We start from the raw sequence: 922,746 nt of genomic DNA, 5'->3' as shown, positions 1-922,746 counted from the left end.
CGGGGTCCTCGGTACGCGCCACCGCCGGTGCCGACGGCGGACGGTCGGCGGTACGGGTCGGTCGGGTCGACGCCAACCGTCGGAAGTTCTCCAACAGGAGCCGACCCTGCTCGCTGGCCACCGACTCGGGGTGGAACTGCACCCCGAACCAGGGACGGGTCCGGTGCCGTACCGACATGATCACGCCGTCCTCGGCCCACGCGTCGGCGACCAGCTCCTCGGGCAGCGGCTCGGTCACACACAACGAGTGGTAGCGCACCGCGACGAAGTCCTGGGGAGCCCCGGTGAACAGCCCGGTGCCCCGGTGACGGATCCGGGTCAGGTGACCGTGCCGGGGGCGCGGGGCGTACCCCACCCGGGCACCACTGAGGTGGCCGAGGAGCTGGTGCCCCAGGCACACCCCGAGGACGGGCACCTCGCTGTCGGCGACCACCGGAGCGCACCGCCCGACGTCGCCGGGCTCCTGCGGGCGTCCCGGGCCGGGGGAGACGACTATCGCGTCGAAGGACCGCGACACCGCCTCGGTCAGCTCCGGGCTGTCGTTCGTCAGCACCTCGGGCGCCACCCCGTAGGTCTCGGCGATGAGCTGGTACAGGTTGAAGGTGTAGGAGTCGTGGTTGTCGATCAGGAGCGTCCTCATCGCGCCGCCCCCGTCGTCGCCTCCCGGCGGGCGACCATGTCCCGCAGCATGAACCGTCGGAGCTTGCCGGTGGGGGTCCGGGGCAGCGCCGGCACCACCGACACCGACCGGGGGACCTTGAACGGGGCCACCTTGCCGGCCAACCAGCGGGCCAGTTCGTCGACGTCGGGCTCGGCGGCACCGTCGGCCGCCACCACGAAGGCGTGCAGCCGGGTCGCCCCCCGCTGGTCCGGTCGGGCCACGACGGCGGCCTCCACGACGGCCGGATGGTCACCGATGAGCTGCTCCACCGGACCGGGTGCCATGGTGATCCCGGCGACCATCTCCAGGTCGTCGGCGCGACCGTGCAGGGTCACCGTCCCGTCGGGGTTGCGCACCGCCAGGTCCTTCGTCCGCAGCCACCCGTCGACGACGCTCGCCGCGGTCTCCTCGGGCAGCCCCAGGTAGCCGGACATGACGGTGTCCCCGGCCACCCACAGCTCACCCTGGGTGCCGTCGGGCACCTCCCGGCCGGTGTCGTCGAGGATCCGCAGCCGGTAGCCGGCCAGCTCCCGCCCGACGCCGTCGAGCCGGTGGTGGCGCAGGGTGTTCGAGCAGAACCCGTGCCCGGCCTCGGTGGACCCCAACTGGTTGAGCACCGGCGCGCCGAGCAGCTCCGACGTCGCCTCGCCGAGACCGGGCCGCAGCGACTCCCCGGCGGAGACCGCCGCCCGGACACTGCGCCACCGTCGAGGGTCGCCGTGCGCGACCATCCCGGCGTACGCGGTGGGCACGCCGTAGAGCAGCGTCACGCGGTGGGCGGCGACCAGCTCCGCGGTCTCCTCCGGGCTCGGTCGGTACGGCAGGAGCACCGCCGCCGAACCGGAGAACAGGGGGAAGACGAAGGCGTTGCCGAAGCCGTACGCGAAGTAGAGCTTCGACACCGACAGGGTCACGTCGCAGGGCCCCACCTCCACGACGCCGAGACCCGCGCTGCGGTAGTAGCGTTCCGGGTCCCCGTGCCGGTGGATCGCCCCCTTGGGACGGCCCGTCGTGCCCGAGGTGTACTGGATGTACAGCGGCGTCTGCGCGCCGACCGGGTGCGCCGCCGCACGCGGGCAGTCGGCGGCCACGTCGACCAGGTCGTCGCCGGCCAGGGTGGGCACCGGGAACCGGTCGGCCAGCTCCTGCGGGCAGACCACCAGGACCGGCTCGCAGTCGGCGACGATGTCGAGGTGCTCCGGCACCGCCAGGTCCGGGTTGACCGGGACGGCGACCGCACCGAGTCGGGCAGCGGCCAGGAAGGTGACGTACCACGCCACCGAGTCGGGCAGGGCGACGAGTACGCGTGCCGACGGCCCGACCCCGTGCCGGGCGAGCACCGTGGCCGCCCGCGCCGCGAGATCGTGGACCTGACCGTGGGTGTGGACGCCGGTCGGCTCGTACGTCGCGGGCCGCTGCCGCCAGCCGGACAGGTCGGTCAGCTGTTCCAGGGCCACCGCGAGGTTCATGTCGTGGTCCCGGGGACCGACGTGCGCGTGCCCGACGGCACCGACTCCGGTGCGTCTGCGCCGGGCGGTGCCGCCGGGGGAGCTGCTCGCTGCAATTGTGCCATGACCACCGCCGATGGGGAAAATTGCTGCCTGACCCCCGCCGGTATCCGCGGTCAGGGGTTATCCGCGCCAATATCGTCCTTGGGTGGAGACGGTAGCCCGCGCTTGGAAAATCGGCAACAGATAGTACGGGTACGGGTCGGATAATGTGTCTCGTCGCCGTTCGGGTACTGCCTCCACATAGAGCTGTTCCCCGATTCCAGGTCGGCTAAACCGCAGGTAGGAAGGAGTGTGCTGGCTCTCCACCGCAGATGTTAGGTATTCCTACGTACACTTTCAGGGTATGGGGAGGTGCCCGATCGGGTACCCCTCAAAATTGCGTATTCACGCCACCGTCAGCACTTGAGTTGAGGGCTGTCGGTCGGCGTGCAATGGTGACTCCCGTGGCGCAGCGAAATGACGACTCCCGTAGCTTCGTCGGTCAGCTCCGTGTCGGGGCCGTCGACGTCGACGTCCCGGTGACCGAGGTGTCCGCACCGGACGACGTCCCCGGCCGGACGGCCCGTCCCGACCCCACCGCGTCCTCCGACGTCGGCCTGACGCCGCAGCAGATGCAGGCCGACGTGGCGCGGGACCTCGCGGTGCCGCCGACCGACCTCGCGCCCGACGACGACCTCGTCGGACACGGACTCGACTCGATGCGGATCATGCAGCTGGTGGGGCAGTGGCGCCGCCGCGGCGTCCGCCTCCGCTTCGCCGACCTCGTCGAGCGGCCCACCCTCGAACACTGGTGGGACGTGCTCGCCGCCGCCGACCCCGGCCACACCCACGCCGACGACCCCGACGCGGACGCCGACGACCCCGAGGTGGAGGTCGACGAGACCCGGCCGTTCCCGCTGACCCCGATGCAGCACGCCTACTGGATCGGCCGCCGCGACGACCAGGTCCTCGGCGGTGTCGGCTGCCACTTCTACGTCGAGTTCGACGGGGACGCCACCACCCCGGTCGACCCCGCCCGGCTCGACGAGGCCGTGCGGGCCGTGCTGCGACGCCACGGGCTGCTGCGCGCCCGCTTCCTCGACGACGGCACCCAGCAGATCGACAGCGAGTCGACCTGGCCCGGCCTCACCGTCCACGACCTGCGCGACGCGCCCGACGCCGACGCCGAGCGTCACCTCGCCGAGCAGCGGGAGGCGCTGGCCCACCGGCGGCTCGACGTCGCCCGGGGAGAGGTCTTCGACGTACGGATCACCCTGCTGCCCGGGGGCCGGCACCGCCTGCACGTCAACTTCGACCTGCTCGTGGCCGACGTCCTGAGCATCCAGATCATCCTTGAGGACCTCACCCGGTTCTACGCCGACGGCCCCGACGCCCGACTGCCCGAACTGGACTACGGCTTCCCCACCTACCTGCTGCGTCGGCAGCGACGCCGGGAGCAGGCCCGCGACCGGGCCCGGGAGTACTGGCGGTCCCGGATCCCCACCATGCCGACCGCGCCGCAACTGCCGCTGTCCACCCCACCCGAGCAGGTCGGGGCGTCCCGGTTCCGCCGCCGTGACCACCTCCTCGACGCGGCCGCACGGCACCGGTTCGAGGAGGTCTGCCGGCAGTACGCGGTCACCCCGTCGGTGGTCCTCGCCGCCGCGTACGCCGAGGTCCTGGGCGCGTGGAGCACCAACCAGCGGTTCCTGCTCAGCCTGCCGCTGTTCGACCGGGAGATCACCGATCCGCACGTCGGACGGATCGTCGCGGACTTCACCAACCTCGTACCCCTCGAGGTCGACGTCACCGAACCGGTGCCGTTCGTCGAGCGGGTCCGTGCCCTGCAGACCCGGCTGCGGACCGACGTCGGCCACAGCGAGTACGCCGGGGTGGAGGTCCTGCGGGACCTGACCCGGTCGCGGCCCGACGACCGGCACCCCGCGACAGTCGTGTTCACCAGCGCCATCGGCATGGGTGACCTGGTCGGCCGGGACGTCCAGGAGGTCTTCGGTCGGCTCGGCTGGATGCTGTCGCAGACGCCGCAGGTGTGGTTGGACCACCAGGTGGTGGAGCGTGACGGTGGTGTGTCGTTGGTGTGGGACGCGGTGGAGGAGTTGTTCGCGCCGGGTGTGTTGGATGCGATGTTCGGTGCGTATGTGGGGTTGTTGGAGTGGTTGGTGGAGGGTGACTGGTCGGAGGTGGTGCCGGGGTTGTTGCCGGTGGAGCAGCGGGTGGTGCGGGCGGGGGTGAATGCGACGGGTGGTCCGGTGGTGTCGGGTCGGTTGTTGCATGAGGGGTTCTTCGGGTGTGCGGTGTCGGCTCCGGAGCGGGTGGCGTTGTTGTGGGACGGCGGTGAGATGTCCTACGGGGACCTCGCCGACCGGGCCCTGCGGATCGCGGGCGCCCTCCGGGAACGAGGAGTCGGTGCCGGTGACCGGGTCGCGGTGACCCTTCCCAAGGGTCCGGACCAGGTGGCCGCGGTGCTGGGGGTCCTCGCCGCCGGTGCGGCGTACGTCCCCGTCGGGGTCGACCAGCCGACGCTGCGTCGGGCGTCGATCTTCGGTCAGGCCGAGGTGCGGTGGGTGCTCACCGACGACGCCGACCAGGACTGGCCGGCCGGAGTCCGTCCGCTGACCGTCGCCGACGCGACGGGCGCCACGGCGTCGACCGAGCCGGTGTCGGTGCCCCCGGAGGCGACCGCCTATGTGATTTTCACGTCGGGGTCGACGGGGGAGCCGAAGGGTGTGGTGGTGTCGCATGGTGCGGCGGTGAATACGGTGGTGGATGTGTGTGGTCGGTTTGGTGTGGGGGAGGGGGATCGGGTTCTGGCGGTGTCGGCGTTGGATTTCGATTTGTCGGTGTTTGATGTTTTCGGTTTGTTGGGTGTGGGTGGTGGTGTGGTGTTGGTGGGTGAGGGTGATCGGCGGGATCCGTATTGTTGGTTGGATTTGTGTGGTCGGTTCGGGGTGTCGGTGTGGAATTCGGTTCCGGCGTTGTTGGATATGGTTTTGGTGGCTGCTGGTGGGGGTGGTTCGGGGTTGTCGGGTTTGCGGGTGGTGTTGGTTTCGGGGGATTGGGTGGGGTTGGATCTGCCGGGTCGGGTGCGGGGTGTTGTGGGGTCGTCGGTTCGGTTTGTGGCGTTGGGTGGGGCGACGGAGGCTGCGGTGTGGTCGAATTGGTGTGAGGTGGGTGAGGTTCCGGATTGGTGGTCGTCGGTTCCGTATGGTGTTCCGTTGTCTGGTCAGCGTTTTCGGGTGGTTGACGGGCGGGGGCGGGATTGTCCGGACTGGGTGGCTGGGGAGTTGTGGATCGGTGGTGTGGGGGTGGCGTCGGGTTATTGCAATGATGTGGTGCGGACGGGTGAGCGGTTTGTGGGGTTCGCGGGTGAGCGGTGGTATCGGACTGGGGATGTGGGGCGGTATTGGTCGGATGGGACGTTGGAGTTCTTGGGGCGTACTGATGATCAGGTGAAGGTGCGGGGGCATCGGATCGAGTTGGGTGAGGTGGAGTCGGCTCTGGTGGCTTTCGGGTCGGTGGTGTCGGCGGTGGTGTTGGCGGTGGGGGATCCGTTGCGGTTGGTGGCGTTCGTGGTGCCGGGTGAGGGTGCGGATGTTGATGGGTTGGCTGATTTTCTGGGTGAGCGGTTGCCGTCGTATGCGGTGCCGTCGGTGTGTGTGGTGTTGGACGAGTTGCCGTTGACGGTGAATGGGAAGGTCGATCGGCGGGTGTTGGTGGGGTTGGTGGATGAGGACGGGCCGGTGGTGGAGGGTGAGCCGGTTCGGGGTGAGGTGGAGGAGCGGGTGGCGGCGATCTGGGTTGAGTTGTTGGGGGTGGCCGAGGTTCGTCGTGATGACAATTTCATCGCGTTGGGCGGGGACAGCCTCCTGGCCACCCGACTGATCTCCCGACTGCACGCCGAGGGATACCCCGACGCCGAACTCGGCCGGCTCTTCGCCGACCCGGAACTGGCCGGCTTCGCCGCCGGGCTGCGCCGCCGCGACACCGCCCCCACCACGCCGCAGCTGACCGCCGACCCCGAGCACCGGTACGACCCGTTCCCCCCCACCGACGTGCAGCGCGCCTACTGGATCGGCCGGACCGACACCTTCGCCCTCGGCGGCGTCGGCTGCCACTTCTACACCGAGTACGACGGCCGGGACGTCGACCTCGACCGGCTCACCGAGGCGCTCGACACGCTCGTCGACCGGCACGAGATGCTGCGCGCCCGGTTCCTGCCCGACGGCGACCAGCAGATCCTGCCCGAGGTGCCCCGCTTCGAGATCCGGACCGTCGACGCGGCCCCCGGCGAGGACGAGACCGAACTCCAGGCCCAGCGCGACGCGATGTCGCACCAGGTCCTCGACCCGGGCCGGTGGCCGCTGTTCGACGTGCGGGCCGTCCGGTACGGCGACCGCCGCGTCCGCCTCGCGGTCAGCATCGACAGCATCCTCATCGACGCCCTCAGCGCCATGATCCTGATGCGCGAACTCGACACCCTCTACCGTCGGCCCGACGCCGACCTGCCGCCGATCGGCCTGTCCTTCCGCGACTACGTCCTGACCGCCCAGCCCGACCCGCAGCGACTCGACGCCTCCCGGCGGTACTGGTCCCAGCGGGTCGAGGTGCTGCCCGACGGGCCGCAACTACCCCTGGCCGTCGACCCGGCCGACGTCAAGCAGCCCCGGTTCGTCCGCCGGGAACAGCACCTGCCGCAGCCGCAGTGGCAGCGGCTGCGCGACCAGGCCCGCCGCCACGGCATCACCGGCTCCGCGCTGCTGGCCACCGCCTTCGCCGAGGTCCTCGGAGCCTGGAGCGCCCAGCCCGACCTCACCGTCAACGTCACCCTCTTCGACCGCCGCGACGTGCACCCCGACGTCGACCGGGTGCTCGGCGACTTCACCTCCCTGCTGCTGGTCGGCTACCGACCCGAGCCGCAGGAGAGCTGGCTCGACGCCACCCGCCGGATGCAGCGGCAGATGGGCCGCGACCTGGAGCACAGCGACGTCTCGGCGGTCTGGGTGATGCGGGAACTGGCCCGCCGACGGGGACGCCTTGACGTGTCCATGCCGGTGGTCTTCACCAGCACTCTCGGCGTCACCGACGACGTCGTCGTCGAACCCTCCTTCGCCGAACGGGTCTGGGGTGTCTCCCAGACCCCGCAGGTGTGGTTGGACCACCAGGTGGTGGAGCGTGACGGTGGTGTGTCGTTGGTGTGGGACGCGGTGGAGGAGTTGTTCGCGCCGGGTGTGTTGGATGCGATGTTCGGTGCGTATGTGGGGTTGTTGGAGTGGTTGGTGGAGGGTGACTGGTCGGAGGTGGTGCCGGGGTTGTTGCCGGTGGAGCAGCGGGTGGTGCGGGCGGGGGTGAATGCGACGGGTGGTCCGGTGGTGTCGGGTCGGTTGTTGCATGAGGGGTTCTTCGGGTGTGCGGTGTCGGCTCCGGAGCGGGTGGCGTTGTTGTGGGACGGCGGTGAGATGTCCTACGGGGACCTCGCCGACCGGGCACTACGGGTCGCCGGTCTGCTCGCCGCCCGGGGGGTACGCCCCGGCGACACCGTCGCCGTCCACCTGCCCAAAGGCCCGGACCAGGTCGCCGCGGTGCTCGGGGTCCTCGCCGCCGGTGCGGCGTACGTCCCCGTCGGGGTCGACCAGCCGCCGGCCCGACGGGACCGCATCTACCGGGCCGCCGAGGTCGGCCTCGTGCTCGACGACCTCACCGACGCCGACGCCCACCCGCCGTTGGACGCCCCCGTGACAGTCGACCCGGACAGCCGCGCCTATGTGATTTTCACGTCGGGGTCGACGGGGGAGCCGAAGGGTGTGGTGGTGTCGCATGGTGCGGCGGTGAATACGGTGGTGGATGTGTGTGGTCGGTTTGGTGTGGGGGAGGGGGATCGGGTTCTGGCGGTGTCGGCGTTGGATTTCGATTTGTCGGTGTTTGATGTTTTCGGTTTGTTGGGTGTGGGTGGTGGTGTGGTGTTGGTGGGTGAGGGTGATCGGCGGGATCCGTATTGTTGGTTGGATTTGTGTGGTCGGTTCGGGGTGTCGGTGTGGAATTCGGTTCCGGCGTTGTTGGATATGGTTTTGGTGGCTGCTGGTGGGGGTGGTTCGGGGTTGTCGGGTTTGCGGGTGGTGTTGGTTTCGGGGGATTGGGTGGGGTTGGATCTGCCGGGTCGGGTGCGGGGTGTTGTGGGGTCGTCGGTTCGGTTTGTGGCGTTGGGTGGGGCGACGGAGGCTGCGGTGTGGTCGAATTGGTGTGAGGTGGGTGAGGTTCCGGATTGGTGGTCGTCGGTTCCGTATGGTGTTCCGTTGTCTGGTCAGCGTTTTCGGGTGGTTGACGGGCGGGGGCGGGATTGTCCGGACTGGGTGGCTGGGGAGTTGTGGATCGGTGGTGTGGGGGTGGCGTCGGGTTATTGCAATGATGTGGTGCGGACGGGTGAGCGGTTTGTGGGGTTCGCGGGTGAGCGGTGGTATCGGACTGGGGATGTGGGGCGGTATTGGTCGGATGGGACGTTGGAGTTCTTGGGGCGTACTGATGATCAGGTGAAGGTGCGGGGGCATCGGATCGAGTTGGGTGAGGTGGAGTCGGCTCTGGTGGCTTTCGGGTCGGTGGTGTCGGCGGTGGTGTTGGCGGTGGGGGATCCGTTGCGGTTGGTGGCGTTCGTGGTGCCGGGTGAGGGTGCGGATGTTGATGGGTTGGCTGATTTTCTGGGTGAGCGGTTGCCGTCGTATGCGGTGCCGTCGGTGTGTGTGGTGTTGGACGAGTTGCCGTTGACGGTGAATGGGAAGGTCGATCGGCGGGTGTTGGTGGGGTTGGTGGATGAGGACGGGCCGGTGGTGGAGGGTGAGCCGGTTCGGGGTGAGGTGGAGGAGCGGGTGGCGGCGATCTGGGTTGAGTTGTTGGGGGTGGCCGAGGTTCGTCGTGATGACAATTTCATCGCGTTGGGCGGGGACAGCCTCCTGGCCACCCGACTGGTCGAGGCGATCCGCCAGAACTTCGGGGTCGAGATCCCCATGCGGCAGATCTTCGCCGCACCCACCGTCGCGCAGACGGCAGAACTGATCGACAGCTTCGAGGAAGGCGTCCTATGACCAGTTCACCGACCACGCCGACCGCCGCCGAGCTGGTCGCGGAACTGAGCGACCTCGGCGTGCACCTGTGGGAGGACGAGGGCCGACTCCGGTTCCGCGGCCCGAAGGGCGCACTCACCGAACACCGGCGCCGGGCCCTGACCGAACACCGCGACGAGGTCCTCGCGCACCTGGCCGCGCAGGCCACCACCGTGGTGCCCGACCCCGACCACCGGCACGACCCGTTCCCGTTGACCGAGGTGCAGCTGTCGTACCTGCTGGGCCGCTCCGACCTGTACGACTACGGCGACAGCCCCTGCCAGGTCTACGCCGAGGTGGAGTTCGCCGACCTCGACCCGGACCGGCTGGAGGACGCCTGGGACCGGCTGGTGCACCGGCACGACATGCTGCGCGCCGTGTTCGACCCGCAGGGCTCCCAGCAGGTCCGACCCGACGTCCCCCGCTACCACGTCCCGGTGACCGACCTGCGCGGCGAACCCGCCGACCGGGTCGAGACGGCACTGGCCGACACCCGCGCCCGGATGGACCACCACCGCTACGACCCGCAACGCTGGCCGCTGTTCGCCCTCGCGGTCACCCTCACCGACGGACGCGCCGTCCTGCACGTCTCCATCGACTTCCTCGTCGCCGACTACCTGAGCACCCAGGTCCTGCTCGACGAGTTGCGGCAGCTCTACACCGGCGGCGACCTGCCCGACCTGGAGATCACCTTCCGGGACTACCTCCTCGCCCGGCGCGGCACCCGGGACACCGCCGCGTACGACAGGGACCGGGAGTACTGGCTGTCCCGGCTGGACACCCTCCCGGGCGCCCCCGAACTGCCGGTACGGGAACGGCACGCCGACGGCCCGGCCCGGTTCCGGCGGTTGGGCACCGTGGTGCCCGCCACGCAGTGGGACGCCCTGCGCGCCCGCGCCCGCGAGCACCGGCTCACCCCGTCGACAGTGGTCCTCGCCGCAGTCGCCGAGGTGATCGGCAGGTGGAGCCGACACCCGCGCTTCTGTCTCAACCTGACCCTGCTCAACCGGGAACCCCTGCACCCCCAGGTCGACCGGCTGGTCGGCGACTTCACCACCGTCAGCCTCCTGGAGGTCGACACCTCGGGCGACGCCGCCTTCGTCGAGCGCGCCACCGGCATGCAGGACCGGCTCTGGGCCGACATGGACCACCGCTCCTTCGGCGGGGTCGAGGTGATGCGGGAGATCGGCCGTCGCCGTGGACGCGCCGAGGCCCTCATGCCCGTCGTGTTCACCAGCACCCTCGGCGTCACCGACGACGCGCCGGCCCCGGCCGACGACCTCGACGGACGCATCGGGTACGGCCGCAGCCAGACCCCCCAGGTGTGGATCGACGCGCAGGCCGTCGAGGAACACGGTGACCTGCACGTCCGGTGGGACGTCCGGGAGGGGGTGCTCGCCGACGACGTCGTCGACGAGATGTTCGCCCAACTCGACGACCTGCTCCGACGCCTGGCCGGTACGGAGTCCACCTGGTCGCACCCGTCCCCCGTCGTCCTCCCCGAAGGGCAACTGCGTCGCCGCGCCGCCGTCAACGACGTCCCCGCCGCCCTCCCCGAAGGGCTGCTCACCGACGGCGTGCTCGCCGCCGCCGCCCGCGAACCGGGGCGTACCGCCGTCGTCGACGGCCGTCGCACCCTGACCTACGGCGAACTCGTCGCCGAGGCCGGGGCGGTCGCCGAGGCCCTGCGCGAGGCGGGAGGCAACCCGGGCGACCTGGTCGCCCTGGTGATGGAGAAGGGATGGGAGCAGGTCGTCGGCGTCCTCGGAGTGCTGCTCGCCGGTGGGGCGTACCTGCCGATCGAGGCCGGTCAGCCCGCGGCCCGCCGCGACCGGATCCTGGCCGACGCCCGGGTACGCCACGTCCTGAGCCAGTCGTGGCTGCAGCCGGACCTCACCCTGCCGGTCGTCGCCGTCGACAAGGTCAAACCGACGGCGACGACCCCCACGGCCCCCGCCCGGACGGCCGACGACCTCGCCTACGTCATCTACACCTCCGGCTCCACCGGCGCCCCCAAGGGGGTGATGATGTCGCACCGGGCCGCGCTCAACACCATCGCCGACGTCAACCGGCGGTTCGACGTCACCGCCGACGACCGGGTCCTGGCCCTGGCCGGTCTCGGCTTCGACCTGAGCGTGTACGACGTGTTCGGGGTCCTCGGCGTCGGCGGACTCGTGGTGCTGCCCGACGCCGACCGGCGCGGCGACCCCTCCCACTGGGCCGAACTGGTCGCCACCCACCGGGTCACGCTCTGGAACTCGGTGCCGGTTCAGCTGCAACTGCTGGAGGACTACCTGTCGGTGGAGCCCCGCGACGACCTCGACTCGTTGCGCCTGGCGCTGCTCAGCGGCGACTGGATCCCCGTCCACCTGCCCGACCGGGTCCGCGCCCGGTGGCCCCGGCTACGGCAGGTGAGCCTCGGCGGCGCCACCGAGGCCGGCATCTGGTCGATCTTCCACCCGATCGACCGGGTCGACCCGACCTGGCCGAGCATCCCGTACGGCACCCCCCTGGCCAACCAGACCTTCCACGTCCTGGACGCCTGGGGACGCCACTGCCCCGAGCACGTGCCGGGGGAGCTGCACATCGGCGGGGCCGGACTGGCGACGGGCTACCTCGGCGACGAGCAGCAGACCGCCGAACGCTTCGTGCACCACCCCGAGCTGGGCCGGCTCTACCGCACCGGTGACGTCGGCGTCTACCGGCAGGACGCCGTCGTGGAGTTCCTCGGTCGCCGCGACCGTCAGGTCAAGGTGCGCGGCCACCGCATCGAACTGGCCGAGGTCGAGGCCGCCCTCGGGGCGCATCCCGGTGTCGGGGCGGCCCACGTCCTCGTCGACGGGGACGACCCGACGCAGCGCCGCCTGGTCGCGTTCGTCCAACCGGCCGGCCGGGACGCCCGACCCGACCCCCGCGCCGAGGAGCTGACGGCGGCGGCCGTCGCCGCCGGTGACGCCACCACCGCCGGGGTGGACCGCGACGAGACGGCCGAGTTCATGCGCCGGCTCGACCACGCCGGGCTCCTCGGCATGCTCCACGCCCTGACCGGCGCGGGACTCTTCGCCGACCCGGGGGACCGGCACACCGCCGACGAGGTCGTCACCCGGGCCGGGGTGGCACCCCGACACCACCGGCTGGTCCGCCGCTGGCTGGCCGCGCTGGTCGCGGCGGGCATGTTGGAACGCGCCGGGGACGGGTACCGCCGCGCCGACCGCGACGGCCACGACGATCCGGCCGCGGCCTGGGCCGCCGTCGACGAACTGCAACGCGAGGACCAGTACAAGGCCGAGCTGATCGACTACTTCCGGACCAGCACCCGGCTCCTGCCGCAGCTGCTGCGCGACGAGGTCGACCCGCTCCCGCTGCTGTTCCCCGAAGGACGACTGGACACCTCGTACGCCGCCTACCGCGACAACGTCATCAGCCGCTACGTCAACCACGCCGTCCTCGGCCTGCTGCGACAGCTGGCGGCCGACAGGTCGGACACCCTACGGGTGCTGGAGGTCGGCGCCGGTGTCGGCGGCACCAGTACCGTCGTCGTCCCCGAGCTGGCCGACGCCGACGTGGACTACCTGTTCACCGACGTGTCGCAGTTCTTCCTCACCGAGGCGCAGGGGCGCTTCGGCGACCGGGTCCGGTACGGGCTGCTCGACATCAACACCGACCCCCGTGAGCAGGGGCACCTCCCCAACGGCGTCGACGTGGTGCTCTGCGCCAACGTGCTGCACAACTCCCGGCACGCCGGGGTGGTGCTGGCCCGGCTCCGTGAACTGCTGGCCCCCGGCGGTTGGCTGGTCTTCATCGAGACCACCAGGGAGAACGTCCAGATCATGACCTCGATGGAGTTCATGATGCCGGAGAAGGACCCCGACAAGTGGGACTACGAGGACCTGCGGCGCGGCCACGACCAGACCTTCCTGACCGTGGCGCAGTGGCGGGACCTCCTCGCCGAGGCGCAGGCGGACACCGTCCTCACCCTGCCCCGCCCCGACGACGTCACCGCCCCCCTCGGACAGCACGTCTTCGCCGCCCGGTTCAAGGCCGACCGGGAACCCGTCCGCGTCGACGACCTGAACCGGCACCTCGCCGAGCGGCTCCCGGAGTACATGGTGCCCGCCCAGACGCAGATCCTCGACGCTCTCCCGGTCACCGGCAACGGCAAGGTGGACACCGCCGTGCTGCACGGCTGGGCCCGACGCGAGCCGGGCGAGACGACCTCGACCCACAGCGCCCCCGTCGACGAGTTGGAGCAGCGCCTCGCCACCGTCTGGGCCGACCTGCTGCGGCTGCCCGGCGTGGGCCGCGACGACGACTTCTACCAGCTCGGCGGGGACTCCCTGCTCGTCGCCCGCCTCGCCGGACGGGTCCGTGAGGAGATTCCACAGGCCCAGGGGATGCTCTACGACACGCTCCTGCGCGCCCTGATGAACCGACCCACCGTGGCCGGGCTCGCCGACGCCGTCCGTACCGCCGCCGACGCCACCCGGGGCGGCCACGACGGTGACACCCCCGTCGACCCGCTGGTGCCGCTCGCCGACACCGACGGGGACCAGGTACGGGTCCTGGTGCACGACGGGGTGGGCACCCTCGCCGCGTACCGGACGGTGATCCCGCTGCTGGACCGCTCCGGTCCGGTCGTGGGGCTGGCCGTCGGCGCCGACGACCCGTACCGCAGCGAGGACCCGGCGGGGCTGCTCGAACGCCGCGCCGCCGACTACACCGAGCGGCTGCTGGCCACCGGGCACCGGCGGTTCCACGTCGTCGGCTACTGCATGGGCGGCCTGGTGGCGTTGGAGATCGCCAGGCAGCTCACCGAGGCGGGCGCCACCGTGTCGAGCCTGACGATCATCAGCAGCTACGGACTGCCGCACACCATCGAGGACGACCTGGTCCTCGAGTACGTCTTCGCCCGACTGGTCGGGGCGGACACCGAGGCGCTGGGCTACCCGTCCGACGCGGTGATCGCCAGGTCGTTCGAGGCGGTCCTCGCCGCCACCCCGGACCGGGTCCCCACCGGTGCCCTCGACGCCCTCACCGGCGACGACGACCTGGCCGAGGCGGCCGCCCGTTTCGCCGCGCTCCGCCGGCACCCCCCGGCGCAGCGGCTGGCCGCGATCGCCGGACAGGCCGACGGGGACGACACCCCGGAACTCGACCTGACGTCGCTCTACGAGCTGTACCGGCAGAGCATGGCCGCGGTGACCCGACACCGCCCGACCCCGTACGCCGGGGACATCACCTTCCTGCGGGAGAGCGACGACACCGGCTTCCTGCCGTGGCTGCGCCGGGACATGACCGAGTACTGGCGCGGGCTCTGCCTGGGTGACCTGTCGATCGTCGACGTCCCCGGCGACCACTTCACCTGTCTGCGGGAACCGCACGCCGCCACTGTGGTCGAGGTCCTCGGCGACCTGCACACCGGCGGTCCACGGTGACCGCCCGGGTCGGGGTGCTGGGCTGCTACGGCGGGGTGGGCGCGGAGGTCACCGGCCTGCTCGACGACCTGCCCGTGACGGTCCGCCCGGCCGGGCGGCGCGGCGACGCGGTCCGCGCGGCGGCGGGGGAGCGCGGTCTGGTCGTCGACGTCGACGACCCCGACGCCCTGGCGGGGTTCTGCGCCGACTGCGACATCGTGGTGGACTGCACCGGACCGGCCGACCGGATCGGTGACCGGGTGCTGCACGCGGCACTGGCCGCCGGAGCCGACTACGTCGGACCCGCCGACCTGGTCGCACCGGAGACGGTGCCCGCCGGGCGGCGGGTGGTGCTCGGCGCCGGGATGACCCCGGGCCTGTCGACGCTGCTGCCCCGGGCCCTCGCCGTGGACTTCGACAGGCTGCACCGGTTGACAGCCCACCTCGGCGGCCGGGACCGGTTCACCCCCGCCGCCGCCGGTGACTACCTGGCGGGCATGCGGGACCGGACGAGCCGCTCCGCGGCGGCCTGGATCGACGGCCGGTCGGTGCCGGGTCGGCTCGAACCGCTGCGCGACGTGGAGATCCCCTACTTCCCGGGACGGGTCACCGCCCACCCGTTCCTCAGCGCCGAGGCGCAGTGGCTCGGCGAGACGCTCGGCGTCGACGAGGTGCACTGGTACCACGTCTTCGACGGTGACCGGGCGCTGTCGGTGCTCGGCCGGGTGGACGCCGACGCCCCGGACGCCGCCGAGCAGGTCGTCCGGGCGGCCGGGCTGGACCTGTTCGGTAGGCCCGCGTACCAGCTGATGGTCTTCCAACTCGACGGCGAGTCCGCCGGCCGACCACGGACCCGGGTGCTGGTCCTGCGCGGCGCCGACAGCTACCGGTTGACCGCCTCGGCGGCGGTGCTCGCCGTCGAGGAGCTGCTCGCGGGCCGGATCCCCGAGGGGGTCGGCCACGCCGGACGGGTGCTGGACCCGCAGCGCGCCCTGGACCGGCTCGCCGCCGCCCCGGCCGTGCACCGACTGGACGTGGTCGAGGAGGCCGCGGTGGTGGAGGAGGGGGCGCTGTGACAGCCAACGTCGTGGTCTGCGGCACCGGGTTCGGCCGCGTGTACCTCAGTGCCCTGGACCGACCGGACGGGCCGCTGCGGTTGGCCGGGATCCTCGCCCGGGGCAGCAGCCGCTCCGTGGCGTGCGCCGAGCGGGCCGGGGTGCCCCTCTTCACCGACGTGGACCGGCTCCCCGACGACGTGGACCTGGCGGTGGTGGCCGTGTACGCCGGGGTCAACGGCGGCGGGGGCAGCGAACTGGCCCGCCGGTTGACCAGCCGGGGCGTGCACGTGTTGCAGGAGGGGCCGCTGCACCACGACGAGCTGGCCGAGTCGCTGCGGGTGGCCCGCCGCCACCGGGTCCTGCACCAGGTGAGCACCCACTACGGCCAGGTGGAGTCGGTACGCCGGTTCGTCCGCGCCGCGCGGGCGCTCGCCGGTCGGCAGCGACTGCTCTACGTGGACGCCACCTGCGGCCTCCAGGTCTTCTACCACCTGTTCGACATCCTCCGCCTGGCGTTGGGCGGGCTCCGGCCCTGGTCCTTCGACGAGACAGTGCCGCGCGGTGGGCCGTTCAGCACCCTCACCGGCCGGGTACGGGGTGTCCCGACCACGATCCGGGTGCAGAACCAGCTGCACGTGTCCGACCCGGACAACCACGCCCACCTGCTGCACCGGATCACCGTCGGCGCGGAGGGCGGGAACCTGACGCTGCTCAACACCCACGGCCCGGTGGTGTGGAGTCCCCGCCCGCACTTCCCCGAGCAGGGGCGCACTGCCGCCCGGCTCGACGAGGCCCCCGGTGGACACCTCGACGAGCCCAGCGCCGAGGCGTACGGCCCCGCCGTCGCCCCGAGCTACCGGGAGATCGTCGGACGGTTGTGGCCGGACGCGGCGTACCGCCATCTGGAGGCGCTGCACCGCGACAGCCGTGCCGGCGCCGACCCCCTGGCGTCGGGGCAGGCGCAGCTGGCGGTCTGCCAGGCCTGGCGGGACGCCAGCGTACGGCTCGGCGAGCCCGAACTGCTCGACGTCGCGGCGCCGCAGCCGCTGTCCCTACGGGACCTGGACCTGGAGACCGCCACCGACAGCGAGGAGACGTGACGATGACCGGTGCGATGGTCGTCGACGAGCGGGCACAGCGGTGGCTGCGTCGGCTCAACAACCCCCAGCCGGCCCCGGACGGATCGCCGATCCGACTGGTGGCGCTTCCCCACGCGGGCGGGTCGGCAGGCTTCTTCCACCAGTGGGCCCGGCTGCTGCCGCGCGGGGTGGAGCTGTGGGCGGTGCAGTACCCCGGTCGGCAGGACCGGGCCGGTGAGCCGTGCGCGACCCGGATGTCCGAGCTGGTGGAGCCGGTGGTGGCCGCGCTGGCCCCGGTCGCCGGCCCCGACCTGGCGGTCTTCGGGCACAGCATGGGGGCGGCCGTCGCGGTGGAGGTGACCCGGGAGCTCGAACGGCGTACCGGTCGCCCGCTGGCCCGGCTGTTCGTCTCCGGCCGACCCGCCCCGCACCTGCAACCCCCCACCGACGTGCACGGCGGCGGGGACGAGGCCCTCCTGGCCGACCTGCGCCGGCTGGGCGGCACCGACGACTCGGTCCTCGGCGACGAGACCCTGCGGGACCTGGTCCTCCCGGCGCTGCGGGCCGACTACCGGCTGATCGAGACGTACCAGCCCGACGGGAGCGTCGTGGTGGACACCCCGGTCACCGCGCTCTGCGGTGACAGCGACCCGGAGGTCACCCCGGAGCAGGCCGAGGCGTGGCGGGGCTACACGCGTGGGGAGTTCCGTGCCCGGGTGCTCCCGGGGGACCACTTCTACCTGGTGGAGAAACCCGTCGCGATGGTCCGGCAGGTTCTGGCGGACCTGCGACCGGGTACCCCGGTCACCATGTCGTGGCCGTCGACCCCCTGACCATCCGGTATGGAGCGAAGGCCGTGTAGCGGGCAAAAGCAGTGATCGATAGGCTGTATCCGGAAAAGTGCTAAAAGGAGGGAAAAGCGGTGACGACGATCGACAGTACGCAGCTGACCAAGGAACTGTTCGCGCTGGAGGAGGAGGGTTGGCGGGCGATCTCCGCTGCCGACGGGGACTTCTACCGCAGGCTTGTCACCCCCGACACCCTCGTCGTCGAGCACGACGGGGTCTCCACCGGTGACGACCTGGTGGCCGAGATCGACGGCAACACCTCCCCCTTCGAGGGGTTCACCCTCGACCAGGAGCGGGTCGTCCCCCTCGGCCCGGACAGCGCCGTCATCACGTACCGGGCGAACGCCCAGGTCGCCGGGCGGGGCACCTTCCGCCTCTACATGTCCAGCGTCTGGGTCCGGCGCGACGGCGGGTGGAAGCTGATGTTCCACCAGCAGACCCCGGTGTCCACCCAGGAGAGCTGACGCCGAACCCGACGGGGCCGGGCGCGCGCGCGTGGCAGGAGAGGAAGAACAAGTGACGCAGTGGGGGATCGAGGTCGAGCACCTGCGCAAGGAGTTCGACGGCACGGCAGCCGTGGCGGACGTCTCCTTCACCGTCGGTGCCGGCACCCTGCTCGGCCTGCTCGGGCCGAACGGATCGGGCAAGACCACCATCATCGACTGCCTGACCACCGTGCTGTCCCCCGACGGCGGCCGGGCCGTGGTGGACGGGTACGACGTGGTGCGGGACCCCGCGCAGGTGCGGTCCCGCATCGCTGTCACCGGTCAGTTCGCCGCCCTCGACGAGGTCCTCACCGGACGGGACAACCTCGTCCTGTTCGGCAGGCTGCTCCGGCTCTCCAAGGGGCAGGCCCGGGAACGGGCGGCGGAACTGTTGGACCGGTTCGCCCTCGGCGACGCCGCCGACAAGCCGGTCAGGACGTACTCCGGAGGGATGCGGCGGCGGCTCGACCTGGCGGCCAGCCTGGTGGTGCCGCGTCGCGTGGTCTTCCTCGACGAGCCGACCACCGGCCTCGACCCCCGTAGCCGGGAGGAGCTCTGGCAGACCATCCGGCAGCTGCGCGACGACGGTGCCACGATCCTGCTGACCAGCCAGTACCTCGAAGAGGTCGACCGGCTCGCCGACCGGGTCGTCGTCATCGACGCCGGACGGGTCATCGCCGAGGGCACCGGCGACGAACTCAAGGAGCGCGTCGGCGGTCAGGTGTGCGAGGTGACGGTGCCGAGCACCGGCCGGGAGGCGGCCCGGGACGCGCTCCGGGTCGCCTCCCGGGAGGTCGGCGAGCACGGTGAGCTGCTGGTGGTGCCGGTGACGCACCCCTCGCAGCTGGTCGAGATCGTCCGGCTGCTCGACGACCGGGGCATCGAGATCGAGAACGTGACCCTGCGCAGGCCCAGCCTCGACGAGGTCTTCTTCACCCTGACCGGCGGCGCGGGGGCGGCCCCCGACCGGGACGGGGCTCCCCGGCAGGACCCGACCCCCGACGGGGACGGGGCAGGCCGTGCCGCCGCCGGTGCCGACGGGCGGCGGTCGTGACCACAGCGGCCGGCACCGAGTCGGGGCTGGGGAACCTGCTCGCCCAGGGCGCCGTCCTGGCCGGGCGCAACCTGCGCCACCGGGCCACCGCCGAGATGGCGGTCATGTTCGTGGTCTTCCCGCTGATCTTCGTGTTCGGCTTCCTGCTGCTGTTCGGGCGGCTGTTCGACGCCCGTGGCCTGGACTACGCGCAGTTCCTGCCACCGGCGATCGTCGCCCAGTGGATGTTCACCGTCGCCAACACCTCCGGGGCCGCGTCGGCCGCCGACCGGGCCTCCGGGATGTACCGCAGGTGCCTGGTCATGCCGGTCAACCGCGGCGCGATCGCGCTCGGACGGGTCGCCGGCGAAGCCGTCTGGGCGTTCGTCGCCGCCGTCGTGATCAGCGCGACCGGTCACCTCGCGGGCTTCCGGTTCCACGGCGGGATCGCCGCCACAGTCGGCTTCGTGGCGCTCGCCGTCGCGTTCGCCCTGGTGTTGACCGCCGCGACCACGGCGGTCGGGTTGTCCTCGGGGGACCCGGCCGCCGTCGCCGCCCTGCTCAACCTGCCCTACCTGGCCCTGATCATGTTGTCCACGGCGTTCGTCCCGGCCGACGCGTTCCCCGGGTGGCTCGAACCGGTGATCCGCAACTCCCCGGTCTCCGTCGTCATCGAGGCGTTGCGCTCGTTGGCCTCGGCGACACCGGCGTGGACCGAGGTCCGTGGTGCCCTCGTCTGGGTCGCGGTGCTGGGCGTCGTCTTCGGCGCCGTGGCGGCCCGAACCCTGCGGAGGACGCGATGAGCGTGGTCGTCGAAGCGGCCCTGCTGGCCGGGCGCAACACGCGACGGTTCCTGCACAGCCCCCGACTGCTCGGCGACGCCGTCGCCTTCCCGCTGGTCCTCCTCCTGCTCATGCTGGTGATGTTCGGGGAGGTCGTGTCGGGATCGACGGTGGAGCCCTACATCGCCCGCCTGGCCCCCGGGATCGTCCTGTTCAGCGTCGCGTACAGCTGCGCCGGGAGCGCGGTGGCCCACCACGTGGACCTGCGCGGCGGCCTGCAGGGCCGGCTGCGGACGATGCCCATCTCCCGGGTGTCGCCGCTGCTCGGGCGCATCGGCGGGGACCTGGTCACGTTCACCCTCGTCACGGTGGTCACCGTCGCCGTCGGACACCTGCTCGGGTTCCGGTTCCGGCAGGGTCCCCTGGCGGTGCTCGGGTTCCTCCTCGTCGCGCTCCTGTTCGCGCTGATCTTCCTGTGGGCGGCGCTGCTCGTCGGGGCGACGGTGGGCAGCGTCGAGTCGGCGAACACCGCGATCACCATGCCGGTGACCCTGCTGCTGCTGGTGTCGACCTGCCTGGTCCCGCTGTCGGCGTTCCCCGACTGGGCTCAGCCGGTGATCCGGCTCAACCCGCTCTCCGGTGCCCACTCGGCGCTGCTCGGCCTCTCCTGGGGCGGGCCGGTCCTGGTGCCGGTGTTGCAGACCCTCGGCTGGGCGGTGGCCGCGACGGTCGTCCTGGGGCCGCTGGCCCTGCGACGGAGCCTGCGGTGACCCGCCCCCGGCCCGGCCGCCGTCACCGGCGGACCAGTTCGATCAGTTCGTAGCGCAGTTCGCCGTCGGGATACTCGCCCACCGCCCGGCGACGTGGCTCCAGCCGCCACCCGTGGGCGGCGGCGAGCCGGGTCAACAGCCCGGTGTCGCCGAGGTCGGTGAAGCCGAGCATCACCCGGCCGCCCGGGGCGAGGTGAGCGGCGACGGTACGGAGGAAGGTGTCATGAGTGGTGTAGCCCGGATCGGCGAAGGCGCGGTCCAGCATCGCGTCCGGCGACTCCGGCAGCTCGACGTCGACGAAGTTGGAGTTCCAGAAGACCAGGTCGTAGCGGTCACCGGCGTCGAGCGGCTCGAACACGTCGCCGCACCGGGCGGTGACCTGCCCCGCCACCGCGTGCCGGTCGGCGTTGCGCCGGGTGTTGTCCACCGCCGCCGGGCTGATGTCCAGCGCCGTGACCCGGGCGCAACCGCGCTGCGCCGCCAGCACCGAGATGTAGCCGGTACCGCACCCCACCTCGCAGAACGCTCCGTCGACGGGGTACGGCAGCCACTCGGCGTACAGCGCCGCGGAGGGGGTCAGGTTCGGCGCGTACACCCCCGGGAGCAGGTCCCACTCCTGCCCGAGCAGCCGGAAGGTCTGCGGTTCGACGATGTCGGTGTGCCGTTGACGCAGGCGTCGGACCAGGCCCAGGTCTGTCGATTCCACGGATTGCCCCTTCCTCGGAGAACACAGCGTAAGCACAGGAGGCCCGGACGATGAAAGTCCAGAAGCGGAGCCTGCGTACCCCGGCGACCCGCAACGGTACCGTCGGCACCGAGCCCGACGTCCTCGATCTCACCACAGTGGACGACGATCCGCTGCGCCGGCTGCGGTCCTGGTACGACCAGTGGCGTGCCGGGGGACACGCGGCCCCCGATGCGGCCGTCCTGGCGACCGTCGACCCCCAGGGGCGGCCCGCCGCCCGCCACGTCGACGTCGCCCGCCTCGACGACGGGGTCGTCTTCTTCACCGGACTGCACAGCGCCAAGGCCGTCGACCTGGCCGCCAACCCGAATGCGGAGCTGTGCTTCGGCTGGCTGGCCGCCGGTCGGCAGGTCCGCGTCGGCGGTACCGTCGAACGGCTCGACCCGCTCACCGACGACGACCACTTCAGCCGGTTGCCGCGCCCGGTCCAGGTGCTGGCCTGGGCCAGCGACCAGCGGTCGACCCTGACCGACCGGGACGATCTGCGGACCCGCATCACCGAGGTGGCCGACCGTTTCGCCGGACAGGAGGTGCCGCGCCCCGAGGCCTGGGGCGGCCTGCGGCTCGTCCCCGACCGCGTCGAGTTCTGGCAGGGCCACCCGCACGACGCGCCGGACCGGCTGCGCTACCGCCGCGACGGGGACTCCTGGACCGGGGAACGGGTCTCGCCATGACAGTCCTGGCCGTCCCCGCCGCACCGGCACAGCAACCGCCGTGGCCGGACCCGGAGCACGCCGCCACCGTCCGGGGCCTCCTCGCCGACCGGCCGCCCCTGGTCACCTGGTCCGAGTGCGCGGACCTGCTCACCGCCCTGGCCGCCGCCCACCGGGGGGAACGCCTCGTCGTGCAGGCCGGCGACTGCGCCGAGCGCTTCGCCGACGCCGAGGACGGGCCGGTCACCGCCCGGCTCGACCACCTCGACGCCCTCGCCGACCAGGTACGGGCCGCCACCGGGGCGCCCTGTGTGGCAGTCGGACGGATCGCCGGGCAGTACGCCAAACCCCGCTCCGCACCGACCGAGACCCGGGCCGACGGGGTGGTCCTGCCCGCGTACCGGGGAGACCTGGTCAACGCCCCGGAGCCGACCCCCGAGGTCCGCCGACCCGACCCGGGGCGCATGGTCACCGCCTACGACTGCGCGGCGTTCGTCCTGGCCCACCTCCGGGCCCGCACCGCCGGTCGGCCGCCGCAGGAGAGGCTCCACACCGCCCACGAGGCCCTCGTCGCCGACTACGAGCAGCCCCTGGTCCGGACCCACCGGACCGGCCGGTACGCCTCGTCGGGGCACCTGGTGTGGATCGGCGACCGGACCCGCGACTGCGACGGGTGGCACGTCCACTGGGCGGCGGGGGTGGACAACCCGATCGCGGTGAAGATCGGCCCGTCGACCACCACCTCCGACGCGGTCCGGTTGAGTCGACTGCTCAACCCGGACGGCGTACCGGGGAGGTTGACGTTCGTGGCACGGCTCGGCGCCCGGTACGCGGGTCGGATGCTGCCCGACCTGGTGGCCGAGGTGGCCCGCCGTGGCGCACCGGTGCTCTGGCTCTGCGACCCGATGCACGGCAACACCGTCCGGATGCGCGGCGGGGCGAAGACCCGACCGGTGGAGGCGATCCACGACGAGGTGACCGGGTTCGTCAGGGCGCTGCGGCACCGGCGGCTACCCCCTGGCGGACTGCACCTGGAGGTCGCCCCCGACGAGGTCACCGAGTGTCTGGCCGTTCCGGCCGACGCACCAGCCGTCCCCGACCGGGTGGCCCAGCCGCGCTACACCAGTGCCTGCGACCCGCGCCTGAGCCCCACCCAGGCGCGGGACCTGGTCGCGCACTTCACCCGACTGCTGTGAGACCGGTTGCCGTGAGACCGGTGGCTGTGCACCCGGTTGCTGTGAACCCCCGCGACGACCACCGGACCCGACCCGCTGGAGAGGAGAGCAGCAGGTGACCTTCGAGGGATTCCCCACAGAGGCCTTCGCCTTCTACCGAGACCTGGACGAGGACAACTCCAAGGAGTTCTGGCACGCCAACAAGGACACGTACGACACGTGTGTCCGGGACCCGATGCAGGCCCTCGCCGACCGGCTCGGCGACCGGTTCGGGCAGACGAAGGTGTGGCGACCCCAGCGCGACGTGCGCTTCGCCAAGGACAAGTCGCCGTACAAGACGTACCAGGGGCTGACGGCGGGCTCCGCCGACAGCGTCGGCTACTACCTGCAACTCGACGGACACGGCATCCACCTCGGGGGCGGCTACCACGGGTTGACCTCCGCCCAGGTCGAGCGCTACCGGGAGGCGGTCGACGCGGACCGTTCCGGCAGGAGGCTGGCGGAGATCGTCGACGGCCTGCGTGAGGACGGCTGGCAGATCGTCGGGGAGAGGCTCAAGACCCGCCCGCGCGGTTGCCCCGCCGACCATCCCCGGGTGGAGCTGCTGCGGTTCCGGTCGTTGGGTGCCGAGTCCTACGTGAAGGAGGGCGAAAGCCTCCACGGGGCCTCGGCGGAGAAGGTGGTCCGGGACGGGTGGTCGCAGGTCCGACGCCTGGTCGACTGGCTGGACCGGCACGTGCAGGCGGGAGGGGAGTAGGGATGCTGGAAGGCTGTGTGCCCTGGCCGGAGGAGTTCGCCCGACGCTACCGCGACCGGGGGTACTGGCGTCCGGTCCGCCTCGACGAACCGCTGCGCGAGTGGGCCGCCCGGGACCCCGACCGGGTCGCCATGGTCGAGCCGGACCGGCGGATGACCTACGGGGAACTCGACCGGTGGGTCGACCGGCTCGCCGGGGGACTGCGCACGCTCGGGGTCACCGAGGGCGACCGGGTGGTCGTGCAGCTGCCCAACACGCTGGAGTTCGTCGCGGTGACCTTCGCGCTGTTGCGCCTCGGCGCACCGCCGGTCTTCGCGCTGCCCTCGCACCGCGACAGCGAGCTGCGCCACCTCTGGGAGGCCAGCGGGGCGGTGGCACTGGTCATCCCGGACCGCTACCTCGGCTACGACCACCGGGAGCTGGCCCGGCGGCTGGACCTGCCGGGCCGGATCGTGGTCACCGGGGACGCCGAGGAGTTCCACCCCTTCGACGGCCTCGACGCCGACCCGGTGCCGACCGGCGTCGGTCCGGCCGACGTCGCCCTGTTCCTGCTCTCCGGCGGCACCACCGGCAGACCCAAGCTGATCCCGCGCACCCACGAGGACTACGACTACAACCTGCGGGTGAGCGCCGACAACGCCGGCCTGAGCGAGCGGGACGTCTACCTGGCGGTGCTGCCGGCCGGGCACAACTACGCCCTGGGATGTCCCGGCATCCTCGGCACCCTGCTGGTCGGCGGACGGGTGGTGCTGGCGCCCACGCCGTCGGTCGACGACGCGTTCAGCCTCGTCGAGCGGGAACGGGTCACCGTCACCGGGCTGGTGCCGCCGCTGGCCCTGCTCTGGACGGACCTGGCCGACCTGGCCGACACCGACCTGTCCAGCCTCCGCCTGGTTCAGGTGGGCGGGGCGAAGTTCGGCGCGGAGGCGGCCCGGCGGTTCACCCAGGCCCTGCGCTGCGCGCTGCAGCAGTCCTTCGGCATGGCGGAGGGGCTGCTCAGCCAGTCCGCGCCGGACGACCCGCCGGAGCTCGTCGCGACCACCCAGGGCCGGCCGATCTCCCCGGACGACGAGGTCCGGGTGGTCGACGAGGCCGGTCACGACGTGCCGACCGGCCAGGAGGGGGAGCTGCTGGTCCGGGGTCCCTACACGTTCCGGGGCTACTACCGGGCCGAGGAGCACAACGCCCGGGTGTTCACCCCCGACGGGTTCTTCCGCACCGGGGACGTGGTGCGCCTGCTCGACAGTGGTCACCTCGTCGTCGAGGGGCGGATCAAGGACCAGATCAACAGGGGCGGCGACAAGGTCCCGGCCGAGGAACTGGAGGACCTCGTCGCGGCCCACCCCGCCGTACACGACTGTGCGGTGGTCGGCATGCCCGATCCGGTGCTCGGCGAGCGCACCTGCGCGTTCGTCGTCGCCCACGGCGACCCGCCGCAGCTCGCCGACATCGTCGGCCATCTCCGGGAGCGCGGCGTCGCCGCGTTCAAGCTGCCCGACCGGCTGGAGGTGCTCCCGTCGTTCCCCCGTACCCCCGTCGGCAAGATCGACAAGGTGCGGCTGCGGGAACTCGCCCGGGAGCGTACGACCGCCGAAGCGGCCCGGTGATCGTCGTCGGCGCCGGCCCGACCGGCCTGACCGCCGCGCTCGCCCTACGCCACCACGGGCTGCCGGTGACCCTGCTGGAGGCGGAGCCGCACGATCGGGCCCGCCCCGGGAGCCGGGCGCTGTTCGTGCACGGGCAGACCCTGCGTCGGCTGGCCGCCGTCAGCCCCGCCGTGGCGGATCGGATCGCCGGGCACGGCCTGCTCTGGCGTACCCGGCGGACCCTGCACGGCGGCCGGGAGGTCTACCGGCGCAGCTATCCGCCCCCACCGCCGGGGCGGCCGCCCCCGTTCGTCAGTCTCCGTCAGGTCGACACCGAGCGGTTCCTGCTCGACGCCTGCCTCGACGCCGGGGTCGACGTCCGGTGGGGGTCCCCGGTGACCGGCGTGCGGGCGGACCACGACGGTGTCACGGTCCACACCGCCGACCGGCAGTGGAGGGCACCGTTCGTGGTCGCCGCGGACGGGGCCCGGTCCGCCGTCCGCCGGGCGCTCGGCGTCGCACTGCGGGGTCCCCGACCCGAGGGGTTCCACGTCGTCGTCGACCTCGCCGACGACCCCGACGACCCGGTCCCGCCGGTACGGACGCTGCACTACGAGCATCCGGCGATCGGGCGGCGGACCGTCCTGCAGGTGCCGTTCGCCGGCGGGGGCCAGATCGACCTCCAGTGCCGCGCCGACGACCGGCCGGAGGACTTCGCCACCGTCGAGGCGGCCCGGGACTGGCTGCCGACCGTGGTGCCCGCCCGGTACCGCGACCGGATCCTGTGGGTGGCCCGGTACCGGTTCCAGCAGGTGGTGGCCGACCGGATGGTCGACGCCACCGGCCGGGTGCTGCTGGCCGGGGAGGCCGCCCACCTGTTCCCGCCCTTCGGAGCACGGGGGATGAACAGCGGCATCGCCGACGCGGTCGCCGCCGCCGCGAGCATCGCCGCCGCCGACGGGGCGGGAGCCGACCCGTCGGCGGCGGTGGCCCGCTACGCCGAGCAGCGGCAGCGGGCCGCCCACCACAACCGGGACGCCGCCCGGGCGGCCCTGCGTCACCTGCGTCCCGGTCCGGCGATGCGGCTGCGGCAACGGTGCAGCGCGGTGCTGGCCCCCCGGGTACCGGCGTTGGGACGCTGGCTGGAGACCGCTCCCTACGGTCCCCGGTCCGGGCCGAGCGCCGAGAGCAAGTACTGACGCCGACCGGGTACGGGGGGCACCCGCACCCCGACCGGGGCACACACGTGGTCGCAGGTCCGGGTCGAGGTGACCCCGGGCCCGCGACCACGTCCCCCGTTCGGTGTGGCGGACGGCTCAGTTCCAGCGGAACAGAGCCACTGCCGCCACCGTGCCTGTGACCGCGGTGACCACCAGGACGACCAGGTTCGAGGCGTCGACGGGGGCGCCCGCCCACGCGGCGGAGAGCGCCTCGACCGACGCACCGAAGGGCAGCCACTCACCCACCCGTTCGACGGGCTCCGGGAGGGCGTCGGTGCCGCCGAACATCCCGCCGACCGCCCCGAGGGCGAAGAAACCGACGAGGCCGATCGCGACGGCGGCGTTCGGGGTCGGTGCCACCGAGGCGACCACCATCCCCACCCCGTACATCGCGGCGGTGGCGAGCGCGACGACACCCAGGGCGACGCCGAGGTGGGTCGGCGGGTTCGCCCCGAAGGCGACGACCGCCACCGCGTAGGCCACCCCGACGCCCACCAGCGCCTGGCCCAGGCTGACCATCATCTGCGCCGCCAGCACCATCGCCGGGGAGGCCGGAGTGACGGCGATCCGGCGCAGCACCCCGGTCCGGCGGTAGTAGGCCAGGAAACTCGGCATGTTGATGATGCCGATGGAGGCGATCACGATCGTGAACACCAGCGGCAGGACGTAGACGTCCAAGGCCGACAGGCCGTCGGCGACCTCCTGGTCCCGGGCCGACGACGCGTTCATCACCATGATCAGCAGCGGCAGGGCGACCGGTACGACCAGCCCGGAGGTGTCCCGGGCGACCATCTTCGCCTCGCACCGCACGAGGGTCAGCCAGGCCCGTGCCCCGGGTCGTCGGGCGGTGACCTCGATCATGCGTCCTCCTCCATGGCGAGTTCCCGGCCGGTGAGGGCGACGAACGCCTCCTCCAGACCGTCGGTGCCGGCCTGCCTGACGAGGTCCGCCGGGCTGCCCAGGGCCACCACCCGGCCGGCGTCGATCAGCACGACCCGGTCGCAGAGCCGTTCGACCTCGTCCATCGCGTGACTCACCAGCACCACCGTCTCGTCGCGCAGCGCCTCGATCCCCTGCCACACCCGCCGTCGGGCATGCGGGTCGAGCCCGGTGGTCAGCTCGTCGAGGATCACCACGCGGGGCCGGCCGACCAGGGCCAGGGCGATGGAGAGGCGCTGCTGCTGACCACCGGAGAGCTTCTCGAACCGGGTCCGGGTCTGCCGGCCCAACTCGACCAGGTCGAGCAGTTCGGCCGCGGGACGCGGGTCGGGGTAGAAGCTGGCGAAGAGGTCCACGAGTTCGGCGACGGTCAGCGCGTGGTGCAGGTACGCCTGCTGCAACTGCACCCCCAGCACCTGCCGGACGGCGGCCCGGTCCCGACGAGGGTCCAGGCCGAGCACCCGTACCCGCCCCCGGTCCGGTTTGCGTAGACCGGCGATCAGCTCCACCGTCGTGGTCTTCCCAGCTCCGTTGGCCCCGAGGACGCCCAGCACCTCACCGGGCTCGACCCGGAGGCTCACGTCGTCCACGGCGACCACGTCTCCGTACCGTTTGTGCAGGTGCTCGACCTCGATGGCGGGTTCGCTCATACCTGTCATCGTGGGCGACGCGCCCGGCCCGGCGCCTGTGCCGACGGTCAGTGACACCGACCATGACTTTCGGCACCCGGCCCGCCGGGAAACGGCCGGTAGGTTGGACCGATGCGCCGGATGGGACTCGACGAGTGGTCGGGCGTGGCGATGCTCGTGGTCTGCGCGGGCGCTGCCGTCCCCGTCGTGTTCGGCCTCGTCGAACCGACGGTGCCCCGGGCGGTGTGGGTGGTGCTGTACCTGATCACCCTGACGGGGGCGCTCGCCGCCGTCGCGGACGTCGGCCACCCCCCGGTCGTCCGGCAGGCGGCCTACGGCGCGGCGGTGGTGGCCGGCTGGGGCGTGGTCCTCACCGCCCCGCGCGCCGGTCTCCTGCCGATCCTGCTGGTCGTGGTCGCCGCCCTCGGTCCCGAGGTCGTCCGGATGCCTGTCAACGTCGTGGTGGTGGCCCTGAACACCGTCGTGATCGGCCTGGCCAACGCCCGGGTCCACGACCTGTCCCTCGAGGTGTTCTTCTCCGCCGGGTTCTACGCCCTGATCCAACTCGCCACGGTGTTCAGCCTGACCGCGATCCGCCGGGAGAAGGAGCTACGGCGACAGCTCGCCCGCGCCCACGTCGACCTCCAGGCGGCGAGCGTGCTGCTGGCCGGCTCCGCCCGGACCGCCGAACGCCTGCGCATCTCCCGCGAGCTGCACGACCTCATCGGCCATCAACTCACCGTCCTGACCCTGGAGCTGGAGGCCGCCCGGCACCGTCGGGGCGACGCGGTACGCGAACACGTCGAGCGGGCCGACCGGGTGGCCCGCGCCGTGCTCGCCGACGTCCGTACCACTGTCGGGGCGTTGCGGGCCGGTCCCGCCACCGACCTCGCCGAGGCGCTGCGCGAGGTGGGCCGCGACGTCCCGGGGCTGGACGTCGCTGTCGAGGTCGGCGACGACGTGGTCGCCGACGAGGAGCAGACCGCAGCCCTGGTCCGGACCGTGCAGGAGGTGGTGACCAACACCCTGCGGCACGCCGAGGCCCGCGAGCTGTGGGTGGACGTCGGGTGCGACGGCGAGTCGATCCGGCTGACCGCGAGCGACGACGGGCGGGGCGCCCCCGAGGTGGTCCCGGGCAACGGGCTGCGCGGCATCGCGGAGCGGTGCGCCGCCCTCGGCGGTGACGTCTCCTACGACGGCCGGTCGGGCTTCCGGGTCAGCGTCCGGGTGCCCGTCCGGTGACGCGCGTGGTGGTGGTCGACGACCAGACCCTGGTCCGGCAGGGCATCCGCACCCTGCTCGACATGGCCGGCATCACCGTCGTGGGGGAGGCCGACGACGGGGCGGCCGCCCTGGACGTGATCGCCGACACCGGACCCGACGTGGTCCTGCTCGACCTGCGGATGCCGCACCGGGACGGGATCTGGGCGCTGCAGCGGCTGCGCGAGCGCGGCGACGACGTACCGGTGCTCGTCCTGACCACCTTCGACGACGACACCCTGGTCCTCGACGCGCTCCGCGCCGGAGCCCGGGGATACCTGCTCAAGGACGTCACCCTGGAGCAGCTCACCCGGGCCGTCGAGACGCTGGCGGCGGGCGGGACCCTCATCGCCGCGTCGATCACCGACCGGCTGCTCCGGGCGATCCGGGGTACGCCGTGGCCCGCCGGTGTCCACGCCCCGCCCCCGCAGGAGCTGACCGGGCGTGAGCTGGAGGTGCTGCGGCTGGTGGCCGGCGGGTACACCAACCGGGAGATCGCCGGGATGCTGTTCCTCGCCGAGGGGACGGTGAAGAACCACGTGTCCACGATCCTGCTGAAGCTGGGGGCCCGGGACCGGACGAACGCGGTCCTGCGGGCGCTGCACGAGGGCATCCTGCGGTGAGGCGGTGGGGCACCGCCCCACGGAGAACACCGCACCGGACCGTCACCCGTCGCCTGACCGGTCGGACCCCTGCGTCACCACCACCGTTGACGGGGCGGGCGGACCGTCACCTCGCCGAAGATCACCCGGCACCGGACCTCGACCACCGGGGCACCCGCCACGTACGGACCCCGCATCTTGGACTTCTTGTCCCCGAAGACGGCGCTGCCGGTGAGTCGGACCTCGGTGCCCTCCGGCACGACGACGACCACGCTGCCGAAGATCGCCTCCGCGTCGATCCGGGTCACCGGTCGGAGGTTGGGGATCTCGTGGAGCTCGATCCGGCAGTCGCCGAACACCGCCCGGGCCTCGATGTGCTCCGGCGCCGCCCACGCGCCCTTACGCACCTCGCTGCCGAAGATCGCCTTGAGCTGTTCCTGGGGCGGGGAGACGACCTCGGCCGAGGGGCGACCGGGGGCGTTGGGCAGGTCCACCGTCACCGTCGCCAACTCGCCCCGGGTCAGCGAGGCGTGCGCGGTGCCTACCCGCTCCTCGTACTCGGCGAGGGTGAGTCGCCCCTCGCTCACCGCCTGACCGAGCAGCGCCACGACCTCCTCCCGCTCCCGGTCGGAGACGCGCAGCCGGTCGATCTCGTTGTGCCGTTCCTGCTCCACGCCCAGAGCCTAGCCGCGCCGGACCAGCCGTGGGCACCGTGCTCGGCCCGATCGGGTGCCACGGGGGTGCCCCCGGGACCCGGTCGTGTCGGACCCTCGCGGGCGGTCCGGAGCGAGTGATGTTCGCCGCACAGCATTCGATCATTGGTGGAAGGGGCGCGGAGTGGATAGCTTCGAGCATCGAGGGGTCGGTCGATGGGCGGAGGTTGGATGACGGACGGCAATGCTGACTATCGCTACGGGAACACAGCGGTACTGTCAGTGACGGCCCTGGAGGCACCGGTCGTCGTGACCTCCGATCACTTCGACGACGAGTTGAGTGAGACCCTCCGGCGGCTGCGGCTGCGCCGGGGGATGCTCCAGGGCGTCGCGGGCGTCCAGGAGCGGCGGTGGTGGCCCGAGGGGTTCAGCTTCGCCGACGCGGCGGCCGAGGCCGGGGCGAAGGCGCTCTCGGAGGCCGGCGTCGACCCCAGGGACGTCGGACTGTTGATCAACACGTCGGTGTCCAGGGCCAACCTGGAGCCCTCGACGGCGGCGGGGATCCACCACAGCCTGCAACTGCCGCCGTCGGCGCTGAACTTCGACATCGCCAACGCCTGCCTCGGGTTCGTCAACGGGATGCAGGTCGCCGCCAACATGATCGACGCCGGGCAGATCCGGTACGCGTTGATCGTGGCGGGGGAGTGCGCCCGGCAGGCCCAACGGGCCACACTCGACCGGCTGCGCCGCCCGGACGCCACCCGTGCCGACGTCCGGGACCAGTTCGCCACCCTGACCCTCGGGTCGGGCGCCGCGGCGATGGTGCTGGCCGCAGCGGACACCCACCCGCAGGGACACCGACTGGTCGGCGGGGTGAGCCGGGCGGCGACCCGACACCACGAGCTGTGCGTCGGGGACAACACCAGGATGCAGACCGACGCCAAGGGGCTGCTCGACGCCGGCCTGGAACTGGCGGAGGCGACCTGGGCCCGCGCCGGGGCGTGGGACTGGCAGGACATGGACCTGTACGTGATGCACCAGGTCTCGGTCGCCCACACCCGAGGCGTCGTCGACCGGCTCGGGCTCGACCCGCGCCGGGTGCCCTCGACCTTCCCGCTGCTGGGCAACGTCGGACCGGCGTCACTGCCGCTGACCCTGGCACACCACGCGGACACCCTCAGCCCCGGAGACCGGGTGCTGTGCATGGGAGTCGGCTCCGGCCTGAACACCTGCGCCCTGGAGATCGCGTGGTGAGCGTCGACCCGCAGACCCTGCCCGGCCTGGACCGGGCCTGGTCCCGGTCGGTGACGGCGGTGGACACCCAGGGCGTACGCCGTACCTGGCACGTCCTGGACAGCGCCGCACCGCACGACGGCGACCAGACCCGGTACGCCGGGACCCTGCTCTGCGTGCACGGCAACCCGACCTGGTCGTACCTGTGGCGGCACCTGCTGGCCCACTTCTCCCGGCCCGGGGCCCTCCCGTGGCGGGTGGTCGCCGTCGACCACCTGGACATGGGGTTCTCCGAGCGCACCGGAACCGTCCGTCGGCTGCGCCAGCGCGTCGACGACCTCGGCACCGTCACCGACGCCCTCGGCCTGACCGGGCCGGTGGTGACCGTCGGGCACGACTGGGGCGGGGCCATCTCGCTGGGCTGGGCGCTGCGCCACCGCGAGCAGCTGCACGGCGTGGTGTTGACGAACACGGCGGTGCACCAGCCGGCCGGCTCGTCGGCGCCGACGGTGATCCGGCTGGCCGGGCTCCCCGGGATCCTGCCGACGGTGACCGTCACCACGCCCACCTTCATCCAGGCGACCCTGGCCCTGGCCGATCCGCGACTGCCCGACCCGGTCCGGTCCGCATACCTCGCGCCGTACCGGACGTCGCACAGCCGGGCGGCCGTCGGCGACTTCGTGGCGGACATTCCGCTCACCCCCGCCCACCCCAGCTGGACGGCCCTGCAGGAGATCGCCCAGAACCTCGACCGGCTGGCCGACGTGCCCACCCTGCTGCTGTGGGGGCCCCGCGACCCGGTCTTCGGCGACGCGCACCTACGGGACCTGCGCGCCCGACTGCCGCACGCCCGGCTGCACCGGTTCGAGGGCGCGGGCCACCTGCTCGCCGAGGACGCCGATGTCGCCGGGGCGGTCGCCCAGTGGCTGACCGACCTGGACCGGCCGACGGCTCCGGCGACCCCGACGCCCGAGCCCACCCCGGCCTGGCGTCCCCTCTGGGCGGCCCTCGAGGAACGCGCCGGCGACCGGTCGGTGGCCCTGGTGGAGCTGGCCGGCGGCGGTCGACGGGTCAGCTGGTCGCTGCTGTGGCGGCGGATCCGACAGATCGCGGCGGGGCTGTCCGCCTCCGGCGTCCGCCGCGGCGACCGGGTGGCCCTCCTCGTGCCGCCCGGCGCCGACCTGACCGCCGCCGTCTACGCCTGCCTGCGGATCGGCGCGGTGATCGTGGTCGCCGACCCGGGTCTCGGGTTGGCCGGCATGAACCGGGCGCTGCGCAGCGCCGCCCCCTCGCACCTGATCGCTGTCGGCCGGGGCCTGGCCGCCGCCCGGGTCCTGCGCTGGCCGGTACGGCGCATCGGCGCGGGCCCGGCGGCCGCCGCCCTCGGCGCGTCGACCCTGGGACGCCTCGCCCGCCTCGGCGCGGCCGGTGACCAGGAGCCGCCCGCCGCCCCCCACCCGGACGACGACGCGGCGGTGCTGTTCACCTCCGGGTCCACCGGACCGGCCAAGGGCGCCGTCTACACCCACCGCCAACTGGCCGCGATGCGGGACGCCCTGGTCGAGTTGGGGCTGACGTCGGACGGCGCGGTGGTGGCGGCGTTCGCCCCGTTCGCGCTCTTCGGCCCGGCCCTCGGTGCCGCGTCGGCGATCCCGGACATGCAGGTCACCGCCGCCCGGACCCTGACCGCCACCGCGCTGGCCGAGGCGGTGGCCGCCGTCGACGCGTCGGCGGTGTTCGCCTCCCCGGCCGCGTTGCGCAACGTGGTCGACACCGGTCCCGCCCTCGACGACCGGCAGCGCGCCGCGTTGGCCGGGGTCACCTCGCTGTTCAGCGCGGGCGCCCCGGTGCCGGCGGCCCTCCTGACCCGGATGCGGGAGTTGCTGCCGAAGGCCCAGCCGCACACCCCGTACGGGATGACCGAGGTCCTCCCGGTCACCGACGTCACGCTCGACGAGATCGTCGACGTCGGACCGGGCGACGGGGTCTGCGTGGGTCGGCCGCTGCCCGGGGTGCGGGTGGCGATCGCCGCCCTGGACCCGGCCGGTGTGCCCGCCGAGGAACCCGACCCGACCCCGGAGGTCACCGGGGAGATCATGGTCGGCGCGGCGCACGTGAAGGACCGTTACGACGCCCTGTGGCTGACCGAGCGGCAGTCCTCCCGTAACCCGGGTTGGCACCGTACCGGCGACGTCGGATACCTGGACCGCGACGGTCGGCTGTGGGTCCAGGGCCGCCTGGCCCACGTCCTGGTCACCGCCGAGGGTGTGCTCACCCCCGTCGGGCTCGAACAGCAGGTCGAGTCGCTGCCAGAGATCGCCCGCGCCGCGGTGGTCGGGGTGGGGCCGCAGGGGGTGGAGCAGGTGGTGGTCGTCGCCGAGACCCTGCCCGGGGCGCGCCGTGCCGCACTGGCCGACCCGGAGCTGACCGACGCGGTACGCGCTGTCGTGGCCCCACCGGTCGCTGCCGTGCTCGTCGTCCCCGCCCTCCCCACCGACATCCGCCACAACTCGAAGATCGACCGGACCCGACTGAGCCGGTGGGCGCAGCGGGTGCTGGCCGGGGAAGGGTTCGGCGGACTGTGAGGGTCCTCGTCACCGGTGCCAGCGGCATGCTCGGCGGTGCCGTCGCCGCCACTCTCGCCGGTCGGGGTGACAGCGTCCGCGTCCTGCAACGCCGCCCCAGCGACCTGCCCGGCGTCGACGAGCGGCGGGGCGACGTCACCGACGCGGCGACGGTCCGCGCCGCCGTCGACGGGGTCGACGCCGTGGTGCACCTGGCCGCGAAGGTGTCGATGACCGGTCGGTGGCCGCAGTTCGAGCAGACGAACATCGGTGGTACGGCGACGGTGCTCGACGCCGCCCGGGCCGCCGGGGTGACCCGGTTCGTGCAGGTCTCCTCCCCGTCGGTGGCCCACCACGGCGTCGGCCTGGTCGGCGCGGGTGCCGACCCGGCCGACCCCCGGCGGGCCCGGGGCCACTACGCCCGGAGCAAGGCCGCCGCGGAACTGCTCGCGCTGGCCGCCGACGCCCCCGACCTCGCCGTGGTGGCGGTCCGCCCGCACCTGGTCTGGGGGCCGGGTGACACCCAACTGGTCGCCCGCATCGTCGAGCGGGCCCGATCCGGGCGGCTCGCCCTGGTCGGGTGGGGCACCGCCCTGATCGACACGACGTACGTGACGAACGCGGCCGAGGCCATCGTCGCCGCCCTGGACCGGGCGCCCGAGGCCGACGTCCGCGCACGGGCGTTCGTGGTGACCAACGGGGAGCCCCGGACGGTGGCGGAACTGGTCACCCGGATCTGCGCCGCCGCCGGGGCGCCGCCGCCGAGGCTGCGGGTGCCGGTGGCCGCCGCGAAGGCCGGTGGTTCCCTGGTGGAACGGGCCTGGTCGCGGCTGCGACGTACCGACGAGCCCCCGATGACCCGTTTCCTGGCCGAGCAGCTGTCCACCGCGCACTGGTTCGACCAACGCCGGACGAGGGCCGCGTTGCGCTGGACCCCGCAGGTCGACCTGGACGAGGGGTTCGCCCGGCTGGCCGCCGCCCACCGGTAGGGCACCGCGCGGCACCGACGCGACCGTCCCGAACCGGCGGTGGGGTGCCTGGCGGCACCCCACCGTGACCGTCACGCGCCGGTGGCGGTCACCAGGCGCAGGGGACGTAGTCCTTGAGGAAGCAGCCGTACAGGTCCTCGCCCCGCTCGCCCCGCACGATCGGGTCGTACACCCGGGCCGCGCCGTCGACCAGGTCCAGGGGGGCGTGGAATCCGGCGTCGGCCAGCCGCATCTTCGTCGGGTGGGGCCGCTCGTCGGTGATCCAGCCGGTGTCGACGCTCGTCATCAGGATGCCGTCGGTGAGCATCTCCTGGGCGCTGGTGCGGGTCAGCATGTTCAACGCGGCCTTGGCCATGTTCGTGTGGGGGTGCCCGGGGCCCTTGTAGCCGCGACCGAACTGTCCCTCCATGGCGGAGACGTTCACCACGTACTTGCGGCGGGCCGAGGCGGCGGCCATCGCCGGCCGGAGCCGACTGACCAGGACGAACGGCGCGGTGACGTTGCAGAGCTGCACCTCGAGCAGCTCGACCGGGTCCACCTCGTGTACGCGCTGCACCCAGCTGTTGACCGGGTCGAGGTCCGGTACGAGACCGCCGGCGTCGATGGCGGTGGCCGCCGCGATCCGTTCCGGGGAGGCGGATCCGCTGGTCAACGCCAGGGCGGTGAGCGCGTGCGGGGTGAGCTGGACCGGCGGGGGCGACGCGGTCAGGCTGCCGGCCGTCTCACCCCGGCCCGGGGTGGCGGCGAAGGTGACCACGTCGGGAAGGGGACCCTCGGGCAGGGCCGCCGTCTCGGCGGCGACGAGGTGGGCGTACGCCTGGGGGCTGCGGCGGACCGTCTGCGCCGCGTTGTTGATCAGGATGTCGAGTGGTCCCTGGGCGCTGACCGAGTCGGCCAGGGCGATCACCTGGGCGGGGTCGCGCAGGTCGATCCCGACGACGCGCAGCCGGTGCAGCCAGTCCGCGCTGTCGGGCATCGCGGCGAAGCGGCGGACCGCGTCGTGCGGGAAGCGGGTGGTCACGGTGGTGTGCGCGCCGTCGCGTAGCAGCCGCAGCGCGATGTACATGCCGATCTTCGCCCGGCCCCCGGTGAGCAGCGCCCGTCGGCCGGTCAGGTCGGTACGGGCGTCGCGGCGTTCCCGGTTCACGGCGGCGCAGGTGGGGCAGAGCTGGTGGTAGAAGGCGTCCACCTCGCGGTAGCGCTGTTTGCAGACGTAGCAGCCACGTGGCTGGTGCAGGACACCGGCGGTGGTGCCGGTGGTGGGGGAGGCGAGCGGGATGCCCTGGGTCTCGTCGTCGATGCGGCCCGGTGCGCCGGTGGCGGTGGCGGCGGTCACGGCGAGGTCGGCGGTCAGGATCTCCTCCCGACGTCGCGTCCGCCGCTGCTGCTTGATCGTCTTGTAGAGCCCGGCGGTGGCCCGCTGGACCCGTACCACGTCCGGGTGGTCGGGAGGCAGGTCCGCCAGGTCCTCGATGACGCGCAGGCAGGTCTCCAGCCGGCTCTGGTCGATGCCGTCGGGGCCGCCGTCGAGGGTGTTGTCCGCTGTCATGCCGCTGATGTCCCGATCCCGTCCCTGCGCCGGGGTTGTCCGGCCCACCCGTGAAGTCCGACCCGAAACTGTACGCACCGCGCCGGCGTCACCGCATCCCGCCTCCGTCCACCGGCCTGGACGCCCCCGGGTGGGCATCGACGGGGACCGGTGCCGCCCGCCCCCACAGGTCCCGACGACTTAGGTTAGCCTTCCCTGACTCTGCGAGTGCGGGGCGGGCCGGGAGGACGAGTGCGGCAACCATCGGAACGTGCGGCGGGGCTGGGTACGCTCACCGCGCTCTACGTCACCCAGTACCTGGGCATCGGATTCATCACCGTCGGGCTGGCCGCCATCCTGCGCGACGGCGGCACCTCCCTGCAGACCCTGGGCCTGTTGCAGGCCATCGGCCTGGTCTGGCCGCTGAAGTTCCTCTGGGCGCCGCTGCTCGACAGGTACGGCTCCCGTCGCCTCGGCCACTACCGGTCCTGGCTGCTGGTGCTCCAGAGCGGACTGGTCCTGGCCCTGCTGGCGCTGGCACCGTTCGACAGTCCGGTCGACCGGCTCGGCCCGGTCGTGGCGATCTGCGCCGGGTACGTGGTCCTGTCCGCCACCCAGGACGTCGCCGCCGACGCCGTGGCGGTACGCGTGCTCTCCGCCCGGACCCGCGGGACCGGCAACGGGATCCAGGTCGCCGCCAGCTACCTCGGCAACCTGCTCGGCGGCGGTGCCTGCGTGGTCGTGTACGACCGTTTCGGCTGGGTGCCGGCGATCCTGCTCCTGGCCGCCCTGACCGCGGTCGGGCTGGTGGTGGTGTGGCGGTTCCGGGAGGCGCCCCGCGCCGACCGGGTGGTGGCGACCGGCGAGGCGTACCGGGCGCTGTTGACGGTGCTGCGCCAACCCGGGTGCCGGCTCTGGACCTTCGGCGTGGTGCCGCTGGTCTACGTCGGTGCCGGTGCCGCGTACGCCCTGGTCACGCCGGCTCTTGTGGACGCCGGATGGTCCCTGGAGCGGGTCGGGACGGTGACCGGGGTGGTGATCAGCGTGCCGGCGATCCTGGCGGGTCTGCTCTCCGGGCTCGGGATCGGACGGTTCGGCCGCCGCACCGTGCTGGTCGGCGGGGGAGTGGCGCTGGTGGTCTCCACGGTCCTGCTGCTGCCGCTGATGGACGGCGACGCCCCCCTGGTGGCGACGGTCGCGGCCCTGGCGGGGTTCCTGTCGGCGTACACGGTGCTCAACGTGGTCGTCTACACGGTCAACATGGACTACTCCCGGCCGGACACCGGCGGCACCGACTTCACAGTGCTGTCGTCGTTCGGCCTGGTCTGCTCCTTCCTGGCGGCGTCCGCCGGTCTGGTCGCCGCGGCCCGGACCGGGTACCCGGCGGTCGCTGCCGGTGCCGCGGTGCTCGTCGGGCTCGGTGTCGTGGTCGGGGTCGTCCACCAGCGGCGCTTCGGTGACCGGGTCCGCCCGGACGGACGGGTCGGGGACGTGCCACCGGTGGTGGTGGCGTCCGATCCGGACCGCGTCGCCGCCCACTGACCGGGAGGGTTGGTTGCCCACCACATCCGCCATCTGCTTAGGTATGCCTAACCTAACTTGATGCCGGAGGAAGTCTGATGACGTCGACACCCCTTGCCCACGGCGACCTGCTCGACGAGGTCGTGATCACCACCGAGGTCGACGTCGACGCGCTCACCGAGGTCTACCACCGGGTCCACGCCGACGACCTCCACCTCCTCGACCACAGCACCCCACCGGCGAGCGACCGGATCCGGTGGACGGTCGAGGCCGACGGCTTCGAGGGGTCACTCGGCTACGTCGCCGGTGAACTCGTCGGGGCGGTGCTGGGCTGTCCACTGCCGCCGGAGACGCTGTGGTGGCGCGACCTCACCTCGGTCACCGACACCGCCCTGACCACCGAGTGGCCGAACCGGACCTTCGCCGTGTGCGAGGCGTTCGTCCTGCCCGAGTTCCGCCGCCACCGCCTGGGCGTCCGGATGATGACCGACCTGCTGGACCGTCGTGGTGAGGAGCGGGTCACCCTCGCCGTCACCGAGACCAACACCCGGGTCTGGCACGCCCTGCAACGCCTGCGCTTCCAGCACGTCGGCGACCTCGTTCCCTTCCCGGGTTGGCGCTCACACCGGATGCTGGTGCGGTCCCTCCCGCTGTCCGCCTCCCGGTAGCGGGCCGGGCCGGCGCGACGGATGTCGCATTGACATCCGCTGCTGCGGCAGACGAGACTGACGCGACAACTGCACACCTGCGCGTACGTGCGGGGGAAGTCCGGTCGAAGTCCGGCGCTGGCCCGCAACGGTAGGCCACCGAGGAGAGATCCCCTCGGTGGCGAGCCCGAATACCCGCCGTACCCGCGATGTTCCCGCTCCTCACCCGTCGTGGCCCACGGGTCGGAGGCCGACCGGCCCTGCCCCGCGCAGGCCGGGCCGGGTTTCGACGACCGCCGGGCCGGAAAGGCGCGTCCGATGGTCGCCCGCCCGAGCCGGCACCGCCTGCTCACCCTGTCCAGCGCGGTGCTCACCGCGTTCACCCTCACCCTCGGCGTCGCCGCGCCCGCCGGTGCCGCCCCCGCAGCGCCACCCGCCGACGTGGCAGCCGTCCAGGCCGTGGCCCCCCGCCCGGCCGCCGCCGCCGGCTGGCTGGCACGCCAACTCGTCGACGGGGAACGCTTCGAGGCGGTCTTCGGCGGCGTCGCCTACCCCGACGCGGGGCTGACCCTCGACGCCGTCCTCGCGTTCGCCGCCGCCGGGGTCGCCGACGACTACGGCGCGAACGCCCTGGACTGGGTCACCCGAGCGGACATCCGCGACGGGTACCTCGGCGACGGGGTCACCGAGGCCTACGCCGGAGCCACCGCCAAGCTCGCCCTCACCGTCGCCGTACGCGGCGACGACCCCACCGACGTGGGTGGAGTGGACCTGGTCAGCCGGTTGCAGTCGCTCCAGGCGCCCGACGGCCGGTTCAGCGACCGGTCCGCGTACGGCGACTACAGCAACACCTTCAGCCAGTCGTTCGCCATCCTCGCCCTGACCCGTACCCCGCAGGGCGCACCGGCCACCGCCGCCCAGTGGCTGGCCGGGATCCGGTGTGCCGACGGCGGCTACCCGGTGGTGGCCGCCCAGGCGACCTGCGTCTCCGACGTGGACGCCACCGCCCTGGCCGTGCAGGCGCTGCGCGCCGCGGGCCGGTCCGCCGACGCCACCGCCGGTCTGCAGTGGCTGGTGTCGGTCCAACGCACCGACGGAGGCTTCCCCAACGCCGACGGGCTGTCCAACGCCAACAGCACCGGCCTGGCCGCCCAGGCCCTCCGCGACGGCGGCCGACCGCTGGCCTGGCTGCGGGCCCGGATCCACCTCGTCGGGCTCCAGGTCGGCTGCTCCGGGGCCCCCGCCGACCGGGGGGCGATCGACTTCGACGGCGGCTCCTTCGACCCGGCCACCGCCGTCCGGGCCACCACCCAGGCCGTCCTCGGCCTGACCGGCACCGGGTACGCCCACCTGTCCACCACCACCGCGACGCCGGGCGCGCCCAGCCTGCCCTGCCTCTGACCCTCGAAGGAGTCCAGATGTCCAGTTCCATCTCCACCACCCGCAGGCGACTGGCCGGTCTGATCGCCGCAGCCGTCGTCGCCGTCGGCCTGGTCGCCGCCGACCCCGCCCCCCAGGCCGCCCAGGCCGCCCCCTGCACCGGCACCACCGGCGTCACCGTCGTGGTCGACTACGGACCCCTCGGCGGCGGGGTCCAGGTCGGCTGTCACGTCGGTGACCCGGCCACCGGGCTGGCCGCCCTGCAGGGCGCCGGATTCACCGTGACCGGCACCGCCCGATGGGGGCTCGCCTTCGTCTGCCGGATCAACGGGCAGCCGACCTCCGCGACCGAGCCGTGCGTCAACACCCCGCCCGCCACCGCGTACTGGTCGTACTGGCACGCCGCCGGTAGCGGCAGCCCCTGGACCTACAGCACCTCCGGGGCGAGCAGCTACAACCCGGCACCGGGCACCGTGGAGGGCTGGCGCTTCGGCACCGGCACCGCCCCGAGCATCACCGCCCCCTGACGCCGGATCGCCCCACCTGACCCGGCGTACCGGGTGACGACCGTCGCTCTGGCGCAGTGGCGCCCACGAGCGGTACCGTGTCGACACCCGGTGCGCCGGGTACACATCTGCATACGTCCTGTGTGGGGGGAAGCCGGTAGAAGCCGGCGCTGACCCGCAACCGTGAGCGAACCATCGCGAGCCGGAACGCCCCACCGCGGACGAGCGGCTTCCACTGTCGAGGTCTACAGGGTGAAGTCCGGGCCACCGAGGATCCTCGGCCACGCCGTCCGACCGGACGGACGCGGTCGACCCACGGATGCCTTCCGGAGCTTCCACCGACCGCTCTGCGAAAGGCACCCCATGCCCACCTCCCGGACCCGTCGCCTCGGCGGCGGACTCCTCGTCGCCACCGCGGCCAGCCTGGCCGTCCTCGTCGCCACACCGCACGGTGCCGTCGCGACCTCGGCCGCCGCCCGTGACGGCGCGACCTGGCTCGCCGACGAGTTCACCGACGGGACCCTGCCCGGCCCGTTCGGCGGCGTCGACTGGGGACTGAGCATCGACGGGGTGCTCGCCCTCGCCGCCACCGGCGCGGCCCCGGCGACCCGTGCGGCCGCGACCGCCCGGATCGCGGCGAACGTACGCTCCTACAACAGCTACGACGACTACGGCATCGAGGGCTTCACCGACGGCGGCGCGACGGCGAAACTCCTCTACCTCGCCACCGCCACCGGTGCCGACCCCCGCGACTTCGGCGGACACGACCTGCGGGCCGAGACGTTGTCCCTGGTCGCCGCCGCCGACACCGGCCACCAGCACGGCCGGATCACCAGCCGGACCACCGAGGCCACCGGCCCGGACGCCAGCAACACCTTCGACCAGTCCTTCACCGTCCTGGGCCTGACCCGCAGCGGTGAGGTGGCCCAGCCCACTGTCGACTTCCTCGTCCGCCAGCAGTGCCGGGCCGGCGGTTTCCGGCTCTACCCCGACGCCGACGGCGGCCCGTCGCCCTCCTGCGACGACCAGAGCACGCCCACCCTCGACGTCGACTCCACGGCGATGGCCGTCCAGGCCCTCCTGGCCGCCGCCGAGGGCGGCGCCACCGGGGCGGCCGAGTCCGCCCGACGGGGCGCGGACTGGCTGGCGACCCAGCAGCACACCGACGGCTCCTTCGGCGGCTCCGGACCGACCACCGGCGCCAACTCCAACAGCACCGGACTCGCCGGGCAGGCCCTCGCCGCCGCCGGCCGCAGCAGCGAGGCCGCGCGGGCGGCGACCGCGCTGACCGCCCTCCAGGTCACCGCCGCCACCGGGGGTGCCGCCGCCGCCGAGGCGGGTGCCATCGCCTACAACACCGACGCCCACGCCGCCGCGGTCGGCCAGGGCATCGCCGACAACGACAAGGACCAGTGGCGGCGCGCCACCGCCCAGGCGATCCTCGGGCTGGCCCAGGTGCCGCTGGGTGGCATCGGCGTCGACCCGCCGCAGTCCCCCGAGCCCACCCCGACCGGTGGACCCGGTGAGCCCCCGCCGACCGGCCAGCCCACGCCCCCGCCCACCGGCACCGCGACCCCCACCACCGGGGCGCCGACCGCCTCACCGACCCCCGGCACCACGCCCGACACCACGCCGAGCACCCCCGGCCCGAGCAGCACCCCGTCGCCGGCGCCCACCACGACCACCCCGGTCGCCGGTGCTCCCGGCGGTGCCCTGCCGACCACCGGCGCGTCGATCGTCACCTGGCTGGTGGTCGCGCTGGGCAGCATCGCCGGGGGAGTGGCGCTGCTCGTGTTCGCCCGACGGCGGGCACAGTGACCGGTCCGGTCACCCGGACGGGACTCGTCGTCGCCCTCGCCGCCGCCGGCACCCTCGGCGGACCCACCCCCGTCCGGGCGGCGCAGGGCTCCGCCGGACCCTGCCCGGACGCCTCCGGGGTCACCGTCGTGGTCGACTTCAAGGAACTCGGCGGGGGAACCGTGGTGCGCTGCGCCCCCGGGGAGCAGAGCAGCGGACTCACCGCCCTCAAGGGCGCCGGCTTCCAGGTCGCCGGCACCCTGCGGTGGGGCGAGGGGTTCATCTGCCGCATCGAGGGCAGGCCGTCGGTCGCCGCCGAGAAGTGCGTCGACACCCCACCGGCCAGCGCCTACTGGTCGTACTGGCACGCACCCGACGGGGGGTCGTGGACCTACAGCGACAAGGGTGTGCTCAACCGCAGACCGCCGGCCGGCAGCTTCGAGGGCTGGTCGTTCTCCCTCAACCGCAGCCCGGACGACGCGCCCCGTCCCGGAGCGGCACCGCAGCGGCCGAAACCCCCGCCCCGCCCCGAGCCGACCCGCCCGGCGCCCCCGCCCGCGCCACCCCCGGTGACGCGCCCCGACGACCGCCCGCCCGCACCCCCCGGCCCCACGGTGGGCGCTCCGGGGGTGCGGGCCCGACCGAGGGCGTACCCCCGCCGCCGGGCGGCCCCACCGGCGGGACCGTGCCGACCATCCCACCGACCCCGACCACCTCGGCGTCGACCCCGCCGCCGGTACCCTCGCCGACCCCACCGTCCGGGTCGACCCCGGTCGGCGGACCGCCCACCGACGCCCCGGTGCCGACGCAGGTCACCGCGGCACGTGACACCAGCGGCCCGCCCCTGGGCACCCTGGCCGGGCTGCTCCTGCTGGTGGCGGTCGCCGGTGGGGGGATCGTCACCACCTGGCGTCGGCGTCGCACCACCCCGGATGAGTGACCGGGTGCCCGGCGGTCACCCCGGGCACCCGGCACCGCAGGGCGGGCGCCTGCCCCGCGCCCTGCACCCGGGGGCCTGGTGGCTCTGGGCGCTCGGACTCGCCACCGCCGCCAGCTACACCACGAACCCGTTGCCGCTGGCCCTGATCGTGGCCGCCGCCGCGCTGGTGGTGGTCCGCCGCCGGGGCGACGCCCCCTGGGCGCTGGCGTTCCGGATGTACCTGATCCTCGGTGCGATCGTCGTGGTGATGCGGGTGGTGTTCCGCGTCGTCTTCGGCGGCGGTCAGGGCGAACACATCCTGGTCCGGCTCCCGGAGATCCCGCTGCCGGCCTGGGCGGCGGGGATCCGGCTGTTCGGGCCGGTCGCCGCCGAACAACTCCTCGGCGGGCTCTACGACGGGCTGCGGCTGGCGACGATGCTGATCTGCCTCGGAGCCGCGAACGCGCTGGCCAACCCGAAACGACTGCTCAAGGCCGTACCCGGGGCGCTCTACGCGGTCAGCACGGCAGTGGTGGTCGCCCTCTCGGTCGCTCCGCAGCTCGTGGAGAGCGTCCTGCGGGTACGGCGGGCCCGGCGACTACGCGGTGGGTCCGGGCGGGGCCTGCGGGCGCTGCGCGGCATCGTCCTGCCGGTCCTCGCCGACGCCCTCGACCGCTCGCTGGCCCTGGCCGCCGCGATGGACTCCCGCGGGTACGGACGCACCGCCGCCGTACCCGCCGGTCGTCGTGCCCTCACCGCCGGCCTGGCCCTGGTCGGCCTCGTCGGTGTCTGCACCGGCACCTACGGGCTGCTCGACGCGACGGTCCCCGGCTACCTCGGTCTGCCGATGCTCCTGGCCGGGCTGACCACGGCGGTGGCCGGGATGCTCCTCGCCGGCCGTCAGGTGCGCCGCAGCCGCTACCGACCCGACCGGTGGCGGCCCGCCGAGATCCTCGTCGCCGGGTGCGGCGCGGTGACCCCCGCACTGATGGTCTGGGCGGGCACCGTGGACCCGGCCCGGTTGTACCCCCGGTGGCACCCCTGACCTGGCCCGAGCTGACCCCGCTGGTGGTCCTCGCCGTCGCCGTCGCAGTCCTGCCCGCCTGGGCGGCACCCCCGCCCCCACTCGCGGCGCGGCCGGTCGAGGGCCGTCGGCCCGCCCCACCACCCCGGGAACCGACGGCACCGGCCGACCCGACCCGCACCGACCCGACCGTACGGCACAGTGGAGCCGGAACCTCACGATGATCGAATTCGACCGGGTAAGCGTCGGCTACGCCGAGGCCGCAGCGCCGACGTTGCGCGATGTCACCCTCCGCATCGACGAGGGGGAACTCTGCCTCGTCGTCGGCCGGACCGGGACCGGCAAGTCCACCCTCCTACGGGCGATCAACGGCCTGGTACCGCACTTCACCGGCGGCACCCTGCACGGCGCGGTACGCGTCGACGGCCGCGACACCCGACACCACCCGCCCCGTGACCTCGCCGACGTCGTCGGGGTCGTCGGCAGGACCCCCTCCACGGATTCGTCACCGACACCGTGGAGGAGGAGCTGGCCTACGGGATGGAGCAGTTGGCCCTCCCGGCGCCGGTGATGCGCAAGCGGGTCGAGGAGACCCTCGACCTGCTCGGCATCGCGGAGCTGCGCCACCGGCCACTGCGTACCCTCTCCGGGGGCCAGCAGCAGCGCGTCGCCATCGGTGCCGTCCTCACCAGCCACCCCCGGGTGCTGGTCCTCGACGAACCGACCTCGGCGCTGGACCCCACCGCCGCCGAGGAGGTCATCGCCGCCGTCACCCGGCTGGTGCACGACCTCGGTGTCACGGTCGTCATGGCCGAACACCGACTCGAACGGGTCGTCCAGTACGCCGACCGACTCGTGTACCTGGGCGGTGACGGCACCGTCGTCGACGGTGAACCGGCAGCCGTCCTGGCCGGGAGCGACATCGCCCCGCCTCTGGTCGAGTTGGGGCGTACCGCCGGGTGGGCGCCGCTGCCCCTGTCGGTGCGCGACGCCCGCCGCCGCGCCGGCGGACTGCGCGGCCGGCTCCCCGCCGCCGGCCCGCCGCTGCCGCCGCCCCCGCCGCCCACGGCGCCGGTCCTGACCGCCCGCGCCGTGGTGGTGCGCTACCCGGGAACCGTCGCGGTCGCCGGTGTCGACCTCGATCTGCACCCGGGCCGGATCGTGGCCCTGATGGGCCGCAACGGTTCCGGGAAGTCCAGCCTGCTCTGGGCGGTGCAGGGCAGCGGGCCCCGCCAGGGCGGCACCGTCACCGTCACCGCCCCGGACGGGGCCGTCGACCCGTCGGCCCTGTCCGCGCCCCGGGCCCGTCGGCACGTCGGTCTGGTGCCGCAGACCCCCGGCGACCTGCTCTACCTCGAGACCGTGCACGACGAGTGCGCCCAGGCCGACCGGGAGGCCGACGCGCCCCCGGGCACCTGCCGGGACCTGCTCGACCAGCTCGTACCCGGCCTGCCCGACGACCGTCACCCCCGCGACCTGTCCGAGGGGCAGCGGCTGGGCCTGGTCCTCGCCGTCCAACTCACCGCCGCCCCGCCGGTGGTCCTGCTCGACGAACCCACCCGTGGGCTGGACTACCTCGCCAAGCGGCAGTTCGCCGCGATCGTGCGTCGCCTGGCGGCCGACGGTCGGGCGGTGGTGGTGGCCACCCACGACGTCGAACTCGTCGCGGTCCTCGCCGACCGGGTGGTGGTGATGGCCGACGGTGAGATCGTCGCCGACGGTACGGCCGCCGACGTCATGCTCGCCTCACCGGCCTTCGCCCCGCAGGTGGCCAAGGTCCTCTCGCCCCAGCCGTGGCTCACCGTCGACCAGGTCGCCTCGGCGCTGGCCGCCCCCGGTGGCGGGGCGTGAACGCCCTGCGGGTCTCCCCGCGGACGGCTGTCATCCTGACGTTGGCCTCACTCGCCGCCCTCGCCAGTTTCACCTGGCCGTTCTTCGTGTCCGCCCAGCCCGAGGCCACCGCCCGGACGACCGAGGCCCCGTTGGTCTTCGTCGTGATGCTCCCGGTGCTCCTGGCGGTCGTGGTCGCCGAACTCAGCTCGGGTGGCATCGACAGCAAGACCCTGGCGCTGCTGGGTGTGCTCGCGGCGGTCAACGCCGCCCTCCGTCCCCTGGGGGCGGGTACGGCCGGCATCGAGACGGTGTTCTTCCTGCTCGTCCTCGCCGGCCGGGTCTTCGGCCCCGGCTTCGGGTTCCTGCTCGGTGCCATCTCGTTGTTCGCCTCGGCGCTGCTCACCGCCGGCGTCGGCCCGTGGCTGCCGTTCCAGATGCTGGCCGCCGCCTGGTTCGGGTTGGGTGCCGGACTGCTGCCCGCCCGGTTGCGGGGCCGGGCCGAGATCGCCGTCCTCGCGGGCTACGGGGCGGTGGCCGCGTACGGATACGGGCTGTTGATGAACCTGTGGTTCTGGCCCTTCAGCATCGGTGCCGACACCCAGCTCTCCTACGTCGCCGGTGCCCCGGTGCTGGAGAACCTGCACCGGTTCGTGGTGTTCACCGCCGTCACCTCCACGTTCGGGTGGGACACCGGACGGGCGATCACCACGGCGGTCGTGGTCGTCCTCGCCGGGCCGGCCGTGTTGGCGGTGCTGCGCCGGGCCGCCCGCCGCGCCGCGTTCGGCGCACCGATCACCTTCGTCCCGACCTCGTCGGCCGGTACGCCGACGGACCCGCCGCCGACGGCCGCACCGCCGTCGGACCCGTCACCCTCGTCGGCCGGCACGCCGTCGGATCCGTCGCCGTCGGACCCGGTGGCGGGCCGGTGGCAGCGGCGGACACCCGGTGCGCGACGGCCGGGGGAGGCGTGAACACGCACCTCGGCTGACCTGTCGGGGTGGCCCCCCGCCGTTCGACGCAACATGATCACGTCTTCTGGCACTGTGGGACGGGTGACCGCCACCCTGCGTGAGCGACTGAGCTCCTGGACCGTCGTGGTCCCGGTCCTCGCGGTCGTGCTGCTCGGTGTGACCTGGAACCGGACCCTCCCCGGCCCGGTGGTGGCCGTCGTCGCGCTCTTCCTGGCCGGTGCGGTCCTCGCCGCCGTGCACCACGCCGAGGTGGTGGCCCACCGGGTGGGGGAGCCGTACGGTTCGCTGGTCCTCGCCGTCGCGGTCACCGTCATCGAGGTCGCCCTCATCGTCACCCTGATGATCAGCGGCGGGGAGAAGACGCAGGCCCTGGCCCGGGACACCGTCTTCGCCGCCGTGATGATCACCTGCAACGGGATCCTCGGCCTGTCCCTGCTGCTCGGGGCGCTGCGGCGGGGGGTCGCCGTGTTCAATCCCGAGGGCACCGGCGGGGCGCTGGCGACGGTGGCCACCCTCGCCACCCTGTCCCTGGTGGTGCCCACCTTCACCACCGGCCGCCCCGGTCCCCAGTTCAGCCCGGCCCAACTGGCCTTCGCGGCGGTCGCCTCGCTCGCCCTGTACCTGCTGTTCGTGATGGTGCAGACCGGTCGGCACCGCGACTACTTCCTGCCCGTGCCGCACGACGGGGAGCGGCTCACCGCCGACGACCACGCCGACCCACCCTCCGACCGGGCCGCCCTGACCAGTCTGGCGCTGTTGGTGGTGGCGCTGGTGGCGGTGGTCGGTGACGCCAAGACCGTCTCGCCCACGCTGGAGGCGGGGGTGGCCAGGGCCGACCTGCCGCCCTCCTTCGTCGGGGTGATCATCGCCCTGCTGGTGCTCCTGCCGGAGACCCTCGCCGCCGCCCGGGCCGCCCGCCGTGGCCGAGTGCAGATCAGCCTCAACCTGGCCCTGGGCTCGGCGATGGCGAGCATCGGGTTGACGATCCCGGTCATCGCCATCGCCTCCATCTGGTTGGAGGGGCCGCTGCTGCTCGGCCTGGGCGGCACCCAGATGGCGTTGCTGGCGCTCACCGCCGTCGCCGGGGTCCTCACCGTGGTCCCGGGCCGGGCGACCCTGCTCCAGGGCGGGGTGCACCTGGTCATCCTCGGGGCGTTCGTCTTCCTCGCCGCCAGCCCCTGACCCGGTCCGGCCCCGGCCGGCCCTCGACCCGGTCCGGCCCCGGCCGGGGACCGGCGAGCCCTTCGACCCGTCCGGGGTCGGCCGCTCCCGGGTGAACTCCGCCGCCCGCGCCTGCGTAGATCAACCCGACGGGCATGACGGAGCGGCCGTCGGGGTACCTCCTCCCACCCCACCGCCCGACGCCCTCGGGAGGCCCCCTCGTGACGGACACCCCGCCCCGGCGGCTCCGAGCCTCGCTCACCGGGCTGGTGGCGGCCCTGATCGGCGTCGGATGCGTGGTCCCGTCCCTGCCGGACGGGACCGACGCCCAGCCGCCGCCCCGGGCTCCACAGTCACAGGACCCGCAGGCCGGTACGACCGGACCGGCGAACACCACCCTGGACGGAACCGACACTCCCGAGGAGTTCCGGCAGGACGTCGCCGACGCGCAGCGGCTCACCGAGCGGTACTGGGAGGAACAGTTCCGCGCCGCCGGTCGACGGTTCCAACCCGTCAGCCGGGTGATCACCTACCAGCGCGACGGCGAGGTGACCTGTGGCGGTCAGGCCGTCCCGGCCGCCAACGCCGTGTACTGCCCGGCCGGTGACTACATCGCCTACGACGAGAACTGGTCCTTCGGCGCGTTCCGCCAGATCGGCGACGCTTTCGTGTTCTACCTGATGGGCCACGAGTACGCGCACGCCGTCCAGGTCCGTCTCGGTCTGCGCCACACCTTCACCATCCAGCAGGAGTTGCAGGCCGACTGCATGGCCGGGGCGTCCCTGGGGGACACCGTCCGGGCGGGCCGGCTGCTGTTGGAGAAGGGGGACCTCGACGAGTTCCGGGCCGGGTTGCTCGCCGTCGGAGACGACCCCGACCAGCCGTGGTTCGAGCAGGGTGCCCACGGGACCCCCGAGCAACGCATCGGATCGTTCTTCCGGGGCTACGAGCGCTCCCTGTCGGCGTGCGAGCTGGGAGGTTGACCTGCGTCACCGGAACCGGCCCCGGCCGGTCGGACCTCCCGTCGGCTTGGCAGGATCGCTGCCGACTGCCCGATCCGCCGGGGGACGGACGTCGGCGCCACCGGCCTGCCGGTCCCCTCGGCCCCGACCGCAGGAGGACCCCCTGAACAGCCCTCAACCGGCCGCCGTGCTCTTCGACATGGACGGCACCCTGGTCGACAGCGAGATGCTGTGGGACGTCGCGTTGCACGAACTGGCAGCCGAGTACGGCGCCACCCTCTCCGCCGCCGGTCGGCTGGCGATGGTCGGCACCCAGATGGCCCAGACGATGCGGATCCTGCACGACGACATCGGTCAGCCGCACCGCGACCCGGCCCCCGGCGCGGCGTGGCTCGACGCCCGGATCGCGGAGCTGTTCCGCACCGACCTGCGCTGGCGCCCCGGGGCGTCGGCACTGCTCACCGCCGTCCGCGCGGCCGGGATCCCGACCGCCCTGGTCACCTCCAGCGGCCGGGGCCTGGTCGAGGTCGCCCTGGACACCCTGGGGCGGGACACCTTCGACGTGGTGGTCTGCGGCGACGAGGTGGACTCTCCCAAACCGCACCCGGAGCCCTACCTGACCGCCGCCCGGCTGCTGGGCGTACCGATCGGTCGGTGTGTGGCCATCGAGGACTCCCCGACCGGGGTGGCCAGCGCCCTCGCCGCCGGGGCGGCGGTGCTCGCCGTACCGGCCCACGTGCCGCTGGGTCCGATCGACGGCGTGCACCAGGTCACCGACCTGACCGCGGCCGACCTGACACTGCTCGCCGCCCTGCTCACCGCGGCCCGCTGACCAGCCCCGGACCGGGCCGCGTCGGACCTGGCCCGCCCCGGCCCGACGAGGACCGTCCGGACCAGCCCGGTCCGGTACGGCCGAGGACCCCCGCCGGGATACGACGGGGGTCCTCGGTGTGCCGGATCAGTCGTGCGCGATGGCACCCAGGATGTTGATCCGCGCGGCCCGGATCGCCGGCAGCGCCGCCGCGACCACACCGATCAGCGCGGCCAACCCCAGGAAGATCCCCATCTGGGTCCAGGGCAGGACCAGGTCGGTGATGCCGTCCTCGCGCAGCGCCCGGACCACTGCCGCGCCGAGCCCGGTGCCGACGACCACCCCGAGCAGCGCCCCGAAGACCGAGATCACGATCGCCTCGACGGTGATCATCTGCATCGTCTGTCCGCGGCGCAGCCCGATCGCCCGCAGCAGTCCCAGTTCCCGGGTCCGCTCCAGCACCGACAGCGCCAGGGTGTTGACGATCCCCAGGACGGCGATCACGATGGCCAGCGCCAGCAGGATCTGGATCATCGTCAGCAGGATGTCGAGCTGACCTGCCTGCTGCTCGATGAAGGCGTCCCGGTCGGCCACCGACACCTCGGGGCTGTCGGCGAGCAGCGCCTCCACCCGGGGCAGGACCTCGTCGACGGCGGTGCCCGACTCCAACTGCACGAACCCCTGGATCGGGTGCGGGATGGCGAAGTCGGCGGTCACGCTCTGCGGCAGGACCACCGGGTTGGTGAAGACCTCGCTGGTGAAGATGCCGCTGACGGTGAAGGTCCGGGCCTCACCCCGGGTCAGCTGCACCGGCACCGTCGACCCGACCGACCAGCCGCGCGCCGTCGCCGTCTCCGACCGGACCAGCATCTGGTCCGCCCCGATCCGGTCGATGTCACCGGCGACCGGCTCGGCACCGAAGATCTGCCGGAGGGCGGCCGGCTCGCTGCTGGCGGCGACCCAGGTCCGTTCGCCGCCGACCTCGGCCAGGTCGCCGTACTCGCCGTCGGCCAGGCGTACGCCGGGGATCTGGGCCGCCTCGGTGAGCACGTCCCGGTCGAAGCTCGGTGGCCGAGGGCCGCTCTGCGCACCGGCGATGACCAGTTCGGCCCGGAGGTTGTCCTGGGCCAAACCGCTCAGGCTGCTCTTGGCCGAGTCGAGGATGACCGTCACCCCGGTCACCAGCGCGATGCCGACCATCAGGGCGGCGGCGGTGATGGCGGTCCGACGCGGGTTGCGGCCCGAGTTGAGCCGGCCGAGCTTGCCCGGCACCGAGAAACTGAAGATCGCGCCGAGCAGGGAGACCACCGGGCGACTGAGCAGCGGCGTCAGCAACGCCACCCCGATGAAGGTGGCCAGCACCCCACCGAGGATGACCGCCAGGACGTTGCCGCCCGCGTTGTCGGTCAACCCCAGCGCCAGCAGGATCGCACCGGCACCGGTGATCACCGCTCCGCTGACGGTGACCCTGGTCAGCGGTCGGTCCGGGGTGGCCACGTCCTGCATCGCCGCGATCGGGGGGATCCGGGCGGCCCGCAGCGCCGGCAGCAACGCCGCCACCACGGTGATCAGCAGGCCGACGCCGAACGCGCCGACCACGGCACTGACCGGCACCCCGATCCCGGCCAGTTCCAGCCCGCCGGCGAACTGCCCGAACAGGTACGCCAGGAGGGCGCCGACGCCGACCCCGGCCGCCAGGCCGAACACCGAGGCGAGCAGACCCACCGCCACGGCCTCCAGCACCACCGAGCCGATGATCTGTCTCCCGCTGGCCCCGACCGCCCGCAGCAGCGCCAGCTCCTTGGTGCGCTGAGCCACGATGATCGAGAACGTGTTGAGGATCAGGAAGGTCCCGACCAGCAGCGCCACCGCGGCGAACCCGAGCAGGATCCGGTTGAAGAAGGTCAGCCCCTCCTCGAAGGCCGCCGACATCTCCTTCGACAGCTCCTCACCGGTCTTCACCACGAACCGGTCGCCGAGGGCGGCGGCCAGGTCGTCGCGCAGGGTGGTGTCCGAGACCCCGTCGGCGGCGGTGACCGAGACGCTGTTGAAGGTGCCGGTCTCGCCGAGCATCAGCTCCTGCGCCACCGGAGTGGTGAAGTGGATCTCACTGGAGCCGCCGATGGAGTCCCGGCCGCCGCTGTAACCGAAGATCCCCACCACCGTGAAGTCCCGCCTCGGTTCCAGGGTGAGCACCCCGACCCGGTCGCCGACGTTCACCTTCCCGGCCTGGGCCAACCCGGCGTTGATCACGATCTCGTCGTCGGCGCCCGGCTCACGCCCCTCCCGCAGCTGGACCACGTCGGACTCGCCGGTCCAGTTCTGCCCGAGCTGGGGTGGCCCGAACGAGCCGACCACCTTTCCGTCGCCGCCGATCAGCCGGGCACCGTCGGCGAGCGCCAGCCCGACCGCGTCGGCCACCCCCGGCACCGCCCGGATCTCCTCCACCGTCGCGGCCGGGAACGGCGGATTGACCGGCGCCCCCTCCGCCTCGGAGACCTGCACGTTGGGCCTGCTCGCCACGTTGACGTCCACCTCGGCGTACGCGTCGGCGAAGACCTGGTCGAAGGTGCGGCTCAGGGTGTCGGTCAGGACGAACGCACCGGAGACGAACATGACGCCCAGCACCACGGCAAGACCGGAAAGGATCAGCCGTACCTTCCGGGCCAGAAGGCTCTTCAGAGTCGCCCGCAGCATCAGCTGTCCACCTCGGTGGGGGTGTCCAGCTTCTTCATCGTGTCCAGCACGGTGTCCGCGGTCGGCTCGATCAGCTCGGTGACGATCTGCCCGTCGGCCAGGAAGACCACCCGGTCGGCGTACGCGGCGGCGGTCGGGTCGTGGGTGACCATGACGATCGTCTGCCCGTGTTCGCGGACCGAGTTCCGCAGGAACCGCAGCACCTCCGCCCCGGAGCGGGAGTCCAGGTTGCCGGTCGGCTCGTCGGCGAAGATCACCTCGGGGCGGCCCACGAGCGCCCGCGCGCACGCCACCCGCTGCTGCTGACCGCCGGACAACTGCGCCGGTCGGTGGTCCAGCCGGTTGGCCAGCCCCACCGTCGCGATCACCGTGTCGTACCAGTCCGGGTCCGGCTTGCGCCCGGCGATCGACAGCGGCAGCAGGACGTTCTCCCTGGCCGTCAGGGTGGGCAACAGGTTGAACTGTTGGAAGATGAAGCCGACCTGGTCACGTCGGAGCTTGGTCAGCCCGGCGTCGTTCAGCCCCGTCACCGTGGTGTCCCCGATGGTCACCGTGCCCCGGCTCACCGAGTCCAGTCCGGCCAGGCAGTGCATCAACGTGGACTTGCCGGACCCGGAGGGCCCCATGATCGCGGTGAACCGACCGCGTTCGAACTCGACGCTGACTCCCCGTAGCGCGGCGACCTGCGCCTCCCCGCTGCCGTACACCTTCCAGACGTCGTTCGCCCGGGCGGCGGTCTGCGCCTGGCTCCCTACCGTCGCGGTCACGTCATCTCCCTCTGCTGTTCCTCACGGTCATCCGCGCCGTCCCACCGGGCGGCGCAGCCTCTTTCATCTTCGGACCCCCGGACGGCCGAGAAGTCCGACCCAGGGCCGAAACGGGGCGGACTTTCCGCTGCGGGTCGGCCCCGATGCCGGCTCAGGGTTGTCCCTGACAGTCCGGCCGCCCACCGCCTGCCGCACCGTGGCACGGCTGTCCCGGCAGTCGACGGGAGTCGCCTCCCTCGACCGCCTTTGATCACCGTAGGTCAGGCCGGCAACCCGCCGACGCCGGTTCCGGTCGGGCACCGCCGCACCGGCGACGGGTGCGGCGGCACCGTCACGCCTTCGGCCGGACCAGACCCGACTCGTACGCCAGCACCACCGCCTGGACCCGGTCGCGCAGCCCCAACTTGGTCAGCACGTGTCCGACGTGGGTCTTGATCGTCGTCTCGCTGACCGACAGCTCCCGGGCGATCTCGGCGTTGGACAGGCCCCGGGCGACCTGCACCAGCACCTCCCGTTCCCGCTCGGTCAACCCGTCGAGGGTCTTCGGCGGCCCCGACGACGGATCCGGCAGGGCCCCGGCGAACCGGTCCAGCAACCGCCGCAGGATGCGCGGCGCGACCACCGCGTCGCCCCCGGCCACCGTCCGGATCGCCGCCACCAGGTCCTCTGCGGGTACGTCCTTGGCGAGGAACCCGCTGGCCCCGGCCCGCAGCGCCCCCACCACGTACTCGTCGAGGTCGAACGTGGTCAGGATGAGGACCCGGACCGGCAGCTTCGCCTCGACGATCGCCCGGGTCGCCGCCACCCCGTCCATCCGGGGCATCCGGATGTCCATCAACACCACGTCCGGCAGCAGCCGACGGGACAGGTCCACCGCCTCGACCCCGTCGCCCGCCTCGGCGACGATGTCCAGGTCGTCCTCGGTCCCCAACACCATCCGGAACCCGGTACGCAGCAGCGGCTGGTCGTCGGCGAGCAGGATCCGGACCGGCCGCCCCGGCGTCACCTGATCGGTCATCTCGTCTCCCCGTCCCTGCCCGCCCCTGCCGGAGCCTCGTCCGCCTGCTCCACCGGGATCCGCGCGTACACCCGGAAGCCACCGCCGGTCCGGGGGCCGGTGTGCAGGGTCCCACCGTAGAGCCCCACCCACTCCCGCATCCCCACCAGCCCGTGCCCCGTCCCGATCGCCGTCGGGTCCGCCCCCCGGCCGGTGTCGGTCACCTCGACGGTGAGGTGGCCGTCACCGAAGGTCAACAGGGCCTGCGCGGTGGCCGCACCGGCGTGGCGTACCGCGTTGGCGAGCGCCTCCTGGACGATCCGGTACACCGCCAACGAGACCCCCTCCGGCACCGGCACCGGGTCGCCCTCCACCCGCAGCGTCACCGGCAACCCGGTCTCCCGGGCCTGGTCCACGAGCGCCTCGATGCCGGCCAGACCCGGCTGCGGGCTCAGCTCGGCGGGCGGCTCCGCGGCGGAGCGCAACACGTCCAGCAGCCGACGCATGTCCCGCAGCGTGGCCCGGCTGGTGCCCTCGATCGTGGCGATCGCTCCGTCGGCGGCGTCCGGGTCACGACGCAGCATCCGACGCGCCCCGGTGGCCAGCACCCCCATCACGCTCACCTGGTGGGCCACCATGTCGTGCAGTTCCCTGGCGATCCGGCCGCGTTCCTGCGTCACGGCCTGCTCGGCCAGGGTCCGCTGGTTCTCCTCCGCCACCCGGGCCCGCTCGCGCAACGCCGCCAGGGTCGCCCGCCGGGCGTGCACCGCCCGTCCCACCGTGTACGACACCAGTCCGGTCAACAGGTTGTTGATCACCAGGTACGTGCTGCCGACCCCCATCCGGTTCGCGGGCGGGATCAACCCGACGAGCAGCAGCACCGGCACCCACAGCACCGCCGCGGCCACCGCCGCCCGCCGGGCCGACCAGCTCGACGCCACCGTGTAGGTCAGCACCACGAAGGTGAGCCCCTGGGTGCCCGGGACCCGTTCCATCCAGACCGGCAGGGCCAGGCAGGCCAGGGCCGACCCGACCGCCACCACCGGCAGGCGTCGCCGGATCACCACCGGCAGGACGCACAGCACGCTCCACAGCCAGCTCTCCGACAGCGGGCGCGGCCACAACTCCTGGGGGCCGACCAGGGTGAACAGCACGTCGAACAGCACCAACGCCCCGGCGAGCACGGCATCCGCAGCGAGCGGATGCCGGCGCAGGAACTGCCGGGGCGCGACGGTCATACCGCGACGCTAACCGCCCGTACCGCGAAGTGATCGTCGCCGACGGTGACTCCGCCCTCATCCGTGAGTAGGAGACTCACTCCTCCGGACCCGGCTCGGTGGCAGCGGTTCGGGCGTCGGGCAGCGGTCCCGCCGAGGCCGCCGTCACCGGGAACGGCGGCGGGGTGTTGCCGAAACTGGGGCAGTGCGCCTGGTGACTGCACCAGTCGCAGAGCCGGCTCGGCCGGGGACGGAAGTCCTGCCGCTCGGTGGCCTGCTCGATCGCCCGCCACAACGCCACCACCGTCCGCTCGAAGCGGGCCAGTTCCTCGGCGTCCGGGGTGTAGTCGCAGACCTCGGCGTCGCGCAGGTAGAGCAGGCGCAGCACCCGGGGCACCACCCCCCGGGTCCGCCACAGCACCAACGCGTAGAACTTCAGCTGGAACAACGCCCGGGCCTCGAACGCCTCCCGGGGCGCCCCCCCGGTCTTGTAGTCGACCACCCGCAGCGCGCCGTCGGGCGCCACGTCGAGACGGTCCAGGTAACCCCTGATCAACAGCTCGTCGTCGACCACGGCGGAGATCAACGCCTCCCGCTCGGCCGGCTCCAACCGACGCGGGTCCTCGACGGTGAAGTAGCCCTCCAGCAGAGCGGTGGCCGACCTGAGGAAATCCTCGCCGGCCTGCGGTTCGGCACCGTCGAACAGGTCGGCCAGCTCCGGCTCCTCGGTGACCAGCCGGTCCCACTGCGGGGCCACCAGGTCCCCGGCCGCCGTCGGGGTCCGGTCGGCCGCCGGCAGGTCGAACAACCGCTCCAGCACCGCGTGCACCAGCGTGCCGCGGGCCTGTTCCACAGTCGTGCGCTCCGGTAGCCGGTCGATGCTGCGCAGCCGGTAGAGCAGGGGACAGGTCTTGAAGTCCGCAGCCCGCGACGGCGACAGCGAGGCCCGGACCGTGGCCGGGACCTCCGTCGAGGCCGGGGGCTGGGCGATGATCACCGGTTCCGCCGTCATGTCCGCAAAGGGTAGGGCACGGGTGTGACAGCGGCGCGCCGTGGACGTCGGGCCCCGGGCGTCGGTCCGTAGCATCGAGGAGGTGCAGCAGAGATCGGAAACCCCCCGCCGTCGTGACCACCCCTCCGGACTCCGCGTCGGCCGGGTCCTCGGCGTCCCGCTGTACCTGCACGCCTCGATGCTGCTGCTGGCCCTGCTGGTCACCGTCGTGTACGGCGAGTTCGTCCGCCACCAACTCGGGTTGTCCCAGCTCAGTGGCTACCTGATCGGGTTCGGCTTCGTGGTCTCGCTGCTCGGCTCGGTGCTGCTGCACGAACTGGGCCACGCCCTCACCGCCCGCCGCTACCACATCGGCGTACGCGGGATCACCCTCGAACTGCTCGGCGGCTACACCGAGATGGACCGCGACGCCCCCAACCCCCGGGTCGACCTGCTGGTCTCCCTGGCCGGCCCGGCGGTCTCGGCGGTGCTCGGGGTGGCCGCCACCGCCGCCACGATCGCCCTGCCCGAACGGACGGTGCTCAACCAGCTCGCCTTCCAGTTGGCGGTGAGCAACGTCATCGTCGCGGTGTTCAACCTGTTACCCGGCCTGCCGCTGGACGGTGGCCGGGCGCTGCGCGCGGCGGTCTGGGCGGTCACCAGGGACCGGCACGTCGGCACCGAGGTCGCCGGCTGGATCGGACGGGCGGTGGCGGCGGGCACCGCCGTGGCGGTGACCCTCCTCGTGCTTGGCGGGGTGCTCGCCCCCCTGGCGCTGCCCCTGATGCTGCTCGTCGCCCTGACCCTCTGGCGCGGTGCCGGGCAGTCGATCCGGGTGGCCCGGGTCAGTCGTCGGTTCCCGCTGATCGACCTCGCCCGACTGGCGCAGCCGCTGCTGCCGGTGCCCAGCGGCACCCCGCTGGCCGAGGCGCAGCGCCGCCGCGACGCGCAGGCCCCTGGGGCGGCGCTCACCGTCACCGACTCGGCCGGTCGACAGTTGGCGGTGGTCGACCCGGTGGCCGCCGCCGCGGTGCCGGCGGAGCGTCGACCCTGGTTGGCGGTCGACGCGGTGGCCCGATCGCTGTCCGGCCTGCCGACGATGCCGGTGGATCTCGACGGCGAACGGGTGATGGAGACCGTGCAGACCCACCCGGCCGCACAGTACGTCGTGACGGCAGGTGAAAATGTCGTCGGCATCCTGCACATCGCCGACCTCGCGCAGCTTCTCGAACCACGACGGAACCCGAAACCTCACGGAAGTTGAACACGTGACCGTTCACCCCCCTGCGACCCCGACCGATCCGGGCACCCCGGTGTCCGGCCCCGCCCCGGCGTTGACACCGGTGCACCGTGGCCCCTTCCGGCCCGGCGACCGGGTGCAGCTGACCGACCCGAAGGGGCGGATGCACACGGTCACCCTGGAGGTGGGCAAGGCCTTCCACACCCATCGGGGCATCCTGGAACACGACGCGTTGATCGGCCTGCCGGACGGCAGCGTGGTCACCACCTCCGGCGGCGGCACCGCGTACCTCGCCCTGCGTCCGCTGCTGTCGGACTACGTGCTCTCCATGCCGCGCGGCGCCCAGGTGATCTACCCGAAGGACTCCGCCCAGATCGTCGCCATGGGCGACATCTTCCCCGGGGCGAAGGTCCTGGAGGCCGGCGCCGGTTCCGGTGCGTTGAGCTGTTCCCTGCTGCGCGCCGTCGGCGCCGAGGGGGAGCTGCACTCCTGGGAGGTCCGGGAGGACTTCGCCCAGATCGCCCGCCGTAACGTCGAGAGCTTCTTCGCCGGGCCCCACCCCGCGTGGCACCTGCACGTCGGGGACGTCGCCGACTGCCCGGAGACCGGCTTCGACCGGATCATCCTGGACATGCTCACCCCCTGGGAGACCCTCGACATGGTCGAGCGGGCGCTGCTGCCCGGCGGCGTGTTCATCGGGTACGTCGCCACCACCCCCCAGCTGTCCGAGCTGGTGGAGGCGCTGCGGGAACGGGGTGGCTGGACCGAGCCCCGGGCCTGGGAGTCGATGGTCCGGGACTGGCACGCCGAGGGGCTCGCCGTCCGCCCCGACCACCGGATGATCGCCCACACCGCGTTCCTGGTGTCCGCCCGCAAGCTCGCCCCCGGGGTCACCGCACCGCCCCGGCGGCGCAAGCCGAGCAAGGGTGCCGAGGCGTACGTCCAGCGGCGTCAGGCGCTGCGCGAGGCGGAGGCGGCCCGGCAGGCCGCGATCGCCGGCGACGGTGCCGACACCGCTACCGACCCCGCCGTGGAGCTGGACCGGCCGTGACCGCCAGCCTGGGCGTCGACGTGTCGACCGAGCGAGCCATCCGACCCGGCGGGCAGGGGCGTTTCCCGCGTACCGGCGTGGCGGAGGTCATCCGATGAACCTGCCCGGTTTCGACGGCGGCGAGGTGCCGGCGGTGTTTCCGGACTGGTCGCCCTACCAGGACCTGGAGTCGGCGACCCGGGCCTACCTGCGCGACCCCGACGTGGCACTGGAGGCGCTCGGCGGGGTGCTCCAGGGCGCCTCGGTGCTGGGCTTCACCCTGGAACGCTTCGTCAACGAGGTGAACGGGGTGTGGCAGGAGGTGGTGGTCTGCGACGGCAGCCGACTCATCCTGTGGCACGGCGAGGACGTCCCGCCGGGGGAGGGTCCGGCCGGTGCGATGACCTCCTCCCTGCGGGTGGTGCCGGTCTCCACGGTCACCGAGGTCGGTTGCCGTCGGCGGCTGACCCGCACCGACACCGGAGCCATCCGGGTCGACAGCGTCGACGTGTACCTGTTGCTGACCTCGCTGGACGAGGCCCCACCGGGGGACGAGACGGTCGGTACGCCCCGGCACGACGCGTTGCGGTTCGGCAAGACCCTCGACGACGGGGGAGCCGGGCAGATCGCCCGGTTGGAGGACTTCGCCCGGCTCGTCGCCTCGGTGATCGGCCGCCCACTGCTGTAGGGGCACGTCCGAGGATCCGTCCGCCCGGGGTGACCACGTCGGGCGGACGGGACCGGGTCGGCCCGACGACCGTCGGACGGGTCGGGGGTCAGTCCTGCGCGTCGGGGCCGGCCACCTCGACGTCGTCGCTGCTGCGGACCACGTGGATGCACTCGCCCGGGCACTCCTTCGCCGAGTCGACGACCTCGAGTCGCAGGTGCTCGGGGACGGCCACCCGGCTCTGCGGAGCCTGCTGCAGCTCACCGTCGGGGCCCTTGACGTAGGCCAGGCCGTCCACGTCGAACTCGAAGACCTCCGGCGCGTACTGCACGCAGAGCCCGTCGCCGGTGCAGAGGTCCTGGTCCACCCAGACCTGCAACTGGTCGGTCGCGACCTCGGTCACCGGCGCACCCCCATCTTCTCGCGTTCCACGACTTCGACCGTACCCCGAGCCCGGCCTCCCGCCCCGTCGGCCCCTTCCTGCTCCGCAGGGGGTCGGTCGACCCGGTGGTGACGGGGACTTGTCACTCCCGCCCCGGCCGCCCCCCGGTGGCCTCCGGTCGTCGGGGTCCGCCGTCGCCGCGACCCCGTTCCGGCTGGCCCCGCCCCAGGTCAACGCGGTGGCGGGTCGGGTGTCCGCCCGGCCGCTCCCCGGGTGCCGGGGTGGCGACCGGCGGCCCCCCGGACGGGTCGTGGCGATCAAGGTTCAGTGACGAGGGCGTTGCGTGGGACCGAATCGGCCTCACAGCGGCTAGTGTTAGGCAAGTACGTTCAAGCCCCCCGGGGAGGTGGGACGTGGCACGCAGTGACGACGCGGACTCGCGCGCCGCACGGTGGGAGAAGGAGGCCCACGATCTCTCCACGCAGGTCGCGTTTCTCCAAGAGGAACTCGCTCTGGTGCGGCGCAAGTTGACCGAAAGCCCCCGACACGTCCGTCAGCTCGAAGAGCGGCTGACGGCCACCCAGGCGCAGTTGGCGCGGCTGACCGAGAACAACGACCGGCTCGTGAGCACCCTCAAGGAGGCTCGCGCGCAGATCGTGACGCTCAAGGAGGAGATCGACCGGCTCGCCCAGCCGCCGAGCGGCTACGGCGTCTTCCTGGCGCGGCACGACGACGACACGGTGGACATCTTCACCGGTGGGCGCAAGCTCCGGGTCGCCGTCTCGCCCTCGCTGGACGGCACCGAGCTGCAACGCGGCCAGGAGGTCCTGCTCAACGACGCGCTCAACGTCGTCGACGCGTTCGGCTACGAACGGGTCGGCGAGGTGGTGATGCTCAAGGAGCTGCTGGAGAACCCCTCCGGCGGTTCGTCCGACCGGGCCCTGGTGGTCTCCCACTCCGACGAGGAGCGGATCGTCCACCTCGCCGAGACCCTGATCGGGAGCGCGATCCGGGCCGGTGACTCGCTCATGATCGAGCCCCGCTCGGCGTACGCCTACGAGCGGATCCCGAAGAGCGAGGTCGAGGAGCTGGTCCTGGAGGAGGTGCCCGACGTCGACTACGAGGACATCGGTGGCCTCCAGTCGCAGATCGAGCAGATCCGCGACGCGGTGGAGCTGCCCTTCCTGCACGCCGATCTCTTCCGGGAGCACCAGCTCCGTCCGCCCAAGGGCATCCTGCTGTACGGCCCACCGGGCTGCGGCAAGACCCTGATCGCGAAGGCGGTGGCCAATTCGCTGGCCAAGAAGATCGCCGAGCGGTTGGGGCAGGAGCGGCACACCAGCTTCTTCCTCAACATCAAGGGCCCCGAGCTGCTCAACAAGTACGTCGGCGAGACCGAGCGGCACATCCGGCTGATCTTCCAGCGGGCTCGGGAGAAGGCCGGCGAGGGCACTCCGGTGATCGTGTTCTTCGACGAGATGGACTCGATCTTCCGGACCCGGGGATCCGGGGTCTCCTCGGACGTGGAGAACACCATCGTCCCCCAGCTGCTCAGCGAGATCGACGGGGTGGAGGGGCTGGAGAACGTCATCGTCATCGGCGCCTCCAACCGGGAGGACATGATCGACCCGGCGATCCTGCGTCCGGGCCGGCTCGACGTCAAGATCAAGATCGAGCGTCCGGACGCCGAGGCGGCCAAGGACATCTTCTCCAAGTACATCCTCTCCGGGCTGCCGCTGCACCCCGACGACCTGACCGAGCACGGCGGCGACTCGCAGGCCACCGTCGCGGCCATGATCGACGCGGTGGTCCTGCGGATGTACTCGGAGACCGAGGAGAACCGGTTCCTCGAGGTCACCTACGCCAACGGTGACAAGGAGGTCCTGTACTTCAAGGACTTCAACTCCGGCGCGATGATCCAGAACATCGTCGACCGGGGCAAGAAGATGGCCATCAAGGAGTTCCTCACCTCCGGGCGCAAGGGGCTGCGTCTGCAGCACCTGCTCGACGCCTGCGTCGACGAGTTCCGGGAGAACGAGGACCTGCCCAACACCACCAACCCCGACGACTGGGCCCGGATCTCCGGCAAGAAGGGCGAACGGATCGTCTACATCCGTACGCTCGTCTCCGGTGGCAAGGGCGCGGAGGCCGGCCGGTCGATCGAGACCGCCAGCAACACCGGCCAGTACCTCTGAGTCGACACCGACGAGGCCCGCGACGCGACGCGTCGCGGGCCTCGCGCGTACCGGCCGTACCGGCCGACCCCGCCGGCGGCGACCCGCCGTCCGGCCGCCACCTCACCATCGCGTCCCGCGCGGACTACGCTCGACATGACGGGGGACCGGTCGGGCGAGCGGAACGGGTATTTCGATGAGCGTGAGACGGATCATGGGCACCGAGGTCGAGTACGGCATCTCCGTGCCCGGTCAGGTCGGTGCCAACCCGATGGTCACCTCCTCGCAGGTGGTCAACGCCTACGGGGCGCGCCCGGAACTCAACCGTGGCGGCCGGGCCCGCTGGGACTACGAGGAGGAGTCGCCGCTGCGCGACGCCCGTGGCTTCACCTACTCGGGAGCCGTGTACGACCCGGCGGAGGCGCTCGCCGACGAGGACCTCGGGCTGGCCAACGTCATCCTCACCAACGGTGCGCGGCTCTACGTCGACCACGCCCACCCCGAGTACTCCACCCCCGAGGTGACCAACCCCCTCGACCTGGTCCGGTGGGACAAGGCGGGGGAGCGGGTGATGGCCGAGGCCGCCCGGCGGGCCGCCACCATCCCGGGCACCCAACCGATCCACCTCTACAAGAACAACACCGACAACAAGGGCGCCAGCTACGGGGCCCACGAGAACTACCTGATGCGCCGTCAGACGCCGTTCGCCGACATCGTCACGTACCTCACGCCGTTCTTCGTCACCCGGCAGATCGTGGCCGGTGCCGGGCGGGTCGGCATCGGTCAGGACGGCGGGCAGAGCGGTTTCCAGATCTCCCAGCGGGCCGACTTCTTCGAGGTGGAGGTGGGGCTGGAGACCACCCTCAAGCGCCCCATCATCAACACCCGGGACGAGCCGCACGCCGACGCCGACAAGTACCGACGCCTGCACGTCATCATCGGGGACGCGAACCTGTCGGAGACCTCCACGTACCTCAAGCTCGGCACCACCGCGCTGATCCTCACCATGATCGAGGAGAAGGCCCTCACCCCGGACCTGGGCATCGCCGACCCGGTCGGCGAGTTGCGGGCGGTCAGCCACGACCCGTCGCTGACCCACCGGATGCGGATGCGCGACGGTCGTCGACTGACCGCGTTGGACGTGCAGTGGGCGTACTACGAGCGGGTCCGTTCCTTCGTGGACGAGCGGTACGGCGCGGACGCCGACGAGCAGACCCTCGACGTCCTGGCCCGTTGGGAGGCGGTCCTGGACCGGCTCGGCCGCGACGTGATGCTCTGCGCCGACGAGCTGGACTGGGTGGCGAAGCTGCGTCTGCTGGAGGGCTACCGGGAGCGGGAGAACCTCTCCTGGGGTTCGCACAAGCTGCAACTGGTCGACCTGCAGTACTCCGACGTCCGGCCGGAGAAGGGCCTCTACCACCGGCTGGTGCAGCGCGGTTCGATGAAGACGCTGCTGGACGCCGAGCTGACCCGGACCGCGATGACCGAGCCCCCGGAGGACACCAGGGCCTACTTCCGCGGCCGGTGCCTGGGCCAGTACGCCTCCGAGGTGGTGGCCGCGAGCTGGGACTCGGTGATCTTCGACGTGGGGCGGGAGTCGCTGGTGCGGGTGCCGATGATGGAGCCCGAGCGCGGCACCCGTCAGCACGTCGGTGCGCTGTTCGACAGGTGCGAGAGCGCCAAGGACCTGTTGGAGTCGCTGTCGGGCGGCTGAGGGCGCGTCGGCGGCGTTCGCGGGGGTCTCTTACCGGCTCCCGCGAGGTAAGTTCATCGCAGGAGACCGTGCAGGTGACAGCGACCATGCAGGAGGCACCAGATGGCCACTCGTGACGGCGGGCAGTCCCAGTCGGGCCGGTCCCGGGAGACCGAGGAGATCGAGGACGTCACCACCGAGGCGAACCCGGAGGTCGCCGAGCGGCACGCCGAGATCACCGAGGACGTCGACGACCTCCTCGACGAGATCGACTCCGTCCTGGAGGAGAACGCCGAGGAGTTCGTGCGGGGTTACGTCCAAAAAGGCGGCGAGTGAGACTCGATGATCGCGCCGGGCGGGTGCGCGGGATAGTCTGCTTCATCTGCAACGGTGGCCCCGGCCGGGCCGTGACAGATCTGCGCGGCCGGCCGGGGCGATCACGTACCTGAGAGGAACCACGTGGCAGCGGCTTTCGATCCATCCGGGCGTCTACCAGTTGCGTTCACCGACTCGGGGACGTCCTCCTTCACCACCTTCCTGAGCCGGGTCGCCCCCGAGATGCTGCCGGGACGGCGGCCGCTGCCGCCCGGCACGGCCGCCGAGCTGTCGCCGCACGCCACCACCATCGTGGCAATCTCCGCCTCGGACGGGGTGGTGCTGGCCGGTGACCGGCGGGCCACCATGGGCAACATGATCGCCCAGCGGACCATGGTGAAGGTCCACCCGGCCGACGCGTACTCCCTGGTCGGGATCGCCGGTTCGGCGGCGATCGGGCTGGAGATGATGCGACTGTTCCAGGTGGAGCTGGAGCACTACGAGAAGATCGAGGGCGCGATGCTCTCCCTCGACGGCAAGGCCAACCGGCTGGCCGCGATGATCCGGGGCAACCTGGGCGCGGCGATGCAGGGTCTCGCGGTGGTGCCGCTGTTCGCCGGCTACGACCTCGCCGCGACCGACCCGACCCGGGCCGGCCGGATCTTCAGCTTCGACGTCACCGGCGGCCCCTACGAGGAGTACGGCTACGACGCGGTCGGCTCCGGATCGATCTTCGCCAAGTCGGCGCTGAAGAAGCGGTACCGGCCGGGCATCACCGTCGACGAGGCCGTCCGGCTGGCGGTGGACGCGCTCTACGACGCCGCCGACGACGACACGGCCACCGGCGGGCCGGACCTGATCCGCCGGATCTACCCGGTGGTGATGACCGCGACGGCCGAGGGCACCCACCGCCTCGGTGAGGAGGAGATCTCCGCGCTGGCCGAGAGCGTGGTCACCGCCCGCCGGGAGAACCCGGGCGGCTGACGCCCGCCGCCGTCCACCGCAACCAGTCGTCACCCACGTGCCCTGAAGGAGAACCGCCGCCGTGGCCATGCAGTTCTACGCCTCGCCCGAGCAGATCATGCGCGACCGCTCCGAGCTGGCCCGCAAGGGCATCGCCCGGGGCCGCAGCGCGGTGGTCCTGAGCTACGACGACGGGGTGCTCTTCGTCGCGGAGAACCTCTCCAGCGCCCTGCACAAGGTCAGTGAGATCTACGACCGGATCGGCTTCGCCGCCGTCGGCCGGTACAACGAGTTCGAGAACCTGCGCCGCTTCGGGGTCCGTACCGCCGACCTCAACGGCCTGGCCTACGACCGTCGGGACGTGACCGGTCGCGCCCTGGCCAACGCCTTCGCCCAGATCCTCGGCACGATCTTCACCGAGCAGTCCAAGCCGTTCGAGGTGGAGATCTGCGTGGCGCAGGTCGGGGCCAGCGCCGCCGACGACGAGCTCTACCGGCTCACCTACGACGGGTCGGTCAACGACGAGCCGGGCCGGATGGCGATGGGTGGTCAGGCCGAGGCGATCACCGGGGTGCTGAAGTCCCACCACCGTCCGGAGATGTCCCTCGGCGAGGCGGTCAAGGTGGCGGTGCAGGCGTTGAGCAGCGTCGGGGGCGAGCAGGGCGCGGCCCGGACCATCGCCGCCGAACAGCTCGAGGTGGCGGTGCTGGACCGGCGCCGGGTGGGGCGGACCTTCCGTCGGGTCACCGGGGCGGCGCTGACCGCCCTGCTCGACGGCGACGCGGAGCCTGCGGTGTCGAGCAAGGCGGACACGCCGCCGACGCCGACGCAGGAGGCGGGGAAGCCGACCTCGTCGGCGGGCTCGGCCGACCTGGAGGGACAGGACGGCGAGACGCCGCAGAAGTAACAGTTCGCGACGACGGTCGCGGCGAAGTGGACGGTCGACGGGGCCGGTGACGCCCGTTCGGGGTGCCGTCCGGGCGGTGTGGGCGGTTTCCCCGGAGGCGAGCAGTGCCCATCTGGGGCTTCGGGCGGCTAGTGTCACATCATGGAGCGGCGAATCTTCGGCCTCGAGACCGAGTACGGCGTCACCTGCACCTACCGGGGGCAGCGTCGGCTGTCGCCCGACGAGGTCGCCCGGTACCTGTTCCGGCGGGTGGTCTCGTGGGGCCGGTCGAGCAACGTGTTCCTGCGTAACGGGGCCCGGTTGTACCTGGACGTGGGTTCGCACCCGGAGTACGCGACACCGGAGTGCGACTCGGTGGTGGACCTGGTGACCCACGACCGGGCCGGCGAGCGGATCCTGGAGGGCCTGCTCGTCGACGCGGAGAAGCGGCTGCACGACGAGGGCATCGCGGGCGAGATCTATCTGTTCAAGAACAACACCGACTCGGCCGGCAACTCGTACGGCTGCCACGAGAACTACCTGGTGTCCCGGCACGGCGAGTTCGGTCGGCTGGCCGACGTGCTGATCCCGTTCCTGGTGACCCGCCAGTTGATCTGTGGGGCGGGCAAGGTGCTCCAGACCCCCCGTGGGGCGGTGTACTGCCTCTCCCAGCGGGCGGAGCACATCTGGGAGGGGGTCTCCTCGGCGACCACCCGCAGCCGGCCGATCATCAACACCCGCGACGAGCCGCACGCCGACGCCGAACGGTACCGGCGGCTGCACGTGATCGTCGGCGACTCCAACATGAACGAGGTCACCACCCTGCTGAAGGTGGGTACCGCCGACATCGTGCTGCGGATGATCGAGGCGGGGGTGGTGATGCGGGACCTCTCCCTGGAGAACCCGATCCGGGCGATCCGGGAGGTGTCGCACGACATCACCGGGCGACGCAAGGTGCGACTGGCCTCCGGCAAGGAGGTCAGCGCCCTGGACATCCAGCAGGAGTACCTGGCCAAGGCGACCGAGTTCGTCGAGCGCCGGGGCGGGGACCAGACCGCCAAGCGGGTGGTGGAGCTGTGGGGTCGGGTGCTGCGCGCGGTGGAGACCGGCGACCTGGACCCGGTGGCCCGGGAGATCGACTGGGTCTCCAAGCTGAAGCTGATCGAGCGGTACCAGCGCAAGCACGACCTGCCGCTGTCGCACCCCCGGGTGGCCCAGATGGACCTGGCCTACCACGACCTGCGGCGGGGGCGGGGCCTGTACGGCCTGCTGGAGCGGCGCGGTCAGGTGGACCGGGTCAGTACCGACCCGGAGATCTTCGAGGCGAAGGAGACCCCGCCGCAGACGACCCGGGCGCGGCTGCGGGGCGAGTTCATCCGGCACGCCCAGGAGAAGCGGCGGGACTTCACCGTCGACTGGGTGCACCTCAAGCTCAACGACCAGGCGCAGCGGACCGTCCTGTGCAAGGACCCGTTCCGGGCGTACGACGAGCGGGTGGAGCGGTTGATCGCCAGCATGTGACCCGACGACGAGCGGGCGTACCGGTGGGGGTCGTACCGACCACCGGTACGCTGGTCGGGTCATGACGAGTGTTGAGCCTCCGGACCGTCCCGGCGACGACGTCGAGCCCCGCAACTGGGTCGACCGCCGTCGGGAGCGGATCCGCGACGAGATCGCCCGTAACCGCCGTGGTGAGTACACGGTCCCCACCTGGGTGTTGGCGGTCGCCCTGGCGGCGATGGTCGGCGGCTGGCTGGCCCTGGTCTTCCTGGCCTGAGCCGCCCGCCCGCCGCAGGCTCCCGTCGGTAGCCGCCCGGCGGCTCCCCGTCGGCCTTCGAGGTCAGCCGAGCAGGCTCACCGCGTGGCGGCCGGCGGCAGCGGCGGCCACGAAGTACGCGTGGTCGGCGTCGAGTCCCCGGCCCATGGTGGACAGGGTCACCGGTGCGGCGCGCAGGGCGGCGTCGAGCCCTTCGGTGTGGACCCGTACCAGCCGGTGTCGGTCGCCCAGCCCGGCGAGCGCGGCGTCGACCTGCGCGGCCAGCGCCGGTTCGAGCCCCTCGGGGACGACGAGGTCGGCGGGGGCGAGGGCAACCCGCCCGTACGCGGTCAGGCTGTGGTGGGACACCCCCCGGTGCCGGGGGCGCAGGTCGGCGTCGGAGATCCGCAGGGAGCCGACGGCCCGGCCGCCGAGCACGGCGACGGCGTTGACCGCCTCCCCGACGGCCACGCCGGAGAATCCCCACCGGGTTCCGGTGCCGAGGTTGCCGGGTCCCTGGGCGACGATCGCGACGTCGGCGTGCAGCACGTGTCGGGCGGCGAGCAGCCCGGTGTGCAGGGTGGCGGCCTCCAGGTCGCCGCCGAACGCCTGCCCGACGCTGACCGTGCCGACGAGGTGGTCGCGGAGTCCGTCCAGCGTGCGGGAGAACCAGGCGGGCAGCGCCCCGCCGTCGGTGAGCAGGTACGCCACCCGGGCGTCGGGGGCGTCGGCGCGGATGCCGGCGAGGACGGCCGGCAGCGCCGAGTGCAGGTCGGCGGTGACCACCGGCATCCCGTCGAGGCTGTCGGCGGTGGCCAGTACCTCCCGGTGCGGGGAGGCCTCCTCGTCGACCCCGAGCAGGATCGGCTGCAACGGGGTGTAGCGGGCCTTGACCAGGTGTCCGGCGTCGCGGGAGTCGACCACCTGCGGCGGGTCGGCGGGCAGCCGGTCGGGCAGCGCCACGACCAGGGCATACCCACCGGTGCCCAGCCCCATCAGCAGCGCCCCGGCGTTGAGCAGCACCCGGTCCCCGGGCTCGGGGTGGCCCACCAGGTGGGGGTAGGCCAGGGCCCGCATCGGGGTCCCGTCGGTCAGCCGTACCTCGAGTTCCGTCGCCCCGGACCACTGCCGGCGCAGGGTCGTGACCGTACCGGACCGCCATCGCACCATAGCCCGGCACGCTAGTCGGTCCCACCCGCCACACCGGCCCCGGGGCCGGTGTGGGGTCGAGTCGATCAAGGGGTTTGCGTCAGCGACGCCCTCCGATCCGACGCGAACCCCTCCATCGACGCAGCAGGGGGTGGCAGGCGGCGGCGGAGGGGCGGTGGGGTGTGTGGGGGCTGCGGGTGGGCTGCTAGCGTTTGGGCCGTGTCGCGGAACCGCACCGAACGCCTGGTCAACCTGGTGATCTGCCTGCTGTCCACGCGACGGTTCCTGACCGCCGCGCAGATCGCTGCGACAGTGCCCGGATACGAGCACGACCCCGACGATCCGAAGGACCACGAGGCCTTCCAGCGCAAGTTCGAGCGGGACAAGGCCGAGCTGCGGGAGTTGGGCGTACCCCTGGAGACCGGGACGGCGAGCGTCTTCGACGCCGAGCCCGGCTACCGGATCGCCCCCCGCGAGTACGCCCTGCCCGACATCCCGCTGGACCCGGGTGAGGCCGCAGCCGTCGGCATCGCCGCCCGTCTGTGGCAGCACGCCGGGCTCTCCGCCGCCGCCTCCTCCGGGTTGGCGAAGCTGCGCGCGGCCGGGGTGGACGTGGACCCGCAGGCCACCCTCGGCCTGGAGCCGATGGTGACCGTCGACCCCGCGTTCGCCCCGTTGACCACCGCCGCCCGGGACCGGCGTGAGGTGAGCTTCGACTACCGGGTGCCCGACCAGGACGCCCCGACCCGCCGCCGGGTGCAGCCGTGGGGGGTGGTCTGCTGGCGGGGCCGCTGGTACGTGGTCGGACACGACCTGGACCGGGCCGCGACCCGGTGTTTCCGGCTGTCCCGGATGGTCGGCGCGGTCCGCACGGGCGCGAAGGCCGACGCCTACCAGCCGCCCGTCGGGGTGGATCTGATCAGTCACGTGGCCCGCTGGTCGGGGCCGGTGGAGCGGACCGGTCGGGCGACGGTGCTGGTCGCCCCCGGACGGGCCGCCGGTCTGCGGCGCTGGGCGGTGCAGTCCGGCAGCGGCCCGGAGGGCGACCGGCTCGTCCTGCCGTACGCCGACCCGGAGTCCCTCGCCGGTCAGCTGGTCGGGTACGGCCCGGACGTGCGGGTGCTCGACCCTCCCGAGGTCCGCGACGCGGTCGTGCACCGGCTCCGGGAGATAGTCGCCCGGCACGCCGAGTTGGCGCCCGCCGGAGGGGTCCGGTGACCCGCCCGTCCGCCCGGAGTGGTTCCCGGGCCTCCGCCGACCGGCTCGCCCGGTTGCTGAACCTGGTGCCCTACCTGCTGGCCCGGCCCGGTATCGAGATCGCCGAGGCGGCCGGGGACCTGGGCGTCACCGAGCGGCAGCTGCGCGAGGACCTGGAGCTGCTCTGGGTGTGCGGGCTGCCCGGTTACGGTCCCGGTGACCTCATCGACATGGCGTTCGACGGTGACCGGGTCACCATCACCTACGACGCGGGCATCGACCGGCCGTTGCGGTTGACCCCCGACGAGGCGTTGGCCCTGGTGGTGGCGTTGCGGATGCTCGCCGAGACCCCCGGGGTGGCTAACCGGGACGCTGTGGAGCGCGCCCTCGCCAAGATCGAGAACGCGGTCGGTGACCTGGCCGGCGCCCCCGTCGCGGTCCGGCTGGCCGGTGACGACGAGCGGGTCCGTGAGCTGCGCGACGCCGTGCAGCGGGGGCGGGCGTTGACCATCACGTACTACACCGCCGCCCGGGACGAGACCAGTGAACGGGTCATCGACCCGCTGCGGATGCTCTCCGTCGAGGGCCGGGCGTACGTGGAGGCGTGGTGCCGTCGGGCCGAGGCGGTACGCCTGTTCCGGGCCGACCGCATCGACGCCTTCACCGAACTCGACGAGGTGGCCGCCGTCCCGTCGCAGGCCCGTCGCACCGACCTCACCGACGGGGTGTTCCGCCCCGCCCCCGACCTGCCGCTGATCACCCTGCGGGTGGGTCGGGGCGGGCGGTGGATCACCGAGTACTACCCCTGCGAGCGGGTGGAGCGTGGTGACGGGGACAGGTGGCTGGTCTCGATGCGGGTCACCGACCTCGGCTGGGCCCGCCGGTTCGTGCTGGGCCTGGGGTCGGACGTCACGGTGGTGGCCCCCGACGAACTCGTCGAGCAGGTACGCGCCCAGGCCGTCGCGGCCCTCGACGCGTACACCGACCTGCCCGCTCCCGCCGTCGGGTGACCCCGGGTCCGGCCTGCCGGGCGCCGGGCGCCGCCGGTCGGTACGCTGACCCGGTGGTGATGTGGATCGTGCTCGCGGTGGTGTTGTTCGCGCTGGTCGTGTTGGCCCTGGTCGCCCGTCCGGTGCTGGTCCGGTTGAACGGGTTGCGCCATGCGGCGACGATCCTGCAGGCACGGGCGGCCGAGGCGGAGACGCTGCGTGCGTCGGCCGAGGCGCTCCAACAGCGGGCCGAGGCACTCCAGGACAAGGTCGTCACCGCCCAGCGCCGGATCGCCGTGATCAACGCCAAGCGGGGTGGCTGACCGTCGGCACCCCCTCGGGTGGGGTCGGCACCGGCTCCCACCGGGCGGTGCAGGTGGTTGACGGGAGATCCCACCGTGGTCGAGACTTCACCGGCCGGGACGAACCACCCCGCCCGGCGGATGGCACGGCCCCGTTTCGCACGTACGATGGTCGCCGAGCCACCCTGGTGGAGACACAGAGCGACTGGAGCTTCCGATGCACGCCCTGAAGCCGTGGCACATCGCCGTTCTCGTGGTTGTGCTGATCCTTCTCTTCGGCGCGAAGCGGCTGCCCGACGCGGCCCGGTCGCTCGGCCGGTCGCTGCGGATCATCAAGGCCGAGACGAAGAGCCTGCGTGACGACGACAACCTGGCCGACAAGGCCGACGCGCAGGCCGGTTACCAGCCGTTGCAGCAGCAGCCGCCCGCGCAGGGCCAGCCGTTCCACCCGCAGAATCCGCAGCAGCAACAGCAGCAGTACGCCGCCCCCCAGCAGCAGCCGTACGCGCCCCCGGTCGTCGACCCGGTGCAGCGCACCCGCGACAACTGACCGAAGGGCCTCACCCCCGTGGCCTTCGCCCTGAAGAAGCGCGGCCCGAGCACCTTCGAGCGGGCCTCCGACGGCTCGATGACCCTCATCGAGCACATCCGTGAGCTGCGCACCCGCCTGTTCCGTGCCTCCCTGGCGGTGGCGGTCGGGCTGATCGCCGGGTTCGTCGTCGCCCAGGACGTGTTCGACCTGCTGGCCCAGCCGTACTGCCGACTCCCCGGGATGACGGTCGACGGGGAGTGTCAGAACTTCCTGATGCTCTCCCCGGCGGACGGGTTCGTCCTCAAGCTCAAGATCGCCCTCTGGGTCGGGTTGATCCTCGGCGGGCCGGTCTGGCTCTACCAGCTGTGGGCGTTCATCGCCCCGGGTCTGCACCGGCACGAACGCAAGTGGGCGTACGTCTTCGTGGCCATCGCGGCCCCGCTGTTCGCCGCCGGGTCGCTCCTGGCGTACTTCGTGGTCGACAAGGGGTTGGCGTTCCTGTTGGAGGCCGGTGTCACAGGCACCGACTCCCAGCTCGAGGTGACCCGTTACATCTCCTTCGTCACCAACATGATCCTGCTGTTCGGGGTGGCCTTCGAGTTCCCCCTCACCCTGTTGATGTTGAACTTCACCGGGGTGGTGAGCGCCCGCCGGCTGCTCAGCTGGTGGCGGGTCGTGGTGTTCATCTGCTTCGCCTTCGCGGCGGTGGCCACCCCCGACCCCGGGCCGTTCGGCATGATCCTGTTGGCGTTGTGCCTGTGCCTGCTCTATTTCATCGCGGTGGGTGTGGCGTTCCTCAACGACCGGCGCAAGGGGCGCGGCAAGGAGATGTACGCCGGTGTCGACGACGACGCGGCCTCCCCGCTGGACGTCGACCGGGAGCCGGTCGCCGCGGGTCAGCGCGTCGAGGCATCCGCCCCGGTCGCCGCGCCCGAGTCGATCGCCCGACCGGATCCGGTCACCCCACCGACGTCGATCGAGCGTCGGTACGACGACGTGACCTGACCGCCCGCGTACCGCCACGACCCGCCCGCGAGCACCGGGGCGGGTCGTAGCGGTTTTCGGCAGGCCCGTGATGATCGCCCCCGGTCGGGGTAGGAGGTGAGCCACGGACCCGACGAAAGGTGTGTCATGGAGCTTGCTTTCCTCCGTCCCCTGTTCGCCGAGCCGGGCCCCTGGGCCTCGGTTTACCTCGACGCGAGCCGCACCGGCGAGAACGCCGGTCACGAGGTCGACCTGCGCTGGCGGGCCCTACGTGAGCAGTTGACCGCCGAGGGGGCCGACCAGGCCACCCTGGACGCGCTCGACACCACGCTGCGGCAACCTCCCTTCCTGGCGGGGCGGCACGGACTGGCGATGTTCGCCCGCGACGGTGAGGTGGTGCTCGTCGAGCCGTTGGCCGCGCCGCCCCCGGTCGACGTGGCCGCGTACGGGCCGCTGCCCCACGCCATGCCGCTGGTCGCCCAGCGGGGCCGGCAGGTGCCCTACGTCCAGGTGCTCGCCGACCGGACCGGAGCCGACCTGTCCGGGCAGTGCGTCGGCGGGACCCCCCGGGAGCAGACCGTCGACGGCGGTGAACAGTGGCCGCTGCGCAAGGTCAACGCGGGTGGCTGGTCGCACAGCCGTTTCCAGCAGGCCGCGCAGGAGTCGTGGCGGCGTAACGCCGGTGACGTCGCCGCCGCGGCGGCCGACCTGGCCGAGACGGTCGACGCCGAGGCGATCGTGGTGGGTGGTGACGTCCGGGCGGCCCAGCAGGTGGTCGAGCAGCTACCGGTCCGCTGGCAGGAGCGGACCGTCCGGACCGACCTGGGTTCCCGGGGGCCGGGGGCGGACCCGGCGGGGCTCGACGAGGTGACCGACACCGCCGTCACCGAGGTCGCCGAACGCCACACCCGGGCCGTGGTCGACCGGTTCCGGGCGCAGCGCGCCGACGACGGGGCCAGCGCCGGCCTGTCGGCGGTGGTGGACGTGTTGCGCCGGGGGCAGGCCGACACGGTGCTGATGGCCGACGTTCCCGACTCGACCGAGCGGCTCTGGGTGTCCCCGGACGACCCGATGGCCCTGGCGGTGGAGGCGGCCGAGTTGCGCGCCGCCGGTGTCCAGGACCCGGTCGAGGTACGCGCGGACGCGGCGCTGTTGCGGGCGGTGGTCGGCACCGGAACCCAACTGGTCCTGGTCGACCGGGAGCAGGTCCCGCTGCGTGACGACATCGGCGCGGTGTTGCGTTACGCCGACGCGAGTACCCCCACCGCCTGATCACCGGCCCCCCGTGGACGGTCGGTCGGCGGTACGGTGCTGGCCGTGACCGACGCCGACCGACTGTCCCGCGCCGACGCCCCGGTGGCCGTCCTGCTCAACCCGTCGGCCGGCCGGGGCCGGCACCGTGACCTGCTACCCGACGTGGTGTGTCGGTTGGGTGCCGTGGACCGTCCGGTGCGGGTGCTCACCGCCCGCACCGTCGAGGCGGCCGAGGCCGAATGCCGGGCCGCCGTCACGGCCGGGGTCGGTGCCGTGGTGGCCGTCGGCGGGGACGGCACCGTGCACCGCGCGGTGCAGGCGGTCGCCGGTGCCGGGGTGCCCTTCGGGGTGGTGCCGGCGGGCACCGGCAACGACTTCGCGGCCGACCTCGCGGTGCCGGCCGATCCCCGGGCGGCGGCGGACGCCGTCGTCGCGGCGTTGCGCTCCGGGCGGACCCGGCCGGTGGACCTGGCCCGGATGACGGGCCCCGACGGTGCGGGACGGTGGTTCGGGACGGTCCTCGCCGCCGGGTTCGACGCGATCGTCAGCGAACGGGCCAACCGGATGCGCTTCCCCAGGGGACCCCGCCGGTACGACCTGGCGATCCTCGCGGAGCTGGCCCGACTCCGGCCCCGCCGCTACACCCTGCGCCTGGACGGCGTCGAACATCGGGTGGAGGCGGTGCTGGTGGCGGTGGGCAACGGCACCTCCTACGGCGGCGGCATGCGGATCTGCCCCTACGCCGACCTGACCGACGGGCTGCTCGACGTCGTCGTCGGCGGCCGGTTCGACAGGAGGACCCTGCTGCGGGTCAAGCCGCGCCTGTACCGGGGCACCCATGTGGAGCATCCGCTGGTGCACACCTACCGGGCCCGGACGGTGGAACTGGTCGCCGAGGGGATCACCACCTACGTCGACGGGGAACGCGCCCTCGACCTGCCCGTCACGGTGACCGCCGTACCGGGTGCCCTGCGCCTGCTGTCCTGAGCGGGCGGCGCGGACACTACGGTGACGCGGGCGGGTCGGCGGGGTCGGTGAGCCGGTCGAGCCACTCGGTGAGCAGGCCGGCCTCGGCCGAGGTGAAGCGCTGCGGGGTGAGACCGGGCAGCGCGGCACGCAGGGCGACGGCGTGCCGGGCCGGGTCGGCCGTTCGGGTGGCCAGCGCGCGGGCGGCGACGGAGTCGGTGACCAGGGTGGCGAGCAGCGCCTCCCGGGTACGGGTGGACAGCCCGAGGTCCCTGTCGACCGGCGGGGTGCGGATCAGTGCCAGGGTGGTCCCGCAGGCGGCGGCGTGCAGGACGGCTGTCGCCTCGGTCACGGCGGTGCGCAGCCGTCCCGCCTCGGCGACCCGCTGCACCAGCTGGTGCAGGATGTCGGCGGCCACCCGGGCGGCGGTGGGGGTTCGCCCGGGGTCGGGGTCGCCGTACATCAGGGCGTGGCAGGCCGGCTCGGCCACCCCGAATCCGACCTGGACGTCCCACCCCCGGCGGAGGTCGTCCACCGGGTCTCCGGCGGGGCCGTCGGCGGCCTCGGCGTGCAGGTACTCGGCGAACCGGTAGCTGGCCGCCGCGTCGAGCAGGCCCCGCATGTCGCCGAAGTGCCGGTAGATGGTCGGGGCCTGCGCACCGGCTGCCCGACCCACCGCCCGGGTGGTGACCGCCGCCCGTCCACCCTCGACGAGCAGGGCTGCTGCGGCCCGGACGATCCGGTCCCGTGACGGAGCGGCGCTGATCATGACAACGACGATAACGCGATCATGAAAGCAGTGCTAGCCAACACTGCTCACAGGGGGACACTAGCGCCGCTAACCCCTCGCCGTCGGCGGGCGAACGGCCAGGTCGAGCACCGCGCCGAGCCCGCTGCGTCGGCCCGGCCCGGCGGCCGGCAGCACCAGCACCGCACACCCGGCCGCCACCGCCCCCGCGTCGGCCGGGGTGTCCCCGACCATCACCGTCTCCTCCGGGTCCACCCCGAGCATCCCGCAGGCCCGCAGGAAGATCCCCGGGTCGGGCTTGCAGCGCCCCACCTCGTAGGAGAGCGCGTACGCGTCGACGAGGCCGTCGAGGTCCCACGCGGCGAACAGGGGACGGACGTCGAACCCGATGTTGCTGACCACCCCGACCCGCACCCCGGCCTCCCGCAACGCGGCCAGGACCGGCCGGGTATCCGGATACGGCACCCACCCGTCGGGGCGCAGGACCCGGTCGTAGAGCGCCTCGGCGAACCCCTCGATCCCGGCGTCGACGGTCTCGGCCAACCCGGTGTACGCCGCCCGGTGCGCGTGCTCGTAGAGGTCCCGGTCGGCCCAGAGCTCGGCCAGCCGGGGCGGCACCCGGGCGGGCAGGGGACCGCCCGCACGCCCGGCCGTCACCAACCGATCGGCCAGCGAGGTGGCCTTGATCCGGTCCAGGGTCGCCCCGCACTCCCGTGCGGCGGCCAGCACCCACTCGTGCGGCTCCTCCACCTGGGCGAGGGTGCCGTGGAAGTCGAACAGCACCGCCGCGACGGGGCGGCGGTACGGCTCGGCGGTGCGGGACGAGGGTGGTTCGGCATGATCCGACACGCCGTGCACCCTACCGACCCCCTTCGTGGGGTCCACCGGACGGCCTTGAGGGGCCGCCGGAGACGGGACGCACTAATCTTGGTGCCATGTCGAGCCCCGCCGAGCGGTACGCCGCCGCGCGCCGTCGCGCCGCGCAGGCCAACGAGTTTCCGGCGTTGCACGAGTTCGCCCTGGGGGTGGGGTTCGACCTCGACGACTTCCAGCGGGAGGCCTGCCAGGCCCTGGAACGGGGCAGCGGGGTGCTGGTCTGCGCGCCCACCGGGGCGGGCAAGACCGTGGTCGGTGAGTTCGCCGTCCACCTGGCGCTGTCGGAGCCTGCGCCGTCGGGGTCTGCGCCGTCGGAGGCGACCGCCGGACCTCGACGCAAGTGCTTCTACACCACCCCGATCAAGGCGTTGTCCAACCAGAAGTACCACGACCTGGTGGACCGCTACGGCGCCGACCAGGTCGGCCTCCTCACCGGGGACAACGCCGTCAACGGCGACGCTCCGGTGGTGGTGATGACCACCGAGGTGCTGCGCAACATGCTGTACGCGGCGTCGAGCACCCTGGACGGCCTGGCGTACGTGGTGATGGACGAGGTGCACTACCTCGCCGACCGGTTCCGCGGCGGGGTCTGGGAAGAGGTGATCATCCACCTGCCCGAATCGGTCACCCTGGTCTCCCTGTCGGCCACCGTCTCCAACGCCGAGGAGTTCGCCGACTGGCTGGTCACCGTCCGCGGTGAGACCGCCGTGGTGGTCAGCGAGCACCGCCCGGTGCCCCTGTGGCAGCACATGCTCGTCGGCAAGCGGATGTTCGACCTGTTCCACGACGCCGACGCCGCCCGCAAACACGACGTCCACCCCGAACTGCTCCGCTACACCCGCGACACGCTGCGTCGACTGGAGGTCGCCGACGGGCGGGGGGCCGGCTGGGGTCGCCGCGGCCCCCGCTGGAAGGGCCCGCTGCGCCCGGACATCGTCGACCGCCTCGACCGGGAGGGGCTGCTCCCGGCGATCCTGTTCATCTTCAGCCGGGCCGGGTGCGACGCGGCCGTGCAGCAGTGCCTCGCCGCCGGGCTGCGCCTGACCTCCCCGGAGGAGCGCACCGAGATCCGCCAGGTCGTCGAGTCCCGGATCACCGCCATCCCCGGCGAGGACCTGACGGTGCTCGGCTACTGGCAGTGGCTCGACGGCCTGGAGCGCGGCCTGGCCGCCCACCACGCCGGCATGCTGCCCGCCTTCAAGGAGATCGTCGAGGAACTCTTCGTCAGAGGCCTCGTCAAGGCGGTCTTCGCCACCGAGACCCTGGCCCTGGGCATCAACATGCCGGCCCGGTGCGTCGTGCTCGAACGGCTGGTCAAGTACAACGGGGAGGCCCACGTCGACCTGACCCCGGGGGAGTACACGCAGCTCACCGGGCGGGCCGGGCGGCGCGGCATCGACGTCGAGGGACACGCCGTGGTGGTGTGGTCCCCCGAGACCGACCCCCGGCACGTGGCCGGCCTCGCCTCCACCCGGACCTATCCACTGCGCTCCAGCTTCCGACCGTCGTACAACATGGCGGTGAACCTGGTCGGCAGCGTCGGGGCGCAGCCCGCCCGGGCGCTGCTGGAGTCGTCGTTCGCCCAGTTCCAGGCCGACCGGTCGGTGGTCGGCCTGGCCCGGCAGGTGCAGCGCAACACCGAGACCGTCGAGGCGTACGGCGTCGAGGCCGAGTGCCACCACGGGAACTTCGACGAGTACTTCGCCCTCCGCATGGCCATCGGCGACCGGGAGCGGGCCCTGGCCCGGGAGGGACAGCACCAGCGCCGGGCCCAGGCGGTCACCGCACTGGAACGGCTGCGCGTCGGTGACGTGATCCGGGTGCCCTCGGGACGCCGCGCCGGCCTGGCCGTGGTCCTCGACCCGGCCACCGGGGGCTTCGGTGAGCCGCGACCGCTGGTGCTCACCCAGGACCGGTGGGCCGGACGGGTCACCCCCGCCGACTTCACCACCCCCGCGGAGGTCCTCGCCCGGATCCGGGTCCCCAAGCACTTCAACCACCGCCTCCCGGCCGCCCGACGCGACCTCGCCGCGCAGATCAGCGCCACCGGCCTGGACCGGCGGGGCAGCCGCCGCAGCCGGGGCCGGGGCAACGGCGAGGACCACCGGCTCACCCAGCTCCGCAGCGAGCTGCGCCGACACCCCTGCCACGCCTGCCCGGACCGGGAGGAGCACGCCCGCTGGGCGGAACGCCGCCGTCGCCTCGAACGCGACACCGACGAACTGCGCCAGCGCGTCGCCGGGCGGACCGGTTCGCTGGCCCGTACCTTCGACCTGATCGTCGCCCTGCTGACCGGGCGGGGATACCTCACCGCCGACGGGACGGTCACCGACGCGGGGCGGATGCTCGGCCGGATCTGGAGCGAGGCGGACCTGCTGGTCGCCGAGTGCCTCCGGTCCGGGGTGTGGGACGGACTGTCCCCTGCGGAGCTGGCCTCGGCCGTCTCGGTGGTGGTCTTCGAGGCCCGCCGCGACACCGACGAGCGGGCGTCGCTGCCACGCGGTGGCGTCGCCGACGCGGTGGACGAGACGCTCAAACTGTGGAGCGGCATCGAGGCCGACGAGGCGGGACGGGGCCTGGCCGTGACCCGCGAACCCGACCTGGGGTTCGCCTGGCCGATCTACCGGTGGGCCCGAGGCGAGACGCTGGCGAAGGTACTCGCCAGCGGCCACCAGGTCGACGGCGAGATGCCCGCCGGGGACTTCGTCCGCTGGGCCCGGCAGGTCGTCGACCTCCTCGGTCAGATTTCCGACTCCGGCGGCGCCTCGACGCAGCTGCGGGCCACCGCCCGCCAGGCGATCGCGGCCGTCAACCGGGGAGTCCTGGCCTACCACGCCGCGACCTGAGGCACCGGCACCGACATTTCGCCCCAGCGCTTTTCCGGCACATCCCCATAAGTGATCCCTTGACCACCCCGTCATCACCCGAACCGACGCATCGTTGCGTCACCACGACAGCACCCCGCGAATAACCGAGGGGGTGCTGTTGTGCCTGGTCGGGGCGGCGGCGATCATATGTGCGGCGCGGCTGGGAATTACGTGCCGTCATTGTGGGGAAAGGGCCGTCGTGGCGGAGATCAGTCATTTCGAATACGGGTGGATCACACCGACGCTCAGCTACGCGCTGTCGGTGCTGGGGTCGGTGCTGGGGCTCGTCTGTGCGGGACGCATCCGCACCGCCCGTAACAGCCGGGAACGCCTCTGGTGGGGTCTGCTGAGCGCGTGGGCACTGGGCGGCACCGCCATCTGGTCCATGCACTTCATGGCGATGCTCGGGTTCGCCGTACCCGGCACCCGGATCCGGTACGACATCCCGATCACCCTGGCGAGCACCGTGATCGCCGTCGTCGCCGTCGGGATCGGCCTGCTGATCGTCGGCTCCGGCCGCCTGAGCGTGCCGAAGGTCCTCGTCGGCGGGGTCTTCGCCGGTTCCGGGGTGGCAGCGATGCACTACACCGGCATGGCCGCCATGCGGCTCAACGGCACGTTCGGCTACGACACCACACGGGTGATCCTCTCGGTGGTGATCGCGGTGGTGGCCGCCACGGCGGCGCTCTGGCTCGCGATGACCGTCCGGCGCCCGCTGGCCGTCTTCGGCTCCGCGCTGGTGATGGGAGTGGCGGTCAACGGAATGCACTTCACCGGGATGAGCGCCCTGTCGGTGCACCTGCACCCGCGCACCGGCGAAGTCAGCGGCACCACGGTCAGCACCCTGCTCGCCCCGATCGTCCTCGCCGTCATCTTCGTGGTGATCGGCCTGGTGTACGCGCTGATCGCCGCACCCACCGACGAGGACCGGGCCGCCGCGGCGTACCTGGACGCCCGCTCGGCCCAGGCCCGGGAGGCAGCCGCCCAACCGCCACAGCCCGCACCGGACCCGGTCGGGCTCCGCCACCGGTCCAGCCTGGCCCGGCCGGGCGCCCAGTTCCCGTCCCGCCGCAACCCGCCCCCGCCGCAGAGCTGACCCCGGTGTGACCCCGGCACCGGGCACCGGGTCACCGGGCGGCGTCGGTGATCGCGTCCACCAGCCGGCGACACGACCCGGCCAGATTCCACACCTGCGCCAGCTCCATCAGCCGATCCGGGTCGGCAGGCTCCGCCGGCAGCGTGGTGGCCAGCTCCGGCAGCGGCACGTCCCGGGCCACCCGGACCACCGTCGGCGCCACGGCCAGGTAGCCCCGGGCGGCGACGAGCTTGGCGCGCAGCCCCGGAGCGAACCCGGACCCGGGTTCGTCGAGCGCGGCGAGGATCCCGTCCAGGTCGCCGTACCTGTCGAGCAGTCGGGCCGCGGTCTTCTCGCCGACCCCGGTCACCCCGGGCAGGCCGTCGCTGGGATCCCCGCGCAGTGCCGCGAAGTCCGCGTACGCCGCCGCGGGCACCCCGTACCGGGCACGGACCGCCGCGTCGTCGCAGTCGTCGAGCTTGGCCACCCCACGACCCACGTAGAGCAGCCGTACCCGCCGGGCGTCGTCGACGAGCTGGAACAGGTCCCGGTCCCCGGAGACCACCTCCACCGGCGACGGTTGCGTGGTGGCCAGGGTGCCCAGCACGTCGTCGGCCTCGTAGCCGTCCGCCCCGACGGCGCAGATCCCCAACGCGGCCAGCACCTCCGTCACCATCGGCACCTGGGGGGCCAGCGTGTCCGGGACGACCTCACCGCCGGAGTCGGCGACCCGGTGCGCCTTGTACGAGGGCAGCAGGTCCACCCGCCACCGGGGCCGCCAGTCGTAGTCGAACGCGCAGACCATCCGGTCGGGTCGGCGGGTACGGACGAGATGGGCGAGCATGTCGAGGAACCCGCGTACCGCGTTGACCGGCTGGCCGTCGGCGGTGCGGGCCGCCGACTCGGGGATCCCGAAGTAGGCACGGAAGTACAGGCTCGGCGCGTCGACGAGCAACAGGGGTCGGTCTGCCACACCGTCAGCCTCGCACAGCCCGCCGACACCGCCGGACACGGCGCACCGCTCGTCCGACCGCGTACCGGGGGGTGGGCCGGCACCCGAACGGCCGTTAAGCTCTGGCGGTGACTGTCGACCGGATCCTGCCCACCGACGAAGCCCACGAACTGCTCGACCTCACCACCGAACTCGCCGACCGGGAACTCGCCCCCCGGGCCGCGCAGTACGAGGACCGGGCCGAGTTCCCCCGCGAGGTGCTGCGGACCCTGGGCCGCGCCGGCCTGCTCGGTCTGCCGTACCCGCAGGAGCACGGCGGCGCAGCCCAGCCCTACGAGGTCTACCTCCAGGTGCTGGAGATCCTCGCCGGCCGGTGGCTCGCGGTGGCCGAGGCGGTCAGCGTGCACACCCTCTCCTGCTATCCGCTCGCCCGGTTCGGCACCGACGAACAGCGCAAACTCCTGCCGGACATGCTCGGCGGGGAACTGCTCGGGGCGTACTGCCTCTCCGAGCCGCAGGGCGGGTCCGACGCCGCAGCCCTGACCACCCGGGCCGTCCAGGACGGCGACACCTACACCGTCACCGGCACCAAGGCGTGGATCACCCATGCCCGGGTCGCCGACTTCTACAACGTCTTCTGCCGGACCGGTGGGCCGGGTCCCAAGGGGATCTCCTGCCTGCTGGTCGACCGGGACACCGACGGTCTGTACCCGCAGGCCGCCGAGCGGACCATGGGCCTGCGTTCGTCACCGGTGGCCCAGGTGGTCTTCGACGCCGCCCGGGTCCCCGCCGACCGGCTGATCGGCGGGGCGGGGACCGGTTTCACCATTGCGATGTCCGCCCTGGACGCCGGGCGGCTCGGCATCGCCGCCTGCGCCGTCGGCCTCGCCCAGGCGGCCCTCGACTACGCGGTCGGCTACGCCAGGCAGCGACAGCAGTTCGGGAAGGCGATCATCGACTTCCAGGGGCTGGGGTTCACCCTCGCCGACCACGCCACCCAGATCTCCGCCGCCCGGGCCCTGCTGTTGTCAGCCGCCCGGCTGCGTGACGCCGGTCGCCCGTACTCGATCGAGGCGGCCAAGGCGAAGCTCTTCGCCACCGACGTGGCGATGCGGGTGACCACCGACGCGGTCCAGGTGCTCGGCGGCGCCGGGTACGTCGTCGACCACCCCGTCGAGCGGTACATGAGGGAGGCGAAGGTGCTCCAGATCGTGGAGGGGACGAATCAGATTCAGCGCCTGGTCATCGCCCGTTCCCTGGCCCGGGACTGACCGCACCCCGCAGCGGCCGACGGTGCCCCCGGTCACCCACCGGCGCCGTCGGTGCCCCGGGCCGTCGCGTGGGAGCGCTTTTGCGGGTAGGTTGCACGCCGTGGAGGAGATCGACCGCGCCATCGTCACCGCGCTGACCGCCGACGGCCGCCTGTCCTACACCGACCTGGCCGAACGGGTGGGGCTGTCGGTGTCCGCGGTGCACCAGCGGGTCCGTCGGCTGGAGCAGCGTGGGGTGATCAAGGGGTACGCCGCCCGGGTCTCGTTCGAGGCCATGGACCTGCCGCTGACAGCGTTCGTGGCGATCCGGCCCTTCGACCCCTCCCAGCCCGACGACGCCCCGGAACGGCTGGCCCACCTGCCGGAGATCGACTCGTGCTACTCGGTGGCCGGGGACGACTTCTACCTGCTGTTGGTCCGGGTGGCAAGCCCCGTGGACCTGGAGCGGGTGCTGCAGGAGATCCGTACCAAGGCGAACGTGACCACCCGGACCACTGTGGTGCTCTCCACCCCGTACGAGGGGCGCCCGCCCCGGATCACCGGGGGACCGGTCACCAGGTCGCGGCCCCGCCCGGTGGAGGGTGGTTCCAGCGCAGGATGACCTGCCGGCCGTGTTCGTGGCCGAGGACGCTCACGGTGGCGGTGTCCAGGCGGAGCCGACCGCCGTCGGTGGGTGACAGGCCGATCCACCGGGCGCCGGCCACCCGCAGGCTGTGGGCGTGTGCCACCAGCGCGACGTCGCCGCGGTCCAGGTGACCGGCGGCCCGGGTGAGGACCCGGTCCAGGCGCCCGCCGACCTGTGCGGGTGACTCTCCGCCGGGGCACCCGTCGGTCCAGATGTTCCAGTCGGGGCGTTCGTCGTGGATGTCGGCGGTGGTGCGGCCCTCGTACGCGCCGTAGTTCCACTCGGTGAGGTCCTCGTCGACCTCGTCCACCGTGAGTCCGGCCAGGTCGGCGGTGCACAGCGCCCGTCGGCGGGGGCTGGCCAGCACGGCGGCGAAGGGACGTCCGGTGAGCAGGGTCCGCAGGGCACTCGCCTGCCGTCGGCCCTCCTCGGTCAGGTCCAGGTCGGTGTACGAGGTGTGCCGGCGGGCGGCGCTCCAGGCGGTCTCCCCGTGCCGGATCAACAGGATCTGCCCCATGGGTCCAGGCTAACCAGCCCTCTGAACGGGGAGCGATCCAGCCTCCTAGGATGCGGAACGGGTCGTGCACGTCCGCACCGACGCCCCCCGGGGGAGTGGCCGTCCTCGCATCGCCCCAGGGCGAACGACAGGTTTCCGGTGACCGCCCACCGGGGAACCTGTGGTGCATCGACATCTGATCCCCGATGCGGGTGGACCGTAGGAGGCGACATGAGCTTCACCGACAAGGCGAAGAACAAGGCGGAGGAGCTGACGGGCGCCGCCAAGGAGCGGATCGGCAAGGCGACCGACAACGAGGGCATGCAGGCCGAGGGCGCCGCCCAGCAGAGCGAGGCCCGGGCCAAGCAGGCGGGCGAGCACGTCAAGGACGCCGGCCGCAACGTCCGGGACGCCTTCAAGAGCTGACCCTGAACGCACCAGTGCGGCCCGGAGGATGTCCTCCGGGCCGCACTGCCGTCCCGCTCACCCCCTATCCCCTAGTGTCCTAGGAAGGCGTAGGGGGTGTGACCCTCCGGGTCACCCGGAAAACCTCAAAGCCCTCCGGCTACGCCGAAGGGCTTTGTTCGAGGATCAGCTCAGTCGTCGTGCTGCCGCCACCATCGTCGGCCCGCCTCGGGCAGGGTGTCGATCGGGTCGTAGTAGGCGTACCGCTTCTCCAGGGCGACCAGGTCGTCGGATTCGAGGGAGGTGCGGTAGTTCTTGGTCCAGTAGGAGATCCCACGTTCCCGGTCGTAGTCGGTGAGCATGTGCACCCACCGTTTGCCGACGAAGGGGACGTCGCAGACGATCCTCGGGGTGGCGTACCCGGGCAGGTAGCCCATGATGTCGTGCTGCAGCTGCTGGGCGTACCCGACGGGGACCCGCCAGTGTTCGGCGTGCGGGATCATGTCGCACAGGTAGAAGTAGTACGGCAGGATCCCCGCCTCGCCCTGGAGCGCGAAGCAGAGGTCCAGCAGGTCCTGGCCGGTGGCGTTGACCCCACGGAGCAGGACGCCCTGGTTGCGGACGTCGCGGACGCCGACGTCGAGGGCGGTCTGGGCGGCCCGGGCGACCAGCGGGGTGAGCGACTGGGCGTGGTTGACGTGGGTGTGGATGGCCAGGTTGACCCCGCGTCGAGCCGCCGTCCGGGCGACCCGTTCCAGTCCCTCGACGACGTCGGGCTGGAGCCAGTGCTGGGGAAGACCCATCAGCGCCTTGGTGGCCAGCCGGACGTCCCGGACGGTCTCGATCCCGAGCAGGCGCATCAGGTACGACTCGAGGTTGCGCCAGGGTACGTTCGCCACGTCTCCGCCGGAGACGACCACGTCCCGGACGCCGGGGTGGGCCTTGAGGTAGTCGATGTGGGCGTCGTAGCGGTCGACGGGCTTGAGGGTGAGTTTCAGTTTGTCGACGGCGGGGGTGGAGTTGCCGACGAGGTCCATCCGGGTGCAGTGCCCGCAGTACTGCGGGCAGGTGGAGAGGAGTTCGGCGAGGACCTTTGTGGGGTAGCGGTGGGTCAGCCCTTCGGCCACCCACATGTCGTGCTCGTGCAGGGAGTCGCGGCTGGCGTACGGGTGTGACGGCCAGTCGGTGCGTCGGTCGGAGGCGACCGGGATCATGTAGCGGCGTACGGGGTCGGCGCGGAGGGCGTCGGTGTCGACCGGGGCGAAGGGCACCATCGTGTTGACCATCTGTGGTGTCACCAGCATGGACATGGTGGCCAGGCGGCGTTGGTCGGCGTCGACGTCGGCGTAGAAGGCGTCGTCGACGAGGTCTCCGAGGACGGTGCGGAGCTGTTTGATGTTGCGGACGCAGTTGACCCGTTGCCACTGGGCGGACTCCCACTGCTCGCGGGTGACGTCGCGCCAGCCGGGGAAGCGGGTCCAGTCCGGTTCGATCAGCGGGGTGCGTCGGTATTCGTAGGGTTGGGCTGTGGCGCGGGGGCCGGGGATGGTCTCGGTGGGGTGTGTCCGGGTCACGGCCCCTCCTCGGATCTCGTGGCTGGGCCCGTAGGCTACTGGAAATTATTCGGCGTTGGAATTATTCTGCCGTAAGTTTTCCCGTTGCGCGAGCGCGGGGCGACGGTTCGTCGGCAACAGGGGAGGTAGGCGTGACGTCACCGGTGGGTCTGCACCGCGTCGTGGAGCCGGCGGGGGTGCTGCCTCAGGCGGCCTGGCGGTTGGACCCGGATCCGCGGATCGGGCCGAACGAGGTGCGGCTGCGGGTGGAGCGGTTGACTCTGGACGCGGCGAGTCTGCGTCAGTTGCGGGACAAGCACGGGGGTGACGGGGAGAAGGTCCGCGCCGAGGTACTGGAGATCATCGAGACCCGGGGCAAGATGCAGAACCCGGTGACGGGTTCGGGTGGGATGTTGATCGGCACCGTCGAGGAGGCGGGTCGACGGTCGCCCCTGGGGGTGCGGGTCGGGGACCGGGTGGCCACGTTGGTGTCGTTGACGTTGACGCCGTTGGCGATCACCGACGGGTTGGTCCGGTGGGACGGGCGCAGCGAGCAGGTGCCGTGTGAGGGGTACGCGATCCTGTTCGCCCGGTCGATCGCGGTGGCGTTGCCGACGGATCTGGATCCGGAGTTGTCCCTGGCGGTGTTGGACGTGTGTGGGGCGCCGGCGTTGACGATGCGGGTGGTGGCCGAGCAGGTGCAGCGGCGGAGTCGGGAGGGGGACGGGCGTCCGGTGACGGTGGCGGTGCTCGGTGGGGCCGGTAAGAGCGGGTCGTTGTCGTTGGTGGCGGCGCGGCGGGCGGGTGCCGGTCGTACGGTCGGGGTGGTGCCGGTGTCGGCGGAGCGGGAGGCGTTGGAGCGGGCGGGGTTGGCTGATGCGGTGGTGGTGGCGGACGCGCGGGATCCGGTGGGGGTGTCGACGGCGGTGACGACGGCGTTGGGGGTGCCGGCGGACGTGACTGTGGTGTGTGTGGACGTGTCGGGGTGTGAGCACGGGGCGGTGTTGGGCACGGCCGACGGTGGGACGGTGGTGTTCTTCTCGATGGCGACGAGTTTCGCGTCGGCGGCATTGGGGGCGGAGGGTCTGGCGGCGGACGTGACGATGTTGGTGGGTAACGGGTACGTGCCGGGGCATGCGGAGTCGGCGTTGGAGTTGGTCCGTTCGGAGCCGGGTGTGCGGGACCTCTTCGCGGCTCGTTTGGCGGCACACTGACGTGATGACGAACCCCTCGAACCTTTCGAAGTCGGGCCCGGGTCCTGCGACGTTGTACCGGGGTGCGGTGTTGCACTGTCCGGCGGTGCCGGGTGCGACGGCGTTGTTGGTGCGGGACGGGCGGATCGCCTGGTTGGGGGTGGACGCGGACGCGCCTGCGGCTGATCGGGTGGTGGATGTGGAGGGTGGGCTGGTGACGCCTGCTTTCGTGGATGCGCACGTGCACACGTCGGACACCGGTCTGGCGTTGTCGGGGTTGGATCTGTCGGGGGTGCGGTCGGCGGGGGAGTTGTTGGCGGCGGTGGCGGTGTTCGCCGGGGGGTTGCCGTCGGATGCGGTGGTGTTGGGGCACGGGTGGGACGAGTCGCGGTGGGGGGATCCGGTGTTGCCGGATGCGGACGAGGTGGGGCGGGCGGCGGGTGGCCGTCGGGTGTATCTGTCGCAGGCGTCGATTCATTCGGCGTTGGTGTCGCGGTCGTTGTTGGCGGCGTGTCCGGAGGTGGTGTCGGCGGCGGGGTTCGACGGGTCGGGGTGGGTGCGGCGGGATGCGCATCATGTGGTGCGGGTGGCGGCGCGGGGGTCGGTGTCGCGGGTGCAGCGGGTGGCGGCGCAGCGGGTGGCGTTGCGGCGGGCGGCGTCGTTGGGGATCGCGGCGGTGCACGAGTGTGGTGGTCCGGTGATTTCCGATGAGGAGGATTTCACCGGTGTGTTGGGGTTGTCGGGTGTGGGGTTGCCGGAGGTGTACGGCTATTGGGGTGAGTTGGGTGGTGCGGTGCGGGCGCGGGAGTTGGGTGCGGTGGGTGCGGGTGGTGACTTGTTCGCGGATGGGGCGTTGGGGTCGCGGACGGCGCATGTGTCGGTGGCTTATCGGGATGGTGAGTCGGGTGGGTGTGGGCATGGGTATGTGACGGCGGATGAGGTGCGGGATCACCTGGTGGGTTGTGCGGAGTTGGGGTTGCAGGGTGGTTTCCACGCGATCGGGGATGCGGCGATCTCGACGGTGTTGGAGGGGTTCGCGGGTGCGGCGCGGCGGTTGGGTGTGGAGCGGGTGCGGGCGGCGCGGCATCGGGTGGAGCATGCGGAGGTGATGAGTAAGCGGTTGATCGCGGGGTTCGTGGAGTTCGGGATCGTGGCGTCGATGCAGCCGGCGTTCGATCGGTTGTGGGGTGGGGAGGGTGGGATGTATGCGGCGCGGTTGGGGTCGGAGCGGGCGTTGGCGTCGAATCCGATGGGGGCGATGCACGGGGTGGGGGTGGCGTTGGCGTTCGGGTCGGATTCGCCGGTGACGCCGTTGGATCCGTGGGGTTCGGTGCGGGCGGCGGTGTGGCATCACAGTCCGGGGCAGAGGATGAGTGTGCGGGCGGCGTTCGCGGCGCATTCACGGGGTGGGTGGCGGGCGGTGCGGTTGGACGGTGAGGGGGTGATCGCGTTGGGCGCGCCGGCGACGTTCGCGGTGTGGTCGACGCCGGCGGGGGTGGAGCGGGGGTTGCCGGTGTTGGTGGCGGCGGATCCGGAGTTGCGGGGGGTGGAGGATCCGACGCCGTTGCCGGTGTGTCGGCGCACGGTGTTGCGTGGTGAGGTGATTTTCGAGGAGGGGGCGTCGTGAGCGGGCGTGGTGATGAGGGGGGCGTGGTGGGGAAGTTGGGTTTGGATCCGGTGGTGGTGGGGCGGGCGCGGGAGTTGGCGGGTCGGGTGGGTCTGCCGGTGGTGGAGTTGGCGCGGAGTCATACGACGGTGTCGGTGGAGCGGGCGGTGTTGCGGTTGGCGGGGGTGTCGGGGGCGGATCCGGATGGGATTCCGTGGGTGAATCGGTTGGTGGATGCGGTGGTGGCGGATGTGGGGTTGGGGCGTGGGGTGGCGTTGCCGGTGTTCGATGCGATGGTGCGGGAGGGGATCGGGGATGTGACGGGGGTGGCGCAGCGGGCGGCGGGTGGTGGGGTGCGGTTCGAGGTGCCGGTGGGGCGGGCGGCGGTGGTGGCGCGGCGGGCGGCGCGTCGGGCGGTGGGGGTGGGGGTGCGTCGGGTGGATCGGCGTCGGGTGGAGCGGGATCGGTTGGTGCGGCGGCATGGGGATCCGGTGCGGCGGCCGTGGGTGTATCTGATCGTGGCGACGGGTGACATCTATGAGGACATTCCGCAGGCGCAGGCGGCGGCGCGGGCGGGTGCGGATGTGATTGCGGTGATCCGGTCGACGGGGCAGTCGTTGTTGGATTATGTGCCGGAGGGGGCGACGCGGGAGGGTTTTGCGGGTACGTATGCGACGCAGGAGAACTTCCGGTTGATGCGGGCGGCGTTGGACGAGTCGTCGCGGGAGTTGGGTCGGTATGTGCGGTTGACGAATTATGCGTCGGGGTTGTGTATGCCGGAGATGGCTGTTCTGGCGGGTCTTGAGCGGTTGGACATGATGCTCAATGATTCGATGTACGGGATTCTGTTCCGGGACATCAATCCGATTCGGACTTTTGTGGATCAGCGTTTTTCGCGGCAGGTGCATGCGCGGGCGGGGATCATCATCAACACGGGTGAGGATAATTATCTGACCACTGCTGATGCGGTGGGTGAGGCGCACACGGTGACGGTGTCGCAGTTGTTGAACGAGTATTTCGCGCATGAGGCGGGTTTGCAGGACTGGCAGTTGGGGTTGGGGCACGCGTTCGAGATCGATCCGGATGTTCCGGATTCGTTGCGGTTGGAGTTGGCGCATGCGTTGTTGGCTCGGGAGTTGTTTCCGGGGGCGCCGTTGAAGTGGATGCCGCCGACGAAGCACATGACGGGGGATGTGTTTCGGGGGAATCTGCTGGATGGGTTCTTCAATCTGGTGGGGGCGATGACGGGGCAGGGGATTCTGCTGGTGGGGATGATGACGGAGGCGGTGGTGACGCCGTGGTTGTCGGATCGGGACATCGCTTTGCAGAACGTGCGGTACGTGTTGGGGGCGGCGGGTGGTTTGCATGAGGATTTCGTGCCGGCGCCGGGTGGGTTCGTTCAGCGGCGGGCGCATCGGGTGTTGTCGGAGGCGGTGGAGTTGTTGGAGCGGATCGGTGAGCGGTCGTTGTTGACGGCGATCGGTGAGGGGACGTTCGGGATCATGCGGCGGCCGGCGGATCGGGGGAAGGGTCTGGACGGGGTGGCGCGGCAGGAGGAGGGTTATTTCAATCCGGCGACGGAGATCCTGGAAGGGGGGCGGGTGTGATGGGTGTGGGGGCGGGTTCGGTGGTGCGGCCGTACGGGGACACGACCGGTGACGGGATGGTGCAGGTGTCGTTCACGTTGCCGGTGCCGCATGACAAGCGGGCCGAGGGTGCGGCGGTGCAGTTGGCGAATCGGATGGGTGTGGATCCGGCGATGTTGGTGCATGCCCGGCAGATGGGGGACGGGTTCACTTTTTTCGTGGTGTATGGGCGGGTGAATCATCTGGTGGATCTGTCGGCGGTGCGGGTGGTGGAGCGGGATTTCCCGACGTTGTCGGCGTCGGAGGTCAATGCTGTGGTGCGGCGGGGGTTGCGGCGGAAGTTGTCGGTGGTGGGGGCGTGTATCGGTACGGATGCGCACACGGTGGGGATCGACGCGATCCTCAATGTGAAGGGGGTGGCGGGTGAGAAGGGGTTGGAGTATTACCGGGAGTTGGCGGTGACGAATCTGGGGGCGCAGGTGAGTGTGCCGGAGTTGGTGGAGGCGGCGCGTCGGGAGCGGGCGGATGCGGTGTTGGTGTCGCAGGTGGTGACGCAGCGGGATGCGCATCTGCACAACACGCGGGAGATGGCGGCGGCGTTCCGGGAGGCGATGCCGGTGGGGCGGCGGCCGTTGTTGGTGGTGGGTGGGCCTCGGTTCGACGAGTCGATGGCGGGGGAGTTGGGGGTGGATCGGATCTTCGGTCGGGGGACGACGCCGGGTGAGGTGGCGTCGTATCTGGTGCATGCGTTGGTGACGGGTCGGGGGGTGGCGCGGTGACGGATCCGCGGGTGGGGGTGTCGGTGACGCATCGGCGGTATGTGCCGTATTCGGCTGCGCACTATGCGGGGAGTCTGGTGGACGGGGCGTACGCGTTGGGGTTGTTCGGGGATGTGGCGACGGAGGTGTGTATCCGGTTGGACGGTGACGAGGGGTTGTTCGCGTCGTACGCGCAGGTGCAGTTCCGGGCGCCGATCCGGGCGGGGGACGTGGTGGAGGTGGTGGGGACGGTGACGCGGGTGGGGTCGCGGAGTCGGACTGTGGATTTCGAGGCGCGGGTGGTGTGTCGGGGGCGGCCGGATCGGGGTGGGTCGGCGGCTGAGGTGTTGGAGGTGCCGGTGGTGGCGGTGACGGCGACGGGCACGGTGGTCGTGCCGGTGGTGTCGTGAGTCTGGTGGTCTGCGCCGACGTGGGGTCGACGTTCACGAAGGTGGCGGTGGTCGACGTCGACGGGGGTGTGGTGGTGGGGGTGGGGTCGGCGCGGACGTCGGTCGGTACGGATGTGATGGCCGGTCTGGAGGCGGCGGTGGGGGTGGCGGGGGAGGGTCTGCCGGTGGCGGGGGTGCCGTGGCGGGTGTGTTCGTCGGCGGGGGGTGGGTTGCGGTTGGCGGTGGTGGGTTACGAGATGTTGGTGACGGCGCAGGCGGGGCGGCGGGTGGGGTTGTCGGCGGGTGCGGATGTGGTGCATGTGGCGGCGGGGCGGTTGGGTGGGGCGGGGGTGGCGGCGTTGCGGGCGGCTCGTCCGGATGTGGTGTTGCTGGTGGGGGGGACCGATGGTGGGGATGCGGAGGTGTTGACGCACAACGCGGTGCGGTTGGCGCGGGCGCGGTGGCGGGTGCCGACGGTGGTGGCGGGCAATGTGGAGGTGCGTGACGAGGTGCGGGGGGTGTTGGCGGGGGCGGGGGTGCCGGTGTCGGTGGCCGACAACGTGTTGCCGCGGATCGGGGAGTTGGTGCCGGCGTCGGCGCGGGGGGTGATCCGGGAGGTGTTCCTGCGGCATGTGATCGGGGGGAAGGGGTTGTCGCGGGGGTCGCGGTTCGTGCGGTTGGTGCGGGCGGCGACGCCGGATGCGGTGTTGTCGGGGGTGGAGGTGTTGGCGGGGGTGGTGGGTGGGGATCTGTTGGTGGTGGATGTGGGTGGGGCGACGACTGACGTGTATTCGGTGTTGACTCCTGACGAGCGGGCGGTGGGGCCGGGGCGGCAGGTGGCGGGTGGGTGGTGGCGGGCGCGGACGGTGGAGGGGGATCTGGGGGTGCGGTGGAGTGCTCCGGGGGTGGTGCGGGCGGCGGCGCGGGAGCGGTTGTTGGGTGTGGGTGAGGAGGAGGTGTTGGGGGTGGCGGCGCGGGAGCGGGCGGCGGATCCGGGGTGGTTGGCGGTGGACGGGGTGCAGGTGGGGGTGGATCGGCGGATCGCGGAGTTGGCGGTGACGGTGGCGGTGCGTCGGCATGCCCGGGGGGTGGGTTCGGGGGAGTGGGCGGGGCGGGATCTGCGGGATGTGGGGTTGGTGGTGGGGTCGGGTGGGGTGTTGCGGTGTGTGTCGGGGGGTGTGGGGGTGGTGGGGTCGGTTCTGGGTGATCATGCGGGGGGTTGGGCGGTGCCGAGGGCGGCGCGGGCGGTGGTGGATGGTGACTGTGTGTTGGCTGCTGCGGGGTTGTTGGCGCAGGAGTTTCCGGGGGCGGCGCGGGCGTTGGTGGCGGGGCGGTTCGTCACGGTGTGAGCATGGTCGGCGACGCGCGGGGGCGACACGCCGTACCGGGTGTGCGACTGGCCGGGGGCGGGTTGACAGGGTTAGGGGTCCAGCACGTACCGTCTTTGAGTCCTACTACGGGAAGCGGCTGTTGTTCGCTTCGTCCCTTCGTCCGCTGGCCGAGTGACACGGTGCGATGTGTTGCGGCGGCCAGGTCCAGCGGGCGGGGGTCGGCGGGGCGGCGCGGACCGGCCGCGTTTACCGGTGTTCGGGCAGGGTGTGGTGCACGGCCAGTAGACAACGGCCAGGCGGGGGCAGCCAGTTTGCCGTCGGGTCGGTCCGAAGGTCGGCGTGCCGCATTCTCGCCGCACCGGCCGGGAAGGGCCTGGGAGCATCGGGGCGCGGCGTATGCCGCGCCCCGATTTGTCGTGGTGGCCACCGGGTGGTGGCGGGCCGGTCGGTGGGGGCGGCGGGTAGCCTTCGGCGGGTGATCGTGGTGAGGTGCCGGTGACGACCCTGGATCGGGAGCGGACGAGGGCGGGGTGGCCTGGTCGGGGCGTTCCCGTGGGGGCTGCGTTGCCGCTGCGGGTGGCGGTGCCGTTGGCGGTGGCGGCGGGTGTGGCGCTGTTGCTGGCGTTTCCTCCGTACGGGTGGTGGCCGTTGGCGCCGGTGGGGGTGGCGTTGTTCGCGGCGGTGGCGCATCGGCGGCGGCTGCGGGCGGGCGCGGCGGTGGGGTTCGTGGCCGGGTTGGCGTTGTTCGCGCCGTTGCTGTCGTGGACGAACCTGCACACCGGTTACCTGCCGTGGGTGTTGTTGTCGGTGGTGCAGGCCGCGTATCTGGCGGTGTTGGGGATGGCGGTGGCGTGGGTGTCGCCGGTGGTGGACCGGGTGCGGTGGAGTTGGCCGTTGGTGACCGGGGTGTTGTGGGTGGGGCAGGAGGCGGTGCGTGGGCGGTTCCCGTTCGGGGGGTTCCCGTGGGGGAGGTTGGCGTTCAGCCAGGACGATTCGCCGATGCTGCGGTTGGCGGCGGTGGGTGGGGCGCCGTTGGTGACGTTCGCGGTGGCGGTCGTGGGTGGGTTGGTGGTTTCGGCGGGGTGGCGGGTGGCCGGTGGTGGGGTGCGGTGGCGGCCGGTGGTGGGGTGGGTCGCGGCGACGGTGGCGGTGGTGGGGGTGGGGTTGTCGGTGCCGGTGGGGGTCCGGGGTGCCGGTGAGCGGGTGACGGTGGCGGTGGTGCAGGGCAACGTGCCGCGGTTGGGGTTGGATTTCAACGCGCAGCGGCAGGCGGTGTTGGACAACCATGTGCGGGCCACCGTCGACCTGGCCGGGCAGGTGCGGGCGGGGCTGGCGGCGCAGCCGGACGTGGTGGTGTGGCCGGAGAACTCCAGTGACATCGACCCGTTGCGTGACGCGGGGGCGGGGGCGGAGATCTCCCGGGCGGCCGACGCGATCGGCGCGCCGATCCTGGTGGGTGCGGTGTTGTTGGGTGAGCAGGCCGGGCAGGTGCACAACGCGGGGATCCTGTGGCGGCCGGGCACCGGCGCCGACATGTCGCAGCTGTACACGAAACGGCATCCGGTGCCGTTCGCCGAGTACGTGCCGATGCGGAAGCTGGCGCGGATGGTCAGTGCGCAGGTCGACCGGGTGCGGTCGGATTTCGTGGCGGGTACCCGGCCGGGGGTGGTGGCGTCGGGGCCGGTGGTCCTCGGTGACGTGATCTGTTTCGAGGTGGCCTACGACGGGCTGGTCCGGGACACGGTGACCGGTGGGGCGCAGGTGTTGGCGGTGCAGACGAACAATGCGACGTTCAACGTGGCCGAGGCCCGTCAGCAGTTGGCGATGGTGCGGTTGCGGGCGGTGGAGCACGGCCGGGAGGGGTTGATGGCCTCCACGGTGGGGGTGTCCGGGTTCGTGACCCCCGACGGGCGGGTACACCAGGCCACCGAGTTCGACACCGCCGCGGTGGTGACGCGGCAGATGCAGGTGGGTGACGGGCGGACCGTCGCCACCCGGGTCGGGGTGTGGCCGGAGGTGGTGCTGGTCGTGGTGGCCGGTGCGGTCCTGGTGGTCGCGGCGGTGGCGCGGCGGCGCGGTCGACTCGACTAGGTCGTGTGGTGCCCGGGCCGGCCGGTGGCCGGCGTCGACGGGAGGAGAGCACGGTGGCCGAGGCGGTGCGACGGGGTGCGGGTGGCCGGCCGGGTCGGGTGCTGGTGGTGATCCCCACCTACGACGAGGCCGACAACGTGGCGGCGATCGTGGCCCGGGTGTTGCGGGCCGACCCGGCGGTGCACGTGTTGGTGGCCGACGACAACAGTCCGGACGGTACGGGGGTGGTGGCGGACGGGTTGGCCGCCGCCGACGGGCGGGTGCACGTGCTGCACCGGCCCGGTAAGGAGGGGTTGGGGGCGGCGTACCTGGCGGGGTTCGCGTGGGCGCGGCGGCGCGGGTACGACGCGGTGGTGGAGATGGACGCCGACGGGTCGCACGCCCCGGAGGATCTTCCGCGGTTGTTGGCGGCGGCCCGGGACGCGGATGTGGTGATCGGGTCGCGGTGGACGGCCGGTGCGCGGGTGGTGAACTGGCCGGTGCGCCGGTTGTTGCTGTCGCGGTGCGGGAACCTGTACGCGCGGTGGGCGTTGGGGATGCCGGTGTCGGACGCGACGGGCGGGTATCGGGTGTATCGGGGGGCGGCGTTGGCGGCGTTGGATCTGGGGTCGGTGTGTTCGCAAGGGTATTCGTTCCAGGTGGAGTTGTCGCGGTTGGCGCATCGGGCGGGGCTGCGGATCGTGGAGGTGCCGATCACGTTCGCCGAGCGGGAGCGGGGGGCGAGCAAGATGAGTCCCCGGATCGTGGTGGAGGCGTTGTGGCGGATCACCGGGTGGGCGGTGCAGGACCGTCGGACGGCGTGGCGGCGGGGGTTGCACGGGACGCCGGACGGTCAGGTGCGGTGGCCGTGATCGCGGGCGTGTCATGCTGGAGGGGCCGGGGACGCGCCGAGGAGCGGATGGGGTGACATGCGCCGGGGACTGAGGTTGGTGCCGCTGGGGCTGCTGCTGGTCGTGGTGGCCGAGGTGGCGGTGTTCGTCGCGGTGGGCCGGTGGCTGGGTTTCGGGTGGGCGGTGTTGTCGGTGTTCGCCGCGTCGCTTGCCGGGCTGGTGTCGCTGCGGCGGGAGGGCATGCGGGCGTGGCGGGGTTTCCGGGTGGCTGCGGAGTCGGGGCAGCCGCCGGGGCGGCAGGTGACCGACGGGCTGTTGGGTTTGTTGGGTGCCCTGTTGTTGGCGGTGCCGGGTCTGTTCACGTCGGTGGTGGGGGTGGTGTTGTTGGTGCCGCCGGTGCGGTCGGCGGCCCGGGCGGGGGTGCAGCGGGCGGCGGAGCGGCGGGTGTCGTCGATGGTGGCCGGTGACCTGTTCGGTCCGCGGAAGGTGCGGGTGTACCGGGGTGATCCGCAGCGGGAGTCGGCTGCGGGGCCGGCGTCGTCGGGGCAGGAGTCTGCGGCGGAGGCGACGGTGGTGGCGGAGCCGGTGGTCGACGCGGGTGCGGCGATCGAGGGTGAGATCGTGGAGCCGCGTCGCCGGTGAGCGGGTGGACCAGCTGACGACGACGCGCCCCCCGGAAGGACGTCCTTCCGGGGGGCGCGTCGGTGGTGTGTGCGGTCAGGCGCGGCCGCGGCGGGTGCGGACCTCCTGGAGCCGTTCGGCGAGGATGTCTTCCAGCTCCGTGATGGAGCGGCGTTCCAGCAGCATGTCCCAGTGGGTGCGGGGGGGCTTGGCCTTCTTCTGTTCCGGCTCGTTGCCGTCGACCAGTCGGGCGACGCTGCCGTCGAACTTGCATTCCCAGGTGACCGGGACTTCGGCGTCGACGGCGAACGGCACCTCGAACTGGTGGCCCTTGGCGCACAGGTATTCCCGGGTCTGCCGTGGCGCGAGCTCGGTGTTGCGGTCGGACTCGTAGCTCACCGCGCCCAGACGGCTTCCGCGCAGCATGCGCTCGCCCATGATCGACTTCCCCTCGTTCGTGGTGCTGGTCTTATCGTGTAACGGTCCGTGGTCGCCGGGTTGTTCCCGCCCCCGGTGGTGGGTGGCCGCGACGGACCGCGCCCCCGCAAGGGTAACCGGCCGCGCGAGTCGCCCGGCGGGCTCGTCCCCGGCCGGGCTCGTGCGACACCGCCGACGCGCCGGTGTCGTCGCTGACGGGGGTCGGCCGGGTGTTCCTCGGTGTCGACGCATCGTAGCCGCTGGACCGTGCCGTACGGGGCGGATCTCCCGACGACGCGCCGCAGGTCACGGGGTGGGGTCAGCGGGGTGGGGGTGCGCCGAGACGGGCCAACGCCGAGGCGAGGTTGCTGACCTGGTCGGCCAGCTGCGCGGACCGCCGTTCGGCGGCGTCCCGGTCGGCGTGGGCGGCGCGTAACCGCTGCTCCAGGTCGGCGTGCCGGGCGTGGGCGGCGGCCACCGCCTCTCGGGCGGCCTCCACCTGGGCGGTGAGGTCGTCGGCGCGGGCGGTGGCGGTCGCGGCGTCGGTGCGGGCGGCGGACGCGGCGTCGACGGCCTGCCGGGCCTCGGCCTGCGCGCGGTCCCGCCCGGCGGTGGCGTCGGCGGCGTCGGCGCGGGCGGCGTCGGCCGCCGCGCGGGCCTGGTCTGCCTCGGCGTGGTGCTGCGCGGCGGCGGCCACGGCCTCCCGGGCGGCGGTGCGGGCCTGCTCGGCGTCGGCGTGCAGGGTCTCGGCGCGGCGGGTCGCCTCCCGGGCCGACTCGACGGCCTGCCGGGCCTGCGCGCGGGCGGTGTCCCGGTCGGCGGTCGCCTCGGCCAGGAGCCGCCGGTCGGTGTCCCGTTCCGTGCGCAGGGTCTCGGCGGCGCGGCGGGCGGCGTCGCGGTCGTGTTCGGCCTGGACGCGCAGCGCCTGCGCGGCGCTGGCGTCGCGGTCGGCCCGGGCGCGGGCCTGTTCGGCCTGGTCGGCGCGGGCCGTGGCGGTGTCGGCCCGGTCGGTGGCCTGGGTGGCCTGGGCGCGGGCGGCGTCGCGGTCGGCGGCGGCGGTCCGGGCCTGCCGCTGGGCCTGCGCCGCCGCCGCCCGGTCGTCCTCGGCGGCGCGGCGGGCCTCGTCGCGGTCGGTGTGGGCCTGCGCGGCGGCGGCGGCGGCCTCGGCGCGTACCTGGGCGAGTCGACGTTCCACCCCGACGGGGGACAGTTCGGCGTGCAGGGTCTCGGTGAGGGTCGCCACGATCTGGTCGAGGCGGTCCACCGCCTCCCAGGTGCGGGCCACCTGGCCGGGCAGGCCGGGGGCGTTGCGGTGCCGCATCCGGTTGTTGCGGGAGTCCCGTTGGCAGGCGCCGTCGTTGTCGCGGCAGTAGCGGAACGGCCGGCCCGCTCCGGCGCGCTGCGGCACGTCACGTCCACAGTGGGCGCAGGGGCGGGTCTCGACGGCGGTGTCTGGGGCGTCCATCGGGGCGAATTCTAGCCCCGCCCCGGCACCCTGCGGGTCGGCGGCGGGGGTGGTCAGGGCGGGGGTGGGGCGGCGGTGCTGTCCCGGACGGTCAGGCGCGGGGACAGCAACGTCGCATCCGGTACGGGGTCCTCGCGGAGTTTGCGCATCAGCAGGGCGACCGCCTGCCGGGCCACCTCCTCGGCGGGCACCGGCACCGAGGTGACCATGGGGCTGGTCTGCTCGGCGAACGGGTCGGGGCAGATCGCCACCACCGACACGTCCTGGGGCACCCGACGTCCGAGGGTGGGCAGGGTGGCCAGGACCGGGCCGACCGCCGCCTCGTTCTGCACCACCAGCGCGGTCACGTCGGGGTGCCGGTCGAGCAGGTCGAGCAGGCCCTGGCGGACCGCCGTGGTGCCCTCCGGGAGTGGGCGGGTCACCGTGGTGACCCCGTGTCGGTGGGCGGCCTCGGTGAATCCGGCCCGGGTGCGGTGGGCGAACCCGGTGCCCCGGTCGTAGACCGCCGGTGGTGCGCCGAGCAGGGCGATCCTGCGGTGTCCGAGCTGCGCCAGGTGCTCCACGCAGACCTGCCCGGCGCGGTGGAAGTCCAGGTCCACGCAGGTCAGTCCGGTGGCGTCGGCGGGGAAACCGATCAGGACGCTGGGGCGGGTGAGGTCGCGCAGCAGCGGCACCCGGGAGTCGTCGAGTTCCACGTCCATCAGGAGGATGCCGTCGACCATGGCGCTGGCGGCGATGCGGCGCAGCCCGGCCGGCCCTTCGTCGGAGGTGACCAGCAGCACGTCGTGGTCGAAGCTGCGGGCGCTGGTCACCACGGCCATCGCGAACTGCATCACCACCGGCACCTGCATGCCGACGCGCAGCGGCAGGACCAGGGCGATGACGTTGGCGCGGCGGCTGGCCAGGGCGCGGGCTCCGGCGTTGGGGTGGTAGCCGAGGGCCCGGACACTGGCCAGGACCCGGTTGCGGGTGACCTCCGAGATGGCGCGTTTGCCGCTGAGGACGTAGGAGACGGTGCTGCCGGCGACCCCGGCGTGGCGGGCCACGTCGGCGATGGTGATTTGGTCGGGTGACTTCACCGGCGCCCTCCGGCGCCGGAGGGCTGCCGTCCCGCGGTGTCGGCGGGCACCGACGTCGTGTCGTCGGTGTCGCCGTCGTGGACCCGGACGGTGCCGACGAGGCGTACGTCGTGTGCCGACCGGCCGACGAGGACGTTGTGGGTGGCCGCCTCCACCACCATCGTCTGTCGTGTCTGGTCGTAGTGGGCAAGGTCGGCGGCGCGCAGCCGGAGCCGGACCACCCGGGTCTGTCCGGGGGCCAGGCGGACGCGGGCGTAGTCGCGTAGCTGCCGTAGCGGCTGCTTGACCCGGGACCGGCGCTGCCGGGTGTAGAGCTGCACGACGTCCTCGCCCGTTCGGACGCCACTGTTGGTGACCTCGACGCTCACCACCACCTCCTCACCCGCAGCCATCGTCGCCGCGCTGAGTCGAAGATCAGCGTAGTCGAAGGTGGTGTAGCTGAGCCCGTGGCCGAACGGGTACAGCGGATCACCTCGGTGGTAGAGGTAGGTGGCGTCCGAACCGATGATGTCGTAGTCCAGGAGGTCGGGTAGGTCCGCCGTGTCGGCGTACCAGGTCTGGGTCAGCCGGCCGCCCGGGTCGGTGTCGCCGAGCAGCACCGCGGCGAGGCCCGCGCCGTGTTCCTGGCCGCCGTGGGCCGACCACACCGCCGCCGGTACGTGTCGCCGCGCCCAGCCCAGCGCGTACGGGTAGCTGCTGGTGACCACCAGCACGGTGTGCGGGTTCGCCGCCCGGACCGTCCGCAGGAGGGTCTCCTGGGCGGCGGGCAGGTCCAGGTCGTCGCGGTCCTCGGTCTCCCGGCCGTTGACCATGGGGTGGTTGCCCAGCACCACGATCGCGACGTCGGCGGCGGCGGCGAGGGCGGCGGCTTCGGCGGCCCCGTCGACGAGGAGGTCGACGGTGAAGGGGGTCGCGGTGTCCGGGCCGGTGGCGTCGACCCGCAGCCCTCCGGTGGTGTCGACGGCGACGTACCGGCCGGTGGCCAGGTGGTGCAGGACGACGGTGCCGTCGATGCGGTGGTGGAACCGGAACGTCTCGCGGACCACCCATCCGCCGGGGCCGGGCCGGTCGTTGACCAGGGCGCCGTCGTCGTCGGCGCCGACGTGCCGGCCGTTGCCGACGGCCCGCAGGGCCACCGCCCCGCCACCCCAGTCGACGACGTCGAATCCGGTGTCGTCGGGGCCGTCGGCGAGGGTGAGGGGGCCGCCGTCGGGGTCGGTGGGGCAGGTCACGTACCTGTCGTCGACGCGCAGGGCGACCCGGTCGGTGCCGGGGTGGGTGGTCACCGACGGCAGTCGCCGGGACAGGCCCTCGACGAGGGTCACCGCGTAGGGCGGGGTGCCGCTGTACCAGTCCTGGTGGACGGCGTCGGCCAGGGGGCCGAGGACCGCGACCCGGGGTGCGGCGTCGACGTCGAGGGGGAGCAGCCCGTCGTTGTGCAGCAGCACCACCGACGCCCGGGCGGCCTCCCGGGCGAGGTCGCGGTGGGCGGGGCAGTCGACCACGTCGGGGGGCACGTCGGCGAACGGGTCGTCGCCGGGTGGGTCGAGGTCGCCGACGCGGGCGCGCAGGACGAGCAGGCGGCGTACCGCCCGGTCGACGTCGGCCTCGGTGATCAGGCCGCGGCGCAGCGCCTCGGTCAGCCGTCGGGTGGTGGGGGTCGTGTCGGTGCCGTCCTCGGTGAAGCTGTCGACGCCGGCGCGCAGCGCGGCGGCGAACCCGGTGACGTGGTCGGGCAGGTACTGCTGGGATCCGGCGATGTTGGTGACCGCCCCGGCGTCGCCGACCACCACGACGTCGTCGTCGGTGCGGCGCAGTTCGTCGGCGATCAGGGGGCTCAGGTGCGCCGGTACGCCGTTGACCAGGTTGTAGGAGGCCATCACCGCGACCGCCGCCCCGGCGGCCAGGGGGGCGCGGAAGGCGGGGAGTTCGTATTCGTGCAGGACCCGGGGTGGCAGGTCGCTGCTGGTGCGGTCCCGGTCGGTCTCGTTGTTGTAGCCGAGGAAGTGTTTCAGGGTCGGGGCGGTGCGCAGCCGCCACGGGTGGTCGCCGCGCAGTCCCCGGGCGTAGGCGGTGGCGAGCAGGCCGGTCAGCCACGGGTCCTCCGACCAGCCCTCCTCGTTGCGGCCCCAGCGGGGGTCGCGCAGCGGGTTGACCACCGGGGCCCACACGTTGAGTCCGACGCCGTCGGGGTCGGCCTGGTGTTTGGCGCGGACCTCGTCGCCGACGGCGGCGCCCACCGACCGGATCAGCTCCGGGTTCCACGTGCTGGCCAGGCCGACGGCCTGGGGGAAGACGGTGGCCTCGCCGAGCCAGGCCACCCCGTGCAGGGCCTCGGTGCCGGTCCGGAAGGCGGTCAGGCCGAGGCGGGGCACCGGTGCCTGGCACTGGTGCAGCAGTCCGATCTTCTCGGGCAGGGTCAGCCGGTCCATCAGGTCGTCGACGCGGGGGTCGGTGGTCGGGCCGGTCGCCGGGTCGGTGCGGTCGGTCATGGTGGCGTACCTTCCGTGCTCGCCGTCCGGCGACCAGGTCGAAGCGCTTCGACGACCGTCGCGGCGTGCGGCATCGCGGTGGTGGGGGTGGGCGTCGACTCGACGCGGTGAAGCGCTTCGACGGCCCGGGAGAACGAGCCGCCCCCGTTGCCCGGACGTGGGGCGGCCGTTTGACAGTGGCACCACCTGTCGATGCGGTCAAGGGTCGCGGGTGCAGGATCTGGCGGGGACCCGCGTCGTCACCGCGCGGGAAGTCGACCACTTTCGATGGTGGCGAGGGCGGCGACGGCTCCACCCAGGGCGGTCGCGGTGGCCCCGAGGGTGGAGGCGTCCAGCCGGGCGCCGCCGGCCTGCGGGGCGAGCACCCGGGCGGCCAGTTCGGTGCGGGCGGCGGGCAGCAGCCACGGCGCCAACGGCACGAAGTGCCCGCCCACCGTCACGGCCTCCGGGTTGAGCAGGTTGACCAGCACGGAGGCCGTGTGGCCGAGGTGCCTGCCGATGCCGGCCAGTTCGGCCAGGGTCTGCGGGTCACCGCCGCGGGCCAGGGCGCGGATCCGGTCCAGTTCCGGCAGGTAGTCGGTGACCGGCCCGTCGTCTGCGGTGTCGGGAAGCAGGCGGCGGACCACCGCCGCGAGTCCGAGCAGCGCCTCCACGCATCCGCCGCGCCCGCAGGTGCACCTCGGGCCGCTCGGGTCGAGGCTGAGGTGCCCGATCTCCCCGGCGAGGCCCCGGCCGCCGCGCAGCACCCGCCCGGCGGAGATCACCCCGACGCCGACGCCGACGCCGCCGGTGAGGTGGACCAGGTCGGGGACGCCGGCGTGACCGCCGTGGCGGTACTCGGCCAGGGCGGCGAGGTTGGCGTCGTTGTCCACGGTGACGGTGTGCGGCGGGTCCTGCAGGGCGGCGCGCAGGTCGGCGGCGAGGGGCACGTCGTGCCAGCCCAGGGCGGCGGCGAGGGGCACCGCGCCGGTGGCGTCGACCAGACCGGGGACACCCACCGTCAACCCCAGCACGGTGCGTCCGCCGCCGGTGATCCGGGTGGCCGCCCGGCGGGCCAGGTCGGCCACCGACCGGACGGTGTCGGTGGGGGAGGAGACGGCGACCGGCAGGGCGCGCCGCCAGGTCAGCAGCCGGTTCCCGGCCAGGTCGGCGGCGACCAGGACCAGTTCGTCGGCGGCCAGGGCCAGGCCCAGTGCGGCGTACGGTTCGCCGTCGAGGACCAGCATCGTGGCGGGCCGGCCGATGCGGTTCTCGGTGAGTCCGGTCTCGCGGACCAGTCGACGGTCGATCAGCTCGCCGACCAGGCTGGAGACGGTGGCCTTGTTGAGGCCGGTCTGCGCGGCGATGTCGGCGCGTGAGCACGGGGCGTGCACCCGGACGTGGCGCAGCACGACGGCCCGGTTGGCCACGCGGACGTCGCCGAGGTCGGTCGGCTGCGGTTCGTTGTGGACGCTGATCACTGTCTGGCCCGCTCCCTGCACCGGTGGTGCGCGATCTCCCGGTCGGGTGCCGCGCGGTCATCATCGCGCATCGAGGCGTGTCGGGCCGGATCGCCGGCGGTGCACGCCCGGCGCGCTCCCTTGTGGGTCGAATCACCGTCGATTAGTTTGTTCGGCTAGAACACCAACTAATCCTAGCGGGACGAACCTGCTCCGCAAACCCGTCTCGACGAGATGAAGGGAGTGCGCCGTGACGCCGTCCCCCTCGGCCGCATCCGCCGACCGCCGTACCGTGCTGCGCCTGTTCGGACTCGGTGCCGCCGCGACCATGGGTGGCGCCACCCTGGCCGGTTGCAGCAAGGAGGTCGGCAGTCAGGGCAGCGCCACCCAGGCCGACGCGATCAAGGCCGTCCTGCCCGCGTACCGGGCCGCCGACCTGCTCCAGCCGGACATCCCCGGCGAGGGGCCGATCCCCAGCGGCTACCTGAAGTACCCGACGAACCTCGTCGACGCCGTCACCGAGCAGCCGGGACGCAGCGGGCAGCAGATCCGGGCCATCAGCCCCTGGTGGGGACCGACCCCACCCGGCAACGACCGCAACGAGTACGTCCAGGCGATCAACGCCAAACTCGGCGTCGAGGTCGTCGTCAGCGTGCAGGACGGCAACACCTACGCCGACAAGGTCAGCGCCATGCTCGGCGCCCGCGACGTGCCCGACCTGCTCTGCATCCCCAACTGGGAGGTCGACAAGATCGCCCGGTTCTCCGACGCCACCAAGGCCCTGTTCACCGACCTCACCGACTACCTCCAGGGCGACAAGTCGGCGGCCTACCCGTACCTGGCGGCGCTGCCCACCGGATCCTGGGAGTACTGCGTGTGGGGTGGACGCCTCTACGCCGCCCCGTTCCCCACCGACGGCGCGTTCGCCTGGATGCTGTACCACCGCCGGGACCTCGTCGCCAAGAGCGGCCTCGCCACCCCCACCACCATCGACGAGCTGTACGAGTTCGGGAAGAAGGCCACCAACGCCGACCGGGGCGTGTGGGCCTTCGGCTCCGTCTTCGACATGGTGCAGCAGTTCTACGGCTGCCACCAGATCTGGCGCAAGAAGCCCGACGGCGGACTGGAGCACAAGTACGAGACCGCCGAGTTCACCGCAGCCCTGGAGTTCACCGCCCGACTGTTCGCCGAGGGCCTCGTGCACCCCGACACCGTGGCCAGCAAGGGCGCCGACGAGAAGCAGCTGTTCAACGGCGGCAAGATCCTCATGTTCCAGGACGGCCCCGGCGCCTGGGCGGGCACGCAGGGCGAACAGAGCAAGGTCACCCCCGGCTTCGACATGCAGCCCCTGCCGGTCTTCGGCGTCGGCGGCAAGGACCCGCTGCTGTGGGGCAGCGACAAGCCGGTCTTCTACACCTTCGTCAAGAAGGACCTCGCCAAGGAGCGGGTGGAGGAACTGCTGCGGGTCATGAACTGGTGCGCCGCCCCCTTCGGCAGCCGCGAGTACGAACTGCGCGAGTACGGCCAGGAGGGCAAGCACTTCACCCGGGCCCCCGACGGCAGCCCCATCCCCACCGACCAGTTCCGCAAGGAGTTCGCCGGACAGTTCAACAGCCTCGGCGGCCGGGCACCCATCAAGGTCCGCAGCGGCGACGCACCCAACTACGTCCAGGAGTACATCGACTACCACAAGAAGTTCCTCGACCGTCGGGAGACCGACCTGTTCGCCGGGATCAAACTGGAACTGCCCGCCAACTGGTCCAAGCAGCTCCAGCCTACCGACGACAAGATCCGCGACATCCTGCGCGGCCGACGCCCGCTGTCCGACATGGAACAGGTGCGACGGGAGTTCCTCTCCGGCGGTGGCGAAGAGGGGCGGGCCTTCCACGAGAAGGCCCTGTCCGACAACGGCCGATGAGTCCCACCCAGGCGCCCGCACCGTCCCCGACCGACCGACGTCGGTCGGTCGGGGACGGCCCGCCCACCCCCACCCGCCGCCGCCGTCCCCTCGGCGCCCGGCTCCGCCGCGACTGGCCCCTGCTGGCGATGGCCGCACCGGCCGCGCTGCTGCTCCTGGTCTTCCACTACCTGCCCACCCTGGGCAACGTCATCGCCTTCCAGGACTACAACCCGTTCGTCGGCGACGACGCCCTGGAGGCGTTCCTCTACAGCGAGTGGGTCGGGTTCGGCAACTTCGAGATCCTCTTCCGCGACCCGCTGTTCTGGGACGCCGTACGCAACACCCTCACCATCACCGCCTTCCAACTGGTCTTCTTCTTCCCCCTGCCGATCTTCCTGGCCATCCTGCTCAACAGCGTGGTGTCCGGCCGGGTCCGCGGCTTCGTCCAGAGCGTGGTCTACCTACCGCACTTCTTCAGCTGGGTGCTGGTGGTCACCTTCTTCGTGCAGATGTTCGGCGGGGCCGGACTGCTCGCCCAGGAGATGCGCCAGGCCGGACTGCAACCGTGGGACATCATGACCAACCCGGACACCTTCATCGTCCTGGTCACCGCCGAGTCGGTGTGGAAGGACGTCGGCTGGGGGGCCATCGTCTTCCTCGCCGCCCTGTCCGCCATCGACCAGAACCTGTACGAGGCAGCGGCGGCCGACGGCGCCGGCCGGTGGCGACGCCTGTGGCACATCACCCTGCCCGGCCTGCGGCCGGTCATCATCCTGCTGCTCATCCTGCGCCTGGGCGACGCCCTGTCGGTCGGCTTCGAGCAGTTCATCCTCCAACGTGACGCGGTCGGCCGACAGGCCGCCGAGGTGCTCGACACGTTCGTCTACCACAATGCCATCGCCACCCAGCAGTGGGGACAGGGCGCGGCGGCCGGACTCTTCAAGGCCGTCATCGGGCTGATCCTCATCATCGCGGCCAACAAGATGGCCCACCGGCTGGGCGAACAGGGGGTGTACTCCCGGTCATGACCACCCAGATCAGTCCGGCCGGACCGGTAGCCGCCGGCCCCCGCCCGACACCACGACTTCCCCGACGCGCCCCCAACCGCCCCGCCTGGGAGGACCCCCCCACCACCGCCGGGCAGATCGGCAAGGGCGCCGTCCTCACCCTGCTCGTCCTCGCCGTCCTGTTCCCCCTGTGGACGGTCGTGGTCACCAGCCTCGCCTCCCGCCAGACCATCAACGACACCGGCGGGATGGTCGTGGTCCCCCGCGAGTTCGACCCCTCCGCCTACATCTCGATCTTCTCCGGCGGCACGATCGCCCAGGCGGTGTGGATCAGCACCCTGGTCACCGTCGTCGGCACCACCGTCAGCCTGGTCCTCACCGTCCTCGCCGCGTACGGCCTGTCCCGACCCGGATCGGTGGCCCACCGGGGACTGCTGTTCCTGTTCCTCGGCACCTTCCTGATCTTCCCCGGCCTGGTGCCCAGCTACCTGGTGGTCACCGGCCTGGGCCTCAAGGACAGCCTCTGGGCGCTGATCCTGCCCAGCGCGATCAGCGTGTTCAACCTGGTGGTCATCCGGGCGTTCTTCATGAACGTCCCCGGTGAACTCCTCGACAGCGCCCGCATCGACGGCGCCGGAGAGTTCCGCATCCTGTGGCGGATCGTCCTCCCGCTGTCCCGCGCGGTGATCGCCGTCGTCGGCCTCTTCTACGCCGTCGGCTACTGGAACGCCTACTTCAACTCCGTCCTCTACATCGACGACAACAGCAAGTTCCCCATCCAACGGGTACTGCAGAGCTACATCCTCGCCGGACAGTCCCCGAACGTCTCCGGGGCGGCGGTCAGCCTCCCCGGCGTCACCGCGTACCCGCCGACCCTGGCGGTGAAGATGGCGGTGGTCGTGGTGACGGTCCTCCCGGCGGTGATCGCCTACCCGTTCGTGCAACGACACTTCACCAAGGGCGTCATCACCGGCGCGGTGAAGGGCTGACCGACCCGTGGCGCCCGGCCCGCCCCCGCGCGGCCGGGCACCACCACACCCGGCCACCCACCGGCCACGACCACCAGGGACCAGGAATGCCCGACGACACCCGGCTGCGCTACGGCGGCGACTACAACCCGGAACAGTGGCCCCCGCAGGTGTGGCGCGAGGACGTCGACCTGATGCGCCGCGCCCGGGTCACCCTCGTCACCGTCGGGGTGTTCGCCTGGTCCCGCCTCGAACCCCGACCCGGCCGGTACACCTTCGACTGGCTCGACGAGGTCCTCGACCTGCTGCACGCCGCCGACATCCGGGTGGCCCTGGCCACCCCCACCGCCGGCCCGCCACCCTGGTTCTCCCTGGCCCACCCCGACGCCCTCCCGGTCACCGCCGACGGGGTCCGCCTGCACCACGGCAGCCGCGACACGTACTGCGCCGCCGCCCCCGCCTACCGCCGCGCCGCCCGGCGCATCACCACCGCCCTCGCCGACCGGTACGCCCACCACCCCGCCCTGGCCCTGTGGCACGTGCACAACGAGTACGGCACCACCTGCCACTGCCCCCACACCGAGGCGGCGTTCCGCCGGTGGCTCGCCGACCGGCACGGCGACCTCGACACCCTCAACGACGCCTGGGTCACCAGCTTCTGGAGCCAGCACTACACCGACTGGGCGCAGATCGGCACCCCCCGCGCCACCCAGTACCTGCACAACCCCGGCCACCTCCTGGACTTCCGCCGGTTCTGGTCCGACACCCTGCTCACCGCGTACACCGAGCAACGTGACCTGCTCCGTACCGCCAATCCGGACGTCCCCGTCACCACCAACTACGTCCTCGGCGACTGGGTCCCCGTCGACCACGGCCGGTGGTCCCGGGAGGTCGACCTGGTCGCCGTGGACCACTACCCGTCCGCCGTCGACCGGGACGCCGAGACGCAGGCCGCCCTCGCCGCCGACACCGCCCGGGGCTGGTCCCGGCACGGCACCGACGGGCGTACCGGCGACTGGCTGCTGATGGAGACCGCCCCGAACCTGATCTACACCGACGGACGGATGCACACCAAGGAACCCGGCCGGATGCTGCGCCAGAGCGTCGCCCACGTCGCCCGGGGCTCCCGGGGGGCACTGTTCTTCCAGTGGCGGGCACCGCGCGGCGGGGCCGAACGGTTCCACTCCGCGCTGGTCGGACACGCCGGCGCCGACAGCCGGGTGTACCGGGAGGCGGTACGCCTCGGCCACGTCCTCGACAGGCTCGCCGAGGTCCGCGCCCCGGTCGCCGCCACCGTCGCGGTCACCGCCGACCCCGCCAGCGGATGGGCACTACGCCATCCCGGGATGCCCTCCACGCGGCTGGACCACCACGCCGAGGTCGCCGCCGCCCACGGTGCCCTGTGGCGCGCCGGGATCACCTGCGACGTCGTCGTGGCCGGTGACCGCCTCGACGGGTACCGGCTGCTCGTGGTCCCCGCCCTCTACCTGGTCGACGACCGGGTCTCGGCGTGGGTCCGCGACCACGTCCACGGCGGCGGGTACGCGGTGGTCACGTACCTCAGTGGGGTCGCCGACGAGCACGCCCGGGTCCGGCTCGGCGGCTACCCGGGAGCGTTGCGTGACGTCCTCGGCATCCGGGTCGAGGAGTTCCACCCCCTCGCCGTCGACGAACGGGTCCCGCTCACCGGCGGGGGCACCGGCACCGTCTGGTCGGAGACCGTGCACCTGACCGGGGCGACGGCGGTCACCGCGTACACCACCGGGGTGCTCCACGGGCGGCCGGCGGTGACCCGGCACCGTTACGGCGCCGGGACGGCCTGGTACGTCTCCACCCGCCTCGACGACGACACCTACCGGCGGCTGCTGACCGAGGCCGCCCGCACCGCCGGGGTCACCCCGGTCTGCCCGGGCACCCCGGACGGCGTCGAGGCGGTACGCCGCAGCGGCCCCGACGGCAGCTGGCTGTTCCTGCTCAACCACACCGATCGGCCGCAGACCGTGCCGGCGGCCGGGACGGACCTGCTCACCGGGGTCACCGCCACCGGGGCCGTCGACCTGCCCGCCGGTGGTGTCGCGGTGCTCCGCGAACCGGACACCCCACAGTGACCGGTCGGGACGGCCCCGACGGCGGCGGGCGGTGGCCTACCGCGTCCGCGCGGCGCGGTGGTCGTCGAGCATCTCCTCGATCAGGTCGGCGGCCCGGGCGGTCCCGCCCTCGGCGCGTACTTCGGTGCGCAGGTCCGTGCAGCGGCGGGCGACGCCCGCGTCGGTGACCAGGTCGAGCAGCGCCGACCGCAGGACCTCGGCGGTGGCGTCGGCGGTGTCGACGCGTCGCGCCACGCCCAGCTCGACGAGCCGGTCGGCGTTCATGAACTGGTCGACGGCCTGCGGAACGGCGATCATCGGTACGCCGGTGAACAGCCCCTCGCTGCTGCCGCCCATCCCGGCGTGGGTGACGAAGGCGTCGGCCTGCTCCAGGATCGCCAACTGCGGCACCCACCGGTGGACCTCGACGTTGGCGGGGATCTCGCCGAGGTCGCGTGGGTCGGTGCGGCGCCCGATCTGCAGCACCACGTGCCAGCCGGGCAGGTCACCGAAGGCGGCCAGGCACCGGCGGTAGAACTCCGGCTGCCGGGTGAACGCCGACCCGAGGGAGATCAGCAGGACCCGTTCGGCGGTGGCGGGCCGGGTCCACGTCTCGGCGCGGCGTTCGGGTCCGAAGCAGGGGCCGACGAAGGTCACCGCGTCGGTGTCGACGCGTTCGGCGTGCGGTTGCATCGCGGCGGGGACCAGGGCGAGGGCCCGGGTCGGGCGGGCGGAGTACGCCTCGAAGTCGGTGGTGGTGGCTCCGCACTCGGCCAGCCACCGGGTGAACACGGCCCGGTAGTCGTCGCCGCCCGGTAGCCGCCACAGGGGGGCCGACACCTCCTGTTCGTAGCCCTCCCAGGCCACGAAGGTGGGGGAGAGCTGCAGGACGGGTCGCCCCTGTGACTCGGCGAGGGCCCGGGCGGTGAAGGTGCCGATGTCGAACAGGTACAGGTCGGCGGGGTCAGTGTCGTAGCGGGCGCGCAGCTGGGGGAGGGCCTGGATGGAGTCGTCGAGGAAGAACCGCATCGAGGCGATCGGATCGTCGGGCCAGTCGTGGTCCGCGGTCGGCAGGGTGCTGGTGTAGGGGACGAGTTCGGCGCCGGTGGGGGCGATCAGGTCGGCGGCCGCCGGGTCGTTGCCGTAGGTGACCCGGTGGCCGCGGGCCACCAGTTCGCGGATGACTTCGAGACTGGGCAGGACGTGGCTGACCGCGGGAATGCCGATCATGGCGATGTGGGCGCTGGGACGGGGCATGGAACGTCACTTCCGGTTCGGGATCGGATCTGCCGGGCCCGCCGTGGCCGGGGGCGTCGGCGTGGGACGGTCCCGCGCCGACGCGAGCGGAGGCGGTGGTACGGACCGTCAGCCGCAGATCCGAGGCTTCTTCACGTCGGCCGAGCCTAGCCGGTGCCTGGACACCGCACCTGCGGACACCGTGGCGCACCCTGTCCAGAGGTAGCCCCCACACCCCCTTCCCTCACCCCAGCCCAATTACTGGATTACCGATAATGGCAATGCAATAATTAAGACCCACAAAACGGGCATACCGTCAACGCATCATAATGACTGTTCTTGTGCGTAATGCTTCAAGCTGGTGTTTCGAGCCCGGATTCGCCCTCGTACGGAAGACCTGGAGCTGCGCTGGTGTCGTCTGCCAGTTGAAGTGAGGCACTGCCAGCGTGTCTGAGGCATCTCATGGTTTCTGCCGTTCAAACTGAGGCACCGAGGTCACCCAGCGGGCCTGGTCGGAGCACCGTGGCGTCTATGGTGCCCGGCGGCTCACCGCTGAATTGCACGAACGCGGCCACCGGTGGAACCGTAAAGCGGTGGCCCGACTGATACGGCTGGCCGGTATCGAGGGTGCCCACCGCCGGCGGCGCGGCAAGCCCCGCCGCACGGCGAAGTCGACCGCGACGGACCTGGTCCAGCGGCAGTTCACCGCCATCACCGCACCCAACCGGCTGTGGGTCGCCGACATCTCCTACCTACGCACCTGGGAAGGCTTCCTCTACCTCGCGGCGTCGTCGACGCCTACCCCCGGCGAGTCGTCCGGTGGGCAGTGGCCGATCATCTGCGTACGGAGTTGATCCTCGACGCCGTCGGCATGGCCATCCAACACCGTCGACCCGCCCGCGACCAGCTCATCCACCACTCGGACCGCGGAACCCAGGCAGTACACGTCGTTCGAGTTCGGCCGGACCCTGCGTTCCTGCGGTGTCCTGGCTTCGACGGACTCAGTCGCCGACTGTTACAACAACGCCCTCGCCGAGACGTTCCTCGCCACCCCCAAGACCGAACTGGTCTACACCCGTGCCTGGCCCTCAGGGTCTGCTGCAGAGATAGGTGACAGTTTCAGTCACGCGGCCTGACTGGCCGGTGGGGTCATGATGGTCTCGTACTCGACGGGGGTCAACCGGGACAACGACCGCTGTCGGCGGCGGTGGTAGGTGCGTTCGATCCAGGTCACGATCGCGGTCCTGAGTTGCTGGCGGGTGGTCCAGGTCCGGCGGTCGAGGACGTTGTTCTGGAGCAGGCCGAAGAAGGACTCCATGGCGGCGTTGTCGCCGGCGGCGCCGACCCTGCCCATCGACCCGATCATGTGGTGGCGGTGGAGGGCACGGACGAACTTCCTGGACCGGAATGGGGATCCCCGGTCGGTGTGCAGGATGCAACCAGCCAGGTCACCGCGTCTGGCGGCGGCGTTGTCCAGCGCGGTGACGGCCAGGCGGGACTTCATCCGTGAGTCGAAGGGGATAGCCGACGATCCGGTGGGACCACACGTCCTTGATCGCACACAGGTAGAGCTTACCTTCGGCGGTGTGGTGTTCGGTGATGTCGGCCAGCCACAGCCGATCCGGGCCATCGGCGGTGAAGTCCCGCCGGACCAGGTCGTCGTGCACCGGCGGACCGACCTTGCCGCCCTTACCCCGACGCGTCTTCCTGCTGAACGCACTCCACCAGCCCATGCCAGAGCAGATTCGCCAAGCGGTGCGCTCGACCATCGGCTGGCCGGGGGCGCGGGCCTCGTCGGCCAGGAACCGGTAGCCGAACTCCGGATCATCACGGTGAGCGTCCACCAGAGCGTTCGTACGGTAAGCGGCGACGAGTTCAGCGTCACCGACGGGCTGGGCGAGCCACCGGTAGTAGGGCTGACGAGCGATGTTCAACACCCGGCACGTCACCGCCACGGGGATCCCGTCGGCGGCCAGCTCGCTCACGAGTGGGTAGAGCCTTTTCCCGGCAGATGCGCCTGCGACAGGTACGCAGCAGCCCGACGCAGGACCTCGTTCTCCTGTTCCAGGAGCTTGATGCGCTTGCGGGCCTCCCGTAGCTCGGCCGACTCGACGCCGGACCTACCGGACGTGGTTCCGGCGTCGATGTCGGCCTGGCGCAACCACTTGAACAACGTCATCGGGTGGACACCGAAGTCCTTCGCGACCTACTCGACCGTCACGCCCGGATCACGATCACGAGCAACCCGCACGACGTCATCGCGGAACTCACGGGGGTAGGGCTTGGGCACAGCAACATCCTTCCAGCCCGCCACGAAGGCAAACCAACTCAGATGTCACCTATCGGCGCAGCAGACCCCAATCATGTGGAGCCCTCTCGAAGACGTGGATCTGTCGCAAGGACATGTCTATCGATGGCTCCACTCCTGTGTCCACTGCCGCCCGACTCGCCGCTTTCGCCCGTGTCGCACAAATCAAACCTTATGCGTTGCTGAGATCACCTCACTGGCGCCTATGTTGAGGATCCTCCACCGCCCGGCTGCCGGCGCGGGTCAGGTGATCGAGTTTCCACCACATAGATTCGGTACGTGGGTCGCGGTCGGTGAGCAGCAGGGGTGGCGTCGCGGGCCGCTGGGAGTCGCCGCTCATGCCCGGTCCCTCTCAGTGGGTTATTCCCGGCGCGGCGTCATCGGCTCGGTTTCTGCTGCGTCCCGTGACCGGGGGGTTGAGAGCTTGTGTTGCTGCTGCCGGGTGTCCCTCGACCATTGCCGGGGTGGTGGCGTCCCATGTCGAGTGCCTGCTTTAGCTGCTGAGCTCGCGTCGCGATAACGCGGTTTCGGACGATGGGGAATAGGTTGCGGTCGAATCTCTCATCGACTGCTCGTCCGGTTTCCAGGAGTGCCCGTCTCGTAGCCTGCTCGGTGGCTTCCGGTCCTTCGCCTCGTGCGGTGATCTGGCGTACCGACTCTTCCCCTTCGCGGACCAACGCTTCCACGCCGTCGTTGGCGCGCTGTTGCTCTTGAGGGTTCAGCGGTGTGAGTGTCTGCTGGAGATCTTGCGGCAATCGGGAGAAGGCATTCGCGGCGGTGAAGGCCCACTGCGAGTTAAGGCCGAACCCTTCATCACGTAGCCAGTAACGCAGGTCGTGCAGGAACTTTAACGTGGGGTCGTCCCCGGCCGGCCGGGCAGGATCCATGCGCTGATCAATTTCGGAAAGTAACTTCTGGCCTCGGCCGAAATGGCCATCGGGGTCATAGCTGCCGTCCCCGTAGCGTTGCACGCAATGCTGCAGCGGCCCACGCACGAGGATGTCCAAAGTGTGCTTATCAGGCGACTACGCCTGTTCAGCCAAGGTCCGGAAGTCTGTCCATGCGGATCCAGTAGTCATCCACTCCGGCTTGGACATCAGATTCTGGTCCCACATCCTGATGACCCGGTGTGCCGCGAGCAGCGTGCGTACCTGTTCATCGGACGGTGGCTGAACCAAAGACTGCGGTTGTGTCACTCCAGAACCTCTCTTAGCTTGGGTCTTGATACCTCGCGCTACTACAACGCGCGCGAGACGCGGTTGGTTCAACCCCGGACATCTCCGGTCAACGCCCTCCACCTGCAGGGTTCCGATATTCGACTAATATCGGAACCAGTCTACCGCTTTGGTTCTGATATCAGAGGAGCAGCCCGGGTGACGGTGACGACCGAGTTCGCCGGCGAGCCGGTCCGTGCGCCGCGCCAGCACGGCGGGGTGAGCCTTGGTGTGCCTGCGGAGTACGAGGCCGTGCTCGCCGGCTACCGGGCGACGCTCGAGCGGGCCGGGATTTCCGAGCACACCCGGCGGGCGTACGCGTTGCGGGTGTCGGGCTTCCTGCGCTGGCTTGCCGACACCGCGTTGCTCGAGGGTGGCCACGGCGTCGGCGATCCGGTCGGCGCCGACCCCCTGGCCGACGCGTGGGCGCGCGACTTCGTGCTATGCAGCAGCGCCGCTAGCACAGTCAGCATCAGCGGCTCGGGATGGTCGCGCAGGTGCGATGGGGATTCGACCATAGGCCGGGCGCGCCGGCCAGCGAGGACCTGCGGGCGATGTCGGCGAACAGATCGCTGGGCAGCCCGATCGCTCGGGTGGCGCGCAGCTTGCGGATCTCGGTGAGCATGGACTCCAGGCTCACGTTGCCCGGCACCGATTTGATCAGCACCAGTACCGACTCCTCGCCAGCGTCGTCATCCGCGACCAGGGCCCGCTGCCGGCCGGCTACGTCGGCCGGCAGCCTGGCCGTGACCCGGTCGGTCAGCGTCTCTCGCCCTGGTGCAGGGCCGAGCGCACGATCCGGTCGATCCGGCCGGTGGTTCGACCCGCTCGGCCCTGGTCCGCGACAGCATCTCGTCGCGGACCAACTCCGGGCGCCGCTCGGCCTCGCAGACCGCGGCGGCCAGCCACCGGGTCAGCTTCTCGGCGTCGGCCACCGTGCACTCGCGGAAGCCGAGATGGGCCCGGATCTGAGCCCCGGTGGTACGCGATCGTCGAGCCCGTCCACTCATAGAGGCCGAGGTCGCCCGGCTCGACATCAACCTGGCAGGCCACGAACTCCCACCGCCTCGCCCGGCAGCTCGCCGCGGCCGCGAGGGAACCGGCCAGCCCGCGTGTAGAACTTCAACCACAGCGCGAACCCGAGCCGGGTCGGCCCGCGTTTGCCCGCGATCAGCTGCCGCTCGTCGTTCAACAGCGTCCAGTGCTCGACCAACTCGTCGAGATCCAGCGATCGCGCCATAGCCCGAGATGATGGCGTACCCCACCTCGAACTCAGCGGCCGGGCTCGACACGCTCGCGGTCATCGCGCTGACCGGCCGATCACGCTCGTTTGGACCTGGTGACACGTTTCTTACCGGCGCCCCAAGTCCCGGTGCGCGACGCTGGGGGGGGCGCAGACAGGGCGGCGTCGGGTCTCGACCGCGTTTCAATCGGCCTGCGGCCCCGCGCTGGATCTCGTCCCAGTAGCGGGCGTAGCGTCAAACAGTCCCGTCCGGCGTCAACTGCCGCGGTGGTCGGCGCGGGCCTGGGTGACGATGGCAGCCTGGCGTTCCCGCCAGCGTCGTTGCGCGTCCCGGTTGCAGGCCCGGCAGGTACGCCGGTACCGCCCGGTGCCCTCGTCGACCTCGCGCTGGTGTCCGTTGCGACAGGTGGGGTGTTGGATCCGGCTGCGGCAGTTCTCGGCGTGGGTGACCTGGCGCAGGTGGGTGGGCTCGATGCAGTCCTTGCGGTTGCAGAGGTGGTCGACTTCCAGCCCGGGGTCGTAGTCGCCCACGAAGACCGCGTAGGCGGCGATGTGCGCCCAGGCCCGGCCGGCGACCTTCTGGTAGATGCCACGTTGGGTGCCGTATCCCCGCACGATCAGGCAGCCGTCGTCCTGTCGGACCGACCGGTCCAGGAGGTGGGCGCGGAGGCTGTCCGGAGTGAAATTGCGTGACAGGCCGTTCACCTTCGACAGCATGGCGTCACTGTAATGGGGTGGCCCCGGGAGCGGGGTCCCGGGGCCGTCGAAGGGGGTGCGGTCAGCGGGTCAGTGTCCGACCGGCGAGCCCGGAGGTCGTCCGGGACTGGCCGGACCCGGCGGCGGTCGACGCCACAGGCTGGTATCGCTCGCCGGTGGGTTCGAGGGAGGAGGTGTGCGGGCTACGCGACCGTGCGGCCTCCACCTCGGGAGGTGTCCTCGTTCCGTTGGCCTGGGGGGCCTGCTGCCCCCGGTTCCAGAACTGTGCCATCGCCTCCAACGAGTATCCGGTCTGGGTGAAGGCTCCTGTAGGGGTGCGGGCCGGGTCGGCGGGGCGGTCGACCGGATTCGTGTCGGCGCCTCTGCGATCGCCGTTGGGTTGGTCGCCGGCGGCGGGCGGGAAGGTGGGACCTGGCATGTCGATCTTCCTTTCGGTGGATGACCTCCACCCTCCACGGTGGAGATCAACGAATTGTGAATCGACGATGACCCACTGTGTGGTGCGGCGCGGATCACGTGCAGCGACATGCGAGACGCTGTCTCTCTTGACGCGTACCGGCTGGTCAACTAGGGTGAGGCGATCACCGATGACCGCAGGAGAACGCCATGATCCGAGTTCCGCAAGGCTCAGGATTGCTGGTGCGCGGTTACGAGGAGCCGCTGCGGGTACACCCGCCGCGTGAGGGCATGCGCCCCGGGACCGCCGCCGGGGACCCGCAGACCCCGTTCTGATCGAGGGGTGCCGTCAGGACCCGTTCGCGGGCGACGGCGACTGTCGTGAACACCCGGTGGCCGATTACGTCCGTCACCGGGACCGACCCGACCGACTCGTCAGTATCGACACCTCGGAGCGCATCACCATGACCACTGCAATCGACCTCGCCCCCATCTCCGGCCCGTCCGCCTGGCGCGGCGACGAGCTGAGCACCTCCACCGAGTGGATCTACGAGCTCAGCGACGCGGAGCGGACCGAGCTGGAGACGCTCGGCCGCCGGTTCGTCGCCGACGACCCCGACCTGCGGACCGTGACCGCCGCCGACTACCCGTTGGACGCCTGCGTGGGGCTCAACGAGGAGTGCGCCCGCCAGATGGACGCCGGGCGCGGCTTCATCCTGGTCCGCGGTCTGCGGACCGAGGAGTACGGCGACACCCTCGCGGGTGCGATCTTCTACCTGATGGGGCTGCACCTGGGCGTGCCCATGGGGCAGAACCAGATGGGTGACGTGCTCGACCACGTCATCGCCACCTCGAACAAGACCCTGGACGACCCGTCGGCGCTGCCGTCGCGCGTGCGGGACCGGCTGCCGTTCCACTCCGACAGCTCCGACGTGGTGGCGCTGATGTGCCTGCGCGCGGCCAAGGACGGTGGGGCGAGCAGCCTGGTCAGCGGCACCACGATCTACAACGAGATCCTGCGTCGCCGTCCGGACCTGGCGCCGCTGCTGTTCGAGCCGTGGCACTGGGACTGGTACAAGCAGGACCACGACGCCCCGGCCAAGACGTACACCTCGCCGATCTGCAGCTACGTCGACGGGATCTTCAGCACCTACGCCGGTACCTCGATGATCTTCTCGGCGCAGGACTACCCGGAGGTTCCCCGCCTCACCGAGGCGCAGATCGAGCTGCTGCACCTCTACGACGAGGTGTCCCAGGCCCCCGGCCTGGCGCTGGACATGAACTTCCAGCCGGGTGACGTGCAGTGGCTGCTCAACTACGCCGCCCTGCACTCGCGGACCGGGTACGTGGACTTCCCGGAGCCGGAGCGTCGTCGGCACCTGCTGCGGCTGTGGCTCAAGCGGGACGTGGGTCGGCCCCTGGTGGACGGGTTCGGCAAGAACGTGGTGACCGACCGCAGCGCCGAGGTCACGGTCTCCGGTGGCCGGTTCCGGATCGCCGACGCCGCCGAGCCCAACTTCGAGTGGGGCAACTGACCTCACGTGATGTCGTCTACGGGCGGCTCGCCGGCGCCCCACCGTCGTGGCGCCGGCGAGCCGCCCGTAGCGCGTCAGTAGGTGAACGTCCAGAGGAACCACATGTTGTTGGCGCTGGCGCGCTGTTCGCAGTACCACCAGTCCCAGAGGTCGTTCTGGACTCCTTCGGCGCCGTAGGAGCGGCAGAAGTCGCCGCTGTGGTAGACGCCGCGCAGTGTTCCGCCCGGTGGGTCGGCCTGCGCGGGCGTCGCGCCGGCGATCAGCGAGGTCAGCACCATGGTCAGCGCCACTGCCGGCGCGGCGGTCCTCGGTCTGCGCATCGGATCTCCCCTGCTCTCATCCCCGTCGACCACCCGGTCGACACATCGATGATTGTGCATCGAATGATGGTGTGGGGGCAGCGGGCCGTACGGGTGGTCCGTCGTCCTGCTCTCGGCCGACGAGCGGGTGGACGACCGCATCCGGTGGACGACAGAATCCGGGGCCGCGCTGTGACAGCGCGGCCCCGGATTCGTCGAGGGGTTACAGGTCCAGGACCAGCCGTTGCGACGTGCACCGGCCGACGCAGACCATCATGCTGCGTCCGGCGGCCTTCTCCTCGTCGGTGAGCAGCGAGTCGCGGTGTTCGGGGGTGCCGGCGAGGACCCGGGTCTCGCAGGCCCCGCAGTAACCCTTCTCGCAGTCGTAGGTCAGTCCGGGCAGCGCGTCGCGCAGCACCTCGATCAGCCGTCGGTCGCGGGGGACCTGCAGGGTCGCGCCGGTCCGGGCCAGGTGCACCTCGAAGGCGGTGTTGGCCGCCGGGTCGAAGGGCACCTCCAGGTCGTCGCCGGCGGTGAAGCGTTCCACGTGCAGCTGACCGGCGCGGTCGGCGGCGGCGCTGGCCCGCTCGACCGCCTCGATCATCACGCCCGGTCCGCAGCAGTAGACGGCGGTGTCCGGGCCGGTGGCGCCGATCAGGGCGGTCAGGTCCGGCAGCCCGGCCTCGTCCTGCGGTAGCAGGGTGGCCCGGTCACCGGCGAGGGCGAGGATCTCGTCGGCGAAGGCCATCGAGGAGCGGGTGCGTCCGCCGTACACCACCCGGTAGGGCACCTGTCGACGGGTGGCCTCCCGGACCATGGCCAGGATCGGGGTGACGCCGATGCCCCCGGCGAGGAACAGGTACTCGGGGGCGTCGACGAGCGGGAAGTGGTTGCGGGGGCCGCGCACGGTCAGGGTGGCGCCGGTGCGGGCCACCTCGTGCAGTTCGACCGAGCCGCCCCGGCCGGCGGGCTCCCGGAGCACCCCGATGCGGTAGCGGCCGTCGTCGTCGGGGTCGCCGCACAGGGAGTACTGCCGGATGCGGCCCGACGGGAGGCGGACCTCCAGGTGGGCGCCGGGCGCCCAGGAGGGCAACCGGTCGCCGGTGGCGGCGGCGAGGCGGACCTCGACGACGTCGGCGGTGGCCGGGGTGACCGTCTCGACGACCAGGTCGAGGTCTCCGGCGGGGCCGGCGGCGGGTGTGGTGGGGGCGGCGCCGTCGGCGCGGGGGCCGGGGGTGAACACGGCGGGGATGGCGTCCCAGCCGGTCTGGTTGCCGTGGGTGGGGTAACCGACGAGGCCTTCCTCGACGACCCGGTAGTCGGGCAGCCGGGTGAGGATCTGCGTGATCATCTCGCGGAACATCAGCCGCGCCAGGTGGGCTCCGGCGCAGCGGTGGCTACCGATGCCGAAGCTGAGGTGGCGGGCGGCGTCGCGGTCGAGCCGGACCTGCTCGGGGTCGGGGAAGACCGCCGGGTCGTGGTTGGCGGCGACCCAGGGGATGAGGACGCGTTCCCCGGCGGTCACCGGGCAGCCGCCGACCTCGGCGTCGGACCGCGCGGTACGGGCCATCGACTGCGACGGGGCGAAGACCCGCAGGAACTCCTCGGTGGCGTTGTGCAGCAGGTCGGGGGAGTCGATCAGCCGTTGCCGCTGGTCGGGGTTGCGGCTGAGGTGGACCAGGGTGGAGCCGGTCAGGGAGGTGGTGGTGTCGACCCCACCGGCGATGAGCAGTCCGATCACGGAGACGAGTTCGTCGACGCCGAACAGTTCGCCGTCCTCGCGGCGCTGGGCGGCCAGGTAGCTGACCGCGTCGGTGGTCGGCTCTTCGCGGCGTTCCCGGATCAGGTCGCGGATGCGCGAGTCCATGTACGCCAGGCCTTCGGCGCCCCGGCGGGCCCGTTCGCTGCCAGGCAGGGCGGCGAAGATGTCGTGGATCGGTCCGGCGAGCTTGGCCCAGTCGGCCTCGGGGAAGCCGAGCCAGTCGAGGGTGACCGCGGCGGGCAGCGGGTTGGTCAGGTCGCGGACGAAGTCCACCGATCCGGCGGTGACGAAGTCGTCGATCACCCGGGTGGTGTGCCGGGCGATCATCGGGGCGAGGGTGGCGACCGCCTCCGGGGTGAGCAGCGGGTTGATCAGGTCCCGGAAGCCGGTGGAGGCGGGCGGGTCGAGTTCGATCGGGTACTGCTCCAGGCCGGGTCCGCGGGGGATGACGATCGCGGTGCCGTCGCCGCCGGCGGTGCTTCGGGCGGAGGAGAAGGTGTCGTCGTCGCGGGCCACCCGTACCACGTCGGCGTAGCGGGTGGTGTAGACGAACCCGCCGTGGGCGTCGGTGCGCCCGACGGGGCAGCTCTGCCGGTACTGCTGGTAGTAGCCGACGGGGTCGGCGTTGCACTCGGCGGAGTGGTGGTCGAAGCCGTCGGCGACGGGTGCGATGACGTGGTTGTCGGTCATGGGGCGAACTCCACAGCTGCTGGACGCCGCGCGGTGTTTCCCAGCCGCGCCTCTGGGGTGCTCGTACCGAGCGTAATCTCGCTCATATTGCGAGACAATGTTTCGTCTTGAGACAGGGCCGGTCAGAAGGTCAGGACGGCCTTGCCCACCGCACCGGCCCGGACCGCTGCCACCGCCTCGTTGATCTGCTCGAACGGGAAGTGGGTGAGCAGCCTGTCGACCGGGAACCGGCCGGCGGCGTGCAGGTCGATCAGGCGGGGCAGGAACACCTGGGGCAGGCTGTCGCCGCCGATGACGCCGGTGACGGTGCGCCCGTTGAGGATGCTGCGCCAGTCGAAGCTCATCTGCTCGCTGGGTCCGACCCCCACCACTGCGGCGCGGCCCAGCGGACCGAGCGACTCCACTGCGGTACGCAGCACGTCCTCGCGGCCGGTGGTGTCGATGGCGAAGTCGAAGCCGTACGGGGCGATGGCGCGCAGCAGGTCGCGGGGGTCCTCGGTGGCCGAGTGCACCCCGTGGGTGGCGCCGAGGAGGCGGGCGGTGTCGAGCTTGTCGGCGTTGACGTCGACGGCGGCGATGGTGGCGCAGCCGCCCACCTTGGCGGCCATGATCGCCGCGACGCCGACGGCACCGGCGCCGAAGACCACCAGCGAGGAGCCGACCGGTGGGCGCAGCACGTTGAGCACCGCACCCGCCCCGGTGCCGAAGCCGCACCCGAAGGGGGCGACCACCCGCAGGTCGGCCTGCTTGTCGATGGGGACCACGGCGCGGGCCGGGGCGACCACGTGGCTGGCGAAGGAGGACTGGCCGAGGAAGTGTCCGTTGACGGTCTCGCCGTCGCGCGACAGCGCGGAGGTGCCGTCGGGGCGTCGGCCGCTGAAGTTGACGGCGTCGAAGCGGTGGCAGTACGCCGGGTGCCCGCCCAGACAGGTGGGGCAGGAGCCGCAGGAGGCGAAGCTCATCGTCACGTGGTCGCCGACGGCGATGCCGGTGACCCGGTCGCCGACCTGTTCGACGACGCCGCTGCCCTCGTGGCCGAGGACGGCGGGGGTGTTGAAGAAGGTGGCGAACTCGAGGTCGGTGCCGCAGATCCCGACGCTGTCCACTCGGACCAGTACCTCGTCCGGACCGGGGTCGGCGAGGTCGATCTCCTGAAGGGTGAACGGCCCTTTCGCTTGGTCCAGCACCGCTGCCGTGATCCGCACAGACCCTCCCCGGGTAGTTACAAAGCGAGATCGCATCTTGACATGCGAAACAGGGAGGGTCAAGGATGCCACCATGGCTGACCTGGACATTCCCGCTGCCCGCCAGCTGATCGACGGCGCCTGGGTGGCTGCCGTCGACGGGGAAGAACTGCCCGTACTCGACCCGGCGACCCGTGAGAGCATCCAGGCGGTGCCGCGCAGCACGGCGGTCGACGTCGACCGTGCCGTGGCCGCCGCCCGCCGGGCCGCGCCCGCCTGGGCGGCGACCAACCCCAGCGAACGCGGGGCCATCCTGCGTCGCTGGGCCGACCTGATCGCCGCCAACGTCGAGACCCTCGCCGAGTACGAGGCCCGCGACGTCGGCAAACCCCGCTCCGGCGGTCGGCTCAACATGTACATCACGCACGGCATCATCGACTACTTCGCCGGGGCGGCGGACAAGCTCACCGGCGTCACCCTGCCCACCCGGACGCCCGACTACTTCGGCTACACCCGGCCGGAGCCGTACGGGGTGTGCGCGGTGGTCCTGCCGTGGAACGTGCCCGCCGTCCTGACCGCCGCCAACGTGGCCCCCGCCCTGGCGGCCGGCAACACCGTGGTCCTCAAGCCCTCCGAGGTGGCCCCGCTGTCGCCGTTCGCCCTGGCCGAACTGGCCTCCCGGGCCGGGCTCCCGCCGGGCGTGCTCAACGTCGTCACCGGGCTCGGCCCCGAGGCCGGTACCGCCCTGACCGGGCACCCCGGCGTCGACCACATCAGTTTCGTCGGCTCCACCGGCACCGGTCGGGCGGTCATGCGGGCCGCCGCCGAGAACCTCGTACCGGTGAAGCTGGAGTTGGGCGGCAAGTCGCCGAACGTCGTCTTCGCCGACGCCGACCTGGACACCGCGATCCCGGCGATCGTCGCCTCGATCACCGAGAACGCCGGGCAGAACTGCTACGCCGGATCCCGGCTGCTGGTCGAGGAGTCGATCCGGGCCGAGGTGGTCGAGCGGGTGGCCGCCGGGATGGCCGCGATCCGTACCGGCTCCTGGGACCAGGACCTGGACATGGGTCCCCTGGTCAGCCAGGCCCAGTACGAGCGGGTCCGGGGCTTCCTCGCCGAGGCCCCGAGCTACGGGGCCCGGCTGGTCACCGGTGGGGACCCGGCCACCGAACGGCTCGGCGCGGGGTGGTTCGTCGCACCGACCGTCTTCGACCAGGTCGAGTCCGGCATGCGACTGGCCCGGGAGGAGGTCTTCGGTCCGGTCCTGGCCGTCCAGGGCTTCACCGGGGTCACCGAGGCGGTGACGTTGATGAACGAGACCGACTTCGGGCTGCTGTCCTGCATCTGGACCACCGACGTGTCCCGGGCCCTGCGGGTCGCCGGACAGGCGCGCAGCGGGCAGGTGGCGATCAACCAGTTCCACGACGCCGGGGTCATCGGCTTCCCCTTCAACATGCAGAAGGAGAGCGGCTTCAGCCAGGGTGGCGGGTACGCGGCACTGCGCGAGTACACCCAGGAGAAGGCGGTCGCGGTGCGCCTGATCGACCGACCGTCGGCATGACCCGTCCGGGCGGGCCGGCGTCGTCGCGGTCGCGGTTGACCGTCGCGGCCCGGCCGGCCCCGGCCGAGGTGGCCCAACGGCTGACCGACCTCGCCTTCGGCGGGGCCGGTTGGCCCGAACTGCTGGTGGTGCTCGCCGACCGGGCGGCGACGGCCTGCCGACTGGTCTCGCCCACCGGTGACCTGCTGGCCACCAGCGACTCCGCCGGTCAGGGTCAGGGCGTCGACGCCGACGACCTGCACCGGGCACTGACCGCCGAGGCGGGCCCGGCGCGGGTCCGCTGCGCCGACGGGTGGACCGGTCGGGCGGTGCCGGTGGGTTCGGGGCCACGGCGGCTGGGTGTCCTGCTGCTGGCCGAGCCGGTGACCGCCGGGCAGCTGGACCTCGCCCGGTCGGCGGTGACCGCGCTGCTGATCGAGGGGGTCCGCCGGGAGTCGCCGCAGCCCGCTGCGTACGCCGACGCCCCGGCGGTGCTGCGGGCCCTGCGCGGCGGTGACCTGTCGACGCAGGGGGAGGCCGACCTGGTCCGGGCGGCCGGGACGTACGGGTGGCGGTTGGACCAGCCGCACGCCGTCGCCGCCCTGGCCTACACCGGCACCCAGCATCGACGGTGGGGGTCGGCGCTGAACTGGTTGGACCGTCCGGTCCTGGCCGAGGGGGCGCGGGCCTGGACCCTGGTGCAGGGCGACGTCGAGCTGGCGTTGACCCGGTTGCGGACCCGACTGGACCGGATGGTCGGACCGGGGCAGGTCCGGGTGACCAGCGGCCACCCGGTCACCGGGGCGACCGACACCCACGAGTCGTTCCGGGCCGCCGACCGGCTGCTCGACCTGCTCCTCCTCGACGTGGGGGAGCGGCCGGTGGAGCTCCCCTTCGACCAGGCCGGACTGGCGCAGCTGCTGCTGGCCGTGCCGGACGAGCGGCTGCGGTGGTTCGTCCGGCGGCACCTGGGGCCGATCGCGCACCGGGCCGACCTGCTGGCGACCCTGGACTGCTGGTTGGCCACCTCGGGCAGCCGGCAGGCGGTCAGCCAACGCCTGCATCTGCACCGCAACTCGGTGGGCTACCGGGTGGGACTGATCAAACGGCTGCTGGGGGTGGATCCGTTGGATCCGAGCACCGCAGTGGTGCTGCGGGCCGCGCTGGCCGCCCGGGAGCTGCTGGCAGGCGGCTCCGACCCGGTATGAGAGCAGGTCAGAAGGCCTGTAAAGGCACCGGTTTGTAACAGCCCATGGTCAGTTTGGGGCGAGGCGTTGACAGGCCGACCAGCCGCAGGCAAAGTACCTCGCTAAGCAGCCGGAATCACAATGCAAGACGGCATATTGACTGGTAGACCGGCCGGAGGGTGTCATGCGGGCGATGGTTCAGACGGGGTTCGGTGGACCCGAGGTCCTGTCCCTGCGTGACCTGCCCGACCCCGAGCCCGCCGCCGGTGAGGTCGTCGTCGAGGTGCACGCCGCCGCGCTCAACCACCTCGACCTCATCCAGCGCCGCGTCGGCGTCCTGCCCGGGTTCGCCCTGCCGCACGTCGGCGGCATGGACGTCGCCGGCCACGTGGTCGCCGTCGGCACCGACGTGACAACCGTACGCGCAGGTCAGCGAGTCGTCGTCGACCCCACGGTCGGTTGTGGCGGCTGTCCGAGCTGCACCGCCGGACACCCCGGCCACTGCCCGGACCTGCGGGTGGTCGGCGGCAGCCGCCCCGGCGGGTTCGCCGAGTACGTGGCGGTGCCCGCCGCGGTGGTCCACCCGGTTCCCGACCACGTCGACCTGGCCGACGCCGCCGCCCTGCCCACCGCCTGGAGCGTGGCCTGGCAGTCCGTCCACCGGGTGGGGCGGGTCCAGCCCGGCGAGTGGGTGCTGGTCCACGCCGCCGCCAGCGCCGTCAGCATCGCCGCGGTGCAGCTGGCCCACCGGGCCGGTGCCCGGGTCGTCGGCGTGGCCCGCAACGAGGCGAAGCGTGCCCTCGCCGCCGACCTCGGCGCCGAACTGGTCATCGGCCTCGACGCCGACACCGCCCCGACCGTCCGGGAGCACACCGCAGGCGGGGTGGACGTGGTCATCGACCACGTCGGGGCGGCCACCTGGCCCTGCTCGCTGGCGAGTCTGCGTACCGGCGGTCGGCTGGTACTGCTGGGCAACACCAGCGGCGACCGGGTCGAGCTGTCGTTGTCCGAGGTCTACCACCGGGGACTGCAGCTGCTCGGCACCGGCGCGTACGCCCCGGCCGACTTCGCCGCCATGCTGGACAGCTACTTCACCGGCGGGCTGCGGGTGCCCCGGGCCGCCGAGTACCCCCTGGCCGAGCTGCCGCAGGCACACGCCCGCCAGGACGCCGGCGACCTCCTCGGCAAGATCCTCGTGCGGCCGTGACAGCCGTCCCGCCGGGCACCCCGGCCCCCGCCGACCTGCTGATCGTCGACACCGACGTGGTCACCATGGCCCCCGACCGTCAGGTCGTGACCGACGCCGCCATCGCGGTCGTCGGCGGCCGGATCGCCGCCGTCGGCACCACCGACGCCCTGCGCGCCGCCCACCCGGGCAGCCCGGAGCTCGACGCCGCCGGGTGCCTGGTGGTGCCCGGCCTGGTCAACGCCCACCAGCACACCACCGCCGACCCCCTGGTCCGCAGCAGCATCCCCGACGACGTCCCCTCCAAGCAGGCCATCTTCGACTGGATCGTGCCCCTGCACGCCGCCGTCGACGGTGACGACGACGAACTGGCCGCGACGCTGACCGCTGTCGAAGCGCTTACCCGGGGCGTGACCACACTGCTGGAGCCGGGCACCGTCGCCCACCCGCTGCGGGTCGCCGCCGGGCTGCGTACCGCCGGGATCCGGGGGCGGGTCGGGCGCTGGGGATGGGACACCCCCGGGGCGCCGTACGCGGCACCGCCCGCCGAGACCCTCGCCGCGCAGGCCGAGACCGTCGCCGCGCTCGCCGGCGACGACCTGGTCACCGGCTGGATCACCCTGGTCGGCCACGACCTGGCCAGCGACGAGTTGTTCGTCGGCGCGGCCGACCTCGCCGCCCGGTTGGACGTCCCGATGACCCTGCACCTGTCGCCCGGCCCCGACGACGTCGCCGCGTACGCCGCGGCCGGTCGGAACCGGCCGGTGCTGCACCTGCGTGACCTGGGTGTCCTCGGCCCCCGCCTGGTGCTGGGGCACGCGGTCTGGATCGACGAGGCCGAACTGGCCGCGCTGGTCCACAGCGGCACCGCCGTCGCCTCCTGCCCGGGCGCCTACCTGCGACTCGGTCAGGGCTTCACCCGGGCGGGACGGCACACCGAGTTCCTGCGGGCCGGGGGTCGGCTGGCGTTGGGAGCCGACTCGCACAACGCCGGGGACACCCCGGACGTGTGGCGGGCCGCCCGGCTGCTGGCCGGCGTGGACCGTGACCGGGGCGCGGCCGACCCGCTGCGCGCCGACGAGATCTTCGCCCTGGCCACCGTCGACGGCGCGAACGCCGTGGGCCTGGGGCACCTCACCGGCTCGATCGAGGTCGGCAAGGCCGCCGACCTGGTCGTGCTCGACACCCGCACCGTTTCCTGGATCCCCCGCGGTGACCTGCCCACCCAGCTCGTCTGGGGCGCGGCCGGGCACACCGTGCGGGACGTCCTGGTCGACGGCAGGCCGGTGGTCCGGGACCGCCGGATCACCACCGTCGACGTCGATGCCCTCCGCACCGAGGCAACCCAGCGCCGGGCGGCGCTGCTGCGCCGGGCCGGCATCGACATCCCCCACCGCTGGCCCACAGTGCCGGCGACCCAGTACCGCGCGCGCCGGACTCCCCGACCGGCGTGACGCCGTCACCTGAAAGGGACATGACATGACCAAGCGAATTGGACGGGCTCGGGTGGCGTTGGCCGCCACCGCGGCCGTCAGCCTGACCCTGGTCGGCTGTGCCAGCAACGACGCGACCGCCCCGGGCACCTCGTCCGGCGACGGGACCACCACGGTCCTGTCCGGCCAGCCCGACACCAACGGTGACGGCAAGGTCGTCATCGGGGTCCTCAGCCCCGGCGACATCAACGACAACGGCTACTACGAGAGCTTCGTCGTCGGTGCCGAGGCGTTCGCCAAGGAGAAGGGCTGGGAGATCATCAAGCGCGGCAGCGTGCCGCCCACCGAGGCCCTCAACGCCGCCCGGGCCCTGTGTCAGCAGGGCGTGGACATGGTCGCCCTCGGTGCCTCCGAGCTCAAGGACGCCATCCCGGCCTCCGAGGAGCCGGCCTGCGCCAAGACCGCCTGGTACGTGCCGTCGTCGGAGAACATCCCGCAGACCCCCCGGGTGGTCCTGGCCAGCGACGACCCGAACCAGAGCATGCTCGCCGCCGGGTACGCCGCCGGGCTGCTGATGAAGGAGCAGAACGCCACCAAGGCCGGGTTCGTCACCGGCAACGAGGTCGACTTCGCCATCAACGCCGCCAAGGCGTTCAAGGCCGGCATCCGGATGGTCGTGCCCGAGGGTGACCTGACCATCACCTACACCGGTGACTTCGACGACTCGGCCAAGGCCCGCGAGGCCGTGCAGGCGCAGGTGAGCGCGGGCGTCAAGGTCATCTACCCGTACCTGGGTGGGGCCACCGACGCCGCCGCGAAGCTCGCCAACAGCCGCAACGTGCTCACCCTGACCCCGGGCACCGACCGCTGCGACTCGACCGACCCGCGCTTCGACATCTCGGTCATCTTCGACCCGGGCGCGTACTTCGAGGCCGCGCTGACCCAGTTCGCCGACGGCGAGCTGGAGCTGGGCACCAAGAAGACCTGGCAGCTGGGCGTGGACCCGTACCCGACCGTCAAGATCTGCGGTGACAAGCCGGAGCTCGACAAGCAGATGGAGACCTTCGCCGCCGACGTGGCCAGCGGCAAGATCGACACCAACGCGGAAGTCACCCGACTCGGCTCCTGACCCCCGCGAACGACGACCAACGAGGTGAAACGGACTGTGGACGTTGACGACCAGGTGACGCCCGCTCTCACCCTGCGCGGGGTCAGCAAGCGCTACGGTCCGGTCGTCGCCTGCGACGCCGTGGATCTCACCGTACGACCCGGTGAGATCCACGGCCTCCTCGGCGAGAACGGGGCCGGCAAGTCGACCCTGATGAAGATCCTGCTGGGGCTGGTGCAGCGCGACACCGGGACGATCGACCGCGACGGCAGGTCCGTCGAGATCGAGACCCCGCAGGTCGCGGCCGACCTCGGACTGGGCATGGTGCACCAGCACTTCAGCCTGATCGAGCCGCTGACCGTCTGGGAGAACGTCATTCTCGGCGACACCGGCCGGGTCGACCGGGCGGCGGCCTGCGCGCAGGTCGAGGAGGTGGGCCGCCGGTACGGCCTGCCGATCGACCCCCTGACCCGGGTGGACCGGCTCTCCGCCGGGGAACGGCAGCGGGTCGAACTGATCAAGTGCCTGCGGCGGGACCCCTCCGTGCTGATCCTGGACGAGCCCACCTCGGTGCTCACCCAGGCCGAGTCGGCCGAACTGTTCGGCGTCCTGCGCCGGGTGGTCCAGGCCGAGAACCGCGCCGTGATCCTGATCAGCCACAAGCTGGCCGAGATCATCTCGGCCACCGACCGGGTGACGGTGCTGCGCCGCGGCGCCGTGGTGTTCCAGGGGGAGACCTCGGAGACCACCCCGCAGCTGCTGGCCCGGCAGATGGTCGGCCGGGAGGTGTCGTTGCAGAACGAGAGCGCCGCCCTCGGTCTGCTGCCGGTCGAGGCACCCACCGGGGGGCACTCCGACGAGACCGCCGCCCCGGCGGCCGCCACCGAGCCCACCCCGGCACCCGCCGGTCCGCCGGCGCTGCGGCTGCACGAGGTGAGCGTCCTCGTCGGCGGGCTGCCCCTGCTCGACAAGCTCGACCTGGAGGTCGCCGCCGGCGAGATCGTCGGCCTGTACGGGGTGGAGGGCAACGGTCAGGCCACCCTCGGTGACCTGCTCTCCGGGCTGGTCGTCCCGGACACCGGCACCGTCGAGGTCGCCGGTCGACCCGTCGACCTGAGCCGGCCCGGAGCCATGCACGACGCCGGCCTGGGTGTCGTGCCCGAGGACCGGCACCGCTCCGGGGTCGTGCTGGACATGACCATCGCCGAGAACCTGGTCATGAAGTCCCTGGCCGGGGTCTGCACCCGGGGTGTGCTCAGCCGCCGACGGATGAACCGGCTCGCCCGCGAGCAGATGACCGAGTTCAACATCGTCGCGCCCTCGCCCGACACCCCCGTACGCAGCCTCTCCGGCGGTAACCAGCAGCGGGTGGTCCTGGCCCGGGAGTTGTCAGCCGGGCCGAAGGCACTCGTCGCCGCCCAGCCCACGCACGGTCTGGACGTCGGTGCGATCGAAGACATGTACCTGCGGTTGCGGCGCGCTGCCGCGGAAGGGGTGGCGGTGTTGCTGATCTCCACCGAGCTGGAGGAGGTGATGGCCCTGGCCGACCGGATCGCGGTGATCTCCTCCGGCAAGGTCGTCGGGGTGCTGCCGACCGCCGAGGCCACCGCCGAGCGGCTCGGCATGCTCGTCGGCGGGGTGAGTCACTGATGGCGGGTACCGACGCCGCCGGCCGGCGGCTGCTCAACCGGCTCAACCCGGGTGTCGGCGGCTGGCAGGTCGGTGCGGCCACGGTGGTCACCGTGTCCATCTGCCTCGGCCTGTCGGCGCTGCTGATCGCCGCCACCGGCGGGTCCCCGATCGCCGCCGCGAAGGCCCTCTACCAGGGCGGCATGGCCACCCAGTCGGCGTGGACCAGCTCGCTGCTGTACGTCGCACCGCTGCTGCTGGTAGCGGTCGGCGCCTGCGTCAGCGCCCGGTCCGGGTTCTTCAACATCGGCCAGGAGGGGCAGGTCCTCATCGGGGCCCTCGCCGGTGCCTTCGTCGGCCTGCGGCTGGCCCTGCCGGGTCCGCTGCTGCTGGTCGTGGTGCTGCTGGCGGCACTGCTGGCCTCCGGCGCCTGGGCCGGGCTCAGCGCGTTGATGTACCGGTTCCGGGGAGTCAACGTCGTGGTCAGCACCCTGCTGATGACGTTCCTGGCCCAGCAGCTGGTCGCCTTCGCGGTCAACACCCCGTGGCTGTTGCAGGAGTCCCGGTTGGGCACCGGGGTGGTCTCCCCGCAGTCCAACCCGCTGCCGGAGAACGCCCGGCTGGTCTCCTACGGGCAGTTCCCGAACCTCCAGGTCAACACCGGGCTGATCCTGGCCCTGGTGGTCGCCGTCGCCCTGGCCCTGGCCCTGGCCCGGACCCGGTGGGGTTTCCGGCTCAAGATGCTCGGCCTGAACCCGGTGACCGCCCGGCACGCCGGGGTGAAGGTCGGCCTGCTCGGCGGCCTGGCTCTGGCCACCTCGGGTGCGTTCGCCGGTCTGGCCGGGGCGCTGCTGCTGACCAGCCCGGTCGGCACCAACCGCCTGCAGCCGGGCATGTCGCTCAACATCGGCTGGGACGGCCTGCTGGTGGCCCTGGTGGCCCGGAACAACCCGCTGCTGTCCATCCCCGTCGCGGTGCTGTTCGGGGTGCTGCGCGCCGGCGGCGGGTTCCTCGCCGCGACCGGGGTGCCGTCGATCCTGGTCGACGTGGTCAAGGCGCTGCTGGTGCTGGCCTTCGTCGCACCGCCGGTGGTGATCGGGATGTTGCGTCGACGCCGCCCGAGCGGCTCGTCGGGAACCCCGACCACGCCCACCGCCACCCCGACGCCGACCGGCCCGGCTCCGCGCGACGGAGCCGACGCCCAGGTTCCGGCGACGGACGCGACCGGCGGCCCCACCACCGCGAGCACGCGCAACGTCATGGAAGGCAGACCGGCATGAGCGCCGCCGACAACATCGCCACCATCCTGTCCAGCGGGGCCCGGCTCACCGTGCCGTTGGCGTTCGCCGCCTGCGGCGAGTACGTCGCACAGCGGGCCGGCACCCTGAACATCTCCGTCGAGGCGATGATGCTCGGCGCGGCCTTCGGGTCGATCGCGGTGGCCAGCGCCACCGGCAGCGCCACCATCGGGTTGGTCGCCGGCGCCTTCGTGGGGATGTCGGTGGCGTTCGTGCACGCCAACCTCTCCCACCGGGCGCAGATCAACACCTTCGTGGTGGGTCTGGTCCTCAACGCCCTGGTCCTCGGCCTGACCAGCTACCTGATCACGGTCAGCAGCTTCACCGGCCACCAGGTCTGGCTGGTCGACATCCCGGTGCTGCGCGACATCCCGGTGATCGGTCCGCTGCTGTTCACCCAACGCTGGCCGGTGTACCTGCTGCTGGCGGTGATCCCCCTGACCTGGTGGCTAGTGGAACGCAGCCGCTGGGGGCTGGAGATCCGGGCGGTGGGGGAGAACCCGCAGTCCGCCGACGTCAGCGGCATCCAGGTCAACCGGCGGCGCCGGCAGGCGCTGCTGTGGGCGGGCCTGCTCGCCGGGCTCGGTGGGGCGTACCTGGCGGTGGGTGAGGTCGGTTCGTTCAACCAGAACATGACCGCCGGTCGCGGTTACCTGGTGATCGCCGCGGTGATCTTCGGGGCGTGGCGGTTGCGCCGTACCCTGATCGGCTGTGTGGTGTTCGGCCTGGCCGACGCGTCCCGGCTGGCCCTGCCGGCGTTGGGCATCACCGTCAACTCGCAGTTGCTGATCGCCGCGCCGTACGTGCTGGCCCTGCTGGCGATGCTCTTCTTCGCCACCAAGGACCACGAGCCCCGGGCCCTGGCCCAACCGTTCAACCGCGGCACGGTCTGACCGGCTGCGACGAGACGGGGCCTGGCCCACACCGCAGGGTGTGGGCCAGGCCCCGTCTCGCGTCGCGAGGGCTCAGCTGCGGCGTCGGCGGGCCGCCTCGGTGAGCTCCAGCGGCCGGTAGCCGGCGTCGGCCGGGTTGACGGTGTGGCCGGGGGCGACCAGCTCGTCGATGCGGTCCAGGACGTCGGCGGGGAGCGGACCCCGGCTGCCGGCACCGAGCTGGCTGCGCAGCTGCGCCAACGTACGGGGACCCATGATCGCGCTGGTGACGGCCGGGTGGCTGAGCACGAACCCGAGGGCCAGCTCGATCAGGGTCAGGCCCGCCGAGTCGGCCAGTTCCTGGAGCCCGCCGACCAGTTCGAGCTTGCGGTCACGGATCTGCGCGTCCCGGAAGTCGAAGTGGTCGCTGTTGCGTCCGGCCCGGGAGTCGTCGGGGATCTGCGCGGTGCGGTACTTGCCGGTCAGCCACCCCCCGTTGAGCGGGCTGTACACCAGGACGCCCAGCCGGTGGCGCAGGCTGGTCGGCAGCGCAGCGGCCTCCGCCCCCCGGGCCATGATCGAGTATCCGGTCTGTTCGGTGGTGAACCGTTCCCGGTGCCGACGCTCGGCGACCCACTGCGCCTCGACGATCCGTTCGGCGGGGAACGCGGAGGTGCCGATCATCCGGACCTTGCCCTGGCGGACCAGGTCGGACAGGGCGCCGAGGGTCTCGTCGACGTCGGTGTCGGGGTCGGGACGGTGGACCTGGTACAGGTCGATCCAGTCGGTGCCCAGCCGCCGCAGGCTGCCCTCGACGGCCTCCATGATCCAGCGCCGGGAGTTGCCCCGACGGTTGCGGTCGGTGCCCATGGGCTCGTGGAACTTGGTGGCCAGCACGACGTCGTCACGGCGTCCCCGCAACGCCCGGCCGAGGATCTCCTCGGACTGGCCCTGGGCGTACACGTCGGCGGTGTCGACGAAGTTGACGCCGGCGTCGAGGGCCTCACCGACGATGCGGTGGCACTCCTGCTCGTCCTCGTTGCCCCAGGCGCCGAACATCATGGCGCCCAAGCAGAGGGTACTGACCTCGACGCCGCTCGCGCCGAGCCTGCGGTACTGCATGATGGGGTCGACCTCCTGTTGACGGGTGTGCCGACCACGCTGGCACGTCGACCGCCCGCCGGCACCGTACCCGCAGGTCGAAACGGGTGCGCCGGGTTTGTGTCCGCGGCACATCGACCCGCCGTCGACCACTGCCTAGGCTGGGAGCTGCGATGTTCTTGTACATTTCGGTACGGTGGAGGTTAACGTGGCGACCGGCCTGACTCACGCCCGATGGACGCACGTGGCGCTGCCCACCGGCGACCTCGACAAGGCGATCGACTTCTACACCTCGCTCACCCCGTTGGTCGTGGTGGAACGGTTCGCCGACGCCGACGGGGAGAGCGTCTGGCTCTCCAACGACAAGCAGGTCGAGACGCCGTTCGTGCTGGTGCTGGTCTCGTTCAACAAGGACAAGGGCGGGCAGCTCGGTCTGCTGCACCCGTTCGCGCACATCGGTGTCGAGGTGCCGCAGCGCTCCGACGTCGACGAGATCGCCGCCCGCGCCCGGGAGCTCGGATGCCTGCACTGGGAGCCCCGGCAGATGCCCCCGCCGGTGGGCTACATCTGCGCGCTGAAGGACCCGGACGGCAACGTCATCGAGATCTCCCACGACCAGCAGGTGTACGACACCGTCCAGCGGGTGTGGGGCAGCTGAGCGCGGAGCGTACCCGCGACGGGGTGCTGCGGTACCTGGACGCGTTGAACGCCGGTGACGCCGACGCGATCGCCGGCTGCGTCAGTGCCGACTTCGTCAACGAGCACACCAGTGCCGCCGGTCGGGGGGTGGTCGGTCGGGCCGGTTACCGGGCCCGGCTGGACGGGTTCCTGGCCGACTTCGTCGCGTTGCGCTACGAGGTCGAGGAGGTGCTCGTCGACGGGGACCGGGCCGCCGTGGCGTACCGGATGTCGTTCCGGCTGGCCTCGGCGGACGGGGCGCCGGTGACGGTGCGGGGCGTGTTCCGGTTCCGGGTCGACTCCGACGGGCTCGTCGCCCACCGGGTGGACTACTGGGACGGGGCCGAGGTCACGCGTCAGATCGCCGCCGCCGACGGGAGCTGACCGGACGGGAGACGAGTCGTCGGGGCCCGTGACGGCCCCGACGACCTGCCCGTCCCCGCCGGGGTGTCGCCGACGGCGGGTCGCTGTCGGTAGAGTTCGTCATCCGGGTGGACGGCGAGCGCGAGGTGACGCGATGGCGGGCAGGGTCGAGGAGGCCGGCGGCGAGGTACCGGCGATCCAGACCGTGCAGCGTGCCGCCACGATCCTGCAGGCGTTCTCGGCGTCCCGGCCTCGGCTGACCCTGACCGAGCTGACCGCGGACCTGAAGATCAGCCGGGCCACCGCGCACCGGTACGCGCGGGCGTTGCGGTCGGCGAACCTGCTCCGGTTCGACGTGGCCACCGCCACCTACACGCTGGGGCCGCAGATCCTGGCGATGGAGGCCGCCGCCCGGGCGGCGCTGCCGATCGTCACCGCCGCCGAGCCGTACCTGGACCGGTTGATGCAGTCGACCAACCTGACCACCGTGCTCAGCGTGTGGAACGGGGAGGCCCCGACGGTGGTGCGGTGCATGGACAACACCACCGGCGACGTGCGGCTCAGTGTCCGTACCGGGTCACCGTTGGACCTCACCCGATCCGCGCAGGGTCGGGTGTTCTGCGCGTACCTGCCGCCGACGCAGTCGCCGGTGGTGGCCCGGCAGTTGCGCGGGTCGGCGTCGTTGCGGGCGGTGGTCGACCGGGTCCTGCGGGACGGGTACGCGGTCAACTCCCCGGAGGACTTCGGGGTGCGGGTCCTGGCCGCTCCGGTGTACGAGCACGGTCAGGTGGTGGCCGCGTTGGCGGTGCTGGGCACCGACGCCGCGCTGACCGGTGCGGCGCAGGCCACGGCCGCCGGCCACCTGGTCGAGGTGGCCGGCGAACTGTCCGAGGGGCTCGGTTCGGCCGTCGGGTGACCCTGGTGGGGTCACCGCCTCGGGTGGTGGCCGTTGGCGTCGAGGATGCTGCTGCCCAGGTCGGCGGTGATCACCTTCGCGGCGCGCTGGAGGGCGGCGGCGAAAGGGCTGTCGGTGCCCTCGGGGACCGAGGTGGTGGTGCCGACGATGGCCATCGCGGCGATCAGCGTGTTGCCCCGGAAGATCGGGGCGGCGATGCTGCGGACCCCGTTGACCGAGGGGGTGTTCGCCGAGATGCCGGTACGCCGGATCTTGTCGACCTCGTGGCGGAGTTCGGCGGAGGCGGCCAGGTCCGCGGCGAGTCCCGGGATGTCGTCGGCGGACAGGAAGGCGCAGAAGACCCGCCCCTGGGCCGAGGCGGTACGCGACAGCCGCGAACCGGTCCGGACGCTGACCCGGATGACCCGGTCGGTGTTGTCGTCGGCGCGGACCACGACGGCCGTGTCGCCGTCCCAGACGCTGAGCACGACCGTCTCGTCGATCTCCCGGACGAGTTGTTGCATGTGCGGCCCGGCGATGCTGATCACCGGCATGGCCGCGCGGGCGGCGGCCGACAGGCTGAGGATCTGCGGGCCTAGGGAGTACAGCCCTTCCCGTTCGTCGTAACGCAGCAGGTTGCTCTCGCGCAGCGCTTTGGTGTAGCGGTGCGCGGTGGCCTTGCTGGTGCCGAGGCTGGCTGTCAGCTCGTTGAGGCTGAGCCGTGGACGGGCCGGGGTGAAGGCGTTGAGGATGACCGCCGCACGTTGCACGGTCTGAATCGCCGGAGCACTCTGGTCAGGGGTTTTCTCCGACGGAGGACTACCGTCCGCCATGTGGATTCCTTCGTGCGTCAAGTGAGACAGTATCATGGCATGCGGCACCTCAGTCTGTCGATGCGGTGCTGGAATGCACCGCGATCCGCGCGTACAGGCGGGCGAAACGGACGAGTTCCGCCACCTCGTACCGATCCCGTCGGGGATCGTCCGGGTCCCCGACGAGGGGGGCCGGACCGAGCCGGACCGTGGGTACGCCCCGACCCCGCAGCACCACCCCGTCGGTGGAGCCGGTCCAGCCCCGGATCGGCGTGGGTGGCGCGTGGTGCACAGCCTGCCAGGCGGCGTGGGCGTGGCGGCTGATCGGCGCGTCGATCGGCGTGGCGGCGGCGGAGTGCACCGGCCACCCGGCCACGTCCAGCACGCAGTCGCGCAGCGGGGTGTCGGCCAGGGCGCGGGTGAGGGTGTCGCGCAGGTCGGCCACGATCGTGTCGGGTTCGTCGCCGGGGATCGTCACCAGGTACAGGTGCAGGTCGAGGCGGCCCGGCAGCAGGTCGGGCTTGCCGGGGCGGCCGGCGCCGACCGAGCCGACGCCCACCTCCGCGCCGACCTGGTCGCTGCGGTCGGCCCGGGCGTCCAGGTGGGCCCGCCGGAACGTCTCCAGCGCCGCCAGGACCGGGGCCAGGTTCATGATCAGCCCACCCGGGGGGACGGCGGTGTCGCGGGCGAGGACCGGATGGTGGCGGGTCTGCAGCCGTACCCGCAGGAACATCGCGCCGGGTTCGGCGGTGAGGATGCCGGGGGGACCGCTCTTGGCCACCACGGCGGCGGCCGGGGCCGACAGGTGGTCCAGGTGGTAAGCGACGCCCCCGGCCACCTGCCCGGCGGGGTCGTCGGGCAGGTGGCGGTGGGTGCCGGCGGCGGCGAGCAGGAGGGTCAGTCGGTGGGGGACCCCCCTGTCGCGCAGCGCGGTCGCGGCGGCGACGAAGCCGACCAGGGCGCTCGCGGCGGCGGCCCGGGCGACGCCCAGGCCGAAACCGTCGACCACCGCGTCGGGGCCGACCTGTCGACGCAGTGCTGGCACCGGCCCGTCGTGGCCGGTGACGGCGGCGTCGAAACCCGGGTCACCGGTGAGCGAGGTGTCCAGGTGCGAGTAGAGCAGCAGTTCGTCGGCGTCGCCGTGGGTGCAGGAGGCGACCAGGTTCGCCGCGTCGGGCAGCCCGTCGACGGCCGGTAGCGGGTCGACCCGCCAGGACAGGTGGGGCCACCGGTCGGCGGCGAAGGCGGCCAGCCGCCGGGCGGTGGCGTGTTCGCGCCCGTACGGGCTGGGTCCGGCGGTGAGCACCGCCAGGGTGTCGAGCAGCGCGTCCGGGTCGACGGCGGCGTCGACGGCCCGGCCCAGCGCCTCGGGTACCTCGTCGGTCATCGCGCCCTCCCCGACGTCGTGTCTCTCATTCAAGATGACATCTCGTATGTTGACATAGCCCGGATGGTGTCTCTAGCGTGGCGTGACATCAACGACACCGCTTCCACACCGAAAGCCGCAGGTCGCGGGCGGGGGGCGGTGCCACCAAGACCACTGAACACGCGGGAGGACCGATGGCCTACGTGGTCACCGACGAGTGTGTGGACGTGCAGGATCGGTCCTGCGTCGAGGAATGCCCTGTCGACTGCATCTACGAGGGCGACCGGATGATGTACGTCAACCCGGACGAGTGCGTCGACTGCGGGCGTTGCGAACCGGTCTGCCCGGTCACCTCGATCTACCACATCGAGGACCTGCCCACCGCCAAGGCGCACTTCGGCCCGATCAACGCCGAGTTCTTCGCCGAGATCGGCAACCCCGGCGGCGCCCGCAAGATCGGCCGGGTCGGCCGCGACCACCCGGCAGTCACCGAGAGCACGACCTGATGGCCCAGCAGATCGAGGTCGACCTCGCGGTCATCGGAGCCGGCCCGGCCGGCCTCTACGCCACCTACTACGCGGGGTTCCGGGGCATGAGCGTGGCAGTGGTCGACTCGCTGCCCGAACCCGGCGGCCAGATCGCCGCCCTCTACCCGGAGAAGGACATCTTCGACATCGCCGGCCTGCCGGCGGTCAAGGGCCAGCAGCTCGTCGACGCGCTGCTCACCCAGGCCGCCACCGCCAAGCCGACGTTCCTGCTCGGGGAGAGCGCCGTCGACCTGACCACCGGCGAGGACCACGTCCTCGTCGGCACCGACGTCGGCAGCCAGGTACGCGCCAAGGCGGTGCTGCTCACCGCCGGCATCGGCACCTTCACCCCCCGGGAACTGCCCGTCGGCACCGAGTACCTCGGCCGGGGACTGCGCTACTTCGTCCCCCGACTCGAGGAACTCGCCGGCCAGGACGTCGTCGTGGTCGGCGGCGGCGACTCCGCCGTCGACTGGGCCCTGGCCCTGGAGCCGTACGCGGCCAGCATCACCCTGGTGCACCGGCGTCCCCAGTTCCGCGCCCACGAACACAGCGTCGCCCAACTGGAACGCTCCAGCGTCCGGATCCGCACCCCGTACGAGGTCAGCGCCGTCACCGGCGACCCGACCCTCGCCTCGGTCACCATCAGCGAGGTCCGGGGCGAGGGCCGCGAGGAACTGCCCGCCCAGGCGGTGGTCGCCGCCCTCGGGTTCATCGCCGACCTGTCCGCCATGGAACGGTGGGGGCTGCAGATGCGCCGCCGCTACATCGAGGTGGACCGGTCGATGCAGACCAACCTGCCCCGCGTCTTCGCCGCCGGGGACATCACCGACTACGAGGGCAAGGTCCGGCTGATCTCCGTCGGGTTCGGTGAGGCGGCCAGCGCCGTCAACAACCTCGCCCCGCTGGTCAACCCGGCCCTGGGCACCGTACCCGGACACTCCTCGGACTCGGTGTGAGCGCCCCCGCCGCGGACGTGACCGCGCCCCAGCCCACCGCCGCCGCCGGACTGCACCTGCTGGCCACCCGCCACGGGCTGGCCCGCCTCGGCGACGACGGCACCGCCGACCTGCTCGACCTGCCGTACCCGGACGTGGCGGCGCTGCTGCAGGCCGGTGCCGGACTCGCCCCGGCCCGCGAGGCTCGGGTCCGTGACCGGGTGCCCCTCGACGACCTCGCCGGGGACGTCGTCGCCCCGCTGGCCCACACCCGGTCGGTGTGGGGCGTCGGCCTCAACTACCACTGCAAGGCCCGGCTCACCGGCCGGTCCCTGCCCGAACAGCCGGTGCTCTACCTCAAGGGTGCCAGCGCCGGCTGCGGACCGGACGCGGTGGTGCCGCTGCCGACCTCGGTCAGCGCGCAACCCGACTACGAGGGAGAGGTCGCCCTCGTCATCGGCGCCCGGATGCACCACACCCCCGCCGAGTCGGCCTGGGCGCACGTGGCAGCGATCACCGCCGCCAACGACTGCACCGCCCGGGACGTGATGAAGGCGTCGGCCAACCCGACACTGGCCAAGAGCTTCCCCGGCTTCGGTGCCCTCGGTGCCTCGGTGCTCGACCTGGCGGCCGTCGCCGACCGGGACGCCATCCCCGTCCGCACCACGGTCAACGGGGAACTGCGCCAGCAGGCCAGCACCGCCGACCTCATCTTCGGTGTCCCCGAACTGCTCGCCTGGATCACCCGGTACGTCGTGCTGGAACCCGGTGACGTGGTGCTGACCGGCACCCCGGCCGGCACCGGACAGGACCGGGGCTGCTTCCTCGCCCCCGGTGACCTGGTCGAGGTGACCGTCGGCGGGGTGCTGCCCCTGCGTACCCGCTTCCGCGCCGAGACCCCCGACCCCGCCCCGGCGTCCCCGGCCGGCGCCGTCCCCACGGCCTGACCGCCGCCGCCTCAACGAGAGAGAACCTGATCTCATGACCGAGAACTCCCCCCGGTACGACCTGGTCCTCACCGGCGGCCAGGTGTTCGACGCCGACACCGGTGCCAGCCGGGTCGTCGACGTCGCGATCACCGGCGACAAGGTCGCCCGGATCGCCCCCGACCTGGCCGCCGCCGGCACCGAGACCATCGACTGCACCGGCCGGTACGTCCTGCCCGGCCTCGTCGAGGGACACACCCACATCTTCGCCGAGGTGTCCAAGGTCGGCGCCCCGCCGGACGAGGCGCACCTGCGCCGGGGTGTGGTGGCCGCCTGCGACGCCGGCACCGTCGGCGCCTCCACCTTCGCCGCCTTCGAGTCCTACGTCGCCGCGCCGGCCCAGATCCGCCTGGTGAACTTCCTCAACGTCTCCGTCCTCGGGCTGATCGACTTCCGCTTCGGCGAGCTGATGAACCCCGACACCCTGGTGCCGGAGGACGCCCTGGCCGTCGCCGAGGCCAACCCGCACCGGGTACGCGGATTCAAGATCCGCCTCTCCGAGGACGTCGTCGGCCACAACTGGCGTCCCCTGCTCAAGCGCTCCCTGTCCCTGGCCGCCGAGGCCGGACTGCCGCTGATGGTGCACATCGGCGAGACCCCCGAGCCGCTGCCGACGGTCCTCGACGAGCTGCGCCCCGGCGACGTCATCGCGCACTGCTACACCGGCAAGCCGTACGGCATCCTGCGCGACGGCACCGTCCTGCCCGAGGTGTACGCCGCCCGCGAGCGCGGGGTGCTGTTCGAGTCCGCGCACGGCAAGAGCAACCTCAGCTTCAAGGTCGCCAAGCCGGCCATCGAGCAGGGCTTCCTGCCCGACGTGATCACCTCCGACACCAGCGCCCGCAACTGGCGCGGCCCGGTGTTCGACCTGGTCACCAGCATGTCCAAGCTCCGCGCCCTGGGCATGACGATGGAGCAGATCGTCCCCCGGGTGACCTCCGCCCCGGCCCGGCTGCTGGGCCTGGACGCCGAGGGCTACGGCAGCCTCGTCGAGGGCGGCCCGGCGCACGTCACCGTCCTCGCCGACGCCGAGGAGGCGATCCTGCCCGACGCCGCCGGCAACACCATGCCCGCCGTCCGGTTGGAGCCGGAGGTCGTGCTGCGCGCCGGGGAGCGGATCGCCACGGTGCCGTGGCGGGGCCTGCCGGCCGACGCGTGAGCCGTCGATGACCACGAGCGACCCGCTCGGGACGCACCTGGCCCGCCGTCGACTGCGCACGACGCTGCGCGACGGCGGGCCGCTGGTGGGCACCTTCCTCAAGTTGCCGGGCCCCGACCCGGTGGCCCTGGCCGCCCGCGCCGGGCTCGACTTCGTCGTGCTCGACCTGGAACACTCCGCCCTGGACGAGCGGGCCGTCACCGACCAGCTCCGGCTCGCCGCCGCGCTGGGGCTGCCCGCACTGGTCCGGATACCGGCGGTGGACCCCGGTCAGGTCAACCGGCTGCTGGAGGCCGGGGCGGCCGGTCTGCAACTGTCCACGGTGCGGACCCGGGCGCAGACGCAGGCGTTGCACGCCGCCGCCCGGTACGCTCCGTACGGTCGGCGCAGCATCAGCCTGGCCCACCCGGCCGCCGGGTACGGCGCCGACGGCCTGGACGCCTACCTGGCCGCCGAGGCGGCCGACCCGCCCCTGCTGGTCGCCCAGATCGAGACGGCGACCACCGAGGACCCGCTGCCGGAGCTGCTGGACACCGTGGACGTCGCGTTCGTCGGGACCACCGACCTGTCGGTGAGCCTCGGTCTGTCCACCACCGACGACCCGGCACCGCTGCTGGCCCGCACCGCCGAGGTCGCCGAGGCGACCCGCGTCGGCGGCACCGCCCTGGGCGGGTGGCTGCCGCAGCACACCCCCGAGGCCCTGGCCCGCTTCGGTCTGGCCGACGCCCGCTACCTGGTCCTCGGCTCCGACCTGCAGTTGCTCGGCGCCGGTCTGCGCGGGCTGACCGCGCGGCGCTGACCCGACCCGACCTCCCGAAGGGATCCGCCCGACATGCTCAATCCGCAGCTGTACGGCACCTCGGTGAACTGGGACGACATCCCGGCCACCGACGTGCGCCCCGGGGTGCGCCGCAAGGTGTACTCCACCGACGAGGTGCTGTTCGCCTGGCACGAACTCGCCGTCGGCATGGACCTCAACCCGCACCACCACGACGACTTCGACCAGCTGGTGCTGATCCTCGGCGGCCGGTGCAACTACTACGTCGACGGGGTCGCGCACCCGATGGGGCCGGGGTCGATGCTGCTGGTGCCGCGCGGCGCGCAGCACTACATCGAGCCGACCGAGGGGCCGTGCATCAACGTGGACGTCTTCACCCCGCCGAGGGCGGACTTCCTGCCGCACGCGTGGCGTCCCGGACAGGACTGACCCGACCGTGACCGAGATCGTGGTGGTGGGCAGCCTCAACGTCGACGTGGTGGTGCCCCTGGCGGAGCTGCCCGCGCCCGGGCAGACGGTGCTGGGCACCGCCGACCACCGGCGGGCCGGCGGCGGCAAGGGCGCCAACCAGGCCGTCGCCGCCGCCCGCCTGGGCCGTCGGGTGACCATGGTCGGCGCGGTCGGCGCCGACACCGAGGGGGAGTGGCTGACCGGGCTGCTGACCGCCGAGGGGGTGGACACCTCCGGGGTGCTGCGCGCACCCCGCCCCACCGGGCAGGCGATCGTGCTGGTCACCGCCGACGGCGACAGCACCATCGCGGTCAGCTCGGGGGCGAACATGTGGCTCGCCCCCGAGCACCTCGACCCGTTCGGTGCGCTGCTCGGCGGTGCCGGGGCGGTCCTGCTGCAGCAGGAGGTCGACGCCGGGGTGGTGGCCGCCGCGGTCCGCGCCGCCGGTGGCCTGGTGGTGTTGAACCCGGCTCCGGCGCGTCCGGTGGATCCGGCGACCCTGGCCCGGGTGGACGTGCTCGTGCCCAACCGGGGGGAGCTGGCCGCCCTGGCCGGCGTGCCCGACGGACCCGCCGACGACCGGGAGGTCGACCGGCTGGTGGCGCAGGCCCGCTCGCTGGGCACCCGGGGGCCGGTGGTGGTCACCCTGGGCTCCGACGGCGCCCTGGTGGTGACCGCCGACCGGCAGTGGCTCGTCCCGGCCGAGCGGGTGGACGCGGTGGACGCCACCGGCGCGGGGGACACCTTCTGCGCCGCGTTGGCCGACGCGCTGCTCGACGGGGCCGCTATCGACGCGGCGGCCCGCTGGGCGAGCCGGGTGGCGGCGGTGACCGTCACCCGGGCGGGGGCGATGGCCGCCGCGCCCCGCCGGGACGAGGTTCCGGCCGGGTAGCCCGGCCCGTACGCACGTCGGAGCCCCCTGCACCTCGGGCAGGGGGCTCCGACGTACCGCCTCAGACGTGGGTGGGGAAGTCCGCCTTGCGGATCAGGCAGTGCACGCCCTTGATCCCGTCGACGACCTGGCTGATCTCGAAGTCGGCGGCGGCGCTGAGGTAGGCCAGCGCGGTCGGCGCGGGCATGCCCTGCCGGTGGCCGAGGAAGTCCACGGCGGCCCGTACCGCGCGGCGCATCGCCTCGTTCAGGTCGGCGTGCAGGCCGACCGGCAGCCAGTGGGTGTCGGTCTCGGCGAACGGGCTGCCGGCGGTGCCGACCAGGCCTGCGGCCTGGGCCTTCGGGATCACCGTCAGCCGGAGGGTGGCCCGCAGCGGGGCCTCCAACGCGGTCAGGGCCACCTCGCCGTCGCCCTGGGCGTAGTGCGGGTCACCGGCGTAGAACCCGGCCCCGGGCAGCTGCACCGGCAGGTAGAGCGAGGAGCCGATCTGGAGTTCGTTGATGTCGAGGTTGCCGCCGTGGTCGCCGGGCGGCACCGAGTGCACCGGCTCGTCGGTGTCCACGGCCACGCCCATCAGGCCGAGGAAGGGGGCCAGGGGGAACCGGGCGGCCCGGCCGTCGCCGTACGGGAGGGTGCCGTAGAGCCGGCCGCCGCTGGAGACCACCTCGGTGAAGTGGCAGACGCTGCCGTACGCCCGGGGCTGCTCGCCGTCGCGTCCGGTGTCGAGCGGGGTGAGGGGGTACTCCCCGGGCAGCGCGCCGTAGCCGTGGCGGCTGCTGACGAAGCCGTACGGGGCCCGCACCAGCAGGTCGAGCACGTCGACCCGGAGCAGGTCACCGGGCTGCGCGCCGTCGACGGTGATCGGGCCGGTGACGACGTGCGGTCCGTCGGTGTCGTAGTCGTGGGCGACGTCCGAGGCGGCCAGCTCCACCGCGTCGGTGAGGACGTGGTCGGTGTCGACGTCGAACTGCTTGAGGTAGGCGACCGGGTCCCGTCCCTGGTCCTCCAGGATGCCCTCGTGGCTGAGGGTGTCGATGGTCACCGTCTCGCCCGATCGCACCCGCAGCACCGATTCGTGGCGCCGGTCGGGCAGGCGGCCCCACAGGCAGGTCTGCGGGGTGCTCGGCAGGTAGTGGGTTCCGGCGATCGGACCGTGGTGCGGCTGAAGCATGGGATCCTCCGGGAGGGGTGACACCGTCGGTCGGTGCGATGGATCGGCGCGGCGGTGCGCGATGGCGGGGCGCGAGTGTGCGACGGCCCGGTGGTGCGGGGCCGGTGCGTGTGCGGTCGAGCCGGGACCGCGCCGAAGTCGATGCTGGGGATCGTGTCCGCCGTACCCGCCCGGTTGTGTTGCACAAGGATTAACAGTGCGTAACCCGGATCTGAGTTACGCCTGCTCTTGACAGCTACCACCCACCGATAGCAGCATCGGAGAGCGAGATGCTGTCTCGCATAACGTAGAAGGCGGTGGGGTGATGACGCAGCAGACGCCGGAACGCCCGAACGGCGGACCCGGTGCCGGTGCGATGATCGACGAGGACTGGGAGGCACTGCGGTTCCGCGTGCACCGCTCGGCGTACCGCGACCCGGAGGTCTTCTCCGAGGAGGTCGCGCGCATCTGGGGCCGGACCTGGCTCTACCTGGGCCACGAAACGGAGGTCCCCAACCCGGGCGACTTCAAGACCCGGAACCTGGGTGGACGACCCCTGATCCTCGTCCGGGACTCCGACGGCCAGGTGCGGGTCTTCTTCAACGCCTGCACCCACCGGGGCACCGTCCTGTGCCGCCACAGCGAGGGCAACGCCAAGTTCTTCCAGTGCTTCTACCACGCGTGGGCGTTCAGCAACGCCGGCGACCTGGCCGCGCTGCCCGGCGACGACGCGTACCCCGACGACCCGGCGTTCCGGGCCTCGATGGCGCTGCGGCAGGTGCCCCGCCTCGACATCCACGAGGGCTTCGTCTTCATCGCGTTCACCGAGGACGTACCCGACCTGCTCACCCACCTGGGACCGGCCGCGCACTACATGTCGCTGACCGCCAAGATCGGTGACAAGGGCATGACCACCCTGCCGGGTGTCCAGTCCTACAGCGTCAAGGGCAACTGGAAGCTCGCCGTCGAGAACGCCATGGACGGCTACCACTTCGCCCCGACCCACAACACGTTCGTGGGCTACCTGCGGGAGACCGGCTTCGCCGTCACCGACGACGACCAGTACGCCTACGACCTCGGCGGCGGCCACGGACTGCTCGTGCTCACCGGGCACAACGGGCGCATCGGCATGGTCTGGGAGCCCCGCTTCGGCGAGGAGGAGAAGACCCGCACCACCGCCAAGCGCCGCGAGATGCAGGCCCGGCTCGGCGACGACCTGGCCGCCGAGATCGCCGACGCCAGCCGGATCCTGTTCGTCTTCCCGAACCTCCTGCTGTTCGACCTGGAGGCGCTGACCATCCGCCAGCTCGAACCGGTCGCCCCCGACCGCACCGACGTGCGGGCCTGGCAGTTCGTCGAGGTCGGCGAGCCGGAGTCGGTCCGCGCCCTGCGGATCAAGACGATGGTCAGCTTCGTCGGACCGGGCGGCCTGGCCACCCCCGACGACATCGAGGCGTACGAGGCGGTCCAGCGCGGCATCGTGGCCACCGCCGACGCGGGCGACCCGGCCCACGACTGGAGCGACATGTCCCGGGGCATGGCCAACGAGAAGCAGGGCAACCAGGGCCGCTCCATCGACGAGGGCGCCATGCGCAGCTTCTGGCGGCACTGGGCCCACCGGGTCCAGGCCACCACCACCGTCGGCGGCACCCCGCCGGCCGGCCCCGCCAAGCCCGGCCCCAGCCCGCTGCTGGCCGGCTCCGGCAGCCCGCAAGAGGGGGCGTGAGCGCGATGTCGACGACGGTCAGCCGTAGGGGAGTGGTCAACGTGGGTTCGCGTGAGGTGACCCGGGCCGAGGTGGAGGACTTCCTCTACCACGAGGCGCAGCTGCTCGACGAGTGGCGCCTCGACGAGTGGTTCACCCTCATCGAGGAGGGGGGCCGGCTGGAGGTCCCCACCACCGACTGGGGTGGCTGGGACGCCACCACCGCCGGATACTTCGTCTGCGACGACTACGACCTCATCCAGGCCCGGGTCAAGCGGCTCAAGAGCCGCAAGGCGCACGCGGAGAACCCGCACTCGCGTACCCACCGGATGATCTCCAACGTGATCCTGTTGGAGGCCGGCGCGGAGACCCTCTGGATCACCGCGAACTTCGTCATCCACCGCTACCGCGACGGCGGCGCCTACACCTACGTCGGCCGGTACGAGCACGTCCTGAAGGTCGACCCGGACGGGCTGCGGTTCCGGGTCCGCCGGGCGGTGCCGGTGATGGAGGCGATGGACCCCGGCGCCCGCCTGAGCTTCATCCTCTGACCCGAAGGCCACCACATGATCACCCACATGCTGGTCTTCCGGTTCCGCGACGACCTGCCACCCGGTACGGCCGAGTCGGTCCTGGCCGAACTGGAGACCTTCCCCGACACCTACCCGGCGATGCGCAACTGGCGCAGCGGCGTCAACGTCAGCACCCGGGACACCTCCATGACCCACGGGTTCGTCGTGGAGTTCGACTCCGAGCAGGACCTGCTCGCCTACCTCAACAGCGAGTCGCACGAGCGGTTCGTCCGGGAACGCTGGCGCCCGGTCATCGAACGCCAGGCCATCGTCACCCTCCCCGACACCGGGGACGCGCACACCGAGAGGAGCCGCTGATGTCCACCGAGGCCACCCGCCGCCGCGGACCGTACGGCATGGAGTACGCCCGGATCGAGGTGCCGGACCTGGCGGCCTCCATCGAGTTCCTCCAGTACCACGTCGGCCTGCAACTGGAACAGCACGACGACGAGTACGCGTTCCTGCGCGCCGACATCGAACACCACAGCATCGAACTGGTCGCCGCCCCGCAGCGGGAGGTCTCCTGGACCACCGCCATCGGGTTCAGCGTCGAGTCCGAGGCGGTCCTCGACGACCTGCGGGACCGGGTCACCGCCGCCGGACATGAGATCCTCGACCTGGCCGACCGGGTCAAGCCGCTGGTGCAGAACGGATTCGCCGTCCGTGACCCCAACGGCCTGATCGTGGAGCTGTTCACCGAGTTCACCGAGTACGCCGAGCCGCCGCTGATCGAGCTGCGCCCCGTGGACCTCGTGCACCCCTTCCTCGCCACCGACAAGTACGAGGAGAGCCTGCACTTCTACACCGAGGTCCTCGGCTTCCAGGCCTCCGACCACGTCGGTGACGTGACAGTCTTCCTGCGCTGCGAGGACCGCTACCACCACAGCCTCGCCCTGCAGCGCAACAAGGAGTTCTACGTCGCGCACCTGTGCTTCCGGATGAAGAGCTTCGACCACGTCATGCGTGGCCGGGCCCGCGCCCAGTACAAGCAGGTCCCGATCGCCTCCGACCTGGTCAACCACTCCGCGTCGACGTCGATCGCGTTCTACATGCACGACCCGAAGCACGGTCCCCGCTACGAGCTGTGCGACAGGCACCGGGTCTTCACCGAGGAGGAGCACGCCACGCACCGGGCCCGCCGGATGTCGGTGGACCCGCGCAACATCGACGTGTGGCGTCCGGCCGCCGACGACTGGGGCCGCTTCTAGCCGTCCCCCCGGTGGCCGGGTGCGGGTCGGCTCCCAGGTCCGGCCGACCCCGCACCCCGGCCACCCCGTGCGCCCGTACCCCCGTCGACGGGGGTACGGGCGCACGTCGTACCGACGCCCCCACCGGCGTCGATCACTGTCGGTGAGCTAGGGTCCAGACGACCGGGAACACCGACGTGCGGTCACCGAGCACCTCCGGGCTCGGCCGGCGACACGGCCGCCACGACGCCGTGTCCCACCGCCCACCCCACCCCGGAGGTCCGCGATGTCCGACGCCCGCGTCCCGACCGGCACGACGCACAGCCCCCGCACCGGGAACCGACGATGACGACCACCCTGAGCCGACTCGTCGCCCGCAACGACCTGACCTCGGTCCGCCGATGGCTCGACGAGCAGCCCGCGTACGTCGTCGCCGACGAACTGGCCCGCATGGACCGGGTCGCCGCCGGGGTGCCGTTCCGGCTGCTCGACAAGGACCAGGCACTCGAGGTGTTCGAGGAGCTGGGACCGGTCGACCAGCAGGCGATCCTGGCCGGGCTGCGGGACCAGGCCTTCCGTGACCTGGTCGAGGAGATGGACCCCGACGACCGGGCGCGGATGCTCTCCGAGGCGCCCGCGAAGGTGGCCCAACGGGTCCTGGCGGGGCTGTCGGACCACGAACGTCGGCTGACCGCGACGCTGCTCGGCTACCCGGCCCGTTCCGTCGGGCAGCTCATGACCCCGGAGACGGTGGTGCTGCCCCGGCAGTTGACCGCCGGGGCGGCGTTGCGTCTGGTCCGGGAACGGGGCGCGCACGCCGAGACGGTGTACACCCTGCCGGTCGTGGACGCCGGTCGGCGTCTGGTCGGCGTCGTCGAGCTGCGCGACGTGGTCCTCAGCGCACCGGACCGCCCCCTGGACGACGTCGTCGACACCGCCGTGCCCCGCGCCCGGGCCACCGACCCCGCCGAGGCCGCCGCCCGACTGGTCCGCGAGACCAACGTCCTGGCCCTTCCGGTGGTCGACAGCGAGGACCGCCTGGTGGGACTGCTCACCATCGACGACGCCATGGAGATCATCGAGGCGGCCGACACCGAGGACGTGGCCCGGCAGGCGGCCTCCGCCCCCTGGGCCGGGCACTACATGGCGGTCAGCGTGTGGCGGCTGGCCCGCTCCCGTGCCCCCTGGCTGCTCCTGCTGATCCTGGCCTCGGTGCTCACCGTCAACGTCCTGCAGATCTTCGAGGCCACCCTGGAGCAGGTCACCGCGCTGGCGTTGTTCATCCCGCTGCTGGTCGGCACCGGCGGCAACACCGGCGCGCAGGCCACCACCGCCGCCGTGCGGGCCCTGGCGGTGGGGGAGCTGCGCGGCTCGGACCTACCCCGGGTGGTGTGGCGGGAGTCCCGCGTCGGGTTGCTGCTCGGTACGCTGCTGGCCCTCGTCGGGATGGTCGTCGGCACCGTCGTCGTCGGTGTCGAGGTCGCCACCGTCGTCGGACTCTCCCTGGTGATCATCTGTGCGTGGGCGGCGACCGTCGGGGCCACCATGCCGCTGCTGGCCAAGCGACTGCGCATCGACCCGGCCGTGATCTCCGCCCCCATGGTGACCACCCTCGTCGACGCGACGGGCCTGCTCATCTACTTCGCCGTGGCCGCGGCGGTCCTGACCCTCTGACCGACACCAGCCCCCCCCCGACGGGGTCCACGGCCCCGGACGCCCGTCGACCTCCCGCCGTCGGACCCGGCGCGGCGGGTCGCGTCACCGGCCGACCGCTGAGAACATTTTTCACATGCACCTCCCGGTCGTTCCCACCCGCTCGTCGGCCCGCCTCGCCCTGCCCACCGGCCCCACCGACTTCACCGAGGCCTGGCTGCGCAACCGGCGGCTGTCCGCCCACACCCGCGACGCCTACCGCCGGGACGTCACCACCTGGCTCACCTGGTGCGCCGCCGGGGACCTCGACCCCCTGCGCGCCAACTTCCTCGACGTCAACGACTACGCCCGCCACCTGGAGTCCAGCCTCGCCGCCCGCACCGGCCGCCCGCTGACCCCCGCCACCGTGGCCCGCCGCCTCTCCGCCCTGTCCAGCTGGTACGACTTCCTGGTCAAACTGCGGGCCGTCGAGGCCAACCCGGTCGCCGGCGCCGACCGACCCCGCATCGACCGGGACCACTCGTCCACCGTCGGCCTGAGCCCCGAGGAGGTGGACCGGCTGTTCACCGCCGCCGACGCCGACACCGGCCCCACCGCCCACCGCAACCGGGCCGCCCTCGCCCTCCTGGCCGACCTGGGCCTGCGGGTCGGGGAAGTGGTCTCCCTGGACCTCACCGACCTCGGCACCGAACGCGGCCACCGCAGCATCCGCTTCGTCGGCAAGGGCGGCAAACAACGCCGCCGCGCCCTCACCCCCGGCACCGCCCACGCCGTGGACGCCTACCTCACCCACCGCGCCACCACCACCGGGGTGACGGTCACCGACCTGACCGGCCCCCTGCTGGTCACCGCCAGCGGCGGCCGACTCGACAGACACTCGGTGTTCCGACTGGTCCGCCGACTCGCCCAGGCCGCCGGCCTGTCCACCTGGTCGAAGCTGTCCCCCCACTCCCTGCGCCACGCCTTCGCCACCACCGCCCGCGCCGAAGGCGTACCCCTCGAAGACGTCCAGGACGCGATGGGCCACGCCGACCCCCGCACCACCCGCCGCTACGACCGCGACCGGCACAACCTCGACCGCGACCCGTCCTACGTCATCTGGGCCGCCCGCGCCCGCCGCCGCTGACCGCCACCACGGGGAAGTCGCTGCGGGGGTGCCCTCGGGTTCTCTACGGTCGACAGGTGTGGGCGGTGACGGGTGGACCCGACCGGCCCGGCCGCGCCGCCCGGTCCGGGCCGGGATGCTGATCGCCGGGTGCGCGGTGGCGCTGTGCTGCACCGGGGTGGCCGGGCTGGGCCTGTGGAACGTCCAGGTCGTCCGGCAGGCCGACGGGCCGGTCCGGCAGACCGCCGACGGGTTCCTGCAGGACCTGTCCGACGGTGACACCGACGGCGCCTACGACCTGCTGTGCGCCGACGCCCGGACCCGGTGGAGCCGCATCGGGTTCGACCAGTGGGTACGCACCCCACCGCAGGTCACCGGCTACCGACTGCTCGACGTGTCGGTCACCACCCGCAGCGGACGCCCCGAGGGCACCGTCGCCGTACGCCTGGACCGGGAGAACGCCACCAGCGACGACCGTGACCTGCGCGTGGTCCGCGACGACGACGGGTGGAAGGTCTGCGGCGACCCCTACTGAACCGGCCCCCCGCTCACCCGCCCAGGTCACCGGTGCGGTGGTGCCGACGGCACAGCACCTGGTACCGCACCCGGGCGGTGTCCACGGTGTCGCCGATGACCACCTGCTCACCCTCACGGACCACCCGCCCGTCGACCACCCGGGCGTTGAGCCGCCCCTCCCGCCCACACCAGCACAGCACCTCGACCTGGATCCGCGCCACCTCGTCGGCCAGCTCGAACAGCCGTCTCGCCGCCGGGAACAGCTGCGCCCGGAAGTCCGTGGCCAACCCGAACGCGTACACGTCGACGTCGTCGTGGTCGACCAGTTCGGCCATCTGCTCGATGTGCTCGACGTCGTAGAAGCTCGCCTCGTCGCAGATCAGGTAGTCCACCCCGACACCGTCGGCGCGGGCGTCGCGCACCAGCGACCGCAGGTCCATCCCCTCGGTCACCTCGATGGCGGTGTGCGCCAATCCGATCCGGGTGGTGACCTGCGGCCCCAACGACCGGTCCAGGCGGGTCGTCACCAACCCCCGACGGCCCTGCCGGGCGTGGTTGTGGTTCATCTGCAACGCCATCGTGGACTTGCCGCAGTCCATCGGACCCCAGAAGAACTTCAACGCCGCCGCGTGCAGGGGCCGCCCGTTCACACCCCGGTTCGCGGCGCACCCGACGCCCGGGTCGGGCCGGGAACCGGGCAGGCAGGTCGGCAGGGAGAGGGCGTCGTCGTCGGTCACGGCAGGGCAGCCTAGCCGATCGACGCCCCCGGATCGGCCCGCCTCGTCACAGCACCCGTGGGGGAGTGTTGCCCGCGGCGATGATGGCCCGCCGGATCGGCACGGCCGCCAACAACGCGAACCCGACCACGAAGAAGATCAACAGCGAGACCAGTCCCACCCGGTACGAGTTCGTCAACTGGAACACCAACCCGAACGCCAACGGACCGAGCCAACTCGTGCCCTTGTCGCTGATCTCGTAGAAGCCGTAGTACTCGCCCTCCTTCCCGGCGGGGATCAGCTGACTGAACAACGACCGGCTCAACGCCTGACTACCACCGAGGACCAGACCGATCGCCCCGCCCAGGACCATGAAGTGCACCGGGGCCTGCGCCGGCAACCAGAACGCGGCCAGGATCACCCCCGTCCACAGCACCAGACTCAACAGGACCGTCTTCCACGCCCCGATCCGCTTGGCCAACGCCCCCAACAACAACGCCCCACCGAACGCCAGGAACTGCACCAGCAGGATCGTCACGATCAGGGTGCCCTGCTCCAGCTTCAACTCCTCGGTCCCGTACTGACTGGCCAACGCGATGACCGTCTGGATCCCGTCGTTGTAGACCAGGAACGCCAGCAGGAAGAACAACGTCAACGGGTACGCCCTGATCTGACGCAACGTCCGACCCAACTGCCGGAACCCGTCGACGAGCACATTGCCCCGCCCACCGGCACCCGCGACCGCGTCGGCACTCGGGCGCTCCCGCAACCACCGCAACGGAGCCAGCGTGAACACCGCCCACCACACCCCGGCCGACACGATCGACGCCCGCGCCAGATCCAACGTCCGCTGCCCGTCCCCGTCCCGGCTGAACATCGTCACCACGACCAGGTTCAACGCCAACAGCAACCCCCCGCCCAGATACCCCAACGCCCAACCCCGGCTGGAGATCGCATCCCGGTCGTCGGGCCCACCCAGATGCGGCAGGAACGAGTTGTACACCACCACCGACGCCCCGAACGCGATGTTCGCCACCACGAACAGGCCACCACCGAGCAGATACCGATCCCCGGTCACGAAGACCATGGCGATCGTCGCCCCCGCCCCGGTGAACGCCGTGACCGCCAGGATCCGCTTCCTGTGCGCCGACCGGTCGGCCACCGCACCGACGATGGGCAGCACGAACACCGTCAGGAACACCGACGCCGACACCAGGTACGGGAAGTACGACCCGGCGGCGACCTTCACCCCCAACGGGTACACGTACCCCACACAGTCGTCGGCACCCAGCTCACACCCGGCGGCGAGCTTCGCGACACTCGTCAGGAACGGCCCCAGGAACACCGTCAACACCGTCGTGGAGAAGGCCGACATGGCCCAGTCGTAGAGATACCAGCCCGTCCGTTCCCGGCGGGTACTGCCCGGCTCGGACCGGGTGGGGATGACCGTCTCGGCCAATGGGGGTCCTCGGGTTCAGGCGGCCCAGTGGCCGCGGCTGAGATAGACGTCGCGCAACACGCCGACGTGATCGGTCATGATGCCATCCACCCCGAGATCAAGTAACTCGTGCATCTCGGTGGGTTCGTCGATCGTCCAGACATGCACCTGCAGACCGAGCCGGTGACAGTAGGCCAGGAACCGCCGGTCGACCACCGGCACCCGACCGTAACGGGGCGGCACCTGCGCGGCCACCACCGACGGCGGCAACCGCACCCGCCGGCCGTGCAGCGACGCCAACCGCAGCCGCGCCACCCCCCGCATCCCCAGGCTGGTCGCCACCCGCCCCGCCGTCGACGCCCGCAACCGCGACAGCCGGGCGTCACTGAACGACGCCAACAACACCCGACCACCCGCACCGGCACGACCCACCGTCGCCACCGTCGGCTCCACCCCACCGTCGGACTTCACGTCGATGTTGAACCGGACCTGCGGCCACGCCGTGAGCACCTCGTCCAGCCGGGGGACCACCGCCGCCCCACCGACCCGCACCGACGCCAGATCAGCCCACCGCAGGTCGGCCAGGCGCCCCGGCTCACCCGTCACCCGATGCAGCGTCCGATCGTGGAACACCACCGCCACCCCGTCGGCGGTGGCGTGCACGTCGGTCTCCACGTACCGGTACCCCAACTCGACGGCACGCGTGAACGCGGCCACCGTGTTCTCGTCCCCGTCGGCGGCACCACCACGGTGGGCGAAAGCCAACGGACCAGGCGCGTCGAGGTAACCAGAGGGCACGCGCGCAGTATCCCGGCCCCGGATGACACCCCGACGACCGGGGCGTGACCGATCCCGACACCCCACGTCGTTCGGATATACGACAGTGCCGGTGACCACACCGACGCACGGCGTGACCATGACGGGATGACCCTGCCGCCGTCCGGTCCCGGGCAGCACCCACCACCCCTGGTGCTCCGGCCGCTGGACCCTCTGCCGGCCCGACTGTCCCACCCCACCACCTCCACCCCACCCCGGCTGCCCGTCACCGCCCGGATCCTGCTGCTCACCGTCCTGACCCTCGGCAACCCCTGGGCCACCGACCTGATCCACCAGGTCCGCTACGCGCTCCCCGACGCCGACGGCACCGCCGGACTCCTCGTCGTCCTCGCCCTCACCGTCGTCGTCGCCGCGTCCTGGCCCACCTGGGACCCCCGCCCCACCGACCCGGACACCACCGGACTCTGGCTCGCCGGGAACCTCCGCACCCTGCTGTTCCTGATCATCACCATCTGGCTGCTGCGCCGCCTCGCCACCACCGCCGCCCCCACCGCCCTGTGGCGCACCCTCGCCCTGCTCGCCGTACCCCTGCTCGGAGCCACCGGCGGCACCCTCACCGCCGCCCTCACCCAACTCCTGCTCGACGACCCCCTCCTGCGCGGACAGTCCCTGGTCCCCTCGGTCCTGACCACCCTCACCGGCGGCCTGTACTTCTGCGTCCTGTCCGGGGCACTGCTCGCCTGGGCGGCGTCCCACCCCCACCTGTCCGACCCGGAACGGGGATGACCGTGGTACCCCACCAGAGCGACCCACCCGACGACACCGGCCTGCACAGCGAAGCCACCCGCTACCTGTGCGCCGCCGCCCACACCGACGAGACCTTCACCGAACGGGTCCTCGCCGAAACCTTCGACGACGACCTGCGCGCCGTCGCCCCCTCGGTCGGATTCGACCTCACCACGGTCCTGCGCCACTGCCTGCACGCCCGACGACGACGCTGCGGACGCGACGCGTGGCTGCTGCTCACCGGCGGCGCCGCAGTGCTGATCTCCCCGCTGTGGACCCTCCTGGCCGGGACCGCGATGGCCCTCACCGCCGCACTCACCCCCCGACGCCACCCCCGACACGACGTGCTCGCCCCACTGCTGGGCACCCTCACCGCCGCACTGGCCTCCGGGATCCTGCTCCTGCAACTCGACCGGGTCGCCGAGGACACCAACGGCGACCCGCTGCTCGGCTGGCTCGTCGGCCGCCCCTGGCTGGCCCTGCCCTTCGGCGTGGCCGCCTACCTGGCCCTCGTCCTGCACCTGGCCGGCACCCGGTGGCTGCTGGCGACCCGTCTGCGCCGGGGACTGTTCCGACCCCCCACCACACCCCCCACCGAGGAGGGCCGCCACGGCACCCGACTGGCGGCCCTGCAGACAGCCCAACGCGGCAACGTCACCGTCTACGGCGGATACGACCCGTTCGTCGGCTACGGCGACCCCGTCGTCGGCTGGTCGTTCGCCCTGCCGCTCGTGGCCGCCGACCCCCTCGTCGGCCGCCCCGACCAGCCCACGGCCACCGTCACCTTCGACGTCGTCGACCTGATCGACCACGTCCGCGACCACCTCGCCGCCGTCCGGGCCGACCCCGCCGGCCAGGACGGCCTGGCCGGACTGGTCCTGCAGGACCGGGTCTTCGTCCACGGCCGGCTGCTCACCGACGACCGCAGGCTCCTGCCCGACCGGCAACGCATGCCCCGGCAACGCTTCACCGACCAGCAGGTACGCCAGGTCGCCGCCCGGCCACGCGGCGCGGCCCGCCACTACCTGTGCGCCCTGGTCCCCTCCTGGGGAGGGGAGGTGGTGGCCGGAACGTTCCTGCACTTCTCCACCGACGGCAGGGTGCTCTACCTGGAGTGCGCCCGGACCGTCCTGCAACCACCCCGACCGGGCTACCACGACGTGGACCGGCTCACCGAGTGGCTACCGGCCACCCACCTCGTACGGCTGCTGACCACCGGCACCCAGACACTGCTGCGTACCGCCCTCGGCGCACCCGCACGGCTGACCCGTGACCTGCTGCGCGAGGGGCGACACGGCCGACGGCAGGCCCGGCTGCGCCGCCAGGCCCGCGAGGACCTGGGCTACGACTACGGCGCCCGCACCGGAGTACGGGAACTGGCCACCGGCACCGGCTACCACAACTACTTCCAGGTCCTCGACGCCGCCAAACACCTCAAGGTCGTCGAACGGCACGTCCTGGCCGCCATCGTCGACTTCCTCGACGCCCGGGGAGTCGACGCCGCGGAGTTCCGCACCCGACAGACCACCATCCTCAACCAGGGAGTGATCCAGACCGGGGGACTGAGCGTGGTCGGCAACCAGGCCGTCGGGGCCGGGGCACGAGCCGACCAGACCAACACCCCCGACCAGGCGACCGCCGGTGACACCACCGGCCGGCAGCGACGCGACACCTGAACACAGGGGAGAGGGGACAACCGGTGTCCGACAACCCGGTCAATTACGGCATCCAGCAGTCCGGCGGGGTCAGCCAGGTCGGCAACCAGGCCGTCGGCCCCGGCGCGTACGCCGTCGGCGGCGGCCTGACCGCCTCCGGCCCCGCCGACCTCACGGCCCTGCTCACCAGCCTGGTGGAGGTCCTCGACCGGCACCGGGGACACCTCCCGCCCCCGGCCCGGGCCCTCGCCGCCGACCTGCGCGCCGAACTCACCCGCCCACAGCCGACACCCCCGACCCGGATACGGACCCTGCTCCAGGACCTGGCCGAGGCGGCCGCCCCGGTGACCCCCGTCGCGGTGGCCGTCGCCGAGGTGCTCCGGGCGTGGCAGGGCGGCTGACCGGACCCGGTCAGCCGCCCTCGACCCGACGCCGGTGGACCCGGCTGGTGTCCACCGGCCGGGTGGGGTCGACGTGCCGGGCGACGTCGGGTTCGTCCGGCCGCAACGGGACCAGCGCCTCGGTGATCGCGTCGATGATCCGGTCGGTGGCCCGCCGGGCCGCCCCCGGCGCACCGGCGCGCAGGTCACCCAGGTCGACCGGGGCACCGAAGTGCACCCGGACGACCGGTCGGCGCACCACCGCGCGGGCCACGGCCCGCAGCATCCCCCGGGGCGCCCGGTACGGCAGGACCTCGTGGGATCCCCACTGGGCCACCGGGACGACGGTGACCCCGGTACCCAGGGCGAGCCGCGCCGCGCCGGTCTTGCCGCGTTCGGGCCACAGGCCGGGGTCGAGTCCGATGCGCCCCTCCGGGTAGAGCAGCACCACCGAGTCACCGGCGGCGATGGCGGCGTCGTCCAGGGCCCGCCCGACGGCGGCGGTACCCCGGTCGACCCGGATGTGCCCGCAGTGGCGCATCGCCGTCCCCACCACCGGGAACCGGAACAGCCCGGCGGTGGCCATGATCCGGGGGGAGACCCCCAGCCCGGAACAGGCGGCGGCCAGCACGATCGGGTCGAACGGGCTGATGTGGTTGGCGGTGAGGATCAGGGGCCCCCGGCGCAGGTGCGCGGGGACGTCGCCGGTGACGTGCAGCCGGGCGAGCAGCGCGACCAGGAACCGGGCGAACAGTTGCGCGCCGCGCCACAGCAGGGGCGGCCGCCAGGGGGAGTGCGGGGTGTCCATCAGCGGTCGATGCTGCCATGCGTGCCCCCGGGTGGGCAGCCCGGTAGGCGTCGTGGCGGCTACCGGGCCCGCGTGATCAAGGTCATGGGACCCGGGGCGGTTCGGGACCTCCGTCCCTGCCGATCCGCCTACGACAGCGAGTAGCATCTACTACGCCTTGTAGTATGCAGACCTGGGGGTTCTGGTGGACGCGTTGGACGTCGCCCGCTGGCAATTCGGTGTCACCACCGTCTACCACTTTCTCTTCGTACCACTGACCATCGGACTCTCCGTCCTGGTCGCCATCCTGCAAACCCTCTGGCACCGCACCGGTGACGAGAAATACCTCAAACTCACCAAATTCTACGGCAAGCTCTTCCTCATCAACTTCGCCATGGGCGTCGTCACCGGCATCGTCCAGGAATTCCAGTTCGGCATGAACTGGAGCGACTACTCCCGCTTCGTCGGCGACATCTTCGGCGCCCCCCTGGCCATCGAAGCCCTCGTCGCCTTCTTCCTCGAATCCACCTTCATCGGCCTGTGGATCTTCGGCTGGGACCGACTACCCCGACGCCTCCACCTGGCCAGCATCTGGGCCGCCGCCATCGGCAGCAACCTCAGCGCCTACTTCATCCTCGCCGCCAACTCCTGGATGCAGAACCCCGTCGGCTACCGCATCAACCCCGACAGCGGACGCGCCGAACTCACCGACTTCGTCGCCGTCCTCACCAACAAGGTCGCCCTGGTCACCTTCCCGCACACCATCTTCGGCAGCTTCCTCGTCGCCGGCAGCCTCCTCGTCGCCGTCGCCGTCTGGCACCTCATCCGCCGCCCCGACAACCCCGACACCCCCGCCTACCGCTTCGCCGCCAAGATGGGCTCCCTCGTCGCCCTCATCTCCACCGCCGGGGTACTGGTCACCGGCGACATCCAGAGCAAGATCATGACCGAGGTGCAGCCGATGAAGATGGCCGCCGCCGAAGGCCTCTACACCACCGAGAGCCCCGCCGCCTTCTCCGTGCTCACCGTCGGCAGCCTCGACGGCAGCCGGGAGGTCTTCGCCCTCAAGATCCCCTACCTGCTCTCCTTCCTCAGCACCGGAGACCCCAACGGCACCGTCCACGGCATCAACGACCTCCAGGCCCAGTACGCCGCCCAGTACGGCCCCGGCGACTACGCCCCGATCATCCCCGTCGCCTACTGGAGCTTCCGCTTCATGATCGGCTTCGGGCTCGCCGCCGCCGCCATCGCCCTCTGGGTCCTCTGGGCCCAACGCCGAGGCCGCACCCCCCGCAGCCGCTGGCTCCTGCGCGCCGCAGTGATCATGCCCATCCTGCCCCTCCTCGCCAACTCCTTCGGCTGGATCTTCACCGAGATGGGCCGCCAACCCTGGATCGTCTTCGGCGAGATGCTCACCCGCGACGGCGTCTCCCGCAGCGTCAGCCTCGCCGAAGTCCTCACCAGCTTCGCCGCCTTCACCCTCATCTACGCCACCCTCGCCGTCGTCGAGGTCAAACTCCTGCTCCGCTACGCCAAAGCCGGCGTACCCGAGATCACCGAACCCACCGAACCCGACGACGACACCGACGACAACGACCGCCCCCTCGCCTTCGCCTACTGACCCCGGAGCCCCACCGTGGACCTCACCACCGTCTGGTTTCTCCTCATCGCCGGCCTCTTCACCGGCTACTTCATCCTCGAAGGCTTCGACTTCGGCGTCGGCATGCTCCTACCCGCCCTCGGCCGCAACGACCGCGAACGCCGAGTAATGATCAACACCATCGGACCCGTCTGGGACGGCAACGAAGTCTGGCTCATCACCGCAGGCGGCGCCATGTTCGCCGCCTTCCCCGAGTGGTACGCCACCCTCTTCTCCGGCTTCTACCTCCCCCTCCTGCTCATCCTCCTCGCCCTCATCATCCGAGGCGTCGCCTTCGAATACCGCCACAAACGACCCGAAGCATCCTGGAAGAACCGCTGGGACACCGCCATCTTCATCGGCTCCCTCATCCCCGCCATCCTCTGGGGCGTCGCCTTCGCCAACATCCTGCGCGGCGTACCCCTCGACGCCGACCACGAATACATCGGCGGCCTCACCGACCTCCTCAGCCCCTACGCACTCCTCGGCGGCGCCACCACCGCCACCCTCTTCGCCACCCACGGCGCCGTCTTCATCGCCCTCAAAACCGTCGGCGACATCCGCCACCGCGCCCGCACCCTCGCCCTCCGCCTCGGCCTCGCCGCCACCCTCCTCACCACCACCTTCCTCACCTGGACCCTCACCATCCGCAGCAACACCGCCGCCACCACCCTCGCCGTCACCGCCGCCCTCGCCCTCCTCGCCGGCCTCGCCGCCACCCGCGCCCGCCGCGAAGGCTGGGCCTTCACCGGCACCGCCCTGGCCATCGCCCTCGCCGTGGCCACCCTCTTCACCGCCCTGTTCCCCAACGTCCTACCCTCCACCGCCGACCCCACCGGCACCCTCACCGCCACCAACGCCGCCTCCACCCACTACACCCTCACGATCATGACCTGGGTCGCCGTCCTGTTCACCCCCGTCGTCCTGGCCTACCAAGGCTGGACCTACTGGGTCTTCCGCAAACGCATCGGCGTCCACCACATCCCCCAGAACTGACCCACCCACACCACGGCCCCGGTACGCCACCCACGCGCACCGGGGCCGAACCACACCCACCACAGCCGAACGGCCGCGCCGAAGAGGAAACACCCCTCCCACACGGCCGCCCACACCCACCGCAGGATCAACCCGCCTCGCGCAACTCCGCCAACCGCGCCTCGATCTCCGCCAACTCCGCCCGCAACTTCTCCGCCTGCTGCTCCGCCTCCGACCGCTCCACCGCCATGATCTGCTCCACCGCCTCCTGCACCCCCGGAACATCCACCAACGCCACCATCCGCAACGCCTCCGCCGGCTTCACCACGTACGGCTTCGCCAACGACTTGCTGCCCTGCTGCGCCGCCACCGTCCACTCACCCTCCGCATAGGCCAACGTCACCGTCAACCCCGCCGGAGGCTTCGGCTTCGCCGCCTTCACCGCCCGACGCGCCGGCTTCGCCTCCGCCGCCTCCACCGTCTCCACACTCGACTCCTCCCGCTGCTGCTGCCGGGGCACCGGCGGCCGCTGATCCAACACGAACTCCGGCTCCACCGGCTTCGCCTCCACCACCTCCGGCTCGACCTCCACCTTCGGCTCCGCCACCCGACGCCCCGCACCCCGAGGCGCCACCGCCACGTCGCCGGGGGAGAAGGGCAACTCGTCACGCCCGAACCGGACCACCACGAACTCGTCCGACACCGCAGGATCGGTCAACTCCACCACCTGCCCCACCTGCCCGACGACCTGCCCCGCCGACGCGGTGAACACCACCTTCGGCTTACGCCCCGCCGCCAGAGCCTCCCGGATGCTCTGCACCTCGTCAGTGGACAAACCCTCGCCGCCGGCACCCATCAGCAACCTCTTCTTCCGTACACCTGTCTGAACCCTGCCTTGATACCAGCCACCTCAGACACCCACCACGCCGGGATCAACCCCCCAACACCCGCAACGCCGCATCCGCGTGCTCGTTCATCTTCAACTCGCTGTGCACCACCCCCAACACCCGCCGATCCACCCCGATCACGAACGTCATCCGCCGCGTCCCCAACGGACCCAACGGCAACCGCCGCCGCACCCCGAACCGCTGCGCCACCACCCCGTCCTCGTCCGACAACAACGGATAGTCGAAACCGTGCCGATCGGCGAACTCCGCCTGCCGCGCCACCGGATCCCGACTGATCCCCACCCGCGTCGCCCCCACCGCCGCGAACTCCGCCGCCAGATCCCGGAAGTGGCAACTCTCCACCGTGCACCCCCGCGTCAGCGCCGCCGGGTAGAAGAACAACACCACCGGCCCCGACTCCAGGAACTCCGACAACCGACGCGGCGCACCCGTCTGGTCCGGCAACTCGAAGTCCTCCACCACGTCACCGACATCCACCATCACGCACCTCCACACCTCGACCATCCGGGAAGGCCGGGGGAGACCCCTCTCCGAGGACCACCCGCCGACACGACCCCGCCACGGTAGCCTCACCGACACCACCCACGGCAGGGGGAAGACAGTGCCACCACTGACCATCGTCACCGGCGGGGGACGCGGCATCGGCGCCGCCACCGCCCGCCGCCTCGCCACCGACGGACACGACGTCGTCATCTGCTACCGCCGCGACCACGACTCCGCCGCCGCCGTCCTCGCCGACATCCACGCCACCGGCCGACGCGGCCTCGCCCTGCCCGTCGACACCACCGACCCCGACGCCGTCACCGACCTGTTCGACGCCGCCGCCGACCTCGGCCCGATCACCGGCCTGGTCAACAACGCCGGCGTCACCAGCCCCATCGGCCCCCTCGCCGACCTTCACGTCGAGGACCTGCGCCGCGTCGTCGACGTCAACGTCGTCGGCTACCTCCTCTGCGCCCGACAGGCCGCCCGCCGCCTACCCACCGGCGGCGCCATCGTCAACATCTCGTCCGTCGCCGCCGCACTCGGCAGCCCAGGGGAGTACGTCCACTACGCCGCCGCCAAAGCCGCCGCCGAAACCCTCACCGTCGGCCTGGCCAAGGAACTCGCCCCCCGTGGCATCCGGGTCAACGCCGTCGCACCCGGCATCGTCCGCACCGAGATCCACGCCGTCTCCGGCGTACCCGACCGGCCCGAGCGCGCCGCCGGGCGGATCCCGCTGGGCCGACCCGGCGAACCCGACGAGGTGGCCGCCGCCGTGGCGTGGCTGCTCGGCCCGGAGGCCTCGTACACCACGGGGACGATCCTGCGGGTCTCCGGAGGGCTGTGAGAGAGCCACTTCCCAGCGGTACGGCTCACATTCGATAATGCACATTATGTAAAGCTGGCCTGGTCGGGGGTCCCCGACCAGGGGTCTGGGCGTCACGTGGCGCAGCGCCGTCAGACCGGCGCCCACTCCGCAGCCGCCGGCGGCTGCGCCCGCAGGTGCTCACGCATCAGCGACCGAGACCCACGGCCGCCCGGCACGCCGACATCGCCACCAACCGACGCCCGCATGTCGGTCGCCGGCTCGACAGTCGGCCGGCCCCGAGGTCCACAGGCCCGGGTGGTCGACTCCGGGATCTTCCGCGTCGACCCGATACGGTGCGTATCGCGACCTCACGCAGTCCCGCCCCAACCTCGGAACCTCCGTCCCCCACTCGACTGTCCGCACCGGCCCCACCACCACCCCGTCGAGACCACGACCCCCGGCCCCCTGCCGCCCCCCGATCCACATGAGAATCCTGCATAATATCCCTTATGCAGGATAAGTCGGATACGTCGGTCGAGCGGCTCGTCGGGGATTTCCTGACCGCCCGGGCCACCCGTAAGCCCTCCCCGCACACCCTGGCCGCGTACCGGCGGGACCTGCTCACCGTCCTCGCCCTGGTCGGCGAGGAGAGCACCCCTCCCCTCCCCCTCGCCGAGGTCCGCCTCGCCGACCTCTCCCCCCGGGTGCTGCGGGCGGCGTTCGCGCGGTTCGCCGCACCCCGGGCGGCGGCGTCGGTGCACCGGGCCTGGTCGAGCTGGAACGCCTTCTTCACGTTCCTGGTCGCCGAACAGGTGGTGGCGGGCAATCCGATGCCGGCGGTGGGGCGGCCCCGGGCTCCCCTCCCCCAGCCCAAGCCGCTGCGCGGGGAGGACACCCCGGAGCAGTTGCTGGCGTCGGTGGCGCGGGAGGACGGTCGGCAGCGGGACCCGTGGCCGGAGCGCGACGTGGCGGTGTTGGCGTTGGCGTTGTGCGCGGGGTTGCGGCTGTCGGAGTTGTTGGCGCTGCGGGTGTCCTCGGTGGGTGGGCGGGCCGGTGAGCGGCGGGTGGAGGTGTCGGGTAAGGGGGGTCGTCCTCGGGTGGTGCCGGTCGAGCCGGAGCTGGACGAGGTGGTGGTGGCCTATCTGGACAGTCGGGTACGGCGGTTCGGTGGCCGTAGTGTCCGTCCGGATTCGCCGTTGTTGGTGGATCGGCGGGGTGAGCCGTTGCGGCGGGGTGGCCTGCAGTATCTGGTGGATTCCTGTTACCGCCGGGCCGGGATCGGTGACCGGGTGCCGGCGGGTGCCCGGTTGCACGCGTTGCGGCACACGTTTGCGACGCGGTTGGCCGAGGACGGGGCGAGTGCGGCGGAGATCATGCGGTTGTTGGGGCACGCGTCGTTGGCGTCGTCGCAGACGTACATCGAGGTGACGGCGGGTCAGCAGCGGGCGGCGGTGCGGTCGAACCGTACTCATCGGGTGTTGTCGGGGTTGTGGGGTGGGGTCTAGCCGAGGTCGACCAGGAGGGGGCGGTGGTCGGAGATGGTGGTGGCGGGGGTGGTGACGGCGGTGACGGGTGGGAGGCGGTGCAGGTCGGAGGGGTCGGCGAGGATGTGGTCGAGTTGGACGCGGGGGTGGGGGGCGGGGTAGGTGGGTCGGCGGCCGAGGGGTTGCCAGCCGGTGACGAGGCGGGCGGGTCCGGCGGGGAGGTTGAGGTCGCCGAGGAGGATGCGGGGTGCGGGCAGGGTGCGGAGGGCGCGGATGGTCTGGCGGAGTTGGTGGGCGTTCCAGCCGGGGACGAAGGAGAGGTGGGTGGTGGCGACGGTGAGGGTGCCGTGGGGGGTGTCGAGGACTGCGGCGAGGACGACGCGGGGTTCGTCGCGCAGGAGGATGAGTCCGCCGCCGGGGCCGGGGATGTAGAGCGGGGAGCGGATGGGGGCGGCGCGGAGGCGGGTGGTGTGCCAGCTGCGGACGGGGTGGCGGGTGACGAGGCCGACGCCGTAGCAGGGTTCGCCGTGTCCGTCGTCGTCGTGGTGGAGGGGGCGGAAGTGGGTTCCGGGGGTGCCGACGAGGGCGGGGGCGAAGCGGTGGTGGGGGGTGTCGAGGGCGTGGGCGGCGAGGGTGGTCTGGTCGAGGTTGCCGCTGCGGGTCTGGTCGCGGTCGACTTCCTGGAGGGCGAGGATGTCGGCGTCGAGGTTGGTGACGGCGGCGGTGAGGCGGTCGGGGTCGACGAGCCCGTCGGTGAGTGATCGGCCGTTGAGCAGGTTGAAGGTGGCCAGGCGCACAGGGTGAACCCTAGTGGGGGGTGTGGGAGTGTTGCCCGATGGCGCGGTTGTTGGTGTGTTCGGTGTTGGTGTTCGTGGTGGTGGCGGTGTGGGGGGTGTGGTTGCGGCGGCGGCGGGGGCGGTGAGGCTGCGCACAGCGGCGCCGGTGTGGGGGGTGGTGGTGGGCAGAATGTGCGGCCGTGGATATCGATCTGACGTCGGTGTTGATGTTGTTGTCGGCTGCTGCTGTGGCGGGGTGGATCGACGCGGTGGTGGGGGGTGGTGGGTTGGTGTTGTTGCCGGCGTTGTTGGTGGGGGTGCCGGGGGTGCCGGTGGCGACGGCGTTGGGGACGAACAAGTTGGTGGCGATCGCGGGGACGTCGACGGCGGCGGTGACGTATGCGCGGCGGACGAAGGTGGATTGGCAGGTGGCGGGTCCGGCGGCGGGGTTGGCGCTGGTGTGTGCGGGGTTGGGTGCGGGGTTGGCGGGGGTGGTGCCGGCGGGGGCTTATCGGCCGGTGTTGTTGGTGGTGTTGGTGGCGGTGGCGGTGTTGGTGGTGGCGCGTCCGACGTTGGGGGTGGTGTCGCTGCCGCATCGGCGTACGCGGGTGCGGATGGCGGTGGCGGTGGGGGTGGCCGGGGTGGGTGTGGCGTTGTACGACGGGTTGGTGGGTCCGGCGACGGGGACGTTTCTGGTGTTGGCGTTCACGGCGGTGGTGGGGGCGGATTTCCTGCACGCGTCGGCGATGGCGAAGGTGGTGAATGTGGGGACGAATCTGGGGGCGTTGGTGGTGTTCGCGGCGACGGGGCACGTGTTGTGGGTGTTGGGGGCGGCGATGGCGGTGTGCAACGTGGTGGGTGCGGTGGTGGGGGCTCGGATGGCGTTGCGGCGGGGTTCGGGGTTCGTGCGGGTGGTGTTGGTGGTGGTGGTGACGGCGTTGGTGGTGCGGTTGGGGTGGGATCAGTGGGTGGCGGGTGGGGTGTGAGGGTCAGGGGGTGTGGGTGGCGTCGGTGTGGGTGAGGCGGGGTAGGCGGGGGCGGTAGGCGTCGGGTCCGGGGTGGCCGATGTTGACGACGAGGAGGGATTTCCAGCCGTTGTCGGTGAAGAATTCGGTGTCGATGCCGGGGGGGTCGAATCCGCCCATGGGGCCGGCGGCGAGTCCGGCGGCGCGGATGCCGAGGAGGTAGTAGCCGATCTGGATGGTGGCGTTGAAGCGGGCGGTGTTCTCGCGGGTGGTGTCGTCGGCGGCGAAGCGTTCCTGGAGGCCGGGGAGGACGGGGAAGGTGGTGGGGAGGTGGTGGTGGAAGTCGGTGTCGGCGGCGAGGACGGCGGTGACGGGGGCGGTGGCGGTCTTGGCGCGGTTGCCTTCGGCGAGGTGGGTGAGGAGGCGGTCGCGGGTGGTGCCGGGGCGGGTGTAGAGGATGCGCAGGGGTTGGACGTTCATGGCGGTGGGTGGGAACTTGGCGAGGTCGTAGATGGCGTGGAGTTGGTCGTCGGTGACGGGTTGGTCGGTGAAGGTGTTGGCGGTGTGGGCGTGGGTGAAGAGTTGGGCTTGGGCGTCGGGGTGGAGGGTGAGGGGGGTGTGGAGGTCGGTCATTGTTGCTCCTCGGGTGGGGGCCGAATGGGTCCGGCGCTCGGGTAACGGTAGCAGCTAGTTTTTTAGAAGTCTCTTGGTTGTCGGGGGTGACACGTATCGTGGGTGGCATGACCGTCTCCGTGCCCGGCCGTACTCCCCCGCCGTGTGCCGGTGGTCTGGCCCGGGCGTTCGCCTTCCTGGGCAAGCGGTGGAACGGGGTGATCCTGGGGACCCTGGCGCACGGTCCGGCGAGGTTCGCCGAGTTGACCCGGGCGTTGCCGGGGATCAGTGAGTCGGTGCTGTCCGACCGGTTGGGCGAGCTGGCCCGGGTGGGGTTGGTGAGCCGGTCGGTGCGGGAGGGCCCCCCGGTGGAGGTGAGCTATCGGCTCACCGAGCGGGGGTGTGCCCTGTTGCCGGCGTTGGACGCTCTGGCGGTGTGGGCGGACGAGAACCTGTCGGACTGACGAGGGGGGCGCTGCGTCCCGGGTGCGTCGTCCGGGTCGGCCGCGGTCGTCGGGGATGTGTCCGCGACCGGGGTGAGGGTCAGGTTCGGGCCGTGGTGGGTACAGCGGTGGATGTCGCGTCCCCGTGCCGTAGCAGCCTAGGAGTCACACGAGTGTCCTTGCACCGTCTCGGCGTCGTCGCCTGGTTCGTCCAACCGCTGTACCTGGTCGCCGAGGTCGTCACGGCGACGGCCGTCAGGGTTCCGTACAGCTTCGTCGACGACACGATCAGTGATCTCGGCGCGAGCGCCTGCACCACTGTCGCGTACCCGTACGGCGACGTCGCGGTCTGTTCGCCGTGGCACCTGTTGTTGAACGCCGCCTTCGTGGTGTCCGGGGCGTTGATGGTCGTCGGTGCCCTGTTCGTGCGGCACCGGGTCGCCGGTGGGTGGGTCCGGTGGCTGTGGGTCGTGGCCGGGCTCAGTTCGGTCGGCACCGGCCTGGTGCCGCTCGACCGGGACCTCGACCTGCACTCGCTCGTCGCGTTGCCGGCGCTGGTGGCGATGCCCGTGGCGCTGGTCGCGAGCGGGGTGCGGCTGCGCGACCGGGTGGTCACGGTGGTCGGGGTGGTGTCCCTGGCCGCCGCGGTGGCGTTCGTGGTGCGGGTGTCCGAGCCGGAGTTCGGTGGGTTGTTCGAGCGGTTGGCGTTCTGGCCGGGGTACGTGTGGCTGGGCGTGGCCGGGCTGGTCGCTCTCCGGTCGACCTCCGCCCGGCCCCGGGGGTAGCGGGGGACGCCTGTCGGTCTGGGACTGCACGTCGGGTTGCCGGTGCCGGTCGTCGGCGTCGTGCGGGCGGGGCCGGTACCTGAGGGTGGCTGTCGGTGCGGGGTGGGTGGTTCAGCGGTGGGTGCGGTCGTAGTGGCCGGCGCGGATCTCGCGTAGGGCGCGGCGGCGGACCGGGCCGGTGAGGGTGTCGACGTAGAGGCGTCCGGCGAGGTGGTCGGTCTCGTGTTGCAGGGCGCGGGCGAGGAATCCGTCGGCGGTGATGGTGCGGGGTTCGCCGTGCTGGTCGAGGCCGTGGGCGGTGACGTGGCGGGCGCGGCGGGTGGGGAAGTACAGGCCGGGGATGGACAGGCAGCCCTCGTCGTCGTCGTCGGTGTCGTCGGACAGGTCGAGGGTGGGGTTGACGAGGTGGCCGCGGTGGCCGTCGGCGTCGTAGACGAAGACCTGGGCGTTGACGCCGATCTGGGGTGCGGCGACGCCGGCGCGTCCGGGGGCGCCGAGCAGGGTGTCCATCAGGTCGGTGACGAGGGCGCGCAGGTCGGCGTCGAAGGTGGTGACGGGGTCGTTGGGGGTGCGTAGGACGGGGTCGCCGATGATCCGGATGGGCCGCATGGTCATGGCTGGCAAGGGTAGTCGGCGGGTTTCGGTGGTGGTGGGGTGCCGGCGAGCAGGGCGCGCAGGGGTGCGGCCTTGGCGGCGGCTTCGGCGACTTCGGCGGTGGGGTCGCTGTCCCAGGTGATGCCGCCGCCGGCCCACAGGTGCAGGTGGTCGGTGTCGGTGGCGGCGGTGCGGATGGTGAGGCCGAGGTCGAGGTGGCCGGGGGCGATCCAGCCGAGGGCGCCCATGCCGGCGCCGCGGCCGGTGGGTTCCAGGGCGGCGATGTGGTGCAGGGCGGAGCGTTTGGGGGCGCCGGTGACGGAGCCGCCGGGGCAGACGGCGTGGAGGAGGTCGGCGAGGCCGGTGCCGTGGGTGAGGGTGGCGGAGACGGTGGATTCGGCCTGCCACAGGTCGCACCAGCGGCGGACGGCGTAGAGCTGGTCGACGGTGACGGTGCCGGTGTGGGCGATGTGGGCGAGGTCGTTGCGTTCGAGGTCGACGATCATGATGTGTTCGGCGCGTTCCTTGGCCGAGGTGAGCAGGTCGTGTCGGCCGGCGGGGGTGGCGGGTCGGGTGCCTTTGATGGGGCGGGTGAGGACGCGGTCGCCGGTGACCTCGACGAGGGTTTCCGGGGAGGCGCAGCCGATGGCCCAGCCGTCGCCGGTGAGGGTGCCGCCGTAGCGGGCGCCGGGGAGGGTGGCCAGTCGGGTCAGGGCGGGTAGGGGGTCGCCGTGGTAGGGGGCGCTGGCGTGGCCGACGAGGTTGACCTGGTAGACGTCGCCGCGTCCGATGGCGTCGCGGACGGCCTGGACGGCGTGGGCGTGGGCGTGGGGGGTCCAGCTGTCCTGCCAGGGTCCGAGGGTCCAGTCGGTGGCGGGTGGTGGGGTGTGGGGGGTGGGTCGGGTGGTGTGGTGGTAGACGACGGCGACGACGTCGGGGAGGGTGGGGGCGGGTTCGGTGGGGGTGGGTACGCCGAGGAGGTGGGCGCCGGCGGCGGCGGAGACGTAGAGGGCGGCGCCGCAGACCTGGCCGGGTCGGTGGTCGCCGGGGGTGGTGGGGCGGGTGAGGTCGGTGACGGGCAGTCCGTGGTGGGTGAGGAAGTCCTGGACGGTGGTGAGGGGGTTGCCGCCGTCGGTGCGGTGCCACTGCCAGCGGTCTCGTTCGGTGAGGTGGGGTCGGCATCCGGTGGGGATGGCGGGGACGTCAATCAATCGCTGTGGGAGCGTTTCCACGCCACTCGGTCCGACCTTCCTCATCCGTTCAGCGGATTTCCGACGCGCCACGGTGAAAGCCGCTCGATGCGACGCGCCGCGACTTGGTACTGTGCGTCACTGGTTGTGTGAACCATGACACAGTGCCCCCACAGTCCGGAGAACCCGATGTGCCAGCACCAAACCACCTGCCCCTCCGCTGATGCGACCGACCGGGAGGCCGCCCGCGCCATCGCCTGCTTTCCCGAACAGGGCTGGAGTCTGCTCTGCAACGGGGTGATCCTTTTCGAGGACACCGGCGAGCTGCTGCCCGACGGCCGCAGCATCGCCCCCCACCGCGGCCCGGCCCGTCACGCCCTGGTCGCCTGACCCCTCACCCACCGTCACCGGTGGCCTCCGCCCCCGCCCGGGACGGCCGCGCCGCAGCGTACGTCAGTCCTCGAACGCCTGCGGCGACGGGCAGGAACACATGAGGTTCCGGTCACCGTAGGCCCCGTCGACCCGCCGTACCGGCGGCCAGTACTTCCCCGTCCGGTCCACGCCGGTCGGGTACGCCCCCACCGACCGCGGATACGGGTGGGGCCACTCGTCGGCCGACACCATCGCCGCGGTGTGCGGGGCGTTCGACAGCGGGCTGTCCTCACGGGGCCACTGCCCCGACGCCACCCCGTCGATCTCGTCGCGGATCGCGATCATCGCGTCGCAGAACCGGTCCAGCTCCGCCAGGTCCTCGCTCTCGGTCGGCTCCACCATCAACGTCCCCGCCACCGGGAACGACATCGTCGGCGCGTGGAACCCGTAGTCGATCAGCCGTTTCGCGACGTCGTCGACCGTCACCCCCGACGCCTTCGTCAACGGCCGCAGGTCCAGGACGCACTCGTGGGCCACCAGGCCCTTGTTCCCGGCGTACAGGACCGGGAAGGACGCCCGCAGCCGCGCCGCCACGTAGTTGGCCGCCAGGACCGCCACCCCGGTGGCCCGGGTCAACCCCGCCGACCCCATCATCCGCAGGTACGCCCACGGGATCGGCAGGATCCCCGCCGACCCGTACCGGGCCGCCGAGATCGCCGGCCGTCCCGGCCCGTGCTCCCCCACCGGGTCACCCGGCAGGAACGGGGCCAGGTGGGCGCGGACCGCCACCGGGCCCACCCCCGGGCCGCCCCCGCCGTGCGGGATGCAGAACGTCTTGTGCAGGTTCAGGTGTGACACGTCCGCCCCGAACCGGCCCGGCTTGGCGTACCCCACCAGGGCGTTGAGGTTCGCCCCGTCCACGTACACCTGACCGCCGGCGTCGTGGACCTTCGCGCACAGCTGCGCGATGCCCGTCTCGTACACCCCGTGCGTCGACGGATACGTCACCATGATCGCCGCCAGGGCGTCCCGATGCGTGTCGATCTTCGCGTCCAGGTCCACCAGGTCCACGTCGCCGTCGGCGTCACACGCCACCACGACCACCCGCATCCCGGCCATCACCGCGCTCGCCGCGTTCGTGCCGTGCGCCGACGACGGGATCAGACACACGTCGCGGTGCCCCTGACCCCGGTCGGCGTGGTACGCCCGGATCGCCAGCAACCCGGCCAGTTCCCCCTGCGACCCGGCGTTGGGCTGCACACTGACCGCGTCGTAGCCGGTCACCTCCGCCAGCCAGTCCTCCAGCTGACCGATCAGCTCCCGGTACCCGACGGTCTGCTCCGCCGGTGCCATCGGGTGCACGTCGGCGAACTCCGGCCAGGTGACGGCCGCCATCTCGGTGGTGGCGTTGAGCTTCATCGTGCACGACCCCAGCGGGATCATCCCCCGGTCCAGGGCGTAGTCGAAGTCCGCCAACCGCCGCAGGTACCGCAGCATCGCCGTCTCCGACCGGTGGGTGTGGAACACCGGGTGGGTCAGCATCGGGGTGGTCCGGGTCAACCCGGCGGGCAGGACCTCGGCGGGGTCACCGGCCACGGCGGGCACCGCCGCGCCCAGGGCCGCCGCGAACGCCTCCCACACCGCCTCCAAGTGCGCCCCCACAGTCGTCTCGTCGCAGGCGACCCCCACCAGGTCGGCATCGACCAGCCGGACGTTCACGCCCCGCGCCGCCGCCTGCGCCACCACCTGCTCCGCCCGGCCCGGCACCCGCAGCAGCACCGTGTCGAAGAACGCGTCGTGCACCACCTGCACCCCGTCGACGGCCGCCAACCCCGCCGCCAACCGCACCGCGTGCCCGTGGGTGCGCCCGGCGATCGCCCGCAGCCCCTCCGGGCCGTGGTACACCGCGTACATGCCGGCCATCACCGCCAGCAGCACCTGCGCGGTGCAGATGTTGCTGGTCGCCTTCTCCCGCCGGATGTGCTGCTCCCGGGTCTGCAACGCCAACCGGTACGCCGGTGCGCCCGCCGCGTCCCGGGACACCCCCACCAGGCGTCCCGGCAGCATCCGCTCCAACCCGGAACGGACCGCCAGGTAACCGGCGTGGGGGCCACCGAAGCCCATCGGCACCCCGAACCGTTGGGTGGTGCCCGCCGCGATGTCCGCGCCGATCTCCCCCGGCGGGCGCAGCAGCGTCAACGCCAGCAGGTCCGCCGCGACGCACACCACCGCACCGACCCGGTGGGCCGCCGTGACCAGCGGCTCGTGGTCGCGTACCCGCCCCGACGCCCCCGGGTACTGCAGGTGCAGGCCGAAGAACTCCGCCGGCAGGTCGTCGACGTCGACGTCGACGACCCGCACCTCGATCCCCAGCGGCTGGGCCCGACCGGCGATCACCGCGACGGTCTGCGGCAGGGTGTCGGCGTCGACGACGTACACCGGGCTGGTGCTCTTGGACGCCCGACGGGCCAGGGTCATCGCCTCCGCCGCCGCCGTGGCCTCGTCGAGCATCGACGCGTTCGCCGTGGCCAGCCCGGTGAGGTCGGTCACCACGGTCTGGAAGTTCAGCAGCGCCTCCAGCCGGCCCTGGCTGATCTCCGGCTGGTACGGGGTGTACGCCGTGTACCAGGCCGGGTTCTCCAGCACGTTACGGCGGATCACCGCCGGGGTGTGCGTGCCGTGGTAGCCCAACCCGATCATCGACACCGCGACGGTGTTGCGGGCGGCCAGTTCCCGCAGCTGCGCCACCGCCTCGGCCTCACCGACCGGGGCGGGCAGGTCCAGGTCGCCGTGCCAGCGGATCGACTCCGGGATCGCCGCGTCCATCAGCTCGTCGACCGAGTCGTAGCCGACGACGTCCAACATGCGCCGCTGCGCGTCCTGATCAGGGCCGACGTGCCGGTCGGCGAACTGTTCCGAGGTCATGGGAGGGGCACCTTCCAGGGGCTGAGGTCGACACGTCGGCCTCCCCCTGAGTCACCCCCGCACATCCGGTGCGGACGCTCCACAGTGCCTGCCCACGAGGTCCTTTTGCCTGAGAGGTTCCGGGGAGGATATGCCCCTTCGGCGCCGCCGACACCTCGGCGGTCTCTCCCCCGTGGGTGATACCGGCAAGGTCAACGCTACCAGCGGCCCGCCCACCCCGGCACGTCGTCCCCACCGCAGCTGCTCACACCGCCACCGGGTGGGCCGCCGCGGGGACCTGACCGCCGCCGGTCAACCGGTCGGCCAGGGCCGGGAGGAGCACCCCCAGAGGGCCGTCCCAGCGCAGCGCCGCGTACCCGTCGCCCCGGGTCGGCCCCTGGTTGACGATCACCACCGGGATGCCCTGTCTCGCCGCCCGGACCACGAACCGGCGACCCGACATCACCGTCAACGACGATCCCAGGACCAGCACCGACCGGGCCTGCTGCACCAGGGAGAAACACCGGGCCACCCGGGGTGCCGGCACCGTCTCCCCGAAGAACACCACGTCGGGTTTGACGATCCCCCCACACGTCGTGCAGTCCACCGTCCGGAACGCGGCCACCTGCCCGTCGTCGAGGTCGACGTCGCCGTCGGGGTTCACCGCCGTCACCCGCGCCCCGAACCCCGGGTTCGCCGCCTGCAACCGCCGGTCCAGGTCCTCCCGCGAGGACCGGTCACCGCAGCCCAGACACACCACCCGGTCGAGGCAGCCGTGCAGTTCCACCACCGACCCGGACCCGGCGGCGGTGTGCAACCCGTCGACGTTCTGGGTGATCACCCCCGACACCAGCCCCGCCTCCTGCAACCGGGCCACGGCCCGGTGTCCCGCGTTCGGGGCGGCCCGGGACACCAGCCGCCACCCCAGGTGGCTGCGGGCCCAGTACCGCCGTCGTGCCACCGGGTCACCGGTGAACGTCTGGTACGTCATCGGGGTGTGCCGACGGGCCACCCCGCTGGGCCCCCGGTAGTCGGGGATCCCCGACTCGGTGGACAACCCCGCCCCGCTGAGCACCACCACCCGACCGGCGTCCAACAGCCCGGCCACCGCCTCGACCATCTCCGTCACCCGTCCATGCTGCCTCAACGGCCCGCCCACCGGCCACGCCTCTGCGGGCGGCGTCCCCGCGCGGACACCGCCCGCAGCCGCTACGGTGACCGGTATGCGTGTCGTCATCGCCGGAGGCCACGGCAAGATCGCCCGACTGCTCGGACAGGACCTCGCCGCCCGCGGCGACACCCCCGTCGGTCTGGTCCGCAACCCCGACCACGTCGGTGCGCTCACCGCCGACGGCATCCGACCCGTGCTCTGCGACCTGGAACACAGCACCGTCGAGGAGGTCGCCGCCCACCTGGCCGACGCCGACGCGGTGGTCTTCGCCGCCGGGGCCGGACCCGGCAGCGGGGCCGCCCGCAAGGACACCGTCGACCGGGGTGCGGCCACGCTCCTCGCCGACGCCGCCCACACCGCCGGGGTACGCCGCTACCTGCTGGTGTCGTCGATGGGCGTCGACCGGGACCCGGCGCCCGGCACCGACGAGGTGTTCGCCGCCTACCTGCGGGCCAAGAAGGCCGCCGAGGACGACCTGACCGGCCGGGACCTCGACGTGACGGTGCTGCGACCCGGTCGGCTCACCGACGACCCGCCGACGGGGCGGGTCACCCTCGCCCGGCACGTCCCGTCCGGGGCGGTCAGCCGCGCCGACGTCGCCCACGTGCTGCGTGTCCTGCTCGACCGGCCCGACACCGCCGGGATCACCGTGGAACTCGTCGGCGGGGACACGGCCGTCGACGACGCGGTCACCGCCGCCGTCGACGCCTGACCCGGGGCGGCGGTCAGCCCGCCCGGCGGCGGGCCCGCCGGGCCGCCAACTCGTCGCCCGCGACCTCCGACACGACCGGTTCGGGGCCGTCCACCACCGCAGGCTCCGCCGGCAGGTGCGACAGCGAACCCTGGACCTCCTTGAACGCGCCACCGATCGCGATGCCGAACACACCCTGCCCACCCTGGAGCAGGTCGACGACCTCCTCCGGTGACCGGCACTCGTACACCGTCGTACCGTCGGAGATCAACGTGATCCCGGCAAGGTCCGCCACGCCCCGCGACCGCAACGCCTCGATCGCCTTGCGGATGTTCTGCAGGGACACCCCCGCGTCCAGCAACCGCTTCACGACCTTCAACACCACCAGGTCGCGGAACGAGTACAACCGGGCGGTACCGGACCCGGAGGCGTCACGCACACTCGGCACCACCAGCGCCGTCCGCGCCCAGTAGTCCAACTGCCGATAGCTGATACCCACCGCGTGACAGGCCGTCACACCCCGATACCCCACCGAACCGTCACTGTCCGTCATCGTGTCCGGTGGTGTGCCGTCCGGTTGACGCTGATGAACACCCGGATCGGAATCTCGCGGCTCATGCATCCCGACAACCTCCCCGCCCGTGCGGTGACACATCGTTTCCGGGACGTGCACCCCTCGACACGGCAACCCTATAGCGAGCATGAAGAGTTACCACGGAGAAACCACCGCGACACGCCGCGCAGCGACACTCACCGACCCCACACCACCCGCCGTCACCCTCAGTCACCGGGCTGTGTCGGGGTGGGTCGTCAGCCCGCGAAGTCCTCCGGACTCACCTGCTCCAGGAACTCGCGGAACTTCTCCACCTCGTCCTCCTGCTCGTCGGGGATCACGATCCCCGCCTCACTGAGGACCTGCTCCGCACAACGAATCGGCGCCCCCACCCGCAACGCCAACGCGATCGAGTCACTCGGCCGGGCCGACACCCGCACCCCGTCACCGATCAGCAGATCCGCGTAGAAGACGCTCTCCTTCAACTCGGTGATCTCCACCGCCCGCAACGGCGCCTCCAGCGCCGACAGCACGTCACGCAGCAGGTCGTGCGTCAACGGACGAGCGGGTTTGACCCCCTGCTGCTCGTAGGCGATCGCCGTCGCCTCGACCGCACCGATCCAGATCGGCAGGTAGCGGTCGCCCTCGACCTCCCTGAGCAGGACGATCGGCTGGTTGCTGGGCAGCTCCACCCGAACTCCGACCACGCTCAGCTCGCGCACCGCCGCCTCCGTGTCGTCGTCACTCATATGCCCGCACCGCGCCCTTCCCCGCCACGGTACACGGACCGCGAACAGGCTGTGGAACGCGTCACCAGCCCATACACCACGCCAGAACGAGTTACCCCGGCAAGCCTACGACACGCCCACCGGGGCCGATCACCACGCACGACCAACCCCACCACACCGCACCCGAGGGAGAACGCGGCCGACCCTCACCGACCCAACGTCGACCGCAACCCCACCCGCACCAACGCCGCGTGCAACTGCTGCGACAACGCGACCAACTCCCGCGCCGTCTCCGCAGCCCGCGCCCGCGCCGCCGGATCACTCTGCCGCGCCAACGGGGCCACCAACTGCGCGAACAAACCCACCTCACGGTCGGCCGCCGTCCGGTACCCCCGCAGGTGCCGGGGCTGGATCCCGTACGCCGCCAGACCCGCCACCGCCCGCGCGATGATCAACGCGTCGCCGTCGTACCAGCCCGGCGGATCCGACACGACGATCCCGAGCCGCTCCAACTCGACCAGCGTCGACTCGTCGATCCCACTGCGCGCGACCAGGTCCACCCGACCCAACCGCACCTGCCCGGACTCCGCCGGCTCCGCGGTCCGGCCCGGCACCTCACCACCCGGACCCACCGCCACCAACGTCGGCCGCGGCGGACCCGGGCCGTCCGCCGACCCGTCCCACCCCGCGAGCTGCTCACGGATCACCCGCAACGGCAGATACTGGTCCCGCTGCGCGGTCAGCACGAACCGCAACCGCGCCACGTCGTCCCAGCTGTACTTCCGGTAACCCGCAGCAGTCCGCTGCGGCTCCACCAGGCCCTCGGCCTCCAGGAACCGCAACTTGGAAATGGTGATGTCCGGGAAGTCGGCCCGCAGTTGAGACAACACCTCGCCGATACTCATCAGCGGATGCGCCCGGGCCGCTCCCGGCGGCGTCGAAGCCGCAGGCTCGTTCACCCCCGGCCGGCCCCCTCCTCCGGACGCGGACCGGCGATGAACACCACCCGGAACTTCCCGATCTGCACCTCGTCACCATTGCTCAACGTAGCCGCCTCCACACGCTCACGGTTCACGTACGTGCCGTTCAAGCTACCCACGTCCCGGACCGTGAACGTGCCACCGTCACGGTGGAACTCCGCGTGCCGCCTCGACACCGTCACGTCGTCGAGGAAGATGTCACTGTCGGGGTGCCGCCCACTGGTCGTCACGTCATGGTCCAACAAGAACCGGGCGCCCGCATTCGGACCCCGCCGAACCACCAGCAGAGCCATTCCCGGCGGCAACGAACTGGACATCCGGCTCGGCACCACATCGGTGTCCGGCCCCTCCAGCACTTCGTCGAGCGAACCGAGATTGAGCGTCGAAGTGACGTCGAGTGGGGGGAACTCGTCGCCTGGGCGCGTCATGGGACCACCTCACGGATCAGATCGGTCGCGTCGGGTAAGGGCGAGTCTGGCCGCCGGGCAGTGCAACACCCGGCGGCTGGCTCTCCCCTGCCAGGGAAGGCAATTCCGCAACGCTCAACTATTGGATTCTCGGTCAACTGGGCGAGCCTAGCCAGCACCGAAATGCAGGGCAACCGGACGCGCGGGAAACGACTCCCGTCACGAACCCGGCCCGACTCAACCCTCGATGAGGTCACGGTAGGCCGCAGCGGACAACAAACCCTCCACCGCAGCCACGTCGTCGCAGGTGATCTCCACCAACCACCCCGCACCGTACGGGTCGGAGTTGATCACCTCAGGGGTGTCGGACAACACGTCGTTGCGCGCCGACACGGTGCCACCGACCGGCGCGTAGATCTCCGACACACTCTTCGTCGACTCGATCTCGCCCAACGAATCACCGGCGGCCACCACGGCACCGACCTCCGGCAACTGGACGAACACGATGTCGCCCAGCGCGTCCTGCGCGTAATGGGTGATCCCCACCCGCACAGCCCCACTGCCGTCACCCACCACCCACTCGTGCTCAGCGGTGTACCGCAGATCCTCAGGAATCACCAGACGCGTCCTTCATCCATCGGTGCACCGGCAGGAGACCGGTGCCGGCCGCGCCGGTCACGAGACCGGACGGGCGTGCTCCAGCTTGGTCGGCTCGTGCAGCGCCGAAACCTCGACGACCTCACGCTCCTCGACGATCACGTTACCGCCGGCACGCTGAACCGCAGCGACCACCCCGCCCGGAATGCGCAACGCCGTACGCATCGTGTCCGGCTCCCCGATCACCAGGATCGTGTACGGCCCCGACAACCGCCGCCCGTCCACCGACAACCCCCCACCCTCGGCGTCGAGGAAGTACGTCGACGCCACCACCCGCACCGGATCCCCACCGCGCCCGGAGATCTGCATCGCCTCCGCACCGGCACCCCGCAGCTCCTGCACCGCGTCCAGGATCCGGAACGCCTCCACCGGCGTCGACACCGACTCGAACCGCACCGACAACCCCGGCCCCGCCGCCGGCAACGTCCCCGCCAGGATCCCCAACTCGTCAGCCCGCCGCGTCGCCTCCTCCAACGCCGCCTGCCGGCCCTCCACACCCGAGGTCAACTGCCGCTGGCTGTCCTCCAACGCCGCGATGTCCTGCCGGAGCCGGTTCTCCCGCTGGTCCAGGTCCGACAGGATCCGCACCAGGTCCTCCTGCCGCGCCGCCGCCAACGACCCGTCCGTCGACGTCGTCTTCAACTGCACCGCCAGGGTGAACCCCAGCAACGCCAACAACACCGCGATCACCACACCGGCCGACCCGAACCGCCACCGCGGCCCGTCCTGCGCAGACCCCGCCCGGGACAGGTCGACCGTCTCCGCATCCCCGTCAAGGTCGGCATCAGGGTCGGGGTCGTCCGCAGGGGTGGCGGACCCCGGCGACACCGGGGCGGACACCCCTGCGCCCCCCGGAACCGACGGCTCCGCCTCCCGTCCCGCCGGCGTCAGGTCACCCACCTCGTCCGCCGACGGCGCCTGCGGCCGTGGATCCGGGCCCGGAGACGACCCCACCGGCCGCCCCCCACCCGACGGCCGACCCGTACCCGTATCGGTGTGCTCGTCGCTCACGCCACCAACCTACGCCCGGAACAGGTGCCGGCGAATCGCCGCCACATTGCCGAAGATCCGCACCCCCAACACCACCACCACACCGGTGGACAACTGCCCACCCACACCCAACTGGTCACCCAGATACACGATCAACCCCGCCACCAGCACATTCGAGATGAACGACACCACGAACTGCTTGTCGTCGAAGATCCGGTCCAACTTCGCCCGCACCCCACCGAACACCGCATCCAACGCCGCCACCACCGCGATCGGCAGATACGGCTGCAACGCCGCCGGAACCGTCGGATCCAGATACAACCCGAGCACCACACCGGCGAGCAACGCCAGCACCGCGATCACCGGCCACCTCCAGAAGGACTGGGAGACGTCCGCGACCCGGACGACTCAGAACTGCCCGACGGACTCGGATCCACCGGCGGCCCCGCCCACCGCAACCGCGGCTCCGCCGCCGCCGGCAACGTCAGATCCTCGGCCACCCGCACCCCGAACGACAACCCCGTCTTCGACGCCACCTGACGCATCAACGCCGACGCCGCACTGCCCTCGAACCGCTTGCGCATCTCACCCGGACCGATCGCCGACACCTCGTACGGCCCCGTCACCGGCCGGAAATCCACCAGGATCGCATCCCCCGCCGACCTGATCGTCGACGTCGCCGTCAACCGCTGACCATTGATCGACACCGCCTCCGCCCCCGCACCCCACAACGCGTTCGCCACCCGCTGAAGATCGCTGTAGATCACCCGGTCCGGGCCCGCCCCACCGTCGGCCGCCCCCGTCACCGCATCCGGATCGTCACGGGCGTCGGCCAACCGCACCACCACACCGTCACCCCGCACCCGACCCACCCCCGTGCCCGCCTCCAACTCCCGCAACCGCGCCGCCTCCGAACCACCCAACGCCTGCACCCGCAACCGGCTCACCTCGTCGCGCAACGCGTCCGCCCGCTCACCCAACCGGTCGGACTCCTCCTCACGCTCCCGGATCTGCTCCACCAACCCCGCCCGCGCCTGCGCCCGCCCCGGCTCCTCCGCCACCGTCTGCCGATACGCCACCGCCAGCAGGAAACCCACCACCACCAACACCACCGCCGTCACCGACCGCGCCGGCCACACCGGCGCCCCCGCCACCCGACTCCGCGCCGCGTCCTCGTACCCCGGATCCAACGGGTTACGGAACAACTCCGTCAGGAAGTCCGGCGCGTACGTGCGATCCCCACGCCCCCGACCCGAACCCGAGTCGCTCACGACACCACCCCACGCCGCACCGACCGCACCAACCGCCCGGCCTGCACCACGTACAACGCCCCCGCCACCCAGTACAGGACCAACCCCCACCAGGCCAACGCCCACCCCGCCGACGACGCAGACACCGACGTGTCCGGCACCGCCGAGGCCAACAACAGCAACGGGAACGCCGCCAACAACAGGAACGTCGCAGTCTTACCCACGTAGTGCACCGGCGGCGGACCGTACCCGTGCCGGCGCAACACCGCCAACGACCCCAACAACAACAACTCCCGACCGAACAGCGCCACCGTGAACTCCCACGGCACCACCTCCCGCGCCGTGAACGCCAACACCGTGGCCAGGATGTACAACCTGTCGGCGAACGGATCCAACAACTCCCCGAGCCGACTCACCTGACGCAGCCGCCGGGCCACCCACCCGTCCACCCAGTCCGTGGTGCCACCGACCGCCAACACCACGATCGCCGCCACGTCCGCCTCGACCACCAGGAACAGGTACAGGAACAGCGGCACACCCAACAGCCGCACGAAACTGATCACGTTCGGCAGGGTCAGGATCCGGTCACCGACCACCGACGGCCCCGCCCCGGGCGACGGCTGCTGCTGCGCGGGCCGACCCGACACCGAACCTCCCCCCGCGGGCACACGCCCCGCCCACCCCACAAGACCGGAGAAGGCGGGCACCCGGACGCGGTACCACCGCCGAGGCCGCTCCCGGCCCCCGACGGGACCCTCGCCTGTTGCCGCCCGATCGGTCGACCGAAGGCGGGTGACTTGCGCTGCCACTATAACGGGCCTGCTTCTGGCGGTTTGCCGCTGTTGTTTCGCGTCTGCCGTTGTGACCGGAGTCACCGATCCTGCGACAACCCCCACCACACCCCGAACCCACTCACGCCGACCGCGCCGGACTGTCACCCGGATCCGCGCCCGCCGCCACCGCCTGACCGAACGCCGCCAACGCCAACAACAACTCGTGCTGCGCCCGACCCGGCATCCGATCCAACACCCCCTGCACCGCCCGCCGCCGACGCTCCTTCACCTCACACAACAACGACTGCGCCGCCGGCGTCGGCACCAACCGCACCTCACGCCGATCCCGCGGATCCGCGACCCGCCGCAACAACCCGGTCGCCTCCAGACGGTCACACAGGCGACTCGCCGACGACGGCACCACATCCAACACCTCGGCCAACCGGTTGACGTTCAGATCCGGCCGCGTCGTCACCAACGCCAACACCCGCAACTGCGTCGGCGACACCGTCAGGTCCTGCCTGGACACTGCGGAATCCAACACACCCACCAACGCGTCGGCTGCCGCCTCGACCGCTGCGGCAAGGTTCGGAGGTCGCTCCACCCGGTGTCCCCTGCGATCGTCCCGCTCGTACTCGCCCGCCCCCGACTACCGCTCGCCCCCACCGGCCGGCCCCGACGGACCATGCCAGTCCAGGCAGACCACCACGGCGTCGTCACGCAGATCCGCGTCGGCGTGGTGGGCGTGCAGCTCGCGCATCACCGTACCAACCGCCTCCGTCGCCGGCTGCAGCCGAGTGGACCGCATCGCCCGCGCCATCGCCCGCCGACCGTACTCCTCCCGCCCCACCGGCGTCGCCGCGTACACACCGTCGGAGACCACGAACAACCGGTCCCCCGCCACCAGATCGAACTCCTGCAGGTCGTAGCGGGTCTCGGCGAACATCCCCAACGGCAACTGCTGCTCCAACGCGATCCGGGTCACCACACCCCCACGCAACCGCAACACGTGCGGCGAACCCGCGTCCACCGCCCGGACCCGACCCGACACCGTGTCCACCTCCATCAACAACGTCGCCACGTGCCGGTGACCACGATGCTGGTAGAACAACGTGTCCGAGGCCAACTCCGCCTGCTCCACCAACCCACCACCCGAACGCCGGGCGTTACGCATCGCGTTCACCGTCACCGCCGTCACCATCGCCGCCGGCAACCCACTGCCGGTCCCGTTGAGCACCGTCACCGTCAACCGGTCGGACTCCACCGCCCAGTCGAAATGATCACCACCCACCGTGTACGCCGGCTCCAACTGACCGGCCAACAGGAACGCCTCCTGCTGCACACTGCGGCCCGGCAACAGATCCCACTGCATCTCCGCCGCCATGCTCAACCGCTGCCGCCGACGCGCCCGCTGATAACGGTCGGTCTCCCGATCCGCCGCCCGCAACGCCACCGCCAACTCCCCGGCGACCTCCCCCACCACCGCCACCGTGTCCGCCGGCGCCACCGACGGGAACTCCACCAGCAGCACACCCAGCCGCTCACCCCACACCGACACCGGCACGAACACCCGACACCGGCCGCCGTCCTCACCGTCGACCACCGGCTGCTGACTGCTGAAACACCGCTGCGCCACCTGACGACAACCCTCGGACACCTGCGGATCCCGCACCGGCCACAGCCCACTGATCTGATAGTCGGCCACGAACACCTCGGTGCCCGACGCCCCCAACGACGCCCGCACCGCACCGTCCACCGCCTCGGGCAACCGGTCCGGCGGCGCCCCACGCAACGCCCGAGACACCACGACAGGCGCGTCCGGCATGCTCGTCCTCCGAAAATATTCTTGCTGTAGGGCAAGCATCATACGGAGCGACCACCGAACCCCGACGGCCACCACCCACTCAACCCCCGCGCACCGCCACCCCGCCGTAGAACGCGTCCGCCACCGCCTCCACCGGCCCCTGCGGCCGCCACCGCGCCACCGGCACGATCCCCTCCACCGTCGGCTCCCACCGACCCAACAACCCCCGCATCCGCGCCGGCTCCCGCATCCGGTACGCCGGCCCCATCATCGCCAACGCCTGCGGATACCCCGCCAGATCCATCCCGTCGAAATCCACCGCCAACCGGCTACCCGGCGCCGACACCGCATACAACTCGTCGAGCGTCGCGGCCACCGTCTCGTCGTCCAGGAACGCCGCCACCCCCAGGAACACCACCCCCACCGGGCGCCGCCCCCACCCCGGAACGAACCGGTGCAACTGCGCCGGATCCACCGTCCCCACATCGGCCGCGTCACCGAACCCGTACCCCGCCCGGTCACAACCCGCCAGGATCTCCTGCCCCGACCGGACCGTCACCGGATCCACGTCCGTGTACAACACCGACGCCCCACCCGCCACCTCGTGCACGTTCCCACACGTCGGCACCCCACCACCGAACACCAGGAAACCGTCCAACCCCTGCGCCGCCATCGACCGCACCGCCCGACCCAGGAACGACCGCAACGACCGGAACACCGGACGACACGGCCCGTACGCCCCCTCGAACGCACCGGCCGCCGCCACGTCCACCGGGAAGTGATGCCGCCCGCCCAACCAGAAATCGATCATCCGCGCCGTACTCGGCTGCTCCGGCTCACCCATCGACGACTCTCCCTCCCAGTGGACCGGCGCCAGCGTACCCACCGACCCGGTGCACCGGTATCGGCCCGCCGACACCCCCGACACCGCGATACTGACCCCGCACCGGCAGAGAAGGAGACCCCCGTGAACTCGGCCAACGGCGCAGCGGTGATCGTCGGCGTGGACGGCTCCCCCGCCGCCCACACCGCCGTCCGCCTGGCCGCCGCCCAGGCCCGACGACACCACCGACCCCTGCGCGTCGTCCACGGCTTCATCTGGCCCCACCTGCACGTCGCCACCGACCCACCCCCCGACGGCCCACCCGGCGGCGGCCTGCGTCCCGCCGCCGAACGCCTCGTCGCCGACGCCGTCCAGACCGCCCGCACCGTCGCCCCCGACCTCCCCGTCACCGGGGAGATCATCGACGGGTCCGCCTCCACGGTCCTGCTCGGCGAGGCCCCCACCGCCGCCATGATCGTCGTCGGCGCCCGCGGCCTGGGCGGCTTCGCCGCCCTGCTCGTCGGCTCGGTCGCCGTCCAGGTCACCTCACACGCACCCTGCCCGGTCCTCGTCGCCCGAGGCGACGACCACCCCACCGGCCCCGTCGTCGTCGGAGTCGACGCCTCCCCGCTGTCCCACGACGCCGTCGAGTTCGCCGCCCGGGAAGCCCTCACCCGCGACACCGACCTGGTCGCCCTGCACGCCTACCGGCACCCCACCACCACCGGCCCCGGCGACATGCAACCCCTCGTGTACGACCGGGCCGACCTCCACGAGGAGGAGGACCGGGTCACCGCAGAGGTCCTCGCCGGAGCCGCCGACCGCTGGCCCGGGCTCACCGTCACCCGACGCACCGTCCGGGCCCGACCCCGCGCCGCCCTGCTCGACGCCGCCCGAACCGCCCAACTCGTCGTCGTCGGCGGACACGGCCACAGCGCGCTCGGCGGTCTCCTGCTCGGCTCCACCGGCCACGCCCTGCTGCACCACGCCGACTGCCCCGTCGCCGTGGTCCGCGCCCCGCACTGAATTCCCGCCCCCACCGCACTCTCCGGAGCTGTTCCGCACCCACACCCGGGCCAGCCGCACCGATCCGGGGCAGGCCGCACGGACCCCGGCCGTACCGCCGACCGGGCCGGGACCCGTCGCCGGTGCATGCGGTGGACGTGGCCGGGTAGACGCGCCGGACACGTCACCACGTCACCGAGGGAGGCGACCATGCCCGGACCACGCCCAGGCAGCAATGCCTACGACAAGGAACGTGCCCGGCTACGGAACCTGATCGAGAACTCCGGGCGCGCGGCGGACGGCAAGGCCGACGACGTGGCCAACCGGGTCCTCCAGGAGGACCGGGGGCGGCGGGGCGTCGTACGCGGGGACCGCACCTACGGCCCGAAGGGTGAACGCGAACCCGGCGACCCGAAGTGAGGGCCGCCGCCGTCGACGGTGCCCTCGCCGGTGCGGTGGGCAGCGTCGCGCTCAACGTGGTCAGTTACCTCGACATGGTGGTGCGGGCACGCCCGGAGAGCTCCACCCCGCAGGCCAGCGCCGGACGCCTCGCCGAGGTGGCCGGGATCGACCTGGGCCCGCAGGAGGCGGCGGCCAACCGCCGCTCCGGGCTCGGGCCGGTGCTCGGGTACGGGTTGGGCATCGCCGCCGGGGCGGTGTTCGCCCTGTTCGTGGGTGACCGACGCCCGCCACGGCCGGTGGAGGTGGCGATCCTCGGCGGCGGGGTGATGACCCTGTCCGACGGGTCGATGACCGCACTCGGGGTCACGCGTCCCCGGTCCTGGACCCGGTCGGACTGGCTGGCCGATCTGGTGCCGCACCTGGCGTACGGGCTCGCCGCCTCGGTGAGCTGGCGTCGGCTGCGCCGCCGGTGACCGGGGGCACTTTCGCTCAAGCGTCCTAGGATGAGAGAAGGTGCGGGGGTGTCCCGACGGACATCACCGGGACACCCCCACCCGCGTCGGTCAGTCCCGGTCGCCGCTGGCGTCGTCGGCGACCGGACCGTCCACCGGGCCGTACGGGGACACCTGCCCCTCCGGCACCGCCCGACCCGCGTCACCACGGGACCGGGCACCCGACGGCGGGCGGACCCGCGGCGACGGCCCCTTGGAGTCCTGCACCGCACTGTTACGGGCGTTACGGCGCAACTCCGGCTGCTGTGGATTCGTCACGGTCTCGGCTCCTCTCGACGGGGCGTTGACGTACTCGGGTACCCACTCCCTCCCCCGACATGCCCGCCGACCCCGAAACCCGACAGGACCGGGGCCGGGGCTGCTGGTGCCGCGCCACCCGGAGGCCGGCGTCGACACCGGCGGACCGGACCCACGGATGGTCCGCCGTCGGGCGGGTACCCGACGGGCATGGCCGACCACGACCGCACCACGGCTCGGGCACTGCTGCGACGGCAGGGCCGCACCTACGCCGACGAGGCCGGCATCGACCTGGCCGACCGACCCGGCCCCCTGTACCAGCTGCTGGTGTTGACCACGCTGCTCAGTACCCGGATCCGCGCCGGGGTGGCCCTGCACGCCGCCCGGGAACTGTTCACCGCCGGATACCGCACCCCGGCGGCGATGGCGGCGGCGACCTGGCAGGAGCGGGTCGACGCCCTCGGCCGAGGTCACTACCGCCGCTACGACGAACGCACCGCCTCGGAACTGGGCCAGGGCGCCGACCTCTGCCTCGACCGTTGGCACGGCGACCTGCGCAGACTCCACCGGGCCGCCGACGGAGAACGGACCGCGCTGCGCCGGATGCTCACCGAGTTCCCCGGCATCGGCCCTACCGGAGCCGACATCTTCCTGCGCGAAGCCCAGACCGTCTGGCCCGACCTGCGCCCCTACGCCGACCGGCGGACCCTGTCCGGGGCACGGCACCTCGGCCTGCCCACCTCGGCGGCCCGGCTGGCCGACCTGGTCGGCGGAGCCGACTTCGGCCGGTTCGCCTCCGCGCTGGTCCGGGTCGCCCTCGACCCCGACTCGGCCCGGGAGGTCACCGCCGCCCGGTGACAGGGTCACTTGGCGGCCGGACGGGTCAGGTGCCACACCAGGGCCGCCGCGAGGGCCGCCAGCACGAGCAGACCACCGGAGATGCCGTCGCCCTCGTCGCCGCGACGGCCGGTGGTCCCGAAGTAGATCACCGCGACCCCGGCCAACACCGCGAAGAAGGTACGCCACCCTCGGTCGTTCACCACCGGACCGTACGACCAAAATCCCACCGACATGACCGTTTCGGCGGGTTCGTCCTGCTGCCGGGTGGGCTGCGGTCCCCGGGCCGGAACTAGTCGGTCATCAGGTCGTCCAACGAGATGGCGTGGGTCATCAACCACCTGGCCAGAGCGGGCATCCCGAACAGCCACAACGGCGCCGACTCGGTCGTCCCGTTCGTCGCGAACACCGCGAACCGCAGGTCCGGGGCCCGATACGCCTCGATCCGCCACCGGTGGTTACGGTCCCGCCACACCGCCGAGGGGTCCACACCCCTCACCCTAGGTGTCCCGCACCCCACCCGGGGGCGACCAGCGCAACCACCCACGCCCCGCCCCACCGGCCCGGACACCGGGACGCACGCTCACCACCGCAACCACCCACGCCCCGGACAGCGGCACGGTCACCGGCGCACGGGCGACGCCGTGACCCCGCCCCCGGGCGACGCCGCGACGACGCTTCGGGTGTCGTCCGGATGACGCCGGGTCACCCCCTGCCGGTCCAACAACTCCAACAACGGCACCGCCACCCGACGGGTCGTGTCCAGGGCCTGCCGGGCCGCACTGAGGGTGAACGGCTGCGCCAGCCCCGCCAACACCCGCCCCGCCTCCTCCACCGACCCCGGCGCCAACACCACGTTCCCCGCCACCCGCACCAGGGCACCGGCCCGCACCGCCGCCCCGATCTCCCGCGCCCCCAACCCCAACTCCGCCAGACACTCCGCCTCCGGAGCCCGGAACGGCCGCTGCGCCAACCCCACCCGCAGCCGCCCCACCGCCGCCGCCACCGCCGCCGGTAGACCCGGGCCACCATCACCGCAGACCCGACCGGCCACCAACCGCAACGGTGGACCCACCAACGCCTCCACCAACGCCCGGTCCGGCAGACCCAACCGGTGCCGCACCACCTCCACCGGCACCCCCGGCTCCAACGGGCACTCCCGCGCGTACCGGGAGACCTCCTCGGCCAACCGGGTCCGCACCCCGGCCCAGTGCCCCGCATCGGCCACCCACGGCCCGACCACCACCGGCGCCCCCACCACCGGGACCCCCATCCGCAGCAGGTCCGCGGCCCGCACCAGACCACGACGACGCAACTCACCCACCAGATCCGGACGCCCGTCGACCTCCCCCAACACCGCCGCCCGGGCCCGCGCGGCGCCCCGCCGCCGCAACGGCGGCGGGTCCACGTCCAGGACCCGCACCCCACCGGCCACGTGCCGCCGACCCGGATCCCGCAACACCGCCCGATCCCCCACCCGCAGCGGCAACGGCCGAGCCAACCGCAGCCGCGCCGTGTCCACCCCCAACGGGCGCACCCGCACCGCCACCGACGCCGACCCCACATGCACCATCACCGTGCCGGGCAGGTCGGCCACCGGATCCCCGACCACCCGGACGTCCACCACCGCGCTGGACCGGAACCGGTCCGGCGTCACCAACGCCTCCCCCCGCACCAGACGATCCCGGGCCGTCCCCCGCAGGTTCACCGCCACCCGCGCCACCCCGGTCACCTCCTCCCGGGCCACCCCCATCACCTGCAACCCCCGGACCCGGACCTCCTCACCGGTCCCGGCCACCCACAGCCGATCCCCGACCCGCAGCCGCCCCGCACCCAGGGTCCCGGTCACCACCGTGCCCGCCCCCCGCACCGTGAACGACCGGTCCACCCACAACCGCACCGGGCCGTCGACCACCGGGCGGGGCAACCCGGCACCGAGCCGGTCCAGGGCCGCCCGCACCCCGTCCAGACCCACCCCGGTCGTCGCACTGACCGCCACCGCCTCCACCGCACCCAGGCTCGTCGCCGCCACCTCGGCCCGCCCCCGGGCCAACGCCGGACCCGGATCGGCCAGATCGGCGCGGGTCACCACCAACAGGCCCGCCCGCACCCCCAGGGCGTGCAACGCCGCCAGGTGCTCCGCCGACTGCGGCATCCACCCCTCGTCCGCCGCGACCACCACCACCGCCGCCGGCACCGGCCCCACCCCGGCCAGCATGTTCGGCACGAACCGCTCATGCCCCGGTACGTCGACGAACGCCACTGTCGCCCCCGACGGCAACCGCGTCCACGCGAACCCCAGGTCGATGGTCATACCCCGGCGGCGTTCCTCCGCCCACCGGTCCGGTTCCATCCCGGTCAACGCCCACACCAGAGTGGACTTGCCGTGGTCCACGTGACCGGCCGTCGCCACCACCCACGACTCAGCCCCCGACCGGGACACCCAACACCGCCTCCCGCACCACCGCGTCGGCGTCCACCGGCACACACCGCAGGTCCAACAGGAGCCGACCCCGGACCACCCGCCCCACCACCGCAGGGCACCCCGTCCGCAGCGGCCCCGCATACCAGGGCGGCAGGCTCAACGCCCACGACTCCAACTCCACCCCCGGCGCACCACCACCACCCACCACCGCCACACTGCGCACCACCTCCGCCTCACGACCGGCGGCCCCCAACTCCTCCCGCAGCCGCCCCACCCGCCGCCGCAACACCACCGGATCGGCGTGCAGAGCCGCCCGCACCGGGGTGACCGGGTCACCGAGGGTCGCCGCCAACGCCGCCAGGGTCAACTTGTCCACCCGCACCGCCCGCGCCAGGGGATGCCGACGCAACCGCTGCACCACGTCGGCGTCACCCAACAACAGACCGGCCTGCGGACCACCGAGGAGCTTGTCGCCGCTGGCGGTCACCACCGTCGCCCCGGCCCGCAGGGCACTCGCCGCGTCCGGCTCGTCGGGCAACAACGGATCCGCCGCCAACAACCCCGACCCGATGTCGACGACCACCGGCACCCCCAGGGTCGCCAGCTCCCGCACCGACACCGACCCCGTGAACCCGGTGACCACGAAGTTCGACGGGTGGACCTTCAACACGAACCCCGTCCGAGGCCCGACCGCCGCCGCGTAGTCGGCCACCGTGGTCCGGTTGGTGGTCCCCACCTCGACCAACCGGGCACCCGTGCTGACCAGCAGATCCGGCAACCGGAACCCGTCACCGATCTCCACCAGCTCACCCCGGCTCACCACGATCTCGGCACCGGCGGCCAACGCCGTCGCCGCCAACACCAACGCCGCCGCCCCGTTGTTGACCACGTGCACGCCGCCCGCGTCCGGGACGGCCGCCGCCAACGCGTCCAAGGCGTCGCGGCCCCGTGGGGCCCGCCGCCCGGACACCAGATCCAACTCCACGTCGGTGTGACCGGCCGCAGCCACCACCGCCTCCACCGCCCGACGCGACAACGGCGCCCGACCCAGGTTGGTGTGCAGGACCACGCCGGTGGCGTTGAGCACCGGACGGACCTCCCCGGCGGGCAACGCCGCCACCGCCGCCTCCACCACCCGCTCCGGAGTGATCTCACCCCGACGGGCCCGGTCCTGCGCCTGACCGATGATCACCTTCACCCGGTCCCGGCCCAACGTCGCCACCGCGGCGGCCAACCGGGCCTCGGCCAGCAGCGTGTCAGTACCCGGCACCCGCCGCCGCTGGTCCCCCATCGAATCCACTCCCGACCCGTCGGCACGCCCGACACCGGAGGGCATCGACGTCGATGGCGGAGACGGACGGGAATCGAACCCGCCTGGCCCGGGTCCCGGACCACACCGGTTTTGAAGACCGGGAGGGGCACCAGCCACCTGAACGCCTCCACGCAGCAGTGAACCACAGCGGCCACCACCGGCGCCCGACCAGACGGGAAACCCGGCGCCCTCACCCCCCGGACGCCGCGGCCCGCCGAGCCATCCGCTCCCGCTGCGGCACCACCGTGTACTTCGGATCCCGGGCCGACGCCACCCCCGCGTGGAACACCCCGAACCGGGTGGCCACCGACCCGGCCAGCAACGCCCCACCCGCCACCGCCGCCACCCACCGCCGCCGGCGACCCCACACCGCGCCCACCGCCCCCGCCACCGTCAACACCCGGCCCGCCCGCAACAACCACCCCGGCCGCCCGGTCCGATACGGCTCACCGACCAGACCCAACCGCGACTCCATCCGATGCGCCCCCGCCCACTCCATCACCGCACCCGCCACCGCCAACCGCCGCGCCGGACCCGCCTGCGCCAGCGGCACGGCAAGCAACCCCACACCCGCGCCGCTGGCCAACGCGCTACCCGCGAAGATCACCGGCAGTTCCGGGTACGCCTCGTGCCACGACGGCACCGCCGTGTCCGCCAACAACACCCCCGTGTACGTCGCCAGAGCCGGCGCCGTCACCGCCGCCACCACCCCACCGACCCGCCCCACCGGCGGCAACACCCGACCCACCACCCCGAGCGGCCCCCGCTGAGGCAACCACCCCGCCCCCTCGGCCACCGCCGCCACCCCCGCCGCCGGACCGAACACCGTGAGGATCCACGTCCCCACCGACATCGGAGACGTCGGCTTCGCCACCCGCAGCATGTGATGGAACCGCTCCGGACGACCCAGATCCGACACCAGCAACCCGCCACTGGCCGCCACCGCCACCGCCGCCGCCAACCGGCCCGCCCGCCGTACCGCAGGCCGACCCGTCACCTGCCCACCCAATGCCAACAGCGACGCACCCGCCGCCAACCCCCCGGTGAACAGATACGCCGGGATCTCCCACGTCCACACCGGCGGCTTCACGATCGGCCGACCGTAGTAGGACGTGAACCGCGCCGCCGGCACCGCCAGCGCCTCCCCACCACCGTGCTCCCGCCGACCCCGGCCACCGCCCGTCACGACGACCCCCCGGCGAACGCCACCACCGCAGCCGCCGCCATCGCCACCGCCGCCACCCCGGCCCGCCGCCACATCGACGGCAACCTGCGCGTCGGCACCACCGGGTCCGGCGGCAACCCGTACACCTCCGGCTCGTCCAACAACAGGAAGAACGCCCCGTCCCCACCCACCCCGTCCGCCGGATCGTGCCCGTAGAGCCGGGCCTGCGACACCCCCTGCGACCGCAACACCCCCACCCGCTGCTCGGCCCGCCCCCGCAACTCCTCCAACGGGCCGTACTGGATCGACTCCGTCGGACACGCCTGCGCACACGCCGGCGTCAACCCCGCCCCGATCCGGTCGTAACACAACGTGCACTTCCACGCCCGACCGTCGTCGGCCCGCCTGTCGATCACCCCGTACGGGCACGCCGACACGCAGTACCCACACCCGTTGCAGATGTCCTCCTGCACCACCACCGTGCCGAACTCCGTGCGCAACAACGACCCCGTCGGACAGACGTCCAGACACCCCGCCTCGGTACAGTGCTTACAGACGTCGGACATCATCAACCAGCGGAAATCCGTCCGCTGGCCGACCCCCGTCTCCCGACCCGGCGGCCGGGCACCCGGCATCCCCAGGAACTGCGACCCCGACCCACCCGGACCAGGACCAGGACCAGGATCGGAACGACCGGCAGGCTGCTCGACGAACGCCACATGCCGCCACGAGTTCGCAGTCAACGCCCCCGTGTTGTCATACGACATCCCCAACAGGTCCAACCCCGACGTCGGGACGTCGTTCCACTCCTTGCACGCCACCTCACAGGCCTTACAACCGATACAGACACTCGTGTCGGTGAAGAACCCCATCCGAGGCGGCGCATCGACCCAGCCGGCCTCCACCGCCGGATCCACCGACCCGCCCCCACCCTCAGTCGACACGACCCTCCCCCTCCGACGGCACCTCTGTCGTCACCGTCGGCGGCTCCAGACCCGCCCGACGCCGATACCACCCCACCAGGGCCAGCAACTCCCCACCCACCGGCCGACGCCCCGGACGCAGATCACACGTCCCCACCTTGCTCTCCTGGATCAACACGTTCGGATCCAACGTGATACCGAACAGGTCGTTCGCCGAATCGCCCGTCACCAACCCCGCCGACCCGAAGTGGTACGGCAACCACACCTGATGGATCAGACGCCCCTCCACCCGCAACGGCGTCAACCTGTCGGTCACCAACACCCGCGCCTCGATCACCGACCGGGCACTCACCAGATGCGCCCACCCCAGATGCGTCAACCCCACCTCGGCCGCCAACGCCCCGGACACCTCGACGAACATCTCCGGCTGCAACTCCGCCAACGGCGCCACCGTACGACTCATCCCACCCGCAGTGTGATGCTCCGTCAGCCGACTCACGGTGAACACGTACGGAAACACCCCCGCCTGCGGCGACGGCGCACTCGGATTGATCGGATTCACCGGATGGTCGTACACCTTCCGGGTCGGGTTGGCCTGCTGACCGTAGAACGCATTCACCACCGGCGACTCCACCGGCTCGTAGTGCGACGGCAACGGCCCGTCCAACACCCCACTCGGCGCGTACAACCACGCCTTCCCGTCCCCCTGCATCACGAACGGATCCACCCCCGACAACCCCGCCACCCCCGACGCCCCCTCCGGCGGCCGATACGACGGCGGTTTCGTCCGCTCGACATCAGGCACGTCATGACCGGTCCACTCGCCGCGCTCGGAGTCCCACCACACGTAACGCTTACGCTCACTCCACGGCCGACCCTCAGGATCCGCCGACGCCCGGTTGTAGAGCATCCGCCGGTTCGCCGGCCACGCCCACCCCCACTCGGCGGCCACCCAGTCCTGCTCCCGCCCCGGCCGCCGCCGCGCCGCCTGGTTCACCCCGTCGGCGAACACCCCCGTGTAGATCCAACAACCCACCGCCGTGGAACCGTCGTCACGCGCCTGCGTGAACGTCGACAACGGCCGACCCGACACCGTGTCGTACCCGTTGATCTCCCGCAGCACCGCCTCCGCACTCGGCTCGTTCCACCGCCCGTGCGTCGGATAATCCCAGGTCGCCGCCAACAGAGCCCGGTCCCGCGGCGCCGTCGACCCCGCCAACTTCTCCCGCAACACCCGACCCAGGTGGAAGAAGAACCACAACTCCGACCGGGCGTCACCCGGCGGATCCACCGCCTTGTCCCGCCACTGCAACAACCGCTGGGTCTGGGTGAACGTCCCCTCCTTCTCCACGTGCGAGGCAGCCGGCAGGAAGAACACCTCGGTACGACACTCGGCCGCGACGATCTCCCCCGTCGCCACCTCCGGAGAATCCCGCCAGAACGTCGCCGACTCGATCTCGAACAGGTCCCGCACCACCAACCAGTCCAGATTGGCCATCCCCAACCGCTGCGCCCGCCCGTGCGCCGACCCCACCGCCGGATTCTGACCGAGCAGGAAATACCCCTTCACCTTCCCGTCGATCATGTTCAACACCTGCTGGTACGTCCCGTGGTCCCCGGTCATCCGCGGCAACCAGCCGTACCCGAAATCGTTCTCCGGCGTCGCCGCATCCCCCCAGTACGCCTTCAACAGACTCGCCGCGTACGCCCGGGCGTTCCCCCAGAAACCCTTCTGCCCGGCGGCCGCCATGCCGTCCACCCACGCGTCGAACGTCGGATGGCTCTCCGCGTGCGGCATCGGCAGATACCCGGGAAGCAGGTTGAACAACGTCGGAATGTCCGTCGACCCCTGGATGCTGGCGTGCCCCCGCAACGCCATGATCCCCCCACCGGGCCGACCGATGTTGCCCAACAACGTCTGGATGATCGCCCCCGTACGGATGTACTGCACACCCACGCTGTGCTGCGTCCACCCCACCGAGTAGACGAGCGCCCCCGTCCGCTCCCGCCCCGAGTTCTCCGTCCACGCCCGCGCCAACTCCAGGAACAGCTCCTGCGGGACACCACACACCCGCTCCACCATCTCCGGGGTGTACCGGGCGAAGTGCCGCCGCAGGATCTGGTACACGCACCGCGGATGCTGCAACGACTCGTCCCGCTGCAACGGCCCCGCCACCCCCGGACCATGCGACTCGTGCTCCAACCCCGCCGCCGAATCCCGCTCACGAACGGTGTCACCACCACCCGAGTCGCCCTCACGCCCCGCGTACTGCCAACTGTCCTGCGAGTAACTCGCCGTCGCCGGATCGAACCCGGAGAACAGCCCGTCACCGTCCTCCGCGTCGACGAACCGCTCACTGACGATCGTCGACGCATTCGTGTACGCCAACACGTACTCCCGGAAGTCCAGACCGTTCTCCAGGATGTACCGCACCACCCCACCCAACAACGCGATGTCCGTACCAGCCCGAATCGGCAGATGACCGTCGGCCACAGCACTGGTCCTGGTGAACCGGGGATCGACGTGGAACACCTTCGCACCCCGCCGCTTGGCCTCCATCACCCACTGGAAACCCACCGGATGAGCCTCGGCCATGTTGGAACCCTGGATCACGATGACGTCAGAGTTCGCCAGGTCCTGCTGAAAGTCCGTCGCACCACCGCGACCGAAGCTGGCCCCCAGACCGGGGACGGTGGCGGAGTGTCAAATACGGGCCTGGTTCTCGATCTGCAACGCGCCCAACACGGTGAACAACTTCTTGATGAGGTAGTTCTCCTCGTTGTCCAACGTCGCCCCACCGAGACTGGCGATCCCCAACGTCCGGTTCACCGCCCGGCCGTGCGCGTCGGTCTCCTCCCACGTCTGCGCCCGCGCAGCGATCACCCGATCGGCGATCATGTCCAGGGCGACGTCGAGATCCAGATCCTCCCACTGCGTGCCGTACGGCCGCCGATACCGGACCTTCGTCTGCCGCAACGGACTGGTCACCAGACTCCGGCTCGCCGCACCCTTCGGACAGAGCCGACCCCGCGAGATCGGACTGTCCGGATCCCCCTCGATCTGGGTGACCTGCCCGTCGGCGACATAGACCCGCTGACCGCAACCCACGGCGCAGTAGGGGCACACCGACCGGACCACCCCGTCGGCGTCCTCGGTGCGCGCCGACAAACCCGCAGTACGCGCCGACCGCGCCGCCGCCCCCCGACCGAGCGGATCACCCTCGGTGAGCTGCCGATAGACCGGCCAACCCGCGATGAAGGTCCGCAAACCCATCCCGCGAACCCCCTTCCACCCGGCCGACCACCGACGCCCCGACCATAGAACAACCCACCCCGCCCCGCGACCCCGTCGGACGGGAGTTCCCCCGACCGGGAAACGGGAACCCCACCCACCATGACGGCCCTGCTCGCCCCCGTGCTGCTCGGCGTCGCCGGGGTCGCCCTCGCCGCCCTCGGACCGGCCACCGCCCGCCCCCTCCCCCGGCCCTGGCGCGGCACCGTCACCACCGCCACCCTCGGCAGCGCCCTGCTCCTGCTCACCAGCCCCCTGCTGGGCGGTTCCGCGCTCCGCGCACTCCCCGTCCTCTGGTGGGTCCTGCTGGCCTCCACCACCTGTCGACTCGCCCGCGACCGCCGACGCGGCCACCCCGGTCCCAGACCCCCCGGTGACCCGCATCCCCCGGCCCGGTGACGACCGACCGACGGCGGGGTGGACGACGTCCGGCCGCGACAGGGCTACCCTGAGACCATGCAGGGTGTCGTGCAGACCGAACCCGCCGCCGCCGGCCACCGCTCCTACGGCCGGGTGGCCCACCTGGCCCGCCCGGGCCGTCCCGCCGTCGTCGTCGGCACCCTCACCGAACTCACCGGCCCCGTCCACGGGGTGGTCGAGCTTCCGGTGCGCTTGATGTGGAGCCGCGACCGCACCTTCGACCTCGCCGACCCCGACCAGCTGCTCTGGATGTACGAGAACGTGCTACGGGAGAGCACCAGGGCCGAGGACCTCCGCACGCTCATCGACGCGACGATCCTGCGCCGGGTGTGGCGCACCCTCAACCTGCCACGCGGCGTACGCCTGGCCTGGGAGACCCGACACCGGGTGCTCCGGGCGGGGTGAGCACCGCACACCTGCACGACTTCTACCGCGAGGTGGCCCGGGTGGCGCTGACCGCCGCCGGACCCCACCGGTTCGTCCTCGGCGGCGGGGTGGCCTGGGCCGTCCACGGGTTGGTCGCCCGCCCCACCGAGGACGTGGACCTCTTCGCCGACGTGGAGGGGGCGGCCCTCGCCGCCGCCGCCGAAGTCCGGGCCGCGCTGGAGCGGGCCGGGTTCGAGGTGGCCGACGCCGACCCCGACAGTGACCTCGCCGACCTGTTCGCCGGTTTCGAACAGGACCTGAAGGACTTCGTGGTCGGACGGGACGGTCGGCAGATCCGGCTGAGCCTGGCCCGTCTCGACCGGCACCGCAGCCCGGTGGTGATGGACCTCGGCCCGGTGATGGACGTCCGCGACCTGGTGGCGAACAAGACCGCCGCCCTGGTCAACCGGCGGGAGGTGCGCGACTTCATCGACGTCGCAGCCGCCCTCGACCACTACCCGGTGGCCGAGCTGCTGGAGCTGGCCCGCCAGATCGACCCGGCGCTGGACCCTGAGGACGTCCGCGCCGCCGGCCGGTACCTGGACCGGGTCCCGGACCAGCGCTTCTCCCGGTACGGCCTTGACGCGGCGGCGGTCGTCAGGTTGCGCCGTCGCCTCGCCGTCTGGCCTCGCTGACCGCTCCGGTGATGTTCGTTCCTCGGTCCGGGGTGCAATGTGTGTGGCGGAGTGGGGGTCACATCCGCTAAGGCATCCTAGGAAGATAGGTGAGTTCGGGGTGCGGAGTGAACCGGCGACCGGGACGGACGGGGTCAGTGGTGGGGTGGGACCGAGGCGAGGGGCGCCGTCTGCGGGGCACGGCGCGGGTGGGGCAACCGGTCCAGCAGGGCCAGGGCGGCCCGGACCGGGGTGCGCTCCACCACCCGGTCGAAGCTCGTCTCGCCCCGACAGAACCCGGCGAACATCCGCCAGCCCATCGGCGTGGCGAGCAACGCGTGGCACATCTGCGGCCGACGCTCGAACGCCTCCAGCAGCCGGTGTCCGGCCCGCATCGACGGCACCAGGGTCTCCCCCACCGCCCGCCCGTAGCCGGCCTGGTCACCCCCGGCCGCCGCCGTACCGGCCAGCGCGCCGGAGCGCAGCGCGAAACTGATCCCCTCCCGGCTCCACGGTTCCAGCAACCCGGCCGCGTCACCGGCCACCGAGACCCGCCCCCGCACCAGCGGGGAGTCCTCCGCCCGACACCGGGTCAGGTGCCCGGAGTCGTGCTCGGGCGGCAGCTCGGCCAAGCCCAGCCGCTGCACGAACGCCCTCAGGTAGGCCCGGGTCCGCTCCCCCTCGCCCCGAGCCGCGATGACGCCGACTGTCAACCTGTCCCCCTTCGGGAACACCCACGCGTACGAGCCGGGGATCGGGCCCCAGTCCAGCAGCAGTCGACCCCGCCACCGCCGCTGGTGGACGGGGGGCACCGGGATCTCCAACTCCAGCCCGAGGTCGACCTGTCGGTACCTGACACCCACGTGCCGGGCGGTCACCCCGGAGGAGCCGTCCGCGCCGACCACCGTACGGGCGTGCACCGTCGTACCGTCGGCCAGCCGCAGCCGTACCCCGTCCGGGTCCTGGTCGACAGCGCGGACCGGGGCGCGCTCGCGGACCTGCGCCCCGGCGGACACCGCCGCCGCCCGCAACCGGTCGTCGAACTCCTCCCGGCGCACCATCGTCACCAGCGACCCGCTGCGACACCGGCGGGTGAACTCGCCCCGCCCGTCGCGGGTGAAGGTGACCCGGTCCACCCGGTCGTGCTCCGGAACCTCGATCCGGCCGGCCACCGCCGCCAACGAGGTGCCGATCAGCCCCCCGCCGCAGGTCTTGTAACGGGGGTGCACGGCACGTTCCAGCACCAGGGTCCGGGCCCCGACCCGCGCCGCCGCGTGGGCGGCGCTGAGTCCGGCGGGGCCGGCACCGACGACGGCGACATCCCAGACGATCACGCGTGCAGCCTAGGGCAACGGGGTCCGTGCGCCGTCCACCACGGACGGCGCGCCGGAGTGCGCGAGCGGCATCTTCGGCCCGGGAGCGGGTAACCGCGCGGGCGTACCGCCCGTGCCGGGCGGTCGGCGGACGAAGGGGGACGGCCATGCACGAGGTGCAGCTCTCGGACATGGAGGCTCGGGTGTACGAGGCGGTCGCCGCGCTGGAGGCGCGGGGCCAGGTCCCCTACCCCGACCAGATCGCCGAGGAGGCCGGGCTGACCGAGGCGGAGGTCGACGCGCCGCTGCGGCAGCTGACCGAGCGCAACCTGCTGCACCGGGAGGACTCCCCGATGGCCGGGCTCGACTTCGGCCCCCGTTGGTGTGCCCGTCAGCTGGCGTGACACCCACCGAGACCGGTCCGGGCGGTCACCGGGGCGCGGCGGACCGGCGGCGGTGGCAGGCCCTCGCCGTCGGTCTGGTCGCCGCGTTCATGACCCTGCTGGACATCAGCATCGTCAACGTCGCCGTGCCGTCGATCGACACGGCTCTCGGGGCCGGCCCGAGCGACCTGCAGTGGGTGCTGTCCGGTTACGCGCTCACCTTCGGTCTGGTCCTGGTGCCGGCCGGGCGGTTCGGGGACGCCCGGGGACGCCGGGCCGTGTTCCTGTTCGGGGTGGCGTTGTTCACCGCCACCAGCGCGGTGGCCGGGCTGGCCCGGTCACCGGAGTGGCTGATCGCCGCCCGGCTCCTCCAGGGAGCCGCCGCGGGGGTGGTCAACCCGCAGGTCACCGGCCTGATCCAGGAGTTGTTCCGGGGGCCGGAACGGGCCCGACCGTTCGGTCTGCTGGGTGCCACGATCGGGGTCTCCACGGCGGTGGGGCCGCTGCTGGGCGGGGTGCTCATCCACCTCGGCGGGGCGGAGCACGGGTGGCGGTGGGTGTTCTTCGTCAACGTTCCGGTCGGGATCCTCGCCATGGTGTTCGCCTGGCGGCTGGTGCCGTCGCGCCCGAACGGGTCGTCCGGTGGACGCAGCCTCGACCCGGTGGGGGTCCTGCTCCTGGGGGTGGGGGTCGTGGCGCTCCTGCTGCCGCTGGTCCAGGGTGAGCGGTGGCGCTCCCCGGCCCGGTGGTGGCTGCTCCCGGCGGGTCTGGCGGTACTCGTCGCCTTCGGTCTGTGGGAACGCCGGTACGCCCGTCGTCGACCGCCGCTGTTCTGCCTGGACCTGTTCCGGACCCGGTCGTACCTGCTGGGGTCGGTCATCGCCCTGCTCTACTTCGGCGGGTTCACCGCCCTGTTCTTCGTCTTCACCCTCTACCTGCAGACCGGGCTCGGCTACAGCCCGCTGGTGGCGGGCGCGGCGATCACCCCGTTCGCGCTCGGGTCGGCGGTGAGCTCGGCGATCAGCGGTCGGATCGTCAACCGGACGGGACGGCTGCTGGTGGTGGTCGGACTGGCCGGGGCGATCCTCGGTCTGCTCGCCGTGGTGCTGGTGTCCCGGCTGGTGCCCGAGGGGCCGGCGCCGCTGACCCTCGCCGGTCCGTTGCTGCTCGCCGGGCTCGGCAGTGGACTGGTGATCGCCCCGAACCAGACCCTGACCCTGGCCGAGGTCCCGGTGCCGGTGGCCGGGAGCGGTGCGGGGATGCTCCAGACCGGCCAGCGGATCGGGTCGGCGGCGGGAATCGCCGGGGTGGGGTCGGTCTTCTTCTCGACAGTGGGCGGCACCGGTGACTGGTCGGCGGGGTTGCGGCACGCGTTGCTGGTGGCCGCCGGGATCATCGGCCTGGCGTTGCTGGCCGCCCTGCTCGACGTCGCGGGCCGTCGGCGTGGGCGGCGGTGAGCAGGGACCGACGGCGGACCCCGGGGTGCCCGCCGAGGCGGGCGACGGACGGAGACGGCGGTGGGCGGCGCAGACACGGTGGGCGCAGACGGCGGCACCCGCCGGAGACGAACTCCGACGGGTGCCGCGTGCGGTCACCGGGCTGGGCCCGGGGTGCGGTGGATCAGCTGCCCTCACCCATCCGGGCCTTGCGGCGCCAGGCCAGCGTCAGCAGCATCAGGACCGCTCCGGCCCCGACCAGACCGCCACCGACCTTGAGCGGGGTGCCGGCGTCGTCACCGGTCACCGGCAGCCAGCCGCCCTTGTGCGGCCACTTGGTGGGGCTGGGGGTCGGCTTGACCTTCTTCAGGACCCGCAGGGTCGTGGAGGCGGTCCGACCGGTGTCCCGACCCACCGCCGTGAAGGTGTACGTCCCCTCGATGGTCGGGGTGTACGAGCGGGTGAATCGACCGTCGCCGTTGGCGGTGGCGGTGATGGACGGCAGGACCGGGTTGACCTGGATCGAGATGTCCACGATCTCCCCGGGACCGAAGCCGGCACCACGGAGCTGGACGGTCTCGTTCACGTACACCGTCGTCGGGGTCACCGTCAGCACGGGCGGCTGCGGCGGGTAGTCCGTCGGTGGCTGGGTCGTCACGGAAGGCGTGGGCTGCGGCTGTGCCGCGGCCGCCACGGTCGGCACGGCCACCACGGCCAGACCGACCGTGAGCGCCATGATGATGCGGGATAGCCGCATGATGGTTCCCTCCTACTGGTTACAAGCTGGTGCTGGATCTATCTGGGTGGTCCACGGGGTGGCGGTGGGCGTGTGCCAGAGGTCGGCGGTGCCGACCACCGTCTGTTCGGCGGTGAGCAGGTCGACCTCGAGGGTCCGGGACGTTCCCGGGCGGAGCTCGACGGTGGCGACGACGACCTGCCGGCCGCGTTCGGTGCCGCTGCCCAGCGACACCTCGTCTCCGTCGAGCCGCCCGCCGATGACCGCGCCGCCTGCCGGGCTGAAGACGTAGACCAGCGTGCGGACGGTGTACGGCGGGATGCTGGTGCCCAGACCGAGCACGGACGGCGTGAGTCCGCGTTTCGGTGCCGAGGAGGCCAGCGAGAACGCCAGCCGGAGCAGACGTCGCCCGTCCGGTCGGCACTCACCGACGGTCAGGGTTGCCGCCGGCCGCAGGTAGTAGCCGAGCTTCGCGCCGGTGGCGTCGTTGAGGAAGACACCGACGGTCGGCTCGGACTCCTGTTCCGGGAGCACCCCCGACATCCGGCTGTCGGCGAGCACCCGCTGTTCCTCGGATCGGGCACTCCAGAACAATATCCGACGTTCTTCCACAGAACGGCGGAAAGCAGAAATAGCACCCACAGGGGGAACTTTTTGGGACAGAAGCGCGTCGAAGGTGGCAGCGGCGGCGGCGGCGTAGAACTGGTCCTGCTCGGCGACGTCGAGCGTGAGGTACGCCTCGGAGAGCAGGGTCCGGACCGCGGTGCCCGCCGTCAGCTGCGGCCCCTGCGGGACCTTGACCGGCCCGATCACCTCCAGCAGGTACGACAACGCCACCGGGTCCACGGCGAGGACCCCGTCGACCTCGGTGCCGGTACGCCGTCGGACCATCTCCCGGTAGAGCTTCGCCGCAGTGGGAAAGTGCGGGGTGAGGTTCACGTTCGCCGGGAAGATCCCGGGCAGGTCGGTGTAGAGCCGGCGCATCTCCGCGCTGAGCTTCGTGATCGGCGGGTCGAACCGGAGCAGCTCGGAGGCGGAGGCGCCCTGCCCGACGATCCTGACCCGCCCCCCGTCGGCGCGGATCATCGCGTACGCACCGAGCATCCCCCCGGTCGCCCGGACCTCGGCGGGGTTCTGCGCGGCCAGCAGATAGGTACGCGGCCCCTCCGCGCCCAGCAGCGGGGGCAGGATCCGGGCCACCTGGCTGGTCGTGGCGGTCATCGCGGCCAGCGAGTCGAGTTCGGCGCGCAGTCGGGTCAGCGCCGAGGCGACCTGGGGGACCAACCCGTCGGCGGAGATCGTGGCGAGGTCGTCGCGGACCCGCTGCACCACCTCGTCACCGGCGGCGAGCTGCTGAGCGACATCGCGCACGGCCGCCGGGTCGAGGCCGCCCCGCTGCGGGAGCAGTGCCGCCGGGTCCACCCCGACCAGGGACGGGAACGCCGTACGGGACAGGTCGTCGACGGCCACCGCGACCCGGCGTACGGCTGTCAGGTCGTCTCCCGCGTACGGCGTCCACCCGGCCGCCCACCAGGACGGGTCACCCGTCGCGGTGCGGGCCTTGGCGGCCTGTTCCTGAAGGGCGGCGAGGGTCCGCTGAGCGCGGTCGGTGTCACCGGCGAGCAGTCGGGCGCTGAGTTCCTGAGCCAGGGCGGCGGCGTTGAGCAGGTGCGCGCGGGCCTGGGAGACCCGCAGTCCGAGCCAACCCGTGGCGGACAGCAGCAGGGACAGCGACACCAGGGCGATCAGTAGTGCCCGTCGGCGACGCGCTCGACGACGACGCCGGGACGGGCGCGGACGCGACGTCACGCTCTCCGGCACACCACACTCCCCTACTCAAAACGGACAGAAACCTGATGCCTGCTGTTTGTAACACGATCGCGGGGCAAAATATGCTTTATAGGTGTTCATCGCCTGACGGGGTTTCGGAACCCCTCCTGGCGGGAGGCCACCGCCTCGTGCAGCAGCCGCTCGACCCGGTCGACCCCGGCCCGCATCGACATCTCCCGCAGGTAGGTGTCGCGTCCCCGCCGGCCCATCTCGACCCGGGCCGACTCGGGGATCGTCGAGGCCAGCCAGAACCGGTCGGCCAGGGCGGTCCAGTCCTCCGGCGGGCAGGACAGTCCCGCCCGGGCCCGCTCCACGATCTGGGCGGTGTCCCCGGCGGCCGCGGCGACGACCGGCACCGCGCAGGACAGCGCGGCGGTCAGCTTCCCCGGCACCCGACCGCGCAGCTCCGGCAGGTCACGGGCGGCGACCAGGTGGTAGTCGGCGGCGGCGGAGAGCTCCGGCATGTCCAGTGCCGACCGCCGGGGCAGGAACCGGATGTTGCCCGTCCCCAGCTCCCCGGCCAGTCGCCGGACCCGGGACTCCTCGCCGCCGGAGCCGACCAGGACCAGTTGCATCTTCGACTCCAGGGAGGCCGCCGCCCGTACCGCGGTGGCCAGCCCCTCGGCGACGCCGATCGTCCCGGCGTGCATGACCAGGCACCGCCGGTCCGCACCGACCAGCCGGCGGGCCGCCGGGCTCGGGGCGACCGGCCGGAACAGCCGGTCGTCGGTCCAGCCCGGCACCAGCCGGATCCGCTGCGGGTCGCCGCCCGCGGCCACCACCGGCTCGCGCAGCGACGGCGCGGTCACCGCCAGCCGGTCGGCCGCCCGGTAGGCCCGGGCGGCGGAACCGGCCAGTCGGGCCGACCACCGTCGGGCGGCCTCCCCACCACCGAGGGTCTCCGCGTCCGCCCAGACGTCCTGGACGTGCAGGACGGTCGGTACCGAGCCGAGGACCCGTCCGACGGCCACCGTGGCGAGGGTCGCCGCCGGTACCTGGTGGACGTAGAGGACGTCCACCCCGCGCAGGTACCTCCGGGCGACGAGCCCGGCGCCGGCGGCGAAGGACAGGTACGCCGCCATCCGACCCCGGACCGTCCCGTCGTCGCGGGGGAACCGGGGCACCCTCCGGACGGTCAGCCGGAGGCTGTGCGTCTCGTGGTGCCACCGCTGCCGCCACCCCGGGTAGACGTGTCCGCCCGGGTAGTCGGGGAACCCGGTCAGCACCCGCACCTCGTGTCCCCGGGCGGCCAGCTCCTCGGCGAGACTGCCGACCAGGAAGGCCGGTTCCGGCGGGAAGTGGTACGCCAGGATGCCGATCCTCACCGGGGCACCTCCTGACCGGACGGCGCGTTGGCCCGACGCGACGGCCACGGCGACACGTAGGATGCCGTCAACCCCTCGCCGACCGGCCCGGGACGTCGGCGTGTCGGCGTCCGGTCGCCGGTGACCGCTCGTACGACTCCGTGGAGAGGGGCTTCGATGACCGACCGGATCCTGTTCGTGTGCCACGCCAACCTGTGCCGATCGCCGATGGCCGAGTTCGTCGCCACCGACCTGCTGGCGAAGCTGCCGGTGACGGTGGCCAGCGCGGGCACCCACGCGGTGGACGGGCACCCGATGCATCCGTACGCCGCCGAGGTGGCCACCGGGACCGGCCGGGACCCGGAGACGTTCCGCAGCCGCCGGGTCACCGCCGACCTGCTCCGCGACGCCGCCCTGGTGCTGACCGCCACCCGTGGCCAGCGCTCGACCTGCGTCGGGCTCGCCCCGGCGGCCCTGCACCGGGTGTTCACCCTGCGCCAGTTCGCCCGCCTGGCCGAGTTGGCCTCGGGGCCGCAGGCCGCCACCGGGGCACCGTTGACGGCGGCGCTCCGGGCCGCCGCCCTGGCGCGGGGGCGGCTGCAGCCGACCGCCCCCGCCGACGACGACCTGACCGACCCGATCGGCAACGGGCTCGCGGAGTTCCGCGAGTGCGCCCGGGAGATCGAACGGTGCGTGCTGCCGGTCGCGGCTCTCATCGAGGCAGCCGGGTGAGGGTCTGGGTGTCGTCGTCGGCCCGGTCCGGGCCGACCGTCGAGCCCCGCTTAGCCCGGGTGCCGGAGGAGGCGCTGCGGGCGGCCGGAACCTCGATCTTGTAGTTCTCGTACCGGTACGCCTCTGCCTTGCCCAGCTTGGCCATGTTGAGTACGCAGCCGAGGAGCCGGACCGAGACCGACTGGAGCGCCTGAGCCGCCGCGCTGACCTGACCCCTGTCGGTCCGTCCGTGCTGGCTGATCAGGAGCGCACCGTCGGCCTGGACGGCGACCACCACACCGTCGGTGACGCTGCCCAGCGGAGCGGTGTCGATCACCACGATGTCGGCGGACTCGCGGAGCATCACCAGCAGGTCGGCCATCGCCTTGGAGCCCAGCAGCTCGCTGGGGTTCGGCGGGGTGGAACCGCTCGGCAGGACCAGCAGGGACTTGTCGCCCCACCGCTGCACCACGTCGCCGACCTGGACGTCGCCGAGCAGGACGTCGGTCAACCCGACGGTCGACTCCATGTTGAGGTACTCGGCCACCTTCGGCCGACGCAGGTCGGCGTCGACGAGGGCGACCCGCCACCCGGCCTCGGCCAGGGCGATGGCCAGGTTGCAGGAGATGGTGGTCTTCCCCTCCCCCTGCAGGGCACTGGTGACGGCGATGACCCGGGCGGGTTCGTGGACGTCGACGAAACGCAGGTTGGTACGGAGCTTGCGGATCGCCTCGGCCCGTGGCGTGGTCGCCGCGTCGCCGACGATCAGCGGGGCGTGCCGGGCGGTGGTGTCGAAGGGGATCTCGCCGAGCAGCGGACTGCCGGTGACCCGTTGCAGGCTGATCGCGTCCCGTAGCCGGGTGTCGAGCTTGGTCCGCAGGACCACCAGCCCCAGGCCGGCGATCAGGCCGATCAGCGTGCCCAGGGCGAAGTTGCGGACCGGCTCCGGGTAGACCGGGGTCGAGCCGACGCGGGGGCCGCCGATCACCTCCACCTTGATCGGTGGGGTGCGACCCTCCGGCGGGGTCTCCACCGCCTTGACCAGTTCGACGAAGCGGGCGGCGACCGCCTCGGTCAGCTTCAGGGCACGGGTGGCGTCGGTGTCGACGATGGTCCCCTGCAACAGGACGGTGTCGCGGACGGTGGAGGCCGTGATCCGGCTGCGTACCTCGTCCACTGTCAACCCGAGCTGGCTCTTGGCCACGACGCTCTGCGCCAGCCTGTCGCTCTGCAGCAGGTCGACGTACGACTTCACCCGCTGTTGCATGAAGATGCCGCCCTGGTACGCCTCGCTCACCCCCTGGTTCGGCGTGGTGACGAAGAAGGTCACCGTGGCGGCGTAGCGGGGTTGGGCCCGGAGGGTGACCACAGTGGTCAACCCCAGCGACACCATGACCGTGACCAGGGCGATCCACCAGTGCCGGCGGACCGCACGCAGGTAGTCACGAATCTCCATCAGTCGAACCCTCCTCGTCCCGACCCTGCCGATAAAATCTTCACCAAATCCCCTATATCGGCCTATAGATCATGTAAATATGGTTGGGCCCCATTCGGTGTGGGATGGGACGAACAGAATCTAAACCATCTGTCACCGCTATAAGCCGCAAACCACTCAGACGGTGACGAATACCTGAGGGCAGAACATGGACTCAGCACCGACCTCGCCCGCCCCTCCCATCGACCATCGGTTCGTCCGTCGCAGGGCCGCCCTGTACCTCCTAACGCTGGACACGCTCGCGTGGTGCGGGGGTCTGCTGACCGCCGCCTGGACGCGGTTCGAGTTCGCCCTCACCGCCGGGCAGTGCGCGGCCGTTCTCGGCGTCGCCGTCGGCTGCGCGGCGGGACACGGTGCCCTCGGGCTGATCCGGGCCCGACTGCGCGGCCGGGACCCGGTGGGCAGCGCCAACGAGGCGTGGGCCCTGGTCGTCACCACGGCCGGGGTGCTGGGGGTGACCCTCGCCCTGCTCCTGCCCGTCGACCCGCGCCCGGTCCCGGCCACCACACCCGTGGTCGGCGCCATGATCGCCCTGTTGATCATGGCGTTGGCCCGGGCCGCCTACCGCCACCACCGCGACCGGCACGCCGGCCCGACCCGCTCGGCCAGCCGGACCCTGGTCTACGGCGTCGACGTGGCCACCGAACAGCTGCTCCGGTCGCTGCGCAGCGACCCGCTGAGCCGGTACCTGCCGGTGGGACTGCTCGACGACGAGCCGGAACGGATCGGGCAACGCCTGGACGGCATCCGGGTCCTGGGGGGTCGCACGGACCTGGTCGACGTCATCGGGCAGACCCGGGCCTCGACGGTGATCCTCTGCATGGGGGGCGCGGACGCCGAACTGATGCGCGACGTACGGGCCCGCACCCTCCAGGCCGGTGCCGCGTTCAAGGTCCTGCCCCCGGTACGCGACCTGCTGGACCGGCCGGTGAAGGTGACCGACGTCCGGGACATGCAGCTGACCGACCTGCTGGGCCGGGCCCAACGGGTCGCCGACCTCACCGTCGAGGGCAGCGGACTACGCGGACGGCGGGTCCTGGTCACCGGCGCCGGCGGCTCCATCGGCTCGGAGCTGTGCCGACAGATCGCCCGGTGCGACCCGGGTGAGCTGATGATGCTCGACCGGGACGAATCGGCGCTGCACGCGTTGCAGATGTCCCTGCACGGCCGGGCGCTGCTCGATGGGCCGGAGCTGATCCTCGCCGACATCCGCGACGCCGAGGAGATCGGTCGGATCATCGCCGACCGGCAACCCGAGATCGTCTTCCACGCCGCCGCCCTCAAGCACCTCACGCTGCTGCAACGGCACCCCGGCGAGGCGATCAAGACCAACATCCTGGGTACCCTGAACGTCCTGGAGGCCTGCCGGGACGTCGCCCGGTTCGTCAACATCTCCACCGACAAGGCGGCCAACCCGACGAGTGTCCTCGGGTACTCCAAACGGCTCACCGAACGGCTGACCGCCCACTACGCCGTCCTCGGCGGCAGTCACCTCAGCGTCCGCTTCGGCAACGTGCTCAGCAGCCGGGGGTCGGTGTTGACGGCCTTCCGGGCCCAGATCGAGGCCGGTCTGCCGATCACCGTGACCCACCCGGACGTCACCAGGTACTTCATGACCGTGCAGGAGGCGGTGCACCTGGTCCTCCAGGCCGCCACGATCGGGCGGGCCGGGGAGGCGCTCGTGCTCGACATGGGTGAACCGGTCCGCATCGCCGAGGTGGCCCGACGGCTCGCCGCCGAGTCGGCCACCGGCACCGAGATCGTCTTCACCGGGCTGCGCCCCGGGGAGAAGCTGCACGAGGACCTGTTCGGGGTGCAGGAGACCGACAGCCGCCCGATCCACCCGCTGATCTCACACGTCCGGGTACCCGCGCTCGACCCCGGGGAAGTCCGGCTGATCGACCCGTACGCCGATCCCGACGAGCTGGTCAAGAGGTTGGCGGCGATCTGCGCGGACCGACCCGTCGTAGGCAGCCTGCCCGCCGCCGGACCTTCACCAACCCGTACCCGAGGGTCGGGTGGTCAGAGCAGCAACTCGCGTACGCCCTCGATCGTCAGCCAGAGACCGCAGATGGCGAACAGGATCGCCGCACCGTACTTGATGGTCCGCTCGGGGAGCTTCTTGCCGAGCAGCCGCCCGACCAGGATCGCCAACGCGTCGGCGGCCACCATGCCGATGGTCGAGCCGAGCCAGGTGCCGAACCAGCCGTACTGGGTGGCCAGGGTGATCGTGGCCAGCATCGTCTTGTCCCCCAGCTCGGCCAGGAAGAACACGATCGTGACGGTGACGATGGCCGACTTGGTGTTCTTCTGGGCCCGGCGCTTCTCCTCCTCGGTGAGGTTGTCGCCGCGCAGGGTCCACGCGCCGAACCCGAAGAACGCCAGACCGGCGACGAGGGAGATCCAACCGGTGGGCAGGGCGGCACCGAGTCCCACCCCGATCGCCACGGACGCCAGGTGGACCACGGCGGTGGCGATGGTGATGCCGATCAGGACCGGCACGGTCTTGAACCTGGTGGCGAAGGCCAGCGCCATCAACTGGGACTTGTCGCCCAGCTCGGCCACGAAGATCACGCCGAAGCTGACCACCAACGCGATGAGGAAACCTTCCATGACACCTTCCCGATCAGGGCCGGGAGGAGGTGTCAGGGCGACCTCGACCCGGCTGTGACAGCCTGAGTCGAAGGTCTCGCCCGCCCCGGAGTGGGGCCGCGTGGCCGGACGCGGAACGCGTCAGTATGTCGACCACGACATTGGGGGCTACTCCCCTTCGCGCAGCCCAGCCTAGTCGACAGTGGTGGACCCGAGGTCGCCGGGTGACCGGCCTCACCGTGACGACACCCGGTGCGGATCGGTGGGAGTTCAGACGGCCCGGGCCAACGTCACCCCGAACAGGTCCTCCGGGTCGGTCCAGAAGTGCTCGGCGCAGAACCCGGCCGCGTCCAGCTCGGCGGCGATCCCGGTGGGACGGAACTTCGCCGAGATCTCGGTCCGCAGCTCCTCCCCGGCGGCGAAGTCGACGACCAGGTCGAGGACCCGGACCCGCATCCGACGTTCGGCGCGCAACCGCATCTCGATCCACTCGTTCTCGGGATCCCAGAGCGCGACGTGCCGGAACGCCTCCGGGTCGAAGTCGGCCCCCAGCTCCCGGTTGACCACCCGCAGCACGTTGCGGTTGAACTCGGCGGTCACCCCGGCGGCGTCGTCGTAGGCCGGCACCACCACCCGGGGATCCTTGACCAGGTCGGTGCCGACGAGCAGCCAGTCACCGGCCTCCAGCCCGGCCCGCATCGCGGCCAGGAAGGTGGCGCGCTCCGGCGGCAGGAGGTTGCCGACGGTGCCGCCGAGGAACACCACCAGCCGTCGACCGCCGGCGGGCAACCGGTCCAGGTGCCTGGTGAAGTCCCCGACGATGCCCCGGACCCGCAGGCCCGGATAGTCGGCGGCGATCTGCTCGGTGGACTGTCGCAGGGCGCTGACCGACACGTCGAGGGGGACGAAGCTGCCCAGCCCACTGCGACGGGTGAACGCGTCCAGCAGCAGTCGGGTCTTCTCCGACGACCCGGACCCCAACTCGATCAGCGTCTTCGCCCCGGTCGCCTCGGCGATCTGCGGGGCCCGGGCGGCCAGCACCGCCCGCTCGGCCCGCGTCGGGTAGTACTCCGGCAGCTCGGTGATCTGCTCGAACAGCTCACTGCCCCGGGCGTCGTAGAACCACTTGGGTGGCAGCCACTTCGGCGTGGCGCCGAGGCCGACGCGGACGTCCTCGCGCAACCCCCGACCCAGGTCCTGCTCCTCCAGGTAGATCTCCAGCGGTTCGGCGTTGTTCACAGCTCCTCCTCCTCGGTCGGGCCGGGTGTCGGGTCGTCACGGCGTCAAGGCGTGGGTCCGGACCCCGTCGGCGGTGGCCACCAGCAGGTGGCCGTCGGGCACCGCCCACCACTCGGGGTGGTCGTCGACGGGTTCCGAGGCCAACAGGACCGCGTCGCCGTCCACCCGGGCCGACAGGGCGTGACCGGCGACGCTGGCCACCACCTGCCGGCCGTCGGTGAGCAACAGGTTGAGCCGGGACCCGGGGGCGGCCGAGGCGACCCGGGTGACGGTGTCGGCCACCGCCCGGGCGGGGTCCCCACCGGCGCGCAGCCGATGCCGGACCAGCGCCCACAGCAGCGCCGAGTCGGTAGGGGCGTCAAGGGTCAGCAGGTCCCGGACCGGCAGGTCGGCGGCGAGCCCGAGCACCGAGTCGGGCCAGTCGCGGACCACCCCGTTGTGGCTGAACAGCCACCGCCCCTCGGCGAAGGGCGCGGCGGCGACCTCCAGCACGGGCATCCCGACGGTGGCGGATCGGACCGCCGCCAGGACGGCACCGGTGGTCGTCGAGACGGCCAGGTCCGGCAGGGTGGTGTCGGACCACATCGGTTGGGCCCGCCGGTAGCGGATCGGGGTGCCGGCACCCCCGGCGGCCGGTGGCGGGTACCAGCCCACCCCGAACCCGTCGGCGTTGATCGTCCCGCCACCGCGCATGTCCCGGGGTGCCCAGCTCTGGCGCGACAGCGAGTGCGGCGGGTCGTACAGGACAGTGGCCAGGGCCACCGGCGGCCCCAGGTACGCCAGGTGTCGGCACATCAGCGGGCTCCGCCGCTCACCCGCACGCCTCGGCCTCGGTGGCGTCCCGGGCGCACCGGAAGCCACTGAAGATCTGCCGCCGGATCGGGTAGTCCCAGTTGCGGAAGGTGCCCCGGCAGGCCGCCCGGTCGGTACCGAACGACCCCCCGCGCAGCACCCGGTGGTCGTCGCCGAAGAACACCTGCGAGTACTCCCGGTACGGGAAGGCGGCGAACCCCGGGTGGCCCCGGAAAGGGGAGCTGGTCCACTCCCAGACGTCCCCGATCAGCTGGTGCACCCCCAGGGGCGACGCCCCGGCCGGGTACGCCCCCACCGGCGCCGGCCAGAGGTGCCGCTGGCCCAGGTTGGCGTGCTCGGGTCCGGGATCCTCGTCGCCCCACGGGTAGCGTCGGGACCGTCCGGTGACCGGATCGAAGCGGGCCGCCTTCTCCCACTCCGCCTCGGTGGGGAGCCGTCGACCGGCCCAGGTGGCGTAGGCCCGGGCCTCGTGGAAGCCGACGTGCACCACCGGTTCGTCGTCGCGCACCGCCGACCAGCGGCCGAACCGTCGGTACGCCCAGCCGTCCCCGTCGCGTCGCCAGTGCAGCGGTGCGGCCAGACCCGCCTCGGTCCGGTGCCGCCACCCCGCCTCGGTCCACCAGCGCGGATCGTCGTACCCGCCGTCGGCGACGAACGCCCGGTACGCCCCGTTCGTCACCGGTGCCGCGTCGATGACGTACGCGGGCAGCTCCACCGTGTGCGCGGGGCGTTCGTTGTCCAGTGCCCACGGGTCGGTGCTGGTGCCCATGGTGAACGGTCCGGCCGGGACCAGCACCTCGTCGGCGACCCGGGCGGTCGGCTCCGGCGGGGGCGGTGCGGTGAGCACCGGTGCCCCGTCCCGCAGCTGGTGGGTGGCGAGCATGGTCTCGTCGTGCTGCTGCTCGTGTTGGACGATCATGCCGAAGGCGAAGCCGTCGGCGACCAGCGGCCGGTCGGTGAACCGGACCTGCTCCAGGAGGTCGTGCACCTTGTCCCGCACCTCGGCCACGTAGCGGCGGGCCTCGGCCGGTGGCAGCAGGGGCAGGGCGGGCCGGTCCCGGCGGGGCTGTTTGAACGCGTCGTAGAGGTCGTCGATGTCGTGGCGCAGCGGCTCCCGACCGCCGACGTCCCGGACCAACCAGAGTTCCTCCTGGTTGCCGACGTGGGCCAGGTCCCAGACCAGCGGCGACATCAGCGCGGAGTGCTGCCGGACCAGATCGGCGTCGTCGACGGCCTCGGTCAACGCGACGGTCCGGTCCCGGGTCCGGGTCAGTTCGGCGACGATCCGGCTGCGCAGCCGCTGGTCGTCGGGGGCGTCGGTGGTGGGCACCTGGCTCACGTGTCACTCCTTCGCGCGGCGGCCCGTCGTCGCCGGATGGCTCGCCGCATCCGATGGTCGGTGTCGGCCGGCAGGTCCAGCCGGGGCAGGGCGGTCAGGGCGAGGTCGAACAGGTCGGCCGCGGCGCGGGCCAACGGCCCGTCGGTGAGACCGGCGCGGGCGGCGACGTGCCACCTGTCGGCGACGGGGGTGCCGACGGCGCGGGCGGCGCGGACCGTCTCCCGGTCGGCGAAGAGGGCGGCCAGCACCGTCACCGGCACCGCCCAGTCCGGTCCCGGCTGGGTGTCGAGGTAACGCAGTTCCAGGTAGCCACGCGGACGCACGGGTGGGAAGAGGGTGCCGACGTGGTAGTCCAGGTCGTCGGTGGTGGGGGGTCGGGGCAGCGCGCCGGCGATCCAGTCGGCGAAGGTGACGCCGGGCGGCGGTGTCCAGTCCGGGCCGTCGTGCCGCAGGCACAGCAGCGGGGCGGCCAGGACGTACCCCGTCCAGGCGGTGACCGGGTCCTGGTCGGCGTCCCGGGGTGACCAGGCGGGCCGGGTCCGGGCCGGGTCGATGCCCAGCCAGGCGCCCATCCGGGCGGACGCCCAGCCGGTCGGACCTCCGGCGTGCCGTCCGGCGGTGGCGAACGCGGCCAGCAGCGGCGGGCCGACGGTGTGCGCGGCGGCCCACCGGTCCGCCAGGTCGGTCCGCTCCCCGGCGTCGAGGCAGACCTGGAGCCCGGCGGTGCTGTACATCATCGTCCGGCCGTGCCGACCCCGTCGGTCGAGGACGGCCCGCATGGCCCGGTAGCGGGGCGTGGCCAGCACCGGGGTCGGCGGGCGGTACGGGTCGATGCCGGTCTCCCCGAGGGTCAGTCCGGCGGCGGCGAGCAGGTGCCGGAGCTGACCGATCTCGGCGTCGGTGGCGGTGAGCAGCGCGGCGAACTCGGTACGCGGTGCGGTGGAGATCTCCACCTGTCCGCCCGGTTCGAGGGTGACGCAGCCGCCGTGGCGGAGCCGTCGGGCGGGGCTGGTGGGATCGAGCGTGGTGGGGCTGTACGACCCGAGGGCCGCCCGGATCCGGTCCCGCTCGACCGGACGGGTCGGGTCGTCGGCGTCGTGCACGGTCCATTCCAGTTCGACGCCGGTGAGCAGCGGTGGTCCGCTCCGGAAGCAGGTCCGGGCCAGGTGCCCGGCCACGCTCTGCGCCTCCCGCAGAACTGTCGTCCGGTCCAACCCGGGTGACGTCACCACGAGGCGGTCCTCCCTGCCGGTGCTGGGACCACCCCGATCGTCGCCGTACGGGATGGTCGGCGGTTCACCATCTCGTGTCTAACAGACCAACGGCGTCCAGCCGAGAGAAACCGTCTCTTCGGCGTGGGCCGGGGGCGGTGGGAGCGGGGGCGGGGACCGGTGCGGTCGGTGGCCTACGGGTCGAGCGCCCGGCAGTACTCCTCGACCCGGTCGGCACCGCCGGCGGCGGCGACCAGCCCGGCGAACCCGGGGCTGGTCAGGGCCTTCTCCCGCTGCTGCGGCTTCTTGGACAGGTAGGCGTTGCAGTGTCCGTGCAGGTTCGCCCCGGCTGCGGCGGAGGGCGACGGTGGGGCCTCGGACGTCCCGGCGTCGGGTTCGTCGGTGGGGCGGGCAGGGGTGGTCGCCGCAGTGGGTGACCCGGGTCGGTCCGTCGACGCGGACGTCTCGGTCGGGGTGGGCTCCGTCGGCCGCCCGGTGGCGGGTCCGCTCGGCGGGGGTGCGGCGGTGGTGCCGACCGGTGGGGGTGGGGGTGGGTCGCCGCCGCCGTCCACGGCGACCGCCGCGAACGCCACACCGGCGGTCGCCGCGGCGGCGAACCCGGCGAGCCAGGCCAGTGGGCGCAGGCCCGACCTGTGCCGCCGGGGGCGGGGGGCCGGGGCGCTGCGGGCCGCCCGGAAGGCGGCCAGGGCGGCCTGCTCTCCGGCCAGGTCACCGGGGCGGGGTGGGCCGGCCGCGTCGGCGAGCAGCCGGGCCAGGGGTTCGTCGGCCGACGGTGTCCCGGTACGGGCACCGTCGAGCAGCCGGTCGAGGTCCCCCCGGTCGGCGGGGCGGCCGAGGTTCATCCAGTTCCCCCTCATGTCACCCGTCCGCCGGTTCGGCGTGGGGTGTCCGCGACCGGCTCCCGGAACCGGGACGCGGATCGGGTACGACCCCTCGGGCATCGGCCGGCGGGGCGTCCGGGTCGGGCCGTCCCAGCAGGGCGGCCAACCGTCGTAGGCCCCGGTGGGCAGCGGTCCGCACCGCGCCCGGCCGGCGGCCGAGGATCCGCCCCGCGCTCTGGGCGTCGAGGCCGACGACGGCCCGCAGCAGCACGGCCTCGGCCTCGCGGGGCGGCAGCGTCGAGATCAACGCCAGCGCCCGGTCGGTACCGAAGATCTCACCGACCTGCAGTTCGGTGTCGGTGTCCCCGGGGAGGTCGGCGAAGGTCTGCACCGGGACCGGGAGGGCCGGGCGGCGGCGTTCCCGACGCAGGTGGTCCATCGCCCGGTTGCGGGCGATGGTGACCGCCCAGGCCCGGAACTCGCCACCGGAGAAGGTGGGCAGGTCCCGGGCGACCTGGAGCCAGGTCTCCGAGGCGACGTCCTCGGCGTCGGTGCCGACGAGGACGGTGAGGTAGCGCAGCAGACCCGGTTGCAGGCTGCGGTACAGGAGACGGAAGGCCTCCTCGTCGCCGCCCCGGGCGGCGAGCGCCGCCTCGGTCAGGTCACCGGTCACGACGACGGCTCCCGGTACGGGCCGGTGGTGCCCGGGACGGGGGGTCGGCGATGGCGGACGGACAAGTCGGACGGCTTTCGGTCAGGCGGCCTCTGGTGTGCCGCCCTGAGCGGCGAGTCAAGGTAACACCACGGTGGCGTAGGCGTCATGCCCGTCGGTTCCACTTCGACCGGTGGTCGTCGTGCCCACCGTGAGGGCCCCCTGTGCGGTGCGGGGTGACGGTGCGCCGCCAGGCGTTGACCGGGTGTCAGATACGGCCCCGGACCGGACCACGGTGGGCGCGACCGGACCGTTCGTGAGCCGACCTCACCCTGCGCCCGCGTCGGCCCCTGTGGGTACCGTAGGGCCGTGTTGTCTTCGGAGGTCGTACTCAGCGGTCGCTACCGCCTCGACGAACGTGTCGCCACCGGCGGCATGGGTGACGTCTGGTGCGCGATGGACCTGGTGCTCGGCCGGCAGGTAGCGGTCAAGGTCCTGCTGCCCGGTCTGGTGTCCGACCCGGACTTCATCGCCCGGTTCCGGGCCGAAGCCCGGATCATGGCCGCGTTGCGGCATCCCGGCATCGTGCAGGTCTACGACAGCGGTGAGGACACCCTCACCGACGGCGGCCGGGCCGACTACCTGGTGATGGAGTACGTCGAGGGCCAGCCGCTGTCCAAGCAGATCGAGGCGGCCGGTCGGCTCGACGTCGACGAGACCCTGTCGGTGGTGAACCAGGCGGCCCAGGCCCTGCACGCCGCGCACAACGGCGGCATCGTGCACCGCGACGTGAAGCCGAGCAACCTGCTGGTCCAGGCCGACGGCACCGTGGTCCTCGTCGACTTCGGGGTGGCCCGGTCCACGAACGTGACGAGCATCACCAGCACCAACGCGGTTCCGGGCACCGCCCTGTACATGGCACCGGAGCAGGCGGCCGGGCGGCCGGTGACCGGGGCCACCGACATCTACGCCCTCGGCGCGGTCGCGTACTGCTGCCTCACCGGCGCTCCCCCCTTCACCGGGGACAACCCGCTCCAGGTGGCGGTGCGGCACCTGGACGACGAGCCGCCGCCGCTGCCCGAGGAGATCCCGGCACCGGTGCGGGCGCTGGTCCTGCGGGCCCTGGCCAAGGATCCCGCCGAACGGTTCGCCACCGGCGCGGAGATGGCCGAGGCGGCTCGGGCCGCCCTGAGCGGCGACGGCGACGCCACCGCCGTGGCGGGAGTGGCCGCCTACCGGCCGCGCGATCCCGACCCGACCCGGGCGGTCCCGCCGGTCGGTGCGGCGGTGGCGACCGGCGGACGAGGGCGCAGGCGGGGTCGGGGTCCCCTGGTCGGGGCGGCGGTCGTCGTGCTCGTCGCCCTCGGTGGGCTCGGGGCGGCCCTGGGCATGACGGGGCAGACCGGCGACGCCGACCGGGGCGTGGAGATCCGGGACACCACGCCCGCCGCGGTCCCCACCACCGAGGACCAGCCGAGCGTCGAGCCGGAGACGACCCCCTCCGAGGAGAGTCGACCGAACCGTCCCGCCAACCCGACGAACAGGTCGTCGGGGTCTCCGTCACCGTCACCGTCACCGTCGGCCTCGCCCAGCGAGGACACCGAGCCGTCGCCGTCCCCGGTCCGCCCCTCGGCCACCACCGAGACTCCCACCCCGACCGCCCCGGCGACCACGCCCCCGCCGACCACCGGGGCGCCCGTCGACCCGCCGCCGCCGACCACCGGCCCGCCGGACACCGACCCGGGCGGTCCGGCCGTCGGCGAGTGACCCGCTAGTCGCACGCCACGTCCGTCACACCGACCTCGGCAGTCCCAAAACGGACTTACGAGGGCGTACGTCACCCTAGGCTCGTCTGCAGGCGTTTCATACCTGCTACGGAGGCCCGGGTGAACGTGGAGAAGCTTGTCGTCATCGGTCAGGGGTACGTCGGGCTGCCCCTGGCCGTCCGGGCCGTCGAGGCGGGCCTGGACGTGGTGGGGCTCGACGTGGACGCCGACCGGGTCAAACGGCTCGCCACCGGGGAGTCGTTCGTCGAGGACGTCACCGCCGCCCGCCTCGGCCGGGCGCTGGCCACCGGCCGGTACCACCCGACCACCGAGTACGTCGACGCCGAGGGCTTCGACATCTGCGTGATCACCGTGCCGACCCCGCTGCGCGACGGCACCCCGGACCTGAGCTTCGTCGAACAGGCCGGGGCCGGCATCGGGCCGTACGTGCGCCGGGGGACGACGGTGGTCCTGGAGTCGACCACCTACCCCGGCACCACCGACGAGCTCCTGCGACCCCTCCTGGAGTCGGCGAGCGGGCTGCGCAGCCCCGGTGACTTCCACCTCGGGTACAGCCCGGAACGGATCGACCCGGGCAACCCGACGTGGCGGTTGGAGAACACCCCGAAGGTCGTCTCCGGGCTGGACGAGGCGGCGCTGCACCGGGTCGACGGGTTCTACCGGCGGCTCGTCGAGCAGACCGTGCCGGTGGACTCCACCCGGGTGGCCGAGCTGACCAAGCTGATCGAGAACACCTTCCGCCAGGTCAACATCGCCCTGATCAACGAGCTGACGGTCCTCTCCCACCAGCTCGACATCGACGTCTGGCAGGCCATCGAGGCCGCCGACACCAAACCGTTCGGGTTCATGTCGTTCCGGCCCGGCCCGGGGGTGGGCGGGCACTGCCTCCCGATCGACCCCTGCTACCTGTCGTGGCAGGTACGCCGCAAACTGGGCCGGCAGTTCCGCTTCATCGAACTGGCCAACGACATCAACCACGCGATGCCCGAGCACGTGGCCCACCGGGTGATGACCGGGCTCAACCGGGGCGGCAGGTCGATCAGCGATGCCCGGGTGCTGCTGCTGGGGTTGGCGTACAAGAAGAACACCGGTGACCTGCGTGACTCCCCCGCCGTCGACGTGGCCCGGCAGCTGCGCCTGCTCGGCGCGCAGGTGTACGCGGTGGAGCCGTACGCCGAGCCGCACCACCTGCCGGACGGGGTGCAGGTGGTGCCGCTGACCGAGGCCGAGGTGCGCCGGGCCGACGCGGTGGTGGTGGTCACCGACCACGACGCCTTCGACTACGACATGGTGGCCCGGCACGCCCGGTACGTGTTCGACACCCGGTCCCGTTGCCAGGTCGGCCCCACCGTCGAACTGCTCTGACAGCGCTGCGGGGTCGTCGGTTCACCGCCGTCCGGGCCGGTCCGGCTCCCCGTGGGCAGCCGGGGCGTCGTGGGGGGTGGCCGGGGTGAGCAGGGTGGTGGCCGTCCGGTGGGCGATCTGGTGCCGGTCGGCGGGGGTGAGACCGGCACGGGTGAGGGCGTCGGTGACCCGTCGACGGTCGGCGGGTCGGTCCGGGACGGGCCAGTCGCTGCCGGCGACCACGTGGTCCGCGCCGAGGAGGTCGACGGCGAAGCGGATCGCGGGCGGGGCGAAGCCCATCGTGTCGACGTAGACGTGCCACCGTTCGTGCGGCGGGGCGTCGGCGCGGATCCGGGTATCCGGGTCGGAGGCGGCGGCCAGGTGCAGGCCGGCGGCGGAGAGCATCGGGAAGACCAGCCGCAGGCCCGGAAGGTCGTCGAGGGCACCGGTGGTGAGCAGCGCGAGCAGGCTCGCCGAGACGGCCGTCCCCCGGGCCAGTGACGTCCCGGCCCGGCCCAGGGCGCCCAGGTCGGCGCTGAGTGCGGCGGGGCTCACCGGGTGGACGAAGACCGCCAGTCCGGCCTCGGCGGCGGCCGCCAGGGCGGGCCGGCACCGTGGGGCGTCCAGGTAGACCCCCTGGTGTGCGCAGTCGACCACGATGCCGGTGAACCCGGCCGCGACGGCGGCGGCCACGGTGTCCGCCGCGCCCTCACCGGCGTACGCGTCGACGGTGGCCAGCCCCGCGAACCGGTCCGGGTGTGCGGTGACCACCTCGGCGAGGTGGTCGTTGAGGGCCGTCACGACGTCCGGGGCGATCGAGGTCCCGTCGGGGGTGACCATCGACGGTGGGGCGCTGAGCACCCGGCGGGTGATGCCGAGTCGATCCATCCCGACGAGGGTGGCCTCCACGTCGCCCACCTCGCGGGCCACCCGTCGCCAGGCGCGCCGCAGCTCGTCGGTGGCGTTGACCGGAGCGAGGGCGGGGACGCCGGGGGCGACGTGGTGACTGTGGAAGTCGACCACCGGCAGCGGTTCGGCCTCGACCGGGTCGGACGCCGGGCTCACGTGTTCCCTCCGGGGGTGGTCGTGGTGGCGCCCTCGGCGGCGATGAGCCCGAACACCTCGGTCCGCAGGGCCGCGAAGCGGGCGTCGGCCCGGGTGGTCAGCTGGTCACGGTCGACGGGCAGGTCGACGGTGAGGTCGGCGCGGATGGTGGCCGGGGCCCGGCTGAGCACCAGGACCCGATCGCCGAGGTAGACCGACTCGTCGATGTCGTGGGTGATGAACAGGATGGTGACGCCGAGCCGCCGCCACAGGGACCGGACCAGGTCCTCCAGGTCGGCGCGGGTCTGGGCGTCGACGGCGGCGAAGGGTTCGTCCATCAGCAGGACCCGGGGTTCGCCGACGATCGCCCGGGCGATCGCCACCCGCTGCTGCATGCCACCGGAGAGCTGCCAGGGGTACGCGCGGGCCACGTCGGCGAGCCCGACGGCGGCGAGCGCCTCCCGGGCGCGGCGGTGACGTTGCGCCCGGGGGACCCGGCGGGGCAGCAGCGGCAGGGCGACGTTGTCCTGGACCGTCTTCCAGGGGTAGAGGCTGCGGCCGTACTCCTGGAAGACGACGGCGAGACCGGGCACCGGGCCGGTGACCGGTGCGCCGTCGAGCAGGACCCGCCCGTCGGTGGGGGGCAGGAGCCCGGACACCACCTTGAGCAGTGTGGACTTGCCCCCGCCGGAGGGGCCGACGACGCAGACGAACTCGCCTGCGGCGACGTCGAAGCTGAGGTCGTCGACGGCCACCACGGGGCGCTGCGCGGACTGGTAGACCTTGCGGAGTCCGTCGACCCGCAGCAGGGGGGCGGTCACGACCGGTCCCCGGTGGCGCGACGCAGGCCGTGGTGCCAGGCCAGGGCCCGGCGTTCGACGACCTCGAGGGCCTTGGCGAGCAGGAAACCGAGCAGTCCGAGGAAGATCATGCCACTCCACATCTCGGGCAGGGCGAAGCTGCGTTGGAACCGGACCACCGCGTGGCCCAGGCCGTCGGTGCTGACCACCATCTCGCTGACCACCATGAGGATGATCCCGATGCCGAGGGCCTGCCGGATCCCGGCGGCGATCTGCGGGGACGCCGAGGGGAGCACCAGGTGGCCGAAGACGGCCGTCCGGGACAACCCGCTGACCCGGGCGGTGTCGAGTTGGACGTCGTCGGTGCCGCGTACCCCGTCGACGGTGTTGAGCAGCACCGGCCACAGACAACCGAACGCGATCACGGCGATCTTCATGGCGTCACCCACCCCGACGACCACCAGCAGGACCGGTACCAGGACCGGGGCGGGCAGCGCGCGGAAGAAGGCCAGTGCCGGTTCCAGCAGGGTCCGCAGCACCCGGGAGGACCCGATGAGCAGACCGGCCCCGACCCCCACCACCACCGCGAGGAGCAGCCCCACGGCGAACCGGCGCAGGCTGGGCAGGACGTCGAGGAAGAACCGTTCGGAGAACCAGACCCGACCGAAGGCGTCCAGGATCGTGGCCAGCGGCGGATAGAACGGGTCGGTGCTGTCGGCGCCGGCCACCCACCAGATGCCCACCAGGACCGCCGGGAGACCGAGGAGGGTCAGCGGGCGGGTCACCCAGGTCGGCGGGCGGCGGGGTGCCGCCCCGGCTGCCGGGGCGGTTCCCGTCGGCCTCGGCGGGGCGGTCGGCGGGGCGCTCATCGGGGCACCACCTCCCGGCGTACCGAGACGTGCCAGTGCAGCAGTCGCCGTTCGGCGAGCCGGACCAGGGCGTTCACCGCGACTCCGAGGATCCCGGTGACCAGGATCAGGCCGTACATCCCGGGGATGTCCGCGCCGGCCTGGGCCAGCCAGATCTCCCGGCCCAGCCCCGGGGAGCCGATCACCAGCCCGGCGGTGACGGTCAGGACCAGCGCCACCGAGGCGGCCAGCCGCGCCCCGGTGGCCAGGTACGGCAGGACGGTGGGCCAGACCAGGTGCCGCAGTTGCGCGACCGGTCCCAGCCCGGCGGCGCGGGCCGCGTCCCGGGCCACCGGGTCGACGTCCCGCACCCCGTAGAGGACCTGGATCAGCACCAGCCAGAAGCAGGCGTACCCGACCAGGAAGAGCGTGGCGCCGAGACCGGCCCCGAACAGCAGCACGATCAGGGGGATGAAGACCACCGACGGGATGGGCCGGAGGAAGTCGACAGTGGAGGCGGTGGCGGCCCGCAACACACCGACCGAACCCACCACCAGACCCACCACCACCGCCGCGACGACGGCGAGGAGCAACCCGAGCGACCACCCCCACAGGGTGGTGCCGACGGTGCCCCACAGCTGGGCCTGCCCGGCCCGGTCGGCGAGGGCGCCGAGGACCGTGCTCAGCGGCGGCAGGTGCGCGGCGGGTACCAGCCCGACGCGGGGCACGACCTCGAAGACGACGGCGAGACCGAGCACCCCGACCAGCCCGCGCCACCGGTCGGCCCGGGCGGCGCCGGTGCCGGCCGTACCCCTGTCGCCCCGCCGGGGCCACCGCGCCGACACCCGGTCGGACCGGGTGTCGACGGCGGTGCGACGACCGTCGGTCACGGCAGGACGAGGTCGGAGAGGTCGGGCTTGGTGGTGATCACCTTGTCCCGCAGGGCGTAGTCGGCGAGTCGGTCGAGGGCCGGCGCGCTGACCTCGTCCTTCCAACCGGTGATGGTGATCCTGGCGGCCAGCTCCGGCTTGATGGTGGTGAAGGTCGGGATGATCTCCCGGACCGCGTCCTCGTTGGCGCGGGCGTGGGCGAAGGACTCCCGGACGGCGGTACGGAAGTCCCGGACCAGCTCCGGGTTCTGCTGCGCGAACGACCCCGAGGTGAAGTACGCCGAGACGGTCAGGTCCTCGGCGAGGTCGCTGAACCCCCAGCCGATCTCCTTGGCTCCCTGGCTCTTGGCCAGGGTGAGGAACGGCTCGACCAACCAGGCCCCGTCGACCCGACCGGCGGCGAGCGCGGCGGGCGCGTCCGGGAAGGGCACCTCCAGCAGTTTGACGGTGGACTCGTCGCCGCCGTCGGCACGGACCGCCTCGCGGGCGGCGGCTGCGGCGATGTTGGTCAGGCTGTTCGTCGAGACGGTCCGCCCGGCGAGCTGGCTCGGCCTGTCGAGCCCGCTGTCGGCCCGGACGACCAGCGCGCCGTAGTCCTTGCCCTCGCCGCGTTCACCGGTGGAGGCGGAGGCGGGGACGATCGCCTTGACGTCGAGTCCCTGCGCCTTGGCGGCGACCAGGGTGGTGAGGTCACCGGTGGCGATGTCCACCTTGCCCGCCAGGACAGACGGGACCGACAGGAGGTCGGCGTTCGTGGTGTCCCACTCCAACGCGATCCGGTGCTTGGCGAAGATGCCCTGCTGCTCACCGACGTAGAGCGCGGAGAGGTGGGACAGCGGTGAGGACGCGATCCGGATGGTGCGGACCCCGTCGGCGTCGGCGGCGGCGGTGGCGGCGCCCTCGGCCGACCCGCAGCCGGCGACCGCCAGGGTGAGCAGGCCGGCGAGCAGGCCGGCGGTACGGCGGACGGGACGACGGTCCCGACGGCGGGCGACTGTGCTGGTCATGCTTTCGTCTCCAGGTGCGATGAGGGGTGTACGGGGGGCCTCAGAAGGCGAGGGGCTTCTCGTGCCGGGCGGCGGGCGGGAGGTCGGCGGGGCCGCCGAGGGTGGTGGAGGCGAGGGTCGAGACGGCCGCCTCCTCGATGGCGACGACCAGCCGGGCGGCGTGGGCGGCGTCGTTGCCGGCGACGAGCAGGCCGTGGTTGGCCAGCAGCACCGCCTGGGTACGCGGGTGCGCGGCGAAGGTGTCGACGATGCCCTGGACCGCCTCCGTGCTGCCGCGTGGCCCCCAGGGTGCGACGGGTACGTCCACCGGCTGGCCGTGGACGAGCAGTGCCTCGTACCGGGCCGGGAGGGGGGTGGCCGCGATGGCGTACCCGGTGGCCTGCGGGGAGTGGGTGTGCACGATCGCGCCGACGTCGGGGCGCAGCCGGTACACCTCGGTGTGCATCCGGGTGATGCCCGCGGTGAACCGGCCGGGTTCGCCGAGGACCACCCGACCGTCGAGGTCGACCACCACCACGTCGGCGCTGATCACCCGGGCTCCGGCGGTGGGGTCCGCGTCGGCCGGGGCCACCAGCAGGTCGCCCCGGTTGAGGACCACGTGCTCCGGTGAGCTGCGGAGCCGGACGCTGATGTTGCCGTGGCCGCTGTGTGACATCACCCCGGCGGCGAAGAGGGTCCGGACGGCGCGTACCAACTCGCCTCGGGCCCGGTCGACGTCGGTGAGGTCGAGACCGTCGTGGTGCGACGGTGGGCTTGTGGACATCTCCTGTGGGCTCCTCCCCGGTCGGTTCCCGCGAGTCGACTGCCGGACACGGGTCACCGTCTGTCATCGGCGCTGGTCAGCGACCGATGTTGGAGGCGAGATTAACCCATAAAACCTATCTACTAAATAGGGATTCAGAGTGAGGTGGATCATCCTGGCCGCCGCGGGTCGCCCGCCGGTCGGGCCGGACGGCCTGCAAGGATCGGCGGACGTGGAACCCAACGGCGCGATGCCGCCCGCCCCCGCCCGCCGTCGCCGCCCGCACCCGCTGGACCTCGCGGCCGTCGCGCTCGCCCTGTCCGGCGCCGCCTGCGTCCTGACCGGGCTGCTCCCCCGCGCCGAGGCGACGGCCACCGTCACCCGGATCCTGCCCCTGCTGCTCTTCCTCGGCAGCGTGGTGGTGCTCGCCGAACTGACCGCCGCCGCCGAGGTCTTCGACGTCCTCGCCACCCGGCTGGCGATCCTCGCCCGAGGCCGCCGGGGGCCGCTGTTCCTGCTCTGCGTCGGCTTCGCCTCGGCCACCACCGTCCTGCTCAACCTGGACACCACCGCAGTGCTGCTCACCCCGGTCCTGCTCGCCCTCGCCGTCCGGATCGGCATCGCGCCCCTGCCGCTGGCAGTCACCACGGTCTGGCTGGCCAACACCGCCAGCCTGCTGCTGCCGGTGTCCAACCTGACCAACCTGCTCGCCGCCGACCGGATCGGCCTGGACCCCCTCGGGTACGCCGCCCGGATGTGGCTGCCCCAGGTCGCCGCGATCGCCGTCACCGCCGCCTGGCTGTGGGTGCTGTACTGGCGGGACCTGCCGCAGCGGTTCGACGTACCCCGACCCCTCGCACCCGTCGACCGGACCCTCTACCGGACCGCCCTCGGCGGCTGTCTGCTGTTCGTGGTGGGCATCGCGGTGGGGGTGCCGATCGGGGTCGCCTCGACGGTGGCCGTCGCGGTGGCGCTGGTCGGGTTCGCCCTGCGCTCACCGGCCACCCTGCGGCTGCGGCTCCTGCCCTGGCGGCTCCTGCTGCTGGTGACCGGGCTGTTCCTGGTGGTCCAGACGCTCGGTCGGCACGGTCTCAACGACCTGGCCGGCACCCTCGTCGGAGCGGGCGACGGAGCGGTCGGGGTGCTACGGGCCGGCGGCACCGGGGCGCTGCTGGCCAACGCGGTGAACAACCTGCCGGCGTACCTCGCCGGGGAGGCCGTGCTCGGGGTGCACGACCAGGTACGCCTGCTCGCCCTGCTGATCGGCACCAACGTGGGTCCGCTGGTGGTCCCGTGGGCGTCGCTGGCCACCCTGCTGTGGTACGAACGCTGCCGCAGCGCGGGCGTACCGATCCCGCTGGGCCGGTTCGTGGCCACCGGCACCCTGCTCGCCGTCACCGCCACCGGGGCCGCCCTCGGCGCCCTCCTGCTGACCGGGTGAGACGGTACGGCAGCGCCTCAGACGCCCAGCTCGACCTCGTACGCGCGCCGCAGCCGCGCCACGGCGGCCGGGGCGAGGCAGACGTGCCAGGCCTGCCCCTCGTCCACCACGTTGACCTCGCCGGCGTCCTGGCGGCCCCGCAGGATCCCGGCCAGGACGTCCCGGGCACCGAACCGCCGGAACCAGTCCAGCTCCACGTCGACGGCCCACCCGAGACAGGTCGCGCTGGGCAGTAGGGCCGGGTAGCCCAGCCGGCGCAGCCGGTGCTGGTGCTCGACGCTGCGGACCAGACTGTTCACCCACAGGGGCGGGGTGCCCGCCGGGGCGGCCGAGGCGAACTCCCTGGCGATGTCGTTGAGCAACGCGACGATCTCCCGGCGGGCACGACGGAACCGGACCCCGGCGGTACGGGGAGCCGCGTACGGTCGCAGCCGCCGGTCGAGGGCGCGCAGCCCCCGACCGACCAGGGTGGCCGGCTGCTCCCGGTAGCGGAACCGGATCAGGTCCCGCCGACGCAGCCACTCCAGGTCGACGAGGTCCTGACCGACGACGATCTGGGCGTCGGTGGCGAGGGCCGGGACGTCGCGCCACCACATCAGGTCGATCCGGGTCAACAGGTAGCTGCGGACCAGGGCCGCCAGGTCCCGGGCGGCGTCGCGGGCCTCGGGCCGGTACCGGGCCAGCTCCAACAGCAGGGTCTCCCGGGTCGCGACGACGCCGGCCGCCGTCGCGTCGAGGACCCCGGCGATCACCGGTTCCCGCAGCCGCTCGTCGAGCAGCACCTGACGTGCGGTGGTCGAACCGGCGTCGGTGAGGGCACCCAGCTCGACCAGCAGGTCCGCGACCGCCTCCCGGTAGGCGGGCAGGTCGGGGCCGGGCGAGCCGCCGGGACGCGCCTCGGGGACGCCAGGGGGGATCGTCGGGACCACTGACCCCAGGGCCGGGCCGCGTTGCGGTCCGGAGCTTCGGCTCGGCACGCGCATCCTCGGGTCCCCTCTCCCGGTACGCCGCGACGCGGCACCCCCGAGGCAACGGTAGGACCCGGACCACCGGACACACCCAGCAAAGAGCCCGTCTACCCCGAAAGGGAACAGACCGGCGACGGCCTCACCCACTCTCGACGGTGGTCAGCCACCCTCGACGGTGGTCAGATCCGACAACCCGGAGATGGCCAACAGCGGGGCCAACAGCGGGGAGGCCACCAACCGCACCCGGTCCGCGTGCGGGAACAACGCCGCGAGACCGGCGCTGTCGAGGTACTCCACCGCCGTGAGGTCGACCACCAGGAAACCCTCGCCGCCCTCGGCGGCACCGGCCAGGGCGGCGGCGAAACTGTCCGCGTTGCTCATGTCGATCTCACCCACGGCGTGCAGGACTGCGGCCCCGTCCGCACGGCGGCTCGTGGTGAGGGTCAGCGCAGTGGTCATCGGCCAATCCTTGCCTGCATGTCGACGGTGGTGCCGCCGGCTCCGTGGATCACGGTGATGCTGTCCATGAGGGCGCGCATCAGGCTGAGACCGCGCCCCCGGTGGTTGTTCTCCACCGCCAGGGGCACCTTCCACCTGCCGCTGTCGGTGACGCTGAGCCGCAGCCCGTCGGCGGTGGCGGCGGCATGCAGGTGGATCCGGCCACCGGGGGCGTCGCGGTGGCCGTGTTCGATGGCGTTGGCGCAGGCCTCCCCGGCGGCCACCAGCACGTTGTAGGCGCTGGCCCGGTCCAGCCCGCAGCGTTCGAGCCAACCACGCAGCGCGGTGCGGACCGGGGCGAGATGGGTCGCCTCGGCGGGGAAGTCGAGCTCCAACGGCCCGGGATGACGGTAGAGGAGCAGCGCCACGTCGTCGTCGTAACCGCCGTCGGGGGCCATCCGTGACATGACGTCGGAGGCCAGGGTCTCGATCGGAGCGGCCCGCCCGTCCTGCACGGTGGCGGTGGCCCGTTCGATCCCGACGGTCACCGACTGACGCCGACGCTCGACGAGTCCGTCCGTGTACAGCATGAGGGTCGCCCGGGGCGGTACGACGCACTCCGCCTCGGGTCGGTCGGCACCGAGGCGGACCACGAGCGGACGGGACCGCCCCTGGTCGAGCAGGATCGTGGTGCCGTCCGGATGGGCGATGATCGCCGGTGGGTGACCGGCACTGGAGTACCGCAGGTGCCCGGTGGCCGGGTCCAGCACCCCGCAGAAGACGCTGGCGCACGCCGCACCGGGGAGCAGGGCGGCGAAACGGTCCAGGGCGGTCAACGTCCGGGCCGGGCTGGGCTGCTGCAACAACAGTGCCCGGCAGGCGCTGCGCAGCTGACCCATGACCGTGGCCGCCTGCAGACCGTGGCCGACGCAGTCGCCGACCACGATGCCGATCCGACCGTCGGGCAGGGTCACCGTGTCGTACCAGTCGCCGCCGACCTTCAGCGGGCGGGTGGCGGGCTCGTACCGCACGGCGAAACCCGAGGGCAGCTGGGCCGGGCCCAGGATCGCCCGTTGCAGCGCCAGGGCGGTCTCCCGCTGCTGGTCGATCTGGTGGACCCGGTGCAGTCCCTGACCGGCCTGACCGGCCAGCAACGTCAACAGGGTCACGTCCTGCTCGGTGAAGGGTCGCCGCTCCCCCAGGTCGATCCAGAGGACCATGGTGCCGTCGGGATGCTCCACCGCGATACCGGCCCCACCGGTCTCGGCCGCCACCGCCGTGGGCAGGGTCCGGTCCCGCAACGCGGTGACCAGTTCACGACGGCGTTGCGGCAACGACTCCCAGCGCAGGTCCGGGTCGACGCCGGTCACCACGGGAGGGGACGAGTCGCCGAACACCACAGCGGTGACCCCGGCGGCCCGCCACAGTTTCCGCAGTTCGTCGAGGACACCGGTCAGGGCGTCGGTCAGGTCCTCCGACCGCGACAGACGCATGCTCAACGCCGCCAGGGCGGTCTCCCGCTGGACGGCGTAGTGCTCGGCGGTGACGTCACGGAACGTCCCCACGACCACCCGACGCCCGGTGTCGGGGTCGACGACCTGGTTGAAGGAGGCGGCGACCCACAACCGGTGTCCGTCACGGTGGGTCACCGGGATGGTGTAGGTGCCCTGTTCCCGCTCCATGAGGAGGGCGAACGCCTCGGCGACCTGCCGGTGGGCGTCGGGCTCCGCGTCCCCGTCCGGCCACCACGGGTGGACCGGAGCGTAGGGCAGACCCTCGGGGCCGTAGCCGAGGACGTCGGTGAACGCGGCGTTGATCTCGACGACGGCACCGTCGTCGGCGCAGACGAAGAACGCCTCCTGCAGGGAGTCGACGAGCGCCGTACGCCAGCGGGCATGGTGGTTGCGCAGCCGGGCCAGCTCCACGTTCGCCCGTACCCTGGCCAGCAGCTCGGCAGCGGAGAAGGGCTTGACCAGGTAGTCGTCGGCACCCGCGTCCAGCCCCTCGATGGACGCCTCCTGACCGGCCCGGGCCGACAGCAGCAGCACCGGGGTCCCGGCGGTCCGCGGGTCCGCGCGCAGGGCGGCCACCAGTTGCAGGCCGTCCAGTCGGGGCATCATCACGTCGCTGACCACCAGGTCCGGCGGGTGGACCCGGACGGCGTCCAGCGCGGCCTGGCCGTCGGCGACCGCCTCCACCCGGTGACCGGCGGAGCGGAGCAGACGGATCAGGTACTCGCGCATGTCGGCGTTGTCGTCGGCCACCACCACCCGGGCCGCCGAACCGGCGACCGGCGACTCACCGGCGGTTGCGGCCGGAGCGTCGGCGGAGTCCTCCGGCCCGGCGGGTCCGGGGTCGGCCGGCAGCCACCGCAGCGCCTCGTGGACGAACGGGTCGGCGGTGGCCGACACCCCGGCCGGGGCCGCGGCGGACACCGCCGCGCCGGCCGGCAGGTGGGCGACCCCGAACGGTAGGCGGACGGTGAAGGTGGTGCCCCCGTCGACGACACTGTCGGCGGTGATGGTGCCACCGTGCAGGCCGACGAGCTCCCGGACCAGCGCCAGGCCGATGCCGCTGCCCTCGTTCGACCGTGACCTGGCGTTCTCGATCCGGTGGAACCGCTCGAACAACCGGGGCATCTCCGATGCGGCCACGCCGATGCCGGTGTCGGCGACGGTGACCAGCGCGTGCCCGTCGGTGGCGCGCACCGCGACCCGGATCCGCCCGTCGAAGGTGAACTTCAGGGCGTTGCTGAGCAGGTTGAGCACCACCTTCTCCCACATGCCCCGGTCGAGGTGCACCGGTTCCGGCAGGGGCGGACAGTCCACCTCGAAGACCAGCCCGGCCCGCTCGACCGCCGACCGGAAGACACTGGCCAGCTCGGCGGTGGTCGCGGCCAGGTCCAACGGCTCGTACCGGGCCTGCATCCGTCCGGCTTCGATACGGGAGAAGTCCAGCAGGGCGTTGACCAGCTTACCCAGGCGCAGTCCGTTGCGCCGGGCCACCTCCAACTCCTGTCGTACCCCGTCGTCGGCGTCCTGGAGCCGACCACGCAGCTCCTCCAGCGGACCCATGATCAGGGTCAACGGCGTACGGAACTCGTGACTGACGTTGGAGAAGAAGGCCGTCTTGGCCCGGTCCAGCTCGGCCAGCTCCTCGGCACGCCGCTGCTGGGCCTGGTAGCTGCGGGCGCTGGCGACCCCCGCCGCCACGTGACCGGCGGCCAGCTCGACGAAGCCCCGGTACGCGTCGTCGAGGAGCCGGTACCTGTTGATCCCGGCCACCAGGAACCCGTACGGCGTGCCGCCCTGCTGCAACAGCGGCACCAGCAGGGCCTGTCGGGGCGGCTCCGGCCACTGGCCGCAGGGCAACCCGGCGAACGTCGGACCGTCGAGCTCCACCAGGGCGGAGTCGCCCCGGGCGGGCGCGGCAGCGGGCCACACGGCGTCCGCATCCGTGATCGACAGCGTCGCCGGAGCAGCCGGGTGTCGACGGTCGAGTCCCGTCGACTCGGCCAGGCGGGCCTGACCGTCGTCGTCGAAGAGGTAGGTCAGGGTGAACGGCAGGTCCAGACGGTTGCGCCCCAGCTGCCGGCTCGCGAAGGCGAGCATCTCCTCCTCGGTCCGTACCACGCTCGGGTCGGAGCCGAGGTCGCGCAGCGTCGCCATCCGCCGCTCACCGATCACCCGCTCGGTCTCCTCGCTGACCACGCAGAGCAACCCGATCAACGCTCCGTCGTCGTCGTGCAACGGACTGTAGGAGAAGGTGTGGTAGCTCTCCTCCCGGTAGCCGGACCGCTCCACGAACAGCCGGAGCGCCTCGTCCCAGGTCGCCTCCCCGGTGTTGAGCACGTTGTCGACCCGGGGACCGATGTCGTCCCAGATCTCCGCCCACACCTGGTCGGCCGGTCGGCCCAGCGCCCACGGGTACTTGCGGCCCAGGGTGTCGCGGCGGTACGCGGCGTTGCAGAAGAACGTGAGCTGCGGCCCCCACGCCATCCACATCGCGAACCGGGAGGACAGCAGGATGCGAACCGACGTCTGGAGGCTCTGCGGCCAGCTCTCCGGCGGCCCCAGCGGTGTCGTCGACCAGTCCACCGCCGCGAGGTCCCGACCGACCTCACCGCCGCCGACGAACACGTCGGCGCTCTCCGACGGGTGGCGCTCACCACTGGTCATCGCGTCGACGTCTCCCTCACCACGGCCCTGCTTCCTCCCTACCCCGGTCCGCTGCTGCCTCACCCCCGCGCGGAGACTGTGTCCGTCCCCGCGGAATCGTAGAACAGCGGCCGGTCGGCGGCAGTCGAGCCCGGCCCGATCCGGATCTTCCTCCCCCGGCGGCACGCTCGCCCGGCACGCCGGGGCCGTCGTCTTCGGGGCGCGCGGACACCGAGTCGGCCGGTCGCCGAAAGGCGCCGACGTCGGTGATGAAAAGCTCTACCCATGAGTTCCGCACCCGCACCGATCGAAACGACCACCGGCGGCGACCCGCAGGAGGCGAGCGCCTTCGCGGATCTCGGGCTGCGCGCCGAACTTCTCCGCGCGCTCACCGCGCTCGGCTACGAGGAGCCCACCCCGATCCAGCGGGAGGCGATCCCTCCCCTGCTCGCCGGCGGTGACCTCCTCGGGCAGGCGGCCACCGGGACCGGCAAGACGGCCGCCTTCGCCCTGCCGCTGTTGCAGCGGATGCCGGCGGGGCGTACCGAGGGCGATCCGGTGGCCCTGGTGCTGGTGCCCACCCGGGAACTGGCAGTGCAGGTCTCCGAGGCGTTCCACAGGTACGGCAAGGACCTCGGCACCCGGGTCCTGCCGATCTACGGCGGGCAGCCCATCGGCCGGCAGCTACGCGCCCTGGACAGCGGGGTGGACGTGGTGGTGGCGACCCCCGGCCGGGCCCTGGACCACATCGCCCGGGGGACCCTGCGTCTGGGGCAGCTCTCCACCGTCGTGCTCGACGAGGCCGACGAGATGCTCGACATGGGCTTCGCCGAGGACATCGAGGCGATCCTGGAGCACACCCCGCAGGAGCGGCAGACGGTGCTGTTCTCCGCCACCATGCCGGCCCGGATCGACGGCATGGCGCGGGCGCACCTGACCGACCCGGTCCGGATCCTCATCGCCCGGGAGCAGCCGGTGGCCGGGGAGGCTCCCCGGGTCCGGCAGAGCGCGTACATCGTGGCCCGGGCACACAAGCCGGCCGCGCTGGGCCGGGTGCTGGACGTGGAGTCCCCGACGGCGGCGATCGTGTTCTGCCGCAGCCGGGAGGAGGTGGACCGGCTCACCGAGACGATGAACGGACGCGGCTACCGGGCCGAGGCGCTGCACGGCGGGATGAGCCAGGAGCAGCGGGACCGGGTGATGGGGCGGCTCCGCTCCGGGACGGCGGACCTGCTGGTGGCCACCGACGTGGCCGCCCGGGGGTTGGACGTGGAACAGCTCAGCCACGTCGTCAACTACGACGTGCCGTCCGCGGCCGAGTCGTACGTGCACCGGATCGGCCGGGTCGGCCGGGCCGGTCGGGAGGGGGTGGCGATCACCCTGGCCGAGCCCCGGGAACACCGGATGCTCAAGACCATCGAGCGGGTCACCGGTCAGCGGATCGCGATCGACAAGATGCCCACCGTGGCCGACCTGCGGACCCGGCGGCTGGAGCTGACCCAGGCCGCCCTGCGGGAGAGCCTCCTGGAGGACGACCTGACCCCGTTCCGGGTGATCGTCGAGTCGCTGTCGGACGAGTTCGACCTGATGGAGGTGGCCCTCGCCGCGGTGAAGCTGGCCCACGAGGCGACACTGCCCGGCAGCACCGACGAGGACGAGGAGATCCCGCAGGTAGCGGTCCGTCCGAACCGGGAGAACCGACCGGGGACCGACGCCCGGGGCGACCGACGCCCGGCACGCCCCCGCACCGCCGGCACCACCCAGGTCTTCGTCGGGCTGGGTCGGCGGGCCGGGGTCCGGCCGCAGGACCTGGTGGGCGCGATCACCGGGGAGACCCGGATCAGCGGCCGGGACATCGGCTCCATCGAGATCGCCGACCGGTTCTCCCTGGTGGAGGTGCCCACGGCGGTGGCCGAGGAGGTGATCGCCGGGCTGCGGGCCAGCACCATCAAGGGTCGGCGGGCGACAGTACGCCGGGACCGGGACGGCGGGGACCGCCGGTTCGAGCCGCGCGACCGGGACGGCGGGGACCGCCGGTTCGAGTCCCGCGACCGACGCTGACCCCGCGCCGACCCGGTCGGGACGACGTCTCGGACCGGGTCGGCGCGGGTCGCCCTCCGACGGTCGACGCAGACCCTACGCGGACGGGTCCCACCCCGTGCGCTGTGCGCGGGGCGGGACCGTCCGGACGGGCTCAGGCGGCGGTGAGGGCGTCTCCGGTGGGAGTGTCGGCGTCGGCCGGGCGCAGCGCCAGGGCGAGCACGTCGGCGACGTCGGCGAGGGTGTGGATGGTGAGCGCCTGCCGTACCTCGGTGGGAAGGTCGTCGAGGTCCGGCTCGTTGCGTTCCGGGACGACGACCTCGGTGAGCCCGGCCCGGTGGGCGGCGAGCAGCTTCTGCTTCACCCCGCCGACGGGTAGCACCCGGCCGGAGAGGGTCACCTCGCCGGTCATCCCGAACTCGGGGCGGACCGGGCGGCCACCGGCCAACGAGGCCAGCGCGGTGACCATCGTGACACCAGCGCTGGGGCCGTCCTTGGGGACCGCGCCCGCCGGCACGTGCAGGTGGATCCGTCGACCGGCGAGGGCGTTCGGGTCGAGGCCGAGCCGCCGCCCGTTCGACCGCAGGTAGGACAGGGCGATGTGGGCGGACTCCTTCATCACCTCCCCGAGCTGACCGGTCAGGGTCAACCCCGGCTCGCCCTCCATGCTGGACGCCTCGACGAACAGGACGTCCCCACCGGCGCCGGTGACGGCCAGCCCGGTGGCGACACCGGGCACGGCGGTACGCTCTGCCGACTCCGGGGTGTGCTTGGGTCGACCCAGGTAGCGGGCCAGGTCCTCGACGTCGACCCGGACCGGTTCGCTGTCGGTGGCCAGCGCCACGGTCACCTTGCGCAGGATCTTCGCCAGGGACCGCTCCAGCTGCCGTACGCCGGCCTCCCGGGTGTACTCCCCCGCGATCCGGGCGAGTGCGGCGTCGGTGACGGTGACCTCGTCGGCGGTGAGACCGGCCCGTTCCCGCTGTCGGGGCAGCAGGTGGTCACGGGCGATGGCCACCTTCTCGTCCTCGGTGTACCCGTCCAGGGCGACCAGTTCCATCCGGTCCAGCAGGGGGCCGGGGATCGCCTCGACCACGTTGGCGGTGGCCAGGAAGAGCACGTCGGACAGGTCGAGGTCGACCTCCAGGTAGTGGTCCCGGAAGGTGTGGTTCTGCGCCGGGTCGAGCACCTCCAGCAGGGCGGCGGCCGGGTCACCGGCGTAGCCGGCGGCGAGCTTGTCCACCTCGTCGAGGAGGACCACCGGATTCGACGAACCGGCCTCCCGCAATGCCCGGACGATCCGGCCGGGCAGCGCCCCGACGTAGGTGCGCCGGTGCCCCCGGATCTCGGCCTCGTCGCGGACGCCGCCGAGGGAGACCCTGACGAAGTTGCGGCCGAGGGCCCGGGCGACGGACTCACCGAGGCTGGTCTTGCCGACGCCGGGCGGGCCGGCCAGGGCGAGGACGGCGCCGGATCCCCGTCCACCGACCACCCCGAGGTCACGTTCGGCGCGCCGGTTGCGCACGGCGAGGTGCTCCAGGATCCGGTCCTTGACGTCGGCGAGTCCGGCGTGGTCGGCGTCGAGCACGGCCCGCGCCGCGGCCAGGTCGGTGTCGTCCTCGGTACGGGCGTTCCACGGCATCTCCAGGACCGTGTCCAACCAGGTACGGATCCAGCCCGCCTCCGGTGAGGCGTCACTGGCCCGTTCCAGCTTGCCGACCTCACGCAGTGCCGCCTCGCGGACCTTCTCCGGAAGGTCGGCGCCCTCGACGCGGGCGCGGTAGTCGGCGGAACCGTCCGGCTCCTCCTCGCCGAGTTCCTTGCGGATGGCGGCGAGCTGCTGACGCAGCAGGAACTCCCGTTGGGACTTCTCCAGCCCCTCCCGGACGTCGGTGTTGATCCGTTCGGTGACCTCCTGCTCGGCAAGGTGCTCACGGACCCACCCGACGAGCAGTTCCAGCCGGGCGGTGACGTCCGGGGCGGTGAGCAGGTCGGTCTTCTGCGTCAGGGTGAGCCAGGGCGCGTAGCCGGCGGAGTCGGCCAGCTCGGACAGGTCGGTCATCCGCTCCATGGCGTCGACGACCTGCCACGCCCCCCGCTGTTGCAGCACGGAGGTCATCAGGGCGCGGTACTCGCGGGCGAGTTCCCGGGCCCGTCCGGCCGGGGCGGGTTCGGTCAGGGTCGCCGCCTCGACCCAGAGGGCGGCGCCGGGGCCGGGTACGCCGGACCCGATCCGGGCTCGGGTGAGGCCTCTCACGACAGCGGCGGGTTCGCCGTCGGGCAACCGGCCGACTTTCTCGATGGTGGCGACGGTGCCGACCGGGCCGTACTCCCCGTCGATGCGGGGTACGGCGAGCAGCCGCTGGTCGCCGGTGGCGCGGGCGGCGTCGACGGCGGCCTGGGTGCTCGGGTCGAGGGTCACCGGGACGACCATCCCGGGCAGCAGGACGGCGTCGGTCAGGGGTAGTACCGGAAGAGTTGCCATCGGACACCTGCCATCAGGTTGACTTGAGCGTGTCTGACTCAAGTCCCCGGCCCGGCCCGCTTGTTCCTCGGTGTGACCCGGGACACGCAGGTGGTGGGAGATCGTCGGCCGACCGTACGACCCGCTCCGGCACCTGCTGCGAATTCACGGACAGAAGCATGAGCAAAAGTGGGCAGCGCGGTTGCGGAAGTTTCACGCTCGGGAGTCGCGGGCGAACGCGAGCACTCGCCGGACCCGTCGACCCCACAGGGTGATTGAGGAGCGCCTGACCGGGCACTTTCCACAGGTGACGAACGGCTTAACAGCCCGGCAATGACGACCCGCCGAATGAAGGCACGCATATTGTTGCGGTATTGCCCGCCGGTGGGTCAAACTTTTACCCACACCCGCCACACACAGGGAGTAATGGGCGATGGCAAGGAAAGTAATCACGGTTCTGACCGACGACCTCGACGGCGGAAAGGCCGACCGCACCGTCGAGTTCAGCCTCGACGGCGTCACCTACACGATCGACGTCTCCGACGAGAACGCGGGGATGCTGCGCAAGGCCCTCGACCCGTACATCAATGCCGGCCGCAGGATCGGACGCGGGCCGGTCGAGAGCAGCCGTCCGGGGCGCCGGGGTGGCCGTCCGATCACCGGAATGGACCGCGAGCAGAACCGGGCGATCCGGGAATGGGCGGCCAAGAACGGGCACGAGATTTCCGAGCGGGGTCGAATCCCGGTCTCGGTGGTCGAGGCGTACAAGAACCGCTGACCTCGTGTGACGTTCACACCGGTTCCCCGTCCCGACGGGCACCGGCGACACGACGCGCAGAAGCCGCCCGGGAGGGTTCCCGGGCGGCTTCTGCGCACCACCGGTCGACTAGCCGACCTGGATCCGCACCACGTCGAAGGCGGGGGTCTGGTTGGCCCGCTCCATCATCGGGACCCGGTGGGAGCCGTCACCGGCCCACACCGCGCACTGGGCGACACCCTCCTGGGGCAGACCCGGGACCTGGATCGCGACCTCGTCCGGGTTGCGTCCACCGGCCCCGTCCTCGGTCGCCACGAAGAACGCCGGCGCGGGCGCCGGGTCCGGCGCCTGGTTGGTGTCGCCGAGCATCCGGCAGGCGCTGTGGAAGTGCCCTCGGGTCAGGCCCTCCCCGTTGAGCACCGAACCCTCGAGGTAGTAGCCGCCCTGGCCGGCCGGGAGGAACCGGTCGCGCACCAGGTTGCGGGTCGAGACCCGCAGGGTGAACGCCTGGTTGGCCTGCACCTGCTCGGGGAACTCGGTGATCAGCAGGGACGGGTTGTTGCCGGCGCTGCCGACCTCGCCGAAGGAGGTGCTGACGCACCGGTCACCGCGCTGGAAACCGTCGTGCGCCTCCAGGCGGCTGCTCTCGCAGTCCTGGGCGAGCACGTCCAGCCCGTTGTTGGGATTGTTGCCCCCGTTGTTCCCGCCGTTGTTGTTGCCGCCGTTGTTGCCGCCGTTGTTGTTCCCGTTGTTGGGATTGACGTTGACGACCTGACAGGTCGCCAACTCGGCGAGGCCCTGCGGCCGCTCGGCGACCCGGCCGATGGCGATGGCGATCCGGTCCAGCGTCGCCTTCCGCTTGGCGGCCAGCGGCCCCAGGATCGCGTTGTCGACGAAGCCCTGCCCCTTGCGACCCTCGGCCGCCAGACGCCGGTTGGCCTCCTCGATCTGGGTGGTCAGCAGGGCGAGGTTGCGCGACACCTCACGCTGTGCCCGGGCCGGGATCTCCCGGGGCAACCGGTCGGTGGGGTCCGGGCAGCTGATCGTCGCGATCGCGTTGCCGGCCTGCAGCGACTGACACTGGGCCTTGGACATCTGTCCGTCGCCCCAGTAGTTGCGGACCTCCCGGCCGTTCTGCTCGTTGACAGTGATGCCACTGCCGTTCCTGTCGGCCGCCCCCTGCGGGGGTGCCACGCACTCCGCAGCCACCGGCTTCTTAACCGCGGGCCGGTCCTGCGCAGACGAAATCTGGGTCACGGCGACGATTCCGCCGAAGACCGCAAGGGTGCCGGCCACGGCCACCAGCCGCTTGCTCCGCGCGTTACCGGATGACCGTCGCGCCCGTGTGGACCTGCGCATCGAATTGCTCTCCTTCTCGATCCGGTAGTTGACTCGTGCCCTCGGCGGACCGACGGGAATTCGGGTGGGGACACCACGTCGAGGACACTGCGACACCTCCGGTCGCATGTCGATGACCGACGATGCCCTTTCCGCACCGTCGCCCCACGCCGGCGGACGCGGGGGAAGATCGTGTTCATTCGCGCAGGAGTACGGCCCCACGCCGACGAGGGTTCAACCGGTTCTCCGGAATCTGTGAGGAATTTCCATCGGTCGCCGAAGGCGTCGTCGCGGTGACAGGCCGTCGTCCGTCCGGGGTCGACGCGTCACCGGAATACGACGGACGTCAGCAGGCCGTCGCCGTACGCCCCCGGGCCGCCGATCCGGCTCACCGGCTACGGCTAGGCTCGCGGGGTGCGGCAGAGTGGACCGGTACCCGAACAGTTGAGCAAGCGCAGCCTGGTCACCGTCTCGCATGCGATCGAACGGGCTGCGTCGGCCACCGCAGAAGACGGCCCGCTGGTGGTGTTCGCCCTGTTCCAGCGGCTGCCGTACTTCGACAGGGAGCGGCGACGGTACGAGCGGATCGCGGCGCGGGCGGCGGCGACAGTCGTCGGCCTGGTCGGGGCCGACCCCGTGCTGCCTCCCCCGGGGGCGTACGCGGTGTCCCTCGACGAGAACGACGACCTGGCCCGGGAGTGGAGCGTGGTGGCGTTGACCCCCCGCTTCGGCGGTGTCCTGGTGGCCCGGGACCGCGTCGAGGTGGCGTCCGATGCGTCCACAGTGGAGTCCGGGCGGCTCTTCGACGCCTGGTGGAGCTTCCGCCGCGACGAGGCCCTGCACGAGGTGCTGCGGTTGCGGGAGGTGCTCGCCGACCGGCTGCCCGCCGACGCCCGCGCGGCGGTGGACGAGACGGTACGCCGGGTCCGGGACCTGCCGGCCGCCGCAGGTGAGGCCCGGGTCGACGCGGCGGCCCGGCTGCTGGCCGGACGGGCCGACCGGGCGTACCGCACCGTCCCGACCCCCGGCCGACGACCCGACGCGGCCGACGAGTCGGTCCGGATCCTCGACGAGGCGGGCATGGCCCACTGGACCGGGGCGGACGCGGTGACCGCCTCGGGGGTGCTGCCGGTGGCGCTGATCGGGGTGAGCCTGGGCGAGTCGGCCGGTGCCGCCGACCGGGTGGTCCGGCGCGGGGCGGCCCGGGAGGCGCAGGCGGTGCTCGGGGTCCTCACCGGCGTGCTCGGCCCCGCCGATCGGGCGGTACGCCTCGCCGACCGGGAGTACCTGTTGATCCTGCCGGCCCGTTCCGAGGAGGAGGCGGTCGCCGCCGCCCAACGGCTGCACGAGTCGGTCGCCGGGCAGACCCGGTCGTACCCGTTCGTCAGCTTCGCCGTCCACACCGTCGTGGCGGTGACGGCCCGCCGACCGCTGCCGGTGGCCGAGGTCCGGCAGGCGCTGCGGTGGGCGGTGCGGGAGGATGTCCCGGTGGCCACCCTGGCCGCCGCCCCGCCGATGGTCTGACCCGCCTCGGCGGACCGGCACGGCAGACCGGCCGACCCGCCGCGAGCGGGTCGGCACAGCAGCGGAGGTGGACGGTGCGGGTGGTGTCGTTGGTGCCGTCGCTGACCGAGGCGGTGGCCGTGACCCGCCCGGAGGTGCTCGTCGGGGCGACGGACTGGTGCACCCACCCGGCCGACCTGGACGTCCCCCGGGTCGGCGGGAGCAAGTATCCCGACCTGGAACGGGTGCTCGACCTGCGGCCGGACCTGGTGCTGCTCAACGTGGAGGAGAACCGGCGCGAGGACGCCGAGGCCCTCACCGCCGCCGGGGTCCCGGTCCGGGTCACCTATCCGCGTACGGTGCCGCAGGCGCTGACCGAACTGGCCGACCTGCTCGCCGCGCTCGGCGTACCCGGGGAACCGGGGTGGTTGGTAGCGGCCCGGCGGGCCTGGTCCGCGCTGCCCGCTGCCGACCCGGCGGTCGCCCGTCGGGCGGTGGTCCCGGTCTGGCGACGGCCGTGGGTGGTGCTCGGCTCCGACACCTTCGCCGGTGACGTGCTGCACCGGCTCGGGGTGACCAACCTCTACGCCGCCGACCCCGACCGCTACCCCCGGCCCGACCTGGCGGATCTGCGGGGACGACGACCCGACCTGGTGGTCCTGCCCGACGAGCCGTACCTGTTCACCGCGGACGACGGCCCGGAGGCCTTCCCCGGTGTCCCCTGCGCGCTGGTCAGCGGCAGGCACCTCACCTGGTACGGGCCGTCGCTGGCGCAGGCCCCGGCCGTGCTCGCCGACCAGCTCGCCCGGCCGGTGACCAGCCCCTGAAGCACCGGGTCGCGCCGCCGGTGCGGCGAACCGGCCCCTGCGCGTCGGGTCAGCGCACCGGGTCGGGTGCCGGAGCCTGGTCGTCGAGGTCGTAGGAGATCTCGTTGACCACGCGGACCACCCCGCTGATCCGGGTGGTGAGCCGACCTGCCACCTCGACGTCGGTGCGCTGGTCGAGCCGACCGGTCAACGTGACGGCCCCGTCGCGCACCTGGACCGAGACCAGCCCGTCGCGGACCGCGAGCACGCGACGCAGGACCTCCTGGATCACGTCCATACGGATCTCGGTGTCGCTGCGCAGGTGCACCCGGAGCAGGTCGCTGCGGGTGACGATGCCGACCAACCGGCCCAGGTCGTCGAGGACGGGCAGGCGTTTGACCTGTTCCCGGGCCATCGTTCGGGCGGCGGCGGGCAGCGGGGCGTCCGCGTGGGTGGTCACCGCCGGTGCGGTCATCAGGTCCCGGGCGAGCAGCGCGTCGGCCTTCTCCCGGGCGTCCCGGTCGCGGCGGCCGACGAAGATCCGCCGTTGCTGCGGGTGCCCCGAGTGTTCGATCTTGTGCAGCAGATCCGCCTCGGAGACCACCCCGAGCACCCGACGGTCCGCGTCCACCACCGGGACCGCGCTGATCCCGTGGCGCAGCACCGCGTCGACGACCTGCCGGTACGGGGTCTCCCCCGCCACCGACACGACGTCACCCGTCATCACGTCACCCACCTGCCAGGCACGCATCAGTTCCTCCTGCCCTCGTCGGGGCCGACGCTACGGACGCCGCCCCGGTCGTCGGCAGAGGCACCCGGCCCGGTGCCGCAGGGGTCGAAGGTCCCGGTCGGGACGGGCCCGGTCGGCCCTGCCCGGGACCGCCGGACCGGCGTCCAATGGGAACCGCCACCGCCGAGGTGCGGTGGCCGGCACAGGAGAGGACGTGGAGACCATGACCGCCACCACCGAGCGGACCACCGCCACCACCGGCACCGGGCGGGGCGCAGCCGAGGCGGCCGGAGGCGAGCGGCCCGGAGCGCGGGCCGCGCGGTTCGTCTTCGCCGCAATCCGACTGGCCCTGGGCTGGACGTTCCTCTGGGCCTTCCTGGACAAGACCTTCGGTCTCGGGTTCGCCACCCCGGCGGAGAACGCCTGGGTGAACGGCGGCAGCCCGACCCAGGGCTTCCTCGCCTTCGGCGCCACCGGCCCCTTCGCCGGGCTCTACCAGGGCATCGCCGGAGCCACCTGGGCGGACTGGCTGTTCATGGCCGGCCTGGCCGGGATCGGAACGGCGCTGATGCTCGGCATCGGGATGCGGGTCGCGGCGGTCGCCGGGGGGCTGCTCTACGTGATGATGTGGACCGTCGTCCTGCCCCCGGAGACCAACCCCTTCATGGACGAGCACCTGATCCACGCCGCCCTCCTCGCCGGGCTGGCCCTGGTCGGCGCGGGCGACACCCTCGGCCTCGGCCGGTTCTGGGCCGGTCTCCCCCTGGTGCGGCGGCTGCCCTGGCTGCGATGAACGGCACCGGTTCCCTCCCCCGCGACGGTGGGCGTCACCCCAGGTGACGCCCACCGTCCGTGGTCGTGACGGGTACCGGGGGAGATCAGCGGATCGCGATCCGGCAGGATCGACTGTGACGGCAACGATCTATCGAGCAGGAGGCCACACATGGACAAGCCCGAGGTAGGCCCGATCGAGGGTGCGCCCCCGGCCGACCTGGTGATCGAGGACATCACCGTCGGTGAGGGAGCGGAGGCGCGTGCCGGTCAGACGGCGCGGGTGCACTACGTCGGGGTCGCCCACTCCACCGGCGCCGAGTTCGACGCCTCGTGGAACCGGGGACAGCCGTTCGAGTTCCCGCTGGGAGGCGGCCGGGTCATCGCCGGCTGGGACCAGGGTGTCGTCGGCATGCGGGTCGGCGGCCGGCGGCGACTGACCATCCCGGCGCACCTGGGCTACGGCAACCAGGGTGCCGGCGGCGTGATCAAGCCGGGCGAGACGCTGGTCTTCGTGGTCGACCTGCTCGACGTACGCTGATCGACGCGGATCCGGCCTCGGGGTGGCCCCGCCACGGCGGTGGCCACCCCGAGGCCGGTCTGGCCGCCGGAACGGGGCCGACCGGCGGGTGCCCGGGACGCCGAAGGCCCCACGCACCGCACGGTGGCGGCCCCCGCTCCCCCGTCAGGCGGCCAGCAGAGCGCCGCCCCCCGTCGGCGTCGCACCCGACTGGACCCGCATCACCCGGTGCAGCCCGGTGGCCCGCAGCACCCGCGCCACCACCGGATCCGGATCGACGAGGACCAGCTCACCGCCCCTGGCCCGGATCCGCAGGTGCGCGGCGACCAGCGCCCGCACCCCGGTGGCGGCGAGCAGTCGCACGCCGGACAGGTCCAGCCACAGCACCGGCCGGGCCGGAGCAGCCCAGAGCGCCCCACGCAGCTGTCCCACGGTGGCGATGTCGACCTCACCGACCGCCCACATGTTCACCGCGTGCTCGTCGACGGCGATCCGCACGTCGAACCGCTCACTGCCCTCTGCCATGTTCCGAACCTACCGCCGGACTGCGACAGTTCCACCCCTCCGCCGACCGAATCCGGGTCCGCCCAGGGTAAGACCCTGACCTGCACCCTCTCATCCCCAGGGATGACACCGGTCTCGATCCGGGTCAGGGGGCACGCCGCAGCGGGGACCCCACCCCGCCGCCGACCTCAGCCGCCGCTGCCCGACGGTGCCGGAGCCGGGGACCCGCCCCCGAGCCGGCCCTGCCCCTGCGAGCCGCCCGGGGCACCCAGACCCGCCGGCACCGGCAGGGCGCTGCCCTTGACGTACTCGTCCCAGGTGACGTTCCAGGCCGTCCAGCCGTTGCCGGGCTGGAGCTGGACCTCGGTGCCCTTGACCTCGATCAGGTCACCGACCTGGGTCACCCCCATCAGCCAGTCCGCAGCGCTCGACGACACGTTGGCGCAGCCGTGGGAGACGTTGGTGTTGCCCTGGTCCCCCTCGGACCAGGGAGCGGCGTGGATGAACTCGCCACCCCAGGTGTAGCGCTGGGCGTCCTCGACGTCGACGACGTACCCGCCGTCGGGCTCCCCCCGGGTGTCGAAGGTGGTGTACTCGTGCTTCTCCATGATCACCATCTTGCCGCTGGAGCTGGGGGTGCTCGGCTTGCCGAGGCTCACCGGGATCCGGCGGACCAGCTTGCCGTCGCGGAACACCGACATCTGCTTGGTGGCGTTGTCGACCTCCAACGAGACCTGCCGGCCGATCGTCGACGTGGCGGTACGGTCGGCGTCCCCCACCTTCTCCTTGCCGATCGGCAGGCCCTCCAGGGCGGACCGGACACTGATCGTGGTGCCGGGACGCCAGAAGTCCGGTGCCCGGTAGTAGACCTGACTGCCGTCGGGGATCCAGGACCAGACGCCGGGCTGCGGCGGGTTCGTCCGGACGAACAGTCGCCGTTGCACGTCGGCGCGGTCCTTCTCGGCGATCGGCGGGTCGAATGCCACAGTCACCGGCATCGCCGTGCCGTACGTCCGGTCACCGGCGAAATACAGCACACTCGTCACCGCCGGACGGGTCGATTCCGCCATTGTGGTGAACGTCGTCCGGCGGGTACTGGTCCGGCCGGAGTCACCGGTCGCCGTCACCTCGGCGGTGTACTTCCGTCTGGGCTCCAACGGTTTCGTGGGTACCCAGGTGGAGCCGTCCTCCCGGGGCTCGGCGGCGACCTGCCCACCCCGGTCGTCGGTGATCTTGACGGCGGTGATCCGGCCGTCGGTGACGGTGGCTCCCACCTCGGCGCTGATCGGGATGTCCCGCGCCCGGTCCGCCGGTGTCACACTCGTCACCTCCGGCGGGTTCGCCCGCTGTTCGGCCCGTTCGACGGACTTCCTCTCCGTGGTGCATCCGGCAACCGCCGTCGGTGCCACCACGATCGCCACCGTCAGCAGTCCCAACCGCCGCTTCAATCGCATAGCGTCCCCCCGTTTCCGCTGCTCACCTGGACATTGTCACCAGGTGCGGGGTAACGCCGCCGAACTTTTGTCACATTCACCTACGACGATCACCGGCGACAATTATCCGGTTTCGTCCTGCGGGGGCGGGGAGGGTCCCGACGACTCCTTTGGCGAGCCGACGGGGCGGCGATACGTCCCGGTGCCCACTCGTCCGATCCCACCCGGTGCCCGGCACGGTTCCCGGTGCGGGGCGGGGACGCGAGCCGCCCGCGTGCAGGGCGGACACGCGAGCCGCCCGGGTGCGGGGCGGACGGCCGACGGCGACGGTGGGGCGAGAGGTCAGGACCAGTCCTGGTCGACGTGGTTGCGGTCCCAGCGGCCACCCACCGGAGGGGTGTCGAGACGGGTAGCGGCCTCGGCGTTGCCACCGAGATCGTTGTCCTCGACCCGGCACCCCACACAACTGCCCCGATCGGTGATCCACAGACCGTGACTCTGGGTGCGTACCTCGTGGTTGTCCCAGATCCGGTTGCCCCGGACGGTGGCCTGGTCGACAGCGGCGTTGACGGTGATCCCGGCCCGGGTCGTCGGCGCGGCGGGCAGCTCGTAGCGGGTGCCCGGCGACGGGGTGTCCCCGCTCCACGCCGAGTTCGCCCCCGGCCGGACCGGGGCCAGGGTCAGCTCCGTGCCGGTGTTGGCGGCCACCACGGCGATCCGCTCCCCCACCCGCAGCACCTTGCCCCGGTGACCGTCGTGCGGCCAGTCCGCCCTCCGGTCCACCACGTACCTGTCGCTGTAGCGGACCGACTCGCCACCGCCTTCGGCGGCACCCGCACACTGCCTGCCGTTGTTACGGATCCGGTTGTCCACGATCATGGCGTCCGACATCGGCTGGTCGACCCGGATGGCGTCCAACCCGTTGCCCCAGAAGTCGTTGCCTTCGATCACCACCTCGCCGGCCGGCCCCCGGAAACCCGTACCGTGGCTGAGGTTGTGCTGGTGGAAGCCGTACGCCCCGTTGTCGGTGATCCGGTTCCCGCGCACCGTGTACGGCCCGGGGGTGTTCCCCACGCTCACCCCGTCGCGGATGTTGCCGTCGATGACGCAGTCGGTGACCAACCCGCCCCGACCGGCGACCCCGGAGGTCCCCTCGGCGGAGACGTCGAACCCGGCCTCCAGGTTGCCGATCATCGTGCAGGCGGTGACGATCAGCCCGTCGGCACCCCAGTCGGAGATCCCGAACCGGTTGCCCTGACTGTGACAGCCGATGATCCGGTACCCACGGGGCGGGACCCAGGTGTCCTTCTGCAACTCCAGGAAGATCCCGTTCGTGCCGTTGCCGACGGTGGTGCAGTTGGCGATGGTCAACCGCTCGATGTCCCCCCACCCGCCGATCCCGACACCGATGCCCGCGCCCCCCATCTCCTCGCCGTCGTCCAACCGGCCGCACCCGACCACCACCACCGAATCGATCACGCTGTCCTGGAGGAAGTCGCAGCCCAACCCGGTGGCGGCGGTGTGGTGGATGTAGAGGTTGCGGAACTGCCCCCGCACCACGTACTGCAACCCCAACCCCTTGGCCAGGTAGCTGTACTCGGCCATCGCCACCCCCGAGCCGTCGATCTCGAAGTCGGCGAAGGTGCAGTCGGCGATGTGCCGGTCCCGGTCGGCCCCGTGCTGCACAGTCGTCCAGAAGGCCAGCGGGGTGGGCTCGGCCCGGTTGCCCTCGTTGCTCAGCAGGAAACGGGTCGCCCCGGGACCGGCACCGATCAGCGACACCCCGCTGCGCCAGATGGTCCCCGCGTCCCGGATCGAATAGATCCCCGGAGGACAGTAGATGATCCGGGCCCGGCCGTCGGCGACGTATCCGTCCCCGAGCCGGTCCACCAGGGCGGCGAGCGCCGGCTGGTCGTTGGTCACCCCGTCACCCTCGAGGCCGAACTCCTGCGCGTCGCAGTACAGGGGCGCCCCGGCCACCGCCGACCGGCGCTCCCGTACCGCCGGAGGAAGACCCTGGAACGGCATCGGCGTACCCCTCCCGAGAGCGCACGGCCACCCCGGGCCGCCACGACCGCCGTCGGCCGCCCCGCTGGGTTCCCCGCCCCCGCCGCCGGAAACCGGCCGACGGCGGCACCGACGCCCACCGGCCCCGCCCACCGGCCCCGACCTGCGGCACGACGGTCGGGGCCGGGATCGGGGTCGATCAGGTGGCGGCGATCAGTCGGGCCGGTTGCTCGACACAGTCGGCGACGTGCCGCAGGAACCCCCCGGCCACGCCCCCGTCGCAGACCCGGTGGTCGAAGGTGAGACTGAGCTGGGTGACCTTGCGGACCGCCAGCTGCCCGTCGACCACCCAGGGCTTGTCCACGATCCGCCCGACGCCGAGCAGCGCCGCCTCCGGATGGTTGATGATCGGGGTGGACCCGTCCACCCCGAACACCCCGTAGTTGTTGAGGGTGAAGGTCCCGCCGGTCAGCCGGGCGGGGGGCAGGGTCCCGGCCCGGGCGGCGGCGGTGGTCGCCGACAACTCGGCGGCGAGTTCCGTCGTGGTCAACCGGTGGGCGTCGCGCAGCACCGGGACGACCAGCCCCCGATCGGTCTGGGTGGCGATCCCCAGGTGCACCCCGGCGAACTGGACGATCCGCTGGTTCGCCGTGTCGACCTGCGAGTTGAGCTGCGGGAAACGGCGCAGCCCGGACAGGCAGATCCGGGCCAGGAGCGCCAGGAGACCCACCGGCCGGTCCGGCTGGGCCTCGTTGATCGCCGCCCGGGTCGCCAGGAGCCCGGTGGCGTCCACGTCGACCCAGATGGTCACCTCGGGGATCTCCCGCCGGCTGCGGGACAGCTTGTCGGCGATCACCCGCCGGATCCCGGTCAACGGCACGACCACGTCGGCGTCGCCGACAGGGGGCGCCGCCGGAGCGTCGGCGGTCGAGGGGGTGACGGCCGGGGCCTCGGTGGCCGGGGTCGACCCGACGGAGGCCACCGCCTCCACGTCGGCCCGGCGGATCACCCCACCCGGGCCGGTGCCGGTGACGGTTCTCAGGTCGACGCCGCCGTCGCGGGCCAACCGACGCACGATCGGCGAGATGACCAGGACGCCACCCGGCCCGGGCGGCGGCCCGGCGATCCCGGCACCGGGAACCGGAGGCGGAGTCGTCACCCCGGGCACCGCCGGGGACGACGGCGCCCCCGGCTGCGACGGTTCGGCGACGACGGCGAGCCCGGCCCGGCGGCGACGACGGCCCGCGCCCCCGTGCCCGGTGCCGTACCCGATCAGGACGTTCCCGGAACCGGCCCGCTCCTCCTCCCGGTAGACGGCGTGCCCGGCCGGCTCCGCCCCGGCCTCGCCGGAGGCGGCGACGGTGATCAGGGGCTGGCCCACCGGACGGACCTCACCGGCCGCGCCGTGCAGGGCGACCACCCGCCCGGCGTACGGGCAGGGCACGTCGACGACCGCCTTGGCCGTCTCCACCTCGACCACGCTCTGGTCCACGGCCACCGTGTCCCCCACGGCGACCAGCCACTGCACGATCTCGGCCTCGGCCAGCCCCTCACCGAGGTCCGGCAACACGAACACCTGCTCGCTCATGCCGCCACCTCGCTGCGCTCCGCGTCGGCACGAGTACCCACGACGACGACTCGCTCGCGTTGCTCGCTCATGCCACCACCTCGCTGCGCTCCGCGTCGGCACGAGTACCCACGACGACGACTCGCTCGCGTTGCTCGCTCATGAGTTCACCACCCACCGGGGGTCGGGGCGGTCGTCGAACTGGAGGCGGGCCACCGTGTCGAGGACCCGGTCGACCGACGGCAGGTGGGTGTGCTCCAGCATCGGTGCCGGGTACGGGATGTCCAGCCCACTGACCCGCAGCACCGGGGCGTGCAGGGCGTGGAAACAGCGTTCCTGGACCCGGGCGGCGATCTCCGCCCCGACCCCGGCGAACCCCTGGGCCTCGGTGACCACCACGGCCCGACCGGTCCGGCGTACCGAGGCGGTGACCGTGACGTCGTCGAACGGCACGATGCTGCGTACGTCCACCACCTCCAGGTCCCAGCCCTCCTCCCGGGCCGCCTCGGCGGACTCCAGGGCGACCGGCACCGACGGCCCGTACGCGATCAGGGTGGCGTCGCGGCCCGGACGGCGGACCACCGCCCGGCCGATCGGCTCGGTGCGTACCGGCAGCTGCGCCTCCCCGCTGGAGAAGTAGAGCTTCTTCGGCTCCAGGAACACCACCGGATCCGGGTCGTCGATCGCGGCCCGCAACAGCGAGTACGCGTCGACGACGGTGGCCGGGGTGACGACCTTCAACCCGGGGGTGTGCGCGTAGTACGCCTCGGAGGAGTCGCAGTGGTGCTCCACCCCGCCGATCCCTCCCGCGTACGGGACCCGGATCACCATGGGTACGCTCAGCGCCCCCCTGGTCCGGTTGCGCAGCTTCGCCACGTGCGAGGCGATCTGCTCGAAGGCCGGGTAGCCGAACGCGTCGAACTGCATCTCGACCACCGGGCGCAGCCCGGACATGGCCAGCCCGACGGCGAACCCGACGATGCCGGCCTCGGCGAGCGGGGTGTCGAAGCACCGCTTGTCACCGAACCGGGCCTGGAGGCCGTCGGTGATCCGGAAGACCCCGCCGAGCTGACCGACGTCCTCGCCGAAGACGAGCACCCGGTCGTCGTCGGCCATCGCGTCGGCGAGCGCCCTGTTGAGGGCCTTCGCCATGGTGGTGGTCGCGGTCATCGCCGCCCCTCCTGCCCGGCCCGGTCGGCCTCGGCCGCGGCCAACTCCGCGCGGACCTGTTCGCGCTGCTCGACCAGTTGCGGGGTCGGCTCGGCGTAGACGTGGTCGAACAGGCTCAACGGGTCCACGGTGGGGGTGGCGTTCATCCGCTCCCGCAGCCCGGCCGCGTACTCCTCGGCCTCCTGGGCGATCGCCGCGACCCCGGCGTCGTCGAGCGCGTCGACGGAGCGCAGGTACGCCTCCAGCCGCACGACCGGGTCCCGGTCCCGCCACTGCTCGACCTCGGCCCCGTCCCGGTAGCGGGTGGCGTCGTCGGCGTTGGTGTGCGCCTCCATCCGGTAGGTGTGCGCCTCCACCAGGTACGGGCCGTGCCCGGCACGGGCGTGGGCGACCGCCCGGGTGAGCACGGCGAGCACGGCGGCCGGATCGTTGCCGTCGACCTGCTCGCTGGGTACGCCGTACCCGATTCCCTTGTACGCCAACGACGGGGCGGCGGTCTGCCGGGACAGCGGGACGCTGATCGCGTACTTGTTGTTCTGCACCAGGTAGACCACTGGGGCCTTGAAGACGGCGGCGAAGTTGACGCCCTCGTGGAAGTCACCCTCGCTGGTCGCGCCGTCGCCGATGTAGACGAAGGCGACGGTGTCGCGGCCCTGGAGGGTCTCGCCGTGGGCGACCCCGGCGGCGTGGACGCACTGGGTGGCCAACGGGGTGCACTGGGGGGCGGTGCGGCGGGCGGCCGGGTCGTACCCGCAGTGCCAGTCGCCGCGCAGCAGGGTGAGCACCTCGACGGGGTCGAGTCCCCGGGCGACCAGGGCCATCGACTCCCGGTAGGTGGGGAAGACCCAGTCGGTGTCCCGCAGCGCCAGGGTGGGGGCGACCTGGCAGGCCTCCTGCCCCCGGGCGGACGGGTAGACGGCGAGCCGCCCCTGCTTGGTCAGGGCGGTGGCCTGGGAGTCGAAGCGTCGCCCCACCACCATCCGTCGGTACAGCTCGCGGAGGGTCTCGGGTTCGGGGATGACGTGGTCGGTCGGGCTCGCCGCCGGGGTTCCGGCGGGGTCGAGCAGGCGGACCGGTTCGGCGGTGGGAAGCAGGGCGGCGGCCGGGTCGGCGGCCGTCTTCTTCGCCGGGCGACGGCTGCGTGGGGATGCCCTGCGGGCCGCCTGGGGGGTGGTCGTCACGGCGGGGACCTCCTGGACGTGTGGTGGGCCTATGCTCCTGCCGTTGGATGATTGACTCAAGATCCGTGGCCAAGGCGGGACGTTTGGCACCCTGAGGGGGTTCTGATGGGCCAGGAGACCACCGGCACCGGCACCGGGGACGGCGACGCAGGACGTTCGGCCGGGCCCCTCGACGAGGTGGACCGACGGATCCTGGCCGAACTGAGCCGGGACGGACGGATGTCGGTGCGTACCCTCGCCGAACGGGTCCACGTCTCCCGCACCAACGCGTACGCCCGGCTGGAACGGCTGCTGCGCGATCGGGTGGTCACCGGATTCCACGCCCGGGTCGTACCGGAGCGGGCCGGGCTGGGCACCTCGGCGTACGTCGGGCTGACGATCGAGCAGAACACCTGGCGGGAGGTGTCGGCGGAGCTGGCCCGGGTCCGCTACATCGAGCACGCCGCGCTGATCGGGGGCGACCACGACGTCCTGGCCCTGGTCCGGGCACCCGACAACGCGGCCCTGCGGGACGTGGTGCTCAACCGGGTGCAGAGCATCGCCGGGGTCCTGTCCACCCGGACCTGGCTGGTCTTCGAGGAGTTCGTCGGCGAGTCGGGCCCCTGGGACTGACCGGGCCGGGTGGGGTGGTCAGTGGGTCGGGTGGGTGGTCGGTAGGCCTGTGGGGTGGTCAGTGGGTCGGCGGGGTCTGCAGGCCGATCCGGTCGGCCAGCTCCAACAGCCGCTCCAACGAGTGGCGCGGGCCGTCGAGCGCGGCGTGCGGGTCACCGACCCGGGCGAACCGTTGCACCACCGTCGGCACGTCGAAGTCCTCCGGCCGGGCGTCGTCCAGCTCGTCCCAGGTCAACGGCGTCGAGACCAGTGCGGCGGGGGTGGGCCGGATCGAGTACGCCGAGGCCATGGTGTGGTCGCGGGCCATCTGGTTGTAGTCGACGAAGACCGGACGGTCCCGCTGCTGCCGCCACCAGGTGGTGGTCACCAGGTCGGGACGGCGACGCTGCACCTCCCGGCCCAGGGCGAGCACCGCCCGCCGACAGTCACCGAAGCTCCACCGTGGCTCTATCGAGCAGTAGACGTGCAGGCCCCGCCCACCGGTGGTCTTCGGCCACCCGGTCAGACCCGTCTCCGTCAGGACCTCCCGGACCTCGTGGGCGACCGGGACGACCTGGTCGAACCCGACCCCGGGCTGCGGATCGAGGTCGATGCGCAGCTGGTCGGGACGTTCCACGTCGGCCGCCGAGACCGGCCACGGATGGAACCGCAGGGTCCCCAGGTTGACCGCCCAGATCACCACCGCCAACTCCGTCGGGGCGACCTCGTCGGCGGTACGTCCGCTGGGGAAGGCGATGTGCGCGGTGCCGACCCAGTCGGGGGCACCCGCCGGCACCCGCTTCTGGTAGAAGGCGTCGCCCCGGTTGTCCTGCCGGGTGCCGATCCGCGCCCCCGGCAGGACGCCACGCGGCCAGCGTTCCAACATGGTCGGGCGGTCCCGTACCGCCCGCAGGATGCCGTCGCCGACGGCGAGGAAGTAGCGGACCACGTCCAGCTTCGTCAGCCCACGCTCGGGGAAGTACGGCTTGTCCGGGCTGGAGACACGGACCGTCCGCTCCCCGACCCGGATCTGCTCGGCCACCGCCACAGCTGACACCGTACGACGCCGTGCCGGTCCCCCGTCGGAGTACGGCCAGGTCAGGGCTTGCGGGCCACCCCGCCGTACTGCGGGACGACCGGCTCGTCGGCCCGCCACCTGGCACACGACACCAACCCCGGGGTCACCGGGTGCAGGCCGGCGAAGAACCGGCTGATCTCGGCCCCGGTCCGGGCCCGGATCGGCGGGGCGGCGTGCTCGTTCCAGAACGCCATCGCCGCCTCGTTCGCCGCACCGCCCAGTTCGAGGGTGGGGTGGGAGAGCACCAGGTGGCTCCCGGCCGGCATCGCCCCCATCAGCCGACGCACTATCTCGAACGCCTCCTCGGTGTCCTGCACGAAGTTGAGGATGCCGAGCATCATCACCGCCACCGGCCGGTCGAGGTCCAGGGTGGCGCGGGCCCCGGAGAGGATCCGGCCGGGACGGTGGACGTCGGCGTCGAGGTAGGCGGTGGCCCCCTCGGGCGAGCTGGTCAACAGGGCCCGGGCGTGCACCAGCACCATCGGGTCGTTGTCGACGTACACCACCCGGCACTCGGGGGCGATCGCCTGGGCCAACTGGTGGGTGTTGTCGGCGGTGGGCAGGCCGGTCCCGACGTCGAGGAACTGCCGGATCCCCAGGTCACCGGCGAGGTGGCGGACCACCCGGGCGAGGAACCGGCGGTCGGCCCGGGCGACCTCCCCGATCACCGGGAACATCGAGCGGATCCGCTCCCCGACCATCCGGTCGGACTCGAAGTTGTCCTTCCCGCCGAGCCAGTAGTTCCACACCCGGGCGTTGTGCGCCACCGACGGGTCGAGACGGGAGGTCTCGGACGCACTGCGGGCGTCGACGTCACCGGGTTGCACCACGAGATCTCCTCATCTGTCGGCGTACCGGTCAATGTAACGGACCCGAGTGGACGGACACCTCCACAGTGGAGATCGAAGATCACCTCACCGGACCACCCCGGTCAGGTCACGGAGCACCTCCGAGGTGGTGACCGGGTCCAGGTCGGTGAAGGGGAGCAGCCCCTGCGGTCGCCACCGGCCGGTCGGCCCGTCGTTGAGCCACACCCCTTCGATGCGCTGGTCGGGGACGTCCGCCACCGACGGTGCCACGATCCCGGGGTTGAGGTTGACCACCACCGCTCGGCCGTCGGGGAGTTCGTACTCCAGCCACTGCTGCACCCCGGCGTCCTCGGCCTCCCCGCGTCGCCAGCCCCGCCGTTGCAGGCCGAGGAGCCGGGCGGTCTCGGCGGTGGCATCCGTGAACCGCCGCAGGGTCGGCCCGGCCCGCTCGGCGGCCGAGAGGGTGTACACCTCCCGGTCCACCTGGGGGAACGGCTGGACGACGGCGTGGTCGGCGAGGACCTGCGCCCACTCCGACGCGGTCGCCCCCAGGTGCAGCGGGTGCGCGACGCCGACCGACGCCTCGTCGGGCAGGTCGCACGCCGCGCCGTGGACTGTGGCGAAGGTGCCGGCCTCGGTCACCCGGAACGCGGTCACCGGCTCACCGTCCCCGTCGACCGACGTCCACACCAGGCGACGGACCAGCCGCCCGACCAGCGGGTGGTCCAGCAGGTACCGCCGGAAGTCGACCACCGGCAGGCGTCGTCGCCGGACCATCGCCGTCTCGAACCGGTCCAGCTGGGTGGCGGCGAGGGTCCGGACGTCCTTCTTCAACCCCGTGAACCGGCGGTACGCCTGCGGTGCCCGGACGGCGTCGTCACGCGGACCGGGCCGCGGCAGGTCCCTGCGTCGGCCGCCCTGCTCGTCGAGGACGTACGGCGTGAGCTGCTCGTCGAAGCCGACGGTGAACCGGCGCGGACCGTAGTCGAGCACCACCGTCGCGTCGGCGTCCAGTCCCAGGTCGGGCACGAACCGGTCGGCCAGTTGGTCGGGGGTGAGGCCGAGCCGTCGGGCCACCGCGGCGACCCTGTCCGCCGCGTGGGCCCGCAGCCCCCGGTAGGGGGCGGTCTGCGCGATGCGGTGCAGGTGCACCAGGGCGACGTCCGAGCCGAGCCCGGCGAGGACGTCCAGCCCGGTGACGGCCCGGGCGTGCCCGCCCTCCCCCGGCCAGGCCCGGATCACCGGGGCGAGCCGCCGGGCGGTCTCGTCGTCGCCGACCAGGGCGAGCCCGGTCAGGATCCACCCCTGGCGGGGTGGGGACCCGTCGGCCCGCCACCGTTGCAGCAGCGCCCACCCGAACTCGGCCAGCGACGTCGGGTCGCAGGCGGCCCGGACCTGGGCGAGGCCCGAATACTCCTCGTCGGGTCGGGAGACGGCGAGCATGGTGCACAGGTGCCGGACGGACTCGGCGGGCAGCACCGCGCGGCGTCCGCGTACCAGAACCGGTGGGAGCACCGCCGGGTCGACCCACTCCGGGAGGTTCGGCGGCTTCACCGGCAGGACGTCGAGCGGGTCGGAGTCGAGAAGTGTCCGCGCCGCGTGGAGAGCCGGCGCACCGTACCGGGCGGCCTCGGTCAGGACCACCTCCCGACGGGCGGTGGCGACCGCCAGCAGGGCCGCCTCGGCGCTGCGACGGGCCCGGCCGGGGCGTCCGAGCGCGGCCGGGAGCAGGGCCCGGGCCGCCACCACCGGGTGCCGGTCCAGCCAGGCCCGGGCGACCTGCCGGACCGACGGGAGTCGACTGAACCAGTCGGCCATCTGGTCGGCGACGCCCGCGTCGGCGACCGGAAGCAGCGCGGGGGCCAGCGACGGGTCGGCGCGGGCCAGGCGGCGGACCGCCGCGACGGCCGCCGGGCCGTGCCGGACCAGCAGGATACGCAGCCAGTCCACGGGCGGGTCGGGGCAGATCCACGAGCGCAGCGCCCCCGGATCCTCGGGCCGCCAGGTGTGCAGGAGCGGGGCGGCCAGGTCGGCGGGGGCGCGTAGGAGGAAGGCGAGCTGACGGTCGGCGGGCAGGTTCCCGGTGGCGAACAGGGTCGCCACGTAGGGGAGGTTACGGTCCGTCGGTGCACCGAAGTGCCCGCACGGCCGCAGGGCCGACCACTGCTCCCACTCGTCGGGCAGCCACACCAGGTCGGTCTCCTCGGCCCGGGTCAGCCCGGTGACCACCGGGGGTGTGCGCGGCCGTCGGCCGGCGCTCCACGGTGGGGCGACGAGCACCGCCGGGAGGAGGTCGGGGGTGGCCTCCGGTGGGGTGGCGGCCCGGTCGGCCAGGACCTGCTCCACCTGGGTACGGGCCGGGGCGGGGAGGGCGGGCAGGGCCACCGCGACCGCCGCCGGGCACGTCGACACCAGCCCGCCCAGCAGGGTACGCGCGGCCGGGGCGACCGCGCCGCCGGTGGTCGCCGCCGCGGCGAGCACCCGGACGCCCCGGACCGGGAACCGGGACAGCGCCGTGGCCACCGCCGCGTGGACGTGGGTCTGGTCGAGTCGGTCCACCAGCCCCCGCAGGGCCGCGTCGGTGGGCAGGACGGCGACCACGTCGATGGTCCGGCGTCGCACGTCCGGGCGGGGGTGGTCCTCGCCGATCCGGTCGACGAGGAACTCGGCGACGGCCGGGCCGACGCCGACCACTGCGGTGTGCACCAGCCGGATGTCGTGGGTGATCCCCCATCCGGGCAGGTGGGCGGCGGCGACCCGGGCGTGGTCGGGGGTGCTCGCCGCACACCACAGCAGGCGGGCGTGACGGGGATCGGGGGCGGCGGGCAGTGCGGCGCACTCCGCGTCGACCCAGTCGAGCCGGGTGGGCAGCAGGAAGCACGTGGTGGTCCGCAGTCGGGGGCCACCGCCCTCGCGCAGGGCGTCGAGCGCGGCCACCGCCTCGGCGTACGACACGTCGTCGAGGTGCGCCAGGTGTTCGCGGACCCGTTCGAGCACTACCAGCCGGCTGTCCCACGCGGCGTGCCCCTCGTCCTGGTCACCGGGGCGCCAGGACAGCCGGTAGGTGTCGGGGCCGTTGCCCTCGACCCGCAGCTCGGACAGGTAGGTGACGGCGGCGGCGACCAGGGCGGCACCGTACCGGGTGGACCAGTCGTCGACGACCGCCCGGACACCTTCCGGGCCGCGTCCCGACTCCACGTGCAGCACCGCCGTCAGGACGGCGGCGGCACCGAGGTCGGACGGCTCCCCGCCCAGCTGCCCACGCGCCTCGGCGACCAGGGTCGGGTCGCTGTCCGGGTGGTCCAGGACCTGCTGGAGTCGACGCCGACACCGGCTCGGGACACCATCGTCGGCGACGGTCCCGGCGGTGGATGCCGGTGGCGGCCCCAGCGGGCGGTCCCGGCGCGGCAGGGCGCTGCGCTGCCAGGCCGCCGGGACGGTGAAGGCCTCCTCGTCGGGCAGGTCGTCGACGACCACGCCGTGGGCGACAGGTCGGACCCGCCCGGGTCCCGCCGCGCCGCCGTCCACCCGGACACCCAATCCGTCCTCCTCCGTGGCCCGTGCCGGCAGGGACCATAACCGGCTCCTGTGACAAACCCGGGCCGGGTGCGGCGCACCTCGGGCGAGTGGGCCCTCGTTGTCTCCGACGGGGCCGACCGGCCGTGTCGACTCCCGACAGCGGCGTTCACCTCACCGAATGGACCACGGCACCGAACATGAGCAGGTCACAGGCTGCGCCCCGGGCGGCTCTGCGGGGCGACATCGAGGGGTTGCGCGCCCTGGCGGTCGGGCTGGTCCTGGTCGGCCACGCCGCGACCCCGTACCTGCCCGGTGGGTTCGTCGGGGTGGACGTCTTCTTCGTCGTCTCCGGGTTCCTGATCACCGGTCTACTCGTCGAGGAGTTCGACGGGACCGGCCGGATCTCCCTGCCCGGCTTCTACGCCCGGCGGGCCAAGCGGCTGCTTCCCGCAGCCGGGCTGGTGCTGCTGGCGGCGCTGCTGCTGACGTACCTGTTCCTGCCGACGGTGCGGTTCGCCGACACCGCCTGGGACGTGGTCGCCGGGGCGCTCTACGTGCTGAACTGGCGGCTGGCCGACCAGTCCGTCGACTACCTCGCCGCCGACCAGGCCACCAGCATCGTGCAGCACTACTGGTCGCTGAGCGTGGAGGAACAGTTCTACCTGGTCTGGCCGCTGGTGGTGCTGGCCCTGCTCGGTCTCGCCGGGCGGCACCGAGAGCGGGTCCTCGTCGGCGGGTTGACCCTGATCGCCGTCGCCTCGTTCGCCTGGTCGGTCCGGTCGACCCGGACCGCACCGGAGGCGGCGTACTTCGTGACCACCACCAGGATCTGGGAACTCGCCCTGGGGGCGACGGTGGCGGTGGTCGCCGTCCGGCTGGGCCGGACCCCACGGCCGGTGGCCGCCGTCCTCGCCTGGGCCGGTCTCGCCGCCGTCCTCGCCTCCGCGGTGTCGTTCGACGGGCAGTGGGCCTTTCCCGGGTACGTCGCCCTGCTGCCCACCGTCGGGACCGCCGCCGTGCTCGGGTTCGCGGTGGCGGCCGGACGCGCCGGACCGGCCGGGCTGCTCGGGGTGGCACCGATGCGGGCCGTCGGGGCGCTGTCCTACTCGCTCTACCTGTGGCACTGGCCGCTGCTGGTGGTCGCCGAGCACCGGTTCGGGCCGCTCGGGTCCGGTGCCGGACTGGCGGTGGTGGCGGCGTCGGTGGTCCCGGCGGTGCTCACCCACAGGTACGTGGAGAACCCGATCCGCCACTCGCCGGCCCTGCTGTGGGACCCGGGACAGGCGCTGCGGATCGGCAGCGTGTGGACCGCCACGGCGGCCCTCGCGGGTCTGCTGTTCCACCTGACCGTGTGGCCGCCGCCACCGCCGCCGAGCCCCGTGCCGGTGGCCTCCGGCGACCGGGTCGACACCACCGGGACCGCGCCCGGGGCCGCCGTCCTGCGACGCGAGCCCCGGGGTGACCCGGCCGGGGCGCAGGTGGACCGGGTCGAGACGATCACCCCGGACCCGAGGGTCGCGACGAGGGACGTCCCGGTGGCGACGAGCACCGGCTGTCAGCTCGACCTCGCCGCCGACCGGCCCCGGCGCTGCGTCTACGGCGACCCGGAGGGTTCGCTGACCGTCGTCCTCGCCGGGGACTCGCACGCCACCCAGTGGCTGCCCGCCCTGCACGAGGTGGCGGTGGCGCGCCGGTGGCGGGTGGTGACGCACACGAAGGTCTCCTGCCCGTTCCTGGCCGTGGAGGTGGCTCGCAAGGGGCAGCCGTACACCAGCTGCACCGAGTGGAACCGACGGGTCCGCGCCGAACTCCGGGAGGACCCGCCCGACCTGCTGCTGGTGGGCAGCCTCCGGTATCCCACGGTGCGCGACGGACGGGTACTGACCGACCGACCGGACGAGCGGATGGCCACGGCGCTGCGGGACACCTGGCGGCAGACGACCCGGCTCGGGATTCCCGTGGTGGTGCTGCGGGACTCCCCGTACCACCGGGCGGACCCGGTGGACTGCGTCTCGGCGAACCCGGACCGGCTCACCCGGTGCGCCCCGCCCCGGGCCGAGGTCCTCGCCGCCGGTGGCGGGGTGGCCCAGGAACGGGCCGCCGCAGGTCAGCCCGGGGTGCACCTGATCGACCTCAACGACGCGATCTGCCCGACCGACAGGTGCGCGCCGATCATCGGCGGGGTGCTGGTCTACCGGGACACCAACCACCTCACCGCCAGTTACTCGCGGACCCTGGCACCCCGCCTGGACACCGCCCTGGCCGCGGTCCGTGCCCGGATCGACTGACTGTGCCCCGGCGGGGTCAGCTCGTCGGGGCGGGCAGGATCTGCCGGAGCGCGGGCGGGGCGGTCCGGGGCTTCCACTCCCTCGGGTAGCCCAGGGAGACCTCCTCGAACCGGACCCCGTCGTGGACGGTGGTCCGTGGGATGTGCAGGTGGCCGTAGACCATCGCGGCGACGTCGAAGCGCAGGTGCCAGTCGGCGGTGGCGTCGGTGCCGCACCACTGGGCGAAGATCGGGTACCACAGGACCCGGGTCGGCTCCCGGACCAGCGGGTAGTGGTTGACCAGGATGGTGGGCAGGTCCGGGTCGCGGGCGGCCAGTCGCCGCTCGGTCAGCGCCACCCGGGCCGCACACCACTGCGCCCGGGTCGGGTACGGGTCGGGGTGCAGCAGGTACTCGTCGGTGCAGACGATCCCGGTCCGGTGCGCCTCGGCCAGGGCCGCCTCCGGGGTGTCCAACCCCTCCGGGCGCCAGCTGTAGTCGTAGAGCAGGAACAGGGGGGCGATCTGGACGGGACCGCCGGGACCGGTCCAGACCGGGTAGGGATCCTCGGGGGTGAGGACCCCCAGACTCCGGCACCTGTCGACGAGGTGTTCGTAGCGCTCCACCCCGCGCAGGGTGACCGGGTCGGCCGGCGGGGTCCACAACTCGTGGTTGCCGGGCACCCAGACGACCTTGGCGAAGCGTTCGGCCAGCAGGCCCAGCGCCCACTCGATGTCGGCCACGGTGTCGGCGACGTCCCCGGCGACCAGCAGCCAGTCGTGCGGGGTCTGCGGGCGCAGCGTCTCGACGAAGGAACGGTTCTCCTGGTAGCCGATGTGCAGATCACTGATGGCCAGCAACCGGCCCGTTCCGTCCCCCGCCATGGCCACGATCCTAGGCACCACCGGCCGTCCGCCGCGAGCCCGCAGCGCCCCCGGCGCTCTCGTCGGTGACCGGTGTAGCCGAAGCGGCTGCCGGCGTACCCGGTAGGATCGCTGCTGGGCCGTGACTGGCGCGTGAAGATGGACAACCATCGGGGAGCGGTCCCGTCACGAGGACGTCTGCCGAGCGCCTGGGCCTTCCCGTACGTTCTCCAGGAGGTCGCATGTCGTCGTCCAGCGCCGAGTCCACCGCGTTCCGCAGTGCGCTTGAGGTGATCCGCGCCGTCGAGCCCCGGGTGGCCGACGCGATCGGGGCGGAGCTGACCGACCAGCGGGAGTCGCTCAAGCTGATCGCCAGCGAGAACTACGCCTCCCCGGCCACCCTGCTGGCGATGGGCAACTGGTTCAGCGACAAGTACGCCGAGGGCACCGTGGGCCGCCGGTTCTACGCCGGCTGCCAGAACGTCGACACCGTCGAGGCCCTCGCCGCCGAGCACGCCCGGGAGCTGTTCGGGGCGGCACACGCCTACGTCCAGCCGCACTCGGGGATCGACGCCAACCTGGTGGCCTTCTGGGCGGTCCTGGCCGACCGGGTGGAGGCCCCGGCATTGCGCAAGGCGCAGGCCAGGCACGTCAACGACCTGACCGAGCAGGACTGGTACACGCTGCGTCGGGAGCTGGGGAACCAGCGGATGCTGGGCATGTCGCTGGACGCGGGCGGCCACCTGACCCACGGGTTCCGGCCGAACATCTCCGGGAAGATGTTCGACCAGCGCAGCTACGGCACCGACCCGGCCACCGGGCTGATCGACTACGACCGGGTGGCCGAGGCCGCACGGGAGTTCAAGCCGCTGATCCTGGTCGGCGGGTACTCCGCGTACCCCCGGAAGGTCAACTTCCGGATCCTGCGGGAGATCGCCGACTCGGTCGGGGCGACCTTCATGGTCGACATGGCCCACTTCGCCGGGCTCGTCGCCGGGAAGGTCTTCACCGGCGACTTCGACCCGGTGCCGCACGCCCACATCGTCACCACCACCACCCACAAGTCGCTGCGCGGCCCGCGCGGCGGCATGGTGCTCTGCGGCCCGGAGCTGGCCGACCAGGTCGACCGGGGGTGCCCGATGGTGCTCGGCGGTCCGCTTCCGCACGTGATGGCGGCCAAGGCGGTCGCCCTGGCCGAGGCACGGCAGCCGTCCTTCACCGACTACGCGCAGCGCATCGTGGCCAACGCCCAGGCGCTCGCCGAGGGGCTGCTGCGCCGGGGGGCGAAGCTGGTCACCGGCGGCACCGAGAACCACCTGGTCCTCATCGACGTCACCGGGTACGGCCTCACCGGTCGGCAGGCAGAGCAGGCGTTGCTCGACTCGGGGATCGTCACCAACCGCAACGCGGTGCCGCAGGACCCCAACGGGGCGTGGTACACCTCCGGGATCCGGATCGGCACCCCGGCGCTGACCACCCGGGGCCTCGGCACGGCGGAGATGGACGCCACCGCCGAGCTGATCCACACCGTGCTCAGCCAGACCTCCCCCGGGGTGGGTGCCGACGGCGCCGCCTCGAAGGCGAAGTACGTCCTCGACCCGACCCTGGCCGACAAGGTCAGCCGCCAGGCCGGTGACCTGCTCACCGGGTTCCCGCTCTACCCCACCGTCGACCTGACCTGACCTGACCCGCCGCCCCGCTCACCGGGGCCGGAACCGAACGATGATCAAGGGGTTTGCGTCGCGATCCGACAGGTCGCCGACGCAAACCCCTTGATCGTGTACGGGGGGTGGGAGGGAGGGGTCAGTTCAGCGGACGCTTGAGGTGGTAGCGGTGGACCTCGGTGCTGCCCTGGACGTTGTTGACGTCCTCGGCGGCGACGACCAGTTCCCAGCCCTGTCGGCCGTACCGGTTGAGGTGGGCCACGGCGGTGTCGCCGTAGGCGGTGACGTCGGACCGTGACCCGTCCGGGCCGTACCAGATGAACGAGACGCTGAAACTGCGGCCCTGTCCCTGGTACCGGCGGACCAGCAGGGCGTATTCCCAGGTAACCATCGCTCCATTATCGCCGTCCACAGCGGACCGCGAAACCACCGGGGTCACCGCGTGCCGCTCAGCCACCGCGCGCTGTCACCACCTCGACCGGCGTCGGGGTCTGGGCGTGCACCCGGAACCGCATGGACCGGGCGTCGGTGAAGCACTCCCGCATCGGCCGGACCAGGTCACGGTGCTCCGGGCTGCGTTCCCAGGCCTCGAAGTCGGCGAGCGTGCGCCACTCGCTGGTGATCAGCCACTGCTCCGGGTCGGTGGCCGACCGGCAGACCTGGTCCACGAGGTGACCGGGTACGCCGTCGGCGACGAGGTGTCGCACCGCGTCGTACGCCCGCAGGAAGTCCCCGGTCCGGTCCTGCGGGACGCGGACCAGGAAGACCACTCGGGCCCGTTGGTCGGTCATGGTTCCCCCTGTCGTGGTGCCGGTGCCCCCCGCAACACCAGCGCGCTGTTGAATCCGTCGAAGCCCCGGGCCCCGACGACCGCCACCCGGCTGCGCGGACGACGGGGCTCGCGGAGGAAGTCCAGGTCGCAGCCGTCGGCGGGGTCCCGGGGACCGGCCGAGGGCGGCAGGGTGTCGTGGGCGAAGGCGAGCAGCGCGGTGGCCACGTCCAACGCCGACCCGCCCTGGTGGGCCCGGCCGGTCAACGGCTTCTGGGTGCTCACCGGTGGGCGTCGGTCGCCGAACACGGCGCGCAGCGCGTCGGCCTCGGCCCGGTCGTGGCCGGGCACCCCCAGGGCGTCGGGCAGGACCACGTCCACCTCGTCGGGTCGGACCTCGGCCCGCACCAGCGCCTGCCGCAGTGCGTGCGCGTACCAGGTCGACTCGACGGGGGTGTCGGGGTCGGTGGGACGGGCGTCGTGGGTGGCCGCCCAGCCGGTGATCTCACCGTAGATCCGCGCGCCCCGGGCCACGGCGTGGTCCCGGTCCTCCACCACGAAGACAGCGCCACCCTCGGCCGGGACGTAGCCGCCGGCAGCGGCGTCGAAGGGCCGGTACGCCCCGACCGGGTCGGTGTCCGTGCTGAGCAGTCCGGACGCCAGTTGACAGGCCAGCGCGTACGGGCTCAGCGGACACTCGGTCGCCCCGGCGATCACCACCGGGGTGCCCCGGCGGACGGTCCGGACCGCGTGCGCCAGGCTGTCCAGTCCACCGGCGGCCTCGGCGACCAGCACCCCGCAGGGCCCCTTGAACTGGTGGTGGATGGAGATCTGCCCGACGCTGGCGGCGTAGAACCAGGCGATCGACTGGTACGCCCCGACGGTGCGGGACGACCCGCCCCAGAGGCGTTGGAGTTCCCGCTGCCCGAACAGGTTGCCCCCGGACGAGCTGGCCAGGGTGATCGCGTAGTCGTACGGGTCGGCGTCGTCGTCGCGGTCGGGCAGTCCGGCGTCGGCCAGGGCCAGTCGGGTCGCGGCGAACCCGAGATGGGTCCACCTGTCGGTCTGCACCAGACGCCGGTTGTCGGCGTGGTCACCGGCGGTAAAGCCGGCCACCTCACCGGCGATCCTCGTCGGGTACCCGGCGGCGTCGAAGAGGGTGACCGGCCCGGTCCGGTATCTGCCGTCGCGGACCGTACGCCAGTGTTCGTCGGCGCCGATGCCGCTCGGCGCGACCACACCGATGCCGGTGACCACCGCCCGGGCGGTCACCGGTCACGCCCCGTCCCGGGCGACGGAACCGCGGTGTCCCCGGCGTCCGGGAGTGACCCGACCCGGGCCGACCCGGGCCACCGACGGAAGATCATCGCGGACTGGAATCCGCCGAACCCGCTGCCCACCGAGAGCGCCACGTCCACCGGGACCTCCCTCGCCTCGTTCGGTACGTAGTCCAGGTCGCACTCCGGGTCCCGGGTGGCCCAGTTCGCCGTCGGGGGGACCACGCCGTACTCGATGGCCAGGGCGCACGCGGCCATCTCGATCGAGCCGATCGCGCCGAGCGAGTGCCCGACCATCGACTTGATCGAGCTGATCGGGGTCCGGTAGGCCGCCGGACCGAGGGCCAGCTTGAACGCCGCCGTCTCGTGCCTGTCGTTCTGTCGGGTGCCGGAGCCGTGGGCGCTGATGTAGGAGACCTGGTCGGGGTCGAGCCGTGCCTGGTCCATCGCGTCGGTGATGGCCAGCCCCATCTCCACACCGTCCGGACGCAGGCCGGTCATGTGGTAGCCGTTGCTGCGGTTGGCGTACCCGGCGACCTCGCAGTAGACGTGGGCGCCCCGTCGGCGGGCGTGTTCGGCCTCCTCCAGGACCAGCACGGCCGCCCCCTCGGCGAGGACGAACCCGTGCCGGTCGGCGTCGAAGGGGCGGGAGGCGTGCGCCGGGTCGTCGTTGTCCGGGCTGGTCGCCTTGATCGCGTCGAACGAGGCGACCGTCACCGGGGAGATCGGCGAGTCCGCCGCCCCGGCCAGGACGATCTCCGCCTCGCCGTCGAGGATCAGCTGGTGGGCGTAGCCGATGGCGTCGATCCCCGAGGTGCAGCCGGTGGAGACCACCTGGGCCGGGCCGTGCAGGCCGTGTCGGCAGGCCACGTCGGCGGCGAGACTGCTGGGCACCAGCGCCTGATAGAGGTACCTGCCGCCGAGGCGGTGGTCGACCAGCCAGTGCCGGCCGGAGTCGCTGACGGTGACGTACTCCTGTTCCAGGGCCATGGTGCCGCCGACGGCGGTGCCGAGCACCACGCCGGTGACCGCCCGGTGCGCGTCGGTCAGGTCCAGGCCGCTGTCGGCGAGCGCCTCGGTCGAGCAGGCCAGCGCGAACTGCACGTACCTGTCGGCGCGGGCCCGCTCGGCCAGGGTGATCCCGGCGGCGTCCGGGTCGAAGTCGCACTCGGCGGCGATCTGGGACCGGAACGGCGACGGGTCGAAGAAGCTGATCCGCCGGGTGGCGGTCCGCCCCTCGGTGATCGTCTTCCAGAACCGGTCCCGGGTCGACCCGCCGGGGGCGACCACCCCGACCCCGGTGACCACGGTACGGCGGGGCCGGTCGGCGGTCACGCCGGACTCCGCTGCGGGACGACCTCGGTGTCGACGTGCCCCAACTCGGGTCGCGGGGCCAACGGCCCCAGGTGGAAGACCACCTCGGCGGGCTCCCCGCCGGTGTTGCGCAGCCGGTGCCGGACGTCGATCGCGACGAACAGGCCCTGCCCGGCCGCCACCGGGACCGGTTCGTCGTCGAGGTCCACGGTGATCTCCCCCCGGGTCACGTAGAGGAACTCCTCGCTGTACGGGTGGTAGTGCTCGGCGATGCGCTCCCCCGGTTGCAGGGTGGCCACCCCCATGAAGCCCGAGGTGCTGCCCACCGTCTTCGGGCCGAGCAGGACCCGCAGCTCGCCGCCGCGCCGGGTGTCCGCCGGGAGGCCGTCGAGGGTCACGAGGCGGTTGGTGGACTCACTCATCGTCGGCTCCCGTGGTGGCGGCCCGCTCCCGGGCGACCTGCTCGATCCGGTTCTTGATCACCGACAGCTGGACGAGGCTGTTGGCGTTGATCCGCGCGGTCATCCCGGCGTTGTCCAGCGGGGCCTGGGGGTGCATCGCGAAGTCCTGGGTCCAGGTCATCCGGGTGCCCTCGGGCTCGGCGGCGTACCGCCAGTGGATCTTCATGTACTCGAACGGCCCGGTCTCCACCCGGTGGGCGTGGACCTCCCGGTTGGCCCAGTCGGTGGTGCGTTCGCTGACCCAGCTCCACACCGTCCCGTTCTCGTCGGGGTGCATGGTGAGTCGGAACCGGACGGTCCGGCCGTCGCGTTCGAGGATCTGCACCGAGGCGTACTCGGTGAACAGGTCCGGCCAGTTCGCCACGTCGTTGGTGATCTCCCAGACCAGGGCGAGGGGGGCGGCGACGACGATGCCGTTCTCGGTGTGCCCCGGCGGGTCCGGCGGCGGGTCGCCCCCCGCCTCGGTCGCCTCGGCGACCAGGTCGGCCACGGCCGGGATGGTCAACACCCCGGCCTGTTCGGGTATCTGCACCCGGTAGCGGTCGGCGACCACCGCGGAGAGTTCCAGCAGCGCCAGGGAGTCCATGCCCAGCTCCTCCAGGGAGGCGTCCGGCGCACGGGCGGCGTCGGCGGCGTCCAGGCCGCAGTGCGCCACCAGGATGTCGGTGATCTCCGCGGTGAGCGGTCGGCCACGCGTGACGGTCATCAGGTCTCCTTCGATCCGAGTACGAACAGCGGGGCGCCTCAGGCGACGGCGGCCGCGACGGCCGCCGGGGCACCGGCGGGCGGACAGAGCAGCCGGTCGACCAGGCCGGTGGTGTGCCGGGCGGCGCGGAACGTGGCGTCGTCGAGCACCCGGGCGACGAACGGGATGGTGGTACGCACACCGGGACCGGCGATGTCGAACTCGCCCAACGCCCGCGCCAGCCGGTTGAGCGCCAGGTCCCGGTCCGGCGCCCAGACGACCACCTTGGCCAGGAGGGAGTCGTAGTGCGGGCCGATCAGGTAACCGGGGTGGCCGTGGGTGTCCACCCGGGTGAACGGCCCGCCCGGCGGATGGAACCGCTCCAGTCGCCCGGGGGTGGGGGCGAAGTCCCGGTCCGGGTCCTCCACGTTGACCCGGCACTCCACCGACACCCCGGTCAGTCGGACGTCGGCCTGGCGCAGGCGCAGCGGTTCACCGGCGGCGACGTGGAGCTGCTCGTGCACCAGGTCGATCCCCGTGACCATCTCGGTGACCGGGTGCTCCACCTGGATCCGGGAGTTGATCTCCAGGAAGTGGAAGTCCTCCGCCTCGTCGACCAGGAACTCCACGGTCCCCGCCCCGGTGAACCCGACGTCGAGGACGCCGCGCAGCGCCGCCGCCGCCATCGCCGCCCGGGTCCGCTCGGACAGCCCCGGGGCGGGGGCCTCCTCGACCAGCTTCTGGTGTCGCCGCTGCACCGAGCAGTCCCGGGTGCCCAGGTGCACCCCGTTGCCGTGGGAGTCGCAGAGGACCTGCACCTCGACGTGGCGCGCCTCGCTCAGGTAGCGCTCCACGTACACCCGGTCGTCGCCGAAGGCGGCCTGCGCGGCGGCGCGGGTGCGGACGTACGCCCGGGGCAGATCGGCCGCCGAGGCGACCACCGTCATCCCCCGGCCCCCGCCACCCGCCGCCGCCTTGACCATCACCGGGTAGCCGATCCCGGCGGCCACCTCGACCGCCTCCTCGACGGTGGCGACGGTCTGGACACTGCCCGGGGGCAGGGGCAGACCCGCCCGGCGCATCAACGCCCGGGCCGTCGCCTTGTCGGACAGGGCCGCCATCACCTGCGGCGGCGGGCCGACGAAGGTCAGACCGTTCTGGGCGCAGATCTCGGCGAAGTCGGCGTCCTCGGAGAGGAACCCGTACCCGGGGTGCACGGCCTGGGCGCCCGTCGACCGGGCCGCCTCCACTATCGCCGCCGGGTTGAGGTAGCTGCGTCGGCTGGCCGCCGGGCCGATCCGGACCGCCTCGTCGGCGAGGCGGACCGCCGTCGAGTCGGCGTCGGCGCTGGAGTAGACCACCACCGTCGCGATGCCCAGTTCCCGGCAGGCCCGCAGCACCCGGAGCGCGATCTCGCCCCGGTTGGCGATCAGCACCTTGTCGAACATCGACATCCCTCCGCCCGGCCTCAGGCCGGTTCCACGACGACGAGCGGCTGGTCGTACTCGACGGGCCCACCGTCGGCCACGGGCAGCTCGACGACCCGTCCGGCCTGCTCGGTGACCACCTCGTTCATCAACTTCATCGCCTCCACGACGCCCACCACCTGACCGGCCCGCAGCAGGTCGCCGACGGCGACGTACGGGGCGGCGCCCGGTTGCGGGCAGCGGTAGAAGGTGCCGACGATCGGCGACCGGACGGTGAACCGGGTCGCCGGTGACGTCGCCGCCGCCGGGGCCGGTGCCTCCGCCACCGACCCGGACGCGGCGTCGGGTGCGGCGCGGGGCGCCGGAGCCGGAGCCGGGGCCGGAGCCGGAGCCGTCGGGTCGTGCCACTCCACCTCGAGGACGGTGTCCCCGCTGCGCAGTCGGACCCGGCGCACCGGACCGGCCAGTTCGGACACCAGGTGTCGGGCCTGCCGACTCAGCTCGGACAGGACCCCGTCGGCGGTGACCTCGCTCATCGGACCCCCACCCCCGTGAGCCGGGCCGCCCCGTAGCGGCGGAACCGCTCCCGTCGGCGGCGGACCAGGGTGGCCGGCGGTACGTCCAGCAGCGGGGTCAGGTTCGCGGCGACCGCACGACGGAGCAGCTCCGCGGCGACGGCCGGGGCGGACTGGGCACCCCCCGGCGGTTCCGGCACCACCTCGTCGACGATGCCGAGCCGACACAGGTCCGGGGCGGTCAGCCGCAACGCCCGCGCGGCCTGCGCCGCCGCCGACCGGTCCGGCCAGAGGATCGCGGCGCACCCCTCCGGGCTGATCACCGAGTAGACCGCGTTGCGCAGCATCAACACCCGGTCCGCGACGGCCAGCGCCAGCGCCCCTCCGCTGCCGCCCTCCCCGGTCACCACCGCGACGACGGGGGTGGGCAGGCAGCTCATCATCAGGATGTTCTCCGCGATCGCGGCGGCCTGGCCGTGCTCCTCGGCTCGTACCCCCGGATCCGCGCCGGGAGTGTCGACCAGGGTGACCACCGGGAGGCCGAGCCGGGCGGCGAGTCGCATCAGCCGCAGGGCCTTGCGGTGACCGGCCGGGCTGGCCATGCCGAAGTTGCGGGCCACCAGCTCGGCTGTGGTGTGTCCCTTCTGGTGACCGACCACCACCACGTGCCGGCCGTCGACGCGGGCGAGACCGCCGACCACCGCCGGGCAGTCCGCGCCGAGCCGGTCTCCGTGCAGCTCGACGAAGCCGTCGAAGGCGGCGTCCAGGTAGTCCAGCGTGGTGGGGCGGGCGAGGTGCCGGGCGGCCCGGACGGTGGTCCACGGATCCTCGTCGGGGCCCGGGGTGGCGATGCCGTCGGACTCCGGGACGACGGAGGTGGTCCCGGTCGACGGCGCCTGGGGGCGGGGTGCGGTGGCGGCCGGTGGCGGCAGGGTCGGCGGTCGACCGGCCGCCGCGGCGGCGAGCACCGAGGCCAGCCGACCGCGCAGCGCCCGCCGGGGCACCACCATGTCGACCTGACCGTGCCGGAGCAGGAAGTCGGCGGTCTGGAACCCCTCGGGCAAAGCCCGCCCGGTGACCTGACGGATCACCCGGGGACCGGCGAACCCCATCCGGGCACCGGCCTCAGCGAGGACCAGGTCGGTGTTGGTGGCGAAGGAGGCGGCCACCCCACCGTAGGTGGGGTCGGTGAGGACGCTGACGGTGAGCACCCCCGCCTCGCGTAGGGCGGCCACCGCCTGGCTGACGGTGGCCATCTGCATCAACGACAGGGCGCCCTCCTGCATCCGGGCCCCGCCGGAGGCGGTCACCAGCACCAGCGGGATCCGCTCGTCGAGCGCCCGCTCGGCGCTGCGGGTGATCAGCTCGCCGACCGCACACCCGAGGCTGCCGCCGAGGAACCGGAAGTCCATCACGGCCAGGGCGACCCGGTGTCCGGCGATGGTGGCGGTGCCGCAGACCACCGCCTCGGTGAGACCGGTGCCGGTCCGGGCGGCGGCGAGCCGGTGCGGGTAGGGCAGGACGTCGACGAAGCCGATCGGGTCGACGTCGGCCGGCCGGTCGGCCAGGGCGACGAACGAGGCCGGGTCGACGAGTTGCCGGAGCCGGTCCGGCGCACCGAGCCGGGCGTGCGCCCCGCACTCGGGACAGACGTCGAGGTTGCGCAGGAGGCGCTTGCGGTAGAGCAGACTGGCGCAGCCCGCGCACCGGGACCAGAGCTGCTCCTCGGCGGGCGCGGTGGCGGTCACGGCCGCTCCCAGTGGTAGAACCGCTGGGCCATCGCGTCGCGGGGACCCTGCCAGGTCGGCAGGTACGGCGAGATGAACGGTCGCAGTCGGGCGCTGACCCGGGTGAACTCCGGGTGGTCCCGGACCGCCTCCACGGCACCCTCGCCCGCCGACTCGGTCTCCAGCAGGTGGACGTAGATGTCGTGCAGCCGGTAGAGGGACCGGTGCCGGACCCCGGCCAGGCGGGGCAGTTCGGTCGCGTCGGACTCGGCGAAGATCTCCGCCACCTGTTCCTCGGCGTCCGGAACCACCTTCGCGATGATCAGCGTACGGTCCATGAGCTGGCACCCCCACGGCACATCGGTGGGTGGCCCGGCGGGCCACGTCGGATCGGTGCCGCCACGATGCGCCGTACGCCGTCACCCCGCCGTCACCGTTGGCCCACCAGCCACAATCGGCGGTGACGTTCCGTTGACGCAAGCTATGAACAGTCCCTGCCCCAGCTGTGCGGCCACCGGACGGGCTGACACTTTTTCGCTGATCAGAGTGGGTGCGTCAGGTGAACTCGAAGGTCACAAAGCAGACCGAGTCGTTGACTCAGCGTAACCACGATTGTTAGTGTCGGCACGTCCAACCCGGCGGCCACGGGTCGCCCGTCGCCAACGGCGCAACCTCGACAGCGGTGTCACCCGTCGACCGCCGGTGACACGTCGGGACTGCGGTTCCACTGCAGGGGGGTGCCGTCCGTGACCTCTGAACCACGCCCGCCCGCCCGGGTCGAGCGCGCCCCGGTGGCGCTGCACCTGCTCGGCGGGTTCCGACTGCTGCGGCGGGGGGCACCGGTGGTCGTCCCCCGGGGCCTGCAACGCGTCATCGCCCTGATCGGACTCCGGCCGGACGCCACCCGCAGCAACCTGGCCGGTCTGCTGTGGCCGGAGGCCGCCGAGGAACGGGCGCTCTCCTCACTGCGGACCGCCCTGTGGCGGCTGCGTCAGGACCCCTGCTGCCCGTTGATCACCGTGGGCGACACCGTACGCCTCGATCCGAGCGTCCGGGTCGACGTCGACGACCTGGTGCAGACCGCCGCCCGGATCCGCGACGGCGACGACACCCGCCTCGCCGAGGGTGCCCTGGCCGCCGGCCGCCACGACCTGCTCCCCGGCTGGTACGACGACTGGGTCCTGCTGGAACGCGAGCGGCTGCGCCAGCTGCGACTGCACATGCTGGAGCAGGTGGCCGCGTACCACCTCGCCGCCGGTCGGCACGGGCAGGCCCTCGACGCCGCCCTGGAGGCGATGTCGGCCGAGCCGTTGCGGGAGACGCCGCACCGCCTGGTGGTCCGCATCCACCTGGCCGAGGGCAACGCGTACGAGGCGGTGCACGCCTTCTACGTCTACCGCGACCTGCTGCTGCGGGAACTGCGCCTGGAGCCCTCCGCCGCGATGTCCGCCCTGCTCGACGACACCCTGGCACCGATCCGACGGGCCAGCCCGGCGGGCACCGGCCGACCCCGCACCGACCCGGCGGGCCAGGGCGTCCCCCGCCCCCGGTGAGCGCGACGTCCTCCGCAGACCCCGGACCGACGCCCGACGTCACCACGGTCGCGCCCGGAGTGACGACCCGGTGACTGGCAGTGCGGGAGGGTGAGGGCACAGCTGTCCCAGGTGCCGCCGGTCCGCCCGACGACACCACCGACGGAAGGGATCCCATGAGTCGTCTACTGGTGGTCAGCAGGATCATCCCGGGTTCGGAGGGTCGGGTGGCCCAGATCTTCAGCGAGTCCGACGCGACGGAACTGCCCGCCATGACCGGACTCCGACACCGGTCGCTCTACTGCCTGCACGACCTGTACGTGCACCTGATGGAGACCTCCGACGTCGACCCGGACGCCTTGGCGGCGGCCCGCAACCACCCGCTGTTCCGTGAGGTCAACAAGCGGCTCTCGGCGCACACCTCGCCGTACCTGCCGACCTGGCGGTCCCCGCGTGACGCGATCGCCGGGTGCTTCTACACCTGGGACGCGGACTCGGTGACCACTACCGGTGCCGCCGGCTGACGGCCGAGGAGGGGAACCGCCGTGTCACCCCAGCGACTGCGGGTTCTGGTCATCGGTGCCGGCACCGGTGGCATGTGCCTGGCGCACGGGCTGCGCCGCGCCGGCATCGACGTGGCCGTCTACGAACGGCACCGCGACCGCAGCGACGGCCTGCTCAGCTACCGCATCGGGATCGGTCCGACCGGGAACAAGGCGCTGCGCCGATGCCTGCCACCGGAGCTGTTCGACGTCTTCCTCGCCACCTGCGCCCGCTCCCCCCGGTACTTCACCGTGATCAGTGAGCGGCTGCGCGAGACCGCCTCGTTCGAGTTGCGGCCGGACACCGACCCGGTGGAGACCGAACGGTCGGTGGCCCGGATGACCCTGCACCAGGTCCTGCTCACCGGGATGGAGGACGTCGTCCACTTCGGGCGGACCTTCACCCACTACGAGCAGCGCGACGACGGGACCGTCACCGCGCACTTCGCCGACGGCACCACCGCCGTCGGTGACCTGCTGGTCGCCGCCGACGGAACCCACTCGGCGGTACGTCGTCAACACCTGCCGCACGCCGTGACCCGCGCCGCCGGCACCGTCAACATCGCGGTGAAGATCCCGCTGACCGACCACGTCCGGTCACTGCTACCCGAACGGGTCCGGCAGGGCATCTCCCTGATCTTCGGCAGCGGCGGGATCATGGGGGTGCTGCACGTGATGGAGTTCAAGTGGGACCGCGACGGTCGACTGAGACCGGACCTCGACCCGACCGACGCCGCCCTGCTGGCCCGGTGGCCGGGGTTGCGCCACGACGCCACCCGCGACTACGTCAACATCGTCATCTGGAGCGCCGACCGCCACTTCCCCGCCGACGTGATGCGCCTGCGCGGCCCCGCCCTGATCGACCTGGCCCTGCGACTGACCCGGGGCTGGCATCCGGACCTGCGGGACCTGCTCGCCGGCAGCGACCCGCACAGTGCGATGCCGATCCGGGTGGCCACCTCGGAGCCGATCCCACAGTGGAAGGCCAGCACCGTCACCCTCCTCGGCGACGCCATCCACACGATGACCCCCGGAAGGGGGGTGGGGGCGAACACCGCACTACGGGACGCCGCACTGCTCGTCGAGGAGTTGCGGCAGGTCGCGGCGGGTGACAAGACGCTGCTGGCGGGGGTGGCCGACTACGAGGCGGCGATGCTGCCGTACGGCTACGCCCGGGTCGCCGACTCGTTGTCCCGCAACGGCACCAACGGCGACGATCCGTTGTACCGCCCCGTGGTGGGTCGACTGGCACTGCTCGGTGCCCGGGGCTACTTCGGTGTCACCAGTCGGATCCCCCGGTTACGCCGCAGGTTCGTCGACGACTTCTACACCTACCGGGGCGAGAACGACTGACCCTCGCCACCGTGAGCCGCGCTGTTGCCCGCCCTGCCGGTGTGCGAAGCTGCCCCGAGCTTTCTTCGCGACCCTTCGACCTAGGTGAGGGCGATTTCTCCGTGTCGTTCACTTTCTTGCATCTCCTTCTGTTGATCTTGGCTCTGGCGGCGGGGTTCGCCGGAGGATGGATACTCCGTTCCCGCCGGGTACCGAACCCGAGCGGGGCGTCCCCGGTGGCCGGTGCCCCGGGTGACCTCGGCACCGCCGGTACCCCGACGGCCGTGGCACCCACCGCCGTGGTCGCCGCCGACCCCGCACCGGCCACCGTCGACGACGAACCCCCGGCGGCCGTCGTCGACCGGGTACCGACCCACGCCACCGACGTCACCGGCACCGGGCCGGACACCGCCGCCGACTCCCCCGCGACCACCACCGGGTCGGTCACCGTCGACGACGCACCGGCGACCACCACCACCGGAACCGTCGTCGGCGACGACGAGGTCGCCGCGCGGACGTCGACCGAGCCCACCGTCGCCGGTTCGACCTCGGACGACCCGGTCCTCGTCACGGCGGCCACCACCGGCCTGGTCACCGACACCCCGAAGACCACCGACACCGACCCGACCCCGGTCGACCCGACGCCGGTCGCCGTCGACACCGACCCGACCCCGGTCGCGCCCCTCGTCGACACGACCGCCTCGTCGAACACCGCCGAGGAGACCGTCGAGCCCTCGACGACCGACCGGCCCGAGGTCGTACCGGCCGCCGCCGAGACCGCGCCGGTGACCGCCGACGCCGACCGTCCCACCGAGACCGCCGAACCGCAGGGGCCGTCGACCGACGAGTCCGTCGAGACCCGACCGGAGACGCCGCAGCCGGTCACGGCCGCCTCGTCGGCCACCGACGAGGAGGTCGCACCTGCCGCCGACGCCCCGGTGACCACCGGGAACGTGGACGAGGCGACGACCGACGCCCCGACTCCGGTCCCCCACCCCCGCTCCGCCCCGGCGGAGGAGACCGTGACCGAGCCGGACGCACCGGCTCCGGCCGACACGGCGACCGACGGCGCCCCGACCGCCGGGACCACCGACGCGGTGACCGCCGGCGCGGCTCCGGCCGGTGCGGTGACCGGTGACGTGGCGGCGGCCGGTGGGGGTGCGGCGCAGACCGATTCGGTCGACGACTTCCGGCGGATCCAGGGTGTCGGGCCGAAGCTGGCCGCCACGTTGCAGGCCGCCGGCATCCGGACCTACCGGCAGCTCGCCGACCTGGACGAAGCCGCCCTGCGGGAGGTCATCCGCACCGCCGGGGTCCGTTCCGCCCCGGGGCTGGCCACCTGGCCGCAGCAGGCCGCAGTGCTGGCCGGGGCACCCGAGGTGGAGCGGGTCCTTCCGGTGGCCGACGGAAGCGCCTGACGCTCGCCTCCGGTGGCTGATCCGTCCCGGCCACCGGTGGCGACCCGGACACCGTTAGCGGTCGGCCGCGACTGGGTACATCCCGCCCCACCTGACAACAATCAGCCAACCGGGAGGCAGCCATGCGTCGTGGCCCGTCGCTTTTGGGAATCATCCTCGTGATCTGGCTCGTCATCGGCGCTGTCGCCGCCGGGCAACGGGGCTACTTCAGCGGCAACGACGAGACCAACTGCGCCGAGGTGGGCACCATACTGGTGACCATCGCGGCGGGGCCGCTCAACTACGTCGGTGCCAACCCGCAGGTCGACTGCGAACTGCCCGAGCCGTCTCGGTGATCCGCACCGTCGGCCCGTACCCCGGTGTGTCGGGGTGTGGGCCGACGGTCGTCGGCCCCCCGCGGGGCCGGTGAGGCCGGGCGATCCCCCCGATCGACCCGACCCCACCGGCCCCTGGAACGGTCGCCCCGATCCCCCCGGGTCACCGTTCCACCTCCCCCGTACGCCCGCCCCCCGGCGGACGTCTCGTCGCCCCCGTGCTCCACCACCCCCCACCGGCAGAGCACGGGAACCCCCCGTACCGGCTACTGCAGCAGCGCCCCGAGGGGCGAGAGCAGGAGCCGGCCGAACGCGGCGGCGGTCTCGTCCAACCGCTTCAGCTCGATCTCCCGAGCGTGCTCGTCGTGCCGACACCGCCAGATCTTCTGGGCGTTGCGCCAGGCCACGTCGCGGGTGTACTCCACCAGTTCACCCTGGTACCAGTCGTCGAAGTCCCCGTTGAGCATGTCGATGATCAGCTGCCACCGGTCCAGGTAGCCGCGCCGCAGCGACGGGATCTTCTGGGCGAAGATCGCATTGATCTCCAGGTAGTCACGGTGCTGCTCGCTGGCGTCGACCGGCTCGGACTCCAGGTGGTCGAAGGTGGTGACCAGGGCGAACGGCAGGTCGAAGTTGATGTGGGCGTTGACCCCGGCCGCCGCCGACGGCAGCGGACGCGCGTCCGGACCCGACATCCGCTCGAACAGGCACCGCCAGGCCGCCGGGGTGTTCGGGCTCGACTCCGTCCACAGCCGCAGGGCGTCGAAGTAGCGGGTGGCGAACTCGACGTCGAGGCGGGACAGGAAGACCGGGTCGGCGAACCGTCCGTCGTAGAGGCCGTCCAGGACGCACTCGGTGATCACCAGGTACAGCCGGTTGAAGTCGGCCAGCGGGTTGCTGTCGGCCAGCGGAGGCAGCCGTACCAGCATGTCCTGCAACTTGGTCAGGTGGTCGACCACCGCCGGGACGTCCGCCGGATGGTCGGCCAGCAGGTCGACGACGTCCCCGTGGACGGGACCCCACACCGGTACGCTCATAGCTCCTCCACTGGTCCCCGCGGCACCCCCGCGCTGTCGTCGACGTGGCAGAGCCTGCCAGCGGGAGACGCCCTGTGGATCAGTAGAATGACGTATAAGCAACGACGTACCGCCGGCCGATCAACCCCGGACCGACCGGCCGATCAGCACCACACGGACCGGCCGATCAGGACGACTGGCGCAGGAAGATCGCGCTGGCCTGCACCCGGGTCCGCACCTGGAGCTTGTCGAAGATGTGCGACACGTGCACCCCGATGGTCCGCTCGCTGATGAACAGCCGCTGACCGATCTCCTTGTTGGTGAGCCCCTCGGCGACGGCGGCGAGCACCTCCCGCTCCCGGGCGGTCAGGGTCGCCAGTTCGTCGCTCGTGGACACCTTGGATGCGGCACGCACCCGGGTGGTGGGGACGACGCGCTCCTCCAGGTCCACGCGGGCCCGTCCGGCGATCGTGGTGATCTCCGAGGTCATCGGCTCCGCACCCAGCCCGTGAGCCGCGGCGTACGCCTGCCGAAGCAACTTACGGGCGGTGGCGGGACGAGCCCGGCGGCTCAGCAGCGCCTCGGCCTGACGCAGTCGGCAGTAGGCAGCCGGATAGGGATGGTTGTCCCGGTCCCACTCGGCTGCCGCCCGACCCCACAGGTCGGCGTCGCTGGCACCCTCGATCCGGCTGATCTCCGCCGCGCACAGCGCCAGGAAACCCCCGACCACCCGACGGACCAGCTTGGAGGCGTTCTCGCTGCGTACCGCGACCCGCTCCATCGCCTCCCGGAGTCGGCGGACCGCCGTCGGGTCCATCTCCACCGTCCGGCTGGCCTGCGCCTCCGCCTCGGCGCGCAACCCGTGCCAGACCAGGGCGGCGAGGATCGCCACGTCGTCGGAGCGGCTCTCGATGAGCCCACGCTGGACCGCCTGCCGGGCCACGTCGTGTCGGCCCTGCCACATCGCCAGTCCGGCGCGCAGCGTCAACATCGGCAACACGTGTCGGGCGCCCCCGCCGGCGAGCACCGTGGCCACCGCGTCGAGGTCCCGGTCGGCGGCCTCCACCTCCCCGTACCCCACCGACAGTCGGCACCGGGCCAGCAGCAGCTCCACCGCGTCCGCCCCGGAGGGGCGGTGCCGCAGCGCCGCCGCGATCACCTTCTCCGCCTCGGACCACTGCCCCACCCGGAACAGCCCGTTCGTGGCGATCGCCAGCAGCCGGGTCTCGTAGGTGCGGCCCAGCCCCAGCTCGGCGACCCGTTCGGCGCCCCGGCGGGCCACCACCACCCCCTCCTCGATGACGTTGAGCGGCCCGGTCAGCAACTCCGCCAGGTGCAGGTACGCGGTTCCCACATCGGAGGGTCGGCCGGATCGCTCGGCCACCGCCAGCGCCTCCCGCATCACCGCCAGCCCGGCGTCCGGGTCCTCCAGGTACGCGTCGCTGTACCCCAACGCCGCGCTGGCGCGTACCACCTCCGAGGTGGAGCCGTCGACTCCCGCGCAGAGCGTCAACGCCTCCCGGGCCCGCTGTCCGGCGTCGACGTACCGTCCCATCTGCACCAGCAGTTCGGCGAGGTACGCAGCGGCGGTGGCCCGCTCCCGTGCCGTACACGCCGGGTCCTCCAGGACCAGCCGGTACTCCTGCTCGGCCGGGGCGGACCGGCCGGCGGAGGCGAGGTAACGGGCGCGCCGGATCCGCAACGAGCACGACAGCGTCCCGCCCCCGGTGGCGGCCAACTCCTCCAACAGCGCCAACGCCCGGGCGTGTTCACCGCACTGGTGGGCCGACTCGGCGGCGTGACCGAGCAGGGTCACCCGGTCGACCTCCATCCCGGGGGCCTGCTCGGTGGCCCGGTCGGAGAGCTGCAACGCCAACGACCAGTGCCGGTGCGCCTCGGCGTACCCGTGCAACCGCTCGGCCTCCTGGGCCGCCGCCACCGCGGCCGGCAACGCCCGCGTCGGCTCCCCCGCCAACCGCCAGTGGTGCGCCAGCCGGGCCTGGTGCAGCTCCGCCGGGGCGGTGGTCACCGCCTCGGCGTAGCGTCGGTGCAGGACCTGGCGCTCGGCCGGGAGCAACTCGTGGGCGAGGACCTCGGCGACCAGCCGGTGCCGCAACCGGTAGCCGTCGTCGGAGCTGTCGAGCAGCCGGTGCGCCACCGCAGCCCGGATCGCCTCGATCAGCTCCTCCTCCGGCAGCCGCACGACCCGCGCCAGCAGCCAGTGCTCCACCGGTTCCACACCGGCCGCCACGGCGTGCACCACCTCGTGGGCCGCCTGTGGCAGGGCGTCCACCCGGGCCAGGAAGATCTCCCGCAGGTTGTCCGACAACCCGTCCCGGCCGTCCCGCAGGTCCCGGGCGAGTTCCTCCACCACGAACGGGTTCCCGCCGCTGCGCTGCCACACCTGCTCGGCCGCATCCGGGCCCAACGGGCGTCCTACCACCGCCGTGGCCAGCTGCTCGGTCGCCGCCCGGTCCAACGGGGCCAGGTCGACCACCCGTACCGACCGCAGTCTGCGCAGCTCGGTCAGCACCCGGCGCAGCGGATGCGCCCCCTGCAACGACTCCGCCCGCACCGCCGCCAACACCGACAGTTGCAGGTCACCCAGGCCCGCCAGCAGGTACAGCAACAACTGGCGGGTGGTCCGGTCCACCCACTGCAGATCGTCGAGGACCAGCAGCAGCGGACGTCCCTCGGCGATCAGGTGCAGCCCCTGGGAGACCCGCTCCAACAGTGCGCCCGCGCCGTCCGGGCCACCCTGCTCCTCGGCGAACATCCGCAGCAGGCTGCGGACCGCGGAGGAGGTCCGGGCGGGGGCCACCGCCTCGGCCTCCAGCCGACGCAGCGCCTGCAGCAGGGGGTGCAGCGGGGAGGCGTCCCCGATGTCCAGACATGCTCCGGTGAGCACCACGGCACCCCGGTCACGCAGGGCCGCGCCCACCTCACGCAGCAGCCGGGTCTTGCCGACCCCGCTCTCCCCGGTGACGAACACCGCGGCGGTGTGCCCCTGGGCGACATCGTCAAGGAGCGCCGAACGCAGCTTGCTCACCTGGTCAGCGCGGCCGACGAGCGGTGCGGACTCCACATCGCGGGCCATGGCACGCAGCCTAGTCACACCCGGGGTCGACCCACTACGGCCTTGTCCCCCTTGTGGTACCTCTCGCGTCGACTTCACGACCGATGGTTGCGCGGAGCCGACATACGTCGTTCTGCCGATCCCCCGTCGGTCGAGGGATGGGAATCTCCTGACGTCGTGTGGAACCACGCGGGGAAGAGGTGATGGTGATGTCGATGTCAACGATCATCACGGAGACCCGGCCGACGGTGTCGGGGTGGCCGATACCCGAGGAACGACGGACGGTCTCGGTCCTCTTCGCCGACATCGTCGGCTCGACCGCGCTCGTCGACCGGCTGGACCCGGAGGACGTCCGGTCCCTGCAACGGGCGTACTTCGACGCGGTGGCCCGGGTCCTGCACCGATACCACGGGGTGGTCGAGAAGTACGTCGGTGACGCGGTGATGGCACTGTTCGGTGCCCGCCGCTCCGACGGGTTCGACGCATACCGGGCGGTCCGGGCGGGTCTGGAGATCCAGCGGACCGTCGACGGGCAGTCCCTGGGAGTGGGCACCCCGGTCCGGCTCCGGGTCGGGGTGGCCACCGGAGAGGTCATGGTGGACGTACCGGGAAGCCGGGACGGTCGACACGGCACCGCCAGCGGCGCAGTGATCACCACCGCCGCCCGGCTCCAGGCGTACGCGGCACCGGGTGCCGTGGTGCTCTGCGCCGCCACCCACCGGGCCACCGAGGGGCTGCTCGGGCAGGTGGCACTGCCCGCTGTCACGGTGGCCGGCAGGGCGACCCCGCTCGAGATCTGGCGGGCCGAGGACACCGTCACCGTGGCCCCGGCGGCGCACCCGGGTCCCCTGGTGGGGCGGCGTCGGGAGGTCGCGACCGCCACCGACCGGATCCGACGGGCGCTGCGGGACCGGGCTCCCCGCTGGCTGTCGCTGGTCGGCAGCAGCGGCAGCGGCCGGAGTCGACTCCTGCACGAACTCGTCGCGGCACTGCCCACCGTCGGCGCGGCCCCGGTCACCTGGTGCGTGGCGCACTGTCCGCCGCACACCGGGGCGGCCCTCGGCCCGGTCGCCGACCTGGTACGCCGGTTCGCCGGGCTGGTCGGCACCGAGTCGCCCGCCCAGGTCAGGCAACGCCTGACCGCCGTCCTCACCGGCCTGGTACCGGCCCGACGGCTCCCGTCGGCGGTCCGGGCGTCGGCGAACCTGCTCGCCGCGCCGGACACCTCCGCCGAGGCCGCCGACGGGGTCGCCGCCTGGCAGCAGGCCCTGCTGGGCCTGGCGGCCCGCCAGCCGGTGGTGGTGGCCGTCGACGACGTGGACCGGGCCGATCCCCGGGTCCTCGCCTTCCTGCGGCAGCTGGTCACCACCGCCACCGCCCGGGGGCTGGCGCTGGCGGTGGTGGTCACCCACCAGCCCACCCGCGACGACCTGCGGCCCGGGACGCCCGGCCGGGCGGAGCAGATCGGGTTGGCCGCCCTGGGCACGGTGGACACCGGACGGTTGCTGCGTCGGCTGCTGGTCCGCGCCGGTCGACCCGACCAGCCCGTCGACCGGCTCCTGCCGTTGGTCGCCGGCAATCCCGGGTACGCCACGGCGTACGTCCGGCTGGCCGTCGAGCGGGGGGCCGGTGACCCGGCGGAGCTGCCGGTGCCCGACGAGGTACGGCGTACGCTCACCGCCCGCATCGACGTCCTCGACGGCGTACACCGGGGTGTCCTGATGGCCGGTGCGACGCTCGGGGTCAGGTTCACGGCGTCGGCGGTGGACCGGGTGCTGGCCTGGCCCGCCGGGCACAGTGGACCGGTGCTGGCCGCGCTGGCCGACCGGGGTCTGCTGGGTCGGCTGACCCAGGGCGGGTACGCCTTCGTCGAGCCGGTGCTACGCCGGGTCGCGCTCGACCGGCTGCCCCGGGCGGTACGCGCCGAGTTCGCGGGGCGGGCGGCGGCGGGTGAGGCCACGCCCGGGTGCGACGAGGCGGTTCCGTCGGCCACCTGGTCGACGCCGCTCGGGGTGCCCGCCGGGGTGCCGACCGTCCCCCGTCGACCGGTGGCCCCGGCCGCTGCTGCGGCGGCGGTGGGTGCCCCGGCCGGTGGGGGTGTCCTGCGTCGGTTCCCGCCCACCCCGTCGTCGTCGGCGTCCCGGTCGGCGGCGACGCCACCCCGGGCCGCCTGAGCCGACCTCGACGGGACCGACCGGCACCGGGTGGCCGGGCTCAGTCCGTCGGGTCGGTGTCCCCGGGGGTGCCCGTCGCGGTCCGAGGGTGCTCCGGTCGGTCGGCGACGACCCTGCTGCGCCCCCGGAACTCGGCGACCACCTCACCGTCGCGGGTCACCGTGACGTCGTAGATGCCGCTGCGGCCGTACCGGGTCCGCTCGACCGCCCGGGCGAGCAGGAGGTCTCCGGCGTACGCGGGTCGCACGAAGGTGATCTCCGCCCCGGCCGCCACGGTGACCGGACCCCGACTGTTGCAGGCCAGCGCGAACGCGGTGTCGGCGAGCAGGAACACGAAACCGCCATGGGCGATGGCGTGGCCGTTGACCATCGCCGGGGTGACCCGCATCCGGGCCACCCCCACCCCGTCGGCGGCCTCGACGACCTCGATGCCCAGCCCTCGGGACGCCGGGTCGGCGTCGAACATGTCGTGTGCCGCCGTCCGGGCCGTCGACCCCGCGTCGCGGGGTGCGGGCGACACCGGTGCCCGCTGGTCCGCCCTGTCCCCACCCACCGGTCGTCCCTCCCCGGCGTGACCCCTGCACGTCGGACCGTCCCCGGTACGGTACGCCCCGTCGTCGGAGGTCCGCCCGCGCGTCGCCACCCTCGCCACGCGTGGAAACCGCACAATGACCCACAGTCATGGCGTGATGGTGGGAAAGGGGACGACCGGTGGCGAATGCAACGGGCCCGACGGTTCCGACACCCCGGCGGTCACCGGCGGTCATCGACCGGCCGGTGCCGGCGGCGACCCGCCGGGAGGATCTGGTCACAGTGGTCCTGGCGGCCTGCCTGGTGGCCGGTGCACTCGCCGACGGGTGGGCGCACACCAACGTGATCGAGACCATCGAGGGGTTCTTCACCCCGTGGCACGGCCTGCTCTACGCCGGTTTCGCCGCGACCGCCGGATGGACCTTCTTCCTGGCCTACCGCCGTCGGGCGCACGCCCCCCGGTGGTGGCGCGACGGGTGGCCGGTCGGCTACCGGGTGGGCGCGATCGGTGTGGTCGCGTTCGGGCTCGCCGCGCTCGCCGACATGGCCTGGCACGAGACCCTGGGGGTGGAGGTCGGCCTGGACGCCTCGTTCAGCCCGAGTCACCTGATGTTGGTCTGTGCGGCCCTGCTGATGGTCAGCAGTCCGTTGCGGTCGTGGTGGGCGCAGGGCGGGGCCGGGCTGCGGACCCTGACCGGGGTCGGGTCGATGGTCCTCACCGCGATGAACCCGACGATCCTGCTCACCCACTCCTCGGCGTTCCTGACCACGGCACCGACCCGTCCGATCGACGCCCCGAACGGTCCGGTGTCGGCGCTGCTCGGGGTGGACGCCTACCTGGTCACCACGATCCTGCTGGTGGTGCCGTTCCTGCTGGTGCACCGACGCCGGTGCACCCTCGGGGCCGGGGCGGCGGTGGTCGCCGGGGTCGCCCTGTTCGCCCTGGGTATGCACGAGTTCCCGGCTCCTGCGACGGCCGGCGCGGCGGGCGCCGTCGTCGGAGCGGGCCTCGCCGACGTCGTCCTGCACCGGCTCGACGCGGTCCGGGGTCCGGCGGCGGCCCTGCGGCTGCCCCTGGCCGGTGCGGTCTTCGCCGCCCTGGTCTGGGCCGGTCACCTGGGCGGGCTGGCGGTGGCCGCCGGTGTCCGGTGGACCCCCGAGGTGACCACCGGGATCGTCACCCTCGCCGCCGTCTTCGGGGCCGCCCTCGGCGGTCTGGCCGCCCGGCCGGTCCCACCCCGGCAACCTCGCCCCGATCCGACGGGGGACGGCCCGACCGAGTCAGCGCCGGCGGCCGCCGCCACGGCGTGACGGGGGACGACCCGACCGGGTCCGCCCCGGCGACCGCCACCACGGCGTGACGGGCTGGGCCGGGAGCCTCAGCGCATCCGGCGTTCGGGGTGGGCCCGGTTCCAGGCCCGCATCCGGTCCGGATAGCCGGTCCGGGCCGCCTCGTACAGCGGCACCGCGTGCCGGTGCGCGAGCTTCGCCGCCACCCGGGGGTTCCCGGTCCGCCGACGGATCCACTCCCCGTCGTGGGCGATCGCCATGACTGTGGTGTCGGTGGCGGTGGTCTCCGGCTCCAGGTAGAACTCCACCCCCTGCCGACTGGCCACGAACTCCTCCAGCGCGGTCAGGTCCTCCCGGGTCGCCTCACGGTCGAGCTTGGTCGGGATCGTCCCGTCGGAACGGGACCGTCGATTCCACCACGCCATCGCCGACTCCTCTCCTGCGCCTGACCACCCAGTCCAGCACAGCCACCTGTCAGCTTTCTGCGAGCCGGGTGGGAGTCCCCTGGACGGCGGGCGGCGCAGGTCACACCGCCGGCAGCCCGAGCGCCTCGTCGATGCGGGCGAGGAGGGCCGCGTCGTCGTCGGGTCCGACGCTGCGCAGCAGGTCGATCGCGGTGGACCGGACCTGACCGATGATCATCGCCAGGGGCAGGGGGTGGCCGGGCAGGAAGAGCCGCCCGGCGATCCGGACCGCCTCCAGGGCGGCGGTCTCCGCCCGGGCGCAGCACTCGTCGGCGACGCTCTCCCGACCCTCCAGGTCGGCCGCGATCGCCTCCCCGGCCTCGTGGACCGCCTCGGCGAGCAGCCGGACGGCCGCGCCCAGGTCCGCCGGGACCGGGGCCGGCGTCCGGGTGAGGGTCACCCCGGCGCGGGCCAGGACCCGGGCGTTGCGTACGGCGTAGTCGATCTGCCCGATGGAGGCGTCCACGACCCGCAGCCGGCCCCGGTGCCGACGCCGCCGCAGGTGCAGGGCGACCGCCTCACCGGCGGCGAGGACCCCGGTCCGCAGCCGCTCCACCGCCGCGTCCATCCCCCTGGCGCGTTCCAGGGCGGCCTTCGCCTCGACCGGATCGTGGTCGTCCAGGGCGTCGGCCGCCTCGTGCAGGACCGCGGAGAGGTCGGCGAAGGTCTGCCGGAACTCGGCCACCAGCGGGTCGAGCGGGTGCCGTACGGCGGCGAGCTGACTGACGACGAGCGCCACCGCCCCACCGATCAGCGCGTCGACGAACCGGAACGGGATCAGGGTCTCCCCCGGCGGGTCGATCACCACCAGGTAGAGGGCGGAGACGGCGGCCTGCACCACCGAGACGCCCGTCGCCCCGACGGCCACCGCCCCGACGATGGTGAGCAGGATGACGGTGAAGATGGTCAGGGTGTGGCGGGCACCGAGCGCCTGGATCACCACGTCGGCGACGAGCACTCCGGCGGCGACCCCGATCAGCACCTCCACCGCCCGGCGGGTCCGCTGTCCCCGGGCCTGACCCAGGACGATCAGGGCGGCGGCGGGGGCGAAGAACGGCTGCGGGTGACCGACCAGGGCCGTCGCCAGGATCCAGGCCACCGTCGCCGCCAGGGTGCTCTCCAGCACCTGCGGCCAGCCCCGCCACACCCGCTCGGCGGCCTCCCGGAACCAGCTCCACCGGGGCATCGCCACGCCGTCTCCCTCGTCCGCCCCACACCGTTGTGGGTTCCGGCCCTCCATCGTGCTCCCTGGTCGATCGACCGGGGTGGCCAGGGCGGACAAGTGTGACGACGACGGCAGGGACGGTGCCGGACCGGGCAGGCCGGGACGCCGGGTCGGACGACACTGGCCGACCCGGCGCGTACGCGTGGACGACGACAGGCCTGGGGTCGTCCACGCGGGTCCTTCAGACGACGTGCCGCAGGTATCCCGCGACGGCGGCGTCCAGCACCACCCGACCGGGTCGGGCCCAGACCTCGGCGTTGAAGACCTCGACCTCGATCGGACCGGTGTAGCCGGCGGCGTCGACCGCCTCACGGAACCGACGCATGTCGACGCAGCCGTCGCCGGGCAGCCCCCGCCCGAGCAGGACCCCCTCGGGCAGCGGGGTGATCCAGTCGGCCACCTGGAAGGCGGCGATCCGGTCCCGGGCCCGGTCGATCTGCTGGTAGACGGTGTCGTCCCACCACAGGTGGTACGTGTCGACGACCACCCCGACCGTGCCGGGGTCGAACCGCTCGGCGATGTCGAGGGCCTGGCCGAGGGTCGCCACGACGCACCGGTCGGAGCAGAACATCGGGTGCAGGGGCTCGATGGCCAACCGCACCCCGGCGGCGGCGGCCTCCGGGGCGAGGTCGGCGATGGCGTCGGCGACCATCCGGCGGGCCCCGTCGACGTCCCGGCTGCCCTCGGGCAGCCCGCCGGAGACCAGGACGAGTTCGGTGGTGCCGAGCGTGGCGGCCTCCTCGATGGCCCGCAGGTTCTCCTCCCGCCACCCGGGGGAGGTGAAGAACCCGCCCCGGCACAGCGAGGTCACCGCCAGTCCGGCGTCGCGGACCAGCTTGGCCGCCTCCGCCAGGCCGTACTCCTGGACCGGTTCGCGCCACAGTCCGATCCCGGGGACCCCGGCCTCGACGCACCCGGCGACCACGTCGGCCAGCGGCCAGTGCTTCGCTGTCGCCTGGTTGAACGAGAACCGGGACAGGTCGGCGCGGGCCGTCCCGCCGGTCACTGGGGCACCCCGGCGACGGTGAGGTACGCCCGTGCCCGGGCGGCGGCCCGCTCGGCGTCGGGCAGCAGCCCCGCCTCGTCGGCCAGGACGAGCAGCCGGGACAGGTGCGCGGGGGAACGGCCGGACTGCTGGCCGCCCACCATCACGAAGTGGTCCTGGTGCCCGGCCAGCCAGGCGAGGAAGACGATCCCGGTCTTGTAGAACCAGGTCGGCGCGGCGAACAGGTGCCGGGCCAGCGGCAGGGTCGGGGCGAAGACCTCGTCGTAGGTGGCGAGGTCACCCCGGTCGAGGGCGGACAGGGCCGCCGAGGCGGCCGGGGCGATGGCGGCGAAGACCCCGAGCAGGGCGTCGGAGTGGCCCACCTCGTCGCCACGGATCAACTCCGGGTAGTTGAAGTCGTCACCGGTGTAGAGGCGTACCCCGGCGGGGAGGGCGCGGCGCAGCGCGACCTCCCGGTCGGCGTCGAGGAGGGAGACCTTGATCCCGTCGATCGCGTCGGCGTGCTCCTTGACCAGCGTGAGGACCGTCTCGGTGGCCTGGTCCAGGTCGGTCGACCCCCAGTAGCCGGTCAGCGCCGGGTCGAACATGTCACCGAGCCAGTGCAGCACCACCGGCTCGTCGGTGGCGGCCAGCAGGTCGGCGTAGACCCGCAGGTAGTCGTCGGGGCCGGTGGCCGCCGCGGCGAGGTGACGGCTGCACATCAGGACCGGCCGGGCCCCGGCGGTGAGGGTGTCGGCGAGCTGCTCGTGGTAGGCCCGGGAGATGTCGGCCAGCGACGCCGGCCCCACCGGGAGCTGGTCGGTGGCCACCCCGGCGACGATCCGGCCGCCGACCGTACGCGCCTCGGCGGCACTGCGGGCCACCAGTTCGCGTACGGCCGGGTAGTCCAGCCCCATGCCGCGCTGGGCGGTGTCCATCGCCTCGGCGACCCCCAGGCCGTAGGACCAGAGGTGGTGCCGGAAGGCCAGGGTGCGGTCCCAGTCCACGGCGGCCGGGACGCCCGGCACGTTCTCGGCGGTCGGGTCGGCCACCACGTGGGCGGCGGCGTACGCGATCCGGGAGGTGGCCGGGGCGGCGGGGTGCGGGAAGCCGGTGCCGCCGCGCAGCCGGTACCGGGTGCCGTCGGGGAGGCGGACCTCGGTGCTCATCGGTTCAGCTCCGGGATCTCGATGCGACGGCCCTCCCGGGCCGAGAGCAGGCCCAGCTCGGCGAGTTGGACGCCGCGGGCACCGGCGAGGAAGTCCCACCGGAAGGGCTCGTCGGCCACCACGTGCCGCAGGAACGACTCCCACTGGACCTTGAACCCGTTGTCGAACTCCTCGTTGTCGGGCACCTCGCTCCACTGCGCCCGGAAGTTCTCGGTGACCGGCAGGTCGGGGTTCCAGACCGGCTTCGGGGTGGCCGCGCGGTGCTGGATCCGGCAGTTGCGCAGCCCGGCGACGGCGCTGCCCTCCACGCCGTCGACCTGGAACTCCACGAGTTCGTCCCGGTTGACCCGGACGCACCAGGAGGAGTTGAGTTGGGCGACGACGCCCCCGGCGAGTTCGAAGGTGCCGTAGGCGGCGTCGTCGGCGGTGGCCGGGTAGGTGCGGCCGGACTCGTCGACCCGTTCGGGGATGTGCGTGGCGATGTGCGCGCTGACCGTCTTGACCGGGCCGAACAGCTCCTCGAGGACGTAGTGCCAGTGCGGGAACATGTCGACCACGATCCCGCCGCCGTCGGCGGACCGGTAGTTCCACGACGGACGCTGGGCGGGCTGCCAGTCGCCTTCGAAGACCCAGTAGCCGAACTCGCCGCGTACGGAGAGGATCCGGCCGAAGAACCCGCCGTCGATGAGCCGCTTGAGCTTGCGCAGCCCGGGCAGGAAGAGCTTGTCCTGGACGACGCCGGTGCGGACCTCGGCGGTAGCGGCGGCCCGGGCCAGCTCCAGGGCGGCCTCGGTCCCCTCGGCAAGGGGCTTCTCGGTGTAGACGTGCTTGCCGGCCTCGATGGCCTGCCGGATCGCCTTCTCCCGCTGCTGGGTGACCTGTGCGTCGAAGTAGATCTCCACGTCGTCGCGGGCCAGTGCGGCGCTGAGGTCGGTGGTCCACTCGGTCAGGCCGTGCCGCTCGGCGATCTCCCGGAGCTTGGCCTCGTTGCGGCCGACCAGGATCGGCTCGGGCCAGATCCGGGTGCCGTCGGGCAGGGGTACGCCGCCCTGTTCCCTGATGGCCAGCAGCGAACGGACCAGGTGTTGGCGGTAGCCCATCCGGCCGGTGACGCCGTTGACGATGATGCCGATCGGCCTTCGGGTCATGGTCTTCCCTTTCGTCTGACAGTCGAGGTCGGTGGCTGACCACCACCTCAGGTAAGCGCTTTCCTGGCGAGACTAGATGCCGCCCCGCCGCCCGGCAAGGGGCCACCCGGGCACCGGTGCGATCGCGGGGTGTGATCGGACGGACCGCTCTGCGGTAACCTGCTTCTCGGTCGCGGGCGGCGCGACCGGGATCAGGTTTCGGGGGTCACCATGGCCACGCTCGCCGACGTCGCCCGCCGCGCAGGGGTCTCCCCCGCCACCGCGTCGCGGGTCATCAACGGCAGCAGCAAACCGGTCGCCGAGGAGCTGCGCGAACGGGTCCTGCGCGCCGTCGCCGACCTGCGGTACGTGCCCAACGCCCACGCCCAGCTGCTGGCCCGGCCGCACCGCAGCGTCGTCGGGGTGATCGTCCACGACGTCTCCGACCCGTACTTCGCCGAGGTGACCCGGGGCCTGCAACGGGTCGCCACCGAACGCGGACGGCTGCTGATCATCTGCAACAGCTACCGGGACCCGGACCGGGAGTTGGAGTACGTCGAGCTCCTGCGCGCCCAGCAGGTCGCCGCGCTGATCCTGGCGGGCTCGGGCTACCACGACGACACCTTCACCGAACGGCTCAACGAGAAACTCGCGGCGTACGAGGCGACCGGTGGGCGGGTGGCGGTCGTCGGGCGACACGACCACGCCGGCGACGCGGTGATGCCGGCCAACGAGACCGGTGCCCGGCTGCTCGGCGAGGAGCTGGTCCGGTTGGGGCACCGCCGGGTCGGGGTGATCGCCGGTCCCCGGGTCCTGACCACCACCACCGACCGGCTGGGCGGGCTGCGTCGGGCACTGGCCGAGCACGGCTGCCCGTTGCACGACGACCGGATCCGCTACGAGGGGTTCGACCGCGACGGCGGGGCCCGGGCGGCCGAGCAGCTGCTCGACGCGGTACCGGACCTGACGGCCATCGTCGCGTTGAACGACTCGATGGCTGTCGGCGCGCTGTCGGTCCTGCGCCGGCGGGGGGTGGCAGTGCCCGAGCGGATCTCCCTGGCCGGCTTCGACGACATGCCGATCGCCGCCGACGTCACCCCGGCGCTGACCACCGTCCGGCTTCCCCTGGTCGACCTGGGTGCCCGGGCGATGACCCTGGCCCTCGGCCCGGCCTGCGACCAGCCCCGGGTGGAGGTCCTCCCGGCCACGCTGGTGCTCCGGGACAGCGTGGGCGTCGCCCCCTCGCCCTGATCCGACCCGGACCATCACCCGCCCCCGGTCTCAGTCCGGCGAGCCCGGGGCCCGCACTCCGAGGGCACCCGGCGGGTCGATCGCGGCCGGATCCAGCGCCGACCAGAGCGGATCGGCGAGGCCGACGAGTTCGGCGCACCGGTCCCACGGCGGCGGTGGCGCGGTGTCACCGGCCACCATCAGGGTCCGGGCGGCGCACAGGTGTCCCAGGCGCAACGCCGCCCGGGGCTCCAGGCCACGGAGCACCCCACCGAGGTAGCCGGCGGCGAAGGCGTCCCCGGCCCCGACCGGTTCCACGACCGGAACCCGCAGCGCCGGGACGAAGGTCGCCGCCCCGACGCGGGGCAGGGCGGTGGCCCCCACCGCAGCGTCCTTGACCACGACTGTCGTCGGGCCGGGCAGGAGGGCCCGGACCGCCTCGGCGTCGGTCACCCCCCACAGGGTCCGCGCCTCGTCGAGTCCGACCAGGACGACGTCGGCGGCGTCGGCGAGGCGGCGTAACACCTCGGCGGCCCGCCCGGCCGACCAGAGCCGGGGTCGGTGGTTGACGTCGAAGCTGACCGTCGCGCCGGACACCGGGCGGTCGTCGACGGCCCGCTCGACGAGGGAGAGGCAGCTCGACGAGAGCGCCGCGGTGATCCCGGACAGGTGCACCAGCCGGACCCCGGCCAGCCGGGGGTCGTCCAGCACCGCCGGGTCGAGCCGGGTGGCCGCCGAGCCGCGACGGTAGTAGTGGACCGCTGTCGCGTCGCGGCCGGGGTCCTTGGCGTACAGGCCGGTCGGGGCCGTCGGGTCGACGGTGACCAGGTCCACGTCGACCCCGGCGGCGGCGATCCGTCCGACGACCATCCGACCGAACGGGTCGTCGCCGACCCGGCTCAGCCACGCGGCGCGGTGCCCGAGCCGGGACAACCCCATCGCCACGTTGGACTCGGCGCCCCCGACGCCGAGCGACACCCGGTCGGCCGCGTCCAGGGGCCCCACCGGGTCGGGGGCGAGCACCACCATGGTCTCCCCGACGGTCACCACCTCGGGTCCGGCCCGCAGGGCCGGGTGACCGCCACCGGCCCCGGGTCCGCCGGTCACGGCGTCACCGAGGTCGGGACCCGCGGGCGGGGTGGCGGCAGGTGTCGGAGCGCCGGGCCGGGTGGCGGCAGGGTCGGGGGCACTGCTCACCGGTCCCGACCGGCAAGGGCCGCCGCCCGGTCCCTGTCGATCAGTCCGTCGACGACGGTGACCCGGTGTCGGCCGGTCCGGTGGGTCCCCGCCGGCACCGTCGCCGGGCTGTCGAAGGCGAAGGCCACGCAGACCCCCGGGTACATGGCGGTCCGGACGAACCACCTGTCGCCCTCCCCCAGTCCGGTGAAGACCAGTGTGTACGCACCACCACCCGGCCCGGTGCCGCCGAAGGCCAACCAGGGGGCGTCGCTGCCGTTGACGGTCTCCTCCCCCTCGGCGTCGGCGGTGAAGGTCACCGCGTCCCCGGTCGGAGCGGCGCGCCAGAAGAACCCGCCGTACCCGGCCCCGCCGGGGCGACCGTTCGTCGCCGGGCTGCCCAGGTGCACGTCCCGGTCGGCCGGGGCGGTGAGGGTGTAGTCGAGGTCCAGCCGCCACGCCGCCGGGTCGCCGTCGACCCGCGTCGCGGCGAGCCGACGTTCCTCGGTCAGCAGCACCCCGCCGCCCCTGTCACACCACCGGAGTCGGTGTGCCAGCCGGTCGGGGGTCCGGTCGATCCAGTCGGTATGGACGATCCGGCCGTGGTCGTCGCGCCAGGTGTAGCCGGTGTCCCGGACGTAGGTCCGCCCGCCCCAGAGGTTGGTCCCGTCGACGTCCTGCACGGCCAGGGAGGCGCCGAGGTGCCAGACGTGGTCGGCGGGGAGCACGTCGGTGACCGGGGTACCGGCGAGGGTCCGGACCGGATGCAGGTACGGCCGGGGGCCGTGCCTGACGTCCAGGTCCGGGTCGAGGACGTACGTGGCCACCGGCACGTCGTCGACTGTCAGACGGGGGTCCTCGGTCACGTGGTCTCCTTCCGTCCCGCCGTCCGGCGGGCCACCGCGTGCAGGGCGGCGATCGCGTATCCGGCCAGCAGGACGGCAGCCACCGGGTGGATCATCAGGGTCAGCAGGCCGGTGAGGAGGACGACCCCGGCCAGCGCCGCCCAGGTGCCGGGCCGGGCCAGGCAGGTCCGGGCGGCGCTGCGGGCGGCCGAGCGCCACCCGACCCCCCCGCTGCGGCCCACCTCGACCACGACGAGTGCGGCGTGACCGGCCAGGGCCAACGTCGCGGCGACGGTGACCAGCAGGGCGGGGATCCCGCCGGGGACCCGGCCGGCCGCCAGGGCCAGCAGGTCGGCGACGAGGATCCCGACGACCAGGAGGGTGAGCGCGGTGACCGCCGTCCCGGGCAGCACCGCCCGACCGAAGCGGCCGAGGGTGCGCCGCGCCGACGGCCAGCTGCCGGTCTCGGCCCAGTCGTGGACGGCGGCGCTGGCCGTGCCGACAGCCGCCCCGGCGGTGAACACCGGCACCGAGGCCAGCACCACCGTGGCCCCGACCAGTGCCAGGTCGGTGGCGTCCCGCAGGACGTCCCGCCAGTCACGGGCCGCCACCACCGGTTCGGTGTCCAGGCCGTCGACCCGGGTCACTGTCGCGCCCACCCCGGTCACCCCTTGAGCCCGCTGGTGTTGATGCCCTCGACGAGCAGCCGTTGGAAGGCCAGGAAGAACAGGAAGACGGGCAGCAGCGACAGCACCGACATGGCGAACATCGGTCCGACGGCGCTGGCGCTGGTGGAGTCGATGAACAGGGTCAACGCCACCGGCACCGTGTAGTCCTGCAACTCGGAGAGGAACACCAGCTGACGGAAGAAGTCGTTCCAGGTCCAGATGAACGAGAAGATCGCGGTGGTGACCAACGCCGGACGGCTCAGCGGCAGGATGACGTGCCGGAAGATGCCGAACGCGGTGGCCCCGTCGATCTTGGCGGCCTCGTCGAGTTCACGCGGTATGCCCCGCATGAACTGCACCATCAGGAAGATGAAGAACGCCTCGGTGGCCAGGAACTGCGGGATCAGCAGCGGCAGGTACGGCCAGTCCCCACCGACCAGACCCAGGCTCCGGAACAGGATGTACTGCGGGATGATCAGCACGTGTCCCGGCAGCAGCAGGGTGCCGATCATCAGGGTGAACCACATCCCGCGCAGCCGGAACCTCAGCCGGGCGAAGGCGTACGCGGCCAGCAGGCAGGAGACCGCGTTGCCGACGACTGTCAGCAGGCTGACCATCGCGCTGTTGAGGAAGAACCGGCCGAAGCTGAAGTCGAAGTTCGTCCACCCGCTGGTGTAGTTGCCGGGGGTGAAGACCTCCGGCACCAGGCCGATGTTGTTGACGATCTCCGCCTGCGACTTGAAGGAGGTGCCGACCATCCAGATCAGGGGGTACAGCACCACCCCGACGATGCCGACGAGGATGGCCAGGCGCAGGAACTGTCGGCCGTTGCCCGGCCGGCGCCGCGTACTGCGGGCCGCCGTGGGGGTTGTCGCCACCATCACCGCTCCCCGTCCGAATAGTGCACCCAGAACCGTCCGGTGCTGAAGAAGATCGCCGTGATCAGCGCGATCGCGAGCAGGAAGACCCAGGCCATCGCCGAGGCGTAGCCCATCTCCAGGTCGGTGAAGCCGGAGATGTAGAGATTCAGGGTGTACATCAGGGTGGAGTCGACCGGGCCGCCGGTGCCGTTGCTGAGGACGAAGGCGGCGGTGAAGCCCTGGAAACCGTTGATCGTCTCCAGCACCAGGTTGAAGAAGATCACCGGGGAGAGCATCGGCAGGGTGACGTGCCAGAACTGGCTGATCTTGCTGGCCCCGTCGACCGAGGCGGCCTCGTACAGCTCGACGGGGACCTGCTTCAGCCCGGCCAGGAAGATGACCATGGGGGCACCGAACTGCCAGATGGCCAGGACCATCAGGGTCTCCAGCGCCCAGTCCGGGTCGTTGACCCAGGGCTTGCCCTCGATGCCGAACAGGGCGAGGAAGGAGTTGAAGGCCCCGTCCCGGTTGAACATGTTGACCCAGACGATGGCCAACGCCACGCTGCCACCGAGCAGCGAGGGCAGGTAGAACAGGCTGCGGAACAGCCCCACCCCGCGCCAGGCCCGGTTGAGCAGCAGCGCCACGCCGAGGGCTGCAGCCAGCTTCAGCGGTACGGCGATCAGCGCGAACTTCAGCGTCACCTGCACCGCGTGCCAGTACGCCGGATCGCTGGTGAACATCCGCTCGTAGTTGGCCAGCCCCACCCACTCGACCTCGGACAGGGGGGTCAGGATGTCGTAGTTGGTGAAGCTGAGGTACAGCGACAGCAGCATGGGGATCGCCGTGACGGCCATCAGGCCGAGCAGCCAGGGCGACAGGAAAACGTATCCGGCCAGACCTTCGCCGTGCCGGTTCCGTCCGGCCCCGCGCGCAGCGGGGGGCCGGACGGAACCGTCGCCACGTCGGGTCGGACCGGGCGCCGTGGTCAGGGCCACGAGCCGGCTCCTCTCCGAACTCAGGTCAGGCGATCGCGGACTTGCAGGCGGTGACGAACTGCTCGGCCGCCTGGGCCGGGGTGAGTCGGCCGTACTGGGCCTCCTCGGCGGCCTTGATCAGTTCGGCGCGTACCTTGCTGTGGCCCTTGATCGGCACCTGCGGGGAGGCGCCGAAGGTCTCGGCGAGCTTGGTCTCCACCTCGATGGACTGCTTCATCGCCGGGTCGTCGATCTCCGCGCTGACCGCCTGACGAAGGTCCAGGTTGGACGGCAGGCCCCGGTCGGTGCCCAGGAGCTTGACCGCCTCCGGGTCGTTGACCAGGAAGTTCAGCACGTCCACAGCCGCGTCCTTGTGCTTGCTGCCCCGGAAGACCGACCAGTACATCGAGGCCCGGGCCCACTGCGCGCTCGGGTCACCGGGGTAGGCGACCACCCCGAGCTCGTCGTTGGTGTTCTTCTTCAGCTCCGGCATCTGGTTGACCCAGACCCAGGAGGTGCCGGCCTTGCCGGTGACCACGAGCTGCTTGGTGATGTCGGTGGCGTTGCCCTCGTGGATCACGTCGGCGGTCGGGGTGGCCCCACGGTCCCGGGCGCCCTTCCACAGCTCGAACCACTTGGTGACGTCCTCGGCGGTGAAGCCGAGGTCGTTGCCGGAGTACAGGTCCTTGCCCTGCTGACGCAGCCACACCCAGAACGCCTTGTAGTCGGCGCTGGGGTCCATGGTGCCGGGGACCTTGGTCTTCTTGCTGACCTGCTCGGCCCAGGCGACGTGCTCCTCCCAGCTCTGCCCGGTGGTCGGCTCGGGCAGACCGTTCTCGGTCAGCAGGGTCTTGTTGTAGACCAGCCCCTGGGTGTTCTCCCCGGCCGCGAGACCGGCGAGCTTGCCGTCGACGACGCCGTACTGCCAGAGGCTCTCCGGGAACTTGGAGACGTCGAGCTTGCCGCCGTCCTTGTACTCGTTGAGGTCGAGGGTGGTGTTGCGGGAGGCGTACTCGGCGAGGAAGTTGTCGTCGATCTGGAAGATGTCCGGCGGGTTGCCCCCGGCGGTCAGGGTGGCCAGCTTGTCGAAGTAGCCCTGGTTGGCCTGCCAGGTCGTCTTGAAGGTGACGTCCGGGTTCTTCGCGGTGTAGAGCTTCAGGGCCTCCTGGGTGAGCTGGTTACGGGCGTCGCCACCCCACCAGAAGATGGAGAGTTCGACCTTGCCGTCGGAGCCGGCCTCGTCGTCGCTGCCGCAGGCGACCGCACCGCCGAGCAGCAGCGGCACGGCCACCGCGGCGGCGACGAAGCGGCGCAGGAGTCGACGTCGGGGAAGGGGGGTACGGTGTGCCTGCTCGGCGGAGACACCGGAGGTGGGGGACGTTGCGGGGTGCATGAGCGCTCACTCCTTGGCTGAGGAGGCGACTACCTCACCGGGGGTCGCGGCCGGGCAGCCCGGGTCCGCAGGGCCATGCGGGCCCGGGCCGTCGGTCGCGGCACCGGATCGGGGGCGGCCGGACCGCAGTGCCGGCCCGGTCGAGTCGCGGATGACCAATTCGGTCTGGAGCATTAACTGGGCGGTGGTACGTCGGTCGCCGGTTGCCGTACTCCGTCCGTTGCCCCGTCTCGGGGCCTCGGGGTCCTGTTGCAGCAACATGTCGACGGCCGACCGGCCGGCGGCTCCCGTCGGGGTGGCCACCGTCGTCAACTTGGGCCGGGTGAGCCGGCTGAGGGCGATGTCGTCGATGCCGACGACGCTGACGTCCTGCGGGACCCGGACCCCGAGGGCGTCGAGCCCCTCGATGAGCCCGATCGCCATCAGGTCGTTGTAGGCGAGCACGGCGGTGACGCCGGTGCGGTGGACGTTCTCGGCCTGGGCGCCGCCACCGGCGACGGTGGGCGGGTTGGGGCCGAGCAGGGTCAGTTCCGCGCCGCCGGAGCGGGCCGCCGCCCCGGCGGTACGGCGGATCTCCCGGTTGGTCCAGGACCCCCGGGGCCCGCCGAGCAGGCCGATCCGCCGGTGACCGAGGCCGACCAGGTGCTCCACTGCCGACCGGGCACCCTGCCCCACATCCATCATCACGCAGGGCAGGCCGGCGACCTGGCGGTTTATCACCACCAGGGGCACCTCTCGGCTGAGTTGCTCGATGAGGCTGTTGCTCATCCGGGGGCTGCACAGCAGCACGCCGTCGACCTGCTTGGCCAGGGCGTGGACCAACTCCTCCTCGGCCGACGGGTCCTCGTTGGTGTCGGCGACGAAGACGTGGTAGTCACGGCTTCGCGCCTGACTCTCGGCCGCCTTGATCAAGGGTGGGAAGAAGGGGTTGGCGATGTCGGCGATGATCAGCCCGATGTTGTGGGTCCGCCCGGTGATCAGGGCGCGGGCCGCTCGGTTGGGTCGGTATCCCAGGTCCTCCGCGCAGGCCAGCACCCGGACCCTGGTCTCCGGGTTGACCAGGTGCGGTGCGGAGAAGGTCCGGGACACAGTGGAGATGTGGACACCGGAGGCGCGTGCGACGTCGCGGATGGTGACTGGCACGACGACTCCTTCCGTCCGGTGTGGTTGCGGTCACTCAAGTGCCGCCAATTAATGCAAACGGTTGCTCCAGTGTCAACGGTGGATGGTTACAGATAGGTTTCGGTGACGCTCCCACCATGACCACTTAAGCCACTAAAAGCGGGCAAAGGTTGCAGGATTCGGCAACATCGTTGACTCCAACCAATCGAACATGGTTACTTCACTGCAAACCTTTGCAAGACCACTGGGAGGCCGTCGGGATGTCAACGATCAACCAGGGGCGGGCGCGGTACGCGGTGATCGGCACCGGTGCCCGCGCCGAGATGTTCGTCCGAGCCCTGGTCGGCACGCACGCCGCCACCACGGAGCTGGTCGCGTTCGCCGACGTCAACCAGGCGAGGATGGACGCGCACAACCGGTGGCTCGGCGAGCTGGGCCATCCGGCCGTGCCCACGTACCCCGCCGCCGACTTCGCCGCCATGCTGCAGCGGGAACGGGTCGACGTGGTGCTGGTGACCACCACCGACGTCACCCACGACGAGTACATCACCGCCGCCCTGCACGCCGGGTGCGACGTGGTCACCGAGAAGCCGATGACCGTCGACGCCCCCCGCTGCCAGCGGATCCTGGACGCGGTCGCGGAGACCGGCCGGAAGGTGTCGGTGGCCTTCAACTACCGGTACAACCCTTTGCACGAGCAGGTCCGCCGGCTGATCGCCGACGGCGCGGTCGGCGAGGTCGGCTCGGTGCACTTCGAGTGGCTGCTCGACATCCGACACGGCGCTGACTACTTCCGGCGCTGGCACCGGGAGAAGGCCAACTCCGGCGGGCTGATGGTCCACAAGGCCAGCCACCACTTCGACCTGGTCAACTGGTGGCTGGCAGCCACCCCGGTCCAGGTGTACGCGTCGGGCCGGCTGTTCTTCTACGGCGACCACGGTCGACGCCACGGCTACGCCCGCGACTACGAGCGGGTCCACGGCTCCCCCGCCGCCACCGACGACCCGTTCGCCCTGCGGATGACCGACCACCCCCGGCTGCGCGAGCTCTACCTCGACGCCGAGGGCGAGGACGGCTACCACCGCGACCGCAACGTCTTCGCCCCCGGGGTGACCATCGAGGACGACATGGCGGTGCTGGCCACGTACTCCACCGGCGCCACCATGACCTACCACCTGACCGCGTACGCCCCCTGGGAGGGCTACCGGGTCATGGTCAACGGCAGCCGGGGCCGACTGGAGCTGGAGGTGGTGGAGAGCGAGTTCGTCAGCCCCGCCGCCGCCGGGGCGCTCAAGGGCGCCGCCCTGCACGGCAACGAGGCCGCCGCCGAGGGCGGGTCGGCGTCGTTGACCCTGCGCCCGTACTGGGAACCACCTCGGTCGATCGAGGTCGCCGGCTACACCCGGGAGGGACACGGCGGTGCCGACGCCCGGATGACGGCGGTGCTCTTCGGTGGGGAGACCGACCCGCTGGGCCGGGCCGCCACCGCCCGCGACGGCGCCCTCGCCCTGCTCACCGGCCTGGCCGCCAACCGGTCCTTCGAGACCGGTCAGGCCGTCCGGGTCGCCGACCTGCTCACCCTCCACTGATTGACGTCAAGGAGCCTCACCCGTGCCCGACCCCCGATCAGATCTGCTGCTCCCCGCCGACCCCGGCCTCCGTACGCTGGCCCGGCGGCTGCACGCGCTCGCGGCCGAGCAGCCGATCATCTCCCCGCACGGCCACGTCGACCCGGCCCTGCTGGCCGAGGACCAGCCGTTCCCGGACCCGGCTCAGCTGCTCATCGTCCCCGACCACTACCTCACCCGGATGCTGCTCAGCCAGGGCGTGCCCCCGTCGCGCCTCGGCGTGCCGACCGTGGACGGCAGCCCGGTGGAGACCGACGGCCGGACGATCTGGCGACTCTTCGCCCAGCACTGGCACCTGTTCCGGGGCACCCCCTCCCGGCTGTGGCTGGAGCAGACCTTCCGGGACGTCTTCGGGGTGCACACCCCGCTCTCCCCGGCCACCGCCGACGAGGTGTACGACGCCCTCGCCGCCCGCCTGGGTGAGCCGGAGTTCCGCCCCCGGGCGCTGTTCGAGCGCTTCGGCATCGAGGTGCTGGCCACCACCGAGTCGCCCCTCGACGACCTGGGCCGGCACGCCAAGCTCGCCGCCGACGGCTGGGGCGGGCCGGGCGGACGGGTGATCACCACCTTCCGGCCGGACAACGTGGTCGACATGGAGTTCGACGGGTGGGCTGCCAACGTGGACCGGCTCGCCGAGGTCTCCGGCGAGGACACCGGCACGTACCAGGGGTACCTGCTGGCGCTGCGCCGACGCCGGGAGGCGTTCGTGGCCGCCGGGGCCACCTCCTCCGACCACGGCCACCCGACCGCCCGTACGCTGGCCCTGAGCGAGGCCGAGGCGACGCAGCTGTACGACAGGGGTCGCCGGGGCGAGGCCGACGCCGCCGACGCCGAGGCGTTCCGGGCGCACATGCTCGTGGAGTTCGCCCGGATGTCGCTCGACGACGGGCTGGTGATGCAGCTGCACCCCGGTTCGGTCCGTAACCACAACCGTTGGCTGTACGCCCGCCACGGCCGGGACGTCGGCGGGGACATCCCGCAGGCCACCGAGTACCTGCACGCGCTCACCCCGCTGCTGGACGCCCACGGCAACGACCCCCGGCTCCGGGTGGTGGTCTACACCCTCGACGAGTACACCTTCACCCGGGAACTCGCTCCCCTGGCCGGCGGGTACGCCGCGCTCTACCTCGGCGCGCCCTGGTGGTTCCTGGACTCCCCGGAGGTGCTGCGCCGGTTCCGGGAGTCGGTCACCGAGACCGCCGGGTTCTACAACACCGCCGGGTTCGTCGACGACACCCGCGCGTTCTGCTCCATCCCGGTCCGCCACGACGTGGCCCGCCGCGTCGACGCGGGGTTCCTCGCCCGGCTCGTCGCCGAGCACCGTCTCGGCGAGGACGAGGCGGCCGAGACCATCGTCGACCTGGCGTACCGGCTGCCCCGGAAGGTCTTCAAGATCGGAGAGTCCCCCCTGTGACCGTCACCATCACCTCCGTCGACGTCCACGACGTCCGGTTCCCCACCGCGGCGGCCGGCGACGGCTCCGACGCCATCAACAAGGGCGACTACTCGGCGACCTACGTGGAGCTGACCACCGACGCCGGGCCGACCGGGGCCGGATTCACCTTCACCAACGGCCGGGGCAACGAGATCACCTGCGCCGCCGTCGAGGCGCTGGCCCACCATGTCCGGGGCCGCACCGTCGAGGAGATCGCCGCCGAGCCGGTGGCGTTCTGGCGGTCGCTCAGCGCGGACGTGCAGCTGCGCTGGCTGGGCCCGGAGAAGGGGGTCATCCACATGGCCACCGGGGCGATCGTCAACGCCGTGTGGGACCTGCGGGCCAAGTTGGCCGACAAGCCGATGTGGCGGTTCCTCGCCGAGGCCCCCACCCAGGAGCTGGTCGCCAGCATCGACTTCCACCACATCACCGACGCCCTCACCCCCGACGAGGCCGCCGCGATCCTGGACAAGGGCCGTGACGGGCTGGCCGACCGGCTGGCCCTGCTGGAACGCGACGGGTTCCCGTCGTACACCACCTCGGTGGGGTGGCTCGGCTACCCCGACGACAAGGTCCGGGCGTTGACCCGCGAGGCGTACGCCCAGGGGTGGCGGGCGATGAAGATGAAGGTCGGCGGCCCGCTCGACGACGACGTACGCCGGGCCCGGATCATCCGGGACGAGATCGGCCCGGACGCTCTGCTGATGATGGACGCCAACCAGGTGTGGGACGTCGACGAGGCGATCTCGAACATGGCGGCCCTGGCCGAGGCGGACCCGTACTGGATCGAGGAGCCGACGCACGCCGACGACATCCTCGGGCACGCCCGCATCGCCCGCGCGGTCACCGAGCTGACCGGGGGACGGTGCCGGGTGGCCACCGGTGAGGTGGCGGCCAACCGGGTCATCTTCAAGCAGCTGCTCCAGGCCGAGGCGATCGGGGTGATGCAGATCGACGCCTGCCGGGTCGGCGGGGTCAACGAGGTGCTGTCGGAGATCGTGATGGCGGCCAAGTTCGGGGTGCCGATCTGCCCGCACTCCGGCGGCGTCGGGCTCTGCGAGTACGTCCAGCACCTGGCGATCTTCGACTACCTGCGGGTGGGCACCAGCCTGGACGGCCGGATGGTCGAGTACGTCGACCACCTCCACGAGCACTTCGTCGACCCGGTCCGGACCCGGGGCGGGCGGTACCTGGTCCCCACCCGACCCGGTTACAGCACCACGATGAAGCCGGAGTCGATCGCGCAGTACCGGTTCCCGGACGGCCCGGTATGGCGGTGAACGTCGGAGTGTCCCGTCTCGGCCTGGACACGCTGCACCGGGTGCCGGAGGAGAGCCGACCGCTGGTCCGTCCGGGCTCCGTCGGGGTCGGCATCGTCCACCTCGGGCTCGGCGCGTTCCACCGGGCCCACCAGGCGGTCTACACCGAGGAGGCGATCGGGGTCGCCGGTGGGGACTGGGGCATCGTCGGGGTCGCCCCGCGCAGCCGCAGCGTCATCGACCCCCTCGCCGAGCAGGACTGCCTGTTCAGTGTGACCACCCTCTCCGGGGAGGGCAGCACCACCCGGGTGGTCGGGGCGCTGGCCGGGGTACGGCACGCCGCCGGTGACCCGCAGGCGGTGGTGGACCTGCTCGCCGACCCGGCCGTACGGGTGGTCACCCTGACCGTGACCGAGAAGGCGTACCAACTCGACCCGGTGACCGGGAGGCTGCGGGCCGACCCGGAGGTCGCCGCCGACCTGTCCACCGACCGGCCACCCCGGACCGTCCCGGGGCTGCTCCTGCGCGGGCTGGCCGCCCGGGCGAAGGCCGACGCCGGTCCGGTGGCACTGGTCAGCTGCGACAACCTGCCGGCCAACGGGGCCCGGTTGCGGGGCCTCGTGGAGCAGGCGCTGCGGCAGGCCCGGATGCCCGACGACGTCCTGGACTGGGTGTCGACGGGTGTCACCTTCCCCGGCACGATGGTCGACCGGATCGTGCCGGCGAGCACCCCGGAGACCCTGGCCACCGCGCAGCGGACCCTCGGGGTCGGGGACCTGGCGGCGGTCTGCGCCGAGCCGTACCGCCAGTGGGTGGTCGAGGACGACTTCCCCGGCGGAAGACCGGCCTGGGAGCGGGCCGGGGCGGTGCTCACCACCGACGCCGGGGCGTGGGAACGGTTGAAGCTGCGGTCCCTCAACGGGGTGCACTCGGCCATCGCCTACCTCGGTGCGCTGGCCGGGTACGCCACCATCGCCGACGCGCTGGCGATGCCGCACCTGACGACGGTGCTGCGGCGGCTGGTCGCCGAGGAGATCGCGGTCAGCTTCACCCCGCCGGACGGGGTCTCGGTCGCCGGGTACGGCGACGAGGTGCTCTCCCGGTTCGCCAACCCGGCGATCCGGCACCGGACGCTCCAGGTCGCCATGGACGGCTCGCAGAAGCTGCCGCAGCGGATCCTGCACACGGTGGTGGACCTGCGGGCCGCAGGCCGGTCGGCGCGGTTGACGGCGCTGGTCGTGGCGGCCTGGCTGCGGTTCGCCGCCGGTCAGGCCGACGACGGTACGGCCCTGCCGCTGGACGACCCGCTCGCCGACCGGATCCGGGCCGCCCTGGGCGGGGCCGGCACGCCTGCGGCCACCGTGGACGCGGTGTTCGCCCTCGACGAGGTCTTCCCGGCCGAGGTGGCCGCCGACGACGAGTTCCGGGCCGACGTCACCGACTGGCTGACCGCCCTGGGCCGGCACGGCGTCGCCGCGACAGTGGCGGGTACGACGTGACGGTCCGGGTGGCGTTGGTCGGGGCGAACGGGCACGGCCGGTGGCACCGGCGGGTCGTGGCCGGGTTGCAGGCCGAGGGCCGGGTCCGGTTGGTGGGCCTGGTGGACCTGCACCCGATCGAGGACGAGCCGGACGCCGCGGTGCCCGACGACGCCCTGACCACCACCGACCACCGGGAGATGCTGGACCGGGTGCGCCCGGACGTGGTGGTGGTCTGCACCCCGCCGCACACCCATCTGCCGATCGCCCTGGACGTGCTGGCCACCGGCGCCGACCTGCTGTTGGAGAAGCCCCCGGTGCTCTCGCTGGCCGAGCACCGGGTGCTGGCCGAGGCGGTCCGGCGGTCCGGCCGGGCCTGCCAGGTGGGGTTCCAGGCGCTGGGGTCGGCCGCCCTGGCCGAGCTGACCGAGGCGGTGGCCGGTGGCCGGGTGGGTACCGTCACCGGCGTCGCCACGGTGGCCTGCTGGCAGCGTTCCGACGGCTACTACGCCCGGGCCCCGTGGGCCGGGCGGCGCACCCTGGACGGGCGACCGGTGCTCGACGGCGCCCTGGCCAATCCTCTCGCCCACGCGGTGATGCAGTGCCTGGCGGTGGCCGAGGCGGTCACCGGGAGCCCGGTCGTCCCGGCCCGGATCGAGGTGGAGCGTTACCGGGTCCGCCCGATCGAGGTGGACGACACCGCCACCCTCCGGGTGGTGCCGACCGTCGGTCCGCCGATCGTGGCGGCGGTGACGTTGGCCGGGGAGGACCTCGTCCGGGGCGAGGTGATCGTCACCGGGACCGCCGGGCGGGCGGTCCTGGAGTACCCGACCGACCAGTTGCTGCTGCCCGGCGACCCGGCCCCGCGCACCGTGCCGGGTCGGCGGGGACTGCTGGAGAACCTGCTCGACCACCGCGCCGACCCCCGGGTCCCGCTGATCGCCCCGCTGGCGCGGACCGCCCCGTTCACCACGGTGCTGGAGGTGGTCACCGCCGCCCCGGAGCCGACCCTCGTCGACGGGGGACGGCTGGTCGTCACCGGGGTCGACGCCGAACGGGTGGTGACCATCCGGGGGGTCAACGCGGTGTTGCGGGCGGCGGCCGAGGGCGGGCGGCTGTTGTCGGAGCTGTCGGTGCCGTGGGCGGGCACCCCGCACGTGGTGCGCCTGGACCAGGGAGAGGAGGAGCACCCGCCCGGTTGATCCCCGACCACCACCCCTCGTCCGTCTCGGCTCGGAGAGTGCCCATGCGTCGAACCATCACCAGCGCGGCAGTGGCCGCCGTCCTTCTCCTGTCCGTTTCCGCACCGGCTGCGGCCGCCCGACCGCAGGCCGCCGACGGCACCCCGGACGCGGCCACCGCCGCCCTGCGGGCCACCGCCCCGGCAGAACGGGGTCTGCCCCTCGCCGCCCGGCTCGTCGGCCGTCAGGCCCTCGCCGCCACCGACGGCTGGGCAGCCGCCGGACCGGGCACCACCGGCGGTTCGACCGCCGCATCCGATCAGGTGCACGTGGTCCGTAGCCGGGCCGACCTCGTCGCCGCCCTGGGGGGTGACAACGCCACCAACCGCACCAACGACACCCCGAAGCTGATCTACGTCGACGGGGTTGTCGACGGATTCGAGGGCCCCGACGGGACGCTGCTCGACTGCGCCGACCTGGCCGACCCGGGGTACACCCTCGCCGGGTACCTGGCCGCGTACGATCCGGCGGTGTGGGGGCGGGTGGCACCCAGCGGCCCCCTGGAGGCGGCCCGGGTCCGATCGGTGACCAACCAGACGAGGCACACCCAGATCAACGTCGGCCCGAACACCACCATCGTCGGCCTGCGGGGGGCGACCCTCACCGGGCTCACCCTGATGATCGACTCGGCTGACAACGTCATCGTCCGCAACGTCACCTTCGACGACGCCCGGGACTGCTTCCCCGCCTGGTCCCCGAACGACGGCGAGGCCGGCAACTGGAACTCCCAGTACGACCAGGTCTCGGTGCGCCGTAGCGAGAACGTGTGGATCGACCGGAACACCTTCACCGACGGCGACAACCCCGACAGCGGTCAGCCGATCCACTTCGGACGGCCGTATCAGGTGCACGACGGGTCGCTCGACATCACCCACACCGCCAGCCTGGTGACCGCCTCGTACAACCGGTTCGTCGGTCGGGACAAGGTCATGCTGATCGGCTCGTCGAACACTGTCGGCCCGGACGTCGGCCGGTTGAACGTGACGTTGCACCACAACGTCTTCGACGGGGTGTTCCAGCGGCTGCCCCGGGTCCGGTTCGGACAGGTCGACCTCTACAACAACCACTACCGGCTCTCCGGTGACGGTTTCGAGTACGCGATCGGCGTCGGCGTGCAGTCGGCGGTGTACGCGCAGGACAACTACTTCGTCCTCGGCGCCGGGATCACCGCCGCCGACCTGCTCTACGACTGGGGCGGTACCGCCGTCACCACCCGGGGCAACTGGGTCCGGGAGAGCGGCTCCCTGCCCCGGCCGGTGGACCTGGTGGGGGCGTACAACGATCGCAACGACCCGGACCTGAACCCGGACGCCGGGTGGACTCCGACGCTGCGCGCCGGGCCGGTCCTGCCCGCCCCGCTGGTGGCGTTGACCGTTCCGGCGCTGGCCGGGGCGGACAGGCTGCCGTTCTGAACCACCGACCACGCCTACGACGCGTCGTCGCCGTGACGGTGGGGGTGCGTGGCGCACCGGGGGCCGGGCGACGCGCCGGGACACCCGGGACGGTGCGTTCCCGGGTGGGGCGGTACGTCGCGGCGCCGGTCGCCACCGCACCGATGCGGGACGGTGCGGTCCCGCCGTCGGTGCGTGGGTCAGTCCGCGCGGGCGGCGGCCAGGCAGGTCAACGCCTGGTGCCGCTCGTCGAAGGTGAGGAAGACACCGGCCAGCCGCATGGTGTGCAGCACCGTCAGCACGAAACGCGACGGGGCGACCAGGCAGAGCGTGAGGCCGTGCTGGCGGGCGTCGTTGTGCGCCCGGACCAGGATGCCGAGCCCGGTGGAGTCGATCAGCTCGACGTGGGACAGGTCGAGGACGATCGGCGCGCCGATCGTGACCGCCTCGGCCAGCGCCCGACGCAGCGGCTCGGCCACCGCCAGGTCGATGTCGCCGCTGGGGCGGACCATCACCGCGTCGGGCAGCCGGTCGATCGTCACGTGCCAGGCGTCCCGGGCGGTGGTGCCGGGCTCGGGCGGCGCGAGACCGGAGGGTACGTCGAGCGGCCCGGTGGGGCAGCGCGGGCACCGGTGCGGCCCGATGGCGAACGCCGAGCCGCTCCACGCGTGCTCGGCGATCACCGGCCAGACCAGGTCGGGCTCCCGCAGTTGACTGGTGAACTCGGTCCGGGTGTCACCGCAGCCGTCACAGATGAGCTGCACGGTGCCCGGCCGCAGGCCGGGGACGACGGTCATCTGGCACCTCCCGTGATGCCTGGCGTCCACCGGCAGGGGTGGACTGTCGATGCCGGGCGGGAGCGGTCCGCGTCGGTACCGCCCCCGACGAACACGTGTCGCGCAGCACCGTCGGTCGACGTCAACCGTGGCGCTCCGCGGGGGAACCCGCCGCCCCGGGGTCCGCGACCGCGCGCGTCCCGGCCCTCGGTGGGGCCGCGACGACGTGCAGGACCTGGTCCACCCGGGCGACGTGGAACAGTCGGCGCAGCCGTGGGGACGGGCCACGCAGGATCAGCCGACCGCTGAGCGACCACATCCGCCGGTGCGCGTCGAGGAGCAGGGAGATCCCGGCCGCGTCGACGTGGGCACAGTCGGTCAGGTCGATGACCAGTCGGGCCGGTCGGAGGGCGAGCACCCGGTCGAGCACGGCGCCGAGTTCGTCGACCGTGACCCGGTCCAGTGGCTCGGTGAGCGCCACCTCCACCAACTCGGTCGCGGGAGGCTGGGCCGGACGGAGGGCGCTGGTCTCCACCCTGCCGTTCATCGCCACCTCCCACGTTGGACTCCCTCGTCGGCTGCGCCGAGCTTGCGGCAGGCATGTGGCAACGGTCACGCGACAATGTGACGGTTCCATGACAACCACCCCATTCGTACGGTACGGGGGTGGATTTGGCCTGGCCATCGGCAACTTGGATGATGGCCTGCATGACCGGAGTGCTGGTGATCGAGGACGATGACCGGATCCGCCTGTCGTTGGTCCTCGCCCTGGAGGACGAGGGGTACGAGGCACGGGGGGTCGCCACCGCCGAGGAGGGGCTCGTGGAACAGCGCAGCCGCCCGGCGGACACCGTGCTCGTCGACCTGATGCTGCCCGGTGTGGACGGGTTCGAGTGCATCCGGCAGCTGCGCCGACACGACGGGGTGCCGATCGTCGTGGTCAGCGCCCGTGACGACACCCACGACATCGTCGCCGCGTTGGAGGCCGGAGCCGACGACTACCTGGTCAAACCGGTGGCGATCAAGGAGCTGTCGGCAAGGCTGCGGGCGCTGCGCCGCCGGGGCCGGACCCTCGACCCGGAGGTCACCATGACCACCCTGGTCTTCGGCGCGTTGGAGATCGTCCCCGACGGTGGGGAGGTACGGCTGCACGGGGAGCCGGTGGCCCTGACCCGTACCGAGTTCCGGCTGCTCTGCGAACTGGCCCAGCATCCGGGGCGGATCCTGTCCCGCCAGCAGCTGCTGCAACGGGTCTGGGACCACACCGTCGGCGACGAGCGGCTGGTCGACGTCCACGTGGGGCGGCTGCGGCAGAAGATCGAGCACGACACGGCCCGACCCCGGTACCTGCTGACCGTCCGGGGTCTCGGCTACAAGTTGCAGCGATGAGCCGGGGCGCCGTGGTCCGTCGGGCGGCGATGCGCCGGGCCGGACTGCGTACCCGGGTGACCGCCGGTTTCACCGCCGGGGCGCTGGCCTTGTCGACGGCGATCGCGCTGGTCAGCTACCAGGTGACCCGGAGTTCGCTGCTGGCCGAGCGGGAGCGGACGGCGGTGCGGGCGGCGTACCTGGACGCGACGATGGTCCAGGCGGGTCTCGCGGCCGACCGGCCGGACATCCTGGAGATCCTCCGGTCCCTGGACACCGGGGGGAACCGGCGGGCGATGCTGCACCTCGACGGCGAGTGGTACGCCCGCAACCTGGACGCCGGGATCACCGACTCGATCCCGGGGGCGTTGCAGGAACTCGCCCAGTCCGGTCAACCGGTGGTGCAGCGGGTCCGGGCCGGTGGGCAGCCGGCTCTGGTCGTCGGGGTCCCCCTCGCCCCCGGCACCACCTTCTACGAGGTGGACTCCCTCGTCGAGTTGCAGAACACGCTGCGGGTGTTGGCGATCGTGCTGACCCTGGTGGCGCTGAGCACCGCCGTCGCCGCCGCCTCGCTGGGTCGGCACGCCACCGGGTACGTGCTGCGACCACTGCGGCGCGTCACCGACGCCGCCCAGGAGATCACCGACGGTAACCTGACGGCTCGGCTCGACCCGACCGACGAGCCGGACCTGGCCCGGCTCACCACCAGCTTCAACGACATGGTCGACCAGCTCTCCGCCCGGATGCAGCGGGACCGGCGCTTCGCCGCCGACGTCAGTCACGAGCTGCGTTCGCCGTTGCAGACCCTGGAGGCGGCGGCGAGTGTCCTGGCCCGCCGCCGGGACCGGCTCGACCAGCGGACGGCGGTCGCGGTGGACCTGGTCAACGCCGAGGTGGCCCGGTTCCAGGCGCTGGTCAACGACCTGATCGAGCTGGCCCGCAGTGACCAGCCGGCGGAACGCTCCCCGGTGGACATGGTGGACCTGGCCCGGCAGGTGTGCCGGACCCACCAGGTCTCCCCGGACCTGGTGGTCGCCGAGGAGGGTGCCGCACGGGTCTGGGAGGTGGACCGGCGCCGGGTCACCCAACTGCTGTCCAACCTGGTGGAGAACGCCCTGCGGCACGGCGGCGGGCCGTGTGAGGTCCGGGTCGGCAGCGAACCGGACGGGCACCTGCTGACGGTCGAGGACGAGGGGCCGGGCATCCGAGCGGAGGACCGCGAGGTGATCTTCGACAGGTTCGTCCGGGGCCGGGCCGCCCACGTCCGGGGCGCCGGCGACGGCACCGGCCTGGGACTGGCACTCGTCGCTCAGCACGCCGCCGCCCACGGCGGCCGGGTCGACGTCACCGACCGGCCCGGCGGCGGGGCCCGGTTCCGGATCCACCTGCCGGCGGGCCCGCAGTGAGCGCCCCCGGCGGTGTCGACCGCCCGCGCCAGGCACCTCGCCGCCGAGGCGGTCGGTTCGTCCCGCAGCGCCGAGTCCGATTGGTGGCGGTCGTCCTCTGCGCGGTCGCCGGGTGCGGGGTCTCCGCCGAGGACAGCCCTCGGGCCATCGAACCGCCGGGCGGCCCGCATCCGGTGGTGACCACCCCGGCGGTCGAGCCGTCCGGTCAGCTCACCGTGGCGCTCTGCTTCGTCCGCGACGACGCGCTGGTCCGGGTGGACCGGCGGGTGACTGCCGCGGCGACACCGGACGAGCAGCTACGGCTGTTGGAGGCCGGTCCGACGAGCACCGACCGGGAGGCCGGTCTGACCACCGCGCTGGTCGGGGTGAGTCGGATCACCGGGGTACGGGTGACCGGCCGGGAGGCGCTGGTGGACGTGTCGAACGGGCAGGTCGGCACCGGGCGTACCGACGAGATGCTCGCCTTCGGGCAGATCGTCTGCACCCTCACCGCCCGGACCGACGTGGACCTGGTGTCGTTCCTGCACGACAGCCGCCGACTGGGGGTGCCCCGGGCCGACGGGTCCCTGTCGACCGGGCCGCTGACCGTCTCGGACTATCCGGTGCAGCGGTGAGTACGCCGACGTCGGTTGGCCGACGGGTCCCCCCGGGCCGGGGGAAGATCCGCTATAAGTGACGCATGGACTTACCGCCGTATCTGGCCTCCATGCCGATGCACGCGATCACCGAGATCCACGGTGAGCCCGGCCTGCGGGCGAGGTTCGGGTTGGAGGTCGAGGCGTTCGACGCGGCGGACCGTCGGCGGCTGACCGAGGCGTTGGATCTCGCGGCCGACCTGCACCGCGACGACCGGCGGGTCCGCGAGCCGTACCTGAACCACCTGTTGCGGGTGAGCATCCGGCTGATGCACCACTACCAGGTCCGCGACGTCGACGTGATCGTCGCCGGGCTGCTGCACGACGCGGTGGAGGACCATCCGGCGGAGCTGGCGGGTGACCACCGGGTCTGTCCCGACCCGGCGGCCGAGGGCACCGGGTCGGCCGCCGTGGGGGCCGGTGGTGACGCGGGGGTTCCGGCCGATCCCCTGGTCGCCGCCGAGGCCCAGGCCCGCGCCGCCGCCCTGGAGGTGTTGGCCGGGCGGTTCGGGGCCCGGGTCGCCCGGCTGGTCGCGGCGGTGACCAACCCGTTGTACGACCCGGACCGCGACCGCGACAGCCAGTACCGCGAGCACGTCGCGACGAGCCTGGACGACGAACCGTGGGCGCGGGTGATCAAGGTGTCCGACTTCACCGACAACGGGGTCGGGGTGATCCACGCGGTGGGTCCCCGGGTCGCCGGGTGGGCGGCGAAGTACCGCCCGCTGGTGCCGATCCTGCGGGAACTGGTGGCCCGGCCGGACACCCCGCTCTCCGCCCCGGTCAAGCAGCACATCTTCGACCAGCTCGACCTGGCCGAGGAGCGGTTCAGCGCGATCCTCGACCAGCCCGTACGCCCGCGTTGACTCAGGTGTGCAGGTCCCGACGGCGGTAGCCGACCAGACCGGCCCCGACCAGCAGGACCGCGAGCACTGTCAGCGCCACCAGGGGCGTTGCCGTCACGTCCACGGCGGGGGCCGCCGGCACGTGGGTGAACGGGGACAGGTCGAGCACCGGCTGCGGCAGGTCCAGCACCGCCCCGAGCTGCCCGATCAGCAGGAACACCAGCAGCGCCGACCAGGACAGCGGGACCGACCAGCGGGGGGCCAGTCCGACCAGGGCCAGGACCACCCCGACCAGGACCAGCAGGGCGGGCAACCGGACCAGTGCGGCACCCGTCACCTCCAGGGTCCGACCCGCGACGTCACCGGCGGCCAGACCGTACCCGAATCCGGTGCCGGCCCCGGCGACCAGCATCAGCGCGGTGACGCCGAGCACCGTGGCGAGCAGGTGCCCGCCGAGCCAGGTACGCCTGTCGACGGAGGTGGCCAGGACCGCCTCCAGGATGCCGTCGGTCTCCTCGGTGCGGACCCGCAGCAGCGCCTGCACCACGTACGCGCCGACGACCAGCGCGAAGATCCCCACCATCGCCGACAGGTACGCGTCGACCAGGGCCGGACCGCCACCGAAGCGGGTGACCAGCTCGGCGGCGGCGTCGTTGTCCGCCACCATGGCGTCGATCTCGTCGCCGACCACTCCCATCGCGACCGCCAGCAGGGCGACCCCCACCGTCCAGCCGATCAGGGTGCCGCGTTGCAGACGCCAGGCCAGCCCGAACGGGCTGAGCATCCGGGGTGACGCCGACGCCGGACCGGGCCGGGCGGCGAACAGCCCGGCACCGAGGTCCCGCCGGTCGGTGAGCCGGTACGCGAGGGCGACCGCCACCAGCAGCAACCCCAGCGGGAGCAGCAGCGTCCACCAGCGGACGTCCCCGTAGGGGCGGACCTGGGTGCCCCAGCCCAGCGGGGACAGCCAGGACGGCCAGGCGCTGGTCAGCTGCATCCCGTCGGCGCTCACCCGGCCGAGGACGTCCCCGGCGGCCCGCAGCACGAAGGCCACCCCGAGGGCCGCTGCGGCGAGGGCGTTGGCCCCCCGGGAGGCGTCGGTGAACTGCGCGGTCACCGCCGCGACGGCGGCGAAGCAGACCCCGACCCCGCCGACGGCCGCCGCGGCGGCGACCGACCCGGCCACCGGCAGACCGGCGGCCACGAGCGCCCCGGCGGTCAACGCCGCGGTCAGCAGGTTCGCCCCGAGGACGACGAGCAGGGCGGCGGTGAGCAGCGCGTACCGGCCGAGGACGGCGGAGCCGAGCAGTTCGGCCCGGCCGGTCTCCTCGTTCTGTCGGGTGTGCCGGACGACGGCGAAGGAGCTGAGCAGGGCGGCCAGGATCGACAGGGTCAGGAAGGACTCGGCTGTCACCACCGCGCCGACCCCGGTGCCGTGGACGGGGCCGTTGAACGCGCGGGCCACCACACTGGCGGTGGCGGTGGCGGCGTACCCGATCCGTTCCCGCTCCCCGGGGTAGAGACCGGCGACGCTGGCGGCCAGGCCACCGGCGAGCATCGGGGTGCCCAGGATCCAGAGAGGAAGCTTGACCCGGTCGCGGCGGACCGCCAGCCGGACCAGACGGCCGGTGCCGGTCAGGGCGCTCATCGTCCCTCCCGGCCCGTCGTCGCCGCCTCGACCGGGGTACGGGGGGCCGCCGGGTCGGGGCCGGGTCCGCCGTAGTGGCGCAGGAACAGCTCCTCCAGGGTCGGCGGGGTGCTGGTCAGCGACCGGACCCCGAAGGGCAGCAGGTGGGCGAGAAGGTCGGCGAGGTGCTGCGGCTCGACCTCGAGGTGGGCGTGGTGGTCGCCGACCTGGACCGGGTGCGTGCCGGTCAGCCGGTCCAGCCCGGTCACCGGGCGGTCGGTCTCGACGGTCACCGAGGTACGGGTCAGGTGTCGCAGCTCGGCGAGGGTGCCGGACTCGACGGTGCGGCCCTCCCTGATGATGCTCACCCGCTCGCAGAGCGCCTCCACCTCGGCCAGGATGTGGCTGGAGAGCAGGACGGTTCCGCCGTCGCGACTGAACCTCTGGACCTCGTCCCGGAACACCGACTCCATCAGCGGGTCGAGCCCGCTGGTCGGCTCGTCGAGCACCAGCAGCTCCACGTCGCAGGCGAAGGCGGCGACGATGGCCACCTTCTGCCGGTTGCCCTTGGAGTAGGTCCGGCACCTCTTGGTGGGGTCCAGTGCGAACCGGTCCAGCAGGTGGTCGCGGCGGCTGCGGTCCAGGCCGCCGCGGAGCGCGCCGAACAGGTCGATCGCCTCACCGCCGGTGAGGTTCGGCCACAGGTTCACGTCGCCGGGTACGTAGGCCAACCGGCGGTGCAGGGTCACCGCGTCCCGCCACGGGTCGCCGTCGAGCAGGCGTACGGTGCCGGTGTCGTGGCGCAGGAGCCCGAGCAGGACCCGGATGGTGGTGGACTTGCCGGCGCCGTTGGGGCCGAGGAACCCGTGCACCTCCCCCGCCTCGACCTGTAGGTCGAGCCCGTCGAGGGCCCGGGTGGCACCGAAGGTCTTCACCAGACCGCTTACTGAGATCACACTCATGGAAACTCCCCGTCGTCGTGCGGCGGACCCCACCACCGTACTGACCGCCGGTCAGACAATTCAAGTCGACACCGACTTCCGGTCAGGGATCGGACTACGATCGGCGGGTGGACAACGCAGCGCCCGACACCCGGACCCGGATCCTGCGGGCCGCCCTGGACCTCTTCGCCGAGAAGGGCTACCAGCGCACCTCGCTGCGGGAGATCGCCGAGCGGCTCCGGCTGACCAAGGCGGCGATCCTGTACCACTTCCCCAGCAAGGAACACCTGGTGATCGACCTGGTCGAGCCGCTGCTGAGCGACCTGGAGCGGCTGCTCGACGCCGCCGAGCACCAGCCGCCCGAGCGGGCCCGGTGGGTGGTGGTCGAGGGGTGGATCGACGTGATCCTGGCCCACCGCCGGTCCCTGGGGATGCTCTTCCACGACATCAGCATGTTCTCCCACGGTCCGACCTTCGCCCGTCTCCTGCGGATCGCGATGCGGGCCAACGAACTCGTCGCCGGCCCCGACGCCGGCCGCCGCGACCAGGTCCGGGCGGTGCAGGCCATCGCGATGTGCAGCGACCCGGTCCTGTTCTTCACCGACGTACCGGACGAGGTGCTGCGGGCCGACATGCTCGACGGTCCACGCCGCCTCTTCGCCGACTCCACCCCGACCGCCACCGGGGCACCTCCCGGACCCGCCGGGACCGGGCCGGACGGGACCGCCGGGCCGGACGGGACCGCCGGGGTCGGCGGGCCGGGCGGGGTGGGGCGGGTTCCGGTCGGGGACGGGGCGGGGCGGCGGGGCGGCCCCCGACGGACCGGACGCCCCCGGGCGATGAGCCCGGAACAGGTCACCAGCGCCCGCCGGATGTACGCCGACGGCACCCACTCGGTGGACGCCATCGCCACCCACCTCGGGGTGTCCCGGGCCACCGTCTACCGCCACCTCCCCGCCGCCGAGTGAGACACCTTCTGCGACACTTCTGAGACGGTTGTGCGACAGATCGGGGGCGATCCGTCCGCGTACGAGCCGCTACGATCCGCACATGCCCCGGACCACCCACCTCGGCGCCTGCCCCCTGGACTGCCCGGACACCTGCACGTGGCAGCTGACGGTGGAGGACGGCCGGGCCGTCGGACTGCGCGGCGACCGGGAGCACCCCTTCACCCGGGGCGCGCTCTGCGGGAAGGTCAACCGGTACCTGGACGTCCTCAACGGACCCGACCGGCTCACCACCCCGCTGGTCCGGGTCGGCCCCAAGGGCGTCGGCCGGTCCGCGTACACGGCGGTGAGCTGGGAGGAGGCGACCGACCGGGTCGCCGCCGGACTGCGGGCGGCCATCGACCGGTTCGGTGCCGAGACGGTCTTGCCCTACTACTTCGCCGGCACCATGGGCCACGTCCAGGGGGCCACCATGGGTCCCCGGCTCTTCGCCCACCTCGGGGCGTCCCGCCTCCAGACCACCATCTGCACCGGGGCCGCCTCCGCCGCCCTCAGGTCACTGCTGGGCGACCGGGTCGGGTTCGAGCCCGAGTCGATCGTCGAGGCCAGGCTGATCCTGCTGTGGGGGGCCAACATGGTCTCCACCAACCTGCACCACTGGCCGTTCGTGCAGCAGGCCCGGGAGCGCGGCGCGTACGTGGTGGCGATCGACCCGCTGCGTACCGACACCGCAGTCCGGTGCGACGAGCACCTGGCGCCCCTGCCCGGCACCGACGCCGCCCTGGCCCTGGGCTTGATGCGGCACCTTGTCGACGTCGACGCCACCGACGGGGCCTGGCTCGCGGCGCACACCGTCGGGTGGCCGCAGACGGCGGCGCGGCTGGCCGAGTGGCCGGTGGAGCGGGCCGCCGCCGAGTGCGGCCTCGCCCCCGACGTGGTCCGCCGACTCGGCGACCGGATCGCCACCACCAGACCCACCGCCGTCCGGATCGGTCTGGGGCTGCAACGCCACCACGGCGCCGGGCAGGCGATCCGGGCGGTCGCCGCCCTCTCCCTGGTCACCGGGGACTTCCGGTACCCGGGCGGCGGGTCGCTCTGCATGACCTCCGGGCACCACCCGATCGACGAGGACGCCGTCGCGTTCCCGTCCGACCTCCCGACACCGGCCGCCCGGACGATCAACATGAGCCGGATCGCCGCCGCCCTCACCGGTGAGGCCGAACCCCCGGTGACCGCCCTCGTGGTGTTCAACGCCAACCCGGCGGCCACCGCCCCCGACCAGCAACGACTGCGGGCGGGTCTGGGTCGGGACGACCTGTTCACCACCGTCCTGGAACAGCGGTGGACCGACACCTGCGACTGGGCCGACGTGGTCCTGCCCGCCACCATGCAGCCCGAGCACCTCGACCTGCACTCCTCCTACGGGCACCACTACACCACCCTGAACGTCCCGGCTGTGGAGGCTCCCGGCCAGGCGCTGCCCAACGCGGAGATCTTCCGCCGGATCGCCGCCGCCCTCGGGCTCGACCACCCCCGGATGCGCGACTCCGACGCCGACCTCGTCCGACAGTTGCTCGACGGCACCCCGGTCACCCTCGACGACCTACGGGAACACACGTACGTCCGGGGCAGCGGGGTCCCGGTCGGCGCCGCCCCGTACGCCGACGGCGGTTTCCCGACCAAGGACGGCCGTGCCCGGTTGGTCGACCCGGAGCTGGTCCGGTACGGCGTCGATCCGGTGATCGGCTACACCCCACCGGCCGAGGCCGCCGACCCGGTCCTCGCCCGCCGGTTCCCCCTGGTCCTGCTCTCGGTGGCCAGCCGCTACCTGCTCAACTCGACCTTCGCCGGGCAGCCCTGGCACACCGCCCGGGTCGGCCCGCCCCGGCTGCACCTGCACCCCGACGACGCGGCAGCCCGGGGCCTCACCGACGGCGAACCGGTCCGGGTGCACAACGACAGGGGTTCCTTCCTGGCCGACGTGGTGGTCGACGACCGGACCCGACCGGGGGTGGCGTTCACCCACAAGGCGTACTGGGCGCGGCTGAGCCCGGGTGGGAACACCGTCAACTCGGTGACCGCTGTCCGGGACACCGACCTCGGGGGTGCCCCCACCTTCCACGACACCCGGGTCGAGGTGTCGACGGCTCCGGCGCGACCGGGTGACGAGGACCCCGAGTGACTGTGACTCCGGCGGGTGCCGGGCTTCCTCCTCGACGGTCAGGAGTGTCCGTCGGACCCGCGCTCGGAGACCTGGCGCTCCTGTCGGGCCGCCAACTCACCATGACCGCCCCTACGAGGAAGACACCCCCGTGGTTCGATCACCGGTCGGGGTTCTCCGAGGATCGTCCCGCGCCCGATCCGCCGACCCCGACACTCGTCGATCGGGTCAGCGGGTCGGTCGAAGGGTCGCGGTCAGGAGGCGCAGGGATCGGATGGCCGACCGGATCTCCTGAAGGTACTGGGCCGTGGTGAGGGGCTGACCGGGTCGGCCGTGCACAGCGGCGGTCGGGTCGACGCCGACGGTCTCCACCGCGCAGCCGTACGGGATCCCGAGGACCCGGATCGCGTCGGCGTGCTGGAAGGGCACGAAGTGTTCGGTGGTGACCAGGAGGACCCGCTGCCCCGGGGCGGGTCGACCCACCGCGTCCGCCCAGAAGGTGCAGGTGTCGGCGGTGTTCGCCCGACGCCCCGGGTCGGAGGAGGGTGCCGCCAGGACCCGGACCCGAGGACCGCCCGACGTCCGGTACTCCCGGATCCGGTGCGAGGCGTAAGCCCGGTCGGCTCCCGTCGTCGGGGTGTCGGTGTCGACGAGGACACCGGGGAGGGCCGCCCGGAGGGCTGCGTCCATGGCGTCGAACTCGTCGGCCGGCTGCCCCAACCCCGCCTCGGCCGCCATCGCCCGTTCCGGCTCGGTCGTCGGGCGGAGGCTGCCCAGCCCGCAGACCTCGCCGGCCTCGACGGTCCCGTCGAGGAGTTCGGCCGCGTGACCGGCCCGCGCCAGGCAACTCCGCAGCAGCCCACCGTGGATCAGGACGTGGTCGTAGGCGCTCTCGTCGGGAAGGTTACGGCCCCGCAACCCGAGCGCGTCGGCCGCCGCCCGCACCCGGGCGGTCACCCCTTCGGAGAATTCCCCGGGTACGGCCCCAGCCCGTTCCCGGCCACCTCGGAAGTCCCAGTGTCGAGCCGAGATCTCCTCCAGGCCGGTCAGCACCAGGTCGACGTCGACGTCCCCGTCCCCGGACGGCCACCTCTGTCCGAAGCACTCCACCAGATCCCGCATCGCTGTGGACGTCGCCCACCCGGTGACTTCAGCGCGTAGGTCGTCGAGGTCGGTCTCCACCCACCCACGCCACTGCGGCAGACCTGCCCGTACGTCGTCGACCATCGCTCTCCCAGTCCGGCCCCGGACACGAAGATCCAAAATAGCCGTCCCACACCGCTCTGCCACCCCGACCTGATCTCCGGGTCGGCTCTCCGGTGTGCGGGTGGCTGCGGTCGGTGAACCTGTCGCCGCAGGTGAACCCCCAGAGAGGCTGCCGTCTGTAGGAGCAGGGGCGGCAGCATGATCGACCCTGTCGTGCCCGAAACTGCGGGCTTCGAGTTGTTTCCAGGTGGCCGACGCGACGGATTACTATCTTCCCAGCTCAGAGGGCTGGTTCTATGTAATGAACTCCGGCAAAGCCTACTATTTATCGTGGATCGATGCCCGGAACGAGTCGTCGAGTCCGGACGAGTTGCCGCTTTTCCCATAAGATGGCCCAGGCCGCTCTCGGCGCAGGCAAACCCCGGGGCCACTCGAACAGGCCCGCCAGAGTGGCACACGCAGACTGCGGCGTGACGCTCGGCATCACCAGAAGGAGCAGACCATGGACAGGCAAGGCCATCCGTCCGATACAGACCACTCGGGCAAGGAACACCAGTTCGGCCCCGACCTTCCACCCACTCGTGAGAATGTCAGCGCATGGCTCGCAACTCCGGAATCAAGGCGGGAATTCCGGAAACCCGAGAACATAAGAATCTCGGACCTGGTGGCCTATGAATTTGCGCATGGAATCGATGTCGCAACATACAAGGTCGATTTCGACAATGATGGGTTGGCTGTCGGCATATCCTTCGATCCAGAGACTGCCTGGCCTTCCACCGCCCACGAACTCCAACCGGGCGAGGATTCCGACGTAGCCAGTCTCCCCGATTCGACCACCGACCCCGACTATCACGACTTCCTGAGCGGTCTCACACCAGCCGACCACGACGGCTACCGAAATCCAACGGTTCCCTTGAACCTCGAAATCATCAACGAACACCTCGCCACCAGGGGCAAGAAGAGCATCGACACCTCCCGCCTCACCAACAAAGTCCTACGAAAATTCGAGAACGATCCCGAACACAAGATTTCCCCGAAGTACTATCGAATAGTACGAAAAAACAAGCGCCCCACAGGGGTGGGAGTGAACAGAGAAAGACTCAGAACAGCTCCTGCCAATTACGACGTGACCGGAGCCAGCTACCAGGAATACCTGCAAGGCCTCACACCACCCGACCGCTCCGGCTACCGAACCCCAACAGTCCCCCTGAGCTTCAGGGCACTCAAAGAGTTCTTCGCCAACAAGGGCCAGAGGACACTGGACCTCTCTCGCCTCAACAACGGCAAACTGCGAGATTTCGAGAACGATCCCGAACACCGCATCCGCCCGATGCATTACCGATTGACATGGGACACCAACCAAAGCCGCGTCACAGGCGTGGGAGTCAGAGAAGGAGACCTCAGTACGATTCCTGTCAATTTCTACAAGACCGGAGCCAGCTACCAGGAATACCTTGACGGCCTCACACCACCCGACAAGAAGACCGGCCACCGAACCCCAACAGTCCCCCTGAGCTTCAGGGCACTCAAAGAGTTCTTCGCCGACAAGGCAGGCCTGACAGGTCTACGTAAGGACACTCTAACGAACGGACATCTCCGGAGTTTCGAAAATCACCCCGACCACAAAATCGGGAAAGAATATTATCGCATAATATGGGAAGACAGAGGAAACGGCAAAAAAGCACAGGCAGGCGTGGGGGTGAGACGAAACATGTCGCCACGGGGCTCTTCTTCGCACGACGCGACCGTTTCCGCAGCCGCACAACTCAGCTGCCCGGCCCCCGATCCCTCCCCATCCAGTCCGGAGTGGACCCCCGAACCCCTGTGGTCCAGCCCTGAACGGTCCCCCTCGCCGCTCGCCGCCGACCCGAGCCGCCGGCACTATTACCCCGCGCCACCCAGTCCAGCACGTCCGTTCGACACCCCGGGCGGGAACCAGCCCCGCCGCCAGTCGACGCCCGGCCGGCACTGACCCGTCACCTTCTTCACTGCCTCCAGGCGGGGACTCTCGGGGTGCCCGGGATCGTTTGCGGTTGACGTGCCTGACACGCCGTACCAGTGGTCTGTCAACCGCAGACGATCATCTGACCCCGACATCCAGCCCGCTGCCGCCAGGGTTCACGCTGTCGAGATCCAGCTGTCGAGACACGCGCTGTCAGGGTTCGCGCATCCACAGGCGAGGGTCGTTCACGAAGACCCCTTTGCCCTGGTGCCGCCGAATCACCCGCAACGCCTCCAGCCGCACGTAGACCATCTTCACCGTCGATGGACTCACCTGATGAGTCATCGCCAGCTCGTTGATCGAGGGCAGCCGGTCATCAGGCTTGAGCTTCTTGGCGCTTACGGAGGCGACGATTTCGTCTGCGATGCGTATGTAGTCGGCGGTGATCGGCATGACCTTCCCCTTGCGTGGCAGCCCAATTCGATCACGCAAGGACACGCGGCGACAACTCAGAGTTTGACTAAGCTGACTGGGACAGCTAAGTTGATGCATGCGCCTCTCCCTTGCGTGGCAACGAGATGAGAGGCACCACCCCTCTGGTCGGGGTGGGTGTGGTTTGCCTGCCCCGACCACCAGGGCTGCTCTGCCGTCGTACCGCTGATCGAAGCTGCGACGGCCGAGCGGGCGGGTCGTCCGCAGGCCGCCCCTGTGGACGGCCCGCCCTTCCACCCCGGACCGGATCACGTCCCGTGTTCCATCGTGTCTTCGGAAAGGACCGTCGTGGCTCAGGTGTACCGCTCCGGCCAGCCCCTCGGGACCGGCCGACCCGCCCGGATGACCCCACGTGAGGTGCGCTACCAGCAGTTCGAGCCCCGGTGGCGGGGCGTCGACCCCGCCGAGGTACGCCGGTTCCAGGCCCGGTTGGCCGACGAGTTGACCTCTCTCCAGGACGAGATGCGGCTGCTCGGTCAGGAGAACGAACGGCTTCGGCGGGCTTTACGGGACTGGCAGACGATGCATGCCCGGGAGTGTCGGCCACCGGAGGAGTTCACCCCGCCCAACCGGGGCCGGTGGTGACCCTTCCGCGACCCCGGGGGCGAACCGACGGCCGCCCCCACCCCGGTGACCTGCTCATCGTCGACGAGCGCGCCTCGGTGCAGTTCGCCGGGGCCCGCGCCCTCACCTTCCGGGTCGTCTCCGTCTCCGACCGCCCGACCTATCATGGGTGGGTCTGGATGACCGGGTACGTCATCGGCAGACGCGGCGACGCCACAGTCAAACGAGAGATCTTCGTCCGGCTCGCCGGTCTTCGCCCCGCCCCACCTCCACCCGAGCCCGGCAGGCAAGCCGAGCGTCGGCCGCTACCCCGAAGGGCCACGTTCGACGTCGGCCCGACCGCTCGCTGACTGTCACCGAGTGTGTTGCTGACCACCAGAGGAACCCGCCGAATGCCCGCCCGGCGGCTGGTACTGCACGTACCCGCCAGGCCGCTGACCCGACGTCCCGGAATTCAGCAACTGCTCCGCGGTGGCGAAACCCCTCGAACCTCTTCGGTCTCGGTTCGTGTTGAACCTTTCCATCGCCCCCGAGACTGCGGCGTAGAGGTCCGTGTTCGCACACCTGCCGTCTGCGAGTGCCTTCTGCATTTCGTTGAGGTAGTAGTAGTTCTGACGATCCCTGGCCCTCTCATCAACCGGAATCATGGTGTCCTGGCCCGTCTTCTTGTCGCGATGAGGACGCTTAGAGGCGTCACTGGTGTTCAGCTGGTTCCTCAGTCCCCCGACAGTGCGCTCGACGTTGGGGGGCAACATGTCCATGCCGTGGTTGAAGGTGCGCACCACACCCTTGACCTTCTCATGGAACGACGACTCACGCTGCGACGAGAACCCCGGTCGAGGAGACTGCATGGCGGCGTAGAAGTTCGTGTCCTCAGGGTCGTAGTCGGTGAAGGAGAAGCTCGGCACGTTCTGCTGCCAGGGGTTGTTCGGATCCATGTGGTGCTCCTGCGGGACGGAGGTTGACACCCCATACATCGCAGCAGGCACCGCCGAAGTTCAGCCGACGCCGGAAGAAGTCGCCGTGACAAAGACCTCCCGACGAGGTCGCCGCCTTGACGGCTCGACCGGGTGACGCAGTGTGAGTGGGTCACCCGGCTCCGTACCGAGGGAAGGTGGTCGGATCAGCGGGCTGCGGCGAGGTCGGCGCAGTCGGTCTCGTCGGGCAGCAGCGGACGCAGGGCGACCGTCCACGACTTTCCGCCCGAGGTCCACGGGGTAGCGGCGTTGGCCCTCCCGGCGGCGTCGAGCAGCGGCCGGACCTGGTCACCGGTGACAGTCACGCAACTCAGGTCGACGCCGGGGGCCAGCGGGGCGCCGGGCAGGTTCGGGCCGGGCCAGGCCACCTTCGGTTGCTCGCCCGCCGCCTCGTCGGCCGTCCACGGCGTGACGACGGCGGCGACTGCTGTCGGCTGGTACGGCTTCGTGCCACCGGTCCCGGCCGCCTGACCGGTGTCGATAAGCGACTGGGCGAAGGTGCGCAGCTTCTCCCGGGCCGCCACCTGGTCGGCGGTCAACCCCGAGTCCACGTCGAGGGCCTGGACCTCGGTCTCCTCGACCCCGGTGGCACCCCGGACGGTGAACCGGGTCGACGGGACGTCGGCGACCGGCGGTGCCCCCAGGTCGGCGGCCGTCCCGACACCGGCTTCCCGGGCCTGCTCGACCAGGCGGGTCACCTCATCGGCGTCGACAGTCGTCACCTGCACGTTCGGCGCAGCCGGACCGGGGTACTTCGCCACCACCGGTCCCTCGGTGACGATCCGGCCGTCGCCGTACACGCTGACGGTGGGCAGTCGGGTGACGAGCGCCGTCGGCATGACGAACCCGCCCTCCTGGTCGATGCGCAGCACCACCTCGTCGGCCCCGTACGACGGGGGGCCGCCCTCGCGCGCGTCGCCTGAGGTGTCGCCGGGTTCGGCGGCGCAGGCGGCGAGGGCCAGCAGGAACAACGGCAGGACAGCAGCGGCGCGTACGCCGGGAAAGTTCGTCATACCCCTCCGACGTGCCGGGTGGCCGATCCGTTCCCACCAGCACCCCGACGCCCCGGACGAACCGCGCTCTCCCTGCTCACCGGCCTGGCCGCCAACCAGTCCTTCCGACACGAAGGCGACGAGCCGACCGGGGTCGGGCACCGGCGAGCCCGATCCCAGGTCAGGCCCTACGGCGGCGGGCGCCCAGGTGAACGCTCAGGCCCTACGGCGGCGGGTGGCGGGTGGCGAGGATGGCTAGGGCCTCCCGGCGTACCTCGTCGGGTTCGTGGACGAGGCGGCGGTGGGCGAACCGGACCACCAGGATTCCCCGGGTGGCCAGCAGGGCATCACGGCGCAGGTCGACCTCCCGCTGCCGGGGGTCGCCGTGGGTGGTCGCCCCGTCTAGCTCGAAGTCGACCCGTTCCACCTCGGCGTAGGCGTCGAGGTGGACGGTCCGCGCGCCGAGGCGGACCGGGAACTGACGGCGCAGCGGGGGCATTCCGGGGCCGACGAACACCCTGTCGTGTCCCCAGATCTCCAGCGGGCTCCGGCAGCCCGCGTGCAACCTGTCGAGCAGGGTACGCAGCTCGGCCCGGCCGGTGAGGCGGGGCGCCCCGGCCAGCGCGGCAGCCACCCGGTCAGGGGTGGTCAACCCGTCGTTGACCGCCCGGATCAGCGGGTCACGCCGGTCGAACGCCGGGAGGAGGGGCCACGAGTCGACGAGCGCCCGTTCCAGTCGGACGACTGACACGCCCTGCCTGGTCACCACCTGTCCGGCCAGATTCCGACGATGCACGACCAGTCCGGGGCGGGTGCGCAGGCCGCCGCCAGGCGGGACCTCCAGGTGCAGGGGTTCGCCGGGTGGCTGCCGACGCAGGCCCCACACCGCGAGGGCGGTGCGGTTGCCGAGGGCCGCACCACCGGCGGCGTACACCGGAAAGGTGCGGGGGACGGGCGGGTGGTCGGCGTAGTCGAGGGCGGCCTGCCATGCGATCGGCGCCGGGAGTCGGGTGAGCAGATCGGACCGGACGCGCCGCTGTTCGCCGGACGCCCGGAGCACCGGGGAACGGGAGGCGCCCCGGGCTTCGGGGAGCGGGTGGGGCGCGAGCGGAACCCGGGTCGGGTCGACGTAGACGGTGGGGAGCACCCGCAGCAGGTCACCTCGGCGACACGCGCCTTCCAGGACCCGGGCGGGGACGACCTGGAGCGCTACGGCCCGCGTGATCAGGCCGTCGTGGTGGGCCAAGAGGGCGTCGAGGGCAGGGTTCACGAGGGGAGGGTGGAGGGAGGGGGCAGTTTCCGGCAACCCGTTGGCTGCGTGGCTGTGGACAGTGGGTGGGTTGTGGAAAACGAGGGGTGGTCGGCGGGGCTGTGGTAGAGGGGCATGATCGTTGGACACCAACCGACATGTTCATCGGCGTGTCGCAAAGCTTTCCGACAAACGATCATGGGGGCCGTGGGGGTCGGGTGCGGCACGTGCGTGGGGAGTTGGCGTGGGGGTGATGCAGCGTCGGCGTGGGGGTGGTGCGGTGGCGGCGTGCAGCGTGGCGGCGTGCAGCGTGGGGGGTGGTGGGGTGGCGGGTGGGTAGGGTTGGCTTATATAAGAGGGGGGTGATAGACAGTGGGGGTGCATGCGTTCGACGTGCTGGGCGATCCGGTTCGGCGACGGATCCTGGAGCTGCTGGCTGAGGGTGAGAAGAGTGCAGGGGACGTCTGCGGGGTGATCGGGGCGGAGTTCGGGATCTCCCAGCCTGCGGTCTCCCAGCATCTGCGGGTGCTGCGGGACAACGGGTTCGCCACCGTACGTCCGCAGGGCACCCGACGGCTCTACGCGGTGGATCCACAGCCGCTGCGGGAGGTGGACGCCTGGCTCGACACCTTCCGTCGATTCTGGACCCCGCCACTGCACGCCCTCGCCACCGAGCTGGCCCGGGGCAGACGGGAACGCCGACTGCACCCACCGACCGACGACCACCCCACAGACACCGAGGAGTGACCGATGATCGACGTCAACCACCAGATCGACTCCGTGCAACGCCAGGTCGGCACCCGTACGCTGCCCGCCGGGAAGGCCCGGGTGACCACCATCAGCCAGACGTACGACGCGTCCGTGGAAGACGTCTGGGACGCCTGCACCAACCCCGAGCGGATCCCCCGGTGGTTACTGCCGATCACCGGTGACCTGCGGCTACACGGGCGGTACCAGTTGGAGGGCAACGCGGGCGGCACCGTCGAGGAGTGCGACCCGCCGAAGGGCTTCACCGCCACCTGGGAGTTCGGCGGCGAGACGAGCTGGATCGAGGTACGGATCGGCGACGACCCCGCCGGGGGCACCCGGTTCGAGCTGGCGCACATCGCCCACGTCGACGACGAGCGGTGGAAGGAGTACGGCCCGGGCGCGGCGGGCGTCGGGTGGGACAGCGCCCTGCTCGGGCTGGCCCTGCACCTGGCCTCGGGTGCCGGAATGGACCCGGCAGAGGGGGCGGTCTGGGCGGGCACCGAGGAGGGTCGACGGTTCATGACCCTGGCCAGCGAGCGCTGGTACGCCGTCGCCGTGGCCGCCGGGGCCGACCCGGAGCAGGCCCGGGCGGCAGCCGACCGGACGGCCGCCTTCTACACCGGCACCACCCCGGCCTGACGCAGTCGACCGGGGTCCCGAGGGGCGGTCCCGAGGGGCGGTGCCGAGGGGCGGTGCCGAGGGGCGGTGCCGAGGGGCGGTGCCGAGGGGCGGTCGAGCGGGTAACGTGCTGCCACGTGAGCGCCGTACCCTTCTCGCACTGCTCCTTCTGCGGCACCGGCTACCCGGCATCGGCCGGTTGGCCCCGCAACTGCACGGGCTGCGGCGAGACGGTGTGGCGCAACCCCCTGCCGGTCGCCGTCGCCGTCCTGCCGGTGCGGACCGACACCGGGCTGGGGGTGGTGGTGGTCCGCCGGGACATCGAGCCCGCCCGTGGCGAGCTGGCGCTGCCGGGCGGCTTCATCGAGTACGGCGAAGAGTGGTCCGACGCGCTGGTCCGGGAACTGCGGGAGGAGACCGGCCTGGTCGCCCCGGCCGCCCAGGCCGAACTGTTCGCGGTGCACGGCGCACCGACCGGCGGCACAATCATGATCTTCGGTACGTTGCCGGAACGCCCCGCCGACGAACTGCCCCCGTCCGCCCCCACCGAGGAGGCGACCGAGTGGCTGGTACTCACCGAGCCCCAGGAACTGGCCTTCGACACCCACACCCGGGTCCTCGCCGACTTCCTCGCCGGGCGGTGACCCGTCGTGGCCCGTCAGGTCGGCGGGCGGTGAGCCGTCATGGTCGGCGGTGAACCGACCCGACGACTCGTCGTCCTGCTGGCCCTGGCGGCCTCCGCGTTCGCCTTCAACACCACCGAGAACCTGCCCATCGGTCTCCTCCCGCTGGTCGCCACCGACCTGGGCGTCTCCGTCCCCGCCGGGGGCCTGCTGGTCGGCGGGTACGGCCTGACCGTCGCGGTGGCGTCCCTGCCGCTTGCGTACCTGACCCGGGACGTACCCCGGCGGTACCTGCTGACCGGGGTGCTGGCCCTGCTCGGGGCGGCCAGCGCCGTCACCGTCGTCACCTCGTCGTACCCGGTGCTGGTGGGAGCCCGGGTGGCCACCGCGCTGGCCCAGGCCGTCTTCTGGGCGGTCGCCGTCCCGGTCGCGGTGGGGCTGTTCCGAACCGGGGTACGCGGACGGGTGGTGGCAGCGGTGTCGGTCGGCGGATCACTGGCCACCGTCCTCGGCGTCCCGGCCGGGACCTGGCTGGGTGAACGGGCCGGGTGGCGAATCCCGTTCCTGGTGCTGACAGTCCTGGCGGTGCTGGTCACCGCGCTGGTGGCGGCCCTGCTGCCCACCTCGGCACCGCAGCACGGCCACGGCACCCGGTCCACCTCCCCACACCCCCTCCGGTACGCGGCCGTCCTGCTGACCACGGCCGTCTCGGTCACCGGCATGTTCGCCGGATTCACGTACGTGGCACAGTTCCTCACCGAGGCAGCCGGGTTCCCCGCCGGCACCGTCGGTGCGCTGCTGTTCGTCTTCGGGGCAGCCGGTCTCGTCGGGGTCACCCTGGTGGGAAGATTCGTGGACCGGTTCCCCGGCACCTGTCTCACGGCCACGGTGGCGGGACAGGCAGGCACCATGGTCGGACTCTGGGCGTTCGCCCCCGTACGCCCCGTGGTGGTCGGCCTGCTGGCGCTGCTCGGCGCGACGGCCGTACCGGTCTTCCTGGTCACCCAGGCCCGAATCCTGCACGTCGCCCCCGGCCGCACCGAGGTCGGATTCGCGGCGAACTCGGCGACGTTCAACCTCGGTGTCGCCGCCGGTTCCCTGCTCGGTGGGGTGGCCCTGCCCGCCTGGGGACCACGTGCCACCTTCCTCGCCGGTGGCCTGCTGACCGGGGTAGCCCTGGTGACGAGCCTCGGCGACGCCCTCGCCCCCAGCCGAAGCGCACCCCAACCCACCACCCCCTGACGCCGATCACTGGCGAGTACCGCCGAACGACGACGACGACGGCGGCGGACGACAGGATTCAAGGCACGAGGCGGCCCCCAGAGGGGCCACATCCTTCCAAGATCTGCGACGCGACCCGAGACGTCGCAGCCAGGCCCGCGATAGCGGGCAACTGCGCGCGGTGGCCCGCGCGACGTCGCAGGGCACGCGACAGCACACCCCACACGGCAGCGCAGGGCAAGCCCACAACGTCACAGCGCGCCACGTGCGACAGCGCTGGGTGAGGCACGCGGGGCGGGTGGGCTGGTTCGGTGCGTGGGGGTGGTCGTCAGAAAGGCAGGGGTCAAGAAGGGCAGGGGTCAAGAAAGGCAGTGGGCAGGAGGTCAGTGGGTCAGGAGGTCGGCGTGGGCGGCGCGGAGGCGTTCCAGGGCGGGGTCGCCGCCGGGCTGGGCGCGGCGGTCGAGCTCGGCCCAGGCTGCGGCGAGGGCGTCGGTGACCGCGCGCAGCTCGGCGGCGTGGCGACGGGCGCTCTGCTGGTGGGCGGCGTCGAGTCGGCGGGCCCATCCGGCGGTGACGGCGGCGATCCGGTCGGCGTCGGCGCGGGCCTGAGCCTGGGTGCGGGCTGCGGCGGCGGGCACGATCGCGGCGACGGGGCGGGTGTCCCGGTCGCGGGTGACGATGGTGACGGTGTCGGTCAACTCGGCCATGGCGACGATCTGGGTCAGCCGGGTGCGGGCCTCCCGCAGCGGGAGGGCGCGTGGCTGACCGTCGTCGTGGGGTAGAGCGGTGGCAACCATGCGTCGATGGTGCAACACGGGTACGACATTCCAACCGTACCGTTGTCGATGCCCGGCACCCCCGACCGTGCAGGTCGGCGGGATTCCCGTCAGGATGGCGGGCATGAAGTGGGTAAACCGTGCCGTACCAGCCGCCGTCGCCGCGCTCGCGGCCCTCGCCGCCCGGGACCTGCTCCAGCGTGACCATGCCCTGCTGCGCAACTATCCGCTGATCGGTCGGGCCCGGTACCTGTTGGAGTCGATCGGGCCGGAGCTGCGCCAGTACATCGTCGCCGGCAACGACGAGGAACGACCCTTCACCCGGGACCAGCGTCGCTGGGTGTACGCCTCGGCGAAACAGGAGAACAACTACTTCGGTTTCGGTACCGACAACGACGTCGAGCACACCGCCGGGTACCCGGTGATCATGCACAAGACGTTCGGGCGGCCCGTACCGCCGTCGGTTCCGTCGGCGGGGCAGGACGTGCGGTTGCCCAGCGCGAAGGTGCTCGGGGCGGCCCGGGGCCGGACACACGCCTTCCGGCCCGAGTCGGTGGTGAACATCGCCGGGATGAGTTTCGGGTCGCTCTCCGGCCCGGCGGTGGCCGCGCTCAACGAGGGGGCGGCGCTGGCCGGGTGTCTGCACAACACCGGCGAGGGCGGGTTGTCGCCGTACCACCGGCGGGGCGGGGAGTTGATCTTTCAGCTGGGCACTGCGTACTTCGGGTGCCGCGACGAGCGGGGACGTTTCGACCTGGGTCGACTCAAGGACCTCGTCGCCGAGGCTCCGGTACGGGCCTTGGAGATCAAACTCAGTCAGGGGGCGAAACCCAGCCTCGGTGGGCTGCTGCCGGGGTCGAAGGTGTCGGCGGAGATCGCCGCGGCCCGGGGGATCCCCGTCGGGCAGGACTGTGTCAGCCCGTCCCGGCACGCCGAGTTCTCCGACTGCGACAGCCTCCTGGACTGGGTGGAGCTGCTCGCCGCCGAGACCGGACTGCCGGTGGGGATCAAGTCGGCCGTCGGTGACATGGGATTCTGGACCGAACTCGCCGACCTGATGCGCGACACCGGCCGGGGCGTGGACTTCGTCGGCGTCGACGGCGGGGAGGGTGGCACCGGAGCCGCCCCGCTGATCTTCACCGACGCGGTCTCGCTGCCGTTCCAGCAGGGGTTCACCCGGGTCTACCGGACCTTCGCCGAGCGGGACCTGCACTCTGACGTGGTCTTCGTCGGCTCCGGCAAGCTGGGCCTGCCCGAGAACGCGGTGATGGCCTTCGCGCTCGGCTGCGACATGGTGTCGGTGGGGCGGGAGGCGATGCTGGCCATCGGGTGCATCCAGGCCCAGCAGTGTCACGCCGACTCCTGCCCGACCGGGGTGGCCACCCAGAACCGGTGGCTGGCCCGGGGACTGGACCCGGCGTCGAAGGCGGTACGGGCGGCGAACTACCTGCGGACCCTGCGCCGGGACCTGATCAAGGTGGCCGAGGCGTGCGGGGTGGAACACCCCGGCCTGATCGGCACCGACTCGGTGGAGATCCTCGACGGGCGGACCTCGTCCACCCCGCTGCGGGAGGTGTACGGCTACCGTCCGGAGTGGGGGATGCCGTCGGCGGCCGACCAGGACGAGATCGTCAGGCTGATGGCGGGTACCGCCCCGCAGGGCGGCAGCGCCGAGCCCTCCGCCACCGCCGTCGGCTGACCCGACCCGACCGGAGAAGTCCGGTCGGCGACGGGCCGTGTCAGCAGGGTGGGGTGGTCGGGCGGGTCAGGTAGACCAGGGGCCCGGGGTCGGGGACCACCGCCTCGGTGAAACCCAGCCGCTCGTAGAACCGGCGGGCACCGTGGTTGGTGGCCGACATCGCCAGGTAGACCGACGGTACGCCGACGGCGTGCAGCCCGGCCAGGAACCGGGCCATCAGCCGTCGACCGTGCCCCTGCCCCTGCCACCGGGGCAGCAGGTCGATGTGCAGGTGCGCCGGGTGGTCGGCGAGCGCCGGCACCACCATCCGCTCCGGGTGGTGGTGACTGTCGACGGTCGCCTCTTCCGGGGTGGCCGGTGGGCGGGTCGGGACCGGATACCTGTGCGCCACCCGGGGAATCCACTCGTCGCGGTAGCGGCGGACGAACGTGGGGGTGTCCGCGGTGCCGAGGACGTACCCCACGGCGCGTCCGGTCCCGTCGTCGAGGACGTGCGCGTGCTCCGGTTCGAGGGTCACGTAGGGGGCCGCGTACAGGTCGCCCATCAGCAGGTCGGTGGAGTAGGTCCCCCGGGCGTCCCCGCCGTCGGCGGCGGTGCGGACGCAGATGTCGTAGACCGCGTCCAGGTCGGTCGGGGCGTAGGGACGGATGAAGGGTTCCACGGCACCTGCCCGGTCGGGGGGATGGGGACGGTCACCCTACCCGGGACCGGGCCGTCCCGGCTGCCCCGTCCGGGCTCGACGCCCCTGGTCCAGCCGACCACCGGCCACACCGGCCACCGTCCGGGCGGGCACCCCGGTCACCGGCCGGGCGGGACGGTGCCCGGTGGTGAGCGGAGTGCGGAAAGGAGCGGCTCAACCGGTGAGGGCGAGCAGGGTGTGCCGCGGGTCCGGGCGGTACGCCTGCTCGGTGTCGAGCAGCAGCCCGAGGTCGGCGAGGCGTTCCCGGGTGCCGGTGACGACGACGTCGCGGCGCATCGCCGCCCGCAGCGCGTCGAGGACCCGACGGTAGCCCGGGATCGGGTCGGCTCCGGTGTGGAAGGTGTACCACCACTGGCCGTTGAGGAACTTGATCAGCTCGTCGGCGAGGTGGTCGTCGTCGGCCAGGGCGGTCGCCGCGCGGATCTCGTCGCGCAGCCCGCACTGGTGCAGCACGTGGGCCAGCATCTGCGGGGTGGTCATCGCGGGCAGCCGCCGGTCCCGGCACCGGACCCCGGCGAAGGCCAGCGGGGCGCCGAGCGCCGGGGACGACCAGACCGGCAGGTTCGCCAGGTAGCCCAGGGGGGCGATCGGGTCGGCGAGTCCGGCGACGTGCACGCCGGGGATCCGACCCACGGCGTACGTGCCGTCGCGTACCCCCTCGCTGTCGTGCATCACCCGCAGTTGGTCGGCGTCGAGGAACAGGACGTGCACGTCGAGTCGGGTGCCCCGGGTGGCCGGAGCGTGCAGCAGCAGTTCACCGTAGAGGTATCCCTGCCCGTGGATGCCACCGGCGACCACGTCGGCGTCGGCGAGGGTCGCCCGCAGGACGGGCACGACACTGCCCCCGGCGGGGGTGGCGTACCGGTAGTGGGTGAACTTCAGGTGCAGGGTGCCGGGGTTCCGGTTGGCACCGTAGGCGAGCACCGCGTACCGCTGCGCCAGGGTCGGCAGGCCCCGACGGGCGAGGAGGGCGTCGAGCGGCTCGTCGCCGACGGCGTACCCACCGTCTGCGGTGCTCGTCAACGGTAGGACCCGGTCACCGGCGAGGAGGTAGTGCCCCGGCGGGCAGGCCCCCGGGTAGGTCTCGGGGAACCGGCGGGCGGGCCGCCAGTCGGCGACCGGGGAGCCCTGCGTCGTGGTGCTGGTGGTCATCGGTCACTCTCGTGTCGGTCGTTCGTGCCCGCCCGGTCGGTCGGCGACCACCACGGCGATGCCGTCGAGGACCCGGTGCAGACCGAACTCGAAGGCGTGTTCGGGACTGTAGGCCGCACCGTACGCCTGCCCGGCTGCGGTGCCGACCCGGGCCGCTGTCGGATAGCCGCCCCCGGCGGCGAACAGCTCCAGCCAGGGGGCGTGCGCCTGCCACCACTGCCCCTCGGTCAACCCGGTCTCGCGTTCCAGTTCGGACTGGTCGACCGCGGCCCGGGCGGCGCTGCGGACGTGACCGAGCAGGAGGGTGAGGACCCCGTCCATCTCGACGTCGGTGAGGCCGATCCCGTCGACGGCGGTCAGCTCGTAGTCGTACTTGGCCAGCAGGTGGGGGCCGAGGACCGGGCGGGCGGTCTCGGCCCGCAGCAGCCACGGGTGCCGCCGGTACAACGCCCAGTTCTCCCGGGCGATCTGTTCCAGGCGGACCCGCCATCCGGTGAGGTCGGCGGGGCGGGCGGTCTCCGCGTACACGGTGTCGACCATCACGTTCACGAGTTCGGTCTTGCCCGGCACGTAGGTGTAGACCGACATGGTGCCCACGCCGAGCGCCTCACCGACCCGACGCATGGTCACCGCGTCGAGCCCTTCGGCGTCGGCGATGTCGATGCCCTGCCGGACGATCCGGTCGACGCTCAACGGTGGGCGTGCGCCCCGGCTGACCGGCTCCCGGGTCCGCCAGAGCAGCGCCAGGCTGCGCGCGGGGTCGACGACTGTCCTGCGGTCACCGGCCATGGGGTACATCATGCCCGGCCGTCGGGTCGCAGGTCTCCCGCCCCGTGCCGCAGTCGGCGTCGACCGTCTCGGACCTGCCGCCGCCGCGTCGGGGGAAACGGATCGGGCCGGCGCCCTGCAGGCCCAGGACGTCGTCCGGGTTGGAGTACGGGCACGAGGTCAGGGAGAGGCATCCACAGCCGATGCAGGCGGCGAACCGGTCCCGCAGGGCGGTCAGCTCCTCGATCCGCCCGGTCAGCTCGTCGCGCCACTGCTCGGAGATCCGGGCCCAGTCCCGGGCGGTGGCGACCTCACCGTCCGGGAACTGGTCGAGGGCCTCCTTGACCTGCCGCAGGGGGACCCCGAGCCGCTGGGCGGTCCGGATGAAGGCGATGACCCGCAGGGTGTCGCGTCGGTACTCGCGGTGGTTGGTGCCGGTCCGGCGGCTGCGGATGAGCCCGACCCGCTCGTAGTAGTGCAGGGCGGAGACGGCGACCCCGGCGCGGCGCGCCACCTGTCCCGGAGAGAGCCAGAGGACCTGCGGGTCGAGCTGCGGCATGGGGGCGGGCTCCTCGGTGTCACGACTGTCGCACCGGCTGACCATCCGGAACGGGGGGTACCGGTCGGGACGACGGTGTCGTCCTGCACCCAGCCTGCGATCTCAACCGCAGTTGAGGTCAACCCGTCGGTGCGGGCGGGACGACGGTCAGGACACCGGTGCGCAGGCGATCGGAACCAGGTCCCCGGCCAGCGACGCCACGCTCATCCGCACGTCCCGCCGCAGCCGCTGCCGTACGTGCAGGTAGAGGCTGCTGACCCGGCGGGCCTGCTCCTCGTCGAGGCAGGTGACCAGGCGCAGCCGGGCCGGCACCTGGACGCTCATGACCGCACCCTCGGCGAGCACCGTCATCCAGTCCTTCTTGGCGATGCGCTGTTGCAGCAGCCGCAGGTTCTCGGTGAACAGGTACGTGTCGGCGGGGGTCTCCTCGTCGTGCAGCCCCTCCCCCAGGCCCCAGGCGGCGCGTACCCCGATCAACGGGTCGGGGTCCGGCCGCCCCGACGGCACCGGGTCGGTCCCCCGCCGGGTGCCGGCCCCGGGGGCGGACGGGCCGACCTGGGCGGTCACCTCGGCCGGGACCAACACCTGCACCAGGACCCCGGACCGGCCCCGCCCGCCCAGCGCCGCCGGGGGCAGCCGGGGGTCCAGCACCCGGGTCGGCGCCGGCCAGCGCAGGACCTCGTGGACGGCGTCGGTGAGCCGGTTCAGCCCGGCCACGTCGAGGAAACTGGGCGCGGTGCTCGGCTGCGGCAGCGGACCGCCGGTGGAGCGCCGCACCACCAGCCGTGGATCGGGCTGCCCGGTGATCGCCTGCAACCGGGCGTACGCCCCGGCGAGCACCCGGCGCAGGTCGTCGGTCTCGGCGGGGAGCAGGTCGTCCGGGGAGAGCGCGGTCAGACAGAACGACGTCGGCAGGGGCACCTCGTCGGCGAGTTCGTTCATGCAGGCGAACTCCCCACCGACCAACTCCGGACGGCGCGCACCGGCGTCGGCGGAGAAGTAGACGCAGGGCCGGCGACTGTATTCGCTACCAGGCGCAGCCACGTTCCCGGCACCCTCCGTATCAGTTTGCGGGTGGCCACCCGCGAGGTGGCCGCGTCGACCGCCGTACACCGTCTCCAGGAGCATCGGGGTGCCTCAGGCTACACCCTCGGCCGAATCGGTCAGCAATCCGTACAGATGCCTGCGCGATCCCCCGGACACCCCATTTCGCTTACGCTCCGTGACGAGGGTGTCGGAATGCCACGTCATCGGGGCTGCCTGCACTATTAGTAGGCGTCGAGACGGTAACACGGGCACGAACGGGCCGACAGTGGCCGGACGAAGTCACCCAGGGTCACCTGATCGACTCGGGTTCCCGGGGCTCGCCGAAGCGCTCCGAGAGGGCGTACCGGGTCAGCACCACGTCCCCCAGTTGCCGGACCTCGGCCACCCGGGCCCGCCGCCCGGAGTGCCAGGGGAACCGCCCCTCGCCGACGAAGCGGGGGGCCTGCCGGTCCCCGACGAAGAAGGGGGCCACCACCAGATGCAGTTCGTCGGCGAGACCGGCACGCAGGAACTGCCCGTGCATCCCTCCCCCGCCCTCGACCATCAACCGGCGGACCCCCCGTCCGGCCAGGTCCACCAGGGCCCGTTCCAGGTCGACGGGCTCCCCGCCGTCGACCACTGTGGCCCGGGCACCGAGACGTTCCCGGGCCTTGGCCACCGCCTGCGAGGCGCAGTAGACGATCCGCTCGGTCTCCCCGGTGGTGAAGAAGCGGGCCTGCGGGTCGAGGTCACCCCCACCGGTCACAGTCACCTTCGCCGGTGACTCGGGCAACCCCCGGGCGACCCGGTCCCGGCGGCGGCGCGGCGAACGCACCAGCAGCCGGGGGTCGTCACGGCGGACCGTCTGCGCGCCGACCAGGATCGCGTCGCAGTCGGCCCGTACCGCGTCGACCCGGTCCAGGTCCTCGGCGTTCGACAGCAGCAGCCGCTCCTCGGTGGCGTCGTCGATGTACCCGTCGATCGAAGCGGCACAGCTGAGCAGCACGTACGGTCGTCGGGTCACGGTCACCCCACGAACGGCAGATCGGCGGTGCGCGCCCGGCTCGCCTTCGCCGCCAGGTAGCCGGCGTTGGCCGGGGAGAGGAACACCCCGGTCGGCTCGACCCGGGCCACCTCGGCGCCGAGCCGGTCGAGCTGCTCGGCCTTGTCCGGGTTGTTGGTGAGCAGGGCGATCCGGGACGCCCCGACGGCGGCCAGCATCTGTGCGGCCACCGTGTAGTCGCGCTCGTCCTCCCCGTGCCCCAGGGCCACGTTCGCCTCGTAGGTGTCCAGCCCGGCGTCCTGCAACGCGTACGCGTCGAGTTTGGCGTACAGGCCGATGCCCCGGCCCTCCTGACGCAGGTAGAGCAGGAACCCACCGGCCTCGGCGATCCGCTCGACCGCCTCCCGCAGTTGGGGGCCGCAGTCACACCGCTGGCTGCCGAACACGTCCCCGGTCAGGCACTCGCTGTGCGGGCGGACCAGGACGACCGAGCCGTCCGGCTGCCGTTCGACTGCGGACTCCCACTCCCCCAGCCCGAGCGCCAGGTGCTCCCGACCGTCGACCAGCCCGGTGAAGGTGAACACCCGGGCGGTGGTGGCGTACCCGTCGGGGAACTCCAGCGGCACCGTGACCTGGGTTCGGATCGTTGCGACAGGCAGTGCTTCGTACATGCGTTCCTCCGTCAGACGTTGCCGGACCGCGCCGACACGTTCGTACCGGTGTACGGACACTCAACCACCCGCGACGCTTTCCCGCCCGGGAGCGGGTACCCGAATACGTCGAATGATCAGCACGAACGCACCCGGGAGGCTGGCCGCGAGTACCAGTGCCCCGTACACCATGGCGGTGCTCACACCCTGGGCGGCGGTCAGCCCGGCGGCGGCGAACGCCCAGGCCGCCACCCCTTCGCGCGGGCCGAACCCGGCGACGTTCAACGGCAGGATCATCGCCATCAGGGCCAGCAGGGTCAGTGGGAGCAGCCGGGACAGCGGGGCGTCGGCACCGACCACCCGGGCGGCGAGCAGGAAGGTGGCCAGGTGACCGGCGAAGGCCACCACCGTGGCCAGCACGACACCCACCCAGACCCGCCCGGCGAGCAGGCCGTGTCGGATGTCGGCGGCGGCCCCCCGGACCGTCCGGGCCCACCGCGACGGCCCGGAGCGGGGCAGCAGCCGGGCCGACAGCACCACCACGACGCCCCCGGCCACCGCCACGGCGGCCACGAACGGCAGGTAGCGCTGCACCGGGGAGGGCAGGGCGCAGAGCAGGACCAGGGCCACCCCGACCTGGATGACCTGGCCCGCGAGCCGTTCCCAGACCACCGACCGGACGCCCCGACCGACGTCGCCGACGTCCCGGCCGTGCCGGACGGCCCGGTGTACGTCGCCGAGGACCCCGCCGGGGAGTGTGGAGTTGAGGAAGATCGCCCGGTAGCAGTGCACCACGGCGGTTCCCAACGGCAGCCGCACCCCGAGTCCACCGGCGACCAGGCTCCACCGCCACGCCCCGCAGACAGTGGTCAGGACGCCGATCCCGAGTGCTGCCGCCAGGGCCGGGCCGTCGATCATCCGGAGCCCGTCCAGGACCGGGCCGGTGCCGACCTGCCAGAGCAGCACCCCGATCAGGGCCACCCCGGCGAGCGTCCGCAGCAGGGGACCCCGGGAGGACGTCTCGGCGTCGGCACCGCTTCCCACCCGGACCTCCCGAAGATCATCATCCGCTGCCGGGAGGTACGCAGCCCGCCCCCGAAAGGTTCACCCGTCGCCCGGTCGAGCCGGGCTCACCCGCAGCCGGCGAGCAGGTCGGTGTGGTCGACCTCGACGTGCAGTCGACCCTCGGCCGCCTCGCTCCGCCGACGACGAGCGTATCCGACCGCCGCTTCAGCCAGCTCAGGACGGGTCTCCACGGCCGCCTCCAGCCACCCGGCGAGCCAGTGCAGCGCCAGCGCGGAGTCCTCGGCACCGAGCCGCCACGGGCTCGACCGGACCTGGACGGGCACCCCGTGCCGACCGAAGGCGTCGACCACCGCCTCCACCGCGTCCGGGCCGAGCAGGGCCCGCCCCTCGGTGGTGCGCCGCTGGTGGGCGTTGAAGGCCTCGGTGAACTCGGCGTCGAGCGGGTCGGCCGGGGCGAACCGGACCCGACCGACCACCGACACCATGAACAGGGCCGGGCACCCGGCCCCCGCGCAGGCGTCGACCATCCGCTGCGCCTCGGCCTCGGTGAGCATGTCCAGCAGCGCCGAGGCGGTGACCAGGGCGGCCCCGGAGAGGTCGGCGGGGGTCAACCGGGTGATGTCGGTACGGCGGGTCTCGGCGGTCACCGCACCCCCGTCGACGGCGGCCACCGCCGCCATCCCCGCCGTCGCCCGGGCCAGCAGGTCGTCGTCGCGGTCGTACATGACCCAGTGCTGCGGCCCGGGCAGCTGCGGGGCGAGCCACCGGCCCATCGACCCGGTGCCGGTGCCCAGGTCGTGGATCACGTGCGGGCCGGGGCCGGTCAACCGACGGCGCACCGGGTCGACCAGTTCCACGGCGCGGGCCGCCGCGTCGGCGTCCTCCCGCAGCCGTAGCCAGTCCGCGAAGGTCAGCTCGTCGATCATGCGGTCGCCCCTTTCAGGACCTGTGCGAGGCGGGCCGACGTGCTCGGCCAGCCGGGAAGGGTGTCGCGGCGGGCCCGCGCGGCGGCACGCAGCTCGTCGCGCAGGCCGCCGTCGTCGAGCCAGCGCCGCAGCGCGTCGGCCAGCGCCGCCGGGTCGTCCGGCGGCACCAGCAGTCCGGGGAGGACGCCGTCCGGGGTCCGCCCCACCGCCTCGGGCACCCCGCCGACGGTGGTGGCCACCACCGGCACCCCGTGGGCGAGCGCTTCGGCGACCACCATCCCGTACGTCTCCGACCGTGAGGGCAGCACCAGCAGGTCCGCTCCGGCGTACGCGGCGGTCAGCCGGGCGCCGGTGAGCGGGCCGACCCGGCGTACCCGCTCGTCGAGGTCGTACGCGCGGACCCGGGCGTCGAGCCGGGCGGCGGTCTCCGGGGCGACGGTCGGTGAACCGACCAGGGTGCAGGTCCAGTCCCTGTCGACGAGGGTGGCCAGGGCGTCCACCAGCAAGTCGTGCCCCTTGAGCGGGGTCAGGGCCGCGACGCAGAGCAGCCCGCCGCCGGTCCCGGTACCCGAAGACGGGAACGTGCCCGAGGCCGCAGCCGAGAACGGGAACGCGGCCGGGGACGGTGACGGTGACGGGGATGCGGCCGGGGACGGTGACGGTGACGGGGATGCGGCCGGGGACGGGGTCGGGTCGACGGGGTCCACCCCCGGTAGGGCCACCGTCACCCGGTCGGCGGGCAGGGCGTACCTGTCGAGCAGTCGACGTCGGGTCCACTCGCTGGTGGTGACCACGGCGGCGGCCCCGGCGAGGGCGCGGGCCTCGGCCGGGTCGTCCATCGCCATGTGGACCAGCACGACCAGGCGGACCCGGTCGACGTGGGGGGCGAGGACGTCGGGCACCGCCGAGGCGACCAGACCGTCGGCGAGGACCACCCCGCCGTCCGGGACGCCGTCCAGGACCCGGGCCAGCTCGGAGCGGGACCGGTCGTCAGGGTGCGGCCACGCCCCGGCGACGGGATGCTCGCGGACCGTCCAGCCGGCGTCGGCGAGACCGTCGAGGACCCGCCGGTCGTAGTGGTTGCCGCCGCTGGGGGTGGCCGGGTCGTCGATGTCGTTGGGCAGCACCACGTCCACGACCGGCCCGGCGAGCTGCCCGGCGGCGGTCGAGCCCACGCCGGGCAGCTCGGGTCGCATGCTGTTACAGCGACCGCTCGTAGCTGCACCAGGCCACGTGCGACTCGTGCAGGGTGACGGTGATACCGGCCAGGGTACGGGCGGACTCGCCCAGCGCACCCGCCCTGGCCCGGTCGGCGAGCCGGTCGGCGATGGTGCGGGCCAGGACCTCGGTGGTGGTGTTCCGCCCCTCGAAGTCGGGCTCGTCGTCGAGGTTGCGGTAGTTGAGCTGCGCCAGGACCGCCTTCAACTCGTCGGTGACGAGGCCGATGTCGGCGACGATCCCGTCGGCGTCGAGCTCGGCCCGCCGGAGGGTGGCGTCCACCACGAAGGTGGCACCGTGCAGCCGCTGGGCCGGGCCGAACACCTCGCCCCGGAAACTGTGGGCGATCATGATGTGGTCCCGAACGGTGACGCTGAACATGGTCTCACTCTCCGTCGTAGTCGATCACATGGCAGAGCGCCGACGACCGCCCGGCGGACACGTCGTCGAGCACCCGGGGCAGCTCCACGAAGGGCGACCGGCCGGTGATCAGCGTGTCGAACACCGGGTCGGCGAGGAGGTCCAGGGCCAGGGCGAGGCGGTCGGCGTAGCGGCGGCTGCTGCGGCGGGCCGGGGACACCATACCGACCTGGCTGCTGCGTACCGTCAACCGTCGGGAGTGGAAGGCACCGCCCAGCTCGACCGTCACCGGCCGGTCGCCGTACCAGCTCATCTCCAGGAGGGTGCCCTCCGGGGCGAGCAGGTCCAGGCCGCGTTGCAGCCCCTGCCCGCTGGCGCTGGCGTGCACCACCAGGTCCCGGCCGGTGGCCGCGTCCTCGGGCCGGGCGAACCCCACCCCCAGGGCGGCGGCGATCCCGGCCCGACCCGGGTCGACGTCGACGAGCTGCACGTCGACGCCGGGGAAGCGGGCGAGCAGGGCGGCCACGCAACTGCCGACCATCCCGGCACCGATCACCGTGACCCGGTCGCCGACCAGCGGCGGGGCGTCCCAGAGGGCGTTGACGGCGGTCTCCACCGTCCCGGCCAGCACCGCCCGCGAGGCGGGCACCCCGTCCGGTACGCGGGTCACCGCGTCGACGGGGACGACGTACCTACTCTGGTGCGGGTACAGGCAGAACACGGTCCGCCCGACGAGGTCGTCGGGGCCTGCCTCGACGACGCCGACGTTGAGGTAGCCGTACTTGACCGGGGCGGGGAAGTCCCCCTCCTGGAACGGGGCGCGCATGGAGGCGTACTGGTCGGTGGGGACCCGGCCGGTGAAGACGAGGGTCTCGGTGCCCCGGCTCAGTCCGGTGTGCAGGGTACGGACCAGCACCTCGTCCGGGCCGGGATCGGGCACCGACACCGTCCGGATCTCGCCCTGACCGGGTGAGCGTAACCAGAAGGCGTACGCCTCTCTCGGCATCCTCACTTCTCCTTGCGTCGTGTACCCGATCGCGACCGGGGGTAGGTGATCTGCATCCACGGCGAACTGTTGGGGCGAATTTCCCGTGTTCCCTGTCAGCGAGTTTCCGATCATAGCCACGGAGGAACGGTGCCAACGGTTCGAACGGGTCCGGTTGTCGGACTGATCGCGCAGGTCCTCCTGCTGGCGGGGCTCGCCTCGACAGTCGGCCTCTCGGCGGCCGGATGGGCGGCCGGCGTCGGGTACGGGGCCGTCCTCTGCCTCACTCTCAGCAACGGCCTGCGACGCAGCGCAGCGGACCGGCTCGGACCGGCCGATCGGGTGACCCTGGGTCGGGCGATCCTGGTCGGCGGGGTCACCGCCCTGGTGGTGGACCCCGCCCCGGCCCCGGTGGCGCTGCTCGTCGGGCTGGCCGGGGTGGCGCTGGCCATGGACGCGGTGGACGGTCAGGTGGCCCGGAGGACCGGGACGAGCAGCGCCCTGGGGGCGCGGTTCGACATGGAGGTCGACGCCTTCCTCATCCTGGTGCTCAGCGTGTACCTGGTCCCCTCGGTCGGGGGTTGGGTCCTGGCCATCGGCCTGATGCGGTACGTCTTCGTCGCCGCGAGCTGGGTGCTGCCCTGGATGCGCGGCTCGTTGCCGCCCCGGAGGTGGCGCAAGGTGGTCGCCGCGGTGCAGGGGGTGGCCCTGGCGGTCGCGGCGGCACAGGTGCTGCCCGCCGCCGTCTCGGTCGGGGTGGTCGTGGTCGCCCTGGCGCTGCTCGTCGAGTCGTTCGGCCGGGACGTCACCTGGTTGTGGCGGCACCGCCCGGCCGACGGGGCGACCGCGCCGGTGGTCTCCGGCGGTTCACCCGTCACCGTCCGCTCCGGTCGACCCGGTGCCGCTGCGGTGGTGGGCCACGGCACCGCCATCGCCTCGCCGGTAGTCGTCCGCCCCGCCTCGGCCACCCCGGTCGGCGCGTTCCGGACGGTCCGCCCGGGTGCACGGACGGTCGGGGTGCGCCCCGGTACGCGTACCGTCGCGGGCAGGCCGGGGGCCGGCACCCCGGCCCCGGCCCGGGCGTCGGCGCGGGACGGACGTACCGTCGCCGGGAACGGATCGTCGCGCCTGGCGGTCCACCGCTCGGCCTGAGCCGCGCCCGTCCGAACCCGACCTGAGCCGGCCCCGCCCGGCGACCGGCGTTCCCGAGAGGACCACGGCTTGTCGTTCCTGACCCGCCCGAACCGCGACCCGGCTCCGGAGTCCCGTCCCCACCCGGCCGCCCCCGGCGAACGCCGGCGGCGGCACGCCGTCTGGCCCGCCCCGCGGTCCGACGGCCCCCCGGAGACCGACGCCCCGAGGCCGGACGGTTCGGGGCCGGACGTCCTGGGGCCGGACGCCCCGGAGTCAGACGCCCAGGGGCCGGACGGTTCGGCGGATCACGACGCGGTCGAGCCGGAGACCGGTGCGCGACGGGGCCGGTGGCGGACGGTGGGTGCCAGGGTGACCACCGGGCTGGCCGTCCTGCTGGTGCTGGTCCTCCTGCTCGCACCGAACCATCTGGCCGGATACTCACCGTGGGTGTTCACCCGGCTCCCGTTGGAACCGATCGTCGTCGCCGCCGCGCTGCTGGCCCTGCGGTCCCGGAGCCGGGCCCGGCGGCTGCTGGCGGGGCTGGTCGGTGTCCTGCTCGGGACCATCGGCATCCTGAAGGCCCTGGACACCGGGTTCTTCGCCACCCTGGCCCGGCCGTTCGACCCCGCCCTGGACTGGTCCCTGCTCGGCCCGACCTACTCCTACCTGGTCGAGGCGAACGGCAGGCCCGTCGCCGTCGCCGCAGCGGTCGGGGCGGTGCTGCTCGCCGTCGCCCTGCTGTCCCTGACCACCCTCGCCTCCCTGCGACTGTCCCGCCTGGTGGTACGGCACGACCGGGTGGCGGTCCGGGCGGTCGCCGTCCTCGCCGTGCTCTGGGTGGCCGGTGCCGCGTTCGGGATCCGGGTCGGCCCGGGCGTGTCGGTCGCCGACCGCAGCACCTCCCGCCTGGTCACCTCGCACGTGTCACAGGTGCAGGCCGCGGTGAAGGACCGGGAGACCTTCGGGTCCGAGGTCGACGCCGACCCGTTCGAGGCCGTCCCCGCCGAACGGTTGTTGACCGGCCTGCGCGGCAAGGACGTCATCGTGGCGTTCGTCGAGAGCTACGGCCGCGACGCGGTGCAGGACCCGGAGTTCAGCCCCCGGGTCGGCGCTGTCCTCGCCGACGGCGACCGGCGGCTGGGCGAGGCCGGGTACGCCACCCGCAGCGGCTTCCTCACCTCCTCGACCACCGGCGGGGGCAGTTGGCTGGCGCACGCCACCCTGCTGTCCGGGCTCTGGATCGACAACGACCAGCGTCACCGCAGCCTGCTGGCCAGCGACCGGATGACCCTCAACAGGTACTTCCAGCGGGCCGGGTGGGACACCGTGGGGGTGATGCCCGCCGTGACCCGGGCCTGGCCAGAGGGGCAGTTCTACGGTTACGAACGGTTCCACGACTCCCGCACCCTCGGCTACCAGGGGCCGAAGTTCGGCTTCGCCCCGATCCCGGACCAGTTCACCCTGGGGGCGTTCGAGCGGCTGGAGCGGTCCCGACCCGACCGGGCGCCGCTGTTCGCCGAGATCGCCCTGGTCACCAGCCACTCCCCCTGGACGCCCCGCCCCCGGATCGTGGACTGGTCGCAGATGGGCGACGGCACGATCTTCAACGAGGCCCGGGAGGGTGACGGCGAGGACGTCGGACGCTCCACCGCGCAGATCCGCGCCGACTACCGCCGCTCGATCGAGTACTCGTTGAAGTCCCTGGTGTCGTACGTCGAACGGTACGGCAACGACGACCTGGTGCTGGTCGTGGTCGGCGACCACCAGCCCGCTCCGGTCGTCACCGGCCCCGGGGCCAGCCGGGACGTCCCCATCTCGATCATCACCCGGGACCGGGGGGTGCTGGCACAGATGTCGGACTGGGAGTGGGAGGAGGGCCTCCAGCCCGGGCCACAGGCCCCGGTGTGGCCGATGAGCAGCTTCCGCGACCGGTTCCTGACCACCTTCGGCCAGTGAACCGCGCCCCGGGCCGTCGGCACACCCCGGCACGTGTCGGCCGGGCGACGGGAACCGGACCGGGCCGGTGAGCGACTATCTGTCCATGGGGTGTGAGGGGTGGCGGGAGATCCTGTCGGCACAGCTGGACGGCGAGGAGACGCCCGCCGAGCGGGTCGCCGTACAGCGGCACCTGGAAACCTGTGCGGGCTGCCGGAGCTGGTTGGACCTGGTCGCCGGGGTGAACCGGCGGGCGCGTACCCAGGTGGTGCCGACGGTGCCCGACCTGACCGAGGCGATCCTCGCCGCCGCCGCCGCGCCACCACCACCGGGCCGCCGGTGGCGCCCGACCCTGCCCCGGCCACGGCGACTGGCCGCCCTGGACTGGCGACCCCGGATGGTGGCGGGCCTGCGGGCCGCCCTCGGGCTGCTCGGCGCGGTGCAGTTGGTCCTCGGGCTGGTCCAGGTCGCCCGGGGTGGCACCGACCACGTCCACCTGTCCGGGCAGCACCTGTGGCACGAGGCGGCGGCGTGGAACGTCGCCGTCGGCGCGGGTTTCGTCTTCGTCGCCCTCCGCCGGACTCCCCCGGCCGGACTGCTGCCGATGCTCAGCGCCTTCGTGGCGACCCTGCTGCTGCTGTCGGTGAACGACCTGGTCACCTCACAGGTGGCGATGCCCCGACTGGCCAGCCACGCCTTCCTGGTGGGCGGCTACCTGATCACCGTCCTGCTGTCCCGGCCCGGGCTGCACGCCGGCGGCCCGCCCCCGCACCGCCGGTCGACGCGGTCGCGGTGGCGACTCCAGCTCGACGACACGGCACCGCCGCCACCGGCGACGCTGCGCCTGCTGCCGCCGCACTCCGCGCAGGCCTCCACCGACCGGCACGCCGCCTGACAGTCCCGCACGTCGTCGCCGGGGCGACGAAACCGCCTACCGGCTCGGCGGTGGGGGTTGCTGAGTCCTGGTCTGGTGGTACGGCAGCCGACGGATAATCGACGCCCGGCTTGGCGGCCATCCCCCACCGCAGGGCGGGCACCTGACTGATCGAGGGGAGAATGCCCTCCTGCGGCGGGGCCGCCGGACCACCGACGGGACGGGGGCTGACGGAACTCGCCGCTGCGGCCGTCTCCGGGGCGGCAGAGCCGCTCCCGGCCGATGCCAGCCTCGACCATCGGGCCTCCTCTTCGGAAAGCCGAGCGCTCCAGACCTCCCTGAAAGTGGCGATGTCCGGCCCGGTGTACGTTCCAGACGATTTGACCAGGTAAAACCTGCCGTCACGGTGGTGACGTGGGTCCAATCGTCCGTCGAAGGCCGCTGCACAGACGTTGGAAAGCTCCTTGTACTGATTCTCGTCTTCGATCATCCGGCCGGATGCCTTGAGGTTCGTCAACGCCTTACTCAGGTCTTCGGTGTCGGCAGAATTGCCGAGATTGCCGGAAGTGGGCCACTCGACCTTCCTGTTGGTGGCCCGGAAGCCGCTCGGCTCATCCGTGGACTCCACGAGACCCCAGATCCGCTTCACCTCGTCGATGATCTGGGCAATGGGGCGTGTCATGTTTCCGATCTCCTGTCTTCTGCCTACCGTACGGTCTCTCTACGGCCTCGGCCGCTCCACGGTTCGAGACGACGGCAGCGAGAATCGCGTCAGCCGACCTGACGACGGCGTACCGGCTGGGACAGGGGGGTGGTCAGCGCGGTGGCCAGGTCCTCGCGGGCCCGGGCGACCCGGGACCTGATGGTGCCGACCGGGCAGCCGCAGACCCGGGCCGCCTCGGCGTACGACAGTCCGACGACCTGGGTGGCCACGAACGCCTCCCGCCGCTCCGGGGCCAACCCGTCGATCAACTGCCGGAGGATGATCTCGCCGTCCGGCTCGGGTTGGGCGGGGGCGGCGCCGCCGTCGGCGAACCGCTGCCAGTCGGGGACCCCGGTGGTCCGGGGACGGGCCACCGCCGCCCGCACCTGGTCCACCGCCACCCGACGGGCGATGGTGAACAGCCAGGTCCGGGCCGACGACCGCCCGGCGAACCCGGGCAGGCTGCGCCAGGCCCGCAGGTAGGTCTCCTGGATCAGGTCGTCGACCTCGCGCACCCCGGCCAGGTGCACCAGGAACCGCCGGACGTCGTGCTGGGTGGCGCGGATCAGGCTGGCCGCCGCCGACCGGTCACCACGTCCGGCGGCGAGCGCGTAACCGGTGATCTCGTCAGTCGACTCCGGACCGGTCACTGTGCCACCCTTTCCGCCGCGTCGTTCCCAGCGACCATTGGTCGTTCGTGGCGGCTGCGAAGTTCCCCGGGATGGACCATCTGTGGGTTTCCCGGATCGACGCCGGTACGACGGTGACCAGCAGCAGCGGGCGTACAGGGGGTCCTGCTACGGTCGGTCCGATGATCGCCGACGAGGACCTGGCGGCGCTCCGACGACTGGTGGGCCGCCCGGACCTGCCCGTACCGGTGCCGCTCGGGGCCGGGACCGACCACGTGGCCTACGCCGTCGACGGCGACCTGGTGCTACGGCGGCCCCGGCTCGACGGCCCCGGGGGCGCGGCGGCCGTCGAACGGGAGATCCGGGTGCTCGACGCGGTCGGGCGGGTCTCCCCGGTCCCGGTTCCCACTGTGGTGGCCGCCGCACCCGAGGCGGGACTGCTCCTGCTGCGGCGGCTGCCCGGCACCTCGCTGCTGGAGTCGCCCTGCCCCGACCCGTGGCGGTTGGTGGATCAGCTCACCGCCTTCCTCGACGCGGTGTACGCACTCCCCACCGACCTCGCCCCGGTCGACGCCGATCCACTCGGCGACCACCTGGCCGAGGCCGCCGCGACCATGCCGGTGATCGCCCCGGTCCTCTCCCCTGCGCAGCACCGGCTGGTGGCGGACTTCCTGGCCGGTACGCCGCCACCGGAGCCACCGGCCGGGAGGTTCTGCCACGCCGACCTCGGCGCCGAGCACCTGCTCGCCGACGGCACCGGCACCCGGTTGACAGGCGTCATCGACTGGTCCGACGCGGCCACCACCGATCCCGCCCGGGACCTGGGTCGGCTCTACCGTGACCTGGGGCCGGGGCCGACGGGGGCGGTCGTCGACGGGCTCACCGGCCCTACCGACGCGCACCTGCCGCACCGGGTGGTGTTCCACGCCCGGTGCGCGCTCGTCGAGGATCTCGCCTTCGGGCTCGCCGACGGACCCCGCCGGTACGCCGACGCCGCGCTGGCCGCCCTCACCCGTACCTTCAGTGACCCGGACTGAGGAACCTGCTCGACGGGTACGCGGGCGACGCCGACACCGGTCGGTTCAGGCGCGGTCCGGGCCGGTCTGGTCGAGGCCGACGTACCGGCCCTGGTGGCGCAGCAGGGGTGAACCGGCGTCGGCGGGCCGGACCAGCTCCGGCTCGGCGAGCACTATCACGTGGTCTCCGGCGACGACCCGTTCCACGACCCGGCAGAGCAGCCAGGCCAGGGTGCCGTCGAGGATCGGCACCCCCTCGGGTCCGGGTCGCCACCGGGTCGGTGCGGCGAACCTGTCGATCCCGCCGGTGGCGAAGCGCTGCGCCAGGTCCCGCTGGCCCTCGCCGAGCAGGTGCACTGCGACGTGTCGGCTGGTGGAGACCGTGGGCCAGCTCGTCGACCCGACGTCGAGGCAGAACGACACCAGCGGCGGGTCGAGGGAGACGGAGGTGAACGAGGTGGCGGTGAAGCCGACCGGGGGTGCCCCCGGTGCGGTCACCACCGTGACGGTGCTGGCCTGGTGGCGGAGCGCCGCGCGGAGCGTGTCGACGTCGGCGTCGACGGCTGGTGCGGACTGCGGGCCGAGGGAGAGGGTCATCCCGGTCCTTCCGGTGCCGTTGCCCCCGCCTGGTCGGCGGGTCCGGGGCACGAATCTAACCCGCGTCCCTGATTCAATGCAATCCCTACAGGTTTAGTAGGTTAATCCGAAACGCCGGGCCCCCGCTCCGGCACGGACCGGGGGAACCGCCGGGGCGGCTCAGGACGGGGTGGCAGCCCCGTCCCGGCGGTCCTGGGTGATCCGGTCGAGGTGCGCGGCCAACTCGTCGGTGATCAGCAGGTCGCTACGGATCTGCTGACCCGGGTACGCGGCCCGGCCGACCATGTGCGCCGCCACCGGGGCGGTGGCCAACTGGAACAGGCCCACCAGGACCAGGGTGGTCACGTCCACCCCGTCCCGCAGTCGCAGCCCGGCCCCGACCAGCACCAGCAGCAGACCGAGCACCTGCGGCTTCGCCGAGGCGTGCATCCGGGTCAGCAGGTCGGGGAAGCGGACCAGGGCCACCCCGGCGGCGAGGCAGAGCAGCGCCCCGGCGATGAGGCAGACCGCAGCGATGATGTCCAGGACGGCGTCCACGCTCATTGGCTGTCATTCTTCCGTACGGCGAACCGGGCCACGCTCACCGAGCCGATGAACCCGAGGATGGCGAGGACGACGAGCACCGGCAGGGCGGTGCTGTCCTTGCTGTACGCGGCCTCGGCGGCGATCCCGGCGACCATGACGGCCAGCAGGACGTCGGTGGCCACGGCGCGGTCCAGGATCGACGGCCCCCGCAGCATCCGGAACATGGTGAGCCCACCGGCCACGGCGAGCAGGACGGTGACGATCACGGCGACGACGGTCATCTCGGGGCTCCTTCCACGTCGACCGGTTCCGGGATGGCAGGCGGCGGCTCCGCCAGCCGGCGGATCTCCTCGTCGGAGCCGATGGCGGCGACGATCCGCGCCTCCAACTCCAGGACGCTGTCGCGGAACCGTTCCACCTCGTCACGGGTCCGGACGTTGATCACGTGCACGTAGAGGATCCCGTTGCCCCGGTCCACCTCAAGGATGAGACTTCCCGGGACCAGGGACAGCGCCTCGGCGGTGAGGGTGAGGTTGAGGTCCGAGTTGATCCGCAGCGGCACCGCGATGATCGCGCTGTGCGGGACGTGCCCGAACCGGAACGCCAGCCAGGCGATCTCCACACTGGCCACCAGGAGGTCCAGGGCGAACCGCAGCCAGAACCGCACGAACGCCACCGGTCGGACCCGCCCGGCGAAGGTCACCGGGGGCAGCGGGAAGACCGACAGCACCACCAGCGCGACCACCAGCCCACCGAGGATGTTGGCCCAGCTCAGGGTGCCCCAGAGCAGCACCCAGACGATGATCAGGCCGATCACCGCCACGATCTTGTTGCGCCGCCGCGCCTGCCGGCTCAGCGGCGGGTTCGGCTGCTCGATCTGGTCCTTCGTCACGGTCGGCTCGGCGCTCACGGCGTACCACCCGGGTAGACGGCTTCCACGTACGGTGCCCGCCGCATCAGGTCCTCGGCGGCGTCGGTGCTGATGTCGAACAGGGGCCCGGCCACCACCGTCAGCGCCAGACCGAACACCACGAGCGCGATGGTCGGCGCGACCATCAGCCGGGGCATCATCGCCCCCGAGAAGCCCTTGTCGGGCACCTCGTAGGGCTCCATGGCACCGGCGGCCCGGGTGGTGTGCACGGTGTCCTGCGGACCGGGCATGTCGGCGTGCGGCGCCCGCCAGAAGGCCAGGTTCCACACCCGGGCGGTGGCGTACAGGGTCAACAGGCTGGTCACCAGCCCGGCGGCGACGAGCGTCCAGGCCAACGGCCCGCCGTTGTCGACGCCGGCCTGCACCAGGCCGAGCTTGCCGAGGAACCCGGAGAACGGTGGGATCCCGGCCAGGTTCAACGCGGGTATGAAGAACAGGATGCCCAGCAGCGGTGACAGTCTGGCCAGACCGCCGAGGCGATCCAGCGCGGTGCTGCCCCCACGGCGTTCCACCAGACCTGCGGCGAGGAAGAGCGTGGTCTGGATGGTGATGTGGTGCACCACGTAGAAGATCGCCGCGGAGAGCCCGAGCTGGGTGGTGAGCCCCACCCCGAACAGCATGTACCCGATGTGGCTGATCAGGGTGAACGACAACAATCGTTTGATGTCGGACTGGGCGACGGCGCCGAGGATACCGACGATCATCGTCAGGCCGGCCACCACCAGCAGCAGGGTCGCCGTCCGGCCACCCGGGAAGAGCAGGGTCTCGGTCCGGATGATGGCGTAGACGCCGACCTTGGTGAGCAGGCCCGCGAAGACAGCGGTCACCGGCGCCGGGGCGGTCGGATAGCTGTCCGGCAGCCAGGCCGACAGCGGGAACACCGCCGCCTTGATGCCGAACGCCAGCAGCAGCATGCCCTGCAGGAGCAGGCGCAGGTTGTCCGGGAGCGCGTCGAGCCGGTCCACGAGCTGGGCCAGGTTGAGCGTACCGGTCGAGGCGTACACCAGACCGATGGCGACCAGGAAGATCAGCGAGGACAGGAGGCTGACCACCACGTACGTCGTACCGGCCCGGATCCGGGTCTCCGTGCTGCCCAGCGTGAGCAGGACGTAGCTGGCGACCAGCAGGATCTCGAACCCGACGTAGAGGTTGAACAGGTCACCGGAGAGGAACGCGTTGCAGACACCGGCGGTCAGCACCAGGTACGTCGGGTGGTAGACCGACATCGGCGTCTCCTCGTCGCCGTCGGCCATACCCTGCCCGATGGAGTAGACGAGGACGCAGAGGGTCACAGTGGCCGACACCACGAGCATCAACGCGGCGAGTTGGTCGGCGACCAGCACGATGCCCAACGGTGCGGCCCACCCGCCGACCGCCAACACCAGCGGCCCGTCGACGGTGGTGCGCAGCAGCAGGGTGGCGGCCACCGCCACGGTGGCGGTGAGCACGGTCAGACTGACCAGCCGCTGGGCGCGAGGCCGCCCGGCGAGCATCAGGGCCAGGCCGGCGCCGAGCAGCGGCATGACCACCGGCAGAGGAACGAGCCAGTTCATCGGGGCCTCCCCGTCTCGCCTGCCGCCGTCTTACGGTCGGCGTCGGACGCCGTGGTCGTGCCCGTCGTCGGCCCGTCGTCGGATTCGTCGCCGTCACCCTCGCCGAAGTCGGAGGTGCCGGGGCCCTCGTCGCGGTCGGCCAACTCCATGATCCGGCGGTCCTCCACGTCGTCCTGCACCTCGTCGTGTCCGACCAGGTGCCAGCTGCGATACGCCAAGGCCAACAGGAACGCCGTCATCCCGAGGGTGATGACGATGGCGGTGAGCACCATCGCCTGCGGCAGCGGGTCGCTCATCTCCTCCTCCGGGGTGGTGCCCACGATGGGCGCACCACCGGCCCGGCCTCCGGTGAGCAACAGCAGGTTGGCCCCGTTGCCGAGCAGGATGACGCCCATCAGCACCCGGGTCAGGCTGCGTTCCAACAGCAGGGTCACACCGGCGGCGAAGAGCACGCCGACCACGACCACGTAGGTGAGGTTCGGGGTCACACCAGCTCCTTCGTCGTCCGTACCTCGTCCTGCTCCTCGGCCTCGGTCTGCCGGTCCATCTCGGCACCGAGGCTGCGCAGGATGTCCAGTACCAGGCCGACCACGATGAGGTAGACGCCGACGTCGAAGAAGACCGACGTGACGAAGTGGACCTTGCCCAGCACCGGAACGTAGAAGTCCAACAGTGCGGTCTGGAGGAAGTCGCCGCCCATCAGGACCGCTGCCACCCCGGTCCCGACCGCCACGAACAGACCCGCGCCCAGCACCGCACCGGCGTCCACCGGGGCGGCGTGGTTCAACTCCGTCCGCCCACCGGCGAGGTACCGGACGGCCAGGGCGAGGCCGGCGACCAGACCGGCGGCGAACCCGCCACCCGGGGCGTTGTGCCCGGAGAAGAGCAGGTAGACCGAGAAGAGCACGATCGCGTGGAACAGCAGTCGGGTGACCACCTGGAGGATCACCGACTGCCGGCGGGCCTCCACCCCGGTACCCGAGCGCAGCCACCGGGGTTTGTCGGTGGCGCCGCCGTCCTGACGTGGGATGGAACTGCGCTGGTCGAGGTCGCGGGTCCGGCGGAAGATCAGGCTCGCCACACCCGTGGCCGCCACGACCAGCACCGCGATCTCACCCATGGTGTCCCAGGCCCGGATGTCGACGAGGGTCACGTTCACCACGTTCTTGCCGCCGCCGAACGACAGCGCCTGCTCGGGGAAGAGCAGCGAGATCGGATCGGCCAACCGGCCGCCCGCGGCGACGTACGCCATCCCGGCGGTCACCGCGCCGACGGCCACCCCGATCGCGATGCGACCGCGTCGGCTGGACCGGATCGGCCGTTCGGAGAACTTCGCCGGCAACCGGCGCAGCACCAGCACGAACATGACGATCGTGACGGTCTCCACCAGGAACTGGGTCAACGCGAGGTCGGGCGCGCCGTGCAGGATGAACAGCATCGCGATGCCGTATCCGGCGACCCCGACCAGGATCATGGCGGTCAGTCGGCGCATGGCGCGGGCGGCGCCGATCGCCGCGACGACGACCACCGCTCCGGCCACGGCCTGCAACGGGGTGTCCCAGAGCTGGAACCGCTGCGGCCACGGAGCACCCGCCAGCAGCACGCTACCGGGCAGCACCACCATCACGACCAGGATGACGCCGAGGTAGAACGGCAGCGAACCACGCTGGGTGGCACCGGTCAGCTCCACCGCCAGCCGGTCCAGCCCGGCGTTGACCTTGTGGTACGCGGTCCCGCCGTCGAACGGCAGCCGCAGCGCCGGGTGCAGCTTGCGGCGTTGCAGGAGGAGGAACAGTCCCGCACCGGCACCGACGGCGACCACCGACAGGCCCAGGGCCAGGGTGAGCCCGTGCCAGAGGGCGAGGTGGTAGCCGGGGTCGGTGCCGGTGGAGTACTGGTCGGCGTGGGGCGCGAGGACCGTGTCGATGGCGGGGGCCGCCGCTCCGACGGCCAGGCCAGCGACCGCCAGCAGGGCCGCCGGGGCGAGGAACGCCCACCCCGGGTCGGCCGCCTCGGTCGGGGCGACGTCGGGCTTGGTGGCGAAGGCACCCCAGAGGAACCGCAGCGTGTACGCCACCGTCAACGCCGAGCCGAGCACCAGCCCGGCCAGGACCACCCGGTCGGTGCCGCTGCCGTGCAGGAAGCCCTCGAAGGCGGCCTCCTTGGCGACGAACCCGGCCATCGGCGGCAGGCCCGCCATCGAGGCGGCGGCCAGCCCGGCCACCCCGGCCAGGACCGGGAGGCGACGACCCAGACCGCTGAGTTCCCGGACGTCCCGGGTGCCGGTCTTGTGGTCGACGATCCCGACGACGAGGAAGAGCGTGGCCTTGAACAGAGCGTGGGCCAGGACCATCGCCACACCGGCGAGCGCGAGGTCGCGGGTGCCTCCGCCGAGGACCACCATCAGCAGACCGAGTTGGCTGACGGTGCCGTACGCCAGCAGGAGCTTGATGTCGACCTGCCGCAGCGCCGCCCAGGCACCGAGGAACATGGTGATCAGGCCACCGGCGAGCAGTGTCGTCCGCCACGCGAAGACCTCGCCGACGGCGGGCCCCAGGAGGGCGACCAGGAAGACACCGGCCTTGACCATCGCGGCGGCGTGCAGGTACGCGCTGACCGGGGTGGGCGCGGCCATCGCGCCCGGCAGCCAGAAGCTGAACGGGAAGATCGCCGACTTGCTGAGCGCGCCGAGCAGGATCAGGATCAGGGCGACCGACAGGTAACCCCCGCCGGGCAGGTTCTGGGAGACCTCCGACCAGCGGTAGCTCCCCGCGTGCTGACCGAGCATGATGAAGCCGGCGAGCATGGCCAGGCCACCGAGGGTGGTGACCAGCAGCGCCTGCATGGCGGCCTGCCGGCTGGACCGTTTGGCCGGGTCGTAGCCGATCAGCAGGTAGGAGAAGACAGTGGTCAGCTCCCAGAACACGTACAGCAGGACGAGGTCGTCGGAGACCACCAACCCGAGCATCGCCCCGGCGAACGCCACGAACACTGCGGCGAAGCGACCCAACCCGGGGTCGCCCGCGGTGAAGTAGCGGGCGCTGTAGGCGAGGACGAGAGCGCCGACACCACCGACGAGTACCACCATCAGCCAGGCGAGGGTGCCCATCCGCAGGGCGATCTCCAACCCGACCTGCGGCACCCAGGGCACGACCTGCACCAGTGGGTCGCCGTTTCGGACCTGACCGGTGTGGGCGAGTGCCCACACCAACGTGGCCGCCGGCGGTAACGCCACCAGGTACAGAGCTCGGGGTCCCCACCTGCGCACCAGAGCCGGGGCGACCACAGCTGCGAGCGCATGGACCGCCACCAGGACCAGCACACAACCTCCCCAGAGATCAACAATCGGTCCCACTACCCTACCGGGGTACACCCCCAACCGCACAGGTGGTGACCCACCTCATCGGCGTCGGGCCGGTAAACACCGTGTTCCAGCCAGCGAAAACCTCGAAATCCGGCAGGGGTGATCAGGCATTCGGCCCTTACCGACCCACCGCGAACAGGCCCGCCCAACCGTGCGTCCGTCACCGCGACGACGCTCACACGAGGGTGCGCCAGTAGTCCCAGAACCGGTGCAGCACCGCGGCGAGCACCGTCGCGTACCAGACGACCAGGAAGAGACTGTGGTACGTCCCGACGGTCCGCGTCACCCGGCCGTCGGGCCGGAACCGGCGCAGGGTGCCCAGGGTGCTGTAGAGGAAGACGGGGATGGTGACCGCCCACACCACCATGCAGTACGGGCAGAGCGCCCCGATGACGTAGAGGCTCTGGTAGATCAGCCAGTGCACCAGGACCACGCCGAACGTCACACCGGCCTGGAGGCCCAGCCAGAACCAACCGGGCAGCCGGACCCCGGTGAGCAGCACCACGCCGACGGTGCCCGCCACGGCGAACCCGGCGATGCCGAGCAACGGGTTGGGTATCCCGAACACCTCGGCCTGCCAGGTGCTCATCACCGAGCCGCAGGACAGCACCGGGTTGAGGCTGCACCGGGGCAGGTAGTCGGGGTCGGCGATCAGGTTGATCTTCTCGACGGTGAGGGCGGTGGCGGCGACCAGCCCGATCGCCCCACCGAGGGCGAGCACCCAGGCGGTGACCCGGTCGAGGAAGCGACTCATCCGGCCAGGGCGTCGTCGATCGCGGCGACCAGGTCCGCCTCGGTCCGCAGGTGGGTCAGGGGTCGGCCGTCGACGAAGAAGGTCGGCGTGCCGGTCACCCCGGCGGCCTCGCCGTCGGCCCGGTCGGCGGCGATCCGGGCGGCGGTGGCCGGGTCGGTCAGGTCCTGCCGGAAGCGCTCCACGTCCAACCCGAGGGTCCTGGCGTACCCGACGAAGACCTCGGTCTGCGGGTCCTGCCGGTGCCCCCAGGTCGGCTGCCCCTCGAACAGCCGGGCGTACATCTCGGCGAACCGCCCCTGGTTGGCGGCGGCCTGCGCGGCCTGGGCGGCGAGGTCGGAGTTGGGGTGACCGGGCATCGGGAAGTACCGCACCACGACTGTCACCTGCCCCTGGTAGGTGTCGAGGATCCGCTGCACCGCCGGGTACGCCGCCAGGCAGCCCTCGCACTCGAAGTCGAGGAACTCCACAAGGGTGACCCCGTCCTCGGCGGTGGCGAGCCGGTGGCTGTCCGCCCGGACCAGCACCGCCGGGTCGACCGACCCCTCGGCGGCCGGGGCGGCGGGACGGTCGGCCCGGTCGACCACCAGCAGTCCGGTCACCCCGAGCACCACCGCCGCGATCAGCGCCAGCGTCATCCGCGTGTTCCTCGTCATCGCCCCCGCCCTCGACGACCGGGGTCGATACCCCGGGTCGGTCCGACGTCGGAGGCTACCCGGGTCGACCGGGGGTTTGCCTGGCAGAACCTGAACGACGGCTGGACGTCCACGACGGGTGGGGGGTCACCTGCGTCGGGGTGCCGCCCGTCGGGTCGCCACGGCGGTGGTGGGGTCCTCCGGCCAGGGGTGACGGGGGTAGCGTCCGCGCAGTTCGGCACGGACCCGGGGATAGCCGGTACGCCAGAAGGAGGGCAGGTCCCGGGTGACAGCCACCGGGCGGCCCGCCGGGGAGAGCAGGTGCAGCAGCACCGGCACCCGTCCCCCGGCCAGCAGGGGCGCGGCGGTCCAGCCGAACACCTCCTGCACCTTGACGGCGAGGACCGGGGCGTCCGGGTCGGTGTAGTCGACGCGGACCCGGGAACCGCTGGGCACCTCGATCCGCTCCGGGGCGTACTCGTCGAGCCGGGCCGCCTGCGGCCAGGGCAGCAGCCGCCGTAGCGCCCCGACCACGTCGATCCGGGCCAGGTCGGCGCGGCGGCGGGCCCGGGTCAGCTCCGGGGCCAGCCAGTCGCCGACGGTGGCGCAGAGGGCGGCGTCGGTGACGTCGGGCCACGGCTCACCGAGGGCGGCGTGGCAGAAGGCGAGCCGGTGGCGGAGTTCCACCGCCTCGCGGGACCAGGTCAGCAGGGTCAGCCCGGCCTCGGCGAACCCGTCGAGCAGAGCCGCCCGGACCAGGGCCGGGTCGGGGTCGGTCAGCGGCCGCTCGACGAGGGTGATCGCGCCGAGGCGGTGGGACGTCCGGGCCTGCACCTGCCCGTCGGCCCAGGTCACCTCGGTCGCCTCGGTGAGCAGGGTGGCCGCGGCCTGCCGGGCGGTCGCCTCGTCCAACGGGGCGGCGAGTCGGATCCGCGCGGTGGGCGCACCGGGTGCCCGGTCCGCGGCGGCGACCGCCACCCACTCGCTCGCGGTGAGCCTGGTCCCCGGCATCAGGTCGGCGGCGGTCCCCCCGGCCATCAGGTAGGACGTGCCACCGGTTCGGCGGAGCCGGGCCACCCGCTCCGGGTAGGCCAGGCCCACCACGAGGGCGGCGGCCAGGTCGTCGGGCAGCGCCGTGGCCGGGACCTTCGGCAGGGTACGGGCGAGTCGTCGTACCTCCTGACGCCAGGCGGGGGACCGCTCGGCCCGGCGGCGGCGGACGGCGGCGGGCAGGTCGTCCCCGGCCCCACCGGGGCCGTCCTCGGTGAGCAGGGCGACCACCTCGGCGGCCCGGTCGGTGCCGACCGCCGGGGCGCCGTCGATCAGCGCCCGGGCCAGCCGGGGATGGGTGCCGGCCTCGGCGATGGCCCGCCCGCGCGCGGTGACCCGGCCGTCGCCGTCGAGCGCGCCGAGGGCGGACAGGGTGGCGCGGGCGACCTGCAACGCGCCGGACGGCGGGGGGTCGGGCAGGGCCAACCCGGTGCCGTCGGGATGTCCCCACAGCGCCAGGTCCAGGGCGAACCCGGTGAGGTCGGCGACGGCGATCTCCGGTTCGGGGTGGGCGGGCAGCCGCTCGTGCTGCGCTGCCGACCAGCACCGGTAGACCCGGCCGGGCGCGTCCCGACCCGCCCGACCGGCCCGCTGGGTGGCCGAGGCCCGGGACACCGCCACCGTGACGAGGGTGCCCAACCCCCGGCCGTGGTCGGTCCGGGGGACCCGGGTGAGCCCCGCGTCCACCACCGCGCGGACCCCGGGGACGGTCAGGCTGCTCTCGGCGATCGAGGTGGCCAGGACCACCCGACGGCGGGGGCCGGGGCGCAGCGCCGCGTCCTGGGTGGCCGCCTCCTGTCGACCGTGGAGGGTGACGACGTCGACGTCCGTGCCGGCCAGCCGGGTGGCGACGGTGTCGAGTTCCCGGGCGCCGGGCAGGAACACCAGCACGTCGCCCGGCCCGTCGGCGAGGGCCCGCCGGACGGTCGCCGCGACGTGGTCCAGCAGCCGGGGGTCGACCCGCAGGCCGTGCGGCGGGTCGACCGGCCCGGTCGGCGGGCACCAGTGCACCGAGACCGGGTACGTGACGGCGTGCGCCTGCACGACCGGGGCGGCCAACACCTGGGCCAGCCGGTCGGCCTCGGCGGTCGCGGAGGTGGCCAGCAGCCGCAGGTCCGGCCGGAGGGCGGCGCGTACCTCGGTGGTGAAGGCGAGCGCCAGGTCGGAGTCGAGGTGCCGTTCGTGGCACTCGTCGAGCACCACGGCGTCGACCCCGGCGAGTTCCGGGTCCCGGTGCAGCCGCCGGAGCAGGACACCCGTCGTGACCACCTCCACTCGGGTCGCGGACCCGACCCGACGGTCCCCGCGCACCGTGTAGCCGACCCGCTCCCCGACCGGCTCGCCGAGCAGCGAGGCCATCCGGCGGGCCGCCGCCCGGGCCGCCACCCGACGGGGTTCGGCGACCACCACCCGGCCGGTGCCCGCATCGGCCAGGGCCAGGGGCACCAGCGTGGTCTTCCCGGTCCCGGGCGGGGCCACCAGCACCACGGCACCGGCGTCGTCCAGGGCGGCGGTCAGGTCGGGCAGGACCTGCCGGACGGGCAGGTCGGCGATCGAGTCGGCGGCGGGAAGCACCCCGACAGTGTGGCGTAGTGCCGACGGTCAGGGCTCGTCGGAGAGAAGGCCCTCGGATCGGAGGCGGGCGGCGTGCACCTCCGGTGGGTCGTCGGGGTCATGGTCGGAGGGGCGGGGACCCTCCGGGCCGTTCGGGCCGAACCGGAGCAGGACCTCGATCCGGGTCACCCGGAACCGACGCCCCAAAACGGTGACCTCGTCGGCCCGGGTGGCGTCGAGGTCGTCGGCGGCCCGCGCGTACGCCCGGGTCTGCCCGGCGGTGAGTTCGTCGAGGCGGGGCACCAGGTAACGGAGGTTGACGGCCAGCAGGTCCCGGGCTGCCTGCGGGGTGTCGACGGCGAGGCTGTCCGGCTGCCAGCGTCCGCCGACGCACTCCGCGACGGCGTACCGGGTGGGGAGGATGACCGCCCCGGGATGGGTCCGGGTGGCCTGGACGCTGTCGTCGTACATGTCGGGGCGGACCCCGGCCCGGGGATAGTGGGCGGTCAGCACCTCGGTCTTGAGCAGGGCGTGGGCCAGACCCGTCGGTTCGTCGGGGGCGACCACCAGGGGGGTGGCGCGCAGCGGGGTCGTCGTGCCGGGCGGCAGCGGGTCCGGGTCGGTGGGGCGCGGCGGTTCGGGGCCGTCGGGGCCGAACCGGGCGAACGTGTCGGTACGGATGATCCGGTACCGGCGGTCGGCGACGGTGGCCTCGTCGATCTTCTCCCAGTCCAGGAGCGCGTCGACGGCGTCCAACTCCGCCCCGAGGGCCGGGTCGGTGACCTTCATCCGCCAGGTCCGGAGGCGTTCGGCGAGCCCGTCCCGAGCACCCTGGGGGGTGTACTCGTCGAGGTCCGTCACCTGCCACCGGCCGTCGGGCAACTCCTCGGCGTGCCCGAAGATCGGCCCGCCGAGCCGAACCGTCGGGTACGCGGCCGCCCGCCGCGCGGCGTCGTCCTCGGTCACCGCACTCACCGGGTCGTCCCGGCGGGCCACCCGGATCACCGAGACCGCCGGCATCACCTCATCGTCACGCACGTCCCACAGTGTGTAGACGCTCGGCCGGAAAAGCCACGCCGCCGCGCCGCCACGTCATCAGGAGAACCGTTCCACTGTGACCGGGATCAGCCCCTGGGCACGCATCGCAGCGGTCAGGGACCGCAGCAGGGGGCGTACCGTGTCGTCGCCGTTCGAGGCGAGGTCGACGGTGACGTCGAGGCACCAGGCCGCGCCGCCGGCGACCCGGCGCACCTGCCAGGTGTACGCGTCCGCCCCGACCCGCAGGTGGGAGGTGCCGACCACCCGGGCGCGGGGGTCGGCGGCGTCCTCGGCGATCGTCATCCGCCACCTGGTCTGCAACCGGGCCAGCCCGTCCCAGCTCAACGCGTTGGCGAAGAGGACCCGATACACCCGGGTGTCCCGGTACCCGTCGGTGACCTCGTCGCCGAGTCGCAGCGGAGCAGCGGCCGGTAGCGCGACGCCCGCGCCGAAGTGACCGCGCAGAGTCGCCTCGTCCGGCAGGTCGTCGCCGCCCGACCCCCGGTGGACCGCCTCGGCGGCGGACCGGTCCACCGGGACCACCCGCTCCCGGACCCGCCGGTCGGCGCGGATCGCCCGACTGAACGCGGCCGAGTCCCACCACCGCCGCTCCCCCGCCGTCCACCCGACACCGTCGAGCCGGACGGCGGCGTGGTCGTCGCCGAAGACGAACTCCTCGACCAGGAGCCCGACCGGTCGACCGGCACCGGGACCACCCGGCGGGTGGACCAGGTAGTAGTCGAGCGCCGGTCGCTCGACCACCGTCGCCCCCGCACCGGGCCGCTGCCCGACCCCGTACCCGCCCGGCCGGTCCACCGCACCGTCGGGTCCCACCTGCCACGTCGTCACACCGGATATTTTGGACCATTGGTACGCCGATCGACCCCCGACACGACCGGACCACGATTACGGCGCTGCTTCGGCGTGACCGACGGTGCAGGGGTCAGTCGGCGCAACCCGGCCGGTCTGACGAAGATCGTCCGTCGGAGCACCGCCTCGCCCCGGTCGTCCACCTGGTAACCGTCAAGCCACAACCACCCGTGATAGGTCTGCCATTCGTGCCGGACCCGGATGACCCGGAAGACGATCGGGTGGATGAACTGGACGCTGGCGTCCCGGGTGACGTGCAGGAGGTCACCGGCCCTGAACGCGTCACCCGCCGCCGGTGGGACGAGGGGGTTCACCGTCGGCTCCGGTGGCTCCTGCCAGAACTACGCCCGGGCGATCCTCCGGTTCAACGACACCTTCTCGCACGACAAGGTGGAACAGCTCCTCGCCGGACGTTCGCCCTGGCCCGTTCCGAGGACGGCGGGTGGATCGGTAATCTGGAGACGCCGCTCGGCGGAGTCGTGGTCGACAAGGAAGACGGAATCGCCGCCCTCTTGGCCTCGTGGGAGAACGTCCGGAACGAGGCGCTCCCCCGCCGACAGTCCATCGACCTGATGAAGGATGCAGGGTCAGCATGAACCTCAGTGACGCCACCTGGCGCAAGTCCAGCCGCAGCGGATCGAGCGGCGGCAACTGCGTCGAGGTCGCCGACAACCTGACCGGGGTGGTCGCCGTCCGCGACAGCAAGGACCCCGCCGGACCCGCCCTCGTCTTCACCCCCTCCGCCTGGACCTCGTTCCTGGACACCACCAAGCGCGCCTGAACCACAGCACGGCAGGAGGTCGCCACCCGCGCAGGTGGCGGCCTCCTGTGTTGCTGATGCCCCCGCCACGACACCAAGCGCGCCAGTCCCCGGAAACCGGGAGGCCGTCGGCCTCGCAGGTGGCTGCCTCCCGTCTTTCCACCCACTGTTGAACCGATGCCGGTTGCCGGACGTCAGGACGGTCGTGGCACCGCACCGTGGAGGAACCTCGTGACCGATCCCTGGAGCATCCCCGGCCGGCCCGCGCCGCTACGGGTGACCGAGCCAGAGCCGGACCTCGGTTCCCCCTGGGCGGCCCTCACCCCGGACGAGATCGCGGCGTTGGACCGGAGCCTCGGCATCGACCAGACGGGCGAGGTCGGGACGACTGCCGAAGAGCCCTGGGTTCGGCAGCGCAGTGGCCCGGACGGTGGACATCTCCTCCTGACCGCACCGGAGGACGCCCGGAGAACCGGGACCAAGAAGGCCGGACAGGCATGGGTGGAGGAACATCGACGGTACCGCGACGCCCTCATCGAGGAAGAACAAGAACCGTCCCGGTCCTGGGCCACGAAGCATGGGCACCAACCCAGCCACGACCGGCTGGCGAACATCAGGAAGGGGCAGGTCAAAGCCAGTCCCGAGGAGGAGTTTTTCCTCCGGGAATCCCCTGGGTTCCGGGCGAGCGCCCCGAAGTACCTCCCCAGACTGGGAGCCGACTGGGCGGCCGAGCACGAGAGATACCGCGACGCCCTCGGCGGACAGGCCCCCTCCCACCGTTGGGCCGTCGACAACGATCACAGACGAAGTCAGACCCGACTGGTCAACCTGAGGTCCGGACGCATCGTGATCTCCCCGGAGGAGATCGAATTCTTCCGAAAGGCACCGGAGTTCCGTGAAGCCTTTCTTCCCGAAGGTTCCCGAGGCCGCGAACGGTACGACGACCTGATCCGGATCCCGGCGCAGGAGCCCGGGCAGGGCACCTCCGGGGTAGCCGACATCGCCGCCGGGGCGGCACCGGGAGCTCGCAGGATCCATCGGAACGGACGACAGTGGGCGGCGCTGCACCAAGCGTATTCCGATGCGCTCGGCAACTGTGCTCCGAACGCGGACTGGGCCGCGCACAACGGTCACCACGCCAGCCATCAGCGACTGGTCGACCTCCGCAACGGACGGAAATTCCGCCCCGAGGAGACCGAACTCCTCCAACGGTCACGGAGGCTCCTCGACCACTTCTTCCCGGCGCGAACCCCTCAGCGCCGCAGTTTCGAGAACGCCGTCGGCATGAGCGGCGCAGCCACGGCGAGGACCGAACGCCGAAGAAGCGGAAAACAGTGGAGGGCCGAACACCAGGCGTACCTCGACGCCCTCGGCGACGCGGCACCCAGAGGCAAATGGGCCAAAGAGCACGGTCACCACGCCAGCCATCAGCGACTGCTCGACCTCGGGAACAGACGGACGTTCCACCCCCAGGAGATCGAACTCCTCCAACAGTCACCGAAGCTCCTGGACCACTACTTTCCGCAGGGGACGAGGAAGCGCGCCCACTACGAGAAGTCCCTGACCAGCCCGCCCGAGGTCCGGACCAGACAACCAGAATGGAAGGACGGACAGCGGTGGGGGACCGACATCCGCGCCTACCTGGACGCCCTCGGTGACCGGACGCCGGACGAGGAATGGGCCAGGGCGAACGGCCACGACAGCAGCCACCGACGGCTGGAACGCCTGGGAAGGGAGGGGACGCACCAACTCCATCCCCAGGAGTTCGACATCCTCGCGCAACGCCCGCGAATCATCGGCCACTTCTACCCGGCGGGAACCATCCGACGGGACCGGTTCGACACCCTGGTGCAGCAGATGACAGATCGGCTTCGGCAGCCGACGGCGTACGTCGCCCCCGTCGCCGCGATGCCGGTCCCCGGTCTCCACCGGGTGTCCGGCGCCCCTTCGGCACGACCACCAGCCGACCGTCCGACCCTGGGACGACCCGCGCCGTACGTCCCGCCACAGCGCTGACCACCACACCGCGGAGCCGTCCACCGGGCGGGTCGGCACCGGGAGACGGCCACGGTCAGGGGGTGGGAACCTCCTCGGGGAGCAGGCCGCAGCGTTTCAGATCGGCCCAGAGGCCGCCGGGGATCGGCCACTCGAACATCGTCACGTTGTCGGCGATCTGCCCCGGATCACGGGCCCCCACCACCACGCTGGCCACCGCCGGATGCCCGAACGGGAACTGGATGGCGGCGGCCCGCAGCGGCACCTTGTGCCGGTCGCAGACCTCCCGGATGGCGTTGGCCCGGGCCAGCAGGGTCCGGTCGGCCGGGAGGTAGTCGTAGTACGCCCCGGGACGCGGGTCGGCCAGCAGGCCCGAGTTGTAGACCCCGGCGGCGAGCACCGAGATCCCCCGCGCCCGGCACAGGGGCAGCAGGTCGGCCAGGCCGGACTGGTCCAACAGGGTGTACCGCCCGGCCAGCATGAAACAGTCGAAGTCGGCGGCGCCGGCCAGCTCCACGAGCATGGCGGCGTGGTTCATCCCGGCGCTCACCGCCCCGATCTCACCCGACGCCCGCAGCTCCGCCAGGGCCGGGTACGCCCCGTCGAGCGCCTCGGCGACGTGGGCGTCGGGGTCGTGGATGTGGGCGATGTCGATCCGGTCCAGACCGAGCCGGTCCAGACTCTCGGCGTACGACCGGCGGACCCCCGCGTAGCTGAAGTCGAAGGTCGGGTTCTGGCCGGTCGGCTCGGCCCAGATGTCCTCGGTGCCCGACCCGCCGGGCACCAGGAGCCGGCCGACCTTGGTGGAGAGGGTGAACTCCTTGCGTGGCTTGCCGGCGAGCACCGAACCGGCCCGCCGCTCGGACAACCCGCACCCGTAGAGCGGGGCGGTGTCGAAGTACCGCAGCCCGAGGTCCCACGCCGTCTCGACTGTCACCCTGGCCGCCGAGTCCCCCACCGGCTGGTAGAGGCCGCCGATCGGGGCCAGCCCGAAACCGAGCCGGGTCACCTCCACCCCGGTCCGCCCCAACCGGGCCTTCTCCGTCGCCTGCACCAGGCCGCCTCCCACCCCGTCGTGGCCCTGATCGTCGACTTGACGGGGAGAACCGGCCCGCCACCGGTACCACGGAACGCCTGTCGGATGGTGCTGCACAACTCCTGTCAGGTTGTGCCCGACTGTGTTTAGTGGGTCCAGTAGGGACAGTCAAGGACGAACCGCCGTCGGGAACGGGATCTTTCGATCCGTGCCCGGGTCGTCCGGCGGGCACCAGGGCCACGGCACGTCACCCACCGCCGCCTCGACCAGGAGCCCCTCCACCGCGCGTACCAGCCCTTCAGCCCGGTGTGCGGAGAGGTGGCGGGTGTCGGCGGTGACGACCAGCTCCACCGCCCCGGGGGCGTCGACCACCTGGAGGCGGCACCGCCACGCGAACCGTTCGAGCGACTCCGACCACGTGAAGACACTGCCCGAACGGGCAGCCCGAAGCGCCGTCGGGTCCGGCCCCGGGCCTTCGGCGTCGCCCACCCCGGAGCCACCGGTCTCCGGTACGCCGGTGGGGATGCGGATGTCGTTGAAGTAGCAGAACGGGGCGAGCGCGGTGCCGTAGTCGTACCCGAGGTCGGTGAAGGCCTGCGCCAGGTCCCTCGGGTCGTAGTAGGCGTGCCGGTACGCCTCCAGCGACGCCGCCCGGGTCCGGGCGAGCACCCCGGCGAAGTCGGGTCGGTCGGCGAGGTCGATCAGACAGATCCCGAGTTGGTTCAGCTTGCTGACCGCCGGGGCGTACTCCGGGAGGAACCGGTTGTTGGACATGGCGAACAACCCGCAGACCTCCCGGCGGGTCGACGCGGTGACCACGGCGGCCGTCGCGGCGAGCAGGACGGTGGCGGTGGTCACCCCGTGTCGGGCGGCGATCGCCCGGACGGCCGGGTCGATCACGGTGCTGACCAGCGAGCCCCGCCGGTACCGGGGTTCCTCGCCCGGTTCGACCGTCTCGAACATCCCCTCGGGGAGTCGTCGGAACTGCCGCATCCAGTGGGCCACGGCCCGCCGGGACCGCCGCTGCGCGGTGCCGCTCTCCCGCAGCGCCACGTCCAGCGATTGGAGGGCGGGGGTGGTCGCCGGGGCACCCCGCAGCAGGGTGATCCGCAGGTCACGCAGGACCAGCTCGGCGGCGTGGAAGTCGACGGTGGAGTGACTGAACACCACCACCACCTGCCGGACCAGCCCGTCGACCACCACCAGGGCGGCCCGCAGGGGCCATCCGGCGGCGTGGTCGAACGGCGGGTCTCCGAGGTCGGCCGCCAGGGTCCGGGCCGCCGCCCGGCCGTCCGGGTCCGTCCCCGGCTCCGCCGTGCGCACCGTCACCGGCAGGTCGCCCCGGGCCGAGGCCACCTGGCACAGGTCCCCGTCGCCGACCCGGACCCGGGTACGCAGCGACTCGTGCCGACCGACGAGCGATCCGAGCGCCGCGACCGCCCGGTCGACGTCGACCCCGGCCCGAGGAGACAGCGGCAGGGTCCGGCGGAGGTTGAGGACGCTGCGCTCGGTCGACTCGAACTCCACCACCGCCCGCCACATGGCCCGCTGTCCCCAGGTGAGCGGGCCGGTGCGGTCCATCCCACCGGCGAACGGGGCGTACCGGAGCTGGTCGGCGTCGGGCGTCGGTCGGGGCGGCACGGGAGCGACCGGGTCCGGGGTCGGACCGACCGGGTCCGAGGTCGGTCGCCACGGCCAGGGGACGTCGGCGAAGGCGGCCCGGACCATCAGTTCCTCCAGGTCGCGCAGGAACTGGTGCACCGTGTCCCGGGCCACGAACCGGCTGTCGGCGGAGAGGGTGACGCCGAGGGCACCCGGTTCGTCGACGACGTGCGCCAGCAGGTGCCAGGACGCCACGTCCAGCCCCGCGGTCCACCCGTACGTGCTGTGGGCCGTCTCGGCGCGCAGCTGCGCCTCGGAGACGGTGGGCAGTGGTCCGCCCTCCCCGCCGGGGAGTCGGACGTCGTTGAAATAGTGATATGGCAGAAAAACGGTGCCGTACTCGTACCCCAGATCGGTGAAGCCGCGACGGAGATCAGCGGTGTCGTAATACGCGTTCCGGTAGGCGCTCAGCGACGCCTTCCACACCCGGGACGACAGCTCCCCGAAGCTCGGACGACCGGTCAGGTCGACCACTCCGAAACCGATCTGCCCGATATTGGCCACCGTCTGTGTGAAATCTGGACGAAATCGGTTGTGCGACATGGGGAAGAAGCCGCACGGGCCGGGGTCGCGTCCGCGTACGGTCAGGGCCGTCATGGCGGTCAGCAGCGCCGTGGAGGTGGTCACCCGGTGGCGGGCGGCGACCAGCCGGACGGCCCGCTCCAGCGCCGACGAGACCAGCACACCCCGGGGCAGCCGGGGTTCCAGCCCCGGCCCGACAGTCGGCAGGTCGAGGGGGTGCACCCGGGGGAACTCCCGCAGCCAGTACGCCACCGCCCGCGCGGAGCGCAGCCGGTCCGGCCCCTGCTGACGCAGCCCGACCTGCACCGACTGCGCTCCGGCCGGCACCGCGATGGCGCCCCGCACCAGGAGCAGCCGCAGGTCGCGCAGGACGACGTCCACGGCGTGGGCATCCACCGTGGAGTGGCTGAACACCAGCACGATCTGGCGTACCCGGTCGTCGACCAGGACCACGGCGGCCCGGACCGGCCACTCCTCGGCGTGGTCGAACGCGACGTCGCCGAACAGGTCGGCGGTGGCAGTGGCCTGCGCCGACCCGTCCCCCTCCCCCGCCACCACCAGCAGCGGCAGGACCCCGACCGCCGCCGCCTCCTGGATGAGGCCGTCACGGTAGGGCTGGACCCGGGTACGCAGTGAGGCGTGCCGGGCGACGAGAGCGCCGACCGCCCGGGTGGCGGTGGCCAGGTCGGCGTCGACCCGGTCCGAGACGGGGAGGGCGCGGCGCAGGTTCATGAACCGGTGGTTCGATCCGGACAGGGCGTTGGCCCGCCACATCACCTGCTGCCCCCAGGTGAGCGGGGCGGTCAGTGGACCCTCGCCCCGGAACTCGGCGCGCACCACCGGTCGTGAGGCCCACTCGTCGGGCACTACGGCATCCATGAATCGCATTCCTGACCGTAACGACGATCGACAACGGTGTAGGTCAATCGTTCGGTTTCTCCGGGGTGCGCCGTTCAGGCCATTCCGTTGCATCGTTTGCAGTCGGCAAACTGTCTGCTCCGCACACCCCCAATGGATAAGGCGAACCGCGTGACCAATGTTGACGTACCAACGCGGCCTGCTCCTAACCCACCGAACCGGACCATTCCCCGACATCGAACCGAGGCGTCGATGTCGTTCGGTCAGGAAAGGATCTGGTTCACCGAACAGCTGACCCCCGGCACCGCCGGGTACGTCGTCTACGCGACCTGCCGGCTGCACGGTCCACTGGACCCGGAGCTGGTCGGGGCCGCCCTGGACGCGGTCGCCGGGCGGCACGACAGCCTGCGGATGTGCTTCACCGAGACCGACGACGGAACGCCTCGGGTGGAGGTGGTGGACAAGGTCCGGGTGCCGGTCACCGTCGTCTCGGCCGACGACGAGACGACAGCACGTCAGCTGGTCGCCGAGCGGGTGCGGACCCCCTTCGACCTCGCCGTCGCCCCTCTGCTGCGGGTGCTGCTGGTCCGGCTGGCCGACGACGACCACGTGCTGCACCTGGACACCCACCACGTCGTCAGCGACGGGTGGTCGATGAACCTGCTGATGACCGAGGTGGCGACGATGTACGGGGTGCTGCGCGACGCCGCCCCCGCGCCGGCGCCCCCGGGTCTGAGCTACGCCGAACACGCCGCCTGGCAGCGGGAACGGATGACCGGGTCGGCGGCCCGGGACGGGCTGGCCTACTGGGCCCGGGCCCTGGCCGGGGTCGCCCCGCTGGAGCTGCCCACCGACAGGCCCCGCCCGAGTGTGCAGACGTACGCGGGCGGCACCCACCGGTTCGCGATCGACGCCGACCTGACCGAGGGGCTGCGTCGGCTCGGCCGGGCCCACCGGGCGACCCTCTACATGACACTGCTCGCCGGTCTGCACGCCACCCTGTTCCGGTACAGCGGTCAGCGGGACTTCGCCGTCGGCTCTCCCGTCGCCGGTCGGGTCACCCCCGAGTCGGAGGAGGTGATCGGGCTCTTCGTCAACACCCTCTCGCTCCGCGCCGACCTGGCACCGGAGGTGTCCGACGACGCCGAACCGAGCTTCGGGGTCCTGCTGCGTCGGACCCGCAACAGCGTGGTCCGGGCGCTGGCCCACCAGGAGGTGCCGTTCGAACGGCTGGTCAAGGAGCTCAACGTCGCCCGGGACGTGAGCCGGACGCCGGTGTTCCAGGTGCTGTTCACACTGCAGAACTACGACCGGGGCACCGGCCGGTGGCCCGAGGGGCTGGTCGCCGAGAGGTTCGGCGCGGACGGCACCGTCGCCCGGTTCGACCTGTCGCTCTACGTCAGCGAGACCGACGACGGCCTGCGGGCGATGCTTCTGTACAACAGCGACCTGTTCGACCCGGAGACCGCGGCCCGGTTCGCCGAGAGCTTCCGTACCCTGCTGCACGGCGCGGTCTCCCGACCCGAGCTGGCGGTGGTCGACCTGCCCCTGGTCGAGCAGGCCGAGCAGGCCCGCCTTCTCGACCTGGGCACCCCCGGGGAGGTGCCGGCCGCACCGGTGACCGGTGTCGCGTCGACACTGGCGGAGCTGCCGACCCCGTGGGTCACCGCCACCCCCGACGTCCCCGCCGTGGTCTGCGGACCGGACGCGGTGACCTACCGGGAGCTGGACCGGCGGGCCAACCGGCTCGCCCACCGGCTACGTGCCCTCGGGGTCGGGCCGGACAGCCTGGTCGGGGTGCTCGTGGAACAGTCGGTGGAGCTGGCCGTGGCGCTGCTCGGGGTGCTGCGGGCCGGTGGGGCGTACCTCCCGCTGGACCCGGAGCAGCCGACGCAACGGCTGGCCCTGATGCTCGCCGACGCCCGCCCCACGCTGGTGCTCACCACCACCGGGCTGCGGGACGTCCTGCCCGGCGACGACGTGGTGTTCCTCCTCGACGACGAGGCCGAATCCCTCGCAGGCGAACCGGTCACCCCGCCCCCGTCGACGGCCACGGGTGAACACCTCGCGTACGTCATCTACACCTCCGGGTCCACCGGGACGCCCAAGGGGGTGGCTGTCGCCCACCGGCAGGTCCTGCGGTACCTCGACGGGGTGGCGGAGCGGTTCGGGGTCGCCCCGGGCGGCAGGTACGCGCTGTTGCAGTCGATGTCGTTCGACTTCAGCGTCACCGTGTTCTACCTGGCCCTGACCACCGGCGGGACGGTGCACCTGATCGACAGGCGGTGCACCGGTGGGGAGCTGGCCGAGGAGCTGCGTCGACACCGGATCGACTATCTCAAGATCACTCCGTCGCACCTGGCCGCCCTGGCCGTGGAGGTCGACGAGGCCGCGTTGGTCCCCGCCCGGGCGTTGATCCTCGGCGGGGAGGCGGCCGACCTGGGGTGGGCGGCCCGGTTCGCCGCCGTGGGTGCCGGACGGGTGTTCAACCACTACGGCCCGACCGAGGCCACCGTCGGCGTCACCACCTACGAGGTGACGGCGGCGGGGGCCGGGCGGGTCCCGTTGGGTCGGCCGCTGCCGCACGCCCGGGTGTACCTGCTCGACGAGCGGATGCGGCCGGTGCCGGTCGGAGTCCCCGGGGAGATCCACCTCGGCGGTGACCGGCTGGCCCGGGGCTACCTGCACCGACCGGACCTGACCGACGAACGGTTCGTGCCCGACCCGTACGGGCCACCGGGGGCGCGGCTCTACCGCACCGGGGACCTCGGGCGGTGGCGGTCCGACGGGGAACTGATGTTCCTCGGTCGCCGGGACCACCAGGTGAAGATCCGCGGATACCGGGTGGAGCTGGGTGAGGTGGAGGCCGCCCTGCGGGAGCTGCCCGACGTCCGACAGGCCGCCGTCCTGCTGCGCGACGACAGGCTGGTGGCCTGGCTGGAACCGGAGCCGACCCCGGACGGGGCCGAGGCCGACCGGCCGGAGGGGACAGCGATCCGACGGATGCTCGCCGAGCGGCTGCCCGAGCACATGGTGCCGTACCGGTTCGTCTGGCTGGACCGACTGCCGTTGCAGGAACACGGCAAGGTGGACCGGCGGGCGCTGCCCGACCCGGGTGACCAGACCCCCACCGGGGAGCGGATCGCCCCGTCCGGGCCGGTCCAGACGCTGATCGCCGCGATCTGGCAGGTCGTCCTCGACACGCCGCAGGTCGGCGCGGACGACGACTTCTTCGACATCGGCGGACACTCCCTGCTCGCCACCCAGGTGGTGGCCCGGCTCCGGCGGGAACTGCCGGGCGTGGTGGACACCACCGCCCTCACCCCGGTCACCGTGATGGACCTGTTCCGCCACCGGACCGTCCGGGAGCTGGCCGGACGGGTGACCGCCACCGACCACGTCGACGACGGACTGCTGCACGAGCTGACCCCGCCGGTCACCGGGACCCCGGTGGCCACCCTGGTCTGCGTCCCGTACGGCGGGGGCAGCGCCGTCGTGTACCAGCCGCTGGCCGAGGCGCTGCCCCCCGGGTACCGGCTGCTGTCGGTGGCCGTACCCGGACACGACATCGGGCTCGCCGACGAGGTGGCACCGCTCGACGAGGTCGCCACCGAGGCCGCCGCGCAGCTGCTGGACCGGGTGACCGGTCCGCTGATCCTCTACGGTCACTGCGGCCCCGGCGGGGCACTGGCGGTGGAGGTCGCCCGCCGGTTGGAGGCCGCCGGTCGGGACCTGACGGCCGTGTACCTGGGGGCGGTGTTCCCGTTCGGCCGACCGACCGGTGGGCTCCTCGGACCGCTGCTGCGGCTGCGGGTGGCCGAGCGGATCCGCAGTGACCGGATCTACCGGACCTGGTTGCAGGCGCAGGGCACGTCGATCGCCACGCTGGACCCCGACGAGGTGGCCTTCCTGATCCGGGCGATGCGCCACGACGCCCGGGTGTCCGAGGAGTACTTCACCGACCTGCTGCACCGGCGGGTGAACCCGCTCCGGGCCCCGATCATCTCGGTGGTCGGTGAGCAGGACCGGGGCACCGAGTACCACGAGGAACGGTTCCGGGAGTGGCACTTCCTCAGCGACGCCACCGCCCTGGCCGTGATCGACGAGGGCGGCCACTACTTCCTGAAGTACCGGGCCGCCGAACTCGCCGAGATCGTCACCGGCGTGCACGACCGGCTGGCCGCCCCGACGCCGGAGGCCGCCGTCGTGACCCCGGAGGCGACCGGCCCGGACCCCGCGTGGGAACTGGTCGCCGTCTCCGACCGACGCACCGACCCGCCCGCCGACCCATCCCCACCACCTCCCCCGGCCGGTCGCCGGGACACCCCACCCGACGACGGACCACCGGTGCGCAGACGCCGGGACCGGACCCCGCAGCCGAGCATGCGCCGGTTCGGGCTGATCGCCGCCGGTCAGATCGTCTCCGGTACGGGCACCGCCCTGACCAACTTCGCGATCCCCCTGTTCATCTACCTGGAGACCGGATCACTGGCCCGGTTCGCGCTCTTCGCGGTGATCGGTCTGCTTCCCGGACTGGTGGTGGCGCCGCTGGCCGGGGCGCTGATCGACAGGACCAGTCGACGCCGGATCATGATCCTGTCCGGGCTGGCCGCCGGGGGCGCGAACGCCGCCCTGGCCGCCCTGGTCCTCACCGACCGGGTCCAGGTGTGGCACTTCTACCTCTTCGTCGGCTGGCTGTCGGTGGCGCTGGCGTTCCAACGCCTCTCCTTCGTCTCGGCCGTGCCACAACTCGTGCCGAAGCGGTACCTCGGGCACGCCAACGGGCTGGCGCAGACCGCCACCGGGGTCACCCAGTTCCTGGTCCCTCTGATCGCCGTCGCGCTCCTGGAGGCGGTCGGCCTGCGCGGCATCCTGATCATCGACGTGGTGGCGTACGTGTTCGCGATCGGGGTCCTCGCCGTCGTCCGGTTCCCCCGTACCCTCGCCCTGCGGCGGCGCGAGAGCATCGGCCAGGAGATCCTGGGTGGAATGCGGTACGCGCTGCGCCGCCGGGAGTTCCGGGCGATGCTGGCCTTCTTCGCCGCGCTGAACTTCTTCCTCTTCCCGGTGCTGTTCCTGCTCTCCCCCCTGGTGCTGGGCTTCGCCGACCTGAGCGAGGTGGCCCGGATCGCGCTCACCGGCGGGGTCGGTGCGGCCACCGGCGGGCTGGTCATGCTCGTCTGGGGTGGCCCGCGCACCTACCGGATGCGGGCGGTCCTGATCGGCACCCTCGGCATCGCGGTGGCCTGTGTGGTCACCGGGCTGCGCCCGAACCTGCTGGTCGTCGGGGTCGGGGCGTTCGGCATGTACCTCGCCCTCGGTCTGGTCAACGGGGTCTACAACACGATCGTCCAGACCAAGGTGCCGCCCCGGTTCCACGGGCGGGTCTTCGCCCTCAACCAGATGGTGGCCTGGTCGACGCTGCCCCTGGGATGGGGGGTGGTGGCCCCGTTCGCCGCCCGGGTGGTGGAGCCGATGCTGCTGCCCGGCGGCACCCTCGCACCCACTGTCGGGGCGGTGATCGGTGTCGGTCCCGGACGTGGACACGCCCTGCTGTACCTGGTCTTCGGGGTCGGCATCGCCCTGACCGCCGTGGTGTCGCTGCGCTCCCGGATCCTGTCCCGCTTCGACCTGGAGGTGCCCGACGCGCCCCCGGACGACCTGGTCGGGATCGAGGCCCGGCAGGCCCGGGCCGCCGGCCGGGCCGAGGGCGACCCGAGGTGACCGCCCCGACCGACGCCCGGGTGCCGGTCCCGCCGGTGGCCCGGACCGTCCCGGAGCTGCTGGCCTGGCGGGCCGCCGTGCACCCGCAGCAGGTGGCGCTGCGGGTGCACGGGGTGGCGGAGCTGACCTTCGCCGAGTGGTGGGACGCCGCCGGGGCGGTCGCCGCCGCCCTGCGGCGACGCGGCGTCGGCCCGGGTGACCGGGTCGGGCTGGTCTTCGGTGCCCGGGACTGGATCGGGTACGCGGTGGCGTACTGCGGGGCGCTGCGCGCCGGGGCGGTGGCCGTACCGCTGTCGGACCGGTCCGCCCCCACCCAACTGGAGTACGCCCTCGACCACTGCCGGGCCACCGCCGTGGTGCACGGCCGGACCCCGGCCCCGACCGGCCTGCCGTCCTGGCCGGTGACCCTCCTACGCGCCGAGGACGACACCTGCCCCGACCATCCGGTACGCCCCGACGACCTGGCCCAGATCCTCTACACCTCCGGCACCACCGGCCGCCCCAAGGGGGTCGGGGCCAGTCACGCCAACCTCACCGTCGGCGCCCCGAGACACCCGCGACGGCTGCCCCTGGCCCACTCGCAGCGGTTCCTGCACGCCTTCCCGATCGGCACCAACGCCGGTCAGACGATGCTGTTCAACGCGTTGACCGCCCGACCGACGGCGCTGACCCTGCCCGGTTTCACCCCGGCCCGGTTCGCCCGCCTGATCGCCGCCGAGGGGACCGGGACGGTGTTCCTGGTCCCCTCGATCGCCATCGAACTGCTCGACTCGGGGGCGCTCGACGGGCGGGACCTCGACGGCGTACACCTGGTGGGGTCGACGGCGGCGGCGCTGCCCCCGGCGGTGGCCACCCGGTTGGCCGCCGCGTTCCCGGCGGCCACCGTCGTGAACTACTACACCTCCACCGAGGCCGCCCCGGCACAGACCACGATGATCTTCGACCCGGCCCGACGGGAGGCCGTCGGCCGCCCGGTCGGCGGGGACCTGCGCATCGCCGACCCGCAGGGACGGCCGTTGGCCACCGGCGAGGTCGGTGAGGTGTGGCTGCGCTCCCCGCACCCCCGCTCCTACCACCGGGACGACTCGGCCACCCGGGCCACCTTCCGCGACGGCTGGGTCCGGATGGGCGACGTGGGCCGCCTCGACGCCGACGGGTACCTGTACCTCACCGACCGGCACCAGGACGTCATCAAGTCCGGGGCCTTCAAGATCTCCAGCCTGGAGGTCGAGGCGGCGCTGCACGAGCACCCGGGGATCGCCGAGGCGGCGGTGGTCGCCGTCGCCCACCCGGTCCTCGGGTCGGTGGTGGCCGCCGTCCTGGTCGCCCGGCCGACGGCCGCCGGCACCGACCTGACACCACCGACCGGGCCGTCCTGCGACACCGACCTGACACCACCGACCGGGCGGCCCTGCGACACCGACCTGACGCTGCCAGCCGTGCGGTCCTTCCTCACCGGTCGGCTCGCCGACCACCAACTACCGGCCCGGCTGCTGCTGGTACAGCAGCTGCCCCGAAACGAGGGCGGCAAGGTGCTCAAACGGCAACTCGCCGCCCGGTTCGACGACTGATGACGACCGATGGACGAGGAGAGCCCGTGGGCACCGTGGAGGCGACATACGCGCAGCACGCCGTCTGGTTCACCGAGCAGGCCGGGGCGGCCGCGACGGCGTACCACATGGCTGTCGGAATCCACTTCGACGCCCGGCTGGACACCGAGGCCCTGGTGGCGGCCTGCACGGCGGTGATCGACAGACACCCCGTCCTGGACGCCCGGGTCGTCACCGACGCCGACGGCGTCCCCCGCCTGGCCCCCGGCCCGGCCCGGCCACCCGTCACGTTCGCCGAGCTGACCGAGGCGCGGGTGGCCGAGGAGATCGCCCGGGGCTACTCCCTGACCGACGGGCCGCTGTCCCGGTTCGTCCTACTGACCGCCGTCGACGGGCGGCACCTCCTCCTGGTCACCGCCCACCACCTGGTCTTCGACGGGACCAGCAAGGAGGTCCTGGTCCGCGACCTCGCCGCCGCGTACCGGGCGGCCACCGTCGGAGAGCCGGTGCGGCTGCCCCCGCTGCCCGACGGGTACGCCGGTCACGCCACCGCCGAACGCGACAGGGTCGCGGCGGACCTGCCGGCCGCCCGCGCGTACTGGGCACGGCACCGGCCGGACCCGACCGACGTGGTGCTGCCCGGACTGGCCCGGGTGCCCACCGCCGCCGAGCCGGGCCGGGCCGTCCCGGTGCCCCTCGACGACCTCGCCGACGGGCTCGACCGGGCCGCCACCACCCTGGGGGTGACCCGGTTCGAGCTGTTCCTGACCGCACTGCACCTGCTGGTGCACCGGTACGGCAACCGGGACACCCCGGTGGGGGTGTCGCTGTCGACCCGTACCCCGGAGCAGGCCGGCCAGGTCGGGCTCTTCGTCAACGAACTCCCGGTCACCGCCCCCACCCCCACCGGCACCGTCGACGGGTACGCCCGAGAGGTCCGCGCCCGGCTCCGCGAGCTGTACCGACACCGGGCGGTGCCGCTGACGCACGCCGTACCCGGGTTGCGTCCGGCCCCGGCGCTGACCGCCGTCTCGGTCGGCTACCGACGTCGGGGCGTGGAGCCGACCTTCACCGACGTCGAGTCCCGGGTCGACTGGACGCTCTTCTCCGGGTCGGCCCGCAACGCCCTGCACGTGCAGGTGGTCGACGCCCCCACCGGGTGGACGGTCACCCTCCAGCACAGCCCGACGGCGCTCGACGCCGACGCGGTGACCCGCATCGGGGCGCACCTGCGGACCCTGCTGGCCGCCGTCGTCGCCGACCCGGGACGGGCGGTGGCCGACCTGCCGGTGCTGCCTCCCGACGAGGCCGACACGGTGCTGCGGAGGTGGAACGACACCGGGCGGACCCACCCGGCGGACGTCGACCTCCCGACGCTGTTCGCCACCCAGGTCCGGACGCGACCCCAGGCCGCCGCGGTGGTCGACGGGGACCTGACGCTCAGCTACGCCGACCTCGACGCCGCAGCGGCCCGGCTGGCCCGGCTGCTGCGCGAGCGGGGCGTCGGACCCGGCTCGCGGGTGGCGGTGGCCCTGGACCGGTCCTGGGAACTGGTGGCGACCATGCTGGCCGTCCTGCGGTGCCGGGCCGCCTACGTCCCGGTCGACCCGGGACACCCCGTCGCCCGGCAGGACCTCGTCCTGGCCGACGCGGACCCGACGCTCGTGGTGACCACGACGGCGCTCGCCGCCCGACTGGACCGCCCGACCCTCACCGTCGACGCCCTCGCCGACGGGCCGGACCCGACCGACGGGACCGCCGACGACGTCGACCCGGGGCTCCCCCTCCGCGCCGAGCCCGCGTACGTGCTCTACACGTCGGGGTCCACCGGGCAGCCGAAGGGGGTGGTGGTCCCGCACGCCGCGTTGACCAACCTGCTGCTCGGACTGCGGGAGGTGCTCGACAGCCGATCCGAGCACCGGTGGTTGCAACTCACCTCGCCAGCGTTCGACATCTCCGGGGTGGAGATCTGGCTGCCCCTGACCACCGGGGGCCGGGTGGTGGTCGCGGCGGGGATCAGCCCCCTGGACGGGGCCGGTGTGCTGCGGTTGGTCCGCACCGCCGCGGTGACCCACGTGCAGGCCACCCCCTCGGGGTGGCGGGTGCTGCTGGAGGCGGGCCTCGGGGCGGCGGACACACCACCGCTGGTCGGGGTGACCGGCGGGGAGGCCCTTCCGGTGCCCCTCGCCCGGGACCTGCGATCCCGACTGACCCGGCTGGTCAACGGGTACGGCCCCACCGAGGCGACGATCTACGCGACCATGGCCGACGTCCCGGTCGACCCGGACGAGGTGACCATCGGACGACCGCTGCCCGGCACCCGCGCGTACCTGCTCGACGAGGAGTCCCGACCGGTGCCGGTCGGGGTGCCCGGGGAACTCTGCCTCGCCGGGTCCGGTCTCGCCGAGGGCTACCGGGGTCGACCCGACCTGACGGCGGACCGGTTCGTCGACGACCCGTACGGCGGCCCCGGGGAACGGCTGTACCGCACCGGTGACCGGTGCCGGTGGCGGCCGGACGGGCGGATCGAGTTCCTGGGGCGCACCGACGACCAGGTGAAGATCCGGGGACACCGGATCGAATTGGGTGAGGTGACAGCCCGGCTGCTGGAGCACCCGGGGGTGGCCGCCGGCACCGTGCAGACCTGCCCGGACACCGAGACCGGGGAGCCGACCCTGGTCGGCTACCTGGTTCCCCGGGGGGCCGCCCCGGACCCCGCCGACCTGCGCCGACACCTGGGGGTCAGCCTCCCGGCGGCGATGGTTCCGGGCGAGTGGGTGGTCCTCGACCGGCTGCCGCTGGGTCCCAGCGGCAAGGTGGACCGGGCCGCCCTGCCGGTGCCCGTCACCCGCCGGGGGGCGCGGTCCGACGACGTCGCCCCCGCCACCGACGGCTTGGTCGCGGGGGCCGACGGCGCTGACGAGCTTGTCGAGCAGCTGCGCACGATCTGGCAGGAGGTGCTGCGGATCCCCGACGTCGGCGAGCACGAGGACCTGTTCGACCTCGGCGGGCACTCGTTGACCATCACCCGGATCAGCGGCCGGATCCAGCAGCGGCTCGGTGTCGAGGTGCCGCTGGACACCTTCTTCGACACCCCGACCATCGCCGAGATCGCCGACTTCATCAGGCGTTCGGGAGAGGGGCACTGATGGGACGTACCGAGCTGCGGCAGCGGATCGCCGAGCTGGTCGAGGAGGCCACCGAGGGCGGCGTACGGGTCGGGGCGACGCTCACCGGACGGTCGCTCGTCGCGCTCGGCCTGGACTCACTCGGGCTGCTCCGCCTGGTCGACGCGATCGAGCAGGAGTACGACATCGAGGTGGAGTTCGGTGCCCCGGGCCGACTGGACACCATCGACGACCTGGTGGCGACGGTGGCCGACCGGGTCCCCGAGCGGGGCTGACCACGACCGGGCTCGCACCACCTCCGGTGGAGGGTGGTGCGAGCCCGCTCCGGCAGGTCACCGGTTCGTCGTCGGCAGGTCACCGTTCACTGCCGTCACCGGGGCGTCGTCGGTCCGGTCGGGCGGACGGTCCCGCGACCCGGCTGGTGGGCCGGGGTCAGCGGGCGACCGCCTCGACGCTGGCCCGGACCAGGTCGGTGACCCTGTCGAACTCGCCCGCCGCGACGGCCGCCCGGGGCACCATCCAACTGCCGCCGACAGCGAGCACCGAGGGCAAACCCAGGTAGTCGGCGGCGGTCGTGGCGTCGATGCCCCCGGTCGGCACGAAGGAGACCTGCCCGAACGGCGCGGCGAGCGCCGCCACCGCCTTCGCCCCGCCCGAGGTCCCGGCCGGGAAGAACTTGACGGTGGTGACCCCGGCGGCCAGGGCGGCCATGATCTCGGTGGCGGTCACCGCCCCAGGCAGGGGGGTCACCCCGTGTTCGTGGCAGCGGCGGACCACTGCCGCGTCGAAACCGGGCGAGACGACGAACCGGGCACCGGCCTCGACCGCCACGTCGACCTGTTTGGGGGTGAGGACGGTGCCGGCACCGACGGTGACTCCGCCGTGGGCGGCCATCCGGGCGATCGACTCGGCGGCGGCCGGGGTGCGGAAGGTGACCTCGGCGACGGGCAGTCCCCCGGTGGCGAGCGCCTCGGCGAGGGGCTCGGCGTGGGCGGCGTCGTCCAGGACCACCACGGGGACGAGACGGTGCCGGCGCAACAGGTCGGGGATGGTCATGTCGCTCCCTGCGGGTGTGGGCGATGGCCGGGCGGACGGGTACGTCGGCGGGGCTGCAGGACCGCCTCGGTCGACGGTCGTCTCCGGCTCCGCGACGAAGCGTATCCGGCGTCCCGGCGACGTCGACCGGACCTCGGGTGGCCCCCGCAGCCCGACCCGGTCCGCCGGAACCCCGACCCGGACCGTCGCGGCCCGCCCGGGCCTGCCGAAACCCGACCGGGCCGCCGCAGCCCGACACGCGTCGACCCCGGCCGTGGGTACGACCGGGGTCGACGTCCTACCGGCCTCGGATCAGCTGGCCGTGCAGGTGGGGGTGGCGGTGGGTCCGGTCCCGGTGCCCTGGAAGCCGAACTCCGTGGTGGTGCCCGCGTTCACCTGACCGTTGTAGCTGACGTTGCGGAAGGTGACGGTGCCGCTGGTGCCGGTGGCCTGGGTGTTCCAGGAGTTGGTGACCGAAGCCCCACCGGGCAGGGCGACGCCGACGGTCCACCCGTTGATCCGGGAGGACCCGGCGGTGACCCGTACGGTGGCCACGAAGCCTCCGTTCCACTGGTTCAGCGAGACCGAGGCGGTGCAGCCTCCCGGGGTGCCGGGCGGGGTCGTGGGAGGGGTGGTCGGCGGGGTCGTCGGCGGCGTGGTGGGCGGGTTGGTGGTCCCACCGGCGTTGAGCGCCTCCAGGGTGGCGGTGTAGGCGGGCTTCTTGTTGCCGCTGCCGTCGAAGAGCAGCGGGGTGCCGCTGGACCGCCAGGAGTCGGTGTCCCGGATGCCCCACACGGTGATCCCGGTGCACCGGGCCACGGCCAGACAGTCGGTCACCACGCTGCGGTAGGTGTTGGCCTGGGTGGTGCCGGAGCCCTCGATGTCCAGCTCGGTGATCTGCACGTCGACCCCGAGGTCGGCGAAGCTCTGCAACGTGGTGCGGTAGTTGCCGGGGTACGGCGACCCGCTGTTGAAGTGCGACTGGAGCCCGACACAGTCGATCGGCACGCCCCGGGTCTTGAAGTCCCGGACCAGGTTGTAGACCGCCTGGGTCTTGGCGTGGCTCCAATTGTCGGTGTTGTAGTCGTTGTAGCAGAGCTTGGCGCCCGGGTCGGCGGCCCGCGCGGCGCGGAACGCCGCCTCGATCCAGTCGTTGCCGGTGCGCTGGAGGTTGGAGTCACGGCGGGCACCGGTGCTGCCGTCGGCGAACGCCTCGTTCACCACGTCCCACGAGTCGATCTTGCCCCGGTAGTAGGTGGCCACCTGGGTCACGTGGTTGAGCATCGCGCTACGCAGGGCGGTCCCGGACATGTTCTGCATCCAGCCGGGCTGCTGGGAGTGCCACGCCAGGGTGTGGCCCCGGACCTTCATCCCGTTGGCCCGGGCGTGGTTGACGATCCGGTCGGCGTTGGTGAAGGTGAAGACGCCCTGCTGGGGCTCGGTCGCGTCGAGCTTCATCTCGTTCTCGGGGGTGACCGAGTTGAACTCGCGGTTGAGGATCCCGACGTACGTGCTGTCGGAGAGCTTGTTGGCAGCGACCGCGGCGCCGAAGTAGCGCCCCTTCTCCGCCGCCGAGGCGCCGAGGGTGGTTCCCGCGCTGGCGCTCGGGGCGAAGGCCACGGTGGCGGCCAGGACGGCGGCCCCGGCGGTGACCGCCACCAGCGCGCCGCGCCGGAGTGCTCCGGCTCCGAACCGCCCGCTGGCGCGGGCGAACAGGTCGTTCATGTCGATCACCTTTCGGGTGTCTGGGGGAAGGAGCCTCGACCCGCGCCCGCCGCGGTGGCCCGGCCGCGACGACGTGGTGCCCGGGAGCCACGTCGGGGAGCCGGCAGGTCTGCACCACCGCAGGAATCGATGAACTCCAATCGGAACGCTATCGAAACACGCCCGAAAGTTCAATGCCCATCGATCGGCAGCGAACAGCCGAAGCACTGTCGATCGGATCCGAAACTTTCGGACCACCGGGCGAACAATTCGGGTCGAGACCGACAAAAAAACCAACCCCAGGGGGAGCCACCGAAACTTTCGGACCTCCGGGACGGGTCTGGCCGAAGCGCCTCCCGTCGGGAATGATCGATCCCGACCGGAGCCACCCCCCGCAGGAGGAATCCGTGCTCGTCGACATGTCCCGGGCGGAGCTCGCCGACTACCGCAGCACACAGACCGTCCCGGCCGACTTCGCCGACTTCTGGCAGCGGACCCTCGCCGAGGCCGCCGCCCACGACCTCGACGTCCGGACCCGGCCGGTGCCCACCGGTCTGTCCACCCTGGAGGTCCACGACGTCACCTTCCGGGGGTACGCCGGCCAGGACGTCCGGGCCTGGCTGCGGCTCCCCGCCGGGGCCACCGCCGCGCTGCCGACAGTCGTCGAGTACGTCGGATACGGCGGCGGGCGCGGCCACCCCCTGGCCGGACTGCTCTGGGCCTCGGCGGGCTTCGCCCACCTCCAGATGGACAACCGGGGACAGGGCTCCTCGTGGAGCGTCGGCGAGACCCCCGACCCGGCGGTCGTCGGGCCGCAGGTCCCCGGGGTCCTCACCCGGGGCATCGGCGACCCGGCCGACCACTACTACCGCCGGTTGCTCACCGACGCGGTACGCGCCGTCGACGCCGCCCGTGCCCTGCCCCAGGTCGACGCCGACCGGGTGGCGGTGCTCGGCAGCAGCCAGGGCGGGGGCGCGGCGCTCGCCGTCGCCGGACTCCGCGACGACCTGGCCGCCGTGGTGGCCTTCGTTCCCTTCCTCTGCGACTTCCCCCGCGCCACCCGGATCACCGACGCGTACCCGTACCGGGAGGTGGCCGACTACCTCGCCACCCACCGGGAGAGCGTGGACCGGGTACACCGGACACTCGCGTACGTCGACGGGGTGAACTTCGCCCGCCGGGCCACCGCCCCGGCGCTGTTCAGCGTCGCCCTGATGGACGCCGTCTGTCCCCCCTCGACTGTCTACGCCGCCTTCAACGAGTACGCCGGCCCCCGGGACCTGCTCGTCTGGGAGTACAACGGCCACGAGGGCGGCGGCGTGGTCGACGACGCCCGCGCCCTGGAGTTCCTCCACGCCCACCTCGGCTGAGCCCACGCCCCACCTCGGTTGTTCCCGGTCCACGTCGCCCTCAAGGAGGCCGCCCCGTGCCGCTGTACGACAATCCCGTACTGCCCGGTCTGCACCCCGACCCGAGCGTCTGCCGGGTCGGCGAGGACTACTACCTCGTCTGCTCAAGCTTCGAGTACTTCCCGGGGGTTCCGGTCTTCCACAGTCGGGACCTGGTGCACTGGCGACAGATCGGCAACGCCCTCGACCGCCCGGGACAACTTCCGATCCCGGCGGACGCGGCGGCCTCCGGCGGCATCTACGCGCCCACGATCCGGCACCACGACGGGCGGTTCTGGTTGATCACCACGAACGTGCACCGGGGGAACTTCGTCGTCACCGCCGAGGACCCGGCCGGACCGTGGTCGGACCCGGTCTGGCTCGACCTGCCCGGCATAGACCCCGACCTGGTCTGGGACGACGAGGGCAACTGCTGGTGCGCCCTGTCCGGCACCCGGCTGGCCCGGATCGACCCCGAGGCGGGCACGGTCCTGGAGGGACCCCACACCCTCTGGGCCGGCAGCGGGATGCAGTATCCCGAGGCCCCCCACCTGTACCGGATCGACGACTGGTGGTACCTGCTGATCGCCGAGGGCGGCACCGAACGCGGGCACGGGGTCTCGGTGGCACGGTCACGGGACCTACGCGGGCCGTACGAGCCCGCCCCGCACAACCCGATCCTGTCGCACCGCAGCACCGACCGGCCGATCCAGAGCACCGGTCACGCCGACCTGGTCCGCGCCCCCGACGGGTCCTGGTGGATGGTGCTGCTGGGCACCCGGCCGCAGGGGCACACCCCCCGGTTCCACGTCCTCGGCCGGGAGACCTTCCTCGCCCCGGTCCGGTGGGTCGACGGGTGGCCGGTGGTCGACCCGGTCGAACCCCGCTCGGAGGCGTCCCCCGGGTGGAGCCCGGTCGACGCGCCGCCGCCACGCGACGACTTCGACCGGGCCACGCTCGCCCCGGCCTGGATCTCACCCCGGAGCCGACCCGAGGGGAGCTGGTCGCTCACCGAACGACCCGGGTGGCTGACCCTGCACGCCACCGGGGACACCCTCGACCGTCCCGGACACACCTTCGTCGGGCGGCGACAGCAGCACCCCGACTGCCGGATCACCGCCCGCCTCGACCCGGGCACCGCCCGGGCCGGGCTCAGCGTCCGGCTCGACGAGGCCCACCACTACGACCTGGAGGTGGCCGACGGGCTGGCCCGGGTCGTCGCCCGGATCGGGCCGGTGCGCCAGTGCGTGGCCGAGGTGCCGGTGCCGGCCGGGCCGGTGGAGCTGACCGTCGACGTCCGCACCACGGACGTCCTACCCCCGACGGTGACGTCGGCGAAGCAGGCGGCCGAGCGCCCGCCGGGGGTCGGGGCCACCGGTCCCGACACCCTCGGATTCCTGGTCGCCACCGGCTCCGGCGACCCCGTCACGCTCGCCGAACTGGACGGTAGGTACCTGTCCACCGAGGTCGCCACCGGGTTCACCGGACGGGTCGTCGGCATGTACGTCACCGAGGGCACCGCCGCCTTCGACTGGTACGACTACCGGCCCACCGGCGGCAACCGGTGATAGCGGGGGGATAACTGCTGGAATAAGGGCGCGATTACCCCCGTCGATAACGTGGCGCCGACGTTGATCGAGAAGCCACGAAGGAGTCGACGATGGGCCGCACCACCTCGCTGAGGATCCTCGCCCTGGCCGCCGCGATCACCGGGGTCATCTCGGTGGGCGCGGCGGCGGCGCAGGCCGACCCGGCGACGCCCGCGACGACACCCACCCCGACGCTCACCAACAGCCCCACCGCCAACCACCCCTGGGACTGATCCGGTCAGCCGGCCCGCCGGAGCTGCCCCTGCAGTCCCCGCGCCTCGGCCAACTCGTGCCGCATGCCCCGCTCCTGGAACGTCACCATCGCGTGTTCCAGCAGCTCACCGGCGCGTCCTGCGGCTCCGGTCCGGGCCAGCACCCGGGCGAGGTCCAGCCGGACCGCCGCCGCCCCACCGTGGTCCATGATCTGCTCCCGGATCGTCAGGGCCTGCTCGAAGGCGGTACGCGCCCGGTCGTAGCGGCCGGTCGCGCAGTGCACCTCACCGAGGTTGCGCAGCAGGTGCCCCTCCCCGATGACGTCCCGGCTGCTGCGGACCATCCCCAGGACCCCGGTCAGGGTCTGCTCGGCCCTGTCGTGTTCGCCCCGCTGGAGGAGCATCTGTCCGGCCCGACGCAGGACGTGCGCCTCGCCCCTGGCGTACCCGACCGACCGGAAGATCTCCAGTGACTCGGTGAGCTGGGACTGGGCGACGGTGTTCTCCCCCCGACGCATCCAGATGTGCGCGCTCTGGGTCAGCACCGTCGCCCGGCCCACCGTGTCGCCCACCCGGTCGAAGTCGCGGGCCGCCTGCTCGTAGAGGACCAGGGCCCGGGCGTCGTCGCCGCCCTGGCGCTCCAGCAGGGCCAGGTCCCGTCGGCACAGCGCCAGCCCGTGCCGGTCGTCCAGTTCGGCGAAGAGACCCAGCGCCGTCTCCAGGGACCGGCGGGCCGCCTCCGGCTGCTGCCGGCTGATGTGCAGGGTGCCCCACGAGGCGAGGACGGCGGCCGTGCCGCGGGTGTTGCCCGCCGCCCGGACCACCCGCAGCGCCCGTTCGTGGGTCCGTTCCCAGTGGTCGAAGTAGCCCCGGGTCTCGAAGAGGGTGACGAGCGTCGTCGCCAGTTCCCAGCACAGCTCGTCCAACCCGGACTGGGCGGCCTGTTCCACTGCCGAGCAGAGGTTGACCTGCTCCCCGTCGAGCCACCCGACCGGGTCGGCGAGGAGCCGGTCGACGTACCCCGGCGGCGGATGCCACCGGCGGCCCGTCCCACGCAGGACGGTGAACTCACCCCCGTACACCCGGGCGTGGGCCTGCGCGGTGACGGCCAGCCAGCCGCCGACCATCCGTTCGGTGGCGGCACGCTGCTCCGCCGGGCCGTCGTGCATGGCCAGCTGCTCCCTGGCGAACAGCCGGATGACCTCGTGGAACCGGTAGCGGAACTCCCCGGTGGCCTCGACGGCGACGGCATCCATCATCTGGACGTCGACGAGCGGCTCGACCAGGTCCGACGGGACCGGGCGGTCGTCGTCGAGCAACGCTCCGGCGATCCAGCCGGGCACCGTCGGCCCCTGGGCGAGGCTGAACAGCCGCAACAGCCGTTGCTCGGTGGGACCGAGCCCGTCGTGGGTGAGGGAGAGGCTGGCCCGCATGGTCATCTCGCCGTGCGCCAGCTCGTCGAGTCGGTGCCGTTCGTTGGCCAGCCGGTGCACCATCGACGCGAGGGTCCAGTGCGGCCGGGCCGCCAACCGGGCCGCCACGATCCGCAGCGCCAGGGGCAGCCCGCCGACGGTCCGCACCAGCGCCGCGGCGGCCTCCGGTTCCCGGCCCACCCGGTCGGCACCGACCACCCGGCCGAGCAGGTCGAGGGCCTGCGCCTGGTCCAGGACGTCCAGCTCCACCCGCTGGGCGCCGGGAAGGGCGGCCAGCCGGGACCGGCTGGTGACCACTACCGCACAGCTGCTGCCGCCGGGCAGCAACGGCACGATCTGGCGTTCCCCCGCCGCGTCGTCGAGGACCACCAGCATCCGGCGGGTGGCCAGCAGGGTGCGGTACATCTCGGCCCGCTCGTCGGTGCCGTCGGGGATGACCGGGCCGGGGATGCCCAGCGCCCGCAGGAACCGACCGAGTACGTCACGGGGACAGACCGGCTCGGTCCCGGCGCCGCGCAGGTCGCAGTAGAGCTGACCGTCGGGGAAGCGGGTGGCCCCGAGCCGGTGGGCGATGTGGGTGGCCATCGCGCTCTTGCCGATCCCGGGCTTGCCGGCGATCACCACCAGCCCGAGGGCGTGCCTGTCGTCGTCACCCGTCAGGGCGGCCTCGATCGACCCGACCAGCTGTTCCCGGGCGACGAAGTCGGCGGTGTCCGCCGGTAACTGGTGCGGTCGCTCCTCGGCGTACGGGCCGGGTCCCCGCAGGACGGTGACCGGTGACCTGACGTTTCCGGCGCCCAGGGACGCGACGCCGTCGAGCAGGGCCGGGTCCCCGGACAGGATCGCGCCCTCCAGCTGACGCAGCTCCTCCCCCGGCTCCAGGCCCAGCTCCTCGGCCAGCAGCGTCCGACCGGCCCGGTACACCTCCAACGCCTCGGCCTGCCGACCGGAGCGGTACAGCGCACGCATCAGCTGGCCGCGCAGCCGTTCCCGCAACGGATACTCGTGGACCAGGCGGCTGACCTCGCCGACGAGTTCGTGGCTGCGTCCGAGGGTGAGTTCCAGGTCGAGGTACGTCTCCACGGCGGCGAGCCGGTCCTCGTCCAGCCGCAGTCCCCGTACCCGGAGGGACTCGCTGGGGATGCCGCTCAGGCACGGCCCCCGCCACAGCGCCACCGCCCCGCGCAGCGACTCCGCCGCCTCGGCGAGCCGCCCCTCCTTCACCAGGACCCGGGCGGCGGTGACCCGCCTGTTGAACACGTGCAGGTCCACGGTGTCCTCGCCGGTGCGCAGCAGGTATCCCGGGGCGCGGGAGACCACGGTGGCGGCCACCTGCGCCGCCGCGAAGCTCTTGCGGATCCGGGACACACAGATCTGGATCTGGGTACGCGCGGTGTCCGGTGGGGCCTCGTCCCAGATCAGGTCCAGCAGCCGGTCGGCGGCGACCACCCGGCCGGGCTCCATCAGCAACGAGGCGAGGATGATCTCCTGCCGACCGGGGGGTATCCGTACCGGCCCGGCCGCCCCCTCCACGTGCAGGGGGCCGAGGATCCGGAAGCTGATCCGCGCTCCGGCGGTCGCTTGGGCGGTCATCGACTCGGGCATGCCTCTCCCGTACGGACAGTGATCCAGAAGTGACTATTATTCAGGTAACCCACCTCGTCGGCCGGGTGTCGTGCACCACCGTCGTGATCGTCTCATCTGGACACCCCCGGGCACCCCACGGGCGGAGCCGGTCGGGAAAGCGCCGTGATAGGCCGAAGTTGCCGACCGGATCCAGAGTCGTCCCAGCGATCGACGCACGTCGGGCACTCGGGCGGACGACGGCAGGGAGACACACCGGGATGGACAGTCACGGGGGCACGCGATCGACGTGCGGCACCACGGTGACGGCGGTCGGCGTCGACCACGTACGCCTGTCGTACCACTACCTCGACACCGGGGACATCGACGCGTACGGCTCGCTGCTCGACGAGAACGTGCAGGTCCGGCGGCCGGACCTGGCCCAGGGGCGGGGTCGTGCCGAGGTCCTGCGCACCCACGCGCTCCTCGCCGGGCCGCCCGCCCGACACCAGATCTACAAGGTCATCGCCGCCGGTGACGCGGTGGCGGTGACCGGCCGCTACACCGCCTCCGACCCGCCCCGACGGGGGCAGCCCGAGGGGGACCTCGACTTCGTCGACGTCTTCACCCTGACCGACGAGGGCATGCTCCTCGGCTACCGCCGCTTCTACTTCCTCGCTCCGGTGCCGGGCGGACGACTGCCCGACCCGACGGAGCACCCCGCGTCGCACCGCTCACCCGCCGGGTAGCGGACGACGCCCACAGCGCCGGCGCGTCCGCGCCGACCGGTGCCCGGTACGGGCACGCCGGCGCCGGGCGGTGCGGCCCCTCGCCGCACCGCCCGGCCTTTCCGTCGCTCAGGTCGCGGGTGGGTGTTCGAAGAGCAGTCGGATGATCGGGGCGGCAGCGTCGGGGGCGTCGCCGCCGAGGTCGGGCGGGAGCGCACCGGCCAGCCACAGGGTGGCGAAGCCGTGCGCGATCGACCAGGCGGCCAGCCGTGCCTGGTCGGCGACGCCGTCGGTCACCCGGGGATCGGTCAGGCTGTCGCTGAGCGCCTGACCGGCCCGCTGCCGGGCGGCCACCAGTTCCGGCGCCTCCGTATGCAGCAGACTCGGCTGGAACATCACCTCGAAGTGCGCCCGGTGGGTGACGGCGAACCGGATGTACGCCTGACCGGTGGCCAGGATGTCGCCTCCGGCGGCCTCCAGCGCCCCGGCGAGCAGCTTCAGCCCCTCGGCTGCGATCGCGGTGAGCAGGCCGGTCTTGTCGCCGAAGTGGTGCGCCGGTGCAGCGTGCGAGACGCCGACCCGCCGCGCCAGGTCCCGCAGGCTCAACGCCGCCGGCCCGGCCTCGACTATCGCCTCGGTGGCTGCGATGAGCAGTGCCCGGCGCAGGTCACCGTGGTGGTAGGGCTGCCGCATCCGACCTCCGCTCATGTTGTCGTTGACAAGATGCTACCCGACCACGCTATCTTGTCGTCGTCAAGTTCTGGCGTACGCAACGCCACCACGACAGGAGGAGCCATGGGTACGGCGGACAGATGGCTGACAGTGATCGCACTGGTCAGCGTTCCGACGGTGATGGTCGGCGGGTACACGTTGATGCGGCTGACCGCCGCCGGACGACTCGACGCCTTCCAACTGGCACTGTTCCGGGCCGGACACGCGCACGCCGGTGTCCTACTGGTGCTCACCCTGACCGCCCTCGGCATCGCCGCCCGGGCCGGGTTGTCCGACCCCTACACCTGGGTCGTCGGGGGTCTGCTCGCCGCCGGGACGATCAGTCAGTCCGGCGGGTTCTTCCTGCACGCCGCGATCGGCCGGCCCGGGGCCTGGTCGTTCGGCAACACAATGACGGTGGGCGGGGCTGCGGCCCTCACCGCCGCGCTCCTCGCCCTCGCCCACGGGGTCGCCACCGGCTGACCCGCGCGGCCCCGGTCGACGGCTGCACCACCGACGACCGGGGCGGTCCCGACAGCGGGGTCAGCCGGCGCTGTGGGCGTGCCGGGCGGTCCGCTCGGCCAACCACAGCCAGCGGCGCTGCACCTCCCCGCCGGTCGCGGCGACCATCGCCAGGGCGTCCGCGCCGACCCTGGTCAACGCCGCCGCCTCGGCCGACGGATCGTCGAGCACTGCCGCGCCGTCGCGGAACGCCTCCGCCTCGGCCGACCCGCCGAACCGGGGAGCGACCTCGTCGCGCCAGAAGTCCGCCCAGGTCAGCTCCGGGTTCCAGGAGAACCGGGCGTACGCCAGATAGCTGACCTCGTTGGTCGGGTGGTACGCGGACGCCTCGGCGAAGATGGTCAGCCCCCGCATCCCGGCGGCAGCGGTCCGGGTGGCCATGTCGGCGTACATGTCGGGGACCCAGGAGTGGCGCTGCCGGTTCCACTGCGATCCGGCGTGGGTCCGCAGGACGTTCGTGGTGTGCGGCAACGCCGAGACGTGGTCGGCGGTGAGCCGGTCCCGGTTGTCGTACCAGAATCCCCGGTTCACGCAGTACTGGTAGGCCACGTCGTCGGGCAGGTCGGCCAGGGGACCCTGGGCGTCGAGGTCGAAGATGTTGTCCCAGTACACCTCGACCAGGTGACGCAGGGGCACCCCGGCCGGTCCGGTCCGGCGGGCGGTGTCCAGCAGGGTCGGGTAGACCGACCGCATCGCCTCGTACGACCACGAGGTGCGCTCGCCGCCGGTGTGCGCGGTGCACCTGTCGCAGGCGCAGCTGCCGTAGTCGCCGGTCTCGAAGTTGATCCCGCCCACCGGCAGGGTGTCGAGCAGCCAGTCGACGGCGTCGCGGTGCCACGCCAGGTTCTCCGGATGCGACGGGCAGGCGGCCATCATGTACTCGCTGGCCGGGAAGTGCAGGTCACCAAACTCGTCGATGTCGAACCCGACCTTCTTCGGCAGCTCGGCGGCCAGGTCGGGGCGCTGCCGCAGCCAGGTGGCGAGGTTGAAGCGGTGCCGACCGTCGAAGTAGACGCCGCCGTAGGCGTTGATCCCCACCCCGGCGATGATCCGTACGCCCCGGGCGTTGGCGTACTCGCACAGCTCCCGGGCCGCCTCGACGCCGCCGTGGGCGTCGCGCAGCAGCCCGTACACCACGATCCCGCCGATCCGTTCGGCGCTGCAGAAGTCCACCAGGCGTCGGTAGTCGGCCCCGAACGCGTCGGACCCCTTGGCGTACGGGTTCAGCGCGCCGATCTCCTGGAGGCCGAGTCGGCGCAGGTCCCAGTTGGTGGAGTGGTCCCACGTCCAGAGGGTCCGCAACGGCAGCCCCGGCCCGGGGGTGGCGTCGACGGTGCCGACGGGCAGACCGGCCGGGGTGGCCCGGTCGAGGAGGTCACGGGTGGCGTACACCAGGCCGGCGAAGGGATCGCCGACGATCCGGATCTCGCCGGTCTCGGGCACCTCGACGCGGAACCCGCCCTCGGGCAGCGTCGCGTCGGGGGTGAACCGGACCGGCTCGGCCCCCTCCCCCAGCGCGTCGGCCAGCAGACCGGCCGCGTACGGGGCGTGTTCGGCGCCGGACACCCGGACGCCGGGAACCTGGCGGTACTGCGACATCATGACCTCCCGAGGGACTGCGGGGTGGCGGCGAGGTACTCGATCACCTCGATGGCCGTCCACACCCGGTGTTGCCAGTACGGATCGTGTTCGACGAGGGTCCGGGCGGCCACGGCGTCGGATGCCCGCAGGACGAGGACCGAGGCCCCCAGGTCGGCGCGGGCCCCGGCGACCAGGGCGGTGCCGTCGGCGAGCAGCACCCGGACGTGGTCGAGGTGGGCCGCCCGGTGGGGTTCGCGGGTGCGTCCGGCGTCAACGGCGAAGGTGGCGGTGACCAGCCAGGTCGGCTCGAACCTCACGAGTCGGCCCCGACCGCCCCGACCAGCCGCTGCATGGCCACCCGGTAGACGGTCTGCGGTCGGCCCGCACCGGTGCTGACGTGCACCCCGACCTCCTCGGCGAACCCGGCCGCGCGCAGCGACTTGAGCAGCCGACGGGCCGACCGGGTCTCCACCCCGTACGCGTCGGCCAGCCCTCGCGCGGTCACCTCGTTCGGGTCCATCTGGTGCAGCGCCTCCAGCAGCCGTCGGGTGGACAGCGGCCCGAGCCGCAGCTGCTCGGAGACGCGCAGCACCCCGGGGGCGGTCTCCCGCAGGCGTTGCTTGACCTGGCTGGACCGGGTGGAGTAGATGTCCCCGTCGGGGAAGACGACGTGGGTGTCCCCGCCCCGTCCGAGGGCGAGCGCCTGGCGGGCGTTGGCCTCGGCGGCGGCGATGGTGGTGCCCGCGCCGAAGCCGACGGTGTGCTCGCCGTCGACCCCGCGCAGGGTGAGCAGGGAGGCGTGTCCGGCGCGGTGCCGGGCGATGGCGCTCTCCACTGTGCCCCGGGTGGTGGTGATCAGCAGGGTCCGGTCGTCGATGGTCCCCAGCCGCCCGCGCATCCGCTCGGCGTGTTCCAGGAGGGCCTCCCGCAGCCGCAGCCGCTGCCGTTCGGCCTGGTAGGGGTCCACCTGACGACCGGCTGACTCCGGCACCTCGATCATCATCACGGCGATCTGGGTGGCCCGGGACTGGCGTACCTCGGCGGCCTGCCAGGCCCGGCGCAGCGCGTCGCGGACCGAGGCCCGGGTGTGCTCGACACGCCAGACCGGGACCCCGGAGTCGCGCAGTTCCCGGTGCACGGCACCGAGGCAGGTCAGGCAGGCCTCGACCGCACCGGAGGCGTAGCGCTCCCGGTGGTACGCGGTGATCTCGGCCAGCCCGGAGAAGAGCAGCCCGGAGGAGTCGGCGATGGGCAGGATCTCGGTGGGCGGGGTCACCTCGATGTCGTGGTAGGTCTCCCGGACGGTGTCCGCCTCGATGGTGTCCACACTGACCCGGGGCAGGCGTCCCCCACCGGCGAGCAGCATCCGGGACAGGGTCCGGTACAGGTCGATCCCGGCGTGCCGGATGTAGTCGATCTCGGCGCGCAGCCCCGGGGTGGCGGCGGCGAAGGCGTACGGGATGCGCCCGGTGAACAGCAGCACCTGGCACAGCCCGTCCAACTCCCGGGCCAGTTCGGGAGCCTGCTCGGGGTCGGTGTACGCCCTGGCCGTCACCTCCTCCGCGCGCCCCTCCCCCCGCGCCACCTCCTGCACGAGCCGGATCGAGTCCTCCGGGCCGATGATCCCGATCACGATGCTGCCTCCACGTCGTCGCCCTGGCCGTCCGGTAGGGCTGCTCAGCCGGTGTAGACGGTGCCGGCGATGCCGGCGCTGACCGGTGCGGCCAGCAGCGTCAGCACCGACGCCACGTCCTCGGGGTGACCCAGGGCCGCCTCGATGCGGGCCACCTGGCCGCCGTCGGTGCCGTTGGCCCGCGCCTCGTCCAGCGACCGCCGCATCAGCGGTGTGTCGATGTCGCCCGGACAGAGCGTGTGCACCCGGATCCCGCGTGGACCGAGCTGGCGGGCCAGTGTCAACGCCAGGCCGTGCAGTCCTCCCTTGCTCGCGCCGTAGGGTACCGACCCGCTTCCGGCGAGTACGCCCGCCTTCGACCCGACCAGGACGAGGACCCCGTCACCGCCGGTCAGGTGCCGTACCGCGTGTTTGGCGACCAGGAACGGGCCGGTGAGGTTGACGGCGATCACCTGGTGCCACAGCTGCTCCGACAGGTCGGCGACGTCGGTGCCCTGCCCGCGCATGATGCCCGCGACGTGCAGGACCGCGTCGACTCCGCCGAGGTCGACGGCGGCGGCGTCGAGCGCCTCGGCGACCTGCGCCTCGACCGTGACGTCGACGGCGTGGGCGCAGGCGCGCACCCCGACGGCGCGGGCCTGCTCGGCGGCGCCCGCCGCACCCCCGGCGTCGGCGTCGAGCACCGCCACCGCCGCACCGGCGGCAGCGGCGGCCCGGACGGTGGCCAGGCCGATGCCGGAGGCACCGCCGACGACGACCACCCGGCGGTCGGCCAGCAGACCGGCCGCCGGGGTGCCGCCGGTCACCGTCGAACCGTCCGGCGGACCGCCTCGACGACGTGCGCCGCCTCGGGCACGACGGCCTTCTGCAACGCGGGGGCCGCCGGCATCGGCACGTCCGGGGTGGCCACCCGGGCCACCGGGGCCCGCAGGTCGGCGAAGCACTCGTCGGCCGCCCGGGCGGCGATCTCCGCGCCGAACCCCCCGGTCAGGTTCGCCTCGTGGGCGACGACCAACCGGCCGGTGCGGGCCACCGACGCGCCGACGGTGTCGAAGTCGAGGGGGTTGAGCCACCGCAGGTCGATCACCTCGGTCTCGATGCCCTCCTCGGCGAGCGTCCCGGCCGCCGCGAGGGCCGCCGGGACCATCCGGGACCAGGCCACCACCGTCGCGTCGGCGCCCTCCCGGACCACCCGGGCACCGCCGACCGGCTCGACCGGCGCGTCGGTGCGGACCGGACCCTTCGTCGGGTAGAGCATCCGGGCCTCCGCGACCACCACCGGGTCGTCGCTGGTCACCGCCGTGCGCAACATCTGGTACGCGTCGTCGGGGGTGGACGGCAGGGCCACCCGCAGCCCCGGGGTGTGCGCGAAGTACGCCTCGGGTGAGTGCGAGTGCTGGGCGCAGGCACCCGGGGAGTAGCCCTGCTGCATCCGGATCACCAGCGGGGCCTTCCACCGGCCGCCGCTGGAGTAGCGGATGGTGGCGATCTGGTTGACGATCTGGTCCATCGCCACGAATGAGAAGTCGGCGTACATGATCTCGGCGATCGGCCGCAGTCCGGTCATCGCCGACCCGAGCGCCATGCCGAGGAACCCGGTCTCGGAGATCGGGGTGTCGAAGATCCGGTCCGAGCCGAACCGCTTGTGCAGCCCCTTGGTGGCCCCGAACGGCCCCCCGGGGAGGGCGACGTCCTCACCGAAGTAGACGGTGTCGGTCCGGGTGTCCAGTGCCCAGGTCAGGGCCGCGTTGACGGCCTGGATGTAGCGCAACGACTCAGACATAGACGTGCTCCTTGACGGTCGCCGGGTCCGGGTACGGCACCTCGCGGGCGGCGGTGACGGCGGCCTCCACCTCGGCTTCCACCTCGGCGTCGACGGCGTCGAGTCGGGCGGTCAGGTCGGCGTCGGCGGCGGCGCGGATCCGGGCCAGCGGCTCCCGTTCGCGGGCCGAGGCGATCTCACCGGCCGGTCGGTAGTGCTGCACGTCCCCGCTGTAGTGGCCGACCAGGCGCTCGGTCATGGCCTCCACGATGGAGGGCCCGGAGCCCTCCCGGGCCCGGGTGACCGCCTCGGTGAGGGCGTCGGCGACCGCGTCGGCGTCGTTGCCGTCGACGACCCGGCCGGGGATGCCGTAGCCGGCAGCCCGCTCGGCGAGCTGACGGATGCGGACCATGTCCTCGATCCGGGACATCTCCGAGTACACGTTGTTCTCCACGACCACCACCAGCGGCAGGTCGAGGACGGCGGCCAGGTTGATCGCCTCGTGGACGTTGCCCTGGTTCATCGCGCCGTCACCGATGCTGACCACGGAGACCGCACCGCTGCCGGTGCGCTGCGCGGTGAGCGCGGCCCCGGTGGCGATCGGGACCCCGGCACCCACGATGGAGTTCTCCCCCATGAACCACCGGCTCGGGTCGGACAGGTAGGGCGAGGCGGCCCGGCCCCCGTTGACAGCCGAGTCGCGCCCCATCATCTCGGCGAACAGCCCGGTCATGTCCACGCCCCGGGCCAACGCCCACCCGTGCCCGCGGTAGGTCGCGGTGACGTGGTCGCCGTCGCGCAGCGCGCGGGCGGCCCCGACCGGGACGGCCTCCTGGCCGTTGCACAGGTGGATCGAGCCCGGGATCTCGCCGTCGTCCTTGAGGGCGGCCAGCCGCTCCTCGAACCGGCGGATCCGGGCCATCGCCCGGTAGTCGTCCGGCAGACCCATCACACCCCCAGTGAAGATTTAGAGCCCTATTCTGGCTCGTTCGGATTGGAGCCTAGACCAGGGACATCATGCTATGGAAGAGTGAAGGAGCAAGTTTGTGGCCGTTATAGGGCTCTAATTTGGGGGCAGCATGGAGATCACCGCCGTCGAGTCGGTGGTACGCGGCGACGCGCACTTCGTCGCGGTACACACCTCGGCCGGGCTGGTCGGCGTCGGCCAGTCCGGCTGCTGGGGATATCCCGGCGCGGTGCACGCGGTCGTGGAGACCTTCCGGCCCTACCTGCTCGGTGCCGACCCGAACCGGATCGAGCACCACTGGCACCACCTCTACCGGATGGGTCCGTTCCGGGGGTCCGTCCTGACCGCCGCCGTCTCCGCGATCGACCTGGCCCTGTGGGACCTGCTCGGCAAGCGCCTCGAGGTGCCGGTCTGGCAGCTGCTCGGCGGGCGGGTCCGGGACCGGATCCGACTGCACCTGCTGCTGCCCGGCACCGGCGCCGAGGCCCTGGCCGCCCAGGCCACCGCCGCCGTCGCCGACGGGTTCACCGCCGTGAAGTTCGACCCGCTGCCCGCCGACTACGGCGACCTGTCGCTGGCCCGCCTGGTCACCGAGACCGAGGCCACCACCGCCGCCGTACGGGAGGCGGTCGGCCCGGACGTGGACCTGCTCATCGAGCTGCACCGGAAGCTGACCCCGTTGCAGGCCGAGTCGGTCGTGCCGGCGGTCGGCCGGCTGCTGCCGCTGATGGTCGAGGACGCCGTCCAGATCGACAGCGTCAGCAGCCAGGCCGCCGTCGCCCGCCGGGCCCTCGGCGTCCCGATGGCCAACGGGGAACGACTGCACACCATCTGGGAGTTCAAGGAGCTGCTCGCCCAGGGCGGCGCCCAGTACGTCCGCCCCGACCTCGGGCTGGCCGGTGGGATCAGCCACGCCCGCAAGATCGCCGCCCTGGCCGAGTCCCACCACGCCGCGGTGGTCAGTCACAACTGTCTCGGCCCGCTGCTCACCATGGCCTCGGTGCACCTCGACGCGGCGATCCCGAACTTCGTCACCCAGGAGTACTCCCCCCTCGACGACGCCCTCGCCGACGGCCCGGCCCGGCCCTGCGTCCGCCGCGACGGCGGATACCTGCCCGTCCCCACCGAGCCCGGACTCGGCGTCACCCTCGACCTCACCGACGAGACTCCCCTCGACCTGAGCGGCCGCCCGCTCCACCGGATCCCCCTGCGCGCCGACGGGTCCGTCGCCTACGCCGTCTGACACCGCGTGGAGGAGGGGCCTCCCGTCGACGGGAGGCCCCTCCTCGCGCTAGGCCGGGCGGCCCGGGTGGTGGAAGACCGGGTACGCCCACAGTGGCTCGCCGTCGGCGTCGGCGATCTCGGCGAAGAGGTGCGCCAGCGAGGCCGTCCACCGGGCCTGCACCTCGGCGTCGCCGGTGACCCGGCTGGCGTGGTCGAAGCCCCACCGGGTCCGCAGCACGCAGATCAGCAGCAGCTCGTGCCGGTAGATGGTGTAGTCGTACACGCCGGCCTCGTCGAGTAGGTCGAGCAGCTCCGGCCAGACCTCGGCGTGCCGGCGCTCGTACTCGGCCTCGGTCCCGGGCCGTAGCCGGTAGAGGTAGCACAGCTGCCGGCCCGGCCCCCGGGCCGGCGCCGCCTGCGACCCGGTGCCGGGGTCGGAGGCGGTGCCGGGGTCGACGGCCCGCGCGGGAGCCGGTTCGGGCCGGTCGACGGGGGACGTCACTTGCCGGAGCCGGCCAACGCGCCGGAGACGAGCTGACGTTGGAACACCAGGTAGATGACGAGCACCGGCAGCAGGGCCACGATCAGGCCGGCGCTGACCAGCGGCACCGACACGTCGTACTGGCCGCTGAGCATGGAGACCCCGACCATCAGGGTCTTGCTGTCCGAGCCGCCCATGATGACCAGCGGCAGGAGCAGGTCGTTCCACATCCAGACGAAGTTGAAGATGGCCAGGGCGGCCAGGGCCGGGGTGGCGATCGGGGCGAGCAGCCGGAACAGGATGGTGAAGTGTCCGGCCCCGTCGACCCGGGCCGCCTCGATCAGCTCGTCGGGCACCTGCTGGAAGTAGCCGGCGAGCTGGTACGTCCCCAGCGGCAGCCCGAACGCCGCGTACGCCAGGATCAGCCCCTGGTACTCGCCGGTCATCCCCAGGTCCAGCACCGTCTGGTACAGCGGGTAGATGATGGCCTGGCTGGGGATGGTCAGGGTGATGATGATCAGCAGGAAGACCACCTTGCCGCCCCGGAACCGCAGCTTCGTCACGGCGTACGCGACGAGCATCGCGGCCAGCACCGACAGGACCAGCCCACCCACGGTGGTGATGATCGAGTTGAGCAGGAGCCGGGGCATGTCCATCCGCTTGAACGCCTCGACGTAGTTCTCCAGGGTGATCCCGGAGGTCGGCAGCCCCAGCGGGTCCTGGGCGAACCCGTGCTGGGTCTTGAGCGAACTGACCACGGTGAACAGCAGCGGGTAGATCGCCGCCACCGCGACCACCACCAACGCGAAGGTCAACAGGTAGCGCCCGATCCGGGCGGATTGTCGCCGAGTCATCGCGGCTTCCGGGTCCCCTCTGTGAACATGTGCCGGACGCTGAAGATCGACAGCACGGCGACGAAGGCGAACAGGGCGATACCGATGGCCGAGCCGTACCCCCGGTCGAGGAACTGGAAGGTGGTCAGGAAGACCAGGTACTCCGGCAGCATCGTGGCGTTACCGGGACCACCCTGGGTGAGGGCGTAGATCAGCGGGAACAGCCAGATCAGCACCCCGGAGGCGCACAGGACGCTCCAGTACGCCACCGTCGGACGCAGCATCGGCACCACCACCGACAGCAGCCGCCGCCAGAACCCGGCCCCGTCGAGGTAGGCGGCCTCCAGCACCTCGTCGGGGATGGTGGCCAGCCCCGCCAGGTAGGTCATTACCCCGAGGCCGAAGAAGCTCCACAGGGCGACCGCGACCAGTGAGAACAACGCGCTGTTCTGCCCGTTGAGCCACTCGATGGCCAACGGTCGCAGCCCCACCGCCCGCAGCAGGGCGTTGATCGGTCCGTCCGGGGCGAGGATCTGCCGGAACATGATGCCGACCACGATGGGGGCGATGGTGTACGGAACGAAGTAGACGGCCCGGAAGAACGTCCACCCGGGCGCCCGCTGGTGGATCAGCACCGCCAGCACCAGGGGGAACACGACCCAGACCGGCAGGGTCGCCACGACCAGCAGGGCGTTGCGGAAGCTGGCCAGGACCACCGGGTCGTCGAACATCCGGGTGTAGTTGTCGAACCCGGCGAACGAGCTGTCGCCGAAGCCGCTGGACTGCTCGAAGCTGGTCACGACGCCCCGGGCGAGCGGCACCAGCTTGAAGGTGACGGCCAGGACCAACGCCGGCAGCACCATCAGGGCGCCGAACCACCACTCCCGGGCGTGGGTGGGCCGCCGGTTGCGTCGTACCGGCGGTGGGGTCGTCGCGGCGGCCGGCTCGGCGGCCTTCGCGGTGGAGATGCTCATCTGCTTGTCCTCCCCAGGGCTGACCGGGTGGGGTGACGCGGGGCCACCCCACCCGGTGCGACTAGTTGCCCTGCCGCTTCGTCGGGCTGCGCTCCAGCGCCTGCTGCATCTGGTCGGCCCACTTGTCCACGGTGAGCTGGCCGAGGGTCACCTGCTGCCAGCCCCGGGCCAGGGCGTCGGCCTCCGGGCCGGAGAGCATCACACCGGCGTGCAGGGTCGGCTCGGCGACCAGCTCCTGGATCTTCTTGAAGGCCGGCGACGACGGCAGCAACGACTGGTCGACAGTCGTGTTCAGCGGCTGACCCTTGGCGTGCTTGACCCAGAGTTCGCCGTTCTCCTTACCTGCCAGCCAGGTGATGAACTCCAGGCCGGCTTCCTTCTTGTCGCTCCACTGGGTCACCCCGTAGACGGCACCCTCGATGCCGGAGAACTTCTGCGCCAGCGGGGCGTCGGGGTTGATCGTCGGCCACCGGGTCACGCCGAGCTTGTCGTCACCGAGGGCCTTGCCGAAGGCCTCCCAGTTCACCGCGTCGGAGATGATCGTGCCGGCGAAGGCCGCGTCGCCGCGCTGGAAGATGTCGGCGCCGTCGGGGAGCATGGTGATCGACGGGGCGTTGCGGTTCGTCCAGCCCTTGGTCGTGATCTCGGCGAGCTTCTCCAGGGTCTGGACCAGCTTCGGGTCCTTCCAGGACAGGGTCCCGGCCAGCAGACCACGGATGTCGTCCTCGGTCAGGTAGTTGCGGGCGATCTCCGGGAAGTCCCAGTACGCCGGGAAGGTGCCGGACAGCCCCAGCGCCAGGCAGGTCTTGCCGGCCTTCTTCACCGCCTCGCAGGCCGCCCCGAACTCGTCCCAGGTGGCCGGCGGGGTCTCCGGGTCCAGCCCGGCGGCGGTCAGGACCTCCTTGTTGTAGTAGAGGACGTTGCCCTGGTAGGAGAAGGGCACCCCGAAACAGGCCTTGCTGGTGTCGAAGTCCTCGCAGGCCCCGCTGTAGGTGACCAGGTCCTTGTTGATCTCGGCGGCCCGGTCGCCCAACGGCACGTACGCGCCCCGCCTGTCGAACAGCTCCAGCCCGGCGTTGTTGGCCATCACGTCCGGCCCGGACTGGGAGGTGATGTACGGCCCCTGCACCTCGGGGTACTTGTCGAAGGGGACCGACTGCATCTCCAGCTTGATGTCCGGGTGACCGGCCTCGAAGGTGGACTTCACCTGCTGCCAGTACTCGGTGCCGCCCGGCTCCCAGGTGAGCACCTTGAGGGTGACCGGACCGTCGGAGGCACCGTCACCGCCACCGCACCCGGCGAGCGCCACGGCGGCGGCCACACCGGCGGCGAGGACGCCGGCCAATCTACGTCGAAACATCGGCGGAAGCTCCTGTCAGGAGAGGGGTTCGGGGGTGATCGGGAGGAGGGCGCCACCGGCGGCGGCGCTGTCGGTGACGGCAGTGGCGACCTGGACCACGTGCAGCCCGTCGGCGAGCGGGACGACCGCCGAGGGGTCGGTGCCGGTCACCTGACCGACGAAGTGGCGCAGCTCGGCGGCGAGGGCCCCGCCGCCGTCGACAGGCGACAGGAGCCAGTCCGGCGCCTCGGTCGACTCGGCCGCGACGAGCACGGCGGGGTGTCCGAGGTCGACGTGGGCGACGCCCTCGGTGCCGTAGACCTCGACCAGGTCCTGGGTGTGGTTGGGGGTGTGTTCGGGCAGGAGGTAGCTGTTGCGGATCGACGACACGACGTCGTTGGCGTGCCGAAGCTCCGCCCAGACCAGGACCGGCGCGGCCGGTCCGGGTCGGGTCCGGGCCGCCGCGCGGACCTCGACCACCGGGGACTGGGCGTACCAGATCGCCAGGTCGATGTCGTGCACGGCGGTGAGCAGGGCCGGGTGTTCGCCGGGGAAGAGCCGGCTGAGGGTGCGCGGCCGGTCCCGGCGGGACGAGACCGCCAGCACCTGACCGAGACGACCGGCGCGCACCGCGTCGTACAGGGCCCGGTGCGGGGCGCTGTGGCGCAGGATGTGCCCCGGCTGGCAGAGCACCCCGTGGGTCCGGGCGGCGGCGACGATCGCGGCGGCGTCGCGCACCGTCGCCGCGAGCGGTTTCTCCACGAGCACCGGTACGCCGGCGGCGAGGAGCCGCACCGCCACCGCCCGGTGGGCCGGACCGGGGACGCAGACCGACGCCGCCTGTGGGGCTCCGGCGGCGAGCAGGTCGTCGACGTCGGCGAAGGTCCGGGGGACGTCGTGTTCGGCGGCCACCCGTTCCCGGGTGGTCGGGTCCGGGTCGACGAGCGCCGTCACCGGCACCCCCAGCGACCGGTACGCGGCCACGTGGCGTACGCCGAAGGCCCCGGCCCCGATCACCGCCACCTCGGGTGGGGCGGTCACGCCGGCACCCCCGCCGTCGTCTGACCCGCCCCGGGCGGCACGGCGCCGAGTTCCCCGGTCGGCGTCGTCGGGTGTGCGGCGAGTCGGCCGTCGAGCACCGCCCGGGTGAGGCGGTCCAGGGCGCTCACCCCGACGGCGAGGCACCGCTCGTCCACGTCGAACGACCCGGAGTGCAGGGGCGCTCCGCCCCGGTCACCGGTGACGCCGAGCTTGACGTACAGGCTGGGGCCGAGCGCGCCGAGCAGGGCGAAGTCGTCGGTGGTCAGCGGCGGTACGGCCAGGTCGACCACCTCGACCAGGCCGGTCAGTTCGGTGTGGGCCAGGGCGACCAGGTCGGCCGCGTTGCGTACCGGCGGCATCTCGTTGGCCCAGGTGAACCGGATTCCGAGGTCGAGGGCGGCGGCCTGGTGGCGGGCGACCCGCTCGATGACCGTCTTGAGCCGCTCGCGGGTGCCCTCGTCGTGGGTGCGCAGCGTGCCGGTGGCCTCGGCGTAGCCGGCGACCTGGCTCTGGCTGGCACCCCCGGCGATGGTGCCGATGTTGAACGCGACCAGTTCGTCGGCGTTGCGGGACCGGGCCACCCCGGCGTGCAGCAGGTTGACGATGCCGCTGAGTCCGAGGATGGCGTCGCGGCCCAGCGCCGGGGTGGCGGCGTGGGCGGCCCGGCCGAGGACCTCGATCCGGAACGCGTCCTTGGCCGCCATCGCGGTGGCCCGGTCCACCCCGAGGGTGCCGACCGGCAGGTCAGGCCAGCAGTGCAGGCCGAGGACGGCGTCGTAGCGCCGCCCGCGCAGCGCGTCGTCGGCGAGGACGGCGGCGGCTCCGGAGGCCTCGCCGAAGGGGATCTCCTCGGCCGGTTGGAACAGGACGCCGACCGAGCCCCGGGGCGGCGGGTCGGCGGCGAGCCGGGCGGCCACCCCGTACGCGACGGTCATGTGCACGTCGTGTCCGCAGGCGTGGCAGACCCCGTCGTTCGTGGAGGCGTACGGCTCGGTCTTGGCGTCCTGGACGGGATAGGCATCCATATCGGCCCGAAGGAGGACCTTGGGTCCGGGATTGACGCCTTCCACCTCAAGGAGGAGGCCCGTACCGGCCATTCCGGTCTGGACCCGGCCGAACGGCCGAAGCCTGTCGGCCAACACCCGGGCCGTTTCGTGCTCCGTAAACCGCAGCTCGGGGTGGTGATGGAGCTGACGCCGCAGCCGCACCAGCTCATCGACCTCGTCGCTTCCCAGCGTCACCCGGCTCACCTCTCGCTCACGACCTGCAATCCGGACCTAATTGAGACAAGAACCTAAGTCAGGGGGGTGCCCACGTCAATAACCAGGCGAAAACTGGGTTATGGTCCGTGACCATGGAACGTGCTGACGCCCACCTGCACCTCTTCGCCGACGGGTATCCGGGCCGTTACGGCCGCTCCCCCGCCGGGGGTGAGGAGGTAGCGATTTATCAGGACATCCGACGCGAACACCGCATCGACCGGGCACTCGTCGTCGGCTACGAGGGCGAAGCGCGCTTCGTCGGCAACAACGACTACCTGGGCACCCTGGCCGCCGCGCACGACTGGATCGCCCCGGTCGCCTACGTCCCGTCGACCGGGGTTCCCGAACAGCGTCTACACCGGTGGTGGGCGGCCGGATTCGTGGGCGTCGCGGCGTACCCGACCGACCCCGACCGGGCGGACGAGTTCGCCGCCTGGCTCGACACCGTCGCACCCGTCCTCACCCGGACCCGCGCGGTGATCAGCCTGAACGCCACCCCGGCGGCGACCGGGCGGCTCGCCGACGCGCTCACCGCAGTGCCGGAGTGCCCGGTGCTCTTCAGTCACCTCGGGCTCCCCGGCACCCGGGCCACAGTGCCGTCCGGCGCGGACGCCGCCGAGGCGCTGGCCCCGCTGCTCGACCTGGCCCGACTCCCGCACGTCGGGGTGAAGGTCTCCGGCCTGTACGCGGTCGGCGACCCCGCCCACGCCTGGCCGCACGCGGCGGCCGCCCCGTACGTCGAGGTGCTCCTGGAACGGTTCGGCACCCGACGGCTCTACTGGGGGTCGGACTTCCCACCCAGCCTCGACCACGTCTCGTTCGCCCAGACCCTGGAACCGGTCGGGCTGGACGGGCTCTCCCCGTCCGAACGGGCCGACGTCTTCGGCGCGAACCTGCGCCGGGCACTGGGCGACTGACCCGTGTCGACCGGACGGCGGGCGGGTCCACCCCACCCGCCGTCGATGTCACCCTCAGGGCACCGTGACCCCGTACGCGGCGAGGATCTCGGTGATCGGCTGGTAGTACGTGGTCCCGCCGACGGTGCAGTTGCCGCTGCCGCCGGAGAGGATGCCGAGGATGGTGCCGGTCGAGGCGGCGTAGAGGGGGCCGCCGCTGTCGCCGGGTTCGGCGCAGATGTTGGTCCGGATCAGCCCGGAGACCGAGCCCTGGGCGTAGTTCACCGTCTGGTTGAGGGCGGTCACGGTGCCGCACCGGACCCCGGTGGTGGCACCGCTACGACACACCGCCTGCCCGACGGAGGGGTTGCCGACGTTGCCGATCGGCAGCAGACCCGGGTAGGTCCAGACCGCGCTGGGCCGGGGCAGGGTGCCGGTGTACTGGATCAGCCCGTAGTCGTTGCCGGGGAAGCTGCTGCCCACCCGGGGGCCGAGCGGGCTGGTCCGGGCACTGTCGGCGTACCAGGTGGCGGCCGAGGCGGTGCAGTGCCCGGCGGTGACGGCGTAGGAGGTGTTCCCCCGGCGGACGTTGGCCCCCAGGGAGCAGCGGCCGGTGCCGGCGTAGATCGCCTCACCCCCGGCGATCAGGGTGCGCAGCCGCCCCCGCTCGTGGCGCAGCACCGCCCCGGTCCGCTCGGCGGTGACCCGCAGCGCCGCCAGGTCGGCCTGGGCGACGGTGTCGTCGACGGTCAGGGTCATCCGGCCGGTGGCCGGGTCGAGGCCCCAGGCGGTGCCGGGGGTCCGGATCGCGGCGAGCGCCGTCGCCGCCGACGCGGGGTCGGGGGCCGACGGCGGCTGGGCGTGGGCTGTGCCCACCGGTGCGACCAGGAGCAGGACGAGGGTGGCGAGGGTGACGATCGGGTTGCGACGCATCCGGAACCTCCGCATCGACATCGGTAGATGTGCGTGCGGACAGCATCGTCCCCGGGGCGCCAAGATTTCAAGGCCCCGATCGCCCCGGCGGGCTCCGGACCCGGCCGCGTCCGGGACGGACCCCGCGACCCGCCTACCCCGACCGCCCCGGCGGGTCGGCCTCGGCGGGGCTCAGGAGCTCCCGCAGCAGGTGCGCGTCCGGGGCCGTCGCCGTCCAGAGGTCGGCGAGACCACCGGCGAGCGGCAGCCGGGCCACCGTGCCGTCGGGACGCACCCACGGGGGGCCGGCCACCCGACCCGGCCGGACCAGCAGCAGGGAACCGGTGGCCACGGCACCGCCGAGGACCGCCGCCCCGTCCCAGCCGGGCGCCGACGGCCCCACCGCCAACGACTGACGCAGCAGCGGCGCTCCGGCGTGGTCGACGTGGGTGTGCACCACGGCGTCGCCGGGCCGTTCGGCGTACCGGCCGCAGACCAGCTCGTCCCGCCAGGTCAGCACCGCCCCCTCGGCCGACTCCACCCACGACTCGGCGTGGTGTGCGCAACCGGCCGCCGCCACCGTCTGCTCCGGCAGCCAGTGCAGGGCGGCCCCGGCGTCCACCCGGGCCCGCACCAGCATCCGGGACCGACCGGCACCGGGGCGGCCGGGCAGGGCGACCGAGGCGGCGACGGTGTGCACCCGTACCGCCGCACCCGCCGTCACCTCGACCTCCAGCCGCAGGTCGTCACCGGCCAGCGGACCGGCCGCCGCGCCCACCACGTACACCTCGGCGACGCCGTCGCGGTGCCCGGTCTGACGCAGCAGCAACGGCGGTTCCCCGGCCAGCTCGGTGAGGCGGGTACCGCCCCGCCCGTCCGGCCGGGCCACCAGCCGGGCGACCGAGCGCATCAGCGCGGTGTGACAGCGACGGCCGGCGGCCCGGACCGGTGGTGGGCCAACTCGTGACGGATCCAGTTGGCGACCTGCCCGGCCTGCGGATCGGCGGTGATGGACAGGAACACCGTCGGCAGGTCCCCACGCCGGGCCCGGGCGTCGCGCTCCATGACCTGGAGGTCCGCGCCGACGAGCGGAGCCAGATCGGTCTTGTTGATCACCAAAAGGTCCGCGGCGGTCACCCCGGGGCCACCCTTGCGGGGCACCTTGTCCCCACCGGCGACGTCCACCACGAAGATCTGCCGGTCGACCAGCCCCCGGCTGAAGGTGGCGGTCAGGTTGTCCCCACCGCTCTCCACCAGGACCAGGTCCAACGGGCCGAACTCCTCGTCGAGTTCGTCCACCGCGTCGAGGTTCGCCCCGATGTCGTCGCGGATGGCGGTGTGCGGACAACAACCGGTCTCCACCGCCCGGATCCGGGCCGGATCGAGCACCCCGGCCCGCTTGAGGAAGTCCGCGTCCTCGGTGGTGTAGATGTCGTTGGTCACCACCCCGAGGCGCAGCTCGTCGGCGAAGACCCGACACAGCGCGGCGACCAGGGCGGTCTTGCCGGAGCCGACCGGCCCCCCGACACCCACCCGCAGCGCCCGGCCGGTGGCGGGCAGCGGCGGGTGCGGATCCACCCCGGGTTCGGGGTGGGTGTGCGGAACGGTCTCGTCGTGGTCGGGATTCTGTTCAGGACGCAAAGAGACGCACCTCCCAGGTGGCGTGGAGCTCGGCATGGATGTCGGTCAGCGGCGCGGCGGCGGCCGGGAGCCGCTCGGGGGGATCGTCGGCGGCCCGGGTCGCCTCGGCGGCGGTGGCGTCACAGGCACCGGCCAGGTCGACGAGGAGCACCTGCACCCGGTACGGGTCGAGGCCGAGCAGCCGGACACCGGCGCTGGCCGCCCCGGTCACCGTCTGGTACGCCACCACCGACGCGGTCTGCGCCCGGGTCGCCCCGGCGGCGGCACCGACCAGCCCCCACACCAGCGGTTGGTGCGGCCCCCCACCGGCGGTCGGCAGGTCGCCCCAGGGCGCCGACGGCCAGATGGACCGTCCGGCGCGCAGCAGCGCCCGCCCCTGACGGCGGGAGACCGACCGCAGCGCCACGGCGGCGGTACGCGCGTCCAGTTCGACGTCGAGCCGGGCCAACGTGCCCCGCCTGTCGGTCCCCGACCCGCACCGCCTGTCGGGATCCGACACGGGTCGGCCGGCGGACTCCGACTCGGGTCGGCCGGTGGGCTCCGACATGGGTCGGCCGGTGGGATCCGGGACCACGGCACGGTGGGCCGCCGCGGCGAACGCCGCCCCGACCAGCCCTGCGGTGGCCAGCCGCCCCCGCAGGAACCCCTCCAGGGTGGCCAGGTCACGGACCCGGCCCGCCTTCACCGCCGCCTCCAGCCCTCCGGAGTGGGCGTGGGCGCCCGCCGGGAACCGCCCGTCGGCCAGCAGCAGCACCATCGTCGACGGGGTCGTCACACCGGTCATCAGAACAGGAAGTAACGCTGGGCCATGGGCAGCTCCGACACCGGGTCCGGCTCCACCACCTCGCCGTCGATCCGGACCGTGAAGGTGTCCGGGTCGACCTCGATGCGGGGCATCGCCCCGTTGTTCGGCAGGTCGGCCTTACCCCGGGACCTGACGTCCGCCACCGGCACCACCAGACGCCGGACGTCCCACGACAGGCCCGCCTCCAACGCCGCCGGAGCCACGAAGGCGAGGCTGGTGGCGGCGGCAGGCACCGCACCGGCACCGAACATCGGACGCGGCAGCACCGGCTGCGGGGTGGGGATCGAGGCGTTCGCGTCCCCCATCTGCGCGTACGCGATCATGCCGCCCTTGAGCACCAGCGACGGGCGTACGCCGAAGAAGGCCGGATCCCAGAGCACCAGGTCGGCCAGCTTCCCCGGCTCGACGGAGCCGACCTCGGCCTCCAACCCGTTGGCCATCGCCGCGCAGATGGTGTACTTGGCGACGTACCGGCGGGCCCGGTGGTTGTCCGCCCGACCGTCGCCGGGCAGCGCCCCCACCCTGGCCTTCATCACGTGTGCGCTCTGCCAGGTCCGCAGGACCACCTCACCGATGCGACCCATCGCCTGCGAGTCGGACCCGATGATCGAGATCGCCCCCAGGTCGTGCAGGAGGTCCTCGGCGGCCATCGTGGACGGCCTGATCCGGCTCTCCGCGAACGCCAGGTCCTCCGGCACCGCCGGGTTGAGGTGGTGGCAGACCATCAGCATGTCGAGGTGCTCGGCGAGGGTGTTGCGGGTGTACGGACGGGTCGGGTTGGTCGACGACGGCAGGACGTTCGGCTCACCGGCCACCGTGATGATGTCCGGCGCGTGCCCGCCCCCCGCCCCCTCGGTGTGGTACGAGTGGATAGCCCGACCCGCGATCGCCCCCAGGGTGTCGGCGACGAACCCGGCCTCGTTGAGGGTGTCGGTGTGGATCGACACCTGGACCCCGGAGGCGTCGGCCACCCGCAGGCAGGCGTCGATCGCCGCCGGGGTGGTCCCCCAGTCCTCGTGCAGTTTGAACCCGCCCGCCCCGGCCCGCAACTGCTCCCACAGCGCCTCCGGGGAGACCGTGTTGCCCTTGCCGAGCAGGAGCACGTTGACCGGGTACGCGTCCAACGCCTCGTGCATCCGGGCCAGGTGCCACGCGTTCGGGGTGACGGTGGTGGCCCGGGTCCCCTCGGCCGGGCCGGTCCCGCCGCCGACCAGTGTGGTGACCCCACCCGCCAACGCCTCGTCGACGAGCTGCGGGCAGATGAAGTGCACGTGGGTGTCGACGGCACCCGCGGTCAGGATCCGTCCGTTGCCGGCGATGACCTCGGTGGCCGGGCCGATGACCAGGTCGGGGTGGACCCCGGGCATGGTGTCCGGGTTGCCGGCCCGACCGAGGGCGACGATCCGACCGTCGCGCAGTCCGACGTCCGCCTTCACGACCCCCCAGTGGTCGAGGATCACCGCGCCGGTGACGACGGTGTCCAGGGCACCCTCGGCGCGGGTGGCCCGGGACTGGCCCATCGACTCGCGGATCACCTTCCCGCCGCCGAAGACCACCTCGTCGCCGCCGACACAGTGGTCGGTCTCCACCTCGATCAGCAGGTTGGTGTCGGCCAGCCGGATCCGGTCGCCGGTGGTCGGGCCGTACAGGTCGGCGTAGCGGCGGCGGTCGACGAAGCTCACCGGACGTCCCCTTCCTCCGCGTCACCCGCGCCGGTGCGTCGTCCCCCGTCGGCGTCCAACGGCCCGGCGCACTCGCCGCGCAGACCGGGCACCACGCGGTCCCCGCCCAACGGGACCAGGTCGACGCGGCGACCGACGCCCGGCTCGAACCGCACCGACGTGCCCGCCGGTACGGCCAGCCGCTGCCCCCAGGCGGCGGTCCGGTCGAAGTCCAATGCCGGGTTGGTCTCGGCGAAGTGGTAGTGCGACCCGACCTGCACCGGCCGGTCGGCGGTGTTGACGACCAGCAGGGTGGTCACCGGCCGCCCCGCGTTGATCTCCACCGGCCCCTCGGCGGGCAGGATCTCCCCGGGGATCACGGGATCGGGTGGTGCACCGTCACCAGCTTGGTGCCGTCCGGGAACGTCGCCTCCACCTGCACCTCCTTCAGCAGCTCCGGGATGCCCTCCTGGACGTCCTCGCGGGTGAGCACCGTCCGCCCGGCGGCCATCAGGTCCACCACGGTCCGACCGTCCCGCGCGCCCTCCAGCAGGTACGCGGTGAGGACGGCCACGGCCTCCGGATAGTTGAGGCGCAGTCCACGCTCGCGGCGTCGACGGGCGACGTCTGCGGCGACGTGGACGAGCAGCCGTTCCTGCTCGTGCGGGGTGAGAAACACGGAGACTCCCGGCTCGACGGGCCCCGGCGGCGTGCGACACCCCCTCGCAGGGGCGGGACGGGACCGGCGGACTACACCAAACCGCTGGTCAGACCGTAGAGGATCACCTGTCGGAGGGGCAAGGTGCCGACCACCGTGTCGGTCACCCCTGCTACCGTCGCGCCCGCCGTTGCACCCCATCCGGAGGTCGTTGTGATCAGCTCTCACCTGACGTCGTTCGCGGGGGCACCCGTGGTGCCCTTCGATCCGGGAATGGCCCTGCCCGAGGAGCTGCCCCCCGTCGCCTGGCGACTGGAGATCGAGGACTTCGACGCCGAACCGGAGGTCTTCGCCGACCTCGTCGCCGCCTTCCGCCACGAGGTGCCCGCCGAGTCGGTCCGGGCCCTGGTGATCGGCGAGTGGGGAACGGCGTACGAGTCCGCCCTGCCGGTGGACCTCCTGGTCGAGGCGGCCACCGAGTGGACGGAGCTGCGTCACCTCTTCCTCGCCGACCTGATCAGTGAGCAGTGCGAGATCTCCTGGATCACCCACGACGACATCACCGGCGTCCTGCGGGCGTACCCGAAGCTGGAGACCCTGTGGGTGCGCGGCGGCAACGAACTGCGGATGGAACCGGTCCGCCACGAGGGGCTGCGGGAACTGGTGATCCAGACCGGCGGGCTGCCCGGCCACGTCTCCCGAGCGGTGGCCGCCAGCGACCTGCCCCACCTGCACCGCCTCGACCTGTGGCTCGGCCAGGAGGACTACGGCGGCGACACCACCCCTGCCGACCTCGCCGACCTGCTCGCCGGTGACCGGGTGCCGGCCCTGCGCCACCTGGCGATCTGCAACGCCGAGAACGCCGACGACATCGCCCGGGTGGTGGCCGACGCCCCGGTCGTCGCGCAGCTGGAGACCCTCGACCTCTCCAAGGGGGTCCTCACCGACACCGGCGGCGAGGCGCTGCTGGCCGGTCGGCCCCTGACCCACCTGAGCCGCCTCGACCTGAGCCACCACTTCCTCACCGAGGAGTGCGCCGCCCGGGTGGTCGCCGCCCTGCCGACCGTCGAGGTCGACGTCACCGACCCGCGGGAGGTCCACGTCTACGGTGACCGGCAGTACCGGTTCACCGCCGTCGGGGAGTGAGCCGACAGTGACAGGCGCCGCCCGCCAACGGGACGCACCGGCATGCACCTGACAGTCGTCGGCAACCCGGAGAACCGGCGGGTCACCCTGTTCACCGACGCCGTCCGGGCCGCCGGCCTGCCCACCCCGACCGTCCTGGCCTGGGCTGACCTGCTCACCGGGGCGGCCGGACCGCCCGGCCCCGACGCGACCGTCCGCATCGACTCCCCCGGTGAGAACCCCCGGGTGGACCGGCTGCTCCGCCGGGCGGCGACCCCGGCCCGCCACGGCGAACTGCTCGGACTGGCCGACACGTACGCGGGACTCGTCGACGGGGTGGGCCGGGTCGCCGACGGGGGCGCGGACCTGCTCAACGACCCGGCGGAGGTGGCGGTCCTCTGCGACAAGCGGCGCTGCCACGCCCGCCTGGCCGCCGCCGGGGTGCCGGTCCCGCCCGCACTCGGCCCGATCGACGGCTACGACCAGCTCCGGGCGGCGATGGACCAGGCCCGGTGGCGTCGGGTCTTCGTCAAACCCGCCCACGGGTCGTCGGCGGCCGGGGTGATCGCCCTGACCGTCGGCCCCCACCGGATCCAGGCGGTCACCCCGATCGAGGTGGCCCCGGACGGGCTGTTCAACTCGCTGCGGGTCCGCCGCTACGACGACGAGGCGACGGTCGCCGCCCTCGTCGACCGGCTCGCCCCGGAGGGGCTGCACGTGGAGCGGTGGCTCCCCAAGGTCGGGCTCGGGGACCGGGTGGTGGACCTGCGGGTGGTGGTGGTCGCCGGACGACCCACCCACGTCGTGGTCCGGGCCGCCCGGGGACCGTTGACCAACCTGCACCTGGGCAACGCCCGGGGGGACCTGGCCGAGCTGAGGGCCGCCGCCGGGCCGACCGCCTGGGCGGCGGCGATGCAGACCTGCGAACAGGTCGCCGGGTGTTTCCCCGGCAGCCTCCAGGTCGGGGTCGACCTGATGTTCCTGGTCGGGTGGCGACGGCACGCCGTGGCCGAGGTCAACGCCTTCGGCGACCTGCTGCCCGGGGTCCGCACCGACGGCCGGGACACCTACGCCGAGCAGGTCCACGCACTGACCACCGGCCGGTGGTCGCGGTGGCGGACGGCCGCCGGTCGGCCCGAGGCTGCGGGGACCGGGTCGGCGTCCGAGCGGGAGGTGGCCGGATGCGGAGTCTGATCGGCAGCCACGACCTGGCCCTGATCACACTGGACACGCTGCGCTACGACGTGGCGGCGGAACTGGCCTCGACCGGGCGTACCCCACGGCTGACCCGGGCGCTGCCCGGCGGCCGGTGGGAACGCCGCCACTCCCCCGCCAGCTTCACCTACGCCGCCCACCACGCCTTCTTCGCCGGTTTCCTGCCCACCCCGGACACCCCCGGCCACCACGACCGGCTCTACGCGGCGGCCTTCCCCGGCAGCGAGACCTCCGGCGCCGACACCTGGGTGTTCGATGCCCCCGACCTGCCCACCGCGCTCGCCGGGGTCGGATACCACACCCTCTGCCTCGGCGGGGTCGGGTTCTTCAACAGGCGTACCCCCCTCGGGGCGGTCCTGCCCGGACTGTTCGCCGAGGCCCACTGGGAGCCCGGGTTCGGGGTCACCGCCCCCGACTGCCTGGACGCCCAACTCGACAGGCTGACCGAGGTCCTGCCCGGCGTACCGGCCGACCGGCCGTTGTTCACGTTCCTCAACGTCGCCGCCATGCACCAGCCCAACCGGCACTACCTGCCGGGCGCGAGCGACGACGACAGGGCCAGCCACGCCGCCGCCCTGGAGTACGTCGACAGCCGGGTCGACAGGCTCTTCGCCCTGCTCACCAGCCGGGGCCGACCGGTGTTCACGATCATCTGCGCCGACCACGGCACCGCGTACGGAGAGGACGGACACGTCGGCCACCGCATCGGCCACGACGTGGTGTGGACAGTTCCGTACGCCCACTTCACCCTGCCTCCTGGAGAACGGTGACAAGCGACGACGACGCGCTGGACGGCTCGCCGTACCAGCAGTACCTCTACGCCTACCCGCACAAGACCTCCTACCGGGCGCTGCGCCCCCGCCCCGACCTGGCCGGGGTGTGGAGGGACGAGTCCCGCGACTCCCTCTTCCTCTACCTGCACATCCCCTACTGCGAGATGCGGTGCGGCTTCTGCAACCTGTTCACCCGCACCGGGGCCCCCGCCGACCAGGTCACCGCCTACCTCGGCCAGCTCCGTCGACAGGCCGAACAGGTCGCCGACGCCCTCGGGGACACCACCGGCTGGGCCCGGGTCGCCTTCGGCGGAGGCACCCCCACCTATCTCACCGCCGACGAGCTGACCGACCTGTTCGACATCACCACCGGCACCCTGGGAGCCCGACTGCCCGGTGTGCCCCTGTCGGTGGAGACCTCCCCCGCGACGGCCACCCCCGACCGGCTGGCCGTCCTCGCCGCCCACGGCGTCACCCGGGTCAGCATCGGGGTGCAGAGCTTCCTGGACGTCGAGGCCCGCGCCGCCGGTCGTCCCCAGCGGCGTACCGAGGTAGAGGCCGCCCTCACCGCGATCCGGGCCGCCGGTGTCCCGGTGCTCAACGTCGACCTGATCTACGGCATCGACGGACAGACCGCGGCGACCTGGGCGCAGAGCCTGCGGGCCGCCCTGGCCTGGCGCCCCGAGGAGCTGTACCTCTACCCCCTGTACGTGCGTCCCCTGACCGGGCTGGGTCGACGGTCCCACCGCCGGGCGGACTGGGACGCCGAGCGCCTGGCCCGCTACGAGGAGGCGGTCGACATCCTCACCACCGCCGGGTACCGACAGGAGTCGATGCGGCAGTTCCGCCGGGCCGACGTGCCCGCCCCAGACGGCCCGGACTACTGCTGCCAGGACGACGGGATGGTGGGGTTGGGCTGCGGGGCCCGTTCCTACACCACCGGGCTGCACTACTCCTTCGACTACGCGGTCGGCGTCACCGAGGTCCGGGCGGTCCTCGCCGACTACCTGGCCCGACCCGCCACCGACTTCCGGTACGCCGAGTTCGGGTACCGGCTCGACGAGACCGAGCAGCGACGACGGTGGCTGCTGAAGTCCCTGCTCCGCGCCGAGGGGGTGGAGCCCGTCGCCTACCGGGCCCGGTTCGGCACCGCACCCGCCGAGGACTTCCCCGACCTGTCCCACCTGGTCGAGCGGGGCTGGGCCACCGAGGGCGGGCTGCGGCTGACCCCGGCCGGGCTGGCCCGCTCCGACGCCGTCGGACCCTGGCTCACCTCCGAGGCGGTCCGGCACGCCATGCGGGGGTACGCGCTGCGGTGAACCTGACGATCCTCTACCGGGGACCTCTGGCCAGCTGCAACTACGACTGCCCCTACTGTCCCTTCGCGAAGCGGCACGACCCCCCGCAGCTGCTGGCCGCCGACCGGGCCGCCCTGACCCGGTTCACCGACTGGGTGACCGCCACCACCGACCTTCGGCTGTCGGTCCTGTTCACCCCCTGGGGTGAGGGGTTGACCCGCAGCTGGTACCGGAAGGCGATGGTGGAGCTGTCCCACCTGCCGCACCTCGACCGGGTGGTGATCCAGACCAACCTGGCGGCCCGGGTGGAATGGCTCGCCGAGGCCGCCCCGGACCGGGTGGCCCTGTGGAGCACCTACCACCCCGGGCAGGTCACCAGGGAGCAGTTCCTGGCCCGGTGCGCCCGCCTGGACGAGCTGGGGATCCGGTACTCGGTGGGGGTGGTGGGGCTGCCCGAGCACCTGGCCGAGGCCCGCGCCCTGCGGGCCGCCCTCCCCGAGTCGGTCTACCTGTGGGTCAACGCCGCCGAGGGGTTGACGTACGACCCCGCCGAGGAGTCGGTCTGGACGGCCCTGGACCCCCTGTTCGGGTACAGCGTCCGCCCGCATCCGTCGCTGGGGCGGCCCTGCCACGCCGGGGAGACCGCCGTCTCGGTGGCGGGCGACGGGACGGTACGCCGGTGCCACTTCCTGCCCGAGCCGATCGGGAACCTGTACGACGGGTCCTGGCGGGCCGCCCTGCGGTCCCGGGACTGCACCACTGCGGTCTGCGACTGCCACATCGGGTACGTCCACCTCAAGCCCCTGGGCCTGCGGGAGGTCTTCGCCGGTGGGGTCCTGGAACGCATCCCGGCCGTCTGGCCCGTCTCCGGGGCACCGGCTGCGGTCGGCCACCCGGCCCGGACCCTCCCGGTCGTCGCGATCGGTGCCGGGGTGTCCGGTCCCGGGGTGTCCCGCTGCGGGGTGTCCGGTCCTGGGGGCCGGTGCGGCGCGCCGGATCGGTCTACGGTGTGAGGACAGGTCAGGGGGTGGGGAACCGTGAGCAGGCTCCAGTACCAGTGCTCGATGTCCCTGGACGGGTTCATCGCCGGCCCCGGCGGGGACATGTCCTGGGCCACCCCGTACCTGACCGGAGACAGCGAGCTGACCGACGAGCTGGTTCCCCAGGTCGGATCGCTTCTCGTCGGCAACCGGACCTTCCGGGGTGACGACCCGAACCGGGGCACCGACCAGGAGGGCGCGTACGGCGGTCAGTGGTCCGGGCCGTGTGTCGTGCTCACCCACCACGCCCCGGCGGAGCCGGTGCCGGACGTGACGTTCTCCGACGACCTGGCCACCGCCGTGGCCACGGCCCGGGCGGCGGCCGGTGACCGGCTGGTGGCGGTCCTCGGGGCCGACGTCGCCCGGCAGTGCATCGAGGCCGGACTGCTCGACGAGATCCTGGTGACGATCGTGCCGGTCCTGCTCGGCGACGGGGTCCGCCTCTTCCATCGCCCCGACGGCGCGCCCGTCCCGCTCGACCTGGTCGAGCAGCGCGGCCGAACGTTCCTGCTGCGACTGCCCACACCGTGACCGCGACGGGCTGAACGGTCCGCGACAGCCCGCAACGGGCGGTACGCCGGTGGGCCGGGCGACGCCGACGGTCGGGCATTTTCGAACACGGAGAGTGACGCACCCCGGGTAGGTCCGGAGTTGTCGTACCCGTGTTTCATGATCCTTGTCGGCACGGCGGCGCCGGCTCGGGCCGGCGTCGGCACCAGCACGGTCGACGTCGGTATTTCGGCAGGTGGGAGGCACGAATGGTGACGGACGCAGAACGATCCGGGGGGCAGCGGCGCAGCGTGGTGCGGGTGGTTCCGCCCGCCCGCGCCCGCAAGCTGGCCAAGGTGCCCTTCGTCGAGTTGGCCGAGGGCCGCTTGCAGGGCGTGGTGTCCAGCGGGTCGAGCGCGGAGCGGGTCTACGTGTCGTGGTTCACCGCGGACACGCACGCCTTCCACTGCAGCACCAACAACAACCGTCCCTGCGGCGGACTGTCCGGTCGGCCCTGCAAACACCTGGTCGCCCTGGCCGACGAGGCGATCCTGCAGTACGGCGTCGACCGGATCGCCCGCTACCTGCGGATCGACATCGGCGACGGGGCCGACTCCGGGTTCGACCTGCTCCGCCGGGCGAACTACCGGCACGAGCCGGGGCCGGGGGCCGTGGTGTTCGCCCGGTTCCTGCGTCACCTGACTTACCTGGAGGTGCCGGGCAGCGACGGGATCGTGCCGGAGCTGCACTGGTTCCCGGCGACGGCGGGGGTCCGCTGATGCTGGCCACCACGCTCGCGGCGCTGCACGCCGACCCACCGGTGGGACTCTCCGACGCCATCGAGGTGGTGGATGGCTTCGACGACGTCCTGGCGCAGGGCTTCGCCCGGGTCGGTGAGCCGGAGGCGGCGACCCTGACCGCGTTCGCCGACGCCTTCGCCGGCACGCCGCTGGCCGAGGCGGTGGCGGAGGCTGCCGGTAAGGCCGGCACCGGTTCCGGCACGGCCGAGCACCTCGCCGTGCTGGCCGGGGCCCGTTCGGCGTTGCTCGGCGCGGCGCACGACGCGCTGCTCGGCCGGCTCGACGCCGCCCTCGCACGGGACCGTACCGCCGCTGCGCAGGACGACCCGGTCGAGGCGTCGGGCCTCGGGGCCGCCGCCGCGGCACGGGCCTGGCTGCACGAGGTGGCGCTCGTCGGCTGGGCCGGCGTCGACCACGAGTTGCTCACCGCCGTGGACACCCCGGTCGAGGCGGCCCTCGCCGTGCCGCAATGGCGTCGGCTCGCCGTCCTGCTCGACGGGTTCGCCGCAGAGCTGCGGGCCTGTGTCCCGGTCTCCACGATGCCGCAGGTTCCGGTACGCCGTTGGGCCGACCTGTGGGCCCGGGGGATGCTCCTCACCCAGGGGGCGGTGCCGACCCGTACCACGACGCGGGTCTCCGGCCGGTTGCTGCCGCTCGGCGTCGAGGTGCACGAACACGACACGGCGGTGCAGGTCCTGCTGCACGCGATCCTGGAACCGGCGGACGGGACGGCGCCCCGGGTGGTACGGATCGCTGTCGGAGCCGCGAAGACCGACACCGTCGTCGGTCCGGCCGTGTGGAAGCTGTTCGGGGCTCACCCCGTCCTGCTGAGCGTGCTGGCCCAGCGGCGCTGCGTGACCGTGACCGACCTGCCCGAGCAGGGCGGCGACGTGTCCTGGATCGACGACCGGGTGGAGGTCGGCGAGCCGGCCGACCCGTTCGCCACCGCGCGGGTGCTGCTCGCCGCCGCCACCACCTCGGCCGCCGCCCCACTGGACCGGCACCCGGCCGCCATCGCCGAGCCGGTGTTGTTGGAGGGTTACACGGTCGGCCGCGACGACGACGGGGTCCACCTCGACCTCGGTGGTCAGCGCATCGGCGTGACGGTCGACCGGCTGCCGGCCTGCGGACCGCTCACCCTCGATCTGGTCACCGCGTCCACTGCCTGCCTGGGCCTTGCCCGTTGGGACGACGGCGGCTGGTCGGTGCAGCCGCTGGCGGTCCGGGCGACGGTGCGCAAACGCGCCGTCGAGGCGCACAACGGCGACTGGGCGGACGGCATCACCGATCCGAAGGTGGCCAAGGCCGAGGCCAAGGCGGGCGACGTCGTCGCCGTGCTACGGGCGCGAGCCGGACGGTTGCTGCGCCGATGACCGACTCCCCGACCGGCACCGACGCCGACGCCAACCGCCGCCAGGTGCTCTACTGGCGCCTGCTGTCCCGCCTGTTCGACAGCAACGAACAGGCCACCCTGGAGACGGCGAGCATGGCGGTCGTCGACGACCTCGGCCTGCCCGCCGCCCTGCTCGACCCGACGGTCTCCGTCGACTCCGTGGTCCAGCGGTTCCCCGACCTCGCCGACGAGATCGGCGGCCTCCTCACCGACGCCGACGCCACCACCGGGTCGGACACCACCGCCACCACACCGGACACCACCGGGTCGGACACCACCGCCGCCGGACCGGACGACACCGCACCGGACGACACCCTTTCGGGCCAGGTCGGTGAGGCTGAGGTACGCCGGGCAGCGCTGGTGTCGAAATTGCTGCTCAACGTCTTCGCCACCGGTTCCGGCGCGGTCACCGCCGGGCAGCTCGCCGGGTGGCAGTCGGACGCAGGCTGGTTCGAGCGAGCCCTCGGGTTCGAGCCGGGCCGGTTGCGCGCGGAGGGCTCCGGACTGGGTGCCACCCTCGCCGGGCTCGAAGGCGACCTGGTCAGCCGGATGCGGCTACGGGAGGTCCTGGCCGACCCGACCCTGGCCCGCCAGCTCACCCCGAGCATGTCACTGATCGAGCAGTTGCTGCGGGACAAGTCGAACCTGTCCGGGGTGGCGCTGGCGAACGCCAAGTCGCTGATCCGGCGGTACGTCGACGAGGTGGCCGAGGTGCTCCGTACCCAGGTGGAGCAGACCAGTGTCGGCACCATCGACAGGTCGGTCCCGCCGAAGCGGGTGTACCGCAACCTCGACGTGGACCGCACCATCTGGCAGAACCTGACCAACTGGAGTCCGGAGGACGAGCGGCTCTACGTCGATCGGCTCTACTACCGGCAGACCGCCCGCAAGACCACCCCGTCCCGACTGATCGTGGTGGTGGACCAGTCGGGGTCGATGGTCGACTCGATGGTGAACTGCACCATCCTCGCCTCGATCTTCGCCGGACTGCCGAAGGTGGACGTGCACCTGATCGCCTTCGACACCCGGGCGCTCGACCTGACTCCCTGGGTGCACGACCCGTTCGAGGTGCTGCTGCGTACCAAACTCGGCGGCGGCAACGACGGCCCGGTCGCGATGGCGATGGCCCAGCCCAAGATCGCCGAACCCAGGAACACCGTCATGGTCTGGATCTCAGACTTCTACGAGTTCGGTCGCTCCCAGGCACTGTTCGACGGAATCGAGTCGGTGCACCGCTCCGGGGTGCGGTTCATCCCGGTGGGCTCGGTCAACAGCTCCAACAAACAGAGCGTCAACCCGTGGTTCCGGCAGCGGCTCAAGGACCTCGGCACCCCGGTCCTCTCCGGCCACATCCGCAAACTCGTCTTCGAGCTCAAGAGCTTCCTCACCTAGGAGATCCAGGCATGTCCGAAATGCTGCGCGCCCCCGCCGAGACCAAGTACGCCGAGGAACTCGACTACCTGGAGTCGGTCGACACCGGCCCGAAGCCGTTCTCCTGGCGGCTGAGCCCGAACATTGTCCGGTTGTTCATCCTCGGCTCCGAACGCGCCGACGGCCTGGACCGGAAGATCGACCAGAAGTGGTTCGGAGATCGCAGTTTCGTCGAACGCAGCATCGTGACCCTGGCCTCGGACCGGGGACTGCTGCTCATCGGCGACCCCGGCACCGGCAAGAGCTGGCTGGCCGAGCTGCTGGCCGCCGCGATCTGCCGCAACTCCACCCTCGTGGTGCAGGGCACCGCCGGCACCACCGAGGACCACATCAAGTACTCGTGGAACGTCTCGATGGTCATCGCGAAGGGCCAGTCCCGGGACTCGATGATCCCCTCCCCGATCATGAACGCGATGGAGCAGGGGGTGATCGGCCGGTTCGAGGAGCTGACCCGCTCCACCAGCGACGTCCAGGACGCCCTGATCTCCATCCTGTCGGAGAAGTACGTCTCCATCCCCGAGCTCAAGGACGACAACATCGTCTTCGCCCAGCCCGGCTTCTCCATCATCGCCACCGCCAACAGCCGGGACCGGGGGGTCAACGACCTCTCCTCGGCCCTCAAGCGACGGTTCAACTTCGTCCGGATCCCGGTGGTGTCGAACAAGAAGAGCGAGGCGGAGATCGTCCGGTTCCGTACCGAGGAGCTGCTGCGCCGCCACCAGATCGACCTGGCGGTGCCGCCCAACCTGCTGGACATCCTGCTCCAGAGCTTCGCCGACCTGCGGGCCGCCTCCGCCGCGGCGACCAGCGACGACGAGAAGCTGGAGTCGGCCCTGTCCACCGCCGAGCAGATCGGGGTCCTGGAGGACGCCATCCTGCACAGCCAGTTCTTCGGGGACCGGACCCTGCGCCCGCAGACCCTCGCCGGGTCCCTGGTCGGGTCCCTTGCCCGCCGCAGCCCGGAGGACCTGGCCATCCTCAACAAGTACCTGCACGGGGTGGTGGAGCCGCGCGCCAAACAGGACGGCGGCGAGTGGTCGGAGTTCCTCGACGGTGGTCGCCAGGCGATCACGTCACTGTCGTGAGCGCGGTGTCGGTGCCCACGGAGTCCGGCCCCTTCGGTGAGCTGCGCGGGCAGCTCACCGAGGCTGCCATGACCTTCGCCGGGTCCCCCGACGCGCTGGCCGAGATCCTCGCCGGCATCGTCGACGACGTCGACCGGGCGCTGGGCGAGCGGTTGGAGATCTTTCCGGTCTGCCACCACTCGCCCGCCTCCGGGCTGGCCATGCTGCGCCGGCTGCGGGTGAAGCAGCCCAAGGTGATCTACCTGGAACTCTGCGAGGACCTCCAGCCGCTCCTCGGTGAACTGCGCAACTGTCGGCTCCCGGTGGCAGTGCAGGCGTTCGCCTCGGAGCTGGACGGATTCCCCGTCGACTGGGCCCCGCTGAGCGTCATCGCCCCGGTCACCGAGGCCTCCGCCGAGTACCAGGCCATCGCGTACGCACTGGAGACGCCCGGGGTGGAACTGGTCCTGGTGGACCGGTCCACCGACCACGTCTTCCAGTGGTCACCCCGGCACCGCGCCGCATCGGGCGGGGACGGCGACGCTTCGGTTCCGACTGAGGCGTCGGGTGGGTCCGCCGAGGAGGCGGAGCTGCACGGAGACTCGGTCGGGTTGGAGATCGGCGACCTGCGTCCCCGGTTCGCCGAACTGCAGGCGCACCTGCTCCACCACGGCAAGGTCCGACACTGGTCGGAGTGGTGGGACCAGTACGTCGAGCGTCCCCTCGTCGACGCCGACTACGACACGTACCGGCAGGTGATGGTGCTGATCGGCAGTCTGTTCCGGCGACTGCGTCCGGCCGACTCCCAGCGCCACGACCGGGACGAGGACCGGGAAAGCTACATGTGGACCCGGATCCGGCAGCACCTGGCCCGCTCCGGCGCCGACCCGGCGGACTGCCTGTACGTCTGCGGTGCATTCCACGCCGCCAGCCGGGTCGAGCAGTTCGGGCTGGACTCCACCGCCCCGGACTTCGACATCACCCCCCGCACCGACACCACCTGGCGGTACGGGCTGATTCCGTCCAGCCACTCGGCCATCGAGGCGCAGTTCGGCCTGGCACCGGGTTCGGTGTCGATCGCGGCGGCGACGTGGACGAAGGCGGTCGGCCGGTCCAAGGTCAAGCCGTACCGGCTGGCCGGGCAGTCCGACGGCCGCAGCCGTCGACGGGCCGGTACGGCGGCGACCGGTTCCACAGGTGCGACCCCCACCCCGGGTACGGGCACCGCCGACCCGGTGACCGACCGGCTGACCGGGTTCCTCGCCACACCCGCACCGGTGGACGGACTGGACGAGGCGGAGCTGCGCGCCTGGTGCGTGGACATCGTCCGGCTCGCCCGCCGCAACGGGTACCTGGCCAGCACCGCCGACGCGATCGCGGTCTTCGAGCACTCGATCCTTCTCGCCGGGATGCGCAACCGGGCCCGGCCCACCCCGTACGACTTCACCGACGCGGCGGTGACCTGCATCGAGAAGGACGTGGTGCCGGGGCGGCGGGACGTCCGTCGGCTCTGCGAGATCCTGCTCGGCGGGGACCGGGTCGGGCAGGTCGGCTACGACTCCCTCCCCCCGTTGGCCCGGGACGTGCTGGACCGACTGAGTCCCCTCGGGCTGGACCTGCAGAAACGGACCATGAGCCGGGCACTGCTGGACCTGAAGGCCGACCCGGAGCTGGGCGCCTGCTCCGACCTGTTGTGGATGCTGCGGTTCCTGCTGCCCCCGGCCACGGTCCGCCCGATCATGGGCGAACGGCGGCTCGGGCACCGGTCGATCCAGGAGAGCTGGGACCTGGCTCTCGGCCGCGACCAGCGGGCCCTCATCGAGCTGGGGTACGAGGGCGTCACGGTGGAGCAGGTGCTGGAGCTGCGCCTGCGCCGCGAGGTCCGTGGTCCGACGGCGACGGCCGCCACCGCCCTCGCCGCCGTCGAGAACGCCATCTGCCTGCTCGGCAACCCGCGCCTGGTGGACGAGTTGGGGGGCCGGGCGGTCGAGCTGCTCGCCGCCGAGCGGAGCGTCGACGACGCACCCGAGGTGCTGCGGCGGATCCGACGGCTGCTGGCCCACTACCGGGCCACCGCGCCGGAGCTGCCGGCCTGGTGCGAGGCGTTCGCGACCACCGGGTACGCCCACTACTGCACCCTGCTGCCGACCGCCTTCGTCGACGCGGAGAGCAGCACCAGGCAGGTCGGGGCGATGCTGGGCTTCCTGTTCAGCATGGAGAGCCTGGCCATCGCGTTGGGCTGCGACCGGTCCCAGCTCGAACTCGCCGTCGCCCAGTCGCATCCGGAGGAGCCGGGGAAGGTGGCCCTGGCGTGGGCGGCCCGACACCAGCTCGGCACCCTCCCCCTGGCCGAGCTGCGGGCCCGGTGCGCGCAGCTGCTGGACAACCCGCTGGTGGTGCCGGCCTTCCCCCGGTATCTCGCCGGTTTCGTGCACGCCCTGGAGCCGGTGCCGAGCCTGACCCCCTTCGTGGTGGAGACCATGTCGACGGCCTTCGCCCGGTTGCCCGACCCGGTCCTGCTGCCCTGGCTGCCCACCCTGATCACCACCCTGCGGGAGCAGGGGCCGGAGCTGGTGCCGTTGCTGGTCCGGGAGGCGGGGCGGACCTTCCCCGGCACCCTCCCCGAGCTGGACGGATGGGTGCCTCCGTGGCGACGCACGGCACCGACGGCAGGGTCGGCCCGTCGGGCCGCCCCGGTCGGCCGGGTCGGTGCCCTCCTCGCCGCCCACCCGGACGCGGTGGACGCTGTCGCCACCCGGTTCGGGTGCACCGGCGGATGGCGACAGGTCGACCCGGAACCGGAGGGTGGCGCAGCGGCCGGGGCGGCTACGCTGCTCGCCGCGCATCCGGACACCGTCGAGGCGGTCGCCGCGCTCATGGTCACCGCACCGGACCGGAGGTGATCGCCGGTGTTCGTGCGCGGCATCTCGCTACCGCCCGGTACGCCGACCCCGGCCGAACGCGCCCGGTGGCCGTACACCGTTCCCGCAGTGAGCGGGCTCGCCGAGGACGACATCGAGTTCACCACACCGGTGACCCTGCTCGCCGGTGACAACGGCAGTGGCAAGTCCACACTGGTGGAGGCGGTCGCTGTCGCCGTCGGGTTCAACCCCGAGGGCGGCAGCACCTCCTTCCGGTTCGCCACCCGCGCCACCGAGTCCCCGCTCGGCGAACACCTGGTGCTGCGCCGGACCCCCGGCCGCAGGCCCCGCACCGGGTTCTTCCTGCGCGCCGAGTCGTACTACAACGTGGCCACCGAGATCGAACGCCTCGACGCCGACCCGGACTCCCCGTCCCTGCTCGGCGCCTACGGCGGGATCTCCCCCCACCACCGTTCCCACGGCGAGTCGTTTCTCGACCTGGTCAACCATCGGTTCGGCCCGCAGGGGCTGTACCTGCTCGACGAACCGGAGGCGGCCCTGTCCGTCCACGGATGCCTGGCCCTGCTGCTGCGCATCGCCGAACTGGTCGACCAGGGCAGCCAGTTCATCATCGCCACCCACTCGCCGATCCTGCTGGCCAGCCCCGGCGCGACGATCCTGCACATCGACACCGACGGCACCATCGCACCTGTCGACTACGACCAGGCCGAGCCGGTCACCCTGACCCGGGCGTTCCTGGCCGACCCGGGCCGGTTCCTGCACCACCTGCTCACCGAACGCTGACCCGCTCCGCCGACGGCTCCGTCATCGTCGGAACCCGCCCCGGCCGAAGCCGAGGGTTCCTCGGTGCGTCGGCTTCAGCGCTGCGACGCCACCGCACCGACGAACGCCCGCCACGCCCCCGGGGCGAACGTGAGCGTCCCGCCGTCGCGGTCCTTGCTGTCCCGGACACCGACGACCTCGGGAAGGTTGTCGGCGACCTCGACGCAGTCGCCGCCGTTCGAGCTGCTACGGGTGCTGGTACGCCACTGCGCGCCGGTCAGGTCAGCCATGCTCGCGTCCTCATGAAATCGATGGACTGGTCACGCGGCAGCGCGACCGACCTCACGGTATCCCACACCGCCCAGAGCGCGGCAGTCTCGTCCGTGACCCGCCCGGCGGCCTGGTCGTCCAGGTATCCGACGTCCTCACCGTCGGGCATGGTCGCGATAATGAACGGCCCTGCCTGTCCAGGATGGAGCCCCGCCGTCAGCGGTAGGACGTGCACCATGACGCTCGGTCGTTGTGCCATCTCGACCAGATGGTCCAACTGCTCCTCCATCACCTCGCGGGGACCACGCCGCAACGCCGCCTCGTCGATCACGAACACGGTCAGCGGAGGCTCGTCCTTGTCGAACACGGCCGCCGCCCGGCGCATCCGCGATTCGACGAGAGCTTCCGCCTTGGCGGCGAGCGGCCCGCTGGTGAGCACCGCACGGGCGTACGCTTCGGTCTGAAGCAGTCCCGGGATCACGGTCGCTTGAAAGCACCGCAGCCCGACGGCTTCGCGCTCGATGTCTGCCCACGTCCGGAACCACACGGGCTCGCTCCGCTTGAGAACGTCCGGCCAGAGATCTGTGACGTCCCGCCGCAGCAGCTCGGCAACCTTGGCTCGATGCCGCGACTGCGGAATGCGGCCGTCACTCACCCACCGGGCCGCCGTCTTCGGGTCGACACCCACCTGGCCTGCAAGGCTTTCGGCAGTCTCCCCCGCCTCGACCATCGCTGCTTTGACCGCACGGTTCATCCTGATCACTCCATGGGACGTCCTGAATATCTATCAGACATCATGCAACGCTGTGTATTCGTCGCGCAACTCACAGCACAGTGAGAGGCGGGACGGTCGTGGTGGGGCCTGCCGAGGTGCGTGAGGAGTCGCCACGGGTGCGGGCTCCCCGACCATCGCGACCGTCCACGGGGGCCGCCGCCGGGCATCCGGCAGACCGGAGTGCGGCCCCCACTCGGATCTCACTGACGCGAGAGGGACCACCCATGCGATTCGGTCGAGGCAAGCACCGACAGGCCGAGCAGAGACGGCACGCCGAGCGCCCGCGTACGCCACATGGGACGGACTGGGCCTACGCCCGCACCGCCGCGTACCCGGTGGTCCGCCCCGGCACCGACGGACACCTGACGCCCGCCCAGGCGTGGCGAGCGAACCAGGGCAGGTCGCGGTGACGGCCGCCGCCGGGCTCGACGGCGCGTCGCAGCACATCGGGTACGGGCCGCTCTGGACGTGTGAGCAGTGCGCCCTGCCGTGGCCGTGCCCGGCGTTCCGCGAGGCCGGGGCCACGGCGCAGATGCTCGGCGGACTCCTCTACATGGCGCACTGCGCACTGCGGGACCTGCGGCACGTCCCGCCGGTCGAGGTCGTACGCAGATTCCTGTTCCCGCTGGACGGCCTCTCCGACGTCGACGCCCGACGGATCACGCTCAACCTGCTGCGATCGCGGATTCCGGTGCCGGACCGGCCGCGCACGTCCCACGTACCGATGCGACCGCTCTGGCGCTGCTCGGCGTGTCGGCGGGACTGGCCGTGCGAGCCCGCGCGGCGCTCGTTGGCGCACGAGTTCGGAGGGGATCGTGCCTCGCTCCTGGTCCACCTCGGGGCGATGCTGGCCCATGCCGGCGATCAGCTTCACCAGATCGGGCAGCGCCCGTCACCAGCCGCCCTCGACCGTCGATTCCTGTCCTGGGCGCGGGCAGTGCCCCAGACCGTGTCACCCGGCCTGCGCACACCCTGACCGCCCGCGACTCGGCACCACCACCCACACCGCCGAACTTCTGTAGAAGCCACGGCTCTTCATTCCGAGCTCCACGAACCATCTGACGAAAGATCAACAATCCGGCTCCACGAGCGAGGCTGCCGCACGGCGCGGCAGCCTCGTTCACGCCTTCGCGTGGTTCGGGAACCCGGTTCACTCCGGCGGGGAGGACCCGGGATGTCCCGATGGGTCGCCCGAGACGCTGAGAAGTCGAAGGACCTCTCCCACATTGCGCCGGTTGGCACCCCAGTCGAAGAGCGTCGTCTTGACCTTCGATCGACTGGACACGGTCACGCGTGCAGTACCACCGACGTCCGGGACGATTCTACAGGTGATGACTTCGCCCCATGACCTGGCGCTCACCCCGATCGCGGCGGTCACCATCGCGTCCCCGACGGTCTTCACGTCGCGTACGCCCTTCATCGAGGCGAGCACTTCTTCGAGGCGCCCGAGTAACTGCCCCGTGCCGCCAGCGAAGCGTAGATCCTTCTCGAAACTCTTCATCGGGCGGCTCTTTCCTCCATGTCAGCTCTCTGAGAGGCCACAGTCGTCCGCTCGCGACTTCGCAGCCTTGTCTGAGGGCTCGCTGCCCTCTCACGTCCCGCCACCGCCGCACCCCTGCTCTGTACGGCCGCCGGCAGCAACCGCAGGCGAGTGGTGTCAGGACTGGAGCCGGGGCATGCTGTGCTGGTCGTTGGGGCCACTTTCTCTCCCTCGCTTACTTCATCAGCCACAAGCGGCAAGGCAAGCCACCCGGCAAAAGCGCCGGAAAGAATTGTCACCGCCCACAGGTTGGCTTTCCTTGGGCGGCGACGGCTCTGGCCACAGAAAGCCAGCCGTCATGACCACTACAAAGAAGGCCAGCATCATGAGTGCGCCCTTGATCTGCCTGCCCCGCACCTCTTTCCTCCTTGCACTTTCTGATCGCATTAAGCCGATCCGATAACAGCGCGTTCGACGTGCACGGATACGACTAACTCCTCATGAAGCTTCCCGTGACTCCGAAGAATCCGCCTGTCATTCCTCCGAGCAGGCCCGACTCCGCGTCTCCGCCCGCTACGAGGGCGGTAGCCCCGTTACCGGCGGGCAGTGAAGGCCCGCGGCCACTTCCCCAACGAGCAGGCCGCGTCACGCAGCCTGCTGCTAAGGCCAAGTCGCGGCTTGCCCACCCACCTGGTCGACCCATCGATGGGTCGACCAGGTGGAGCGATCATCCCGACCTAAACCGTTCCCGGCGCTCGACAGGGCTGAAGTTCCCGTAGCTCAGCGTCGCTTCTGGCGCCTTAAGAGCACAGCCGTCCAGACAGTTATTGCAAGAGAAGCGACAACGACCAGAAGACGGGCTACCTGCTCTTCCTCGCTAAGCCTCTCGACCACGAGCGGCACGGCCACCCATCCGGCGAATGCGCCGGAGACTGTGGTGGCCGCCCACAAACTGGCTTCCCTTGGTTCGAGTTGCTTGAATATCATTGCGCCGCCTTAGAGATCAACGAGGCGTTGTCGCCCAGTGATACAGGGACCTGCATCGCCGGTCACCAACCGGACTTGAGGGCTCACGGATGCCGCTGGGGTAGCGGAGGATGTCGGCCTGTCCGAGGCCGGGGTGGATCGTGGAAGTCGGTGGCCCCTTCAGGGGCCCAAGTGCTCCAAGATCTCGGCAAAGGGTCACTCGCGCCGACGAGAACAGGCCGCCGGTCATCCGGCGGCCTGTTGCACGTGCCGATCGGGGTGTGGGCGCGGCAGGTTTCGAACCTACGACGCCTCGCGGCAAGGCGAGCCGCTCTGAACGACCGAGCGTGAGCGCCTGAACTCCTGGCCATCTACGCCTTGGGCTTCCCGCCCCTTGTCAGACGCTCGACCACCAAACCTCCAGCACCTATGACGATCATCAAGATGAGGCCTGACAGGTAGGACCCGTCAAAGAAGTAGACGTTCAGCAGCGGCAGCGTCAGAAAGAGTGCCAACACCAGCCATACGGATTTCTTCCGAAGCAATTTCAGCCCCCTTGTCGCAAACACATCGCGATCATCCATCTCCGCGATTTAGCAGCTACCCACGCCACATCTCTGACCGATGTCTGACCCTACCATCCGTCATTGTTGGACTCAGTCGACACCCACCACCCCACTAATGTCCCTGCCGCCAAGCAACCGATTTTTGCGGCGGCGGGCGCGGCGACCGCCGATAGCCCCACCGTCGGGGGCGCTAGCACCCAGGCCACGGCGGTGGCAATGACTGTGCAGGCGCTTTGGAATGAGATTCCGGCTGCCGCCGAGAAAATGTCGGACCAGTCAAAGAAGAGTCCGGTCGGATCAACGTACGTGACAGGGTTGGCGCCAGCGTAGGCGTACCGGTTTCCCTGTGCCGGGTTGCCGATGAAGCTGAGGTTGTCCTGTTGGGTGAAGCGGCCCTGGATGGGGTTGTACCAGCGTTGGCCGTACTTGGTGTAGGTGGTGGCGGGGTCGTGGATGCCGCCGGCGTAGCGGATGATGTTGGTCTGTCCGAGGCCGGTCTCGGTGGTGGTGAGGGCGTTGCCGTAGGGATCGTAGGTGTAGCTGGCGGCGGCGGTGCCGTCGGCCTTGACGATGGCGATGACGGAGCCGAGGGCGTCGAGGACGTAGGCGTGGTCGGTGGTGCCGATGCGCAGTCCGAGGGGGGTGCCGAGGCCGTCCCGTTCGACGTGAGCGGTGGGGTTGAGGCCGTTGGTCCAGGACTGCAACCAGGGCATACCGTGCTGGTCGTCGTAGCCGTAGGTGAGGTTGATGGTGCCGGCGCGGGTGAGTTCCACCTGGTCGGTGCCGGCGTAGGCGTAGGTGGTGGTCGCGGCGGGGGTGGTGGCGGTGGTCATCTGCTTGGCGGCGTTGTAGCCGATGCTCCCGACCGTGGGGGAACTGGTGCGGGTCTGGTTGCCCCGGGTGTCGTGGGTGTTGTACATGCTGGTGATCTGGTTGGCCGAGTTGTAGGTGTAGCTCTGGGTGCTGGTGCCGTCGACCATCACGCTGGTGCGGTTGCCGTTGGTGTCGTAGTCGTACTCGTAGGTTGTGCCGTGGTGGTTGGTGGCCTTGGTGAGACGGTCGCCGTCGTCGTAGTCGTACCGGGTGACGGCGCTGGTCGCCTCGTTGCGTTGCCACTGACGCAGGCCGGTGTCGTCGGCCTTTGCGGTGGAGCATGGTTCGCCGGCGGTGTACTCGGCGTAGCAGTAGGTGACGTCGTGGACGGTGGTGGGGGTGGTGGAGTTGCGGGTGGCGGTGATGCGCTTGGGCCGGTCCGACTTGTCGTAGCTCGTGGTGACCCGCAGCGCCCAGGAGCTGTTGGTCTCGGTCGTGGCGAACCACATGGTGGTGCGGTTGCCGTCCTTGTCGTAGGCGAAGTTGTAGCGGGTGCCGCCGGCGGTGTCCACCCGGGACATCCAGTTGCGGGTGTTGTAGTAGTAGCGGGTGGTGCCGCGACCGTCGACGAGGTATTCGAGGTTGCCGGCCGGGTCGGGGCGGTAGATCTGGGTCGGGGTGCCGGGGGCGGTGCGCTGGCGGAGCCGGTTGAGCTGGTCGTAGGCGTACGTGGTGGTGCCGGTGGCGTCGGTACGGCTGATCACGTTGCCGGAGCCACCGTGTTGGTAGGTGACGGTGGTGGTGGAGGTGCACCCGGAGTAGGCGGTGCTGGTCAGCCGGTCGTCGAGGCTGTAGGTATACGTGGTGGTGCAGCCGCCGCCGGTCTCGGTGGCGAGTCGACCGTAGGTGTCGTAGGTGAACGTCCTGGCCGTCAGGGTGTTGCCGGTCGGCGGGGTCATGGTGGTGAGCTGCTTGTTGCTGTCGTAGCTGTAGGTGGTGTCGTTGGTGCCGTTGCCGGGATCGGTGGACGACTTCACGGTGCCGTCGGAGTTGTAGTCGACCTTCGCCTCGGCGGCGAGGGCGTCCTCCGAGGAGGTGCGGTTGCCGGCACCGTTGTAGGTGTAGGTGGAGGAGTTGCCCTGGGTGTTGGTAGACGACGAGGGCTGGAAGTTCGCCGTCGGGTTCGTCGAGGTAGCGGTGTTGGCGTACGCGGCCGAGGCGCTGGCCCCGGTCGGTGACTCGGACTGGGTCTGGGACTGTCCGCTGTTGGCGCCGTAGGTGTTGCTGGTCTGTCCGCCTTCGGCGGTGGTGCTGGTGGCGACGTCGCTGAACGGGGTGTAGGTCTTGCTGCGGGTGTTGCCGGCCGGGTCGGTGACCTCGGTGACCCGCTTGTTGGAGTTCACCTCGTAGCTGGTGTGCGGCACGCCGGTCACCGGAAGGGACAGGTCCTCCCGGGGGCCTGCCACGTCGGTCTTCGTCGAGCTGGTGTACGCCAGTCGGGTGGTCGAGCCGCGCATGGTGGTGTTGTCGGTGATCTGGGTCAGGGAGGTGACCCGGTGCTGGCTGTCGTAGGTGATCGTGACGAAGGTGTCGTCCTCCAGGATGATCTTCGTCAGGTTCCCGGCGGTGTCGTACTCGAACTGGACCTGCCGCCAGGTGGCGCTCTGGATGGTGGTCAACCGGCCTGCGGTGTCGTAGTCGTAGGACACCTGCCGCCAGTTGCCGTCGCTGCCGGTGTGCCGGTACCGGGTCAACCGGTCCCCCGTGTACGTCACCGCGGCCGTCCGCACCGAACCGACCCCCCGGTCCGAGGTGACAGTGGTCATCTTCCCGCCGGTGTAGGCGAAGTCGGTGACGTTGCCGTTACGGTCCTCGGTCTTGTCCAGCAGACCGGCCGAGGTGAAGAAGAGGACTCTCCCGCTCTCGTTCTCGGTCAGTTTCCACCCGGAACCGTCGGCGACGAGCTTCGCCTTGAACTCCCCGGGGGTGGTGTAGCCCGAGCCGGAGGCGGTGAACGTGCCGACCACACCGTCGGCGGCCACGTAGGTGACCGAGTCGTCGTCGGCCTCGATCAGCCGCACGTCCACCCCGGAACGGGTACGCCAACCCGGCCCGTGGGCGCCGTCGGCGACGTCGCTGCCCAACAGCAGACTGTTGAACGACGCGCCGAGGGTGACGTTCTCCGCGATCCCCGGCAACGTCAGCTCGGTGCTGGTCAGCAGCAGGTTCCCCGACCCCACGTTCACCCTGGCCTGGAGCCGGTCGGTCAGCGAGAACGACAGCTGGGTGGCGTTACGGACCGGACCGGTGCCCTTCGGCACCGACGGCGCCGCTCCCGCCGTCGCCCGAGCGGCCGCAGCGGGCGGAGCGTCGAACAACCACATTCCCGACCCGGACATCGGCGACACGACCGGCTCGATCCCGTCCACCCCGGCACTGTCCGGGGGCGCTGCGACGACAGGGTTTCCCGCCGGTACGACCACAACGGAGGCGGCCAATAGCGCTGACGCTATCCCCACTACCATTTTCCGTCGACCCATCAACACTCCCTCTATGTCCGGCGGACGTGTTTCCACCGGCATGAAGCCACACAGAAGACGCACCGCAGGATCACTGCTGCGCGAAAGAAAGATCGGTGGGACCTAACCGACGACAGACCCCACATGAGTCGTCGCCAGAAGAGGCAGGATATTGTTCACAGCGGATTGCCGCGGCGTCGGCGACATGCTGACAGTGCGCCCATGAGAGCCCCCGTGATTAATTGCCGTGCGGCAAGTTTCAGGAACGCTATCCTGGCGAACAGACGGAAGTCAATGAACGTTACGCTCGGACAGGATCAAGTGGAACTACCGACCCAAAGTGGATGCGCTCATCACACGCCGTGACGTGAAGGCTACTCCTGCGGGGTGAGGCGGACCCGGCGCAGAAGTTGGGCGTTGAGGGCGACCACGATCGTGGAGGCGGACATCAGCACCGCCGCCAGCGCCGGGCTGAGAGTGATCCCGGCCCAGGCCAGGGCACCGGCGGCCAGCGGGAGGGCCACCACGTTGTAGCCGCCGGCCCAGGCCAGGTTCTGGAGCATCTTGCGGTACGACGCCTTGGACAGTCTGATCACCGCCCCCACCCCACGGGGGTCGGAGGAGGCCAGGACCACCCCGGCGGACTCGATGGCCACGTCGGTGCCCGCCCCGATGGCGATGCCCACGTCGGCGCGGGCCAGGGCGGGTGCGTCGTTGACGCCGTCGCCCACCATCGCCACCCGCAGTCCCCGACCCTGGAGGTCGGCCACCACCCGGTCCTTGTCGGCGGGGAGGACCTCGGCGTAGACCCTGTCGGCACCGGGACGGAAGCCCAGGTCGGCGGCGACCGACTCGGCCACCGGACGGGCATCCCCGGTGATCATGGCGATGGTGCCGACGCCCTGGGCCCGTAGCTCGGCGACCGCAGTCCGGGCCTCCGGGCGTACCTCGTCGGCGAGGGCGAACGCGCCGACCGCCACGGCCTCGGACGTGGCGGCGTCGAAGTCGGCACCGGTGCCGTCGGGGCCGGCGCCCAGGCGGACCAGGTGCAGGACCGCCGCGCCCTGCGCCGACCACCCGGTGGCGGCCCGCGTCAGCACGTCGGGGACGGCTGCCGACAGCTCGGCGAGCAGGGCGGGGCCGCCGACTGCGTACCGGATGCCGTCGACCGTGGCGCGGACGCCGCGCCCCGGCAGGGACCGGAAGTCCTCGGCCGGGGTCCGCAGCCCGCGCTCGTCGGCCACGGTGACCAGCGCGCGGGCCAGGGGGTGTTCGCTGTCGGACTCGACGGCGGCGGCCAGGCGCAACACCTCGTCCTCGTCGAGGTCGTCGGCGGCGGCGACCCCGGTCACCGTGTGCTCTCCCCTGGTCAGGGTGCCGGTCTTGTCGAACAGCACCGCGTCGACGGTCCGCATCCGTTCCACCGCGAGCCGGTCCTTGACCAGGATCCCGGCGCGGGCCGACAGCGCTGTGGAGAGGGCGATCACCAGGGGGATGGCCAGGCCGAGGGCGTGCGGGCAGGCGATCACCAGGACCGTCACCGTCCGGACCACTGCGGCGTCCGGGTCGCCGAGGGTCCACCACAGGCCGAAGGTGACCAGCGCGGTGGCGGTGGCGACGTAGAAGAGGATCGCGGCGAACCGGTCGGCGAGGGTCTGGGCCCGTCCGGTGGCGGTCTGCGCCTGGGTGACCAGGCGGCCGATCCCGGCCAGGGCGGTCTCCTCGCCCACGGCCTCGACCCGGACCCGGAGGGTGGAGTCGGTGGCCACCGTCCCGGCGACCACCCGATCCCCGACGGTACGGCGGACCGGGCGGGACTCCCCGGTGATCATCGACTCGTCCAGCTCGGCGGTGCCGTCGGTGATCCGGCCGTCGGCGGGGACCCGGGCACCCGACCGGACCAGGACCGGGTCACCGACGGTGAGGTCGGTCAGCCCCACCCGACGGACCGAGCCGTCGGGGTCGATCAGTTCGGCGTCGTCGGGCAGCAGGGCGGCGAGGGCCGACAGCGCGCCCCGGGCCTGGCCGACGGCCTTCGTCTCCTGCCAGTGCCCGAGCAGCATGATGGTCACCAGGGCGGCCAGCTCCCACCAGAAGTCCAGGTCGAAGAGGCCGAGGGCGGTGGACACCGAGGCGAGGTACGCGACGACGATCGCCATCGAGACCAGCAGCATCATGCCCGGGGTCCGGGAGCGGATCTCGTGGACCCCACCGGCCAGGAAGGGCCATCCGCCGTAGCCGAAGACCACCGATCCGAGGACGGGACCGACGGCGCCGATGCCGGGGAGGTCCAGCGAGTAGCCGAACCAGTCCATCACCATGGGGCTGGTGACCACGACCGGGACGGTCAGGGCCAGGCTGAGCCAGAACCGTCGGCGGAGCTGCTCGGGGTCCACGGTCACCACCTCCGACAGCGACCATATGCCCCTGGGGGGTATCTACAGCCGAGGTCGCGGCCCCGTCACCCGGGACGGGGACCTGTGCTGTCGCGTACCACCAGGGTCGGCTCGACCGGGGGGTGGACCGGACTCCCGTCGGCACCGCTGTCGAACAGCTCCAGCAGGGTGGCCACGCACCGGCGTCCCACCTCGTCGAAGTCCTGCCGGACGGTGGTCAACGGCGGCGAGAAGTACTCGGCCTCGGGGATGTCGTCGAACCCGACCACACTGACGTCCTCGGGCACCCGACGCCCCCGCTGGTTCAGGGCGCGCAACAGGCCGAGCGCCTGATGGTCGTTGGCGCAGAAGACGGCCGTCACGTCCGGCCGGTCCAGCAGGGTCTGCCCGATCTCGTACCCGACGCGGGGGCTCCAGTCCCCCTGGACGACGGTCGGCACGGGCCGTCCGGCCTCCTCCAACGCCAGCCGCCACCCGTCGACCCGGTCCCGGGCCTCCAGCCAGTCGCGCGGTCCGGCGATGTGCCACACCGTCCCGTGCCCCAGCTCCAACAGGTGTTCCACAGCCAGCCGGGCCCCGGCGACCTGGTCGACCGAGATGCTGGGCAGTTCGCCGGTGCCGCCCCCGGCCTCCACCACCACCGCCGGTACGCCGGTGGGCAGCCCGTGCACGGCGACCGCCGCCGTCATCATCGGGGCGATGATGACCACGCCGGCCACCGACTGCTCGGTCAACGCGTCGATGGCGGCGGTCATCCCCGCCCGGTCCAGTCGTTCCAGGGTGACGATGTTGATGCCGTACCCGGCGGCGCGGGCGGCCCGCTCGACGCCGAGCAGGGTGGCCGCCGGCCCGTACAGGATGGTGTCGAAACTGACCACGCCGATGACCCGCGACCGCCGTCCGGCCAGCCCCCGGGCCAGGGCGTTGGGCCGGTAGTTGAGCTGGTGGACGGCGCGCCACACCCGCTCCCGGGTCTCCGGGCGGACGCTCGGGTGGTTGTTGAGCACCCGGGACACGGTCTGGTGCGAGACTCCGGCGAGCCGGGCGACGTCGTTCATCACCGCTGCCCGCGCGACCGGCTGCTGACCCACGCACTCCACCCCCTCGCCGCCGCCATGGTAACCCGCGATGATCAACATAGACGGGTGTCGTGCCTGGTGGCGCGGCTGGTCAGAAGCCCCGGGCCAGCCGGTGGTAGGCCTGGTTCCAGCGCAGCTCCTGGGCGAACCGGCGCGGACGGGTGTCGGCGTCGATCACCACCAGCTCGGTGGTCACCATCTCGGCCAGGTCGTGCAGCTCCTCCACCCCGACCGCCTGGGACAGGACGGTGTGGTGCGGCGCACCGGCGGTCAGCCAGGCCTCCGCCGAGGAGGCCAGGTCCGGCCGGGGCCGCCACACCGCTCGGGCCACCGGCAGCCTCGGCAGCGGATGCGGCGGGGCCACCACGTCGATCTCGTTGGCGACCAGGCGGAACCGCTCCCCCATGTCGGCCAGGCCGAGCACCACCGCCGGGCCGGGCCGGGCGTCGAAGACCAGCCGTACGGGGTCCTCCCGTCCGCCGATGCCCAACGGGTGGATCTCCACCGTCGGGGTGTCGGCCGCGATGGTCGGGCAGACCTCCAGCATGTGCGCCCCGAGGACCAGTTCCCGGCCGGGGGTGAAGTCGTAGGTGTAGTCCTCCATGAAGGAGGTGCCGCCCTCCGTACCCACCGACATCGCCTTGAGGGTCCGGACCAGCACCGAGGTCTTCCAGTCGCCCTCACCGCCGAAGCCGTACCCGTCGGCCATCAGCCGCTGCACCGCGACGCCGGGCAGCTGGCGCAGCCCGCCCAGGTCCTCGAAGTTGGTGGTGAAGGCGCGGAACCCCCCGGCGTCGAGGAAGTCGCGCAGCCCCGCCTCGACCCGGGCGGCGTACCGCAACGAGTCGTGCCGGTCCCCTCCGGTACGCAGTTCGGCGGCGAGCCGGTACCGCTCGTCGTACTCCTTGACCAGCTCGTCGATCCGGGAGTCCGGGACCGCGTCGACGACCGCGACCAGGTCGTTGACCCCGTAGGTGTTGACCGAGACGCCGAAGCGCAACTCCGCCTCGACCTTGTCCCCCTCGGTGACGGCCACGTCGCGCATGTTGTCGCCGAACCGGGCCAGCCGCAGCGACCGCAGTTCGGCCCGCCCGAGCGCGGCCCGGGTCCACGCGCCGATCCGCGCCGCCACCTGCGGGTTGCTGACGTGACCGGCGACGGTCTTGCGGGCCACCCCGAGGCGGGTCTGCACGAACCCGAACTCCCGGTCGCCGTGGGCGGCCTGGTTCAGGTTCATGAAGTCCATGTCGATCTCGGCCCAGGGCAGCTCGACGTTGGACTGGGTGTGCAGGTGCAGCAGCGGGGTCCGCAGCGCGTCCAGACCGGAGATCCACATCTTCGCCGGGGAGAAGGTGTGCATCCAGGCGATCACACCGACGGCCCCCTGGACGGCGGCGTCCCGGCAGACGGCCAGGATCTCCGCGCTGGAGGTGAGCACCGGCTTCCACACCACCCGGGCGGGGATGGCCGGGTCGGCGTCGAGGTGCGCGGCGATCTGCTGCGACTGCTCGGCGACCTGACGCAGGGTCTGCGGGCCGTAGAGGCCCTGGCTCCCGGTGAGGAACCAGACCTCGGCCGGTGATGAGCTGGTCATGGTGTTGCCTTTCCGATCAGCGGGCGGGAGGGTCACTTCGCGCGGAGGCCGACGAGCCGTTGCAGGAGGATGAACGCGAACAGCAGGGCACCGATCACGATCTTGGTCCACCAGGAGTTGAGGGTGCCGTCGAAGGTGATCAACGTCTGGATCACCCCGAGCACCAGCACCCCCAGCACCGTGCCGAAGACGTAACCGGAGCCACCGGTCAGGAGGGTCCCCCCGATGACCACTGCGGCGATGACGTCCAACTCCATGCCGACGGCGATCAACGGCGCCCCGGACAGGGTGTAGAAGGAGAGCATGATCCCGCCGATCGCCGAGCAGAGCCCGCTGACGGTGTAGACGGCGATCCGGGTACGCGCCACCGGCAACCCCATCAGCAGCGCCGACTGGGGGTTGCCGCCGATGGCGTACACGTTGCGTCCCAGCCGGGTGTACGCCAGCACGAACGCGGCGACCAGCACCACCACCAGGGCGATCAGGACGCTGATGCTGACAAAGTTCTCCCCGATCCGGATGCGGTGCTGGGCCATCGTGGTCCAGAACCCGTCGGTGATCGGGATGGACGCGGAGCTGATCCAGGTGCACATGCCCCGGGCGAAGAACATTCCGGCCAGGGTCACGATGAACGGCTGGATGTCGAAGAAGTGGATGACGCAGCCCATCGCGAACCCGAGGGTCGGGCCGATCAGCAACGCGATCACCAGCACCAGGAACGGGGGCAGGCCGGAGCGCAGCAGCGACGCCGACACCATGGCCGTCATCGCCACCACCGAACCGACCGACAGGTCGATCCCACCGGTGAGGATCACGAAGGTCATGCCGACCGCGACCACCAGCAGGAAGCCGTTGTCGATGAAGACGTTGAACACGACCTGGATGTTGGAGAAGGCGGTGTACTGCGACACGCCGATGCCGTACATGACCAGCAGCAGGGCGAGGGTGGCCAGCACCGGTACGTGCCGCTGGGGCACCCGTCGCCGTACCCTCGCGGGGCGGGCGACAAGAGGGGTCATGGTCATGCCGGGACCTGCTCCTTCGGGGTCTCGACCGTGGACGGTGGAGGCGGGGGTGGCGTCCTCCGGCGGCGCAGCCGCGCCCGGAACGCCGGGGCCTGGATGAGGCAGACCGCGATCACCACCACCGCCTTGAACAGCAGGGCGGTCTGCGGGTCGATGCTCATGGCGTAGACCGAGGTGGTCAGGGTCTGGATGAGCAGCGCGCCGACGATGGTGCCGCCGAGGTAGAAGCGGCCTCCGGCCAGGGCGGTGCCACCGATGACGACGGCCAGGATCGCGTCGAGTTCCACCCACAGCCCGACGGCGTTGCCGTCGGCGCTGGAGACGTTGGCGGTCATCATGAACCCGGCGACGGCGGCGCAGGCCGCGCTGATGACGTACACCAGAAGGGTGATCCGTCGGGACCGGATCCCGGCGAGCCGACTGGCCTCGGCGTTGCCCCCGACCGCCTCGATGATCATGCCGAGCGCGGTCCGTCGGGTCAGCACCGCGACGACGAGGGTCACCGCCAGGGCGACGATGATGGCGAACGGCAGGGTGAGCAGGTGACCGACCCCGATCGTCCGGTACGGCTCGCTGTTGATCGTGATGATCTGACCCTCGGTGATCAACTGGGCGAGCCCGCGCCCGGCGACCATCAGGATCAGGGTGGCGATGATCGGCTGGATGCCGACGACGGCGACGAGCGCACCGTTCCAGACCCCCAGCAGCAGGGCCACCCCGAAGGCCAGCAGCAGGGCGGTGAGCACCCCGCCGACGCCGTTCTGGTCGGGCTGGTTGCTGATGTGCAGGCAGGCGACAGCGCCGCTGACCGCCGCGACGGAGCCCACCGACAGGTCGATACCGCCGGTGGCGATCACCAGCGACATGCCCAGGGCCACCAGGATCAGCGGGGCACTGAGCCGGACGATGTCGACGAGGCTGCCGTAGAGGTGCCCGTTCTTCAGCTCCACGGCGAGGAACCCCGGCCGGTGGACGGTGTTCGCCACGATCAACAGCGCCAGCACGACCAGCGGCCAGAACAGCCGGTGGGCGGTGGCCGCACCGAGACGGGTCCGTACCGTGGTCACGTCGTCGCCTCCTGGTGGTCGCCGCCGGCGATGACCGTCATGACCTGCCCGGCGTCGAGGGTCTCGTCGTTCGTCAGTCGGGCGACCAGCTGCCTGTCGCGCATCACCACGACCCGGTGGCTCAGTCGCAGCACCTCCTCCAACTCGGCGGAGATGAACAGCACCGCCATGCCACCGTCGGCGAGCTCGACCACCAGGCGTTGGATCTCGGTCTTCGCGCCGATGTCGATGCCCCGGGTCGGCTCGTCGAGGATCAGCAGCCGGGGCTCGGTTATCAGCCAGCGGGCCAGCAGGACCTTCTGCTGGTTGCCCCCGGAGAGGTTGCGCACCGGCAGGTCGGGGTTGGCCGGACGGATGCTCAGCGCCTCGATCCAGCGCTGGACCAACTCGTCCTGCCGACGTCGGGGCACCGGACGCAGCCAGCCCCGGGCCGCCTGCATGGCCAGGATGATGTTCTCCCGGACGGTCAGCTCCCCGACCAGCCCCTCGGTGCGGCGGTTCTCGGAGCAGAAGGCGATGTCCCGGTCGATGGCCGCCACCGGGTTGCGGATCGCCGTCGGTCGACCGTCCACTGTCAGCGTCCCGGAGTCGGCGCGGTCGGCCCCGAAGAACAGCCGGGCGACCTCGGTACGACCCGAGCCGAGCAGCCCGGCCAGCCCGACCACCTCCCCGGCGTGGATGGTGAGACTGAACGGGGCCACCGAACCGCTGCGGCCCAACCCGTCCGCCGCCACCACCGGTGCACCGGCGGCGACCCGGTCGGGATCGCGTCCGGCGGCGGCGTCGATGCTCTCCAACGCGTCGAGTTCCTTGCCGATCATCTTCTCCACCAGGGCGAGCTGGGGCAGTTCCCCGGTAGGCCACTCACCGACGAGGCGTCCGTTGCGGAGCACCGTGATCCGGTCGGCGACGCTGTAGACCTGGTCGAGGAAGTGGGTGACGAAGAGGATCGCGATGCCCTCGTCCCGGAGCTGACGCATGATCCGCAGCAACTGGGCGACCTCGTCGGCGTCGAGGCTGGAGGTGGGCTCGTCGAGGATCAGCACCCGGGCCCGGACGTCCACAGCACGGGCGATGGCCACCATCTGCTGCACGGCCAGGGAGTAGGTGCCCAGCAGCTCGGTCACGTCGATGTGCAGGTCGATGCGGGCCAGCAGTTCGCCGGCCCGGCGGCGCATCGTGCGCCAGTCCACCGTCCCCAGGCGGCGGGGTTCCCGGCCGATGAAGATGTTCTCCGCCACGGAGAGGTTGGGCAGGAGGTTGACCTCCTGGTAGACGGTGCTCACCCCGGCCGCGGTGGCCTGCATGGGGCCGGTGAAGGACACCGGGGCACCGTCGAGGGTGACGGTGCCGGAGTCGGTGCCGTACACACCGGTCAGCACCTTGATGAGGGTGGACTTGCCGGCGCCGTTCTCGCCCATCAGGGCGTGGACCTCACCGGGGAGGAGTCGGAAGTCGACGCCGTCGAGGGCCCGTACTCCCGGGAAGAACTTGCTGATCGCGGTCATCGTCAGGACCGGATGCCGCTGCGACATCCCCCACCAGACCTTTCCACTGGAGGCCGGGGCCGCCGCACACCGCGCGGCGGCCCCGGTCGGTCAGTACTTACGGGACGGCAGGGCGGCCTTGGCCTGCTCCTGGGTGAAGGTGGTCTCCTCGGTCTCGACCCGCTCCGGGACGCTCTCACCGGCGTGGACCTTCTTCGCCAGGTCCATCAGCTGCGGGCCGAGCAGCGGGCTGCACTCGGCGATGAAGTTGAACTTCCCGTCGGCGAGGGCCTGCATCCCGTCCCTGACGGCGTCGATGGTGATGATGGTGATGTCCTTGCCGGGCACCTTGCCCGCTGCGGTGATCGCCTCCAGGGCACCCAGCCCCATGTCGTCGTTGTGGGCGAAGAGGACGTCGATCTTCGGGTTGGCCTTGAGGAACTGCTCCATGACCTGCTTGCCGCCGGCCCGGGTGAAGTCACCGCTCTGCGAGGCGATGATCTTCAGGTTGGGGTTGGCGGCGATGGCCTCGGCGAAGCCCCTCTTGCGGTCGTTGGCCGGTGCCGATCCGGTGGTCCCCTGCAGCTCGACGACGTTCACCGGGCCGGTCGCGGCCTTCGTCTGCTCGACGAGCCACTCCCCGGAGAGACGGCCCTCCTTGACGAAGTCGGAGCCGATGAAGGTCTTGTAGAGGGTCTTGTCCGCCGAGTCGACGGCCCGGTCGGTGAGGATGACCGGGATGTCGGCGTCCCTGGCCTCCTTGAGGACGGTGTCCCAGCCCGACTCCACCACCGGGGAGAAGGCGATCACGTCCACCTTCTGCTGGATGAAGTTGCGGATCGCCTTGATCTGGTTCTCCTGCTTCTGCTGGGCGTCGTCGAACTTCAGCTCGATGCCCGCCTCGGTGGCGGCCTCCTTGACCGAGGTGGTGTTCGCGGTCCGCCACCCGCTCTCCGCGCCGACCTGGGAGAAGCCCAGGACGATCTTGCCGTCGCCGCCGGACGAGCCGGCGTCACCACCGGTGTCGCTGTTACCGCATCCGGCGAGACCGCCGGCGAGCAGACCGGCGGCCAGGATCGTGCCGATCCCGCGCCGGGTGAAGGTTGCCGTCTTCGACATCTGCTGGACTCCTTCGAAGGGGTGTGGTGGGGGTGTGGATGTGCACGTCCGGCCGCGCCGCTGGGGGCGACGGGCAGGGGTGGACGGTCGGCGGTGGTGGTGTGCCACCCGCAGACCGGTGGAGGGAGGTGCGTCGGGCAGCCGGGTCAGACCGCCGTGGTGGCCGTCGAACCGGGCTGGCCGTACACGTTCTGGTAGCGGTCGTAGAGCGCGTCGACGTCGGCGCCCTCGATGGGCACCGGCCGACCGAGGGTGCGGGCCAGATACATGGTGCGGGCCACGTCCTCGCACATCACCGCCGCCTTGACCGCGGCCCGGGCGTCGGCGCCGATGGTGAAGACACCGTGGTTGCGCATCAGCACGGCCGGGGACCGGTGCCCGGCGAGGGTGGCGACGACTCCCTTGCCGATGTCGTCCCCGCCGATGAGGGCGAACGGTCCCACCGGGATCTCACCGCCGAACTCGTCGGCCTGGGCGGTGAGGTGACAGGGGATCGCCTCGCCGACCGCCGCCCAGGCGGTGGCGTACCCGCTGTGGGTGTGGACCACCCCGCCGACGTCGGGCATCGCCCGGTAGACGTAGGCGTGGGCGGCGGTGTCGCTCGACGGGGCGAGGTCACCGGAGACCACCACCCCGTCCAGGTCGCAGACGACCATGACGTCCGGGGTGAGGTCGTCGTAGGAGACCCCGCTGGGCTTGATGACCATCAGGTCGCGCCCCGGCACCCGGGCCGAGACGTTGCCGGCGGTCCAGGCGACCAGGTTGTACCGGACCAACTCGTCGTGCAGGGCGGCGACCTGCTCCCGCAGCCGCGCCACGTCGGCATCCCACTCGTTCACGCCGCCACCTCGCTCCGCTCGTTCATGCCGGCACCTCCACCAGGGCTGCGGGCGTCTCGACCGCCGTCGCCGCCCGGGCGGCGTTACGGATCGTCCGCAGGCGCAACAGCACGTCGTCGCCGCCCCGGCCGAAGTGGTCGTGCAGCCGCAGGTACTGCGCGTACAGCTCGTCGTAGGCGCGGGCCCGATCCGGGTCGGGGCGGTAGACGTCGCGGTCGACCCGTCCCATCGCCGCCGAGGCGGCCGGCACGTCGGGGTACGCCCCGGCGGCGACCGCCGCGTGGATGGCCGAACCGAGCGCCGGCCCCTGCGTGGAGCCGATGATCCCCAGGGGACGCCGGGTCACGTCGGCGTAGATCTGCATCAGCAGCGTGTTGCCGGTCAGTCCGCCGGCGACGATCAACTCGTCCACCGGCACCCCGGCCTCGGCGAACGCCTCGATGATCATGCGGGTGCCGTACGCGGTGGCCTCCAACAGCGCCCGGTAGACCTCCGGGGGCCGGGTGGCCAGTGTCAACCCGACGATCACGCCGCTCAGGTCGTGGTTGACCAGCAGCGACCTGTTGCCGTTCCACCAGTCGAGTGCGACGAGCCCGTGCGCGCCGACCGGCTGGGCGGCGGCGGCCTCGGTCAGTGCCTCGTGCGTGGCGTACCCGGCCGGGGCGCAGTGCTCGACGAACCATCCGAAGATGTCCCCCACCCCGCTCTGACCGGCCTCGTAACCCCAGCTCCCGGCGCTGATCCCGCCGTACACCGCGCCGCACATCCCGGCCACCTCGGCGGGCTCGATCCCGTTGACCACGTGGCAGGTGGAGGTGCCCATGATTGCGACCAGCCGTCCCGGCTCCAGGGCCTGGGCGGCGGCGGCGGTGACGTGGGCGTCCACGTTGCCGACGGCGACGGCGGTCCCCTCCGGCAGGCCGGTCCACCGGGCGGCCTCGGCGGTGAGGGTCCCGGCCCGGTCACCGAGCTGCACCAACGGTCCGTCGAGTTTGGCGGTGAAGTCGGCGAAGTCGGGGTTCAGTGCGGTCAGGTACTCCGTCGACGGGTATCGGCCGTCCTGGTGGATGCCCTTGTAGCCGGCGGTGCAGACGTTGCGGGTCTCGACGCCGGACAGCTGCCAGACGATCCAGTCGGCGGCCTCGATCCACCGCTGCGCCCGGGCGTAGACCGGCGGAGCCTCCTCCAGCAGTTGCAGGCCCTTGGCGTACTGCCACTCGGCGGAGATCTTGCCGCCGTATCGGCCGATCCACGGCTCGCCGCGCTCGTGGGCCAGGGCGTTGATCCGGTCCGCGTGCGACTGGGCGGCGTGGTGCTTCCAGAGCTTGACCCAGGCGTGCGGTTCGTCGCGCAGCTCGGGCAGCTCGCAGAGCGGGGTCCCGTCGGCGAGGGTCGGCAGCACGGTGCAGGCGGTGAAGTCGATGCCGATCCCGATCACCTGTCGGGGGTCGATCCCACCGTCGGCGAGGGCCGCCGGCACCGCGTGCCGGAGCACGTCGCGGTAGTCGTCCGGGTCTTGGAGTGCCCAGTCGGCCGGCAGCGCCCGCCCGTCGGCGGCGGTGAGGACCGAGTCCATCACCCCGTGCCGGTACGGGTGCACCGCCGTGCCCACCTCGGCACCGTCGGCGACCCGGGCCACCAGGGCCCGGCCGGACAGGGTTCCGAAGTCGACACCGACGACGTACCGGTCGGCGGTCCCGGACACCACGCTCATGTGCACCTCCCCTGACGAGTCGCAGACAGTGTTAGCGCTCACATGGATGTTCGTCAAGATGTCGAACGGAAACTCGCCACGCCTCCCGACCACGACCAGGGCACCTCAGTCGACTCCCCCGAGGTGCCCCTACGACGGATTCAGCGGGGGGACCTGGACCGGCGACCGGCGACCGGGGCGTCTGTCGACCGAATCGACCGCCAGACCTGCCCCTGGGCCGCCGACGGGTCACCGGTCGACGACCCCGCCACAGACCCCCTCAGGGCAGCCATCCGGGAGGTCTCCACCGCCTCGGCCCGCCCGATCCCACCGGATCCCGCCGACAGCGCATCCTCCCGATCCCGCCGCTGTTGAAATTCGAGGAACCGCCGATGGTTGTTCGAACCGGGGGGGCAGTCGCGCCTGTAAGTCCTCGTGCTCCCGGAACACCTCGAACTCCCGTTCCCCCATCGCCCCCACCATGTCCCTGTTGATCAAGCTCAGGCGTTCAGTCGCCTTCTTCCGCTCCTTACCGGTGAGTTCCTTCCTCAGGTAAGCTCGCAAGATTCCCGCGAATCTCGCGTCCTTGTCGGCTAAGGCGATGTTGGACACGGCCAGGCTCGGGCAGAAACGGATGAGAGCGTCCGCGAATTCGGGACACTCGGCGGTCAACCTCCCCGGAATGCCGTTGGCCACCCAGTTGTTGAGGTCCTTTCTGATCGCCTGGGCGTTCGCGCTCGACGTGGTGAATCCCGCCGTCTCGGAGAAGGCGATCTCACCCGCGTCACGGGCGGCGACGAAGTCGACGAATTTCTCCTGGTAGGACTTGGTTCCTGCGGATCCCGACGCTCTCGTCACGACTCCTCCTTCGACGACATCCCCTTCCCGACGGATCCGACCCGTCCTGGTTCACTCGACGGGCGACCGGTCGGGACACCCGGTCGTCCGGAGGGGCCTCGCATCCGTACCGGGGTCGGGGGGTCCGGTCGGTGGGACGCTCCAAACCGGACGGACAAGATCCGGCCCAGAAGTTGCCAGGCTGCGGAAACGCCGCAAGAGTACGGTTGATCAACTCGTCAGGTACCCGATCGGTCGCACCCCCTCGACGGCCCCGTCGGTGTTTGGAGTTTCCCCGTGTCCACACAGCAACCCGGTGCCGAGCCGGTACCATCGACCGGCGCAGGCCTGGCCGGTGGTGGCACGATCCGCAGTCGCCTGATCGGCATCCTCGCCCTGCCCGCGCTGGCGGTGCTCCTGCTGCTCGGGTACGTGACGTTCGTCGAGGTCGCCGACTACCGGGCGGCGACCACCGCCAGCCGGGCGGTCACGGTCGCCCTCGCCGTGCAGGACCTGACCCAGGAGCTCCAGGCCGAGCGTGGTCTCACCGCCGGCCTCCTGGGCGGCAACGACGGATTCCGTAACGAACTCGCGCCGGCACGACAGCGGGTGGACGAGCGACGCGAGTCGGTCGAACAGGCCATCGCCGACGGCGGACCGGCAGCCGACCGGGTCGGTGCGGCCCTTCGGGAACTCGACGGGCTGCCGGTGATCCGCTCCGGCGCCGACGACGGCAGCGCCGGACGCGCGGCGACCTTCACCTTCTTCACCGACCGGATCACCGCCCTCAACCGGATCGACTTCGGCCTGGCCGAGGTCGCCGACGCCGAGCTGCGCGGCCACGTGGCCACCCTGGAGGCGCTGAGCCGGATCAAGGAGAGCACCGCCCAGCAGCGCGCGTTCCTCAACGGCGTCTTCTCCGCCGGCGGGTTCGAGCGGGGCGAGTTCCTCCAGTTCGCCGAGATGCGCGCGGCGCGCGAGGCCGCGTTGGCGGACTTCGAGGACCACGCCACCCCCGTCCAGCGGGCGTCGAACGAGTATGTCCTCGACACCGGTGCCGCCCGGGTGGCCGCCCACTTCGAGCAGGTCGCACTCGACTCGTCCGACGGGCGACAGGTGCAGCTCAACCCGCAGTCCTGGTGGTCCTCGCTGACCACGGTCCTCGACGGCATGCGCGGAATGCAGGAGTACGTCGGCGCGGAGATCGAGGCCCGGGCCGAGGAGCGCCGTAACGAGTCGACCCGGCGGATCGCAGTGGTCACCATCCTGGTGCTCTTCTTCCTGGCCGGGGCGATCGCCCTGCTGGTCGTCGCCTCCCGGTCGATCACCCGCCCGCTGGCGGTCCTCGCCGCCGAGGCGAACCGACTGGCCACCGACAGCCTGCCCGCCGCCGTACGCCAGGTGCAGACCGGTCACACCGACGACCAGACGCCGGACCCACCGGAGCCGGTCAGGGTGCCCATGACCTCCACCTCGGAGGTCCGGTCGGTGGCCGGCGCGCTCGACCAGGTGCAGGCCGTGGCCTTCCACCTCGCCACCGAGCAGGCCCTGCTGCGGCGCAGCACCACCGAGTCGCTGGCCAACCTCGGTCGACGCAACCAGAACCTGCTGCGCCGTCAGCTCGGGTTCATCACCCGGCTGGAGCGGGAGGAGACCGACCCCACCGGCCTGGCCAACCTCTTCGAGCTCGACCACCTCGCCACCCGCATGCGACGCAACGCCGAGAGCCTCCTGGTGCTGGTGGGGGCCGGGGGTCCCCGTCAGTGGGCGAACCCCCTGCCGATCGCCGACGTCATCCGCGCGGCCATCTCGGAGGTGGAGGAGTACCGGCGGGTCCAGCTCCGCCGCATCGACGACACCTTCGTGGTGGGTGCCCACGTCAGCGCGGTGGCCCACATGCTCGCCGAACTGGTCGAGAACGGACTGACCTTCTCGCCCCCCGACTCCGACGTCGAGCTGCAGGGTCGGCGGACCGCCGACGGCTACCTGATCGCCATCACCGACCAGGGCATCGGCATGTCCGCCGAGGATCTGGCGCAGGCCAACGCCCGACTGCGCGGCGAGGTCGACTTCGTCTCGGCCCCGACCCGCTACCTCGGCCACCACGTGGTGGGTCAGCTCGCCCGGGAGTTGGAGATCGACGTCCAGCTCGCCCCCTCCCCGGTCACCGGGGTGACCGCCCGGGTCCTGCTGCCCAACAGCCTGCTGACCTCGTCGGCGGCGCCGGGACCGCAGCAGGCCGCCGTCGGTGCGGGACAGCCGGTCACGATCACCGCCACCCCCGCCCCGACGCGGGTCACCGCCCACACCGGTCCCCCGGCCGCCACCGGTACGGTCCGGGCGATCGGCACCCATCCGGCCCCTGCCGCCAGCCAGATCGACCTGGTCGGCACCCCTGTTACCGAGCAGCTGTTCGACGCCCCCGACCGACGGACGTCCCCACCCGGACCGGTGACGCCCGACCCACCGGCGCACCCCGGGTCGGCTCCGGCCGTCGCCCCGTCGCTGACCGCGAACGGACTGCGTCGCCGACTGCCCCGCGACCAGCGGCCCACCGCCGGTGGCCCGCCGCAACCGACGCCACGGACCCGGCCCACCACCGAGCAGCGTCCGGCGACGATCGAGGACTCCCCGGCGGAGGTCCGCAACCGGTTGACCGCGCTGCGGGCCGGCATCCGGCGCGGCCAGGACATCTTGACGACCCCGACCACCGCAACCGGCGACGACGACGCCGCAACCGAGCTTTGGAGGAGCCGTGACGGTTGACACCCAGGCCGACCCGCACCAGTTGAACTGGCTGCTGGCGAACTTCGTCCGGCAGACCGACGGGGTACGCGACGCCGTCGCCGTCTCCTCCGACGGCCTGCTGATCGCCGCGTCGGCCGGACTCGACCGGGGGGCCGGCGACCAGTTGGCGGCGATCGTGTCGAGCATGGCGAGCCTGGCCCGGACCGCCTCGCGCAAGTACGACTTCGACGGGCTGAAGCTCATCATGATCGAGATGCGGCGCGGGTTCCTGCTCGTGTCGGCGATCAGCGACGGCAGCTGTCTGGGGGTCCTCGCCGACGGCGAGTGCGACCTGGGGCTGGTCGGGTACGAGATCTCCCTGCTCGCCGAGCGCTTCGGGGGGATGTTGACCCCGGCGCTGATCTCCGAGTCGCGACGGATCCTGCCCCGGTGAGCGACACCGGACCCCGGCTGCCGGACCCGAGGATGATCCCGCACTGGACCCCCACCCCGCCGAGCGACGATCCGGGGGCGGGGCCCCGGCACCGGGACCTCACCGAGGAGCCCGAGGACCAGGCGGTGGTCCGCCCGTTCCTGCTCACCGGGGGGCGTACCCGGCCGGTCCAGGACGGCCTCCGGGTCGAGACGATCCTCTCCGCCCAGCCGGCGGCGCTCTCCGCACCGCTGCGTTTCGAAGCCCGCCGCATCGTCGAGCTGTGCCAGCGCCCCACCTCCGTCGCCGACGTGGCGGTCGGGTTGCGGGTGCCCCTCGGGGTCACCCGGGTCCTGGTCGCCGACCTCCTCACCGAGGGATACCTGCGGCGCGAGGAACAGGGCGAACTCTCCGTCGCCATGATCGAAAGGATCAGGGACCGTGTACGCGCCCTCTAGCCCCGCGACGGCCGCCCCGACCGCGGTGAAGATCGTCATCAGCGGTGGGTTCGGAGTCGGCAAGACCACCTTCGTCGGTGCGATCTCGGAGATCGAGCCGCTGGTCACCGAGGCCGACCTGACCGAGGTGTCGGTGGGCGTCGACGACACCACCGGGGTCACCGCCAAGACCACCACCACCGTCGCCCTGGACTTCGGCCGGATCAGCCTGGACGAGACCCTGCTGATGTACCTGTTCGGCACGCCCGGGCAGGACCGGTTCGCGTTCCTCTGGGACGACCTGGTCGACGGCGCGCTCGGGGCCGTCGTCCTCGTCGACACCCGACGGATCGAGGACTGCTTCCCCTCCATCGACTACTTCGAGGACCACCGGATCCCGTTCCTGCTGGCGATCAACCACTTCCCGGCCGGTCGCCGGTTCGACCTGGCCGAGGTGCGGGAGGCACTGGGCGTCGACGACGCCGTCATCATCGTGGACTGCGACGCGCGCAGTCGGGAGTCGGTCAAGCAGGTGCTGGTCTCGCTCACCGAGGTGGTGTTGGCCCAGCGCCTGGCCCGCGCGGGCCACTCCCGACGACAGTGACCCGGCACGCCCGGCGACGAGAGAGGACAACAGGAGCGATGCAGACAGCACGCTGGATCCGGGCGGCGGCGCTCGCCGGGACGGCCGTACTGGCGTTGGCCGGTTGCGCGACGGAGGTCGAGCCCCGGGTCGCCCCTCCGGGCCTGCCCACCGACGTCCCCTGCGGCACCGTGACCCTGGCGAACCTGCCCTGGGTCGGCTACGAGGCCAACCTCGCGGTGGTGGCCTACCTGGCCAAGAACCGACTCGACTGCACGGTCGTGGAGAAGGAGCTGGGTGCCGAGGAGGCATGGGACGCCCTCGCCGCCGGTGAGGTCGACGCCATCCTGGAGAACTGGGGCCGGGACAGCCAGAAGAAGCGCTACATCGACGAGGAACGGCTCGCCGTCGAGCACGGGATGACGGGCAACAGGGGCGTCGTCGGCTGGTACGTCCCGCCGTGGATGGTCGAGCGGTACCCGGACATCACCAACTGGAAGAACCTCAACAAGTACGCCTACCTGTTCCGCACCCCCACCTCCGGTGGAAAGGGCGCGTTCCTCCTCGCGGACCCGTCCTACGAGACAAACGAGACGGCGCTGTTCCGGAACCTGAAGCTGGACTTCACGGTCAGCATCACCGGCAGCGAGGAGAAGCTGATCGACACGTTCCGGGACGCCGAGCGCAACCGTCGCCCCGCCATCGGCTACTTCTACGCCCCGCAGTGGTTCCTGGCCGAGGTCGACCTGGTGCACGTCAAGCTGCCCCCCTACACGCCGGGCTGTGACGTCGACCCGGAGAAGGTCGCCTGCGACTACCAGCCGTACGACCTCGACAAGATCGCCAACCGGGAGTTCGCGGAGTCCGGCAACCCGGCGGCCGAGCTGATCAAGAACTTCCAGTGGACCAACGCCCACCAGAACGAGGTGGCCCGTTACCTCACCGTCGACAAGCTCTCCTACGACGAGGCGGCCAAGAAGTGGCTGGACGCCAACCCGGAGGTCTGGGCCGACTGGCTCCCCGCCGACTGACGCCCCGGTCCGGCGTCGACGCCGGGCCGCCCCGTTCCCTCCTCGGTGAACCGAACGGTCCGGGGGTACGTCGTGACGGTGACGCGTACACCGAGGAGGGAACATGGCCCGTCACTGGGAGAGCGGTCCCAGCCCGACGAGTTCGCCGCAAGGCGACGCTGCCATGACGGACGCCGACTGGGGCCTGGACGACCTGCCGGTCGCCGGCTCGGTCACGCACGACGTTTCGCTGACCCTGACGCCGGAGTTGATCCCCGGGGACGACCTGGCCTCCCTCGTGGGCTCCGAACCCGACGGCGTCGACCCCGCCGACCCGCTGGTCGTCGACCCCTACGTGGCCGACCCGTACCTCCAGGAACTGTTCCCGGCCCTGGACCAGTCCGCGCCGACGAGCCCGTCGAAGCGCGTCGACGGCAGCACGAGGCGACAGTGGTCCACCGACCCGCGCCACCCGGACCCCGACGGCGTCTACCGACAGGCCGCAGCACACGCGTCGGGCGGCTACGACCTCCTCCGCCGGCCCACCTCCAAGACACAGATCCTGCCGCAGGAGGAATGGCGTCGACTGCTGACGAGATACCGGGAACATCGCGGGCTTGCGCCCACCGAGCACACGCTGCTCCGGTTCGACCCTCTCTATGTCCACCTGACCGAGGTACGGGTGGACAGGACTCGGGTCAACGCCGAGGATGTCGCGTTCCTTCAGAAGCATCCCCAGTGGGTGGACGCCCTTCTCCCACCGGGCTCCAAGAACCGGACCGCCTACGACGGTGCGGCGAACGGCTCGGCTCCGCTGCGAGCCCGAGCTCGAAAAGACCTCAGTGGAGCCGATCAGGTGAAGCGGTATCGACAGGCGGGATTGTCCGACCCTCGGGCGAAGGTGCCGTCGGAGATCCGGAAGCGGTTCTACCGACTCAGTACGGGACAGGCCAGGATCACTCCGGAAGAGGTGGCGTTCTTCCTCCGGTACCCCCATCGGCAAGCCGAAGTCGTTCCTCGGGGCAGCGACCCCGCTCTCCCTTTCGAGGAGCGCATGAAGACCGCCACGGCCGGCCGAAAGGGTTCTGCCGGCGAATCGGCACGGAGACCGAGTGCGACCACCGACGCATCCTCCGCCGCCGCACTCGTCTGCCCGACACCCGGACGTCCGGTGGAGACCCGGTCGGGTCCGTCGCGGCCGTCGACCACCGGGCAGACGTCAGGGACGACAGCACGCAGGTCCCCGTGATAGGGACATCGACCATGACCGTGAGCCGGTCCGATCCGGGCACGGCACGGCTACCATGCCGGGGGTGACCACGAACGGAACCGGTGATCCGGGTCGGCGGCTCGCCGGGCTGGACGGCGTGATGCTCTTCGCGGCCGTGCTCAGCATCGCCGGCTACCTGCTGCCCTGGTTCCAGCGCTCCCCACGTCACCGGTGGTGGTACTCGGGCTGGGAGTACCTGACCCTCAGCAGCGGTGGCGGATGGACCTGGTGGCCCCTCGCCTTCCTCGCGGTGGTGGTCGTGACGAGCTTCTGGGCCCGGTCGGCCTTCGAGGCCGCGATGGCCGCCCTGGCCGCCGGCGTCGGCGCCCTCGTGCTCACCCTCGCCGTGGTCGCCGCGAGCTTCGGCGGCATCGGCGAACGGAGTTCGCTGAACTCCGTGACCGACCTGCCCTTCGGAATCGGACTGCCGACCCTGGGCGTCGGCCTCGGACTGGTGATCGCCACCGCCTGCCGCGACATCGCCACCGCCGACCGACGGTAGACCGGCCGGTCGGAGGCCGGGCTCAGCCCCGGTAGCCCCACTCGCGCAGCGGCTTGTCCAGGACCCGTTCCACGTCGGCTACCTGCCCGGGGCTCAACTCGTCGAGGTAGGCGGCCCGCCGACCCCCCTCGAACCGGTACCGCCCGAACCCGCGCTCGAAGGTCCGGTCCCACTCCAGCCCGAGGAAGTCCAACATCCGGCCCACCTCACCACGCGGATCGGCGACCAGATCCTCGTAGCGCACGTCCAGCCACTGTGCCTCGGGGTGGGCGGCCCGGGCCTGGCCGAACCGGTCCATCAACAGCTTCCACCCCAACGCCGCGAGCACCGGGAAGGACCTGTCGTACTCCTCCCACTCCTGCCGCAGGTCGGTCGGCAGCGGCCCGAGGAACCAGTTCTCCGGCCCCTGCCACCCGTCCCACCAGCCCATCTGAAGCCACGAGTTGGTCACCGCCCGACCGTCGCGGACCACGTTGACCACCCGCAGATCCGGGTACGCCGCCCGGAGGTAACCGGTACGCGGCCACCCCGTCACGTGGTGCACCAGGGTCCGACATCGCTGCCGGCGTACCCGGTCGTCGAAGAAGCCCCGCAGCCGCCCGGCGACGTACGGGGTGAGATCCTCGGCGGTCAGATCCCGGCAGGGACGGGAGAACCCCGCCATGACGTGCCTGTCGAGCAGGCGGTACGCCTCCGACGGGGCGACCCGTACCCGACCGGACTCCAGCAGCCGGCGGGCGTGCGCCAGGGAGGTCATCCCGGCCGGGCGGGGGGCGGAGCGGCGGTAGAGCGACCCGTTGAACCGTCCCTTCAGGTTCAGCCGGGACAGTTTGTCGTCCACCCCGGAGACGAAGCCGACCCCGGGATGCCGGGAGAGCAGTTCCTGCACCAGGGTCGACCCGCACCGACCGGTCCCCACCACCACCGACAACATCGTTCAGCCCTCCTCGTGACCGGTCGGGGTGTCGACCGGTGTGTCCCGCCGACCGGATGTCGTGGTCCGGTCCGTACGGCCCGACGGGTAGCCGAAGCGGCGCAGCCACGGCAGGGTCAGTGCGGTCACCACCGCGTACGACGTCCGGGACAGGCCCGCGCGCCACTGGTCGTCGGCGCGGATCGGCACCGGCCCGGTCCGGTGGCGCGCCGGGTTGCCCGCCACCGAGTGGGTGGGGGCCATCCGCACCGTCACCGCACCCGGGTCCGCTTCCGCGTCCGGGTCCGGCTCCGCTTCCGGGTCCGCGTCCGGGTCCGACCCGGCTCCGGTGAACGGGCCGGGCTGCGGGTCGACACCGGCGAACGCGGTGACCCGGGCCAGGACACCGGCCGGGTCGGCGGTCAGGTCCTCGTACCGGATCCGCAGGTAACGGTCGGGGTCACCGGCCCAGAGCCGGACGGTGACGGCGTTCCACACCGACCAGAGCAGGGCCGCCTTCCACACCGGCGGTCGGCTCATCAGTCGCTCGTCGCGCTCGCCGTCGAGGCCCCGGCGACGACGCCAGGAGAAGGCTGTCGCCCGAGGGTCACGCACCACGTGCAGGACCCGCAGGTCGATGCCGGGGAGCGCACCGAGCAGCGCCCCGTACGGGGGGAGCTTGGAGGAGTCGACGACGGTCGTGGCGCCGGCGTGCCGGGCGACCGAGGCGTACAGGTCGGTCAGGACGGCGTCGTCGGGGTGCTGATCCACGGGTCGACGACCGGCGCGGACCCGCCGGAGCAGGGCGGGCACCCCCCGCATCCGCAGTCGGGCGCGCAGTCGGGCGGCGATCCCTGCGGCGTCGCGCACCGGCACGTCCCGGCGCACCGCCGACCACACCGGGCAGTCCCGGAACGGCCTGCCGCACCCGCAGGGACGGTTGTCCAGTTCACCGCGTTGCCACAGGTAGCGCAGCTCCCCGGCGGCGAGCACCCCGTCGTACTGGCCGAGGAGGGTGGTGACCAGGGTGCTGCCGCTGCGTCCGCTGCCGGCGAGGTAGAGCACCCGGACCGGGGCACTCACGCCGGCACCCCGGCCCGCCGTGCGGTGGCGGCGGTGTAGACCTCACGCAGACGCCTCAGGTGGGCCTGCGGACTGAAGTCGCGCTCCACCCGGGCCCGACCCGCCTGCCCCCACCGGTACGCCCGCTGCGGGTCGGCGAGGACGTCACGCAGCCCGTCGGCGAGGGCGGTCGGGTCGTCGGCGGCCACCACCCGTCCGTCCACCCCGGAGGTGACCAGCTCCGGCAGCCCACCGAGGTCGGTGGCGACCACCGGCAGCCCGCAGGAGAACGCCTCCAGCACCGCCATCGGCTGGTTCTCGTTCCACCGCGACGGCACGGCGGCGACCGCCCCCGACCGCAGGAGGTCCTGCAACCGGGCCTTGTCGAGCCGGCCGTGGAACCGGACCCGGCCCGGGGCCCGCCGCGCCGCCAGGTCGGTCAGGTCGGCACGGGCCGGGCCGTCACCGGCCACGTCGAGCCGGACCCCGTCGGGCAGCTGCGCGACAGCCTCGATCAGCACGTCGACGCCCTTCTCCGGGCTGAGGCGACCGGCGAAGACCACCGATCCGCCCGGGGTCTGCTTCACCGCCGTGGCCGCCACGTCGACGAAGTGCGGCACCACGTGGATCCGGTCCGGGAAGACCCCGGCGCGGCGCATCACCCCGGCGAGGAACCGGCTCGGGCTGACGAACGCCTGCACCGGCGCGTACGCCCCGGTCGACCGGTGCAGCCAGGACTCCACCGCCAGCAGGGAACTGGCCGCCAGCGACCCGTCCTTGCACCGGCGGCGCGCGGCCCGCAGCGGCCCACCCGTCACGCAGGCGTCACAGACCCGCCCCCGGTCGAGCATCTGGTAGCTGGGGCAGGCCAGCTTGTAGTCGTGCAGGGTCATCACCGCCGGCACCCGGGCCACCCGGGTCGCGGCCAGCACCGACGGGGAGAGCTGGTGGTAGACGTTGTGCAGGTGCACCACGTCGGGACGGAAGTCCTCGATGACCCGGGCCAACCCCCGTCGGCTCGCCGGGGACCAGATCATGCGCGCCGCCGCCGAGGCCCGGGGGCGCAGCCCGCGCGGTGCCGGGTCCAGCTCCACCAACGGCGGGAAGAACCCGGTGTACGGCGTGGGCGTGTCGTTCTCGGGATGGTCCATGCCGAAGTACGCGATCTCGTCCCCGTCGGCCCGTTGCAGCTCGGCGACGTCGAGCAGGTACCCCTCGGCGCCGCCGCGCCGGTAGAGGAACTTGTTGACATGGAGGACACGCATGGGCCTGCTCCGAAGGTGGCCTGCTGGGGCCCGCTGAGGGATGGGTGCCGGGTCGTCGCGGGGAGGGGCGCGGTCGGCGGGGCCGACCAGTGGCCCACGCTATGCAAACCGGACGGATGAGTCCAGATCAGGGCCGCCAAGTGACCACACGGCTGATCATGGGTGGGCCGCACGGCCACGTGGCCAGCCACGACGCCGGAACGGTAGCGTGTGGCCAGCCCCGCACCGTCGTGCCCGAGGAGGATCCGATGGCCGACCCCGACGAGCCGTCGGCGCTGGCGTACACCGTGCGGCGGGTCGCCCGGCACGCCCGGTGGGCGCGCACCGAGGGGATCCGGCGGTTGGTCGAGGAGGACCGGCTCAACCCCGTGGAACGCGTCGGGACGGCGCTGACCAAACGGCGCTGGCGGCGGGCCAACCCGACCCCGGCCGGGCGGGCGGTCCCGGTCTGGCTGGTCGGCCTGCAACGCTCCGGCACCAACATGCTGACCCGGGGCCTGGACGCCGCCGGAGCGGTCGAGGTCCGCAACGAGAACGACAGGCGGGTGTTCCACCGCTTCCAACTGCGCCCCGACCCGGTGGTCACCGAGGTGATCCGGCGCAGTCGACACCGGTACGTGCTGGTCAAGCCGCTGTGTCAGACCCACCGGGTGGACGAGCTGCTGGCCCTGCCGGGGCTGGCGCCGGGACGGGCGGTGTGGGCGTACCGCGACGTCGACGACCGGGCCCGCTCCGAGGTGGCGAAGTTCGGGGAGGCGAACCTGCGGGCGTTGCAGGCCGTCGCCGAGGGCACCATCGGCGACCGGTGGCAGGGGCAACGGCTGGACGACCCGACCCGGGAACTGGTCGCCTCCTTCGACTACGACCGGATGTCCCCGCACACCGCCGCCGCCCTGTTCTGGTACGTCCGCAACTCACTGCTGTTCACCCTCGGCCTGGCCGACCGCTCCGACGTGCTGCTCAGCTCGTACGACGCGTTCGTGGCCGACCCAGCCGGGACGACCCGACGGCTGTGCGACTTCCTCGACCTGCCGTACGAGGCGGGACTGCACGCCCACGTCGAGGCCCGCGCCCCGCGTCGGGACCCCCTGCCGATCGACGACCGGGTCCGGGCGCTGTGCACCGGGCTGACCGAACGACTGGACGCGGTGGCCGGACGGCCCCTGGAGGGACACCGTGGCTGACGACGACGTCGAGTCCCCACCGGCCGGGGCACACGCACCTGCCGGGCGGTCCGGGCCGATCTTCCTGGTCGGGTGCCAGCGTTCCGGCACCACCATGCTGCGCCTGGTCCTCGACTCGCACTCCCGGATCAGCTGCGGGCCGGAGACCCGGTTCCTGGCCGACATGCAGCGCATCGTCGGCCGGGACTGGGAACGACTGGCCCGGTTCGGTCTCCCCCGCGAGGACTGGCTGCGCCGGATCGCCGACTTCTTCGGCGGCGTCCACGAGGACTACGCCCGCTCCCGGGGAAAGACCCGGTGGGCGGACAAGACCCCGCTGTACGCCCTGTCCGTCGACTTCCTCGCCGAGGTCTTCCCCGACGCGCAGTTCGTGCACGTCATCCGGGACGGGCGCGACGTGGTGGTGTCGCACCGCAAGCGGTTCGGCTACTGGTCGGCCGTGAAGTGCGTGGTCAAGTGGCCCCGCTACATCCGGGTGGCGCGGGCGTCGGCAGCGGCGCTGCCCCCCGACCGTTACCTGGAACTTCGCTACGAGGACGCCGTCGGAGAACCGGAGAAGACCATGCGGACCCTGTTCGAGTTCCTCGGCGAGCCGTGGGAACCCGGTGCGCTCGACTACGGCGACAAGCCGCACGACGTGGCCGGCAAGTACACGGTGGAGGCCGACCGGCGGCGGGCCGCCGCCGGCACCGACTCCTCGATCTACGAGTCGCGGGTCGGCACGTACCGGCGGGAACTGGACCCGTTCCTGCGGGTCCTGACCCGGGTCTTCTCCGGGCGTACGCTGCGTGAGCTGGGATACCGATGAGACGCCGCCGGGTGGGGCTGCTGGTCGGGGCGGTGGTCCTGGCGTTGACCGCCGGAGCCTGCACCAGCGACCCGGAGCCGGATCCGCCACCGCCCAGCGCCGCCCCGGACGGGGCCGGGCCGACCGGCGGGCCGGGACCCGCACCGGACGGTGCGCCGAGCGTCCCGAACCCCTTCGGGGCGCACTGGGACTGGTCCCGGTACGACCAGTTCAAGCCCTACCTGGCCAAGATCTCCGGATCGGCGACGTACCAGGAGATCACCTGGTGCGCGATCGAGCGGACCCGGGGTGATCGGGACTGGTCCGGGCTGGACCGGATCGCGCAACGCAGCAGGGACCTGAACATCACCCTGCACATCAAGATCCGGACCGGGATGTGCTGGGCGACCGGCGGCAGCCCGCAGTTCACCAGGGGGCAACTCAACAAGACCGAGTCGGCGATGCCCCTGGACATGGCCGTCTACCAGGGCTTCGTCACCGACGTGGTGAAGCGGTACGCGCCGTACGGGGTGCGCCAGTTCGCCATCGAGAACGAGGTCAACGCCCCGCAGTACTGGGCGGGCAGCACCGCCGACTACAAGCGACTCGTCGCCTCGGCGGCCGAGGCGATCCGGGCGGCCGACCCGCAGGCCCGGGTGGTCGACTCCGGGATCTCCAGCGTCGCGTACGGGATGGGGGTGGCCGACCGGCTCCTCCAGGCCGGGGACGAGGCCGGGGCGATCGCCGCCTACCAGGTCTACTTCCAACGCCGGGTCGGCACCCGGGGGCAGAAGATCCCCCAGGTCGACGACGCGACAGTGCTACGCGGTGCGCTCGCCAACGACCAGAACTCCCGCAACCTCCGGTTCCTCGCCGCCACCGAGGAGCTGATCGCCGAACGGGTCGTCGACGTCCGGCAGCTGCACTTCTACGAGCACTTCTCCGCCGTCCCCGTCCTCCTGGACTACCTGCGGGCCCGCAGCCCCGAGGGGGTGCCGACGCAGGCGTGGGAGGTCGGGCAGTTCTGGCGCGACGGCGACGGCGACGCCGCGTCCCGCAGCGACGAGATGGTCAAGACGGTCAGCCAACTGGTGGCCGGCGGCATCGACCAGGTGCTCTGGCTGCCGCTGGGCTACAACCCGAACAACCGGGCCGGCTCCGAGGTCCGCTACGGCCTGCTCGACCCGGACGGCACCGAACGGTTGGCCGGCACCATGATGGCCGAACTGGCCGACGCCGCCCGGGACGCCACCGTCGAACCGGTCGCCGAGAAGGGCCTGACCGGGGTGGCGTTCCGCCGGGGCGAGGAGAGCACCCTGGTCGTCTGGAGTTCCTCGGCGAGCACAGTGTCGGTCCCCGCCGCACCCGGGGTCACCAACGACAGGCTGGGCACCGACTCCGCCGCCCGCTCCGGCGCGGTCACCATCGGCCCCTCCCCCGTCATCCTCCGCGGCCCCGGCACCCCCACCACCCTCCTGTCCCCCATCCGCTGACCCCCCTGACACCCACCCTCCCCCGCCCCACCCCCGGTCTGGCGCGTCGAACCGACCCACCGGCGACCGGGTCGATCGGGGCTGAGGGTCAGTCGGTCCACCAGGGGTGGGGGTGGGAGAGGAGGGCGGCCAGGGTGGCGTTGGGGGCGGCGAAGTGATCGGTCAGGTGGGCGCGGAGGTCGGGGGTGAGTTCGCCGGAGGTCCGGTCCCTGCGTCTGGTGTGCCGGGCGAACTGCGGCGGGGCGTACGCCGCCAGGCCGAGGAAGCGCAGGACGTCCGCGTACACGGTGGCCGGGTCGGCGTAGAGGTCCTCGCTGCGGACGACGTGCAGGTGCTCGGCGGGTACGTGGGCGTACCACCGGTGCAGCTGCTCGGCGTACCTGCCCCGGGCCAGGTAGGAGTGGTTACGCAGGGCGTGGTGGGCGGCGGGGGTGTCCGGGCCGTCGCGGAGCGCCTCGGCCAGCCGCTGCGGTTCGGCGGCGACCGCCTCGGCGAAGCTCAACGGTTCCAGCCCGTACGACCGGGTGTGCAGGTAGTGCGAGTAGGCGCGCTCCACCGGGTCGCGCAGCAGCGCCACGAAACGGGCCTGCGGCAACAGCCGGGCCACCCGCTGCGGGGCACTCGGGTGGAACAGGTAGTAGGGGCTGGCCTCGAAGGTCTGCCGTCCGGGTGCCGGGGGCGGGAAGTGCGCCCGGTACCACCGTTCCCCCCGCTCGTGGTGCAGGGTGAAGAACTGGAGTTCCTTGCCGGTGGCCGCACCGACGTCCGGATGCCCGGCGAGGTAGGCGTGCAGCGACGTGGTGCCGCAGCGCTGCCCCCCGATGATCAGGAAGTCGGGCAGGGCCCCGGGAGGCCCGGGACGGGCGGCCCGCAGGTACGCCCGGGTGGCGCGTACCGTGCGGCGCAGCCGGTCCACCCCACCCCGCCGACCGGCGCTCACCGGGCCGCCCCGGACGCGGCGGTCGGGGTGCCGGCGGTGGGCGGCGGACCGTTACGGCCCCGACCGCGTCGGCGGCGCAGGGTCCGCAGCACCATGACGTCCTCCTTGCTCAGGCCCAGGGCCAGCACCACGGCGAGGTAGCTGCCGGCGATCACCGTCAACCCGACGACCAGCGACCAGGGCCACTGCGGCACCAGGGCCTGCGCGCCCAGACCGGCGAGGGCCGCCACCCCGGCGGCGGCCACCCCCTTGAGCATCCCCGGACTGAAGGGCAGGGCACCGATCAGGTACCGGACCTGCCACACCCGGGCGATGTTGACCACGATGAGGGAGACGCTCCACGCCACCGCCGATCCGACGATCCCGTACGCCGGGATCAACCAGAGGTTCAGCAGCACGTTGATGACCAGGGCGGCCACGTTGTCGGCCATGTTCAGCGCCACCCGGCCGGACATGTTGAGCACCGTCCCGCACGGCCCGGTGGCGGCGTTGACCAACTGCCCGAGGGCGAGGACCACAGTCACCGTCGCCCCGGTGGCGATGCTCCCGTCGAAGACCCGCAGCAGGTCGCCGGGGAGGATCAGCAGCGCCACGAAGGCCGGCAGCGACAACCGGACCACCCACCCGGTGGCCACCGTGTAGACCCGCCGGACGTCGGGCAGCGAACCCTGGTGGTACAGGTAGGCGATGTACGGGCCGAACGACGCGTTGATCGGGGCGAGGACGAAGATGGCGACGGTGACCAGCCGGGTGGCGACGTTGTAGACACCGATCTCCGGGTTGGCGAAGAACCCGAGCAGGAGGGTGTCCATCCAGATCAGCCCGGTCGACGACAGCGACGACGCCCAGCTGACAGTGGAGAAGCCGAACAGCTGGCGGGGACGGTACACCGGGCGGGCCGGCTCGACGCGGCGCAGCAGCCGGGCCAGCGCCACCAGGGCGAGCAGCGCCGCCGACCAGCCGGCCACCGCCAACGCCCAGAACGCCCCGGTCAGACCCGCGCCGGTGGCCAGTGCCAGCACCGTGACCAGCAGTCGCGTACCCGGTTCGTAGAGCTGCCCGATGTAGGTGAACGGACGCTGGGTACGCCACCCCCGGGTGGCGGCCAACGCCGCCTCGCAGATCGTGGTGGCGGGCAGGGTCAACGCCACCAGACGCAGTCCGGTGGTCAGCCCGGGATCGTTGAGCTGTTCGGCGAGCCACGGGGCGGCGGCGGCGAGACCGGTGGCGAGCAGGACCGCGGACCCGACGGACACCCCCAGCCCGAGCCGGATGGTCCCGCGCAGGGCGGGGGCGTCGTCGTCGGCCAGGTGCACCGCCACGAACCGGGTCAACCCGGCCCGGAAACCGGAGAGCGACAGCAGCCCGAACAGGGACAGGACGGCGTAGCACTGGGCGTACCTGCCGACCTCCCGGACCCCGAGGACCCGCGCCAACAGCAGCATGATCAGAAAGACGGCCGCCTGGCTGAGCAGGGCACCCACCAGGTTCAGGCCCCCGCCACGGGCCATCCCCCGCACGTGCCTGTCCCCGGAGCCGGTCGCCTCGTCCGCCTCGGCCTCGGCGGCGGTCACCGGGGTCGCCGGCCGGTTCGGTTGCTCGGTCACGCCACGGGCCTACCGGGAACGCCTGTTCGCGTCGCCCACCACCGGTAGGACGACGGTGTCGTCTCCGCCGCGTCCCGACGGCCCGGCCTGCGGCTGCGTCGGCACCGGGGCGGCACCCCTACCGGCGGTGGTCCCGGCGACGGCGGGCGTGGCCCGGCCCCGGGAGAGCTGCTCCACCAACGCCACCAGCAGGACGGCCAGGAGCAGACCGGCACCGGCCACCGGCAGCACCAGGTTGACCAGGGCCCGGGTCCGGTCGACCGCCTCCACCGCACCGAGGCTCGTCACCTGGGCCGGGTCGGCGGCCTGCGACTGGGCGCGGGCCCGTTGCAGGCCCTGGCGGGCCGAGGCGAGACTGCCGCTGGCGGTGTCGCGCTGGGCGAGCAGCGACTGGTACTCGGGAAGCTTCGGCCCCAGCCCGTCGAGACGCTTCTGCCCGTCGGTGATCGCCTTCTCGGCCTCGGAGACGCCGCGCCCGTTGCCCACCGCCTGCATCTGGAGCCGCTGCTGCCGCATCGTGGCGATCTCCTGCAGGGTGGACTGGTAGAGCCGGTCCGGCTGGCGGACCTTGTTCTCCTTCTCCCACTCGTCGATCGCCTGGGTGGCGGTGGTCAGCTCGTCGTTGGCCACCTTCACCTCGCTCTCGGCGATGTTGACCTGGCTGGCGAAGAGAAACGCCAGGGCGCGCTGGGCGGTGGCGGTCAGCACCGGGGCGACGGTGTCCCGGTCGGTCGCGGTGTAGGTCAGGGTGAGCTGACTGCTCGCGCCGACCTGGGCGACGGAGAGCCCGTCGCGCAGGGTCCGGTTGGACACCCCGGTGTCCCCGGCGACCTGGTCGACCACCTGGGGGGCGGTCACCGCCGCCGCGAAGGCCGCCGCGAACTGGCTGGCCGCCTGGGTGCCTGTGTACTGCTGGGCGGCGGTCCCGCCGACCAGCGCCGGGGCGGCGACGTAGGAGGTCGCCGCGTACCGGTCGGGGCCGATCAGGACCACCAGTGCCGCCGCGCTCGCGGCGAGCAACGGGACCCCCAGCAGGATCCAGAGTCGACGCCGCGCGACCCGCAGATAGTCGACGATCTCCACCCTTGCGCTCCCCACTGTCTGATAGATCATCTGATGTCGCCTCCGGCCGCCACCGCCGGGGTGGACGGGCCGGTTCCGGCCCGCACCGCCGGGGTGGACGGGCCGGTTGCGGCCGCGCCCCGGGCGACCGCGCTCGCCGCGGCCGCGAAGGCCGCGAAGTACCAGAGGGTGACCACGTTCGAGATCACGTTCGAGGCCGCGCTGACCGCCACGAAGGCGACAGCGCAGCCGAGGAACCCGACGGCGATCCCGCGTGGCAGGCTCCCCGGCGGGGCCCGGCGCAGCGCCGTCCGCCCGGTGTGCAGACAGAGCAGCATCATCGCCAGGTACGCCCCCAGGCCCAGGACCCCGGTCTCGACGTACGCGCGCAGGAAGTCGTTGTGCGGCTTCTTCGCCTCGTCGGCCTCGAACTTCGTCATGTTCGGCCCGACCCCGGTGACCGGGTTCCGGTTGGCCAGGGTGACGATCTCCGACCAGTAGCCGACCCGCCAGGCGAGGGTGTTGCCGGTGGGGCCGCCCCCGACGGCGGTGCTCTGCCCGATCTGCCCGAACCGGTCGGCCACCGTCGGCAGCAGGGTGACCCCCACCACCACTGCCAGGCAGAGCGCCACCAGCATCCGCTTGCTGCGGTGCAGCACGGCGACCACGACCAGCCCGATCCCGGCCCCGATGATCGCGCTACGGGTGTTGGTGAGCAGCAGGAACACCAGCGACAGGGTGAGCAGGACACCCATCGGGACCCGCCACCGCCGTTCCAGGTGCCGGTAGACACCGAACCCGAAGATCACCATGAACATCAGGTACCGGCCGAACGTGGTCGACTGGGTGAACGGGCCGCTGATCCGGGTGAAGCCGCCCTTGACCTCGGCCGGAGGGCTACCCAGCAGTGACATCACGACCGTGTAGCCGACCGCGAGGGCCAACGAGGCGTACACGGCCAGCAGGATCCGCCGGACCGCCGGGAGGTCCGGCATCAACTGCTCCAACACCAGGAACATCACCACGACGGTGGCGATCCGCAGCGCCTCCAGGAAGCTGGGTGTCGGCTGGGCCGCGCCGAAGGCGCTGACCAGTCCGGTCGCGCCGACCAGGAGCAGGGCCACACCCAGGGGGGAGGTCCGGAGCCGACCGTGGCGGCGCAGCTGGGCGGCCAGCCACAACCCGGCGGCGAGCAGGAACAACACGGCCAGGATCGTCGACGGGTCCGACAGTCGGCCACCGGCTCCCCCGTCGGCCCGTCCGGCCGTGGGTCCGCTGAGTTTGAACAGGTCGACGCAGGAGCGGACAGCGAGCATCAGCATCACGTACGCGGCGAAGCGGGTCAGGGCGAGGACCCCGACGATCAGCCCGACGGCCAGCACCAGGGGCAGCACCATCCGGACCCGGTCGCCCTCGCTGCCGGCCACCCCGGACAGGACCGCCACCACGACGCAGAGCAGCGCGGCACCGCCGGTGAGCAGCCGTACGGTCAGGTCGGGGACCTGTCGGCGGGCCGCCGGTCGGGGCGCGTCGTCGACCCGGGTCGCCGAGGCGTCCGGCGTCTCCTGGTCGCGTACCGCACCGTGCCGCTGTCCGTCCATCGCCCGCCGACCACTCGCTCGTAGGTGTGTGCACAGGGGTTGTGACCCGCCGATCGCCTCCGCGCGGGACCAGGGGAACGGCCTAATCTAACGGGTCCCACCGGCAGGACATATGGGCCGTTGCGCCGGGTCTGCCCGACGCATCGTCGGCTCCGCCGGGTCCGGGCGTCCGCACGGGCCCTTCCGCTACCGGAGGCGTCGAGCGGGGGTCCTTCCCTGCCGCGGAGGGCGGGGGGTGAGTGTGAGGTAGAGGCGTTCCAGGTCGCGGGCGGCGGCGTCCCAGCTGTACTCGACCAGGACCCGGTCACGCAGCGCACCGGCACCGGCCCGTTCGGCGTCCGGGTCGGCGGTCACCGTGTCCAGCGCCCGCACCAGGTCCGCCTCGTCGCCCTCCCGGAACAGCCGGCGGCCCGGGGCGTCCCGCTCCAGCACCTCCACGTGCGGTTCGATGTCGCTGGCCACCACCGGCAACCCGTACGACGCCGCCTCCAGCAGGGTCAGCGGCAGCCCCTCCAGGCGGGACGGCTGGACGAAGGCCGCCGCGTGGGAGTACAACTCGGCGAGCAGGTCACCGTAGGCGAACCCGGTGAACACGATGCGCGGGTCGTCGCCGGCCTCCCGGCGGAGCCGGGCGACGAAGTCGTCGGTGAAGGCGGACCCGCCGACCACCGCCAGCCGCAGCGGGGTGCTCGACCGCCGGAACGCCCGGATCAGCAGGTCGGCGGACTTCTCCGGGACCAGCCGACCGACCAGGAGCAGATATCCGCCGGGGGTGAGCCCGAAGCGGGTCAGCTCCTGCGCAGGCAGGTGCTTGGGGCTGGACACCCCGTTCGGGATGTAGTGGGCGGCCCGACCGAACCGGTCGGCGTAGTGGGCGGCCAGCCCTCGGGAGACAGTCACCAACCCGTGGGGTACGGGTCCACTGAGCCGGTACGCGGCACCGAGGACCGTACGCGCCGCCCGACCCCACTTGTTGCGCTGGTTGTCCAGCCCGTGCACCGTCAGCACCACCCGGGCCCGGCTGGTGTAGCGGGGCAACGGGGCGAGCAGGACCGGGCCGAGTCCGTGGTAGTGGACGACGTCCGGTCGCTCGGTCATGGCCGCGACGGTGGAGGTGGTGGAGTGCACTATCGCGTCGAGGTGTTTGCTGGCGACGGTGGGTGCCCGCCGCAGCCGGATCCCCCGGTACGACGGGTCGGTGACGCCGCCGTAGCTGTCCCGGCAGTAGACGGTCACCTGGTGGCCGAGGGTGGCCAGCCGGCTCGCCATCTCCTCCACGTGCCGTTCGATCCCACCGAAGGTGGCCGGTACCCCCTTCTGACCGATCATCGCCACCCGCAGGGGGCGCCACCCCGGCGGGCGGTCCTCGTCGGTGCCGGGCGGTCCGGGCTGCGGCAGACCGACCGCCTCGGTGGCGTGATCGTGCGAGTGCACAGTGTCCATCCCCCCACGGAGTGACTCCGAAGCCCCTGGTCAGGCACTCCACGCCCCGGACGCTAAATCATGATCGGCCAGGCGGGACAGGGCCGGACAGCCAGGCGAACAGACACGTTCAGCCGGTTGCCCGACCGGCGTACCCATGATCCACCCGCCCCCGGTCGACGACGTTCACCTCACGACGCCGCACCCCTCGACCACTCAACGTCACGAACGCGAAATCGGTACGGCCTCACCCGAGTTTCCGGACCCGACAGCCCGCCAGGCGCAAGGACGACTGCCGTCACGGCGCAGGCGCACCCGAGCAGTTCACCGAGCGGCGGTAGGCCGACCGTCCAACCGGCCCACCGCCGAGCCTGTGTCGTCGACCTACCGTTGTCCGTACCCCTGGGCGGGGTTCTGGGGATTCGTACCGTATCCCTGCTGCGGCGGACGCTGCCCCGCCTGCGGCGGCGGGTAGTGGGGGCGAGCGGCACCCCCCGACCCGGGAAATCCCTGGCCACGTGTGAAGCCGGGTCCGTTCGGAGCGATCTGCATCGCCGCTATCTCGTCGAGGCTGTACGCGTTCTCCGCCGGGTGGACCGGTCGCATCGACTGCCCCGCAGAGGGATGCCCCTGCCCGTACTGCCCCAGACCCCCGTAGAACTGCCCGTACTGCCCCTGGGGTCCGTAGCCCGCCGTCTGCTGCCCCTGAGGATCGTGGCCCGGCACGAACCGGCCCGAGGGCGGAATCTGCCGGTACGACGACACCACCGTCTGCTGCGCCGCGTACGGATCGGACATCGGCCGTTGGGAGAGGTCGTCGTTGGGCATCCCCCGGTAGGCCGGACCCGCGCCCTGAATCTGCCACTCGGCGGGCTGCTGCCAGGGAGCCTGCCCTCCGGCGGGCTGGTGCCAGGAAGGCTGCCCTCCGGCGGGCCGGCTGCCTGGGGCCTGCCAACCGGATTGCGTCAGCTGCTGCTGTGGGCCTCCGCGCGGCGGCAGCGTCTGCGGCCGACGCAACAGCGCCTTCTGCGCCGCCCCCGTTTCGACGAAGTCACGGCGAACGTCCTCTGGCACGCGTTCGTGGGGTTCGAGATCGCCGGAGATTCCGGCCTCGCGGAACCAGTAGCGTTTCAGCTCACGTTCGAAGTCGAGGGCGTTCTGCGGGGTAGGACGCTCGAAGACCGTCCGGAGTTCCTCGTCGGTTTCCAGTTGGTTCTGACGCGCTTCCCTGATGTCGTTGATCAGGAAAGCCCTGGTTCCGCTCCTGAGGTACGCCTCGTAGAGGCGATCGGACATCTCTGATTCGTCATCTCTCCGGTAGCCCCACTTCACCGCGAACCGCTCGACCGCCAGATGAATGTCCTCCTTCGGGAAATTTGGACCACTCCCGCTGAGCAGCATGGTGATGTTCTCCTCGACACCCATCCGTGACTGCCAGAACCCCGGGCCGTTGAAGCCATCGCTGATCGTGTAGTCGACGGTGGAGGATTCGCTGCCCTGAGGGCTCGCCGCACCCGGGCTCCCGGCGGCGGTGCTCGCCGCACCCGGGCTCATCGGTAGCGGCGCCCTCGCCGGCGGGCTGTCCGCCCCCGGGCTGAAAGGGTTGTAGGCGAGCGCCGCGGGCGGGGAGACCACCTGCTGTTGGAGCCACTGGTCGGCTCGGGCGGCCGCTGGATTGGCGAGTGCGTAGAGTTCGATCTCCTCGAGCGGCGGCGAGGCACCGTGATGACGTAGGTTCTCCATCGCTTCGATGAAGCCCGAACCCACTTCGGTGGCGAGGAAGTGGCCGGGGATCCTGTAGTCCCGGTGTTCGTAGCCGAGGTCGTCGTACTCCTCCTGCGCCCACCGGGTCAGCCGGGCGTCGAGCGCCTCCCTCGCTCCGGCAAAGCGCCAGCCGTTCATAGCCAGAGCTTCGTCGAGCTCCCTGTCGTAATCGTCCATGATGGTGCTCCTACGGGTAGCCGATCAGTCACACCGACTACGGCCGGGGACGGGCGGCGGTTCGAGACCCGTCGAAGAAAGCCGAGCCCTCCTCTGTGTTCGTCGGCTCCCCCCGACCACTCCGGTGATCAAGGGGTTTGCGTCAGAATCCGGCGTGGCGATGACGCAAACCCCTTGATCAACGAAAGAAGCAGGGGTCAGGGGCGGGTGGGGGGGTTGGGGTGGAGGTGGGTGAAGAGGTCCTGGTAGGCGTCGAGGCCGTGTTCGGCGGCGAAGAGTTTGCGGGCCTCCCGGGCCTTGGCGTCCCGCCAGTCGGCCGGGGCGGCACCCAACTCCAGGATCGCCCGGTGCAGCGCCGGCGGATCCCGGGGTGGGACGACGGCACCGAACTGGGTGGCCAGGACCGGGTACCGCCCGCCGGGCAGGTCGGTGGTGACCGACGGGACACCGCACATCATCGCCTCGGCCTGGACGATGCCGAACGACTCGGCCACCGACGGCAGGGCGAACACGTCGATCGAGGCGTAGAAGTCGTCGATCTCCTTGCCGCGCAGTTCCCCGAGGACCTCGATCCGGTCGTCGGCACCGATCTCGGCCCGGATCGCGGCGAGGTCGTCCCCGCCCATCACCGTCTTGTAGTTGCCGCCGATCAGCAGGCGGGCGTCCGGATCGGTGATCTTCCGGAAGGCCCGGACCAGGTAGGGGATCCCCTTGTCCTCGACGATCCGGCCGAGGAACCCGACGTGCAGTCCCCCGGTACGCCGGTACCGGGGCTGCCCGCCCCGACGGTCCAGGCAGGGGGCCGGGATGAACCGGTGCTCCCGGCGTCGCATCGTCGGCCAGAACTTCGACGCGTGGGCCTGGTCGTCGCTGTAGGCGACCACGGCGGCGGAGCGGCGCAGCGCCGCCCACGAGGTGACGTCGGAGGCCGCGACGGCGACCCGGTTGAGCAGGCCCGGCGGCAGGTACAGGTCGATGTGGAGCATGCTCACGATCGGCGTCGAGCCGACGAGCTGGGCGACCACCGCCCCCTCGGCCATCGGCAGGTTGAGCAGGAACACCCCGGAGCGGCGGGCGAGCCGGGCGGCCAACACCGGGTACTCCGGGCTGATCTGCGCCCGGGTGATCTGCCCGAGGACCCGGGCGCGGTACACGTCGACCCCGTTGATCGTCTCGCGCAACGGGGTGGACTTGTCGTGCTGACTGGTCACCACGGCGACCCGCCAGCCCCGGGCGGCCAGCCCCTCGGCGACGGTCTGCGCGGTGTGGGTCACCCCGCTCATGTACGGGGTGTAGTAGGTGAGGGCCACTGTCAGGTCGTACCGGGGTTCGGCGGTGCTCATCGGGTGCGACGTCCTTTCCTTGCAGGCGAAACGGTGGCGGGAGGGATCACAGGGAGACGACGGCGAGCTGTCCGGTGTGGTCGGAGAGCCCGTCCGGGTCGACCATCAGGTACCTGTGCACCGACACGTCGTCGGTGGTGAAGAGCCAGTCGAGCCGCCACAGCGGCAGCCCGTAGCGGGCCCACGAGACCGGGTAGGGCGAGTCCAGGGCGGCGCCGGCGTCGACGAGCCGGTCCGGCAGGGTCCGCAGCAGGCGCATCGACGAGGAGGTGTTGAGGTCCCCGGCGAGCAGGACCGGGTGGGGGTTGTCCTCGACGTCGGCGGTGAGGGCCCGGTAGTCGGCCTGCCGCAGGTCGTGGCGGGCCAGCGTGTCGTCGGCGGTGTCGGAACGGCGGGCGGGCAGCCCGACCATCGGCACGTGCAGGTGGGAGTTGTACACCGACAGGACCCGCTCGCCGACCAGCAGGTCGGTCCGGAGCGTCTTGACGGTGTGGTACTCCGGGAGGCGGGAGTCCGCCGGGGGCAGGTCCGGCCACTGACGGTCCAGGAACGGACGCAGGTCGACCGGGTGTTCCCGGACGATCGGATACCGGGAGACGGTGACCAGCTCCCCGACGGCGGCGACGTGGAATCCGGGGAACTCCCGGCGCAACCGGTCCAGGCCGTCCACCGGCAGCGGGTCCAGCTCCGGGGTGAGGTACAGGTACTCCTGGAGCAGGTACACGTCGGCGTCCTGGGCGTGCAGGTAGCTGTAGAAGCGGTCCGGGTCCCGGGTGCGCTCGCCGTTGGGCCCGATGGCCAGGAGTTCGTCCCAGTACCAGGTGTTCCAGGCGAACACGGTGACCGCGTCCGCCGGGGCGGGGGGCGGGCGGTGCCAGAGCGTGGCGGCCACGACCCCGTTGCCGGACCAGCCGAGGAGCAGCGCCGCCACCGCCAGCCCGAGACCGACCAGTCGGGACCGTCGCCGCACCGCCACCGCGACCACCACCACGAGCAGCAGCGGTACGACGAGGAGGGCCACCGGGGGCAGCAGGTCCGGGAGGTTCCACCACCAGGCCCGGCCGGACAGGTACGTGTGTGCCAGCACGAACAGCAGCCACGCCCCGGCGACGGCCGGCCAGACCACTGTGCCTCGACCCGGGCGGCGGGTCACCGGGGCCGGGGCCGGGTCGGTGACGGCTGTCATCCCGCCCCCCGTGCGGCGACCAGCAGCACCCCGGAGAGGGTGGCCCAGAGGGCCGCGTTCGCCACCATGACGGGGTCGCGGACGAGCACCCGTACCGGGTTCTCACCGGCGTCGTGGACCAGGACGAGTTGCAGGTAGCGGAAGAGCCCGAAGATGGCCAGCGGGGTGAGCAGCACCGCCGCGATCGACGCGTGGGCGGCCAGGGGCGCCTCGTCGCGCAGGTAGAGCAGGTAGCTGCCGGCGGTCAGCGCGGCGGAGAGCTGCATCAGCTGGTCGGTCAGGGGCACCGTGTAGCCCCGCAGGGCGGGTCGGTGCGTACCGCCGCTGTTCTTCAGCTCGTGTCGGCGCTTGCCGAGGGTGAGCAGCAGACAGAGGGTGAACACCGCGGTGAGCAGCCACCCGGAGACGGTGGTGCCGGTGGCGAGGTAGCCCTGCATGAGACGCAACGCGAACCCGCTCGCCACGAGGAAGACGTCGAGCAGCGGAACGTGTTTGAGTCCCAGGCAGTACCCGAGGTTGAGCAGCAGGTACACCCCGACCGGCCAGGCCGTGGCCGGGGTGAAGGTGCTGAGCACCCCGGCCAGGGCCGCCGCCACCACCGCGGCGAACACCACAGCCACCCGGGGCGTCACCCGGCCGGAGGCGATCGGTCGGTGCCACCGGGTCGGGTTCGCCGCGTCCCTGCGCCGGTCGACCATGTCGTTGAGGACGTACACCAGGACCGAGGTCAGGATGAACGCGGTGACCGCCCAGACCAGGTTGGTCAGGGGGGTCCGCCCCCAGGACTGCGGATCCAGCAGCGGTACCGACACCACCAGCAGGTTCTTGGGCCACTGGCCGGGGCGGGCGAGTTGCACCAGGGCACGGACCAGGGTGCCGGCCTGCCGTAGCGGCACCTCCCCGGTGGGTCGCGGACCGGTGGCGGGAACGACCAGGGGTTGGGTGACCGGGGCCATCAGAAGAACGCCTTCGCCACACGCAGCGCCCCCTGGGACCAGGGTTCGCGGCTGGTCCGGCCGGTCGACGGTCGGGTCCGTCCGGTTCCCCGCTGCTCCCGCCACCACTGGAAGGTGCGCAGCAGGGCGTCCTGGTTGGAGTGGGTCGGGGTGAACCCGAGTCGCCGACGCACCTTGTCGGTGCTGACGTAGGAGTCGGCGAGGAGTTTGTGCAGGAGCCTGTCGTACACCGGGGAGAGCCGGGCCTTGCGCAACGCCTGCAGGGTCAGCAGCGCGGGCCGGGCGGGCACCGACACCACCCGGCGGCGGTGACCGGCGGCGTCGAGGACGGCCTGGAAGTCCTCGCGGAGGGTGCCGAACTCGGCGGCGGCGACGTTGTACGTGTCGTTGGCGACGTCCTCGTCGGCACCGAGGGCGACCCGGACGCACTCGGTGAGGTCCTCCACCGCGCACATCTGGATCCGCACGTCGCCCCGGCCGAGGATCGGGAAGTGCCGCCCCTCCTCGGCCCACTCGAAGAGCATCGCGAACAGGCCCATCCGTCCCGGCCCGAGGAAGGTCTTGGGTCGCAGCATCGGTACGCAGAGCCCGGCCGCCCGGAACTCCTCGACGACCTCCTCGGCGGTGGCCTTGGCCCGGCCGTAGGTGTCCACCGGCTCCCGGGGGTGTTCCTCGGGGGTCGGTACCCGGGTGGGCAGGCCGTACACGGCGGTGGTGGAGACGTGGACCACCCTCGGCACCCCGGCGTCACGGGCGGCGGTGAGCACCGTACGGGTGCCGTCCACGATCACCGACCCGATCTCCTGCGGAGCGTAGCTGGGCAGCGCGGCGGCGCAGTGGACCACCGCACCGGCACCGGCGAACGCGGCGGTCATCGCGGCCCGGTCGCGGACGTCGGCGACGGTGGCGGGGATCCCGGGGTCGCCGGGGCGGACGTCCACTCCGTGCACCGGCAGGCCCTCGTCGCGCAGTCGTCGGACGACGAACCCGCCGAGCATTCCGCTGGCTCCGGTGACCACTGTCGGGCCCGGGGGTGCTGGGGTCACCACGACGCGCTCACCTTCTCCCGGACGAACCCGGTGAGCAGGCGGCGCAGCCCCAGGGCCAGGGTGGCGTCGAGGGCCTCCAGGAAGTACTCCAGGTCGGCCGGTTCGATCATGAGGGTGGGGGCCACCATCAGGGGGTTCTCCACGTTGGGGCTGTAGTACGTCATGATCTTGTGGGCCCGGTAGAGGTGCGAGATCACCGACAGGGTGATCAACTTCGTGCCGAAGCGGGGGTCGTTGGCGAACCCGGGGACCAGCTTCCCGGCCAGGTCCAACAGCTTCGGGCCGCCGGCGAGGAAGACGCCGTGCAGCGAGCCGACCCCGGAGACCCGGTCCACCGCGTCCGGGTGGGCCTTGCGGATCCGGTCCAGGCCGGGGCCGAGGATCGCCTCGATCTGCCGGGCCCGCCCCGGGAAGTCCTCCTCCACCGTCACGTTCACCGCCTCGATGGCGGTGGCGGTCTCCTCGCCGAACCCGTAGTACGTGGTGCTGTGCAGGATCACGTCGGACAGCCGGTCGTACGCCCGACGGAACAGCCGCTCCCGGGCGGTGTAACCGGAGATCGACGCCTTGCCCCCGCCGAGGGACTTGGAGTAGACCAGGATGTCCGGCAGCAACCCCTCGTACCGCATGAAGTAGAAGAGACTGCCGGTCTTACCCCACCCGGTGTACACCTCGTCGAAGATCATCACGATGTCCTCGTCGGTGCAGATCTGCCGCAGTTCCCGCAGGGCCGACTCCGACCAGCAGCGCATGCTGGAGGCGCTGTACGGCTCGACCATCAGCGCGTACACGTCGCATCCACCGTCGGGGCGACGGGTGGACTCGATCGCCGCCCGGACCGCCGCCACGTCCCCGTACGGGTGGACGACGGCGTTGGGCAGGCCGGGGAAGCGGAAGTGGTTCTCCGCCGACCCGGTCAGGCTGCCCGCCCCGAGGGTCTTGCCGTGGAAGCTGATGTCGGCGCGCAGGATGGTCTGCCGCTTCCCCCCGTGGTACTTGTACGCCATCTTGATGGCGCCCTCGTTGGCCTCCGCCCCCGAGTTCGGGAAGTACGAGATGGACAGGTCCCCGGGGAGGAGTTCGGCGACGTTGTGACTCAACGCGGCCAGGTACGGCGAGAAGAAGGCCTTGTGCACCTCCATCCGGCGTTCGGCGGCGAACCGGGCCCGGGCGGCGAGGATCCGGGGGTGGTTGTGGCCGTGGTTGAGCACGCCGACGCCACCGGAGAGGTCCAGGACCCGGTTGCCGTCACGCAGGTGGATCCAGGCGCCCTCGGCCCGCTCCACCAGCTCCCTGCCGAACCCGAAGGTGGTCATCAACGACACCTGGGACTTGCTGACGTACCGGCGGTAGAGGTCGTGGACCTCGCGTACCGTCAGTGCCTCGCACTCCTCAAGACCGATCAGCCTGGGCATGTACCCTCTTCTCTGTTGTCTGCGCCGCATCCGCGGCGGACGACCTCCGGTTAACCACCGCCACGTCGCGCAGCAGGGCGACGGCGGCGCGGGGCAGTCCCGCGACGAGCCCGGCGACGAGGGCCGTGTGGGAGAGCAGGTGCAGCCCGGCGGCGGTCAGCGCGAACCCCGCACCCCGCAGCCGGTACGCCAGGCGCAGGAACTCCGCGTTGGCGGCGACGAACCCGGCGACCAGCACGGGCCAGGCCGACGCCGCCGCCGGCACGAACACCGCCACCGGCAGCACCAGCAGCGCCAGTGCGGAGGTGACCAGGGACAGCTGCGCATCCCGGTCCAGTCGCCGGTACCGGCCGGTGGACATCAGGTCGGCCCGCTCGCCGGTGACCGCTCCGCCCCGCTGGCGACGTCGGGTCCGGACCATCAGGGCCGGTTTCGTGCGGGCCCGTACGTACTGTTCGCGCAGCAGCGGGGCGAGCCTGTCGACGTCGTCGTGCCGGGTGGTGACCCGGTCGGTGGCGACGAGACGGTACCGGGCCGGGAGCCGGGTGCCGAACTCGTCGTCCTCCCCGTCGCGCAGCCGCTCGTCGAACCCGCCGGTGGCGGTGAAGACCTCCCGGGGTACGAGGGTCGCGGCGAACAGCGCTCCGGTCTCCCGGCCGACCGTACGCCGCCGCCAGAAGTGTTCGAACGCCACCCGGTACGCCTCCACCGGACCGTCGTCGAACAACGGCTCCGGCGCATAGATCCCCTGCACCATCCCCACCCCCACACCACCCCGCAGAATCCCCACCGCCGCCTCGATCGCATCCGACGCCAACGCCGTATCCGAATCCACGAAGAACACCAACGGCGCCGAACACGACGCCACCCCCACATTCCGCGCCGCCGCCGGACCCCGATTCACCGACTGCACCACCAACCGCACCGGAAACTCCGCCACGATCTCCCGCGAACCATCAGTCGACGCGTCATCCACCACCACCACCTCCACCGGCGCCAACGACTGCCCCAACACCGACTCCAGACACGCCCGCAACGTCTTCGCCTTGTTGAAGTTCGGCACCACCACCGCCACCCGCGCCGCCCCGTCCCCCGCCCCGACCGGTGGAACCGCCCCCGGCGGCGCCGCCCCGGTCACCGGGCACTCCCCCGGGCCAGCGCGTAGGCCACCCGGAGGGTCCCCACGCCGGTGCCGAGTACGGCCAGGACGTAGAGCAGCAGGTGCATCCCGGTGGCGTACGCGGCGAACCCGGCACCCCGGATCCGCCATGTGAAGCGCAGGAACCGGTGGCTCGGCACTGCGGAGGCGACCACCAGCAGCGCCCAGACCGGCAGCAGCCACGGTTGGAAGGGGACCAGCGGCAGGGTGAGCAGCCCCAGGCCGGAGAAGACCAGTCCGGTCGGGGATATCGCGTTGACCCGCATCCCGTTGCCGGCGTTGCGCCGACGACCGGCCCGCAGCATCACCATCGGGGTGTCGGTGGCGAACCCGAACTGCTCCCTGACGAAGGGAAGGAACCGGTCCACGTCGTCGTGCCGGGTGACCACCCGGTCGGTGACGACCAGCCGCCACTGCCGAGGCATCCGGGTGCCGAACTCGGTGTCCTCCCCGGTGCGCAGCCGCTCGTCGAACCCGCCGGTGGCGGTGAAGACCTCCCGACGGATGAGGCTGGCGGCGAAGAGGGTCGCCGCCCGGGGGCGTCCCACGCTGCGCCGCCGCCAGAAGTGTTCGAACGCCACCCGGTACGCCTCCACCGGACCGTCGTCGAACAACGGCTCCGGCGCATAGATCCCCTGCACCATCCCCACCCCCACACCACCCCGCAGAATCCCCACCGCCGCCTCGATCGCATCCGACGCCAACGCCGTATCCGAATCCACGAAGAACACCAACGGCGCCGAACACGACGCCACCCCCACATTCCGCGCCGCCGCCGGACCCCGATTCACCGACTGCACCACCAACCGCACCGGAAACTCCGCCACGATCTCCCGCGAACCATCAGTCGACGCGTCATCCACCACCACCACCTCCACCGGCGCCAACGACTGCCCCAACACCGACTCCAGACACGCCCGCAACGTCTTCGCCTTGTTGAAGTTCGGCACCACCACCGCCACCCGCGCCGCCCCGTCCCCCACCAGCCCCTCGGCCTCCCGCTCCACAGGGGAGGTCACCCGCGACCCCGCCGACCCGGTCACCGGGACATCCCGACGGCGGCACGGGTCCGGCCGGTGGACCGGAGGGTGAGCCGTCGGGCCGTCCCGATCGCCGCACCGGCGGCGGAGGTGAGTTGGTAGAGCAGGTGGACGGCGGCGAAACGCAGACCGAACCCGATCCCCCGGCTGGCCGCCACCCGCCGGTAGGTCCCGGCGTCGGCGGCGAGCGCCACGGTGAGCGCAACGGCCGGGACGACGGCCGCCGGGGCGCCGACGACCAGGGGCAACGGCAGGGTGAGCGCCCCGGCGAGGACCATCACGCTGGCCACGATCCGGCTGGTCGCCCCGCCGAGGACCTCCCCGGGGCGGACCTGCTCGGCGCTGGCCCAGGCCCGCAGGAACACCTTCGGCAGCAGGACCCGCAGGGTGGTGTCGTGGTCGTGCACCCCGGAGATGTCGGCGGTGGTGCGGACCTCGTACCGGGTCCGGATCCGGTGTCCGTACTCGGGTGCCTCGGTGTGCCGCAGGTCCGGGTCGAAGGGCCCGAGCTGCCGGAACACCTCGGCGCGCATCGCGCACAGAGCGGTGTGCAGCCCTTCCGTCGGGCCCTCCTGGGCCAGCCACCAGTGGTACATCTGCAGCGCCCGGTACTCGGCGACGATCCCCCGCGAGAGCAGCGACTCCGGGCGGAGCACCCCGCAGATCGCGCCGAGGCCGGGGTCGGCGCGGAGTTGGGCGACAGCGGCGGCGACGCTGCCGGGTTCGAGGGCGACGTCGGCGTCGAGGAAGAACAGGATCTCACCGCGCGCCCGGTCGGCTCCGATGTTGCGGGCGGCACCCGGCCCGCCGTTGGTCGTGGCCCGGACGACAGTGGCTCCGGTGGCGGCGGCGACCGCGTACGAGTCGTCGGTGCTGGCGTCGTCGACCACGACGATCTCGATGTGCGGGTGGGTCTGCCGCTGTACGGAGCGGACGCACAGCTCGACCGTGCGGGCCCGGTTGTAGCACGGTATGACGACGGAGACCAGCGGTGGTTGCACGGTGCCTCTCCTTCTCGCTCCGGCTCGGTTGCGGGGACGACCGATCGGGGCCTGCGCGGGTTCGGGCTCGGCCACCGGGCGGCCGGCGGTCCGAACAAAAGTGCGATGAGATTGCCGGACAGGACTTCGTTCGTTGTTCACGAAGCGCCGGTAGATACAGAACAGGAATGGCCATCACGCGACCTTGAACGACGGCCGACTATATCTTGCGCGCACTCAGGGAGACCGTCAAGGGCTTGACAGCCTGTTCACGAAGCACACACATGCGTCGACGGAAAATCGCCGATGAATGCCCACCGAAACTCCAAATTCCGATTCAAAAGTTCGACAAAGCTCAATATCGACGCTTGTGGACGACGCGCGGGGGTGGATCGTGTTTCGTCCGTCGTGCACGTTGTGTCGGCATGATCACGGACGGCGACTTTGGGGAAAGATCGTCCGGAGGTCGGGGCACCGCGTCCGGCGCTCCGACACCCCCGCCGTCCACCTGCTGGTACGGCCCCGATCCGCGATCGACACCCCCTCCCGGGCCGACCCGCAACCGACGGCGGCCCCCGACCGGGATCCGGTCGGGGCCTCTCGCGGCGGCCTGCGGCACCGCCGGCGGACGGGTCCGGTCGCCGGAACCAGGCAGCGTCCGTCGGCACTCGTCGCCGAGTCGAGAAATGATGTGCCAATCTCGGGGTGGCATTAATGGACGGGCGGAATGGCCGATTCGAGTATCCGGCGCGCCGCATCCGGGTGATTCGCCGGACGTCCCACCACTCGGTCCCCGTCGAGCACCGTATCGGTGCCGGGAACGGGCTTTCCCCATCGGACGAACGAACACCGCTCCGCAGTGCCCACGAGGCCCGACCGCGCCGCACCCCACCCCGGGGCCCACCACCGACACCCGCCGTCGGCCGCGTCAGACTCGCGTTGTGATCTCTGTTTTGGCACGCTGGCGATCACCGTCGGCACAACGCCGGCGGGCTGCCGACCCCTGCGAGGGAGACGATCGATCCGATGGCTGCCGACGTCACCAGCACGCCCGAGTGGCAGGCCCTGCGCGCCCACGCCGACGAGATCCGCGAGACGCACCTGCGGGACCTGTTCGCCGCCGACCCGGACCGGGGTGGACGACTCGCGATCGAGATGGCCGACCTCTACGTGGACTACAGCAAGAACCTCGTCACCGACGAGACGTTGCGCCTGCTGACCGCGCTGGCCGACCGGGTCGGACTCGCCGACCGGATCACCGCGACCTTCTCCGGCGCCCACGTCAACTCCACCGAGGACCGCGCGGTCCTGCACACCGCTCTGCGGCTGCCCCGCGACGCCACGCTGACCGTCGACGGTCAGGACGTGGTGGCCGACGTCCACGACGTCCTGGACCGGATGGGTGCCTTCGCCGAGACGGTCCGCTCCGGTCAGTGGCGGGGGCACACCGGTGAGCGGATCCGGACCGTGGTCAACATCGGCATCGGCGGGTCCGACCTCGGGCCGGTGATGGCGTACGAGGCGCTCAAGGACTACCGCGATGCCGGACTGACCTGCCGCTTCGTGTCGAACATCGACCCCACCGACATCCACGAGGCCACCGCCGACCTGGACCCAGCGACCACCCTGTTCGTGGTGGTCTCCAAGACCTTCTCCACCCAGGAGACCCTGGCCAACGCCGAGCAGGCCCGCCGGTGGCTGCTGGCCGGGCTCGACGGTGACCCCTCGGCGGTGGCCCGCCACTTCGTCGCGGTCAGCACCAGCCAGGAACGGGTACGCGACTTCGGCATCGACCCGGCGAACATGTTCGGGTTCTGGGACTGGGTGGGTGGGCGCTACTCCCTGCCCTCGGCGGTCGGCCTGTCGGTGATGCTGGCCATCGGGCCGGAGCGCTTCGCCGAGATGCTCGCCGGCTACCACGCGGTGGACGAGCACTTCCGCACCGCGCCGTCGTCCCGCAACGCACCGGTCCTGCTGGGGCTGCTCAACGTCTGGTACACCAACTTCCTCGGCGCGCAGACCCACGCCGTCCTGCCGTACTCGCAGTACCTGCACCGGTTCCCCGCGTACCTCCAGCAGTTGACCATGGAGAGCAACGGCAAGTCGGTGACCCGCGACGGCACGCCCGTGTCGTACGACACCGGGGAGATCTTCTGGGGTGAGCCGGGGACCAACGGCCAGCACGCCTTCTACCAGCTCATCCACCAGGGAACCCGGCTGGTCCCGGCCGACTTCGTGGCGTTCGGTACGCCGAACCACGACATCGCCGACATGCACGACCTGTTCATGTCCAACTTCTTCGCACAGACCGCCGCCCTGGCCTTCGGGCGGACCGCCGAGCAGGTCGCCGCCGAGGGGACCCCGGCGGAACTGGTCCCGCACCGGGTGATGGCGGGCAACCACCCGACCACCTCGATCCTGGCCGAGAAGCTCACCCCGGGCACCTTCGGTCAGCTCGTCGCCCTCTACGAGCACGTCGTCGCCACCGAGGCGGCGATCTGGGACGTCAACGCCTTCGACCAGTGGGGGGTGGAGCTCGGCAAGGTGATGGCCAACCAACTCGCCCCCCTGCTCACCGGGGACGCCCCGGACCTCGACGGGGTGGACTCCTCCACCGCCACCCTGATCCGGCGCTACCGCCGCCACCGCGACCGGGGCTGACACCGGCCCGGCCTGAACCGTCCGCCGAACGGACGGTTCAGGCCGGGGTGTCCTCGACGCCGATCAGGGCTTGGGATTGTCGAACAGGGTGGGGAACTTGGCGGTCAGGCCCAGGTCCCCCTTGCTCCTGAGTTTGCCCCGCATGGCCAGGACGACCGGGTGGGCGTTGCCGGTGACGACGGCGAGGAAGTCGACAGCGCCGATCGTGAGGACCAGGGCGGGCTCACGATCCGGCTGCGCCGACACCACACACCGACCACCGTCGATCACCAGCTGGTAGGTGTCGGATCCACCGTCGGGCCGGTCACCGATCCGCCAGTGCACCACCGCCTGCAGCGAACCGGCCCGGTCGGCCCGGAACACGTGGGGCATGCGGACGAACAACTCCTCCAACACCGCGTGGCGGTGCCCGCCGCTCATCAGCTCCCGCAGGTCCTCGGTCCGCGTTCGCTTCACCAGCCGGGCGAACACTCGCGAGTCGGGATGGTGAACGCCGTCGACCAGCTCTCGGATGCGCTCCGACGTCGCGGGATTCGTCTCTGTCACAGCTCTGCCCTCTCCTGGAACCCTCGCACCCGCGCCCGTCGCGCGGTACGTTCGTCACGTCCCGGCAGGAACAGCGCCGAGCACTCAGCACCGCAGGGCGACCGGGTCGTCGTCTCCGCCGTAGGCATAGCCGCCACCCCCGACCCGCACCGCCGCGGCACGCAGCGCCGCGTTGTCACGCCGCATCCTGGCCAGGGTCGCCGCGTCACCCTGCGCAGCGGTACGTTGCAGCCCGAACACCACAGTGACCGGGTCGTCCTGCGCCTTCGGCACGTTCGGCGCGACCAGTCGGGCGGTCGGGATCGGATAGACCAACACACTGCCCCCGACACCCAGGTCGGCAGGGGTCAACCCACCGAGGACCGCCCCGATCACCGACACCGCGTGTCGACCGGGCAGCAGGACGGTGCACCGGGGGTGCAGGTCGTGTTGCCAGGAGCCCACCGCCCGTAGGTGGGTCTCGATCGAGGCGTACCGACCCAGGAACCCGCCGTACGGCAGGGTCCGGGCGGGCTCGTGTTCGCAGTCGTACGCCAGGTCACCCAGGAACGCCCTGTCGTCGGGAAGCCCCCCGGGGTCGACGTCGTACGCCACGTCGAGCCCGAACACCCAGTCCCGCCCCGCGCCGGGGCGGGCCAGCCCGACCAGGTGGTCGAACCGACCCTGCTCGGCCAACCGGTTGGCGTCGGCGAGGAACGTGGCCAGGTCGGTGTAGGTCAGCTGGTGGCGGCGTACCTGCCGGGGTGCCGCCACCAACGCCAACGTCGCCCGGGTGACGATGCCGTGACGGCCCTGGCCGCCCCGTACGGCGTCGAACAGGTCCCGGTCACGCCCGGGGGAACACGTCACGAGGTCGCCGTCCGGGGTCACCACGTCGAGGTCGAGGACGTTGTCGGCCTGGCAGCCGTACCGGTGACTGGTGCCACCGATGCCGCCCACGGAGAGCGTGCCGCCCACCGTCAACTCCAGATAGTCGGGCAGCACCGGCGGGACCAGTCCCCGGGCGAGCGTGGCCACGACGACGGTGCTCCACCGGGCGCCCGTGTCCACACTGACCCGGTCGGCACCGACCCGCCGTACCGTCGACAGGGTTTCCATGTCCACCACCAGGCCGTCGCGGGTCTGGGTCTGCCCGTCCACCGAATGCCCGGCACCCCTGGCCACCACCGTCAGGCCGGCCCGGTGACAGTGCCCGACCACCGCTGCGACGTCCTGCGCGGATCCCGGCCTGAGCACCGCACGGGGCAGGTGCCGGACGAACCCGCCGAAATCCCGGGCGACCCGCGCCCGGTCCACGTCGCGGGTGCTCAGCACACCCGTCAGGCGTATCCCCGCAGCCGTGAGATCCAGGACTGCCTGCTCCACCCTCGTTCCCTTCGACGCCTCGGTGCCGCCCTCGCGACGGACCCGCCCCGGTGAACGGGGCCGGTCCGTCGCGACCGCCTCTGCGGCGTGCCTAGTTCTTCGGGCTGTTCTGGTAGGCCGCCAGTCGCCACTGGCCGTCGGTACGCACGGCGAGCCAGCAGGCCCGCACCGCCCGCTCGGCCGACACCTCCTCCTCACCCGGAGCGAGCACGCCGCCCTGGGTGAGCATCACGACGGTGTCCGGGCCGAGGAACCGGATGTTGAACGGCTGCCCGGTGACCCGGGTCCCCCGGTACGGACCGGCGAACGCGTTGGTCATGAACTGCTGGATCTGCTCGTGGCCCTGGCAGAACACGCCGGGAAGGATCATCGTCCCGTCCGAGGTGAACAGCTGCGCGAACGCGGCGGAGTCGTGTTCGGCCCAGGCGGCGACGAGACGCTGGGGAAGTGCGGCGACCTCCGCCTTCGGGTCGGTTCCGGTGGCTGCCGGGGAGGTCTGCTCGGTGATGCTCATCTGGGTCACTACCCTTCGCTTGTCGGTACGGATGTCTCTTGCCGGCACACCGGGTCCCGGTGGTGCCGACGTGGCAGGTGCAGGCACCTGCCACGCCACAGCAGGGGCGGCCGACGGACGGCGTCAGCCGCGTTCGGGTGTCGGGCTCAGGGCTTCGTAGACGTGCCCGGCCAGGGCGGCGACAGTGGGTTTGGCCCACAGGATCGTCGGCGGCAGGTCCAGCCCGTACCGGCGGAGCAGCCTGACCCGCAGCGCGACGGTCATCACCGAGTCGACGCCGAGTTCGACCAACGGCCGCTTCAGCTCGACGTCCGCGGCGTCCAGGTTGAGTTCGGCACCGACCTGCTCCCGGACGTCCGCGGTGATCCGGTCCCGGCCGGTCGCCTCGTCCAGGTCGGCCAGGTCGAAGGTGACGCCGTCGCCGGCCGCCGCGCCCGCGTCGGCGGCAGGCGGGACCAACTCCCGCAGCATCGGCACCCGCGGAAGGTTCGGCGGCGTCGGCAGAACCCGCAGGATCGCCTGGTAGTCGGCCTGGAACCGGTCGGCGAACGACCAGGCGCGGAACGCCTCCGACACCGACACCGCCTCCAGGCCCCGCGAGTTCGCCTCGGTCATGGTGGTGGTGAGGTTCTCCGACAGGCCCAGCCCGCGCCAGGCCGTCCACCCCAGGCTGACCGTGCCGGTCTGCCCACCGGCGTTGCGGTGGGCGGCCAGCGTGTCGAGGAACGAGTTCGCCGCCGCGTAGCTGGCCTGCCCGGACAACCGGGCGAACTGGCCACAGGAGGAGAACATCACGAAGAAGTCCAGGCTGCCGGGCGGAAAGAGACGGTGCAGCACCAGCGCCCCGGCGGCCTTGGGCGCCAGGACCTCGCGCAGCCCCGCCAGGTCCACCTTGTCGACGAGGTCGTCGTTGACCACCCCGGCGGCGTGGACGATGCCGGTGATCGGTGGCAGGCCCAGGGAACCCGAGGTGAGGACCTCGGCGGCCCGCTCGGCGTCGGTGATGTCGAGGGCGACGACCGTCACCGTCACCCCGAGGGCCTCCAGCGACAACACCGCGTCGATCTGTCGGCGCACCTGCGGGTCGCCGACCCCGTCCCACTCCGTACGCGGCGGCAGCCCCCGCCGTCCGGCGAGCAGGATCCGCCGGGCGCCCCGGTCGACCAGCCACCGGGCCACCTCCAGGCCCAGGGCACCGAGCCCTCCGGTGATCAGCACCGTTCCCGACGGTGAACACTGCAACGGCCTTCCGTCGGCGCTGCGTTCGACCGGGGCCAACCGGGCCACCCGAACCTCGTCGTCGGCGAGGGAGATGACGTCCTCACTGCCGGCCACGACCCCCGTCAGCCACAGCAGCCGGTCGGCGACGTCGGGGGTCACGTCGGTGACGTCGACCAGCCCGCCCCACAGTTGCGGGTGCTCGCCGGCGACGATGCGGCCCAGGCCCCACAGCGGCGCGTACGCCAGCGAGGACTCCTCGACGGCGTCGCGCACCCCACGGGTCAGGCACCACAGCCGCTGGGCGGCGAAACCCTCGGGGGCGCTGCCGTCGAGGTCGACCAGTTGCTGCACGGTACGGATCAGGGTCCACGCCGCCCGCTCGGTCACCTCCAGCACCTGCCCGCCGGGGTGGACCGGGGGCGGCAGAACGAGGACCACTCCGGGCTCGGTGAACGCCGCCGCGGGCAGGTCCGGGGCCCACCCGTCGTCGCCCTGCCCGGTCGGGACGTGTACGCAGCGCACCCCCGACGCGGTGAACCGGGCGGCGAGGACCGCGCCGACGTCCGGGTCTCCGACGAGCACGACCTGCCGGGGTCGCGCCGCGTCCCGGTCGGCGGTCTCGGACGGCAGCGGCCGCCAGACGACCTCGTGCACCAGGTCCCGTGGCAGGACGGCCGTGCCGAGGTGTTCCACCGCCGCGAACCTGAGCCCGGTGACCTCACAGACGACCCTGCCGTCGAGGCCTGCCACCACCACGTCGACGGTGTCCCCGGGGGAACGCGGCGAACGTCGGCTGTGCACCACGACACGGGCCGGCGGCTCACCCCGGTGTGCCACCCGGTCGATCGAACGGGACATCCACAGCACCGTGGCGTCGCCCGGGGAGACCACCGCGGCGCTGATCGTCAGGGCAGCGTCGATGACGTGCGCCCAACTGCCGGCGTACTCGGCGGACGGTTCGACGGTCAGGACGGCGAGTTGCTCGTCGTCGTTGCGACGCAACTCCTCCAGGTCCCACGGGAAGGCATAGCCCTCCACACCCATCCGCCGGAACATCTCGTCGATACGGCGCAGCGACCCCGGCTCGGTACGGTTGCGCACCGCCTCGCGGTCGACGTGCCCGGACGGCACCGCGGCGGTGGGGTCGATCGTCGCCGTCGTGTGGGTGATCCACTCGTCGCCGTCGTCGCCTCCGGACTCGCTGGGCACCCGGGTGGCCAGCGACAACAGCCGGTCCTCCCGCACGATCTGCACGACTCGCGGCGGCACCACAGCCAGCGGGGTGCGCAGGACGATGTCGGTCAACGCCGGCGGCTGTTCCCGCCCGGCCGCCGCCATGAAGGTGTTGATGATCGACGCCGCCGGGGTGACCTCCACCCCGACCAGGCCGTGGCTCTGCGGATACGGCCGGGTGTTCATGTCGAGGTAGGTCTGCCAGACCTGCCTGTTGGGGGTGCCGCTGACCGTCATCCGGCCGCCGAGAAGACTGTGCTGCTGCGGGTCGTGGCCGCCGCCCGGACCGGATTCGACGCCGTCCGTCGGGAAGATCCAGTACGGCCGGTGCTGCCACGCCGTCGCCGGCAACGGCAGCAGTTCGCCCGTACCGTGGGCCCGGCCCCAGTCCACGGCGGCGCCGTGACAGTGCAGCACCGCCAACCCGCCCAGCAGCGTGGCCACCTCCTCGCCGCCTCGGCGCAGGCTGCCGACGACCGCAGCGTCCTCGACGTCACGGTGCCGTAGACACTCCTTGATCGAGTGGGCCACCACCGGGTGCGAGGAGACCTCCAGGAACAGCCGGTGCCCGTCCTCGACGGCCGCCTCGACCGCCTCGGCGAAACGCACCGGTTGGCGCAGGTTGGTCGTCCAGTAGGTGTGGTCACGAGGGCTGTCGGAGCGTGCGTCGGGTAGTGCGCTGCTGTACAACGGCACGATCGGGGCGCGTGGCGTCAGTGCCCGTGCCGCCGCCTCGACCTCGGCGAGCACCTCGTCGACGTGCAGGCTGTGGAAGGCGATGTCGGTGTCCACGGTGCGGACGTCCAACCCGGCCTCGCGCCAGGTGGCGGTCAGCTCGGTCACCGCGTCCCGGTCGCCGGAGACGACAGTCGAACGGGGAGCGGCCGAGATCGCCGCCTCCACCCCGGTGATCCCGACCAGCCGCTCACGGACCTCGGCGAAGGGCAGAGCGACCATGGCCATCGCGCCACGCCCGGAGACCCGGTCGAGCGCCGCCGCCCGCCGACAGGCGAAACGGGCCGCCTCCGTGACGTCCAGCACCCCGGCGGCCACCGCGGCGGCGATCTCACCGACCGAGTGCCCGATCACCGCACCCGGTTCCAGACCCCTGCTGCACCAGCTCGCGCTGAGGCCGACCTGCACGGCGAAGGTCAGGGCCTGCACGTGGGTGGCGCTCCACGGGCCGCCGGCCTCCAACGCCTCGCGCGGGGTCCAGCCCAGCTCGGCCCGGAACACCTCGGCGAGTCCGTCGACGGCACCGGCGAACACCCGGTCACCGACCAGCAACTGCCGGCCCATGCCGGACCACTGAGCGCCGTGCCCCGAGAAGACCCAGACCACCCCGGTGGACTGTCCGGGCGCGCACCGATCCGTCACCACCCCGGCGGCGGAGCGCCCCTCGGCGAGGACACGGAGTCGTCGTCGCAGCTGGTCGGCGGAGTCGGCGACCACCGCGCCGCGCTGCGACAGGTGCGAGCGGCGTACCGCCAGGGTGTGCGCTACCGACCGCAGGTCGGCGTCCGGGTGGGCGTCCAGCCAGTCCGCGGTCGCCCCGGCCACCCCGCGCAGACCGGCCTCGGACATGGCGGAGAGGGGGTACACCGCAGGGGTCGGGACGGTCGGGACGGTCTGCACCGGCGCCGGGTCGGGGCTCTCCTGCACGATCAGGTGGGCGATGGTGCCGCCGACGCCGTAGCTGGAGATCCCGGCGCGGCGCACCCGACCGCCGGAGGTCCAGGAGGTACGGGTGTCGACCAGTCGCAACCCGCAGGTGGACCAGTCCACGTGCCCGGTGGGCTCGGTGTGCAGGCTGGGGGGCAGCTCTCCCCGCTGCATGGCCAGCACCGTCTTGATCAGGCCGGTGATGCCGGAGCCGCCCTCCACGTGGCCGACGTTGGGTTTCACCGAACCGATCAGGCACACGTCCCCCGGCTCCCGGCCCGCTCCGAAGACCTCGACGAGAGCCTCGATCTCCTTGCCGTCACCGGTCGGGGTGCCGGTGCCGTGCGCCTCCACGTAGCTCACCGTGGTCGGGTCCACTCCGGCGCGGTCGTAGGCCTGACGCAGCATCTGCGCCTGTGCCTGCGCATTGGGTGCCATCATCCCGTCGGAGCGTCCGTCCTGCGAGACGATGCTGCCCAGGATGACCGCCAGCACCGGGTTGCCGTCGCGGCGGGCGTCGGCGAGCCGCTTGAGCACCACCACGCCCGCGCCCTCACCCCGGCCGTAGCCGTCCGCGTCACGGTCGAAGGCCTTGCTGCGGCCGTCGGGCGACATCGCACCGGCACCCTGCAGCGCCACGTTCAGGGCGGGCGTGGCCATGATGTTCACCCCGCCGACGATGGCCACCGGAGTCTCCCCGGTACGCAGTGCCTGGGCCGCCAGGTGCAGCGCCGTCAGTGACCCGGCGCAGGCGGTGTCCACCGCCATGCTGGGGCCCCGCAGGTCCAGGAAGTACGACACCCGGTTGGCGATGCCGTAGAAGGTCGTGCCGTTGACCGCGTACGCGCCGGTGCGCGGGATGTCCTCGAGCAGGCGGCGCCCGTAGTCGTTGGAGTTGGCGGCGACGTACACGCCGGTGTCGCTGCCCCGCAACGACAGCGGTGGCACCCCGGCGTCGGCGAGCGCCTCCCACGACAGCTCGAGCATGAACCGCTGCTGCGGGTCGAGAAACTCGGCCTCACGCGGTGAGATGCCGAAGAACTCTGCGTCGAATCCTTCGATGTCGTCGAGAAAGGAGCCACGCAATGTGGTGTCCCGCAGGACCGCCGTCGCCTGGGGACTACTCGTGGCGTACGACTTCCACCGCTTCTCCGGCATGTCACCGACGGCGCTGCGCCCGTTCACCAGGAAATCCCAGAACTTCTCCGGCGAGTCGAGGTCCGGGGCGAATCTGCAGCTCATCCCGATGACGGCAACGGCTTCTTCGGATACTTCGCTCTCATTCAAGTCCCGCACCTCATTCAGCTCACGGAACGAACACGACACGTCTGTCGAGCACCGGAAGGCGGCTCGGGCGGTGGGTCCACCGCCGACGACCTCCGGGCCCCGGGTAAACCGGGAAAGCCCGCAACGGAACGGGCCATCCATTAGGCGACAGCCTCTGTCCAGGGCCGGTATCGGCACAACTCCTGGATTGCGGCGTGCCCGATCGGCAGGTGAGGGCGACGACGGACTCAGCAATCGGTGAGACGACAACCCGTCACCGGCCTTCCTAGGCTTCCGGTAGGACGGCGGCGGTCGTCCCCTTCGCCGACGACCACGGGAGCGACGATGTCCGGAACAGCCGTCCGACCGAGCGTCGACGGACCCGTGCCCTGGCCCGAGGAACTGGCAGCCCGCTACGTCGCACTCGGCTACTGGCAGGCCCTGTCGCTCGGTGAACACCTGTGGGCCGTCGCGCGCCGTTGGCCGGATGCGGAGTGCCTGGTCGACGGCGAGACACGGATGACGTACCGGGAGATGACGGCCTGCGCCGACGGTGCCGCGCTACGGCTGGCCGGGCTCGGCCTGCGCGCCGGGGACCGGGTCGTGGTGCAGTTGCCGAACTGCTGGGAACACGTCCTCACCACCGTGGCGTGCCTACGCCTCGGTGCGGTGCCGGTGTGGGCCCTGACCCAGCATCGGCGGCACGAACTGGTCGGGGTGCTCGACCACTCCGGTGCCCGGGCGCTGGTGGTGCCGGACAGCCACCGGGGCTTCGACCATCAGACGTTGGCGCACGAGGTCGCCGCCGACCAGCCGGGCGGAGCGCTGGTGCTGGTCGCCGGCACCGCGATCCGGCCCGGCGGAGTCGACCTCCGGGCCCTGTTCACGCCGGCCGAGGACCCTGCCGGTGCTGCCGCCCGGCTCGACGCGGCCGCGCCGGCGGCGGGATCCGTGGCCCTGCTCAAGCTCTCCGGAGGGACCACCGGGCGGCCGAAGCTCGTCGCACGGACGCACAACGACCTGGCGTACATGGTGTCCCGGGCGGCCGAGCTGTGCGGGTTCGGTCCGGACGACACGTACCTGGCGGTGCTGCCGCTCGGGCACGGCTTCCCGTACACCGGTCCAGGGGTGTTGGGCACCCTGCTGACCGGCGGTCGGGTGGTCCTCGCCGGTTCGCCGACACCGGAGGTGGCGTTCACCGCCATCGAACGGGAACGGGTCTCGGTCACCTCGGTCGTACCGGCGGTCGCGCAGCGTTGGGTGCAGCACCGCACGGACGCCCCGGGCTTCGACCTGACCTCCCTCCGGCTGATCCAGGTCGGTGCCGCCCGGCTGCCCCCGGAGGTCGCCGAACGGATCGGTCCGGTGCTCGGTTGCCGGCTGCAACAGGTCTTCGGCATGGCGGAAGGGCTGCTCTGCCTGACCCGGCTGGACGATCCTCCTTCGGTGGTGCACCACACGCAGGGGCGGCCGATCAGCCCCGACGACGAGATCCGGATCGTCGACGCCGCGGGCCGCCCGGTCACCCCCGGCGAGGCGGGTCTGCTGCTCACCCGGGGGCCGTACACACCTCCCGGGTACTACCGCGCGCCGGACCTCGACGCGCGGTCCTTCGTCGACGGCTGGTACCGCACGGGCGACGTGGTCCGGCGCCGACACGACGGCAACCTGGTCGTGACGGGGCGCGAGAAGGACCTGATCAACAGGGGTGGCGAGAAGATCAACGCTGAGGAGATCGAGACCCTCGCGGTCCGGGTCGACGGGATCGACCAGGCCGCCGCCGTGGCACTGCCCGACCCGGACCTGGGCGAACGGGTCTGCCTGGTGGTGATTCCCACGCCCGGTGCCCAGGTCGAGCTGGCGGTGGTGCGGGAGGCACTCGCCCGGGCCGGGATCGCCGCCTTCAAACTGCCTGAGCGGCTGGTGACCGTCGAGACCCTGCCGACGACCCCGCTGGGCAAGGTGGACAAGAAGGCGTTGCGGGCGTTCGTCGCCGAACGGTCGGGACGCTGATCGTCCCGGGCCGGGCCGGGCGGGTGCCGGCAACGGCCCGGGACGACCCTCAGGTGGCGACCCGGTGCAGGCTACGGGCCCGCGATGCGGGGGCGGTGGCGGCCGCCAGCACACCGACGACGCCCAGCGGCACCAGCAACAGCCACAGGACGGTACCGATGCCCGCCACCTCGGCGAGCCAACCCACGATCGGCGGTCCGGCCATCATCCCGCCGTAGTGCACAGTGCTGTAACGGGCCAGTGCCAGGCTGGTGGCGGCGGCGGAACCGTCGGCGGAGCTGCCGTGCCCGACCGCCCCGGCGACGATCGGGGCCAACACGGCGAGACCGGCACCCTGCAGGGCGAAGCCCAGCAGGGCGAACCCGGCGCTGGGCATGGCCACCGCGCAGAGCACCCCGACCACTGTGACCAGGACCCCGGCCCGGACCAACGGCACCGCCCCCACCCGGTCGTGCAGCCGGTCGCCGACCAGTCGGGTGACCGTCTGGGCGACCGCATAGGTCGTGTACGCCAACGACGCCAGAGTGCCCGCGTCCCACTTCTCCTGCAGGTACACGCCGCTCCAGCTGGACACCGCGCCCTCGCAGAAGGCGACCGAGGCACCGATGCCACCCAGCACCAGCACCTGCCGGGTCCAGCCCTCCCACAGCCGGGCCCGGGGCTGCTTCGGCGTACTCGCCGGCACCGGGACCGACGGCAGCAGACGCGCCGAGCTCACCACTGCCAACCCACAGAGCAGCACCGCCAGCACGGTGTAGTGCACCGGCAGGGACACTCCCCACCGGACGGCGAGAGTGGCCGACGCCGCACCGACCAGCGAGCCGACGGCCCAGGCGGCGTGCAGGCTGTTCAGCACCGGCCGCCGGGCGGCCCGCTCCACCTCCACACCGTGGGCGTTCATCGAGATGTCCAGCATCCCGGCGACCACGCCCCAGCAGAACATGGCGACGACGGCGGTCACGGCGTCGGGCATCACCGTCAGCAACGGCAGGAACCAGGGTACGAACAACGCGGTGCGCCTGATCATCGTCCTGCTGCCCAGCCGACCGGTGAGGTGCCCGGCCACCTGCATCGCGGCGAGCACGCCGACCATCTGGGCGAAGAGCACCGTGCCGAGTTGCCCGTACGACAGGTCGAGGTGGGTCCGCAGCTGCGGGATACGGGCGAACCAGGTACCCAGCATGACGCCGACCATCAGGAAGATGCCGGCGGCGGCCAGCCGGGCGGACGCCGCCGTCGGCTCCCTCCCGACGGCCGACGACACCGGGCCGGGGTCGCCGGAGTCGGTCGGTGCGGGGTGACTCATCCGGCCGCTGCCGAGACGGGGCCGGACAACTCGCCGTACCCCGACGACCCGGTCCAGCTGCCGACCAGCAGGTGCGCGTTGAACGGATCCCCCTGGTCGTTGCGCATCGGCGGTCGTACGTGGGCCAGGTGCAGGAGCACCTCGTCGCACTGGACGGCCGGGGCGGCCTCCGCGCAACGCACCAGCATGTCCTCGTCCTCACCGCCCCAGCCGAGGTACCGCTCGTCCAGACCACCGACCCGGTCGAAGGTCTCCCGGCGCAACCACAGGCAGGCACCAGGCACGTCGCGCAGCAGCAACCCCCGGGATCGCTCCAACGGGGCCTCCGCGCGTCCTTCCCGGCAGCGTGCCTCGATCACCGCGTCGCTGGCCGGTAGGTCCAGGGACAGCACGTCGGTGTGGGGCACGTGCACGGCGTGGCCGGGATCGTCGAACCGGGCGAGGTTGCGCTCCAGGAACCGGCGATCGGGCAGGATGTCGGCGTCGAGCAGGCAGACCACGGGCGCCTTGCCGGGGCTGTGACGCACGCCCACGTTCAGCGTCCAGGACTTGTTGAACGCACCGCCACCGACGATGTGTCGATAGTGGTCGACGACCGGCTCGACGACGTGCCGCCACCGCGCCTCGGTGTCGAACTCCACGACGGTGATCTGGTATCGGTGCGCCGGAAGGGACTGGTCGTGCAGGGCGAGCAGGCAGGCCATCAGGTTCCGGATCCGACCGGTACCCCCGCGGTCCATCAGGGGGATCACCACGAGGACGTCGGGGTCGTGCACCTCGGGGCGCGGGGTCAGCCCGGCCGACCAGGTCCGTAGGTCGTCCAGGGTCACCGCCGACGGTTCACCGCGGTAGTCCGCACCCCGCAGGTAGCCGATGTAGATGTGGCGGTCGGCTCGACGGACCGACTCCCGTGCCGGTGCGGCCAGGTCCGGCCGTCGGTCGATCACCTCGGCGAGTCGGTCCCGCAGCCGCCTCTCGGCGACCACGTCGTCCGGCTGCTCGACGAGTTCGTCGAACGCGTCGGCGGCCGCGCGCTCCGTACGGGTCAGGGTGTCCAGCCGGGCCAACACCTCGTGGTAGTAGGGCCTGCTGTGCAGCCAGTAGTCGGCTGCCACGTCGCGCACCGAGGGGTCGTGGGCGAGGACCGCGTACTCCGTCAGGCGCGTGGCGAGATCCCCGCCGCCGGTGCCGGACGGGCGGTACACGGAGTGCTCCGCGTAGGAGGCGTCGTCCGCCCTGGTCCGGCGGATCCTGAGCGGGTTCTCGCTCCGCAGCACACACATCGGGGTGCAGTCGCAGGGCCTGAATTGCACGCGTCCTCCTGAACTCGCATCAACATGGTCAATCTGCTCGTCCGGATGTCATGGCGTCGTCCGACAGGTGCCGCAGCAGGGCGGGCAGGACGTCCTCCCAGTCGACCCGGTCGAGGTCGTGGCCCGCCGTCGGCAGGATCAGCAGCCGCGCGTCGGGTATCGCGGTGGCCAACGCGTGGGCGTGCGCGGGCGGGACCAACGGGTCCGCGCCGCCGTGCACCACGAGCGTCGCCGCCCGCAGCTCGCCGAGCCGGTCGCGCCACGGCGGACCCGGGTCGACGAGGGCATGGTTGGTCAGGGCCCACAGCGGGTCGCCCGCCCGGTCGACCTCTGCGGTGGCGTGGTCGCGGGCGTCGGACTCGTCGAACACCCGAGCGTTCCCGGCGCGCAGCCGGGCCAACGCCACCAGGTGCTCGACCACCGCATCGCGGTCGTCGGGATCGGGTCGGTCGAGATCGTCGAGGTCGATGAGCACCCGGAGCGCCGGCGGCGGCAGGTCGGCGTCTCCCGATCCGGGCGGTGCCGGGCTGCCGGCCCACAGGGTGAGCGTCCGCACGCGCTGCGGGTGGTCCAGGGCGACCCGTTGGGCCACCGTCGCGCCCATCGACGCGCCGACCAGGTCCACGCGAGGCAGGGCCAGCGCATCGAGCAGACCGATCACGTCGGTGGCCAGGTCGGCCAGACCGTACCCGGGGTCACCGGCGGGAAAGCGGGCGGACTGGCCGGTGTCGCGCTGGTCGAAGCGCACCACGTACCGCCCGTCGGCGGCGAGGCGGGCGCAGAAGGCCTCCGGCCAGGCGAGCATCGACGCGGCGGCGCCCGCCAGTAGCACGACGGCGGGGTCGGTGGCGGCGCCGAAGGTCCGCACGGCCAGTGGCACCCCCGCGACGGTGAGGACCCGCTCGGTCATCTGGCGGCCCCCGTCGCCACCCGGTCAGGCGTACCGGCGAGGTTCACGGCCGGCACCACCACGGCACCCGGCAGGGACACCCGGTCCCCGGCCGACGACGACGCGCGCCGGGCCAGGTCGGCGAGGATCGCGCCGTACGCATCCCGCTCGCCGGCCATCCCGTGTCGCGCCTCGACCTGCACGCGGGCCGCCCCGCCGAGCCGTAGCCGCAGCGCCTCGTCGTCGCAGAGGCGACGTGCCTGGCGCAGGAAGTCGTCCGGGTCGGTGAAGACCAGCCCCGTCTCCTCGTGCCGGACCACGCACGTGTTGCCCGGGATGTCGCGCACCAGCACCGCCGCGCCCAGACTCATCGCCTCCAGCAGCGCGTTCGGGCTGCACTCGCCCAGCGACGTGTTCAGCACCATCGTGGCCTCGGCCATCGCCGCGTGCACCTGACGTGGCGACAGGGCGCCGACGTAGTGCACCCCGAGGGCGACGGCACAACGTCGACGGACGACCCGCTCGAAGCTCGGGTCGTACGAGTGGCCGACGATCACCAGGTGGACCCGGGCGTCCTCACGGTGCCACCGCTGGACGGCGTCGACCAGCAGCAACGGATCCTTCACCGGACGCAGCCCGGAGGGCAGGAGCAGAATGCGGTCCTGCGACGACAGGCCGAGCAGGTGGCGGAGGCTGAAGTGGCGGGCCGGATCGGTCCACACCCCTTGGGGGATGTGATGCAGCCGGTCGAGCACCTGCGGCCACAACCGACCGCACCGGGCCATGAAGTCCTGGGTGAAGGCGACCAGCGCGGCAGCGCCGGTCGCCGCCTCGGCCATCACGTCCAGGGTCTCCTGGTCGTGCACGTGGTCGTTGAGGTCGGTGCCGCCGAAGGCGAGCACGTACGGCACCGGTGAGCCGCAGAACAACCGACCGGACAGCAGGGCGTGCGTGCCGAACAGGACGTCGGCTTCGTACTCCAGCGCGGCCTGGTGAAACCGCGTGGCGTCGCCGGGGTCGGTCATCAGCCGCACCCGGTGACCGAGGTCGGTGAAATGTCGGGCGAGGCGACGAACGGTGGTGTCGCCACCGGTACCAGGTGGACTGTGCTGAACCGCCACGAGTTTCATCGCCACCATCACCATCGGTCGATTTCGTGCAGAGCGCCGACGAGGGCACTGTCCGTGACAGGTCGGCGGAGCAGGACGATCGTATGGTCGGCGTCGCGGTGGAACTTCTTCCTGATTGCTCTCCTGGTCGCCCGCCGATTCGCCTGATCCGAACGATTCGCACAGTAAGACGTGACCTCGCCAGCACATGCGTCGTTCGTCATGCGGTGCCGGTGATGCCCGCCTACGACCGAGACGTTCGCCCGACCGGCTCGACCGTCGGCGTCGCGCCACCCGGCGACGCCCCCTGACGGAAGGAAGAACATGATCAACGACGAGGCTGTCCGGACCGCGCCGGCGACCCCGGCCACGAGTCACACGCTGGCCGTCCCCGGCGCCCGCCTGCACTACGAACTGCGCGGCCAGGGTCCCCTGGTGGCGCTCGTCGGCGCTCCGATGGACGCGCGTTCCTTCGAGCCGTTGGCGGAACTGCTGGCCGACGACCACACGGTGCTGACCACCGATCCGCGCGGCATCTACCGCAGTGCCCTCGACGACCCGGAGCAGGACTCGACCCCGGAGCTGCGCGCCGACGACCTGTCCAGGATCCTGGCCCACGTCGGCGCGGGGTCTGCGACGGTGCTCGGCTCCAGCGGCGGCGCGATCACCGCGCTGGCCCTGGTCCAGCGGCACCCGGAGCAGGTGCACACGGTCGTGGCACACGAACCCCCGGTCGACGAGTTGCTCGACGACCGGGACGAGGTGCACGCCCAGACCGAGGAGGTCATCGCCGCCTACCGCGCCGGTGACGTCACCGGCGCCTGGCGGAAGTTCCTGGCCCAGGCGAACATCTTCCTGCCCGACGAGGTCTTCGAGCAGATGTTCGGCGGGGAACGGGACCCGCAGCGGGCCGCCGACGAACGGTTCTGGTTCCTCCGGGAACTGCGCGGCACCACCCGCTGGCAGCCGGACATCGCGGCGCTGCGCGCCGCGCCCACCCGCATCGTCGTCGGCATCGGCGACGAGTCCGCCGGCCAGAGTTGCGACCGGACCTCCCGGGCCCTCGCCCGGCTGCTCGACGTCGAGCCCACCGCGTTCCCCGGCGGACACACCGGCTTCGTCGAGCAGGCCGCAGCGTTCGAGGGCCGACTGAGGACCGTGCTCGGTAGGCAGTGACGTCGCGCCCGGGGCGGCCCGGACCGGGCCGCCCCGGGTAGGGAGCCGAGCAGGGCAGCGGAAGGCGCAGCCCGGCCCTGCCACGCAGGACCGCGCACCCCGCTGCCCCGCCCGGTGCTACCTGCGCCGCCCGCGCACCACCAGCCGGGTCGCGCGGGGGTCGTACGGGCGGGCGTCGAAACCTCCGAAGGCCTCCACGTCCACGAAGCCGACGTCTTCGAACATGGTTCGCAGCTCGGCCGCGCTGTAGATGAACGAGGTCAGCGACGCCGTACGCGCCTGCCCACCACGGATCATGGTCCACTCGGTACGCAGCCGCGTCCAGTCGTCGAGGATCGTGTCACGCAGGAAGACCGTGGCATCCGGCAGCTCGACGACCTGCGGGCGCCCCACCCGCCTGGCGAGGACCTCCTTGCCGAACACGTCCACGATGAGCTGCCCACCCGGGGCGAGGCTGGCGAAGGCGTTACGGAGCACCTGCCGGTTGCGCTCCGGCTCGGCGAAGTACCCGAACGACGTGTACATGTTCAGCACCACGTCGAACCCGCCGGGGCGGACGAAAGTCGCCATGTCGCCCTGCACCAGCTCGGCCGACACGCCCGCTGCGGCACAGGCCGCCTCGCCCCGGTGCAGCATCGCCGGACTGAGGTCGACCCCGGTGACCCGATGCCCGCGGCGTGCCAGCGGCACCACGTACAGTGCCGGCCCGCAGCACAGGTCCAGCACCCGCGCGTCGGGCGGGAAGTCGAGCAACGGCGACCCGGTGACGTACTCCTCGGCCTCCCCCGCCCGCCGCTGCCCGAACATGAAGTCGGCGAAGCCCGACCATAGTTCGTCGTCCTCGTACCACTGCACGGTCAACCTCCATCGCCGTCGGCCGCGCGCCCCGTGGGGACCGCTCCGGGCAGTGCGGACCGGTCAGAAATCGATGGCTCAGTCTCACACGCCCGGGCGCCCGGTTCTTCTCGCACGATGCGCCGTTCGTGCCGCCCTCCCCGCGACTTCGACGCCGACGGCATGAGCAACCTGGGATATGGATTCCGGCAGGCCGGATCACCACCATCGGTGGCAGTAAGCCGACTCGTGGAGGACGCATGTCGCACATCACCGTCGACGACGACAAGCCCGGAATTCTCGGTCTGTTCGCCTACCGCCCGGAGACCGCCAAGCCGCTCGGCGAACTCGTCGAATTCCTGATGCGGGGACCCAACTCGCTCAGTCAGGGAGAGCGGGAACTGATCGGCGCGGTCGTGTCCCGGGGCAACGACTGCGCGTTCTGCGCGGAGGCGCACGGGGCGTTCGCCGCCGCGCAGCTCGAGGACGGCCCGCGGATCGTCACGCAGACCCAGAAGGACCCCCACAACGCCCCGGTCTCCCCCCGGGTCCAGTCCCTGCTGACGATCGCACTGGCGGTCCGCGAGAGCGGCAAGTCGGTGACCGACGAACTGGTCAGCGCCGCCCGAGCCGCCGGTGCCACCGAGCTGGAGATCCACGACACCGTGCTGATCGCGGCGATGTTCTCACTGTTCACCAGGTACGTCGACGGCCTCGACACGGTGGCCCCCGATGCCCCGGAGTGGTACTCCGGGGCCGCCGAGATGCTCGTCCAGGTCGGCTACGCCGGACTCGCCGGAGCACGTTGACAGGCGTCGCCAGGGTCGGGCGGGGGACCTTCCGGGGTCTGCCTGCCCGACCCTGCCGTCGGCAGTGCCACCCGACAACCGCACAAGGAGATGCCCCGTGACCCGTCCAGTCGAGAAGATCGTCATCGTCGGCGGTGGCACAGCGGGATGGCTGTCCGCCGCGTACCTCAATCGGGCTTTCGGTGAGAAAGTCGAGATCACGCTCGTCGAATCCGCCCGGATCCCTCGCATCGGTGTCGGCGAGGCGACCGTCCCGACGCTTCGCACCACGTTCCGATTCCTCGGCATGAAGGAAGAGGAATGGATGCCGAGGACGAACGCCGCCTTCAAGTCGGCCGTGCGGTTCAACGACTGGCGCACCCCGCGTCCCGGCACCGAGCGCCACACCTACTACCACCCGTTCTTCACGGTTCCCGAACCACCGGTTCCCAGTTTCGAGCAGCCGTTCCACAAGCGGTTCGGCCGAGGGGTCTCGCTGGCGCACTTCTGGCTCAAGCAGCAGCTCGCCGGGGACACCCGGCTACCCCGTACGTTCGGCGAGGCCGGCATGGCGTTGCAGCGACTCTGTGAGCTGCACAAGGCACCGAAGCCGCTGCCCGGCACCGACGCGCCCGACCCGGGCTACCGCTACGCGTACCACTTCGACGCCGCGCTGATCGCCCAGTACCTCAGGGACCTGGCGACCGGTCGGGGCGTCCGGCACGTCGTCGCAGACGTCGGTTCGGTGGGCCTGGACCAACGCGGCCACATCGAGAAGGTGGTCCTCGACACCGGGCAGGAACTGCGCGGCGACCTGTTCCTCGACTGCACGGGTTTCCGGGGACTCCTGATCAACCAGACGTTGCAGGAGCCGTTCGTCAGCGCCCAGGACTACCTCATGTGCGACTCCGCGGTCGCACTGCCCGCCGACCACCATCCCGACGGCCTGCGCCCGTACACTACCGCGAACGCCCGTGGCGACGGCTGGATCTGGGAGATCCCCCTCTACGAGCGGGAGGGCACCGGCTACGTGTACTCGAGCCGGACGACCACGCCGGACCAGGCCGAGCAGCACCTGCGCAGCTTCCTCGGCGGCCGCGCCCACGACGTGTCAGGCAACCACATCAAGATGCGGGTGGGGCACAACCGACGGTCCTGGGTGAACAACTGCGTCGCGGTCGGGTTGTCGAGTTGCTTCGTGGAGCCGCTGGAGTCGACCACGATCGCGCTGATCGAGTACCAACTCGCTCTCCTGGTACTGCACTTCCCCGACAGTGACCTCGACGAACGTCGGACCACCCGCTACAACGAGCTGATGGTCAGCGCCTTCGAGGACATGCGCGACTTCATCATCATGCACTACCACCTGACCGATCGCGCCGACACCGGGTTCTGGCAGGCGGTCCGCGAGGCCCCGATCCCCGACAGCCTGGCCGAGAAGCTGACCGAGTACGCCGAGAGCATCATCGTCCCGGACGGCAGCCAGCTGCGGCTCTTCGAGACCCGCAGCCTCTGGGCCGTACTGTCCGGGCTGGACTTCCCGTTCCGTAAGGCGCCCCCGTCGGTGGAACTGATGAACGACGACGCGGCGTTCGAGATGTTCGATCGTATCGACAAGGAACGGGAGATCTACGGATCGAGCCTCCCGGACCACTACGAGTACCTCCGGACACTGCACCGGTCGGCCGGCCCGGGCTGACCGCCCCCCTGCCCCACCGACCGCCCCGACCATCGTGCCCGAAACCCGCGGCCGGCCCGGGGCGGTCGGTGGGGCGGCAGGGCACCACGTCATCGGACGGCCCCGCCGGCTGTGAGCCGACGGGGCCGTCCGATGTGTCGACGGGTGATCTCAACCGGGCAGCGCCGCCTCGGGCCGGGACGCCGGCGGGCGATCGGCGGTCTCACGACCGTCGGAGGTCGAAGCGGAGCGGCGGAGCAGGAGCAGGCCCAGCACCAGACCGACGAGTACGAACACCGCGCACGCGAGGAACCCGGCCCGCAGTCCTGCGGTCATCTCGACCGGCCCACCCGGCGCGGCCGTGAAGGAGGCGGTGACCGACGTGACCACTGCCACGCCGAGCGCACCACCGACCTGCAACGAGGCGACGTTCAGGCCGGACACCACCCCGCTGTCGCGCTCGGGGACCCGAGACAACGCGGCCACCGAGGCAGCCGCCGTGCCCGCCCCGAGGCCGGGACCGAACACCACCAGACCCCAGAGGATGTCCTGGACGTAGCTGCCCTCGACGGGCACCCGGGACAGCAGCAGCGAACCGGCGGCCATCAGGACCAGACACGCCGCCACCACCGGCCTGAAGCCGATCCGCGTGACGACCGCCTGGCCGACGTAGGCGCCCACGAACGCCAGGGTGGGCATGACCGACTGGAGCACCCCGAAGCGCAGCGGACCGTATCCGAGCACCACCTGGCCGTACATGGAGATGGTGACGGACAGACCGAACGCGGCCATGCCCATCGTGACGGTGACCAGGTTGCCGCCGACCAGGGCCGGACGTCGCAGCAACGTCGGCGGCACCAGCGGCGCGGACGACCGCCGTTCGACGACCGCGAACACCCCGAGCAGCGCCGCCGCCGCGACGAGGAGCCCCAGGGTCGAGGCGCTCGTCCAACCCGCTGCCGGGGCCCGCACCACGGCGAGGATCAACGCCACCAACGCGGCTGTGCTGGTGACAGCGCCTGCGACGTCGTAGCTTCCGGGCTGTCGGGCTGCCCGGCTCTCGGGCAGGAGCACGGGAGCGGACGCCAGCACGATCAGGGCCAACGGCACATTGATGAAGAAGACCCACTGCCAACCGAGCGACTCGGTGAGCAGGCCGCCGACGAGCAGACCCGCCGTGGCACCGATGCCTCCGATGCCGGCCCAGCCGGCCAGCGCCATGTTGCGCCGACGTCCCTCGGGGAAGACGGCGAGCAGGATCGACAGCGCGGTCGGCACCATCAGCGCCGCCGAGACGCCGCTCACCGCGCGGGCCGCGATGATCACGCCACCGTTCCAGGCCAGCCCGCAGACGGCCGAGCTGACCAGGAAGGTGGCGGTACCGATCAGGAAGATCCGGCGACGGCCCAGCCGGTCGGCGGCCCGCCCACCCAGGATGAGCAGACCACCGAAGGTGACAAGCTTGGCGCTGAGCACCCACTGCGCCTCGCCGGCGGACATCTGGAGGTCACGGGCGAGGGTGGGTAGCGCCAGGATGACGCTCTGTGAGTCGAGCAGCACCGCGAAGTTCGCGGCGCAGAGCAGCACCAGTGCCGCCCATGACGACGGTATGGCAGCGGTGTCGGCGGCAGACCGCACACCGAACGACCGGGAACGGGTCAACGAGACTCCTCGCAGGAGATCGAGAGGGGAAGGGATGGTCGTCGGCTGGACCTGTGGATCACCGCGGGTGTCGCGGATCCGCCACGGTCGGCGCCGGTGGGGTCGATCGCGACCGGTGCAGGTCGGCCAGGGTCGTCGGCTTCCCGGCACCCGTGCCGAGCAGGACCCGCTTGAGCATGGCCGGCTTCATCAACGCCTGCGGGGGGTCGATGAGTGAGATCGTGCGCATGAAGCCTCGGGCCACCTCGGGATCGGTGGCCGCCGCCGCCATGACCCGCGACATGTATCCGTTCCCGAGCCGGGTCGCCACGGTACGACGGCCACGGACCTGCGGGTAGCCCAGGTCTGCGGCGGCGGACATCATCCACGGCGAGTCGGTCGCCTTGGCCAGGTCCCGGAAGTACGCCCCCGGTGTCGGCTCGACACCCCGGGCCAACTGCTTGGCCAGCACGTCCGCGCCCATCGCGGCGACCGTCATACCCTGGGCGTACACCGGGTTGAACACGCACGCCGCGTCCCCGATCACCAGGTATCCGGCCGGGAACCGGCGCAACTGCTCGTAGCGGCGCCGGATGCTCGCCGGGAACCGGAAGCTCGTCGCCGGGCCCCGCTGCTCGGCGTCACGAATCGCCTCGTAGATCGCCGGCTCCGGCAGGGTCTTGGCGTACGCGAGGAAACCCTCCCGGTCGGTCGGGGCGCGGTCGCCGTTGATCCCGGTCAGGGTGAGGGCGTACCGGTCGGCGAGGCGGGCGAAGATCCCGCCACGGGGGAACGCCGGCGTCGCGGTCGGCACCAGCGCGATGTCCTCGCCGAGCGGGTCGTACGGCAGCGGACCGAGGAAGTCCATGGTCGTGTAGGTCAGGTCCATGTGGACCTTCTCCTCGGGTGCCCGGGTGTAGCCGAACTCCTCCAACCAGCGTGGCGTGCGGGACGCCCGTCCGGTCGCGTCGACGACCAGGTCGGCCTCGATGGCCTCCTCCTGTCCCGCGCCCGGCTCACCGTCGCGGGCCTGGACCCGCACCCCGGTGATCCGGGAGCGGTCGGCGGAGGCGGTCAGCCCGACGATGTCGGTACGACCACGGACCACCACCTCCGGGCGCGCCGACGTGCGCGAGCGGAGGTAGTCCTCGATCACCGGTCGATTGGCGGCGACGCACGCCATTCCCGTGTCGGTGACGGCGAACATCCGGCCGTTGAAGTAGTAGTGGCAGGTCGATCCGTAGTCACCGACCGGCACCCCGAGCGCGATCATGTCGTCGACGAAGGTCGGGAAGAGTTCGCTGATGATCTGCCTGCCGCGTTCCAACAGGGCGTGGATGTGCCCGGCCCAGGAGATGGCCGGACGCAACTGCGGCCCCACGGCGGCGACGTCGTCCCGGTCGACGACGGTGACCCGGTGGTACGCGTCGGCGAGGACTCGAGCAGCGAGCATCCCGCCGATGCTGCCGCCAAGCACGACAGCGTGATCGCCGATCTTGGTTGCCATGGGGCGTTCGCCTCCTCGACGGTACGGACCTGAGCGTTGCCGGAAACGCTAGGCGAACCGTGGGCCGACGACTTCTCCGTTCTTGCGCTGTCCACTGCCGACCGCCGACGACGCATCCCCGTCGTCGTGCTGTCCATTGGCGACCGTCGAAGACACGTCTTCTTTCTTGCGCTTCCGCTCGACGCCGGTACGCAACCGACCCTCCGGCTTGTAGCGTCCGCCCTGCCAGTCCCACCGAGAGAGGAACCGGTTGATGCGTCCGTTCCGTGTCGACATCGCGCAGGATGCGGTCGACGACCTTCGTTCCCGCCTCGCCGCCACCCGCTGGCCTGATCCGACGCCCGATGTGGGGTGGAGCCGCGGGGTCCCGCAGCACTACCTCCGACAACTGGTCGATTACTGGATCGACGGCTTCGACTGGCGTGCGGCCGAGGCGCGCATCAACGAGTTCCCGCAGTACCTGACGACCCTCGACGGGACGACTGTGCACTTCCTGCATGTCCGCTCCCCCGAGCCGAACGCCGTACCGCTGCTGCTGACCCCCGGATGGCCCGGCTCCTTCGTCGAGTTCCTGGACGTGATCGGGCCGCTCACCGACCCCCGGGCCCACGGCGCCGACCCCGACGAGGCGTTCGACGTGGTGGTGCCGTCGCTGCCGGGCTTCGGCTTCTCCGGCCCGATCACCGAGCACGGGTGGACCGTTCCCCGGGTCGCCGGGATGTGGGCTTCGCTGATGGCTTCCCTCGGGTACCGGAGATACCTGCCACAGGGCGGGGACCTGGGCACCTTCGTCAGCCTGCTGCTCGGCCTCACCGACAGCGAGCACGTCCTGGGAACCCACGTGAACTTCCTGTTCACCCCGCCCACCGGCGACCCGCACGAACTCGACGGGTTGGAGCCCGCCGATCTGGCCCGGTTGCAGCAGCTGGCCGAGACCACCGACGGCCAGGGCTACATGAAGGTCCAGGCGACCCGCCCACAGACCCTCGGCTACGCCCTGACCGACTCACCGGTGGGGCAGCTCGCCTGGATCGTCGAGAAGTTCCTCGAGTGGACCGCCGCGGACAAGGTCCCGGAGGATGCCGTGGACCGGGACTGGCTGCTCACCAACGCCGCGCTCTACTGGTTCACCGCGACCGCCGGATCGTCGGCGCACTTCTACTACGACAACGCCCCGTTCCTGCCCACCTCGTCCACCGCGCCCCAACCCCTGCCGGCGGTGCCGGGCCCGCTGGGTGTGGCGGTGTACCCGCAGGACATCACCCTGCCCGTACGGCGGCTCGCCGAGCAGCGGATGCCGAGCATCGTGCACTGGGCGGAGCAGCCTCGCGGAGGGCACTTCGCCGCCCTCGAACAGCCCGAGCTGTTCGTGGCCGATCTGCGGTCGTTCCGTCGGCGGATCACCGGCGGCTGAGCACGACACCGGCGTCCGTGCCCTCGGCCGGGCCTGAGCAATCAGGAAGAGGTTTCCGCCCGACCGGCGGCCTAGCGTAGGCGGCGAGGTGTCGGGTACCGCCCGCCCCGCCGGTCCTGGACCGATCTTCGAGGAGCTTACAGATGGTGGAACAGGCCACGACGGCCAAGTTGGAGAACGTCGGATTCGGCGTCCGCGGTCTCGAACTCGAGACGGTACGGTCGGCCGACGGCACCACGATCGCCTTCGAACGGTCCGGGGAGGGCCCGCCGATGGTGATACTCGGCGGTGGCCTCAACGAGAAGGCGATGTTCGCCAACCTGGCCGAGGCGTTGTCCGGCAGCTTCACGGTGTTCAACTACGACCGACGCGGCCGAGGTGGCAGCGGCCACCACCCGAGCGCCGAGTACGACGTGCAGCGCGAGGTCGAGGACCTGGCGGCGGTGCTGGCGGCGACCGGTGAGCCGGCCTCGATCTTCGCCAACTGCACCGGTGGGATGATCGCCGTGCAGGCTGCCGCAGCGGGCGTGCCGATGGCCAGACTCGCGATGTACGAACCGCCGTACGGCGGCCCCCGGGTCCCCCCCGGCTACCTCGACGAACTGCGCCGCCTGATCGCCGCGGACCGCCGCACCGACACCGTCGCCCTCTTCCTCAAGGAAGACGTCTTCTTCGACGACGAGGTGATCGAGAAGTTCAAACTGCACCCGGTGTGGCCGTCCTTCGAGGCGCTCGCGCCCACCGTGGTCTACGACGCGATCCTCAGCGACGACGCCGACGCCGTCCCCGTCGACCTGCTGGCGCGCGTCACCGTACCGACCCTGGTCATCGGCGGTAGCGACAGTGCCTCCTGGATGTTGGAGACCTGCCGCGCACTGGCCGACGGCATCCCACAGGGGCGCTTCGTGAGCATGCCGAGCGAGGGGCACCTGTTCAACCAGAAGCTGGGCACCCCGTTGCTGACGGAGTTCTTCCTCGAGTGACGCCCGCACCGTAGGGGACCCGACCACGTGCCTGTCAGTTCTCACCGATCAGTAGGAGTCGTCCGATGGAGAATCGCTGTCCCGTCGTCCTGGACACCGCCGGCCGGGACGTCCACGCCGAGGGAGCCCGCATCCGCGCGAACGGTCCGGTGTCCCAGGTCGAGCTGCCGGGTGGGGTGGTCGCGTGGTCGGTGACCGGCTACCAGGCCGCCCGCGAGGTGTTGTCCGATCCCCGCTTCAGCAAGGACCCGCAGAGCTGGCCCGCCTACACCAGCGGAGAGGTCTCGTCCAACTGGCCGCTGATCGGCTGGCTGCTGATGGACAACATGACCACCAACGACGGTGACGACCATCTGCGGCTACGCAAGCTGGTGTCACGCGGCTTCACCCCCAAGCAGGTCGAGCAGACCCGGCCCCTGATCGAGAAGATCGTCGACGACCTGCTGGGACAGTTGGCCACCGTCGGCCCGGACGAGGTCGTCGACCTCAAGGGGCAGTTCGCCACGCCGCTGCCGGCACGGGTCATCTGCGACATGTTCGGCGTTCCGGCGTCGGCCCGCAGTGCCGTGCTGCGCGGTGCCAACGTCAACGTCACCACCTCGATCAGCGGGGAGGAGGCCGAGGCCAACGTCGAGCAGTGGCACCAGGAGCTGTACGACCTCGCCGAGCTCAAGCGTCAGCAGCCGGGCGACGACCTGACCAGCGTCGTCCTGGCCGCCCACGAGGAGGAGGGACGGCTGACCGACGAGGAGATGGTCGGCACTCTGCACCTCATGCTCGGCGCCGGCTCGGAGACGCTGATGAACGCCCTCAGCTACGCGGTCCTGAACCTGCTCACCCACCCGGATCAGCGCGCGCAGGTCCGCTCCGGTGAGGTGTCCTGGGACGACGTGATCGAGGAGACCCTCCGGTTGGAGGCGCCCGTCGCGCAGTTGCCGCTGCGTTTCGCCACCGACGACGTCGAGATCGCCGGGGTGGTCATCCGGAAGGGAGACCCGGTGCTGATGGGCTTCACCCAGATCGGCCGGGACCCGGACGTGCACGGCGAGTCCGCCACCGAGTTCGACGTGCACCGTGCCGACAAGACGCACCTGTCGTTCGGCCACGGCTCGCACTTCTGCCTGGGCGCCCCGTTGGCCCGGTTGGAGCTGAAGATCGCCCTCCCGGCCCTGTTCGAGCGCTACCCCGACATGTCGTTGGCGGTCGCACCGGAGGACCTGGAGCCGCAGGGCACCTTCATCATGAACGGTCACCGGGCGCTACCGGTCCGGCTGGGGGCACCGGCCACCGTGTCCGCCTGACCAGGTCGAGCGTACGATCCGTGGCCACCGTCCGACGCCGACGGTGGCCACGGTCACGGCCGGGTCAGGGTAGCTCCGCCACCTTGGTGGTCAGGTAACGCCACTCGGGCAGACTGGTGGTGAGACGGGCTGCGGTCTCGAAGGACTCCCGGGCACCGACCCGGTCCCCGGCCATCAGCAGCAGGTGACCACGGACCGCGTGCAGCCGGTGGTGCCGTGCCATCCGGGTGTCAGCCGCCAGGGAGTCGAGCAGTTCCAGGGCGACGGCCGGGCCGCGCACCATGCCGAGGGCCACCGCCCGATTGAGCTGGACGACCGGACTCGGCCAGCTGTGTTCCAACAGGTGGTACAGGGCGAGGATCTGCGGCCAGTCGGTGTCGGTGGCCGACTTGGCCTCGTCGTGCAGTGCCGCGATCGCCGCCTGGAGCTGGTACGGCCCCACCTGCCCCGCGGCCAGCGCGCCGGTGACCAGATCCGTTCCCTCAGCGACGAGACCCCAGTCCCAGCGGCTACGGTCCTGCTCGGCGAGGGGCACCAGGAGCCCGTCGAGACTGGTACGGGCCGCACGGCGGGCCTCGGTCAACAGCATCAGCGCCAGCAGTCCGCTCACCTCCCCGTCGTCGGGCAGCCGCCTGCGGAGCTCACGGGTCAGCCGGATCGCCTCACGGGTCAGGTCGGGGCGGTCGAGGCTGGATCCGGACGAGGCGGTGTAGCCCTCGTTGAAGATCAGGTAGAGCACGTGCAGGACCACCGGCATCCGTTCCCGCTCGTCCTCGGCGCCGAGGGGGAAGACCAGTCCGGACTCCCGGATGCGTTGTTTGGCACGGCTGATCCGCTGGCCCATCGTGAGCTGCGGCACCAGGAACGCCTGGGCCACCTGGCCGGTGGTCAGGCCGCCGACGGCACGCAGGGTGAGGGCCATCTGCGAGGTCGGGGACAGCGCGGGATGGCAGCACAGCAGTAGCAGGGTGAGCGTGTCGTCGCCCGGTGGTGCCTCGTCCGGCGGTGCCTGCGCGACCAGTTCGTCGGCCGGCGTCGACAGGTAGAGGCTCCGCTCCCGCTGCTGCCGCGCCGAGTCGCTGCGCCAGGCGTCGGTGAGACGACGGGTGGCGACGGTCAGCAGCCAGGCCCGGGGATTGTCCGGTACGCCGTCACGCGGCCACTGCACCAGTGCGGCGAGCAGGGCCTCCTGCACCGCGTCCTCACAGGCGTGGAACTCCCGGTACCGGCGTACGAGCAGACCGAGGACCTGCTGTGCGAGTGCACGCAGCAGATCCTCGGTCCCGTCGCCGGGCTCGTCACATCTCTTCGCCGGAGTCCTCCATGATCGGTCGGACTTCGGCGACGCCCTCGTGAACGTCGGGAAGCCGAGAGGCGATCTCCACCGCCCGGTCGATGCTGTCGCAGTCGACCACGAAGTAGCCGGCCATCTGCTCCTTCGAGTCGGCGAACGGCCCGTCGGTGACCGTCAGGGAGCCGTTGCGCATCTGGACGGTCCGGGTCAGGCCCGGGTCGGACAGCGCCTGCCCACCGACCAGTTCGCCGGACTTGGAGACCTCCTCCATCAACTCGCCGAACGCGGCCATCCGGGCGTCGGCCTCCTCCGGTGACAGGCCGGCGTCCTGCAGGAACATCGGGTGCTTCCAGGTCGTCGGGTTGCTGTGCAGCAGGATCAGGTACTTCATCGGGTTCTCCTTCGGGTCGGTGGGCGTCGGACCGCCCTCTACAAAGGAGTCGGAGCCACCACGCGCTTTTCGACACGGGTGGGTGACGACATTCTCGCCCGAAGAATGCGTTCAAGGCTCGCACACCCGACCGGCGTGATGCCACACGGCACTCCGCAAGAAGACGTGCCGCCGGACGGGCCGTAGTTTCGACTCACAGCCCGAGTCCGCACGACATGATGGGAGCAGCCATGTCCGATGCACCGCTGGCCGTGGTCACCGGAGCCTCCTCCGGCATCGGCGCTGAGTTCGCCCGGGTGCTGGCCGACCGGGGCTACCGGATCCTGGCCGTGGCCCGCCGCGGCGACCGGCTCGACGACCTCGCCGAGGCGACCGGGGGGCGGGTCATCCCGGAGGTCCGCGACCTGACCGCCGAGGGCGCGATCGCAGCGGTGGCGGAGCGCGCCGAGGAACTCGGCGGCGCCGACCTGCTCGTCTGCAACGCCGGCCGGGGACTGCACGGGAAGTTCACCGAGGCGGACCGCGTGGACACCCTGAGCATGCTTCATCTCAACGTCCTGGCCACCGTCGACCTGACCGCCCAGGTGGTGCCCCGCATGGTCGAGCGACGCTCCGGCGGTGTGATCGTGGTGGCTTCCTCGCTCGGCTTCGTCACGACGCCCTACCTGGCCGCCTACGGCGCCAGCAAGGCATTCCTGCTGTCGTTCGCCGAGGCGCTCTCGACCGAGTTGCAGGGCACCGGTGTCCGGGCGATGGCGCTCTGCCCCGGCCCCACCATCTCCGAGTTCAGCGACGTCGCGGGGCTCGGTGACAAGGTGGAGAAGACGCCAGGGCACACCACGTCGGCCGAGGTGGTGGCGGGTGCCATGCGCGGCTGGGACGCCGGCCGAACCGTCACGGTCCCCGGCGTGATCACCAGGATGATGACGCTCACCCTCGACCACGCGCCGCGGCCGGTGGCCCGCCGGGTCATGGCGCGGGTGTTCCGCTGACGCGTCGCGCCGGTGCCGGGTCCCGGCTGCGGCACTGCCTGCCGCGAGCACGGCCCCCTGGCCGGCAGTACCGGCGGCGGCCGGTCGCGGGTGCCGCCCGGCGGTCGCCGGGCGGCCGCGAACGGTCAGGAGAAGCGCTGCTTGATGTGGACGGTCACCTCGTCGCCCTGCTCCTTGGCCACGAGCTTACGTAGCGCGGCCTTGATCGGAATCATGTGGTTGCCACCCCCCACCGGCAGCATGGTCGCTTCGAACGGCTGGCCGTCGATCGTGCCACCGATCTTCACTGCCCGGCGGGTGCCGAAGAACTCTCCGGAGTCCTCCATCACCACGCAACTCCAGCCACTGTTGTTGTCCTTCGTGATCGGCACCGTGAACGTGGTGTCGACACTCTGCGGAGTCTTCGCTTTGGTCTCGGCCATTGTCCGCTCTCTCTTTCTCGGGTCCGATGGAACGTGAGCCGGCGCGGGGCCCTGCAGTTCCAATCATGACGGAAGTTCGTCGATCCGCTGGGTGATCGGCGCGGCGGGTCGGTCAGTGTGGGTCCGGCCGGGCGGCCCCGGCGGCAGCCACCAGGCCGCTGGTGATCCGGTCGACCTGGTCGGCGTTGATGATCAGGGGTGGCGCGACGACGATGTTCGGTCCGGTCCGCCGCACCAGCACGCCACTGTCCTTCATCAGACGACGTACCTGTCCGGCGCGTCGCGGGGTGTCGAACTCGACGGCGGCGAGCAGACCCCGGCCACGGACGACCGACACGGAGGGCAACGACCGCAGCTCCGCCAGACCGGTGAGCAGCTGCTCACCACGGGCCCGGACGTTCGCCAGGACGTCGTGGGCCGCAAGGTAGTCGAGGACGGCGAGGCCGGCCGCGCAGGCGGAGGCATGCCCGGAGTGGGTGTGCCCGTGGACGAAACCGGCCAGGGTCCGGTTCCTGTCGAAGACCTCGAAGACACTCTCCGTGGTGGTCACCGCACCGATCGACATGTAGCCGGCGGCCAGCCCCTTGCTGGTGCAGACGACGTCCGGCTCGATCCCGGCGTGCTGGTAGCCGAACATCCGTCCGGTCCGGCCGAAACCCGTGGTCACCTCGTCGAGGACGAGCAGCACGCCGTACCTGTCGCACAACTCGCGGGCGGCGCGCAGGTAGTAGTCGGGTACGACGTGCGCGCCGCGGGCCTGCACCGGCTCGATCAGCACGGCGGCGATCCGGTGCCCCTGCTCGGTGAGGAGGTCACGCAGGGCGTCGACACCGCCGCCGGCAACGGTCGGGGCGAAGCCGTCGACTGTCACGAAGTCGGCCGGTGTGACCTGTGCGGCGACCGGGGAGCTGCCTGCTCCGCAGGCAGCCGCAGCCATGGTCGCCCCGTGGTAGGCGTTCGGCAACGAGACGATGAGGGTCCGGTCCCGGTCGCCGAGCACGGCGTGGTGGAAGCGGGCGATCCGGATGGCGGCCTCCACCGCCTCCGAGCCGCTGTTGCAGAAGAACGTACGGCTCAGCCGGGGGGCGGCCAGCTCCGCGATGCGCTGCGCGAGCCGGATGGCGGGTACGTTGGCACCCTCCCCCATGTCGTAGGTCATCAGGTGGGCCAGTTGGGCGCTCACCGCCTCGACGATCTCGTGGCACCCGTAGCCGAGGGTCGCGTTGAGACCGGAGGACTTCGCGTCGAGGAATCGTCTGCCGTCGGCGTCCCACACGTCGCAGCCCTGTCCGGCCACGGCCAGGACGACCTCCGGGTTGACCCGGGTGGGCGACCAGGGGTGCCACAGGTGCTCGGCGTCCACGGCGAGCAGGTCGGCCCGCTCGTCGGCGTGCCGGGTGATCCGGGCTGCGTTCATCTCGGTCGCCTCTCTGCATCGGTGGACCGGTTCGGTGCGGACGTCAGGTGTCCGCACCGAACCGGATTGAGTGCTCGGCCGTCAGCGGGCGGCAGCGATCTGCTCGGCCACCGGGTCACGCACCTCGGTGTCCACCCGCTCCACCAGGGCCATCAGGAGGATGCCGCCGAGCACCAACAGGATCGAGCCGACCCGGAAGGCCAGCGTGTAGCCCTCGGTGGCGGCGGCGGCTTCGGACACACCGCGCTCGACAGCGGACCCGGCCTGCCGCAGGGCGAGGGTGACGAGTACGGCGATACCGAGCGCGCCACCGATCTGCTGCGAGGTGGTCAGCAGTCCGGACGCCAGACTGGAGTCCTGGCCGGTGACCTTGTGCAGCGCCGCGGTGGTGGTCGCCGGGATGCTGGCACCGGCGAACAGCCCGAAGACCAGCATGCCGGGCAGGATGCCGATCACGTACGAGCTGTCGGCGGATACCAGGCTGGTCAGGAACAACCCCACACCCGCGCCGATGTAGCTGAAGGCCGCCATGTTCCGGATACCCAGCTTCGGCACCAGCGTGGTGCCCAGGCCGATACCGGCGCCCATGGCGACGCTCAGTGGCAGCCAGGCCAGGCCGTTCATCAACGGCGAGTAGCCCAGCACCTGCTGTTCGAACAGGGTCAGCATGAAGGTGTACGAGATGAAGGCGGCCATGAACAGCACCGTGGCGATGTTGACGGCCGTCCGGGTGCGGTTGGCGAAGAAACGCAACGGGATCAGCGGGTCACGTGTCCGACTCTCCACGAGCACCATGAGGCCGAGAAGGGCCACGCCACCGAGCAGCGGACCCAGCACGGTGGCCGATCCCCACGGGTGTTCGGCGGCGTGCAGCAGACCGAAGACGACCCCGACGAGACCGAGGGTCAGGGTGAGGCCACCGAGCACGTCGATGCTCTGGCCGTCCTTGCGCACCATCCGGCTCTCCCGGACCATCCGGGGGATGAGGAACAGCACGACCAGGGCGACCGGCAGGTTGATGAAGAAGATCCACCGCCAGTGGGCAAGGTCGGTGAGCACGCCGGAGATGACGTAGCCCAGGGTGCCGCCGAGGCCGATGATGCCGCCCCAGATGCCGACCGCCTTGGTGCGTTCCTTGGGGTCGGTGAACAGCAGGGCGATCAGGCCCAGCGAGGCGGGCGCGGCGAGGGCCTCGGCGAGACCCTGGCCGAAGCGGCCGGCGACCATCATCCACGGTTCGACCGCCGCACCGGACACCACCGAGGACACGGCGAAGACGACCACACCGGTCAGCAGCAGCTTCCGCCGGCCGAACACGTCGGCCATCCGTCCACCCAGGATCAGCAGGCCGCCTGCGGCCAGCACGTAGGCGTTGACCACCCAGGCCAGGCCGGCGGCCGAGAACCCGAGGCTGTCCTGGATGCGGGGTAGGGCGACGTTCACGACGGTCATGTCGAGCAGGATCATGAACTGAAGCCCGGAGAGTACCGCCAGCACGGTCCACCGCCGTGGGTCCGGCGGCGCCGGTGTCGGGCCCGCCGTCGGCGACTTGCCCGCCTCCGTGGTGGTGCTCAGGTCTTCGGTGGTCACGCGAAATCTCCCTTGATCATGTATTCGACGTGCGGACGGCATGTAGGGCGGCCACGACCAGACCGAAGGGTCTCCGTCCCACCGGTTCGCACCTGAGGAGACGGATCGCGCGTCGACCACCAGTCGACTTGAGTCCATTTTGGACGGTTGACGGATGCATCGACCTTCTTCGGTGAGGTTCGGCGATGTTCACACCGTATACCGCAGCGCACGACATGGGCAACGAGGCTGGATCGCGTGCCGCGAGTCGTCCCGTCATCGCCGCAACCGCGCCCGTACCGGCACCTCGTCCCAGGCCATCAGGGTGTTGTTCGGCCGACGTCGCGCAGGGCCGGCCAACTCCCACTGCCGCACCCTCGACACCAGTGCGCCGAGCAGACACTCCGCCTCCAGGCGCGCCAGGTTCTGCCCCACACACTGGTGCAGCCCGAAGCCGAAACCCAGATGCCCCGAGGGGTCACGGGACAGGTCGTAACGGTGCGGATCGGGCCACCGCTGCGGATCACGGTTGGCCGAACCCAGGAACAACAGGACCTTGGCCCCGTCGGGGATGACCGCGTCGCCCACCCGCGCCTGCCCCCGGGCGGTCCGGAAGAACGTCTGCACCGGGGAGGCCCAACGGACCGCCTCGTCGAACGCCACCCGGGCCAGACCGGGCTCGTCACGGAGTCGCTCCCACTGCTTCGGGTGGGTGACCAGCGCGTGCAGCGTGGCGGCGATCGAGTGGACGGTGGTGTTCACCCCCGCCGCGAACAGCGACCGCAGCACCTGCGGAGCCTGGTCGGGAGTCAGCTCCCCACGGTCGGCTGCGGCCCAGATCTGGTCCCCGAAGCCGCCTTCGGCCAGACCCTGCCGCCGGCTGCTCTCGTCGACCCAGTCCGACAACCGCTTCGCCCGTGGGGCACCCGCCACGACGAGCTCGTTGCGGGGACCGAACGCGTTGAGCAGGAAGTCGCTGAACGGTAACAGGTTGTCGCGCCCCTGGTCCGGAATGCCGAGCGCGTCCGGGAAGACCCGCAGTGGGTACGCCTCGGCCAGCGCCGACACCGCCTCGAACTCGACCACCCCGCCGACGGCACCGGCGCAGAGCCGGTCGACCATCTCCTCGGCCACCACCGTCCACTCCGCCCGCAGTCGGCGTTGGGCCCGTGGGCCGAGCAGCGCGGACAGCACCCTGCGGGGGGCGTCGTGGTGTGGCGGGTCGGCCTCCACGACGGCGCTGAGTCGACGCCACGGCTTCTCGGTCCTGAAGTTGGACAGCCCGACCCCGGCCCCGGACTCGAACACCTGCCAGTTGCGTAGCACGGCACGGACGTCGTCGTAGCGGGCGATGCCGTAGACCCCGTGGGCCGGTAGGAACACCACCGGCCCGGCGGCGCGCAGCTCGGCCTCGAAGTCGTGCGGATCGGCCAGGACCGCCGGGTCGAACGGGTCGACGTCGCTGACCGGCACCACCGGTCCGGGCGGCACGGGAGCGGGGTTCTCGGTCATCGGGGCGGCCTCCGGAGGGTGCGGGCTGTGACCGGTCGGGTGACCGAGGGGGTCCCGGGTGGCAGGCGATGGACCGGCCATCTCACAGGTCCAGGACGAGGCGGTCCCCGCGGGAGCGGGAGACACAGGGGTACATGAGGTCACCGGCTGCCCTCTCCTCGTCGGTGAGCAGCGCGTCCCGGTGGTCGACCTCGCCGCGTACGACGCCTGTCTCGCAGGTGCCGCAGGTGCCCTCGCGGCATGACGACAGCAGGTCGACACCCACCGTGCGGAGGGCGTCCAGCACCGTCGTGCCCGGGGACACCCGCAGGCGGGCTCCGCTACGAGCCAGCACGACCTCGAACGGCTCGTCCCGCACCGGTGCGACCTCGCGCCCGGCGAAGCGCTCCGTACGCAGCGTGTACGGCGGCCAGTGGGCACACGCGGCAGCCACCGCGTCGATCATTCCGGCCGGTCCGCAGCAGTAGACGCGGCGGCCGGCGTCGACCACGCGCAGCCGACCGGTCAGCTCCGGCCGGCCCCGCTCGTCGGTGGCACACACCTCGACCCGGTCGCCGTGACCGGCGAGTTCGTCGAGGAACGCCATCGTCCGACGGCTGCGCCCGGCGTAGAGGAGGTGCCAGTCCGCGCCCACCGACTGTGCCTGGTGGACCATCGGCAGCAGCGGGGTGACACCGATGCCGCCGGCCACGAACAGGTACCGTCCGGCCGGTACGAGGGGGAAGTTGTTGCGCGGCCCACCCACACCGACGCGGTCGCCGACCCGCAGCACGTCGTGGACGTACGCCGAGCCGCCTCGGCCGTCCGGTTCGCGCAGCACCGCGACGCGGTACCGGTACGCGTCCCACCGGTCGCCGCACAGCGAGTACTGCCTGGTGTGCCCGGACGGCAGCACCAGGTCGACGTGCGCGCCGGGGGTCCAGTCCGGCAGACGGGCGCCTTCGGCGTCGACCAGTTCCAGTGCGACGACGCCGTCGGCGACGGTCCGCTTGGCCGCGACGCGCAGCCGCAGCCGCCGGGCCGGCACCGCCCCGCTCACCTCGACCATCCCATCGAAGGTCCTCCACCGTCGGCTCGACCGGGCCGGACCGTGCGTCCGCACCGCACCGGCGCGTCGGGCCGCGCAACTGTCCGACGACAGATGGTGACCGACGCTTTCCGAACCGTTGCACGCCCGGCCCCACGCCGTCTTCTTCCGGATTGCGCACTGCGCACGGCCGGGTACGAATGCCTGCCCGGGACTGCGACCTGCGGCACGCGGACACCTCGTCCGGCCGCCGCCGCACGGGGCACCTTCTAGGCTGGCCGCCATCCCGAGAACGACCCGGAAGCGGCAGGTGACAGGACAGTGACCACCAGGTCGACGCCGTACCACCACGGCGACCTGCGCACGGCGTTGGTCGAGGCCGGACTGCGGCTCGCCCGCAGCGGCGGGCTGGGCGCACTCGGGCTGCGCGAGCTGACCCGCTCGATCGGGGTGAGCCCGAACGCCGCCTACCGGCACTTCGCCGACCTGCAGGCGCTCGTCGCCGCCGTCGCGGTCGAGGCGCAGCAGCACATGGTCGGCAGCATGCTGGACGGCGCGGCCGAGAACGCGGAGCACGAGGACGAGGCCACCCTCGCTCTCCGTCGGCTGCGCGCCGTCGGCCTGGGCTACATCCGGTTCGCCCTGACCGAGCCGGGCTGGTTCGAGGTGGCGGTCCTGACCCAGGACGAGCCGCCCGACGACAGCCGGGACCTGTTGACCGACAGTCAGGTTCCAGCGCCGTACCAACTGTTGATGGACGCCCTCGACGGCCTGGAGTCAGCCGGTGTCATCAGTACCGAACGCCGCGTCGGGGCCGAATGGGCCTGCTGGTCGGCGGTACACGGGTTCGCCGAGTTGGCAGTTCGGGGACCACTGCGGCACCAGGATCGGGGCACAGTCGACCGGCTCGCCGCGCACGTGGTGGATTCGATCATCAGAGGCGTCACGAACCGGGACCCCGGGCAGCACACCTAGGTCGTCGGGCTCGGGGGGTCGGGACCGGCCGGGCCACCGACCGCTGTTCACACCGGCACCAGCTCGATGAGCGAGAGGTAGGCGGCCCGCCCGGCCGGATGGACGGCCCGCAGGGTCAGACCCGCCCGCCCGGCGAGATCACCCAGCGCGGTCAGCCCACGTTCCCGGCCTCCGTTGTAGGCGAGCATCCGCAGGTCCATCGCCGTGCTCGCCGACTCGCCGTCCACGCCGACGGCCTCCAACAGCAGCACCACGCCGTGCGGACGGGCCGCTTCGGCACAGCGCCGCAGGATCGCCACCGAGGCCTCGTCGTCCCAGTCGTGGATCACCGCCGAGAGCAGGTATCCACCGGCACCGGGCGGCAGCGGGTCGAAGAAGCTGCCCGTCACCGCCTTGGCACGATCGGCGAGTCCGACCTCGGCGAACCGACGGCGGGCCCGCGACACCGGACCGGGTAGGTCGAGCACCAGCCCGGTCATCGACCGGTGCGCGTGCAGCAGCGTCGCGAGCAGGGCGCCGCTGCCGCCGCCGACGTCCACCACGTGCCCCAGTGCCGCCCAGTCGTAGCACCGGGCCACCCCGTCGGCCTCGGTCTCGATGTGCCGTCCCATCAGCGCGTCGAATGCCGCCGAGTGGGCCGGCTCAGCGGCGAGATCGTCCCAGAACGTCCGGCCGTACCGGACCGGGTATGCCGGTTGCCCGGTACGCACCGTGTGGGCCAGGTCGATGAGGCACAGGTCGCCCCGGCCGACCCCGACGTCCACGTCCAGCCACCGACGTCGACCCCCGGGATGGTCGTCGCGCAACTGCTCGCCCAACTCGGTGGTGGCGTACCCACCGGTGGCGTCCCGGGTCAGCAACCCGGTCGTGACCAGGTGCCGCAACACCTGGTCCAGCGCGTCGGCGTGGGATCCGGTCGCCGCGGCGATCTCCGCAGCGGTACGTCGACCGGCCGCGATGTGGTCGGCGATCCGCAGCGTCGCCGCCACCCGGATCGCCATCGGTGTCGCCAGGTCGGCCAACGCCCGCAGACCGATCCGGGGAGCCTCACCGTCGTTCATGCTTCCTCCTGCCACCGCCGCCGACACGCATCGATTGTGTCGGCGGCGGTGCCGGGGCGTCCTCTTCGGACGTGCCGCGTCGGCACCGGTGCCACGCCGACCGGATCGGATCGGTCCGGTCGGCGGGCATCGGCGTGTCGGGTCGGTCAGCGGGCGGTCGGCAGGGCCACCGCGGCCGGCGGTGGAGCCGGGTCCAGGGAGACGTCCCGGTGCTTGCGCTCCAGGAGCCACTTCCCCCACCAGAACAGGCCGCGCAGCAGACAGACGATCGTGACGGCGAAGAAGGTGGTGTAGACGATGTTGAAGACCATCAGCACGCCGTACACCATGCCCACACTCGCCCCGAACATGAACTGCATCCAACCGGCTGTCGGGGTCGTACCGGGGTCGGTGATCATGTAGTTGGTGAACAGCACGAACGCCACGCCGGTGATCGGCACCAGCGCGCCCCACAACGACACGTCCCAGATCCAGTGCCGAACCAACGCCTGGATGATGAAGGCGCCCAGCCAGCCGACGATCAGGGGGACCTTCTTGGTCAGCATCGCGTTGAGGACCGTGCCGGCGGTCACGATCACGATCGGGATCAGGATGCTGATCATGTCCGGCACGTTCTCGGTGAAGTGGTACGGCGGCGCGACGTTGACCCAGGAGAAGACCAACAGGGTTGCCGTGATGCCGAAGTTCGACGGGTTCATGAAGTGCCGCATCCGACCCCGGATCGGTGCCTGCAGCAGCGCCTTCTGCCCCACCGCCACGACGACCGCGAAGCCGATCGGCCAGAAGTTGTCGTTGGCGTAGAGCAGCATGTTGGCCGCGAGCGCGGTGATGTGGGTGGGCAGCAGGAAGGTGTACATGCCCCACATGCCGTTTCCGCTGTAGGCGGCCGACCGGCCCGTCGCCCGCGCGGCGACCGTCTCCACCAGGATCTCGGTGGCATAGCCGATCGCCAGGGCGAAGAAGGGCCAGGTCCAGGGCTGCTCGAAGCCGAGGACGGTGTAGCCCAGGATGTTGAAGACGGTCATGGACATCGCGAAGTTGCGCAGCGCCATGTAGCGCGGGTCGCGGCTGTCCACCCGGGGCGGTACGCCCGGCCGGTCGCCACCGGCCTGCTGCCGCGGCACGGGGTTGCCGCCGTTACGCCCGGCGGTGTCCGGGCTTGCCGTGGTGAGGACGCCGCGGGCGTCCTCGACGGGTTTGACGTCCGTCATCGGCGGTTCAACTCCTCGGCTCGGTCGGTCAGCAGCAGGTCGTGCCGGCCGGCGGTCAGGTCGATCGTCTGTCGGTGTGTCTGGCCGTTGAGGTCTCGCCAGCACAGCTGCACCGAGACCGGACGGTCGGCCGCGTCGCCGAGACCGAAGAAGACGTCGAAGCTGCGCCGTCCGGAGTGCCCGCCACCACCGTCGAGTTGTCCGACCTGGGTCCGACCGTCGGCGGTCGTGATGGTGACGTGCGCGCCGTAGGCGGGTGACGTGCCGGTGGTCGACGGGGTACGTCCGTCGGCGGCGAGGGCCGGCCGGCTCAGCCGCAGCGACAGATGGTTGTCGCTGTCGCCGCGGGTGTTACGGAAGTAGGCGGGTGCGCCCCACTGTCGGGCGACCGCGATGTCCTGCGCGCCGTCGCCGTCGGGATCGGCGACGGAGATCCCCCGCGAGGGCGTGTCCTCGTCCAGCCCCAGTTCCGGGCTCAGGTTCACGTATCGACCATTGTCCTCGCGGACCCAGAAGGCCACCGGGTTGCCGCCGGCGATGTCGTCGCCGGGCTTGGCGTTGGGCCACATGGCGGGCTCCCGCAGCATCAGGTCGTTGGCCATGGCCAGTTCCTGAAGCCAGTTGAACCGGTTGATGTCGCCCTTGATGAATCCTGCGGCCTGCACGACCTCCAGGCCACCGCTGTTGTCGAAGTCCGCCATCTTCACGTCCCAACCCCAGCCGACCCACGCGAGGTTGCGCCGGGCCGCCCGGTTCTCGAAGGGAGCGATCCCCCGACTCAACTGCTCCCGGGCAGCCTCCGGGGACGCGGCGGTGTTGTGCCAGACGAAGTTGCTCTCCTCCAGCCCCCAGGACTCGGTGATGTTGCTGACGAACATGTCGAACCGTCCCCGACCGTGCAGGTCGGCGAAGTCGACCCCCATGCCCTTGAAGGAGTCGTGCCCGAGCACCAGCGACTTGGGCGTCAGGGGCGTGCGGACCCCCTCGGCCAGGTTGAACCGGATCCGGCCGGGAGTGGAGACGTTGTGGAAGAACCGGTCCTGGCCGAAGTCGTTGGCGAGGTACAGCTCCGGTAGCAGGTCCCCGTCGAGGTCGGCGGAGGCCGCACCGAGGGTCCAGCCGGTGGCGTACCGCGGGTCGAGGGCGACCTGTTCCTCGTAGGTCACCGTCGGGTCGTCCCCCGACGTCGCACCGCTCCACCGCAGGACGTGTGCGCCGCCGGCGTTGTGGCCGTGCGACATGGAGTGGTTCATCTGCACGTTGGGCAGACCCTCGGGGTCGAGCACCTGACTGTCCGGGAAGTAGTTGAACAGTGCGATGTCGGGTTTGCCGTCTCCGTCGAAGTCGGCCACGGTGACCGCGTTGGTGTTCCACAGCGGCCCTCGGTAGACACCGTCGTCGGTGCGCTGCTGCGGAACGAGCTCGACAGGTTGGTACGTGTCGTTACTCAGGGCCGTGGCACCCTCCTTCTGCAGGAAGACCACCGGGGTACGACCCCAGTAGATGACCAACAGGTCCATCCGGCCGTCGAGGTTGAAGTCGCCGGGTGTGCAGCCCATCGGGGCGATGGTCGAGCCCATCGGCAGCGGCGCCGGGTCCACCACGAACGGTTGGTACGTCGCACCGGTGTCCGGCACCGGCGTGACGATCACCGCGTCGCTGCGGGTGTCGACCAGGCACATGTCGTTGGCGACACCCTGGCCGTCGAGGTCGTTGACGGCGATGGACGCGCCGACCGACGAGATCCAGGAGCGGATGTGCTCGTACTTGGGATTGACGGTACGGATGCTGCGCTCCGGCAGACCGGGTGGCAGCTCGATCGGCAACTCCGTGAACGCGAATCGGCCGGCGATCTCGGCACGGGTGTCCGCCGAGGCGCTCGGCAGGCGTGCGACGAGGAACATCGTGGCCGCCAGCACGAGCACCAGGATGGGTGCCATGAGACGACGCAGTGGGCTTACTGGTTGCGATGGCAACGGTCCCCCTCGGAAACGAGACGACGTCGGGACGGCCGACCGACGCTCCGCATCGCGGTCCGCGCCGTAGCGCGCGGTGGCAGGCGTCAGGACCGGCCATGACACAGGCTCGCCTCGGGATCTCCGGAAGGATCGACCCCGAAAGTGCGGCCACCGATATCTTCACCGACCGACCCGGAGACGTCTTCTCAGCAATTGCTCATTGTCGAAGATCTATATCAATCAGAAAGCGGATATCACCGATTCCGACTCATCACGTGAATCATTTACCTGATGTGAACAAGAATCGCGCCGCCGAGCCCGGTGAGGCTGGCGGCGCGACGCGGAGGTGCGGAGGTGCGGAGGTCGTCGGACGGGGGCGGTCAGGCCACGAACGGCGGGATCACGTCACCGGGAGGCGACTCTCATCGGCAGGCCACCCCGCACCCGCAGCGACAACATCGGCTCGGGGACGACGGGTCGACCCGGGAGGCAGGTGAGCACGAGGTCCCGGGCGAGCAGGGACAGCACGAACACCGCCTCCAGCATGCCGAGATGGTTTCCGACGCAGAATCGAGGACCGGCGCCGAACGGGATGTATGCGTATCGCGGCCGCTCGGTGCGGTCGTCCGGGTCGAAACGCTGCGGGTCGAACCGGTGCGGGTCCGGCCAGAAGTCCCGATGCCGGTGCAGCGTGTACGGACAGACCAGCACGTCGGCCCCGGCCGGCACCCGGTAGCCGCCGACCTCGTCGGCGGCGAGCGCCTTACGCGGCAGCAGCCACACCGGCGGGAACAGGCGCATCGCCTCCTGCACCACCATCGTGGCGTACCGCAGCCGTCCCAGGTCCTCGAACGTCGGCAGACCGCCGCCGAGCACCCTGCTCGCCTCCTCGTGCAGTCGTTCACGTACCTCGGGATGCCTGTCGATCAGGTACAACGACCAGCTCAACGTGCTCGCGGTGGTCTCGTGCCCGGCGAGCAGCAGGGTCACCAGCTCGTCGCGCAGCCGCTGCCGCCCGACGCCGGGGTCGGACTCCGCCCCGGCCGAGGTGATCAGTCGGGACAGCACGTCGGGCCGGTCGTCGTCGACCGCCCCCCGCTCGGCGACGAGCCGGTCGACGACCCGTTGCAGCTGCCGTCGGGCCCGCCGGAACCGCACCTGGCGGGGCAACGGGACCCAGGTCGGCACCGCGCTCAGCGAGGCCAGCTCGAACATCGCCTGGTCCTGGACGGCCGCGAAGTCGTCGCCCAACGCGGGGAACCGACCCAGTTCGGTGTCGAGCAGGGTCCGGCCGAGCACCCCGAGGGTCAGCGCGGTCATCTCCTCGGGCACGTCGACCACCGTCGTTCGACGGGCCCGCAGCCGGTCGACGAGGGCCACTGCCTCCTCGGCCACCGCGCCTGCCTGGTCGGCGATCCGTCGGCTCTGGAAGGCAGGCTGGATCACCTTGCGCTGCTTGCGCCACAGCTCGCCCTCGCTGGTGAGCAGGCCGTCGCCGAGCGCCCGCCGGGCGTGCACCAGACCGATGCCCTTGTGGTAGTTGGCCGCGTTGTCGGCCAGCACGTGTTTGGCGTGCTGAGGATGGTTGAAGAAGTACAGCTCCTTGGGGCCGACCGGCAGGCGGGCGGCATCGCCGTACCGGTCCGCGGCCGAGGTCATCATGCCCAGGCGGTCACGGTTCATCACCACCAGCATCCGGACCGCCGCCGCCCGTGACGGCCCCGGCGGGACCCGCCCGGGCAGCACGGCGCTCACGTCGGCACCTCGGTCGGCACCCGGTCCAGCCGGCGGAAGGCGCCGTCGGCGAACAGCAGCGCGTCGTCCACGCCGTGCCGCTGGGCGCCCACCAGCCGGCCTACGAAGATCGTGTGGTCGCCGGTGTCGTACGAACGCCACAGCTCGCACTCGAAGTGCGCGGCGGCACCGACCAGCAGCGGCGCGCCGGTGCCCGGGCCGACGACCCACTGCCCGAACTCGAACTGCCGGGCCCCCAGCGGGCGGCGGCGATCGGCGAAGTACCGCGCCACCTCCTCCTGGTCACCGGCGAGCACCGACACCCCGAACCGGCCGGCCTCGCGCAACGCCCGGTTCATCAGCGCCTCGCAGTCCACGCACACCAGAGCCAGCGGCGGGTCGAGGGAGACGGAGGTGAAGGAGTTGGCCGTCATGCCGTGCGGGCTGGACCCGCCGACGGTGACGACGGTGACCCCGGTGGTGAACATCGCGAAGGCGCGCCGCAGCTGGCGCGGGTCCGGTCTGTCGGGGGGGTCGAACGGGACGTTCACAGTGGCCTCCCTGCCGCGACGGTGACGGGTGCGCCGGTGGCGTACGGCGCGAGTGCACGGCCGAGCGCCTCCGGCACCCGGGCGGGCACCGTACGGTTGTTCGGCCCCCGCATGCAGGCGACCCGCTGCGTGCCCCGGGCGACGAGCGTCTCGACACCGGCGACGCCGAGCCGGACGTAGTCGAAGCCGAACTCGACCTGGGTCTGGGCCAGCTCCAACAGCCTCATCCGGATCGCCAGTTCGTCGAAGGCGGTGATCTCGGCGAAGAACTCGCAGTCGACCCGCAGAGTGAACAGCTTGAGGTCGTCCTGCAGGTCGGCCAGCACCTGCGGGGCCCGCTCCCGGAGGAACATCTCCCGGCAGCGGCCCTGCCATCGCAGGTAGTTGACGTAGTAGACGTTACCGACGATGTTCGTCTCCTCGAACCCGACGACATGCCGGTACTCGTAGTACTGCTCCATGGGTCACCGTCCCTCGGTCAGCACCGCGAAGACCACCGGTTCGGTGACGTCGCGGACGGTAGTGGCGAAGGTGGCCACCCGTACGTCGCCGGAGACCAGCACGCTCCAGCCCGAGCGGGTGACCGGATGCAGGACCAGCGGGTCGTCACTGCGACGGCCGGCCTTCTGTAGACACTCCAACGCCGTCCACACCCGGGTGGCGGCGACGTCGATCTCCTCGCCCGCCTCGGCGGCGAGAAGCCGGGCCAGGTCGGTGTGCCGACCGAGCAACCCGGCCCACGTCTGCGCCGACCGTCCGGTGACCGGTTCGACGTCGCAGCCCACCGTCTCCGCGCTGGAGACGCAGAGGGTCAGCCCTGCGCCGTGGGCCACCGACAGGTTCTGCCCGCCGGGTACCTCCGGGCGACCGTCGGGCCGATACCGGACCTCGACCGGCCTGCCGAACACCTGCCCGGCCGCCGACCGGGTCCGGGCGCGCCGACGGGCCACGTGGTCGGCCGGGCCGTCGTCCGGGCCGTCGGGCTGGACCGTCACCGCCACCGGCGTACCGACCAGGTCGTCGAGGGTGCGTTCCAGATAGGAGCCGAGCAACGGTGCCACCCACGGCCCGCTGCCGTCCTGTCTGCGAACCGCCCGCAGCCGCAGTCCCTCCCACCGCTCCACGGTCCGCCCGTCCGGGTCGCGCAACGCCACGTCGTAGACGTAGGTGTCGCCGTCGCGGCTGCGTTCCACAGCGCAGAAGCGCAGGTCCCGCCGGCCCGACAGGGCCGCTGCGCCGGGGTGGATCCGGTCCACGCCCATCGGCAGCAGGGTCGCGTCGGGGACACACACCTGGTTTCCGTGCATCAACGCATCCCGGACACCGGGATCACCGAGCAGCAGTTCGTCCGGCACGAAGGGTGCGAACCAGTCGACCCCGTCCAGGGCGGCGACCTCGGCGTCGACGCACTTGGCAGCGGCCCGCCGGTAGCCGCGGAGACGCTGGAACCGGGAGCCCTGGAAGAGCAGACCGCCGTAGAGGTCCGCGTCCGGGGCCAACGACACCGGCCCCAGGTCGTCCGACAACTGCTCCGGTGGGCCCTCGGGCGCCGGTCCGACGCCGTATCGCAACCGCGCGGTGAAGTGGTCGGCGACGAAGTCGGTGTCCTCGCTGCGGACGGCCACCTCGACGGTGTCGTCGTCGGTGGCGACCGCCCCGACCCTGATTCGACCACGACCGTACGGCGGCACGATGATCGGCCGCAGGAACTCGGCCCGCTCGATGACCGGCACGTCGTCGGTGCCCCTCACCGCGGCGGCGACCTGGGCCATGGCCTCCATGCCGAAGACCGCCGGGAAGAGCAGGTTGCCGTCGAGGAGGTGGTCTGCCAGATAGAGATCGGTGCCGACGTTCAGTTCCGTCTCGGCGACCAGCTCCACTCCCGGGTAGTGCACCAGCGGCTTCTCCAGGAACCGCCGCAACGGCAGCTCCGGCCGGTCGTACCCGATGGTGTCGATGCCCTGGGTGCGGCCGGAGACGACGACCGTACCGGTGGCCTCGGGGTCGGCCAGCAACCGCCGCAGGACGGCCACGCCCTGGTCCGGGGTGAGCGCGGCGACGCCCTCCCGGTGCAGCGCCTCGACCACCGACAGCCGCTCCCCCATCCCGACACCCGACCACACCGACCACTCCAGGCAGAGGGTGCGGCAGTGACGGTGACGGCGACCGAAGCCGGTGGTGGCCTCGGCCAGCCAGTCGTTGGCGGTGGCGTAGTGCGCCTCGCCGCGCAGCCCGGCCCGGCCGATGATGCTGCCCAGGGTGACCAGCAGCCGCAGCCGTTCCGGATCCACTGCCGCCAGGGTGGCCGAGAGACCGTCCAGCTTGGGCGCGAAGGTGCGGCGCACGGCCCCCATGTCCAGGTTGGCCAGCGCCGTCGGCTCGTTGCGTCCGGCACCGTGCAGGACGGCGGTCACCGGACCGAGGTCGGCCGTCAGCTCGGCGACCGCCCGCCGTACCTGGTCGGGATCGGTGACGTCGGCCCGGGCGTACCTGACTGTGACACCGGCCGCCGTCATCCGGGACAGGTTCGCGGCCAGCTCCGGATCCTCGGCCGGGGCCGACCGGCCGAGCAGTGCCAGGCTCGCGCCCGAGTCGGTGGCCATGGCCAAGGCGCACTCGGCGGTGATGCCCTTGCCGCCGCCGGTCACCAGCAGCACGTCGGTGTCGTCCAGCACCGGGCGGCTGACCTGCGGACGCACGGACATGGCCCGCAGGACGGGCACCCGGCGGGTGCCGTCGGCGTCGTAGTCGACCTCGACGAACCCGACTGTGCCCGCCACCTCGGCGGTCACCCGCTCGACAGCGCCGGAGGCGTCCGACAGGTGCACCACTGTGACCCGCAGGTGCGGTGCTTCCAGGCGCAACGTCTTGGCCAGTCCGGCCCCGCCACGACCATGGTCGACCAGGACGAACCGGGTGCCCGGTCCACCCCGCGCAGCCTGCTGGGCACCGCGCAGCGCGTGTTCCAGCGCCTCCTCGGGACAGTCCTGCGGCAGCCACACGAGCACCCCGCCACCGAGGCGGGCTCGGTGCAGCTCGGCGAGCAGCTCCGTCGCCAGTGGGTGGTCGTCGGCGGCGAAGAGCTGCCAGGTGCCGTCCTCCGGCGCGCCGGCACGGGTGGGTGGTTCGGCCACGTCGAGGTCGATCCGCCACGCGCGCGCCCACGGGGCGGCGCCGGCGACCACCGGTGCCGCGACGGCGTCGTCAGCGGAGGCGGTGGCGGCGAGGGTGTCCAGCGCCTCGGCCAGCTCCTGGACCGTGGCCACCGCGAAGTTCGTCGGCACCGCTGCCGGCGGCACGTTCAGCCGCTGGGCCAGCTGATTGACCACCTGGCCGACGGTGATCGAACTCAGATGCAGGTCGTCGAGGAGGCGACTGTCCGGCCGGACGGTCTCCGGGGGCAGTTCGGCCCGCTCGGCGGCGATCCGACGCAACAGGTCGACGGTGGTCTCGCCCGGCACCACGGCGGCCGACTGGGCGTCCGCCTCCGCCACCGGCACCGGACCGGCGGCCCGCACCGGTAGGTCCACCGAAGGTGCCTGCTCGCACGGGTTGGCGAAGAAGGAGAACTCGGCACCGACCGCCAGCGGTCGGATCAGCCGCCCGTGGAACAGCGCCGCCTCGATCCGGGCCGCTCCGACGACGTAGGCCGACCCGACCACCGTGAGCAGGCTGACGATGGACTCGTCGTCGGTGTCCAACGACACCGCAGGTACGTCGGTCGCCCGACCGGCCAGGCCGGCGAGCACCCGGCCGGGCCCCACCTCGACGAAGAGGTCGACGGACTTCGCGGCGAGCCCCACCGCCTGGGTGAACAGCACCGGGTCGGTGATCTGTCGACGCAGCAGGGCCGGCACGTCGGTGTGCGGCGGCAGCAGGTCACCGGTCACGGTGGAGATCACCCGACCGGCCAACGGATGCCATTGCCGGTCGGCCAGCGCGGCACCGAACTCGTCGGCGGCGGGGGCCACCAGGGGCGAGTGGAAGGCGTGTGACACCGGCAACACGGTGGCGGTGAAGCCCGCGTCGCCGGCCCGCTGGCAGGCCGCCCGTACCGCCTCGTCGGTGCCGGCGACGACGGTGTTGCCCGGGCCGTTGTAGGCCGCCACCACGACCGGTAGGTCGGCCAGGAGCGGATCGAGGGCCTCGGGATCCGCGGCGAGGCTGGCCATCATGCCCGACGAGCTGTGCCGGGCCATGGCGGCTCCGCGAAGACTGGCGATGCGCAGCAGGTCGGCCTCGTCGAGCACACCGGCCCAGTGCAGGGCGGACAGCTCACCGAGGCTGTGTCCGACGGCGATCGAGCTTTCGATGCCCAACGTGTGCAGCACCCGCAGGCCGGCGGTGGACCCGGTGACGATGCGGGGCTGGGCGACCTCGGTGGCGACGACGTCCCCACCGGTGGGCAGGTCGGCGCGCAGGTACGTCTCCTCGACCTCGGTGAAGCGCCGACGCAGTGCGCCACCGCTGGTGCCGCGCCCGGAGCCCTGCCCGGGAAACAGCAGCCCGATGCGGCCAGGACCGTTGACGTGGCCCAGCAGGCTGCGGCCGTCGGAGGAGAACTGCCGGGTCTCGCCGGCCTCGACCGCCGTACGCAGCTGCCGCAACCGCCGCTCCGCGTCCTCCGGCGACGTCGCCACGACCGCCGCCCGGTACGGCAGGTCGCGTAGCTCGCCGTGCAGCGTGGCACCGAGGTCCGCCAACTGCGCGTACGACACCGAACCCACGAAGTCGACCAGCCGGGTCAGCCGCTGGACCAGTTCCGGTGCGGAGGCGGCGTCGACGGCCAGCAGTTCGGCGTCCTGGATCGAGGCGGCCAAGGCGCGGGTCCGGGTGTCCAGCGGCACGCGGCGGCGAGGACGCGGGTTCTCCAACACGATGTGGGTGTTGATGCCGCCGAAGCCCATCGCCGTGACACCCGCCCGGACCGGAACGTCGGTGGGCCACGCCTCGGCCTTGCGCAGCACGCGTAGCGCCGGCGACGTGCCGGTGAGCACCTCGTGCGGGTCGACGCACCCCACGGCCGGGGGCAGGACCTCCTGGTGGACCGCCATCGCCGCTTTGATCAGACCCGCCACTCCGGCCGCGGCCTTGGTGTGTCCGATCATGGCCTTGATCGACCCGACCGCCGCCGGCAGGCCCGCGCCACCGGCGGCCGTGCGGGCCGCGGACAGCGCCGTCAGCTCGGTGGTGTCCCCGACGCTGGTGCCGGTTCCGTGCCCCTCGAACAGGCCGACCGTCTCGATGCCGAACCCGCTGCGCTGGTAGGCCCGCCGCAGCGCCAGGCGGTACCCGCCGACCTCCGGCCGGGTGATGCCACCCTTGCCGTCCGAGGAGATGCCCCAACCGGTGAGCGTGGCGTAGATGCGGTGGCCGGCGGCGACCGCGTCGCCCTCGCGCATCAACACCACCATCCCGCAGCCCTCACCGGGCCAGAAGCCGTTCGCGGAGCGGTCGTACACGCGCATCTCGCCGCGCGCCAGCGCACCCGTCTTGGCGAACCCGATGATCTCGAAGGGATCGATCGACAGGTCCACACCACCGGCGACCGCCACGTCCACGTCGCCGTCGATCAGCGTCTTACCCGCCGTGGCGACCGACAGCAGCGAGGACGAGCAGGCCCCGTCCACGGTGTACCCGCCGCCTTTGAAGTCGAAGTGGTTGCAGATCCGCCCGGCGATCGTGTTGGACAGCGCCCCGGCCAGAGTGTCCTCGTCGACCTGCGGGAACGGGCTCTTGAAGGTCGCCTCGAACTCGTCGAGGAACGTGCCCAGCTGATCGTCGTCCCAGTCCTGCTCCTTGAGCGCCGCCGCCACCATGCGCCGCACGTACGGCCACCGCAGGCGCAGTTGGTTGGCGCGGGAGAACTCACCGGTGAGGCTGTTGCCGACCACCACCCCGGTGCGCTCGCGCGGCAGCCCGTCCCCCATCGGGAACCCCGCGTCGGCCAGGGCGCTCGCAGCCACGTCGAGCGCCAGCCAGTGGGTCATGTCCGTGGAACGAAACGTGCTGCCGGCAATCTTGTAGGCGATCCGGTCGAACTCGTATCCCTCGATGACGGCGGCATTGCGCGCGTAGAACCTGTCTGGAGCCGCCGGGTCGGCGTCCCAGTAGTCGTCGAGGCGCATCCGGACGTCCGGCAGCCGGCGGAACGCTCGCCGGCCGGCGAGCGCGTTCTCCCACAACTCCCTCGGCGAGGTGGCGTCCGGGTACCGGCACGCCATGCCGACGACGGCAATTCTCGTCATTTTCTGATCGCCTTTCTTCGGTGACCCGATGCCGTTTCGGCAAAGCCACCGACCATCTGAGGACAGTCGACTCGGGTCAGGCGCGCCGGGTAGACGCGAACGTGCTCTTGATGCGTCGGCGCCACACCTCGTACACGGGGGTGGCACCGACGGCGGCGAGGTCGATGCGGGCCTCGTCGGTCACCGCCGCCGCCGCCTGGGTCGGCAGCCCGCACAGGATCCGGGTGGCCACCTCGTTGTGCGGCACCACCAGCCCGGCCCGGACCCGCGCACCAGCCGCGAAGGCCGCGCCCTGGGCGAGGTCGGCGGCGTACGGGCCGGCAGCGTCACGCAGCCAGGTCAACTCCTGCGCCCCGGCACCGCCCGCGTAGGTGGCGGCCAGGCCGGCACCGGCGTACAGGTCGGGCCGGCGGTCGGCGGCGAAACGGTCGAAGGTCTGCACCACCCGGCGTGCGTCGGTGCCACAGACGAACCAGGTGGCCCGGCCGACCCCCTGGTCGACGACCCTGGCGGCGTAGTCGGCCGGCCCCTCGACCGGCCACGGGAAGCGGTCGTGACGGTACTGGCCGTCGACGTACCGGCTGGTCTTGAAGTACGCCTGGTGGAACCCGTACCCGTCGAGGACCAGCCAGCGCAGCAGTGGGTCCGGGGCGTGCAGTCGCCCCCAGAGCGGACGGGGCAGCCGAGCCATCGCCCAGCCGACCCCCACGTAGGCCATGTACACGTGCCGGTCGCCCCGACCGGCCAGCAGGTCGCGCACGTGCCGACCACCACCGGGGAGGGCGTCGCGGACGGCTGAGGCCATCGCCGCACCCTCGTAGGCGAAGCCCCGGTACGGTGCCGCCACGGCCTCCAGAGGGACCTCCGCCTCGGCGGCGGTACGCGCCTCGGCCGCGGCCGCGTAGCCGGTCAGGAAGTACCGACCGACGTTCTCCAGACGTTCCCGCCCGGCCTGGTCCTTGACGTGGAAGCCACGTACGGACATCAGGGTCTGCGAGACGTCAGGGGTGAGGACTCGACGCCGAAGCGTCCGCCAAGCTTTCATCAGGGCTCCCGACTGAAGCGATGTCAGCCCATTCTTGAACGCTCACCCCCGGCATTTCTTCTTCGCTGTTGCGGACTGGCCCACCCGGCGCAGAACAGCGCATTCCCGCCCGACACAGGTCGGGCGGGAATGGATAGCAGAAAGCACTACTGAACTGATCTTCCCACTGTCGACAATTGAGCCCGGACCCGCTCACGCCACACTTCGTAGTCCGGTTCCCCGGTGGTCGGCAGTCCGTCGGCGACCACGTCGTCGGCCAGCACGGCTGCTGCTTCGAGCGACATACCGGTCAGCGCCGGGACCGCGACTCGGGCGTGCTCCGGCACGAACCCGGAGAAGACCCTGGCCTTCGCGGCGAACACCGCCCCCTGCGCCAGGTGGGAGGCGTACGGACCGGCGGCGCGCACCAGCGCCTGCAACCCCGACGCGTCGCAGCCGCCGGCGAAGGCGGCCGCCAGTCCGACGCCACTGAACAGGTCGGCCTGCCGCTGGTCGGCGAAGCGTCCCACAGCAGTCGCCACGTGGTCGGGCCGGGCGGTGTGGATGAACCACAGGGCACGACCGATGCCCTGGTCGACGGCGCGGGGGAAGTAGTCCGCCCGGCCGCGCCACGGATACGCGGCGAGCCGTTCCTGCCGATCGACCCACCGCGGCGTCTCGAAGTAGGCCCGGTCGAAGCCGTACCCGTCGACGGCCAGCCAACTCATCGTCGGGTAGTAGGGGGTGCCGGTGAGGTCGGGCAGGACCTTCTTCCACAGCGGTCGCGGCAGCCGCGCCATCGCGAAGCCGATCCCGATGTAGGTGAGGAAGGTGTGCGGTAGGCCGGGCCCCGCGAGCAGGGCTGCCGCCCGCCCGCCACGACCGGGGCCCATGGTGTCGAGGATGGTCAGGGCCATCGCGGCCCCCTCGTACGCGAAGCCGCGCATCTCGGGCTCCACGAGTTCGAGACGGCGCTCCAGCTCCCACTGGCCGCGGCTGTCGATGCCCCACTCGAAACCGCAGACGACCGCCTGCGGAACGGCCTCCAGTCGACGGGTGACCCCTTCGTCGCCGGGTGGGAAGCCCCGACGGGTGAAGGTCGTCTCCACCAGTGCGGGCGTCAGCACCAGTCGCCGCAGCGAACCGAGAGCAGTCGGCATGGTCGTTCCTCCTTCACGCCCCGGGCGGGGCTTCACTGTCGCGGCGCCACGACCCCGGCGTCCGTACCGGCGATCGGGGCCGCCGGCCGACGGGACGGGGCCGCCGCAGGATCAGGGCCAGGACGACGAGGATCAGGACCCCGTCGAGAACCAGCAACCCCCGGCTGAACAGGTCGTCGCCGACGTGGTGGTGACCGGGGACCGGGACCTCGTCGCGATCGGCGCCGATCGTCGGGGCCACCCCGTCCATCCCGGCGACGACGAACCGTCGGACCCCGGTCTGTTCCCGACCGTCGGGCAGCAGCACGTGGTAGGCCAACAGGTAGGTCCCCGGCCGGACGATCGACAGGCCGACCGTGACGTCCTCGCCCACCAACTGGGGAGCACCGGTGGAGACGACCGGACCGCCCTCGGCCGGGGAGACGCTCAGGTGCACCCGGACCGGGTCCACCGGCCGGCTGAAGGTGACCGCCGCGGCGGCCGGCGCGGCGGCGAGCACCTCCCCGTCAGCGGGAAAGGTGCCCACCAGCCGCACCGGATCCGGATCGGGCGCCAGCGACAACCCGAACACGATCACCACCATGGCTGCCACCACCGCGTTGCCCCAGCGTGCCGGGACACGCCGGAGGGCGGGTGTCCCGGCAGCGTGGCCGGTGCTCACGACGACGTCGACACGACCGTCCCCGGTCGGACACATGAACAGTTCATGTGCTGCGACTCGGCGGCGGTGGGCCGTAGGTGATAGATCATCGCGAGCACCATCGGAACGAAGACCACGGTGTTGTAGAACAGGTGCAGCTCCACCCGGGGCAGCACCAGTTGCAGCAGGCTGGTGGGTACCGCCTGGCCGAAGAACACCGTCCCGCTCTGCGCCTGGACGAACAGCAGCAGGTGCTCCACGTGGTGGAAGAACTGGACACCGAACGCGATCAGCCACGCGGTACGGGCCCGGCCCACGAAGGCACCGCGCAGCACCCAGAGCCCGATCAACATGATCAGCGCGTATCCGTAGTGCAGCCACTCCGACGTGACCAACCACGGGTAGGCCAACCCGAGCACCCCACGGGCCTGCGGAACGGGCCAACCGAGCACCCAGATCTGGTACGCCTGGGTGAGGTGCTCCGCCCAGTGGGCGATGACGATCAACATGAACGCGTTCAGCGCGAACCGGTGGTGCCGCCCGTTGATCTTGTCTGCCAGGCCGGCCGTGGTTCTCGGTGCCACGTCTGTGCCCATCTGACCTCCCTCACACAGGGTCGGTCGGGTACCGACCCGAGACGGATCCCCGTCAATCCACGATGCCTGCCGCCGGTCGCGTCCCACGCCTCTCTGCGTGCTTCCTTTCACCGGCGTCGGAGGGGACGGCCGACCAGTCGGCGGCACAACGCTCACCGACGACGGCAGCGGCTGTGGCGCTGGCCCAGGCCGTGAGGTCGACCAGCGTCCGGTCGTCCGGGTGGTGGCGTCGGAACTCACCGACCACCTCCTGGTCGATCCGGTACGAGGCGAGCGCGGTGAGCAGTGCGAGCCGTCCCGCCGCGGCGTCCGCCGGGGTCAGGTCGACGAGGAGCCGCTCACACCACTGCGTACTCAGCCCGGTCTCCTCGCCGCGCCACTCGGCCAGCCGGTCCTGCACCAGCCGGCGTACGACCGGTGGCACGGAGCGCTCTGCGGCCGCGTCGAAGACCCGATAGGCCGCGGCGAACGCCCGGGCGACCTCCGGCTGCCCGTCGACCCACCGCGGACCCGTCCCGGCCGGTGCCGCAGGCAGCAGTGCGGTGGCCCGCCCGGCTCGGCGTGGCTCCCGTAGCGTGGGGCGCAGGATCCGGCTGATCCCCTGCTTGAGCCGCCGCCGGGAGCGGGGGCTGAGGCCCGGCGGAAGCAGGTAGTTCGACAGGAACACGTTGACCATGCGCGCCACGTAGTGGAACGCCACCACGACTCCGACGAGTTCGGCCCGTTGTGCCGCTGTCAGATCGGCCGGGGCCGGCGCCCGGTCGTCCGACTGGTGCGCGGTACGCGCCCACGCCGCCACGGCACGCAGGCGCGGATCGGCCACCTCCTCGATCCGGTCGGCGGCCACCGCCTCGGCGTCGTGCTCACCGGAGAGGTCGTACATGCCCACCGTGTGCATGTCCGCGCAGTACGGACAGATGTTGGCGATGGAGACCGCAGCGGCGGCGGCCTCCTTCGCCGCCCGATCCACCCCGTCGGCGGCGAGCGGTTCCCGCAGTAGCGCCCAGTAGCCCGCGAGCACGTCCGGGGCCGGCGAGTGCAGCATCGCCGGTGGTACCACCAGCCGCATCTCCTCGGCCACCTGCGCGTAGACCTCGGCGACCAGACCGGTGGCCCGCAGCGCCGGCACGACGGTGACGTACTTGACCTGTCGCTGAACCACTGAGGACGCGACTCTACCGGCGACCATCTCCACCTCCAGAGCGTTGCCCAGGCTCCGACCTCGACCGGGCGACGCCGCACGTCACCCTGACGACCACCGACGGGCGGCGGGTGGGCCTGGTCGTCCGCCAGTATGGAACCGCCGAGGCCGCCGGAAACCCTCCACTGCGGACATCGCAAGCCAGGAGAAGACCTGGTGCGACCCGGTGCACGAGCGCAACGACGGAGATGCGGGTCTCGGGCACCACCGCGACGATGGGTCCGGCGGCAACACGGCCGACCGCCGAGTCCGCGGCACCCCGGGAGGAGACCTCCCCCAGGCCGCACCCGGTGAGGCCCCGTCGCTTCAGGCGACGATCGCGGCGCGATCCGGCGCGGCGTGCAACTGCTGGACAGGAGACGACGTGGTGCACCCCGACACACCCGAGCCGGACGCGGACCGGACCCTGGTACTCGAAGCATTCGCGGACACCATCATCCCCGGGGAGAAGCGCACCCCCGACGACCGTGCCGTCGCCGGGGCTTCACCCGGCCCAGGCGCGGTCGCGGCCGGGGCGGTGGAACTCGTCGAGCACCCCGCCGGTGGGCTCGCACCCGCGCTGGACGCCATGGTCCTCGCACTGAACGAGCATGCGCTCGACTTCGCCGCCGAACGACGGCTGAGCCTCGACGACGACGTGCCGCCCTTCGTGGCCCTGTCCTTCGACCACCGCACCGCACTCGTCGACCGGCTCACCAGACCGGATCACCCGGAGAAACAGATGTGGGTCGGACTCGCCCTGTTCAGCAACATGGCGTTCGACAGCGCCGCCCACCGCAGCACTCCCGAAGCGCTGGCGGCCGGGCACCCGGGCCTGCTGACCATCGGGTACGCCCTTCCGAACGGTGACGGCCTCTGGCGCTTCGCGCCGTACTCGTACGGTCGGCGCCTGGCCGACCCCCACCCCGACACGACAGCCACCGGGAGCCCGGCATGAACGCCACGGAATCGACAGACGTCCTCGTCATCGGCAGTGGCTTCGGAGGCGCCATCCCGGCGTACCACCTCGCCGCCGGAGGAGCCCGGGTCACCGTACTCGAACGCGGCCCCTGGCTGCGCAGCGAGGAGTTCGACCAGGACTTCCTCCTGGGCTCGTCCTACACCCGGGCCTTCGACTTCGTGGTCGGCGACGGGATGAGCGTGCTCGGCGGCAACTGCGTCGGCGGCGGCAGTGTCGTCTACTTCGCCACCATGCCCCGAGCACCCAGGTTCGTCTTCGAGCGTCAGGGCAGTCTGGGCCGGCGCATGTGGCCGGCCGCGATCAGCCGAGACGACCTCGATCCGTGGTACGACAGGGTCGCCGAGGCGCTGCCCATCACCCGGACCGAGTGGGACACCGTCCCGTACGCCGGTGGCCTGTTCGCCGCCGCCTGTCGGCACGCGGGCCGGACGGCGAATGCGGCACCGTCGGCGATCGACGTGGCACAGTGCACCAACTGCAACTGGATGATGGCCGGCTGTCGGTTCGACGCCAAACGGTCCCTGCTGCTGAACTACCTGCCCGCCGCGCTGGCGCACGGCGCGCAGATCCGCCCGTTGCACGAGGTCCAGAGCATCTCACGCACCGACGACGGTTACCGGGTCCACTACCGGGTCGTCGACGCCGAGGACTACCGGATCCTGCACGACAGCGGCACCATCGACGCCAAGATCGTGGTGGTGGCGGCCGGGGCCGGTGCCACCCCGGTGATCCTGCAGCGTTCCGAGGGCACCCTGGGGCCGATGCCCCACGCGGTCGGTCGCTACTTTTCCGGCAACGGGGAGCGGCTGAACACTGCGGTGTTCGACGAGGACCGGGTCCGCGAGGTGCTCGGGCTGAGCCGGCCGGACGGCACCGCCTACCAGGCGTACCAGATCGGCCGTGGGCCCACGGTGGCCAGTTGGGACCGGTTGGACGGGAACCTGCCCGAGTTCGAGCGCTACTCGCTGGAGCAGCTGTACTTCCCGCCCGGCCTGGGCACGATCCTCGCCCAGGTGGCGGGGTCGGACCCGCCGTCCTGGTTCGGGGTGAGGAAGAAGGAGATGCTGCGCCGGTGGCAGTCCTGGCTGACCATCTTCATCATGTCCGAGGACGACAACGAGGGCGTCTTCGGCCCGCCACCGGAGACCGGCAACGCCAACCGGTTCTCCCAGCAGATGCTCGGCCACGGTCCGCTGAGCTACCGTCCGACCGCCAACACCTGGCGCGGTTGGTCGCTCGCCGACGCGGACATCAAGGACATCCTCGAACGCGACGGACTGGCCACGGTCAGCCCGTGGACGAACGACCTGGTCGGCGCGTACACGGTGCACCCCCTGGCGTCCTGCCGGATCGGGGACGACCCGGCGACGTCGGCGCTCGACGACCGACACGAGCTTCGCGGACATCCGGGAATCTTCGTCACCGACGGTTCGGCGGTGCCCGGTGCGCTGACCGTGAACCCGGCCTCCACCATCGCAGCGCTGGCCGAGCGGGCCGTACCGGGCATCGTCCGGGCAGCTCAGGAACGGGGCGTGGCGGTCACCTACGGCGCACCGTCGCCGGACGGCGCCACCGCGGGTCGTCGCGCCGTGATGAACGACGTGAAGGCCTGACGGGGCCGCCCGAGACGCGCCGGGCGTCGTCGGTCGTCAGGGCCCTGCTCCCCCGAAGGTGGTCGGGCCTGGGATCGCCATGCGAGCGGCGGTCTCGGGCTCCCGCCCGCAACCATCGACCACGAGCCGAGACCTCGACGGCGAACCGACGGGATGCCGGCGACCACCGACGACGGATCGACCGGACCCACGTCGATGCCGCAAAGTGTCGAGGACGATTGCCCAGCTCGTTCCTTCTGACTCCGAGTAACGCTTACCCGCCGCTCAGTTCTCACTTTGGGTAACTGCGCCGAAGACATTCGCCGGCTTCGCGGCGCACATTTCAGTCTCGTTCTGCCACGCAGTTCGATTCACCCGGGGGGCCGTCCTGGCGGAAGTGACGACGGGGGTACGCGCTGAGCGGCACTTATTGCCCTCGCCGATCTCGGGCCGCAGGCCTCCGGTCGCCGCGAATCGGCATCCACTGACGCACATCCCATGAGGATTCCCCATCGGATCGACAGGGAATTAATAGCTCACACTGAGTCACTGGCTATCGCCCTCCGTGATCGCCCTGTTCGAAGCGACGCGGAGGGCTCGCCGGAACGCAGGGGCGGGACATCCCGTATTGACCGGATCCGGTATACGTCCTGAGCAGGACATGCCACGACCAAACTGCCCTTTTACCGCGGAAAGCGCGTCGGCGAATTCGCTCACTTTCCGGGACACATGTTTCACTTTCCCCAATCGACCCACGGCTGGTAAGTGGTGCGTGCCGCTACCCGCACACCATCAGCTTCGACCCCTGAATGGCACAGAACCGCTGCTCAGCAGGGATACCACTTCCCGATTGCGGCGCGGCAACCAAATGGGATGAGCAGTGTTGTCAACCCGTCAGCCCTCGACTAACCTCGATGCGAGCAGAGCAAACGACCGAGCGGCACGCCACATCCGCTCACATTGTCAAATAGCCGTCGCTTCAATTGGATGGCTTACAGAAATGTGTTCGTTATCCGCGGAGACCGGACCAGCTGGCTCCGTCCGGATAGCCGCTGCCGACGCTGCCATCAAAGGGGGAAACCGTGGAGGATCCGATCGAGAGAGCGGTCAAACGCGCGATCACCACCATGCGGGAGAATCTCGGAGATCAACTGACAGTGGACGACCTCGCCCGTTCGGCGATGTTCAGCAAGTTCCACTTCACTCGCATGTTCCAACGAGCAACCGGCATCTCACCTGGACGCTTCCTCTCGGCACTGCGCCTCCAGCACGCCAAGTACCTGCTCGTCTCCACCTCGCTGAACGTCGCCGACATCAGCCTCCGCGTCGGCTACAACAGCGTCGGGACGTTCAGCTCCCGCTTCACCCGCAGCATCGGGATGTCACCGTCCAACTACCGCCGGCGTGCCGGGTTCACCTCGCACATCCCCACCGACCCCGAGTTCGATCCGGGAGAACGGTTCAACGCCCGCATCCACGGCGACACACGGATGTTCGCGGACCATCCCGCCGGGATCGTGTTCCTGGGCCTGTTCCCGAACCGGATTCCGGAGGGCCGTCCGGTTCGATGTACCGTCCTGCACGAGCCGGGACCGTACAGCTTCGAATCGGTGCCGACGGGCACCTGGCACCTGCTGGCGCAGACGGTCTCCGCCGAGGCTCTCGCCCGTCCCGGTGCCGACCACGTCGGGCAGGACGTGTCGGTCGCCAGTGAGGGGCCGTTGGAGATCGGACCCGACACCGACCTCCGGGTGGATCTGACCTTCCAGCCCGCCCGCGATCTCGACCCACCGGTGCTGCTGGCACTGCTCGACATCCGGAAGGTCGCGCTCGCCACCGTCGCCGCCCGCGCCGAGTGGAACCGCACGCCGACGGACCCACTGCCTCTGACGACCGCTGCGGAGGGCCTCCAGGCCGTGGACCGTAGCGCGGCATGACCTGCCCGGGAGGCCGGCGGCGGAGCGCTTCCCACGACCCAAGTAGGGAAGGGGACGGCTCCGTCGCTGCCCGGCCAGTGCTGACCGGGCATGGAAGACTTCCCTGACGCTAGGGGCTCGACAGGGGGGCGGCATGCGGATATCAGACCTGAGCCGACAAACCGGCGTGCCCGTGGGCACGATCAAGTTCTATCTGCGTGAGGGGCTGCTTCCACCCGGCAGGTTGACCAGCCGCAACCAGGCGCAGTACGACGAGAAGCACCTGCGGCGGCTCTGGCTGATCCGCGCCTTCACCACCATAGGACAGCTCGACCTCTCCTCGGTGCAGGTGCTGTTGTCCGCCATCGCCGACGACCAGCTGCCGGTGCCGGAGCTGTACGGTGTGGTCAACCGCGCCATGTTCCCCGAGGACACCGCCGTCGGGCAGGATCCGAGCCGGGACCGGTCGGAGTTGGCCCAGGCCCACTCGGACGTCGACGGCCTCCTGGACGACCTCGGCTGGCGGGTGCCCTTCGGCGTACCCGGACGGCAGACGTTGGCCGAGGTGCTGGCCGCGATGCGCAGGCTCGGCTGCGGCTGCGGAGCCGACTACTTCCTGGCCTACGGCCGGGCAGCCGAGCAGCTCACCGACCTGCCGCCGGCGGGGGCAGCCGTCGAGCGGGCAGCGGTGGTGGCCCGAACGATCCTGATCGAGACGGCGTTCGCAGCCCTGCGCCGGATGGCCCAGGAACACGTCGTCAGCACCCGGCTCGTGCCGCCGCTGGCACCGGATCCGGCGGCCTGAGCGCGAGCCGCACAACGTGGACGGCGTCCGCGTCGGGCACCTTCCGGTGCCGTCAGCGGACGCCGTACTCCTTCAGGTAGCGACAGTCGCGACGGTCAGGCGCGGGAACCGGGGATCGCCGCCGCGAACTGCCCCGGCTGCCGACCGGGGCCGGCGGGACCCCGGTACGCCTGCGCGATCTCCAGCCAGTTCCGCGCCACGTCACCCTCGGCCGCGACGGCGAGGTCGGCGTGGTGCCGGCGTCGCGTCGCCAGCAGACAGAAGTCGACGGCCGGGCCGGTGACGCGCTGGTCCGCGTCGGCCGGGCCGAACTCCCACACCTTCCCCGACGGCGCGGTGATCTCGAACCGCATCTGCACGTCCGGCACGTCGATCTTCCGGGCCAGATAGCCGAAGTCCCAGGTGCGTACGGCGAACCCGACCAGGTGGCCGATCCGGTCGTCGTGCCGCCTGCGGATGCCGAGCGCGTCGGCGACGTCCTGCCCGTGTGCGAACAACTCCATCATCCCGGCACAGGCCAGCACGGCGGCCGGAAGCGGCCGCACCAACCACGGCACCATGTGGTCGCCCGGCAGGGCGCTGAGGGCGCGCTCAGCGGCGACGCGCTCCTCGCGCCACCGCCGCAGCAGCTCCGGCGGCTCCTCGGCCAGGTATCCGGCGAGGGCCGCGTCCACGTTGGCGCTGAAGTCGGGCGTGAGGCGGGAGACGACCGCCGAGAACCGCCCGGCATCCGACGCCGCCAGAGCGGCGAGTTTGAAGGTGGCGGCCAGGTGGGCGATCTGGTGGGCGACCGTCCACCCGGGAGCGGGGGTCTCGGTCCGCCATCCCTCGGTGTCGAGGTCGGCGACCATGGCGTCGACCTCTCCGCCGGCAGCCACCAGGTCTGAATACACGGTAGAAGGTGACACGTGGTACTCCTCGCCTCGATTCCGGTCCCGACCGGGTGCCGCCGTCGGGGGCACCCGCTGACGTCCGCGCTGTCGCCGCGGGGGGGTCAGTCGAGCATGCGGGTCCGCTCTCGTCGGCGTCATCTCTGGTCGTGCTCGCCGCTGCGACGAGGTGCCGACGGGCACCGGGCGCCTGTTCACCACCGACCCGGTCACCCGACCCGGTCACCGTCGGCCGTCCGTACGAGGTGGGTCAGGCCGGCTGCGGGGAGGAATCCTCGACGGGGCGCAGGGGCGTCCCGGCGGGTCGGGACTCCCCCATGAAGTGCACGATCTCCTCGTGGTTCGTGGAGGTCACGGCGTTGAGGGCACCCCGCCGGTAGTAGACGTCGACGACGACGGGCCGGGGGTCCGGGGTGACCGTCGCGCCGCAGCGGAGCCGGGCCAGGACCTCCGGCACGTCGAAGTCGAACCGGACGTCGACACGGCGGAAGAACTCGACCCCACCGACCTCGACCAGCGGCAGGTCGGTGGGCTCACAGACCGGCTGGGTGAGCAGGTCGTACCGGTAGACCTCGTCGAGCAGGGGCCGGACCGGGTCCGGCAGCCGGGGTGCGACCTCCTCCTGCCACCACAGCTCCAACGCCCGTCGCCCCGCCGAGGTGGTGAACAGGTAGCCGATGGCCCGGGCGTACGCCGGGGCACCTCCGCCGTGTCCCCGCTCCGCCGCCTCCCGCAACGGCACCGCCTCGGCCCACCCGGTGGTGTCGGCCCAGTCGGCGAGGCTGTTGAGCACCCGGGACTGCTCCCACCCGGCCAGCTCCCGCAGGGGCAGCCAGACGTGGCGCAGGACCGCGTTCTCCGCGATCACCCGGGCCCAGAACAGGAACCGCTGCATCCGGGCGTTCTCCGCGAACGACATCGTCCGGTGGGACAGGACGTACTGGAAGTCGTCGTGGTCCCCGCGCAGGGCCACGATCCCGTGGGCGGCCATGTTGTCGGCGTACTCGGTGTTGGGCAGGAGCATGATCGGGTAGACGGCGATCCTGGACACGTGGCGGGCCAGTTCGTCGTACCCGCGCAGGAAGGAGTCGACGGTCTCCCCCGGGGCACCCCAGATCAGCTCGGCATAGCAGTCCAGCCCCTCCCGGTTGAGCCACTCCACCAGTTCCCGCCAGTCGTTGACCTTCATGTTGCGCCGACGCATCAGGGTCAGCGCCGTGTCGTCCAACGACTGCAGGGCCAGGGTGAACGAGCTGCGCAGCCCGGCCTGCTTCATCCGCCGGACGATCTCGTAGAACACCTTGGACTTGTTCTTGGCCCAGGAACTCTCGAACGCCAGCGGGAACCCGTACCGGCGTTTGATCTCGATGAGGTCGTCGACCAGCTCCAGGTCGATCGGCATCATCCCGAAGTTGGCGTCACAGGCGACGACGGTGTGCACGCCCAGCTTCGCGAACAGCTCCAGCTCGGCCCGCAGCCGGGCCCGGGAGAAGGCCCGTACCCGCTGCCCGACCGCCCCACCCCAGTAACAGAACGAGCACTTGTACGGGCAGCCCCGGTTGGTCTCGATCAGGGCCACGTCGTACCGGAACCGCCCCTGCGCGTCGACCAGGTCGATCGCGCCGGTGAGGAAGGGTGAGGGGATGACGTCGAGATCCTCGATCCGGGGCCGGTCGGGGTTGGTGACCACCGTCGCGTCCGGTCGCCACCAGGACGTACCCGCCACCTCCCCCAGGTCACGCGGGGAGGTCCCGGCCAGCCGGGCCCGGACCAGCTCCCGGAACGTCAGCTCCCCCTCCCCGTTGACCACCACGTCGACCTCGGGGTGGAGCCGGAACACCCGCCCGGCCTGCCCGGTGACGTGGGTCCCGCCGAAGATCGACCAACCGTCGGGATTGAGCTGCTTGAAGGTGGCGGTGAGCGCCCCGAAGGCCCGCTGGTTCCACCCGAGGACCGAGAAGGCCAGGACGTCGGGCACCCCGTCGGCGAAGAGCCTGTCGGCCATCTCGCCGTGGGTGACCCCGCCCCGGAAGTTGCAGATCGTCACCTCGACCCGGTCACAGAGGTCCGGGTCGGCCAGGATCATCGCCTTGAGGTAGCCGGCCGCCAACGGCATCGACTCCAAGGGCATGTCCCACACGCCCTGCTGCACCAGCACAACCTTGAGACTGGGCACGTCGGCCTCCGACGTAGGGGAACGAGTAGTGGAGGGGAAGGCGGACCCCGGGGGCCACCTCAGGGGTGTAGGCGCCGGTCCGTCACTTCCGGTAGATCGAGATGTACCGCTGACAGGAGTCGACGAGGGGCCGCCCGGCCCAGTCGGCCCACTGCGCCTCCAGGGTCAGACCCGCGACCCGGGCCATCAGGTCCATCTCGGAGGGCATCACCGACCGGACGTACATGGGGAAGAACTTGATGCCCTCGGCGCCGAGGACCGCGAACTGGATCGCCGACCGCTGGGTGATCCGCTCCCGACGGGTGAAGGTCATCAGGACGTGGTCCTTCTCCACCCGCAGGGTCTGGGTCCGCTGTCCCCTGTCGTACCGGGCCGGGTCGGGGATCGAGCACTGGACGACGAAGCGTCCCCCGGGCGCCAGGACGTCGGCGACCCGCTCGAAGCACCGGATCTGCGACTCCTGGTCGGTGACGAAGGGCAGGGTGTCGAAGACCGCGTACGCCATGGAGAACGTGTACGGCAGGGTGAAGTCGGTGAAGTCCGCGACGTGGACGGTCACCCGGTCACCCCCGGGCTTGGCCTTGAGCTTGCCGAGCATCCCCTCGGAGGCGTCGATGCCGTGCACGTCGATGCCCCGGTTCGCCAACGGGACCGCCACCCGGCCGGTGCCCACCCCCAACTCCAGCACCGGGCCGTCGCCGGCGTTGTCGGCGAGCCACTGGATGGTCTCCTCGGTGTCCCCCGGGTCACCGGCCCAGCCGAAGTCGTCGAACAGGTCCGCGATCGCGTCCCCGTAGGTCGACAGCTCGAAGCCCTCCATACCCGCACCTCTCTCGCGCCCGACTGACCGGGCGGACCGGCCAGGCAGGCATCGTGACCTGCGGGATCAGTCGGCCGCTGCACCGTTGTGAGCACGACGACGAAGTCCGTTCCGACGGTCGGGGAGAACGCTCCGGACGGCCCGCGGCACCCGCCGCGTCGTGCCTTTGCCGACGCCATGAGCGTTGTTACAGTGACCGTGCCCTTGCTGGGCGCAACCAATCAGGGGGAGAGACGGCATGGCTGTCGGTCGCTGGGCGGCAGTGACACTGGACTGCGCGGACGTCACCGAGTTGGCGGAGTTCTACGAGCAGGTGGCGGGTCTGAAGGCGGTCCAGGTCAGTGAGACGGGCGCGTACCTGAGCAACGGCGACGGTGTCGCACTCGCCATGCAGCGGGTCGACGGCTACCGTGCTCCACAGTGGCCGTCACAGGACGTGCCCCAACAGTTGCACCTCGACCTCGCGGTCGACGATCTGGATGTCGCCGAGGCCGAACTGCTCCGCCTCGGTGCCACCAAGCCGGCCGACCAGCCCGGCGGTGGCAAGTGGCGGATCTACCTCGATCCGGCCGGGCATCCGTTCTGCGCGTCGGTATGGAACTGAGCCGTGTGTTGATCACCTGATGAGGAGAACCGGCACCATGAGTTCGACCGTGACAGCCTCCTTCAAGATCGAGTCCTGGGACGAGGAGGAGTGGCAGGAGTCCCCGGAGGGCATGAAGTTCTCCAAGGCCCAGGTGACGAAGACCTTCACCGGTGAGTTGTCGGGGACCAGCCGGGCCCAGTTCCTGTTCGCCTACGGTCAGGGCGGCAACGGCTACGTCGGGCACGAGCGGCTCGACGTGAGCATCGGCGGCAGCAAGGGAAGCTTCGTCCTGCAACACCAGGCCGTCGGACTGGTCAGCGACGAGGGCGGTGCCGAGTGGCACATCGTCCCCGGCACCGGGACCGGCGACCTGGCCGGTATCCAGGGCACCGCGAGCATGCGTCGGCTCCCGGACGGCAGCCACACCTTCACCCTGACCTACGACATCCTCGACGAACTGGTCTAGGCGCACCCGGGACGGGCCGTCGGCATCCGCCGACGGCCCGTCGTCGTCTGTGGGTCTCGCCCCTCAACCCACCGAACCGGACCGGTCCGCCACCGGCGTGGCGGCGGCGACCAGCGCCCGGGTCACCTCGTGCCGGGGGGCGCCGAGGACGTCGTCCACCGGGCCGTCGTCGACCACCCGCCCACCGGAGAGGACCACCACCCGCTCGGCGTGCCGCGCCACCACCCCCAGGTCGTGGGTCACCATCAGCAACGCCACCCCGAGTTCGGTGCGCAGCGAGTCCAGCAGGCGCAGGACCGCCGCCCCCACCTGTGCGTCCAGGTTCGAGGTCACCTCGTCGCAGATGAGGACGTCCGCTCCGGCCGCCAGGGCCCGGGCGATGGCCACCCGCTGCCGCTGCCCACCGGAGAGTTCCCGGGGAAGCCTGTCGGCCAGTTCCTCCCCCAGCCCTACCAGCCCCATCAACCGGCGGGTCTCCGCCGCCGCCTCGCCGGCGGTGAGACCCCGGGCCCGTCGGACGACCCGCCCGATGGCCGCCCCCACCGGGCGGCGGGGGTTCAGCGATCCGGTGGAGTCCTGCGGGACGAGCTGGATCCGGCGGCGTTCGGCCACCGGTCGACGGCGCAGGGTGGCCGCCAGGGTCCGCCCGCCCAGGGTGACCCGTCCCGCCTGTGGACGCAGCGCCCCGGTGACGCTCTGCGCCAGGGTGGTCTTGCCGCAACCGGAGGTTCCCAACAGGGCCAGGGACTCCCCCGCGTGCAGGCGGAGCGAGACGTCGTCGAGCACCACCCGCCGTCCCCGTACCGCTGTCAGTCCGGTCACCTCCAGGACCACCGGTCCCGGCCGGGGCGGGGCGGCCCGCCGCCCGAGTTCGGTACGCAGGTCCGCGACGGCGGCCAGCAGCCGCCGGGTGTAGGCGGCCCGGGGACGACCCAGGACCTCGGCCGTCGGCCCCTGCTCGACCACGTCACCGTCGTGCAGGACGACGAGGTGGTCGGTCATCCTGGCCGCCGCGGCGAGGTCGTGGGTGATGAACACCAGCCCCACCCCCCGCCGGTCGGCCAGGTGACGCACCTGGCTGAGCACCTGCTCGCGGACCAGCCCGTCCAGGCCGGTGGTCGGCTCGTCGAGGATCAGGACCCGAGGGTCGCCCGACATCAGTCGGGCCAGGGCGAGTCGCTGCTGCTGACCGCCGGAGAGCTGGTGCGGGTACCGGCGCTGGAACGCGGCGTCCCCCGGAAGCCCCACCTCGGCCAGCCGGGTGGCCACCGCCGCCTCGGTCCGGTCGGTGGCCAACTCCCGCAGCTGCCGACGGATCCGCAGGGTGGGGGTCAACGCCGACGGCGGATCCTGCGGAAGGTAGCCCAGAGCCCGGCGACGGACCCGCCGGACCTCGGCGGGACCGGCCCGCAGGACGTCCTCGCCGTCGACCAGGACCTCACCGGCGACCACCCGCAGCCCCGGACGGACCGCGCCGACCAGGGCCAGGGCCAGGGTGGTCTTGCCGGCACCGGACTCCCCGACCACCCCGATCCGGTCCCCGTCCCCGACGGTGAGGGTCAGGTCCCGCAGGACGGGCCGCCCGGTGGTGTCGGCGATCCGCAGCCCCCGAATCTCGATCATCGCAGCACCCGGCCGACCAGTCGGTCGATCCCCAGGTTCGCGGCCACCGTCATCACCCCCAACAGGACTGCGGGTACGGCGACCCCCCAGGGGGTCAACCGGATCCCCTCGACGTTCTCGCTGATCATGGCGCCCCAGTTCGGGCCGCCGGAGCCGAACCCGAGGAACCCGGCGGCGGCGGTCAGGGTGACCGCGATGGCAAGTCGGGTGCCGAAGTCGGCCAGGACCGGACGGATGATGTTCGGCAGGATCTCCCGGAAGATCACCGACAGGTGGGAGTCCCCGGTGGCGTACGCGGCCACCACGTACCCGTCCTCCACCGCCCGCAGGGTCTCGGCCCGGGTGACCCGGGAGACGAACGGCGTACCGGTCAACACGACCACGGCGGTCATCGTCGTCGCGCTGTACCCCCACCCGTGCAGGAGCACCAGCAGGATCAGCACCGGAGGGAGTCCCAGCAGGACGTAGTCGAGGCGGCTGACGACGGTGTCGACGACCCCGGCGAAGTAGCCCCCGGCCAACCCGAGGAGCAGCCCGAGGAGTGTCGCCAGGACGGTGGCCACCACCGGGACCACCACCAGGGGACGTCCCCCGGCGAGGACCCGGTCCAGGACGTCACGGCCGGAGTTGTCGGTGCCGAGGGGGCTGACCGGTGAGGGGCCGCTGTAGGGCAGACCGACGATCTGCTCGGGTGCCCCGGCCAGGAACGGCCCGAACAGGGCCACCCCCACCACCGCGAGGACGACGAGGACCAGGCACCCGACGGCGACCCACCGCAGCCGGCTCACCGCCCGGCCACCCGCAGCCGCGGGTCGACCGCCATGACCACCACGTCGGCCAGGACGAACGCGACCACGATGATCGCCGCGAGGAGGAGCCCGACCCCCTCCAGGACGGCGGTGTCGTGGTTGCGGACCGCCGCCACCAGGGTCTGCGACAGCCCCGGGTAGTTGAACACCACCTCCACCACAGCGGTCCCCCCGAACAGGCCACTGAGCAGCCAGGCGAACGTCTGGGCGCAGGGCGGGACCGCCGCCGGGAGCAGGTGCCGCCAGACCACCACCCGCTCCGGCAGCCCGGCCAGCCGGGCCGCCTCCACGTGCGGCGTCGCGTCAGCGTCGATCACGGCGGCCCGGACGATCCGGCTCGCCCAGGCCGCACCGAACAGGGTCAGCGCGGTCACCGGGAGGACCAGGATCTCCGGCCGATCCAGTGCGGTGCCCCCGAGCGGGGGCAGGGAGATCGCCGGCAGCACCGGGATCAGGTCGGCGAAGACCAGGACCAGCAGCCCCGCCACGACGAACTGGGGGATGGAGACGGCCACCACGGCGACCGCCGACAGGGTCCGGTCGAGGCGCCCGTCCCGGCGCAACCCCGACACCAGGCCCAACCCCATCGCCAGCGGTACGCTCACCGCCGCTGTCACCGCGACGAGCAGACCGGTGGCGGCCAACGGCTCCGCCACCAGGTCCACCACCGGCTGCCCGGAGACGCTGCTGACCCCCAGGTCCAGCCGGATCGCCCCGGCGATCCACTCGACGAACCGGCCCGGCCACGGCCGGTCCACGCCGAGTTCGGCCCGGCGCTGTTCGACCTCTTCGAGTGTGGCGTCGGGGCCCAGGGACGCCGACGCGGCGTCCCCGGGCAGGACCTCGGAGCCGGCGAAGAGCACCACGGCGACGACGAAGAGGGTCGCCACCGCAGCGCCGAGCCGCCGGACGAGGAACCGCAGGCCCGTCACGCCGGGCCGGTGACCCGGTCGAACAGTTGCACCGACTGCACCATCCGCACCCCCTCGATGCCCTTGCGGCCGGCGTCGAGCTGCTCCTGGAAACCCCAGAGCAGGTCGCCGCCCTCGGCGTAGAACTCCTCCTGGAGAGCCCGGAACGCCGCCTCCCGCGCCTTGTCGTCCGGGGTGGCCTGGGCGGCGGCGAGCTTGCCCTGGTACGCCTCGGAGGTGCCGGTGACGTTGAACGGGGCCTTGGCGTGGGTGACCGCCGACAGGTGCACGGCCGCCGGCCGGTTGCTGTAGTAGAAGGCCTGGAACGGGTGGGTGGCCAGGGTCATCAGGTCGGCGTAGTAGGCGTCCGGGGAGAGTTCCTCGAGGGTCAGCTCGACCCCGGCCTCCTTGAGCTGCTGGGCCAGGAGCCGGCTGGCGTTCAGCATCCCCGGGACGATCTCCCCGGTCCGCAGGGTCAGCGCGGTGACGCCGGCCTCGGCGAACAGCCGCCGGGCCTGGTCGAGGTCCCGGGCCCGGGGCGCCAGGTCGGCGTACCCGGGGAGCTTCATCCCCACCACGTCGTCGGCGGTGGTGCCGTACCCGAGGAGGGCGTTGTCGACCAGGGCCTGCCGGTCGGCGGCCAGTCGGACGGCCTGCCGTACCCGGGGGTCGTCGAAGGGCTCGAGCTTCTGGTTCATCGCGAAGGAGAGCGCGTTGGCGTTGGCCGGGCCGCCCCGGTGGACGACGAGTTCGCTGTTGGCGGCCTCGGTCCGGGCACCGGTGGCGCTGATCCCGATCGCGTAGTCGACCTGCCCGGCCTTGAGGGCGGAGAGCCGGGCCCCCGCGTCGAGGATCCCGACGACGTGCAGTTCGTCGACGGTCGGGCGGCCACCCCAGTACTGCTCGTTGGCGACCAGGCGGGTGGTGGTCCCGCTCCGCTCGGCCAGGGTGTACGGCCCCGACCCGATCGGCTTGGTGAAGTCGGTGAGCCCCTCCGGGAAGACCGGGGAGAAGACCACCAGGACGGCCTCCTTGAAGTCGCCCCGGGGGGCCAGCAACGGCACCCGTACCGTCAGGTCGTCGACCGCCGTGATCTTCGGCAGGTCCACCAGGGCGTAGACCGAGGCCCGGTTGCTCGGCTTGGTCCCCAGTGCCCGGAGGCTGTGCACCACGTCGGCGGCGCGCAGCGGTCGGCCGTCGTGGAAGGTCACCCCGGAGCGGAGCTTGATGGTCCACTCGGTCGCGTCGGCGTTCGGCTCGACCGACTCGGCGAGCTGGTACTTGTACTCGCCGTTGTCCAGCACCATCAGCGAGTCGTACACGTGCCGCATGACGATGAGGGTGGCACCGATGCTGGTGGCCAGCGGGTTGCCGGCCTCGCTGTCGGTCACCGCGTGCGGCGCGCCGATCTTCAGCGACGGCACCGAGGCGCCGCCTGAACCCGACGGCCCACCGGCGGGCTCGGCGTCGTCGCCGCATCCCGCGAGCAGCGGCGCTCCCACCACTGCTGCTCCGGTGAGCAGCCCGAGTCGGAGCACCGCACGACGATCGTAGAACCTTGCGTCCCCCACTGTTCCTCCAAACGTGCCCTGTGCCGAGTACGTCGTGATGACGAGGCCCTGACAGTCGCCGACCGTCGGCGCCGGCGTCTGCTCAATAGGAGGCGCTGGGTCAGGCGTTGCCCGCCGGTGCCGCCATCAGGGCCAGCAACTCCGGGGTGTAGAGGTCCCGGAGCCCGACGATCCCGGCCACCGCGTCGAAGTAGCGGGTGGTCAGCTCGGGGCTGCTACCCACCGCCCGGAGCAGGGCGCGGCGCTTGTCCCGGGCCTCGGCCTGGGCGACCAGGAGGGTGGCGGAGTAGTTCTCGGTGAGCAGTGCGGTGCGGCGACTGTCGTAGTCGGCCAGGGCGGCGTCGAGCCGACCGGCGTCGTCCACGGTGTCGCCGACCGCCTCGGCCAGGAGCTCGGCCTGCATGAAGGCGTCGGAGATGCCCCGGGCGGTCAGCGAGTCCTTGTGGTGGCCGGCGTCACCGACGAGCGCCCACCCCGGCCCGTGCGCCCGGCGGAAGAAGTTCTGCTGGTCCCCGGTGCCCTGCACGGTGCCCACCTGCTCGGCCCGCTCGATCTGGGCGTACAGCGCCGGGGCGTTGGTCCGGACGTTGTCCAGGTACGCGGCGAACGCGTCGTGCCGGACCTCGTCGAACCGCTGCTGCGGGTGGTAGGCGGCGACCAGGACGGCTCCGTCGTTGGTGGGGACGGCCGACACCCACCCGGTGTCGCCCTCGTACATCTCGAAGTGGGTTCGGGGGCCGTCCCACAGGCAGTAGTAGGCGCAGGTCAACGGCGGGTGTTCGGTGGTCTTCTCCGCGCCGACGAGGGAGGCGACCCGGGACCGCATCCCGTCCGCGCCGACCACCAGGGCGGCCCGGTCCTCGCCGTCGCCACCGGGGCCGGACCACCGGACCCCCACCACCCGGTCACCGTCGTGGACCAGCCCGGTCACCCGACAGTCGTCGCGGAACTCCGCTCCGGCCGAGACCGCCGCCTCGGCCAGGATCGGGTCCAGGACGGTTCGGCGGGGGGCGTACGCGGCCCGGATCCCGTCGACACCGCTGCAGGAGCCCTCCACCCGGACGTCGCCGAGTTCGTACACGACGTGGTCGAGGGGTGGGGCACCGGAGGCGCGTACCGCGTCCAGGACCCCCCACCGGGCCAACCTGGCCACCCCGGGCTGCTGGATGTAGAGGGTGGAGAGGGTGTCGGCGGGGAACCGGGCGCGGTCGAGCAGGAGGACCCGGTGTCCCTGGCGGGCCAGGAGCATGGCGGTGGGGGCGCCCGCGCAGCGGGCACCGACCACTATGACGTCGTACATTGATCTCTACCCTTCGTCGGGGGTGCGGGCGAGGACGACGGCGGAGTTGATCCCGCCGAAGCCGAACCCGTTGGACAGCGCGTACCGCAGGTCGGCCGGGCGGGCGACGGGCCCGACGAACCGGAGCCGGGGTTCGACCGGGTCGTCCAGGTTCGGGGTGGGGTGCACGAAACCGCCGCACAGCTGGGCGACGGTCGCCACCGCCTCCACCACCCCGGCGGCCCCGAGACAGTGCCCGGTCAGGGCCTTCGTCGAGTTCACGAAGGCCCGGTCCACCCCCGCGCCCAGGGCGGCGACCAGGGCGGCGGCCTCCACCTCGTCCCCCCGCCGGGAGGCGGTGGCGTGGGCGTTGACGTAGTCGACGTCGGTGGGGGCGAGACCGGCGGCGGCGAGCGCGGCCCTGATCACCCGGACCTCGCCGTCGAGGTTCGGGGCGGCGGACCGGTCCCCGTCCAGGGCGAGGGCGTGACCGGCCACCACCGCCCGGTGCGGGACCCCACGCCGGGTCGCCGACGCCGTCGACTCCAGGACCAGTGCCGCGGCGGCCTCCCCCGGGACGAACCCGGACCGGTCCCTGTCGAACGGACGGCAGGCCCGTCCCGGGTCCGACGTCGGTTCGGCCAGGGCCCCCAGGACGGCGAAGGCCCGCCGGTGCAGGGGGGTCAGCTCACAGAGCGCCCCGACCAGGAGGCAGCAGTCGACGGTCCCGGACGCCACCAGCCGGGTGGCGTGCACCACCCCGACGTTGCCGCTGGCCGAGGCCCCTCCGACGGTGCAGCCCTCACCGGTGGCGTCGAAGACCTCGGACAGCGTCCCCACGTGGTCGGTGTCCAGGGCGTGCAGGGCGAACCGGGCCGGCAGGTACGCCGGGTTCTCCTCCCACCCGGGGCGCAGGTCGTGGACGTACCGGGCGGTGAGGTTGTGCCCGGCGACCACCACCCCCACCCGGTCACCGGGGATCGGGGAGTCGGTGAGGCGGGCCGCCGTCCACGCCTGGACGGCGGCGGCGACGGCGACGCGTACCGGCCGGGGGGACCGGCCCGCCGACCGTTGCGCCCGCCGCCGCAGCGGGGCGGGTGCCCCGGCGACCGCCTCCGGGAACGACCAGTCGGTCACCGGGGCACCCAACCCGTCCGGGGTGGCGACGATGCCGGTACGCCCGGCCCGCAGGGCGGCGGTGAACGCCGCCACGTCGGCCCCGATCGCGCTGACGATCCCGGTGCCGGTCACCGCCACCCGGTTCACACGTGTCTGCCCAGCAGCTCGACGATGGTGTCGAGGTCGTTGACGTCGCGGAACTCGGTGATCGGCACGACGACCCCGAGCCGCTCCATCGACAGGGTCACGATCTCGGCCCGGTCGATGCTGGTGCAGCCGAGGTCGGCCAGGGTCCGGCCGGGGGTGACGGCGTCCGGGTCGACCTCCGGGACCACCTCCAGGAGGCTGTCCCGGACGACCTCGAAGACGGTCACGTCCCGGCCGCCGGGGCGCTCGGGGCGACCCGCCGGGCGAACGGGTGCCCCACCGTGGTCTCGGTGGTCATCCGGTTGTGCGGGTTGTCGTTCTCCCCGGCCACCAGGACCGAACCCCACCGGTCCAGGGAGACCGCGCCGCCGTACTCCTCGATGACGTCGGTGTCCGGGTACACGTCCACCGACGTGGGGACGTACCGGCCGGCGAACCCGAGCCGCATCTCGTCGGTCCGCCCGGCGTGTGGGAGGGAGGCGTGCATCAGGGTGGACCAGAACATGATCGCCTGCCCGGGACGCATCACCATCGACACGGCCTGGGACTCGTCGGGCTTCCAGTCCGGGTCGATCTGCAGCTCCCGGTAGTCGTACCCGAAGAAGCCCCGACGGACGCCCTCCTTCTCCCGGCTGTTGATGCCGGCCGGGTCGTAGTGCATCCGCTTGGTCTCGTCGTAGAACATCGTCCGGTGGGTACCGGGGATGAACTGGAGACAGCCGGTCTCCTCGTTGGCCTCGGTGAACGCGGTCCAGACGGTGATCGTCCCGCCGAAGTCCCGGGCGTCACCGGGCCAGAGGATCTGCGGCTTGCCCGAGGCGTTGGCGAAGGTGTCCGCCTGGTGCCAGTCGGTGCCCTCGTCGCCCGGGTACTTGGGGAAGAACTCCGAGCGCCAACACTGGACGTTCGGGCCGAGGACGCTGGTGACCCGGTCCACCACCCGGGGGTGGCAGACGTGGTCGGCCAGGAAGGCGTTGTCGAGGTGCCTGTCGTAGTTGGAGATGTTCGTGTTGCCCGACAGGGCCTTGTCGTCCCGGTAGGCGGCGTTCGAACGGTCCATCAGGCGCAGCCGTTCCCGCCGCCACCGGGACTTCATCTCGTCGACCTCGTAGACGTCGAACGGACCGAAGAACCCGTTGCGGTGGAAGTCGGCCAGCTCCTGTTCGCTGAGGGTGTGGGACTCGGCCATGTCAGCCTCCTACCTGCTGGAGCGCCCCGTCGGAGCGCACGGTACGGATCACCCGGGCCAGACAGGCGATCGTCGGTTCGTCGAGCTCGGCACCGGTCAGGGCGACGTCGAACCGGTCGTTGACAGTCGCCACGATCCGGGTCAGGGCCAGCGAGGTGGCCCCGTGGTCGAACAGGTCCCCGTCGACCGGGACGTCCCGGCGGAGCACCTCGTCGACGACGCCCTTCACCACGGTGGTGACCGGGTCGACCTCCGGGCCGGACGGGGCGGGCGGGGCGGACGGCACCGGCTCGGCCACTGCGGACCGCAGGGCCGCCAGGTCCGTCTTGCCCTGCCCGGTCACCGGCAGGTGGGCGAGGACGTGGAACCGGGAGGGGCGCAGGTACCCGGGCAGGTCACCGACGGCGGCGACCAGGTCGGCCTCGGTCACCGACCCGACGGGTGCCCCCGGGGTCGGCGCGACGAAGGCCACCAGCCGGACGTCACCGTCGCCGAAGTCCTCGGCGTCGACCACCGCGGTGCCCACCCCGGGCACGGACCGCAGCCGGGCCTCCACCTCCGCCGGTTCGATCCGGTAACCCCGGACCTTTAGTTGGCGGTCCAGGCGGCCGAGGTAGACGAGGTCCCCGTCGACCGACGCGCCCCGGTCACCGGAGCGGTACCACCTGACGCCCTCGACGTCCACGAAGCGCTCGGCGGTCAGGTCCGGCCGGTCCAGGTATCCCCGGGCCACACCGGTCCCGCTGACGTACAGCTCGCCGGGCTCGCCCTCGGGCACCGCCCGACCGGCCCGGTCCCGGGGTTCCACCCGCATCCCGGGCAGGGCCCGACCGATCGGGCTGACCGTCGGACGGTCCAGGTCGGCGGCGGTGATCCACCGGTAGGTGGCGTGGACCGTCACCTCGGTGATGCCGTACATGTTGAGCAGGCGGGGGGAGGCGTCGCCGCGTCGGGCGATCCACGGCGCCAGGGTGGCCACGTCGAGGCGTTCCCCACCGAAGACGACGAGTCGCAGGTCCAGCCCGACGGGGTCGGGTGCGGTCGCGTCGACGGCGACGAGTCCCCGGAACGCCGAGGGGGTCTGGTTGACGACGGTGACCCGTTCCCGGCGCAGGAGGTCGAGCAGTAGGGTCGGATTCCGGGTCACCCCGGACGGGACGACGACGAGCTTCCCCCCGGTGGACAGTGCCCCCCACACCTCCCAGACCGAGAAGTCGAACCCGACCGAGTGGCACATCGACCACACGTCCAGGTCGTCACAGTCCAGCAGGTCACCGGCGTGCGCCAGGAGGGCCACGGCGCTGCGGTGCGTCACCTCCACACCCTTCGGCGCACCCGTGGACCCGGAGGTGTAGATGACGTAGGCGACGTCGTCGGGGCCGGCGGACACCCACGGTCCTGCCTCGGTGGCCGGATCGTCGGACTCGTCGGCGTCGGTCCACAGGACCGGTCCGGACCAGTCGGCGAGGGCGTCGGCGGTACGGGTCACCGCCACTGTCAGCGGGACCCCGGCGTCGCCGAGGACGTACGCCACCCGGGCCGCCGGGTTCCCGGCGTCCACCGGGACGTACGCCCCGCCGGCCTTGAGCACCGCCACCAGGCAGACCACCAGGTCGACGGAGCGGTCGACGCAGACACCCACCCGGACGCCCCGGCGAACCCCGCACCGGCGGAGCCGGTCGGCCAGTGCGTCGGAGGCGGTGGCCAACTCCCCGTAGGTGAGCTGGTCGTCCCCGCAGCCGACCGCGACCCGGGCGGGCAGCTCGGTCGCCCGACGGGAGAACGCGGCGTGCAGGCTGTCGGGCATGCCTCACTCCTCCGACGTGGTCGCGTACATCCCCCAGTGCTGGGGGGTCAGGGCCAGGTCGGTGAGGCTGGACTGGACGAACATCCGCTCCCAGCCACCCCCGCCCTTTTCTTGCGGGATCCACTGCCTGGTGAAGACCTCCCGGGTGGCCGGGTCGCTCGTCGCCCGTACGCCCATCAGGGTGTAGTAGGAGCTGAGCGACTTGAGGTGGATGAAGTGGTGGATCCGGTCGGAGCGGCCGAACGCCTCCTCGTACAGGTAGATCGTGGCGTGACCGGCCAGGGCCCGGTTCCAGCTCTCGCAGAGCGCCCTGGCGAACGCCCGACCCTCCGCCCGGAACTCGTAGCGCAGCTCGCCGACGCGGTGCATGAGGATCCCGCAGGTGGTCGAGTCGAGCTGCTCGTCGACCGGGACGTCGGTCTGCTGCCGGGCCACCGGGACGGTGAACGTGGCCGGTCCGTCGGGGGTGGTGGTCACCGAGTCCGGGGTGGACGACGAGGTGCCGTACATGCCGAACGCCGAGGGGATCAGGACGGTCTCCTGCAGACCCCCGTCGACGAACATCCGGTCCCAGGATCCGCCGCCGCGCTCGTCGGGGATCCGTTGGCGCATGATGATGTCCCGCCATCCGGCGTCCTGGCTGCCCATCTGCACCAACGTCTCGTACGCGTGCAGGGACGAGATGTGCATCAGCCAGTGGAGTCGGTCCTTGACGCCGAAGGTCTCCTCGTAGACGAAGACCGAGACGATCCCCGCGTACCGGGTGTTGATGTACTCGGATAGTTCCCGGGCGAACTGCCGTCCCTCGGAGCGGAACTCGGCCCGCAGTTGGCCGGTCCGCTCCACGATCACCCCGGCGTTGCCCGAGTGCAGGATCGCGTCCCGCGCCAGCGAGGTCTGGGCCTGCGCCACCGGTAGGACGAACTGTCGACTCGAAGTCGCGGTCATCGGCACTCCTTTGCTGTCACCGATCGGTGGACGCTCGGTCACGGTAGTTTCGGTCCGGCGTCCCGGGCTGCTCATTAGTGGCCATTGATATGTGGCCGGGCCAGCACCTCGGCGGCACCCCGCATGAGCAGGTCGGCGACCACCTCGACGTGCCGTTCCCGCCAGTCGGCGAGGGGGGTGTCCCGGACCAGCCGGTTGAAGGCCCCCACCGCCGGCCCGGTGTGGACCTGGAAGTTGGCCCGCTCCCCCGGGTCACCGCGCAGGGCGGCCTCGGTGGAGTGGGCGAAGTACCACCGGAACGCCAGGGCCATCCGCCGTCGCGGATCGGCGAGGGCCACCTCCGCGGCCCGGCCGGTGGATGCGTGGTGTCGTTCGGTCTCCTGCCACACCTGGGCGAAGGACCGGCGGAACGTGGTCCGTTCGACGGCGGCCCGGACCGACTCGGGCACCTCCTCCCACGACCCGTACCGCTGGTGGAGTTGGAGGAGCTGGTTGGCCCGGGCGGCGAAGAGGGTGCCCCGGCGCAGCACCTGCACCCGGGAGCCCAGCTCGAAGGTGTCCCCGGCGGGGGCGTACGCGGTGTCCTGCACCCCGGCGACGGCCAGCATCTCCTTGACCAGGTCTGACGTCCCCGCCTGCGGGGTGGCCTGGTTGACCGACCCGGTCACCACGAAGTCGGCCCCGAGGACGAAGGCCGCCGCGACCGCCTCGGGGGTGCCGAGGCCACCGGCCGCACCGACCCGGATCCGCTTGGGATAGCCGTACCGCGCCATCGCCGCGTCCCGGAGCGCACCGACGTCCGGGACCAGGGTGATCACCTGTCGGGCGTCGGTGTGTCCGGCCGAGTCGGCCTCGGCGCAGACGTCCCCGGCCACCGGGAGCCGTGCCGCGACGGCGGCCTCCCGCGGGGTGAGCAGACCCCGGGCCACCAGGTGGTCGAGGATCTGCGCCGGTGGGGGCCGCAGGAACGCCGACGCCACCTCGGGCCGGGACACCTTGGCCACCACGTGCCGGACGGCGGTCGGTGTCCCGTCGGCGAGGTGCGCCCCGGCGAACCGGAACCGCACCACCGGGGCGGTGACGGAGGTGTACCCGGCGGCCTCGACGTACCTGACGTCGTGGTGGACGTAGAGGTCGGCAAGGGCGGCCTCCAGGGCCGGGTTGTCCGGCATGGCCAGCAGGTTCATCCCGAACCGGCCCGGACCGGGGTCCCCGGTCAGGGACCGTACGGCCGCCTCGACCCGCTCCAGGGGGAAACCGCCGGACCCGAAGAACCCGAGGAGACCGGCCCGTCCGAGTCGGGCGACCAGGTCGGTGGAGCTGATCCCCCGGTACATGGCACCGGCGAGGTAGGCCCAGGTCACCCCGTAGTCGGCCCGGAACCGGGGGCACCCCAGCGCGGTGGGGTCGGCGGGCGTCGGCGCAACGGCCGACGGTGCCGGCCGGAGCAGGGCGGGACCGGGCGCGACAGGCGCGGGTGAAGCGGGACCGGACGGAAGCCACGGGGGTGCGGCGGTCAGGACGGGGCGGAACAGTCCGGTGAGGACCCGACCGGGGCCGACCTCCCGGACCGTCCGGACCCCGGCGTCGACCAGGTGACGCATCGTCTCGCGCCACCGGACCGGTCGGTGCACCTGCAACACCAGCAGGTCGGGCAGGAGGGCCGGGTCGTGGGGGCGGGCGGTCACGTTGGAGATGACGGGCACCCGGGGGGCGGCGAACCGGATCCCGGTCAGGGCCGACTCGAACTCCCGGGCCGCCTGTCGCATGTGTCGGGAGTGGAACGGCCCGGCGACGGTGAGCCGCACACACCGGCCGACCCCGGCGGCCCGTACGGCGTCCTCGGCGGCGGTCAGTGCGGCGTGCGGACCGGCGAGGACGACCTGGTCGTCGGCGTTGTCGTTGGCCACGTCCACGTCGTGGACGCCGGCAGCCGCGAGCAGGTCGGGGATCCGGTCGAGGCCGGTGCCGACGACGGCGAGCATCCCACCGGCCCGCGCACCGGCCATCACCTCACCCCGGCGGCAGACCAGCCGCAGGGCCGTCTCGAAGTCCAGGCACCCGGCGGCGACCAGGGCGTTGTACTCGCCGAGGCTGTGCCCGGCCAGGTAGTCCGGCTCCGGTTCCCCGGCGAGCGCGAGGTGACTGAGGGCGTTGACGACGAAGAGGGCGGGCTGGGCGAACCGGGTGTCCCGCAGGTGGCTCTCGCCGGCGCAGATCTCAGCCACCGGCACGCCGAGAACCCGGTCGGCGATCGCACACCACTCGGGGAACCTGTCGAACAGGTCGCCGCCCATGCCGACGCGGTGCGCCCCCTGCCCGGGAAAGACCCACACGGACTTCGGTCTGACCGCCACGGTGGACACTGTCCGGCGGTCCGGGGGACCCCGCTGCCCAGAGTTGAGCAGCCCGCCGATCGCGGGCGGACGTACGGTGCGCCCGACGAGCGTCGGGGAGCGGGAGGACCATGGACGAGCAGACCGGTACCGGCGACGCCCTCACGACGGTCCTACGGGTCCTCGTCGACGTGCTGCCTCCCGGCACCGAGGTCACCGCCGACACGCCGTTGGCCGGGCTGGGCCTCACCTCACTGGCCACAGCCCGAGCCCTGCTGGAGATCAGTACGGCTCTCGGGGTGGACCTGCCGATGGACGCCCTCCGCCGGTGCGCCGACCCCCGGGCCGTCGCCCACCTGGCCGTCTCCGGCACCGACCCCGGATCCGGGGGGCTGCGACCTGTGGTCCGCCCCGAACCCCACCGACGGTACGAACCGTTCCCGCTCACCGCCCTGCAGGAGGCGTACCTGCTGGGCAAGAGCACCGACCCGGACGGCGTGGGATGCCACATCTACCGGGAGTTCACCGTCACCGACCTGGACGTCTCCCGGCTCCGGGCCGCCTGGGGGCGACTCGTCGACCGGCACGACGCGCTCCGGTTGACGGTGACCACCGACGGTCGCCAACGGGTCGCCGAGGAGCCGCCGTCCTGGGACATGCCGGTGGGCGGGGACGCCGCAGCGACCCGTCGACTGCTCGTCGACCGGACGTACGGCCCCGACGACGACCGGCTCTGGACGGTGGCGGTGACCCGGCTGGCCGACGGGTCGGGGATCCTGCACCTGAGCATCGACGCCCTGGTCGTCGACGGTGTCGGGCTGGACCTGCTGGTCGGGCAGCTCTGGGCGGTGTACGACGACCCCGGACACGTGATCGCACCGTCGGCGGTCACAGTGGCCGACCTCGGTCGGGCGCTCGCCGACCACCGGTCCGGGGCCGGCTACCGGGCGGGGCTGGACCACTGGGTCGCCCGCCTGCCGGAGGTCCCACCCGGCCCGGCCCTGCCCCCGGGGGACCCGGCGGTCGGGGCCGCCACGACAGTCCCCCGGACGGCCGTCCTCACCCCCCGGGAGTGGTCCGCCGCCACCGGGTTCGCCGCCGCCGTCGGGGTCTCCCCCACCGCCCTGGCCCTGACGTTGTTCGTCGAGGCCCTCCGGCGGGCCGGTGCCGACGAGGCGTTCACACTGGTCCTGACCACCACGAGCCGACTGTCGTTGCCGGCCGCAGCCGCCGACGTGGTCGGCCCCTTCACCGCCACCGCCGTCTTCGTGGCCGAGCCCACCGCCGGGGTGCCCCTGGACCGGGCGGCCCGGGCCGTCCACGACACCCTGCGCCGGGACCTCGACCACGCCGACGTCCCCGGCGTCGCGGTCCTGCGGGAGCTGCGGGCGCGGGGGGTACGGGTCCCGTCCGCCCTCCCGGTGGTCTTCACCAGCCTCCTCGACGCCGGGCAGGGCCACGCCGAGGGCGCCCACGCCACCAGCCGGACCACAGGGGTCACCTTGGACGCCCAGCTCGTGCCGCACGCCGGCGGGGTACGGGTCCGGTGGGACGTCCGGGAGGAGGCGTACGCCCCCGGGGTCGTCGCCGCCGTGTTCGCCTGGTTCGTCAACACCCTCCGGTGGATCGGGTCGACGACCTCCGCCCCCCGTCCCCTCAACGACCTGCAACAGGCCTACTTCGTCGCCCGGGCCACCACCGGGACGGGGCCGTGGAGCGGATGTCAGGTCAGCCACGGGTTCCGCGTCGACACCGTGGACCTGCCCCGGCTGGAACGGGCCTGGCTCGACCTGACGGCCGCGCACGAACCGCTGCGGACCGCCGTCACCCACGACGGGACCCTCGTGGTCCACGAGACGGTCCCGGACGGCTGGTACGTCCCGGTCACCACCGGGGTGCCCGCCGATCCGGTGACCACGGAGATGGCGGGACGGGCGTACCCGTTGGGTCGGCTGCCCCAGGGTGAGCTGCGGGTGACAGTGGACCCGGCGGGGGCGGCGACCGTCCACGTGGCGTTCGACCTGCTGGTGGCCGACGGCCGCAGCATCCACCTGATGATGCGGGACCTGCTGCGCCGGTACGCGGACCCCGACGCGACCCCACGGGTCGGCGCGCCCCCACCACCCGACGGTGCCTCGACGACCCTGTCGGTGACCGCAGCCCGCCGGTACTGGCGGGAACGCCTGGCCGACCTGCCGCCCGGCCCGGCCGTCGCCACCACCGAGGGTCCCCGGGACCGGTTGACCGCCCGGATCACCGGGTGGGACAGATGCCGGTCCCGGGCGCGGGACCTGGGGCTGAGCCTGGACGCGGTGATCCTCGCCGTGCTCACCGAGGCGCTCGGGACCCACGTCGAGGGGGACTTCGCGGTGCCGCTGGTGCGGTGGACCCCGCAGACGGAACCGCTGCGCCCGGCGGAACTGACCGCGCTGAGCTGGATCCCCCGCGCCGCGCCGGGCACCTCGGTCCGGGACGCGGCCCGCCGGTACGACGAACTCCTGGCCGCCGACGCGGAGGCCGACGCGGTGAACGGGCTCAGTGAGCTGCGTCGGCTGGTCCTGCGGCGCGGCGGCGGGTATCCGGTGGTCTGCACCGGCCTGCTGGACTTCGCCGACGCCCCGCTTCCGGCCGGGGTACGGGCGGCGGCCTGGGCGACCTGCACCCCCGACGTCGGGCTGGACTGCATCGCCATCGACGAGGGCGACGAGCTGGGTGTCTACTGGGACGCGACCCGGGGGGCGTTTCCCGGCCCCGCCCTGGCGGGGGTCTTCGAGGCGTACCGCAGCGGGTTGGCCCGGCTCACCGGGGAGGAGGACGCCTGGTCGACCTCACCGACAGTGGTCGACGCGGCGGAGGCCTCCGGTGCCCTCCCACAGGACCTGCGTCGGATCGTCCACGACTGGAACGACACGGCTGTCGACTTCCCGCACGACGGGCCGGTCCACCTGCTCTTCGAGGAACAGGTCCAGCTCCGACCGGACGCGGTGGCGGTGCGGTGGCGGGGCGGGACGGCCTCGTACCGGGAGGTCAACGCCGCCGCGAACCGGATCGCGGCCGGCCTGCGGGAGCGGGGGGTCGCGGCCGGGTCCGTCGTGGCGATCCGGGTCCCCCGGGGGCCGACGATGGTGGCGGCGGTCTTCGGGGTCCTCAAGGCCGGTGGGGCGTACCTGCCGGTGGAGCCCGCCACGCCGGCCCCCCGGGTGGCGGTGATGCTCGCCGACGCGGGGGCCGTCGCCCTGGTCACCGTCGCCGACGCCGGTCCGGCCGCCGATCCGGTGCCCACCGTGTACGCCGACCGCCTCGGCGACGCCGTCCTCGCCGACCCGGAGCCGCTGGTCGACGCCGACGCCACCGCCTACGTCATCTTCACCTCCGGCAGCACCGGACGCCCCAAGGGGGTGGAGGTGGCCCACCGGTCGGTGCACAACCTGCTGCACTGGGCCCGCCGGACGTTCCGGTTCGGCCCCACCGACGTCGGGCTCTGCGTCACCTCCCTCGGGTTCGACCTGTCGGTCTTCGACCTCCTGGGGCTGCTCGGCGTCGGCGCGTCGGTCTACGTCGCCGACGCCGACCAGCAACGGGACCCGGCGCTCCTGCTGGACGTCCTGATCGACGAGCCGATCACGTTCTGGAACTCGGCCCCCACCACCCTTGCCCACGTGGTGCCGCTGACCGCCGCCCACCGGGGTCGACCCGGCACCGACGACCTGCGGCTGGTCTTCCTCAGTGGTGACTACACCCCGTTGGGGCTCCCGGACGAACTGCGGGCCTGCTTCCGACGGGCGGAGGTGGTCAGCCTCGGCGGGGCCACCGAGGCGACTGTCTGGTCGAACTGGTTCCGGGTCGAGGCGGTCGACCCGCAGTGGCACAGCATCCCGTACGGCCGCCCGATCGACAACGCCAGGTACTACGTCCTGGACGCCGACCGGCGGCCCTGCCCGGTGGGTGCGGCGGGTGACCTGTACATCGCCGGGGAGGTCCTGGCCCTCGGCTACCGCAACCAGCCGGCCCTGACCGAGGACCGGTTCGTCCCGTGCCCGTTCGGGCCACCCGGGGACCGGATGTACCGGACCGGGGACCGGGCCAGTTTCCTTCCCGACGGCAACATCTGCTTCCTCGGCCGCGCCGACCACCAGGTCAAGATCCGGGGGTTCCGGGTGGAGCCGGGCGAGATCGAGCACCGGCTCCGGACCCATCCGCAGGTCAAGGACGTCGTGGTGCTGCCACGGGAGGAGGGCGGGGAACGCAAGATCGTCGCGTACGTCCTGCCGTCGCCGGGGTCCACCCCGGCGGTCCGGGACCTGCGGGCGTACGCCGCCGAAGCCCTTCCCGACTACATGGTGCCCAACCACGTGGCGGTCCTGGACCGGTTCCCGGCGACGGCCAACGGCAAGCTGGACCGGGACGCCCTGCCCTGGCCGCTGACCGCCCCGACGGCCTCCGGGCCGGACGTCGACGGGGCGCTGCGGGAGATGGTCACCGGCCTCTTCGCCGACCTGCTCGGCGAGTCCGTCGACCCGGCCGGGGACCTGTGGGACCAGGGGGCCACCTCGTTCACGATGGTGCAGGTCTCCGCCCGGCTCCTGGAGCGGCTGGGCACCCGGATCCCGGTGGCGGTGCTGCTCGACAACCCGACGGTGGACGGCATCGTCGCCCACGTCTCCGGGGCCTCCCCCGCGTCCCCCGCCTCCGCAGCCTCCCCCGCCTTCCCCGCGTCGGCGGCCTCCGCCCCGGGTCGTGCCACCACCGGGGACGACGGGTCGAGGGTCCCCGGGGACGACGGGGCGGGGGTCGCCGACCCGGCGGCCGACGAGGTGGTGGACCTGCTCTCCCCCACCGAACGGGCCGAGTTCGCCGCCCGGCGACGGCACCTGCGGGAGGAGGGGACCCCGGTCGAACTACCCGACCTGCGGGTGGACCACCTGTGGTACCGATGGCGGTCCTCCCGCCGGGACCTCCTCGACCGGCCGGTATCACTGGCCTCGGTGGCGTCGCTGCTGGCCCTGCTCCGCCCCGACGACGACGGGCGGCGACTGTACCCCTCCGCCGGGGACACCTACGGGGTCCAGGTCTACCTGCACGTCCCCGGGGACCGGGTCACCGGCCTGGCCGCCGGGGTGTACTACCACCACCCGGAGGAGAACCGGCTCCGGCGCATCGGCGACGCCGCCGACCTGGACCGGACCGCCCACTTCGGCTACAACCGGCCGATCTTCGACAGGTCCGCCTTCGGGATCTACCTGGTCGGGCAGACCCGGGCGGTCGCCCCCCTGTACGGCAAGGACGCCGACCGGTACCTGGCCCTGGAGGCCGGGCACCTGAGCCAGCTCCTGTCCAGCGGGCAGGCGGCCCGGGGGGTGGGGCTGTGTCCGGTCGGCGGGGTGGCCGGCGGTCCGCTGCGCGACGCCCTGCGCCTCGACGACGGGCACCTGTTCCTCCAGGCGCTGCTCGGCGGGGCGGTGGACCACGAGGCCCCCGACGACAGGTTCCAGCCTCCGTTCCCGGTGGACGCCGGTGAGGTCGCCGTGGTGGGGATGGCCGGGCGGTACCCGGGCGCCGACGACGTCGACCGTCTCTGGGAGAACCTGCGGACCGGGCGCAGCGCCGTCGGCCCGGCGCCCGCCGGGCGTCCCGACGGGCCGGTCGGCGGGTGGCTCACCGACGTCGACACCTTCGACAACGACCTGTTCGGGATCGCCCCGGCCGAGGCCGCCGGCCTCGACCCGCAGCTGCGGCTGCTGTTGCAGGTGGTCTGGACCTGTCTGGAGGACGCCGGGCACACCAGCCGTTCCCTGGGGCGGGTCGGCGTGTTCGTCGGTCTCATGTGGCACGACCACCGGCTGGTCGGCACCGACAGGTGGCGCGCCGACGGGACCGCCCGGATCTCCGGCACCGGATCGGAGGTCGCCAACCGGGTGTCGCACGTGTTCGACCTCCGCGGGCCGAGCCTGGCCGTGGACACCTCCTGTTCGTCCTCCCTGACCGCCCTGCACCTGGCGGTGCAGAGCCTGCGGCGGGGCGAGTGCGACGCGGCCGTCGTGGCGGCGTCCAACCTGCTCCTGCACCCCTACCACGCGGCCCTCCTGCGCCGACTCGACCTGATCGCCGAGACCCCGCCCCGGGCCTTGGACGTGACCTCGGGTGGCTGGCCGGTCGGTGAGGGGGTCGGGGCGGTGCTCCTGCGTCGGCTCGGCGACGCCCGTGGCGACCGGGACCGGATCCACGGGGTGGTGGAGAGCACCTGGGTGGGTCACCTCGGCGGCACCACCCGGTACGGGGTCCCGGACGTGAACGCGTTGGCCGACTCCCTGCGCGAGGCGGTCCGCCGGGCCGGGGTGACCCCGGCCGACCTGGGATACGTGGAGTGCGCGGCGGCCGGGGCGGCCCTCTCCGACGCGGCCGAGGTCGAGGCGGTCACCGCCCTCGTCGACGGGGCCGGACGGGTCGCCGCCGGAACCCTCAAACCCAACCTCGGACACGCCGAGGCGGCCTCGGGGCTGGCCCAGCTCACCAAGGTCCTCCTGCAACTGCGGCACGGTCGGCTCGCCCCGACCCTGCTCGCGGAGCCCTCCGCCGCCCTGGTCGACCTCGACGCGACGGGGGTCCGGTTCGTCGACCGACCCGAGCCGTGGCCGGACGCCCCCCGGCGGGCCCTGGTCAACGCCCTGGGAGCGACAGGCTCGGTGGGGCACGTCGTGGTACGCGCTGCGGAGGAGCAGACATGACCAGTCCGTGGATCAAGGAACCGGTGGTGGACGACGCCCCGACGCTGCTGTACTGCGTCCCCCACGCCGGGGGTGGTGCGGCGTTCTTCCGACCCTGGCGGGCCGCCCTGGCACCCGACGTCGGCCTCTGCCCGGTCGTCCTGCCCGGACGGGAGTCACGGGTACGGGAACGTCCGATGACCACCGTGGACCAGATCGTCGCCCCACTGGCCCAGGCGATCCGGGACCACGCCGACCGGCCGTACGCGATCCTCGGACACAGCATGGGGGCGGTGGTGGCGTACGAGGTGGCCCGCCGGCTCTCCCTGACCTGGCGGGAGCCGTCCCGGCTGTTCGTCTCCGGCCGCCGCGCCCCCCACCTGCCCGCTCGACGGGCACCCCGGCACGAGTTGCCCCGCGACGAGTTCCTCCCGGCCGTCGCCGCCCTCGGCGGCACCCCGCCGGAGATCCTGCGACAGCCGGACCTGATGGGGGTGTTCCTGCCCGGTCTGCGGGCCGACTTCACGGTCAACGAGACCTACCAGCCGTTGCCCGGGCCGCCGCTGACCTGCCCGGTGTCCGCCCTCACCGGGAGCACCGACCCGGAGGTGGAGGTGACCGAGATGCGGGCGTGGGCGCAGGTGACCACCGGACCGTACCGGCTCCGGGTCTTCCCGGGTGGACACTTCTACCTGGCCGGCCCGCCGCCCGAGGTGGCCGACGCCCTCCGCGCGGACCTGCCGGTCCGGTCCTGACCTGACCGCCCAGAGGCCGAGGCCGGGGTCGGGGCCGGTCGACGCGGTCGGGCCGGTCGACGCGGTCGGGCGGCACGACCGAGGTCGAGGCCGAGGCCGGTCGACGCGGACCCCGGCGCACGCCGACGGGCCGGTCGGACGCCACGCGTCGTCCGACCGGCCCGCACCGCCGACGTCACAGGGACGCGACGACCTCCTTGGTGGCCTGCAGGAGGATGCCCATCATCTCCCGCAGCTGCGCCTCGGTCATCGCCAGCGGGGGAACGATGACGATGGTGTCGCTGGGCGCCGAGTGGATGATCAGGCCCAGCTCCCGGCACCGGTCGGTGATCCGGACGGCGACCCCCAGGTCCCACGGGAACGGCTCCCGGGTCTGCTGGTCCTGGACCAGTTCGATGGCGGCGAGCATCCCGCACTGGCGGATGTCGCCGAGGTGCGGCACCTCCCGGAACCGGTCCAGCTCCTCGGTGAGGACGACCCCGAGGGACTGCCCGTGCCGGATCACGTCGTCCTTCTCGAACAGGTCGAGACTGGCCAGCGCCACCGCCACCGCCAGCGGGTTCCCGGAGAAGGTGTGCCCGGACAGCAGCATCTTCCCGTCGCCCCGGAAGGCGTCGAAGACGTCGGCGGAGGCCATCGTCGCGGCCAGCGGGAGGTACCCGCCGGTGAGGCCCTTGCCGACGCAGAGGATGTCCGGGCTGACCCCGTCGGCCTCGCAGGCGAACATCGGGCCGGTCCGCCCGAACCCGGTTCCCAGCTCGTCGGCGATGAGCAGGACCCCGTGCCGGCGGGCGATCTCGGCGACCCGGGCGAGGTGCCCGTCGCGGGCCACGACCATCCCGCTGACGTTCTGCACCCGGGGTTCGACGAGGACGGCCGCGATCTCCGACCCCTCCCGTTCGAGGACCTCCTCCAGGGTGTCGGCGCAGGCCAGGGTGCAGTTGTCGGTGCAGAGGGTGCACCGGTAGCAGTACGGCTGGGCGAAGGCGCTGGTGGGACGCAGCAGCGGTTGGTAGAAGTTCTTCAGGATGGTCATCTGGCCGACCGAGAGCGCTCCGGTGGTGTCGCCGTGGAAGGCCCCGGTCATCGACACGAACTTGTTGCGCTGCGGCTCGCCCTTGAACACCCAGTACGAGAAGGCCATCTTCATCGCCGTCTCGACGGCACTGGAACCGCTCTCCAGGAACAGGACCCGGTCGATACCCTCGGGGGCCAGCTTGACCAGCCGTTCGGCGAGCTGGGCGGCCCCGGGGTGGGTCATCCCGTAGAGGGTGGTGTGGGCGATCCGGGCGGCCTGGGCGGCAAGGGCCTCGTTGAGTTCCGGACGTTGGTGGCCGTGGATGTTGACGCCCAGGGAGGAGCCACCGTCGAGATACTTGTTGCCGTCGCTGTCGTACAGGTAGACCCCCTCCCCTCGTTCGATCACCAGGGGCTTGGCCTTCAGGTACGCGTCGGTCGGGGTGTACGGATGCCACACGTGCTGCTGGTCCAGCGTCCGTAGCCGTTCGGTCTCGGTCAGGTCTACGTCCATGCGTTCGGCGCTCCATCGGCTTGGGGGAACCGGGTCGGGACGCCGCAGTATCACCGGATCCACCAGGACGTCGTCTGCGCAGTTCTGCGCAGAACCCCGCCTGCTCAACTCTGAGCAGAGGTGGTCGCGGGCGGTGGGAATGCTCAACCAGTGCGGCCGGGACGCCCCCGAGCCGCCATCGGTGCAACGGAAGGGGACGCCCCCGTGACGATCTCGCACGACCTCGATCTGACCTCGGCCCAGTCGCGGGAGTCGGCGTACCAGGCGTACGCCGCGCTCCGGGAGAGCGCCCCGGTCGCCCGGGTCCGGATGCCCACCGGTCAGGACGTCTGGCTGGTCACCGGATACGAGGAGTCGGTCGGGTTCCTCACCGACTACCAGCGGTTCCGGACCAGCCCGCCGGCCTCGGGCGGGGACGGTGCCGCCCCGGCCCTGCCGGAGGCAGTCGTCCGGCTCCTCGGCGGGAGCATGGGAAGCATGGACCCGCCGGACCACACCCGGCAGCGCCGGCTCGTCCAGGCGGCGTTCACCCCGCAGTACGTGGAGACGCTGCGCCCCGGCGTCCAGGCCATCACCGACCAGCTCGTCGACGGACTGCTGGCCCGCCCGGACCACACCTTCGACCTGGTCGAGGACTTCGCGGTACCGCTGCCCCTGACCGTGATGTCCGACATGCTGGGCATCCCCCGCGACGACCGCAACCGGTTCCGGCTCTGGTCGGAGCTGCTGCTCTCGCTCGACCCGACCTCGGCGCAGTCCGCCCCGGCCGGGATGAGCCCGATGGACGTGATGGCGGAGATCGAGAAGTTCGTCGGCTACCTCGACGCCCTGATCGTGGCCAAGCGGGCCGACCCGGGCGACGACCTGATCTCACGGATGACCCTGGCCGAGGCCGACGGCGAGCGGATGACCGACGAGGAACTCCTCAAGATGGTGGCCCTGCTGGTGGTCGGCGGGCTCGGCACCACCCAACACCTGATCGGCAACATGGTCCTCGCCCTGTTCCGCAATCCCGAACAGTTGGAGCTGCTCAGGGCGGACCCGGGCCTGGCCCCCTCCGCCGTCGAGGAGATGCTCCGGTTCCACGGCCCCATCGAGATCAGCTTTCCCCGGTTCGCCGCCGAGGACACCGAGATCGCCGGACAGCCGATCGCCCGGGGCGAGATGATCATCGCCGTACTCGCCGCCGCCGACCGTGACCCGGCCCGCTTCACCGACCCCGACCGGCTCGACATCCAACGGTCGGGCAACCGGCACCTGGCCTTCGGCCGGGGAGCCCACATGTGTCTCGGTGCCCCGCTGGCCCGAGTGGAGGGACAGATCGCCCTCACCACCCTGCTCGCCCGGATGCCGCAGCTGCGTCCGGCGACCGAACCCGTCGACGCCGCCTGGCGTCCCGGGTTGACCCTGCGCGGACTCAGCTCGCTGTCCGTGCGGTTCTGACCACTTCGGCGTCGACCCGGCCGTCCCGGAGTGGCGCGGCCGGGCGGCGCTCCGATCCGTCGAGGAGGAACGCCTGTGGCCGACGCGATCGTCGCCGAGGGCCTGTGTAAGAAGTTCGGCGCGGTCACCGCGTTGGACGGGCTCGACCTCAGGGTGCCCCGGGGCACCGTGACCGGGCTGCTCGGGCCGAACGGGGCGGGCAAGAGCACCGCCGTACGCCTGCTGACCACCCTGTTGACCCCCGACGGCGGCCGGGCCGAGGTGGACGGGCTGGACGTGGTGACCCGGGCCGCCGAGGTCCGCCGCCGGATCAGCCTGGCCGGTCAGCACGCCGCCGTGGACGAGAACCTGACCGGCTTCGAGAACCTGGAGATGCTCGGGCAGCTCCTGCACCTGGGTCGACGGCGCAGCCGGGAACGCGCCGACGAGTTGCTGCACGACTTCGACCTGGTGGAGGCCGGCAGACGGCGGACCAAGGACTACTCCGGGGGGATGCGGCGCCGGCTGGACCTGGCCGCCTCCCTGATCGTCGCCCCGTCGGTGCTCTTCCTCGACGAACCGACCACCGGCCTGGACACCCGCAGTCGGGCCGCCCTGTGGGACACCATCGGCGACCTGGTCTCCGGCGGGACCACCCTGCTGCTGACCACCCAGTACCTGGAGGAGGCCGACCGGCTGGCCCACCAGATCGTCGTCGTCGACCACGGGCGGGTCATCGCCCGGGGCACCCCCAACGAGCTCAAGGGCCAGGTCTCCGGGGAACGGCTGGAGGTCACCGTCGACCCGGCGGCGGACCTGGAGACGGCCCGGTCGGTCCTGGCGACCGTGGGCACCGGACCGGTCGTCGTCAACGACGCCGCCGGGGTCCTCGGCGTCCCGGTCGACGACGGGGTGGAGACCCTCCTGGTGAGCACCAGACGGTTGCGGGAGGCGGGCGTCGGGGTGCTCGACGTGGCACTGCGCCGACCGACCCTCGACGACGTCTTCCTCGCCCTCACCGACCGCCCCACCCCCGCCCCCGAGGCGGCGCAGTCCCCGGAGGGAGTCCGATGAGCAGTGTCGTGACGGCGTTCGGCGAGGGCGTGGTCATCGCCCGCCGGAACCTGCGCATGATCATGCGGGTGCCGGACCTGCTGGTGAACTCGGCCGTGGCACCGGCGATGATGACCCTGCTGTTCGGGTTCGTCATCGGCGGGGCGATCGACCTTCCCGGGGTGTCGTACCGGGAGTTCCTCCTCAACGGCATCTTCGTCCAGGCGGTCCTGTTCGGGGCGGTGAACACCGGTACGGCGATCGCCTCCGACGTGCGCAACGGCATCGTCGACAGGTTGATGTCCATGCCGATCTCCCGGTCGGCGGTGCTCGTCGGACGGACCACCAGCGACGTGGTGAACAACGCGGTGGTCATCTCGGTGACCGCCCTGCTCGGCCTCGTCGTCGGGTGGCGGGTCCGGTCGTCGTTCCTGGACGCCCTGGTCGGGTTCGCGGTCCTGCTCGCCTTCGCCTACGCGCTGTCCTGGCTGATGGCCCTGGTCGGGTTGGCCGCCCCGGTCCCCGAGGTGGTGAGCAGCACCGGCTTCACAGTGGCCATCCCCCTGGGGTTCCTCTCCAACGCCTACGTCCCGATCGACTCGATGCCGACGGTCCTCGGGGCGGTCGCCCAGTGGAACCCGGTGTCGGCGGTGGTGCAGGCGCTGCGGGACCAGTTCGGGATCGTCGGCCCGGCGGCGGCCCGCCCGGACGTCTGGCCGATGCAGCACCCGGTGGCCGCCTCACTGCTGTGGGTCGGACTGATCCTGGTGATCGCCGTACCGCTGGCGATCCGGCAGTACCGCCGGGCGGTGGGCCGGTAACGGTACCGACTGTCGACGGCCCCCGGGACGCTCCCGGAGGCCGTCGCACGTCCGCCGGTGTCCTACTCGACGAGGACCCGGTCGGGGGCCTGCCGACGGGCCCGCCGGGCCCGCAGCAGGGAACGGACCCACATCACCACCCCGCCGCCCTCGACGACGAAGACGAACGCCGCGATGGACAGGACGTCGACCCAGGTGAAGGTGCCGGTCACGGGCTCACCCCGGACCAGGGAGAGGACCCGACCGGCGTAGTAGACCAGCAGCGGGACGGTCGCGGTGACGAGGACGACCAGGGCGAGGATCCGGCCGGCGAGCCAGACCACCGAGAAGAGCCGGACCGCCCGCATCTCCCGGGGACCGACGCCGGAGGTGTCGACGAGCCGGCGACGCAGGACCCGACGGACCACGTTCCGCAGGTACGCGTCGGTGTCGGCCATCAGGCTGCGGGTGCCCAACGCGGTCACCGCCACGTAGTACAGGTCGGTCCGCAGGAACACGAACGTCTGCCACAGCAGCCGGATGAAGTGGGTGAACAGGACGGCGGACAGGACGATCCGGACCGGCTCGGGATATCCGACGAGCCCCACCCGGTCCAGCCACAGCAGGATCACCAGGACGGCGGCCCCGGTCAGGTCCACGATCATCCCGGCCAGCAGGGCGAGGTACCGCTGTCGTCTGGGGACCAACCAGATCCCGGACATCTCCGTCTGCACGACGATGGCGTACATCTGGTTGCCGACCCGGATCCGGGCCTGGACACCGGCGGCCCGGGCGCCCACCACGTGGGCCAGCTCGTGGCCGAACAGCCCCACCGCGGCGATCGCCATCACCGTCCACAGGTAGGCGGAGAAGTTCGTCTCGAAGGCCAGGCTGGACGGGCCGGGCAGGACCGTCGGCTCACCGGCGGCGAGGACCACCGCCACCACGACCAGGGCACCGCATCCGGCCAGGACCGGGACCCCCAGCAGCCGGCGGGCTGTCGCCGGGGAGAGCCGGTCGAGGTTCCACACCCGCCCGGGTGGGGGCGGCGACGGCGGCTGCGGCGGGGCCGGGGCGCCACCGGCGGGGGCGACGAAACCCTCACCGGCCAGGGTGTCGAGGAACGGCTCCACCTCGGGGGTGTCGCCGTGGCGCTCCTCGTACCGGCGGACGGCCTCGCCGAGGGTGACACCCGCGGCGAGCCACTCCAGGAGGTCGAGCGCATCGACCGGGATGGCCAGGAACGTCTGGTGTCGGGCGTCGCCGACGACGGCCTCGTCGCCGTCGCGGCGGGCGGTGAAGGGGTGGACCGTGACCGGCGCGTCGAAGGGGAACCGGCTCACCTGGGGACCTCCTTGCCGAGGTACGACGGGGAACCGGGGGCGGGGGGCTGCCCCCCACCCCCGGTCGTCAGGACGTCACGCCTGGATGCAGGCGACCGTCGCGCTGGCCTTCACCGACTCGAGCTTGCGGACCGACAGCTCCTTCTTGGCCTTCTCGACCTTGGTCTGGACCTTCATGTGACACCTCCTCCCGGTGGCTCGTGGTCGTCGCCCACCCCGACCAGGGTGGGTGTCTCTGGGCCGGGCGGGTCCCCGGCGACGAACCGCACCGCCAGGTCCATCAGGGCGTCCCCGGCGCGGAAGAGCGACAGGTGGTCACCGTGCTCGGTGACGTGCAGGGCGGCGCCGGGAATCCGGGCGGCCACCGCCCGCGACCCGTCCGGGTGGGCCGTCCGGTCGTCCCGGCTGGTCACCACCAACGTCCGGGGCGACAGACCGGTCAGGTACGGACGCAGATCCGTCGCCATGATCGCCCCGTTGAGCCGGCAGTACCGGTGCAGCAGGTCCGGCCGGACGTACGGGTAGACCACCAGGTGGGCCAGGCCCGGCGGGGCCACCCCGAGCATGGTGTGGGCGAGGACGGCGTGCACCGCCGCAGCCCGGTTCTCGTCCCGGGCGGCCATCTCCATCAGGGCCTGGAGGTTGCGCTGGTGGTCGGTCTTGGGGCTCTCCCCGCCCAGGTCGAAGTCGCCGTGCCAGAGGCTGAGCGACTCCACCCGGTCGGGTCGACGGGCGGCGGCGACGACGGCCAGCACCGCACCGCCGCAGAGACCGATCACGTGCGCCCGGTCGAGACGGAGGTGGTCGAGCACCGTCACCAGGTCGTCGGCCTGGGTGGTCGCGTCCACCCGCCCGGCGGGGTCGGGCGCGAACAGGCCCCGGGTCTGCGGGACGACCACGAAGTGGTCACGGGCGAGACGGCGTACCCACCGCTCGGCCAGCCGGGCGGGCATCCCGCAGGCCGACGCGATCAGCACCGCCGGTCGGGACCGGTCCCCGGCATACCAGGTGGGCAGGACCGCCCCGTCGGAGGTGGGCACGTCGACCCGGTGCGCCCAGGCGGTGAAGTCCCGTCGACGGGCCAGGTCGACCGAGGGGGGTCCGGCCGGATCGCGCTGCGGGGGACGGTCGGCGAGACCGAGCAGGCCGTCCAGGACCCGCTCGAACGGGCCGAGGTCGGCCGCGTCGGTGACCGGGGTGACCGGCGGGAGGTCCAGGGTCACGCAGGTCCGCCGGAGCAGGTCACCGGTCCCGGGGTCGTCGCACCGGACCCGCGCCGGCTGCGGGAGTGCCGACAGCAGCGGGGCGGCGGCCAGCAGGGCCGTGGCCAGGTCGGCCGGGTCCACCGGGCCGGCCGGCGGCGGGTTCACCGGACACCCCCGACCTTGATCCAGTCGTACCGGCGATGGTGGCCGTCGACACCGGTGCAGGCGAGGACCGTCCGGGGCAGGCCGACCCGGTCGACGAACTCGCCCCACCGGTACGGGTCCACCGCCCGGTCGGCCACCGGGACGAGGCAGTCGGCGTTGACCGCCAGGACCTCCCGGTACTCGTCGAAGGTCAACCGGCACCGGGCGGCCAACTGGTCGCCGATCTGCATCCGCCCCACAGTGGCGGCGGCGTCCACGCCGACCACCCCGCTGTAGAACTCCGAGGCGCACCCGGACCCGTACGCGTACAGGCCGACCCGGACCGGGTCGGTCGACCCGAGGTGGTCGACCATGCTGGCCAGGGCGAGGTACACCGACCCGGAGCAGAGGTTGCCCACCTGCCGGGGGTAGACCAGGCCGGGGAGGACCCGCTTGGTGAAGTCCGCCCCCACGTCGGCGATCCCGTGGTCGCGGGCGAGCTTACGGTGGGCGGCGCGGACGATCCCGGCGAACGGGGTGTGCATCACCAGCCCCGCGAAGGTGGACCCGAAGTCCACCCCACCGACCCGGTCGGTGTAGTCCCGGTAGGAGTGGGTCAGACAGTCCAGGTACGCGAAGAGCGACCGGTCGGCGTCGGCGATGTCGAACCGGGGACCGGGGCGGGCCGAGTCCAGGGTCTCGTAGCTGTACACGCCGAAGGCACCCAGGTCCACGTCGAGGACCGCCGGCCGGTCCCCGAGCAGGACCGCCGCCGCCCCGGTGCCCATCGCCGGTTCGGTGTACCCCGCCCCCTCGTCGACCAGGGAGACGTCGGTGGCGATCACCAGCGCCCGGGCCCCGGACGACGCCGCGGAAGCCAGATACCCGCAGGCCAGTTGGAGGGCGCCGGTGGCGGCGTAGCAGGCCTGCTTGACCTCCATGACCCGGCACCGGCGGCTCAACCCCAGGTGCTCGTGCACGTACGAGGCGACGGACTTGCTGTAGTCCACCCCGGACTCGGTGGAGGTGACGAGCAGCTCGATCCGCTCCCGGTCGGCCGGGTCGAGAGCCTCGACGACCGGCCGGGCCGCGTTGACGGCGTGGGTCACCGGATCCTCGAACGGCAGGGCGACCGACTTGGTCTCCATCATCAGGTTGTCCAGCCGCCCCGGGTCCAGGCCCCGCCCGGCGAACAGGTCGGCCACCGGGATCCGGGCCAGCCCCGCATGGACGTTCAGCGCCTCGATCCCCACACTCACGTCGTCACCTCGCTTCGCTCGGCACCGCCGCGAGGACCGACGACGACGGTTCGCTCGCACGACTCACTCACGCCGTCACCTCCGTGAGGAAGGCGACCAGGTGGTCGAGGTCGGGTAGGTCGCTGAAGCTGGCGAGGGGTTCGGTGACGCCGAGCCGTTCCCGTACCCCGAGGATGATCTCGACCCGGTCCACCGAGTCGGCCCCGAGATCCTTCAGGTGCTGCCGCCCGCCGATGTCCTCGGCCCGCACCGACGGCAGGATCTCGGTGATCACCTCGTGGACCACCTGGCGGACGTGTGACCGGTCGGTCATCGGGTTCCTCCCGTCGTGGCCTGCTGTTCGGCGACCGCGATCGGTCTGCCGGTGTCCCGGTCGGTCAGGACCGCCAGGATCGACTCGTCGGCGCCGGGGGCGTCCCCACCGTCGTGACGGGTCACCGACACCCGTAGGACGGTTCCGGCGTCGGCGTTGCCCAGGTAGCTCATCCGCTGGTCCAGGACGGTCCGGCGCAGGAACCCGGCGTCCGACCCGCCCCGGTGACGCCACAACCGCAGCACCGCCCAGTCGACGATGGAGAAGTAGGCGGCGAAGTAGAGCAGCCCGACACCGTTGAGGTCCCGGCTCGGATCGACCGGGTAGTCGACGACCAGCCGCGACCTGTCGTCGGCCGGGGGCACGACGGCGGCCAGGTCCCGCAGTCGGGCGTACGCGCGCCGTGGCGAATGGGTCGTCGGCAGGGTGGGCAGGTGGTCGTGGCGGAACCCGACCGGGGAGGCCGAACAGAGGTCCCCGTTACCGCCGGAGGCACCCCGGACCACCCATCTGTTGAACGTCCGGGCGTACAGACAGTCGGGGTCCTCGTAGGCGTGGAACCGGTCCGGGTCGATCCGACCCGCCCGCCGCGGCGTACGCCGGATCTCGTGCAGGGTGAGCACCGACTCGCTGCCGAACCCGAACGCCCGGGAATCGATCCGGAGCACGTCACCGAAGGTCAACCCGCGTACCGTCAGCCCCGGCCCGCCCCGTACCTCCAGGTAGTGGAAGGCCAGGTAGGTGGGGGCGCCTCCGACGTCCCGGGCGGTGTAGACGTTGGTGTCGGTCACCGCGCTCACCGTGTCCCAGGTCCAGTCCCCCACCTGGCCGACGAAGAGGGAACCCGGGCCGCACATCCCCGGCCGGACCAGCTCGGTACGGGTGGTGCCGTCGGATCCGGTGACCACCAGCCCCGGTGTCAGGACGTTCACGCCGTCACCGCCCGATCGGTCGGGACAGTGGCGAGGAACTCCGACAGCAGTTCGTTGCAGGCCGTCGGGCTGGTCAGGTACGGGAAGTGGCCGGCGTCGTCGAGTTCGGCGTACCGGGCCCCGGGGATCAGCCCGTGCAGGAGGTGCGCCGTCTTGGCCGGGATGACAGTGTCGTGTCGACCCTGGACGATCAACGTGGGCACCGTGATCTGCGCCAGTGCGTCGGCCAGGTCGGGGCGTTCGGCGAAGACGTCGAGGTACCGCAACCCCGTCTGCGGGTCCATGCTCTCGCAGCGCAGCAGGAGCGCCTCGGCGGCAGCCCGCTCCCCGGCCAGCCGGGACGAGCCGCTGCCGGCGATCGTCCGGTCCAGGTCCTCGGCGGCCACGACGGCAAGCCTGTTGATCTCCCCCACCCGGTTACCGATCTTGTAGGAGCTGCCCAGGAGGACCAGGGAGGCGGTCTCGGTCGGGAAGGTCAACGCCCAGGTCAGCGCGACCAGCCCGCCGAACGAGGCGCCCGCCACGTGCACCGGGGTGGTGATCCCCAGGTGGTGCAGCGCCTCCCGGGCGAGGGTGGCCAGCCCGGTGAGGCCCAGGTCGGTCACGGCGGTGGTGGCACCGACCCCGGGGTGGTGGACGCTCACCACCCGGTACGACGCCGACAGCTCGGCGAACTGGTGGGCGAAGACCCCGGCCCCGATGTTGAACGGGTGCAGGAGCAGCAGCGTCGGCCCCTGGCCGGCGGTGAACACCTCCACCTCACCGCCGTCGACGACGACGACCTCCCGGCGGACGTCCGGCTGGTGCTCCCGCAGGACGTCGGCGTTGCCGTCGGCGGGACGACGCCGCTCACGCAGCGCCTCCCGTACGTCATCGGGCACCCGGTCGACCGGCTGGTAGACCGCCCGGGCCGCCTCCCCGGGGCTCCGTACCCCGCCGGTGACCAGCTCGGTGACCGGGCCGGGCCGGGCCGCGAGGTCGGCGATCCGGTCGGCGAGCCCGGCGACGTCCGCCGGGCCGTACCCGACCGGAACGGCGAGCCGGACCGCCGTGGCGAGTTCCCCGACGGCCAGGTGGGGTGCACCCCGGATTCCGACCCCGGCGTAGAGCCAGGCCAGGCAGGACATCACCGGGTGGTCCTGGGTGGTGAACCCGGGCATCCGGGCGACGTCGAGCAGGACGCAGTGCCCGCCCACCGGTTCGACCACCGGGACGCCCCGCTCCCGCAGTCCCTCCCCCAGGGACCGGACCGCCGCCATCCGCCGCCCGACGGCCCCGGTCACCCACTCCCGGTCGGCCAGCGCCGCCGCCATCCGGGTACGGGTGGCCCTGTCGACCTGCGCTCCCCGACGGGCCAGGTCGTCGCGGAGCCGGGCGGCGAGTTCCCGGTCGTTGGTGGCGAGCAGTCCACCGGCGGTGACGCCGAAGTCCTTGGTGAGGCTGAGGGTCGCGGTGTCGACCAGGTCGAGCATCTCCCGTACCACCGGCCAGGGGTCGTCCCCTGCGGTGAGCAGGAGGGCGTTGTCCAGGATCCGGCTGGCGTCCAGGACCAGCCCGACGCCGCGCGCCCGGGTGATCCGGCGCACCTCGCGCAGCTCGTCGAGGCCGACCGGTCGCCCGCCGCCGGCGTTGTTCGCGGCCTCCACCACCACGAAGGAGGTCCGGTCGTCGAGCGCCGCCGCCACCTCCGCCGGGTCGAGCCGCCGACCGTCGCCGACCGACACCGGCTCGAACCCGACGTCGGTGAAGGCGAGCATCCAGGTGGGGAAGACCGACGTGTGGACCACGACCCCCCGCCGCCCCGGCCTGCACCGGCAGAGCAGGGCCTCGGCCGCCCGACCGGACGGGGTGGGCACCACCTCGGCGAAGGGCAGCCAGTCGGATCCGGACAGCGGCGGCGGGTCGGTCCGGTCGGCCAGGTCACGCATCCTGGCCTCGACGGCGGGGTCGGCCCGCTCGGCCCAGGAGTCGGTGACCAGGTCCACCGGGACGAGCCCGTCGGGCACCGTCAACGGGTTGTGCCCGTGGGCGGCGAGGATCGCTGTCCGTCCCGCCACAGTGGTCGGATCGGGACGGCTCGACGTGGTCGGGGCGGTGCGGGGACCGGCGGCGGCCGGCGTCGGCCGGGGTCCGGGGGCGGTCGGTGGCGGCGTCGGTCGGGGTCTTGCGGCGACCGGCGGTGGCGTCGAGAGGGGCTCGGCGTCGGTCGGCGACGGGGTGGCCGCGGCGGCGGGTCCGGTCAGGTCCGGGTCGGCGATCATCAGGATGACGTCGGTGACCGAGGTACGGTCCCCGGCGGCCGGCTGACACAGGTAGATCGGCACGTTCACCGGGCGGAACTTGTTCTTGAACTGGAAGTTGCCCGGGCCAAAGACACCGACCGAGTGCAGTTCCTCGATGGCGGCGGCGACCGCCGGGTCGGCGTTCGGCGACTCGGTGATCGCCACCCCGAAGCTCGCCCCGAAGCTGAAGGAGGTGCACCCCTCGGCCATCGTCTGCTCGATGATCCGGACGATGGCGTACTCGACGCCCCCGGTGGGCATGGTGTCCGGATAGAACTCCAGGTCGAGCAGGTACCCGTTCTCCGACGGGATCCGGGTCACGATGATCGTGTTGACCGGCTCCTCGTCGACCCGGGTGAGGAAGACCCGGTGCCGGGGGTCCAGGGTGCCGGCCAGGACCTCCGCCCGGACCACCCCGACGTACGGGTTGACCATCTGCTTGCCCCGACCCCAGGAGTCCATCATCTCGGCGATACGCCGGTCGGTCTCCGGGTCGGCCCCGATGGTGTACTCCTCGGTCCGGCACGCCCCGGCCCGCTCGAAGCGGCGCAGGAGGTGTCGCAGCCGCTGCATCCGCCCACCGGCGGTGGTGAACGTGGACAGGTCAGGCAGGCGCTGCACCGCGCCGAACGGGGTGGCCGTGACCGGTTCCCCGGCCACCTCGGTCAGATGCTCCAACGACAGGAAGTTGGGGTGCAGACCCGACCGCCGGGCCCAGGCCACCCACTGCGCGACGAGCTCCCGGAAGTGGTCGACGGCTCCGACGAAGCTCCAGGCGAACAGGTCGGTCCCCCGGACGGAGAAGTTCACGTAGCCCTGCCGGGAGGCGTCGACGAAGGCGTACGGCGCGATGTCCCGACCGGCCAGTCCCCCCTCCTTGGCGTACCGACGGTCGAGGTCCTCGACGACAGCCCGCAGGGCCGGACGGTCGACCAGGGTCCGCTTGCGGACCACCACCGGCTCCCCGTCGACCTCCTCCGGGGTCTCGACGGTCGGGGTGGTGGCCCCGGGCCGCCTGTCGTGTACCTCCCGGTCGGCGAGGAACCGGTCCAGGTCGGCGAGGGTCGGCTGGTCGAACAGGAGGGTCTTGGGCAGGGCACCGTACCGCTGCTCCAGGGCGGCGACGACCCGGAGCATGTCGAACGAGGTCAGTCCGGCCTCGGTGAAGGTCGTCCCTGGTCGTACCGGCTGGCCGAGGACCTCGGTCACCGTCTCGGTGACGGTCGGCGTGGTCACGGGTTTCCCGGCCACCGGCCCCGAGGACGCCACGGGCGGGGTCTGGACGGGCGGGGTGGGGTCGGGCGGGGTCTCGACGGGCGGGGTGAGGGCGGGCGGGGTGACCCGGGCACCGGCCCGGGTGAGGAAGGCGGCCAGGGCGTCGACGGTGTCGTGCTCGTACAGGTCCGCCGCGGTCAGGTCGACCGGGAAGGTCGCCATCACCAGCCGGGCCAGCTCCATCCGGAAGATGGAGTCCAGACCCAGATCGGAGAAGGCGGTGTCGGCGGTGATGTCCGCCGCCTCGGTGCCGAGGACCCGGGCCACACACTCCCGGACCCGGTCGGCCACCTCGGTCCCGTCGGACCCTCCCCCCGGGGCCACGACGGGAACGACCGGAGCCGGGACCGCCGGGGTGGCCGGCAGCGCGACGGGAGGTGGTTCGGCGGGAGGTGATGCGGGCTCGGTTGGTGGCCGCCGGAGGGCCGCCGGGTCCCGCAGGACGATCCTGCCGTTGCGGATCGGCGCCGTCGGCGTCTCGACGGGTGGTGCCGTCGGCTGCGCGGGGGCTGGTGTCGTTGCGGCGGAGGGTGCCGGGACCAGCCCGTCGAACCAGTACTGTCGTCCGCCCAGCGGTGGGGCGGGTACCGAGATCCGCGCCGGGACGTGGTCCCACGTACCGGCCCAGTCGACGTCGACGCCGTCGAGCCAGGCGCGGGTCGGGTCGTCGAGTCGGGGGGACACCCCGTCGAGGAGGACCGCCACCGCCTCGGCGGCACCGTCGACGACGGCGGCGAACCGGTGCCCACCGGGCTCCCGGCCGGTCTGGAGGGTGAACGCCACCCGGTCCAGGTCCCGCCCCTCGGCGAGGATCTCCGCCACCCGTCGTCGGTAGGTGGTGAGGGCGGGTGCGGAGTCGGCGGAGAGGACGAGTCGCCACGGCCCCCGGTCCGGGGTGGGGGCGACCGGCGGCGGGGACGCCACCACCACGTGGGCGTTGGTGCCCCCGAACCCGAAGGAGCTGACCCCGGCCACCCGGTGCCCGGTCCACGGCAGGCGGCGGTCCAGGACCGTGAACGGGGTGCCCGCCAGCCGCAGGTACGGGTTCGGCTCCCGCTGGTGCAGGGTCGGGGGCAGTTCCCCGTACCGGAGACCGAGGAGGACCTTGATCAACCCGGCGATGCCGGCGGCGGCCTCCAGGTGACCGATGTTGGTCTTCACCGCCCCGAGGGAGATCGGGGTCTCCACCCCGGCGAAGACCTTCTTCAGCCCCTCGATCTCGATGGGGTCCCCGAGGCGGGTGCCGGTCCCGTGGGTCTCCACGTACGACACCTGGGACGGGTCGACCCCGGCGGCCCGGTACGCCCGCGCGACGACCTGCGCCTGGGCCTGCGGGTTGGGGGCGGTCAACGACGGTCCCCGCCCGGCGTGGTTCACCGCGCTGCCCCGGATCACGCCGATCACCTGATCACCGTCGGCGAGGGCGGCCCGCAGGGGTTTGAGGACGACGACCCCGCACCCCTCGCCGCGCCCGTACCCGTCGGCGGCGGCGTCGAAGGTCTTGCACCGCCCGTCGGGGCTGAGCATCCCGGAGTCCCCGAAGGCGACGAACAGACCCGGGCTGAGCAGGACGTTGACCCCTCCCGCCAGCGCCATCGAGCACTCGCCGGAGCGCAGCGCGCCGACCGCCCGGTGGACGGCGACCAGGGAACTGGAGCAGGCCGTGTCGATCGCCTCGCTGGGACCCCGCAGGTCGAAGACGTACGACGCCCGGTTGGCGAGGATGCAGTCGGCCAGGCCGCTGGCGGTGTGCGCCTCGACCGGTACCCCGTGGTCGCGGAGCAGGTCGTCGTAGTCGCAGGCGGAGACCCCGACGAAGAGGCCGGTCTCCGATCCGGCCAGGTCGGCGGGGCGGTACCCGGCGTCGACGACCGCCTGCCACACCGTGTGCAGGAAGATCCGCTGCTGCGGATCCATCAGCGTCGCCTCCCGGGGTGAGATCCCGAACCGGGCGGCGTCGAAGGTCCGTACGTCGTCCAGGAAACCGGCCCGGACCCCTGCTGTCGCGGGGTGGGCGAGCAGGTCGGTCCGGTCCGACGGGACGGCCCGGACCAGGTCGTCCCCGGCGGTCAGGTGCGCCCAGAAGGTCTCCAGGTCCGGTGAACCCGGGAAGACCCCGGCCATGCCGACCACCGCCACCGCGTCGTCCGCGACGACCTCGGCGACGGTCGGAAGGACCGACGGCGAGGCGACGAACGGCGGCGAGGCGACCGGCGGGGCGACGGTGACCGGTGCAGCGGCGGCGGGCGCGGGGGCCGGCGGGGCGGCGACGACCGGTGCAGCGGCGGCGGGCGGTTCCTCGGTCGGGGTCACGACGGTACGGAGGTGGTCGGCGAAGGCGGTCAGGGTGGGGCACTCGTAGAGGACTGTCGGCAGGAGGTCGAGCCCGAACCGTTCGTTGACCCCGTCGACCAGCTCGGTGAGCGAGATCGAGTCGAATCCCAGGTCCAGCAGGGCGGTGTCCGGCTCGACCTCGTCCGGCTCCACCAGCAGGAACCCGGCGGCGAGCACCCGCAGCTCGGCGTCGAGGTCGGGACCCACCGGCGACGGAGCAGCCCCGTCCGCCCCGGCCCCGACCCCGACCCCGACCTCAGCTCCGGTCCCGGTCCCGGTCCCGGCACCGGCACCGGCACCGGCACCGGCACCGGGAGCCTCGACCGGCCGGACCACAGCAACCACCGGTTCGGCGGCGGCCACGGTCCGGTCGAAGGCCCGCAGTGCGTCCACAGTCGCCAGGGGGGCGCTGCCCCAGCGGCGGGCGAACTGTCGGCGGGTGGCGTCGTCCACCGTCATCCCCCCGTCGGCCCAGAGCGGCCAGCACACCGACACGGTGCCGGGGCGGCCGGTGGCGGACTCGTCCAGGAAGGCGTTGGCGTACGCGTAGTCGACCTGGCCGAGGTTGCCGGTCCGACCGGCCACCGACGAGCAGAGCACCACTTGCTCGGGCGGGTCGTCGTCGAGCGCCGCCGTCAGGTGGTGCAGGCCGAACACCTTCGGCGCGACGACCCTGTCGACGTCGTCGGTGGACTTGGTGACCGCCCGGGCGTCCCGGTGGATCCCGGCGGCGTGGACCAGGACGTCGATCCGGCCGTACCGGCCCCTGATCTCGCCGACGGCCCGTCGGACGTCGGCCCCGTCGGTCAGGTCGGCGGCCACGAAGTCCACCGGTTCCGTCGGGGCGGTCCGCCCGACCAGGACCACGGCCCGGGGTTCCCGGGTCGACAGCAGGTGCCGGGCGAGGTGTCCGCCGACCGCCCCGGTGCCGCCGACCACCACGTACACCCCGCCGGTGGGGGTGGGCGGAGGCGGTGGCGGATCGAACGGCACCATCCGGCGGACCTGCCGGACCCCGTCGACGTACCGGATCTCGGACACCCGCCCCTCGGGCTCCCCGGTGACGTGCCGCAGGTCGGCGACAGTGGGTTCGCCGAGGACGAGGGCACCGGAGAACCGGCTGTGTTCCAGAGCCAGGGTGCGCAGGGCCGCCGCGACGGCGACGTACGCGGGTCGGGTGTCGGGGGTGGTCACCACCACGCGCAGCAACGGTGTCCCGGGGCGGGCCAGGAGGGGGCGGGTCACCCGGAGCAGGTCGTGCAGGGCCGCCCGGACCTCGTCGGCGAGCGCCCCCGGTGCGGCCGGGAGGTGGATCACCACGAGGTCGGGGGACGGCTCGTCGGGGGTCCCGCCGAACGTCGGTCCCGACCCGACCACCAGCACCCGCCGGGGTGCCGCCCCCGCCTCCGACGCCGGGGCGTCCTGCCACCGGGGACGCAGGTAGACGCAGGGGTCCCCGGCCGCGCGGTCGCTGCCGGTCGGGTCGGGCAGCCAGTGCCGTTGCCTGTCGAACGGGTACGGGGGCATCGCCACCCGGTGGGGGCGGGCGGGCCAGAGCCGCGCCCAGTCCACCGGCACCCCGAGTACCCAGATCGCGGCGATGCGGTCGAGCAGACGCCGGTCCAGCAGGTCGGTGACCAGATCCGTCCCGTCCGGGCCGGTGAACAGGTCACGGCGCGGGTCGTCGCCGACCACGACGCCGGTGTGCACCTCGCCGGTGCGCAGTCGACGGACCAGTTCGGCGGGGTCGGAGACCACCACCGCGAGGCGGTGCGGCAGCTCGGCCCGACCGACCTGGCTGGTGTACGCCAACCGGTGCAGCGCCGGTGACCGCTGCTCGACCAGGTCGGCGAGGGCCGTGGCGAGGGCCCGCAGCTGCGGTTCGGTCCGGGCCGAGAGGAGTACGGCGTGCGGCCCGGCCGGGTCCATCGGCGGCTCCGGTGACCTCGGATGCTCGGCGACGACCAGGTGGGCGTTGGCGCCCCCGGCCCCGAAGGAGCTGATCCCGGCCCGTCTCGGGGACGACCAGGGCACCGCCTCGGTGGGGAGGGTGACCGAGTCCGGGAGGTCGATCTTCGGGTTGACCGTGTCGAGGTTGGCGCAGGGGGCGATGACCCCGTTGGCGATCTGGAGGAGGACCTTGGTCAGGCCGGCGATCCCGGCGGCCCCCTCCAGGTGGCCGATGTTGGCCTTGACCGAGCCGACCGCGTACCGGCCGGTGGTGCCCAACGCCCGGGTGAGACCGGCGATCTCGATCGGGTCACCGAGGGCGGTCCCGGTCCCGTGGGCCTCCACGTACCCGATGTCGCCGGGTCGGACCCCGGCCCGGCGCAGCGCCTCGGCGACCAGGTCGGCCTGGGCGTTGGGGTTGGGCACGGTGTACCCGGCGGTCCGGCCCCCCGCGTTGACGAAACCGCCCTCCACGACGCCCCAGATCCGGTCGCCGTCACGCTCGGCCGCCGAGAGGGGCTTGAGCAGGACCGCACCCACCCCCTCCCCCGGGGCGAACCCGTCGGCACGGGCGTCGAAGACCTTGCACGTCCCGTCGTCGGCGAGCATCGTCATCGACGACAGGGCGATCAGGTGGGCGGGGTGCAGGACCAGGTTGACCCCACCGGCGACGGCCATCGCGCACTCCCCGCGCCGGAGGCTCTCGCAGGCCAGGTGGACGGCGGTCAGGGAGGCCGAGCAGGCCGAGTCGACGGCGAAGCTCGGTCCGGTGAGGTCGAGGACGTGGGACACCCGGTTCGCCACCGACCAGTACGCGGAGTGCCCGTCGGTGTACCGCCCGGCCGGCCACCCCTGGGCGGCGGCGATCCGGCCGTACGACCCGTACATGGTGCCGACGAAGACCCCGGTCTCCCGGACGTGCCGGGAACCCAGGTATCCGGCCCCCTCCAGGAGGTGCCAGACGGTCTCCAGGAAGAGCCGTTCCTGCGGGTCGACGGCGGCGGCGTCCCGGGGCAGGATGCCGAAGAAGGCGGGGTCGAAGGCGTCCACGTCGGCGAGGAACCCACCCCACCTGCCGTACGAGTGCCCGGGGCGGCCCCGGCGGGGGTCGAAGTGGGTCCGCCAGTCCCACCTGTCGGCGGGTACCTCGGTGACGGAGGTGGTCCCCCGGACCAGGTTGTGCCAGAAATCCTCGACGGTGGCGGCCCCCGGGTACCGGCCGGTCACCCCGACGACGGCGATCGGCTCCGGCCGGTCCCCGTCCCGCCGGACGGCGGACACCCCGGAGGGGGTCGGGGACGGGTCGGGAACGGTCGGGGCGGACACCTCGGAGGGGGTCGGGGACGGATCGGGGACGGTCGGGGCGGACCGGAACGGGTCGGGGGTGGTCGGTGGGAGCGGGACGACCGCCGTCGGGAGGGTCTCCCCGGCGAGCCGGGCGGCCAGGGCGGCGGGCCGGGTGGCGCGGAGGTGGTCGGCGAGCTGGGCGATCGTGAGGTGCTCGAACAGGAGAGTGGCGGGCAACTCCCCCAGGTCGGTCTCGAACCGGTGCACGATCCGCTGACCGACCAGCGAGTCGACGCCGAAGTTGTCGAAGGTGACCTGCTCGTCGAGGTCCGCGGGACGGAACTTGAGGACCTCGGCGAAGACGTCGGTGACGTACGCCCGGACCGCCTGCGGCGACGGTGACCCGGACGGGGCCGACGGCCCGGCGGTGGCGACGAGGACCCCCTGCTCCTGGGCGTCCTCGGCCGTCCCGGGGACGCCCAGGACCGTGCAGGTGAACCCGGCCTCGGCCAGGGCCGCCCGCCACCGGGCCGGGGTGAGCAGCGGCGAGTGGGGCAGCCGACGGGTCGGGTCGGTGTACCCCCACCAGCCGGGGAGCAGCCCGAACGTGGCGGTGAGGAAGTCACTGTGTCGGGTGACCTCGTTGGCCAGCAGGACCCCGCCGGGCCGCAGGAGCGTTCGGACGTGCCGGAGGCTGCCGACGACGTCCCCGGTGGCGTGCAGGACGTTCGTCGCCAGGACCACGTCGTAGCCCCCCGCCGGGAAGCCCTGGGCCACCGGGTCCCGCTCGATGTCGAGGAGGGCGAACTCCAGCTCCGGGTGCCGGGATCCGAACCGCTGCTCCCCCTCCCGCAGGAAGGCCGTGGAGACGTCGGTGTAGTGGTACCGCGCCCCGGCGGCGGCCGGCAGGGCGAAGGTGGTCGCGGACCCGGTCCCCGCCCCGATCTCCAGGACCCGGGGGGCACGACCGGTCACCCCGCGTACCGCCCGGGTGACCTGGTCGGCCAGGAGCCGGTGGTGGAAGTCGGCCACCGCCTGCCCCCGGTACACGGCGGCCACGAGGTCGGTGGACCCGGCCGGGAAGAGCGCCTCGACCGGGGCGACGGTCCCGGCCAGGACCCCGGGCAGGGCCGTGACGCAGCGCCGGAGCAGCTCGACGTGGGGCGCCAGGTCGGGGTGGACGGCCAGCACCGCCTCGGCGGTGAGCCCGGTGGGGGCGGTGGCGGTGGCGGCGTCGACTGCCGCCCGGAGCCGGGCGGACGGCCCCGTACCCGCCGGGGTCACCGGCAGGTCCAGCCCGCGCAGGAGGTCGCGGGCCAGGCCGTCGAGCGCCCGGAACCCGGCCCGGGACCGGGCCAGGTCGTCCTCCCCGGGCGCAGCCCCGCCCGGGACGGGTCCGGGAGCGGCCACGGCATCCGAAACGGGTCCGGGAGCGGCCACGGCGTCCGGGACGGAGACGGGTCCGGGGGTGGTCACCGACGGGGCCGACGGTACGACGCCGAGGAGTGCCAGCCCGGCCGGGGTGCCCCTGAGGACGGCGACCTGCCGGTCCGGGGCGGCCAGTACCTGTTCCAGTGCCCGGACACCCTCGTCGGGTTCGATCGAGTCGATCCCCAGGGCACGGAACCGGGCTGTGTAGTCGGCCCCGGCCACCACCCCGACGCTGCCCCAGTATCCCCAGTTGACGACCCGGACCGGGAGGCCGGACCGGTGCAGGTGGAGCCCGTACGCGTCCTCGAAGGTGCTGGCGGCGGCGTAGTTGGCCTGCCCGGGCGCGGGGGCGTACGACAGGGCGGAGGAGAACAGGGCGAGGAAGTCGAGGGGCTCGTCCCGGACGGCGGCGGCCAGGGCGGCCAACCCGGCGACCTTGGGCCGAGCCACCGCCAGGAACGCCTCGTCGTCCAACCGGGACAGCGGACGGTCGTCGAGGACGATCGCGGTGTGGAGGACGCCGTGGATCCGGCCGAACCGGGCGCGGACCTCGGCCACCGCCCGGCGCAGCGCCACCGGGTCGGTGACGTCGGCGCTCAGGTACGCCACCCGCCCCCCCGACGCCTCGACCTCGGCGGCCCGGTCGCGGATCCGATCGTCCTCGGCGGACCGGCCGATCCACGCCAGCCGGGCCCGCCGGGTCCGGGCGAGGTGGCGGCTGACCTCCACGCCGAGCCCGCCGGCCCCACCCACCAGCAGGTACACCCCGTCGTCGCGCAGCGGCACCGCCGCCGACGTCCCGGTGGCCGGGGTGAGGGTCCGGACCAGCCGACGGGCTCCCCGGACGGCGACGAGCCTGTCGGTCCCGTCCTCCCGTCGGATCGCCTCGGCGAGGGTGACCGGGTCGCCGTCGCCGACGTCCACGCAGGTGACGGCCCACTGCGGGTACTCGGCGGCGACCGCACCGGCCAGTCCGACGAGCCCCGCCGCGTGCGGGCGGACCGGCTCGTCGGCGATCCCCACCACGTACGCCACGACGAAGGTCAGGGTCAGGGGACGCCGGTGGGCGCCCTGCCCGATCAGGTGCCGGACGAGCCGGAAGGCGTCGAGGGTGGACCGGTCCCGCTCCGGGGGGCCGTCCGGGTCGTCGGGGACGGCCAGGACGTGGACCGTGTCGACGGGACCGGACGGCAGCTCACCCAGTGGCAGCGCCACGTCCGGGTTCAGGGCCGCGGCCAGGGCGGTGGCGGCCGGGGTGTGCAGGACCGCCACCCGACCGGACGGGCGGACCCCGGTGGGAGCCGGGGCGGCCCGCCACGTCGGCGCGTACCTGGTCACCTCGGTTCCGGGCCCCGGGCGCAGCGTCACCCCGTCCAGCCGGGCCCGGACCGACCCGGCCTCGTCGGTGAGGAGTACGTCGAACCGGTGCTCGTCGCGTCGGGTCACGTGGACCCGGGCGGCGGCCGGCAGCGGACCCGTCCGGACCGCCGACTCCACGGCGAAGGGGACCCGCGGCCTGCTGTCGGGGCGGACCAGCCCGACGAGGGTCTGCATCGCCCCGTCGAGGATCTGGACGTCGTCGCCGGGACGGGCGGAGAGGGTGCCGAGGGCCTCGTCCACGCCGACCCGTACCTCGGTCAGGACCCGGAAGGTGGGCCCGTACCGCAGGCCCGCCCGGTCGAAGGCGGCGTACAGGTCGTCGGCCGGTCGCCGGTGCGGGCACCGGGCCTCCACGGTGGCCAGGTCCACGTCCGCCGGTACGGGTACCGCCGGGCGACGCCGTCCCTCGGCGTGGACTGTCCCGTCGGGGGCGGTCAGGGTGATCCGGTCGGCGGCGGTGAGGACGAGTGTCGTCGGGGTGTCGACCACGACCGGGCGCAGCCACCGGACCCCGCCGACGGGAGACGACCCGACGCCGAGGGCCAGGTGCAGGAAGGCCGCTCCGGGCAGGACCTGTCGACCGTCGAGCCGGTGGTCGGCGACGAAGGGGGTGGCCGGGTCGACGGTGATCTCCCGCTCCTCCCGCCCGGCCCAGTACCGGTCCCGGGCGAAGGGGTAGCCGGGCAGCGGCACCAGTCGACCGGTGACCGGGGGAAGACGGTCCGGCGCCCCACCGGCCACCCACCCGTCGGCGGCGGCCACCAGGTCGGCGGGGGTGTCGGCGGGGGGTGGTCCACCACGGAGGCGGCGTACCAGGTCGTCCCGGTCGGCGGCGACGAACGCGGCGCGTACCGGATGGTGGGTCCGGCCCCGGGTGAGGGTGGCGGCCACGTCCCGGACGTCGACAGCCGTCGAGTCGAGGTGTCGGGCCAACCTGTCGACCTGCTCGGTCAGGGCGGCGGCGGTCCGGGCGGAGACCGGCACCACGACGTGACCGGTCGCGGGCTGCGGAGCCGGGAGTGGTGCCCGGACGGGGGCCTCGGCCACCACCAGGTGACAGTTGGTGCCGCTGAACCCGAAGGAGCTGACCCCGGCGACGAGCCGCTCCCCGACCCACGGGGTGAGGGTCCGGACCACCGGCGGCCCGTCGATCGGGTCGGTGACCGGGGTGGGCGGAAGCTGCCGGTGCCGCAGGCAGAGGAGCACCTTGAGCAGTCCGGCGATGCCGGCGGCCATCGTGGTGTGTCCGATGTTGGCCTTGACCGACCCGATCGCGCAGTCCGGTCCGAGGACTCCGACGAGGGCCTTCACCTCGATCGGGTCACCGAGGGCGGTGCCGGTGCCGTGGGTCTCGACGTAGCTGACCGGCACCCCCGCCCGGGCGTGGACCTCCCGCAGCAGGGCCGCCTGGGAACCGGCGCTGGGGGCGGTGATCCCGTTGGTACGGCCGTCTCCGTTGATCCCCCCGGCGAGCAGGACCCCGTGGACGTGGTCTCCGTCGGCCAGCGCCCGGTCGAGGCGTTTGAGGACGACGGCCCCGACGCCCTCACCGAGGGTGATCCCGTCGGCGGCGCTGTCGAACGGGGCGGACCGCCCGGTGGGTGACAGCATCCCGGTCTGACTGGTCCAGACCTGCATCCGGGGGGTGCACATGACCGCCACTCCCCCGGCCACAGCGGTGTCGCACTCGCCCGTACGGATGCTCTCGCAGGCCAGGTGGACGGCGGTGAGCGAGGAGGAGCAGGCGGTGTCGACGGCCATGGTCGGGCCGGTCAGGTCCAACAGGTACGCGATCCGGGCCGGGAGGATGGACGGGGACGTCCCGAGGAACGCCTCGCTCGTGTCGCCCTGCCCAGCCCGGTCGAGAACCTCGGCGTAGTCCCCGGCGGCGCACCCGACGAAGACCCCGCACCGCAGTGGACGTCCGGCGTGTCCGGCGTCCTCCAGGGCCGCCCACGCCTGCTCCAGGAAGAGCCGCTGTTGGGGGTCCATCGCCTCGGCGTCGCGGGGCGAGATCCGGAACAGTCCGGCGTCGAACGCGTCGACGTCGTCGAGGAGCGCCGCCCACCGACTACGGGTGGTGCCGAGGGCGGCCGGGTCCGGGTCGTACCTGTCGGTCAGGTCCCACCTGTCGGCCGGCACCTCCCGGATCGCGCAGTGTCCCGCCGCGAGGTTCGCCCAGAAGGCGACGAGGTCCGGTGCGTCGGGGAACCGCCCGGACATGCCGATCACGGCGATCGGGACCGGCGGTTCCGGAACCCCTGCCGGCTCGTCGGGGGCGGCCCGGCCGCTGTCGGACGGACGGCGGGCGGGTGAGCCGCTGTCGGACGGACGGCGGGCGGGTGAGCCGCTGTCGGGCGGGTCGAGGTCCACCCGGACCGGGGTGACCGGCACCGCTGCGGGCGCCGCCGGGCGGGGGTCGACCCGGCCGTCGGCCGAGGGCACCGGACCGACGGTGAGGGTCAACGGCGGCGGTTCGGTGGGAGCAGGTGCGGTGGGAACGACGACGGTGACCGGGGTGGGGTCGGGCGCGGCGGCGGGGACGGCCCCGGTGGCCGGGGCGGCAGCAGGGACGGCGACGGTGACCGGGGCAGGGGCAGGGGTGGTGGCAGGCGTAGGTGCGGCGGCCTGGTCGCGGAGGGCTGCGGACCTCGCGGTCGCCCGCAGGACCGCGTCGGCCAGGTCGGTGACCGTCGGATGGTCGTAGACGGTGACCGAGTCCAGGTCGGTGCCGAAGCGCCGGTTGAGGTCCCGGACCAGCTCGACCGCGCCGATGGAGTCCAGCCCCAGGTCGGAGAAGCTCCGCTCCGCAGTGATCTCACCCGGCCGCAGGTAGAGCAACGCCGAGAGGAACTCCTCGACCGCCGCCCTGACCTCTGCCACGTCCCGGGTGTCTGCCACGTCCCGGACCTCGACCGCGCCTCGGGCCTCGGCCGGCTCCCGGCTGTCTGCCGTCTCCCGGGAATCGGTCGGCTCCCGGGTCCCGGTCACCGACGCCTCCGGCACAGGAGGGGGTACGGGCCGCTGCGCTGCCGGGTCCACTGTGTTGCGGTACGCGGTGACCCGGGCGAAGTGGTCCCGCACCCGGTCGGCCGACTCGGCACCCAGCACCCGTTCGTGCATCCGGACCTCACTGTCGATGACGTCGGGGAGCCGACGGAGGATCCGCCCGGCCAGCTCGGTCTTGAGGGTCCGCACCGGGTCGACGGGCTTCTCCGCCATCGCCCGGGCCAGGTCCAGGGCCGCCCGCAGCACCTCGGCACGGGGCAGGACCGTCACCGTGGCACCGCGACGGTGCAGCTCGGCCCCGGTGATCGACCGCCCGGTGAGCAGCATCTCGGCGGCGAGCGTCGGACCGAACCGCTGTTCGAGGACGTACGTCGCCCCCATGCCCGGGGTGAACCCGTAGCTGGTGAAGTTGGCGCTGTAGACCGACTCCTCGCCGAGCAGGACGATGTCGCCGTAACAGGCGAAGGCGAGGCCGCCGCCGGAGGCGTGGCCCGACACGGCGGTCACCACCGGTCGGGTGCACCGCAGCAGTCCCTCGTAGACGAAGGACGCGTCGGTGAAGGTCCCCTCCCCCTCGGCCAGGGTCCGCAGCGCCTCGGGGGTTCCGCCCATGCTGAACACCGGCCCCTCGCCGGTGACCACCACCGCGCGGACGTCGTCGCGACGCTCGATCTCGTCGAAGGCGGACCGGAGTCCGTCGAGGAGCCCGGCGGTGAACATCGTCGCCCGCATGACCAGGAGGGCCACCCCGTGGTCGAGGAACCGGACGTCCAGATCCGCTCCGGCGGCCACCGCCTCGGGACCGCCCCGCGTCCCGACCGGCGGACCCGCGTACGTCCCGACCGACGGACCGGTCTCCGGCACGACCGACGCGGCGGGCTGTGGTCCGGCCGGCACGGCGGGCTGCGGTCCGGCCGGCACGGCGGGCTGCGGGGGCAGGGGTCCGGCAGCGGCCGGTTCCCAGGCCCCGATCCAGCACCGTTCCTCGGGCAGCGGGTAGCCGGGCAGGGACACCCGGTGGGGTCGGGGGTCCCCGTGGCACCGGAGCCAGTCCACCTCACCCCCGCCCACCCAGTGACGGGCGAGGTCGGCCAGGCGACCGGCCTTGAACAGGTCGACCGGGTCCTCGGCGCCCGGGACGCCGTCGAGGACCACCGTTCGACCGCCCTGCCCGGTCTCGGCGTACCCGTGCAGGGCGGCCCGCAGCTCGGCGACGGTGCCCGCGACCACCGCCAGCCGTACCGGCATCGGGGTTCGCCCGACCTGGGTGGTGAAGGCGATGTCGGCGACCCCCGAGTCCACCTCGATCGCGTCGAGTCGGGTCCGGTCGGTCAGGTCGGCCAACCCGTCGACACCGACCAGACCGACCAGGTCGGCGGCGGTCAGCCCGAGGTCCCCGAGGGTGCTCCCCGGGTCCAGGGCGGAGGCGGGTACGCCCAACCGGTCCGCCACCGCCTGCACGGCGGTGGTGCCGTTCGGCAGCCCGGCGGCCACCACGGCGGCGTACCGGCGCAGGTCGGAGGCGGTACGGGCGGACAGGACCACCAGAGCCGGTCCGGTGGGTACGGTCCGGGGGGCGGGAACGAACTCCTCGACCAGGACGTGGGCGTTGGTGCCCCCCGCCCCGAAGGCGCTCACCCCGGCCCGTCGGGTCCCGCCCTCGGGCACGGTCCAGGGCTCCCCGACCCGCTGCACCCGCACCGGCGCGTCGTCGAAGTCGATGTGCGGGTTGAGCTCGTCGGCGTGCAGGGAGGCGACGAGGTGCCGGTGCCGCATTTGCAGGAGGACCTTGGTCAGCCCGGCGACTCCGGCCGCACCCTCCAGGTGGCCGATGTTGGACTTGACCGAACCGATGGCACAGGAGCCGGTCGGCACTACACCGCCCTGGAACGCCTGGCGCAACCCCTCGACCTCGATCGGGTCACCGAGGGCGGTCCCGGTGCCGTGGGCCTCGACGTACCCGAGGGTGGCGGGGTCCCATCGGGCGTCGGCGAGCGCCCGTCGGATGAGGGCCGCCTGGGACTGCGGGCTGGGTACGGTGGCCCCCGCCGTCCGGCCGGTGTGGTTGACCGAGGTGGCTCTGATCACCCCGTACACGTGGTCACCGTCGGCGACCGCCCGGGACAGCGGCTTGAGGACCACCGCCCCCACCCCCTCCCCCGGGGTGTAGCCGGTGCCGTCGCGGCCGAATGCCCGGCACCGACCGTCGGTCGACAACCACTGGCCCTGCGCGAGCTGGAGGTACTTCTGCGGGTGGACGGTGACGTTCACCCCGCCGGCGACCGCCATCGTGCACTCGCCCCGTCGGATGGCCGCCACGGCCAGGTGGACGGCGGTGAGCGAGGACGAGCAGGCGGTGTCCACGGCCAGGCTCGGCCCGGTGAGGTCGAAGGTGTGCGACACCCGGTTGGCGACGGCGCAGTGCATGGCGGTGGGGGCGACCCCGTCGGGGGCCCCGCCGACGAGCTGGTAGTGGTTCCACATCACCCCGACGTAGACGCCCACGGTCTCCCCACCCAGGGACTCCGGCGGATGACCCGCGTCCTGAAGGGCGTGCCACGAGGTGGTGAGGAAGAGGCGTTCCTGCGGGTCCATCCGTTCCGCGTCGCGTCGGGAGACACCGAAGAACGCCGGGGCGAACCGGTCCACCCCGGTCAGGAACCCGCCCCACCTGGCGTACGTCCGGCCGGGGGTCCCCTTCACCGGGTCGAACACCTCGGAGTGGTCCCACCGGTCGGCGGGGACCTCGGTGACGGCGTCCCGCCCGTCGGCCAGGACCTGCCAGAACTCGGCCACGTCGGCGGCGCCCGGGTACCGGCCGGCCAGCCCGACCACCGCCACCGCGTCGGGGTCGGCGCTCCCCTCCACGGCTCCGGCAGCCACCGGACCGTCCGACGTCACCCCTGTCGACGCAGCGGGGATCGAAGCAGCGTGGGTCGGAGGCGCTTCGGGCGGAGTCGGGACGCTGCCGGGAGGGGCGGCGGAGGGGACGGTGGTGGGCGAGGCGGCGGTGGGCGAGGCGGCCGGGACCAGGGCCCGGATCCGGGTCGGATCACCGTGCAGGACGAGGATCCGGTGGTGTCCGGCCCCGAGCGCCCGCCGGAGCAGGTCCAGCCCGACGTCGGTCGGCAGGGGGGTCTGCCCGGTGGCGGCACCCGAACGGCGGACCACCTCGGGGGTGACGGCCATCCCCCCGTCGGCCCACAGGGGCCAGTCGACGACCACGGTGCGGCCCCGCCCCCGCCGACCCGCCTCCGCCAGGGTGGCGTTGGCGTACCCGTAGGCACCCTGGCCCGGGTTGGCCACCACTGCGGACGCGGAGGAGAAGACCACCAGGAAGTCGAGGTCGTCGGCGGCGGTGGCCTCGTCCAGGTGACGCAGACCGGCAAGCTTCGGGGCGGTGGTGGTGGCCAGGTCGGCCGGGTCGCCCCGGAAGAACACCCCGTCCCGGGTCACCCCCGCGCAGTGCAGCACCCCGTCGATACGACCGAACCGGTCGCGGACCTCGGCGACGGCACGGCGTACCGCCACCGGATCGGTCACGTCCGCCAGGACCGGGTACACCAGTCCCCCGGCCCGTTCACCCGCCCCGACGAGGTCGTCGGCCGGACGGGTCCGCGACACCAGGGCGACGGTGGCCGCGTACCGGGTGGTGAGGTGCCGGACGAGGCGGTCGGCCAACCCCCCGGAACCCCCGGTGACCAGGTACACCCCGCCCTGCCGCCACGGGTCGACGGCGCCGGTCAGGTCGACCTCGCGCCACCGGCGGACCCGTCGCCGTCCGGCGACGTACCGGACCTCGGGCTCCACCTCGGCGACGCCCAGCTCACGGCGGACCGCGACGGCCACCTCGGCCGGGTCGGGCACGTGCAGGAACCGGCACCGCAGGGCGGGCACCTCGGCGGTGATCGTCCGGGCCAGGGCGCCGGTGGCGGCCCGCTCCGGGGTCGGCTCCCCGGTGGTCACCACCACCAGGTCGCAGGGACCGACGTCGACCAGGGCGGCTGCGGCCCGCCACAGGTCCTCGGCGGGCCGGTCGGAGACCACCACCACCGCCGACGGAGGTGACGGCAGGGTACGCAGGGCGTCGGGAGTGGCCACCCGAGGGCCTGTCGACCCGGGCGGGGCGACCTCGGCCACCACCACCGGCTCCACCGGGGACGGCTCCGGGAGGTCGGTCTCCTCCCACACGTCGACGAGGGTCACGGCGGTGTCCGGGCGGGACGGCGGTGGTGTCCCGGTCTCCGCCAGGTGGGAGGCGAGCGCGTCGATGGTGCTGTGTTCGAAGAGCAGGGTCGGGTACAACGTCCGCCCGACCAGCTCCTCCACCCGGCCGGTCAGCCGGAGGAGGGTCACCGAGTCCAGGCCCAGGTCGTAGAAGCCGACCCCGGTGGGGACCTCACCGGCGGGCCGGTGCAGCATCCCGGCGACCGCCTCCCGCAGCGCGGTGGTGAGACCGGCGACGGCGCTCGGGAGGTCGTCGAGGAGGCGGTGGATCAGTCCGGGTTCCCGGATCCGTTTGCAGGTCAGCCCGGTGAACCCGGCCAGGAACCGGCCGTCGGCGTCCCGGACTGTGTAGTCGGTGGTCACCACGTCTCCGGACGGGGCCAGGCGTTCCGGGGACGCGACGTGGACGTAGCAGGTCGCCGGGAGCGGCTCGGGGGCACGCAGTTCCCTGACGAACATCGGCACGAACGGGTCGTCGGTGGGCATCCCGACCTGCCCGAAACCGGCCAGCGTGGAGGCGTCCAACGAGGCCGGGTGCAGGTGGAATCCGGCGTCCTGAGCGGGGTCGACGACGGTTCTGGTCAGCTCCGCCACCAGGTGGCCGTCGCCGACGTGGAGGGTTCCGGAGCAGGTCATCGCCGGACCGTGCCGGATCTGTTCCCGGGCCGCCCGGGCGTAGAGGGTGGCCAGGTCCTCCCGCCGGGCGGTGGCGCGCAGGACCGCCAGGTCCACCGGGGGCGGAAGCGGATCGTCGGTACGGCAGACCAGTCCGTGGGCGTTGTCCCGCCACCCCGACACCGGCTCGCCGTCGCGTAGCCACCGGCTCCGGACCTGGAACGGACGCCCGTGTACGCCCTCCCCGTCGATGGTGAGGACGATCTCCCGGTCGTACCCCTCGGTCGTGACGATCGCCTCGGCCAGGACCGTGTCCCGGACGCAGATCCGCCGGTGGTCCCACCCGGCGGCGACGACAGCCCGGTAGACCAGGTCGAAGAAGACCACCCCCGGCATCACCGACACGCCGTGCAACCGGTGGTTCTGCATGACGAAGTCGTGGTGGGTGAGGTGCACCCGGGACTCGATGCCGGACATGGGAACCTCCCTGCGGGGACGACTGTCAGTCACGGGTGGCTACCTGCATGTGCAGCAGGGAGGCGACCAGCGGCTCCGGACGCTGCGGTTCGGGCTCGGCCCGGCCGTCGAGCCAGAGCCGACGGCGACGGAACACCGGCGGGGGCAGGGGCGTCCGGCGCGGCGTCGTCGGTGGGGCGGCGCTGAGCACCAGGTGGGCGTTGGTGCCACCGAGTCCGAAGGAGCTGACCCCGGCGACCCGGTCCCGTCCGGGCGGCCACGGTGCCGTGGCGGTGGTGACGTGCAGGGGCGAGCGACCGACGTCGAACCGGGGGTTCGGCACCCGACAGAACAGCGTCGGCGGGATCTGCCCGTGTTCCACCGCCAGGGCCGCCTTCACCAACCCCGCCATTCCGGCGGCGCTGAGCAGGTGTCCCAGGTTGGACTTGACGCTGCCCACCTCGATGCCGCCGACCGGCTGCCCGGCGAAGACCTCGGTGAGGGCCCGCAACTCGATCGGGTCGCCGATCATCGTCCCGGTGCCGTGCGCCTCCACCATCCCGACCTCGGCGGGGGTACGCCCCGCCATCGCCAGGGCCTGCCGGACCACGTCGGCCTGGGCAGCCGGGTTGGGGGTGGTGACCCCCATCGTGTGTCCGTCGTTGTTGACCGCCACCGCCTCGATCACCGCGTGCACCCGGTCCCCGTCGGACAGGGCGGCGGCGAGCGGCTTGAGCAGGACGACGACGCACCCCTCACCGGGGACGAACCCGTCGGCGTCGGCGTCGAACGTCCGGCACCGGCCGGTGGGTGACAACGCGCGGGCGGCACTGAGGTCGAGGTACGTGTGCTCGTCGAGGAGGACCTCCACGGCACCGGCCACCGCCAACTCGGACTCACCGGCGAGCAGGCTCCGGCAGGCAGTCTGCACCGCGACCAGCGACGACGAGCAGGCGCTGTCGACGACGAGGTTCGGGCCGCGCAGGTCGAAGTGGTGGGCCACCCGGGCGACGATGAAGTTCTGGTCGGACCGCAGGACGTCGGATCGGACCGGGACCCGTCGGCCGTAGTCGGACAGCCGGGCCCCGGCGACCACGGCGACCCGCCGGCCGCGCAGTTCGGCCTGGTCGTACCCGGCCTCGGCGAAGCACTCGGCGGTGCCCTCCAGGAACATCCGGATGGCCGGGTCGAGGCACCGCGCCTCGTCGTCGGTCATGTCGAAGTACCCCGGGTCGAAGTCCTCGATGCCGGGGACGAACCCACCCCACCTGCTGATCGACCGGCCCAGCGACGGCTCCGGCGAGTACCACAGGCGGTGGTCCCACCGGCTGGGCGGCACCTCCGTGACGGCGCAGTCGCCCCGCAGGAGGTTGGCCCAGAAGGTGGCCGGGTCGGACGCGCCGGGGACCCGCACGGCCATCCCGACGATGGCGATCCGCCTGTCGACCGGCTCACCCGACCGGACGCCCGGCACCGCGTCCAGGCGACCGCCCGGATCGGAGGTCGGAGCCGAGGTCGGAGCCGAGGTCGGAGCCGAGGTCGGAACCGGGGTCGGGGTGGGCGGCGGTGTGGTGGTGACGAGGTGGTCGGTCAGTTGTTCCAGGGTGGGATGGAGGAGCAGGGTCGCCGGGTCGAGGGGACGTCCCAGCCGCCCCTCGACGGCGACCAGCAGTTCCCCCAGGAGGACCGAGTCGACCCCGAGGTCACCGAACTCGACAGTCGGATCGAGGTCCCGCTCCGGTACGCCGATCACCTCCGCGACGAGACCCGCCAACCAGGTCGGACCGGCGGGCCGGTCGGGGCGTACCCGCAGGAGGGCGTCCGGGTCGGGGCCGGGTCCCAGCGGCGGAACGGGCAGGACGACCTCCCCCACCGGCAGGGCCAGGACCCGGTCCAGGACCCGCAGTCCGGCCGCGTCGTCCAGGGCGGCGATCCCCGCCGGGGCGCAGGGGTTGGGGAGGCCGCTGGTCGACCCGGTCTGCGCCCACTGGGGCCAGTCCACCGCCCGCATCCCGGTCCGACCGGCGGCGATCTCGGCCCGGACCAGCTCGTCCACCGCCGCGTTCGCCGTCGCGTAGTCGGACACCCCGGCGGCCAGGGCCGGGACTGTGGCGCAGACGGAGGAGAAGACACAGAAGAAGTCGAGCCGGTCGTCGGCGCAGAGTCGGGCCAGGTCCTCGTACCCGTCGAGTTTCGGGGCGAGGACCGCGCGGATGTCGGATGTCGTCTTGTGGACGAAGGCGGGACTGCCCTGACCGCCCGTACCGGCGCAGTGGATCACCCCCCGCAGCGGCCCCAGCTCGGCCCGCACCCGGTCCAGGAACCCGCCGATCCCCGGGAAACCGCCGGTGTGCTGGAGGACCCGGACACCCCTGTCGGTCAGTGCCCGGGCGGTGTCGGTGGTGGGCCGGACCCCCACCAGGGCGACCGCGCGTGCCCCGTGGTCGACCAGGTGTCGGGCGACCAGGGCACCGGTCCCCCGGGTCCCGCCGGTCACCAGGTACACCCCGTCGGGGTCGCACCGCAGCGGGACGTACGGGGCGGACACCGGCTCCAGGTGCGGCCGGTACCGTCGGCCGTCCCGGTACCGGACCAGCCCGTACGGGTCGGGGCGGGCCCACTCGGCGCGGATCTCGTCGACCGGGTCGTCGGCCCGGTCGGTGTCCAGGACCGTCGCGGTGACCCGGGCGTACTCGGCCCCGAGCGCCCGGACGAACCCGGCGGTACGGACGTCGGCGTCGGCGACCTGGACGATCCGCAGCGGGGTCCGGGGGCGGGCCGACAGCAGCCGCCGCAGGACAGCCACCCGGGTCTCCCAGTCCGCCTCGCCGGGCAGCAGGAGCAGGCCCGACACGTCCGGCCGGTCGGCCAGGACCCCGGTGAGGTCGGCCTCGTCCCGGACACCCGTCATGCCCAGGGCCGCGACGGTCCCGGGGGCACCGCCGAGGCAGACCACGCCCGTCAGGTCCGGCATCGACCCGGGCGTCACCTCCTCGGCCCGCCACCCCCTGCGGTACAGCGGAACCTCCCCGCCGACCGGCTCCGCAGCGCCCTGCGGGGTCGGTTCCGAGGTCGGCGCCGGCGAACCGGTCGGGACGGCCGGGGTCGAGAGGGCCGACGGGGTCGACGGATCGGCCGGGGCGGGCTCGGGGGCCCAGCACCGAAGTCCGGCGAACGGGTACGACGGCAGGTCGACCACCGACCGGCGGGACGGATGCAGGCGTTCCCAGTCGACAGGGCCACCGTCGACCCAGTGCCGACCGATCTCGGCCAGCGACTCCGTACCCGTCACCGGCAGGACCGGTCGGGTCGGGTCGGAGGCGGCCGGGGCGCGCCCCACCATCACCGTCGGGTCACTGCGGTACCGGTCCAGCCGGTCCACAAGCGACCTGACGTCCTCGACCACCACGGCCAGCCGTTGTCGAAGGGGCTCCCGCCCGACCTGGAGGGTGTACGCGACGTCGGCGAGGGCGGGTCCACCCCCGGCGAGCAGGGCGGCGGCCTCCTCGGCCGCCCCGACACCGCCCGCACCGGCGGCGATCCGGCGTACCGCCGCCCAGAGGTCCTCGGTGGACGGGGCGTGCCCGGAGCGCAGGTGCGCGGCGACCCGGTCGACGAGTGCCGCGAGGCGGTCCTCGTCTGCGGCGGAGAGGACGACCAGGTGGGGGCCGGGAGGCGGGGGCGGGGCCGGCTCCCGGGTGGGTGGGGCGGCGACCACGGCGTGGGCGATGGTCCCCCCGGCCCCGAAGGAGCTGATCCCCGCCACCCGGGGGCCCCGCCACTCGGCCCGGTCCCGTTGCACCCGGAACGGCACCGCGTCCCAGGGCACCTGCGGGTTGAGGTCGTCGGCGTGCAGGGACGGGGCGAGGACGCCGTGCCGCAGTTGCAGCAGGACCTTGGTCAGTCCGGCCAGGCCGGCGGCGGCCTCGGTGTGCCCGATCGTCGACTTCACCGACCCGATGGGGATGCCGGCGACGGGCAGGTCCCCGTACGCCCGGGTCAGGCCGTCGATCTCCACCGGGTCACCGAGGGCCGTCCCGGCGCCGTGCGCCTCCACGTACCCGATCTCGGTGGGGGTGGTGTCGGCGTCCCGCAACGCCCGGCGGACCACCTCGGCCTGGGCGGCCGGGTTGGGCACCAGGTATCCGTTGGTCCGGCCGGCGTGGACCACCGCCGTACCCCGGACGACCCCGTGCACCGGGTCCCCGTCGGCGAGCGCCCGGTCCAGGGGTTTGAGGACGAGGACCCCCACCCCCTCGGCGGGGACGAAACCGTCCCCACCGGCGCCGAAGCTGCGGCTGCGCCGGTCGGTGGCGGTGAGTGTCATCCGTTGCTGCTGGCGGAACTTGTTCGGGTGCAGGCTGAGGCTGACCGCCCCGGTGATCGCCACCTCGGCGTCGCCCTGGCGCAGGCACCGGACCGCCAGGTCGAGGGCGACGAGGGCGGATGAGCACATGGTGTCCACGGTGAGGCTCGGCCCGTGCAGGTCGAAGTGGTACGAGACCCGGTTGGCGATCCCGCCCAGGGTGGCACCGGTGTCCTGGGGGAAGCCCCGGCCGGTCTGCTCCACCCCGAAGTAGGGGTACTCGTTCCACATCGCCCCGGCGTAGACGGCGACCGAGCCGTGGTGACGCCGCCGCAGCCGGGTCCGTGGGTATCCCGCGCTCTCCAGGGCCTCCCAGGTCACCTCCAGGAAGAGCCGTTCCTGCGGGTCCATCAGGGCCGCGTCCCGGGGGGTGATCCCGAACAGCATCGGGTCGAACCTGTCGACCCGGTCGAGGAAGCCGCCCTCCATCAGCTCCACCGGCCACCCGGGGCGGGCCCGGTCCTGCGGCAGGGGGGTGACGCAGTCGCGTCCGTGGACCAGGTTGTCCCAGAACTCGGCGAGCCCCGGTGACCTCGGGTAACGCCCGGCGACCCCGATCACCGCGATCTCCGTGACCTGCGGACGGCGCCCTGTCGACACCGCCCGGCCTACCGTCGGCCCCCCGGCACTGGGCGGGGTCGGGTCGACGGCGGGCGGGGACGCCGGGGCGGCGGACGCATGGCCGGGAGGCGGGGGTGCAGCGGCGGGTGTCGCGGCGGGACCGTCGTGGAGGGCCTGGTGGCCGGGTGTCCGGCTGGAAGCCTGGTGGCCGGGTGTCCGGGTGGAGGCGTGGTGGCCGGCGGCGGCGAGGGCGGCGGCCACCTCGGCGAGGGTTCCGTGTTCGAAAAACAGGGTCCGGGTCCGTACGCCGAGGTCCTGTTCCAACCGGGTGTTCACCTCGGTGACCAGGTAGGACGACAGTCCCAGGTCGGTCAGGGGGAGGTGGGCTGCGACGACGCCCGCCGGGTTGCCGGACACCTCCGTGTACACCCGGACGAGGTAGCGCTCCAGCTCCCCGACGTCCCCGGGACCGGGGGCCGACGCGACGTCCGGGGTGACGGGGGCCGCGACCCCGAACGGATAGGTGGGCAGCGGGACCCGCCGGGGCGGGGTCGGCCAGTACCGCCGCCAGTCGACGTCCCGCCCGGACACCCAGGCCGTGGCCGCGTCCAGCTCGGTGTCGGGGGCGGGGCCACCCGGGTCCCGACCGGCGATACCGTGCCGGACGGCGTCGGTGGGGTCGCCGCGCAGGAACGCGGCGAGCCCGTCGGCGAGGTCCCGGTGGTCCCGGCAGAACACCACCAGCCGGTACGCCAGCGGGGCACGTCCCACCTGCAGGGTGTACGCGACCTCCGCGAGATCGGGTCGTGGCACGGCGTCCTCGACGTGTCGGCGCAGCCGCTCGGCGCAGTGCCTGAGCGGGGTGGGGCCGGCGGCGGAGAGGACCACCGCATGGGGGTTCTTCGACTGCTGCGTCACGGCACCTGCCCGGGTGGGAAGGGTGTGGGCCGACCGTCCGCGACCCGGGCCCCACGCTAGGAGTGGGCCGGGCAACCGCCTGCTCAACACTGAGCAGGCGTCGATATCCAACGATTGGTGCACCCGTCGGCAGGGCTCAACGGTGAGCAGAAAGCCCGAGGCGGTACGGGTAGAACAGGGACGTCCCGAACGAGAGGGAGCGACCCCGATGACCACCACCCAGGCGCCCTTCACGGCGCTGCAACAGTCCGCCCTGCCGTTGGAGCGGGTGCTGCACTCCACGAACTCCGGCTTCATCCTGCACCGGGTGGGCCAGTTGGCGTACGAGTTCTCGGCGGAGGGCCGCCGGTTCAGCGTCGACCTGCTGCGCTACATCAACGAGTCGCAGGAGGGCGTGGCGACGTCGTTCGCATTCGAGGAGACGTTCGGCCGACGCGACCGGATGCACTGGTTCATCCATCTGAAGTCGCCGAACGACTACGGGATCCTGCTCAACATGGTCGACCACGACCTGGAGTTCCGGCGGATCTCCGACGAGGACAGGCTTCCGACCAAGGGGGGCGGCAACTGGGACCGGATGTTCGTCCACCGGAGTCTGCACGAGGACGTCCTGATCCCGCAGCACGGGATGGACCACGACGACGACCACACCGAGGGTGCCACCTTCGTTCCCCCGGCGGCGTCGCAGCTGAGTCAGGCACCGGTGGACCAGCTCAACACCGCCACCGCCGGGGCCGTCCTGATGCGGACCTCGGACGTGAAGTACGAGTACCGGGAAGAGGGACGGATGTTCCTCGCCCACTGGCAGCACGTCGTCAACGAACGGCTCGCCGGGCGGGTCACCGCCACCCTCTACGAGCAGACCTGGGGCCAGCAGGACCACCTGTTCCAGCTCGTCCACCTGCGGTCGCCGGAGGACTACCAGGAGTTGGCGGCCCTGGAGCGCAGTCCCGACATGCTCCGGGAGGTGTTCGGCAGGCAGCGGTTGCACGAGTCCAAGGGCGGCGGGGGCTGGGACCGGCTGTTCATCCCCGGCAGCATCCGCGACACCCTGCTCCTGCCGCAGGTGCCCGGCACCGATGACTGATCCGAGCGGGTCACCCGGCCGCCGCACGGGTCGGCGTCGATGACGTACCGGACCGTCGACGTCCGACACCAGCCGGGGCTGGTCCAGGTGACGCTGGACCGGCCCCACCGGCGCAACGGGATCGACCACGAGGTGATCGCCGACCTGAACACGGCCCTGGACGCCGCGGAGGGGGACCCGACCTGTCGGGCGGTGGTGCTCCGGGGCCGCGACGGGGTGTTCAGCGACGGGATGGACTTCGCCACGGCCGCCGCCGACAGCGGGTCGGCCGACGGGGGGCAGGCGTTCTTCGACCTGCTCACCCGGTTCACCACCACCGACCGGGTGGTGGTGTCCCAGGTGGACGGCCGGGTGGCCGGGGGCGGGGTGGGTCTCGCCGCCGCCAGTGACGTCGTCCACGCCACACCGCGCAGCACCTTCGCCCTTCCCGAGGCGCTGTGGGGGCTCCTGCCCTGTTGCGTCCTGCCGTTCCTGGTCCGCCGGGTCGGTTTCCAGAAGGCGTACACGGCGACGTTGAGCACCCAGGCTGTCGACGCCCGGGAGGCCCACCGGATCCACCTCGTCGACGAACTGTCCGAGACCCCGGAGACGGTGTTGCGGCAACTGGTGTTCCGCCTGGTCCGGCTGGACGGCGAGATCATCGGCGACGCGAAGCGGTACTTCCACCGGCTGGCCCCGATCGACGAGCGGGCCGGGTCGGTGGCGGTGGCGGAGTTCAGCAGGTTGATGTCCTCGCCAGTGGTCCGTCGTCGCATCACCGACTTCGTCGACCACGGGCGCTACCCCTGGGAGCGGTGATCCGACATGCGGGCGTGGGTCTTCCCCGGTCAGGGCTCGCAGCACCGGGACATGGGAGCGGAGCTGTTCGACAGGTTCCCCGACCTGGCGGAGACCGCCGGGCAGATCATCGGGGTTCCGGTCCGGGACCTCTGCCGGGACGTCCACGGCGAGTACCTGGGGCAGACCCGGTACGTCCAACCCGCCGTCTTCGTGGTCAGTGCGCTGGCCGCCGAGGCGGCGTCGGCCGACGGCCCCCCGCCGGACGTGGTGGCGGGTCACAGCCTGGGTGAGTTCGCGGCCCTGCACGTCGCGGGGAGCCTCGACTTCGAGACCGCCCTGCGGTTGGTGGTCCGTCGGGGCGAGGTGATGGGCCGGGTCTCCGGTGGCGGGATGGCCGCCCTGCTGGGACTCCCCCTGGAGTGGGTCGAGCAGACCCTGGCCGGGCTGCCCGACCTGGAACTTGCCAACCACAACCTGCCGGACCAGTTCGTGGTGGGCGGCACCGCCGAGAGTGTCCGGGCTGTCGTCGAGGCGGTCCGCCGGCACGGCACCGGACGGTGCGTACCCCTGGCGGTCAGCGTCCCGGCGCACACCGGGTTCATGGCGTCGGCCGCCGAGGAGTTCGGGCGGCTGCTGCGCGGGGTCCGGTTCACCGCCCCCCGGATCCCGGTGATCAGCAACGTGACGGCCCGGCCGCACGACCTCGACGGGCTCGCCGACCTGCTCCGCGACCACGTCGTCCGCCCGGTCCGGTGGTGGGACACGCTGTGCCACCTGGCCCGGTCGGGGGTGACCGAGGTGACCGAGGTCGGCCCCGGGGAGGTGCTGACCAGGATGTGGGTCCGGGCCGGCGACCGGCTCCCCCGCCCCGCCCCACCACCGGCACCGGTCGCCCCGCCCCCGGCGGCACCGGCCCCACCCGCGCCGGTGCCCGTCGCGCCCCGTCGGGGTGCGACCACCGGGTCGGCCGCACTGCAGGCGGAGTACGACATCAGCCGTCCGTGTCTGGTGGGTGCCCTGGGCCACGGGGTCACCTCCCCCACCCTGCTGCGTCGCCTCTGCGGGGCGGGTCTGTTCGGGTTCCTCGGCACCGACGGCCTGGGGACGGCGGAGGTCGCGGCGGCCCTGGGGCAGTTGCGGGACCTGCCCCGGTACGGCGCGGCCTGGCCGACGTCCGGGGTGGACGATCGGGCGGTGGCGCAGCTGTACCTGTCCCACGACGTCCGGGCGATCCAGGTCGACGGGGCACGGGGGACGGTGCCGCCCCAGGTGGTCCGGTACCGGTTCGCCGACGGGGACCGGCGGGTCCTGGCCCTGACCGACGACATGGCCACGGCCGTGGGGTTCCTTCGACCGGCCGACCCCGACCTGGTGGGTGCCCTGGTGGCCGTCGGCGACCTGGACGTCACGGCGGCCCGGAGGGCGACGACGGTGCCGGTGGCGACCGACGTCGCCGTCCGGCGTGATGCGTTGGACCTGGTTCCCGCCCTGGTCCGGCACCGGGACCTGGTGGCGCCGACGGTCCGGGTCGGGGTGGCGGGGGTGGGGTCCCCGGCGGCGGTGGCGGCGGCGTTCGCCCTCGGGGCGGACTTCGTCGTGGTCACCACGCTCGCCCAGTGCACCCCGGAGGCCGCCACCTCCGACGAGGCGAAGGACCTGCTCGCCGGGTTGGACGTGACCGAGGTCCGGGACGCCCCCGACCCGGAGCTGTTCGCGCTGGGGGTTCGCAGCCGGGTAGCCGGGCGGGGCACCCTCTACGCCGCCCGGGCGGAGCGGTTGTACCGCCTCTACCTGCGCCACGACCGACTCGAGGACATCCCGGCCGCAGATCGGGCCGGGGTGGAACGGGTCCACTTCGGGCGGAGCCTCGACGAGGTGTGGGCCGAGGTGGCCGCCCCGGTCGTCGACGACCGGCACCGGATGGCGCTGGTGTTCGGGGCGTACTGCCGGGCGGCCACGGCGGCGGCGGTTCAGGGCGACCGGCGTCGACTACTGGACTTTCGGATCCCCTGCGGCACCGACATGGGGACGTTCAACCGGCTGACCGTGGACGGCCCGCTGGCCGACTGGCGACGACGCCACGTCGACCTCGTCGTCGAGGAGTTGATGGCGCGCGCACCCGGTACGAACCGACCGGCCTGACCCTGATCCGGCCTGAGGTGCACCTGGTGGCCTTCGCCGCGATGACCCCATTTACCCTTGTTTTTTTCTGCGGAATCAGTACGACAGCCGACAGAATTCGAGCCAAACGGGCGCGTAGACAGCTACCCCCGCCATTGTTAACATGACATCAACACGGACCGGAACGATCATGTCCGTGCGAGGTAAAGTGCAACCCTTTACCGGTTCCACCCAGGGCATGCGGCACCGGCCACGTCGGCGGCCTGCGCCCCGTACCGTGCAACACCTTGCAGCACCGTCAGAAACGGTCAGCGCAACGGAATAGCAAACCAGATCGGTAGGGTGGATCGCGTTGACGCAACCTATGTACGACCCGGCCGTAATCAGTCTCGACGAGGCGTGATGACCTCGCCCTCGCGGCCGGACGACCCGGAGCGCTCCCCACCCTCCCCGGTCACCACATTGCTGCCCTCGTCGGTTCGACCATCCTGATTGGATCTTTTGAACCCGTTCTGAGCAGCTGTTCTCAGTGTCAGATCGACCAGGGTAGCCGCGCCCGGAGCGCGGGGGCACCCCTGGCGCTCCGACCTGCGCTCCCGCCGTCGAATACCGGGCGGGCGACACCCGAGCAATCTTCGGTGTCTGCTCACAACAGAACAGATAGCCGGCACCAGGGCACCGAGACTACGAGTGCCCCAGGCGGAATGGACCTGCCGATCCACCGCCGACAGAGAAAAGCGAACACGACAGATCGCCACCTGTCCGAATAGGTATGCCGTAAGACTCGGGGGGACCTCTTGAACACTTCCAACGGCTTCGATCTATTCTGTTCACATCTACTCAGACTCGTGCAGAGCGAACCGAGCTTCGCCGTACGGACCCACATCCCCAAGGGCGGGTCGGTCTACAATTCCGGCGACCATGACCTGCGGATCTATCTGGTCGAGGTGGGGCAGATCAAGACCACCGCCTCGTCGACCGACGGCAAGCAGTGCCTGCTGTCGATCCACACCCGGGGGGACACCTTCGGGGAGCTCAGCCTGCTGGGGATGCCCCGGGAGGAGACCGCCACCGCGATGCGCGACAGCGTGGTCAGGCGGATCAACTCGGCGAAGCTCCTGGAGACGATCTGTCACGACGAGGAGCTGAGCTGGCACTTCAACCGGTTCCTGATGGCCCGGCTGCGCGACCAGCAGCAGACCATCATGCAACTGGTCACGATGGACAGTGAACACCGGCTCGCCGCCACCCTCCTGCGGCTCGGCCGCAAGCTGGGTCGGGAACTGGCCGGTGGCCGGCAGATCGAGGCCCGGATCACCCAGGAGGACCTGGCCAGCATGGTGGGGACCACCCGGAGCCGGGTCGGCCTGTTCCTCAAGCACTTCCGCCGGGCCAGCCTCGTCGACCAGCAGCCCGGCGGATACCTGGTGATCAACGAGCCGGCCCTGGTCGCGTACCTGGAGCAGGGTCCCTGGCAGTTGCGGCTCTGGCCCACCGACAACAGCCGCACCGTCCGCCCCCCGTCGCGGACCGCCGGACACGACCAGCGGGTCGACCGCCGGGGCGGCGACCACCTGGCCCAGCCCGCCCGGGTGTGGTGAGGGCCGGGACCGCCGTACCCGAGGGAAGCGGCGGCGTCGGCGGTTGCGGATGTGGTGCATGTGGCGTCGGTCAGGCCGCGGCCATGTCCCGGAGCTTGAGCACCGACCGCCAGTTCCGGGTCGTGCCGAGCGCCCCGGTCCGCTTCTCGACGAAGGCGTTGCCGAGTTTGCTGCGCCCGTACCCGTCCGGGACGTGGACGAAAACCTCCCGCCCGACCAGGGTCAGCGTCCCGGTCTCCCCCGCCGGGGAGGTCAGGGCGGTCTGGGTACCGGGGGCGGGCACCCGGTCGAGGAACGTGACGAGGACCTTGGTCAGGTCGTCCTGCTGGTCGAGGTACGGGTTGGCGGCGATCACCGCCTCCAGTTCGGGAAGGCTGCGCACCAGGACCGGGACGTCCTTGCCCCACCGGTCGGCGATGCCCCGACGGATGTCGGCGACGACCTCCTCCTCGGCGGAGGAGCAGCCGAACACCACGTTGCCGCTCTGGATGTAGGTCTGCACCCTGTCGAACCCGCAACCGGCGAAGACCTCACGGAGGTCGGCCATCACCATCGAACTGCCACCGCCGATGTTGACGGCGCGCAGAAGTGCCACGTAACGCGTCATGGATCGGGATCCTAACCGGGTGTTCCCGCCGCCACACGCCCGGTGACCAGCGCTCAACAGTGAGCAGACAGGCATTCGGGTCCGCCGTAGAACCGTCACAGGCACCCGAGGGCGAGGGAGACGACGACGATGGTCACCACGCCTGTCGGAATCGAGAGCATCCACGTCTATCCCGGTCGGGCCTGCCTGGACGTCGGGGACCTGTTCGCGGCCCGAGGGCTCGACCCCGGGCGGATCACCAACCTGATGATGGACCGCCGGTCGGTCAGCCTGCCGTGCGAGGACCAGGTGACCCACGCCGTCAACGCGGCGAAGCCGCTCGTCGACGCGCTCACCCCGCAGCAGCGCGCCGGCATCGAGCTGGTCGTGGTCGCCACCGAGTCCGGGCTCGACTTCGGCAAGCCGCTCAGCACGTACGTCCACGCCATGCTCGGTCTCGGCCCACGGTGCCGGTCCTTCGAGGTCAAACACGCCTGCTACGGCGCGACGGCGGCCCTGCAGACCGCCGCCGCGATCGTGGCGGCCAGCCCCGTGCCCGACGCCCGCGCCCTGGTGGTGGCGACCGACATCGCCGGGGTGGCGGCACCCGGCAGCTACCACGAGCCCTCCGAGGGGGCCGGGGCCGTCGCGATGGTCGTCGGGCGCTCCCCTGACGTCCTGCGCCTCGACGTCGGGGCGAGCGGGTGCCACACGGAGGAGGTCATGGACACCCTCCGACCCCGCCCGGACGTCGACGTGGTCAACTCCGACCTCTCCCTCCTGGCGTACCTGACCTGCCTGGAGGAGTGCTTCGCCGCCTACCGGGACCGGGTCGCCGGGGCCGACATCGTCGACACCTTCGACCACCTCGTCTTCCACATCCCGTTCGCCGGGATGGTCCGGGGCGCGCACCGGACACTGCTCCGCAAGACCAAGGGGTTCTCCACCCCCCAGATCGAGGCCGACTTCGTCGCCCGGGTGGCACCGTCGCTGACCTACACCTCGCAGGTGGGCAACCTCTACTCCGGGTCGCTCTACCTGGCCCTGTGCTCCCTCGTCGACCACGTCGACTTCGGCACGGCCCGCCGGATCGGGCTGTTCTCCTACGGCTCCGGCTGCGGGTCGGAGTTCTTCAGCGGCGTGGTGCCGGCGGGTGCCACCACCAACGGGGGCGGGCTGGGCCGGGCCCTGTCCGACCGCCGGGAGCTGACGGTCGCCGAGTACGACGACCTGAACCGGCTCGCCGCCGACCGGGCCTTCGGGGTCCGCGACGCCCGGCTCGACACCACGCCGTACGCGTCCATCATGGACACTCACGTCACCGGCCGCGGCCTGTTGCTGCTGGACCGCATCGAGGACTACCACCGGGTCTACCGGTGGAGCTGAGGCAAGGAGTCTCCATGAGTGTGCCGACCGCCGCGCTGGTGGTTCCCGACCTGCTGCGTCACCGCGTCGAGCAGATGCCGGACCAGGAGGCGATAAACGTCCGGGGCAGGACTGGCATCACGTACGGCGAGTGGGACCGCAGGTCGAACGCGGTGGCTCGGGCACTCCTCGGACGGCTCGGCGGAACCGGCCGGGGCGCCCGGGTGGCCCTGATCTTCTCCGGTGATGACTGGATCGACTACGCAGTCGCCTACCTCGGGATCCTCAAGGCCGGGGCCACTGCCGTGCACACGAACGACAGGCTGCCCACCGTCGAGTTGCAGCGCAGGTTCGACCAGTGCGGGGCCGTCGGAGTGATCCACTCCTCATCGGTGACCCCGTGGCCGGCCACCTCCGACCGGTGGTCGGTGACGGTGACCGACCTCGACGGCGGGGACTCCGACCCGGTCGAGGTGGACATCCGGGGCGAGGACGTCGCCGACATCCTCTACACCTCCGGCACCACCGGCCCGGCCAAGCCCTTCACGAACCCCCACGGCAACCAGACCTACGGGCGGGGATCGGCCGCGCTGGGGCAGCTCACCGATCCGGCCCCGCTGCTCGCCCCGATGCCCCTGGGTACGACGTCGAGCGCGACCACCGTCGCCGTCCTGGCCACCACCACGCCGTCGCCCCTGATCGTCTGCTCCCCCGACGACCCGGAGGAGATCGCCCGGCTGATCGCCGAGCACCGGTGCGGGACCCTGATCCTCACCCCGTGGACGGCGATCCGGCTCACCGGGATCCGTCCCCGGGAGCGTCACGACCTCAGCACGGTCCGCACGATCGGCAACGCCTCGGCCCTGATGCCGCCCCGGATCGCCCGGGACCTGGTGGCCGCCATGCCGAACGCCACCATCGCCAACGCGTACGCCCAGTCCGAGGCGGTGCCGGCGATCATGCTGGGGACCGTCGACCCGGACCGGCCGATGTGTGTCGGACGGCCGGGTCGGGGCACCGAGATGCAGGTGGTGGACGACCGGGGCGAACCCGTACCGGCCGGGGAACTCGGTGAGATCTGGCTGCGCAGCACTGCCCCGAAGCGGCTCTACCTCGACGACCGGCTCAACGCCGAGGTCCACGCCGGTGGCTGGACCCGGACCCGTGACCTCGGCCGGGTGTCGGCCGACGGGGAGTTGTTCCTGTTCGACCGCCGTACCGACGTGATCACCACCGGGGGGCGGCTCGTGTCGTCGCTGGAGGTCGAGGCGGTCCTCTACGACCACCCGGCCGTCCGGGAGGCGACGGTGATCGGCCTGCCCGACCCCGAGCGGGGAGAGGCGGTGACGGCTGTGGTCGCCGCCGACGCCGACGTCGACCTGACCGAGGTCACCCGACTCCTCGCCGACCGGCTGGAACCCCACCAGGTCCCCACCCGGATCCACCGGCTCGACGCCCTGCCCCGGGGCGGGACCGGCAAGGTCCTGAAGTACGAACTCCGTCGCATGCTCGGCTGACTCGCCACCGGTACCGGCGGGCACGGCCCCCGGCACCCCGCTCCCGAAGGAGGTCCGCCCGTGAACCTGGCCGCGCCGGTTCCGCCCCTGCCCCCGCACTCGCTCCTGGTGTTCCTCGTCGCGGTGGTCGTCCTGCTCCTGGTGGCCCGTCTGCTGGGAACCGTCGCGGAGCGGTTCGGGGCACCCGCGATCGTCGGGGAACTGTTCACCGGTGTCCTGCTCGGCCCGTCCCTGCTGGGGAGCGTGGCACCCGGGATCGCCGGGTGGCTCCTGCCTACCGATCCGCACCAGTTCCACCTGTTGGACGCGGTCGGGCAGATCGGGCTCCTCCTGCTGGTGGGGATCACCGGGGCGCACCTGGACCTCGGTCTGCTGCGCCGGCGTACCGGGGCGGCGGTCACCGTCAGCGTGACCGGCCTGGTGATCCCCCTGGCCCTCGGGGTCCTCCTCGGGCTGGCACTTCCCACGGCGGTCACCGGGCAGGAGGGTCCCGACCGGCCGGTCTTCGCCCTGTTCCTCGGGGTGGCGATGTGCGTGACGGCGATCCCGGTGATCGCCAAGACCCTCTCCGACATGCGGTTGCTGCACCGCAACATCGGGCAGTTGACCCTCGCCGCCGGGATGGTCGACGACGCCGTGGGGTGGCTCCTGCTCTCCGTCGTGGCGGCGGCGGCGACCACCGGGGTCAGCCTCGGTCAGGTGTCGCTCTCCGTCCTCTACCTGGTCGGCTTCGTCCTCTTCGCCGCCACCGTCGGCCGGTTCGTGGTCCGCCGGGTGATGGACCGGGTGGCCCGCTCCGGCCAGTCGGGGCCGACGGTGACGGCCGCCGTGGTCATCGTCCTGTCCGGCGCGGTCGGCACCCACGCCCTCGGGATGGAGCCGGTCTTCGGCGCCTTCGTCGCCGGCCTCCTGCTGGCCCCCTGTCGGTCGTCGCACGCCCTGCTGGGGCCACTGCGGACCGTCGTCATGGCGGTCCTGGCCCCACTCTTCCTGGCCATGGCGGGACTCCGGATGGATCTGACGGCGCTCGTCGACCCCCAGGTCGCGGTGACCGCGTTGGGGGTCCTGACGGTGGCGATCCTGGGGAAGTTCGTCGGGGCGTACCTGGGTGCCCGACTGACCCGGTTGTCCCCCTGGGAGGGGCTCGCGTTGGGGGCCGGGATGAACGCCCGGGGGGTCATCGAGGTCATCGTGGCGATGACCGGGCTCCGGCTCGGTGTCCTGAACACCGCGACGTACACGACGGTGATCCTGGTCGCCATCGTCACCTCGTTGATGGCCCCACCGCTGCTGCGATTGGCGATGGCGAAGGTGGGACAGACCGAGGACGAGGAACTGCGGCGGATCGAGCACGACGTCTGGCAGGCCCGGTCCGTCCCGAGCCCCGACCGGGGCGCCGACCCGCCGCCGGGCGAGGGCGGCCCCGACCGGACGTGAGTCGGGTCGTCCCACCCCGGTGCCCCGACACCCCCCGGCCCGGCGCCTCGGGAGGCGCCTGCGCCCCGGTGCCGGAGAACGGCACCGGGGCGCAGGGACGGGTCACCGGGGCTGAGGGACGGCACCGGGAGACGGCACCGGCCCGAGGGACGGGTCACCGGGAGGTGGTGGCCCGTTCGGTCGTCGGGGTGTCGTCGTCGGCCGGGGCCGGGTCGGCGGCCTGCTCGGCGCGGTGTTGGCGGACCGACCACCCGATGGCGGCCACCCAGGTCACCACGATGAGCAGGTAGAGGCTGTACCGCAGCCCGGGTCCGGCCTCGACCCAGTCGCTGAGCAGCAGGGTCCGGGTGTTGGTCAGGATGATGACACCGCCGACGGCCGACCCGAGGACCCGGGGCGGGACGATCCGGACCAGCCAGGCGGCGATCGGTGCGGCGATCAGGCCACCGATCAGGAGGGCGGCGACCCAACCGAAGTCGATGTTCTCGGCACCCAGCCCGACCAGGAATCCGACGCTGGCCGCGACGGCGACCAGGAACTCGCTGGTGTCGATGGAGCCGATGACCCGACGTGGCTCCAGCCGGCCACTGGCCAGGATGGCGGGGGTGCCGATCGGACCCCACCCGCCCCCGCCGGTGGCGTCGACGAATCCGGCGACGAGTCCGAGCGGACCCAGGAACCGCTTGCGCAGCGGCAGTCCGACCCGGTCGCGGGGCAGACCGGCGACGGTGAAGCGGAGCAGCACGTACAGGCCGAGCGTGAGCAGGATCAGCGACATCACCGGGGCCGCGAACTCGGTGGAGAGGCTGGCGAGGAAGGTGGCGCCCGCGAAGGCCCCGACGGCTCCCGGCACGCCGACCCGGCGGACCACCCGCCAGTCGACGTTGCCGAAGCGCCAGTGGGCGGCTCCGGAGGCGAGGGTGGTGCCGATCTCGGCCAGGTGAACGGTGGCCGACGCGCTCGCGGCACTGGTGTTGAGGGCCAGCAGCAGCGTCGTGGAGGTCACGCCGTACGCCATTCCGAGGCTGCCGTCGACCAGCTGGGCACCGAGGCCGACGAGCGCGAGAAGGAGGAGTTTCCGCACAGTTACCGCCCGATCAGAAAGGGGGAATGGGAGCTGAGCTGTTCGGAGCGAGGGCCCCGAGACACCCCGGACACCAGGGGCGGGCCGGTGTGTGCCCGGCTGGCAGGGAATGTCGGAAAAATCGGCTCACCAGGTCGCCGGAGACGACAGCGGACCAATGACATCGTCCGGGTCGGCCGGAATGATTGTTAACAGATGAACTGGCGAAGAATCGCTCTTCGGCCCCGGTGCCGCGTCGGACCGGAGCGACCGTACCGGCGCAGGACGCCTGTCGCACCCTCGGCGGTCGCGCACCTCGACCGGGGGTCCGGGGATGGGGATGCGCGCGTCACCACGCGGATGTCGAACCACTCTCACCAGGGATTTCGGTTATTCACCGTCGCCTCACCCGCCGTTCGGATGTCGAAGTAAATCGGTGGGGAATAACGCCTACAACATGGATAGGGATCGTTGTCCGTCATCCGGACAGATGACAAGCCCCCTTCCACATCGTGGGACGAGGGGCGGACCGAGGCCCCGTGCGCAGGGACAACTCGGTGACGGCAATGCGTCAGAAATGAGACGAGCAATCGACCCTCGACATCGCGAGTGAGCCTATCCGCAGAGATGCAGTTGTTTTCGCTGGCCAACCCGGTGACAATTCCCGTCGCGCTGGTAGGAAATCGCCACCAACCCCGTCGGATGGGGCAGATTTAACCGGGTCGTAACTGAGCGCCGCTACGTTATGACGGACTGCAACATAGATCGCCGCGAATTATGCGTCGGGGGCCGCCGGTTCGGCCGCCGTCCGGCCCGTCACCCCGCGATCCCCGCGAGCGAAGTGGGAGCCCGATGAACGCTGCACCGCACACGCGCGACCTGATCATGGTCGTGAACCCCGTCGGGGCCGTCGAGCCCAGCCCCCGGATCACGGCCGCCGCCTGCGCCGGTGGTGGATGGGGCCTGCTCGACCTGGCCGCCGGGGACGACTGGACACTACGGGCGCTACGCCAGGCCGCGTCCTGGTCCCCCGGGCCGATCGGGGTCCGGATCCCGGCCGGGTGTCAGGCCACCCCGGACGAGGTCGACGACGCCGCCCGGGGCCGGGTCGAACTTCTCCTGGTCACCCCCGACAGCCCCTGGCCGCTGGCCGAGATCACCACCCGGTACCGGGTGGTCGTGGAGGTGACCAGTCGGGACGAGGCCCGCGCCGCCGCAGCGGCCGGCGCACACGGACTGGTCGCCCGGGGCCTGGAGGCCGGTGGCCGGGTCAGCGACCTGAGCTCCTTCGTCCTGCTCCAGCAACTCGTCACCGACCAGACCCTCGACCTGCCGATCTGGGTGGTCGGCGGAATCGGCCCCCGTACCGCCGGAGCCGCAGTGGTGGGCGGGGCGGCAGGGGTCCTCCTGGACACCCAACTCGCCCTCATGCCCGAGTCGGAGCTGCCCACCGACGTACGCGCCGCGATCCGACGGATGGACGGCTCGGAGACCGCACTCGTCGACGGCCACCGGGGGCTGCGCCGGGGCGGCCGGCACGACGAGGACTCCGAACTGCTCCCCATCGGGCAGGACGGGTGGCTGGCCGGGCTCTTCGCCCAGCGGTGGGCCGACACCGCGAGCGCCGTCCGGGGCCTGCGGGCGTCGATGCTCGCCGCCGCCGACTCCCCCGACGCCGGTGACCTGCTCCTGCCGGGTGCACCACTGGCCACGGCACTCGGGGTCCGGGTGCCGGTGGCCCAAGGGCCGATGACCCGGGTCAGCGACGAGGCCGCCTTCGCGGCGGCGGTGGCCGACGGGGGCGGTCTGCCCTTCCTCGCCCTGGCCCTGAACTCCGCCGACAAGTGCCGTCGGATGCTCACCGAGACCGCCGGGCTGCTCGGCGACCGCCCCTGGGGGGTGGGGGTGCTCGGATTCGCCCCGGAGGAGCTCCGCACCGCCCAGCTGGAGGTCATCAGGGAACTCCGCCCCCGGTACGCGATCATCGCCGGCGGTCGCCCGCCCCAGGCCCGGGCCCTGGAGGACCAGGGGATCAGCACCTTCCTGCACGTCCCCTCCCCCGGCCTGCTCCAACAGTTCCTGCGCGCCGGGGCACGCAAGTTCATCTTCGAGGGCGCCGAGTGCGGCGGACACGTCGGACCCCGGTTCAGCTTCCCGCTCTGGGAGGCCCAACTGAGCGTCCTCGACGAGTACCTCGACGCCGAACCGGACGCCGCCGCACAGATCCAGGTCCTGTTCGCCGGTGGTGTCCACGACGCCCGGTCGGCGGCGATGGTCGCCACCATGGCCGCACCGCTGGCCCGCCGGGGCGCCCGCGTCGGGGTGCTGATGGGCACCGCGTACCTGTTCACCACCGAGGCGGTCACCCACGGCGCCGTACAACCGCTGTTCCAGCAGGAGGCGGTGACCGCCGAACGGACCGCCCTGTTGGAGACCGCACCGGGGCACTCCACCCGGTGCCTGCACACCCCGTTCGTCGACGACTTCCACCGGCTGCGTAGCCAGCTCTCCGCCGCCGGGGCGGAGAACCGCGAGGTGTGGGAGCGGCTGGAACTGCTCAACGTCGGTCGACTACGGATCGCCAGCAAGGGTCTGCGCCGCGCCGGTGACGTCATCGAGACGGTGGACGAGCAGGTCCAGGCCGCCGAGGGGCTGTTCATGGCCGGTCAGGTGGCGGTGCTGCGCGACGCCACCACCACCGTCGCGCAGCTGCACGACGCCGTCACCACCGAGGTACGCGACTTCCACGCCGCCCGACTCGACGCACTGCGTGCCCGGCTGACCCCACCGGAGCCCGAGATCGAGGAACCGGTGGCCCCCCTGGACGTCGCCGTCGTCGGGATGGCCTGTGTCCTGCCCGGCTCCCCCGACCTGGAGAGCTTCTGGCGTACGGTGCTCACCGGTGCCGACGCCGTGAGCGAGGTCCCTCCCCAGCGCTGGGACACCGACCTGTACTACGCCCCCGAGGTCCCGCCCGGCCGCACCGGACGCATCAGCGTCTCCAAGTGGGGCGGGTTCATCGACCCGGTCCCCTTCGACGCCATCGGCTACGGCATCCCTCCGGCGGCGCTGGCCAGCATCGATCCCACCCAACTGCTCGCCCTGGAGGTCTCCCACCGGGCGCTCGTCGACGCCGGGTACCCGTACGACGCCCCGGGCGTCGACCACTGCCGTACCGGAGTGGTGTTCGGGGCGGAGGCCGGCAGCGACATGGGTCACGCACAGACCCTGCGCACCATGCTCCCCGCCTACCTGGGCGAGGTCCCGGAGGAGATGTCGCCGCTGCTGCCGACGGTCACCGAGGACAGCTTCCCCGGGGTCCTGGCCAACGTCATCGCCGGCCGGGTCGCCAACCGGCTCGACCTGGGTGGACCCAACTACACCATCGATGCCGCCTGCGCCTCCTCACTGGCGGCGTTGGACGCCGCGTGCAAGGAACTGCGCAACGGCGACAGCGACCTGATGATCTGCGGCGGCGCGGACCTGCACAACGGCATCAACGACTACCTGATGTTCACTTCCGCGCACGCGCTCTCCCCGACCGGCAGGTCCCGGCCGTTCGACAGCACCGGCGACGGGATCGCCCTGGGCGAGGGGGTGGTCTGCGTCGTCCTGAAGCGGCTCGCCGACGCCGAACGCGACGGGGACCGGATCTACGCCGTGGTCAAGGGACTCGGCGGGGCCAGCGACGGGCGCGCCCTCGGTCTCACCGCGCCGCGTCCCGAGGGGCAGCGGCGGGCGTTGGACCGGGCGTACCACCGCAGCGGGATCTCACCCCGGGAGGTCGGCCTCGTCGAGGCGCACGGCACCGGCACCGTCGTCGGTGACCGTACCGAGCTGGAGACCCTCACCCGACTCTTCACCGAGGCCGGGGCCGAACCGGGTGGATGCGCCCTCGGGTCGGTGAAGTCCCAGATCGGGCACACCAAGTGCGCTGCCGGGCTGGCCGGACTGATCAAGGCGACCCTCGCCCTGTACCACGGGGTCCGTCCCCCCACCATCCACCTGCGACGTCCCAACCCGGCCTGGCATCCGCAGCAGAGCCCGTTCGCCTTCTTCACCGAGGCCCGGCCCTGGTCGGCACCGGCGGACGAGCGGGTCGCCGGGGTCAGCGCCTTCGGGTTCGGCGGCACCAACTTCCACGTGGTGCTCGCCGCCCACGCCGACGCCCCGGAGCCCCGGCACTCCCGGCGGAGCTGGCCGGCGGAGCTGTTCTGCTTCCGGGGCACCGACCGGGCCGCCGCCCACCACGCGGTCCGCCAGTTGCTCACCGACCTCGCCGCCGACGGTGCCCCTGACGCACCGGACCGCCTGGCCCGGCTGGCCGCCTCGGTCGCCGCGACCTCGGCCCACCGCCCCGGTCCGGTACGGGTGGCGGTGGTCGCCCGGGACCACACCGAGTTGGAGACCCTGCTGCACCGGGCCCTCGCCGGGGACCACGACCCGGGTCGGGGCCTGGTCCAACCGGCCGACGGGGCGCAGTCCGGCCCCGGGACCGTGGCGTTCCTCTTCCCCGGGCAGGGCAGTCAGCGGCCCGGGGCGTTGGCCGAACTCTTCGTCGCCTTCCCGGAGCTGCGCCACTACCTGGAACTGGACCGGGCCGCCGCCGAGCTGCTCTTCCCCCCGGCGGCCTTCGACGCCGAGGGCCGCCGCGAGCAGGAGAACCGGGTACGCGACACCCGGGTCGCCCAGCCCGTCCTGGGCATCGGCGGGCTCGCCGTCGACCACCTGCTGCGCCGCCTCGGCGTCCGGCCCGACATGACGGCCGGGCACAGCTACGGCGAACTCGTCGGGCTCTGCGTCGCCGGAGCCTTCGACGCGCCGACCCTGCTGGAGTTGAGCCGGGCACGGGCCCAGGCCATCCTCGGTGCGACCGGCGACGACCCGGGCACCATGGCCGCTGTCACCGCCGGGGCCGACGAGGTGGCCACGGTGCTCGCCGCCGCCGGGCTGACCAGCGAGGTGGTCCTGGCCAACCGGAACGCCCCCCACCAGGTGGTGATCTCCGGGCCCACCGTGAAGGTCCACGCGGCGGTGGCGGCCCTGAAGGACGCCGGACTGTCCGCCAAGGGCATCCCGGTGGCCTGCGCCTTCCACAGCCCGGTGGTCGCCGGTGCGGTGGAGACCTTCGCCGAGGTGCTCGCCGGGCAACGGATCACCCCGCCCCGGATCCCGGTCTGGTCCAACCTCACCGCCGCGCCCTACAGCGGTGACTCCGACCGGGTCCGCCACCACCTGGCCGAGCAGATCGGCGCCCCGGTCCGCTTCGTGGAGCAGATCGAGGCGATGTACGCCGCCGGCGCCCGCCTGTTCGTCGAGGTCGGCCCCGGCCAGGTGCTCACCCGGCTGGTCGGCGCGGTGCTCGCGGGCCGACCGCACCAGGTGGTCGCCTGCGAGCGCGGGCCGCAGGACGGGCTGCGCGGATTCCTGATCTCGATCGCCGAGCTGGCCTGCGCCGGTCTGCCGGTCCGCCCCGACTGGCTGTTCCAGGGCCGGGTCGGGGCGGACACCCCGGTCGGTACCACCACCCGCCGTCCGGTCTGGACCGTCGACGGCCAACTCGTCCGGGACCAGCACGGCAACTGTCTTCCCGGTGGCATGACCCCTCCCCGACGTGTCAAGGAGCTGTCGATGACCCCAGCGAACGGCACCGCCCCCGCCGTCCCGGCGCCCCCCGCCGCCCCCGCCGTTGCGGCCGCCCACGCCGTCCCGGCGGTCCCGGTGGTCCCGGCCGCCCCCGCCACCGGTCACCAGGACACCCGCAGCGAACTGCTCAGCGAGTACCTGCGCAACAACCGGGACATCATCGCCGCCCAGCGGGACGTCATGCTCGCCTTCCTCGGCGAGCCCTCCGGCACGGCCCCGGCCCCCGGGCAGCCCGCCGACCACCGGCTGGAGCAGCACCACGCGCCGATGCTGCCGGCGGCTGCGCCGCCCGCCGCCGCGCCGAGCGCTCCACAGCGTCAGATCGTCGCCTCGACGAACGGGGGGACCGCCCTGGCCACGGCGATCGCGGCGGCACCGGTGGCACCCCCGCCCCGGCTCCGGCGGCCCCACCGACGATCGCCCCGGTCGCCGCACCGGCCGCGCTCCCGGCAGCGCCCACCGCCCCGGTACCCGCACCGGTCGCCGTACCGGCACCGGTCGTCGCGCCCGTTGCCGCCGCGCCCGTTGCCGCCGGGCCGAGCCTGGGCGACTTCCAGAGCGCGATCCTCGCGGTGCTCAGCGAACGCACCGGCTACCCCGCCGACCTCATCGAACTCGACCTCGACCTCGAAGCCGACCTCTCCATCGACAGCATCAAACGCGCCGAGGTCGCCGGAGAGGTGGCCCACCGACTCGACCTCAGCGTCGACGGCGACGAGAGCGAACTCGAAGACCTCGTCAAGGCCCGCACCGTCCGCGCCATGGTCACCTGGCTCGACGAGCGGATGAGCGGCAGCCTGCACCTGTCGGTGACCACCACCGGCCCGGTCACCACCCCCGCCACACCGCCGTTCCCCGCCACCGCACCGGCCCCGGCCGTCGTTCCGCAGGTCGCCGCACCCGCCGCCGGACCGGCACCGGCCGCCGCCGTGGCCGCACCCGGGGGCGCGACCACCCTCGCCGACTTCCAGAGCGCGATCCTCACCGTGCTCAGCGAACGCACCGGCTACCCCGCCGACCTCATCGAACTCGACCTCGACCTCGAAGCCGACCTCTCCATCGACAGCATCAAACGCGCCGAGGTCGCCGGAGAGGTGGCCCACCGACTCGACCTCAGCGTCGACGGCGACGAGAGCGAACTCGAAGACCTCGTCAAGGCCCGCACCGTCCGCGCCATGGTCACCTGGCTCGACGAGCGGATGAGCGGCACTGTCACCGCCACCCTCACCGCCACGGCCGTCACCCCCGCCGCGCCCGCACCGGCCACCGCACCGACCCCGCCGAGCGACGTCGGATCCCCGTCGCCCGTCGGAGTGGGGGTGGCCCCGAAACGACTGGTCGCCCGAGACACCCTCCGCCCCGCGTCCCCCGGGGACCCGGCGACGGTCCTCGCCGGTGCCCGGTTCCTGATCACCGGAGGCGGGGAGGTCGGGGCGTACCTGGCCGAGATGCTCGGCGCGCACGGTGCCAGCGGGCAGCTCGGGGTGCTCGACGACGGCCAGGCCGACACCGGCTTCGACGGGGTGGTCGTCCTCGACGGGTTGACCCACCTCGACGAACCGCTCCTGCCCGACGTCTTCCCGCTGCTGCAACGGGCCCTCGCCGCCGGACCGCGATGGCTGGTCGCCGCCGGGGTCGAGCACGCCGGCGGGGCCGCCGACGGGATGCCCGGCCTGTTCCGCACCATCGCCCGCGAGTACCCCCAGATCAACGCCCGGTTCGTGGCGACCGCTGCGGGCACGCCGGCGCAGGTCGTGGCCCGGCAGATCGTCACGGAGCTGCTGATCTCCCCGGACGCTCCGGTGGTCCGCCTGCGTGGCGGCGACAGGTACGTCACCGACCTGGTGCCGATGGAGCTGGGCGTGCTGGCCGCCGGTGGGGCCGGACCGGCCGGCGACGGGGTGGCCGAGGCCGGTGCCCTCGGGTTGACCTCCGACTCGGTGGTGGTGCTGGTCGGCGGAGCCCGGGGCATCACCCCGTGGTTCGCCCGGGTCCTGGCCTCGGCCAGCCGGTGCCGGGTCGAGCTGGTCGGCCGTACCCCGCTGCCGCAGGGACCGCAGGACCCGACGGTGGCGGCGGCGCAGGACAAGGCGGCACTGGTCGCCGTGCTGGCCCGGCAGGGCGGACGGTCACCGGCGGAGATCGACCGGGAGGCGCGGCAGATCCTGGCCGCCCGGGAGGTGGCCGCCACCGTCGCCGAGCTGACCGCCTCCGGGGCCGAGGTCCGCTACCACGCCCTGGACGTGTGCGACGCCGAGGCGACGAGGGCGCTGCTGGCCCGCCTCCACGCCGAGCACGGCCGACTCGACGCCCTGGTCTACGCCGCCGGGATCATCGAGGACAAGCTGATCTCCGAGAAGGACCCGGCGTCGTTCGGGAGGGTCTTCGGCACCAAGGTCGACGGGGCACGCACCGTCCTGGCCGCCCTGGACGACCTGCCGGGCAAGCCCCGGTTCGTGGTCTTCTTCGGCAGCATCGCCGCCGCCTACGGCAACCGGGGGCAGGCCGACTACGCGGCCGCCAACGACGCCCTGGACACCATCGGCACGCGGTGGGCGGGCCGGACCGGGTCCCGCTGCCTCACCGTCCACTGGGGTCCGTGGGCGCCCGGGGCCGGACACGGGGGCATGGTCACCGCCGAACTGAGCCGGGAGTACGCCCGGCGCGGCATCGGCCTGATCGACCCGGAGGAGGGCGCGCTGGCCCTGCTGCGCGAGCTGGCCTGGGCCGACGCCTCGGTCACCTCGGTGGTCTACACCGCCTCGGGGTGGTGAGCACCCCGATGCCCCGCCGCCTGGCCCCCGCCCACAGTGCCCGCCGGAGGAACCGATGAGCGCCACCCCGTTCCCACCCGACCCGATCGCCATCGTCGGGATGGCCGCCCTGATGCCCGACGCCGGTGACCTGGAGAGCTACTGGAAGAACCTGGTCGACGGGGTGGACGCCATCACCGAGGTCCCCGCGCACCGGTGGGACGAGGAGTTCTACGACCCGGACCAGGCACACCGGCCGGACCGGATGTACTGCCGCCGGGGCGGCTTCGTCGACGAGCACGCCACCTTCGAGCCGCTGCGGTTCGGGGTGATGCCCGCGTCGGTGCCGGACATCGAACCCGACCAGCTCATCACCCTGGAGGTCGCCGCCCGGGCCATCGCCGACGCGGGCGGGCCGGACAAGCTCCCCGACGGCGAACGGGTCGGGGTGATCATCGGTCGGGGCGGGATCCTCAGCCCCGCCCAGGCCCGGTACGCCCAGCGGGTCCGGATGTCCAGCCAGGTGGTGCAGATCCTGCGGGACCTGGTGCCGGACCTGGACCCCCACCGACTCGACCTGCTGCGCAAGAAGTTCGACGAGCGGCTGGGGCCGTACCAGCCGGAGGGGACGATCGGGCTGGTGCCGAACCTGGCCGCCTCCCGGGTGGCCAACCGGCTCGACCTGCGGGGTCCGGCGTACACCATCGACGCCGCCTGCGCCTCCTCCCTGATCGCCGTCGACCAGGGCATCACCGAACTGGTCAACGGTCGGCTCGACGCGGTCCTCGCCGGTGGGGTCCACCACGTGCACGACATCAGCTTCTGGTCGGTCTTCAGCCAGTTGCGGGCGCTGTCACGGCGGGGTGAGATCCGCCCCTTCGACGCCGACGCGGACGGGCTGCTCATCGGCGAGGGCACCGGGGTGGTGGTCCTCAAGCGGTACGCCGACGCGCAGCGCGACGGTGACCGGGTCTACGCGGTGATCCGGGGCAGTGGGACGTCCAGTGACGGCCGGTCGGCGAGCATGTTCAACCCGGCGGTCTCCGGTCAGGTGCTGGCCATCCGCCGGGCCTGGCAGGCCGCCGGGCTGGACCCGACCGCCCCGGACGCGATCGGGCTGCTGGAGGCGCACGGCACCGGGACCCCGACGGGGGACGCCGCCGAGCTGACCACCGTCGCCGAGGTGTTCGGCCCGTACGCCGGCGGCCCGAGACCGGTGATCGGGTCGGTGAAGTCGATGATCGGGCACACCATGCCCGCCGCCGGTATCGCCGGGCTGATCAAGGCGGCGCTCGCCGTACACCGGGGTGTCCTGCCGCCGACCCTGCACTGCGAGTCGCCGCGCCGGGAGATGGCGGCGACCCGGTTCGCCCCGATCGCCACCGCGCGCGCGTGGGAGTCCGACGGTCCACGCCGGGCCGCGATCAACGCGTTCGGGTTCGGCGGGATCAACGCCCACCTGATCATCGAGCAGGCCCCGGAGTCGGTGGGTGCGCCGGTCGCGCCGGTCACCGTCACCGCCCGTACCGAGGTGACCGAACCGGACCAGGTCCTGTGGCTGGCCGCACCGGACCCGGCCGGGCTCGCCGCGCTGCTCGATCGCGACGACCACGAGGTACGCCGACTCGGCGCGCAGACCGCTGCCGGGTCCGACGGGCACCCGCCGGGCCGCAGCCGGCTGGGCGTCGTCGACCCGACCGACCGGCTCCTCGCGGTGGCCCGCAAGGCGGTCGCCCGGGGCCAGGCGTGGCGGGGTGGGCGGGACATCTGGTTCAGCCCGCAGCCGCTGCTCGCCGACGGTGGAAAGGTCGCCTTCGTCTTCCCCGGGTTGGAGGCGGAGTTCACCCCGCGCACCGCCGACCTGGCCGCGCACTTCGGGCTGCCCGACCGCGAGTGGTCCTCGGCCGACCTGGGTCGGCACGGGGCCGGGCTGATCGAGGTGGGCCGGCTCCTGCACACGGCGCTGGCCCGGATCGACGTCCACCCGGACGCCTTCGCCGGGCACAGCATCGGCGAGTGGACCGCCGCCGCGGTCAGCGGTCAGGTCAGTACGACCACGATGGACGAGTTCCTGGCGTTGTTCGACGCCGAATCGGTGGAGGTCTCCGGGTACGTCTTCGCTGCGATCGGGGCGGGCGCCGAGCAGGTGGCCCCGCTGCTCGCGGACTTCCCGACGGTGGTGCTCTCGCACGACAACGCCCCGGGACAGTCGGTGGTCAACGGGCCGGAGCCGCAGGTGGACCGGTTGGTCGAGGCGTTGCGGTCCCGCAACGTGCTGTGCCAGAGGCTGCCCTTCCGGTCGGCGTTCCACACCCCGGCCTTCGCCGACGGGCTCACCTCGATCGGGGCCGCCCTGGGCCGGTGGCAGGTGCACCCGACCCGGGTGCCGGTCTGGTCGGCCACCCTGGCCGCCCCGTTCCCGGCCGACGAGGACGAGGTCAACCGGACCTTCGTCAGGCACATGATGGAGCCGGTCTGGTTCCGGCAGACGGTCGAGGCGATGTACGCCGCCGGGTTCCGGGTGTTCCTCCAGGTCGGTTCCGGGCAGTTGGCCTCCCTGGTCGGGGACAACCTGCGGGGCCGTGACCACCTCGCCCTGCCGGTGAACACCGCCCACCGCAGCGGACTCAACCAGCTGCGCCGGGTCGCCACCGCCCTGTGGGTGGAGGGGGCCGAACCGAACCTGGCCGCCCTGGACGCCCCTCGCACCACCACGGCGAAGCCGGCCACCCCTCGGCGCGGACCACGGATGAAGCTCGACCTCGGTGGTCCGCTGGTCCGGCTCGGCGCGGACGCCGCCGGACTGCTCGGCCTCCAGGCGTCTGCGCCCCCGGCCGCCGACACCCCGACCACCCCCACCCCGACCGCCCCCAGCCCGGCCGCCGCCGGGTCGACCACAGCCACCTCGACCACTGACCGCACGGCCGCCGGGGGTTCCCCCGCCGCCGTCGGCGTGGCACCCGGCTCGTCGCCCCCACCCGCGTCGACGGAGCCGGGGGCCGCGCTGACCGCGCTGAACCGGCTCGCCGGGGAGTCCAGCGCCGCAGCCGAACTCGCCGCGCTGCTCAAGCACACCGGGCAGGACGCGGCGAGCGCCCTCGACGACACCCCGCGAGCCGTCGACCGCACCCCGGCCCCACCGGCACCGGCACCGACGCCACGTCCTGCGGCTCCGCCGGTGACCGCCTCCGCACCGGCCGCACCCACCCGCCCGGGTCCGGCCACCCCCGGCCCGGAGGTGGGGCGTACGGTCCTGCGGGTCTCCCTGGAGACGATGCCGTACCTGCTCGACCACTGCTTCTTCGTACAGCCCGACGACTGGCCGGACCCGCAGGACCGGTGGCCGGTGGTGCCGGCGACCGCCCTGGTCGCCCACATGATGGACGCCGTCGAGCAACTGGTGCCCGCCGCCACGGTGGTGGCGGTGCACGACGCCCGGTTCTCCCGCTGGTTGATCGCCGAACCCGCCCAGGACGTCGAGGTCGTGGTCAGGTCCGCCGGTCCGAACCGGTACGCGGTCATCCTCGGCGGGTACGCCCGGGCGACCGTCGAGGTCGGCACCGGTCATCCCGCCCCGCCGCCGGTGTGGACGCACGACCCGGCCACCGAACGTCCACCGACCCTCGGGGCCGCCGAGATGTACGCCGAGCGGCTGATGTTCCACGGCCCGCAGTTCCGGGGAGTGACCACCGTGCACGCCCTGGGCGACCGGCACGTACGGGGTGTCGTCACCGCGCCCGCCCCACCCGGTGCCCTCCTGGACAACGCGTTGCAGCTCATCGGGAACTGGCTGATCACCACCCAGCCGTTCCGGACGGTGGCGCTGCCTGTCGGGTTGGAACACGTCCGGTTCTTCGGGCCTCCGCCACCGGCCGGTCGGGCCTTCGAGTGTGTGGCCCGGGTCCGCAGCATCGACGACGGGAAACTGGTCGCCGACACGCAGCTCAGCGTCGACGGGCGGGTGTGGGCGCAGATCGAGGGGGCGGTCGACCGACGGTTCGACAGCCACCCGCAGGCCCGGATCGCCGAGCGGTTCCCGGAGCGGTACCCGATGTCGCACCTGCAACCGGAGGGCTGGACGATGGCCTTCGACTGCTGGACCGACCTGGTCACCCGGGGGATGGCAGCCCGGGGGATCCTCGGCGACGCCGGATACGCCGAGTACGAACGGCACCCGGCGAAGACCCGCAAGCAGTGGATGCTCGGCCGGATCGCGGTCAAGGACGCCGTCCGGGCCCGGCTGTGGCAGGACGGCCACACCGACATCTACCCGATCGAGCTGACCGTCGGCAACGACCCGGACGGACGTCCGTGGGTACGCGGTCGACCCGGCCGTGACCTGGGCGACTGCGACGTGTCGCTGGCGCACTGCGCGGAGATCGGGGTGGCGGTGGCCCGCCGACGCCCCGTCGACGGCGCCGCGACCACCGGGGTCGGCATCGACGTCGCCGAGATCACCGACCATCCGGCGACCACACTGACCTTCGCCCTCACCGACGCGGAGACCAGCCTGCTGGGCAGGCTCGCCGGGGTCGACCCGGACGCCCGACGGGTCTGGTTCACCCGGTTCTGGGCGGCCAAGGAGGCGGTCGCCAAGGCCGAGGGCACCGGGCTCGACGGCAGGCCCCGCAGCTTCGAGGTCCGCACCGCCACCGGTACCACCGTCGAGGTCACTGTCGGCGGGCGGACGTACCGGGTCGGTCACCGGGAGGTGACCAACCCCGCCGACCTGCCGCCCCGCCGCTACGTGGTGGCCTGGACCTGGGGTGCCGAACCGGACCCGGTCGTCCCGCCGGGGGTGTCCCGACCGTGACCCGACCGTCTTCCATCCGACCAGCAGAAGGAGCAACAGTCATGCCTGCCGCCCAGGCCAGCACCCTCGCCGAGCTCACCGAAATGATCAACGCCGTGCTGGGGGACTTCGCCGTCGACCAGGTCGTCACCCGGGACACCACCTTCCAGGACGACCTGGGCATGGAGAGCATCGACGTGGTCTCGCTCGCCGGCCGGTTGCAGGCCCGCTACGGCGACACCGTCAACTTCGCCCACTTCGTCGCCAAGCTGGACCTGACGACGGTGGGCGACCTGCGGGTCGGTCAGCTCGTCGACCACATCGACGCCTCGCTGGCCGCCGGCCCCGGTGACGAGGTCGGGGCGGGCAGCCGGTGACGGTGCTCCGGGCCAACGGGATCACCCTGCACACGCAGCGGCTCGACCCGGTCGACCCGTCCCGTGACGGTCCGGCCCGGCCGACGGCGGTCCTCATCCACGGGATGGCCTCCGACACCATGGCGAGTTGGTACTTCACCCTGGCCGAGCCGCTGGCCCGGGCCGGGTTCCCCACCCTGCTGTACGACCTGCGGGGGCACGGCCGCAGCGAGCGACCCGCCACCGGGTACGCCCTGGACGACTTCGTCGACGACCTCGAGGCGCTCCTGGCCGGATCCGGGGTCACCGGCCCGATCCTGCTGTTCGGCAACTCGTTCGGCGGCACCATCGCCTTCGGGTACGCGGCCCGGCGTCCGGAACGGGTCGCCGGGGTCGTGGCGGTGGAGTCCTCCCCGCCGACCCCGGAGTGGATGCGTCGGGTGGCCGAGCGACTGCACCGGGTCGCCGCCCGGCTGCCGCAGGAGGGGGCGCTGGCCGGGATCGGTGCCCGTCGGGGGCCGACCGCCGCCAGGCGGGCCGCCGACACCGGCCGGTTCCTCGCCGACACCTCGATCACCGAGGAGTTGCCGGCCAGCCGGCTGCCGTCGACGGAGGCCCTGGCCGCCCTGCGGTGCCCGGTCCTGTGCCTCTACGGTGCCCGGTCCCCGATGGTGGACCTGGCCGAGGCGGTACGGGACCTGCTTCCCCAGACCCGGGTCGCCGTCCTGCCCGACCAGAGGCACTCCGTCCTGGTCGACGCACCGGAGGCGGTCCGCCGACACGTCTTCGCCTGGCTCACCGAGCAGTGCGGTCTCGGCACCACCACCACTGCGGCCCCCACCACCGGGCAGCCCGACGACCGACCACCGCACCCGACCACCGTCCCCTGACCACGCGACACCCCTGGAGGCCCCCGATGGGAAGCCCGATCACCGGCCGGTCGATCGTCATCAGCAACGGCAGGTGCGGTTCGACGCTCCTGTCCGACCTGATCGCCGAGGAGCCCGACACCCTGTCGGCGCAGGAGTTCTTCATGTCCGTGACGCCGTGGGCGCGCAGCAGGGAGGTGCTCACCGGAGCCGAGTACTGGTCGGTGCTCGCCGCCCCGAAGGCCGAACTGTCCACGCTGTTCCGGATCGGCCTGCCGCCGAAGGAGGTCAGGTATCCGAGCACCGGCAGGTGGGCCGACCGGATGACCGAACTCCCCCGGATCATGGCGATCACCCTGTCGAAGCTCACCGACGACCCGGACGCCCTCTTCGACAGGCTCGCCGAACGGGTGCCGGACCAGCCCGCCCAGAGCGTGGTCGAGCACCACCGGGCGTTCCTCGACCTGTTGGCCGTCCTGACCGGACGACGGCGGTGGGTGGAACGCTCCGGCGGGTCCAGCCACCTCGCCCCGCACCTGCTGCAGGGGTTCCCCGACTGCAAGGTCGTCTACCTCGACCGCAACCGGGAGGACACCGCGAGGTCGATGAGCAGGCACTCGTCGTTCCAGCTCATCCAACTGCGGGTGGAGTTCCTCGGCCGGTGCGGGCTGGACCCGTTCCGGCTCTCCCCCGGTCAGGCGGTACCCCCGGAGATGGAGTGTTACCTGCCGGACCGGCTGACCGCCGAGACGTTGCAGGAACGGGGCGCGGACCTGCGCCGGTACCTCGGGCTCTGCGCCTTCATGACCAGCCAGGCCGAGCAGGCCCTGACCGACGTGCCGCCGCAGCACCTCCTCCGGATGCGCTACGAGGACCTCGTCGCCGACCCCGTCGCCGAGCTGACCAGGCTCGGCGGTTTCCTGGACTTCCCCGACCCGTCCGGGTGGGCCGGGGCGGTCGCCGGCCGGGTCAGGGCACCGAAGCCACACCCGCAACCGGCCACCGTCTGAACGACCCGCCCGCACCTCGTCGCCGGGTGGCCGGTCGGCCACCACCGGTGTCCTCATCGTCGAAAGCGAGGCAGTTGGTGATACGAACATCAGCACGACGCCTGATGGCGACCCTGGTCGTCCTCGGGCTCGGGCCCGTCCTGGCGACCCCGTCGGCGGCGCTGGCCGCCGACACCCGCCCCCCGGGTGCCCCGAAGGTGCTGGCGAAGGCCGCACCGGACGAGTGCTTCGCCGGGATCGGTCAGCCCTACCCGGCCGGGCCGCCCTGCGCCACCGGACAGGCGAAGGTCAACCAGGCGTACCTGTGGGGCATGACCCGGGCCGGAAAGACCCTGTTCTACGGCACCGGTGCCAACGTCAACTGCCTGACCAGCGGACGGACCCTGCGCAACACCACGCCCGCGATCAACGCCGACTGGGTCTGCGAGTACGGCGAGAGCCAGATCGCCAAGCGCAACCCGCAGCTCCCGGTCACCCTCGGCGACCACCGGACCCCCCGCCTCTACAGCTACGACCTGCGGACGAACCGGCTGACCGAGAAGACCGACCTGGTGCGCGGGGCCTCCACCGAGGACCTCAACCGGTTGCAGACCACCGTCGGCATCCGGGCGGCGGGCAACCACGCGGGAGTCGCCCTGCTCGGCGGCCCGGCGCTTGGCGAGAGCATCAACCTGTTCGCCTTCGACACCGACACCGGGGCGTACCTCGGGTCACGCAACTTCCCCGCGTACGGCAACATCCGGCACTTCGTGGTCGCCGACGACGGCCTCTACGCCGGGGTGGGGGTGGGCGCCAACGGCGGCAACCGGGGACACGTCCTGCGTTGGACCGGCAGCAAGGCCGACCCGTTCAGCTTCGTCGAGGTGGCGAACCTGCCGGCGCAGGCCGCCGACCTGACCGTCCACGAGGGACGGATCTTCGTCACCACCTGGCCGGGTGGGACCGAGGAGCTGACGGTGACGCCGTCGGCGACGCCGCCCCCGGCGAGCATCGCCTCGGTCTGGATGAGCCCGAAGCTCTCCGCCGGTGCACCGGGGCTCACCCCCGAGGACGCCACCGGCTGGCAGCAGGTGTGGAACGTCAGCGGGTACGAGCCGGACGCGGTGGTGGCCCGCAGCTACGGGCTGGGCGGTCTCGCCTCGTACGGGGGCTACCTGTACTGGGGCACCATGCACGTGCCGCTCAAGGCCAGCACCCTGCACATGAGCATCTACCCGCCGACCGACGAGGCGGGGATCCGCGCGACCGTGCAGAACACCCAGCGGGCGATCAGCATCCACCGGGGCAAGGCGTTCGGCTCCCACCGCCAGAAGGTGGAGCTGCTGTACGGGGCGACCGAACTGCCCGCGTACGACCCGGAGGCCGACGGCGGGGCCGGGGCCTGGTCGGTGGTGTCCAACGGGTTGACCCCGACGTACGGGCCGGCCGGGTTCGGCAACCCGTACAACAACTACACCTGGAAGATGGCGGTGGCCGGGGGGAAGCTCTTCGTCGGCACCATGGACTGGAGCTACCTGGCCAAGGAGCTGGGCCAGGCCACGGCGCAGGAGCTGGACCTGTCCCCGGCGATCGGCGACGCGATGGCCGTCGCGCCGCAGGTGGCCGCCGCCCGGACCGGCCCCCGGGTACCCCCTGCGGTGTACGGCGGTGACCTGTACGCCTTCCCCGGGCCGGGTAAACCGGCGCGGACGGTCAGCGACTCCGGGGTGGGCAACCACCTCAACTACGGGGTCCGCAACATGGTCGTCGACGGGGCCACCCTGTACCTGGGGATGGCGAACCCGATGAACCTGCGCACCGACCCGAACGACGACGTCCCCGAGGGCGGGTGGGAGCTGATCCGCCTGTTCAGCGCCGGCACCTGACCCCCCGTCGCCGGTGGTGTGGGGCGCGCCCCGCGCCACCGGCGACGGAACTTGCCCGTTCCTGGCCCGTTCCTGACCTTCCTCGAACATTGCGGGGAGAAGGTGTGCACATGATCTCTCCTACCGCTTCTCGCAGTGCGGGCGCGGCCCGCCTCGGCACCGTCCTCGCCCTGGTGGTGGGGCTGACCGCGCTGACCGGGTGCAGCCTGCTCGACGACGCCTCCGACACCCCGCCCGACGGGGCCCGACCGTCGGCCACCGACGCCGGACCGCCCGCCGTGCAGCTGCCCGTCGGCACCTCCGAGCACACCGTCACCGTCGACGGCCGGGACCGCACCTACCGGCTGTACCGGCCCGCCTCGGCGGCCCTGACCGGCCCGACCCCGCTGGTGGTCATGCTGCACGGGGCCGCCGGGACGGGTCGACAGGCCGAGCAGGCGTACGGCTGGACCGCCGAGGCCGACCGGTCCGGTTTCGTCGTCGCCTTCCCCGACGGATACAAGCGGGCCTGGGCTGCCGGGCCGGGCTGCTGCGGGGCACCGGCCCGGGAGGGGGTGGACGACGTCCGGTTCGTCACCGAACTCGTCGACACCGTCGGCGGGCAGGTCCCCGTCGACCCGGCCCGCACCTACGTCACCGGGATCTCCAACGGCGGACTGTTGGCGTACCGGCTGGTCTGCGACACCACGATCTTCGCCGCGGTCGGCGTCGTCGCCGCCACCCTCGCCGGGTCCTGCGACTCCCCCGCCCCCGTCTCGGTCCTGCACATCCACGGCGAACAGGACCAGACCATGCCGTACGGCGGCGGGCCGGGGCGACGCGACAACGACGGCACCGGGCGGCTGCCGGTCCGCATCGACGGCCCGCCCACCACCGAACTGGCCGCCCGGTGGCGCACCGTCGACGACTGCGGCGAACCCCGGACGAGCACCGACGGTCCGGTCACCCGGACCGTGGCGACCTGCCCCGAGGGGCGGGCCGTGGAACTGGTGACCATCGCCGACGCCGGCCACCAGTGGCCCGGTGGACGACCGAACACCCCCCGGTCGGAGCAGCTGCTCGACCTGGACCCACCCTCCACCGCGCTGAACGCCACCGAGACCATCTGGCGGTTCTTCGCCGACCATCCCAGGCCCGCCGGTGGCTGACCGGCCCGAGGCCCGACCGTCCGTCCCCGCCCGCGCGGGATCGCACGGTCGGGCGCACCCCATTCGCGCAGACGAGGAGAACCGATGCCCAGCAGAGACGGCCCGGCCGTGATCGAGGTCCACGACCTGGTCAAGCGCTACCCCGGCAGCGACACCAACGCCGTGGACGGGCTGTCGTTCCGGGTGGAGCCGGGCGAGGTCTTCGGACTGTTCGGGCCGAACGGGGCCGGCAAGTCCACCACCATCGGCGTCCTGACCACCCGGCTACGGGCCACCGCCGGCAGGGCGTACGTCGGGGGTGTGGACGTCGACCGGGACCCGGCCACCGCCCGCGCCCAACTGGCGGTGGTGCCCCAGCACAACAACCTGGACCGGGCGTTGACCCCCAGGCAGAACCTCGTCCACCACGGGACCTACCACGGGTTGTCCCGGCGTGCGGCCGCCGAACGGGCCGACGAACTGCTGGCCGGGTTCGGTCTCACCGACCGGGCCGACCGGCGCATCGAGGCGTACTCCGGGGGGCTGGCCCAGCGACTGATGATCGCCCGGGCGCTGGTCCACGAGCCGATGGTGCTCTTCCTCGACGAGCCGACGAACGCCCTCGACCCGCAGACCCGGCTGCTGATCTGGGGGCAGTTGCGGCGGCTACGGGAACGGGGGGTGGCGATCCTGCTGACCACCCACGCGATGAACGAGGCGGCCCGGGTGGTCGACCGGGTCGGGATCGTCGACCAGGGTCGGCTGCTCACCCTCGACACCCCGCAGAACCTGCTGCGGAGCCTTGCCGGGGACGCCATCCTCGACCTGACCGTCACCCCGGCCGCAGCGGACGGCCCGGCGCAGCTGGAGGCCGCCCTGGGGCGGCTCGACGGCGTACGCAAGGTGGAACGTCTGGGTCCCCCGGCCGGTCCCGGAGGTCCCGGGCCGCTCGGAGGGCGGCCCGGGGCGAACCTGCCACCCGCCGTCCGGGCCCGGCTCGCCGCAGCCGGTGGCGCGGGGGCGCTGGCCACCCTGGCCCGGCAACGGGCCACCGACCCGGCCGACGGCAGCGGGCGGACCCGGTTGCGCCTGCACGTGGCGGGTGACCCGTCGGCGCTGCTGGGCACGGCGGTGACGGTGGTGACCGGGCGGTCGGCCACCGTCGACGCCGTGCAGGTCAGCGAACCGAGCCTGGAGGACGTCTTCGTCGAACTGACCGGACGGGAGCCACGGTGACCACGCTCGACACCCCCACCCCGGCCCGCGTCGCCGTCCACCCGCGTCCCCGGCCCCCCGCCGGGCGGGTGTTCCTCGCCGTCCTGCGCCGCGACCTGATGGTCACCCGGCGGGAACTCTGGGTGATCCTGCTTCAGGTCGCCCTGACCCCCTTGTTCATGCTCTTCGTCTTCGACACCGTCCTGGGCCGGCAGGGCATCGTCGGTCCGGGCTTCGCCGACCTGTTCCTGCCGGGCGTGATCGCCCTGGCCGCCCTGACCACCGCGTTGCAGAGCATCGCCCTGCCGCTGGTCAAGGAGTTCGGTTTCACCATGGAGATCGAGGACCGCTTGCTGGCCCCGATGCCGACCGGTCTCGTGGCGATCGGGAAGCTGGTGATCGCCACCCTCCGGGGGCTGCTGGCGGCGGCCCTGGTCTACCCGCTCGGTGCCCTGGTGGTCGGCTCGGCCCCGTGGCGGCCGGCGGGCCTGCCGGTGGCGGTCCTGGTCGCCCTGCTCGGCGCCTGGGTCGGGGCGGCCCTCGGGATGTGCCTCGCCACCACCCTGCCGGTGCAGCGGATCAACGTCACCTTCTCGGTGATCCTCACGCCGATCATCTGGACCGGCTGCATCCACTATCCTTGGCCGCGACTGTCGTCGATGCCGTGGTACCAGGCGGCCACCGCCCTCAACCCGATGACATACGTCTCGGAGGGGGTGCGGGGAGCACTCCTGCCGGAGGTCGCGCACCTTCCGGCCTGGATCTGCCTGACCGTCCTGGTGGCCGTCGCCGGGGCGCTGACCTGGCTCGGCGTACGCTGCTTCAACCGGCGGGCGGTCCAGTGACCGCCCCCGTCGTCCGTACCGGCGAACGGGAGGAACCCGACGTGCCGCAGCCGAACCCCTCCGACTCCGACGCCCGGCTCGCCCGGCACCTCGCCGCCCGCGCCGGCGAACTACTCCTTCGGGTACGCGCCGAACACGGTCACGCCGACCCGGCCGCCCTCAAGGCCGCCGGTGACCGGGCCGCACACGACCTCCTCCGCTCCGAGCTGGCCGGATCGCGCCCCGACGACGCGGTGCTCTCCGAGGAGGACGCCGACTCCCGGCGCGTCGGTGAACGGGCCGGACGCCTCGGCGCCGACCGGGTGTGGATCATCGACCCGTTGGACGGGACGCGGGAGTTCTCCGAGGCGGGGCGGTCGGACTGGGCGGTGCACGTGGCGTTGTGGGCGCGTAACGCCTCGACCCCGCACGGTCTGGTGGCCGGTGCGGTGGGTCTGCCCGCCCAGCACCGGGTCCTGGCCACCGACGTCCCCCCACCGACGCCGGAGCCCGGCGACCAGCCCGGCGGACCGATCCGGGTGGCCGCGAGCCGGAGTCGCCCGCCGGTGTTCCTGACCGATCTGGCCGAGGAGGTCGGGGCGCAGTTGGTGCCGATGGGGTCGGCGGGGGCGAAGATCGCGGCGGTGGTGACCGGTGAGGTGGACGCCTACATCCACGCCGGGGGCCAGTACGAGTGGGACTCGGCCGCCCCCGTGGCCGTGGCGACGGCCACCGGGCTGCATGCTTCCCGGATCGACGGTTCCCCGCTGAGATACAACCAGGCGGATCCTCGCCTGCCCGACCTGCTGGTCTGCCGCCAGGACCTGGCGGAGCCCCTGCTCGCCGCCCTGCGCCGCCAACTCTCCGACAGCACCACCACCGCCACCCGGCCCGCGACCGGAAGGGACTCGTGATGAGCACCGCGTCCGCCGTCTACCAGGTCTCTCACCTCGACGCCTTGGAGGCGGAGAGCATCTTCGTGATGCGGGAGGTGGTGGCGGAGATGCAGCGGCCGGTGTTGTTGTTCTCCGGTGGTAAGGACTCGATCGTGATGTTGCGGTTGGCGCAGAAGGCGTTCGCGCCGGGTTCGGTGCCGTTTCCGGTGATGCACGTGGATACCGGGCACAACTTCGTCGAGGTTCTGGAGTATCGGGACGCGCGGGTGGCGGGGTTGGGGTTGCATCTGGTGGTGGCGTCGGTGCCCGAGGCCCTGGTCTCGGGTCTGGTGCGGGAGTCGGCGGACGGGATGCGGAACCGGTTGCAGACGCCGGTGTTGTTGGAGGCGGTGGAGAAGCACCGGTTCGACGCGTTGTTCGGTGGGGCGCGGCGGGACGAGGAGAAGGCGCGGGCGAAGGAGCGGGTGTTCTCGTTCCGGGACGAGTTCGGGCAGTGGGATCCGAAGAACCAGCGGCCGGAGTTGTGGTCGTTGTACAACGGTCGGCATCATCCGGGTGAGTCGATCCGGGTGTTCCCGTTGTCGAACTGGACCGAGTTGGATGTGTGGCATTACATCGGTCGGGAGGAGATCCCGTTGCCGTCGATCTACTTCGCGCACGACCGTGAGGTCATCTCCCGGGACGGCATGTTGTACGGGGTGAACGAGTTCATCCGTCCGCGTGCCGGTGAGACGCCGTTCATCGAGCGGGTCCGGTACCGGACGGTCGGGGACGCCTCCTGCACGGCGGCGGTGCGGTCGGACGCGGCGGATGTGGCGGCGGTGATCGCGGAGGTCGCGGCGACGCGGATCACCGAGCGGGGTGCGACCCGTGGTGACGACCGGGTCAGCGAGGCCGCGATGGAGGACCGGAAGCGAGAGGGCTACTTCTGATGAGTGTGCACGTGGAGTCCTCCGGGACCGCAACACCCGACACGGCGGTCGGGTCCGCGACGGCGGTCGGGGCCGAGACGGGGTCGGGGCGGCCGATGGACCTGTTGCGGTTCGCCACCGCCGGGAGTGTCGACGACGGGAAGTCGACCCTGATCGGCCGACTGCTGTATGACACCAAGAGCCTGTTCACCGACCAGCTCGAAGCCGTCGAGGCGGTCAGCGCGGCGCGGGGTGACGAGTACACCAACCTCGCGTTGTTGACCGACGGGTTGCGGGCGGAGCGGGAACAGGGCATCACCATCGACGTCGCCTACCGCTATTTTGCGACGCCCCGGCGGAAGTTCATCATCGCCGACACCCCCGGGCACATCCAGTACACCCGCAACATGGTCACCGGCGCGTCCACCGCCGACCTCGCCCTGATCCTGGTCGACGCGAGGAAGGGCCTGGTCGAGCAGTCCCGGCGGCACGCGTTCCTGTGCTCCCTGCTACGGGTGCCGCACCTGGTGCTGTGCGTCAACAAGATGGACCTGGTCGACTACGACCAGCAGACCTTCGAGGCCATCGCCGACGAGTTCACCGCGTTCGCCGCGAAACTCGACATCACCGACCTGACCATCATCCCCGTCTCCGCGCTGTCCGGGGACAACATCGCCACCCGGTCGGCGAACATGCCCTGGTACGAAGGCCCCGCCCTGCTCCACCACCTCGAACACGTCCACATCGCCTCCGACCGTAACCTCGTCGACGTCCGTTTCCCCGTCCAGTACGTCATCCGCCCCCAGTCCACCACCGTCACCGACTACCGCGGATACGCCGGACAGGTCGCCTCCGGCATCCTCAAACCCGGCGACGAGGTCATGGTCCTGCCCTCCGGGTTCACCTCCACCATCAGCGCGGTCGAGACCGCCGACGGACCCGTCGAAGAGGCGTACCCACCGATGTCGGTGACCGTCCGCCTCACCGACGAGATCGACATCTCCCGAGGCGACCTCATCTGCCGCCCCAACAACGCCCCCACCCCCACCCAGGACATCGACGCGATGCTCTGCTGGATGGACGAAACCCAACCCCTGCGCGTGGGCGGCAAATACACGATCAAACACACCACCCGCACCGCCCGCACCATCATCCGGGCGCTGAACTACCGCCTCGACATCAACACCCTCCACCGCGACGACACCGCCACCGACCTCACCCTCAACGACATCGGCCGCGTCCGCCTCCGCACCACCATCCCCCTGCTCGCCGACGAATACCGCCGCAACCGCACCACCGGCGGCTTCATCATCATCGACGACACCACCAACCGCACCGTCGCCGCCGGAATGATCGTCTAAAGGGCAGGGAACCCGTTCGGGGGACTCGACATTCGGTCGGGGGTGGAGCATGTGCCCACCCCCGACCGATTCGTTGTTCCCGTAGTGCCCGATGTCGACGCCGGTGGAAAGAGCAGTGACGATGCCACTCACCTACTCTCCAGACACGACCGCCGCGGCCTGGCTCGTCCAGTCCGACACACCGGTCACGTCGTTGCTGAACTTCGGTCCGACGATCTTCGAGGCGTACGGCAGGCTCCGGTTCATCCCCGACCCCGTCACGCCCGGTCAGAACGAGTCGGACGCCGACCTGCACCCCGGGCATCCGTCGGACATCGCCCAGGCACGTCGGGCGCTACGCCTGCTCGCCCGGTTCACCTCCACCCCGCAGGACTGCTACTTCTGCGTGTGGGAGGGGTACTCGGACATTCCGCTGCCACCGGACGTCCGGCACGGTCCACTCGTCGAGATCCCCGGCCGTCGGTACGCGTTGGTCCGTGGCGCGCTGCACGACATCGACGCCTGGGAAGCCGACCTCGGTGACGGACTGCCCGTCGCTCCACCGGCCTTCGTCTGGCCGGCCGACCGCCGGTGGTGTTTCGCCAGCGACGTCGACCCGCACTGGGCCGGGATCGGCGCCGAGAAGGCCGCCGTCGACGCGCTCGTCGGCGATGCGCAGCTGGACGTCGTCCCGGCAGACCCGACTGAACATCAACCTCTGTACTACTGAGCCACGCCACCCGACCATGAGACTCGACAGGACGGCCGCCGTCATCATCGGTGGCTTCGAGGGAGTGACGAGCGTGCTGTCGAAGGAGCCGTCGTGACAGTGAACGACCTCCCGGTCACCGACACCGACGTACTCGTCGTCGGCGCCGGGCCGACCGGTCTGATGGCCGGGCTCGTCCTCGCCCGACGTGGCGTACCGGCGGTGGTCGTCGACCACAAGTCCGGACCGACCCGCGAATCCCGGGCCCTCGCGGTCCAGGCCAGGACCATGGAGATCTACGACCAGCTCGGCCTGGCGCGGCAGGTCCTCGACGGTGCCTACTCCGCCACCCGGATGCAGATCCGCCAGCGGACCAACCCGCAGGGCTTCAGCATCGAGGCGGCGCAGCGCGGCTCGACCCGGTTCCCGGGAATCCAGATCTTCGAGCAGAGCCGCAACGAGGAGCTGCTGTCGTCCGCCCTCGCCGGGACCGGTGACGCGGTGCGATGGCGGCACCGCCTCGTCAACCTCGCCGACGACGACGGCATCACGGCCCTGGTCGACGGCCCCGAAGGGCCGTACCGGATCAGGGCGCGCTGGTGCATCGGTGCGGACGGGGCGGGCTCGGCGGTCCGCCACCAGCTGAACCTGCCCTTCGAGGGCGTCACCGACGACGCGTCGTTCTGCGTCGCCGACCTGCGCGGCGTCACCGGCGTACCCGACGGGTCACTCGCCCTGCGCTTCGGCGACGCGACCTTCGCCCTGATGTTCCCCCTCGGCCCCGGCGGGCACGTCCGCCTCGTCACGATGGCCCCCGGCGACCCCGTCGACCAGGAGTCCACGCTCGCCACTGTCGGTGCCGACCTCGGCCTGACCTGGACCGCCGTCGACTGGTTCTCGACCTACCGCGTCCACCACCGCGTCGCCGCACGGTTCCGCAAGGGATCGAGCTTCCTCGCCGGGGACGCCGCCCACGTGCACTCCCCGGTCGGGGGCCAGGGCATGAACACCGGCCTACAGGACGCACACCACCTCGCCAACCTCCTCGCCGACGTCGTACAGGAGCATCTCGACCCGGCCTCGCTCGACCGCTACGAGCGTGAGCGCCGCCCCGTGGCGGTCCGGCTCGTCAGGGTCACCGACCGGGCTTTCGGCGTCATCGCACGCCGTGGCCGCCGGACCGCGTGGCTACGACGTCGGTTCAGCGTCGTCATGGCCCACCTCGTGCCCCGCGTCCTCGCCTCCCCCATGGGCGCCCGGGTCGGTGGGCTGCTCGGCCAGTACCGCATCCGCTACCACTTCGTGCCGGACGGGACGGCGACGCCGACGTGGGCCGACGACAGGGCCGTCGGGCTGCGCCTGCCGCCAGTCGGCGAGAACCAGCAGTCGCTGCGGTCCTTCACCTGGCAACTGCACACCTACGGCACCCCTGCGGTACGCCCGGACGTGCCGGACTGGATGGACGGACCGCACGACTTCGGGACCGACGCCCAGGGCCGACTACGCCCGGGTCGGCTGTACCTCGTCCGTCCGGACGGGTTCGTCGCCGCCTCCCTGCCGCTGCGCGACGGCGTCGTCGACGAGACCGCCCTACGATCCGCCCTCGACTCTCACCTGGTGATCCGCTGAGGGGACAGTCGGCGCCCTCGGGATCGACCGTGCCGGGGTGGAGACCTCGTCGATCCACCCGTCACCGCCGCACCCGAGGTGGGAAGGGCGAAGGCCGGGCCGGGGTGGGGATGCCACCCGGACCCGGCCTTCGGCCGGTGCACGATCGGTCAGGACAGGAACTTGTCCAGGGCCGACTCGATGGTGCCGGAGTCCGGAGCCGCGTACGACTCCATGGTCTGCCGGTTGTAGGAGATGAAGCTCGGGCAGCGGTTCGCCGGGGCGTTCACGGTGCCACCGTCACCGATCTTCTCGCCGGTCTTCGCGGCGTAGAAGGTCAGCGTGTACTTGCCGGAGATGTACTTCACCTTGATCTGCTTGTCCGAGCTGTCCTTGTACTCGCACTCGCGCGGCTCACCCTGGCTGCCCTCGGTGAACTTGAGGCAGCCGACGACCGAGACCTGGGTGAACTCGGTCGACCGGGCGTAGTACGGCTTGTTCGAGCTGACCGAACGGGTCGACCAGTTGTTCGGCCGGTCCGGGGCGTTGGAGAAGGTGTACGCCTTGGCGCCGGACGCACCGCTGTAGGCGGCGGCGTTGAGGATCGGGCTGCCGTCGCAGACCGAGGACATGTCGCTGGAGAAACGGGCCGTGATGGCGTCGTCGCTCGGCTGCTCCTGCCCCTGCTGCGTCGGGGACGGCTCGGGGGCCGGCGACTCGTCCGGGCCGGGCGAGGTGTCGCCACCGGGCTCGGCGGGGCCCGTCGCCACGGGTCCCGGGTCGTCATCGTCGTTGCCGGTGAGCAGCAGCGCGCCGCCGACGCCGCAGACGGCGAGGATGAGCAGCACGGCCGCACCGATGCCGAGCCCGACGAAGAGGCCCTTGTTCGACTTCTGCGGCGGCGGGGCGCCGAACTGCTGCGGTCCGCCGGGGTAGCCCGCGCCCTGGTAACCGGGCTGCCCGGGCTGGCCCGGCTGGCCGTACGCGGGGTACCCGCCCTGCTGGGCCGGCGGCCCACTCCAGGGGGTCACGTTCGGATCAGGCTGCCCGCCGTACGGAGGGTAGTTGTCGCTCATCTGAAGCCCTTATCGCTCTCGACTGTTGCCCAGGCACGGGATCTTCAGTCAGGGTAGTGAGCGGCGCAAATTACGATGCGCTTCGGGTCGGCCACCACGGCTTCGGAGGAGGTTTACCGACGGCAACCTTCCACAGTCCGTGGTTGTTACGAGTCAGTTCGTGTTGGGCCTGCGGGGTCGCCGTCGGGGCCGGGACGACCGGATACGCGCACGGGTAAGGGGAATCGGGGTCTGATCGAGGGGTACGAGCGCCACCACCCCCCGAGTTCACAGTGTGATGCAGATCACCAAAGTGGCGGGTCGCCGGTCCCGTCACCCCATTGTCCCGAATCATCCACTACCGACCCGGTCCATCCTCCACCCGTCGGGAGTGCCCCATGCGCGACGCCCCGGTCTCCCCGATCGCTGACCTGTTGGCCACCTACCGGCCGCGTACCGCCGACGAGGCCGCCGACGTGGAGCGGACCCGGACCCTCCTCGACACCGGCGACCCGTGGTCCCGTGACCTGCCACTGCACGTCACCGGGTCCGCACTTGTCGTCCACCCCCCGACCGGACGGGTCCTGCTCCGGTGGCACGCTCGCCAGGGGGCCTGGTTGCAGGTCGGCGGACACGGCGACCCCGGCGAGCACCACCCGCTGGACGTGGCGCTGCGCGAGGGGCGCGAGGAGACCAACCTGGACGACCTGGTGTGCTGGCCGGACGGGTCCCTGCGGCAGGTGGTCGTGGTGCGGGTGAACGCGAGCCCCACCGAACCCGCCCACGAACACGCCGACCTCCGGTTCGTCCTGGCCACCGGCTCCCCCGAGACGGCCAGGCCGGAGAATCCCACCGCCCAGCTGCGTTGGCTGACCGTCCCCGAGGCCCTGGACCTGGTCACCGAGACGAACCTGCGGGACTTCGTCACCCGGGTCGGGGAGCTGCTCGACCAGAACTGACCGACCGGTGACCGCCGCCGGTCAGGGCTTGCGCCCCACCGCCCCGTACGCGTCGATCGCCGGGGTGTCGTCGTCGGCACGCCACCTGGTGATCGAGGTCAGTCCCGGTTCGACGGGGGTCAACCCGTCGAAGAACCCGCCGATCTGCTCCGGGCTGCGCAGCACGTACGGGACTCCCCCGCTGGCCACCAGCCGCGCCGCCCCCTCGACCACAGCGGGGCTGGTGTCGGTGCCGTCCCAGAGGACCAGGTGGCTTCCGGAGGGCACCGCGTCCAGGACCGTGGCGACGATGGAGCGGGCCACCTCCAGGTCGGGTTCGTAACCGAGGACCCCCATGAACATCACCGCCACCGGCTCCCGGAAGTCCAGGGCGTCGGCGGCCTCGGTGAGGATCCGCTCCGGGTCGTGGTAGTCGGCGGGGACGTACCGGGTGATGCCCGCACCGGCGGGGCTGACCAGCAGTGCCCGGGCGTGCACCAGGACCATCGGGTCGTTGTCGACGTAGACGACCCGGGACCCGGGGGCGACGGACTGGGCCACCTCGTGGGTGTTCTGCATGGTGGGCAGGCCGGTGCCGACGTCGAGGAACTGCCTGATCCCGGCCTCGGCCGCCAGGTGCCTGACGGTCCGGACGAGGAACCGCCGGGACTCCCGGGCCATGACGACGATCTCCGGGTACACCTGCGCCACCGCCGCACCGGCGGCCCGGTCGGCGGCGAAGTTGTCCTTCCCGCCCATCCAGTAGTTCCAGATCCGCGCCGCGTGGGGCACGTCGACGTCGAGTTCGGTGGCGAGGCCCGGTCCCTGATCGGCCATGGCGGGCTCCTCTGCATCTGCGAGACGGCAAGGTGATCCACTGTAGACGCCCCGTGTCGACCGAGGGGTTCAGGGCGTCGGGGCGGTCACCGGGCGCCGTCGACGCCGCAGGCCCGCCCGAGGTCGACGAGCCGGGGGTCGGGGCGTACCGACCGGCGCAGGACCAGGGCCACCACCTCCCGGGCCGCCGGACGGGACCGGACCTCGGCGGGCGCGGTCCGGTCGGCGGCGAGGAGGGCACGACCGGCGGCCACCACGTCGCCGAGCAGGACGTACGCCCGGGCGGTGTCGACCTGGTGGTCAGCGCGGACGGCGAGGGGAAGGTGCGCGTACCCCGGATGGTCGACGACCCGGGCGTGGTCGGCCAGGGCACGGTCCGGTTCGCCGGTCTCGACGGCCGCCGCGACCCGGACCACCCCCACCAGGGCCGGGCCGAACCCGGTCCAGTGGTCGTTGCGACAGGCACCCACCCGGGTCGCCACCTGGTCGGCCCGACCGAGCAGCCCCCGGACGGTGGGGGCGTCGCCGGTCTGGGCGGCACCCATCGCGGCCTGCAACAGCAGCGTCCCGTACACCGAGAGCCGCCCGGGACTCGCGGCCATCGGGGCGGCGGGGGCGAGCCGGTGGGCGTGGTCGAGGCAGGTACCGATCGCCTGTCGGGCATGACCGAGGTCCCGGACCACCCCGCCGAGGGGCACGGCGGCGCGGGCGGCCAGGACCGGGCAGCCGGCGGCGGCGCTGACCGACAGCGCCCGGTCCGCCGCCAGCCAGGCCATCGGCAACTCACCGAGCTTGCGCAACGTCGAGGCGGTGATCTGGTACGCCTCACCGAGCAGCCCCGCCGTCGCCTCGTCGCGCCGGTCGGCGCGAGCCCGCTGGGCGTCGACCAGCAGGCCCGGCAGCATCCGCACCAACCTGTCGTACGCCGCGTGCTGCAACGAGAGCCAGCCGTGGTCGACTGCCTGCCGGAGCCGGGCCGGAGGGGGAACCGGGCGGGGGTCGGCAGCCGACCGTACACCGGTGTCGTACCGGGCCAGCGCCGACCGGAGCTCGACCACCGACGGGCCGACCGGGGCGGCCCGCTCACCCCGGTCGGCCTCCACCGGGTCGACGAAGCTGGCCACGTCCAGGCGCAGTGCGGCGGCGATCTCGTGCAGGACGGAGACCCGGTCCAGGCGGCGGACCCCCCGCTCCACCTTGTCCACCCAGGACTTCGACCTGCCGACCATGTCGGCGAACTGCTGCTGACTGAGGTTGCGCCGACTCCGCCAGTACGCGACCCGCCGCCCCACCGGCACCGAGTTGTCATCCCTGCGCACGTCGCCACCGCCGGTCGGGTACCGCCCGGGTGGTGTCCTCCACCGGGGTCCGTTCGGCCTCGGCCTGGGCCAGGATCCGCTGCCGCGCCGCCTCGTGCTCGGCCGCCTGCTGGGCGGCCCCGGCCGACCCCGGATCCCCGCCCCGTCGCCGCATCCGCTTGAACATCGCCATCCCCTCCGCAACTGGTGTCAGGGCGGCAGTCGTCAGCCGACCCTATGTAGTGGGGGTGGCGGCTCGCCGGACCGCTTGTCGGCTCCAGCCGAGCCCGACACCCACCGCAAACATAGGGAACTATGTGTAGTTGATTACTAACTGTCGGTTAGGTCGCGTGATCCACGTCGAGCGGGTCCAACCCCATCCGGACAGCAAGGTCCCGCAGGGGCTCAGAACCGTTCCGGCGGGCGTCTCGCACCATCTGCCCCACCAGTTCCCGGACGCTGGGGCGAGACCGCAGCTCGGCCGGGTTGGCCTTGTCCGCCTCCAGAAAACACCGGATGGCCTGGTCCGTGTCGCCGACCGCGTACCAACCCCGCCCAGCGTCGATGTGCAGACGGGTGCGACGGTTCGCGGTCTGGATCTTCGATCGGTCGACCAGCCGGGCATACTGCGGAGCCTTGTCAGGTGCACCGTTCTCGACAGCCACCCCGACCCGCCAGATGCCGACATTGGCTTCGGTGAACTCCATCCGCCAGGGGTCGGATCCGGTACGCCGGGCAGCCCCCTCTGCCTCGGCCAGGTGCAGGTCCGGATCGCCTGTGCCCAACGCCGCTGCGGACAGGGCAGCATGCAGGTGGAGCATGCCGTACCAGGTGAGCAACGCGTCGTCACCGTCGTCGCCGAGCTGCTCCGCCGCCCGCACCACGGTCCTGAGCGACCGTCGCCGACCGCCCGGAGTGCCCGACGCCAACGCCACCTGCGCGGCCCCGAACGCGGCTGCGGCCTGCTCGACCGGCCCGAGCAGACGAGCTGTCAACTCTGCCCGTTCCGCATATCGAGCGGCCAGGTCCACCCAGCCGAAAGGCTTGATCACGAGCGCGGTGGTCAGGGCTGCCCGCACCAGGAGAGCCGGACCCGCCGCGTCACCGGAGTCGGCAAGCTGACGGGCACCCTTGACCAGACCCGGCAGGGTACGGGCCAGAACCGGGTAGTCGCAGGCCATTCGCGCCCGCATCGCCTCGTCGAGAGCCCCGGACAGGACGTCGAGCCCGACAGGTGCACCGTCGAAGTCGTCGTCGAGTGCCCCCCGCAACTGCGGCACCGCACTGTAGATCGCCAGTTCGTCCCCGCTGCGGGGTGCGGTCGGCTGACCAGTGAGGTCGGTGACACCCACCCCCAGGGCCGAGGCCAGGGCGATCAACGTGGACCGCTTGGTCACAGGACGGCGGCCGCGCTCGATCATCGAGATGTAGGCGTCGGTGACGCCGATCCGGTCGGCGAGCTGCTGCTGGGTCATGCCGTTGGCGTCCCGCCACCGGGCGATGCGCAGGCCGATGTAGTCGGCCATGAATCCTCCCGCACAAGGTCGTCCGGACCTTACGTAGCCGGGTCCGGCACTCGGTGCCGCAGGCCCGGCGGTCCAACCACTGCCTTCCGGGCGACTGGGCCTGGCAACGGTGACTGGGCCGTCCACCTGGATCATGACGAGGCCACCGCATCCCCGAACATAGAGCGGAGACAGTATCGCCTTCCTAACTCCACGTTAGTAGGCCCGGATGGGACAGTCGGGATGTAAACCCACCGGCGTGGCAAACTCGGCCGGTTCGGTGCTCATCGCTCTCCGTCGTCCATCGGTGCTCGACTGCACGATGTCCCGGGCGGACCGCACAGGAGACACCGAGCGACGACCAAGCGGCGGTGGAAACCTGGGCGAGAGATCACTACTCTTCGCGAGTGCACTTTCGGACTCTCCGCTGCGACAGGCAGCCCTCTGCGCCGGGACAACACCGCGCTGCGGCCCTGCCTGAGCGCTACTCGGTAGCCACCGACCCCGCCTGAGATTCGGGCGAGGGCCTGCAACGACCTCACCCTGTCCGCTCCGAGACCCCGACGCCATCGGTCTACCCGCCGCCAGGGAGCAACAGTGACCACCATCGACGAGAACCTCGTCGTACGCCCCGCCACGGAGGCCGATGCCGGACCACTGATCAGCGTGCTCGCCTCGGCGTTCCACGAAGGACCCGTCGCCAACTGGCTGATCCCCGACGAGGCCGACCCATGGTGCTGAGGAGATGTTCGACGCGGTCCAGCCGGACGAGCCGCACCACTACCTCGCCTTTCTCGCTGTCGACCCGACCCAGCAGAATCGCGGGATCGGTGCGGCACTGCTCGCCGACCATCACGGTCGCCTCGACGCCCTGGGGTTGCCGGTGTACCTGGAGGCCAGCAACAGGAACAACCAACGGCTCTACCTCCGCCACGGCTACAGCGCCGGCCCCGCGATAGCGCTGCCCGAGGAGGGGCCGGCAATCCTGCAGATGTGGCGCAGTGCCCCCGGCGACGACGGCCGGACGCCGTTCCCGTGCACCAAGCCACGTCGGCAGTGACGGCACCATCTGCGCCGCCCGCGCGAGCCGTACAAACGGAAGCGGACCGCTCATGCGTCAATCGAGGCAGTCGAGGATCTCCCGCACGAGAGCAGCGGAACCCGGGATCCTCTCGTCACGCATTTCCCGGTGAAGCACCGACATGCCCGACCTCGCCCGCTCTCGGCAGGCCTCCGCCAGGTGGGTTCGCCCCTCCAACGCCTCGCTGTGGTGAGACTCGCCGTCCACACAGGCAAGTAACAGGTCCAGCATCCGCTGACGCGCCCGCAACGACAGGGGCTCCTCCGCGAGCGCGGCGAGGATCATGGAAGTGACCGGGACCGCCGCCTCGAAGAGCATGCCCTGAATCTCGACGTCGTTGACCAGCCCTCTCCCGCTGGCCTCCTCCTCCGTCTGCGCCCGGACCAGCTCCGCGAAGCTCCCCGGAACATGCCGTGCCCCTCTGCGGCAACCACAGCGGATGCTCTCCCAGTCGTGACGCAGCGCTTCCACCTGCCACGGCCGGATTCCGCCATCGGGAGTGGGCACCGACGACGCCGGCCGACAGCGGATCCGCCGTCTCGGCTGCCCACCGCCGACCGACCAGACCGCCACGACGGCGTCCCCGTCGCACCCCACCACCTCCGTACCGTCCGCCGAGAACCTGACCGCCATCACCTCACCGTTCAAGCCCCGCAGCACAGCGATCGGACGGCCTGATGCGGCATGCCAGAGCCGGACCGTCCGATCGGCGCCTCCGGTGACCACCAACTCACCGGTGCGGCTGAAGCCGACAGCGGTGATGGGACCCAGGTGGCTGGCGAGCTCGGAGGTGGGCGACGCCCCGTCCAGCCAGAGGCGGGCGATCCCCAGGTTGTCACCGGCGACAGCCCGCCCGGACGGGCCGACGGCGACCGCTCGGACCGGCCGAGACCCGACGGGCCGCAGAACCTCCAGGGCTCCGGGGTCACCGGCCTGCACCCACGCCACCGCACCGGAATGAAAGCCGACGAGAAGCCGACCGGGCCGAGACTCGTCGAAAGCGAGAGCGCGGACCGTCCTGAAATTCCAACCAGGAATGTGTACGGACTCTCCCGCGAAAGCCTCCCGCCTGCCACTGCGTCTGGTCCAGATGACCAGTTCGCCCCCTTCCCCGGCCCCCGCCACGTACTTCTGCGTCGAATCCATCGCCGCAGCCCACGTCGTCGCCGGAGGCCCTTCGAGGTGGGAACATCCTCCGCCTACGCTCCAGACTGCGGCCTCCCCCTCTGCGCCACCCATCACCAGGTCGGCCGACGCGGCCGAGAACGCCAACGAGCGGGCGGGTCCCAACAAACCCGGCAGTTCGGCCAGGTGGAAACCAGTCCTCAGATCCCACAGAGACACTCCGGATCGATCCGAGACCACGACCCAGCCAAGGTCTGGTGAGACCGCTATCGCGTGCACCGAGGAAATCGGACCAAACATGAAACCAGCCCTCGAAGTCACCAGCCGACTGCCTCACCAACAGCGATTCAGGCATCTTACGAAACCCTGACAAAGGAATCGATTCGCAAACCCATCACTTCGCAGATCCACAGGAGCGCTTCGGCGGTGATATCCGAGCCGCATTTTCAGTAGGCTCGAAACCTGTCCAGCAGATGCAGAATTAGACGTTCCGTTCTGTCAGGATGGTCTCCTGTAGTGCGACAGCCTGGACGCATGGGGTACAAGCTAACTCTTTATCAAGACTGGCCTTGCCCCGGACGTTCGACATCACGACACTTTCGTAGCAAGCAGAAAAGATTTCCGCCGCTTCCTCTCCATCGATACGTCGCACCCCCATCGATTCAACGAGCCTTTCAAGCACCACGAGAAACGGGCCAACTCCGGGCCTCGAAGGAAGGTCGCCCAGGCGATCTCGGGCAACGAGAAATTGCTGAACCATTTTTTCAGTCAGGAAGAATTTCGGCCTTGCATCAGTGCAGATTTCCAGGGTTGTGGTTATGAGATGGCCAATCTCTTCCGGGAAGAGTTCCTCGAACGGCGGGCGCAGGACCGTGATGGTGTCTCTAATGACTCGTAAAGACACCTCGTACAGATCCTGCTCGGGACGACCTGCCAACTCGTCGACCCTTGGACCAATCTCGCCGTCCCATAATTCCACTATCCGCTCCCTGAGTCCAGCTAGCTCAACGATTCCGCTCCCAGAGCCAGAATCTCATCGCCGCCTGTCATGTATAGATTTGAAGATCACCCTTTTCCGAGGGAAATCCCCAGGAAAAGTTCTCATGCGAATCTTCTTGGAGAGCACCGACTCAAGCCACTCCACAGCACCTCCATCGAACTCTTCCCAGATTGGCCCTCTCGCCTCACCCACAGCGACACGCCAACGGTCAGGATCGTCTACTGGATCTTTGATCCAGTACGAGACATCGCCGTTATCCGAACGACCAAAAGACAACAGCTCAGAAGGCATTCGCGGAAGCTCGTGACCCCTATCCAGAAGATAGCCAAGCGCCCAGGCAGTACGCTCGTGCTGGTATTCGAGCTCAAGCGCCTTATGACCAGATTCGGGATGGAAGACATGAAGAAAGTCTCCGAAAATCCCCTGACCGTACCGATCAATGAGCCACTTGTAGTCGGCGGGCAACACAGTGCCCATCTTGGATTCCACTCGCGCCCAGTCGACAGGCGCCGGCAGATTCTGCGGGGACGACACCAGATTCGTCAGCGATTCTCGGGCAACTTCTTTCGAACTCTCGCGAGCCCACCACGCCTGCCGACTACGACGTACTCGACTGTCTTGCCAACACCGTCTCCCATGTCATGACTATTAGCGCGATGCCGACCATCAAACGCCTTCCCACAAATTCCACAGGTCGGTGAATCCGTCACGTCCGGATTCTCCATCAACCATCCTCCTTGCCCGGCTGTCTGATTGGCACGATCATCTCGTCGCAGCAAGAGCATTAGAATTGAAATCAGAAGTCATCAGTTGACCACTCGTTCATTCCACCACGATGCTTCGCGTCGATAAGCCGTTTCGATTAACAAAGCGTCCGTCGACACATTCGAAGACCCAGACCGGGAGGGAGCGGTCAAATATGCCGTCAGAATTCGATCGCTACTACCGGAGCGTTACGTCCACGCCGAATTCCCGTAGAACATTAATAGCGGACACCGCCAGCGCGGCGCCCATCCTCTCCTGCGAAGCGGAGGAATGCTCCCACACCAACCCGAGCGGAGCACCAGCGATCCGGGAGGATGCAAGGCAATCAGCAAGCCCGTCAAGAGTGGATCCAAAATAGCCGCCCAATCCATTAATCGATTCACCAAGTTCGCAATAGAAGCTACTCTCTCCCAAGATGCGTCTGCCGTCGAGCACACCGATTTCTCCGGTGCCATACCTCTTGGCCGCGTGTCCCGTCTCAAACCAGGAATTCTGAACCACGTGGAGCCAGCTGGCATGAGATTCCACGGGATATCCCATCCATTCACCTTTTACGAGAGGACTTCGCGAAGCCCACCGATGCCAGATCGTCGCTGCTGCGGCGTACGGGCATGCATGACCGTAGAAGGTCACGACGAAACGAGCCTGCCCCGCGCATTCTTTGTCTTCTACCGTTGATTGAAGCCCTACACGCCCTATGTAATAGGACCCAATCGCCTTGCCGGCCAGGTTGACCACACGCAATTCCACGTTAGAGAGGTCTTTGCCGAGGCGGAGTGGCTCTCGCGCCGAACCGAGGATCGAAATTTCTGCTGACTTCACGTGGTCCGACTCGACAAAAAATCCATCGATCTCGCGAGCCGCGATAAGCACCCGCCCGGACTCTTCTTCAACTAGGTGATAAAGCGGACCAGCCGAACCATTTTTATTCATTCCTAGCCTCTCGCGCGTCGGACCAGAACAACTATAGCGGAGAGTCCGCACAGGTTTTATCGACCTCTGCGGACTCTCCGCTATAGTTATTTTCCTCCACTACCAGCCAGCATCAGGGAAGTGAGGCGCAGTGAAGGGTTTGATGGTTTTGTAGTGGTCATTCGTCCACCCCATCACCATCCGGCCATCAGGGAGGGTCTTCGCTAGAATTCTGGCATTGTCCCCCTTGGTGCCGGGAACTCGATACTCCAGCGCACCCGCCCAGCGCTTCTCGTGCGTCGCCTTGCCTTGGAATACCTTCTGCACCCCCGTGGAGGGATCCGTCTGCGGAACACCGCTTCCGGCCCTGATGTCGTCATACGCGTTGACAAAGTTCTTCGACATCCCCTGCGGAAGCGGATCCGACAGCTTCCCATTGGGGCAGTTGTTGTTGTGAACGAGAACCGGAGTCTGCCCCGCCAGCACATAGTACGTGTGGATGTCGGCGACGGTGAGGTCGCGCATCTCCTCGGTGCCGAGCTGGTTCAGCACCGCCACCACGGTTACCGCGCCCTTGCCCCGGACCAGGAGCCGCGTGCCCGGCTTCAGGTCCTTCGCGTCGGTCCACTTGCGCTTCGAGTCGTTCCAGAACGGGTGGTGCCAGGTCGTCTCGACCTTCGTCACCCGACCGTCCTGGTCCCGGACCGTCAGGTCGGTCAGGTCCTCGTCCACGTTGCGGTGCAGCCGGGTCACCTGCTTCGGCTCCGACCGCCCCGCCACCGGATCCGTCGCCAACACCCGGTCACCGACGTTGACGTCCTCGATCGGCCGACTACTCCCGTCAGCCATCAACACCGGCGTCTGCGGGTCGAAGCTGTGCCGACGACCGTTCGTCGGGCAGGACCCCGACCCACCGGAGACACTGATCCCCGCCGCGTTCCGCCCCGAGGAGGGCGATGCCCCGCCCGACCGGGCGCCACCGCCGCCCTTGCGGCTCAACGCGCCCAGCCCCGGCACCATGTTCTCCACAGCGGCGCGCGGGTTGTACGAGCCGGTGGTGGCGACCTGTCCCAGGGCGTCCTCCACCCCACCCTCGACACCCTCGACCGCCAACCGGCCCAGCAGTCCGGTGCCGGCCTTCTTGGCCACCGCCGCACCGACCCGGGCCGCGATGGCCCCACCGGCACCGCCGAGCAGCCCGGCGACCGCTCCCGTCCCGAGGGAGCCCAGGGCGTCGCCCATGCTGTGGATGTCGCCCTGCGCCGCGTCCTTCGCGAGGGTGATCAGCGCTCCGGCCCCGGCGATGCAGGCCAGCGCCCCGGCCCCGGCGGTCACCGCCGTGCAGGCGATGCCGGCGAGGATCGCCCCGCCGATCGCGGCGACCTCCAACAGGACGTCCTTGTGGTCCTTTACCCATTTCTTCGTCGCGTTGGTGGCGTCTCGTACGGCTGTGGTGGCCTTCTTGACCACCCGCTGGGCCTTGGCGGCGATCTTCTTACCGGCCTGTTTGGCCTTGGCGATCGTCTGTTTGGCCTTCTTCTTGACCGCGGCGACCTTCTTCGCCACGTACTTCTTGGCCTTCTCGACCTTCTTCTTGACGTACCGCTTCGCCTGGTTGTACTTCTTCTTGACCTGCTGTTTGACCTGCTCGTACTTGCGTTTGACCTGCTGGACCTTCTTCTTGACCACGGCCTTGGCCTTCTTGACGGTCTTGGTGACCTTGGCCTTGGCCGAGTTGTACGCCGAGTAGGTGTAGGACGCGGCGTACGAGGAGGCCCGCGACACGTACGACGACGTGTACGAGTACGCCGACCGGGCGGTCGAGGTGACGGCGCTGGCCGCCTTCCGCAGACCACGACCGAGGTCGCGCAGACCCCAGTGGCCGGTCGGGTCGGTCACGGTGAGCGGGTTCGCGTCGCCGTACTGGTACCGGTTGGCGTTGATCGAGTCCGGCAGGGGGCTGTTGGAGGCGGTGTCCCGGGTGTCGAACTGCCCGGTGTCCGGGTTGTACCACCGGGCGTGCATGTTGACCCGGCTGGTCGCCGCGTCGGTCCACTCCGACTGGTAGCCGAGCTGCCCGATCAGTCCCCCGGAGACGACCACCTTGCCGAGGGGGTCGTAGGTGACCGACCCGGCGAGGGTGGTCCCGGTGGCGGTGAGCTGCCCGACCACGTCGGTGTGCAGGTCGGTCCAGACCATCCGCTGCTGGCCGCCGGAGGTGGTGCCGACCACGTCGCCGCCCGGCCCCCGGACGTAGGTCGAGGAGGAGTCGGCGGCCAGGTCGTTGCCGAGCCCGGAGTACGCGTGACCGGGGCGGACGGCCCGGCCCAGGGCGTCGTACGAGTAGGTCTGGGTGGCCCCGCCGGCCTCCTGCGACACCACCTGACCGAGGGCGTCGGCGCTGGTCACGTTCCCGCCGGCCCGGGCAAGGGTGCCCCGGGCGGTGTACTGGTAGGCCGTCCCGTCGGCGTCGAGGAGCCTGTTGCGCTGGTCGTAGCTGAACAGCTTGGCGCCGTTCTGCACCCGGTTGCCGGCCTTGTCGTAGGCGTACACAGTGCTGGTGGTGCCGTTGTTCCAGGACGTCAACCGGCCCGCGAGGTCGTAGGTGTAGCTGTTGTTCGCCGACCCGGCGAACCCGGTGGTGTTCTTGGTGACGATGTTGTCGTTCAGGTCCCACCCGTAGGTGATCTTCGCCAGGGGGGTCCCGGTCGGGGTCCGCAGTTCGTCCCCGACGATCCGGTGCGAGGCGTCGAAGGTGAAGTTGCGGGTGTTCCCGTTGGTGCCGTGGGTGATCCTGGTGACCTGGGACAGGGTGTTGTAGGTGTAGCCGAGCTGCGTCCCCGCCGTCGGGTTGCTGAGGGTGGCCAGCCGGCCCGCCACGTCGTACCCGAAGGTGGTGGTACCGGCCGCGTCCTGTCGGGAGGTGACCCGCCCGTCGGCGTCGTACCCGAACGAGGTGTTCCCCTCCGGGCCGGTGACCGACCGGGGTTGACCCCTGTCGTCGTAGGTGACGCTGTTCGTGCCGCCCGGCCCGGAGAAGGACGTCATCCGGCCGGCCACGTCGTAGTCGAAGACCCGGTCGGTGGTGGCCGCCTCCGCCCCCGCCCCCGCCTGCCGCAGGAGCTGGTCCAGGTCACCGTAGGTGTTGGTCACCGACACCCCGCCGGGCAGCAGCTGCCGCACCGGGCGGGCCGCCGCGTCGTAGGCGAGGGTGAAGGTCCGGTCGGCCGCGCCCGGGTGGGCCGCCGTCGCCGGCTCGATCTGCGACTCCGGCAACCCCCACGGGTTGTACGTGGTGAAGAAGGCGTTGCCCCGGCCGTCGGTGAACCGGGTCCGGTTGCCCTCCAGGTCGTACCCGAAGGTGGTGACGATCGCGTCCGACCCGGAGATCGGCTGGGTGTGCCGGGTGACCACCCCGGTCGCGTCGTACTCGAAGGTGGCGGTGGTGCCCTTGGCGTCGGTGGAGGCGACGAGGTTCCCGGCCCGGTCGTAGCGGGCCGACCTGTCCGACAGCAGGGTTCCGGTCGCCCCGTGCTCGGCGGTCCGGAGCGGCCGGTCCGCCAGGTCGTACTCGACTGTCGAGTAGGAGTTGTCGGGCCGGATCGTCCTGGTGGTCCGCCCCTCGGCGTCGTACTCGTACCGGGTCCGGTTGTTCGCCCCGTCGAAGACCGCCGTCGGTTCGCCCAGGACGTTGTACTCGGTCCGGGAGGTCACCCCGGCCGGGGTGGTGACCTGCTGCGGCCACCCCTGCGGGGTGTAGGTGTAGTGGGTGGTGTGGTGGGTCGAGTCCTGCCGGACCACGTCCGTCGAGGTGACGGTCCGCCCCAGGTAGTCGTAGGTGGCGGTGGTGACCGCGCCGGTCGGGTCGGTCACCGACAGGGTGTTGCCGATGTCGTCGTAGGTGTAGGTGGTCGCCCCGTCGTTGGGCGCGACCTCCTCGGCGAGCCGACCGAGCTGGTCGTAGGTGTACCGGGTGACCCGGCCCAGCGGGTCGGTGACGGTGGCGACCTCACCACCGGCGTCGTAGGTCTGGGTGGTCCGGGGGACGATCGGGGCGGTGGCCCCCGGCGGGGTGTAGGCCGGTGCCTGTTCGGCGACCGTCCGGCCGAGGGCGTCGTACTCGATGACCGACCAGTTGCCGTTGGCGTCCCGGACGTCGGTCGGCTCGTCGAAGGTGTTGTAGCCGACCAGGGTCACCGCGTTGGCCATGGCCGGGAGCTGCCCGGCCTGCTCGACCAGGGCCGCCGGGGCGGTGGTCCGCACCGCCCGGCCCTCCTCGTCGTACCCGTAGTAGGTGGTGTCGCCGTTGGGGTCGGTCACCGAGGTCGGCAGGTCGTCGGAGTCCACGGTCTGGGAGGTCCGGATGACCTGGGCGTCCGCCGCCGGTGCGGTCCCCGCCCGCAGCTGGGAGATCTCGGCCGCCGACAGCGCCTTCTGGTACGCCTGCACGTCGTCGACGGCACCGGGGAACCAGCCGAACCCGTCGGCGCCGCCGATGGTGAGCCCGGTGGACTGGTTGTTGAAGTCCTCGGTGGTGGTGGTCGTGCCCTGGAGGGTCCCGTTCGCGTACAGCCGGAGGGTCTTCGTCGCCGGGTCGGCGGTGACGGCCAGGTGGGTCCAGGTCCCGGGGGTGGCGGAGCCGTTCGGGCTCCCCGCGTTGACCCAGGTGACCGTCCCGTCGGCCTTGCGCACCGACATCGCCGTGTGCCAGCGGTTCTGGGCCGGCAGGTGGTGCAGCTTCAGGGCGGTGTTGCCGGTCGCCCCGGGCGCGGAGACGACGAGCTGCTCGGTGCCGGTGCCCGCCCCGGTAAGCTTCACCCAGGCGGCCACCGTGAACGCCCGGGTGGTGTCGACCACCCGGGGCGCGGCCAGGTGGCCGCTGGTCCCGTCGAAGACCGCCGAGCCCCCGCGCTCGGTCGACCAGGTCACCCCGCCGGCGGCGGTGGCGGGGCTGTTGCCCGCCGCGTCGGCGGCCTTCGTCCCGGTGGTCTCGTCGAGCTTCCACCTGCCCACCGGGGTCAGGGCGGTGGAGGTGTACTCGGTCTCGGCGACGGCCCGACCGGCGTGGTCGTAGAACGCGTCGGAGACGCTGGTGACGGTGCCGTCCGCGCTGGTGGAGACGGTGGAGACCACGTTGTCGTCGAGGTCGTAGACGAGGGTGGTCTTGCGCTTGAGGCCGTCCGGGTCGACGGTGGAGGTGGCCGTCCGACCGGCGGCGTCGTAGGTGGCGGTGGTGACGGTGTGGCCGTTGTTGGTCACCTCGGTCACTACGTTCCCGGCCGCGTCGTACCGGTTCTCCTCGATGAGGAAGGTCCGCCCGTCGTTGTCGGTACGGGTGACCTTCGCCTCCAACCCGTTATCGGTGTACGTGTACGCGGTGGTCCACCCCATCGCGTCGGTCTCGCTGGCCAGCCGTCCCGCCGGGTCGTACGCCCGCTGCACGGTGACCAGGTCACGAGGGCTCGACGGGTTGTTCGGGTCGCCGGTGAAGTCCTCCACCGTCGAGGTGAGCAGGTTCCCCTCGGCGTCGTAGGTGCTGGTGTTGACGGTCCCGTCGGGTTCGGTCTCGCTCACCACCCGGCCGTGGACGTCGTACCCGAAGGTGGTGGTCTGGTTGCCCGCGTTCGTGGTCGAGGACTCCTGGCCGTACCCGTTGTAGGTGTGCCGGGTGGTCCGGGAGGCGTCCCCGCCGGTCAGGTCGGCGACGGTGACCTCGGTGACGTTGCCGTCGACGTCGTAGACGGTGGTGGTCCGGGCGGTGTGGACCGCGCCGGTGACCCGGTTGGTCACCCCCGGCTCGGTCTCGGTGACCGGCCGCCCCAGGAGGTCGTAGGTGTAGCCGGTGGTCAACCCGGTCGCGTGGTTGGTGGTCACCTCGGTCTCGGTGAGGACCCGACCCACCCCGTCGTACGTGTACCGAATGATCTTGCCGGACGGTTCGATCACCTCGGCGACGTCACCGCTGGCGTTGTAGAAGACCCGTTGGACCTGCCCACCGGGGGTGGTCACCGTCGCCGGCAGACCGGCGGGGGCGAACCCGCCGTCCTTGGCCGCGACGGTCGTCCCGTCGGTGTACGTGACCCGGGTGGTCCGGCCCAGCGGATCGGTGATCCCGACCTGGTTGCCGAAGGTGTCGTAGCCGTAGCTGGTCCGGTAGGTGTCGTCGGTCTCCGACGCCGACCTGCCGTCCCGGACGGTCAGGATCAGGTCGTTGCGGGGATCCGGGGTGAGGACCGTGGTGGTCGCGTCCGGATAGTAGGTGTAGTAGACCGACGAACACCGGCCGGCGGACTGGTCCTGGCAGGTGATGACCTGTCTGGTGTTGCCCCGGACGTCCTGGAGTTCCTGGGACCACACCCCGCGCGGGTCGTAGGTGAGGTTTCCGTACCCGCCGACGTCGTAGCCGAACTTGGTGGTGTTGCCCAGCCCGTCGGTCTGCGCCACCAGACGGTTGCCGTTGACCAGGTCGTAGCTGTACGAGGTGGTCTCCCCCGTCGGCCCGGTCACCGTGACAGTGGAGACCGGCATGGCGATGGCGGTGGCCACCCCGGAGAGCATCGTCACCGCCACCGGGGCGGTCTGCTTCGACGCCGCGAAGTGCCCCGAGACCTGCTCGGCGGAGAGCTGCGACCGGTAGAACGCCACCTCGGCGACGGAACCGGTGAAGTGGCCGACCGTCCGGGTGCCGGTCATCGGCCAACTGCCCGACCACTTGCCCGCACCGACATACGCGTTGACGGCGTCGGTCACCGCCAGGGCGTGGTTGATCGTCCCGATCGGGACCCCGTCGAGGTAGAGGGTCTGGGTGTTGGTTCCGGCGGAGAGGACGACGTGGTGCCACTTGTTGTCGTTGACACCGGCGGCACTGGTGACCAACCGGGTGGGGCTGCCGGTCCAGAACCCGCCACGGAGCTTGCCGTCGGTGCCGACGTAGAGGGCGGGGGTCCAGTTCCCGGTGACGCTCGGGTCCTCCAACGGGGCGGCCTGGTAGCCGTAGAGGACCCCGCCGGTGGTGGGGCCGGACGGCACCTTGAACCACATCTCCACCGAGTTCGGCCCGGTCGTCGGGATGTCCTCGGGAGGTAGCACCAGGTGGGAGGAGGTGCCGTTGAACGAGGCGGCCCGGCTGTCGCTGAACGGCCCGGCCACCCCGAGGGTGGTGGTGTCGTAGGTGGCGGTGCCCCCCTGGACCTCGTTGACCGCCTCGGTCACCTCGGTCTCACCGAGTCGCCAGTAGTCGGCGGGCTTGGCGCCGAGGACCGATGCCGCGTACACGTCGCTGTTGCCGGAGACGGTCGGGGCGGCGAGGTTCCAGGTGCCGCCGTTCTCGTCGGTGAGGGAGGCGACCCGGCCGGTGGCGGTGTCGTAGGCGATCTCGGCTGTCGTCCCACCCGAGGGACGGACCACCTTGCTCAACACCGGGTGACTGTTACGCCCGACGGCGTGCAGCTCGGCGGCGGTGGCCCCGGTCAGGGCCTGGTTGAAGAAGGCCACCTCGCCGATGGAGCCGGTGAAATGGGTGGCCACCGCCGGGGAGGTGCCCGACCTGAGGTGCCCGGGCCATCCGCCGCCGACGAAACCGGCCCCGACCAGGACGTTCGCCGACTCCCCGGCGTGCAGGGAGATCGTCCCGTTCAGTGTCCCCTTGAGGACCCCGTCGAGGTAGAGGCGCTGGGTGTCCCCGGCACCGGCGAGCACCACGTGGTGCCAGTTCCCGTCGGTGACCGGGACGTCTGTGGTCATCGGGGTGGTCGAACCCATCCAGAACTCGCCCCGCAGTCGGCCGTCGCTGCCGATGTAGAGGGCCGGGGTGTAGTTGCTGGACGTGGTGCCGTTGCCGATCGGGTCGACCTGGTAGCTGAACAGCACCCCGTTCGGGGTGGTGGTACGGAACCACATGCTGACCGACTGGTACTGCCCCTCGGAGACGATCTTGCCGGGGAGTTGGACGTGGGAGCTGGTCCCGTTGAATCCGGCGGTGGTGGCCGTCGACCCGGGCAGTCCGGCCGGTTGGCCGAGGGTGACGTTCGTGTAGCGGGCGTTGTCGACACCGGCGTTGCTCAGCACCCGGCTGGCCGCCGTGGTCGTCCCGGCCGCCTCGTCCATCCGCCAGTACGAGTACGGCCCGGCGTTGAGCACCGCGTTGGCGTACTGCGAGGTGGGGGTCGACTGGTAGGTGGTGCACCGGGTGGGGTCGGTCGGCGGGCAGACCTGGGTCAGCTGGTCACCGGCCCCGTAGCCGTACTGCCAGACGGCCGCAGTGGTCGGGTCGCCGGGGGTGGCCGGGTCGGTGGTCACCGTCGCCACGTGCGGGTGGGTCGACCCGGTCGGGGTGGACCAGGTGACGTGCAGGGACCGACCGGCGGCCGAGGTGACTGTGGTGAGCTGACCGGTGGTGGAGTAGGTGAAGGTCAGCGCCCGGCCGTTGGCGTCGGCGATCCGGGTCACCTTGAACACGTCGGTGCCGACCGCCCGGCCGAAGGTGTAGACCGTGGCGTCCTTGTCGGTCAGGGTGTAGCCGGTGACCGTACCGGCGGAGTTCTTCGTCTCGACCAGGGTGGCGAACCGGCCGCTGGGGGCGGTGAAGGTGCCGTTGGCGTTGCGGCCGAAGGCGACGTCCTGCCCGGTCGGATAGGTGACAAGCACCGACTGGACGGTCCCCGCGACGTCCAGGACCCGGGTGGCCCGGGTGTCCACCATGCTCGACCAGCCGGTGCCGAACGCGTTGTGACGTCGGGTGTCGAGGCTGTTGTAGCTGCGGGTCACCGACAGGGACGGCCCGACGGTGGCGACGCTGGCGTCGGTGGCGGAGGTGGTGTAGTTGCCGATGCTCGGGTCGAAGCCCTTGCCGGAGTTCTGCGCCAGGTTGGTGGTGAGGACCGGTTGCGGGACCGAGGTGCTGAAGGCGAACGCCGGGTAGACGGCGCTGTAGCCGACCTTGTCGTAGACCCGGACCGTGTACAGGTAGGTCTTGTTCCAGGCCAGTAGCCCGGTCGGGACGGTCCAGGCGGGTGTGGCGACCCACCCGGAGTTCACCACCAGGGCGTTTGTCGCGGCGTCGGTGACGACGTAGTTGTAGGTGAACCCCTTGGCCGGCCACTTGTCCGGGTCGACGGCCCGCGACAGCAGCTCCGGGGTGAGGGTGTTGACCACCGCGTTGTTGCCCGGGTAGCGGAGGTTGACCTGCGGGACGACGTTGTTGCTGTAGGTCAGCTCCAGGTACGGCTTGTACGCACCGGACGAGTAGTTGGCGGCGGTGAACCGCTTCCAGGCGGTGGAGTCGGTCTCCGAGGCGGTCAGCGCCAGCCCCTCGTTCGCCCCGCCGGTCGACCAGTCGTTGAAGGTGGCGACCTCCAGCGGAACCGTCGCCCACCGGCCGACGCTGCGGTCGGCGGCGGTGTTGCCGCAGGCGGGTGAGTTGTTGGTGATGGTCAGCGACCCGATCGAGGCGGAGACCGTCGGGCCGGGGTAGCTCCCGGTGGTGAGGTTGGCGACGGTCCACGGCTGGGTCACCCGGTGGACCTGGAAGGGCTTGTGGGAGCTGCAGTCGTACGACCAGGTGTGGTAGAGCCGCAGCTTGGCGGCGGTGATCCGCTTGCCGATCAGCCCGTCGTCGTCGAACTCGTCGAAGTTGATGAAGGACCGGGCCTTGACCGTTCCCCCGTCGTACGTGCCGACCGGCAGGTTGTCGCCGTTGTGGTTGGTGGTCGCGGAGTCGTTGTCGACGTAGACGTCCCCGGTCGTCCCGGTGGTGACGGTGGGGTCCACCCGGACCGGGTACTGCCGGGACGGGTCGTCGAGCCAGGCCCGGTCGGCGACCACCCGCAGCGCCGGGGCCCCGGCGACGGTGATCAGTTCGAAGGTGACTCCGGAGGACTCGGCCGGTGCCCCGGAGTGGGGGTCGACGTTGGCGTCCTGCATCGACCCGTGCGGGAACCAGGCCGCCGCCTTGCCGTCGGCGTCGAGCAGTTCGACCTCGCCGTCAACGGTCAGCCGGGGGGTCAGCCCGGTCAGGCGCAGCGGGAACACCCAGGTCGACGGGGCCTGCGGCGAGCGCAGGACCAGGGTCTCCTTGATGCCGGCGTCGAAGGTGGTCAGCTCCAGGTCGGTGTCGGTGAGGACGTTCCGGTAGACGGCGGTGCCGTCGGTCACCTCGGGGGTGCCGACGGTGGCCCCCTCCAGCCGGTACCCGACGGTCTCCCCGCCGGGGAGGGTGAGCCGGGCCAGGTCGGTCGAGGGGTCCGACGCCCCGGACACCTCGGCCCGGTCGGCGGCGGATGGGGCGGCGGAAGGATCGGCGGCGGGTCGATCGGCGGCGGGCGGGCCGGTCGGGGCGGCGTTCGCGGCCCGCGCCCCCGACGTCGTGGTGGCGGGGGCGGCACCGGCGACGGAGATCCCGAGCCGGTTGGCGGTGACGTGCAACCGGCCGTCGGAGCGGCGGGTCAGGTCGGAGTCGATCGGACGCCAGGTGCCGTCGGCGGCACGGTAGTTGACCGGGCGGTTGTAGGTCCGGCGGGTGACCGACCCGTCGGCGTTGGTGAAGACGTCGGAGCGTTGGGTCGACCGGCGGAGGTCCCGCTTGCTGGTCCGGGCGTCGAAGCCCGGCTCGGCGACGCCCGTGGTGTCGGGGGTGACGGCGAGCCGGTGCGGCTGGTACGACTCCAGCGTGCCCGCTGCCGGTTCCGGTGCCCGACCGGCGCCGGTCCGGGCGTCGGTGGCCGAGGCCGGTACGTGCGGGTCCACCTCGCCGACGCGACCCTTGCCCTGCACGGGGAGGCCGACGAAGGCACCCGCCGCCGACCAGGCCGGCCGTTGGGTGAACCAGGTCAGCCAGGTGAACGGGAACTCGTCACCCGGTCGCACCGCGCCCTGTGGCACCGCAACTGACAGTCCGAAGACAATAGCGACCACAATGGACACACGGCGCATGGCGCCGCTGAATCGGCGCATGGCCGACCCTCCCCCGTTGAGCGTGAAACGTCGACGAGAGTGTGGGGATCACATCGATGGCGGCACAAGTAGTCCGTTCGGCCAAACCTGTGCGAAGGCTGAGAGTCCTCAGTCCTGCGCGGGCGACAGTCCGGTCACCAGATCCCGGGCCGACCGACGTACCGTTTCCGGGTCGGACGTGTCCACAACGGACACGTTCGAGGTCGCCTCGGCCGGCCCGAAGGCGACGAAACGGGCAGACGGGAAGCGGGCTGCGGTGGCCCGGACCGCCCCCGACGGTGCCTCACCGACGGTGAGAATAAGATCACAACGGCTCTGTACGAGGCTCGCGAGGAAGGTCTCCGCGTTCGCCGTCGTCTGCGCCCCGTCCACTTCCAGGTACTGCACCTTGACCCGGGTGGCGAGGGAGCCCTCCTGCATACCGGCCCAGACCGGCTGGGCGGCCGGGTCCGCCACCCCTGTCGCCCCTGTCAACAGGCAGGCGGTCTGCGCCGCGTACTCCCGCTGGCGGGGTTCGGCATCGGGGTTCGGCCAGATCGCCCAACCGACCACAAGGGCCACCACCAGGGCGAACCCGCCCGCCGCCCACCACTGCCAGCGGCCGGGAAGCCACTGGTGAACAGGACCGGGAGGACGCCCACCGGGACGCGGCGGCCGGGTACCTCGTCTGACTCCAGCGTCACGCACGAGCGCACCCTACCCCCGGGTCAGGGGCGGCCGTAGTCGGCCGGACGGAGCCGGGCGGTCCGACGGCGGTACTCGGCGGCCGACCCCGGCCAGTTGGTGACCACCCGGCCGCCCGGGGTGCGGTACCAACTCCGGCAGCCCGTCCAGGCCGTACCGGCGAGCCGATCCTGGACCTCCCGGTCGTAGGCGGCGGCGACGTCGGGGCGTACCTCCAGGGGGGTTCCGGCGGCGGCGAGCCGGACGGCCTGGACGATGTAGCGGGCCTGGGCCTCGTGGAAGTAGAGCACCGAGGTGTTGCCGGTGTTGGTGTTCGGGCCGTAGACGAGCAAGAGGTTGGGGAATCCGGGAACGGTCATCCCGAGGTACGCATGCGCCCCGTCGCGCCACACGTCGGCGAGGACGCGGCCGTCGCGGCCGGTGACCCGGATCGGGGCGAGGAACTCGGTGGCGGCGAACCCGGTGCCGTAGACGAGGACGTCGCAGGGATGGTCGACGCCGTCGGCGGTGCGGATCCCGGTCTCGGTCACCTCGGCGATCGGCGTGGTGACCAGGTGGACGTCCTCGCGGGCCAGGGTGGGCAGCCACCTGTCGGTGAACAGGATCCGCTTGCAGCCCAGCGGCTCGGTGGGGGTGACCCGGGCGCGCAGAGACGGGTCGCGGACCTGCCACCGACGGTGGAGGGCCGACGCGGCGCGCAGGACGGCGGCGGTGAACCGGCCCCCGGTGACGGCGCGCCCGGCGACCACTGTCATCGCCCACACCCCGGCCCGGGGCAGCCGCATCAGGGCCGGCCACCGGCGGTGGACGGCCTGCCGCAGCGGGCCGTACCGGCGGTCGGGGCGGGGCAGGGTCCAGGGGGCGCTGCGCTGGAAGACGGTGACCTGCGCGGCCCGGTCGGCGACGGCCGGAACGAACTGGATCGCGCTGGCCCCGGTGCCGACGACGGCGATCCGGGCGCCGTCCAGGTCGACTGTCGGGTCCCACCGGGCGGTGTGCAGGGCGGTCCCGCCGAACCGGTCCGCCCCGGGCAGGGTCGGGACCAGCGGCCGGGACAGCTGGCCCACCGCCGGGACGAGGACGTCGGCGGTGATCTCCTCCCCGGCGGTGGTGCGGATCCGCCACCGGGTCGCGTCGGGGTCCCAGGTGGCGTCGGCGACCTCAACGCCGAGTCGGACCCGGGGTGTCACCCCCAGGTCGTCGGCGCACCGGCGCAGGTAGCCGAGGATCTCCGCGTGCGGCGGGAAGCGTCGCGACCAGTGCGGGTTCAGGGCGAAGGAGTACGAGTACAGCGGCGCGGGGATGTCGCAGGCGCACCCCGGGTAGGTGTTGTCCCGCCACACCCCGCCGACGTCGTCGGCCCGTTCGAGCAGGACGAGGTCGTCGAAGCCGGCCCGGAGGAGGGCGGCGGCCACGGCGATCCCACCGAACCCGGAGCCGATGATCACGATCCGGGGTCGACGACCAGTCATGCGGCGACGCTAGCAACCTGTTGGCATCCCGCCAACAGTCCACTCGGGTCAGTCTCCGGCCGACACCGCCTCGGTGGCCTCGACCACGGCGGTGAAGACCTGCTCAACGATGGTCACCAGGGTGGTGGTCAGCAGCAAATGCACCTGGTCGCGGTCGAGGGCGTCGCGCTGGAGCCACTCCCGGGCGGCGGCGGTGGCGAGCGCCCCGTACGCCCGGATCATGCCGCGCAGCTCCTCGCGGTGGGCGGTGACGTCGGCCAGCCCGACCGCGACCAGCACGCTGTCGGCCGCCACCTCCTCGGCCTCCCGCAGCACCCGGGCCACGTCCTGGTCGTGGCTCATCCCGCCGACGGTCACCGCCGCCAGCCAGGACGTCCGGTGCCGGGAGACGGTGTCGAGGAACCAGACGACGCTGGCCTCCACCCGGGTACGCCGGTCCCCCACCGGCAACTGTGCGACGGCCACCTCGGGCACCGTGACCATCACCCGGATGACCTCCAGGTAGAGGTTCTTCTTGGTGCCGAAGTAGTGGTTGATCAACCCCCGGGCGACGCCGGCCTCCCGGGCCACGTCGGTGGTCGACACGTCCACGTACGGGCGCTCACCGAAGAGTCGTACCGCGCAGGCGAGGATCTGCCCACGCCGGGCGTCCGGCTCCAGTCGTCGTCGACGGGCCTGTGTGTCCACACTCATCCGGTCGACCCTATCGGCCTGGTCGCAGCGGCTGCCGGGGCGTCGGCCGGAACAGCCGGAGACCGGGGCGCGACCGGGTCGACCGGACGGTACCCCTGCCCCAGGCCCGGCCGGGGATCGGGGTCACCGGCCTGCGGCCACATCGACATCGCCCGCTCGGCCAGGGCGGTGATGGTCAACGACGGGTTGACCCCCAGGTTCGCCGCGACCGCCGAGCCGTCGACGACGTGCAGCCCGGGATGGCCGTACAGGCGGTGGTAGGGGTCGATCACCCCGGCGGTGGGGTCCGGGCCGATCGGGCACCCGCCGATGAAGTGCCCGGTGACCGGCCGCCCCACCAACTCGGTGACCGCCCCCGTCGGCACGCCGTCGATCCGCTCGGCGAGGCGACGGGCGACGTCGTGGGCCGCCGGAACCCAGACCGGGTTGGGTTCCCCGATCCCCTGGCGGCTGGTCAACCGGCGGCGACCGAACCACCCCCGGGCGGTGTGCAGGGTGATCGAGTTGTCCAGCGGCTGCATCGCCAGGAGCACGATGCTCTGCTCCGACCAGCGGCCCGGCCAGGCCAGCAGCCGCAGGTCACGCCAGTTGCGGGCCAGTTCCCGCAGCCCGGCGACCCACCGGGGTCGACCGCCGGGGTCGTCGACGAGGACGGTGGCCAACAACCCGAGCAGGTTGCTGCCCCGCCCGTACCGGACCGGCTCGACGTGGGTCACCGGATCGGGGTGGATCGACGAGGTGATCGCCACGCCGTGGCTGAAGTCGACGTCGCGGCGGCGGGTCCGGGCACCGAGGATCGACTCGGAGTTGGTCCGGCTCAGCTCGCCCAGTCGGGGCGAGACCTCCGGGAGGACCCCCCGGTCACGGAGCCGGTGCAGCAGCCGCTGGGTGCCCAGCGCACCGGCCGCGAAGATCACCTGACCGGCGGTGAACCGGCGTCGTCGGGGGCGCAGCCGTCCCCCGGTCCGGCGGGTGTCGACGGCGTACCCCCCGGTGGGCAGCGGGCGGACGGCGGTGACGGTGGTCATCGGGTGGACCACCGCCCCGGCCGCCTCGGCCAGGTACAGGTAGTTCTTCACGAGCGTGTTCTTCGCGCCCTGCCGGCACCCGGTCAGGCACGCCCCGCAGAGGGTGCAGGTCCGCCGGGTCGGCCCGGCCCCGCCGAAGTAGGGGTCCGCGACCGACTCCCCCGGCGTGTCCCCGAAGAGCACCCCCACCGGGGTACGCCGGTACGTGTGCCCCACCCCGAGGTCGTCGGCGACGGCCCGCAGTGCCCGGTCGGCGGTGGTGGTGACCGGGTTGACGGTCACCCCGAGCATCCGTTTCGCCTGGTCGTACCAGGGGGCGAGTTCGGCCGCCCAGTCGGTGACCGAGGCCCACTGCGGGTCGGTGAAGAACGCCGACGGCGGCTCGTAGAGGGTGTTGGCGTAGCCGAGGGAGCCACCGCCGACCCCGGCCCCGGAGAGCACCATCGCGTGGCGGAGGAGGCTGATCCGCAGCAGTCCGTAGCAGCCGAGGGCGGGGGCGTAGAGGTAGCGGCGCAGCCGCCACGAGGTCTGCGGGAACTCCTCGTCGGCGAAGCGTCGCCCCGCCTCCAGGACACCGACCCGGTAACCCTTCTCGGTCAACCGGAGGGCGCTGACACTGCCCCCGAACCCGGAACCGATGATCACGACGTCGTAGTCGTCGGCCATGGCGTACGGTGACACCTCTGTTGTCGACCTGTCAACAGCCGCTGTCCCCGATCGGGTAGCCCGTGCCAGGCTGACCGGGTGGACCCCACCGACCCGACAAGGCTCGCCCACCACCGGCGCGGCGACGGCCCGCCCCTGGTGCTGATCCACGGCCTCGGCAGCCACTGGCAGGTGTGGCGGCCGGTAGTGGCCGACCTGGCCCGACACCGCGACGTCATCGCACTGGACCTGCCCGGATTCGGCCAGACGCCACCCTGGCCACCACACCCGGGTCCACACCCGACCCCCGGTTCGGTGCCCCACCTCGCCGACCGGGTGGCCGCCTTCCTCGACACCCTCGGCCTGGGTCGGGTCGAGGTGGCCGGGAACTCCCTCGGCGGGGGGATCGCCCTGGAACTGGCCCGACGGGGACGCGCCGACCGGGTCACCGCCTTCTCCCCGGTCGGGTTCTGGGGGCCGCTCGGCCGGTGGTGGTGTCGGACGGTGACCGGCGCGGCCCGTACCACCGCACGATCCCTGCGTCCGGCGCTGCCCCGGCTCCTCGCCACCCGGGCCGGGCGGGTGGCGCTCTGCGGGCCGTTCCACGGTCGACCGGGGCGGCTGGACCCGGCCGACTGCCGGGCCGCCGCGACGGCGCTCGCGCAGGCTCCCGGGTTCGGACCCGCCCGGGCGGCCCTCGGCGACTGGCGTCCACCGGACCCCGACCACCTCCACCGGACACCGGTGACCGTCGCCTGGGGAACCCGTGACCTGGTCCTGCCGTACCGCCCACAGGCCCGGCGGGCCCGCGCGGCGTTGCCGCAGGCCCGGCACGTGGCCCTACCCGGCTGCGGTCACCTGCCGTTCGCCGACGCCCCGCAGGTCTGCGCCCGACTGATGATCGAGAGTTGTTGACAGCTCGCCAACAGCAGGTGAGGGTGTATCCATGCCGACGCCTGGACTCGCCGACTACACCCCGCCCTGGCACGAGCCCGAGCACACCGACCTCGCCGACCTGGCCCGCTCGTTCTTCACCCGGGAGGTCCTGCCGCACACCGCACGGCTGACCGCCCAGGGGCACCCCGACCGGGAGCACTACCGACGCGCCGGCGAACTGGGCCTGCTCGGCCTCTCCGTCCCCGAGGCGTACGGCGGCGGAGGCGGCGGGTTCACCCACGAGGCGGTCCTCCTCCACGAGCAGGCCCACTGCGGAGAGAGCACCCTCGGACTGGCCGTCCACAGTGGCATCGTCACCGGCTACCTCGTCGCGTACGGCAGCGAGGAGCAGAAGCAGCGGTGGCTGCCCGGCCTGTGCCGGGGGGACCTCGTCGGGGCGATAGCGATGACCGAGCCCGACGGCGGCTCCGACCTCCAGGCGATGCGGACCCGGGCGGTCCGCGACGGCGACCACTACCGGGTCACCGGGGCGAAGACGTTCATCAGCAACGGCGGACTGGCCGACCTGCTCCTGCTCGCCGTCAAGACCGACCCCGACCAGGGGGCGGCCGGCATCTCCCTGCTGGTCTGCGAGGTCGGCGGCGACCCGGACGGGTTCCGCCGGGGACGGCTCCTGTCCAAGATCGGCCTGCACGGCAACGACACCGCCGAACTGTTCTTCGACGACCTGCGGGTGCCGGCGGGCAACCTGCTCGGCGACGCCGAGGGGCTCGGCTTCGTCCAGATGATGCAGCAGCTCCCGCAGGAACGGCTGGTCATCGGCGTCGGGGCGGTCGCCGTGATGCAACGGGCCGTCGAGATGACCACCGCATACGCCAAGGAACGCACCGCCTTCGGCAAGCCGCTGATCAGGCACCAGAACACCCGGATGGTGCTCGCCGAGTGCGCCACCCGGACCCGGGTGGCCCGGATCTTCCTGGACGACTGCGTCGCCCGGCACACCCGGGGCGAGTTGGACGTGGCGACGGCGGCGATGGCGAAGTCGTGGCTGACCGAGGGGCAGTGCGAGGTCACCGACAGGTGCCTGCAACTGTTCGGCGGATACGGTTTCACCACCGAGTACCCGATCTCCGGCATGTACGTCGACGCCCGCGCGCAGAAGATCTACGGCGGCACCAACGAGATCATGAAGGAGTTGATCGCCCGTGCCCTCTGACGGCCAGGCGTACGTCTACGACGCGGTCCGAACCCCCCGTGGGCGGGGCCGCGACACCGGGGCGCTGCACGGCGTCAAACCGATCAGCCTGGTGGTCGGCCTGATCGACGCGCTCCGCGAACGACACCCCGGCCTCGACCCGCAGCGCCTGGAGGACCTGCTGCTGGGCATCGTCACCCCGATCGGCGAGCAGGGCGGCGACCTGGCCCGGGCGGCGGCGCTGCTGGCCGGGCTCCCCGACCACACCGGCGGGGTGCAGCTCAACCGGTTCTGCGCCTCCGGGTTGGAGGCGGTCAACCTGGCCGCCGCCCGGATCCGCTCCGGGTGGGAACACCTGCTGCTGGCCGGCGGGGTGGAGTCGATGTCCCGGGTGCCGATGGGCGCCGACGGCGGCGCCTGGGTCAGCGACCCGGAGACCGCCCTGGCCACCTCCTTCGTCCCGCAGGGGATCAGCGCCGACCTGATCGCCACCGTCGAGGGCTTCACCCGCGACGACGTGGACTCCTACGCGCTGCGGTCGCAGGACCGGGCGGCCACCGCGCTGCGCGACGGCCACTTCACCCGCTCCGTGGTCCCGGTCCGCGACCGGTCCGGACTGGAGATCCTCGCCGTCGACGAGCATCCCCGGCCGCAGACCACCAGGGCGGGCCTGGCCGCGCTCAAGCCGGCGTTCGCCACGATCGGCGAGGCGGGCGGCTTCGACGCCGTGGCGTTGCAACGCTTCCACTGGCTGGAGGCGATCGACCACGTCCACCACGCCGGGAACTCCTCCGGGATCGTCGACGGGGCCGCCCTGGTCCTGATCGGCTCCGACACCGTCGGCGCGGAGCTGGGTCTCACCCCCCGCGCCCGGATCGTCGCCACGGCGGTCAGCGGTGCCGACCCCACCCTGATGCTCACCGGGCCGACCCCGGCCACCCGCAAGGCCCTCGCGGTGGCCGGGCTGACCACCGCCGACATCGACCTGTTCGAGATCAACGAGGCGTTCGCCGCGGTGGTCCTCAAGTACGTCCGCGACCTCGGCCTCGACAGCGACACGGTGAACGTCAACGGGGGCGCGATCGCGCTGGGGCACCCCCTCGGTGCCACCGGGGCGATGCTGCTCGGCACCGCCCTCGACGAACTCGAACGCCGCGACCTGCGCCGGGCCGTGGTGACCCTGTGCATCGGCGGCGGCATGGGCGTCGCCACCGTGATCGAGCGCTGCTGAGGGCGGAAGGAAATTCGATGACCGACACCATCCGGTACGACCGCGACGCCCACGGCGTCGTCACCCTCACCTTCGACGCCCCCGGCCAGTCGGCCAACACCATGGACCGGGCGTACGCCGCCGCCATGACAGCCGCCGTGGACCGCCTCGAAGCCGACCGCGACGACCTGACCGGGGTCGTCCTGACCAGCGCCAAGAAGACCTTCGTCGCCGGTGGTGATCTCGACGAGCTGGGCCGGGCCACCCCGGCCGACGCCCCCGCCCTGGCCGAACTGCTCACCACCGTCAAACGGGACCTGCGCCGGTTGGAGACCCTGGGCCGACCGGTCGTGGCGGCGATCAACGGGACCGCGCTCGGCGGTGGGCTGGAGATCGCGCTGGCCTGCCACCACCGGATCGCCCTGGACGCCCCCGACTCCCGGCTGGGGCTCCCGGAGGTGACCCTCGGGGTGCTCCCCGGGGCGGGCGGGATCACCCGGACGGTCCGGATGCTCGGCCTGGCCCCGGCCCTGACCACCGTCCTGCTCACCGGACGCCGGATGCGACCGGCCGACGCCCTGGCCGCCGGGCTGGTCGACGAGGTCGTCGCCACCGAGGAGGAGCTGCTGGCCCGAGCCCGGGCCTGGATCGCGGCGAACCCCGACCCGGCCCAGCCGTGGGACCGCCCCGGATACCGGATGCCCGGCGGAACCCCGGCCGGCAGAGAGCTGGCCGCCCAGCTGCCCGCCTTCCCGGCGACCCTGCGCCGACAGCTCAAGGGAGCCCGACTGCCCGCCCCCGAGGCGATCCTGGCCACCGCCGTCGAGGGCGCCCAGGTCGACCTGGAGACCGCACTGACAGTGGAGACCCGACACCTGGTCCGGCTCCTCACCGGGCAGGTCGCCAAGAACATGATCGGGGCGTTCCACGTCGACCTGCGGGCCGTCGAGGGCGGGGCGGCCCGACCCGACGCAGCCGACGTCGCCCCGGTACGCAGGGTCGCCGTACTCGGTGCCGGGATGATGGGCGCGGGCATCGCGTACGCCTGCGCCCGCGCCGGTCTGGACGTGGTGGTCCGCGACGTCTCCGAGGAGGCCGCCGCGAAGGCCCGTGACCACGCCGAACGGCTCCTGACCCGGGCGGTGGGCAGGGGTCGGGTCACCGAGGCCGACGCCACGGCGGTGCTGGCCCGGATCACCACCACCGCCGGGCTGGACGCCCTCGCCGGGGCGGATGCGGTGATCGAGGCGGTCTTCGAGGACCCGGCCCTCAAGCAACGGGTCCTGACCGAGGTCGCCCCGGTGGTGGCCGCCGACGCCCTGCTCGCCTCGAACACCTCCACCCTGCCGATCAGCGGACTGGCCGAGGGGGTGCCCCGCCCCGCCGACTTCCTCGGGATGCACTTCTTCTCCCCCGTGGACCGGATGCCGCTGCTGGAGATCGTCGTCGGCCGGGCCACCGGTGACGCCGCCGTGGCCCGCGCCTTCGACCTGGGACGACGGATCGGGAAGACCCCGATCGTGGTCGACGACGGTCGGGGCTTCTTCACCAGCCGGGTGGTCGGCACCTTCATCGACGAGGCGTTGGGCATGGTCGTCGAGGGAGTACCGGCGGCCTCCGTCGAGCAGGCCGCGGTGCAGGCCGGCTACCCCACCGGGCCGCTCGCCCTCGCCGACGAGGTCGGCCTGACCCTGATCCAACGGATCCGCCGCCAGTTCGCCGCCGCCCGGGAAGGATTCGTCGTCCTCCCGGCCCACCGGCTCGTCGACGACCTCGTGGACACCCACGACCGGCCCGGCCGGGCCGCAGGTCGGGGCTGCTACGACTACCCCGACGGCCGCCGGGGTCGGCTCTTCACCGGACTGACCTCCCGGGCCACCGACGCCGGTCGGGCGGTGCCGTTCGTCGACCTGCAGGAGCGGCTGCTGTTCGCCCAGGCCCTCGACGCGTTGCGCTGCCTCGACGAGGGGGTGCTGCGGACCGAGGCCGACGGCGACGTCGGCTCCCTCCTGGGCATCGGTTTCCCGCCGTGGACCGGTGGCGTCCTGCGCTACGTCCGCCAGTACCCGGGGGGTCCGGCCGGGTTCGCCGCCCGGGCCACCACCCTCGCCGAGCGGTACGGCGACCGGTTCACACCCCCCGCCGACCTGGTCGACCGGTCGGCGGCCGGGCGGTCGGCCGCCGTACCCGGCCGTCCCGACCAGCCGGTGGGCGGGGCATGAGCCACACCGACCGCCCCGGTGGGCGGGGCGGTCCGCTGACCGGGGTACGGGTGGTGGAGCTGACCGGCCTCGCCCCGGCCCCGTTCGGCTGCATGATCCTGGCCGACCTCGGGGCCGACGTGGTCCGCGTCGACAGGCCCGGCCCCCCGGCGGCCGGTCGACTGGCCGCGCCGACGAGTGGACCCCTGCACCGGGGACGGCGGGTCACCGCCCTGGACCTGAAGTCCCCCGACGGGGTCGCCGACCTGCTGCGCCTTGTCGAACGGGCCGACGTGCTGGTGGAGGCGTACCGGCCGGGGGTGGCCGAACGGCTCGGGTTCGGCCCCGACGTCTGCCGGTCCCGCAACCCCCGACTGGTGTACGCCCGGATGACCGGATGGGGTCAGGACGGCCCGCTCGCCCGACGGGCCGGACACGACATCGACTACATCGCGGTGGCCGGTGCCCTGGCCCCCCTCGGTCGGGCGGGGCAGCCCCCGCACGCCCCGCTGAACCTGCTCGGCGACTTCGCCGGAGGCGGGATGCTCCTGGCCACCGGTGTCCTCGCCGCGCTGCTGGAACGGGAGCGCTCCGGGATCGGCCAGGTCGTCGACGCCGCGATGGTCGACGGGGCGGCCCTGCTCACCGCCTTCCTGCACGGGCTGGTCGGCAGCGGGCTCTGGTCCGCCCCGCGCGGCCACAACCTGCTCGACGGCGGTGCACCCTTCTACGACACGTACCGCACCGCCGACGACCGGTTCGTGGCGGTGGGTGCCCTGGAACCGGCGTTCTACGCCGCGCTGCTGACCGGGCTCGGCCTGGCCGACGACCCCGACCTGCCCGCCCAGTACGACCCGTCCGGCTGGCCCGACCTGCGCCGACTGTTCACCGAACGGTTCGCCCGACGGACCCGCGACGAGTGGACGGCGGTCTTCGCCGACCTCGACGCCTGCGTCGCCCCGGTGCTCGACCCCACCGAGGCGCACCGGCACCCGCACACCGCCGCCCGGGGCACCTTCGTCGAGGTCGGCGACGACGTCCAGCCGGCCCCGGCACCCCGCTTCGACAGGACCCCGGCGTCGGTGCCGACCCCGGCCCCCGACCCGGTGCGGGACCGGGTCGACGTCGCCGCCGTCCTGGCCGACTGGCCGACGTCGACTGATGCTCCGGTCGACTCGGGCCGGGGGCGGTCCGGTCCGGGCTGAGCCCCGGTAGGCCCGACGACCGAAAGGCGTCAGCCGGCGCCGAAGCAGACGAAGGCGGCGGCGGTGGCGTGGACGGCCCCCGCCGGACCTGCCCCCGACCGGGCGAACGCCGCCTGCGCCTGCGCCAGGGCGAGCGCCGGAGAGGCCCCGGCACACATCCGCCGGTGCAGGTCCACCATCAGGGTGGTGGTGAGGTCCGCCGGCACCGGCAGGACCGTGGCCACCAGACTGCGGGTGCCCAGCGCCAGCAGGACCGCCGAGAAGCCCATCACCTCGTCACCGGGACGGACCCCGGCCAGCCCGGAGTCGCAGGCGGACAGGACGACACAGCCGGGCGGGGAGGTCAACCGCTCCAACTCGTAGGCGGTGAGCGGACCGTCCGCCAACTCCAGGGTGGAGAAGAGCGGATTGTCCGCCCGGAACCGCCCGTGGGCCGCCACGTGCGCCAGCCTGCTGCCGTTGAGCGCGCCGGTCACCGCGTCGGCCCGGGCCCCGGCCCCGGTCAACGACACCGAGCCGGGCAGCACCGCGGCGAGCTGACCGACCTCCGTCTCGGCGGCAGGCAACCGGGGACCGGCGACCAGCACCGCCGGTCCGGCGGGCGCCGCCCGACCGGCCGCCCGCAGCCAGGCCGTCGCCGAGGGCGCCACTGTCACCGACCGACCCGCGCAGGTCGCCAACCCCGACCACGGTACGGAGTGCAGCGCCCCCACCGGGACGATCACCAGTGGCCGGTCGGCGAGCCGGGCGCGGACCGGACCGAAGACCAGCCGGTCGAGGTCGGCGGCGGCACGGTCCACCCCCGCGCGGGCGTCGCGGTGATCGGCTGTGGTGACCAGTCGACGCAGCCCGAACCGGTGCAGCCGGACCAGCCGTTCCACCTGGTCGAGGCGGCCCAGGTCGAACAACTCGGCCCGGCCGTCCCGGACGAGCACCGCCCGCAGCCGGGGACCGTGGGTGACCAGTTCCAGCAGGACGGTGTCGCCGAGGGCGGCGGCCAGGCCCCGGACCGTCGGCGGGGCCAGCAGCTCACCGTCGCCGGCCACCCCCCGGCTCAGTTCCCGGATCCGCTGCTCCAGCCGCGCCTGGTGACGGCGCAGCACCTGCACCGGATGGCCGGTGAGCAGGGCGTCCTCCAGTGCGGCGCTGACCATCCGCAGCTCGGCCAGGGCAGCGGCCAACCCGGGGTCCTGCGGCGGGGACACCGGTCGCATCCGCAGGGCGTTGGCCCGCCACCGTTCCGCCCAGCGCAGCACCGCTGCGGGGGCCGCCCGCCCGACGGCGATGTCCAACCCCTCGGCGGCCAGTTCGTGCCCGTACGCGCCGCTGTGGGTGCGCAGTTCGGTGGCGCCCAGGGACGCGCGGTGCCCGTCCAGGACGGCCAGCCCCCGGCGCAACGCTCGGGCCGCCCCCGACTCGTCACCGGCGAGCCGACGGTGCAGCGCCAGGGCGTACCACCCCTGGGCCCGGCGGGGTGCGGTGCCGACGCGGCGAGCCGAGGCGGCCACCTCCAGCAGCTGCGCCGCCCGTCCGGGACGGCCCAGGGCGACGGCGAGCCGGGCCGCCTCGATCCGGGTGGTCGACGCCGGTGACCGCCACCCCGTCGCGTCGAGCTGGTCGGCGGTACTGATCAGCGCGGCCAGCAGGACCGGGGTACGCCGTCCCTGGGCGTACGCCGCGCGCAGTTCGACGTGCCGGGCGAAGGTCGCCCAGCTCCGTCGGCCCTGCCTGTGGAAGCGGGTACGCGCCGACGCGGCGGCGTCGGCGGCGGTGGCCGGGTCCCCCGCGAGCAGCGCCGCCCTGGCCTGAGCCAACAACGCCTCGGCCAGGTCGGAGGCGAGGCCGAGGCGGCGCAGCTCGGCCACGGCGGTGGCGGCCACCTCCACCGCCTCGTCGAGCAGCGGCACCGACAGCAGCAGTTCGAACCGGTCCAGCAGCAGCGCGGGCCGGGGCACCGCGAGGCGGCGGTACTCGGCGTCGACCGAGGCGAAACAGCGCAGGGCACCGGCGACGTCCCCCCGCTGTCCGGCGGCGATGCCGCTGTTCCACCGGGCGTCGGCGGCGGCCAGGTCGAGTCCGAGTCCACCGAAGGCGGCGGCGGCCCGGAGCAGGTCGCCGTCGGTGCTGCGGCCCGGCTGCCGGTGGGCGTTGAGCAGCCCCCGGTTGTTGCGGGCCCGGGCCTCCAACAGCAGGTCGCCCTCGCGTTGGGCGATCTCCACGGCGACGTCGTAGTCCCGGACGGCCTCGTCGAAACGACCCCGGTAGTGCAGCACCACCCCGCGCTGCATCCGGGCCCGCCCGGCGTCGGCACCGGTCAGCAGCGGCAGCGCGAGAGTCACCTCCCGCAGGGCGGCGGTGGTACGCCCCGCGTTCGCCAGGACGTACCCGAGGCTCATCCGGGCCAACGCGCGCAGGCGCGGGTCGTCGGCGTACCGGACCGCCCGACGCAGGTGGCGCAGCGCCCCCGGTAGGTCGTTGAGTTCGCGCAGCGCCAACCCGATGGCCCGCTCGGCGGTCGACCGGCGGCCGGGCTCGGCGGGGGCGGCGAGGACCGCCCGCGCCGCGGCGATCGCCTCGCGGGGTGCACGTTGGACGGCCTCGACGGCGGCCTGCGCCGGGTCGACATCGGCCGGTTCGGCGTCGGCCATGCCTTGGAGAATCCCCGAACCCGCACCGTCGGGTCAATCCCGACACCGGTCCGAAACCGGCATCCACGCCCGCCGATCGATGATTGACCGAGGGTTGCACAAGGGGATACTCTCCGTGCGCGGAGCGCCTTCCTCGCCGCCGACTCCGGCCGGAGTTCGCCCGCTGCCGTGCCGCGTTCCGTCGACCGCCTGGAGGGCCGGTGTCGCCTGATCGACCCGACACGCCTCGTCAGCCCGGCCGGTGTTCCCGGCGGTCACTCGTGGGATGGTCGGCCCTCACCGTCGCCACCGTCCCCCTGGGCCTCACCGGAGCCGCCCCGGCCCTCGCCGGTGGGCCACCCGGGCGCGAGGGCGTCGCCGAGTCGGCGCAGGAGAGCTACCAGCGGGCGTTCCAGGAGACGGTGGCGAACGACAAGGCCATCCGGCGGCACACCGTCCCCGGCCGGGAGTTCCTCTACCGGCCCCGACAACTGCTCGTCGCCCCGCAGGACCTGGGCCGGGTGATGGCCCGGCTCCGGGCCCTCGGACACCAGGTCACCGAGGGACGCGGGTTCGCCGGGGTGGGCCGGCTGGTCTTCGCACAGGAGACCGACGTGCCCTCGGTGGTCACCCGGCTCCGCGACCCGAGGCAGTGGCCCGAGCAGCCGGTGCCGAAGGTGCAGCCGCACCACGTCCTGGTCGGGTTCGGCAACATCATGGGCAACCCGGGTGCGCCACCCCGGGTGGCCCCCGCCCTGCCCGCGCCGGACCCGGCCCGCCTGGGCGAGGGTGCCGGTGTGACGGTCGGCTTCTGCGACACCGGGATCTGGGGCCAGGCCGCCGCCGCCCATCCACAGTGGCTGGGCGGCAGCTACCTGCCCGAGACCGACGACGTCGACCCGCTCTACGTCGCCAGCGGCCACCTCGCCCTGCAGGGCGGCCACGGGACCTTCGTCGCCGGGGTGATCCGGCAGGCCGCCCCCGGGGTGGGCCTCGACCCCGAGGCGGCGCTCGACCCGAACGGCCTCGGCGACGAGGAGAGCCTGACCGCCGCGATCGGTCGCCTCTCCCCGCAGGTGACCGTCGTCAACCTCTCCCTCGGCTACTTCACCCAGGACGACCAGCCGCCCCTGCCGATGGTCAACGTCCTCGCCGGGCTCCGCCCCCGGGTGGCAGTGGTCGCGGCGGCGGGCAACGGGGGCACCGCCCGACCGTCCTGGCCCGCCGCGTCGCCCCGGGTCCTCGCCGTGGCGGCGGTGGCCCCCGGCCCGACACCCGCCGACTACAGCGGCTTCGGCAGCTGGGTGGACGCCTGCACGGCCGGGGACCGGACCAGCACCTACGTCGACGGGGAGCTGTGGCTGCCCGGTGAACCGGCGCTGGTGTTCCGGCGCTTCGCGTCCTGGGCGGGCACCTCCTTCGCCACCGCCCACGTCGCCGGTCGGCTCGCCGCCCTGATGACCTCCGCCGGGTTGGACGCCGAGGCGGCCCGGGCCGCCCTGCTCGCCGCGCCCCGGTGGCACCCCGACTACGGCGTCCTGGTCGGATGACGCGCCCCGACGACGCCCAGGAGGACACCGGGCCGCCCCGGGACACCCCGGGACTGGTCGCCGCAGCGGCCGACGGCGACGAGCGCGCCTGGGCCCACCTGGTGCACCGGTACACGCCACTGGTGTCGGCGGTCGTCCGGGCGTACGGGCTGGACCGGGCGGACGCCGCCGACGTCAACCAGACCGTCTGGCTGCGCCTCGTGGAGCACCTCGGCCGACTCGAGGAGTCCGCCGCCCTTCCGGCGTGGCTGGTGACCACCACCCGTCGGGAGTGCCACCGGCTGGTACGGCTCAGCCGCCGGACCCAGCCGTTCGACCCGTACGACGACCCGGGCGGCGGGATCGTCGGGGCGGTGGCCATGGCCGAACCGGCCTCGCCGGACGAGGATCTGCTGCGCGCCGAACGGCGGCAGGCGCTGCGCGACGCGTTCGCCCAACTCCCGCCCCGGTGCCAGGAGTTGCTCGCCCTGCTCACCGCCGACCCGCCACCCACCTACCGGGATGTCAGCGAGCGCCTGGGCATGCCGGTCGGCAGCATCGGCCCCACCCAGGCCCGGTGCCTGGCGAAACTGCGCCGGTGTCCGGCGCTCGCACAGTATCTCCGGTCCGCTGCGGACCGGACCGAGGGGACCGGAGGTGAACGCGATGGAGCAGTGGCCGCCCGTCGGTGACGACGCGCTGCTGGCCGAGCTGGGTGCCGCACTGCTGGACTCGGGGCCGGTTCCGGAGGAGTTCCTCGACGCGGCGCTGGCAGCGTTCGGGTGGCGGACCACCGAGCCGGACTGGTCGATCGCCGAGTTGACCTTCGACTCCGCGCTCGACCTGGCCTCGGCCGGGCTGTTGCGCTCCGGCGGCACCGACCGGACGTTGACCTTCCGCAGTGGTCCGGTGGTCATCGAGATCGAGGTGACCTCCACCGGCGTGGTCGGTCAGCTCTCCCCGCCGGGAGGTGGACGGGTCAGCGCCCGCACCACCACAGGCCGCTGCGCCGACGTCCCGATGGACGCGATGGGCTACTTCTCGATGGGGGTCCTACCGTCCGGGCCGGTGCAGTTCCGGGCGCGGACGACCCAGCACGCTGTCGCCACCACCTGGGTCAGTCTGCGCTGAGGTGCCGACCACCTGTCGGCGTACACGCGGTGACGGAGGTCGCGGGATCCCGACCGCGACCTCCGTCCTCCCCCGCAGAGGTCAGCCGGCCCGCTGACCCACCGTGATGTCGTACCGCACCCCGCCGAGGTCGGCCCGCTCGGCGCCGGTGCTGTCCGGCCCGATCTGGGTCACCCGCAGGGCGATCTTCTGCTGGGTGGCGGTCGCCGCCGTGAAGGTCAGCCCCAGGGTGATCCGCTCGTTCGGGTTCAGCTGCAGGTTGTCCAGACTGGCCCGCGCCGGCTCGACGATCTCCACCTGGCTCCGACCGACCTCCCGGATCCCGGTACCGGCCCGACCGGCCTTGACCCAGCGCTCGAAGAGCTGCGGCCCGAGGTCGACCACCAGTCGTCCCCCGGCGGTCCGCAGCGGCGCACCGACCTCCGAGAAGACCAGGCTGTTGCGGGTCGCCCGGCTCAGGGTGTTACCGATGGCGAACGGCCGGACCTGCCCGGTCGCCCCGGGGGCCAGGGCCACCGAGTCGACGTTGCGCCAGACGACGTTGTTGTTGTTGCGGGTGTTCGGGGTGATGTCCGGCCCCTCGAACGTCATCGGGTCGTTCGCCGACACCCACCGGGCCAGGAGGCAGAAGTGGCCCGGACCCGGCACGTTGTCCCACGGGATGGTGACGGTGGTGACCCCGGCGTACACGGGTACGGCCATCCAGCCGATCTCCGTCCAGGCGCCGGGCCAGGCCGCCCCGCCGCCCGGGGTGGTCCGGTAGACGTGGATGCTGCCCTCTTCCATCACGCCCGAGCCGTACGGACCCGGGTTACGCAGCTTCAGGAAGATGTAGTTGCGCTGCCCGACGATCGGGTTCTGGCTGGTCGGGCACTCGACGGCGGTGTGACAGACCTTGATGTCGGGGCTCTCCCAGAGCGGGGAGAGGCTGTGCGGCTGGATTCCGGTGTCCGCCGGGGTGTCCATCAGGTACACGTCGGCGGGGGCGCTCGCGGTGCGCTGGGGCGGGGGCACCGCACCGGCCGAGGTCACCGACAGCAGCGTGGCCAACGCCGCGCCGGTGAGCAGCACGAACAGGGACCGGCGTACCGGTTGTCGCAGGGTACTTGGCACATTTCCTCCCGAGGACGGCAACGGCCGCGACCTCCGTGGTGGTGGACGGCGCGGGTCGACACCCTTACAGAGCGGGATCGACGGCCGGAGATACCCGTCCGGCCGTCCGGGGTTGTCAGATGGTGGAAGTTGGCGGGAAACCCACTGGAAAGGGACGCACCACTGCCCCCGGCCTCGACAGTCGGACCGAGGGCGACGGACAGACCCGGGATCCGTCAGGCCGGTGGGGCGGCCACGCTGTCCCGGACGATCAACGTCGGTGCGATCGTGTGCCGCAGCGCCCGGTCGGCCCCGGACTCGATCTGCTCCAGCAGCAGCGACAGGCTCGCCGTCGCCACCGCGCCGAAGTCCGGCCGGACGGTGGTCAACGGCGGGATGAAGTACGCCGCCTCCGGTACGTCGTCGAAGCCGACCACGCTCACGTCGACCGGCACCCGCCGCCCGTGCTCGTGCAACGCCCGTACCACCCCCAGGGCGAGATGGTCGTTGGCGGCGAAGACCGCCGTCACCGCCGGCATCCGGGCCAGCATCTGCCCGCACCGGTAACCGGAGGCCGCCGACCAGTCCGCCTGCAACACCGGAGGCACCTCCGCCCCCGCCGCCAACAACGTCGACCGCCACCCCTCGATCCGACCGGCGCTGTCGAACCAGTCCGCCGGACCGGAGATGTGCCAGACGGTCCGGTGTCCCGCGTCGAGCAGGTGCCGGGTGGCCTGCCGCGCCCCCTCCACCTGGTCGACGGTGACCAGCGGCAACAACCGGCGGGGATCACCGTCCACGGTGACCAGCGGAACGTCGGTCGGCAGGCACTCCAGCGCCTCCCCGGCCGACTCGACGGGTGCGATCACCACGATCCCGGCGACCCGGTGGGCGAGGTGTCGCTCCACGGCCTCGGCGATGGAGCGCCGGTCGAGACTGCGGACGCTGCCGACGCTCACCGCGAACCCGGCCTCGGCGGCGGCGATCTCGAACGCCGACAGCAGCGACGCCGGACCGTAGAGGATGGTGTTCAGGGCGACCACCCCCATCACCTGGGATCGGCCGGTCACCAGGGCACGAGCCGCCCGGTTGGGGCGGTAGCGCAGCTCGGCGATGGCGGCCTGCACCCGCAGCCGGGTCTGCTCGCGGACGTTGGGGTGCCCGTTGAGCACCCGGGACACCGTCTGGTGCGACACGCCCGCCAGGCGCGCCACGTCCCTCATCGCAGGCCCCCGCGCGGTCATCTCTGCCCCTGCCTCTCCGTCGGCGCCACGATCCGCCGAGACACCGCCGTCCACCCCGGCACGACGTCGTGGTGCGCGGTACCGGTCGCGGGAGCCCCGACGCCGCTAGATCAACGGAAGTCTACGCCGCAGCCGGGTTCCGGGCACCGTGGCGTCCCGGGGGATTCACCTGTCACCGGCGGGGACCGTCGACCCGGAGACCTGTCGGGTCCGCTCCGGTGGATCCGGGTCCCGTGCCGGGAGCTGCCGCTCCAACTCGTCGATGATCTGGTGCAGCCGGGCCAACTGCTCGCGGATCGACGGTTCGGCGGGGCCGCCCTCCGGGTCGACGACCGGCCTGGCGACCCGGGCGGCGGCGGTCTCCTCCTGGTGCGCCTCCTGCAACGCGGTGAGGACCAGTCCGACGAGCAGGTTGGTGAGCAGGTAACAGGCGGCCACCATGTACGAGACGTAGTAGAGCACCGCCCAGTCGGTGACCTCCCGGCCGGCCTCCAGGGTGTCGGTGATGCCGTCCAGGGACAGCAGCAGGAACAGGGTCAGCATCGCCTGTCCGACGGTGCCGTACCGGTCGGGGTAGGCGACCCCGAACAGCATCCAGCCGAGGATCGCGTAGCCGTACAGCAGGAGGACCGTGACGAGCAGGAAACTGCCCAGGCCGGGGAGGCTGCGCCGGATCCCGACCAGGATCACCTGCAGGCTGGGGAAGAGCCGGAACGCCCGGACGATGCGGGACAGCCGCAACAGCCGCAGCACCGTCACGTTCTCCCGGACCCCGGGCAGCAGCGGGGCCACCACGATCACCAGGTCGAAGACGTTCCAGCGGTCCCGGAGGAACCCGGCCGGGGCGCGCAGGTGCGCCCCGAACCGGACGAGCAGCTCCACGACGAACAGGGCCAGGCAGGTGTACTCCACGATGCGCAGGGCCGGCCCGGCCACCGCCGTCAGCTGACGGTAGGTCTCCAGTCCGAGGGCGACCGCGTTGACCACGACCACCACGAAACTGGTGATGTTGAACCAGGGCGCGGCCACCCACGCCGCGCACCTGTCAGCCAACCGGTGCGGCGGGGTCCGCACCGTACTCGTCATCGTCCTCATCGGCCGCCTCTCAACCGGACGGCAGCCTAAGGCACCTTCCTGGACGCCCCGCAGGCAGACCGACCACAGAGGACCCTCCCAGGTCGGGGAGGGTGGGAGTGCTCAGTCGGAGGCGACCAGGTCGGCGAAGCGCCGGGTGTCGACGTTGCCGCCGGAGAGGATCACCCCGATCCGCGACGGCGTGCCCGACAGTCGTCCGGCCAGCACCGCGGCGAGGCCGGTGGCACCACTCGGTTCGAGGACGATCTTCATCCGCTCGAAGGCGAACCGCATCGCCGAGCGGATCTCCTCGTCGGTGACCAGGACGATCTCGTCCACCAGTCGCCGGTTCACCGAGAAGGTCAGCTCCCCCGGGATGTCGGCGGCCTGCCCGTCGGCGATGGTGCGCGGCACCGGCACGGAGACCCGCCGACCGGCGGCCAACGACCGCCGGGTGTCGTCCCCGGCCTCGGGCTCCACCCCGACCACCCGGACACCGGCGTGCAGTCCCTTCGCGGCCACCGCGCTCCCGGCGATCAGCCCCCCGCCCCCGACCGGTGCCACGAGCACGTCGACCGCCCCCACCTGGTCGAACAACTCCAGCGCCACGGTGCCCTGGCCGGCGATGACGTGCGGATGCTCGTACGGCGGGATCAGCGCCAACCCCCGCTCGGCGGCCATCGCCTCACCGATGGCGACCCGGTCACCCGTGTACCTGTCGTAGGTGAGCACCTCGGCGCCGTACTCCCGGACGGCGGCGACCTTGGACGCCGGGGTGTCCTCGGGCATCAGGATCACCGCCCTGCTGCCCGACTCCCGAGCGGCCAGGGCGACGGCCTGGGCGTGGTTGCCGGAGGAGTAGGCCCCGATCCCGGCGGCGAGCTGCGCCGGGGTGAGCTGGGCGACCGCGTTGTACGCGCCCCGGAACTTGAACGCGCCGACCCGTTGGAAGTTCTCCGCCTTGCACAGGACCCGGGCGCCGACCCGGCTGTCGAGGGTCCGGGAGGTGAGCACCGGGGTCCGGTGGGCCACCCCGGCGAGCCGGGCCGCCGCGGCACCGATGTCGGCCAGGCTGACCGGGAGCGGCTGCCCGGCCGTCACCGTCCCCCCTCGGCGACGGCCATCTCGCCCAGCTCCGACCAGCCCTCCTGCGGGACCGTGACGTTGACGATCCGGGGGGTCTCGACCAGGTGCGGCGGCAGATCCCGCTGCGCCGTCCGGAAGTGGTCCGACTGCACGTGGGCCGCGCCGGCCTCGTCGTCGCGGAACGCCTCCACCAGGACGTACTCGGTCGGGTCGTCGAGGCTGCGGGACCAGTCGAACCACAGGCAACCGGGCTCGGCCCGGGTCGCCCGGGTGAACTCGTCGGCGATCTGCGGCCACCGGTCGGCGTGCTCGGGCCGGACACGGAACTTCGCGGTAATGAAGATCATGCAGGTCAGGCTACCCATTGGCGGCCCCCCAGGGGAGGACGAAACCGTTCCCCGCCGCGCCGCGTCCGGTCACCCAGTGTGTCAGTCGGTTGACAGGGTTGCCCCGCCGCGTCAGCCTGTCATCCTCGTCGGTGCCCGGTCGCCCGACGGCAGAGGCATCCACGAGAGGAATCCGATGACGCGCTGGACCGTCGAGGACGTGCCCGACCAGAGCGACCGGACCGCGATCGTCACCGGGTCCAACACCGGGATCGGCTTCGAGACCGCCCGGATGTTGGCGGGGCGGGGTGCCCGGGTGACGCTCGCCTGCCGCGACACCGACAAGGCCGCCGCCGCTGTCGAGCGGATCCGGGCCGAGCACCACGCCGCCGACCTGACCGTCGCCCGGCTCGACCTCGGCGACCTCGACTCGGTGGCGGCGTTCGCCACCGCGTACCGCGCCGACCACGACCGGCTGGACCTGCTCGTCAACAACGCCGGGGTGATGATGCCCCCGTTGCAGCGGACCCGGCAGGGCTTCGAGCTCCAGTTCGGCACCAACCACCTAGGACACTTCGCGCTCACCGGTCACCTCCTCCCGCTGGTGTCGACCACCCCGGCGGCCCGGGTCGTGACGGTGGCCAGCGTCGCCCACCGCAACGGCCTTATCGACTTCGACGACCTCAACTGGGAGCGCCGCCGCTACCGGCGGTGGGCCGCGTACGGACAGAGCAAGCTGGCCAACCTCCTGTTCACCCTGGAGTTGCAGCGCCGACTGTCGGCGGTGGGGTCGACGGCGCGGGCCACCTCCTGTCACCCGGGTCTGGCCGCCACCGAACTGACCCGGCACTCCAACGTCGTCGCCGTCCTGGCCGGCCGGTTCGTCGGGATGGCGCCGCCCGACGGGGCGTTGCCCACGATGCGCGCCGCCACCGACCCGCAGGCCGAGGGGGGCAGCTACTGGGGTCCGGCGGGGCGGTTCGAGACCTCCGGTCCCCCGGTGCGGGTCGGGCGCACCGACGCGGCACGGGACACCGCGACGGCCCAGCGGCTGTGGGCGGAGAGCGAACGGCTCACCGGGGTCACCGCCACCGTGGCCCCCGCCGGTCACGACCAGCCCTGACGCGGGCGGGTCGGTCCACCGGGGAGCGTCGAACATCCGGCCGGTGACGGCCACCGCACCCGGTGAGATCGGGCCGCATGGTCACGATCACACCGGACGTCTTGATATTGGTACGCCGACGACGATGAGATATGGATAGGTGCGGTCGGCACACGGTCAACTGCTCGTGCTGGGAGGTTCTTAGTGGGGGAATCGGACCGGGCCCTGGCCCGGGTTTTCTCGCCACCCTCGGTCGACCACCGGCCCGCCGTCCCGGCCGGGTTCGCCGAGTTCTACCGGGACCGGTACCGGGAACTGATCCGGGTCACCATGTACTTCGGGGCGGGCGAGGCCGACGCGCACGACGCGGTGGCCGCCGCGGCGGCCGAGGTGCTGACCCGATGGGATGAGATCAACAATCCCTACCAGTACGCCCGCACGGCGGCGATCAGCCACTTCGTGAAGAACCGGGCGAGGGCGTTGCGGTGGCCCGGCGGACCGGCCCCGCGCGACGGGCACCTGTCCGGGCTCGGACACTCGGACACCACAGCCGAGGACCGACAGTTCGTGATCATGCTCCTCGGCCAGCTCCCCCAGACCCAGCGGCAGGTCATGGCACTGACCATCGACGGGTACGGCACCGGCGAGATCGCCGACTACCTGGGCCAGTCCGGGGCCACGGTGCTCGCGGTCCGGCGGGAGGGCCGACGACGCCTGCGGGACCTGCTGGAGTCGGGCCGTCTGGAGAACCAGCGGGCCCTGCCCGGCCCCACCTCGACAGCGGAGGCGCAATGACCACCGAGGGTGACCCGGGCCGTACGCCGGCCGGTACCGGGGTGCTCGACGACGAGGCGATCGACGTGCTCGTCGACGCCATCACCGACGTCGAGGTCGACGCGCGGCTCCGGCAGGCCCTGCACACCGCCGGGTACGCCGACCCTGTCGACCCGCCCCCCCAGGTCGCCTACCGGATCGGGGCCCACGCCCGCCCCGATGCCGGGGAGACCACCGGCCCGGACGACGCCACCGTCGCCGAGCTGACCGCCGAGCTGGAGCGCCTGCGTCGGGAGAAGGCCGCCGCCGAACGGGCGCTCGGCCTCATCCACGGCAAACGCGACCAGCCCGACCCGCCCACCGACAGCGAGCAGCAGGCGCTCCAGATGCTCATGCTGGTGCGCCGGACCGCCGACGAGAACCTGGCCGAGGCCCGCCGGGAGGCCGACCGGCTCGTCACCACCGCCCGCCAGCAGGCCGAGGAGCTCGTCGAGGAGGCCCGGACCCGGGCCGAGACCCTGGACCGGGAGGCCCAGCAGCGGCACCGGGACGCCGAGGAGCAGTACCAGACCACCATGACCCAGCTGGTGACCGATCGGGACACCGTCCAGGCCCAGGTGGACAAGCTTCGGGGCTTCGAGCGGGAGTACCGGATCCGGCTGGAGGCGTACCTGGAGGGCCAGCTGCGCCATCTGCGGCAGGACGCCGAACCGAACCGCGACCCCGCACCTGCGGAGCAGTTCGCCGCACCCGGTTCCGCCGGCCCGGAGAGCCCCGCGCCGTACCCCGTCGGTTGGTGACCGCCGGCGGGGCGCCGCCCCCGCCGGCTCAGGCCGGGCGGGGGGCGGCGGCGCTGTCGCGGACGACGAGTTCGGTGGCCAGCTCCACCCGTGGGCTCTCGATCTTCTCCCCCTGGGCCAGGCGCAGGACCGTCCGCGCGGCCAGCATGCCCATCTCCGCCAGGGGCTGACGGACCGTGGTCAGCGGCGGCGAGCACCACCGCACCTCGGGCAGGTCGTCGAAGCCGACCACGCTGACGTCGTCGGGCACCCGCAACCCCCGCTTGCGGACCGCCTCGTAGACGCCCAACGCCATCTGGTCGCTGGAGGCGAAGATGGCGGTGGGCGGATCGGGCAGGGCGAGCAGTTGGGTGCCGGCGGTGTAGCCCGCCTCGTGGTAGAAGTTCCCCGGCCGGACCAGGCTGTCGTCGACCGGGACACCGGCGGCGTCGAGTGCGGCCCGGTAACCGTCCAGCCGGGCCCGGCTGCACATCAGCTGCGGCGGCCCGGCGATGAAGCCGATCCGCCGGTGCCCCAGGCCGAGCAGGTACTGGTTGGCCCGCAGGCTGCCCGCCCAGTTGGTGGCACCGATGGTGGGGGCCTCCTGCGGGGCCACCCCGGCGGGGTCGACGATGACCACCGGCAGGTTGAGTCGACGCAGCTCCGCCTGCAACGGAGGCTCCACCATCGAGGTCACGAAGATGACCCCCTCGCTGGAACGTGCCCGGATGTTGTCCAGCCACTGCCGGGCGGCGGAGGCCTGCCGGTGGATGGCCGAGACCACGGTCCCGACGCCACCGGCGTGGGCCACGTCCTCCACCCCCCGGATGATCTCCACAGCCCATGGACTGTCCAGGTCGTTGAAGACCAGGTCGACCAGGGCGGGACTGGCCCGCCGGCTCGGCGACCGGCGGCGGTACCCGTGCCGGTTGAGCAGTTCCTCGACCCGTTCCCGGGTCTGCGCGGCCACATCCGAGCGCCCGTTGACCACCCGGGAGACAGTGGGCACGGAGACACCGGCCAGGCGCGCGATCATCGCGATGGTGACGTTCCGGCTGTTGTCGGAGCCCACGGCCCGTCCTTTCGTTCCCGGCTTGCGCCACGATCGCCGAAGGCTACCGCAGCGAGGACGAATCAACCCTTGACGCTGCCCGCCAAGCCCCCGATGAGCTGGCGTTCGGCAACCGTGTAGAAGGCCAGGGCGGGCACCATCGACAGCACCACGTAGGCGAGCACCCGGGCGGTGTCGTCGGCGTACTGGCCCTGGAAGGCCTGCACCCCGAGTGGGAGGGTCCACCAGCTCTGGTCGTAGAACACCACGAGCGGGAGCATGAAGTTGTTCCAACTGGCCACGATGGCCAGAACCGACACCGTGGCCAGGGCCGGCCGCGCCATCGGCAGCAGGATCCGCCAGAAGAAGCCGAACGGACCGCACCCGTCGAGGGTCGCGGCCTCCTCGACCTCACCGGGGATGGTCCGGAAGAACTGCCGCAGGATGATGATGGTGATCGGCAGTCCGAAGGCCGCCTGGGGCAGGATCACCCCGAGCGGGTTGTCCAGCAGCCCCATCCGGCGCAGCAGGACGAACAGCGGCAGGATCGCCACCGCGAACGGGAACATCAACCCGACCGCGAAGAGGGTGACCAGCAGTTCCCGGCCCCGGAAGGCGTACCGGGCGAAGACGAAGGCGGCCATCGCCGCGGCACCGACCACGATCACCGTACTGCTGACGGCGATGACGAGGCTGTTGCCCAACTGCCGCCAGAACGTGCCGGAGCCGAGGATGCCCGTGTAGTTCTCCGGGACCCAGGGGTCGGGCAGCCCCAGCGGATTGGTGAACAGCTGTCCGTTGTCCTTGAACCCGCCCATCACCCCGAACCACACGGGTACGACGATGAGCGCGCCCACGGCGATGCAGACCAGGTGCAGGACGAGGTGCGAAGAGCGCCGCCCGACCGGCGTCGTACGCGTCATCGGTTGCCTCCTTGGACGGTGAGCGCGCCCTCGGTGTCCCGGCGCATCACCAGGCGTTGGTAGGCGAGCGCGAAGACGAGGCTGATCAGGAACATGATGATGCTGATGGCGCTGGCGTAGCCGACCTCGAAGCGGCGGAAGCCGTACTGGAACATGGTCACCGCCATGGTCTCCGAGGCGTGGATCGGCCCACCCCCGGTGAGGACCCAGACCATGTCGAACAGCTGGATGGTGCCGATCACCGAGAGGAAGGTGGCGATCCGGATCGTCGGCCCGAGCAACGGCAGGGTGATGTGGCGGAACGCCTGCCAGGCCCCGGCTCCGTCGGTGAGCGCGGCTTCGGTCAGCTCCTTCGGGATGCCCTGTCGGGCGGCCAGGAACAGGATCATGTAGAGGCCGAAGTACTTCCAGGAGACGACGAGGAAGACGCCGTACAGGACGGTGCCCGGGTCGGCGAAGATCGCCCCGGCCTCGGCACCGAACCATCCGGAGATCACCTCACCCAGCCCCCGGTTGGGGGAGAACACCAGGGTGAACAGGACAGCCGTGGTGACCTCGGACAGGACGTACGGGGCGAAGAAGATCACCCGGTACACGGCCCGTCCGCGCAGCGGCTGGTTGAGCAGCATGGCCAGGCCCAGCGCGGCCGGCAGCTGGACGACCAGCGAGAGCACGATCAGGACGAGTGCCCGCCACAGGTCGCCCCGGAAGACCGGGTCGGCGAAGGCACGGGTGTAGTTGTCCAGGCCGATGAAGTCGGTCGGCAGGTTCAGGCCGTTCCACTTGAACAGGCTGGCGTAGCCGGCCACCAGGATCGGGGCGAGGACCAGCAGCAGGAACAGCAGCAGGGCCGGGGTGAGGAAGACCGCCAGGGCGGTGCGGCGGCCCGGCCGGTGCCGGGCCGCGCGCCGTCGGGGACCTCCCGACGGCGCGGGTTCCGTGGGCGGGTGGCCGCGCCGCGGGCCCGACAGGGTCGACAGCCTGGTCATGCCTGCTCCATCCGGGTCTCGCGGCGGGCTCGGGGGTGGACTGCGGTGGCCATCTGCCTACTGGCTCTTCGCCACCGAGGTGATGTCCTTGACGATCTGCGCGGCCGTCTTGGTACCGGCGATCAGCTCGGCCACACTGTCGTTGACCTGCTGGCCGACCGCCGGTGGGTACGCCTGGTCGAGGTAGAGCTGGAATCCGGTGGCACCGGCCAGGTTCTCCGCGACGGTCTTGTTGTTCGGGTCGGTGATCGCCGAGGCGGCCTCGGTCACCGTGGGCAGGACCGCGCCGGTCTGCGCGGCCGTCCGCTGGTTGTCGGCGCTGAGCAGGAACTTCAGGAAGTCGACGGTGGCGGCGGGGGCGTCCTTGCCGACGGAGAAACCGTTGCCGCCGCCGAACGCCTCGGTCGCCGAACCCTTGCCGCCGTCCACCGTCGGGAACGGGAAGAAGCCGAGCTTGTCGCCGAGGCCCTCCTTGCTGGTGGAGCTGGAGGCCTGCACCGACGGGGCCCACTGACCCATCAGCTCCATCGCCGCCTGCCCGTTGCCCACCGTGGCGGCCTGCCCGTCCGGGGAGCTGTACTCGGCGCCGAGGAACCCCCGCTGGAACGGTTGGAGGTCGACGAGTTCCTTGAGTCGGTCCCCGGCGGCGACGAAGTCCGGGGTGTCGAAGTTCTTGTCGTCGGCGGCCTGCTGGAGGGCACCGAGCCCGCCGATCCGCATCGCCAGGTAGGCCCAATAGTAGTGGGCGGGCCACTTGTCCTTGCCCGCCAGGGCGATCGGCACGGTGCCGGCTGCCTTGAGCTTGCCGACTGCCTCGACGAGACCGGCCCAGCTGGTCGGGGGCGCGGTGACACCGGCGGCGGCGAGGAGGTCCTTGTTGTACCAGAACCCGACCATGCCCAGGTCGAACGGGATGCCGTAGATCCGGTCGTCGATCGTGTACGGCAGCAGGGAGGCCGGGACCAGGCCCCCGACCAGGGACGCGACGTCGTCGGTGAGGTCCTTGACCAGGCCCGCCTCGACCTGCTGACGGAGCACCCCGCCGCCCCAGGACTGGAACAGGTCCGGTGGTGAACCGGCCTGGGTGGCGGTGGTGAGCCGGGCCTTGAAGGCCTCGTTCTCCAGCGGCTGGACCTCGATGGTGACGTTCGGGTGGGTGTCGCGGTACGTCTGGGCCATCGCCGCCCAGACCGGCAGCATCGGCTCGGTGTTCTGGATGTGCCACCAGTTGATCGACTGGGGGCCGTCGGGGTCGCTGGGCCCGTCGTCGCCACAGCCGCTGAGCAGGTAGGCGCCGGTACCGGCGCCGACGAGGCCGAGCAGCGTTCTGCGGGTGAGGTGCGCTGTCATGATCCATCCCTTCGGGGACACACGAGGTGCTCGGTTGCCGGCCTGGCCGGCAGGAGTGGTCACACGTGGAACAGCGAAACTTTCGGTGCTTCTTCGGTATTACCGATTGATGGCCGGCACGCTACGAGAAAGAATATGCACCGGTCAAGAGTCTGTCCTATCACGACGTGAACGGCTAGCGTGTTCATGGGTCGCGCTTCTCGCGGTCGAGTGATCCGAAAGTTTGCCGAAAGACCGCAGCAGAGGAGCCGACATGTCGACCGAGACCACCGACGTGGCGACCGCTGCCCGGGTCATCCACAATCCCGTCCTCACCGGATTCCACCCGGACCCGTCGATCCTGCGGGTCGGCACCGACTACTACCTGGCCACCTCCACCTTCGAGTGGTATCCGGGGGTCCGTCTGCACCACTCCCGGGACCTCGTGCACTGGCGGGCGCTGGGCGGGATCGTCACCGAACGCCGCCTGCTCGACCTGCGTGGCTGCGGTGACTCCAACGGGGTGTGGGCACCCGACCTGACCTGGCACGACGGGGAGTTCCACCTGGTCTACAGCGACGTGGCGAGCTTCACCGGCGGCTACTGGGATCCGCAGAACTTCCTGGTCACCGCCACCGACGTCGCCGGCCCCTGGTCCGACCCGGTGAAGCTGCACGGGCACGGCTTCGACGCCTCGCTCTTCCACGACGACGACGGGTCCACCTGGCTGTTGAGCCTCAGCGCAGACTGGCGGCCCGGCCGGGACCGGTTCGGCGGCATCGAGATCCAGCGGTACGACCGGGCCGCGAAGTCCCTGGTCGGCCGCGCCCGGCCGCTGTTCACCGGCACCTCGGTCGGGCTCACCGAGGGTCCCCACCTCTACCGTCACGACGGGTGGTACTGGCTGGTCACCGCCGAAGGGGGGACGAGCTGGGAGCACCAGGTGACAGTGGCCCGTTCCCGCGAGCTGTTCGGACCGTACGAGGTGGACCCGGCCGGGCCGCTGCTCACCTCGGTCGGCCGTCCGGAGCTGCGGTTGCAGAAGGCCGGGCACGGCAGCCTGGTCCAGACCCCGGGCGGGGACTGGTTCCTCGCCCACCTGGCCGCCCGCCCCTACACCCCACTGGGCAACTGCGTCCTCGGGCGGGAGACGGCGATCCAACGCGTCCAGTGGCCCGCCGGGGGCTGGCCCCGCATCCCCGACGGGGTGCCGGCGGACGAGGTCGACGCCCCCGACCTGCCCGACCACCCGTGGCCGACCGAACCCGACGTCGACCACTTCGACACCGGGCAGCTCTCCCCGGCCTGGTCGACGTTGCGCCGGCCGGCCGCCCCGGACTGGCTGGACCTGCGCGCCCGCCCCTCGCACCTGCGGATCCACGGCGGCCAGTCACCGGTCGGGCGGCAGACCCCCAGCCTGGTCGCCCGTCGGGTCGGGGCGACGCACTGTTCACTGGAGACGGTCGTCGATTTCGACCCGCTCGACCACCGCCAGTTGGCCGGGATCACCGCCTACTACAACACCCGGAACTGGCATCACCTCTACCTGACCCGGGCCGACGACGGACGTCGGGTCCTGGAGCTGCTCAGCTGCGACAGCGGGCGACGCACCGCCCACCCCGAGCTGACAGTCGACGCCGACGGCGGTGGGCCGGTCGGGCTGCGGGCGACCTTCGACGGTCCGGTGGTCCGCTTCGGCTACCGCCTCACCGACGGTTGGCAGGAGCTACCGGTGGCGGCGGACGCCACCATCCTCTCCGACGAACACGCCGCACTGATCGTCGACGGGGAGCCCGCCGCGTGGGGGTTCACCGGGGCGTTCCTCGGGCTCTGGGTGCAGGACCTCGGTGGCGACGGCGGCCACGCCGACTTCGACCTGGCCGCGTACCGGGAACGCTGACCGGGTCGTCCGGGCGTCACCCGCCCAGCACGATGTCCCGGACCGTCCGGTCGTAGTGCCGCTTCAACTCGCCGTCGATCCGTTCCACCCTCGCCTCGGTGACGACCACCCGGGGAGCATGCCGGGCCCGGGCGGTCAACATCCGGTGCCGCAGGCCCGCCGGGGGGTGCGAGGCGAACAGGGAGGTCTCCTCGCGCAGGGAGAGTTGACGCAGCAGCGCCAGCCGGTCGGCGGCCGAGGCGAGCGACACGTCCACCTCCGCCCGCCACCGCTGCGGACCGCCCCCGTCGCGCGCCACCCGGCGGACCGTCCGCAGGACGGACTCCCCGTGCAGGGTCACGTCCAGCACCCGGGTGGCGGCGTCGGTACCCCCGCTGCGGGCCGCCATCTCGTCGGCCAGGTACTCGGCCCGCTGGCTGTCCCGCAGGGCTGTCGCCACCAACACCAGGTGCGCGCCGAACAGCACCCGGGACACCGTCCAGGACACCGACCGGCCCACCGCCTCACCGATCATCGCCACCAGGCCGCCGCCGGAGGTCCCGGCGGAGGGGCGCATCAGGTCGGCCGCGTTGCCCAGCATCGTCAGCGCCGGCTGGACGACCAGGATCCGACGGACGTCACCGTTGACGAAGTGCCCCAGTTCGTGGCCGAGCAGGGCCACCCGGGACGGCCCGTCCAGGCTGCCCCAGAGCGGCAACCCCAGCGCCAACACCCGACGGCGACGCAGGCCGACCGAGGTCGCGTACGCGTTGAAGGTGTCGTCGACCCCGATGACGTGCGGAACCGGCGCGCCGATCGCCTCCGCCACCTCCGCCACCAGGGCGTGCAGCTCCGGAGCCCGGTCCCGGTCGAGGACCTCCAGGTCTGGGTCGACCCGACCGAACCGGGGCCGCAGCGCCACCGCCAGGCCGATCATGATCACGCCGAGGAGGATCGCCAGGTTCGGGAACGGGTACGCGAACAGCAGCCACACCCCCGTCCCGCCCAACGCCAACACGCCGACGGTGAGCAGCAACGACGCCACGGCGGTGACCCACCCGGCCGGGCCGAACCCGGCAGCGTCGAGTTCCCGGTCGACGAGGGTCGCGTACTGCTTCCCGGTGAGCCCCCGGGCCAGCCGGTAGGTGCGCCGGTCGACCCAGGACCATCCGAACTCCGGTTGCCGGACGGCCGGGTCGAAGGCGTCGAGGTTCCACTCGCAGGCCGCGCACCAGGGCAGGGCCTCGCGCAGGGACACGGTGGGCCTGTCGCACCGGGGGCAGCGGTCCTCGTCGTCACGGGAGACGTTCACGGACGCTGATCTTGCATCGTCCCGGCCCGGTTCGACATGGGCCGATCGGTCACCTCCGCCCGACGGCGTCCTCCCCCGCCGTCGGGACGACGGTGAACGTGGCCCGCAACAACACCTCGTCACGCGAGGACGGGCCGACCAGGAGGTCGAAACTCCCCGGCTCCACGACGCGCTCACCCCGGGCGTCCACTATGGTGCAGTCGGCGACCGGGACCTCGACGAGCACCGTCGCGGTCTCCCCCGCCGCCAGCTCCACCTGGCGGAACGCCTTCAGCTCCTTCTCCGCCCAGCTGACCGAGGTCACCGTGTCGCTGACGTAGACCTGGACGGTCTCCCGCGTCGGGCGACCACCGGTGTTGTGGACCGTCACCTCGGCCCGGACGGTGTCGGCCGGCCCCAGGTCGGTGGAGACGATCCGCAGGTCGGAGTAGTCGACGGTGGTGTACGACAGCCCCTCACCGAAGACGAACGCCGGACGCTGGGTCAGGTCGGCGTACCGGGTGCCGTGCTGGCCCCGGATCTGGTTGTAGTACGTGGGCTGCTGGCCGACGTGGCGGGCGAACGAGACGGGCAGCCGACCTGTCGGCTCGACGAGGCCGAGGATCACCTCGGCGATCGCCCGTCCGCCCTGCATCCCCGGATTCGCCACCCAGAGCAGGGCGGCGGCGTCCGATGCCGACGCCGGGAGCACCAGCGGCTTGGAGGCCAGCAGGACCACGATCGTCGGGGTGCCGGTCGCCGCGAGGGCGTCCAGCAGAGCGACCTGCCCGCCGACGAGTTCCAGGGTGGCGGTGGACCGCCCCTCGCCGACCAGTTCGATCCGGTCACCCACGACCGCCACCACGTAGTCGGCGGCCTCGGCGGCGGCCACCGCATCGGCGATCGTCGCCGGGTCCGGCGCGCACGGCACCACCACCTGCGGCCGGGGCTGGCCGTCGGGGAAGAACTCCCCCTCCGGGTCGGGGGCCAGGGTGAGGATGTCGGCGCCGGGCGCGTGGGTCACCGACCACTGCGGCGGGGCGTACGCCCGCACCCCGTCGAGGACCGTGACGATCAGTTCCCGGGGCTGGCCGTCGGGCAGCCAACCCGCCTGACCGGAGGAGCCCGCCCAGTCACCGAGCTGGGTCTGGGCGTCGTCGGCGAGGGGACCGACGACTGCGATCCGCCGGGCCGGCCGGTCGTCGGCCCGACCCCGACCGGAGTCGTCCGCGACGCACCCACCGGCGAGGGGCAGGACCCCGTCGTTGCGGAGCAGGACCAGTGACCGGCGGGCCACGTCGAGGTTGAGGGCGGTGTGGTCGGGGTGCCCGATCACGATCCGCTGACGCTCCGGGTCCGGGCGGCGGGGATCCTCGAACAGCCCCAGTTCGACCTTGAGGGTGAGGATGTTGGTGACGGCGGCGTCGAGGTCGCCCTCGGCGAGCAGACCCCTGTCGATCGCGTCCAGGGCACCCGCGAAGAACTCGGGGGTGGTCATGATCATGTCGTTTCCGGCCCGGACCGCAGCGGCGGCGGCATGGGCGTGGTCGGGTTGGACCCGCTGCTCCCAGACCATCCGACCGACGTTGTCCCAGTCGGTGACGAGCATCCCGGTGTAGCCCCACTCGCCCCGCAGGACGTCGTTGAGCAGCCAGTCGTTGACGGTGATCGGCACCCCGTCGGTCGTCTGGTACCCGAGCATGAAGGTCCGGCACCCCTGTCGGGCCACCCGCTCGAACGGCGGGAGGAACCAGGAGCGCAGCTTGCGCCGGGAGATGTCGGCCTCGCTGGCGTCCCGCCCGCCCTGGGTCTCCGAGTAGCCGGCGAAGTGCTTCGCGGTGGCCAGGATCGCCGTCGGGTCGCCGAGCCCGTCGCTCTGGTAGCCCCGCACCATCGCCGAGGCCAGCTCACCGATCAGGAAGGGGTCCTCGCCGAAGGTCTCGTCGACCCGACCCCAGCGCAGGTCCCGGGCGATGCACAACACGGGCGAGAAGGTCCAGTGCACGCCGGTCGGCGCGACCTCCACCGCCGTCGTACGGGCCACCCGCTCGACGAGCTCCGGCTGCCAGGTGGCGGCCATCCCGAGCTGGGTGGGGAAGATCGTCGCACCGGGGAAGAACGAGTGCCCGTGGATGCAGTCCTCCCCCACCAACAGCGGGATCCGCAGCCGGGTCCGGGCCGTCAGGTCGTGCGCCTCGACCAGCCGCTGCGGGGAGGTGTGCAGGATGGAGCCGACGTGCCGGTTCAGGACGTGGTCAGCCAGGTCCCCGTGCGCGTCGAGCTGCATCATCTGCCCGACCTTCTCCGGCCGGGTCATCCGCCCCAGCAGGTCGGCCACCCGCTCGGCGACGGGGCGGCCGGGATCGAGATAGGACGGATCGGGGCTCATGACCCTCGATCCTAGCCACCTCACCGCCAGGATGCCGACGGGCCGCGAAGAACAGGGCCGCCGCCCGACGGACCGTCGTCGGCCGGGCCGGATCCACCGCGATCGCGCGGAGCAGGTCCCGGTCGGCCCGGACCGCGGCCAGTGTGACCAGCAGGGCGTGACACTCCCCCGCCACGTCGCGCACCTCCGACGACGCCCCCGCCCCGACCCCGGCCCGCCCGGGCTCCCGCCCGTCGGCAGCGGGCCGGGACCGGTCGGCCGCGCCGTGGACGAGCAGCGCCGCGAACACGTCCGCCCGGACGACCTGGTCCACGACACCCCCCGCCACGAGGTAGTGCCCGGCGGCTATCGCTCCGGCCGGATCCTGCCCGAGCCCCCGGAGCAACTCCGGTGACAGGTCCCCCCGGGACCACGCGTGCAACCCGAGTCCCCGCCCGGAGGTACTGGTCATCGCGGCGATCCACACATCCTGACGCCAGTCGCGGGCCAGCGGCCCCGCCGCCAGGTACTCCACCGGACCGGGCCAGGTCGGGGCCAGCCGGCCCCCGGCGTCGGCGGGCCCCGTCTCCACCGGGGAGAACAGGCCCGTGGCGAGCAGGATCAACCGGACGTGCCGGGGCCAGTCCGGCAACACCCGTTGGGGGGCGAGGGGGGCACGCTCGGCCGCCCAGGCGACCACCGCCGCCACCGGATCGCCCCCGGTCGAGGCCGCCGTCGCCGCCACCTCGACGAGATCGGTGTGCCGCCCCGAGAGCCAGTCGGCCACCGGCCCGCCCCGGGGCGCACGGCGCAGCGCGTCGACAGCCGTGTCCGCGCTGGGTCTGCCCGCGTCCAGCAGCGCCCCCACGAACCGGTCCAGCAACCCCGACGGGTCACCCGGCGGGGCGTCCCCCGGCGGACCGGTCTCCCAGACGACAGCCGCCACGGTGGCGGTGAGCGGATTACGCAGGGCGACGGTGGCCCGCTCGGCTTCGGCCCAGGTCAGGAACTGCTCGGCGACGGTCGGTGTGAACCACAGGTGGGCGAAGCGGCGCACGTCGGCCGCCTCGAACGGCACCAGGTGGTACGCCTCGAACCCCCGACCCAGGACCGCCAACTCCGCCTCGGGAAGCTGCCGGGTCGTCACCAGCAGCCGCCACGGGACGTCCCCCGCGTCCGGGGTGGCCAGCGCGGCGAGCCGGTTGAGCACCTGGGCACGTTCGTCCGGGTCGGCGATAGCGTCGACGCCGTCCACGCCGACCAGCCACCGCCGCCCGGGCACCGGTGCCCGGGTGAAGTCCACCCCCGACTGCGGGTACGCCTCGGCGAGCGCCGCCGCCAGCGACCGCCCCACCAACGCGTACGCCGGGACCGTCACCGCCACCGGTGCCCCGCCGGGCGTACGGCGCGACCTGCCCCGGGCCGCGAGCCACCCGCCGGCCGATGTGGCGCACGCCTGCCGCAGCAGCGCCGACTTCCCGCTGCCCGGTTCCCCGATGACCAGCACGTGTCCCGTCGTCGGGTCGGTGACCAGGGAGTCGGTGGCGACTGCGGACGCCGCCGGGGCGGACCGGCGTACCACCCGGCGGGTGACGTACACCTCGGACAGGGGGCGGAGGTACCCGCCCGCGAACCGGTACGGGTGTCCGAGGGCGTCGTCCTGCTGGGCCAGCCACACCTGTGCCATCCCGGCCCACCAGCCGCGCTCGGTCCGGTGCCGCAGGTGCCGGGCGACCCCCAGACCGGCGGTGGTCAACGCCAGCACGCCGGTGACCACACTGGCCACCGGGTCGAGCACGTCCCAGATCACGCGCTCACCCGGACCGGTCGACCGTCGAGGTGTGGTGTCGCCCGCACCCCTCGCAGTACGGATGGGTCCGCAGTTCCCCGCAGTGCTCCCACGGCTCCACCCGGGGCTCGGGTGCGGGCGACGGGTCGGCCACGGCTCCCGCCCCACCCCCCGACACCCAGGACGACGTCTGCGGCGCGTACGCCATCGAGTACTGCCACCGGCGCAGGTCGGCGTCGGCGCGCAGCCGGACCCGGCCGGACTCCGGGTCGAGGATCTCGGCGACCCGGGCGAGGTGCCGCAGCTTGTCCTCGTGGCCCCCGGCGTGGGCGATGGCCACGGCCCGCCCCAGGTGCTGCTCGGCCTCGGTCAGCCGCCCGGCCCGGGTCGCCTCCAACGCGGACCTGACCTGGTCGGCGTACCCCTCCTGGTGGGTGTAGTGGGCGACGGTCTCGTGCACCCGGGAGAACAGCTCCAGCTCCTCGCTCCACTCCACGTCCACGGGGAGTTCGGGCGGGTCGGACTCCCCGTCGGCGGGCACCCCCAGCCAGGCGACCCGACGGCGGGAACCCGAGGACATCGCGTCGACCTCCAGGGCGATCTGGTAGTCACGCCGGTCGGCGGGACCCCACGCGCCGATCGGGTAGTCGGTGGTGTGGTCCCCGACCGTCACCCCCCTGGCGGTCAGGTCGACGATGGTCGGGTAGACCTGCTTGACGAACCGCACCCGGGCCAGGCCACCGGTGCGTACCCGCAGGCGGGCGGCACCGGACCGGTGTGCGAGCGCCCGACCCAGCACCGCCGCGAACTCGTCGGCGAGCCCGGTCAGGTCCTCCACCGGCACGACGGGGTTGGCACCGAGCGCACCGGCGATGCCCAGCAGTTCCGGGCCGTCCCAGTCGTGGACCCCGTCGGCCGAGCCGATCGCCCGACAGTCGACTGTGAACCGTCCGGTGCAGGCCCGTACCGCCGCCCGCAGGTCGGAGGCGCGCTGACTCTCGTTGCGGCCGTCGGTGAGCAGGATCGCGTGCCCGATCGCGTCCGCCCTGGTGCCCAGCAGGTCCCGGGCGAGCAGTAACCACTCGCCGATGGCGGTGCCGCCGTGCGGCGCCACCCGTCCCACCGCCCGTCTGGCCGCAGCCCGGGTGCTCTCGTCGGCCCGGGCCAGGGTCCGCCGGCCCGGATAGATCATCTGGGCCTGGCTGGTGCCCTCCACCACGGCGAAGGCGACCCCGTCGGGGAGCGCGTCGATCGCCGCGAGGGTGGCGGTCCGGGCTGCCCGCATCTTGGCCTGGGGTGCCCCCATCGACCCGGAGCAGTCGAGCAGGAGCACCTCGGCGAGGCCGTCGTGGCGGGGGGCGGGCCCGTCGGCGGCGGCGCGGACGGCGGCGACGACGTCCACCGTCCCGCCCTCGGTCGGCAGGTACTCACTGTGGTACGCGTTCAGGTCGAGCCGCAGGCCGTCCGCTTCGGTCACGGGGCCCCCTTCCTCGGGTCGCAGTGGCCGGTCACCACCAGGTCACCGGCCGGGTGGCGTTGGCGAGGTCCACGAGCGCGATCCGCTCCGCCCGGTCGGCGGTGGCGGCGGCCAGCCGACGGCACGCCCGCTCGAAGGCCCGGCGCAGGTCGCGTTCGTCCAGTCGGTGGCCGAACAGGTGCCGGCCGGTGTTCCGCCCGTCGCGCAGGTCGCCGTCGAGCGCCACCCGCAGCAGGTACGCCTCGACGAGGTCCCGCTCGGCGAACGGGGGCAGCTTTTCCACGACGGCGGCGGCGTCGAGGGCCGCGGTGAGCCGACGGCCGTCGTCGTCGGGTGCCTCCAGCAGCATCCGGGCCGCGCAGGTCACCGCCGCCGCCGAGGCGCGGGCCGACTCCGGCATGGTCAGCAGGGCGGCGGCGGCGCTGCGCGGATCCTCGGCCACCCGCAGGCACCGGGCCAGCCCGAAGGCCGCCGCGACGACCCCCTGGTCGGTCTGCCACACCCCCCGGTAGTGGTCGGCGGCACCGGCGTGGTCACCGTCGGCCTCCACCGCGACCGCGTATCCAAGCCGGGCGGAGACCTCCCCGGGCAGCCAACCGTAGACCCGCCCGAACCACTCCCGGGCGGCGGCCGTGTCGCCCTGCACCGACGCCACGAGTCCCCGGTGCCACCACAGGGACCAGTCCCGCAGCCCGTCCGGGAACCCGGCGAGCAGGGCACCGGCCTCGGCGTCCCGGCCGGCGGCCAGGTACGCCCGAACCGTCCGGTAGGTGACCTGCGCGGTGTGCTCCGGGGCGGCCTCCAGCAGCCTGATCAGTTCGGCCGGTTCGGCGGGACCCAGTGAGGCGAGGAAACCGGCCGCCGGGTCGTCGCCGTCGACCAGCGGGGTGGGCAGACCGAGGGCCACCTCGACGGGGTCGCTCGTGGCCTCGGTGTGCAGGGCGAAGGCGCACGCCGCCGGGCTGAACAGCCGGGACCGGCCGGGTCGGGACAGACCGTCGACGGCCGAGCGGACCTGACGGCGTACCCCCCGGGCCTGTTCGCGCATCTCGGCGGCGGAGCCGAACCGTTCCTGCGGGTCGGCGGCGGTGGCCCTGGCCAGCAGCCGGGCGAACGGGTCCAGCCGGGCGGGCAGGGACAGCCGCAGCAGGTCGTGCCCCTCGGGGAGGGGACGGACGTCGGCGGAGTGGACCACCAGGGTCAACGCCGCGAGGGTACGACCCACCGTGTAGACGTCCGAACGGACGCTCGGGCCGGCCGGTCCGAGCCGCTGCACCTCGGGGGCCTCGAACCCGGCGGTCCCCCAGGGCGGGCTGACGGTGTTGTCGATCCGCCGGGCCGCACCGAAGTCGACGAGCTTCACCGGGCTGTCCGAGGCGTACCCCCCGACCAGCATGACGTTCTCGGGCTTCAGGTCACAGTAGAGCCAGCCCTGGTCGTGCAGGTACTCGAAGGCGTCGAGGATCTGGTCGGCGTACCCGAGGGCCTGCGCCACGTCGACGGCGGCCGGCCCGCCGTCGGGTCCGATTCCGTGTCGGGCGTCCTCCAGGGTGCCGCCGTTGACGTACTCCATCACCAGGTAGCCGACGCCGGTGTCGTCGGGACGCAGGGCGTGAGTGATGGTGACGATGCGCGGGTGGCTGAGCGCGATCAGCGCATGACGTTCGGCGGCGAACGCGGCGGCGGCCTCCCGGTCGGCCGGGTTGCGTTGTCCCTTGAGGACCCGCCAGCTGCCGTCCATGTCCTCGTCGCGGGCGAGAAAGACCCACCCGACCCCGCCGTGGCCCAGGCACCCCTCGATCCGGTATCGACCGGCGCGCACGTCACCCTTGTGTAGCGGCGGGGTGAAGGAGTACGGGGTGCCGCAGTGCGGGCAGTACGCCGCGACCCGGGACACCTTGCGCTGACAGGTGGTCTGCGGGCAGTACCGGGCGTGCTCGGGCACCACCGGCCGGGACTGCACCGCCGACAGCGGGTCGCGGGCCGGGGCGGGGGGAACCACCACCGGTTCCTCCCACGGTCGGTGTCGGGGGAACGGATCCCGCGGCGGCACCCGGAGCGACCGGCCGCCGGTCGGCGCGGATCCGACCCGGGCGGACTGCTCGGGGCGGGCCCACTGCGGCGGGTCCGCCGCTGCGGGAACCGACGGGGACGCAGCCGGTTCCCCGGTGCAGGGGTGGCCCCAGAGACGACAGACGCCGTCCTGGTCCACCGCCCCGGGGCAGTTGCGTTCCGCGCAGGCGCGTGGCTGTCGCGTCATCGGGTCACCTCGTTCACTGCCTGCTGGTAGGCCCGGACCGCACGGCTCGCGGCGGTCACCGTGAAACCGTCGGGACTCAGGCCCGCACGTGCCTGCCGGTAGCTGTCCTCCAGGTCCGGGTGCTCGGCCAGGCCCTCGTCGGCGGCCCGCTGCCGGTACGCCTCCAGCCGCCCCCGCAGCTCCCGGTGGCACCGACCCCGTAACCGGCGGCGGACCGCGTCCACCTCGTCGGCGGCCCGGTGCAGGTCGTCCACCAGGTCGGTGTCGGGGCCGCCCCCGGCCGGTGCCGCGGCGGCGCGGGCGAGCAGGTCGTCGACGTCGTCCGGTGCGGCGTCGGCGCCGCCCGGCCCGCTCGAAGGGTCGGGGCCGGCCAACCCCTCGGCGACCGCCTCGGCGGCCAGGTGACGCAGTCGCTGCACCGACGAACGCAGCCGCCCGGTGGCCGCCGCCAGGCCCGGATCGGGGCCGGAGCGCGGGATCAGGTCACGTTCCAGCGCCGCCAGGCCCTCCCGCCACAGGCCCGGGCGGGCGCACCCCACCGGGTCCGCGGCCGCCTCCCGGGTCAGGGCGGCCAACCGATCGGCGGGTACGGCACCCGGCTGCCCCGGATCGGCCGAGGCCCGCCGGAGCCGGTCGAGGTCCGCCTCGACGAACCGGACCGCCGTCCGGTACGCGTCCACCAGCTGGCAGATCGCCGCCCGGTGTCGGCGGGCGGCCTCGACCGCCTCGTCGAGGGCGAGCCGCTGGACGTGGACCGGTTCCCCGGTGGCGGAGGTGAACGTGACCTCGATCGGGTCGGTGAGCAGCCCGGCCAGTCGGGCGTCGTCCGGGCCGGGGTCGTCGTCGAACGGGTCCAGGGCCAACGACAGGCATCCCAGCCGGTGCAGCTCCTCCTCGGCCTCCCGCGCCGTCTCGGCGGTGGCCCCGGTCAGCGGGTGCCGGAGTTCCCGGCCGACGAGGGCCTGCATGTCGAGCAGCCACTCGGTGACCCACGCGTACGCCGCCCGGACCGCGTCGAGGCGTACGCCGTCAGCGCCCACGCCCGGCCCCCTCAGTCGGGCGGCCACGACGAGACCGGCTCACCGGGGGTGGGTCTGCCCCGGTCCGGATGGTCGTCGAGCCACCTGTCGTGCGCCTCCTGCCACACCGTCGCCCCTGCGGGCGAGGAGAGGACGTGGTTGACGAACCGGACCAGGTCCTCGTTTCCGGGGGCGAAGGCGAACGAGTGCGGCTCGTCGGTGAACCACGTGCACGGACGGTCCTTGCCGTGGTAGGAGCAGAACCGGGCGTTGTCCGGCGGCGGCTCGGTCACCAGCATCGTGTCGGGGGCCATCCGGGTGAAGCCGAGCAGGATGTTCTCGTCGGTGCTGACCGCGTCGACCTGCCCCTGCCGCAGCATCACCAGACAGTCGACCGCGTGGGCGGCCTGCACCGGCACCAGGGTTCGGCCCTGGGCGGTCCGGTAACCGGTCACCGCGGCCAGCGAGGTCGTCCGGGCGGCCGCACAGACCCGACGACCTCCCAGGTGTTCCATCCCCGGGTACTGCGGTCGGCCGTCGACCCTGCGTACCAGGGCCGTCTGCCCGGAGTCGAGGTAGTCGGCGGAGAAGACCACCTGACGGGCACGGGCACAGGTCGCCGTCAGCGAGGTGGCGATCATGTCGATCTGGCCGGAGGTGAGCATCTCGAACCCGCCCTGGCCGGGCGGCACCACTGTGAAACTGATCCGGTCGTCGGGGTCCCGCTCGCCCGGCCACAGCGCGGCGGCCACGGCCCGTACCAGGTCGATGTTGAAGCCCTGGAAGGTCTGACGCTGGGCGTCCCAGTGGCTCATCGTGGCGTCGGAGGGGTCGACGCCGACGACCAACCGACCCCGGCTGATCACCGGTCGCCGGTCGCTCGGGGCGAAGCTACGCCGGACCGTGCAGATGTCGTTGGCGGGCGCCCCGGTCGCGGCGACCTCCCGGACCCCGTCGGGGACGGCGGGCGGCGCGGCGGTCGGTACGGCCTCGGCGGTGCAGGCCGGGAGCCCGAGGAGCAGGACGGCGATGAGGGCCGCCCCCGACACCCGACGCCTGCTGCGCTGTGCCCCACCGCGGTTCACCGGTACTCCGCCAGTCGCTGTCGCAACCCGAGGACGACACCGGCACCGGTGAGCAGCACGAGCCACGCGGCGGTCCCGCCCAGTGGTCGCGGGGCGTCGGGCAACCGGGCGACCGCCGCCGTCACCGCCCGGTCCCCCTCGTCGAGGTCACCGGTGAGTGCGGTGGCCGCCGCGGTGAAGGAGGCGCCCGCCGGCCCCTCGTCCAGCACGGTGTCCACCGCCCGTCCGAAGGCGTCACGCTCCTGGCTCTGCCGGGCCGTCCACACCGCGTCGAGGGTGCCGCAGTCGAACCGGGTCCCCGGGCCGACGTCGCAGAGCCCCCTGTCGACGAAGTCCGCCCGGTGGCCCGCCGGGTCCACGCTGGCCCCGAGCGCCAGGTAGACGTCGGCGCGTCCGGCGAGCAGCCGGCCGAGTCGCTGCTGGGTGTCGCTCTGCGCGGCGACCGCCTCCTCCAACGCCGGGAACCGGGCGGTGGCGCTCGGCCAGTGCCACCACCCGGCCACGGCCAGGCCGAGCACGGCCACGATGCCCGCCGATGCCACCAGCAGACCGGCGTTGAACCGGCGACGGGTACGCCGCCACAGCCACCACTGCACCGCGACCACGACCGCGAGCGCGACCAGCGGTGTCACGATCGACGCCACCGCCCACCATCCGGCGTCGGCGCGGGCCTGCCGCAGCAGCCGGGTGTCGTAGTCCCACAACTCCTGTGCCTGGGTGAGCAACCTGCTGGCCAGGTAGTGGGAGGCCTCCCGGGCGTACGCGGCGGCGAGCACCCCCCGGGCGGCCGGGTCGCCGCCACCCTCGGTGATGGCCAGGGCGTCGGCGACGACCCGTTGGTACACCTGGAACCGGGCCGCGATCGTGGCCAGTCGAGCCAGCCGGTCCGGGTCGTCGACCGCCGCCCCCATCGAGGCGTTCAGCGCGTGTTCCACCCCGTGCACCCGGCTCCGGTAGCCGGCCTTCAACGTGGCGGACCGCTGGTCGCCGGGGGGTAGCAGGAACACGGCGCTGGCGGCGACGTCGGCGTCGGCGAGCCCGACGTAGATCTGTCGGGCGCTGGTGCTGGTGCGGGCCGCCGCCGAGGCGGAGCGTTCCCCGAGCGTGGCCGCCGGGGTGTCGGCCCGCAGTGCGACCACCGCGGTGGCGACGAGCAGCACGACGAGGACGGCACCGTTGACGACGATCCGCACCGGGGTGCCGCCCCGTGCCGGTCCGTGTCGGGCCCTGGTGCCGGCGCGGTCGGACCGGGCTCCGGTGCCGGTCAGGGCCGCCGTGGACCGGCCGCCGTCGGCAGTGGTCGTTGTCTGCACAGACGTTGCACCCCCGTTCGCCCCCGCAGGCCGTCACCGGGGCGGCGGCGAGCCACCCGTCGACGAATGTGCTTGGCTGGCGATCGAGGCCATGGTCGCAGAGAGGCCACCCGATTTCGCAGCTCAAGTCCGGTATCCGACCGAACTTTACATCGACAGTCGTCGTCTGATCCGTTTGGCGACCCCGAATACCGACAGCTACCACGCATTCACAGGCTTCACTACACTCGGTGGCGGTCCCACCGTCCGGCCAATCAGGAGGGCTGCCGGTGCCCTGCGCCCGGCCCGCCCCCGGCGAGGAGCAGAGATGACCAGTCCCCGTGTCCGAGGTCGACAGATCGTGGCCGCCCTGGCCGGCGCGTTGAGCGTCGCCGTCGCGGCCGGCGCCCCGGCCGACGCCGCCCGGCCGGCCGAAGGGGTCGTCCGGTACGCCGACGCCGTGGACGCCGCACCCGGCAGCTATCTGGTGACACTGCGGGAGGCTCCGGCGGGCGGCGCCGCCGAGGTCGGCCGGTTCGCCGACCGGGTGCGGGACCGCTTCGGCGGCACGGTCGGTCCGGTCTGGGGCACCGTCGGCACCGGATTCGAGGTACGCCTTCCGGAGCGGGCCGCCCGCCGCCTCGCCGCCGACCCGGCGGTGGCGTCGGTGGAACAGAACCGGAGGGTGTCGCTGGCCGCCGCCGGGGTGCAGATCAACCCGCCGTCGTGGGGGCTGGACCGCATCGACCAGCGCAACCTTCCGCTCGACGGCCGGTACGCGTACCCGAACACCGCACCCAACGTGCACGTGTACGTCGTCGACACCGGGATCCGGGCCACCCATGCCGACCTCGCGGGCCGGGTCACCGGCGGGATCGACCTGGTCGACTCGGCGCTGCCCGCCGACGACTGCAACGGCCACGGCACCCACCTGGCCGGCACAGTCGGCGGCACCCGGCACGGGGTGGCCAAGCAGGTGCAGCTGCACCCCGTCCGGGTGCTCAACTGCGCCGGCTCCGGGACCGTGGCGACGGTGATCGCCGGCATCGACTGGATCACCGCGAACGCGGTCCGCCCCGCAGTGGTGCAGCTGGCGATCGGCGGTCCGGCCAACTCGGCGCTGGACGCTGCGGTGACCGCCTCGACGAGCCGGGGGATCACGTACGTCACCACCGGCGGCAGCTCCAACACCAACGCGTGCAACTCGTCACCGGGGCGGGTTCCGGCCGCGTTGACAGTGGTGGGCACCTCGACCACCGACGCCCGACTGCCCAGCGGCAACCACGGCAGCTGCATCGACCTGTACGCCCCGGGGGCGAACATCACCTCGACCTGGCACACCGGGGACACCGCCACCGCCGCCCTCAGCGGCGGGTCGACAGCCTCGGCGCACGTGACAGGCTGTGCCGCGCTGGCCCTGTCCGGCAACCCGCTCTGGACGCCGGCCCAGGTCGCCGCCCACCTGATCGGACGGTCGACCACCGGGATCGTCACCGGCGTGGCCTCCGGCACCCCGAACCGCCTGCTCTACTGCGGTCCCTGACGCACCCCCGGATGCCGACGACGACAGGGGCCGGAGGTCGGGTTCCCGACCTCCGGCCCCTGTCGGTCGAACGGGTCAGCCGCCCAGGCTCGCGGCGGCCGAGGCGATCGCCGGGGCGAAGGCGCTCACCTGCGTGTAGACGCCCGGGTAGTTGGCCCGGGCGCAGCCCCGACCCCAGCTGACGATGCCGACCTGGATCCATCCGTTCGCGGCGTCCCGACGGAACATGGGGCCACCGGAGTCGCCCTGGCAGGTGTCGGTCCCACCGGCCGGGTAGCCGGCGCAGATCTCCTCGGCCGGGATGAACTCGTTGCCGTACGAGGTGCGACAGCTCGCGTCGGTGACGAACGGGACGTTCGCCTTGAGCAGGTAACGCTGCTGGGCGCCCCGCTCCCGGGTGGCACCCCAACCGGCCACCGTGAACGTGCCGCTGTCGTAGGCGGTGGTGGTGGCGATGGGAAGGGTCGCCAGGGAGGTGACCGGCGTGGCGAGCCGGATCAGCGCCCAGTCCTTGCCGTTGCCGTTGTAGCCGGGTGCCCGGTAGACGTAGTTGGAGCGGACCTGGATCCGGCTGCCGGACTGGAGGTCGACCACGCCGAGGGTGGCGGTGATGCTGGTGTTGGTGCCGGTGGCACCGACGCAGTGGGCGGCGGTGAGGACCAGTCGGGCGCTGTAGAGCGATCCGCCGCAGCCCATCGAGAGCCGGACCATGAAGGGGAACTCGCCCTGAACGGCCGGTGTGCCGCCGACGACGAAGGGGGTGACGTCGTCGGTGGGACCGGCGGCGGCCGGGGCTGCGACGACGAAGGATCCTACGGTCACCGCGACCAACGCGGCGGCCGTCCGGCCGATGAGTCTGCGCCAACGGGTCACTGGGCCTCCCAAGCCTCGGCGGCGCATCTCACGAGAGCGCCGTTGATGGCCGGAGCCTAGAAATATCGACCGACCTCCATCAACATCCTGGTCTGGTCATACGACGCCTCCGGCGACCGTCCGTCATCCCCCGCCGAGTGTCGCCATGATCGACCTGCTCGGCCCTCTCCGGGCCCGACGGTGCCCACTAGGCTCGATCCCCGTACCGCTCCCACCGGGGCGTGGCCGTCCGGTGTCGACACCGGACGCCGGGCCGGACGTGACCGGGGGCGCGACGGCGACCAGGAGGAACGATCGTGGTGATTGCGGGTGCCCCACAGGGCGCGCCGACAGTGGCGACACCGACCCGCCGATCCGGCACGGCCGCCACGATCGGGGCCGTGCTGGCGGTCGTGGTGCTGATCCTGCTGGCCGTGGCCGTGGCGGGGGTGGCGATGTTCCTGCCGATGGCCATCGCCAACTGCGGGATCAACGACACCGACGACCTGCTGGCCTGCAACGTCGCGGGGCAACTGGTGCTGCTCGGGGCCCCCTTCGGCGGAGCGGTGCTCGGCCCGGTGGTGGCCCTGGCCGGGTTCCTGCCGTTCCTGCGACGCTGGCGGGGGCTGCTCGTCGGCGCCGGTTACCTGATCGTGCTCGGCGGCCTGGGCCTGGCCTTCCTCGTCGCCTTCGGCGGCTTCTAGGGTCGCGCCGACGGGTCGCGCCGACGCGGGCCGTCCGGGTCACCCGGGCTCGGCACCGGCAGGCCGCGCGGGCGGCCGGTCGACTATCTGACCTTGCGGGTCGAGCGGACGACCAGGTCGTCGTACTCCCGGTGCCGGTCGAGCCACCCGCTGAGGAAGGGGCAGATCGGCACCACGGTCCGCCGCCTGGCCCGGGCGTCGTCCATCACCGCGCGGGCCAGCGCCGACCCCACCCCCTGACCCTCGAACTCCGGGGTGACCTTGGTGTGGGTGTAGGCGATGATCGCGCCGGTGAGCTGGTAGGTGACGATGCCGGCCGTCTCCCCCGCCTCGGTCCGGGCCTCGAACCGCTCCCGCTCGGGCACGTCGGTCACCGCGAAACTCATCCCCCCATCAAACCACGCGCCTGCGCCGCCGACCGGCCCGGCGACGTCGGGGGGTACGCCCGGCGCAGCCTGGTCACCATGCGGGCGACGATCCGTCGGACGTCCTCCTCGTCGAGGGGGTCCGCCGCGTAGGCGTCGGTGAGGGCGAGACCGTTGAGCATCGCGGTGATGGCGGTGGTCTCCAACCGGATGTCGTCCTCGTCGGCACCGGTGCCGACCAGTGCGACCCGGACGAGGTCGGCGATGATCCGTTCGGCGGCGGCCTGGGTGTGCAGGATGTCGGCGCGCAGGTGCGGCACCGTCCGGGCCCGCATGAGGTATTCCAGGTAGGCGACGTTCTCCCGGTGCGGGACCCGGCCGGGGGCCGAGCACACCAGCAGCGCGCCGATGGTGTCGAGCGGGTCCGCGCCGCGTTCCGCCATCGGGTCGGCGACCCGCTCCCGGCTGCGGGACACGACGACCGAGAAGGTGAACGCCAGCACCTCGTCGAAGTCGGCGAAGAAGTGGCGGATGCTGCCGATGGCCAGACCGGTGCGCTGGGCGATTCGACCGAGCGTCACCGACTGGATCCCACGGTCGAGGATCTCGTCGAGGACGGCCTCGGCGACCAGGGATCGACGCTGGTCGGGATCTACGTGTTTGGGCACCCCCCAGTTTTAGCATGCTCGTGCTATTTTATTTGGCATGCTGATGCTAAATCAGGTCGACGACGACCGGATCTCGCTGATCCTCAACCTCATGCTCATGCGATACGCGGTGATCGTCGGAGGGGCGATCCTGCTCGCGGTGATCGCGATCGTCGTGCTGCGGATCTGGCTGCGCCGGGGCAACCGGGTTCCCGACCGGACCCGGGAGTGGGTGCACGACACCATCGACAGACGCGTGCCCGACCGACGGGGCGCCTGGACCATCGCCCACTCCACCTGGGAGGCCGTCACCCGGGACCCGCGCCGCGACGACACCCCACCCGGGCGTCGGCGCGACTGACCGCCACCGTGGACACACCCACGGTGTCGCAGTGGGCGGCTATCACGGCGTACCACCGGACTTGAGAAGAAATTTGGGAACCGATCCGATCCGGTCGCCCGCGGACGCCGTACTCATCCGCGGCAACGACGATCAAGGGAGCGGTTTTATGAACAGGCGAGGCGCGACAGCCGGTCGTAGGCGCAAGGTCATCCTGGGTGTGGCTGCAGCGGCCCTGCTCGGGGGCGGGCTGGCCGTCGGCACCGGGCTGGGCAACGCCGGCGAGAACTGCGACGGACTGGACACCGCGCTACGCAACAACCTGACCTTCATCGCCGACCAGCGCGCCAACCCGGACGCGCTCTCCAACGACCGGATAGCCAACCGGCAGGCCGTGGTGGACCTGATCCAGCAACGTCGGGCCACGGCCGGCTGCACCGCCGACGTGAGCGTCGACGCCCCGGCGGCCCCACCGGCGACCGCCCCCGCCCAGCAGCCTCCCGCCCAGGCCGCGCCGGGCGGAACCGGATCCGGTCAGGACGGGACCGGGGCCGGTGAGGTGGTCTGCAAGGGATCGACAGTCACCCTGTTCAACGAGGCCGCCGGACCGGCCGCCTCCAGCGGCACCTTCCCGGTGGGCACGACCCTCAAGGTCACCAACCTGGACAACGACAAGAGCATCACCGTCACCGTGACCAGCACGTCGGGTAGCTGCATCCTGCTCAACGACGCGGCGTTCGAGCAGGTCCGGGAGGCCGGCCGATTCGTGATCCGCCGGGCGGTGGTCGAGCGCCTCGGCTGAGGCCCCGCCACCCCTACACGTCCGAGGTGGTCGGATGGACCGGCGGCGGGGTCAGGCGAAATGCGGCTCGGTGAAGTGCTCCTGCTGCCAGATCGACGACATCTCGTCGAACGCGTGCTCCATGATGAGCACCATGGCCCGTCGGGCGCTGTCGCCGTCGCCGCGCTGGATGGCCTGGGCCACGTCGGCGTGCAGTTGCAGCGCCTGCTCGCTGGGGTAGTGCGGCATGAGGTGGTAGTGGTGGCGGCCGATGAGGACCTCGGCGACCAGACTCTGCAGCTTGACGAACATCTCGTTGCCCGACGCGGCCAACACCCGCTGGTGGAACTCGATGTCCAGGCGCAGGAACCGCTCCTCGTCGCCGGCCTTGCCGGCCGCCCACAGCTTCCCGGCGAGTCCGACCAGGTCGCCGGCCTGGTCGTGGTCGACCCGCTGCGCGGCGAGCAGGGCGGCGTGCGGCTCCACCGCCGTCCGCAGCTCGGTGATCGAACGGATCTGGGCGATGCGACCGACCGAGGCCAGCCGCCAGCGGATCACTTGGGGATCGAAGACGTTCCAGTGTTCGGCGGCGCGGATCATGACCCCGACCCGACGGCGGGTCTCGATGAACCCCATCGAGGCGAGTACGCGTAGCACCTCCCTGACCACCGAGCGGGAGACACCGTAGCGGTCGACCAGGTCGTCGATGTTGAGGACGGCACCCGGTGCCAGCCCGCCGCCGCAGATGGCGGTGCCCAGATGGTCGAGGACCCGACCGTGCAGCCCAGCCTCGGCGGCGGCGGTTTGGGTGGTTGTCACCCCTGGTGAGGAGAGCTTCACGCCTCGGATCATATCAGTTGGGTCTACCCCTTGAATAAATCTGCTTTATCGGCCTAGCATCCGGACGTTAAGCGGATGTAAAAAGCCGAAGTCGCGCCGATCCCCCGGGGTGGCGACGAGGACAGAAGGAGACGGACGTGGGACGTCGATCGATAATCGGTACCTCTCTGGCGGTGACCACCGCCTTGGCACTGTCGGCCTGCGGTGGCGGTGGTAGCGGCAGCGGCGACTCGAACACCGTTCGGGTCACGCTGGTCAACCACGTCTGGACGGAGAACGTCCGGGCCGCCCTGCCGGAGTTCGAGCAGCAGACCGGCCTCAAGGTCGAGGTCACCCAGCTCGGCGAGGACCAGCTGTCGGACCAGTACAACGTCAAGCTCAACGCGGGCTCGGACGACCTCGACGTGATGATGTACCGCCCCCTCCAGGAGGGGCAGCTGTTCGCCAAGAACCGGTACCTGGCCGACCTGACCGACAAGGCCAACGGCAGCAGCGAGTTCGACTTCGCCGACTTCCAGGAGGCTCCGGTCGGGGCCACCACCTACGAGGACAAGGTGGTCGGCATCCCGATCATCACCGAGCAGCAGGTCCTCTACTACCGCAAGGACCTGCTGGAGAAGTCGGGCTTCAGCGCCCCGCCGGCCACGCTCGACGAGCTCAAGACCCAGGCCGCGAAGATCGAGGCGGACAACTCCGGTGTCGCCGGGTTCGTCGCCCGGACCGGCAAGGCCGCCGCCGTCACCCAGTTCTCCAGCTTCCTCTACAGCTTCGGTGGCGACTTCGTCGACGCCTCGGGCAACTCCGCGGTCAACAGCGCCGCCGCCAAGCAGGCGTACGCCTACTACGGCGGGCTGCTGCGTGACCACGGCCCGAACAACGTCAGCACCGACATGAGCTGGTCCGAGGCGATGGCGATCTTCACCCAGGGCCAGGCCGCCTTCTACCCGGAGGCCAACTCGCTCTACAAGAACGCCACCGACCCGAGCAAGTCGCGGGTCGCCGAGAACGTCGGGTTCGCGCCGTTCCCTGCCGGTCCGGCCGGTTCCAAGCCGTACAACATCCCCTCCTGGGGCCTGGCAGTGAACGAGTCCTCCCCGAACAAGGACAACGCCTGGAAGTTCATCGAGTGGGCCGCCGGTAAGACCCAGGCCCTGGAGCAGCAGAAGTCCGGCGTCCCCGGCGCCCGGACCTCGGTCTGGGAGAACCCGGAGGGCACCTCCACCTACCCGGAGGACATGGCCGACGCGATCACCGTCAGCCTGGCCAACGGCGTCGGCCACGACCGGCCGCTGGTCGAGCGGGTCGCCCAGGCCCGGGAGATCGTCGGTCAGCCGATCGTCGACGCGATCACCGGCCGGGACGCCGGCGCCTCGGCCGACACCGCGCACGAGGCGTTCCAGAAGTTCCTGGACGACGAGGCTCGCTAGTCCGTCAGCGGGGGTGGTGGGGCGATCGCCCCACCACCCCGCCCGGCCTCCCCTCACGGAGAACCCATGTCAGCAGCAACCGCCAGCAAGGCGCCGCGTAGCGCCAACGTCATGCCCGACACGCCCCGCTGGGCGCGCTGGGCCAACGATCACCGCAAGTGGCTCTTCGCGGCCCCGGCCATGGCCTTCGTCGCCGCGCTGATCATCTTCCCGCTCGCCTGGACGCTGTACCTCAGCCTCACCGACTCCCGCGGATCGGTCCGCGCCGAGTCGAACTTCATCGGCCTCCAGAACTACCTGGACGTGCTCAGCGACACCGACCGGTTCTGGCCCGCCGTCGCGCGGACCGGCGTCTTCACCGGTGTGGCGCTGCTCGTCGAGGTCGTCCTCGGGATGGCGATCGCCCTGCTCCTGTGGCGGCCGTTCAAGGGCGAGAAGTGGGTCCGGGTCGCCATCCTCCTGCCGCTGGTCGCCACCCCGGTCGCGGTCGGCATGATGTGGCGCCTCATCTTCGACCCCAACATCGGGATGGCCAACCAGATCCTCGGGTGGGTCGGTATCGGCCCTCAGCCCTGGCTGGCCGGGCAGAACACGGCGTTGGCGACCACGATCTTCATCGACATCTGGCAGTGGACGCCGATGGTGGTGCTGATCCTGCTCGCCGGGCTGACCTCGCTCTCCGACGAGCCCCAGGAAGCGGCGATGATCGACGGTGCCAGCGCCTGGCAGCGCTTCCGGCACGTCACCCTGCCGCTGCTGATGCCCACCGTGATCGTCGCGGTCCTCCTGCGCGGTATCGACGCGCTGAAGACCTTCGACATCCTCTACGCCACCAAGGGCCGCGGCGGCGGTTCCTTCAACGAGGTGGAGACCCTCAACGTGTACGCCTACGGCCTCAGCTTCGACTACAACGAGTACGGCCGCTCGTCGACGGTGCTGATCCTGTTCTTCCTGATCATCATCGGCGTGATGTGGGCCCTCACCGCCCGACGTAAGAAGGAGGCGGGTCGTCGATGAAGCACAGCTCCGGATACAAGATCTTCCGGGTGGTGGCCCTCGTCCTCGTGGTGCTCTCCCTGGTGGCACCACTGCTCTGGATGGTCTCCGCCTCCTTCAAGACCAACGTCGACATCTACGACTCCAGCAAGGCGCTGATCTTCAGCCCCACCCTGGCCAACTACGACACCGTCTTCCAGCAGGCGAACTACCTCCAGTTCGTGTTCAACAGCCTCTGGGTGGCCTTCGCGGCGACCCTGCTGTCGCTGATCCTCGGGGTGCCGGCGGCGTACTCGATGAGCCGGTTCAACATGAAGAAGTCGGCCCTGGTGGTCCTGATGGCCCGGGTCATCCCCGGCGTCTCCCTGCTGGTGCCGTGGTACTACGTCTTCTCGAACCTGCAGATGATCGGGGGCTTCGGGGTCCTGATCCTGAGCCACATGTTCGTCTCGCTGCCGTTGATCGTCTACATCATGATGGGCTACTTCGACGGCCTGCCGGAGGAGCTGGAGGAGGCGGCGCTGGTCGACGGTCTGACCCACATCGGGGCCTTCCGTCGGATCACCCTGCCGCTGTCGGTGCCGGGTGTCGCCACCGCCGGGATCCTGTCCTTCATCTTCAGCTGGAACAACTTCATGTTCGCCCTGGTACTCGCCAGCGGGAACACCAAGACCCTGCCCGTGGCGATCTTCGACTTCGTCGGGTACGCCAGCATCGACTGGGGCGGCCTGATGGCGGCGACCACTGTGGTCACCCTGCCGATCATGGTGATCGCGCTGTTCGTGCAGAAGTACATCGTCTCCGGCCTCACCGCCGGTGCGACGAAGGGCTGAGACGACAATGACGACCATCGCTCGCGTCGAGACCTTCCTCGTCGCACCCCGCTGGCTGTTCGTCCGGGTGGAGACCGAGTCCGGCATCGTCGGTTGGGGAGAGGCCACCTGCGAGGGGCGCTCCGAGACCGTCCGTACCGCCGTCGAGCAGCTCAGCGAGCTGCTGATCGGCCGGGACGCGCTGCGGATCGAGGACCACTGGCAGGTGATGACGAAGGGTTCCTTCTACCGGGGCGGCCCCATCCTGGCCAGCGCCGTCGCCGGCCTGGACCAGGCGCTCTGGGACATCGCCGGCAAGCGGTACGGGGCCCCCGTGCACCAGTTGCTCGGCGGCCCCGTCCGGGACCGGATCCGGGTGTACGGCTGGGTCGGCGGTGACGAGCCCAGCGAGGTCCGTGACCACATCGCCGCCCGGGTCGAGTCCGGACTGACAGCGGTGAAGATGAACGCCTCCGGGCGGATGAGCCCGATCGCCTCCGTCGCCGAACTCGACGAGGTGGTGGCCCGGGTGGCCGCCGCCCGGGAGGTCCTCGGCGACCACCGGGACGTGGCTGTCGACTTCCACGGTCGGTTCACCCTGGCCAACGCCCGTCGGGTGGCGCCGCTGCTGGAGCCGTACCGGCCGCTGTTCCTGGAGGAGCCGGTCGTCCCGGAGAACTCCCACCTGATCGGGGACTTCGTCCGCTCGACCACCACCCCGGTCTCCACCGGGGAGCGGCTCTACAACCGGCAGGAGTTCCTGCCGGTCCTGCAGGCCGGTATCGCGGTGGCCCAACCGGACCTCTCGCACGCCGGTGGCATCACCGAGGTCCGCAAGATCGCCGCGCTGGCCGAGACGTACGACGTGCAGCTCGCCCCGCACTGCCCGCTGGGTCCGATCGCCCTGGCCGCCTGCCTGCAGGTCGGGTTCGCCACGCCGAACTACCTGATCCAGGAACAGAGCATCGGGATCCACTACAACCTCGGTGCCGAGGTGCTGGACTACTGCGTCGACCAGCAGCCGTTGACCTTCGTCGACGGGTACGTCCAGCGTCTCACCGCCCCCGGGCTGGGCATCGAGATCGACGAGCAGGCGGTGCGCACTGCCGACAAGCGGGGCCACGCCTGGCGCAGCCCGATGTTCCGGCACCTCGACGGCTCCTACGCGGAATGGTGACCATGACACTCGACCTCCCCGCCGAACTCGCCGCGACCCGCCTCCTGGCGGTCATCCGTGGCACCGACACCGCCGCCGCGATCGCGGCGGGCACCGCCCTGCTCAACGAGGGGGTGAGCGTGGTCGAGGTGGCCCTGACCACCCCCGGCGCGCTCACCGCCATCGAGGCGCTACGCCAGGCCGCCCCCGAGGGCTGCCTGGTCGGCGCGGGCACCGTGCTCACCACCGCGGACGTCGCCGACGTGGTGGCGGCCGGGGCCCAGTTCGTGGTCACCCCGGCGGTGGTCGACTCGATCGGCGAGGCGGCCCGTCGCGGCCTGCCGGTGGCCGCCGGGGCGCTCACCCCGACCGAGGCGTACACGGCGGTCCGGCTGGGGGCCGGCGTGGTCAAGCTCTTCCCGGCCGCGGTGGGCGGTCCGGTGTACCTCAAGGCGATCCGCGACCCGTTCCCGGACCTGCCGCTCGTCGCGGTCGGCGGGGTGGGGCTGGCCGAGGTGCCCGCCTACCTGGCGGCCGGGGCGATCGCGGTCGGTGTGGGTGGACCGCTGGTGGGCGACGCCGCCTCCGGTGGCGACCTCGACGCCCTGCGTGCCCGGGCCCGCCAGTACCGGGCGGTGACCGACGGGGTGGGTGCCGTGCCCGGGACGAACGGCGTCCGGTCGTGAGCGGTTACGACCTGGTCACCGCCGGGGAGACGCTGGTCTCCCTGCGCTCGTCGGGGCCGCTGGCCGTCGGTGGGCCGTTGACCATGCACCTGGGCGGCGCGGAGTCGAACGTGGCCATCGGCCTGGCCCGGCTCGGCCACCGGGTGGCCTGGGTCGGCCGGGTCAGCGACGACGAGCTGGGCCGGTTCGTGCAGCGCCAGCTACGCGCCGAGGGCGTCGACACCAGCGGGGTCCGGCGGGACCCGGACCGCCCCGCCGGGCTGATGTTCCTGGAACAGCGGACCTCCGACGTGACCCGGGTGCAGTACCACCGGGCCGGGTCGGCCGGGTCGGCACTCACCGTCGAGGACCTGCGGGGTCCGCTCTCGGCCGGCACCCGCCTGCTGCACCTGACCGGGATCACCCCGGCGCTGTCCGACGCGGCGCACAAGGCGGTGCACTGGGCGGCGCGGGAGGCCGTGGCGATGGGCACGGCGGTCTCCCTCGACGTCAACTACCGGGCCAAGCTCTGGTCCCGGGAGCAGGCCCGGGCGGCGCTGACCCCGCTGGCCGGGTACGCGTCGCTCGTCGTCGCCTCCGCCGACGAGCTGGACCTGGTCACCGCCCCCGACGCCGACGAGGCCGACGCGGTGACCGACCTGCTGGACCGGGGCGTACGGACCGTGCTGGTCAAGCTCGGTGCCGACGGCGTACGCGCGTACACCCGCGACGACGTCACCTACGTCCCGGCGGTGCCCGTCACCGCCGTCGACACCGTCGGTGCCGGGGACGCGTTCACCGCCGGCTACCTCTCCGGCCAGCTCGACGGGTTGGACCTCGTCGACAGGCTGCGCCGGGCGGTCACCCTGGGCGCCTTCGCGGTCGCCGGACACGGTGACTGGGAGGGCCTGCCCCGCCGCGACGAGTTGTCCCTGATCGACGGCAGCGCCGCCGGCACCACCCTCCGCTGAGGCCCCCTCCCTACGAGAAAGGCAGCCACCCGTGAAGATCGTCGCCGCCGACGTCATCGTCTCCAGCCCGGACCGCAACTTCGTCACTCTGAAGATCACCACAGAGGACGGTGTCACCGGGCTGGGCGACGGCACCCTCAACGGCCGCGAACTCTCCGTCGCCTCGTACCTGCGTGACCACGTCGCCCCGCTGCTGGTCGGGCGGGACGCGCACAACATCGAGGACGCCTGGCAGTTCCTGTACCGCTCGGCGTACTGGCGTCGTGGCCCGGTCACGATGGCCGCGATCGCCGCCGTGGACGTGGCCCTGTGGGACATCAAGGCCAAGGCCGCCGGGATGCCGCTCTACCAGCTGCTCGGCGGGGCGTCCCGGACCGGGATCATGGCCTACGGGCACGCCTCCGGCCGGGACCTGCCGGAGCTGTTCGACTCGATCCGGCGGCACCTCGACGAGGGCTACCGGTCGATCCGGGTGCAGACCTCCGTCCCCGGCATCAACGCCGTGTACGGTGTCGCCGCCCAGCCCAGCAGCGACGGCAAGCGCTACGACTACGAGCCGGCCCAGCGGATCCCGCTGCCTGCCGAGGAGGACTGGGACACCCGCGCGTACCTGCGCCACCTGCCCGGCGTGTTCGAGGCGGTCCGCAGCGAGTTCGGCCCGGAGCTGCCGCTGCTGCACGACGGCCACCACCGGATGACCCCGATCCAGGCCGCGAAGCTCGGCAAGGCCCTCGAACCGTACGACCTGTTCTGGCTGGAGGACTGCACCCCGGCGGAGAACCAGGAGGCGCTGCGGCTGGTGCGCCACCACACCACCACCCCGCTGGCCATCGGGGAGATCTTCAATACGGTGTGGGACTACCAGACCCTGATCCGCGAGCAGCTGATCGACTACGTGCGGTCGGCCGTCACCCACACCGGTGGCATCACCGCGATGCGCAAGCTGCTGGACTTCGCCGCCCAGTACCAGATCAAGTCGGGCATCCACGGCCCCACCGACATCTCGCCGGTGGGCATGGCCGCCGCCCTGCACCTGGACCTCGCCATCCACAACTTCGGCATCCAGGAGTACATGCGGCACGGGCCGCTCACCAACGAGGTGTTCCGGCAGTCCTTCACCTTCACCGACGGGTACCTGCACCCGGGCACCCAGCCGGGCCTCGGGGTGGAGCTGGACGAGGAGGCGGCGGCCCGGTTCCCGTACCAGCCGGCGTACCTGCCCTACAACCGGCTCAAGGACGGCACCGTCCATGACTGGTGAGCCACCGCCGACCCGACACGTCGTGGTGATGGGGGTGTCCGGGGCCGGCAAGACCACAGTGGCCCAGGGCGTCGCCGAGCTGACCGGACTGACCTTCGCCGAGGCCGACGAGTTCCACTCCGAGGCCAACGTGGCCCAGATGCGGGCCGGGGTCCCCCTCGACGACGACGCCCGGTGGCCGTGGCTGCGGGCGCTGGCCGACTGGATGGGCGAGCGCCACCGGGCCGGGGTGTCGACGGTGCTGGCCTGTTCGGCGTTGCGACGGACCTACCGCGACCTGCTGCGGGAGGGGCCGCCGACGGTGGACTTCGTCCACCTCGCCGGACCGACCGAGGTCATCCGGGAGCGGATGTCCCTGCGGGCCGGGCACTACATGCCGGCCAGCCTGCTCGACTCGCAGACCGCGACGCTGGAACCGCTGCTCCCCGACGAGCAGGGGGTCGTCCTGGACCTCCGACTCACCACCGAGGCCCTCGTCGAGGCCGCTGTCGAGCAGCTCGGCCTGTCGTTGCGCGACGACCCGCTCGGGGTGCCCGCGTCCGCCCGGCGGCGACCGCCGGCCGAGTCGCACCGATAGACCGACCGAGGGTGCGGCGGCCGGGGTCCGCCGCCGCACCCCCTACGGTCGGGCGTACGGTCGTACGCCCGACCGTAGGGTGTCGGGGTGACCCCCGACCTCGACCTGCTCCGTGAACTCCTCGACGCGAACCCCGGCCTGGCCCGACGACCCGGGAGCGGCGTCGCCGAGCGGGACCTGCGCCGCGCGGAGGAACGTCTCGGAGCGCTGCCGGCGTCGTACCGGTGGTGGTCGGCCGAGTACGGCGTCGGATGGCTCGGCGCCGAACCCGTCGCCGTCGTCGGCCCACCCGGGTACGACGAGGACCACGACAGCATCACCGCACCCTGGCGGCACGACGACCGGCGGCTGTGCTTCCTCGTCGACGCCGACGGTGACGCGTACTCCTTCGCACTGGACCGTCGGCGGGGCGACGAGGCACCGGTGGTCCGCCGCAGCGCCCTCGACGGCGACGAGGAGCAGGTCGCCGAGTCGTTCGCGGGATTCCTCACCGTGACCGACGCCCTCGCCCGGGGCCTGGGCGACGGCCCGAACCCGACGATCGCCGGCCTGTGGCGTCACACCCCCGGCGTCCTGCGCGACGACGGCGTGCTCGTCTACGGGCCGCACGTGATCGGGGAACGCAACGCCACCTTCGAGGTGGCCGCCTACGCCCCCGAGTGGGTCCTGGTCGGCGACGACAGCGGCGGCACCGGCCTGCTCATGCGACGGCACGGGCGCGACCGGATCGGAGTGTGGGCACTCGACCTCGGCGCGATCAGCGAGGACGTCACCGACGACGGCGAGTTCGTCACCGACGACCTGGTCACCTGGCTGAGCCGGTGACCGGGGTCCGGCCGCCGTCGCGTCCGGCTCGGCCCGCCGGGCGGTACTCGCTGCGCAGCAGGCCGTAGACGTGCACGTCGCGCCAGCGGCCCTGGCGGAACTCGGCGCTGCGCAGGGTGCCCTCCAGGACGAACCCGATCCGTTCCAGGATGCGCTGCTCCGCCTCGTTCTCCGGCTGGGTGACCGCCTCGATCCGCACCACCGGGCTGTGGTCGAACAGGTAGTCGCAGAGCAGCCGCTGCGCGAGCAGTCCGACGCCCCGCCCCCGGGCCTCGGGCACCAGGGAGATCCCGATGCTCCAGTAGGTGCCGTTGCCCTGGCTCACCGCCGCCCAGGCGACGAACCCGACCGCCGCCCCGTCGGCGGTCACCGTCATCCGGCTGTCCTCGGCACCGAGCCACCCGTCGGTGTCGAGACGTCGCCGCAGCTCACCGGAGTCACGGTGGCCGTACCAGTTCGGTCCGATCAGGCCCGCCTCGAGGCGGAACCGGAGCAGGACGTCGAGGTCCTCGACGAGGATCGGACGCAACGCGACCTGTGGTGCGGTCATCGGGCCGACTCCGGTTCGGGCTCCGCGCCGCGCGGACCGGTCGGCTGGGGAGGCACCGGGGCCGCCTCGGGTGGCGCGCCGCCGGACCGTCGCCGCAGCACCGCCGACCACCGGACCTGGGTGACCACCAGCCCGGAGATCACCAGCAGGGCGGCGAGCACCTTGACCGCGCTCAACCGCTCACCGAGGACGATCATCGAACTGGCCATCCCGAACAGCGGCACGAGGAGGGTCAGCGGGGCGACCAGGGCGGTGGAGTAGCGCCGGAGCAGCCGGTTCCAGACGGCGTACCCGAAGAGGGTGGTCGGATAGACCAGGTAGAGCACCGACCCGACCGAGGCCCAGGAGAGGTCGGTCAACGAGTCGGCCACCGAGGCGGGACCGCTCAACCAGAGGGTCAGCAGCAGCAACGGGACCGGTGGGATCAGGCTCGACCAGACCATGAAGGCGAGGAAGTCCTCGGTCTGGGCCTTCTTGACGATGATGTTCGCCAGCCCCCACGAGGCCGCCGCCCCGGTCACCAGCAGGACCCCGAGCACCGTGGCGGAGCCGTCGGACACGCCGGCGGCGATGAGCGCCATGCCACCGGCGGCGAGCGCCATGCCCGTCACCTGCGCGGGCGTCACCCGCTCGCGGAAGACCAGGGCGGCCAGCCCGATGGTGAAGAAGACCTGGAGCTGGAGCACGATCGAGGCGAGTCCGGCCGAGAGGCCGGCGTCGATGCCGGCGAAGAGGAGGCCGAACTGGAAGAACCCCAACACCAACCCGTACGACGCCAGATGGCGGAACGGAACGTCGGGCTTCTTGAAGAAGAAGATCGCCGGAAGGCAACAGAGTGCGAACCGCAGGGTCGCCAGCAGGTACGGATCGAAGGAGTCGAGTCCGATTCGGATGACGACGAAGTTGAAACCCCACACCAGCGTGACGACCACGCCGAGTGCCAGGTGCCCGATGGACAAGGGAACCGCCGATCATGAAATGCCCCGGCGGCCGACGAGCCGGGAGGCAGGGACCTAATGTGGAATTCTCACGGGTGCGCCTACGGCCGTGGACAGATCAGGCAGCTCACGATTCTTCAATCCCTTCCGTCCGGTGTCAACCCGCCGACGGGGCGGGTCGCAGCGGGTCACCCGCTCCCGGTTCGTCGAGGTCGGCCGAGGCGAGAATATATCCGAGTTGGAGCCGGTTGCGTGCCCCCAACCCGCCCATCAGATCCGCGATGTGCCGCTGACAGGTACGAAGGGACAATCCGACCCGCTGCGCGATCCGGACGTCCGGTTCGCCGGTGATCAGAAGTGACGCGATGGCCCGTCGGACACCCCGTACCGCCGTCGAGGTGTCGCGCCGGTAATTGGTGATCGACATTGGCGAGGCACCGTTCCAACAGCGCTGGAAGCCGTCGACCATGAATGCGACGGTGTTCGGGTCGCGGACGACTGCGGCACCGTCGTCGGAGTCCGACAGCCCGATGACCGCCACCCGACGGTCGAATATCAGACAGCGGGCGAAGCCGTCGGCGCTGGTCCGCACCTCTCCCCCGAGGGCACTCACGTGACTGGCGAAGGCACTGGTCGCCGGGCTGAACCGGGCGGTGTGCTGGTAGAGGGTCAGCATCCGGACGCCCCGACGCAGCAGCCGGTCGGTGCGATCCAGGCTCTCGGTCAGCACCTCCTCGGCCCGGCCACCCCCGGGCTGGGAGGCGAGCACCTCGTCGGTGGTCTCGGCGGCGAGTCCGGTGATCAGCTGGCGGACATGGAGCCGATCCGGCACCACCTGGGACCGGTCGGACCGACCTTCGTCCAGGCTGCGTTCGTACGCGCCGGTCAGGGAGGCCAGTTCGCCGCCGAGCAGTCGGACCCGGTCCTGCGCCAGGTCGATCTCGCGTTGCAGCGGGCTCAGCACGCACGACCGGGCCAGGTCCGGCGAGATCGGGACCAGTCGCCCGCCGCCCGGGTCTCCGGGGCGCAGCAGCCCGACCTCCAGCAGGACCCGGACGGCCTCCTCGGCCTCGGCCTCGGTCAGCGACAAACTGACTGAGGCGGCACGGGAATCGGTTTCCTTCCGGGCAAGGGCATCAAGATAGACAAGACGGGCATGAATGGTGAGCTGCGGCATGTCGAGCGCGAACTTTGTCCGATTCATCAAGCTTCCACCCCTCATCTTTCCGCCAGCAACAACATGACCCTCGACCGGTCTGGCCGATCCAGCCGACAAAGGCCATGATATTGCGAGGTTCATCCGTGGCCATCTATTGACATTGTGAGATCAACGTGTACGACACGGCACCCACCACGGGATTGATCCGCTTCCGGCCCGTGCCACGTGCTTCAGCTCTCGCCGATCTTGGATGGGGAAAGAAATGCCTCGAAGCAAGTCGTACAACACGTACGCGTCTCTGAAGCGACCGGAGTTCCGCAAGCGCGTCGACGACCTCCTGCTCAAGTTCGAGCGCGACTTCTACGCCCAGAACCAGGGCGCCGAGGGCATGCTCAAGCAGGACCAGTTCAGCCTCGACCTCTACAAGCGACACAACGTCGAGACGATGATCCGAATCGGGTTGAAGCGGGCCATCGACCCGCTGATCGCCAACTACTGGGCCACCCGGGATCCGCAACTGTGCAAGGAGTGGGGCCTCTACGGCGCGGAGGAGGGTCGCCACGACCGGATGTTCGCCGGCGACCTGCACAAGGTGGGGATGACCGACGAGGAGATCTACGCGATCCGTCCGACGTTCGCCACCGAGATCCTCAACGGGTACTTCTACTACACGATGGCCACCGAGGGTCCGCTCGCCGCGATGATCAGCGGGTTCTACCTGGAGTACATCGCCGGCAAGACCCAGCCGGACTGGCTCGACGTGATGGAGCAGCACGTCGGCGCGGAGAACACCAAGGGTGCCCGCGCCCACCTCGCCCTCGACGAGGAGGACGACCACGTCGACATGGTCTGGAACATGATCATGCGGACCATCGAGACCGAGCAGGACGAGGAGCGGTTCGTCGCACACCTCATCAAGATCAACGCGCTCTTCGTGTCGTACTTCGTCGAGGTCTACGCCGCCACGGTGCTCGGCACCGGGGCCGACCCCTCCGCCCTGGCCCAGGCCGCGCCCACCGCAGCCCTGAAGACCAACCTGGCGACCCAGGCCTCCCTGGTCTGACCCGTCCCACCCGTGCGGCACGCCGACCGCCCGTCCCCCTGTCCGGGCCGGCCGGCGGGCCGCACGGTGACGCCCAACGGAGGATGACGATGCGATTCGACTGGCCCACGACCCTGCCCGAGCAGGATATGCGGGACATGATCACGCTGATGGACTCGGTCGCCGTACGCGAGATGACCCTCGGCTTCGTCGAGCCCCTCGGCGAGGAGGCGGGTCTGGCGCTGATGCGGGCGTTCGAGGACGACCTACGCCGGGGTGCCCTGCACCTGCTCACCGCCCGCGCCGACGACGGCCACGTCGTCGGCATGGTGACGCTGGCCCGGGCACCGCTGCCCGCCCGCCGTCACGTCGTCGACCTGCGCCGCTGCGTCATCCACCCGGCCCACCGCGGTCAGTTCCTCCTCGAGGGATTCGGGCACACCGTCGCCAAGGCCGCCCAGATGGGCTGCGACCTGATCACCCTGGAGGTCCGCGACGACGGCCCCCTGCAGCTGTGGGAGCGACTCGGGTTCACCGAGTACGGCCGGATGCCCGACTACGCCCGACGCGACGGCAGGTCCGTCACCGGCCACTTCCTCTGTGCCCGACGCGCCGACCTCGAGGCGCACTTCCAGCGCACCGGCAGCTGGCTGCACGACATCCGCACCACGGTCACCGCCGCCTGACACCCCCACCCCCCTCCCCCCCCTGAGGAACACCCATGTCCAAGATCGCCGTACTCACCAACGACCTGCAGTACGAACTCGTCGAGAAGAACCCGGAACGGGTCGCCGCGGTCACCGCCGCCACCCCGCACTTCACCGCGTTCCTCGACGGGATCCGCCGCCGGGGCCACCACGTCTTCCACCTGCAACTGGTCAACGACCCCGACGACCCGAACGCGGAACGGTACGACGGCCACCTGCCCGTCCAGAAGGGCACCCACGGCGCGGACGTCATCACCGAGTTCCTCGCCCCCGAGGACGTCGTGGTCGAGAAGGCGAAGGACAGCGGCTTCTACGAGACCGACCTGCACGACCGGCTCCAGGCACTCGGCGTCGACACCGTACTGATCACCGGGATGCAGACCCAGATCTGCGTACAGACCACCGCAGCCGACGCCTTCTTCCGCGGCTACAACGTGTGGGTCCCCTCCGACTGCGTCGTCTCGGCCCGCCCCGAGGACCGCGACCGGTCGCTGGAGTGGCTGGCCGGGTACTGCGCCACGGTGGTCACCTCCGACGAGGTCCTGGCCGTGCTCGACGAACAGGGCGCGCTCCCCCGCAAGGTCATCAAGACCCCCTGACCCACCGTCGACCACCAAGGAGTCCCGTCGTGACCCAGCACAGCCACCCACCCGACGACCACATCGTCCTCGACCACGGCACCGGCGCTCAGTTGAGCCACGAACTCCTCGACGTCATCGTCGACACCCTCGGCGACGTCTACGTCGGGGTGATGGAGGACAGCGCCGTACTGACCCTCGACACGCCCCGGATCGCGATGACCACCGACTCGTTCGTCGTCGACCCGCCCTTCTTCGGCAACGGCGACGTCGGGAAGATCGCCGTCTGCGGCACCGTCAACGACCTGGCCGTCGCCGGGGCGACGCCCCGGTACCTGACCCTGGGCATGATCCTGGAGACCGGGCTGCCGATCCGACGGCTCGTCCAGGTCCTGACCTCGATCCGGGAGACCGCCCGCGAGGCCGGGGTGCAGATCGTCTGTGGGGACACCAAGGTCGTCCGCGCCGGTGAGGCGGACCAGATCTACCTGAACACCGCCGGGGTGGGCGTCTTCCACCGCGAGCCCCTGCGGATGAGCGCCGTCCGCCCCGGCGACCGGGTCGTGCTCAGCGGGCAGATCGGCAACCACACCGTCCACCTGCTCTCCATCCGTGAGGGACTCGGCTTCGAGACCCGGGTCCTCAGCGACTGCGCGCCGCTCAACGGGATGCTCGACACCGTCCTCGGCAAGGTCGCGCCGGACGCCGTCCGGTCGATCCGCGACGTCACCCGGGGCGGGCTCGCCGCCGTCCTGCACGAGTACGCCGCCCACACCGGCCGGATCATCACGGTGGACGCCCCGGCCCTGCCCGTCCAGGCGGAGACCGCGATGGCCGCCGACATGCTCGGCATCAACCCCATCCACACCGCCAACGAGGGCTGCGCGGCGCTCTTCGTCGACCCCGCGGCCGAACAGGACGTCCTCGCCGCGCTGGCCTCCCACCCGTACGGCGTCCACGCCACCACGGTGGGCGTGGTCACCGAGCGGACCGGCCCCGGGGTGGTGATCCGCGACGCCGACGGCAGGGAGTCGGTCCTGGAGGAGATGCGCGGCGCCGAACTCCCCCGGCTCTGCTGAGCGTCGGCATGAGCGTGACACAGGCCGACCGGGAGGTCTGGCGGATCAGGGTGACCGGGGTCGTCCAGGGTGTGGGCTACCGCCCCTTCGTCTACAAGTTGGCCCACGAACACGGCCTGTCCGGGTGGGTCTACAACGACGCCGAGGGTGTCCTGGTCGAAGCCGGGGGCAGGCCGGACCGGCTGACCCTCTTCGCGGGTCAGCTCCGCACCGCCGCACCGGTGCTGGCCCGGGTCGACGCGGTCTCGGTCACCCGGGGGCTGCCGGTCACCGGGGGCAGCGCCGACCCCTTCACCATCGTCACCAGTCGACACTCCGGGCACCGCAGCGCCCTCGTCCCCGCCGACACCCACGTCTGTGCGGACTGCCTCGCCGAACTCCGCGACCCCACCGACCGGCGGTACCGCTACCCGTTCATCAACTGCACGAACTGCGGCCCCCGCTACTCGATCGTACGGGACCTGCCCTACGACCGGGCGCAGACCACGATGGCCGGTTTCACCATGTGCCGGCCGTGCGCGGCCGAGTACACCGACCCCCTCGACCGGCGCTACCACGCACAGCCCAACGCCTGCCGGGACTGCGGTCCCCGGCTGCTGTTCGCCACCGACGGCGCCCTGACGACGGCCGAGGGCGACGAGGCCCTGCGGAAGTGCGCGGCGGCGCTCGCCCGGGGCGCTGTCGCGGCGGTCAAGAGCGTCGGCGGCTTCCACCTGGCCGTGGACGCCGGAAACGCCGAGGCGGTGGCCCGGCTGCGACGGCGCAAGCGCCGCGACTCCAAGCCCTTCGCCGTCATGGCCCGGGACCTGTCGACGGCCCACCGGTTGGTGGAACTCTCCACCGCCGAGGTGGAGCTGCTCACCAGCCCGGCCCGGCCGATCGTGCTGGCCCGCAGACGTCCCGGCGTCCTGCCCGACACCATCGCCCCCCGCAACCCCAACCTCGGGGTGATGCTGCCCTCCGCCCCGCACCACCACCTGCTCCTCGACGAACCCGGACTCGACACCCTGGTGATGACCAGCGGGAACATCTCCGGGTACCCGATCGCCTACCGCAACGAGGAGGCCCTGGCCCAGCTCTTCGAGATCGCCGACGTCATGCTGCTGCACGACCGGGACATCGAGACCCGGGTGGACGACTCGGTGGTACGGCTGTCGCGCCACCCCGACCTCGCCGAGCCGGTCCTGACCTTCCTGCGTCGGGCCCGGGGGTACGCGCCGTACCCCGTCGAGGTGGGGCGGCCGCTGGAACCCGTCGTCGCCTACGGCGCGGAGCTCAAGACCACCGTGGCGTTGAGCAGCGGCACCCGGGTCTACCTCAGTCAGCACATCGGCGACCTGAAGAACGACGAGACCTTCGCCTCGCACCGGCGTACCGCCGAGCACCTGGCCCGGCTCTACGACCTCGACCCCCGGGTCCGCGCGTACGACCTGCACCCGCAGTTCCGGTCGGTCACCACCGCCGCCCGGGACCGCCCCGACGCGGGGACTGACGAGTTCGTCCAGCACCACCACGCGCACATGGCCTCCTGCATGGCCGAGAACGGGCTGACCGGCCCCACCATCGGGGTGGTCTTCGACGGTGCCGGGTACGGCGCTGACGGCACCGTCTGGGGTGGGGAGTTCCTCCACGGCGACTACGCCGACGTCGACCGGGTCGCCCACCTGCGACCGATCCCGCTCATCGGCGGCGACCAGGCAGTCCGGGAACCGATCCGGACCGGTTTCGCCCTCGCCGTCGACGCCTTCGGTGACCCCGACGCCGCCACCGGGGCCTTCCCGGTGCTGGGCACCCTCACCGAACAGCACCGGCACGTTTACCACACGATGGCCCGGCGCGGGATCAACTCCCCACCGACGTCGAGCGTGGGACGCCTCTTCGACGGCGTCGCCGCCCTGCTCGACGTCTGCCTGCGCGCCGAGTACGAGGCCCAGGGGCCGATCGAGTTGGAGGGCCTGCTGGAACGGGACCTCACCCCGGAGTCCGGCTACCGCTTCGCCACCGACACCACGGGCGACACGACGGTGCTCGACCCCCGGCCGGTGCTCCGCCGGATCGCCGCCGACCTGGCCGACGGGGTCACCCCGGCCCGGATCAGCCGACGCTTCCACACCGCCGTGGTCGAGGCGGTGGTCGAACGCTGCCTCGCCGTCCGCGCCACCACCGGGACCCGACAGGCAGTGCTGTCCGGCGGGGTCTACCTCAACGAGTTCCTGCTGGTCAACTGCCTCACCACGCTCACCCGGCAGGACATCGACGTGCGGTGTCACCACCAGGTACCCACAAACGACGGAGGGATCGCCCTCGGTCAGGTCCTGGTCGCCGACGCCCGTACCAGACAAGGACGCCGTAACCGATGAACCCTCCCGAGGACGCCTACACCTTCGTCCGCGAGCGCGAGTCCAGCGCCCGCACCTACGCCAACGCCGTCCCCCGGGTCCTGGAGCGGGGTCGGCTGACCCGGATCCACGACACCGACGGCAACTCCTACCTGGACTGCCTCACCGTCGCCGGGACCCTGGCGTTGGGGCACAACCATCCGGTGGTGACCGCCCGGGTCCGCGAATACCTCGACTCCGGCCAGATGCAACAGGCCCTCGACTTCACCACCCCGGCCAAACACGCCTTCCTGCGTACCCTCTACCGGCACCTGCCACCCGGGTTCGCGGCCACCGCCAAGGTGCAGTTCTGCGGGCCCTCCGGCGCAGACGCGGCCGAGGCGGCGGTGAAACTGTTCAAGTCGGCCACCGGCCGCCGGACGGTGCTCACCTTCCACGGCGCCTACCACGGGATGACGGCCGGGGCGCTGAGCCTCACCGGCAACCTGCGGGCCAAGGAGCGGGTCGCCTCCCTCATGCCGGACGTCCACTTCCTGCCCTACCCGTACGCCTACCGGTGCCCGTTCGGGCTGGGCGAGCCGCAGGGCAGCACCGTCGGCCTGCACTACATCGAGCGGGTCCTGACCGACCCGGAGAGCGGGATCACCCGCCCGGCAGCAGTCATCGTCGAGGCGGTCCAGGGCGAGGGTGGTGTCGTACCGGCTCCCGTCGAGTGGCTGCGCGGCCTCCGCGCGATCACCGCCGCCCTGGACGTCCCGCTCGTCGTCGACGAGATCCAGTCCGGTGTCGGCCGGACCGGCACCATGTTCGCGTTCGAGGCCGCCGGCATCGAACCCGACGCCATCCTGATGTCCAAGGCCGTCGGGGGCGGTTTCCCCCTCTCCCTGGTGCTCTACCACGAACGCTACGACGGGTGGCTGCCCGGTTCGCACGCCGGGACCTTCCGGGGCAACCAGCTCGGCATGGTGGCCGGGGCGGCCACCCTCGACGTCATCGAGGCCGAAGGGCTGGTGGCCGCCGCCGCCACCAAGGGTGCCCTCCTCGGCGACCTGCTCAAGGACCTGGCGCACCGCCACCCCGAGATCGGTGAGGTACGCGGCCGGGGCCTGATGTGGGGACTGGAGATCGTCGACCCGCAGGGCCGACCCGACGCGCTCGGCAGCCTCCCGGCCGACGGTGCCCGCACCACCGCCCTGAAACGCCGCTGTCTGGAGAACGGCCTGTTGACCGAGAGCGGCGGACGGCATGGCGCCGTGCTCCGCCTGCTTCCCCCTCTGACCATTACCGAGGAGGAGATCACCGAGTTGGCCGACCGGCTGGAGAAGTCCTTCGACTGACCGGACCGGCCGGCCACGCACGACGAACCCGAGGACGGAACAGTGGACCAGCGCACCGACGTCGACCAGTGGCGGGTCGAGTTCGACGCCGACATCGAATTCAGCAACGGCGGAGCCCTGCAGGTGCAGGGATTCCGGCTCGACATCCCCGGCACCGACATCGCCGAGGACGACCTGGGCGACCTGCTCGTCCGCCACCTCGGCCTGCTGATGGTCGGCCGGACCGTCGTCAAGAACAAGACCCTGCTCCGGGAACCGCACAAGGGTTCCCGGGGAGTCGCCACCGCCACCGCGCCCCGGCGACCCGTCGACCTCACCGGTACGGCCACCGTGCTGCGGCGGGGTCCGGTCGACAGGGACCGGGGCCGGGTGGACCTCCACGGGCTGGTCGACCTGCCCGGGGTCCTGGTCCGGCTCACCGGCAGCACGTCGACGACCGTCGACAGGTCGGCGCTGGTGCCGTACGAGGTCGCCGGACACGCGGTGGTGCTGCACACCGGCGGCACCGACGACGCGGCCCGGCCCCGGTTGACGGCCGCCGCCGCCACCTGGCTCGCCGACCAGGGGGCGGCCCTGGTCGGCGCCGACGGCCCCGCCCTGGACCCCGTCGGGGACCTGCTCACCGGCCGGGGTGTGCCCACTCTCGGCCACCTCACCGGCCTGGACCGGCTGCCGCCGACCGGTTTCCGGCTGCACGCCGTCCCCACCGACGACGTCGGCGGGGTCCGGGCCTACGGAACAGCAGATGGCCACTGACCCGGCGACCGCCGACTCCCGCCGGGGCCGCCGACCCCGGCGGGAGCTGGTCGCCGCCAGCGTCGGCTCCCTGGTGGAGTCCTACGACTGGACGGTCTACGGGGTGCTCGCCCCGTACTTCGCCGACCAGCTCTTTCCCGGCACCTCCCCGACCGCCCGACTGGTCGCCGCGTACCTGGGGTTCGCCCTCGGTTTCCTGGTCCGCCCGCTCGGCAGTGTGGTCATCGGCTGGGTCGCCGACACCCGGGGCCGCCGCACCGCCCTGGTGCTCAGCGTCGGGATGGTCGCCGCCGGCTCCGCCCTGATCGCCGTGGTGCCGACCCACGCCCAGATCGGTATCGCCGCCACCCTGCTGGTCGTCCTGGCCCGGTTGGTGCAGGGGCTCTCCGTCGGCGGCGAACACCCCAGCGCCGCCGCGTACGTCACCGAGACCGCGCCGCCGTCGCGTCGGTTCCGGTACAGCGCCGTCTCCTACGGCGGCATCGTGCTCGGCAGCGCACTGTCCCTGCTCGTCCTCGCCCTCCTGCTGGGCAGGTACGGCGAGGACGGGGTCCGCGACGGCGCCTGGCGGATCGCGTTCGCCGTCGGTGCCGTCCTGGGCCTGGTCGCCCTCTGGATCCGCACCGGGGTGGACGAGAGTCCGGTCTTCCAGGCCCGGGCCGCCGCCCCGGGGACCTCCGTCGGGATCCCGGCCCTGCTGCGGGCGAACCTGCGCCCGATGGGGGTGGTCTTCCTGGTCACCTCCGGCGCGACGGTGACGTTCTACTTCTGCACCGTCTACCTGCCGGTCTACGCCGACGACGTGGCCCGGACCCCGCGCGTCGAGACGGCCAACGCCCTCCTCGTCGGCATGGCGGTCCTGCTGACTGCGATGCTCGCCGCCGGGTGGCTGGCCGACCGGGTCGGCCCCCTACGGGTGCTGCGGGCCGGATTCGCCGGCCTGGCCGTGGTGGCCGTCCCCGCCCTGGCCGGCCTGGCCGGTGGTCGGCTCCCGGTGGTGGTGGTCGCGGTGCTCCTGCTCGGGCTGCTCGGTCTCCCCCTGGCGGTCAACAACGTCTTCGCCGGGGAACTCTTCCCCCCGGCGGTCCGCACCCTCGGTGTCGGTCTGCCCGCCGCCGCCGCGATCAGCCTCTTCGGCGGCACCTTCCCGATGGTGGCCGAGCTGCTGCGCGACACCGGTCGGGTGGGCTGGGTCCCCTGGCTGGTCGCGGTGATGTCCGCCGGAGCACTGCTGGCCTCCTGGGGGGTGCGGGAACGAAGACCGCCCGACACCGGCACCGCCACCCGCCCCGAGAGCCTCACCGCACCCCGCTGAATCCCCCACGGAAGGACACCATGTCCACACTGTTCACCTCCCTCGGGCCCGCGCTACCCGATCTGGAGGAGCTCTACCGCACCCTGCACGCCCAACCGGAGTTGGCCTTCCAGGAGGAGAAGACCGCGCTGACGGTGGCCGACCGCCTCACCGATCTGGGATGGCAGGTCACCACCGGCGTCGGGCGTACCGGCGTGGTGGGTGTGCTGCGCAACGGCGACGGGCCGGTGGTGATGCTGCGCGCCGACATGGACGCCCTGCCGGTGCGGGAACAGACCAGCCTGCCGTACGCCAGCTCGGTGACCGCCGTCGACGAGGCGGGCAACCTGGTCCCGGTGATGCACGCCTGCGGTCACGACCTGCACGTGACCTGCCTGCTCGGGGCCTGCGCGGTCCTCACCGCCGAACAGGACTGGCAGGGCACGGTGGTCGCGGTCTTCCAACCCGGTGAGGAGAGCGGGTACGGGGCACGCGCCATGGTGGACGACGGGCTCTTCGAGCGCTTCGGCACCCCGGACGTGATCCTCGGTCAGCACGTCGGACCCGGACCGGCCGGTGTCGTGGCCACCTGCACCGGCACCGTCATGGGGGCCACCGACAGCATCAGGGTCCGGCTCTTCGGCCGGGGCGGGCACGGCTCCCGGCCCGAGGCCACCGTCGACCCGGTGGTGATGGCCGCCTCGCTGGTGCTGCGCCTGCAGACGGTGGTCTCCCGGTCGGTGGCGGCCCAGGAACCGGTGGTGGTCACGGTGGGGGCGCTGCACGCCGGGACCACCGCCGCGGTCATCCCCGACGAGGCGGAGCTGTCCATCAACGTCCGGACCTCCTCGGCGGCGGTCCGGGACCGGGTCATCGAGCTGATCGGACGTCTCGCCCGGGCCGAGGCCACCGCCGCCGGGGCCACCCTCGAACCGGAGATCACCTCCGTCTACCACCTGCCCGCGACCGTCAACGACGCCGCCGCGACGGCCCGGGTCGCCGACGCCCACCGGTCCTTCTTCGGCCCCCAACGGGTCCTGCCGATCCCACCCACCACGGCCAGCGAGGACTTCGGCATCCTCGGGTCGGCGTGCGGCGCCCCCTCGGTGTACTGGTTCTTCGGCGGGATCGAGCCGCAGCGCTATCTCGCGGCGGTAGGGGCCGGCCGGGTGGACGAGGACATCCCGCAGAACCACGCCGCCACGTTCGCTCCGGTGGTCCAGCCCAGCCTCGCCGTGGGCGTACAGGCGATGGTCACCGCGGCCCGGGCCTGGCTGGTGGACCCGGGAACACCGGACGGACCCGCAGATGGCAACCGCAACTGACCGCCGCCGCCACGTGGTGGTCCTGCACCGGTGGCGCGACCACCACGCCCGCTACGCCGACTACCTCGACCACCACGCCGACCGGGTCACGTACATCACCACCGCCCTGGCCGCCGCCTCGGTCCCGGCGACCGCCGCCGAGGTGGTGGTGGTCGACGCCACCGACGACCTCACCGCCACCGACGCCGCCCTGCGCCGGCTCGCCGACCGGTTCGGTACGCCGGACCGGCTGGTCGCGCTCAACGAGGGTGACCTGGACACCGCCGCAGCCCTCCGGTTGCGGCACGGCCTGGCCGGGCAGCTCCCCCAGGAACTGGCCCGTTACCGGGACAAGCTGCTGATGGCGCGTCGGGTCGCCGACGCAGGGCTGCCGGTACCCCCGTTCGCCGACGCCCCGACAGTCGACGCCGTCCGGGAGTTCGCCGCCCGGCACGGATGGCCGGTGGTGATCAAACCGCGCTCCGGGACCGCCAGCCGGGGCGTGGCCCGACTCGACGGCGACGCCGACCTGGCGGGACCGACAGCGATCGGCAGCGAGCCGTACCTCGTGCAGCGTTTCGTCGACGCGCAGATCCTGCACGTCGACGGGTTGTGGGAGGGCGACAGGTTGGGGGCCTGGCGGGCCTCGCGCTACCTCAACACCTGCGCGGAGTTCACCGACGGCGCGTACCTCGGCTCGGTGGAGATCGACGACGAGCCGTCCCTGACCGCGATCGGGGAGTTCACGGCGGCCGTCTGCGCCGCCTTCTCCACCCGACCCTGGGTGTTCCACCTGGAGACGTTCATCGAGCGCGGGCCGGACGGGACACCCCGGCTGAGTTTCCTGGAGGCCGGCGCCCGGGTCGGCGGGGCGGAGATCCCGTTCATCTGGCGGGAGGTGCACGGCGTGGACCTGGTCGCGGCGGCGATCGACATCCAGCTCGGTCGGGTGCCGCTGCTACCGGCACCGGAACACCACGAGGTGGGCGGTTACCTCCTGCTGCCCACCCCGGTCCCCGCACCCTGCCGGGTGACAGACGCCCGGTGGCGGGACGACACCCCGGTCGGCGGCGGCCCGTACACCATGGTCGCCCCACCGCCGGGCACCGTCATCCCCAGGACCGGGGGGTACGAGCACGTCGGTGCCCGGTTCCGGTTCCGGGGCGCCTCCTCGGGAAGCGTCGAGGCCGCCATCCGCACCACCGCCGGCGCCTACCACCTGGCCTGTGTCCAGGTCGCCGACTGACCCCGCGAACCCGCAGTCCACGAACCCGCAGTCCACGAACCCCGCAGTCCACGAGCCCGTCGAACGTGAGCAGGAGGACCATCCCGTGAACCCCGAGGCTCCCCGCCTGATCCTGGTCGGCAGTCGACTCCAGGCGTACCGGGAGTACGCGCTGGCCGCCCTGGCCGAGACGTACGAGGTCGTCCTGGTCTCGCCCGAGGCCCCGACGTGGCAGGCGCGCTACGTCGAGACCCACCGGATCGCCGACACCACCGACGGCGCCAAGCTCTTCCCGGCCGTCTCCGACCTGCGCGGCGAGGTCGCCGACGCCGCCGTGGTCAGCTGGGACGAGTGGTCCCTTGTCGCCGTCGCCGAGGTGGCCCGACGGCTGGGCATGCGTCACCTCTGCGTCGAGGCCGCGCGGACCTGCCGGGACAAGTACGCCGCCCGTCAGGCGATGCAGGCCGCCGGGCTGCGACCGGTCCGCCACGGCCTCGCCCACGACCTCCCGGAGGCGGTCACGGTGGCCGACACGATCGGCTACCCGGTGGTGGTCAAGCCCCGGTCCCTGGGGGGCAGCTACGGGGTCACCGTCGTGGACGGGCCGCACGACCTGCCCGCCGCGTACCGGCTCGCCGCCGCCACCCGCCTGCCCGGCGTCCGCAACCCCGAGGGGGTGTTGATCGAGGAGTACCTTCCCGGTGCCGAGATCAGCGTGGAGAGCATCGTGCTCGACGGGGTGGCCGAGCCGGTCTTCGTCACCCACAAGCGGCTGGGCACCCCGCCGTACCCGGAGGAGGCCGGTCACCTGGTCGGCCCGTGGCGTCACGAACCGTGGGCCGACGAGGTGGCCACCGTGGTCCAGGACCTGCACCGGGCGGTCGGGGTGGACTGGGGGGTCACCCACACCGAGCTGCGGCTCACACCGGACGGACCCCGGCCGATCGAGATCAACGGCAGGCTCGCCGGTGACCTCATCCCGCACCTGGGCGCCCTGGCCACCGGGATCGACCTGGCCCGGGCCGCCGCGGAGATCGCCTTCACCCGGATCCCGACGATCCGGCCGACGAGGAACCGCACCGCGGAGATCCGCTTCCTGTACCCCGCCCACGGCGGGACCGTGCAGCGGGTCGACCTGCCCGACCCGGCGGACGTCCCGGGGCTGGTCGCCGCGGTGCCGCTCGCCGCGCCCGGGGACCGGATCGCGCCGCCACCGCACGCCCTGACACCGCGTACCGCCGCGCTGGTCGCGGTCGGCGACGACGCCCGCGACTGCCGCCGCACCCTGGACCGGGCGGAGGACGCGAGCCGCGTGGTAGTGGCCGCCCCGCCGCAGGACCGGCTCGGCGCGCCGTACGAGAACGCGGTGACCCGTCGGTTCCTGGACCACCAGCGGGGCACCCACCGGATGACGGTCTCCGGGGTCCGGGGCGACGACTGGTTCCGCTACGGCGCGGGCGGGGGCGAGGGACTGAACCGCCCGGTCCTGCTCGGCGCCGGGGAACTGACCCGTCTGGAGGCCGACCTGGCGGGGTTCTTCGACCTGATCGCCGGGCTGCCCCGCCGGCTCTTCGACGGCGACCTGCGCCGGTTCGCCGTCGAGGTCGGCATGTCCCCGGTCCAGACCGACCTGGTCCTGCGGGGTGCCGGACCGGCGCTGGCCCCCCTGGCCCGGGCCGACCTCTACCGGCAGACCGACGGCTTCCGGTTGATGGAACTCAACACCGGCAGCTCCCTCGGGGGCTGGCAGATGGGCATCTTCGGGCGGGCCCTGGCCCGCGACCCGGAGTTCGCCCGGTTCGCCGCCGACGAGGGGTTGACCTTCCCGGACCCGCTCGCCGAGATCGTCTCGGTGTTGCGGGCCCGCGCCCCGCACCTGGACCGGATCCACCGCCCGCTCCTGGCGATCACCGACTGGCCGGAGGGGTTCGCGAAGACCAAGTGCTGGATGGACTTCGTCGTGCCCGGCTTCACCGACCTGGGCTTCGACACGGTGGTCTGCCACCTCGACCAGTTCGACTACGTCGACGGTGAGGTCCGGCTCGACGACCGGCGGGTGGACGTGGTCTACCGGATGTTCCTGCCCGGCGAGATGCCCGACGAGCAGCGCACCTACGACCGGGTGGAGCCGCTGTTCGACGCCGTGGAGCGGGGCACGGTGGAGCTGTTCGCCCCCCTCGACAGCGAGCTGTACGGCAACAAGGGCAGCCTGGCGCTGCTCAGCGACGAACGCACCAGGCACCTGTTCACCGCCGAGGAGGCGGCTCTCGTCGACAGGCTCCTGCCGTGGACCCGGTTCCTGCGGGAGGAGCAGGTGAGCGTGGTCGACGACCGGGTGGACCTGGTGCCGTACGCGCTGGCCAACCGGGAGCAGCTGGTGCTCAAGCCGACACTGCTCTACGGCGGCGTCGGGGTGACTCCCGGCTGGACGGTCGACCAGGACGAGTGGGAGCGCCGGATCCGGGGGGCGGTGGACGGGCCGTACGTGGTGCAGCAGCGGGTGCTGCCGACCACCGAACGGTTCCGCTCCGACACCGGTCCCGGGTTCGACCGGATGGCCGTGGCGTACGGGGTCATGCTGATCGGGTCCCGGTACGCGGGCACCCTGGCCCGGGCGGTCCCGGACCCGTCGGTCGGCATCGTGAGCATGCTCAACGGCGCGCAGATCGGGTGTGTCTTCCACGTCCACGACGAGGAGACGGCCTCGACGGGTCCCGGGACCTCCGGCGGGGAACCGGTCCACGCCGACGCGCCGGTCGTGGACGCGCGGGCATGAGGAGGGCATCCCCCGACGGACTCTGGAACGACGGCCAGTTCCTGCGGTTCTGGGCCGGGGAGGCGATCTCCCAGGTGGGCGCACAGGTCACCCAGCTGGCCCTGCCCCTGACCGCGGTCCTGGTGCTGCACGCCGAGGCCTCGCAGGTGGGCCTGCTCAACGCCGCCTCGTACGCCCCGTTCCTCGTGGTCACCCTCCTGGTGGGGGTCTGGGTGGACCGGGTCCGCCGACGCCCCCTCATGATCGCGGCGAACGTCGGTCGGGGGGTGCTGGTCAGCCTGGTCCCGCTGCTGGCGGTGGCCGGTCTGCTCCGGATCGAGTTCCTCTACGTCGTGGCCCTGCTCGTCGGGACCCTCACCGTGGTCTTCGACATCGCCTACCAGTCGTACCTGCCGACCCTGGTGCGACGCGACCAACTCGTCGAGGGCAACAGCAAGTTGCAGGGCACCAGTTCCCTGGCGCAGATCGGCGGACCGGGTCTGGCCGGACTGCTGGTGCAGGTGGTGAGCGCACCGGTGGCGCTGTTCGTCAACGCCGCCTCGTACCTCGTCTCGGTGGCCACCCTGGTCGCCGTCCGACGGCCGGAGCCGGCACCGGTGCGGCCGGTGCGGTCGGTGCCCCTGCGTCGGGCCCTCGCCGAGGGGATCTCCCTGATCTTCCGCAGTCCCGTGCTGCGGGCCTGTGCCCTCCAGTCCGGTCTGTACAACCTCTGCTTCCTGTCGTTGCAGACGATCTTCGTGCTCTACGCCACCCGGGTCCTCGGGCTCGGCCCGGGGGCGATCGGTCTGATCCTGAGCGTGGGGGCGTTCGGGTCCCTGCTCGGATCCCTCGTCGCCCGCCCGGTGAAACAGCTGGTCGGGCTCGGTCCGGCGATCGTGTCGGCCCTGGTGGCGTGCTGCGCCACGCCGGTGCTCATCCCCCTGGCCCCGACCGGCGGCCCGGCCGGGACCGTCCTGATCGTGGTGACCTTCGCCCTGATGGGGGCGGGCGCGACGATGGCGAACATCCACATCATCAGCCTGCGTCAGGCGATCACCCCCGAGGAGCTGCTCGGCCGGATGAACGCCGGATACCGGCTGGTGTCCTGGGGAACCCTGCCGATCGGCGGACTGCTCGGCGGGGTGCTCGCGGACCTGGTCGGGCTGCGCCCCGCCCTCTACGTCACCGGGGTCTGCTTCCTCTCCGCCGTCGTGGTGATCGTCCGGTCCCCGGTCCGGGGGCTGACGGAACTGCCACCACCCCCGCAGACCTCACCGGTGGGACACCTCGCCGCCAATGCCTGACCGCCGCCGGTGGTCCCGACAGTCCAGAGGGGATGCCATGCCGGATCAGCAGGCCTCGCCCGCCCCGACCGGGCGGGCCGGCGTCGCGGCCGGTCCCGCCCTGGCGGGGCGCTCCGACCGTGCGGGGTCCGGCGGTCCGGTCGACCAGGTGTGGCCGGCGGCCCGGGAGGCCGGTCGGCAGACGGCGGCGGTCGCCGACCGGATCCGCGCCTTGGACAGGCTGCTGGAGGGCCGGGACCGGGTGGGGCAGCAGGTGCACCACCGGCTGGAGTACACCTTCGCGTTGCGCGGTCCCGAGCGTTTCGCCCAGGCCCTGCACCGGGTCCTGGTGGGTGCCCGGTTCCCCGACGGGCTGACCCGGACCTGCGCGGTCGCGTTCGACCCGTGGGCGGCCCGGCTGTCGGTGGAGTGCCGGTTGCCGGGACCCACCGTCATTCCCGCCGCCCGGGGTTACCGGGCCTCGACGCCGGCCGGACCGGTCCGGCCGGTGCCGAGGTCGCCGGTGGAGATCCGACACCGCTATGCCGACCTCGTCGCCCGGCTGGCGGTACGGACGCTGGCCGACGCGTTCGACGCCGCGCCGCCCAGCCTGGTGACCACAGTCGTGCTCAACGGATACGGCCCGGTTCGGGGGTCCGTGCGTGTCGACGTCGCGGAGACCACACCGGAGGGTGGCTTCCCCGGAACGGGTGTGCACCCGCTGCTGGTCAGCGCGGAGATCACCCGGACACTGTGGGACCGGACCGACGTCGACGACCCCGGTCTCGACCCGGCGTCCTGCCTGCGCCGCCTCGGCGCGGACGTGTCGTTCGGTTGGTGACCCGCGACCCCGGTCGGCTCACCGCACCCCGGCACCGCACGACGCGGTGGCACTGATCGCCTCGCGGACCTCCTCGACGAGTTCGCGCATGGCGACCTCTGCGCCTCTGGCGTCACCGGCCGCGACGCAACCGGCGACCCGGTCGTGCAGGTCCAGGGCCAAAGGCCGGGGTGGCCGTGGCATGAGTCCGTGTTCGGTCCGCCCGGCGAGCACCTCGGCGATCACGTCGGTGAGGGCGGTGAACATCTCGTTGCGACACCCGCGCAGCAGCAGGGCGTGGAACTCGACGTCGACGTCGAGGAACGCTTCGAGTGCACCGGCCTCCCCGAGCTGACGCATCCGGGCGGCCAACGCGCTGAGGCGGTCCCGGTCGGCCGTGGTCGCGTACCGGGCGGCATTGGCGGCGGCGAGTGGTTCGACGGCGATCCGCAGCTCGGTCAGGGTCCGCAGCTGGTCGGCACGGCCGGGGCCGTCGAGCCGCCAGCGGATCACCCGGGGGTCGAGCACCCGCCACCGGGCCGGCGGTTGGACCACCAGGCCGACCCGACGGCGGGACTGGACGAGGTTCAGGGCTTCGAGGATCCGCATGACCTCCCGCATCACGGTGCGGGAGACGCCGAAGCGCTGCTGCAACCGTTCCAGGGTGAGGGCGGCGCCGGGAGTGTGCTGCCCGCTGGTGATCTCCAGCCCGAGGGTGTCGAGCACCCGGTCGTGCAGCACCGGCGCGGCCGCCCGCGCCGTGTCGCGGTTCGCCTCGCCCATCAAAGATCCCCGATCCGTCGGTGTGCGCAGAGCCTAGCGCGTCGTGTGGGAGCGCTGCCGCCACCGGCGTCGACCAAAAAGGTGTCACCAATGTGTTTACAAAGATATTACCTTTGTGTGAGCATCGTGACCACCGCAGCGACATACCTCAACGAGTTCCCCGACCTGGCCGCCACCGTGCCGCCGCCCCACCCCGATCGGGCCGACTTCGCACCACCACCGGTCGCCGAACCCGCCTCCGCGCGGTCCCGGCGACCACCCGCCCTCCGAAGGGAAAGCACATGCCCGTTGCGCACACGCACCCCTCACCGACCCGCCGCTCCCGGCGGGGACTGGCCGTCGGTCTCATCGCCGGCCTGACGGCCGCCTCAGGAATCCTCGCCGCCCCCGCCGCGATCGCCGCCCCCGCCGCCGACCTGGGACCGAAGGTCGTGCAGACCAACCAGGCCCCGACCGGCCACTCGGTCACCTTCCGGTACGCGGCCCCCGCCGGAGTCGAGTCCGTCCAGATCTACGGCGAATGGTTCTTCTCCCAGGCCGAGAGCGTCACCTGTGTGGGTTGCGGTGACTCCCGGACCGGCGACCAGTGGCAGCCCGGCGACATCCTGGCCGACCCGTGGCGCGCCCTGCCGATGACCAAGGGCACCGACGGGGTGTGGACCTTCACCACCCCGCTGCCCTCCGGCACCTTCCGGTACGCCTTCGCCCACGACTGCGAAAGCCCCACCGCCAGCGGCTGCACCCTGCACCCCGACCCGGCTCGCCCGCTGGAGGTGGTGCCGCACGCCGGCGCGACCGGTGCCCAGCTCAGCCGGGTGTACGTCCCGAACAGCAAGCGCTTCCCCACCTACGACAACAGCTACCAGGCGCCCTCGCCCCGGAACAAGTCGGGCACGTTGGAGCAGCGCTGGTACACCTCGCCGCTGTCCACCAACCCGGTGGGCGAGCACGACGTCGTCGTGTACCTGCCGCACGGCTACAACCCCAACCGCTCCACCCCGTACCCGACGCTGTACCTGAGCCACGGTGGCGGCGGCAACGCCACCGACTGGACCGTGGAGGGTGTCGCCCACGAGATCCTGGAGAACGCCGTCCGCGACGGCGTCGGCCACCAGGCGGTCATCGTCTCCACCGACTTCAACGGGCTGCCCGGCGGCAACCAGGGCTACGTCAACGAACTGCGCAACAACGTGATCCCGTTCGTGGAGAAGAACTACAACGTCTCCGAGCGCGCCCAGGACCGGGCCTTCGGCGGCCTCTCCGCCGGTGGGGCCCGCGCCCTGACCCTGCTCTACGACAACACCGACCTGGTCGGCTACCACGCCGCCTGGGGCGCGGCCGACACCACGGTGACCGCGACCCCGGCCCAGATCGAGCGGATGAAGCAGGTCAGCGGCGGAATCCACGTCGGCACCGGCCTTCAGGACTGGCTGATCAACATCGCTCCGAACTCCGTCCAGCGGACCGAGAACTGGCGGGCCGCCGGTGTCGAGGTCACCGAGTACAACTTCGACGGGGTCCACGTCTGGGACGTGTGGCGTCAGATGCTCAACGACTACCTGCGGACCGTCGCGTTCCGGTCGACCACCACCAGCGTGGACGCCGAGACCATCCGGGCCGGCAACTCGCACCGCTACCGCATCGTCGCCTCCGCCGAGGTCGCGCCGGTCACCACCAGCACCGCGTCGCCCACCGGGAAGGTCGACTTCTACTCCGGTGACCGGCACCTGGGGTCCGCCAACCTGCGCAACGGTGTCGCGAAGTTCAACGGAAACGTCGCCGGTGACCTCGACCAGCCGGTGACCGCCCGCTACCAGGGCGACCGCCTCTACAACGCCTCCACCAGCGCCGGCTGACCCGACGCGCCCACGCGGCCCGTGGTGGCACCCGAACCGGGTGCCACCACGGGCCGCCGTCGTCGTCGGACCGACCACCGACAGCGCACCCCGGTACCGCCGCACCCCAGCACCCCCCGCACCCCGGCACCCCGGCACCCCGGCCGGAGGCCGCCACGTCGGACACACCACCGTAGGCACCCGAGGACCCGTGTCGACACCCTGACCCGACCTGATGTCGATTTTCACCACCACACGTCCGTCGGGTCCGGCCCGACGGCCCTCCCCGACAGGCGGTTCGCCGACCACCCCGACGGTCGGCCGTCACCCGGTCTCCGAGGGGCCGACCGAGGATCAGCGACTCGCCTGAAAGGAACGTGATCGACAGTCGTCTAGCGGACACCCGCGGACATGGCACCGACGAGGGCGTTGTGACACGGTCTTCCGGGTCACCCTTGAGTCCACAGGGGACCGTCCGACTGGGGAGTCAACCCGCCATGAGCAACCCCGGCCCGTTTGGGCAGACCCCGCACGTCCCGCCCACCCCTGCTCCCGGTTGGCAGCCGGCACTCGTCTTCGACGCCGGGCCGTTCACCCTCGCCGAAGACGCCGTCGTGACGCTCTGACCCCGATGCCGGGACGGCGTCGCTCCACATCGATTCACTGACGCGATTCCGACACCACCGGACCCTCCTATCGGCGCCCATTCTGTCGCGGTGCGGACACCGCGCGCCGAACGCTTTCCGGCCCCGTCGACAGAACTGCCTCCCAACCCCTCCACCGGCGTCGCCCGGGACCCACGAAGGAGCAGGTCAGAAGCTGTGGAGAGGGGAACCTCGCACACCTGTGGCAAACGACCGAAGGGACGGCGGTTCGGAGGATGGTGAATTCCGCCGGGAGTCGATCCGCGACGATTCGGCGGGCAGCGGCCGTTGCCGAGAACTGCGGCCCTTGGGTACGTTGTGCCACGGCCGACGCCGAATTCCCCTTCTCTCACCGTGGCAGAGTGCGACCGGCCTCATCGGAGACTCCATGATCAGTACGTTGATGGTCCCTGTCCACCTCGACGCCCTGCACTGTCCGGCCGATCGGGTCGTGGTGCGCTCCACCGCCGACTACAGCAGACTGCCCTACTTCGACGGTCAGTCCGACCGCAACGGGGACGTCGCCCAGATCAGCGAGGAGATCGTCGGCCGACCCTTCCAGGACGACACGGCGGTCCTGCAGGCGGGCGTACACCTGCACTGGGCTCTTCCGGACGCCCTGACCCGGGGCCGACAGCGTCCCGACCAGCCCGCCGGGACCGTGCGGTTCCCCGCGGTGCCCAACCGGTGGTTGGTCCGACGCGGTGCGACAGCCACCCTGCCGGCCCGCAGCTGGGTGGTCGAGAGCGACTACCTGCACCCCGACGGCACCGGCGACGCGGCGGGCGTGGCGGTCCCCTTCCCGCCCGCACCGGCGCAGGGCCGTCACCGCCCGTTCCGGTTCCTGGGCCGCGCCGTCCCGTTCGAGCTGTGGCAGGCGGGCGACACGGCCGCCGCCTACGTCGACACCCTGACCGCTGTCGGATTCGCCATGGCCGACGGGACCGGACACAGCGACCCGACCTTCGCCGCCCTCTACTCCAACTGCCACAGCGTGTTCGGGTTCCACGACGCCCAGGTCGTCGACGTCGAGGGCCTCCGCTACGACCTCGTCGGCTGGTACGACGACCCCGAACAGGACTTCCTGCGGACCGTGACCGGGACCCTCGAGGAGTACGCGGGGTGGTCGGCCACCGACGACGCGACGGTGACCCGGACGGTCTGCTACGCGAGCTGCGGCTTCACCGCACCCGTGGCCGCACCGACGGCGGGTCCGACGATCGTCACCGTCGGCAACACCGCCACCGAGGCGCTCTCCGTGGCCCTCGCCGAGACCCTCGACAGCGCCGACCGGTACCGGGTCGAGGACCAGATCGAGGCGATCCTGCTGGCCGGGCGGACCGCACACCGGCAGGTGGACGTCGACGCGAAGTTCCGCGAGGCCCGCCACGAGCGCGGGTTCACCGCCCACCCGGGGGGACGGCTGTGGACGATCGTCGACGACCGGGCCACCTCCGACCCGGTGCCCGCCGACGCGGACGCGGCGCAGGCCCGCGCCGAGGTGCCGCTCTCCCTCGCCCCTGAGCTCGCCGGCCTGCTCGCCGCCCTCAACGACGCCCAGCAGGTCCGCGACCGGACCGCCGCCGAGCTGGAGTCGCTGCGGACCCAGCTCTTCGCCGACTGGTACAAGTACCAACTCTGCCTCTACCCGCCGGACGACGACCCGGAGACCTACCCGGACGTCGACGAGGTGCGGGCCTTCCTCGAAGGGCGGAGCATGGCCCGGGTGGCCGAACTGGCCGCCGCCCTACGGCCCGAGGGCGACACCCCGGAGAGCCGGTTGCGGACGGCGTACGCGGCCACCGCCGCCGCGCTCGCCACACTCAACTCGACCGAGGCGCTCAGCGCGGCAGACACCAGGTACGCGCTGACCCCCACCCAGTCCACCCGCTACTGGCAGCCCACCGACCCGGTCGTGCACCTGTCGTGCCAGGACGCCCGGCTCAGCGACCGGCACGGCCAGGACGGGGTGCTCACCTGCCCCACAGTGCCGCAGGAGATGCTGCTCGACGTCGTCGCCGGTGAACCGAAGGCCCTCGACGTCCTCCTGGCGACGGTGCGCGACGCCGACAACTTCGCCTTCGACGACAGCGACGGCAGCCCCTGGCACCCGTTCCGACTGGAATGGGAGGTCGAGGTGTTCCCGCTGCGCACCGGCGGGAACGTCCACCCGGAGGTGGACAGCTACGACCCCGACTTCGTCACCGGCAACTTCACCCTCGACCACACCGGACCGGACCTGGTCCCCACCGGGGCCGCGCCGACGCTCGCCGCAGCCGCGGCGGTCTACAGCGGGTCGTCGCTGCTGACCCCGCACGCCGGTGAGCGGCTGCGGGGCGCGCTCGCCGAGTACCTTGCCGAGACGATCCTGCCCGACTTCTACGCCGCGACCGGCGTCACCCCCGTCGACGACCCGAGCAGCATCGCCGTGCAGCTGCGGGACTGGTACACCGCCCAGGGACCCGCCGATCCGGTCGCCGTCGCCGTCGGGGCGTACGCCCTGGTGGCCAGGATGGACTGCCTCGCCCCGTCGCTCGGCGGTTTCCACGACGCCCTGCTCATGCACCGGACAGTGCCCCAGCTGCCGATCGGCGACCCGATCGGCTTCCCCGAGGACCGGGTGTTCGCCGACGCCGTCGCCGACGCCGTCGGCATCAGCAACCGCAGCGCCCCCGAACCGCTCGACGACTTCGCCCCGATCCGCTCCGGGGCGCTGCGGCTGCTGCGCCTGCGCCTCGTCGACACGTTCGGGCAGACCCGCGACGTCGACTGCGGGCGGGTCGTCGCGGCGGAGAGCCTGACGGTGACCGGGAACCCGGACCTGGTGGCCCTGCCGCCCCGGCTGAGCCAACCGGCCCGGGTGGTGTTCCGCTGGCTGGCCGCGGACCGCGACGGCGAGACCAACGAGCACCCCGACACCGGCCCGGTCTGCGGGTGGTTCCTACCCGACCACCTCGACACCAGCGTCATGGTCTACGACAACGAGGGTCGGGCGCTCGGCTACGTCGACCAGGAGGCACAGTGGTGCCCGGCGCCGGGCGGCACCGGCGCGCAGACGGTGGACGACATCGTCAACCCGCACCTGCGGTCGACGATCACCGACGTCCTCGCCCACGGGCCGGACTTCGTCGACCAGTTCATGGACGTCCTCGACCGGGCCCTCGACAACATCGAGCCGGAGGGGGTGGACCAGCACGTCGACCTGGCCGTCCTGATCGGCCGCCCGGTCGCGCTGGTCCGCGCGGCGGTCGATCTGGAGGTGCTCGGGCTACCGGCCGTCCACCAGGGATGGAACGCGTTCCGGGGGGACCTGGGCCGGACCACCCGGGACACCGACGGCTTCACCCGGGTGGGGTTCCCGATCCGGATCGGCGCCCACGACCAACTCGACGACGGCACCATCGGCTACTGGGTCGAGGGCGATCCGACCCTGCGTACGCCGCTGTCGGTGGCCTATCCGCACCCGGCGATCCGTACCTGCGCCGACGGGCCGCTCGACGTCACGCAGGCGATCGACGCGGCCCCCCGGGTGCTGCGCCTGCTGCTCGACCCGAGGGGGAAGGTCCACGTGACCTCGGGCATCGCACCGGTCAAGGCGATCGGCGTCCCGGCCGTGCACTACGCCACGTCGATGTCCGCGATCGAGATGACCTTCCCCTGCGCACCGCTGCTGACCGACCTGTCCGGGGTGAACCTGCCGCTGCCGACGGAGCCGGGGTACCGCTGGTCGTGGCTGAGCCACACCGGTGACACCTGGTCGGAGGTGAGCACCGCCGCCGCCATCGACCGGGACGTCTTCGTCTCGGCGCTGGCCGGACGGCTGTGGGACCACCTGAGCGACCCGCACGTCGGCTGGCTGACTCCGGTGCCCGGCCGGGCCGGGACGCTGCGGGTGGCTGCCGACAACGAGCGGGCCGACGCCCTGCTCGACCCGACGATGCGGGCCATGACGGACGCGGTCGAGGCCTCCCTGACCGCGCTCGGTGACCTCCAGGTGCGCCGGGAGACGGTGTTGCCACGACTGGTCGACACCGTCGCCGTCCCGGCCTGGAACCTGCTGGTGGCCCCCGGGGTCGGCTGGCTGCTACCGCCACCGGCGGGCACCGGACGGGCCCTGGTCGGCCCGAGCGACAGCAGACCGGCCCTGACCGGTGTGCTGGCCGGAGCCGAGCCGCTCGTCGAGGTGATCCTCGACCTCGGTGCCGAACGTGTCGGCCCGGCCAGCACCACAGCCGTTCCCGCCGCCCCGCAGGTACTGCGTGCCGGCTGGCTCAAGCTGCGTCACGACGACTAGAGAAGGCGGCACGCGTGCAACGAGACATTCGACTCGACCTCACCGTCGAGGAGACGAACGTGGTGCTTGACGCACTGGGGCAGCTGCCGTACGTGCGGGTCCACCTGCTCATCGACAAGGTGCAACGGCAGGCGACCACCCAACTCCAGGCCCCCAAGGACACGACGGAGGCAGCCCAGTGACCGGGTTCGACCAAGACCTGCTGGCCCACCTGCGCCTCGACGCGCTGCTCGACGGGGCGGCGGCGGACAGCTCCACGCACGCCCGGCACGGCGTCGTCACCGGCACCCCGACTGTCGTCCCCGACGACCAGTTCGGCAGCTGCCTGCGCTTCGGCGGCACCGACTACATCCGGATCGCCGACCTGATCCCGTCCGCCGCAGGCCCCAACCCGCCCCACAGTGTCACCGGCTGGGTCCGGGTCGACAGCTACCCGGCCCGACGGGCCTGGCTGGTCAACCTGGGCCAGTCTGGCGTCGGCGCACACCACTGGCTGCTCAACCCGGGCGGGAACACCCAGCTCGGGGTCTGGAGCGGCGCGGCGGCCACCCCCAAACTGCCGCTGGGCCGGTGGATCCACCTGGCGACGGTGCACGACGGGACGTCACTCACCTGCTACGTCGACGGCGAACCGACGGGCGCTGCGCTCGCCGCGACGTTCAACTTCACCTCCTACCGCGGCGACCTGGCCCGCGCCGAGGGAAGCGAGCTGGGCTTCGACGGCCGGATGGCCGGGTTCCGGGTGTACGCGCGCGCACTCAGCGCCGCCGACGTCGGTCAGGTGATGGACGACGACCGCAGCGCGATGGCCGCGTTCCGGCGCAGCCACCCGCTCGCGTTCAGCCTGCACGACAGCGACGCCCAACCGGTCCTGGCCATCGTCGACGACCCGACCGGCACCACGATGCAGCTGGAGGTGACGAACACCGCCAGCCAGGCCGTCCGACTCTCGTCGGCTCCCACCGGCGCCGCCCACCTGGAGCTGGGTTTCCGCCCGGGGGTCCTGGCGCTCGACCCCACCGACCCGCTCACCGTCACCGGCCCGACGGGGTGGAAGTCCAGCGTCGGCACCGGTGCCGACGGCGGGACCACGGTCGCCCTGGTCGGCCCCGAGGGGACGACCGTCGCGCCGGGCACGCCGCTGCGGTTCACCCTGCGCAACATCGGCGCGGACGGCCGGGGAGGCACCCGGGGTACCCGGGTCCAGCTGCGCTACGACCGACTCACCTACGTCGACGACGTGACCCTGTTGACCGGTCGGCGGGTGCAGCATCTCAGCCTGGTCAACCGGCGGGGCCAGCAGCACATCCCCCTCCAGGTCGGGTTCGTCGGCTTCAACACCATCCTCAGCGACGGTGTCAGCTCCGCCACCCTGCGGCTGCGTCTGACCAACGTGTCGAAGCAGCCGATCCCGCTGGCCCCGAGCGGCGGCGACGCCCCCTCGGCGCTGCTGCTGTCCTTCGACAACCAGCCGGCGGACTGGGCGATGGGGACCACCGCGCAGCTCAAGAGCGTCACGGTGAGCGCCGACAAGTGGGTCGCCACGGTCCCGACCGAGCAGGGCCAGACCCTGCAGTGGCGGCTGACCACCCCGACGCAGGTGGCCCTCGGTGCCGGGGAGAGCATCCTGGTCACCCTCGCCGGGCTGATCGGCCGCCCACCGTCGGGACACGCCCGCCTCCTGCTGCACTACGAGAACATGCCGGGGTACTGGGACGGGCACCTCGCTGTGGTGATCGAGAAGGCCCCGCTGGTGTACCGGGACGTCACCCTGCCGGGCGGCACCGTCGACGCCCGGGTCGGCATCGGCGTCTCCGCACCTCAGGCGAAGCTGCACGTCGGCGGAGGCGCCATCATGCCCAGCGCGGGTACCGGCGAGCAGGCCGGCATCCTGTTCCCGAAGGATCCCGGCGGCGGGGGCTCGGACGCGGCCTGGATCCGCTACTACCCCCGCTCCGGGGAGCGGACCACGCTGGAGATCGGCACCTCCAACGACCCCGACGACCACATCGCCCTGATGTCCTCGGGCAACGTCGGGATCAACACCGTCGAGCCCGGTGGGCGCCTGCACATCGTGCACACCCCGCAGAACGGCAACGGCAACGCGCTGGTCATCGGCCCGACGACCGAGTCACACCTGCGGTTGGGTTACCACACCGACTACAGCTGGATCCAGTCGCACGGCAACCGTCCCCTGCTGATCAACCCGATCAGCAACCGGGTCGGCCTGGGGTTGGCCGACCCCACGGGCACCCTGGACATCGCCCGGGGCAGTGCCCCCGGCGGCACCCTGCAGATCCGGGGCAGCCAGCGGATCTCGCACTTCAACTACGACACCGACGAGCACACGTACCTGCGGGGCGGCAGGACCAACTCCAACGTCTACATCAACGACAGCGGCGGCAACGTCGCCGTCGGCTCCACGGACCCTCAGGGGCACCGGCTGTTCGTCAACGGCCCCGCGAAGGTCCTCGGGTTGACGGTGAACAGCGGCACCCGGTTCGGCCGGATCCAGGCGGGGCACTTCGAGGCCGGGTCGCACGGCGGCGGCGTCAAGGAAGTGCAGATCACCTTCCCGGAGCGGTTCTCCCGGACCCCGATGGTGATGGTCACCGTCCGCAACGAGGGCTACTACGCCGACACCTTCACGGCCACCGTCAAGTACGTCGACAGCGGCTACGCCAAGGTCAACATCCTGCGCGTCGACTCGCACCGTGCGCGCTGGGACCAGAACGTCCGGCTCGACTGGTTCGCCTGGGAATAGGACGGTAGCCGACAATGACCTGGACAGTGACGATCCACCACATCGACATCGGATCCATCGGAGACGCGACTGTCATCGACGCCCAGCACCCCGGCGGCCCGGGGAACCCGGCGATCCGCCGTACCGTCCTGATCGACGGCGGCAAGGGCAACGCGGCACCCATCGTCGACGGGTACCTCGCCGGGATCGGGGTCAACCAGGTCGACGTCATCATCGTCACCCACTTCGACGAGGACCACTTCTACGGCATCAGCAAGCTGTTGCGGGGCACGGCAGGCACCCCCGCCCGGTACCAGCACGCCATCCTCTACGACATGGGACGGCTGCCCGCCGACCGCGACGAGCGGGAGAAGGTCGACCAGTACAACAAGCGCCAGTACGTGCCGAGCGAGTACGCCAAGTACCGGCAGGCCATCTCCACGATGCCCGCCACCTTCCGACACGCCACGGGCCGAGTCAACAGCTTCGACATCGTCTCCTGGAACGCGGCCACCGGTGCAGCGGTGGCACCCGGGATCCTGACCCGCACCATCGACGGCGGCGGCCCGCGCAACTACCAGGTCCCCCACTGGCTCCTCGACAAGGACGTGCTCTGGGGCAACGGGGAGGACGGTCAGGGCGGCAACCCGTGGACCGTCCAGGCGGCAGCGGCCTACGCCCCCAACCGGCCGGTCCTGCGCTGCATCGCCGTCAACAAGTGGGTGTTGCAGAACGGCGGCGGCGCGGCGTACTGCTCCAACGCCTCCCCGAGCCGGGGCATGGCCCAGGGTGACGTCGCCGACACGGAGAACGCCAACGACAACGCCAAGAGCCTGGGGTTCGTCCTGGAGTTCAACAACTTCAAGTACTACGTGGCCGGCGACCTCGAAGAGCCGCAGGAGGACGGATGGGTCAACCTCAACGCCGTCGCCCCGGGTGCCCCCGTGCCGGGTGCGGTGTTCCGGTTGAACCAGACCGACACCATGGCCGACCGGGTACACGCCATGAAGGCCAGCCACCACGGCGCCCAGACCGCGTCGTCGCGCACCTTCATCACCCGGCTGCGCCCCGGTGCCGCGTTCATCTCCACCGGTCGGGGCAACAAGTTCAAGCACCCGGCGCAGCGGACCATCAACGTCCTGGACGGCTACCAGGAGATTCCCCCGCTGGCCGACGCCCAGTCCCGTAACCGGCACCCACCCACCCCACCGCCGCCTCCGGCCCGGGCCGTCCCGCACTACCTGACGGGATACCAGGACCCGGTCAACCTGCTCGCCCTCGGTGGTGACGCCTCGCAGACCGCAGGCGTCCCGGCGGCGGCCACACCGGGCGACATCCGGCTCACCGTCACCGAGGCCGAGTCGCTGCTCTCACCGCTCGGCCAGACCTACCGGGGCACCCGGGCCGCACTGGGCCACGTCATCGCCGGACTCGGCCTGGCGGCACCCGCCGCCGCGGTCCTGGACGCCGTCGCCGACGCGTCCGCGACGTACGGTGGTCCCCGCGCCGTCGCCGCCCTCCTCGGGTTACCCGCACTGCTGGCCCGTCACGCGCTGGCCGGCGCCGCGTCGATGGGCGACGACGCACTCGGCGGAGTGCCCCGCGTCGGGATCGCGAACGCCGCGGTGAACGCCGCCGCCGGCGGTGGCGGCGCGGCGGCGGTCACCGCGGCGATCAACGTGTTCGGCACCCGGATCGCCGGCTTCGGCGCCGGTGCCGCCGCCGCGATCACCGCCGCGGTGACCGCCCCGGCCGCCGGGCTGGCCGCCGCTGTGGTCGCCGACGCCACCGGAGCCGGTGCCACTGCCGGTGCGGCTGCCGCCGCCGGAGCGGCAGCCGCCTCGGTCTTCGCCGAGACCGGACTACGCGACGACGCCGCCTACGCCGCCGCAACCGCCCTGTACACCGTCGGACAGGGGGCGACACCGGCCCAGGCCGCCGCGATCACCGCGGCGATCATGGTGACCGTCGCTGACGCCCGGGCCGAACAGGCGGTCCGGATCGTCGTCAGTGCCGCCCGACACGTGGTGCTCCCGGCGCAGCTCACCATCGCCCAGGCCGCCCAGGCAGGCGCGGTGGCCAGCGCCGCGTACTACCTGGGTGTACCCGTCGAGGTCGAACTCGCCGTCCGCGGGGCGCTGGTCGCGGGCGGAGTCGGTGCAGCGAACGCGGCCGCCCACGCCGCCGCCGCACGGAACACCGCCACCCTCCACCCGAGCAACACACTGTTCACCCTGTCGTACGCCAGCGTCAACGGGGCCCAGATCGTTCCGCACGCCGACTGAAGGAATCCGATGACGACGTTGCACGACCTCCAGGCGAGGTACGAGTCGGCCACCACGGACGGCGTCCTCGACCTGACCGCCGACAACTGCGGCGTACCGACCCTGGCGGCGTTCCTCACCACCCTGCCGCAGCAACGGATACCGCTCGCCGACCCGCAGATCGACCTGACCGGGGACAGCCTCGTCGTCGCCGCCACCGTCACCGACACCTGGCCGGTCGGCAATTCCGGCCGTACGCTGCAACTCTCCACCGTGTCGATCACCGTCACCCGCCCGGCGGACCCTGTCGCACAGCTGCACGTCGCCGGCACGCTCACCGTCGGCACGGCGACCGTCGAGGTCGCCGGCGACCTGGACGCGACCACCAACCGGATCAGTGTCGCCCGCTCCCCCGGCCTGCCCGCCACCGTGTCGCTGGTGGAGCTGGCCGACTACGTCAGCGGCAACCGGCTCGGCCCGTTCCTTCCCGTCGGTACCGCCGTCTTCGACGCCGTACCGCTGTCGGAGCTGCGGGCGTCGTTCGGGTACGAACGGTCCACTCTCACCGAGCTGACCATCGGTTCGACAGTGGACGGGGCTGCCCGGTGGTCGATCGTCGACGGCCTGGCCGACCTCACCGGGCTCGGCGTCGACCTCACCAGTCAGACCGGTTACCGCGACGGCGGGTACCGGGAGCACCTCGGTGGCGCCCTGCGCGCCACGCTGCGGCTGGACGGTCACGACTTCCGGGTCCGGCTGGCCCTGCAGTCACCGACCTCCTGGGAGGTGGAGGTCGTCCCCGCCGACGGCAACATCCTGCCCGGCCTCACCGCGCTCGCCGGGCTCGTCGGCGGGGACGCGCTCGGCAGTGAACTCCAGCAGGGGCTCAGCCGACTCGGGTTGACGGCGCTCACCCTCGACGGGGTGCGGATCGGCGTCGACCTGACCGCCCGCACCATCCGCCGGGTCGCCGTCGCCACTCGGATCACCGTCGACGGCACCGCCTTCGCCGTCGTGTTGGCCCTGCCCACCCTGACCCTGCACGGTGGGCTGGCACCCGGTCACAGCCTGCACCTCAAGGACCTGGTCGGCCGCTACTTCCCAGGCGCCGACGCCTTCCCCGCGATCGACGTCACCCAGCTCCAGGTCTCCGCGGTGCCGGGTGCGGGCCGCTACGACCTCGCCGCCCGGATCGTCGGGGACTGGTCACTCGACGTCGGCCCGCTGGCCCTCGGGTTCCGGGAGTTCGCATTCGAGATCACCAAGGACGCCGACGGGGTCACCGGCGAGATCGAGGGCTGGTTCAGCCTGTTCGACGCCGACTTCCACGCCGTCGCCGCCCACCCCGACAGCGGGGGCTGGCAGTTCACCTGCAACAGCGTTCCCGGACACGCCCTCACCGTCACGGCGATCCACGACCACCTGGTCGAGAAGTACCAGGTCGACGCGACCCTCCCGGCCGCGCTCGCGGGCCTCGCGCTGACCCGGGTCGACATCTGGTTCGACACCGCCACCGGCACGTTCGCCCTCACCTGCGCCGCCCGGTTCCCCGTCGAGGACCGCACCGTCGACCTCGACGTCACCATCCGGATGGAACGCTCCGGCACCACCTGGCGCAAGTCCTTCAGCGGGGAGATGACCGTCGCCGGCCTCGTCTTCGACGTCCGGTTCGTCCAGGACCAGGCCTCGACGGTGCTGGTGGCCACCTACGCCCACACCGGCCCCGCGACTCCCCTGGTGGTCCGCGACCTGGTCGCCGCCGTGTCGACCCCGCTGTCCCACGCCGTACCACCGGGGCTCACCATCGACCTGCGGGACGTGCTGCTCGCCGTCAGCCACACCGACACCGGCAACGGGGTCCTGCTCGGCCTGGACCTCGGGGTCGACGTGGGCCTGACCAGCCTGCCGCTGGTCGGTTCCCGGTTCCCGGCCGACCACTCCGTCGGGGTGGACAGTCTGCGGATCGTCGCCGCCAGCCGCGCCTTCACCAGCGCCGAGACCACCGCCGTCGACGCGCTGCTGCCCGCCGTCGTACCGGCCCTGCCGGTCGGACCGGACGGCGTCGACACCGGTGTCACAGTCGCCGCGCGTCTGTCACTGGGCACCGGTGACGCCCGGACCGTGTCCCTGCCGGTGGCCACCGACCCACCCACCACCACCGGCGGTACGGTCGCCGCACCGACCACCGCAGCCGCACCAGCGAGTACGACGTGGCTGGACGTGCAGCGCTCGTTCGGTCCGGTGCACCTCGGGCGGGTGGGGTTCAGCTACACCGACGGGGCCGTCCGGTTCCTGCTCGACGCGGCGCTCACCGCCGCCGGGTTGACCCTCTCGCTCGACGGACTGAGCCTCGGCTCCCCGATCGACCACTTCGACCCCGTCTTCGACCTGAGCGGACTCGGCGTCGACTACCGCAACGGACCGGTGGAGATCGGCGGTGCCCTGCTGCGCACCACCGTCACCCCGACCGACGGCCCGCCCTACGACGAGTACGACGGGGCGGCCCTGATCCGCACCGCCACCCTGAACCTCGCCGCCCTCGGCGGGTACGTGAACCTCGACGGTGAGCCGTCGATGTTCGTCTACGCCGTACTCGACAAGGTCCTCGGCGGGCCGCCGTTCCTCACGGTCACCGGCCTGGCCGCCGGGTTCGGGTACAACCGCGGCCTGGTCGTACCGCCGATCGAACGGGTCGCCGAGTTCCCGCTGATCGCCGCCGCCACCAGCCCCGCACCGGTCACCGGGGCCGCCGACCCGCGCGAACTCATCCGGACCACCCTGGACGGCCTGCGGACCTGGATCCCGCCGACCGCCGGCAGTGTCTTCCTCACCGCCGGGATCCGGTTCAGCTCCTTCCAGATGATCGACTCGTTCGCCCTCCTCGTCGCGAGCTTCGGCGACCGGTTCGAACTCGACCTGCTGGGCCTGTCCACCCTCGTCACCCCCCGACCGGAGCCCAGCGGACCGGCGGTCGCCCCGCTGGCCCAGATCCAACTCGCCCTCCGCGCCAGCTTCGTACCCAGCGAGGGCACCCTCAGCGTCCGCGCCCAACTCACCTCGACGTCGTACGTCTTCTCCCCCGACTGCCACCTCACCGGTGGCTTCGCGTTCAGCACCTGGTTCGCGGGGGACCACGCCGGCGACTTCGTGCTCACCGCAGGCGGCTACCACCCTCAGTACCACCCACCGGCCCACTACCCGCAGGTGCCCCGGCTCGGATTCAACTGGCAGGTCGACCCGCACCTGGGGGTGAAGGGCGACGGCTACTACGCGCTGACCCCGGGTGCCCTGATGGCCGGTGGGCACCTCGCTGTCGTCTGGCAGAGCGACAACCTCCGCGCCAGCTTCACCGCCGGCATCGACTGTCTGATCGCCTGGAAGCCGTACCACTACGACGCCCGCGCCTACGTCGACTTCGCCGTCTCCTACACGTTCCACCTGTTCGGCACCCACCACATCACCGCCGACATCGGTGCCGACCTGCACATCTGGGGGCCGGACTTCAGCGGTACCGCCCACATCAAGCTCGCTGTCGTCTCCTTCGACATCACCTTCGGCGCCGGGGCCAACCCACAGCCGGCGCCCCTGGACTGGCAGGCGTTCCGCCAGTCGTTCCTGCCGACCGGCGAGCTGTGCTCGGTGGCCGTCAGCGGCGGGCTGCTGCGCAAGACCACCGCCGTCGCGACCGACCTGGGCCTGGTCGACCCGCAACGCCTGGTGATCCGGACCGGGACCGTCGTGCCGAGCACCGCCGCGACGGTGGGGACCACCCCCCTGACCGGTGCCCACGCCCCGATCACCGTCGGCCCGATGGGGTTGGCCGCCCCCGGACGACCCGGCACCCACCTGAACAGCACGACGACCGTCACGGTCACCCGGGGCACCGAGTCGATGGAGCGGCATTTCACCCTCACCCCGGTCCTGGCCGACGTGCCGGCAGCCCTGTGGGCGGTCCCCGCAGGCTCCGTCGACGGGCCGACGCTCGTACCGGACGCCCTGGTGGGATTCGAGATCCGCCCCCGCCTCGACCCGATCCACGGCACCGACGAGGCCACCGTCGGGAACCTGCGACTGTTCCAGTACCACCTGCCGGCGGTTCCCGGTGGCAGGTACCGGGTGTCAGTCACCCAGGACGTCACCACCGACGAGCCGACCTCGGTGCCGGCCGCGCACCGGAAGATCACGCCGCAGCGGTTCACCGGCGTCGGCGAGTTCACCGTCACCGGCGTACGACCCACCTTCGGTACCGACGAGATCTACGCGGTGTACCCCCCGGACGGCGGTACCGGTGACTACTCCGCCGACCTGCCGCACGTCATCCTCAACCACAGCACCCTGCCCTGGCAGGAGAACGCCGACCCCGACCGGGACGACCTGCCGTGGCTGGCCCTGCTGCTGTTCGACGAGACCGACCTGCCCACCCCCCACCTGGCGGACGTCGACGGCGAGAAGGCCACCGTCATCTCCGTACCGGTCGGGCTGCTGCCCGCCCAGGACACCGCCCGACGGGACCTCGCCCTGCTCACCCACGTCCGGCGGGACGTCGACGGCACCGAACGCGCCGTGGTGATCGGCAACCGGTTGCCCCGCGAGGGTGCCACCCACGTGGCGCATCTCGTCTCCGTCCGCCACCGGTACGGGTCCGCCGGACCGGTGGACACCGGCACCGTCGACGTGGTCACCGTCGCGAGTTGGCGGTTCACCTCGACCAGCGACGGTACGGACCTGGCCGCCCTGCTGGGGCGGCTGGCCGACGGCAGCGCCCCGGTGCCCGCGCCGGTCGTACCGGCCGGTTACCGCAGTCCGCTCGTCGCGCAGGCCCGCACCGACCGGCCGACACTGCCCGCCACCGCTCTCGCCGACCCCACCTTCGGTGCCGCCTGGCAGCTCGGTCGGCTCCTCGGGCTGCGGAGCAAGCCGTACGCGGCGGCGCTGTACCGGTGGAAGCGGCTGCGGGCGCAGCGGCGCAAGAGCGGCGTGGACACGCTGCCCGACCTGCCCTCCGTCGTCACCGGGTTCCTCGACGACCTGGCGTTGCTCAAGGGGGTGCCGTTCAACCACCTGGTGCCCGAGGAGACCATGATCCCGGTGGAGTCGCTGCGGTTCTTCTCGCTGTACGAGGGCTGGCTCGCCGCCCTGCTCGACGGGGCGGCGAGCATCGGACGGGTCACCCCGGCGGACCGGCGGTCGGACGTCCACCTCGCCGCGGACCTGATCGCCGTCGGTGGCCTCGCCCCGTGGACCCGCCAGGTGCTGGCCCCCGCCGACGGCCCCGGTGCGAGTGGCTTCCTGCTGCGCTCCCACGTCGTCGCCGGATGGCCGGACCTGCGGATCACCGCCCGGGACGGGTCCGACGCGACGTTGGATCCGATCCGGACCGACCTGCTCTCGGCGGACATGATGCTGTGTGTGTTCTCCGGCGACCTCGCCTCGGTGACCATCGGCCAGCCCGAGCACACCCTGCACTTCGGACTGGGCGAGGCGGCCCTCCCGTGGCGCACCGGCAACCGGGTGGTGGACGTGACGGCGCTGGCCGGGGACCGGATCGGTGCGACGGCTGCCGGTCAGGGCGCGTCGGCGCGGCTCGCCGCCCGTCTCATCGCCGAAGCCCCGGAGGTCACCGTCGAGCGTCACCCGTGAGGACCCCCACCCGGACATCCATCGGCGTCACCGGATTGCCGGGTGCCACCTGCGGGTTGACCGAACTGTAAATCTTCCTTAACGTTCTGGTGCCACGCGTGTCTGCAGCTGCCCCACCACAGCAGAGGAAGTGGAATGTCCAGACTGCGTACGACAGCGGCCGGGCTCGTCGCCGCCGTGCTCGCCCTCGTCGGCACCCTGGTGACGGCACCCGGTGCCCACGCCGCGACCGCCGCCTTCGTCAAGGTCCAGGAGTGGAGCGGGGGCTACGAGGCCCGCTTCACCGTCCGCAACGACACCCCGACCACGATCACCTCCTGGCGGGTCGAGTTCGACCTGCCCGCCGGTTCGACCATCGGCAGCCACTGGGAGGCGCTGCTGACCAGCAACGGCAACCGGCACACCTTCACCAACCGGTCCTGGAACGCGACGCTGACCGCCGGTGCCTCCACCGCCTTCGGGTTCATCGTCAACGGCAACGGGACGCCCACCAACTGCACCGTCAACGGTGGGTCCTGCGCCGGCGGTACGGACTCCCGGGCACCGAGCGTGCCGGGCAACCTGCGGGCCACCGCCACGACCTCGTCGAGCGTGTCGTTGGCCTGGAACGCCTCCACCGACAACGTCGGCGTCACCGGTTACGACGTGTACCGGGGCGGCACCCTCGCCACCACGGTCACCGGCACCACCGCCACCGTCGGCGGCCTGAGCCCGGCGACCGGCTACGGTTTCACGGTGCGCGCCCGTGACGCGGCCGGCAACGCCTCGGCCCAGACCGCTCCGCTGACCGTCACCACCGCCCCCGGCACCGGCGTCGGCGGCACCCCCGCCGCCGTCAACGGTCAACTGCGGGTCTGCGGCAACCAGCTCTGCAACAGGTACGGCCGCCCCATCCAGCTGCGGGGCATGAGCACCCACGGCATCCAGTGGTACTCGCAGTGCGTCAACGACGCCTCGCTCGACGCCCTCGCCACCGACTGGCGCGCCGACGTCCTGCGGATCTCGATGTACATCCAGGAGGACGGGTACGAGACCAACCCGCGCCTGTTCACCGACCGGGTGCACGACTACATCGAACGGGCCACCGCCCGGGGGATGTACGCCATCGTCGACTGGCACATGCTCACTCCCGGCGACCCGAACCACAACCTGGCGCGGGCGCGTACCTTCTTCACCGAGATCGCCCAGCGGCACAAGGACAAGACCAACATCCTGTACGAGGTCGCCAACGAGCCCAACGGGGTGAGCTGGTCGTCGATCAAGAGCTACGCCGAGCAGATCATCCCGGTGATCCGGGCGCAGGACCCGGACGGCGTGGTGCTGGTCGGGACCCGGGCCTGGTCCTCCCTCGGCCTCTCCGAGGGCTCCTCGGAGACCGAGATCGTCAACAACCCGGTCAACGCGACGAACATCATGTACACCTTCCACTTCTACGCCGCCTCGCACGGGACCACGTACCTGAACGCGCTCTCCCGCGCGGCCGACCGGCTACCGATCTTCGTCACCGAGTTCGGCACCCAGACCTCCTCCGGGGACGGGGCGAACGACTTCACCCGCGCCCAGCAGTACCTGGACCTGATGGCGACGAAGAAGATCAGTTGGGTCAACTGGAACTGGTCCGACGACTTCCGCAGTGGTGCCGTCTTCAACACCGGCACCTGCGGCGGCAGCACGTACGCCGGGACCGGGGTCCTCAAGCCGGCCGGGGTCTGGATCCGTGACCGGATCCGTACGCCGGACGACTTCCCGACGAACTGACGATTCCCGGACCAGCGGCCGGGGGTGGGTGTGCCCGCCCCCGGCCGCTCGCCGTCCGGGCCTCAGGCCCGGGACCACTGCATGCTCGTCGCGGAGCCGCAGGTCCGCTGCTCCAGGGCGGCACCGGCGGCGGTCGACCCGCCGACCACGTTCAGGCACTTGTTGCTGTTGAGGTTGACCAGGTTGTGGTAGCCGTTGCCGACCGCCCGCCAGGTGAAGACCTGGTTGGCGCCTCCGTGGCAGGTGTACTGCACGACCTGGGCCCCGTCGGCGGTGGAGAAGTTCAGGACGTCGGCGCACTTGCCGCTGTGCACGCTCTGCAGGGTGACGTCGCCGTTGCCGGCGTCGGTGAACCGCCACTGCTGCCAGGGGTTGCCGTTGGCGGTCCACTGCCCGATGACCGCCAGGTCCTGGGTGTTGGGTGACTGCACGTCGAGCACCTGACCGCTGTTGCGGTTGGTGACCCGGTAGGAGGTGGGTGCCGGGTTGGTGCCGCCGGTGAACTGCCACCAGTTCAGGTTGAACAGGTTCCCGCTGCCTCCGGTGAAACGCAGGTAGAGGTCACGGGTGCCGGTGGCCCCGGCGACCCCGCAGGAGGTGGTGGTCCAGTTCTGCCAGCCACCGGTCCCGGCGACCCGGCAGGTGCCGACCAGGGGGCCGGTGGGGCTGTCCAGGCGCAGCTCGATGGCGCCGCCGGAGGCGGCGGAGGCGGTCCGGGCGGTGAAGGAGCCGGCCCCGGTGCCGAAGGCCACCCCCTTGACCTTGATGTAGTCGCCGTTGCCGATGAACGCCACGGCCATGCCGCCCTCGCTCGCGGGTTCGGTCTCGATCCCCTGCCCCCAGGCGATGGTCTCGGCCTCCTGGCGGACGTACGGGTCGAGGGTGCCGACCTGCGGTGCCCCCTGGGTGGTCATGTTCATCTGGGGGATGGTGCCGTTGCTGTTGTAGGTGAACTTCTCCACGGCCACCGAGCGGGTGTAGCCGCTGCCACCGGGAAGGGCTCCGTTGTGGTAGAAAAAGTACGATCCGCCCTGGTAGTCGATGATCCCGGGGTGGTTGGTGAAGCTGGCCCCCTGGCGGGGCATGACGGTGCCCCGGTAGGTCCAGGGTCCGGTCGGCCCCGGGGCGGTGGAGTAGCCGATGAACTCGGAGCAGCACTCGGCGGCGAAGACGTTGTAGTAGGTGCCGTTGCGCTTGTAGACCCAGGGCCCCTCCTCGTAGAGGGTGGGCCGGCTCGGGTTGCCGGTACGGGTGCCGAACCCGGCGGTGGTCAGCGGGATCTGGGTGGGGCTCCCCGAGAACGAGATCATGTCGGGGTTCAGTCGGACGTACCAGAGGTTCGGGTTTCCCCAGTAGAGGTACGCCTGCCCGTCGTCGTCGACGAAGGCGTGCGGGTCGATCTCACCGTTGCCGACCAGGGGTCGCCCGAGGGCGTCACGGAAGGGGCCGGTGGGGCTGTCGGCGACGGCGACACCGATGACCATGCCGCCGCCGCGTTGGCGGACGGGGACGTACCAGTAGAACTTCCCGTTTCGGGGGACGACGTGTCCGGCCCAGGCGTTGGCGTCGGCCCAGGCGAAGGTGGCGAGGTTCATCGGAACCCCGTGGTCGGTCCAGTTGACCATGTCCGTGGAGGAGAAGACCCGCCACTCCCGCATGGTGAAGTAGGTGGAGCCGTCCTCGTCACGTCCGGTGTAGAGGTAGACCCGGCCGTCGTGCACCAGCGGTGCCGGATCGGCTGTGTAGACGTGCTGGACGATCGGGTTGTCCGCCCGCGCCGGGCTGCCGGGCAGCAGGGTCACGATCAGGATCAGGCTCACGAGCCAGGCGACGCCGCGCCTGAGTCGGGCCGTGACCCCCGGTGCGCGTACGACTGTCATGTCGTCTCCCGGTGGTGGTAGGGGGCACTCCCTTCCACTGTGATCGTTCACATCGACATCGGTCAAGCCCCTTCCCCGACACCCCCACACCACCTCGACACCTCCACCACCACCGGGAGGTCACCTTCCCCGCCACCGGTCGAGTCGGAGAAGATCGGTCGTTGAACCGGCCGAAACCCTGGTGTAACATCGGCTCCCATCAATGACTGTGGTCGCAGTCTCCTCACCTCCGCGCGGGATGGTGCACTGCGGCAAGTGATGTTAGCGCTCACAATAGAGCGATACCGGGTCGCCGGCCCGGGCCGGCGTCGGCGGTCCGGGTACCCGCCACCGGCCCCCTCCGTCCTGCGCACCACCCGGCCGATCACGGACCTGGCCGGTGGCCTTCGACCCAGGGAGAGACATGTTCGACACCGGTGTGGGAACCCTGTCGCCCCGCCACCGCCGCCGAGGGTGGTCGGTGGTCCTGGTGGTGGCGACCACCCTGCTGGCCGCAGGAGTCACGGCCGTCGTCGCCGCCCCGGCCGCCTCCGCGGCCACCGTCGACACCACCGCCTGGTACGTCCTGCTCAACCGCAACAGCGGCAAGGCCCTCGACCTGTACAACTTCGCCACCGGCGACGGCGCCCGGATCACCCAGTGGACCCGGGGAACCGCGGCCAACCAACAGTGGCAGTTCGTCGACTCCGGCTCCGGCCACTACCGGCTGAAGTCCCGCCACTCCGGCAAGGTCCTCCAGGTCCAGAACTCCGCCACCACCGACGGGGCCGCGATCGTCCAATGGGGCGACAACAACGGCACCGCCCAACAGTTCCGCCTCGCCGACTCGACCGACGGGTACGTCCGGCTGATCAACCGCAACAGCAGCAAGACCCTGGAGGTCCAGAACGCCGCGACCACCGACGGTGCCAACATCGTGCAGTACGCCGACTGGAACGGCGCCAACCAGCAGTGGCAGCTGGTCCGGGTCGACGGCGCCACCCCCACCACCCCTCCCGGCAGCGGGCAGACGTTCACCAACCCGGTGGTGTGGCAGGACTTCGCCGACGGGGACATCATCCGGGTCGGTGACGCCTACTACTACTCGGCCTCGACCATGCACTACTCCCCCGGCGCCCCGATCCTGCGCTCCTACGACCTGGTGAACTGGGAGTACGCCGGCCACTCGGTGCCGAGGCTGGACTTCGACTCGGCCCGGTACGACATGAGCGGGGGCCGGGCCTACGTCAAGGGCATCTGGGCCTCCACCCTGAACCACCGGCCCCGCAACGGCACCTACTACTGGCTGGGCTGCGTGGAGTTCAACCGCTCCTACCTCTACACCGCCACGGCGGTGGACGGTACCTGGAGCAAGCGGGCGCAGCTGCCCTGCTACTACGACGCCGGGCTGCTCTTCGACACCGACGACACCCCGTACGTGGCCTACGGCAACGGCACCATCAGCGTCGCCCAGCTCTCCCCCGACCTGACCTCCCAGGTCCGGACGCAGCAGGTCTACCAGACCCCGTCGAGCATCGGCACCCTGGAGGGGGCCCGGATGTACAAGCGGGGCGGCTACTACTACATCTGGCTGACCCGACCCGCCAACGGCCAGTACGTGCTCCGCTCGACCAGCCCCTGGGGCCCGTACGAGCAGCGTCAGGTGCTGCTCGACCTGCCCGGTCCGATCTCCGGTGGCGGGGTGCCCCACCAGGGCGGGATCGTCCAGACCCAGAACGGTGCCTGGTACTACATGGCCTTCACCGACGCCTACCCCGGTGGACGGATGCCCACCCTGGCCCCGCTGAACTGGTCGGCCGACGGGTGGCCCAGCGTCCAGACCGTCAACGGCCGGTGGGGGGCCACCTACCCGAGGCCCGACATCACCACCACCCGGACCGTCGCCCCGATGACCGGGGCCGAGACCTTCCCCGGCCCCACCCTCGGCCACCGCTGGGAGTGGAACCACAACCCCGACACCAGCCGGTACGGCTTCGCCAACGGCCTGCGGTTGCAGACCGCGACGGTCACAGGTGACCTGTACTCGGCCCGCAACACCCTCACCCACCGGATCCAGGGTCCCACCTCCACCGCCACCATCGACCTGGACCACTCGGGCATGGCCGACGGGGACCGGGCCGGGCTCGCCATGCTCCGGGACTCCTCGGCCTGGATCGGCCTCAAGCGGGACAACGGGACGACCCGGGTGGTGACGACCACCGGCCTGACCATGGACAGCAACTGGAACACCACGGGCACCGGGGTCGAGTCGGCGAGCGCCGCCGTCTCGGGCACCCGGATCTGGCTACGGGTCAACGCCGACATCCGGCCCGGATCCGGCCGGCAGGCGCGCTTCTCGTACAGCACGGACGGGGTGAACTTCACGACCCTGGGGCCGGCATTCACGTTGAACAACGCCTGGCAGTTCTTCATGGGCTACCGGTTCGGGATCTTCAACTACGCCACCCGGTCCCTCGGCGGGGCGGTCACCGTCCGCCGATTCGACCTGACCACCCCCTGAGCTCGGTCCCACCTGGTTCCTCCGGCACCACCACCACCGAAAGGTCGAGACTCATGCCCCTGACCCGACGTGCCTTCACGCTGGGGGTGGTCGCCACCGGCGCGGCCACCGCCACCGGACTGACCCTCACCCCCGGGGCCGCCTCGGCCGCCACCTACACCGGGTACGTGATGACCTACTTCACCGAGTCCCCCAACTTCGTCGGGGCGGACTACGGCCTGCACCTGGCCGTCAGCCGCGACGGTCTGAACTGGACCCCGCTCAACCAGAACAACCCGGTGGTCACCCCCACCGCGGGCCAGCAGGGGTTGCGGGACCCCTTCGTCTTCCGCAAGCAGGACGGCACCTTCGTCGTGATCGCCACCGACCTGCGCGGCACCAACTTCGGTGCGGTCAGCCAGTACCTGCACGTGTGGGACTCGACGAACCTGACCAGCTTCACCGGGTACCGCCGACTGCGGATGCACACCCTGACCAACGCCCACACCTGGGCGCCCACCGTCTTCTGGGACGCCGCCCGGGGCCAGTACGGCATCGTCTACTCCTGCAACACCAGCAGCGGAGACGTCTTCCAGGTCAACTACACCTCCGACTTCCAGTCGGTCAGCTCCCCCCAGGTGTACTTCAACCCCGGATTCGGGATCCTGGACGGCGACATCGTGGTCGACGGCGGGACCACCTACCTGTACTACAAGAACCTCGCCAACGGGAACCTGTACGGAGCCCGCTCCTCGACCGGGGCTCCGAACAGCTTCACCACCTACACCTCAGCGCTGCGGCAGGGCGACGCCATGGAAGCCCCCCTGCTGGTCAAGCGCAACGACGGCAACGGCTGGTACCTGTGGGGGGACTCCTTCATCCCGGTCAACGCCGACTACTACGCCTGGTCCACCACCAACATCACCGCCAACGCCTGGTCGGTGCTCAACCAGCGGGACTACACCCCGCCGTTGAACGCCAAGCACGGGTCGATCCTCGGCATCACCGAGGCCGAGTACGCCGGGGCGGTCAGCCGGTGGGGCACCCCGAACTGGGTACGGCTCAAGTCCTCCAACTTCCCCGACCGGTACGTACGCCACCTCGACGGGGTGGGGCGGCTCGACGCGTACCCCTTCGACCCGTACCAGGACCAGATGTGGCGGATGGTGCCCGGGTTGGCCGACTCCGCCGGGGTGTCCTTCGAGTCGGTGAACCGGCCGGGGAGCTTCCTGCGGCACGTCGACTACGCCGTCCGGTTGGCGGCGAACAACAACACCGCCCAGTTCCGGGCGGACGCGACCTTCCACCGGACCCCCGGGTTGGCCGACTCCTCGTGGACCTCGTTGCGGTCCCACAACGTGCCCGACCGGTACCTGCGCCACGCGGGCTACCTGCTGCGCATCGACCCCCTGAGCGCCTCGTCCAGCGCCACCGACCGGCAGGACGCCACCTTCCGGATCACCCCGTAGCCCCACCCGATCCACCGGCAGGAGGAACACAGTGCGAAGAAGGAAGACCTGGCCGACAGCGATCCTGGCCGTCCTGACCCTGGCCCTGGCCGGCACCCTCGTCGACGGGGCCGTCGCCCCCCGCCCGGCCGAGGCGCTGAACAACGGGGTGGCCCGGACCCCACCGATGGGCTGGAACACCTGGAACACCTTCGGGTGCAACATCAACGAGACCCTCATCCGGCAGACCGCCGACGCGATGGTCAGCCAGGGCCTGCGGGACCTCGGCTACAAGTACGTCGTCGTGGACGACTGCTGGTTCAACCCGGACCGCGACGCCCAGGGCAACCTCCAGGCCCACCCCCAACGGTTCCCCAGCGGAATGAAGGCCCTCGGGGACTACCTGCACTCCCGGGGCCTGCTCTTCGGCATCTACCAGGGACCCCTGGACCAGACCTGCGCCCAGTACTTCGACTCGTTCCCCGGCTCCACCGGCAGCCTCGGGCACGAGCAGCAGGACGCCCGGCAGTTCGCCGCCTGGGGCGTGGACTACCTCAAGTACGACTGGTGCTCCCCCACCGGGACCATCAACGACCAGGTGGCGCGCTTCGGCATCATGCGGGACGCCCTCGCCGCCACCGGCCGGCCGATCGTGTACAGCATCAACTCCAACAGCATCCACGAGAAGACCGGGCCGCAGCGCAACTGGAGCGACGTGGCGAACCTCTGGCGGACCACCGAGGACATCACCAACGCGTGGAACACCGGCCAGACCAACGGGTACCCGATGGGCATCCAGAACATCGTCGACGTCAACGTGCCCCTGGCCGGGTACGCCGCCCCCGGCGGGTTCAACGACCCGGACATGCTGGAGGTCGGCAACGGGGGCATGACCGACACCGAGATGCGCAGCCACTTCGCCCTCTGGTCGATGATGGCGGCCCCCCTGATGATGGGCAACGACCTCCGTTCGGCGAGCGCCGCGACCCTGACCATCCTGCGCAACCAACAGCTCATCGCCATCAACCAGGACACCCTCGGCCGCCAGGCCGTCCAGGTCGCCGGGGACGCCACCCGGCGGGTCCTGGCCAAGCGGCTGGCGAACGGCGACGTGGCGGTGGCCCTGTTCAACCAGGGCAACGCCACCACCACCATCTCCACCACCGCGGCGGCGGTCGGCAAGACCGGTAGTTCCTTCACCCTGCGCGACGCCTGGACCAACACCACCTCCACCACCACCGGTGCCATCTCGGCGAGCGTCCCGGCGCACGGCACGGTGGTGTACCGGATCAGCGGCGGCGGCACCACCGACCCACCGACCCCCACCACCTTCCGGCTGCGCAGCGAGTCCGCCGGACGCTGCCTGGACCTGGACGACTCCAACACCGCCAACGGCACCGCAGCACTGGTCTGGGACTGCCACGGCAACCCCAACCAGCAGATCACCCAGAGCGGTCAGAGCCTGCGGATCCTCGGCAAGTGCCTGGAGGTCCCGACCAACGCGGCCAACGGGACCCGGGTCCGGATCTGGGACTGCAACGGCGGCACCCACCAGCAGTGGACCCTCAACGGCAACGGCACCGTCGGGAACGTCCGCTTCCCGAACCTCTGCCTGGACGTCGACAACGGGGGCACCGCCAACGGCACTGCGGTGATCGTCTGGTCCTGCCACGGCAACGCCAACCAGCGCTGGAGCCGGGCGTGAACCCCCGTAGCCGGCGCCGCGCACACCCGACCGAGGACGTGATCCGATGATGAGACGACGACGTGTCGTCGGCCCGCTGGCCACCGCCGCGCTCCTGCTGGTGACGATGGTCGGCACCGTGCTGGCCCGTACCGACGCCGCCCCGGCCGCCGCCGACGCCGCCCCGGCCGCCGCGGACGTCGGCACCCTGGCCGCCAGCCCCGGCTGCGGTAGGAACCCGACCCTGACCAGCGGAACCCGCACCATCACCAGCAACGGCAGGAGCCGCAGCTACATCCTGCGCATCCCGGAGGGCTACCAGAACTCCAACCCGTACCGGATCGTCTTCGGCTTCCACTGGCGCGGCGGCACCGCCGTCGACGTGGACACCGGGCAGACCGTGCAGCGGGACGTGTGGTCGTACTACGGGCTGCGTCGGCTGGCGAACGACAGCACCATCTTCGTGGCCCCCCAGGGGATCGACAACGGCTGGGTGAACACCGGCGGTCAGGACGTCACCTTCGTCGACGACATGCTCCGACAGATCGAGAACGACCTCTGCGTGGACACCGCCCAACGCTTCGCCCTCGGCTTCAGCTGGGGCGGGGGCATGAGCTATGCGGTGGCCTGCGCCCGACCGGACGTCTTCCGGGCGGTAGCGGTCTACGCCGGTGGACAGATCAGCGGGTGCAGCGGCGGCAACGGACGGATCGCCTACTTCGGGGCCCACGGCATTCGCGACAACGTCCTCGGCATCTCCGGGGGCCGCACCCTGCGGGACCGGTTCGTCCGGAACAACGGCTGCACCGCCCAGAACCCGCCCGAGCCCGCCCAGGGCAGCCTGACCCACCGCAGCACCGCCTACTCCGGCTGCGCGGCCGGGTACCCCGTGGTGTGGGCCGCCTTCGACGAGGGGCACATCGCCGCGCCCCAGGACGGGGCCCCCGGGGACAGCGGTTCACGGACCTGGCTGCCGGCGGAGACCTGGCGCTTCTTCACCCAGTTCGGCGGCAGCAACCCCACCCCGAACCCGACCACCCCGCCGCCGACCCCGACCACTGCGCCACCCACCGGCGGGGGTGCCTGCCGGGTGGCCGCCACGGTCAACTCCTGGAACACCGGCCTGACCGCGGACCTCACCATCACCAACACCGGCACCACCTCGGTCAACGGCTGGACCCTCGGCTTCACCCTGCCCGGCGGGCAGAGCATCACCTCCGGCTGGAACGCCACCTTCTCCCCCGCCTCCGGCCAGGTGACCGCCCGCAACGTCGGCTACAACGCCGCCATCGCCCCCGGAGCCTCCGTCGGCATCGGGTTCCAGGCCAACCACAACGGCAACACCGCCAAGCCCACCGCCTTCACCCTCAACGGCGCCACCTGCACCACCGCCTGACCACGACCGGTGCCCGGGGGCGGTCTCCTCGCACCCCGGGCACCGGCCCAGGTCCACCCGTCCCGTCCCCGGTCCGGAGGTCCCCATGTCACCACACCCGCTGAGCCGTCGCCGTCTCATCCAGGCCGCCGCCGGTGGCGCCCTGCTGTCGACCACCGGCGGCACCCTGGTCGGGGTGACCCCGGCGACGGCAGCCGTCCTTCCCCCGGCCCGACCCGACCTCGGGGTCTCCGCCCACCCCTTCGACCTGGGTCAGGTACGCCTCACCGCCGGACGGTTCCTGGACAACCAGAACCGCACCCTGAACTACCTCCGGTTCGTCGACACCGAGCGGCTGCTGTACAACTTCCGGGCCAACCACCGGCTCTCCACCAACGGGGCGACCCCGAACGGGGGATGGGACGCCCCCACCTTCCCCTTCCGCACCCACGTACAGGGGCACTTCCTCACCGCCTGGGCCCAGGCGTACGCGGTGCTCGGCGACACCGTCTGCCGGGACAGGGCCAACCGCATGGTCGCCGAGTTGGCCCGGTGCCAGGCCAACAACCCGGCCGCCGGATTCGGCACCGGTTACCTCTCCGGTTTCCCGGAGTCGGAGTTCACCGCCCTGGAGAACCGCACCCTCAGCAACGGCAACGTGCCCTACTACTGCATCGACAAGACCCTGGTCGGTCTGCTGGACGTGTGGCGGTACCTCGGCAACACCCAGGCCCGGACGGTCCTGCTGGCGTTGGCCGGGTGGGTGGACGCCCGTACCGCCCGGCTCACGACCAGCCAGATGCAGGCCATGCTGGGTACCGAGTTCGGCGGGATGAACGCCGTCCTGACCGACATCTACCAGCAGACCGGGGACTCCCGCTGGCTCGCCACCGCCCAACGGTTCGACCACGCCGCCGTGTTCAACCCCCTGGCCGCCAACACCGACCAGCTCAACGGGCTGCACGCGAACACCCAGGTACCCAAGTGGATCGGGGCCGCCCGGGAGTACAAGGCGACAGGCACCACCCGATACCGGGACATCGCCGCCAACGCCTGGACGATGACCGTCAACGCCCACACCTACGCCGTCGGCGGCAACAGTCAGGCTGAGCACTTCCGACCCCCGAACGCCATCGCCGGCTACCTCACCAACGACACCTGCGAGCACTGCAACACCCACAACATGCTCCGGCTGACCCGGGAGCTGTGGCTGATCGACCCCAACCGGGTCCCCTACGTCGACTACTACGAACGCGCCCTGCTCAACCACGTCGTCGGTGCCCAGAACCCGGCCGACCCGCACGGCCACGTCACCTACTTCACCCCCCTGCGGCCCGGTGGCCGACGCGGGGTGGGCCCGGCCTGGGGCGGAGGCACCTGGAGCACCGACTACGCCTCCTTCTGGTGCTGCCAGGGCACCGGCATCGAGGCCAACACCAAGTTGATGGACTCCATCTACTTCCACAACGGCGACACCCTGACGGTGAACCTCTTCGTCCCCTCGGTGCTGACCTGGTCCCAGCGGGGCATCACCGTCACCCAGACCACCAGCTACCCGGTCGGGGACACCACCACCCTGACCCTGGGCGGCTCCATGAGCGGGTCCTGGGGCATCCGGGTCCGGATCCCCGCCTGGACCTCCGGGGCCACCCTCACCGTCAACGGCCAGGTGCAGAACGTCGCCGCCACCCCCGGCAGCTACGCCACCCTCACCCGGACCTGGGCCGCCGGGGACACCCTCACCGTCCGGCTCCCCATGCGGGTGATCATGCAGGCCGCCAACGACAACCCCGCCGTCCAGGCCGTCACCTACGGGCCGGCGGTGCTCGCCGGAAACTACGGCAACACCACACTGACCGCCCTGCCGGCCCTGACCGTCGCCTCGATCACCCGGACCAGCGGCACCGCCCTGGCCTTCACCGCCACCGCCAACGGGGACACGGTCCCCCTCGGCCCGTTCCACGAGGCCCACGGGTTCAACTACACGGTGTACTGGAACACCGGCGGGTCGGCCGGGGCCACCTACAAGCTGACAAACGCCGCCACCGGTCTGGTCCTCGGGGTGCAGGACATGTCCACCGCCGACGGTGGGCTCGCCGTGCTCTGGGGGGACACCGGCACCGCCGACCACCGCTGGGTGACGGTGCCCGACGGGAGCGCGGTCCGGTTCCGCAACGTCAACAGCGGCAAGGTGCTGGGCGTCCAGGACATGTCCACCGCCGACAACGCCCGGGTCCTCCAGTGGTCCGACACCGGCACCGCCGACCACCGGTGGACCCTGCTGGACAACGGCGACGGCACCCACCGGATCCGCAACGTGCACAGCGGGAAGGTGCTCGGGGTGCTGGGCGCCAGCACCGCCTGGGGTGCCCAGGCCGTCCAGACCTCCGACGACGGCAGCCCCGACAACCGGTGGCGGCTGGTCCGCCTCACCTGAGCCCGGGGGCGGTCAGGTGCGGGGACGCAGGACGTAGCCGGTGTAGCCGTAGTCCCGGCCGTGGGCCGCGCGCAGCTCGATCTCCTCCCCCACGGCGGCGAGCAGCTCCGCCGGTGTCCCCTCCCGGCGTAGCTGCTCGATCCGGTCGGCCAGGGGGCCGTAGTAGTCGTCCCAGTCGGAGTCGGGCAGGAGGTAGCCGGCGCAGACGGTCCACCCGGCCCGCTGGGCGGCCTCGACGTTCCCGGCGGTGCTGCGCATCGCCGGGTACCCGGCCGTCCAGAACTCCCGGGCCGCCGGGGCGGGGTCCGGGGTCGTCCACTCCGCCTCGGTCAGGACCAGGACCCCGTTCGGGGTGAGCAGGGGCCGCCAGGCGGTCAGGGCGGCATCGAACCCCATGACGTACGCGGAGCCCTCGGCCCAGAGCAGGTCGACGGAGCCGGGGGCGACCGGCAACTGCGTCATCGAGGCGTTCACCGTGGTGACCCGGTCGGCGACCCCGGCCCGCCGGGCCCGCTCGGTGAGCGCCTGCAGGAAGGGCAGGTGCAGGTCGACCCCGGTGACCCGGCCGCCGGTGAGCTGGGTCAGGAGCACCGTGGCCGGGCCGGTGCCGCAGCCCACGTCGAGAACGGTGGGGGCCTCGGGAAGGGCGCCGGCGAGCCGCAGGAGGAGCCGGGTGGTCTCCTCGGACCCGGGCGCCTCGCGGGGCAGGTCGTGGTGGGCTCGCCAGAACACCTCGGTCAGCTCGGTCACGGCGGTCAGGCTGGCACGGCTGCGTGCCGGGGCGCAACGCGGTTGCTCGGACGGTCGGCAGGCGGCCCGATCGGATCGCCGGGAAACTGCGGGAACCAGACCGCAGTGGCATCCGACCAGAAGTTTGTGAGGAGCCGCGGCGACGTCGCGGCACCATCCCCTGAAAGGTAGTCCCACGATGAGCCAGTCACGTCGCCGCGTCGCCCGGGTCGGTGCGGTCGGAGTCTTCGTCGCCGCCTCGGTCGCCCTGGCCGCGGCCCCGGCCGCCGCCCACGTCGGGGTCACCCCCTCGGTCACCACCGCGAACGCCTACACGGTGCTGACCTTCGGGGTACCGCACGGCTGCGACGCCTCCGCCACCACCAAGGTCTCCATCAAGATGCCCGACCAGATCGTCTCGGTCACCCCGACCGTGAATCCGAACTGGACCGTGGAGAAGGTCACGACGGCCCTGACCCCGCCGGTCAAGGACAGTCACGGCAACGAGATCACCCAGCGGGTCTCCGAGGTGGTCTACACCGCGAAGACCCCTCTGCCGAGCGACCTGCGGGACACTTTCGAGCTGTCCCTGAAGCTGCCGGACGCCGCCGGTGAGACCCTGGTCTTCCCCACGGTCCAGACCTGCGAGCAGGGTGAGGCCGCCTGGGTGGAGGTCGCCGCCGAGGGCCAGGACGCCGACGCCCTGGACTACCCGGCACCGAAGTTCACCCTGACCGCGCCGGCCGGGAACGCCGACGGCGCGGTGCAGCCCGCCGCCCAGCAGGTGAGCCAGGACTCCGAGGATTCCGCCAGCGGCGGTACCGGGGTGGTCGGCTGGATCGCCCTGGTCCTCGGCGCCCTCGGCCTGGGGTTGGGCGGGTTGGCGCTGGCGCGTACCCGCAAGGCTGCCTGACGCCCGATGGCGCAGGTGAGGTCGCGCAGCGTCGCGGCGGCGCGCTCCGGGTCGGGCCGGTGGGCTCGGTGGACGGTGTCCACCGTGCTCGCCGGCCTGCTCGGCCTGCTGGCCGCTCTCATTCCGGCGGCACCGGCCGCCGCCCACGCCGTCCTGCTGGGCACCGACCCGACCGACGGTGCGGTGCTGGCGACCACCCCGGAGCAGGTCACCCTGACCTTCAACGAGCCGGTCTCGGTACGCCCCGGCGGGGTCCGGCTGCTCGACGCCGCCGGTACGGAGGTCTCCGCCGACGCACGTTCGGTGGACACGACGGTGGTCCTCAGCGTCCCACCGGACCTGGCCGAGGGCACCTACATCGTGACCTTCCGGGTCATCTCGGCCGACAGCCACCCGGTCTCCGGAGGCCTGAGCTTCGCCGTCGGGGCCCCGAGCGACAGCGCTGTGGTACCCGTGCCGGAGAACCGGCCGACCGTCGCCCTGGACGTCACCCGGCAGGCCGCTGAGGGGATCTCCTACCTCGGCCTGCTGGTCAGCGCGGGGCTGGTGGTCTTCCTGCTCGTCCTGTTGCGCGGCGAGGCGCCCCTGCTGCGGCGGCGACTGCTGCGGATCGCCGGAGTCGCCGCGGGCGTGACCCTGCTGGCCCGGCTGCTCCTGGTACCGACGGTCCCGGCCTGGCAGGAGGGCCGGGGCCTGGGCGGCCTGGTAGACGGTGCCCTGTGGCGGGCCGGCCTCACCTCGGAGGAGGCCCTGAGTTCCCTGTTGGTGGTCCTCGGACTGGCCGTCGCCCTGGGGTCCGCTGCCACCGGGAGGACGGTGCTGACCGCCCCGGCCTTCGCCGGGGTCGCCCTCGCCTGGGGGGCGGTCGCCCTGGTCGGGCACACCCGCACCTACGGGCCGGGGTGGCTGGTCGTCGCGGCCGACATCCTGCACGTGGCCACGGCAGGGGTGTGGCTGGGCGGGTTGGTGGCGCTCAGCTGGACCCTGGCCCGCTCGGCCGACCTGCCGCCCGGGGCGGCGGCACGTACCGTGTCGGCCTTCTCCCGGGCCGCCGCCGTGCTGGTCGCCCTGCTCGGTGTCGCCGGGGCGCTGCTGGGGTGGCGCATCCTGGGCTCGGTGGAGGCGCTCACCGGCACGGCGTACGGAGTGGCCCTGCTCGCCAAGGTCGGCCTGACCCTGGTGGTACTCACCCTCGCCGCGCACAACCGGTTCCGGCTGGTGCCCCGGGTGTCGGCGACCGAGAGCGAGGTGGACGCCTCGACTGCGTGGCGACTGCTACGACGCAGTGTCCGCTTCGAGGCAGGACTGCTCGTCGCAGTCGTCGCCGCCACCGGTTTCCTGGTCACCCAGAGCCCGGTCGTCGAGCCGACCAAACGACCCGGGGCGTCGGCTCCGGCCGAGACCGGTCCGCTGTCCGTCGAGGTGCCGCTGGGGCAGGGACGGATCCTGGCCCGGCTCACCCCGGGCCGGACCGGAGTCAACGCGATGGAGCTGGAACTTCTCGACGCCGCCGGTCAGCCCGTGGTCCCGGTCGCCGAACCCCGGCTGACGGTGACGTTGCCGGCGATGGAGGTGGGTCCGTTGGAGCGGTCCCTGGCGAACACCGGTCCGGGCCGGTACGAGGCCTCGATCGACCTGCCCCTCGCCGGGTCCTGGGTGGTCCAGGTGAGCGTACGGACGTCCAAGTACGACAATCCGGTGGCCCGGTTCGAGGTGGAGATCGAATGAGTACGGTCCAGTGGCTCAGGACGGTGGGTGCGGCGGTGGCCGGAGTGCTCGCCTGCCTGGTGGTGGGGGCCGGCCCTGCCGCCGCCCACGTCGAGGTGACCGGGGCGCAGCCCAACGGGGACGGCTCCGCCACGTTGACCTTCGCCTTCGACCACAGCTGTGACGGATCGCCCACAACGGAGCTGGTGGTGGCCCTGCCGGAGGGGGTGACGGTGACCGACACCGTCGCACCTTCGGGCTGGTCGGGGTCGGTCACCGGCAACCGGGTCACCTTCGCCGGGCCAGGTCTGGAGACCGCCGAGGTGGGGGTGACGGCCCGCCTCGTGGGGCGGCCGGGTGACACCCTGCAGTTCCCGGTGCTGCAACGCTGCGCCGACGGCGGCTCGTACGACTGGATCGACCTGACGGCCGACAGTGACCATCCGGCACCCCGGTTGGTGGCCACCGCAGCCGTCCTGGCCGCCCCGCCCGAGCCGGAGGGGGTCTCCGCCGCCGACGGTGCGAGCCCGGGGCAGGGTGGCGGAGCATCGCTGGGCCAGGCCCTGTCCGTGCTCGCCGGATTCGTGGTCCTCGCTGCTGGTGGAGGTTTCGTGCTCACCCGCCACCGGCTACGGCGCACCCCCTGACGGCTGCCCGGGGTGTCCCTGCGACGGATACCCCAGGCAGTCGCCGGAGGACGGGACCCGCGTCGGAAGACCGCGAAACTATCGATCTTAGATATTGACAGACACCCATGTGAACGAGAACATCGATGTGTTACAGGCGTGTGAATCAGATCTGGGCGGCACCGTCGCGGGCCTGCTCGACACCCTTGCACCGTCCGCACGACGCGTGTCGATACGTTCACAGCACCGCGACCACGGGCGCCCTCCGGCTCGTGCGGTCCCGCGCACACCGGCGAGACAGAGGAGGGTCATGCACCTCTCACAGGGGTCACTCCGAACCGGTGCACGGTGGCGCGGCCGACGGCTGACCGCCGCCGTCGTCGCAGCGGTCGTGGGCGCCGGCGTCCTGGCGGCACCCGCCGCGTACGCGGCGACCGTCGACACCAACGGCACCTACGTGATGATCAACCGACACAGCGGCAAAGCCATCGACGTCCACGAGTGGTCCACCGCCGACAGCGCACCCGTCAACCAATGGACCCGCAACGACCTCGCCGTCCAGCAGTGGCAGTTCCTCGACGCCGGGAACGGCCACTACAAGATCCGCTCCCGACACAGCGGCAAGGTCCTCGACCTCCCCGGCACCACAGACGGAACCCGACTCGTCCAGAACACCGACACCGGAACCACCACCCAACACTTCCGCCTCCAGGACTCCCCCGGCGGCCACGTCCGCCTCGTCAACCGACACAGCAACAAAGTCGTCGACCTCTGGAACTGGTCCACCACCGACGGCGCCACCCTCGCCGCCTACCAGAACCTCGACGCCACCAACCAACAGTGGCAACTCGTCCGCATCGACACCGGCAACCCGCCGCGGACCTTCGTCAACCCGATCAAGCGCAACGGCCCGGACCCCTGGCTGACCCAGCACAACGGCTTCTACTACCTGGCCACCACCACCTGGAACTCGACGATCACCATGCGCCGCTCGGCCACCCTGGGTGGCCTGGCCACCGCCCCCGAACAGGTGATCTTCAACCTGGCGGGGCGCCCGAACGGCTGCTGCAACATGTGGGCCCCCGAGTTCCACCTGATCAACGGCCCCAACGGCCCCCGCTGGTACTTCTACTACACGGCCGGGCAGAACGTCGCCGACTTCAACCCGACCCAGCGGCTGCACGTCCTGGAGAGCGCCGGCACCGACCCGATGGGTCCGTACACCTTCAAGGCCGACCTCGGGGCCGACTGGCAGCTCGACGCCAGCATCCTCACGGTCAACAACCGGCTGTACCTGCTGGGCACCTACAACGCCGGTGGCAGTTACGGGCAGAGCCTCTTCATCACACCGATGAGCAACCCCTGGACCCTGTCGGGGAGCCGGGTCCGGCTCAGCTCCCCCACCCTGGCCTGGGAGCGGCAGACCCACCCGGTGGCCGAGGGCCCCGAGCCGCTGTACCGCAACGGGCGGACGATGATCGTCTATTCGGCGAGTGCCTGCTGGGGCCCGGACTACAAGCTGGGCCTGCTCACCCTCACCGGCAGCGACCCGCTCAACCCGGCCCACTGGACGAAGAGGTCGGAGCCGGTGTTCCAGCGCAGTGACGCCAACGGGGTCTTCGCCCCGGGACACAACGGCTTCTTCAAGTCCCCCGACGGCACCGAGGACTGGATCGTCTACCACGCCAACGACTCGGCCGGCGGGGGCTGCGACATGAACCGGTCCACCCGGGCCCAGAAGTTCACCTGGAACGCCGACGGCAGCCCCAACTTCGGTACCCCGGTCCGGCTCGGTACCGCCCTCCCGGTGCCCTCCGGCGAGTAGGGCACCCCCATCCGGTCAGCGGTGCCCGCAGGCCACGACCGACGACAGACAGCCGAGGACAGCTCATGACGAGAACACAGACAAGACCCCGGGCCGGCGCACGGTGGCGTGGGTGGCGGCTGGCCGCCACCGCCGTCGCCGCGACGGTGCTGGGCACCGGCCTCCTGGTGGTATCCGAGGCCGAGGCGGCGACCGTCGACCCGGGCAGCAGCTACGTGCTGGTGAACCGGCACAGCGGCAAGGCGATGGACCTCCAGGGGTGGTCCACCGCCGACAACGCGCCGGTCAACCAGTGGACCCGCAACGACCTCGCCGTCCAACAGTGGCAGTTCCTCGACGCCGGAAACGGCCACTACAAGATCCGCTCCCGACACAGCGGCAAAGTCCTCGACCTCCCCGGCACCACCGACGGCACCCGACTCGTCCAGAACACCGACACCGGGGCCACCACCCAACACTTCCGCCTCCAGGACTCCCCCGGCGGCCACGTCCGCCTCGTCAACCGACACAGCAACAAAGTCGTCGACCTCTCCGGCTGGTCCACGGCCGACGGCGCATCCCTGGTCGCCTACCAGAACCTCGACGGCGCCAACCAACAGTGGCAGCTCATCCGGCTCGGAGCGGGAAACCCGCCCACGGGCAACCCGCCGGCCGCGCACCCCCAGCCCAGCCGGGTCACCGGGGACACCGGGGTGCACGACCCGACGGTGGTCAAGCGCCCCGACAATGGCTACCTGCTGGCCCACACCGGCAACGGGGTCGCCCTGAAGACCTCCACCGACCGGATCGCCTGGCGCAACGCGGGGGCGGTGTTCCCCAACGGCGCCCCGTGGACCACCACCTACACGGGCGGGTCACGGAACCTGTGGGCGCCGGACCTGTCGTACCGCAACGGCCGTTACCTGTTGTACTACTCGGCCTCGACCTTCGGGTCGAACCGGTCGGCCATCTTCCTCGCCACCAGCACCACCGGGGCCTCGGGGAGCTGGACCAACGAGGGCCTGGTCATCGAGTCGCAGCCCGCCAACGACCACAACGCGATCGACCCCCACCTCGCCGTCGACGACCAGGGCCGGTGGTGGTTGAGCTTCGGATCCTTCTGGACCGGGATCAAGATGATCCAGATCGACCCGGCCACCGGTAAGCGACTCGGCACCACCCTGCACAGCCTGGCGAACTACGGCCCCGGCATCGAGGCGCCCGTCCTGGTGAAGCGGGGCTCGTGGTGGTACCTGTACGTCTCCTTCGACCACTGTTGCCAGGGGGCCGCCAGCACCTACCGGGTGATGGTGGGGCGCTCCACCACCCCCACCGGGCCCTTCCTGGACCGGGCCGGGCGGGACATGCGCTCCGGCGGCGGCACCCAGATCCTCGCCTCGCACGGCGGCATCAACGGCCCCGGTCACCAGGCGGTGCTCGCCGACACCGACGGGGACCACCTCTTCTACCACTACTACGCCGACAACGGCGTGTCCCTACTGGGGATCAACAGGCTCGGGTACGACGCCGCCGGCTGGCCCTACGTCCACTGACCGACCGACCACCCCGAGAGAAGTGTGCGGAAGGTCCCCAGCGCTCCGGATCGGGTCGCAGGGGCACCTTCCGCACCCGGAGGAGACGACATGCTGCCATCCGCTCCACCCCCCACCCGGGCCACCGAGGGCACCGGCCCTCCGGCGCGCGCCGGTCTGCGGTCGATGCTGGCCGGGATCCTGGTGGTCCTCGCCGTCGCGGCCGGACTACCGGCGGCCGGACCCGCCCAGGCCGCCCCGGCGGTGAACTACTCCAACCCGCTGGTCAACCAGCGGGCCGACCCGCACATCGTCAAGCACACCGACGGCTACTACTATCTGACGGCGACCGTGCCGCAGTACGACCGGATCGTGTTGCGCCGCGCGACCACGCTGGCCGGGCTCGCCACGGCACCGGAGACGACGATCTGGCGTCGCCACACCAGCGGGGAGATGGCCGCCCACATCTGGGCGCCCGAGATCCACTTCATAAACGGCAAGTGGTACGTCTACTTCGCCGCCGGTCGCAGCGACGACATCTGGCGGATCCGGATGTACGTCCTGGAGACCACCGCCGCCAACCCGCTGACCGGATCCTGGACCGAACGCGGCCGGATCACCACCCCCTGGGACACCTTCAGCCTGGACGCCTCCACCTTCGTCGCCAACGGGGTCCGGTACCTGACCTGGGCCCAGCAGGAGCCCGGCATCGCCACCAACACCAACGTCTACCTCGCCCGGATGGGGGCCAACCCCTGGCAGATCACCGGAACGGTGACCCGGCTGGTGACACCGACCCTGGACTGGGAGACCCGGGGGTTCAAGGTGGCCGAGGGCCCGACGGTGATCCAACGCAACGGACGGATCTTCCTGACCTACTCGGCGAGCGCCACCGACGCCAACTACTGCCTGGGGATGCTGACCGCCTCCCTGAGCGCGAACCTGCTCGACCCGGCCGCCTGGAGCAAGAGCCCCACCCCGGTCTTCGCCAGCAACGCCGCCACCGGCCAGTGGGGACCCGGGCACAACTCCTTCACCGTCTCCGAGGACGGGCAGAGCGACATCCTCGTCTACCACGACCGCAACTACCGGGACATCACCGGTGACCCCCTGAACGACCCCAACCGGCGTACCCGGATCCAGAAGCTGTACTGGAACCCCGACGGCACCCCGAACTTCGGCATCCCGGTGCCCGACGGGGCCACCCCGGTACGGCTGCGCTCGCACGACCTGACCGCCGGCTACATCCGGCACTGGGACCACCGGGCGCGGGTCGAGTCGAACGTGACCAACCTGGCGGACTCGCAGTTCCGGATCGTGACCGGGCTGACCGGATCGGGGACCATCTCCCTGGAGTCGACCAACTTCCCCGGCTACTACCTGCGGCACCGGGGCTTCGCCCTCTACGTGGAGCGCGACGACGGGTCGGCGGTCTTCGACGGCGACGCCAGCTTCCACCGCCGGGCCGGTCTGGCCGCCAGCGCCGGGGTCTCCCTGGAGTCGCAGAACTTCCCAGGTCGGTACCTGCGGCACCGGGACGGGCTGCTGCACCTGGAGGCGGTGAGCAGCACCGCCGAACGGGCCAGCGCCACCTTCCATCTGGAATGACCACTGTGAAACGTTCCACCTGATCGGCCGCTGTGGCAGCATATCGATCAACATCTGTCCCGGCCCCGGCTTCGGTCGGGGTCGGGACAGGCCCGGACCACAGCACACCACCGCCGTTCATCAACCCGGTGACCACCGAGCCTCGCCCCGCGACACCGATGTCGTCAGCTCGCACCGGCCGAATCCCCTGCCCTGACCCGTCCCGGTCAGTACATCCCTCAGGAGCAGCTTTGAAACGATTCACACTCGTGGCCACGGCCGCCGTCGCGGCGACCGTGCTCACCGCGACGGCGAGTTTCGCCTCCGTCGCCCTGACGACGAACAATCAGGCCGGACCGGCGGCGGTCGCCGGCGACGCCCAGGTGGCGCAGCAGGCCGCCCGCCGGATGGAGGCTCTCGGTCGGGGGGTGGTGGCGGTCCGCGCCAGCGCCAGCACCGTGCTGGTGAGCTGGCGTCTGCTGGGCCTGGACCCGGCGGGCATCGGCTTCAACGTGTACCGGTCCACCGCCGGCGGGGCGGAGGTGAAGCTGAACCCGAGCGCGCTGACCGGAGGCACCAACTTCGTCGACGCCACCGCCGACCCGGCCCGGGCCAACACCTACCGGGTCCGTCCGGTAGTCGGCGGTGCCGAGCAGGCCGCGAGCGGGGCCTTCACCCTGACCGCCAACCGGGCGGTGGAGCCGGTGGTCCGGGTCCCCCTGCGGGCCGGGGGGCCGGTCAAGTTCGTCTGGGTCGGTGACCTCGACGGGGACGGGGAGTACGACTACGTCCTGGACCGGCAGACCTCCCCCCAGAAGCTGGAGGCGTACCGCAGCAACGGCCAGTTCCTCTGGCAGGTCGACATGGGCCCGAACAGTACGAACCAGAACAACATCGAGGGCGGGTCGGCGACCGTCAACGTCGGCCACAACGACGGGGTCACCGTCTACGACCTGGACGGCGACGGCCGCTCCGAGGTGGCGGTCCGGATCGCCAACGGGGTCACCTTCGGCAACGGGGTCCGGTTCACCCAGAGCAACAACAACCACCAGTACGTGGCGATCCTCGACGGCCGCACCGGGGCCCCCCGGGCCACCGCCCAGATACCCACCGACTACCTCGCCGACGGGCCGATGTACGCCCGGTTCGGGGTGGGGCACCTCGACGGGGTCAACCCCAGCCTGGTGGCCTTCATGAAGAACCGGGTGGGCAACGGGGGCTTCAACCTGATGATGGCGGCCTGGCGGTTCACCGGCAGCGGCATCACCCAGCAGTGGAAGTGGCTGCGCGGCGGGCAGAACGCCCCCGACGGCCACAACACCCGCATCATCGACGTGGACGGGGACGGCCGGGACGAGGTCGCCGAGATCGGGTTCGTCCTCAACGGCAACGGCACCCTGCGGTACAGCCTGGCCGGTCAGGGCGTCGTGCACGGGGACCGGTTCCACATCGCCAAGATGGACCCGAGCCGCCCCGGCCTCCAGGGGTACGGGGTCCAGCAGGACAACCCCAACGGCCTGCGAGAGTACTACTACGACGCCGCCACCGGGCAGATGATCTGGCAGCACCGGGCCTCCGGGACCGCCGACGTGGGCCGGGGGATGGCCGGGGACATCGACCCCCGCCACCCCGGCATGGAGGTCTGGTCCTTCTCGGGGCTCTACAACGCCCCCACCGACCGGCTCGCCGAGCCGGACACCTCCAAGCGGCCCTGGCCCCACCTCGGTCTCTGGTGGGACGGGGACCTGACCATGGAGCTGCTCAACGACGGCAAGATCGAGAAGTGGAACCCGGCGAACCCGACCACCACCAACAGCGTGCCACGGCTGGTCGCCACCTGGAACCACGGTGCGGTCAACGCCAGCGGGGGACCGAACCCGACCTTTGTCGGGGACATCATGGGTGACTGGCGGGAGGAGGTGGTCTACACCAACGCCGCCTACGACGAGCTGGTCGTCTTCACCACCAACCAGCCCACCGCGACCCGGCTGTACACCCTCGCCCACAACCCCGCCTACCGCAACGCGATGACCCTCAAGGGGTACATGCAGTCCCACCACCTCGACTACTTCCTCGGCGCCGGCATGACCCCGCCGCCGCGACCGAACATCACGTACCCCACCACGGGTCCCACCGCCCCGCCGACGACCCCGCCGCCCACCACCGCTCCCCCGACGACTCCCCCACCGACCACCGGGGGATGCCGGGTCAACTACACCGCCGACAGCTGGAACACCGGCCTGACCGCGAACATCACAGTCACCAACACCGGCAGCACAGCCGTCGACGGGTGGTCGCTCGGCTTCACCCTCCCCGCCGGACAGGCCATCACCTCCGGCTGGAACGCCACCTACGCTCCCACCAGCGGGGCCGTCACCGCCCGCAACGTCTCCTACAACGCCACCATCGCCCCCGGGGCGTCGGTGGGCCTGGGCTACCAGGCCACCCACACCGGCAACCCGGCCCGACCCGGCTCCTTCACCCTCAACGGAACACCCTGCGGCATTTCGTAGGCGAACCCGGCCACCCGGCGGCACGCCGGGTGGCCGGGACCGACGGGTGTGCCGTCACGGGGACCCGTCCGGCCGGTTCGTCACCGGGACGACTTACGGACTCCCGGCAGTTCGCCCCGCAGTGCCATCTCCCGGAACCGGACCCGGGACAGCCCGAACCGGGTGAGGATCCCCCGTGGACGCCCGTCGACGAGGTCCCGGCTGCGCAGGCGTACCGGGCTGGAGTCGCGGGGCAGGCGGGCCAGCCGACCCACTGCCGCCACCCGTACGGTCGGGTCGGTGTCCGGGTGGGCGACGGCCCGCCTCAGCTCGGCGCGGTGGTCGGCGTATCGGGTGACGAGGGCCGCCCGGCGGGCCTGCCTGTTGACCAGGCTCGTACGCGCCACCTCAGCGCACCTCGCGGAACTCGACGTGCCGCCGGACGACCGGGTCGTACCGACGCAGGGTCAACCGGTCGGGGTCGTTGCGACGGTTCTTGCGGGTGACGTAGGTGTAACCGGTGCCGGCGGTGCTACGGAGGCGGACGATCGGCCGCAGTTCGGTCTGCCGGGCCATCAGATCCGGACCCCCCGCGCGCGCAGCTGCGCGACGACCGACTCGACGCCCCTGCGGTCCACCGTCTTCAGGGCCTTCGCGGTCAGGGTCAGACGCACCCAGCGCCGTTCGGTAGGCAGCCAGAAGCGGTGGCTCTGCACGTTGGGGTTCCACCGACGGCGGGTCCGCCGGTGCGAGTGGGACACGGCGTTGCCGAAGCTCGGCTCCGCCCCGGTGACGTCACAGCGTCGGGACACGGGTCACTCCTTCGATCAGTTCGTCGTAACGACAATCGTTTTCATTCTGACCCACCCCTCGCGCCGCCCCTCGCCGGGGGCCTGTCGCCGCACGTCAGGGATGTGCTTAGAATGAAAACCGTTTCCAACAAGCGTCGAGAGGACTGTGATGACGACGTCTCCGCTCGCCCCGGCCGACGCCCGTACCCCGGCGGCCGACATCCGCCCGTCGCTGACCGTGCTCAGCGGCTTCTGGCCGGCAGCGACGTACGCCGTCGCCCGAGGACTACTGGCGGCGGACCCGTCGCTCGTGCTGGTCCGACACGACCTCACCGGCCTCGGCGAGGGCACGGTGCAGCGGATCGTGCGCGACGCCGCGGGCCTGATCGAGGACGAACGGGTCGACCTGGACCACGGGTGCGTGTCCTGCACCCTCCGCGAGGACGTCCTGCCCACCCTCGCCCGGCTGGCCCGTACCCGGCCCGACCGGGACCTGCTGTTGATGCTGCCCGAGGTGGTCGAGCCCGAGGCCGTCGCCGCCGTGTGCGCCCACTGCCCCGTCGACGGCGCCCCGATCACCGACCTGCTGTCCGTCGACTCCTACGTCACGGTCGTCGACGCCGAGCACCTGCTCGACGGCCTGGCCAGCACCGACGACCTCGCGACCCTCGGCATCCAGACCGCCGCCGACGACGACCGAGGTCTCGCCGACGTCATCGTCCGACAGATCGAGTACGCCGACACCCTCGTCCTGTGGGGGCAGTCCCGCGACGGCGCGTACGACACCAGCCGACTGTCGGTCCTGCTGCACCGGATGACCCCCTGGGCCACCCAGGTACGCCTCGACGGCGACCTGGTCGACGCCGACGCGCTGACCCGGGCGCTGCGTGGCACCCGTCGGCACCGACCCGGCACCCCCGGCGTACTGGCCCGGGGACTGGAGGGGCACCTGCTCGGCGTCCACGAGCCGCACCCCGACTGCGGGGTGGTCTCGGTGGTGTTCCGGGCCCGCCGACCGTTCCATCCCCGACGGCTGCACGACGCACTCGAAGAGGTCAACGCCGAGGTCGTCCGTTCCCGGGGCCACCTCTGGCTGGCCAGCCAACCGGACACCGTCGTCGCCTGGGAGTTCGCCGGAGGCGGGCTGCGCCTCGGCTGCCTCGGCCGGTGGCTCGCCGCCCTCCCGGACGGGCACCGGGCGCGGGCCTCCGACCACCGTCGACTCGCCGCCGCGCTGACCTGGGACCCCTACTACGAGGACCGTCACCAGCACCTCGTCTTCGTCGGCGTGGACCTCGACCCCGCCGAGGTGCACCGCACCCTCGCCGACTGCCTGCTCACCGACGCCGAACTCGCCGACGGCGAGGCGACCTGGCGCACCTACGAGGACCCGTTCGACGACTGCTTCCCGCTCGCCGACCCGCTGTCCTGATCGCGGGTGTGGCCGTCGGCGGCCGGACCGTCGACGACCACACCCGGATCGGCACCTCCTCGCACCCCGTCCGGACCGGTGGGACCTCCGGCCCCGGACGGCAGATCAGGTCAGGGCCGCTGCCTGCGCAGGCCGACGATCTGCAACACGGCGAAGAGCCCGACAACGGCGGCCTGCATGACCATCCACACCCGGGCGATGGTCGACGCGCCGTCGAGTCCGACCACCGCGGCGACCAGACTGGCCACCACCCACACGGCGTTGACCACCACCACCGCCGTCGCACCGGCGCTGCTGACCACCGGCCTGGTGCCGACCACCCAGACCGCCGCGGCGAACACGGTCAGGAAGATCCCGATCCCGCGAAGCAGCCCGGTGGACATGTCGAAGAGGTCACCGAGCAGGGGCGCGGCCACGAGGTACGCGAGGCCGTTGAGCCCGGTGACGACGGCGTCGAGCTTCAACGCCAACCGGAGGAACTTCTCGGAGCTGTCTGCGAGGGTGCCACGACTCAGGGCGGCGGCTTGTTCAGTCATACCTCGACATTGACAGGAGGACCTACGCTCTGTCGATTACCTGAGAGATAAAGGAATCGTTGGAGAAATGGGAGGTGAAGGACCCTTCTCACCCGTCTACGCCATTTGGCGAGAAAGCGTTCTCCGACTTCTCAGTTCTCGGGCAGTAGCCTCGTCGGCCGGGTAGAATGACTCGATCGACAGCTCGGAAATGGTCACGTCCAACGGCGTTCCGAAGGTGGCCACCGTGGTGAAGAGATTGAGCACCCGGCCCTCCCGTCGCACTCGGGCCGGCACCACGATGCTGTTCGCGGCCGGCCCCGCGCCATGGGACTCGCCACCCGGATAGCCGCGCAGTTCCTCCTCCAGCACCGCCAACTCCGGGTCACCACTGAACTCGACCTGCTTGCCCAGTCGGTGCAGCAGGTGCGCCCGCCACTCGCCGAGGTTGACGATGTGCGGGGCCAACCCCTCCGGGTGCAGGCTCGCCCGCAGGACGTTCGCCGGGGGGGCGAGCAGCCAGGGGGCCACCAGGTCGGTGAGGACCGAGAGGCTCTCGTTGGCGTCGACGAGGTTCCAGGCCCGGTCCACCACCACCGCGGGGTACGGCTCGTGCCCGTTGAGCACCTGACGGATGGCGGACCGGACGGCGCTCATGGGCGGGGCGTCGAGCGAGTTCTCCGGGTAGACCGGAGCGTAACCGGCGGCCAGCAGCAACCGGTTGCGTTCCCGTAGTGCCAGTTCGAGACGGTCGGCCAGCTGCAACACCATCTCCCGGCTCGGTGTCGACCGACCGGTCTCCAGGAAGCTGAGGTGTCGGGTCGAGATGTCGGCCCTGATGGAGAGCTCCAGCTGGCTGAGTCGTCGCCGTCGGCGCCAGTCCCGCAGCATCTCCCCGACGGCAGGTTTCGTAACGGTGACGGTCATCAGCTCATCGTGCGTGACCGACTTCCTACTGTCCATTACCTCAGAGGTAGCAGCTCTACCGAACGCGCGGGTCTCGTTCTCGATACAGGTACGTGACCGACACGGCGCACACCGGCTCCGCGATCCCGTCCCGCTCGACGTGCACCCGGTGGACCGCCTCCCAGTAACCCCGGGGCCGAACCCGCGCCGACACCACCTCCACCCGCCCCCGGACCCGGGCGCCCACCGGCACGGGAGCGGCGAAACGCACCCGCTCCACACCCTTGTTGAGCACGTGGTCGACACCCTCCACGGCGAGCACCTCGTCGACCATCGACGGCACCATCGCCACCAGGTGCAGACCGTGCACGACAGGAACCCCGAACGGCCCGTCGGCAGCCCGTACGACGTCCAGGTGGATCCACTGCCGGTCCCCGGTCACCTCGGCGAACGCGGCCACCGCCGCCGGACCCACCTCGCGCCACCCTGTCGTCCCCAGCTCCGCACCCTCCAGGTCGGGCAGGGCGTCGGGGCCGGAGAGCCGCCGCATCAGGACACCACCGTCGAGCCGTCGCGCTCCGTACGCGACTGCGGACCGGTGCCGGCCTCCCGGCGTACGGCGGCTGCCACCGCGTGCACTCCCCCGTCGACGTGGAGGACCTCTCCGGTGACCGCCGGCAGCCAGTCCGACCAGAGGGCGCAGACGGCCCGCCCCACCGGCGTCGCGTCCACCGAGTCCCACGGCAGCGGGGACCGTCGGGTCCAGGTCTCGTGCAGGACGTCGAAGGAGTCGATCGCGGTGGCGGCCACTGTCCGCAGGGGGCCGGCGGCCACCAGGTTTACCCGGGTGCCCTGCGGACCGAGGGCGTGGGCAAGGTACCGGCAGCAGCTCTCCAGCCCGGCCTTCGCCACCCCCATCCAGTCGTACCCCGGCCAGGCCTGCCCCGCGTCGAAGTCGAGTCCCACCACCGAACCGCCACCCGCCGTGGCCAGCAACGGGGCGCAGGCCCGGGTGAGCGCCGGGAAGGAGTACGTCGACACCTGCATCACCCGGGCGACGTCCTCCCACGAGGTGTGCAGGAAGCCGCCGTCCAACGCGGTGGGGGGCGCGAACGCGGCGGCGTGCAGCAGACCGTCGAGCGAACCCCATCTCGCGTCCAGGGCATCGGCGACGGATGCCAGCTGCTCGGGTCGGGTGAGGTCGAGCTCCCAGACCTCACAGGGGTTCGGCAGGTCCTCGGCGACCCGGCGGGTGATGGGAAGCGCCCTGCCGAAACTGGTCAGAATCACCTCCGCGCCCTCCTGTTGGGCCAGTTGCGCGGCGGCGTACGCGATGGAGCGTTTCGTCAGCACACCGGTGATCAGCAGCTTTTTCCCGGCCAGCAACACGGCGACTCCCGTCGGTCGAATGGTGATCGGGGATCTGATCCATCGAAGTCCCGCATCACGGTGCCAGCACATCCTGACGACCGGATGACAAGGCGCTGATTGACCGGGGTCGACGTATTACCTGTCGCGTAATGGACGGTGCGCCGATCGAGATGCGAATCTCCACGGGCCACCCTGCACCACCACATGGTTGCCGTATCCCGAGAAGGAGACAGTCATGAGTGACCTCGCCAATACCGTCGAGCGCTACCTTGAGATCTGGAACGAGACGGACGCCACCCGGCGGGCCGAGAAGATCCGCGAGGTGTTCACCGAGGACGCGACGTACACCGATCCGCTGGGTGACGTCAGCGGACACGAGGCGATCAATGCGCTGATCGGTGCGGTCCAAGAGCAGTTCGCCGGCCTGACCTTCAGCCTGGCCGGGGCGGTCGACGCCCACCACGACATCGCCCGCTTCACCTGGAACCTCGCCCCGGCCGGCGCGCCGGAGCCCGTCGCCGTCGGCTTCGACGTGGTCAAGGCCGGCGGGGACGGACGGCTCTCCGCTGTCTACGGCTTCCTCGACAAGGTGCCCGCCGCCGCCTGACGCGTGATCGCCGCCCACGGCGGCCGGCACCTCCAGCCCGCGGATCCGCACCGACACACCCCCTCGGTGTCGGTGCGGATCCGTGCGCCGACACCGAGGGTGCCCGTACCGACCCGGAGGAATGCGGATACCCCGACCTGGAGGAACCAGTGTCCCGCTCCGTGGCGCCACCCCCGCCGGCCACGACCGGCACCACCATCGGCGACCGGCTCGATCGGCTCCCGATCGTCGCGTCGCACCGGACGCTGACCCTGCTGATCGGCGTCGGACTCTTCTTCGACTACTTCGACAGCAACCTCTCCGGCACCGTCTCCCGGGTGCTGCAGACCGAGTTCGGCATCGGTGGCACGACCCTGATGCTCTTCCTCGCGTCCGGGTTCATCGGCCAGTTCTTCGGCTCGATCTTCCTCGGCCGCTTCTCCGACGTGGTGGGCCGACGCCGGGCATTCATGATCAACCTGGCCGTCTACTCGGTCTTCACCCTGCTGGGCGCGTTCTCTCCGAACGCCGCCTGGCTCATCCTGACTAGGTTCCTGGCGGGGGTCGGCATCGGCGCCGAGCAGACCCTGGCGGACTGCTACCTGACCGAGGTCCTTCCGGCCCGTCGTCGCGGGCGCTTCATCGCCTGGGCCTACAGCCTCGCCTTCTGCGGAGTGCCGGCGGTCGGTTTCACAGCGCTGTGGCTCGCCCCGCGCGACTTCCTCGGCCTGGCCGGATGGCGCTGGGTGTTCATCATCGGCGCCCTCGGCACGGCCTTCATCTGGATCCTGCGACGTCGGCTCGTCGAGTCGCCTCGCTGGCTCGCCGAACAGGGCCGACAGGTCGAGGCCGACGCGGTGGTACGCCGGTTCGAACAGGAGGCCGGCATCCAGTCCCCGGCCGTCACCGTGGACGTCACCGTCACCGTCCGGCGGCCCCGGTACGCCAGCCTGTTCAGCCCCCGCTACTGGCGGCGGACCGTCGCCCTCTGGACGTTCTGTCTGCTGTCGGTGACCGCCTACTACGGTTTCGGGACTCTCGCCCCCCAGGTGCTGGCGGTCAAGGGCTTCGACGTGGTCCAGGGGTTGAGCTTCACGGCCCTGTCGTTCCTCGGATACCCGGTCGGATCACTGCTGTCGGTACCGATCATGGACCGGGTCGAACGTCGGACCCTGATCTGCGTGTCGGCGGCGCTGATGGCGTTCAGCGGGCTCTGCTTCGGGTTCGCCGGCTCGGTCACGGTGGTGGTCGTGGCCGGGTTCTCCTACACCCTGATGAGCAACCTGTTCTCTACCGCGTCCCACGTGTACCTGGCCGAGCAGTACCCGACAGCGTTCCGGACCACCGCCGCCGGAGCGGCGTACGCCCTGTCCCGCCTCAGCGCGGCCCTGCTGCCGTTCCTCCTCCTACCGGTGCTGACCGGGTACGGGGCGGGATGGCTGTTCACGATCATCGCGACGTGCGTCGCGGTGATGATCGGTGTGGTCCTGATGCTCGGCGCCCGGACCACCGGGACCTCGGCCGACCTGCCCTACGGCGACGACGAACCGACACGGGTCGGCCGGACCTGACCGTCGAACCGACACGGGGCGGCCGGCCCGGACCGACCGGTCCGGTCACCCCAGCACCATCTGTGACTGCGTCACCATCCCGATCCGGGTCGGCACCGTACCGGCCCGGATCGGGCCGTCGTCGGCCCGCTGGTCCAGGAGGGTCTGCACGACGATGACGCTCCGACCGACGTGCACCGGACGGGCCACCGCCCGCAACACCCCCCGCCGCACCCCGGCGAAGAAGTTCGTCTTCAGCTCGATGGTGGTCGTCATCGCCCCGGGCGGCAGGTTCAGGTACGCGCACACCCCCGCGACGGAGTCGGCGAGCGACACGACGGCCCCGCCGTGCATCACCCCACCCGCCGTGCAGAGGGCGGGCGCCCAGGCCAGCGACGCGGACACCTCCTCCGGGTCGAGGCGGTCGAACCGCACGTCCAGCGTGGCGGCGTACGGCATCAACTCCCGCAGGGCGGCAGCGGTCAGGGACCTGTCGGACATCGTCTCCTCCTGATCGGACGAAACGTCGGGTCCACCGTCGACGACGGTGGACCCGACATCAAATGGCAGGTGCAGGGGGTGTCAGGTACAGGGGGTGTCAGCGACCGCTCGCCGCCTCCAGCCGGTAGAGGTGCCGGACGACGTCGGAGGTCACCGACAGTGCATGACTGTCGATGTAGAAGTGCCCGCCAGGGTATTCGCTGTTGCCGAGGTACCGGGGGGTCCGGTCCCGCCACGAGTCCATCGCGTCGGGCTGCTCCATCAGCGGGTCGGCGGCCCCGCCGTACGAGGCGATCGGGCACCGGACCGTGGCCCCGTCGTCGACGTACTGGCTGCACACCGCGAGGTCGGCGCGCAGTGCCGGGACCACGAGGGCCAACATCTGCGGGTTGTCGTAGATCTCGGCGGGGAAGGATCCGAGTTTCTTGATCCATTCCACCATCTCCGGCTCGGGCATCCGGCTCTGTTGCTCGGTCGGCACGAAGAAGCCCCGCGGAGCCCAGCCCGACATGCCCAGCATCAGCGGACCGGGGTCACCGGCCGCCTCGATCCGCTGGGTCAGCTGGTACGCCAACTGCGCCCCCATGCAGTGTCCGAAGAAGGCGTACGGCCGGTCGTCGAGTTCCCGGACCACCGCCTCGTGCAGGGCGTCCATCAACGGCTCCCACGTGCCGTAGGACGACTCGTCCCGGCGGTTGTGCCGCCCGGGCAGGGTCACCGCCTGTGGTGCGACGTCCCCGGGCAGCAGGGTGCCCCAGTCCCGGTAGATGATCGCTCCGCTCCCGGCGTGCGGGAACAGGATCAGCCGGATCCGGGCGTCCGGCGCGGGTTCGGCCGGGTGCAGCCAGGACCCGGCCGTGGACGTCGTCTCGATCTGCATGGTCATCGGGTCTCCTCCCGGTTGGCGCCCGCACCGGCCAGCACCGATTCGTCGGCAACGGCCCGCAGGGCCGGCAACAGCTCGGCACCGACACGTTCGAGGTGGGACACCGAGTCGAGGGAACCGATCCGGATCACCACGTGCCGGGCACCGGCGCGCAGGTAGCCCCGCAGCCACTGCGCGACGGTCTGCGCGCTCCCCCACCCGTAGGCCTGGATCTGCATCATCATCTCCAGCGGACGCCCGTAGTAGCGCTGGACGTACTCCTCCAGCTCAGCCCGCGCCGCCGTCGGGTCGTCGTCGAGGGTGAGCGTGGCGTACAGGCCGGGGACGACGGCGTCGGCCGGACGACCGGCCTCGACGCAGTGCCGGGCGATCGTCTCCCGGGCCGCCGCATAGCTGTCCGCCGACGGAAGGAACGGCAACCAGCCGTCGTACCGGCGGGCCACCCGGCGCAGGACCGCCGGGGTGTCACTGCCGGCCAACCAGAGCGGTGGACCACCGGACCGGTACGGCGACGGCAGCCGGTCCAGCCCGACGGCCTGCCAGTGCCGACCGGTGAAGTCGACGGGTGCCCCGGGAGAGCCGCTGCGCCACGCCGTACGCCACAGGTCGGTGATCTCGTCCAGCCGCCCCGCCCGCCCGGCGAACACCGCGTCGACCAGGCCGAACTCGTCCTCCGTCTCGGGCATGGGGAAACCCGAACCGAGACCGAGGGTGAGTCGGCCGCCGCAGGCGTGGTCGAGGCTGCTGACCATGCTGGCGCCGACGACCGGGTGCCGCAGGGCCGGGGTCAACGCCGCCGTGCCGAGGGTCACCCGGGTGGTCGCCGTACCGGCCGCGGTGAGCGTGATCAGCGGATCCAGCCGGGGTCGGGCGACGAGCGAGTCGCCGGTCCACACCGAGTCGAAGCCGAGTTCCTCGACCCGGCGGGCGAAGTCGACGAGCGCCGACATGGAGAGGTTTCCGAGGATCACCTGCTCCCGGCTGGGCAGCAGGACACCGAATCGAGGGGCGTCGGACACGTCAGTCTCCCTTCACCGCCGCCGCAGCCACCGGCCGGGCCTGCGCCGCGAGTCGCTCCCGCACGACTCGGCGCAGCACCTTGCCGGACGGATTGCGGGGCAACTCCGTCACGAAGTGGTACTCGACGGGGATCTTGTAGTCGGCGATCCGACCCCGTAGGTAGACCGTCAACTGCCGGGGTGTCACCGACGCGCCGGGCCGGGACACGAGACAGGCGTGGACCGCCTCACCCCACTCCGGGTGCGTCACCCCCACGACCGCCACGTCGGCGACCGCGGGATGGTCGCCGAGTTCCTTCTCGATCTCGGCCGGGTAGATGTTCTGCCCCGCCACGATGATCGTGTCGTTCATCCGGTCGCCGAGGAACAGGTAGCCGTCCTCGTCGAGGTGACCGGCGTCGCCCATGTGCAGCCACTCGCCGACCAGGGTCCGGGCGGTCGCCTCCGGCAGTTTCCAGTAGCCCAGCATCCGGGCGGGCGTCCGTACGCACACCTCGCCGACCTGTCCCGGCGGCAGCCGGCGTCCCGCCCGGTCGACGACCTTGACCTCGGTGCCGGGGCAGGCCCGCCCGGCGGCCCGCAGCAACGGGCTGCCCGGCACGTGGTCCGCCGGAGGCAGGCAGACGGCGACGCTACCGGTCTCGGTGCTGGCGTAGATCTGGGCGAACTCGCAGGCGAAGACCGCCAGGCACCGCTGCAGCAGGCCGGTGGAGATGGGCGCGGCACCGTAGGCCACCTTACGCATCGAGGTGAAGGTGTCCGGGCCGACACCCCGCTCGTCGAGCATCATCGCCAGCATCGCCGGGGCGACGAAGGTCGTGGTGACCCGGTGCCGGACGATGAGGCGTACGGCGTCCTGCGGCAGGTACATCCGCATCACCACGTTCGTCGCACCGGCGTTGAAGCCGTGCATGAACCACCCGATGCCAGCGATCCCCAACCCGGGCAACGAGATCAGGTTGACGTCGTCGGGCCGCCAGTCGAGCCAGCCCACCCCCGCCTCGCCCATCGCCGCCGGCAACGTGAAGAAGCTCCGGTGGGCCAGCACCACACCCTTGGGTCTGCCGGTCGTACCGCTGGTGTAGATCTGCACGACGGCGTCGTGCGGCCCGCACCGGTGCTCGGGCGTGTCCTCGGTCGCCCCGGCCCGCCAGGACCGCAGACCCGCCCCGGGGTCGCGGGGGTCCTCACCGTCCAACGTGACGACGACCGCCAGGTCCGGCAGTCCGGCCCGGACCCGGTCGAGCACCGGTTGGAACTCGCGCTCGGCGAAGACCAGCCGGGCACCCGAGTCCCGCAGGACGTGGTCGACCTCCCCGGCGGTCAGCCGCCAGTTCACCGGCACCAGGACGGCACCGATCTTGGCGCAGGCGAGGACAGTCGAGTAGTAGTACTCCGACTCGCGGCCCAGGTACGCCACCCGGGTCCCGGCGACGACACCGGCGGCGCGCAGCGCCTGGGCCGTACGGTTGCTGCACCGGTGCAGGTCGGCGTAGGTGATGCTGCGGTCCTGGCAGTGCACGGCGACGTGGTCGCCACGGTGCAGGGCGTGGGCCTCGGCCCGGGCCGCCAGCGTCCAGTCCTCGGGTAGTGTCACTGCTCCTCCGGAGGGTGTGGGGTCGCGCGGACGTGCTCGGCGGTGAACCGGCGGACGAGGAACTGCGCGAGCTGCTCGGGTGACGGGTGGTCGAAGGTGAGCGACGCCGGCAGGGCGACCCGCAGGTCGGTCTCCAACCCGCTCTTGAGCTCGACCCCCATCAGGGAGTCCAGTCCGAGGGAGATGAACTCGACGCCGGGGTCGAGGTCGTCCGGCGACTCCAGGTGAAGCGCCCGGGCCACCCGTTCCCGGACCGCCGCCCGGATCAGCGCGAGCCGGTCCGCGTCCGGGGCGAGCAGGAGCTGGTGCAGCCCCGAGCCGGCCGCCTCCTCGGCACCGGGATCGACGAGGCGGTCGTAGAGGGCGTTCCCGCTCGGCTGCGCGGCGGCGATCCGGTCCCAGTCGAAACCGCCGACCACCCTGTGGTCGGCGGGTCCGGCCCACAACCGCGTCAGGGTGGCCAGTGCCCGCATCGGGGAGAAGAAGCGGATGCCGCTGCGGTCGATCTCCCGGCTCAGCTGCTCGTCGAGGCGGGCGGACATGCCGACCTGCGCCCAGGCACCCCAGTTGACGCTCAGACCGGGTAGCCCCTGCCGGGACCGCCACCGGGCGAGCGCGTCGAGGTAGGCGCTCGCACCGGCGTAGTGGGCCTGGGTCGCGCCGCCGACCACAGCGGCGATCGACGAGTACAGGACGAACAGGTCGTGCTCGGGGAAGGCCCGGCTCGCCTCGTGCAGCAGCCAACCGCCGTACACCTTCGGGCCGAACTGTTCGTCGATCGCCGCCCAGTCGAGCTTCGCGATGAGCTCCTTGCCGATGGCACCGGCGGCGTGGACGAAACCGCCGACGCCCCGCCCCCCGGTCCGCAGGTGCTCGACGAGTCTGGCGACGTCGGCCGGGTCGGCCACGTCGGCGGCGAACAACTCCACCTCGGCGCGGCGGCGCAGCTGGTCGAGGACCTCCTGGGCCTCCGGGACCGGCCGACCGGACCGGCTGACCAACACGAGGTGCCGGGCGCCCAGGTCGACGAGTTTGCGGGCGGTCACCAGACCCAGGCCACCGAGACCGCCGGTGATCACGTAGGTCCGGTCCGGCCACACCCGCCGCGACGCGTCCGGGTCGACAGTCGCCGGTCCGGGCGGGACGTCGTCGTCGAGGCGGAGCAGCACGGTCCCCGGGGCGGCGCCCCGGTCCGTCTCGGCCAACGCCTCGGCGGCCTCGGCGAGACCGTACACGGTGGTCTCGGCGTCGTCGGTGAGCCCGGCCACCGCCGCACCGGGGTCGGTGTCGGCGGCCAGGGCGGCGGCGACCGCCCCGGCGGCCCGCATCAGATGCGCGGTGCCGGGCACCCCGACCGCCGACGCCGCCGGCACCGTGACGACGCGGCGCGGTCGACCGGGGTACGCCAGGACGACGGCGTCTCCGGCCGCGAACCCGGCCTCGGCACCGCCGTTGGCCACCACCCCCGCGCAGGCGCTGCCGGTGCCGTCACCGCGTACCGGTCCCACCGCCACGACCCGTACCCGGATCTGGGTCGGCCCGGGCGGGGCGTCGTCGACAGGCACCAGTTCCACGACCCGGCCGTCGCGCCGTACCTCGTAGTTGTCCGACCACGGCGGGGTGGACTCGCCGGGTAGCAGTCGACGGACGTGCCGCCTGCCGCCCCGGAAGGCGAGCTGGAACTCGTCCGGGCGCGCCACCGCCCACTCGCGGGCGAGCGCTGCCACGTCGGCCGGTGCGGCGACGTCGACGAGCGTCGGACGGTACTGGGGATACTCGGTGAGCAGCACCGGCCCGAACCCCCACAGGGTGGCGGCGGCGAGGGCTCCGGCGTCGTCGGACGTCTCCCCGGGCGTCTGCTGCGCACCGGAGGTGACCAGCCAGAGCCGGGGCGGCGCATCCCCCGCGTGGGCCTCCAACGACTGCACGAGCGTCAGCAGGCGGCGGTAGTTCTCCTCGGACTCGACGGGGAGCCGCTGCCCCGGCTCGCCCCTCCCACCACGCCAGAACCAGGCGACGTCGGTCACCGACGGGTCTGCCAGCCTCCCGGTGGGCTCGTCGCCCTCCGGCACCACCGTCACGGTCAGCCCGGCCGGTGCCGACTCCACCACCGTCGCCGCGGTCGACGGGTCCGCGCCCACCACCAGGACGTGCCCGGTGGCGGTCTGGTCGGGGGTGCCGCCGGTCTCCCGCAGCCACTCCACCCGGTGGACGAAGGGACGTCGGTCCTGCGCCGCCGCCAGCCGAACCGACAGCAGCTCCGCCACCGGCCGGTCCCCGTCGAGCAGCAGCAGGTCGACCTGCCCGACGTCGCCGGGCTCCGCCGGTGGGCACAGCGACGCCCGCACCTGGACCCGTTCCCCCCGGGGACGCCGGAGCAACCGGACACTGCCGACGGCGACCGGGGTCACCGCCGGCCCGTCCGGGTGGATCACCGCCACCGCCTGGAGGGCGCCTTCCAGCACGTCGACCGGGAGGTTCTCGCCGGGCACCGCCCGCCGGTTGACCACCTCGGCGACGACGGTGCCGTCGTGGCGGGCGACCCGGTCCAGCAGCCGCAGGCGCGGCCCCGGTGACAGCCCCGCCGAGGCCAGGTCGAGGTAGCCGGCCTCGTGGTCGCGTTCGTCGTCGGCGGGGACGTCCGCCGGGGGCAGGATCAGGGCGGCGCTCCTGGCCACCGTCCCCGGCACCGTCGCGCCCGGCCCCTGCGGGGTCTCCCACAGGACCGCCGTCGCGCAGGTCGACGCCGACTCACCGGTGCCCGCGCTCACCCGTACCCGGACCACGTCGGCACCCACCGGTTCCAGGTGGGTACGGACCGGGGTCGGTTCGTCGGTGAGCCCGAGCGGGGACTCGAACCGCAGGTCGCGGATGACCCCACCGGTGTGGCCGAACACTTCGTCCTGCACGGCGAGGAGCAGTTCGACGAAGGCGGCGGTGGGCACCACGACGGCCCCGTCGACGACGTGGTCGCCGATCGGGCTCGGACCCGAGGCGCTGTACTCCGCGACGAACTCCCGGCCGGTGTCGACCGGGACCTCCCGGCCCAGCAGGGGATGGTGCTCGGCCGACGACGTCGGGGTCCGGGTGCCGGACGAGGTGACCGCCGGGAGCCAGTACCGCTTGCGTTGGAAACGGTAGGTGGGCAGGGACACCGTCCGCCGGGCGCGACCGTCGTGGAAGCCGGGCCAGGACACGGCGAGCCCGGCGACGTAGAGCGCCGCCAGGGTGGACATCGTCAGTTCGGCGCTGCGGTCGCGTCGGCTGAGGCTCACCGACCAGTGGTGGTCCTGCGCCGTCACGCACTGTCGAGCCAGCGCCGTCAACGTCCCGGACGGGCCGATCTCGATCATCGCGTGCCGGCCCCGGCGGGCGACAGCCCGCATGCCGTCGAGGAACGCCACCGGCTCCCCGATGTGCCGCACCCAGTAGTCGGGGTCGGAGAGCTCCGCCGGTCGGGCCACCGCGCCGGTGACGTTCGAGACGACGGTGATCGTGGGCTCCCGGAACGTGATCGACGCCAACGCGGCCCGGAAGTCGTCGTACACCTCCCGCATCAGCGGGGAGTGGAAGGCGTGGGAGACCTTGAGTCGGTCCACCCGGACCCCCTGCCCACCGAGGGCTGCCACGACCTCGTCCAGCTCCTGCACGGCACCGGAGACCACACACTGCCCGGGGGCGTTCACAGCGGCCAGCGCCAGGTTCGCACGGTCGGCAAGCAACGGCTGCACCACGTCCGCGGCGGCCTGGACGGCCGCCATCGCCCCGGGGGCGCTGACCGACTGCATCAACCGACCCCGGGCGGCGACCAGCGTCGCCGCGTCCGCCGGGGAGAACAGCCCAGCGACGGTGGCGGCCACCACCTCGCCGATGCTGTGGCCGATGACCACGTTCGGTCGTACCCCCCAGGACATCCACAACCGGGCCAACGCCAGCTCGACGGTGAACAGGGCGGGCTGGGTCAGCCAGGTCTGGTGGATCGCCGACTCCTCGTCGGCCTCGTCGAGCAGCAGCGACCGCACCGAGCGGCCGAGCAGGGGGGCGAAGAGGTCGTCGCACTCGTCCACGCAGGCCCGGAACACCGGAAACCGCCGGTAGAGGTCGGCGCCCATCCCGGCGTACTGGGACCCCTGCCCGCTGAACAGGAAAGCGGTCTTGCGGATCGGGGTCGGCGCCGACGGTACGTCCTCGACGGCCCCCGCGAGGAACCTGGTCAGCTCACCGTGGTCGCGGACCACCGCCGCCACCCGGTGACTGTGGTGACTGCGCCCGACGGTACCGGTGTAGCAGAGCGCCTCCACGTCCACGCCGTCGTCGTCGGCGAGGAACCGTCGGTACGCCTCCACCTGGGCGCGCAGCGCGACGGCCCCCTTCGCCGAGAGGGTGAACAGGTGCCCGCCGTCGGTGTCGGGTTCCCGCTCGTCGGGCGGCCCGGCGAGATGGACCGGGGCCTGCTCCAGCACCACTGCGGCGATGGTGCCGGCGAAGCCGAAGCTGTTCACCACCGCCCGGCGTACCGGGGCGTCCCAGGCCCGACACTCGACGGGCACCTCGATCGGGTAGCTGTCCCACGGGATCCGTCGCGACGGGGAACGCAGGTTCAAGTGCGGATACACGACGCCGGACCGGAGCTGGAGCAGGGTCTTGATCAGGCCGACGACGCCGGACGCCGGTTCCATGTGGCCGAGATTGGTCTTCACCGAGCCGACCAGCAACGGTTCCTCGCGGGTGTGCGACCGGGCGAAGACGTCGTTGATGGCGCCGAGTTCGATGGGATCCCCCAGCGGCGTGCCGGTGCCGTGAGCTTCGACGTACTGAATGTCGCCGGGAGTGAGCCCGGCCGCCGCGAGCGCGTTGCGGATGACGAGTTCCTGCGCGGCCCCGTTCGGTACGGTCAGGCCCGCGCTGTCGCCGTCCTGCCCGATCGCGCTGCCCCGGACGACGGCCAGCACCCTGTCACCGTCGGCCTCGGCCCGTCGCAGGCGCTTGAGGACCAACACCCCGCAGCCCTCGGCCCGGACGTAGCCGTCAGCGGAGTCGTCGAACGTCTTGCACTGCCCGTCGGGGGCGAGCATCTGCCCGTGGGAGAAGATGACCGGGATCCGGGGATGGTGCAGCGCGTTCACCCCGGCGCAGAGGGCGATGTCGCACTCCCCCCGGCGCAGCCCCTCGGCGGCGAGGTGCAACGCCGCCAGCGAGGACGAGCAGGCGGTGTCCACGCTGATGCTGGGTCCCCGCCACCCCAGGAAGTAGGAGAGCCGCCCGGAGAGCGGGAACATGGTGATCCCGGAGGCCAGGTGCCCGTCCAGCTCGGCGTACGGAAGCTCGCCGATCTCCAGGGCGTAGTCGATCGAACTGGCACCGACGTAGACGCCGCCGTTGCCGCGCCGCAGTGCCGCCGGATCGATGTTCGCCTGTTCCAACGCCTGCCAGGCAGTCTCCAGCACCATCCGCTGCTGGGGATCGATGTACTGGGCCTCCTTGGGCGAGATGTTGAAGAACCCTGCGTCGAACCGGTCCACGTGGTCGAGGAACCCCCCGCCTGTGGTGTGGATCTTTCCCCGTTCGCCCGGCTCGGCCGGTGTGAACGCGGCGACGTCCCACCGGTCGGTGGGCAGCGGGGAGATGCCGGACCGCCCCTCGCGGAGGAACGCGTCGAACTCGTCGAGGGACTCGCAGCCGCCGGGGAACCGCAGACCCACCCCGACCACGGCGATCGGTTCGTGGTGCTGCGCCGACGGGCGGTCGAGGCCGTCGGCCCGCGCGTCGACCAGGTCGGTCATCGGCCGTCCTCCCCTGCAGGGGCCGTACCGACGGGACGGCTGTCGTCGACCGACCGGACCAGGTAGTTCACCAGCTGCTCGATGGTGGGCTGGCTGAACAGGACAGTCGCGTCGATCTCCACACCGATCCGGTTCTCCATCCGCCGTCGCAGTTCGATCAGCCGCAGCGACGTCAGCCCGAGGTCGAAGAAGCCGGTCTCCAGGGTGAGGTCCTCGTCGGCGTCCATCCGGAGGGCGGTCCTGAACTCGCTGAGCACCAACTCCTCGATCACCTCCCGCCGCTCGGACAGGGGCATGGACGGCAGGTGCCCGGCCAGTGGCAGGGTTTCGGTCATCTGAGTCACCTCTTCGTCGTTCGGCGCCGCCGGCCACGGGTAGGTCCACCGCAGGTCGCGCGGAGGCGGATCGGGTGGGCGGTCGACGGCAGGAGTCCGGGCACCCGACCGGGACCGGGGATCAGGAGGTCGACGTCGTGACCGTCGGTCCGCCCCGACGGGCGGGTTCGCTCACCTCGTGCAGGAAGGAGGCGACCTCCTGGTAGGACTCGACCAGCCCGACCTCGCGGTACGGGATGCCCCGACGGGCGCAGTACCGCTGGACGATGGGGCGGCACCGGCCCAGGTTCATCCGCGGCATCGTCGGGAACAGGTGGTGCTCGACCTGGTAGTTGAGCCCGCCGTACAGGAAGTCGACGAGCGTCGACGGGCGGATGTTGCGCGACGTGAGGACCTGGCGCTCCAGCCAGTCCAGGGACTCGTCGCCGTCGCGGACCTCCATCCCCTTGTGGTTGGGGGCGAAGATCAGTCCGAAGTACACCCCCAGCACCGCGTGCTGCACCGCCACGAAGGCCACTGCCTTGAGCGGGGACAACACCAGGAACACCGCGCCGAGGTAGATCGCCATGTTGGCGAGGATCAGCAGTCCCTCCACGACCGGCTGGCGGAGCCGGCTGCGGAACAACGCGATCAGCGAGGTCCGACGCATCTTGTAGCCCTCGAACACGAGAAGCACGAAGAACAGCACGTGTTGGTGCCGGACCACGAAGCGCTGCCAGCGGGTACGGCTGCCGTACTGGGACATGTCGAAGATCGCGGTACGCCGACCGATGTCAGGGTCGAGGTCGATGTTGTTGGGGAAACTGTGGTGGCGGTTGTGGTGGTTGACCCACCACCCGTAGCTGACACCGTTGACCAGGTTGGCGTGGACCAACCCCATCACCGTCGCCCACCGACCACGGAACATCGCCTTGTGCCCGGCGTCGTGCCACATGAAAGCGCTCTGGGCGCAACTCAGCCCCAACCAGGCCGCCACGCCCAGCTGCCACCAGCTGTCGCCGACGAGGAAGAAGGCCACCAGCCCGGCGGCGAGCAGACCGGTGTTGAGAGCCAGTCGGGAGTAGTAGCGGCGGGGGGCCAGGTCCAACAGACCCGCTGCCCGGATCTCCTTGGACAGCTCGGCGAAGTGGTTGCCCACGTCCCGGGCCGAGGCCCGGGCCGGATCGACGCCGACGAGGCCACTGCGGGGCGTCACCGGGCCCTTGGACAGGGATTGCTTGGCCTGCATCGCTCGGCCTCCTTCATGGACGCGTGCTGGTCAGAGAGTGCGCCGCGCCGCTGATCGGCGCCTGACCGACGCCTGACAGGTGGCGACGGTCGCCGGGCTACCGCGGAAGGGGTCGTACCACCACGACTGTCGATCGGCGCCCGCGTGGCGGTCATGCCCGGCTCACCAGGACCGCCGCGTTCTGGCCGCCGAAGCCCAGCGACATGCTCACCGCGTGGTCGACCCGGCGTGGCGTGGCCTTTCGGGCGACGTCGACCTCGATCTCAGGGTCGGTCTCGTCGAGGTTCGCCGTCGGTGGGACGAGCCCCTGTTCGACGGCGAGGACGGCGAAGGCCGTCTCGATGCCTCCGGCGGCACCGAAGAGGTGCCCGGTCACCCCCTTCGTGGAGGTCACCAACGGGTCCGGACCCAGCACCCGACGGAGCATCCGCGACTCCACCAGGTCGTTCATCGGGGTGGCAGTGCCGTGGGCGTTGACGTGGTCGATCTCGTCGGCGCCCACCCCGGCCTCGGTCAGGGCGGCGCGCAGGGCCGCCTCGGCACCGCGTCCCTCGGCGTCGGGTGCGGTGACGTGGTGGGCGTCGGCGCTCGCGCCCGCACCCGCGATCCGGGCACGTACCCGCGCACCCCGGGCCCGGGCGTCGGCGCCCCGTTCGAGGACGAGGAGACCGGCACCCTCACCGGCCACGAACCCGTCCCGGGTGGCGTCGAAGGGCCGGCAGGCGGTGACCGCATCGGTGCTACGCCGGGACAACACGCCCATCTGCGCGAACCCGGCCATCACCAGCGGCGTGACCATCGCCTCCGCCCCGCCGGTGACCACCACGTCGCACCTGTCGAGCAGCAGCAGGTCCCGGGCGACGGCGATCGCCGACGCACCGGAGGCGCACGCTGTGGCGACCACCAGACTCGGCCCGGTGGCCGCCATCTCGATGGAGACCTGACCGGCCACCATGTTCGGCAGGTGCATGGGAAGCAACAGCGACGAGACCCGACCCGGACCCTCCTCCAGGAGCACCCGGTGCTCCTGTTCGGCTGTCGCCGGGCCGCCGTCGGCGCAGCCGAGGACGACACCGACCCGGGCACCGTCCCAGGTGAGCGGGTCCAGCCCGGCGTCGCGGACCGCCTCCGCCGCCGCCACGACGGCGAACTGGACGAACCGGTCCATCCGTCGGGCCCGACGCGGTGGCAGCAGCGGCGTCTGCGGCGAGTCCGGCACCCGGCAGGAGATGTCCACCGGAAGCCCGGCGAGCAGCGGATCGTTGCGGGCCGTCGACTCGCCGGCGCAGACCCGCGCCCAGGTGTCCTCGGTGCCGATGCCGGCCGGGGTGACCAGCCCGAGACCGGTGACCGCCACGTCCCCGGAGCGCATCAGACCCTCGCGGTCCGGCCCTCGAGCAGCGCGACCACCGACCGGATGTCGGACGCCTGCAGCAGTTCCTCGTCGGAGACGGACACGCCGAGTTCCTTCTCGACGGCGAGACTCAGCTCGACGACGTCCAGCGAGTCCAACTCCAGATCCTTCAGCGTCGCGTCCGGCACCACCTCGGTCGGGTCGAGCTGGAACTTACGGACCATGACGTCACGCAGTCTGTCGAACATGGCAGTCTCCTCACGGTGTCCGGCGGTCAGCCGGCTGGTTCTCGGACGGCAGCGGTCGCCGGGGCAGCGACCGCTGCGAGTTCGGGCCAGGTGAGCGTGGTGGCGCCCCAGGTCAGTCCGCCGCCGAAGGCGGCCAACAGCACCCGGTCGCCGGACGCGAGCCGACCCGCTGCGGCCTCATCGGCCAGCAGCAGTGGGATGGAGGCGGCGGCGGTGTTGCCGACCCGCTCGATGTTCGACGCCTGGCGGTCCGAGCCGATGTCGAGCCGTTCGGCGATGGCGGCGCAGATCCGGGCGTTCGCCTGGTGCGGTACGAAACGGTCGACGTCCTCGCAGCGCCACCCGGCGCGCGCGAGGGCCGCGAGGGCCGCCTCGGTCGTCCGTTCCACAGCGTGCCGGTAGACGTCGCGGCCCTGCATCTGGAAGTAGTGGTCGTCGGGATGGGCAGGCACTCCACGGGACCGGTGGCCGGAGCCTCCCGCCGGGATCGTGATCAGATCGCTGAGGTCCCCGTCGCTGCCCAGGACACAGGGGCCGACCGCACCGGGTTCGTCGGCGGTGCCGGCACGCAGCACCACCGCGCCGGCACCGTCGGCGAAGATGACGGCGGTGGTGCGGTCCGCCGGGTTGACGATGGTCGAGAAGGCCTCCGCGCCGACGAGCAGCACCCTGTCGGCGAGGCCGGTGGCGATCTGCCCGGCCGCGGTGGCCAGCCCGTAGAGGAAGCCGGTGCAGACCGCCGACACGTCGTGAGCGGCGACCCCGGCGAGGCCGAGTCGGGCTGCGACCTGGGGTGCGGTCGCCGGGCAGAGGCGCTCCGGCGTCGTGGTGGCGACGATGACGGAGTCGACGTCGGCCCGACCGGCGGACTTCAGCGCCGACGCGCCGGCCTCGACTGCCAGGGCGGCCGTGGCGGTACCCGGGTCGACGAGGTGTCGGCGGGCGATCCCGGTACGGCTGCGGATCCACTCGTCGGAGGTGTCGAGCCGACGGGCCAGCTCCTCGTTGCCCACCACCCGGGGCGGCAGGCAGGAACCGACCCCGGCGATCACCGCCGCCCGACCGGCCGTGCCGCTCACGTCAACCCCAGGACGGGCAACGCCTCCGGTACGCCCATGTGGTTCAGACGTACCACCGCCATCTCGTCGGTCCATCGCTCGGCGGCGGCGTACCGCTCCCGGGGGGTGGTGTCGAGCAGCCGCCGGCCCGGCCAGACCTCGTAGTCGTCGAGCAGGTCCCGGTGCCGCTGCATCCCCTCCTGGAACAGCTCCTCCCGGCGCAGCACGTACGCCTCCTCGGGAAGGTCGTCCCAGAGCTGACGGCCCCGACGCAGGATGTCGAGCAGCCGGGGCCGGTACTCGGGGTGGGCGGCGAGGTGACGGCGGAGGATGTCGCTGCCGACGGTGAGGTGCCGGATCTCGTCGATGGACGCCCCCCGGGCGATCTCGCTCGCGGCCGGGTCGAGGCGGTGCCACTTGCGTTCGCTCAGCTCGGCGGCGGGCGCCAGGACCCCCTCGATGACGATCGTGAAGATCGCCACCCCGCCGATGAAGTCACCCTCGTCCCGGACGGTACGCACGGCGAACTCCTCGACCGGTTCGAGGATCTCCTTGGTGTAGTCCGCCGACATCCGCGCCACCTCGTCGACGAGGCCCTCGGCCGGCATGCCGAGTTCGACGAGGTGCCGGCGGAAGACCATCGCGTGACGGGCCTCGTCCACCAGCTGGGTGGTGTAGAACTCCAGCTCCGGCAGGCCCGGTGCCTGGGCGACGTAGTGCGCCAGGATCCGGGTGGCCTTCTCCTCGGCGATGGACCGGTAGCCGAGTTCCATGACGAGCGCGTCGCGCAGCGCCCCGGGTTCGCGCATGTACGCCGGGGTCCCGGCCTCCGGGGCGTGGCCCGTCTCGGCCCGGCCCCGCAGCGTGCCCTGCGCGACGGCACCGAGCCAGTAGGCGAGGTCGCACTGTTCGACGGTGAGGCTGAGGTTCATCGCACCGTCGAGCAGGGTGGGTGCCTCGTTCCAGTCCGCCTCCGGCGGAACGGTGCTGGTCATCCGGTCTCTCCTTCGCGGGGCGGGGGTACGGGGGTCGGGTCCGCCGACGGGTCGGCGGTACGACCGGTGGGGGGTGCGGTGGCCTCCAGGGCGCTGACCGAGGCCAGGGAGCCGCCGAAGCTCAACAGCGGTCGACCGTCCCGGGCCACCCCCTCGACCACCTCGGCGAGCAGCAGCTCGTGGTCGCCGGCGGTCACGGTGGCCGTCAGGCGACAGCTCAGCCAGGCAAGCGCGTCGGCGATGAGGGGCGCCCCGCTGACCGGGTCGGGCTCCCAGTCGACGACGTCGAACTGGGCCGGGCCCCGGGGACGGCCGGGGTCGGCGAAGCGTCGGGCGGGCTCCGTCTGCGACGCGGCCAGGACACTGACCGCGAACGTCCGGCTCTCCTTGAGCAGGGCCAGGGACGCCGACCGGTGTTGGAGACAGATCCCGATCAGCAGGGGTTCCCGGGAGACCGCGCTCAACGAACTCACTGTCACGCCGTGCGGACCCCGCTCGGTGTTCGTGGTCAGGACCGCGACGGCGGAGGCGATCCGACGTACCGCCCGGCGGTGCACCGCCGTCCGGTTCCCCGGGGGCGGGGCCGCCGCGTCGGGTCTCTCCGACGCGCCCGGTGGCCGGTCGGCGAGCACCTCGACGGTGTTCACCGTCCGGGACCGGTGGGCACCGGGACCATCTCCGGCGCCGGGTCTGCGCTGTCACGTCCGGAGGAGGTGATCGACGCGATCAGCTTCTGGTACAGGGGGTGCGGGACCGGCTCGAAGGGGAGGCCGAACGGCTTGAGGAAGTTGCCGAACAGGGCGCGGTCGCCGAAGAGGTGGAACGGGATGACGAGCAACGCCCACTCCGGTCCGATGAACCACAACCACAGACCGATCACGGCGGCCTGCGTGATCAGGCTGTGCATGATGTTGTAGAGGACGTAGTAGACCTTCGATATCCGCTTGGTCTTGCTGCGGTGGTAGGCGATGGCGCCGGGGATGTAGCCGATCAGGTCGATGTAGAGGAACAGGGCGATGGCCGGCAGCCACCGCACCTCGTCCCAGTGCACGGCGAGCAGGACGGTGCTGACCGCGAAACCGACGGCGTACTCGGCGCGGTGCAGTCGGAAGGTGGTCGGCGTCTCGAAGGGGTTCTTCTGGTCCATCGGGCTACCTCCAGTCAGCGTGCGGGTGTGGTCGCCGTGACGGCGTCGCCGAGGACCCCGTCGGAGAGGCGGACGCCGTCGAACAGGCCGACCACCACCCAGGCGACGGTCTCCCGGATCACCCGTTCGGCGATCGGGTCCAAGATTCCTTCGAGGCTCGGGATGCCGAAGTCGAACTCGGCCTGGAACCGCAGCTCGGTGCCGTCCGGGTGGTCGCCGAGCTGCCAGCTCCCGGTGAAGCTGTCGAAGTCGCCGTCGGTCTGGGTGAAGTCGATGCGCAGCTGGTCGCGGAGGAAGCGCTCCTCCTCCTCCCAGCGCAGCAGTCCGCTGCGGAAGTGCAGCTCCCAACTCGACCGGCCGACCGGCTCGGGGAGGGTCTGGTGGACCGTCGCCGACTGGACGTGCGGCGCCAGCTCGGGGTAGCGGTCGAAACGTACGATCTCGTCGAAGACCGCCTGGGGTGCGGTGGCGGGGATGACGGCGTGCAGGTTCACGGTTCTCATGTCAGTGACTGCCTTCCGGCATGCGGGCGCGCTTGTCCACGAGGTCGCGGGTGGCGCCGTCGATCGATTCGAGGAGGAAGTTGACGTCGGAGTCGGTCAGGATCGCCGGCGGGGTGAAGCGGACGACGGTGCTGCCGTTCATGGAGTGGTTGGCGACCACCCCGTGGTTGAACAGTTCGATGAGCAGTTCCCCGGCGAGGCCGCCCTCGACGAGTTCGATCCCGATGAGCAGCCCCTCTCCCCGGACCTCGACGACCAGGTCGGCGCAGTTGCGCAGGACGATCCGTTCGATCTCCGGCAGGAGTTGCCGGCCCAGGTTCATCGCACGGGTGACCAGGCGCTCCTCCTTGACGGCCCGGACCGCGCCCTGCACGGCCGCCATCAGCACCGGCGCCCCGGAGAAGGTTCCGGTGTGCAGGTAGGGGTCCTTGTCGAAGGGGGCGAAGACCCGACGGCTCGCCAGGGCGGCGGAGACCGGGAGCACACCCCCGCCGAGGGCCTTGCCGACGAGCAGCACGTCCGGCTCGATCCCGGCCAGGTCGGCGCCCCACCAGTGTCCGAGTCGTCCCATGCCGGTCTGCACCTCGTCGAGGACGAGGAAGGCGTCGTAGCTTCGGCAGAGGGCCGCCGCCCGGCGGAGGTAGTCAGGGGGCGGGATGATCACCCCACCCTCGCCCTGGACCGGCTCGACGATGAAGCAGGACTCCCCCGGCCGGGCCGCCAACGCCGCTTCCAAGGCGTCGGCGTCGCCGTACGGGACCCGGGACACGTCGGGCAGCAGCGGCTCGAACGGTCGCCGGTAGACCTCCTTCCCGCTGGCCGACAGGGCACCGAGGGACTTGCCGTGGTACCCCTGTCCGGTGGCGACGATGTGGCGTTTGCCGTGCGCACGGCAGAGTTTGAGGGCGGTCTCGACCGCCTCTGCGCCGGAGACCGCGAAGTGGACGCGGTCCAGTCCCTGTGGGGCGACGGAGACGATCGCCTCGGCGGCCCTGGCCACCGTCGGCTCCAGCAGGATCCGGGTCGCGATCGGGTGGCGGTTGAGCTGTTCGAGTACGGCCTCCATGACGATGGGGTGACGTGCCCCCATGACGAAGACCCCGTACCCGCCGCAGTTGAGGAACCGTTCGCCGTCGCTGGTGGTCAACCAGGCACCGGACGACGCGACCTCCATGTGGCTGCCGAACAGCTCGGCCAGGGTCGCCCGGCCCTTGCTGAGGTGGGAGCGGTAGAGCCGCAGGACGTGTTGCTCCGTGTCGGCCGCCCCGGACACGCCGGGGGCCGGCCCTTCGGTGGTGATCGTCATTGCTGGGTCCCCCTCGTGGTCGTGGTCAGGACAGCACCAACGGCTGACCGGCGAAGTAGTCGAGCAGTGGTTGGGCGGCGCTCGTGCGCGACGGTGGGTGGAAGACGAGCGGCCGGGCTGCGGAGGCCAGGTAGGCGACGTCGCTGGAGCGGATGAAGGACAGCCCGCCGAGCAACTCGACGGCGAGGTCCACCGCCCGGCCGATCGCCTCCTGGGCGGCGTAGCGGGCGACCAGGACGGCGGCGACGGCCTCGTCGCCGTCGACCCCGTCCAGGACGGCCCGGGCCACGCCCTCCACTCCGGCGATCGCCGACTCCAGGCCGATGGCGACCGCCGCCCGGTCCGTCACGCTGCCCCGGCCGCTGGCCACCACCTGTTCCACCAGGGCGCTCGCCGCCCCGAGATAGACCGAGGTGATCATCATTTCGAACCAGACGAATCCGGAGGTCTGCAGGTCGTCGAGGCGCTGCGGGTCGTCCGGCACGGTCCGGATGATCAGTTCCTCCGGTACGTGCACGTCGGTGAGTCGGACCTCGTCGGTCTCGGCGGCCGGCAGCACGTAGGTCGCCCAGAACGGGTCGACCGAGATGCCGGGAGCGTCGGCCGGGATGAGCAGCACCGCCAGCGTCGTCCCGCCGTCGGGGTCGGGCAGGGCGACGCTGGCGGTCAGCAGATCCATCGAGGCGGAGAGGCTGCACGGCTTCTTGCTGCCGCTGATCAGGAAGCCGCCGCCGGGTGCCGGACGGGCCGTCACGCTCGGCGTCAGGATGTTCGCGTTCGGCTTCCCCTCCGCCCAGCCGGACGCCATCAGCAACCCTTCCGGGGCGACCCGGTGCAGCAGGGCCGTCTGTTCCGGGGTCAGCCGACCGGCGGTCTCGGCCAGGGTGAACAGCATCGCCACGGTGAAGTGGTGCATCGTCACCGCCGCGCCGAGGGAGGGGGCGTACGACGAGACGGCACGGGTCACCCGTACCGCGTCCAGGGCGTTCGCCCCGGCGCCAGCGTGCGCCGTCGGTACGAGCAGCCCGGCGCCGCCGTGCGCGCGGAACGTCTTGATCGAGGTGCTCTGCGACGACTCGTGCTCGGCCAACGGTGCGGCGGCCAACGCCGCGCAGAGGCCGGGATGGAGTCTCTCGCAGGTCGCGCGGGCGACGTCGAGGGAGCGCATTGTCGGTTACCTCCGGGGGATGCGGAGAGGAGAGGGACCGGACGTGGTGCCGGTCAGTCGCCGAACACGGCGGTGCGTGGGCGGATGCCCCGGGAGATGCTGACCCCCTGCAGGTGGGAGGTCTTGAGGATCGGGTAGTTGGCCTCACCGAAGGCTCCGCCGGTGAGACCGGTCCCCCCGTGACTGGGCAGGTAGGGCAGGAACCCGATGTGCGAGTCGTTGACCTTCAGCAGACCACCGTTGTTGATCCGGGTGACGAACCGGTCGACGACCTCCGACGAGGTGGCCCACAACGAGTTGCGCAGCCCGTAGCTGTTGTCGTTGAGGAAGTCGACGAAGCGGTCCAGCAGCAGTTCGTCCGCGGCGGGTTCCGCGACGACCAGCGGGATGAGCGGAAAGAACGTCTCGTGCCGCACGATGTCGAAGCGCCGGGCGTCACGCAGGCCGTCGACCCGGACCACCGTCGGTTCGAGGAAGACACCGGTATCGGAGGGCGTGCCGTCCAGTTCGGTCCGACGACCACCGCAGACCAGCTCGGCGCCGTTGCGCATCGCCTGGTCGAGCAGGCGGAAGAACTTCTCGCTACGGCGTACCGGGGACAACAGCACCCCGCGTTCCTCCGGGTAGCCCGGACGGACGTTGCCCACCTCCTCGCGGACCAGCCCGATCAGCTCCTCGGCGATGGCAGGGTGGGCGAGCACGTAGTTGGGGACCATGCAGATCTGGCCGGAGCCGTAGAAGCACTCGGCGATCGCCTCGGCGGCCAGCTTGAGGTCGGCGTCGCGCCAGACGACGAGGCCGTCGTTGCCGGCGAGTTCGAGGATGGGTTTCTTGCCCCGGGCCACGCACTCCTGCTCGAAGCGCAGCCCCTCCTCGCTGCCGCCGAAGTACAGGATGTCGTCGACACCCGGGTGCTCCAGCCAGCGGTTCAGCGTCTGCTGCGGTTTGCCGCAGATCACGTTGAGGGTGCCGGGCGGGGCACCCAACTCCTCAAGGAGGGGGGCGACCAGCTCCTTGAGGACGTACATGGTGCTCAGGGCGATGCTGCGGGGCGCCCGTACGACGACGGTGTTGCCCGCCATCAGGATGAGGACCGCCAGTGCCGCGCTGGGCGCGGGGGCGTTCTGCGGTGGGTTGATGCAGACCACGCCGTCGGGGCACCGCCGGACGATCAGCCTGCGGTCGGCGTGGTCGAATTCGGTGGCCATCTGCTGGCGGTACCAGTCACAGCTCTCGTCGCTGTAGACCTGCTCCAGGCAGGACAGCTCCCACTCGGCGAGCATCCGGGGATGCGCCTCGGCCATCAGCAGCGACAGGAGTTCCTCTCGGTGCTCCCGGAGCTTGGCGCGGAACATCGGGCCGAGTCGCATCCGGGTGGACAGTGGCGTCGCCGCCCATCCCGCCTTCGCCGACACCGCCGCGTCCACCGCGGCGTCGACGTCAGCCAGGGTCGCCACCCCACACCGGCCGACGACGTACGGGTGGAGGGACTCCGGTGATTCCGGATTCTGCTCCAGCGTTCTCTTGACGTTCACACTGGTGAAGACATCTTCGAGAAGTGACCGTGCGGTGAGTGTGTACACCCATCCCTCGCCCGCGACGTCCCGGCCGGCGATGTACGACTCGTAGCTGCGCACCTGGTCGATCACGGCCTGCGGCCGCCCGGCGAGTGACGAGCCGTCGGACGGCACCACATCGACCTCAGAGGCAATAGACACGCGAGTTATCTCCCATCACCGATGTTCGGAGCGGAAACGCCCCCTCCCAAACACACGGAGAATTGTCGCAGCGACCCCTGACGCGGACCTGACACCAACCTGACGTCAAATTGACGTTGATCGATCTGCACGTATTCGTTTGCGGCTGCTCGGTCACCGCTCCTCGGTGAGCGCGGCGTACAACAGTGCGGACAGTTCCCCGGCAGTCATGTCGGTCAGACCCGCGCCGAAGGAATCGGCCACAGCCATGGTGCCGCCCTGGGCGAGGAACTTCCCCCGGACCAACTCCCCGTGCCGACGACGGGTGTCCGGACCGGCCGCACCCAGGGGCACCGATCGCTCCCGGGTGACCGAACGGCCGTCCACCAGCCGTACCGTGACCCGGGCCGGCGTTGCCTTGGTCGCGTCCCGGAACGTCTCGTCGGAGCCCGCCTCCCCGGCGGCCACCAGGGCGAGTTCGGCCAGCTCCGCCCCGACGAACTGCGACAACCACGGCCGCGCCCGTTCACCGGCCCGCCGCAACGCCGCGCCGAACGGGGCCACCGAGGCGAACAGCTGTCGGGACATCTGCGGGTCGTGGACCAGTCGGACGGTGCGGGCCAGCGCCCACCGGGCCGGGTCGCGCATCTCCCGGCTGTCGAAGTCCTCCACCCGCAGGTCGCCGGTGAGCAGCGCGGTCGCCACCGGATAGCCGGTGCCGAGCAGGAGGGCACTGAGCGGGGTGTCCGGACCGGCCTCGTAGCTCTCCGCCAGGCGACCGGCGAAGAGCGTGTAGACCGAGGCGGCGATCTCGACGCCGGCCACCGGGGTCCCGCGCACCTCCCGGTGCAGCTCGACAGCGCAGTCCACCGCCGCGTCGATGCCCGGTCCCCCCGGACGGAGCTTGAACGACAGCGTGTCGGTGTGCCAGCGGCGTCCCAGCTCCTCGGTCACCAGGTCGGGCAGGGGCACCGTGGCGAAACGCGCCAGGAAACCCCGCGGGTGTTCGAGCACGTCGGCCGGGCCGGTCAGGCCCGCGGCGGCGGCGTCGCAGGCGTCCATCGCGGCCCGGACCGGGGTCACGACGTGGACCAGCTTGGCGTCGCCGCCCAGGAAGGCGTGCATCGCCGGCCAGGGCGGAGCGGCGAAGGCCAGACTCATCGCGTTCGCCCACCGCCGGGCCGACGCTCCCTCGCTCGCCAGTCGACCCGCCACCGCACCGGCCAGGTGGGTGTGCAGGGCACTCTGCCCGCGCAGTGGACCGAGGGTGGCGGCGGCGGTGATCCGGGCGGCGCACTCGTTGGCCACCACCACGGCGTTCACCAGGCTCTGTCCATCGGTCCGTCCGGCCAGCGCCCAGGCCATCGGGACGGCGACGGTCGACGGGGCCAGGTGCCCGGCGTACGCGGTGTCGTCCAGGTTCAACCACGAGCCCAGGGCACCCAGGACCACCGCGCAGCGGCGCGGGTCCCGCTGCCGGACCGGCCCGTACGCCTGCAGCAGGGCGGCGCTCTTGGAGTGCCTCAGCCCGGCCCTGATCGCCGCGATCTGGGCGAGGATCTGACTTGTCGCCAGGGCGCGGACCCGCTCCGGCACGTCGGTGGGTCGCAGGTCGCAGGCCCACTGCGCCAGCCGGGTCAGCAGTGGACCGTCGGCTGGTGCCGGCGAGTCGGATCTCATGGATGCCTCCGGGACACCGTCAGCCGAGCGTCCGCCCGGCGTGGCAGACGACAGGTAGCCGGCCGGGCAACACCTCCAGCGTCACGGTGGTGTGCTCACGCGGCAGCAGTTCCCCGTCGTGCTCGAACCAGAACGGCTCCCCGTCCTGTCGGCTCAGGACGATCCGTCGGCCGGTGGCGTAGACGACGCCGGGTCGCCCGAGGTGCGCCGCCCGCCGGGTCAGCTCCGGCACGTCGGCGGCGCGCGTCTCGGCACCGATGACGCAGACGTCGAGGAGGCCGTCGTCGAGGATCGACCGGGGAAGGACCTGGTACTGGCCGCCGCGGTACCGGCCGCCGCCGACGTTCGCCAGCACCGTCGGGCCGTCGTGGACGACCACACCGTCGACCTCGACCCGGCCCGGGTAGGGGCGGTTCGCCTCGGCGGCACGGGCGAGCGCCTCCCGGTAGCGCGGTCGACCCGACAGCGGTACGTCCCGGGCGTAGGTCAGGGCCTCGGCGATCAGTCCGGAACACGCTCCCAGCAGGACGATCTCGTCGGTCTCGACCAACCGGCACAGGTCGAGCCTGCGGACCTCCGCGGTGACCGGCCCGTTCCACCGTCGGGACAGGGCTGCCGTCACCGCCGTCGGCCAGGCGCAGTCGTTCCAGTGCGCGAGGTAGTTGGAGTTGCCGGTCCCGGCCGGGACGACCATGAGTGCCGGCCCCCGGCCCGGGTGGCGGGTCGCCGCAGTGAAGCCCTCGACCACCTCACGGACGGTGCCGTCCCCGCCGACGGCGAAGACGATGCCCGGACCTCCGGTGCTCTGCTCGGCTGCGGCCCGGGCGGCGTCGGTGGCGTCACCACGGCCCGTGGTCCAGTGCACCCGGACCTCGGGCAGGAACTGTCGACACCGGGCCACGAGTTCCGTCACCAGTTCCTGGCCGCACGTGCCGGCCGCAGGATTCGCGATTATCAGCCCGGGTGAGCAGCGCATCTCGTCCAGTGACACGACGCCTCTTTTCTCGGGCTCTTCGCTGCGGAGAGGGCAGGATTCGAACGCTGCGTGGGCTGAAAGCCCGACCGAGTTGGACTCGGCCCCCAATAGGCCACTTCGGGTACCTCTCCTCGTCGTCCACTCCGTCCGATCCTCTCGGCCGTCGTTGTTCGACGAGATGACTGTGACCCGTCGACCTGACCATTGCCTGACAGCTCGCTGACGACAGTTTTTCGACCCCTATCAACCGCTCCGACAACCCGTAGCATGGGTTCACGGAAGCCAATGCACGCGAAAACCAGAGTGGACGAGGAGACCGAGGTGACCACGTCACTGACCGCCAGCCATCCCGCGTTGGCCGCCATCCACGACTACCCGTCGGCCGACAATCCGAGTTCCTTTCTCGCGGTGAGCGAGGGCAACTCCTACTTCCAACTGCCAGACCATCCCGGACTGATCGTCTACCGACGGACCGGCCGTTTCCTGGTGCAGCTCGGCGGGCCGTTCGCCCCGACCGGGTCGTACCGCGAACTGCTTGAGGCGTTCCGGTCGACGGCGCGCGAGCAGGGACTGGGCCTGGTCGGCGTCCAGTTGCAGCGCTACGACGCGCAGCTCTATGCCGATGCCGGGTTCACTGTCAACCAGGTCGGCGCGTCGTGGGCCCGCAGCCTGTCCACCTTCTCGCTAGCCGGCACCAAGTTCATGCAGTTGCGCAACAAGATCTCCCGGGCGAAGCGGGCCGGACTCGACGTCGTGGAGGTCCACGACGACGCGGTGTTCCCCCGGCTGCGCGAGATCGACAGGCTCTGGTTGCGCGACAAGGGCGAGCAGACCCGAGAGCTGGAGTACCTGGTCGGTCGGTACGGCGACCGGATGCAGCCCCACCGCCGGATGTTCGTCGGCTTCATCGACGGCGACCCGGTCGGCTACATCTCCTACTCCCCCGTGTACGGCAACCGGCCGGGCTGGATGCACGACCTGAGCCGACGGGTGCCCAGCAGGATCCCGGGGATCATGGAGGCGATCAACGTGGCCGCCGTCGAGACCTTCCGCGCCGAGGAGGTCGCCTGGCTGCACTTCGGGTTCACGCCCTTCACCGGCCTGCACGACGACCACGAGATGCCCGGACACGACGTGGGGTTCCGTCGGTTCATGGAGCTGCTGTGGGCGCACGGTGAGGCGGTCTATCCGGCCCAGTCCCAGCTGGCGTACAAGCAGAAGTGGGCGCCCGACCTGTTGTTGCCGGAGTACGTCGCGTTCGACGGCCCGGCGAGCGTCGCCGGCTTCGCCCACATCTTCCGCGCCTCGAACGCGTTCTGAGCAGTCCGGGCGGTCGTCGGCCGCCCCGGCCCCGACATCCACGAGGAGTGCGACATGACGGAGGATCACGAGACCCGGGTCGGCCTGGCTTTGCAGCGGGTCGTGGAGCTGTTCGCCGCCGTCTGCGGAGCCCCGGACGACGAGCGGGTTGCCGGCGACGCCGACGCCGCACTCGCCGACCTCAACCAGCTGCTCGGCGCCGGGACGCGGTGACGGGGTCCGCCGGTCGGACCTCGGTCGTGGTCCGGCTCGACTGACCTGCCCGGGCACCGGCACCGCCGCCGTCGGTCACACCGACGGCGGCACAGGGCGCGACCCCCTGTCGGACGGCGGGTCGCGCCCGTTTTTCGATGTCCGGACCGGACCGCCGCCGGCACGACCGGCGGCGGGGGTCACAGCGGGCTGTCGCGCAGCGCCAGGTGGTCCTGCCGGGCCTGCAGGTCGGGGTGATGGGCCAGGATGGCCCGCTCGTGGTTGCGCAAGACCGGTGACGGTTCGATGCCCAACTCCTCGAGCATCCGGTTGCGCATCCACCGGTAGACCCCCAGTGCGTCGGTCTGTCGACCGCAGCGGTATAGCGCCACCATCAACTGCTCGCAGAGTCGCTCGTTCGGTGACTCGGCCCGGACCAGTTCGGTGAGCTCGGGGATGATGGCGGTGTGCAGGCCGACGCGCAGTTCGCTGTCGAAGAGCAGTTGCAGGGCGGCCAGTCGACACTCGTCGAGGCGTACGGCGGCGGCCTGCGCGGCGAGTCCGATGGCAGCGCCACCGAAGGCCGGCCCCTGCCACAGCGCCAACGCCTCCCGCAGCCGATAGGCGGTCTCGGTCGGGTCGGTCTCGGCGGTCAGTCGCGCCTGCGCCAGAGCCCGGGTGAACACCATCGCATCGATCTTCGCACCGGCCAGCGTCAGGCGGTAACCGCCGGCCTGGGCGATGAGCCGCGTCTCGGCGAAGTCCGGTTCGATGGCCTGAAGCTTGCGGCGCAAGCGACTGACGTGCGCCTGGAGGGCGTTCTCCACCCGGTCCGGCGGGTCGTCGCCCCACAGCTCCGTCACCAGCGACCCGGTCGACAGCATCTGCCCCTCGGCAGACAGCAACGCTGCCAGCAGTGTGCACTGCAGGCCTCGGCGAAAGTAGGCCATTCGCTCTGCGGAACCGACTGCGACTCGCCCCAGAATCCAGAAATTCACCGCTCCCCCATCACGCCCGGAATCCACCCGAAAAGTGACATCCAGTTGAGGACCTCACTGGTGTGATCGCGCCGATCAGGTCGCGCACGGGACGGGGATCAGCATGGCTGCCGGAAGGAAGATCCAGACAGTCAGATCCGCTCGGTGAGTCACCTCACCGGGATGCACCACCCAGTTTTCCCATCGCGATCCACGCCGAAGACTACCCAGCAAAAGTGCCACAAGTCAACGACGTCAGTCTATTAAATTTAGATCATGGAGACGCAATCGCCCATGTCGCAATTGTCCTTCTCGGATGCGGGAAAAAGCGCCAGAAAACCCCGAACCCTAAAACGCGTAGTGGGCACCCACCAACTGTTCTCGCCGCTCAAGCACGACCTCGGGGGCAGCGACCCCCTCGCGATCGAACCCCGCACCGACTGTCGCTCTTCGCACCACGGAGGTCACCCTCCGATGCCAGCCGGCTCGCCGGACGGCATGATCTGGGTGCTTGGTGATCTTATATCCCTTCTGGGGCCCGACACTGCGGAGCACCGGCAGCCCCGCCCCACCTCCGCAGGAAACCCACCGATCCGGCCCGAGTCTTACCTTTGACGTAATGGACAGCAGGCCGACCACCTTGCAGGATGACACCGACAAGCGTCTTCCACACACGTTCGATCATTCTGCGGAACGAGCAGACGGCATCTGGATCGGGCACCATAAACACGCCCGGACCGGAAACTGCGTCGCCGGGATGGCCGCATATCGCGCCGGCGTACCTGCGCGGTGGCGTGGACCGCATCAACGCTCCACCAATGTGAGGGGAATTTCATCGTGTCGAGAACCGCGAATCTGGCCTCGACCGGACCGGGTGGCCCACCGACCGCCGTCGAACCGGACAGTCGTCACCGGTGGATCGTGATGCCGGTGGTCCTCGCGGCGGTCTTCATGGTCGCGCTGGACTTCTTCATCGTGAACGTCGCCATTCCCTCGACCCAACGCGAGCTGAACGCGAGCCCTGCGGCCATTCAATTCATCATCGCCGGCTACTGGCTCTCGCTCGCCGCCGGACTGATCATCTGCGGCCGGCTGGGTGACCTCTACGGGCGCCGCCGGATCTTCCTGCTCGGCCTCACCGCGTTCACCGTCGCCTCCGTCGCGTGCGGGCTCGCCCCGACCGCCGAGTTCCTGGTGATCTCCCGGGTGGCCCAGGGGCTGTCGGCCGCCCTCCTGATGCCCCAGGGTCTGGCGATCCTCGGTGTGGTCTACTCCGGTCCCGCCCGGGCGCGGGCGTACACCGCGTACGCCCTCACCCTCGGGCTCGCCTCGGTCTGCGGTCAGCTCATCGGCGGGCTGCTGATCGAGGCCGACCTGTTCGGGCTCAGCTGGCGCAACTGCTACCTGGTGAACCTGCCCATCGGGCTGGCCACCATCGCGCTCACGATCCGGTTCGTGCCGGAGTCCCGGGCGGAGACCCGGACCTCCCTGGACCTCGTCGGGACCGCACTGATCGCCGCCGGCCTGGTGGCGCTGGTCCTGCCGCTGGTCCTCGGACGTGAACAGGGTTGGCCGCTGTGGACATGGCTGATGCTGGCCGCCGCGCCCGTCCTGCTCGTCACGTTCGCCCGCCACCAGGCCATCCTGGGCAGACGGGCCGGCGGTCCGCTGATCGACATGCGACTCTTCCGCGCCCGCGCGTTCAGCGTCGGCCTGCTGGCCACGGTGCTGTTCAACATGCTGATGGGCTCGTTCTTCCTGTTCCTCGCCCTGTACCTGCAGGAGGGGAAGGGCATGACCCCGTTGCAGTCCGGCCTGATCTTCACGCCGATCGCCACGGGCTACTTCCTCGCGTCCCTGCTCTCGGAGCGCATCGCGGCCCGCATCGGTCGCCACGTGCTCACCGTCGGGTCGGTGGTGATGTTCGCGGGGCTGCTGCTGACCTATTTGAGCGTGGCGCGCATCGGCGACGAGGGGGGTCACGCCTCGCTGATTCCCGGCTTCACCCTCGCCGGCGCGGGCATGGGACTCATCCTCGGCCCGCTGACCAACACGGTCCTGGCCAACCTCGACCCCGAGTACGCCGGGGCGGCCTCCGGGGTGCTGGCCACCGCCCAGCAGGTCGGTGGCGCCGTCGGCGTGGCGATCATCGGTGTCGTCTTCTACGACACCCTCGGTCTCGCCCCCCAGCCCGGCGACTACCCCGATGCGTTCCTGGCCGGAATGGTCTGGGTGACCGTGTTCGCGGTGCTCATCGGGCTGCTCGTCCAACTTCTTCCCCGACACCGGCCGGCCGACTGAGAGGGATCACCACGATGAACAGCGCGGACACCCGCGTCCAGCACGTGCCCGAGGACATCAAGCGGGAGGCGTACCGTCGGTTGGCCCTCAGCGGGCCGGAAGTGCTCGACCCGCCGTCGATCGCCGAATCACTGGGCCTTCCCCGGGAGGACGTCCTCGCCCAGTTCCCCAATTCCGCCGCCCTGTTGACAGCACTCGTGATGCGGGCCTACGAAGCTATGGGCGCCAGTGCCGAGAAGGGGGCCGCCGACGCCCGGAAGAAAGGGCTCGGTTCCCTCGCCGAATGGGAGTCCGCCTGCCAGGGCATGCGGGTCTGGGCGCAGGCGAACCCGGCCCAGTTCACCCTGATCTGGGGTCCCCCACGACCCGGATACAGCGCACCACCGGAATCGGTGGTGGTGGGCGCACGCGCGGCCGTCGTCCTCGTCGACATCCTCCGGCAGGCGACGAAGGCGGGGCGGGTATCCGCAGCCCAGCCGGGTGAACCAGCCACCTCCGCCGGCATGCGGCGCAACGTGCAGAACCTGTCCCACGGCATGCTGGCGGGCCTCCCGGACGACGTGATCGCCCGTCTGCTCGTCGCGTGGACACAACTGCTCGGCATGATCGGCTTCGCGGTGTACGGGCACGTCAACGGATTCGCCGAGGACCCCGACGCCTTCTTCGACCACGCGGCGACGGCGATGGGCAGGTTCGTCGGTCTCCGATAACGACGACGATGAGTCGGAACGCAGTCGGACCGCGTCCGGGAAAGACATTTCTCTGGGCGCGGTCCTCGCGTCCGTCGACGACATCCTCCGCCCGTCAGTGGATTGTCAGGGAAGTCGCACACCATTAGTCGCGTATCGGGAACAACGACGCGACGGAGGTAGTAGTCCGGTGACTTTGGACCAGGAAGAGAATGTCCTGTCGTGGCCGTTTCCGCGACAGGAGGACGGCACCGCCCCTTCCATTCTGTCCACCCTGCGTGAAGGGCCGCCGTGTGCGGTGCTGATCCCGGCCGGGGCGACCGCCGAGCGTCGGGCCTGGCTGGTCACCCGCTACCCGGACGTCCGGCAGGCCCTGATGGACGTCCGACTCAGCGCCGACGAACTGCTGCCCGGCGCACCGGTCCGGATTCAGATCCCGCCGGGGCAGCGCCCCTCGTCCTTCCTCCGGATGGACGATCCGGAGCACGGACGGCTCCGGGGGATGATCGCCAGCCAGTTCACCGCCCGGCGGGTGCGCGCCATGCGGTCGGCCATCGAAGCCCTCACCGAACGGCTGTTGGACGACTTCGCCGCCCAGCCGCAACCCGCCGACCTGCACGACGCGTTCTCCCGCAAGCTCCCCACGATGGTGATCGCGAACCTGCTGGGTGTGCCGGACAAGGACCATGCCTTCTTCGTCGAGAAGACCCGGGTGACCATCTCACAGGGTGACCCGGAACGCTCGCTCGCCGCCTACCTGGAGATGAGCAACTACCTCGCCGAACTCGCCGAGCGCAAGCAGGCGGACCCGCAGGACGACCTGATGAGTCAGCTCGCCGTGGAGCGGCTCAGCACCGGCGAGATCGACCTCGACCAGCTGGTCGGCATCGCGCGGCTGGTCCTCGTCGCCGGCCACGAGACCACCACCAACCAGATCGCCTTGAACATCCTCACCCTCCTCGCCGACGCCGACCTCAGGGCCGAGGTGCTCGCCGACGACGGAAAGCTGGTCCCGGCGTTCATCGAGGAGTCGATGAGGTACTGGTCGATCTCCCAGGACGCCATCGTGCGGCTCGTGACCGAGGATCTCGACCTCGGTGGCCGACAGATGAACAAGGGTGACGCGGTGGTCATCTCCATCCCCGCCGGCAACCACGACCCGACCGCATTCCCGGAACCCCACCGCATCGACCTGCGGCGCGACAGTCAGCGGCACCTCCAGTGGGGGGTGGGGACGCACTACTGCCAGGGTGCCCCGCTGGCCCGGGAGGAGATGGTCGTCTCGATCCGGCGGCTGTTCGAGAGGTTCCCGAACCTGCGTCTCGCCACCACCAACCCCAACGAGCTGTTCCGGCGGGGCACCGTCTTCCACGGTGTCGAGTCGCTGCCGGTCACCTGGTAGCGGGGCGAGGAGATCCCGTGCCCTTCGTCGACAGCCACGACGGCACCAGCCTCTTCTACTCCGACAGCGGGCAGGGCCGCCCCCTCGTCCTGCTCAGCAGCGCGACGATGGGTCACCAACTGTGGGACCTGCACGTACCCACCCTGACCGAGCAGGGGCGGCGCTGTGTCACGTACGACCGTCGTGGCCACGGCCGCTCCGACTGGCCCTGGCACGGCTACGACTACGACGTCCTGGCCGACGACCTCCACCACCTTGTCGAAGAGCTCGACCTCGACCGGGTGACGCTGGTCGGCAACGCGATGGGCTGCGGTGAGGTGGTGCGGTACCTGTCCCGCCACGGGTCGGCCCGGGTGGAGCGGATCGTGCTGGTGGCCACCACCACGCCCATGTTGGCCGTCTCCCCCACCAACCCGGACGGGCTCGACCTCGGGGTCCTGGAGACCATGCTGACAGGGCTGCGCACGGACCGGCCCGGATACACCGCCCAGATCACCCTGCCCTTCTTCGCCGGTCCCGGAGCGTCCCCCGGCGACCTGCCGATCTCCCAGGAGCTGGCCGGGTGGATGGGACAGCAGTCGTTGAACTCCTCGCTGCGCGCCGCGACGGAGGTGTACCGGACCCTGTTCACCACCGACCTCCGGCCCGACCTGGGAAAGATCGACGTGCCGACGCTCCTGGTCCACGGTCGCCGGGACCCGGTGGCCCCGATCGCCCTCTGCGCTGAACAGTCGGCCGACGAGATCCGCGACAGCCGGCTCGTGGTGTACGACGACGCCTCCCACGGTCTGGTCGTGACCCACGCCGCACGCCTGGTGCAGGAGCTGCTCGCGGTCACGAGCTGATCGACGACGGTGGCTGGTGTCGGGCGTCGACACCAGCCATCCGGTCGACAGCGGATAGTCGCGACGCCGGTGCGGGTTGCCGGGACAGCGCGGGCAGCGGGAAGCGGAGGTCCACGGCGAGAGCGGTCGCAAGATCAGGACGGCTAGACTCCCGGGCAGGTCGACGCCCCCGGGCCAGGGGCCGACGACGGCGACGAGGACGGGCGACCCCGCCCGACGGACGGGAGGACCCCGATGACCGCAGGCACCACCGTCCACTCCCCCGACGGCACCCCGGTCGTGCTCGGGGAGATCGGTCAGCGGGTCCTGCTGGCCAATTCGCGGGTCCGGGTCTGGGAGGTGGACCTCGCCCCCGGCGAGACCCAGCCGTGGCACCTGCACCACAACCCGTACGTCGTGCTCTGCGTCCAGTCCTCGGACTGCCGGATGGACTGGCTCGACGGCAGCCCGCCCCGATTCATCACCGAGCAGGTGGGCAACGCCATCTACCGGCCGGTCTCCCCGGTGCACATGCTCACCAACCACGGCGACAGGCGGTACCGCAACCGACTGATCGAGGTGCTCGACCTCGGGGAGGAGGCCTCGGGTGAGGCCCTCGAACAGTGGTCCGGCACGCCGACGGTCCCCGCCACCGCTGTCACCGTCCTGGACCTCGACGAGGTGACCGTCCGACGTCTCACCGCCGAGCCCGGGGTCGAGCACACCTGGCAGGCCGGCACGGTCCCGGCCGTCGTCGTCCCCCTCGAAGGGGGGCCGGGTGTCGACTCCACCCCGGACGGCGGGGTGCGCTACCTGAACCCCGGGGAGACGTACGCGGTCCGCAACCCGGGCGAGACGCCGTACGAGGTCCAGATCGTGGAGTTGCGTCACCTGCGATCCCGGTGAGGCGACCCGCACGAGGGACGGGGTACGCCGACCGGCGTCGATGATCGCGTTGTAGGTTCGGCGGCATGGCGAACCCGGCACCGGACACCCCGCCCGCCCGCAGACTGGTCTGGGCACCCGACGAGGTACGGGTCCGGGTCGACCCGCCCCGGATCGGTACGGGACGGCTGGTGACGACGGCGGCGCTGACCGGCCTGGTCTTCACCTGGCCGCCCGCCTTCCTCGTCCTCACCGCGGCAACCCTGGCCGCGCCGTCGCTCACCGACGGGGCCGGCATCGGGACGACCGCCCGCTGGGCGGCGCAGATCGCCGTGCTCGTCGCGATCGGGGCGGTGGTGACGGTCCTGCGGCGACGCGACACCCCGCCCGAGGTCGCCGACCCGGACCCCGCACCCCGAGCCGTCGCCCTCCGGGTGGCGTTGCACGCCGTGGTCACCGGGGGCAGCGCGGCGGTGGTGCTGGCCTGGCAGGGGCTCGCCGTCGGTCAGGTGACAGCCCTGGCGGTCGCGCTCGTCGTCGTCCTGCATCTGCTGCCGCTGAGCATCGCCCGGCTGGTGAGCCGTCGGCAGGCGGGCGGGACCGCCGGGTCGCGTCCGTGACCCCGGCGCGGGAGCACCCCCACGCCGACGTGTGACCCACGTCACCTGATACTGCGGGTCGGTTCGGCGTCGCCGGAGCACCGGGACACCCGCCCGGCGTACCTTTGCGCCCCTTTCGCCGCTCTCCATGAGCCGCCGCGTCCGAAGTCGCCGACGCGAGGCGTTCCATCGTGTCGGTCGCCCCTGTTAGCGTGCGCTGCGTTGCTGATCATGGCCGCTTTCTTCGGAGATGCGGTTGATGTCCCGCTACGGAGGGTGTACCTGATGGGCTGGCTACCGGTGGGAGACTCGTACGAGATCTCCCTCGTGGACGGCAGGGTGGTGGCCCGGTCCTCCGGCCCACGGGCCACCGGCCGTCCCCTCAAGACACTGCCGAAGGCGCTGCGGGACCACCCCGAGGTGGAGCGGCTGCGTCAGCTCGCCCAGTGGCTGGACCGGCACACCGCCGACTGCCTGGCCCGGGTCGAGGCGTGGGTGGTGTCCTCGCTGCCGGTGCCGACCGCCCTGCTCGCCCGGGTCTGGCCGGACCCGTCGTGGCGGGCCGCCCTCAACGACCTCGTGGTGCTCGCCGACGACCCCACCGCGACCGGCTTCCTGCGCGACGTCACCGACAGCGGGGACCTGCGGGTGGTCAACCTCGACGGCGACACCGTCCGGCTCTGCGCGCCCACCGCCACGCTGCCCCATCCGGTACGCCTGCCGGACCTGACCGACCTCGCCGGTTTCGCCGACGAGCTCGACGTCACCCAGCGGGTGGCGCAACTGCACCGGGGCACCTGGGACCGACCCGCCGACCTGGCCGGGTCGGCCACCGCCCACACCGCCCTCACCGGCACCCGGGTCCCCAACCGGCTGGCCGCCCGCGCCGCCGCCTTCGGTTTCCGGGTCTCCCGGTCGCAGGTCACCTGCCGGGTCTGGGAGGACGGACACCCGGTCGAGGCCGCCCTGCGCTTCGACGAGGACTACTGGGACTCCGAGGCGACCCTCGGGGCCTTGTCCTGGTCGGTGGTGGAGGGGCCGACGCTGCGGCTGACCGAGGTCGGCCCGGTGGCCTGGTCCGAGGGGATGCGGATGGCGACGGCCCTCTCCGGGGCCGCGCCCGCGACGGAGGGGAAGGCATGACCGAGACGACCACCGCCTCCGGCGTGGACCACACCGAGAGCCTGCTCGCCGCCGGAGCGGTCCTGCCGGCCGACCCCGGGAACGCCGGTGACACGGCCGTTCCCCTCACCGCCCGCACCTACCGGCACCCGGCCCTCGGTGACCGCGCCGTGGTCCGCCTGGTCGACTCCGCCCTCGGCGAGGGGGAGGACGCCTCCGTCGGGTTCCTCGGCCTCGAACCGGCCGCCCCACCCGTCGTCGTCGGCCTGGGACCACGCCGTCCGCTGGCCTTCCCGGAGTGGGTCCTCGTCCACCACCCCGACGACGGGCGGCACGCGTTGACGGTGCTCCCGGAGCTGCAGCGGCTGACCAAACAGGCGCGGTCCCGGCCGAAGGCCGCCCTCGACGGGTACCAGGGCGTCGCCGACCGGTTCGCCCGTACCCTGCCGCACGTCCTGCCGACCTTCTTCGAGCAGGCCGCGCGGGTGTTCCTGGACGCCGGGCAGGACACCTACGCGACCCAACTGTTCAACAAGGCCCGCAAGGCCGAGGCGGAGCACGGCCTGCCGATCGACCTGGACCGGATGGACGAGGTGTACGTGGAGTTCGCGTCGGCCACCGTCGTGTCCGCGAGCGCGTTGGCCGGATACGCCAAGGAACTCTCCGCCGGACTTCCTGCCGCCGAGGCCCTCGACCGGTTCTGCCGGTTGGCGCTGCGGGCCGCAGCCGCCGGGGTGGTCCCGTCCATCCCGTCGGCCACCGCCGTCAACCGGCTCGTCCGGGCGGCCGCCAAGGAGACCGGCCGCGCCGACGCCGTCGACCGGGAGGCGGCCTACCTGACCGCCCTGCTCCGGCTGCCGGTGACCGCCGAGGCACCGACCGGCTGGTGGAAGGCGCACCGACCGGCGATGACCACGCTGGCCGGCCGCGATCCGGCGGTCCGTGGTGCCCTGCTCGACCTGATGCCCACCGACCGGGACACGGTGTCGACCTGGCTGGCCCTGCTGGCCGACACCGGTGCCCTCACCGGACTGACCGAACCGGACCTGCCCGACGTCGCCCGCCCGAGCGACGGCTCCGCCGGTTGGTTGCGCCGCCTCCTCGGCCGGACCAACGCCGACGGCTACCACCGGATCCGGGTCCCCGCGCTCTATCCCCTCGTCGAGCGGATGGCCGACCGGCTGCGTACGGAACTGGCCGCCACCGGCACGACCCTCACCGCCGACGCCGACCTGGACCTGCTCGACCTGCTGCTCGGTCTCGGCCTCCCGGTCGCTCCTCCCGCCGAGAACGGCGCCCTGGACCTGGTCCGGTGGTTCACGGTCGACGGGGACCGGGACCTGCGCGCGGTGGCCGCCGACGACCGGTTCACCGGTGCCCTGCGCCGGGGCCTGGACAAGCTCGACGACGAGCCGGACGTCCTGCGGCGGATCGCCGACACCCCGGGCCTGCTGCCGGTCCTGACCGAGTGGCTGCGGGCCAGGATCCGCGACAGGTTCTCCTCCGGGCTGCCGCACCTGCCGGAGGCGGTGGACTGGCTCGGTCGACTCCCGGTCGAGGCGCTCCGCCTGGTCTTCGGCCACCTCGCCCCCGCCGACGGCACCGCCCCGGACGGCGGCCTGGAACAGGCCCTCGACCTCGACCTGCCCGACCACGTCGCCCGGAGCCTGCGCGGCGGGCTGGTCGACGAGCTGAGCTGGCCGGACTGGGAGCGGGCCTGGCAGGAGGTGACCGGCGGAGACCCCGGGGTCACCCTGACCTGGCAGGAGGCCTGGCCGTACGTCGTCCTCGCCGGACCGACCACGGTCCGGGTCCTCGGCGCCGAGGGCGTCGTCCTCCGCCACGACCTGCGGATCCCCGCCGGTGACCTGTGGGGGCAGCCCGGCTACCACTACGTCGACGGTCACCTGCTGGTCTTCTGGCGTTCCCGGGAACTCGGCTACGACCTGCGCGGCTACTGGCACTCGGCACCCGGCGAACCCCAGCTCCTCACCGGCGACGTGCACAGCACCCGGCGCCGCCGCAACAGCATCACACTGCCGTTGCCCGGCGGCGGACGGATCACCGGCGAGGGCGTCCTGCACGTCGGGGACACCGCCGTCCCCGCCGAGGCCCCGGTCATCACCGACGGCACCTCCCACTGGGTGTACCGGCGTGACGACTCCGACCGGCCCGACGACGCCGACCACGGCCCCGGGTGGCGCGAGTACGACCCGGCCGCCGACACCTGCGGTCCGCGGAGCCTGCCCCGATTCCTGGCCGACCTTCCGGCCGACGCACACCTCGTGGCGGCGCAGAGCTGGCTGCGGCCGGCCTTGTCCGACCGGGCGACCCCGGCAGCCGTACCGGTGCAGGGTCTCCTGGGGTGGCGGGTCTCCACCCTGCCCGACGGGTCGGTACGCGGGGAGGACCTGGCCGGACGGACGGTGACCGTCCCGCCCGGGAAGCAGCCGATCGCGGCGCTGGTGCTGCCCGGCGACGACCGGCCACGGGCCGTCCTCAAGGGCTTCGCCCTGGTCGACCCGGACGGAACGGTGTCGGCTGTCGGCGCGACCCCGTCGACCCGGAACTACCGCCGCAGCCCCGTCCCCCTGCCGGGACACGACTTCGTCGGTGCCCTGCTGCCCCGGGACCCGGTCGGGTCGGCGGCACTGCGCCGGGTGGACCGGGACACCGCCGCCGTCCTCGTCGCCGCCGCCCTGGACGAACGCCGCGCCGCCCTGGCCGAGGAGGCCGCACGGGCAGCACTGTGGGCGACGTCCCCGGCGGGGACCGTCGGGTCGACCACCGTCCGACGGGCGGCACCGCCCGGCCCGTCGACGTCCGCGCCCGGTGCCGGATCCCCTGCCGAGGAGCCCGGGGACGCCCTGGTCGACCTGGTCCGTCGAACGATGCCGGAGATCGGCGACGAGGCCCTGCTGGCCGGGGTGGCCGGGGCGGCGCGGCTGGCCGCCAAGGCCTGCACCGACCTGGAGAAGGTCACCGCCGGGCTGCGCCGGTCGGCGTCGGAACCGACGGTCCCGGCGACCACGGCCGGACCCACCGACAGCGAAGTCGGTGCGGCCCTCGACGGTCTGCGGGGCACGGTCCGCCGGACGGGCGGCTCCAGTTCCACAGTCACCCAACTCCGCCTTCTCGCCACCCAGCGTCTCGGCACCGGCGACGGACAGGCCGTCCGGCTGCACCTGGACGGCGTGCCCCTGCCCGCCGCACCGGACTGGTGGTCCCTGGCGGACGCGTCGGCGGCGCTGGCGTACCGGGCGGTGGCTGCGGTGACCCCGCAGGAACACCGGGACACCCTCCGCTCCCTCCTCGACGAACTCGCCGGACTCGACCTGGTCGGCCCGACCGGGACGGCCCGGTGGCGCCGGTTCACCCTCCACCTGCTCGACGGGGACCTGACCGGCCCCGACGGCATGCGCCGCTACCCCCGCCCCGGCGTCCTGCCGCTGTCGGGCGGCGCGTTCGTGGCCGTCTTCGCCCAGAGCGCAACGAGCACCGGCTACCGCTTCGAGGCGCTGTTCCACGACCCGACCGGCCGGTTCGCCGTCCCCGAGCCGTACACGGTCGTCGGCTCGGCCCCCCTCGGCGACGAACGGCCCGACGGCTGGCTGGAACGCCTGCACACCGAGTGGGCCGCGCGCGGCCCACTGCCCTGGCGACCGGAGGCCGCCGAGCGGTTCGCCGACCTGACCGGCGTCACCCCCACCGCCGCCAAGCTCGTCCTGGCCGGCCTGCCCCACCTGGACTCGGGGAACACCGTCGCGGCCGACCTGCGCAAGGCCCTCGACATCGGGCAGGCGGTGGAGGCGAAGCTGGCCTTCGAGGTGCTGCACGAGGCCCGGCCCCGACTACGGCGGGCCGTCCTGTCCGCACTGGTGCCACCGGACCCGGCCCGACTCTGGACCGACGGCCCGGACGTGGCCGCCGCCGCGGCGGTCTGGAACGACGCCCTGGGCCGCCGGACCGCAGTCCCCGAGCGGCTGCTCGCCGAGGCGGTACGCGCGGTCCGGACCGATTGGGGACCGACGAGGGCGCTCCCGGCCCTGCTCGACCCGGCCCGCTCGGCCGAGCTCCGTACCGATCTGGTCTTCCAGGTCAGCGGCGACCGGGCCCGGCCGGTCGACGCAGGGGTGGCGGGCTTCACCGGCCCGGTGCTGCACTCCACCGTGGCCCTCGCCGCGTGGGTCGCCCACCACACCCCCGCCGGTGACCCGGCCCGGGCCGCCCTCCCGGCCGCCCTGGGCGTCCTCCGGGACCGGCTGGGCAACCCCGACCTGCTGCTCGACCTCGGCCGGTACGTCTCGCTGGGCGCGTTCAGGCAGGTGGCGGGCACCCCGTCGGAGACCGGTACGGGTTGGGAGCGGTACGGGGCGATCGTCCTCGCCACCCACGACGACCAGCCCTCGCCCGCCCTACGGCCGGTGCTGCTCGACGCCGAGGGCACCGACCCGTACCTGCCCGCGTTGCGGGCCGACGCGTCCGTCCCGTACCCGATGGAGGTGGCGTTGCGGCTGGTCCGCGACCCGCGCTTCGCGGCCCTGCTCGACGAGCCCGCTCGACCCGACCCCGCCGACCCGGCGACCGACGGGTCGTGGTGGCCGCAGGACCCGACCCGGTCGGTGCCCGACCTGGTCGCCGAGGTGGCGCAGGTGCACGGTCTGGGCGACGACGCGGCGGCGGCGTACCTGATGCTGCTGGCCATGCCGGACCCCACCGACCGGGACACCGCGACGTGGACCGGGTGGCGACCCGCCCGGGCGAAGGCGGCCCGGGCCGAACTGGCCCGCACCGACCTGGTCGTGGAGGCCAGCCGGCCCCGGGCCGGGCGCACCCTGTTCCTGCCCGGCCCCTGGCTGCAACGAGGCAGCGGACAGCTCCCGGTCGAGAGTTGGAAGGCCCCCCTGTTCGACCTGGCACCCGACGGCACCGCCGCCCTCGGGGTGACGGTGCCGCTCGAACCGGTCGCCGACCTCTACCGGCGGGCCTGGCGACGGGTCCGCGACGGCGACCTGCCCCGCTTCGGCGACCCCACCGGCCGAGACGCCCGAGGCTGACCCGCCGGCGGGCGAGCCCGGTGACCACTCCCCATCCACCCACCCGAGAGATCGAGGAACATCCGTGACCGTGACCGGACACGTCAAGACGGCACCGGAGACCACCGCCCAGGTCCTCTCCGCCGAACAACGCCACGCCGACGAGTTGGCCTTCCTTGCCGCGTACGACGACGGGGCCCGGCCCCCGGGGTGGGCGTTGACCCCCCGGGCCGTGGTCACCTTCATCAGGGGCAGCGACGGTGAGCCGCTGACCCTGCCCGCCGAACGGCGTACCGGCACCCTCCCGGCCACCATGACCGTCGCGGCGAAGTTCGTCGGGGAGCGGAGCCTGGTCGAGCGGTGTGTGGTCACCCTGGCCGGTGAGCGGGGACTGCTGCTGGTCGGCGAGCCCGGTACGGCCAAGTCGATGCTCTCCGAGCTGCTGGCCGCCGCCGTCTGCGGCACCAGTGCCCTGACGGTCCAGGGCACCGCCGGCACCACCGAGGACGCCTTCCGGTACGGCTGGAACTACGCGTTGCTGCTCGCCCAGGGTCCCACCCCGCAGGCGCTCGTCGACTCGCCGGTGCTGACCGCGATGCGCTCCGGTCGGGTGGTCCGGATCGAGGAGGTCACCCGTTGCCTGCCCGAGGTGCAGGATGCGCTGGTCTCGCTCCTGTCCGACCGGCGGATGAACGTCCCGGAGCTGGCCGGCACCGAGGAGGGCCTGATCCGGGCGGTCCCCGGGTTCACCGTGATCGCCACCGCCAACCTGCGCGACCGGGGGGTCTCGGAGATGTCCTCGGCCCTCAAGCGCCGGTTCAACTTCGAGACCATCCACCCGATCGCCGACGCCGACACCGAGACCGACCTGGTCCGGCGGCAGGCCACCGCCGCCGTCGAGCGCGCCGGGGCGGCGTACACGGTCGACGACGCCGTGCTGGACGCCCTGGTCACCGTCTTCCGTGATCTGCGTTCCGGCCGGTCGGACGAGGGCTGGGACGTGGAGCGCCCCGGCACCGTCATGTCCACCGCCGAGGCGGTGCAGGTGGCCGTCTCACTCGGCCTGTCCGCCGCGTACCTGGCCGACGGCGACGCCCTCGACCTGATGCCCGGGCACCTGCTCGGGGTGGTGCACAAGGACGACCAGAACGACCGCGCCCGGCTGCTCGGCTACTGGGACGGCCCGGTCCGTCGCCGCGCCGAGGACGGCTCGGCGATGTGGCGTCGGCTCTGGGACCTGCGGGAGAGCCTGCGGTGACCTCACGTCCCGCACCGCCGCAGGGGTCCACCACCCCGGCGGCGTCCCCGTCCGCGCCGCAAGCCGCCCCGTCTGGAAGGACGAGCATGGCTGACACCCCCGCCGCGTACCCCGACCCACGGGCCGTCGTCGACGCGCTCGCCGCGTCGGTCCAGCCCTACCTGATCGGGGTACGGCACCACAGTCCGGCCCTGGCGGCGGTCGTCCCGGCACTGTTGGAGGCCGCCGGTGCCGAGGTGGTCTGCGTGGAGCTGCCGACCGACTTCCAGCACTGGTTGCCGTACCTGTCCGACCCGGCAGCGCGGGCTCCGCTGGCCCTGGTCGGCAGCCACGGCGCGGACGGGCCGATGGGTTTCTACCCGTTCGCCGACTTCTCCCCCGAACTGGCGGCGATCCGCTGGGCCCGGCAGCACGGCGTCGAGGTGCGCTGCTGCGACCTGCCGATGGCGGATCCGGGCTGGTCCGGCGAGGCCACCGACCCGACCGTCGACAGGGACCCGGGTGACGGCGTCGACCCGGGCGACGGGGACGTCGGCGAGCCGACCTCCGGGCCGCGCCTGTCGTATGCGACCGCACTGCACGCCAGCGGGACCGGTCGGGACGGCGACGACCTGTGGGACCGGGTGGTCGAGGTACGGGCACCGGGGTGTCGACCCGAGGCGGTCCGACGGGCCGCGCTGGGGGTCGGCTGGGCGATGCGGGCCGACAGCACCGGTGGCGACGGGCCGCTCGCCCGGGACCTGGCCCGGGAGGAGCACATGCGGCGGGTGCTGGCCGAGGCCGGTGCCGACGGCCGACGGGTGGTCGCCGTCGTCGGGGCCTTCCACGCCCCGGCCCTGCTCCCCGCCGGTGCCACCGGCGACGATCAGGCGTCCGGCCGACCCGACGCCGCGCCCGGCCACCCCGACGCCGCGCCCGGTCGACCCGTCGACGCCGTGGTCCGCTCCGTGGCCACCCCGGCCCGCAGGGACCCCGGGTCGACCGTCACCTCCCTGGTCCCGTACGCGTTCGACCTCCTCGACGCCCGGTCGGGATACCCGGCCGGGATCCGCGACCCGCTGTGGCAGCAGTCCGTCCTCACCGCCGCCGGTGACCCGGAGCGGATCCGGGCCGCCGCCGCCCGGGCGGTCACCGACCTCTGCCGGGAGCTGCGCGCCGCCGGCCACACCGCCGGGACCGGGGAGGCCGCCGAGACGGTACGGCTCGCCGACGACCTGGCCCGGCTCCGGAACCTGCCCGCCCCCGGTCGGGGTGAGGTCCTGGAGGCGGTGACCACGGTCTTCGGCCAGGGTGACCCCCTCGGTCGGGGCCGCGCGCTGGCCCGAGCCCTGGAGACGGTCCTCGTCGGCGCCGCACGGGGACGGACCGCCCCCGGTACCCCCCGGTGTGGACTGGGTCCCGCCGTCGAGGCGGACCTCGTCACCCTGCGCCTGCCCAGCCCGGAGAGCCCCAAGGCCCGTGAGGTCCGGCTGGACCCGCTCCGCACCGCCCTGGACGCCCGCCGGGAGGTGCTGCTGCACCGCCTCGACGTCTGCGGCGTCGGCTACGGCGACCCGATCGCCGTCACCGGCACCGGGGACGGCGCGGCCCTCACCACCCGGTGGCAGTTGGCCTGGACCCCCTCCGTGGCTGCCCGGCTGGACCTGGTCGGGGTCCGGGGCGTGACCGCCGCGCTGGCCGCCGCCGGCACCCTACGGGAGCGGTTCCGCCGGGAGGCAGCCGACGGCGGCCCGACCGCCGCCCAGCTCCTCACCGGACTCCGCGACGCCGCCCGGTGCGACCTGCCCGACCTGGTCACCGAACGACTCGACGTGGCCGCCTCGGTGCTGCCCTCCACCGGCACCCTGCCGGAACTGCTGGCCGGACTGGACCTGTTGGAGGCGCTGCGCCGCGAACACCTGCCCGGCACCACCGCGCAGGGCCGGGCCCGCGCCGGCGACCTGGCCGGCGTCCTGCTCGACGCGGCGGTCCGGGGTCTGCCCGGCCTCGCCGGCAGCGATGCCCCCGCCGACGCCGCCGCCCTGGTCGACCTGGCGGTCCGGGCCGGGGAGGACCGGCTCGGGCTCCGCCTGGAGGCCGCCCTCGACCAACTGGGTCGGGACGGTTCGGCGCTGGTCCAGGGCGCCGCCCTGGCCGCCCGGACCCTGCTCGACCTGACCGGCCCCGAGGTCGTCGGCGCCCGGGTCGCCGGGTGGATCGACGCCGCGACCGGGCCGGAGCGCCGACGGCACCTGCACCGGTTCCTCGAAGGTCTGCTCACCGCGGCCCATCCCCTGCTCCAGTCCGCCCCGGACGCGCTCGACCCCCTACTGGAACGGATCGAGGCGCTTCCCGACGCCGGGTTCCTGGACCGGCTGCCGGCCCTGCGCGGCGGCTTCGACGTCCTCACCCCGGCCGCCCGGGACCGGATCCTGCACACAGTCACCGAACGGCTCGGTGACCGGATCGACCTGACCCTGACCGCCCCGCCCGAGGTCCTGGCCAGGTGGGCCGCCGCCGACGCGGCCGGACGGGCCGTCCTGGTCGCCCGGGACCTGCCGATCCCCGACCCGTCCCCGGACACCGCCCCGCACCCCGCCACGACCGCCGTCGGGGCGGGTGCCGCCGCCGGGCGGATCACCCCCACCGACCGGTGGCGGCTGCTGCTCGGCCGCCAACCCGACCGGTTACCCGCCGACGCCCGCCGCTACGCCCGCGCCCTCGACGAGCTATACGGGGCGGGTCGGGGCGAGGGCGCCACCGACCTCGGCGCCGGGGCCGGCGGTGGTCAGGAGGCCGCCTTCCCCACCGCACGGGAGTGGGCCGACGAGATCGAGGCGCTGTTCGGTGCGGTGGTCCGCGAGGAGGTCATCGCCCGGGCCGCCGACAGTGGCCGGACCGACGTGCTCACCGAGCTCGACCCGGCCACCGTCCGACCCTCGATGGAACTGCTGACCTCGGTGCTGTCGCTGGCGGGCGGCCTGCCCGAGGGGCAGGTGGCGGCGCTGCGGCCCCTGGTCCGACGGCTGGTCGAGGAGCTGACCAGGCAGTTGGCCACCCAGATGCGTCCGGCGATCACCGGGTTGAGCAACCCCCGCCCGTCGCGCCGTCCCGGCGGCCGGATCGACCTGGCCCGTACGCTGCGGGCGAACCTGGCGCACACCCGACGGCTCGACGACGGGCGTACCGTCGTGGTGCCGCAACGGCCGGTCTTCACCACCCGGACCCGTCAGGAGGCCGACTGGCGGCTGGTGCTGGTGGTCGACGTGTCCGGCTCGATGGAGGCGTCTGTGGTGTGGTCGGCGTTGACCGCCGCCGTCCTGGCCGGGGTGCCCACCCTCGCCACCCACTTCGTGGCCTTCTCCACCGAGGTCGCCGACCTGACCGACCGGGTCGACGACCCGTTGTCCCTGCTCCTGGAGGTCCACGTCGGAGGCGGTACGCACATCGCCGCCGGACTGGCCCACGCCCGCTCGCTGGTCACGGTGCCGAGCCGGACCATCGTCGCGGTGGTCAGTGACTTCGAGGAGGGCTACCCGCTGGCCGGGCTGCTCGGGGAGGTCCGCACCCTCGCCGCGTCCGGGGTGCACCTGCTGGGGTGCGCCGCCCTGAACGACCAGGGGGTGCCCTGCTACTCCGTACCCGTCGCCGAGCAACTCGTCGCGGCCGGGATGCCGGTCGCCGCCCTCAGCCCGCTGGAACTCGCCCGCTGGGTGGGCGACCGCATCCGTGGAGGATCACGGTGACACAGCACGCCCCCGCCGACGTCGACCGGTGGCCGCCGGTGGCTCCGCAGGTCACCGCCGCAGCCGTGGCGGCGCTGCCCCCACGGCTGCGGCCCCGGTTGGCCGCCGCGGTCACCCGGTTGGTCGACCGGCCGGTCGACCGGGTCGGGGACGGTGTCCTCGACTTCGGACCGGAGATGCGGGTCACCCTCATCCCCGGTCCGACCGGTGCCGTCACCGACGGGGACCAGGCCACGTGCAGTTGCCTGCTGGCCCCCGGTGCCTGCACCGCAGCGCGGTCCTGTCCGCGTGCCCGGTCGCCGAACCGGCCGCCCACCCGGCGTCGGAGCCCACCCCCGACGCCGGCTCGTCCCAGGCCTCCCCCGGTAGGGCCGCCGGGCGCACCGGCGACCGGGGCGGGGCGGCCACCGGTCGACCGGCCGCCCCGACGAAGGCGCAGCGGGCCGCCGCCGACGCGCTGTGGCGGGCCGCCGCCGCGGTGCTCACCGCCGGGGTGCCGACGGCGGGTGCGGTCGCCCAGGCGGAGCTGCTCCGGGCCGCGCACGGCGCCCGGCTGGCGGGTCTGCCACGGGCCGAGAGCGCCGCGTTGAGCACCGTCCGGGGCCTGCGGGCACACCGGGACCGGCAGGCCGGACACCGGCTCGCCGCCCTGGTCGAGGTCCTCCACGACCTGCTGTACGTCGCCGGTCGGCTGGCCGCCGGGGACAGCGACCCGGCCCTGGTCGGCGTCCTGCGTCGGGCCTACCAGCCGGACGGCACCCTGGAGGTGTACGGAGTCTGCCGGGAGCCGGTGATCAGCGCGACCGGGTACGCCGGAGTGGTCACCCACCTGGTCGCCGCCGACGGACGACGGCTCTCGTTCGGCGACGTACGCCCGGGTGGCCCGGACCGGGCGCGGGACTCGGCCCGGGCGGTCACCGAGATGGGCTCGGTCGCGGTGAACCACGCCGTGCTGGCCCGGGGTGGTCTGCGGATCACCGGCACCACGGTCTCCCCCGACGGTCGGCTCGGCGCGGGCAGGTCGGTCCGGGCGACCCCGCTGAGCGTCACCGACTGGTCCACCGGGCCGGTGTCGGAGCTGTTCGGACGTCCCCTCGCCGAGGTGGTGGCCGCCCAACTCGCCGTCGAGGACCCCCAGGATCCGGCTCGGGCGGGGACCGCCCTGCTCGGCTGTGACCTCGAGGTGGTCGGTGCCGACGGGGACCGGCTGTTGGCCCGGGAGATCGGTCCCACCGTCGACGCGACGGTGGTGGACGGGCCGGTGATCCGGCTGGTGCCCGTCGACTCCCATCCGATGCTGGCCCACGTGGCGAACCTCCGGCGACTCGCCTCCCGACCGGGTCTGCGGATCCGGGTGGTGGGCCGGTTGGACCCGGACCGGGCCTGCACCCTGCTCCCGCTCGCGGTGGCACCGGTCCCCGGCGCCGCCACGACCCTGCGGTTGCCGACGGACTGGCACGGGCGGGCCGACCTCGGCTACGACGACATCCAGGGCCGCCACCTGCCGCCCCCCGATCCGGCCGCGACGGTGGGGACCGTCGACGCCGCCGAGGCGACCCAGCCTCCGCTGTGGCGGGTCCGTCGCCTCGTCGAGTCGGGCGTCTCCGGTGGCCGTCGGGCCGTGGCCGAGGCGGCCCGCAGCGGCAACGCCGAGCTGGGCGGCCCGCTGCGCCGGGCCGGTTTCACCACGGCAGCCGCGCTCGTCGACGCGCTCGCCGACGAGTCAGACCGGCGGGGCCGGGACGTGTTCGGCAGGCGTACCGATCCCGACCCCGACCGGTACGCGTGGGCGTGGCTGGCCGCCACCGCCCACCTCGCCGCCGCCGAACGGGAGCTGTTCCGTTCCTCCTGGGGCGTGCCGCCGCTCGCACAGCCGGTGGGCGTCGCGGGCTGACCGACCGAACGCGCGGCGGGCGCCGGCCTCTGGAGGCCGGCGCCCGCTGCGCGTTCGTGAATTGGCAGCTCAACGGCTATATGGCGAAGGCACGAGAGCATCGCCCGTCGTCAGGCTCCCCTGTGGTCACTAGACGAATTGGCGTCTCTTGCACCGTGATAGGGTGGTGCCTATGTCAGCTTCGCCCCAGGTCGTGGGTCTACCCATTCGGCGACGACGACCCGTCGCGCCGTCGGTCTTCGACCTGTCGTTCTCCGAGCTCGTGGAGCGCGTCGGTGGCGAACGGCAAGCAGCCGACATCTTCGACAAGCTTTATCGGCAGCGCAAAGACTCCGCCCACACGCTGAAGCAGTACGGCCAACTCGACGGCCTCTCGTCGACCCTCGCCGAGCGCAGTCGCACCAAGGGAAGCCAGACGACAAAGTTCCTGTTCGAGCTGGTCGACGGCAATTTCATCGAGACGGTGCGGATCCGTCGCCACGACGGTTACACCGCCTGCGTCTCGTCTCAGGCGGGGTGCGCCTTCGCGTGCCAGTTCTGCGCGTCGGGCCGCGACGGCCTCAAGCGGCACCTGCTGCCGGGCGAGATCGTGCAGCAGGTGCTCGCGCTCGGGCCCGGCGTCAACAGGCTCGTGTTCATGGGCATCGGCGAGCCCCTGCACAACTACGACAACGTCATGGGTGCCATTCGCATTCTCCGCGAGCGGCGCGGGCTCGGCTTCAAGACCAGTGGGATCACCATCTCCACGATCGGAATCCCGAAGTCGCTGAAGCGCCTGCGTGAAGAGCACATCAAGATCAATCTGACCATTTCCCTGCACGCGACCACGCAGGAGTCGCGGACCGAACTGATCCCGGGATCGCGCAATCACGACATCAACGAGGTCGTCGAGGGTGCGTTGTCGTGGGCGGAGCGGCACGGTCGGATCGTCACCTTCGTTTACCTCCTCCTTCCCCATGTCAACGACTCGGACGACGACGTCACCCGTCTGATCCAGTTCTTCGCAGGTCGACCGGCTCGGATCAACCTGATGCGGTGGAACCCGGTCCTGGGTGGTCCGCTCTTCCAGCGGGTCAGTGACCGGCGACTGAGCACCGTCCGGCGCGAGCTGGACTCCGCCGGGGTCAACGTCACCGTCCGGGACACCCAGGGCCAGGACATCGAGGCCGCCTGCGGTCAGCTCCGCCTCCAGCAGCTGGCCAAGAAGGACACCACCGAGTCGGCCGGGCCGGACGAGACGTCGACCGCCGACGTCGCCCCGCCCCGGCGGGAGCGGGTCCTCGCCACCGGTCGCCGCGACAAGAGGTAGGCGACCCGGCCTCGGCCACCGTTCCCGGTCCGTCCGACCCTCCGTGCATCCCTGCCCCGGAGGTCGGGCACCCGTGAGGCGTCCCCGCCCGCCACATCCTCGCCCGGGGGACGCGTGTGCCCCCGCCCCGAGCGACATCCCACCAACACCCGGTTCCCGGCCGCTGCCCATCGGCCGTGACCGCGTACGACGGTGGTGTCGCGCTCGTCCGGCCCGCCGCGCGCCGCGCTGCTGCACGCCGCTTGTAGCTCCGCCCTACGCCGCACCCTCCGGCGTGGGCGCTCCCTCAGCCGAGGCTCGACCTGTCCTGTAGCCGTCGCCGCCAACCTGGATCCGACGGTGGACGGCTCATCTCTGGTGCCCCGGGGGGTCACATGAAGGCGCTTGTCCTGTCGGGCGGAGCGGGTACCCGCCTACGACCCATCACGCACACCTCCGCCAAGCAGTTGGTGCCGGTGGCCAACAAGCCGGTGCTCTTCTACGGGCTGGAGGCCATCGCCGAGTCGGGCATCCGCGACGTCGGCATCATCGTGGGCGACACCGCCGACGAGATCATGGCAGCCGTGGGGGACGGCTCGCAGTTCGGTATCTCCGTGACCTACATCCGCCAGCACGCACCGCTGGGCCTCGCCCACGCCGTCCTGATCGCCCGCGACTACCTCGGTGACGACGACTTCGTCATGTACCTGGGCGACAACTTCATCGTCGGCGGGATCCGCGACCTGGTCGACGACTTCCGGCAGGCCCGCCCCGACGCGCACATCCTGCTGACCCACGTGGCGGACCCCCGGCACTTCGGGGTCGCCGAACTCGTCGACGGCCGGGTGGTCAGCCTGGAGGAGAAGCCACAGCATGCCAAGAGCGACCTCGCCCTGGTCGGGGTCTACCTGTTCACGCCGGTGGTCCACGAGGCGGTACGGGTCATCACCCCGTCCGAGCGGGGGGAACTGGAGATCACCCACGCCATCCAGTGGCTCATCGACCGCGAGTGCGACGTCCGGTCGACGATCATCTCCGGATACTGGAAGGACACCGGCAACGTGACCGACATGCTGGAGGTGAACCGTTCCGTGCTGGAGACCATCGAGACCCGGGTGGCCGGTACGGTCGACGCCACCAGCGAGATCATCGGCCGGGTACGGATCGATCGCGGCGCGCGGATCAGCGGAAGCCGTATCGTCGGCCCGGCGGTCATCGGCGCCTCGACGGAGGTCGTCGACTCCTACGTCGGACCGTTCACCGCGATCGGCGAGTGCTGCCGGATCGAGGACACCGAGATCGAGTACTCGATCGTGTTGCGGGACTCGGCACTCACCGGCGTCCGCCGGGTCGAGGCGTCACTGATCGGACGCGGCGTGGAGGTCACCCCGGCGCCGCGCAACCCCGCCGCCCACCGGTTCGTGCTCGGCGATCACAGCAAGGTGCAGATCTCATCATGACGACTCGACTCCTGGTCACCGGCGGCGCCGGATTCATCGGTTCGCACTACGTCCGTACCCTGCTCGGCCCGGACGGGCCGGCCGACGTACGGGTCACGGTCCTGGACGCCCTCACCTACGCCGGTAACCCGGAGAACCTGGCGGGCCTGCGCGACCACCCGAGGTACACGTTCGTCCAGGGTGACATCTGCGACGCCGCGACGGTGGCCGCGCTGACCCGCGAGCACGACCAGGTGGTCCACTTCGCCGCCGAGTCACACGTCGACCGGTCGATCGACGGTGGGGCGGCGTTCGTCCGTACCAACGTGCTCGGCACCCAGACCCTGATCGAGGCGGCCCACCAGCACGGCGTCGAGACGTTCGTCCACGTCTCGACCGACGAGGTGTACGGCTCCATCGCGCACGGCTCGTGGCCGGAGACGCACCCGCTCAAGCCCAGTTCCCCGTACTCGGCGTCGAAGGCGGGTGGTGATCTCGTCGCCCTGTCGTACCACCACACGCACGGCCTCGACGTCCGGGTGACCAGGGGCTCCAACACGTACGGGCCGTACCACTTCCCCGAGAAGCTGATCCCCCTGTTCATCACCCGGCTTCTCGACGGGGAGACGGTGCCGCTCTACGGCGACGGTGGCAACGTGCGGGACTGGCTGCACGTCGACGACCACGTCCAGGGGATCGAGGCGGCCCGTACGCGGGGCCGGGCCGGGGAGATCTACCACATCGGCGGGGGCACCGAGCTGTCCAACCGGGAACTGACCGGGCTGCTGCTCACCGCCTGCGACGCCGACTGGGACCGGGTACGCCACGTCCCGGACCGCAAGGGCCACGACCGGCGCTACTCGCTCGACTGCTCGAAGGCCCGACGGGAGTTGGGGTACACCCCTCGGGTCGACTTCCGTGCGGGGCTCGCCGACACCGTCCGTTGGTACCGCGACAACCGACCCTGGTGGGAGGCGTTACGCGCGCGGGCGATGGTGTGACGGGTCGGTGCGGCCAGCCGAATGGCGTGACCATCGACGGCCGGTGACCGTCATTCTCGACCAACGTCCGATTTCGCCCTGACGCATTTATCCAACAGGTAACCGACATAGTCGCCCGACTATCGCCATCGTCTCACCTCCGGTGGACCAGCGACCCCTCGTCCACCTGGCGACCCTCGGCCCGGCAGGTCGGGTGGCGGAGGCATCTACGCAGGTGGAGAGCTGTTCGCAACCCCACCTAAGGGGCCGGTGGATGCTGCCCGGAATGCGGGCGGACCCAGCCCGCCCGACACATTCCTGCACCCGCAACGCGGGCCAGGAATTCCGTGTGATCTGGCTCACGCATCAATCATCATCAGTTTTCGGATCGCTACACTCAGGCGATGCCCGAAACGAGATGCCGTATCTGCGGAAATGAAGATCTCGAATCAATACTGCATCTGGGAGAACAGGCCCTCACCGGGGTCTTCCCGCACAGCCGAGACGACGTCGTCCCCACGTTTCCGCTGGAACTGGTGACCTGCGCGCCGCCCGGCTGCGGACTGGTCCAGCTGCGCGAGACGCCCGACTTCGGACTGATGTACAACGAGGGCTACGGCTACCGGTCCGGCATCCGCCCCTTCATGATCAACCATCTGCACGACAAGGTCGCCAAGCTGCGTGGCATGCGCGAGGTCGGCCCCGACGACCTCGTCGTCGACATCGGCAGCAACGACTCCACCCTGCTGCGGGGCTACCTCCCCGACCCGCCGAAGCTGGTCGGGTTCGACCTGGTGGGAGAGAAGTTCCGCGACCTCTACCCACCGGAGGCCGACCTCGTCGCCGGCTTCTTCTCCGCCGAGGCGTTCACCGAGCGCTACGGTGACCGGCGCGCCGCGATCGTCACCTCCATCGCGATGTTCTACGACCTGCCCGCGCCGACGGAGTTCATGCGCGACGTCCACGACATCCTCGCCCCCGACGGCCTGTGGCTGATGGAGCAGAGCTACCTGCCCTCCATGCTGGAGGCCAGCGCCTACGACATCGTCTGCCACGAACACCTCGAGTACTACGCCCTGCGGCAGATCGAGTGGATGGCCCAGCGCACCGGGCTGAAGGTGATCGACGCCGAGATCACCGACGTGTACGGCGGAAGCCTCTGCGCCGTACTGGCCCGGCAGACCAGCGACCACCGGGTGAACGAACCGGCGTTGCAGAAGATCCGGGACCAGGAGACCGCCGCCCGGCTCGACACCCTGGCACCCTACGAGGCCTTCGCCCGCAACACCGAGCGCCAGCGAGACCACCTCCTGGACTTCCTCGCCACGTCGCGTGCCGCCGGGAAGGTGACCCTGGGGTACGGCGCCTCGACCAAGGGCAACGTGATCCTGCAGTACTGCGGACTCACCGAGGACGACCTGCCCTGCATCGGGGAGGTCAGCCCGGAGAAGTCCGGCCGGTACACCCCCGGCACCGGGATCCCGATCGTGTCGGAGGAGGAGGCGAAGTCCCGCCGCCCCGACCAGCTCCTCGTCCTGCCCTGGATCTACCGCGACGGCTTCCTCGAACGGGAACAGGAGTTCCTCGCCAACGGCGGCAAGCTCGTCTTCCCCCTCCCCCACCTGGAAGTGGTGCCATGAAACTGCCCGATCTGGAGAGCGACGCCTTCCACGTCGACTGGTATCGGACCTACGCGGAGCTGCGCGAACGGACCCCGGTGACCCCGGTGCGCTTCTTCGGCCAGGACGCCTGGCTGATCACCGGGTACGAGGAGGCCCGGACCGCCCTGGGCGACCTGCGGTTGAGCAGCGACCCGAAGAAGAAGTACCCGGGGGTGGAGGTGGAGTTCCCCGCCTACCTGGGCTTCCCCGAGGACGTACGGCACTACTTCGTCAACAACATGGGCACCAGCGACCCGCCCACCCACACCCGGCTGCGCAAGCTGGTCTCCCAGGAGTTCACCGCCCGCCGGGTGGAGGCCATGCGCCCCCGCGTCGAGGCGATCACCGCGCAACTGCTCGACGAGATCGGCGACGTCGACGAGGTCGACATCGTCGACCGGTTCGCCCATCCCCTGCCCATCAAGGTGATCTGCGAACTGCTCGGGGTGGACGAGAAGGACCGGGGCGACTTCGGCCGGTGGAGCTCGGAGATCCTCATCATGGAACCCGAGCGCGCCGCCCAGCGCGGCGAGGCCGCCCAGGAGGTCGTCACCTTCATCATCGACCTGGTCGAGCGCCGCCGTACCGAGCCCGGGAACGACCTGCTCTCGGCCCTGATCCGGGTCCAGGACGACGACGCCGACCGGCTCAGCCGCGACGAGCTCACCTCCATCGCGCTGGTGCTGCTGCTGGCGGGATTCGAGGCGTCGGTGAGCCTCATCGGCATCGGCACCTACCTCCTGCTGACCCACCCCGACCAGCTCGCGCTGGTCCGGAAGGACCCGGCACTGCTGCCCGGGGCGGTGGAGGAGATCCTGCGCTACCAGGCCCCACCGGAGACCACCACCCGGTTCGCCACCGCCGAGGTGGAGATCGGCGGGGTGACGATCCCGGCGTACAGCACCGTCCTGATCGCCAACGGGGCGGCCAACCGCGACCCGGGCCAGTTCCCCGACCCCGACCGGTTCGACGTCACCAGGGACAGCCGGGGGCACCTCACCTTCGGGCACGGCATCCACTACTGCATGGGCCGCCCGTTGGCCAAACTGGAGGGGGAGGTCGCCCTGGGTGCCCTGTTCGACCGCTTCCCGAAGCTGTCGCTGGGCTTCCCCGCCGACGAGGTAGTCTGGCGACGGTCGCTCCTGCTGCGCGGCATCGACCACCTGCCGGTGCGACCGAACGGATGAGACACCGATGAGCACCTGGTTACGGCGGTTCGGGTCCGCCGACGGACACCGGGCCCGGCTGTACTGCTTCCCGCACGCGGGAGCCGCCGCCGACTCGTACCTCGACCTCGCCCGGGCGCTGGCCCCGGAGGTCGACGTGTGGGCGGTGCAGTACCCGGGCCGCCAGGACCGACGCGACGAGCGGGCTCTCGGCACCGCCGGGGAGATCGCCGACGAGGTCGCGGCCGTGCTGCGCGACCTCGTCGGCGAGGTTCCGTTCGCCCTGTTCGGTCACAGCATGGGTGCCCTGGTCGCCTACGAGACCGCCCGGCGGCTGGAGGCTCGTCCGGGGGTACGGCCCCTGCGGTTGTTCGTCTCCGGGCAGACCGCGCCCCGGGTCCACGAGCGGCGCACCGACCTGCCCGACGAGGACGGACTCGTCGAGCAGATGCGCAGGCTCGGGGTCAGCGAGGCCGCGTTGGCCGACCAGGGGCTGTTGGACATGTCGCTGCCGGTGCTGCGGGCCGACCACCGGGTGCTGCGCTCCTACACCTGGCAGGCCGGGCCGCCCCTGCGCGCCGGCATCACCACCCTCTGCGGTGACGCCGACCCGTTGACGGCGGTGGAGGACGCCCAACGCTGGCTGCCGTACTCGGTCGTCCCCGGCCGTACCCGGACCTTCCCGGGCGGGCACTTCTACCTCGCCGACCACGTCGGTGAGGTGGCCGAGTCGGTGCGCCGGGACCTGCTGCGTCTCACCCCCACCGGCTGACCCGGGCGGCCGTCCCCGCCGAACCGACACGGGCCTGGCCGGGTCGGGGGCGGGCGCTCACCGCAGCGGGTGGTCGTGCCGACGCGCAGGGGCGGGCGCTCACCGCAGCCACGCCTCCGGGGCCGCCCCTGCGGAGGCGACCCCGGGGAAGATCTCGTCCAGGGCGGAGAGTTCCGTCGCGCCGAGGGCGATACCGCAGGCGCCGAGCGCGGAGTCGAGCCGTCCGGACGTCCGCGCACCGACGACCGCCCCCGTCACGCCGGGCCGGGACAGCACCCACGCCAGGGCGACGTCGGCGGGGTCCTCGCCGAGGTCACCGCAGAACGCCTCGTACGCCTCGACCGCCGAACGCAGCGCCGTCGGCTGCCCCGACGCCCGTCCGGCCGTGCTGCCCGGCCCGCCGTCGAGCAGACCACCGAGGCGGGTCGGCCTGACGAAGACCCCGAGCCCGTACGCCTGCGCGGCGGGCAGGACCTCCAGTTCGGGATGGCGCGACGTCAGGTCGTACCGGCACTGGTGGGACACCAGGCCGAGGCGGTGACGGCGGACGGCGTGCTCCTGGGCGGCGACGATGTGCCACCCGGGGAAGCCCGACGACCCGACGTAACAGACCTTCCCGGCGGCCACGAGGGCGTCCACCGCCTGCCAGATCTCGTCCCACGGCGCCACCCGGTCCTCCCGGGGCAGGTGCAGGACGTCGACGTGGTCGACCCCGAGACGCCGCAGGGAGCCCTCACAGGAGGCGATGATCTGCCGGGCAGAGAGGTCACCCCCGCCGACCTGTCCGCCCGGCGGGACATCCACTGTCACCGACAGGACGGTCTCCTCCCGCCGGCCGGCGTCCCCGGCCAACCACCGGCCGACCGACTCCTCGGCGACCTGGACACGGTCCGGCGCACAGTCGGCGGCGGTGTCGAGGCAGTTGACGCCCCGGGCACGGGCGTGGTCGAGCAGGCGTGCCGCGTCGGCGTCGTCCTGGCCGGCGAGGGCCGCCGTACCCAGCCAGAGCCGGCTGGTGAGCAGGGCGCACCGGCCGAGCCGGACGTGGGTGGCGTCGGTGCTCATCCGACGGCGGTCCGTTCCCCGACCAGCCCCGCACAGACGTCGACGACCTCGGCGGGGGACGGTTCGGCGAGCATGTCGGCCCGCATCCGCGCCGCCCCGGCGGTGAAGGCGGGGTCGTCCAGGACCCGCCGCACCGCCTCGCGGAGCTGGTCGGAGGTCAGGTCGGGCACCGGCAGGGCGATGCCCGCCCCCTGGTCCTGGGTCCGCTGGGCGCGGACCCCGGTGTCCCAGCCGTCCGGCAGGATCACCTGCGGCACGCCGTGGATGGCGGCGGTGTGCCAGCTGCCGGGTCCGCCGTGGTGCACCGTCGCCGCGCAGGTCGGCAACAGCGCGTGCATCGGGACGAACCCGACCGTACGGATGTTGTCCGGGACGTGGGCGACGCCTTCGAGCTGCTGCTCGTCCACCGTCGCGATGATCTCGGCGTCGACGTCACCGAGTGCACCCAGCAGGTCGTCGACGGAGACCTGCCCGATGCTGTTCTCCCGGCTGGAGATGCCCAGCGTGAGGCAGACCCGCCGGCGGGTCGGCTCGTCGTGCAGCCAGTCCGGCACCACCGACGGGCCGTTGTAGTCGACGTAGCGCATGCCCACCGTCTTCAGCCCGGTGTCGAGGCGCATCCCGACCGGGGCGGGGTCGATCGTCCACTGCCCGACCACCAGCTCCTCGACGTCCTGCGGCACCCGGCCGCCGAACCTCTCCACCGACCAGGTGAGCCACTCGGCGAGGGGGTCCTCCCGGTGGGCGGCGGGCTGTCCGGGCAGCAACCCGAGGAAGTTCTGCCGGGCCCGGACCGTGATGTCCGGCCCCCACAGGAGCCGGGCGTGGGCCACCCCGGTCACCGTCGCCGCGATCGACGCGGCGAAGGTCTGCGGCTCCCAGACGACCAGGTCGGGTCGCCACGACCGGCAGAAGGAGATCATGCCCTCGACCAGCGAGTCCGGGCTCATCAGGGCGTAGAAGGTCGGGGTGAGGACGGTCTGCATGCCGAGCAGGTGGTCCCAGGTGGAGGTGGCCGGGTCCCGCTCGCTGAAGTCCAGGCTGCGGACGTAGTCGATGATGTCGTACCCGGCGTGGGTCATGAAGTCGACGAGGTCGACGTCGGTGCCGACCGGTACGGCTGTCAGCCCGGCCGCCGTGATGTCGTCGGTGAGAGCGGGTGAGGCGACGACCCGGACCTCGTGGCCCGCCGCGCGGAAGGCCCAGGCGAGGGGCACGAGACCGAACAGGTGGCTCTTGCTGGCCATGGAGGAGAAGACGACGCGCATCGTAGGCACCTCAGAGTTCGACCGGGCAGTGGGCGGTGGCTCGCAGGACTGGTGAACGACGTCGTCTGACCACCGGGCCACCGGCGGTGAGGCCGGGCAGCGCCTTGGCGACGCTGCGCAGTGCGGCGGTGGTCAGGACCACCACCAGCTCCTCCAACCGGCCGGGGTGACCGCGCTGGGCGGACAGGGCCCGGTCGGCGTCGGCCCGGTCCGGGTCGAGGCGGTCCGGGTCGGCGAAGACCCCCGGGTCACGGTTGGCGGCGGCGACCACCACCACGACCTCGTCCCCGGCCCCGACGGTGTGCTCGCCCACCACCGTCTCGGTGCCGGCGGTACGCCGTTCCAGGTGCGCCGTCGGATGCAGGCGCAGCACCTCCGCGACGAGACGGGCGGCGACGTCGGGGTCGTCGGCGAGACGCTGGGCGGCCCCCGCCGTGGCGGTGACAGCCAGCACCGCGTCGACGAAGGCGGTGGCTGTCATCTCGACGGCGGTGAACAGCGCCCGCCGGTGCGGGTCCTCGGGCACTGCGGCGATCGCCGCCTCGGTCACCGCCAGGGGCTGCGGGGTGAGCTGGGCGTCGAGGCCGACCCGGGCGTCCCAGGCGGCGCGGAGCACGTCGGAGTCGTCCGCGCCGACCCCCCGCGACGCCAACGGCCAGGCGAGGTCGCGGACCAGGTCCAGGCGGGTCCCCGGGGCCGGCAGGACACCCGTCATCCGGTCCGCGACCTCCTGCGGGTCGGGCAGTTCGGCGTCCCAGGACGCGGCGTGCACGTCACGGAACGGCTGCGCCCAGGTCGAGGCCGGAGCGCCTGCGGCCCGCATCCACTCCGGCGTCCGGCCGGTGGCCCGGGTGAACGTCGGATCGTCGAGTACCCGCGCGGCGGTGGCGTGGTCGGTCACCACCCACGTCTCGGTACGGCTGCGCCGGACCCCGGATCCGCCCAGCCCCCGGTACCAGCGGTGCGGGTCGTCGTCGTGCCCGCACAACAGCATCGGGTACGGATCGCCGTTGCTGCCGTAACCCCAGTACAGTCCCCGGATCATCTGGAGTCGTCGGCCCAGCACGGCGCGATCGGTCGTGTTCATGCCCTCTCCCCGCTCAACCAGGCGTCGATGTGCCGCGCGATCGCGTCGGCGTGGTCCTGCACCATCGAGAAGTGGTCACCGGGCACCGTGACCCTGTCGTGCCCGAACGGCCACGTGGACTGCCAACCGTCGTCCGGCCAGTCCCCCATCGGCTCGCTGGCGGCCACCACCAGCGTGGGCAGACCGGTGTCCCTCGGACGCCACCTGCCGGTCAGCCGGTCGTACGCCCCCAGGGCCGTGAGCCGGGTGTCGTCCATCCGTACGGTCTCGTGGTCGAACAGGGCGGCGGTCAGCTCGCCGAGCCAGGCGTGCACCGCCTCCTGGTGACCGGGTGGGTACACGTCGAGGAGCACGACGCCACGTGGCGGGTGGCCCCGGTCGGCCAACTCGGTCGCCAGGGCGTACGCCATCAGTGCCCCCGCCGAGTGTCCGACCAGCACGAACGGCGTGTCACCCTGTGCCGCGAGGACCGCGTCCGCCTGCACCCCGAGCACGGCCTCCATCGACGCCGGCACCGGTTCACCCGCCTCGTACCCGGGTTGGGCGAGGGCGCGTACCGACGCGGTGCCGCGCAGCGCCGAGGCGAGTCGGGCGAACTCGTGCGGCCCGGAGAGCGCCGCCGTGCCCGCGCAACAGATCACCGTGACCGGGCCGGATCCGTCGGCCAGGTCGACGAGTTCCAGCGGTCCGCCCAGGCTCGCCGCGTCGGTGAACCGCTCCCGGAAGTCCGACAGGTTCGCCAGGAGGTCCAGGTAGGACCGGACGTCACCGGTCTGCCCGGCCCGCCGGTAGCCGTCCCGCAGGACGCCGCCCGTCGCCTCGACCGGGGCGGTGCCGACGTCGAGCTGCTGCGCGAGGTGGTCGGCGAGTCTGCGTACCGTGGGGTGCTGGAACACCAGGGCGGCGGGCAGCGTCCGCCCGGTGGCCTGCTGGAGCTGGTTGCGCAGGCCGACGGCGGTGAGCGAGTCGAAGCCCAGCTCGGTGAAGGGCTGGTCCAACCCCACCGCGTCCGGGTCGGGGTGACCGAGGATCGCGGCCACGTGCGAGCGGGTGAACTGGAGCAGTCGGTCGGCGGTCATCGCCGGTACCGGGGCCGCCGCAGCGGTGGGAGCGGCCACCGGCACGGCGGTGACGAGCTCGTCGATCAGGGGTCTGGGCCGGGCGGCGGTGAAACCCACGGCGAAACGGTCCCAGTCGACGTCGGCGACCGACACACAGGTGTCGTCGTTGTCCAACGCCTGGTGCAGGGCGCGCAGCGCCCGGTCCGGTGCCATCGCCCGCAGACCGCGCCGGGTCAGCCCGTCGAGGTCGCCGGTGGCCATCCCGTCGCCGGCCCACGCCCCCCAGGCGACGGACGTCGCGGCCCGACCAGCCTGACGGCGGCGGTGGGCCAGCGCGTCCAGGTAGGCGTTGGCGGCCGCGTACGCGCCCAGGTTCGCGCTGCCCCACACGCCCGCCCCCGAGGAGAACAGGACGAAGGTCTCGGCCTCCGGGCAGAGCTCGTCGAGCAGCCGCGCCCCGGTCACCTTCGCGGCGCCGACCGACTCCAGTTCGTCGATCCGGTCGAGGGGGCGGGAGTCGGGCACCCCGGCGGTGTGGACGACGATCCGGACCGGCCGGTCCTGCTCCCGTAGCTGCTGCACCAGGGCGCGCAGGCGTGGCTCGTCGGTGACGTCGCACGCCTCGATTCTCGGCTCGGCCCCGAGGTCGGCCAGTTCGGCGGTCAGCTCGGCGGCGCCCGGTGCGTCGGGGCCGCTCCTGCTGAGCAGGACGAGATCGGTCACCCCGGACCGGGCCAGGTACCGGGCGACGTGGCCGCCGAGGGCTCCCGTACCGCCGGTGACGAGCGCGGTGCCGGCCGGTGCCCACCGGGCGTTCCGGGTGGTCAGCGGGGCGCGGACGAGTCGCCGACCGTGACGGATGCCGTCGCGCAGCGCCACCTGGTCCTCGTGGTCGTCGGCGGCCAGGAGCGCGGCGAAGACCACCCCGTCCTCGGCGGTGGGTTCGGCGGTGACGTCCACCAGGCCGCCCCACCGGTGCGGGGTCTCCAGTCCCATGACCCGTCCGATCCCCCACACCATCGCCTGGTCGCAGTCGATCGGGTCGTGGTCGTCGAGCGCGACGCCGCCGGTGGTGACCAGCCAGAGTGGGGCCTCGACGTCGGCCTCGCCGAGGAGCTGGTGCCGGGCCAGGTGGGTGGCGGTGTCGGCGGCGAAGGAGAGCACACCGGCGAGTCGTCCGGCCGCCTCGTCCAGGGCGACCGCGAGGGACTCCCGGTCGGGGGCGGCGACCGGGACGAGGAGACCCCCGGCCTTCTCGACGCTGTGGCCGAGGGTCTCCGGGGCGTCGCCGAAGACGAGGTAGCCGCCGGACAGCTCCACCGGGGTGGTGGCCAGGGGTCGCCAGTCGACCCGGTAGCGGTGGTCGGCGACCTGGTCGGCCGCCGTCGGGGCGAGCCAGTACCGGGTCGCCTCGAACGGGTAGTTCGGCAGGGGCACCGGGTGGGTGGCGGGGAGGATCGCCCGCCAGTCCACGGGCACGCCGTGCACGTGGGCCCGGGCGAGTTCGGCGAGCAGGTGCCGCTCGCCGGTGTCCCGGTGCAGCGAGCCGACGGCCACCGTCTCGTCGTCGATCTCCTGCACCGCGGCGGTGAGGACCGGGTGCGGGCTCATCTCGACGAAGACCCGGTAGCCGTCGGCGACGGCGGCCTCGACGGCCTCGTCGAAGCGCACCGGCGAGCGCAGGTTGTCGTACCAGTACCGGGCGTCCATGTCCGTTCCGGCGCCCCGGGTGCCGTGCACGGTGGAGTAGAGCGCGACGTCGGGTCGCCGCGCTGTGACGTCGGCCAGGTCGGTGAGGATCGTGTCGCGGATCTGTTCGACGTGGGCGGAGTGCGAGGCGTAGTCCACAGGCAGCGTCTTGGCCCGCTCGCCGGTCTCGGCGCAGTGGGCGACCAGGGCGGCGAGGGCCTGCGGGTCGCCCGAGACCACCACCGAGGTCGGGGAGTTGACCGCCGCCACCGAGATCAGGTCGGACCAGGGTGCGATCAGCTCCCGGGCGCGTTCGGCGGAGACCGCGAGGGAGACCATGCCGCCGTGGCCGGCCAACGCCCGCAACGCCCGCGCCCGCAACGCCACCACCCGCGCACCATCACCCACCGACAACACCCCCGCCACCACCGCCGCCGCGATCTCCCCCTGCGAATGACCCACCACCGCAGCCGGAACCACCCCACACGACCGCCACAACCGCGCCAACGACACCATCACCACGAACAACACCGGCTGCACCACATCCACCCGATCCAACGACGGCGCACCCGATCGACCCTCCAACACCCCCAACACCGAGAACCCCACCACCGACGACACCACCGCATCACACTCCACCACCGACTCCACGAACACCGGAACCGACAACAACCCCCGCGCCATCCCCACCCACTGACCACCCTGACCAGGAAAGACGAACACCACACCACCACCCGACGCCACCCCCGACACCACACCGGGAGCCGCCGAACCGGTGGTGAAGGCCCGCAGCCGGTCGCGCAGTTCGTCGTGGTCGTCGGCGAGCAGGGCGGCCCGGTAGGGCAGGTGGGCGCGTCCGGTGGCGAGGGTGGCGGCGACCGCCGGGAGGGCGACGGTGTCGTCGACGGCGTCGTGCAGTCGTCGGGCGAGCTCGGTCAGTGCGGTCTCGGTCTTCGCCGACAGCACCACCGGCACCACACCACCCGCCGCCCCCAACAACCCTTCCACCGACCCCGACGAAGACACCGCCTCCACCACCGGCAGGGGAGCCTCCGCCACCACCACATGAGCATTCGTCCCCGACACCCCGAACGCCGACACCCCACCCCGACGCACCCCATCCACACCCACCGGCCACCCCCGCACCCCATCCGCCACCACCAACCCACCCGACGACCAATCCACCAACCCCGACAACCCACCCCGACACACCATCGGACCCACCAACCCCCGACCCAACCCCAACACCACCTTGATCACACCCACCACACCCGCCGCCGCCTGCACATGACCCACATTCGCCTTCACCGAACCCACCACCACCGGACCCACCCCACCCCGACCCACCCCATACGTCCCCAACAACGCCCCCAACTCCACCGGATCCCCCAACCGCGTCCCCGTCCCATGCGCCTCCACCACACCCACATCCCCACCCGACACACCCGCACGACCCCACGCCCGCCGAATCACCCGCTGCTGCGCCACACCCGACGGCGCCGCCAACCCGTTACTCGCCCCATCCTGATTCACCGCCGAACCCACCACCACACCCAACACCCGACGCCCCTCCCGCACCGCCACCGACAACCGCTGCAGGAGCACCACAGCGACGCCCTCGGCGAATCCGAACCCGTCGGCCTCGTCCGAGAAGGGCTTGCACCGGCCGTCGGGGGCCAGTGCGCCCTGCCGGGAGAACTCGGTGAACACCTCGGGACCGGCCATCACCGACACCCCACCGGCCACCGCCAGACCACAGTCACCCGACCGCAACGAACCCGCCGCCACATGCAACGCCACCAACGACGACGAACACGCCGTGTCCACAGTGATCGCCGGCCCCTCCAACCCCAACACGTACGCGACACGGCCGGAGACCACCGCCGAGGAGCCGCCGGTGAGCAGGTACCCCTCGCTCTCCTTCGGCACCTGCGCGTTCTGGCCGTAACCCTGGTACGCCGCGCCGAGGAAGACGCCGGTGTCCGTACCGCGCAGGGAGTGCGGGTCGATGCCGGCGTTCTCGAACAGCTCCCACGTCGTCTCCAGGACCTGCCGCTGCTGCGGATCCATTGCCAACGCCTCACGCGGCGAGATCCCGAAGAACGCCGCGTCGAAGTCGGCAGCCCCGTCCAGGAACGCGCCGTGCCGGGAGTAGCTGGTGCCGTGCCGCTCGGGGTCCGGGTCGAACAGCGCGTCGAGGTCCCAGGACCGGTCCGACGGCATCTCCGTGACCGCGTCGCCGTCGGCGACGATGAAGTCCCACAGCTGGTCGGGGGTACGCACCCCACCGGCGAGGCGGCAGGCCATCCCGACGATCGCGATCGGCTCGTCGGCCTCGCCGGGCGCCTGCGGGACGACCGCCGCAGCCGGGGTCGTCGTCTCCGGCTCACCGACGAGTCGTTCCAGGTAGTGCGCGGTGAGCCGGTCCACCGTCGGGTGGTCGAAGACGATGGTCGTGGCCACCCGGACCCCGGTCACCGCCGCGAGCCGGTTCCGCAGGTCGACGGCGGTCATGGAGTCGAACCCCAGGTCACGGAAGGCGACGTCACGCTCGATCGCCGTCGGCGTGCCGTGGCCCAGCACCGCTGCCACCTCGGCCCGGACCAGCCGGGCGACGTGCTCGTGGCGTTCGGCCTCCGGCATCGACGCCAACCGTCGGGCGAGATCCGACCCCTGATCGGTCTGCTCGGTCTCGACGCGGACGCCACCGAGTTCGTCGAAGAGGGGCCGACGGCGGGCGGCGGTGAACAGTTCGACGAACCGCTCCCGGTCCAGGTCCACCACCGACACCCACGGGTCCCCGGAGTCCAGGGTGGTCCACAGCTCCTCGATCGCCCGCTGCGGGTCCATGGCGCGCAGGCCCTGGCTGCGCAGGTAGTCGCCGCCGTCGGTACCGGCCATGTTCTGCCCGGCCCACAGACCCCAGGCGATCGAGGTGACCGGCACCCCGTCACGCCGACCACGACGGGCGAAGGCGTCGAGGAAGGCGTTGCCCGCCGCGTAGGAGGCCAACCCAGGGCTGCCCCACACCGCCGCGTTCGAGGAGAACAGCACGAGGGCGTCCAGCTCGGGACAGAGTTCGGCCAGGTTCGCCGTACCCCGTACCTTCGCGTCGGTGATCTCGGTGAACTCGCTCTCGGTCAGCTCCTGCACCGGGGTGGACCGGGAGATCCCGGCGGCGTGGAACACCGCCGTGACCACCCGTCCCTGCGCCCGTTCGGCGTCGAGGACGGCCGCCAGCCGGTCGTGGTCGGCGACGTCGCAGGCCGCGATGGTGACTCCCGTCCCGAGCGCGACCAGTTCGTCCCGCAGGTCGGCGGCGCCGGCCGCCTCCGCTCCCCGCCTGTTGAGCAGCACCAGGTGCTCGGCGCCCGCACCGGCGAGCCACCGGGCCAGGTGCGCGCCGATGCCGCCGGTGCCGCCGGTGACCAGGACGGTCCCGCGCGGCGTCCACCGGGTGCGCGCCGCAGGGACCGGTGCCGGGACGAGCCGGGCGACAGTGACCCCGTCGGGTCGGATCGCGAACTGCTCCTCGCCGCGCGGGTCGGCCAGCACGGCGGCCAACGACCGGGCCGAGTCGGCGTCGACGTCGCGCAGGTCCACCAGGCCGCCCCACCGGGCGGGAGACTCCACGCCCACCACCCGGCCGAGTCCACCGACCATGGCCTGGGCCGGGTCGACGTCGTCGGCGGCGGTCACGGCCACGGCGCCCCGGGTCACCGACCACAGGGGGACGTCGATCCCGGCCGCGCCGAGCGCCTGGACCAGCGCGAGGGTGTCCAGGCTGGGGTCGTCGACAGCACCGCCCTCGGCGAGCGCGAGCAGGGACACGACAGTGGACAGGGCGCTGCCGCCGACGGCGTCGAGAGCGGCACCGATCCGGTCGCGTGACTGCGCGGTGCACACCACGACGGTGGCGCCGCGCTGCTCCAGGCCGTCGCGGACCACGTCCGTCCAGGCCGGTGGTACCGCCGCTGCGGTCACCACCAGGACCCGTCCGGCCAGGGAGGACCGCCCGAGGTCGACGGGGCGCCAGGCGAGCTGGTAGCGCCACTCGTCGCCGGTGTCGGGGACCCGGCCCAGGGGGACCGGGAGCCAGAATTTCTGTCGTTGGAACGGGTAGACCGGCAGGTCGACCGGGCGTCCCTCACCCACCGCGGGACGCCAGTCGACCTCCACCCCCCGGGTGTACGCCTCGGCGAGCGCGGTGTGGAACTGCGCGAGACCGCCGCGTTCGCGGCGCAGGGTGCCTGTGACGCACGGATCCGCGTCGGCGGGCAGCACCTCTTCGAGGGTGGCCTCGACACCGACGGTCAACACCGGGTGCGGGCTGACCTCGACGAAGGTGTCGAACCCCGCCTCGGCGAGCTGCCGGGTGGCGTCCTGGAAGCGGACCGGCTCCCGGAGGTTGGCGAACCAGTAGTCGGCGTCCATCGTCGCCGTGTCGATGACCTGACCGGTCAGGGTCGAGTACAGGGGGGTCCCGGCCGGCACCGGACGGACCCCGGCCAGTGCGGCCAGTAGCTCCTCGCGCAACGACTCCACCTGCGGGGAGTGCGAGGCGTAGTCGACGGGGATCCGACGGGCGGTCACGCCCTCGGCCCCGCACTCGGCGATCAGCTCGTCCAACGGGCCGTTCTCCCCGGCCAGCACCACCGAACGGGGACCGTTGACCGAGGCGACCGTCAGCGCACCCGCGAAGCGGGCGATCCGCTCGGCGGCCTGGTCGGGGTGGAGCCCGAACGACGCCATCCCGCCGTGACCACCGAGCCGCCGCAGCACCCGGCTGCGCAACGCCACCACCCTGGCGGCGTCGGCCAACGACAACGCACCAGCCACGTGCGCGGCGGCGATCTCACCCTGCGAGTGACCCACCACCGCACCAGGAGTCACCCCGTACGACTGCCACAACCGCGCCAACGACACCATCACCGCGAACAGCACCGGCTGCACCACGTTGACGCGGTCCAACGGCTGCTCGCCGTCGAGCACCTCGCGCAGCGACCAGTCCACGTGCGGGGCGAGCGCCCGCTCGCAGGCGTCGATCGACTCGGCGAAGGTCGGCGACTGCCGCAGCAGGTCCCGGGCCATGCCCTGCCACTGTGCGCCCTGCCCGGGGAAGACCAGCACCACCCGGCGGCCGGCGCGGGCCCGCCCGCTGACGGCCCCGTCGACGGGGCGTCCCTCGGCGACCGCCCGCAGGCCGGTGACGGCCTCCTCGCCCCCGGCGACGACGACCGCCCGATGCTCCCAGGTGGCACGGCGGGTGACCAGGGTGAAGGCGGTGTCGCGCAACGAGGGGGCCGGGTCGTCGGAGAGACGGTCGGCGAGCCGGGCCGCCTGGGCACGCAGGGCCCGCTCGTCGCGCGCGGAGAACACCAGCGCTACCGCATCCGACCCGGCGACGGGGGCGGCATCCGTTCCGGTCGCCGTGCCGGGGGTCGTCTCCGGGGTCGGGTCGGCGGCGGCCGGGTCCGGGTCGGTCGCCTGCGGGTTCGGCGCCTCCTCGACGATGACGTGCGCGTTGGTGCCGCTGATCCCGAACGAGGACACCCCCGCCCGGCGCAGGCGCTCCCCCACCGGCCAGGGCCGGGTCTCGGACACCACCGACACCGCGCCCCGGTCCCAGTCGACGTGCGGCGAGGGCTCGTCGAAGTGCAGCGTCGCCGGGATCTCCCGATGGCGCAGCGCCAGCACCGTCTTCATCACCCCGGCCACCCCCGCCGCCGCCTGGGTGTGACCGATGTTCGACTTCACCGAGCCGACCCAGAGCGGGCGGCCGGGTTCCCGGTCGGACCCGTACGTGTCGAGCAGGGCGTGCGCCTCGATCGGATCGCCCAGTCGGGTGCCGGTCCCGTGGGCCTCCACGTAGTCCACCTCGGCGGGACGCAGCCGCGCCCGTTCCAACGCCTGCCTGATCACCCGCTGCTGCGCCGGGCCGCTCGGCGCGGTGAGCCCGTTGCTGGCCCCGTCCTGGTTGATCGCCGAGGCGCGCAGTACGGCCAGCACCGGCCGGCCCTCGGCCCGGGCGACCGACAGCCGCTGGAGCACCAGGACCCCGGCCCCCTCGGCGAGCCCGAACCCGTCGGCGGCCCGGGAGAACGGTTTGCAGCGGCCGTCCTCGGCCAACCCGCCCTGGCTGCGGAACTCGGTGAACGCGCCCGGGCTGCTCATCACGGTGACCCCACCCGCGAGGACCACTGTGCACTCGTCGCGGCGCAGCGACTCCATGGCCAGGTGCACTGCGGTGAGCCCGGAGGAACAGGCGGTGTCGACGGTGACGGCCGGCCCCTCCAATCCCAGGGTGTACGCCACCCGTCCGGAGGCGACGCTGGAGGCGGTGCCGATGCCGACGTAGCCGAGCACCTCCTCGGGTGCCTCGTCCGGCCTGGGTCCGTAGTCCACCGCGCCGACACCGGTGAAGACGCCACCGGCAGTGCCGCGCAGGCTCGACGGGTCGAAACCCGCACGCTCCAACGCCTCCCAGGAGATCTCCAGCATCAGGCGCTGCTGGGGGTCCGTCGCCAGCGCCTCGCGGGGTGAGATGCCGAAGAAGGCGGCGTCGAACGCGCCCGGCTCCGCGAGGAGACCACCGAGGCGGGGCTGCGGTGCCGGCGGCCAGCCACGGTCGGTGGGCGCCTCGGCGATCGCGTCACCACCGTCGCGGATGAACTCCCAGAACGCCTCCGGCGAGTCCACGCCCCCGGGGAACCGGCAGGCCATGCCGACGACGGCGATCGGTTCGCGGGCCCGGTACTCGACCTCGTCGAGCCGACCGGTCACCGAGTCGAGTTCGGCGACGGTGCGCTTGAGATAGCGCCGGAGGCGGTCCTCGGTCATGCCGCTGCTCTCGCTCATCGGATCCCTTCCGTGGATACCCCGGCCGTCGGGTGTGGGAGGTGACGCGGACCCGGTGGACCCGTCAGGGCGGGGCGGTCCACTGCCGCGAGGCGGAATCGGCCTGTCACCTAGACGTCCCCTCCCCCGCCGAGACGCCTGTCGAGCATCGAGAACAGCTCGTCGTCGCTGGCGTCGTCGCTGATCGTCACGGACTCGGTCTCCGGGGGGCGTCGGCTCTGCCACCGGCGCAACAGCGCCTCCAGGCGGGCCCCGACGTCGGCGTGTCCCCGCGGGTCGGGCAGGGCGTCGAGCGCCCGCTCCAGGTCGTCGAGGCGTGCACCGACCCCGACGTCCGGCGCGGAGTCGGCGAACAACTCCGCCCGCAGGTGTTCGGCCACCGCCAGTGGTGTCGGGTGGTCGAACACCAGCGTGCTGGGCAGCCGTACGCCGGTGGTGGCGCCGAGCCTGTTGCGCAGCTCCACCGCCGCCAGCGAGTCGAACCCGAGGTCCTTGAACGCCTTGCGTTCGGGCAGCTGGTCGGCGGAGTCGTAGCCGGCCACCGCCGCCGCGTGCGATCGGACCAGTTCGGCCAGCGCGGCCACCTGATCGGCAACGGGTGCGCCGACGAGACGGTCGAGCAGGCCCCGGCCCGGGGTCTCGGCCCGGTTGGCGGCCCGTGGCGTGGACCGGACCGCCCCGCGCAGCACCTCGGGGACGTACTCGGCCCGACGCAGCGCCGACCTGTCGACAGAGAGCGGGAACAGCACCTCCCCGCCGCTGCGCAGCGCCGCGTCGAACAGGGCCAGCGCCCGCTCGGTCGGCAGCGCGGCGACCCCGGTACGGGCGATCCGGTCACCGAGGCCGCTGGTCATCTCGCTGACCTGCGCCCACAGGCCCCACCCGAGCGCCTTCGCCGGCAGTCCGAGGGCCCGCCGCTGCCCGGCCAGGGCGTTGAGGACCCCGTTGGCCGCCGCGTACACGCCCTGCCCCGGACCGGCCAGCACCGACGCCGCCGACGAGAACAGCACGAAGAAGCTCAGGTCCGCGTCCCGGGTCAGGTCGTGCAGGTGCCACGCCGCGTCGACCTTGGCCCGGAGGACCTGGTCGGTGGCGGTCTCGTCGATGGAGGTGACCAGCCCGTCGGCCAGCACCCCGGCGGTGTGCACCACCCCGGTCAGCGGGCGGTCCGCCGGGATCGAGTCGAGCAGCCCCGCGAGCGCCTCCCGGTCGGCGGTGTCACAGGCGACGATCTCGATGGTCGCGCCGAGGCGTTCGACGTCGGCGCGCAGCTCGGCCGCGCCCGGTGCCGCCGGGCCACGTCGGCTGGCCACCAGCAGGTGGGGTACGCCGTGCGCGGTCACCAGGTGGCGGGCGACCAGCCGCCCCAGGGTGCCGGTCCCGCCGGTGACCAGCACCGTCCCGTCGGGGTGCACGGGGGCGGGCTGGGTGAGGACGAGCTTGCCCACGTGTCGGCCCCGGCTCATGTGGGTCAGCGCGGCCGGGGCCGCCGACAACTCCCACACCGACACCGGCAACCGGTCGAGGTCACCGGCGGCCAGCAGACCGACGACCTCCCCCAGGATCTCGCCGAGCCGATCGGGACCGGCCTCGGACAGGTCGAACGGGACGTACCGGCCCCGGAACTGCTCCGCCGGACGCAGGTCGGTCTTGCCCATCTCGACGAAGACCCCACCGTCGGCGAGCAGCCCCGCGGACTCGTCGAGCAGGTCGCCGGTGAGCGAGTTCAGGACCACGTCGACGCCCCGCCCCCCGGTACGCGCGGCGAACCGTTCACCGAAGCCGCTCTCCCGGGACGAGGCGATGTGGTCGTCGTCGAGGCCGAGCGCCCGCAGCGTCGGGTGTTTGGCCGGGCTGGCCGTGGCGAACACCTCCGCCCCGGCCCGGCGGGCCAACGCTACGGCGGCCATCCCCACCCCGCCTGCGGCGGCGTGGACCAGCACGGACTGCCCGGCCCGCAACCCGGCCAGGTCGTGCAGCGCGTAGTGGGCGGTGGTGAACGCGATGGGTACGGCGGCGGCGTCCACCGCCCGCCACCCGTCGGGGACCGGGGTGAGGAGCCGGTGGTCGGTGACCGCCACCGGCCCGAAGGCCCCCTGGAACAGTCCCGTCACCGTCTGGCCGGGGGTGAACCGCTGCACACCCGACCCGACCTCGGTGACCACACCGGCCGCCTCGGTGCCCATCTCGGCCGGTTCCGGGTACATGCCGAGCGCGAGCAGGACGTCACGGAAGTTCACGCCGGTGGCGCGGACGGCGACGCGTACCTCCTCCGGCGCCAGGGGCCGGTCGGCGTCGGGGGCGGGGGCGAAGGCCACGGCCTCGATGGAGCCGCCGCCCGGCACCAGCCGGTACGCCCGGTCGGCGACGGCCGGCACGGGACCGACCAGCGGCGTCAGCCGGGGCACGAACACCGCGCCGGCACGGACCGCGAGCTGCGGATTGTCCGGGACCGCCGGGGGTGTCTCCGGGTCGCCGTCGACGAGCACGAAACGGTCCGGGGACTCCGCCTGGGCGCAGCGCAGGACCCCCCACACGGCGGCGGCCCCGGGGCGGGGCGCGTCGTCCTCGGCGGAGACCTCGACCCCTGCGGACGTGGCCACCACCAGGGTGGTGGCGGGCCACCGGTGGTCGTCGAGCCAGCGGCGGACGAGCGTGGCCGCCCAGAGCACCCCGTGACGGGCCTCGGCAGTCGGGTCGTCGCCGTCGGGGTGGTAGCGGACGACGACGGCCTGTGGTGCCGGACCACCGGTGCGCAGCAGGTCGTCGAGCCCGTCGGCCGCCACGTGCACCACCGCCGCCGGGGTCGGATCCGGGGTGGCCAGCCGTACCCACTCCAGGCGGTGCAGGTCGCCGTCGCTGCCGCGCGGACGGTCCCACTGCGCCCCGGCGTCCCTGACGACCAGGGCGTCCACCGTGGCGACGAGCTGCCCGGTCGGGTCGGTGACCCGCAGGGCCACCGCGTCCGGTCCGGCGGGGGTCGCCACCACCCGTACCGCTGTGGCCCCGGTGGCGTGCAGGGTGACGCCCCGCCAGGCGAAGGGGAGCTTCCCGGAGGTGCGGCTGGTCAGGCCGAAGGTCTGGGCGACGGCGTCGAGCAGCACCGGGTCGAACGCGTACCCCTCCTCGGCGGAGTCGAGGGACACCTCCGCGTAGACCGCGTCGCCGTGCTGCCACGCGGCCCGCAGGGCCTGGAACGCCGGTCCGTACTCGTAGCCCAGTTCGGCGAGGGTGTCGTAGTGGTCGGTCACCGTCAGGGCGGTGGCGCCGGGCGGGGGCCACGGTGTGCCGTCCCGGCCGCCGCCTGCCACGCCGACGGCGAGGGTCCCGGTCGCGTACGCCGACCACCGGGCCTCGGCCGGGTCGGACACGTCCTCGGCGGCGTGGATCTCGACCGTCCGCCGCCCGTCCTCGTCGGCGGCACCGACCGACAGGCGCAGCAGCGCACCGGCGGCGGTCAGCACCAGCGGCTGCTGCAGGACGAGTTCCTCCAGCACCGGCACGCCGACGTCGGCCCCGGCGGTGAGCGCCAGGTCGACCAGGACGCTGCCGGGCACCAGGTTCCGCCCACCCACGACGTGCTGGGTCAGCCACTGCTGCTCGTCGGGGGAGAGCCGCCCGGTGAACACCGCTCCGCCGTGACCGGGTACGTCGACCGCGGCGTGGAGCAGCGGGTGGGCCGAGTCACGGACCCCCAACGACGAGGCGTCGGCCCTGCGGTGCGGCTTGGGCCACAGCCGCTGCCTGTCGAAGGGGTAGGTGGGCAGGTCGACCAGGCGACCGTGGGCGACCGCCGGACGCAGGTCGACGTCGACGCCGTGCACGTGCGCCCGCAGGAGGTTGCGGAGGAACTCCGACGCCCCGTCGTGGTCGCGGCGCAGCGTCGACACGCCGGTGACCGGACGCTCGGCGTCCTCGGCGGTCTCCTGGACCGCCATCAGCAGCACAGGGTGCGGGCTGACCTCGATGAACGTCTCGAATCCCCGCTCCAGGAGGCTGCGTACGGCGTGCTCGAACAGCACCGGTTGGCGCAGGTTGCGGTACCAGTACCCGGCGTCCATGGCGGTGGTGTCGAGGAGGTCCCCGGTGGCGGTGGAGTAGAGCGGGACCGTGCCGCCGACGGCGGTGACAGTGCCGAGTTCGGCGGCGAGCCGGTTTTCGACGCGGGCCACCTCCGGGGAGTGCGACGCGTAGCGCACCGCGATCCGACGCGGCCTCATCTCGCTGGCCTCGGCCACCGCGAAGAACTCGTCGAGCTCGGCGGTGGGTCCGGCCACCACGAGCGTGCCGGGTCCGTTCACCGCCGCCACCGCGACCCGCCCGTCCCACCGGCGCAGGACGGAGTCCAACTCGGCGCGGGAGGTGCCGACCGACACCATCCCGCCCTGGTCGTCGAGTTCCCGCAGCACCCGGCTGCGCAACGCCACCACCCTGGCGGCGTCGGCCAACGACAACGCACCAGCCACGTGCGCGGCGGCGATCTCACCCTGCGAGTGACCCACCACCGCACCAGGAGTCACCCCGTACGACTGCCACAACCGCGCCAACGACACCATCACCGCGAACAGCACCGGCTGGAGCACGTCCACCCGGTCGTACGGGTCGGGGTCGCCGACCCCACGGACCACGTCGAGCAGGTCCCAGTCGGTGTGCGGCGACAGCGCCTCGGCGCACCGCCCCATCGACTCGGCGAACACCTCGGAGGAGTCGAGCAGGTCACGGGCCATGCCGATCCACTGCGACCCCTGCCCGGGGAAGACCAGGACCGGGGTCCGGGCGGCGGAGACCGCCGGGGCGACGACGTCGGGCGAGGGACGATCCTGCGCCAGCGCGTCGAGGGCGGCGCAGACGCCCTCCCGGTCGGTGCCGAGCACGGCGGCCCGGACGTCGAAGCGGGCGCGGCCGGTGGCCAGGGTCCGGGCGGTGTCGGCGAGGTCCCGGTGCCCGGTGGCCCGCAGGTGTTCGGCGAGCGTCCGCGCCTGGGACCGGACGGTCTGGACGCTGCGTCCGTGCAGGACGAAGGGCAGGGGTCCCTCCGGGGTGGCGGGCACCGGTTCGGGGTCCGGTTCGGCGGGTGCCTCCTCGACGATGACGTGGGCGTTGGTCCCGCTGACGCCGAAGGAGGACACCCCGGCGCGGCGGGGGCGCTCACCGGGGGGCCACGGTTGCGCCTCGCGGAGCACCTCGACTCTCCCGTCCGCCCAGTCGATGTGCGGGGACAGTTCCTCGGCGTGCAGCGACCTCGGCAGGACGCCGTTCCGCATCGCCAGGACCGCCTTGATCACCCCGGCGGCACCGGCGGCGGCCTGGGTGTGGCCGATGTTCGTCTTCACCGAGCCCAGCCAGAGCGGCCGGTCCCGGTCCCGGCCGTACGCGGCGATGAGCGCCCCGGCCTCGATCGGGTCGCCGAGTTCGGTGCCCGTCCCGTGCGCCTCCACCATGTCGATGTCGGCGGGGCGCAGCCCGGAGACGGTCAGGGCCTGCCTGATCACCCGTTCCTGGGACGGCCCGTTCGGTGCGGCGAGTCCGTTGCTGGCCCCGTCCTGGTTGACGGCGCTGCCGCGCAGCACCGCCAGCACCTGGTGGCCGTTGCGCCGCGCCTTCGACAACGGTTCGAGGACGAGCGCCGCGACGCCCTCGGCGAGGGCGAACCCGTCGGCCTGCGCGGAGAACGCCTTGCACCGCCCGTCGGCGGCGAGCCCCCGCTGCGCGCTGAAGTCCACGAAGGTGTACGGGTCGGCCATGACCGTCACCCCGCCGGCCAACGCCAGCGAGCACTCACCCCGCCGCAGCGACTGCATGGCGAGGTGGATGGCGACCAGCGAGGACGAGCAGGCGGTGTCCACTGTCAGCGCCGGCCCCTCCCACCCGAAGGTGTAGGCGACCCGGCCGGAGAGCACGCTCGCCGAGTTGCCCAGCCCCTGGTAGCCGTTGAGCCGGTCGCCCTCCCCGGTCAGCAGTTGCAGGTAGGACTGGCCGTTCATGCCGACGAAGACGCCGGTGTCGCTGCCGAGGAGGGTCTCCGGGTCGATGCCCGCCCGTTCCACCGCCTCCCACGCGATCTCCAGGATGAGCCGCTGCTGCGGGTCCATCGCCAGCGCCTCGCGGGGGGTGATCCCGAAGAACCCGGGGTCGAAGTCCGGGGCCCCGTCGAGGAATCCCCCCTTGTCGACGTAGCTGGTGCCGGGGTGGTCCGGGTCGGGGTGGTAGAGCCGCCGGAGGTCCCAGCCCCGGTCGGTAGGGAATCCGGTGGTGATGGAGGTGCCATCGGCCACCACCCGCCAGAGGTCCTCGGGGGAAGCGATGCCGCCGGGGAACCGGCAGCCGATGCCGACCACCGCGACGGGTTCGGCCTCGTCGGTGGGGCCGAACACCCGTACCGGGGTCGGGTCGGAATCCCCGACGACAAGTCGACGCAGGTACCGCGCGAGCGCGGTGACCGTCGGGTGGTCGAAGACCAGCGAGGCCGGCATCCGCAGGCCGGTACGGGCCGCCAGGCGCTGACGCAGGGCCATCGAGCCCAACGAGTCGAGGCCGAGTTCGCTGAAGGCCCGACGGGTGTTGATCTCGGTGCCGGTCTCGTGTCCCAGCACCTCGGCGACCGTCTCGCCGACGAGGGTCAGCAACGTCTCCCGCTGTTCCTGCGGGGACAGGGCCGCGAGCCGTCGCCCCCACTCGCCCGCCGGCTCGCCCGGCCGGTCGACGGGCGCGCCGTCGGGGTCGCCACGCCGGTCGAGAAGTTCGTCGAAGAGCGGGGTCGGCCGGATGGCCGCGAAACCCTCGGTGAAGACCGCCCAGTCGACGTCGGCGACGGCTACCGACACGGCACCGGCGCGGAGCAGGCGTTCCCACGTCCCGAGGGCGTCGGCCACGTCGAGGTTGCGCAGGCCGCGCTCGCGCAGCCGACCGTCGTCGACCGCGCCGGGCAGGGCCCACGGGGTCCAGGCCACCGAGGCGCTGGTGTGCCCCCGGGCGCGACGGTGCTCGACCAGGGCGTCGAGGTAGGCGCTGCCGGCGGCGTAGGCGGCCATGCCGACCCCACCCCAGACCCCGGCCACCGACGAGCAGTAGACCTCCCGTTCGAGGCGGTGGTCGCCGAGCACCTCCGCCAGGACCGTCGGCAGGGCGGTCTTCGCCGCGACGGTGGCGGCGAAGTCCTCGGGGTCGGCGTCGGCGACCCTGGCGAAGTTCGTCAGCGTCTCGGCGTGTACGAGCACTGTCGGCAGCTCCTGGCCGATCGCCGTACGCAGTGCCTCCGCCTCCGGTTCGCACACCACGGCGGTGGCACCGGCGGCCCTGATCTCGGTCAGCAGCTCCTCGCCGGGGTGTGCGCCGGGCAGGACGAGTCGGGTGGCACCCCGTTCGGCGAGCCACCGGGCCAGCCGACCGCCCACCGGACCGGCCGCGCCGGTCACCAGGACGGTGCCGTGCGGGGTGAACCCCCCGCCGGGCGGCGGCAGGGTGGCCCTGACCAGGCGGCGGCCGTAGAGACGGTCGCCTCGGACGGCGACGACGTCCTCGCCGCCGCCGGCGAGGACCGCCGCGACCAGACGCGTCCCGGCGGCGTCGACGGTGGCGGGCAGGTCGAGCACCCCACCGAAGCGGCGGGCCAGCTCCAGCCGGGCGACCTGGGCGAACCCGTGCAGGGCGGCCTGGGCCGGTAGGGCCAGGTCACCGTCGACGGGGGTACGGACGGCCTCCTGGGTCAGGCACCACAGTGGTGCGTCGATCCCGGCGTCGCCCAGCGCCTGCGTCAGGGTCAGCAGGGCGACGGCACCGGCCTCGACGTGCCGTTCGTCGGTCGCCACCCACGACAGCACCCCTCGGAACGTGCCGTCGCGCCGGGCGAGCGCCTCGGCCAGGTCGGTCCGGGAGATCGCGGAGTCCACCGGGTGGGTGACGACCCGGCCGCCACCGGCGGTGATCGCCGCAGCCAACCCGTCGACCCAGCCGGTACGGCCCTCGGGGTGCACCACCAGCCAGTCGCCGTCGAGTACGCCGCCCTCGGGCGGGGTGATCGGCGTCCAGGACACCCGGTAGGCGAGATCGTGGGAGGCGGGGGCGGGAGCAGACGGCCGCAGCCAGTACGGCCGACGTTGGAACGGGTACGTCGGCAACGGGATCGTCGCGGCCTTCGGGAGGGCCGGCGTCCAGTCGACGTCCACACCGGCGCAGTGGGCGGTGGCCGCCGACCGCAGGAACGCCACCGGCCCGCCGTCGCCCCGGGACAGGGTGCCGACGACGACGGCGTCCTCGACACCTGCCTCCTCGACCGCCTCGGCGACCGCCGACACCACCACCGGATGCGGGCTGACCTCGACGAACGCGTCGTATCCCGAATCGGCCAACCGGGCGATCGCGTCGGCGAACCGGACCGTCTCCCGCAGGTTGCGGTACCAGTACCCCGCGTCCAGGTCGGCACCGTCGAGGGCCCGGACGTCGACTGTCGAGTAGAAGGTGATCTCGGCCGACTGGGGTCGGATCTCCCCCGTCACCGCCAGGATTTCGTCACGGACCCCGTCGATCTGCGGCGAGTGCGAGGCGTAGTCGACGTCGATCTCGCGGACCCGTACGCCCTCGGCCTGCCGCTCCCGTCCCCACTCCCGCAGCGCCTCCGGTTCCCCGGCGACCACCACCGACCGGGGTCCGTTGACGGCGGCCACGGAGATCCGGTCCTCCCACGACCGCAGTCGGCGGCGTACCTCGGCCTCGCCGAGCGCGACGGCGCTCATCCCGCCGCCCCCGGACAGCGACCGCAGCAACCGGCTGCGGCCCACCACCAGCCGCGCCGCGTCGGCGAGGGACAACGCACCCGCCACGTGGGCGGCGGCGATCTCCCCCTGCGAGTGACCCACCACCGCAGCGGGGGTGACCCCGTGGGACTGCCACAGCCGCGCCAACGACACCATCACCGCGAACAGCACCGGCTGCACCACGTCGACCCGGTCCAGGCCCGGTGCCCCCGGCTCCTGCCGGAGCACGTCGGAGACCGACCAGTCCTGCAACGGTGCCATCGCCTCGTCGCAGGCGCGGATCGTGTCGGCGAACGCCGGTGCCGAGTCGAGCAGCTCCGCGCCCATCCCGACCCACTGGGACCCCTGTCCCGGGAAGAGGAAGACGACGTTGCGTCCGGACGTCTCGGCGACCCCGGTGACGGTGTCCTCGCTGCGCAGGTCGGCCGCCGCGACCTCGCGCAGCCCCCGCACCGCCTCGGCCCGGGTCGACGCCACCACCGCAGCCCGGTGCTCGTGTCGCGCCCGGGTCACGGCCAGGCTCAGCCCGACCTCCGCCAGTCCGACGTCGGAGCCCTCCACCAGCTCGGCGACCTGGGCCGCCTGGGCCCGTAGCGCAGCCGCCGACCGGGCGGACACCACGAGCGGGACCGGGCCGACGTCGCCCTCGGCGGTGCGCTCGGTGGTCCGCTCGGGTGCCTCCTCGACGATCACGTGGGCGTTGGTCCCGCTGATCCCGAACGCCGACACCCCGGCCCGCCTGGGCCGGGCGCCCCGCCGCCAGGGTCGGCCCCGGGTCGCCAGGCGTACCGCTCCCGAGGACCAGTCCACGTGCGGGGTGGGCTCGTCGACGTGCAGGGTGGCGGGCAGTTCCTCGTGGCGCAGCGCCAGCACCATCTTGAGCAGCCCGGTGACGCCCGCCGCCGCCTGGGTGTGGCCGATGTTCGACTTCACCGACCCCAGCCACAGCGGGTGCTCCGGATCCCGGTCGCGGCCGTAGGTGTCCAGGAGGGCGTTGGCCTCGATCGGGTCGCCGAGCGTGGTGCCGGTGCCGTGCGCCTCCACCGCGTCCACGTCGGCCGGGGTCAGTCCGCAGTTGCGCAGCGCCTGCCTGATCACCTTGCGCTGGGCGGTCCCGTTGGGCGCGGCGAGACCGTTACTGGCCCCGTCCTGGTTCAGGGCGGAACCACGGATGACGGCCAACACCTCGTGGCCGTTGCGCTCGGCCTCGGAGAGCCGTTCCAGCAGGACGAGGGAGACCCCCTCGGAGAAGCCGAACCCGTCGGCGGCGGCCCCGAACGCCTTCGACCTGCCGTCCGCGGCCAACGCCCGCTGGCGGCTGAAGTCGACGAACACCCCTGGTGTCGCCATGACCGCCGCCCCGCCGACGACAGCGAGACTCGACTCGCCCAGCCGCAGCGACTCGACCGCCAGGTGCAGCGCCACCAGCGACGACGAGCAGGCGGTGTCCACGCTGATCGACGGGCCCTCCAGCCCGAGGGCGTAGGAGATCCGCCCCGAGGCGACGGCGGGTGCCACCCCGGTCACCGAGTAGCCCTCGGCGTCACCGGCTTCGGTGCCGCCCTCGCCGTAGCCGAGCCGGGCCACGCCGAGGAAGACGCCGGTCGGGGTGCCGCGCAGGGAGTGCGGATCGATGCCGGCGCTCTCCACCAGCTCCCAGCTGGTCTCCAACAGCAGCCGCTGTTGCGGGTCCATGGCCGTGGCCTCACGCGGGGAGATCCCGAAGAACTCGGCGTCGAAGCCCGCGACGTCGTCGAGGAACCCACCCCGGTCGACGTAGCTGGTGCCGGGGTGGTCGGGGTCCGGGTGGAAGAGCCCGGCCAGGTCCCAGCCGCGTCCGGTGGGGAAGGTGGACACCGTCTCGTGTCCCTGGCGCAGGAGGTCCCACAGGTGGTGCGGGAGGTGCACCCCGCCCGGTAGGCGGCAGGCCATGCCGACGACCGCGATCGGGTCGGACTGCAGCTCGCGCAGTCGTCTGCGGGCGGCCCGCAGGTCGAGCGTCGCACGACGGAGGTACTCCGCCACCTTGTCGTTGTCAGTCACAGGTCCTCGGTCTCTGCTCGGGCTGCGGCTGCGGCTGCGGTCAGTTCGGGTTCACCTGGCGTCGAGTTCCCGCTCGAGTGCGTCGAGGAGTTCGTCGACGCCGGCCTCCCCCAGGTCGTCACCGGCGGTCGGGGTGTCGGCCCCGGCCTCGGCCCCGGGGCGGAGCCCGGCGAGCATCCGTTCCAGGCGCTCGACCAACTCCGCCCGCTCCGTGTCGGAGGCGTCGGGCAGGGCCTGCTCCAGCGCAGCCAGTCCGGCGCCCACCGACCGGACGGGGGTCGGCTCGGTGGTGTCGCCGAGCCGGTCGTGGAGGAGGTCGGCGACGGCTGCGGCGTTCGGGTGTTCGAAGACCAGGGTGGCCGGCAGGCGCAGACCGGTGTTCGCGGCCAGCCGGTTACGGAACCGGACCGCTGCCAGCGAGTCGAACCCGAGGTCCTTGAACGGCGTGGTGGCGGGGACGGCCTTCGCGTCGCTGCCGAGCACGGCTGCGGCGTCCCGCCGGACCAGGCGTACCAGCTCCGCCGACCGCTCGGCCCGGGGCAGGGCCGCCAGCCGGTCCCGGAGGGTCTGCTCACGCGGCTCGTCGCGCTCGCCGACCGCCGCCGCAGGTGTGACGAGCCGGTCGAGCAGCGGCCGGGGTCGGGCGGAGGTGTAGGACTCGGCGAAGGCCGCCCAGTCGACGTCGGCGACGACCACCGCGCTCTCCCCGGCGGTGAGGACCCGTTCCAGCGCGGCCAGCGCCCTCGGCACCGCCATCGGCCGTACGCCCCGCTCGCGCAGGAACGACACCGCCTCCTGGTCCCCGGTCATCCCCCCGGCAGCCCAGAGCCCCCACGCCACGGAGGTGGCGGGCAGGCCCCGGTCCCGCCGGTGCCGGGCGAAGGCGTCCAGGAAGGCGTTTCCGGCGGCGTACGCACCCTGACGGGCACTGCCCCACACCCCGGCACCGGAGGAGAACAGCAGGAACAGTTCGGCCTCCGGGCACAGGTCGGCCAGGTGCACGGCACCGTCGACCTTCACGGCCACCACGTCGGTGAGGTCGGCCGGGTCCATGTCGGTCAGTGGCACCTGCTGGGGCAGACCGGCGGCGTGGACCACCCCCCGGACCACCGCACCGGTTGCTGTCAGCTCCTGCACCAGGGCGCTGACCGACTCGCGGTCGCCGACGTCGCAGGCGTGCACCGACACCCGTACGCCGAGCCCGGTCAGGTCCCGGACCACCTCGTCGACGCCGGCGGTGTCCGGCCCCCGCCGACTGACCAGGGCGAGGTGTTCGGCACCGCGTTCGGCGAGCCATCGGGCGGTGACGGCACCCAGACCGGCGGTGCCCCCGGTGACGAGGATCGTGCCGCCGGGGGCGGTGTACGGCCCGGCTCCGGTGACCGGCGTGGGGACGATCCGACGCGCGTGTACGCCGTCGGCGCGGACCGCTACCTGGTCCTCGGCACCGGCGAACGCCTCGATCAGCCGGGGCCGCAGCTGCGGGTCCGGTGTCTGCGGCAGATCCAGCAAGCCGGTCCACCGGTGTCCGCGTTCCAGGGAGGCGACCAGGGCCAATCCCCACACCGTCGCCTGTTCGGGGCGCTCCACCGGCCCGGCGGGGGCGACGGCCCCCGCCGTGACGACCCACAGCGGGGTCGTGGACGCCCGTGCGTCGAGTCGTCGCAGCAGCTCCAGGGTGTCGGCCGCACTGTCGTCGGCCGGCCCGAGCATCGACACCACCGTGTCGCTGTCACCGACCCGGTCGGCGACCTCCTCGACCGTCGTCACCACCGGTTCGGCACCACCGGCGGCGAGGGCGGCCCGCACCTCCACGACCCAGCCGTCGTCCGCGTGCCCCTCGGGTACGACCACCAGCCAGCGACCGTCGAGTCGGGCCGACCCGTCGGGGGCCGTCGCCGTCCAGTCGACCCGGTGGAACCAGTCGGCGACCTCGTCACGCGGACCACCACGGTCGGGGTGCAGCCAGAACCGGCGCCCCTGGAAGGGATAGGTGGGCAGGTCGACCAGGGTTCCGGTGCCGAGGACCGCCGCCCAGTCCACGGGTACGCCGTGGACGTGCGCCTCGGCGAGGGAGGTGAGGAAACGCTCGACGTCGTCGGTGTCGCGTTCCAGGGTGCCGACCGCGACGGCGGACTCCACGTCGGCGAGCGTCTCCCCGACCGCCATCGACAGCACGGGATGCGGGCTGACCTCGACGAACGTGGTGAGGTCACGTGCTGCCAGCGCCTCGACGGCGGCGTGGAACTGCACCGGGTGGCGCAGGTTGCGGTACCAGTAGTCGGCGTCCAGTTCGGTGCCGTCGACGAACCCACCGGTGAGGGTGGAGTAGAACGGCACCGTCGCCGGGCGGCCCTCGATCCCGGCCAGGACGGAGAGCAGCTCCTCCCGGAGCGATTCGACCTGCGCGGAGTGGGAGGCGTAGTCGACGGGGATCGCCCTGGCCCGGACCCCGATCCCGTCACAGTGCTCGACCAGCTCGGTCACGGCTCGGGGGTCGCCGGAGACCACCACCGCGTCGGGGCCGTTGACCGCGGCGATCTCCAGCTTCCCCGTCCAGGGGCCGCTGTCGAGGAGCTTCTGGACGTCGTCGCGGCCCCGGCGTACCGAGACCATGCCGCCGTGCCCGGCCAACGCCCGCAACGCCCGCGCCCGCAACGCCACCACCCGCGCACCATCACCCACCGACAACACCCCCGCCACCACCGCCGCCGCGATCTCCCCCTGCGAATGACCCACCACCGCAGCCGGAACCACCCCACACGACCGCCACAACCGCGCCAACGACACCATCACCACGAACAACACCGGCTGCACCACATCCACCCGATCCAACGACGGCGCACCCGACCGACCCTCCAACACCCCCAACACCGAGAACCCCACCACCGACGACACCACCGCATCACACTCCACCACCGACTCCACGAACACCGGAACCGACAACAACCCCCGCGCCATCCCCACCCACTGACCACCCTGACCAGGAAAGACGAACACCACACCACCACCCGACGCCACCCCCGACACCACACCGGTCCCCGGTTCGCCCCCGGCGAGGCCGCGTAGCCGTTCCACGGCCTGGGCCCGGTCGGCGGCGAGGAGGACCGCGCGCCTGTCGAAGCGTTGGCGGGCCTGCGCGAGCGTCCACACCACGTCGGTCATCGGGACGTCGGGGTGCGTCTCCAGGTGGTCGGCGAGTCGACGTGCCTGGGCGTGCAGTGCGGTCTCGGTCTTCGCCGACAGCACCACCGGCACCACACCACCCGCCGCCCCCAACAACCCTTCCACCGACCCCGACGAAGACACCGCCTCCACCACCGGCAGGGGAGCCTCCGCCACCACCACATGAGCATTCGTCCCCGACACCCCGAACGCCGACACCCCACCCCGACGCACCCCATCCACACCCACCGGCCACCCCCGCACCCCATCCGCCACCACCAACCCACCCGACGACCAATCCACCAACCCCGACAACCCACCCCGACACACCATCGGACCCACCAACCCCCGACCCAACCCCAACACCACCTTGATCACACCCACCACACCCGCCGCCGCCTGCACATGACCCACATTCGCCTTCACCGAACCCACCACCACCGGACCCACCCCACCCCGACCCACCCCATACGTCCCCAACAACGCCCCCAACTCCACCGGATCCCCCAACCGCGTCCCCGTCCCATGCGCCTCCACCACACCCACATCCCCACCCGACACACCCGCACGACCCCACGCCCGCCGAATCACCCGCTGCTGCGCCACACCCGACGGCGCCGCCAACCCATTACTCGCCCCATCCTGATTCACCGCCGAACCCACCACCACACCCAACACCCGACGCCCCTCCCGCACCGCCACCGACAACCGCTGCAACACGACGAAGGCCGACCCCTCCCCCAGACCGAAGCCGTCGGCCTCGTCCGAGAAGGGCTTGCACCGGCCGTCCGGAGCCAACGCGCCCTGCCGGGAGAACTCCCTGAACACCTCCGGACCGGCCATCACCGACACCCCACCCGCCACCGCCAGACCACAGTCACCCGACCGCAACGAACCCGCCGCCACGTGCAACGCCACCAACGACGACGAACACGCCGTGTCCACAGTGATCGCCGGCCCCTCCAACCCCAACACGTACGCGATCCGGCCCGAGGCCACGCTCGCGGTGTTACCCGTCAACAGGTAGCCGTCGACCTCGTCCTCGGGCTTCGGGCGGCCGGTGGCGTACCCCTGGTGGGACATGCCCACGAAGACACCGGTGTCCGTACCGCGCAACGACTCCGGCCGGATACCGGCGTTCTCCAGCGCCTCCCAGGTGGTCTCCAGGGCGTGCCGCTGCTGCGGATCCATCGCCAACGCCTCACGCGGCGAGATCCCGAAGAACGCCGCGTCGAACTCGCCCGCCCGGGGCATGAAGTTGCCGAAGGCGGTACGGGTGCCCGCCGTGTCGGAGACCATCAACTCCGCCGGATCCCAGCTCCGGTCCCCGGGCGCCGCCGAGGCGGTGTCCCGCCCGGAGACGATCAACTCCCACAGCTGCTCCGGTGAGTCCACTCCCCCCGGCAGCCGACAGGCCATCCCGACGATCGCGATCGGCTCGTCGGTCGGGGCCACCGTCGGGGCCTCGCCCCCGGGCCACTCCCGCCCCGACCCGCCCCCCAGTTCGGCGGCCAGGTGCCCGGCCAGGGTCCGTACGTCCGGATGGTCGAAGACCGTCGTCGTGGCCAGCCGGACCCCGGTCGCCGCGGTCAGGCGGTTGCGCAGTTCCAGGGCCGACAGCGAGTCGACGCCGAGTTCGGCGAATGCCCTGTCGACGGGCACCTGCTCGGCCGAGGCGTGGCCGAGGACGGCAGCCGCGTGCGTCCGTACCAGGTCGAAGACCGCCTTCTCGCGTTCCCCGGCGGGCAACGCGGCCAGCGCCGCCACCCCCGGCCCGGCGTCGGGACCGGGCGTGGCCCGACGGGCCTCGTCGAGGGTGTCGAAGAGCCGCGTGGGACGCTGCGCGGTGTACGCGAGGAGGAACCGGTCCCACCGGATGTCGACGACGATCGGGGCGACCTCACCCTGCACCAGTGCCGCCCGGAGACCCTCGACGGCCCGGTCGGGGTGCATCTCCATGACCCCGTGCCGGCGGAACCGGTCGGCGACCGGCCCCTCGGCCATCCCGCTGCCCGCCCAGGTGCCCCACGCCACCGAGGTGGCCGGGAGTCCCTCGCTGCGTCGCTGCTGGGCGAGACCGTCGAGGTAGGCGTTGCCCGGGACGTAGCCGCCGAGCCCCGGCGCGCCGAAGGCGGCGGTGGAGGAGGAGAAGAGCACGAACGCGTCGAGTTCGGCGTCCCGGGTCAGCTCGTGCAGGTTGCGGGCGCCGAGCACCTTCGCCCGGTTGGCCCGTTCGATGCGGTCACCGGTCAGGGTCTCGACGGTGCCGTCGTCGAGCGTCGCGGCGACGTGGAACACCGCCGACAGCGGGTGTTCGTCGTCGACAGTCGCGAGCAGGGCGCCGAGCTGCTCGCGGTCGGTGACGTCGCAGGCGGCGACGGTGGCCCGGGTGCCCAGGTCGGCGAGTTCGGTGAGCAGTTCCCCGACCCCGTCGGCGTCCGGTCCCCGACGGCTGGCCAGCACCAGGCGCGGGGCGCCCTGGCGGGCCAGCCACCGGGCGACGTGCCGACCGACCCCGCCGGTGCCGCCGGTGACGAGCACCGTGCCCCGGGGCTGCCACCGGCCCGTGCCGCCCACGCCCGCCCTGCACCACCGGCGGGCGTACATCCCGTCCGGTCGGAGGGCGACCTGGTCCTCGCCGACACCGGACAGGATCGTCCCGAGGTGACGCGACAGTTCGGCGGCCGAACCCGACGGCACGTCGACCAGGCCGCCCCAGACGGCGGGGTTCTCCAGGGCGACGACCCGACCGAGGGCCCAGAGCGCGCCGTGGGCCGGGTCGCGGAGCCGTTCGAAGGGCCCGACGGCGACGGCGTTCTCGGTGACCACCCAGATCGGACACTCCCGGCCCGACTCGATCACCGCCTGGGTCAGGTCGAGCGTGTCCGACAACGACGTGACCGCCAGCGGGGAGTGTTCGGCCGCCGGCTCCGCCACCGCGAACAGGCAGAGCACGCCCGTCACCGCACCCACGGCGTCGAGCCGCCGCACCAGGTCGGCGCGGCCGGTCCGGGGCTCCACCACCAGCTCCTCGACCCGCGCCCCGGCGGACTCCAGCGCCTGCCGCGCCGCTTCGACCCGGTCGTCGGCCCGACCGGGGTACGTCGCCAGCAACCAGGTACCGTCGAGCCGTCCCGGCTCACCCGGATCGGTCGGGTGCCATTCGATGCGGTACCGCAGGGACGAGACGTCGTCGGAGTCGGCGACCCGGCGGGCCGGATTCGGTTCCAACCAGAAACGCTCACGCTGGAACGGGTACGTGGGCAGCGGAACCCGACGCGCCCCGGCACCCTGGTACGCCGACTCCCAGTCCACGGCGACGCCGGCCACGAAGGCGCGGGCCAGCGCGGAGCCGAAGTCGACGGGGCCGCCGGCCCCGCGTCGCAGCGAGTGGACCGCGACGAGGTCGCCGCCACGGTCCTCACCGATCTCCTCGATCGCCGTGGTGAGCACCGGGTGGGCGCTGACCTCCAGGAACGTCGTGTACCCCTGGTCGGCCAGGGAGCGGACCGCGTCGGCGAACCGGACCCTCTGGCGCAGGTTGCGGAACCAGTACCCGGCGTCGAGTTCGTCGGGCTCGACCCAGCGGCCGGTGACCGTCGAGTAGAACGGCACGAAGCCCGGCAGCGGCCGGAACTCGCCGAGTTCGGCGTGGAGCGCGTCACGGACGGCCTCGACGTGCGAGGAGTGCGAGGCGTAGTCCACCGGCAACCGCTTGGCCCGCAGCCCCTCGGCGGCGCAGGAGGCGACCAGGCGGTCCAGGTCGTCGCCGTCGCCGGAGACCACCACCGCGCGCGGACCGTTGACGGCGGCGATCTCGACGCGCCCGTCGATCCGGGCCGCCACCTCGTCGACGGGGGCGGCGATCGAGGCCATCGCGCCGTTGCCGGGCATGGTGGCGATGACCCGGCTGCGCAGGGCCACCGCCCGGGCCGCGTCGTCCAACGAGAGCGCCCCCGCCACACACGCGGCGGCGATCTCCCCCTGGGAGTGTCCGATGACGGCCGCCGGTTCCACCCCGTACGCGCGCCACCGGGCGGCCAGCGACACCGTCACCGCGAACAACACCGGCTGGACCACGTCGACGCGGTCGGTGGAGAGCGCGTGGTCGGGGGTCCGGCGCTGCGCCTCGGCCCGCAGGAACGGGATGATCTCGAAGTCCAGGTACGGTTCCAGCGCGTCGGCGCACTCCCGCAGCACCGAGGCGAAGACCGGGTCGCCGTCGAGCAGGTCGACGGCCATCCCCGCCCACTGCCATCCCTGGCCGGGGAAGACGAAGACGACGCGCTGCGGGGCGTGGGCGGTGCCGGTCACCGCGTCCCCGGACCCACCGGCGGCGAGTTCGTCGAGGGTGCGCAGCGCCGTGGACGCGTCGGCGGGCACGAACCCACTGCGGTACGCCAGCGCGGCCCGACCGGTGGCCAGTGAGTAGGCGACGTCGTCCAGGTCCTGGTCGGGGTGCTCGCGCAGGTGCCCGGCCAGCCGTGCCGCCCGGGCGCGCAACGCCTCGCCGCTGCTCGCCGAGAGCACCCAGGGCACCACCGGGCCCGTCCGGTCGGGGCTGGTGTCGCCGCCGGTCGGCGGTGCCTCCTCGATGATCGCGTGCGCGTTGGTGCCGCTGATGCCGAACGAGGACACCCCGGCCCGGCGGGGTCGGTCGCCGGTCGGCCAGGGGGTGGGCTCCTGGAGCAGGCTGATCGCGCCCGAGGACCAGTCGACCTCCGGTGACGGCTCGTCGGCGTGCAGGGTGCGGGGCAGGACTCCGGCCTGCATCGCCAGCACCAGTTTGATCAGACCGGCGACACCGGCAGCGGCCTGGGTGTGTCCGATGTTGGACTTGACCGAGCCGATCCGCAGCGGGTGCTCACGGTCCCCGCCGTACGCGTCGGAGAGCGCCCGTGCCTCGATCGGATCACCGAGGCGGGTGCCGGTGCCGTGGGTCTCCACGACGTCGACGGTGTGGGGCGTCAGCCCGGACTCGGCGAGGGCCTGTCGGATCACCCGGACCTGGGCCCGGCCGTTCGGAGCGGAGAGTCCGTTGCTCGCGCCGTCGGAGTTGACGGCGGTGCCCCTGATCACGGCGAGCACCGGGTGGCCGTGGCGGCGGGCGTCGGAGAGCCGTTCCAGCAGCAGCATCCCTGCGCCTTCGGCCATGCCGAACCCGTCGGCGGCGGCCGAGAACGCCTTGGACCGTCCGTCCGGGGCGAGGGAGTTCATCCGACTGAAGTCCACGAGCATGCCCGGTGTCGGCATCACCGTCACGCCGCCGGCGAGTGCCATCGTCGACTCGCCACGCCGCAGCGACTGGCACGCCAGGTGCACCGCGACGAGCGACGACGAGCAGGCGGTGTCGACGCTGATCGCCGGCCCCTCCAGGCCGAGGGTGTAGGCGACCCGACCGGAGGCGACGCTGGTCGTGGTGCCGGTCATCAGGTAGCCCTCGACGCCCTCACCCCCCTCGGCCAGCCGGGGGCCGTACTCCTGGGGGATCAGACCGACGAACACGCCGGTCCGGGAGGTCCGCAGCGACGCCGGGGGGATCCCGGCGCGTTCCAGCACCTCCCACGACAGTTCCAAGGTGATCCGCTGCTGCGGGTCGACGGCCAGTGCCTCCCGGGGCGACAGCCCGAAGAAGGCCGCGTCGAAGGAGGTGGCGCCGGTGAGGAAGCCACCGGCGCGCTGGTGCGCCGTGCCCGACCGGGTCGGGTCCGGGTGGAACAGCGAGTCCAGGTCCCATCCCCGGTCGGTGGGCAGCCCGCCGACGGCGTCCCGCCCCTCGGCCAGCAGCTGCCAGAACTCCTCCGGGGAGGTGACACCGCCGGGCAGCCGGCAGGCCATGGCGACCACGGCCACAGGCTCGTCGGGCTCGGCCTCCGCCGGGTGTGCTGTTGCCTCCCCCGGCCCGGGGTCCTCCTCCGGGCCGCGCAGCAGCGCCTCGGTGAGGGCGTGCGGGGTCGGGTGGTCGTAGAGCATGGCGATGTGCAGATCCCGCCCGATCGCGGTGGCGAGGCGGGTACGCAGCTGCACCGCGAGGACCGAGTCGAGGCCCAGTTCCCGGAAGGTGGCCCGGGCGTCGACCTCCCGCCCGGCGAGCGCCGCCGTCTCGGCGGCGACGATCTCCAGCAGCCGCGCCCGCAGTACGTGGTCGGGCGCGGCCCAGTCGAGCTCCGTCGAGGGTCCCTCGTCGGTGTCGACGGCCACGGCCGACGGCAGGTGGCCGGGGGCCACCCCCGGGTAGGCGGCGGTCCAGTCGACGGCCACGCCACCGGTGTACGCCTGCGCCACGGCGAGCAGGAACCGCCGCAGGCCGCCCTGGTCGCGTTGCAGGGTCGGCACGATCGCGGCCGAGGACCCGACCTCGTCGAGGGTCTGCTGCAGGGACGCCGCCAGCACCGGATGCGGGCTCGACTCGATGAAGGTGCCCGGCTCCAGCTCCAGGACCGCACGGGTCGCCTCGTCGAAGCGCACCGGGAGCCGGAAACTGCGCGGCCAGTGGTCGGCACCGAGTTCCCGGGTGTCCAGCCGCCCGCCGGTGAGGCCGGCGTAGTAGGGCACGTCGGATTCGCCGGGGGCGAACCAGGTCAGCGCCGAGCGCATGCCCTCGGCGACGGCGTCGACCTGCGCCGAGTGCGCCGCCATCGACACGTTGACGACCTGGGCGCGTACGCCCTGTGCCGTCAGCTCGGCGACCCGCTGCGCGATGGACTCGGGAGCGCCGGTGAGCAGGACCGACCGGGGACCGTTGACCCCGGCCGCCACGACGTCGTCGTCCCACCGCTCGACCCGCGCGGCCATCTCGGCCGGGGGGAGCGCCACCGCCGCCATGTCGCCCCGGCCCACCAGCGGGATCATCTCGCGGCTCCACAGGGCGGCGGCCCGCGCGGCGGCCTCGACGTCGACGGCGCCGCAGACCTCGGCGGCGGCCAGCTCACCGATGCTGTGTCCGAGTACGGCGTCGGGTCGCACCCCGAACGACCGCCACAGGGCGGCCAGCGAGGTCTGCACCGCGAGGAGCGCGGGCTGGACCACCTCGACGCGGCGCAGGTGCTCGGGTGAGTTCAGGACCTCGGTCAACGACCAGTCGGTGACCTCGTCGAACGCCCGCTCGCAGGCGCGCATCGCGGTGGCGAAGACCGGCGACTCGGCGAGCAGTCGGGTCGCCATGCCGGGCCACTGGGCGCCCTGACCGGGCAGGACGAACACCACCGGTGCGGTGGGTCGGGCGACACCGCGTACCACCGAGGGGTGGGGGCGGCCCTGGGCGAGGGCGGCGAGCGCGGCGGTCAGCTCCGTGACCGAGGAGGACACGACGACGGCGCGGTGCGGCCCGTCCTGCGCGCGTGCCTCGCGCGCGAGGGCGGCACCGACGGCCACCACGTCACCCTCGGAAATGCCTTCGAGATATGCGTGCAATTGACGGGCGCGGGCCCGCAGCTCCGGTTCGTTGCGACCGCACAGTGGCCACGGGAATGGGAGCGGCCCTGGGTGCGGAGTCCGGGTGCCGAGAAGATCGGGCACGTCAACCACTCACTCCCCCTCGGTAGAGATGCCGGCCAATTGTATGAACGTCGAGGGTGGCTGAAGAAAGTACATTTAACAAAAACATCTGTGACAGAATTCACCTTGACCCCATCGAGACCCTTCGCTAGGATTGCCCGGCGCCTGGAACCACTGTGAGCTGGTGTTCTCCGTGTCGAGAAAGCGCGAGGCATCGACCGGTGGTGCCGGGGAATGCTCCGGTGATAGCGTCGCCGGAAGTGTCGATCAGATCGACGAGGCATTTACCCGCGGAGGCGAAGGTGGGCACGATCGGGCGGTGGCCGTCGGCGGACCGGATCCACCCGACGGTGACCCGCCTCGACGGCGGGCCGACCCTGGTCGGCGCGGCCGGGGACGGCGATCGACCCGGTCGCCGACACCCGCGACGAGGCCACCGAAGGTGCGGCGACACCCGGGAGGACCAATGAGTCCACCACGTCGGGAGGAATCTGCGACGGTCGCCGAACAGCGGCGGTACGGGTGCCACGGATCGACGTCGTGTCACGCATCGGTACGTCGACCCGCAGCAGTCCCGGAGTACGCGCCGCAACGCCCTACCGAACTCCTCGATCCGCCCTTTACTCGACACCCGCCCGAACGCAGGCCACCGAGGGTACGCGGGAAGCCTCAGCGCCCGCTCGAAAGAGACTTGAGGCCGACCTGAGGCCGGAATTGTCGCCCGAACCACCCTGGGGGGAACAAATGGATTCCATGCGCCCGCGGCTATCGGAATGCATTATTCGATGACGAGACATGTCACACTTCTCGGCGTTTCTGGATTCGTCGGAAGCGCCCTTCTTCGCGAATTTACCACACACCCTCTCCGGCTACGGGCCGTCGCGCGCACCGGGTCTCGTGACCGGCCACCCGGGAACGCCGAGGTCGAGCACCTCCGAGTCGACCTGCTCGAACCCGGCCGGGTCGCGCAGGTCGTCGCCGACACCGACGTCGTCGTGCATCTGGTCGCCTACGCCGCCGGCGGGTCGACCTGGCGCAGCGCCGCCACGGTGCCCGAGGCCGAACGCGTCAACGCGGGCATCATGCGCGACCTCGTCGCGGCGCTGCGTGAACGCCCCAGACCCGCGCCGGTGCTCCTGTTCGCCAGCACCACCCAGGCCGCGAACCCCGCCGCCCCCAGCCGGTACGCCCAGCACAAGATCGAGGCCGAACGGATCCTGCGTCAGGCCACCGAGGACGGGATCGTCGACGGGGTGATCCTGCGCCTGCCCGCGATCTACGGCCACAGCGGCCCGTCGGGTCAGACCGGCCGGGGCGTCGTCACCGCCATGATCCGGCGGGCCCTCGCCGGTGAGCCGATCACGATGTGGCACGAGGGCAGCGTGCGCCGCGACCTCCTGCACGTCGAGGACGTGGCCACCGCGTTCACCGCCGCACTGCACCACCACGAGGCGCTGGTCGGCGGCGTCTGGACGCCGAGCGCGGACGAGGCCCGACCCCTCGGCGAGATCTTCGAGACCGTCGCCGCCAGCGTGGCACGTCAGACCGGCAACCCTGCGGTGCCGGTCGTCAGCGTCCCCCCACCGGAGAACGCCGAGGCCAACGACTTCCGCAGCGACGACTTCGACTCCACCGAGTTCCGGACGCTGACCGGCTGGCACCCCCGGGTGCCGCTGGCCGAGGGCATCGACCGGACCGTTGCCGCCCTCATCTCGACCAAGGAGTGACCAGTGCGGGTCCTGCTCACCTCGTTCGCGCACCGTACCCACTTCCAGGGCCTCGTCCCCCTGGCCTGGGCGCTGCACACCGCCGGCCACGACGTCCGGGTGGCCAGTCAACCCGAGCTCAGCGACGTCGTCGTCGGCGCGGGACTGACCTCGGTGCCACTCGGGTCGGACCATCGACTCTTCGACATCTCCCCTGAGGCCGCCGCGCAGGTGCACCGCTACACCACCGACCTGGACTTCGCCCGACGCGGACCGGAACTGCGCTCGTGGGAGTTCCTGCACGGCATCGAGGAGGCCACCTCCCGGTTCGTCTTCCCGGTGGTCAACAACGACTCCTTCGTCGAGGAACTCGTCGAGTTCGCCATGGACTGGCGCCCCGACCTGGTGCTCTGGGAGCCCTTCACCTTCGCCGGGGCCGTCGCGGCCAAGGCCTGCGGGGCCGCCCACGCCCGGCTGCTGTGGGGCAGCGACCTCACCGGCTACTTCCGCAGCCGCTCCGAGGCCCTGCGCGGGCAGCGTCCCGCCGACGACCGGCCGGACCCGCTCGGCGGCTGGCTCACCGAGGTCGCCGGCCGGTTCGGCCTCGACTACAGCGAGGACCTCGCGGTCGGGCAGTGGAGCGTCGACCAGCTGCCCGAGAGCTTCCGCCTGGAGACCGGACTGGAGTCGGTGCACACCCGGACCCTGCCCTACAACGGGTCCTCCGTCGTGCCGCAGTGGCTCAGGACCTCGGACGGGGTCCGCCGGGTCTGCTTCACCGGGGGGTACTCGGCCCTCGGTATCACCTCGAACCCGCAGGAGTTCCTCCGGACGCTGACCACCCTCGCGCGGTTCGACGGCGAGATCGTGGTCACCCGCTCCGGGCTCGACCCCGCGTCGGTGCCGGACAACGTCCGCCTGGTGGACTTCGTTCCCATGAGCATCCTGCTGCCGAGCTGCGCCGCCGTCATTCACCACGGCGGTGCCGGAAGCTGGGCCACCGCGTTGCACCACGGCGTACCGCAGATCTCCGTCGCCCACGAGTGGGACTGCGTCCTCCGTGGCCAGCGCACCGCCGAGCTGGGTGCGGGTGTCTTCCTCCGGCCGGACGAGGTCGACGCCGACATCCTCTGGCAGGCCCTCGCCACCGTGGTCGAGGACCGTTCCCACGCCGAGAACGCCGAGAAGCTGCGGCAGGAGGCGCTGGCCGCGCCGACCCCCGCCGAGGTCGTACCCGTGTTGGAGGCGCTCGCCCACCAGCACCGCGCCGACAGGTGACCGAGGTGGGAACCACCGGGGCCGGGTCCACCCGGGTACGCGTCGGTCGGTCGGCGTTGCACACCAGCCGGCTCTGGCTCGGCACCGTGAACTTCAGTGGACGGGTGACCGACGACGACGCGCTGCGGCTGATGGACCACGCCCGTGAGCGGGGCGTCAACTGCATCGACACCGCCGACATCTACGGCTGGCGGCTCTACAAGGGCCACACCGAGGAACTCGTCGGACGGTGGTTCGCCCAGGGCGCGGGTCGACGCGAGGAGACCGTCCTGGCGACCAAGGTGGGCAGCGAGATGAGCGACCGGGTCAACGACGGGGGGCTCTCCGCCCGGCACATCGTCGCCGCCTGCGAGAACTCGCTCCGCCGCCTCGGGGTCGACCACATCGACATCTACCAGACGCACCACATCGACCGCGCCGCACCGTGGGACGAGGTGTGGCAGGCCACCGAACTGCTGGTCGGCAGTGGCAAGGTCGGGTACGTCGGCACCTCCAACCTGGCGGGCTGGCACATCGCCGCCGCCCAGGAGAGCGCGGCCCGCCGCAACCTGCTCGGCATGGTCTCTCACCAGTGCCTGTACAACCTGGCCGTCCGCCACCCCGAGTCGGACGTGCTGCCTGCGGCCCGGGCGTACGGGGTGGGCGTGTTCGCCTGGTCCCCCCTGCACGGCGGGCTGCTCAGCGGCGTACTGGAGAAGTTGGCGGCCGGAACCGCCGTCAAGTCGGCGCAGGGACGCGCCCAGGTGCTCCTGCCCGCCGTACGACCCCTCGTCGAGGCGTACGAGGACTACTGCCGACGCCTCGGCGCGGACCCGGCCGAGGTCGGTCTGGCCTGGGTCCTGTCCCGCCCCGGGATCCTGGGCGCTGTCATCGGCCCCCGCACGCCCGAGCAGCTCGACTCGGCGTTACGGGCCGCCGAGCTGACGCTGGGCGAGGAGGAACTCCGGGAACTCGAAGCGATCTTCCCGGCACCGGCCGCCGACGGGCCGGTGCCGTAGACCGAATCCGGGTGGCCCCGGTCAGGACGGCTCGGACGGGGCGGCGGCCCGGCGGGAGGCCAACGCCGCCACCGTCCGGTCGACCGCGTCCGCCATCGTGACCGTGGCCCGCCACCCGGTGACCGCGGTGAACCGGGCGGGGTCGACCTCCACGCTGCGCAGGTCCGACGGGTCCATGTGCGCCGGAGGCGGCACCGAGACCACCGGCACCGGATCCTCGCCGGTGTGCCGGGCGACGCTGCGCGAGACGGCCCGGAAGACCTCACCCAGCGGCCAGGAACGCCCCGTCCCCAACAGGAAGTGGCGTCCGGCGAGCGCGTCGGCGTGGTCCAGGGCGGTGACGAAGGCCCGGGCGGCGTCCGTCACGTACAGCAGCTCCCGGCGTACGGTGCCGTCGTGCCACATCGTCAGCGGTTCGCCGGCCAGGGCCCGACGGATCATGGTCGAGACCACCCCCCGGTCGTCGGCGGTGTCGGCGGCGGGTACCCCGAACACCGGGGGCAGCCGCAGACTGGTCGCCCGGATCGCCCCGGCCGCCGTGGCCTCCTTGAGCAGCTGTTCCCCGGTGTGCTTCTGCCTGTCGTAGACGCCCTCGGGGTGATCCTGTTCGCTGCCGTCGACGACCCGGTCGGCGGTGGCCCTGCCGACCTGCGTGTTACTGCCCGGGAAGACCACCACCGGGGCGTGCGGCGCGCGGGACAGGACGGCTATCAGGTCCCGGACCAGGCCGACGTTCGTCCGTTCGGCGACCACGTCGTCCTCGCTGATCCGCCACCCGGACGTACCCCTGATCTGCGCGGCGAACGGGAAGACCGCCCGGGCGTCGGCGACCACCTCCGCGAGCGCTCCGGGTTCGGTGAGGTCCATCCGGTGCGTCTCGTAGTCGGCGACGGTACCGGAGGGCACGACGACCTCCCGACGGGCGACGAGCCGCACCCGCACCGGGAGGTCGGCCAGGGCGTGGGTGACCGCCGAACCCAGGAAACCCGACGCGCCGAGCACCACCACCGGCCCCGCACGCCCGGTCGGGGTCACGTCCGCACCCCTGCGGGCTCGGCGGCCAGGCAGGCGGCGTAGTCGGGCAGGATGCCCTGGTCCCGGGCCTCCCGGAGGGTGGGTGCCACCCGGTCCCGCTCGGACATGACGAGGTCGAGGTCGGCCGGGATCGGCAACGCCAGCTCCGGATCCAGTGGGTGCACCGCCCGTTCCTTGTCGGGGACGTAACCGGCGGACATCAGGTAGACGAGGGTGGTGTCGTCCTCCAGGGAGACGAACAGGTGGCCCATGCCCACCGGTAGGTACATCCCGACCATCGACTCGGCGGAGAGCTCGACCGGCTCGGCCCGGCCGAAGGTGGGGGAACCGGGCCGGATGTCGACGGCGAAGTCCATCGCCCGTCCCCTGGCGCAGTAGACGTACTTCGCCATGGAGCCGGGCATCGCCGTGAAGTGCACCCCCCGGACCACACCCCGCCGGGACCGGGTGGTGCTGACCTGGGCCACCGGGAACAGCGGGCGGCCGAGCGCCGCCACGAACACGTCCTCCTGGTACGCCGTGCCGAACACCCCCCGCTCGTCGGCGAACGTCTGCGGGGTGAAGGTGAAGACCCCCTCGATGCCCAGCTCCTCGACCCTCACCGCCCCGGCTCCGCGGCGACCCCGACGAACAGGCCCGGCGAGAACAGGTCGTGGCCGACGTACGAGCAGCTCAGGCCCGCCCGCTGGAAGGCCTGCTCGTAGGCGGCGCGGGCGAACAGGGTCATCACGTGCACCTCGGTGAAGTGCTCGATCCCGGCCTCCGGGGACCCCACCGTGTAGTGGATGGTCATTTGGGAGGCGGTGCGGTCGGGCAGTCCCGCCGGGACGGTGTGCGACATCCGGGAGATCCGCCGGTCACCGGTGGTGACCAGGTCGGCCCCGACCCAGCCGGGCCGGAACGTCTCCGGGAACCACCACGGTTCCACGACGAGGGTGCCGCCAGGCGCGAGGTGCCCGGCCAGGTTCGCCACGGCACGGTCCAGTTCGGCCTCGTCGACGAGGTAGCCGGTGGAGCTGAACATGCAGGTGACGACGTCGAACCTGCGGTCGAGGGAGAAGTCGCGCATGTCGCCCTGGTGCAGTTCCCGCGCGGGGTCGTTGCGGGCGGCGGTGGCGAGCATGGCGGCCGACAGGTCGACCCCCACCACCTCCCGGAAGCTGTCCGCCAGTTCGACCAGGTGCGATCCGGTGCCGCAGGCCACGTCCAGCAGGGTCGACGCCTGGGGGGTGTGCTTACGGGCGATCTCCACGAGCGCGTCGGCTTCGGCGCGGTACCCCTTGCCACGGCCGTGGTAGAAGTCGTGGTAGATGTCCGCCCGCTCGTACGGGGCGACGTCGGTGCTCGACGTGGTCGAGTGGCTGTTCGGCATGACCGGCCCTTCCAGAGTGGTCTTCGCTGACGACAGGCGGGCTCGTCACAGCCCGGTGATGACCTCCCGCACCGCCTCGATCACCCTGTCCTGCAGGTCGTGAGGGAGGGAGGGGTACATGGGGAGGGAGAAGATCTCGCCGGCCAGCCGTTCGGTGACCGGCAGCGACCCCGACACGACGCCGAGGTGGGCGAAGCCGGTCATGGTGTGCACCGGCCAGGGGTAGCTGATGTTCAGGGAGATGTCGTACCCGTCCCGGAGACGCTTGATGATCTCGTCGCGGCGCGGGTGGCGGACGACGTACACGTAGAAGACGTGTTCGTTACCGTCGGTCACCACGGGGAGTTCGAGGCCGTGCGAGTCCGTGAGGTCGGCGAGCCCGTCGACGTACCGCTGGGCGACGGCCCGCCGACCCGCGACGTACGCGTCGAGCCGGGTCAGTTTGCGCCGCAGGATCTCGGCCTGCACCTCGTCGAGGCGGCTGTTGTGACCCGGCGTCCGGGTGACGTAGTAGACCTCCTCCATCCCGTAGTACCGCAGCCGGCGCAGGGCGCGGGCGGTCTCGTCGTCGTGGGTGACGACCGCGCCGCCGTCGCCGTAGGCGCCGAGGACCTTCGTCGGGTAGAAGGAGAAGGCCGCCGCGTCGCTCATCGTCCCGGCCAGCCGACCGTCCCGCCGGGCACCGTGGGCCTGGGCGCAGTCCTCGACGAGCTTGAGGCCCCGCCGGTCGGCCAGTTCCCGCAGGGCTGTCATGTCCACGCACTGCCCGTACAGGTGCACGGGGACGATGGCCTTGGTACGCGGGGTGACCGCCGCCTCCACCAGGTCGGTGTCCATGAGGTAGTCCTCGTCGCGGACGTCCACGAAGACCGGCCTGGCGCCGATCTCGTCGATGGCCAGGACGGTGGGGGCGGCGGTGTTGGAGACGGTGACGACCTCGTCGTCGCGTCCGACACCCACCGACTCCAGCGCGAGTTTCACCGCGTTGGTGCCGTTGTCGACGCCCACGCAGTGCGCGATCCCGTGGTAGCGGGCGTACTCGGTCTCGAAGTTCTCCACACTCTGGCCGAGGATCAGGCTGCCGCTGGCGAAGACCTTCTGCACCGCATCGAGGATGTCGGCTCGTTCCCTCTCGTACTCCAACAGATAGGACCAGACGTAGGTGGTCACCGATGCACCGTCCTTCTTACCGGCGGGAAGGGGTCTGTTCGGGTTCCGTGGCGGGCTTGCGCCGGGCGGAGGCCGGGCGTGCCCAGTTACGCATGACGGGTAGCTCGACGAACCTGTACAGCAGCCACGACAGCACCAGGGACACCGCGAGGAACGGGATGATCATGAAGAGTGCGAGACCCAGCGGGGCGTCCTCGGTCTGGCTGAACCCCAGCAGGTCGGCCCCGTAGACGATCACCAGGAAGTGGACCATGTAGAGCGCGAAGGAGACGTCGCCGAGCCACACCATCACCCGGTTGCGCATGAAGGTGCGCTTCTGCTGGAGGTCCGCCGTCGCGCCGCTGGCGATGATGAGAACCAGGGGAAGGATCATCATCGACGAGGAGATGGCGTAGACACCCGGCAGGAAGAGGGAGGCGACGAAGAAGACCGGGAACAACAGCACCGCGGGGAGCAGCCCGACGTTGATCCACCGACCGGTGATCAGGATGCGGGCCAGGATGATCCCGAGGATGAACTCCAGGCTCCGCGTCGCCGGGAAGGTGTAGAGGAACCAGTCCTGGAGGGCGGAGTACTCGAGCCCCGGGATCAGCGGCGGGGAACTCGGCAGCAGGAGGTCGGCGACCACCGGAACCGCCCAGATCGCGGCGAACACCACACCGGCCCAGGCCCACAACCGCTCCGGGCGGATACCGGAGATCCAGAACAGGAACAGCGGGAAGCACAGGTAGAAGAACGCCTCGCAGGCCAGCGACCAGCTCACCGGGTTGATGCCGAAGGAGATCTCCAGGGCCGGGAACCAGGCGTGGATCAGCAGGAGGTTCGGGATCAGCGCCTCACCGCTCACCGCCTGGCCGGTGACCAGGAACAACACCACGGCGGCGAAGGCGGTGACCAGGTGGTTGGGGAAGAGCTTGCAGACCCGTCTGCGCCAGAACGACCACACCGAGTCGCTCGCCCGCGCCGACCAGGTCAGGACGAACCCGCTGAGGATGAAGAAGAACGACACCCCCACCCGTCCGGTGGTCTGCCAGAAGGCGTCCAGGCCGTCGGCGTACACGTAGCTGTTCGGGATGAGCCTCGACAGGACGTGCGTGAAGAAGACCAGGAACGCGGCGACGAACCGCATCCCGGTCAGCGAGTTCAGTGGCGGCCGTGCTGTCGTGTCCAAGTTGGTGGAGGTAACCACCGGGGCCCCCTCGTGTCAGATGGAAAGTCGGCGAGTGGATTCCGGGACCGGCATCAGCCGGTCCCGGTGATGGTGACGGTCATCGCGGCAGGTGCGGTTCGGCGGTTCGACGCGGCTGCGAGCCACGTGCCGCCCGGTCGGCGGCCAGGTCCTGACAGATGCCGACCACCTGGGCCGGCGACGGGTCGGTCCGCATCCCGTCACGCATCCGCTCCGCACCGAGGCGGTACGCCGGATCGTCGAGGACCCGCTCGATCGCCGTCCGCAGGTGCTCTGCGGTCATCCCGGCGACCGGGAGCGACAGCCCCGCCCCGAGGTCCTGGAGCTGCTTGGCGTGCACCTCGGTGTCGGCGTCCGAGAGGATGATCTGAGGTACGCCGTGGATGGCCGCGGTCAGCCAACTGCCGGTGCCGCCGTGGTGCACGGTGGCCGCGCAGGTGGGCAGCAGGACGTTCATCGGCACGAACCCGGCGGTACGGACGTTCGCGGGAACGGTGCCCACGCCGGCCAACTGCTGGTCGTCGAAGGTGGCCACGAACTCGGCGTCGATGTCGGCGATGGCGTCCAGCATCTCGCCGATGGAGACCTGCCCGATGCCGTGTTCCCGGCTGGATCCGCCGAGGGTCAGGCAGACCCGCCGACGCCCGGGCTCCCGCAGCAGCCAGTCGGGCACCACGGAGGGACCGTTGTAGGGGACGTACCGCATGCCCACCGTACGGGCGCCGGTGTCGATCCGCAGCGGCTCGGGGATCGGGTCCACCGTCCACTGCCCCAGCACCAACTCCTCGTCGAAGCTCAGGTGCGGGTCGTCGCCGAAGCGCCGCAGCGTCCAGTCGAACCATTCGGCCAGCGGATCCTCCCGGTGCTCCACCTCCTGGTGGGCCAGCAGTCGCAGGAAGCTCTGCCGGGCCCGGGTGGCGACGTCCGGACCCCACAGCATCCGGGCGTGCGGGGTTCCGGTGACCCGGGCCGCGATCGGAGCGGCGAACGTCAGCGGCTCCCAGACGATCAGGTCGGGACGCCAGGAGCGGCAGAACTCGACCATCCCGTCGATGAGCGAGTCGGGGCTCATCAGGGCGAAGAAGGTCGGGGTGAAGGTGGTCTGCATGCCCAGGAGGTCGTCCCAGGACATGGTGGTGTGGCTCTGGTCGACCCAGTCGAGGGTCCGCATGTACTCGACGATGTCCTGGCCCGCATGGGCGTGCCACTCGACCAGTTCGACGTCGTCACCGACGGGCACCGCGGTCAGACCGGCACCGGTGACGTCGTCGGTCAGGGCCGGTGAGGAGACGACCCGTACCTCGTGTCCGGCCGCCTGGAAGGCGCTTGCGAGCGGGACCAGCCCGAACAGATGACTGTTGACAGCCATCGATGAGAACACGACGCGCATCGTTCTTCCTCTACAGCTCGACCGGGCAACGGCTGAGACCACGGGCGACGGGTGACCGACGTCGTCTGATCACCGGCCCGGGGCGGGACAGCCGGGGCAACACCGGCGCGGCGGCCCGCAGCGCCGCCGTGGCCAGGGTGGCCACCAGGGCGTCGAGGTCGGCGCGGGGCGAACCGGGCCGGGACGACAGGATCTCGGCGTCGCCGTCGCGGTCCACGTCGAACCGGTCGGGGTCGGTGAAGACCTCGGGGTCGCGGTTGGCCGCGGCGACGACCACCGTCACCTCGCCACCGGCCGGGACGTCGACCCCGCCCACCCGGAGGTCCGATGCGGCGGTGCGGCGTTCCAGGTGGACGCCGGGACTCGTCCGCGACACCTCCGTCACCACGCGGGTGGCGGTCTGCGGGTCGTCGGCGAGTCGTGCCGCCAGCTCGGGCAGCTCGGTGACGGCCAGGACGGCGTTGCCGACCGTGTTGGCCACCAGTTCCGCCACCACCCCCACCAGCACCGCGGCGTCCCGCCCGCCGGTGACCGCGTCGATCTCGTCGAGGGCCGTCGACGCCTGTTCGGTCACCGCGAGCTGTTGCGGGCTGACCTGGGCGTCCAGACAGACACGGGTCGCCGAGGTCCAGGACCGGAGCCGGTCGGGGTCCACCCCCTTGAGCACGGGCGCGGTGCCGAGCGCCAGCACCGGGACCTCCCGGGCGAAGTCGTTCACGAGGTCGAAGCGCGACCCCAGTTCGGTCAACAGCCGGGCGCACCGCTGCTGGAGCCACTCGGCGTCCACGGTCACCGGCGCCACGTCCTCCGTGCGGGCGTAGAACTCCCGGAAGGGGCCGGCCCAGGAGGCCGCCGGGCAGTGGGCCACCTGCATCCACCGGGCGGCGTCGGGCGGGTCGTGGGTGAAGCGCGGATCGGCGAGCACCTCGGCGGCGGTCCGGTGGTCACCGACCACCCACGTTCCGGCCCTACTGGCGTACGGTCCCCGGCCGGCGGCCCGCAACCGTTCGTACCAGGTCCAGGGGTCGTCGTCCCGCCCGGACAGGAGCATCGAGTACAGATCGCCGTTGGCACCGAACCCCCAGTAGAGACCCCGGGCCATCTGCAACTCCCGGCCCAGCCGCCTTCGATCGCCAACTGCCATAGAACGCTCCCGGATTGAGGACTGTGACGAATTCCACCTAGTACGAGGAGTCCGGCGCGAGACGAAACGCCTGCATCGCCTACTACCTGCCGGCTCGAAACCGGGCTCCGCGATCGTCACCGCGGACGGCCCCTGGAACGGATTCCCACGGCAGTCCCGCCGGGGCAATGCGCGGCTGACGCAGATCGATGCTGTCTCCGCAGGCCCGGACAGCTGTTTGACGCCTGTGCAGTGACACGGCCATTTCCCTGATCGCGCCACCCTTCCAGTGCGGCACCAGCATGGCGTGGTGTCGGTGTCATCGCTGCTGCACGGTGATGTCGACGTCGTCGAACAGGCTGGATGCCAGGTGTTTCGGGCCTGTCGGACCCTCGGCGCGGACCATGCTACAAGAGATCGTCATTGAGCGCCATGATTGCAGATCATCCCGGCCGGGCAGGCGGTCCCACCTGCGCGATCGATGAATCCGCAGTTCGGAAACGGGCGAAAACACGCCGCAACCGGTCAGTCCCACGCACAGTTCCAGACGAGCAGGGAACGCGTCATACCACGGAACCACACTGGTCAGAAAGATGTGCACGCCGACAGTTAGGAAGTTCACCTGTCGCAATGACCGTGTGGGCCGACGCCCGTTTCACCGACGTCGGTGACCGGCCACCCGGAAGTTGTTCGACGGACCTTCTCCCGTCGCGGGCGGAGCCCTACACTGGGCGAGGTCTTGATCGACGATTGTCAGTCCGGGCGGCACCGCACGGACCGCCACGACATCACGGGAGAGGCGTATGGGGGATCGGGTCAACGGTCATGCGACTCCGGAATCCACACAATCGGCAATACGTTTCCTGACTCGGCACGGCGGACCTCCCACCGCCACCGACGACGTCCACGACTGGCTGGCCCACCGCGCCACCGAGCATCGGCTCGAGGTGCACCGAGTGCCCTTCAGCACCATGGAACGCTGGTCGTTCCACCCGGAGGACGGCCGGCTCGCGCACGACTCCGGGCGCTTCTTCTCCATCGAGGGTCTGCACGTCCGGACCAACTTCGGATGGCGACGGGACTGGATCCAACCCATCATCGTCCAGCCCGAGATCGGGTTCCTCGGACTGATCGTGCGGGAGTTCGACGGCGTACTGCACGCCCTGGTGCAGGCCAAGGCCGAACCGGGCAACATCAACGCCGTACAGCTCTCACCGACCCTGCAGGCCACCCGCAGCAACTACACGAGGGTCCACAACGGAGCGCACGTCCCGTTCATCGAGTACTTCAACGGCACCCGACCCCACCGCCCCCTCGTCGACGTCCTCCAGTCCGAACAGGGTTCCTGGTTCCTGCGCAAACGCAACCGCAACATGGTGGTCGAGGTCTTCGAGGACCCACCCGAACACCCGAACTGCAGGTGGCTCACCCTCGCCCAACTACGGGCGATGCTCCGCTACGACAACGTGGTGAACATGGACCTGCGGTCCGTGCTGGCCTGCATACCGACCAGGGTGGAACCCGACGCCGTCGGCCGGGTGCTGGACGGACTGTCCGAGGGCTCCTTCGAGACCCGACTGCTGCGCTCGTTCGTCGGGGCGGGCACCCCGGTCCACAACATGAACACCCTGCTGAGCTGGATCTCGGACGTACGCACCACACGGGAGTTCGTCCAACGCACCCGGCCGTTGGCCGACATCGACCGCAGCGGGTGGATCCGGCGCGACGACGGCATCGAACACGAGGACAAGAAGTACTTCAGCATCTTCGGTGTCTCCGTGACGACCGGTCACCGCGAGGTGAGGTCCTGGATGCAACCGCTGCTCTCCCCCGCCAACCACGGCATGCTCGCCCTCCTGGTCAAGGAGATCGACGGCACCCTCCACGCCCTCGTGCACCTGCGCACCGAGGCGGGTGGCCACGACGTCGCCGAGTTGGCGGCGACGGTGCACTGTCAGCCGGACAACTACACCGACGTGCCCGAGGAACACCGCCCCACCTACCTCGACTACGTGCTGGACGTTCCACGTACCCGGATCCGCTACGACGCCTGGCACTCCGAGGAGGGTGGCCGCTTCTACCGCAACGAGAACCGGTACATGCTCGTCGAGGTGCCCGAGGACTTCGACGACGGCGGCGCCCCCGACCACCGGTGGATGACCTTCGGCCAGATCACCGACCTGCTCGCGCACAGCCACTACGTCAACATCCAGCTGCGCAGCCTCGTCGCCTGCGCGTCCGCCGTCTACAACCGGGCGACGGCATGAAGCGCGTACCGACCGATCTGGCGATCTTCGGCGGACCCGAGGCGTTCCTGCACCCGCTGCACGTGGGCCGGCCGACGATCGGCGACCGGCAGCGGTTCCTGGCCCGCCTGGAGTGGGCCCTGAACAACAATTGGCTCACCAACGGCGGACCTCTGGTCCGGGAGTTCGAGGCCCGGGTCGCCGACCTGGTCGGGGTACGGCACTGCATCGCCACCTGCAACGCCACCGTCGCCCTGGAGCTGGTGCTGCGGGCCGGTGACGTCACCGGTGAAGTGATCATGCCGTCGATGACCTTCGCGGCCACCGCGCACGCGGCGAGCTGGCTCGGACTCACACCGGTGTTCTGCGACGTCGACCCGGCGACCGGGCTGGTCGACCCGGACCACGTCGCCGCGCTCGTCACCCCGCAGACCGGCGCGATCGTCGGCGTCCACCTGTGGGGTCGACCCGCACCGGTGGAGGCGCTGGCGAAGATCGCCGCCGAGCACCAGGTCAAACTCTTCTTCGACGCCGCCCACGCCCTGGGCTGCACGACGGACGGACGTCCGGTGGGCGGGTTCGGTGACGCCGAGGTGTTCAGCTTCCACGCCACCAAGGCGGTCACCGCCTTCGAGGGCGGGGCGGTGGTCACCGACGACGGCCTGCTCGCCGAGCGGATCCGGGCCATGCACAACTTCGGCATCGGCCCCGACAAGGTGGTCACCGAGATCGGCACCAACGGCAAGATGAGCGAGTGCGCCGCGGCCATGGGGCTCACCTCCCTCGACGCGTTCGCCGAGACCAAGGAGCACAACCGGGTCAACCACGCGCTCTACACCAGCGAGCTGCGCGACGTACGCGGTGTCACGGTGCACTCGCTCCCGCCCGACGACGAGAGCAACCACCAGTACGTGATCATCCTGGTGGACGGCACCTCCACCGGCATCGACCGGGACCGGCTGCAGGCGATCCTGCGCGCGGAGAAGGTCGTCGCGCAGCCCTACTTCTCCCCCGCCTGCCACCAGATGCCGCCCTACCGCACGGAGCCACCGCTGCGGCTGACCCGGACCGAGTGGCTCGCCGAACGGGTCCTCGCCCTCCCGACCGGCCCCTCGGTGTCCAGTGAGGACATCCGCCGGGTGTGCGACGTCATCCGACTCGCCACCACCAGCGGTCCGCTGATCAACGCGGAGTGGGACAAGCGGAAACGCAACGGTTCGTGATCCTCGTACCACAGACGCCAGAAGGGTTCGCACGTCGATGAAGACCACTCCTACGGCGACCGCCGCACCGATCGGGATCGCGGACGCGGCACGACCCGACGCCGACCGGCCGGCCGTGGTGCGGGCGCTCAGCGCCGAGGTGACCCGCCTCACCGGCGCCGCATCCGACACCGCCGAACGACAGGCCGCCCGGCTCGCCGACCTCACCGCCCACTACGGTGCCTCGCCGTTCACCCCGTTGGAGCAGATGCGCCGTCGGTTCGACCTGGACCGGGCCGGGTTCGGCCGGTTGCTCGACCTGTTCGATCGCATCCCACAGTTGGGCGCGGCGGTGGAGCAGGGGCCGGCGGGCAAGTACTGGAGCAACACGATCAGGCCGCTGAACGCCGCCGGCGCGTTGGAGGCGGCGGTACGGCGGGAACCCGCCTTCCCCTACAGCGTCGGGCTCTACCCCGGCCCGACGTGCATGTTCCGCTGTCACTTCTGCGTACGGGTGACCGGAGCCAAGTACGACGCGGCGTCGGTGGTGCCCGGCAACGAGATCCTCACCTCGGTCATCGACGAGGTGCCGTCGGAGAACCCGACGGCGATGTACCTCTCCGGTGGGCTGGAGCCGTTGACCAACCCGGGCATCGGGGCGTTGGTGTCGCACGCCGCCCGGCGGGGCTTCGCCCTGACCGTCTACACCAACGCCTTCGCCCTCACCGAGCAGACGCTGCGCCGCCAGCCCGGCCTGTGGGACCTCGGCGCGGTCCGCACCTCCCTGTACGGGCTGAACAACGACGAGTACCAGGCCACCACCGGCAAACGGGGCGCCTTCGAACGGGTCCGGAAGAACCTTCAGGACTTCCTCCGGATGCGTGCCGAACGTGCGGCACCGGTCCGGCTCGGACTCAACCACATCATCCTGCCGGGGCGGGCCAACCGCCTCATCGACCTGGTCGACTTCATCGCCGAACTCAACGAGTCCAGCCCGGACCGGCCGCTCGACTTCGTCACCGTCCGCGAGGACTACAGCGGACGGGACGACGGCAGGCTGTCCGAGGACGAACGGACCGAGTTGCGGGAGGGTCTCGCCCGGTTCGTCGACTACGCCGCCGAGCGGACCCCGGGCATGCAGACCGACCTGGGTTACGCGCTGGAGAGCCTGCGTCGGGGTGTCGACGCCCAGTTGTTGCGGATCCGACCGGAGACGATGCGCCCGACGGCCCATCCGCAGGTGGCGGTGCAGATCGACCTGCTCGGCGACGTCTACCTCTACCGGGAGGCCGGTTTCCCCGGGCTGGCGGGGGCCACCCGCTACATCGCCGGGCGGGTCACCCCGGACCGGAGTCTGCACTCGGTCGTCCACGACTTCGTCACCTCGGGTCGCAGCGTCGATCCGCAGCCGGGGGACGAGTTCTTCCTCGACGGTTTCGACCAGTCGGTGACCGCCCGACTCAACCAGCTCGAACAGGACGTCGCCGACGGGTGGGATCAGCACCGGGGCCTGATCCGCGCCGTCTGAACGGATTCGGCGCGCTCCGGCGCGGCGGCGCGATCACGCGCCGCCGCGTCGGAGCGGGCGGGGTTCAGGCGGTCTCGGCCGGGGTGCCCGCCCGCACCGGGAGGTGCCGGGTGCCGAGGACGATCTGGTCGAAGTGACGCAGCGTGTCGTCGTCGCGGTCGACGGCCAGTCGACCGTACCGGGCGATGATCTCCTCCAGGGCGACCTGGTTCTCCAGGCGTGCCAACGGGGCGCCGAGGCAGAAGTGCACGCCGTGGCCGAAGGAGAGCTGCGCGGCACCACCGATCTTGCGGGACGGGTCGAACGTGTCCGGGTCGGGATGCGCCAGGGGGTCACGGTTCGCCGAGAGCACCCAGGTGTTGACCATGACGTCGGCCGGGATCTCGACTCCACCGACGGTGGTGGCCCTGGTCGTGGTGCGCTGCATCTGGGGGAACGGGGGACGGAAGCGCAGCACCTCCTCGATGATCGGCGCGATCAGGCCCCGGTCCTCGGCGGCGGCCGTCCAGTACTCCGGGTGCTCGTCGAGGGTACGGACGATGTTGCCCAGCAGGACGGTGGTGGTGATGTGCCCCGCGAGCAGCAACGCGGTGGAGAAGTTGGCCGCCTCCACGTCGTCGAGGGCGCGCCCGTCGACCTCGGCCAGCACCAGCCGGGAGATCAGGTCGTCCTGCGGTTCGGCCCGTCGTTCCCGACACCTGTCGAGCAGGTAGGAGGTGAGCGGGTTCAGCACCTGCATGATGCGTTCGGCCAGGGCCGGATCGGTCGGGTCGTCCATCTGGATGTCGACCAGTGCGCCGGACCAGTCACCGAACTGCTTGTGGTCCATCCGGGGCAGGCCCAGCAGCTCGGCGACGATCGTGACCGGCAGCGGGAAGGCGAGCGCCTCGACCAGGTCGAAGCGGTCACCGGCGTCGGCCAGCAGTGACCGGGTCACCTCCCGGATGCGTGGTTCGAGGTCGGCGATGGTACGCGGGGTGAAGGCGCTGCTGACGACCTTCCGCAGGGCCCGGTGCTCCGGCGGGTCGATCTCGTGGATCATCCCTGGTGTCGGGTCGGCTCCCTCGATGACGCGGGTGGGGTCGGAGGAGAAGGTGGCGGTGTCGCGGAGGACCTCGCGTACGTCGCTGTGCCGGAAGACGTGCCAGACGCCGTACTGGTCCTGCCAGACCGGATGTCTGTCACGCATCACCGCCAGCCAGTCGAGCAGGACGGCCTCGTCGGCCATGCTCGGGATCTGTTCGATCGTGGTCATGGTTCTCCCCACCGTTCGTCGTCCATCCCGTCCACCCCCGGGCAGAGATGTCGATCTTCGCCAATGTCGCTGATTGTCGACTCAGTTCGTCGCCGTACGCGGGAATCGGTCAGCTCGCCCGGACCCGGACCCGGCCCCAACTCGTGGCGCCGACCTCGGAGGGAAACGGGCGGATGACGCGCAGATCGTCCTCGAAGTCGGTCTCGGCGTTCAGGATCGCCTGATGGATCCGTTGCACCTGCGGCTCCGGTTCCAGACCCAGTTCGTCGACGAGGTTGCGGCGCAACCGGTGGAAGACCTCCAACGCCTGCGCGCGTCGGCCACTGAGATACAGCGCCCGCATGTACTGCGCCTGGAGCCCCTCGTGCAGCGGATTCTCCGCGGTGAGCGCGGTCAGCTCGATGAGGGCCTCCCGGTACATCCCCTGACGCAACTTCGCGCCGACCAGGTATTCGCTGGCCATGAGCCAGGACTCCTCCAGTTCGCGGCGCTTCGACTCCAGCACCCGACCCAGGGGGACGTCGACGAGCGCGGGCCCGCGCCAGAGCCCGAGGGCCTCGGTGAGCCTGCGGGTGCCGGTCACGTCGTCACCGAGGCCGAGCGCGGCGCAGCCGGCCGACATCAGACGCTGGTACTCCCGGACGTCGAGGGCGATCTGGTCACCGCGGAGCAGATAACCGCCGGCCCGGGTGATGAGCAGACTCCGGGTGACCTCCTCGGCGGGCAGGCCGGTGACCGCCACGAACATCTTGCGCAGATTGAGAATGTACGTCTGGAGGGTGGTCAGTCTGCTGACCGGCGGCTCGTCGTCCCAGAGCTCGGAGACCAGGACGGAGACCGGAACGACCTGGTCGGCGTGGACGAGGAGCATTGCGAGAACATTTCTCGGTTTCCGTGCCGTCGGCGTCTTTCGCGGCGATGGGGAACTGACGAACAGCGGACCCAGGACTCCGAGGCTTACCACGGTCTCCGGATTTTGCAATTGCACTACATCCCCCATCGAAAAGCAATGGAACCGGACATTCAGCGATCCATGGTGATCGAAGCGCGCTAAGCCGAAACTAGCACCCCGATCAAGGAGGCCGCGAGCCCTTGACGGTACGGTTCCCTCACACCACCGCACACCCGCCGGACCAGTAATGCCGCACCGGTGGCGTTTTCGCTGGTAGACGCCGTCAATACGTACGCCCGTCACACTGGGCAACATATTCGCCGGGGCCGGTACCACCATCCCGACCGGGAAAGCCGGATGCAATAGCGAACTGCGGTTTTTGCCCGGAAGGCGGTTTTATCCGGGGAGATCCCACACCTCGCTCCGTTTCACCACCACGACCCAGGGAACGTCTACCTCACCCGGTCGCCGAAGGGCCGGACGAGGAGCCGACGACCCCGAGGCGGGTCGGCCGGTCGAAGGAGGCAGACATGCGCGGCGCAGTCCTGTACGCCCCCGGTGACGTCCGGGTGGAGCAGCGCGAGGACCCCCGGATCGAGGCGCCGACCGACGCGGTCATCCGGCTGACCGCCACCTGCGTCTGCGGCTCCGACCTGTGGCCGTACCGGGGGATCGAGAAGGTCACCGGAGCGGCCCCGATGGGCCACGAGTACGTCGGCGTCGTCGAGGAGGTCGGCGGCGAGGTCCGTACGCTGCGCCCCGGCCAGTTCGTCGTCGGCTCCTTCTTCGCCTCCGACAACACCTGCGAGATCTGCCGCTCCGGCTACCAGAGCTCGTGCCTGCACCGGGTGGGGATGGGCGGGCTCGGCGCCCAGGCGGAGTACCTGCGGGTACCGCTCGCCGACGGGACCCTGGTCGCCACCCCCGAGACGCCGCCGGACGAGCTGGTCCCCAGCTTCCTGGCCGCCTCCGACGTACTGGGGACGGGATGGTTCGCCGCGGTGGCCGCAGCGGTCGGGCCGGGCAAGACCGTCGCCGTCGTCGGGGACGGCGCCGTCGGGTTGCTCGGCGTCCTGGCGGCCAACCAGCTCGGCGCGGAACGGATCATCGCGATGAGTCGGCACGAACCACGCCAGAAGCTCGCCGTCGAGTACGGGGCGACCGACGTCGTCACCGAACGCGGCGAGGACGGGGTGGCCCGGATCAAGGACCTCACCGACGGGCTCGGCGCCCACTCGGTGATCGAGGCGGTCGGCACCCAGGAGTCGATGATGCAGGCCATCCGGTCCACCCGACCCGGCGGACACGTCGGCTACGTCGGCGTCACCCACGACGTGCAGCTCTCCGGCATGGAACTGTTCTTCTCCCACGTGCACCTGCACGGCGGCCCCGCACCCGTACGCCGGTTCCTGCCCGAACTGAACACCCTGATCTGGGACCGGCAGATCGACCCGGGCCGGGTCTTCGACCTCACCCTCCCCCTCGACGAGGCCGCCGAGGGCTACCGCGCGATGGACGAACGTCGCGCCGTCAAGGTCCTCCTGCGCCCCTGACCCGACGCCGGAACCGGCTCCCAGCAGACCGCCGGTGCCGCCACCGCCGGGTGGCGGTGCCGTTTGCCGGGAACCCGGTCGGGAAGTCAGGCGCTCCGGCGGCGACAGCCGTCCTCCCTCGCTGATGGGGTGCCGACGATGACGAACCGTCCGACAGCGGTGTCGACAGCGGGAACGACGCGGGTGACCACGCCGCTGACCGTCGGCGTGGAGGAGGAGTTCCTGCTCCTGGACCCCGCCACCGGCGGCAGCCTGCCGGTCGCCGACCGGGTGCTCGCCGCCCTGCCCGGACCGGCCCGGCAGCAGAGCCGCCAGGAGTTCCGGCACAGCATGGTCGAGATGGTCACCCCGGTCTGCACCGACCTCGGCGAGCTGCGCGACCACCTGGTGGCGTTGCGCCGCAGCGCTGCCGACGCGGCCCGGACCGCCGGGGCCAACCTGGTCGCCGTCGGCGCCACCCCCGTCCGGGAACCCCACCGGACGGTGCCCGACGAACCCCGCTACCACGCCATGTCCCGACGCTTCGGCCCGGTCGCGCACGACCCGGCGGTCTGCGGCTGCCACGTCCACGTGGGCCTGCCCGACCGGGAACTGGCGGTGCAGGTCTGCAACCACCTGCGGCCCTGGCTGCCGATCGTCCAGGCGATCACCGTCAACTCGCCCCTGCACGACGGGTACGACACCGGGCACGCCAGCTGGCGGTCGATGCAGTTGGAACGGTGGCCGAGCATCGGCCCCACCCCGTACTTCACCTCCGCCGCCGACTACGACGCCACGGTGGCCGCCCTCGTCGACGCGGGGATCATGCTCGACTCGGCGATGGTCTACTGGTACGCCCGCCCGTCGACCAGCTATCCGACGGTGGAGATCCGGGTCGGGGACGTCTGCCCCCGGGTGGACGACACGGTGCTGGTCGCCGCCCTGGTACGCGCGCTGGTCGCCACCACCGCCGACGACGTACGCGCCGGTGTCGCCGCGCCCCGGCTGCGCGGATGTCTGGTGGCGGCGGCCCACTGGCGGGCCGCCCACCACGGCCTCGACGGCGACCTGATCGACCTGCGGGCCGGCGGGGCACGGCCCGCGTGGCACCTCGTGGAGGAGCTGGTCGCGGCGGTCACCCCCGCGCTGGTGCGCCACGACGACCTGTCGTACGTCCTGGAACAGCTCGCCCGGCTGCGCCGCGACGGGACCGGGGCCGCCCGGCAGCGACGGATCATGGCCGCCACCGGCGGTGACGTCCGCGCGGTCCTCGACCACCTGACCGCCCAGACCGTCGACTGTTGACCGGTACGGCGTTCAGCGGACCCCGTGGGTCTGGAGCCACAGTTCGAGCAGGCCGAGCTGCCACAGCTTGTTGCTGCCGGCAGCGGCCTGCGCCCGGTCCGGTTCGGCGAGCAACTCCTCGACGTACTCCGGTCGGAACAGCGCCCGCTCCCGGGCGGCCGGTGCCCGCAGCGCCTCGGTGACCAGTTCCCGGAGCGGACCGTCGACGTTGCGCAGCGCAGGCACCGGGAAGTAGCCCTTCGGCCGGTCGACGACCTCGGCGGAGAGCACCTGCCGGGCGATCTCCTTGAGCACCCCCTTGCCGCCCTGCGCGACCTTGTGCTCCGGGGGGCAGGCGGCGGCGAGCGCCACCAGGTCCTGGTCGAGGAAGGGGGTCCGGACCTCCAACCCCCACGCCATGCTCATGCTGTCGACCCGTTTGACCGGGTCGTCGGGCAACATCAGGTGGGTGTCCAGGCGCAGTACGGCGTCCAGGGCGGTGTCCGCGCCGGGGGCCGCCAGGTCGGCGACGACCAGGTCCCGGCTGGCGTCGACGTCAGGGACCGGGAACCCGACCACCCGGCTCAACTCGGCGTGGTCCCGGTCGAAGAAGGCGTCGGCGAACCGGCGCGCGGCGTCGACCCGGGGCACCGTGGCCATCGGCTGGTGGTAGCCGTACCCGGCGAAGACCTCGTCGGCCCCCTGGCCGGACTGGGCCACCTTCACGTGGGCCGCCACCTGCTCGCAGAGCAGATGGAAGGCGACCACGTCGTGGCTGCCCATCGGCTCGGTCATCGCCGCGACGGTCCGGCGGACGGCGGGCACCAGGTCGTCGTCGGCGAGCCGGATCCGCTGGTGGTCGGTGTCGTAGGCCCGGGCGACCAGGTCGGAGTAGTGGAACTCGTCGCCTGCCTCGTCGCCACGGCTGTCGAAGCCGATGCTGAACGTCCGGACCCGCTCCTGTCCCGCCTCGGCGAGCAGCGCCACGATCAGGCTGGAGTCGAGCCCTCCGGAGAGCAGCACCCCTACCGGCACGTCGGCGACGAGACGGCGTCGTACCGCAGTGCGCAGGGCCTCGCCGACCGCGTCCTGCCAGTCGCCGGCGTCCCAGCCGGCGTGCGCGCTGTCGCGGACGTAGTCGGGCCGCCAGTAGACGCGCTCGCGGCTGCGGCCGTCGGCCTCGACGACCCGGACGGTGGCCGGCGGCAGCTTCCGCACCCCGCGCAGGATGGTCCGGGGTGCCGGCACGATCGAGTGCCACGACAGGTAGTGGTGCAACGCCACCGGGTCGACCGAGGTGTCGACGTCCCCGGCGGCCAGCAGGGCCGGCAGGGTCGAGGCGAACCGCAGCCGTCCGGGCCTCTCGGCGAGGTAGAGGGGCTTGATGCCCAGCCGGTCGCGGGCCAGGACCAGCCGGCGCCGGGTCCGGTCGACCAGGCCGACGGCGAACATCCCGACCAGGTGGTCGACGAAGTCCTCGCCCCACTCGGCGTACGCCACCAGGATCACCTCGGTGTCACTGGTGGAGTGGAAGGTGTGTCCCGCGGCGCGCAGCTGTTCGCGCAGCTGCGGATAGTTGTAGATGCAGCCGTTGAAGACCACGGCGAGTCCGAGGTCCTCGCGGACCATCGGCTGGCCGCCCGCGTCGGACAGGTCGATCACGGTCAACCGGCGGTGCCCGAGGGCCACCCACCCGCAGTCCCACGCCCCCTCGCCGTCCGGGCCGCGCGAGCGCAACGCCTCGTTCATCCGCAGCACCGCGTCGGCGTCCGGCGGACTGCCGTCGAACCTCGCCTCACCGCTGATGCCGCACACGTCAGGAGGCCCTGGTCGTCGTGGGTGATGCGGGCACCGTCACCACTCCTGTCGTCGGTACGCCTCTCAGCCCGCTACCGGCGATGTGACCGGGTGTCGGGCCGGAGCGGCCGTCTACCCGTCGTCAGCGTGGTGAAACCGTCCGATCGGTCGACCCGCCACCGGCCGACCCCCGGCTCAGCCCTGGTCGGGTACGCCCGCCCCGACGCCGGGGTGTTCGGCGCTGGCGGTGAGGATCCGTTTACGCTGCTTGGTCGGGAGTCTGTCGACGTAGACCAGGCCGTCGAGGTGGTCGACCTCGTGCTGGAAGCACCGGGCCAGGGTGCCGCTGCCCTCCAGTCGGATCGGCTCGCCCCGCAGGTCGAATCCGGTCACGGCGGCGACGGCCGACCGGGTCATCTCGGCGTGCTGACCGGGCACCGACAGGCACCCCTCCTCGTCGGCGACGAGTTCCCGTGCCTCGGGCAGGTGCAGCACCGGGTTGACCACCACCGCCACGGTGCGCGTCCCCGTCGCGTCGGCGCAGTCCACCACGAAGATCCGGGCGTCCACCCCGATCTGGTTGGCGGCCAGGCCCACCCCTCGGGCGGCGTACATGCTGGCGTACATGTCGGCGACGAGCCGGGCGAGGTCGTCGTCGAAGACGGTCACCTCGGCACACCGGCGGTGGAGGACCGGTGCGCCGTACCGGGTGATGGGGCGTGGAGTGCCGGTGGAGGTCTGCACAGTCACCCATTGTAGGCAGTCGGCCCACGATGGTGAGGAAGGGTCGGTGGGTCGGTCACCGGACGTCGACGGGCGGCGGCGTGCAGGTACCCGGTCACCACCGTGGTGATCTCACCGGTCAGTTCCTCCGCCTCTCCCCCGCCCTGTCCGACGAGCCGGTGCACCAGGGACTCCACCACCGCGACCACGATCCGGGCGGTGCGCTCGGGGTCGGGTAGGTCCAGGTCGGGATCCCGTCGGAGCAGGCCCGCGACGGCGGTGACCGCCTCCTGCTCGGCGAGCCGGAACCGGTCGAGCAGTTCCGGTGGCCGGGGCGACTCCTCGAACAGGACCCGGTGCAGCCTCGGCTCGTCGGCGTGCAGCCGGGTGAACCCCTCGACCACGACGGGCAGCCACTCGGTCAGCCGTACCGGTCCGTCGGCGACCCGGGTGAGACCGGCCCGTACGACGGCGGTGCCCTCGTCGAGGTGGGCCAGGGCGAGGGTCAGCAGGATCGAGTCCTTGTTCGGGAAGTACTGGTACACGGATCCGACGGAGAGCCCGGCCGCCGCGGCGATGCGGTCGGTCGTACCCGCGGCGTGCCCGTGCTCGGCGAAAACGCGAGCAGCCGCGTCGAGGATGCGCCGCCGGGTCTGCCACGACCGGTGTTGGCGCGGTGTCTTCCTGGGCTGATGTGGGGACGGCCGAGGTGGCACCGGTGACCTCCGAACGCGAGTACCTGAACCTGAGGAATTCCTCGTATCATAGCTACGAGTAGGACAAACTCACCTGAGTGGACCGACCTCGTCGCGGGGCGGATCCACCCGACGGAAGGCCGACGTGCCCCCTCACCGACAGACCTATCAGGACGTCACCTTCTGGCGCGGGTACGAGCGCTTCTATCCACCGTCGCTGCGCCACGGCGACGACGACCCGGTGGAACAGTGGTGGCGGTGGCGGGACGTCGACGTACACCTCGATCGGTTCCCGGCCCCCGACGCCGAGGCCACCCTCGTCCTGTTGCACGGGGCGGGCGGGTACGGTCGCATGCTCGCTCCCTATGCCCGACTGCTGCGGCGGGCCGAGTCGGTCGAGGTGGTCGCCCCCGACCTCCCCGGCTACGGACTGACCCGCACCGACACCGCCGTGTCGTACCCGGACTGGCTCGACTGCGTCACCGACCTCGTCGCCGCCGAACGGTCCCGCGCCCACCGTCCGGTGTTCCTGCTCGGGGCGAGCATGGGCGGGATGCTGGCCTACCAGGCCGCGGCGCGCGGCGGGGTGGCCGGGCTGGTCGTCACCTGTCTGCTGGACCCCGGGCGACCGGAGGTACGGGCCCGGATGACCCGGATGCCCGTGGTCGGGCGGCTGGGACCGACGGTGATGCCCAGGCTGCGTCGGCTCGACCGGTTGCCCGTACCCATGGGGATGGTGGCGAACATGGCCGCGATGAGCAACGAACCGGCGCTGACCGCGCTGGTGCGGGCCGACCGGTGCGGCGGCGGCAACCGGGTCCCCCTCCGCTTCCTGCGCACCTTCCTCACCGGTGCGCCACCGATGGAGCCGGAACGGTTCACCGTCTGCCCGGTCCTGATGGTCCACCCCGGAGCCGACCGCTGGACCCCGCCGGAGTTCAGCGTGCCCTTCTTCGAACGGATCGCCGCCGACACCGAGCTGGTGATCCTGGACCGGGCCGGGCACCTGCCGATCGAGGAGCCCGGACTCACCCGGCTCGGGCAGGCCACCGGAGACTTCGTCCGTCGGCACCGGCAGGGGTGACGACGCCGCCGTCAGGTACCTGGCGATCCCGCCCCGCGGGCTGCGCGCCTGACCCGGCCGGTCAGGCGCGCGGTGGACCGGCGGGAACGGGCGTGCCGCCGCGTCGGTGGCCGCTCGGGCTGACACCCCGGATCCGTTTGAACGCCGCGCTGAAGGCGAACGGGTCCGAGTAGCCGACGGCGTGGGCGACAGCGGCGACCGTCGCCGTCTCCCGCTCGACCAGCAGGTCCGCCGCGAGCGTCATGCGCCAGCGGGTCAGGTAGGTCAGCGGTGGTTCGCCGACCAGGTCGACGAAACGCTTCGCCAGGGTGGAACGCGACACCCCCGTCCGCCCGGCGATGGAGGAGACCGTCCAGGGTGCCGACGGTTCGGCGTGCAGCAGACGCAGCGCCTCGCCGACCACCGGATCCCGCTGCGCGGCGTACCAGGGCGGCGGTGTGCCGCCGGGTCTGTCGAAGTACTCCCGCACCGCACAGACCAGCATCCAGTCCAGCAGCCGGTCCAGGACCACCTGCTGGCCGGGGGTGTCGGTGGCGACCTCGGCGGCGAGATGCCCCAGGATCGCCTCGGCCCCACCTCCCGGCGTGGCGCGCAGCACCACGGGCAACGCCTCCAGCAACCTCCGGTTCACCTCACCGCGCACCGGGTACGCCCCGACGATCAACGTGGTCGCGCCGTCACCGGAGCCGTCGGCGTCACCGCACTCGCGGGTCCACCCGATCCGGTGCCGGGTTCCACCCTGCTCGGGGGCCGCGCAGTGCTCGCCGCACGGAACCGGCACGGCCCGGGTGTCGACCTCGTCGACGAAGGTGAAGGGGGCCGGTCCCCGCACGATGACCGTCTCCCCCGCGCCGAGCGGTACGGGCGCCCGGTGCTCCGGCACGATCCAGCCCGACCCGCCGAGGACGGTGCACAACGTCAGGGGTGCGCCGTCGACGAAGTGCAGGGCCCAGGGCGGGGAGAGCGTCGAGTTGCCGAACAACGAACCCCGGGCCCGCATCCCCCGGAACAGGTCACCGAACGCGTCCATCGACCCGACGGTAGACGACGACACATGCGGTCCGGCTTCTCACCCATGGCTGCGTCCACCGGTCTGGCGTCGAATGGAGGTCATGAACAACGACACCACCCTCGTCCTCGGTGCCACGGGCAAGACCGGACGGCGGGTCGCCGCCCGGCTACGACTGCACGGCGGGGCGGTACGGACCGCCTCCCGGACCAGCCCTACCCGCTTCGACTGGTCGCACCCCGACGGTTGGGACGCCGTCCTGCGGGGCGTGACCGCCGTGTACGTGGTGCCCCCACCGGTACCCGGCCCGGTGCACGAGTTCGTGGCGCGGGCCGAGGCGGCCGGCGTACGGCGTCTGGTCCTGCTCTCCGGGCGGGGGGCCGACTCCTGGGGCGACGGCACGTTCGGGGCGGACATGCGTTCGGCCGAGGACGCCGTACGCGGCTCGGCATCGGAGTGGACAGTGCTGCGGGGGGCGAACTTCGACCAGAACTTCGACGAGGACATCTTCCACGGCCCGCTGGTCGCCGGAGAGCTGGCACTCCCGGCCGGGGCGGTGCCCGAGCCGTTCGTCGACGTGGAGGACGTCGCCGACGTCGCGGCGAGGGTGCTCACCGAACCCGGCCGACACGCCGGGCGGATCTACGAGCTGTCCGGGCCGCGCGCCCTGACCTTCGCCGAGGCCGTCGAGCTGATCTCCCGGGCGGCCGGGCGGCCCGTCTCGTACCGGCAGGTCTCCCCCGACGCGTACGCCGCCGGGTTGGTCGGGCAGGGCTGGGAGAAGGACGACGCCCGCCAGCTCGCCGACATGTTCGTGGTGATGGAACGCGGGGTGATCGCCGAACCGACGGACGACGTCGCCGCCGTGTCGGGGCGCGCACCCCGGTCCTTCGAGGAGTACGTGGTGCGGGTCGCGGCGGCGGGCGGCTGGGAGCCGCAGCGGTGAGGACCGCCCACTCCGACGGGGGCGAGCCCCGGCCGATCCCGTGCAGGGATCGGCCGGGGCTCGTGGTGGACGTCGGGATCAGGCGAGGTCGAACCGGTCGAGCTCCATGACCTTGGTCCAGGCCGCCACGAAGTCGGCGACGAACTTGTCACCCGCGTCCCGACCGGCGTACACCTCGGAGAGGGCCCGCAGCTGGGAGTTGGAGCCGAAGACGAGGTCCACCGCGGAGGCGGTCCACTTCACCTCGTCGGTGGCCAGGTCCCGGATCTCGAACACGTGCTCCTCGGACTCCGACGCCTTCCACCGGGTGCCCGGGGAGAGCAGGTTGACGAAGAAGTCGTTGGTGAGCGCCCCGGGACGGTCGGTGAGGACGCCGTGCCGCGTACCGCCGACGTTGTTGCCGAGGGCACGCAGGCCGCCGACGAGGACGGTCATCTCCGGCGCGGTCAGGTCGAGCATGTACGCCCGGTCCAGGAGCAGGACCTCCGGCTGGGTCTTCTCACCGGGGCGCAGGTAGTTGCGGAACCCGTCGGCCCGGGGTTCGAGGACCCGGAACGACTCGACGTCGGTCTGCTCCTGGGCGGCGTCGGTGCGCCCGGGCCGGAACGGCACGGTCACCTCGACCCCGGCGTCGCGGGCGGCCTTCTCCACCGCCGCCGACCCGGCCAGGACGATGAGGTCGGCCAGGGAGATCTTCGCCCCGCCGGCCTCGTTGAACTCCCGCCGGACACCCTCGAGGGTCTCCAGGACCGCCGCGAGCTGCTCGGGCTGGTTGACCTCCCAGCTGCGCTGCGGCTCCAGGCGGATCCGCGCGCCGTCGGCGCCGCCGCGCTTGTCGGTGGAGCGGAAGCTGGCCGCCGAGGCCCAGGCGGTGGAGACCAGCTGGGCGGTGGTCAGACCGGACTCCAGGACCTTCGCCTTGAGGGCGGCGACGTCGCCGTCACCGACGAGTTCGTGGTCGACGGCGGGCACCGGGTCCTGCCACAGCTGGGGTTCCGGCACCCACGGCCCGAGGAACCGGCTGACCGGGCCCATGTCACGGTGCAGGAGCTTGTACCAGGCCTTGGCGAAGGCCAGCGCGAACTCGTCGGGGTTCTCCAGGAACCGGCGGGAGATCTTCTCGTACTCCGGGTCGACGCGCAGCGACAGGTCGGTGGTGAGCATCGTCGGCTTGTGCTTCTTCGACGGGTCGTGGGCGTCCGGGATGATCGCCTCGGCGTCCTTGGCGACCCACTGCTTCGCGCCACCGGGGCTCGTGGTGAGCTCCCACTCGTAGCCGAAGAGGATCTCGAAGAACCTGTTGCTCCACTCGGTGGGGCGGTCGGTCCAGGTCACCTCCAGACCGCTGGTGATGGTGTCCCCGCCCTTTCCGGTGCCGTGGGTGCTGAGCCAGCCCAGACCCTGCGACTCCAGCGGGGCGCCCTCCGGCTCGGGGCCCACGTGGTCGTCGGCGACGCCGGCACCGTGGGTCTTGCCGAAGGTGTGACCACCGGCGATGAGGGCCACGGTCTCCTCGTCGTTCATCGCCATCCGGGCGAAGGTCTCCCGGATGAAGTGCGCCGCCGCGAGCGGGTCGGCGTTGCCGCGCGGACCCTCCGGGTTGACGTAGATCAGCCCCATCTCGGTCGCTCCGACGCCGGGTGACACCTCCTTGTCGGAGACGTACCGCTCGTCACCGAGCCAGGCGTCCTCCGGACCCCAGAAGATCTCCTCGGGCTCCCAGACGTCCTCCCGGCCGAAACCGAATCCGAAGGTCTTGAACCCCATCGACTCCAGGGCGACGTTACCGGCGAGGACCAGCAGGTCGGCCCAGGAGATCTGCTGGCCGTACTTCTGCTTGACCGGCCAGAGCAGCCGGCGGGCCTTGTCCAGGTTGGCGTTGTCCGGCCAGCTGTTGAGCGGGGCGAAGCGCTGACCGCCGTCACCGGCGCCACCGCGACCGTCCTCGATGCGGTACGTCCCGGCGGCGTGCCAGCTCATCCGGATCATCAGGCCGCCGTAGTGGCCGAAGTCGGCCGGCCACCAGTCCTGCGAGGTGGTGAGGACCTTGACGATGTCCTGCTTGAGGGCCTCGACGTCGAGCTTGGCGAACTCCTTGGCGTAGCTGAAGTCCGGCCCGAGCGGGTTGCCCTTCGAGGAGTGGGCGTGCAGCACGGAGAGGTCGATCTGGTTCGGCCACCAGTCCCGGTTGGTACGCGGACGACCGCTGGTCCTCGGGGTCGGTGAGTCGATCGCCGGGTTCTCACTCTCACTGCCGTGCGAGGTCACGGAGTCGTGCGCGACCGGGCAGCCGGCTGCCGCCTTGGCGTCCACGCCCTGGGCGCTGGAGGGGGCGTTGTCCTGGGTGCTCATCTACTTCCTTCCGGGCTGACGGGATCACTGGGAGGTGCGTGGGGTCGTCGCACAGTCGGGGCAGGTGCCCCAGTAGACGACCTCCGCCTCGTCGACGACGAACCCGTGGTCGTCGGAGGCGGTGAGACAGGGAGCGCTGCCGAGGGCGCAGTCGACGTCGGCGATCGTGCCGCAGGAGCGGCACACGATGTGGTGGTGGTTGTCCCCCACCCGGGACTCGTACCGGGCGGTCGCCCCGGCCGGCTGGATGCGCCGCACCAGGCCGGCGTCGGTCAGGGCGCGCAGTACGTCGTAGACCGCCTGCTGGGAGACGGTGGGCTGGTCGGCCCGGACCAGCGCGATCACCGTGTCGGTGTCCACGTGCGGGTGGTCACGCAGCGCCGCGAGCACCGCCAACCGAGGCCGGGTCACGCGCAACGAGACCGACCGCAACTGGGTCTCGAAGTCGGACGTCATCCTCCGAACATAGTCCACTCTTCTGGAATCAATCTAGTTTTGCGGTCGAGCCCGTCGTGTCGTCCCCCACCGGACCCGCCCCGCGAACCGGGACGAAACCCCCGACCGGCCGACTACCGGGTCAGGCGCGGGCGGTCGGCCGGACGTCGCCCCCGACCCCGCCCAACCGGGCGAACGGACCCCCCGCTGCCAGCAGCGCCGCCGGCGCCCCCCACTCCACCAACCGTCCGCCGTCGAGGACCAGGACCAGGTCGGCGTCGACGACGGTGGAGAACCGGTGCGCCACCACCACCCGGGTCATCGGAAGGGCCCGCAGACCGGCCTCGACCCTCGCCTCGGTCACCGGGTCCAACGCGCTCGTCGCCTCGTCCAGGATGAGCAGCGCCGGATCGGCCAGCAGCGCCCGGGCCAGGGCGACCCGCTGACGCTGCCCACCCGACAACCCCGCCCCGCCGTCCCCGAGCCGGGTCTGCAACCCCATCGGCATCGACGCCACGTCCTCGGCCAGCGCGGCCAGGTGCAGCGCCCGCGCGATCGAGGCGTCGTCCGCGTCGGGGCAGGACAGGGTCAGCGCCTCCCGGAGGGTGCCCGCCCCCACGTAGGTCTCCTGCAACACCACGCCGATCTGCCGCCGCAGCGAGGACAGGTCCACCCCGGCCAGGTCCACCCCGTCGACGTGGATCCGCCCCTCCGTCGGCGCGTACAACCCGGTCAACAACCCGACGAGGGTGCTCTTGCCGCTGCCCGAACCGCCGACCACCGCCACCTTCGTACCGGGCGGCAACACCGCTGTCACCCCCCGCAACGCCCAGGGGGAACGGCGGTCGTAGCGGAAGCCCACCCCGGTCAGGGTGACCAGTCCGCTCAGCGCGGCCACCGGCCGCCCCGGCAGGGCCTGCTCGACAGGGGCCTGCGCGATGTCCGACAACCGGTCCACCGTCGGTGCCAGCAACGTGAACGACGGCAGCCGCTGGGCCAGCGCCACCGCCGGGGTGACAGCGGCGACGGCGAGGGCGGCGAGACCTGCCGCCCGGCCCGGCGAATCGGCCTGCCCGGCCGCCACCAGCAACATCAACACCGGGCTGGCGACCGACCAGGCGGCGAGGAGGGCGTCCGAGACCGCCGAGAGGCGGGAGAGCCGGTACGACGCGGACATGCCCCGGTCGAACGACTCCCGCCACCGGTGCAGCACCCGCACCTGCGCCCCGGCCACCCGGATCGCCGCCATGCCCTGCAGCGCGTCGGCCAGCCGGGCCGACTCCTCACCCGAGGCCAGCAACTCCTCCCGCTGGAGGGCACCGGAGCGGCTGCCGATCCACACCGCCGTCACGACCTGCGCCAGGATGACACCGGCTGCGGTCAGCCCCAGCACCGGGACCAGCACGGCGACCACTGTCAGGTAGCCCAGCACCAGGACCGTGTCGAGGGCCGTGGCCACCAGCGACGACGCCAACAGGTCCCGTACCGCCCCCGCCGCCCGGACCCGGTCGATCAGGTCCCCCGCCGACCGCCTGTCGAAGTACCGGTAGACCACGGCGAAGAGCCGGGTCACCGCGTCGACGGCCAACCGGGTGCCGATCCGGCGTTGCAGGGCCGTCACGGCCAGCGCCCGCGCCAACGACAACGCCCCGGTCACCACCGCCAGCCCGACGACGGCGGCCGGCCAGACCGCCGGTGGGGGCGCGACGCCGTCGATGATGGCGGCCGTCGCCCACGGCACGGCCAGCCCCGCCACGGTGATCAGCACGGACGCGGCCGCCAGCACCGTGAGCAGCCGGGCGTTGCCGCGCAGCACCGGTACGAGCAGGTCCCGCACCGGCGCGGGGGCCGGGCCGGTCGGCGGCGGCGCACCGGCGGGCTCGGCCAACAGCACCACCCCGGTCGACCCGGCCGAGAACTGGGCGGCGGAGAGCCGCCGTCGGCCGACCGCCGGGTCGACGACGTCGATGCCACGTCGGCCGACCCGTTCGACCACCACGTAGTGGTCGCCGTTCCAGTGCGCCACCAACGGCATCGCCAGCTCCCGCAGCCGGGTCGCGTCGTGGCGCAGCGCGGGCAGCGCGATCGCCCGGCAGCGCAGCCCGAACTCCTGCGCGGCGTCGCGCAGGTCCCGCAGGCTCAACCCGTCGCGGCCGACGTCGAGGTGGGCGCGCAGGTGGGCGGCGGGAACGGGACGGCCCGACGCGGCCAGCAGCATGGCCAGTGCGCTGGGACCGCAGTCGGTGGCGGCCACCTGGAGCACCACCGGAACCCGCCGCCGACCGATCACCGCAGGGCTGCCGTCCGGTCCCGGGGCAGCCAGAACCACTCCACGTCCGTCTCCGCCCGCCGCCGGGCCAACCAGGCGTCGAAGACGGCCCGTTCGACGAGGGGCCCGGTGACCTCGTCCAGTTCGGCCGGTTCCCGCGCCACCACCAACGCCGTCACCGGCTTCCCGTCGACCACTGTCGCCACCGGCCCGGTGGCGTCCCGGACCTCGGGTGCCGCCGCTGCGGCGACGGTCCGGACCACCCCCGCCGTCCGACCCGCGCGGACGGCGTCGGCCACCGCCGCGAGTGCCGCCGTACCGTCGGCGGGCATCTCCGCGTCGGCGATCCAGGCGACGACGAGGGTGTCGAACGTGGCCCGGTGTCGGGTGAACCACTCCGGCACCCGGTCGCCGACCACCCTGTCGCGCAGCCGCCGCACCGCCACGGTGTGGGCGACCAGGTCGGTGAAGTCCTCGGCGGACAGGCCCCGCTCCACGAGCCACCGGGCCGTCGAGGCCGGGTCGAGCAGTCCCTTCGCCCGACGGTAGGCGTCCGCCGCCGCCTGGAGTTCCTCCTCGCCGACCTCGACCGGGTGCAGCTCCAACTCGGCGGCGATCAGGCCGGTGTCGACCAGCCGGACCAGCACGTCGTGGTCGTACCAGAGGAAGTCCAGGGCGGTCAGGGCCTCCCCCACCCGCATCGTCCGGGGGCCGACCCGGGCGAGGTGGTGGTCGGAGTGCCGGATCGCCCCCCGTAGGGGCCACGGCAGCGACGGCGCCGGGCTGTACGCGACGGAGACGGTCCCGCCGGGTTCCCGCAGCAGCAGGTCGAACGAGACCGACCCGTCGCTGCTCTCCTCGTCCCTGACGATCGCCGGGTCGGCCTGCGGCCACCGTCGGCGCAGGGGCGCCAACCGCTCCCGGGCGTCCGGGAGGGTGGCCCGCGCCGCCGTCAGCTCCCGGACCAGGGCGAGGGCCTCGTCGAGCAGGGTCGGGTCGACGGTGTTCACGGGGCGGCTCCGGGGATGGCGGCGGCCTCGGTGAGCAGGTCGACGACGGCGGCGGTGATGGGCAGCCCGGTCTCCTCCTCCACCCACAGGTACTGGCCGCTGGGGTTGATCTCGATGTAGACGTACCTGTCGTCGGGGGTGACGATCATGTCCAGTGCGCCGTAGCGCAGGCCGAGCAGTCGGGTCAGCGCCACGCACCGCGCCGCGACCTCCTCGGGCAGGTCGTACGTGCTCCACGGCGTGTTCCGCTCGTCCTGGCGACGCCAGTCGTGGCGGGCGTGGTTGGAGCGCTGCGAGTCGACCGCGGCGGTGAACACCCGGTCCCCGACGACTGTGACCCGCAGCTCGACCCGCTTGGGCACCCGGGCCTGCGCGATGAACGGGCAGTGCCGTACCCCGTCGACGTGGACGAGGTCCCGGTGGCTGACCGGCTCGGTGTAGCGCATCAGCTCGTCGCCGACGGCCGACAGACCCACCTGTTTGGTGATCAGCGTCCCGCCGGTCCGGCCGAACAGGTCGAGCACCGCGTCGGGGTCGTTGCCCACCACCGTCGCCGGCACGTCGAAGCCGAGGCGCACGGCGAGCTGCAGCTGGCGGACCTTCTGCTGCGCCCGCAGGACCACCGGTCGGGGGGCCGGCAGGGCCGGCACGTCAAGGGTCTCCCAGACGTCGCCGACGAACTGACGGGACTCCTCGACCACGAAGGTGGCGTACGGGTCGTCGAGGTGCGCCGGGGCGACCGGGGTGCCGGGGCGGCGGAACCAGACGGCGGTGACCGCGTCGAGGTCGACGACGCGGGGGCGACAGTCGTCCGGATCCGCGTGCCGGACGAGGGTGCGGGTCACCCGCCCGTCGGCCACGGCGACGGCCAGGCAGGCCCGGGACGGCACGTCGGCCGGGTCGAAACGGACCCAGGTGGCACCGCGTCGACCCAACTCGGCCTCGGCCGCGTCGGCGTGCACGTCGTCGGGGGAGGTCAGGATGAGGATCATGTGGGCTCCGGACGGGGTCACCGTCGACGGCCGGGCCACGCCGGGTGCCCGGGCCGTCGACGGCAGTGATCAGAAGTCGGTGTCGGTGTCCGGGCGTCCCCCGCCGGGGATGTCGTCGATGGTCTTCGACGAGCCCGCACCGTTGCGGGGGAGACCGCCGAGCATCCCGGCGAGCTGGTCGTCGGCCAGCTCCACCCCGTCGGCGGGGATGACGTCGATCTTCACGGTCTTGCGCTTCATGGCTCTGCCTCTCCAAGGGACGCCGGCCGACCGGCCGGGTGCACAGCAGTGTGAACCGCCGCCGACCCCCCTGACACCGGGGTTTTCCCCAGGGTTGGACCCCGGTTCTACGCTCGCGGCGTGTCTACCGAGATCGCGGCCGAACGGCTGCTGTCGGCGGCCGACGGGGCCGACCCGGAGCAGGCCGCACGCCTGCTGTTCCAGGCGTTCGTCGCACTGTCGCGTACGGCCGACAGCCACCACCTGCTCACGTTGGTCTCCCGCGCGCAGCGGGTACACGACCGCAGCGGTACGGCGGCCACGGAGCTCATCTACCGCACCCTCGCCGGGACGGCGGCCACCCGCGCCCGGCGACCCGACGGCCCGGACCACCTCGACCGGGCGGTACGGATCTTCGACGAGAACGACTTCGGTGCCGATCCGGTGCTGGTGGAGTGCGCCCTGACGGCGGTGATGACGTTGATGCGCCCCGAACAGGCCCGCCGCTTCGCCCCACTCGTCGACACCCTCGACCTCGACCCGGTGGACCGGGCCCGACTGCTGGCGCTGATCGGGGTCGGCGACGCGTGGGCCGGGAACCTGGTCCGGGGGCAGGCCGAACTGCGGGAGGCGGCACGGCTCGCCGCGCTCTGCGACAGCCTCGACGTGCAGGCCGAGGCGACCTCCTGGCTGGCCAAGTGCGACGCGCTGCGCGGTGACCTGGAGTCGGCGGCGGCCAACCTCGACCAGGCCCGGGAGTCGGCCGCCCGGGTCGGGTCGGCCTGGGTGGCCCACCACCTTCCCGAGTGCACGGCGATGCTGGCGTTCGCCAGGGGTGACCTGGACGCGTGGGCCGGGCTGCTCGAACTGGTGGTCGCCACGGACACCGGGGTCACCGCAGGCCTTCAGCACGAGCACCGCTGGGAGTTGGCCACCCACCACGCCCAGGCCGGTCGGCCGGAGGTGGCCGCCGGGCTCCTCGCTGGCGTCGACGACCCGCCTCGCGGGTGGCCGGGCGGGGCGGCGCTGCCGGCGTGGCGGGCGTGGATCCTCGACCTGGACTCCCCGGTGACCAGCGCGACGCTCGCGGCGTCACTCGACGAGTTGACCCGTCCCGTCGAGCAGTTGCTGGCGGCCCGCCTGGCCTGGCTGCTCGGTGCCCACCACGGGCGGGCAGGCCGCCGTGGTGAGTCGGCCCGGTTGCTGGAGCGGGCGTGCGCGGGATACGCCCGGACCGGTGCCGCCGGTCTCCTCGCCCTGGTCCTCGACGACCTCCGACGGCTCGGTGGTTCCCGGACCGCCGCGGCGGCTGCCGTCGTACCGGCACCCGCCGGGCGGGAGTCGACGCTGGACCTGGTCGCGTCGTGGGCGCGTTCGACAGGTGAACCGGCGCTGACCGGGGCCGAGACGCGGGTGGCGGCCGCGATCGCCGACGGGCTGAGCAACCGGGAGGCGGCCGGACAACTCTTCGTCTCGGTCAAGACGATCGAGTTCCACCTGGGCAACATCTTCCGCAAGCTCGGCGTCCGCAACCGGACCGAACTCGCGGCCCGCCGCGCCCGTACCGGCTGAGACCGCGTCGTCGCACGCGCCGGTGTCGTCGGCCCCGGCGCGTGCGGGCGTTCACCGCACCGCCACCTCGCGCGCGGGCCGGTCGGCGATCGCCGCGACGAGGAGCCCGGTGACCAGGAAGACACCGCCGAGGACCAGCCAGCCGACAGTTCCCCTGCCCACCACCGCCACCGTGAGCAGCCCCGGGCCGAGGACGGCGATGCCGCTGGCCCCCAGGTTGTAGAGGCCCAGGTAGTAGTTGCGCCGACCGACCGGGGCCAACTGGAACGACACACCCCACCCGCCGGCGGACTGCCACAACTCCCCGAAGGTCAGCGCCACCGCGGCGAGCAGGACCACGGCCGTGGCCACGGCGGGCGGTGACCCGGCCGAGGCGGCGGCCAGGACGCAGAAGACGGCCAGGGCGACACCGGCGCGCCGCTGGAGCCGTCCGGCGTGCCCGAGGTCGTCCCCGCCCCGGCTGAACCGGACCTGCAGGGTCACCGCGAGGACCGTGTTGACGAACAGGACGACCCCGACGACCGGCTCGGGTGCCGACGTCCGGGTGATGATCCACAGCGGGAGCGCCACCGACAGGATCACCATGTGCAGGAACAGGACGCCGTTGAGCAGGGCGAGCCCCAGGAACCGCAGGTCCCGCCAGGGTAGGGCGGCCAGCGCCGACACCGGGTCGGCGGTGGCGGCGACCCGGGGCAGGCCGTGGCGTACCCGCAGCAGGAGCAGTGCGGTGAGCACGAACGCCGTCGCGTTGGCGAGGACGAACCCGGTGTACGCCGCCGGACCGGCCAGGGTGATCGACAGGGTGGCGGCGAGCGCCGCCAGTGAGTACGCGGCGTTGCGGATCACCGCCACCGCCGCCATCGTGCCGACGGGTGTCCCGGCTCCGGCGATCGACCCGGCGATGGACTGCAGGATCGGGGTGACGGCGTTCTCGACCATGCCGAGGAAGCACGCCACCAGCAGGAACTGGGTGAAGTCGGTCAGGAACGGGTAGACGAAGAACCCGAGCCCGCGCCACAGCTGCAACGCGATCAGGGTCTGGGGTGCACCGATACGGTCGGCGACCCGCCCGATCGGGACGACGCAGAGCAGCCCGCACAGGGCGGCGATCGACAGCCCGGTGCCCACCTGCGCCGTGGTCAGACCGATCACCTGCGTGTAGAACAGCGCCGACCCGGCGAGGAAGAGCCCCCGACCGGCGGCGTCGATGAAGACCGCCACCAGGAACGTCCGGGCGGCCGGACCGTCGGGCAGCCTGCGGAGCAGGGGCAGGTCACGCCCGGCCAAGCGGGTCCGCTCCTCGACCACGACCGCCCCGCCGGTCACCGGCGGGTGCGGCCGGTGACCCGGCGTCGTCCCCGGACGGCTGCGGAGTCCCCGCAGCCGTCCGGGGCCTCTGCACTGCGGTGCCGTCCCGTCCGGTCATCGCGACCCGGCGGCGACGCGGGCGATCATGATGGTGACTATCGACATGACCGCGTGCCCGGTCATGCCGCCGACGTCGTGCGCAGGCGCGAACTCCATGACGTCGTACGCCAGGACGTGGTCGGGGATCTGCTCCAGCAGGGTCGACAGCATCGCGGTGTCGAGGCCGCCCGCCACCGGCGTGCCGGTGCCCGGCACCACCGAGGCGTCCAGGACGTCGATGTCGACCGAGACGTAGAACCCGTCGGTCCGCTCGGCGAGGTCGGTCGCCAGCCGACGGAACCGCTCCAGCGCCCCCGGGCGGTCGTCACACACCTCGGCGGCCCGCAGCTCCGTCACGCCGAGTTCGGCCAGGTACTCGGGCTCGCCCTCGTCGTAGGCCCTGGTGCCGACCAGCAGCACGTCCTCGGGGCGGACCGCACCGTCGTCGAGCAGCCGACGCAGCGGCGACCCGTGCGACAGGTGCGACCCCTGGTAGTGGTCCAGGACGTCGGGGTGCGCGTCGAACCAGATCAGACCCAGGCGTCTGCCCTGCGCCGCCGCCCCCACCATCGGGTACGTCGACGAGTGGTCTCCGCCGATGGTGACCACCGGGACGTCGACGGTGTCGAACACCTCCCGGTAGACGTCACGGACGTGGGCGATCGTCGCGGTCAGGTCGAACCGCTGGGTCGCCACGTTCCCGGCGTCGCGCAGCCGCAGGTGCGAGAAGTCGACGCCGTGCCGGCTGATGCGTTTGCCACGTCGGGACAGCTCCCGGACCCGGTCCGGACCCAGCGACGCACCCCCGGCCCCGCCCGCTCCACCCTCGAACGGCACGCCGAGGACCACCAGGTCCGGTGCCTCGTCGGCGGCGGCCGCCAGCCCGGACCAGAGACCGGCCGCAGCCGGGACGCTCCTGCACATGCCGCCTCCTCAGGGCAGTGCGGCGGGCGTGAAGTCGATCGGATCGCCCTGCCTGATGCGGTCGGACAGCTCCCGCATCGGCAGCACCACCGCGCAGTAGGAGGCGAGCCACTCCAGGGCGCGGTCGCGGTCGGCGTCCCGGGTGGAGACCACCCCGTCGGAGGGGACGATGACGTTGTAGCCACGGAAGTGCGCGTCGGCGGCCGTGGTCTGGATGCAGACCTGGGCCTGCATCCCGGTGATGATCACCGTGTCCAGGTCCCGGGAGGACAGGAACGAGTCCAGTTCGGTCTGGAAGAACCCGCTGTCCTTCTTCTTCTCCATCACCACGTCGGAGGGCTCCACGAACTCGGGGAGCATCTCGGCACCGGGGGTGCCCCGCAGCACCGGGATCCGACCCTCGTGCAGTTCGATCTTCTTGTCGCCCTCGTCGTAGACGAGTTGCAGGTGCACGATCGGAACGCCGAGCGTCCGCATCTCGGTCAGGAACCTGACGAACGCCGGGGTCATCCGCTCCACGTTCGCCTTGCGCTGACTGTTCTTGTCGACCAGGTCGCGTTGCAGGTCGTTGGTCAGGACCGCGTAGCCGGGCATGTCTTTCCTCTCAGATCCAGCGGTGTACGGCTGTTGCCGCCTCGTCGAAGCCGACCCGGACGTCCAGCCGCTCGTCGGGCGGGATGTAGGAGTTCGCGAACAGGTCGTACACGCCACCGGCGCCGACGGTCAGCACGTCGCGCAGCGGCGTGGACAGCACGGTTCGCAGGTACGTGGTGTCCACCCCGCCGTTGCCGAGTACGTCGGTGGCGTACAGGGTGCGCACCCCGTCCTCGGCCCGGTCGAAGAACAGCGGGGTGCCGGCGATGAGGCCACCGGTGTCGACGTCGGCCACCAGGGCGGCCTCCTCGTCGAGCCCGTGCCGGTTCAGCAGCCGGACCCAGCCGTCGGCGAACCGACGGAAGTAGACGAGCGACCCCGGGCCGACCAGGGGCCTGACACCGGCATAGAGGAGCATGCTGACCTGCAGGGACACTGCGGGGATCAGGTCGTCGCAGCGGAGGTGGTCCATCAGGGCCTGCCGTCGCAGTGGCACGCTCCACTCGGCGAAGCGCGGGTCGTGGGGCACCAACCGGTCGCCGTCGACGTACATCCGCAGCAGCTGGCGGTGGTCGGGGTGACGACGCCAGAAGAAGTGCGTACCGGTGCCCGTCGCCTCGTCCCAGGCCACGACGACTCCCCGGAAGGTGTCGAGGACGTCGGCCCGCAGCACCGGGTCCAGCAGGGTCGCGACGATGTGGTCGTCCCCGGCGAGCAGCTCTATCAGCAGGTTGCGGGTGACCTCCTCGGCGTTGAGGTACAGCAGTTCCGGGACGGGCTGCCGGAAGAGCATCGGCCAGGTGGCGCGCAGGGCCATGGCGATCTGGTCGCGGTGGCGGTCCCGGTCCCCCGGCCCCAGCTTGTTGAGGACTTCCTCGTAGTGCACGAGGAAGTCCCGGTCCGCCGGGGTGAACTCGGCGGACCGGCCGCCCCGGCGCAGCCGTGACACGAAGTCGAAGGTACGGCTGGGGGCGTGGTAGATGACGTCCCGGTACTCGCTGTGGGAGAAGTACGTGACCCGCCGCCCCCGGAACCGGAACCCGTTGCGCAGGTAGTAGTTGCTGGGGGGCACGTTGCTGCAGGAGAGGGTGACGATCGGGCGGGTGACGTCCCCGTTCAGCAGCCGGGCGGCGTTGGCGATCACGTTGGTGCCCAGCAGCAGCGGATGGTTGAGCAGCTGGTGGTGGTCGACGATGTTCACGGCGGTCAGGTCGGCCGCCTCGACGACCGGCGCGTCGGTGCCGAACGTCGCTGCGGCGACCCGGCGGGCGGCCCGGGCCAGCTGTTCCTGGCGGTGGACGTGCACCTGGTGGCGGGGCCGGTGGCGCAGGCCGTCGGAGTACTCACCGAGGGGGGTCGGATCGGCGTAGTACGGCGCGATGATCGGCACGTACCGCTTGATCTGCTCCACGGCCAGTTCGAGGTCTGCCGGAAGGCGCCTGTCCAACGTCGCTCCTCGCCCTGCGTCGGCGGGTCCTCCGCCTGGACTGTCCTGTGCTGCCCGCCGGTCCTTCGCCCCTGGTGACCGGCCCGGTGCCGCCGCCGGCCCGGTCGCCCCGGCGGCGTGCGGTCAGCGCTGCGGTACGGGCTTGAGGGCGCGGTCGAGCAGGGCGTCCCACCAGGTCTGCATCGCGTCGATCGCCGCGTACGCGCCCTGTTCGAGGTCGTGCTGGTCGATCTGCTCGCCCTCGCCGGGGGCCCGGGCGGCCGCGGTGACGTCGACGAACTCCGCGAGGCCGTCCTTGTGCCCCTGCTCGACACCCTCGTCGAGGTGGATGTCGTGGAACTTCTTGATCAGGCTGCCCTGGTAGGTGTGGCCCCGACGCTCGCACACCTCACGGCACAGCTCGAAGAACGTCTCGTGCTCGAAGATCGCGGCGGTCTCGGTGGCGTAGAGGGTGCCGAGCGCCCGCGACGGGTTCGGTGCGGACAGCTCACGCACCGTGGTCAGGAACGCGGTGGTGGGCGCGAACTCCTCGCGCTCGTCGACGTCGGTGCCGATGTTGCGCATGCCCTGCCGGTACATCGGGGCGTGGCCGTCCTCCTCGTCGATGTTGCGCTGGAGTTCGACGGTGACGCCCTTGTCCGCGAGCTTCGCGGTGCAGTCCCGGGCGAGCGACAGCAGCTCCACGTTGGCGTACGAGAACTGGTAGTGCTCCTTGATCAACCACTCGAGGGATTCGATGTCCAGCTCGGGGAGCTGGTCCATGATGCGCTTCTTCGTGGTGACGGTGAACTTGTCGTTGCGGGCGTCGATTCGCTGCGACAGCCGGGGAGCAGTGCTCATTTTCCGACCCTTCCTCGGATGGTGTGTGCCGCACTCGGGCGCGTACGGGGAAAATGGTTCTCAATGCACGCGTGAAGCCAGGATCCGATATCGGGAGCGACTGAATCCTAGGCAGGGACCAGCGCGCTGAGCAATGGTCGACGAACCGCGCGAGTGTGAGAAATTTCATAGATCAAGATCGATGCAATGCCGAGAGAACGGCCGTAGTTTCTGCACGTGAAACAGGTTCTTATCGCTGCTCTCCACCACCAGAGAGGATGCAGCACAGTGCAAAACACCCACAGCGCAGACATCGAGCCGGCCGCAATTTCGGGACTCCTCGACGCATCACTGACGGTGACCCGCGACCGGCACGGCCAAGCCTCGATACTCATCAAGGTCGGCTCCCCCGGATCGACGCCGGGCGAATGCGACTCGATAGAACTCGTCCTCAATTCGGCATCCGCCGACGAGATCGCCGAACTCCTCCGCGACGACCGGCCCGCCCGACACTCAACCGCCGTCCAGTGTTCGATCGGAGTGCTTCGCCGTCGCTGACGTCACCATTCCCGACCTCGGACGGCGGGCGGGAACGGTGAGGCCGGCCACCGCAGCCCCGCGCCGCCCACCGAACGCCCGGAGCGCGACGCAGACCCCGACGGCCAGGACCGCCCCGGCCGCCGTCGCCGCACGGTAGCCACCCACACCGGCGAGACTCAACAGGGCCAGCCCGACGGCCAGGCCGAACTGCTGGGTGGTGACCAGCAGACCCCCGGAGAGCCCGTGCTCGCCACCACCGAGAGCCCCGCTGGCCTGGATGCTGGCGACGACGCCGACCAGGACGAGCCCGTAGCCGACCAGGCACGTCCCCACGACCAGCCACCCGAGAGCACCGTCGCCGACCGGGGTGACGGCGAGGGTGGACATCCCGACGGCGATCGCCGTCATGCCCAGGTAGGAGGTGCGGGCGACACCGAAACGCGCGGTCAACGCCCCGGCCGTCTGCGCCCCGGCCGCCGCCGCTGCCGCATCCGGCAACAGCAGGAGCCCCGAGGCCGCCGGCGACCACCCCAACGCCGACTGGGTGAAGGAGGTGACGAAGTAGACCATTCCGCCGCCGGCAGCCGCAGCCCCGGCACCGACCAGGTTCGCGACGAGGATCGGCCGACGGCTGAGGAAACCCGCCGGGACGAGGGTGAACGTCCCACGGCGGCGGCGCACCCGTACGGTCGCCACGACCGCTGCGGCCACACCGAACCACAGCAGCACCGCGACGGGTCGGGTACCGACCTCCGCCAGACCGGTGCAGGCCACGATGAACGCCGCCGCGCCGACCCCGATCTGCACGGCACCGACCCAGTCCGGGGGCTCGGTCACCGCCGGGGGTATCCGCGGGACCACCCGCCCGACCAGAACCACCGCGGCCACCGCGAGGGCCGTACAGGCGACGAAGACCGCCCGCCACCCGGCAGCCGCGCTCAACACCCCACCGAGGACGGCGCCCATCGCGAACCCCAGGGACGCACCCGCCCCCCACCAACTCAACGCCCGGACCCTGGTGCGCCCCTCGAACAGGGTCGTGACGGCCGCCAACGCGGCGGGCATCGCCGCCGCCGCCGACAGCCCCTGACCGACCCGGCACACCACCAGCACCCCGAACGTCGGCGCGAGCGCCGCCGCGACCGAGGTGACGGCGAAGCCCCACAAGCCGATCGACAGGACCCGGCGCAGCCCGACGGAGTCCGCCAACCGTCCACCGGCGAGCAGACCCGCCCCGAGCGCCACCGCGTACCCCGACAGGACCCACTGGAGATCGGCGGTTGCGACGTCGAGCTCGGCCGCGAGCCCCGGGAGCGTGACGTTGACGATCGAGTACTCCAGGGCGACCAGGAACGGCACGAAGCACAGGGTCGCGATCCGGGCTCGGGAACGCGCAGGCGTCACGGCCGCGCCACGGCGTCGACGCGGGGGAAGACCGGCAGGTGGCAGAGGGAGACCACCTCCGCCCGCCGGTCCCCCTCCGTCGCCACCGCGAGGGTCTGCACGACACGGGCCCCGGCGGCGCTGATCAGCTCCCCGAGTGCCACGAGGGTGCCTCCGCTGCTGACCACCTCGTCGACGATCGCCACGGCCCGACCGCCGATGGTGGCGGCGTCGTCGTCACCGAGGACGAGCTGCTGCGCGGCGGCGGTACCGATCGTCTGGACCGGCACGGTCAGCGGCGCGACCATGTTGGGTCGGATCTTCTTGCGGGCCACGACGTACGGTCGTCCGGTCTTCTCGGCGAGCTTGTGGGACAGCAGGATGCCACCCGTCTCCGGACCCACGATGACCTCGACCGACGGATCCAGGCGGGCCGCCAGTTCGTCGGTGGCGGCCTCCACCAGGGGAAGGTCACCGTAGAGCTTGAGGAACGCGATCTCGATCTCCGGGCCGACCGGGACGATCGGAAGGTCGCGGTGCAGGCCGCCGATGGTGATGCGGTGGGTGTTCACGATCTGGCTCCTTGCGGGGTCGGACAGGGCAGGGCGTTCGCGAGGGCACGTCTGAACTCGGCGAACCGGGCGCGGTTGGGCACCCGGTCCGGAAGCACGGTGCTGCCGAGCACGAGTTGGTCGGCACCGGCCCGCACCAGGTCGGGGGCGGTCACCGGCCCGACGGCCCCGTCGGCCTCGACCCGGTCGACGACACCGGCGGCGCGCAACCGCGCGGCCTGACGCAGGGTGCCCAGCGCCTCCCGACGGAACGGCCGCCCGGCCCCGCCGGGCACCACACTCATCACCGTGAGGTAGTCCGGTTCGAGCGCGGCCACCGTCTCGTCGTCGATGGCCTGTCCCGGGTCGAGGACGAGCCCGACCCGGACGCCCCGCCGCGCCACCGCCCGCAGGGCCCGGATCACCGACCCGGTCACGGTGCGCTGGTGGACGCAGACGGCGTCGGCCCCCGGTCGGCGATCTCTGGCAACAGCGGGCCGGGCTCGGTCAACATCACGTGGACGTCGATGGGCAGGTGGGTGGCGCGCCGCAGATCGCCGAGCGCCTCCAACGGCAACCCCAGGGCGCCGCCGAAGGCGGGCTCGGTGAGGTCGACGTGCAGGCGCGACAACCCCATCCCGGTCAGGGTGGCGACGTGTTCGCCCAGCCGGGTCAGGTCGACGCAGACCACCGACAGCGACAGCACCGGGGAGGCGGCGCCGGTGGCCCCGACCGCCGGTTCAGAGGCGGCGCGCATGGACCCTCCTCCAGCCGGCGGACTCGGCCCCGTACACGGCGGCGACCTCGTCGGCCACCCTCGGCAGGGCGTCGACCACCGTCACTCCCCGCACCCCCGCGCGGTGTCCGGCGGAGTCGGTGACGTACAGACCGGACAACCCGCCGGACCGGTGCAGGTGGTCGAGGCGACGCAGGCCGATGCCGGTCGGACGCAGGTGGGTGACGACGGCCGAGATCCGCAGCTCGGGCGCGTACGTCCGGAGCGCGGCTACCGCCGCGACCAGCGTCCCCGCGCTGGTGACCAGATCGTCGACGACGACGGCGTGCCCCGTCAGGGGCATCGCCGCCACCTGCGGGACGACGGTCCGCACCTCGTCGGGCCCGAGGCGTCGCTTGACGAGGCCGACGGTGGGGAGACCGAGTGCCGCACCGAGCCCACGCACGTGGGGATGACCGCCGGTGTCGGGGGCGACCAGACACGTCGGCGGCGTGTCGAGGCGCTCCAACAGGTGACGGTGCAGGGGCTGGGCCGCGACCAGGGACAGCCCCGGGCGGTGGAACAGTGCGTCGAGTTGCTCCTGTGCCCCGGACGCGATCGCGATCAGGTGGTTCAGGCCGGCCGCCCCGGCCAGGTCGGCGAGGAGCCGCGCGAACAGCGGGCGACGCTGACCCGGGACGAGCCGGTCGTGCCGGGCGTAGGCGAGGTGGGGGACGAAGCCGCAGATCGACCCGGCCCCGTGGTCCCGGTAGGCCCGGGCGGTGGCCAGCAGCGACACGAGGGCGGCGTCGGGGCTCTGGGTGGGGCCGGTGAGCGACTGCACGATCAGGACCGGTCGGCCACGGGGGTGGGCGGGGACGTCGACGCAGAGCTCCCCGTCGGGGAAGTGCCCGTCGACCCGGTGGTGGAGGTCGACGTCGTGTCCGAGCCGGGTCAGCGCGTCGACGAGATGGAAGTGCTGGTCGGGGAAGTCCTCGGTGAAGGCCCGGCACGTCGCCACGATGGTCGCGTCGGTCACCGGCCGACCGCCCCGGGGCGTGGCCACACCAGGTCGAGGGCCTCATCGATGTCGACCCCGTCGTAGCGGTGGGCGGCGATCGCGGCGAGGTTCGGCGTGCTGTTCACCGCGACCGTGTGGCGCAGCGCGGTGAACAGCGGGAAGTCCGAGTCGGAGTCGCCGAACGCGATGACCTCGTCGGTGTCGATGCCCAGCCGCTGTTGCAGCTCGCGGACGACTGTGGGCTTGTCCTCGGGGTTGATGATCCGGGTCGGGTACGTCGATCCGTGGACATGGTCGAACCCGGGGAAGCACTCGGCGAACTGCCGGGGTCCCATGGTCACCAGACAGGTCACGACGCCCTCCGCGCGGAGCCGCGCGAGTGCCCGCTCCACTCCCTCGATCTTGGGTGCGGCGGCGAAGGCCCGCTGGTAGAGGTCCTCGCCGAGGTGCTCCCAGGACCGCAGCGCCCGCTCGGCGAAGACTGTGCTGTCGATCAGCCCGGCCCGGAAGTCGCGTTCGAGGTCGTCGATGGTGCGCGGGTCACCGGCGGCGGCGGCGATCTGTTGACAGGCGGTGGTGCGGGGCAGGAGGGTGCCGTCCAGGTCGAAGACGGCCAGGCGGATTCGCACGGCGCTCACGCCTCTGCGCTCGCCGGGGTGACGGGCCGAACACCGGGGGTCGTCGCGGTCCGCCGATGCGCGTCACGGTGTCCGGGAGGAGCGCCACAGAAGACAGTAACGTATCGCAACAGGTGATCCTGTCTGTGTGAACGTGCACGCAGCGTTGCGCCACATGCCCCACGCCTGAAGGGCATCATACGTATGACGGGACCGAAAAAAAGCCCCTCAGTAACAAGGTCAACACCCAAAGTCACGTTGACCTGCGTATCGATCAGGAAAATCAGTCATGACAGCAGACAGGATCTTCCGGGTCACGGCGGCTGACGTCGCACGGGCCGCCGGGGTGTCGCAGAGCACCGTCTCCCTGGTCGTCAACGACCGGTGGCACGGACGCGTCGGTCAGGCCGCCGTCGACCGCATCCTCGACACCGCCGAGCGCATGGGCTACCGGCCGAACGTCGCCGCCCGCATCCTGCGACGCGGTGTCACCGGCGCGATCGCACTGGCCGTACCCACCCTGACCAACCCGTTCTTCGGCACCGTCCACGGGGGTGCCGCGCGCGTCGGGGAGGCCCACGGACTGGGGTTGACCGTCTTCCCCGTGACCTCCGACGACGACCACGGTCCGTTCACGTCACCACACCAGGCCATCGACGGCGTACTCGCCTGCTCGCTGTCCGAGCAGAAGGCCCGGGAGCTGAGCGCCGGGCTGCCGCTGGTCCTGCTCGACGCAGCCTCGGAGACCGGCGTACCGAGCGTGACCTTCGACCTCGACGGGGGCGTCGCCGAGGCGATCGGACACCTGTACGCGCTGGGCCACCGGCGGGTGCTGCACGTCCGTGGCGACCGCGACGCGTGGACCCTCCACCGACGGGCGGCCGCGTTCGGCACACAGGTCGCCCGCCGACCCGGCATGCTCGGCACCGAGCTGCGCTGCTCGTTCCACCCACCCGAGGCCGCCGAGACGGTCCGGGCCGAACTGGCCCGCCACCCCCGCCCCACGGCGGCCCTCTGCGACGACGACAACCTCGCCGTCGCGGTCTACTCAGCCGCCGCCCGCCTCGGCCTGGCCGTGCCGCACGACCTCTCCGTGATCGGGACCGACGACCTGCCGATCGCCGCCGTGACGACCCCGCCCCTGACCACTATCGGTCTGTCCGGCCACGACCTCGGCCGGCTCGGCATGCAGGCGTGCATCGACCTGCGCGACGGCCGACCCACCCCGTCGGTCACCCTGCCGGCGTCACTGCGGATCCGCGCCTCGACGGCCCCACCACCCCCGCACGACTGACCGTCGGCCCGTTCGACCAGCACCCCGCGGATCCGGCTTCCGGGTTGCCCACCCGCCGACGGCTCGTACCCTTGATCCGGTACGAAGCGGTACCCGAGCGTCCTCCGAGGTGACCACATGTCCAGTCACGCGTCCGGCCCCGTCGACCCCGCCCGCCTGCAGGACGTGCTGGACGGACCGTGGGCCGAGGTCCGCGACGCGCACCGGGAACACCTCGACGCCCGGTTCCTCCCGGTGTACGGCGAGACCGGCGACCAGGCCCGCGAGCGGATCACCCGACTCCTCGGCGAACTGCCCGCCGAGGTCGGCATCGCCTCGGCCTTCCCCACCGAGTACGGCGGCCGGTCCGACATCGGCGGATCGGTCGTCGCCAGCGAGATGCTGGCACAGGTCGACCTGTCGCTGATGGTGAAGGCCGGCGTGCAGTGGGGCCTGTTCGGCGGTGCCGTCGTGGCCCTCGGCACCCGGCGGCACCACGACGCGTACCTGCGTGACATCGCCAGCGCAGGGATCCTCGGCTGCTTCGCGATGACCGAGACCGGCCACGGCTCCGACGTCCAGCAACTGCGTACGACCTGCACCTATGACCCGCAGACCCAGACCTTCGACCTGCACACCCCGCACGAGGCGGCCCGCAAGGACTACATCGGCAACGCCGCCCGGGACGGGCGGATGGCGGTGGTCTTCGCCCAGCTGATCACACAGGGACGACGCCACGGCGTCCACGCCTGGCTGGTGCCGATCCGCGACGCGCAGGGCGCCCCGCTGCCCGGGGTGACGATCGGCGACGCGGGCCCCAAGGCCGGGCTCCTCGGGGTGGACAACGGGCGGATCACCTTCGACCACGTCCAGGTACCCCGGGACATGCTCCTGGACCGGTACGGTCAGGTCGCCGAGGACGGCACGTACTCCAGCCCGATCGACAACGACGCCCGACGCTTCTTCACCATGCTCGGCACCCTGGTCCGGGGCCGGGTCAGCGTGGGCGGTGCCGCGTCGGCGGCCACCAGGTCGGCGCTGACCATCGCGGTCCGCTACGGCGACGTCCGCCGCCAGTTCGACACCCCGGACGCCGACCGGGAGGTCCTGCTCAACGACTACCTTGCCCACCAGCGCAAGCTGCTGCCCGCCCTGGCCACCACGTACGCGCTGCACTTCGCCCACACCGAACTGGTCACCGCCCTCTGCGAGGTGCAGGAGGCCGGCGACCAGGCCGACGAGCACCGGCAACGGGAGGTGGAGGCCCGGGCCGCAGGTCTCAAGGTCGCGCAGACCTGGCACGCCACCCGCACCATCCAGATGTGCCGCGAGGCGTGCGGGGGTGCCGGCTACCTGGCCGAGAACCGGCTGCCCGGCCTGAAGGCCGACATCGACGTCTTCACCACCTTCGAGGGCGACAACACGGTCCTGCTCCAGATGGTGGCCAAGGGACTGCTGACCGGCTACCGGGACGAGTTCGGCTCGCTGGACGGCTGGGGCCGGGCCTCCTTCGTCGCCGAGCAGGTCCGCGAGATGGTGATCGAGCGGACCGCCGCCCGGTCGCTCATCCACCGGCTGATCAGCGCCGTACCCGGCCAGGACGACGAGGTCGCCGTCACCGACCGCGGCTGGCAGCTCAAGGTGTTCGAGGACCGGGAGAAGCACCTCCTCGACGGCGCGATCCGCCGACTGCGCAACGGCGCCGCAGTCAAGAAGGACCGCCCCTTCGACATCTTCAACGACGTCCAGGACCACGTCCTCACCGTCGCCGCCGCGCACATCGACCGGATCACCCTGGAAGCCTTCGTCGCCGGCATCGAGAACACCGCCGACCCGGAGGTCCGCGCCCTGCTCTCCCGGGTCTGCGACCTGTATGCGCTGACCGTCGTCGAGACCCACAAGGGGTGGTTCCTGGAACACGGCCGACTCACCCCGGCCAGATCCAAAGCGGTCACCGCCGTGGTGAACGGCCTCCTCAAGGAACTCCGACCGCACATGGGCACGCTCGTCGACGGCTTCGGCATCCCGGACGCCTGGCTGCACTGCGCGATGCTGCGTGAGGAACCCGGCCGCCAGGAGACCATGGCCGCCCACGACGCCGCCGGCGACCCCCAGGCGATCCCGGCCTGAGACGACGGTGGACCCCGGTACGGGCACGGCTGGACTACCCTCGCCGCCGTGACCACAGCGGAGATCGAAGCACCAATCGTGGGCGTCACCGTCTACCCGGACCGAGCCCGGATCACCCGCCGGGGCAACGCCCGGCTGGCCGTCGGCGAGCACCGGGTACGCATCGCGCCCCTCCCCCTGGGCCTACGGCGGGACTCGATCCGGGTCGGTGGCCGGGGTGCGGCCACCGTCCTCGGCGTGGACGTGACCGCCTGGCGGCAGGCCCGCAGCAGCGACGGGCAGGTCAGCGCCCTCGAACAGCGTCACCGGGACCTCACCGAGGCACTCGCCGAGATCGACGACGCGGACGCGGTCGAGGAGCAGCGGGGCCAGTTCCTCACCCGACTGGCCGAACGGGCCGGTGGCACGTACGCCCGGGCACTGGCCACCGGCGACGCGACCCCGACCGACGTGGCGGCCTTCACCGACACGGTCGCCGGTCAACTCGCCGACTCCCGCGCCCGGCGACGGGAGTCCGCACGCCGCCGCACCGACCTGGCCGAGGAACTCGCCGTCGTCACCCGTGACCTCGACGCCGCGCACGGAAAACGCGAACCGGACCGGCTGGCCGCCGAGGTCACCGTCTCCGTCGACGCCGACGACACTGACCTCGACCTGGAACTCACCTACCTGGTCGACGGTGCCCGCTGGCAGCCCACCTACGATCTGCGGCTGGTCGAGGAGACCGTCACCGTCACCTGGTTCGGGCTGGTCAGCCAGGACACCGGGGAGGACTGGCCGGAGTGCGACCTGCACCTGTCCACCGCCCGACCGGCGACGTCGACAGCCGTACCGGAACTGTCCCCCTGGTACATCGACCGGGTCCGGCCCGCACCGCCGCCGCCCGCACCGGGGTCGGCGTTCGCCGATCTGCCGGTTCCCCTCGCGTTCGGCGCCGCCCCGCCACCCTCAGGTGCCGTGGCGCGCTCCGCCGCACCACGGCCGAGGGTCCGCGAGGCCGTCGCCGAGGTCGAACAGGGGATCACCGCCGCCACCTACCGCCCGGCCCGCCCGGTGGGGGTGCCCGCCGACGGCACCGCGCACCGGGCCACCATCGCCGTCCTGGAACTACCGGCCCGACTGGACCACGTGACGGTGCCGGTGCACGCCACCGAGGCTCACCTGCGCGCCACCGTCAGCAACACCTCGGAGCACACCCTGCTCGCCGGAGCGGCGTCGGTGTTCCACGGCGCCGACTTCGTCGCGGCCACCCGGTTGCCGATCTGGGCACCGGGAGAGGATACCGAACTGGCCCTCGGAGTGGACGACCGACTGCGGGTGGAACGGAACCTGCACCGACGCACCGAGAGCAAGGCCGCCCTGGGCTCCACCCGACGGCGGGAGGTGGAGTACCGGGTCACCGTCACCAACCACACCCCGCGCCCGGCCGCCGTCGAGGTCCGTGACCAACTTCCGGTGTCCCGCGACGACGCGGTGGTCGTCCGCGAGACCACCCTGGTGCCCCCGCCGACCGAGCGGACCGAGTTGGGCGAGCTGACCTGGCGGCTCCGGCTCGGACCGGGCGAGAGCGGTGAGATCGGCATGGGCTTCCGGGTGGAGATCGGCAAGGGGGTCGAGCTGACCGGCTGGCGGGAGTAGCCCGGCCGGGCACCGGACGCCGTCCACAGCGGCGCGATGCCAAGAATCTGGAACAGGAGCCCAGCCTGTCGTGTGGTTGACAGTACGGACACCTGAGACCCCTTCACAAGATGTGCCGATCAGGTCACCCTGGGTGCATGGACGTCCAAACGGGCCTCCTCGTCGCCGTCGAGGGACAGAGTGGGGTCGGCAAAAGCACCGTCGCCCGGTTGATGGCCGAGCGCCTTGGGCGGGCCGGGCGACGGGTGCTGCTGACCACTACTCCGTCCAGCTCACCGATCGGCACCCTGGCACGTGCGGGGACGTTTCGACTACAGGGTGCCGAGCTGGCCCTTCTGGTAGCTGCCGACCGCCACCACCATGCACGCACCGTGATCAGGCCCGCAGTCGACGCCGGCAGCATCGTCCTCTGCGACCGATACCTGGCATCGGCGCTGGTCCTGGATCCACTCGACGGCGTCGAGCCTGCTCTGGTGCGTGCGGTCTACCGTGGACTGCCCCCTGCCCACCTGACTGTCGTTCTTGAAGGAAGTCCTCAGCTCTGTGCGACACGGGCGGCATCGCGAGGCCTCTACAGCCGTTTCCACACTCCGGATCCAAGAGACAACGAACGCGAGCAGGCGGCCTACCGAGCGATCGTCGACGAGTTGCGACGCGACGGGTGTCTGGTCGTCGTCCACGGGATCGGCGACGCCGACCCTGAGATGGTGGCCCGGGATGTGGTGGACCTCATCCTCGACCACGAGGACCGCGAACCGTGAAGGTCGCGCTGCTCTACCCCGAGGTGTACGACATGGCCCGTTTCCGGTCGGGGCGCAAGGAGTTCCCCCCGTTCGGGGTTCTCTACCTGGCCGCAGTCTTGCAAGAGGCAGGTCACGAGGTACGCGTCGTCAAGGTCACCCCCCTGGACACCGCGCCCGATCTGGCCGACTGCGACGCGGTCGGCTTCTCGTTGTCCTCCTCCGCGACCTACGGGTTGATGTCGACGGCCCGCCGCAGGGCCCGCATCCGGCCGGACTCGCTGATCATGGTCGGCGGCGTGCACTGCAACTTCTATCCGCACATGAGCCTCACTGACTTCGACGCCCATGTCGCCGCGGTGGGTGAGTCGGAGGAGAGCATTCTCGAGGTGTTGTCTCGTGCGGGCGACAGGAACTTCGCCGGTGTCGCCGGCGTGCTGTGGCGTGACGGTGGCCGGCTACGGCAGGAACGCAGTAGGCCGCTGATCCGGGATATCGATGAGCTCCCTCTTCCTGCACGGTCTCTGCTACCCCCGGAGGACCTGATCCTCACCGATCGGCTGGCCGGCACCGAACTACGGATGACCCATGTGATGTTCAGCAGAGGATGCCCGTTCCCGTGCACCTTCTGCGCAGCGGGGCAGACTCGCATCCAGTACCGCAGCGGCTCCAGCGCTCGACACGAACTGACACGGTTGATCGAGGCGTACGGCATCGAGGGCTTCGCGATCGTGGACGACAACTTCATCGTCAACAAGCGCAAGGTGGGCGACATCTGTGACTCGATCGCCGACCTCGGGCTGCGATGGTCGGCGCTGTCGCGAGTGGACACGATCGATCCGGCGTTGCTGGCCAGAATGTCCGCAGCCGGATGCATAGAGATCAAATACGGCATGGAGTCCGGCAGCGAGACCTTACTCGGAGCCATGCGAAAGAACACCACCCGCGAGCAGATCCGCCGAGCGGTCCACGCGACCGTCGCGGCAGGAATCGCAGCCAAGGTCTTCGTCATCCACGGCTATCCGGGCGAGGACATGACCACCACCAGGGAAACCATCTCTCTCCTGACGGAGCTTCGGACTGCGCTGTCACGGGTGTCACTATTCCGATTCGTGCCGCTGCCCGGCACCCAGGTATACGACCAGGCCGCCACGTACGGCGTGCACGGCACGCACCTGCAGTCGGACTGGGATGGCAGGTGGGAGAAGTTCCACATCCACCACAACGACCACCACTGGTGGGGCGACGAGGCGCAGTGGCGTCAGACGCAACGTTCGTACGACCTGCTGCGCGACTTCGTCGAGCAGCACTGGGGGCGGCAGGCCTAGCGAACGGACGGAACACGCCCGTGTTAGATTCGCTCGGTGTCGGAGGCGCTACCAGACGTCACGGCCACTCACCGCCTCGACGCCGACCACGCCGACCGGCTCTGGCAGTGGCTGCTGACCCGCCAAGGCGTGGGATCCGAGAACCGCTACGAAAGCGTGCCGGATGTCAGCCACGCTGCTCTCGGGCTGCACGCCGCACGGCTCCCGTCCCCGTTCGCCACCGTGTTGGCCCGGGCTCGCGATCCGGAAGTCGCCCTGCGCCTGTGGCATCCGTCCACCCATCGTGCCGTCACGACCGTCCGATGCATGCGCAAGACCCTGCACACGTTGCCACTCGATCTGGCGGCAGCCGCTCACGCCGCCACGCTGCACTACCGGGTCCGCGACGCGGCACGACAGATCGTCAACGCCGACCTGTCGCGTTCGCTGGTCGTCCGCACCACAGCGGCCATCCACGTGCTACTCGCCGAACACGACCACCTGACACATCGACAGATCGAGGCTCGACTCGCCACCGGGGCCACTCCGGTCGTCGCCGTACGGTTGGCTCTCAAGCTCGCCTGGGAACAGGGAACCCTCACCTACCGAAATCGGAGTGGCAGCTGGAACCGCGAACAACGGACCTTCGCGCTCACCGCCACCACCCACCCACACCTGAACATCAGCCTCGACCGCGACCGGGCCACCCAGCAACTCGTCTTCGCCTACCTGGATCGCTACGGGCCGGCCTCCCTAAAAGATGTGACCTGGTGGTCAGGGCTGTCCCGCGCCCGGATCCTCGCCGCCCTCGACCGGGCCGGACACCCGCTCACCGCCCTGTACACCCCGTGGTCACCTGCACCGCTCTACATGTTCCACCACCGGTTCGAGGAGTTCACCAACACAGCTCACGGGGCACCGGCGGAAGTTCCGGTCCTGCTCGCCCACGAGGACGTCGCCCTGAAGGCCTACGCGGAGACCCGCACCCGCTACCTCGGCAGACTCGCTCAGGGCCAGGTCTTCAACCAGATCGGTGAGGTGCTACCCACCATCGTCCTCGGCGGTCGGGTCATCGGAACCTGGGCCTGGGACGCACTCGAACGGTCGGTGGCCCACACCGTCTTCACCGGATGTGCCACGGCGGCGAACCGGTCGGCTGTCCGCAGGGCCGCCCGACGGGCCACGGTCACCCTCCGGCAGGGGTACGACGACGGGCCGCGACGACACACCGCTCGTCGGACGACCGGCGGGCGGCGGGACTGGTAGCGTCCCGACCATCCTCAACACGCTTCCCAAGGCTGGCCCATGCAGACACTAGCCCGCACCGTCACACTGCCCGACCTCCAGCAGTACGTGGTCGACATGGAGGAAGAACGAGGCTTCGCCGGTCGCACGGTGCTGGACCAGTGCCTCATGCTCGGCGAGGAGGTCGGCGAGCTGTTCAAGGCCGTCCGTAAGCACCAGCAGTTGCCCATCGGCACGACCTCGGTGGTCGGTAGCGTCGACGAGGAACTGGCCGACATCCTCATCTTCCTCTGCGCTGTCGCGAACCGGTACGGCATCGACCTCGGCGATGCCGTACGACGCAAAGAGGAGCACAACGAGGGACGAACCTGGCGGTAGCCCGGCCGGGCACCGGACCCCCGGTCCGGTGCCCGGGCGGTCACGGTCGGGGGCGGCGGGACGCCCGCTCGTGGCGGTCGCAGGCGCGGGCGTGTGCGATCCCGAGCAGCCTGTCGACCTCGGGGAGCAGGTGCGGGCCGGGCGCGACGATGCCGGCGAAACCGTACAGCCAGTAGCCCGGGTGCGGTGCGACGGTGTCCAGCCGGGCGAAGTCGAACTCGTGCCGGTGGTCCTCGAAGTCCTTGGGTGGGAAGCCGAACAGTCGCTCGAACTCGGCCCGCCCCAGGTCGAGGTTGAGCCGGAAGACGCCGGGACGGTCGAGTCGGGCCGACTCGTCGAAGCCGGGTACGTCGTGGTCGACGATGGTGGCGAACGGCCGTCGACGGTCGGGGCCGACGGAGAAGAACCTGTCGCCCCACGAGCCCTCGGGTGAACCGTTCTCCTCGCTCGCCACGAACTGTTCGACCCCGGGCAGGGCGAGGATCCGGTCGGCGAGCACGGCCGGGCCGGTGCCGGTCGGGACGTGCAGCACGAGATCGGTGTGCTCGATCGTGGCCTGGTCCAGCGGGAAGTACCTGTGGTCGTGGGTCCGCCGGTCGCCGGGTTCCACGTCGCAGGCCCGGACGTACCGGGGAAGCCGGTCGTCGCGGTGGAGCCTGCCCTCGTACGTCGACGGGGCGGGTGCCTCGATGTCGAGTGCCGGGCTCGCGCCGAGGCTGCCGGTGACCACCGCGTACCGGTCGCCGAGCAGGGTGCCCACGATGGCACCGGCGCTGGACCACGACAGGTCCGTCCCGGCCATGGTCATGGTGCTCGGGTGGCGTTGCAGGTGCCGGTTGTGGGCGAAGACCAGTGTCGGTCCCCGGTGCGCCTCGGTCGAACGGATCGCGATCAGGTTCTCGGCCATCAGTGCGTCGCGGACCCCGATCAGGCGGGCGACGCGCTCGGGCTG

General features: G+C 72.2%; 716 protein-coding genes, 2 tRNA genes, 12 pseudogenes and 3 riboswitches (2 of these 733 only partly in view). Of the genes and pseudogenes, 344 read left to right on the top strand and 386 right to left on the bottom strand.

Annotated features, from left to right (window positions below):
- Positions 1-640, bottom strand: the 5' portion of a protein-coding gene (gene pabB / locus WHN02_RS19400; protein ID WP_434740128.1) for an aminodeoxychorismate synthase component I. 1,577 nt of this gene lie to the left of the window's left edge; the window shows 640 of its 2,217 coding nt (coding positions 1-640); it begins with the start codon at positions 638-640; its stop codon lies beyond the left edge, outside the window.
- Positions 637-2,130 (bottom strand): AMP-binding protein, encoded by a 1,494-nt coding sequence (locus tag WHN02_RS19395; RefSeq protein ID WP_434740127.1) that lies wholly within the window; start codon positions 2,128-2,130, stop codon positions 637-639. Before WHN02_RS19395 ends, pabB begins: the two co-directional genes overlap by 4 nt.
- A 485-nt stretch (positions 2,131-2,615) precedes the next feature.
- Between WHN02_RS19395 and WHN02_RS19390 the strand changes: the two genes are divergently transcribed.
- From WHN02_RS19390 to WHN02_RS19350, 9 genes are all read left to right on the top strand, one after another.
- Positions 2,616-9,245 carry an amino acid adenylation domain-containing protein gene (locus tag WHN02_RS19390; RefSeq protein WP_434740126.1) on the top strand — a complete coding sequence of 2,210 codons (6,630 nt, stop codon included), beginning with the start codon at positions 2,616-2,618 and terminating at the stop codon, positions 9,243-9,245.
- The gene (locus tag WHN02_RS19385; RefSeq protein WP_434740125.1) at positions 9,242-14,698 is read left to right on the top strand and encodes an amino acid adenylation domain-containing protein; all 5,457 of its coding nucleotides are present in this window, start codon (positions 9,242-9,244) and stop codon (positions 14,696-14,698) included. The genes WHN02_RS19390 and WHN02_RS19385 overlap by 4 nt, the downstream gene beginning before the upstream one ends.
- Positions 14,695-15,753 carry a saccharopine dehydrogenase NADP-binding domain-containing protein gene (locus WHN02_RS19380; RefSeq protein ID WP_434740124.1) on the top strand — a complete coding sequence of 353 codons (1,059 nt, stop codon included), beginning with the start codon at positions 14,695-14,697 and terminating at the stop codon, positions 15,751-15,753. The genes WHN02_RS19385 and WHN02_RS19380 overlap by 4 nt, the downstream gene beginning before the upstream one ends.
- Positions 15,750-16,835 carry a Gfo/Idh/MocA family oxidoreductase gene (locus WHN02_RS19375; RefSeq protein WP_434740123.1) on the top strand — a complete coding sequence of 362 codons (1,086 nt, stop codon included), beginning with the start codon at positions 15,750-15,752 and terminating at the stop codon, positions 16,833-16,835. The genes WHN02_RS19380 and WHN02_RS19375 overlap by 4 nt, the downstream gene beginning before the upstream one ends.
- Positions 16,836-16,837: 2 nt before the next feature.
- Positions 16,838-17,647, top strand: coding sequence for a thioesterase II family protein (locus WHN02_RS19370; protein ID WP_434740122.1), 810 nt, complete (start codon positions 16,838-16,840; stop codon positions 17,645-17,647).
- An 89-nt stretch (positions 17,648-17,736) separates the two neighbouring features.
- Complete coding sequence (locus tag WHN02_RS19365) at positions 17,737-18,126, top strand: nuclear transport factor 2 family protein (protein WP_434740121.1); 390 nt, start codon at positions 17,737-17,739, stop codon at positions 18,124-18,126.
- 52 nt (positions 18,127-18,178) lie between these two features.
- Positions 18,179-19,201: an ATP-binding cassette domain-containing protein gene (locus WHN02_RS19360; RefSeq protein WP_434740120.1), complete on the top strand. Its 1,023-nt coding sequence runs from the start codon at positions 18,179-18,181 to the stop codon at positions 19,199-19,201.
- Positions 19,198-19,983: an ABC transporter permease gene (locus WHN02_RS19355; protein WP_434740119.1), complete on the top strand. Its 786-nt coding sequence runs from the start codon at positions 19,198-19,200 to the stop codon at positions 19,981-19,983. The genes WHN02_RS19360 and WHN02_RS19355 overlap by 4 nt, the downstream gene beginning before the upstream one ends.
- Entirely contained in the window at positions 19,980-20,732 is a 753-nt protein-coding gene (locus WHN02_RS19350) for an ABC transporter permease (RefSeq protein WP_434740118.1), read from the top strand. Before WHN02_RS19355 ends, WHN02_RS19350 begins: the two co-directional genes overlap by 4 nt.
- 22 nt (positions 20,733-20,754) lie before the next feature.
- On the opposite strand, the gene WHN02_RS19345 is transcribed toward WHN02_RS19350, so the two are convergent.
- Positions 20,755-21,438 carry a methyltransferase domain-containing protein gene (locus WHN02_RS19345; protein ID WP_434740117.1) on the bottom strand — a complete coding sequence of 228 codons (684 nt, stop codon included), beginning with the start codon at positions 21,436-21,438 and terminating at the stop codon, positions 20,755-20,757.
- Positions 21,439-21,488: 50 nt separating this feature from the next.
- Here WHN02_RS19345 and WHN02_RS19340 point away from each other — a divergent pair, with 50 nt between their 5' ends.
- The 5 genes from WHN02_RS19340 to WHN02_RS19320 all read left to right on the top strand — a co-directional run bounded on the left by WHN02_RS19340 (position 21,489) and on the right by WHN02_RS19320 (position 26,847).
- On the top strand, positions 21,489-22,151 hold the full coding sequence (locus WHN02_RS19340; protein ID WP_434740116.1) for a pyridoxine/pyridoxamine 5'-phosphate oxidase: 663 nt from the start codon (positions 21,489-21,491) through the stop codon (positions 22,149-22,151).
- Positions 22,148-23,326 carry a 3-deoxy-7-phosphoheptulonate synthase gene (locus tag WHN02_RS19335; protein ID WP_434740115.1) on the top strand — a complete coding sequence of 393 codons (1,179 nt, stop codon included), beginning with the start codon at positions 22,148-22,150 and terminating at the stop codon, positions 23,324-23,326. The genes WHN02_RS19340 and WHN02_RS19335 overlap by 4 nt, the downstream gene beginning before the upstream one ends.
- A gap of 94 nt (positions 23,327-23,420) precedes the next feature.
- A complete protein-coding gene (locus WHN02_RS19330) occupies positions 23,421-24,062 on the top strand; it encodes a DUF2461 domain-containing protein (RefSeq protein ID WP_434740114.1) in 642 nt (213 codons plus the stop codon).
- 2 nt (positions 24,063-24,064) lie between these two features.
- Entirely contained in the window at positions 24,065-25,669 is a 1,605-nt protein-coding gene (locus WHN02_RS19325; RefSeq protein ID WP_434740113.1) for a (2,3-dihydroxybenzoyl)adenylate synthase, read from the top strand.
- Positions 25,666-26,847 (top strand): FAD-dependent oxidoreductase, encoded by a 1,182-nt coding sequence (locus WHN02_RS19320; protein ID WP_434740112.1) that lies wholly within the window; start codon positions 25,666-25,668, stop codon positions 26,845-26,847. Before WHN02_RS19325 ends, WHN02_RS19320 begins: the two co-directional genes overlap by 4 nt.
- 117 nt (positions 26,848-26,964) lie before the next feature.
- Here WHN02_RS19320 and WHN02_RS19315 read toward each other — a convergent pair whose 3' ends face one another.
- Complete coding sequence (locus WHN02_RS19315) at positions 26,965-27,729, bottom strand: ABC transporter permease (RefSeq protein ID WP_434740111.1); 765 nt, start codon at positions 27,727-27,729, stop codon at positions 26,965-26,967.
- Positions 27,726-28,457 carry an ABC transporter ATP-binding protein gene (locus WHN02_RS19310; RefSeq protein ID WP_434740110.1) on the bottom strand — a complete coding sequence of 244 codons (732 nt, stop codon included), beginning with the start codon at positions 28,455-28,457 and terminating at the stop codon, positions 27,726-27,728. The genes WHN02_RS19315 and WHN02_RS19310 overlap by 4 nt, the downstream gene beginning before the upstream one ends.
- A 111-nt stretch (positions 28,458-28,568) precedes the next feature.
- Here WHN02_RS19310 and WHN02_RS19305 point away from each other — a divergent pair, with 111 nt between their 5' ends.
- Both WHN02_RS19305 and WHN02_RS19300 read left to right on the top strand, forming a co-directional pair.
- Positions 28,569-29,678, top strand: coding sequence for a sensor histidine kinase (locus WHN02_RS19305; protein WP_434740109.1), 1,110 nt, complete (start codon positions 28,569-28,571; stop codon positions 29,676-29,678).
- Positions 29,675-30,319 (top strand): response regulator, encoded by a 645-nt coding sequence (locus tag WHN02_RS19300; protein WP_434740108.1) that lies wholly within the window; start codon positions 29,675-29,677, stop codon positions 30,317-30,319. Before WHN02_RS19305 ends, WHN02_RS19300 begins: the two co-directional genes overlap by 4 nt.
- A 74-nt stretch (positions 30,320-30,393) precedes the next feature.
- On the opposite strand, the gene WHN02_RS19295 is transcribed toward WHN02_RS19300, so the two are convergent.
- Entirely contained in the window at positions 30,394-30,972 is a 579-nt protein-coding gene (locus WHN02_RS19295; protein ID WP_434740107.1) for a DUF1707 domain-containing protein, read from the bottom strand.
- Positions 30,973-31,260: 288 nt separating this feature from the next.
- Between WHN02_RS19295 and WHN02_RS19290 the strand changes: the two genes are divergently transcribed.
- From WHN02_RS19290 to WHN02_RS19280, 3 genes are read left to right on the top strand one after another with little or no spacing between them, the layout of a single operon-like run.
- Positions 31,261-32,205: a 3-oxoacyl-ACP synthase III gene (locus WHN02_RS19290; protein ID WP_434740106.1), complete on the top strand. Its 945-nt coding sequence runs from the start codon at positions 31,261-31,263 to the stop codon at positions 32,203-32,205.
- Positions 32,199-34,769 carry an alpha/beta fold hydrolase gene (locus WHN02_RS19285; RefSeq protein WP_434740105.1) on the top strand — a complete coding sequence of 857 codons (2,571 nt, stop codon included), beginning with the start codon at positions 32,199-32,201 and terminating at the stop codon, positions 34,767-34,769. The genes WHN02_RS19290 and WHN02_RS19285 overlap by 7 nt, the downstream gene beginning before the upstream one ends.
- The gene (locus tag WHN02_RS19280) at positions 34,766-35,737 is read left to right on the top strand and encodes an NAD-dependent epimerase/dehydratase family protein (RefSeq protein ID WP_434740104.1); all 972 of its coding nucleotides are present in this window, start codon (positions 34,766-34,768) and stop codon (positions 35,735-35,737) included. The genes WHN02_RS19285 and WHN02_RS19280 overlap by 4 nt, the downstream gene beginning before the upstream one ends.
- An 88-nt stretch (positions 35,738-35,825) precedes the next feature.
- On the opposite strand, the gene WHN02_RS19275 is transcribed toward WHN02_RS19280, so the two are convergent.
- Positions 35,826-37,286 (bottom strand): SDR family NAD(P)-dependent oxidoreductase, encoded by a 1,461-nt coding sequence (locus tag WHN02_RS19275; protein WP_434740103.1) that lies wholly within the window; start codon positions 37,284-37,286, stop codon positions 35,826-35,828.
- A gap of 231 nt (positions 37,287-37,517) precedes the next feature.
- On the opposite strand from WHN02_RS19275, the gene WHN02_RS19270 reads away from it, so the two are divergent.
- The 12 genes and pseudogenes from WHN02_RS19270 (at position 37,518) to WHN02_RS19215 (ending at position 50,818) form a co-directional block, all read left to right on the top strand.
- Positions 37,518-38,807 (top strand): MFS transporter, encoded by a 1,290-nt coding sequence (locus WHN02_RS19270; RefSeq protein ID WP_434740102.1) that lies wholly within the window; start codon positions 37,518-37,520, stop codon positions 38,805-38,807.
- Positions 38,808-38,884: 77 nt separating this feature from the next.
- On the top strand, positions 38,885-39,454 hold the full coding sequence (locus WHN02_RS19265) for a GNAT family N-acetyltransferase (protein WP_434740101.1): 570 nt from the start codon (positions 38,885-38,887) through the stop codon (positions 39,452-39,454).
- A gap of 28 nt (positions 39,455-39,482) precedes the next feature.
- A riboswitch (cobalamin riboswitch) is annotated at positions 39,483-39,650 on the top strand.
- Positions 39,651-39,751: 101 nt separating this feature from the next.
- Positions 39,752-40,834 carry a peptidase gene (locus tag WHN02_RS19260; RefSeq protein ID WP_434740100.1) on the top strand — a complete coding sequence of 361 codons (1,083 nt, stop codon included), beginning with the start codon at positions 39,752-39,754 and terminating at the stop codon, positions 40,832-40,834.
- 17 nt (positions 40,835-40,851) lie between these two features.
- Positions 40,852-41,340, top strand: coding sequence for a hypothetical protein (locus WHN02_RS19255; RefSeq protein WP_434740099.1), 489 nt, complete (start codon positions 40,852-40,854; stop codon positions 41,338-41,340).
- 342 nt (positions 41,341-41,682) lie between these two features.
- Positions 41,683-43,137: a cell wall anchor protein gene (locus WHN02_RS19250; RefSeq protein ID WP_434740098.1), complete on the top strand. Its 1,455-nt coding sequence runs from the start codon at positions 41,683-41,685 to the stop codon at positions 43,135-43,137.
- A pseudogene (locus WHN02_RS19245) lies at positions 43,134-44,056 on the top strand (hypothetical protein). Before WHN02_RS19250 ends, WHN02_RS19245 begins: the two are co-directional and overlap by 4 nt.
- Positions 44,049-45,283: pseudogene (locus tag WHN02_RS19240) on the top strand (CbiQ family ECF transporter T component). The pseudogenes WHN02_RS19245 and WHN02_RS19240 overlap by 8 nt, the downstream one beginning before the upstream one ends.
- Positions 45,280-46,910: pseudogene (locus WHN02_RS19235) on the top strand (ABC transporter ATP-binding protein). The pseudogenes WHN02_RS19240 and WHN02_RS19235 overlap by 4 nt, the downstream one beginning before the upstream one ends.
- Positions 46,907-47,863, top strand: coding sequence for an ECF transporter S component (locus WHN02_RS19230; protein ID WP_434740097.1), 957 nt, complete (start codon positions 46,907-46,909; stop codon positions 47,861-47,863). Before WHN02_RS19235 ends, WHN02_RS19230 begins: the two are co-directional and overlap by 4 nt.
- Positions 47,864-47,914: 51 nt before the next feature.
- Positions 47,915-49,045: a calcium:proton antiporter gene (locus WHN02_RS19225; protein ID WP_434740096.1), complete on the top strand. Its 1,131-nt coding sequence runs from the start codon at positions 47,915-47,917 to the stop codon at positions 49,043-49,045.
- Between the two features lie 200 nt (positions 49,046-49,245).
- Positions 49,246-50,007: a neutral zinc metallopeptidase gene (locus WHN02_RS19220; protein ID WP_434740095.1), complete on the top strand. Its 762-nt coding sequence runs from the start codon at positions 49,246-49,248 to the stop codon at positions 50,005-50,007.
- Positions 50,008-50,173: 166 nt separating this feature from the next.
- Positions 50,174-50,818, top strand: coding sequence for an HAD family hydrolase (locus tag WHN02_RS19215; protein WP_434740094.1), 645 nt, complete (start codon positions 50,174-50,176; stop codon positions 50,816-50,818).
- Between the two features lie 126 nt (positions 50,819-50,944).
- Here the strand turns inward: WHN02_RS19215 and WHN02_RS19210 are convergent, their stop codons facing one another.
- The 5 genes from WHN02_RS19210 to WHN02_RS19190 form a co-directional block, all read right to left on the bottom strand.
- Positions 50,945-53,494 (bottom strand): ABC transporter permease, encoded by a 2,550-nt coding sequence (locus tag WHN02_RS19210; RefSeq protein ID WP_434740093.1) that lies wholly within the window; start codon positions 53,492-53,494, stop codon positions 50,945-50,947.
- Positions 53,494-54,261, bottom strand: a complete 768-nt coding sequence (locus tag WHN02_RS19205) for an ABC transporter ATP-binding protein (protein ID WP_350896169.1) — start codon at positions 54,259-54,261, stop codon at positions 53,494-53,496. The genes WHN02_RS19210 and WHN02_RS19205 overlap by 1 nt, the downstream gene beginning before the upstream one ends.
- Positions 54,262-54,592: 331 nt before the next feature.
- On the bottom strand, positions 54,593-55,279 hold the full coding sequence (locus tag WHN02_RS19200; RefSeq protein ID WP_434740092.1) for a response regulator: 687 nt from the start codon (positions 55,277-55,279) through the stop codon (positions 54,593-54,595).
- Positions 55,276-56,496 carry a sensor histidine kinase gene (locus WHN02_RS19195; RefSeq protein ID WP_434740091.1) on the bottom strand — a complete coding sequence of 407 codons (1,221 nt, stop codon included), beginning with the start codon at positions 56,494-56,496 and terminating at the stop codon, positions 55,276-55,278. Before WHN02_RS19195 ends, WHN02_RS19200 begins: the two co-directional genes overlap by 4 nt.
- 76 nt (positions 56,497-56,572) lie before the next feature.
- Positions 56,573-57,487 carry a RecB family exonuclease gene (locus tag WHN02_RS19190; RefSeq protein WP_434740090.1) on the bottom strand — a complete coding sequence of 305 codons (915 nt, stop codon included), beginning with the start codon at positions 57,485-57,487 and terminating at the stop codon, positions 56,573-56,575.
- Between the two features lie 178 nt (positions 57,488-57,665).
- Here WHN02_RS19190 and WHN02_RS19185 point away from each other — a divergent pair, with 178 nt between their 5' ends.
- The 3 genes from WHN02_RS19185 to WHN02_RS19175 all read left to right on the top strand — a co-directional run bounded on the left by WHN02_RS19185 (position 57,666) and on the right by WHN02_RS19175 (position 60,424).
- Complete coding sequence (locus tag WHN02_RS19185) at positions 57,666-58,730, top strand: site-2 protease family protein (RefSeq protein ID WP_434744009.1); 1,065 nt, start codon at positions 57,666-57,668, stop codon at positions 58,728-58,730.
- A 4-nt stretch (positions 58,731-58,734) separates the two neighbouring features.
- Positions 58,735-59,757, top strand: coding sequence for a tRNA (adenine-N1)-methyltransferase (locus WHN02_RS19180; RefSeq protein WP_434740089.1), 1,023 nt, complete (start codon positions 58,735-58,737; stop codon positions 59,755-59,757).
- A 94-nt stretch (positions 59,758-59,851) separates the two neighbouring features.
- The gene (locus WHN02_RS19175) at positions 59,852-60,424 is read left to right on the top strand and encodes a hypothetical protein (protein ID WP_434740088.1); all 573 of its coding nucleotides are present in this window, start codon (positions 59,852-59,854) and stop codon (positions 60,422-60,424) included.
- 88 nt (positions 60,425-60,512) lie between these two features.
- Here the strand turns inward: WHN02_RS19175 and WHN02_RS19170 are convergent, their stop codons facing one another.
- Positions 60,513-60,806: a ferredoxin gene (locus tag WHN02_RS19170; protein ID WP_434740087.1), complete on the bottom strand. Its 294-nt coding sequence runs from the start codon at positions 60,804-60,806 to the stop codon at positions 60,513-60,515.
- 392 nt (positions 60,807-61,198) lie between these two features.
- Here WHN02_RS19170 and arc point away from each other — a divergent pair, with 392 nt between their 5' ends.
- The 7 genes from arc (at position 61,199) to WHN02_RS19135 (ending at position 68,593) form a co-directional block, all read left to right on the top strand.
- Positions 61,199-62,980 (top strand): proteasome ATPase, encoded by a 1,782-nt coding sequence (arc, locus tag WHN02_RS19165; protein ID WP_434740086.1) that lies wholly within the window; start codon positions 61,199-61,201, stop codon positions 62,978-62,980.
- Positions 62,981-63,155: 175 nt separating this feature from the next.
- Positions 63,156-64,673 (top strand): depupylase/deamidase Dop, encoded by a 1,518-nt coding sequence (gene dop / locus WHN02_RS19160; RefSeq protein WP_434740085.1) that lies wholly within the window; start codon positions 63,156-63,158, stop codon positions 64,671-64,673.
- A gap of 102 nt (positions 64,674-64,775) precedes the next feature.
- Positions 64,776-64,988 carry a ubiquitin-like protein Pup gene (locus WHN02_RS19155; RefSeq protein WP_350896177.1) on the top strand — a complete coding sequence of 71 codons (213 nt, stop codon included), beginning with the start codon at positions 64,776-64,778 and terminating at the stop codon, positions 64,986-64,988.
- A gap of 123 nt (positions 64,989-65,111) precedes the next feature.
- Positions 65,112-65,951 carry a proteasome subunit beta gene (gene prcB, locus WHN02_RS19150; protein ID WP_434740084.1) on the top strand — a complete coding sequence of 280 codons (840 nt, stop codon included), beginning with the start codon at positions 65,112-65,114 and terminating at the stop codon, positions 65,949-65,951.
- 61 nt (positions 65,952-66,012) lie between these two features.
- On the top strand, positions 66,013-66,837 hold the full coding sequence (gene prcA, locus WHN02_RS19145; RefSeq protein WP_434740083.1) for a proteasome subunit alpha: 825 nt from the start codon (positions 66,013-66,015) through the stop codon (positions 66,835-66,837).
- Positions 66,838-66,978: 141 nt separating this feature from the next.
- Positions 66,979-68,337 (top strand): Pup--protein ligase, encoded by a 1,359-nt coding sequence (pafA, locus tag WHN02_RS19140; RefSeq protein ID WP_350896180.1) that lies wholly within the window; start codon positions 66,979-66,981, stop codon positions 68,335-68,337.
- A gap of 61 nt (positions 68,338-68,398) precedes the next feature.
- Positions 68,399-68,593, top strand: coding sequence for a hypothetical protein (locus WHN02_RS19135; protein ID WP_434740082.1), 195 nt, complete (start codon positions 68,399-68,401; stop codon positions 68,591-68,593).
- A 63-nt stretch (positions 68,594-68,656) separates the two neighbouring features.
- Here the strand turns inward: WHN02_RS19135 and WHN02_RS19130 are convergent, their stop codons facing one another.
- Complete coding sequence (locus WHN02_RS19130; protein WP_434740081.1) at positions 68,657-69,742, bottom strand: DUF3866 family protein; 1,086 nt, start codon at positions 69,740-69,742, stop codon at positions 68,657-68,659.
- Positions 69,743-69,940: 198 nt separating this feature from the next.
- Here WHN02_RS19130 and WHN02_RS19125 point away from each other — a divergent pair, with 198 nt between their 5' ends.
- The 7 genes from WHN02_RS19125 (at position 69,941) to WHN02_RS19095 (ending at position 75,966) form a co-directional block, all read left to right on the top strand.
- Positions 69,941-70,939, top strand: a complete 999-nt coding sequence (locus WHN02_RS19125) for a helix-turn-helix transcriptional regulator (protein ID WP_434740080.1) — start codon at positions 69,941-69,943, stop codon at positions 70,937-70,939.
- Positions 70,936-71,928, top strand: coding sequence for a helix-turn-helix transcriptional regulator (locus WHN02_RS19120; protein WP_434740079.1), 993 nt, complete (start codon positions 70,936-70,938; stop codon positions 71,926-71,928). The genes WHN02_RS19125 and WHN02_RS19120 overlap by 4 nt, the downstream gene beginning before the upstream one ends.
- A 59-nt stretch (positions 71,929-71,987) precedes the next feature.
- Positions 71,988-72,230 carry a hypothetical protein gene (locus WHN02_RS19115; RefSeq protein ID WP_434744008.1) on the top strand — a complete coding sequence of 81 codons (243 nt, stop codon included), beginning with the start codon at positions 71,988-71,990 and terminating at the stop codon, positions 72,228-72,230.
- A 196-nt stretch (positions 72,231-72,426) separates the two neighbouring features.
- On the top strand, positions 72,427-72,759 hold the full coding sequence (tatA, locus tag WHN02_RS19110; protein WP_434740078.1) for a Sec-independent protein translocase subunit TatA: 333 nt from the start codon (positions 72,427-72,429) through the stop codon (positions 72,757-72,759).
- Positions 72,760-72,777: 18 nt separating this feature from the next.
- Complete coding sequence (gene tatC, locus WHN02_RS19105; RefSeq protein WP_434740077.1) at positions 72,778-73,746, top strand: twin-arginine translocase subunit TatC; 969 nt, start codon at positions 72,778-72,780, stop codon at positions 73,744-73,746.
- Positions 73,747-73,872: 126 nt separating this feature from the next.
- A complete protein-coding gene (locus WHN02_RS19100; RefSeq protein WP_434740076.1) occupies positions 73,873-74,997 on the top strand; it encodes a Vms1/Ankzf1 family peptidyl-tRNA hydrolase in 1,125 nt (374 codons plus the stop codon).
- 45 nt (positions 74,998-75,042) lie between these two features.
- Positions 75,043-75,966, top strand: a complete 924-nt coding sequence (locus WHN02_RS19095; RefSeq protein WP_434740075.1) for a diacylglycerol kinase — start codon at positions 75,043-75,045, stop codon at positions 75,964-75,966.
- Between the two features lie 16 nt (positions 75,967-75,982).
- Here WHN02_RS19095 and WHN02_RS19090 read toward each other — a convergent pair whose 3' ends face one another.
- Together WHN02_RS19090 and WHN02_RS19085 are read right to left on the bottom strand one after the other, a co-directional pair.
- On the bottom strand, positions 75,983-76,714 hold the full coding sequence (locus tag WHN02_RS19090) for a TetR/AcrR family transcriptional regulator (RefSeq protein WP_434740074.1): 732 nt from the start codon (positions 76,712-76,714) through the stop codon (positions 75,983-75,985).
- 69 nt (positions 76,715-76,783) lie between these two features.
- On the bottom strand, positions 76,784-77,551 hold the full coding sequence (locus WHN02_RS19085; protein WP_434740073.1) for an HAD family hydrolase: 768 nt from the start codon (positions 77,549-77,551) through the stop codon (positions 76,784-76,786).
- A gap of 77 nt (positions 77,552-77,628) precedes the next feature.
- Here WHN02_RS19085 and WHN02_RS19080 point away from each other — a divergent pair, with 77 nt between their 5' ends.
- Complete coding sequence (locus tag WHN02_RS19080; RefSeq protein WP_434740072.1) at positions 77,629-80,415, top strand: DEAD/DEAH box helicase; 2,787 nt, start codon at positions 77,629-77,631, stop codon at positions 80,413-80,415.
- Positions 80,416-80,635: 220 nt separating this feature from the next.
- Positions 80,636-81,532: an MHYT domain-containing protein gene (locus tag WHN02_RS19075; RefSeq protein WP_434740071.1), complete on the top strand. Its 897-nt coding sequence runs from the start codon at positions 80,636-80,638 to the stop codon at positions 81,530-81,532.
- A gap of 31 nt (positions 81,533-81,563) precedes the next feature.
- Here the strand turns inward: WHN02_RS19075 and WHN02_RS19070 are convergent, their stop codons facing one another.
- Positions 81,564-82,484 carry a 5'-3' exonuclease gene (locus WHN02_RS19070; protein WP_434740070.1) on the bottom strand — a complete coding sequence of 307 codons (921 nt, stop codon included), beginning with the start codon at positions 82,482-82,484 and terminating at the stop codon, positions 81,564-81,566.
- Positions 82,485-82,591: 107 nt separating this feature from the next.
- Between WHN02_RS19070 and WHN02_RS19065 the strand changes: the two genes are divergently transcribed.
- Together WHN02_RS19065 and WHN02_RS19060 are read left to right on the top strand one after the other, a co-directional pair.
- Positions 82,592-83,734 carry an acyl-CoA dehydrogenase family protein gene (locus WHN02_RS19065; RefSeq protein ID WP_434740069.1) on the top strand — a complete coding sequence of 381 codons (1,143 nt, stop codon included), beginning with the start codon at positions 82,592-82,594 and terminating at the stop codon, positions 83,732-83,734.
- A 100-nt stretch (positions 83,735-83,834) separates the two neighbouring features.
- Entirely contained in the window at positions 83,835-84,335 is a 501-nt protein-coding gene (locus WHN02_RS19060) for an Lrp/AsnC family transcriptional regulator (RefSeq protein WP_350896196.1), read from the top strand.
- Here the strand turns inward: WHN02_RS19060 and WHN02_RS19055 are convergent.
- Positions 84,286-84,876 carry a histidine phosphatase family protein gene (locus WHN02_RS19055; RefSeq protein ID WP_434740068.1) on the bottom strand — a complete coding sequence of 197 codons (591 nt, stop codon included), beginning with the start codon at positions 84,874-84,876 and terminating at the stop codon, positions 84,286-84,288. The two genes, WHN02_RS19060 and WHN02_RS19055, sit on opposite strands and share 50 nt — an antisense overlap.
- A 210-nt stretch (positions 84,877-85,086) precedes the next feature.
- Between WHN02_RS19055 and WHN02_RS19050 the strand changes: the two genes are divergently transcribed.
- Positions 85,087-85,281, top strand: coding sequence for a CsbD family protein (locus WHN02_RS19050; protein WP_350896199.1), 195 nt, complete (start codon positions 85,087-85,089; stop codon positions 85,279-85,281).
- 170 nt (positions 85,282-85,451) lie between these two features.
- On the opposite strand, the gene WHN02_RS19045 is transcribed toward WHN02_RS19050, so the two are convergent.
- Positions 85,452-86,834, bottom strand: a complete 1,383-nt coding sequence (locus tag WHN02_RS19045) for a KamA family radical SAM protein (RefSeq protein WP_434740067.1) — start codon at positions 86,832-86,834, stop codon at positions 85,452-85,454.
- 143 nt (positions 86,835-86,977) lie between these two features.
- On the opposite strand from WHN02_RS19045, the gene WHN02_RS19040 reads away from it, so the two are divergent.
- From WHN02_RS19040 to WHN02_RS19000, 9 genes are all read left to right on the top strand, one after another.
- Entirely contained in the window at positions 86,978-88,027 is a 1,050-nt protein-coding gene (locus tag WHN02_RS19040; RefSeq protein ID WP_434744007.1) for a zinc-binding alcohol dehydrogenase, read from the top strand.
- A gap of 4 nt (positions 88,028-88,031) precedes the next feature.
- Positions 88,032-89,633 carry an amidohydrolase gene (locus WHN02_RS19035; RefSeq protein WP_434740066.1) on the top strand — a complete coding sequence of 534 codons (1,602 nt, stop codon included), beginning with the start codon at positions 88,032-88,034 and terminating at the stop codon, positions 89,631-89,633.
- Positions 89,634-89,656: 23 nt separating this feature from the next.
- Entirely contained in the window at positions 89,657-91,219 is a 1,563-nt protein-coding gene (locus WHN02_RS19030; RefSeq protein WP_434744006.1) for a lysine 5,6-aminomutase subunit alpha, read from the top strand.
- Complete coding sequence (locus WHN02_RS19025; protein WP_434740065.1) at positions 91,219-91,977, top strand: OAM dimerization domain-containing protein; 759 nt, start codon at positions 91,219-91,221, stop codon at positions 91,975-91,977. Before WHN02_RS19030 ends, WHN02_RS19025 begins: the two co-directional genes overlap by 1 nt.
- Positions 91,974-92,366 carry a hotdog domain-containing protein gene (locus WHN02_RS19020; protein ID WP_434740064.1) on the top strand — a complete coding sequence of 131 codons (393 nt, stop codon included), beginning with the start codon at positions 91,974-91,976 and terminating at the stop codon, positions 92,364-92,366. Before WHN02_RS19025 ends, WHN02_RS19020 begins: the two co-directional genes overlap by 4 nt.
- Complete coding sequence (locus WHN02_RS19015; protein ID WP_434740063.1) at positions 92,363-93,694, top strand: glutamate mutase L; 1,332 nt, start codon at positions 92,363-92,365, stop codon at positions 93,692-93,694. Before WHN02_RS19020 ends, WHN02_RS19015 begins: the two co-directional genes overlap by 4 nt.
- A 534-nt stretch (positions 93,695-94,228) precedes the next feature.
- On the top strand, positions 94,229-95,767 hold the full coding sequence (lnt, locus tag WHN02_RS19010) for an apolipoprotein N-acyltransferase (RefSeq protein ID WP_434740062.1): 1,539 nt from the start codon (positions 94,229-94,231) through the stop codon (positions 95,765-95,767).
- Positions 95,768-95,820: 53 nt separating this feature from the next.
- Positions 95,821-96,618 (top strand): polyprenol monophosphomannose synthase, encoded by a 798-nt coding sequence (locus WHN02_RS19005; protein ID WP_434740061.1) that lies wholly within the window; start codon positions 95,821-95,823, stop codon positions 96,616-96,618.
- A 57-nt stretch (positions 96,619-96,675) separates the two neighbouring features.
- The gene (locus tag WHN02_RS19000; protein ID WP_434740060.1) at positions 96,676-97,239 is read left to right on the top strand and encodes an FxsA family protein; all 564 of its coding nucleotides are present in this window, start codon (positions 96,676-96,678) and stop codon (positions 97,237-97,239) included.
- A gap of 75 nt (positions 97,240-97,314) precedes the next feature.
- Here WHN02_RS19000 and WHN02_RS18995 read toward each other — a convergent pair whose 3' ends face one another.
- The 5 genes from WHN02_RS18995 to WHN02_RS18975 all read right to left on the bottom strand — a co-directional run bounded on the left by WHN02_RS18995 (position 97,315) and on the right by WHN02_RS18975 (position 104,131).
- Positions 97,315-97,656, bottom strand: coding sequence for an RNA polymerase-binding protein RbpA (locus tag WHN02_RS18995; RefSeq protein ID WP_350896208.1), 342 nt, complete (start codon positions 97,654-97,656; stop codon positions 97,315-97,317).
- Positions 97,657-97,954: 298 nt separating this feature from the next.
- A complete protein-coding gene (locus tag WHN02_RS18990; RefSeq protein ID WP_434740059.1) occupies positions 97,955-99,100 on the bottom strand; it encodes a hypothetical protein in 1,146 nt (381 codons plus the stop codon).
- A 53-nt stretch (positions 99,101-99,153) separates the two neighbouring features.
- Complete coding sequence (locus WHN02_RS18985; RefSeq protein WP_434740058.1) at positions 99,154-100,179, bottom strand: LacI family DNA-binding transcriptional regulator; 1,026 nt, start codon at positions 100,177-100,179, stop codon at positions 99,154-99,156.
- Entirely contained in the window at positions 100,176-102,671 is a 2,496-nt protein-coding gene (locus WHN02_RS18980) for a glycoside hydrolase family 3 C-terminal domain-containing protein (protein ID WP_434740057.1), read from the bottom strand. The genes WHN02_RS18985 and WHN02_RS18980 overlap by 4 nt, the downstream gene beginning before the upstream one ends.
- A 239-nt stretch (positions 102,672-102,910) precedes the next feature.
- Positions 102,911-104,131, bottom strand: coding sequence for an ROK family transcriptional regulator (locus tag WHN02_RS18975; RefSeq protein WP_434740056.1), 1,221 nt, complete (start codon positions 104,129-104,131; stop codon positions 102,911-102,913).
- Between the two features lie 229 nt (positions 104,132-104,360).
- Here WHN02_RS18975 and WHN02_RS18970 point away from each other — a divergent pair, with 229 nt between their 5' ends.
- The 4 genes from WHN02_RS18970 (at position 104,361) to WHN02_RS18955 (ending at position 110,093) form a co-directional block, all read left to right on the top strand.
- Positions 104,361-106,028, top strand: coding sequence for an ABC transporter substrate-binding protein (locus WHN02_RS18970; protein ID WP_434740055.1), 1,668 nt, complete (start codon positions 104,361-104,363; stop codon positions 106,026-106,028).
- On the top strand, positions 106,025-107,038 hold the full coding sequence (locus WHN02_RS18965) for an ABC transporter permease (protein ID WP_434740054.1): 1,014 nt from the start codon (positions 106,025-106,027) through the stop codon (positions 107,036-107,038). Before WHN02_RS18970 ends, WHN02_RS18965 begins: the two co-directional genes overlap by 4 nt.
- Positions 107,035-108,006: a carbohydrate ABC transporter permease gene (locus WHN02_RS18960; RefSeq protein WP_434740053.1), complete on the top strand. Its 972-nt coding sequence runs from the start codon at positions 107,035-107,037 to the stop codon at positions 108,004-108,006. The genes WHN02_RS18965 and WHN02_RS18960 overlap by 4 nt, the downstream gene beginning before the upstream one ends.
- An 86-nt stretch (positions 108,007-108,092) precedes the next feature.
- Positions 108,093-110,093 carry a beta-galactosidase gene (locus tag WHN02_RS18955; protein ID WP_434740052.1) on the top strand — a complete coding sequence of 667 codons (2,001 nt, stop codon included), beginning with the start codon at positions 108,093-108,095 and terminating at the stop codon, positions 110,091-110,093.
- 36 nt (positions 110,094-110,129) lie between these two features.
- Here the strand turns inward: WHN02_RS18955 and WHN02_RS18950 are convergent, their stop codons facing one another.
- Positions 110,130-111,329 carry a macrolide family glycosyltransferase gene (locus WHN02_RS18950; RefSeq protein WP_434740051.1) on the bottom strand — a complete coding sequence of 400 codons (1,200 nt, stop codon included), beginning with the start codon at positions 111,327-111,329 and terminating at the stop codon, positions 110,130-110,132.
- 572 nt (positions 111,330-111,901) lie between these two features.
- On the opposite strand from WHN02_RS18950, the gene WHN02_RS18945 reads away from it, so the two are divergent.
- Positions 111,902-112,162 carry a hypothetical protein gene (locus tag WHN02_RS18945; protein WP_434744126.1) on the top strand — a complete coding sequence of 87 codons (261 nt, stop codon included), beginning with the start codon at positions 111,902-111,904 and terminating at the stop codon, positions 112,160-112,162.
- Positions 112,163-112,431: 269 nt separating this feature from the next.
- Here WHN02_RS18945 and WHN02_RS18940 read toward each other — a convergent pair.
- From WHN02_RS18940 to WHN02_RS18910, 7 genes and pseudogenes are all read right to left on the bottom strand, one after another.
- Positions 112,432-113,598: pseudogene (locus WHN02_RS18940) on the bottom strand (IS3 family transposase).
- A gap of 395 nt (positions 113,599-113,993) precedes the next feature.
- On the bottom strand, positions 113,994-114,623 hold the full coding sequence (locus WHN02_RS18935; RefSeq protein ID WP_434740050.1) for a hypothetical protein: 630 nt from the start codon (positions 114,621-114,623) through the stop codon (positions 113,994-113,996).
- 679 nt (positions 114,624-115,302) lie between these two features.
- On the bottom strand, positions 115,303-115,497 hold the full coding sequence (locus WHN02_RS18930) for a hypothetical protein (RefSeq protein WP_434740049.1): 195 nt from the start codon (positions 115,495-115,497) through the stop codon (positions 115,303-115,305).
- A gap of 25 nt (positions 115,498-115,522) precedes the next feature.
- Positions 115,523-115,840: a DUF4158 domain-containing protein gene (locus WHN02_RS18925; protein ID WP_434740048.1), complete on the bottom strand. Its 318-nt coding sequence runs from the start codon at positions 115,838-115,840 to the stop codon at positions 115,523-115,525.
- Between the two features lie 26 nt (positions 115,841-115,866).
- Positions 115,867-116,070, bottom strand: a complete 204-nt coding sequence (locus WHN02_RS18920; protein WP_434740047.1) for a DUF4158 domain-containing protein — start codon at positions 116,068-116,070, stop codon at positions 115,867-115,869.
- A 258-nt stretch (positions 116,071-116,328) separates the two neighbouring features.
- A complete protein-coding gene (locus tag WHN02_RS18915) occupies positions 116,329-116,790 on the bottom strand; it encodes an HNH endonuclease (RefSeq protein WP_434740046.1) in 462 nt (153 codons plus the stop codon).
- 61 nt (positions 116,791-116,851) lie between these two features.
- Positions 116,852-117,208, bottom strand: a complete 357-nt coding sequence (locus WHN02_RS18910; RefSeq protein WP_434740045.1) for a hypothetical protein — start codon at positions 117,206-117,208, stop codon at positions 116,852-116,854.
- 442 nt (positions 117,209-117,650) lie between these two features.
- On the opposite strand from WHN02_RS18910, the gene WHN02_RS18905 reads away from it, so the two are divergent.
- Entirely contained in the window at positions 117,651-118,721 is a 1,071-nt protein-coding gene (locus WHN02_RS18905) for a TauD/TfdA family dioxygenase (protein WP_434740044.1), read from the top strand.
- Between the two features lie 74 nt (positions 118,722-118,795).
- On the opposite strand, the gene WHN02_RS18900 is transcribed toward WHN02_RS18905, so the two are convergent.
- The 3 genes from WHN02_RS18900 to WHN02_RS18890 all read right to left on the bottom strand — a co-directional run bounded on the left by WHN02_RS18900 (position 118,796) and on the right by WHN02_RS18890 (position 122,677).
- Positions 118,796-119,041 carry a hypothetical protein gene (locus tag WHN02_RS18900; protein WP_434740043.1) on the bottom strand — a complete coding sequence of 82 codons (246 nt, stop codon included), beginning with the start codon at positions 119,039-119,041 and terminating at the stop codon, positions 118,796-118,798.
- 202 nt (positions 119,042-119,243) lie between these two features.
- Positions 119,244-121,472 (bottom strand): cytochrome P450/oxidoreductase, encoded by a 2,229-nt coding sequence (locus tag WHN02_RS18895; RefSeq protein ID WP_434740042.1) that lies wholly within the window; start codon positions 121,470-121,472, stop codon positions 119,244-119,246.
- A gap of 122 nt (positions 121,473-121,594) precedes the next feature.
- Positions 121,595-122,677: an NAD(P)-dependent alcohol dehydrogenase gene (locus WHN02_RS18890; RefSeq protein WP_434740041.1), complete on the bottom strand. Its 1,083-nt coding sequence runs from the start codon at positions 122,675-122,677 to the stop codon at positions 121,595-121,597.
- A gap of 73 nt (positions 122,678-122,750) precedes the next feature.
- Here WHN02_RS18890 and WHN02_RS18885 point away from each other — a divergent pair, with 73 nt between their 5' ends.
- From WHN02_RS18885 to WHN02_RS18850, 8 genes are all read left to right on the top strand, one after another.
- Positions 122,751-124,220, top strand: a complete 1,470-nt coding sequence (locus WHN02_RS18885; protein WP_434740040.1) for an aldehyde dehydrogenase family protein — start codon at positions 122,751-122,753, stop codon at positions 124,218-124,220.
- Positions 124,217-125,407: a PucR family transcriptional regulator gene (locus tag WHN02_RS18880; protein ID WP_434740039.1), complete on the top strand. Its 1,191-nt coding sequence runs from the start codon at positions 124,217-124,219 to the stop codon at positions 125,405-125,407. The genes WHN02_RS18885 and WHN02_RS18880 overlap by 4 nt, the downstream gene beginning before the upstream one ends.
- Before the next feature lie 163 nt (positions 125,408-125,570).
- Positions 125,571-126,593, top strand: a complete 1,023-nt coding sequence (locus WHN02_RS18875; protein WP_434740038.1) for an alcohol dehydrogenase catalytic domain-containing protein — start codon at positions 125,571-125,573, stop codon at positions 126,591-126,593.
- Positions 126,590-128,026, top strand: a complete 1,437-nt coding sequence (locus WHN02_RS18870; RefSeq protein WP_434740037.1) for an amidohydrolase family protein — start codon at positions 126,590-126,592, stop codon at positions 128,024-128,026. The genes WHN02_RS18875 and WHN02_RS18870 overlap by 4 nt, the downstream gene beginning before the upstream one ends.
- A 25-nt stretch (positions 128,027-128,051) precedes the next feature.
- A complete protein-coding gene (locus tag WHN02_RS18865; RefSeq protein WP_434740036.1) occupies positions 128,052-129,134 on the top strand; it encodes a BMP family ABC transporter substrate-binding protein in 1,083 nt (360 codons plus the stop codon).
- Positions 129,135-129,170: 36 nt separating this feature from the next.
- Positions 129,171-130,763, top strand: coding sequence for an ABC transporter ATP-binding protein (locus WHN02_RS18860; protein WP_434740035.1), 1,593 nt, complete (start codon positions 129,171-129,173; stop codon positions 130,761-130,763).
- On the top strand, positions 130,763-132,022 hold the full coding sequence (locus tag WHN02_RS18855; protein WP_434740034.1) for an ABC transporter permease: 1,260 nt from the start codon (positions 130,763-130,765) through the stop codon (positions 132,020-132,022). The genes WHN02_RS18860 and WHN02_RS18855 overlap by 1 nt, the downstream gene beginning before the upstream one ends.
- Positions 132,019-132,933, top strand: a complete 915-nt coding sequence (locus WHN02_RS18850; RefSeq protein WP_434740033.1) for an ABC transporter permease — start codon at positions 132,019-132,021, stop codon at positions 132,931-132,933. Before WHN02_RS18855 ends, WHN02_RS18850 begins: the two co-directional genes overlap by 4 nt.
- 72 nt (positions 132,934-133,005) lie before the next feature.
- Here the strand turns inward: WHN02_RS18850 and WHN02_RS18845 are convergent, their stop codons facing one another.
- A complete protein-coding gene (locus tag WHN02_RS18845; protein ID WP_434740032.1) occupies positions 133,006-134,034 on the bottom strand; it encodes an aldo/keto reductase in 1,029 nt (342 codons plus the stop codon).
- Positions 134,035-134,221: 187 nt separating this feature from the next.
- On the opposite strand from WHN02_RS18845, the gene WHN02_RS18840 reads away from it, so the two are divergent.
- The 3 genes from WHN02_RS18840 to WHN02_RS18830 all read left to right on the top strand — a co-directional run bounded on the left by WHN02_RS18840 (position 134,222) and on the right by WHN02_RS18830 (position 135,970).
- The gene (locus tag WHN02_RS18840) at positions 134,222-134,671 is read left to right on the top strand and encodes a VOC family protein (RefSeq protein ID WP_350899397.1); all 450 of its coding nucleotides are present in this window, start codon (positions 134,222-134,224) and stop codon (positions 134,669-134,671) included.
- On the top strand, positions 134,659-135,075 hold the full coding sequence (locus tag WHN02_RS18835; protein WP_434740031.1) for a nuclear transport factor 2 family protein: 417 nt from the start codon (positions 134,659-134,661) through the stop codon (positions 135,073-135,075). Before WHN02_RS18840 ends, WHN02_RS18835 begins: the two co-directional genes overlap by 13 nt.
- Before the next feature lie 133 nt (positions 135,076-135,208).
- Positions 135,209-135,970, top strand: a complete 762-nt coding sequence (locus tag WHN02_RS18830) for an IclR family transcriptional regulator (protein ID WP_434740030.1) — start codon at positions 135,209-135,211, stop codon at positions 135,968-135,970.
- An 11-nt stretch (positions 135,971-135,981) separates the two neighbouring features.
- Here the strand turns inward: WHN02_RS18830 and WHN02_RS18825 are convergent, their stop codons facing one another.
- Both WHN02_RS18825 and WHN02_RS18820 read right to left on the bottom strand, forming a co-directional pair.
- Positions 135,982-136,719: an IclR family transcriptional regulator gene (locus WHN02_RS18825; protein WP_434740029.1), complete on the bottom strand. Its 738-nt coding sequence runs from the start codon at positions 136,717-136,719 to the stop codon at positions 135,982-135,984.
- Between the two features lie 112 nt (positions 136,720-136,831).
- Positions 136,832-138,148, bottom strand: a complete 1,317-nt coding sequence (locus tag WHN02_RS18820) for a hypothetical protein (protein ID WP_434740028.1) — start codon at positions 138,146-138,148, stop codon at positions 136,832-136,834.
- A 173-nt stretch (positions 138,149-138,321) separates the two neighbouring features.
- Here WHN02_RS18820 and fdxA point away from each other — a divergent pair, with 173 nt between their 5' ends.
- Genes fdxA through WHN02_RS18785 form a run of 7 tightly spaced genes read left to right on the top strand, consistent with a single transcriptional unit; the run spans position 138,322 to position 143,857 of the window.
- Complete coding sequence (gene fdxA, locus WHN02_RS18815; protein ID WP_434740027.1) at positions 138,322-138,633, top strand: ferredoxin; 312 nt, start codon at positions 138,322-138,324, stop codon at positions 138,631-138,633.
- On the top strand, positions 138,633-139,613 hold the full coding sequence (locus WHN02_RS18810) for an NAD(P)/FAD-dependent oxidoreductase (RefSeq protein ID WP_434740026.1): 981 nt from the start codon (positions 138,633-138,635) through the stop codon (positions 139,611-139,613). Before fdxA ends, WHN02_RS18810 begins: the two co-directional genes overlap by 1 nt.
- A complete protein-coding gene (locus WHN02_RS18805; protein ID WP_434740025.1) occupies positions 139,610-140,539 on the top strand; it encodes a fumarylacetoacetate hydrolase family protein in 930 nt (309 codons plus the stop codon). Before WHN02_RS18810 ends, WHN02_RS18805 begins: the two co-directional genes overlap by 4 nt.
- 34 nt (positions 140,540-140,573) lie before the next feature.
- On the top strand, positions 140,574-141,737 hold the full coding sequence (locus WHN02_RS18800; protein WP_434740024.1) for a hypothetical protein: 1,164 nt from the start codon (positions 140,574-140,576) through the stop codon (positions 141,735-141,737).
- Between the two features lie 7 nt (positions 141,738-141,744).
- A complete protein-coding gene (locus WHN02_RS18795) occupies positions 141,745-142,536 on the top strand; it encodes an HpcH/HpaI aldolase family protein (protein WP_434740023.1) in 792 nt (263 codons plus the stop codon).
- A gap of 33 nt (positions 142,537-142,569) precedes the next feature.
- Positions 142,570-142,944: a cupin domain-containing protein gene (locus WHN02_RS18790; RefSeq protein ID WP_350899681.1), complete on the top strand. Its 375-nt coding sequence runs from the start codon at positions 142,570-142,572 to the stop codon at positions 142,942-142,944.
- Between the two features lie 7 nt (positions 142,945-142,951).
- Entirely contained in the window at positions 142,952-143,857 is a 906-nt protein-coding gene (locus tag WHN02_RS18785) for a ribokinase (RefSeq protein ID WP_434740022.1), read from the top strand.
- Positions 143,858-143,918: 61 nt separating this feature from the next.
- Here WHN02_RS18785 and WHN02_RS18780 read toward each other — a convergent pair whose 3' ends face one another.
- Positions 143,919-145,028, bottom strand: a complete 1,110-nt coding sequence (locus WHN02_RS18780; protein ID WP_350899677.1) for an acetamidase/formamidase family protein — start codon at positions 145,026-145,028, stop codon at positions 143,919-143,921.
- Between the two features lie 304 nt (positions 145,029-145,332).
- Between WHN02_RS18780 and WHN02_RS18775 the strand changes: the two genes are divergently transcribed.
- From WHN02_RS18775 to WHN02_RS18745, 7 genes are all read left to right on the top strand, one after another.
- Positions 145,333-146,733 (top strand): aromatic ring-hydroxylating oxygenase subunit alpha, encoded by a 1,401-nt coding sequence (locus WHN02_RS18775; protein ID WP_434740021.1) that lies wholly within the window; start codon positions 145,333-145,335, stop codon positions 146,731-146,733.
- 5 nt (positions 146,734-146,738) lie between these two features.
- Positions 146,739-147,263 (top strand): aromatic-ring-hydroxylating dioxygenase subunit beta, encoded by a 525-nt coding sequence (locus WHN02_RS18770; RefSeq protein ID WP_434744005.1) that lies wholly within the window; start codon positions 146,739-146,741, stop codon positions 147,261-147,263.
- 15 nt (positions 147,264-147,278) lie between these two features.
- Complete coding sequence (locus WHN02_RS18765) at positions 147,279-147,602, top strand: Dabb family protein (protein WP_350899671.1); 324 nt, start codon at positions 147,279-147,281, stop codon at positions 147,600-147,602.
- A complete protein-coding gene (locus WHN02_RS18760; RefSeq protein WP_434740020.1) occupies positions 147,602-148,492 on the top strand; it encodes a VOC family protein in 891 nt (296 codons plus the stop codon). Before WHN02_RS18765 ends, WHN02_RS18760 begins: the two co-directional genes overlap by 1 nt.
- Before the next feature lie 324 nt (positions 148,493-148,816).
- On the top strand, positions 148,817-150,145 hold the full coding sequence (gene mgtE / locus WHN02_RS18755; protein WP_434740019.1) for a magnesium transporter: 1,329 nt from the start codon (positions 148,817-148,819) through the stop codon (positions 150,143-150,145).
- Positions 150,146-150,260: 115 nt separating this feature from the next.
- Positions 150,261-151,250, top strand: a complete 990-nt coding sequence (locus tag WHN02_RS18750; protein WP_434740018.1) for a tyrosine-type recombinase/integrase — start codon at positions 150,261-150,263, stop codon at positions 151,248-151,250.
- Between the two features lie 115 nt (positions 151,251-151,365).
- Positions 151,366-151,764 (top strand): Rv0361 family membrane protein, encoded by a 399-nt coding sequence (locus WHN02_RS18745; protein WP_434744004.1) that lies wholly within the window; start codon positions 151,366-151,368, stop codon positions 151,762-151,764.
- A 13-nt stretch (positions 151,765-151,777) separates the two neighbouring features.
- On the opposite strand, the gene WHN02_RS18740 is transcribed toward WHN02_RS18745, so the two are convergent.
- The 3 genes from WHN02_RS18740 to WHN02_RS18730 form a co-directional block, all read right to left on the bottom strand.
- Positions 151,778-152,458, bottom strand: a complete 681-nt coding sequence (locus WHN02_RS18740; RefSeq protein ID WP_434744003.1) for a thymidine kinase — start codon at positions 152,456-152,458, stop codon at positions 151,778-151,780.
- A gap of 70 nt (positions 152,459-152,528) precedes the next feature.
- Positions 152,529-153,920 carry an MFS transporter gene (locus WHN02_RS18735; protein ID WP_434740017.1) on the bottom strand — a complete coding sequence of 464 codons (1,392 nt, stop codon included), beginning with the start codon at positions 153,918-153,920 and terminating at the stop codon, positions 152,529-152,531.
- A gap of 15 nt (positions 153,921-153,935) precedes the next feature.
- Entirely contained in the window at positions 153,936-154,697 is a 762-nt protein-coding gene (locus WHN02_RS18730) for a glycerophosphodiester phosphodiesterase (protein ID WP_434740016.1), read from the bottom strand.
- A gap of 126 nt (positions 154,698-154,823) precedes the next feature.
- Between WHN02_RS18730 and WHN02_RS18725 the strand changes: the two genes are divergently transcribed.
- Genes WHN02_RS18725 through WHN02_RS18715 form a run of 3 tightly spaced genes read left to right on the top strand, consistent with a single transcriptional unit; the run spans position 154,824 to position 157,518 of the window.
- On the top strand, positions 154,824-155,462 hold the full coding sequence (locus WHN02_RS18725; protein WP_434740015.1) for a hypothetical protein: 639 nt from the start codon (positions 154,824-154,826) through the stop codon (positions 155,460-155,462).
- Entirely contained in the window at positions 155,459-157,138 is a 1,680-nt protein-coding gene (locus WHN02_RS18720; RefSeq protein WP_434740014.1) for a hypothetical protein, read from the top strand. The genes WHN02_RS18725 and WHN02_RS18720 overlap by 4 nt, the downstream gene beginning before the upstream one ends.
- A 23-nt stretch (positions 157,139-157,161) precedes the next feature.
- Positions 157,162-157,518: a hypothetical protein gene (locus WHN02_RS18715; protein WP_434740013.1), complete on the top strand. Its 357-nt coding sequence runs from the start codon at positions 157,162-157,164 to the stop codon at positions 157,516-157,518.
- A 10-nt stretch (positions 157,519-157,528) separates the two neighbouring features.
- On the opposite strand, the gene WHN02_RS18710 is transcribed toward WHN02_RS18715, so the two are convergent.
- Positions 157,529-158,305 carry a lysophospholipid acyltransferase family protein gene (locus tag WHN02_RS18710; protein ID WP_434740012.1) on the bottom strand — a complete coding sequence of 259 codons (777 nt, stop codon included), beginning with the start codon at positions 158,303-158,305 and terminating at the stop codon, positions 157,529-157,531.
- Between the two features lie 184 nt (positions 158,306-158,489).
- On the opposite strand from WHN02_RS18710, the gene WHN02_RS18705 reads away from it, so the two are divergent.
- Both WHN02_RS18705 and cydB read left to right on the top strand, forming a co-directional pair.
- Positions 158,490-159,905 carry a cytochrome ubiquinol oxidase subunit I gene (locus tag WHN02_RS18705; RefSeq protein ID WP_434740011.1) on the top strand — a complete coding sequence of 472 codons (1,416 nt, stop codon included), beginning with the start codon at positions 158,490-158,492 and terminating at the stop codon, positions 159,903-159,905.
- 15 nt (positions 159,906-159,920) lie between these two features.
- The gene (gene cydB, locus WHN02_RS18700) at positions 159,921-160,919 is read left to right on the top strand and encodes a cytochrome d ubiquinol oxidase subunit II (RefSeq protein ID WP_434740010.1); all 999 of its coding nucleotides are present in this window, start codon (positions 159,921-159,923) and stop codon (positions 160,917-160,919) included.
- Positions 160,920-161,046: 127 nt separating this feature from the next.
- Here the strand turns inward: cydB and WHN02_RS18695 are convergent, their stop codons facing one another.
- Complete coding sequence (locus WHN02_RS18695) at positions 161,047-161,754, bottom strand: hypothetical protein (RefSeq protein WP_434740009.1); 708 nt, start codon at positions 161,752-161,754, stop codon at positions 161,047-161,049.
- A 76-nt stretch (positions 161,755-161,830) separates the two neighbouring features.
- Entirely contained in the window at positions 161,831-162,286 is a 456-nt protein-coding gene (locus tag WHN02_RS18690; RefSeq protein WP_434740008.1) for a peroxiredoxin, read from the bottom strand.
- A gap of 121 nt (positions 162,287-162,407) precedes the next feature.
- On the opposite strand from WHN02_RS18690, the gene WHN02_RS18685 reads away from it, so the two are divergent.
- Together WHN02_RS18685 and WHN02_RS18680 are read left to right on the top strand one after the other, a co-directional pair.
- On the top strand, positions 162,408-163,136 hold the full coding sequence (locus WHN02_RS18685; protein ID WP_350899040.1) for an SDR family NAD(P)-dependent oxidoreductase: 729 nt from the start codon (positions 162,408-162,410) through the stop codon (positions 163,134-163,136).
- Between the two features lie 470 nt (positions 163,137-163,606).
- Complete coding sequence (locus tag WHN02_RS18680) at positions 163,607-164,602, top strand: tyrosine-type recombinase/integrase (protein WP_434740007.1); 996 nt, start codon at positions 163,607-163,609, stop codon at positions 164,600-164,602.
- On the opposite strand, the gene WHN02_RS18675 is transcribed toward WHN02_RS18680, so the two are convergent.
- Positions 164,599-165,378 (bottom strand): endonuclease/exonuclease/phosphatase family protein, encoded by a 780-nt coding sequence (locus WHN02_RS18675; protein ID WP_434740006.1) that lies wholly within the window; start codon positions 165,376-165,378, stop codon positions 164,599-164,601. The genes WHN02_RS18680 and WHN02_RS18675 overlap by 4 nt on opposite strands.
- A gap of 239 nt (positions 165,379-165,617) precedes the next feature.
- Between WHN02_RS18675 and WHN02_RS18670 the strand changes: the two genes are divergently transcribed.
- Complete coding sequence (locus WHN02_RS18670; protein WP_434744002.1) at positions 165,618-166,343, top strand: sulfite exporter TauE/SafE family protein; 726 nt, start codon at positions 165,618-165,620, stop codon at positions 166,341-166,343.
- A 3-nt stretch (positions 166,344-166,346) separates the two neighbouring features.
- On the opposite strand, the gene WHN02_RS18665 is transcribed toward WHN02_RS18670, so the two are convergent.
- Positions 166,347-166,955: a malonic semialdehyde reductase gene (locus WHN02_RS18665; protein ID WP_434740005.1), complete on the bottom strand. Its 609-nt coding sequence runs from the start codon at positions 166,953-166,955 to the stop codon at positions 166,347-166,349.
- 107 nt (positions 166,956-167,062) lie between these two features.
- On the opposite strand from WHN02_RS18665, the gene WHN02_RS18660 reads away from it, so the two are divergent.
- Positions 167,063-167,398 (top strand): winged helix-turn-helix transcriptional regulator, encoded by a 336-nt coding sequence (locus tag WHN02_RS18660; RefSeq protein ID WP_434740004.1) that lies wholly within the window; start codon positions 167,063-167,065, stop codon positions 167,396-167,398.
- 152 nt (positions 167,399-167,550) lie between these two features.
- On the top strand, positions 167,551-168,162 hold the full coding sequence (locus tag WHN02_RS18655) for a DUF998 domain-containing protein (protein ID WP_434740003.1): 612 nt from the start codon (positions 167,551-167,553) through the stop codon (positions 168,160-168,162).
- A gap of 111 nt (positions 168,163-168,273) precedes the next feature.
- On the opposite strand, the gene def (WHN02_RS18650) is transcribed toward WHN02_RS18655, so the two are convergent.
- Positions 168,274-168,777 (bottom strand): peptide deformylase, encoded by a 504-nt coding sequence (gene def, locus WHN02_RS18650; RefSeq protein WP_434740002.1) that lies wholly within the window; start codon positions 168,775-168,777, stop codon positions 168,274-168,276.
- A complete protein-coding gene (locus tag WHN02_RS18645) occupies positions 168,774-170,039 on the bottom strand; it encodes a chorismate-binding protein (RefSeq protein WP_434740001.1) in 1,266 nt (421 codons plus the stop codon). The genes def (WHN02_RS18650) and WHN02_RS18645 overlap by 4 nt, the downstream gene beginning before the upstream one ends.
- 96 nt (positions 170,040-170,135) lie before the next feature.
- Between WHN02_RS18645 and WHN02_RS18640 the strand changes: the two genes are divergently transcribed.
- Positions 170,136-170,336: a DUF5999 family protein gene (locus tag WHN02_RS18640; RefSeq protein WP_350899025.1), complete on the top strand. Its 201-nt coding sequence runs from the start codon at positions 170,136-170,138 to the stop codon at positions 170,334-170,336.
- A gap of 63 nt (positions 170,337-170,399) precedes the next feature.
- On the opposite strand, the gene gcvP is transcribed toward WHN02_RS18640, so the two are convergent.
- Together gcvP and WHN02_RS18630 are read right to left on the bottom strand one after the other, a co-directional pair.
- Positions 170,400-173,243, bottom strand: coding sequence for an aminomethyl-transferring glycine dehydrogenase (gcvP, locus tag WHN02_RS18635; RefSeq protein WP_434740000.1), 2,844 nt, complete (start codon positions 173,241-173,243; stop codon positions 170,400-170,402).
- Between the two features lie 87 nt (positions 173,244-173,330).
- Positions 173,331-173,424, bottom strand: a riboswitch (glycine riboswitch).
- Between the two features lie 63 nt (positions 173,425-173,487).
- A complete protein-coding gene (locus tag WHN02_RS18630) occupies positions 173,488-174,342 on the bottom strand; it encodes an NAD-dependent protein deacetylase (RefSeq protein ID WP_434744001.1) in 855 nt (284 codons plus the stop codon).
- A 103-nt stretch (positions 174,343-174,445) separates the two neighbouring features.
- On the opposite strand from WHN02_RS18630, the gene WHN02_RS18625 reads away from it, so the two are divergent.
- Entirely contained in the window at positions 174,446-175,105 is a 660-nt protein-coding gene (locus WHN02_RS18625) for an NAD(P)H-binding protein (protein WP_434739999.1), read from the top strand.
- A 13-nt stretch (positions 175,106-175,118) separates the two neighbouring features.
- On the opposite strand, the gene WHN02_RS18620 is transcribed toward WHN02_RS18625, so the two are convergent.
- From WHN02_RS18620 to WHN02_RS18565, 12 genes are all read right to left on the bottom strand, one after another.
- Complete coding sequence (locus tag WHN02_RS18620; protein WP_434739998.1) at positions 175,119-175,706, bottom strand: MerR family transcriptional regulator; 588 nt, start codon at positions 175,704-175,706, stop codon at positions 175,119-175,121.
- A 188-nt stretch (positions 175,707-175,894) separates the two neighbouring features.
- The gene (locus WHN02_RS18615) at positions 175,895-176,359 is read right to left on the bottom strand and encodes a bifunctional nuclease family protein (protein ID WP_350899034.1); all 465 of its coding nucleotides are present in this window, start codon (positions 176,357-176,359) and stop codon (positions 175,895-175,897) included.
- Positions 176,360-176,571: 212 nt separating this feature from the next.
- On the bottom strand, positions 176,572-177,270 hold the full coding sequence (gene ftsR, locus WHN02_RS18610) for a transcriptional regulator FtsR (RefSeq protein ID WP_434739997.1): 699 nt from the start codon (positions 177,268-177,270) through the stop codon (positions 176,572-176,574).
- A gap of 50 nt (positions 177,271-177,320) precedes the next feature.
- Positions 177,321-177,773: an oxoglutarate dehydrogenase inhibitor Odhl gene (gene odhI / locus WHN02_RS18605; protein WP_350899017.1), complete on the bottom strand. Its 453-nt coding sequence runs from the start codon at positions 177,771-177,773 to the stop codon at positions 177,321-177,323.
- A gap of 216 nt (positions 177,774-177,989) precedes the next feature.
- Positions 177,990-178,370, bottom strand: a complete 381-nt coding sequence (gene gcvH / locus WHN02_RS18600) for a glycine cleavage system protein GcvH (protein WP_434739996.1) — start codon at positions 178,368-178,370, stop codon at positions 177,990-177,992.
- Positions 178,371-178,427: 57 nt separating this feature from the next.
- Positions 178,428-179,420, bottom strand: a complete 993-nt coding sequence (locus WHN02_RS18595; RefSeq protein WP_434739995.1) for a DUF881 domain-containing protein — start codon at positions 179,418-179,420, stop codon at positions 178,428-178,430.
- 9 nt (positions 179,421-179,429) lie between these two features.
- Entirely contained in the window at positions 179,430-179,762 is a 333-nt protein-coding gene (locus tag WHN02_RS18590; protein WP_350899011.1) for a small basic family protein, read from the bottom strand.
- A complete protein-coding gene (locus WHN02_RS18585) occupies positions 179,759-180,670 on the bottom strand; it encodes a DUF881 domain-containing protein (RefSeq protein WP_434739994.1) in 912 nt (303 codons plus the stop codon). The genes WHN02_RS18590 and WHN02_RS18585 overlap by 4 nt, the downstream gene beginning before the upstream one ends.
- Entirely contained in the window at positions 180,667-181,296 is a 630-nt protein-coding gene (locus WHN02_RS18580) for a CDP-alcohol phosphatidyltransferase family protein (protein WP_434739993.1), read from the bottom strand. Before WHN02_RS18580 ends, WHN02_RS18585 begins: the two co-directional genes overlap by 4 nt.
- 265 nt (positions 181,297-181,561) lie before the next feature.
- Positions 181,562-182,026: a MarR family transcriptional regulator gene (locus tag WHN02_RS18575; protein ID WP_434739992.1), complete on the bottom strand. Its 465-nt coding sequence runs from the start codon at positions 182,024-182,026 to the stop codon at positions 181,562-181,564.
- 45 nt (positions 182,027-182,071) lie between these two features.
- Entirely contained in the window at positions 182,072-183,247 is a 1,176-nt protein-coding gene (locus tag WHN02_RS18570; protein WP_434739991.1) for a PP2C family protein-serine/threonine phosphatase, read from the bottom strand.
- Positions 183,248-183,326: 79 nt separating this feature from the next.
- The gene (locus WHN02_RS18565) at positions 183,327-184,070 is read right to left on the bottom strand and encodes an SAM-dependent methyltransferase (protein WP_434739990.1); all 744 of its coding nucleotides are present in this window, start codon (positions 184,068-184,070) and stop codon (positions 183,327-183,329) included.
- 123 nt (positions 184,071-184,193) lie between these two features.
- Between WHN02_RS18565 and WHN02_RS18560 the strand changes: the two genes are divergently transcribed.
- The 3 genes from WHN02_RS18560 (at position 184,194) to WHN02_RS18550 (ending at position 185,929) form a co-directional block, all read left to right on the top strand.
- The gene (locus WHN02_RS18560) at positions 184,194-185,075 is read left to right on the top strand and encodes a universal stress protein (protein ID WP_434739989.1); all 882 of its coding nucleotides are present in this window, start codon (positions 184,194-184,196) and stop codon (positions 185,073-185,075) included.
- A 189-nt stretch (positions 185,076-185,264) separates the two neighbouring features.
- Positions 185,265-185,474, top strand: coding sequence for a phosphatidylethanolamine-binding protein (locus WHN02_RS18555; RefSeq protein ID WP_434739988.1), 210 nt, complete (start codon positions 185,265-185,267; stop codon positions 185,472-185,474).
- A complete protein-coding gene (locus WHN02_RS18550) occupies positions 185,471-185,929 on the top strand; it encodes a hypothetical protein (RefSeq protein WP_434739987.1) in 459 nt (152 codons plus the stop codon). Before WHN02_RS18555 ends, WHN02_RS18550 begins: the two co-directional genes overlap by 4 nt.
- A 90-nt stretch (positions 185,930-186,019) precedes the next feature.
- Here the strand turns inward: WHN02_RS18550 and WHN02_RS18545 are convergent, their stop codons facing one another.
- Positions 186,020-186,226 (bottom strand): hypothetical protein, encoded by a 207-nt coding sequence (locus WHN02_RS18545; RefSeq protein WP_434739986.1) that lies wholly within the window; start codon positions 186,224-186,226, stop codon positions 186,020-186,022.
- Positions 186,227-186,415: 189 nt separating this feature from the next.
- Here WHN02_RS18545 and WHN02_RS18540 point away from each other — a divergent pair, with 189 nt between their 5' ends.
- Complete coding sequence (locus tag WHN02_RS18540; protein ID WP_434739985.1) at positions 186,416-187,063, top strand: hypothetical protein; 648 nt, start codon at positions 186,416-186,418, stop codon at positions 187,061-187,063.
- A 5-nt stretch (positions 187,064-187,068) separates the two neighbouring features.
- Here WHN02_RS18540 and WHN02_RS18535 read toward each other — a convergent pair whose 3' ends face one another.
- From WHN02_RS18535 to fdh, 8 genes are all read right to left on the bottom strand, one after another.
- Positions 187,069-187,245, bottom strand: coding sequence for a hypothetical protein (locus WHN02_RS18535; RefSeq protein WP_434739984.1), 177 nt, complete (start codon positions 187,243-187,245; stop codon positions 187,069-187,071).
- 89 nt (positions 187,246-187,334) lie between these two features.
- A complete protein-coding gene (locus WHN02_RS18530; protein WP_350896896.1) occupies positions 187,335-187,532 on the bottom strand; it encodes a hypothetical protein in 198 nt (65 codons plus the stop codon).
- Between the two features lie 132 nt (positions 187,533-187,664).
- Positions 187,665-189,485, bottom strand: coding sequence for a selenocysteine-specific translation elongation factor (selB, locus tag WHN02_RS18525; protein WP_434739983.1), 1,821 nt, complete (start codon positions 189,483-189,485; stop codon positions 187,665-187,667).
- Positions 189,466-190,758: an L-seryl-tRNA(Sec) selenium transferase gene (gene selA, locus WHN02_RS18520; RefSeq protein ID WP_434739982.1), complete on the bottom strand. Its 1,293-nt coding sequence runs from the start codon at positions 190,756-190,758 to the stop codon at positions 189,466-189,468. Before selA ends, selB begins: the two co-directional genes overlap by 20 nt.
- A gap of 54 nt (positions 190,759-190,812) precedes the next feature.
- A tRNA-Sec gene (locus WHN02_RS18515) sits at positions 190,813-190,908 on the bottom strand.
- Between the two features lie 61 nt (positions 190,909-190,969).
- Positions 190,970-191,965: an NrfD/PsrC family molybdoenzyme membrane anchor subunit gene (nrfD, locus tag WHN02_RS18510; protein ID WP_434739981.1), complete on the bottom strand. Its 996-nt coding sequence runs from the start codon at positions 191,963-191,965 to the stop codon at positions 190,970-190,972.
- Positions 191,962-192,888 carry a 4Fe-4S dicluster domain-containing protein gene (locus tag WHN02_RS18505; protein WP_434739980.1) on the bottom strand — a complete coding sequence of 309 codons (927 nt, stop codon included), beginning with the start codon at positions 192,886-192,888 and terminating at the stop codon, positions 191,962-191,964. The genes nrfD and WHN02_RS18505 overlap by 4 nt, the downstream gene beginning before the upstream one ends.
- Positions 192,878-196,141, bottom strand: coding sequence for a formate dehydrogenase (gene fdh / locus WHN02_RS18500; RefSeq protein ID WP_434739979.1), 3,264 nt, complete (start codon positions 196,139-196,141; stop codon positions 192,878-192,880). Before fdh ends, WHN02_RS18505 begins: the two co-directional genes overlap by 11 nt.
- 120 nt (positions 196,142-196,261) lie before the next feature.
- Here fdh and WHN02_RS18495 point away from each other — a divergent pair, with 120 nt between their 5' ends.
- Genes WHN02_RS18495 through WHN02_RS18485 form a run of 3 tightly spaced genes read left to right on the top strand, consistent with a single transcriptional unit; the run spans position 196,262 to position 197,640 of the window.
- Entirely contained in the window at positions 196,262-196,558 is a 297-nt protein-coding gene (locus tag WHN02_RS18495) for a hypothetical protein (protein WP_434739978.1), read from the top strand.
- A 57-nt stretch (positions 196,559-196,615) separates the two neighbouring features.
- The gene (locus WHN02_RS18490; protein ID WP_434739977.1) at positions 196,616-196,984 is read left to right on the top strand and encodes a hypothetical protein; all 369 of its coding nucleotides are present in this window, start codon (positions 196,616-196,618) and stop codon (positions 196,982-196,984) included.
- On the top strand, positions 196,981-197,640 hold the full coding sequence (locus WHN02_RS18485) for a nucleotidyl transferase AbiEii/AbiGii toxin family protein (protein WP_434739976.1): 660 nt from the start codon (positions 196,981-196,983) through the stop codon (positions 197,638-197,640). The genes WHN02_RS18490 and WHN02_RS18485 overlap by 4 nt, the downstream gene beginning before the upstream one ends.
- 134 nt (positions 197,641-197,774) lie before the next feature.
- Here WHN02_RS18485 and WHN02_RS18480 read toward each other — a convergent pair whose 3' ends face one another.
- Complete coding sequence (locus tag WHN02_RS18480) at positions 197,775-198,953, bottom strand: geranylgeranyl reductase family protein (RefSeq protein ID WP_434739975.1); 1,179 nt, start codon at positions 198,951-198,953, stop codon at positions 197,775-197,777.
- A 146-nt stretch (positions 198,954-199,099) separates the two neighbouring features.
- On the opposite strand from WHN02_RS18480, the gene WHN02_RS18475 reads away from it, so the two are divergent.
- Both WHN02_RS18475 and WHN02_RS18470 read left to right on the top strand, forming a co-directional pair.
- A complete protein-coding gene (locus WHN02_RS18475) occupies positions 199,100-199,336 on the top strand; it encodes a hypothetical protein (protein WP_434739974.1) in 237 nt (78 codons plus the stop codon).
- A gap of 89 nt (positions 199,337-199,425) precedes the next feature.
- Complete coding sequence (locus WHN02_RS18470) at positions 199,426-200,772, top strand: MFS transporter (protein ID WP_434744000.1); 1,347 nt, start codon at positions 199,426-199,428, stop codon at positions 200,770-200,772.
- A 163-nt stretch (positions 200,773-200,935) separates the two neighbouring features.
- Here WHN02_RS18470 and WHN02_RS18465 read toward each other — a convergent pair whose 3' ends face one another.
- The 3 genes from WHN02_RS18465 to WHN02_RS18455 form a co-directional block, all read right to left on the bottom strand.
- Complete coding sequence (locus tag WHN02_RS18465; RefSeq protein WP_434739973.1) at positions 200,936-201,508, bottom strand: hypothetical protein; 573 nt, start codon at positions 201,506-201,508, stop codon at positions 200,936-200,938.
- A gap of 12 nt (positions 201,509-201,520) precedes the next feature.
- Positions 201,521-203,296, bottom strand: a complete 1,776-nt coding sequence (locus WHN02_RS18460; RefSeq protein WP_434739972.1) for a DUF4012 domain-containing protein — start codon at positions 203,294-203,296, stop codon at positions 201,521-201,523.
- 98 nt (positions 203,297-203,394) lie between these two features.
- On the bottom strand, positions 203,395-204,642 hold the full coding sequence (locus tag WHN02_RS18455) for a glycosyltransferase family 4 protein (protein WP_434739971.1): 1,248 nt from the start codon (positions 204,640-204,642) through the stop codon (positions 203,395-203,397).
- A 156-nt stretch (positions 204,643-204,798) separates the two neighbouring features.
- Between WHN02_RS18455 and WHN02_RS18450 the strand changes: the two genes are divergently transcribed.
- Positions 204,799-205,353 carry a low molecular weight phosphatase family protein gene (locus WHN02_RS18450; protein ID WP_434739970.1) on the top strand — a complete coding sequence of 185 codons (555 nt, stop codon included), beginning with the start codon at positions 204,799-204,801 and terminating at the stop codon, positions 205,351-205,353.
- On the opposite strand, the gene WHN02_RS18445 is transcribed toward WHN02_RS18450, so the two are convergent.
- A complete protein-coding gene (locus WHN02_RS18445) occupies positions 205,334-206,788 on the bottom strand; it encodes a polysaccharide biosynthesis tyrosine autokinase (protein WP_434739969.1) in 1,455 nt (484 codons plus the stop codon). The genes WHN02_RS18450 and WHN02_RS18445 overlap by 20 nt on opposite strands.
- 187 nt (positions 206,789-206,975) lie before the next feature.
- Here WHN02_RS18445 and WHN02_RS18440 point away from each other — a divergent pair.
- Positions 206,976-208,811 (top strand): annotated as a pseudogene (locus WHN02_RS18440) (polysaccharide biosynthesis protein); the annotation flags it as partial.
- Positions 208,812-208,849: 38 nt separating this feature from the next.
- Here WHN02_RS18440 and WHN02_RS18435 read toward each other — a convergent pair.
- The 7 genes from WHN02_RS18435 to WHN02_RS18405 form a co-directional block, all read right to left on the bottom strand.
- Positions 208,850-209,440 (bottom strand): TMEM165/GDT1 family protein, encoded by a 591-nt coding sequence (locus tag WHN02_RS18435; RefSeq protein ID WP_434743999.1) that lies wholly within the window; start codon positions 209,438-209,440, stop codon positions 208,850-208,852.
- A gap of 249 nt (positions 209,441-209,689) precedes the next feature.
- Positions 209,690-210,658 carry an L-histidine N(alpha)-methyltransferase gene (egtD, locus tag WHN02_RS18430; protein WP_434739968.1) on the bottom strand — a complete coding sequence of 323 codons (969 nt, stop codon included), beginning with the start codon at positions 210,656-210,658 and terminating at the stop codon, positions 209,690-209,692.
- A 36-nt stretch (positions 210,659-210,694) separates the two neighbouring features.
- On the bottom strand, positions 210,695-211,453 hold the full coding sequence (gene egtC, locus WHN02_RS18425; RefSeq protein ID WP_434739967.1) for an ergothioneine biosynthesis protein EgtC: 759 nt from the start codon (positions 211,451-211,453) through the stop codon (positions 210,695-210,697).
- A 16-nt stretch (positions 211,454-211,469) separates the two neighbouring features.
- Entirely contained in the window at positions 211,470-212,801 is a 1,332-nt protein-coding gene (gene egtB / locus WHN02_RS18420) for an ergothioneine biosynthesis protein EgtB (RefSeq protein ID WP_434743998.1), read from the bottom strand.
- A gap of 5 nt (positions 212,802-212,806) precedes the next feature.
- Positions 212,807-214,042, bottom strand: a complete 1,236-nt coding sequence (locus WHN02_RS18415; RefSeq protein ID WP_434739966.1) for a glutamate-cysteine ligase family protein — start codon at positions 214,040-214,042, stop codon at positions 212,807-212,809.
- A gap of 173 nt (positions 214,043-214,215) precedes the next feature.
- Positions 214,216-214,899: a hypothetical protein gene (locus WHN02_RS18410; protein ID WP_434739965.1), complete on the bottom strand. Its 684-nt coding sequence runs from the start codon at positions 214,897-214,899 to the stop codon at positions 214,216-214,218.
- A gap of 1 nt (position 214,900) precedes the next feature.
- On the bottom strand, positions 214,901-215,536 hold the full coding sequence (locus WHN02_RS18405) for an RNA polymerase sigma factor (RefSeq protein WP_434739964.1): 636 nt from the start codon (positions 215,534-215,536) through the stop codon (positions 214,901-214,903).
- A 348-nt stretch (positions 215,537-215,884) separates the two neighbouring features.
- Here WHN02_RS18405 and WHN02_RS18400 point away from each other — a divergent pair, with 348 nt between their 5' ends.
- Complete coding sequence (locus WHN02_RS18400; RefSeq protein ID WP_434739963.1) at positions 215,885-217,282, top strand: serine/threonine-protein kinase; 1,398 nt, start codon at positions 215,885-215,887, stop codon at positions 217,280-217,282.
- Positions 217,283-217,401: 119 nt separating this feature from the next.
- On the top strand, positions 217,402-218,667 hold the full coding sequence (locus WHN02_RS18395; RefSeq protein ID WP_434739962.1) for a nucleotide sugar dehydrogenase: 1,266 nt from the start codon (positions 217,402-217,404) through the stop codon (positions 218,665-218,667).
- Between the two features lie 21 nt (positions 218,668-218,688).
- Here the strand turns inward: WHN02_RS18395 and WHN02_RS18390 are convergent, their stop codons facing one another.
- Genes WHN02_RS18390 through WHN02_RS18365 form a run of 6 tightly spaced genes read right to left on the bottom strand, consistent with a single transcriptional unit; the run spans position 218,689 to position 223,998 of the window.
- Positions 218,689-219,711 carry an amidohydrolase family protein gene (locus tag WHN02_RS18390; protein WP_434739961.1) on the bottom strand — a complete coding sequence of 341 codons (1,023 nt, stop codon included), beginning with the start codon at positions 219,709-219,711 and terminating at the stop codon, positions 218,689-218,691.
- The gene (locus tag WHN02_RS18385; protein WP_434739960.1) at positions 219,708-220,511 is read right to left on the bottom strand and encodes an ABC transporter ATP-binding protein; all 804 of its coding nucleotides are present in this window, start codon (positions 220,509-220,511) and stop codon (positions 219,708-219,710) included. The genes WHN02_RS18390 and WHN02_RS18385 overlap by 4 nt, the downstream gene beginning before the upstream one ends.
- Entirely contained in the window at positions 220,508-221,359 is an 852-nt protein-coding gene (locus tag WHN02_RS18380) for an ABC transporter permease (RefSeq protein WP_434739959.1), read from the bottom strand. The genes WHN02_RS18385 and WHN02_RS18380 overlap by 4 nt, the downstream gene beginning before the upstream one ends.
- A complete protein-coding gene (locus WHN02_RS18375) occupies positions 221,356-222,228 on the bottom strand; it encodes an ABC transporter permease (protein ID WP_434739958.1) in 873 nt (290 codons plus the stop codon). The genes WHN02_RS18380 and WHN02_RS18375 overlap by 4 nt, the downstream gene beginning before the upstream one ends.
- On the bottom strand, positions 222,225-223,235 hold the full coding sequence (locus WHN02_RS18370) for an ABC transporter substrate-binding protein (protein WP_434739957.1): 1,011 nt from the start codon (positions 223,233-223,235) through the stop codon (positions 222,225-222,227). The genes WHN02_RS18375 and WHN02_RS18370 overlap by 4 nt, the downstream gene beginning before the upstream one ends.
- A gap of 40 nt (positions 223,236-223,275) precedes the next feature.
- Positions 223,276-223,998, bottom strand: a complete 723-nt coding sequence (locus WHN02_RS18365) for a class II aldolase/adducin family protein (protein ID WP_434739956.1) — start codon at positions 223,996-223,998, stop codon at positions 223,276-223,278.
- A gap of 139 nt (positions 223,999-224,137) precedes the next feature.
- Here WHN02_RS18365 and WHN02_RS18360 point away from each other — a divergent pair, with 139 nt between their 5' ends.
- Positions 224,138-225,418, top strand: a complete 1,281-nt coding sequence (locus WHN02_RS18360) for an SLC13 family permease (protein ID WP_434739955.1) — start codon at positions 224,138-224,140, stop codon at positions 225,416-225,418.
- 17 nt (positions 225,419-225,435) lie between these two features.
- On the opposite strand, the gene WHN02_RS18355 is transcribed toward WHN02_RS18360, so the two are convergent.
- The 3 genes from WHN02_RS18355 to WHN02_RS18345 all read right to left on the bottom strand — a co-directional run bounded on the left by WHN02_RS18355 (position 225,436) and on the right by WHN02_RS18345 (position 231,002).
- On the bottom strand, positions 225,436-226,401 hold the full coding sequence (locus tag WHN02_RS18355; protein WP_434739954.1) for a hypothetical protein: 966 nt from the start codon (positions 226,399-226,401) through the stop codon (positions 225,436-225,438).
- Positions 226,402-226,545: 144 nt separating this feature from the next.
- Positions 226,546-226,845 carry an STAS domain-containing protein gene (locus WHN02_RS18350; protein ID WP_350896867.1) on the bottom strand — a complete coding sequence of 100 codons (300 nt, stop codon included), beginning with the start codon at positions 226,843-226,845 and terminating at the stop codon, positions 226,546-226,548.
- Positions 226,842-231,002 (bottom strand): SpoIIE family protein phosphatase, encoded by a 4,161-nt coding sequence (locus WHN02_RS18345; RefSeq protein WP_434739953.1) that lies wholly within the window; start codon positions 231,000-231,002, stop codon positions 226,842-226,844. Before WHN02_RS18345 ends, WHN02_RS18350 begins: the two co-directional genes overlap by 4 nt.
- Before the next feature lie 264 nt (positions 231,003-231,266).
- Between WHN02_RS18345 and WHN02_RS18340 the strand changes: the two genes are divergently transcribed.
- On the top strand, positions 231,267-233,042 hold the full coding sequence (locus tag WHN02_RS18340) for a DEAD/DEAH box helicase (protein ID WP_434739952.1): 1,776 nt from the start codon (positions 231,267-231,269) through the stop codon (positions 233,040-233,042).
- A 133-nt stretch (positions 233,043-233,175) separates the two neighbouring features.
- Here the strand turns inward: WHN02_RS18340 and lon are convergent, their stop codons facing one another.
- Positions 233,176-235,506 (bottom strand): endopeptidase La, encoded by a 2,331-nt coding sequence (gene lon / locus WHN02_RS18335; protein ID WP_434739951.1) that lies wholly within the window; start codon positions 235,504-235,506, stop codon positions 233,176-233,178.
- Between the two features lie 412 nt (positions 235,507-235,918).
- Between lon and WHN02_RS18330 the strand changes: the two genes are divergently transcribed.
- Complete coding sequence (locus tag WHN02_RS18330; RefSeq protein WP_350897966.1) at positions 235,919-236,263, top strand: histone-like nucleoid-structuring protein Lsr2; 345 nt, start codon at positions 235,919-235,921, stop codon at positions 236,261-236,263.
- A 108-nt stretch (positions 236,264-236,371) separates the two neighbouring features.
- On the opposite strand, the gene WHN02_RS18325 is transcribed toward WHN02_RS18330, so the two are convergent.
- Positions 236,372-237,601, bottom strand: coding sequence for a hypothetical protein (locus WHN02_RS18325; RefSeq protein WP_434739950.1), 1,230 nt, complete (start codon positions 237,599-237,601; stop codon positions 236,372-236,374).
- A 393-nt stretch (positions 237,602-237,994) separates the two neighbouring features.
- On the opposite strand from WHN02_RS18325, the gene WHN02_RS18320 reads away from it, so the two are divergent.
- Positions 237,995-239,104, top strand: a complete 1,110-nt coding sequence (locus tag WHN02_RS18320) for a DICT sensory domain-containing protein (protein ID WP_434739949.1) — start codon at positions 237,995-237,997, stop codon at positions 239,102-239,104.
- Positions 239,105-239,178: 74 nt separating this feature from the next.
- A complete protein-coding gene (locus WHN02_RS18315) occupies positions 239,179-239,910 on the top strand; it encodes a helical backbone metal receptor (protein WP_434739948.1) in 732 nt (243 codons plus the stop codon).
- Positions 239,911-239,959: 49 nt separating this feature from the next.
- Here the strand turns inward: WHN02_RS18315 and WHN02_RS18310 are convergent, their stop codons facing one another.
- Positions 239,960-240,640 (bottom strand): CBS domain-containing protein, encoded by a 681-nt coding sequence (locus tag WHN02_RS18310; protein ID WP_434739947.1) that lies wholly within the window; start codon positions 240,638-240,640, stop codon positions 239,960-239,962.
- Between the two features lie 193 nt (positions 240,641-240,833).
- On the opposite strand from WHN02_RS18310, the gene WHN02_RS18305 reads away from it, so the two are divergent.
- Positions 240,834-241,412 (top strand): hypothetical protein, encoded by a 579-nt coding sequence (locus WHN02_RS18305; RefSeq protein WP_434739946.1) that lies wholly within the window; start codon positions 240,834-240,836, stop codon positions 241,410-241,412.
- 150 nt (positions 241,413-241,562) lie between these two features.
- Positions 241,563-241,931, top strand: a complete 369-nt coding sequence (locus WHN02_RS18300) for an FKBP-type peptidyl-prolyl cis-trans isomerase (protein ID WP_350897970.1) — start codon at positions 241,563-241,565, stop codon at positions 241,929-241,931.
- 144 nt (positions 241,932-242,075) lie between these two features.
- On the opposite strand, the gene WHN02_RS18295 is transcribed toward WHN02_RS18300, so the two are convergent.
- From WHN02_RS18295 to pdhA, 6 genes are all read right to left on the bottom strand, one after another.
- Positions 242,076-242,435, bottom strand: coding sequence for an STAS domain-containing protein (locus tag WHN02_RS18295; protein ID WP_434739945.1), 360 nt, complete (start codon positions 242,433-242,435; stop codon positions 242,076-242,078).
- 167 nt (positions 242,436-242,602) lie between these two features.
- On the bottom strand, positions 242,603-243,868 hold the full coding sequence (locus WHN02_RS18290) for an Ig-like domain-containing protein (RefSeq protein WP_434739944.1): 1,266 nt from the start codon (positions 243,866-243,868) through the stop codon (positions 242,603-242,605).
- Positions 243,869-244,189: 321 nt separating this feature from the next.
- Positions 244,190-245,875 (bottom strand): right-handed parallel beta-helix repeat-containing protein, encoded by a 1,686-nt coding sequence (locus tag WHN02_RS18285; RefSeq protein ID WP_434739943.1) that lies wholly within the window; start codon positions 245,873-245,875, stop codon positions 244,190-244,192.
- A gap of 178 nt (positions 245,876-246,053) precedes the next feature.
- A complete protein-coding gene (locus WHN02_RS18280) occupies positions 246,054-247,442 on the bottom strand; it encodes a dihydrolipoamide acetyltransferase family protein (protein ID WP_434739942.1) in 1,389 nt (462 codons plus the stop codon).
- A gap of 138 nt (positions 247,443-247,580) precedes the next feature.
- On the bottom strand, positions 247,581-248,591 hold the full coding sequence (locus tag WHN02_RS18275; protein ID WP_434739941.1) for an alpha-ketoacid dehydrogenase subunit beta: 1,011 nt from the start codon (positions 248,589-248,591) through the stop codon (positions 247,581-247,583).
- Positions 248,588-249,805: a pyruvate dehydrogenase (acetyl-transferring) E1 component subunit alpha gene (gene pdhA / locus WHN02_RS18270; RefSeq protein ID WP_434743997.1), complete on the bottom strand. Its 1,218-nt coding sequence runs from the start codon at positions 249,803-249,805 to the stop codon at positions 248,588-248,590. The genes WHN02_RS18275 and pdhA overlap by 4 nt, the downstream gene beginning before the upstream one ends.
- Positions 249,806-249,877: 72 nt before the next feature.
- Between pdhA and WHN02_RS18265 the strand changes: the two genes are divergently transcribed.
- Complete coding sequence (locus WHN02_RS18265; protein WP_434739940.1) at positions 249,878-250,384, top strand: Lrp/AsnC family transcriptional regulator; 507 nt, start codon at positions 249,878-249,880, stop codon at positions 250,382-250,384.
- 58 nt (positions 250,385-250,442) lie between these two features.
- Here the strand turns inward: WHN02_RS18265 and WHN02_RS18260 are convergent, their stop codons facing one another.
- The 3 genes from WHN02_RS18260 to WHN02_RS18250 all read right to left on the bottom strand — a co-directional run bounded on the left by WHN02_RS18260 (position 250,443) and on the right by WHN02_RS18250 (position 255,790).
- The gene (locus tag WHN02_RS18260) at positions 250,443-251,411 is read right to left on the bottom strand and encodes a DNA polymerase domain-containing protein (RefSeq protein ID WP_434739939.1); all 969 of its coding nucleotides are present in this window, start codon (positions 251,409-251,411) and stop codon (positions 250,443-250,445) included.
- A 50-nt stretch (positions 251,412-251,461) separates the two neighbouring features.
- Complete coding sequence (locus tag WHN02_RS18255; RefSeq protein WP_434739938.1) at positions 251,462-252,271, bottom strand: SAM-dependent methyltransferase; 810 nt, start codon at positions 252,269-252,271, stop codon at positions 251,462-251,464.
- A gap of 84 nt (positions 252,272-252,355) precedes the next feature.
- Positions 252,356-255,790, bottom strand: coding sequence for a DUF4132 domain-containing protein (locus WHN02_RS18250; protein ID WP_434739937.1), 3,435 nt, complete (start codon positions 255,788-255,790; stop codon positions 252,356-252,358).
- A gap of 176 nt (positions 255,791-255,966) precedes the next feature.
- Here WHN02_RS18250 and WHN02_RS18245 point away from each other — a divergent pair, with 176 nt between their 5' ends.
- On the top strand, positions 255,967-258,057 hold the full coding sequence (locus WHN02_RS18245; protein ID WP_434739936.1) for an acyltransferase family protein: 2,091 nt from the start codon (positions 255,967-255,969) through the stop codon (positions 258,055-258,057).
- A 16-nt stretch (positions 258,058-258,073) separates the two neighbouring features.
- Here WHN02_RS18245 and WHN02_RS18240 read toward each other — a convergent pair whose 3' ends face one another.
- Positions 258,074-258,919 carry a metallophosphoesterase family protein gene (locus tag WHN02_RS18240; protein WP_434739935.1) on the bottom strand — a complete coding sequence of 282 codons (846 nt, stop codon included), beginning with the start codon at positions 258,917-258,919 and terminating at the stop codon, positions 258,074-258,076.
- 111 nt (positions 258,920-259,030) lie between these two features.
- A riboswitch (ZMP/ZTP riboswitch) is annotated at positions 259,031-259,120 on the top strand.
- 20 nt (positions 259,121-259,140) lie between these two features.
- Here WHN02_RS18240 and WHN02_RS18235 point away from each other — a divergent pair.
- Complete coding sequence (locus tag WHN02_RS18235; RefSeq protein ID WP_434739934.1) at positions 259,141-260,580, top strand: glycine hydroxymethyltransferase; 1,440 nt, start codon at positions 259,141-259,143, stop codon at positions 260,578-260,580.
- A gap of 121 nt (positions 260,581-260,701) precedes the next feature.
- Here WHN02_RS18235 and WHN02_RS18230 read toward each other — a convergent pair whose 3' ends face one another.
- From WHN02_RS18230 to WHN02_RS18185, 10 genes are read right to left on the bottom strand one after another with little or no spacing between them, the layout of a single operon-like run.
- A complete protein-coding gene (locus tag WHN02_RS18230) occupies positions 260,702-260,953 on the bottom strand; it encodes a hypothetical protein (RefSeq protein WP_350897981.1) in 252 nt (83 codons plus the stop codon).
- Between the two features lie 58 nt (positions 260,954-261,011).
- Positions 261,012-261,353: an antibiotic biosynthesis monooxygenase family protein gene (locus tag WHN02_RS18225; protein ID WP_434739933.1), complete on the bottom strand. Its 342-nt coding sequence runs from the start codon at positions 261,351-261,353 to the stop codon at positions 261,012-261,014.
- Positions 261,350-262,603: a beta-ketoacyl synthase N-terminal-like domain-containing protein gene (locus WHN02_RS18220; protein ID WP_434739932.1), complete on the bottom strand. Its 1,254-nt coding sequence runs from the start codon at positions 262,601-262,603 to the stop codon at positions 261,350-261,352. Before WHN02_RS18220 ends, WHN02_RS18225 begins: the two co-directional genes overlap by 4 nt.
- On the bottom strand, positions 262,600-263,943 hold the full coding sequence (locus tag WHN02_RS18215; protein WP_434739931.1) for a beta-ketoacyl-[acyl-carrier-protein] synthase family protein: 1,344 nt from the start codon (positions 263,941-263,943) through the stop codon (positions 262,600-262,602). The genes WHN02_RS18220 and WHN02_RS18215 overlap by 4 nt, the downstream gene beginning before the upstream one ends.
- Positions 263,940-264,344: a cupin domain-containing protein gene (locus tag WHN02_RS18210; RefSeq protein WP_434739930.1), complete on the bottom strand. Its 405-nt coding sequence runs from the start codon at positions 264,342-264,344 to the stop codon at positions 263,940-263,942. The genes WHN02_RS18215 and WHN02_RS18210 overlap by 4 nt, the downstream gene beginning before the upstream one ends.
- The gene (locus WHN02_RS18205) at positions 264,337-265,089 is read right to left on the bottom strand and encodes an SRPBCC family protein (RefSeq protein WP_434739929.1); all 753 of its coding nucleotides are present in this window, start codon (positions 265,087-265,089) and stop codon (positions 264,337-264,339) included. Before WHN02_RS18205 ends, WHN02_RS18210 begins: the two co-directional genes overlap by 8 nt.
- Before the next feature lie 38 nt (positions 265,090-265,127).
- Complete coding sequence (locus tag WHN02_RS18200; RefSeq protein ID WP_434739928.1) at positions 265,128-266,516, bottom strand: acetyl-CoA carboxylase biotin carboxylase subunit; 1,389 nt, start codon at positions 266,514-266,516, stop codon at positions 265,128-265,130.
- A 20-nt stretch (positions 266,517-266,536) separates the two neighbouring features.
- The gene (gene accB, locus WHN02_RS18195) at positions 266,537-267,031 is read right to left on the bottom strand and encodes an acetyl-CoA carboxylase biotin carboxyl carrier protein (RefSeq protein WP_434739927.1); all 495 of its coding nucleotides are present in this window, start codon (positions 267,029-267,031) and stop codon (positions 266,537-266,539) included.
- Positions 267,028-268,758 carry an acetyl-CoA carboxylase carboxyltransferase subunit alpha gene (locus WHN02_RS18190; protein ID WP_434739926.1) on the bottom strand — a complete coding sequence of 577 codons (1,731 nt, stop codon included), beginning with the start codon at positions 268,756-268,758 and terminating at the stop codon, positions 267,028-267,030. The genes accB and WHN02_RS18190 overlap by 4 nt, the downstream gene beginning before the upstream one ends.
- The gene (locus WHN02_RS18185; protein WP_434739925.1) at positions 268,755-269,075 is read right to left on the bottom strand and encodes a TcmI family type II polyketide cyclase; all 321 of its coding nucleotides are present in this window, start codon (positions 269,073-269,075) and stop codon (positions 268,755-268,757) included. The genes WHN02_RS18190 and WHN02_RS18185 overlap by 4 nt, the downstream gene beginning before the upstream one ends.
- A 408-nt stretch (positions 269,076-269,483) precedes the next feature.
- On the opposite strand from WHN02_RS18185, the gene WHN02_RS18180 reads away from it, so the two are divergent.
- From WHN02_RS18180 to WHN02_RS18160, 5 genes and pseudogenes are all read left to right on the top strand, one after another.
- A complete protein-coding gene (locus WHN02_RS18180; protein WP_434739924.1) occupies positions 269,484-270,290 on the top strand; it encodes an AfsR/SARP family transcriptional regulator in 807 nt (268 codons plus the stop codon).
- A 155-nt stretch (positions 270,291-270,445) separates the two neighbouring features.
- Positions 270,446-270,793: a TcmI family type II polyketide cyclase gene (locus WHN02_RS18175; protein ID WP_350896936.1), complete on the top strand. Its 348-nt coding sequence runs from the start codon at positions 270,446-270,448 to the stop codon at positions 270,791-270,793.
- Positions 270,794-270,865: 72 nt separating this feature from the next.
- Positions 270,866-272,164: an FAD-dependent oxidoreductase gene (locus WHN02_RS18170; RefSeq protein WP_434743996.1), complete on the top strand. Its 1,299-nt coding sequence runs from the start codon at positions 270,866-270,868 to the stop codon at positions 272,162-272,164.
- Positions 272,165-273,321: 1,157 nt separating this feature from the next.
- Positions 273,322-273,561, top strand: a pseudogene (locus WHN02_RS18165) (helix-hairpin-helix domain-containing protein); the annotation flags it as partial.
- Positions 273,562-273,683: 122 nt separating this feature from the next.
- Positions 273,684-273,896, top strand: a complete 213-nt coding sequence (locus tag WHN02_RS18160) for a hypothetical protein (RefSeq protein ID WP_350896933.1) — start codon at positions 273,684-273,686, stop codon at positions 273,894-273,896.
- A 245-nt stretch (positions 273,897-274,141) separates the two neighbouring features.
- Here the strand turns inward: WHN02_RS18160 and WHN02_RS18155 are convergent, their stop codons facing one another.
- Together WHN02_RS18155 and WHN02_RS18150 are read right to left on the bottom strand one after the other, a co-directional pair.
- On the bottom strand, positions 274,142-274,912 hold the full coding sequence (locus tag WHN02_RS18155) for a DUF5995 family protein (RefSeq protein ID WP_434739923.1): 771 nt from the start codon (positions 274,910-274,912) through the stop codon (positions 274,142-274,144).
- 166 nt (positions 274,913-275,078) lie between these two features.
- On the bottom strand, positions 275,079-277,988 hold the full coding sequence (locus WHN02_RS18150; RefSeq protein ID WP_434739922.1) for a helix-turn-helix transcriptional regulator: 2,910 nt from the start codon (positions 277,986-277,988) through the stop codon (positions 275,079-275,081).
- A gap of 194 nt (positions 277,989-278,182) precedes the next feature.
- Between WHN02_RS18150 and WHN02_RS18145 the strand changes: the two genes are divergently transcribed.
- On the top strand, positions 278,183-280,141 hold the full coding sequence (locus WHN02_RS18145) for an adenylate/guanylate cyclase domain-containing protein (RefSeq protein WP_434739921.1): 1,959 nt from the start codon (positions 278,183-278,185) through the stop codon (positions 280,139-280,141).
- Between the two features lie 40 nt (positions 280,142-280,181).
- Here WHN02_RS18145 and paaI read toward each other — a convergent pair whose 3' ends face one another.
- On the bottom strand, positions 280,182-280,607 hold the full coding sequence (gene paaI, locus WHN02_RS18140; RefSeq protein ID WP_434743995.1) for a hydroxyphenylacetyl-CoA thioesterase PaaI: 426 nt from the start codon (positions 280,605-280,607) through the stop codon (positions 280,182-280,184).
- A gap of 245 nt (positions 280,608-280,852) precedes the next feature.
- Between paaI and WHN02_RS18135 the strand changes: the two genes are divergently transcribed.
- Positions 280,853-281,983 (top strand): hypothetical protein, encoded by a 1,131-nt coding sequence (locus WHN02_RS18135; RefSeq protein WP_434739920.1) that lies wholly within the window; start codon positions 280,853-280,855, stop codon positions 281,981-281,983.
- A gap of 68 nt (positions 281,984-282,051) precedes the next feature.
- Here WHN02_RS18135 and WHN02_RS18130 read toward each other — a convergent pair whose 3' ends face one another.
- From WHN02_RS18130 to WHN02_RS18110, 5 genes are all read right to left on the bottom strand, one after another.
- A complete protein-coding gene (locus tag WHN02_RS18130) occupies positions 282,052-282,387 on the bottom strand; it encodes a hypothetical protein (RefSeq protein WP_434739919.1) in 336 nt (111 codons plus the stop codon).
- Positions 282,388-282,487: 100 nt separating this feature from the next.
- Entirely contained in the window at positions 282,488-283,612 is a 1,125-nt protein-coding gene (locus WHN02_RS18125) for an FUSC family protein (protein ID WP_434743994.1), read from the bottom strand.
- Between the two features lie 220 nt (positions 283,613-283,832).
- On the bottom strand, positions 283,833-284,630 hold the full coding sequence (locus tag WHN02_RS18120) for a sugar phosphate isomerase/epimerase family protein (protein WP_434743993.1): 798 nt from the start codon (positions 284,628-284,630) through the stop codon (positions 283,833-283,835).
- Between the two features lie 23 nt (positions 284,631-284,653).
- The gene (locus WHN02_RS18115; RefSeq protein WP_434739918.1) at positions 284,654-285,805 is read right to left on the bottom strand and encodes a dihydrodipicolinate synthase family protein; all 1,152 of its coding nucleotides are present in this window, start codon (positions 285,803-285,805) and stop codon (positions 284,654-284,656) included.
- Positions 285,802-286,953, bottom strand: a complete 1,152-nt coding sequence (locus tag WHN02_RS18110; RefSeq protein WP_434739917.1) for a Gfo/Idh/MocA family protein — start codon at positions 286,951-286,953, stop codon at positions 285,802-285,804. Before WHN02_RS18110 ends, WHN02_RS18115 begins: the two co-directional genes overlap by 4 nt.
- 210 nt (positions 286,954-287,163) lie before the next feature.
- On the opposite strand from WHN02_RS18110, the gene WHN02_RS18105 reads away from it, so the two are divergent.
- Positions 287,164-288,183 (top strand): LacI family DNA-binding transcriptional regulator, encoded by a 1,020-nt coding sequence (locus WHN02_RS18105; protein ID WP_434739916.1) that lies wholly within the window; start codon positions 287,164-287,166, stop codon positions 288,181-288,183.
- Between the two features lie 30 nt (positions 288,184-288,213).
- On the opposite strand, the gene WHN02_RS18100 is transcribed toward WHN02_RS18105, so the two are convergent.
- From WHN02_RS18100 to WHN02_RS18070, 7 genes are read right to left on the bottom strand one after another with little or no spacing between them, the layout of a single operon-like run.
- Positions 288,214-289,359, bottom strand: a complete 1,146-nt coding sequence (locus WHN02_RS18100; protein WP_434739915.1) for a sugar kinase — start codon at positions 289,357-289,359, stop codon at positions 288,214-288,216.
- On the bottom strand, positions 289,356-290,204 hold the full coding sequence (locus tag WHN02_RS18095) for a PmoA family protein (RefSeq protein ID WP_434739914.1): 849 nt from the start codon (positions 290,202-290,204) through the stop codon (positions 289,356-289,358). The genes WHN02_RS18100 and WHN02_RS18095 overlap by 4 nt, the downstream gene beginning before the upstream one ends.
- Positions 290,201-290,842 (bottom strand): hypothetical protein, encoded by a 642-nt coding sequence (locus tag WHN02_RS18090; protein WP_434739913.1) that lies wholly within the window; start codon positions 290,840-290,842, stop codon positions 290,201-290,203. Before WHN02_RS18090 ends, WHN02_RS18095 begins: the two co-directional genes overlap by 4 nt.
- 5 nt (positions 290,843-290,847) lie before the next feature.
- A complete protein-coding gene (locus WHN02_RS18085) occupies positions 290,848-291,732 on the bottom strand; it encodes a carbohydrate ABC transporter permease (protein ID WP_434739912.1) in 885 nt (294 codons plus the stop codon).
- Positions 291,732-292,709 (bottom strand): carbohydrate ABC transporter permease, encoded by a 978-nt coding sequence (locus tag WHN02_RS18080; RefSeq protein ID WP_434739911.1) that lies wholly within the window; start codon positions 292,707-292,709, stop codon positions 291,732-291,734. The genes WHN02_RS18085 and WHN02_RS18080 overlap by 1 nt, the downstream gene beginning before the upstream one ends.
- Positions 292,710-292,734: 25 nt before the next feature.
- Positions 292,735-294,081 (bottom strand): ABC transporter substrate-binding protein, encoded by a 1,347-nt coding sequence (locus WHN02_RS18075; protein ID WP_434739910.1) that lies wholly within the window; start codon positions 294,079-294,081, stop codon positions 292,735-292,737.
- 6 nt (positions 294,082-294,087) lie between these two features.
- Positions 294,088-295,224 carry a LacI family DNA-binding transcriptional regulator gene (locus WHN02_RS18070; protein ID WP_434739909.1) on the bottom strand — a complete coding sequence of 379 codons (1,137 nt, stop codon included), beginning with the start codon at positions 295,222-295,224 and terminating at the stop codon, positions 294,088-294,090.
- Between the two features lie 239 nt (positions 295,225-295,463).
- Here WHN02_RS18070 and WHN02_RS18065 point away from each other — a divergent pair, with 239 nt between their 5' ends.
- The 6 genes from WHN02_RS18065 to WHN02_RS18040 are packed head-to-tail and all read left to right on the top strand — an operon-like array spanning position 295,464 to position 303,656.
- A complete protein-coding gene (locus tag WHN02_RS18065; RefSeq protein ID WP_434739908.1) occupies positions 295,464-296,792 on the top strand; it encodes a Gfo/Idh/MocA family protein in 1,329 nt (442 codons plus the stop codon).
- Between the two features lie 22 nt (positions 296,793-296,814).
- Positions 296,815-298,245 carry a glucuronate isomerase gene (gene uxaC, locus WHN02_RS18060; protein WP_434739907.1) on the top strand — a complete coding sequence of 477 codons (1,431 nt, stop codon included), beginning with the start codon at positions 296,815-296,817 and terminating at the stop codon, positions 298,243-298,245.
- The gene (locus WHN02_RS18055) at positions 298,242-299,546 is read left to right on the top strand and encodes an enolase C-terminal domain-like protein (RefSeq protein ID WP_434739906.1); all 1,305 of its coding nucleotides are present in this window, start codon (positions 298,242-298,244) and stop codon (positions 299,544-299,546) included. The genes uxaC and WHN02_RS18055 overlap by 4 nt, the downstream gene beginning before the upstream one ends.
- Complete coding sequence (locus WHN02_RS18050; RefSeq protein WP_434739905.1) at positions 299,537-301,024, top strand: mannitol dehydrogenase family protein; 1,488 nt, start codon at positions 299,537-299,539, stop codon at positions 301,022-301,024. The genes WHN02_RS18055 and WHN02_RS18050 overlap by 10 nt, the downstream gene beginning before the upstream one ends.
- Positions 301,021-302,205 carry a Gfo/Idh/MocA family protein gene (locus tag WHN02_RS18045; protein ID WP_434739904.1) on the top strand — a complete coding sequence of 395 codons (1,185 nt, stop codon included), beginning with the start codon at positions 301,021-301,023 and terminating at the stop codon, positions 302,203-302,205. The genes WHN02_RS18050 and WHN02_RS18045 overlap by 4 nt, the downstream gene beginning before the upstream one ends.
- Positions 302,206-302,249: 44 nt before the next feature.
- Positions 302,250-303,656, top strand: coding sequence for a pectate lyase family protein (locus WHN02_RS18040; RefSeq protein ID WP_434739903.1), 1,407 nt, complete (start codon positions 302,250-302,252; stop codon positions 303,654-303,656).
- A 179-nt stretch (positions 303,657-303,835) separates the two neighbouring features.
- Here the strand turns inward: WHN02_RS18040 and WHN02_RS18035 are convergent, their stop codons facing one another.
- A complete protein-coding gene (locus WHN02_RS18035) occupies positions 303,836-304,432 on the bottom strand; it encodes an STAS domain-containing protein (RefSeq protein ID WP_434739902.1) in 597 nt (198 codons plus the stop codon).
- A 121-nt stretch (positions 304,433-304,553) separates the two neighbouring features.
- The gene (locus tag WHN02_RS18030; RefSeq protein WP_434739901.1) at positions 304,554-304,958 is read right to left on the bottom strand and encodes an STAS domain-containing protein; all 405 of its coding nucleotides are present in this window, start codon (positions 304,956-304,958) and stop codon (positions 304,554-304,556) included.
- A gap of 161 nt (positions 304,959-305,119) precedes the next feature.
- On the opposite strand from WHN02_RS18030, the gene WHN02_RS18025 reads away from it, so the two are divergent.
- From WHN02_RS18025 to WHN02_RS18010, 4 genes are all read left to right on the top strand, one after another.
- Positions 305,120-305,800, top strand: a complete 681-nt coding sequence (locus tag WHN02_RS18025) for a response regulator transcription factor (RefSeq protein ID WP_434739900.1) — start codon at positions 305,120-305,122, stop codon at positions 305,798-305,800.
- Between the two features lie 29 nt (positions 305,801-305,829).
- A complete protein-coding gene (locus WHN02_RS18020) occupies positions 305,830-307,185 on the top strand; it encodes a sensor histidine kinase (protein ID WP_434743992.1) in 1,356 nt (451 codons plus the stop codon).
- 83 nt (positions 307,186-307,268) lie between these two features.
- Entirely contained in the window at positions 307,269-307,799 is a 531-nt protein-coding gene (locus WHN02_RS18015) for a GerMN domain-containing protein (protein WP_434739899.1), read from the top strand.
- A gap of 65 nt (positions 307,800-307,864) precedes the next feature.
- The gene (locus WHN02_RS18010) at positions 307,865-308,686 is read left to right on the top strand and encodes an HD domain-containing protein (RefSeq protein WP_434739898.1); all 822 of its coding nucleotides are present in this window, start codon (positions 307,865-307,867) and stop codon (positions 308,684-308,686) included.
- 1 nt (position 308,687) lies between these two features.
- On the opposite strand, the gene WHN02_RS18005 is transcribed toward WHN02_RS18010, so the two are convergent.
- Both WHN02_RS18005 and WHN02_RS18000 read right to left on the bottom strand, forming a co-directional pair.
- Positions 308,688-310,313: an ABC transporter permease gene (locus WHN02_RS18005; RefSeq protein WP_434739897.1), complete on the bottom strand. Its 1,626-nt coding sequence runs from the start codon at positions 310,311-310,313 to the stop codon at positions 308,688-308,690.
- Positions 310,310-311,254 (bottom strand): ABC transporter ATP-binding protein, encoded by a 945-nt coding sequence (locus WHN02_RS18000; RefSeq protein WP_434739896.1) that lies wholly within the window; start codon positions 311,252-311,254, stop codon positions 310,310-310,312. Before WHN02_RS18000 ends, WHN02_RS18005 begins: the two co-directional genes overlap by 4 nt.
- A 107-nt stretch (positions 311,255-311,361) precedes the next feature.
- On the opposite strand from WHN02_RS18000, the gene WHN02_RS17995 reads away from it, so the two are divergent.
- Together WHN02_RS17995 and WHN02_RS17990 are read left to right on the top strand one after the other, a co-directional pair.
- Positions 311,362-312,201 (top strand): TetR family transcriptional regulator, encoded by an 840-nt coding sequence (locus WHN02_RS17995; protein WP_434739895.1) that lies wholly within the window; start codon positions 311,362-311,364, stop codon positions 312,199-312,201.
- A gap of 82 nt (positions 312,202-312,283) precedes the next feature.
- Positions 312,284-314,362 (top strand): molybdopterin-containing oxidoreductase family protein, encoded by a 2,079-nt coding sequence (locus WHN02_RS17990; RefSeq protein WP_434739894.1) that lies wholly within the window; start codon positions 312,284-312,286, stop codon positions 314,360-314,362.
- Positions 314,363-314,569: 207 nt separating this feature from the next.
- On the opposite strand, the gene WHN02_RS17985 is transcribed toward WHN02_RS17990, so the two are convergent.
- Complete coding sequence (locus tag WHN02_RS17985; protein WP_434739893.1) at positions 314,570-315,568, bottom strand: hypothetical protein; 999 nt, start codon at positions 315,566-315,568, stop codon at positions 314,570-314,572.
- 481 nt (positions 315,569-316,049) lie between these two features.
- Between WHN02_RS17985 and WHN02_RS17980 the strand changes: the two genes are divergently transcribed.
- Positions 316,050-317,519: a hypothetical protein gene (locus WHN02_RS17980; RefSeq protein WP_434739892.1), complete on the top strand. Its 1,470-nt coding sequence runs from the start codon at positions 316,050-316,052 to the stop codon at positions 317,517-317,519.
- Between the two features lie 183 nt (positions 317,520-317,702).
- Here the strand turns inward: WHN02_RS17980 and WHN02_RS17975 are convergent, their stop codons facing one another.
- Positions 317,703-317,942, bottom strand: a complete 240-nt coding sequence (locus WHN02_RS17975) for a winged helix-turn-helix domain-containing protein (RefSeq protein ID WP_434739891.1) — start codon at positions 317,940-317,942, stop codon at positions 317,703-317,705.
- Between the two features lie 327 nt (positions 317,943-318,269).
- Here WHN02_RS17975 and WHN02_RS17970 point away from each other — a divergent pair, with 327 nt between their 5' ends.
- Both WHN02_RS17970 and WHN02_RS17965 read left to right on the top strand, forming a co-directional pair.
- Positions 318,270-318,566 carry a DivIVA domain-containing protein gene (locus WHN02_RS17970; RefSeq protein ID WP_434739890.1) on the top strand — a complete coding sequence of 99 codons (297 nt, stop codon included), beginning with the start codon at positions 318,270-318,272 and terminating at the stop codon, positions 318,564-318,566.
- A complete protein-coding gene (locus WHN02_RS17965; protein ID WP_434739889.1) occupies positions 318,563-318,895 on the top strand; it encodes a hypothetical protein in 333 nt (110 codons plus the stop codon). Before WHN02_RS17970 ends, WHN02_RS17965 begins: the two co-directional genes overlap by 4 nt.
- Positions 318,896-318,898: 3 nt before the next feature.
- On the opposite strand, the gene WHN02_RS17960 is transcribed toward WHN02_RS17965, so the two are convergent.
- The 3 genes from WHN02_RS17960 to WHN02_RS17950 form a co-directional block, all read right to left on the bottom strand.
- Positions 318,899-319,483, bottom strand: a complete 585-nt coding sequence (locus WHN02_RS17960) for a hypothetical protein (RefSeq protein WP_434739888.1) — start codon at positions 319,481-319,483, stop codon at positions 318,899-318,901.
- A 185-nt stretch (positions 319,484-319,668) separates the two neighbouring features.
- A complete protein-coding gene (locus WHN02_RS17955; RefSeq protein WP_434739887.1) occupies positions 319,669-320,535 on the bottom strand; it encodes a hypothetical protein in 867 nt (288 codons plus the stop codon).
- A 202-nt stretch (positions 320,536-320,737) separates the two neighbouring features.
- A complete protein-coding gene (locus WHN02_RS17950; RefSeq protein ID WP_434739886.1) occupies positions 320,738-321,784 on the bottom strand; it encodes a DUF559 domain-containing protein in 1,047 nt (348 codons plus the stop codon).
- 357 nt (positions 321,785-322,141) lie between these two features.
- On the opposite strand from WHN02_RS17950, the gene WHN02_RS17945 reads away from it, so the two are divergent.
- From WHN02_RS17945 to WHN02_RS17930, 4 genes are all read left to right on the top strand, one after another.
- On the top strand, positions 322,142-322,510 hold the full coding sequence (locus WHN02_RS17945) for an ArsR/SmtB family transcription factor (protein ID WP_434743991.1): 369 nt from the start codon (positions 322,142-322,144) through the stop codon (positions 322,508-322,510).
- Positions 322,511-322,513: 3 nt separating this feature from the next.
- On the top strand, positions 322,514-323,152 hold the full coding sequence (locus WHN02_RS17940; RefSeq protein ID WP_434739885.1) for an SRPBCC family protein: 639 nt from the start codon (positions 322,514-322,516) through the stop codon (positions 323,150-323,152).
- A gap of 116 nt (positions 323,153-323,268) precedes the next feature.
- On the top strand, positions 323,269-323,775 hold the full coding sequence (locus tag WHN02_RS17935; protein WP_434739884.1) for an NUDIX domain-containing protein: 507 nt from the start codon (positions 323,269-323,271) through the stop codon (positions 323,773-323,775).
- A 39-nt stretch (positions 323,776-323,814) separates the two neighbouring features.
- The gene (locus WHN02_RS17930) at positions 323,815-324,996 is read left to right on the top strand and encodes an MFS transporter (protein WP_434739883.1); all 1,182 of its coding nucleotides are present in this window, start codon (positions 323,815-323,817) and stop codon (positions 324,994-324,996) included.
- A 362-nt stretch (positions 324,997-325,358) separates the two neighbouring features.
- Here the strand turns inward: WHN02_RS17930 and WHN02_RS17925 are convergent, their stop codons facing one another.
- Positions 325,359-325,772: a type II toxin-antitoxin system Phd/YefM family antitoxin gene (locus WHN02_RS17925; protein ID WP_434739882.1), complete on the bottom strand. Its 414-nt coding sequence runs from the start codon at positions 325,770-325,772 to the stop codon at positions 325,359-325,361.
- 103 nt (positions 325,773-325,875) lie between these two features.
- Here WHN02_RS17925 and WHN02_RS17920 point away from each other — a divergent pair, with 103 nt between their 5' ends.
- Positions 325,876-327,450 carry a glutamate synthase-related protein gene (locus tag WHN02_RS17920; protein ID WP_434739881.1) on the top strand — a complete coding sequence of 525 codons (1,575 nt, stop codon included), beginning with the start codon at positions 325,876-325,878 and terminating at the stop codon, positions 327,448-327,450.
- A gap of 40 nt (positions 327,451-327,490) precedes the next feature.
- Here WHN02_RS17920 and WHN02_RS17915 read toward each other — a convergent pair whose 3' ends face one another.
- The 12 genes and pseudogenes from WHN02_RS17915 to WHN02_RS17860 all read right to left on the bottom strand — a co-directional run bounded on the left by WHN02_RS17915 (position 327,491) and on the right by WHN02_RS17860 (position 337,844).
- Entirely contained in the window at positions 327,491-328,111 is a 621-nt protein-coding gene (locus WHN02_RS17915; protein ID WP_434739880.1) for a GNAT family N-acetyltransferase, read from the bottom strand.
- A gap of 192 nt (positions 328,112-328,303) precedes the next feature.
- Positions 328,304-329,302 (bottom strand): hypothetical protein, encoded by a 999-nt coding sequence (locus WHN02_RS17910; protein WP_434739879.1) that lies wholly within the window; start codon positions 329,300-329,302, stop codon positions 328,304-328,306.
- A 3-nt stretch (positions 329,303-329,305) separates the two neighbouring features.
- Positions 329,306-330,091, bottom strand: a complete 786-nt coding sequence (locus WHN02_RS17905; protein ID WP_434739878.1) for a TetR/AcrR family transcriptional regulator — start codon at positions 330,089-330,091, stop codon at positions 329,306-329,308.
- A gap of 106 nt (positions 330,092-330,197) precedes the next feature.
- Positions 330,198-330,629 (bottom strand): annotated as a pseudogene (gene soxR, locus WHN02_RS17900) (redox-sensitive transcriptional activator SoxR); the annotation flags it as partial.
- A 147-nt stretch (positions 330,630-330,776) separates the two neighbouring features.
- A complete protein-coding gene (locus WHN02_RS17895; RefSeq protein WP_434739877.1) occupies positions 330,777-331,673 on the bottom strand; it encodes a PEP/pyruvate-binding domain-containing protein in 897 nt (298 codons plus the stop codon).
- A 292-nt stretch (positions 331,674-331,965) separates the two neighbouring features.
- Positions 331,966-332,679, bottom strand: a complete 714-nt coding sequence (locus WHN02_RS17890) for a RibD family protein (RefSeq protein ID WP_434739876.1) — start codon at positions 332,677-332,679, stop codon at positions 331,966-331,968.
- A 2-nt stretch (positions 332,680-332,681) separates the two neighbouring features.
- The gene (locus tag WHN02_RS17885) at positions 332,682-333,329 is read right to left on the bottom strand and encodes a GTP cyclohydrolase II (RefSeq protein WP_350898213.1); all 648 of its coding nucleotides are present in this window, start codon (positions 333,327-333,329) and stop codon (positions 332,682-332,684) included.
- A gap of 60 nt (positions 333,330-333,389) precedes the next feature.
- Complete coding sequence (locus tag WHN02_RS17880; protein ID WP_434739875.1) at positions 333,390-334,352, bottom strand: lysylphosphatidylglycerol synthase transmembrane domain-containing protein; 963 nt, start codon at positions 334,350-334,352, stop codon at positions 333,390-333,392.
- 86 nt (positions 334,353-334,438) lie between these two features.
- Positions 334,439-335,260: an SAM-dependent methyltransferase gene (locus WHN02_RS17875; protein ID WP_434739874.1), complete on the bottom strand. Its 822-nt coding sequence runs from the start codon at positions 335,258-335,260 to the stop codon at positions 334,439-334,441.
- Positions 335,257-336,456, bottom strand: a complete 1,200-nt coding sequence (locus WHN02_RS17870) for a glycosyltransferase family 4 protein (RefSeq protein WP_434739873.1) — start codon at positions 336,454-336,456, stop codon at positions 335,257-335,259. Before WHN02_RS17870 ends, WHN02_RS17875 begins: the two co-directional genes overlap by 4 nt.
- Before the next feature lie 4 nt (positions 336,457-336,460).
- A complete protein-coding gene (locus WHN02_RS17865; RefSeq protein WP_434739872.1) occupies positions 336,461-336,859 on the bottom strand; it encodes a 6-pyruvoyl trahydropterin synthase family protein in 399 nt (132 codons plus the stop codon).
- A gap of 4 nt (positions 336,860-336,863) precedes the next feature.
- Positions 336,864-337,844 (bottom strand): zinc-dependent alcohol dehydrogenase, encoded by a 981-nt coding sequence (locus tag WHN02_RS17860; RefSeq protein ID WP_434739871.1) that lies wholly within the window; start codon positions 337,842-337,844, stop codon positions 336,864-336,866.
- Positions 337,845-337,973: 129 nt separating this feature from the next.
- Here WHN02_RS17860 and WHN02_RS17855 point away from each other — a divergent pair, with 129 nt between their 5' ends.
- The 3 genes from WHN02_RS17855 (at position 337,974) to WHN02_RS17845 (ending at position 341,787) form a co-directional block, all read left to right on the top strand.
- Positions 337,974-338,975, top strand: coding sequence for a CDP-alcohol phosphatidyltransferase family protein (locus WHN02_RS17855; RefSeq protein WP_434739870.1), 1,002 nt, complete (start codon positions 337,974-337,976; stop codon positions 338,973-338,975).
- A 69-nt stretch (positions 338,976-339,044) separates the two neighbouring features.
- Complete coding sequence (locus WHN02_RS17850) at positions 339,045-340,913, top strand: sulfatase (RefSeq protein WP_434739869.1); 1,869 nt, start codon at positions 339,045-339,047, stop codon at positions 340,911-340,913.
- A gap of 85 nt (positions 340,914-340,998) precedes the next feature.
- Positions 340,999-341,787 carry a zf-HC2 domain-containing protein gene (locus tag WHN02_RS17845; protein WP_434743990.1) on the top strand — a complete coding sequence of 263 codons (789 nt, stop codon included), beginning with the start codon at positions 340,999-341,001 and terminating at the stop codon, positions 341,785-341,787.
- Positions 341,788-342,537: 750 nt separating this feature from the next.
- Here WHN02_RS17845 and WHN02_RS17840 read toward each other — a convergent pair.
- A complete protein-coding gene (locus WHN02_RS17840; RefSeq protein WP_434739868.1) occupies positions 342,538-343,119 on the bottom strand; it encodes a sigma-70 family RNA polymerase sigma factor in 582 nt (193 codons plus the stop codon).
- A 161-nt stretch (positions 343,120-343,280) separates the two neighbouring features.
- On the opposite strand from WHN02_RS17840, the gene WHN02_RS17835 reads away from it, so the two are divergent.
- The gene (locus WHN02_RS17835) at positions 343,281-344,135 is read left to right on the top strand and encodes a phosphotransferase family protein (RefSeq protein WP_434739867.1); all 855 of its coding nucleotides are present in this window, start codon (positions 343,281-343,283) and stop codon (positions 344,133-344,135) included.
- Positions 344,136-344,180: 45 nt separating this feature from the next.
- Here the strand turns inward: WHN02_RS17835 and WHN02_RS17830 are convergent, their stop codons facing one another.
- From WHN02_RS17830 to WHN02_RS17770, 13 genes are all read right to left on the bottom strand, one after another.
- Complete coding sequence (locus WHN02_RS17830; protein WP_434739866.1) at positions 344,181-344,711, bottom strand: flavin reductase family protein; 531 nt, start codon at positions 344,709-344,711, stop codon at positions 344,181-344,183.
- A 159-nt stretch (positions 344,712-344,870) separates the two neighbouring features.
- Positions 344,871-345,254, bottom strand: coding sequence for a monovalent cation/H(+) antiporter subunit G (gene mnhG / locus WHN02_RS17825; protein WP_434739865.1), 384 nt, complete (start codon positions 345,252-345,254; stop codon positions 344,871-344,873).
- Complete coding sequence (locus WHN02_RS17820; RefSeq protein ID WP_350897122.1) at positions 345,251-345,517, bottom strand: monovalent cation/H+ antiporter complex subunit F; 267 nt, start codon at positions 345,515-345,517, stop codon at positions 345,251-345,253. The genes mnhG and WHN02_RS17820 overlap by 4 nt, the downstream gene beginning before the upstream one ends.
- On the bottom strand, positions 345,514-346,146 hold the full coding sequence (locus WHN02_RS17815) for a Na+/H+ antiporter subunit E (protein WP_434739864.1): 633 nt from the start codon (positions 346,144-346,146) through the stop codon (positions 345,514-345,516). The genes WHN02_RS17820 and WHN02_RS17815 overlap by 4 nt, the downstream gene beginning before the upstream one ends.
- Positions 346,143-347,720, bottom strand: coding sequence for a Na+/H+ antiporter subunit D (locus WHN02_RS17810; protein ID WP_434739863.1), 1,578 nt, complete (start codon positions 347,718-347,720; stop codon positions 346,143-346,145). The genes WHN02_RS17815 and WHN02_RS17810 overlap by 4 nt, the downstream gene beginning before the upstream one ends.
- The gene (locus tag WHN02_RS17805) at positions 347,717-348,208 is read right to left on the bottom strand and encodes a Na(+)/H(+) antiporter subunit C (protein WP_434739862.1); all 492 of its coding nucleotides are present in this window, start codon (positions 348,206-348,208) and stop codon (positions 347,717-347,719) included. The genes WHN02_RS17810 and WHN02_RS17805 overlap by 4 nt, the downstream gene beginning before the upstream one ends.
- Positions 348,205-351,042, bottom strand: a complete 2,838-nt coding sequence (locus WHN02_RS17800; RefSeq protein ID WP_434739861.1) for a Na+/H+ antiporter subunit A — start codon at positions 351,040-351,042, stop codon at positions 348,205-348,207. The genes WHN02_RS17805 and WHN02_RS17800 overlap by 4 nt, the downstream gene beginning before the upstream one ends.
- 217 nt (positions 351,043-351,259) lie before the next feature.
- Positions 351,260-351,838: a vitamin K epoxide reductase family protein gene (locus WHN02_RS17795; RefSeq protein ID WP_434739860.1), complete on the bottom strand. Its 579-nt coding sequence runs from the start codon at positions 351,836-351,838 to the stop codon at positions 351,260-351,262.
- On the bottom strand, positions 351,835-352,491 hold the full coding sequence (locus tag WHN02_RS17790) for a DsbA family protein (protein ID WP_434739859.1): 657 nt from the start codon (positions 352,489-352,491) through the stop codon (positions 351,835-351,837). The genes WHN02_RS17795 and WHN02_RS17790 overlap by 4 nt, the downstream gene beginning before the upstream one ends.
- A 126-nt stretch (positions 352,492-352,617) precedes the next feature.
- On the bottom strand, positions 352,618-355,095 hold the full coding sequence (hrpB, locus tag WHN02_RS17785) for an ATP-dependent helicase HrpB (protein ID WP_434739858.1): 2,478 nt from the start codon (positions 355,093-355,095) through the stop codon (positions 352,618-352,620).
- A gap of 27 nt (positions 355,096-355,122) precedes the next feature.
- Positions 355,123-356,112, bottom strand: coding sequence for a DUF5954 family protein (locus WHN02_RS17780; RefSeq protein ID WP_434739857.1), 990 nt, complete (start codon positions 356,110-356,112; stop codon positions 355,123-355,125).
- A 57-nt stretch (positions 356,113-356,169) separates the two neighbouring features.
- Positions 356,170-356,961, bottom strand: a complete 792-nt coding sequence (locus WHN02_RS17775) for a hypothetical protein (protein WP_434739856.1) — start codon at positions 356,959-356,961, stop codon at positions 356,170-356,172.
- Positions 356,958-357,296, bottom strand: coding sequence for a hypothetical protein (locus WHN02_RS17770; protein ID WP_434739855.1), 339 nt, complete (start codon positions 357,294-357,296; stop codon positions 356,958-356,960). Before WHN02_RS17770 ends, WHN02_RS17775 begins: the two co-directional genes overlap by 4 nt.
- Here WHN02_RS17770 and WHN02_RS17765 point away from each other — a divergent pair.
- From WHN02_RS17765 to WHN02_RS17755, 3 genes are all read left to right on the top strand, one after another.
- Positions 357,204-357,578: a Scr1 family TA system antitoxin-like transcriptional regulator gene (locus WHN02_RS17765; protein WP_434739854.1), complete on the top strand. Its 375-nt coding sequence runs from the start codon at positions 357,204-357,206 to the stop codon at positions 357,576-357,578. The two genes, WHN02_RS17770 and WHN02_RS17765, sit on opposite strands and share 93 nt — an antisense overlap.
- Entirely contained in the window at positions 357,575-357,763 is a 189-nt protein-coding gene (locus WHN02_RS17760; RefSeq protein WP_434739853.1) for a DUF397 domain-containing protein, read from the top strand. Before WHN02_RS17765 ends, WHN02_RS17760 begins: the two co-directional genes overlap by 4 nt.
- 210 nt (positions 357,764-357,973) lie before the next feature.
- Positions 357,974-359,758: a hypothetical protein gene (locus tag WHN02_RS17755; protein ID WP_434739852.1), complete on the top strand. Its 1,785-nt coding sequence runs from the start codon at positions 357,974-357,976 to the stop codon at positions 359,756-359,758.
- Between the two features lie 55 nt (positions 359,759-359,813).
- On the opposite strand, the gene WHN02_RS17750 is transcribed toward WHN02_RS17755, so the two are convergent.
- Both WHN02_RS17750 and WHN02_RS17745 read right to left on the bottom strand, forming a co-directional pair.
- Positions 359,814-360,791, bottom strand: a complete 978-nt coding sequence (locus tag WHN02_RS17750) for an aldo/keto reductase (RefSeq protein ID WP_434739851.1) — start codon at positions 360,789-360,791, stop codon at positions 359,814-359,816.
- Between the two features lie 150 nt (positions 360,792-360,941).
- Positions 360,942-363,836, bottom strand: coding sequence for a condensation domain-containing protein (locus tag WHN02_RS17745; protein WP_434739850.1), 2,895 nt, complete (start codon positions 363,834-363,836; stop codon positions 360,942-360,944).
- A 231-nt stretch (positions 363,837-364,067) separates the two neighbouring features.
- On the opposite strand from WHN02_RS17745, the gene WHN02_RS17740 reads away from it, so the two are divergent.
- From WHN02_RS17740 to WHN02_RS17725, 4 genes are read left to right on the top strand one after another with little or no spacing between them, the layout of a single operon-like run.
- A complete protein-coding gene (locus WHN02_RS17740; RefSeq protein WP_434739849.1) occupies positions 364,068-369,539 on the top strand; it encodes an amino acid adenylation domain-containing protein in 5,472 nt (1,823 codons plus the stop codon).
- Positions 369,536-371,110 (top strand): class I adenylate-forming enzyme family protein, encoded by a 1,575-nt coding sequence (locus tag WHN02_RS17735; protein WP_434739848.1) that lies wholly within the window; start codon positions 369,536-369,538, stop codon positions 371,108-371,110. Before WHN02_RS17740 ends, WHN02_RS17735 begins: the two co-directional genes overlap by 4 nt.
- Positions 371,111-371,136: 26 nt before the next feature.
- Entirely contained in the window at positions 371,137-374,238 is a 3,102-nt protein-coding gene (locus tag WHN02_RS17730) for a non-ribosomal peptide synthetase (RefSeq protein WP_434739847.1), read from the top strand.
- A complete protein-coding gene (locus WHN02_RS17725) occupies positions 374,238-374,492 on the top strand; it encodes an acyl carrier protein (protein WP_434739846.1) in 255 nt (84 codons plus the stop codon). The genes WHN02_RS17730 and WHN02_RS17725 overlap by 1 nt, the downstream gene beginning before the upstream one ends.
- Before the next feature lie 157 nt (positions 374,493-374,649).
- Here WHN02_RS17725 and eda read toward each other — a convergent pair whose 3' ends face one another.
- Both eda and WHN02_RS17715 read right to left on the bottom strand, forming a co-directional pair.
- On the bottom strand, positions 374,650-375,273 hold the full coding sequence (eda, locus tag WHN02_RS17720; RefSeq protein WP_434739845.1) for a bifunctional 4-hydroxy-2-oxoglutarate aldolase/2-dehydro-3-deoxy-phosphogluconate aldolase: 624 nt from the start codon (positions 375,271-375,273) through the stop codon (positions 374,650-374,652).
- A gap of 291 nt (positions 375,274-375,564) precedes the next feature.
- On the bottom strand, positions 375,565-376,977 hold the full coding sequence (locus tag WHN02_RS17715; protein ID WP_434739844.1) for an endo-1,4-beta-xylanase: 1,413 nt from the start codon (positions 376,975-376,977) through the stop codon (positions 375,565-375,567).
- A 344-nt stretch (positions 376,978-377,321) separates the two neighbouring features.
- Here WHN02_RS17715 and WHN02_RS17710 point away from each other — a divergent pair, with 344 nt between their 5' ends.
- The 3 genes from WHN02_RS17710 (at position 377,322) to WHN02_RS17700 (ending at position 380,166) form a co-directional block, all read left to right on the top strand.
- The gene (locus WHN02_RS17710) at positions 377,322-378,326 is read left to right on the top strand and encodes an acetylxylan esterase (RefSeq protein ID WP_434739843.1); all 1,005 of its coding nucleotides are present in this window, start codon (positions 377,322-377,324) and stop codon (positions 378,324-378,326) included.
- A gap of 56 nt (positions 378,327-378,382) precedes the next feature.
- Positions 378,383-379,912 (top strand): glycoside hydrolase family 43 protein, encoded by a 1,530-nt coding sequence (locus WHN02_RS17705; RefSeq protein ID WP_434739842.1) that lies wholly within the window; start codon positions 378,383-378,385, stop codon positions 379,910-379,912.
- Between the two features lie 92 nt (positions 379,913-380,004).
- Positions 380,005-380,166, top strand: coding sequence for a hypothetical protein (locus WHN02_RS17700; protein ID WP_434739841.1), 162 nt, complete (start codon positions 380,005-380,007; stop codon positions 380,164-380,166).
- 5 nt (positions 380,167-380,171) lie between these two features.
- Here WHN02_RS17700 and WHN02_RS17695 read toward each other — a convergent pair whose 3' ends face one another.
- Complete coding sequence (locus WHN02_RS17695; protein WP_434739840.1) at positions 380,172-383,183, bottom strand: AfsR/SARP family transcriptional regulator; 3,012 nt, start codon at positions 383,181-383,183, stop codon at positions 380,172-380,174.
- A 239-nt stretch (positions 383,184-383,422) separates the two neighbouring features.
- Here WHN02_RS17695 and WHN02_RS17690 point away from each other — a divergent pair, with 239 nt between their 5' ends.
- The gene (locus WHN02_RS17690; RefSeq protein WP_434739839.1) at positions 383,423-383,890 is read left to right on the top strand and encodes a nuclear transport factor 2 family protein; all 468 of its coding nucleotides are present in this window, start codon (positions 383,423-383,425) and stop codon (positions 383,888-383,890) included.
- 108 nt (positions 383,891-383,998) lie between these two features.
- Here WHN02_RS17690 and WHN02_RS17685 read toward each other — a convergent pair whose 3' ends face one another.
- Positions 383,999-384,577, bottom strand: a complete 579-nt coding sequence (locus WHN02_RS17685) for a TetR/AcrR family transcriptional regulator (RefSeq protein WP_434739838.1) — start codon at positions 384,575-384,577, stop codon at positions 383,999-384,001.
- An 87-nt stretch (positions 384,578-384,664) separates the two neighbouring features.
- Here WHN02_RS17685 and WHN02_RS17680 point away from each other — a divergent pair, with 87 nt between their 5' ends.
- On the top strand, positions 384,665-385,063 hold the full coding sequence (locus WHN02_RS17680; RefSeq protein ID WP_434739837.1) for a hypothetical protein: 399 nt from the start codon (positions 384,665-384,667) through the stop codon (positions 385,061-385,063).
- A 60-nt stretch (positions 385,064-385,123) separates the two neighbouring features.
- Here WHN02_RS17680 and WHN02_RS17675 read toward each other — a convergent pair whose 3' ends face one another.
- From WHN02_RS17675 to WHN02_RS17650, 6 genes are read right to left on the bottom strand one after another with little or no spacing between them, the layout of a single operon-like run.
- Positions 385,124-386,701 carry a hypothetical protein gene (locus WHN02_RS17675; RefSeq protein ID WP_434739836.1) on the bottom strand — a complete coding sequence of 526 codons (1,578 nt, stop codon included), beginning with the start codon at positions 386,699-386,701 and terminating at the stop codon, positions 385,124-385,126.
- Positions 386,701-387,000 (bottom strand): YciI family protein, encoded by a 300-nt coding sequence (locus WHN02_RS17670; RefSeq protein ID WP_434739835.1) that lies wholly within the window; start codon positions 386,998-387,000, stop codon positions 386,701-386,703. The genes WHN02_RS17675 and WHN02_RS17670 overlap by 1 nt, the downstream gene beginning before the upstream one ends.
- Complete coding sequence (locus WHN02_RS17665; protein ID WP_434739834.1) at positions 386,997-388,316, bottom strand: hypothetical protein; 1,320 nt, start codon at positions 388,314-388,316, stop codon at positions 386,997-386,999. Before WHN02_RS17665 ends, WHN02_RS17670 begins: the two co-directional genes overlap by 4 nt.
- Before the next feature lie 44 nt (positions 388,317-388,360).
- Positions 388,361-389,122 (bottom strand): SDR family NAD(P)-dependent oxidoreductase, encoded by a 762-nt coding sequence (locus tag WHN02_RS17660; protein ID WP_434739833.1) that lies wholly within the window; start codon positions 389,120-389,122, stop codon positions 388,361-388,363.
- Entirely contained in the window at positions 389,119-390,099 is a 981-nt protein-coding gene (locus tag WHN02_RS17655; protein WP_434739832.1) for an alpha-ketoacid dehydrogenase subunit beta, read from the bottom strand. Before WHN02_RS17655 ends, WHN02_RS17660 begins: the two co-directional genes overlap by 4 nt.
- Positions 390,092-391,027 carry a thiamine pyrophosphate-dependent dehydrogenase E1 component subunit alpha gene (locus tag WHN02_RS17650; protein WP_434739831.1) on the bottom strand — a complete coding sequence of 312 codons (936 nt, stop codon included), beginning with the start codon at positions 391,025-391,027 and terminating at the stop codon, positions 390,092-390,094. Before WHN02_RS17650 ends, WHN02_RS17655 begins: the two co-directional genes overlap by 8 nt.
- Positions 391,028-391,157: 130 nt before the next feature.
- On the opposite strand from WHN02_RS17650, the gene WHN02_RS17645 reads away from it, so the two are divergent.
- Positions 391,158-392,288, top strand: a complete 1,131-nt coding sequence (locus tag WHN02_RS17645) for a mandelate racemase/muconate lactonizing enzyme family protein (RefSeq protein WP_434739830.1) — start codon at positions 391,158-391,160, stop codon at positions 392,286-392,288.
- A gap of 48 nt (positions 392,289-392,336) precedes the next feature.
- Here WHN02_RS17645 and WHN02_RS17640 read toward each other — a convergent pair whose 3' ends face one another.
- From WHN02_RS17640 to WHN02_RS17615, 6 genes are all read right to left on the bottom strand, one after another.
- Positions 392,337-392,771 carry an L-rhamnose mutarotase gene (locus WHN02_RS17640; RefSeq protein WP_434739829.1) on the bottom strand — a complete coding sequence of 145 codons (435 nt, stop codon included), beginning with the start codon at positions 392,769-392,771 and terminating at the stop codon, positions 392,337-392,339.
- Entirely contained in the window at positions 392,768-393,604 is an 837-nt protein-coding gene (locus WHN02_RS17635; RefSeq protein WP_350900280.1) for a carbohydrate ABC transporter permease, read from the bottom strand. Before WHN02_RS17635 ends, WHN02_RS17640 begins: the two co-directional genes overlap by 4 nt.
- The gene (locus WHN02_RS17630) at positions 393,601-394,557 is read right to left on the bottom strand and encodes a carbohydrate ABC transporter permease (protein ID WP_434739828.1); all 957 of its coding nucleotides are present in this window, start codon (positions 394,555-394,557) and stop codon (positions 393,601-393,603) included. The genes WHN02_RS17635 and WHN02_RS17630 overlap by 4 nt, the downstream gene beginning before the upstream one ends.
- A 61-nt stretch (positions 394,558-394,618) precedes the next feature.
- A complete protein-coding gene (locus tag WHN02_RS17625; protein ID WP_434739827.1) occupies positions 394,619-395,917 on the bottom strand; it encodes an ABC transporter substrate-binding protein in 1,299 nt (432 codons plus the stop codon).
- 15 nt (positions 395,918-395,932) lie between these two features.
- Positions 395,933-396,937 (bottom strand): Gfo/Idh/MocA family protein, encoded by a 1,005-nt coding sequence (locus WHN02_RS17620; RefSeq protein ID WP_434739826.1) that lies wholly within the window; start codon positions 396,935-396,937, stop codon positions 395,933-395,935.
- Entirely contained in the window at positions 396,934-398,178 is a 1,245-nt protein-coding gene (locus WHN02_RS17615) for a M20 metallopeptidase family protein (RefSeq protein WP_434739825.1), read from the bottom strand. Before WHN02_RS17615 ends, WHN02_RS17620 begins: the two co-directional genes overlap by 4 nt.
- A gap of 113 nt (positions 398,179-398,291) precedes the next feature.
- On the opposite strand from WHN02_RS17615, the gene WHN02_RS17610 reads away from it, so the two are divergent.
- Positions 398,292-399,116 (top strand): amidohydrolase family protein, encoded by an 825-nt coding sequence (locus tag WHN02_RS17610; protein ID WP_434739824.1) that lies wholly within the window; start codon positions 398,292-398,294, stop codon positions 399,114-399,116.
- A 54-nt stretch (positions 399,117-399,170) separates the two neighbouring features.
- On the opposite strand, the gene WHN02_RS17605 is transcribed toward WHN02_RS17610, so the two are convergent.
- The 7 genes from WHN02_RS17605 to WHN02_RS17575 form a co-directional block, all read right to left on the bottom strand.
- Complete coding sequence (locus WHN02_RS17605; protein WP_434739823.1) at positions 399,171-400,028, bottom strand: S1 family peptidase; 858 nt, start codon at positions 400,026-400,028, stop codon at positions 399,171-399,173.
- A 133-nt stretch (positions 400,029-400,161) separates the two neighbouring features.
- Positions 400,162-400,917: an urease accessory protein UreD gene (locus WHN02_RS17600; protein ID WP_434739822.1), complete on the bottom strand. Its 756-nt coding sequence runs from the start codon at positions 400,915-400,917 to the stop codon at positions 400,162-400,164.
- Positions 400,917-401,648 (bottom strand): urease accessory protein UreG, encoded by a 732-nt coding sequence (gene ureG, locus WHN02_RS17595; RefSeq protein WP_434739821.1) that lies wholly within the window; start codon positions 401,646-401,648, stop codon positions 400,917-400,919. The genes WHN02_RS17600 and ureG overlap by 1 nt, the downstream gene beginning before the upstream one ends.
- Positions 401,638-402,432, bottom strand: coding sequence for an urease accessory protein UreF (locus tag WHN02_RS17590; RefSeq protein WP_434739820.1), 795 nt, complete (start codon positions 402,430-402,432; stop codon positions 401,638-401,640). The genes ureG and WHN02_RS17590 overlap by 11 nt, the downstream gene beginning before the upstream one ends.
- The gene (locus tag WHN02_RS17585) at positions 402,432-404,135 is read right to left on the bottom strand and encodes an urease subunit alpha (RefSeq protein WP_434739819.1); all 1,704 of its coding nucleotides are present in this window, start codon (positions 404,133-404,135) and stop codon (positions 402,432-402,434) included. Before WHN02_RS17585 ends, WHN02_RS17590 begins: the two co-directional genes overlap by 1 nt.
- Complete coding sequence (locus WHN02_RS17580) at positions 404,132-404,494, bottom strand: urease subunit beta (RefSeq protein ID WP_434739818.1); 363 nt, start codon at positions 404,492-404,494, stop codon at positions 404,132-404,134. The genes WHN02_RS17585 and WHN02_RS17580 overlap by 4 nt, the downstream gene beginning before the upstream one ends.
- Positions 404,491-404,793 carry an urease subunit gamma gene (locus WHN02_RS17575; protein WP_434739817.1) on the bottom strand — a complete coding sequence of 101 codons (303 nt, stop codon included), beginning with the start codon at positions 404,791-404,793 and terminating at the stop codon, positions 404,491-404,493. The genes WHN02_RS17580 and WHN02_RS17575 overlap by 4 nt, the downstream gene beginning before the upstream one ends.
- A gap of 192 nt (positions 404,794-404,985) precedes the next feature.
- Here WHN02_RS17575 and WHN02_RS17570 point away from each other — a divergent pair, with 192 nt between their 5' ends.
- The 12 genes from WHN02_RS17570 (at position 404,986) to WHN02_RS17515 (ending at position 419,065) form a co-directional block, all read left to right on the top strand.
- Positions 404,986-405,918, top strand: a complete 933-nt coding sequence (locus WHN02_RS17570) for an STM4015 family protein (protein WP_434739816.1) — start codon at positions 404,986-404,988, stop codon at positions 405,916-405,918.
- Between the two features lie 42 nt (positions 405,919-405,960).
- On the top strand, positions 405,961-407,091 hold the full coding sequence (locus tag WHN02_RS17565) for an STM4014 family protein (protein ID WP_434739815.1): 1,131 nt from the start codon (positions 405,961-405,963) through the stop codon (positions 407,089-407,091).
- On the top strand, positions 407,079-407,882 hold the full coding sequence (locus WHN02_RS17560; protein ID WP_434739814.1) for an STM4013/SEN3800 family hydrolase: 804 nt from the start codon (positions 407,079-407,081) through the stop codon (positions 407,880-407,882). The genes WHN02_RS17565 and WHN02_RS17560 overlap by 13 nt, the downstream gene beginning before the upstream one ends.
- Positions 407,879-409,204: an STM4012 family radical SAM protein gene (locus WHN02_RS17555; RefSeq protein WP_434739813.1), complete on the top strand. Its 1,326-nt coding sequence runs from the start codon at positions 407,879-407,881 to the stop codon at positions 409,202-409,204. Before WHN02_RS17560 ends, WHN02_RS17555 begins: the two co-directional genes overlap by 4 nt.
- Positions 409,201-410,196: an STM4011 family radical SAM protein gene (locus WHN02_RS17550; protein WP_434739812.1), complete on the top strand. Its 996-nt coding sequence runs from the start codon at positions 409,201-409,203 to the stop codon at positions 410,194-410,196. Before WHN02_RS17555 ends, WHN02_RS17550 begins: the two co-directional genes overlap by 4 nt.
- Before the next feature lie 24 nt (positions 410,197-410,220).
- Positions 410,221-410,754, top strand: coding sequence for a dihydrofolate reductase family protein (locus WHN02_RS17545; protein ID WP_434739811.1), 534 nt, complete (start codon positions 410,221-410,223; stop codon positions 410,752-410,754).
- A 269-nt stretch (positions 410,755-411,023) separates the two neighbouring features.
- Entirely contained in the window at positions 411,024-411,491 is a 468-nt protein-coding gene (locus tag WHN02_RS17540) for a hypothetical protein (RefSeq protein WP_434743989.1), read from the top strand.
- On the top strand, positions 411,491-412,885 hold the full coding sequence (locus tag WHN02_RS17535) for a hypothetical protein (protein ID WP_434739810.1): 1,395 nt from the start codon (positions 411,491-411,493) through the stop codon (positions 412,883-412,885). The genes WHN02_RS17540 and WHN02_RS17535 overlap by 1 nt, the downstream gene beginning before the upstream one ends.
- The gene (locus WHN02_RS17530; RefSeq protein ID WP_434739809.1) at positions 412,882-414,297 is read left to right on the top strand and encodes a vWA domain-containing protein; all 1,416 of its coding nucleotides are present in this window, start codon (positions 412,882-412,884) and stop codon (positions 414,295-414,297) included. The genes WHN02_RS17535 and WHN02_RS17530 overlap by 4 nt, the downstream gene beginning before the upstream one ends.
- 11 nt (positions 414,298-414,308) lie before the next feature.
- Positions 414,309-415,421, top strand: coding sequence for an ATP-binding protein (locus WHN02_RS17525; RefSeq protein ID WP_434739808.1), 1,113 nt, complete (start codon positions 414,309-414,311; stop codon positions 415,419-415,421).
- A gap of 68 nt (positions 415,422-415,489) precedes the next feature.
- Positions 415,490-418,303: a DUF5682 family protein gene (locus tag WHN02_RS17520; protein WP_434743988.1), complete on the top strand. Its 2,814-nt coding sequence runs from the start codon at positions 415,490-415,492 to the stop codon at positions 418,301-418,303.
- A 6-nt stretch (positions 418,304-418,309) separates the two neighbouring features.
- Positions 418,310-419,065, top strand: coding sequence for an AAA family ATPase (locus tag WHN02_RS17515; protein WP_434739807.1), 756 nt, complete (start codon positions 418,310-418,312; stop codon positions 419,063-419,065).
- A gap of 74 nt (positions 419,066-419,139) precedes the next feature.
- On the opposite strand, the gene WHN02_RS17510 is transcribed toward WHN02_RS17515, so the two are convergent.
- A complete protein-coding gene (locus WHN02_RS17510) occupies positions 419,140-419,334 on the bottom strand; it encodes a DUF397 domain-containing protein (RefSeq protein ID WP_434739806.1) in 195 nt (64 codons plus the stop codon).
- On the bottom strand, positions 419,322-420,068 hold the full coding sequence (locus WHN02_RS17505) for a helix-turn-helix domain-containing protein (protein WP_350897955.1): 747 nt from the start codon (positions 420,066-420,068) through the stop codon (positions 419,322-419,324). Before WHN02_RS17505 ends, WHN02_RS17510 begins: the two co-directional genes overlap by 13 nt.
- A gap of 245 nt (positions 420,069-420,313) precedes the next feature.
- Here WHN02_RS17505 and WHN02_RS17500 point away from each other — a divergent pair, with 245 nt between their 5' ends.
- Both WHN02_RS17500 and WHN02_RS17495 read left to right on the top strand, forming a co-directional pair.
- On the top strand, positions 420,314-420,499 hold the full coding sequence (locus tag WHN02_RS17500; RefSeq protein WP_434739805.1) for a hypothetical protein: 186 nt from the start codon (positions 420,314-420,316) through the stop codon (positions 420,497-420,499).
- Entirely contained in the window at positions 420,469-421,065 is a 597-nt protein-coding gene (locus WHN02_RS17495) for a hypothetical protein (protein WP_434739804.1), read from the top strand. Before WHN02_RS17500 ends, WHN02_RS17495 begins: the two co-directional genes overlap by 31 nt.
- A gap of 174 nt (positions 421,066-421,239) precedes the next feature.
- Here WHN02_RS17495 and WHN02_RS17490 read toward each other — a convergent pair whose 3' ends face one another.
- The 13 genes from WHN02_RS17490 to WHN02_RS17430 form a co-directional block, all read right to left on the bottom strand.
- A complete protein-coding gene (locus WHN02_RS17490; RefSeq protein WP_434739803.1) occupies positions 421,240-421,590 on the bottom strand; it encodes a hypothetical protein in 351 nt (116 codons plus the stop codon).
- A 1,316-nt stretch (positions 421,591-422,906) separates the two neighbouring features.
- Complete coding sequence (locus WHN02_RS17485; protein WP_434739802.1) at positions 422,907-423,119, bottom strand: hypothetical protein; 213 nt, start codon at positions 423,117-423,119, stop codon at positions 422,907-422,909.
- A 50-nt stretch (positions 423,120-423,169) separates the two neighbouring features.
- Entirely contained in the window at positions 423,170-426,343 is a 3,174-nt protein-coding gene (locus WHN02_RS17480) for an RHS repeat domain-containing protein (RefSeq protein WP_434739801.1), read from the bottom strand.
- Positions 426,344-426,807: 464 nt separating this feature from the next.
- Complete coding sequence (locus WHN02_RS17475) at positions 426,808-428,829, bottom strand: heavy metal translocating P-type ATPase (RefSeq protein ID WP_434739800.1); 2,022 nt, start codon at positions 428,827-428,829, stop codon at positions 426,808-426,810.
- A gap of 65 nt (positions 428,830-428,894) precedes the next feature.
- Complete coding sequence (locus tag WHN02_RS17470; RefSeq protein WP_434743987.1) at positions 428,895-429,887, bottom strand: LacI family DNA-binding transcriptional regulator; 993 nt, start codon at positions 429,885-429,887, stop codon at positions 428,895-428,897.
- Between the two features lie 112 nt (positions 429,888-429,999).
- Entirely contained in the window at positions 430,000-431,502 is a 1,503-nt protein-coding gene (araA, locus tag WHN02_RS17465) for an L-arabinose isomerase (RefSeq protein WP_434739799.1), read from the bottom strand.
- 32 nt (positions 431,503-431,534) lie between these two features.
- The gene (gene yjfF / locus WHN02_RS17460; RefSeq protein ID WP_434739798.1) at positions 431,535-432,527 is read right to left on the bottom strand and encodes a galactofuranose ABC transporter, permease protein YjfF; all 993 of its coding nucleotides are present in this window, start codon (positions 432,525-432,527) and stop codon (positions 431,535-431,537) included.
- Positions 432,524-433,594: an ABC transporter permease gene (locus WHN02_RS17455; RefSeq protein ID WP_434739797.1), complete on the bottom strand. Its 1,071-nt coding sequence runs from the start codon at positions 433,592-433,594 to the stop codon at positions 432,524-432,526. The genes yjfF and WHN02_RS17455 overlap by 4 nt, the downstream gene beginning before the upstream one ends.
- On the bottom strand, positions 433,591-435,129 hold the full coding sequence (locus WHN02_RS17450; RefSeq protein WP_434739796.1) for a sugar ABC transporter ATP-binding protein: 1,539 nt from the start codon (positions 435,127-435,129) through the stop codon (positions 433,591-433,593). The genes WHN02_RS17455 and WHN02_RS17450 overlap by 4 nt, the downstream gene beginning before the upstream one ends.
- A 63-nt stretch (positions 435,130-435,192) precedes the next feature.
- Complete coding sequence (locus WHN02_RS17445) at positions 435,193-436,200, bottom strand: ABC transporter substrate-binding protein (protein WP_434739795.1); 1,008 nt, start codon at positions 436,198-436,200, stop codon at positions 435,193-435,195.
- Positions 436,201-436,346: 146 nt separating this feature from the next.
- Positions 436,347-437,039: an L-ribulose-5-phosphate 4-epimerase gene (locus WHN02_RS17440; protein ID WP_434739794.1), complete on the bottom strand. Its 693-nt coding sequence runs from the start codon at positions 437,037-437,039 to the stop codon at positions 436,347-436,349.
- A gap of 22 nt (positions 437,040-437,061) precedes the next feature.
- Positions 437,062-438,753 (bottom strand): ribulokinase, encoded by a 1,692-nt coding sequence (gene araB / locus WHN02_RS17435; RefSeq protein ID WP_434739793.1) that lies wholly within the window; start codon positions 438,751-438,753, stop codon positions 437,062-437,064.
- 228 nt (positions 438,754-438,981) lie between these two features.
- Positions 438,982-439,590: a hypothetical protein gene (locus WHN02_RS17430; protein ID WP_434739792.1), complete on the bottom strand. Its 609-nt coding sequence runs from the start codon at positions 439,588-439,590 to the stop codon at positions 438,982-438,984.
- A gap of 276 nt (positions 439,591-439,866) precedes the next feature.
- On the opposite strand from WHN02_RS17430, the gene WHN02_RS17425 reads away from it, so the two are divergent.
- From WHN02_RS17425 to WHN02_RS17395, 7 genes are all read left to right on the top strand, one after another.
- Positions 439,867-442,335, top strand: coding sequence for a sensor histidine kinase (locus WHN02_RS17425; protein ID WP_434739791.1), 2,469 nt, complete (start codon positions 439,867-439,869; stop codon positions 442,333-442,335).
- Entirely contained in the window at positions 442,325-442,750 is a 426-nt protein-coding gene (locus tag WHN02_RS17420) for a roadblock/LC7 domain-containing protein (RefSeq protein WP_350896706.1), read from the top strand. Before WHN02_RS17425 ends, WHN02_RS17420 begins: the two co-directional genes overlap by 11 nt.
- Complete coding sequence (locus tag WHN02_RS17415; protein ID WP_350896705.1) at positions 442,747-443,187, top strand: DUF742 domain-containing protein; 441 nt, start codon at positions 442,747-442,749, stop codon at positions 443,185-443,187. Before WHN02_RS17420 ends, WHN02_RS17415 begins: the two co-directional genes overlap by 4 nt.
- Entirely contained in the window at positions 443,171-443,770 is a 600-nt protein-coding gene (locus WHN02_RS17410; RefSeq protein ID WP_434739790.1) for a GTP-binding protein, read from the top strand. The genes WHN02_RS17415 and WHN02_RS17410 overlap by 17 nt, the downstream gene beginning before the upstream one ends.
- A gap of 38 nt (positions 443,771-443,808) precedes the next feature.
- Complete coding sequence (locus tag WHN02_RS17405; RefSeq protein WP_434739789.1) at positions 443,809-444,780, top strand: ABC transporter substrate-binding protein; 972 nt, start codon at positions 443,809-443,811, stop codon at positions 444,778-444,780.
- A 163-nt stretch (positions 444,781-444,943) separates the two neighbouring features.
- Positions 444,944-446,008 (top strand): hypothetical protein, encoded by a 1,065-nt coding sequence (locus WHN02_RS17400; RefSeq protein WP_434739788.1) that lies wholly within the window; start codon positions 444,944-444,946, stop codon positions 446,006-446,008.
- Positions 446,009-446,072: 64 nt separating this feature from the next.
- Complete coding sequence (locus WHN02_RS17395) at positions 446,073-446,531, top strand: hypothetical protein (RefSeq protein WP_434739787.1); 459 nt, start codon at positions 446,073-446,075, stop codon at positions 446,529-446,531.
- A gap of 22 nt (positions 446,532-446,553) precedes the next feature.
- Here the strand turns inward: WHN02_RS17395 and WHN02_RS17390 are convergent, their stop codons facing one another.
- From WHN02_RS17390 to WHN02_RS17380, 3 genes are read right to left on the bottom strand one after another with little or no spacing between them, the layout of a single operon-like run.
- Complete coding sequence (locus tag WHN02_RS17390; protein ID WP_350896701.1) at positions 446,554-447,465, bottom strand: sulfotransferase family protein; 912 nt, start codon at positions 447,463-447,465, stop codon at positions 446,554-446,556.
- Between the two features lie 3 nt (positions 447,466-447,468).
- Positions 447,469-448,527 (bottom strand): sulfotransferase, encoded by a 1,059-nt coding sequence (locus WHN02_RS17385; RefSeq protein ID WP_434739786.1) that lies wholly within the window; start codon positions 448,525-448,527, stop codon positions 447,469-447,471.
- A complete protein-coding gene (locus WHN02_RS17380; protein WP_434739785.1) occupies positions 448,524-449,771 on the bottom strand; it encodes a glycosyltransferase in 1,248 nt (415 codons plus the stop codon). The genes WHN02_RS17385 and WHN02_RS17380 overlap by 4 nt, the downstream gene beginning before the upstream one ends.
- Before the next feature lie 248 nt (positions 449,772-450,019).
- Here WHN02_RS17380 and WHN02_RS17375 point away from each other — a divergent pair, with 248 nt between their 5' ends.
- From WHN02_RS17375 to WHN02_RS17365, 3 genes are read left to right on the top strand one after another with little or no spacing between them, the layout of a single operon-like run.
- Positions 450,020-450,955, top strand: coding sequence for a hypothetical protein (locus WHN02_RS17375; RefSeq protein WP_434739784.1), 936 nt, complete (start codon positions 450,020-450,022; stop codon positions 450,953-450,955).
- Positions 450,948-451,763, top strand: coding sequence for a sulfotransferase family protein (locus WHN02_RS17370; protein WP_434739783.1), 816 nt, complete (start codon positions 450,948-450,950; stop codon positions 451,761-451,763). The genes WHN02_RS17375 and WHN02_RS17370 overlap by 8 nt, the downstream gene beginning before the upstream one ends.
- The gene (locus tag WHN02_RS17365) at positions 451,760-453,235 is read left to right on the top strand and encodes a hypothetical protein (protein ID WP_434739782.1); all 1,476 of its coding nucleotides are present in this window, start codon (positions 451,760-451,762) and stop codon (positions 453,233-453,235) included. Before WHN02_RS17370 ends, WHN02_RS17365 begins: the two co-directional genes overlap by 4 nt.
- An 88-nt stretch (positions 453,236-453,323) precedes the next feature.
- Here WHN02_RS17365 and WHN02_RS17360 read toward each other — a convergent pair whose 3' ends face one another.
- The 14 genes from WHN02_RS17360 to WHN02_RS17295 form a co-directional block, all read right to left on the bottom strand.
- Positions 453,324-454,175, bottom strand: coding sequence for a sulfotransferase family protein (locus WHN02_RS17360; RefSeq protein WP_434739781.1), 852 nt, complete (start codon positions 454,173-454,175; stop codon positions 453,324-453,326).
- Complete coding sequence (locus WHN02_RS17355; protein WP_434739780.1) at positions 454,172-455,782, bottom strand: flippase; 1,611 nt, start codon at positions 455,780-455,782, stop codon at positions 454,172-454,174. The genes WHN02_RS17360 and WHN02_RS17355 overlap by 4 nt, the downstream gene beginning before the upstream one ends.
- Positions 455,783-455,791: 9 nt before the next feature.
- A complete protein-coding gene (locus tag WHN02_RS17350; protein ID WP_434739779.1) occupies positions 455,792-456,895 on the bottom strand; it encodes a Wzz/FepE/Etk N-terminal domain-containing protein in 1,104 nt (367 codons plus the stop codon).
- A complete protein-coding gene (locus WHN02_RS17345) occupies positions 456,892-458,445 on the bottom strand; it encodes an O-antigen ligase family protein (RefSeq protein ID WP_434739778.1) in 1,554 nt (517 codons plus the stop codon). The genes WHN02_RS17350 and WHN02_RS17345 overlap by 4 nt, the downstream gene beginning before the upstream one ends.
- 186 nt (positions 458,446-458,631) lie before the next feature.
- Positions 458,632-459,879, bottom strand: a complete 1,248-nt coding sequence (locus tag WHN02_RS17340; protein WP_434739777.1) for a glycosyltransferase family 4 protein — start codon at positions 459,877-459,879, stop codon at positions 458,632-458,634.
- 372 nt (positions 459,880-460,251) lie between these two features.
- On the bottom strand, positions 460,252-461,808 hold the full coding sequence (locus WHN02_RS17335) for a hypothetical protein (protein WP_434739776.1): 1,557 nt from the start codon (positions 461,806-461,808) through the stop codon (positions 460,252-460,254).
- 197 nt (positions 461,809-462,005) lie between these two features.
- Positions 462,006-463,151 carry a glycosyltransferase family 4 protein gene (locus tag WHN02_RS17330; RefSeq protein WP_434739775.1) on the bottom strand — a complete coding sequence of 382 codons (1,146 nt, stop codon included), beginning with the start codon at positions 463,149-463,151 and terminating at the stop codon, positions 462,006-462,008.
- Between the two features lie 46 nt (positions 463,152-463,197).
- Entirely contained in the window at positions 463,198-464,337 is a 1,140-nt protein-coding gene (locus tag WHN02_RS17325; protein WP_434739774.1) for an endonuclease/exonuclease/phosphatase family protein, read from the bottom strand.
- Positions 464,334-465,293 (bottom strand): UbiA prenyltransferase family protein, encoded by a 960-nt coding sequence (locus WHN02_RS17320; RefSeq protein WP_434739773.1) that lies wholly within the window; start codon positions 465,291-465,293, stop codon positions 464,334-464,336. The genes WHN02_RS17325 and WHN02_RS17320 overlap by 4 nt, the downstream gene beginning before the upstream one ends.
- The gene (locus WHN02_RS17315) at positions 465,293-466,291 is read right to left on the bottom strand and encodes an NAD-dependent epimerase/dehydratase family protein (protein ID WP_434743986.1); all 999 of its coding nucleotides are present in this window, start codon (positions 466,289-466,291) and stop codon (positions 465,293-465,295) included. Before WHN02_RS17315 ends, WHN02_RS17320 begins: the two co-directional genes overlap by 1 nt.
- A gap of 44 nt (positions 466,292-466,335) precedes the next feature.
- Positions 466,336-467,757, bottom strand: a complete 1,422-nt coding sequence (locus WHN02_RS17310; protein WP_434739772.1) for an aspartate aminotransferase family protein — start codon at positions 467,755-467,757, stop codon at positions 466,336-466,338.
- Positions 467,735-468,895 carry a glycosyltransferase family 2 protein gene (locus WHN02_RS17305; protein WP_434739771.1) on the bottom strand — a complete coding sequence of 387 codons (1,161 nt, stop codon included), beginning with the start codon at positions 468,893-468,895 and terminating at the stop codon, positions 467,735-467,737. The genes WHN02_RS17310 and WHN02_RS17305 overlap by 23 nt, the downstream gene beginning before the upstream one ends.
- Positions 468,892-469,935, bottom strand: a complete 1,044-nt coding sequence (locus WHN02_RS17300; protein ID WP_434739770.1) for a glycosyltransferase family 2 protein — start codon at positions 469,933-469,935, stop codon at positions 468,892-468,894. Before WHN02_RS17300 ends, WHN02_RS17305 begins: the two co-directional genes overlap by 4 nt.
- Before the next feature lie 20 nt (positions 469,936-469,955).
- The gene (locus WHN02_RS17295) at positions 469,956-470,957 is read right to left on the bottom strand and encodes a glycosyltransferase family 2 protein (protein ID WP_434739769.1); all 1,002 of its coding nucleotides are present in this window, start codon (positions 470,955-470,957) and stop codon (positions 469,956-469,958) included.
- 1,005 nt (positions 470,958-471,962) lie between these two features.
- Here WHN02_RS17295 and pgi point away from each other — a divergent pair.
- Positions 471,963-473,597, top strand: a complete 1,635-nt coding sequence (gene pgi / locus WHN02_RS17290; protein ID WP_434739768.1) for a glucose-6-phosphate isomerase — start codon at positions 471,963-471,965, stop codon at positions 473,595-473,597.
- 63 nt (positions 473,598-473,660) lie between these two features.
- Here the strand turns inward: pgi and WHN02_RS17285 are convergent, their stop codons facing one another.
- The 4 genes from WHN02_RS17285 to WHN02_RS17270 all read right to left on the bottom strand — a co-directional run bounded on the left by WHN02_RS17285 (position 473,661) and on the right by WHN02_RS17270 (position 481,380).
- The gene (locus WHN02_RS17285) at positions 473,661-474,017 is read right to left on the bottom strand and encodes an SCP2 sterol-binding domain-containing protein (protein ID WP_434743985.1); all 357 of its coding nucleotides are present in this window, start codon (positions 474,015-474,017) and stop codon (positions 473,661-473,663) included.
- 210 nt (positions 474,018-474,227) lie between these two features.
- Positions 474,228-475,508: an FAD-binding protein gene (locus WHN02_RS17280; protein ID WP_434739767.1), complete on the bottom strand. Its 1,281-nt coding sequence runs from the start codon at positions 475,506-475,508 to the stop codon at positions 474,228-474,230.
- Between the two features lie 91 nt (positions 475,509-475,599).
- Positions 475,600-476,022 (bottom strand): SgcJ/EcaC family oxidoreductase, encoded by a 423-nt coding sequence (locus tag WHN02_RS17275; RefSeq protein ID WP_434739766.1) that lies wholly within the window; start codon positions 476,020-476,022, stop codon positions 475,600-475,602.
- 123 nt (positions 476,023-476,145) lie between these two features.
- A complete protein-coding gene (locus WHN02_RS17270; protein WP_434739765.1) occupies positions 476,146-481,380 on the bottom strand; it encodes a type I polyketide synthase in 5,235 nt (1,744 codons plus the stop codon).
- Between the two features lie 369 nt (positions 481,381-481,749).
- Here WHN02_RS17270 and WHN02_RS17265 point away from each other — a divergent pair, with 369 nt between their 5' ends.
- On the top strand, positions 481,750-483,417 hold the full coding sequence (locus tag WHN02_RS17265; protein WP_434739764.1) for a (2,3-dihydroxybenzoyl)adenylate synthase: 1,668 nt from the start codon (positions 481,750-481,752) through the stop codon (positions 483,415-483,417).
- Positions 483,418-483,466: 49 nt separating this feature from the next.
- Here the strand turns inward: WHN02_RS17265 and WHN02_RS17260 are convergent, their stop codons facing one another.
- The 4 genes from WHN02_RS17260 to WHN02_RS17245 are packed head-to-tail and all read right to left on the bottom strand — an operon-like array spanning position 483,467 to position 487,950.
- A complete protein-coding gene (locus tag WHN02_RS17260) occupies positions 483,467-484,723 on the bottom strand; it encodes an MFS transporter (RefSeq protein ID WP_434739763.1) in 1,257 nt (418 codons plus the stop codon).
- On the bottom strand, positions 484,720-486,036 hold the full coding sequence (locus WHN02_RS17255; RefSeq protein WP_434739762.1) for a glycosyltransferase: 1,317 nt from the start codon (positions 486,034-486,036) through the stop codon (positions 484,720-484,722). The genes WHN02_RS17260 and WHN02_RS17255 overlap by 4 nt, the downstream gene beginning before the upstream one ends.
- 28 nt (positions 486,037-486,064) lie before the next feature.
- Positions 486,065-486,946, bottom strand: a complete 882-nt coding sequence (locus WHN02_RS17250; RefSeq protein WP_434739761.1) for an alpha/beta fold hydrolase — start codon at positions 486,944-486,946, stop codon at positions 486,065-486,067.
- Positions 486,943-487,950, bottom strand: coding sequence for a glycosyltransferase (locus WHN02_RS17245; protein WP_434739760.1), 1,008 nt, complete (start codon positions 487,948-487,950; stop codon positions 486,943-486,945). The genes WHN02_RS17250 and WHN02_RS17245 overlap by 4 nt, the downstream gene beginning before the upstream one ends.
- 408 nt (positions 487,951-488,358) lie before the next feature.
- On the opposite strand from WHN02_RS17245, the gene WHN02_RS17240 reads away from it, so the two are divergent.
- Positions 488,359-489,210: an alpha/beta fold hydrolase gene (locus tag WHN02_RS17240; protein WP_434739759.1), complete on the top strand. Its 852-nt coding sequence runs from the start codon at positions 488,359-488,361 to the stop codon at positions 489,208-489,210.
- 117 nt (positions 489,211-489,327) lie between these two features.
- Here the strand turns inward: WHN02_RS17240 and WHN02_RS17235 are convergent, their stop codons facing one another.
- The gene (locus WHN02_RS17235; protein ID WP_434739758.1) at positions 489,328-490,065 is read right to left on the bottom strand and encodes a class I SAM-dependent methyltransferase; all 738 of its coding nucleotides are present in this window, start codon (positions 490,063-490,065) and stop codon (positions 489,328-489,330) included.
- Positions 490,066-490,304: 239 nt separating this feature from the next.
- Between WHN02_RS17235 and WHN02_RS17230 the strand changes: the two genes are divergently transcribed.
- Positions 490,305-490,853: a carboxymuconolactone decarboxylase family protein gene (locus tag WHN02_RS17230; RefSeq protein ID WP_434739757.1), complete on the top strand. Its 549-nt coding sequence runs from the start codon at positions 490,305-490,307 to the stop codon at positions 490,851-490,853.
- 97 nt (positions 490,854-490,950) lie between these two features.
- Positions 490,951-492,531: a tryptophan halogenase family protein gene (locus WHN02_RS17225; RefSeq protein WP_434739756.1), complete on the top strand. Its 1,581-nt coding sequence runs from the start codon at positions 490,951-490,953 to the stop codon at positions 492,529-492,531.
- 150 nt (positions 492,532-492,681) lie between these two features.
- Here the strand turns inward: WHN02_RS17225 and WHN02_RS17220 are convergent, their stop codons facing one another.
- Together WHN02_RS17220 and WHN02_RS17215 are read right to left on the bottom strand one after the other, a co-directional pair.
- Positions 492,682-494,172: an MFS transporter gene (locus WHN02_RS17220; RefSeq protein WP_434739755.1), complete on the bottom strand. Its 1,491-nt coding sequence runs from the start codon at positions 494,170-494,172 to the stop codon at positions 492,682-492,684.
- 58 nt (positions 494,173-494,230) lie between these two features.
- Positions 494,231-495,658 (bottom strand): FAD-dependent oxidoreductase, encoded by a 1,428-nt coding sequence (locus tag WHN02_RS17215; protein ID WP_434739754.1) that lies wholly within the window; start codon positions 495,656-495,658, stop codon positions 494,231-494,233.
- A gap of 253 nt (positions 495,659-495,911) precedes the next feature.
- On the opposite strand from WHN02_RS17215, the gene WHN02_RS17210 reads away from it, so the two are divergent.
- From WHN02_RS17210 to WHN02_RS17200, 3 genes are all read left to right on the top strand, one after another.
- Positions 495,912-497,072: an epoxide hydrolase family protein gene (locus WHN02_RS17210; protein ID WP_434739753.1), complete on the top strand. Its 1,161-nt coding sequence runs from the start codon at positions 495,912-495,914 to the stop codon at positions 497,070-497,072.
- 143 nt (positions 497,073-497,215) lie between these two features.
- The gene (locus WHN02_RS17205; RefSeq protein WP_350896625.1) at positions 497,216-498,055 is read left to right on the top strand and encodes an alpha/beta fold hydrolase; all 840 of its coding nucleotides are present in this window, start codon (positions 497,216-497,218) and stop codon (positions 498,053-498,055) included.
- 65 nt (positions 498,056-498,120) lie between these two features.
- Complete coding sequence (locus WHN02_RS17200) at positions 498,121-499,356, top strand: cytochrome P450 family protein (protein ID WP_350896624.1); 1,236 nt, start codon at positions 498,121-498,123, stop codon at positions 499,354-499,356.
- A gap of 64 nt (positions 499,357-499,420) precedes the next feature.
- Here the strand turns inward: WHN02_RS17200 and WHN02_RS17195 are convergent, their stop codons facing one another.
- Positions 499,421-500,629, bottom strand: coding sequence for an RNA polymerase sigma factor (locus WHN02_RS17195; protein ID WP_434743984.1), 1,209 nt, complete (start codon positions 500,627-500,629; stop codon positions 499,421-499,423).
- Positions 500,630-500,654: 25 nt separating this feature from the next.
- Positions 500,655-501,041 carry a YciI family protein gene (locus WHN02_RS17190; RefSeq protein ID WP_350896623.1) on the bottom strand — a complete coding sequence of 129 codons (387 nt, stop codon included), beginning with the start codon at positions 501,039-501,041 and terminating at the stop codon, positions 500,655-500,657.
- A 230-nt stretch (positions 501,042-501,271) separates the two neighbouring features.
- Between WHN02_RS17190 and WHN02_RS17185 the strand changes: the two genes are divergently transcribed.
- The gene (locus WHN02_RS17185) at positions 501,272-502,033 is read left to right on the top strand and encodes an SDR family NAD(P)-dependent oxidoreductase (protein WP_434739752.1); all 762 of its coding nucleotides are present in this window, start codon (positions 501,272-501,274) and stop codon (positions 502,031-502,033) included.
- Between the two features lie 125 nt (positions 502,034-502,158).
- Here WHN02_RS17185 and WHN02_RS17180 read toward each other — a convergent pair whose 3' ends face one another.
- The 5 genes from WHN02_RS17180 to WHN02_RS17160 all read right to left on the bottom strand — a co-directional run bounded on the left by WHN02_RS17180 (position 502,159) and on the right by WHN02_RS17160 (position 508,001).
- The gene (locus tag WHN02_RS17180; protein WP_434739751.1) at positions 502,159-502,455 is read right to left on the bottom strand and encodes a DUF1905 domain-containing protein; all 297 of its coding nucleotides are present in this window, start codon (positions 502,453-502,455) and stop codon (positions 502,159-502,161) included.
- Positions 502,456-502,567: 112 nt separating this feature from the next.
- Positions 502,568-503,872 (bottom strand): aspartate aminotransferase family protein, encoded by a 1,305-nt coding sequence (locus tag WHN02_RS17175; RefSeq protein WP_434739750.1) that lies wholly within the window; start codon positions 503,870-503,872, stop codon positions 502,568-502,570.
- Between the two features lie 81 nt (positions 503,873-503,953).
- On the bottom strand, positions 503,954-505,462 hold the full coding sequence (locus tag WHN02_RS17170) for an MFS transporter (RefSeq protein WP_350896619.1): 1,509 nt from the start codon (positions 505,460-505,462) through the stop codon (positions 503,954-503,956).
- A gap of 255 nt (positions 505,463-505,717) precedes the next feature.
- A complete protein-coding gene (locus WHN02_RS17165) occupies positions 505,718-506,953 on the bottom strand; it encodes a cytochrome P450 (RefSeq protein WP_350896618.1) in 1,236 nt (411 codons plus the stop codon).
- A gap of 82 nt (positions 506,954-507,035) precedes the next feature.
- Positions 507,036-508,001 carry a PDR/VanB family oxidoreductase gene (locus WHN02_RS17160; protein WP_434739749.1) on the bottom strand — a complete coding sequence of 322 codons (966 nt, stop codon included), beginning with the start codon at positions 507,999-508,001 and terminating at the stop codon, positions 507,036-507,038.
- 300 nt (positions 508,002-508,301) lie between these two features.
- On the opposite strand from WHN02_RS17160, the gene WHN02_RS17155 reads away from it, so the two are divergent.
- Positions 508,302-508,955: a TetR/AcrR family transcriptional regulator gene (locus tag WHN02_RS17155; protein WP_434739748.1), complete on the top strand. Its 654-nt coding sequence runs from the start codon at positions 508,302-508,304 to the stop codon at positions 508,953-508,955.
- A 47-nt stretch (positions 508,956-509,002) separates the two neighbouring features.
- Here WHN02_RS17155 and WHN02_RS17150 read toward each other — a convergent pair whose 3' ends face one another.
- The 12 genes from WHN02_RS17150 to WHN02_RS17095 form a co-directional block, all read right to left on the bottom strand.
- On the bottom strand, positions 509,003-510,016 hold the full coding sequence (locus WHN02_RS17150) for a methyltransferase (RefSeq protein WP_434739747.1): 1,014 nt from the start codon (positions 510,014-510,016) through the stop codon (positions 509,003-509,005).
- Between the two features lie 146 nt (positions 510,017-510,162).
- On the bottom strand, positions 510,163-511,227 hold the full coding sequence (locus tag WHN02_RS17145; RefSeq protein ID WP_350896614.1) for an enediyne biosynthesis protein: 1,065 nt from the start codon (positions 511,225-511,227) through the stop codon (positions 510,163-510,165).
- Entirely contained in the window at positions 511,224-513,167 is a 1,944-nt protein-coding gene (locus WHN02_RS17140) for a CRTAC1 family protein (protein ID WP_434739746.1), read from the bottom strand. Before WHN02_RS17140 ends, WHN02_RS17145 begins: the two co-directional genes overlap by 4 nt.
- A 423-nt stretch (positions 513,168-513,590) precedes the next feature.
- Positions 513,591-514,880 carry a cytochrome P450 gene (locus WHN02_RS17135; RefSeq protein WP_434743983.1) on the bottom strand — a complete coding sequence of 430 codons (1,290 nt, stop codon included), beginning with the start codon at positions 514,878-514,880 and terminating at the stop codon, positions 513,591-513,593.
- Between the two features lie 56 nt (positions 514,881-514,936).
- Positions 514,937-515,407 carry a flavin reductase family protein gene (locus tag WHN02_RS17130; protein ID WP_434743982.1) on the bottom strand — a complete coding sequence of 157 codons (471 nt, stop codon included), beginning with the start codon at positions 515,405-515,407 and terminating at the stop codon, positions 514,937-514,939.
- 59 nt (positions 515,408-515,466) lie between these two features.
- Complete coding sequence (locus tag WHN02_RS17125) at positions 515,467-515,931, bottom strand: acyl-CoA thioesterase (protein WP_350896611.1); 465 nt, start codon at positions 515,929-515,931, stop codon at positions 515,467-515,469.
- Positions 515,932-515,934: 3 nt separating this feature from the next.
- Entirely contained in the window at positions 515,935-521,718 is a 5,784-nt protein-coding gene (locus WHN02_RS17120) for an SDR family NAD(P)-dependent oxidoreductase (RefSeq protein WP_434739745.1), read from the bottom strand.
- A 76-nt stretch (positions 521,719-521,794) separates the two neighbouring features.
- Positions 521,795-522,763 carry a DUF1702 family protein gene (locus WHN02_RS17115; RefSeq protein ID WP_434739744.1) on the bottom strand — a complete coding sequence of 323 codons (969 nt, stop codon included), beginning with the start codon at positions 522,761-522,763 and terminating at the stop codon, positions 521,795-521,797.
- A gap of 146 nt (positions 522,764-522,909) precedes the next feature.
- Positions 522,910-523,902 (bottom strand): DUF1702 family protein, encoded by a 993-nt coding sequence (locus tag WHN02_RS17110; RefSeq protein ID WP_350899108.1) that lies wholly within the window; start codon positions 523,900-523,902, stop codon positions 522,910-522,912.
- A gap of 13 nt (positions 523,903-523,915) precedes the next feature.
- Positions 523,916-524,563, bottom strand: a complete 648-nt coding sequence (locus WHN02_RS17105) for a copper resistance CopC family protein (RefSeq protein ID WP_434739743.1) — start codon at positions 524,561-524,563, stop codon at positions 523,916-523,918.
- The gene (locus WHN02_RS17100) at positions 524,560-525,138 is read right to left on the bottom strand and encodes a hypothetical protein (protein WP_350899111.1); all 579 of its coding nucleotides are present in this window, start codon (positions 525,136-525,138) and stop codon (positions 524,560-524,562) included. Before WHN02_RS17100 ends, WHN02_RS17105 begins: the two co-directional genes overlap by 4 nt.
- 52 nt (positions 525,139-525,190) lie before the next feature.
- On the bottom strand, positions 525,191-526,300 hold the full coding sequence (locus WHN02_RS17095) for a carboxymuconolactone decarboxylase family protein (RefSeq protein WP_434739742.1): 1,110 nt from the start codon (positions 526,298-526,300) through the stop codon (positions 525,191-525,193).
- Between the two features lie 406 nt (positions 526,301-526,706).
- Between WHN02_RS17095 and WHN02_RS17090 the strand changes: the two genes are divergently transcribed.
- From WHN02_RS17090 to WHN02_RS17075, 4 genes are all read left to right on the top strand, one after another.
- Positions 526,707-527,276 carry a DUF5987 family protein gene (locus WHN02_RS17090; protein WP_434743981.1) on the top strand — a complete coding sequence of 190 codons (570 nt, stop codon included), beginning with the start codon at positions 526,707-526,709 and terminating at the stop codon, positions 527,274-527,276.
- Positions 527,273-528,913 carry a GMC family oxidoreductase N-terminal domain-containing protein gene (locus tag WHN02_RS17085; protein ID WP_434739741.1) on the top strand — a complete coding sequence of 547 codons (1,641 nt, stop codon included), beginning with the start codon at positions 527,273-527,275 and terminating at the stop codon, positions 528,911-528,913. Before WHN02_RS17090 ends, WHN02_RS17085 begins: the two co-directional genes overlap by 4 nt.
- Before the next feature lie 1,106 nt (positions 528,914-530,019).
- Entirely contained in the window at positions 530,020-530,829 is an 810-nt protein-coding gene (locus WHN02_RS17080; protein WP_434743980.1) for a helix-turn-helix domain-containing protein, read from the top strand.
- A gap of 172 nt (positions 530,830-531,001) precedes the next feature.
- Positions 531,002-531,613, top strand: coding sequence for a MerR family transcriptional regulator (locus WHN02_RS17075; protein WP_434739740.1), 612 nt, complete (start codon positions 531,002-531,004; stop codon positions 531,611-531,613).
- Positions 531,614-531,708: 95 nt separating this feature from the next.
- Here WHN02_RS17075 and WHN02_RS17070 read toward each other — a convergent pair whose 3' ends face one another.
- The 3 genes from WHN02_RS17070 to WHN02_RS17060 all read right to left on the bottom strand — a co-directional run bounded on the left by WHN02_RS17070 (position 531,709) and on the right by WHN02_RS17060 (position 535,499).
- A complete protein-coding gene (locus WHN02_RS17070) occupies positions 531,709-532,464 on the bottom strand; it encodes a TIGR03084 family metal-binding protein (protein WP_434743979.1) in 756 nt (251 codons plus the stop codon).
- A 289-nt stretch (positions 532,465-532,753) separates the two neighbouring features.
- Positions 532,754-534,643, bottom strand: a complete 1,890-nt coding sequence (locus WHN02_RS17065; protein WP_434743978.1) for a KedN5 family methylcobalamin-dependent radical SAM C-methyltransferase — start codon at positions 534,641-534,643, stop codon at positions 532,754-532,756.
- 118 nt (positions 534,644-534,761) lie between these two features.
- Positions 534,762-535,499 carry a class I SAM-dependent DNA methyltransferase gene (locus WHN02_RS17060; protein ID WP_434739739.1) on the bottom strand — a complete coding sequence of 246 codons (738 nt, stop codon included), beginning with the start codon at positions 535,497-535,499 and terminating at the stop codon, positions 534,762-534,764.
- A gap of 238 nt (positions 535,500-535,737) precedes the next feature.
- Here WHN02_RS17060 and WHN02_RS17055 point away from each other — a divergent pair, with 238 nt between their 5' ends.
- Entirely contained in the window at positions 535,738-536,103 is a 366-nt protein-coding gene (locus tag WHN02_RS17055) for a VOC family protein (protein ID WP_434739738.1), read from the top strand.
- A 37-nt stretch (positions 536,104-536,140) separates the two neighbouring features.
- Positions 536,141-536,551: a DUF3224 domain-containing protein gene (locus WHN02_RS17050; protein WP_434739737.1), complete on the top strand. Its 411-nt coding sequence runs from the start codon at positions 536,141-536,143 to the stop codon at positions 536,549-536,551.
- Between the two features lie 63 nt (positions 536,552-536,614).
- Here the strand turns inward: WHN02_RS17050 and WHN02_RS17045 are convergent, their stop codons facing one another.
- From WHN02_RS17045 to fabD, 11 genes are all read right to left on the bottom strand, one after another.
- Positions 536,615-538,174, bottom strand: coding sequence for an ABC transporter ATP-binding protein (locus tag WHN02_RS17045; RefSeq protein WP_434739736.1), 1,560 nt, complete (start codon positions 538,172-538,174; stop codon positions 536,615-536,617).
- Positions 538,171-538,962, bottom strand: coding sequence for an ABC transporter permease (locus WHN02_RS17040; RefSeq protein ID WP_434739735.1), 792 nt, complete (start codon positions 538,960-538,962; stop codon positions 538,171-538,173). Before WHN02_RS17040 ends, WHN02_RS17045 begins: the two co-directional genes overlap by 4 nt.
- On the bottom strand, positions 538,959-539,915 hold the full coding sequence (locus WHN02_RS17035; protein ID WP_434739734.1) for an ABC transporter permease: 957 nt from the start codon (positions 539,913-539,915) through the stop codon (positions 538,959-538,961). Before WHN02_RS17035 ends, WHN02_RS17040 begins: the two co-directional genes overlap by 4 nt.
- Positions 539,912-541,432: an ABC transporter substrate-binding protein gene (locus tag WHN02_RS17030; protein ID WP_434739733.1), complete on the bottom strand. Its 1,521-nt coding sequence runs from the start codon at positions 541,430-541,432 to the stop codon at positions 539,912-539,914. The genes WHN02_RS17035 and WHN02_RS17030 overlap by 4 nt, the downstream gene beginning before the upstream one ends.
- 133 nt (positions 541,433-541,565) lie before the next feature.
- Positions 541,566-542,765: an NAD(P)/FAD-dependent oxidoreductase gene (locus tag WHN02_RS17025; RefSeq protein WP_434739732.1), complete on the bottom strand. Its 1,200-nt coding sequence runs from the start codon at positions 542,763-542,765 to the stop codon at positions 541,566-541,568.
- 6 nt (positions 542,766-542,771) lie between these two features.
- The gene (locus WHN02_RS17020) at positions 542,772-544,010 is read right to left on the bottom strand and encodes a beta-ketoacyl synthase N-terminal-like domain-containing protein (protein WP_434739731.1); all 1,239 of its coding nucleotides are present in this window, start codon (positions 544,008-544,010) and stop codon (positions 542,772-542,774) included.
- A complete protein-coding gene (locus tag WHN02_RS17015; RefSeq protein WP_350898735.1) occupies positions 544,007-544,237 on the bottom strand; it encodes a phosphopantetheine-binding protein in 231 nt (76 codons plus the stop codon). The genes WHN02_RS17020 and WHN02_RS17015 overlap by 4 nt, the downstream gene beginning before the upstream one ends.
- Positions 544,234-545,199, bottom strand: coding sequence for a chlorinating enzyme (locus WHN02_RS17010; protein ID WP_434739730.1), 966 nt, complete (start codon positions 545,197-545,199; stop codon positions 544,234-544,236). The genes WHN02_RS17015 and WHN02_RS17010 overlap by 4 nt, the downstream gene beginning before the upstream one ends.
- A gap of 1 nt (position 545,200) precedes the next feature.
- Complete coding sequence (locus WHN02_RS17005) at positions 545,201-547,006, bottom strand: non-ribosomal peptide synthetase (protein WP_434739729.1); 1,806 nt, start codon at positions 547,004-547,006, stop codon at positions 545,201-545,203.
- Between the two features lie 3 nt (positions 547,007-547,009).
- Entirely contained in the window at positions 547,010-547,954 is a 945-nt protein-coding gene (locus tag WHN02_RS17000; RefSeq protein WP_434739728.1) for a DUF6039 family protein, read from the bottom strand.
- A gap of 74 nt (positions 547,955-548,028) precedes the next feature.
- Positions 548,029-550,311 (bottom strand): ACP S-malonyltransferase, encoded by a 2,283-nt coding sequence (gene fabD, locus WHN02_RS16995; protein WP_434739727.1) that lies wholly within the window; start codon positions 550,309-550,311, stop codon positions 548,029-548,031.
- 110 nt (positions 550,312-550,421) lie between these two features.
- On the opposite strand from fabD, the gene WHN02_RS16990 reads away from it, so the two are divergent.
- Together WHN02_RS16990 and WHN02_RS16985 are read left to right on the top strand one after the other, a co-directional pair.
- Positions 550,422-557,015 (top strand): amino acid adenylation domain-containing protein, encoded by a 6,594-nt coding sequence (locus WHN02_RS16990; protein WP_434739726.1) that lies wholly within the window; start codon positions 550,422-550,424, stop codon positions 557,013-557,015.
- Positions 557,012-557,749, top strand: coding sequence for a thioesterase II family protein (locus WHN02_RS16985; protein ID WP_434739725.1), 738 nt, complete (start codon positions 557,012-557,014; stop codon positions 557,747-557,749). The genes WHN02_RS16990 and WHN02_RS16985 overlap by 4 nt, the downstream gene beginning before the upstream one ends.
- A gap of 175 nt (positions 557,750-557,924) precedes the next feature.
- Here WHN02_RS16985 and bioA read toward each other — a convergent pair whose 3' ends face one another.
- Complete coding sequence (gene bioA, locus WHN02_RS16980; RefSeq protein ID WP_434739724.1) at positions 557,925-559,280, bottom strand: adenosylmethionine--8-amino-7-oxononanoate transaminase; 1,356 nt, start codon at positions 559,278-559,280, stop codon at positions 557,925-557,927.
- A 204-nt stretch (positions 559,281-559,484) separates the two neighbouring features.
- Between bioA and WHN02_RS16975 the strand changes: the two genes are divergently transcribed.
- The 3 genes from WHN02_RS16975 (at position 559,485) to WHN02_RS16965 (ending at position 562,576) form a co-directional block, all read left to right on the top strand.
- Entirely contained in the window at positions 559,485-560,723 is a 1,239-nt protein-coding gene (locus tag WHN02_RS16975) for a cytochrome P450 family protein (RefSeq protein ID WP_434739723.1), read from the top strand.
- Positions 560,724-560,798: 75 nt separating this feature from the next.
- The gene (locus WHN02_RS16970) at positions 560,799-561,776 is read left to right on the top strand and encodes an ATP-binding cassette domain-containing protein (RefSeq protein WP_434739722.1); all 978 of its coding nucleotides are present in this window, start codon (positions 560,799-560,801) and stop codon (positions 561,774-561,776) included.
- Positions 561,773-562,576: an ABC transporter permease gene (locus tag WHN02_RS16965; protein WP_350895539.1), complete on the top strand. Its 804-nt coding sequence runs from the start codon at positions 561,773-561,775 to the stop codon at positions 562,574-562,576. The genes WHN02_RS16970 and WHN02_RS16965 overlap by 4 nt, the downstream gene beginning before the upstream one ends.
- 62 nt (positions 562,577-562,638) lie before the next feature.
- Here WHN02_RS16965 and WHN02_RS16960 read toward each other — a convergent pair whose 3' ends face one another.
- From WHN02_RS16960 to WHN02_RS16930, 7 genes are all read right to left on the bottom strand, one after another.
- Positions 562,639-563,898 (bottom strand): hypothetical protein, encoded by a 1,260-nt coding sequence (locus WHN02_RS16960; protein ID WP_434739721.1) that lies wholly within the window; start codon positions 563,896-563,898, stop codon positions 562,639-562,641.
- A 173-nt stretch (positions 563,899-564,071) separates the two neighbouring features.
- Positions 564,072-565,268: an alpha/beta fold hydrolase gene (locus tag WHN02_RS16955; protein ID WP_434739720.1), complete on the bottom strand. Its 1,197-nt coding sequence runs from the start codon at positions 565,266-565,268 to the stop codon at positions 564,072-564,074.
- Positions 565,265-566,506 carry a hydroxymethylglutaryl-CoA synthase family protein gene (locus WHN02_RS16950; protein ID WP_434739719.1) on the bottom strand — a complete coding sequence of 414 codons (1,242 nt, stop codon included), beginning with the start codon at positions 566,504-566,506 and terminating at the stop codon, positions 565,265-565,267. The genes WHN02_RS16955 and WHN02_RS16950 overlap by 4 nt, the downstream gene beginning before the upstream one ends.
- 67 nt (positions 566,507-566,573) lie before the next feature.
- Positions 566,574-566,819, bottom strand: a complete 246-nt coding sequence (locus WHN02_RS16945; RefSeq protein ID WP_434739718.1) for an acyl carrier protein — start codon at positions 566,817-566,819, stop codon at positions 566,574-566,576.
- The gene (locus WHN02_RS16940; RefSeq protein WP_434739717.1) at positions 566,816-567,751 is read right to left on the bottom strand and encodes an LnmK family bifunctional acyltransferase/decarboxylase; all 936 of its coding nucleotides are present in this window, start codon (positions 567,749-567,751) and stop codon (positions 566,816-566,818) included. The genes WHN02_RS16945 and WHN02_RS16940 overlap by 4 nt, the downstream gene beginning before the upstream one ends.
- On the bottom strand, positions 567,748-588,018 hold the full coding sequence (locus tag WHN02_RS16935; RefSeq protein WP_434739716.1) for an SDR family NAD(P)-dependent oxidoreductase: 20,271 nt from the start codon (positions 588,016-588,018) through the stop codon (positions 567,748-567,750). Before WHN02_RS16935 ends, WHN02_RS16940 begins: the two co-directional genes overlap by 4 nt.
- 25 nt (positions 588,019-588,043) lie before the next feature.
- Positions 588,044-593,842 carry a beta-ketoacyl synthase N-terminal-like domain-containing protein gene (locus WHN02_RS16930; protein WP_434739715.1) on the bottom strand — a complete coding sequence of 1,933 codons (5,799 nt, stop codon included), beginning with the start codon at positions 593,840-593,842 and terminating at the stop codon, positions 588,044-588,046.
- A 208-nt stretch (positions 593,843-594,050) separates the two neighbouring features.
- On the opposite strand from WHN02_RS16930, the gene WHN02_RS16925 reads away from it, so the two are divergent.
- The 4 genes from WHN02_RS16925 to WHN02_RS16910 all read left to right on the top strand — a co-directional run bounded on the left by WHN02_RS16925 (position 594,051) and on the right by WHN02_RS16910 (position 599,431).
- The gene (locus WHN02_RS16925; protein ID WP_434739714.1) at positions 594,051-594,929 is read left to right on the top strand and encodes a DUF6039 family protein; all 879 of its coding nucleotides are present in this window, start codon (positions 594,051-594,053) and stop codon (positions 594,927-594,929) included.
- Between the two features lie 39 nt (positions 594,930-594,968).
- Entirely contained in the window at positions 594,969-595,727 is a 759-nt protein-coding gene (locus WHN02_RS16920; RefSeq protein ID WP_434739713.1) for an enoyl-CoA hydratase-related protein, read from the top strand.
- Between the two features lie 6 nt (positions 595,728-595,733).
- The gene (locus tag WHN02_RS16915) at positions 595,734-597,851 is read left to right on the top strand and encodes an acyltransferase domain-containing protein (protein ID WP_434739712.1); all 2,118 of its coding nucleotides are present in this window, start codon (positions 595,734-595,736) and stop codon (positions 597,849-597,851) included.
- A gap of 827 nt (positions 597,852-598,678) precedes the next feature.
- Positions 598,679-599,431: a Crp/Fnr family transcriptional regulator gene (locus WHN02_RS16910; protein ID WP_434739711.1), complete on the top strand. Its 753-nt coding sequence runs from the start codon at positions 598,679-598,681 to the stop codon at positions 599,429-599,431.
- A 70-nt stretch (positions 599,432-599,501) separates the two neighbouring features.
- On the opposite strand, the gene WHN02_RS16905 is transcribed toward WHN02_RS16910, so the two are convergent.
- Positions 599,502-600,038: a DUF1697 domain-containing protein gene (locus WHN02_RS16905; protein ID WP_434739710.1), complete on the bottom strand. Its 537-nt coding sequence runs from the start codon at positions 600,036-600,038 to the stop codon at positions 599,502-599,504.
- Positions 600,039-600,167: 129 nt separating this feature from the next.
- Between WHN02_RS16905 and WHN02_RS16900 the strand changes: the two genes are divergently transcribed.
- The 3 genes from WHN02_RS16900 to WHN02_RS16890 are packed head-to-tail and all read left to right on the top strand — an operon-like array spanning position 600,168 to position 604,336.
- Positions 600,168-601,403 carry a hydroxymethylglutaryl-CoA synthase family protein gene (locus tag WHN02_RS16900; protein WP_434739709.1) on the top strand — a complete coding sequence of 412 codons (1,236 nt, stop codon included), beginning with the start codon at positions 600,168-600,170 and terminating at the stop codon, positions 601,401-601,403.
- A gap of 14 nt (positions 601,404-601,417) precedes the next feature.
- Positions 601,418-602,899 carry a class I adenylate-forming enzyme family protein gene (locus tag WHN02_RS16895; protein WP_434739708.1) on the top strand — a complete coding sequence of 494 codons (1,482 nt, stop codon included), beginning with the start codon at positions 601,418-601,420 and terminating at the stop codon, positions 602,897-602,899.
- Between the two features lie 60 nt (positions 602,900-602,959).
- Positions 602,960-604,336: a cation:proton antiporter gene (locus WHN02_RS16890; RefSeq protein ID WP_434739707.1), complete on the top strand. Its 1,377-nt coding sequence runs from the start codon at positions 602,960-602,962 to the stop codon at positions 604,334-604,336.
- Between the two features lie 154 nt (positions 604,337-604,490).
- Here the strand turns inward: WHN02_RS16890 and WHN02_RS16885 are convergent, their stop codons facing one another.
- Entirely contained in the window at positions 604,491-605,420 is a 930-nt protein-coding gene (locus WHN02_RS16885) for a sulfite exporter TauE/SafE family protein (RefSeq protein ID WP_434739706.1), read from the bottom strand.
- Between the two features lie 756 nt (positions 605,421-606,176).
- On the opposite strand from WHN02_RS16885, the pseudogene WHN02_RS16880 reads away from it, so the two are divergent.
- The 15 genes and pseudogenes from WHN02_RS16880 to WHN02_RS16810 form a co-directional block, all read left to right on the top strand.
- Positions 606,177-610,781, top strand: a pseudogene (locus WHN02_RS16880) (beta-ketoacyl synthase N-terminal-like domain-containing protein); the annotation flags it as partial.
- A gap of 836 nt (positions 610,782-611,617) precedes the next feature.
- On the top strand, positions 611,618-613,819 hold the full coding sequence (locus tag WHN02_RS16875) for an SDR family NAD(P)-dependent oxidoreductase (RefSeq protein ID WP_434739705.1): 2,202 nt from the start codon (positions 611,618-611,620) through the stop codon (positions 613,817-613,819).
- Between the two features lie 55 nt (positions 613,820-613,874).
- Positions 613,875-618,611: a beta-ketoacyl synthase N-terminal-like domain-containing protein gene (locus WHN02_RS16870; protein WP_434739704.1), complete on the top strand. Its 4,737-nt coding sequence runs from the start codon at positions 613,875-613,877 to the stop codon at positions 618,609-618,611.
- 41 nt (positions 618,612-618,652) lie between these two features.
- Positions 618,653-618,967 carry an acyl carrier protein gene (locus tag WHN02_RS16865; RefSeq protein WP_350900214.1) on the top strand — a complete coding sequence of 105 codons (315 nt, stop codon included), beginning with the start codon at positions 618,653-618,655 and terminating at the stop codon, positions 618,965-618,967.
- The gene (locus WHN02_RS16860) at positions 618,964-619,836 is read left to right on the top strand and encodes an alpha/beta fold hydrolase (RefSeq protein ID WP_434739703.1); all 873 of its coding nucleotides are present in this window, start codon (positions 618,964-618,966) and stop codon (positions 619,834-619,836) included. Before WHN02_RS16865 ends, WHN02_RS16860 begins: the two co-directional genes overlap by 4 nt.
- A 26-nt stretch (positions 619,837-619,862) precedes the next feature.
- Positions 619,863-620,825, top strand: a complete 963-nt coding sequence (locus WHN02_RS16855) for a sulfotransferase domain-containing protein (RefSeq protein WP_434739702.1) — start codon at positions 619,863-619,865, stop codon at positions 620,823-620,825.
- Between the two features lie 104 nt (positions 620,826-620,929).
- Positions 620,930-622,690 carry a hypothetical protein gene (locus tag WHN02_RS16850; RefSeq protein ID WP_434739701.1) on the top strand — a complete coding sequence of 587 codons (1,761 nt, stop codon included), beginning with the start codon at positions 620,930-620,932 and terminating at the stop codon, positions 622,688-622,690.
- Positions 622,691-622,800: 110 nt separating this feature from the next.
- Positions 622,801-623,838 (top strand): extracellular catalytic domain type 1 short-chain-length polyhydroxyalkanoate depolymerase, encoded by a 1,038-nt coding sequence (locus WHN02_RS16845; RefSeq protein WP_434739700.1) that lies wholly within the window; start codon positions 622,801-622,803, stop codon positions 623,836-623,838.
- Positions 623,839-623,922: 84 nt separating this feature from the next.
- Complete coding sequence (locus WHN02_RS16840; RefSeq protein WP_434739699.1) at positions 623,923-625,053, top strand: ABC transporter ATP-binding protein; 1,131 nt, start codon at positions 623,923-623,925, stop codon at positions 625,051-625,053.
- Positions 625,050-625,877, top strand: coding sequence for an ABC transporter permease (locus tag WHN02_RS16835; RefSeq protein WP_434739698.1), 828 nt, complete (start codon positions 625,050-625,052; stop codon positions 625,875-625,877). The genes WHN02_RS16840 and WHN02_RS16835 overlap by 4 nt, the downstream gene beginning before the upstream one ends.
- Before the next feature lie 41 nt (positions 625,878-625,918).
- Positions 625,919-626,770 (top strand): 3'(2'),5'-bisphosphate nucleotidase CysQ, encoded by an 852-nt coding sequence (locus WHN02_RS16830; protein WP_434743977.1) that lies wholly within the window; start codon positions 625,919-625,921, stop codon positions 626,768-626,770.
- Positions 626,770-627,684, top strand: coding sequence for a sulfate adenylyltransferase subunit CysD (gene cysD, locus WHN02_RS16825; RefSeq protein ID WP_434739697.1), 915 nt, complete (start codon positions 626,770-626,772; stop codon positions 627,682-627,684). The genes WHN02_RS16830 and cysD overlap by 1 nt, the downstream gene beginning before the upstream one ends.
- A 95-nt stretch (positions 627,685-627,779) precedes the next feature.
- Positions 627,780-629,024 carry a sulfate adenylyltransferase subunit 1 gene (locus WHN02_RS16820; RefSeq protein WP_434743976.1) on the top strand — a complete coding sequence of 415 codons (1,245 nt, stop codon included), beginning with the start codon at positions 627,780-627,782 and terminating at the stop codon, positions 629,022-629,024.
- A 121-nt stretch (positions 629,025-629,145) separates the two neighbouring features.
- Positions 629,146-629,733 carry a hypothetical protein gene (locus WHN02_RS16815; RefSeq protein WP_434739696.1) on the top strand — a complete coding sequence of 196 codons (588 nt, stop codon included), beginning with the start codon at positions 629,146-629,148 and terminating at the stop codon, positions 629,731-629,733.
- Between the two features lie 93 nt (positions 629,734-629,826).
- The gene (locus tag WHN02_RS16810; RefSeq protein ID WP_434739695.1) at positions 629,827-631,341 is read left to right on the top strand and encodes an FAD-dependent monooxygenase; all 1,515 of its coding nucleotides are present in this window, start codon (positions 629,827-629,829) and stop codon (positions 631,339-631,341) included.
- A gap of 149 nt (positions 631,342-631,490) precedes the next feature.
- On the opposite strand, the gene WHN02_RS16805 is transcribed toward WHN02_RS16810, so the two are convergent.
- Entirely contained in the window at positions 631,491-632,396 is a 906-nt protein-coding gene (locus WHN02_RS16805; RefSeq protein WP_434739694.1) for a hypothetical protein, read from the bottom strand.
- A 377-nt stretch (positions 632,397-632,773) separates the two neighbouring features.
- On the opposite strand from WHN02_RS16805, the gene WHN02_RS16800 reads away from it, so the two are divergent.
- Positions 632,774-633,334: an NUDIX hydrolase gene (locus WHN02_RS16800; RefSeq protein ID WP_434739693.1), complete on the top strand. Its 561-nt coding sequence runs from the start codon at positions 632,774-632,776 to the stop codon at positions 633,332-633,334.
- Positions 633,335-633,355: 21 nt separating this feature from the next.
- On the opposite strand, the gene WHN02_RS16795 is transcribed toward WHN02_RS16800, so the two are convergent.
- The 4 genes from WHN02_RS16795 to WHN02_RS16780 form a co-directional block, all read right to left on the bottom strand.
- Positions 633,356-634,150 (bottom strand): SAM-dependent methyltransferase, encoded by a 795-nt coding sequence (locus WHN02_RS16795; protein ID WP_434739692.1) that lies wholly within the window; start codon positions 634,148-634,150, stop codon positions 633,356-633,358.
- Positions 634,151-634,236: 86 nt separating this feature from the next.
- Positions 634,237-635,469, bottom strand: a complete 1,233-nt coding sequence (locus tag WHN02_RS16790) for a helix-turn-helix domain-containing protein (protein ID WP_434739691.1) — start codon at positions 635,467-635,469, stop codon at positions 634,237-634,239.
- Positions 635,456-635,641 (bottom strand): hypothetical protein, encoded by a 186-nt coding sequence (locus WHN02_RS16785; protein ID WP_434739690.1) that lies wholly within the window; start codon positions 635,639-635,641, stop codon positions 635,456-635,458. Before WHN02_RS16785 ends, WHN02_RS16790 begins: the two co-directional genes overlap by 14 nt.
- A 148-nt stretch (positions 635,642-635,789) precedes the next feature.
- Positions 635,790-636,974 carry a helix-turn-helix domain-containing protein gene (locus WHN02_RS16780; RefSeq protein WP_434739689.1) on the bottom strand — a complete coding sequence of 395 codons (1,185 nt, stop codon included), beginning with the start codon at positions 636,972-636,974 and terminating at the stop codon, positions 635,790-635,792.
- 576 nt (positions 636,975-637,550) lie between these two features.
- Here WHN02_RS16780 and WHN02_RS16775 point away from each other — a divergent pair.
- Complete coding sequence (locus WHN02_RS16775) at positions 637,551-637,694, top strand: hypothetical protein (protein ID WP_434739688.1); 144 nt, start codon at positions 637,551-637,553, stop codon at positions 637,692-637,694.
- A gap of 4 nt (positions 637,695-637,698) precedes the next feature.
- Positions 637,699-638,013 (top strand): GNAT family N-acetyltransferase, encoded by a 315-nt coding sequence (locus WHN02_RS16770; RefSeq protein WP_434739687.1) that lies wholly within the window; start codon positions 637,699-637,701, stop codon positions 638,011-638,013.
- Positions 638,014-638,070: 57 nt separating this feature from the next.
- On the opposite strand, the gene WHN02_RS16765 is transcribed toward WHN02_RS16770, so the two are convergent.
- The 9 genes from WHN02_RS16765 to WHN02_RS16725 all read right to left on the bottom strand — a co-directional run bounded on the left by WHN02_RS16765 (position 638,071) and on the right by WHN02_RS16725 (position 657,329).
- Positions 638,071-638,973, bottom strand: a complete 903-nt coding sequence (locus WHN02_RS16765) for a WD40 repeat domain-containing protein (RefSeq protein WP_434739686.1) — start codon at positions 638,971-638,973, stop codon at positions 638,071-638,073.
- A 667-nt stretch (positions 638,974-639,640) separates the two neighbouring features.
- Positions 639,641-640,138, bottom strand: a complete 498-nt coding sequence (locus WHN02_RS16760; protein ID WP_434739685.1) for a hypothetical protein — start codon at positions 640,136-640,138, stop codon at positions 639,641-639,643.
- Positions 640,139-640,192: 54 nt separating this feature from the next.
- Positions 640,193-640,648: an SMI1/KNR4 family protein gene (locus WHN02_RS16755; protein WP_434739684.1), complete on the bottom strand. Its 456-nt coding sequence runs from the start codon at positions 640,646-640,648 to the stop codon at positions 640,193-640,195.
- Between the two features lie 453 nt (positions 640,649-641,101).
- A complete protein-coding gene (locus WHN02_RS16750) occupies positions 641,102-641,857 on the bottom strand; it encodes a barstar family protein (RefSeq protein WP_434739683.1) in 756 nt (251 codons plus the stop codon).
- A gap of 99 nt (positions 641,858-641,956) precedes the next feature.
- Positions 641,957-652,714 (bottom strand): LamG-like jellyroll fold domain-containing protein, encoded by a 10,758-nt coding sequence (locus WHN02_RS16745; protein ID WP_434739682.1) that lies wholly within the window; start codon positions 652,712-652,714, stop codon positions 641,957-641,959.
- A gap of 180 nt (positions 652,715-652,894) precedes the next feature.
- Positions 652,895-653,350 (bottom strand): hypothetical protein, encoded by a 456-nt coding sequence (locus WHN02_RS16740; RefSeq protein ID WP_434739681.1) that lies wholly within the window; start codon positions 653,348-653,350, stop codon positions 652,895-652,897.
- A 143-nt stretch (positions 653,351-653,493) separates the two neighbouring features.
- The gene (locus WHN02_RS16735) at positions 653,494-654,942 is read right to left on the bottom strand and encodes a flavin-containing monooxygenase (RefSeq protein WP_434739680.1); all 1,449 of its coding nucleotides are present in this window, start codon (positions 654,940-654,942) and stop codon (positions 653,494-653,496) included.
- A gap of 48 nt (positions 654,943-654,990) precedes the next feature.
- Positions 654,991-655,635 carry a TetR/AcrR family transcriptional regulator gene (locus WHN02_RS16730; RefSeq protein WP_434739679.1) on the bottom strand — a complete coding sequence of 215 codons (645 nt, stop codon included), beginning with the start codon at positions 655,633-655,635 and terminating at the stop codon, positions 654,991-654,993.
- Positions 655,632-657,329 (bottom strand): FAD-dependent oxidoreductase, encoded by a 1,698-nt coding sequence (locus tag WHN02_RS16725; RefSeq protein WP_434739678.1) that lies wholly within the window; start codon positions 657,327-657,329, stop codon positions 655,632-655,634. The genes WHN02_RS16730 and WHN02_RS16725 overlap by 4 nt, the downstream gene beginning before the upstream one ends.
- A 78-nt stretch (positions 657,330-657,407) precedes the next feature.
- Between WHN02_RS16725 and WHN02_RS16720 the strand changes: the two genes are divergently transcribed.
- Genes WHN02_RS16720 through WHN02_RS16700 form a run of 5 tightly spaced genes read left to right on the top strand, consistent with a single transcriptional unit; the run spans position 657,408 to position 664,016 of the window.
- Positions 657,408-658,223 (top strand): alpha/beta fold hydrolase, encoded by an 816-nt coding sequence (locus tag WHN02_RS16720; protein ID WP_434739677.1) that lies wholly within the window; start codon positions 657,408-657,410, stop codon positions 658,221-658,223.
- Positions 658,224-658,254: 31 nt separating this feature from the next.
- Entirely contained in the window at positions 658,255-659,421 is a 1,167-nt protein-coding gene (locus WHN02_RS16715; protein ID WP_434739676.1) for an acyl-CoA dehydrogenase family protein, read from the top strand.
- A complete protein-coding gene (locus tag WHN02_RS16710; RefSeq protein WP_434739675.1) occupies positions 659,411-660,631 on the top strand; it encodes an acetyl-CoA C-acetyltransferase in 1,221 nt (406 codons plus the stop codon). Before WHN02_RS16715 ends, WHN02_RS16710 begins: the two co-directional genes overlap by 11 nt.
- Positions 660,632-660,648: 17 nt before the next feature.
- Entirely contained in the window at positions 660,649-662,832 is a 2,184-nt protein-coding gene (locus tag WHN02_RS16705) for a 3-hydroxyacyl-CoA dehydrogenase NAD-binding domain-containing protein (protein WP_434739674.1), read from the top strand.
- Positions 662,829-664,016: a CaiB/BaiF CoA transferase family protein gene (locus WHN02_RS16700; protein ID WP_434739673.1), complete on the top strand. Its 1,188-nt coding sequence runs from the start codon at positions 662,829-662,831 to the stop codon at positions 664,014-664,016. Before WHN02_RS16705 ends, WHN02_RS16700 begins: the two co-directional genes overlap by 4 nt.
- A gap of 29 nt (positions 664,017-664,045) precedes the next feature.
- Here WHN02_RS16700 and WHN02_RS16695 read toward each other — a convergent pair whose 3' ends face one another.
- Entirely contained in the window at positions 664,046-666,664 is a 2,619-nt protein-coding gene (locus WHN02_RS16695; protein WP_434739672.1) for a CHAT domain-containing protein, read from the bottom strand.
- A 260-nt stretch (positions 666,665-666,924) separates the two neighbouring features.
- On the opposite strand from WHN02_RS16695, the gene WHN02_RS16690 reads away from it, so the two are divergent.
- From WHN02_RS16690 to WHN02_RS16680, 3 genes are read left to right on the top strand one after another with little or no spacing between them, the layout of a single operon-like run.
- A complete protein-coding gene (locus WHN02_RS16690; protein WP_434739671.1) occupies positions 666,925-668,193 on the top strand; it encodes a S8 family peptidase in 1,269 nt (422 codons plus the stop codon).
- Positions 668,190-668,864, top strand: coding sequence for an RNA polymerase sigma factor (locus WHN02_RS16685; protein WP_434739670.1), 675 nt, complete (start codon positions 668,190-668,192; stop codon positions 668,862-668,864). The genes WHN02_RS16690 and WHN02_RS16685 overlap by 4 nt, the downstream gene beginning before the upstream one ends.
- The gene (locus WHN02_RS16680; protein ID WP_434739669.1) at positions 668,839-669,303 is read left to right on the top strand and encodes a hypothetical protein; all 465 of its coding nucleotides are present in this window, start codon (positions 668,839-668,841) and stop codon (positions 669,301-669,303) included. The genes WHN02_RS16685 and WHN02_RS16680 overlap by 26 nt, the downstream gene beginning before the upstream one ends.
- 81 nt (positions 669,304-669,384) lie before the next feature.
- On the opposite strand, the gene WHN02_RS16675 is transcribed toward WHN02_RS16680, so the two are convergent.
- The 5 genes from WHN02_RS16675 to WHN02_RS16655 form a co-directional block, all read right to left on the bottom strand.
- Positions 669,385-670,416 carry a hypothetical protein gene (locus tag WHN02_RS16675; RefSeq protein WP_434739668.1) on the bottom strand — a complete coding sequence of 344 codons (1,032 nt, stop codon included), beginning with the start codon at positions 670,414-670,416 and terminating at the stop codon, positions 669,385-669,387.
- A gap of 215 nt (positions 670,417-670,631) precedes the next feature.
- Positions 670,632-671,618 carry a LacI family DNA-binding transcriptional regulator gene (locus WHN02_RS16670; protein WP_434739667.1) on the bottom strand — a complete coding sequence of 329 codons (987 nt, stop codon included), beginning with the start codon at positions 671,616-671,618 and terminating at the stop codon, positions 670,632-670,634.
- Positions 671,619-671,804: 186 nt separating this feature from the next.
- Positions 671,805-672,725 (bottom strand): ion transporter, encoded by a 921-nt coding sequence (locus tag WHN02_RS16665; protein WP_434739666.1) that lies wholly within the window; start codon positions 672,723-672,725, stop codon positions 671,805-671,807.
- Positions 672,726-672,836: 111 nt separating this feature from the next.
- Positions 672,837-673,814 (bottom strand): pyridoxal-phosphate dependent enzyme, encoded by a 978-nt coding sequence (locus WHN02_RS16660; RefSeq protein WP_434739665.1) that lies wholly within the window; start codon positions 673,812-673,814, stop codon positions 672,837-672,839.
- Entirely contained in the window at positions 673,811-674,146 is a 336-nt protein-coding gene (locus WHN02_RS16655; RefSeq protein WP_434739664.1) for a putative quinol monooxygenase, read from the bottom strand. Before WHN02_RS16655 ends, WHN02_RS16660 begins: the two co-directional genes overlap by 4 nt.
- Before the next feature lie 175 nt (positions 674,147-674,321).
- On the opposite strand from WHN02_RS16655, the gene WHN02_RS16650 reads away from it, so the two are divergent.
- The 3 genes from WHN02_RS16650 (at position 674,322) to WHN02_RS16640 (ending at position 676,801) form a co-directional block, all read left to right on the top strand.
- Positions 674,322-675,248: an oxidoreductase gene (locus WHN02_RS16650; protein WP_434739663.1), complete on the top strand. Its 927-nt coding sequence runs from the start codon at positions 674,322-674,324 to the stop codon at positions 675,246-675,248.
- A gap of 183 nt (positions 675,249-675,431) precedes the next feature.
- On the top strand, positions 675,432-676,022 hold the full coding sequence (locus WHN02_RS16645; protein WP_434739662.1) for a hypothetical protein: 591 nt from the start codon (positions 675,432-675,434) through the stop codon (positions 676,020-676,022).
- Positions 676,019-676,801 carry a DivIVA domain-containing protein gene (locus WHN02_RS16640; protein WP_434739661.1) on the top strand — a complete coding sequence of 261 codons (783 nt, stop codon included), beginning with the start codon at positions 676,019-676,021 and terminating at the stop codon, positions 676,799-676,801. The genes WHN02_RS16645 and WHN02_RS16640 overlap by 4 nt, the downstream gene beginning before the upstream one ends.
- A 28-nt stretch (positions 676,802-676,829) precedes the next feature.
- On the opposite strand, the gene WHN02_RS16635 is transcribed toward WHN02_RS16640, so the two are convergent.
- From WHN02_RS16635 to WHN02_RS16620, 4 genes are all read right to left on the bottom strand, one after another.
- The gene (locus WHN02_RS16635) at positions 676,830-677,816 is read right to left on the bottom strand and encodes a LacI family DNA-binding transcriptional regulator (RefSeq protein ID WP_434743975.1); all 987 of its coding nucleotides are present in this window, start codon (positions 677,814-677,816) and stop codon (positions 676,830-676,832) included.
- 98 nt (positions 677,817-677,914) lie between these two features.
- On the bottom strand, positions 677,915-678,754 hold the full coding sequence (locus WHN02_RS16630; protein WP_350898302.1) for a carbohydrate ABC transporter permease: 840 nt from the start codon (positions 678,752-678,754) through the stop codon (positions 677,915-677,917).
- Positions 678,751-679,743, bottom strand: a complete 993-nt coding sequence (locus tag WHN02_RS16625; protein ID WP_434739660.1) for a carbohydrate ABC transporter permease — start codon at positions 679,741-679,743, stop codon at positions 678,751-678,753. The genes WHN02_RS16630 and WHN02_RS16625 overlap by 4 nt, the downstream gene beginning before the upstream one ends.
- Before the next feature lie 57 nt (positions 679,744-679,800).
- Positions 679,801-681,093 carry an ABC transporter substrate-binding protein gene (locus tag WHN02_RS16620; RefSeq protein ID WP_434739659.1) on the bottom strand — a complete coding sequence of 431 codons (1,293 nt, stop codon included), beginning with the start codon at positions 681,091-681,093 and terminating at the stop codon, positions 679,801-679,803.
- A gap of 253 nt (positions 681,094-681,346) precedes the next feature.
- Here WHN02_RS16620 and WHN02_RS16615 point away from each other — a divergent pair, with 253 nt between their 5' ends.
- On the top strand, positions 681,347-682,972 hold the full coding sequence (locus WHN02_RS16615) for a glycoside hydrolase family 43 protein (protein ID WP_434739658.1): 1,626 nt from the start codon (positions 681,347-681,349) through the stop codon (positions 682,970-682,972).
- Between the two features lie 16 nt (positions 682,973-682,988).
- Here WHN02_RS16615 and WHN02_RS16610 read toward each other — a convergent pair whose 3' ends face one another.
- Genes WHN02_RS16610 through WHN02_RS16575 form a run of 8 tightly spaced genes read right to left on the bottom strand, consistent with a single transcriptional unit; the run spans position 682,989 to position 695,553 of the window.
- Positions 682,989-684,263, bottom strand: coding sequence for a M48 family metallopeptidase (locus WHN02_RS16610; RefSeq protein WP_434739657.1), 1,275 nt, complete (start codon positions 684,261-684,263; stop codon positions 682,989-682,991).
- A 49-nt stretch (positions 684,264-684,312) separates the two neighbouring features.
- A complete protein-coding gene (locus WHN02_RS16605; RefSeq protein WP_434743974.1) occupies positions 684,313-686,580 on the bottom strand; it encodes a glycoside hydrolase family 3 N-terminal domain-containing protein in 2,268 nt (755 codons plus the stop codon).
- On the bottom strand, positions 686,498-688,420 hold the full coding sequence (locus WHN02_RS16600) for a hypothetical protein (protein WP_434739656.1): 1,923 nt from the start codon (positions 688,418-688,420) through the stop codon (positions 686,498-686,500). The genes WHN02_RS16605 and WHN02_RS16600 overlap by 83 nt, the downstream gene beginning before the upstream one ends.
- Before the next feature lie 4 nt (positions 688,421-688,424).
- On the bottom strand, positions 688,425-689,876 hold the full coding sequence (locus WHN02_RS16595) for a VWA domain-containing protein (RefSeq protein WP_434739655.1): 1,452 nt from the start codon (positions 689,874-689,876) through the stop codon (positions 688,425-688,427).
- Positions 689,877-689,907: 31 nt separating this feature from the next.
- Positions 689,908-692,136: a tetratricopeptide repeat protein gene (locus WHN02_RS16590; protein ID WP_434739654.1), complete on the bottom strand. Its 2,229-nt coding sequence runs from the start codon at positions 692,134-692,136 to the stop codon at positions 689,908-689,910.
- Positions 692,133-693,176, bottom strand: a complete 1,044-nt coding sequence (locus WHN02_RS16585) for a hypothetical protein (protein ID WP_434739653.1) — start codon at positions 693,174-693,176, stop codon at positions 692,133-692,135. Before WHN02_RS16585 ends, WHN02_RS16590 begins: the two co-directional genes overlap by 4 nt.
- Before the next feature lie 11 nt (positions 693,177-693,187).
- Positions 693,188-694,240 carry a transporter substrate-binding domain-containing protein gene (locus WHN02_RS16580; RefSeq protein ID WP_434739652.1) on the bottom strand — a complete coding sequence of 351 codons (1,053 nt, stop codon included), beginning with the start codon at positions 694,238-694,240 and terminating at the stop codon, positions 693,188-693,190.
- On the bottom strand, positions 694,237-695,553 hold the full coding sequence (locus WHN02_RS16575; protein WP_434739651.1) for a hypothetical protein: 1,317 nt from the start codon (positions 695,551-695,553) through the stop codon (positions 694,237-694,239). Before WHN02_RS16575 ends, WHN02_RS16580 begins: the two co-directional genes overlap by 4 nt.
- A 307-nt stretch (positions 695,554-695,860) precedes the next feature.
- Between WHN02_RS16575 and WHN02_RS16570 the strand changes: the two genes are divergently transcribed.
- Positions 695,861-697,075 carry a S8 family peptidase gene (locus tag WHN02_RS16570; protein WP_434739650.1) on the top strand — a complete coding sequence of 405 codons (1,215 nt, stop codon included), beginning with the start codon at positions 695,861-695,863 and terminating at the stop codon, positions 697,073-697,075.
- 75 nt (positions 697,076-697,150) lie between these two features.
- On the opposite strand, the gene WHN02_RS16565 is transcribed toward WHN02_RS16570, so the two are convergent.
- Positions 697,151-697,948 carry a S1 family peptidase gene (locus tag WHN02_RS16565; protein WP_434739649.1) on the bottom strand — a complete coding sequence of 266 codons (798 nt, stop codon included), beginning with the start codon at positions 697,946-697,948 and terminating at the stop codon, positions 697,151-697,153.
- Between the two features lie 296 nt (positions 697,949-698,244).
- On the opposite strand from WHN02_RS16565, the gene WHN02_RS16560 reads away from it, so the two are divergent.
- The gene (locus tag WHN02_RS16560; protein WP_434739648.1) at positions 698,245-698,631 is read left to right on the top strand and encodes a hypothetical protein; all 387 of its coding nucleotides are present in this window, start codon (positions 698,245-698,247) and stop codon (positions 698,629-698,631) included.
- A gap of 83 nt (positions 698,632-698,714) precedes the next feature.
- Here WHN02_RS16560 and WHN02_RS16555 read toward each other — a convergent pair whose 3' ends face one another.
- Together WHN02_RS16555 and WHN02_RS16550 are read right to left on the bottom strand one after the other, a co-directional pair.
- Positions 698,715-699,017: a GNAT family N-acetyltransferase gene (locus WHN02_RS16555; protein ID WP_434739647.1), complete on the bottom strand. Its 303-nt coding sequence runs from the start codon at positions 699,015-699,017 to the stop codon at positions 698,715-698,717.
- Positions 699,014-699,664 carry a TetR/AcrR family transcriptional regulator gene (locus WHN02_RS16550; RefSeq protein WP_434739646.1) on the bottom strand — a complete coding sequence of 217 codons (651 nt, stop codon included), beginning with the start codon at positions 699,662-699,664 and terminating at the stop codon, positions 699,014-699,016. The genes WHN02_RS16555 and WHN02_RS16550 overlap by 4 nt, the downstream gene beginning before the upstream one ends.
- A gap of 37 nt (positions 699,665-699,701) precedes the next feature.
- Here WHN02_RS16550 and WHN02_RS16545 point away from each other — a divergent pair, with 37 nt between their 5' ends.
- Both WHN02_RS16545 and WHN02_RS16540 read left to right on the top strand, forming a co-directional pair.
- A complete protein-coding gene (locus WHN02_RS16545) occupies positions 699,702-700,004 on the top strand; it encodes a hypothetical protein (RefSeq protein WP_434739645.1) in 303 nt (100 codons plus the stop codon).
- 199 nt (positions 700,005-700,203) lie between these two features.
- The gene (locus WHN02_RS16540; RefSeq protein WP_434739644.1) at positions 700,204-700,785 is read left to right on the top strand and encodes a hypothetical protein; all 582 of its coding nucleotides are present in this window, start codon (positions 700,204-700,206) and stop codon (positions 700,783-700,785) included.
- A gap of 51 nt (positions 700,786-700,836) precedes the next feature.
- On the opposite strand, the gene WHN02_RS16535 is transcribed toward WHN02_RS16540, so the two are convergent.
- Entirely contained in the window at positions 700,837-701,583 is a 747-nt protein-coding gene (locus tag WHN02_RS16535; RefSeq protein ID WP_434739643.1) for a FadR/GntR family transcriptional regulator, read from the bottom strand.
- A gap of 194 nt (positions 701,584-701,777) precedes the next feature.
- Between WHN02_RS16535 and WHN02_RS16530 the strand changes: the two genes are divergently transcribed.
- The 9 genes from WHN02_RS16530 to WHN02_RS16490 all read left to right on the top strand — a co-directional run bounded on the left by WHN02_RS16530 (position 701,778) and on the right by WHN02_RS16490 (position 710,294).
- Positions 701,778-703,031: an ABC transporter substrate-binding protein gene (locus WHN02_RS16530; RefSeq protein ID WP_434739642.1), complete on the top strand. Its 1,254-nt coding sequence runs from the start codon at positions 701,778-701,780 to the stop codon at positions 703,029-703,031.
- Positions 703,032-703,097: 66 nt separating this feature from the next.
- Complete coding sequence (locus tag WHN02_RS16525) at positions 703,098-704,048, top strand: carbohydrate ABC transporter permease (protein WP_434739641.1); 951 nt, start codon at positions 703,098-703,100, stop codon at positions 704,046-704,048.
- On the top strand, positions 704,045-704,860 hold the full coding sequence (locus tag WHN02_RS16520; protein WP_434739640.1) for a carbohydrate ABC transporter permease: 816 nt from the start codon (positions 704,045-704,047) through the stop codon (positions 704,858-704,860). Before WHN02_RS16525 ends, WHN02_RS16520 begins: the two co-directional genes overlap by 4 nt.
- Before the next feature lie 7 nt (positions 704,861-704,867).
- Positions 704,868-706,016, top strand: a complete 1,149-nt coding sequence (gene dgoD / locus WHN02_RS16515) for a galactonate dehydratase (RefSeq protein WP_434739639.1) — start codon at positions 704,868-704,870, stop codon at positions 706,014-706,016.
- Between the two features lie 2 nt (positions 706,017-706,018).
- Positions 706,019-706,681, top strand: coding sequence for a bifunctional 4-hydroxy-2-oxoglutarate aldolase/2-dehydro-3-deoxy-phosphogluconate aldolase (locus WHN02_RS16510; RefSeq protein ID WP_434739638.1), 663 nt, complete (start codon positions 706,019-706,021; stop codon positions 706,679-706,681).
- Positions 706,678-707,631: a sugar kinase gene (locus tag WHN02_RS16505; RefSeq protein WP_434739637.1), complete on the top strand. Its 954-nt coding sequence runs from the start codon at positions 706,678-706,680 to the stop codon at positions 707,629-707,631. The genes WHN02_RS16510 and WHN02_RS16505 overlap by 4 nt, the downstream gene beginning before the upstream one ends.
- A 31-nt stretch (positions 707,632-707,662) precedes the next feature.
- On the top strand, positions 707,663-708,892 hold the full coding sequence (manD, locus tag WHN02_RS16500) for a D-mannonate dehydratase ManD (protein ID WP_434739636.1): 1,230 nt from the start codon (positions 707,663-707,665) through the stop codon (positions 708,890-708,892).
- Positions 708,882-709,469: a gluconokinase gene (locus tag WHN02_RS16495; protein ID WP_350897773.1), complete on the top strand. Its 588-nt coding sequence runs from the start codon at positions 708,882-708,884 to the stop codon at positions 709,467-709,469. The genes manD and WHN02_RS16495 overlap by 11 nt, the downstream gene beginning before the upstream one ends.
- Before the next feature lie 87 nt (positions 709,470-709,556).
- On the top strand, positions 709,557-710,294 hold the full coding sequence (locus WHN02_RS16490; protein ID WP_434739635.1) for an SMI1/KNR4 family protein: 738 nt from the start codon (positions 709,557-709,559) through the stop codon (positions 710,292-710,294).
- Here the strand turns inward: WHN02_RS16490 and WHN02_RS16485 are convergent.
- The 3 genes from WHN02_RS16485 to WHN02_RS16475 form a co-directional block, all read right to left on the bottom strand.
- On the bottom strand, positions 710,275-710,844 hold the full coding sequence (locus WHN02_RS16485) for a GNAT family N-acetyltransferase (RefSeq protein ID WP_434739634.1): 570 nt from the start codon (positions 710,842-710,844) through the stop codon (positions 710,275-710,277). The two genes, WHN02_RS16490 and WHN02_RS16485, sit on opposite strands and share 20 nt — an antisense overlap.
- On the bottom strand, positions 710,841-711,803 hold the full coding sequence (locus WHN02_RS16480) for an EamA family transporter (protein ID WP_434739633.1): 963 nt from the start codon (positions 711,801-711,803) through the stop codon (positions 710,841-710,843). The genes WHN02_RS16485 and WHN02_RS16480 overlap by 4 nt, the downstream gene beginning before the upstream one ends.
- 136 nt (positions 711,804-711,939) lie before the next feature.
- The gene (locus tag WHN02_RS16475) at positions 711,940-712,872 is read right to left on the bottom strand and encodes a hypothetical protein (RefSeq protein ID WP_434739632.1); all 933 of its coding nucleotides are present in this window, start codon (positions 712,870-712,872) and stop codon (positions 711,940-711,942) included.
- 331 nt (positions 712,873-713,203) lie between these two features.
- Between WHN02_RS16475 and WHN02_RS16470 the strand changes: the two genes are divergently transcribed.
- The 13 genes from WHN02_RS16470 to WHN02_RS16410 all read left to right on the top strand — a co-directional run bounded on the left by WHN02_RS16470 (position 713,204) and on the right by WHN02_RS16410 (position 729,481).
- The gene (locus tag WHN02_RS16470; protein ID WP_434739631.1) at positions 713,204-714,004 is read left to right on the top strand and encodes a hypothetical protein; all 801 of its coding nucleotides are present in this window, start codon (positions 713,204-713,206) and stop codon (positions 714,002-714,004) included.
- A gap of 89 nt (positions 714,005-714,093) precedes the next feature.
- A complete protein-coding gene (locus WHN02_RS16465; protein WP_434739630.1) occupies positions 714,094-714,669 on the top strand; it encodes a GNAT family N-acetyltransferase in 576 nt (191 codons plus the stop codon).
- Between the two features lie 35 nt (positions 714,670-714,704).
- A complete protein-coding gene (locus WHN02_RS16460; RefSeq protein ID WP_434739629.1) occupies positions 714,705-715,289 on the top strand; it encodes a cysteine hydrolase family protein in 585 nt (194 codons plus the stop codon).
- Positions 715,290-715,318: 29 nt separating this feature from the next.
- Complete coding sequence (hypE, locus tag WHN02_RS16455) at positions 715,319-716,347, top strand: hydrogenase expression/formation protein HypE (protein WP_434739628.1); 1,029 nt, start codon at positions 715,319-715,321, stop codon at positions 716,345-716,347.
- 8 nt (positions 716,348-716,355) lie between these two features.
- Positions 716,356-718,707, top strand: a complete 2,352-nt coding sequence (gene hypF, locus WHN02_RS16450; RefSeq protein ID WP_434739627.1) for a carbamoyltransferase HypF — start codon at positions 716,356-716,358, stop codon at positions 718,705-718,707.
- Positions 718,704-720,023 (top strand): diaminobutyrate--2-oxoglutarate transaminase family protein, encoded by a 1,320-nt coding sequence (locus WHN02_RS16445; RefSeq protein WP_434739626.1) that lies wholly within the window; start codon positions 718,704-718,706, stop codon positions 720,021-720,023. The genes hypF and WHN02_RS16445 overlap by 4 nt, the downstream gene beginning before the upstream one ends.
- 42 nt (positions 720,024-720,065) lie before the next feature.
- Positions 720,066-720,779, top strand: a complete 714-nt coding sequence (locus tag WHN02_RS16440; protein WP_434739625.1) for a cyclase family protein — start codon at positions 720,066-720,068, stop codon at positions 720,777-720,779.
- On the top strand, positions 720,769-722,094 hold the full coding sequence (locus tag WHN02_RS16435; protein ID WP_434739624.1) for an MFS transporter: 1,326 nt from the start codon (positions 720,769-720,771) through the stop codon (positions 722,092-722,094). The genes WHN02_RS16440 and WHN02_RS16435 overlap by 11 nt, the downstream gene beginning before the upstream one ends.
- A gap of 20 nt (positions 722,095-722,114) precedes the next feature.
- Positions 722,115-723,398 carry an amidohydrolase gene (locus tag WHN02_RS16430; RefSeq protein ID WP_434739623.1) on the top strand — a complete coding sequence of 428 codons (1,284 nt, stop codon included), beginning with the start codon at positions 722,115-722,117 and terminating at the stop codon, positions 723,396-723,398.
- Positions 723,382-724,623 carry an ATP-grasp domain-containing protein gene (locus WHN02_RS16425; protein WP_434739622.1) on the top strand — a complete coding sequence of 414 codons (1,242 nt, stop codon included), beginning with the start codon at positions 723,382-723,384 and terminating at the stop codon, positions 724,621-724,623. Before WHN02_RS16430 ends, WHN02_RS16425 begins: the two co-directional genes overlap by 17 nt.
- An 85-nt stretch (positions 724,624-724,708) precedes the next feature.
- The gene (locus WHN02_RS16420; RefSeq protein ID WP_434739621.1) at positions 724,709-727,378 is read left to right on the top strand and encodes an ATP-grasp domain-containing protein; all 2,670 of its coding nucleotides are present in this window, start codon (positions 724,709-724,711) and stop codon (positions 727,376-727,378) included.
- Complete coding sequence (locus WHN02_RS16415) at positions 727,375-728,661, top strand: MFS transporter (protein ID WP_434739620.1); 1,287 nt, start codon at positions 727,375-727,377, stop codon at positions 728,659-728,661. Before WHN02_RS16420 ends, WHN02_RS16415 begins: the two co-directional genes overlap by 4 nt.
- A gap of 37 nt (positions 728,662-728,698) precedes the next feature.
- The gene (locus WHN02_RS16410; RefSeq protein ID WP_434739619.1) at positions 728,699-729,481 is read left to right on the top strand and encodes a hypothetical protein; all 783 of its coding nucleotides are present in this window, start codon (positions 728,699-728,701) and stop codon (positions 729,479-729,481) included.
- Positions 729,482-729,499: 18 nt separating this feature from the next.
- Here the strand turns inward: WHN02_RS16410 and WHN02_RS16405 are convergent, their stop codons facing one another.
- The gene (locus tag WHN02_RS16405) at positions 729,500-730,243 is read right to left on the bottom strand and encodes a FadR/GntR family transcriptional regulator (RefSeq protein ID WP_434739618.1); all 744 of its coding nucleotides are present in this window, start codon (positions 730,241-730,243) and stop codon (positions 729,500-729,502) included.
- A 281-nt stretch (positions 730,244-730,524) separates the two neighbouring features.
- Here WHN02_RS16405 and WHN02_RS16400 point away from each other — a divergent pair, with 281 nt between their 5' ends.
- The 8 genes from WHN02_RS16400 (at position 730,525) to WHN02_RS16365 (ending at position 749,421) form a co-directional block, all read left to right on the top strand.
- Positions 730,525-732,099 (top strand): alpha/beta hydrolase-fold protein, encoded by a 1,575-nt coding sequence (locus WHN02_RS16400; protein ID WP_434739617.1) that lies wholly within the window; start codon positions 730,525-730,527, stop codon positions 732,097-732,099.
- Positions 732,100-732,575: 476 nt separating this feature from the next.
- Complete coding sequence (locus tag WHN02_RS16395; RefSeq protein WP_434739616.1) at positions 732,576-732,704, top strand: hypothetical protein; 129 nt, start codon at positions 732,576-732,578, stop codon at positions 732,702-732,704.
- 406 nt (positions 732,705-733,110) lie between these two features.
- Positions 733,111-737,016 (top strand): hypothetical protein, encoded by a 3,906-nt coding sequence (locus WHN02_RS16390; protein ID WP_434739615.1) that lies wholly within the window; start codon positions 733,111-733,113, stop codon positions 737,014-737,016.
- A gap of 14 nt (positions 737,017-737,030) precedes the next feature.
- Positions 737,031-737,198 (top strand): hypothetical protein, encoded by a 168-nt coding sequence (locus WHN02_RS16385; RefSeq protein ID WP_350899846.1) that lies wholly within the window; start codon positions 737,031-737,033, stop codon positions 737,196-737,198.
- Positions 737,195-739,780, top strand: a complete 2,586-nt coding sequence (locus tag WHN02_RS16380; protein ID WP_434739614.1) for a LamG domain-containing protein — start codon at positions 737,195-737,197, stop codon at positions 739,778-739,780. Before WHN02_RS16385 ends, WHN02_RS16380 begins: the two co-directional genes overlap by 4 nt.
- A gap of 14 nt (positions 739,781-739,794) precedes the next feature.
- Entirely contained in the window at positions 739,795-742,044 is a 2,250-nt protein-coding gene (locus WHN02_RS16375; RefSeq protein ID WP_434739613.1) for a ComEC/Rec2 family competence protein, read from the top strand.
- A 9-nt stretch (positions 742,045-742,053) separates the two neighbouring features.
- The gene (locus tag WHN02_RS16370; RefSeq protein ID WP_434739612.1) at positions 742,054-747,663 is read left to right on the top strand and encodes a DUF6603 domain-containing protein; all 5,610 of its coding nucleotides are present in this window, start codon (positions 742,054-742,056) and stop codon (positions 747,661-747,663) included.
- A 135-nt stretch (positions 747,664-747,798) separates the two neighbouring features.
- The gene (locus WHN02_RS16365) at positions 747,799-749,421 is read left to right on the top strand and encodes a cellulase family glycosylhydrolase (RefSeq protein WP_434739611.1); all 1,623 of its coding nucleotides are present in this window, start codon (positions 747,799-747,801) and stop codon (positions 749,419-749,421) included.
- A gap of 62 nt (positions 749,422-749,483) precedes the next feature.
- Here WHN02_RS16365 and WHN02_RS16360 read toward each other — a convergent pair whose 3' ends face one another.
- Complete coding sequence (locus tag WHN02_RS16360; protein WP_434739610.1) at positions 749,484-751,301, bottom strand: family 43 glycosylhydrolase; 1,818 nt, start codon at positions 751,299-751,301, stop codon at positions 749,484-749,486.
- A 403-nt stretch (positions 751,302-751,704) separates the two neighbouring features.
- On the opposite strand from WHN02_RS16360, the gene WHN02_RS16355 reads away from it, so the two are divergent.
- The 5 genes from WHN02_RS16355 (at position 751,705) to WHN02_RS16335 (ending at position 760,724) form a co-directional block, all read left to right on the top strand.
- The gene (locus WHN02_RS16355) at positions 751,705-753,801 is read left to right on the top strand and encodes a family 43 glycosylhydrolase (protein ID WP_434739609.1); all 2,097 of its coding nucleotides are present in this window, start codon (positions 751,705-751,707) and stop codon (positions 753,799-753,801) included.
- A gap of 53 nt (positions 753,802-753,854) precedes the next feature.
- Positions 753,855-755,249, top strand: coding sequence for an AbfB domain-containing protein (locus WHN02_RS16350; protein ID WP_434739608.1), 1,395 nt, complete (start codon positions 753,855-753,857; stop codon positions 755,247-755,249).
- Positions 755,250-755,415: 166 nt separating this feature from the next.
- Positions 755,416-756,933, top strand: a complete 1,518-nt coding sequence (locus WHN02_RS16345; RefSeq protein ID WP_434743973.1) for a glycoside hydrolase family 27 protein — start codon at positions 755,416-755,418, stop codon at positions 756,931-756,933.
- Between the two features lie 46 nt (positions 756,934-756,979).
- Complete coding sequence (locus tag WHN02_RS16340; protein WP_434739607.1) at positions 756,980-758,308, top strand: cellulose binding domain-containing protein; 1,329 nt, start codon at positions 756,980-756,982, stop codon at positions 758,306-758,308.
- A gap of 85 nt (positions 758,309-758,393) precedes the next feature.
- Positions 758,394-760,724, top strand: a complete 2,331-nt coding sequence (locus WHN02_RS16335; protein ID WP_434739606.1) for a beta-L-arabinofuranosidase domain-containing protein — start codon at positions 758,394-758,396, stop codon at positions 760,722-760,724.
- Positions 760,725-760,736: 12 nt separating this feature from the next.
- Here the strand turns inward: WHN02_RS16335 and WHN02_RS16330 are convergent, their stop codons facing one another.
- Positions 760,737-761,474, bottom strand: a complete 738-nt coding sequence (locus WHN02_RS16330; protein ID WP_434739605.1) for a class I SAM-dependent methyltransferase — start codon at positions 761,472-761,474, stop codon at positions 760,737-760,739.
- 178 nt (positions 761,475-761,652) lie between these two features.
- Here WHN02_RS16330 and WHN02_RS16325 point away from each other — a divergent pair, with 178 nt between their 5' ends.
- From WHN02_RS16325 to WHN02_RS16290, 8 genes and pseudogenes are all read left to right on the top strand, one after another.
- Positions 761,653-762,366, top strand: a complete 714-nt coding sequence (locus tag WHN02_RS16325; RefSeq protein ID WP_434739604.1) for a YcnI family copper-binding membrane protein — start codon at positions 761,653-761,655, stop codon at positions 762,364-762,366.
- 15 nt (positions 762,367-762,381) lie between these two features.
- On the top strand, positions 762,382-764,094 hold the full coding sequence (locus WHN02_RS16320; RefSeq protein WP_434739603.1) for a FixH family protein: 1,713 nt from the start codon (positions 762,382-762,384) through the stop codon (positions 764,092-764,094).
- On the top strand, positions 764,091-764,720 hold the full coding sequence (locus WHN02_RS16315; RefSeq protein ID WP_434739602.1) for a DUF1775 domain-containing protein: 630 nt from the start codon (positions 764,091-764,093) through the stop codon (positions 764,718-764,720). Before WHN02_RS16320 ends, WHN02_RS16315 begins: the two co-directional genes overlap by 4 nt.
- A gap of 289 nt (positions 764,721-765,009) precedes the next feature.
- On the top strand, positions 765,010-766,524 hold the full coding sequence (locus WHN02_RS16310) for a family 43 glycosylhydrolase (RefSeq protein WP_434739601.1): 1,515 nt from the start codon (positions 765,010-765,012) through the stop codon (positions 766,522-766,524).
- Between the two features lie 65 nt (positions 766,525-766,589).
- Positions 766,590-768,056 carry an RICIN domain-containing protein gene (locus tag WHN02_RS16305; protein ID WP_434739600.1) on the top strand — a complete coding sequence of 489 codons (1,467 nt, stop codon included), beginning with the start codon at positions 766,590-766,592 and terminating at the stop codon, positions 768,054-768,056.
- 90 nt (positions 768,057-768,146) lie between these two features.
- Positions 768,147-769,643: a family 43 glycosylhydrolase gene (locus WHN02_RS16300; RefSeq protein WP_434739599.1), complete on the top strand. Its 1,497-nt coding sequence runs from the start codon at positions 768,147-768,149 to the stop codon at positions 769,641-769,643.
- Positions 769,644-769,801: 158 nt separating this feature from the next.
- A pseudogene (locus WHN02_RS16295) lies at positions 769,802-771,667 on the top strand (hypothetical protein); the annotation flags it as partial.
- 36 nt (positions 771,668-771,703) lie between these two features.
- Positions 771,704-772,135: pseudogene (locus WHN02_RS16290) on the top strand (cellulose binding domain-containing protein); the annotation flags it as partial.
- An 80-nt stretch (positions 772,136-772,215) separates the two neighbouring features.
- Here the strand turns inward: WHN02_RS16290 and rpsN are convergent.
- Genes rpsN through rpmB form a run of 3 tightly spaced genes read right to left on the bottom strand, consistent with a single transcriptional unit; the run spans position 772,216 to position 772,926 of the window.
- On the bottom strand, positions 772,216-772,521 hold the full coding sequence (gene rpsN, locus WHN02_RS16285; RefSeq protein WP_434739598.1) for a 30S ribosomal protein S14: 306 nt from the start codon (positions 772,519-772,521) through the stop codon (positions 772,216-772,218).
- A 1-nt stretch (position 772,522) separates the two neighbouring features.
- Positions 772,523-772,690: a 50S ribosomal protein L33 gene (gene rpmG, locus WHN02_RS16280; RefSeq protein WP_434739597.1), complete on the bottom strand. Its 168-nt coding sequence runs from the start codon at positions 772,688-772,690 to the stop codon at positions 772,523-772,525.
- Positions 772,690-772,926, bottom strand: a complete 237-nt coding sequence (rpmB, locus tag WHN02_RS16275) for a 50S ribosomal protein L28 (protein ID WP_434739596.1) — start codon at positions 772,924-772,926, stop codon at positions 772,690-772,692. Before rpmB ends, rpmG begins: the two co-directional genes overlap by 1 nt.
- A 145-nt stretch (positions 772,927-773,071) precedes the next feature.
- Between rpmB and WHN02_RS16270 the strand changes: the two genes are divergently transcribed.
- Positions 773,072-774,337, top strand: coding sequence for a CobW family GTP-binding protein (locus tag WHN02_RS16270; protein ID WP_434739595.1), 1,266 nt, complete (start codon positions 773,072-773,074; stop codon positions 774,335-774,337).
- 110 nt (positions 774,338-774,447) lie between these two features.
- Here WHN02_RS16270 and WHN02_RS16265 read toward each other — a convergent pair whose 3' ends face one another.
- The 4 genes from WHN02_RS16265 to fabI form a co-directional block, all read right to left on the bottom strand.
- Positions 774,448-774,873, bottom strand: a complete 426-nt coding sequence (locus WHN02_RS16265; protein WP_434739594.1) for a hypothetical protein — start codon at positions 774,871-774,873, stop codon at positions 774,448-774,450.
- A gap of 96 nt (positions 774,874-774,969) precedes the next feature.
- Positions 774,970-775,815, bottom strand: a complete 846-nt coding sequence (locus WHN02_RS16260) for a helix-turn-helix domain-containing protein (RefSeq protein WP_434739593.1) — start codon at positions 775,813-775,815, stop codon at positions 774,970-774,972.
- A 19-nt stretch (positions 775,816-775,834) separates the two neighbouring features.
- Positions 775,835-776,308: a MaoC family dehydratase gene (locus WHN02_RS16255; RefSeq protein ID WP_434739592.1), complete on the bottom strand. Its 474-nt coding sequence runs from the start codon at positions 776,306-776,308 to the stop codon at positions 775,835-775,837.
- The gene (fabI, locus tag WHN02_RS16250; RefSeq protein ID WP_434739591.1) at positions 776,308-777,147 is read right to left on the bottom strand and encodes an enoyl-ACP reductase FabI; all 840 of its coding nucleotides are present in this window, start codon (positions 777,145-777,147) and stop codon (positions 776,308-776,310) included. The genes WHN02_RS16255 and fabI overlap by 1 nt, the downstream gene beginning before the upstream one ends.
- Before the next feature lie 217 nt (positions 777,148-777,364).
- Here fabI and WHN02_RS16245 point away from each other — a divergent pair, with 217 nt between their 5' ends.
- Both WHN02_RS16245 and WHN02_RS16240 read left to right on the top strand, forming a co-directional pair.
- Complete coding sequence (locus WHN02_RS16245) at positions 777,365-777,736, top strand: nuclear transport factor 2 family protein (RefSeq protein ID WP_434739590.1); 372 nt, start codon at positions 777,365-777,367, stop codon at positions 777,734-777,736.
- A gap of 149 nt (positions 777,737-777,885) precedes the next feature.
- Positions 777,886-779,286 (top strand): MFS transporter, encoded by a 1,401-nt coding sequence (locus WHN02_RS16240; RefSeq protein ID WP_434739589.1) that lies wholly within the window; start codon positions 777,886-777,888, stop codon positions 779,284-779,286.
- 45 nt (positions 779,287-779,331) lie between these two features.
- Here WHN02_RS16240 and WHN02_RS16235 read toward each other — a convergent pair whose 3' ends face one another.
- The 20 genes from WHN02_RS16235 to WHN02_RS16140 form a co-directional block, all read right to left on the bottom strand.
- A complete protein-coding gene (locus tag WHN02_RS16235) occupies positions 779,332-779,766 on the bottom strand; it encodes a PaaI family thioesterase (RefSeq protein WP_434739588.1) in 435 nt (144 codons plus the stop codon).
- 97 nt (positions 779,767-779,863) lie between these two features.
- Complete coding sequence (locus tag WHN02_RS16230; RefSeq protein WP_434739587.1) at positions 779,864-780,652, bottom strand: thioesterase II family protein; 789 nt, start codon at positions 780,650-780,652, stop codon at positions 779,864-779,866.
- The gene (locus WHN02_RS16225; protein WP_434739586.1) at positions 780,649-781,671 is read right to left on the bottom strand and encodes an LLM class flavin-dependent oxidoreductase; all 1,023 of its coding nucleotides are present in this window, start codon (positions 781,669-781,671) and stop codon (positions 780,649-780,651) included. The genes WHN02_RS16230 and WHN02_RS16225 overlap by 4 nt, the downstream gene beginning before the upstream one ends.
- A gap of 1 nt (position 781,672) precedes the next feature.
- A complete protein-coding gene (locus WHN02_RS16220) occupies positions 781,673-783,268 on the bottom strand; it encodes a long-chain-fatty-acid--CoA ligase (protein WP_434739585.1) in 1,596 nt (531 codons plus the stop codon).
- Positions 783,265-789,051 carry a type I polyketide synthase gene (locus tag WHN02_RS16215; RefSeq protein ID WP_434739584.1) on the bottom strand — a complete coding sequence of 1,929 codons (5,787 nt, stop codon included), beginning with the start codon at positions 789,049-789,051 and terminating at the stop codon, positions 783,265-783,267. Before WHN02_RS16215 ends, WHN02_RS16220 begins: the two co-directional genes overlap by 4 nt.
- Positions 789,048-789,386: an acyl carrier protein gene (locus WHN02_RS16210; RefSeq protein ID WP_434739583.1), complete on the bottom strand. Its 339-nt coding sequence runs from the start codon at positions 789,384-789,386 to the stop codon at positions 789,048-789,050. Before WHN02_RS16210 ends, WHN02_RS16215 begins: the two co-directional genes overlap by 4 nt.
- A gap of 121 nt (positions 789,387-789,507) precedes the next feature.
- Entirely contained in the window at positions 789,508-790,614 is a 1,107-nt protein-coding gene (locus WHN02_RS16205; protein WP_434739582.1) for a fatty acid desaturase family protein, read from the bottom strand.
- Positions 790,615-790,765: 151 nt separating this feature from the next.
- A complete protein-coding gene (locus WHN02_RS16200; protein ID WP_434739581.1) occupies positions 790,766-791,986 on the bottom strand; it encodes a beta-ketoacyl-[acyl-carrier-protein] synthase family protein in 1,221 nt (406 codons plus the stop codon).
- Positions 791,986-792,216, bottom strand: coding sequence for an acyl carrier protein (locus tag WHN02_RS16195; protein WP_434739580.1), 231 nt, complete (start codon positions 792,214-792,216; stop codon positions 791,986-791,988). The genes WHN02_RS16200 and WHN02_RS16195 overlap by 1 nt, the downstream gene beginning before the upstream one ends.
- Positions 792,217-792,242: 26 nt before the next feature.
- A complete protein-coding gene (locus WHN02_RS16190) occupies positions 792,243-793,295 on the bottom strand; it encodes a beta-ketoacyl-ACP synthase III (RefSeq protein ID WP_434739579.1) in 1,053 nt (350 codons plus the stop codon).
- Positions 793,292-794,269, bottom strand: coding sequence for a VlmB-like protein (locus tag WHN02_RS16185; protein WP_434739578.1), 978 nt, complete (start codon positions 794,267-794,269; stop codon positions 793,292-793,294). Before WHN02_RS16185 ends, WHN02_RS16190 begins: the two co-directional genes overlap by 4 nt.
- Positions 794,266-794,916, bottom strand: coding sequence for a flavin reductase family protein (locus tag WHN02_RS16180; protein WP_434739577.1), 651 nt, complete (start codon positions 794,914-794,916; stop codon positions 794,266-794,268). The genes WHN02_RS16185 and WHN02_RS16180 overlap by 4 nt, the downstream gene beginning before the upstream one ends.
- Positions 794,913-795,416 carry a hypothetical protein gene (locus WHN02_RS16175; RefSeq protein WP_434739576.1) on the bottom strand — a complete coding sequence of 168 codons (504 nt, stop codon included), beginning with the start codon at positions 795,414-795,416 and terminating at the stop codon, positions 794,913-794,915. Before WHN02_RS16175 ends, WHN02_RS16180 begins: the two co-directional genes overlap by 4 nt.
- Positions 795,417-795,430: 14 nt before the next feature.
- Positions 795,431-795,919, bottom strand: coding sequence for a type II toxin-antitoxin system RatA family toxin (locus tag WHN02_RS16170; RefSeq protein WP_434739575.1), 489 nt, complete (start codon positions 795,917-795,919; stop codon positions 795,431-795,433).
- A 1-nt stretch (position 795,920) separates the two neighbouring features.
- Entirely contained in the window at positions 795,921-797,225 is a 1,305-nt protein-coding gene (locus WHN02_RS16165; protein ID WP_434739574.1) for an aspartate aminotransferase family protein, read from the bottom strand.
- A 25-nt stretch (positions 797,226-797,250) separates the two neighbouring features.
- A complete protein-coding gene (locus WHN02_RS16160; RefSeq protein ID WP_434739573.1) occupies positions 797,251-798,393 on the bottom strand; it encodes an acyl-CoA dehydrogenase in 1,143 nt (380 codons plus the stop codon).
- Between the two features lie 53 nt (positions 798,394-798,446).
- Complete coding sequence (locus WHN02_RS16155) at positions 798,447-800,111, bottom strand: aldehyde dehydrogenase family protein (RefSeq protein WP_434739572.1); 1,665 nt, start codon at positions 800,109-800,111, stop codon at positions 798,447-798,449.
- 153 nt (positions 800,112-800,264) lie between these two features.
- Entirely contained in the window at positions 800,265-801,770 is a 1,506-nt protein-coding gene (locus tag WHN02_RS16150) for an MmgE/PrpD family protein (protein WP_434739571.1), read from the bottom strand.
- A 19-nt stretch (positions 801,771-801,789) separates the two neighbouring features.
- Positions 801,790-802,683, bottom strand: a complete 894-nt coding sequence (locus tag WHN02_RS16145; protein ID WP_434739570.1) for a diacylglycerol/lipid kinase family protein — start codon at positions 802,681-802,683, stop codon at positions 801,790-801,792.
- A gap of 106 nt (positions 802,684-802,789) precedes the next feature.
- Positions 802,790-802,877, bottom strand: a tRNA-Trp gene (locus WHN02_RS16140).
- 190 nt (positions 802,878-803,067) lie between these two features.
- On the opposite strand from WHN02_RS16140, the gene WHN02_RS16135 reads away from it, so the two are divergent.
- Complete coding sequence (locus WHN02_RS16135) at positions 803,068-804,066, top strand: bifunctional lysylphosphatidylglycerol flippase/synthetase MprF (RefSeq protein ID WP_434739569.1); 999 nt, start codon at positions 803,068-803,070, stop codon at positions 804,064-804,066.
- A 54-nt stretch (positions 804,067-804,120) separates the two neighbouring features.
- Entirely contained in the window at positions 804,121-804,279 is a 159-nt protein-coding gene (locus WHN02_RS16130) for a hypothetical protein (RefSeq protein WP_434739568.1), read from the top strand.
- Between the two features lie 179 nt (positions 804,280-804,458).
- Here the strand turns inward: WHN02_RS16130 and WHN02_RS16125 are convergent, their stop codons facing one another.
- Positions 804,459-805,163 carry an AfsR/SARP family transcriptional regulator gene (locus tag WHN02_RS16125; protein WP_434739567.1) on the bottom strand — a complete coding sequence of 235 codons (705 nt, stop codon included), beginning with the start codon at positions 805,161-805,163 and terminating at the stop codon, positions 804,459-804,461.
- Between the two features lie 909 nt (positions 805,164-806,072).
- Between WHN02_RS16125 and WHN02_RS16120 the strand changes: the two genes are divergently transcribed.
- The 17 genes from WHN02_RS16120 (at position 806,073) to WHN02_RS16040 (ending at position 832,276) form a co-directional block, all read left to right on the top strand.
- On the top strand, positions 806,073-807,536 hold the full coding sequence (locus WHN02_RS16120) for an MFS transporter (RefSeq protein ID WP_434739566.1): 1,464 nt from the start codon (positions 806,073-806,075) through the stop codon (positions 807,534-807,536).
- A gap of 14 nt (positions 807,537-807,550) precedes the next feature.
- Positions 807,551-808,246, top strand: coding sequence for a TetR-like C-terminal domain-containing protein (locus WHN02_RS16115; RefSeq protein ID WP_434739565.1), 696 nt, complete (start codon positions 807,551-807,553; stop codon positions 808,244-808,246).
- 277 nt (positions 808,247-808,523) lie between these two features.
- Positions 808,524-809,627: a cytochrome P450 gene (locus tag WHN02_RS16110; protein WP_434739564.1), complete on the top strand. Its 1,104-nt coding sequence runs from the start codon at positions 808,524-808,526 to the stop codon at positions 809,625-809,627.
- A gap of 17 nt (positions 809,628-809,644) precedes the next feature.
- Positions 809,645-810,472 carry an alpha/beta fold hydrolase gene (locus WHN02_RS16105; protein ID WP_434739563.1) on the top strand — a complete coding sequence of 276 codons (828 nt, stop codon included), beginning with the start codon at positions 809,645-809,647 and terminating at the stop codon, positions 810,470-810,472.
- Between the two features lie 234 nt (positions 810,473-810,706).
- Positions 810,707-811,357 (top strand): hypothetical protein, encoded by a 651-nt coding sequence (locus WHN02_RS16100; protein ID WP_434739562.1) that lies wholly within the window; start codon positions 810,707-810,709, stop codon positions 811,355-811,357.
- A 65-nt stretch (positions 811,358-811,422) separates the two neighbouring features.
- Complete coding sequence (locus WHN02_RS16095) at positions 811,423-811,956, top strand: hypothetical protein (protein ID WP_434739561.1); 534 nt, start codon at positions 811,423-811,425, stop codon at positions 811,954-811,956.
- A gap of 264 nt (positions 811,957-812,220) precedes the next feature.
- Positions 812,221-813,078: a DUF4132 domain-containing protein gene (locus tag WHN02_RS16090; RefSeq protein ID WP_434739560.1), complete on the top strand. Its 858-nt coding sequence runs from the start codon at positions 812,221-812,223 to the stop codon at positions 813,076-813,078.
- Positions 813,075-818,114: a hypothetical protein gene (locus WHN02_RS16085; RefSeq protein WP_434739559.1), complete on the top strand. Its 5,040-nt coding sequence runs from the start codon at positions 813,075-813,077 to the stop codon at positions 818,112-818,114. The genes WHN02_RS16090 and WHN02_RS16085 overlap by 4 nt, the downstream gene beginning before the upstream one ends.
- Positions 818,115-818,178: 64 nt before the next feature.
- Positions 818,179-819,351: an ATP-binding protein gene (locus WHN02_RS16080; protein ID WP_434739558.1), complete on the top strand. Its 1,173-nt coding sequence runs from the start codon at positions 818,179-818,181 to the stop codon at positions 819,349-819,351.
- Between the two features lie 86 nt (positions 819,352-819,437).
- Positions 819,438-823,076, top strand: coding sequence for a DUF5682 family protein (locus WHN02_RS16075; RefSeq protein ID WP_434739557.1), 3,639 nt, complete (start codon positions 819,438-819,440; stop codon positions 823,074-823,076).
- A 235-nt stretch (positions 823,077-823,311) separates the two neighbouring features.
- Entirely contained in the window at positions 823,312-824,970 is a 1,659-nt protein-coding gene (locus tag WHN02_RS16070) for a hypothetical protein (RefSeq protein WP_434739556.1), read from the top strand.
- Positions 824,971-825,142: 172 nt separating this feature from the next.
- Positions 825,143-826,279: a 23S rRNA (adenine(2503)-C(2))-methyltransferase RlmN gene (gene rlmN, locus WHN02_RS16065; RefSeq protein WP_434739555.1), complete on the top strand. Its 1,137-nt coding sequence runs from the start codon at positions 825,143-825,145 to the stop codon at positions 826,277-826,279.
- A gap of 374 nt (positions 826,280-826,653) precedes the next feature.
- Positions 826,654-827,718 (top strand): glucose-1-phosphate thymidylyltransferase, encoded by a 1,065-nt coding sequence (locus WHN02_RS16060; protein WP_434739554.1) that lies wholly within the window; start codon positions 826,654-826,656, stop codon positions 827,716-827,718.
- Complete coding sequence (gene rfbB, locus WHN02_RS16055) at positions 827,715-828,698, top strand: dTDP-glucose 4,6-dehydratase (RefSeq protein ID WP_434739553.1); 984 nt, start codon at positions 827,715-827,717, stop codon at positions 828,696-828,698. The genes WHN02_RS16060 and rfbB overlap by 4 nt, the downstream gene beginning before the upstream one ends.
- A gap of 383 nt (positions 828,699-829,081) precedes the next feature.
- The gene (locus tag WHN02_RS16050) at positions 829,082-830,317 is read left to right on the top strand and encodes a class I SAM-dependent methyltransferase (protein ID WP_434739552.1); all 1,236 of its coding nucleotides are present in this window, start codon (positions 829,082-829,084) and stop codon (positions 830,315-830,317) included.
- Positions 830,314-831,525 carry a 6-deoxyerythronolide B hydroxylase gene (gene eryF / locus WHN02_RS16045; protein WP_434739551.1) on the top strand — a complete coding sequence of 404 codons (1,212 nt, stop codon included), beginning with the start codon at positions 830,314-830,316 and terminating at the stop codon, positions 831,523-831,525. The genes WHN02_RS16050 and eryF overlap by 4 nt, the downstream gene beginning before the upstream one ends.
- Positions 831,526-831,532: 7 nt before the next feature.
- Positions 831,533-832,276, top strand: a complete 744-nt coding sequence (locus WHN02_RS16040) for a thioesterase II family protein (RefSeq protein WP_434739550.1) — start codon at positions 831,533-831,535, stop codon at positions 832,274-832,276.
- 99 nt (positions 832,277-832,375) lie between these two features.
- Here WHN02_RS16040 and WHN02_RS16035 read toward each other — a convergent pair whose 3' ends face one another.
- From WHN02_RS16035 to WHN02_RS16010, 6 genes are all read right to left on the bottom strand, one after another.
- Complete coding sequence (locus WHN02_RS16035) at positions 832,376-833,341, bottom strand: aldo/keto reductase (protein WP_434739549.1); 966 nt, start codon at positions 833,339-833,341, stop codon at positions 832,376-832,378.
- Positions 833,338-834,609 (bottom strand): activator-dependent family glycosyltransferase, encoded by a 1,272-nt coding sequence (locus WHN02_RS16030; protein WP_434739548.1) that lies wholly within the window; start codon positions 834,607-834,609, stop codon positions 833,338-833,340. Before WHN02_RS16030 ends, WHN02_RS16035 begins: the two co-directional genes overlap by 4 nt.
- Before the next feature lie 10 nt (positions 834,610-834,619).
- Positions 834,620-835,696 (bottom strand): cytochrome P450 family protein, encoded by a 1,077-nt coding sequence (locus tag WHN02_RS16025; RefSeq protein ID WP_434739547.1) that lies wholly within the window; start codon positions 835,694-835,696, stop codon positions 834,620-834,622.
- Positions 835,693-845,304: an SDR family NAD(P)-dependent oxidoreductase gene (locus WHN02_RS16020; RefSeq protein WP_434739546.1), complete on the bottom strand. Its 9,612-nt coding sequence runs from the start codon at positions 845,302-845,304 to the stop codon at positions 835,693-835,695. The genes WHN02_RS16025 and WHN02_RS16020 overlap by 4 nt, the downstream gene beginning before the upstream one ends.
- A 110-nt stretch (positions 845,305-845,414) precedes the next feature.
- Complete coding sequence (locus WHN02_RS16015; RefSeq protein WP_434739545.1) at positions 845,415-856,100, bottom strand: SDR family NAD(P)-dependent oxidoreductase; 10,686 nt, start codon at positions 856,098-856,100, stop codon at positions 845,415-845,417.
- A 51-nt stretch (positions 856,101-856,151) separates the two neighbouring features.
- Positions 856,152-866,639, bottom strand: coding sequence for an SDR family NAD(P)-dependent oxidoreductase (locus WHN02_RS16010; RefSeq protein ID WP_434739544.1), 10,488 nt, complete (start codon positions 866,637-866,639; stop codon positions 856,152-856,154).
- An 896-nt stretch (positions 866,640-867,535) separates the two neighbouring features.
- Between WHN02_RS16010 and WHN02_RS16005 the strand changes: the two genes are divergently transcribed.
- From WHN02_RS16005 to WHN02_RS15995, 3 genes are read left to right on the top strand one after another with little or no spacing between them, the layout of a single operon-like run.
- Positions 867,536-868,489, top strand: a complete 954-nt coding sequence (locus WHN02_RS16005) for an NAD-dependent epimerase/dehydratase family protein (RefSeq protein WP_434739543.1) — start codon at positions 867,536-867,538, stop codon at positions 868,487-868,489.
- Between the two features lie 3 nt (positions 868,490-868,492).
- Positions 868,493-869,746, top strand: a complete 1,254-nt coding sequence (locus tag WHN02_RS16000) for an activator-dependent family glycosyltransferase (RefSeq protein ID WP_434739542.1) — start codon at positions 868,493-868,495, stop codon at positions 869,744-869,746.
- Between the two features lie 5 nt (positions 869,747-869,751).
- On the top strand, positions 869,752-870,744 hold the full coding sequence (locus WHN02_RS15995) for an aldo/keto reductase (RefSeq protein WP_434739541.1): 993 nt from the start codon (positions 869,752-869,754) through the stop codon (positions 870,742-870,744).
- 21 nt (positions 870,745-870,765) lie between these two features.
- On the opposite strand, the gene WHN02_RS15990 is transcribed toward WHN02_RS15995, so the two are convergent.
- From WHN02_RS15990 to WHN02_RS15955, 8 genes are all read right to left on the bottom strand, one after another.
- Positions 870,766-871,749 (bottom strand): NAD-dependent epimerase/dehydratase, encoded by a 984-nt coding sequence (locus tag WHN02_RS15990; protein WP_434743972.1) that lies wholly within the window; start codon positions 871,747-871,749, stop codon positions 870,766-870,768.
- A gap of 26 nt (positions 871,750-871,775) precedes the next feature.
- A complete protein-coding gene (locus tag WHN02_RS15985; RefSeq protein ID WP_434739540.1) occupies positions 871,776-872,381 on the bottom strand; it encodes a dTDP-4-dehydrorhamnose 3,5-epimerase family protein in 606 nt (201 codons plus the stop codon).
- The gene (locus WHN02_RS15980; protein WP_434739539.1) at positions 872,378-873,151 is read right to left on the bottom strand and encodes a class I SAM-dependent DNA methyltransferase; all 774 of its coding nucleotides are present in this window, start codon (positions 873,149-873,151) and stop codon (positions 872,378-872,380) included. Before WHN02_RS15980 ends, WHN02_RS15985 begins: the two co-directional genes overlap by 4 nt.
- A 45-nt stretch (positions 873,152-873,196) precedes the next feature.
- A complete protein-coding gene (locus WHN02_RS15975) occupies positions 873,197-874,321 on the bottom strand; it encodes a DegT/DnrJ/EryC1/StrS family aminotransferase (RefSeq protein ID WP_434739538.1) in 1,125 nt (374 codons plus the stop codon).
- A gap of 16 nt (positions 874,322-874,337) precedes the next feature.
- A complete protein-coding gene (locus WHN02_RS15970) occupies positions 874,338-875,492 on the bottom strand; it encodes an acyltransferase family protein (RefSeq protein WP_434739537.1) in 1,155 nt (384 codons plus the stop codon).
- A gap of 97 nt (positions 875,493-875,589) precedes the next feature.
- Positions 875,590-876,900 (bottom strand): activator-dependent family glycosyltransferase, encoded by a 1,311-nt coding sequence (locus WHN02_RS15965; protein WP_434739536.1) that lies wholly within the window; start codon positions 876,898-876,900, stop codon positions 875,590-875,592.
- 10 nt (positions 876,901-876,910) lie between these two features.
- A complete protein-coding gene (locus tag WHN02_RS15960) occupies positions 876,911-878,044 on the bottom strand; it encodes a cytochrome P450 family protein (RefSeq protein WP_434739535.1) in 1,134 nt (377 codons plus the stop codon).
- A 298-nt stretch (positions 878,045-878,342) separates the two neighbouring features.
- Positions 878,343-878,645 carry a hypothetical protein gene (locus tag WHN02_RS15955; protein ID WP_434739534.1) on the bottom strand — a complete coding sequence of 101 codons (303 nt, stop codon included), beginning with the start codon at positions 878,643-878,645 and terminating at the stop codon, positions 878,343-878,345.
- A 334-nt stretch (positions 878,646-878,979) separates the two neighbouring features.
- Between WHN02_RS15955 and WHN02_RS15950 the strand changes: the two genes are divergently transcribed.
- From WHN02_RS15950 to desII, 3 genes are read left to right on the top strand one after another with little or no spacing between them, the layout of a single operon-like run.
- On the top strand, positions 878,980-880,290 hold the full coding sequence (locus tag WHN02_RS15950; protein ID WP_434739533.1) for an NDP-hexose 2,3-dehydratase family protein: 1,311 nt from the start codon (positions 878,980-878,982) through the stop codon (positions 880,288-880,290).
- Positions 880,287-881,492, top strand: a complete 1,206-nt coding sequence (locus WHN02_RS15945; protein ID WP_434739532.1) for a dTDP-4-dehydro-6-deoxyglucose aminotransferase — start codon at positions 880,287-880,289, stop codon at positions 881,490-881,492. The genes WHN02_RS15950 and WHN02_RS15945 overlap by 4 nt, the downstream gene beginning before the upstream one ends.
- A 37-nt stretch (positions 881,493-881,529) precedes the next feature.
- A complete protein-coding gene (gene desII, locus WHN02_RS15940) occupies positions 881,530-882,999 on the top strand; it encodes a dTDP-4-amino-4,6-dideoxy-D-glucose ammonia-lyase (protein WP_434739531.1) in 1,470 nt (489 codons plus the stop codon).
- 64 nt (positions 883,000-883,063) lie between these two features.
- On the opposite strand, the gene WHN02_RS15935 is transcribed toward desII, so the two are convergent.
- Positions 883,064-884,254 (bottom strand): cytochrome P450, encoded by a 1,191-nt coding sequence (locus tag WHN02_RS15935; RefSeq protein WP_434739530.1) that lies wholly within the window; start codon positions 884,252-884,254, stop codon positions 883,064-883,066.
- A gap of 109 nt (positions 884,255-884,363) precedes the next feature.
- Positions 884,364-885,125, bottom strand: coding sequence for an AfsR/SARP family transcriptional regulator (locus WHN02_RS15930; RefSeq protein WP_434739529.1), 762 nt, complete (start codon positions 885,123-885,125; stop codon positions 884,364-884,366).
- A gap of 551 nt (positions 885,126-885,676) precedes the next feature.
- On the opposite strand from WHN02_RS15930, the gene WHN02_RS15925 reads away from it, so the two are divergent.
- Both WHN02_RS15925 and WHN02_RS15920 read left to right on the top strand, forming a co-directional pair.
- Positions 885,677-886,699, top strand: a complete 1,023-nt coding sequence (locus tag WHN02_RS15925; RefSeq protein ID WP_434739528.1) for a zinc-dependent alcohol dehydrogenase family protein — start codon at positions 885,677-885,679, stop codon at positions 886,697-886,699.
- 138 nt (positions 886,700-886,837) lie between these two features.
- Positions 886,838-887,983, top strand: coding sequence for a carboxylate-amine ligase (locus tag WHN02_RS15920; RefSeq protein WP_434739527.1), 1,146 nt, complete (start codon positions 886,838-886,840; stop codon positions 887,981-887,983).
- A gap of 12 nt (positions 887,984-887,995) precedes the next feature.
- Here the strand turns inward: WHN02_RS15920 and WHN02_RS15915 are convergent, their stop codons facing one another.
- The 4 genes and pseudogenes from WHN02_RS15915 to WHN02_RS15900 all read right to left on the bottom strand — a co-directional run.
- Positions 887,996-889,777, bottom strand: coding sequence for an N-acetylglutaminylglutamine amidotransferase (locus tag WHN02_RS15915; protein ID WP_434739526.1), 1,782 nt, complete (start codon positions 889,775-889,777; stop codon positions 887,996-887,998).
- 177 nt (positions 889,778-889,954) lie between these two features.
- Positions 889,955-890,503 carry a peptide deformylase gene (gene def / locus WHN02_RS15910; protein WP_434739525.1) on the bottom strand — a complete coding sequence of 183 codons (549 nt, stop codon included), beginning with the start codon at positions 890,501-890,503 and terminating at the stop codon, positions 889,955-889,957.
- A gap of 2 nt (positions 890,504-890,505) precedes the next feature.
- Positions 890,506-891,027 (bottom strand): hypothetical protein, encoded by a 522-nt coding sequence (locus tag WHN02_RS15905; RefSeq protein ID WP_434743971.1) that lies wholly within the window; start codon positions 891,025-891,027, stop codon positions 890,506-890,508.
- 21 nt (positions 891,028-891,048) lie between these two features.
- Positions 891,049-891,198, bottom strand: a pseudogene (locus tag WHN02_RS15900) (TetR family transcriptional regulator); the annotation flags it as partial.
- A gap of 124 nt (positions 891,199-891,322) precedes the next feature.
- Between WHN02_RS15900 and WHN02_RS15895 the strand changes: the two are divergent.
- Entirely contained in the window at positions 891,323-892,261 is a 939-nt protein-coding gene (locus tag WHN02_RS15895; RefSeq protein WP_434739524.1) for an alpha/beta hydrolase, read from the top strand.
- 61 nt (positions 892,262-892,322) lie between these two features.
- Here WHN02_RS15895 and WHN02_RS15890 read toward each other — a convergent pair whose 3' ends face one another.
- On the bottom strand, positions 892,323-893,291 hold the full coding sequence (locus tag WHN02_RS15890) for an AraC family transcriptional regulator (protein WP_434739523.1): 969 nt from the start codon (positions 893,289-893,291) through the stop codon (positions 892,323-892,325).
- A gap of 82 nt (positions 893,292-893,373) precedes the next feature.
- Here WHN02_RS15890 and WHN02_RS15885 point away from each other — a divergent pair, with 82 nt between their 5' ends.
- Positions 893,374-894,216, top strand: coding sequence for an NmrA family NAD(P)-binding protein (locus tag WHN02_RS15885; protein WP_434739522.1), 843 nt, complete (start codon positions 893,374-893,376; stop codon positions 894,214-894,216).
- Positions 894,217-894,294: 78 nt separating this feature from the next.
- On the opposite strand, the gene katG is transcribed toward WHN02_RS15885, so the two are convergent.
- From katG to WHN02_RS15855, 6 genes are all read right to left on the bottom strand, one after another.
- Complete coding sequence (gene katG / locus WHN02_RS15880; protein WP_434739521.1) at positions 894,295-896,568, bottom strand: catalase/peroxidase HPI; 2,274 nt, start codon at positions 896,566-896,568, stop codon at positions 894,295-894,297.
- A 24-nt stretch (positions 896,569-896,592) separates the two neighbouring features.
- Positions 896,593-897,024, bottom strand: a complete 432-nt coding sequence (locus tag WHN02_RS15875) for a Fur family transcriptional regulator (protein WP_434739520.1) — start codon at positions 897,022-897,024, stop codon at positions 896,593-896,595.
- Between the two features lie 121 nt (positions 897,025-897,145).
- The gene (locus tag WHN02_RS15870) at positions 897,146-899,332 is read right to left on the bottom strand and encodes a peptidase domain-containing ABC transporter (RefSeq protein WP_434739519.1); all 2,187 of its coding nucleotides are present in this window, start codon (positions 899,330-899,332) and stop codon (positions 897,146-897,148) included.
- On the bottom strand, positions 899,290-900,282 hold the full coding sequence (locus WHN02_RS15865; RefSeq protein ID WP_434739518.1) for a TIGR04500 family putative peptide maturation system protein: 993 nt from the start codon (positions 900,280-900,282) through the stop codon (positions 899,290-899,292). Before WHN02_RS15865 ends, WHN02_RS15870 begins: the two co-directional genes overlap by 43 nt.
- Positions 900,279-901,274, bottom strand: a complete 996-nt coding sequence (locus WHN02_RS15860) for an ATP-grasp domain-containing protein (RefSeq protein WP_434739517.1) — start codon at positions 901,272-901,274, stop codon at positions 900,279-900,281. The genes WHN02_RS15865 and WHN02_RS15860 overlap by 4 nt, the downstream gene beginning before the upstream one ends.
- 69 nt (positions 901,275-901,343) lie before the next feature.
- Positions 901,344-901,514, bottom strand: a complete 171-nt coding sequence (locus WHN02_RS15855; protein WP_350898392.1) for a putative ATP-grasp target RiPP — start codon at positions 901,512-901,514, stop codon at positions 901,344-901,346.
- 120 nt (positions 901,515-901,634) lie between these two features.
- Here WHN02_RS15855 and WHN02_RS15850 point away from each other — a divergent pair, with 120 nt between their 5' ends.
- On the top strand, positions 901,635-903,065 hold the full coding sequence (locus WHN02_RS15850) for a LuxR C-terminal-related transcriptional regulator (protein WP_434739516.1): 1,431 nt from the start codon (positions 901,635-901,637) through the stop codon (positions 903,063-903,065).
- 51 nt (positions 903,066-903,116) lie between these two features.
- On the opposite strand, the gene WHN02_RS15845 is transcribed toward WHN02_RS15850, so the two are convergent.
- From WHN02_RS15845 to WHN02_RS15825, 5 genes are all read right to left on the bottom strand, one after another.
- Positions 903,117-904,352 carry an MFS transporter gene (locus WHN02_RS15845; protein ID WP_434739515.1) on the bottom strand — a complete coding sequence of 412 codons (1,236 nt, stop codon included), beginning with the start codon at positions 904,350-904,352 and terminating at the stop codon, positions 903,117-903,119.
- A gap of 135 nt (positions 904,353-904,487) precedes the next feature.
- Positions 904,488-905,396, bottom strand: coding sequence for an arginase family protein (locus WHN02_RS15840; protein WP_434739514.1), 909 nt, complete (start codon positions 905,394-905,396; stop codon positions 904,488-904,490).
- 9 nt (positions 905,397-905,405) lie between these two features.
- Positions 905,406-905,990, bottom strand: a complete 585-nt coding sequence (locus WHN02_RS15835) for an isochorismatase family cysteine hydrolase (RefSeq protein ID WP_434739513.1) — start codon at positions 905,988-905,990, stop codon at positions 905,406-905,408.
- A 10-nt stretch (positions 905,991-906,000) separates the two neighbouring features.
- Complete coding sequence (locus tag WHN02_RS15830; RefSeq protein ID WP_434739512.1) at positions 906,001-907,437, bottom strand: hypothetical protein; 1,437 nt, start codon at positions 907,435-907,437, stop codon at positions 906,001-906,003.
- A gap of 123 nt (positions 907,438-907,560) precedes the next feature.
- The gene (locus WHN02_RS15825; RefSeq protein ID WP_350898398.1) at positions 907,561-908,277 is read right to left on the bottom strand and encodes a DUF3865 domain-containing protein; all 717 of its coding nucleotides are present in this window, start codon (positions 908,275-908,277) and stop codon (positions 907,561-907,563) included.
- A gap of 267 nt (positions 908,278-908,544) precedes the next feature.
- Between WHN02_RS15825 and WHN02_RS15820 the strand changes: the two genes are divergently transcribed.
- Complete coding sequence (locus tag WHN02_RS15820; protein WP_434739511.1) at positions 908,545-908,814, top strand: hypothetical protein; 270 nt, start codon at positions 908,545-908,547, stop codon at positions 908,812-908,814.
- Here WHN02_RS15820 and WHN02_RS15815 read toward each other — a convergent pair.
- From WHN02_RS15815 to WHN02_RS15795, 5 genes and pseudogenes are all read right to left on the bottom strand, one after another.
- The gene (locus WHN02_RS15815) at positions 908,770-910,155 is read right to left on the bottom strand and encodes an MFS transporter (protein ID WP_434739510.1); all 1,386 of its coding nucleotides are present in this window, start codon (positions 910,153-910,155) and stop codon (positions 908,770-908,772) included. The genes WHN02_RS15820 and WHN02_RS15815 overlap by 45 nt on opposite strands.
- A 41-nt stretch (positions 910,156-910,196) precedes the next feature.
- Positions 910,197-910,751: a phosphoribosyltransferase family protein gene (locus WHN02_RS15810; protein ID WP_434739509.1), complete on the bottom strand. Its 555-nt coding sequence runs from the start codon at positions 910,749-910,751 to the stop codon at positions 910,197-910,199.
- Positions 910,748-911,487, bottom strand: a pseudogene (locus WHN02_RS15805) (ribulose-phosphate 3-epimerase). Before WHN02_RS15805 ends, WHN02_RS15810 begins: the two are co-directional and overlap by 4 nt.
- The gene (locus tag WHN02_RS15800; protein WP_434739508.1) at positions 911,471-912,484 is read right to left on the bottom strand and encodes a ribose-phosphate pyrophosphokinase-like domain-containing protein; all 1,014 of its coding nucleotides are present in this window, start codon (positions 912,482-912,484) and stop codon (positions 911,471-911,473) included. Before WHN02_RS15800 ends, WHN02_RS15805 begins: the two are co-directional and overlap by 17 nt.
- On the bottom strand, positions 912,481-913,104 hold the full coding sequence (locus tag WHN02_RS15795) for an HAD family hydrolase (protein WP_434739507.1): 624 nt from the start codon (positions 913,102-913,104) through the stop codon (positions 912,481-912,483). Before WHN02_RS15795 ends, WHN02_RS15800 begins: the two co-directional genes overlap by 4 nt.
- 268 nt (positions 913,105-913,372) lie before the next feature.
- On the opposite strand from WHN02_RS15795, the gene WHN02_RS15790 reads away from it, so the two are divergent.
- From WHN02_RS15790 to WHN02_RS15760, 7 genes are all read left to right on the top strand, one after another.
- Positions 913,373-914,377: a LacI family DNA-binding transcriptional regulator gene (locus WHN02_RS15790; RefSeq protein WP_434739506.1), complete on the top strand. Its 1,005-nt coding sequence runs from the start codon at positions 913,373-913,375 to the stop codon at positions 914,375-914,377.
- Positions 914,378-914,494: 117 nt separating this feature from the next.
- Positions 914,495-916,486, top strand: a complete 1,992-nt coding sequence (locus WHN02_RS15785) for an acyl-CoA dehydrogenase family protein (RefSeq protein WP_434739505.1) — start codon at positions 914,495-914,497, stop codon at positions 916,484-916,486.
- Positions 916,487-916,534: 48 nt separating this feature from the next.
- On the top strand, positions 916,535-918,124 hold the full coding sequence (locus WHN02_RS15780) for a DUF4139 domain-containing protein (protein WP_434739504.1): 1,590 nt from the start codon (positions 916,535-916,537) through the stop codon (positions 918,122-918,124).
- Positions 918,125-918,261: 137 nt separating this feature from the next.
- Entirely contained in the window at positions 918,262-918,885 is a 624-nt protein-coding gene (locus tag WHN02_RS15775) for a dTMP kinase (protein ID WP_434739503.1), read from the top strand.
- A complete protein-coding gene (locus tag WHN02_RS15770; protein ID WP_434739502.1) occupies positions 918,882-920,192 on the top strand; it encodes a B12-binding domain-containing radical SAM protein in 1,311 nt (436 codons plus the stop codon). Before WHN02_RS15775 ends, WHN02_RS15770 begins: the two co-directional genes overlap by 4 nt.
- Before the next feature lie 36 nt (positions 920,193-920,228).
- Positions 920,229-921,437 carry a DNA glycosylase AlkZ-like family protein gene (locus WHN02_RS15765; RefSeq protein ID WP_434739501.1) on the top strand — a complete coding sequence of 403 codons (1,209 nt, stop codon included), beginning with the start codon at positions 920,229-920,231 and terminating at the stop codon, positions 921,435-921,437.
- A 39-nt stretch (positions 921,438-921,476) separates the two neighbouring features.
- The gene (locus WHN02_RS15760; protein ID WP_434739500.1) at positions 921,477-921,794 is read left to right on the top strand and encodes a MazG nucleotide pyrophosphohydrolase domain-containing protein; all 318 of its coding nucleotides are present in this window, start codon (positions 921,477-921,479) and stop codon (positions 921,792-921,794) included.
- Positions 921,795-921,834: 40 nt separating this feature from the next.
- Here WHN02_RS15760 and WHN02_RS15755 read toward each other — a convergent pair whose 3' ends face one another.
- Positions 921,835-922,746, bottom strand: partial view of a DUF6194 family protein gene (locus tag WHN02_RS15755; protein ID WP_434739499.1) — the 3' portion only. The gene runs 669 nt beyond the window's last position; 912 of the gene's 1,581 nt are visible here — the last part of the coding sequence; the start codon falls outside the window, past its right edge; the stop codon is at positions 921,835-921,837.

Source organism: Micromonospora sp. SH-82 (genome assembly GCF_051132485.1).
Classification (GTDB): domain Bacteria; phylum Actinomycetota; class Actinomycetes; order Mycobacteriales; family Micromonosporaceae; genus Micromonospora.
Note: the sequence above shows the minus strand (reverse complement) of the source record. Positions and strands in the feature narration are given on the sequence as shown.

Bases quoted from the DNA above. Each gene is read 5' to 3' on its own strand.
- bioA (WP_434739724.1), bottom strand. From the start codon at position 559,280: ATGGACGTAGACCTGACCGAGACCGAACGGCTACGGACGCTGGACCAG.
- WHN02_RS19155 (WP_350896177.1), top strand. From the start codon at position 64,776: ATGGCCACTCGTGACGGCGGGCAGTCCCAGTCGGGCCGGTCCCGGGAG.
- WHN02_RS18240 (WP_434739935.1), bottom strand. From the start codon at position 258,919: ATGGCGGGGGACGGAACGGGCCGGTTGCTGGCCATCAGTGATCTGCAC.
- WHN02_RS17000 (WP_434739728.1), bottom strand. From the start codon at position 547,954: ATGACCGCGACTTCGAGTCGACAGTTCGTCCTACCGGTGGCGCAGGCC.
- WHN02_RS17830 (WP_434739866.1), bottom strand. From the start codon at position 344,711: ATGACCCTCTCCCTCGGCCCGCAGTCCGCACCAGCCGTCGACGCCGAC.
- WHN02_RS16175 (WP_434739576.1), bottom strand. From the start codon at position 795,416: ATGGACCAGAAGAACCCCTTCGAGACGCCGACCACCTTCCGACTGCAC.
- WHN02_RS17490 (WP_434739803.1), bottom strand. From the start codon at position 421,590: ATGAAGAGTTTCGAGAAGGATCTACGCTTCGCTGGCGGCACGGGGCAG.
- WHN02_RS17470 (WP_434743987.1), bottom strand. From the start codon at position 429,887: ATGAACGACGTCGCCCGGCTCGCCGGAGTCTCGCACCAGACCGTGTCC.
- WHN02_RS16780 (WP_434739689.1), bottom strand. From the start codon at position 636,974: ATGGCCGACTACATCGGCCTGCGCATCGCCCGGTGGCGGGACGCCAAC.
- WHN02_RS18170 (WP_434743996.1), top strand. From the start codon at position 270,866: ATGTGCCTGGCGCACGGGCTGCGCCGCGCCGGCATCGACGTGGCCGTC.
- WHN02_RS18620 (WP_434739998.1), bottom strand. From the start codon at position 175,706: ATGCATGAGCCGCGAGATTCCGATCCGGGTGTTCATCAGCGTCAACCG.
- WHN02_RS16850 (WP_434739701.1), top strand. From the start codon at position 620,930: ATGGCGACCCTGGTCGTCCTCGGGCTCGGGCCCGTCCTGGCGACCCCG.
- WHN02_RS16340 (WP_434739607.1), top strand. From the start codon at position 756,980: ATGATGAGACGACGACGTGTCGTCGGCCCGCTGGCCACCGCCGCGCTC.
- WHN02_RS18370 (WP_434739957.1), bottom strand. From the start codon at position 223,235: ATGACCAGCACAGTCGCCCGCCGTCGGGACCGTCGTCCCGTCCGCCGT.
- WHN02_RS17980 (WP_434739892.1), top strand. From the start codon at position 316,050: ATGGACAGGCAAGGCCATCCGTCCGATACAGACCACTCGGGCAAGGAA.
- WHN02_RS16630 (WP_350898302.1), bottom strand. From the start codon at position 678,754: ATGACGCGTACGACGCCGGTCGGGCGGCGCTCTTCGCACCTCGTCCTG.
- WHN02_RS17820 (WP_350897122.1), bottom strand. From the start codon at position 345,517: ATGACCGTCGTCGCCGTGATCGTCACCGTCCTGCTCGCCGTGGCCGGT.
- WHN02_RS16920 (WP_434739713.1), top strand. From the start codon at position 594,969: ATGACGTACCGGACCGTCGACGTCCGACACCAGCCGGGGCTGGTCCAG.
- WHN02_RS16020 (WP_434739546.1), bottom strand. From the start codon at position 845,304: ATGAGCGAGAGCAGCGGCATGACCGAGGACCGCCTCCGGCGCTATCTC.
- WHN02_RS16840 (WP_434739699.1), top strand. From the start codon at position 623,923: ATGCCCAGCAGAGACGGCCCGGCCGTGATCGAGGTCCACGACCTGGTC.
- WHN02_RS17790 (WP_434739859.1), bottom strand. From the start codon at position 352,491: ATGACGAGGAACACGCGGATGACGCTGGCGCTGATCGCGGCGGTGGTG.
- WHN02_RS15855 (WP_350898392.1), bottom strand. From the start codon at position 901,514: ATGAAGCGCAAGACCGTGAAGATCGACGTCATCCCCGCCGACGGGGTG.
- WHN02_RS18235 (WP_434739934.1), top strand. From the start codon at position 259,141: ATGTCGTCGTCCAGCGCCGAGTCCACCGCGTTCCGCAGTGCGCTTGAG.
- WHN02_RS15925 (WP_434739528.1), top strand. From the start codon at position 885,677: ATGCGCGGCGCAGTCCTGTACGCCCCCGGTGACGTCCGGGTGGAGCAG.
- WHN02_RS18365 (WP_434739956.1), bottom strand. From the start codon at position 223,998: ATGTCCACAAGCCCACCGTCGCACCACGACGGTCTCGACCTCACCGAC.
- lon (WP_434739951.1), bottom strand. From the start codon at position 235,506: ATGGCAACTCTTCCGGTACTACCCCTGACCGACGCCGTCCTGCTGCCC.
- WHN02_RS18495 (WP_434739978.1), top strand. From the start codon at position 196,262: ATGACGGCCCTGCTCGCCCCCGTGCTGCTCGGCGTCGCCGGGGTCGCC.
- WHN02_RS16230 (WP_434739587.1), bottom strand. From the start codon at position 780,652: ATGACCATGCAGATCGAGACGACGTCCACGGCCGGGTCCTGGCTGCAC.
- WHN02_RS18875 (WP_434740038.1), top strand. From the start codon at position 125,571: ATGCGGGCGATGGTTCAGACGGGGTTCGGTGGACCCGAGGTCCTGTCC.
- WHN02_RS18210 (WP_434739930.1), bottom strand. From the start codon at position 264,344: ATGAGTGAGTCCACCAACCGCCTCGTGACCCTCGACGGCCTCCCGGCG.
- WHN02_RS18995 (WP_350896208.1), bottom strand. From the start codon at position 97,656: ATGGGCGAGCGCATGCTGCGCGGAAGCCGTCTGGGCGCGGTGAGCTAC.
- WHN02_RS17320 (WP_434739773.1), bottom strand. From the start codon at position 465,293: ATGGCCCCGGTCACCCAACCCCTGGTCGTTCCCGCCACCGGTCCGCGA.
- WHN02_RS19310 (WP_434740110.1), bottom strand. From the start codon at position 28,457: ATGAGCGAACCCGCCATCGAGGTCGAGCACCTGCACAAACGGTACGGA.
- WHN02_RS18200 (WP_434739928.1), bottom strand. From the start codon at position 266,516: ATGTTCGACAAGGTGCTGATCGCCAACCGGGGCGAGATCGCGCTCCGG.
- WHN02_RS16750 (WP_434739683.1), bottom strand. From the start codon at position 641,857: ATGAATAAAAATGGTTCGGCTGGTCCGCTTTATCACCTAGTTGAAGAA.
- WHN02_RS17450 (WP_434739796.1), bottom strand. From the start codon at position 435,129: ATGTCGCAGCGGCATCCGGTCCTGACGATGACCGCGATCAGCAAGTTC.
- WHN02_RS17940 (WP_434739885.1), top strand. From the start codon at position 322,514: ATGATCGACGTCAACCACCAGATCGACTCCGTGCAACGCCAGGTCGGC.
- WHN02_RS18160 (WP_350896933.1), top strand. From the start codon at position 273,684: ATGCGTCGTGGCCCGTCGCTTTTGGGAATCATCCTCGTGATCTGGCTC.
- WHN02_RS15920 (WP_434739527.1), top strand. From the start codon at position 886,838: ATGACGAACCGTCCGACAGCGGTGTCGACAGCGGGAACGACGCGGGTG.
- rpmG (WP_434739597.1), bottom strand. From the start codon at position 772,690: ATGGCCCGGCAGACCGAACTGCGGCCGATCGTCCGCCTCCGTAGCACC.
- WHN02_RS19335 (WP_434740115.1), top strand. From the start codon at position 22,148: ATGACAGTCCTGGCCGTCCCCGCCGCACCGGCACAGCAACCGCCGTGG.
- WHN02_RS16800 (WP_434739693.1), top strand. From the start codon at position 632,774: ATGCGCGACGCCCCGGTCTCCCCGATCGCTGACCTGTTGGCCACCTAC.
- WHN02_RS16915 (WP_434739712.1), top strand. From the start codon at position 595,734: ATGCGGGCGTGGGTCTTCCCCGGTCAGGGCTCGCAGCACCGGGACATG.
- WHN02_RS16085 (WP_434739559.1), top strand. From the start codon at position 813,075: ATGACCGAGACGACCACCGCCTCCGGCGTGGACCACACCGAGAGCCTG.
- WHN02_RS17930 (WP_434739883.1), top strand. From the start codon at position 323,815: ATGGTCGGCGGTGAACCGACCCGACGACTCGTCGTCCTGCTGGCCCTG.
- WHN02_RS16820 (WP_434743976.1), top strand. From the start codon at position 627,780: ATGGACCTGTTGCGGTTCGCCACCGCCGGGAGTGTCGACGACGGGAAG.
- WHN02_RS19135 (WP_434740082.1), top strand. From the start codon at position 68,399: ATGACGAGTGTTGAGCCTCCGGACCGTCCCGGCGACGACGTCGAGCCC.
- WHN02_RS18845 (WP_434740032.1), bottom strand. From the start codon at position 134,034: ATGCAGTACCGCAGGCTCGGCGCGAGCGGCGTCGAGGTCAGTACCCTC.
- WHN02_RS19190 (WP_434740090.1), bottom strand. From the start codon at position 57,487: ATGACGGCGGAACCGGTGATCATCGCCCAGCCCCCGGCCTCGACGGAG.
- WHN02_RS18065 (WP_434739908.1), top strand. From the start codon at position 295,464: ATGTCAACGATCAACCAGGGGCGGGCGCGGTACGCGGTGATCGGCACC.
- WHN02_RS18465 (WP_434739973.1), bottom strand. From the start codon at position 201,508: ATGCGGCTATCCCGCATCATCATGGCGCTCACGGTCGGTCTGGCCGTG.
- WHN02_RS17215 (WP_434739754.1), bottom strand. From the start codon at position 495,658: ATGGCAACCAAGATCGGCGATCACGCTGTCGTGCTTGGCGGCAGCATC.
- WHN02_RS17590 (WP_434739820.1), bottom strand. From the start codon at position 402,432: ATGACCGGTGTGACGACCCCGTCGACGATGGTGCTGCTGCTGGCCGAC.
- WHN02_RS17885 (WP_350898213.1), bottom strand. From the start codon at position 333,329: ATGTACGAAGCACTGCCTGTCGCAACGATCCGAACCCAGGTCACGGTG.
- WHN02_RS17610 (WP_434739824.1), top strand. From the start codon at position 398,292: ATGGAACGTGCTGACGCCCACCTGCACCTCTTCGCCGACGGGTATCCG.
- WHN02_RS17045 (WP_434739736.1), bottom strand. From the start codon at position 538,174: ATGATCGAGATTCGGGGGCTGCGGATCGCCGACACCACCGGGCGGCCC.
- WHN02_RS18955 (WP_434740052.1), top strand. From the start codon at position 108,093: ATGCCCGACGACACCCGGCTGCGCTACGGCGGCGACTACAACCCGGAA.
- WHN02_RS17260 (WP_434739763.1), bottom strand. From the start codon at position 484,723: ATGAGTCACCCCGCACCGACCGACTCCGGCGACCCCGGCCCGGTGTCG.
- WHN02_RS18050 (WP_434739905.1), top strand. From the start codon at position 299,537: ATGGCGGTGAACGTCGGAGTGTCCCGTCTCGGCCTGGACACGCTGCAC.
- WHN02_RS17760 (WP_434739853.1), top strand. From the start codon at position 357,575: ATGAACCTCAGTGACGCCACCTGGCGCAAGTCCAGCCGCAGCGGATCG.
- WHN02_RS15860 (WP_434739517.1), bottom strand. From the start codon at position 901,274: ATGATCCTCATCCTGACCTCCCCCGACGACGTGCACGCCGACGCGGCC.
- WHN02_RS17715 (WP_434739844.1), bottom strand. From the start codon at position 376,977: ATGAACGACCTGTTCGCCCGCGCCAGCGGGCGGTTCGGAGCCGGAGCA.
- WHN02_RS15965 (WP_434739536.1), bottom strand. From the start codon at position 876,900: ATGCGCGTCGTGTTCTCATCGATGGCTGTCAACAGTCATCTGTTCGGG.
- WHN02_RS16985 (WP_434739725.1), top strand. From the start codon at position 557,012: ATGACCAGTCCGTGGATCAAGGAACCGGTGGTGGACGACGCCCCGACG.
- WHN02_RS16355 (WP_434739609.1), top strand. From the start codon at position 751,705: ATGTTCGACACCGGTGTGGGAACCCTGTCGCCCCGCCACCGCCGCCGA.
- WHN02_RS18855 (WP_434740034.1), top strand. From the start codon at position 130,763: ATGGCGGGTACCGACGCCGCCGGCCGGCGGCTGCTCAACCGGCTCAAC.
- mgtE (WP_434740019.1), top strand. From the start codon at position 148,817: ATGACGACCACCCTGAGCCGACTCGTCGCCCGCAACGACCTGACCTCG.
- WHN02_RS18850 (WP_434740033.1), top strand. From the start codon at position 132,019: ATGAGCGCCGCCGACAACATCGCCACCATCCTGTCCAGCGGGGCCCGG.
- WHN02_RS18690 (WP_434740008.1), bottom strand. From the start codon at position 162,286: ATGGTGGATGTCGGTGACGTGGTGGAGGACTTCGAGTTGCCGGACCAG.
- WHN02_RS16375 (WP_434739613.1), top strand. From the start codon at position 739,795: ATGACCTGGACAGTGACGATCCACCACATCGACATCGGATCCATCGGA.
- WHN02_RS15890 (WP_434739523.1), bottom strand. From the start codon at position 893,291: ATGGACGCGTTCGGTGACCTGTTCCGGGGGATGCGGGCCCGGGGTTCG.
- WHN02_RS16900 (WP_434739709.1), top strand. From the start codon at position 600,168: ATGGTCACCACGCCTGTCGGAATCGAGAGCATCCACGTCTATCCCGGT.
- WHN02_RS17870 (WP_434739873.1), bottom strand. From the start codon at position 336,456: ATGCGACCCGAGCTGCCCGGCGTGGGCTCGACCGCCGCCGGGCAGCTC.
- WHN02_RS17505 (WP_350897955.1), bottom strand. From the start codon at position 420,068: ATGAACCGTGCGGTCAAAGCAGCGATGGTCGAGGCGGGGGAGACTGCC.
- WHN02_RS17130 (WP_434743982.1), bottom strand. From the start codon at position 515,407: ATGTTCACCACCGGGGTCACCGTCGTCACCGTCGGCGGGTCCAGCCCG.
- WHN02_RS18345 (WP_434739953.1), bottom strand. From the start codon at position 231,002: ATGACCAGTGGTGAGCGCCACCCGTCGGAGAGCGCCGACGTGTTCGTC.
- WHN02_RS16965 (WP_350895539.1), top strand. From the start codon at position 561,773: ATGAGCAGTGTCGTGACGGCGTTCGGCGAGGGCGTGGTCATCGCCCGC.
- WHN02_RS17680 (WP_434739837.1), top strand. From the start codon at position 384,665: ATGGGTACGGCGGACAGATGGCTGACAGTGATCGCACTGGTCAGCGTT.
- WHN02_RS18880 (WP_434740039.1), top strand. From the start codon at position 124,217: ATGACCCGTCCGGGCGGGCCGGCGTCGTCGCGGTCGCGGTTGACCGTC.
- WHN02_RS16730 (WP_434739679.1), bottom strand. From the start codon at position 655,635: ATGAGTGTGGACACACAGGCCCGTCGACGACGACTGGAGCCGGACGCC.
- WHN02_RS16925 (WP_434739714.1), top strand. From the start codon at position 594,051: ATGACCACCACCCAGGCGCCCTTCACGGCGCTGCAACAGTCCGCCCTG.
- WHN02_RS18290 (WP_434739944.1), bottom strand. From the start codon at position 243,868: ATGCGATTGAAGCGGCGGTTGGGACTGCTGACGGTGGCGATCGTGGTG.
- WHN02_RS16785 (WP_434739690.1), bottom strand. From the start codon at position 635,641: ATGGCGATGTTCAAGCGGATGCGGCGACGGGGCGGGGATCCGGGGTCG.
- WHN02_RS17975 (WP_434739891.1), bottom strand. From the start codon at position 317,942: ATGCCGATCACCGCCGACTACATACGCATCGCAGACGAAATCGTCGCC.
- WHN02_RS17115 (WP_434739744.1), bottom strand. From the start codon at position 522,763: ATGAAAGCTTGGCGGACGCTTCGGCGTCGAGTCCTCACCCCTGACGTC.
- WHN02_RS18155 (WP_434739923.1), bottom strand. From the start codon at position 274,912: ATGAGCGTACCGGTGTGGGGTCCCGTCCACGGGGACGTCGTCGACCTG.
- WHN02_RS16445 (WP_434739626.1), top strand. From the start codon at position 718,704: ATGAACCCTCCCGAGGACGCCTACACCTTCGTCCGCGAGCGCGAGTCC.
- WHN02_RS17835 (WP_434739867.1), top strand. From the start codon at position 343,281: ATGATCGCCGACGAGGACCTGGCGGCGCTCCGACGACTGGTGGGCCGC.
- WHN02_RS17530 (WP_434739809.1), top strand. From the start codon at position 412,882: ATGACCGACTCCCCGACCGGCACCGACGCCGACGCCAACCGCCGCCAG.
- WHN02_RS18775 (WP_434740021.1), top strand. From the start codon at position 145,333: ATGACGCAGCAGACGCCGGAACGCCCGAACGGCGGACCCGGTGCCGGT.
- WHN02_RS16945 (WP_434739718.1), bottom strand. From the start codon at position 566,819: ATGACCGACCGGTCACACGTCCGCCAGGTGGTCCACGAGGTGATCACC.
- WHN02_RS16255 (WP_434739592.1), bottom strand. From the start codon at position 776,308: ATGCGGCGGCTCTCCGGCCCCGACGCCCTGCCCGACCTGGAGGGTGCG.
- WHN02_RS16520 (WP_434739640.1), top strand. From the start codon at position 704,045: ATGAAGCACAGCTCCGGATACAAGATCTTCCGGGTGGTGGCCCTCGTC.
- WHN02_RS16200 (WP_434739581.1), bottom strand. From the start codon at position 791,986: ATGCGCTCCGGGGACGTGGCGGTCACCGGTCTCGGGCTGGTCACCCCG.
- WHN02_RS17205 (WP_350896625.1), top strand. From the start codon at position 497,216: ATGGTGGAACAGGCCACGACGGCCAAGTTGGAGAACGTCGGATTCGGC.
- WHN02_RS17960 (WP_434739888.1), bottom strand. From the start codon at position 319,483: ATGGATCCGAACAACCCCTGGCAGCAGAACGTGCCGAGCTTCTCCTTC.
- WHN02_RS16165 (WP_434739574.1), bottom strand. From the start codon at position 797,225: ATGACGATCACCACCGAAGGGCCGGCCCCCGGCGTGTCCGGGGCGGCC.
- WHN02_RS16590 (WP_434739654.1), bottom strand. From the start codon at position 692,136: ATGACGCGACAGCCACGCGCCTGCGCGGAACGCAACTGCCCCGGGGCG.
- WHN02_RS17375 (WP_434739784.1), top strand. From the start codon at position 450,020: ATGGCCGACCCCGACGAGCCGTCGGCGCTGGCGTACACCGTGCGGCGG.
- WHN02_RS16625 (WP_434739660.1), bottom strand. From the start codon at position 679,743: ATGACCAGGCTGTCGACCCTGTCGGGCCCGCGGCGCGGCCACCCGCCC.
- WHN02_RS15885 (WP_434739522.1), top strand. From the start codon at position 893,374: ATGAACAACGACACCACCCTCGTCCTCGGTGCCACGGGCAAGACCGGA.
- WHN02_RS16115 (WP_434739565.1), top strand. From the start codon at position 807,551: ATGAACAGCGCGGACACCCGCGTCCAGCACGTGCCCGAGGACATCAAG.
- ftsR (WP_434739997.1), bottom strand. From the start codon at position 177,270: ATGAGTATCGGCGAGGTGTTGTCTCAACTGCGGGCCGACTTCCCGGAC.
- WHN02_RS17675 (WP_434739836.1), bottom strand. From the start codon at position 386,701: ATGTCGCAGTACCGCCAGGTTCCCGGCGTCCGGGTGTCCGGCGCCGAA.
- WHN02_RS17600 (WP_434739822.1), bottom strand. From the start codon at position 400,917: ATGCGCTCGGTCGCCCGGCTGGTGGCCCGGCCGGACGGGCGGGGCGGT.
- WHN02_RS18790 (WP_350899681.1), top strand. From the start codon at position 142,570: ATGCTCAATCCGCAGCTGTACGGCACCTCGGTGAACTGGGACGACATC.
- WHN02_RS15775 (WP_434739503.1), top strand. From the start codon at position 918,262: ATGGACGTCCAAACGGGCCTCCTCGTCGCCGTCGAGGGACAGAGTGGG.
- WHN02_RS16845 (WP_434739700.1), top strand. From the start codon at position 622,801: ATGATCTCTCCTACCGCTTCTCGCAGTGCGGGCGCGGCCCGCCTCGGC.
- cysD (WP_434739697.1), top strand. From the start codon at position 626,770: ATGAGCACCGCGTCCGCCGTCTACCAGGTCTCTCACCTCGACGCCTTG.
- WHN02_RS15935 (WP_434739530.1), bottom strand. From the start codon at position 884,254: ATGACCACGATCGAACAGATCCCGAGCATGGCCGACGAGGCCGTCCTG.
- yjfF (WP_434739798.1), bottom strand. From the start codon at position 432,527: ATGACCATGACCCCTCTTGTCGCCCGCCCCGCGAGGGTACGGCGACGG.
- WHN02_RS17055 (WP_434739738.1), top strand. From the start codon at position 535,738: ATGGCTGTCGGTCGCTGGGCGGCAGTGACACTGGACTGCGCGGACGTC.
- WHN02_RS19175 (WP_434740088.1), top strand. From the start codon at position 59,852: ATGAACCTGCCCGGTTTCGACGGCGGCGAGGTGCCGGCGGTGTTTCCG.
- WHN02_RS17250 (WP_434739761.1), bottom strand. From the start codon at position 486,946: ATGACCGAGCGGGTCCTCACCGTCGCGGGGGTGCCACTGGCCGTGCGG.
- WHN02_RS16300 (WP_434739599.1), top strand. From the start codon at position 768,147: ATGCTGCCATCCGCTCCACCCCCCACCCGGGCCACCGAGGGCACCGGC.
- rlmN (WP_434739555.1), top strand. From the start codon at position 825,143: ATGTCAGCTTCGCCCCAGGTCGTGGGTCTACCCATTCGGCGACGACGA.
- WHN02_RS17510 (WP_434739806.1), bottom strand. From the start codon at position 419,334: ATGGCTGACCTGACCGGCGCGCAGTGGCGTACCAGCACCCGTAGCAGC.
- WHN02_RS18540 (WP_434739985.1), top strand. From the start codon at position 186,416: ATGGCCGACCACGACCGCACCACGGCTCGGGCACTGCTGCGACGGCAG.
- WHN02_RS17135 (WP_434743983.1), bottom strand. From the start codon at position 514,880: ATGCTGGTGGTGATGAACCGTGACCGCCTGGGCATGATGACCTCGGCC.
- WHN02_RS17845 (WP_434743990.1), top strand. From the start codon at position 340,999: ATGGGGTGTGAGGGGTGGCGGGAGATCCTGTCGGCACAGCTGGACGGC.
- WHN02_RS18490 (WP_434739977.1), top strand. From the start codon at position 196,616: ATGCAGGGTGTCGTGCAGACCGAACCCGCCGCCGCCGGCCACCGCTCC.
- WHN02_RS18710 (WP_434740012.1), bottom strand. From the start codon at position 158,305: ATGGACACCCCGCACTCCCCCTGGCGGCCGCCCCTGCTGTGGCGCGGC.
- WHN02_RS16680 (WP_434739669.1), top strand. From the start codon at position 668,839: ATGGAGCAGTGGCCGCCCGTCGGTGACGACGCGCTGCTGGCCGAGCTG.
- WHN02_RS17635 (WP_350900280.1), bottom strand. From the start codon at position 393,604: ATGACTCGGCGACAATCCGCCCGGATCGGGCGCTACCTGTTGACCTTC.
- WHN02_RS16770 (WP_434739687.1), top strand. From the start codon at position 637,699: ATGTTCGACGCGGTCCAGCCGGACGAGCCGCACCACTACCTCGCCTTT.
- WHN02_RS16415 (WP_434739620.1), top strand. From the start codon at position 727,375: ATGAGGAGGGCATCCCCCGACGGACTCTGGAACGACGGCCAGTTCCTG.
- WHN02_RS17535 (WP_434739810.1), top strand. From the start codon at position 411,491: ATGCTGGCCACCACGCTCGCGGCGCTGCACGCCGACCCACCGGTGGGA.
- WHN02_RS16495 (WP_350897773.1), top strand. From the start codon at position 708,882: ATGACTGGTGAGCCACCGCCGACCCGACACGTCGTGGTGATGGGGGTG.
- WHN02_RS17270 (WP_434739765.1), bottom strand. From the start codon at position 481,380: ATGAGCTGCAGATTCGCCCCGGACCTCGACTCGCCGGAGAAGTTCTGG.
- WHN02_RS15960 (WP_434739535.1), bottom strand. From the start codon at position 878,044: ATGGCAGTTGGCGATCGAAGGCGGCTGGGCCGGGAGTTGCAGATGGCC.
- WHN02_RS16815 (WP_434739696.1), top strand. From the start codon at position 629,146: ATGCCACTCACCTACTCTCCAGACACGACCGCCGCGGCCTGGCTCGTC.
- WHN02_RS18085 (WP_434739912.1), bottom strand. From the start codon at position 291,732: ATGGTGGCGACAACCCCCACGGCGGCCCGCAGTACGCGGCGCCGGCCG.
- WHN02_RS18325 (WP_434739950.1), bottom strand. From the start codon at position 237,601: ATGCGCAGGTCCACACGGGCGCGACGGTCATCCGGTAACGCGCGGAGC.
- WHN02_RS16195 (WP_434739580.1), bottom strand. From the start codon at position 792,216: ATGTTCGACAGACTGCGTGACGTCATGGTCCGTAAGTTCCAGCTCGAC.
- WHN02_RS16040 (WP_434739550.1), top strand. From the start codon at position 831,533: ATGAGCACCTGGTTACGGCGGTTCGGGTCCGCCGACGGACACCGGGCC.
- WHN02_RS16650 (WP_434739663.1), top strand. From the start codon at position 674,322: ATGACGCGCTGGACCGTCGAGGACGTGCCCGACCAGAGCGACCGGACC.
- WHN02_RS18275 (WP_434739941.1), bottom strand. From the start codon at position 248,591: ATGACCGCGACCACCACCATGGCGAAGGCCCTCAACAGGGCGCTCGCC.
- WHN02_RS17285 (WP_434743985.1), bottom strand. From the start codon at position 474,017: ATGAGCGGCGGGCACCGCCACGCGGTGTTGGAGGAGTTGTTCGTCCGC.
- WHN02_RS19315 (WP_434740111.1), bottom strand. From the start codon at position 27,729: ATGATCGAGGTCACCGCCCGACGACCCGGGGCACGGGCCTGGCTGACC.
- WHN02_RS19350 (WP_434740118.1), top strand. From the start codon at position 19,980: ATGAGCGTGGTCGTCGAAGCGGCCCTGCTGGCCGGGCGCAACACGCGA.
- WHN02_RS18925 (WP_434740048.1), bottom strand. From the start codon at position 115,840: ATGAGTGGACGGGCTCGACGATCGCGTACCACCGGGGCTCAGATCCGG.
- WHN02_RS18355 (WP_434739954.1), bottom strand. From the start codon at position 226,401: ATGCGCGTGCCGAGCCGAAGCTCCGGACCGCAACGCGGCCCGGCCCTG.
- WHN02_RS17795 (WP_434739860.1), bottom strand. From the start codon at position 351,838: ATGAGTCGCTTCCTCGACCGGGTCACCGCCTGGGTGCTCGCCCTCGGT.
- WHN02_RS17265 (WP_434739764.1), top strand. From the start codon at position 481,750: ATGTCCGGAACAGCCGTCCGACCGAGCGTCGACGGACCCGTGCCCTGG.
- WHN02_RS16485 (WP_434739634.1), bottom strand. From the start codon at position 710,844: ATGACCGCACCACAGGTCGCGTTGCGTCCGATCCTCGTCGAGGACCTC.
- WHN02_RS19055 (WP_434740068.1), bottom strand. From the start codon at position 84,876: ATGGGGCAGATCCTGTTGATCCGGCACGGGGAGACCGCCTGGAGCGCC.
- WHN02_RS15825 (WP_350898398.1), bottom strand. From the start codon at position 908,277: ATGAGCACTGCTCCCCGGCTGTCGCAGCGAATCGACGCCCGCAACGAC.
- WHN02_RS18230 (WP_350897981.1), bottom strand. From the start codon at position 260,953: ATGGTTACCTGGGAATACGCCCTGCTGGTCCGCCGGTACCAGGGACAG.
- WHN02_RS18410 (WP_434739965.1), bottom strand. From the start codon at position 214,899: ATGAGGGGGAACTGGATGAACCTCGGCCGCCCCGCCGACCGGGGGGAC.
- WHN02_RS17560 (WP_434739814.1), top strand. From the start codon at position 407,079: ATGCGGAGTCTGATCGGCAGCCACGACCTGGCCCTGATCACACTGGAC.
- WHN02_RS18435 (WP_434743999.1), bottom strand. From the start codon at position 209,440: ATGGAAGGTTTCCTCATCGCGTTGGTGGTCAGCTTCGGCGTGATCTTC.
- WHN02_RS16395 (WP_434739616.1), top strand. From the start codon at position 732,576: ATGAGCAACCCCGGCCCGTTTGGGCAGACCCCGCACGTCCCGCCCACC.
- WHN02_RS18760 (WP_434740020.1), top strand. From the start codon at position 147,602: ATGTCCACCGAGGCCACCCGCCGCCGCGGACCGTACGGCATGGAGTAC.
- WHN02_RS18640 (WP_350899025.1), top strand. From the start codon at position 170,136: ATGTGCCAGCACCAAACCACCTGCCCCTCCGCTGATGCGACCGACCGG.
- WHN02_RS16545 (WP_434739645.1), top strand. From the start codon at position 699,702: ATGCTGATGCTAAATCAGGTCGACGACGACCGGATCTCGCTGATCCTC.
- WHN02_RS17690 (WP_434739839.1), top strand. From the start codon at position 383,423: ATGGACAGTCACGGGGGCACGCGATCGACGTGCGGCACCACGGTGACG.
- WHN02_RS18125 (WP_434743994.1), bottom strand. From the start codon at position 283,612: ATGCCCCGGTGGAGCTGGTTCCGGGAGGCCGCCGAGCGGGTGTGGCGG.
- WHN02_RS18770 (WP_434744005.1), top strand. From the start codon at position 146,739: ATGTCGACGACGGTCAGCCGTAGGGGAGTGGTCAACGTGGGTTCGCGT.
- WHN02_RS17655 (WP_434739832.1), bottom strand. From the start codon at position 390,099: ATGTCTGAGTCGTTGCGCTACATCCAGGCCGTCAACGCGGCCCTGACC.
- WHN02_RS16405 (WP_434739618.1), bottom strand. From the start codon at position 730,243: ATGGGCGAGGCGAACCGCGACACGGCGCGGGCGGCCGCGCCGGTGCTG.
- WHN02_RS16895 (WP_434739708.1), top strand. From the start codon at position 601,418: ATGAGTGTGCCGACCGCCGCGCTGGTGGTTCCCGACCTGCTGCGTCAC.
- WHN02_RS18795 (WP_434740023.1), top strand. From the start codon at position 141,745: ATGACCACGAGCGACCCGCTCGGGACGCACCTGGCCCGCCGTCGACTG.
- WHN02_RS19225 (WP_434740096.1), top strand. From the start codon at position 47,915: ATGATCACGTCTTCTGGCACTGTGGGACGGGTGACCGCCACCCTGCGT.
- WHN02_RS17190 (WP_350896623.1), bottom strand. From the start codon at position 501,041: ATGAAGTACCTGATCCTGCTGCACAGCAACCCGACGACCTGGAAGCAC.
- WHN02_RS17080 (WP_434743980.1), top strand. From the start codon at position 530,020: ATGCGGGAGAATCTCGGAGATCAACTGACAGTGGACGACCTCGCCCGT.
- WHN02_RS17100 (WP_350899111.1), bottom strand. From the start codon at position 525,138: ATGGGCACAGACGTGGCACCGAGAACCACGGCCGGCCTGGCAGACAAG.
- WHN02_RS18040 (WP_434739903.1), top strand. From the start codon at position 302,250: ATGCGTCGAACCATCACCAGCGCGGCAGTGGCCGCCGTCCTTCTCCTG.
- pafA (WP_350896180.1), top strand. From the start codon at position 66,979: ATGGAGCGGCGAATCTTCGGCCTCGAGACCGAGTACGGCGTCACCTGC.
- WHN02_RS16425 (WP_434739622.1), top strand. From the start codon at position 723,382: ATGGCAACCGCAACTGACCGCCGCCGCCACGTGGTGGTCCTGCACCGG.
- WHN02_RS16260 (WP_434739593.1), bottom strand. From the start codon at position 775,815: ATGGACAGTAGGAAGTCGGTCACGCACGATGAGCTGATGACCGTCACC.
- WHN02_RS18695 (WP_434740009.1), bottom strand. From the start codon at position 161,754: ATGGGTGCCGGCGGCGAGGGTTTGTCCACTGACGAGGTGCAGAGCATC.
- WHN02_RS18665 (WP_434740005.1), bottom strand. From the start codon at position 166,955: ATGACCGACCTCCACACCCCCCTCACCCTCCACCCCGACGCCCAAGCC.
- WHN02_RS16805 (WP_434739694.1), bottom strand. From the start codon at position 632,396: ATGAGCGACAACTACCCTCCGTACGGCGGGCAGCCTGATCCGAACGTG.
- WHN02_RS16390 (WP_434739615.1), top strand. From the start codon at position 733,111: ATGATCAGTACGTTGATGGTCCCTGTCCACCTCGACGCCCTGCACTGT.
- WHN02_RS17485 (WP_434739802.1), bottom strand. From the start codon at position 423,119: ATGGATGATCGCGATGTGTTTGCGACAAGGGGGCTGAAATTGCTTCGG.
- WHN02_RS16665 (WP_434739666.1), bottom strand. From the start codon at position 672,725: ATGACGAGTACGGTGCGGACCCCGCCGCACCGGTTGGCTGACAGGTGC.
- WHN02_RS16360 (WP_434739610.1), bottom strand. From the start codon at position 751,301: ATGACAGTCGTACGCGCACCGGGGGTCACGGCCCGACTCAGGCGCGGC.
- selA (WP_434739982.1), bottom strand. From the start codon at position 190,758: ATGGGGGACCAGCGGCGGCGGGTGCCGGGTACTGACACGCTGCTGGCC.
- WHN02_RS17700 (WP_434739841.1), top strand. From the start codon at position 380,005: ATGGGCCGCACCACCTCGCTGAGGATCCTCGCCCTGGCCGCCGCGATC.
- WHN02_RS17695 (WP_434739840.1), bottom strand. From the start codon at position 383,183: ATGCCCGAGTCGATGACCGCCCAAGCGACCGCCGGAGCGCGGATCAGC.
- WHN02_RS16345 (WP_434743973.1), top strand. From the start codon at position 755,416: ATGGGCTGGAACACCTGGAACACCTTCGGGTGCAACATCAACGAGACC.
- WHN02_RS16855 (WP_434739702.1), top strand. From the start codon at position 619,863: ATGGGAAGCCCGATCACCGGCCGGTCGATCGTCATCAGCAACGGCAGG.
- katG (WP_434739521.1), bottom strand. From the start codon at position 896,568: ATGAGCACCCAGGACAACGCCCCCTCCAGCGCCCAGGGCGTGGACGCC.
- WHN02_RS16090 (WP_434739560.1), top strand. From the start codon at position 812,221: ATGGGCTGGCTACCGGTGGGAGACTCGTACGAGATCTCCCTCGTGGAC.
- hypF (WP_434739627.1), top strand. From the start codon at position 716,356: ATGAGCGTGACACAGGCCGACCGGGAGGTCTGGCGGATCAGGGTGACC.
- WHN02_RS17685 (WP_434739838.1), bottom strand. From the start codon at position 384,577: ATGAGCGGAGGTCGGATGCGGCAGCCCTACCACCACGGTGACCTGCGC.
- WHN02_RS18175 (WP_350896936.1), top strand. From the start codon at position 270,446: ATGAGTCGTCTACTGGTGGTCAGCAGGATCATCCCGGGTTCGGAGGGT.
- WHN02_RS16695 (WP_434739672.1), bottom strand. From the start codon at position 666,664: ATGGCCGACGCCGAACCGGCCGATGTCGACCCGGCGCAGGCCGCCGTC.
- WHN02_RS16305 (WP_434739600.1), top strand. From the start codon at position 766,590: ATGACGAGAACACAGACAAGACCCCGGGCCGGCGCACGGTGGCGTGGG.
- WHN02_RS17110 (WP_350899108.1), bottom strand. From the start codon at position 523,902: ATGCCGACTGCTCTCGGTTCGCTGCGGCGACTGGTGCTGACGCCCGCA.
- WHN02_RS19195 (WP_434740091.1), bottom strand. From the start codon at position 56,496: ATGACCGTCGCGCCCCGGCAGTTCCTGCGCCGGCATCCGCTCGCTGCG.
- WHN02_RS18025 (WP_434739900.1), top strand. From the start codon at position 305,120: ATGACCGGAGTGCTGGTGATCGAGGACGATGACCGGATCCGCCTGTCG.
- WHN02_RS18020 (WP_434743992.1), top strand. From the start codon at position 305,830: ATGCGCCGGGCCGGACTGCGTACCCGGGTGACCGCCGGTTTCACCGCC.
- WHN02_RS16050 (WP_434739552.1), top strand. From the start codon at position 829,082: ATGCCCGAAACGAGATGCCGTATCTGCGGAAATGAAGATCTCGAATCA.
- WHN02_RS16205 (WP_434739582.1), bottom strand. From the start codon at position 790,614: ATGCAGGCCAAGCAATCCCTGTCCAAGGGCCCGGTGACGCCCCGCAGT.
- WHN02_RS17745 (WP_434739850.1), bottom strand. From the start codon at position 363,836: ATGGATGCCGTAGTGCCCGACGAGTGGGCCTCACGACCGGTGGTGCGC.
- WHN02_RS17175 (WP_434739750.1), bottom strand. From the start codon at position 503,872: ATGAACGCAGCCCGGATCACCCGGCACGCCGACGAGCGGGCCGACCTG.
- WHN02_RS16025 (WP_434739547.1), bottom strand. From the start codon at position 835,696: ATGAACACGACCGATCGCGCCGTGCTGGGCCGACGACTCCAGATGATC.
- WHN02_RS16350 (WP_434739608.1), top strand. From the start codon at position 753,855: ATGCCCCTGACCCGACGTGCCTTCACGCTGGGGGTGGTCGCCACCGGC.
- WHN02_RS18310 (WP_434739947.1), bottom strand. From the start codon at position 240,640: ATGCGTGCCTGGCAGGTGGGTGACGTGATGACGGGTGACGTCGTGTCG.
- WHN02_RS18035 (WP_434739902.1), bottom strand. From the start codon at position 304,432: ATGACCGTCGTCCCCGGCCTGCGGCCGGGCACCGTGCAGCTCATCTGT.
- WHN02_RS17165 (WP_350896618.1), bottom strand. From the start codon at position 506,953: ATGACCGAGAACCCCGCTCCCGTGCCGCCCGGACCGGTGGTGCCGGTC.
- WHN02_RS17125 (WP_350896611.1), bottom strand. From the start codon at position 515,931: ATGGAGCAGTACTACGAGTACCGGCATGTCGTCGGGTTCGAGGAGACG.
- WHN02_RS16005 (WP_434739543.1), top strand. From the start codon at position 867,536: ATGCATTATTCGATGACGAGACATGTCACACTTCTCGGCGTTTCTGGA.
- WHN02_RS17240 (WP_434739759.1), top strand. From the start codon at position 488,359: ATGATCAACGACGAGGCTGTCCGGACCGCGCCGGCGACCCCGGCCACG.
- desII (WP_434739531.1), top strand. From the start codon at position 881,530: ATGAAGACCACTCCTACGGCGACCGCCGCACCGATCGGGATCGCGGAC.
- WHN02_RS15840 (WP_434739514.1), bottom strand. From the start codon at position 905,396: ATGTGCAGGAGCGTCCCGGCTGCGGCCGGTCTCTGGTCCGGGCTGGCG.
- WHN02_RS18915 (WP_434740046.1), bottom strand. From the start codon at position 116,790: ATGCTGTCGAAGGTGAACGGCCTGTCACGCAATTTCACTCCGGACAGC.
- WHN02_RS18720 (WP_434740014.1), top strand. From the start codon at position 155,459: ATGACCGTGGTACCCCACCAGAGCGACCCACCCGACGACACCGGCCTG.
- WHN02_RS18205 (WP_434739929.1), bottom strand. From the start codon at position 265,089: ATGACCGTCACGCGTGGCCGACCGCTCACCGCGGAGATCACCGACATC.
- WHN02_RS19275 (WP_434740103.1), bottom strand. From the start codon at position 37,286: ATGACAGCGGACAACACCCTCGACGGCGGCCCCGACGGCATCGACCAG.
- WHN02_RS16160 (WP_434739573.1), bottom strand. From the start codon at position 798,393: ATGCGCTCCCTCGACGTCGCCCGCGCGACCTGCGAGAGACTCCATCCC.
- WHN02_RS16655 (WP_434739664.1), bottom strand. From the start codon at position 674,146: ATGATCTTCATTACCGCGAAGTTCCGTGTCCGGCCCGAGCACGCCGAC.
- WHN02_RS17645 (WP_434739830.1), top strand. From the start codon at position 391,158: ATGGAGATCACCGCCGTCGAGTCGGTGGTACGCGGCGACGCGCACTTC.
- WHN02_RS16170 (WP_434739575.1), bottom strand. From the start codon at position 795,919: ATGAGAACCGTGAACCTGCACGCCGTCATCCCCGCCACCGCACCCCAG.
- WHN02_RS15835 (WP_434739513.1), bottom strand. From the start codon at position 905,990: ATGCCCGGCTACGCGGTCCTGACCAACGACCTGCAACGCGACCTGGTC.
- dgoD (WP_434739639.1), top strand. From the start codon at position 704,868: ATGACGACCATCGCTCGCGTCGAGACCTTCCTCGTCGCACCCCGCTGG.
- WHN02_RS18350 (WP_350896867.1), bottom strand. From the start codon at position 226,845: ATGACCACTGCGCTGACCCTCACCACGAGCCGCCGTGCGGACGGGGCC.
- WHN02_RS17860 (WP_434739871.1), bottom strand. From the start codon at position 337,844: ATGCCGAGAGAGGCGTACGCCTTCTGGTTACGCTCACCCGGTCAGGGC.
- WHN02_RS17325 (WP_434739774.1), bottom strand. From the start codon at position 464,337: ATGACAGCCGTCACCGACCCGGCCCCGGCCCCGGTGACCCGCCGCCCG.
- WHN02_RS19090 (WP_434740074.1), bottom strand. From the start codon at position 76,714: ATGATCAGCGCCGCTCCGTCACGGGACCGGATCGTCCGGGCCGCAGCA.
- WHN02_RS18555 (WP_434739988.1), top strand. From the start codon at position 185,265: ATGCCCGGACCACGCCCAGGCAGCAATGCCTACGACAAGGAACGTGCC.
- WHN02_RS19130 (WP_434740081.1), bottom strand. From the start codon at position 69,742: ATGGTGCGATGGCGGTCCGGTACGGTCACGACCCTGCGCCGGCAGTGG.
- WHN02_RS18660 (WP_434740004.1), top strand. From the start codon at position 167,063: ATGACCGTCTCCGTGCCCGGCCGTACTCCCCCGCCGTGTGCCGGTGGT.
- WHN02_RS17990 (WP_434739894.1), top strand. From the start codon at position 312,284: ATGCCCCGGACCACCCACCTCGGCGCCTGCCCCCTGGACTGCCCGGAC.
- WHN02_RS17120 (WP_434739745.1), bottom strand. From the start codon at position 521,718: ATGACGAGAATTGCCGTCGTCGGCATGGCGTGCCGGTACCCGGACGCC.
- WHN02_RS17365 (WP_434739782.1), top strand. From the start codon at position 451,760: ATGAGACGCCGCCGGGTGGGGCTGCTGGTCGGGGCGGTGGTCCTGGCG.
- WHN02_RS18780 (WP_350899677.1), bottom strand. From the start codon at position 145,028: ATGCTTCAGCCGCACCACGGTCCGATCGCCGGAACCCACTACCTGCCG.
- WHN02_RS17905 (WP_434739878.1), bottom strand. From the start codon at position 330,091: ATGGCCGGTGACCGCAGGACAGTCGTCGACCCCGCGCGCAGCCTGGCG.
- WHN02_RS16060 (WP_434739554.1), top strand. From the start codon at position 826,654: ATGAAGGCGCTTGTCCTGTCGGGCGGAGCGGGTACCCGCCTACGACCC.
- WHN02_RS16870 (WP_434739704.1), top strand. From the start codon at position 613,875: ATGAGCGCCACCCCGTTCCCACCCGACCCGATCGCCATCGTCGGGATG.
- WHN02_RS16735 (WP_434739680.1), bottom strand. From the start codon at position 654,942: ATGACTGGTCGTCGACCCCGGATCGTGATCATCGGCTCCGGGTTCGGT.
- WHN02_RS18225 (WP_434739933.1), bottom strand. From the start codon at position 261,353: ATGACCGACCAACGGGCCCGAGTGGTCTTCCTGGTCCGCGTCCCGCAG.
- WHN02_RS17520 (WP_434743988.1), top strand. From the start codon at position 415,490: ATGACCTTCGCCGGGTCCCCCGACGCGCTGGCCGAGATCCTCGCCGGC.
- WHN02_RS18865 (WP_434740036.1), top strand. From the start codon at position 128,052: ATGACCAAGCGAATTGGACGGGCTCGGGTGGCGTTGGCCGCCACCGCG.
- WHN02_RS19080 (WP_434740072.1), top strand. From the start codon at position 77,629: ATGTCGAGCCCCGCCGAGCGGTACGCCGCCGCGCGCCGTCGCGCCGCG.
- WHN02_RS18030 (WP_434739901.1), bottom strand. From the start codon at position 304,958: ATGAACGGCAGGGTGGAGACCAGCGCCCTCCGTCCGGCCCAGCCTCCC.
- WHN02_RS17185 (WP_434739752.1), top strand. From the start codon at position 501,272: ATGTCCGATGCACCGCTGGCCGTGGTCACCGGAGCCTCCTCCGGCATC.
- WHN02_RS16315 (WP_434739602.1), top strand. From the start codon at position 764,091: ATGAGTACGGTCCAGTGGCTCAGGACGGTGGGTGCGGCGGTGGCCGGA.
- WHN02_RS18005 (WP_434739897.1), bottom strand. From the start codon at position 310,313: ATGAGCGCCCTGACCGGCACCGGCCGTCTGGTCCGGCTGGCGGTCCGC.
- WHN02_RS16365 (WP_434739611.1), top strand. From the start codon at position 747,799: ATGTCCAGACTGCGTACGACAGCGGCCGGGCTCGTCGCCGCCGTGCTC.
- WHN02_RS18990 (WP_434740059.1), bottom strand. From the start codon at position 99,100: ATGGACGCCCCAGACACCGCCGTCGAGACCCGCCCCTGCGCCCACTGT.
- WHN02_RS18830 (WP_434740030.1), top strand. From the start codon at position 135,209: ATGGCGGGCAGGGTCGAGGAGGCCGGCGGCGAGGTACCGGCGATCCAG.
- WHN02_RS17310 (WP_434739772.1), bottom strand. From the start codon at position 467,757: ATGCCCAGGCTGATCGGTCTTGAGGAGTGCGAGGCACTGACGGTACGC.
- WHN02_RS18810 (WP_434740026.1), top strand. From the start codon at position 138,633: ATGGCCCAGCAGATCGAGGTCGACCTCGCGGTCATCGGAGCCGGCCCG.
- WHN02_RS16370 (WP_434739612.1), top strand. From the start codon at position 742,054: ATGACGACGTTGCACGACCTCCAGGCGAGGTACGAGTCGGCCACCACG.
- WHN02_RS16075 (WP_434739557.1), top strand. From the start codon at position 819,438: ATGGCTGACACCCCCGCCGCGTACCCCGACCCACGGGCCGTCGTCGAC.
- WHN02_RS16435 (WP_434739624.1), top strand. From the start codon at position 720,769: ATGGCCACTGACCCGGCGACCGCCGACTCCCGCCGGGGCCGCCGACCC.
- egtC (WP_434739967.1), bottom strand. From the start codon at position 211,453: ATGTGCCGACACCTGGCGTACCTGGGGCCGCCGGTGGCCCTGGCCACT.
- WHN02_RS19305 (WP_434740109.1), top strand. From the start codon at position 28,569: ATGCGCCGGATGGGACTCGACGAGTGGTCGGGCGTGGCGATGCTCGTG.
- WHN02_RS16990 (WP_434739726.1), top strand. From the start codon at position 550,422: ATGGACGAGCAGACCGGTACCGGCGACGCCCTCACGACGGTCCTACGG.
- WHN02_RS15875 (WP_434739520.1), bottom strand. From the start codon at position 897,024: ATGACGTCCGACTTCGAGACCCAGTTGCGGTCGGTCTCGTTGCGCGTG.
- WHN02_RS18750 (WP_434740018.1), top strand. From the start codon at position 150,261: ATGCACCTCCCGGTCGTTCCCACCCGCTCGTCGGCCCGCCTCGCCCTG.
- WHN02_RS17025 (WP_434739732.1), bottom strand. From the start codon at position 542,765: ATGTACGACGTCATAGTGGTCGGTGCCCGCTGCGCGGGCGCCCCCACC.
- WHN02_RS16245 (WP_434739590.1), top strand. From the start codon at position 777,365: ATGAGTGACCTCGCCAATACCGTCGAGCGCTACCTTGAGATCTGGAAC.
- WHN02_RS17630 (WP_434739828.1), bottom strand. From the start codon at position 394,557: ATGAGCATCTCCACCGCGAAGGCCGCCGAGCCGGCCGCCGCGACGACC.
- pgi (WP_434739768.1), top strand. From the start codon at position 471,963: ATGGCTGCCGACGTCACCAGCACGCCCGAGTGGCAGGCCCTGCGCGCC.
- WHN02_RS18105 (WP_434739916.1), top strand. From the start codon at position 287,164: ATGGCCACGCTCGCCGACGTCGCCCGCCGCGCAGGGGTCTCCCCCGCC.
- WHN02_RS18765 (WP_350899671.1), top strand. From the start codon at position 147,279: ATGATCACCCACATGCTGGTCTTCCGGTTCCGCGACGACCTGCCACCC.
- WHN02_RS16700 (WP_434739673.1), top strand. From the start codon at position 662,829: ATGAGCCACACCGACCGCCCCGGTGGGCGGGGCGGTCCGCTGACCGGG.
- WHN02_RS18950 (WP_434740051.1), bottom strand. From the start codon at position 111,329: ATGCCCCGTCCCAGCGCCCACATCGCCATGATCGGCATTCCCGCGGTC.
- WHN02_RS19370 (WP_434740122.1), top strand. From the start codon at position 16,838: ATGACCGGTGCGATGGTCGTCGACGAGCGGGCACAGCGGTGGCTGCGT.
- WHN02_RS18900 (WP_434740043.1), bottom strand. From the start codon at position 119,041: ATGCGCAGACCGAGGACCGCCGCGCCGGCAGTGGCGCTGACCATGGTG.
- WHN02_RS16210 (WP_434739583.1), bottom strand. From the start codon at position 789,386: ATGACCGAAACCCTGCCACTGGCCGGGCACCTGCCGTCCATGCCCCTG.
- WHN02_RS17345 (WP_434739778.1), bottom strand. From the start codon at position 458,445: ATGGACGGACAGCGGCACGGTGCGGTACGCGACCAGGAGACGCCGGAC.
- WHN02_RS17060 (WP_434739739.1), bottom strand. From the start codon at position 535,499: ATGGAGGGCTTCGAGCTGTCGACCTACGGGGACGCGATCGCGGACCTG.
- WHN02_RS19255 (WP_434740099.1), top strand. From the start codon at position 40,852: ATGTCCAGTTCCATCTCCACCACCCGCAGGCGACTGGCCGGTCTGATC.
- WHN02_RS18295 (WP_434739945.1), bottom strand. From the start codon at position 242,435: ATGGCAGAGGGCAGTGAGCGGTTCGACGTGCGGATCGCCGTCGACGAG.
- WHN02_RS16685 (WP_434739670.1), top strand. From the start codon at position 668,190: ATGACGCGCCCCGACGACGCCCAGGAGGACACCGGGCCGCCCCGGGAC.
- WHN02_RS19000 (WP_434740060.1), top strand. From the start codon at position 96,676: ATGCGCCGGGGACTGAGGTTGGTGCCGCTGGGGCTGCTGCTGGTCGTG.
- WHN02_RS16670 (WP_434739667.1), bottom strand. From the start codon at position 671,618: ATGAGGGACGTGGCGCGCCTGGCGGGCGTGTCGCACCAGACGGTGTCC.
- WHN02_RS18185 (WP_434739925.1), bottom strand. From the start codon at position 269,075: ATGGACCGTACGCTGATCATCGCGAAGGTGGTTCCGGACGCCGAGGAA.
- WHN02_RS17330 (WP_434739775.1), bottom strand. From the start codon at position 463,151: ATGAGCACCGCCGAACCCCGGTACGACCTGACAGTGGCCCTCACCTAC.
- WHN02_RS19185 (WP_434744009.1), top strand. From the start codon at position 57,666: ATGCTGCTGCTGGCCCTGCTGGTCACCGTCGTGTACGGCGAGTTCGTC.
- WHN02_RS19035 (WP_434740066.1), top strand. From the start codon at position 88,032: ATGACGAACCCCTCGAACCTTTCGAAGTCGGGCCCGGGTCCTGCGACG.
- WHN02_RS18300 (WP_350897970.1), top strand. From the start codon at position 241,563: ATGGACAAGCCCGAGGTAGGCCCGATCGAGGGTGCGCCCCCGGCCGAC.
- WHN02_RS19325 (WP_434740113.1), top strand. From the start codon at position 24,065: ATGCTGGAAGGCTGTGTGCCCTGGCCGGAGGAGTTCGCCCGACGCTAC.
- WHN02_RS17400 (WP_434739788.1), top strand. From the start codon at position 444,944: ATGACGGACGCCGACTGGGGCCTGGACGACCTGCCGGTCGCCGGCTCG.
- WHN02_RS19050 (WP_350896199.1), top strand. From the start codon at position 85,087: ATGAGCTTCACCGACAAGGCGAAGAACAAGGCGGAGGAGCTGACGGGC.
- WHN02_RS18980 (WP_434740057.1), bottom strand. From the start codon at position 102,671: ATGACCGACCGCACCGACCCGGCGACCGGCCCGACCACCGACCCCCGC.
- WHN02_RS18000 (WP_434739896.1), bottom strand. From the start codon at position 311,254: ATGAGTGTGATCTCAGTAAGCGGTCTGGTGAAGACCTTCGGTGCCACC.
- WHN02_RS17200 (WP_350896624.1), top strand. From the start codon at position 498,121: ATGGAGAATCGCTGTCCCGTCGTCCTGGACACCGCCGGCCGGGACGTC.
- WHN02_RS15980 (WP_434739539.1), bottom strand. From the start codon at position 873,151: ATGCCGAACAGCCACTCGACCACGTCGAGCACCGACGTCGCCCCGTAC.
- WHN02_RS16555 (WP_434739647.1), bottom strand. From the start codon at position 699,017: ATGAGTTTCGCGGTGACCGACGTGCCCGAGCGGGAGCGGTTCGAGGCC.
- WHN02_RS17070 (WP_434743979.1), bottom strand. From the start codon at position 532,464: ATGGTCGCCGACCTCGACACCGAGGGATGGCGGACCGAGACCCCCGCT.
- def (WP_434740002.1), bottom strand. From the start codon at position 168,777: ATGACCATGCGGCCCATCCGGATCATCGGCGACCCCGTCCTACGCACC.
- WHN02_RS17955 (WP_434739887.1), bottom strand. From the start codon at position 320,535: ATGACGAACTTTCCCGGCGTACGCGCCGCTGCTGTCCTGCCGTTGTTC.
- WHN02_RS18680 (WP_434740007.1), top strand. From the start codon at position 163,607: ATGCAGGATAAGTCGGATACGTCGGTCGAGCGGCTCGTCGGGGATTTC.
- WHN02_RS17005 (WP_434739729.1), bottom strand. From the start codon at position 547,006: ATGCCCGACAGCCTGCACGCCGCGTTCTCCCGTCGGGCGACCGAGCTG.
- mnhG (WP_434739865.1), bottom strand. From the start codon at position 345,254: ATGAGCGTGGACGCCGTCCTGGACATCATCGCTGCGGTCTGCCTCATC.
- WHN02_RS17405 (WP_434739789.1), top strand. From the start codon at position 443,809: ATGCAGACAGCACGCTGGATCCGGGCGGCGGCGCTCGCCGGGACGGCC.
- araB (WP_434739793.1), bottom strand. From the start codon at position 438,753: ATGAGCGTGGTGTCCGGGACCGCCGACCGGTACGTCGTCGGTGTCGAC.
- WHN02_RS18265 (WP_434739940.1), top strand. From the start codon at position 249,878: ATGGGCCAGGAGACCACCGGCACCGGCACCGGGGACGGCGACGCAGGA.
- WHN02_RS16430 (WP_434739623.1), top strand. From the start codon at position 722,115: ATGTCCACACTGTTCACCTCCCTCGGGCCCGCGCTACCCGATCTGGAG.
- WHN02_RS17985 (WP_434739893.1), bottom strand. From the start codon at position 315,568: ATGGTCGACGACGTACGGGCAGGTCTGCCGCAGTGGCGTGGGTGGGTG.
- WHN02_RS16640 (WP_434739661.1), top strand. From the start codon at position 676,019: ATGACCACCGAGGGTGACCCGGGCCGTACGCCGGCCGGTACCGGGGTG.
- WHN02_RS16635 (WP_434743975.1), bottom strand. From the start codon at position 677,816: ATGATCGCGCGCCTGGCCGGTGTCTCCGTGCCCACTGTCTCCCGGGTG.
- WHN02_RS17710 (WP_434739843.1), top strand. From the start codon at position 377,322: ATGATCGATCCCGACCGGAGCCACCCCCCGCAGGAGGAATCCGTGCTC.
- WHN02_RS18445 (WP_434739969.1), bottom strand. From the start codon at position 206,788: ATGGAGATTCGTGACTACCTGCGTGCGGTCCGCCGGCACTGGTGGATC.
- gcvP (WP_434740000.1), bottom strand. From the start codon at position 173,243: ATGACCTCGGAACAGTTCGCCGACCGGCACGTCGGCCCTGATCAGGAC.
- dop (WP_434740085.1), top strand. From the start codon at position 63,156: ATGAGCGTGAGACGGATCATGGGCACCGAGGTCGAGTACGGCATCTCC.
- WHN02_RS17180 (WP_434739751.1), bottom strand. From the start codon at position 502,455: ATGGCCGAGACCAAAGCGAAGACTCCGCAGAGTGTCGACACCACGTTC.
- WHN02_RS15945 (WP_434739532.1), top strand. From the start codon at position 880,287: ATGAAGCGCGTACCGACCGATCTGGCGATCTTCGGCGGACCCGAGGCG.
- WHN02_RS15790 (WP_434739506.1), top strand. From the start codon at position 913,373: ATGACAGCAGACAGGATCTTCCGGGTCACGGCGGCTGACGTCGCACGG.
- araA (WP_434739799.1), bottom strand. From the start codon at position 431,502: ATGACCAGCTCATCACCGGCCGAGGTCTGGTTCCTCACCGGGAGCCAG.
- WHN02_RS15785 (WP_434739505.1), top strand. From the start codon at position 914,495: ATGTCCAGTCACGCGTCCGGCCCCGTCGACCCCGCCCGCCTGCAGGAC.
- WHN02_RS17565 (WP_434739815.1), top strand. From the start codon at position 405,961: ATGCACCTGACAGTCGTCGGCAACCCGGAGAACCGGCGGGTCACCCTG.
- WHN02_RS16620 (WP_434739659.1), bottom strand. From the start codon at position 681,093: ATGACAGCGCACCTCACCCGCAGAACGCTGCTCGGCCTCGTCGGCGCC.
- WHN02_RS17140 (WP_434739746.1), bottom strand. From the start codon at position 513,167: ATGGCACCCATCCTGGTGCTCGTGCTGGCGGCCACGATGTTCCTCGTC.
- WHN02_RS18895 (WP_434740042.1), bottom strand. From the start codon at position 121,472: ATGACCGACAACCACGTCATCGCACCCGTCGCCGACGGCTTCGACCAC.
- WHN02_RS18625 (WP_434739999.1), top strand. From the start codon at position 174,446: ATGCGTGTCGTCATCGCCGGAGGCCACGGCAAGATCGCCCGACTGCTC.
- WHN02_RS16905 (WP_434739710.1), bottom strand. From the start codon at position 600,038: ATGACGCGTTACGTGGCACTTCTGCGCGCCGTCAACATCGGCGGTGGC.
- WHN02_RS18630 (WP_434744001.1), bottom strand. From the start codon at position 174,342: ATGGTCGAGGCGGTGGCCGGGCTGTTGGACGCCGGTCGGGTGGTGGTG.
- WHN02_RS18150 (WP_434739922.1), bottom strand. From the start codon at position 277,988: ATGGCCCGCGATGTGGAGTCCGCACCGCTCGTCGGCCGCGCTGACCAG.
- WHN02_RS17865 (WP_434739872.1), bottom strand. From the start codon at position 336,859: ATGTTCAGCGTCACCGTTCGGGACCACATCATGATCGCCCACAGTTTC.
- WHN02_RS18570 (WP_434739991.1), bottom strand. From the start codon at position 183,247: ATGCCGGACGCGCCTGTCGTGGTGTCTCGGGCGTTGCGTGGGGCGCCG.
- WHN02_RS17145 (WP_350896614.1), bottom strand. From the start codon at position 511,227: ATGACGGACGTCAAACCCGTCGAGGACGCCCGCGGCGTCCTCACCACG.
- WHN02_RS17740 (WP_434739849.1), top strand. From the start codon at position 364,068: ATGTCGTTCGGTCAGGAAAGGATCTGGTTCACCGAACAGCTGACCCCC.
- WHN02_RS16470 (WP_434739631.1), top strand. From the start codon at position 713,204: ATGCCTCGAAGCAAGTCGTACAACACGTACGCGTCTCTGAAGCGACCG.
- WHN02_RS18820 (WP_434740028.1), bottom strand. From the start codon at position 138,148: ATGACCGACGAGGTACCCGAGGCGCTGGGCCGGGCCGTCGACGCCGCC.
- WHN02_RS17875 (WP_434739874.1), bottom strand. From the start codon at position 335,260: ATGATCGACGAGCTGACCTTCGCGGACTGGCTACGGCTGCGGGAGGAC.
- WHN02_RS19260 (WP_434740100.1), top strand. From the start codon at position 39,752: ATGGTCGCCCGCCCGAGCCGGCACCGCCTGCTCACCCTGTCCAGCGCG.
- WHN02_RS16410 (WP_434739619.1), top strand. From the start codon at position 728,699: ATGCCGGATCAGCAGGCCTCGCCCGCCCCGACCGGGCGGGCCGGCGTC.
- WHN02_RS19100 (WP_434740076.1), top strand. From the start codon at position 73,873: ATGGAGCTTGCTTTCCTCCGTCCCCTGTTCGCCGAGCCGGGCCCCTGG.
- WHN02_RS17525 (WP_434739808.1), top strand. From the start codon at position 414,309: ATGTCCGAAATGCTGCGCGCCCCCGCCGAGACCAAGTACGCCGAGGAA.
- WHN02_RS19340 (WP_434740116.1), top strand. From the start codon at position 21,489: ATGAAAGTCCAGAAGCGGAGCCTGCGTACCCCGGCGACCCGCAACGGT.
- WHN02_RS18905 (WP_434740044.1), top strand. From the start codon at position 117,651: ATGACCACTGCAATCGACCTCGCCCCCATCTCCGGCCCGTCCGCCTGG.
- WHN02_RS17315 (WP_434743986.1), bottom strand. From the start codon at position 466,291: ATGCTCGGCGGGTTCGTCGTCCGACGACTGCGCGACGAGGGCCTGCCG.
- WHN02_RS17810 (WP_434739863.1), bottom strand. From the start codon at position 347,720: ATGAACTGGCTCGTTCCTCTGCCGGTGGTCATGCCGCTGCTCGGCGCC.
- WHN02_RS16030 (WP_434739548.1), bottom strand. From the start codon at position 834,609: ATGCGCGTCGTCTTCTCCTCCATGGCCAGCAAGAGCCACCTGTTCGGT.
- WHN02_RS19265 (WP_434740101.1), top strand. From the start codon at position 38,885: ATGACGTCGACACCCCTTGCCCACGGCGACCTGCTCGACGAGGTCGTG.
- WHN02_RS18145 (WP_434739921.1), top strand. From the start codon at position 278,183: ATGTCAACGATCATCACGGAGACCCGGCCGACGGTGTCGGGGTGGCCG.
- WHN02_RS17625 (WP_434739827.1), bottom strand. From the start codon at position 395,917: ATGTTTCGACGTAGATTGGCCGGCGTCCTCGCCGCCGGTGTGGCCGCC.
- WHN02_RS18725 (WP_434740015.1), top strand. From the start codon at position 154,824: ATGACCCTGCCGCCGTCCGGTCCCGGGCAGCACCCACCACCCCTGGTG.
- WHN02_RS18920 (WP_434740047.1), bottom strand. From the start codon at position 116,070: ATGGCGCGATCGCTGGATCTCGACGAGTTGGTCGAGCACTGGACGCTG.
- WHN02_RS17390 (WP_350896701.1), bottom strand. From the start codon at position 447,465: ATGTTGTCGGTGGTGGTGGGGACCGGTCGGTGCGGGTCGACCCTGGTG.
- WHN02_RS16570 (WP_434739650.1), top strand. From the start codon at position 695,861: ATGACCAGTCCCCGTGTCCGAGGTCGACAGATCGTGGCCGCCCTGGCC.
- WHN02_RS16725 (WP_434739678.1), bottom strand. From the start codon at position 657,329: ATGGCCGACGACTACGACGTCGTGATCATCGGTTCCGGGTTCGGGGGC.
- WHN02_RS18110 (WP_434739917.1), bottom strand. From the start codon at position 286,953: ATGACCCGAAGGCCGATCGGCATCATCGTCAACGGCGTCACCGGCCGG.
- WHN02_RS18910 (WP_434740045.1), bottom strand. From the start codon at position 117,208: ATGCCAGGTCCCACCTTCCCGCCCGCCGCCGGCGACCAACCCAACGGC.
- WHN02_RS18330 (WP_350897966.1), top strand. From the start codon at position 235,919: ATGGCAAGGAAAGTAATCACGGTTCTGACCGACGACCTCGACGGCGGA.
- WHN02_RS18130 (WP_434739919.1), bottom strand. From the start codon at position 282,387: ATGGCGTGGTGGAATCGACGGTCCCGTTCCGACGGGACGATCCCGACC.
- WHN02_RS19025 (WP_434740065.1), top strand. From the start codon at position 91,219: ATGGGTGTGGGGGCGGGTTCGGTGGTGCGGCCGTACGGGGACACGACC.
- WHN02_RS19250 (WP_434740098.1), top strand. From the start codon at position 41,683: ATGCCCACCTCCCGGACCCGTCGCCTCGGCGGCGGACTCCTCGTCGCC.
- WHN02_RS16525 (WP_434739641.1), top strand. From the start codon at position 703,098: ATGTCAGCAGCAACCGCCAGCAAGGCGCCGCGTAGCGCCAACGTCATG.
- WHN02_RS16400 (WP_434739617.1), top strand. From the start codon at position 730,525: ATGCCCGTTGCGCACACGCACCCCTCACCGACCCGCCGCTCCCGGCGG.
- WHN02_RS16150 (WP_434739571.1), bottom strand. From the start codon at position 801,770: ATGAGATCCGACTCGCCGGCACCAGCCGACGGTCCACTGCTGACCCGG.
- WHN02_RS16095 (WP_434739561.1), top strand. From the start codon at position 811,423: ATGGCGAACCCGGCACCGGACACCCCGCCCGCCCGCAGACTGGTCTGG.
- WHN02_RS18280 (WP_434739942.1), bottom strand. From the start codon at position 247,442: ATGAGCGAGCAGGTGTTCGTGTTGCCGGACCTCGGTGAGGGGCTGGCC.
- WHN02_RS16705 (WP_434739674.1), top strand. From the start codon at position 660,649: ATGACCGACACCATCCGGTACGACCGCGACGCCCACGGCGTCGTCACC.
- WHN02_RS18470 (WP_434744000.1), top strand. From the start codon at position 199,426: ATGACCCTGCTGGACATCAGCATCGTCAACGTCGCCGTGCCGTCGATC.
- WHN02_RS17085 (WP_434739741.1), top strand. From the start codon at position 527,273: ATGAACGCCACGGAATCGACAGACGTCCTCGTCATCGGCAGTGGCTTC.
- WHN02_RS16510 (WP_434739638.1), top strand. From the start codon at position 706,019: ATGACACTCGACCTCCCCGCCGAACTCGCCGCGACCCGCCTCCTGGCG.
- WHN02_RS19395 (WP_434740127.1), bottom strand. From the start codon at position 2,130: ATGAACCTCGCGGTGGCCCTGGAACAGCTGACCGACCTGTCCGGCTGG.
- WHN02_RS18075 (WP_434739910.1), bottom strand. From the start codon at position 294,081: ATGCACCCCGCAACGTCCCCCACCTCCGGTGTCTCCGCCGAGCAGGCA.
- WHN02_RS18380 (WP_434739959.1), bottom strand. From the start codon at position 221,359: ATGAGCGCCCCGCCGACCGCCCCGCCGAGGCCGACGGGAACCGCCCCG.
- WHN02_RS19210 (WP_434740093.1), bottom strand. From the start codon at position 53,494: ATGCTGCGGGCGACTCTGAAGAGCCTTCTGGCCCGGAAGGTACGGCTG.
- WHN02_RS16325 (WP_434739604.1), top strand. From the start codon at position 761,653: ATGAGCCAGTCACGTCGCCGCGTCGCCCGGGTCGGTGCGGTCGGAGTC.
- WHN02_RS17010 (WP_434739730.1), bottom strand. From the start codon at position 545,199: ATGGCCGAGTCCCACACCCTCAGCGAACAGGAGCTGGCCGACTTCCAC.
- WHN02_RS16265 (WP_434739594.1), bottom strand. From the start codon at position 774,873: ATGACTGAACAAGCCGCCGCCCTGAGTCGTGGCACCCTCGCAGACAGC.
- WHN02_RS16130 (WP_434739568.1), top strand. From the start codon at position 804,121: ATGACGGAGGATCACGAGACCCGGGTCGGCCTGGCTTTGCAGCGGGTC.
- WHN02_RS18800 (WP_434740024.1), top strand. From the start codon at position 140,574: ATGACCGAGAACTCCCCCCGGTACGACCTGGTCCTCACCGGCGGCCAG.
- WHN02_RS18340 (WP_434739952.1), top strand. From the start codon at position 231,267: ATGAGTTCCGCACCCGCACCGATCGAAACGACCACCGGCGGCGACCCG.
- paaI (WP_434743995.1), bottom strand. From the start codon at position 280,607: ATGTTCGACGCCGACCCGGCGTCCCGAGGGCTGGGCATCGAGGTCGTC.
- accB (WP_434739927.1), bottom strand. From the start codon at position 267,031: ATGAGCGAGGTCACCGCCGACGGGGTCCTGTCCGAGCTGAGTCGGCAG.
- WHN02_RS17380 (WP_434739785.1), bottom strand. From the start codon at position 449,771: ATGCGTGTCCTCCATGTCAACAAGTTCCTCTACCGGCGCGGCGGCGCC.
- WHN02_RS17160 (WP_434739749.1), bottom strand. From the start codon at position 508,001: ATGGTCGAGGTGAGCGGGGCGGTGCCGGCCCGGCGGCTGCGGCTGCGC.
- WHN02_RS16335 (WP_434739606.1), top strand. From the start codon at position 758,394: ATGTCACCACACCCGCTGAGCCGTCGCCGTCTCATCCAGGCCGCCGCC.
- WHN02_RS18565 (WP_434739990.1), bottom strand. From the start codon at position 184,070: ATGGGTGAGCCGGAGCAGCCGAGTACGGCGCGGATGATCGATTTCTGG.
- WHN02_RS16215 (WP_434739584.1), bottom strand. From the start codon at position 789,051: ATGACCGACCTGGTCGACGCGCGGGCCGACGGCCTCGACCGCCCGTCG.
- WHN02_RS19115 (WP_434744008.1), top strand. From the start codon at position 71,988: ATGTGGATCGTGCTCGCGGTGGTGTTGTTCGCGCTGGTCGTGTTGGCC.
- eda (WP_434739845.1), bottom strand. From the start codon at position 375,273: ATGACCATCCCCGACCTGTTGCGCCGGCACCGTCTCGTCCCCGTGGTG.
- odhI (WP_350899017.1), bottom strand. From the start codon at position 177,773: ATGACGCGCCCAGGCGACGAGTTCCCCCCACTCGACGTCACTTCGACG.
- WHN02_RS16035 (WP_434739549.1), bottom strand. From the start codon at position 833,341: ATGAGCACCGACGCCACCCACGTCCGGCTCGGCCGGTGCGCCCTGCTC.
- WHN02_RS17230 (WP_434739757.1), top strand. From the start codon at position 490,305: ATGTCGCACATCACCGTCGACGACGACAAGCCCGGAATTCTCGGTCTG.
- WHN02_RS18960 (WP_434740053.1), top strand. From the start codon at position 107,035: ATGACCACCCAGATCAGTCCGGCCGGACCGGTAGCCGCCGGCCCCCGC.
- WHN02_RS17500 (WP_434739805.1), top strand. From the start codon at position 420,314: ATGCGATTCGGTCGAGGCAAGCACCGACAGGCCGAGCAGAGACGGCAC.
- WHN02_RS19200 (WP_434740092.1), bottom strand. From the start codon at position 55,279: ATGACCGATCAGGTGACGCCGGGGCGGCCGGTCCGGATCCTGCTCGCC.
- WHN02_RS16795 (WP_434739692.1), bottom strand. From the start codon at position 634,150: ATGGCCGATCAGGGACCGGGCCTCGCCACCGAACTCGACGTCGACGTG.
- WHN02_RS16865 (WP_350900214.1), top strand. From the start codon at position 618,653: ATGCCTGCCGCCCAGGCCAGCACCCTCGCCGAGCTCACCGAAATGATC.
- WHN02_RS16310 (WP_434739601.1), top strand. From the start codon at position 765,010: ATGCACCTCTCACAGGGGTCACTCCGAACCGGTGCACGGTGGCGCGGC.
- WHN02_RS19385 (WP_434740125.1), top strand. From the start codon at position 9,242: ATGACCAGTTCACCGACCACGCCGACCGCCGCCGAGCTGGTCGCGGAA.
- WHN02_RS16185 (WP_434739578.1), bottom strand. From the start codon at position 794,269: ATGACCAGCACCGTTCCGCCGGAGGCGGACTGGAACGAGGCACCCACC.
- WHN02_RS17335 (WP_434739776.1), bottom strand. From the start codon at position 461,808: ATGGACGATTACGACAGGGAGCTCGACGAAGCTCTGGCTATGAACGGC.
- WHN02_RS16460 (WP_434739629.1), top strand. From the start codon at position 714,705: ATGTCCAAGATCGCCGTACTCACCAACGACCTGCAGTACGAACTCGTC.
- WHN02_RS18285 (WP_434739943.1), bottom strand. From the start codon at position 245,875: ATGCCGTTCCAGGGTCTTCCTCCGGCGGTACGGGAGCGCCGGTCGGCG.
- WHN02_RS17910 (WP_434739879.1), bottom strand. From the start codon at position 329,302: ATGACCACCAGCACCACGACGCAGGGCTCCCCGGTCGCCGACTGGCGG.
- WHN02_RS17725 (WP_434739846.1), top strand. From the start codon at position 374,238: ATGGGACGTACCGAGCTGCGGCAGCGGATCGCCGAGCTGGTCGAGGAG.
- WHN02_RS18010 (WP_434739898.1), top strand. From the start codon at position 307,865: ATGGACTTACCGCCGTATCTGGCCTCCATGCCGATGCACGCGATCACC.
- WHN02_RS15930 (WP_434739529.1), bottom strand. From the start codon at position 885,125: ATGCTCCTCGTCCACGCCGACCAGGTCGTTCCGGTCTCCGTCCTGGTC.
- tatA (WP_434740078.1), top strand. From the start codon at position 72,427: ATGCACGCCCTGAAGCCGTGGCACATCGCCGTTCTCGTGGTTGTGCTG.
- WHN02_RS18245 (WP_434739936.1), top strand. From the start codon at position 255,967: ATGAGCAGGTCACAGGCTGCGCCCCGGGCGGCTCTGCGGGGCGACATC.
- eryF (WP_434739551.1), top strand. From the start codon at position 830,314: ATGAAACTGCCCGATCTGGAGAGCGACGCCTTCCACGTCGACTGGTAT.
- WHN02_RS18450 (WP_434739970.1), top strand. From the start codon at position 204,799: ATGACCGACCGGATCCTGTTCGTGTGCCACGCCAACCTGTGCCGATCG.
- WHN02_RS18115 (WP_434739918.1), bottom strand. From the start codon at position 285,805: ATGAGCACCGAGGTCCGCCTCCCCGACGGCACCCGGTACCGGCTGCGC.
- WHN02_RS17920 (WP_434739881.1), top strand. From the start codon at position 325,876: ATGAAGTGGGTAAACCGTGCCGTACCAGCCGCCGTCGCCGCGCTCGCG.
- WHN02_RS18885 (WP_434740040.1), top strand. From the start codon at position 122,751: ATGGCTGACCTGGACATTCCCGCTGCCCGCCAGCTGATCGACGGCGCC.
- WHN02_RS16715 (WP_434739676.1), top strand. From the start codon at position 658,255: ATGCCGACGCCTGGACTCGCCGACTACACCCCGCCCTGGCACGAGCCC.
- WHN02_RS17275 (WP_434739766.1), bottom strand. From the start codon at position 476,022: ATGAGCATCACCGAGCAGACCTCCCCGGCAGCCACCGGAACCGACCCG.
- WHN02_RS16615 (WP_434739658.1), top strand. From the start codon at position 681,347: ATGTCGACCGAGACCACCGACGTGGCGACCGCTGCCCGGGTCATCCAC.
- WHN02_RS16235 (WP_434739588.1), bottom strand. From the start codon at position 779,766: ATGTCCGACAGGTCCCTGACCGCTGCCGCCCTGCGGGAGTTGATGCCG.
- WHN02_RS17350 (WP_434739779.1), bottom strand. From the start codon at position 456,895: ATGATCTATCAGACAGTGGGGAGCGCAAGGGTGGAGATCGTCGACTAT.
- fdxA (WP_434740027.1), top strand. From the start codon at position 138,322: ATGGCCTACGTGGTCACCGACGAGTGTGTGGACGTGCAGGATCGGTCC.
- WHN02_RS16100 (WP_434739562.1), top strand. From the start codon at position 810,707: ATGACCGCAGGCACCACCGTCCACTCCCCCGACGGCACCCCGGTCGTG.
- WHN02_RS17605 (WP_434739823.1), bottom strand. From the start codon at position 400,028: ATGCGTCGCAACCCGATCGTCACCCTCGCCACCCTCGTCCTGCTCCTG.
- WHN02_RS17150 (WP_434739747.1), bottom strand. From the start codon at position 510,016: ATGAACGACGGTGAGGCTCCCCGGATCGGTCTGCGGGCGTTGGCCGAC.
- WHN02_RS17210 (WP_434739753.1), top strand. From the start codon at position 495,912: ATGCGTCCGTTCCGTGTCGACATCGCGCAGGATGCGGTCGACGACCTT.
- WHN02_RS15760 (WP_434739500.1), top strand. From the start codon at position 921,477: ATGCAGACACTAGCCCGCACCGTCACACTGCCCGACCTCCAGCAGTAC.
- WHN02_RS17445 (WP_434739795.1), bottom strand. From the start codon at position 436,200: ATGTCGAAGACGGCAACCTTCACCCGGCGCGGGATCGGCACGATCCTG.
- WHN02_RS17050 (WP_434739737.1), top strand. From the start codon at position 536,141: ATGAGTTCGACCGTGACAGCCTCCTTCAAGATCGAGTCCTGGGACGAG.
- WHN02_RS17925 (WP_434739882.1), bottom strand. From the start codon at position 325,772: ATGGTTGCCACCGCTCTACCCCACGACGACGGTCAGCCACGCGCCCTC.
- WHN02_RS17650 (WP_434739831.1), bottom strand. From the start codon at position 391,027: ATGGGTCTGCCGGACGACTACCGGGCGATGGCCCGGATCCGCCGGTTC.
- WHN02_RS16465 (WP_434739630.1), top strand. From the start codon at position 714,094: ATGCGATTCGACTGGCCCACGACCCTGCCCGAGCAGGATATGCGGGAC.
- WHN02_RS16935 (WP_434739716.1), bottom strand. From the start codon at position 588,018: ATGTCCGGCATCGAGTCCCGGGTGCACCTCACCCACCACGACTTCGTC.
- WHN02_RS18745 (WP_434744004.1), top strand. From the start codon at position 151,366: ATGCTGATCGCCGGGTGCGCGGTGGCGCTGTGCTGCACCGGGGTGGCC.
- rfbB (WP_434739553.1), top strand. From the start codon at position 827,715: ATGACGACTCGACTCCTGGTCACCGGCGGCGCCGGATTCATCGGTTCG.
- WHN02_RS18475 (WP_434739974.1), top strand. From the start codon at position 199,100: ATGCACGAGGTGCAGCTCTCGGACATGGAGGCTCGGGTGTACGAGGCG.
- WHN02_RS17245 (WP_434739760.1), bottom strand. From the start codon at position 487,950: ATGACCGACCCCGGCGACGCCACGCGGTTTCACCAGGCCGCGCTGGAG.
- WHN02_RS18965 (WP_434740054.1), top strand. From the start codon at position 106,025: ATGAGTCCCACCCAGGCGCCCGCACCGTCCCCGACCGACCGACGTCGG.